This is a genomic window from Bacillus sp. N5-665, from assembly GCF_022637375.2.
GTDB lineage: Bacteria > Bacillota > Bacilli > Bacillales > Bacillaceae_G > Bacillus_A > Bacillus_A wiedmannii.
The window spans coordinates 1,325,974-2,248,719 of the sequence record NZ_CP093325.1; the positions used below are offsets into that span (position 1 = coordinate 1,325,974).

Genomic DNA, 922,746 nt, shown 5'->3' on the forward strand with positions numbered 1-922,746 from the left:
TATGAAAACAGATGAAGATGCAAGACGTTTAGCAGAAGCAATGGTGCGCATTGGTAATAACGTTGGTCGTAATACGATGGCTGTTATTTCTGATATGAGTCAACCACTTGGTGAGGCGATTGGTAACGCACTTGAAGTACAAGAAGCAATTGATACATTACAAGGTAAGGGGCCGAAAGATTTAGAAGAGTTATGTTTAACACTTGGAAGTCAAATGGTATACCTTGCTGGACAAGCTTCATCTTTAGAAGATGCACGTGAGAAATTAATTGAAGTAATGAACAACGGTAAAGCGCTAGAATCATTTAAAACGTTCTTATCAGCGCAAGGCGGCGATGCTTCTGTTGTTGATGATCCTTCTAAATTACCACAAGCACAGTTTAAAATTGAAGTAGAAGCGAAGGAAGACGGTTATGTATCAGAAATCGTTGCAGATGAAATCGGAACAGCAGCAATGCTTTTAGGAGCAGGACGTGCGACGAAGGAATCTGAAATTGATTTAGCAGTTGGCTTAATGCTTCGCAAAAAAGTAGGGGACAGCGTGAAAAAAGGTGAATCCCTTGTTACAATTTACGCAAACCGTGAAAATGTGGAAGATGTAAAAGCAAAAATTTATGAGAACATGAAGATTGCTAACGAACATGTAGATGCACCAACATTAGTGCACGGCATCGTTACTGAATAATAAAAAAGGGCCAAGGAGTATTTCTCCTTGGCTTTTTTTGCTATTTTTTGTTTATAATAATAATGGGTGAAATTATGATTAGAATTTGTGCAATAACAAAAACAGATGAAGTATTATATGATGTTTCGCTAGAAGAAACAACGAAAGACCATATTGTATGGTATTGGCTAGATTTATATAAGCCAACGAAAGAAGAGTATACATACATTTTGCAAGATCATTTTAAGTTCCATCCCCTTGCAATTGAAGACTGTATAGAATATGTACAGAGGCCAAAAGTTGATTTTTATGATGGATATAACTTTTTAGTTCTTCATGCATTTGGTGAGGATGGATTAGAACCGCACGAGATCGATTTATTTATTAGTGATCGTTTTATTGTTTCTTTCCACTTTTCTCATAACAATGCAATCGAAAGAGTATGGAAAACACTTGGAGAAAAGAAGCGTATTAAAAATAGTCCTTTACACGTAGCTCATACAATTATCGACCAAATTGTAGATGACTATTTTGCGCCTGTATATTACATTGAGGATCATTTAAATGCAATTGATGATAATTTAACGGGTGAGACAGCAGGAAGTGTATTAGAAGAAGTATTTGATATACGTGCAGATTTATCGAAGCTAAGGCGCACAATCATTCCGATGCGTGATTTATTGTATCGTATTTTAAATTCGACTCGTTTTTACGGTATAAGTGATCATGAGATTTACTTTAAAGATATACATGACCATTTGCTTAAACTAACAGAAATGATTGAGGCAAGCCGCGAGTTAACGGCAGATATTCGGGATAGCTATTTTTCATTAAACTCACATCATATGAATAACATTATGAAAACATTAACTGTATTCTCGACTATTTTCATGCCATTAACATTTATTGCGGGAGTATACGGAATGAACTTTACGCATATGCCAGAGCTTGGTGGACAATATAGTTATTTTATTTGTCTACTTCTAATGGCGCTAATTGGCGGTGGGATGATGGCTTGGTTTTATAAAAAAGGGTGGTTTAAGTAAAAACACCGAGGAAAATTCCTCGGTGTTTTTACTTAACCAATAGCATGTAATACAAACATGGCTAAGAATAAGCATGTAACGATATACATAGACGGTGCGACTTCTTTACGCTTTCCAAGAGCAATTTTTAAGATAGGATAAGCAATAAATCCGAACGCAATGCCATCAGCGATACTATATGTGAGCGGGATCATGACGATAATTAAGAACGCTGGAAATCCTTCTGAAAAATCGTTCAGAGGAATTTGTTGAATGCTTGTAATCATCAGGCCGCCAATAATAATTAATATTGGTGCAATGGCACTATCAGGAATTAGTTTCACAAACGGAAGTACAAACAGTGATGCAAAGAATAACAACCCTGTAACGATAGACGTCAGACCTGTCTTTCCACCTGCAGTAATACCTGCGGCACTTTCTACTGTTGATACAGTAGGGCTTGTGCCAAATAGACCACATGTCATTGCTGAAATTGCATTGGCTTGGTAAGCACGTGGGAATTTACGGTCATCTTCTAATAAACCGTGCAGAAGTCCCATGTTCTCAAAAATAAGCACCATGCTTAAGGAGAATGTTGCAATCCAAAACGGTAAGGAAGAAAGTTTGCCAAATGACATAGCTCCAAACACATCGCCGTAATTAGCGAATGAGAATGAACTATTTCCGATTTGACTTGTATCAACAAGACCAAATAGCCATGCAATACCAGTTCCTATTGCAATCGTCCATAAAAAGTTTCCACGTACGTTACGAATAAATAGTACAAGTGCAACGATAAGAGTAAGTAGTGTCGCAAGAACGACAGGGTTACTTAATTTACCCATTGCAACAGCAGTATTTGGATTCGAAACGACTAAACCACCTTTTTGCAATCCGATAAATGCTAAAAATAATCCGATGCCGACAGTAATAGCTTCCTTTAATGACTTTGGAATCGATACTGAAAGCACGCGAGCGATTGGTGTAAACGCAGCAATTGCAAAAATAATACCAGAGATGAAGACAGCTGCTAATGCTTCCTGCCAAGCTAATCCGAGCGTATGCACAGCAGTGTACGTGAAGAATGCATTTACGCCCATACCAGGGACAAGAATAGCAGGTGCATTTGCCCAAAATGCCATGAGCAGACATCCGACAAATGAACTGAAAACAGTTGCTAAAATTCCAGCTTCAAGAGGAATGCCAGCATCCGATAAAATTGATGCATTTACAATCATAATATATACGATCGTGAAAAATGACGTAACTCCAGCTAAAACTTCTTGTTTTGGTGATGTTTCGTGTAAACCTAATTTAAATGTTCTTTCAAGTATTCCTTTCATGTTAAACCTTCTTTTTCATATCCCTCTCCCACCCGTGATATCTCTTTCGTAAGAGCTCACCGTCCTTTATTATATCAGAACATCATGTTTTTACAACAAGGAAAATGATAACGTTTACTTATAAAAGAAATTATTTATAAATACGTAAAAATCGCTCGTATTGTTGAAATGATTTCTAATTCTCCTGATTGAATGGGCGGAGCTGCTTGCGCATGTAAAGTAGCATAGGACGTCACTTCCCGTGGTAATTGGGCAGATTCTTCAACGAATGAGAGTGGAACAGGATTAATGTTTAAATTGTATGTACTCGCAATAGCACGAGCTTTTTCTACCGCTTGTTGCAGAGCTTGAATGAGAGCTTGCTCATAATATTTATTTGGATGAGATATTCGAAAACGTAACCCTTTTGCTAAGTTTGCTCCATTTGAAACGGCTATATCATATACTTCCCCTGCTTTTTGTACATTTAAAACGGTAATTTCATACAAATGTTCCACACGATATCCTTGTAATAATGCTTTATCATTTACATATTCGTACTGGGGCGTAATTGTATATGAAATGGTTTCTATATTTTTGTCGGCAATACCTAGTTGTTTTAGTGCATCCAATAATTGTTTTGATTGCACTGCATTCTCTTCTTGTGCCTGTTTTACATTTTTATGATCTGTACGAATACCAATCGTTAATATAACAACATTGGGTTTTGCTTTGACAACACCTTCACCTTGTACAGTAATAGTCGCTTCTTTACCAGTATTAGCTGTGCGTACGTTGTGTAAATAAGGATTCATTCCACCTTGCATCTTCCATCACCATCCTTATTTATATGTATATGTGTGAACAAAAAAGAAATTTATATGAAAAAAGTTACATAAATGAGAATGTTGAGGGAAGAAAGCATATACAACATAGGTATTTATAGATTATAATATGTGTAAATATGATAAAAAAGGGACGAGGCTAGTGAACGAAAAAAGAGAAACACTGATTTTAGAGTTATCCGGATCATTCCGAAAGATGATACGTTTATTACAAAATGATATTAATACACGTTTTGCAGAACATATGCCATACAATGAATTTTCTGTATTACGCGCGTTATTTTTAAACAGTCCACAGATGGCTTCGCAAATTGCGAGTGAAGTAAACGTAACCTCCAGTCATATTACAGCTGTTACTGATCGTCTCGTACGAAAAGGGTTTGTAGAAAGAAAGCGTTCAAATTCAGACCGTCGTATCGTGTACCTAGAAATTACAGAACACGGAAGAGAAGTAACTGAAAAACTTGAAGCTGTGCGTAAAGAATATTATAAAGAGAGATTTAAAGGTTGGAGCGACCAAGAAATCGAAATGGTTTTAGATTTATTTGGCCGCGTATTATAATAAATGAGGATAGGAAGCGAAAGCTTTCCTATCCTTTTTCTTTTGAATAAAAATATTTTGAAACTCCAATACTTTAATTAAAAAGAATCGGAGTGAAAAATTATGAAACGTATTTGTACGCTTTTCATTATGATTGGAAGTTTTTTCTGCTTTAATCAGTTCGCGGATGCGGCTACGCCTCTTCAAGTCGTTCAAAAAGAATTACAACATATTTCAAATAAGCAACCTGTTTTATATTCAAAGCTATGGATCCGTTCAATGCAGAATGCTATTTTATTTCATCATAGTGATAACATTCGGCATGAAGATACGATAAGCAATGTGACAAAGTCTTCTCTTATAAAAGTAAAACAGCTTCCACTTCAGAAAGCATCACAGTACATCCCTAGATTATCACAATATATTTCTAAGTTTGAGGCTGAGAATGTGCAAGTGTATTATGTTGCAGCACGTTATGAAGTGAAAAAGGAAAATCCATATCAGTTAAATGGCATGAATTATTTTATGCAAGTGTTTATTCAACAAGGGGGAGAATGGAGAATTGCTGAAAGCATAGTTGCTCCAACAGATCAAATCGTGGCAAATGGTGATGGATTTGGAACGAAGCAAGAAAAAGAGTATGGGAAAAGAAGAGAGAATGTGAAATAACCTCCTTTTGAAGGAGGTTATTTCGTGCGAAGTAAAAATTTTTTATTTATGGAATAGTTAAGTACTACATAGCTAAATACTCCTATTATTAGGAATCCAGCGTAATAACTTAATATTGGATCATTTTTTTCACCTGTTAACCAGCCTCCTAATAGTGCGAAACATATCGTGACACACGGTATAAATAGACGTTGTAGTTTAGTGAATAATAATAGTTTACCGTTATTTTCATTTTTTGTCCGATTATAGAAAAATACTCCTAATGGTAAAAGAAAAAGAATATATAGAATCGGAGTGATAAGTTTCCGGATGGGCTGGAATTGGTGTTGCACCGTAACGGATTCTTTTAGATTATTAATGTTTACTTCTTTTACTTTTGGATTAAATGTATAAGATATATAAGTATTATTAGTAGGTGCAAAAACTTCAATGTTCTCTACATATGATGTGTAATTCGCCTTCTTAAGGAAAAATTCAGTTGTAGATATATTTGTGTGAATCCAAGTGAAATGAAACAGCAACATACTTAGTCCAGATGGTAATATAATAAAAACTAAGCTTAATATACTATGTGAAATGACATTACCAGCAATTGTTCCTATAAAAATTGCTATTGTAAAAATCGCAATCCATGTAATGGTAACATAACATAATAATGTAAGTATTGGCCCGAAGGATTGATATTGGTTAAACAGATTAACCGTTAGGATAAAATACATTAAGATGATATTAAGGCTCATTATGAATATAATTACAATTGTCCCGAACAGCCATTTAGAAAGAAAAAGTTCTTTTCTCGTGAATGGCATTGCGAATAACAGATGATCTGTTTGATTTCGTTTTTCCCAACTTATTAATGAACAAGCGAGTAATATGAAAGTTGGAATGAAGGGGATGATAAGAGTATCCCCATTTAAACTATAGCTGAAATAGTTATCTTGGTTTGCTGAAAGACTTGTTAGTTGAATCTGTAAATCATTAAAATAGCTAATAGGTAAAAACCAAAAACTACTACAAGCAAAGAAGTAAAAGAATGTACTTACTTTGCTTGTAATGATGTAACCATAAAGCCTTATAAAACATGTTATTCCTCCAATGCCCAACATGTGATTATGTTGAATTTAGTTAATATTCCAAGTAAACTTCCATTTTAATATTTTTGGCAGGAAGAAATACATAATTAAACTAGTAACTAAAAATCCGATGTAAAAGCTAGGCAATGACTGCGCGCCACTTAACATTAAACCTCCAATGGTCCCACCAAAGAAAATTGCACAAGTCAATACTACTTTTTGCAGTTTTGGATATAATAAGTAGTTACCATTTCGCTCATTGACTGAACGGGCATATAAATATATACCGAGTGGTAATAAAATAATGATATGTGCGATAGGTGCAATCAATGTTTTTGCCGGCGGAATCTTTGTAAAGTTTGGTTCGTTATGACGTACTCCATTTTGATCGGTATAAGCGCTTTGTGGATCATAATTAAAGTTAATATTAAAATCTTCTGCTGGACCAGAAATACGTATGTTTTCCATAACATCATGTATACGGCCATTCTTCTCATGAAAGTCGACATTCGAGTGAACAGCGATGACTCCTGATATAAGTGGTGGAAGTAATAATGGGAAGATGAATATAACGGCAGTGAGAAATCCTTGCGAGATAATATTCCCAGTTATTGTTCCTACGCATAATGCGAGTGTATAAATAGCGATTAATACAATTAACATATATATAAAGTAACTATGAAACGGGGAAAATACTTGATATTTATTATGAAAAGTCAACCTTTTCATAATAGCAAATAGCCCCCAGTTTAAAATGACAACAGCGGCAATATTACAGATTCCAAACAACCACTTTGTTATATAAAGGTGTGAACGCTTAAAGGGCATAGACCATAACAAGTCGCTAGCGTTATTTTGTCTTTCCCATCCAATTAACGTACAAGCTAGAATGATCAGTACGCTACCTAACAGCATGACAGGATCTAGAAGTGTTAAATCAAAGTGATAATGATATACATAGTTCCATTTTTTATTGTCATTTAGAAAGTGTTGCTGTTGAATAGAAGTCATATAGTAGTAATATGACAAAGTATAGAAGCTGACGAGCCAAAATAACCATACAACATATTTACTTTGTTGATATGTTCTTAGCCATAGTGCTTTTTGAAACATAGGATCTCTCCTTTAAAAAACTTTATAATTTGTTAGGCGTGATAATACAACATAAGTAATGATTCCAGCGAGAAACAAACTGATATAGTAGTTAGGTAAGAAATAAAATTGATTGATTTTATAGCCACCTAGTAGTGAAAAGTAAATGGTTGTCCCCCATATCCATATTTTTAAATGTTTTTGGAAAATAAATATCTTTTGACTGTTTTCATTTGGTGATCGCATATATAAATATGTTCCAAGTAGTAAGTAAAAAATCGTATAGAGAATAGGGACAAACATCGATTTGGCTGAATAATATTTATGAGATACTGGATTTCTTAAAGTAGCTGGATCGTTTTCCTTCTCAAGGTGTTCTGGATGATAGTTATAATCAATAGAAAAGCGATAAATTGGTGCAACTATATTTGTTTTTTGATTGAATTCATAAAGTTGTTGATCTAATTTATTACTTTTAGTATTGGTAGCCTCTAAATGGTTTAGCGTAAAAGTGTACACTAGTGGAATAAATGTAAGCCCCATTAGTAGCCATGGAATGCAAAAAATGACCTGCGAAACAATGCTTCCAGTAAAAGTACCGATACATAGAGCAGCTGTATAGACTGCAACATAAGAAACAATTGCATAAAGAAAGTATCGATGAAACGGACTGAATGATTGGTAATCAAAATGAATGGTTGTTCTATAAATAACATACATAAGAATCCAATTTATAAGTAACGAGCTTACAATACAAAAGGAACCGAAAGCCCATTTAGATAAGAAAACATGTTTTCTTTTAATCGGCATCGTCATAAGTAGTGTATTAGATTGGTTGCTACGTTCCCATCCTATCAATAAGCAGGCTAAAGCAATGATAAGAACAGTTAACAAAAAACTATTACCTTCTCCTGAAGAAAAGGTATAAAAATAATAATACTGTTTCCCTTTTTCTTGTAATTCGTAATATTTATCGAGTTCCATCTGAGCGCTTCTATAGTATCCTAAAGATAAAAGGTAAAGCGAACTAAAGAAGAATAGCAACACAGCATATTTCCCGCGCTTCCAATTCCACGTCCACAACGCCTTATGAAACATACCCATCCTCCTCCAGTGTCGTAACGAAGACATCTTCAAGTGACATTGTTAATTCTTCAATGAGTATAGGTTGTTCTTTATAAAACTTCTCCAGTGTTGTAGCCACATTTCCCTCAATTAAGATTGTAAATACTTTACCTGTTTGATTTAATATTTTAATATTGCTTAAGTTTTCTAGTTTTTGAGGTAATGAACGTTCGTAAGCTACTTGTATTTTTGCAAATCGTGATTTGGCATCGTCTAGTGATGTAATAGAAGATATAGTATGGCCTTTTAATATAATAATTGTATCCGCAATTTGTTCCACTTCATCTAAATGGTGAGTTGAGATAAAAATGGTAATCTCTTTTTCTGCAACTTCTCCAACGAGAAATTGGAGAATCTGCCGTTTAACGATAGGATCAAGTCCATTTGTCGGTTCATCTAAAATGATATATTCTGCTTTTGTAGAAACGGCTAAAATGATGGCAAGCAATGCTTTCATTCCTTTTGAATAGCTACGAATTCGTTTGTTTGGTAAGTTAAAACGTTCTAACAGTTCATAGAAATACGCTTCATCAAATGCGGTATAAACTTGCTTGTAAAACTTTACAATTTCTTTTACCGTATATCCGTTTAGTATGTTAGTAGAATCAGGGACATATACAATTTTTTGCTTTATTTCAGGACACTGATGAATGTTTGTATCTTCATATGTAACAGTCCCGGCATCAGGGTCTAAAATCCCGACCATCGTTCGTAATAAAGTTGTTTTCCCCGCACCGTTTCTTCCGAGTAATCCGATGATACTTCCTCTTTGTAATGTGAAAGAAACATCATCTAAAATCGTTTGATTATCAATTGTTTTCTTCAAGCTTGTCACTTTCAGCATCCGTATTTCCTCCAATCTCTTTATAGTATGAATCTATCCAATCATGAATTTTATCTTTCGTAACACCAAGATAAGAGGCTTCTAATAGTAATTGATGAAATTGCTTTTCAACCATAGCGATTTTCCTTTCGTCTAATGTTGGGGTAATCGATTGGGATACAAATGTTCCTTTTCCTCTTAATGTTTCAATAATCCCTTGTCGCTCTAACTCTTGGTACGCTTTACTCACTGTGTTTGGGTTTATAACGAGTAAAGAAGCGAGTTCGCGTACAGAAGGTAGTTTGTCACTTGGAGCTAACATGTTCTTCAATACGAGTTCTTTTATATTTTGAACAATTTGTTCCCATATCGGAGTGTTGCTTCTTGGATCAAGTTGAATATGCAAGAGCAATGTCTCCTTTCTGACTTGTATTAAGTGTACTACTGTATGTAATACACTTAATACAATATAGGTGGTGAATGTATTTGTCAACTGAAAATATTAGAAAAATATGGTATTAAAAAATAAAAAATTGGAAAAAATAGGTCTGATATAGAATGGAGGGTTAGTCATGAAGCGAGTTTTTGGAATACTTGTTTGTTTCATGTTATTGCTTTCTGGTACTTCAGTTAGTTTCGCACAATCTGAGAAGACGAAGCAGGAGAAAACAGAAGAAACAGCGCCGAAGTTAGCGGAACAAGCGTCGTCAGCAATTGTAATTGAACAAGATACAGGTAAAGTTTTGTTTGATAAAAATCCAAATGAGAAATTACCACCTGCTAGTATGACGAAGATTATGACAATGCTATTAATTATGGAACAAGTTGAAAAAGGAAAACTAAAACTGACCGATAAAGTTAGAGCAAGTGAGCATGCGGCTTCAATGGGTGGATCACAAATCTTTTTAGAGCCTGGGGAAGAGATGACTGTAAATGAAATGCTAAAGGGTATTGCCATTGCATCTGGAAATGATGCGTCTGTTGCAGTAGCAGAGCATATCGCTGGTTCAGAAGAAGGTTTTGTAAATATGATGAACAAAAAAGCGAAAGACTTAGGACTGAAAAACACTCATTTTCAAAATCCAACAGGTCTTCCGGCTAAAGAGCATTATTCCACAGCAAATGATATGGCTATAATGGCAAAAGAATTGATGAAGTACCCACTTATTCGCAAATATACAGGTAAATACGAAGACTATTTACGTGAAGATACGGATAAGAAGTTTTGGCTCGTGAATACGAATAAGTTAGTACGTTTTTATCCTGGAGTAGATGGTGTGAAAACGGGCTTTACGACAGAAGCAAAATATTGTTTAACAGCATCGGCTGAAAAGAATGGGATGCGTGTTATTTCAGTTGTTATGGGAGCACCTACATCGAAAGAACGGAACAACCAAGTAACAAAGCTTCTTGACTACGCATTTGGACAATATATGACAAAAAAAATGTATACACGAGGCGAAAAAATTAAGACTGTACAAGTAGGAAAAGGGAAAAAAGAAAAAGTAGATTTAGTTGCGTCAGACAATGTGTCTCTTCTTATGAAGAAGGGCGAAAATATGGACAAAGTAAAGCAAGAAGTAATTGCTGAAAAGAAAGTGAAAGCGCCGATTAAAAAAGGTGACGCGCTCGGTACACTAGTTATTAAAAAAGATAAAGATGTTTTATTAAAACAAACAATTGTAGCAAAAGAAGATGTTGCTGCAGCGAGCTGGTGGGAGTTATTTAAAAGAAGTTTTGGGATGTTTTCAACATCAAAATAGCGGCAAATATTTTGCCGCTTTTCTATTCGTATGAAAGTAAATAATTGCTGAATCGTTTCACTTTATGGCGAAATAGTTCTTCTTTTGTCAGCAGGAAGGATTCTTATGTTGTATCACGAAAATCTTTATGTATGTAAATGAGTAAAGTTTGAGCATAAGGAGGAAATCGTGTGAGTCTTTCCATGCAATTAGAAGTAAAACGTGACGTCCTATGTGTGAGACTAGCGGGTGAATTAGATCATCATACTGCTGAAGAGTTGCGAACGAAAGTAACAGATATGATTGAGACACATGGTGTTCATCATATTGTTTTGAGCCTAGAGAACTTATCGTTTATGGATAGTTCTGGTTTAGGTGTTATATTAGGCCGATATAAGCATGTAAAGGGATTAGGTGGAGAAATGGTTGTTTGTGCAATTTCACCGCCTGTTAAACGTTTATTTGAAATGTCGGGCTTATTTAAAATTGTTCGTTTAGAAGAAAGTGAAGCGCATGCGCTCGCGACGTTGGGGGTGGCATAAATGAGAAATGAAATGAACCTTCAATTTTCAGCATTAAGTCAAAATGAATCGTTCGCTCGCGTTACAGTAGCTGCTTTCATTGCGCAACTAGACCCAACGATGGAAGAACTTACGGAGATTAAAACAGTTGTGTCAGAAGCAGTTACGAATGCAATTATTCATGGGTACGAAGGAAATGCAGAAGGTGTTGTTTATATTTCTGTAATTTTGGAAGAAGCAATGGTGAAACTCACGATTCGAGATGAAGGGATTGGCATCTTTGATTTAGATGAAGCAAGGCAACCCCTTTTTACAACTAAACCTGAATTAGAGCGTTCCGGAATGGGATTTACTATCATGGAAAATTTTATGGATGAAGTAGAAGTTATTTCAAACGAATCTTTCGGGACAACAATCCATTTGACAAAATACTTATCAAATAGTAACGCTCTATGCAATTAAGGAGAATAGCCTATGGACATAGAGGTCAAAAATGAGAAGAAGAAACCTCAGTTAAAGGACCACGAGCTAAAAGCGTTAATTCAACAAAGTCAAGATGGAGATCAACAAGCGAGAGATACAATCGTTCAAAGTAATATGCGTCTCGTATGGTCGGTTGTGCAGCGTTTTCTTAATCGAGGGTACGAACCAGACGATTTATTTCAAATTGGATGTATTGGGCTATTAAAATCGGTAGATAAATTTGATTTATCTTTCGACGTGAAATTTTCAACATATGCAGTTCCAATGATTATTGGAGAAATACAACGATTTTTACGTGATGATGGATCAGTGAAGGTAAGTAGATCTTTAAAAGAAACAGGAAATAAAATTCGAAAGATGAGAGACGAGCTTTCGAAAGAATTTGGAAGGGCCCCAACGATTAATGAAGTAGCCGAAGCGTTAGAACTAACGCCAGAGGAAGTTGTTCTGGCGCAAGAAGCGAGTCGAGCTCCTTCATCCATACATGAAACGGTGTATGAAAACGACGGGGATCCAATCACTATTTTAGATCAAATTGCAGATCAATCTGAAACGAAATGGTTTGATAAAATTGCTTTAAAAGAAGCAATTAGAGAATTAGATGATAGAGAACGTTTAATCGTGTATTTACGCTACTATAAAGATCAAACCCAATCAGAAGTAGCGGAACGAATAGGCATTTCGCAAGTACAAGTTTCAAGACTTGAAAAGAAAATATTAAAACAGATGAAAGATCGAATAGATGAATAGCTATCTATTCGATTTTTTTTATGACTTTAATTTAGTAGGGATTGTAAACTTTTGTAAAAATTAACAGAATTTATTGGTGATATAGTAAATTTAAAATATAATCCAAGTATGAACTTGTCACAAAGGGGGAAGAAAATATGGAAACGAGGCAACAATGGGGAACGAGGGCTGGATTTATTTTCGCAGCGGTCGGCTCTGCCGTTGGATTAGGAAACATATGGCGTTTTCCTTATACAGCGTATGAAAATGGGGGAGGCGCATTCTTTTTACCGTACTTATTCGCATTATTAACGACTGGTATTTCATTATTGGCGTTTGAATTTGCTCTTGGGCATCGTCACCGTGGTTCAGCGCCACTTACGTTCTTCCGTATTAGTCCGCGTGCTGAATTCATCGGATGGTGGCAAATGTGTGTAACATTTATCGTTTCAACATATTATACAGTAATTATAATTATCGCTTGGTCTATTTCATATACGTACTTTGCAATTACTGGAGCATGGGGGAAAGACACGCAATCATTTTTATTTAAAGAGTACTTACATGTTGCAGATAAGCCAGGGCAGTTTGGGGGGCTTGTGCCGGAAGTATTGATTCCATTAGCTCTCGTTTGGATTATTGTGCTTGGTGTTGCATTCAAAGGAGTTAAAAAAGGAATCGAAGTGGTTAACCGCATTTTCATTCCTTTACTAGTTGTTATGTTCCTTATTATCGTAGTTCGTGCAGTGACGATGGAAGGTGCGATGCAAGGATTAGATGCATTCTTCAAACCAGATTGGAGTCGTATTTTTGATGGGAAGGTATGGCTTGCTGCTTATGGTCAAATTTTCTTTAGCTTATCTTTAGCATTTGGAATTATGATTACGTATTCTAGTTATTTACCGAAAAACTCAGATACAACAAATAATGCCTTTATTACTGGCTTTGCAAACTCAGGATTTGAATTATTAGCAGGGATTGGGGTCTTTGCAGCTCTTGGATTTATGGCAAACAATATGGGAGTACCAGTTGATAAAGTAGCAAGTGCTGGTGTAGGACTTGCATTCGTAGTATTCCCGCAAATTATTAATGAATTACCGATGTCACCGTTATTTGGCGTATTGTTTTTCTTATCATTAACGGTTGCCGGAATTACATCCCTCATTTCGCTTGCGGAAGTATGTTTTGCGGCCGTATCTGAAAAGTTCAGCTTAAGCCGCCAAAAAACAATTGGAATTATGGGAACGCTTCTCGTACTAGTGTCTCTTGTTTTTGCAACACGTGGTGGGCTTATGTTCCTAGATGTTGTTGATTATTTCGCTAATAACTTCGGGTTAATTTCAATTGCATTAGTGGAAGTAGTTACGATAGGGCTCATTCTACGCCGTTTACCAGTTTATCAAAATCACGCAAACTTCGTATCTGATATTAAGTTAGGGACGTTTTGGAGAGTGAGTTTACTCGTTATTACCCCGCTTATGTTAGGATACATGTTAATTGATGGGACAATCCAAAATATTAAAAAGAACTACGGAGATTATCCAACGGAGTTTATCGTAACATATGGTTGGTCAATTGCAGCAGCGTTCCTTATCGTTGCACTAATCATTAGTATAAAGAAATGGAATGCACAAATACATTCAGATTCTGCTAAGCTTGAAAAAGAATGGAAAGATCGGGGTGTTTCATAATGAGCGGATCAGCGATTATGATGATGGTTATTGGTATGGTAGTCATTTGGGGAGGACTCGCATTAAGTATTGCAAATTTATTTAAGAAAAAGGCATAAACTAAAAAACATCTGTACCGAAACGGTACAGATGTTTTTTTATGAAAAAATTGTATTAGAAAAAAATTCAATAACCATACTACAACTACGAGGAAGAGTGAAGAGGTGAATGGAAATTGGAACAAACAATTTATATTAAAATGCGTAATCGATTAAAAGTTTCTCCTACGTATGAAGTGAAACTGGGTGATGTCGCTCAACTTGCCGGAGATGCTATGGTAGTTGAGTCATTACAGAATGAGGTAGTTTACAAAATAACAGCGCATGATAAGACGCATGTTGTAATTGATGTTATGAAAATTATTGAGATTATTCAACAAAAAGCGGCTCATATACAAATTAATTTACTCGGTTCTGGACAAACTCTTGTTGAAATTATATATGAAAAAAAGAAAGTACATCCGATTTTCTTCGGACTTGTATGGTTGTTACTTTTTATTGGAGCGGCTCTTGCGATCATTTATTTCCATGAAGATGTAAGTATGCAACAAGTACACCAGCGGTTATATTACATGATTACGGGAGAATTTAAGGCACAACCACTTCTATTTCAAATTCCTTATTCAGTAGGTCTTGGGTTAGGTATGGTTTTATTTTTTAATCATGTATTTCAAAAGCGAATTAATGAAGAGCCGAGTCCGTTAGAAGTGGAGATGTTCCAATACCAGCAGTCACTTGACCAATATGTAATTGTTCATGAAAACAAGGACAATATGAAACAACTTGCCGATGATTGAGTCTGGGCTTGTTATTTTAATTGGTTTAGCGGGAGGAATTGCAGTAGGTAGCGGATATGTCGCATTTTTAGCTGTACTTGGTATAATCCCCCGACTAGCTCAATTAACGAGACGTGGAAAGCACATTCAATATTTTGAGTGGGCAGTTATTGCAGGTACGTTAACAGGAGCTTGGTGTAGTTTGAAAAACATTACATTTCAAACATCGCAATATTGGCTTGTTATATTAGGACTGTTTTGTGGCACATTCATTGGAATGCTTGCAGCTGCATTAACAGAAGTGTTAAATGTTTTACCTATTTTAGCGAAACGAGTAGGGGTAGAAGGGAAAATCGTTGTTTTACTCGTTGCTCTTGTACTTGGCAAAGTAATAGGCTCATTGTTTCACTGGATTTATTTCGTAAAGTAGGAGGCAATATATAAATGACAGGGCGAAAACTAAAGGATGATTACATAAATAAAGTGAAGGAGTACCATCCAAAACCAAACTATTTCCTAAATTGTGTCAAGGCATTTCTTGTAGGTGGACTCATTTGTACTGTCGGAGAAGTATTAATGAAATTTTATATACATTATTTTCATTTCAGTGAACAAGAGGCAGGAAATCCGACAGTTGCAACGCTTGTATTATTATCGGCGATTTTAACAGGTTGTGGTGTATATGATAAAATCGGTCAATTTGCTGGAGCGGGATCGGCCGTACCTGTTACGGGATTTGCGAATTCTATGGCGAGCGCTGCGCTAGAACATAAGAGTGAAGGAATTGTGCTTGGAGTTGCTACAAATATGTTTAAGCTAGCGGGAAGTGTTATCGTTTTTGGGGTCGTTGGTGCATACGTTATTGGATTAATAAGATATACTTTTAACATTTTTATGTCTTAAAGGAGGGGCTAGTATGAGGTTGACTGGAAAACAAACGTGGGTATTTCAAAATGATATTTATGTGAATGCAACCGGTACTGCTGTTGGTCCAAAAGAAGCTGAAGGCCCTCTTGGGAAGGATTTTGATATTTCATATGATGATTTACATTGCGGAGAGGAAAACTGGGAACTTGCTGAACGAAGATTAATGTCAGATTCAATTCAACAAGTCTTGCAAAAAGGAAATGTAAAGACATCACAAATTGATTTCTTTTTAGCAGGTGATTTATTAAATCAAACAGTGACAGCAAATTATGTTGCGCGTAAGTGGGGGATTCCCTTTTTAGGGATGTTTAGCGCTTGTGCAACCTCGATGGAGACTTTAGCGGTTGGATCAGCCTTTATAGATGGTGGATTCGCAAATCGTGTTTTAGCGACGGTAAGTAGTCATAATGCAACGGCTGAAAGACAGTTCCGTTATCCAACAGAGTATGGGGGACAAAAACCAGGAACAGCAAATTCCACTGTTACAGGTGCGGGATCCATATTAATTAGTAAAGAAAAAAGTGCCATTAAAATTACGGCAGCTACGATTGGAAAAGTGCAAGATTTAGGGATTGCGAATCCTTTAGATATGGGGTCGGCGATGGCACCTGCTGCTGCTCATACAATTCAACAACATTTTGAAGATTTGAAGAGGAGTGCAGCAGATTATGATTTGATTGTTACCGGTGATTTATCAGCTATTGGGACACCAATCGCAAAACAACTGTTACTGGAAGAAGGTTATGATCTTGGGCATATATATAATGATTGCGGATTAATGATTTATGATTCCGGTCAAGAAGAAGTATTTGCCGGTGGTAGTGGTTGTGCTTGTTCAGCTGTTGTCACATATGGTCATTTATTAAGCGAGATGCAAAAAGGGAATTTACAACGAATTTTTGTCGTTGCTACTGGCGCGTTATTAAGTCCGATGATGATGCAGCAGAAAGAAACCATTCCAACAATTGCACATGGTGTCGTATTTGAGAGAGTGAAGGGAGAGTGAATTGTGGATTTTATATATGCATTTCTTGTAGGAGGTGCCATTTGTGTAATTGGACAGGTATTGTTAGATTTCGCAAAGTTAACACCAGCCCATTTAATGGCTACCTTTGTAGTTATAGGAGCAGTTTTAGATGGATTCGGATTGTACGATAAGCTTATAAAGTTTGCTGGTGCTGGTGCGACAGTTCCTATTACAAGTTTTGGACATTCACTATTACATGGGGCAATGCATGCGGCAGAAAAACACGGATATATTGGGATTGGTATGGGTATGTTTAGTTTAACGTCTGCAGGCATTTCTGCAGCGATTTTATTTTCATTTTTTGTAGCACTTATATGTAAACCGAAAGGATAAATCAAATGAGACGAAGGGTTGTTTTGGTCACAGATGGAGATGAATATGCAAAGCGGACAATTGAGCTTTTAACGAAGGAATTTGGGGGAAGGTGTATTTCAGCATCACAAAGTAATCCAACCAAATTGACAGGGAAGAAAGTTGTTGAGCTTATTATGCAAACGCCATATGACCCTGTATTTGTCATGTTTGATGACAGTGGATTTATTGGAGAAGGATCTGGTGAAAAGGCTTTAAAATATGTAGCCACACATAAACAAATTGATGTACTGGGGATTTTGGCAGTAGCGTCTAATACACATCATTGGGAATGGGCACGTGTAGATGTCAGTGTAGATCGGAACGGGAATTTAACCGAATACGGTGTTGATAAATTTGGACTTCCAGATGGTGAAATTGGCAGAATTAGCGGAGATACAATTTATTGTTTAGATGATCTGAATGTTCCTGTCATTGTGGGAGTTGGTGATATTGGTAAGATGTGTGGAAACGATGAATGGGAGAGAGGATCACCTATTACTAGAAAAGCGATTCAATTAATTTTGGAAAGGAGTGGTTTTTATGACGAAACCTAAAAAAGTGGAAATCCCTATTTCATCTTTCATAAGTGATAATGAAAATTACTTAAAGCAAACAGCTGGACTGGGTGTTACATACGACGTTGGCATTCGTAAATTTCAAATTTTGAATAAAGAAATTGGTGTGTTATTTGTAAATGGACTTTGTGATACAAATTATATTATCCCTATTTTAGAAGAAGCGGTGGATACAAATGAGATAAGGGATGTAGAAGAAGATACAGTGAAGCTTTTAGAGAATCGTTTAATCCATCAACAAGTAAGCAAAGTGAAAACGATGGATGAGGTAATGCTTCAAGTATTATCAGGACTCATCGTTATATTTGTGGAAGGTGAAACAGAAGCGTTTGCAATAGATGTTCGTAGTTATCCGGGCCGGACGCCGACAGAACCAGATACAGAAAAGGTAGTACGTGGTGCAAGGGATGGATTTGTTGAAAATATCGTTGTAAATACAGCGTTAATTCGTAGAAGGATACGTGACCCACGTCTTCGAAATGAAATGATTCGAGTAGGAGATAGATCACAAACGGATATTTGTATTACATATGTACAAGATGTTGCAAATCCGGATTTAGTTAAAATTATAAAACAAGAATTAAATAACATTGAAGTAGACGGGATTACGATGGCGGATAAAACGATAGAGGAATTTGTAGTTAAACAAGGCTATAATCCCTTCCCGCTTATTCGATATACAGAAAGACCAGATGTAGCAGCAAATCATCTATTAGAAGGACATGTGTTAGTACTCGTTGACACATCGCCAAGTGCTATGATTACACCGACAACATATTTTCATCATTTACAGCATGCAGAAGAGTTTAGGCAAAATCCAGCTGTAGGTACATTTTTACGTTGGGTACGTTTTTTAGGTGTTATATTTTCACTGTTCTTATTGCCATTTTGGTTAGTGTTTGTTTTTGATCCAACTCTTTTACCAGAAAGTCTTGCTTTCATTGGACCGAACAAGATGACGCATTTACCAATTTTATTACAAATTTTGATGGCCGAAATCGGACTCGAATTTTTAAGGATGGCTGCCATTCATACACCGACATCATTGTCGTCTGCAGCAGGATTAATTTCTGCCATATTAATTGGTCAAATTGCCATTGATGTAGGTTTGTTTGTACCAGAAGTAATTTTATACGTAGCAGTTTCTATGATCGGAGCATATGCAACACCGAGTTATGAATTAGGGCTTGGGAATAAAGTCGGAAAGCTATTTGTCATTATTTTGACAGGTATATTTCATGAAATGGGATTTGTGGTTGGAATGACGATATTGATTTTATTTTTAACGTCTATAAAAAGTTTACAAACACCGTATTTATGGCCGTTTTTACCATTTGATTGGGGAGCGTTAACAAAAATTCTACTCCGTCCAACGATGTCTAGTTTAAAAGTGCGCCCAAGTATTGTAAAACCTCAAAATGTAAGAAGGCAAAAATAAGCAGGATTAATCTCCTGCTTATTTTTTATCGAAAATTTATTGTTTTTTAACAAAAATCAAACATTTTTTGTGTACACTTAGAGTAGATATTGTGTATGGAAGGGGAAGAGGACATGATTAAATTATTTGTAAGTGATTTAGATGATACGCTCGTTTACAATGTGAATCATATGCAAAAAGAAGATGAACGTGCACTTTGTTGGTTAGCTGAAAAAGGGACAAATATTTGTTTTGCCTCTGGCCGCTTTACTCATCGAATTGATGAAGTCGTAAATAGGTTTGCATTCCCGTATTACACAACTAGTTTAAATGGAGCAACGATGTTACTGCCGGATGGAAAAATATTTCATGAATCAAGTTTTGAAGATGGGATTGCCCAGGAAATATATCGATATATCCATAAAAAGGGACTAGCAGATATTGTTTGTGCAAATGAGCAACGGTATACAAAAAGAAAGAATGAACATCATCATACTTTTGAAACGTATATGGGCGTGCATATTGCTGAAATAGAAGCATTAGAAGAGGAATTTGGTAAGACTGTACATCCTGCGAAATTGTTTGTTTTTGGGGAAGAAGAGACAATTGCAGCATTAGATCAAGAGTTACGAGATACATTTCAGAGCGAAGCGGAAGTTTTTATGTCGGGTAAACGCTATGTTGACATTATGCCAAGGGGAGTAAGTAAAGGGAGTGCTTTAAGGCGACTAATGGAACATTTACAAATTGAAGCAAATGAAGTTGCATGCATTGGAGATTCTTTCAATGATATTTCTATGTTTGAAGTAACTCCGCATTCATTTACTCTACATCATGCTCATCCATATGTGAAGGAGAAGGCAAATCATATTGTTCGTTCGGTCGAAGAAGCTGTTATGAAATTGCCATTACTTGTATAAAAAAAGAAGCTCGTCACTGACGAGCTTCTTTTTACTTGAATAACGATTTAACAAAATCAATGATACTTGAGAAGAAATCTTTAACTTTATCTAGGAAACCTTGCCCTTCTTCAGATCCTAAAAAGGCAGAAACGTGTTCTTTTGCTTTATTTAACTGACTGCCAACTTGATTCCAATCGATATTAAGATTTTTCATTTTATCAAATAGCGCAACTAAGTTATCTAACTGTTCATCCGTTAATGTAATGCCAAGTTGATCCGCAATTTTTTGAATTAATGAACGTAAATCTTCAGTCGTTTTTGGCTGTTCTTTGGCAATTTCTTCTTTAATTTTTGCAACAAGTTGAACTGCTTTTTCTTCACCAATTTTATCGCCGAGCTGGGCTGTTTGCACCATTTCTTCATTGGCTACTTTTTTTACTTCCTCAGGAATTGCTTTGTTCGATGTTGTTTCATAGGCTTTCATTAAACCGGTTAAAGCAGCAGTTCCTGAAACTTTAAATGGTGCAGTAATTTGAATTTCTGCATCTTTCACACCTGCTGTAATAAGTGCGTTTGTGTACATTGCATCTGTTATCGAATTAATGTTTTTTGAACGTACAATGAGACCAGACCCTGGTTTTGTGTATGTAATCATAGAAGAGGAAATTGCTCTCGTACCAATTTGCGCTTTTGGAACAATCCCTTCTAGAAATTTATGTTCTTCCGCATTAGACACAGTAATGATTGTAGCATCCTTTGGTGCTTTCATTTCTTTTAACAGATCTTGTTTTTGTTGTTCAGACAAGTTTTCTCCTAGTGTAACAATTGATTCTCCTTCGATGATGTCTGCAAACGAAGCTGTTGGCATCATAAATACCGTTACAGCCAATAGCAGAGCTAGTAATTTCGTTTTCACGAAAAATCGCTCCCTTTCTCTTTCTAAAATTTTCGGGCAACACAGTTATTATAGTATATATTTCTTATTTGTCACCTAGCTTTTTCCACATTTCGAAAAAGAAGTATCTAGATTGTCGGATTCTTTTTGTTTCTAGTCATGAATGTGGTAATATAGTGCTGAGATAGTTGAAAGGAGACATATACGTATGAAAACTTTAGGATACATATTAATGGAAAATGGTGAAAAAATCGATTTAGAATTTTTCCCAGAAGAGGCACCAAAAACAGTAGAAAACTTTAAAAAACTAGCAGAGCAAGGATTTTATGATGGTGTGACATTCCACCGCGTTATTCCTGGCTTCGTAAGCCAAGGTGGAGATCCAACAGGAACAGGTGCAGGTGGCCCAGGTTACTCTATCCCATGTGAAACTGATGGAAATCCTCATAGACATCTTGTAGGTTCACTTTCTATGGCTCATGCTGGCCGTAATACAGGCGGTAGCCAATTCTTTGTTGTTCATGAGCCACAACCGCACTTAGATGGTGTACATACTGTATTCGGTAAAGCAACAAGCGGTATTGAAACAGTATTAAACATGCGTCAAGGCGATGTAATGAAAGAAGTTAAAGTTTGGGAAGAATAAGTTAATGGGAAAAGAGAGCTATGGCTCTCTTTTTTGTTTTTTTAATAGGAATGGGTATTTCGTTTGCAGTACATGATACAAGTAGTACTGTATTGAAGAGAAAATATGGCGCCTATAAGAACAAAATTTTAACAAATTACATAGAATACATTAAATTACATGTTTCAAGAAATATTTTTATTACATTAATTTTGCTAGAATTCATTTGCTCTCAGGTGATGAATATTGAAGTGGTAATGAGCGGTGGATGTTTCTTTTTGCTTTCATATAACAGCGTTTCTTCTTTAATCTACTTAGAAAAAATAGTACTGAAACATATATTTGACTTTCTTCTTTTGGCTTTGTATGATTATCAAGTTGTTTTAGGCCCTTCTCACTCTGTTGAAAATATTGTAAAATGAATGTGATATGAAAAGAGTGGTTGAGGGGATTAATAGTTTGTAACTTTTGTAAGAAGGGATAAGGGTTATGTTAATTCGTTTTAAAAAAAGTTATGAAAAGATTGCAATGGGGCTTCTTTCATTTATGCCAACTGAAAAAGATGTAAAAACATTACAATTGACTATGAAAGATTATGAAGCAAAGGATGATTGGCAATTGTATTTGTGGAAACAAAACGAAGATTTTGTTGGGATAATGGGGATTGTAAAAAAAGAGAATCAAGTGTTGGAAATTCAGCATTTGAGTGTGAACCCGTCTCACCGTCATATGGGTATTGGGACGAAGATGGTTCAAGAGTTAAAGAGTAAATTTCTTGAGTTTACAATTTGCGGAAATGAGCAAACAGCAAGTTTTTGCAAAAAGTGTAAAGGGCTAGAACAAAATATACATTCGTGAAAGCAGAGATAAGTAGTTTATTATCTCTGCTTTCTTTTTTGTAATTGTTCGTTTCGTTCAGCGATGACCTCTGTTCGATCACGTAATGTGTGCTTATGTATTATATATTCATTAGAAGTAGCATTCACGTCTTTCCAAGGAAGGTTTTGTTTCTGACATAATTCCATGCAGTGCTTTTCTAATGCTGTATCCGATAATGGTAAAAATAACGGTGTAAAACTCTCTTCTTTCTGTATAGATTGCAATCTATCCTGGAGTAAGCATAGAAGTTGTGTCTGATTTATTCCCAAACGTAGTAAAGGTGCACTGTTTATTTCTAAAATCTTTATGGCGCTTTTCATCATTTTCTCTGCGCCATTCCAGTTAGAGCGTCTTTGATGGTATAAAGAAACTGCAATTTGAATAAGACCGACTAAATAATTATCACGATTTTCTCTCGGTTTTGTTTTCCAATATTCTTCCAGTATTTCGTGGCACTCAAAATAATCATAATCTCCGTGAAAATGAATTAAAAATTGGATGTATTCGGTAGGATACATTTTCTTCACCCCTGTTTAACGGTTATAAATACAAGTGTATCATAGAAATATAAACAATAAACGACTAGGGAATTGTCCCTAGTCGTTATTGTTCATATTAGCAGAAGCAAGCTGCCCCTACAATAATTAGTAAAATAAACAATACAACAAGTAATGCGAACCCACCGCTAAAACCGCAATCAACGTGACCCATAGTTTTTTGACCTCCTACATTGTTCTTACTACACTGTTATCATATGAAGCGGTGGGCATGATGATATAGGCATAGGTCCATTTTTAATTAAATTTCTTAAAAAGGTTGGATAGAACATGAGTATGCTCTATACTTATGTTGTTATAGAAAAAATGTGGTGGGATGCTTTGTGCAGTATAATTTTAAAGTAGAGGCTTTTGAAGGGCCTTTAGATTTATTGTTACATTTAATACATCGTTATGAAATTGACATATATAATATTCCTGTAGCGGAAATTACAGAGCAATATTTATCTTATGTTCATACGATGAAAGAACTACAATTAGATGTTGCAAGTGAGTATTTAGTAATGGCTGCGACTTTATTACAAATTAAAAGTAAAATGTTGTTGCCGAAACATGAAGAAGATGTACTTGATAACGGTGATGACTTTATAGATGATCCTCGTCAAGAATTGATGGAGAGGTTAATTGAATATAAGAAATATAAGCAAGTTGCTACTGAGCTAAAAGAAAGAGAACAAGAAAGAGCACAGCTATATACACGTCCGCCAATTGATTTTACATCGTTACAACAAGAAGAGGAGACAAACTTGCCTCTTGATGTTACGTTATATGATATGCTAGCGGCATTTCAAAAATTAATGCGCCGTAAAAAAGCAAAGAAACCTGTAACAACACGTATTACTCGTCAAGAAATACCAATTGAAAAGCGCATGATTGATATTTTAAAACAGTTAGAAATACAAGGTGGTCGTCAAAGTTTTTATGATTTGTTTGTTGATGATGAACGGGAAATAATGGTTGTAACATTTTTAGCGGTTCTTGAGCTTATGAAAAATCAACAAATCATAATTGAACAAGAACATAATTTTGATGAAATTTTCGTATCAAGCTCTACTAAATCTGCATAGATTTAGTATGGAAAATGGGATGGAAATAATATATCTCATGCTAGGTTTGAATGTATCGTTTGGAACAAGAGAAAAAATATTGAACCGAACGCATTAATTGTGATTCGGTTTTTTGATTTGTATTTTTATGGAGAAAATTGGAGGAAGGAGCTCGTAAAATGGATAGAAAAGAACAGAAATCAATCATTGAAGGGCTTTTATTTGTTTCTGGTGATGAAGGGATTTATCCAGAACAAATAGCGAAAGTGCTTGAAATTGAAGGAAATGAAGTAATCGATATTTTAGAAGAAATGCAAAAAGAATGTGAAGGTGCACACCGCGGTTTGCAAATTGTACAGTATGCAAAAGTATATCGTTTTGCTACAAAGAAAGAACATGCTTCGTACTATCAAAAATTAATAGATATCCCAACAGCTGCTTCACTTTCTCAGGCTGCTTTAGAAACGTTAGCGATTGTGGCATATCGTCAACCTATTACAAGGACTGAAATGGAAGAGATTAGAGGGGTGAAAACCGATAAGGCGTTACAAACGTTAGTTTCACACTTACTTATAAAAGAAATGGGAAGAGCAGAAGGTCCAGGGCGTCCTATTTTATATGGAACAACGAAAGAATTTTTGGATACATTTGGATTGAAAACATTAGATGATTTACCGGCACTTTCTGAAGAGAATGAACAAATGAATGAAGCAGATTTATTCTTTGGTTCTTTACAGGAGATATCGAAATAAAAGCTTAGCATTTTGCTAAGCTTTTTTTGTATATCAATTATATACCGTGCCATACTAATTGAAAAAAGGAGACGAGTTATGAGAAGTATGCGAAGTATTTTATTGTTAGTTTCTGTTTTGTTATGCTTTTCTTTAAATAGTGCATCGGCCAAAAGATATATGATGTCTATTCATACCGCGTCTCCTTTACATATGCAGCGGCAACATTTTGGTAAAATGAAAGTGAGTTTTTTTAAAGTTGGGCAAGGTGATGCGACACTTATTACATTGCCAAATGGACAAACGATGTTAATTGATGGGGGACCTTATGAAGCAGGTGAGGTTATCATTCAAAAACTAATCGAAAAAGGGATTAACCATTTAGATGCTATCGTCAGTACGCATCCTGATATGGATCACATTGGAGGACTCATTCCGATTGTAGAGCAAATGCCGGTAGCACTTATATTAGATAGTGGAAAAACATATAGTTCTTTTACGTATCACACATACCGGAATCATATTAAAAAAAGAGGAATTCCTTTCGTTTCAGTAAAAGAGGGACAATACATACCGCTAGATCCGCATGTTTCCATACAAGTATTAAACAATGGGAAATCAAAAGACGAAAATAATGAATCTTCAATTGTGTTAAAGGTACGATACGGAAAAGCGGATTTTTTACTAATGGGTGATGCTGATGTGCGGACGGAAACTGAAATATTAAAGCAATTTGATGTACATGCAGATGTGTTAAAGGTGGGACATCATGGCTCCTATACTTCAACAAGTGAAATGTTTATAAAGAAAGTAGAACCACAGTTTGCAATTCTTTCATATGGAAGCAGAAATCCGTATGGACATCCGCATCAAAGTGTAGTAAGACGCTTAAAACAGCATGGTATAATGATATATGGAACAAACAAACGTACAGTAGAAATGGAAACAGACGGCGAGCATATTACAATAGGCTCTAGTGGATTAATGCCATTACTTAAGTGAGAAATATGATAGGGGATATTCTCCCTTTTTGGAAAACTGAATAACATATATTATAATTGCAAGAGACGTACTAAGTTTCCTTTTTGTTAAACAAAGAGGAAATTTTATTCGAATGTCTAGACAACTACTCGTGCATATATTAAGATGGAATTAGGCGAATAAGGTAATAATAACAAGTAGGTATTTCATGGGAAAGGATCGATGAAAATGAAAACGCAAGTTGTCATCAATGCCAAAATTTATACAGGTCAAGAAGTAGTGGAAAACGGATTTATTCGTTACGCAGAAACAATTAAAGAAATTGGTTTGATGGCTCAATATGTATCACAAGAAAATGAAGCGGTTTTAGATGCGGCAGGGAAGATTGTGATTCCAGGTATGATTGATGTTCATATTCATGGTGGGTACGATATTGATGCGATGGATGCAAATAGCGATGGATTAGTAACTCTAGGTAAAGAAATGTTAAAAGAAGGAGTTACAACTTACTTTCCAACAACAATGACACAAGCTCCAGAAGCAATCGAAGCGGCACTACATGCGGCGAAGGAAGCGAAAGAAAAAGGAGCACATTTCGAATATATTCACTTAGAAGGACCGTATGTTTCTAAAAAACGTGCAGGTGCACAACCACTTGAACATATTGTTCCTGCGAATATTGAACAATTTAAACAATGGCAGGAAGCAAGCGGGAATCTAATTAAATTAGTAACATATGCACCTGAAGAAGAAGGTGCGTTAGAGTTTGAACAGTATCTTGCTGAAACTGGTGTTGTTGGCACAATGGGGCATACAGATGCAATTGATGCGCAACTAAAAAATAGAAACATTACACATGCAACGCATTTATACAATCAAATGCGTGGATTACATCACCGAGAACCAGGAGTTGTTGGTCATGTGTTATTAAATCCAGATGTAATGGTTGAAGTAATTACAGATGGTATTCATATTCACCCTGATATGGTGAAATTAGCATATAAATTAAAAGGACCGAAAAAAGTAAGTGTTATTACTGACGCAATGCGTGCAAAAGGTCTTGAAGATGGATTATATGAGCTTGGCGGACAGCCAGTACATGTAAAAGATGGTAGTGCTCGATTAGAAGATGGAACGTTAGCTGGTAGTATTCTAAAAATGGATCAAGCTTTCCGAAATGTAATTGAATTTACAGGTTGTTCAATCGAAGATGCAGTACTGATGACATCAATTAACCAAGCAGAAGAGTTTGGATTAAATCATAAAGGTGCATTAGCGGTAGGAAAAGATGCAGACTTTGTTGTGATGAATGAAGATTTACATGTATATGATACGGTTCGTTTAGGAATTCATATGAAGGAAGGGAAGTAATTAAATGAATATTCTTGTTGTAAAAACTCCAAAAGAACTAGCAGAAGCAGGTTATAAATTAATTGAAGAAGTTGTAAAAACAAAAGAAAATCCAACATTAGGAATGGCTACAGGAAGCTCTCCATTAGGTATTTATGCAGAAATGCGAAAAAATAAACTTGATACAAGCCGTGTAACCACTGTAAACTTAGATGAGTACGTAAATTTACCACATGAAGATAAAAACAGCTATCACTATTTCATGCAAGAACAGTTGTTTGATCATCTTCCATTTAAACAAACTTATGTACCAAACGGGATGGCAAGTGATTTAGAGGAAGAGTGCAAACGTTACGAGGGCATTCTAGCTGCTAACCCAGTTGACCTACAGATTCTTGGAATCGGTGAAAACGGTCACATCGGATTTAACGAACCAGGAACACTGTTTAATTCTCCAACAAACATTGTTGAATTAACAGAATCTACACGCCAAGCAAACCTTCGCTTCTTCGAAAAAGAAGAAGATGTGCCAACGCATGCGATTACAATGGGAATTGGAAGCATTATGAAAGCGAAACAAATTCTACTTGTTGCTATCGGTTCTAAAAAGGCAGAAGCTGTGAAAGAATTATTGCAAGGTGAATATAGCGAAGCGTGTCCTGCTACAGTTTTACAACGTCATCCGAATGTAACCGTAATCGCTGATCAAGAAGCTCTATCTTTATGCAGTGAGGCGATTGCTGATGAACATCGACAAGTATTCACCATTTCCGATCTATTATCAGATTCAAGAGTGGGTGAAACAGCTAATTGAGGACGGCGAATGGAAGCCGGGAGATAAAATCCCATCTGAGAATGAACTTTGCGATAAGTTCGAAGTGAGTCGTATGACAATCAGACAGGCGATTAATAATTTAGTGGAACAAGGTTATTTATATCGGAAACGTGGAATTGGTACGTTTGTCCAACTTCCGAAAGTGGAACAAAAATTGCAAGGAATGACGGGATTCACAGAAGATATGATTTCTCGTGGGATGAACCCAAGTAGTCAATTACTTAGTTTCCGCCTAGTTCCAGCTACTGCGAAAATAGCAGACCGGTTGAGAATACAGGAGGGAGAGTCGGTTTATGAAGTGAGGCGTATACGCTTAGCTGATGATGAACCGATTGCTTTTGAGACGACATATTTGTCGCCAGCTCTTGTAAAAGATATTAACGAAGAAATATTGCAACAATCTTTATATGAACATTTAGAGAAAAAACTGGGCTTTAAACTTGTTAGCGCTACTCAATCAATTGAAGCTTCAATTGCAACGGATAATGAAGCTGAACATCTGCATATTCCTAAAAAGGCGCCAGTGCTTGTAATGCGTCAATGGTCATATTCAGAAGGTGAAGTACCGTTAGAGTATGTGAAATGTATTTATCGTGGGGATCGTTATAAGTTTATTACAAACATCGCACGTAACAAATAATATATTTCAGTTTGTGAAGTACAGTTAATGTCAAATTGTTTAACATGTAAAGAAAAAATACGACTCATCCTTACAAGGAGTGAGTCGTATTTTTATTATGAGTAATTACGTGGTTAACAGCATCTTTAACTGTATTTACTACATAGTGAGCGTGTTCTTTTACTGCTTCATCTGCTTGAGACATAGCAAAACTGTGAGGAGTTAAAGAAAACATCGGGATATCATTATAAGAATCCCCTATGCAAGCAATTTCCTCTGGTTGTAGTTGAAACTCTTTTAATAAAACAGAGATAGCAGCCCCTTTACTAATATTAGGTGGCATTACATCTAAACATTGTTCTGCTGAAATGAATGTACTAACTTTTCCGTGGAATTTTTCATCAATTTTTTTCTGAAGGAGTTGTAAGCTTTCCTTTGTTCCACCGACAGAGATTTTATTTGGGAAAATTGTATCATCAATTTTCTGTAATAGATGCGGTTCTTCAACAGAAGTCATCGTTACTTGTTGTTCAAGCTCATGAATGAACGGTGTTTTCTCTTCAATGTAATAATTATGCTCATCACTTACATAACGAAAATAAGGATCTTCATTTGTCATTGCTAACAGATCAGGTAGAATACTCGAATCGAATGTTGCGGATAATAGTTGCTTGTTTTCATGTGTGTACACGAAAACACCATTTACACTAATACGATGGAAATTTGTATTTACAGCTTTCATTAAGTCTGCAATTTCATTATCCAATCGGCCAGAAGCGAAACAAAGAATAACATTTTGCTCAGCAAGACTACGAAGTGCTACAATATCCTGTTCGTCAATTAACCCTCCGTGTTGCATCATTGTACCATCGATATCACTTACAAACATTTTAATCATGTTGTTATCTCCTTTCTATGTACAGTTGCTCTTACATTATACGCATCATATATAAACATGTCTAAAAAACGAATTTTTATGAAATGGTAGATGTTTTACATTGACGACAAAGAAGAATGTTCTGTAACATAAAAGCAGGCTATTTAAGTACGAGGGTGGTGTTATATGAATAATTATCTAGAAATTAAAAAAGTTTTAAATAATAATGTCATCATTGCTAGCCATCCTGAACATGAGGAAGTAGTAGTGATCGGTAAAGGAATTGGATTTGGGAAAAAAGCGAAAGATGTATTGGAGCAAGAACAAATTGAAAAAATGTTTGTTTTAAAAAATGAACGTGATCGTGAACAATACAAACTGTTAGTGCCGCATGTGAGTGAAAAACTAATTGAATTAATGAATGATATTATGTTCTACATTCAAGAAAAAGCAAAATCACCATTGAATGAACATATTCATATCGCTTTAACAGATCATATTTCTTTTGCGATTAAGCGGTTAAAACAAGGACTTACAATTGATAATCCTTTTTTAGTTGAAACGAAAATGCTCTATCCAGAGGAATATGAAATTGCTGAAGGTGTTGTAGACCTTTTAAATTCTCGGTTACAAATTACATTGCCAGAAGGAGAAATTGGTTTTATTGCACTCCATATTTACAGTTCGCTTACAAATTCAGATTTATCTTCAGTTAATCAAAATTCCCGTCTCATTGCACAACTTGTATCTTTAATTGAGACAAACTTACTAATTACATTAGACCAAGAAAGTATTCACTATTTACGCCTTATCCGTCATTTACAATATGCAATTGAACGGGTAAAAAAAGGGGAAAAAGTAGAGGAATCACAAAGTTTTGCTGATTTATTAAAGGCAGAATATCCTGTCTGTTATAATTTAGCTTGGAAGCTAGTTAAGGTCATGCAAAAAGAATTGCAACTTCCTGTGTATGAAGCAGAGAGCATATATTTAACGATGCACCTGCAGCGCTTAGTAAAAGCAGAGCATGTGTAAAAAGACATATATTTTTGTCTAAAATGAAAACGTTAAAAAAAATCATTGAATCGCTTACAATAGTTATGTATAATAACTATTGCAAAGTTATACAAATTTCGACAAACACATTAAGGTAAGTAACGAAAACGTTTGCCTTAATTATAGTGAACTTATACGTAAACCTATTTTTGACACGTGTTACTGATCCGATCAGGCATGAGTGGAGAAAAGTAAGGAATGTAAGCTAGAGAAAGGGTTATACTACCCTTTGTATAGCTATCGTTCTATCTTTTTTTCCTCATGTCTTTTTGGCGTTTGTCGGAAGGTATCAATATAGATAAGAGAGGAAGGGTTTCCATGTTTAAGAAGATCTTTGGTGTTCTTCAAAAAGTCGGAAAAGCGTTAATGCTTCCAGTAGCGATTTTACCGGCAGCAGGTATTTTACTTGGATTTGGTAATGCATTTCAAAATCCACAGTTAACAGATGTTATTCCTGCTTTAAAAGCAGATTGGTTCGTAATGGTAGCAAAAATTATGGAACAATCTGGTGATATTATTTTCGCTAACCTTGCATTATTATTCGCAGTTGGGGTAGCAATTGGTTTAGCTGGTGGAGACGGAGTAGCTGGATTAGCAGCATTCGTCGGCTACTTAATTATGAACAAAACGATGAGTGTGTTCTTAGAAGTAGATAAGCTAGTGAAAGTAACAAGTTCTGGAGCAGATCCAGTAAAAATTGGATTTGCAGATCCAGCATATGCAAACGTATTAGGAATTCCAACGCTACAAACGGGAGTGTTTGGTGGTATTATCGTCGGTATAGTAGCGGCATATTGCTACAATAAATACTTCAACATTGAACCATCATATTTAGGTTTCTTCGCAGGTAAGCGTTTCGTACCGATTGCGACTGCAACATTCTCTTTAGTAGTAGGTATAATCATGTGTTTCATTTGGCCATACATTCAAGGTGGCTTAAATACGTTCTCACATCAAATGATTGATGCAAATAGAACATTAGCAGCATTCATATTCGGTTTAATTGAACGTTCATTAATTCCATTTGGATTACATCACATTTTCTATTCACCGTTCTGGTTCGAATTCGGTCAGTATACAAATGCAGCTGGCGAATTAATCCGTGGTGACCAAAAAATCTTTATGGCACAGTTAAAAGACGGTGTAGAATTAACAGCAGGTACATTTACAACTGGTAAGTATCCGTTCATGATGTTCGGTCTTCCAGCAGCAGCATTAGCAATGTACCATGAAGCACGTCCTGAAAATAAAAAATTAGCAGCTGGTATTTTAGGCTCTGCTGCATTAACATCTTTCTTAACAGGTATTACAGAACCACTTGAATTTTCATTCTTATTCGTAGCACCAGTACTGTTCGGAATTCACGCAGTATTCGCTGGTCTATCATTTATGACAATGCAAATTTTAGGTGTTAAAATTGGTATGACATTCTCTGGTGGTTTAATCGACTTTATGTTATTCGGTGTACTACCAGGCCGTACAGCATGGTGGTGGGTAATTATTGTTGGTCTTGTACTAGCAGTTATTTACTACTTCGGATTCCGCTTTGCAATCCGTAAATGGGATTTAAAAACACCTGGTCGTGAAGTAGCAAATGCGAATGACGGCGCAGGTAAAACAGAAGCAGGAGAACTTCCACGTGAAGTATTAGTAGCACTTGGTGGTAAAGAAAACATTGCTTCTTTAGACGCTTGTATTACTCGTTTACGTGTTCAAGTTAACGAACAAAAGAATGTAAACAAAGATCGCTTAAAAGAGCTTGGAGCAGCTGGTGTACTTGAAGTTGGAAATAACATTCAAGCTATTTTTGGACCGAAATCTGACACATTAAAATCACAAATTCATGATATTATGTCAGGTCGTACACCTCATGTTGAAAAAGAAGAGCCTGTAAAGGTAGAAGAAACTCCTAAACAAGTTGATGAAAACGAAACAATCGTATCACCAATTGAAGGGAAAATCTTATCGATTACAGAAGTACCTGATCAAGTATTCTCAGGAAAAATGATGGGAGACGGATTTGCAATCGAGCCAACAGAAGGAACAGTAGTTTCTCCAGTTAACGGTGAGATCGTCAACGTATTCCCTACAAAGCATGCAATTGGTATTCAATCTGAAGGCGGAAAAGAAATTTTAATCCACTTCGGTATTGATACTGTAAAATTAAATGGTGAAGGTTTTGAAGCACTTGTAGCACAAGGCGACAAAGTGAAACAAGGACAACCATTATTAAAAGTAGATCTTGCATTTGTAAAAGAAAATGCACCATCTATCATTACACCAATTGTCTTTACGAATTTACAACAAGGACAACAAGTCGAATTGAAAAAAGATGGAAATGTTAAGAAGGGCGAAAACGCTATTATTGACATTCAGTAGGAATTTGACGCAAAATGTTTATAATTATAATAGGCGATGTGGTTGACCGAACATCGCCTATTATATACAATAGATGATGTAGTACTCACGTCTATACAACTAAAAAAATACTGTAATTTAAAGGAGATAAATTATCATGGAAAAAATCTTTAAAGTAACTAGCGACTCAGGAATTCATGCTCGTCCAGCAACTCTACTTGTAAACACTGCAAGCAAATTTGGTTCTGACATTAACTTAGAGTATAACGGAAAAAACGTTAACTTAAAATCAATCATGGGTGTTATGTCTTTAGGCATTCAACAAAACGCAGAAATTAAAATCACTGCAAATGGTGATGATGCAGCTCAAGCACTAGCAGCTATCGAAGAAACTATGAAAAACGAAGGATTAGGAGAATAATGACTCTTAACATTCAAGGGATCGCTGCATCAAGTGGGATTGCTATTGCAAAGGCTTTCAGACTTGAGAATCCTGAATTTAACATCGAAAAGAAATCAATTACAAACGAAGCTGCTGAAATTGCACGCTTAGACGCTGCGCTTGAGAAAGCAAAAACTGAATTAGAAGCAATTAAGGACCATGCTTTTGCTGAGCTGGGTGCTGATAAAGCTGCGATCTTTGAAGCACATTTATTAGTGTTAAATGATCCAGAACTAGTAAACCCAGTAAAAGATAAAGTAAATAGTGAAAAAGTAAATGCTGAATTTGCAATGGATGAAGTTGCATCCATGTTTATTTCTATGTTTGAAAACATGGATAACGAATATATGAAAGAACGTGCTGCGGACATTCGTGACGTAACAAAACGCGTTCTTGCACATTTACTAGGAATTAACTTCTCAAACCCTGGTACAATTTCTGAAGAAGTAATCATCATTGCTGAAGATCTAACACCATCTGATACAGCTCAGTTAAACCGTAAGTATGCAAAAGGTTTTACAACTGATATCGGTGGACGTACATCTCACTCTGCAATTATGGCTCGTTCTATGGAAATTCCTGCAGTTGTTGGTACGAAAGTTGTTATGGAGAAAATCCAAAACGGCGATATCGTAATCATCGACGGTTTAGATGGAGAAGTAATTGTAAATCCATCAGAAGAAACTCTTCGTTCTTTTGAAGAAAAGAAAGCGAAATTTGAAGAGCAAAAAACTGAATGGGCAAAATTAAAAGACCAAGCTACTGTAACAAGTGATGGACATCACGTTGAGCTTGTTGCAAATATCGGAACACCAAATGATGTACAAGGTATTATCGATAATGGCGGAGAAGGCGTTGGTTTATACCGTACAGAATTCTTATACATGGGCCGTGACAATCTTCCAACAGAAGAAGAGCAGTTCGAAGCGTATAAAGCAGTTCTTGAAGGTGTAAAAGAAGGTCAACCTGTTGTTGTTCGTACACTTGACATCGGTGGAGATAAAGAGCTTCCATACTTACATTTACCAAAAGAAATGAACCCATTCTTAGGATACCGTGCAATTCGCTTATGCCTTGATGAGCAAGATGTGTTCCGTACACAACTTCGTGCATTACTTCGTGCTAGCGTATACGGTAACTTAAAAATTATGTTCCCAATGATTGCAACTCTTGATGAGTTCCGTCAAGCGAAAGCAATCTTATTAGAAGAGAAAGTGAAACTTGTAGAAGCGGGTACAACTGTTTCTGATTCTATTGAAGTGGGTATGATGGTTGAAATCCCAGCTTCAGCAGTATTAGCAGATCAATTCGCAAAAGAAGTTGATTTCTTCTCTATCGGAACAAATGACTTAATCCAATACACAATGGCAGCAGACCGTATGAACGAACAAGTAGCTTACTTATACCAACCATATAACCCATCTATTTTACGTCTTGTAAAAATGGTTATTGATGCGGCTCATAAAGAAGGCAAATGGGCTGGTATGTGTGGTGAGATGGCGGGAGATTCACTTGCTATCCCATTATTATTAGGATTAGGTTTAGATGAGTTCAGTATGAGTGCAACATCTATTCTTCCTGCAAGAACACAACTAAGCAAGTTGTCAAAAGCAGAAATGGAAACATTAGCAGAAAAAGCATTAATGATGTCAACTGCTGAAGAAGTTGTTGAACTAGTTAAAAGCATATAATTAATAAAAAAACCTGAGTCGATTTGAAATCGGTCTCAGGTTTTTTCTATGAGAAAAGTAAATCTTATTTTCTTACTATAGAGGATAAGACACAGAACTAGATAGCGATAGCAACGATATCAGTTGGGCATACACGTAAAATACCATTAAAAGTATTACGTTGACGGTTCTTATCATCTTTGTCGTTGTCTTTATCATCTTTATCATTATTGTTACGAGCTAAAGCGGAGAAAAGAGCAACGCCGTTAGCGAAACCTTCAAAAATTACATTGTTGAAAGATCCAATACCTTTAATGCTTAAAAGAGAAAGTTCTGTTCCAACTGAAATGCTAGCAAGTACGTTACATACAGCTGGTTGTTGTGGTTTTACCTCTCTCTCTTTCTCGCGATGGTCACGATGGTCGCACTCTCTTTCACGATGATGACAGTCTCTAAAGTTATCACAGCATCCAAATGATCCAAACATAATCCTCATCACCCCCTTCACACTTATAATCTATGTAAGTTCGGTAGTTAGTGACTGGACAGAGAGTGGAATTTTTTCTGGGGGATTTTCTCATTTTAAAAGACTAGCTGGGTGTTTAGTACGGAATGATGTTTAAAATAGGGGAAATATCACAAAAAAGTGTAAAGACCACCGAAATGAATGAAATAGGTAGGCTTTACACTTTTTTACTTTTATATAAAACGATGATATATACAGGGAGAGCTAAGAGTAGTGGTGCAATGGATCTTGCAGTATGTTTTTCTGCGTCTAATTGGAACGTTTCTTCTTTTGGGAATTGTAACACTGATATGTTTGTAGCATCGCCAATAAAATATAACAGTAGTACAGTTACTATGTAACTTAAAAGTGCGATAAAGCTTCCGTATGAACTCAATGAAAATCCCTCTCTTGTTATCTATTTGTTATCATTGTATCATAATTGTAACAAAAACACACGGTTATATTTCGATGCTTTAACAAAATTCGACACGAAACGCCATTTATGTGTATGGGAATAGCATGAAATTTACTATTTTTTTATGTATAGATGTCGAATAATACATTGTAATATTACGGGTGTGTGACAGAAGAAAAAGAAACGAAGGTAATGAAATTACCTTCGTTTCTTTTTTATCCCGTATTAACAGGCAGTAAGCCCCTCACATTGATTAAAGGTTCACTTTATTATTTTGCCCATTCACTCACTTGTTCTACGCTCATTCGTGGTGCAGGATGACCTTTTAAAGTTGATTCACCAATTGTAATAAGCATAATTGGTACGTAACGAGATGAAACATTGAATTCTTCTGTAAGTGCTTGTGGGTTGAAACCACCAATAGCACAAGTATCCCAGCCAGTTGCTTTAGCCGCAAGCATAAGTTGCATTGCTGCTAAAGATGCATTTGAAAAGGCTGCATCTCTTGGGAATTGCTCACGAGCATATGCAGACTCAATATTTTTAGCTAAGCGCTCTTTTGCTTCTTCTTTCATAAATCCTTGTTCTACAATTGGACCATAAACTGGTTCAACGTTTTTATAAGCTTCTAAATCACCTAAAATAGCGACTACAGCAGAAGCATCAAGTATTTGTTGCTGGTTATAAGCAATTGGATGCAATCGTTTCTGTACATCTTCACCTTGGAATACAAGGAATTTCCAGTGCTGCAAGTTCCAAGCAGAAGGTGCTTGAGCAGCTCCCTTTAAAATCTCGTGTAACTCTGTAGATGAAATTTCTTTCTCTGGGTTGAATGCACGTGTAGATGTGCGTTCGTATAGAACATTAAAAAAGTTGTCGTTTGTCATTATATATCCTCCAAGTAACATATCAAATTATAAAAAAATATATGTAATATATTCTACTTACATTTTGTAAGTTGTCGAATTTAAGAATATAATATCTTTATTTTAATTGTCAAGTTTTAAAGAGGAAGCTAGGGCATTCATACAAACGATACAATTCCTATCATCATACACTAAAAAAGGAATTTATAGAGAAAAAGCGAAGAGAGCATTCTCAATTAGCTTGTTAATATGTATCCCTCACTCATTAAAGTATTTAGAGAACAGTCTTTTTATAAAATGTTTGTGAGGAATGCAGTAGAACAAGATATATGAAGTGAGTGAAGACTAGTGATGAACATACTACATTTTTTATTAGAGAATACGGTTTTCCAAAATGTATTACAAGATCTTCAGTTAAATGTCCTTTATATAGAAAATGGATGCACACATCAACAAACGATAGAAAATATTCATCCAAAATGTATGTTTATAGCAAATAGTTTTGAAGAAGGAGAATTATTGTATCAGAGGACTAAACCACATATTGTAATTATGTATGTAACAGATTTTTCTCAAATAAAATATATAAAGAATATGTATAATCCACAGAGTACATTTATTGTCATTTGGGATCAACAGATAACAAGCGAGTTTGCAGAGGTGCTTACGTTAGGAATACGTAATATTGTGATAGCCCCTGTGACCCCACAAATGGTGTTAGAGGAAGTGAATAAGAGTTTGTATCAGCTTTCTTTAGTGCGGCAAGTAAGTTTGCAACAAGAACTACTTCAAACGATGTTTGATTTTCAAAATGATCTATTATTTATAGTAGAAGACGATGAGATTGTTGATTGTAATACAAATTTTTTAGAGTTTTTCGGATATGAAAATTTATTTGCCTATCGTGAGCAACATTTAGTATTTGCTGAACATTTTATTAGAGAAAACGGATACTATTCAACAACCCATGATATAACATGGTTAGATGATACATTATCATATGATAGAAGAATTAAGATGTCCAATTATGAAGGAGAAGTGTCAACTTTTTTATTGCGTGCGACACCACTGCCAGAAGATTTATCAAGATTTATTGTGAAGTGTACAGAGATTACAGAATTAGATGAAATCTATCAAGAACAAGAAAGGCTTGCTATGATAGATTCGTTAACAGAGATTTATAATCGTTTGAAGTTCCAACAAATACTAGAGGCAGAATGGGATAATGCAATGCGTAACGATGAAAAAATAGCACTTATTTTATTTGACATAGATAATTTTAAAACAGTAAATGACACGTATGGCCATGATTTTGGTGACTTAGCATTAATTCAGCTTGCAGAGCTTATGAAATCTAAAGTGGAGCAGCAACATGTATTTGCAAGGTGGGGAGGAGAAGAATTTATTATATTAGTAACGAATACAGTAGAAAAAGAAGCATTTCAGGTTGCGGAATCATTACGATTTTTCATTGAAACAAAGCATTTCTCCGGAATTTCGAAATTAACAGCGAGTTTTGGAGTCGCGTTATATGAACAAGGGATTACAAGAGAAGAATTAATGCAACGAGCGGATATTGCATTATATGAAGCGAAAAAAAATGGGAAAAATCAAGTGTGTGTATATAGAAAAGAAAAAAAGTGATTTTTCGCAACAAATTGTTGCGATTTTTTTTTATTGTTTGATAATAGAATGTGGGGGGGATTTTGGACGAAGGAATTATGGAGGAACAACATGATAAAAAAAATAATGACGATGGCTTCGCTGTCTGCTGTAGTTTGTGGTGGAGTATACTATTTTCTCTGTAATCCCAATATAAAGGAAAGCACTGTATTAACAACTAAGGTGAATCCTACTATTGAATCAGAAGTACAAGAGAATATAGAAGAAAAAGAAGAACAACAAATTGATTATGCTAGTATATCTCAAAAGTTAGATCAATATTTAATAGGAAAGCAATTTAATGGAACAGTTTTAGTAACAGATAAAGAGCATGTTATATTGAATAAAGGATATGGATATGCTGATGTTCAAAATAAGATAGAAAATACGCCTCAAACAAAATATCGTGTCGGTTCTATTACGAAAACAGTCGTGGCCACATCTATTTTACAGCTGCAGGAACAAGGGAAGTTAAATATTCAAGATAATGTAAATAAATATATTCCCTCTTTTCCGGTAGATAAAAATATCACCTTATATCATTTGTTAACACACACATCAGGTTTACCAGAAAGTGGAAAATGGAAAGTGAATGCAGCTTCTCGTATAAATTTAGTAAATTGGATTGGAAGTCAAAAATTAGAATTTCCACCAGGCACAGGTTGGAGATATACAGATTATAATTATATGGTGCTTGCCTATATTATAGAAAGCATATCAAAAAAACCTTTAGGAGATTACATAAAAGAAAATATATTTACTAAAGCAGAAATGCATGAATCTGGTATGGGAAATATGGCTCAGGGAGATCAGCATTTTACTAAAGGATATGTAAAGAAAGAGAATGTACTTGAACCTGCACAAAAATTGTTAATGGAGTGGTTATACGGATGCGGTGAGATGTATACGACAGTTGGCGATATGAAGAAGTTAGACGAAGCGATTATAAATGGGAAACTTCTTTCTGAACAAAGTAGACAAGCGATGTTTTCACCTTCAACAGAACGAAAATATGCATATAGTTTTTACATATATCCGGATTATTTTCATAATCATGGTGTACTATCTGGTTGGAACACTTTCAATAATTTTAATAAAGAAAAAGGCACTTTTGTTATATTATTTTCAAATGTGAAAAATAGTATAGATGATGATTTTAATAATGAGTTTCGAAAGATGGTAAGTGATTTATTAGAACAAAGGGGATGAGAAAATGGAACGTAAAAATGTATCAATAGGTTTCATCGGTATTGGTGTAATGGGAAAAAGTATGGTGCGTCATTTAATGCAAGACGGCTATCAAGTATATGTATATAATAGAACGAAAACGAAGACAGACTCTTTAGTGCAAGATGGTGCAAATTGGTGTGATACACCGAAAGAGTTAGTGAAGCAAGTTGATGTTGTAATGACTATGGTTGGATATCCACATGATGTAGAAGAAGTGTACTTTGGGATAGATGGAATTTTGGAGAATGCAAATGAAGGTACGATAGCAATTGATTTCACGACATCTACACCAACATTGGCAAAACGTATTAATGAAACCGGTAAAAGTAAGAATGTATATACGTTAGATGCGCCTGTATCTGGAGGAGACGTTGGTGCGAAAGAAGCAAGGCTCGCAATTATGGTCGGTGGTGAAAAAGAAATATATGAAAAATGTTTACCGTTATTTGAAAAACTAGGAACAAACATTCAGTTGCAAGGACCAGCTGGAAGTGGACAACATACGAAAATGTGCAATCAAATTGCGATTGCTTCTAACATGATTGGAGTATGTGAAGCTGTTGCTTATGCAAAAAAAGCTGGACTAGATCCGGATAAAGTATTAGAAAGTATTTCAACGGGAGCAGCAGGTAGTTGGTCATTGAGTAACTTAGCTCCTCGAATGTTAAAGGGAGATTTTGAACCAGGGTTTTATGTAAAGCACTTTATGAAAGATATGAAGATAGCTTTAGATGAGGCTGAAAAATTGCAATTACCAGTACCAGGTTTAAGTTTGGCGAAGCAATTGTATGAGGAGTTAATAAAAGATGGGGAAGAGAATAGCGGAACACAAGTGTTATACAAAAAATACATAAAGGGGTAAATGAGATGGATCTACAAAGATTTGATGAGATGATTGATAATGTACAACGAGCAACTTGTATACAAATTAGTGAAAAACAAAAAGAAGCTTTTAAACAAAAATATGATTTTGGGCCGGAATTCGAATATGGAAGAGATGAGAAGGGGCATTATGTTATTCGAACTTCAAAAAAGATGTTAGAAGAAATGGAGTTTTATTTGGCATTGAAATATGATCGAGATGGGGTTGATCTTTATATGCAAGCAGAGATTGACGGTATATGTCACGTATCTGTTAGCTATAGTGAAGACGCCTTGCACTTACAAGAATTGTTTCAATTTCTAGAAGAAAATAAATAAAAGTCCTCATTTGAGGACTTTTATTTATTTAGGTATATTTAATTTTTATAATTATAAGCTAGAAGCTCTGCGGCATCGTTCGATTGGAAATGGAATAACTTGCGCGATGTGATTAGGACCGAATTGTTTTGCACGAGCATGGCGTACTATATAAAATGCACACAGAATTGAAACAGGAATAGCACCGAATAAGCCAAAAAATAAAGCGCTTACACAAGATGCGACAAAACCTAAAACACCAACTTCCAACTCTTCCATAATAGCTCCTAGAATAACAGGAAGTGCTCCACACGTAACCCCTAGTATAAGTGCGATAAGTAAACTCATGATTATCCCCCTCTGTTTGCGATATTCTTTTCCTTTTTATTTAATTGTAGTATATCATACACAAAACAGAATTTTCAGAAAAAATTCAAAAAAAGTTCAATAAATGTTCAAAAAGTGTTGAAAAATTTGCTTAAAAAATAGAAGGGGAGATTGTTTTGGCATAGAAGGACTCATATGTTTGAGAAAATAAAAAATCAGGCTTATTTCACTTTTTGAAATAAGCCTGTTCCATAGGAGGATGTATATATGTAGAGTGAATAAAAGGTTGGAAAAGGGGATCCAAGTCCTTTTATTCAACTAACTACCTTAATAAATTGGAACCCAGCCTTCAGTTGTAACAAAAATACGAATAGCTACAACTTGACGATCATCTTGCAAGGTAAAATAATGTCTTGCATTTTCAGGAACAGATATGAGATCGCCTGGCTCAAGTTCAACGTCAAAGAATTTCCCATCTTTTCCTTCAATAGCAAAGATGCCATGACCACTAACAATAAAGCGAACTTCATCATCGGTATGATGGTGTTCTTTTTGGAAGTTAATTAATAATTCGTCAAGGTTAGGTGTGCTATTTGAAAGTGAAATTACATCATGTGCTTTATAGCCTCGGCGCGCTGAAACATCAGCGATTTCTTTTGAAAACACAGCTAATATTTCAGCCTTGTTTTCATCTGTTAACGAATAATTTTCATTTAAATGAGTAGGAAGCTTAGAAATATTCCATTTCTCATATAAAACGCCTTCCTCTTGTAGAAATTTAGATACTTCTACTTCATTTTCGATGCGAGTATTTACTTCATGAATACGAATTTGCGCCATTAGAAACGCCTCCTTGAATTGATAATAGTTTTATATGAAATTGGAATAAAAACTCATAAGCTTCTAATCTTTTCTTTGCATCAAAGCTATCTCGGCCCCATACGGTAATACCGTGGTTACGGATTAATACTGCTCCCGAATCTCCTTGTATATGTTTTCGGAAGTTTTCTCCAAGCGTTGGGATATGGGCATGGTTTTCGATAATAGGAATGTGAATTGTTGCACCTTCTTCCCAAATATCGAGAGCTTTAATAATTTCTTGATTTTGAAGGGTGACTGCATCACTATATAAATTTGTGATGACATTATTATCAGTTGTATGAACATGAAGTACGCACCCAGCATTCGTATTGTTATAAATATGTGTATGCAATATTGTTTCTGCTGAAGGGCGTAATTCAGTCTCTAATACGGGAAGCCCTAGATGATCTACTAATAGAAAATCATCTGGAGTAGTTTTTGTTTTATCTTTACCACTTGCTGTAATAAGAAAAGTAAGTGGCTCATGACTAACCTTTATAGAAATATTACCACTCGTTGCTGGAAACCAATTTCGTGTTGTTAATTCTTTTTTTATCTCGCTTAAGTCATACCATTGACGAAAAAGTTGTTTCATGATTTCACCTCCAACAAATGTTTTAATTGGGTTTGAACATCGTGAAATGTTTCAAACGGTGTATAAGCAATATAATTCTCTTCACACTTTGTAATAAGGAAGTCGCGAGCAAATACTTTATCTGCTTGTTTCGCAGCTTGTAAATCAGTAATTGAATCTCCAATCACAATATGGAAGTCATTCGTATCACTTAATTTACGGATTAAAGATGATTTGCATAATCCGCAATGATTTTGACAATGATGATCACAAGGATGAGGCCACTTAACTGTAATGAATTCATTTGAAAAGTCTGTTTCATTACAGTAAATTTGCTCTTTTGGAATGATTCCTTGTAAGAGTGGATAGACGAAGAAATCCATTCCACCTGATATAACGTAAAAAGAAATGTTATTTTCATTTACAAATTGTATAAATTCATGAAAACCACTACGGATTTCAGCAGTTTCTATTAAAAATTGAATCATATCATCGTGTAGACTAGTAGGTATTAATTGAAATAATTGAGAAACACCTTCTTGAATAGACAGCTCTTGTGATAAAATTCTATTCTTTACTTCTTCGGCTTCTGGTGGTGCAAATTTTTCCATAATGGACATAATGTTATCATTATTTGTAATCGTGCCATCGAAATCACAAAATACTTGAATACTCATAATTTCACCCCATGAGAGGGATTTCCCCATATTTGAAGTGCACTATGCAAATTTATGTCATCTACTTCATGGAGTGGTGTATTTTGCAAAGTAGCATTAATTGCAGTATGGAAAGCTTTACCGCCCCCTTGCGCTCCACTCGGATGTCCATGTATCCCGCCGCCAGCATTAATAACAACATCTTTACCGAAATCTCGTAGAATAAAGGGAACGAAACCAGGGTGAATACCAGCAGACGGAACAGAAAAACTCTTCTTGAAAAATGCATCGTCTTCAGTTAAATATTTTGAGATAGCAAGAGCCTCCTCTTTTTCTAGAGCAACACTTCCGTATGGAGATGGGAATAATGAAAAGTCAGCCCCAGCATAACGTAGTAGCTTTCCTAGTAATAATGGAGAGGAAACTCCATATAACTTGGATGCTGAATAAGCACCACTTACAGCAGGGTGTGCCATAATAGGAACTGGGATTTCATCATCTTCTGCAAGTGATTGTAGTACATCTAGTCCGTAAGCAAATACGTTAAATAATAGAATATCTGCCCCAGCTTGCACTGCGCGTTTCGCATTTTCTTTTAAATCAAAAGTTCGTCCTGTTAAATTTACGGCATATAACGTTTTATGTCCGTATGTTTCATATACGGATTGTAAAACTTCTTTTCCAGATACAATGCGTTTCGTAAGTGGTGTTAATGTATTCTCAAATAATATTTCATCATCTTTTACTATATCTACACGACCAATTGCTTGATCGCGTAATTGCGTTTTTAAATAACCAATATTTCGTCCAATCATTCCTTTAAAAATACTCATTAAAAGGGGACGCTCATGCACTTGTAAAAGATTTCGAATACCATCTATCCCGAATTTTGGACCAGGGAAATATTGTTTTAACTCGTCTGAAAATGTTAAGTCGATTAATTTCACTTCACCATCAAGTGATAGCTTTCCGAATGTAGTTGTTAAAATTGCTGGTAAGTCCGGACTGAAGTTTAATAACGGATATTCGATTTTAATAATCCCGCGTTTAACTTTTTTACGTAAATACGAATTGGTATGTTCTTGTTCAGCTAGTTCCTCAACATGAATGACGTTGCCTTTATGGTGTTTTAATTGTTCTTGCAATAAGTGTGGCAAATGAGTCCAAGAGCCAATTGTTAAACCGAGTGCAATTTGCTCGGCCTTTTTTTCTAAGTTATGTGAATCATCATGGATTAAATACGTTGCTATAATTCCGCTCATTGTTAAAACCTCCTAGTTAAATAAAAAAACCTCTCAGCTAAGGAGAGGTTTTTTTACAACCAGCTCCTTATCTGTCAGCATAATGCTGCGAGAATTAGCACCGTGTCTACAATTGTAGATCGGTTGCCGGGTTTCGTCGGGCTCGTCCCTCCACCTGCTCTTGATAAGAAGTATTTAGAAATGTTTAAATTTTTAAGATAACTGAATTTTGTCAGATATTTTTCATGTTGTCAATTATTTTTTGAAAAAATTTAATTTATCAATTCGATTAATGGCTTCTCGTAATCTATCTTCTGTATGCAAGAGACCAACACGGACATATCCTTCGCCATGTTCACCAAATCCAACACCAGGAGCAACTGCAACGTGTGCTTTTTCTAGTAAAATATCAGAAAATTGCTCAGATGTATATCCTTTCGGAACAGGAAGCCATGCAAAGAATGAGCCTGTTGGAATATCTACATTCCAACCAATTGAGTGACAAGCTGAAACAAGAGCGTTTCTTCGAGATTCGTAACTATTTACAAGGTCTATTACGCAAGACTGTGAACTTAATAGTGCTTCGCGGGCAGCATCTTGAACTGCACCAAAAATACTAACATACATATGATCTTGTAATAAGTTAATTGTCTCAATCACACTTTCATTCCCTACAGCAAAAGCGATGCGCCATCCAGCCATATTGAAAGTTTTCGATAGAGTGTAAATTTCAATACCTGTATCTTTACCACCGTCTGCTTGCAAGAAACTAACAGGTTTTTGACCATCGAATCCAATAGCACCGTAAGCAAAATCATGAATGACTAATATATTATGTTTATTAGCAAAATGAATGGTTTCATCAAAGAAATCTTTTGATGCAGTAGCACCGGTAGGATTATTTGGATAGTTTAAAAACATTAACTTTGCACGCTCAGCGGTAGTGGCATCAATTTTTGTATAATCTGGTAAAAAATTATTTTCTGCAATAAGCGGCATTGTTTCAAATTGTGCTTTTGCTAAAGCAACTCCTGATAAATAATCTGGATAGCCTGGATCTGGAACGAGAATAGTATCACCAGGGTTTGTAAAACAAAGTGGTAATTCTACTAATCCAGCTTTTCCACCAAACAAAATAGCAACTTCTGTTTTTGGATTTACTACTACATCATATTCGCGTTGATAGAATGTTGCCACGGCTTCTTTTAAACTTTCGTGTCCGCGAAATGGCGGATATTTATGATGAATGGTCTTTTCAGCAGCATCTTGTAAAGCTTTTACGATATGCTGCGGTGTTGGTTGATCTGGATTACCTTGACCAAGATTAATAACATCGTGACCAGCTGCTACGACTTTGTTAACTTTTGCAACAAGTGAAGCGAAAAATTGTGTTGGCAATGATGTTACTATCTCAGAAGGTTGAAATAATTTCATACTTTCCACCTCTTTTGAAAGTTGTTACAATTCTAGTGACAAATGATATAATCTTTCCAGTATTTTGTAAAGAAAAAATTATGAATGGGGCTGACAAAATGAAAGTCGCATGTATTCAAATGGACATTGTCTTTGGAGATGTAGAAAAAAATATTGAGAATGCTAAAAATAAAATAAGCGAAGCGATGAAGGAAAGACCAGACGTTATTGTCTTACCAGAACTATGGACAACGGGATATGATTTAACGAGGCTTACTGAAATTGCAGATAGGGATGGATTGCAAACGAAAGAAAAGCTGAAAGAATGGTCGAAGCAATATGGTGTACATATTGTCGGTGGGTCTATAGCGAAGCAAACAGAGCAAGGTGTTACAAATACAATGTATGTGGTAAACAAGGAAGGAGAACTAGTCAATGAATATAGTAAAGTACATTTATTTCAGCTTATGGATGAACATAAATATTTAATCGCTGGAAATAGTACAGGTGAATTTAAGCTAGATGATGTAGAGTGCGCCGGTACAATTTGTTATGACATTCGTTTTCCGGAGTGGATGCGTGTTCATACTGCTAAAGGTGCAAAAGTTTTATTTGTTGTAGCAGAATGGCCATTGGTTCGTTTAGCTCATTGGCGTTTGCTATTGCAAGCAAGAGCAGTTGAAAATCAGTGTTATGTTGTTGCATGTAATAGGGCAGGAAAGGATCCGAATAATGAGTTTGCCGGTCATTCTTTAATTGTCGATCCTTGGGGCGAAGTTGTTGTAGAAGCGAATGAAGAAGAATCAATTTTATTTGGAGAGCTTCATTTTGAGAAAATTAAAGAAGTACGCAAAGGAATTCCAGTTTTTGCAGATCGTCGTCCAGAATTATACAAATAAAATATTGACAAGTGATTTTTATTCTTGGTATAGTCTTCAACATAAAGTTAAAAATTCAAAAAATTATACAACTCTTATCAAGAGCAGGTGGAGGGATTTGGCCCGATGAAGCCCAGCAACCGACCGTAATACCATTGTGAAATGGGGCGTTTATTTACGCCAAAAGGCACGGTGCTAATTCCAGCAGAAAGTAAACCTTTCTGGCAGATAAGAGGGGAGAAGATAAACTTCAAACCTCTTTCTTTGTGGAAAGAGGTTTTTCTACGTCAGAAAAACCTCTGAATTTAAAAAAGGGGGAGAAGACGATGGGATATTATTCATTAACTGAAACAACAGCTATACAATATGCGAAAGAACACGGTTATTTTGAAAAGAAAGCAAATGTAGTTTGTCATGAAATTGGAGATGGAAATTTAAATTACGTGTTCAAATTAGATGATGGAGAGAAGTCTATTATAATAAAACAAGCACTGCCATATGCGAAAGTAGTTGGTGAGAGCTGGCCACTGTCTATAAAAAGAGCGACGATTGAAAGTAAAGCATTACAAATTTTTGCGAAGTATGTGCCGGAATATGTGCCGGTAGTGTACAGTCATGATGAAGAGTTAGCAGTAACGGTCATAGAAGACTTATCAAGGCTAACAATTACAAGAAAAGGATTAATAGATGGAGAGGAGTACCCACTTTTATCCCAACATATTGGTCGCTTTCTAGCACATGTTTTGTTTTATACTTCAGATTTCGGTTTACAATCAGAAGAGAAAAGAGTGTTAGATAGTGAATTTGTTAATCCAGATCTTAGTAAAATTACGGAAGATTTAGTGTTTACAGATCCGTTTAGTCATTATGATACGAATGATTATGAACCAGAGTTACAACTAGCGGTGGATGAACTGTGGAATGACAAAAATTTAAAATTAAAAGTCGCGCAATATAAATATAAGTTCTTAACAAGAAAAGAAGCGCTTATTCATGGTGATTTACATACTGGTAGTATTTTTTCATCACCTGCTGAAACGAAAGTAATTGATCCAGAATTTGCAACATACGGTCCATTTGGATTTGACCTTGGTCAATTTATTGCAAATTTATTATTAAATGCACTATCCCGTGAAGAGGAAAAAAGAAGTGTGCTATTTTTCCATATTGAGAAAACATGGAGTTATTTTGTAGAAGCTTTTACGAAATTATGGATTGGAGAAGGCGTAGAAGCATATACGAAAGAGAAACAATGGTTGCCAATTATTTTGCAAAATATTTTTACGGATGCCGTTGGATTTGCTGGATGTGAGCTTATACGTAGAACAATTGGTTTAGCACATGTAGCTGATTTAGATGAAATAGCAAATAAAGAAACGAGAATCCAAGCTAAAAAACAAGCGCTATCCTTAGGTAAAGAACTAATAAAATATGAATCTAAGAGCGCTGACATTCAACTGTTCCGAACGTTATTTCAACAGACAGTTTCTGGAGGGGTAAAAGCATGAGTACAATTGTTACTGTTCCGAGGTCTGTCAGTTGGAAAGGTGATGCCATTGCAGTATTAAATCAAACAAAGTTGCCGCATAGTACAGAATACAAAACATTAACGACGATTGAAGAGGTATGGAAAAGTATTGTCATGCTAGAAGTACGAGGAGCACCTGCAATTGGAATTGTAGCTGCATTTGGTTTGGCGCTTGCATCAAAAAAATATAATACTGTACATATGGAAGAATTTCAAAAGAAGTTTAATAGAGATTGTAATTATTTAGGAACGTCACGCCCGACAGCAGTCAATTTATTTTGGGCAATCGATCGTATGAGAGAATCCATTCGAGAAATTACTAAAATAAAAGAAGCACAAAAAATATTAGAAGAAGAAGCACTTCTCATTCAGCAAGAAGATGAAGCGGTATGCCGGAGTATTGGAGAACATGCATTAACATGCTTTAAAGACGGTGATAACATTTTAACAATTTGTAACGCTGGAAGTATTGCAACTGCTAGATATGGTACTGCATTAGCACCGTTTTATATTGGGAAAGAAAAAGGTGTACGTTTACATGCGTATGCGTGTGAAACGAGACCGGTTTTACAAGGCGGGCGTTTAACGACATGGGAATTAAAACAGGCAAATATTGATGTAACACTTATTACAGATAATACGGCAGCGCATGCTATTCAAACGAAAGAAATAAACGCAATTATTGTAGGAGCGGACCGAATTGTCGCAAATGGAGATACAGCAAATAAAATCGGAACAATGAATTTAGCTATATTAGCAAAGTATTTCGATATTCCATTTTACGTTGCAGCTCCGTTATCTACGTTTGATATTACGAAACAAATAGGTACAGAAATTGTTATTGAAGAAAGAGATGAAACCGAAGTTACGAAAATTTTTGAAAAACAAGTGGCGCCAATTGGAACTGATGTTTATAATCCTGCATTTGACGTAACACCGAATGAATTAATTACAGGTATTATTACTGAAAAAGGCATCATACATGGAGATTATAAACGGGAAATTGCATCATTATTTGAAAGACAAGCTAATACATAATAGCTTGTTTTTTTATGCCTAAATGTATTTCGTACTCTTATTTATATAATGAAAGGGGGAGAGAAAGATGGAAGAGTGGATCAGGATGATAGGTAATGTAGGGTTTCCGATTGTTGTAACATTATATTTACTCCATCGTATTGAAAGTAAATTAGATGGGGTAATTGTTGCAATCGAGAAACTCCCTAAACAATTACTAAAGTAGGAAGGTCCTCGCGATAGAAAGTAAAATAAAGTTTGCTCTTCGTGAGCAAACTTTATTTTTTACCTCGCATTAATGGGAAGTAAAAGCCTTCACTTTATTGAGCAGTATAACCACCATCGATAACAACGGCTTGTCCAGTTATACCTCTTGCTTTTTCACTCGCTAAAAACATAGCATAATCAGAGATTTCTTGTACTTGCAATAAGCGTTTTTGTGGTACAAGTGGATAAATAACATCTTCTAAAACATTTTCAAGTGGTACATTTCGTGTAGTAGCTAAATCTTGTAGTTGATTACGTACAAGTGGGGTATCGACATAACCAGGACAAAGCGCATTAACGGTAATTCCGTGAGTAGCGCCTTCTAAAGCTGCAACTTTTGTTAATCCGATTACGCCATGCTTCGCGCTATTGTAGGCGGATTTTCCTGCAAATCCAACGAGGCCATTAATGGAGGCTACATTAATAATTCGGCCATACTTTTGTTTTTTCATGATTGGGAAGGCATGCTTAATTGCGATAAAAGGAGCGATTTGCATAATTTTAATAAGTAGTTCGAACTTTTCAGTTGGAAAATCTTCAATTGGTGAAACGTGCTGCATTCCTGCGTTGTTAATTAATATATGTAATGAACCGAAATGCGTAACGGTTTGAGAAATTGCAGCGGTAATTTCTTCTTCAGATGTAACATCACATTTTAAACCGATAGCTTGATAGCCTTCTTTTTGTAATTGTTCAGCAGCTTCTTTTGCACGTTCTTCAAGACGATCGGTAATCACAACTTTTGCACCTTCTTTTGCAAAAGCGTTTCCCATTTCATAACCAATGCCACTTGCAGCGCCTGTTAAAAAAACAACTCGATTTGTGACCATGATGAAAAACATCCCTTCATAATAAAATTCTCATATTGCTCTATTTAGAGAGTGGTTTATAAAAATCCTGCAAAGATTTGGAAAAATATCGTTAGCTATCTTGTTTTGCAAAATAGTCTCTGCTATACTATTTTGTAAAGCAAGATACTTACACTTATCTATCTTGTAAAACAAGATAGTGGAAGGATTTGAATTATGTCGACAAGTCAAATGCTGAAAGGGATTTTAGAAGGATGCTTACTTGCTATTATTTCTGAAGGTGAAATATACGGTTATGAAATGAGTGAAAAGCTAGCGAAGTATGGCTTTACTATGGCGAGTGAGGGAAGTATTTATCCGTTATTAATACGAATGCAAAAGGAAGGATTAATAACAAGTGTAATGAAGGAATCTCCATCTGGTCCAAAGCGGAAATATTATACATTAACAGAAAAAGGTGAGGAAGCACTTAATGAATTTATGGATCGCTGGGAAGCGATGCAAAGTAGTGTAGAGCGTCTACTTGAAGGGAAGGGGAGAAAAAAATAATGTTATCAAGTGAAGCACGAAATTTTTTATTAGAAATGAGATTATTTTTAGCGGCAAAGAGTGTGAAAGAAAGCGATATTGAAAATTTTATAGAAGATGCGGAACTCTATTTAATTGAGGGTGAGAGTGATGGGAAAAGTGTAGAAGATATTTTCGGAAGCTCACCGAAAGAATATGCAAATGAACTTGTAAAAGTAATGGAAAGGGATAGACAGGAAACGTGGAAGCAAATTGGTTTTACAGTAATGAATATCGTATCGTTTTGGATTATTGCTTCTATTTTAATAGTGAATAACGGAATGTTACAGATTTCACTTATTCAGTGCGTTGGGTATAGTTTTACATTGATCGTAGCTGTAATGGGTCCCAATTTTTTACTTCGTAAAATGACATTCGTAACAAGTTTTACAAAAACGTGGTTTTCTATGTGGTTTTTAGTTATGATTGCGCCGATGTTTTTAATAGGGGTTGTTACGATATTAGATGTAATATATCCTACAAAAATGTTTACATTCACCCAAACGCAAAGTTATATATTAGCTGGAGCTATTTTTCTTATCACAGTAGCGATAAATATGTATTTTGAAGGATGGTTTAAAAACTTATATTTAATTATTCCGCTTTCGATTATGTTACTGTTTAAAACATTTACATCAGAGGATCTCGTGCCAATTTTATTTCAAATTATATGTTTATACGGAAGTTTGTTTATTTTAATTTTCCTTGAAATTATGATGAAGACGAATAGAAGAGTAACGGTTAAATGAGGGAGGGGTTATCATGCAGATTTCTAAAGAAGGAGAAAAGTTTTTAATCGATACGAAAGTGTATTTAATAACAAAAGGAATGAAAGAAGAAGATGTGGACGCCTTTCTAGAAGATGCAGAACTTCATTTAATAGAAGGCGAGAAAGAGGGAAAGACGGTAAGTGATATATTCGGTGATTCACCAAAAGAATATGCGGAAGAATTAGCGAAAGAAATGGATAAGGATAAAGGCGGGAGTATAAAGAGTATTCTTGCCATGATAATTGGTATTGGCGGGTATTGGATATTAACTCATATTTTATTTAATAATCCGAATCAGCAATTTACACTAACGAATATACAGTTAATTGGCTATCCTATCGTCTTAATCATTACGATTATTGGAACCATTGTTGCATTTAGAATGTCTTCTTTTAAAAATAAGTTTGTAGAGTTCGGAATTATTTACGTAATAGTAATGGTTCCCATCTTATTATTAGTATTATTGATGTTTATTGATAAATGGTACGGGACACCTATTTTGCAATTGTCGACAATACAAACATATATATTAGCAGCAAGTATCTTTTTATTACTTTTCGTTGGTGAAGTGTATGTCCTTGGTTGGATGGGTGTTTTGGTGCTAATTGTTCCTTTAACGATTATGTTTATATTTAAAGAATTAGAAGAAAAAAATGTATTTTGGGGAATTGCAAAGATATTACTTATGTATGGAAGTATATATGGATTAATGAGATGGTCTTTAAAAATTGAAGAGAGAAAAAGTGTAAACGAGTAGTTCAAAAAAAGTGGCTGCTCTGGATATACAAAAAATTATTTCCAAAGAAATACTATATTTTGATTTTTAGAGGGATGCCGTTTTGGTGTATAGTGTATCCTTTGCAGCCGGGCTTTCGTTTGTTGATTGGAATAGGTTGTTTTAAACAGTAACGTGACGGTTACTGTTTTTTTCTTTGCAATAAAGCACTTTGTAAAGAGAGTGCTTTTTGTTCGTTCGTTAATAGTGACTGAATATGGACATTTTCAGGGCGTGGGACTATCGGATACATAAGATTTGTTGGAGAGGGATGGTGCTCCGAGCCAGTTGGAGAATGAGGATCTGCGTGAGTAAGTTTTCCGTGAACACGTCTTGTAAATAAAATATGACCGATTTCGTGAGCGAGCGTATATATATTTTTCATGGGGGCAGCCGAATTTGTTAAAACGATATAACCAGTAAGTTGCTGTTGTTTTGCTAAAGAGTAAGCGCAGGCAATTACGGCTGTTTCTTTGAAATAATCACTGCCAATATAACAAATGTAAAGGTCGCATTCAGGTGCTTCATTTACACAAGTCTGGAAAAAGGATGCTAATTTTTCCTGACTTTGAATAGAATTTTTATAACTAATTTCACGGTCAGAAAAACGGAAAAGTTCATTTAAAATAATTACGTCTGTAATTTGAAATGTAATCGGGTGCCAAATTGACTCTGCAACTGCTAAATCTTTTGCGATACGGTCATCAGAAATATCGGCGCCTGGAGTAATGCAAATACATATATTGACGTATGGATCCATAAGGAACACCTCAACTGAAAAAATTCTTCTTATAATATATGTGGAAAAAAGCTCCTATGTATGGATAAACGCCTTGTTTATTACAAGTCGAAAAAATTTCATAGTTCTATAACATGGTGTGATCATCTTTTTGATATAGTAAAGAAAAGGGGGAGAATATATGTATACATTAAAAATCGTTTCAGACAGAGAAGCTCTTTATCAATTTGCAAGTTATGTAAGAGTTGTGCAAGGTGTGGAAGATGTATATGTAGAGGTGGGAGAACCTTTATATGAACATCCATTAATGAAGTTTTATGTACATATTAAGCTGGGGGAAACATATGAGCAACATAAAGCGTTACAAGAAATAGCAAGATTAGTAGAATTAGGGCGTTTTACATACGTGCATTATCGTAATGATGAAATTGAAGAAGCTTTTGAAGCTGTAAAATATGAAAGTTTTAAGAAATAAGAATGAAAAAAAGGAAGCGAAAGCTTCCTTTTTTTTCTTGGAAATTACATCAACAAAAGGAGAAAAATTTTGTTATGATAAGGGAGGGTGAGGAAAGGAGATTTTACATAATGGGGTATATTGAAGAGTTACGCAAAGTCGTTGGTACAAGACCACTTATTCTTGTTGGGTCAGCAATAATTATATTAAATGATAATCAAGAAGTATTGCTTCAATATCGTTCAGATACATATGATTGGGGTGTACCTGGCGGCGCGATGGAACTAGGAGAAACGACGGAAGAAACTGCTCGTCGAGAATTATTCGAGGAGACGGGGTTAACTGCAAAAATAATGCAATTTCTTGGTGTCCTTTCAGGAAAGGAAGTATATTTCCGTTATCCAAATGGAGATGAAATTTTTAATGTCATTCATCTGTATCAGGGGCATCATGTGAGTGGAGAATTAAGGCTCGATCATGAAGGGTTGAAGCTTCAATATTTTCCAGTAGATAAGTTACCGAAATTGAATGAAACGACAGAGAAAATTTTACAAAAATTTTTATACGCATTAACAGAATAGAAGGTTAATTCCTTCTATTTTTATTATATTAAATATTTTGATTTTTTAGTATGTTTATAGTATGATAGATGTAGACATACATCTTATGGAATTTCACCTAAAAACTGACTAGGGTACATAAGAGAGGGGCAAGTGCAAAATGCATAATGTTGTTATTACAGCTGCAGTTCGTTCGCCAATTGGAACTTTTGGAGGAGCGCTAAAAAATGTAACGCCAGTAGAATTAGCGGTTCCTGTACTTCAGGAAGCTGTAAAACGAGGCGGGGTAGAACCACACGAAGTTGATGAAGTAATTTTAGGTCATTGTATTCAAAGAACTGATGAAGCAAATACTGCAAGAACAGCTGCATTAGCGGCAGGATTTCCTGACACAGTTACGGGTTATACAATCCAACGCCAATGTTCTTCAGGTATGCAAGCAATTATGTCAGCTGCAATGCAAATTCAATTAGGTGTAAGTGATGTTGTTATTGCAGGTGGAGTAGAAGCAATGAGTTCAAGCCCTTATGCATTAAAACAGCACCGCTGGGGACAACGTCTACAGCACGGAGAAATTCGTGATACGGTGTGGGAAGTACTAGAAGATCCGATTCACCATATTATGATGGGTGAAACGGCTGAAAATTTAGTTGACCAATATGAAATTACAAGAGAGGAACAAGATGAAGTTGCGCTTCGTAGTCATACATTGGCACTGCAAGCAATCGAGTCTGGATATTTTGACGAGCAAATTGTTCCTATTACGATAAAAGAACGTAGAAAAGAAATAGTATTTTCGAAGGATGAACATCCACGTGCAGATATTACAGCGGAAAAATTAGCAGGATTAAAACCAGCTTTCCGTAAAGATGGATCTGTAACGGCAGGGAATGCATCTGGCCTTAATGATGGAAGTGCGGTTCTAGTATTAATGAGCGAAGAAAAAGCGAAAGAAAAAGGCTTACAACCGTTAGCTAGAATTGTTGGATATTCAGTAGCTGGAGTAGATCCGAAAATTATGGGTATTGGGCCAGCACCAGCAATTCGTAAAGGGTTAGAAAAAGTAGATTGGTCATTAGAAGATGCTGATTTACTGGAAATTAATGAAGCTTTCGCGGCTCAATACCTAGCTGTAGAGAAAGAATTAGGTTTAGACCGTGAAAAAGTGAATGTAAACGGAAGCGGTGTAGGACTTGGACATCCAATCGGTTGTACAGGAGCTCGTATTACTGTAAGTTTAATTCATGAATTGAAGAGACGCGGTTTAGAAAAAGGAATTGCCTCTCTATGCGTCGGTGGCGGTATTGGGGTAGCATTATTTATAGAAGCACTATAAAAAAGAAGCAGCAATCGCTGCTTCTTTTTTATTAAGAATCAAATAAATGATGAAATAATCGATCACGATTTTCAAAGAAAAGTTTTGTCGTTTGGTAATGCTCGGTTTCTTCTAATGTGGATTCATGAATCCCTTCTTGTGTTAAAGAATATATAGTGGATTCAGGATAAGCCATTAAAATAGGAGAGTGCGTCGCGATAACAAATTGTGAACCTTGTTCCGCTAGTTCATGCATTCGAATAAGCATGGAAAGTTGCCTCATTGGTGATAGAGCGGCCTCAGGCTCATCTAAAATGTATAAACCTTGTCCTGAAAAACGATTCATAAATAAGGAGAAAAATGATTCACCATGGGATTGCTCATGAAGTGAAACACCTCCATAAGATTTTATAGCATCTATTTCATCAATATAAGAAGCAACGTTATAAAATGATTCAGCACGAAGAAAGAAACCGTCGTTTGGTGTATTGAAACTTTTGGAAATTCGAAGGTATTCATGTAAAGATGAATGTGAATCGTTTGTACTAAAGCGGAAGTTTTTCGTTCCACCTTCTGCGTTAAAACCTAAAGCAATTGCAATTGCTTCGAGTAATGTTGATTTACCCGCTCCGTTTTCTCCAATAATGAATGTTACATTTGGGTGGAAAGGTAGTGATTGTAATGTTCGGATAGCGGGTAGACAGTAAGGATATGCGGAAAAACTAGGGATATTTTCTTTTTTTAATGTGACATTTTTTAAAAAGGGTACATCAATCAATATATAAACCTCAATTCATAACGGATTTTGATTGTAACAAAACAGTAAATACAAGTGTTAATGACACGTGAACCTCTCCTTATTTTCTGAATATTTTATGTGGATTATAACATGTAAACTATCATATTCCAATGTGAAAATAAATATTGCATCAAGATCAATTCTCTCGTTATGATAGATGGTATTCTATTGAAGATATGAAAAGGAGTTAAAACATGCCGTTTACATTTGCGCATCCAGCAGCAGTCCTTCCTTTTGTGAAAAAGCAGTCCAAATATATTTCAGTAACGGCTCTTATATTAGGGAGTATGGCGCCTGATTTTGAATATTTTTTACACTTTAGACCGTATGGTGTTATTGGGCATACATGGCTTGTATTCTTATATTTAAATTTACCGCTTGTATTTCTGTTAGCATATATGTATCATTACATTTTAAAAAAGCCGTTTATAACACATTTACCTAAACCGTTTGCTGGCTATTTTGCATATGCAGTAGATGAGAGGTGGGGGCTTCATACATGGAAGGATTTCTTTGTATTTTGCTATTCTGCTTTATTTGGTATGCTCACGCATGTTGTTTGGGATGCATTTACTCATAAGACAGGCTATTTTGTTACGAAGATACCATTGTTACAAAGAGGATTACATAGTATTCCAGTATATAAATATATGCAATATGGGAGTACATGTGTTGGTTTCTTATTACTATTATACGTACTATGGAAGTATAAAGATGAAACAGGGAAAGATATTATGATAGCTTCAGAAAAAAGGAAGTATTGGGTTTCGGTAATAATTGTGGCAGCTCTGATATTTATCGTTCATGCGTTCGTAGATCCCTATTTTCATATTTTCCAAATAGGAGGTATAATAGTATCTGGACTGACAAGTTCGTTTTGTGGGCTTCTCATTGTTTCTATAGTTTACAAAGCAAGGGACTAATTTACATTAATGAATGATAGTGTTAGGAGAAATTATATGATGAAAGCATGGAAAAGTATTTTTATTTTATGTAGTTTTCTTCTTATGTTAAGTGGTTGCTTCCATCAAGAAGAAAAGAAAGTTGAACCGAAGAAGAAAGAATCTATTCCTGAAACAAAAGAATATGGCGGGCGTGAGCTGAAAAAAGTAGGACAAAAAGTGAAAGAAACAGGTTGGGGTACTTTTAAGTTAGACCAGATTCATTCTGTGAATCAAACATTTGAAGTAGCACCAATGAAAATTCACGTACAAGATGTGAAAGTAATCTCTTTATCGCAGATGAGTAAAGATGCAAAAAATATATTAAAAGTATATACGGCATTAACTCCTGAAGAAGTAAAGCGTAGATTAGGAGATAAAGTAAGTCAAGAAGATGCGGAGTTATATGCATCGATCAGTGGCACAGAGATTAGTGATACGATTCGTTACGTTGAAATTACATATAAGGTGGAAAATAGCGGGAATAAAAATATGCAATTTTTCTCTATGAATGATGTTGTGATTAATGATAAGCAACACTTTAAAGTAGCAACTCAAAACTTTTTATATGATGAAGATACGCTCGTTGGTACAAAAAATGTATCAAGAGAAGACTATAAGCCTGGTGAAACAAGAAATGGTATTATCGGCTTAATACTTGATGATGGAAAAGAAAAGGTAAAGGATATTAAGTTTACAACAGATAATGTAGTTGCAGCAGATGCAGAAACGCAAGATGTTGTAAAAGAGGCACAAACTTTTAATATCTCACTTTCTGAGTAGGGAATTTTTAAAAACATATAAGAAAAAACAGTCAGCGTTAAAAATATTATGCTGACTGTTTTTTCTGTTCTTTTATGTATGAATCTACATTTTGAAAAGGTACCTTAATTTTAAACGCATCTTTTTGTTCATTAAATTGCTTTTCATTATAAGGACCAAAACGTTTATTATGCTTTACGTCAATAATCCAATAATGCTCACTTTTTTTATTTGCAATTGCTCCGTCAGGGTTATTCGGATCTGACTTTTCCTCAATTTGTTTTGCGATAATGTATTTATCATCCCAAGCTATGTCTGTAATTTTTGCAGGAATGTATTGTGTGGCATATACAGCATCTTGCGATGGGAAAAGTTCAAATGCATTTCCAGAAGTACGTATGAGTTCGTATTCATCGTTAATCGTATAAGTTATATGATTTGTATTTCCAGCACAACCGGCTAATAGGAATGCGACGAATAGGATTATCCATTTTTTCAATATGGGAACCTCCTTTACAATGCTGTTGTAACACATTGTACAAGAAAAGTAAGAGAAACGCTAGTTTACAATGTTTTTTAGAAGTGGTACGATGAGACGGGTAAAGAAGGATATGAAGGAGTCGACATAAAATGAAATTAAAGATGCATCGTCCAGCGCTTGTAATGAATCGCATAGGTGCTTCCCTAATTGACATGTTTTTAATCTCGGTTATGTATGGTGCAGTAGTAGCTATTATGACCGGAAATTATAGTGCTATTTTTAATCGCTTTAATATTAGTTTTGGTGATTATAGATATGATCTCGCAGTAGTTTTTATATTAATGGCGATCTATTTTATTTTGGTACCCTTTATTTGGAACGGTGTTACACTTGGTAAAAAGGTAACGAGAATAAAATTAATTTCATTGAAGAGTGAAAAGTTAACATTACAAACATTAATTATACGATTTTTTGTATTGTTATTACCGAACATATTGCTACTTGGAATTCCGATATTATGTAACGTATATATGATGTTATTCCGCAAAGATAATTGTGGTTTTCAAGATTTAATTACAAAAACAAAAGTGATAAGTCTTGTATAATAAAACAGAGACCTTTTTATACATAAAATAAGAAGGTCTTTTTTTTATTATATAAATATATTTTAAAGGATATATAATAAGAAAAAGTTAATCCATATCATTTTTGGTTTTAATAGATTGAAAATTAAGAAAATGTTATAATGATTAAAATAATATCTTATATATAATAAGGGGGAAATTGAAATGACTGGGGGTAGCGTAATATTTTGGGGGATTTTAATTTTCATCGGTTTAGTTTTCGATCAGCGTAATAGTAAGAAAAAAGAAGAAGCGAAAAAGTAATCGCTTACAAATTAATAAGCAACTTTTCTTGCTTGCAGACTAATCTCATAAAGGAGTATACTGAATGACGGTAAGACTTATAGAAGGGGTAATGAAAATGAAGCTTGCAGGAAAAGTTGCTATCGTAACTGGCGGTGGCATCGGTATTGGACGTAATACAGCTCTTTTGTTGGCTAAACAAGGCGCAAAAGTAATTGTGACGGACATTGATCAAGAAAGTGGACAAGCAACAGTCGAGGAAATTACGAATCTAGGCGGAGAAGCACTTTTTGTATCCTATGATATGGGAAAGCAAGGAGATTGGCAACGCGTTATCAGTATTACTTTGAATGCATTTAGTCGCATTGATATGCTTTTTCAAAATGCTGGTTTATATAAAATAGATTCTATTTTTTCTCGCCAACAAGAGAACGATTCCAATGTACTTTGTATTAATGACGTTTGGATAGAGATAAAACAATTAACGTCATCTTTTATGAAACAGCAAGAAGAAGTGGTGCTGAGTGACTTACCGATTTCCGGTATCATTGGCACGAAAGGACAATCATTTCATACAGTAGAAGCCCTCGTATAATAATGAAAACCGCCCTCAAAATATGTGGACGGTTTTTTTGTATGTTATATAGTAGAAAATTACTTTTTAACGAATACGTTGTTCAGTTTGGCTATCAAAGAAATGCGCTTTATTCATATCCAATGCTAATTTAATTTCGTCACCAGGTGAAAATGTATGTCTTGCATCAACACGTGCTGCAAAATCTTGATCTCCAAGTTTCATATATAAAATAGATTCAGCACCTAGTAACTCAGCAACTTCGATTTTTGTTGTGAAGGCAGTAGATTGTGAAGCTTCTAAAAATAAGAGTTCATCATGAATGTCTTCAGGGCGAATGCCTAAAACAATTTCCTTATTTACATAGCCTTGTTCACGTAACATCTTCATTTTTCCTTCAGTTACTTTAATTTTTATTGCATTGTCTATAACGAAATCGGTTTCAGTTAATTTACCACGGAAGAAATTCATCGCTGGAGAGCCAATAAATCCACCAACGAAAATGTTTTCAGGTGTTTCATATACTTCTTTTGGAGTTCCGATTTGTTGAATCTTTCCGTCTTTCATAACAACGAGACGTGAAGCCATTGTCATTGCTTCTGTTTGATCATGTGTTACGTAAATTGTTGTCGTTCCAAGACGGTGGTGTAATTTAGAAATTTCTGAGCGCATTGCAACACGTAATTTAGCGTCTAAGTTGGATAAAGGCTCATCCATTAAGAAAACTTTCGCGTCTCGAACAATTGCTCTACCTAACGCAACACGTTGACGTTGTCCACCAGATAACGCTTTCGGTTTTCTATCTAAATATTGTTCCAGTCCTAAAATTTTTGCTGCATTTTTCACACGACGATCGATTTCATCTTTTGGTATTTTTCTAAGTTTTAATCCAAATGCCATATTATCATACACACTCATATGTGGATATAAAGCATAGTTTTGGAAGACCATTGCGATATCGCGATCTTTTGGAGGGACATCATTCATTAGCTTACCATCAATTGAAAACTCTCCTTTTGAAATATCTTCAAGTCCAGCCACCATTCGTAATGTTGTAGATTTTCCGCATCCAGAAGGACCGACAAATACGATAAACTCTTTATCTTGAATGTGTAAATTAAAATCTGTTACAGCTGTTACGTTATTATCATATATTTTATAAATGTTTTCTAATTTCAATTCTGCCATGGTATTGCCCCCTAGAAAAATTATGCAAACGTTTTCTTTGAGTTCATTATAAACTAATAGATTCAAAAAATAAACAAAAAAATAAAACGTTTTCATTTATTAGAAGAATATTAGTAATTTTCGTATGTTTTCTTAGAAAAATAAGAATAAAAAGTTGTAAGCGCTATTTTAAATTAAGATAGAATCTGTTATCATTCATTAATGAAAACGTTTGCGCCTTAAAAAAGAGAAAATCGAATTATTAATGAAATGGGGTAGCATAATGGAAAAACAGTGGTGGAAAGAAAGTGTAGTATATCAAATTTATCCTCGTAGCTTTATGGATAGTAACGGTGATGGTATTGGGGATCTTCGTGGGATTATTTCAAAGCTAGATTACTTAAAAGAATTAGGGATTGATGTCATTTGGTTATCGCCGGTCTATGAATCTCCAAATGATGATAATGGTTATGATATAAGTGATTATTGTAAAATTATGAATGAGTTCGGAACAATGGAAGATTGGGATGAGCTATTACATGAAATGCATGAACGTAATATGAAACTTATGATGGACTTAGTTGTTAACCATACTTCTGATGAACATAATTGGTTTATTGAATCACGTAAATCAAAAGATAATAAATATAGAGATTACTATATATGGCGTCCTGGAAAAGAAGGGAAAGAGCCGAACAACTGGGGAGCAGCTTTTAGTGGATCCGCATGGAAGTATGATGAAATGACAGATGAATATTATTTACATCTGTTTTCTAAAAAACAGCCGGATTTAAATTGGGATAATGAAAAGGTAAGACAAGATGTTTATGAAATGATGAAGTTTTGGTTAGAAAAAGGAATTGATGGCTTCCGTATGGATGTTATTAATTTTATTTCTAAAGAAGAGGGATTACCAGCTGTTGAAACCGAAGAAGAGGGGTATGTTTCAGGTCATAAGCATTTTATGAACGGTCCAAACATTCATAAATATTTACATGAAATGAATGAAGAAGTATTGTCTCATTATGATATTATGACGGTTGGTGAAATGCCTGGTGTAACGACAGAAGAGGCGAAAATGTATACTGGGGAAGAACGAAAAGAACTGCAGATGGTATTCCAATTTGAACATATGGATTTAGATTCAGGAGAAGGCGGAAAATGGGATGTAAAACCATGCTCACTCCTTACTTTAAAAGAGAATTTAACGAAGTGGCAAAAAGCATTGGAGCATACAGGATGGAATAGCCTATATTGGAATAACCATGATCAGCCTCGCGTTGTATCTCGTTTTGGTAATGATGAAATGTATCGCATTGAATCTGCGAAAATGTTAGCGACGGTACTTCATATGATGAAAGGAACACCGTATATTTATCAAGGAGAAGAAATCGGAATGACGAACGTTCGATTTGAGTCGATTGATGAATATCGAGATATTGAAACATTAAATATGTATAAGGAAAAAGTGATAGAGCGCGGTGAAGATATAGATAAAGTGATGCAATCTATTTATATAAAAGGCCGAGATAATGCTAGAACACCGATGCAGTGGGATGATAAAGATCATGCTGGATTCACAACAGGTGAGCCTTGGATTACGGTAAACCCTAACTACAAAGAAATCAATGTGAAACAAGCGATCCAAAATAAAGATTCAATTTTTTATTACTATAAAAAATTAATTGATCTACGAAAAAACAATGAAATAGTTGTGTACGGATCATATGATTTAATATTAGATAATAATCCTTCTATTTTTGCATACGTAAGAACATATGGAGAAGAAAAACTTCTTGTTATTGCAAACTTTACGGTGGAAGAAAGTGTATTTGAATTGCCTGAGGACGTTATTTATAGTGAATCAGAGTTATTAATACACAATTACGACGTAGAGAGTGGATCGATAGATAACATGACATTACGTCCATATGAAGCGATGGTATTTAAATTAAAATAAAAAAATCCTTATGCCACACCTTGGCATAAGGATTTTTTATTACCATTTTAAGATTGAGAATCCATATGGAGGAAGTGTAACCTGTAATACACTTGCTTCCGCTGAAAATTCTTCGTTTGTATAAATGTTAATGATTTTCTTTCCAGTAACATGGAGAGGGAGTGAAGCTGTAACATCAATATTAGTCGGATTTAAAACGAAAAAGATAGTTTCATCTTCATATGTTTTCGTATAAGAAATATAATTATGTTCATCATTTGCTTCGATGAAATGGAAAGTACCATGTCCTCCAAATGCTTTATATTGCTTTCGTAATGAAATTAATGTTTGTATATGTGTAAATAATAGATGATCTTGTTCTTTCGTATCCCAAACCATACATTTGCGACAATCTGGGTCCATACCGCCGTCCATACCAATTTCGTCTCCATAATAAATACAAGGAGAGCCGATGAAGGAAAGATGGAATACATAAAGTAACTGTAACTTATTTTTATCTCCGTTACATGTTGTCAATATTCTTGGTGTATCATGACTGTCTAATAAATGAAACGCTGCTTCATTTACATTCATAGAGTAGGAATGTAGAGATTCTGTAATTTGTTTCATAAATTCATTTGCTTTAATGGAATCATTAGCAAAGTAAGACAGCAGAGCGTTTGTAACAGGATAGCTCATTACAGCATCAAATTGATCTCCTTGTAGCCATGGAAGTGCATCGTGCCAAATTTCCCCTAAAATATATACTTCAGGATTTAATGCTTTTATCTCGCTTCGGAATTCTCTCCAAAAGCTGTGGTCGACTTCATTTGCTACATCAAGGCGCCAACCGTCTATATTAAATTCTCTTACCCAATAACGCCCAACTTCAAGTAAGTATTCTTTTACATCTGGGTGTGCTGTATTTAATTTAGGCATATACGGTGTAAACGCGAAAGTATCATAATTCGGAAGTGGCTCAGTTATAATTGGAAATTCATGAATATGGAACCACTCTTTATAAGCAGACTTCTCGCCGTTTTCTAGTACGTCTTGGAATTTATCGAAAAAGTATCCACTATGATTAAACACGGCATCGAGCATTATTTTTATACCGTGTGTATGACATGCTTGAACGAGTTCTTTGAACGTTTCTTTCGTCCCGAATTGTGGGTCGATTTCCATGTAGTCAATTGCGTCATATTTATGGTTGGAATGTGCTTTGAAAATAGGTGTGAAGTATATTCCCGAAATTCCAAGCTTAACAAGGTAATCGAGGTTTTGAATAATACCAGCAAAATCTCCGCCGAAAAAATTAGTTGGAGTTGGCTCAGTGCTTCCCCAAGGAAGAGTGTTTTCTGGATTTAGTGCACGATCTCCATTAGCGAACCGTTCTGGGAAAATTTGATACCAAACGGTGTCTTTAATCCAAGAAGGTGCTTGAAATACATCATTTGCATGAATAAATGGCAAACAGAAAAAGTTACCAACGTCATCATTTGGAATATTGGAAAAAAATCCCCGCTCTGCATAAATAAGCGTTTCCGTATCATTTTTTAATTCGAATCCATAACGTAAGCGCTTAAATTTTGGCTCGATGGAAATGGACCAATAATCAAACAATGCAGTAGAACCAGTTTTTTTCATCGGTGTACTTGATGTAATCCATTTCCCGTCTTTCCATTCATAAGGATCACCGTAAATAAGAGTGGCGCTTTGAACATCTTCTCTTTTAGTACGTATTCGGATGTGAACCGTTTTTTCATCGTAAGCGTATGCGTAATTATCTTTTGGCCTATGATAAATGGCTTCTTTAAGCATATAGAAAATCCCCCTTTAATATCTCCATACATATTGTTCCCTTAAGTATAATAATAAAGTATATGTTGCAAACGATTGCTTTTTGCATAGCTTTAATATTGCTTATAAGAGTAGTATTCATTTTATATAAAGTCAATGTATAAGGAGTATAGTAATAATATTTTAAAATTAATATTTGCAAAATGAATAAAAGAATGTATAATGATAGACAAATAGCGCAAACGTTTTCATAGATTGAGATATTGTTTGCGCTTCTATTAAACCATTTAATGCAAACGTTTTCAACTATTAGGGTACATATACAATTTAGGGAGGTTTTTGGGATGAAGAAAGCATTATCATTATTAACGGTTTCGGCATTATCAATTGGTATGTTATCTGCATGTGGACCGAAAGATTCAGGGAAAAAAGAAGAAAGTAAAGCGAAGAAAGATTACGATCTTCTCGTTTGGGAAGATGATAAAAAAGGTGTTGGTTTAGAACCAGCAGTGAAAAGTTTTGAGGAAAAATATAAAGTAAAAGTAAAAGTCGTTGAAATGCAAATGACAGATCAAGTGAAGAAGTTACGCCTTGATGGACCAGCGGGGACTGGACCAGATGTTGTAACATTGCCACATGATCAAATTGGAAACGCAGTAACAGAAGGTTTACTTTCTGAAGTGAAAGCTGATGATGCTGTGAAGAGTAGATTTACTGAATCATCAATAGAAGCACAGACGTATAACGGAAAATTATATGGTTTACCAAAAGCAATTGAGACACCAGTCTTTATTTACAATAAAAAATTAATGCCAAAAGCACCAGAAACGATGGACGAGCTGTTTAACTTCTCAAAAGAATTTACGAAGGATGGCAAGTATGGATTTTTAACACTAGGAGATAATTTCTACTTTGCTAATGCATTCATGGCAGGTATGGGTGGTTATGTGTTTGGTGAAAAAGATGGAAAGCCAAATGCAAGTGATGTTGGATTAAATAATAGTGGGGCAGTACAAGGTGCTGAATATCTTCAAAAATGGTACAAAGAAAAGTTATTCCCGAAAGGTATTATCGGTGAATCTGGTGGACCTGCTGCTGATGGACTATTTAACGAAGGCAAAGCAGCATCTATCATGAATGGTCCATGGGCGTTCCAAGCAATGGAAAAGAACGGAATTGATTATGGCGTTGCTCCAATGCCGAAATTACCAAACGGTCAACCAATGAAAACATTTGTTGGGGTTAAAGGGTGGCATGTAACAAGCTTCTCTAAACAAAATGATTTAGCTACAAAGTTCACTGAATGGGTAACGAATGAAGAAAACGCAAAAATTCGATTTGAGAAAACAAAAGAAATTCCTCCAGTAAAAGCAGTAATGGAAGATCCAATTATTAAAGATAATGAAGCTGCAAAAGCAGTTGCAACACAATCTGAAAATGGAATTCCAATGCCGAACATTCCAGAAATGCAAGAAGTATGGAAACCAGCTGGAGATGCGCTTCAATTAGTTGTTACGGAAAAAGAGGCACCAAAAGCAGCACTTGACAATGCAGTGAAGCAAATTAAAGGTAATATTGAGGCAAATCATAGTAAGAAAAAATAAGGTGAAATTCGTGCCTCTCATATGAGGGGCACGAATTCTCTCCCAGAAAAAAGGGGGAAGGAACATGCAAACATCTATGGAACCAGCAAATGGTTTAAACGGTTCAAAGCATAGGAAAATGGCAACCATGTTATCTATCATTCCAGGCGTGGGCCAAATGTATAATAAGCAATTTGTAAAAGGTCTTATTTTTCTAGTATTAACAGGTTCATTTATTGTAGCCTTTGCTGATTTATTAAATATGGGATTATGGGGAATTGTAACGCTTGGTACAGAAGTTCCACGTGATCATTCTGTCTTTCTATTAGTAGAAGGAATCTTGGCACTCATCGTCATCGTTTTTGGACTCGGAATATATGCATTTAATTTATATGATGCATACCAAAACGGGAAGAAACGTGATATAGGAACACCATTAAACTCTGTAAAAGAGCAATACCGTAATTTACTAGATCAAGGTTTTCCATATTTAATGGTTTCACCAGGTTTTCTATTACTTATCTTTGTCGTTGTATTTCCAATCATCTTCGTAATTTTAATTGGATTTACGAATTATGATTTATACCACTCTCCTCCAGCTAAATTAGTAGATTGGGTGGGCTTCAAAAACTTTATTGATATCTTTACATTACCGATGTGGAGAGAGACGTTTTTAAGCGTATTTTCTTGGACTGTCATTTGGACATTCGTTGCAACGACATTACAAGTTGCGCTTGGTATTTTCTTAGCGATTATCGTAAATCAGCCTGGTATTAAAGGGAAGGCAATTATTCGAACAATCTTCATTTTACCGTGGGCGGTCCCAGCATTCGTATCTATTCTTGTTTTCTCTGGTATGTTTAATGAAACATTTGGAGCAATTAACAATCAAGTATTGGCGTTATTCGGAATCGAAAAGATTGCTTGGATGACAGATCCATTTTGGGCAAAAATCGCTTTAATTATGATTCAAACGTGGCTTGGATTCCCGTTCGTCTTTGCAATGACAACAGGTATACTGCAATCGATTCCAGGGGAGTTATATGAAGCTGCTACAGTAGATGGAGCTACAGCTTGGCAACAGTTTCGTAAAATTACATTGCCACTTGTTCTATATGCAACAGCACCAATATTAATTACGCAATATACGTTTAACTTTAATAACTTTAGTATCATCTATTTATTTAACGGCGGAGGTCCTGCTGTAGCTGGACAAGACGCAGGTGGAACGGATATTTTAATTTCATGGATTTATAAGTTAACGATGACTTCGGCGCAGTACGGGAAAGCAGCAGCTCTTACAATGATATTATCGTTAATCGTTATTACAGTTGCGTTATGGCAATTTAAGAGAACAAAATCATTCCAAGAAGAGGATATGATGTAAATGAATATTAAAAGACAAAAGATGTTACGTCTCTCATTAAGTTATTTTGTTATTTTCGTAATGTGTGCCATCATTTTCTATCCATTATTATGGATTATTGGCTCATCGTTTAATCCAGGTGATAGTTTATCTGGATCAAGTATTATTCCGCAAAATGCAACGTTAGATCATTATCGTAAGTTATTAGATTTAGAGAATAGTAATTATTTACTATGGTATAAAAACACGTTAAAAGTAAGTGTTATAACGATGATTTTCTCAGTGTTAGCAATTAGTTTTACTGCTTATGCATTTTCGAGATACCGTTTTGTTGGAAGGAAAAATGGTTTATTAACGTTTTTAATTCTGCAAATGATTCCGAACTTTGCGGCGCTAATCGCTCTATACGTATTAGCACAGTTAACAGGGTTAATCGATACGCACCTTGCATTAATTTTAATTTATGTAGGCGGGGCAATTCCAATGAATACATGGCTTATGAAAGGATATTTTGATACGATTCCGAAAGAATTGGATGAGTCAGCTCGTATGGATGGGGCAGGACATTTCCGTATTTTTTGGCAAATCATTATGCCACTTGCAAAGCCAATCGTAGCGGTTGTGGCATTATTCACTTTCATTGGCCCATTTACAGATTTCATTTTAGCGAGTGTTATTTTGCGCACACCAGAAAATTATACGTTAGCAGTTGGGTTATATGAAATGGTAGCGAAGAAATTTGGTAATGAATTTACAACGTTCGCAGCGGGTTCTGTATTGATTGCAATCCCAATTTCAATTTTATTCCTATCACTACAAAAATACTTTATCTCTGGTTTAACTGCTGGAGGTACGAAAGGATGAAAAATGGGACGTTACGTCCCATTTTTCTTTTCATCTCCCTATAAAAAATTTTATAGGGAGATGAAAAGAGATTTGACATCACATATGCAAAGAAGTGAAATAAATAGTATATTATAGTATAGGAAAAAAGAGCTATATCCCTTACAATACATGGAGAGGGAGAATATGATAGGTATTACAAGATAGAATCAATGAAAGTTTATGACTTCTCCTATTACTTGCAACGGGTGCAAGATTAAAATATATAACAAAATGGCAGAGAAGTGAGAGGAGGGGATTTTTATGACAGTTACAATTAAAGATGTGGCGAAGAAGGCAAATGTAGCACCATCTACCGTTTCTCGTGTAATTGCTGATAATCCAAGTATAAGTGAAAAAACAAAGCGTCGTGTTCGGAAAGTAATGAGTGAACTAGGGTATCATCCCAATTTAAACGCAAGAAATCTGGCTAACCAAACAACAAAAACACTTGGTCTTGTTATGCCAAGTTCTGCAAGTAAAGCTTTTCAAAATCCGTTTTTCCCAGAAGTTATAAGAGGGATTAGTTCATTTGCACATGTGGAAGGGTATGCGCTTTATATGTCGACAGGTGAAACGGAAGATGAAATTTTTAATGGTGTTGTAAAGATGGTACAGGGGCGCCAAATTGGTGGCATTATTCTTTTATATTCAAGAGAGAATGATCGGATTATTCAATATTTGCATAAACAAAATTTCCCGTTTGTTTTAATTGGGAAACCGTATGATCGAAAAGATGAAATTACATATGTAGATAATGATAATTATACAGCTGCAAGAGAAGTAGCAGAATATTTGATTTCATTAGGTCATAAACAAATCGCGTTCATCGGCGGCGGATCAGATTTACTTGTAACGAGAGATCGTTTGGCTGGTATGAGTGATGCTTTAAAATTAGCGGACATTGTATTACCAAAAGAGTATATTTTACATTTTGATTTTTCGAGGGAAAGTGGTCAACAAGCCGTTGAGGAGTTAATGGGACTACAGCAACCACCGACAGCAATTGTGGCAACGGATGATTTAATTGGACTTGGTGTGTTAAGTGCTCTTTCTAAAAAAGGATTCGTTGTACCAAAGGATGTTTCCATTATAAGCTTTAACAATGCTTTATTATCAGAAATTGCGAGTCCGCCACTTTCGACAGTTGATGTGAATATTTATCAACTAGGATATGAGGCAGCAAAAGCTTTAGTGGATAAAGTAGAGAATGCGGAGTCTACTGCAAAGTGTATTATTATTCCTCATAAATTACTAAAGCGCCAAACTTGCGATCATTATGCATAAAAAAAGCTAAGAGTTTAACTCTTAGCTTTTTGTTGTAGAAAGGCCTCTAATCGATCACAGCCTTCTTTTAAAGTTTCAATACTATACGCATAGGACAAGCGAAGATAGCCTTCACCATATTCAGAAAATGCAGTTCCAGGAACGACAGCTAGTCCAGCTTCTTTGACAAGGTCAAGTGCAAAATCAAATGATGAAGATGTTAAATGACCAACATATGGGAATAAGTAAAATGCACCTGTGGGCTTTTCAACTGTTAAGCCCATTTGAATGAGCCTATTATATACGTAATCACGACGTTTTTTGTATTGATGACGCATCATTTTTGGTGCATCTTTAGCAGCTGTTAATGCTTCAATTGCAGCATATTGAGCGATTGAAGTAGCACACGTTACGTTGTATTGATGAACTTTTAGTATATGTCCTGCTAAATAGCTTGGTGCGAATAATAGACCGATACGCCAGCCAGTCATAGAATGAGATTTTGATAAACCGTTAATGACGATAGTCTTTTCACGCATTTCTGGGAAATGAGCGATAGATGTATGCTTTTGTTCATATACAAGTTCGCTATATATTTCATCAGAAAGGACGAAAATATTTTTATCTTTTAAAACAGTTACAATATCCTGTAATTCTTCTTTTGATAAAGTTACACCAGTTGGATTAGAAGGATACGGCAGTACGACGCATCTTGTTTTTTCTGTAATGGCATTTTCTAGCGCTTTGGCTGTTAAACGGAAGCCAGTTTCACGAACATCGATAAAAATAGGTGTAGCACCGCATAATCGAATAATTGGTTCGTATCCTGGGTAAATAGGGGCAGGTAAAATAACTTCTGTTCCTGGCTCTAAAATCGTTCGGAATGCAATATCAATTGCTTCACTGGCACCGATTGTAACGATGGTTTCTTTTTCAGGTGAATACTGTAAATCGTAGTTATCTTTTACAAAGTTACAAGCTGCCTTGCGTAATTCTAGTAAACCGGCGTTATGTGTATAGCTTGTATAATTTTCTGTAATAGCCCGTTTTGCCGCTTCTTTTACGAGAGAAGGCGTAGGGAAATCGGGTTGTCCAATTGTTAAAGAGATAAGATTATCATAGTTTTGAATCATGTTAGAGAATTGACGGATTCCAGAAATTTGGATGTCCTTCACTCTAGGGTTAATGAATTGTTCCATTGTATCTCCCTTTCTTCCGTTTGAAAATTAAGTTCATTTTAACATATTTTCTATGATTTCGCTTGCGTATATGTTATGTAGAAAGAGAGGGATAATAGAAAAAAAGCCGCTGTAAGCGACTTTTTAATATCCGTACTCCCAATCTATTTCATCTTCATTCCAAAGTACAGAGGATACTTTGCCAAGGTGAACAACTGATTCATTCACAGCACATGTGCAATTTTCTTCTCCGGTTTTATGCTGTAACTCTTCATATACTGATTTTTCAACATTTTCTAGAACGACCAAATTTTCTTCTTTTAAAACAAGCGTAGTACCTGCCATATTTATCTTCCTCCTACTAAAATAATGATCACTTATTTGTAAACATAGATAGTATGGATTATATGCTGTATTTTGCTATAGTTGTCCGTCTCATGAAGTATTTTTTATTTTCTTTGTAATCCGTATTCATTGTATACTGTCCGACGGAAATTTGGTACAGGGTTTACATTCATTTCGAAAATCTGTAACAATTATTATGTGTTGTTAACAAAGAATTAACAAATATGTTAAGAAAAATCAAAATTTTAAAACAAATAAACCCGTAAAATGATATAATCATATCAAAATACATATAGGGGATGAGAGGCTATGGAGCTGATCCGTGATTTAATGATCCAAATTGCCATCATTATTTTGCCACTATTTTTATATGAAGCGATTCGTTTAAATCGTTATCAAGAAATGCCTCCGAAGCCGAACCGCTACTTTATTATGTTTTTATCCAGCATTACACTCGTTCTCTCCATGACATACTCTATTTGTTTTGGTGACATTTGTGGGTATAACTTTCACCCAATCCCGATTGTTAGTGGTTTTTTATATGGTGGGATTGTTGGTTTAATCCCGGCCGTTATTTTTGTTGCATATGAATGGGCGCTAAAGGGAATGAGCCTTCTTCCAGTCATAGAAGTAATATTTCTATTGATAGTTCCATTATTTTTATCAAAGAAATGGTCTCTATTTTCAAGGGATAAGAAGCTAATTTTAGCATTTATGATTTCATCACTATACGTACTTGTTTCTTTAGTGATTGGCATGATTAACGTTCTGTTAGAAACGGGGTTTACACCACATATTTCACACTTATATAGCGGATATATATTTGCTTCGCTTATTATGGTTATGACTATGGTATTTCAAGTGTACTTAACAGAATATTTAAATGAAAATGCAATATTACGTACAGAGATGCAAAAGTCAGAAAAGCTTAATATTGTAAGTGAGTTGGCAGCAAGTGTTGCACATGAGGTTCGAAATCCACTCACTGTTGTTCGTGGTTTTATTCAATTGTTAGAAAGTACGGAAGATGTGAAAAATAAGGATTATATGCGTCTCGTATTAGCCGAATTGGATCGGGCAGAACAAATTATTTCAGATTATTTGAATTTAGCAAGGCCACAAATTGAGAAAAAAGAACACATTTGCTTATCCGCTCAATTAATAGAAATGACAACTCTTATGTCATCATTTGCAGCGATGCAAGGTGTATATTTGCAAGTTGAGATTTCTGAAAGTCTTTATACGATCGGTGATAAGACGAAATTGAAGCAAGCTATTATGAATGTTGTTAAAAATGGTATTGAAGCAATCCAAGGAAATAAAGGATATTTAAAAGTAACGGCTATGCAAAAAGATGAAACGATAGTAATAAGAGTTAAAGATAGTGGTGTTGGAATGACGAAAGAACAGTTAGTAAGACTGGGACAACCGTATTATTCTTTAAAAGAAAAAGGGACAGGATTAGGGCTTATGGTAACATTTAGTATTTTACAAGCGCATAATGGTACGCTGGAATATAAAAGCGAAAGTGGGAAAGGAACTGAAGCGATTATTATATTGCCAGCTGTAAGAAATAAGGAATAAAAGTTACCGATGGAAGGTAACTTTTTATTTTATATTGTTTATTCATTTGTTTTTTCTTGTTTTGCTCGGCTAAATAAACTTTTAAATGATTGCAAGAATCCTTGCTCTTTTGAAGCAGCAACCATTCTTTTTGTTTCTTGAATTTCGCGAATCACTTGCATAAGTTGTGCATCACGGTTGCTATCTTTATTATAAATTTGATTTACGAGTTTATTCATTTTTTCTTCTTGCTTAGATTCTCGTTTATACATATGATTCATTAATAAGTCCATCTTTTCTTTTTGCAGGGCATCTGTTTGAGCGGCATGATCCACTAACTCTTGTAGCATTTTTTCTTGAGAGCCTTCTTTTACATAAACTTGTTGCATTAATTCATCTAGCTTTTCATCTTTTAAACGATTTTGGGTAATAAGGGTAGAATTTTGATGAATAATTGCTTCATTTAATTGGGCGAGCATTTCAAGTTTTAACATGAACTCCTCAAAGTTACGCCCATCTTCTTTTTCTTTCGGTTGTATTTCTTGCGTATCTTGTATAACTGGTACAGGCGGGGCCTCTTTTTCTTTTAAGATAATAGGTATCGTTTCTGAAATATCTTCTTGCAGTGTAGCAGCTCTTTCATGTATAGATTTCAATAGTTTTAAATCATCCAGTTTATAAATACGAGCATCAGCTGTTTTGGAAATGATATAACCATGATCCTCTAACAGTTGACTATATTTGCGAACTATATGTTTTGGGATGCCTGTTTTATTCGTGACATCTTTCGTTTTATAGGTAGCTTCCATAATATTTCCTCCCCAAAAAGTATCGTATATATCATTTCAATCTTTTATGAGGACTTCCTTTGAAAAAGAATGTCGGAAGGTTATTAGTTTTCTACAGCATTAGTGAAAAGATGAAGGAAAATGAGAGTTTTTTGGCGGAATGGCGAAGAAGAGCTAAAATAATGTCTGAAAACATATACAGGAGAAGTTTGTTATAATAACGGAGGAAAAGAAACTGGTAGAATTATGGAGGTATACATGAAGCAATTAAAAGGTATTATCATTTCAATTATTGCAATTCTTTCTATTGTAGTAGCGGTGTATGAAGTACTTGTTCCAGAAGAAACAAGTATCAAAAAAACAAATGCGTATGATCAAGTTCTAGAATTTCCGAAAGAGCGATATCCAGAGACAGGGAAACATATTACCGATGCTATAAAAGAAGGGCATTCAGAAGTTTGTACAATCGACCGTGGTGGCGCTGCGGATAGAAGAAAATTATCGTTAGCTCCATACCCATCAAAAAAAGGGTATGATCGTGATGAATGGCCAATGGCGATGTGTAAAGAAGGCGGAAAAGGAGCGCATATTGAATATATAAGTCCAGCCGATAATCGCGGGGCAGGGTCTTGGGTAGGAAATAAGTTAGATAAATACCCAGATGGTACACGTGTGAAATTTGACGTAAAGTAGTAGTTGCATATTTCATAATGAAGGAGAAGTGACCTATGGAGTTAACAATTTCGTATTCGCAATTAATGTTGATGAACTATGACGGTGATCAGCCTTACGTTGACTGGACGGATGAAGATTTTGAAAGAGGTTATGCGAAGGCGGATGGAACTGTTATTTTTGAAGCACTCTCTGATTATACTTGTGAAGTAAAAGTGACTTGCGGGAAGCATATTGAGAAAGAAGAAGTGATTAGAACGGTTACAGTTCCTTTTACAATTGAAAATGAATGTATCGTTGTAACAAGTATTCTTTCAAATAAATTTCAAATCCCTATTCCAAATGGTGAGTATACAGTTGTATTACAGGCAACTCCTCTTGAAGAACCAACGGATGATGAATTATATAAAATACAATACGAATTCTTTTTTGAAAGTAAAGAATAAAAAATGGGTTATCCTCAAAAAGGATAACCCATTTTCGTTATGCGTTTGTTTTTAGTAGGGAACGTGCATCTTTTGCTGCTTGCACCATGTGTTCTAAAGCCGGGATAACCTCTTCCGTTCTTCTCGTTTTTAAACCACAATCAGGATTAATCCAGAAATATTTAGGATCGCATACTTCTAAAGATTGTTCCACGATTTTATACATTTCATCTTTACTCGGTACACGTGGACTATGAATATCATATACACCTAGACCGATGCCTTTTTCATATGTTGTATGTTTTAATGTATCAATAAATTCTCCGTGACTTCTTGATGTTTCGATAGAAATCACATCTGCATCCAATGCGCGAATCGCGTCAACAATATCTTCGAAATTACTGTAACACATATGCGTATGAATTTGTGTTTCATTTGCTACAGAAGAAGTTGCTAAAAGGAAGGATTGTACTGCCCATGTAATATAAGCGTCCCAATCTTTTTCTTTTAGTGGCATTCCTTCACGAAGTGCTGGCTCATCGACTTGGATTACTCGAATTCCGGAAGATTCAAGTAGTTCAATTTCGTGACGAAGAGCTAATGCAATTTGATACGAAACTTCTTTTCTTGGAATGTCATTTCGAACGAAAGACCAATTTAAAATCGTAACAGGTCCAGTTAACATTCCTTTTACAACTTTCTCTGTTAAGCTTTGTGCATAAACCGTTTCCTTAATAGTCATTCCGTTAATAAAGGCAACATCACCATAAATAACAGGTGGTTTTACGCAGCGAGAACCGTATGATTGTACCCAACCGTTTTTAGTGAATGAGAAACCCGCAAGGCGCTCACCAAAATATTCGACCATGTCAGTTCTTTCGAATTCACCATGTACAAGGACATCAAGACCAATTTCTTCTTGGTAACGAATCCATTTTTCTGTCTCTTTTTCAATAAATTGTTCATATTGTTCATTTGAAATAACACCGTTACGCCATTCCTTTCGCGTTTGACGAACTTCAGTTGTTTGCGGGAAGCTACCAATAGTAGTTGTTGGTAATAACGGTAACTCTAGGGCAACTTGTTGTAATTCGTATCGTTTTTCAAATGGAAGAGGACGTGAAAAATCTTCTTCTTTTAGTGCTGTTCGTGCTGCTTTGACATCTTCACGGTTACGTACAGCAGATGAACGAATTGTATGATGTACATTTCGATATGTTTCCAGCTCATTACTAATACTTTCTGTACCTTTAGTGAGAGCAGAGTGAATGAGAACTAACTCTTCTAATTTTTGATTTGCAAATGCTAACGCATCGAATAGTTCAGTCGATAAGTGAGTTTCTTCTGTTTTATCGATTGGTGTATGCAATAAGCTACAAGAAGGCTGAACGATGAAATCTTTCGTTTGGACTTGTTTTTGTAACGTTGTAAATAACGTAATAACTTCATCAAGGTCAGCTCTCCAAATGTTACGGCCATCTATACAACCGACAGCTAAAGTTTTATCAGCTGGGAATCCATATTTTGAAATAGCATGTAGATTACCTTCTTTACCATGAACGAAATCTAATCCAATACCGGATACAGGGAATGTAATAATTTCTTCATAGTTTTCTTCTACACTATCAAAATATGTTTGTAAAAGAAGATTCGCATTTGGAACTTCTGTACGAATAGCTTCATAAATTTCTTTTGCTTGTTGAACTTCTTCTTTCGTTAAAGAAGCGAAAATCGGTTCATCAACTTGAATGACTTGTGCACCAGCTGCATGTAGTTCTGAAAGCAGTTGTACGTATGGTGCAACTAATTGTTTTAAAATCGTAGTAAATTGTTCTTGTGTATAACCTTTAGCTAATTTTAAGAAAGTATATGGTCCTAAAATAACAGGTTTTCCATCTACCCCTAATTCTTGTTTTGCCTCTTCGTATAAGCGAAGTGGACGATTATCTTTTAAAGAGATTTGTAATCCCTCTTCATATTCAGGAACGATATAATGATAGTTTGTGTTAAACCATTTTGTCATTTCAGAAGCTACGTGATCTTTAGAGCCACGCGCCATTGCGAAATATACATCAAGGTAAGATGTAAACTCAGAAAAACGTGATGGGATAAATCCTAGCATATAAGCAGTATCCAAAACGTGATCATAATATGTAAAGTCGCCAATTGGAATGAGCTCAATCCCTTTTTCTTGCTGTACTTTTACGTGTTGAAGGCGAATTTCTTTCATCTTTGTTAAAAATTGTTCTTCATCGATTTTATTGGACCAAAAAGCTTCCAATGTCTTTTTCCACTCTCGTTGTAGTCCGATACGTGGATAACCTAAGTTACTTGTTTGAATTGCCATTTTAAATTCCTCCCTAATTGAAAGTAAGCATTTCCGTTTACTAGGAAATACCTATAACAAAAAGCATAAAGGCATAGAAAATAAGCCTTCCTTTTTGTTTTAACACCTCATCATCATCCGTGAATCTATCAGTGTTGTTAAAACAGGCAGGTCTCCTGACTTATGCTTCATATAATCTCTTTTACCTTCCCGTTTTCACAGTGGCATAGAAAAGAAATCTCAGCATTTACAGTGGCGGGACCGTGTTGGAGTTTCACCAAGCTTCCCTTTTAAACACGAAACGAAATTTTCGTGTACCTATTTTCCTTTTGAAAGGAAGTTAACAAGCGATATGATATTGAAACAAATTCTAACACAATTTTTGGAATTTTGTCTACTGTTTTAAAATAAGAAAATTCTAAAGTTTTTAATTTTAATTATTATGATTTTTCTGAGTTTTTTTAAGACGAAGGGAATTGAAATGAAGAGCGATTAAACATACAAAGAAGTATACACTTGTATAGAGATAAGATACGAGTTATGTTATTTGAAAACTCTTCCGTATTCTGGGAGATTGAATGGTTCATTTTGAAATAGTAACTTATCACAAGAAAGAGTAAGGCTCCTGTATAAAGATAAATATACTAAGTTTATAGAAATGGGGAATTTCAATTGGAACAAAGTACACAAAATATTTATTCACCGCCAAAACATATAGTTTCAGCAGCGACAATTGTAATTAATGAACAAAAAGAAATCCTATTAATTAAGGGACCTAGAAGAGGATGGGAAATGCCAGGTGGACAAGTTGAAGAAGGAGAGTCTTTGAAAGATGCTGCAATAAGGGAGACTAAAGAGGAAACAGGTATTGATATTGAAGTATTAAAATTTTATGGAGTATTCCAAAATGTGAACCATTCAATCTGTAATACGTTGTTTTTAGCTAGACCAGTTGGAGGTAAATTAACGACTACACCAGAAAGTTTGGAAGTAGGATTCTATCCTATTGAGCAGGCGTTAGAGATGGTGAATTTTATGAATTTCAGACAAAGAATTGAATACAGTTTGGATGAAATTCATCAACCTTTTTATATAGAATTTTAAGAAATAATCTTCTATTATAGGATGCCGGTGATAAATAAATCTTTGTTATATTTTTGAGTGTAGTGAAATAAGTATCTTATAGCGAAAATAAAACAAGCAGCCCCGTCCTAAATTAGAACGGGGCTATGCTTATTTTAGGTTTTAAAATGAAATAACTTTATTGTCTTTTTTACAGTTTCTTCTTTATAAGTCTAACCTTCATCTATATCAATTTCTGAAAGCCTTCCTGCAACTGCATCTGTAAGGAGGGTGTTTAACCATTGCAATTCAACTGTAATATGTTCAATAACGCTTTGTAAAATATATAGTTGTGCACGTGGAATGTGTCCTTTGCTACAATCATAAATAGTTTGCATTTTATGTAAATATTGAACGGTATCATTTTTCTTTTTTTCTAAAATAGGAATTAACTCTTGATCATCACCAAAATGAGCGAAAGAGAGTGCTGAATAAATTGGTTTATATATTTGATTTTTTGCCTCGAATTGTTTTAATAGTAACGTGTGAAATAACCGTTTACCTTCTTCTGTTATATGAAAGATTGTTTTATCGGGTCTATTCGTATCTCGAACAATCGTGGTAATACGAATTGCACCCTGCTTTTCTAATTGCTCGAAGGCGTAGTAAAGTGATCCTTTTGCATATTTAATATAACAATCCATTTGTCGTTCTTTCATGATGTGCTGCACTTCATATGGATGTTTATCTCCTTCGAGTAGCAAGCCGAGAATGACTAATTTCATGCTCATGCTGTCTCAACTCCTATAAATAAAAACTTTATACATATTATAAACGGCATATCCGTTTTCATAAAGGGATATGCCGTTTCTTTTCTCTATATTAACTTACTTGCTTTTGTTTTTGTTTCGTTTTTGGACCTGTAAAGAGGCGTTCATTTCCCATAAGTAAAATACAAATAATACTTAGTACAGCCGGGATAAGTGCCCAGAAGAATGTACTGGCAATAGAGGTAGCGAGAGCATCTTTAATCCCAGTTAATATTTCAGCTGGAATCTTCTCGGTAGCACCTTGTGATAATAAGAAACTTGTGTCTCCGCCTTTTGGAGCTAATTTAGCTAGTTCAGGAGGGAACACAGTGTTTAATTTAGTAGTAAAAATATGGTTTTGAATTGTACCGAAAATCGTTACACCAAGAGTCATACCGAGTGAACGGAAGAATGAGTTTGTTGATGTAGCAGAACCACGGTCTCGCATTTCTAACTTGTGGATAGAAGACATACTTAAAACTGAGAATGAGAAACCAACTCCAAGTCCAGTGAGAACCATAAATAGCGTTACAAGTAGACGAGGTGTATCCATTGTTAAAGTGCTTAGTGAATAAATACCAATTACGAAGAAAACACCAGATACCATCATGATGTTACGATAACTTGTTCGAGAAGCTAACTGTCCACCTGTTTGACTTCCAATTACAGAGCCAACCATCATAGGTGTTAAAATTAATCCAGCATTGGAGGCTGAACCACCGAGAACACCTTGAACGAAGATTGGGATATAAACTGTACAGATAATAAAAGCGGCACCATAGAAAAAGGCAACTCCTTGGCTAGCTGCGAATAAAGGTTTTTTAAATAGATGGAAAGAAATGATAGGTTCAGTTGCTTTTCGTTCTACGAAGAAGAAAATAATAAGCATAATAACAACTGTTGTAAATAAACCGATAATTACAGTGGAATTCCATGCGTATTCTTTACCACCAAGTTCTAAGGCGAACATTAAGCAAACGATACTAATGACAAGTGTAATAGCGCCGGCCCAATCAATTTTTTGTTTTCTAAATTCTAGAGATTCACTGTAGTATTTAGTAATGAAGAAGAAGGAGATAAGTCCTAATGGAATATTAATATAGAAGACCCAATGCCAACTTATATAGTCTGTAATATAAGCACCTAATAAAGGGCCGAATACACTAGATGTCCCGAAAACCGCACCGAATAGCCCGGTCATTTTTCCACGCTTTTCTGGTGGGAATATATCGTACATAATCGTGAAGGCGATAGGCATAAGAGCACCGCCACCGATCCCTTGAATTGCTCTATAAATACTTAGTTGCTCAATACTAGATGCTGTCCCGCAAAGTGCAGAACCAAATAAGAAAAGAATGAGACCACCAATATAAAAGCGTTTCCGTCCGTACATATCAGAAAGTTTTCCGAAGATAGGCATCCCTGCCATTGTTGCTACCATATATGCAGACGTGACCCAAACGAACTTGTCAAATCCTCCTAGGTCTCCAACAATCGTTGCCATTGCTGTTGCAACGATTGTATTATCCATTGCCGCCATTAAAATACCAAGTAATAAACCTGCAACGACAAATTTTGTATTGTTGGAGTCTTTTTTTGATAATTGAGATTCCAAATATAACCCTCCTTTAATAATAAGTAAACTATATGAAGTTTTGAGTGCAGCGCATAAAAATTTGAAATATAGTTTTTTACATCAATTTACATAAGTGCACTGACAAAGCCATAAAGAATATTATAGTCAAATTTGACTAAAAGGCAAACTTTTTCTTCCGCCAAAATATTCTGTTGTATGGACAGAGAAAGAGTGAGCAATACTTAGTATTGTTGTAAAGTCAATGAAGGAAATTGTAAAAAAATATTTCAGTAAGAATACCTTCTGTTAACAGAGGAAAAATGGTTTTTTCTTTATATTGTCGAATAGGATAAAAGGAAGAGTAATAACTATATATAGTTTGTAACAAGCTTTATTAATATTGTGTGGAGAGGCAGAATAAGGTCGTATGGATATGATGCATCTGAAATGGGGTGAATATTATTATGAAAGTATGGAAACGAATTTCAGATCAAGGTAGGCGTTCAATACCGCTACAACCGGTGTTATGGATTGATGGCTCAAAAAAGGAAAACGAATGTCCTAATGTAGCAGTTACATTGCAAATCCGTAGTATGTATAAAGAAAAATTTTCATATGAACTGACCTATGATGTAAATGACATACTTATTATTCGAATTGAAGTAGAAAATAAAGGAATGGAAATGATTTCACGAGTTGTAGTAAGTCATATGATTCGAGATTATTTTGCATATATCCCAAATTCATTAAAGGCTGATAAGGGGATGAGCGAGTTTTTGTTCCAGCTTGTAAGGTGGCGAATTGATAATTTATTACCGAATGAGAAAGTAGAACTAATTTGTAAAATAAAAGCAAATAAAGATAAAGCAATCAAAAACGCATTATTTCAGGCTACATATACATTTCAATATAAAGGAGTATCATATGGCCCGCTGCAAACAAATGAAGTTGTTGTGCGGCAATGATAAAAAGGAACCTGTAAGAAAGGTTCCTTTTTTAATGAAGGTTGTGTTTTTTGAGTACTTTTTTTTGCTCGATTCCTTTTTTTCCTACATAATTATTTTTATAACCAAAATATAAAATGAAAAGAAAGGAAGCAACATTTACAATAGCATCAATTTGATCGTTTGTAATAAAGTTCACTCCGAAAGAATTAAACAGTAATTTTAATGATAATAGAAAACCTGCTAGTAAACGTATAATATCTGATAGATTCTCTTTTTGTAGCATATAAGTCACCTCTTTCTAAAACGATATATAGTATATATATGAAATAGAATAGAAATGGTAGACAAGCTTAAGCGGAAATGTACACTCAATATGTACATTTTTTATTTTGTAGAAAAACATAATTGTTATAGAAACATATATTGGTATAGAAAGGAGGAGAAGTATGAAACATAAAGGGAAAATTAGTGGGTTATTACTTGGGAATACAGTGGCAGTTACAGAATGGATTGCGCTTCAGGATGTAATTACAAAACTGGATTCGCGATCATTTTATACCGTCTTTATTATTTATATATTGCAAATGATACTCAGCTATTATTTTGGACATTGGTATGATAAAAGAGCGAGTGGGCGTATGGATACGGAAGTAGGGGGCATGGCAAGTAATGATTTTGTAGTTGATTTCTTTGAGAAAGTAGCTGCCTTATCAGAACGGGATTCTCATAATATTACAGTGTACATTCTTTCTGTGAAAGAATGGAAAGAACTAAAAGAAACAGTGCAAGAAAAAAAATTGGAGGTGTTAGTACAAAAATTGGAGAGTACGATTGTAAAGACAATTCGTAAAGGAGATGTCGTTACTAGGTGGGATGAAAATAAGTATGTTATTGTGGCGATTGATAACGGACATGAAAAGTCGACAATCACAAACCGATTAATGAAAAATATTGAAAGTGAAATAGAAAATGGTTTGTTAAGTATGACGCTATTATTTGGAGCTGCTAGTTATCCAATAGAAGGAAAAACTTTTGAAGAATTGTTAAGAAAGGCACAAAATCAATTGTACCAGCATAGGGATTTTTAAGAAAATGAGTGAAACTTTGATTTGAAGAAATATGATATGAAGAAGTTTTGAATGTAACATTTTTTTGACTTTTATTACAAAAAGAACTTTTATTGTAATAAAAGTCTTTAAAAATATATGGAATAAGCATATAATTATGATGGATGTGTCAATGCATTTTGCACAATGTGTTTCATTTTAAAAGTGTAGAGGAAAGCATGCTCTACACTTTTCCTTTTTAGGGAATGACAAGAATAATTGTAAGTTGTTGCAAGATAGCATTTATACTGTGTAAAATGAACAAATAGATTATTTGATAGAAAGCCGGAAAGGGAATGATAGAATGATAGACGTGAGAGAACAACGATCATCTTTTATCAGGTGAATTATTATTACTGTTGTTCTTCAAATTATTATGGCTGTGATGAATTCCGTTGTACTTTTATGTAATACATAGTATGAACAGGCTTTAAAAAGTGCTAAGTAAAAGATGGATATGAAACTGCTAATTGGTTCAAAAAAGTAAAATGTAATTTTAAGTAATACAATTTGTACAAGCATTATAAACAATATCAATGATTTTCGTAGAAAAGGTGCGAGTATGGAGTTTATAGAAGGATATATAATTTTCATAGCTTTTTACACGATGATCGTATATAAGTAGGAGGAAGAAGATGTTGAAATATAGTAAATTAGCAATTGTAACTGCATTATCAATGACTTTATTAGCCGGTTGTTTCGGACCGAAACCAGAAGAGGAATTATATGTTGCATTTGAAAATGCTGCAAAGAAAGAAAAAACAATGTTTGAAGATGCAAAGAAACTTGAAACTTTAGAAAAAGAGGGACAAGAATTATATAACCAGATTGTTCAAGAAGGAAAAGATAATAATCAAACTGTTAAGGAAAAATTGAACCAAGCAGTGAAAAATACAGATGAACGAGACAAAGTGCTTAAAAAAGAAAAAGAATCTTTAAGTAAGGCACAAGAAGAAGTAAAATCAGCAGATAAATATGTGAAGAAAATTGAAGATAAGAAATTGAAAGATCAAGCGGATAAAGTGAAAAGCACATATGAGAAACGACAAGATTCATTTAACAAGATGTATGATAGCTATAATAAATCGTTAAAACAAGAAAAAGAATTATATACAATGTTACAAGATAAAGGTACAAAATTAAAAGATATTAGTGAAAAAGTAAAAGTAGTAAATCAATCTTATAAGGATATTGAATCAGAAAAAGACAAGTTTAATGAATTTACAAAATCTTATAATACAGAAAAAATAGCTTTTTATAAACAAGCAAATATTAAAATTAAAGAAGAGAAAAAATAAAACAGTTTGGCCTACAATTGGCCAAACTGTTTTATTTTTTTGTATAAGTACGACTATACCATGGGACAGGTTCACTTAATTTTTTTTCTTGTTTCAGTGCTTCAGGACCAATATAATCTTGAAGTGTTTTTTTTGCTACTGTTAAAGATAAGGTTGTTTTCGGATTTCGATAGGAGGATTCAAGATGACCAAGATGTGGTAGGATTCGAAAATCTTCTTTGGTAGGAGGAATATGGAAAAAATAATCACCTAAACGTATAAGAACATCAGATTGTTGTTGGCTAAAACGTGGATTTCTAGAAAAATGTAATCCTTCTTTAATAGCTTTTTTTTCAGCAATTAAGCGTTCTAAAGCCGTCTTTTTTAACCAGTATAAATACTTCGGATTAGTTGCAGCCTTAGCATGACGATTCACAACGAAAATAGATTGAGCTAGTCGATTAATAGAATGTTGGTTTTGTAATTGAGATTGTGGTTGTGAAGGTTTCATATTGAATCTCCTTTCAATTTTTCATTATTATAACATAAATAAAAGAGGTTTTTATTATATGCAAAAAGTGATTGTATATATTTTCAATATTAAAGCAATATTGTTACAAAAAACAACTATTTTGTATAATAGTAATAGAATGTGTTTTAGAAATTTGATAATGAAAGAGTGAGAAGTTTGAAAGAAATATTAAAACAACAATATGCCATTATAGATATTGGATCTAATACAATGCGTTTAGTTATTTATGAAAAGCAAAACGGAGGTTTTTATAAAGAGATTGAAAATACGAAAGTGGTCGCTCGGTTAAGAAATTACTTAGTCGATGGTATGTTAATTGAAGAAGGAATAAAAGTATTGTTACAAACATTATTTCAATTTCAAGAAAGTACACGATTCCATCAGTTGCATCATGTACTTTGTGTTGCAACAGCGACAATTAGACAGGCTGAGAACCAAGATGCAATTAAAAAACTTGTTGAAGGACAAACAGACTTTACTCTTAGAGTATTATCAGAATATGAAGAAGCACGTTACGGCTATTTAGCAGTTATGAATTCAACTTCGTTCTCTGAAGGAATTACAGTAGATATTGGTGGAGGGAGTACGGAAGTTACATACTTTCGTAATAGAGAGATTTTAGAGTATCATAGCTTTCCTTTTGGGGCACTTTCTTTAAAGCAACAATTTATTAAAGAGGATATACCTACTGAAGAAGAGTTGGAAAAGATTCAAACGTACTTAGAACATCAATTTCGAACATTACCATGGTTAATTGATAAGAAATTGCCTCTTATTGCAATTGGTGGTAGTGCGAGGAACTTAGTAAAAATTCATCAAAATTTAATTTGTTATCCTATAGCAGGGGTACATTTATACAAGATGAAAGAAGAAGATATTAAAAATGTGAAAGAAGAATTGGAAGCATTGTCGTTCATAGAACTTCAAAAAATGGAAGGATTGGCAAAAGATCGAGCAGATACAATTATTCCAGCAGTCGAAGTATTTCATACGCTTGTTAATGTTATAGAGGCACCAGCATTTGTATTAAGTAGAAAAGGGTTACGAGAAGGTGTTTTCTATGAAGAGTTGACAAAAGATTTGGGGATTTCATATTATCCGAACGTAGTTGAAGAAAGTTTGTATTTATTATCACATGAATATGAAATGGATATGGAATTTGTAATGCAGCTTATAAAGCAGGGAAGATTGATTTGTCAACAGCTGGAAGAAACAGGACTGATTTCTATGTCAGTACAAGACTGGGAAGTATTCCATCAAGCAGCGAAAGTATTTAATATAGGTAAATATATAGACGAAGAAGCGAGCCGTTTACATACGTTTTATTTATTAGCGAATAAAACAATTGATGGTATGATGCATAAAGAGCGAGTTAGATTAGCGCTTATTGCGTCTTATAAATCAAAAATGTTATTCAAACAACACTTGTCCCCATTTGAAGGATGGTTTGATAAAAATGAACAAAAAAAAATACGTCTATTAGGGGCTGTTTTACAATTTTCAGCAGCTCTAAATATAAGACAAAGATCACTTGTGGAATCAATATCTATAACAGAAAGTAAAGAAGGATTAACATTTAAAATTGTATGTGAGCAATCAGCATTAGCGGAAAAAGTGCAAGCTGAAAAGCAAAAAAAGCAGCTAGAAAGAGTATTGAAAACGACTATTAACTTATCCTTCGAATCAAAACGTTAAGTTGTACGGATGTCTTTACAAAAAATTAACACTTTGGAATATTGTAATTTGCTAAAATGAAAGTAACTAAATTATAGTAAAAAAGTTTCAAGGGGAAGTGTGAAGGGGATGGAATTATTGAAGGGGAATACAGTAAATTTAAATGATACAGCTTATTACAATAATAGAGAATTAAGTTGGTTAGCATTTAATGAACGTGTACTACAAGAAGCACAAGATGAAACGAATCCGCTCTTAGAAAGGTTAAAGTTTATTAGCATTTTCAGCTCAAATTTAGATGAATTTTTTATGGTACGCGTGGCAGGATTGAAGGATCAAGTGAGTGCTGGTTTTAACCAACCAGAAAATAAGGCCGGCTTAACACCAAAAAAGCAATTAAATAAAATTGCGATAAAGACCCATGAATTAATGACTGTACAATATAATACGTTTAAAAATTATGTGTTGCCAGCGCTGGATCAAGAGGGGATTGAGCGTTTAACATTCCATGATTTAACGAAAGAACAGAGAGAATTTATAGAAGAGTATTTTGATGAACAAATTTTTCCAGTCTTAACACCTGTGGCTATCGATGCATATCGTCCATTTCCGATGTTATTAAATAAAAGTTTAAATTTAGCTACTCTTTTATATGATGAGAAACAAGTGGAAGAAGAAAACCGCACGAAGTTAGGAATTGTACAAGTTCCTTCACTACTTGAACGTTTCATATTTTTACCGAGTGAAGGGCAAAAGCATAAATTTATTTTATTAGAAGACGTAATTAGTAGTTTTACTCATAAATTATTTACAGGATATAAAGTATCATCTGTTACTCGATTCCGTATTACACGCAATGCGGATTTAACAATTCACGAAGAAGGTGCGAGAGATTTATTAAAGGTAATTGAAAAAGAATTAAAAAAGCGTAAGTGGGGAGCTGCTGTACGTTTAGAAGTTGGCAAAGAGCATATTGATGAAAGAGTATTAGCATTATTATATGAGGTGTTGGAAGTAAAGGATGAAGATGTGTATATAATGGATGGACCTTTAGATTTAACATGTCTATTTTCTTTATATAAAAAACTAGCTCCTTTATATGAACATCTAGTATATCCGGCTCTTATTCCGCAACGGCCTCAAGACTTAGGGGATGCAGAAGATGTATTTGAAAAAGCGATTGAACATGATATTTTATTACATCATCCTTTTGAATCGTTTCAGCCAGTAGTTGATTTTGTCCGTGATGCGGCAGACGATCCGAATGTACTTGCAATTAAACAAACATTATATCGAGTAAGTGGGGATTCGCCGATTATTCAGGCGCTAAAGGTAGCGGCTGAAAAAGGGAAGCAAGTGACAGTATTAGTTGAATTAAAGGCAAGATTTGATGAAGAAAATAATGTGCATTGGGCTAAAGAATTAGAACAGGCTGGATGTCATGTTATTTACGGTGTAAGTCATTTGAAAACACATAGTAAAATTACGCTAGTTGTAAGAAGAAAAAACGGAAAAATCGAAAGGTTTGTACATCTTGGGACCGGAAATTATAATGATGCAACCGCAAAGCTATATACTGATTTTGGCTATATTACATCACGAAAAGACTTTGGGGTTGATGCAACAAATTTCTTTAATTATTTGAGTGGTTATACAACAAAACCGCATTTTCATCATTTATCGGTTGCGCCATTTGATATAAGAGAGCAATTTATGGATTTAATAGATGAGGAAATCCGTTACCATAGACAATATGGAAATGGATATATTATCGCTAAGATGAACTCGTTAACTGATAAACCACTCATTAAAAAAATGTATGAGGCATCACAAGCTGGAGTAAAGGTGGAACTCATCGTTCGAGGAACATGTTGTTTAAGACCTGGTATTCCAAATGTAAGTGAAAACATTCGGGTAGTTAGTGTTGTCGGGAGATATTTAGAACATAGCCGAATTTATTATTTCCATCATAATGGGGAAGAGAAAATATACTTATCTTCAGCTGACTGGATGACGCGGAATATGGAGAAGCGCGTAGAAATATCTTTCCCGATATTAGATATTGAAATGAAGGCGCGAATTAAGGCGATTTTACAGCTTACTTTAGCTGATAATGTGAAAACGCGCGAACAAAATAAAGACGGTGATTATTATTATGTTATTAATAGTGGTGCAGAAGAGATTGATAGCCAAGTGAAGTTGTTTAAGATGGCGTATCAAAACACAGATGCTGAATAATGAGAACGAAGTAAAAACCTCTTTTTAAAAAGAGGTTTTTACTTTGTTCTCTACTTATTGTATGTTCTCAAAATAGAAGCATGAATAGAGAGAATAGTTTTTATTGTAAGCATGTTAATGGATTATGAATCGGTTAAGAGAGGGAATAACATTGTTAGAATTGTTGCGGTACATTAATAATAGTATGGTTGTTGACAAGGTCCACCATAACAAGGATAAGGTGCTGGCGGTGGGAAAGGTGGTGGATATGGTGGGTAATACGGTCTAGGACCGAAAGCTAATGCTCCGCCGAGCAGTCCACCAGCAATGCCAGCTAGAAATGGAACGCCAAAAAACGGAAAGAAGCGTGAGTCGCCTACTGGACCAATAGGTGCTGAACGGACTGGGATTGGTTGATAATATGGGTACATGAACAAACCTCCTTTATTGGACTCACTTTTATCATATGGTAAATGAAACGTGGATGAGCGCGTACAAGAAAGGATATGTAAGAAAATAGGCGAATTATTACGAATGTTGGAGCGTGAAAATCGTAATTTCAGGTTTTGACATAAATCGGAATGGGACACGTGTTCTTCCAAGGCCTCGATTGACATAGAGAGCTAAATCTTGAATCGTATAGAAACCTTCAACATAGTTTTTAGCAAGTGCTGGGGTAATAATAGCGCCTAAAAAAGGAATTTGTACTTGACCGCCATGGCTATGACCAGAAAGTTGTAAGTTAACTGGGTAGTTAGCAATTTGCGGTGCAATATCTGGCTCGTGAACAAGAACAATGTTATAAGTATTTTGCCTCGCGTGTTGTAGTGTCTCCTCTATTTTTGGTTTGCCTAGTAGTATATCATCAAGACCGAAAATTGAAATTTCACTATTATCCAGTAGACGAATTCTCTTTTCGCTATTTAGTAATAGTTCAAATCCAGATTCACGCATGATGTGTTCGTAGTATTCTGTTCCATATCCGCCGTGATCATGGTTACCATAAATATAAAATTTACCGAAGGGTGCTTGTATATTTTTTAAAATGGATGCAACAAAAGGAGTATCAGTATATGTTTGATAATTATCAATGAGATCACCAGTGAAAAGAACAATGTCGGGCTTTACAGCATTAATTTTAGAAACGATTTGAGATAAATGTTGGAGAGAGAAATAGTATCCGAGATGTAAATCGCTAAATTGAAGAATCTTCATACCATGAAAACTTTTGGGTATGAGTTGTGATTTAAGTGTATGCTCTGTAAAAGAGAGTAAGTGAGGCTCAATATATTTAGCGTAATAGTATCCGATGCTAGTGGTTATAAATGAATATAGACAAGTGCGCATACCAACTTTTAAAAAATCTCTTCTAGTAATTTTCTTCATAAAAATATGAGTATACCTATTTGACTTATATCACATGTGTTCGTTACATTTACAGGTTACTCAAATCTCCTTTCAGTTTATTTAAAATATATTTTAAATAATATAAAAGTAGTATAGATTACGAAAAAACGCATAAAAAGAAATCTCTTTAAGCTAAAATATCAGAAAAGTTTAAAAATATAAAGATTTCTATTAAATAAAATGATAAAATGAATGTGTATTCATTTTTGGGAGGGGATGTATGTGAAAGAAAAGGTAGTTATTATAACAGGTGGATCAAGCGGAATGGGAAAAGGAATGGCGATTCGTTTTGCAAAAGAAGGGGCACGAGTTGTTATTACAGGACGTACAAAGGAAAAACTAGAGGAAACAAAGTTGGAAATTGAACAATTTCCAGGGCAAATATTACCCGTACAAATGGATGTAAGAAATACTGATGATATTCAGAAAATGATTGAACAGATTGATGAGAAGTTTGGACGAATTGATATTTTAATAAATAATGCAGCTGGAAACTTTATTTGTCCAGCAGAAGATTTATCCGTGAATGGCTGGAATTCGGTCATAAATATTGTCTTAAATGGTACATTTTACTGTAGTCAGGCTGTCGGAAAATATTGGATTGAAAAAGGTATAAAAGGGAATATCATTAACATGGTAGCAACATATGCATGGGATGCAGGTCCGGGAGTTATTCATTCGGCTGCAGCGAAGGCTGGAGTGTTAGCGATGACGAAGACGCTTGCTGTTGAGTGGGGACGTAAATATGGAATACGAGTTAACGCTATCGCGCCAGGACCAATTGAACGTACGGGCGGTGCTGATAAGTTATGGATTTCAGAAGAAATGGCTAAGCGTACGATACAAAGTGTTCCGCTTGGAAGGCTGGGTACGCCAGAAGAAATCGCAGGTCTAGCTTATTATTTATGTTCAGATGAAGCTGCGTACATAAATGGAACTTGCATGACAATGGATGGAGGACAACATTTACATCAATATCCATTTTAAAAGGGACGAGAAAATGAATGTTTGATTCATATTCTTACGGTTAAATGTGACGGAATTGTGACGTGTGAAAGAAAAGTGTTTACAAGAGGTCATATATACGTTATATTTAAGACCTCTTTTTTCTTCATAGTAGAATTGCTAATTCCCCTTAGCATTTTACCCCTCTAATCCCTTCAGGAAAACTGAAGGGATTTTTTATTATTTTTCCGTAAATATCATGTTATAATTTTTGAAAAGTAAAGGGAGGGAAGCACGTTGATAGATGCATTAGATGTAATGAGTAACTTGGATAAAGTCCTTCCTTATTATCAAGCTATTTTTAGTGCTGATGAGCATACTGTAATTGGATATGAAGTAGTAGGACGTATTCAAACAGAAGAGGGCATACAAAGTTTAGCGTCTTTCTTTCATGATGATTCTATTCCGAGTGAGTTTCAACTGGAAGCGGATAACATTATAGTAGAAAAAGCTTTAAATCGTTATTTAGAAAGTGATCAAAAACTATTATTATTTATACATCGGAATGCTAACGTATTAATGAACGATGATGATGAAAGTTTACTTCAACTTTTATTGATGTATGAAGAGCAAGGTTTAAATTTGAAACACATTGTTTTAGAAATTACAGAACATGAATGTAAAGAAGACATAGAGCAATTTAATCATTTGCTTATGTATTATCGTACATATGGTATTCAAATTTCGATTAATAAAGTCGGAACGGGTACAAGTAATTTAGAACGTATTAGCGTGTTAGCACCGGATATTTTAAAAGTAGATTTAACAAACTTAAGGCAAACTGCACTTTTACAATCTTATCAAGATATTTTATATTCTTTATCATTACTTGCTAGAAGAATTGGTGCAACATTGTTATATGAAGAAATAGATGCTTTTTATCAACTACAATATGCTTGGAAAAACGGTGGTCGATATTATCAAGGGAATTATTTGAAAGAGTGCTTACCTGATTTTATTGAAACGAACGTTTTGAAAGAACGACTTGGTAATGAGTGTCATCAATTTATTCAACATGAGAAGAAGAAATTACAAAAAATTTATAATTTAACAGAACTGTTACGTGATCGAATTGGTGATGTTCTAGCCAAACAGAAAAAGAATGAAGATATAAATGATTGGTTATTACAATTTAGCCAAAGTGTATCACAGTGTAGTTTCCGCATATTTATTTGTAACGAAGATGGTTTTCAACAATCAGGAAACGTTATGAAAAAAGATGGGGAATGGATTGTAATGCCTGAGTATTATATGAAGAACTGGAGTTGGCGTCCGTATTTTCTAGAAAATATTATGAAAATGCGTTTTGAGAATAAGGCAAGACTTTCAGATTTATATGCTGATATTGAAACTGGTGAGATGGTACGAACATTTTCCTTCCCAATTGATGATGAAAACTTTTTATTTATAGATTTATCGTATGAATATTTATATGAAGAAGATGTTTTATTTTAATGCACGAAGAGATTCGTGCATTTTTTGTTTGTTTTTATCATAAATTGGTAATAGTGAAAATGGTGATGAAAATGCTGTCTATCGTTGTAAAGATTTTACGAACGAAACCACCCCTGTCTTTGCATAATCATTGTTACAATGAATACTACAAAGACAAGTTTTCTTAAAAGGAAGGTGAAAAAATGAGGAAATATGGAATATGGTTAGTTCTATTTGTATGCGTTGCCTTTCTAGTTGGTTATAGTGTCACAACTGTTTTAGGAAAAGAGGAAGTGAAAGTCGATCGGGAAGAAGTGTTTACAACGATACAAAAGGGCTATGAAACCCAATTTTCAATTCGTGGGAAGCATTTGCCGATGAATAAGATGATAGAAACGTTATCACCATATTTTACAGAGAATTTCCTTCAAGTATTTACAGATGAAAATAGTAGAAGTGATAAACAAAGTAGTGAATATTTACTTCCAGCAAAAGAAGCGCCGTTTTCTTTTCATTCAGAAACGAAAATGTCATATGATGAAGAGCATAAAATTTTATATGTATATGAGCGGACGAAAAGTGGACAATATCAAATTGTAACATTGCAAAGAGATCAAGGGAAATGGAAATTGGCCGGATATCATGAAAGCCAAGAACTTTTAACTGAAATAAAACGATTACAACAATTATAAAGTGAAACTTTAATTGGTGGGGGATGTTCATCTCTCATTGAGTAATAGCTCGCACCAATCGGGCTATTACTGCCCACAAATAGTGGGATAAAAATAAGAATAGGTCTTTACCTATTCTTATTCAATATTGAGTAGCTGTTGTAATTTTTCAATTTGAAAACCAGCAACAACTTCTCCATCAATTACAACTGTTGGAGTTGAATACGAATCATAGTCGTATAAAAGACGATTGCGTGCAGCAGCGTCTTTTTTTACGTCAAATTCTTCATATACAACGTTATTATGCTTTAAAAATTCTTTCACAATGACACATGGCGGACAATCAGGTTGTGTGTAAACCTCAATTTTTCTCATTGTAATTCCTCCTTTTTTCTGTTTTTTATTATATTCTTCCAGTATAAAAATCGCAATAAAGAAGGGAAAAGATGTTCTTTCTATTTTTTCCTTCGCATTTCGACAAATTTTTAGTTGAGTTTCTGGCCAATAACCTTTATCCTAGACTGTGGAACATTTTTTCTGTTATGACGGATAGAATGAGTATAGCTGTAAAACCTATTGGTAGGAAGATCAGAGAAAGGAGAGATTTCATGTCTCTACTCCAAGGAATTTTAACTCGACTTGTTAGTCTACAAGAACAAGCTGAAAGCGGTGAAGTAGCACAACGCTATTTTGAAGTGAACGGTGAGCGCAAATGTAGCGTGAAATTTTTCGATAAAAGTGAAATGTATGAGTTAGAAGTGTATCAACAAGGTGAAAAACCTCAAGTGTATCAATTCGATAATATCGACATGGTTGCAATTGAGATTTACGATATCATTTCTTGATACATATAAAAAAGGTGTTGCCATATGGCAACACCTTTTTTAGTTCTATTACTTTTTAGCATATAGGTATAGGGAGTTTTCATTTTTCCTACAATGGTAATAAAGTGAAATTGTAATCAGTGGGGCTTCTTCGTCCTATACTGAATATTAGTCATCACCAATTGGTTGTTTACAGATAGAAAAAGCAAGATAAAAATAACGAGGAGGTGTGCTGTATGGAACGTTTACCAGTTGTGATTTGTCCTAAATGTCACAATTCTGCTGAGATTATTCATGTATTAACGGCTCAATCGAATCAAAATGTAATTTATACGTGCCAAGTTTGCCATTATGTAATTCGAAATATTGAAACGAATAAAGGATAGGAAGTTATAATTTTTATTTTTGTCCCATACAATGAGAATACGAAAAGTCTGTCTAATTGAAAGGACGTGACTATGTGGCCGGTGAACATACATTTTATAATGTTTCAGAGAGACATTTAAATTTTGATATGGTCTTTAGCCGTATTTGTAGTTTCATTGAAAAGGATCCACGAAATTTATATCGCTTATCCATTGGGACAGACTCACAAGCACATCAAAAGGATACGAGGTTTATTACGGCAATTCATATTCATCGCGTTGGAAAAGGTGCCTGGGGGTGTTTACACCATAAATCAGTGAAAGATAAGCCAGCAACTTTACGTGAGAAAATATATTTAGAAACGCAGTTTAGCCAAGAAATCGCATGCCTATTTACTCCAAATCATATACAAACAATATGGGATTTATTGCATCCATATGCTCAAGATGGGGCTGGATTTATAATGGAAATTCACTTGGATATTGGAAATGATGGTTTAACAAAAGAATTTATTCTAGATATGACAGCGAAAATTCAAGCGATGGGATTAACTGCAAAAATTAAGCCAGATGCTTATGCGGCGTTTAGTTATGCAAATCGATATACGAAATAAAAAACAATTTTTATATATCTTTCACTAAAAACTGAATATTACATCTATTAAATAGGTTGGAAATTATATATAATAAGAGTAACGATGCGAGTATAAGGAGAGGGGTATATGAAAAGGGAATTTGTTTTAACAAAAGAAGAAGAGAGTTTATTACTAGATATTCTATTTCAGCAAAATTATGCGAGTGAAGTTTTAGCTGTGGAAATTACAGATATTGAGAATGGTTTAAAACAGACAGATGTGACACAATATAAAAAAATCACAAGGTTATTTTACAGATTAAAAAATAAGGGGTATTAAGCGCTACCGGAATGGTAGTCTTTTTTTTGTGTTGTATGCTAAAATAGCTGTGTAATTTTGTTTTTATTGAAATAAAGTAAGGACAAAATAATAATATGAAAACGCTGTCATAAAATATGAATAGATTCGGTGATTAAAAGTAGGAAAAAGGAAAATGGGGGATGTAATATGATTAGTATTCCGAAAGACGAGTTTCAACAAATTTTTGTGAAAGATTTAATGATTTCATCAGAAAAAGTAGCACATGTCCAAATGGGGAATGGTTTAGAGCATGCTTTACTCGTTCTTGTGAAATCTGGATATTCGGCGATACCTGTTTTGGACCCGATGTATAAATTGCATGGGTTAATTAGTACTGCTATGATTTTAGATGGTATGTTAGGGTTAGAACGTATTGAGTTTGAAAGACTTGACGAAATGAAAGTAGAACAGGTGATGAAGGAAGACATTCCGGTTCTTAAGTTAGAAGATTCGTTTGCAAAAGCTTTAGAAATGACAATTGATCATCCTTTTATTTGCGCTGTCAATGAAGATGGGTATTTTGAGGGGATTTTAACACGTCGGGCTATTTTAAAATTGTTGAATAAAAAAGTAAGGCAACATAATCGATAATGTGAGAAAAGTGACTTCATAGAAGCGGAGAAGTCACTTTTTTTTCGTGCATATCAGTTGTGTATGTATTATATTTAAAAAGATAAAAAATATAAGAGTATATAGTTAAATTAAGGATGAAAAGCTTATTGAGATAAGGTGTATGGAAGCTAAGGAAAGAGGGAGAAAGTTGCAAATTGATGATTTTCAAATGATGGTTGTGTTAGCTCAGGAATCAAATATGAGAAAAGCGGCGGAACGTTTATTTGTTTCACAACCTGCGCTTAGTCAACGATTACAATCTATGGAGAAACAATGGGGAATGAAGTTTTTTATTCGCTCACAAAAAGGATTGACAATTACACCTGAAGGGGAAAAAGTCGCAAATTATGCAAAAGAAATGCTGCAAAAGGAAGAGGATATTAAAAGTGAGCTAGCTGTTTTTAGAACAGAAACTCACGGAACGTTAAAAATAGCTGTTGCATCAGTTATTGGTCAATATTGGCTTCCTCCTGTTTTGAAGAAGTTTGTACATAAATACCCTTCTGTGAAAATATCGCTGTTTACTGGCTGGAGTAGTGAAGTACAAAAGCAATTTTATGAAGGGGACGTTCATGTTGCTATATTGAGAGGAACACAAGAATATAAAGGTCAGAAGCAACAATTATTTGAAGATGAACTTTATTTAGTGGATAAAGAAATAAAAGATATTACGATGTTAAAAGAAACAAATAGACCATTTATTCAATTTAAAAGTGATTCGACTTATTATGGACAAATACAAAATTGGTGGTATGGTTTATTTTCTAATCCACCTAAGAGAACAATTGTGGTTGATCAAATTGAGACTTGCAAACAACTCGTTTTAAATGGTATAGGTTATGCTCTTTTACCTTCTACTGTTTTAAAAGAAGTACGGGAAAATATGTATAAAACACCTGTTCAATTAACGAGAGAAACATGGTTATTGACGAGTGAATCGGCCAGACAATTGAAGCAAGTAAGGGCATTTTTAGAAATTATAGAAGAAATTCAAATGGAAAAATAGGATTATTATCTTGCTACTCGCTCTATCGTTTGGTAGAGTAACATTATAAATGGATTTAGGAGGCAACAAGAATGAAAATGATGGACGCTAACGAAATTATTTCGTTTATTCAAAAAAGTGAAAAGAAAACTCCTGTAAAGGTATACATAAAAGGGGATTTAAAAGAAGTAACATTCCCTGAAACGGTACAAGCATTTGTAAATAAAAAGTCTGGTGTATTATTTGGAGAATGGTCTGAAATTAAGACAATTCTTGATGAAAATAGCAAGCACATTGTTGATTACGTTGTTGAAAATGACCGTCGTAATTCTGCAATTCCAATGCTTGATTTAAAAGGTATTAAAGCTCGTATTGAGCCAGGCGCGATTATTCGTGATCACGTTGAAATCGGCGACAATGCTGTTATTATGATGAATGCAACAATTAATATCGGTGCTGTAATTGGTGAAGGTACTATGATTGACATGAACGCGGTACTTGGTGGACGTGCAACTGTTGGTAAGAACTGTCACGTAGGTGCAGGTGCAGTACTTGCAGGTGTTATTGAGCCGCCTTCAGCAAAACCAGTTATCGTTGAAGATGATGTTGTAATTGGTGCAAACGTAGTTGTGTTAGAGGGAGTTACAGTAGGTAAGGGTGCAGTTGTAGCAGCAGGAGCTGTTGTAACAGAAGATGTACCTCCATATACAGTTGTTGCCGGTACTCCAGCACGTGTAATTAAAGAGATTGATGAGAAGACAAAAGCAAAAACTGAAATTAAACAAGAGCTTCGTCAATTAAACCCAGAAAAATAAACACAAAAAAAGCGTAAGAGCATAACAGGCTCTTGCGCTTTTTATAGATAGAGGTGCAAAAATGGCAGTAAGCAAATTCGTTCAAATTCGTAGAGACTTACACAAAATACCGGAAATTGGATTTAAAGAGTGGAAAACACAACAGTATATTTTAGATTACATAGGAACGCTTTCGAATGAATATGTGGAAGTGAAAGTATGGAAAACGGGTGTCATTGTTAAAGTGAATGGAAAAAATCCAAAAAAAATTATTGGGTATCGCGCAGATATAGACGGTTTACCAATTACCGAAGAAACTGGATATGAGTTTGCTTCTATTCATGAAGGAATGATGCATGCATGTGGACACGATTTGCATACAACAATCGGTTTAGGCCTTCTAACAGCAGCTGTAACAGAAAGAATAGATGATGACCTTGTGTTTCTATTCCAACCAGCTGAAGAAGGGCCAGGAGGGGCTCTTCCTATGTTAGAGAGTGAAGAGTTAAAAGAATGGAAGCCGAATATAATTCTTGGTCTTCATATTGCACCTGAATACGCTGTAGGAACAATTGCCACAAAAGAGGGGCTATTATTTGCAAATACATCAGAGTTATATGTTGATTTGAAAGGGAAAGGTGGACATGCAGCCTACCCGCATACTGCAAATGATATGATTGTAGCAGCAAGTCACCTTGTTACACAACTTCAATCCGTTATTAGTCGTAATGTGAATCCTCTTGATAGTGCAGTGATTACAATCGGAAAAATAACAGGTGGTACAGTTCAAAATATCATAGCAGAAAAGTCTCGGTTAGAAGGAACGATCCGAACGTTATCAGTGGAATCAATGAGGCGTGTTAAAAGTAGGATTGAGGCAATTGTTGCAGGTATAGAAGCTTCCTTCCAATGTGAAGCTGTTATTGACTATGGAGCGATGTATCATCAAGTATATAACCATGAAGTATTAACGAGAGAGTTTATGCAGTTTGTAAGTGAACAAACCGATATGAAGGTAATTACATGTACTGAGGCAATGACAGGGGAAGATTTTGGTTATATGCTTCAAGAGATTCCTGGATTTATGTTTTGGCTTGGGGTAAATTCAGAATATGGTTTACACCATGCGAAATTAAAACCAGATGAAGAGGTTATTGAGAAAGCTATCGCATTTTTAGATCAATATGTAAAGTGGAAAGGAACTAGAAAGTAAACTCGCTCGCCAACTTTGCAAAAACTTACAGTGGGTACTTGTTAGTTCTAAGACGAAAACATCTTTTATATTTGTTTTGGATACACATTGGCATACAAATGGATAAAGTAATGAGCAGCGGTTTTGAGCCGCTGCTCATTATTCATTATCGCTTATTGAGAAGATGATTAGTTAACTAGCTTATATATGTTTACATTTCGTGTAGAAAGTGTGTAAAATCAAGGTGAAACATAGAAAAAAGGGTGGGGAATTACGTGCAAATTAGCAGTGCAATGTTGTGTTTCGTCTTATATGCGTATGTTATTATTGCGGCGGTGTATTTTGGGATAAGTTTTTATGCCTACCGTTTAGTAGATAATCACGAATATGAAGAAACATATAAATGGGTGAAAAGATATTTATCACCTGTATTAGAAATTATGAATGGGTTTGTTCTCTTTTTATTTATTGGATTAATTGCTTTCTCGACGAGTTTGGTAGGGAATAAAACGACATTATTTGTACTAGGTATCATTATTTTTATGTTGTTAGGGATACGGATTGGTAACACAGTGTTTTGGAATGAAAGAAAAGTAGATGGTTGGACTGGAATGTTAATCCCGTGTATGTTAGCGGCTATCGTGACAAACATAGAGCATGAGTATTATCAATTACATTTTTGGCTTATTATCGTTTTAACAATTCTTTCAGTTTTGTACATAAGTACGGTAGTACTCACATACATTGCACATGAAAAAGGTGATGTTAAAGGAACGCGCTTCTTTAGAGGGCGAGCATTATTTTGGAGTGTGCCAACGATGGCTGTTATAGGAATTATTGCGATATTAGTAAATGGATATCAATTTACTAATTGGCAACTGTTTTTAGAAAATTGGTGGATTTTCATTATTTCGTTTATCGCTTTTTTAGGTGCAACACATTATTTATTCCATCAACATCATTATATATTGGCATTGCTATTCGCATTTACACAACTATTATTTGCTTTCTTCGGACAAGAAACGTTATTATTCGTTTTTGAAACATTTAGTTCATTTGGAAATATATTTGTATTTGGTATGTTAATTTTCAGTATCGCATTTTATTTACAACAGTATTTTTATATGCAAAAACAAAAATAAGAATGATATACAGGTTTTTGTAGCAAATCTAAAGTATGTTACAATAAAAATACATAGTATTCGATGTTATTGGAGGAATTCCTGTGGGTGAAAAAGAGAAAGAATTTGCTGTCATTGGGCTTGGACGTTTTGGTGGAAGCATTTGCCGAGAACTCGCTCAATTAGGTATGGAAGTAATGGCAATTGATTCAGATGAGGATAAAATTAATGAGTTTGCAAATATAGCTTCACATGCTGTAATTGCAGATTCAACAGATGAGATGGTATTAAAAAGTCTTGGTATTCGTAATTTTGATCATGTAGTCGTTGCTATTGGAGACAATTTAAATTCAAGTATTTTAACAACATTAATTTTAAAAGAGTTAGGTGTAAAAAATATTACTGTAAAAGCTCAAAATGATTACCATGAAAAAGTGTTAAGTAAAATAGGGGCAGATCACATTGTGCACCCCGAGCGTGATATGGGAAAAAGGATTGCTAATAATATTGCATCAAGTAATGTATTAGACTATCTTGAGCTTTCAGATGAGCATAGTATTGTAGAGATTATTGCAAATAAAAAAATTGATGGTCATTCTTTAATCGAATTAGATATTCGTGCTAAGTTTGGATTGAATATTGTAGCGATTAAACGTGGTAAAGAAGTTATTGTATCTCCTCGAGCTACGGAAAATATTCAAGCGGGAGATATATTAATTGTAATTGGTCATGACGATGAAGTAGATCGTTTTAAACACTTTTTAAGATAAGAGAAAAGGACAATACCATGAAGGTATTGTCCTTTTTCTTATATTTCCATAATGATTGGTAAAATCATTGGGCGACGTTTCGTTTTCTCATATAGGAATGGTGCTAATGTGTCTGTAATTTCATTTTTAATTTCAGACCATTGTGTTGTTTTACGCTCCATTACTTTTTCTAAATGAGTTGTAATTAATGTTTGAGCATCATTAATTAAATCACTACTTTCGCGCATATACACGAAACCACGTGAGATAATATCAGGTCCTGCTGCAACTTTAAACTCTTTCATATCAATGCTTACAACTACAATAACAAGTCCTTCTTCAGAAAGAATACGACGATCGCGTAATACAATATTACCGATATCTCCAATACCATTTCCGTCAATATAGACAGATCCAGATGGTATTTTACCAGCTACGCTTGCTTCATCAGAACGAAGAGCAAGAACATCTCCATTATCCATGATGAAACAGTTTTCTTCTGGAATACCACAATCGTTTGCTAACTTCATATGCATACGTTGCATGCGGTATTCACCATGAATTGGCATGAAATACTTCGGTTTAATTAGACGAAGCATTAGTTTTTGTTCTTCTTGTCCACCGTGTCCACTCGTATGAATGTTTGACAGTTTTCCGTGGATTACATCAGCACCAGCACGATACAACATGTTAATTGTACGGCTTACACTAATTGTATTACCAGGGATTGGTGAAGAAGAGAAAACAACTGTGTCGCCAGGAATGATTTGAATTTGACGATGAGTACCATTAGCGATACGTGAAAGTGCTGCCATTGGCTCACCTTGACTACCTGTACATAAAATAACAACTTTATTAGCAGGTAGGCGGTTTAGTTGAGCTGTATCTATGAATGTATCCTTCGGACAGCGAATATAACCAAGGTTTTGTCCGATTTCAATCGCCGCTTCCATACTGCGACCGAACACAGCCACTTTACGATTGTTTTCAACAGCCGCTTCAACAACTTGTTGTAGACGATGGATATTTGATGCAAAGGTTGCAAAGATAATACGACCTTCTACTTTGCGGAAAATATCTTGAATACTATCACCAACACGGCGCTCAGACATTGTAAAGTTTGGAACTTCACTGTTTGTACTGTCAGATAAGAGACAAAGTACGCCGTCTTTTCCGATTTCAGCCATTTTTGTTAAGTCCGCTGGTTCACCGACTGGTGTGAAATCAAATTTGAAATCGCCAGTATGAACAACTTGTCCTTGAGGTGTTTTCACAACAACTCCGTATGAATCTGGGATACTGTGAGTTGTACGGAAGAAGGAAACAGATGTCTTTTTAAATTTAATAACATCATCTTCTTGAATTTCATAAAGTTTTGCTTTACGAAGTAATCCGTGCTCTTCTAATTTGTTTTTGATTAGTGCAATTGCTAATTTTCCGCCATAAATCGGGATGTTTACTTGACGTAATAAGTAAGGAATTCCACCGATATGATCTTCGTGACCATGTGTAATGAATAATCCTTTAATTTTATCTTCGTTTCGCACAAAATAAGTGTAATCTGGTATTACATAATCGATTCCGAGGAGTTCGTCTTCTGGAAATTTAATTCCAGCATCAATAATAATAATTTCATCTTGAAATTGAACAGCATATGTATTTTTACCGATTTCACCAAGTCCACCTAAAGCAAAAACGGCAGCTTGATCATTCTTTAGAAATTTCATATGACTATACGATTTCCGCTAATGTTAAATCAGCGTTTTCTTTTTCATATTCAAGATGAGCACCAGTAACAGACTGAACGAACTCGATATTATATGCGAACTTATTTAATTTCTTACGAACATCCTTTTCAGACGTAGCCTCTAAATATAAAACTTTTGTATTTTCACGTACTGGAACCTCAGTCAATTTTACTTGATAAAATACTTTAAAAATCATTTGGAAAACCTCTCCTTGTCTATGTTTTGCATTATCTGTTACTTATTATAAAGCAAACAGTCACGATTTTCATGTTTTTTCGAATGAGAATGAAGAAAAAGCCCGAAATGGGCACAATTTAAGCGATTGTCTTTTTACGGACTAGATCTTTTAAATAACGCTTGAGCTTTTTCTTCAGCTTCTTCAGCATGATTACTCCTTCCTTTCCTTATTTAAAACATGCATATTACTAGTGAAAACTCCGTCTCTGATATAAGAAAGAAGACAAAAGTGAATGTTGAATCTTGTCCATTCTCATACAGGGAAAGTTATTCTATAGTAACGATTAGTAGCCGTTAGTTATAGGTATAGTATGAGAAAGAATAGAAAAGAAAATTCATACGAACAAGTATCCACATTTTTTACTAATATATATATGCAGGTTTCATAAATAAGGTCAGAAAGTGAACGCTTTCTTCACAGATGTTTAATATGTTATACTTTTTTTTAGAATTTGAAAAGCGATAATCAAAATAGGAATATAGAGTAACAGAAAGGATTTTGACAAATGAATGATAAAATTGTCTTTTTTGATATTGACGGAACATTATTAGATCATGATAAGAAGATTCCACAATCTACACGAGATGCAGTAAGACATTTACAAGAGAAAGGTGTGCATGTAGCAATTGCGACAGGACGTGCGCCATTTATGTTTGAAGATATTCGTGAGGAACTCAATATACATAATTATGTTAGCTTTAATGGACAGTACGTTGTATTTGAGGATGAGGTAATATTTAATAACCCGTTACATCCAGCTACCTTACATAAGTTTACTCAGTTTGCAAAACAAGAAGGATATCCACTTGTATATCTTGATCATCAAGAAATGAGAGCATCAGTGGAATATCATGATTATGTGAAAGAAGGGTTTGGAAGCTTAAATTTTGAGCATCCGGCATATGAACCTGATTTTTATGAGAAACGTAATATTTATCAAACACTTCTTTTCTGTGAAGTGAATGAAGAAGAAAAGTTTATTAATCATTACCCAGACTTTCATTTTATTCGCTGGCATGCATATTCAATGGATATTATTCCGAATGGTGGTTCGAAGGCAAAAGGAATTGAGAAATTCATTGAAAAATTAGGGTTTAACCGTGAACAAGTGTATGCATTTGGAGATGGCTTAAATGATTTAGAAATGATCGAAGCAGTTGGGACAGGTATTGTGATGGGGAATGGTCATGAAGACTTGAAAAAACTTGCAAATCACGTGACAAAGGATGTTAGTGAAGACGGCATATATCATGGATTAAAATGGGCTGGATTGCTATAAGTGAATATGGAACCCATTTCATATAAAAAAGGCGGAAGATTAACTTCCGCCTTTTTTTATTATCGCTCTAAAGGTTTTGAATCGTCAGGAGCAGCAAATGGATTTTCTTTATTAATGTGGTCATAGAACATAACACCATTTAAATGGTCAATCTCATGTTGAAATACGATTGCTGGTAAACCTTTTAAACGTAATTTTACTTCTTCGCCGTTGATAGATGTTGCTTTCACTGTAATTCTTGTGTAACGAGGGACATAACCAGGTACTTCGCGGTCTACTGATAGACAGCCTTCCCCGCTTTGTAAATATGTACGTTCAACAGAATGACTAATGATTTTTGGGTTGAATAATGCATGACTATATAACGTACCGTCCGTATCAGTTACATGAACCGCAATCATTTTCTTCGAAATACCGATTTGTGGAGCCGCTAATCCGATTCCAGGGCGCAAACTATATTTTTCAGCCATTTCAGGATCTTGGCTATTTATTACAAATTCAATCATTTCTTTAAGGGCAGTTGTATCTTCTTCGCTCGCTGGCATTGATACCTCTTCTGCAACGTTTCGCAAAATAGAATCTCCTTCGCGAATTACATCTTTCATTGTAAGCATATGTAATCTCTCCTTTCTTCTTTAGTCTACCAAAGGAGGTGGAAAAAGTCATCGACAAGTAGGGAAGCACTTTGGAAAGTGTTTTACTATAGAATATTTATGTATGTAATAAAAAGAAAAGACGGCAAAGCCGTCTGTTTCTTTCCATAGTTGTTTCATTTTACATTAGCGAATGCAAGCAGCACCAACGATAATTAAAAGAATAAACAACACAACGATTAAGGCGAAGCCGCGTCCAGACCCACCACAAGAACCGCCATAACCGTAGGAAGGATTTGAACAAGTTGGATAGCAATATGAGTATCCGTACATGAGATGACCTCCTTTATCATTTCCCGCTAACACTGCGGTTACTATAATGTATGGAGGGAAGAGTAGAAATGTATGGGTAATTACCTATAAAAGGAAGAAGAGTTTGTATATTTTTGCTAAGAAGAGAGAAAAACTAAAGAGAATTAAATCGTTTACATATTATTCTAAGAGAAAAAATAAGTTGAAAAGGGAATAATATAACAGTAGGTTAATGCTTACTAATACAGATGTGAAAAATAAAAACACGTTTGTGTAGAAGAAACCTGCAGATTATTTATAAAAAAACGTAACCAAAGTAATTGACATCGTAATTAGAATAGTTGTAAACTAAAAAACGTGATCAAGATTGTATTAATATGTTTCTGAAAAAACATTAGTACAGATTGTTAGGTACACAAAATTATTCTCAACCGACAGATAAATTTGTTGGTTTACATTGTTGCGTTTTCAGTCTAGCTAATAGATAGTGAAAGCGTTTCAGAATATGGTTCAAGAGAGGAAGAGGTGAACGGAATGGGTACTAAAACAAAAAAGACCCTATTTAATGTTGATGAGCAAATGAAAGCTATCGCAGCTCAATTTGAGACATTACAAATTTTAAATGAAAAAGGCGAAGTTGTGAATGAAGCAGCTATGCCTGAATTATCTGATGATCAATTAAAAGAATTAATGCGCCGTATGGTGTATACTCGCGTACTAGATCAACGTTCTATTTCTTTAAACCGTCAAGGACGTTTAGGTTTCTACGCACCAACAGCTGGACAAGAGGCTTCTCAATTAGCAAGTCATTTCGCACTTGAAGCAGAAGATTTCATCTTACCAGGATATCGTGATGTGCCACAATTAGTATGGCACGGTTTACCATTATACCAAGCATTCTTATTCTCTCGTGGACATTTCATGGGTAACCAAATGCCTGAGAATGTAAATGCACTTGCTCCACAAATCATTATCGGTGCGCAAATCATCCAAACTGCTGGTGTTGCGTTAGGTATGAAACTACGTGGTAAAAAATCTGTTGCAATTACTTACACTGGTGACGGTGGTGCTTCACAAGGTGACTTCTACGAAGGTATGAACTTTGCGGGTGCATTCAAAGCTCCAGCAATCTTCGTTGTACAAAACAACCGTTATGCAATCTCTACTCCAGTAGAAAAGCAATCTGCAGCTAAAACTGTGGCACAAAAAGCAGTAGCAGCAGGTATTTACGGAATTCAAGTAGACGGTATGGATCCATTAGCTGTATACGCAGCAACTGCTTTCGCTCGTGAGCGTGCAGTAAACGGCGAAGGCCCTACTTTAATCGAGACTTTAACATTCCGTTACGGTCCACATACAATGGCTGGTGATGACCCAACTCGTTACCGTACAAAAGATATCGAGAACGAATGGGAACAAAAAGATCCAATCGTACGCTTCCGTGCATTCTTAGAAAACAAAGGCCTATGGTCTCAAGAAGTTGAAGAGAAAGTAATCGAAGAAGCAAAAGAAGATATCAAACAAGCAATTGCTAAGGCTGACCAAGCTCCAAAACAAAAAGTTACTGATTTAATGGAAATCATGTACGAAAAAATGCCTTACAACTTAGCTGAACAATATGAAATTTACAAAGAAAAGGAGTCGAAGTAAGCCATGGCTCAAATGACAATGATTCAAGCAATCACTGATGCTTTACGCGTTGAAATGAAAAATGACCCTAACGTACTTGTGTTTGGTGAAGACGTTGGTGTAAACGGCGGTGTATTCCGTGCTACTGAAGGTTTACAAGCTGAATTCGGTGAAGATCGTGTAATGGATACTCCACTTGCAGAGTCTGGTATTGGTGGACTTGCAGTTGGACTTGCATTAGAAGGCTTCCGTCCAGTTCCAGAAATCCAATTCTTCGGTTTCATTTATGAAGTAATGGATTCAGTTTCTGGTCAATTAGCTCGTATGCGTTACCGTTCTGGTGGACGTTGGACTGCTCCAGTAACAATTCGTTCTCCATTCGGTGGCGGTGTTCATACTCCTGAACTACATGCTGATAGCTTAGAAGGATTAGTGGCTCAACAACCTGGTCTAAAAGTTGTTATTCCATCTACTCCATACGATGCAAAAGGTCTTTTAATCTCTGCGATTCGTGACAACGATCCAGTTATCTACTTAGAGCATATGAAATTGTACCGTTCATTCCGTCAAGATGTACCAGAAGGCGATTACACAATTGATTTAGGTAAAGCTGATATCAAACGTGAAGGTACAGATGTATCTGTTATCGCTTACGGTGCTATGGTTCATGCTGCATTAAAAGCTGCTGAAGAACTTGAAAAAGAAGGTATCTCTTTAGAGGTAGTTGACTTACGTACAGTTCAACCATTAGATATCGAAACAATCATCGCTTCTGTTGAAAAAACAGGCCGCGTAGTTGTAGTTCAAGAAGCACAAAAACAAGCTGGTATTGCAGCTAACGTTGTAGCGGAAATTAACGACCGTGCAATCTTAAACTTAGAAGCTCCAGTTGTACGTGTTGCAGCTGCTGATACAGTATTCCCATTCTCTCAAGCTGAGAGCGTATGGTTACCAAACCATAAAGATATTGTTGAAGCTGTTAACAAAGTAATGAACTTCTAATTTTTAGCTTTTCATGTGCAAAAGAAATCAGCACATGCTGGTTTCTTTTGTACATATTCCATAATAATGAAATGAATCAGGGGGCTGAATTCCGTGGCATTTGAATTTAAACTACCAGATATCGGTGAAGGTATCCACGAAGGTGAAATCGTAAAATGGTTTATTAAACCAGGCGATGAAGTAAACGAAGACGATGTACTTCTTGAAGTACAAAATGATAAAGCAGTAGTAGAAATCCCTTCTCCTGTTAAAGGTAAAGTACTTGAAGTACTTGTAGAAGAAGGAACAGTTGCAATTGTAGGAGATACATTAATTAAATTTGATGCTCCTGGATACGAAAACCTTAAATTTAAAGGTGACGATCATGATGCAGCTCCAAAAGCTGAAGAAGCAGCAGTAGAAGCTCCAGCAGCGGAAGCTACTCCAGCAGCAACTGCAGAAGTAGTAAATGAGCGCGTAATCGCTATGCCATCTGTTCGTAAATATGCTCGTGAAAACGGCGTAGACATTCATAAAGTAGCTGGTTCTGGTAAGAACGGCCGTATCGTAAAAGCTGACATCGATGCATTTGCAAATGGTGGACAAGCAGTAGCAGCAACTGAGGCTCCAGCAGCAGTAGAAGCTACTCCAGCAGCAGCGAAAGAAGAAGCACCAAAAGCACAACCAATCCCAGCTGGTGAATATCCAGAAACTCGTGAGAAAATGAGTGGTATCCGTAAAGCGATTGCTAAAGCAATGGTTAACTCTAAGCATACAGCTCCTCACGTAACATTAATGGATGAAGTAGATGTAACAGAACTTGTTGCTCACCGTAAGAAGTTCAAAGCTGTTGCAGCTGACAAAGGTATTAAATTAACTTACCTTCCATACGTTGTTAAAGCTTTAACATCTGCATTACGTGAATACCCAATGTTAAACACTTCTTTAGATGATGCTTCTCAAGAAGTAGTTCATAAACATTACTTCAACATCGGTATCGCAGCTGATACAGACAAAGGTCTATTAGTACCAGTTGTTAAAGATACAGATCGCAAGTCTATCTTCACTATTTCTAACGAGATCAATGATCTTGCTGGTAAAGCACGTGATGGTCGTTTAGCTCCGGCTGAAATGAAAGGTGCTTCTTGCACAATTACAAACATTGGTTCTGCAGGTGGACAATGGTTCACTCCAGTTATCAATCACCCAGAAGTAGCAATTCTTGGTATCGGCCGTATCGCTGAGAAGCCAGTTGTGAAAAACGGTGAAATCGTTGCAGCTCCAGTATTAGCATTATCTCTAAGCTTTGACCATCGTTTAATTGACGGCGCAACTGCTCAAAAAGCATTAAACCAAATTAAACGTCTATTGAATGACCCACAATTATTAGTAATGGAGGCGTAATAACAATGGTAGTAGGAGATTTCCCAATTGAATTAGATACAGTCGTTGTTGGTGCAGGTCCTGGTGGATACGTTGCGGCAATTCGTGCAGCACAATTAGGTCAAAAGGTAGCAATTATCGAAAAAGCTAACCTTGGTGGCGTATGCTTAAACGTTGGATGTATTCCTTCAAAAGCGTTAATCAATGCAGGTCATCGTTATGAGAATGCAATGCATTCTGATGACATGGGTATCACTGCAGAGAACGTGAAAGTTGACTTTACAAAAGTTCAAGAATGGAAAAACGGCGTAGTTAAGAAATTAACTGGCGGTGTTGAAGGCCTTCTTAAAGGTAACAAAGTTGAAATCATTCGCGGTGAAGCTTACTTCGTAGATGCTAACACATTACGCGTAATGACTGAAGATGCAGCACAAACGTATACGTTTAAAAATGCTGTTCTTGCAACTGGTTCTACACCAATCGAAATTCCAGGATTCAAATACTCTAAACGTGTTATCAACTCTACAGGTGCTTTAAGCTTACCTGAAATTCCTAAAAAACTTGTTGTAATCGGCGGCGGTTACATCGGTATGGAATTAGGAACTGCATATGCTAACTTCGGTACAGAAGTTACTGTAGTAGAAGCTGGCGACGAAATCTTAGCTGGTTTCGAAAAAGCTATGAGCTCTGTTGTTAAACGTGCTCTTCAAAAGAAAGGTAACGTAAATATCCATACAAAAGCTATGGCTAAAGGCGTTGAAGAAACAGAAACTGGCGTAAAAGTTAGCTTTGAAGTTAAAGGTGAAATCCAAACTGTAGAAGCAGATTACGTATTAGTAACTGTAGGTCGTCGTCCAAACACTCAAGAAATCGGTCTTGAGCAAGTTGGAGTTAAAATGACTGACCGCGGCATCATCGAAATCGATGAGCAATGTCGTACAAACGTACCAAACATCTATGCAATCGGTGATATCGTTCCTGGACCACCATTAGCTCACAAAGCTTCTTACGAAGGTAAAGTAGCTGTTGAAGTAATTAGTGGCCATGCATCAGCAATCGATTACATCGGAATTCCTGCAGTATGCTTCACTGATCCAGAATTAGCATCTGTTGGTTACACTAAGAAACAAGCTGAAGAAGCAGGAATGACAGTAGCTGTATCTAAGTTCCCATTCGCTGCTAACGGTCGTGCATTATCATTAAACAGCACTGACGGTTTCCTACAACTTGTAACACGTAAAGAAGATGGTCTTCTTGTAGGTGCTCAAGTTGCAGGTGCAGGCGCTTCTGATATTATCTCTGAGATTGGTTTAGCTATCGAAGCTGGAATGACAGCAGAAGATATCGCTCAAACAATCCACGCTCACCCAACATTAGGTGAGATCACAATGGAAGCAGCTGAAGTTGCTCTTGGAATGCCAATTCACATTGTAAAATAATTATAAAAAAACGTCTTCTAAATTTAGAAGACGTTTTTTTCATGCGTTATATGCATAGAAAAAAAGAGGTGAATTTTTTTGATTCACCTCTTTTTTATTCTTTATTTTCAAATTGATACATTTCTTTATTTGTACTAGTGTCATTATAAAGGAATAACACGATATCAGCATTTAGTTTTTCGAGTTCTTGTTTTACATTTTTGCTTGCCGCAAATCGTGGATCAATAAATGTTGTTTGTTCGAACTCTTGTGCAAATAAAGGATAAGTTGCATCTGCATAAGAATCTTTAATAATGACAGCATGTAGTTTGGTTTTTGCATCTGGATTTAAAATATTTATCTGTGCATAGTCTGTTTGGTAAACGGAACTATAGTCTGGTGAAAGCTTATTTTTGTCTACTGCAAAGAATTCCTTCATCGGCATTTTCATCGATTCTTCTGATTTTGGACCGAGATATACAGTATAATTATCCCACATATTTGGGTTTTGCTTTAATTGTACATATGGGATTGTTTCAGGTGTTTCTATTAAATTATACAGTTGTTTATTCCAACTACCGATAAATTGTCCATTCGGTTTTTCTGTAGTTATTTTATAATCATCTCGATTAACAGCATTACCTTTAAATATTTTAGATTCATTAGCAATGTGCTTCATTGTTTGTTCGTATGCATAAAATGCACCTTTCATATTCCAATGGTGATCGGTTTTAAAGTATAGATCTTCTAATTGTTCATGAGTAAATTCCTTTTGAAGAGCAGGAAGAACATCAATAACAGGGAAATTTATTTTCTGTAACTCTTGTACAAAATAATCACGATGCTTTTGATCGTACCCACGATCTACATATGGCGGGTATTTATACGAAAATGCCGTTAGTTTACTTGGAGCTAACAAGAAATAAAATTCTGTTTTTTGAAATTGAGTTTGTAAGTTTTCTAATTCGTTAACAGACTGTTTAATTTGATTACGCATATCTATTTTGGTAGGTGCAGATAAAATAAAACCGTCATCTGCAACATAATTGTTATTTACGAAAGTTCGATTGAACTTCATTTGTAACTTTGTGTATGTTTCAATAAATCTGTCTCGTGCTGCAATGTGATCTGTAAAGTGTAATTCAGTATCTTTGAAATATTTTCCGGATTTTATAGTATCAATAGTTAGGACTGGATTCAAAGCTAATTCTCTATTTTCAAAATCAGAAAAACTTTTTTTGTCCCAATATATTATTTTTCCGGTCCATATACACATTCCAAAAATAATAGCGAGAAATCCTGTAATTAATATACGATTAGTGAAATTTTTCATAGTTAGCCCTCCTTTAGAAGCGGAAGTAAATAAATGGATTGTAAGTTGCATTCGTTAAATACATCATAGTTATGATTAAGACACTCAAGTAATAAAGTGGAGATAAAATGATTACCTTTTTATTTGCTAATTGATTCTTGATCCAAGAGAAAATTGGAGCTGATGTAATAATAGCAAGTATAAAGATTCCCCAATAATTCATCACATAGAAATAACTCGTAATGTCAGTCAACGATCCATTTAATCCGAACATTGCTTGTAAAAATTTAGAACAGTAGCTAAAATTATCAGCGCGGAAGAACACCCAACCAATAATCACTAAGAACATAACGTATACGTGTTGAATCGGCCACCATAATTTTTGTAATAATTTTTCGAAACCAGCCTTTTCTAAAGCAATTAAACATCCGTAATAAATACCCCAAATCATAAATGTCCAACTAGCTCCATGCCAAAATCCGGTTAACGCCCATACAATGAAGAGATTACGATAGATTTTCCAAGTAGATACGCGATTCCCACCTAATGGAATATAAACATAATCACGGAACCAAGAACCAAGTGAAATGTGCCAACGACGCCAAAATTCAGAGATGGATTTTGAAATATATGGATAATTGAAGTTTTCTAAGAAATCAAATCCGAACATTTTTCCTAATCCAATTGCCATATCACTGTAACCTGAAAAATCGAAATAAATTTGTAATGTGTAAGCGATCGCGCCAATCCAAGCGGTAGATACGCTCATTGTTGCTGGATCCATCGCAAATATTTCATCGGCAATAGCTCCTAATTGATTCGCAATTAAAACCTTCTTTCCTAATCCAATGATAAAACGACGAATTCCTTCTGAAAACTTATCAGCAGTAACTGTTCTAACATGTAATTGATAAGCGATTGTATTATATCGCACAATTGGCCCTGCTACTAATTGTGGGAAAATAGTAAAGTATAGTGCGAGATCAAATAGATTTCGCTGAGCTTCTACTTTTTTCTTATAAATGTCAATAATATAACTCATTGCATGGAAAGTGAAAAATGAAATCCCAATTGGTAAGGGGATTTTTTCTAGTACAATGTTTGTATGAAAAATGCCATTTATATTATCTACTAAGAAATTAGCGTATTTAAAATATCCGAGTATAGCAGTATTGACAACGATTGCTATAGTCAGAATAACTTTTCTATTTGCACTAGACAGTCGGTCTTTATTAAGCCATATTCCGAACCAATAGTTGATGAAAATAGAAAAAAGCATTAGGAAGACATATATTGGTTCTCCCCAAGCATAAAATAATAAACTAAATAATAGAAGAACTATGTTTTGTAATTCTTTCCGTACTGAGTAGTACACGAAAAGAATTGCAGGTAAAAAAAGGCATAAGAAAAACAAATTGCTAAATACCATGTATCATTAATTCCTTTCTGTCTTTTCTCTTTAAGGAGTATACCATGCGATAAATGAATAATCTATCTTATAGGAGATATGAGAGAATTTATTGTTAAAAACGAGGAATATTCGCATTTGAATAGTTGGAGAATTTGAAAAAGAAAAATACAACGATGAATTAGGTGGGATTTAGAAAAGTCTACCTTCAAAATGTTAAGAGGGAAGAGCTGAAGCATATAAATAGGAAGAAAAAGGAGGTAACGCTATGAAAATTACACTAGCTTCATTTTTTCATCTAGTTTTATGGAGTGGATTTTCAGCAGTGTTATTATTGTCAAGTCGTGATAAACTTCATTATAAAATTTTTCTTTTTCTTATATTTTTGTACTTAGCGTATGTAATAGCGTATGTCATACTAAGTGCAAGGAGAAAAGCGATGCTTCTTACTTGCACAAATAGTATGATCTTTCTAATCATTTATTTTTGTTTTTAAATTAACGTTTATAGAAATACATTGTTCTTCCATTAAATAATTGTAATTCTCCTTCTAATTTCTTCGCTAGAAAACGGCAAAATTCATTTGCTTTTCCTTTATCACCGAATGTTGCAGTAGGTGGTAAAGAAATCTGAATAAAAGATTGTTCCTTTTCTATACCAACACCAACATATATGGAGTCATATCGATCGTGAGTAGCTTGTAGTTTTAATGTTGTTGCTGATGTATCTAAAATTTCATAAGGAAAAGCGGTATTTGTATAAGCGTAATTAATTTGAACACCAGTTTTGGAAGTAACTGTTTTATAGTACTGAAAAAGTTGTTTTATATCATCTGTTGAAACAGTTTGTTGATTGGATTTAGGTACAAGCGTAATAAAGGCATGTTGCATATAAGCTCCTCCTAACTTAGTAGAATACTATCATTCTACATCCTACTGAATTTTTTGACAATTAAAAGGAGTATTCCTTTTTTTGTTTAATATACTAATGAAAGGTGATGTAGAAAGGTGGAAACCGATGTTTGAAAAATTGTATGATGAGCATGAAAGTGTGAAGGTACGATTTTTGGGGTTTATGACACATGATACTCGTTATGATTTTGGTGTTATTTATACAAATATGTTTTTTGGAAAGCCGCTCATTGTTTGCATGCAAACAGGAAGGTCTACTTTACTTGGAAGAGATGATGTAGAGAATGTGCAACATATACAGGAAGTTTTTAAATTGGGGTCAGAAGAGGAAGCAGCAGAGTTAGCTCAGTTTTTTAAATTTTTAGTCCCATCTACTTCTTTGCATGCGGAATATGAAGAATAATTAATGTAAAACAGTCGTACGTATAAATATGGCTGTTTTTTTGTTTGAATATCGCATACTAATTTAAATTAAAAATATTTAATGTGTTATACTAAAAACCTATTGACGTAAAAAGTATAACATATTAAAATAAAGACAGAAAGTTAAGCGGTTACAAAAGTTTTTGGGATTATAAACTTAGGGGGAAATGAAAAATGGGAACGATCGTATGTCAAGATTGTGAAGGTACAATTGCGCACTTCGAGGATGAGAAAGTAACGGTACTTTACGGGAAATGTGGATCTTGCGGATGTGATCACACAGAGCATACAAAAGCCCAATAATTGATAGGAAATGGACAGCTAAAAGTTTTTAGGACCATAAACTTAGGGGGAAATGAAAAATGGGAACAATCGTATGCCAAGTATGTGAAGGAACAATCGGTCATTTTGAAGATGAAAAAACGACAGTGCTTTACGGAAAATGTGGTACAAATTGTGACTGTGCTAATAGAGACCAGGCGAAAGCTTAATTATAAATAAGTAGATTATTATTAAAACTCAGGGGGAAATGAAAAATGGGAACAATCGTATGCCAAGTATGTGAAGGAACAATCGGACATTTTGAAGATGAAAAATCAACAGTACTATACGGAAAATGTGGATCTCATTGCGAATGTGACCATAAAGAACATACAAAAGCTTAAATAAGAAGAAGCGCCTACATATACATATGTAGGCGCTTTTTTAATAAATTGTAGTTGTATGGCCAATTGTTGCAACGATTGCATCATCTCTAATCGGAATAAAGCCTATCGATGTCTGTGGAGTGCTAGGAGAGGCGTAGTGGCTCATGAGACGGCTATCGATACGGGTAATAGTATCGGTCAAGAAAGCTGAAATAAAAGCGTAAGGGACTCGTCGTTCATTTAATGAGTATATAATTTCCTCTTTTGTTTTTACACCTACGCCATGTCCGTAAAAAAAGAAATTTCCTAGATAGATTGTATTTTCTCCTTGCCACTCGATCGTAGCTGGATTCACTTGTGGATTTTTAAAATAAACGAGATCACCTGGAACAAGATCGCCACCCGTTTTTGTTATGAGCTTTAAATCTTGATCGTAGTCCCACGTATAAAGTAAAAGGTTTGCAAAGAGACGGTTGAAAGTTTCTTCCTCATATAATGATAGTAAAGCTTTGTAAAAAATAATGATCATAGCGGTGGCGCATTCAGTTCCATATAGTTTTCCGTTTTTGAAAATATCTTGTATGGCAATGGAAGGGGGTATGTTTGGTAGTAGCTCGAATCCTCCAAGTGACGTTCTTTTCCAATACTGGGGGTTGCAAAAGGATTGTTGAAATGTGCGAAACTGAAATCCACTTTGAAAAAGTTCTAATGCAGAAGTAATAATATTCACTCGCAAATTTAGATCAAAGCTGAGTTCATCAGATGTTCGGAAGGAATAAATTTCTTGATTTCCTGCCATTATCGATAAAATTTGTTGTTTCTCAGTTGCAAATGGCTCATATTCATTTATGATATAAGGATGTACAATAGAACGGCCTATTACAATCATAATCGTATCCCCACCTATACGTTACATTACTTAATATCGTATGGGAAAAGAGAAAAAGGGTGAAAGAAAAGCCTATCAACTGATAGGCTTGTACTCTTTAATCACACGTAATGTTTGTAATGTCATATCTTCAGGACCTTGTACAGGTAAACCCGCTTCTAAGTTTTTACGAATATACTCTAAGTTATCTTGTGTAATAATTTCCCCCGGAGTAAAGATTGGAATCCCTGGCGGATAAACCATAACGAAATCAGCTATAATACGACCTGCTGCATTTTCAAACGGAATGACTTCTGTTTCCGAATAAAAAGCATCTCGAGGAGAAAGTGCTAGCACTGGTATTTCTGGAATTTCTACTTGTATTTGAACACCTTTATCGGCTTTATTTCTAAATGTTGCTGCTAAATCTTGTAATGCTGCAATAAGTGTATTTGTCTCACTTTCTGTATCCCCAAAAGTGACAAGACATAGTATGTTGTATAAATCCGAGAGTTCTACTTCAATGTTATATTGCTCTCTAAGCCATACTTCAGCCTGATGGCCTGTAATACCTAAATCTTTTACAGATACAATTATCTTTGTAGGATCGTAGTTAAAAGTAGCATCTGTACCTAGCATTTCTTTCCCAGGACAGTAAAGATCCTCAACAGCATTAATAGCATCACGAACTTGTTCCGCTAATTGTATTGTTTGTTCTATGAGTGCTGTTCCTTCTGTAGCAAGACGTTTTCTAGCAACATCTAGGGATGCTAACAAGATGTAAGAAGTTGATGTAGTCGTAAGCATGCTAATAATAGATTGAACATGTTTAACGTTCACAAGGCCTTCCTTCACGTTAAGAATAGAACTTTGCGTTAAAGATCCTCCTAATTTGTGAACACTTGTTGCTGCCATATCTGCACCGGCTTGCATCGCTGACATCGGCAATTCATCGTGAAAATGAATATGAACACCATGAGCCTCATCAACTAGTACAGGGATATCATAAGAATGCGCTAATTGGACAATCTGTTCTAAGTCCGCAGCAAAGCCAAAGTATGTTGGATTAATAACAAGTAAGCCTTTCGCATCTGAATGCTCTTCAAGTGCCTTTTTGACAGATTGAATTGTGATTCCGTGTGAAATACCAAGTTTTGGATCGATTTCAGGATGCATGAAAATCGGTTTTGCACCTGAGAAAATAATAGCTGACATTACTGATTTATGCACGTTTCGTGGCACTAGGATTTTGTCACCAGGACCGCACACGCTCATCACCATTGTCATTATTGCACCACTTGTACCTTGAATAGAAAAGAAAGTATGATCTGCACCAAATGCAGCGGCTGCTAAATCTTGTGCTTCTTTAATCATACCTTTTGGATGATGTAAATCATCGAGCGGCGCAATATTAATTAAATCAATTGCTAATGCATTATGCCCAATAAATTCGCGAAATGTAGGATCCATGCCCTGTCCTTTTTTGTGACCAGGAATATGGAATTGAATTGGATTTCGCTTACTGTGCTCAACTAAAGCGGTAAACAATGGTGTTTCGTATTGGGACAATCTATACACCCCTTCTTTTTCATAATATTTATTAGAGTTTGTTTTATATAATCTTGTTCTAAAAAAGTTAAGTGCTTTTTAGAATGAGACTTGTTTTTCTGCCAATCACAAAAGCATTTTTGAGATGGTAGGTTCACTTTATTTTCTATAAAACAAAAGCATTATATCACCAATAATTATAGATGTATAGAAAAAAATATTTTTACAGTGAGTATGTTAAATAGTTATTTCCAATTAACTTATAGAGGAAGACAATTCCATCACAATGAATAAATAGTGTATAATGCAAAGTGGCTATAGTGAAGAAGAAAAAAATCCCTTTAAGATAGCATATTGAGATAAGAAGAAATGATAAATGAGGTGCGAAATGGAATATCAATATCCGTTAGATTATGATTGGTCAAATGAGGAAATGGTTGTAATTGTGAAGTTTTATGAAGCAATTGAGAAAGCATACGAAAAAGGAATTATAAGAGAAGAATTAATGGGATTATATCGTCGTTTTAAAGAGATTGTTCCATCTAAAGCAGAAGAGAAGAAAATTGATAAAGAGTTTCAAGAAGTAAGTGGATATTCTATATACCGTGCGATTCAAAGGGCGAAAGAAACTGAAGAACAAAAGCTTGTGAAAATGTAAAAATATTTTGAAAAATGAAAACTGAAGTGATATAATGTGATAACAACTAAAAACGGACAATATAAATTGTCCGTTTTCTACTATCGATTACAAAGTGCATATAAAGGAAGGAGTGATTGCATCGTAGATTCAATCTTAGCAAGGAATTGTTCGTTGGTCATTGCTGAAAACTCCTCTGGTGATATATGAATACCAACTAATAATTCTGCTTTTTTCACAGTAGCTAGACGTTCAATCATCTTTTGTAAGTCTTCTGTTTCAAGTGTTTTATGTAATTTTACACTTGGTTTAGTATGGTCAATGGACCAAACGAAGTCATTTGGAATATTTGTTTTTAAATCATTTAAATGTTCTAAGAAGGCGTGAGCCGTCTCCACTTTTTGTGGACACTCATAGATTAAACCAAAGTATATGAAGGCATGAGTACCCCATAATCCAATTTGGAAATGTGGCAGCATTTTATAACCGCGTTTATTTGTTGAAAAAGCAACCCAAGTATCGTTTGGTGGATTGACTTTGCGGCGTGCATGTTTTGCTACATGATAAAAAAAGTTCTCATCAGTTTGTTTGGATAAATACGTTGCAAACTGTTCCCCTAAAGCTTCCAGCTTAGGATGAATGTTCGTTTTAATTGCACTCATTCGTTCTTCGAGACCATCAACTGTAAAGACCTCAAAATCAGTTGACTTGAATGTTTGTAGTGTCATGATTGTTCCTCCAACTCCTATTTTGCTTTTATTTTAGCATAGCTTGTACTATTCATAAAAAAAACAGCACAAAAAAAATTAAATAAAAAAATATAATTTTGTTGCATAGATGATTTATCCAACATAGTATAGTATAAAACAAAAAATCAGAAAATTGAATCAATTCCAGTCCGAGGGCAGACGAATATTGGGAGGAGGCAAATAATATGAGACAGGTGATTAATGCGTTAAAGAGAACAGATGCTGAAAAGAGAATACCGGTGCTACGTTTGGAGCTAGATTATGAATTAGCAACTTTATATGATGCGATGATGGAGAATGATAAACTGAAAAAAGAAGAGTGTGTACAAAAGTTAGAAGTGTTAAGACTTGAAATGATTCGTTTAGAAGCGTAATAATAGTATATGTATAAAAAATTAGTTGGTGCGAACCTTATAAAGGGTTCGTTTTTTCTGTGAACAGTATAGATCGGAGTGTTTAAACATGCAAGAAGTATGGAAAGACATCGATGCACACGCCAAACAGTGGATTCGAGATGCAGGAGAGTTTTTAATGGCATCAATGGAAAAAGCACTTATTATAGAAACGAAATCCAATGCAGCTGATTTAGTAACAAATATGGACCGAGAAATAGAACAGTTTTTAATTGGGAAAATTAAAGAAACATTCCCGAACCATAATATTTTAGGAGAAGAAGGTTATGGAGATGAGGTAACTTCTTCTGAAGGGGTTGTTTGGTTAATTGATCCAATTGATGGCACGATGAACTTTGTTCATCAAAAAAGAAATTTCGCAATTTCAATTGGAATTTATGAGAACGGTATCGGAAAGGTTGGACTCATTTATGATCCAGTTCATGATGAATTATACCATGCGGTAAAGGGAGCTGGAGCATTTTGTAATGAAGTACCAATACCTTTATTGGAAAAAGGAACTGTAGAGCAAGGTATTGTAGCTTTAAATGCGATATGGCTTACCGACAATCCAATGCTTAATAAGGAAAGTATGATGGCACTGGTTAAGAAAGCAAGAGGCACGAGATCATATGGCTGTGCAGCGTTAGAGATGGTATACGTTGCAACAGGAAGAATAGATGCATATGTAACGCCGAGATTATCACCATGGGATTTTGGTGGGGGACAGATAATTGTAGAGGAAGTTGGAGGCAAGGTGACAACTTTTTCTGGATCCCCGCTTTCTATCGTAGAGAAGAGCAGCGTATTAGTTGCAAAACCAGGAGTGTATGAAGAGTTGTTACGATTTATAGCGGAGTAACAAAAAAAGTAAGAGGCTGTATAAGCGCTTCTTACTTTTTGACGTTATTTCGATTTACGCATTTTTCTTTTTGTTACAAAACCGTATCCAACTGTAACAAATGTGCCGATAATGCAAATAATAATACCGATGGGACTATTTTCAGCAACCATAATGCCGATACCGATTAAGAAAATAACACCGATAATTGCAGTTAATAAAAAGCGATATTGAATGTGTTCCATTTCTTCACCCTCCAATCTCATTTTACTTTCACAAAAGTAAGAATACAACTATATTTTCATTCTTGATTTTATTTTGATTGCCATTGTATCCCCTTCGCTCTTATAATAGAGAAGGATTAAAAAGACATTAGGAGTTGGACATGTTGAAAAAACGACAAGATTTACGAAATATAGCAATTATTGCCCACGTTGACCATGGTAAAACAACACTTGTTGACCAGTTATTACGTCAAGCGGGGACGTTCCGTGCGAATGAACATATTGAAGAACGCGCAATGGACTCAAACGATCTAGAAAGAGAACGTGGTATTACAATTTTAGCGAAGAATACTGCGATTCACTATGAAGATAAAAGAATTAACATTTTAGATACACCTGGTCACGCTGACTTCGGTGGAGAAGTAGAACGTATCATGAAAATGGTTGATGGTGTTCTACTTGTTGTTGATGCATATGAAGGTTGTATGCCACAAACACGATTTGTTTTAAAGAAAGCTCTTGAGCAAAACTTAACTCCAATCGTTGTTGTAAACAAAATTGACCGTGACTTCGCTCGCCCTGATGAAGTAGTTGATGAAGTAGTTGACTTATTTATCGAACTTGGTGCAAACGAAGATCAATTAGAGTTCCCAGTTGTATTTGCATCAGCAATGAACGGAACAGCAAGCTTAGATTCAAATCCAGCAAATCAAGAAGAGAATATGAAATCATTGTTTGACACAATTATTGAACATATTCCAGCACCAGTTGATAACAGCGAGGAGCCACTTCAATTCCAAGTAGCACTTCTTGATTACAATGACTATGTTGGTCGTATCGGGGTTGGACGCGTATTCCGTGGTACAATGAAAGTAGGACAACAAGTTGCATTAATGAAAGTTGATGGAACTGTAAAACAATTCCGTGTAACGAAATTATTTGGTTACATTGGATTAAAACGTCAAGAAATTGAAGAAGCAAAAGCTGGAGATTTAGTAGCTGTTTCGGGTATGGAAGACATTAACGTAGGTGAAACGGTATGTCCGGTTGAGCATGAAGAGGCTTTACCATTATTACGTATCGATGAGCCAACACTACAAATGACATTCCTTGTAAATAACAGCCCATTTGCAGGTCGTGAAGGTAAATTCATTACATCTCGTAAAATTGAAGAGCGTCTTCGTTCACAATTAGAAACAGATGTAAGTTTACGTGTAGATAATACAGATTCTCCTGATGCGTGGATCGTATCTGGACGCGGGGAATTACATTTATCTATCCTAATTGAAAACATGCGTCGTGAAGGTTATGAACTACAAGTATCTAAGCCTGAAGTAATTATTAAAGAAGTTGATGGCGTAAGATGTGAGCCTGTAGAGCGCGTGCAAATCGATGTACCTGAAGAATACACTGGTTCTATTATGGAATCTATGGGTGCACGTAAAGGTGAAATGTTAGATATGGTGAATAACGGAAACGGTCAAGTTCGCCTTACTTTCATGGTTCCAGCACGTGGTTTAATTGGTTACACAACAGAATTCTTAACATTAACTCGTGGTTACGGTATTTTAAACCATACATTCGATTGCTACCAACCAGTACACGCTGGACAAGTTGGTGGACGTCGCCAAGGTGTTCTAGTTTCACTTGAAACAGGAAAAGCATCACAATACGGTATTATGCAAGTTGAAGACCGTGGTGTAATCTTCGTTGAACCAGGTACAGAAGTATATGCTGGTATGATTGTTGGAGAACATACTCGTGAGAATGACTTAACAGTTAACGTTGTAAAAATGAAACAACAAACTAATATTCGTTCTGCGACGAAAGATCAAACTTCAACAATGAAAAAACCACGCTTAATGACTTTAGAAGAGTCATTAGAGTACTTAAACGATGACGAGTTCTGTGAAGTAACTCCAGAATCAATTCGTCTACGTAAAAAAATTCTTGATAAGAGCGAGCGCGAAAGAGCTGCTAAGAAAAAGAAATCTGTAGAAGCGTAAAATAATAGAACAGCTACCTTTGAGGGGTAGCTGTTTTTTTATTGTATTTATTTTTGGAATATTTACTCTTTTTTGTGGACAGTATTTTTTTTGCAGGTTACTCTTGTATTAAGTACATAAATAAAATTTGTTTTTTGTGAGAAAGGGGGATGAATGATGTTAGAAAGAATGTCGTTTTTTGCGAAATTATGTAAAGTTGATGAAAATCCAGAACTAGGGATGTGGTTGCTATATGTCATCATTATTATATTAAGTGCACTTGTGTATAATTTAGGTTTTGCAAGAAAACTATCAATAATAAAAAATATAGTGATATATATATCGTTAGCGATTGGGTGTACAGTTTTAACTTTCTTTGCAGTTTTTTTACCTGTTGGAGAGGGCCTTGTTGTAGCGGCAATTGTACTTGGGATTTATAGGTTGCGTTTACGTCAAGCAAGACAACAAAATGCTGGGTGAGGGGGCGAATTTTTATGCGTTCAGTACAAGATGCGTTATATAATTGGTTAACGATTAAAACAGTTGCCGAAGCACGTCCATATGATTGTGCTGCAAAAGAAACGTATTTGTTATTTCAAAATATGATATATGAAGAACATAAATTAAAGAATGTGGAAGTTAAAAAGAACGAAGAAATGTATTTGATTACATATGAAATGAATGGAGAAAAAAAATCTGCCAGGTTTCCATTAGAAGCTATTGATTGCTTTTTGGATCAAATGAATCGTGAACCTGAAAAATATAAATAAGTCCTTATCTATATGATTAAGGACTTATTTACATTTTACCAATCGTCTTCGACTTTTTTATCACGATATAATCGGAAATTACCACTTGCATGACGTTCCATCGTACGTTCTGCAATTCGTTCCGAACATTCCATGCACATATATGTATGAATAGGGCGGTTACGCAGTTTTTTTGCCATAGGATTTTCATCATCTAACATATCTTTTTTATCACAAATCATACATTTGACTCTCATTTCGTCACCTCAATACGAATTCTATCAGTATAAGTATATCATGGAAGTGTAATATTTTTGAATAATAGCGGGAAAAAATAATATTTTCGCAATTCGAAAAATAAGTTATGATAAGGATATACTAATTATATTTGGAGGTGGAAATATGGCGAATGTAGTAGATCCTACATTAACAGATGATTTAGTACAAACGTTACGTAAAGAATGTATTGTTATGGTAGCAACAACAGACTTCGAAAAACAAGTTCCTAACGTAAGTGCTATTTCTTGGGTGTATGCAGTGAGTAAAACTAGTATTCGATTTGCAGTAGATCAACGTTCACGTATTGTGGAAAATATACGTCATAGTACTGGGCTAGTATTGACTATAATGGCGAATGAATCCGTATTTTCCATAAGTGGTGCAGGTGAAATTTTGACTGATAGAATGGAAGGCATTCCTCTAAAATTAACTGTAATAGAAGTAAATGTACAAGAAGTACGTGATGTTATGTTTTATGGAGCGAAGCTTGCAACTGAGCCAACCTATGAAAAAACATATGATATTCGCGCAGCGAAAAAGCTGGATAACCAAGTGTTAGTAGGAATAAAAGAATTATAAATGTGATAAATAAGAAAATAAGTTATTAACTTTTGTAATCAGTTATTGTGATTTTATGTTAATAATTATAATTAAAAGTAATATATTGAATAGAAATGAATAAAAAATAAATAAAAGGTTTAATGGCTATGAATTTCGATTCTACCTCGTTTATACGGTACATATAATTATAACAATGGTTCGTCCATGTTTTATGGATGAAACCCTTGTTCTACAAATTTAAAAGTGGAGTCAGGGGGTAACAGGTTGGATAAAATTTATGTGTTAGATACGAATGTACTTTTGCAGGATCCTTTATCTATTTTTTCATTTGAAACAAATGAGGTAGTGATTCCAGCAGTTGTATTAGAAGAGGTTGATTCGAAAAAACGTTATATGGATGAAGTAGGACGAAACGCTCGTTATGTATCTAAGTTAATAGACAAATTTCGTGAAATAGGAAAGCTGCATGAAAGTATTCCGTTAGAAAACGGCGGTACATTTCGTATTGAATTAAATCATCGTTCATTTGTTCAACTACAAGATATTTTTGTAGAAAAAACGAATGATAATCGAATTTTAGCTGTAGCAAAAAATCTATCTTTAGAAGAACAAGAAAAAGAGGACGGGAAGTCTGTTATTTTAGTAAGTAAAGACGTGCTCGTAAGGGTAAAAGCTGATGCAATTGGTTTGAAGGCGGAAGATTATTTAAGTGATCGTGTAATTGAAGTAGATAATATATATTCAGGATTTTTAGAAGGGTATATATCAAAAGAGCAATTAGATTATTTTTATGAAAAAGGTGAATTGCCTTTATCCGAAATTGCAAATCACCCTTTTTATCCAAATCAGTTTGTAGTAATGAAAGATGCATTAGGGGGATCTAGTTCAGCGCTTGGCATTGTGGATCATTTAGGTAAGAAGGTAAAGAAACTTATTTTTCATAATGAACAAGTATGGGGGATACGACCACGAAATGTGCAGCAAATTATGGGGTTAGAATTGTTGCTTCGTGAAGATATTCCGCTAGTAACGTTAACGGGGAAAGCTGGTACAGGAAAAACATTACTCGCGTTGGCTTCAGGACTCATGCAAACGGAAGATTTAGGACTATATAAAAAACTACTCGTCGCAAGGCCAATTGTTCCAGTCGGAAAAGATATCGGTTATTTACCAGGAGAAAAAGAAGAAAAGTTAAGACCGTGGATGCAACCGATTTTTGATAATCTAGAGTATTTATTTAATACGAAAAAGCCAGGAGAGTTAGATGCTATTTTAGCTGGAATGGGTTCGATTGAAGTAGAGGCCCTTACCTATATACGTGGGAGAAGTATTCCAGATCAGTTCATTATAATTGATGAAGCACAAAATTTAACGAAGCATGAAGTGAAAACGATATTAACAAGGGTAGGAGAAAAAAGTAAAATTGTATTAATGGGAGATCCTCAGCAAATTGATCACCCGTATTTGGATGAATATAATAATGGTTTAACATATGTTGTAGAAAAGTTTAAAGAGCAACGTATTAGTGGTCATGTAAAGTTTGTTAAAGGGGAGCGGTCTAATTTAGCTCAACTTGCAGCGGATTTATTATAAAAGGAGTGAGCTGAGGCTCACTCCTTTTTCTTCCAAGTATACACTTTAAATAATTGTAAATTTACGGATGTTACGGATTGGATTTTGTCTATTAGATCCATCATTGTAATATAGATGAACAGGTCCATCCTCTTTTAATGGCTTTCCTTTTTTTGAAAAACCAAGAATAGCATTTTCCACAGTTTCTAATGGAAGTATTATTGTTTGATCTACTGTTTCAATTTCGACTTGCGTAGCGTCCTCTGAAATTTCGGCGTTAGCAAGAAATGGATGAAATGGTATACCGAACGTTCCAGTAATTAGTTGTTCTTTTTTATATTTCTTTACACTTTGTTGTATCGGTGGAAACGCAGCACCATCACGGATTTCACGATCCCAATGCTCTGAAGTGTTTTTTAAATAAGCTTCTAGTTCTGAAGTGTTTTCTCTTGTTTCGTCAAAGTAAGTTGTCAAATCTACTTTTCGATCATCAAAGATCCAAACAGTTGGATCGATAGTGATTGGAAAACGAACTTTTCCATTAATAAATAAAATTTCGCTCATTGTTGTTCCCCCATTTGTGTTATACTCCCACTTTTCAGTATAATAGCATTAGACACGGTTGTCACAAAAAATGTTTCTATTGCAATTTACTAAAACTATCGCTAATATTAATAGATAGGAGAGAGTAGGACGGAAACGGAGGGAATCAATTTGGCGTCTGAGACAGTATCAAATCATCAGGAAAAGGCACTAGCCCTTCTACAAGCGGATGCGGAGAAGATTTTAAGACTTATTAAGGTGCAAATGGACAATCTTACAATGCCGCAATGTCCATTATATGAAGAAGTGTTAGACACACAAATGTTTGGACTATCCCGCGAGGTCGATTTTGCAGTTCGCCTTGGTCTTATTGCAGAAGAACAAGGGAAAGCAATGTTAGGAGAGCTTGAACGTGAGTTATCTGCACTTCATGAAGCATTTACGAACAAACAACAATAACGGGTTCAAATAGGGGGGCTCAAACTGAAATAGTTTGGGCTTTTTATTTGTATAATAAAGCAGGAAGAATCAATGTACATATGGAATACAACAATAATTAAATTGAAACAGAAAGAGGAAATGAAATGAAAAGAGTATGGAAATCAATGGATTATTCATTATTACTTCCTCTTGTTATCTTATGTGTGTTGGGAGTTATAATGGTATATAGTTCTAGTTCCATTGTCGCGATTTCGTCGAAATATAACTGGCCAGCAGATCACTTTTTTAAAAAACAATTAGTTGCTCTTGCTATTGGAACGGTAATACTAGTGATTGTCGCTGTAATTCCTTACAAATTTTGGAGGGAAAAAATAGTTCTTACAGCGATGGGGTTAGGGAGTCTGGGCTTACTAACAGCAGCTTTCCTTTTCGGTAAGGTAATCAATGGTGCAAAAGGATGGATACTAGGTATACAACCAGCTGAGTTTGTAAAAATAGCAGTTATTATTACGCTAGCAAGTTTTTTTGCTAAGAAACAAGAGAGGCAAACCCCTTTTTTTCAAGGGATAATACCTCCTATATTTGTTGTCGGTGGATCGATGGTATTAATTTTATTACAAAATGACTTAGGGACTGACATATTAATAGGTGGAACAGTGTTAATTATGTTCTTCTGTTCAGGAGTTAATGTTAACTTGTGGATTAAAAGATTTTTATTAACATCTGTCGTGTGGATTCCGGCGTTGTATTTTATCGGAAACTATAAATTAAGTCTATACCAAAAAGCTCGATTTTCAGTTTTTCTTGATCCATTTAGTGATCCGCAAAAAGATGGATTTCAATTAATAAATTCATTTATTGGAATTGCCTCAGGTGGGTTAAATGGTAGAGGACTAGGAAATAGTATACAAAAGTATGGCTACTTACCAGAGCCGCAAACGGATTTTATTATGGCGATTATATCTGAAGAACTAGGTTTTATAGGTGTAGCTATCATTTTAATCTGTTTACTACTTATTATCATTCGTTCGTTTAGAGTAGCACAGAAGTGTAAAGATCCATTTGGAAGTTTAATTGCAATCGGAATTGCAAGTTTAATTGGGATACAAACTTTTGTTAATGTTGGTGGTATGTCTGGATTAATACCACTTACAGGAGTACCTTTACCGTTTATTAGTTATGGTGGTAGTTCTTTATTGGCTAATCTAATTGCGATGGGTATATTATTAAATGTTGCTAGTCATGTAAAACGACAAGAGAAACAACAAAATGAGATAATGAAAGAAAGAGAGCAAGATGGACCGCGTCTTGTTGTAGTAAAATAAAAAACACATTGTGCTTTAGAGCGCGATGTGTTTTTTTATGTGCAAGAAACATTAAAAAGGATACATTAATTGGTATATACACCGAAAAAATATATCACATTAAATTAAATGTGATATACAATTAAGTTGTTAGAAAAGGAAGAGGTATGCTATACTATTTTTGTGAAACAAATTGATCAGAAAACTTATCATTTGTTAAAAAATAAGGTATGATGGATAAAAATAAAGTGAAGCTTTCTAAGTATAATATAATGTAGAAAGTGAAGAACTTCACGCTCTTTAGGGTGTGTATATATTTTATCTCTAGAGTGGTAGGAAAGTAGAGGGGGAAAATCATGACAAAGCTGCAACGTATTCAAAAAGTATTGGTAGCTAACCGTGGAGAGATTGCAATTCGTGTGTTTCGAGCTTGTTCGGAACTTGGATTAAAAACAGTTGCAATCTATTCTAAAGAGGATAGTGGTTCTTATCATCGTTATAAAGCCGATGAGTCCTATTTAGTTGGGGAAGGGAAAAAGCCAATTGATGCTTATCTAGATATTGAGGGCATTATTGAGATTGCGAAAAGTAATCATGTAGATGCAATCCACCCTGGATATGGTTTCTTGTCAGAAAATATTCAATTCGCAAAACGTTGTGAAGAAGAAGGGATTATCTTTATTGGTCCAAAGAGTAAGCATTTAGATATGTTTGGAGATAAAGTGAAAGCAAGAACACAAGCGCAGCTAGCACAAATTCCAGTTATTCCTGGTAGTGATGGGCCGGTAAATTCAGTAGAAGAAGTTGGAGAATTTGCTGAAAAGTATGATTACCCGATTATTATTAAAGCTTCCCTTGGCGGTGGCGGTCGTGGTATGCGTATTGTACGTACTAGTGAAGAATTAAGAGAATCGTATAATCGAGCGAAGTCAGAAGCGAAAGCAGCCTTTGGTAATGATGAAGTATACGTTGAAAAATTCGTTGAAAAACCTAAACATATAGAAGTTCAAATTTTAGCAGATGAAGAGGGCAATGTTGTTCATTTATACGAGCGTGACTGTTCTGTACAACGTCGTCACCAAAAAGTGGTAGAAATCGCACCTAGTGTGTCGCTTTCAGATGATTTGCGTCAGCGTATTTGTGATGCTGCTGTGAAATTAACAAAAAATGTAAATTATTTAAACGCAGGAACAGTAGAATTTCTTGTAAAAGGTGATGAGTTTTACTTTATTGAAGTAAATCCGCGTGTTCAAGTTGAACATACAATTACAGAAATGATCACAGGGGTAGATATCGTTCAATCGCAAATTTTAATAGCTGATGGACATGCATTACATAGTAAAATGGTAGGTGTTCCGAAGCAAGAGGAAGTAGTTGTTCATGGATTTGCGATCCAATCTCGTGTAACGACTGAGGACCCACTAAATAATTTTATGCCGGATACAGGGAAAATTATGGCATACCGATCAGGCGGTGGTTTCGGTGTTCGTCTTGATACAGGTAATAGTTTCCAAGGTGCTGTTATTACACCGTACTATGATTCTTTACTTGTAAAAGTTACAACATGGGCACTTACTTTTGAACAAGCTGCTGCGAAAATGGAACGTAACTTAAAAGAATTCCGTATTCGTGGTATTAAAACAAATATTCCATTCCTAGAGAATGTAGTAAAACATAAAAACTTCTTATCAGGAGAATATGACACTTCATTTATTGATGCGTCACCTGAACTATTCCTGTTCCCGAAACGTAAAGACCGCGGAACGAAAATGTTAAATTACATTGGGACAGTAACAGTAAATGGCTTCCCAGGAGTAGGGAAAAAAGAGAAACCCATTTTCCCGGATGCTCGTATACCGAATGTATTACACTCAGAGCCGATTCAAAATGGAACGAAACAAATTTTGGATGAGCGTGGAGCGGACGGATTAGTAAAATGGGTACAAGATCAAAAGCGTGTACTTTTGACGGATACAACATTCCGTGATGCACATCAGTCACTACTTGCCACGCGTATTCGTACAAAAGATTTACATCAAATTGCAGAGCCGACAGCGAGAATGTTACCGAACCTATTCTCAGCGGAAATGTGGGGCGGTGCAACGTTTGATGTTGCATATCGTTTCTTAAAAGAAGATCCATGGGAACGATTACTAGATCTTCGTGAAAAAATGCCAAACGTTTTATTCCAAATGTTACTTCGTTCTTCAAACGCAGTTGGTTACAAAAACTATCCAGATAATTTAATTCAAAAGTTTGTGGAATGTTCTGCTCAAGCTGGAATTGATGTGTTCCGTATTTTTGATAGTTTAAACTGGGTAGAAGGTATGAGAGTTGCGATTGATGCTGTACGGGATACTGGTAAAATTGCAGAAGCAACAATGTGCTACACAGGAGATATTCATGATCCGTTACGTAGTAAATATGATTTAAATTACTATAAAAACTTAGCAAAAGAGTTAGAAGCATCAGGAGCACATATATTAGGAATTAAAGATATGGCAGGCTTATTAAAACCTAATGCGGCATATGATTTAGTTTCTGCATTAAAAGAGACGGTATCGATTCCGATTCACTTGCATACACACGATACGAGTGGAAATGGTATATTAACGTATACAAAGGCAATTGAAGCAGGTGTTGATATTGTCGATGTGGCAGTAAGTTCTATGGCTGGTCAAACGTCACAACCAAGCGCAAACACGCTATACTATGCGTTAGGTGGAAACGAAAGACAGCCAGACGTTAACGTAGATTCATTAGAAAAACTATCTCATTACTGGGAAGATGTACGTAAATACTACGCGCCGTTTGAAAGTGGTATGAATGCTCCTCATACAGAGGTATATATGCACGAAATGCCAGGCGGACAGTATAGTAATTTACAACAACAAGCGAAGGCGGTTGGTTTAGGAGATCGCTTCGACGAAGTGAAAGTAATGTATCGTCGTGTAAATGACATGTTTGGCGATATTGTTAAAGTAACACCATCATCTAAAGTTGTCGGTGATATGGCATTATTTATGGTTCAAAATCACTTAACAGAACAAGATGTTTTAGAGCGTGGGCATTCTATGGACTTCCCAGGATCTGTTGTTGAAATGTTCTCAGGAGATTTAGGACAGCCATATGGTGGTTTCCCGAAAAAGTTGCAAGAAATTATTTTAAAAGGGAAAGAGCCATTAACAGTAAGACCGGGTGAATTATTAGAGCCAGTAGATTTCGACGCGTTAAAAGAAGAGCTATTCCATAAGCTTGGACGCGAAGTGACGATTTTTGATGTCGTTGCATATGCATTATATCCAAAAGTATTTATGGATTACGAAAAAGTTGCTGAGCTTTATGGAAGTGTATCTGTGCTTGATACACCGACATTCTTCTATGGTATGAGACTTGGTGAAGAAATCAATGTGGAAATCGAACAAGGTAAAACATTGATGGTTAAACTAGTATCAATCGGAGAGCCTCAGCCGGATGGAAATCGTATTCTTTACTTGGAGTTTAACGGTCAACCACGTGAGATTGTTGTGAAAGACGAAAGTGTGAAAGCAACAGTGGCACAACGTGTGAAAGGAAACCGTGAAAATCCAAACCACATTAGTGCAACAATGCCAGGAACGGTTATTAAAGTAGTTGTAAAAGAAGGCGATGAAGTGAAAAAAGGCGATTCTATGGCAATTACAGAAGCGATGAAAATGGAAACGACAGTTCAAGCGCCGTTCAATGGTAAAGTGAAAAAAGTATATGTTAACGATGGAGATGCAATTCAAACGGGTGACTTACTGATTGAATTAGATCACTAAAATAGAAAAAGAGCTGTGTAAATACAGCTCTTTTTTTATCGCAAAAAATACCTTGCCAATTCGGCAAGGTATTTTAATTTAAATTTATTTTGTTTGTTTAGAAGTTGATTCAGCTTCTTTTGCATTCACTTTACTTCTTGTACCTAACATAACTAAATAGCATAGTACAGCAAACAAGCAAGAAATGAATAGTGAATGTAATAATGCCATTACTAAATTAGCATTTGTAAATACGACTAAAATTCCCACGATCGCTTGAAGTGTAACAAGGATAAATGAAATGATCCATCCCCAGTATACGACAGGCTGTTGCTTGTAATGGCGAATAGCGAGAATCATTGCGTATAGTATCCAAGCGAAAATTAACATCGCTGCAACTCTATGTCCCATTTGAACCCATTCATGTAGTTGAGTTGGCATAGGTCTATTTTTGCTACATAAAGGAAAGTCTGGACAGGCTAAGCTAGCTCGTTCGTGACGTACTAAAGCACCTGTGTAGACGACAATATAACTGTAAATTGTTACACCATAAATATGAAATTTCATTTTTTTGTCCATAATAAGTGAACGTGCATCAAATTTCTGGTCAATTTCAAAGATAAGACACGTTAATAAAATGACAGAAGCAAATGAAATTAAGGAAATACCGAAATGGATAGCAAGTACAGCTGGCATTTGTCCCCAAACAACTGCTGCCGCTCCCATTAATGCTTGTGCAACTAAAAATACGAAGGATAAAATTGCTAACGTTTTTGTTTCGCGCACATGTTTATAATATTTCCAGGACAAAATACAAAGGAGAGTGACAAGAATTCCTGCTGATCCTGATGTAAGGCGGTGACTTAGTTCAATAATAGTTTCCATTGATAAATTAGATGGAACAAATTCACCGTTACAAAGTGGCCATGATTTACCGCACCCTTGGCCAGAACCTGTTTTTGTAACTAAGGCGCCTCCTAGTAAAACTATTAATAAATCAAGACTCGTAATGACTGCTAACCATTTAATAAAGCGTTGCAATCTATTTCACCATCTTTCTGCTATGAAGTTATTGCGAAATATTTTCATTCCATTATGTATAGAATAAAAAGCGCTAGTTCCTATGATATATAAAAAATAATAAAATAGCAAAGAAATGGCGGGGGCAGACAGGGGAGAGAAAATGGGTGTGGAAATAGGATATATAAGGGAATTTTTAGGTGAAAAACAGGCTATTTTGAAAAGATATGAGGAGAATACGTGTTAAATATGACAAAAAAGTTTATTATAGAAGGTAACATCATGTTATGATAAGGACAAGTAAGAATTAAGTTTTTTATATTCGACACAAAAAGTTCATGTTTTCTTCACAAAATGTTCGGGAAATATGATTTAATATATTGGAGTATGGGCGTAGATTAGTAGTAGAATGGGTTAACAATATTTCTACTGTAATAATATTGCTATATAGAAGCGAAATATTTCATTCGAAATAGGCGCAAAAAGAAAGATGAAAGTTTTAAGAGGGGGTTAAAGTGATGAACCATGCAACAAGTGAGCTGCATGATGAGTCAGCTGTTACAAGTGTACCGGAAACAACTCGGCTACAAGATTTATCAGCGCTCGTTAAAATGGGGATTGTAAACTCAAATACACTTACTGTATTTACAGGATTTTGGTTGGCATTACATTTTAATGGATTAAGTGTGATGGACAATCTGGATAAGTTATTCTTTACAATCGTTGGTTCTGGATTAATTATGGCAGGGGTATGTTGTTTAAATAACTACATTGATCGAGACATCGACCCGTTAATGGAAAGAACAAAAACCCGTCCAACAGTTACTGGGAAGTATAAACCGGGATTTGCACTTACATTTGGACTAGTTATATTACTTCTTGGATTTGTATTTTTATTATTAACAACACCAATGGCAGTATTAATGGGATTTATTGGTGCTTTCACATATGTTGTCTTATATACGTTATGGACAAAGAGAAAGTATACACTAAATACTGTTGTAGGTAGTATATCTGGAGCAGTTCCACCTTTAATTGGATGGGCAGCAATCGATCCATCTTTAGGCCATCCAATTGCTTGGATGTTATTTTTAATTATGTTTATTTGGCAAATCCCACATTTCCTCGCATTAGCGATGAAACGTGTTGATGAATATCGAAATGCAGGAATTCCAATGCTTCCTGTAGTTCATGGATTTGAAATTACGAAACGCCAAATTATGATTTGGACAGTATGTTTATTACCACTACCATTTTATATGAGTGGACTAGGGATAACATTTATGGTAATTGCAACATTGTTAAACATCGGATGGATCGTTTTAGGATTTTATGGCTTCCGTAAGCAAGATGACATCAAATGGTCCGTACAAATGTTTGTTTATTCCCTAAATTATTTAACAATCTTATTTGTATCAATGATTGTAGTTACATTCTTCTAAGACAACGACATAATTGGATTTCTTTACGTTGAGATTTACTTTACTTAACTATAAAGTACAATCTAATTCACAAGGAAAGTGGGGGTTGTTTGTATGAAGAAACAGTGGCGACTGCTTTCGTTCGTTTCACTGCTGGCTTTACTGTTAGGGGGATGCGGTAAAGCCTTTCAATCTACTTTAATTCCGCAAGGAGAAGTAGCAAAAATGCAATATGATTTGCTCTTACTAGCAACTGCGATCATGGTAGGAGTAGTACTAGTAGTTACTATTATTTTCTTATATGTAATTGTGCGTTTCCGACAAAAGAAAGGTCAGGAAGATTATATTCCGGAGCAAGTTGAAGGGAATCACAAGCTAGAAATTATATGGACAGTTATTCCGATTATTCTTTTGTTAATCTTAGCTGTTCCGACGGTTACATATACATTCAAACTTGCTGATGTAAGTGCGATGGAGAAAAAGAATATTGATAAAGATACTATCGTTGTTGATGTAACAGCGAATCTTTATTGGTGGGAATTTTCTTATAAATCAGAAAAAATAGTCACTTCTCAAGATTTAGTCATCCCCACAGGTAAGAAAGTGTATTTGAATTTGAAGGGTGCCGATATTAAACATTCGTTTTGGGTTCCATCTTTAGCTGGGAAAATGGATACAAATACAGATAATGTGAACAAAATGTGGTTAAAGGCAGATAAATCGGGCACTTATAATGGTTTTTGTACAGAATTTTGCGGCCCATCACATTCTTTAATGCAATTCAAAGTGAAAGCTTTAGATGAAAGCGAGTACAAAAAGTGGCTTGCTGATATGAAGAAGATTGATGGGAAGAAAGAAGTAGCTTCAACAAAGGCGCAAGAGGGCCAAGAAATATTTAATAAAAGCTGTATTGGTTGTCACGCAGTTGGATCTAATGATAGTAGACCACCTTCCGCTCGTATCGCACCAAACTTAGCAAACTTTGCGGATCGCGATATGGTTGCCGGTATTGCCGAAAACAATGAAGAAAACTTAAAAAAATGGCTGAAAGATCCTGAAAATATGAAACCAGGAAATAAAATGACTGGTAAATATGGCAACTTAACGGATGATCAAATTGATGCATTAAATGCATACTTACAAACGTTAAAAGTTGAAAAGTAAAGAGGGATTATTCGCGAAGGGGAGGTTGAAAACGTGAGTTCTGTAGCAAAAAAACAGGGGATGGGTGCTGTCATATGGGATTATTTAACGACAGTAGACCATAAAAAGATTGCCATTCTCTATTTAATTGCAGGTGGATTGTTTTTTATAATAGGCGGAATAGAAGCTCTATTTATTCGCCTTCAATTAGCGATTCCTAACAACGCTTTTCTTGTTGGGGATGCTTATAATCAAGTATTAACGATGCACGGTACAACAATGATTTTCCTCGCAGCTATGCCACTCGTGTTTGCATTTATGAACGCCGCTGTACCGCTTCAAATTGGTGCACGTGATGTAGCGTTCCCGTTTTTGAATTCACTTGGATTTTGGTTATTTTTCTTTGGTGGAGTATTTTTAAATTTAAGTTGGTTTTTAGGTGGAGCACCTGATGCAGGATGGACATCTTATGCATCTTTAGCTTTAGCCTCAAAAGGCCATGGTGTTGATTTTTATGTACTCGGCTTGCAAATCTCCGGTATTGGTACATTAATTGGAGGTATTAACTTCCTTGTAACCATTATTAATATGCGTGCGCCAGGAATGACGTATATGCGTATGCCGATGTTTACATGGACGACATTTGTAACATCTTCGCTAATATTATTCGCTTTTCCGCCGTTAACTGTAGGATTAGGACTTTTAATGTTAGATCGTTTATTTGGAACAAGTTTCTTTAATCCAGCATTGGGCGGGAATACAATTATATGGGAGCATTTATTCTGGATTTTCGGTCATCCAGAAGTATACATTCTTATACTCCCAGCTTTCGGAATATTCTCAGAAATCTTCGCGACATTTTCGAAAAAGCGATTATTTGGCTATTCATCGATGGTGTTTGCGACAGTATTAATTGGATTCTTAGGATTTATGGTATGGGCGCATCATATGTTTACTGTCGGGCTTGGTCCAGTTGCAAATGCTATTTTCTCAGTTGCAACAATGGCGATTGCGGTTCCGACCGGTATTAAAATATTCAACTGGCTCTTTACGATGTGGGGCGGAAGTATTCGTTTTACGACCCCGATGATGTGGGCAGTAGCTTTCATTCCATCATTCGTAATGGGAGGAGTTACAGGTGTTATGCTAGCATCTGCGCCTGCTGATTATCAATTTCATGACAACTATTTCGTAGTAGCGCACTTTCATTATGTAATCGTCGGCGGTGTTGTATTTGGTTTACTTGCAGGAGCTCATTATTATTGGCCACTGATGTTTAATAAAGTATTGAATGAAACGTTAGGAAAGATAACATTTTGGCTATTCTTTATCGGTTTCCATTTAACGTTCTTCATTCAGCATTTCCTTGGATTGATTGGTATGCCGCGTCGTTACTACACATATCTTGAAGGCCAAGGGTTGGAAATGGGGAATATGATTAGCTCTATTGGAGCGGTATTTATGGCTCTTGGAACGATTGTTCTTCTATTCAATGTAATCAAAACAACAGTATCAAAAGAAAAGGCTGGTCGTGATCCATGGGATGCACGTACATTAGAATGGACAATGCCAGCACCTACACCGGAATATAACTTTAAACAATTACCATTTGTTCGCGGATTAGATCCATTTTGGATTGAAAAACGTGAAGGGAATAAAGAGATGACAGCGGCGGAACCAGTTGGTGATATTCATATGCCAAATCCATCGTTTTCACCATTTATCATTTCTTTAGGATTGTTTATAGCGGCATTCGGTGCAATGTATATGCAGGGTGGAAAAGATAAGTTTTGGTTATTAGTAGCAATTATTGGTTTAATCATTACATTCGGTACAATGTTCCTACGTTCAGTAATCGATGATCATGGATATCATATTCATAAGGAAGATTTAGAAGATAAGGGGGGCAAGGCATAATGCATGTAGATGAAAAATTAACGAATGAAACATTTCCAGCAGAGCCTGAAAAAGCAACCCTTGAGGGAAAAAATAAGTTTGTCGGTTTTTGGTTATTTCTTGGAGGCGAAACAGTATTGTTCGCTTCCTTGTTTGGCACATATTTAGCGTTAAAGAATTCTACAAATGGTGGACCAACATCTCAAGAGATGTTCCAAATGCCACTCGTTTTCATTATGACGATGCTTTTATTAACGAGTAGCTTAACGAGCGTATATGCGATGTATCATATGAAAAACTTTAACTTTAAGAAAATGCAACTTTGGCTATTAGTAACAGTGTTGCTAGGTTTAGGGTTTTTAGCATTTGAGATATATGAGTTTTATCATTATACGCATGAATTTAAGCATACTATGAGAAGTAGTGCATTTGGTTCCGCGTTTTATGCTCTTGTTGGTACACATGGTCTCCACGTATTGTTTGGATTATGTTGGATTTTAACATTAATCTTTAGAAATGCGAAGAGAGGTCTAAATTTATACAATGCACCGAAGTTTTATGTTGCATCGATTTATTGGCACTTTATTGACGTAGTTTGGGTGTTTATTTTCACTGTAGTATATTTGATGGGAATGGTGGGATAAACAATGGCGATAAAGCAAATGAATAATCCTAAAGTTGATCTTGTTTATCGGAAGAGAAAAAGTGCGGAGGAAATGAAGCATCAAGTTATTACATTTGCATTAATGATTTTTTTAACATTAGTTGCATTTGCAGCAGTCGCATATCCGAAAACTTTTAGTCCGACTTTCTCAGTACCATTTATTTTACTATTAGCAGTGGTACAAGTAATTTTTCAATTGTATTATTTTATGCATATGAGTCATAAAGGACATGAAGCGGCAAGTTTCTTTCTTTATTCTGGTCTGTTGATCGGGTTAATTACAATTTTAGCTTTTATGACAATTGTGTGGATTTGAAAAGTGAAAAATAAGGGAGCTTGTGTCGTCACAGCTCCCTCTTCATGTTATGTGAAAGGATAACCTTAAGAAGGTAGGTGTGACAATGAGTAACTTGTGGATATTTGGTTTTCAAGCTCTATGGAGTCCAATCTTTTTACTATTTATGCTTTCGATCCTTATCGGGTACTTTTTAATTATTGGGCCATATAGAATGCGATTTGAACATGCGAAAAAGGTAAGTAAGAAGCAAGTTTTTTATTTTACGACCGGGATTGTTCTTTTGTATTTTGTAAAGGGAGGGCCTATTGATTTAATTGGTCATATTATATTTAGTGCACATATGTTTGAAATGGCAGTTATGTATATTGCAGTTCCACCGTTATTGTTGCTTGGTATACCAGTTTGGTTATATCGTTATATTACTTCTTTTAAGTTCGTTCAAATTATATTGAAGATATTTGCTAAGCCACTTATTGCATTGTTTGTATTTAATGGCCTGTTTTCTTTTTATCATTTACCAGTTGTTTTTGATACAGTAAAACAAAGTCAAATTGCTCATCCTATTTGTCTCGCTATATTGTTCTTTACGGCAATCATGATGTGGTGGCCGATGCTAAATCCATTACCAGAATATCAAACGTTAAGTGATATAAAGAAACTTGGTTATATGTTTGCTAACGGTATATTATTAACGCCAGCTTGCGCGTTAATCATTTTTGCGACGGCGCCATTATTTGCAACGTATACGGATCCGGCTGCTTGGATGAAGGCGATGGAACTTTGTGTACCGGCGGGAACTTTATCAGATTTAAATATAACGGGACCAGAATTTTTACACTGGATGCCAGTCGTACAAGACCAACAAACAGGTGGCATCATTATGAAAATTGTCCAGGAAATAGTGTATGGCACAATTATAGGCTATGTATTCTTTCGATGGGCGCGTCGAGAGCGTGAAAAGGATAAAGAGCAGTTGCAACAATTGCCGCCGTATTTACAAACGAAATAAAAGTGAGTGCATCAATATGATGCACTCACTTTTATTTTATTCAATGATTTGGAATTCTTTTAACTCTTTTTCGATATTTTGTAGGAGTTGTTCGCTTTTTTGAAGTACATTCGTTGGGAAAGTTTCACCATCACCATATTCAACGCCGTGAGGATAATAATGTTTTCCTAATAAGGGAGGAAGTAGCTTTATTTCAGCGTGTCTGCTACCAACATCACCTTCAACAGCCAAACCTTGTACGCGCAAATAATAAATATCATTTAATATTTCAAATTTATAATCGTATGTAACTCGTTCATAATCCCACTGTCCAGCAAGTACAAAATGGTTCTTTTCCATAATCTCTGTTAATAGTGTTAAATCAACGACTGCCCCATTAAATTTCGTATTTGTAAATTGCATATAATACCTCCTCTTTTCATGTTACAACATTATTTTTATAATAGTATGAATAATAAGAAAGTGCAATTCATATTGAGAGAAAAGGTAGAATCCAGACTTTTTTTGCGAAAATATGATATAGTGAAAAGAGTACGGTACACACAAAAAAGGAAAGAAAAGGATTTGTGTATATCTCAATTTTATGTTTTGTGCAGGAGGTATATCGATTGAAGAAATTATTGCGTATCGTAATGATTACATTTTTAATTTTAGCTGTTGATTTATACGGGAAATTACTCGTTTCACAATATATATTAACCCCATCTCAATCAAAGCAAGAAAATAAAATTGTGAAAAAGAAAAAACAAGTAAATGAAGACTCTTCCGATACTGTTTTAAATATGATTGGTGGGGACTCTGAAAATTTATTAGCAAAATGGGGCGAACCATCTCGAATAGAGCCATCTGCTTACGGATATGAATGGTGGGTATATAATCAAGATTTAACTCAGTATGTGCAATTTGGGGTTGCAGAAAGAAAAGTTGTAACGGCGTATGTTGCTGGTGAGCAAGTTAAGGTGCCGCCTTATTATATAAATGAAAAGTATGAAGAAGTGTATAAAAAGAATCCACTCTCGCATGAGATTTCGTTAAAAAGAGGGAAAAATAGTTATCAATTTGAGTTATCTGACACGGAAGTGATGGAACAACCATTAATACCTGTAGAAGATGGCTGGGCACAATTATATTTTGATCATTTTACACATGAGCTTGTTGGTGTTCGTTATATGGATGATGAAACGTTATTACGCCAAAGACCGTATCAGCTTGTTTATTCGGGTGAATTACTAGCTGAACAACCATTGACTCCAGATAAAATGAAACAAATAGAGAATGGGAATATGCAACAAATTTTTGATTTAACAAATATTATTCGAAGTCGCCATAAGTTACCGCTGTTAGCTTGGGATCAACAAACAGCAGATGTGGCTATAGGGCATAGTAAAGATATGAAGGATAATAATTACTTTTCACACGATTCACCTACATTAGGTACGTTAGGAGATCGTTTACAGCGCGGGAAAGTAGGGTTTCAACTTGCTGGTGAGAACATAGCGGCGCAACATAGTGATGGAATTGCGGCGGTGCAAGGTTGGTTAAATAGTGAAGGGCATAGAAAGAATGTATTAAATGAACAATTTACAGGATTAGGTGTTGGGGTATACGATAAGTTTTATACACAAAACTTTATTCGGAAATAAAGTGAAATTTTAAGTTGTGTAGGGGACACCTCACGTTTAAGTACTTCGTATTCACTGAATTGTAGGTCGGAATCTTACCGTATGCAAATAGCAGGATAAAAAGGTGCATGAATCGTCTAAAAATAGGCGAACCATGTGCCTTTTTTTTCTTACTATATAGTAGATATACATGAAGAGGTGAGGATTATGCCAACAACAAAAGGGCCGTTACATCCATCGGTTCAACAGTTTAAAGAGTTTGTAAACCATCACCCTAAAATGGTTCATGAGGTTAGAAGTGGTCACAAAACTTGGCAACAGTTTTATGAAGAATGGTACTTACTTGGTGAAGAAGATCCGATATGGGCAACTTTTAGGCCTGATGGAGCGCCAGCTTTTTCTTCGGTAAAAGAAAATAAACAAGAAAAAGAAAAAGAAAAAGATAATCGAACTGAAGAGGAAAAAACTGCTGATGTGATGGGACAAATGCTTTCTTTCTTTAAAAAGCTAGATGTGGAACAGATGCAACACCATTTAGCTAATGTGACGAGTGCTATTGGTAGTGTGCAACAAGTTTTTCAACAATTTCAAGGGAAGCCCGCGCGGCAAGAAGAAAGTACTTCCGAAAATAATCCATTTTTCTTTCAGAAGGATTAGGGGGAAAGCGGATGAGAGCAGAAATTATGGAGTTTATAAAGGCTGATGAGGATTTATCTCGCTATATTAGGGAGCAACCGTACTGGTATAGAAAACTAACGCGAAACCCTGAAGAAAAAGAGGCATTTGAGTTAGCGGCTATGCAGCATTTCAAAAAAACGATACCAGATAAAGTTGAGAAATTTCAAAACCAATTGGCAGTTGCCTCCATTATGATCGATATGTTTCAGTATATGAAGCAGCAAAATACAACATAATTGGAAGGGAAAACTATGTCCGTCATGCAGAACTTTTGATACAATAGAAGCGGATTATTTAAAAAGGAGTTGCAGCATGAGCATGACGGAAATTTGTTTAGTACGACATGGACAAACTGATTGGAATTTTCAAGAGATTATTCAGGGACGTGAAGATATTCCACTTAATGAAGTGGGAAAGAAGCAAGCAAGTCAAAGTGCAGTTGCTTTGCAAGCGGAAGCATGGGATGTAATTATAAGTAGCCCATTAATTAGAGCGCACGAAACAGCTAAGGAAATTGCAGGGGCTGCAGGATTGCAATCGATTTTATTAGATGAGCGATTTGTTGAACGTAATTTTGGTGAAGCTTCTGGGAAGCCGGTTGCGACTGTTAGGGAGCTAATTGCAGAAGGTAAAGTAGAAGGTATGGAGCAAGATGAAGAGATTGTAACTCGTTGCTTTGCTGCTATAAAAGATGTTGCAGAAACCCATTCTGGCAAACGTATTATCATTGTAGCTCATTCACATGCGATAAAAGCAATTTTACATGCAATTGCACCGGAAGATATTTCGTTTAAGACACCATTAAAAAATGCATGTATTAGTTATGTGAAAGAAAATAGTGGGAAATGGGATGTTCTGAAATATAATATTGCGGAACATATTAATGTATAAGTATGTGCTGGGATTATACGGAAAATAGTTAGAGTGATATCTTTCTGTTTAGTGAGACACTTCAATTAGTAGTTCTATTCTAAATGTGGTATGATGAATACTCGGAGGTGTCTCTCATGATTGTAGCGACGCTGGAAAGCGTATTGATATTAGATAAGGCAGAGCAGCTTGCAAAAGCGATTATCTGTTCAGATATAGCAGAAGACTATCGTAAGTGTTATAAAGAATTGCATGAAGATATGGAAGTTCAGACGTTAATTCAGCAATTTACAGCGATGAAAGAACGATATGAAGAAGTGCAACGTTTCGGTAAATACCATCCTGATTATACTTTCGTTTCGACGAAAATGAGGGAGTTAAAGCGTTCTGTAGACTTACATGATAAGGTTGCAGCTTTTAAACGAGTAGAAACAGCTTTGCAAAAGTTGTTAGATGAAGTTAGTGTAGCAATCGGTTCTGAGGTGTCTTCTTCCATCAAAGTTCCAACAGGAAATCCATTTTTTGATGCTGGTGGCTGTGGTGGCGGTTGTGGTACCGGCGGAGGTTGTGGCTGTAAAACGGGGTAAATTACCCCGTTTTTTAGAAGATAGAAGAAAACGTATACAGAGTTTGTCCTGTAATGTCATAAATTTCTGATTGGTTTTCATAAAATATAAAATATATGTTTTTAAAAGGAGAAGATGGAGAAGATTATGTTCGGGCAACGACAAAGTATGATTGTTTATTTACATTCATTGAAACATGCCAAGATTTTAAGGAAATATGGTAACATACATTACATATCAAAACGCTTAAAATACGCAGTAGTATATTGTGATATGGAACAAATTGAGCATATGATGCAAAAGTTGAACAAACTTCCTTTTGTGAAGAAGATAGAACAGTCGTACCGCCCGTATTTAAAAACGGAATTTGAAAATTCACGTCCTGATCGGGCAAAAGAATACGATTATAGTTAATAGAAAAAATCCCCTGCTAATTTTAGTAGGGGATTTTTTTACTTGAAGTAACACTTTATTTCATTGGAGGAATGAAATTATTCATTCGTAAAATACCAATTAAATGATTGAAAAACAGTTCTTTTTCTGGGAAAGTTGTGGATGGTTTTACCGTAAAGGTAGTCACTTTTCTTCCTAGTTGTTCTGCCGTTTCTTCAAATAAAATGACGCGTTTACTTTTTTTATTTTCAAGTACAGGAATGCCTTCACGACATATGTATAATGGTTGGAAATCACCAGTAGTAGTTGGTTTTAATATTACAACAAGTGAGCACACTTTTTTTTCATTTTTAATCGTTTCAAATTGTAACATATGTGTTATACGTTCTTGATTTGCTTTGGCAATTTCAAGTAATTCATATAAATCAGAGTAGCCTTCTCCGAGTTCTATAAAGCGTTGAATCATATTTTTTCCTCCTCTTTCTTTTACTTACTGTACCATCTCACTTTTTAAATGAAAAGTAGACAAAGAAAAAAAACCCTGCAAAGCAGGGCCCTTCTTATACTAGCATGTACTAGTAAGAAGGCAAAGGGAGAGGAGAAACCGGAGGAAGAACTTATGGGGAAACGTAAGTCTTCTCCGCGGTTGGCAACAACATCGAAGGTGATGTTGTTATAATTATTTATGTCCAATCTAAATGAAGATATACATCATGAAATTAAATTTTATGTTTGGCTTTTTATTTTTCTTTTTTTTATTTTATGATAGGATAAAAAAGATAAAGTGAAACGAATATACATAATGGGTTCGTGTTAGCGCATGGTGAGATGAATACATAAAAATGCAGAGCGGTTATTTTAAGCCAAAGTTCTCCTATTGTTCGTTGAGAGATGAATGTGAAATTTCATGGAATAGTATAGTTTGGTAGCGGTTACCGAATGGAGAAAGGTTTTCTATAATTGCTCGATAGATTGAAATAAAGGTAGTGACAACAGATGAGAGTAGTTTCAGGAAAATGTAAAGGGCATCCACTAAAAGCGGTGCCAGGCAATACAACACGTCCAACGACAGATAAAGTAAAAGAATCAATCTTTAATATGATAGGTCCTTATTTTGATGGTGGTATCGCTCTTGATTTATTTGGCGGTAGTGGTGGTCTTGGAATCGAGGCTATAAGTAGAGGGATTGATAAAGCAATTTTTGTTGATCGAGATAATAAAGCGATAAAAGTAATCCATCAAAATTTAGAAAGTTGTCGAATACAGGAACAAGCTGAAGTATATCGAAATGATGCAGAACGTGCGGTAAAGGCTCTTATAAAACGTGAAATATCATTCGATCTTATATTAATTGATCCTCCATATAAAGATCAAAAAATTGTATCTTTAATTAGTGTGATGGATCAACATGGATTGCTGCATAGAGATGGATTAATTATGTCAGAGCATGGTAATGATGTGGTTTTACCTGATTCTATAGGGAGTCTTGTAAAAGTAAGAGCTGAAAATTATGGGATTACAGCAATATCGATTTATAAGTATGAAGGTGAGGGGACGGAATGACTAGTATAGCTATTTCTTCGGGAAGTTTTGATCCAATTACCCTTGGGCATCTAGATATTATTAAAAGGGGAGCAAAAGTATTTGATGAGGTATACGTAGTAGTTTTAAACAACTCGTCAAAAAAACCGTTCTTTTCAGTTGAAGAGCGCTTAGATTTAATTCGAGAAGCAACTAAGGATATCCCGAATGTAAAAGTAGATTCACATAGTGGACTACTAGTGGAGTATGCGAAAATGCGTAATGCAAACGCGATTTTGCGTGGGTTACGAGCGGTTTCTGATTTTGAATATGAGATGCAAATTACTTCTATGAATCGAAAATTAGATGAAAATATTGAAACCTTTTTTATTATGACAAATAACCAATATTCATTTTTAAGCTCGAGCATTGTGAAAGAAGTTGCGAGATATGGAGGAAGCGTAGTAGATCTTGTACCTCCTGTTGTAGAACGTGCTTTAAAAGAAAAGTTTCAAACCCCGTTAAAGTGAACGGGGTTTTTCTTTGTTGCTACGAAAAAATAATAAGATAACATATACATATAAACAAAATAAAGTAAAGATCGGTCCATAGTGTACAAAAGATGTCCAAATTTCTTGCAGTATAGGAGAATGATTCGATAAAAATACGGGGATATCTTTTTGCATAGGTGAAAAAGAGCTTACTTTTTCATAAAATGGTTTCCAAAATATAAAAGTAAAAATAGGAGCCAGAATACTTTGGATAATTCGTGCGAAAAAATAGGGCTTAAATCGGATGTCTGTTTCAGCTAATATGCTAGCAACTTGTGCCTGAATAGAAAGGCCGCTAAACGCTAAAATAAAGCTTGTTACCATAGCTTGCTGCAGGAGGGGTGTTTCATTTATTTGACTAATCATTTGGCTACCGAGTGTCATTTCAAAAATGCCTGATAAGATTGGAATACTAAATTCTGTAGTTAGTTGGAAGAATGATAAAATATGTTGCATAATAAAAGAAAGTGCTGCTGTAATATGAAATACAGTAATCATTTTATTTAAAACAGAGAATAAAATAATAAATCCACCAATCATAAGTAACGTTTGAATAGAAGAAACGATAGCGTCCCCAAGTAATTTTCCTAATGGTCTTTTTTCTTGCATGCGCGTCTCGTGTAGGACTGAAAAAGGGTTTTGAAAAGGACGTTTTTTAGTAGGATGTTGATCCTTCGTGGAAATATTGTTATTGCCGTAAAAACGCATCAATAACCCGACGGCAAAGTTACTTAAATAATGTGCAGCAGCTAATACGATTCCTAATTTCGGATTATTGAAAAAACCGATAGAAACAGCTCCAAAAATAAAAAGTGGATTAGATGAGTTTGTAAAAGATACGAGGCGTTCTGCTTCGATTTGTGTTAGCTGATTACTTTTACGTAGTCTAGCGCTTAATTTGGCGCCAGCAGGGAATCCTGAAGCCATTCCCATTGCCCAAACAAATCCGCCTATCCCTGGAACGCGAAAAAGTGGTCGCATGAGTGGTTCTAATATAACACCTATAAATTTTACAACACCAATACTAATTAGAAGTTCCGCAATGATGAAAAACGGTAAAAGTGAAGGGAATACAACTTCCCACCATATATTTAACCCTCGAATGGAAGCTTGCAAAGCAGCTTGGGGGTGAAGTACAAGAGAAAAGGTTAAAAACAGTGTTGATATGGTAAGAAAAGCCGTTTTCCATTTTTCATACATGTAAGTAAATCCCCCTTTGTCCCAAAAAACGTTCATTTCAGTATACGTGGATACGTAGTGCATTTAGACCATAAGTATGAAAAAGGAATGAAAAAAATTAAAGGGTGAGAAAAATGAAAGAACCGAAAATTGGTTTAGCTCTTGGATCTGGGGGCGCAAAAGGGTTTGCGCATATTGGTGTTATAAAAGTTTTAAGAGAAAATGGTATACCGATTCATATGATTGCAGGAAGTAGTATGGGGGCTTTAGTAGGTACGTTTTATGCAGCTAGCTCAAACGTTGAAAGGTTGTATAAACTGGCAAATGTTTTTAAGAGGAAATATTATTTAGATTTTACAGTTCCGAAAATGGGATTTATTGCTGGAAAACGTGTCAAAGATATGATTAAAATGTTTACATATAATAAAAATTTAGAAGAGTTAGATATCCCGACGGCTGTTGTGGCTACTGACATCTTGAAGGGGGAAAAAGTAGTTTTTACAAGTGGTCCTGTTGCAGAGGCTGTGAGAGCTAGCATATCTGTACCTGGAGTGTTTGTACCAGAAAAAATAGATGGACGATTATTGGTGGATGGCGGAGTGATTGATCGCATTCCAGTATCGGTTGTGAAAGAGTTAGGTGCCGATATTGTTATTGCTGTTGATGTATCGCCGATTAAAGTGAATGGAGAGGTTACGTCTATTTATGATGTAATTATGCAGAGTATTGAAATTATGCAACATGAGCTGGTGATGAATCGACAAATTGCATCGGATTTAATGATGCGACCAGCTGTAGAACAATTTAGTTCACGTGCTTTTACAAACATTGAAGACATTATTCGAGTTGGAGAAGTAGAGGCGGAAAAACATGTTGCAAATATTTATTTATTAATTGAGCAGTGGAAGGAGAAACATAATGTTTAAGCGTTTTCGGTTTATATATGCAATTTTAATAGGGGTTATATTGGCGATGTTACTTGTTTACGTACGTTTACCGTATTATGTAACAAAACCAGGAATGGCGGCCAAATTAGAGCCTTACGTTCAAGTTGAGGGTGGAACGAAAGAATCCGGTGATTTTATGCTTGTTACGGTTTCAATGGGACCAGCAAATGTGGTGAATTTAATAGCGGCACAGTTTAATAAATATACACATATTTCGAAAGCGGAAGAAATATTGCAAAAAGGTGAGAGTGATGAAGAATATCAATTTCGCCAAAATTATGCGATGAAAGATTCGCAAAATGCAGCAATCTATAATGCGTATAAACGTGCAAACCGTACTGTTTCTTTTGAAAATAAAGGTGTATTGGTTGCAGGAGTAGCGAAAGGGATGCCGTCAGAAGGAAAGCTTAAGCTTGGAGATGTCATCATAGCTGTCGACGGAAAAACATTTGAAAAGACGGAGCAATTTATTGAATATATGACAGGAAAAAAAGAAGGGGAAGCAGTAAATATTGAGTACAAGAGGAATGGGAAACAGCTAAAAGAAAATTTAAATGTAAAGACCATTCCGAATGGTAATGGGCGTGTTGGTATAGGGGTTTCTATCGTTACTGAAAGAGAATTAGTGGTAGATCCGAAAGTGAAAATTGATTCTCATGAAATAGGCGGACCATCGGCAGGCCTAATGTTTACATTAGAAATATATAATCAACTTGTGGAAGATGATTTAACAAGAGGGCATGAAATAGCTGGAACAGGGACGATAAATGAAAAGGGAGAAATTGGCCCGATTGGTGGTATTCAGCAAAAAGTGGTCGCTGCAAGTGATGCTGGTGCTGAAGTGTTCTTTGCGCCAAATGAAAAAGGTGCGGAGAAATCGAATTATAAAGATGCGCTTGAGGCTGCGAAAGATATTAAAACAAAAATGAAAGTTGTACCAGTTGATACGCTGGATGATGCATTGCTGTATTTGGAAAAAATGGGCGAGAAAAAATAAACCTCTCTGAAAAAGAGAGGTTTTTTTATAGAAATTTTGCAGTTGTTTCATCATAACGAATTGGATGGTGTGTTGCATCTTGTTTTAGTAGTTGTGTTCGTAATGGTTCTTGCATGATGGAGAAATATACAGAATTGGCTTTTCGCTCTATATGTAAAGTAGGATGGTCAAATGTTTTTGTATGGGTAAGGATGGGAAGTTCTATTTTTTTCTTGTTTTTTGAAAGGTAAGTTTGTCCTTTTTGTGACATGCCTAGTAGACGAATGTACGGTGCATGCTGCTCTATATTTGCGCTATGTATTTCTTCTTTTGTTGTATTTGTTAAAATGTGTGTACAAGCTCTTTGTAATCTAGTCCATGTATAACGCTTCGTTTTTAATGCTTCCATGAATGAATGGAAGGAGGAACTGTTTTGTATTTTTGATAAAATACGATGCTCTAAACCTTCTTCTATTTCATATATATGTCGTAAGTCTTCTGGAGACATCGTCATGAGTTTGTATTTGAAAAATGAAAAGTATTGTTCCCAATTATGTAATATCCCGTAGTTTTGTTTGTAACTTGCTAAAAGAGAAGCAGTCGCTTTTGGGATAAAAGGCTCAATTTCTGTAAAAGAACTATTTTCGCTAAAAAGTTGTTTACGAATACTAGTTGCGCTTGCAATATGTTGGTCGCTAAATGTTTCATCATGATAATGAGATGCGAATCTTTTTATCGTTTGTGCTTGCATAGAACTATTTTGTAAGAAAATTGATTTCATGTATTGGAATCCTAATATGTTATTCGGTTGTGACATGTCTATGTTTTTTTCGGATGGTAAAATGTGTAGGAAGGCTTCAGATGTAGCTTTTGCGTAACTGTTACCTGCATTCATAAATTGCTTTACAAGACGATTAAAAGTATCTTCTTCATTTTTTTGCACAGAGATGGCGTTATGAAAATTTTCAATCTGCCCATCTTCACTACCGAAACAAATTTCAGAAACACGCAGGGCGTTTAAAATAGAAATAGCGCCATTTGCAAAGGTTTCAGCCTTTTGTGTTGAGAAGGCGTATGGAAGCTCTACAACAAGGTCTACACCGCATGATAAGGCCATTTTGGTACGATACCATTTGGATATGAGTGCTGGCTCACCACGCTGTAAAAAAGGGCCACTCATAACAGCGATTGTAATATCGGCGTGTGTTAACTTTTTTGTTTGTTGCACATGATAATCATGACCGTTATGAAAAGGGTTATATTCAACAACAATACCACTGGCTTTTATGGTAATCTCTCCTTTCGATGTAGCATCTTTTTCAAAAACGTGATACTCTATATATTATTTACTATGATGACTTCATTATAGTGTAAAGAAAAAACATTGACAAATATAAAATGGCTAGCTATAATTTTGTTTGTTGCCTTGAGGTGATATGATATGAAATGGTCCATCCATCAATTGAATAAATTGAGAAATAAAGGATTGACATTGGATGAGATGGTAGATGTAAGTGAGCTGCAAGAGGTCGAGAAAGATATTCGTGAAATTAATCCTGCTCATGTAACAGGAAGAGTTGATTTTGGCTCCGGTAAGTTTACGTTCCATCTACATATAACTGGAAGCATGGTTTTACCATGTTCTCGCTCTTTAGTAGATGTGACATTACCATTTGACATTAAAACAACTGAGGTGTTCCAAACTTCACAAGAAGAATTTGAAACTGAAGCTGAAATTCATTGTTTAGAAGGAGAAGTACTTGACTTACTGCCCGTAATCAAGGAAAATATACTTTTGGAGATTCCAATGCAAATTTTCAGTGATGATGTTTCTGGTGGAGCACCGATGCAAGGTCAAGACTGGCAAGTGATTTCGGAAGAAAACAAAGAAAAGACTGTTGATCCACGATTAGCAGGACTTGCAAAGTTTTTTGACAAATAATCGGAAGACTGGTTTAGGCCTTCATATGAAAATAACTATTTCTTTTAAGGAGGTGGGAAGAATGGCTGTACCTTTTAGAAGAACTTCTAAAACAGTAAAAAGAAAGCGTCGTACGCATTTCAAATTATCAGTACCTGGTATGGTAGAGTGCCCAAGCTGTGGTGAAGCGAAATTAGCTCACCGTGTATGTAAAGCATGCGGTACTTACAAAGGTAAAGAAGTAATCAGCAAGTAATTGCGGGAAAATAAACGTAGAAGATATCTTCTACGTTTATTTTTTTTTGTCTTATTCTTTATTTGTTGTATTCTATCTTTTCTAGTAACTGCATATGCTTAATAAAAAATGCATAGGGAGGACTAGAGAGATGGCGACAACAAGACAAGATGCTTGGACTGATGATGAAGATTTGCTTCTGGCAGAAGTAGTACTCCGGCATATTCGAGAAGGTGGAACGCAATTATCTGCCTTTAAAGAAGTGGGAAGACATTTATCTCGTACACCAGCAGCATGTGGCTTTAGATGGAATTCTTACGTTAGAAAGCAATACAAAGAACGTATTGAAGAAGCGAAGCAACTACGTAAAGTAGAAAATTATGAAGTAAAAGAGACAAAGGTAGTAGAGCCTACGTCAATTACATTGAATGATGTTATTGATTTCTTGCAAAATTATAAAGATGAAAACTCTTTAATGGTGTTGCAACAGCAAATTGAATCGTTACAAACAGAGAGAGAGAGTCTTTTGGAGCGATTATCAGTATATGAGGAAGAGTATAGAACATTGCTTGATTATATCGATCAAAAAAGAAGTGTAATGGTAGCGGAAAGAAATAGCGCTCGTTCAAATGGGAAATTAGAAAAGTTAAAGAAATAAAAAAACAGCTGCTATGTAGCTGTTTTTTTATTTCTTATGCAGACTCTTCGTTTGTAACCGCATTCAAATTTGTTTCTGGGTTCCAAACATAAAAATCACCATCAGGTACTGATATAGGCTGGAAATTTAATTTATCCCAAAAACCAGCTGAATGGATACGTGCGATCGTTTTAATTGGGAACTGTAGCCCCTTCGCATAATTTACAAGCATTTCTCCGAATCCTTGTTTTTGGAAAGTTGGTAACACTTCAAGTTTATAGAGTTCTAGGTAAGTACCTGTAATTTCGAATGGTTCCCCGCCGTTCCTTTTCATATATAGACTCATACGTGCAATTAGTGATCCGCCATAATAAATACCGTAAAATGGAGATTCACTATCGTTTTCAATAATGTTTGCCTGTAATTCTTCTAACATGGATAGTTCTTGAGCTCCGCAACCTTTAAATTTTTTAAATTCGTCTAATGTTTTATAATTGATGAGCAAGCGCTCAACTTTTGGGAATCCCATAACATCACATCCTTTTCTTGTCTCGTTGAATGCAGAAAAGTAAAAATATTTATAATAATATTATAACTCATTTTTTTATTTTTATGAAGAAGATAGTATATTTCTTTTATTATTTTTTTGAGGATTTGCTAAACTAAGAGTAGAAGCATATTAATAGGTAGTATATACATATTGAAAGAAGAGGTTGCATTTGGTTGTTAAAGAGCAATGAAATTGTAAAATGTGTTCATGGAATTGAGAAAGATAAAGTGAAACTGTAATCGGTGGGATTTGTTCACCTTTAGTTAATTATGATTCCGCACCAATCAGGCGTTTGCGGGATAAAAAGGGGGAGGGAAAAGGGACTTGTGTATCGTATTTATATGAGTTCCTTGTGTGAAAATGAAAATCGGAGTTGTGGGACCAGGAGCTATCGGTCTGTTATATGCATTTTATTTACAAAAAAGTAATCAAGATGTTACGTTGTTTACAAGGACAGCTAAACAGGCTGAGGAATTGAATAGAACGGGTGTAACTTGTATGAGGGAGGAAAAACGTGAAACCGTATTCCCACCTGTTTTGCCAATAGAAAGTATGCTAGACCAGAAGCTAGACTATATATTTATTGCTGTTAAGCAATATCATATAACTGACATACTGCCTTTTGTGCGAGGGGAATCCTCATTAATCTTTTTGCAAAACGGAATGTCGCATCTTCATGCTATGCAGAAAATAGGGAATGAAAATATTGCAGTTGGGATTGTAGAGCATGGTGCAAAAAAAGAAGAAAGACATATCGTTTATCATACGGGGATAGGTGTAACGAAGTTTGGAATCGTGCACGGCCAGTCTATACACTTCGAAAAAATATTTAAGTGCTTTCCATTTCCTCATTTTCCGATTCAAATAGAAGATGATTGGAAGGATGTCATGCACAAAAAATTAGTAGTTAATGTATGTATCAATCCATTGACAGCATTATTACAAGTCCAGAACGGAGAGTTGATTACGAACCCGTTTTTTATTCGATTGATGGAGCAAGTATTTCAGGAAGTCGTTTTTCTTGTTAAAGAAGAAAAAGAAATGGTATGGAAAATGGTACGTCACGTATGTGAAAGAACGTCTCATAATACATCATCTATGCTGGCAGATGTAAGGGCGAATAGACAAACGGAAATTGGTGCGATTGTTGGATATGTATTAGAGGAAGCTAAGAAACAGCAACGATCCGTTCCGACACTTCAATTTTTGTTCGATGCAATAAAAGGATTAGAAGTAAAAGAATAAGTGTAATTCTTTGCTTTTACGTGCAACATTGACTACAATGTGGATTGGTGAGAGAACAGGATACGAAAGGAAGAATTATATGGAGATAAAAGAAATCTCTGTTCCGCAACAAGGTGTTGTAGCGGACTATATGAACGGTAAAAAAGAGATACAGTCGTGTTTTGACTATATGTTAACAGAAGATGCTTTTAAACAGCGTGTACATGATTTGCGTGAGAGGGAGTTTTTCCGCCAAGATTTAGTAGCGCATTTATTAGAATATAATACAAATTTACAAGCGGGAGAAGCTACGATTCAAAATGTAAAAGCGCTTGGAGAAGAAAATACATATGTTGTTATAGCTGGACAACAAGCTGGGTTATTAACTGGACCACTTTATACAATTCATAAAATTATTTCAGTTTTACAGCTTGCGAGGGAGAAGGAAGAAAGTTTAGGTATTAAAGTTGTTCCTGTTTTCTGGATTGCTGGTGAAGACCATGATATGGATGAAATTAATCATACTTTTGTAACGAAGAATAAAAAAATAAAAAAGACTATTTTTCATGATCGTAATCCGAAAGTGGCGAGTGCTTCAGAGTCCGAGCTTTCTTTGGAAGACTGTAGAAAGTGGATTGAAGAAATTTTCAAAACATACCCTGAAACGAATTTTACAAAGGATGTACTGCAATTTATTGATGATTCTTTGGGGGAATCGAATACGTATGTAGATTTCTTTGCCCATCTTATTATGAAAATGTTCGTTAATTCTGGTTTAATTCTTGTTGATTCACATCATCCTGAATTAAGAAAATTAGAAGTGCCGTTTTTTAAGCAAATTATAGGTAAGTATAAAGAAGTGCAAGAGGGGCTTCATAACCAACAGGAAATAATTAAAGAGTTAGGATATAAACCGATTATTGAAACAAAGTATAATGCAGTACATATATTCATGGAAATTGATAATGAGCGAGTATTACTTGAAGACGATCAAGGGAAGTTTGTAGGGAAGGATGGAGCGTATTCCTTTTCATATGAGGAATTGATGGAAGAGATGGAAAGAAGTCCGGAACGCTTTAGTAATAATGTTGTAACGCGCCCTCTTATGCAAGAGTATCTATTTCCTACGCTCGCGTTTATTGGAGGACCAGGGGAATTAGCTTACTGGAGTGAATTGCAACAAGTTTTCCATACGATTGGTTTCCAAATGCCGCCTGTCGTTCCGCGTATTACAATCACTTATGTAGAGAGGGATATAGCGACAGATTTATACGATTTGCAATTGCAAGACAGTGATCCGTTTTTAAATAACGTAGATAAGTTGCGTGAAAACTGGTTATCTAATCAAATAGAGGAACCGATAGATGATCGATTTGTAGAGGCGAAAAAAGAAATAATTGATATCCATACGTCATTACAACAGTTTGTGAAGAAAATAGATCCTGGATTAAGTGCGTTTGCAGGGAAAAATGAATTCAAAATTAATGAACAAATTGAACTGTTGGAAAGAATGTTGAAAAGAAATGTTGAGAAAAAACATGAAGTACAGCTAAATAAATTCCGTCGCATACAATTTGCACTTCGTCCATTAGGGGCGCCGCAAGAGCGTGTGTGGAATGTATGTTACTATTTAAATCAGTTCGGTTTGGATTTCGTGGATCGTGTAATGGAAAAACCGTTTTCTTGGGACGGAAAACATCATGTTATAAAACTATAGAATCTTGCTCTTAGGAGCAGGATTTTATTTTTGTCCCGTTGAATTTACTGTGAAGTGGAATTTTTCTGAATTATTAATTTTAAAAAAGTGGATATCGTAATTATGCAGGATACTTAAATATATGACAAAATAGCACAAAATGTAAACGTATTATCATCTTTTTCGACAGTTTTTTATTTAAATTCCCGCAAAAGATGATAAAATTTAGTATATAATAAAAGAAAATAGCGATTTGTATAGTATGCTGCCTTTGTAGGCAAGTTAAATGAGTCGTTCTTTCATAGTATTTCGTTCTCTAATCGTGAAATATGCGTTTGGAGGAGGAGATGCATTCAACATAATTAATTGGAAAAAGAGTAGGTGCAACAATGTTTAAACACGTAACAGTGCTTTTGAAGGAAACAGTAGACGGCTTAGATATAAAGCCAGGTGGTACATATGTAGATTGTACACTGGGGGGAGGAGGACATAGTTCTTATTTATTATCCCAATTAACTGAAGGTGGAAGATTAATCGCGTTTGATCAAGATGAGATAGCGATTCAAAATGCGAAAGAAAGATTCTCTTCATACGGTGAGCAGTTCATAACAGTAAAGAGTAATTTCCGTTATTTATCTGAAAAACTACAGGAATTAGGTATAACAGAAGTAGATGGTATTTTATTTGATTTAGGTGTTTCATCCCCACAATTAGATACACCAGAGCGTGGCTTTAGTTATCATCATGATGCACCGTTAGATATGCGGATGGATCAAGATGCCCCATTAACAGCATATGATGTTGTAAATAGCTGGTCATATGAGCAACTTGTAAGGATTTTCTTCCAGTATGGTGAAGAGAAATTTTCAAAACAAATAGTAAGGAAAATTGAAGCGTATCGTGAGAATAAAGCTATTGAAACGACAGGAGAATTAGTAGAACTAATTAAAGAGGGTATTCCAGCTCCTGCTCGTAGAACGGGTGGACACCCTGCGAAGCGAGTGTTCCAAGCAATCCGTATTGCGGTAAATGATGAATTGAAAGTATTTGAAGAAGCGTTGGAATCTGCAATTGAGATGGTCAAGCCGGGCGGAAGAGTTAGTGTTATAACATTCCATTCTTTAGAAGACCGTATTTGTAAAACGACGTTTAAGCGAAATAGTACAACGCCACAATTGCCACCAGGATTACCAATTATTCCTGATGAATTTAAGCCGAAATTAAAACTTATTACAAGAAAACCGATTTTACCTTCTGATATAGAGTTAGAAGAAAATAATCGAGCGCGTTCTGCGAAATTGAGAATCGCTGAAAAACGATAAAAAGGGGAGAGAGGTATGAGTAACTTAGCTGTAAAGTACAAACAACAAGCGCAAGAAGAGATACAGATTCAAACGCCCCCACAGCAGATGGTTCAGCCAAAAGCTAAAGCGAAGATTACAAGAATCGAAAAACTGTTGTATGTAGCATTTATTGGCTTTTTATTGTATGCCTGTGTAGCGTTTATTGGAAATAAAGCAGGCCTTTATCAAGTTAATGTAGAAGCAGCGACGATAGAACAAAAAATTGTACAGCAGCAAAAAGAAAATCAAGAGTTACAGGCTGAAGTAGAGAAGTTAAGTCGCTATGAACGAATCGCTGAAGTTGCAAAAAAGCACGGGCTAGAAATTAATGCGAATAATGTGAAGGGCCTCAAATAAGGCAATAGGTGTGAAGGGAAAATGAAGAGAAATATGACTAAATTTCATACCAATAAGGGAGCAGGGTATTTTATGATTTTATTCCTCCTGCTCTTTTTGCTATTGTTAGCCCGATTTTTTTACATACAAGCAACAGGAACTGTTCATAATCAAGATTTGGATGCACTTGCTAAGCAAAAACATAGTAAAACAGGAGTTCTGGAAGCGAATCGCGGGACGATTTATGATCAAAATGGTCATGTATTAGCGCAAGATGCAAACTCTTATAAACTTGTAGCGGAATTAAAAGGTGCGAATCCAGTTAAGGATAAAGAGGATACTGCAAAGAAAATTGCGGGAGTACTCGGAAAAGATGAAGAGAAGATTTTAGATACGTTAAATAAAGAAGGTAGAAGTCAAGTGGAATTTGGGAAATTAGGTAAGGGCTTGACGAAAGAACAGAAGGAACAAATAGAAGCATTAAAATTGCCAGGTATATCTTTTATTACTGAAAATGCAAGAGTGTATCCAAACGGTGATTTCGCATCTTATGTCGTAGGTCATGCGAGACCTGATGATAAGGGGATTGCTATAGGGCAATTTGGTTTAGAAAAGAGTTTGGATAAGTATTTAGGAGCTTCTAACGGAAAAGTAGCTTATACAGGCGATCGTAAAGGCGTGTCTCTTGACGGCGGGAAAGTGAATGTAGAGGCACCTAAAAATGGAGATAATGTATATCTAACACTTGACCAGCGTATTCAAAGTTATTTAGAAGACGCAATGAAAGAAGCGAGTAAACATTATGAACCAGAAAGCTTAATAGCAATTGTTGCGGATCCAAAAACAGGGAAAATATTAGGGATGTCTAGTAAGCCTAGTTATGATCCGAACCAAGAGAATAATAAATATTTTTATAATGACGCAATTGCAAATGCATTTGAACCTGGATCAACAATGAAAATTTTCACGCTAGCGGCAGCTATTAATGAAGGTGTGTATAAAGGACAAGATTATTATCAGTCTGGTACATATCAAGTCGGAAACCGAAAAATAAAAGATCATAACGGCGGAGCAGGATGGGGATCTATCACATTTGATGAAGGGGTAGAGCGCTCTTCCAACGTAGCGTTTGCAATTTTAGGGGATCAAAAACTTGGCCCAGAACGTTTCCGAAAATATATTCATAGTTTTGGATTAGATGAAAAAACGAACATTGATTTACCTGGTGAAGGTTCAAATACAATTATATTCGATCAGCAAATACAGCAAGTAACAACAGCTTTTGGACAAGGTTCTACTGTAACGCCAATACAGCTTGTACAAGCTGCAACTGCTATTGCAAATGATGGAAAAATGATGAAACCTTATACAATTGATAAAATTGTAGATCCAATAACAGGCGAAGTAAAATTAGAACATAAGCCAGAAGAAGTGGGAAAACCTGTTACGAAAGAAACAGCAGCGCAAGTAAGACAGTTATTAGAACGCGTCGTTACATCGCCGAAAGGAACAGGAACTGCTTATAAAATCGATGGATATTCAGTTGGTGGTAAAACAGGGACAGCGCAAATTCCGGATGGAAAAGGTGGCTATATGACGGGAAGAGAGAATTATATATTCTCATTCTTAGGGATGGCACCTATGGACGATCCGCAACTTGTTGTGTATGTAGCTGTAAAACAGCCGAAATTGAAAGATGATGAGAATGGCGCACAGCCTTTAGCTGATATTTTTAAATATGTAACTAAAAATAGTTTAGAGTATTTAAAGATTAAGCCAAATGAAATAAAAGACCCGAAAAAATATGTAAAAGAACAACAAACTGTCGTTCCGGATGTAACAGGGAAAACGATGGAAGAAGCGAAAAAGGCAATTGATAAAGCAAAACTTCGTCCAATCGTATTAGGTGAAGGGAAAGTGCAGCAGCAAGTGCCAAAAGCAACTGAGCAAACATTAAAAGGTGACCGAGTCTTCTTAGTAGGAGATAAACCTACAATGCCAAATATACAAGGCTGGGCACTGCGTGATGTTATGAATTTAGCGAAAACATTAAAGCTTAACCTAAAACCTACTGGTACCGGATATGTAACTGAACAAAGTGTGGCAGAAGGAACATTGTTACAACCTGGTACAGAGTTAGGTGTAACACTTGTACCGCCACTTGAACCACAACAAGAAGCAGAAAAACAGTAATGGTAAAAGAGAAGAAGTTCTAATTAAATAAGTACAAGCATATATTGGAACAAGCTAGGCGTAAGGGAGGCTTGTTCCAATATGCGTGTATCAAATGTAACAGTTAGAAAACGACTTATTTTTATACTCATATCAGGTATACTTATTTTCACTATCATCGATATTCGTCTTGGATATGTGCAATTTTTTCTTGGGAATATGTTAACGGATCGTGCGAAAGATTCATGGAGTCGTAATATTACTTTTGAACCTGAACGTGGGAAGATTTTAGACCGGAATGGTGTGGAACTTGCTACGAATAAAAGTGCCCCAACTGTCTTTGTTGTACCGAGGCAAATTGAAAAACCAGCAGAGACTGCAGAGAAGTTAGCTGCAGTATTAGGTGTGGAAAAAGATGAGGTTTATAAGCGGATTACAAAAAAAGAATCGATTGTAAGGTTAGATAAAGGTGGAAGAAAAATATCACATGATAAAGCGAAAGAGGTACGAGGATTAAGTTTGAAAGGTGTTTATATCGCAGAGGACTCTATCCGGTACTATCCATTTGGCAACTTTTTATCACACGTATTAGGGTTTGCGGGTAGTGATAACCAAGGTCTTATGGGACTGGAAAAATATTATGATAAAGAGCTAAATGGTGATGAAGGTCATGTGCGTTTTTTTGCAGATGCAAAAGGACAAAGGATGCCTAATGTTGGCGATGATTTCAAAAAACCAGAAGCTGGTTTGAATTTAGGTTTAACAATTGATGCACGTATTAATAGAATTATGGAAAGAGAAATGAATATTGCAGAGTCGACATATAATCCAGATGGTATGATTGCGATTGCAATGAATCCGAAAAATGGTGAAATTTTAGGTATGTCGAGTCGGCCGAGTTTTGATCCAGCAGATTTTCAAAGTGTTTCTCCAGAAGTGTATAATAGAAATTTACCAGTATGGAGTACCTATGAGCCTGGTTCAACATTTAAGATCATTACGTTAGCAGCAGCCTTGAATGAAAATTTAGTAGACTTAGAGAAAGATACGTTTTATGATGATGGAGCAGCTGAAGTGGGTGGAGCTAGATTGAAATGCTGGAAAGCGGGAGGCCATGGTAGCCAAACGTTTTTAGAAGTAGTTCAAAACTCATGTAACCCAGGATTTATTGAACTTGGTGATCGTCTTGGTAAAGACCGATTGTTTAAATATATTCGTAATTTCGGCTTTGGACAGAAAACCGGAATTGATTTGCAAGGTGAAGGTAGTGGGATTTTATTTAATTTAGATAAAGTCGGTCCAGTCGAGCAAGCAACAACTTCATTCGGTCAAGGTGTTTCTGTTACGCCAATCCAACAAGTAGCGGCAGTAGCAGCGGCTGTAAATGGTGGAACATTGTATCAACCGTATATAGCTAAGGAATTTATTGATCCGAAGAACAATCAAGTTGTAAGTAAAAAGACACCTGTGGAAAAAAGAAAAGTTATTTCCAAGGAAACTTCAGAAAAAGTTCGGTATGCATTAGAGAATGTTGTAGCAAAGGGATCTGGTAAAGGTGCTTTCATTGATGGGTATCGTGTAGGTGGAAAAACAGGTACGGCTCAAAAGGTGAAAGATGGTAAATATTTAGAGAATAATTATATAGTATCTTTTATCGGTTTTGCTCCAGCGGATGATCCGGAAATTGTTGTCTATGTTGCTGTTGATAATCCGAAAGGTGTAACGCAATTTGGTGGAGTAGTAGCAGCTCCAATTGTTGGGAATATTCTTCGGGATGCACTTCCTGTTATGGGAGTGAAACCGAGAAAAGAACAAGTTGAGAGAGAATATAAATGGGGCGATACACCAACTGTGGAAGTTCCGAATTTAATTGGTATGAAAAAGAAAGACTTACAGACACAACTCGTCGATTTGAAGCTTGATATAAGTGGAGACGGAGAGAAAGTAATTAAACAATCCCCAGAAGCAGGAGCTAAAGTGAAAGAAGGCTCAAAAATTAGAATTTACTTCGGGAATTAAAGGTAACCTAGTACGTTTTATGGTACAATTGGTGGAAGTGAGTTCTTTATAGAAGAGTTACTTAATTTGAGGCTGTAAGAGCCCCAATTATAAATAAGTCTATTTATTAGACACAGTAGCACTTACCTCCTATTTTACATATTTAGGAGGTAACGTGTTGCTTATTAAAAAAGAGATAAATACACAATGTAGAGAGGGTTTAGTGAAATGAAGTTGCATACACTTTTATCATGTTTGCATGATTTTCCAGTTGTTCCAAAAGAAAATCCAGAAATCACATCTATAGAAGCTGATTCACGTAAAGTGAAAGAGGGAAGCTTATTTGTATGTATGAAAGGATATACGGTTGATAGCCATGATTTTGCTAAGCAAGCAGCGGCACAAGGAGCGGCTGCTATTGTTGCGGAAAGACCAATTGATGTTGACGTTCCAGTTGTACTTGTGAAAAACACTTTTCGTTCGTTAGCGGTTTTAGCTGATTATTTTTATGGTCAACCAACACACAAGTTACATTTAATCGGAATTACAGGTACAAATGGAAAGACAACAACATCGCATATTATGGATGAGATTATGCGCGCACATGGTCATAAAACGGGGCTAATTGGAACGATTAATATGAAAATCGGTGATGAAACATTTGAGGTGAAAAATACAACACCAGATGCACTAACACTTCAACAGACATTTTTAAAAATGGTTGAGAACGGTGTAGATAGTACAGTAATGGAAGTTTCGTCACATGCTTTAGATCTTGGTCGTGTACACGGATGTGATTACGATGTAGCAGTGTTTACAAATTTAACACAAGATCATTTAGACTATCATAAAACGATGGAAGAATATAAACATGCAAAAGGATTGCTATTTGCACAACTTGGCAATAGTTATAACCATGAGCGTGAAAAGTACGCGGTACTGAATAACGATGATGCTGTAACTGCGGAATATATGAGAAGTACTGCGGCAACTGTTGTAACGTATGGAATTGATACAACAAGTGATATTATGGCCAAAGATATCGTTATGACGAGTGGTGGAACTACATTTACGCTTGTAACACCGTATGAAAGTGTAAATGTTACGATGAAATTGATTGGGAAATTTAATGTATATAACGTACTAGCGGCAACAGCGGCAGGACTTGTTTCTGGTGTAAGTTTAGAAACGGTTATTGATGTAATAAAGCAACTAGCTGGAGTTCCAGGACGTTTTGAAGTAGTTGATGGTGGACAAAATTATACAGTTATTGTTGATTATGCACATACACCAGATAGCTTAGAGAATGTATTAAAAACAGCAAAACAGTTTGCAAAAGGCGATGTATATTGTATCGTCGGTTGTGGTGGAGATAGAGATCGAACAAAGAGACCAATCATGGCAAGTGTTGCAACAAAATATGCAACTCATGCAATTTACACTTCAGATAATCCAAGAAGTGAAGAGCCAGGAGCTATTTTAGATGATATGGTGCAAGGTGCAAATGGGAATAATTATGAAGTAATTATTGATAGAAAAGAAGCGATATACCATGCAATTGCTAACGCGAAAGCTGAAGATATCATCATTATTGCTGGTAAGGGTCATGAAACGTATCAAATTATTGGTAAAGACGTTCATCATTTTGACGATCGTGAAGTCGCTAAAGAAGCAATTACAGAGCGTTTAAACAACGAAGAGTAACAACGTGAGAGGAGGACTACATGTGCTTGAGCAAGGTTTATTAGTAACGGCTGGGGTAGCATTCTTAATTTCTGTTGCCCTTTCGCCATTGTTTATTCCATTTTTAAGGAAATTAAAGTTCGGACAGAGTATTCGTGATGAGGGACCAAAGTCACATCAAAAAAAATCAGGGACACCGACAATGGGTGGTATTGTCATATATGTATCTATGATGGTAACTTCACTTATTATGGCGATTAAGTTTAATCATTTAGGTGCAGAGGTTTCGTTATTATTATTAGTGACATTTGGCTACGGATTAATTGGATTTTTAGATGACTACATAAAGGTAGTTAAGAAGAGAAATCTTGGTTTAACATCAAAACAAAAATTAGTAGGTCAGCTTGTTATTGCTATTGCGTTCTTTTTAATTGGAAAAGGGCAAGCGTTCCACACATACATCATGATTCCGGGAACAGATGTTAAGTTTGAACTAGGTTGGGCGTATTTTGTACTTGTATTATTTATGCTTATTGGTGGATCAAATGCAGTTAACTTAACTGACGGTTTAGATGGTTTATTATCAGGAACAGCTGCTATTGCATTTGGAGCGTTTAGTATTATTGCAGTAGCGCAAGAGCAATTTGGAGTAGCGATATTCTGTATGGCAGTTGTAGGAGCTGTACTTGGATTTTTAGTATTCAATGCAAATCCAGCGAAAGTGTTTATGGGAGATACAGGTTCCTTAGCTTTAGGTGGAGCCATTGCAGCTGTAGCGATTTTATTAAAACAAGAATTACTACTTGTAATCATTGGTGGAGTATTCGTAATGGAAACTTTATCTGTTATTATTCAGGTCATTTCTTTTAAAACAACAGGAAAACGTGTCTTTAAAATGAGTCCATTACACCATCATTATGAATTATGTGGTTGGTCAGAGTGGCGCGTTGTTGTGACATTTTGGTCTGTAGGATTTTTATTAGCTGTGTTAGGAATTTATATCGGGGTGTGGATGTAATTGAAAACTGTAACTGAATTTCAAAATAAAAATATTCTTGTATTAGGCATTGCAAAAAGTGGTTATGCAGCAGCTACGCTGTTACAAAAATTAGGGGCAAATGTAATTGTAAATGACGGAAAGCCTTTAGCGGATAATGTACTTGCTGCAGAATTACAAGCGAAAGGAATGGACGTTGTATGCGGTGGTCATCCTTTAGAATTGTTAGAGAGAAATATTTCTCTTGTAGTAAAAAATCCAGGAATCCCGTATTCTAATCCAATATTAGTTGCTGCGAAAGAAAAGCAAATTCCAATTGTTACGGAAGTTGAATTAGCATATCGTATTTCAGAAGCGCCATTTGTTGGGATTACGGGGTCTAACGGTAAAACGACGACGACAATGCTTGCATTTGAAATGCTAAAAGAAGGACAAAAGCATCCTGTAATTGCAGGGAACATAGGAACTGTAGCGTGTGAAGTAGCACAGGATGCAAAAGAAAATGAAGTTGTAGTTACAGAACTTTCATCGTTCCAACTGATGGGAGTAGAATTGTTCCAACCTAAAATTGCTGCGTTTTTAAATTTATTTGAGGCCCACTTAGATTATCACGGGACGAAGAAGGAATATGGTTTAGCAAAAGCAAATATTTTTAAAAACCAAACAGAAAATGATTATAGTGTAATAAATGCAGATGATGCAGATGTGATGGCTTTATCTGCTTATAGTAAAGGGCAAAAAGTACTATTCTCGACAACGAAAGAAATTGAAGATGGTGCGTGTATAAAAGAGAATGCTCTTTGTTTTAAAGGTGAAAAAGTTGTTGAAGTAGGCGATATCGTTTTACCTGGTCAACATAATTTAGAAAATATTTTAGCAGCGATGAGTATCGCAAAATTATTAGGTGTTTCTAATGAAGCAATTACGGCGGTGTTAAAACGTTTTACAGGTGTAAAACATCGTTTAGAATATGTAACAACTATTAACAATCGTAAGGTTTATAATGATTCAAAAGCAACGAACATATTAGCGACTGAGAAAGCTTTATCTGCGTTTACACAACCGATTGTGTTATTAGCAGGTGGGCTTGATCGTGGAAATGAATTCGATGATTTAATTCCGTATTTCAAAAATGTAAAAGCAATTGTAACATTTGGACAAACAGCTCCAAAATTAGTAAGAGCTGCAGAAAAAGCGGGATTAGATACAGTTGAAAGTGTCGATACTTTAGATGAAGCGGTAGTGAAAGCTTATGCTCATTCTACAGATGGCGATGTAATTCTTCTTTCTCCAGCATGTGCAAGCTGGGATCAATTTAAAACATTTGAAGAAAGAGGAGACATTTTTATACAAGCTGTGCATAAACTTATATAAAGTAAATCAAAACATCAGTAGGCTAACACCTACTGATGTTTTGTTACATAGGGCAAAAGTTTCTGCCTAAAGAGGTGGTGTTTATGGGTAATGAAGAAAACGCCTGATTTTATTCTCATCATCGTTACACTTGCGTTGTTAACAATCGGAATGGTTATGGTGTATAGTGCGAGTGCGGTTTGGGCCTCTTATAAAATGGGGGACTCGTTCTTTTTTGCAAAAAGGCAATTGCTATTTGCAAGTATTGGTGTAGTGGCTATGTTTTTAATTATGAAAATTGATTATTGGGTGTGGCGTACGTATTCAAAAGTAATTTTGCTAGTTTGCTTCATTCTTCTTATTCTTGTTCTTGTTCCTGGGGTAGGACTTGTTCGAGGAGGAGCGCGAAGTTGGATTGGAATCGGGGCATTTTCCATTCAACCGTCAGAATTTATGAAGTTTGCGATGATTATTTTTTTAGCGAAATTTTTAGCGGAACGACAAAAATTAATTACCTCGTTTAAACGTGGTTTACTACCAGCTCTTAGTTTTGTATTTCTTGCTTTTGGGATGATTATGTTACAGCCAGATCTTGGAACAGGAACGGTAATGGTTGGGACATGTATTATTATGATATTTATCTCGGGAGCAAGGGTCTTTCACTTTGCAATGTTTGGTTTGCTTGGTGTAGCAGGATTTGTAGGGCTAATTGCATCAGCACCGTATCGAATGAAGCGTATTACATCATATTTAGATCCGTGGTCAGATCCGCTTGGAAGTGGATTTCAAATTATTCAATCGTTACTCGCAATTGGACCTGGTGGATTATTCGGGCTTGGACTTGGACAAAGTAGACAAAAGTTTCTTTATTTACCTGAACCGCAAACAGACTTTATATTTGCAATCTTATCCGAGGAATTAGGTTTTATTGGTGGTTCATTTGTGTTATTATTATTTAGTCTATTATTATGGCGTGGGATTCGTATAGCTTTAGGAGCGCCAGATTTATATGGTACGTTTTTAGCAGTAGGTATTGTGGCGATGATTGCGATTCAAGTAATGATTAATGTTGGTGTTGTAACAGGATTGATGCCTGTAACAGGTATTACTTTGCCGTTTTTAAGTTATGGTGGATCAAGTTTGACATTAATGTTAATGGCAGTAGGTGTATTATTAAATATAAGTCGCCATTCTCGCTACTAAACCCTGTTTTATAAGACAGGGTTTTTCGTATGTGCGCGAAGAAACATGATGTATATAGAAATAAATACGACTGAAATAAGAAAAGAGAAGCGGAGGAGTTAGTAGTGCGTGTATTAGTAAGTGGTGGGGGCACTGGAGGTCATATTTATCCGGCTCTTGCTCTAATAAGAGAAATAAAAAAATTAAATCCGGAAGCAAGGTTTTTATATATTGGTACGGAGAGTGGATTAGAGAGCACAATCGTTCCAAAAGCAGGCATACCGTTTCAATCTATTGTTATAAGTGGATTTAAGCGTAAAATATCGTTAGATAACGTGAAAACGGTGATGCGCTTCCTAAAGGGTGTACAAGATAGTAAACGATATATTCGTCGTTTCAATCCGGATATTGTGATTGGAACGGGTGGATATGTATGTGGACCAGTTGTATATGCTGCAGCAAAATTAGGTATTCCAACCATTGTACATGAACAAAATAGTGTACCTGGTGTAACGAATAAATTTTTAAGTCGCTATGTTGATAAAGTTGCGGTTTGTTTTGAAGCGGCTGCAGAACATTTTCCACAGTCAAAAGTGGTGATGACAGGAAATCCAAGAGCATCAGAAGTGATGGATCAGAATGGAATGAAAGGAAAACGTTCAGTAGGTTTATCTCTTCCTAAAAAATCGGTACTTATTTTTGGTGGAAGTCGTGGGGCTAGACCGATTAACGATGCTTTCGTAGAGGCAATTGAACAGTTTGGAAATAAAAGTTACGAAATATTGTATGTAACAGGTGAAGTTCATTATGACAAAGTGATGGAAGCAGTGAAGCAAAAAGGGAATCCGAATAATGTTATTATTAAACCTTTCATTCATAATATGCCAGAGGTACTTACAGGTGTAGATCTTGTTGTTTCAAGAGCGGGGGCAACAACACTTGCAGAATTAACCGCGTTAGGTAAGCCAAGTGTGTTAATACCGAGTCCTTACGTCACAAATAACCATCAGGAAAAGAATGCACGTTCCGTTGTCGATAAAGGAGCAGCAAAAATGTTGCTTGAAAAAGATTTAACAGCAGAAACACTTATTCGTGATATTGATGAGATTTTATTAGATGCACAAACATTACAAAATATGAAGCTGGCTGCGGGGCAATTAGGTATTCCAGATGCAGCAAATAAGCTGTATGAAGTAATGAATAAGCTTGTAAAAAAATAACGTTAGGTGAACGCCCTGCATACTACTGTAATAAGGATACTTAGTATGGGGGAGATTGTTTATGGAGCAATTAGTAAATGAGCTTATAGAAGCAAATGTTGGTCGCGTGTTAGTGAATGAAGCGTTAGCGCGTTATACCACTATGAAAATAGGTGGACCAGCTGATATTTTAATTGTGCCAAAGCATGTTGCCAGTATTGAAAAAACGTTGCAGTTAGTAAAAAAATATAAAACAAAGTGGACTGTAATTGGTCGAGGTTCGAACCTTCTTGTATCTGATCTAGGTATAGAAGGTGTCGTTATTCGTTTAGGAGAAGGATTAGACCACTTAGAAGTCGAAAAACATAGAGTAAGAGTTGGTGGTGGGTATCCCCTTATTAAATTATCAACTTTACTTAGTCGTCAAGGGTTATCCGGCCTGGAATTTGCCAGTGGTATTCCAGGAAGTATTGGTGGTGCAGTGTATATGAATGCAGGAGCACATAAATCGGATATATCAAACATATTATCAAAAGCTCTTATTTTGTTTGAAAACGGAACAATTGATTGGTTAACACATGAAGAAATGGAGTTTTCCTATCGTACTTCTGTATTGCAAACGAAACGTCCTGGTATTGTTTTGGAAGCTGAGTTTCAATTGCAGGTAGGAGAGCGTGAGGGAATCGTAAGCGTCATGCAAAAGAATAAAGACTACCGCCGTGAAACACAGCCGTGGAATCATCCTTGTGCAGGAAGCATATTTCGGAATCCAATCCCATACTTTGCAGGAGACTTAATAGAAAAGGCGGGGCTTCGTGGTTATCAAATAGGCGGAGCTCAAATTTCTGAAATGCATGGAAATTTTATTATTAATACTGGGGGAGCCAGTGCGCAAGATGTCGTATCTTTAATTGCATTAATAAAACAAACAATCAAGGATAAATTTGGCGTAGAAATGCATACAGAAGTAGAAATCATTGGAAGATAACGGTTATTCGTTCCGCTCATTATCATTTATGTTATAATAAGAAGATAAGAACGGCATGAGGAACATGCCGTTTTTTATGTTACGTAGGGGGATCGTACATGAAAAATAGTAAAGTGATTAAACTACAGGATCGTGTACCAAAGTTAAAAAATCAACAGAAGAAAAACAAGAAAAACGTTAATCATCGGTTGATTTTATACATATCAATTTTATTTTTATTAGTGCTCTTTTTAATTTATTTTCGGTCTCCGCTAAGCAATATCAAAAAGATAAGTGTGTTTGGAAATCATTATATGACAGATGAACAAGTGATGAAGGAATCAGGTGTGACGTATGATACAAGTTATTTCCGAGTGACAGCACATAAAGCAGAAGAAAACCTAACGAAACGAAAAGAAATTAAAGCAGTAAATGTAAAAAAACGTTTTCCAAATAAAATTGATGTTCATATTGAAGAATATTTAACGATTGGTTATATAAACAAAGATGGGAAATTACAACCGTTACTAGAGAACGGGAAAACACTTGATGTACTTCCGAACGGAAAACTTCCTGTTGCAGCACCAATTTTTGAACCTTTTAAAGAGGAAAAAATGAAGGAGTTAATTGCTGAGCTTGAAAAATTAACACCAACTATTTTAAGGTCTATTTCTGAAATTCGTTATTCACCGACGAATGCGAATGAAGATCACCTTACTTTATATATGAACGAAGGGTACGAAGTGAGCACTACGATTCAAAATTTCGCAAAGCGTATGGAAGCTTATCCGCTTATCTTAAAAACAATTGAGCCGGGTAAAAAGGTATTAATTGATTTAGAAGTAGGGGCATATACGAAAGAATTAGGAGCGGAAGAAAAAAAAGAATAGAACGATAGTTTTTACTACGTTCCTGTAGAAAAAACGAAACGAACGTTCTACTTGATGCATCTGAATTTACAAGAATGGTTCATTTGATGAAAAAGATGTAAAAATTCTTAGATTCATACTAGGATTGGTACAAGTTTCACTTTTCTATGAGTACATCTTAGTGTAGACTTATACTTGGCGGTAATCTTTACACTTGAAATAGAATTATTTCAAGATAAGCAGTTATTCACAGTTTACTGCGATATTCTTAAATGAATGTTAAATAAAAATAAGAAAAATATAGGGTTAAAAAAGGGAAACGTATAAAGACGTTGAATATTTTTCTTATAAATAGTAAAGTTGCGATTGTTGTTCCATATATTGAGTTGTATGGTATAAATAAAGAAGGAGGTGCCAAAGAATGAACAGCAATGAAATATATGTTAGTCTTGACATCGGTACATCCAATGTTAAAGTCATCATTGGTGAAATGGTTAATGACAGCTTAAACATTATTGGTGTTGGAAATGTAAAATCAAATGGTTTAAAGAAGGGATCGATAGTTGATATAGACGAGACTGTTCGATCAATTAAAAAAGCAATTGAACAAGCTGAGCGCATGGTGGGAATCCACATTGAGCAAGTTGTAGTAGGTGTCAATGCAAACCAGGTACAGCTACTTCCTTGTCACGGAGTAGTCGCTGTTTCAAATGAAGATCGTGAAATCGGGAATGAAGATGTCTTACGCGTTCTAGATGCAGCACAAGTTGTGTCAATTGCTCCAGAGCGTGAGTTTATTGATGTGGTACCTCGACAGTTCATCGTAGACGGTCTTGACGAGATTAACGATCCACGCGGGATGATCGGTGTAAGATTAGAAATGGAAGGTACACTTATAACAGGCTCGAGAACTTTACTACATAACCTACTTCGTTGTGTAGAAAAAGCAGGTCTTGAAATAGTTGATATTTGTCTTCAACCTTTAGCGGCTGCAACAGTTGCTATATCTTCAGATGAAAAACATAGAGGAGTAGCCCTTGTTGATATGGGGGGAGGATCTACAACTTTATCTATTTTTAAAGATGGAGAGTTACAAGCGACGAGCGTATTACCGTTAGGTGGAGACCATATAACGAAGGATATTGCGATTGGGTTGAAAACTTCAACAGACAATGCAGATCAAATAAAGTTGAAATATGGACATGCTTTTTATGATACAGCATCTGAAGAAGAGATGTTTACGGTTCCTATTATGGGAAGCGATCAAACAGAACAATATTCTCAGTTGGAATTATCGGATATAATAGAGGCTCGTGTAGAGGAAATTTTAATGTTTGTTCAAGATGAAGTGCGTAAGTTAGGAGTAAAGCAAGTAGCTTCTGGCTATGTACTAACTGGTGGAATTGCTTCTATGCCGGGTGTTCTTGATCTTGCATATGATATTTTACATGAAAATGTTCGTATAGCGACTCCTGATTATATTGGTGTGCGTGAGCCCCAATATACAAGTGGAGTAGGATTAATTAAACATTCTTATCAAAAAGCTAAATTACGTGGAAAAAATGTGCAGGAAAAGCAAGAACATTTTGAACCAGTACCAGCACCAGCACCAACGCCGGTACAACAGCAACCTGCGAAACAAAAAACTCGTAATCAAAACAATAATAATCAAAATGATGAACGTATGATGTCAAAAGTAAAACGTGTATTCCGTTATTTATGGGATTAAAATTGGACACGAAAAATGAGGTTCTAGGGGGATTTCGACATGTTAGAGTTTGATACTACTCAAGATCAATTAGCGAATATAAAAGTTATCGGTGTCGGCGGTGGCGGAAATAATGCTGTAAACCGTATGATTGAACACGGTGTACAAGGTGTAGACTTTATCGCTGTGAATACTGATGCACAAGCATTAAATCTATCAAAAGCTGAAACAAAAATGCAAATTGGTGGAAAATTAACACGTGGACTTGGTGCAGGTGCAAACCCTGAAGTAGGGAAAAAAGCTGCAGAAGAAAGTAAAGAACAGATCCAAGAAGCACTTCGTGGTGCAGATATGGTCTTCGTAACTGCTGGTATGGGCGGCGGAACTGGAACTGGTGCAGCTCCAGTTGTTGCTCAAGTTGCAAAAGAATTAGGTGCATTAACAGTTGGTGTTGTGACACGTCCATTTACATTTGAAGGACGTAAACGTGCAACGCAAGCAGCATCTGGTATTGCGGCATTTAAAGAAAATGTAGATACACTTATTGTAATTCCAAACGATCGCTTATTAGAGATTGTTGATAAAAATACGCCGATGTTAGAAGCATTCCGTGAAGCAGATAACGTATTACGTCAAGGTGTTCAAGGTATTTCTGATTTAATTGCAACACCAGGTTTAATTAACTTAGACTTCGCAGACGTAAAGACAATTATGTCTAATAGAGGTTCTGCTTTAATGGGTATTGGTTCTGGTAATGGAGAAAATCGTGCTGCTGAAGCTGCGAAAAAAGCGATTTCTAGTCCATTATTAGAAACATCTATTGATGGAGCTCAAGGTGTTATCATGAACATTACGGGTGGAGCTAACTTAAGCTTATATGAAGTACAAGAAGCGGCAGACATTGTAGCTTCAGCTTCAGATCCAGAAGTAAATATGATCTTCGGTTCTGTTATTAATGAAGGATTAAAAGATGATATCGTTGTAACTGTAATTGCAACTGGTTTTGATGATAGTGCTTCGACGCAGCCACCAAAACCAATTATCCGTCCGACTGCGAATCACACGCAACAACAGCAACAGCAAGTAGCTCAACCTTCAAAACAACGTGAAGTTAAGCGTGAAATGAAACGTGAAGAGCCGGTTGTGCATGAGCGTCATACAGATTCAGATGACATCGATATTCCAGCATTCTTACGTAACCGTCGTAGACGATAAAAGAAAAGGAGCTTTCATGCTCCTTTTTTGTTTTATACAGAGAAAAGATCTGCTAAGCAGGTCTTTTTTTATTTTATATATTTCGATTTATCCCGCTATTTGCTGGGCAGCCTGATTGGTGTGGGGTGATTAAAGTTTCACTTAATATATAAGTAAAAAGATATAGTATTCTATGAAACATATACTTTTATTTTTTACCGACAGATTTTGTCTAGAAAGCACAAAATAACAAAAAAACACCTCCGCAAATTGACACACTTTCCTATTGGATATGCATTATACTAGTCTCAACTTAAAAAAAGAGGTGAATTGTTTGGTTGTTTACGCCGACGTTGTTTGGTTGTTAAACGCCTGCATTGATTTTCTTTTACTTTTATTAACAGCAACCGTGTTAAAAAAGAAGATCAAAAGATGGAGGCTTGTGTTAGGGGCACTTATAGGTTCAACCATTGTTATTTTTGCCTTTACTCCTTTTGCTTCTATGATGACACATCCAATTATGAAACTACTGTACTCGTTACTTATTGTGTATACAGCATTTGGGTTTACAACGTTTAGAAACTATGCACAAACTGTTTTTACTTTTTACTTTGTAACCTTTATGGTTGGCGGAGGGTTAATTGGGACTCATTTCTTTTTGCAAACGAATGAAATGGTAAATGGATTGGTTCAATCTCAATCAATTTCTTACGGTGATCCAATTAGCTGGTTGTTTGTTGTTTTTGGTTTTCCAGTAATTTATTATTTTTCTAAAAAGCGTATTGAAAGCGTAGAGGTTACAAAAATACACTATGACCAAATTGTGAAATTGAAAATTCAATTAGCTGAAGAGGAACTAGAACTCGCAGGTTTAATTGATAGTGGGAACCAACTTTACGACCCGTTAACAAAAACACCCGTTATGATTATGCATATTTCATCATTAGAGCATTGCTTGCCAGCTTGGTTAACAGAACAAATTTATTCCAAAACAGAGATTCCTCAAATACCAGAAAATGATTCTGGCTGGGCGACAAAATTACGCTTAATTCCTTTCAGAGCAGTAGGAGTAGAGAATCAATTTTTATGGGCAATTAAGCCAGACAGTGTGCAAATTCATCATGAAGGTAGTTCTATTGTAGTCAGCAAAGTATTGATTGGATTAAATACACAACAGTTGTCAACCAATGGAGAGTATCAATGTATTGTGCATCCGAAAATGTTAATTTCGCAAAAAATGGTAATTGCTTAATAATGGGAGGCGGGATAATATGATGAAATTAAAATTTTATTTAGTATACCTTTGGTATAAAGTATTGTTGAAATTAGGAATTAAGACCGATGAAATTTATTACATCGGTGGAAGTGAAGCGTTGCCACCACCGTTAACGAAAGAAGAAGAGGAAGTTCTTTTGAATAAATTGCCAAAAGGAGATCAGGCAGCAAGATCGTTACTGATTGAACGCAACTTACGGTTAGTTGTATATATAGCAAGAAAGTTTGAAAATACAGGGATAAATATTGAAGATTTGATTAGTATAGGAACAATCGGCCTTATTAAAGCAGTGAATACATTTAATCCGGAAAAGAAAATAAAATTAGCGACATATGCCTCACGTTGTATAGAAAATGAAATTTTAATGCATTTGCGTCGGAATAATAAAAATCGTTCAGAAGTTTCTTTTGACGAACCGCTTAACATCGATTGGGATGGGAATGAACTTTTGTTATCAGATGTATTAGGTACAGATGATGATATTATTACAAAAGATTTAGAAGCTACTGTAGATCGTCATCTTCTAATGAAAGCATTGCATCAATTAAATGATCGTGAAAAACAAATTATGGAACTTCGGTTTGGGCTTGCTGGAGAAGAGGAAAAGACGCAAAAAGATGTGGCGGATATGCTTGGGATTTCACAGTCATACATTTCGCGTTTAGAAAAAAGAATCATAAAAAGATTACGAAAAGAATTTAATAAAATGGTGTAAAGAATAAGACCAGCCGTTATCTAGGCTGGTCTTATTCTCTTTCGTTGTATGAGAAGAGACAACGAAAATGAAAAATGAAGAGAAAACCGCATGCATAAAATCCCCTTCAAAGGAAATACTTTACACTGTACAGCAACTCCCGATAGGAGGGAACACTTTGACGAGAAACAAAGTAGAAATTTGCGGTGTTGATACAGCTAAACTTCCCGTACTAAAAAATGATGAAATGCGTAAATTATTTCGTGAAATGCAAAGTGGAGAGATAAGCGCAAGAGAGAAATTAGTGAATGGAAACTTACGTCTTGTACTGAGCGTCATCCAAAGATTTAATAACAGAGGAGAATATGTTGACGATTTATTTCAAGTTGGTTGCATCGGACTTATGAAATCCATTGATAACTTTGATTTAGGCCAAAATGTAAAATTTTCAACGTATGCTGTGCCGATGATTATTGGGGAAATACGCAGATATTTGCGTGATAATAATCCGATTCGCGTATCTCGATCATTACGAGATATTGCGTATAAAGCGTTACAAGTAAGAGAGAAATTGATTGCAGAAAATTCAAAAGAGCCAACAGCAATGGATATTGCAAAAGTGCTTGAAGTGACTCATGAAGAAATTGTTTTTGCATTAGATGCGATTCAAGATCCAGTTTCATTATTTGAACCGATTTATAACGATGGGGGAGATCCTATCTTTGTTATGGATCAGTTAAGTGATGAAAAACAAAAGGACGAGCAGTGGGTTGAAGAGTTAGCACTGAAAGAAGGGATGAAGCGTTTAAATGATCGTGAGAAAATGATTATTCGAAAACGTTTCTTTCAAGGAAAGACACAAATGGAAGTTGCAGAAGAAATTGGGATTTCTCAAGCACAAGTGTCACGTTTAGAGAAATCAGCTATTAAACAAATGAATAAGACGATTCAAGGATAAGGTTTCACCATTTATGGTGAAACCTTTTTATATGTAATATAGTTTGTCTTCGCTCATAGTAGGGAAGCTGTGTTCATATAATGAAAATAATATGGGATTAGTAGAGGGTGCTTCCTGTTAATTTGAGAAACAGTGTTTTTTCAATTCGTCATATATAAGGGAGAGGATGAAAATGATAAGAATTTCGGAGTTGCAGATGAAAGAGATAATAAATGTTTCAGATGGAAAAAGGCTTGGGAATATTGGAGATATTGAAATTGATATGAACACAGGGAAGATCGGGTCTATTATTATTTCCAAACAGGCACGTATGTTAGGGATCTTTGGGAAGGATGTAGAAATTGTAATTCCTTGGGAGGAAATTATGAAAATTGGGGAAGATGTCATACTTGTTAGAGTAAATCCTGTTAATTCTGTAACAGAATCAATACAAACACCGACAATTTCATAAAGAATATTACAAATTCCTCTTTTTTTTCTGTTGGTATTATGAAAAAATAAAAGTATGGTAAAATAGACAGGAAGTACCATGCTTTTTTATGTTATTTTAATTAAAAGGAGTCACTTTATGAGACAACCATTTAAATATGTGGACGGTATACTGTATTTACAAGCGTGGAAAGAACTTGGAAACATTACTGCTGGATTTACGACAAAAGATGGTGGGGTAAGTACGGGCTCCTTTCATGCGATGAATTTAGGATTACATGTGAATGATATCGTGGAGAACGTTCATGAAAACAGACGCATTTTAGCAAATAAGTTACAAAAACCATTAGAAAACTGGATTTGCTCTGAACAAGTTCATGATCATCATGTTGAAAAAGTAGGACAACAGGAAAAAGGAAGTGGCGTCTATTCATATGAAGACGGCATTTCAAAAACAGATGGCATTTATACGACTAATAATGATGTTCTTCTAACATCATGTTACGCGGATTGTGTTCCACTCTATTTTTATGCACCATCACATGGTATGATAGGACTTGCGCATGCTGGATGGAAAGGGACTGTAAAAGAGATTGCAAAGGAAATGATTCAAAAATGGAATGCAGAAGGGATTTCAAGTGATGAAATTCATGTTGCAATTGGACCAGCAATTGGATCTTGTTGTTACGTTGTTGATGATCGAGTATTAACAGCAGCAGAGCAAGTAGTAAACGGCTCTGTCCCTTATAAAAAAATTTCTGATGGGCAGTACGCAATTAATTTAAAAGAAATTAATCGTATATTATGTGTACAATCAGGCATAAAAGAAGAGAATATTGTAATGTCATCTCTTTGTACAAGCTGTGAAGAACAACTATTTTTCTCTCATCGTCGTGATCAAGGTAAGACAGGAAGAATGTTGAGTTTCATAGGTTTTAAGGAGGAAAAAAGCAAGTGACAGTACAAAAAAATTTAACAACTGTAAATGAAGCAATTAAACAATCTTGCGTACGAGCGGGACGTTCGTTGCAAGATATTAAACTCGTTGCGGTTACAAAAACGGTAGGAATTGAAAAAACAAACGAAGTAATTGAAGCTGGAATTATCGATTTAGGTGAAAATAGAAATGAAAGTTTCTTACAGAAGTACGAACATTTCGGTTCAAAAGTGAATTGGCATTTTATTGGATCATTACAAACGAGAAAAGTAAAAGAAATCATTAATGAAATTGATTATTTACATTCGTTAGATCGTCTTTCACTTGCAAAAGAAATTCAAAAACGTGCTGATAAGAAAGTGAAATGTTTTATTCAAGTAAAAACATCATCTGAAGAATCAAAGCAAGGATTGGCAATAGAAGAAACCGTTTCTTTTATTCAAAGTTTGCAAGAATTGGATAAGATTGAAGTGGTTGGACTAATGACAATGGCTCCGTTTACAGAAGAAGAGGAAGAAATCAGACGCTGTTTTAAGGAGTTATGTATGCTACAAACAGAGGTGCAGGAGCTAGAATTATTACATGCGCCATGTAAAGAATTATCAATGGGAATGTCTAACGATTACACGATTGCAATTGAAGAAGGTGCTACATATATTCGTTTGGGGACGATTTTAGTAGGAAAAGCGTAAAAGGAAGGAGAATCTTATTATGAGTTGGTCAAAAGTAAAATACTTCTTTTTTGATACACCGGAAGAAAAAGAAGCAGCTCAATATAGTTATGAAAAGGAGCAAACAGACATGAAGAAGCAGCAAGATCCGCCAGAACAACAAGATGTTGCGTTTCCAAAAGCGCAACCGAAACAAAATGTTGTGAGCATTGAAACGGCAAAGCAATCTTCAAAAGTTGTTTTATTAGAACCACGCACATATTCGGAAGCACAAGGGATTTCGGACCATTTAAAAGGTAGACGAGCTGTTGTGATTAATTTACAACGAATGTCTACTGATCAAGCTGTACGTATCGTTGACTTTTTAAGTGGTACTGTATACGCTATAGGCGGGGACATTCAAAAAATAGGACCGAAAACATTTATGTGTACCCCTGAAAATGTAGATATTGTTGGTGCAATTTCAGAGTTATTCGGTGAAGAAGAAGACACAAATATAAAGAGGTGGTAATACGCCATGGTAACAGTTTTAAACGTTTTAATTACTGCTATCGAGATCTACTCGTGGGCACTTATTATTTACATTCTTCTATCATGGTTCCCTGGTGCAAAGGAATCAACTTTTGGAGAAATTCTTGCACGTATTTGTGAACCGTATTTAGAACCATTTCGCAGATTTATTCCGCCGCTTGGTATGATTGATATCTCTCCACTCGTTGCGATTTTTGCGTTAAAGCTTGCTACGAATGGTTTAGTAAGTATATTCCGCTATTTCTTATAGTAAGAGGTTAAATACATGAGCATCTATGAACATTTCAGACCCGATGAAGAGGTCTTTGTGGATAAGGTGTTAGAGTGGAAGCGAGCAGCGGAGTACCATCAAGTGAAGTTAACAGACTTCCTTGATCCAAGACAACAACAAATTGTCACTATGGTAATAGGTCAAGGGGATGTTGCGGTACAGTTTGATGGTGCAACGCCTCATGCAGAGCGTAAAAGAGCACTCATTTATCCAGATTATCTAGAAGTGAATGAAGAGGAATTTCAAGTAGAAGTATTGGAAATTGACTATCCTTCCAAGTTTTATACGCTAGAACATAGGCAAATATTAGGTACATTTATGTCTCTTGGTTTAACGAGAGAAAAATGTGGTGATATTTTGCTTCAAGAAGATCGTGCCCAAATTGTAGTCGCGAAAGAAGTTGTATCTTATATTGAGATGAACTTACAATCTATAGGGAAAGTGAAAGTCTCCTTATCACCAGTGCAAGGAGAAAAAATTCTACAGATGCAAGAAACGTGGGGAGAGAAATCTGGAACGGTTTCTTCACTTCGTTTAGATGTTATGTTAGCTGAAATGTTACATATATCCAGACAAAAAGTACAACCTTTCATAAAAAATGGTTTAGTAAAAGTTAATTGGAAAACAGTGGAGCAAACTTCTTATGAATGTTATTCAGGAGATGTTTTTTCAGTGAGAGGATATGGACGAAGTAAATTGTTTTCTGTAGAAGGTAGAACAAAGCGCGACAAATGGAGAATTTTGTATGGTATACTAAAATGATTGGTTTTTTAGAAGGAAATCCTCCTATTTTGTCGAAGAAAAGATATAATTGAAAGAGGAAATTTAGATAACTACTTGGAGGTGGCGTTGTGCCGTTAACACCATTAGATATTCATAACAAAGAATTTGGTCGCGGATTCCGTGGCTATGATGAAGATCAAGTAAATGAGTTTCTTGATCAAATTATCAAAGATTATGAATTAGTCATTCGTGAGAAAAAAGCTTTAGAAGAAAAAGTTGCGCAATTAGAAGGGAAGTTAGATCATTTCTCTAATATTGAAGATACGTTAAACAAATCTATCATCGTTGCACAAGAAGCAGCGGAAGAAGTAAAACGTAATGCGCAAAAAGAAGCAAAATTAATCGTACGTGAAGCTGAAAAGAATGCAGACCGTATTATTAACGAAGCGTTAGTAAAATCAAGAAAAGTTGCTTTTGATATTGAAGAGCTAAAGAAACAAGCGAAAGTATTCCGCACTCGTTTCCGTATGTTATTAGAAACACAGCTTGAAATGTTAAACAACGATGATTGGGATAAACTAATTGAGTTAGAAGACGAAGTAGATGAACTGTTGAAAAAAGAAGAAACAGTGTAAGCTTGACGTTTTTCTCATTATTACATATAATTTTAAACAACATATTTATTAAGAAAAACGAAGATAGGGATAAGTACCTTTTTCATACCTTATATAGCGAACTGAGGATGGTGTAAGCTCAGGATAAGGAGATAATGGGAATATCACCCTGGAGTTCCGCGCTGAACAAATAGAGTAAGCGTAGGCGTATATTCGCGTTAAGAATATAAAGAGGATTGTATACATACGTATAGGATCTACTAGGGTGGTACCGCGGGAGACTTTCTCGTCCCTTTTTGGGATGAGAAGGTCTCTTTTTTATTCCGTTTTTTAAGTGTTTCTTTTATACATGTAAGGAGGAATTGAGCATGGAGTACAAAAATACATTACTAATGCCAAAAACAGAGTTCCCAATGCGTGGGAATTTACCAAAACGTGAGCCTGCAATGCAAGAACAGTGGGCTGAAATGAATATTTATGAAAAGGTACAAGAACATACGAAAGGTCGTCCTTTATTTGTACTGCATGATGGACCTCCATATGCGAATGGTGACATTCATATGGGACATGCATTAAATAAAGTGTTAAAAGACTTTATTGTTCGTTATAAATCAATGACTGGTTACTGCGCACCATATGTACCGGGTTGGGATACACACGGTTTACCAATTGAGCAAGCTTTAACAAATAAAGGTGTAAAGCGTAAAGAAATGACAGTTGCTGAGTTCCGTAAGTTATGTGCAGAGTATGCATATGAACAAGTAGAACGTCAACGTGAACAATTTAAGCGTTTAGGTGTACGTGCAGATTGGGATAACCCATATATTACTTTAGAGCCGGCTTATGAAGCGCAACAAATTAAAGTGTTCGGTGATATGGCGAAAAAAGGTTATATCTATAAAGGACAGAAACCAGTTTACTGGTCTCCAACGAGTGAATCAGCTTTAGCAGAAGCTGAAATTGAATACCAAGATAAAAAATCAGCATCTATTTACGTAGCATTTCCTGTAAAAGACGGAAAGAACGTATTAGAAGGTGATGAGAAATTCATTATCTGGACAACAACACCTTGGACGTTACCTGCAAACTTAGGTATTTCTGTTCACCCAGAACTTGAATACGCTATTGTAAAAGTAAATGATGAAAAATATATTATTGCTTCTGAACTATTTGAGACAGTTGCAAAAACGTTAGAGTGGGAAAATGCTGAAGTTGTGAAAACGGTAAAAGGTAGCGAACTTGAGTATACAGTTGCAAAACATCCATTCTACGATCGTGATTCATTAGTTATGCTAGGAGATCACGTAACAACAGATGCAGGTACAGGTTGTGTTCATACAGCACCAGGACACGGGGAAGATGACTTCGTTGTTGGTAAAAAGTATGGATTAGAAGTACTTTGCCCAGTTGATGATAAAGGTGTATTAACAAATGAAGCACCTGGATTTGAAGGCTTATTCTATGATAAAGCTAACAAGCCAATTACAGAAAAATTAGAAGAAGTAGGCGCGTTACTGAAACTAACATTCATTACGCATTCATACCCACATGATTGGAGAACGAAAAAACCAATTATTTTCCGTGCGACAGCACAGTGGTTTGCATCTATTGAAGCGTTCCGTAAAGAATTATTAGAAGCTGTTGCGGAAACAAAATGGGTACCAGCATGGGGAGAAACTCGTCTTCATAATATGGTTCGTGACCGTGGTGACTGGTGTATTTCTCGTCAGCGTGCATGGGGTGTGCCAATCCCTGTATTCTATGCAGAGAATGGTGATCCAATTATTACAGATGAAACAATTAACCATGTAGCAGATTTATTCCGTGAGCACGGTTCTAACGTATGGTTTGAGCGTGAAGCGAAAGATCTATTACCAGAAGGATTTACACATACAGGTAGCCCAAATGGTGAATTCCGTAAAGAAACAGACATCATGGATGTATGGTTCGATTCAGGTTCTTCTCACCAAGCAGTATTAGAAGAGCGCGAAGACTTACAACGTCCAGCTAATTTATATTTAGAAGGATCTGACCAGTATCGTGGTTGGTTTAACTCTTCATTATCAACAGCAGTTGCTGTAACAGGTAAAGCTCCATATAAAGGCGTACTAAGCCACGGTTTCGTATTAGATGGTGAAGGACGTAAAATGAGTAAGTCGATTGGAAATATCGTCGTACCGAAGAAAATTATGGATCAATTAGGTGGAGATATTTTACGCTTATGGGTATCTTCTGTTGACTATCAATCTGATGTACGTATTTCAGATGATATTTTAAAACAAGTAGCAGAAGTGTATCGTAAAATCCGTAACACATTCCGTTTCTTATTAGGAAACTTAGATGACTTTAAGCCAAGTGAAAATACAGTAGCTGTAGCTGAACTTCGTGAAGTAGATCGTTACATGTTAGTGAAATTAAATGACTTAATTACAAAAGTAAAAGAAGCATATGAAACATACGACTTCGCTGCTGTGTATCATGCAATTCATAACTTCTGTACAATTGATTTAAGTTCATTCTACTTAGACTTTGCAAAAGACATTTTATACATTGAAGGTGCAAACCATGAAGAGCGTCGTGCAATTCAAACTGTATTATATGATGTTCTTGTTGCATTGACGAAACTTGTAACACCAATCTTACCGCATACAGCTGATGAAGTATGGCCATATATTCCGGGTGTAACAGAAGAAAGTGTACAATTAACTAATATGCCAGAAGCTGTACAATTAGATGGTGCGGAAGCATTAAAAACAAAATGGGATGCATTTATGACGCTGCGTGATGACGTATTAAAAGCGTTAGAAGTAGCTCGTAATGAGAAAGTAATCGGTAAGTCATTAAATGCAAGTATTACGCTATATCCGACTGTAGAAATGAAAACTATGTTAGAGTCTATTAGCGAAGACTTAAAGCAATTATTCATCGTTTCTGAGTATAAACTTGGTGGTATGATGGAAGAAGCGCCAGCAGATGCGCCGAAGTATGAGCATACAGCGGTTGTTGTTGCTCAAGCAACTGGTGAAACATGTGAACGTTGTTGGGTAGTTTCAGAAACAATTGGTAAAGACGCTGAACATGAAACATTATGTGAGCGTTGTGCAACAGTTGTTAAAGAAAACTATGTAAAATAATAAAAAAACTGACTGTGCGTAAGTACAGTCAGTTTTTTTATTGATGATATATTAAAATAACTTCCACTCTCTTTCCTATGAAGGAAAAATGTGTGTGAGGTAAGCATAGAAATTTCGGACACACTAATCGTACATTGCAGCTGGGAGGAATGTACACGTGAATGAAATGTATATGGAAATCAAAGAAGAATTGCAATTGATGCGAAAAGAGTTACAAGAGAGGCTAGCTAAAGAGGTCATGCACAAATATGATACAGAGTTTAGCGAAGAGCTTGGATATGAAATTAAGGAAGAGATAAAGAAAAAACTCCTATTACATGATATAAAAGAGGACTTAAAAGATGTAGAACGTGCATTATTTAAAATGGAAATAGATATGTATGGTATTTGTGAAGAAACGGGGAGAGCAATTTCGGTAAAACAAATGAAGACGATGCCGACTGCCCGTACCATTCATGAATTTTTCTATGAAAAAGTAAATGTATGAATGCGCACAACGATATTATATTACCTTTTTTTAATTTATTTTATTCTTCTATAAAGGTTCATTGTGAAAAGGTTGCAGCTATGCTAAAATTTTGAGGTACACTGTCTTTGTGGGGGAAATGAAAATGATATATTATGTAATAGCGTTATTTGTCATTGCCATCGATCAAATATCGAAATGGCTAATTGTAAAGAACATGGAATTGGGTACGAGCATTCCGATTATCGATAATGTATTATACATAACATCACATCGAAATAGAGGAGCTGCCTGGGGGATTTTAGAAAATAAAATGTGGTTTTTCTACATTATTACAGTCGTTTTTGTAGTATTTATTGTAATTTATATGCAAAAATATGCGAAAACAGACAAACTTCTAGGGATTTCATTAGGTCTAATATTAGGCGGAGCAATTGGTAATTTCATTGATCGTGTATTTAGACAAGAAGTAGTGGATTTCATTCACGTGTATATTTTCTCGTACAACTATCCAGTATTCAATATAGCTGATTCAGCATTATGTATTGGTGTTGTATTAATTATTATTCAAACATTATTAGAAGGCAAGAAAACGAAGGAGTAATTGAATGAGTGAAGTAGTACAAGTAACAGTTGCAGAAGAACAAAAAAGTGAGCGAATTGATAAATTCGTTGCAGAAATAAACAGTGAATGGTCACGTTCACAAGTACAACAATGGATTAAAGATGATGTCGTTACAGTTAATGGAAAATCGGTAAAAGTGAATTATAAAGTTAAAGAAAACGATGAAATTACAGTAACGATTCCTGATCCAGAAGAGTTAGATATCCAAGCAGAAGATATGGGCTTAGAAATTTATTATGAAGATGCAGATGTACTCGTTGTAAATAAGCCACGTGGTATGGTTGTACATCCAGCTCCAGGGCATACAAGCGGTACGCTTGTAAACGGACTTATGCACCATTGTACAGACCTGTCAGGTATTAACGGTGTAATGCGTCCTGGTATTGTGCATCGTATTGATAAAGATACATCTGGACTATTAATGGTTGCTAAAAATGATGTGGCGCATGAGTCACTTGTAAATCAACTTGTAGCAAAAACAGTAACAAGACGTTACAAAGCGATTGTACACGGTGTGATTCCGCATGATAAAGGAACGATCGATGCGCCAATTGGTCGCGATAAGAAAGAACGTCAAAGCATGACAGTTGATGAAAATGGTAAGAATGCTGTTACGCACTTCCAGGTGTTAGAACGCTTTAAAGATTTTACACTTGTAGAATGTCGCTTAGAAACGGGACGTACGCACCAAATTCGTGTTCATATGAAATATATTGGCTATCCACTTGCAGGAGATCCGAAGTATGGTCCGAAGAAAACATTAGACATGAATGGACAAGCACTTCACGCAGGTATTTTAGGGTTTGACCATCCTCGTACTGGTGAATATATTCAGTTTGAGGCACCGATTCCAGAAGTGTTTGAAGACGCATTAAATATTTTACGGAAATAGTATTGACAAATCATAAGAAAACTGAGATACTGACAACAGTTAAATAATGATCCTTTAACACAGCCCCGTGAGGTTGAGAAGGTAACGGTTTGAAATACATAGGGTATGCTGTACCCTTTTTCAAAAGTCCTCTCGCACACGCTGAGAGGACTTTTTTTATACCATTACTCTCACGCAAGAAAAAAAGCTTGGAGGTGTAGAGCATGCAAGAGAAAGCTGTCGTTTTAGATGACCAAATGATTCGCCGCGCTTTAACACGAATTAGTCATGAAATCGTGGAACGAAATAAAGGTGTCGATAATTGTGTTCTTGTCGGAATTAAAACTCGTGGAATTTTTATTGCACAACGTTTGGCAGAACGAATTGGTCAAATTGAAGGAAAAGAAATGGAAGTTGGAGAGCTAGATATTACGTTATATCGTGATGATCTAACACTACAATCGAAAAATGAAGAACCACTTGTAAAAGGTTCTGATATCCCTGTAGATATTACGAAGAAAAAAGTTATCCTGGTGGATGATGTATTATATACAGGAAGAACAGTTCGAGCAGCAATGGATGCTCTTATGGATTTAGGTAGACCATCACAAATCCAATTGGCGGTTCTTGTTGATAGAGGTCATCGTGAACTACCAATTCGCGCTGATTATGTAGGAAAGAACATTCCAACATCAAGTGAAGAGCGTATCGAAGTTGATTTGCAAGAGACAGATCAACAAGATCGAGTAAGCATATACGATAAGTAAAGCCCTTTTAAATGTAGTCCTGTGAGGCTGCCAAAGGGTCTTGGCTTTCATATGTCAAATTTGGCATACGAAAGTGTAGGACTCTTTGTGCACAGGCACAAAGAGTTTTTTTATTGCAAAGATTTAAACTGAAGGAGGATGTAACAATGGAACAAAAGCCAGTGTTAGACGTTAATGAAGTACCGAAACCGGGAAAATGGTTATTTTTAAGTATACAACATTTGTTCGCGATGTTTGGATCAACAGTGCTTGTTCCGTTTTTAACAGGATTGAATCCGTCAGTAGCATTAATATCAAGTGGATTAGGAACGCTAGCGTTTCTTCTTATAACGAAAGGTCAAGTACCTGCCTATCTAGGATCATCATTCGCCTTTATCGCACCAATTATAACAGCGAAAACAGCAGGTGGACCTGGAGCAGCAATGCTCGGTGGTTTGTTTGCAGGACTTGTGTACATCTTAATCTCACTCGGAATTAAGAAGTCAGGATCAGAGTGGATTATGAAATTACTTCCGCCAATCGTAGTTGGTCCAGTCGTAATGGTAATCGGTCTAGCTTTAGCACATACAGCAGTTAACATGGCGATGAACGGTGCGGATGGCAAATATAGCTTTACACACTTTTCAGTAGCATTAGTAACATTAGCAATTACAATTATCTGCTCTATATTCGGAAGAGGGTTTTTCAGTATCATACCAGTGTTACTGGGCATTATCGGCGGATATATCTTCGCTTACTTCCAAGGGCTAGTAAACTTAAAGCCGGTAGCTGAGGCAAAATGGTTTGTTGTACCAGATTTCACAGTACCATTTGTAACATATACTCCGGAGTTTTCGTGGAAGATTGTACTCTTGATGGTACCAGTTGCACTAGTAACAATTTCAGAACATATCGGACATCAAATTGTACTTGGAAATGTTATTAAAAGAGATTTAATTGAAAAACCAGGTTTACATCGCTCAATCTTCGGTGATGGAATAGCAACATTGATTGCATCACTAATAGGTGGACCACCGAATACAACGTATGGTGAAAACATCGGTGTGCTAGCAATTACGAGAGCTTACAGCGTATACTTATTCATCGGATCAGCAGTATTCGCAATCATGTTTGGTTTTATCGGTAAGATTTCCGCGCTGATTCACTCCATACCAACACCGGTTATGGGCGGAGTATCAATCTTGCTATTCGGTGTAATCGCATCAAGCGGATTACGCATGATGGTAGATGATAAAACAGACCTAAGTGACAAACGAAACTTAATGATTGCATCAGTAATACTAGTAATCGGTATTGGTGGAGCGGTACTTCATATAGGAGAATCGTTCCAAGTAGAAGGAATGGCACTAGCAGCAATTGTAGGTGTACTATTAAATCTACTACTACCGGAAACGAAACAAATAAAACAATCTAAGCAGATTGCTTCATAATAACCTTTTAATTCAGTCCTGTGAGACCGGAAAGGGTGGCTTCTTCCTTGCACCCTAGTCTCAAGTGACTAGGGTATTTTTATACAAAAGTTGTTATAAAAATACAAAAGTGATAACATAAAAATCAGAAAGATGAGGGATGACGATGAGCCATTTGTTAACGATGAGTGAATTATCGGAAGTAGAAATTTCAGAAATCCTAAAAGACGCAGAAGATTTCGCGAATGGAAAAGAGAGCAAAACGACAGAGCAAACTTTTGTTGCGAACTTGTTCTTTGAGAATAGTACGAGAACGAGATTTAGCTTTGAAGTTGCTGAGAAGAGATTAGGGCTTGAAGTTTTAAACTTTTCAGCGGATGCATCTAGCGTACAAAAAGGAGAAACTTTATACGATACGATAAGAACACTAGAATCAATCGGAACAAAAGCGGTGATCGTCCGCCATGAGCAAGATCGCTACTTCGATGAATTAAAAGATCAGGTAAATATCCCAATCTTAAACGCTGGAGATGGATGTGGAAACCACCCAACGCAGTGCCTACTCGATCTTCTTACAATTAAACAAGAGTTTGGAAGATTTGAAGGATTAAAGATTGCGATAGTAGGAGATGTTCGTCATAGCCGAGTAGCACGTTCTAATGCAGAAGCATTAACGAAACTGGGTGCAACAATTTACTTTGCAAGTCCAGAAGAGTGGAAAGATGAAGACAGCACATTTGGAACATACAAACCATTAGATGAACTTGTTCCAGAAGTGGATGTAATGATGTTACTTCGTGTACAACATGAGCGTCATGATCATTATGAAACAGACATTATGAAAGAGTATCATGAGAAACACGGATTAACAGTGGAAAGAGAAAAGCGTATGAAAGAAGGAAGCATTATTATGCATCCAGCTCCTGTAAACCGTGATGTTGAAATTGCAAGTGAACTTGTTGAGTGTGAGCGTTCACGCATATTTAAACAAATGGAAAATGGAGTTTACGTAAGAATGGCTGTACTAAAACGCGCCTTACCAAATGTATTAGGAGGAATGAAACATGAATTACTTGTTTAAAAATGGTCGTTATATGAATGAAGAAGGAAAAATCGTAGCAACAGATCTTCTCGTACAAGACGGTAAAATCGCTAAGGTAGCAGAAAATATTACGGCAGATAATGCTGAAGTAATCGATGTGAACGGAAAGTTAATCGCACCTGGATTAGTAGATGTACACGTACATCTTCGTGAACCAGGTGGTGAACATAAAGAAACAATTGAAACAGGTACACTAGCAGCGGCAAAAGGTGGATTCACTACAATTTGTGCAATGCCAAATACACGCCCAGTACCAGATTGCAGAGAACATATGGAAGACTTGCAAAATCGTATTAAAGAAAAAGCGCATGTCAACGTACTACCATACGGAGCCATTACAGTACGCCAAGCTGGTTCTGAAATGACAGATTTCGAAACATTAAAAGAACTTGGAGCATTTGCTTTCACTGATGACGGTGTAGGCGTACAAGATGCTAGCATGATGTTAGCTGCTATGAAGCGTGCAGCGAAATTAAATATGGCAGTAGTTGCGCACTGTGAAGAGAATACTCTTATTAATAAAGGTTGTGTACATGAAGGGAAGTTTTCTGAGAAACACGGATTAAATGGTATCCCATCAGTATGTGAATCTGTACATATTGCAAGGGATATACTGCTTGCTGAAGCAGCAGATTGTCACTATCACGTATGTCACGTAAGTACGAAAGGTTCTGTACGCGTAATTCGAGATGCGAAACGCGCTGGAATTAAAGTAACAGCAGAAGTAACACCTCATCACTTAGTGTTATGTGAAGATGATATCCCATCAGCTGATCCTAACTTTAAAATGAACCCACCGCTTCGTGGAAAAGAAGATCACGCAGCACTAATTAAAGGTTTATTAGATGGAACAATTGATATGATCGCAACTGATCATGCACCGCATACAGCGGAAGAGAAAGCGCAAGGAATTGAAAGAGCACCATTCGGAATTACTGGTTTTGAAACAGCATTCCCACTTCTATACACAAACCTTGTGAAAAAAGGAATTATTACATTAGAGCAGTTAATTCAATTCTTAACAGAAAAACCAGCTGATACATTCGGCTTAGAAGCAGGTCGCCTGAAAGAAGGTAGAACAGCTGATATTACAATCATTGATTTAGAACAAGAAGAAGAGATTGACCCAACAACATTCTTATCAAAAGGAAAAAATACACCATTCGCAGGTTGGAAATGCCAAGGATGGCCGGTAATGACAATCGTTGGTGGTAAGATCGCATGGCAAAAGGAGAGTGCATTAGTATGAAAAGACAACTTATCTTAGAAGATGGAACAGTATTAATTGGAAAAGGTTTCGGAGGAGAAATCGAAAAGTCAGGTGAGGTTGTATTTACAACAGGAATGACTGGATATCAAGAAACATTATCTGATCCATCATATTGTGGTCAAATCGTAACATTCACGTACCCATTAATCGGAAACTACGGCATCAACCGTGACGATTTTGAATCGATTCACCCATCTGTAAATGGTTTAATCGTAAACGAAATTTGTGATCATCCATCAAACTTCCGTAATGAAATTTCGTTAAATGATTACTTAAAAGAAAGAAATATCCCAGGGTTAGCAGGAATTGATACGAGAAAATTAACGAGAAAAATTCGTCAATACGGTACATTACGTGGACGTCTATGTAACATGGATGCAGATGTAGAATACATCGTGAGCCAATTAAAAGCGACAGTATTTACAGATCACGTGAAACGCGTATCAACGAAAGATCCATACCCAAGCCCAGGCCGTGGACACCGAGTTGTACTTGTAGACTTCGGAATGAAACATGGTATTTTACGAGAATTAAATAAACGCGACTGTGATGTAATTGTAGTACCTTACAATACAACAGCAGAAGAAATTTTACGTCTTAGCCCAGATGGAATTATGTTAAGTAACGGACCTGGGGATCCAAAAGATGTACCAGAAGCAATTGAAATGTTAAAAGACATTATCGGTAAAGTTCCTTTATTCGGAATTTGCTTAGGACATCAATTGTTTGCGCTAGCATCTGGTGCGAATACAAGTAAGTTGAAATTCGGTCACCGCGGTTTAAACCATCCAGTAAAACATCTTGCAACTGGAAAAGTAGCAATTACATCTCAAAATCATGGTTACGCAGTAGAAGAAGAATCAGTTAAAAATACAGAACTTGAAATTACACATGTTGCTTTAAATGATGGAACAGTAGAAGGTCTTCGTCATACGAAGTTCCCAGCATTTACAGTGCAATACCATCCAGAAGCTTCTGCAGGACCAGAAGATGCAAACGATTTATTCGAAGATTTCTTAGCAATGATTGAAAACTTCAAGAAAGAAGGGGAAGAGTTATGCCAAAACGCCTAGACATTAACACAATTTTAGTAATCGGATCAGGACCAATTGTAATTGGGCAAGCAGCAGAGTTTGACTACTCTGGTACACAAGCTTGTCAATCTCTTAGAGAAGAAGGTTACAAAGTAATCCTTGTTAACTCTAACCCAGCAACAATTATGACAGATACTGCAACAGCAGATAAAGTATATATAGAACCATTAACACTAGAATTCGTAAGCCGTATCATTCGTAAAGAACGTCCAGATGCAATCTTACCAACATTAGGTGGTCAAACAGGCCTGAATATGGCTGTTGAACTTGCGAAATCAGGCATACTTGAAGAGTGTGGAGTTGAAATTTTAGGAACAAAATTATCAGCAATCGAGCAAGCGGAGGATCGTGATTTATTCCGTACCTTAATGCAGGAATTAAATGAACCAATTCCATCTAGTACCATTATTCATACGCTAGAGGAAGCACATGAATTTGTAAAAGAAATTGGATATCCAGTTATTGTTCGCCCAGCATTTACAATGGGGGGAACAGGTGGCGGAATCTGTAGTAATGAAGAAGAACTAATTGAAATCGTATCAGGTGGATTAAAACATAGTCCGGTAACACAATGTTTATTAGAGAAGAGCATTGCTGGTTGTAAGGAAATTGAATATGAAGTAATGCGTGATTCAAATGATAACGCGATTGTAGTATGTAACATGGAAAATATCGATCCAGTTGGGGTTCACACAGGTGATTCTATCGTTGTAGCACCGAGCCAAACATTAAGTGACCGTGAATATCAAATGTTACGAAACACTTCATTACGAATTATTCGTGCATTAGGAATTGAAGGTGGATGTAACGTTCAGCTTGCACTTGATCCATATAGCTTCCAATATTATGTAATCGAAGTAAACCCGCGTGTAAGTCGTTCATCTGCACTAGCATCTAAAGCAACTGGATATCCAATTGCGAAGCTAGCGGCAAAAATTGCAGTCGGTTTAACATTAGATGAAATTATAAATCCAGTAACACAAAAAACATATGCTTGTTTCGAACCAGCATTAGACTATGTTGTTTCAAAAATTCCACGCTGGCCATTTGATAAGTTTGAATCAGCAAACAGAACACTGGGTACACAAATGAAGGCAACTGGTGAAGTTATGTCAATCGGACGTAACTTAGAGCAATCATTATTAAAAGCGATTCGTTCTTTAGAACTTGGTGTTTATCACTTAGAGTTAGAGCATTTAAAAGAGCTTGATAAAGAGACAATGAAAAAACGCATTATAAAAGCTGATGATGAGCGACTGTTTATTGTAGCAGAAGCAATTCGTCAAGGTGTAACGAAAGAAGAAATCAATAATTGGTGTGAAATGGACTTCTTCTTCTTACAAAAAGTTGAAAATATCGTAAATATGGAACGCGAAGTAAAAGCAAATGTAGGAAATATGGAAGTATTACAATCAGCGAAAGAAATGGGCTTCAGTGACCATTACATCGCCAATACTTGGAACAAAACAGAGCGTGAAATTTACGATATGCGTAAAGAAAGCAATATAACTCCTGTTTATAAAATGGTAGATACTTGTGCGGCAGAGTTTGAATCTGCAACACCATACTACTACAGCACATATGGTGACGAGAATGAATCGGTTAGAACAGATCGTAAGAGTGTAGTAGTTCTAGGATCTGGTCCAATCCGTATCGGTCAAGGTGTTGAGTTTGACTATGCAACAGTTCACTCTGTATGGGCAATTAAAGAAGCGGGATATGAGGCAATCATTGTTAATAACAATCCAGAAACAGTTTCAACAGACTTCAGTATTTCTGACAAATTATACTTTGAACCATTAACAATCGAAGATGTAATGCACATTATCGATTTAGAAAAGCCAGAAGGTGTTATCGTCCAATTCGGTGGACAAACGGCAATTAACTTAGCTGCTAAATTAGAGGCTCACGGTGTGAAAATCTTAGGAACATCACTTGAAGATTTAGACCGTGCAGAAGATCGTGATAAGTTTGAAGCAGCTCTAACACAACTTGGTATCCCGCAACCAGTTGGTAAAACAGCAACGACTGTAGAGCAAGCGGTAGCAATCGCTGACAAAATTGGTTACCCAGTATTAGTAAGACCATCTTACGTACTAGGTGGACGCGCGATGGAAATCGTATATCGTCAAGAAGAACTGCTGCACTACATGAAAAATGCGGTTAAAGTTCACGCAGATCACCCAGTATTAATCGATCGTTACATGGTTGGTAAAGAAATTGAAGTAGATGCAATTTCAGATGGTGAGAATGTATTCATTCCAGGTATTATGGAACATATTGAACGCGCTGGAGTTCACTCTGGTGACTCAATCGGAGTATATCCACCGCAAAGCTTATCTGCAAAACTGAAAGAACAAATTATTGAACATACAATTGCACTTGGAAAAGGTTTAAACATTGTTGGATTACTAAACATTCAGTTTGTAGTATTCAAAGATGAAGTGTATGTAATTGAAGTAAATCCACGTGCGAGCCGTACAGTACCATTCTTAAGTAAAATTACAGGCGTACCGATGGCGAATGTTGCAACGAAAGTTATTTTAGGTAAAGATCTTGTAGAGCAAGGATATGGAACTGGTTATCACCCAGAAGAGAAAGAAGTGTATGTAAAAGCACCGGTATTCTCATTTGCGAAGCTACGTTCAGTTGATACAACATTAGGACCTGAAATGAAATCAACAGGGGAAGTAATGGGTAAAGACTTAACACTTGAAAAAGCATTATACAAAGGGTTAGTTGCTTCAGGAATTAACATCCCAACGCACGGATCAGTAATCATCACTGTAGCGGATAAAGATAAAGAAGAAGCAATGGAAATTGCAAAACGTTTCCACGAAATCGGCTATAACTTATTAGCAACAGCTGGAACAGCACAATCGTTAGCAGAGCAAAACATTCCAGTGCAAGTTGTAAATAAAATTGATTCTGAAGAATACAACTTACTTGATATTATCCGTCAAGGAAAAGCACAGTTTGTAATCAATACATTAACAAAAGGCAAACAACCAGCGCGTGATGGTTTCCGCATTCGCCGTGAATCAGTAGAAAATGGTGTGGCTTGCTTAACATCACTTGATACAACGAGAGCAATCTTACGAGTACTAGAATCTATGACATTCTCAGCTCATTCAATGAAAGAAATTACGCAAACGAAGCGTCACGAGGTGGTACATGCATGATGCAAAAGCAAAATATGATCGTCGTTAACCAAAAAGAAATCGCAAAAAACATTTACGAATTAGTGCTTCAAGGGGATCTAGTGCAGCAAATGAACGATCCAGGGCAGTTTGTACACATTAAGGTAGCAGAGGGCATTACGCCCCTTCTGCGCCGCCCAATTAGTATTTGTAATGTCAATCAAGACAAGAACGAATTTACAATGCTATATCGTGCGGAAGGACAAGGAACAAAAACATTAGCGAAAAGAAAACAAGGCGAACTTGTAGATGTGTTAGGCCCACTTGGACATGGTTTTCCTGTAGAAGAAGCGGAAGCTGGACAAACGGCTTTATTAGTTGGAGGGGGAATTGGTGTACCACCACTATATGAATTGTCACAGCGTCTTGTAGCAAAGGGAGTACGCGTTATTCACATCTTAGGTTTCCAAACGAAAGATGTTGTCTTCTATGAAGAGAAATTCGCAGAGCTTGGTGATACGTATGTTGCAACAGTTGATGGTACGCATGGTGCAGAAGGCTTTGTAACAGATGTAATTGATAGCTATGGAATCGACTTTGACATTCTATACTCATGTGGACCTTTAGCGATGCTTCGTGCATTAGAAGGACGCTATAAAGAGAGAAAAGCCTACATTTCATTAGAAGAGCGTATGGGCTGTGGCATTGGAGCATGTTTCGCATGTGTATGCCATTTACAAGCAGATCCGAGTGGACATTCTTACAAGAAGGTGTGTAGCGACGGACCAGTATTTCCAATCGGGGAGGTTGTACTATGAACAGATTGCAAATTGAATTACCAGGGTTATCATTAAAAAATCCAATCATCCCAGCATCTGGTTGCTTCGGATTTGGTCGTGAGTATGCACAGTTCTATGATTTAAGTGTACTTGGATCAATTATGATTAAAGCGACAACAGAACAGCCTCGTTACGGAAACCCAACGCCTCGTGTTGCGGAAACACCAGGCGGGATGCTAAATGCAATCGGGCTTCAAAATCCTGGATTAGAAAAGGTAATGAATTCTGAATTACCTTTTCTCGAGCAATTTGATCTTCCGATTATTGCAAATGTTGCTGGCTCACAAGCTGAGGATTATGTAGCAGTTGCGAAGGAAATTTCAAAGGCACCTAATGTTCATGCGCTAGAATTAAATATTTCTTGTCCAAACGTAAAAACGGGTGGTATCGCTTTTGGTACGAATCCTGAAATTGCTGCTGATTTAACGAAGCGAGTAAAAGAGGTTTCTGAAGTACCGGTATATGTGAAATTGTCACCGAACGTGGCAAACATTGTGGAGATTGCAAAAGCAATTGAAAATGCGGGTGCAGACGGTTTAACGATGATTAATACATTGCTTGGTATGCGTCTAGATTTAAAAACTGCAAAACCAATTTTAGCAAACCGTACGGGCGGACTATCAGGGCCTGCGATTAAGCCGGTAGCAATTCGTATGGTACATGAAGTAAGTCAAGCGGTTAACATTCCGATTATTGGAATGGGTGGTATTGAAACTGCGGAAGATGTAATTGAATTTTTCTATGCTGGTGCAAGTGCGGTTGCAGTTGGAACAGCGAACTTTATCGATCCGTTCGTTTGTCCGACAATTATTGAAGAGTTACCAGCAGTACTAGATGAATTAGGATTTGATCACATTTCGGAATGTCAAGGAAGGAGCTGGAAGCAAACATGTCACAGTCGTTAATTGTTGCACTAGATTTTCCAGGGAAACAAGATGTAGAACAATTCTTACACCACTTTGAAGGGGAAGAGTTATTTGTCAAAGTTGGTATGGAGTTATTTTACAAAGAAGGCCCTGCGATTATTACGTACTTAAAAGAAAAAGGGCATAAGATCTTCCTAGATTTAAAACTTCATGATATTCCGAATACAGTAAAAAGCGCTATGCGTAGCCTAGCTAGTCTAGATGTTGATATGGTAAATGTTCATGCTGCTGGGGGAAGCAGTATGATGAAAGCTGCGATTGAGGGATTAGAGGAAGGTAAGCAAGAAGGAAAAGAGAGACCGATTTGTATTGCAGTTACACAACTAACAAGCACTTCGGAAGCTATGATGAAAAAAGAGATTGGCATTGAGAAAACGTTAGAAGAAGCGGTTGCTCATTATGCAAAACTAACGAAAGAAAGTGGACTTGATGGCGTTGTTTGTTCAACACTTGAAGTTCCGAAATTACGTGAAGTATGCGGAAATGAATTTGTAACAGTAACACCGGGGATTCGTCTTGCAAGCGATGATGTAAATGACCAGGTGCGCGTAGCAACACCGAAACGCGCGAGGGAACTTGGCTCAAGCTACATCGTAGTTGGACGTAGTATTACAAAAGCAGAAAATCCGCTTGAAGCGTATAAAACAGTAAAACAACAGTGGGAAGGTGTAACAGTATGAAAAAAGAAATCGCATCGCATTTATTAGAAATTGGAGCAGTATTTTTACAACCGAATGATCCATTCACTTGGTCTTCAGGTATGAAATCACCAATTTATTGTGATAATCGTTTAACTTTATCTTATCCAAAAGTACGTCAAGCGATTGCAGCTGGATTAGAAGAGTTAATTAAAGAGCACTTCCCAACTGTAGAAGTTATTGCAGGAACAGCAACTGCTGGTATTGCGCACGCTGCATGGGTAAGCGATCGTATGGATTTACCAATGTGCTACGTACGTAGTAAAGCAAAAGGTCACGGTAAAGGGAACCAAATCGAAGGAAAAGCTGAAAAAGGTCAAAAAGTAGTAGTAGTAGAAGACTTAATTTCAACTGGCGGTAGTGCAATTACATGTGTAGAAGCACTTCGCGAAGCTGGATGTGAAGTGTTAGGAATCGTATCAATCTTCACATACGAGCTAGAATCAGGAAAAGAAAAACTAGAAGCAGCTAACGTAGCATCATACTCTTTAAGCGACTACAGTGCATTAACTGAAGTAGCAGCAGAAAAAGGTATGATCGGACAAGCTGAAACGAAAAAATTACAAGAGTGGCGTAAAAATCCAGCTAATGAAGCTTGGATTAAAGCGTAACACGAAAAAAGACGACCGCGGGGGAACGCGGTCGTTTTTTTATATCATTGTTATAATTTCATGTAAAGAACAGATAGTAGGAACATCACATTTGAGTTGCAAGTTATCACGATTTAACCATATCCCTTACATTCCAGCTGCTGTACTACTAATTGCATCTGTTTCTAATCGATCACCAATATAATAGCAATCTTTCATTTCAAGATTTGATTGTAATACAGTTCTTTGAAAAATTTCAGGGTCTGGTTTCGATATACCAATTTTACTAGAAGTAGATATGTATTTGAAATATTGTAGAATGTTTAAAGCAGTTAATTTTTCGATTTGTTGTTCATAGTCACCATTACTAATGACACCTAATGAGTGCCCTTCTTGCTTTAAGGTCTGTAATGTATAGTGTACATCTTCAAACGCGGCCCAGTTGTTCTTATATAGTTCTATATATTGATTGAATCTGTGCTGAGATTCCTCGGGTGATAAGTTTAATCCATATGTTTTAAATAAATGATATATTCGCATCCTTTGTTGTTCTTGAAAAGATAATTCCTTGGATAAAAATTTGTTGAAATATTCTTCGTATAATTCATGCCAGACTTTCGTGGCCTCTAATTCATTACCTGAAAAAATAGTACTATATACTTGAAAGAAATCTATAATACCATTTCTTTCAGCGGCCTCATAATCAAGTAAAGTTCCATCGACATCAAAGAAAATCATATTACAATCTCCTCGTTAATAACTATTTAGCGTTTTCAGTAACCTCATATCCTCTCACAAACAATAGCGTCATATAAGAAACAATAAATGAGAAGATGCTGTACATGCCAACCCAAAAGAAAAATTTTGGAGTAAAGGCGATAACACCTATTATTAAAAAACTAGCAAACGTTACAATTGGCATTACGTAATACGTTTTCGTTCGACGTGTTCCAATAACAGAAACGATAAAGATAAGTAACGGACAAAGTAATAAGACGAAAATCAATTCATTCATAGTTATGTCCCCTTTTCGAATGGAAGTAATCTGTTTCTCGTAAACGTTTTGAAATAAATACTCTCCTAATATAACTTCGCTAACATATACATAATCCCTTTTGAAAGTCCGTAATAAATGATTGATTTCACAATAAAAAAGTAAGCAAGAGAACACTTACTTACTTTATAGAATAAACATCGCAACGATGGTGGTGACGATTAAACCAATCACAACCGGTAAAAAGTTACGGCGTGCAAGTTCAAATGGATCTACTTTACAAATGGCAGCGGCAGGAATAAGCGCCCAAGGAATTAAAGTCCCGCCTCCGGTCCAGATTGCAGCAATTTGCCCGAGAGCTGTTAATGTAGCTGTACCATGCCCAAGTGCTGTTCCGAAAAGATTGGCAATTGAACCAGCAAGTGATATACCAGAAAAGCCAGATCCATCTAATCCTGTTATGCCACCAACGATAGTTAATGTTCCCGCCGATACGTATTGATTTAAAGGAACAGTTTGAGACAAAGCGATTCCTAAGTCGTTAATGATTCCGTGTGAACCTTTCGGTAAATAGTCTCCGATAATTTTTACAAAGCCGCTATCTCCTAAATAAAAGAGTGCAGCAATTGGGATAACTGGACCAAAGATTTTAAATCCAAATTGGAGCCCTTCTATAAAATAATCGGTCGTTTTATTTAGTCCATTACCTTTGTAGGCGATAAGGGAAATGATGATAATCATAATAACAGTCGTCCCACCGATAAGTGCAGTTGCATCGCTTCCTTGTAGTTTAAATTGAATCATGCAAAGGATATCGATGGCATATACGACCGGAATACAAATAGCGAGCCATTTTTTTGTTTGAGGAGATAATGAGGTGAGCGTTTTAGAAGACTCAGTTGATGGAATAGATTCTTGTATAGATAAGCCTGTATGAAATTCTTTTCGTAAGAAGAAAAATGCGACGGAAGTTGTCACAATACCCATAACGATAACGAGGGGAACACTGGCAGAAACAACGCTGGAAACAGGAAGACCAGCAGCGTCTGCTGTTAATTTCGGTGCACCTTGAATAACGAAGTCACCAGATAAGGCGATGCCGTGTCCGAACAAGTTCATAGCAATGGCAACTCCAATTGGCGGAAGGCCGACGCGTACAGCGACGGGTAATAAAATAGCTCCCATTAAAGCGACAGCTGGAGAAGGCCAAAAGAAGAAAGAAATTGTCATCATTAAAAGGCCGATAATCCAGTAGGCGAGTGCAGGTGTACGAATCATCTTTGTAAATGGTGAAATCATCGTATCATTTATGCCAGTATGAACGAGTAGATTGCTCATTGATACGATAATAGAGATGATTAATATAGTTGGTAATAGCTCAGTAATGGCATAAATGAAACTTTGAAAAATACCGCTAACGGCAAGAGGGATAGAACTTGTAGCGGTTAATGCTAATAAAAAGATAAAAACGATACAAATAATCGTCGTATCTTTCCGGAGAATAAAAAAAGTAATAATAGTGAGTAAACAAAGAATATAGAGAGCATGCAACAGCGTTAATTCAACTCCCATAACATTCACATCCTTTAGGCATTCGTGTAGTTTATTGTATGAAAGCAGTAAAAGTATGTGAGTATAGGAAAAAGAAAAAAAGTAAAATTTCATATACTATAATGGTAAGAAGTGGAAATGGATGTTGCAATACAATTAATCCTAAAAATGGAATTCGAGGAGGGCTTATGCACAAAAAAATTGGATTTTGGGGATTCGTTATATCTTGTAGTCTATTAATCATTTTAAACTTGTTTACAAACAATGAATGGATCAGTATCATACCTGTTTTCGGGTTTGTATTTATCCTTTTATATAACTGGGATGATATGAAACAATATAGTAAGAAAAGTATCGGAATTATGATAGGTATCATTGTTGTTTGCTCATTTTTCGTAGGGTTTATTTTAATAGAAGGGCAGAAGCAAATGGAGAAAATGTCTATTTTTCAAGAATGGATGTCTTCTGCAAAAGGTCTTTATCTTGTAATTGTCGTTGTTGTTTTTCTAAGAATTGTTATAAGCGTAGCAAGTTACATATTAAAGGAGAAGTAGAATGGGGGCGTACGAATGAGAGAGAAAATAGGTTATTATGGTGTGCTCGTTTGTTTACTATTATCAGTTATTTCAGGGCAATTTCTTAAAAGTGAATGGGTACCAATTATATTATGTATAGGAGTATTGATATTTGCTCCTATGTATCGCTGGGATGAATGGAAAGCGTATAGCCGAAAAAAGAAAATTGTTTTCAGCATCGAGTTTGTCATTATAATTAGCACGATTCCTTTTTTGTTATTGAAAGGAAATGAGATAATAGATGGAATTGTAATGTTTCAAGGCTGGTTATTTATTGCGAAATTGATATATTTAATATGCATTTTAATGTTGGTAGCGGTAGTCGCCAAAAAAGTAAATGAAAAGCTATTCGCTAATGAATAAAAGAAAGTGCCACCCTTATTCGGTGGCATTTTCTCATTTTACTGAATGAGATTTTTGCATCTTTTTAACTAAACGAATTTGTCCGCGATGATTGATTTCATCTTCAAATACGTGAAACCACTTAAAGTAGTTATTTGCTGGTTTGTCATACCAAAATTCTGTCGTTTTAAATAGCCATTCATCAGGTAACGATTGAAAAGTCTCGATCGTTTTGGAACGTACTTCTTGCAATGTATGTATGTAAAATTCTATAGAGTTGCCTTTGATTTTCTCGCGTCCAAGATCCCCTAATTCAATAGCAGGTAACCACCGTTCTAATTCAGCTTCCGTTGGTTCACGGTCTTCAAAAGTATGAATTTGGTAGTAAAATTCAATAGCAGCCATATGGTACAAAAGCATACCAATTGAGTTTGCTTCCTCATCATATAAATAATCAAGTTCTTCAATTGTTAAACCTTCCACTGCTTGCATTGTTGTATAGCGAGCGTAATTCATCATGGAAACAAGTTTGGAAAATTCAGGATGTAAACCATCTATCTTGTCGATTACAAAATTCAATTAAAATTCCCCCTCTTTAAACGATGACTCCAGAGAAAGAATTCTATGTGCAGAGAAAAACTCCTTTTAAAAAGGTCATGATTTTAACAAGGAATCACAATTAGTTCCCGATTTGATTTTGTAATAACTTCATATCCGTCTTTTGTGATGACAATATCATCTTCAATTCTACAACCGCCCCAGTTTGGTATGTAAATACCAGGTTCAACTGTAACAACCATACCTTCTTCTAAAGTAGCCTTACTTTCTTGGGATAGGCGAAGAGGTTCATGTATTTCTAACCCAAGACCATGACCAGTAGAGTGTCCAAAGTATTGACCGTATCCATGTTCTGTAATGTAATCTCTCGTTATATCATCGATACTTTTCGCAGTTTCTCCAGGCTTAATTGCTTCAGTTCCACGTTTTAACGCTTCTCGTACAACATTGTATATCTTTTTGAATTCTTCTGATGGTTCTCCGATTGCTACAGTACGTGTGATATCGGAACAATATCCATCGTAAAGTGCACCGAAATCTAATGTAACGACGTCGCCTCGTTCGATTATTTTATTTGATGCAACTCCATGAGGAAGTGAAGAACGAACACCAGAAGCTACAATGATTTGAAATGAAGAGGATGTAGCCCCTTTTTTTCGCATGAAAAATTCTAACTCATCTCGTACATCATTTTCACTTATTCCTGGTTTTAGAAACGTAAGGATGTGGTGAAATGCTTCGTCAGCAATATTAGCTGCGATTTTCATTGTTTCTATTTCCGGCATGTCTTTAATAATACGAATATTTTCGATGATTTCGCACACTTGAACCATTTCCACATGTACGCATTTTTGTAAGTTTTTATATTGTTGCAATGTCATGTTGTTCTCTTCAATTCCGAGTTTTTGAATGTTTAATTTTGATACTTGATTTGCAATTTCTTTTTCTAAATTTCCTTTATGCATAATAATTTCAGCATCTTTTATTTGTGATTTCGCTTGATCTACATAGCGAAAATCAGTTATAAAAACAGTTTTATCCGCAGAGATTAAGACGACGCCAGCACTACCTGTAAAGCCTGTTGCATATTGGCGATTTTCTTTTTTGGTAATGAGTAACCCGTCAATTTCATAGTTTTGTAGTTGATTTTGGATTTTATTAATTTTTAAAGTCATGTTAATTCCCCCTATTCACAGTATTGAATAAAGCAAATAGTGTGCCAAAATGTATATTTGAAGAAAGGATAGTAGGGAAAACATATATTTTAGGGGAGATAAGAAAATAGCCCGCCATTTGTGGGAGACGGTTTGTTTATAAAATCCAGATTGCTTCAATAAATAGCAGGGGGATGAAAAAATATTGATTGGAGTTACACTTGTACTTTATTTACATGCTGTAAAAAAATTTATACAAATGTGAAATGACACTGTCAATTTTTTTGACAATATTGAATGGATATAGCAACTAAATTGAAAATAAATAAAAAATGCGTTGCTTATAAGCAACGCATTTTTTTATTTACGCTTTTAATTTCATTACAGTATCAGCATCAGGTGTTACATATACGGTTTGCTGATTGTCGTACGTAACAAAACCAAGTTTTGCACCACTCGGTTTTTTGACATGGCGTATTTTGGTGAAATCTACAGGAACAGAACTAGAATCTTTTGCTTTACTGAAATAGGCAGCGATTTTAGCAGCTTCTAACACAGTTTCTTCGGTAGGTTCAAGAGAACGAATGACAACATGAGACCCAGGGATATCTTTCGTATGTAACCAAATTTCATCACGACGGGCAAACTTCGTTGTTAAATAATCATTTTGCTTGTTGTTTTTACCGACGAAAATTTCTGTTCCATCACTAGCTAAATATTTGTCCAATACCGGTTTAGTTGGTTTCTTCTTAGCATTTTTTGCTTTCCGATTGCGCATATAACCTTCTTCAGCTAATTCCTCACGAATTTCTTCAATATCTTTTGAAGAAGCAGCTTCCATTTGTTGAAGTAAGCTATCAAAATAAAGAATTTCTTCATTTGTTTTTTCGATTTGTTCTTCTACAACAACAACTGAATTTTTCGCTTTTTGGTACTTTTGGAAATAGCGTTGCGCATTGTCAGATGGTGTTTTTAAAGGATCTAATGTAATTTTTACAGTTCCGCCATTTTCGTCGTAATAGTTAACGACTTCAATATCTTTATCCCCTTTTTTCAAAGCGTACATATTGGCTGTAAGTAGTTCTCCAAAGAGTTGATATTTATCTGCTTTTCCGGCATCCTGTAATGTTTTTTCTAGTTTAATGAGTTTCTTCTCATTTTTATTTTTTTCGTTTTGCATAAAGCGCTCTAAATCATAAGCTTGTTGTTTTACACGGTCGCGCTCTGCTTTTCCGAAAAAGAAACGGTCTAGCAATTCACTAACAGATGAAAAAATCTTATCTTCTCCTTGCAAGTGTGCAAGAGGGAAAAGATAAAAGAATTCTTTCCCATTTGAAGTAGTCATTGTTGGTGAATATGTATGAGTTAGTAATGGTTTTTGTATGGAGAAAAATGCGTCCGCTAATGCTTTTTCATTTACCATACCTGCTTTTTTCACTACTTCTTTTGCGAATAACGGCGATATTCCCGTAAAGGTGCCGACAAGCTGTTTATCCATGTTTCCAGATAGAAAGTCTAGCGGTCTAATAAATTCATCATTTGTTTCAATCTGAAGTGGGTTAATTTTATGTTGTGCTGGTGGTGCAATATATTCCGCTCCAGCATATACAGTTCGATGTCGGTTTACTGCTAAAGAAACGTGTTTTAAGCTATCTAAAATATTGTTTGTTTTTGTGTCTACTAAAATGATGTTACTATGTCGTCCCATTATTTCAATTACTAATGTTTTTAGTGATTCGTCACCAATTTCATTTCTACTGCGAACTGTAATTTGAATAATACGCTCTAAATCAATTTGTTCAATTTTTTCAATGAATCCACCTTCTAAATGCTTACGAAGAAGCATACAAAACATTGGTGGAAGTGCAGGTGAATCGTAATTTTGATTTGTTAAGTGTAAACGTGCATATGTCGGATGAGCGGAAAGAATCAGTTTTTGATTTTTTCCGTTTGCTCGAATATGTAATAAAATCTCGTATTTTGAAGGTTGGTATATCTTAGAAATTCTTCCTGTGTAAAGAGAATTTGCAATTTCATGTGTAATTGCTCTTGTAAATAATCCATCGAATGCCATAAATGAACACTCCTTTCTAACTAAAAGTTAATTATAGCATTTTTTTGGACGAGGCTGAATAAGCTTTCAATAGAGTATGTCTGGAATCAGGAGGTCGATAGCGGGATGAACTGGTATGGAATGCGCGCACACGAAGTGGAAGAAAGAACGAATACGAATGTGAAGGTTGGACTTACAGAGAAGGAAGCAGAAGGGCGAATAAAAAAATTTGGTACAAATGAATTAGATGAAGCCAAAAGGCCTTCTGCACTGATGGTATTTTTGGCGCAGTTTAAAGATTTTATGGTACTTGTTTTATTTGGTGCAACAATAGTTTCGGCTTTTTTAGGTGAATACATTGATTCTATTGCGATTGTTGCGATTGTTATTATCAATGGTATTCTTGGCTTTTTTCAAGAAAGAAAGGCTGAAAAGTCACTGGAAGCTTTAAAAGAGCTAGCCGCCCCGCAAGTTACTGTAATGCGGAATGGAAAGTGGGTAAAAGCACCGTCTAAAGCACTTGTTTTAGGTGATATCATTAAATTTTCTAGTGGTGATCGTATTGGGGCGGATGTACGTCTTGTTGAGGCATCAAGTTTATATATCGAAGAATCAGCTTTGACAGGAGAGTCAGTACCGGTGCAGAAGAAGGTAGAAGCTCTGCAGGGGCAAGATGTTTCAATTGGTGATCAAAAAAATATGGCTTTTATGGGTACGATGATTACACGAGGAGCTGGAACAGGGGTCGTTGTAGCAACTGGTATGAATACAGCGATGGGCCAAATTGCAAATATGTTACAAAATGCAGAGCAAATGGAAACACCACTGCAAAGAAGATTAGAGCAACTCGGGAAAATATTAATTATTGTGGCTCTTATTTTAACAGCGCTTGTCGTATTAGCCGGTGTGTATCAAGGGAATGAAGTGTACCATATGTTTTTAGCAGGAGTGTCGCTAGCTGTTGCTGCTATTCCTGAAGGATTACCAGCAATCGTTACAGTAGCTTTATCGCTTGGTGTACAGCGTATGATTAAAAAGAGAGCAATTGTAAGGAAGTTACCAGCGGTAGAAACGTTAGGGTGCGCTTCTGTTATATGCTCTGATAAAACAGGAACAATGACGCAAAACAAAATGATGGTAACACATATGTGGTCAGGTGGAGAGTTATGGAAAGTGACGGGGCAAGGGTATGAACCTAATGGCTCTTTTTTGAAAGGTGAAAAAGAATGTGATCCAGCTAAAACAAAAGCATTGTATCAACTACTCACATTTGGTTCACTATGTAATAACGCAAATATTATTCAAAAGAAAAAGGCGTATGTATTAGATGGAGATCCAACTGAGGGAGCACTAGTAGCTGCAGCAATGAAGGCGGGGATAACGCGTGAGGCACTGAAAGGGAAATTTGAAATCATTCGTGAATTTCCATTCGATTCAACTCGAAAAATGATGAGTGTTATTGTGCGAGATAGAGAGGGGAAAAAGTTTCTTGTTACGAAGGGAGCACCAGATGTCCTCCTGCAAATGAGTCAAACGATTTTATGGGGGGATAAGCAACAACCGATAAGTGAGTTGTATAGAAAAGAAGTACAGGCGGCTATTCATAGTTTAGGTAGTCAAGCGCTTCGAACAATTGCAGTTGCATTTAAGCCATTAAAAGTAACAGATTCTATTGAACATGAAAGAGACGTTGAAAAAGATTTTATGTTGGTCGGGATACAGGGAATGATTGATCCGCCAAGACCAGAGGTAGAACAGGCTGTAAAAGAGTGCAGAGAAGCTGGTATTCGAACAGTGATGATAACAGGAGATCATAAAGTGACAGCAATGGCAATTGCGGAACAATTAGGGGTTTTACCACCTGGTGGACGTGTTGTTGAAGGAGTAGAACTCGCGAATATGGATGTAGAGGAACTAGAAAGTGTTGTAGAAGACACGTATGTATTTGCTCGAGTATCACCTGAACATAAATTGAAAATTGTTAAGGCGTTGCAAAATAAAGGGCATATAGTAGCGATGACAGGTGATGGAGTAAACGACGCTCCGGCTATAAAAACAGCGGATATTGGGATAGCGATGGGAATTACAGGGACAGATGTTGCGAAAGAAGCTTCTTCTCTTGTTTTGCTAGATGATAATTTTGCTACGATTAAATCAGCAATTAAAGAAGGTAGAAATATATACGAGAATATACGTAAGTTTATTCGTTATTTATTAGCATCGAACGTAGGAGAAATTTTAGTCATGTTATTTGCAATGTTACTTGCATTACCGCTGCCGATGGTTCCCATTCAAATTTTATGGGTGAACTTAGTGACTGACGGATTACCGGCGATGGCATTAGGATTGGATAAGGCGGAAGGAGACGTGATGAAGAGAACGCCGCGTCATCCGAAAGAAGGGGTATTTGCTAGAGGGCTTGCCTGGAAAATTATAAGTCGTGGCTTTCTAATTGGAGCAGTGACGTTAGTGGCGTTTATTATTGCATATAATCAACATCCAAATGAATTGAAATATGCACAAACTGTGGCGTTTGCGACGTTGGTACTTGCACAACTTATTCATGTATTTGACTGCCGAAGTGAACATTCTATCTTCCACCGTAATCCGTTTGGGAACGTGTATTTAGTAGGAGCGGTTATCATTTCTTTACTGTTAATGTTAGTGGTTATATATTACCCACCGCTACAACCGATCTTTAGTACAATGCCAATACAAGCAAGAGATTGGTTGTTAATTGGAGGTTTGTCATCAATTCCGACCTTTTTATTAGTAGGTTCTTTATTAACAGGGAAAAAGGGGAAGAAGGAAAAGCCAGTATTATATAAGAAGGGATTAAACTTGAAATAGTCAATGATATGAAAATGTGATATAATTTACAGAAGGTAGTAGAGCCTTGTCTCTATTACCTTTTTCATTGAGTTATTTCATGGCTTGGATGTGATAAAAATGATTTGTAGTATGACAGGATTTGGAAGGTCGAAAGTAGAAAATGATACTTTTCAAATTACAGTAGAAATGAAATCGGTGAACCACCGTTTTCTAGAGATGAGTATTCGACTTCCGAAGCAAATGATGGTATTTGAAGACAAAATTCGTAAAATAATTGCAGAACAAGTTCGGCGTGGACGCATTGAAGTGTCTATTAGTATAACGGGTGAAGGGCTTGTTGAAAGAAAATTAAGTGTGAATTGGTCGCTTCTTGAGCAGTACCAATCGATTATGGAAGATATAAAAGGAAAATTTCAATTACAAGATTCTATTACACTTCAGCAATTAATGGAAATGCCAGAAGTAACAGCGATTGAAGAAGTAGAAAATGTAAATGAACAATTTGAGAACGGTTTATATGAGGCTGTTCGCCAAGCTGCTCATATGTTAAAAACGATGAGAGATGGCGAAGGAGAACGATTACATAAAGATATAGCGTATCGTTTACAAGAGATTCACAATTGTGTAAACGCAATTATTCCGCATGTACCGATTGTTACACAAAAATATCGTGAACGATTAGAAAATCGCTTAAAAGAATTACATAATCAAGATCTAGATGAACAAAGATTGTTAACAGAAGTCGCAATCTTTGCAGAGCGTTGTGATATTCACGAAGAGTTAGTTCGTTTGCAAAGTCATTTAGAGCAATTTCGTGAAACACTGCAGATTGAAGAGCCTGTTGGAAGAAAAATGGATTTCATCGTGCAAGAGATGCATAGAGAAATTAATACGATTGGTTCTAAGGCAAATGACTTAACAATTTCAAAATATGTTGTAGAAATGAAAAATAACCTTGAAAAAATTCGTGAACAAGTACAAAATATTGAGTAGCTTTCAAAAAATATATAAAGTTATACGTGGTGGAGAAATCGGATAGACTTACTAGGAGGCGCAAACTATGGCCATGCGGTTTTTAAATATTGGATACGGAAATATTGTATCTGCTCATCGAATTATTGCTATTGTAAGTCCGGAGTCAGCTCCTATTAAACGAACAGTACAGGAAGCACGCGAACATAATGCTTTGCTTGATGCTACGTATGGGAGAAAAACAAGGGCGGTTATTGTTATGGATGATGGGCATGTGGTATTAAGTCCAATTCAGCCAGAGACGATTGCACATCGTTTGAATAATAAAGAAGATTTAAGTGAGGAAGGGTAGGTTTTACATATTTATGAGAAGTAGAAGAGGATTGCTCATCGTTCTTTCAGGACCTTCTGGGGTTGGTAAAGGAACGGTTCGAAAAGAGCTGTTTAGTCATGAGGATACACGTTTTCAGTACTCCATTTCAGTAACGACACGTAAGCCACGTGAAGGTGAAGTAGATGGTGTGGATTATTTCTTTAAAGAGAGAGAAGAATTTGAGGAAATGATTCGTAATGAAAAATTACTTGAGTGGGCTGAGTTCGTAGGTAATTATTACGGAACACCGATTGACTATGTTGAAAAAACATTACAAGAAGGAAAAGATGTATTCTTAGAAATTGAAGTGCAAGGAGCAATTCAAGTTAAGAAAGCTTTCCCAGAAGGTGTATTCATTTTCTTAGCACCTCCAAGTTTATCTGAACTAAAGAACCGCATTGTCGGCCGTGGTACAGAAACTGAAGATGTTATTGAAAATCGTTTAACGGTAGCGAAAGAAGAAATCGAAATGATGGACGCTTACGACTATGTTGTAGAAAACGATCAAGTTGAATTAGCTTGTGAAAGAATTAAAGCAATTGTGGTTGGTGAACATTGCCGCCGTGAAAGAGTAGCAAAATATTATAAAGAAATGACGGAGGGTCTATAATTATGTTAAATCCATCAATTGATTCATTATTAACAAAAATCGATTCTAAATATACACTTGTAACAGTAGCTGCAAAACGTGCACGTGAAATGCAACTTGCGGATAACTGTGTTATCGAGCAACCTGTTTCTCATAAATGTGTAGGTAAATCATTAGAAGAAATCGATGCAGAAGTATTAAAATATGTACCAAGCGAAGACAAAATCATCGATTAAGACATTCTTTTCGACAAATTAAAACATAGACTTTATAATTTTCTATGTAACGGTAACAACCTATTTACAAGTAGGTTGTTATTTTTTTACGATAGGGAAGAAATATTGGTACTGATGAGCTGGGAATTCTGTTTCAGTATTATAAGTTTGAAAAAGAAAGAGGACGAGCCATATGCTAAAAGGGAAAAAGATACTTCTATGTGTAACAGGAGGCATTGCGGTCTTTAAAGCGGCTGCGTTAACTAGTAAATTGACACAAGCTGGTGCTATTGTAAAAGTAATGATGAGTGAGTCGGCAATGAAGTTTGTTACGCCTCTTACATTTCAAGCACTTTCTCGCCATGACGTATATACAGATACATTCGATGAGAAAGACTCAGCTGTTATTGCACATATCGATTTAGCAGATTGGGCAGATGTAGTACTTGTTGCACCTGCTACTGCCAATTGTATTGGGAAGTTAGCTGGTGGTATTGCAGACGATATGATTACAACTACTTTGTTAGCTACTACAGCCCCAGTTTGGATTGCACCTGCTATGAATGTGCATATGTATGAAAACAAAATTGTACAAAAAAATATGATGACGTTAAAAACGTTAGGATATACATTTATTGAGCCTGGAGAAGGTTTTTTAGCGTGTGGTTATGTTGCGAAGGGAAGACTAGAAGAACCGGAAGCAATTATTGCACGGTTAGAAGAGGGTTTTTCCGAACAAAAACCATTGCAAGGAAAAAAAATATTAATAACTGCTGGCCCAACTCGTGAAAAGATTGATCCAGTACGTTTTATGACCAATTTTTCTTCTGGGAAAATGGGATATGCAATTGCGGAAGTGGCAGCGAACTTAGGTGCTGATGTCATACTTGTTTCGGGACCGACAGCATTAAACCCACCATTACATGTAAATACGGTACAAGTGGAATCTGCACAAGATATGTTAGAAGTAGTTCTGCAACAGTATCAAAACGTAGATGTTGTCATTAAAACAGCAGCAGTTGCAGATTATCGCCCGAAATATGTTCATGATAATAAAATGAAAAAGAAAAATGGTGATGCTGTAATCGAACTCGAGAGAACAGTAGATATTTTAAAAACGTTAGGTGAGATGAAGGATAAACAGTTACTTATCGGTTTTGCGGCTGAAACGACAAAGGTAGAGGAATACGCAACAAAAAAATTACGTGAGAAAAATGCGAATATGATTGTTGCGAACGATGTAAAGGCACAAGGAGCTGGATTTGGTACAGATACAAACATTGTAACAATGTATAGAAAAGATGGAGAAGTTATCGAGTTACCACTTTTAACGAAGAAAGAGGTTGCTCGTGAAATATTAAAGCAAATTGAAATGATGTTAGAAGATGATCGTCTATGAAATTTGCAAGTGTAATTGTTGATGTACCTGCACGTCAGACTGATCGACCATTTGATTATATTATCCCTAAAAAGTGGGAAGATATTGTCCAGACAGGCATGCGTGTAGTAGTTCCATTTGGTCCAAGGAAATTGCAAGGCTTTATTATTGGGATCAAAGATTCGGCTGAAGTAGAAAGTAAGAAGTTAAAGACAATCCATGAAATATTAGATGTAACACCAGTTTTAAACGAGGAATTATTAAAGCTTGGATATTGGCTTACAAGCGAAACGTTATGTTATATGATTTCAGCCTTTCAAGTCATGCTTCCAACGGCGATAAAAGCAACGTATAAAAAGCGTCTACAACTTCGTAAACAAGAAGAAGTAGCACCTGAACTACTGTTTTTATTTCAGGACAAAGAAGCGATAGATTGGGAAGCGATTGAGACGCAGCCGCATCTATACCGCACGATTCAACAAGAAATTAAAAATGGCACGATTGAAGTTGTTTATCAGGTAAAAGATAAAGTGCAAAAGAAGAAACAAAGAGTCGTTCAACCGGAGTTGTCAGAAGATAAATTGGAATTAGCAGCATTTGAACTGAAAAGTAAAAAACAACAAGATGTACTCTATTATTTTGTGGAAAATTATAAAAGTGTGCCGTTGAAAGTGATAACAGAAGAGTTGCAAATAACAGACGCTCCGATTAAAGCACTTGTTAAAAAGGGGCTAATTTCAGAAAAGTATGTGGAAGTGTACCGAAATCCGTATGACGATGATGATTTTGAACAAACGAAACCATTCCCACTTACGGAGGAACAAAAGCAAGTTATTGCACCGATTTTATCATCAATTACAAATGAAACTTACAATCCATTTTTACTATATGGTGTTACAGGAAGCGGAAAAACAGAAGTATATTTACAATCTATAGCAGCGGTGCTCGCGAAAGGGAAAGAAGCTATTGTGCTTGTTCCTGAAATTGCACTAACGCCTCAAATGGTAGATCGTTTTAAAGGCAGATTTGGCTCGCAAGTTGCGGTTCTTCATAGTGCGCTGTCTGTTGGAGAAAAATATGATGAATGGCGTAAGATTTTAAGAAAAGAAGTGAAAGTTGTAGTTGGTGCACGTTCAGCTGTATTTGCTCCTTTTGAAAATTTAGGAATTATTATTATTGATGAGGAGCATGAATCGAGCTATAAGCAAGAAGATAATCCGAGGTATCATGCAAGGGATGTAGCTGTGTGGAGGGGGCAATATCATAAATGTCCTATCGTTCTTGGTAGTGCAACACCGACACTTGAATCGTTTGCAAGAGCGAAAAAAGGTGTGTATGAATTACTAACGATGGAAAAACGTATGAATAAACAAGCTTTACCAACAGTAGAGATTGTTGATATGCGTGAGGAACTTCGTGACGGGAATCGTTCCATGTTTTCGAAGGCATTGCATGAAAAAATAGCAGATCGATTAGAAAAGAAAGAACAGATGGTGCTCTTTTTAAATAGAAGAGGTCATTCTACATTTGTTATGTGCCGTGATTGTGGGTATGTTGTACAATGTCCGCATTGTGATATCTCGCTGACATATCATAAAATGAACCATCGTTTAAAATGTCATTACTGCAGTCACGAAGAGAATATGCCGATTGAGTGTCCTGCTTGTCAAAGTACATATATTCGTTTCTTTGGTACAGGTACACAAAAGGTAGAAGAAGAAATTACAAAACTATTTCCAGAGGCACGAGTTATTCGAATGGATGTAGATACGACAAGTCGCAAAGGAATGCATGAAAAATTATTAAAGGCGTTCGGGGAAGAAAAAGCAGATATACTACTTGGAACACAAATGATTGCGAAAGGATTGGATTTTCCTAAAGTAACGCTTGTCGGGGTTTTAACTGCAGATACGATGCTTCACTTACCTGATTTTCGAGCGAGTGAAAAGACGTATCAGTTATTGACGCAAGTAAGTGGACGAGCAGGCAGACATGAATTGCCAGGGGAAGTTATAATTCAAACGTATACGCCAGAACATTACAGTATAGAGTTAGCAAAGAACCAACAATATGATGTGTTTTTTGACCAAGAAATGCAAATGAGACGAACAAGACAATATCCACCTTATTACTATGTTGTACTTGTAACAGTATCTCATCCAGAATTATTAAAGGCAGTGCAAGTGACGGAAAAAATTGTCGGTCATTTACGGGCACACTGCACGCAGCAAACAATGGTGTTAGGACCGGTTGCTTCAGCAATTCCAAGGATAAAAGATAGATATCGTTATCAATGCATGATAAAATACAAACGGGAACCAAACTTAAAGAACGTGCTCAAAATGGTAAATGAACATTATCAAGCAGAAATGCAAAAAGAGCTACAAATCTCAATTGATTTTAATCCAACAATGTTAATGTAGCGGAGGGAAATATGGCAGTTTTAGAAATAGTAAAGCATCCAAATGAAGTATTAGAAACACCATGCGAAAGAGTAATTAACTTTGATAAAAAGTTAGTGAAATTGTTGAAAGATATGCATGAAACAATGTTAATTGCGGACGGAGTCGGTTTAGCTGCGCCTCAAGTAGGTGTAAGCTTGCAAGTTGCGGTAGTTGATATCGGTGATGATACGGGAAAAATCGAGTTAATCAATCCATCGATACTAGAAAAACGTGGTGAACAAGTAGGTCCCGAAGGCTGTCTAAGCTTCCCGGGACTTTATGGTGAAGTGGAACGTGCGGATTATATTAAAGTACGTGCGCAAAATCGCCGAGGTAAAGTATTTTTACTAGAAGCAGAAGGATTTTTAGCACGTGCAATTCAACATGAAATCGATCATTTACACGGTGTGTTATTTACATCGAAAGTGACAAGATATTATGAGGAAAACGAATTAGAATAGGTATTAAAAGGAGCGGTTTTTAAATGATAAAAGTAGTATTTATGGGAACACCGGACTTTTCAGTGCCGGTGCTTCGTCGTCTTATCGAAGATGGCTATGATGTAATAGGTGTTGTGACGCAGCCCGATCGTCCGGTAGGTAGAAAAAAAGTATTAACACCTACACCTGTTAAAGTTGAAGCAGAAAAACATGGTATTCCGGTGTTACAACCGTTAAGAATTCGTGAAAAAGACGAATATGAACAAGTCTTGGCATTAGAGCCAGATTTAATTGTAACAGCTGCTTTCGGTCAGATTGTACCAAATGAAATTTTAGAAGCACCGAAGTATGGATGTATTAACGTCCACGCGTCTTTACTACCTGAACTTCGTGGTGGTGCACCAATCCATTATGCAATTATGGAAGGTAAAGAAAAAACGGGTATTACAATTATGTATATGGTAGAGAAATTGGATGCTGGTGATATCTTAACGCAAGTAGAAGTCGAGATTGAAGAGCGTGAAACGACAGGCTCTTTATTCGATAAGTTAAGTGAAGCAGGGGCACACCTTCTATCTAAAACAGTACCTTTATTAATTCAAGGTAAGTTAGAACCAATTAAACAAAATGAAGAAGAAGTAACGTTTGCATATAATATAAAACGTGAGCAAGAGAAAATTGATTGGACAAAAACAGGTGAAGAAGTATACAATCACATTCGCGGATTGAATCCATGGCCAGTCGCTTATACGACTTTGGCAGGACAAGTTATTAAAGTATGGTGGGGAGAGAAGGTCTCTATTACAGAGAAAGCTGAACCAGGTACAATAGTAGCTCTTGAAGAAGATGGATTTGTTGTTGCAACAGGGAATGAGACAGGTGTTAAAATCACTGAATTGCAACCTTCTGGTAAAAAACGTATGAGTTGTTCGCAATTTTTACGTGGCACAAAACCTGAAATTGGAACAAAGTTAGGAGAAAATGCATGAGACAAAATGTTCGTGAGTTAGCTCTTGATGGCTTAATTCAAGTAGAAAAAAGTGGTGCATACAGTAACTTACTTTTAAATAATCTAATTGAAAAAAATGCAATTGATAGAAAAGATATTGGTTTGTTAACTGAAATTGTATATGGAACGATTCAACGTCGTGACACATTAGATTATTATTTACAGCCTTTTTTAAAAAAGAAGGTTGAGGCGTGGGTAAGAGTATTACTTCGCTTATCTTTATATCAAATGATTTATTTAGACCGAGTGCCAGAAAGAGCGGCTATTCATGAAGCAGTTGAAATTGCAAAGCGTCGCGGGCATAAAGGGATTGCTGGTATGGTAAACGGGGTATTACGTTCGATTCAGAGAGAAGGGGTACCTTCTGTAGATGAAATCAAGGATCCAATAGAACGTTTGGCAATTGCAACAAGTCATCCAATGTGGCTTGTGCAAGACTGGGCTTCTGAATATGGTTTAGAGACAGCAGAGAAAATGTGTGAAGTGAACATGTTACCCCCGGTACCAACAGCGCGTGTAAATGTTGATAAAATAACAGTAGAAGAAGCAATTGAGTTGTTGGCTGGTGAAGGTATAGAAGCGAAGCGCGGCGATTTATCAGAGGATGCAATTCAAATTGAAAGAGGGAATGTAGCGCATACAGATGCGTTCAAAAAAGGTTTTCTTTCTATTCAAGATGAAAGTTCTATGCTTGTAGCACGCGCTTTAGAACCGAATGAGGGAGATGAAGTTCTTGATAGTTGTGCTGCTCCGGGCGGAAAGACAACGCACATTGCAGAGCGATTAAAAGGAACAGGTCAAGTTATGTCTCTTGATTTACATGCACACAAAGTACGTTTAATTAAACAACAAGCAGAGAGACTTGGTCTAGAAAATGTCGAAACAAAAGCATTAGATGCTAGAAAAGTGCAAGAACATTTTGCGAATGAAACATTTGATAAAATATTAGTAGATGCACCATGTTCTGGATTTGGTGTGATTAGACGTAAACCTGATATTAAGTTAGGTAAAAATAAAGGCGATAGTGAAAGATTATCGACGATTCAACTTGCAATACTAGAAAAAATAGCACCGTTATTAAAACAAGGTGGTCGCCTTGTTTATAGTACGTGCACAATAGAAAAAATAGAAAATGAACAAGTAATAAAGCAATTTTTACAAGAGCATCCTGAATTTGAATGGGATACTACGATAAAAGATCGCATGCCAGAAAAGTTAAATCCGTATATTGATGAAGGTCAAGTGCGAATTTTACCGCATTATTTTGCAACAGATGGCTTTTATATTGCTTGTTTAAGGAAGAAGGTGTAGCATCGTGGAAACGACTGTGAGAAAACAAAAGAAAAATTTAGAAACGAAAAAACCATCAATTTATTCTTTACAACTTCATGAAATGCAAGATTGGTTAAAGGAACAAGGAGAACCTAAATTCCGTGCAGGACAAATCTTTGATTGGCTATATAAAAAACGTGTAAAAAATTATGACGACATGTCGAATCTTTCTAAAGGATTACGCGATAAATTGTCGAATTCCTTTGATATTACTACTTTAAATACATTGGTAAAACAAACATCTTCTGATGGAACAATTAAATTCTTATTCCAATTATATGATGGTTATTCTATTGAAACAGTGTTAATGCGACATGAATATGGAAATTCTATTTGTGTAACAACACAGGTCGGATGCCGTATCGGTTGTACGTTCTGTGCATCTACACTTGGTGGGTTAAAACGAAACTTAGAGGCTGGAGAGATTGTAGCGCAAGTAGTAGAAGTGCAACGTGCACTTGATGAAACAGAAGAACGTGTAAGTTCGCTTGTTGTTATGGGAATTGGAGAGCCGTTTGATAATTATGATAACTTAATGTCATTCTTACGCATTGTAAACCATGAAAAAGGAATTCATATTGGCGCAAGACATATGACAGTTTCAACAAGTGGAATTGTTCCAAAAATTTATAAGTTCGCTGAAGAAGATATGCAAATTAATTTTGCGATTTCATTGCATTCTGCAAATACAGAGTTACGTTCAAAATTAATGCCGATTAACCGTGCTTATAAGCTACCAGACTTAATGGAAGCTGTTAAATACTATGTAAATAGAACAGGGCGTCGTATTACGTTTGAATATGGCTTATTTGGAGGAGAAAATGACCAAGTTGAGCAAGCTGAAGAACTTGCTGCGCTTTTAAAAGGTGTAAAATGTCATGTAAACTTAATTCCGGTAAACTACGTACCTGAACGTGATTATGTACGTACCCCACGTGAACAAATTTTCTTATTTGAAAAAACGTTAAAAGATCGTGGAGTGAATGTAACAATTCGCCGTGAACAAGGTCATGATATTGATGCAGCCTGCGGTCAGTTACGTGCGAAGGAGCGTAAAGAAGAGACGAGGTGACGAGATGAAAGCCGTGTTTCTATCAGATAAAGGAAAAGTTCGTCAACATAATGAGGATAGTGCGGGAGTTTTTCACAATTTAGATGGAAATATTTTAGCGGTAGTAGCAGATGGAATGGGAGGTCATCGAGCTGGTGATGTAGCTAGCTCGATGACCATTCAATTATTCCATGATTATTGGAAGCAAACGCATAATATGAATGAACCAAAAAAAGTAGAAGAGTGGTTACATACGAGTGTTGGGATTATTAATGAGCGTATATATGAGTACTCTAAGCAACATGTAGAATGTAATGGTATGGGAACAACACTTATAATAGCGATTTGTACGCCAAACTTTGTGACAATAGGCCATATAGGAGATAGTCGTTGTTATATGGTATCAGAGGGAGAAATCTCGCTTGTAACGGAAGATCACTCACTTGTAAATGAACTTGTAAGACATGGTGAAATTTCAAAAGAAGACGCAGAATATCACCCGAAAAAGAATGTTTTGTTAAGGGCATTAGGAACAGAAGAAAAAGTCGGATTAGATGTTAAAACATTGGTGCTTGAGGAAGATGATCAGTTACTTCTTTGCTCTGATGGGTTATCTAACAAAGTTTCTATTGCTGATATGCAACAAATTTTACAGGTAAATGAACAGCTTGAAACTAAGGGACAACGTCTCATTCAATTGGCGAATGATCGTGGCGGGGAAGATAATATCACCCTTGTTCTTATTGATTATGCGGGTTCGACAAACGAAAGTAGGTGAAGTGCAACGTGCTGATTGGAAAACGCTTAAATGACCGTTATAAGCTGCTGAAAATGATTGGTGGTGGTGGAATGGCCAATGTGTATTTAGCTCATGATGATATACTTGGCCGAGATGTAGCGGTAAAAATATTAAGACTCGACTATTCAAATAATGAAGAGTTTATTAAACGTTTCCATCGAGAAGCGCAGTCTGTTACAACGTTGTCGCATCCAAATATTGTGAATATGTATGATGTCGGAGAAGAAGATGGTATATATTATCTTGTAATGGAGTATGTACCAGGACAAACATTGAAGCAATACATAATTGAGCAAGGGATGTTACCTATAGGAGAAGCTCTTGATATTATGGAGCAGTTAACATCCGCCATGGCACACGCCCATCATTTTGAAATTGTGCACCGTGATATTAAACCGCACAATATTTTAATTCGAGCTGATGGAGTAATAAAAGTAACAGATTTTGGAATTGCGACAGCTACAAGTGCAACAACAATTACACATACAAATTCGGTACTCGGTTCGGTGCATTACTTATCACCAGAACAAGCACGCGGCGGGATAGCAAATAAACAATCAGATATTTATTCCCTAGGGATCGTTATGTTTGAGTTGTTAACAGGAAGACAACCGTTTTCTGGCGAATCTGCTGTTGCTATAGCTTTAAAACATTTACAAAGTGAAATTCCGTCTCCAAAGAGATGGAATGAAAATATTCCGCAAAGTGTCGAAAATATTATATTAAAGGCAACTGCGAAAGATCCGTTTCACCGATATCAATCTGCCAATGCGATGAAACGAGATATTGAAACTGCGCTATATCCAGAGAGGATAAATGAGCAGCCATTTTACATACCGGAAGATATGGAAGCGACAAAAGCGATTCCGATTATTCAACAAGAACAATTATTCGAAAATGTAACTGATGAAACAATTGTTTTAAAAGGAAGTAAAGTGGATGAACAGAAAAGAAAAGAAGAAACGGAATTAAATAAGAAGAAAAAACGAAGTAATAAATGGATCAAAGTTTTAATTACGACATTTTTACTTTTAGCAATTGGAATAACGTTAGCGCTTACTGTTATTCCAGGATTCTTTATTCCAAAAGATGTAAAAGTCCCTGATGTGGCTGGTATGAAGTATACGACAGCAGTAAATAAATTAGTTGAAAAGGGTTTTGAGGTTACGGAACCTAATATTGTATATACAGATGATGTTGAAACCGGTGATGTGATAAAAACAGACCCTGTGGCAGGTAGAGTCGTGAAAGAAAACTCTAAAATTACTATCTATCAATCAGGTGGAAAAAAGAAAAGTAAGATGAGTGATCTCACAGGAAAAGATTTTGAGAGTATAAGGAATGAATTAGAAGAAAAATATAAGCAAGTTACAATAAATTATATTGAAAATGATAGGCCAAAAGGTGAAATCGTAGAGCAAATTCCGACGCCTGATCAAATGGTAGTAGAGGCGGAACAAGAACTGAAAATTTGGGTAAGTAAAGGTCCTTATCAAATTAGACCAGGTGATTTTTCAGGATGGACTGAAAATAGCGTAAATGGTTATTTGAATGAGAGAAAACTAACTCCAGATATAAAACGAGAGTATTCCGATACTGTTGATAAAGGACTTGTAATTTCGCAATTTCCAAAACCAGGAACGCCGTTAAAAGAAGGAGATAAAGTGACGATTATCATCTCAGAGGGGCCTAAGCCGAAAGTAACGAAAACAGTGAAAGTGGATAATATTTCTATTCCGTATGAGTCTTCTATAATTGGTGAGAAAAAACCGCAAACAATAGAAATTTATAAAGAGGATATGCAACAAAAAATGGATAGACCAATTGAAACTAGAACAATTTCAGAGTCGGCAACTATTTCTTTAGAATTTGTAATTCAAGAAGGTACAAAAGGACATTATAAAATTGTACGAGATGGTGTAACGATTATCGACAAAGAAGTACCATACCCAACTCAATAATAATGACTTCCATTTTCTTTCTAGAGGGGATGGAATGTATTACTCTTGCCTGTTATGCTGTCTACATATAGTGGACTGTATAACAGGCAAAAATATATGATTCAAAAAGCTATAAAAGTGATACTGTTATAAATAATATTTTAAATTTGATGGTAGATTAAATATATTAACTTGTATATATGACGGGTTTTGAAATAAGTATTTAAAGAATTTTAAACCATTTAATATTAATGACAGCTTCACTTTATACAAAATAAAGGAGAATTATATGCCAGAAGGAAAAATTGTAAAAGCTCTAAGTGGATTTTATTATGTGCAGCATGAAGAAGGGATTACACAATGCCGTGGGCGTGGTGTGTTCAGAAAAAATAAAATTACGCCACTGGTAGGAGACCAAGTTGTCTTTCAAGCAGATAATCCAACTGAAGGATATGTGCTTGAAGTATTTGATCGAAAAAATGAACTTGTTAGGCCTCCTATTGCTAATGTTGATCAAGCAATTCTCGTTTTCTCTGCAGTAGAACCAGATTTTAATCCGGGACTATTAGATCGATTTTTAGTGCTGATTGAATATCATAACATTAAGCCGATTATTTGCATTAGTAAGATGGATTTAGTGGATGAAAAAATGAGAGAGACTGTTGAATCTTATGCAAATGACTATCGTGAGATGGGATATGATGTATTATTTACTTCTATAAATACATCGGAAAGTATTGATATTTTAAAACCATTCTTAGAAGGTTGTATTTCTGTCGTTGCAGGGCAATCTGGTGTTGGAAAATCTTCTATGCTTAACGTTTTACGTCCAGAGTTAGAACTGAAAACGAATGATATTTCCTCGCATTTAGGACGCGGGAAACATACGACAAGACACGTGGAATTAATTGCGGTTGGAAGCGGACTAGTTGCAGATACACCTGGTTTTAGTTCACTTGATTTCATAGATATAGAGGTAGAAGATCTTACATATTGTTTTCCAGAGTTGAAAGAAGCGAGCCAATACTGTAAATTTAGAGGGTGTACACATCTTTCGGAACCGAAATGTGCTGTGAAGACAGCAGTTGAAGAAGGGAAGATTACAGAATATCGTTATAAAAATTACAAACAATTCGTAGAAGAAATTAGAGAGAGAAAGCCGAGGTATTAGTTATGATTAAAATTGCACCATCGATCTTATCAGCAGATTTTTCAAAATTAGGGGAAGAGATTAAAGATGTAGAAAAAGGCGGAGCGGATTACATTCACGTCGATGTAATGGATGGACATTTCGTACCAAATATTACGATTGGACCATTAATTGTAGAAGCTATCCGTCCAATTACATCTTTACCATTAGATGTACATTTAATGATTGAAAATCCTGATAACTATATCCCGACTTTCGCAAAAGCGGGAGCGGATATTATTACTGTTCATGTAGAGGCGTGCCCTCATTTGCATCGTACAATTCAGCTAATTAAGTCTCATGGCATTAAAGCGGGAGTTGTATTAAATCCGCATACGCCAGTTTCGACGATTGAGCATGTATTAGAAGATATCGATATGGTATTACTTATGACAGTAAACCCTGGATTTGGTGGACAGAAATTCATCCATTCTGTATTACCGAAAATTAAACAAGTGGCAGAAATGGTTAAAGAGCGCAATCTAGAAGTAGAAATTGAAGTTGATGGTGGTGTAAACACTGAAACAGCACGACTTTGTGTTGAAGCAGGAGCAAATGTACTTGTAGCTGGATCAGCAGTATACAATCAAAAAGACCGTGGTGAAGCAATTCGTTTCATTCGTGGATAATGAATGAACGAGTCTTTATCCTAGTGAAACTGCTAGTGTAGTAAGTTTTCACTATTTATAAAGGATAGAGAAAAAATATGTAAAAAGGCAATCTACCGAATGGCAGATTGCCTTTTTACAATAGAAGGGGAAGGAAACATGATTATTCATATTTTAGCGGGTGGACCTGCGGAATATTGTGCAGATTTTTCTCGATATGAAAATGAGAAAGTAGTGTGGGCGGCAGTTGATAGAGGAGTATATCGTCTATTAAAAGGAGGGATTACTCCAGCTGTTGCATTTGGAGATTACGATTCAGTTACTGAAGAGGAATTAGTATGGATGGGCCAGCAAACAAATGACTTACATATTGTTCCTCGTGAAAAAGATCAAACAGATTTAGAAATTGCGATTAACTGGGCGTTAGAAGAAAATCCGACATTGATTCGTATTTTTGGTGCCACCGGTGGAAGGCTGGATCACGGTTTAGCAAATATACAGATGCTTTTAAGAGGGTTAGAAGTAGGGATAGAAATGTGTATTGTAGACAATAAAAATGAAATAAGCGTGAAAAAAGTGGGTACACATATAATTGAAGAAAATAAAAATTTCCCTTATGTATCTTTTGTGCCGGTTACTGAAATAGTAGAAGGGATTACATTACTTGGTTTTAAGTATCCTCTAACTAATAAAACAATAGAATGGGGATCAACACTTTGTATTAGTAATGAACTCGTTGAGGAAAAAGGTACTTTTTCATTTACTTCTGGCATATTAATGGTGATAAGAAGCACTGATTAAAGAAACAATTTTGCTCCTTACATCATATAGTGAACAAGTGGAGTAATGGGGATTAGGAGGGAAACCATGAGATTTTATACAATTAAGTTACCTAAATTTCTTGGTGGAATTGTTCGTGCCATGTTAAATACCTTCAAAAAAGATTAAAAAAGCACCTATTACCGGTGCTTTTTCCATTTTCATAGTAAAAAAAGAGCCTATCGGCTCTTTTTTTTATTATTAAACACGTTCGATTTTGCCAGATTTTAATGCTCTAGCAGAAACGTAAACACGTTGAACTTTTCCGTCGATGCGTACGCGAACTTTTTGAAGGTTAGCGCCCCATTTACGTTTTGTAGCGTTCATTGCGTGAGAACGAGAGTTACCAGAACGAGCTTTTCTTCCAGTGATAGCACAAACACGAGCCATTTATATTTCCCTCCCTTGATACCTTACCATACGTAATTTTTCAATGTTAGTCTTTTTTGCGATGCTAAAAACACTACTATAATTTAACACAACTAAAAAGAGAATGCAACACCGTAGAAAAAAGAAATCAAGAAAAATTACTTGACACCATATGTCGATGATGAAAAGTTGAAATCAAGAAAAATTACTTGACATATTATAGTGGTACATGTTGTATAATAACAATGGACTATTTTGCTCATCATAAAAAATGTGATTTAAAACATAAAATATGAGAGTGAAAAGAAAGAACGATGGAATTTTCTTTAAAAAGATTATATGATAGTAACTAAAGTAGTCTAGCTCACTTTCACCATTTATGAAGGGGGAAACGAGATGTCAATTGAAATTAAAACGAAGTATGGTCAAATTGATATTAGTACAGATGTAATTGCAACAATTGCTGGAGGTGCCGCAGTAGATTGCTACGGTATCGTAGGTATGGCATCAAAAAATCAGTTAAAAGATGGTTTAACAGACATTTTACGAAAAGAAAACTTCACTAGAGGTGTTATTGTTCGTAAAGATGAAGATGAAGTACATATTGATATGTATATTATTGTGAGCTATGGTACGAAAATTTCAGAAGTAGCACATAACGTGCAGACGAAAGTGAAATATACATTAGATCAAACTGTAGGACTAGCAGTAGATTCTGTAAACATCTACGTACAAGGAGTTAAAGTAATAAACTTGTAATGTGCATTAAGGAGGAAAATCTGTGTCAATTCAAAAAATTGATGGGAAACGTTTATCACAAATGATCATGCAAGGAGCGAATAATTTAACAAATAATGTTCAGCTTGTTGATGCATTAAACGTATTTCCAGTTCCAGATGGCGATACCGGTACGAACATGAACTTATCAATGACTTCAGGCGCGCGTGAAGTGAAAGCAAATCCTTCACAGCATGCTGGTAAAGTCGGCGTAAGTTTAGCCAAAGGATTATTAATGGGAGCACGTGGTAACTCTGGAGTTATTTTATCTCAGTTGTTCCGTGGTTTCTCTAAATCCATTGAGCAAAAAGAAGAATTAACAACAGTTGATTTTGCTGCAGCTTTAGATGCTGGGGTAGAAGCGGCTTACAAAGCGGTTATGAAACCGATTGAAGGAACGATTTTAACGGTTGCAAGAGAAACGGGTAAATATGCAGTGACAGTTGCGAAAAAACAGCGCGACTTTGTTTTGTTTATGGAAGACGTTGTGAAAGAAGCGAATGCATCGTTAAATCGTACGCCGGATTTATTACCTGTATTAAAACAAGTTGGCGTTGTAGATAGCGGTGGTAAAGGTCTTGTTGTTGTATACGAAGGATTTTTAGCTGACTTAAAAGGAGAAACGATTTCTTCTAATGTGTCTGCCCAACCATCTATGAATGACATGGTACGCGCAGAACATCACCGTAGTGTACAAAGCCAATTGAGTACAGAAGATATTAAGTATGGATATTGTACGGAATTCATGGTGAAATTAGAGCCTGAAAAAATGAAAGAACATAATTTCTCTGAACAAAAGTTCCGTGAAGATATTAGTGTGTACGGAGATTCACTACTTGTTGTATCAGATGATGAGGTTGTTAAGGTTCATATTCATGCGGAACATCCTGGAGATCCTATGAATTATGGACAACGCTATGGTAGTTTAATTAAGATTAAAGTAGAAAATATGCGTGAACAGCATACTGCTTTATTAGATGAGCCTACTATGATGGCTGAGCCAACTAGCCAGTCTAAAGAGAAACAACCGTACGGTATCGTAACTGTTGCTATGGGATCTGGTATTAAAACTTTATTTGAGAGCATTGGCGCGACGAAAGTTATCGAAGGTGGCCAAACGATGAATCCAAGTACGGAGGATATTGTGAAGGCGATTGAAGAAGCGAATGCTGAAAAAATCATTATTTTACCGAACAACGGAAATATCGTGATGGCAGCAGAACAAGCAGCGTCAGTTGTGGATCAAGAAGTGATTGTAATTCGTTCAAAAACAGTTCCTCAAGGTATGGCTGCAATGTTAGCATTTAATCCAGTTGGAACGTTAGAAGAGAACGAAGAAAACATGAAAGAAGCTTTATCTCATGTGAAAACCGGTCAAATTACGTATGCTGTACGTGATACGGAAATTGATGGTGTAGAGATTCAAAAAGATGATTTCATGTGTATTGCAGATGGAAAAATCGTATCAACAAATGCTGCAAAAGTAGGAGCTGCAAAGCAATTACTAGAAGCACTTATTGATGAAGATTCTGAAATTGTAACGATTCTACAAGGTGAAGATGCAACTGACGAAGAAGTAGCTGAGTTAGTTGCATTTGTAGAAGAGAATTTTGAAGATGCAGAAGTAGAAGTACATGCTGGAAACCAACCGGTGTATTCGTTCATCTTCTCTGTAGAATAAGAAAAAATTCGTTTTGAAAATAAATGGATTACTTACTTGCTAATGGATAAGAAGTAGTAATATGAAGTTTATTACTAGTTTTTATTCAAAAGGCTAGCATATTGAAGATAAAAAAGAGCCTTGCTGCTAATAGTGAGGCTCTTTTCTTTCGTATTGTTTATGAGGGATTTGAGTAGTTTCTCTAAGAATGCCTATGATAGAATATATAGGGTGAAAGAGAGCGATTAGAGATGTCAATAGTATGAATGAATCAAAGAAAATAATGTGACGGAGCGTGAGAATCTTGAATGAAGTTGTACAAGTTCCTGTTACGGATGTAAAGGGAATCGGAGGAGAAACATCTGAATTACTACACGAGATGGGGATTTATACAGTTTCTCATCTATTAGAACATTTTCCGTACCGTTATGAAGATTATGCGATGAAAGATCTTGCTGAAGTAAAGCATGATGAACGTGTAACAGTTGAGGGAAAGGTTCATAGTGCTCCTTTACTGCAATATTATGGGAAGAAGAAGTCGCGTCTTACGGTTCGTGTCCTCGTCGGTCGTTATTTAATTACAGCTGTATGCTTTAATAGGCCGTACTATAAGCAGAAGTTAAATTTAAATGAAACAGTAACGATTACTGGTAAATGGGATCAGCACCGTCAAACGATTGCGGTATCAGAGCTTCATTTTGGACCAGTTGTACGTCAACAAGAAGTAGAGCCTGTATACTCAGTGAAAGGGAAACTTACAGTAAAACAGATGCGCCGTTTTATTGCCCAAGCGTTCAAGGAGTATGGAGAATCTATAGTTGAAGTGTTACCTGATGGATTGCTAAGTCGATATAAATTATTGCCGCGTTATGAAGCACTTCGGGCGTTGCATTTTCCAGCAGGACAGGAAGATTTAAAACAAGCACGTCGCCGTTTTGTATATGAGGAGTTTTTCTTATTTCAGCTAAAAATGCAAACATTACGGAAAATGGAGAGGGAAAATTCGAAAGGGACGAAAAAAGAAATTCCTTCAGCAGAATTGCAAGAGTTTATTGATGCACTTCCGTTTCCATTAACTGGTGCACAGCGTCGGGTAGTAGATGAAATTATGAAAGATATGACATCTCCTTATCGGATGAATCGTCTGTTGCAAGGTGATGTAGGTTCTGGGAAAACAGTCGTTGCAGCGATTGGCCTTTATGCAGCGAAGTTAGCACATTATCAAGGTGCTTTAATGGTTCCTACAGAAATTTTAGCAGAGCAACATTATCAATCGCTTGCAGAGACGTTCTCACACTTTGGTATGAATGTTGAATTGTTAACCAGTTCTGTTAAAGGTGTAAGGCGTCGAGAGATTTTGGCAAAATTAGAACAAGGAGAAATAGATATCCTTGTTGGAACACATGCTTTAATTCAAGATGAAGTTATCTTTCATAGGTTAGGTCTCGTTATTACTGATGAACAACATCGATTTGGTGTAGCGCAGCGACGAGTTTTAAGGGAGAAAGGTGAAAGTCCGGATGTTTTATTTATGACGGCGACGCCAATTCCGCGTACGTTAGCAATTACTGCATTTGGAGAGATGGATGTTTCTATAATCGATGAGATGCCAGCTGGTAGAAAGGTAATTGAAACATACTGGGCAAAACATGATATGTTAGATCGAGTTCTCGGTTTTGTGGAGAAGGAGATAAAAAAAGGAAGACAAGCATATGTTATTTGTCCCCTTATTGAAGAATCTGAGAAACTTGATGTACAAAATGCGATTGACTTACATAGTATGCTGACTCATCATTATCAAGGGAAATGTCAAGTCGGATTAATGCATGGCAGACTCTCATCTCAAGAAAAAGAAGAGATAATGGGACAATTTAGTGAAAATAAAGTGCAAATTCTTGTGTCGACAACAGTTGTTGAAGTAGGTGTGAACGTACCGAATGCGACTGTAATGGTTATTTATGATGCAGAGCGTTTCGGTTTATCGCAGCTCCATCAGCTCAGGGGACGTGTTGGGCGTGGTAGTGAACAATCATATTGTTTATTAATCGCGGATCCAAAATCGGAAACGGGAAAAGAGCGAATGCGTATTATGACCGAAACGAATGATGGATTTGTATTGTCAGAAAAAGATTTAGAGTTAAGAGGTCCTGGAGATTTCTTTGGAAGTAAGCAAAGTGGTTTACCAGAATTCAAGGTTGCTGATATGGTACATGATTATCGAGCTTTAGAAACAGCTAGACAAGATGCGGCGTTACTAGTAGAATCAGAAGCGTTTTGGCATAATGATCAGTATGCTTCGCTGCGTACTTATCTTGACGGGACAGGTGTGTTCCAAGGAGAGAAGCTCGATTAAAGGGAGGCAACGAAAGTTTTTGTTGCATTCTACTTTTAATGATTATATACTACTGTTAGTACCTAGTCATAAAAATGGATGGTGCGGTATGAAAAAAAGAAGAAGTAAAAAAGAAAGACAAGAATTATTACAACAAACAATAGAAACGAATCCTTTTATTACGGATGAAGATTTAGCAGAAAAATTTCAAGTGAGTATACAAACCGTACGTCTTGACCGTATGGAATTATCTATTCCTGAATTAAGAGAAAGAATTAAACATGTAGCTACAAAGCAACATGAAGAAGATGTGAAATCTTTACCGTTAGAAGAGGTTGTCGGAGAAATTATCGATATAGAATTAGATAGACATGCGATTTCTATCTTTGAAGTGAAGGTAGAACACGTATTTAAAAGAAATCAGATTGCCCGTGGGCATCATTTGTTTGCACAAGCAAACTCACTAGCTGTTGCAGTTATTGATGAAGAATTAGCTTTAACTGCAAAGTCTACCATTCGATACATTCGTCCTGTAAAATTAGGAGAGCGTGTTGTTGCAAAAGTGCGCGTTGAAGATGTAGAGAATGATAAAGGACGGACCGTTGTCAAAGTGCGTAGCTTTGTTGGAGAAGAACTTGTTTTTACAGGCACTTTTGAAATGTATCGATCTAGTAATTATAGTGAGGAAGGTAACAACTTATGAAAATCGCAATAGATGCAATGGGCGGCGATCATGCTCCAAAGGCTGTCGTATTAGGAGCAATGAAAGCTATTAAGGAATATTCTGATTTACATATTACGTTAGTAGGGAAAGAAGAGGAAATTCGTCAATACTTAACGAGTGAAGAACGAATTACTATACTTCATACAGATGAAAAAATCGAATCGACAGATGAACCAGTAAGAGCGGTTCGTCGAAAAAAACAAGCCTCAATGGTACTAGCAGCGCAGCAAGTGAAAGACGGCGTAGCGGATGCTTGTATATCAGCTGGTAGTACAGGAGCTTTAATGGCGGCTGGATTGTTTGTTGTAGGTCGTATGGAAGGAATTGAGCGACCAGCTTTATCCCCTACAATGCCAACGGTTGATGGAGAAGGTTTTGTTATGTTAGATGTTGGAGCGAACGTTGATGCAAAACCAATTCATTTATATCAATATGCAGTAATGGGATCTGTATACGCTGAGAAAGTAAGAGGAATTAAAAATCCTCGCGTTGGACTTTTGAACGTTGGAACAGAGGATGGCAAAGGGAACGAGCTTTCAAAACAAGTCTTTGCAATGCTTAAGGATGCCCCAATTAATTTCGTTGGGAACGTTGAATCAAGAGATTTATTGCAAGGTGTAGCAGATGTTGTTGTATGTGATGGTTTTACAGGGAATGTAGCGTTAAAATCATTAGAAGGAACAGCACTTGCGTTATTTTCTATGTTAAAAGAGCAGTTAATGAGTTCGTTTACGAGCAAATTAGCAGCAGCGGTATTAAAGCCAAAACTTATGGTATTAAAAGATAAAATGGATTATTCGGAGTATGGAGGAGCTGCATTGTTTGGATTGAAAGCTCCTGTCATTAAGGCTCACGGTTCTTCCAATGACCAATCAATATTTAGTGCGATTCGTCAAACTAGAGAAATGGTAGCGAAAGAAGTTATTCCTACTATTTCAAGCGTAATGGAGAAAGAGCCACTCCAATAAGAGGAGGATTTGAAATGGGAAAACTAGCATTTCTTTTTCCGGGCCAAGGTTCACAGGCAGTTGGAATGGGTAAACAGTTAGCGGAGAATAATAAAGAGGTTGCAAATGTGTTCGCCAAAGCAGATGAGGTGTTGCAAGATTCACTTTCAGAAGTGATTTTTGAAGGGCCGCAGGAAAAGCTTACGTTAACGACAAATGCGCAGCCTGCCTTATTAACAACGAGTTTTGCTATTTTGACAGCTTTGAAAGAGTATGATATTACACCAGACTTTGTTGCAGGGCATAGTTTAGGTGAATATAGCGCTCTTGTAGCAGCGGGTGCAATAACTTTTGAAGACGCTGTATATGCTGTAAGAAAACGTGGGGAATATATGGAAGAAGCTGTTCCTGGCGGAGAAGGTGCAATGGCGGCTATTTTAGGTGCTGATCCACATATGCTGAAACAAGTTACAGAAGAAGTAACAAGTGAAGGATATGCAGTGCAAATCGCTAATATGAATAGTACGAAACAAATTGTGATTTCGGGAACAAAGCAAGGGGTCGAGATTGCTTCTCAAAGAGCGAAAGAAAATGGTGCAAAGAGAGCAATTCCGCTTAAGGTAAGTGGACCGTTCCACTCTTCGCTTATGAAGCCAGCAGCAGAGAAGTTCCAAAGTGTCTTAAATGAAATTACAATTCAAGATACGAATATTCCTGTTATCGCAAATGTAACAGCAGACGTTATTACAAGTGGTGCACATATTCAAGAGAAGCTAATTGAACAGCTCTATTCGCCTGTCTTATGGTACCCGTCCATTGAAAACATGGTGAATCAAGGGGTAGATACATTTATTGAGATTGGACCTGGGAAAGTACTTGCTGGACTTATGAAGTCAATTGATTCATCAGTGAAAGCATATGCGATATATGATGAAGAGACGTTAAAAGATACCATTTCAAATTTGAGAGGAGAAAACTGATGTTAAAAGGGAAAGTAGCATTAGTAACTGGCGCTTCACGTGGAATTGGTCGTGCGATTGCGATTGATTTAGCGAAACAAGGGGCAAATGTTGTAGTAAATTATGCTGGTAATGAGCAAAAGGCAAATGAAGTAGTTGATGAAATAAAGAAATTAGGTTCGGATGCAATTGCAGTAAGAGCAGATGTTGCAAATGCTGAAGACGTTACGAATATGGTGAAACAAACTGTAGATACATTTGGACAAGTTGATATTCTTGTAAATAATGCAGGTGTAACGAAAGATAATTTATTAATGCGTATGAAAGAAGAAGAATGGGATACAGTTATTAATACAAACCTAAAAGGTGTATTCTTATGTACGAAGGCAGTATCTCGATATATGATGCGTCAACGTCATGGACGTATTATTAATATCGCTTCTGTTGTTGGAGTAACAGGTAATCCAGGACAAGCAAACTATGTTGCTGCTAAAGCGGGTGTAATTGGATTAACCAAAACATCAGCAAAAGAGTTAGCGAGCCGTAATATTACTGTAAATGCAATTGCTCCTGGGTTTATTGCGACTGATATGACGGATGTATTAGATGAAAATATAAAAGCCGAAATGTTAAAGTTAATTCCTGCAGCTCAGTTTGGTGAAGCGCAAGATATCGCAAATACTGTAACGTTTTTTGCTTCTGATCAAAGCAAATATATTACAGGGCAAACGTTAAATGTTGATGGCGGAATGGTAATGTAATAAAAGAATTGATTTCAACTAGTTTTTTTGTCCAATATTTAATATAATATTTGAGGGGAGGTGAATGGAATGGCAGATGTTTTAGAGCGTGTAACAAAAATCATCGTTGATCGTTTAGGTGTAGAAGAAACTGAAGTAGTACCAGCTGCGAGCTTTAAAGAAGATTTAGGCGCAGACTCCCTAGATGTAGTAGAACTTGTAATGCAATTGGAAGATGAATTCGAAATGGAAATTTCTGATGAAGATGCTGAAAAGATTGCTACTGTTGGCGATGCTGTGACTTACATAGAGAGTCATCTATAATGCTTAAGTGAAGTCCCGTTTTTTAGCGGGGCTTCTCGGCTTATATCTGGAGGGACTTATGCCGTACCGAAAACATAGAGAAAAAAAATACGAAACAAAATATCGTGAAGCGTTTAAAGTATTTCAAGAAGAGATAGGTATTACGTTTTCAGATGAAAAATTATTGATTCAAGCATTTACGCATTCATCGTATGTGAATGAGCATCGAAAAAAACCGCATGAAGACAATGAGCGTCTCGAATTCCTTGGAGATGCAGTATTGGAACTTACTGTGTCGCAGTATCTGTTTCAAAAATATCCGACAATGAGCGAAGGAGAGTTAACAAAACTACGTGCAGCTATTGTATGTGAACCATCTCTTGTTCGTTTTGCAAACGAGTTGTCATTTGGTAGCCTTGTTTTATTAGGGAAAGGTGAAGAAATGACAGGTGGACGTGAACGACCAGCTTTATTAGCGGATGTCTTTGAAGCGTTTATTGGTGCCCTTTATCTTGATCAAGGGTTAGAAACAGTATGGGGATTCTTAAAAGAAATTGTATACCCTAAAATTAATGAAGGTGCTTTTTCTCATGTGATGGATTATAAGAGTCAATTACAAGAGTTGATTCAGCGTGATGGTAGTGGCAATATTGAGTATCAAATTTTGCAGGAAAAAGGACCGGCCCACAATCGAGAATTTGTGTCACGTGTTACGTTAAATAACGTGGCTTTAGGTCTTGGTAGTGGCAAGTCGAAAAAAGAAGCAGAGCAACAAGCTGCTGCAGAAGCATTGAAAAAATTAAAAGAACAACTATAAGGAATCCCCCTTTGAATGAGGGGGATTCCTTATGCATAGAATGAAACTTTCTTTTTGTTTGTGAATAAAGGGAAGGGAAACCCGTATAATAGCTTGTTTTTGTATAGACAACAGTTATAACAACGGAGAATAGGAGGAAGGCCTTTCGTGTTTTTAAAAAGATTAGAAATAGCAGGGTTTAAGTCTTTTGCTGAGCGTGTATCTGTTGATTTTGTCCCAGGTGTAACTTCCGTAGTAGGACCTAATGGAAGTGGGAAAAGTAATATTACTGATGCGATTCGCTGGGTACTTGGTGAACAATCTGCAAAATCATTACGTGGTGCAAAGATGGAGGATATTATTTTTGCAGGCAGTGATACGAGAAGAGCAGTTAATGTTGCTGAAGTAACAATAACTTTAAATAATGAAGATCAACGTTTACCGATTGAATATAATGAGGTGTGTGTAACGCGTCGTGTATCTCGTTCTGGTGATAGTGATTTTTATATTAATAAACAATCATGTAGATTGAAAGATATTATCGATTTATTTATGGACTCTGGTATGGGAAGAGAAGCTTTTTCGATTATTAGCCAGGGGAAAGTTGAAGAGATTTTAAGTAGTAAATCAGAAGAACGTCGTGGTGTATTTGAAGAAGCTGCGGGAGTGCTGAAATACAAACTTCGTAAAAAGAAAGCTGAAGTGAAATTAGCAGACACACAAGAAAACTTAAATCGTGTACAAGATATCATTCACGAATTAAGTAGTCAAGTAGAACCTTTAGAAAGACAAGCTTCTATTGCGAAAGATTATCTCGAGAAAAAAGAAGAATTAGAGAAAGTAGAAGCGGCGCTTATTGTACATGAAATTGAAGAATTACATGAGAAATGGGAAGCGCTTCGAAATCAGTTTGGGCATAATAAAAACGAAGAAGCTAAAATGTCAACGCATTTACAAAAAGGTGAAGAAGAGCTTGAGGAATTACGAGGACAATTACAAGCAGTAGATGAGTCTGTAGATTCCTTACAAGAAGTACTGCTTCTTTCTAGTAAAGAGCTAGAAAAATTAGAAGGACAGCGTGAGTTATTAAAAGAGAGAAAACAAAATGCAACGACGCATTGTGCACAACTCGAACAGTTAATTGTTGAATTAACAGAGAAAGCTACAAGTTATGATGGTGAAATTGAATCCAGTACAGAAGTGTTGATGCAATTTGTAAATCAAGTAAAAGAGTTGGAGACAAAATTGCATGATAATGAGCTACTGCTTGCAACTTTTGCTGACAATTTAGAGGAACAAATTGAGAATTTAAAAGGTGACTATATTGAACTTTTAAATCAACAAGCTAGTCATCGTAATGAGTTATCTATGATTGAAGAACAATCTAAACAACAAAACTCAAAAAATGAACGCCTCGATGAAGAAAATGCGAAATATGTAGAAATACGCATGGAAATTACAGCGAAAAAGACGAAACTTGTGGAAAGTTATGAACAAGTGAAAGAAAAAGTCGCTGGTATTCTTTCGAATATACAAAAGACAGAAGCAGCACTTGGGAAATGCAAGACGCAGTATAGTGAAAATGAAACAAAACTGTATCAAGCGTATCAATTTGTACAACAGGCACGTTCTCGAAAAGAAATGCTAGAAGAGATGCAAGAGGATTACTCTGGTTTCTATCAAGGGGTACGTGAAGTATTAAAAGCTAGAGAAGATAGGTTGCAAGGTATCGAGGGTGCTGTTGCAGAACTGCTAACGGTACCGAAAGAATATGAAATTGCAATGGAAATTGCTCTAGGTGCAGCGATGCAGCATATTGTCGTACAAAAAGAAGAACATGCTCGTAATGCAATTACGTTTTTAAAACAAAATAAACATGGACGAGCAACGTTTTTACCGCAAGCTGTTATTAAAAGTAGATCGTTATCATTTGAACAATTACGTATTGTAAATCAACACCCATCGTTTGTAGGTGTGGCGGCAGAACTTGTGCAATATAACAATAAATATGAAAATGTAGTTTCAAATTTATTAGGTACTGTTATTGTTGCGAAAGATTTACGTGGGGCGAATGAGTTGGCGAAACAACTGCAATACCGTTATCGCATTGTAACAATCGAAGGTGATGTAGTGAACCCCGGTGGTTCTATGACTGGTGGAGCGGTAAAACAGGCGAAATCTTCTTTATTAGGACGTCAACGTGAGCTAGAAGAGTGGACGAACAAGTTAACTGATATGGAAGAAAAAACGACAAAGTTAGAAAACTTTGTTAAAGCAGTAAAGCAAGAGATTCAAGAAAAAGAAGTGAAAATACGGGAACTAAGGCAAAGTGTAGAAGCAGAGCGTGTAGATGAACAGAAATTAAGAGAAGAAATTAGTCGCTTAGAATTAGAAGAACATCGTATTAATGATCGTTTATCTATTTACGATTTAGAGATTGAAGGATTCTTACAAGATCAAGTGAAAATACAGGGACGTAAAGAAGAGCTAGAAAAGATTTTAGCAACGCTTCAAGCGGAGATTACGGAATTAGATAGCAAAATTGTCGCTTTAACAAAACAAAAAAGTGAGCAGCATTCTTCGAAAGAAAAAGTGCAAAAAGAAATGACTGAGTTAAAAGTGTTAGCGGCTGAAAAGCAACAACGCTTATCTAATCAAAAAGAAAAAGTTGAACGATTGACGAAGGAAAAAGAAGAAACGGATGCAACGCTTGTCAAAACGAAAGAGGATTTAGCATTCTTAAAACAAGAAATGACATCTAATTCAAGTGGTGAAGAACAGATTACGAATATGATTGAGAAGAAAGCATATGATCGTAATCAAACTTCAGAGTTAATTCGCTCTCGTCGTGAACAACGCGTATCGTTACAAGAGAGAGTAGAACATTTAGAACGTAATCTGAAAGAAACAACAGGTAAACATAAATACATTCTTGAGATGCTGAAAAATCAAGAAGTAAAAATAAACCGACTTGATGTAGAGTTAGAAAATAGATTACAACATTTACGTGAAACATATACGATTTCATTTGAAGCAGCAAAACTGAAGTATACAATGATGATGCCTGCAGAGGATGCACGTAAAAAGGTGAAACTAATTAAATTATCCATCGAAGAGCTAGGCACAGTGAACTTAGGGGCAATTGAAGAGTATGAGCGTGTAGCAGAGCGTCATACATTCTTACTAGAGCAAAAAGATGACCTAGAAGAAGCGAAAGCGACATTGCACCAACTTATTACTGAAATGGATGAAGAAATGAAAAAACGTTTTTCTACTACGTTTGAAGGAATTCGAATGGAGTTTCAATCGGTATTCTCTGAATTATTTGGAGGCGGTAGAGCGGATTTAGTCATGACGAATCCAGAGGACTTATTAAATACTGGTATTGATATTGTAGCGCAACCGCCAGGGAAGAAACTGCAAAACTTAGGTTTACTTTCTGGTGGGGAGCGTGCTTTAACAGCAATTGCGCTGTTATTCGGTATTTTAAAAGTGCGCCCAGTCCCATTCTGTGTATTAGATGAGGTAGAGGCGGCTCTTGATGAGGCGAATGTTGCCCGTTTTGCGCAGTATTTAAAGAGATTTAGTGATGAGACACAGTTTATTGTCATTACACATAGAAAAGGTACAATGGAAGAGTCTGACGTATTGTACGGTGTAACAATGCAAGAGTCAGGGGTATCTAAACTTGTTTCGGTTCGTTTAGATGATGGAGAAGAACTAGTTGCAAGTAATTAGGAAGGATGGGACAGTATGAGTTTTTTTAAAAAATTAAAAGAAAAAATTTCAAAACAAACAGATACGGTAACAGAGAAATTTAAACATGGATTAGAAAAAACGAGAAATTCGTTTGCAGATAAAGTAAATGATTTAGTTTATCGTTATCGTAAAGTAGATGAAGATTTCTTTGAGGAATTAGAAGAAATTTTAATTGGTGCAGATGTCGGAGTTTCGACGGTAATGGAATTAATTGATCAATTGAAAGAAGAAGTGCAACGTCGTAACATCCAAGATCCAAAAGAAGTACAAGCTGTTATTTCAGAAAAGTTAGTAGGAATTTACAAAGGCGACAGTGAGTTTAGTAACGAAATTAATATGCAAGAGGATCAATTAACAGTTGTTTTATTTGTCGGTGTTAACGGCGTAGGGAAAACGACGACGATTGGTAAACTGGCACATAAATTCAAATCAGAAGGTAAGTCTGTCCTATTGGCGGCAGGAGATACATTCCGCGCAGGAGCGATTGAACAATTAGAAGTATGGGGCGATCGCGTTGGTGTAGAAGTGATTAAACAAGGGTCAGGATCTGATCCAGCGGCGGTTATGTATGACGCTGTACAAGCCGCGAAAGCACGTAAAGTAGACGTATTACTATGTGACACAGCAGGACGCTTACAAAATAAAGTAAACTTAATGAAAGAGTTAGAGAAAGTGAAGCGTGTAATTGAGCGTGAAGTACCGGGGGCTCCTCACGAAGTATTACTTGTTATTGATGCAACAACAGGACAAAACGGTTTAAGTCAAGCGAAGACATTCCGTGAAGCAACGAATGTTACTGGTATTGTTTTAACGAAGTTAGATGGAACTGCTAAGGGTGGTATTGTATTAGCGATTCGTAACGAAATGGATGTACCGGTGAAATTCGTTGGATTAGGAGAGCAAATGGATGACTTACAGCAGTTTGATCCAGAACAATATGTGTATGGTTTATTTGCGAACTTAGTAGAAACAGAAGAAGTGTAAGTGAAAGAAGCGGTATTTTCCGCTTCTTTTTCTATAAAAATATGTGATGTTAAGAAAAAAACTTGACACTCTTTTGTACTCCATGTAAACTAATTCATGTAAAGGGAAATCACTTAACAAAGGATGATCCAACATGCTCGAGAAAACAACGAGAATGAACTATTTATTTGATTTTTATCAATCGTTGTTAACGCAAAAACAAAGAAGTTATATGTCGCTTTATTATCTAGATGATTTATCTCTTGGTGAAATTGCGGAAGAATTTGATGTAAGTCGCCAAGCCGTGTATGATAACATTAAACGGACTGAAGCGATGCTTGAAGAATATGAAGATAAATTAGTATTACTTCAAAAGTTTCAAGAGCGACAGCGACTTGTTGCAAAGCTAAAACAGCTAATCAGCGAAGAAGAGCATGTGAATGAAGAAATGAAACAAGTTGTTGAAGCTATCGAAAAATTAGATTAGGAGGGCGGCAATATGGCATTTGAAGGATTAGCCGACCGACTTCAACAGACAATGCAAAAAATCCGCGGCAAAGGAAAAGTTTCTGAAGCCGATGTGAAAGAAATGATGAGAGAAGTTCGTCTAGCTCTTTTAGAAGCGGACGTTAACTTTAAAGTAGTAAAAGATTTTGTAAAGCGTGTGTCTGAACGTGCTGTCGGACAAGATGTAATGACAAGTTTGACACCTGGACAACAAGTAATTAAAGTCGTACAGGAAGAACTTACAGAACTTATGGGCGGAGAGCAAAGCAAAATTGCTGTTGCTAATAGGCCACCGACTGTTATAATGATGGTTGGTCTGCAAGGTGCGGGTAAAACAACGACGACAGGTAAGCTTGCGAACTTGCTTCGTAAAAAGCATAATCGTAAACCAATGCTTGTTGCAGCGGATATTTACCGTCCAGCAGCGATTAAACAGCTTGAAACATTAGGGAAGCAATTGGACATGCCTGTATTCTCTTTAGGAGATCAAGTAAGTCCTGTTGAAATTGCGAAACAAGCGATTGCAAAAGCAAAAGAAGATCATCACGATTATGTTTTAATTGATACAGCAGGTCGCCTGCATATTGATGAAGAACTAATGGATGAATTAGCGAAAGTGAAAGAAGTTGCGAAACCGGATGAAATTTTCCTTGTTGTCGATGCGATGACGGGACAAGACGCGGTAAATGTTGCACAAAGTTTCCATGAACAGTTAGGTTTAACAGGTGTTGTATTAACGAAATTAGATGGTGATACGCGCGGTGGTGCGGCATTATCTATTAAGGCGGTAACAAATACACCGATTAAATTTGCTGGTATGGGTGAAAAACTAGATGCGATTGAAGCGTTCCATCCAGAGCGTATGGCATCCCGTATTTTAGGGATGGGAGACGTCTTAACATTAATTGAAAAAGCGCAAGCTACAGTTGATGAAGAGAAAGCAAAAGAACTTGAGCAAAAAATGCGTACGCTTTCGTTTACGCTTGACGATTTCCTAGAACAACTTGGACAAGTGCGTCAACTTGGACCGCTTGATGAATTGTTAGGAATGCTTCCTGGTGCAAATAAAATTAAAGGGCTGAAAAATGCGCAAGTTGATGAAAAACAAATTGGGCATATTGAGGCAATTATTCGTTCTATGACTAAATTAGAGCGAGAACAACCGGAAATAATCAATGCTAGTCGCAAAAAGCGCATTGCCAAAGGTAGCGGTACAACGGTACAAGAAATCAATCGTTTAATCAAGCAATTTGATGATATGAAAAAGATGATGAAAACGATGACGGGAATGCAAAAAGGTAAGAAAAAAGGACTAGGTGGATTGAAGTTTCCATTCATGTAAGGAAAAAAGATGGCTCTGTTAAGAAAAAATACTTTACAAAGCAATAGTCTTTTTGCTAATATAATTATCTGTGTGAAATAAATTCGGAGGTGCTTTATAAATGGCAGTTAAAATTCGTTTAAAACGTATGGGAGCTAAAAAAACTCCTTTCTATCGTGTAGTTGTTGCAGATTCTCGTTCTCCTCGTGACGGACGTTTCATTGAGGAAATCGGTACTTACAATCCGGTTGCTCAACCAGCTGAAGTTAAGATCAACGAAGAAGCAGCATTAAAATGGTTAGGAAATGGTGCTAAACCATCTGATACAGTTCGTAACTTATTCTCTAACCAAGGTATCATGGAGAAATTCCACTTATCTAAACAAGGTAAGTAATTGAGGCAATGACTATGAAGAAGTTAGTCGAGACGATTGTCAAGCCTCTTGTCGATCATCCTGAAGATGTAAAAGTTACACAGGAACTTTACAACGGAGAGATAAAGTATCGATTAACTGTACATCCTGAGGATGTTGGAAAAGTCATTGGAAAGCAAGGGAAAGTTGCGAAAGCAATTCGAATGCTCTTGTATTCAGTGGGACATCATAATGATGAAAAAGTAACACTGGAAATTCAATAAACGTAAAAAGGGCGAGGAGTTATTTCCTCTCCCTTTTTTAACATTTAAAGAGAAGTTGCATGTTCCATATGTGAAATGGAGATGCTTAATTTATATAGAAACCAGGGGTGACATACTATTTATGACAAAATGGTTTAACGTAGGGAAAATTGTAAATACTCATGGCGTAAGAGGAGAAATTCGTGTTATTTCTCGTACTGATTTTCCAGAAGAGCGATATAAAGTAGGAAACACGTTATACATAAGTAATGAGAAAAGTACAGACTACCTTCCAGTGAAAGTAACTTCTCATCGTCAACATAAGACATTTGATCTATTAACATTTGAAGGATACAACAATGTAGATGAAGCAGAGAAGTTTAAAGGTTCTTTAATAAAAGTACCAGAAGAGCAGTTAGGTGAACTAGCTGAAGGTGAATACTACTACCATGAAATTATTGGTTGCAGTGTTGTAACGGAAGAAGGAGAAGCGTTAGGAACAATAAAAGAAATTTTATCTCCTGGTGCAAATGATGTTTGGGTAATTAAACGTCCAAAAGGTCAAGATCTATTAATTCCTTATATTGATGATGTTGTACTTCAAGTTAACATTGAGAATAAATTAGTAACCATTCATGTAATGGAAGGGCTATTATAATGAAAATTGACATTTTAACATTGTTTCCAGATATGTTTACGGGTGTGTTTGGATCTTCAATTTTAAAGAAAGCACAAGAAAAAGAAGCGGTAGAGCTTCGTGTTGTCAATTTCCGCGATTATACAACGAGTAAGCATAATAGCGTAGATGATTATCCGTATGGTGGTGGCGCTGGGATGGTATTAACCCCCCAGCCTATCTTTGATGCAGTGGAAGAGTTAACGAAGGGAACAGACCGTAAACCGAGAGTTGTCCTAATGTGTCCACAAGGAGAGCGTTTTACGCAGAAGAAGGCAGAAGAACTTGCTAAAGAAGAGCATGTTATTTTTGTGTGTGGTCATTATGAAGGGTACGATGAACGAATTCGTGAGCATCTCGTAACGGATGAGATTTCTATCGGTGACTACGTATTAACTGGCGGAGAGTTAGCTTCTATGGTTATTACGGATAGTGTCGTGCGTCTCCTCCCGGGAGTGCTAGGAAATCATGCTTCACAAGTCGAGGATTCGTTTAGTACAGGTTTATTAGAACATCCTCATTATACACGTCCAGCTGATTTTCGTGGTATGAAGGTACCGAATGTACTAATGTCAGGAAATCATAAAAATATTGATGAATGGCGACACAAAGAATCACTACGTCGTACGTACACGCGTAGACCGGATTTACTGGAAGAACGAGAATTATCTAAGCAAGAAGCGAAATGGCTAGAACAGATTAAAGAAGACAAGTAAGGGCTTGATATATTTTCTATTGCAACAGTCCTAGCAATATGCTATTATAACACTTGTGCTACTGAAATCAGTGGCCGTATTAACGATGTTCCGCTGTAATTTATTAAGACTTTATAAGAGCATCTGTTTAAAGGAGAGAATTTAATATGCAACAATTAATCGCAGAAATTACTCAAGGCCAATTAAAAACTGACCTTCCTTCATTCCGTCCTGGAGACACTTTACGTGTACACGTAAAAGTAGTTGAGGGAACTCGTGAAAGAATTCAGCTTTTCGAAGGTGTTGTAATTAAACGTCGTGGTGGCGGAATCAGTGAAACATTCACAGTTCGTAAGATTTCTTACGGTGTAGGTGTTGAGCGTACATTCCCAGTTCACACGCCAAGAATCGCGAAACTTGAAGTACTTCGCCGTGGTAAAGTACGTCGTGCTAAGTTATACTACTTACGTAACCTTCGCGGTAAAAAAGCACGTATTAAAGAAATTCGATAAGACATGTATGGGAGCTTGTAAATACACAAGCTCCCTTTTTCCAATCTATATAAAATTTTGATATAATACGAGCAGCTTACATAATCGTGGAGGGGAAATGCATGAAGAAAGAAAAGAGTTCACTTTGGGAATGGATCAAAGCAATTTTGATTGCTGTTGTATTAGCGGGTGTTATTAGACAGTTTTTCTTTGCTCCAATTCTCGTAGATGGAGTATCGATGGCGTCTACTTTACATGATCGCGATCGAATGATTGTCAATAAAATTGGTTATCACATAGGAGATCCGAAACGATTTGATATTATCGTATTCCGAGCGACGGAAGATAAAGATTATATTAAGCGCATTATCGGCCTGCCAGGCGATGAAATAGAGTATCGTAATGATAAACTATATGTTAACGGAAAGGCTTATGAGGAGCCGTATTTAGACAAGCAAAAAAAACAAATTGCTGACGGACCGCTTACATATGATTTTACTCTTGAAGAAATGACAGGGAAGAAAACTGTTCCAGAAGGTCAATTATTTGTTTTAGGCGATAATCGTCGTTTTAGTAAAGATAGCCGTTCGATTGGTACAATTTCAATGGACCAAGTGATTGGAAAAGCAAATATACTATATTGGCCGTTAAAAGATGCTCGTATTGTGAAATAAAAGAAAAAGAAGGTGGCAACATGGTAATTCAATGGTTCCCGGGACATATGGCAAAGGCTAGACGCCAAGTAACAGAAAAATTAAAGTTAATTGATGTTGTAATTGAGCTTGTAGATGCTCGATTACCTTTATCTTCTCGAAATCCAATGATCGATGAGATTATTACACATAAGCCGAGGCTTGTTGTTTTAAATAAAGCGGATATGGCAGATGATCGTTTAACAAAGCAATGGATCGCATATTTTAAAGAAAAAGGCCAGATGGCAATTTCAATTAACGCACAAGCTGGACAAGGTATGAAAGAAATTGCAGCGGCTTGTAAAGTGTTGGTGAAAGAAAAATTTGATAAAATGGTTGCAAAAGGTATTAGACCGAGAGCGATTCGTGCATTAATTGTAGGTATACCGAATGTTGGTAAATCTACGTTAATTAATAAGTTGGCGAAGAAAAATATTGCTAAAACAGGAGATCGTCCTGGTGTGACAACAGCTCAACAATGGATTAAAGTTGGGAAGGAAATGGAACTGTTAGATACACCCGGTATTTTATGGCCTAAATTTGAAGATCAATTAGTGGGTCTTCGTTTAGCGACAACGGGCGCAATTAAAGATTCAATTTTAAATTTACAAGATGTTGCTGTTTACGCTTTACGTTTTATGGAAAAACATTATCCAGAACGTTTGAAAGATCGATATAATTTAAATGAAATTCCAGAAGATATTGTGGAGTTATTCGATGCAATTGGAAAAAATAGAGGCTGTTTAATGGGCGGCGGAATGATTGATTATGATAAAACATCTGAGCTTATACTTCGTGAGCTTCGTGGTGGAAAACTTGGGAAAATGACGTTTGAAACACCAGAAGAGTTTGCGGAGCAGACAGAAGATGCAGAAAAAGTAGAAGAAGTATAAGACGTGCGTTTGTACGTCTTTTCTTTTTTGTATATAAAGGGAGTGGCATGAATGCAAAAAGTGACTATTCAAGAAGCGGAACGTTTACTGCATGAAATAATGAGTGAAGAAGATGACCGCTTCCAAATATTAATGAAAGACGAGCGAAAAGGAATACAAAAGCTCATTTTGAAGTGGCATAAACAAAAAGAGTTAACGCAGAAAGAAAAAGAAAAGTTTTTCGAAATGTCCAAGTACGAGATTGCATTACGTGAAAAAGGGCTCACACTTATCGCGGGTATAGATGAAGTAGGGCGTGGGCCGCTAGCTGGGCCTGTCGTGACGGCAGCTGTTGTCCTTCCGGAAGATTTTTATATTCCAGGATTAAATGACTCGAAAAAGCTGAGTGAGGCGAAGCGAGAGCGTTTTTATGATGAAATTAAAGCGCAAGCAATTGCAATTGGAGTTGGAATTGTATCACCACAAATGATTGATGAGATAAATATTTATCAAGCGACGAAACAAGCGATGTTAGATGCTGTCGCGAATTTATCTTGTGCACCAGAACATTTATTAATTGATGCGATGAAACTTCCTACACCAATTCCGCAAACATCCATTATTAAAGGTGATGCGAAAAGTATTTCTATTTCTGCTGCATCCATTATTGCGAAAGTAACGAGAGATCGTATGATGAAAGAGCTTGGAGAAAAGTATCCTGCATATGGATTTGAACAACATATGGGATATGGCACAAAACAACATTTAGAAGCGATTGAAGCGCATGGAGTATTAGAAGAACATCGCAAATCGTTTGCACCAATTAAAGATACGATTCAAAAGTAAGCTGCGAATATGCAGCTTATTTTTTTATTTTGGTATATGAACATTATTATTTTCAAAAAAGAATAAAGCGATTTCAGTTTTCTGACACTTTATTGTAGACAGCGTGCCAATCATCTTATACAATGGCAATGTAATGTTTTTTAAACATTAAAAAACTTTTCGAGTAAAACAGGAAAACAGGGGAGGATGGGACCATGAATATCCATGAGTACCAAGGTAAGGCAGTCCTTAAAAGCTATGGGGTTAGCGTTCCGAACGGGAAGGTTGCATTTACAGTAGAAGAAGCTGTAGAAGCAGCGAAAGAATTAGGAACGGATGTATGTGTAGTAAAAGCACAAATTCACGCTGGTGGACGCGGCAAAGCTGGCGGAGTAAAAGTTGCAAAAAATTTAGATGAAGTTCGTACATATGCAGAGAGCATTTTAGGAACTACACTTGTGACACATCAAACAGGTCCTGAAGGTAAGGAAGTAAAACGCTTACTTATCGAAGAAGGTTGCGATATTAAAAAAGAATATTATGTTGGTCTAGTTTTAGATCGTGCAACTTCTCAAGTTGTTTTAATGGCATCTGAAGAAGGTGGAACAGAAATTGAAGAAGTAGCAGAGCAAACACCTGAAAAGATCTTTAAAGAATATATTGATCCAGCAGTAGGCTTACAAGGCTTCCAAGCGCGCCGAATCGCGTTTAACATCAATATTCCAAAAGAGCTTGTAGGACAAGCTGTGAAGTTTATGATGGGCTTATACCGTGCGTTTATCGAAAAAGATTGCTCTATCGCGGAAATCAATCCACTTGTTACAACAGGTGATGGTAAAGTTATGGCATTAGATGCGAAATTAAACTTTGATTCTAATGCTTTATATCGCAATAAAGACATTTTAGAACTTCGTGATCTTGATGAAGAAGATTCAAAAGAAATTGAAGCTTCTAAATATGACTTAAACTACATTCCTTTAGATGGAAATATTGGTTGTATGGTTAATGGTGCAGGTTTAGCGATGGCTACAATGGATATCATTAAACATTACCATGGCGATCCAGCTAACTTCTTAGATGTTGGTGGCGGTGCAACAGCTGAAAAAGTTACAGAAGCATTCAAAATTATCCTTTCTGACAAAAATGTAAAAGGTATCTTCGTTAACATTTTTGGTGGCATTATGAAGTGTGATGTTATTGCAGAAGGTGTTATTGAAGCGACGAAACAAGTAGGTCTTGAATTGCCTTTAGTTGTACGTCTTGAAGGTACAAACGTAGAGTTAGGTAAGAAAATTTTAAATGAGTCTGGCTTAAATATTGTTGCAGCAGAATCTATGGCAGACGGTGCACAAAAAATTGTTTCACTAGTGGGCTAATAGAAAGCGGGGGAGAAAAATGAGCGTATTAGTTAATAAAGATACAAAAGTTATTGTTCAAGGTATTACAGGTTCTCAAGGTTTATTCCACACAAAACAAATGATTGAATACGGTACGAAAATTGTCGGTGGTGTAACGCCAGGTAAAGGTGGCACTGATATTGAAGGTGTACCAGTATTTGATACTGTAGAAGATGCAGTGAAAGCAACAGGCGCAAATGCTTCAGTTGTATACGTTCCACCCGCTTTTGCGGCTGATGCAATTATGGAAGCAGTTGATGCAGAAATCGATTTAGTAGTATGTATTACTGAAGGAATTCCTGTATTAGATATGGTAAATGTAAAGAGATATATGGCGGGTAAACATACACGTTTACTTGGACCAAACTGTCCTGGTGTTATTACGCCTGATGAATGCAAAATTGGTATTATGCCAGGGTACATTCATAAAAAAGGTCATGTAGGTATCGTATCTCGCTCTGGTACATTAACGTATGAGGCTGTACATCAGTTAACACAAGAAGGTATTGGCCAATCTACTGCTGTAGGTATCGGTGGGGACCCAGTTAACGGTACGGACTTTATTGATGCGTTAAAAGCATTTAATGAAGATGAAGAAACGCATGCTGTAATTATGATTGGTGAAATCGGTGGTACAGCAGAAGAAGAGGCAGCTGAATGGGTGAAAGCTAATATGACAAAACCTGTTGTAGGCTTCATTGGTGGCCAAACAGCGCCTGCTGGCAAACGTATGGGCCATGCTGGTGCAATCATTTCTGGTGGTAAAGGAACTGCTGCAGAAAAGATTAAAACGATGGAAGCTTGTGGTATTAAAGTAGCGGAAACTCCAGCGGTTATGGGCGAAACGCTAATCTCTGTCTTAAAAGAAAAAGGTCTATTTGAGACTTGTAAAAACTACTAATCTGTTGAAAGACACCTTCTTGCTTGAAGGTGTCTTTTTACGCAATTCTTGTTTACATAATAAAAATTATGGGTAAGGAGAATTAAGATGAAAAGAGAACGATTATTACATCTTCATTATTTTTTAGCGGATCATTGGAAGGCGATGGAAAGACTACTATATGTCGATCCTGAATTGAAGGGAATATACACGTTTAATACAAAACAAATGGAATACTACACTGGAATATCCTCGAAAAAATCTTCAGAATTAGTAAATTTTCTTCAAAGTTCAAATCTCCCGCAATATATATCTTATTTAGAAAAAAATCGAATCTTTTATATGACTATATGGGATGAAGATTATCCACAATTATTACGTGAAATACAAGATCCCCCCTTTGTGTTATATGGAAAAGGAGAGAAGAGTTTTCTCAATAAAGCGAATAAATTAGCGGTTATTGGAACGAGAGAACCGACTTTATATGGACATGAGAGTTTAAAATTTATTTTACACCCATTATTAGAAAGGGAATGGCTTATTGTCAGTGGGTTTGCAAGAGGGATAGATACAATGTCTCATGAAATTACAGTAAGACGGCATTGCCCGACTATTGCAATACTAGGACATGGATTATCGTATATGTATCCAAAAGAGAATAGACATTTATATGAAACGTGGAATGAATATATATTGTTATTAACAGAGTATCCGCCGCACTATGCACCGAAAAAATGGTATTTTCCAAAAAGGAACCGGATTATTAGTGGTATAAGTAAGGGTGTTTTAGTTGTAGAAGCGAAATCAAGAAGTGGAACACTTATTACTGCGGACCTTGCTTTAGAGCAAAATAGAGAGGTATTTGCACTTCCTGGACCTATATTTATAGATAGTGCATCAGGAACGAATCATTTGATTCAACAAGGAGCAAAACTAGTAAGAAATGCAGAAGATATCTTGGAAGAGGTTTGAAATTAACCTTATATTTTTATGTTTTTATTAAACAATTATTGACAAATGGTAGATAGGCGCTGTATGGTATATTCATTCTTGATTGACAAAAACAAGAGAAATCAATAAGATTGATGAAGACTTGAATCCACCTCTTAAGGAGGCACTAGCATGTCAGATTACCTCGTAATCGTGGAGTCGCCTTCTAAGGCGAAGACCATTGAGAAATATTTAGGGAAAAAATACAAAGTTGTCGCGTCTATGGGACACGTTCGCGATTTACCTAAAAGCCAAATGGGGATAGAAGTAAAGAACAACTTCACCCCGAAGTATATTACCATTCGTGGTAAAGGTCCCGTCTTAAAAGATTTAAAATCAGCGGCCAAAAAAGCAAAGAAAGTCTATCTCGCGGCCGATCCAGACCGCGAAGGGGAAGCAATTGCTTGGCATTTAGCCAATACGTTAAATGTGGACGTTGAATCAGATTGTCGAGTTGTGTTTAATGAGATTACAAAAGATGCAATAAAAGAATCATTTAAACACCCTCGTGCGATTAATATGGATTTAGTAGATGCACAACAAGCAAGGCGTATACTAGATCGTCTGGTTGGTTACAATATTAGTCCTTTATTATGGAAGAAAGTAAAAAAAGGATTAAGTGCAGGACGCGTACAATCTGTAGCAGTTCGTTTAATTATCGAACGTGAAAAAGAAATTCAAATCTTTGAGCCTGAAGAATTCTGGACAATTAAGACAGAATTTGTGAAGGGGAAAGACACATTTGAAGCAAGCTTTTACGGTGTAGATGGTGAAAAAGTTCAATTAACGAATGAAACGCAAGTGAATGAAATAATTGAACAGATGAAAGATAATGCGTTTTCAGTTGAAAATGTAACGCGAAAAGAGCGAAAACGTAATCCTGCATTACCGTTTACAACATCTTCCTTGCAACAAGAGGCAGCGCGTAAGTTAAACATGCGAGCAAAGAAAACAATGATGCTCGCGCAGCAATTGTATGAAGGTATAGATCTTGGAAAGCAAGGGACTGTAGGTCTTATTACGTATATGAGAACTGACTCAACACGTATCTCAGAAACAGCTCAAACAGAGGCGCGTACTTACATTACTGAGGCGTTTGGTGCGGAATACATAGGGACAGAAAAGAAGAAAGAAACGAAAAAGTCGAACGCGCAAGATGCGCATGAGGCAATTCGTCCTACTTCGGTAATGAGAAGGCCAGAGGAACTAAAGAGTTTCTTAAGTCGTGATCAACTTCGGTTGTATAAACTGATTTGGGAGCGATTTGTTGCAAGTCAAATGGCGTCTGCTATAATGGATACTGTGACAGCTAGACTCATTAATAACAATGTTCAGTTCCGTGCAAGTGGATCGGTTGTAAAGTTTCCAGGATTTATGAAAGTGTATGTAGAGTCGAAAGATGACGGGGCTGAAGAAAAGGATAAAATGTTGCCACCTTTAGAAGTAGGGGAAACGGTATTTTCGAAGGATTTAGAACCGAAGCAACATTTTACACAACCTCCGCCGCGCTATACAGAGGCTCGTCTAGTAAGAACACTTGAAGAGCTTGGAATTGGAAGACCGTCGACTTACGTGCCGACACTTGAAACGATTCAAAAACGTGGATACGTAGGTTTGGATAATAAACGCTTCGTTCCAACTGAACTTGGTGAAATAGTAATTGAACTTATTTTAGAGTTTTTCCCAGAAATTATTAACATTGAATTTACTGCTAACATGGAGCAAAGTCTTGATGAAGTAGAAGAAGGAAATGCGAATTGGGTAAAAATTGTTGATGATTTCTACGTAGGCTTTGAACCGCGTTTAGAAAAAGCGGAAAAAGAAATGCGTGAAGTGGAAATTAAAGATGAACCAGCTGGGGAAGACTGTGAATTGTGTGATCACCCAATGGTCTTTAAAATGGGTAAATACGGGAAATTTATGGCTTGTTCGAATTTCCCAGATTGTCGTAATACAAAACCGATTGTGAAAGAAATCGGTGTTACTTGTCCGAAGTGTGATAAAGGTCAAATTATTGAACGCCGTAGTAATAAAAAGAAACGTCTTTTCTATGGATGCGGTACGTATCCAGAGTGTGACTTTGTATCTTGGGATAAACCAATTGGTCGTAAATGTCCGAAGTGCGAAGGTATGCTTGTAGAGAAGAAGTTGAAAAAAGGCGTGCAAGTACAATGTATTTCGTGTGATTATGAAGAAGAACAACAAATGTGAGCGTAACTGCTCACATTTTTTTCGGGAAGAAAAGGAAAGGTGATAAATATGACAACACAAGTAGTAAACGTCATTGGCGCAGGTCTTGCAGGAAGTGAAGCAGCTTACCAAATTGCAAAACGTGGTGTCCAAGTAAAATTATATGAAATGAGACCAGTAAGGCAAACGCCAGCTCATCACACAGATAAATTTGCAGAGTTAGTATGCAGTAACTCGCTTCGCGCAAACACATTAACAAACGCTGTTGGTGTTATTAAAGAAGAAATGCGTTTAATGGACTCTGTTATTATTCGTGCAGCTGATGAGTGCTCTGTACCAGCAGGAGGGGCTTTAGCTGTAGATCGTCATGAATTTGCGGCAAAGGTAACGGAGTATGTGAAAAACCATCCGAACGTAACTGTAATGAATGAAGAAATTACTGAAATTCCAGAAGGACCTACTGTTATCGCGACAGGTCCACTTACGTCTCCTGATCTTGCTGCACAATTAAAAGAATTAACAGGTGAAGATTATTTTTATTTCTATGATGCTGCAGCACCGATTGTTGAGAAAGACAGCATTGATATGAATAAAGTATATTTAAAGTCTCGTTACGATAAAGGTGAAGCTGCATATTTAAACTGCCCAATGACGGAAGAGGAATTTGACCGTTTTTACGAGGCTTTAATTGCTGCTGAAACAGTACCTTTAAAAGAATTTGAAAAAGAAATTTTCTTTGAAGGTTGTATGCCGGTAGAAGTTATGGCAAGTAGAGGAAGACAGACGCTAGTATTTGGACCGATGAAACCTGTTGGATTAGAAGATCCGAAAACAGGAAAAACGCCATATGCTGTTGTTCAGTTACGTCAAGATGATGCAGCAGGAACGTTATACAATATCGTAGGTTTCCAAACGCATTTAAAGTGGGGACCACAAAAAGAAGTGTTACAGTTGATTCCAGGACTGGAAAACGCAGAGATTGTACGTTATGGTGTAATGCATCGTAATACGTTTATTAATTCACCTAACTTGCTTCGTCCAACATATCAATATAAACAACGTGATGATTTATTCTTCGCTGGTCAAATGACTGGAGTAGAGGGATATGTTGAATCAGCGGCGTCAGGATTACTAGCGGGTATTAACGCTGCTCGACTTGTGAAAGGTGAAGAACCGGTTGTGTTACCGCCTGTAACTGCAATGGGAAGTATGGCGAATTATATTACTGCGACAAACGCGAAAAACTTCCAGCCAATGAATGCAAACTTCGGTTTGTTTGCACCGTTAGAGAAGAAAGTTAAGAGGAAAGCAGAACGAAATGAAGCATATGCAACACGCGCTTTAGAAACAATTCAAAATTTTGTAAATATTTAGTTAAATTTCTTGCAAAGGCTACTAAGTTGTGATACGATTTAGTAGCCTTTATTGAGGTGAATTGTGTGAATGTGAAGAAATTGTTACAATTATTCGTTGGATATTTACAAATTGAAAGAAATTATTCAAAATATACAATTGCAAGTTATCAAAATGATTTAGAACATTTTGTGCAATTTATGGAGCGAGAAGGCATATCCTCTTTTTTAGATGTTACATACACGGATGTTCGTTTGTACTTAACGACGTTGCACGATGAAAAGTTAGCCCGTAAATCTGTCGCAAGAAAAGTATCAAGCTTACGAAGTTTATATCGTTTTTTGATGCGTGAAGGTTATCGGAAAGATAATCCGTTTGCACTTGCGTCACTCCCCAAAAAAGAATTGTCAATCCCAAAGTTTTTATATGCTGAAGAATTAGAGGAATTATTTGAAGTTGCTGATACGGAAACGCCGCTAGGTCAAAGGAATCAAGCTTTATTAGAGTTGATGTATGCGACTGGAATCCGTGTGAGTGAATGTGTCAATTTACAACTTACCGATATTGACTTCGCGGTGGGAACAATTTTAGTAATGGGAAAAGGAAAAAAACAAAGGTATATTCCGTTCGGAAGCTATGCGCAAGATGCTTTAATTACTTATATAGAGAACGGGAGAAAACAGTTAGCTCACAAAACTGAAGAACACTCTCATATGGTATTTTTAAATGCGAAAGGCACGCCGCTAACAAGTCGAGGGGTACGTTATGTATTAAACGAACTCATTAAGAAGGCTTCACTGACAATGCGGATAAGTCCCCATATGTTAAGGCATACATTTGCTACACACATGTTAGATGAAGGGGCAGATTTACGTACTGTACAGGAGCTACTTGGTCATGAGAATTTGTCGACAACACAAATTTATACGCATGTCTCTAAAGAAAGATTGCGTTCGGTCTACATGAAGCATCACCCGCGGGCATAAATTGCTTTTAAAGCTATAAAAACATATAAAGGAGTTTTTTCTATGGGAAATTTCCACGCTACAACGATATTTGCAGTTCATCATAATGGAGAATGTGCAATGGCTGGAGATGGTCAGGTGACAATGGGAAATGCAGTTGTAATGAAACATACAGCTCGTAAAGTCCGTAAACTTTTCCAAGGGAAAGTTTTAGCTGGCTTTGCAGGTTCCGTTGCTGACGCATTTACTCTTTTTGAAATGTTTGAAGGGAAATTAGAAGAGTACAATGGGAACTTGCAGCGTGCTGCAGTTGAGATGGCAAAACAATGGCGTGGCGACAAAATGTTACGTCAGCTAGAAGCGATGCTCATTGTCATGGATAAAACAACTATGCTTCTTGTTTCAGGTACAGGAGAAGTGATTGAACCGGATGATGGTATTTTAGCGATTGGATCTGGTGGGAATTATGCGCTTTCTGCAGGTCGTGCTTTAAAGCAATATGCAAGTGAACATTTAACAGCGAAGCAAATTGCGAAAGCGAGTTTAGATATTGCTGGCGATATTTGTGTTTATACAAACCACAATATAATTGTGGAAGAATTGTAGAATCGTAAGGGAGGCATTTTATATGCATTTACATTTTACTCCGCGTCAAATTGTGGAAAAATTAGATCAATACATTATCGGTCAAAAAGATGCGAAGAAAGCGGTTGCTGTAGCTTTAAGAAATCGATATCGTCGAAGTAAATTAGCTGAAAATCTACGTGATGAAATTGCACCTAAAAATATTTTAATGATTGGACCGACAGGTGTTGGTAAAACAGAGGTAGCACGACGAATGGCGAAACTCGTTGGAGCACCTTTTATTAAGGTTGAAGCTACCAAATTTACAGAAGTTGGATATGTAGGTAGAGATGTAGAATCGATGGTACGTGACCTTGTGGAAACGTCAGTTCGTATCGTGAAAGAAGAAATGGTAATTAAAGTACAAGACAAAGCAGAAGAACAAGCGAACCAACGTCTTGTTGAAATTTTAGTACCGAGTCCGGAGAAACAATCTGGATTTAAAAACCCATTAGAAATGCTATTTGGCGGTGCTCAAAATTCAAATCAAACATCGGATGCACAGGAAGATGTTGAAATCGAAAAGAAACGTCAAGATGTGGAAAGAAAGCTTGCTGCAGGACTTCTTGAAGATGAAATTGTATCGATTGAAGTGACTGAGCAACAGTCTTCCATGTTCGATATGTTACAAGGAACTGGCATGGAACAAATGGGAATGAATTTCCAAGATGCATTAGGAAGTTTTATGCCGAAAAAAACAAAAAAACGTAAACTTTCTGTGAAAGAAGCAAGAAAACTCTTGACAAATGAGGAAGCACAGCGCTTAATTGATATGGATGAAGTTACACAAGAGGCTGTTTATCGTGCTGAACAGCTCGGGATTATTTTTATCGATGAAATTGACAAAATTGCTGGTAAGCAGTCGAATAGCGTAGATGTATCACGTGAAGGTGTGCAACGTGACATTTTACCAATTGTAGAAGGATCGAATGTTGCGACAAAATACGGATCAGTAAAAACGGATTATATTTTATTCGTTGCAGCTGGAGCGTTTCATATGTCTAAACCGTCGGATTTAATTCCGGAACTGCAAGGGAGATTTCCGATTCGAGTAGAATTAACAAAATTATCGACAGATGATTTTGTTAAAATATTAATCGAGCCTGACAATGCGTTAATTAAACAATATATGGCTTTATTAGCGACTGAAGGTATAGAAATTGAATTTTCAGACGAAGCTATTCGTAAGATTGCTGAGATTGCTTATCAAGTTAATCAGGATACAGATAATATTGGAGCAAGAAGACTTCATACGATTATGGAGAAACTCCTTGAAGATTTATCGTTTGAAGCATCTGAAATTACGTTAGAGAAAATAACGATAACACCTCAATACGTTGAGGAGAAATTAGCAACGATTGCTAAAAATAAAGATGTGAGCCAGTTTATTTTGTAATAGTGTCATCAGGTGACTCGCCCTAGTTTCCAAGTGATGAAAAAATATGTAAGTAACATGTAGGAGGAACTTTTGAAATGGAATTATTAGCAAAAACAAGAAAATTAAATGCGTTATTACAGAGCGCAGCAGGAAAGCCTGTAAACTTTAGAGAAATGTCTGACACAATGTGTGAAGTAATCGAAGCGAACGTATTCGTAGTAAGCCGTCGTGGTAAATTACTAGGTTATGCAATTCACCAACAAATTGAGAATGAGCGTATGAAACAAATGCTTGCAGAGCGTCAATTCCCGGAAGAATACACGCAAAGCTTATTCAACATTACAGAAACATCTTCAAACTTAGATGTAAACAGTGCTTACACAGCATTCCCAGTAGAAAATAGAGAATTATTCGGTCAAGGTTTAACTACAATCGTACCAATCGTTGGTGGCGGTGAGCGTCTAGGCACATTAGTGTTAGCTCGTCTTGGTCAAGAGTTCTTAGACGATGATTTAATCCTTGCTGAATACAGTTCAACTGTAGTAGGTATGGAAATCTTACGTGAAAAAGCAGAAGAAATCGAAGAGGAAGCACGTAGTAAAGCTGTTGTTCAAATGGCAATTAGCTCATTATCTTACAGTGAGTTAGAAGCAATCGAGCATATCTTCGAAGAATTAAATGGAACAGAAGGTTTACTTGTTGCAAGTAAAATTGCTGATCGCGTAGGAATTACTCGTTCTGTAATCGTAAATGCACTTCGTAAATTAGAGAGTGCTGGTGTTATTGAGTCTCGCTCTTTAGGCATGAAAGGAACATACATTAAAGTGCTAAATGACAAGTTTCTACAGGAACTTGCTAAATTAAAAACAAACTAATTTATAAAACTCTCCTCATTTTTTGAGGAGAGTTTTTTTGTATAAAAGATTGATGTTGTTTGTAAATAGCGTCATAATCGTATTTTTCGGAAAAGCTATGAATTGAATTTTATTTTTTTGCTTAAAGGAAATACAGGTTGGTAATACTAGAATTCGAGTGTGAACAAAGAAAGTTTTACATTGTTCGCATTTTCGACTTGATTGTAATATTTCAGTATGATATAGTAAGCAGTGGTGTCAGTACAAAGTACACACGTTTACTGATTTAAGTGTTGGTGCTACGTTTGTAGTTTCGCTTAGAGATGAAGTAAACGGAGGATATCAAAAACCATTTAGGAGGAACTATATTATGTCAGTAATTTCTATGAAGCAATTGCTTGAAGCTGGTGTTCATTTCGGACATCAAACTCGTCGTTGGAACCCAAAAATGAAGCGTTACATTTTCACAGAGCGTAACGGTATCTACATCATCGACTTACAAAAAACTGTGAAAAAAGTTGAGGAAGCTTACAGAACGATGCGTGACATCGCTGCTGAAGGCGGAGACATCTTATTCGTAGGTACTAAAAAACAAGCACAAGAAGCTATTAAAGAAGAAGCAACTCGTGCTGGTATGTACTTCGTTAACCAACGTTGGTTAGGTGGAACTTTAACAAACTTCCAAACAATCCAAAAGCGTATCAAGCGTCTTAAAGACATTGAAAAAATGCAAGAAGATGGTACTTTCGAAGTACTTCCTAAGAAAGAAGTTGTTCAACTTAAAAAAGAGTTAGAGCGTCTTGAGAAATTCTTAGGCGGTATTAAAGATATGAAAGGTCTTCCAAGTGCATTATTCGTAGTAGACCCTCGTAAAGAGCGTATTGCAGTTGCTGAAGCACGCAAATTACACATTCCAATCATCGGTATCGTTGATACAAACTGTGATCCAGACGAAATCGATCACGTTATCCCAGCAAACGATGATGCAATTCGTGCTGTAAAACTTCTTACATCTAAAATGGCAGACGCGATCCTTGAAGCAAAACAAGGTGAAGAAACTGTTACTGCGTAACAAATTTGGAAAGGTGATAAGGGGTTCGGCCTTTTATCACCTTTTTTAAGGTATAAACACCTTTATAAAAGGTATAAATACATATTTTAGGAGGATGAAAAATATGGCAATCACTGCACAAATGGTAAAAGAACTTCGTGAAAAAACAGGCGCAGGTATGATGGACTGCAAAAAAGCTTTAACTGAGACTAATGGCGACATGGAGAAAGCAATTGACTTCTTACGTGAAAAAGGTATTGCAAAAGCTGCTAAAAAAGCAGACCGCATCGCTGCTGAAGGTTTAACTTTCATCGAAACAAACGGTAACGAAGGTTTAATCTTAGAATTAAACTCTGAAACTGATTTCGTTGCGAAAAACGAAGGTTTCCAAGCATTAATTAAAGAATTAGCTGCTCACTTATTAGCTAACAAACCAGCTAACATTGAAGAAGCTATGGCTCAAACAATTGAAGGCGGCAAAACAGTAGAAGAGCACATCAACGAAGCAATCGCTAAAATTGGTGAAAAACTTACACTTCGTCGTTTCGAAATCGTAACAAAAACTGATGCTGATGCATTCGGCGCTTACCTACACATGGGTGGACGTATTGGTGTATTAACAGTTCTTGAAGGTTCTACTGACGAAGCTGCTGCTAAAGATGTAGCAATGCACATCGCAGCAGTTAACCCTAAATACATCGACCGCGATGCTGTAACAGCTGAAGAAGTTGAGCATGAGCGTCAAGTATTAACACAACAAGCTTTAAACGAAGGCAAGCCTGAAAAAATCGTTGCAAAAATGGTTGAAGGCCGTCTTGGCAAATTCTTCGAAGAAATTTGCTTACTTGACCAAGCATTCGTTAAAAACCCTGATATGAAAGTTCGTCAGTTCGTTGAGTCAAAAGGCGGAACATTAAAAGGATTCGTTCGCTACGCTGTTGGTGAAGGTATCGAAAAACGCGAAGACAACTTTGCTGAAGAAGTAATGAACCAAGTAAAAGGTAGTAACTAATACAGATTAGGGAACACATTGTGTTCCCTTTTTTAAAATAAAGATGTAAGCAATTGGAGGTTCATTATGAGTAAACCGAAATATAATCGTGTCGTATTAAAGCTAAGCGGAGAAGCGTTAGCTGGCGAACAAGGATTTGGAATTAACCCATCTGTTATTAAATCAGTTGCGGAACAAGTGAAAGAAATTGCAGAACTTGATGTAGAAGTTGCTGTTGTTGTTGGTGGCGGAAACATTTGGCGTGGAAAAATCGGAAGTGAAATGGGAATGGATCGTGCTGGAGCGGATTACATGGGTATGTTAGCAACAGTTATGAACTCATTAGCTCTTCAAGATAGCCTGGAGAACATTGGAATTCAAACTCGTGTTCAAACTTCAATCGAAATGCGTCAAGTAGCAGAGCCTTACATTCGTCGTAAAGCAGTTCGTCATCTAGAGAAAAAACGTGTTGTGATCTTTGCAGCAGGTACAGGTAACCCATATTTCTCTACAGATACAACAGCAGCACTACGTGCAGCGGAAATCGAAGCAGACGTTATCTTAATGGCGAAAAACAATGTAGATGGCGTATATAATGCAGATCCATCTCTTGACCCAACAGCTACGAAATACGAAACACTTACTTACTTAGATGTATTAAAAGAAGGTTTAGGTGTAATGGATTCAACAGCTTCTTCTTTATGTATGGACAATGATATTCCATTAATTGTATTCTCAGTTATGGAAAAAGGTAACATTAAACGTGCCGTTTTAGGCGAAAATATCGGAACAGTTGTAAGGGGGAAATAAATATGGGACAACAAGTATTGAAGTCTTCAAATGAAAAAATGGAAAAAGCAGTTGCTGCTTACTCTCGTGAATTGGCAACAGTTCGCGCAGGTCGTGCAAGCTCGTCTGTATTAGATAAGGTACAAGTTGATTACTATGGTGCACCAACACCTGTTGTGCAATTAGCGAACATTACAGTTCCAGAAGCACGTTTACTTGTAATTCAACCTTATGATAAAACTTCTATCGGTGATATTGAAAAAGCAATCTTAAAAGCAGATTTAGGCTTAAATCCTTCTAATGATGGAACTGTAATTCGTATTGCATTCCCTGCATTAACAGAAGAGCGTCGTCGCGATCTTGTAAAAGTTGTGAAAAAATATGCTGAAGAAGCAAAAGTTGCTGTTCGTAACGTACGTCGTGACAGTAACGATGATCTTAAGAAGCTTGAAAAAGCTGGCGATATTACAGAAGATGATTTAAGAGGATATACTGAAGATATCCAAAAAGAAACAGATAAATATATTGCAAAAGTTGACGAAATCGCAAAAAACAAAGAAAAAGAAATCATGGAAGTGTAATAGCGATACCTTCGCAAATATGACCCTCTTCTTAAGGGGGTCTTTTTACACTTTTAGGCATACGTCTGCTTGCTGGAGGGTATGAATGATGTTTAAAAACTTTCCTTTTTTTAAAAGTAAAAAGGTCGCATCGTTTGATCATCTCGTTGAAAAAGTGAAAAAAGGATACATCCCAGAACATATTGCCATCATTATGGATGGTAATGGAAGATGGGCAAAGAGGAGAGCGATGCCTCGTATTGCGGGACATCATGAAGGCATGCAAGTTGTAAAGAAAATCACAAAATTTGCAAGCAAACTTAATGTGAAAGTATTAACTCTTTATGCTTTTTCAACTGAGAACTGGAAAAGACCGAAAAAGGAAGTTGACTATTTAATGAGGCTTCCAGAAGAATTTCTAGGTACATTTTTACCAGAATTGATTGAAGAGAACGTACAAGTCCGAGTAATAGGACAACAAGATCGTCTTCCTACGCATACACGCAGAGCGATGGAAAAGGCCATGGAAGATACGAAAGAGAATACGGGATTAATTCTTAATTTCGCGTTAAACTATGGAAGTCGAGATGAAATCGTTTCTGCTGTGCAACATATGGTGAAAGATAGTGAGGAAGGAAAAATTCGTGTTGAAGATGTAAGTGAAGAAATGCTTTCTTCTTATTTAATGACGAGTTCTTTACCTGACCCAGAGTTGTTAATCCGTACGAGCGGAGAGCTACGTATTAGTAATTTCATGTTATGGCAAATTGCATATTCGGAATTTTGGTTTACAGATGTGTATTGGCCAGATTTTACCGAGGAACATTTGCTAAATGCGATTACAGACTTTCAGCATAGAGGGCGCAGATTCGGAGGCGTGTAGAAAGAGAGGGTTTGGTAGTGAAACAGAGAATTATTACTGGAGTGGTTGCTGCCGCGCTATTCATTCCCATCGTAATTTACGGTGGCGTGCCTTTTACGGTTTTAGTGTATGCACTTGCTTCTATAGGTTTATATGAATTAATTCGTATGAATAAGCTTACGCTTATTTCAATACCAACAGTTTTAGCTGCAGTATTATTATGGATTATTTTAATTCCAAGTAGTGCATCAGAACTGTTTACGCAGATTGGATTAGGTAAATTAGAAATCACATTTGTGATTGTTTTATTACTTTTATCATATACAGTCCTTTCTAAGAATACATTTACTTTTGACAATGCTTCATTTTTACTAATGGCAACAACATATGTTGGAATGGGATTCCTATATTTGAATGAAACGAGAATATTAGGAATTAAATATGTGTTTTGTGCATTATTTGTTATATGGGCTACTGATTCAGGCGCATATTTCGTAGGAAAGGCATTAGGAAAGAGGAAGTTGTGGCCAGAAATTAGTCCAAATAAAACGATTGAAGGTTCGTTAGGTGGCATCGTTTGTGGAATTATTGTGGCACTTGTTTACAATATGTTCTTCCCAGTTGAGGCTAATGTAGGGATTTTAATTGTGTTGACAATTATCATTTCTATTTTTGGACAAATTGGTGATTTAGTACAATCTGCATTTAAACGTCATTATGGCGTAAAGGATTCAGGTACAATTTTACCTGGACATGGTGGTATATTAGATCGAACAGATAGTTGGTTATTCGTTTTACCAATTCTCTACTTCTTATTACAATACAATTAATAAATGAACGAGGGGTTGGAGTCATGAAAAACATTAGTTTATTAGGTGCAAGCGGATCAATTGGTACACAAACTTTAGATGTATTACGCTCGCACCCAGACCAATTCCGTCTCGTTGCTTTTTCTGTAGGGAAAAATATTGACTACGCAGTAAAGGTAATTCAAGAATTTTCTCCGCAAATCGTCTCTGTGCAAAGAGAGGAAGATGTTTTAAAATTACAAGCTGTCTCTGGTAATACAAAAGTTGTATATGGTAGTGAAGGGCTTTTAGAAGTAGCATTACATCCAGATGCGGAGATTGTAGTAAATGCTGTTGTAGGTAGCGTAGGGTTGTTACCAACACTTCGTGCAATTGAGGCGAAAAAAACAATTGGAATTGCAAACAAAGAAACGTTAGTAACTGCAGGGCATCTTGTAATGGAAGCGGCACGAAAACATAATGTTTCGTTACTTCCAGTAGATAGTGAACATTCAGCTATTTTTCAATGTTTGAATGGTGAAAATGAAAAAAGAATTTCTCGACTAATTATAACGGCTTCCGGTGGAAGTTTCCGTGATAAAACGAGAGATGAATTGCATCATGTGACCGTAGAAGATGCGCTTCGACATCCAAACTGGTCAATGGGTTCGAAAATTACAATTGATTCTGCTACAATGATGAATAAGGGGCTAGAAGTAATTGAAGCACATTGGCTTTTTGGTATCCCTTATGAGCAAATCGATGTTGTTTTACATAAAGAAAGTATTATCCATTCTATGGTTGAATTTGAAGATCGTAGTGTAATGGCACAGCTTGGCTCACCTGATATGCGAGTACCAATTCAATACGCACTTACATATCCTGATCGATTGCCTCTATCAGACACAAAACAGTTAAACTTATGGGAAATAGGGACGTTGCATTTTGAGAAAATGAACCAAGAACGATTCCGTTGCCTACGTTTTGCGTATGAAGCTGGAAAAACAGGTGGAAGTATGCCAGCTGTAATGAACGCAGCGAATGAAGTAGCTGTTGAAGCTTTTTTACAAAAGAGAATTGGTTTCTTAACAGTGGAAGACCTCATTGAAAAAGCAATGAACCATCACAATGTCATTGCACGTCCGAGCTTAGAGGAAATTCTGGAAATTGATGCAGCCACAAGACGGTTTGTGATGGAACAAATTTAGCAAAGGTGGTTATGGAATTGAATACAGCGATTGCCTTTATATTAATTTTCGGTGCACTCGTATTTTTCCATGAGCTAGGGCATCTATATTTCGCAAAAAGAGCAGGTATTTTATGCCGTGAGTTTGCGATTGGTTTTGGTCCGAAAATATTCTCATTTGAAAAGAATGAAACGGTGTATACGATTCGATTACTGCCTCTTGGTGGCTATGTAAGAATGGCTGGCGAAGATGCAGACACAGTTGAGTTAAAGCCTGGAAAAAAGGTTGGCCTTGTATTAAATGAAAAAGACGAGGTTGCGAAATTAGTTTTTGATGGATATGAAAAGTATCCAAATGTTCGTGTCATTGAAGTCGAACAAGCTGATTTAGAGCATAATTTAACAATTTCGGGCTATGAAGAGTACGAGGAAGAGCTTCAAACATTCCGAGTGAATGAAAAGGCTCGTATTATTACTGCTGGTGAAGAAATACAAATTGCTCCGTATAATAGGCAGTTCGGCTCCAAGAAATTGGGTCAACGTGCCTTAACAATCTTTGCAGGTCCTGCAATGAACTTCATTTTAGCATTTGTTATTTTTGTGATTCTTGGATTTGTACAAGGTGTTCCTGTTGACAAGCCAATGGTCGGAAAAATAATGGAAAATAGTGCAGCCGAGCAAGCTGGATTAAAAGAAAATGATACAATTCAAGCAATCGATGGGAAAAACACAAGTACATGGAAAGATGTTGTTACCATTGTACGTGAAAACCCAAATAAAGAAATTACGTTACAAGTAAAGCGTGATAGTGAACAGTTTAATGTAAAAGTAACGCCAACGCTCGATAAAGAAGGAAAAGACGAAGTAGGTAGAATTGGTGTTTACTCTCCAGTAGAGAAAACAGTAATGGGTTCTATTAAATCAGGATTTGAACAAACATACCAATGGACAAAACTAATTTTTGATTCACTTGTGAAATTAGTAACTGGTCAATTCTCTATTAATGAGTTGTCAGGTCCAGTGGGAATTTATAATCTAACAGATCAAGTTGTAGATTATGGATTTACGCGTGTATTAAGTTTAGCAGCAGTTTTAAGTATTAACCTTGGTTTATTTAATTTACTACCAGTCCCTGCTTTAGACGGTGGACGTTTGTTCTTCTTCTTAATTGAAGCGTTACGAGGGAAACCAATTGACCGCCAAAAAGAAGGAATGGTTCACTTTATTGGTTTTGCATTATTAATGTTACTTATGTTAGTTGTAACTTGGAATGACATTCGTAAGTTTTTCTTGTAAAATAAAGTGAAACTTATAATGAAATAGAGCTCGTAGAATAAAATCCCTCACCTAACTCGAGGTGAGGGGTTTTACTGCGTGTAAGAGTAAAATGAAGAGGTGCGAATAAATGAAACAAAGTATGGTATTCAGTCCTACATTACGTGAAGTTCCAGCTGATGCGGAGATTAAGAGTCATCAGTTATTACTTCGTGCAGGTTTTATGCGTCAAAATGCTTCTGGTATTTATAGTTTTCTACCATTTGGATTAAAAGTACTACACAAAGTAGAACGTATCGTTCGAGAAGAAATGGAGCGCGCAGGAGCTGTAGAATTATTAATGCCAGCGATGCAAGCTGCAGAATTATGGCAAGAATCAGGCCGTTGGTATTCTTACGGATCTGAATTAATGCGTATGAAAGATCGTAACGCTCGTGAATTCGCATTAGGAGCGACACATGAAGAAGTAATTACGGATCTTGTACGTGATGAAGTGAAATCATATAAAAAATTACCGTTAACATTGTACCAAATTCAAACAAAATTCCGTGATGAACAAAGACCGCGTTTTGGTTTATTACGTGGAAGAGAGTTTCTAATGAAAGATGCATACTCTTTCCATGCTACACAAGAGAGCTTAGATGAAGTATACGATCGCTTATACAAAGCATACTCTAACATTTTTGCTCGTTGTGGCTTGAATTTCCGTGCAGTTATTGCTGACTCTGGAGCAATGGGCGGAAAAGATACGCATGAATTTATGGTATTATCTGAAGTTGGTGAAGATACAATTGCATACTCTGATACATCTAATTATGCAGCAAACATCGAAATGGCTCCTGTGGTAGCTACGTATACGAAGAGTGATGAAGCAGAAAAGGCACTTAAAAAAGTAGCAACACCAGATCAAAAAGCAATTGAAGAAGTATCTGCATTCTTAAACATTGAAGCTGACAAGTGCATTAAGTCTATGGTATTTAAAGTAGATGAAAAATTAGTAGTTGTACTTGTTCGTGGTGATCATGAAGTAAACGATGTAAAAGTGAAAAACGTATACGGCGCTTCAGTTGTTGAGCTTGCTTCTCATGAAGAAGTGAAAGAATTATTAAACTGTGAAGTTGGTTCTTTAGGACCGATTGGTGTAACAGGTGATATCGAAATTATCGCTGACCATGCTGTAGCATCAATTGTTAACGGATGTTCAGGAGCAAACGAAGAAGGATTCCATTATGTAAATGTAAATCCAGAACGCGACTTTAAAGTAAGTCAATATACAGATTTACGCTTCATTCAAGAAGGAGACCGATCTCCAGACGGAAATGGAACAATTCTTTTCGCACGCGGAATTGAAGTTGGTCATGTATTCAAATTAGGAACACGTTATAGTGAAGCAATGAACGCAACATTCCTAGATGAAAACGGAAAAACACAACCACTTATTATGGGTTGTTACGGTATCGGTGTATCTCGTACAGTGGCAGCAATCGCAGAGCAGTTTAATGATGAGAACGGTTTAGTTTGGCCAAAAGCTGTAGCACCATTCCATGTGCATGTAATTCCAGTAAATATGAAATCTGATGCGCAACGTGAAATGGGTGAAAACATCTACAACTCATTACAAGAGCAAGGGTACGAAGTATTACTAGATGATCGTGCAGAACGTGCAGGTGTTAAATTTGCAGATGCAGATTTATTCGGCCTTCCAGTTCGCGTGACAGTTGGTAAAAAAGCAGACGAAGGTATTGTAGAAGTGAAAGTACGTGCTACAGGCGAGTCTGAAGAAGTGAAAGTAGAAGAACTTCAAACATACATTGCAAATATTTTAAAATAAGAAGAGGTACCTCGTAATGAGGTACCTTCTCTTTCTTTGTAAACGTATTTTGTAAAAGAAGTAGGGAGAAATCTTTCTTTGTAGTACGTTTCAATTTATAATAGCAAATGGAAGGAGAGTGCTTATGTCTTTAACAAATGAACAACAAGAGCGATTTCAAATTTTGCTCCAGCAGTTGCAAATACCAGACGACCTTATAAATCAATATTTACAAGGTGGTGGTATTGAAAGGCTCGTTATTGATAAATCGAATAAAAGTTGGCATTTTGATTTACAAGTGCCACGTATTTTGCCTACAGAATTATATGAATTGCTAGAAACAAAGCTTAAGCAATCATTTTCTCATATTGCAAGAACAACATTTGCATTAGAAACAGAGAATAAACAATTTACAGAAGAAGAAGTGAGGGCGTATTGGCCGCTTTGTACGGAACGAATTACATTTTCACCTATGTTTGCTTACTTAAAGAAGCAGCTTCCGCAGGTGAATGGAGTGAAGTTGCTAATAAATGTGAATAATGAGCTGGAATCTACTGCTTTAAAGAAAAACGTTGCGAAACCAGTAGGGGATCAATACGAAACTTTTGGATTCCCGCGTTTTCAGTTAGACACACATATACAGCAAAATACAGAAGAAATGCAAAAGTTTCGTGAGCAAACGCAGCAAGAAGATCGTGAACGTGTTATACAAGCTATGGAAGAAATGGCGAAGAAGCAAGCTGAAGAAAGTAGCGTTGTGCATGAAGGACCGGTTGTACTCGGATATCTTATTAAGCCGGATGAAGAGATTACACCGATGCGAGAAATTCAAGATGAAGAAAGAAGAAAAACAGTTCAAGGGTACGTCTTCCATGTAGAAACGAAAGAGCTGCGTAGTGGCCGTACGTTATTAACTTTAAAAATAACAGACTATACGGATTCAATTATGATCAAAATGTTCTCGCGTGACAAAGAAGATATTCCAATGCTGCAATCCTTGAAAAAAGGAATGTGGGTGAAAGCGCGTGGTTCTGTTCAAAATGATACATTCGTTCGAGATTTAGTAATGATTGCAAATGATATAAATGAAATAACAGGACCGTCTCGTAAAGATAAAGCGCCAGAAGGTGAAAAACGTGTAGAGCTGCATCTTCACACACCGATGAGCCAAATGGACGCTGTTACTCCTATTTCTAGACTTGTTGCCCAAGCAGGTAAATGGGGACATGAGGCAATCGCTGTTACAGACCATGCTGTTGCGCAGTCTTTCCCAGAGGCATATTCTGCGGGTAAAAAGGCTGGGGTTAAAGTTATATATGGTGTAGAAGCGAATCTAGTTAATGATGGTGTACCGATTGCATATAACGAAGCGCATCGTTTACTTGCTGAGGAAACGTATGTTGTTTTCGACGTTGAGACGACAGGTTTATCAGCTGTATATGATACTGTTATCGAGTTAGCGGCTGTAAAAGTAAAAGGTGGCGAAATTATTGACCGCTTTGAATCTTTCGCAAATCCACATCAACCATTATCTGCGACGATTATTGAATTAACAGGTATTACAGATGATATGTTAACGGATGCACCAGAAGTGGACGAAGTGTTTAAAAAGTTTGAAGAATGGATGGGCGACCATACACTTGTTGCTCATAACGCAAGTTTTGATATGGGCTTTATTAACGTAGGTTTTAAAAAGGCTGGACTAGAAAAAACGAATAATCCTGTTATTGATACGTTAGAACTTGCAAGATTCTTATTCCCGGAAATGAAAAACCATCGATTAAATACGATGTGTAAAAAGCTTGATATTGAATTAACGCAACATCACCGTGCGATTTATGATACAGAAGCAACGGGATACTTACTTGTGAAAATGTTAAAAGATGTGATTGAAAAGGGATTTGAATATCACGATCAATTAAATGATAGCATGGGGCAAGGGGATGCGTATAAGCGTGGACGTCCAAGTCATATGACGTTACTTGCCACATCAGATGTAGGGTTGAAAAATTTATATAAACTTGTTTCCTATTCTCACCTAAATTATTTTTATCGTGTACCACGAGTACCAAGGTCACTATTAAAAAAATATCGTGAAGGAATTTTAGTAGGAACGGCTTGTGATAAAGGTGAAGTATTTGAGGCGATGATGCAAAAAGCTCCTGAAGAGGTAGAAGAAATTGCGCAGTTCTATGATTATATTGAAGTAATGCCTCCAGAGGTGTTACGTCATTTAGTAGAACGTGAACTTGTTCGAGATGAGGGACAATTAAAAACAATTATTTCTAACTTAGTAAAACTAGGTGAGACGTTAGATAAACCAGTTGTTGCTACAGGAAACGTGCATTATATAGATCCAGAGGATGCGATGTATCGCAAAATTTTAGTCAGTTCGCAGGGCGGAGCCAATCCGTTAAACCGACATTCTTTACCACCTGTACATTTCCGTACAACGGATGAAATGTTAGAGTGTTTTTCATTCTTAGGTGAAGACGTAGCGAAAGAAATTGTTGTAACGAATACACAGAAGATTGCATCATTAATTGGTGATGTTCATCCAGTGAAAGATGATCTATATACACCGAAAATTGAAGGTGCAGATGATGAGACGCGTGACATGAGTTATAAAATGGCGCGTAGCATTTATGGTGAAGAGTTACCTGAAATTGTAGAAGCGCGTTTAGAAAAAGAATTAAAAAGTATTATTGGGCATGGATTCGCCGTAATTTATTTAATTTCACATAAGCTCGTAAAAAAATCATTAGTAGACGGATATTTAGTAGGTTCGCGTGGATCGGTAGGTTCATCATTCGTTGCAACGATGATGGAAATTACAGAAGTAAACCCATTACCACCACACTATGTATGTCCGAAGTGTAAGCAATCAGAATTCTTTAATGATGGTTCTGTAGGTTCTGGTTTTGACTTGCCGGATAAAGAATGTCCTGCATGTAATGTTCCATACGTGAAAGATGGACATGATATTCCGTTCGAAACGTTCCTTGGATTTAAAGGAGATAAGGTACCCGATATCGATCTGAACTTCTCCGGGGAATACCAACCACGTGCCCATAACTATACGAAAGTACTGTTCGGTGAAGATTATGTATACCGTGCGGGTACAATAGGTACAGTTGCGGAAAAAACGGCTTATGGATATGTAAAAGGTTATGCAAATGATCATAATTTAACGATTCGAAATGCAGAGATTGACCGCTTAGTAGCAGGATGTACGGGCGTAAAACGTACAACCGGACAGCATCCAGGTGGTATTATCGTTGTGCCAGATTACATGGATATCTTTGATTTCTCACCAATTCAGTTTCCGGCGGATTCAATAGGGGCTGAGTGGAGAACGACACACTTTGATTTCCACTCCATTCATGATAATTTATTGAAACTTGATATACTAGGACACGATGATCCGACTGTTATTCGTATGTTACAAGATTTAAGTGGTATTGATCCGAAAACAATCCCAACAGACGATCCGGAAGTAATGAAAATTTTCTCAGGCCCGGAATCGTTAGGGGTAACGGAAGAACAAATTAACTGTAAAACAGGTACGCTTGGTATACCAGAGTTTGGTACGAAATTCGTAAGGCAGATGTTAGAAGAGACGAAACCTACGACATTCTCTGAGTTAGTCCAAATTTCTGGACTATCACATGGTACAGACGTATGGCTTGGTAATGCAAACGAGTTAATTTATAACGGTACATGTACGCTGAGTGAAGTTATCGGTTGTCGTGATGACATCATGGTATATTTAATCTATCAAGGTTTAGACCCATCATTAGCCTTCAAAATCATGGAGTCAGTTCGTAAAGGTAAAGGTGTACCGGAAGAATGGGAAGATGACATGAAAAGTAATAATGTACCAGGTTGGTATATTGATTCATGTAAGAAAATAAAGTACATGTTCCCTAAAGCCCATGCGGCTGCTTACGTACTTATGGCTGTACGTATTGCATACTTTAAAGTACATTTCGCGCTTCTATTCTATGCGGCATACTTTACAGTTCGTGCAGATGACTTTGATATAGAGGCGATGGCGAAAGGTTCAGCATCTATACGTGTAAGAATTGATGAAATTGCGCAAAAAGGTTTGGATGCAGCGCCGAAAGAGAAAAGTTTATTAACAGTACTAGAAATGACACTTGAAATGTGTGAGCGTGGATACTCATTCCAAAAGGTTGATTTATACCGTTCGCATGCAACAGAATTTATTATTGATGGGGATACTTTAATTCCTCCATTTAATGCAGTGCCTGGACTTGGTACAAATGCAGCTTTAAGTATTGTAGAAGCACGCAAAAATGGAGATTTCTTATCAAAAGAAGATTTACAGCAGCGCAGTAAGGTTTCGAAAACAATTATTGAGTATTTAGATAGTCAAGGTTGCTTAGGCGATCTACCTGATCAAAACCAGTTATCACTGTTCTAATAGGTAGGAAAAGTCTTTGCAAATCAACATTTGCTATGGTATACTATTAACCGAGATAACCATGTCATGTATATTGTGTAAAAAAAAGAGTGGGGAAACCCACTCTTTCGTGTTACTATCTACGTTTTATTGATGTGGAGAGGTAAGAAATTTCTGTCGTATATACATATTTTGTTACAAGTTTTACTTCTTAAATTTGGTAATACTAAGACAGATATTCCCTGCTTAACGGCAGGGGCTTTTGTTAGCTAACGAGAAAGAATAAGATGGACCGTTTTTATGGACGGGGTCTTTTCTTGTAAATGGTACATGGCGGCAGGAAGGAGGCTGTTTATGGATAAGAAAGTCACAGAAGTTGTAGAAGCATTTGCGCAGCCAATCGTTGAAGAGTTAAATCTTGAACTTGTAGATGTAGAGTATGTGCAAGAAGGACAAGACTGGTTCTTACGCGTATTCATCGATTCTGAAAAGGGAGTCGACATTGAAGAATGCGGTGCGGTAAGTGAACGTTTAAGCGAAGCTTTAGATAAAGAGGATCCAATTCCTCATCTTTACTTTTTGGATGTATCATCTCCTGGAGCGGAACGCCCATTAAAGAAAGAGAAAGACTTCCAGCAAGCGGTAGGAAAACAAGTGGCAATTAAAACATATGAGCCGATTGATGGTGAAAAAATGTTTGAAGGAAAGCTACTTTCCTACGATGGTACTACAATTACATTATTATTAACAATTAAAACACGTAAAAAAGAAATCCAAATTCCAATGGATAAAGTTGCAAATGCGCGACTTGCTGTTACGTTTTAGTTAGAAGGGGGATCTTCATGAGCACTGAGTTGTTAGATGCCTTGCTCGTATTAGAGTCAGAAAAAGGAATCAGCAAAGATATTATTATTGATGCGATTGAAGCAGCGTTAATCTCTGCTTATAAACGCAATTTTAATCAAGCACAAAACGTTCGTGTGAGCTTTAACCCAGAAGTGGGAACAATTCAAGTTTTAGCACGTAAAGACGTTGTAGATAATGTGTTTGATCCACGTCTTGAAATTTCTGTTGAAGAAGCAAGACAAATTAATCCAAACTATCAAGATGGTGACGTACTAGAGATTGAAGTAACACCAAAAGATTTCGGTCGTATTGCAGCACAAACTGCAAAACAGGTTGTAACACAACGAGTGCGCGAAGCAGAGCGTGGTGTTATTTACTCTGAGTTTAGTGACCGTGAAGAAGATATCATGGTGGGTATCGTACAACGTCAAGATGCTCGTTTTATCTATGTAAGCTTAGGGAAAGTAGAAGCTTTATTACCTGTAAGTGAGCAAATGCCAAACGAACAGTACAAACCACATGATCGTATTCGCGTATTCATTACGAAAGTAGAAAAAACAACAAAAGGACCACAAATTTACGTATCACGTACACATCCTGGTCTTTTAAAACGTTTATTCGAAATGGAAGTTCCTGAAATTTATGATGGAACTGTTGAAATTCGTTCTGTAGCACGTGAAGCTGGCGATCGTTCTAAAATTTCTGTACATGCAGAGAACATTGATGTTGATCCAGTAGGTTCTTGTGTAGGACCGAAAGGACAACGTGTACAACGCATTGTAGACGAATTAAAAGGCGAAAAGATTGACATCGTTCGCTGGTCAAATGATCCAGTAGAATATGTTGCAAATGCTTTAAGCCCATCACAAGTTGTTAAAGTTCTTGTAGATGAAGAAGAAAAAGCAACAACTGTTGTTGTTCCAGACCACCAACTGTCATTAGCTATTGGTAAGCGTGGACAAAATGCACGTCTTGCAGCTAAATTAACAGGTTGGAAAATTGATATTAAGAGTGAGTCTGATGCGAAACAACTTGGTATTGTAACAGAAGAAGATAGCGTAATCGCATTCGGATTCGATTCAGTTGAAGACGAAATCGAATAGAGGTGATGAGTATGAGCAATCGAAAAGTTCCGTTACGAAAATGTGTTGCAACGCAAGAAATGAAATCAAAACGAGAGCTCGTTCGCATTGTTCGTTCCAAAGAGGGAGAAGTGTCCATTGATTTAACTGGAAAGAAATCAGGACGAGGTGCTTATTTATCAAAAGATAAAGAAAGTATTCTTCAAGCCCAAAAGAAAAATGTTTTGGAACATCATCTAAAAGCGAAAATCGACGGTTCTCTATACGAAGAGCTTCTTGAGCTTGTTGAGAAGGAGTCGAAATAAGTGTCCGATTGGAAATCGTTTTTAGGACTAGCAAACCGGGCTCGGAAAATTATTTCGGGTGAAGAACTTGTTTTAAAAGAAGTACGAAGTGGCAAAGCAAAACTTGTATTGCTATCTGAAGATGCGTCAGCAAATACTACAAAACGCATCACGGATAAAGCGACGTATTACAACGTACCAATGAGAAAGGTCGAAAATCGACAACAATTAGGGCATGCGATTGGGAGAGACGAGCGAGTCGTTGTAGCTGTGTTAGATGAGGGCTTTGCGAAAAAGCTGCGTAGCATGCTCGATACAAATTACCGGGGGTGAAGGTATGAGTAAAATTCGAGTGCATGAATATGCAAAACAACATAATATCTCAAGTAAAGATCTTATGACAAAACTAAAAGAAATGAATATCGAGGTTTCGAATCATATGACAATGTTAGAAGATGAAGTAGTAAATAAATTAGATAATGCGTATCAAACTGAAAAACCTTCTGTTGCAGATGAGTTTGAAGTAGAAGAAAAAGTTGTTCGTAGTAAAAAGAACAGCAATAAGAAAAAGAAAAAAGGCAAGGGAAATGAAGACAAACGTCAAGATAACTTTGCTGGAAGACAACAAACACAAACTGTAGAAACACCAGATAAAGTTACTTTCTCTGGAAGCCTTACAGTAGGTGAGCTTGCTAAAAAATTAAGCAAAGAGCCATCTGAAATTATTAAGAAGCTCTTTATGCTTGGAATTATGGCAACAATTAACCAAGACTTAGATAAAGATACAATTGAGTTAATTGCTACTGATTATGGTATTGAAGTAGAAGAAGAAGTAGTTGTAAGTGAAACTGAATTTGAAACATTCATCGATGAGCAAGATGATGAAGAGAACTTAAAAGAGCGTCCAGCTGTAGTTACAATTATGGGGCACGTTGACCATGGTAAAACAACTCTACTTGACTCTATCCGTAATTCAAAAGTAACTGCAGGCGAAGCAGGTGGAATTACTCAGCATATTGGTGCATACCAAGTTGAAGTAAATGACAAGAAGATTACATTCTTAGATACGCCTGGTCACGCGGCATTTACAACGATGCGTGCTCGTGGTGCGCAAGTAACGGATATTACAATCCTTGTTGTTGCAGCTGATGATGGTGTTATGCCACAAACAGTTGAAGCGATTAGCCATGCGAAAGCAGCTGGAGTACCAATTATTGTAGCTGTGAATAAAATGGATAAACCAGCGGCAAATCCTGATCGTGTAATGCAAGAATTAACAGAATATGAATTAGTTCCAGAAGCTTGGGGCGGAGATACAATTTTCGTACCAATTTCTGCAATTCAAGGTGAAGGAATTGACAACTTATTAGAAATGATTCTTCTTGTAAGTGAAGTAGAAGAATATAAAGCAAATCCAAACCGCTATGCAACTGGTACTGTAATCGAAGCACAGCTTGATAAAGGTAAAGGAACTATCGCGACATTACTTGTTCAAAACGGTACACTTCGAGTTGGAGATCCAATCGTTGTTGGTACTTCATTCGGACGTGTTCGTGCAATGGTAAGTGATATTGGTCGTCGTGTAAAAGTTGCTGGTCCATCAACTCCTGTTGAAATTACAGGTTTAAACGAAGTACCACAAGCAGGAGATCGTTTCATGGCATTCGCTGATGAGAAGAAAGCTCGTCAAATCGGTGAATCACGTGCACAAGAAGCGTTACTTGCTCAGCGTGGTGAAAAATCTAAATTAAGCCTTGAAGATTTATTCCAACAAATCCAAGAAGGCGATGTAAAAGAAATTAACTTAATTGTGAAAGCAGACGTACAAGGTTCTGTAGAAGCAATGGCAGCGTCACTTCGTAAAATTGATGTTGAAGGTGTTAAAGTTAAAATTATCCATACAGGCGTAGGTGCGATTACAGAATCTGATGTTATTTTAGCTTCTGCATCTAATGCAATTGTAATTGGATTTAACGTACGCCCTGATGTGAATGCGAAGCGTACAGCTGAATTAGAGAATGTTGATGTTCGTTTACACCGTATTATCTATAAAGTAATCGAAGAAATCGAATCAGCAATGCAAGGTATGCTGGATCCAGAATTCGAAGAAAAAGTAATCGGTCAAGCGGAAGTACGCCAAACATTCAAAGTAACAAAAGTTGGAACAATCGCAGGTTGTTACGTAATTGACGGTAAAATTACACGTGATAGTGGCGTGCGTATTATCCGTGATGGCGTAGTAATTTTCGAAGGACAACTTGATACGTTAAAACGTTTCAAAGATGACGTAAAAGAAGTTGCACAAAACTATGAGTGTGGTATTACAATTGAGAGATATAATGATCTTAAAGAAGGGGACATCATTGAAGCGTACATTATGGAAGAAGTGAAGCGATGATTATCGCTTCACTCTCATTCGAGTGTATGATTTACGATGTGCATTCTTTAAAAGAGAAACGAGCAATTTTGCAACGGGTGCTAACTCGTGTGAAGCAGCGTTATAACGTAGCTGTTTCAGAAGTAGGGCATCAAGATGTATGGCAACGTACAGAAATTGCAATTGTTTCTGTATCCTCTAATCGTGTTATTTGTGAAAAAGAAATGAATCGTGTACTCGAGTACATCGATTCATTTCCTGAAATTGAACGTACAATAACACAATTGGAATGGTATTGAATGAGGTGAAGAGTTATGAAATTACGTGCAAACCGTGTAGGCGAGCAAATGAAAAAAGAATTAGGCGACATCATCAGTCGTAAAATTAAAGATCCACGTGTTGGATTTGTTACAGTAACAGATGTACAAGTGAGTGGGGATTTACAAATTGCTACAGTATATATTTCTGTTTTAGGTGATGAGGAACAGAAAGAAAGTACATTAAAAGGTTTAGCGAAGGCAAAAGGCTTCATTCGTTCAGAAATTGGTCAGCGTATTCGTCTTCGTAAAACACCGGAAATTTCCTTTGAGTTTGATGAGTCTATCGGATATGGTCATCGAATTGATACACTTTTACATCAAATTAATAAAGACGGTAAACGTGAAGAATAATGGATAGACATTTGTCTATCCATTTTTTCAATGCAAAATAAATTTTGGATAATTACTATGAAAGAATTATGATGAGGTGAACATATATGGAAGGTGTAGTATTATTACATAAGCCAAAAGGCATGACATCACATGATTGTGTATTTAAATTAAGAAAGATATTGCGTGAGAAACGAATTGGTCATACAGGAACATTAGACCCAGATGTAACAGGAGTATTACCTATTTGTGTGGGGCGAGCAACGAAGATTGCACAATTTTTAACGAGTGAGACGAAAACATATGAAGGTGAAGTAACACTTGGATTTTCAACGACAACTGAAGATGCTTCTGGTGAAGTTGTTGAAACGAAAAATGTAGATCGTGTTATTACTCGTAAGGAAGTAGAAGGGGCTCTTGCTGCATTAACAGGTACGATTGAACAAATGCCTCCGATGTTTTCAGCTGTAAAAGTTAACGGGAAAAAATTATATGAATATGCAAGAGCAGGACAAGAAGTTGAACGTCCGGTTCGTACAATTACAATTCATGAATTTGTATTACTAGATGACCGTGAAGTGTTTGAGGGGGAAAATATTTCATTCCGTTTCCGTGTAACGTGTAGTAAAGGAACATATGTAAGAACGTTAGCAGTAATGATTGGTGAAAAACTTGGTTTTCCATCACATATGTCTCACCTTGTAAGAACAGCTTCTGGTGAATTTTTATTAGAAGATTGCATATCATTTGAAGAAATTGAAGAAAACGTGCAAAATGGAACAGTAGAGTCTATCTTCATTTCAATTGATGAAGCGTTAAGTAAGTTCCCGAAAATGGTTGTAGATGAAAAGCAAGCAGAGAAAATAAAGAATGGTATGTTCTTAAAAAATGAATTGCAAATAACAGCGCCATTTATAACAGTGTTTGATAAAAATGATCGCTGCCTTGCAATTTTTGAGCACCATCCAAAACACCCTGGTATGCTAAAGCCGATGAAAGTACTTGTGAATAATCAAGAACTAAAGCTATAATGAATTATTGGAAGGATTATTACAGAAAAAGGTGAATTCAAGCGTGAAACTTATTCATTTAACTCATCCACATGAACAAAATAAATTAGAATTACCACCTACTGTAATGGCATTAGGATTTTTTGATGGCATTCATTTAGGGCATCAATGTGTAATTCGAACTGCGAAACAAATAGCGGATGAACGGGGATATAAAAGTGCAGTTATGACATTTTATCCGCATCCATCTGTTGTTTTAGGCAAAAAGGAAGCGCATGCGGAGTATATTACACCAATGTGTGATAAAGAAAAAATAGTCGAAAACTTAGGGATCGATATATTATATGTTATTAAATTTGATGAATCGTTTGCAGGCTTATTGCCACAACAATTTGTAGATGATTATATTATTGGTTTAAATGTAAAGCATGTAGTAGCAGGGTTTGATTATTCATATGGACGTTTAGGAAAAGGAAAGATGGAGACTTTACCATTTCATGCAAGAGGGGAGTTTACACAGACTGTGATTGAAAAAGTTGAATTTCAAGAAGAGAAAGTAAGTTCTACAGCATTACGAAAGTTAATTCGAAATGGCGAAATGGAACAAATTCCATCTATTTTAGGCAGAGCATATACAGTAGGGGGAACGGTTGTACACGGTGATAAGCGTGGACGCCAAATTGGTTTTCCCACAGCTAATGTAGGTTTAAGTGATGAGTATCTATTACCACCTGTAGGTGTTTATGCAGTGAGATTAAAAGTTCACGATGAATGGTACGATGGTGTATGTAATATTGGATATAAACCAACTTTTAAAGAAGATGAGCGTCAATTATCTATTGAAGTGCACTTATTTGAATTTAACAAAGACATATATGATCAAAATGTTACAGTAGAGTGGCATATGCGTATAAGAGAAGAGAAGAAATTCAATGGCATCGATGAATTAGTTGAACAAATTGCAAAAGATAAGAAAACAGCACAAGAATATTTTGCGAACGAAAAGAATATACTTGCTTTTTCAAATGAAAAGTAGTATTCTATGTTATGTACTTTATGACAACCATTGCTTGGCATTGCGACTCACCGACGCTTGCTAGGTAATTGGGGGTTTAATTAATAGGAGGTGAAATAGGATGGCTTTAACACAAGAGCGTAAAAATGAAATCATTGCACAATTTAGAACTCATGAGACTGATACTGGTTCTCCAGAGGTTCAAATTGCTGTCCTAACGGAGCAAATTAACACTCTAAACGAGCACTTACGTACTCACAAGAAAGATCATCATTCACGTCGTGGTCTATTAAAGATGGTTGGTAAACGTCGTAACTTACTAACTTACCTTCGTAATAGCGATATCACACGTTACCGTGAATTAATCACAAAGCTTGGCTTACGTCGATAGTCAAAGAAGCGGGAATATTCCCGCTTTTTTGTTAGGTAAAAATATATCTTCTACCCTTTATAGCTTACTTCATTTTCGGTAATACTAGAGGTAGAATATTGTGATATACTATCCATTTACATAGAAGAATTGAATACTTTAAATTGAGAGGGGTACTTAAATGAGTCAAGAAAAGCAAGTCTTCTCGATAGATTTAGCTGGTCGCCAGCTAACAGTTGAAACAAGTCAGCTTGCGAAGCAAGCGAACGGAGCAGTATTAGTAAGATATGGCGATACAGCGGTTCTATCTACAGCAACTGCATCAAAAGAACCAAAAAATGTAGATTTCTTCCCACTTACAGTAAACTATGAAGAGCGTTTATATGCAGTCGGAAAAATCCCTGGCGGTTTCATTAAACGTGAAGGTCGTCCGAGTGAAAAAGCAATTTTGGCAAGTCGTTTAATCGACCGTCCAATTCGTCCACTTTTCGCAGATGGTTTCCGTAACGAAGTACAAGTTGTCAGCATTGTAATGAGTGTTGATCAAGATTGTTCTTCTGAAATGGCAGCTATGCTTGGTTCTTCATTAGCGTTATCGATTTCAGATATTCCATTTGAAGGCCCAATCGCGGGTGCAACAGTTGGTCGTATTAACGGCGAATTCGTTATTAATCCAACAGTAGAACAGCAAGAACAAAGTGATATTCACCTTGTTGTGGCTGGTACGAAAGATGCAATTAACATGGTTGAAGCAGGAGCAGATCAAGTGCCTGAAGAAACAATGTTAGAAGCAATTATGTTTGGACATGACGAAATTAAACGTCTAATTGCATTCCAAGAAGAGATTGTACAAGCTGTAGGTAAAGAGAAAACAGAAGTGAAACTTTATGAAGTTGACGCTGATCTTAATCAAGCTGTACGTGAAATGTCTGAGAAGGATATGCATTCTGCAATTCAAGTACATGAGAAACATGCACGTGAAGATGCAATTAACGAAGTGAAAAAGCGTGTAATTGAGCATTACGAAGCGCAGGAAGCTGACGCTGATACATTAGGACAAGTAAGTGAGATTTTATATAAAATTGTAAAAGAAGAAGTACGTCGTCTTATTACAGTTGAAAAAATCCGCCCAGATGGCCGTAAAGGTGACGAAATCCGTCCATTAGCATCAGAGGTTGGTATTTTATCTCGTACACACGGTTCTGGTTTATTCACACGTGGACAAACACAAGCATTAAGTATTTGTACATTAGGTGCATTAGGCGATGTGCAAATTTTAGATGGTCTTGGTGTAGAAGAATCAAAACGCTTTATGCACCATTACAATTTCCCATCATTTAGTGTTGGTGAAACAAGACCGATGCGTGGACCAGGTCGTCGTGAAATTGGTCACGGTGCACTAGGAGAACGTGCTCTTGAGCCTGTAATTCCATCTGAAAAAGATTTCCCATATACAGTACGTCTTGTATCTGAAGTTTTAGAATCAAATGGTTCTACTTCACAAGCAAGTATTTGTGGTAGTACTTTAGCAATGATGGATGCTGGTGTTCCGCTTAAAGCTCCAGTTGCAGGTATTGCAATGGGTCTAGTTAAAACTGGTGAGCATTACACAATTTTATCTGATATTCAAGGTATGGAAGATCATTTAGGTGATATGGACTTTAAAGTAGCAGGTACAGCAAAAGGTGTAACTGCACTGCAAATGGACATTAAAATCGATGGTCTATCTCGTGAAATTTTAGAAGAGGCATTACAACAGGCGAAAGTTGGTCGTGTGCACATTCTAAATCATATGTTATCTGTTATTGCAGAGCCACGTACTGAATTATCAGCTTATGCTCCAAAGATCATTACAATGACAATTAACCCAGATAAAATCCGTGACGTTATTGGGCCGAGCGGTAAACAAATCAATAAAATTATTGAAGAAACTGGCGTTAAAATTGACATCGAGCAAGATGGTACAGTATTCATTTCTTCAATAAATCAAGAAATGAATGACAAAGCTAAGAAAATTATCGAAGATATCGTTCGCGAAGTACAAGTAGGTGAAATCTACGAAGGAAAAGTGAAACGTGTTGAGAAATTCGGTGCTTTCGTTGAATTATTCAGCGGTAAAGACGGATTAGTGCACATTTCTGAACTTGCACTTGAGCGTGTAGGTAAAGTAGAAGACGTTGTGAAAATCGGTGATGTAATTACAGTTAAAGTTATCGAGATTGACAAGCAAGGTCGCGTGAATCTATCTAGAAAAGTATTGCTAAAAGAAGAGCAAGAAAAAGAAGCTGCTAAAGAAGAAAACAAACAAGAGCAGCAATAAGTAAAAGCCAGTTAAACTGGCTTTTTTTGTTATGTAAAAAATATGGTTTATATATATTTTTATGTCAGTATAGGTATAGTTTTCATTATAACGCTCAAATTAACAAAGATAAGAAGAAAAAAGGTTTTTATATAGTTAATGGGAGGGTTTATATGAAAGCTCGTATATTGGCATACATATGTATATTCTTTTTATATGTCAGTGTAGGCTCTTATTCCGTTTTTGCACAGGATAATTTGTATGAAGAAATTCAAAAACATGCAAAACAATATGAGATTGCACCTCAAAATGCGATGATTGATAAAATATGGAAATCAACACCAGGATATAATGGAAGAAAAGTTGATATTGAAGCATCCTATAATAATATGAAGAAGCTAAAGAAATTTGATCAAAAATATCTGGAATTTAGGGAAGTATCACCGGGTGTCCACTTAGAAGATTTATCACCAGCCCCAATTTATAGGGGACATCCAAATAAAAATATGGTGGGATTAACAATAAATGTGGCGTGGGGAAACGAGTATTTGCCTCGTATATTAGAAATATTGAAAAAACATGATGTGAAAGCGACTTTCTTTTTAGAAGGACGTTGGGTGAAAGAAAATTTACGATTTGCAAAAATGATTGTCGATGCAAATCAAGAAGTTGGAAATCATTCTTACACACATCCTAATATGAAAACGCTATCTTCTGATGAAATACGAGATCAGTTACAAAAAACAAATCGAATGATCGAAGCAGCTACGAATCAAAAGGTAAGATGGTTTGCTCCGCCGAGTGGAAGTTTTCGGGATGAAGTCGTGAAAATTGCAGATGATTTCCAAATGGGAACGATTATGTGGACTGTAGATACAATTGATTGGAAGCGACCGGATCCAGATGTATTACTGCAGAGAGTGATGAGAAAAATACATCCAGGTGCTATCGTATTAATGCATCCAACTTCATCTACAGCAGAAGCATTAGATACAATGATTACAAAATTGAAGGAACAAGGATATAAAGTAGGGAATATAACAGAATTACTGGATGAAAAACGTGTGGATTAAATACATTTGCATGACATTCATCCTTAAACTTGTTATCATTAAATAATAGCACTCATTTAGAGAAACTGGCAGTAGGAGGAAAGTTTTTGATTAAAAAATATACTTGTAAAAATGGTGTAAGAATCGTTATGGAGAATATACCAACCGTAAGATCGGTTGCGATTGGTATTTGGATCCATGCGGGATCAAGAAATGAAAATGAAAAAAATAATGGGGTTTCCCACTTTTTAGAGCATATGTTCTTTAAAGGGACAGAAACACGTAGTGCACGCGAAATTGCAGAATCATTTGATAGCATTGGTGGGCAAGTGAATGCTTTTACTTCAAAAGAATACACTTGTTACTATGCAAAAGTGCTAGATGAGCATGCTAAATATGCTTTAGATGTATTAGCAGATATGTTCTTTAATTCAACATTTGATGAGGAAGAACTGAAAAAAGAGAAGAATGTCGTATGTGAAGAAATCAAAATGTATGAAGATGCTCCAGATGATATTGTGCATGATATGTTAACGAAAGCAACATATGAAACGCATCCGCTTGGATATCCTATTTTAGGAACTGAAGAAACGCTTGATACGTTTACAGGTGATACGCTACGCCAATATATAAAAGATCATTACACACCTGAAAATGTCGTTGTTTCAGTTGCAGGAAATATTGATGAAGCCTTCTTACAAACGGTAGAGCAATATTTCGGTAGTTATGAAGGAACAACAAACCGTGAACAAGTACATAGCCCAATTTTCCATTTTAATAAGGTAGCACGTAAAAAGGAAACAGAACAAGCTCATTTATGTTTAGGATATAAAGGCTTACAAATGGGACACGAAGATATTTATAACTTAATTGTATTAAATAACGTTTTAGGCGGTAGTATGAGTAGCCGTTTATTCCAAGAAGTACGTGAGCAACGCGGGTTAGCCTACTCAGTATTTTCTTACCATTCTTCTTATGAAGATACAGGTATGTTAACGCTGTATGGTGGAACAGGTAGCCAACAATTAGATACACTGTATGAAACAATGCAAGAAACATTAGACACATTGAAAAATACAGGTATTACAGAAAAAGAGCTTATTAATAGTAAAGAGCAATTAAAAGGAAACTTAATGTTAAGTTTAGAAAGTACGAATAGCCGTATGAGCCGTAATGGTAAAAATGAGTTGCTACTTCGTAAGCATCGTTCACTTGATGAGATTATTGAAAGTGTAAACACTGTAACAAAAGAAAATGTTGATGAGTTAATTCGTAACATGTTTACAGATGAATTCTCTGCAGCATTAATTAGTCCAGATGGAAAACTTCCAAAAGGAATAAAACTATAATTGCTTTATATGAAGTATGTAAAAATAACCGTATCTCTTTTAAAAGAGATACGGTTATTTTTTTTTGATATACAGAATAGGTACTAATTATGGATAACTTAAATTCATAATTCGGTAGGGGGAGAGTGTATGCGATTAAGTGAATTAAGTGGCAAAGAGATTGTAAATTTAGAAAGAGCCGAAAAAATGGGAGTTTTAGGTTATGTGGATTTAGAGATTGATGAGAAGGATGGCCAAATACAGGCTCTTATCATACCGGCTGGGAAATGGGGAGGTTTTAAAAAGGAACCACAAGAAGTAAGAGTCACGTGGAGCCAAATTAAGAAAGTAGGGCACGATATGATCCTTTGTGATATTACGGATCATTCAAATTCGAAGTGAAAGGTGGCCATTTTGGTCATCTTTTTTTTGTTCATTCTCTTCTGAGTAAAAGCTCACATGAATCGAGCGTTTACCGGAAATCAATTTCCCGTATAATGTCCTCTCATATGTCGAATGTTGAGATGGAGGCCTAACTGCATACAAATAGCGGGATAAATCATACGTGCTTTTGTTTTTCAATCACCTAAAACTCGTACATTACATATGATGTGGAGGAAAAAGAAAAAGTAGGCACTTTTCTTATAAATGACAGAAAAAGAAGGTGAATTAGGGAATGTTGACTGAGATGCATATTGCTGTCATAGGAGGAGATGCAAGACAGCTAGAAGTAATTCGCAAGCTAGTTGAATTGGATGCGAAACTTTCATTGATAGGGTTTGATCAGTTAGATCATGGCTTCACAGGGGCAGCAAAAGAAAGTATACAAAATTTAGATTTCACTTCTGTAGATGCAATTATTTTGCCAGTTGCAGGTACAAATGCCAAGGGAGAAGTAGATACTATTTTTTCAAACGAAAAAGTTTCTATAACGAAAGAACAAATTGAAAATACACCAGAACATTTTACTATATATTCAGGTATTGGTACGCCTTACTTGGAAAATCTCGTATCTACTACAAACCGCAAACTTGTTAAATTATTTGATCGTGATGATGTGGCAATCTACAATTCTATTCCAACTGTAGAAGGTACATTAATGATGGTAATTCAACATACCGACTATACAATTCATGGTTCCAATGTAATGGTTTTAGGATTTGGTAGAACAGGGATGAGTGTTGCCAGAGCATTTCAATCATTAGGAGCCCATGTCAAAGTTGGAGCAAGACGATCGGAACATATTGCACGTATTACAGAAATGATGTTTTCTCCTTTTCATATGCAAAATATTGAGAAAGAAGTAGGAAATATCGATATTGTCATTAATACAATTCCGCATCTCGTCGTGACAGCGAATGTTATTTCGAAAATGCCGGCTCATACGTTAGTAATTGATTTAGCTTCTAAACCAGGCGGTACCGACTTTAGATATGCGGAAAAAAGAGGAGTCAAAGCGCTGTTAGCACCTGGATTACCAGGTATTGTTGCTCCAAAAACAGCAGGACAAATTTTAGCGAACGTTCTTTCTCAGTTACTAGCAGAAGACGTAATAGCAAGAAAGGAGAATGGGGAATGAATTTAAAAGGGAAAAGAATAGGGTTTGGTTTTACTGGTTCACATTGTACGTACGAAGAAGTAATGCCTCATTTAGAAAAATTAATTGCTGAGGGAGCAGAAGTACGCCCCGTTGTTTCTTATACTGTTCAATCAACAAATACGAGATTTGGAGAAGGAGCAGAGTGGATTAAAAAGATTGAAGAAGTAACAGGATTTAAAGCAATTAATTCAATCGTTGGCGCAGAACCACTAGGACCTAAAATTCCACTAGATTGTATGGTAATTGCACCACTAACAGGAAATTCTATGAGTAAATTTGCAAATGCAATGACAGACTCTCCAGTACTAATGGCAGCGAAAGCGACGTTAAGAAATGGCAAGCCTGTCGTATTGGCTGTTTCAACGAATGATGCTTTAGGGCTGAATGGAGTAAATCTAATTACACCAACAAGGTGACAACAAAGCGCGAACGCTTATATGTCGCCATCTTGAGGGAGCTTAGGGTAAAGCACAAGTTCGAAATCATCGAGCCTTTGCCACTTTTCCTTTTTATAAACAGCCTTTTCTAAAACCGACTTTAGGAGGCTGTTTTTCTTTTTGGGATCATCTGTTTTAAAGTACAGATCAAGAACATGCTCCACTTGAGGTATTGTATCTTTCTTGACTTTTTCCTTTTTAATTTCTGTTTTAATTTCTTTCTTTAAGTTTTCCATAGTGGAAGTAATTTCAGTTATACGGTCAGAAACTACATTCGAGCGTTCTAAAAACATATCGACTGTGTAAACGCCACGTTCTAATAAATCATGTAAATTATTTTTTTGTTTTTGGACATCCACTAATTCTTTTTCAATCTTGCGTAATGCAGCTTCATTCATTTGAATGACTTGTGTTTCTTTTAATTTGTCATCTTGCTTATGTTTTTCAAAATCAGCTTTATAATTGATGTACCATTCTTTTAATGCCTCGAGTAAACGCTTCTCAATTAATTCAGTATAACTTGATTTGTTTTCACAGCCACGGTGTTTACAATCCATCGTTTCTTTTCGATTCTTTGGATAACGTTGGACCATGCTATAACCACATTTACTACATTTAATAATGCCAGCTAGAGGATTTTTAATTCCGTTCGTATTGTAAGGAACGTGATATCTTGAGTTTAATTTTTCTTGTACTTGTTCAAATAAGCTCTCGGGTATGATAGGCTCATGTTTGCCATCAGCAATAATCCAATCTGATTTATCTTGTCTTGCACAACTACGTTTCACAGCGTCAGGACGTTTTACTTCTTTTCTCTTTTGCCAAGTCACCTTTCCGATATAAACATTATTTTTTAATATATCTAAGATGCTGTAGGGGTTCCATTCATTACCTAGCTTACTTTTGTAGCCAAGATCATTTAACTTGCTTCTAATTGCATTTGCTCCCATATCCTCATGTGCATACCAATCAAATATCATTCTTACAACTGAAGCTTCTTCTGGATTAATCGTTAAAGTACGTTCTCGCTTATTTAAGCGATGGATATCATATCCGAATGGTGCATGTGTGCCAAGATAATTCCCAGCCTCTACACTGGCAACACGACCTCGTTGCATACGTCGTGTAATAATCTTTAACTCCTTACGGGCCATAAACGCTTCAAATTCGCTGTATTCTTCATCCCACTCATCATTAAGGTCATAAGTCTTCCTAGGTGTCATAATCTTTGTATTCGAGCGTTTAAACGTCTCTAAAATGATTCCTTGTTCTTTCATACCACCACGACCTAAACGGTCCATATCCATACAAAGAACAACGTCATATTTGTTATCTTCAATTTCTTCGAGCAGTGCTAACATCTCAGGACGTTTCACTAAGCTCTCACCAGAAACGATTTCCTCACGAACAGCTAAAACATTTAAGTTCATTTCCTTGGCAATTTTCAGCAGGGTAGCGCGGTGTTTTGCTAAAGTTTCGCCTTCACCACGTGCTTCGGCTTCTAGATCGGCACGGGATTTTCTTAGGTAGAGTGCGGTTTTCATTGTGGAAACCTCCTTGTTATGGTTTATTATACGATAGGTATATAGGCATAAGAAGTAAAGATAGTTAATAACAAAAGAAAAGCCCCATTCTGGAGCTATTTCTAAAATTTATTTTGGGGGTTCTTTCGTATTACGTCAGGTTTATATATGTTTTGTTTCTGGTACTTTAAATAAACTTCGGAGGAATAGTCACACATATAAAATGTATCTTCTATAGATGTATTTCTTTCATATAATACAATTTTATCATTATCCAGCATGTGACTTTGAATTAAGTTTAATTTATCAAGTTCTTTTTTTTCTATTGTGCTTACCAGATACGTGTTAACTGCTTTGTTATTATAAAAGTTTAGTATGGAAGAATAAACAAGGCTTAAAATAATAGGCCATAATATAATGCTAAGTATGAATTCTTCACTTTGTTTTTCAAAAAATATAGTGGTAAGCATAGAACTATACAAAATACTACTAGAGATTATACTTATAAAAGTAATTATTAGGTTTCTTTTTTTATGTTTAAGTTTTTTACGAATATTAGAAAAGAAAAAGATATAGGCGTAAATTGCTATGGAAATGATAAATATAATTAGCAATAAAAATAAAAATGAAAGTAAAATATTTTTGGAAAGCTGGGAAATATCTTCGGTTCTTTCTGTAACATACATACTAATTCCTGTAGCAGGTGCTACATACATACCAATAACAAATAAAAAATAATTAAAAAGAGAATCCATAAAATTAATTTTTTGAACTTCATCTTTTTTTAAAAAGATTTTATCATAATCTTTAATAACTTTTACTTTAAAATACATATTATAAAAGAAACCAATTACAGTACATAGAAACACAAGAAGTGGAGCTATAATTTTTAATAAATCATAAATTTTTTCTACAGACATAAAAATACTCCTTTAAATATTGAAAGAGAAAAGTCCATAAATAGCATGGACTTAAAAATCATTGAACAATAACAAACTTTGTAAAGAACGCTTTACGTTTTGCTTTATTATATACGTATGGATCATTAAATTTCTTGACCCAAGATTTATCTTCAACTTTTAAATCCTCAATTTTAAATTCTAAGTGCGAATTTAATGATCTTCTATCTAAGTTGATATTGTATGTTTTTCCTTCAAATGGAAGAGTCATTTTTACAGCATTCAAATCTGGAAATTGTCTTAGTAATCTCGCAGGTTCACTTACAAACATTTTTTCAATAGCATCCCCTGTTGAAAAATATTGTTTATATTGTTCTTCAGTAACGTTGCTATCTGGTTTTGCTGATTTATAAGATGCAAATGAATCATGGAATGTAATTTCAGCATCTTTATTATCAAGTTTCATATCCTTAATAAAATTTCCACCTCTAATGTTTTGGGCATAGGAAGTAAATTCTTTTTGTTTTTCTTCAGATTTTTTTTGTTCCTCAGCTAATTTCTTCTCTTCAGCTTTTTGTTTCTCCTCAGCCTCTTTTTGTTCTTTAGCTTTTTGTTTCTCTTCGGCTTTTAGCTTTTCTTCAGCATCTTTTTGCTCTTTAGCTTTTTGTTTCTCTTCGGCTTTTAGCTTTTCTTCAGCATCTTTTTGCTCTTTAGCTTTTTGTTTCTCTTCGGTTTTTAGCTTTTCTTCAGCATCTTTTTGCTCTTTAGCTTTTTGTTTCTCTTCGATTTTTAGCTTTTCTTCAGCATCTTTTTGCTCTTTAGCTTTTTGTTTCTCTTCGGCTTTTAGCTTTTCTTCAGCATCTTTTTGCTCTTTATCCTTTTGCTTTTCTTCGGCTTTTAGCTTTTCTTCAGCTTTTTGTTTAGCGAGAATTTCTTGTTTTTCTTGTGGTGTCATGTTCATGTTAACTACAATTAATGAAATAATAGATAAAATAAAAGCTATACCTGTAAACTTAAAATATTTCTTAGTGTTTTGTTTCTTTTTTAAACGAAATACCACTGATGTAATTAATAAAATAATCGTGGCTAGCATTGCTATTGCAAATAGAAATGAGAAAAATATTTTCATTTATGTAGCTCCTAACTTATAAAGTTGTATTTTAAATTCATATTAATAACTTTTTAAACGAGCAAAACTTTCTGGAATTCCATAGATCTCAGCTATTTCTTGAATTGATAGATTTGTATCTTGATATTCAGAAATCATTTCATCAGGTAATAAGAGTTCGACTGCAAATGTATTTGCTTCGATCTCTAATCGATCTACAGAAAAAAAGGTTTTATTTCGTAAAAATGGAGTATTAGCTTTGGGGTGCAATAGAGCATGTCCTAGTTCGTGAGCACAGACAAAGCGTTGTGTGGTTTCGTCAATCCTATTATTAACATGAATGAATTTAAAGCGTTTATAAGTGTTGTAAAAACCAAGAGTATTCCCTAGGTCTTCAAACAACACTATAATATCTTTTCGTTTAGCAATTTCAAAGGGGTTTGTTGTGCCGTGTTTTTTTACGATTTTCAGTACGTAGTCTTTAATCTTCATTTCTCGCTCCGTTCAATCTTTTTTGTACTTGTTTGGAGTGAATTTTTGTTTGGCTAATTGTTTTGCCATGCGCATAGAGTTTTCTAGAGAAATGCGAATCATTTCTTTTGTGTGTTCGTCTATTGGTTCTCCGTCAAACATTAAAGCATCTTCGCTATTTTCTAAGTCTTTTAAAGTCTTTTCTAAGTCACGAGCGATATCACGAGTATCTTTTTTGTTTAAATCAGGAAGTGCATTAGACATCCTTGAATCATCTTCTCTTCCTAATAAATAATCTGTTGTTACTCCTAAAACATTTGCTAAATCTTTTAGCATTTCGTTTGAGGGAGTGCTATGACCATTCTCATAGTTACTAATGGTGCCTTTAGTGGTATTTACTTTATCGGCTAATCCTTGCTGAGTGAGCTTACGCTTTTTACGCATCTCTTTTAATCTTTGTCTCAACATTTTTAGCACCTCCCGTTAATAAAAAGTACAAAGATATTGTACCTTATAAAGATGGATTGTAAAACTTTGTACAAGATAATTGTACAAATGTATTGACGTACAAGAATCTTATACATATAATAAAAGTACAAAATACTTATACAAGGAGCGAGACAGTGAACAAAAATATCAAATTAATTAGAGCTAGGAAAAAAAGCAAGTTAACGCAACAAGATCTTGCAAAAAGAATGAAAGTTACAAAATCTACAATAAGTAATTGGGAAAATGGTTATAGTAATCCAAATCTTGAAAAGGCTATTAGGTTAGCCACTATTCTTGGTAGTGATGTAAAGGACTTAATTTGATGTACAAGAGTACAAGAATCTTATACTTAATGGATGGAAAGCGGGTGAGAAAATGCCATCAACTAACATGGCAGTACCAACAGAACCGTCGCATAAACATATAAAAAGCACTTCAAGAGGTGACACCATGAGCCAACAAGAAGAATATGCGGCGACTTATGAATTTGGAAAAACGAAAGTCCATGTTGTGGCTCCTGAGCCAAAATCACAAAAGGATATTGATAAAATCCGTCAAGCATATTACAAGGCTGGTTGGGCCATCATCAAAGAAATACAAGTGAAAGAAAACATTGAGGAATAGTTCCTCTCTTTTTACATGAAAAATAGACAAGTTACATATGTACTAAATACATTGTAACCATTTGAAAACTAAATATGGAGGCGAACAGATATGGGAACAAGCATATACTGCAATTCAGCAATAGGAGAATTATTACAGAATGCTAGAGAGTGTTGTGATAATGTTCAGCTGAAAACGAAGAAAGGGCTATCTAAGTACCTTGGCATTACACATGAACGCTTAACTCGAATTGAATCAGGGCTTTCTAAACCAGAATTTGAACTTGCAATGGATTGGTGCCATGCAACAGGAGCAAAGTTGAATCAACAAGCAATCAAACATATTTATGGTGTTGGGTTACCACCTACAGATCCACGTTTAACTCAAGATGTAAATCTACAATTAATGAACTACATTAAACAGGCTGAAGAGGGGATTGCGGCAGCGAAGGAAATCATGAACTTACAAGTTACAACAAGATCTTGGAAGCATGATGAAAAAAAGAAACATGAATACGCAGTTCATGCAAAAGAAATCTTCGATACAATCCAAGCTACTCAATGTGTAGTTCAAGCTCTTGAGCAAGTTCATTTTGGCATTATGGAACAAATACAAAGAAGTTGGTTGCAAAAGGCTATGGCAGAAAACGTTATTATTCAATCGGTGGATAGCTTAATGAATTTAACAAAGGTGCTGTAAAGGGGGAAGGAAAATGACAGTAGATTATAAGAAACCTAGTTTAAGAAAATATAAGGAATTAATTCGGTATGATGCAAAACTAACTGGTGAAATTAAAATTGCAGAATTACTTAATGAGGATTCAAAAACAGTTGAATTAAAGCAAGAGAAAAAATTATTGGGGATTCGAATCAAGATTATCGAAGCGTCATTCATTTTGAAACATAAATGGGCAAATAAAAAAGCTACCGCCTAGACAACAGTAGCTCTGAAAAATATCGTAAAGCAATTATAACATTATATAAATCATTTGGACAAGCCACTGTGCTTGTCGTTATGACCAGAAAGGGATTGTTCCTCCCATACCTCTACAATGTTCCTTTCTGGTTGTAACGATGCGTACAGCATCAAATTAATTAGAAAGGAGATGTAATTCATGAACGATAAAAACAATCGTCTTCATGATCTAGTTCTTCCTGGAGATTTTTCATTTGCGAATAAACTTTGTAACTGTATGAGTGAATGTATTTATAACATGTTTAATGCAGAATCAACCGAAGAATCAAATCACTGGGAAGAAGAGCTGGAGCGATGTATGAGGGAATTTAAAATGCTTCGTGATACAAAAGAAGAACATGAGGCATCAATGAGTTATCGTGTAGTGATTAAAGATTTAAGAGCAAGAGGAGTTAACGCTTCGTTAGTAACACGTAGAAAATAAAAAGATCTATCACTTGGCAGAGTGATAGACAAACGGTCTTGCAAAAGATCTTAGGATTAATTATATCAAATTAGCATTCGTATAACAACGGAGTGTGCTACATGCTTTTAGACAAATCGTTACATAGAGTGTTGCTGAACCCTAAAGTGTTTCAACAAGTAACATCAGAGCAACACCTAATTTACTTAGTAAAACAATATCTCAAAATAGGATACAAGAATTATCGCTTATTACGTGTAGAGGACGGATTCGCGATATGTAAACGGGAGGATGAATAATATGGCAGTTTATAGACCAGTACATGTTTCATTTTGGCAGGATTCATTTGTTTTAGATCTTACACCGGAGGAGAAGTATTTCTACTTATATTTGATGACAAACAGTAAGACGTCTCAATCAGGAATTTATGAGCTTCCACTTCGTATCATTGAAACTGATACAGGATATAACCGTGAAACTGTTATGAAGCTATTAGAACGTTTTGCTGAGTACGGAAAAATTAATTATAACCAAAAAACAAAAGAGTTGTTCTTAATTAACTGGTTGAAATTCAATCCGATTAAAAATGTAAACATTGAAAAGTGTGTTTTAAAAGAGATTCAATCTGTAAAGGACCAGGATTTCTTAGTTGATTTCTATGAAACATGTTTGCAATTAGAACGTGAACAAGATTTCAAAATCCCTCGTATTAAGGAGTATTTATCAGTCCGTTTGGAGGGGCTTATAAGGGGCTTCCAGGACCCTAGCAAGGAAGAAGAAAAAGAAAAAGAAGAAGAAAAAGAACAACAACAAGAAGAACGCGCAAGCGCGGAAGAAGTTGTTGAGGTTAATCCAATTTCTTTTTACGAGCAAAACTTCGGATTCATTACACCTTTTATTGCAGATGGTATTCATGCATGGGTAGATGATTTAAATGCAGAGCTTGTTGTAAAAGCTATGGAAATCGCTTTAGAGAAAAATACAAGAAACATGAATTACGTAAATACGATTTTAAGAGATTGGCATCTTAAGGGATTGAAAACAATAACGGACGTTGAAGCAGCTGATAAGGCATTTCGTACTCAGCGATTAACAAAAGCGCAGCAACAGACACAAGCACCTTATCAACAAAAAGGCTTATCGGAATCTACTAAAAACGTAATACAGCAGCAACAAGCATGGGAGCAGAACATTCCAACAGAAGAAGAACTTGCAGTACTTAACCAACGGAATGCGTGGTTGGCCCAATGAGTAACGATATAATTCGTAACGTAGAAGCTGAACAAAGTGTTTTAGGTAGCATTATCCAAGAAGGCGATTTAATTAAAGATTGTCAGCTAAAGGTAAAACAGTTTTGTTTACCAACGCACCAAATGATTTTTAAGGCGATGAGAGAGCTAGAGGATGCTGAGGTTCCGATAGATCTTGTTGCTCTCATTGGAAAATTCGATGAAAGCTTTATGCATCAAATTGGTGGAATTGAATTCTTTGTAAACCTAACAGAAGTTGTTACGACTACTAAAAATTTCTCGTATCACGAAGGCTTAGTTATCGAAGCTTGGAAGATGCGACATGCTCAGGAGGTTGCTGGTAACTTATATAACCGCCTTCAGCAAGATAGGGATATGAGTGCTATTAGTACATCAATTGATGAATTAAGCGCCATTGAAGAAACAGGTTACTCAGACGAATTTAACTTGAAAGATACGCTTGTTGATTTGTATAAGAACATGCAAATTGATGTAGGAGATTTAACCGGTATTCCAACTGGCTATGACGACTTGAATAGAATGACAACCGGGTTACAAGAAGGTGATTTAATTATTGTTGGGGCCCGACCTTCAATGGGGAAAACAGCATTTGTATTAAACGTTGCTTTTCATGCGGCAAGTGCTCATACAGCAACAGGAATCTTCTCACTCGAGATGGGGGAGGAACAGCTACTTAAGAGGATGATTTCAAGTACTGGAAATATTGATGCTACGAAATTAAAGAATCCTAAAAAGCTATGTAATTTAAAGGATTGGGAAAAAATTAGTCAAGCGATGGGATTAATTAATGATTTGCCATTAGAAATTTACGATAAAGCAAATGTAACAATCCAAGAGATTTATGCAAAGGCTAGGAAATTAAAGCGTAAGTACCCTGATAAAAAGGTTTTAATTGCAATTGATTATTTGCAGCTTATTGTAGGGGATCCAAAGCATAGAGGGAACCGCATGCAAGAAATCGGTGAGATTAGTCGTAAGTTAAAACTGATGGCAAGAGAATTAAATGTATGTGTAGTTGCATTATCACAGTTAAGTCGTGCTGTAGAAAGTAGGCAAGATAAGAGACCATTGCTATCAGATTTACGTGAGAATGGTCAAATTGAGCAAGATGCGGATTTAATAGCATTCTTATACCGTGAAGATTACTATGACCGCGAGACAGAAAATAAAAACATAACGGAAATTATTTTAGCGAAACAGAGGAACGGTCCAGTTGGTGTTGTTGAACTAGCATTTATTAAAGAATTTAGTAAGTTTGTAAATTTAGAGAGAAAGTTCATCCATCAACAGGAGGCCTAATTATGTTGTTACGTCAGGAAATAGAACGTAGAAAACTAATAATCATTCGTAAATTATTGGGATTAGGATTAGCTGAACTTAACGGACAAACATTAGATCGACTAAGATTAACGCAGCTAGAAGGAATTTCAATTGCAAGTTTGCAAGTATTGGAGGGAAGCAATAATGCCCAAGCAACTAACAATCTTTGATGTGGAACCAGTCGTATCATTTGATTCTAAGAAAGCTCATATCCATCGTTTAAATTCAAAACTAAGGTATGCAGATATGGTTGTACAAATACCACGCCAAGCAAAAGCGATTGATGAATTAAAACCGACGACAGCACCTGATGAACGTTATGAGCTATTTGAAGATTACACAATTGGAATTTGGCGTTACAAACGAGCGGAGGATAAACAATTTGTATGGGAAGAGGCAGAAAAAATGTGTAAGCAAGCAAGGGATGAAAAAAAGCCGATTCCAATACGGCTCCATTTGTCACTTGAACAAGCATTTGTTCCAGAAAATGTTGTGCAATATCTATAGACAAATAAAAAAAGCTGAGATCACTCTCAACTTACTTCGACAAAGTAATTATAACATATGGGAGTGATTTTGGTGGGAATTAGAAAAGAAAATCTTGTTGAAATGACAGCTGAAATAGATTTGAAAATAAACGGAATATATATCGTTAAAAATGGTCAGGTTCAGCTAATAGAACCACCTCAAAGTGGATTTGGTGAACAATCATTTGTATATCAAAGTGGAAAAGTAATTCGGATGGAAGAGCGGAAAACACAGTTACTTTAATAAAATTTGAATTTTGTATAAAAACGAGGTGATGGTATGGGGAAACGGATTTATTTATCTAATGAAGATGCTGAAAGACTGTATCATCTGGTACGTAATAGTTTAGACAGTGATGACCTGTCAGAAGAGGATTGCGTGAGGTATCAAAACATATTATTGAAACTATCAAAGTGATTTATAACAAAAGCGTTATTTTAATCGAAAAGGGGAATGGAAATGACTGAACTAGATTTATATAAATTTTGTGAAGGTAAGGAAATAGATTGGAGAGGCGATGAACTTTATGTTTGGGTTTACTTTCATGATCTAGGTGATTTTACAAAAATGGTAGGATGCAACTGGTTTAGTGAGGGAGGAATGGAAATTCGATTGTTTGATAATTATGTAGCAATTGAGTTGGTGGATCTCTGCGAAAACTATGAAATTGATCCTGAAAATATTCTTAAAAAAGGAGAATGACAGATGGACAAGAAAAAGCGAATTGAAATTGTAAATTCACTTATAAACTATTTAGCAGATCATGAGAAATCCTTCTTTAAATCCAAACATAAGATAGGCGAGTTTAAACATGATGGTAAAAACCTATGGTTCGTTGATGGATTTACAAATGTAGCAATGCGTATGACACGTAGCCCATACAAAAACAAGAAACAAAGCCACTACTTCTCAAAAGGCGGAACTATGTGGGGATTGGTTAGGGATTTTACTGACTTTATATTTGATAATGATGATTCAGATGGAGCAAATGGTTATGGTGGATTGTACTGTTCTCATTGGGGTTGGCCAAAGGAAGAAATGAAGAAGATGCGTGAATATGCAAGGGAAATCGGGTATCTGAGAGGGGAATAAAAATGAAGCCTACATTCGAAATGATAAAGAATGAACATGGTGGGGTGGAGATGACTTATACAACGGGTGGTGGCAAGCAATCTTCTACTTACTTCCCTGGCCCTCCAGAAGATATAGATCATGTTTGTTTGGACTACATGAAAGGTCGCTTTGCAAACGTTAGAACGTTGAAGCAAGTGGATTTTATAAAACGCAAATATAAAGAAGCTTATCAAACAGTATTCGGTGCTATGGATGAATTAAAAGTAGGTGACAAGGTAGTGATGCACACTTGCTTAGAAGCGAAGCGTTATGAGGGAAAAGTTTGGACTTGTAGAACAGATCAATTTAAAGCAAGTAGTGGTTCACAAGTGGTGTTTTTAAAAGGATTTAGTGGTTACTTCTCAGTTAAGTATTTGCAGCGTATAAGTTTGTTAGAAAACTAAACAAAATAGTTATTTGAATTAAAAAGAGCGCCGTTGAGTGCGGTGCTCTTAGACCAAGAACTATAACAGGGGTTAATGAAAGAATGCTGCATACCAAAGTGATAGTAATGCAAGCCATCCAATTATAAGGGCTATGTATTTTAAAACTTTCATAATTTCTCCTTTTAGGTATAGAGTGCACCAGGATGGAGAATTTAATTAATTTTTTAACAAAATCCTTATTTTAGAACTGGTCATTATAAACGAAAAAGAGCCTGATATGGCTCTCAGACTCTTCCCTCAATAGCAAAGAGTAAGTCTTTTAATTACTCTTCTGCTATATAATACACGAAACTTGTCTGTTTGTGTAGAAAAATGTCGAAATATAAAGTGTTGCATATCGAATTGTAAAAGGTAAAGAAGTGAAAATAATGATTGGACAAAAACGCTATTTTAGTAGAAAACGAGGTGGATTGAGTGAAAGTTGATAAAATCTTATCAGAATTGTGGCACCTTAGAGGTAATACAGATGGGCCAATAACTCATGAAGAGTTCAAAAAAGAAGCTAAGGATACAGCGTATATGGCTATAAGCACCATACAAAAGTTACTAAGAAGAATAAGTGAACTTGAATTAGAAAACGATCAATTGAAAGGCGAAAATAAGTTTTCTTAATAAAAATTTCATTTGGTAGAAAAGAGAATGCTTATAAAAAACTTAGTATATATTTTTGAGAATACATACTAAGTTTTTAGATGGTAAGTGAAAATCAATTTATTTTGAAGTCATAATTCTGTATGTATCAATGTAAGAATTATTCTCATATGAAACAGCTAGATTTCTACCATCTAGAAGTGTGTCACTATGTTTGTCATTATATAGTCGTCTGTTTAGACAATAAATATAATATTTTTGATTCTGGTGTGTAGAAGCACGATTTTCTTCGATTTTTTGAATATCATTGTATGTGAATGTATATTGTTCTTTTGTTTCTAGGTTTTCTAAATTCAGTTCTAATAGGTAACCTGAAACAGTTTCTTTTAAGTTATAAGAAACTAACTTATGATTTACAGTTTCTTCTTTACCAGGGATATTTGGAATTAAACTCAATTGCAATGTATTGCAGTTACTCAATGATGATTCGAAAAAACTATCAATTTTTCTCAAAATATTCACTCCTAATATTAGAATGTAATAAATATAACACTGATAGTTATAAATTTTAATATATTTATATTAAAATGCATAAATACATAAAATTTGAGCTTCTTATATTTTAATAAAATAAACCTTTTAATCTACTATTAGAATGAGAGATGGACAAGCATACCCCCATTCTAATAGTAGAACGGGGGTAAAAATATATTTGTTTAATCTCAAAGTAAGGTACTTCACTACAATAAAAATATGGCCAATAAAGTTGTTTGAAAATCTAAGCTTTATTTAACAAGAGCACCCTTTATTAAAATAATTCAATTCCTCTTTTCTAAAATCACTTCTTACTATCACTTAGTTACAAGCAATGCCGTCTCCATTTCTATCCAAACGATGGTCTCCGAATCCAGCTGCTTTTGATTTTCTCATGAATTCAGTTGCTTCAGTTGCATTACTAAAATCGGAACAATCTTTATCTACTTTGAAATTGTAGTTTGGAGTAGAGGAGTCTTTCGCTTTTTCACTGCTCTTAGATTTGTCCTCTTCCACTTTTCTTTTTGTAGATTCTTCCTTCGCTTCATCTTGAGCTTGCTTCAAATTTTCTTCCGTTTCTTTCATTTCTTTTATGTACTTGCTACTTTGAATTTCTCTTTGTTTTTCTTCCAACTCCGTTTTCTCCATTTGAGCTAGGTGTCGTTGGTAAACACAGGGGCCAATAGACCAAATTGCTAATAAGATTAGTATTATTAGTATAAGAATTCCTTTGGCATATGTTTTTTCTTTTTTCTTTCTATAATAGCACCAAAATATTACGAGAATAATTGCAAGAAGTAATAAGAAATTCCAAATTGAACTCACAATGCATTCTAATATAAGTATAAGTGCATAAATACAGCCCAATATAAGCAATAATTTTAGTACTTTTATAAAATCCTTAAATTCCTTTTCTTTCATTTTGTTCCCCCATTAATAATTTAATCAATTAGTACTAATCAATTTTATTTGTAAGCATTCGATAAGTAAATCAGAAAAATATCCCATAAAAAGTAATATTATGGAATTTCAATGTGGTTTGCAAGTTAGTAAATAAACTACTTTAAAAAGTTAAAAATAAATAAGAAAATGATATAATAATAGCAATTAAACATTTTGTCCTACTGGAAGAACCAGCGGACACTGAACTACAAAGAGCATTAGTAATATTGCTCTGTAGTTTGGTGTCCGCTTTTTGTATTTTATTAAGAAAATAGACAAGGAGCGTATATATGAGTCAATTAACTTTCTTATCTAAAATTGATCGCGCAGCAACACAGGAGAAATTAGAGAGTCTTCTAGAAGAGGTGCGCATTTACAAACAGTTCGGAATGGTTCGAGAAGAAATGAAAGTCACTCCTTCGTATGAAGTGAGATATCACGGCCCTACAAATACAGTGGAAAATCCATTAGAAGATGTAGCTTTAGAAAATATAAAGCGTAGTGAACGTGAACAATATCTTAAAAATATGTCATTCCGCATTGATCAGTTTTTAAGTCGTTTAGGAAACGGGCGTGCGGGAAAGATTCAGAGGGATATCATTAATAAGCGTTATTTAGAAGAAGAAGACATGTGTGATTATATGATTTATAACGAAATTGGAATGGCTGAACGTACTTATCGCCGTTGGAAGTCTAGAGCGTTTTATAATTTAGCTTTTGCTCTTAGATTAGAAGTTTATGAGGCAGAAGAAACTGGAGGTAATGAATAATGAATTTTGTTCAGCCAATACGTGATTCAGAGCAAATACAGCAGCTAAAAGAGTATTTTAAGGAAAAGAGCTTACGTAATTACATTCTCTTCATCATGGGTATTAATACAGGTCTCAGAATCTCAGATATTTTGAAATTGAAAGTAGAGGATGTTAAAGGCAGTCATATATCTATGCGGGAAAAGAAAACAGGGAAACAGAAACGAATACAAATTACTGCAGCACTGAAAAGAGAACTTAAATGGTTTATTGTAGAAAGAGAAGACAATGAGTATTTATTACAAAGCAGACAAGGTAAGAATTGTCCAATTGGTCGTAGCATGGCATATAAGATATTAAGCGGAGCAGCGGCAGAGTTCGGGTTAGATGAAATAGGAACACATACGTTAAGAAAAACATATGGGTATCACATGTACATGCAAACGAAAAATATAGCATTACTCATGGAGATATTCAATCACTCGTCAGAGAAGGTCACGTTACGTTATATAGGTGTTAACCAAGATGCAATGGATAAAGCAATGACTAGGTTTAAAATCTAATCATTGCTTATTTCTTTTTAAATCTAGGGGTATCGCCAGCATTTTTGAAAACCCCCACGCTAAGAGCATGCAAGATTTTATACAGTTTTTTTAACTAATCTTATAACAAACAAGAATCTTAAAACCGTGCAAGGATAGGAATGTATAAAAAATGCATAGATCCATAAAACAAAAAAAGGATTCACTTGTGAAAGTAGGGTTTCCTCGTGTCCTTACTACCGATAATTATGCGTTATGCAAACCTTGCATGTATCTAGTATTCATACCTATTAATTATGTTGGACAAGCATACAAGCTATTTCTGTATTTCTTCATAATATATATTGAATATATTATGAGAAAGTAGGGAATAGAATGGAAGAAAATAAAAAGAATAACAAAGAGCATGAACATAAACACAAACACAAACACAAACATGATAATGATAAAAGCAGTATCCATAATTCAGAGAATCCTATTATTAATGTGAAAGTAAACTGTTGTTCTGATCATAACAAAGATAAGAAAGACGACCATAAGAAACATGATGACTCTTGTTGCAAGCATAAAGAAGTAGAAAGACAAGTTAATAACCCAACTAACGATATAATTAATTTTCCACGCATAACTCAAAGCGAGACAAGTCTAGCCCATTTTAACGACTTTATACTCTATGGATTTAATGATACTAATAACACTACACCACCCCCAGAGGTACCGGGAACTCATAGCTTTTCAGGATTTGCTTTTTCTAATGATTTAGGTGATACCTGGACTGATGGTGGTCCTGTACCTGTAAATCCAGGAGGATTCAATGATGGTGATCCTGTAATAGCAAAAGATAGAAATGGTGTTTTCTATTATGGTCAAGTTGGGAGAGAGGTTGTAGCAGGGACTTTGCAAGGTGTAATTAGTGTTTCAACTGGAACTGTTAATCCTAATGGAACTATCACAATGAATCTGCCTCAAGTTGTTGGCCGAGGACAAAATCCAAATCCTAATACAGCCACTCAAGATAAAGAATGGATTGCAGTAGGACCTGATGCTGATAATCCAGGGAATGAAGCACTGTATATTACGTGGACTGATTTTACCGTTGATCCAAGAAGTATTCGCTTTTCAAAATACACAACCGGTGTCAACTTAAATCCTATCATTACAGATCAAGTAATTGTTCCTCCGAGTGCAAATAATTTTATTAGCGGGTCTTTTGTGGTCGTAGATAATCGAGGAGTCATCTATGTCTTTTATGAAGAAATATCGGATCCTAACCCTGCAGATATGATACCGCCTCGAAATTATTTGAATGATTCTAATAGGACCATTCGCATGCTTAAATCAACTGACGGTGGTAATACTTTTCCAATCAACGTGCCAGTTTCAATACCTTTTTTTGCAGCAGCAAATGAAATATCAAATTGTGCTGGAAATATTCGTCCAACAATACGCATTGATACTACCAGACTGATTCGTACAAATGAATTTCCTCATGCAGCTATTGGACCAGATGGCACTTTATACGTGGTATGGAATGCTGGTAGAGTTATTGGGAATACGCGTTTTATTGATATCTTTTTAGCATATAGTACTGATGAAGGGAATACCTGGAATGAAGTGAATATCTCTACTCATCAAAATTTAGCCTTTTCGTTTTTTCCATCAGTGGCAGCCAATTGCGAAGGAGCCCATATTCAGTATAATCGTTTTAATGACCGTCGTGGTAGAGTTGGTGGTGTGGGTGATGGGACATTTGCAATATTCATGAAAAGCTTTTCTCCTTTTGATGGTTTAAGTAAAGAGAGAATGGTAAGTACTGAATTTTCTCCAGTACCGATTACGATTGCTAATCCTGATCCAATACCTGCTGGATGTTATATGGGTGATTACAATCAAATCATTGCAGGTCCCGGAAGTTGTTTACTCCACTCCTGGGGTGATAATCGGAATGTCCTGAATGGCCAGATTAATCCTGATGTCTTCTTCAGACTAACAGCACCAAAGAAGAAACATGACTGTTGTTGTGATTACGAAAGACATGTTTAAAACGAGATAACCCCTTCATCTCTTTATCCTCTGAAATCCATTAAAAGTAATTTTCTCTCAAATATTTGTACTCTCCATAAAAAATCTATTTTTATAAACAGACGAACTACCACTAAGCAAAAAAACACGCTAAGCTGTCCATATGGGAAGCTTAGCGTGTTTTTTTTCAAAAATGCTGGCGGTACGCCTATACAGTTACTCATATATTTCGTACTGTGTAACTCAAAAGAGAAAGTTAAATGAAATCAATGATACCAAAGGATTCATTGATAGACTCAGTTACACACAATATAAGATATGGGTAACTAAATGCTGTTAAAAGATTGATGCTATTTGTTAGAATTAAAATCGTAAGGAGTTGAGAAGATGAGGACCTATAGTGTGAAAAAGCTATTTATAGAAGGGCTAGAAGAGGAAGTCAATTATAATCAAGTTTATTTTAAGATACATGGCGACAAGGATTGTAAATGGACAATGGACATTGAATATTCAGGTCCAAAAGATTTTTTTATAATGGCAGCATACTATTGTAGAGAAGTGGAGTTTACATTCTCTACAATTTATGCAACTGACATTAAAGGCATTGCTGAAGTTAAAAAAGTACAGGTTAATAGTAACTATGTTCAATTAAGTGGAATCGGACTATTATAAGTAAAGATAACGGGAATAAAATAAGTGGCAGAGTCGTGGCCGTTTTTTGACAGTAAATATGCCGGTTGTCTTGGAATTAACGTGATATATTTGTATTATGAGAAGTGGCGGAAAACACAACTCACTATGTTGTTTCTAAAATTCTAAACGGCTTCATTATGACGGCACATAAAATCCGAAACCAACAGATGGTACTGATTGAATGATAACGTTATTAAGGAGAGCTTTTGCTCTTCTTTCAATCGCTGACTCAGAGATAAGTAGAAGTAACTACGGGAGAGTGATGTATTGTCAGCGATTGAAAGAGGTGTAAAATCTCATAACCAAACAAAATAAAAAATATGAAGCACACAAACAAGATTTGTGTATCTGAAACACCGCTATCTTTTATGGTAGTGGTGTTTTGCATTAGTAATGGGTAAAACTTCATTTACCGTATTTAAAGTAATAACATAAGAAATTGATGAAAGGGCAACTGATGCATGGTTGCTCTTTTATTATGTACAAAGCCCTTCACTTAAGAAGGGCTTAGGATATACTTATAGTATTAAATTTAATCAACGTTTGTGTTTTGTTTTATCTACTTGGACCCACTGATTACCTGGTTTCGAAGTTGGTGGTAAAGGCTTACCTTCGATACCAGTAACTTCATTATTTGTAACCTTTCCACCTCTTGGACCTCTTTCTTGAAATTGGCCTGAGTGTTCGGGTTTTTGACCTGGTTTATATGTCATATTAATCACCTCCTTTACTTTGGTATATTTCGATTTTATAAAAGGGAACTCCTTCTTTTTTGTCGAATAATAAGATGGGTAGGAGGTGGAAAGAATGAAACTTACAAAATCAGAAAGATTGGTATTAATCAATCAATATACAATTCTTGAAAAATTATATCCAGAAGATAAAACATACTCATACAATAAAAAAGTAATAGTTAATGGATATACATCTGAATACGATGAGTTATTTAATGAGTTGCACGAGGATATACCTGAAGAAATTTGTAAAGACGTATGGGATATTCTTCAAATGCATAGGTCATTAAAATTTTCTTTTGATAATCTTGAAGATAAAGGTGATTTAAAAGAAAATGATATAAAGTTTCAAGGGTTTGATGGAAATGATGAAACAGATTATATGGTATATGCAAAATTTATTATCCATGACATGGATAGATACAAAGAATTAGAAAATGAGCATCGTGATTATAATACCCATTTCCCAACGCTAAGTAAGTACCAAAGAATGGTATGTAATTGGAAAAATATTTCTGATAGATACAACAATAAATTATCCTTAGAACAAATTAAATCAATTATTAATTCATAACCATTAAGAAGTCACATCAGTACGATGTGGCTTCTTTTGTATGTAAAAATTATATCGGTGGTGTAAGTAATGGACGCAATGTTGGCAAACATCAAACTGAAAAAGAAACTCGAATATTTATTTAATTTAGCTAAAGAAAATCACGAATTGAGAGAATTGGTAAAAGCATTAGCAACAACTGTTGAGGACTTAAAAGATAAGGTCGATCTGTTAAGTGTAAATAATAGTGCGGATAATATTTTAAGCACTCTTGAGAACGCACTTACAAGAATAAGAGAATATGAAATAATGGAGGATGAATCATGGAACTAACTAAACTTGAGATAGCAATTGTTCTTGGCGCATTCGTACAGGGATTAGGTGAGGAAGCGCTTAATAATGGTAATGATTCATTAAAAGAATTAGAGAAAGAGTTAGATAAGATAGTTAGTAATTCAACAATAAATCAAATGAAGGAAGCTGGTGAAAGCGTAATAGGTAAACTCATTCATAAGTTATTGGAAGATGAAGAACAGTGAATCAATACAAGACCAAACAACAGAAGCGCAAGTTCTATGACAGTGGTGAGTGGAAGAGTATACGTGAACAAGTAAAGAAGCGTGACAACCATGAGTGCCAGGAGTGTAAACGAAACGGTCGTGTTCAAACAGATACCAATGAATATAGTGAGAGTGCAAAGCGTAAGAAGATACAACTCGTTGTCCATCATATAAAAGAACTCGAGCATCATCCAGAACTTGCACTTGATATAGATAACCTTGAAACAGTATGTGTTAATTGCCATAACAAAGAACATGGGAGAGTTTACGAAAAGAAACAGAATAAATGGGAAAACGATGAAAAGTGGTAAAAATGATTCGATAATAATACCCCCCTTTAAAAAGTTCCATCAAAAATTGCTCTAAGGGGCACCGGAGGAGGGGGTCGTTTTTCCAGATTTTTGAGACCATATCGCATAGGACCCCTACCCAGTATGAAAATATGATTGAATCGAGGTGATATTATGGCGGACATTGATGAGCGTGAGGTGCTAGTTAACAAAGAAAAAAACCGTTTAAAAAGACTATTTAAAGACATCCCACCTAGTAAGTTGAAAGTCGTTGAAGGGTTAATTATTCAGGCAGCAAGATTACGAGTTTTATTAAATGAGATGTGGATGGATATATCTGAGAATGGTGACTATGAAATGTTCTCACAATCTGATAAAACAGAGCCGTATGAAAGAGAACGACCTGTTGCCCGGTTATATAATACCCGTGATCAATCATATCAAAGGGTTATTAAACAACTAACGGATTTGTTACCAGAAGGAAATAATAAAAAAGAAATTAAGAAGTATTCGGCAAGTGATTTAATATGATTGTTCATAAGTATGTAAGTGAATATATAGAACTATATGAAACAGGAACAGTAGTATTAAATAAAGAACGTATCATGCTTATTAATTATTTAAAGCAAGATATATTAACCCGTAATGATTTACATTTCGATATGGATTTAATTCATAAATGTGTAACTTTCATAGAAAAGTGGCATTTTAAACTAAATTACTTTCAGAAATTTTTAATAGCATTTGTGTTTCTGTTTGATGAATATGAGGATGTTTATTTTGACCAGCATTTCTGGATGATGGCAAGGGGTGCTGGTAAAAACGGATTGATTAGTGCATTGACACACTTCTTTATTAGCGAATTGCATGGTATTGAACATTACAACGTATCAGTAGTTGCTAATACAGAAAGACAGGCTAAAACTTCTTTTATAGATGTTTATGAAAAGAATAAAAAACATGAAATATTAGATGAGCTATTTGTATCAACAAAACAATTGATAACAAATAAAGCTACTCGTTCAACTTTTGAATTTCATACATCTAATGCAGGAAGTAAAGACTCGTTAAGAGACGGGTGTGTTATTTATGATGAGATACATAGATATGAAAATAGCGATGTTGTAGAAGTATTCTCTAGTGGTTTAGGTAAAGTTCCTAACTCTAGGGAATTTTTTATTACCACAGATGGATTTGTCCGTGAAGGTTATCTTGACAAAATGAAAGAGCGAGCTATGAATATCCTGAAAGGGAAAGAAAAAGAAGATAGGTTGTTTCCTTTTATTTGTAAGCTTGATAACGCTGAAGAAGTAGACAATTCCGATATGTGGGAAAAAGCAAATCCGATGTTTAGTAAGCCAATGAGTCAATACGCTAGAGGATTGTTTAAGAAAGTTATGCGTCAGTATAAAAATCTAGAAAACGATCCGTCTAACAGAGAAAATTTCATGACTAAGAGGATGAATATACCGGAAGTAGATTTAACAAAATCTGTGGCTTCATGGGAAGAAATAATGCGTACTGGTTTTGAAGAAGATGGAGAAACGCTCAGAGTAGTTCCAGATTTAAAACACAAAGTAGCTGTGGGCGGCCTCGATTTCGCCAGCATCAAAGATTTTGCGGCGGTCGGTTTACTATTTAAACATGGTGAGGACTATATTTGGAAAGGTCATTCATTTGTACGTAAAGGATTCTTGGATAAGGTGAAATTAAAAGCACCTATTTATGAATGGGCTGAAAATGGCTTACTAACTATTGTGGACGAGCCAGTTATTAATATCTCACATATTGTTGATTGGTTTGTAAAAATGCGTGAGTTATATGGGGTGAATACGATTGTAGCTGATACATTCCGTCTTGATCTTGTAAAAACAGCACTTGAAGCTGAAGGTTTCAAATTGTTGTATATTCGTAATCCAAAAGCGATTCATTCTCTTTTAGCTCCACGAGTTGAGACGTTATTTGCAAATAACCGTATTATTTTTGGTGATAATCCATTAATGCGTTGGTACACCAACAACGTATACGTTCACATTAAAAAAGACGGCAACAAAGAGTACCTGAAAAAAGATGAATTCAAAAGGAAAACAGATGGATTCCAAGCTTTCATACATGCACTATGGCAAGCGGATAACATTCTTGTGGATGAATTCGACTTTATGCTAGATAGTATTAAGTTTTAATAAAAGGGGGTGATAATCATTGGATGGCTGGATGCAGTATTTAAAAGAAATAGTGAAGTAGGATTTATGTTTGATGTGGAAATGTTTATTGAAAAGGCAAATAGGGTTCACATGAAGCGACTAGCGATGGATACATGTATATCCTTTTTAGGGAGAACAATTAGTCAGTCAGAATTTAGAGTGAAAAACGGTGAAGAATTTGAAAAGGATGAGCTTTATTATCGATTAAACGTTAGGCCCAATAAGAATATGACAGCAAGCACCTTTTGGGAAATGTTCATTTACAAACTTATTTATGATAATGAAGCTTTAATTATACAAGCGGATGATGGTGACCTACTTATCGCTGATGACTTTGAACATAATGAATATGCTGTGTTTGAAGATACTTTTACTAATGTAACCGTAAAAGATTATCAGTTTAAGAGTAGCTTTAAACAAAGTGAGGTCATTCATTTAAGATATCGGAATGATAAGTTATCACCACTTATCGATGGTTTGTTTACTGATTATGGTGATTTATTCGGTAGGATATTAAGTTCTCAAAAACGTAAGAATCAAATTCGTGGAACAGTTGATATGGACATGCTTGCTGCAAAGAGCAAAGAACATCAATCAAAACTGCAAGAGTTCATTAATAATATGTATAAAGCGATTGGAGAAAATGATGTTGCTATCATTCCGCAACAACCAGGTTTTAAGTATGATGAAACCTCAGCTGGGGGGAATTCTGGTCAGAGTGTGGAGGAAATCAATAAAGTAACGAATGGTTTCTTAAATCAAGTAGCAATGGCTTTTGGTATTCCGACTGCTTTGTTATATGGGGAAATGGCTGATGTAGAGAAGCAAACGAAAAATTATATGCTTTTTACAGTGAAACCATTATTAAAAAAGATTTCAGATGAAGCAAACGTCAAATTTTTTGAAAAAGAAGAGTACCTTTCAGGCCAAAAGATTGAAATTAAAGCTGTTTCTTATCAAAGTATATTTGATCTTGCGACAAGCATCGATAAACTCATTTCTTCAAGTGCATTTACAGGAAATGAAATTCGATTAGAAGTAGGATATGAAGTCTCTGATGATCCTAACTTAAATACACATCATATTACGAAAAACTATACAAGATTAACTCAATCTGAAGGAGGTGAGAATGCAAATGACGGTGAAAATTGACGTTAAAGGGCCAATTATTTCAAATGATGAAGCTTGGATCTATGATTGGTTTGAAATGGAGGCTACAAGCCCAGGTAAGATTACAAAACAACTTGATAACGCAAATAGTGAGGATTTAATTGTATCAATCAATAGTCCTGGTGGTTATGTAGATGAGGGTTCGGAAATTTACACAGCATTAAAAAATTATTCTGGTCATGTGGAAGTTCAAATTGTTGGTTTAGCAGCAAGTGCAGCTTCTGTAATTGCTATGGCTGGTGATAAAGTTCGAATTTCTCCAACAGCAAAAATCATGATTCACAACGCTGCTAAGTGGCATGGTGGAGATCATCGTGACATGGAAAAGGCGGCTGAGATGTTAAAAATAACAGATCGAGCAATTGTAAATGCCTATGTCATTAAAAGTGGTAAGTCTGAGGAAGAACTACTTAACATGATGGCTGAAGAAACTTGGATGGGTCCGCAGCAAGCATTAGAAAACAATTTTGTGGATGAAATCATGTTTATGGAGAATCCAGTTAAAACGACAGCTTCAACTGCTACCGCTGCCATGCTTCCGCAGAAAGTTATCGATGGTTTTAGAAATGGGACAATGAACAAAGGACAGGGGATTACAAAAGAAGATTTAAACGCTGCATTATCCGGATTGAAAAATGAAATCTTGAATGATTTACAAAACAATATAGAAGAACAACCAAAGGAGCCAAATCCTAAAGCTGTAAAAAACAGTGGGATTAAAGGGCTCCTTTTAAAATTATAAAAAACGGGGGAAACACATAATGACGATTAAATTTAATAAATCTGAAGCATTTAATAAGGCAAAAGCAAAATTGACGGACACTTTAACCAACGCAGAAAGTACAGAACAAGAACAAACATCAGCTTTTGAAGGTTTCTTTGATGCACTACAAACAGATGTAGCAAATACAGTTCGTGAACAAGTAAATAACGATATGCTTGATCGTTCGATTTTACAGCAACGTGGTCAAAATGTTTTAACTTCAGCAGAAACAAAATTCTTCAATGCAGTTGTTAAAGAAGGTGGATTTACAGATGGTTCAATCCTTCCTGTAACGACTCAAGAGCGTGTGTTTGAAGATTTAGTTACAGAACATCCTTTATTAGCTGAAATTGGTTTGCAAGATTTAGGAGCAGTTACGAAGTTTATTTACTCTGATGCAACGAAGGCGTATGTATGGGGTGAATTATTCGGTGAAATCCGTGGGCAAATTGATGCCATCTTCAAGCAAGAAAAAATTGGCCAACTCAAATTAACTGCGTTTGCAGCAATTCCGAATGATATGAAGGAACTTGGACCGGAATGGATTGAACGTTATGTTCGAACGGTTTTAGTCGAAACATATTCCGTCGGCCTAGAATTTGGTTTTATTAATGGTGGCGGATCTGTAGCACACCAACCAGTTGGTTTAATGAAAGATGTTAATCCAGAAACAGGTGCTGTTACTGATAAAAAATCTTCTGGTAAATTAACATTTGCTCCGTCTGATAAAGGGGTAATTGTAGCAGGTGAACTTTACGAAGTAGTAAAAGCTTTATCTGTTGATGCAAAAGGGAAATCTAGAAAAGTATTAAATAAAATTGTAATGGTAGTTAACCCGATTGATGCGATTGGCGTACAAGCACGTAATACAATCCAGACATCAACAGGTCAATGGGTAATGGCATTGCCTTATAACATTAAACCTGTTGAGTGTGAGGAAGTTCCTGTTGGTAAAGCATTATTCTTTGTAAAGGGACAATATATTGCTGCAATTGCAGGAGGATATAAATTAAAAGAATTTGATCAAACGTTAGCTTTCGAAGATGCTACGCTTTATACAATCAAACAGTTTGCTAATGGTAAACCAAAAGATAATAAAGCGGCTCTTGTATATGACTTGGATATTTCTTTCGCACCACCTACAACTCCAGAAACTAAATAAGGAATGATGTGAATGGATAAGGTAATTTTGAATGGAATATTGCAGGAATTTAAAGAAAGGATGCACTTGGGTGATGATGAAGATGATAACCTCAAGCGCATCCTTTCTACATCTAATAAGGCATTACTTAGGATTTGTGGGAATTATGATTTAAATAATGACGAGGAGTTCAAGGAATTAGTCTTTGAACGCTCTCGTTATGTTTATAATGATGCATTAGAGTATTTTGACAAGAATTTTTTAAGTCAAATTAATAGTTTAGGCATCGATAAAGCATTAGAAGAAATTAAGTTGGACGGTGATTAATATGCGTCCTTTTCAGTACAAGAAACCATTAAATACAGGTGATTGTAGGAATCGAATTATCATTGAGCAACCTGAAGTAATAAAAGATGAATTGAATCAAGAAGTTGAAACAGGTGATTGGCAAGAAGTTAAAAAAGCATGGGCAATGATAAAAACAGTAAAAGGTTCAGAGTACATTGAAGCTTCGGCTTCACAGTCTACACGAATTTATCGGTTTGTAATGCCTTATACAACAGGTATTACAGAATTAATGCGAATTAAAATGAAGAGTCGTATCTTTGATATTATCGAACCGCCAATGAATGATGATGAAATGTATCAAACATTGACTATTATCGCAAAGGAGCATGTTTAATATGAATGATTTTGCGAGCGAACTTGCTAGAGAATTACAAAGATATGCAAATGTTGTGGAAGAAGAATTGTTAGCCGCACAAGAAGAAGTGGCTGATGTTGCTGTAAGTAAATTAAGACAAAGTGGCCCTAAAAAAACAGGTGCTTATCGTAAAAGGTGGCGTAAGAAAAAAGAAGGTAATAGCGTTATCGTCCATAATACAAAAGGACAATTAACGCATCTTTTGGAAAACGGCCATGCAAAGGCTGGTGGCGGGCGTGTTCCGGCTCAAGTGCATATTCGTCCAGTTGAAGAGTATGTAATTAACGAGTTACCAAGACGGATTGAAAGGGCACTTGAATAATGACATTAGGTGAATTAACAAAAATCCTTGAAGCTACAGGTTATCCTGTGGCTTATTCGCATTTTACAGCAACGCCAGGTAAGCCAGTGCCAGCACCACCTTATATTTGTTTCCTTGTGGATGGATCAGCAAATTTAATGGCTGATAATAAGGTCTATCACAAAATAAATGATTTAAACATCGAGCTTTATACAACTAAAAAAGATTTAGTTGCAGAAGAAAAACTTGAAAAAGTACTGGACGATCATGAAATTCCTTATGATTCGTACGGGACTTTTATTGAATCTGAAAAAATGTATCAAAAAATATATGAAACGAGGTTGATATAAATGGCAGAGAATAAAGTTATTTTCGGTCTAAAGAAAGTACATTACAGTGTTATTTCTGAAGATGAAACAGGGAAGATCACATATGGGAAACCGACTCCATTACCTGGTGCAGTTGAAATGAAAATGGATCCAAAAGGTGAACAATCAGATTTCTACGCAGACGATATGAACTATTATGCAGAATCAAGTAATCAGGGTTATGAAGGTACTTTAAATCTTGCTAAGCTCACAGAAGCTTTCCGAACTGATGTATTAGGTGAAGTTTTAGACGAAACTGACAAGGTTATTTCAGAAGTCTCAAATGCAAAAATTAAAAGAATCGCTCTAATGTTTGAATTTGATGGAGATGTGAAAGCGACACGTCATGTGATGTATAACGTATCTGTATCTCGTCCAGGCTTTGGTTCTTCCACAAAAAGTGATAAAACAGAGCCGACTACAACAGAATTAAAGTTCGTAGCATCACAGCATCCAGAAACTTTAAAAGTGAAAGATTCAACAACAGTTGGTACGCCAGCAGCTATTTATGACGCTTGGTATACAAAAGTTTACGAAAAAGTTGTGGGGGCGTAATTAGATGGAAAAAAGAATTGTAATTGATGAAAAATCAGTCCTTTTGAAAAGTACCGCTGGCACGGCTATTCGCTATAAATCACAATTTAGACGCGATATGTTTGCGGATATCCTTAGCTTAGGGGTACTTTCTTCATATATTTCAACGGATGGCGACCAAAATAATATCGACCTTTCACAGGTCGATTTAAGTAAATTAGATTTTGAAGTTATTTATAACTTAGTATGGGCATTCGCTAAAACAGCAAATAAAGAGGTTCAAGACCCATTAACTTGGCTTGATACATTTGGGGAGTTTCCGATTGCTGAAATTATCACTGAAATTCAGGACTTAATTAAAAGTACTGTTCAGTCAAAAAAAAAATAACAGAAGATGATCAAGGGCAAGGGCGTAACAATGGGAAAGGTAGTTTTTCTGTTGATACATTCCTTGCTCTTTGTTATTCATGCAAACTTTCAAAAGAAGATTTAGAAGATATGACAATAGGTGATTGCCTAGATTATATCGATGAATATGTAGAGTTACGAAACCCGAAAAAAGAACAAGAAAATACAAGAACAGCTACACAAGATGACTTTAACAATTTCTAAGCAAGTGAGGTGATAACATGGCAGGAAGAATTAAAGGAATAACGATAGAAATTGGTGGAGAAACCACAGGTCTTCAAAACGCATTAAAAGATGTTAATAAAAAAAGTAGCGAACTATCTAGAGAATTAAATGATATACAACGACTCTTAAAATTCGATCCAGGTAATGTGGAAGCACTAGCGCAAAAACAACAATTACTTACGCAACAAATTGAGAATACAACGAAAAAATTAGATAGCTTAAAGTCAGCTCAACAGCAAGTGCAAGCACAGTTTGAAAGCGGCGCAATTAATGAAGAACAATATCGGGCGTTTAGGCGTGAAATTGAATTTACAGAAGGGCAACTTAATGGATTCAAAAACAGTCTTGCAGGATTAAAGGCTGAGCAAGAAAAAGCAGCAAGTTCAACAAGACAATTAGAAACATTATTTAGTGCCACAGGGAAAAGTGTTGATGATTTTGCGGATGCATTAGGGAATCGTCTTGTGAATGCAATTAAAAACGGTACGGCATCGAGTAGGCAGTTAGATCAAGCGATTGAGATAATTGGAAGAGAAGCGCTAGGAGCCGAAGCAGATATTGGAAAGTTGCAACAAGCGCTACGTTCTATTGATAATGGTAATTCCATTCAAAACATCAGAAACGACTTAAATCAACTTTCCCAAGAAGCAGAGGAAGCGGGCGAAAGTGTTAAAGGATTAGGCGTTGAGTTAGAAAAAGTAGTAGCTGGAATAGGTGCAGGTCTAGGACTCAAAGAAGTCATCGAACAATCTCTTGATATGTCAGAGTTAAAAACAAAAATTGACATTACTTTTGACGTTCCAGAATCATCAAAGAGATCTGTGGAGGATGCAGTCAGAACTGTTATTTCATATGGCGGTGATGCAGAGGAAGCATTGGAGGGTGTACGTAGACAATGGGCATTAAATAAAGATGCTTCTGATGCAGCAAATACAGAAATCATCAAAGGAGCAGCTAACATCGCTAGTTCCTATTCACAGATTGATTTTACAGAATTAATACAAGAAACCAATGAAATCGGTAGCGAATTAAATATTTCCAATAAAGAAGCGCTTGGATTAGTTAATTCGCTTTTGAAGATAGGTTTTCCACCTGAACAACTCGATATTATCGCTGAATATGGTCAGCAGCTAAAAAGAGTTGGTTATACAGCACAAGAAGTACAAAGTATTATGACAAGTGCAGCTCAACAAAAATCTTGGAATATCGACAACTTATTGGATGGTTTAAAAGAAGGACGTGTCCGTTCTGTTGCAATGGCACAGGGATTAAGCAACAGTATGAAAGATTCTATTCGAGATGTTGTGGATGATACTGAAAAAATGTCTGATGAACAAATTTCAGCGATGCAAAAAGGATTCGCAAAGCAAGAATCTGAACTTGCAAAATCCTATAGCAATCAAGAGAAAGCACTTTCTAAAAGCCATAGTCAAAGACAGAACGCATTAGCTAAAAGTCTTGATGCTGAATACAATGCAGTTTCCAAAAGTTATGAAAATCAGCAAAAGAATTTAGAGGGAAAACTTAGCGCTGAATATGATGCAGCATCAAAAAATTACGATAGACAACAAAAAGCGCTTGAAAAGTCACTTGAAGCGGAAGTTAGAGCCTTTGAAAAGTCTTCTGAACAAAAAATAAAACTCATCGATAAAGAATATATGGAACGCATGAAGTTAATTGATGAGGAAAAATATAATCGTCTTAAAGCGATTGACGATCAAATTGGTTATTTAGATTCCAAAACAGCAGCGGAAGATAAATATATTAAAGAACGTGAAAACGCTGAGAAACGTGCTGATTTAAAGATTAAAATAAGCAAAGCTAAAAACGAGGAAGAACGTCAGGCAGCAATAAAAGCATTGCGAGATCTCGAAGAGAAAATGCAGCTTGATAAAATACGTGAAGAACGTAAAAGTCAGATTGATAGATTAAAGGAAGAAAAAGACAGTATAAAAGAAGCATCTGACGCAAAGAAAGAAGCCCTTAAATCAGAGATTGATAGCCGAAAAGAACAAGTTAAAGAGCAAATAAACAATGAAAAAGAAGCTCTGAAAGAACGACAACAGGAACAAAAAGAAGCTTTCCAGCAAAGTAAGCAAGAGAATTTAAAGGCGATTAGTGAATCGAATAAAGCACAACTCGATTCATTACGTGAAGTGAGCCAAGCTAATTTATCAAATTTAAAAGAAAGTCATAATAACCGTAAACAAGCACTAAGTGAACGTTTAAGTGATGAAATGGAAGCTGTTCGTGAATCCCATAGAGCGGAGTTAGAATCTTTTAAAGAAATGAATGCAGAAAAACTAGAGCTTGCAAAAAATCCGCCTGATAGTGCAGCTGTAAAAGAAATTTTCTCTCAACTAGAAGGTTGGGGTAAAGCTATTGCTAAGGGTGGAGAGGAAGGTAAGCAGGCGTTTGTAGATATGGTTAAATGGTTAAACAATATCGATGATGCTGCTTTACGTGAAGCAATTGGTGTACAACTTTTCGGAACAATGTTTGAAGACCAAGGACAAAACATTATTAATACAATTTTACAAACTGAAGAAAAGCAAGCTGACTTAAAAAAAGGAATAGATGATTTACAAGAATCAGCAAATAAAATGGATGCATCGCCAATGGTTAAATGGAAAGATGCGATGAAAGAGTTAAAAGAAGCTCTTGAGCCAGTATTACTTACAGTAGCTGATATTGTATCTGCATTTGCCGGGTTTATTTCAGCTCATCCAGTGTTAGCGGCGGCAATTACAGCTATAACAGTTGCAATAGGGATACTTGTTGGTATTTGCGCAGCTCTCGCCCCAGTAATTTTCTTGGCCACATCAGGTGCTATAACCTTTGCGGGTGTTATGGCTGTTTTAACAAGCCCAATTGCTTTAGTGGTTGCAGCTATCGCTGGATTAATTGCTATTTGGGTTTTATTCGGTGATAAAATAATGGCCATATACAACGAATATTTTAAGCCTACAATAGATCAAATAGTATCTATCATTGTCGGGACTTTACAACCGGTATTTGAACAAGGATTTGCGATAATAAAAGACATTGTTCAAGACGCATTTGCAATTATACAACGCTATTGGAATGAAATATTAGCACCTGTATTTTCGCTTATTGGTTCTGTTATTAAGACAGTTCTTTTACCAGCATTTAAATTTGTATTTTCTGCTATTGGTAGTGTTGTATCAGATGCGTTTAGCGGAATAAAAGATATGTGGAATAATGTTTTGAAACCAATTCTTAATGGAATTATAGATTTCATCTCCGGTATTTTCTCAGGGAACTGGGAAAAAGCATGGGGAGGAATAGTAAAAATTTTTAGTGGTGTTTTCGAGGGAATTAAAACAGCTGCAAAAGCGCCGATAAATGCTGTAGTATCAATGCTTAATGGATTAATTGAGGGTATTAATAGTATAGAAATGCCTGATTGGGTCCCGTTTGTCGGTGGTGGGAAAACTCATATCCCAACAATTCCTATGTTAGCAACAGGTGGACATGTTCTTGGAGACGGTTCATTTATTGCTGGTGAAGCTGGACCAGAGTTATTTACTAAAAGAGGTAATCGTGTATCTGTTACGCCTTTATCTTCAAATGAAAAGTCACTTGGTATCACAGGGACTATGAGCCGATTAATTGGCGATATGAGTTATTCAATGGCTAGTTCTATGAAAGAGTTAGCTGGTTTAAAAAGTGTCATGAGCAATGTATATGGCAGTATGGCTAGTAGTACACAAGCAATGAGTAGAAATGCTAGTCAAAGCGCTGTGGATGGCAATTCTTCTTCAAATGCAAATAAATCTGATTCATATAACTTTGCTGATATGTTTAGAGGTTCAACATTTGTCATTAGAGAAGAAGCGGATGTACAAAAATTAGCAGTCGAGTTAGGAAAACATATTAAGACGTCAGGAAGAAGGGTGGGGCAACTATGAGTTTAACGATAGATGGAAAACCTTTAAAACAATTAGGCTTAGCTCTTTTACCAGGATTCCAACATCCAGCAGCCCCACCAATTCGTGACTATACAGTTTCTATCCCTGGTCGCCCTGGTGCATATTACTTTGGTTCAGATATAGACCCTTTAGAGTTTAATTTACCATTAATTATTAAACCTCAAGAAGATAGATATAGATTATCGGCAGCTATCAGAAAAATGGTGGCTGCCTTTATTGATCCTTATGGCAAGCCAAAAGAAGTGAAACTAATTTATGATTACGAGCCTGATAAATATTATCTAGCTCGATACAGCGGTTCACTTCCAATCGATCGTTATTTTAGAATGGGTAAGTTTGAATTGCCCTTAATCGCATACGATCCACATGCTTACTCAATTGTGGAAAGTTCGAAGGGGATAAAATGGGGTGACCGTATCCCCTGGATGTCTCAAATACCTATTGGTCTTGGAAGAACATCTTATACAATTAGTAGTCCTCAAACTTTATCAATTAATAATTATGGATCACTTGTTGTAAGACCGGTTATAGAAATATCAGGTAGTGCAACTTCACTAATCCTCACTATAAAAGGTGAGAGTTTTTCTATTGGAACTTTTACAAATTCAACAATATTAATAGACGCGAAACGATATGCAGCAATTAAAAACGGTAAGAATTTCTTATTCCAATTACAGGGTAATTTAGAAAAGTTAGAGTTTATGACAGGCGCTAATGCAATACAAATAGGCGGTTCCAATCTAAACATCAACATTGCATTCAAATACCGCGCTAAATATATATAAGGTGGTGGAAAATATGGCTGATGCGCCTAAATTAAACGGAAATGAATTTCTTGATGAAAGTTATTATAAAATAAATTTAGCTATAGATAATGCAAATGAAGCGAAAAAGAAAGCTGATAATGCAAAAGTAGAATTAGAAGATATACGAGTAGGATCTGACGGTACAGTTTACCGAACGGCTGGACATGCGATTAGAGAATTCGAAAAAAACTCATTGAATAACGAAAATAACTTAGCTAATGCGATTGGTAAAATTGCAGATAGTGTACCAACGTCCAATACGAGTACCACAGGTCATGATCTTGCAAGTTTGACAGCAACAATCGCTAACGCAAAATACTGGAATAATGGATTTGTTTCAGATGGATCGATCTATTTAACAGGTATTAAAGTTAATACGACAGCGACAGTTGTTTCGGTCAAAATTTATAAAAAGGAAAATGGCGTATTTACATTTGTTAAAGATTTAGGTGATCTTAATGTAATAGGTGGACTTGTTTCAGTAAATTATTTACTACTTAAACCTAACTATTCTGTTTTCGTTAAATTTAAAAACGGCTCATACTACTATAATACACCTTCTGGCTTTTCTAGTTATGAATTATTAGATGGTGTATTCAGTCAGTCGACAGTTTTAGTAAGCTTCAATTTAATTTTTTCTAAAGTAGGCATTAACTTTTTTGATATGAGTGCTTTAAATGGGAAAACCGAACCATTAAGCTTGTTGCTCGACAATTTATCAGAATTCACTCCAAGCAATGATACTTTTATAAATAAGGAGGTAGATTTAAATAGCACCACGTTAACAGTTACAAACACAAGATACTATTCGAATGGTGCAATGCAACAGAGTGGATTTCTAAAGGGAATTTATTTAAAAACAAATGCCAAAGTTTTAAGTGTAATTGCAGGTAGGGTCAAAAATAAGACTTTGACATTAACCTATAAATATGGTGATTTTCCAATAGAAAATTTAGGACAGAATGGTTATTTATCTGTAAATGACGATAAGCATTATCTTAATACGGATGAGTATATTTTTGTTAAGCAAACTGGTGGTAGTTATTATTATAAAAACTCTGCTGACAATGATGGGATTCAGATGGAAAGTGATTACTCTGGGATGAAATCCCCAACAGGAGTTATCATTGGGTATTATGCCGTTTTTGCCTATGGTGTTCGAGATAGTACTTTATCTTTGAATGATGTAAGAAGTATCGAGGACAGCGTGGTGACAATGCAGCAAGATATAACTGACCTCCAAACTACAATAACAAAAGATGTTATGACCAAAAATTACATGCCTGTTTTTGAAAATGATTTTTCCAAGGAAAATGAAGCATTAACCGTTTTAAACGATACAACTAGCGGTTCAGCATGGGCATTTGATTATACAAATAAAAATACTTATCCAACAGCGAAAGGCGGCTACTACAATGATGGTACAACCAACATGGCCCTACAAAATATATTGAAATTAAACAAGCGGTATGAATGTGATCTGAAAGTTTTGAAATTTGATGTCGTTTTATATTCCGATACTGTGTTAAATATTCATATGTTTAGAAATCAACATACAGGGGAAATACCTAACGAATCGTTATATGTCGTGGATATCCCAAATAAAAAAATCAGAATGACAAAACTTACCGGGAGAACTTTAGAGATCGGGTCGTATATATCCGAAAAAACTATTGGATTTAATTTTGTAAATGGTAATAAATATCAAATTGAAATTGAAAAAAGAGATTATGAGTTTTATTTTCGTATAAAGGATTATGTTACAGGGGCAATAACAGAGCTAAAATTTGTTGGATGGGGAGCAGGTAGTCAATTAAGCTATTACGGTTTCTCATGGGGAGCAGGTATTACAGCTCCAAAGATTTCGAAGATAAGCGTTCATATGCCGGAAAATCCGATTGTTGCATTTGTTGGTGACAGCATTACAGAAGGATATGGAATGAATGCCTTAACAGGAGATAGTTCATTCACAAATAGATTCGCAGAGCTTGCACGAACTGCAATTGGAGATTGCGTGATTTCTGCTGCATCATCCGGGGTTATAGACGATGTAATAGAAAAATTTGATAGTGAGTTTTCTATCTATAAACCTAAATTTATATTCGTAACAATTGGAACTAATGGCAGCGTGGCGATGAACTCAATAGCAAAGTACACACAAATAAAGAACTTGTGTGAGAGTAATAGAATAAAATTAATACTAAACCATATACCAGCAGGTGGGCCTAATACTAATATTTATTACAAAGAAAAAAATGCCAACATTGATGCTGTATCTGAGGATGGTGTTAAATTTGATATTGCGACAGCAGTAAATAATGATATTAATAACGGTGGTGACAGCGCATTGTTTACTGATGGAATACATCCGAACTATAACGGTTCTTTAAAAATGTTCAATCGGATTAAAGTTGATAAACCAGAACTATTTTATTGATGTGCACTCACCTCGATTTTCTATAAAAATAGTGTAGAATAACAAAAAGCATTGGTTATTATGGCCATGGATCTATTTCATCATAATCTTCATCTTCATCAAGACGTTTGCACCAATCGACATATCTGTGCATAAATGGTTTTAGTATGAGGAAAATCGGTAAGCTAATAATTGCACAAATAATACAAATGTTCATATGTACACCCCTTTATTTTTATATTCTATTATTAATAAATGAGGATGTAAATTATTTTTAGAATGAGGTGATACATTGCTAAAACTCTACAATAAACAACTGCAGCTCAAGGCTTACCTCGAGAATGCATATAATATAAAGTACAGCCCGCCGCTAAATGAACTTTGGACGGCGGGTTTTTCATTACCATTTACTGATCCGAAACGAGAAGAAATTGAAACGTTTGATTATGTGGAGATATTTGATAACGGTAAGCGTATTGGCATGTTCCGTATTATGGACAGTGAAGAAGAAAGAGAAGTGCATGGAAAAATAATTACCTATGACTGTGAGCACGTTTTATCCACACTGATGGATAGCGTGCTTTTTGGCTATCACGAGAGAATTAATTTAACCACAAGGGAGAATATCGAGTATCTCCTTAGCAAACAGAGAATAAAGCATTGGAAACTTGGTCAATGTGATTTCGTAAAGTATTTTCAATATAGTTGGGAAAATGAAGATACTATATTAGGCCCGATATATAGCATTCCAAAGCCATTTGATGAGAAATTCCAATGGACTTGGGACGATACGTCCTATCCTTGGACTTTAAACCTTGTGCGATATAACGATGAAATAACTGGAGAACTACGATACCGGAAAAATATGAAAGGTATTAAGCGCAAAGTAGAAGCTAAAGATGTTATGACAAGAATTTACCCTCTTGGTTACGGTGAGGGAGTTAACCAACTCACCATAAAAAGCGTAAATAATGGTATTCCTTATATAGACGCTCCTGATTTCGTCAGAGAGTTACATGATGGTTTTGATTATATTTGGGTTGATAGAAAATTTGAGGACCCAAAAACCCTTTACGCTTCAGCAAAAGCAATGTTACTAAAAGCGTGTATGCCAAAAGTTACGTATGAGATTGTTGCGATTGATTATGAATTGATTGATCCATACAAAATAGAAAAGTATGAAACCGGGAAGCTAGTACGTTTATATGATGAGGATTTTAATATATGGGTTGATTTACGAGTAATAAACCGCCCAAAAGATGATGTCACTGGTAATCCACTTGATGTAAAGCTTGTATTAGAAAATAAAGTGACTGATATAGGGACAATACAAGCAGATATTGAGAAGCGCCAGAAAGTCAATGAAGTGTATTCTCAAGGGACAACTAATATAGACAGCCAACCATTCCAAGATAACTGCGACCCTGATCATCCAGCTATTATAAGATTTCAAATACCAAATGATGTAAAGAATGTGAATCAGCTAATACTTACATTTGAAACATTACGGTTTAGAGCGTATGAACGAGCTATTAAAGGCGGAGGAGCTGTTGTTGCTTCAACATCAGCTGGCGGAGCAACAGTTGGTTCGACAAGCTCTGGAGGAGCAACAGTTGGTTCAACAAGTTCTGGAGGAGCAACGGTAAGCTCAACAAGTGCTGGTGGCGGTACGGTAAGGGCATCAAGCGGTGGAGGAGATCATGTTCATAAGATGTTTCATGGGGCAGGAATCGTTCCTGCTGAACCTGACTATATAGGACTGTATACAGCTTTTTCTGATCCCGGAAGATTTACAGCGGCTTCATTTTATGCAAAAGGAACAGGAGCTAGTTTATATACCCATGGTTCTAGTGGTAGTCATACACATGATATATCAATACCTAACCATACACATAGTATTAATATACCAAATCATAGCCATAGCATTAGTATTCCTAACCATACGCACGACATCAACATACCGAATCATACGCACAATATAACGTTACCAGATCATACTCACGAAATTGAGTTTGGTATTTTTGAATTATATGAAACGCCATCAAAAGTGACGATTGAAGTTGATGGGAATAAGTTGCCGTTTGATTCGATACGCGGACAAGATATAAATTTAATTCCTTATTTAGCGAAGGATGATGAGGGGAAACTTCAGCGTGGCCGTTATGTTGAAATTAAGATTACACCAAATAGTTTAGCAAGAATTAACGCTACTGTTACAGGGCGGCTGTTTATTCAATCAAGAAGCGGCGGCACGTATTAAAATAAATGATTAAAAATAGAGAAGGAGATTGATAACATATGCAAACAATTGAAATTCATACACAAGGTGGATTAAAGCATAAAGTACAAACTGAAGTATATAATGCAGAAGCACTGAATACGAAACTAAACGACAACGATTTAATCACAGTATTAATTGGTGATTTCATTATCCAACGTATTGATGTTAAACGTATTATTCCATTAAACACCATTGATGTAGAAGGCGCTAAAAGGGTAGCAGTTCATACAAATGCTGGGAAAGTGATTGAGATTACAACAAACGATTATGATCCAATTTATCTAAACGAGCAATTAAACAATAATAATACAATTACAGTCGTAATTGGTGATTATATCTTCTCTCGAATTGATGTAAAACAGGTTGTTCCTGTCCCAGTTAAAGAAGAATCGAAAGAATCAGAAAAACCACCAGGAGAAACTGGTGAAGGCAGCACAACAGTTAGTCAAACGGAACCTGCAGAGTAGTTATAAGCTAGTCTTTTTTATTTTGAACAAAATACGGCTTTTATAGGCACTCGAAGGGATGCTTTTCTTTTATCTAGTGTATTTTATATCTAATCTAGTAGATTCTTTATGGGAAATGGTAATTAAAGGAGGGAAATATAGTGATTTATAACAAGTAGATGACAGGATTTCTTTTTTTGTTAAACGCTTTAAAATTATTTAATCACAATATAAAGTAATAATGATATAATTGTTAGCGTTATGTATCCAATTTAATATCACATTTAGGAGGTATATTATGAAAAAGAAGTTTATGTTAATGATGCTTCTGTTTGCATTGATGGTAGGATTACATCCTAATTCAATGACAAAAGCAGAAACCACAAGCACACAAGGTGAACAATTCGAACAAGGAAAGTATAATCTGCAAGCTGAATTTCCATTTGGACAGAACTGGAACAAGAACTCACCTTATGCTGGAACAGAAACAAGTAAAGTGAAATGGGAATACAGGCTTTATGAAGAAAATGGTGGTATTCAATTGTTTAGTGCTCCACCAGCAATTGGAAGTGATGGGACGATTTATATTGGAAACTACAATGGGAAATTGCATGCGTTAAATAAAGATGGTTCCATTAAATGGATTAAAGATGATGTAACATATTTAAATAGTACACCGGTTATAGCAGAAGATGGAACTATTTATGTTGTAAAAGGAAAACTAACAGCTTTAAATCCCGATGGTTCCATTAAGTGGCAAGTTAAAGATGTAAATACTTATAATACTCCTATTATAGATAGTGAAGGTACAGTTTATGTATATAATTCAAAATCAATAACTGCTTATAACTCGAATGGATCAAAGAAATGGGAATCAAGTCCGATGTTTAAAGAAGCTACTAGTGGTAAAAATTCTACACTTATGTCAAAAGATGGAACTATTTACACTTTACTTTCAAGTGGCGAAAACTATTTTCTCTATGCCCATGATAAAAATGGTAAAGAATTATGGAATAAAAAGGCTAAGGGGAATGGGGGGAATCCAGGTTTTTCTTTAGGATTAAATAATGAATTATATATAAATGGTGGATCTGTTATCCATGTTTTTGATAAAGATGGAAATCTAATCAAGCAGTGGAAGCGAAGTGAGATAGGTGCGAGACCTGCTCCTACAATCTCTTCGACGGATGGGACAATTTATATAGCTGGAGGTAGCGGGGTAACTGCGTATAATCAAGACTACACATTAAAGTGGCAATATTCAGCGGGTGGAGGAGTTGGGAACTCACCAATAATAGATAAAAATGGTGTAGTTTATGTCCATTCAAAGCAAGCATTATTCGCAGTAAATCCAGATGGAACACTAAAATGGAAGATGCCATTTTCAACATTTCATCCTGGTTCTTCAAATGATTCTATAAGCATTGATAAAGATGGAACTTTATATATGATTGGATATGTGCCAAAACCAAATAACAACGGTCCTAAAGAAACGTATTATTCATTAGTCGCTATTGGCGACTCTTATACAGACACTGTATGTACTAAAGATAGTACATACATGCAAGTACTTAAATCACTTGAAGCGAAAAGTAAGAATGCTAAATTAACAGATGAAGAGAAGAAAGAAGCACGTGATATTTTAAAGAAATTATCAGATGATCTTGATAAAATAGATAAGTAAACTCAATTGTGTTAATAGAATTGAATGGTTTTTGAGAAAAGAGAGACAAGCGTCTCTCTTTTTTTATTCTAAATAAGGAGATGAAAAGATGGATCGTATGGACGTATTATTGAAAGCATTTGTAGCTACGTTTGGTGGCTTCTGTGGGTATTTCTTGGGAGGATGGGATGCAACATTGAAAATCTTAGTAACGATGGCGGTTATTGATTATTTAACTGGTATGATTGCAGCAGGATATAACGGAGAATTAAAAAGTAAAGTTGGTTTCAAAGGCATCGCCAAAAAGGTGGTGCTTTTTCTTTTGGTCGGAGCATCCGCTCAACTAGATCAAGTACTTGGAAGTAACAGTGCAATTCGTGAAGCGACTATTTTCTTCTTCATGGGTAATGAGTTACTTTCACTTTTAGAAAACGCTGGTCGAATGGGTATTCCACTCCCGCAAGCTTTAACAAACGCAGTTGAGATTTTAGGTGGTAAACAAAGACAAGAAGAGAGAAAAGGAGATGTTAAGTAATGGGACATATTATTGATATTTCAAAATGGAATGGTGACATTAACTGGCCTGTAGCAAAGCAACACGTAAATTTTATCATCGCCCGTGTACAAGATGGTTCAAATTATGTAGATCCATTGTATAAAGGATATGTACAAGCAATAAAGCAGCATAACATTCCTTTCGGTAACTATGCATTTTGTCGATTTGTTTCCATTACTGATGCAAAGAAAGAAGCGCAAGACTTCTGGAGTCGCGGTGATAAAAATGCTACGGTTTGGGTTGCGGATGTAGAAGTGAAAACAATGGATGACATGAGAGTAGGGACACAAGCGTTTATCGATGAGTTATACCGATTAGGAGCTAAAAAAGTTGGTTTATACGTTGGCCATCATATGTACGCTCCATTTGGAATGGCTAATGTGAATTGTGACTTTGTATGGATTCCACGTTATGGCGGTAATAAGCCAGCATATCCTTGTGATATTTGGCAGTACACTGAAACAGGGAATGTGCCTGGTATTGGTAAATGTGATCTAAATTCACTTATAGGGAATAAATCACTGTCTTGGTTTACCGAAGCAGCACAAGAGCAAGCGCAAGTTCCTAAACAAAACATCATCCAATCAGGAGCTTTTTCACCATATGAAGTGCAGGATGCTATGCAGGCCTTAACATCTGTGAAAATGACTGCGAATTTCTTTTTAAAACCAGATGGCTTAACGTATTTTGTTACCGAACCAACTAGTGATGCACAATTAAATGGTATGAAGGGCTGGCTTGAACGTAAAGATTGGTGGTATGAAATTAAATAAAACAAAAGAATAGTTTGATGAAAAAGTATCAGGTTCTATATGTAGATACTTATTTTGTTGACTATTATATTTGTATATGTTAGTGTAAATATACACCGTCTCTTATTTTTATATTTATATTCAATGTCTGTAGAATAAATAGAATAAGTGAAAAATCCCCTTGTGCACTCATATGCAGAAGGGGATTTTAATTTTTTTGAGAATTAAAATTTACTTTTAGATAATGCTTTTAATATAGGTTTCATGATTTTACTCAACAAACGAAATGCGTTGAAGATTGAACGAATGACTTTCATAAAGGTAGAATTTCTTTTTATTTTAAACACCTACTTTTTATGTAGTAGTTATATTTTTACTGTAGAATTTAGTATCTGTTCATTTTAGGGTTAATTTTTTTCGCAAGCAAATCCATCTTTATCACGATCTAACTTAGCGCTGTATGCCGGATGAGAAGATGGTACTCCATTCGGATATTTTTTACGTAATTCTGTACAATTTGAGAAACTTTCATTAGCACCGCTGTTACTAATGGTAGATTTACTAGTTGATTCCTGTTGTTTTTGAACCTCTTGTTGTTTACGTTGCTCCTCTTGTTTTTGAGCTTCTTCAAGTTTACGCTGTTCCTCTTGCTTTTGAGCTTCTTCAAGTTTACGCTGTTCCTCTTGTTTTTGAGCTTCCTCAAGTTTACGCTGTTCCTCTTGCTTTTGAGCTTCCTCGAGTTTACGCTGTTCCTCTTGTTTTTGAGCTTCTTCAAGTTTACGTTTTTCTTCAGCAGCCTTTTTCTCTTCTTTAGCTTTCATTTCCTGTTCTTCTTTTTCCTTCGCTTTTTTCTCTTGCTCTTGTTTTTCTTTTAATACTTTTTCTTCAGTTCTTTTTTTATCAATTGCAGCTCTTTCTTCTGGATTTATTGACTTATTAGCAAATACACCTGTTAAAATAAACGAAATGAATAATATCGGTAAGAAAATTAATATAACTAGACCTCTTGTTTTTTTGTTGCCAAAACGAACTACTTTCCCTGGTTTAATTAGACCTATAATCAATGCAATTATTGCTAGCACTGAGAATAGTAAAAATAAAAATGTTAATGCACTAAACAAATAAAAAACCTCCTAGATGAAATAATAATGATATTATTATATCAAACTTTAGAGATATTAGGGTTGTTTATGAAATAATAAAATATATACTTTAGAATTTTTGCTTCCATATAAAGTTATAACAATTTAACTAATCATGATTTATATATATAATTGAAGAAATAAAAAACTCCTTCTTTTGTTATCACCCTGTTGGAGTCAACCTCATGCGCCTAATGGCTACAAAAAACATCTACTTCGTCCCATTCGGTCAAGATGCACCAGAGAAAAAACCGAACTCGATGGTAGCTCGTATGGAGCTGCTTGAAGATACAGTATTAGAAGCGCTGCAAGGGAAGCAATTGCAACCGGTTGTCGTAGAAAAATTCAGATATATGAATTAAAAAACGAAAAAAAACGGACAATTTTTGATGAAACCATCATTCTTACTGTAGAATATGATAAAATTAACGTTATTAAGATTAGAAGGGGTATTGTATACTCCTTCTGATTCTAAGTTATAGAAGGATTGGTATCTAGAAAGGGGCATAGTGATGGAAAAGCAAAAAACTTTTCATGTCGCTGTAGTTGGAGCAACCGGCGCAGTTGGTGAACAAATGTTAAATACTTTAGAGAAACGAGAATTTCCAATCGGGAAGTTAACGTTACTTTCATCTAAACGATCTGCAGGTAAGAAACTTGTATTTAAAGGCGAAGAATTTACAGTTCAAGAGGCAACTCCTGAAAGTTTTGAAGGAGTAGATATCGCACTATTTAGTGCTGGTGGATCTGTATCAAAACAATTAGCGCCAGAAGCAGCAAAACGCGGTGCGATTGTTGTTGATAATACAAGTGCATTCCGTATGACAGAAAACGTGCCACTTGTTGTACCTGAAGTAAATGAAAACGACTTAAAAGAACATAATGGTATTATTGCAAATCCAAACTGTTCTACAATTCAAATGGTAGTAGCTCTTGAGCCAGTTCGTCAGCAATATGGTTTAAAACGAGTAATCGTTTCCACATATCAAGCTGTATCAGGTGCTGGTGCGGCAGCGATTGAAGAACTTCATGAACAATCACAAGCAATTTTAAATGGTGAAGAAGTAAAGGCGAATGTTTTACCTGTATCAGGTGATAAGAAACATTTCCAAATTGCTTTCAACGCGATTCCACAGATTGATAAATTCCAAGATAATGGATTTACGTTTGAAGAAATGAAAATGATTAATGAAACGAAAAAAATTATGCATATGCCTGAATTAGAAGTAGCGGCAACATGTGTACGTTTACCGGTTGTATCAGGTCACTCTGAGTCTGTTTACATCGAAGTGGAAAAAGAAGGCGTAACAGTAGAAGAATTAAAGAGCTTACTTGCAAATGCGGAAGGTATCGTTCTGCAAGATAACCCAGAAGAGCAGTTATATCCAATGCCAGCTACTGCAGTAGGTAAAAACGAAGTATTCGTTGGAAGAATCCGTAAAGATTTAAATAACGATAAAGGATTCCATCTTTGGGTCGTATCTGATAACTTATTAAAAGGCGCTGCATGGAATTCTGTTCAAATTGCAGAGCGCTTAGTAAAATTACAATTAGTGTAAACGGCTAAGAGAAGGTGCAAAATATGAAAATTATTGTTCAAAAATTTGGTGGCACATCCGTACGTGATGAAAATGGACGTAAGCATGCGCTTCATCATATAAAAAAATCGCTAGATGCGGGTTATAAAGTAGTTACTGTCGTATCTGCTATGGGCCGTAAAGGTGAACCATATGCAACTGATACTTTGTTAAGTCTTGTAAATCAAGAGGAATCTCGCATTTCTAATCGTGAGCAAGATTTATTATTATCATGCGGAGAATTAATCTCAGCAATCGTCTTCTCTAACATGTTAAATGAGAACGGTATAAAAGCAGCAGCATTAAATGGTGCACAAGCTGGTTTTGTAACAAATGATGATTTTACAAATGCTAAGATTATTGAAATGAACTGCGATCGTATACATGAAGAGCTAGAAAATCTAGATGTAATCGTCGTTACAGGATTCCAAGGACAAACGAAAAAAGGTGATACGACAACACTTGGACGCGGAGGTAGCGATACTTCAGCTTCTGCATTAGGTGTTGCGCTTCATGCTGAATTTATTGATATCTTTACAGATGTAGAAGGTGTTATGACTGCGGATCCTCGCATTGTAAAAGATGCACGTCATCTTCAAACGGTAACATACAATGAAATTTGTAACATGGCATATCAAGGTGCAAAAGTCGTGCATCCACGTGCAGTTGAAATTGCGATGCATGCAAAAGTACCACTTCGTGTACGTTCTACGTATTCTGATAGTGAAGGTACGCTTATTTCAGCATCGGACGGTGCGACAAAAGGCCGTGATGTAGAAGAACGTCCTGTTACAGGTATCGCTCATGTATCAAATGTGACGCAAATTAAAGTGCTGGCAAAAGAAACAGCATATGATTTACAACAGCATGTGTTTAAAGAAATGGCGAATGAAGGAATCAGTGTCGATTTAATTAACATTTCACCTACTGGGGTAGCTTATACGGTGAGTGATAGTGTATCAAGTCGTGCAGTTGAATTATTAAAAAACCTTGGATATGAGCCAATTGTGACAGAGCATTGTGCAAAAGTATCTATTGTAGGAGCTGGAATGGCAGGATACCCAGGGGTTACTGCGAAAATCGTTACAGCTTTAGCGGAAAAAGGTATTCAAATTCTGCAATCGGCAGATAGCCATACGACAATTTGGGTTCTTGTAAAAGAAACTGATTTAGTGGAGGCTGTAAATGCATTACATAGTGCGTTTGAGCTTTCAAAAGAAAAGCAACTGGAACAATAAGGAGTGAGACCATGATAGATTTTGGGACAATTGCAACCGCGATGGTAACTCCGTTTGATAAAAACGGAAATATCGATTTTGCGAAGACAACGAAATTGGTAAATTATTTAATAGATAACGGTACAACAGCAATCGTGGTAGGAGGAACGACAGGAGAATCTCCTACATTAACTTCAGAAGAAAAAGTAGCGTTATATCGCCATGTCGTATCTGTTGTCGATAAAAGGGTGCCCGTAATCGCTGGAACAGGTAGTAATAATACGCATGCTTCTATTGACTTAACTAAAAAGGCAACAGAGGTTGGTGTTGATGCAGTAATGCTAGTAGCACCGTATTATAACAAACCGAGTCAAGAAGGAATGTATCAGCACTTTAAAGCAATTGCTGAAAGCACGCCGCTTCCGGTTATGCTATATAACGTTCCAGGACGATCTATTGTACAAATCTCCGTTGATACAGTTGTTCGTTTATCAGAAATAGAAAACATTGTTGCGATTAAAGATGCAGGCGGCGATGTGCTAACAATGACAGAAATCATTGAAAAAACAGCGGACGACTTTGCAGTATACAGCGGTGATGATGGTTTAACGTTACCAGCTATGGCAGTTGGAGCGAAAGGTATCGTTTCTGTAGCATCTCATGTGATTGGAAATGAAATGCAAGAAATGATTGCAGCATTCCAAGCAGGAGAATTTAAAAAGGCGCAAAAATTACATCAATTACTTGTAAGAGTAACGGATTCATTATTTATGGCGCCAAGCCCAACGCCAGTAAAAACAGCGTTACAAATGGTTGGATTAGATGTAGGTTCTGTACGTTTACCACTTCTTCCATTAACAGAAGAAGAAAGAGTAACGTTACAATCTGTTATGCAATCTATCCCTCGTTAATAAAAAATGACCTAGTGTAGAACTAGGTTATTTTTTTATGTTATAAAAATCTTTGCCTCTCGTTTCTCACCTACATGTGTTCTTATAAGATCATATTATGCCACTTGTTTAACCGCTTCTTCATTATGTGTTGCAACATGTATAAGAAAATAATCGTACACCTTTAAATGAATCAAAAAATCATAGTTATTATAGGATAAACATTTGTATAAACGTAATAAACTATCGATTCTGTTTTGTAGAGGGATTGTCTCAAATGTGACGTGATTCATAAAAAAGCTTCATTTTATAAGTGTTTTTGTTCGATTCTAGAAAAATAAGTCTTGAAAATCCATATTATGAAATTAATTTAGCGTATGTATGGCTATTTCTTCAAAATAATATGGAGTATAAAATCGGAGTAAATATAAAGGAAATACGTTCGATATTTTTGTTGTAATTCCGTTCTTTTACTTCTTCTTTCGCACGATTTAACTTGTGTTCTATTTCTTGTATCAGGTATAATATGGCTAAGTAGCTTAGTACGGGTATGCTTAGCAAAATTGGTAAAAATTATAATTTGATTACATTTTCATATCATATCGAATAAGATATTTGATTTATATAATGAAAGAGAGGTGAAACCTGGTTTAAAAAATAAACAAGGACATGATATCGCATAACGGTAAGGACATTCGTCTTGGACGGTGAATATATGGTGGTTGTAGAGTTTCCCCTGGTGTCTCTGCAATTTTAGTGAAATCAGTGTTTGAAAGATTTTTAAACCAGGCAACAACATGAAGAGAAAAGAGAATGAGTCTGTTAAAGTATTTGCTCTTGGTGGAGTAGGTGAAATCGGGAAAAACATGTACTGTGTTGAAATTGATTCTGAAATCTTTATTGTAGATGCAGGGTTAATGTTCCCGGGAGATGAAATGTTTGGAATTGATATCGTTATTCCGGATATTACATATTTAGTGGAAAACCAAGAGCGAGTAAAAGGTTTATTTATTACTCACGGTCATGAAGATCATATTGGTGGAATTGTTTACGTACTTCGTAAATTATCAATTCCTGTGTATGCAACGAAATTAACAGTAGGACTTATACAAGAAAAACTTGGCGAAGCGGGTATGTTAGGCCGTGTAGACTTAAAAACAATCGATTCAAATTCAACAGTAGAGTTTAATACTACAACGGTGTCATTCTTTGGAACGACACATAGTATTCCAGATTCTGTTGGTGTTTGTTTCCATACATCAAAAGGTGCTATCGTATATACGGGAGACTTTAAATTCGATCAAACTCCAATTGGAAATAGTGGAGCAGACCTTGGAAAAATGGCACAAATCGGAAATGAAGGCGTACTGTGCTTATTATCTGATAGTACAAATGCTGAGCGTCCAGGCTATACAGGTTCTGAAAAAGAAGTTGGTGTAGAAATTTCTAAAGTGTTCTACGGCGCAGAAGGACGTATTATCGTTGCTTCATTTGCATCGAATGTACATCGTATTCAACAAGTATTTGATGCAGCTGCTGAAACAGGACGAAAAGTGGCGGTTGTAGGACGTAGTATGGTGAAAGTAGTAGATATCGCAAGACGTCTTGGTTATTTAGATGTTCCAGAAGGTATGGTTATTTCACTACAAGAAGTAGACAATTTCCCAGAGAAAAAGGTAGCTATTTTAACGACAGGTAGCCAAGGTGAACCGATGGCAGCCCTTTCTAGAATGGCGAAGCAAGCTCATAAACAAATTTCAATTCGTAAAGGTGATACGGTTATTATTGCGGCTTCTCCAATTCCAGGTAATGAAATATCTGTATCGAAAATTATTGACTTGTTATTTAGAGCTGGAGCTGATGTTATTTATTACGGTGAAAGAAAAGTTCACGTTTCAGGTCACGGTAGCCAAGAAGAATTAAAGTTAATGTTAAATTTAATGAAACCGAAATATTTTGTACCCGTACATGGTGAGTTCCGTATGCAAAAAGCACATGCATATTTAGCTGAAGATGTAGGTATTGCAAGAGAGAATATCTTTATCGTAGAAAAAGGTGATGTGATTGCTTTTGGTGACGATGACGCAAACTTAGTTGGCAAAGTACAAGCTGGTAATGTGTTAATTGATGGATTAGGTGTAGGTGACGTTGGTAATATCGTTCTTCGAGATAGAAAAATGTTATCTCAAGATGGAATATTAGTAGTTGTTGTAACACTTGGTAAAGATGAAAAGAAAATTATCTCTGGTCCAGAAATCATTTCACGTGGTTTTGTGTATGTTCGTGAATCAGAAGCGTTAATTGACCGCTCTACAGAGATTGTACGTATGATTGTTGAGCAATCGATTAAAGAGTATTCAATTGAATGGTCTATGTTAAAACAAAATATTCGTGAATTATTAGGGCAGTTCTTGTACGAAGAGACAAAGAGAAAACCTATGATTTTACCGATTATTATGGAAGTATAAAAAAGATCACCTTTACGGGTGATCTTTTTTTCTTTTTAAACTCTATCGAATGAAATTTATAACTTAAGAAATAATAGTTATATACGAGTGAAAGGGGATGCGATATGACAGAACGTGATCGTTATACAAATGAAGGGAAAGAGGCTGAGCCGAAAGAAACTGGGAAAGAAGCCTCGATAGTGGAAAAAATTCAACAGCTAGGGCAAACGAATGTACCACAAATGAATGAATCGAGTATTCATTGTTTAACAATCATTGGGCAGGTGGAAGGTCATGTTCAGTTGCCGCCGCAAAATAAAACAACAAAATATGAGCATATTATTCCGCAAATTGTTGCGATAGAACAAAATCCGAAAATTGAAGGTTTGCTTTTAATATTAAACACGGTCGGAGGTGACGTTGAAGCAGGATTAGCAATTTCTGAGATGGTAGCTTCGCTTTCAAAGCCAACGGTATCACTTGTTCTGGGCGGAGGGCATTCTATCGGTGTACCAATCGCCGTCTCTACGGATTATTCATTTATTGCGGAAACTGCGACGATGACAATTCATCCCATTCGTCTAACAGGTCTTGTTATAGGTGTGCCGCAAACATTTGAGTATTTAGATAAAATGCAAGAAAGAGTCATTCGATTTGTGACGAAGCATTCGAAAGTAACCGAAGATCGTTTTAAAGAACTTATGTTTGCGAAAGGGAATTTGACGCGAGATATTGGGACGAATGTAATTGGTGGCGATGCAGTAAAATATGGTCTCATAGATGATGTCGGTGGTATTGGGAATGCGATTCGAAAGCTGAATGAATTAATAGATGCTCGCATGGATGATAGTGCAGAAGGGAAAATGTTACAATGATTTTATACACAATTATGCCAGAGCAACTTGTATATCCAACTGATTATTCGCAATGTGAAAGCCAAAAAGTTGTAAATATAAACGGTGTTGAATTAATGGTTTCTGAAGAAGAACATGGGTGTTATTCTATTGTACGTGTGTTAAGTACGGATCCGCTACACTACTTAGAGTTTGAGCCCGGCCAGAAAATAACCTTTTAGCAAAAAGAAGGATTTTGTTTAGAAGCTATGGTATAATATAAAAAACAAGACGGTTGAGCAGCCATGAGAGGGCTGCTTTCTTCTGTTTATTTAACAATTTACAAGAAGTGTAAAAATAGAAGATATAAGACCTGAAAAATAGAGAAAACAGACATATAAGTAGAGCTTTTTTAAGGAAGCCCTACTTACATGTAGAACACGAGGTGAAGAAATGGCAAAACAAAAGCAAAGAGGGACGAAGGCAAAAGCAAGACGCACGATAAAGCCAACTTTGTATTATGAAATCGTCGGTTTAACTCTTTTTGCACTTTCAATCATTACGATTTTACAGCTAGGCGTTGTAGGGAAATCGTTTGTGTTATTTTTTCGCTTCTTCTTTGGTGAGTGGTACATAATTGGTGTGTTAGGTGTAATAGCTTTATCGGTTTCGTTTGTTATCAAACGCGGATGGCCAAACCTATTAAATAAACGGTTAATTGGTTTTTATTTAATAGTATTGGCGATATTAATGTTTAGTCATATTACATTATTTAACCTTCTTACGAAAGATGGAGCAGTGCAAAATACTTCTGTTATCGTGAGTACGAAAGATAACTTCTTTCTTGAAATGAAAAAGGGTCCAGATAGCGTTCATTTAGGTGGTGGCATGTTTGGTGCGCTTATGTTCGCGACGTGTTACTTCTTATTTGACGAAGTAGGAGCTTATATCATTGGTATTATTTTAGTTATTCTCGGCATACTTTGTATAACAAATAAGCATATTGGGGAAGTGCTTGCCCCTGTAGGAAGAATCCTTAGAAGTCAATTTGAAGTAATGCAAGGGGATTATAAAGATTGGAGATCCAAAAGGACAGCTGAACAAACAGAAAAGAAAAAAACAACAAGAAGTACGAGGCGCGAACGTGTTGTGGAACAAGAAGAAATTGTTGAGCCGATGGAAGAAATTTCAATTGATCCTCCCATTATTTCGAATTTCACTGAGAATTATCCAGTAAATGAACAAGAGGATAAACGAATTGGCGAAGAACAGGAAGCAGAGTTAATAACTTCACCGTCTATTGAAGAGGCTCCGCCTGTTGAAGAATCTAAGAAAAAGCGTGGAGAAAAGATTGTAGAATCTTTAGAGGCGGAAACAAGTGCCCCGCCAATGCAATTTTCAAATGTAGAAAATAAAGATTATAAGCTTCCTGCAATTGATATATTGAAATTTCCTAAGAATAAGCAAGTTACAAATGAAAATGCAGAAATTTATGAGAATGCTCGTAAATTAGAACGTACATTTCAAAGTTTTGGAGTGAAAGCGAAAGTAACAAAAGTACATAGAGGTCCTGCAGTTACAAAATATGAAGTATATCCTGATATGGGAGTAAAGGTAAGCAAAATCGTTAGTTTAAGTGATGATTTAGCACTTGCTTTAGCTGCGAAAGACATTCGTATTGAAGCACCTATTCCCGGGAAATCAGCTGTAGGGATTGAAGTTCCGAACTCAGAAGTTTCTATGGTAACGCTTAGAGAAGTTCTTGATTCTAAGGCTAATAATCATCCGGAAGAGAAGTTGTTAATTGGTCTTGGACGAGATATTACAGGTGAAGCTGTATTAGCGCGTTTAAATAAAATGCCCCATTTACTAGTAGCTGGTGCGACAGGTAGCGGGAAAAGTGTATGTATTAATGGTATTATTGTTAGTATTTTAATGCGTGCAAAACCACATGAAGTAAAATTAATGATGATTGATCCGAAAATGGTAGAGTTAAATGTATATAACGGTGTTCCGCATTTATTAACACCAGTTGTAACTGATCCGAAAAAAGCATCACAAGCTTTGAAAAAAGTCGTGAGTGAAATGGAACGACGTTATGAGTTATTTGCTCATAGTGGCACGCGTAACATTGAAGGATATAATGATCATATTAAAGAACATAATAGTCAATCAGAAGCGAAACAACCGGAATTACCTTATATTGTAGTAATAGTGGACGAGTTAGCTGATTTAATGATGGTTGCTTCATCAGATGTAGAGGATGCGATTATGCGTTTAGCACAAATGGCTCGTGCGGCTGGTATTCATTTAATTATTGCGACGCAGCGTCCATCGGTTGATGTTATTACGGGAGTTATTAAAGCGAATATTCCATCACGTATTGCATTCGCTGTATCTTCTCAAACGGACTCTCGTACAATTCTTGACGGTGGTGGTGCAGAGAAACTGCTAGGTCGTGGAGATATGCTGTTTATACCAATTGGTGCATCGAAGCCAGTACGTGTACAAGGTGCATTTTTATCCGATGATGAAGTTGAGAGAGTTGTAGAGTATGTTATTGGTCAGCAAAAAGCGCAATATCAAGAAGATATGATTCCACAAGATGTTCCTGATACGAAGCAGGAAGTAGAAGATGAATTATATGATGAAGCAGTTCAGCTCGTAGTGGAAATGCAAACAGCATCTGTTTCTATGTTGCAACGTAGGTTTAGAGTAGGTTATACGCGAGCTGCCCGTTTAATTGATGCAATGGAAATGAATGGTGTAGTAGGTCCGTATGAAGGTAGTAAACCACGAGAAGTACTCATTAATGATGTACAAGAAAAAAGTTCATAAAAAAAGCCTAATTGTTTTTTACAATTAGGCTTTTTTATATGCTAGTTTTGTTATATACTATATTCAACAATAAAGAAAGGGCTTACATCTAAAGCGATTCTTTAGAATACGAATACTTTGATTATGTTTTTAATAAATGTTCGATATTTAATGTAGAAAAATGTTAAATTTTGTTGACACGTATGGGAGCAAGTGGTAAGATTACTTCGAAAAGAATCACTGCCTCATATAATCTTGGAGATAAGGTCCATAAGTTTCTACCCGGCAACCATGAATTGCTGGACTATGAGGGGAAAAGTGTGTAACAAAGGATGTAAGAGATCTTTGTGCCGAACTTTTTCTCGAAATGAGGAATGTTTATGGTGCAAAGTTTTTTTTATGCAGTAAAGAGTGAAAATTTCATCTTAAAAAATTATTAATATTTATTCGACAATTATGCTTATTTTTAGTATTTAGTGATTTTATTATGTTGTAAGTTGAAAAAAGAGAAAAGAAGTCTTACATCAGAGGTCGAATAATTGAAATGCGGGGGAGTCTTATGTCAGTAAAATCCGATAGTCGTCACCTATATTTACGGGTGATTGATCACATCAAAGAAAAAATTAAAGATGGAGCTTACAAAGAAAGACAGAAGCTACCATCAGAGTTTGATTTAGCGAAAGAACTTGGCGTAAGTAGAGCGACTTTAAGGGAAGCGCTGCGTATTTTAGAAGAAGAAAATGTTGTCATTCGTAGACATGGTGTAGGAACATTTGTAAATGCCAAGCCGTTATTTTCTTCAGGGATTGAACAACTTTCTAGTATTACAGATATGATTTCTAGTGTGGGGAAAACACCAGGAACTATCTTTTTATCATCATCTACAACAAGTTTAACAGAAGAAGAAAAAGAGAAGTTTAATAGTGAAGATGGTTTTAATGCAGTGATGATTGAGCGTGTACGTACAGCAGATGGGGAACCTGTTGTATATTGTATCGATAAACTTGCAAAAGAAATATTGCCGGATTTATCGGGATACAATGAAGAATCGTTACTAACGGTGATACATAATAACACGCATAAGCGCATAACATATGCGGTTGCTCATATCGAGCCAATTGGCTATCATCCGAAAATCTCACCGATTTTAGAATGTGAGCCAGAAACAGCACTGCTAGTATTGAAACAAATGCACTATGATCAAAATGATGAGCCGATCTTATATTCTATCAATTACTTTAGAGCTGATAAGTTTAGCTTCCACGTACTAAGAAAACGTATGTAGGTAAGTTCCTTTTTAGGGAGGTGACAGCAAGAAGTTAGGGACAGCAGCGTATAAAAAAATAGACAAATCATTTCAGGAGGGGTTTCTAGTATGAAGAAAAAAACAGGTCTTTTATTATCATTAACATTAGCAGCAAGTGCGGTTTTAGGTGCATGTGGTAACTCGGATAAAGCGAGTAGTGACAAAAAAGGGGATAAAGAGTTTAAGGTTGGTATGGTTACGGATGTTGGGGGCGTTGATGACAAATCATTCAACCAATCTTCTTGGGAAGGATTAAAAAAGTTTGGTAAAGATAATGGATTAAAAGAAAAGACAAATTATCGTTACCTACAGTCTGAAAAAGAAGCAGATTATATTCCAAACTTAAAGAAATTTTCAAAAGATAAGTATGATTTATCTTTCGGAATTGGTTATAAATTAGAAGGTGCAATTAAAGAAGTAGCAAAAGAATCTCCAAAACAGCAATTCGCAATTGTTGATACGGTTGTAGATGCACCGAACGTAACAAGCATTACATTTAAAGATCATGAAGGATCATTCCTTGTAGGTGCGGTAGCAGCTATGTCAACAAAATCGAATAAAGTAGGATTTGTTGGTGGAATGAAGAGTGATTTAATTAGTAAATTTGAAAATGGATTTAAAGCTGGTGCAAAGGCAGTAAATCCAAACATTGAAATCGTATCTGAATATGCAGAAGCATTTGATAAACCTGAAAAAGGTACAGTTCTTGCTTCAGCAATGTACGGTCAAGGTGTAGATGTAATTTATCATGCTGCTGGTGGTACAGGTAACGGTGTGTTCACTGAAGCGAAAAATCGTAAGAAAAAAGGTGAAAATGTTTGGGTAATCGGTGTTGACCGTGACCAACATCAAGAAGGTATGCCTGAAAATGTAACATTAACTTCAATGATAAAACGCGTTGATGTAGCTGTAGAAAAAGTAGCTAAAGAAGCAAAAGATGGAAAGTTAAAAGGTGGAAAAATTGAAGCGTTTGGCTTAAAAGATGACGGTATTGGTATTTCAAAAACAACTGATAACGTGAAAAAAGTTAACCCTGAAATTTTAACAAAAGTAGAAGAATTTGAAAAGAAAATTACAGACGGTGAAATTAAAGTACCGGCTACAGATAAAGAGTATAAAGAATATGAAGCTTCTCTAAAAAAATAAATAGAGAAATAGCAAAGGTTAGTTCATAGAACTAACCTTTGTATGTATAAAACTTCCGAATTGCTTAATAAGTTAATAGTGTAATAGGGGAATGTTCCCTGTTAAAAGGAGGAACACAATGGAATACGTAATTGAAATGAATAATATTACGAAAGTATTCCCAGGCATTGTAGCGAATGATGATATTACGCTGCAAGTAAAGCAGGGTGAGATACATGCTTTACTTGGAGAAAATGGTGCAGGGAAATCCACATTGATGAATGTACTATTTGGTTTGTACCAACCAGAACAAGGTGAAATTAAAATTAAAGGAAAGTCTGTAAACATTACCAATCCGAATGTGGCAAATGACCTTGGTATTGGAATGGTTCATCAGCACTTTATGCTTGTTCATAATTTTACAGTTACAGAGAATATTATTCTCGGAAATGAACCGAAGAAAAAAGGGAAAATTGCTGTTGAGGAAGCTGCGAAAGAAATTCAAAAACTGTCTGAACAATACGGCTTAGCTGTAGATCCATATGCGAAAATACAGGATATTTCAGTTGGTATGCAACAGCGTGTTGAGATTTTGAAAACTCTTTACCGCGGTGCAGAAATTTTAATATTTGATGAACCGACAGCTGTGTTAACACCACAAGAAATTCATGAGCTAATTCAAATTATGAAAAAGCTTGTGCAAGAAGGAAAATCTATTGTTCTTATTACACATAAGTTGAAAGAAATTATGGAAGTTTGCGATCGTTGTACGATTATTCGTAAAGGAAAAGGGATTGGAACGGTTGACGTTGCAAATACGGATGAAAATAAACTTGCAGAATTAATGGTCGGACGTCAAGTGAATTTTAAAACAGAAAAAATAGACGCGAAGCCAAAAGAAGAGGTACTTTCAATTGCAAACCTTGTTGTTCACGATGCACGTCAACTACCTGCTGTAAAAGGCCTTGACTTAACTGTTCGTGCGGGGGAAATTGTTGGGATTGCAGGAATTGATGGAAACGGACAAAGTGAATTAATAGAAGCAATTACTGGTTTACGAAAAGTTGAGTCAGGTTCTATTGCAATTAGAGGAAAAGAAATAACAAATTGGCCTGTTAGAAGAATAACAGAAGAGGGAATTGGTCATATTCCAGAAGATCGTCATAAACACGGACTCGTTCTTGATTTTTCTGTTAGAGATAATATAGTTCTGCAAACGTACTATAAAAATCCGTTTTCAAAGAAAGGGATTTTAAATTTCAGCAAAATTACAGAAAAAGCAAAGGCTCTTATTGAACAGTTTGATGTACGTACACCTAGTGAGCAAACGTTAGCACGCGCTCTATCTGGGGGGAATCAGCAAAAAGCAATTATTGCACGTGAAGTAGACCGTGATCCAGATTTATTAATCGCGGCACAGCCAACACGTGGTTTAGATGTAGGAGCAATTGAATTTATTCATAAGAGATTAATAGAGCAAAGGGATAAAGGAAAAGGTGTATTACTTTTATCACTAGAGTTAGATGAAATCTTAAATGTTAGCGATCGAGTTGCTGTTATTTATGAAGGGAAAATTGTAGCAATAGTTGATGCGAAAGAAACGAATGAACAACAGCTTGGATTGTTAATGGCTGGAGGAACAAAGAAGGAGCAGGTGGGTACAAATGGCTAAAAAACTTTTAACAGAGCGAACGATAAATATTTTAGTCCCAGTACTATCCGTTATTTTCGGCTTACTTGTAGGAGCAATTGTAATGCTAGTTAGTGGCTATGACCCAATTGTTGGTTATAGTGCACTTTGGACAGGTATGTTCGGTAGCGCAAGTGCGATTGGTGAAACGCTTCGTACAATGATACCGCTTATTCTTGCTGGTTTATCGGTGGCGTTTGCATTTCGTACAGGTTTATTTAATATCGGGGTAGAGGGTCAATTGTTAGTTGGTTGGCTTGCGGCGGTTTGGTTCGGTTATGCAGTCTCACTACCGGATTTCCTTCATATTCCATTATCTATTTTATTTGCAGCATTGGTAGGCGGAATTTGGGGCTTCATTCCGGGATATTTAAAAGGGAAGTTTCAAGTGAATGAAGTTATTGTAACCATTATGATGAACTATATTGCGTTGTATGTAACATATGACATTATTAAGCGTTTCTTACATGCGGGTAATGACAAAACGTATGATATTAAAGAGAGTGCGTCACTATCTTCAGACTGGCTTGCTTCTATTACTGATGGTTCACGTCTACACTGGGGAATTATTGTAGCAATTTTAATCGCTATTTTAATGTGGTTCTTATTAGATAGAACAACTTTAGGTTACGAATTAAAGTCGGTAGGATTTAATCAGCATGCTTCTCAATATGCAGGTATGAAAGTTTCTCGTAATGTAGTATTCTCCATGACAATTGCTGGTGCATTTGCGGGGATTGGTGGAGCGATGGAAGGATTAGGAACATTCCAGAGTATGACAGCGATGTCTTCGTTTACAGGAGTAGGATTTGACGGGATTGCTGTAGCATTACTTGGAGGGAATAATCCGTTTGGTATAATCCTTTCAGCTTTATTATTTGGTGGTTTGAAAAGTGCTTCCCCTCAAATGAACTTTGAGGCAGATGTACCATCAGAGCTTATTAATGTAATTATTGCATGTATCATCTTCTTTGTTGCATGTAGTTATGTGTTAAGATGGGCGCTTACACGCATGAGCAAGGAGGGGAAATAAATGAGCTTTTTAGATATATTAGCCATTCTTGTGACGGGTACGTTATATACATCAGCACCTATAATTTTCACAGCATTAGGTGGTGTATTTAGTGAACGATCGGGTGTTGTAAATATCGGATTAGAAGGACTAATGCTATTTGGTGCATTTATTGGAGTAGTTACAAATTTATTAATGGGTGATACTTGGGGAACGATGACTCCATGGATTGCGTTATTATTTGCGGCAATTGGTAGTGGATTATTTGCATTACTTCATGCGGTAGCCTCTATTACATTCCGAGCGGATCAAGTTGTGAGTGGTGTAGCAATTAACTTTTTATCTCTTGGTTTAACAGTATTTGCAATTAAGAAGATTTTTGATAAAGGACAGACTGACTTTATTCAGTATCGTATTGAAAAGATTGATATTCCAGGCCTTTCGGATATTCCGGTTTTAGGGAAAATATTTTTCTCGAACGTACCGATAACGTCGTATATTGCCATTATTTTAGCATTCGTTGTTTGGTATGTTATTTATAAAACACCGTTTGGTCTTCGTCTACGTGCTGTTGGTGAACACCCAATGGCAGCGGATACGATGGGGATTAACGTATATAAAATGCGCTATATTGGAGTCTGTATATCAGGAGTGTTTGCTGGAATTGGTGGAGCGATTTTTGCAATGTCAATTTCTAATAACTTCTCAGGGGCAACGATTACAGGACAAGGTTTCTTAGCTTTAGCTGCTATGATTTTTGGAAAGTGGAATCCACTAGGCGCACTAGGTGCAGCTCTATTCTTTGGTTTTGCGCAATCTCTTAGTGTAACAGGTGGAACAATTCCTGTATTAGATCAAATCCCAAGTGTTTTATTAACGATATTACCATATGTATTCACAATATTAGCACTTGTTGGTTTTGTAGGTCGTTCTGAAGCTCCGAAAGCGTTAGGAACGCCGTATGAAAAAGGAAAACGATAAGTATAAAAAAGCTCGCACATTAGTGCGGGCTTTTTTACATAGAATATATGTAATACGGAATTTTACTATGTTCCTTACATATAAAAGTTTTTAGAAAGAGCCTGATGTAAGTATAGTGAGGAAGAAAAGTTGATTTTTCATTTCTAAAAACTGTATATTGAAGAGGAATATTCCTATATACGTAAAGGAGGGCTATAAATGAAACTAATGGAACAACAGTTACATGAGTTAGGTGGTTTACGAGTACATATTATTCCGACTGATAAATATAAAACAAATACTTTTGTATTTCGTTTTAAAGCACCTTTAAATGAGGAGACGGTGACAGAGCGCGCCCTATTGCCATACGTATTGCAAAGTGCGACAGAAAAGCTTCCTTCTGTAATTCGTCTTCGTCAATATTTAGAAGAATTATACGGATCTTCTTTGGCAGTAGATGTAAGTAAAAAAGGAGAAGACCATATCATCTCTATTTATGTAGACATTGCAAATGAAGTATATTTACATGATGCACCACCGTTATTTGAAAAAGCACTTTCTATGTTATCGGATATAGTTTTACATCCAGCAACAGAGGGAAATAGTTTTCTACCTTCTATTGTAGAAAGTGAAAAGAGAGCGCTCTTGCAACGAATTGAAGCTACGTATGATGATAAAATGCGCTATGCAAACGAGCGTTTAATTGAAGAAATGTGCAAAGTAGAACCGTATCGATTAAGTGCAAATGGAAAAAAAGAGAGTGTTGCATCTATTACAAATGAAAGTTTGTATCAATATTATCAAAAAGTGTTAGCGGAAGATGAAATGGATCTATACATTATTGGTGATATTTCAGAAAACGCAGTTGATCTTGTAAGTAAGTATTTTTCTATTTCAGCACGTCCTGTGAGAGAGAGAAATGTACTTCTTCATAAGAGAAATAATGAAGAAAAAGAAGTTGTTGAAAAACAAGAATTAAAACAAAGTAAATTACACATCGGTTATCGTACGTTTATTACGTATAAGGACGAAGATTATTTTGCGCTGCAATTGTTCAATGGACTTTTTGGAGGATTTTCTCATTCAAAGTTATTCGTTAATGTTCGTGAAAAAAATAGTTTAGCGTACTATGCAGCATCCCGCTTTGAAAGTCATAAAGGTTTATTGTTTGTCATGTCAGGAATCGAAGCGAAAAATTATGAAAAAGCTGTTGAGATTATTAAAGAACAAATGTTGGCGATGCAAAATGGTGATTTTTCAGAAGAAGAGATGCATCAAACGAAAAGTGTTATTCAAAATCAAATATTAGAGGCGATTGATACACCGCGCGGATTTGTGGAAATGCTGTATCATGGTATTATTTCAGACCGTACGCGTCCGGTTGAAGAATGGCTTTCAGGTATTGAAAGTGTGACGAAAGAAGAGATTGTGAAAGTTGCTAAAAATATTGAACTAGATACAATTTACTTTTTACATGGAACGGAGGGAGAATAAATGGAGAAAATTGTTTATGAGCAATTAAAAGAGACACTCTATTATGAAAAACTTCCTAATGGATTAGATGTATATATTTTACCGAAGCAAGGATTTAATAAAACATTTGCAACGTTTACGACAAAATATGGTTCTGTGGATAATACATTCGTGCCACTAGGTAAAGAAGAAATGGTTCGTGTACCTGATGGAATTGCTCATTTTCTTGAGCATAAATTATTTGAAAAAGAAGATCACGATGCTTTCCAATTGTTTAGTAAACAAGGAGCATCAGCAAATGCCTTCACATCTTTCACAAGAACAGCTTACCTGTTTTCATGTACATCAAATGTAGAACAAAATTTAAATACATTGTTAAACTTCGTACAAGAGCCTTACTTCTCTGAAAAAACAGTTGAAAAAGAGAAGGGGATTATTGGGCAAGAAATTCAAATGTATCAAGATAATCCAGATTGGCGCTTATACTTTGGATTAATTGATAGCTTGTTTGTAAAGCACCCAATTAAAATTGATATTGCAGGGACAATCGAGTCTATTAGTAAAATTACGAAAGACTTATTATATGAATGTTATGAAACATTTTATCATCCGAGCAATATGTTATTGTTCGTTGTGGGGGCAATTGATCCAGAGAAAACAATGGATTTAGTACGTGAAAATCAAGCGAAAAAAGATTATAAAAACCAGCCAGAAATTGTACGTTCATTTGAGGAAGAACCAGATGAGGTAAATGAAAAGAAGAAAATTATTTCCATGCCTGTACAAACACCGAAATGTTTAGTTGGTATTAAAGCGACAAATTTAAAAGAAAAAGGGAAAGCTCTTTTAAAACAAGAAATTGCGCTTACGTTACTTTTAGATTATTTATTTGGGAAAAGCTCCGTCCATTACGAATCTTTATATAATGAAGGTCTTATTGATGATTCGTTCTCGTATGATTATACGGAAGAGAATAACTTCGGTTTTGCAATGGTTGGCGGCGATACGAAGCAACCTGATGAGTTGGAAGAGCGTTTGAAAAGCATTTTACTAAATACAAATTATGATCAATTAGATGAGGTGGCATTAGAACGAGTGAAGAAAAAGAAAATAGGTGGCTTTTTACGATCGTTGAATTCGCCGGAATATATTGCAAATCAATTTACACGATATGCGTTTAATGAATCTAGTCTGTTTGAGGCATTGACTGTGTTAGAAAGTCTAACTGTTCAAGATTTACAAGAAGTAGCCAAATTATTATTATCAGAAGAAAGAATGAGTGTTTGTCAAGTTTTACCGAAAAAATAAAAGGTTTCATAATAATACCCTCATCTTATCATTGATAAATTGTAAGATGAGGGTATTATTTACCCCGCATTAACGGGCAGTAAGACCCCCACTTAAAAATTCAGTGAAAGCACAGAAGTAGGTGGGGGGATCAACTGCCCGTAAAAGCCCGATTGGTTCAACTAATAATCAGTGGGGGATGTTCATCCACCCACTGATTAAAGTTTCACTTTATTTGTAGGAAAAAGATTTTGTTGAGATAAGAGAGGAATTATATGAAAAAGTATGCATTAGTAACTGGAGGAAGCGGAGGGATTGGCTCTGCTATTTCAAAACAATTAATTCAAGACGGATATACAGTATATGTTCATTATAATAACGGTGAAGGGCAAGTGAATGAGCTACAGAAAGAGTGGGGGGAAGTGATTCCTGTTCAAGCGGATTTAGCTTCTAGTGATGGAGCAGAGCAATTGTGGAAACAAATTGAACATCCTCTTGATGTTATCGTATATGCAGCTGGGAAGAGTATCTTTGGGCTCGTAACAGATGTAACGAACGATGAATTAAATTATATGGTAGAACTTCAAGTGAAGAGCATCTATAAACTATTATCAATGGCACTGCCATCAATGATTCAGCGGAGAAGCGGTAATATTGTACTTGTTTCGTCTATATGGGGACAAATTGGTGCATCATGTGAAGTGCTTTACTCGATGGTAAAAGGTGCACAAAATTCATATGTGAAAGCATTAGCAAAAGAAGTTTCATTAAGTGGAGTAAGAGTGAACGCGGTAGCACCAGGTGCAATTGAAACGGAAATGTTAAACGTATTTTCAGAAGAGGATAAGAATGAAATTGCTGAAGAGATTCCGTTAGGACGATTAGGATTACCAGAAGAAGTAGCAAAAACAGTGTCATTTCTCGTGTCACCAGGTGCATCTTACATAACGGGACAAATTATCGGAGTGAATGGCGGTTGGCATTGCTAAAAAATTCTTACATAAAAAATAAAAAACTCTTACATAAAAAATAAAAAACTGTACAAATTAAGCATGATTCTATTACTAAGTAGTGAGGTGCTTAAATATGTCAGTTTTAGATAATTTTGATCAATGGAAGAGCTTTTTAGGAGAACGTTTAGAACAGGCATCAGGAAAAGGTCTTGATGGTGGTGCTGTATCAGATATGGCATTTCGTGTTGGAGATTATTTAGCAAATGAAGTAGAAGCGCGCAACGACCAAGAGAAATTATTGTCTGAGCTTTGGAAAGTCGCTGATGAACAAGAGCAACATACAATCGCAAACTTAATGGTGAAGTTTGTACAGCATAAGTAAAAAATAGAGAGGAGAATCTCCTCTCTATTTTTTTTGTATAATAATAACGCGGGATAGATTATACATTTAGCTTCCCTATTAAGGTGAAATCATATAATATAGTACGTAGGTGTAAAGTAAGCAAGGGGAGTGATCTTGGATGATTGAATGGTATTTTGAATATGAAATACATAAAAACCGACCTGGCTTGCTTGGTGACGTTTCTTCGTTAATCGGTATGCTCGGCATTAATATTGTCACAATTAATGGTGTAGATAATGCACGCCGTGGATTACTCCTTATGTGTGATAATCAAGAGCAAATCTCTAGACTTGAATCAATTTTAAATACGATGGATAACATAACGGTAACGAAATATCGTCCGCCAAAGCTAAGAGATAAGCTAGCGGTTAGACATGGTAGGTACATACAACGAGATGCAGATGATAAGAAGACATTTCGATTTGTACGTGATGAATTAGGGTTACTTGTAGACTTTATGGCTGAAATAATGAAAAAAGAAGGTCATAAACTAATCGGGATACGAGGAATGCCTCGTGTCGGAAAAACAGAATCCATAGTTGCCGCAAGTGTTTGTGCAAATAAAAGATGGTTATTTGTATCATCTACTCTTATTAAGCAAACTGTTCGTAGTCAATTGATTGAAGATGAGTATAGCGACGACAATATTTTTATCTTAGATGGAATCGTGTCAACAAAGCGTGCTAACGAAAGACATTGGCAGCTTGTTCGTGAAATTATGAGATTACCTGCAACGAAAGTTGTGGAACATCCTGACGTATTTGTGAGTCAGTCAGAATACACATTGGATGATTTTGTGATTATATTATCGAGTTGCGTAACGATTATGATGAAGAAATTCAATATAATTTAGTAGATGAAATTGAGCAAGGTACGCAAAATAATTTCTCTATGTTTGACTTTTAAAGAAATATTGAGGTGTTAGTAGTGACAGAATTAGGACAAAAGCTGAAAGAAGCAAGAGGAATGAAGGGCTTGTCTATGGATCAGCTGCATGAGATTACAAAAATTCAAAAACGCCATTTAGTAGCGATTGAGGAAGGCAATTATGATGTATTGCCAGGAGCTTTTTATGCGCGTGCATTCATTAAACAATACGCAGATGCGGTTGGGTTAAATGGAGAGGAACTGCTTGTAGAATATCAGAGTACGATACCACAATCTGAAAAACGCGACGTTCCACAAGTATCAACAGGACAAAAAACACAAGAAACAATGCAAAAATCTTCATCATGGCCAATTGCAGATCATATGCCGAAAGTTTTAGTTGCGCTATTAGTAATTGCATTTGGAGTGGTGATTTGGTTTGTTTTCCAAGCGTTAACTGGAAAAGGTGATGAGAAAGTTCCGAATGCTCAAAGTGAGAAAATTGAAGTTAAAAAAGCGGAAAACTCTCCGTTAGATACGAAGAAAGATGAAGTGAAAGCGGAAGAGCCGAAAAAAGAGGAACCAAAGAAAGAAGAGCCAAAGAAAGAGGAACAACCAGCACAACCAACTGGAAAAGAAGAAGTGAAAGTAGTTGGAACAGCTGGTAAAGTATCTACTTTGGAAATTCATAATAATAAAACATTAGAACTGGAAATATCGGGTAAAGGTGCGAGTTATGTAGATGTTAAAGATGATACTGGTAAAGTAATTTTAAACACTACAGTACAAGAGGGCCAAATAGAAAAACATGATGTATCAACAGTAAAAGAAGTGCGACTTAATATTGGAAATGCAACGAATGTTGAAGTTAAACTGAATGGCCAAGTGGTCGCTTTCCCATTGGATCCAGAAAAAGAACTTCACCAAAGATTGGTGATAAAAAACCAAGGGATAGAGCAACCTGCACAATAACAGTCATCGCTTCGATGACTTTTTTCAATGAACAAATGTTTTTGATACGATGGAGGAATAGCTGTGAATTTACCAAATAAAATTACAATATCTAGAATCTTCTTAATTCCAATTTTTATGGTAATTATGTTAGCGCCCTTTGATTGGGGTTCATACACAATTGGTGATGTTGATTTGCCAATTCAACATTTAGTAGGAGCACTTATCTTTATTGTTGCTTCGGCTACAGATTGGATTGATGGACATTACGCAAGAAAGTATAATCTTGTAACGAATTTAGGGAAGTTTCTTGACCCGTTAGCTGATAAATTACTTGTTTCAGCAGCACTTATTACATTAGTTGAGATGCAATACGTACCTGCTTGGATCGTTATTGTGATTATCAGCCGTGAGTTTGCAGTAACTGGTTTACGCCTTGTACTTGCTGGAACAGGAGAAGTAGTGGCAGCAAATCAGTTAGGGAAAATTAAGACGTGGACACAAATTATTGCAATTGCGGCGTATTTATTACACGATGTACCTTTAAATTTAATCCATATCCCAGTTGCTGATATTTTCATATGGATTGCATTAATCTTTACTGTTATTTCAGGGTGGGATTATTTCTGGAAAAATAGAGCTGCTTTTGTAAACTCAAAATAGAAGTTTATGGGGGAATTAGGATGAATGCTGAAATTATTGCGGTTGGAACTGAATTATTACTTGGACAAATTGCAAATACAAATGCCCAGTTTTTATCTGAAAAGTTAGCTTCAATCGGAATTAATGTGTACTACCATACTGTAGTTGGAGATAATAACAAGCGATTACAGCAGGCGATTGAAGTTGCAGAAGAACGTGCTGATATACTTATTTTCACAGGTGGATTAGGCCCGACAAAAGATGATTTGACGAAAGAAACGATATCTTCTAGTTTGGGTGAAGAGCTTGTGTATGATGAAAAGGCATTAGCATCGATAAGCGAGTACTTTAAGCGTACAGGTCGCGAGTTCACAGAGAATAATAAAAAGCAAGCGCTCGTTTTGAATGGAGCAACTGTATTTGCGAATGATCACGGCATGGCACCTGGTATGGGGCTAAATAAGAACGAGAAAGTTTATATTTTATTACCAGGACCACCGAAAGAGATGAAGCCGATGTATATAAGTTATGTAGAGCCTTTTTTACGTAACTTTACAACAGGAGAAAACATTTATTCTCGTGTGCTTCGCTTTTTCGGGATTGGGGAATCACAATTAGAAGTGAAAGTTCAAGATTTAATTGATGGACAAATGAACCCGACAATCGCCCCCCTTGCGAATGATGGAGAAGTGACACTACGTTTAACTGCCAAACATCAAAATGCTGATGAAGCGGCGAAACTCATTCAGCATATGGAAGATTTGATTTTAGAAAGAGTAGGAGAATTTTTCTACGGGTATGATCAAGAGTTTCTGCATGATAAGGCGATAGAGTTATTGAAGAAAAAAGGATTAACTTTAGCGTGTGCAGAAAGTTTAACCGGTGGTCTCTTCGGCAATCAAGTAACAGAAAGTGCTGGTGTGTCTTCAGTATTTAAAGGCGGTGTCATTTGTTATCATAATGATGTGAAGCAACATGTTTTACATGTAACTGCGGAAGTGTTGTCTACTGATGGTGCAGTTAGTAAAGAATGTGCTCGTTATCTTGCTGAAAATGTTAAGGGCTTATTAAAAGCGGATATCGGAATTAGTTTCACTGGGGTAGCAGGACCGGATGCTTCAGAACATAAAGAGCCGGGAACAGTATTCGTTGGATTGGCGATGAAGGATGAACCAACTGTAGTCTTTCCTCTTAATTTAAGTGGAAGTCGTCAACAAATTAGGGAACGTTCGGTGAAATGTGGATTTTATCATTTATATAAAAAGCTAGAAGAGATATAAGTTTCTTCTAGCTTTTTTTATGGTTAAACTCAGTTTTATTTAATGGAAAATAAAAAAATCGAATAAATGTTCGATTTTTGTTGGCAAATTGAATTGAAAATAGGTATAATAAGATTAGCAATTCAGTTAAGGAGGAATTTTGAATGAGTGATCGTCAAGCGGCGTTAGATATGGCGTTAAAACAAATAGAGAAGCAATTCGGTAAAGGTTCAATTATGAAATTAGGAGAACAAGCGGAGCGTAGAATTTCTACAATTTCAAGTGGTTCTTTAGCACTTGATGTAGCACTAGGGGTAGGCGGATACCCACGTGGCCGTATTATCGAAATTTATGGACCAGAAAGTTCAGGTAAAACAACAGTTTCATTACACGCAATCGCTGAAGTACAGCGTCAAGGTGGACAAGCAGCGTTTATTGATGCGGAGCATGCAATGGATCCTGTATATGCACAAAAATTAGGCGTTAACATAGATGAATTACTATTATCACAACCTGATACAGGGGAGCAAGGACTAGAAATCGCAGAAGCACTTGTACGAAGTGGCGCGGTTGATATTATCGTAATTGACTCTGTAGCAGCTCTTGTACCGAAAGCTGAGATTGAAGGAGACATGGGTGACTCACACGTAGGTCTACAAGCTCGTTTAATGTCTCAAGCACTTCGTAAGCTGTCAGGTGCAATCAATAAATCAAAAACAATCGCAATCTTTATTAACCAAATTCGTGAAAAAGTTGGGGTTATGTTCGGAAATCAACCACAAGTTGCTTAATCAGAGCGTAGTACTTGAATCTTTATTTGTCTTCTTCATTTAAGTCTTTATAAGGGATTTCTTATAAGGAGAGATTAAGGTGGCAGTGACAATTGGAAATAGAACTTATCGAAACATAGAACAATGGCAAGTGGATTTTATCGCGACACATGCGGAGAGAAAATTAAAAGATATAGGTAAAGAAATTAATCTTGATGAAAGGCGAGTAGGTGAAATACTAAAGTTACTCGGAATTAAAAGAACCAGACATAGGAAGATTTATTTACCTAAAACCGCAGAAGTTGAACAAGAGTTAAAAAATCCATATTTATCACATGTTGAAATTGCCGTTAAGTATGGCGTATCCGATACATGTGTTGCTAAAAGGAGAAAAGAGCTTAATGTAAAGGTCAGAAAGAAAAATTATGATACTTTACTGGAACAACAGGTTGAACAGATATTATTAAGCTTAGATCTGGCGTTCATTAAGCAAAAAAGAATCGATAAGTGGTCTATTGATTTCTACTTAGGTAGAAAATATTGTTTAGATGTCCATGGGAAATGGGCACACTCACTCAAAAAAATAAAAGAACGAGATAAAAGAAAACTTTTATTTATGGAAGAGAGCTGCTATAAATATCTTGTTATACATGAAGAAGAGTTAGTAAATAAAGAAAAAGTCGCACAAAAGATTAAGGAGTTTACCATGGGTTTCCCTTGCTAGTGATAGCATGTTAAAAAACCTTGTGAACCTTATTGCCTAAGGGTGTAACTATTTATATAGTTGCTAACGGTGAAGCCCACCATTATTTAGGGTAATACCGTGCCAAGCTTCATATTTATATGGGGAAGGTGTAGAGACTACCGAAAAGGACTTTTAGTTAACTGAGTAGGGTACGGCAGATGATAGGCTACTGCTGGAAGTGCAAGGCTCTCTGTAAAGAGATGAAGAGATAGTCCGGACTATAGAGATGGAAAATCTATAGATAGTGCCAGAAACAACTCCAGGTGGTCGTGCGTTGAAATTCTATTCAACAGTTCGTCTTGAAGTGCGTCGTGCGGAGCAATTAAAGCAAGGTAACGACATCGTTGGTAATAAAACAAAAGTAAAAGTAGTTAAAAATAAAGTGGCACCACCATTCCGTGTTGCTGAAGTTGATATTATGTACGGAGAAGGTATTTCAAGAGAAGGTGAAATCTTAGATATGGCTTCTGAACTTGATATCGTTCAAAAGAGTGGTGCTTGGTACTCTTATAATGAAGAGCGTTTAGGTCAAGGTCGTGAAAATTCGAAGCAATTCTTAAAAGAGAATACGGATTTAAGAGAGGAAATTGCCTTCTTTGTTCGTGACCATCACGGAATTGGTGAAGACTCTGGTGCTGAAGACACGGAAGATTCAAATCTTCAAGATTAAAAAATAAAAGACACGGTTCCGTGTCTTTTATTTTTTAATCATTATGAAAGCGTTGTATATCGTTGGAGATAAAATATTTAATCTGCCTAAAAGGCTATGTATAAAGAGGGATATATGCATGTTTTGTATGCATAAACTGGAATTTACTAAGGTTTTCCAGGATAATATGCTGTCTTCTTTTTAAATTCATATATGAATTAGAGCTGAAGGTAAAGAAAGTAAAAGTAGACAACGCTTGACAATGAAAATTGCGATAGATACAATGAGAATGTATATTTTTTCTTATATACGAAACACTCTTCTCAAGAAGAGAAGTAATATTCGGAGTAAGACTTAAATCTTGCCGAAATAATAATATGACATTTTAATTGTGAAATGAAGAAAGTCCCTTAAAAAAGCGGGACGACGGTCTTTGCTGTATGTTGGTATTCAATGTACATGCCGACAGTCTTTTTTCATTCATAGCAAGGGGAGGTGAAATCATGAGTAGTACAGTTTGGATACTCATCTCCATTTTGCTTGCAACAGTCGGTGCAGTTGTTGGCTTTTTTGTTCGAAAGTCTATTGCTGAAGCGAAGATTAATGGTGCAGCTAACGAAGCGAAACGTATTCTAGACGAAGCGAATCGTGAGGCTGAAGCACTTAAGAAAGAAGCGCTTTTAGAAGCAAAGGATGAAATTCATACACTTCGTACAGAAGCTGAATTAGAAATTCGTGACCGTAGAAGCGAATTACAAAAACAAGAAAATCGTTTAATGCAAAAAGAAGAGAACCTTGATCGTAAAGACGAAACGCTCGATAAACGCGAGCAACAGTTAGAAAAGAAAGAGGATTCTCTTGTAGCGAGACAACAACAGATTGAAGAGTTGGAAAGCAAAGTGGGAGAGTTAGTTCAAAAGCAACAAACAGAATTAGAGCGCATTTCCAATCTGACACGCGAACAAGCGAAAGCAATTATTCTTGGTAAAGTAGAAAGTGAAGTTTCTCATGAAATTGCCGTAATGGTAAAAGAAAGTGAAGTTCGTGCGAAAGAAGAAGCGGATAAGAAAGCGAAAGAGATTTTATCTCTTGCAATGCAAAGATGTGCAGCTGATCATGTTGCTGAAACAACCGTTTCGGTTGTAAATCTTCCAAATGACGAAATGAAGGGACGTATTATCGGACGTGAAGGTCGAAATATTCGTACGTTAGAAACGTTAACAGGTATTGACCTAATTATCGATGATACACCAGAAGCGGTTATCCTTTCTGGATTCGACCCAATTCGTCGTGAAACAGCTCGTATCGCTCTTGATAAACTAGTACAGGACGGACGTATTCACCCAGCGCGTATTGAAGAGATGGTCGAAAAATCAAGACGTGAAGTGGACGAGTATATTCGCGAAGTCGGAGAGCAAACAACGTTTGAAGTGGGTGTTCACGGATTACATCCAGATTTAATTAAGATTTTAGGTCGTTTAAAATACCGTACAAGTTACGGACAAAACGTCTTAAAACACTCTATGGAAGTTGCATATTTAACTGGACTTATGGCAGCGGAGCTTGGTGAGGATGAAAAACTAGCAAGACGTGCTGGTCTATTACATGATATCGGTAAAGCAATTGATCATGAAGTAGAAGGTAGCCACGTTGAAATTGGTGTCGAACTCGCAACGAAGTATAAAGAGCATCCTGTAGTTATAAACAGTATTGCATCTCACCATGGGGACACAGAACCAACTTCTATCATTGCAGTTTTAGTTGCAGCAGCAGATGCATTATCAGCTGCAAGACCTGGAGCTCGTAGTGAAACACTTGAGAACTATATTCGTCGTCTTGAAAAGTTGGAAGAGATTTCAGAGTCTTATGAAGGCGTAGAAAAATCTTTCGCAATTCAAGCAGGACGAGAAGTTCGTATTCTGGTAAAACCAGATACAATTGATGATTTAGAAGCTCATCGTTTAGCTCGTGATATTCGAAAACGTATTGAGAATGAACTGGATTACCCAGGACATATTAAAGTAACTGTTATTCGTGAAACACGTGCAGTGGAATACGCAAAATAAAGTGGTGAAACACCACTTTATTTTTTTGTGTTGGAATTGGTTAAAATAAAGGGAATTAGTATACAAGTGAAACAAACTTATAATAAATATATTGTAAGGAAATCACTTGAAGCTATAGTAATAAAAAATGTAGTACATAGGAAGGGTAAGACATATGAGAATATTATTTGTTGGAGATGTAGTAGGATCTCCTGGTAGAGGTATGATTCAACAATACGTACCGGCATTAAAGAAGAAATATACACCTACAGTAACCATTATTAATGGAGAAAATGCAGCAGGTGGACGTGGAATTACGGAAAAAATATATCGAAACTTTTTAGAATGCGGGGCACAAGCGGTTACACTTGGAAACCACGCTTGGGATAACCGTGAAGTATTTGAATTTATTGATGACGCAAAATATCTTGCAAGACCAGCTAACTTCCCAGAAGGAACTCCAGGAAAAGGACTTATCTTTGTGAACTGCAATGGAACAGAAGTTGCAGTTATTAACTTACAAGGACGTACATTCCTTCCTCCAATTGATTGTCCATTCCGTAAAGTGGATGAATTAATTAACATTGCAAAAAAACGTACGAATATTATCTTTATTGATTTTCATGCGGAAACTACAAGTGAAAAACAAGCGTTAGGTTGGTATGTAGATGGTCGTGCTACAGCAGTAGTGGGTACACATACACATGTTCCTACAGCAGATAATCGTATTTTACCAAGCGGAACCGCATATATCACAGATGTTGGTATGACAGGGCCTTACGATGGGATTTTAGGTATGGATCGAGAAGCAGTATTGAAGAAGTTTTTAACGAACTTACCAGTACGATTTGAAGTGACAAGTGGTAGAACACAATTAAGTGCAGTGCTAGTTGATGTGGATCCTAATACAGGAAAAGCTAAGAAAATCCAGCGTATCTTAATTAATGATGATCAGCCATTTTTTGAGTAATTTCTGGATAAGATTTAGAAAAGTTATTATTTTTTAATTTTTTAGAAAAATTACAGAAATTTAGCAGGAATACGCGTCATTCCTCGTGAATATAAGTTAAAGTGAAATAATTGCTAATACTTTTTATAGAAACGAGGAGGAAACGCGGAATGGAAATATTAAAAGTTAAAGCAACGTCGGTCCCTAATTCTGTAGCTGGTGCACTTGCAGGTGTTATTCGCGAACGCGGAACAGCAGAAATTCAAGCCATTGGTGCAGGTGCATTGAACCAAGCGGTAAAGGCAGTAGCAATTGCAAGAGGATTTGTAGCGCCTAGTGGTTTGGACCTGATTTGTATCCCAGCTTTCACAGATATTATGATTGATGGGGAAGAGCGTACAGCAATAAAATTAATTGTAGAACCTCGTTAAGTTTAAACAACCTGTTTGCAGTATGCAAACAGGTTGTTTTTATAATGGAGGAATGGAAATGAAAATTTTTGATGCTCATTGTGATGTACTCTTTCAGTTATGGAGTGCACAGGGGAAAAAGGATTTTAAAAACGATCCGCAATTACATATTACATTTGAACAGTTAAAGAAAAGAAAAGGAAGTATACAATGTTTTGCTATATATGTGCCAGAAACGGTGCTATATGAAAAACGATTTGAAGTGGCATTACAAATGGTAGATATTTTTTATAATGAAATTTTATCATTACCGGGTGTAAAGTTTATTCAGACAAAAGATGATATTAACATGTTAAAACAGGACGAGATTGGAGCGATATTAACACTAGAAGGATGCGAAGCAATTGGAAAAGATGCAATGAAATTACGGTTGTTTTATCGTCTAGGAGTACGTTCTTTTGGACTAACATGGAATTATGCCAATTTATTAGCTGATGGTGCGCTAGAGACGCGTGGGGCGGGTTTAACGACCTTTGGTAAACATGTTGTACAAGAACTTAATACGTTACATGTATGGACTGATGTGTCGCATCTGAATGAAAGAAGCTTTTGGGATGTGATAGAAATTGCAAAAAATCCTATTGCCTCCCATTCAAATTGTACGAAACTTTGTCAGCACCCACGTAATTTAAACGATGAACAACTTAGAGCTCTTATAAAGCGAAATAGCATGATCGGTGTTACTTTCGTACCACAGTTTCTAATAAGTGAAAAACAAGCAAATATAGCAGATATAGTAAAACATATCGAATATATTTGTTCATTAGGTGGAGAGAACAATATAGGATTTGGTTCGGATTTTGATGGGATATTAGAAACAGTTGTAAATGTATCAGCGTATGGAGAATATGAAAATGTAATTAATGAGCTTTGTAAACACTATGCTGCATCTACTGTAGAGCGATTTTTATATGATAATTTTGTTGAACATATAAGCTTTTAAGATTTTTGTTTTAAAAATCCAGAAAAATTAGAATTAATTCATTTGATATTATTGCTTTTTTTAAGACCTAATACTAGAATGAAAAACAAAATAGCTTTATACTAAAGATTCAGGGAAATCAGAAGAGGCATAATTTGCGTCCGTTGTAGTTTATTTGTATAAAAAATGCTAAACTATTACTGTAAAAAAATACACTACAATGAATGCAGCCAAAAGGGGTGTAGGAGATGATTAGTCAACTTTCATGGAAAGTTGGAGGCCAACAAGGTGAAGGAATTGAAAGTACAGGAGAAATCTTCTGTATTGCATTAAACCGATTAGGATATTACCTATACGGTTACCGCCACTTCTCATCACGTATTAAAGGCGGCCATACAAATAATAAAATTCGCGTAAGTACAACAGAAGTACGCGCGATCTCAGATGATTTAGATATTCTAATTGCTTTTGATCAAGAAACAATTGATTTTAACTTCCACGAACTACGTCCAGGTGGAATTGTAGTTGCGGATGCGAAGTTTAATCCAACAATACCTGATAATACAGATGTAAATCTATATGTGATACCGTTTACAGATATTGCTTCAGAATTAGGCACATCATTAATGAAAAACATGGTTGCTGTTGGGGCATCAAGTGCGGTATTAGGATTAGATGAAACAGCTTATTTAGATGTTGTTGAAGAAATCTTTGGTCGTAAAGGAGAGCAAGTTGTTCAAAAGAATATGGACGCAATTAAGCGCGGCTCTCAATATATGAAAGAATTGCTAGGTGAGAAAGTAAACATGATGCAGCTTGAAAAAGCTGATGGTAAGAAACGCATGTTTATGATTGGAAACGATGCAATCGCATTTGGTGCGGTAGCTGGTGGTGCTCGCTTTATGTCTGCATATCCAATTACACCTGCATCTGAAATTATGGAATACTTAATTAAAAAATTGCCAAAAGTTGGCGGGACAGTAATCCAAACTGAGGATGAAATCGCAGCTTGTACAATGGCAATCGGTGCAAATTATGCTGGTGTTCGTACATTAACTGCATCTGCTGGTCCGGGTCTATCTTTAATGATGGAAGCGATTGGTTTAGCAGGTATTACAGAAACACCATTAGTAATTGTTGATACACAACGTGGTGGTCCAAGTACAGGATTACCAACGAAACAAGAGCAGTCTGATTTAATGGCGATGATTTACGGTACGCACGGTGAGATTCCAAAAATCGTAATGGCGCCAAGTACAGTTGAAGAAGCTTTCTATGATATTGTAGAAGCATTTAACCTAGCTGAAGAATATCAAGTTCCTGTTATTTTCTTAACAGATTTACAGCTTTCTTTAGGAAAACAAACGGTAGAACCGCTTACGTTAGATAAAGTGGAAATCCGTCGCGGTAAGCTTGATTTAGAAGCGGAATTACCAGAACGTGAAAATAAAGCATACTTCAAGCGTTATGAAGTAACAGAAGATGGCGTTTCACCACGTGTTTTACCTGGTATGAAAAATGGTGTTCACCATGTTACAGGTGTAGAACATGATGAAACTGGTAAACCATCTGAATCAGCAATAAACCGTAAAAATCAAATGGACAAACGTTTCCGTAAAATGGAGAACTTGAAGTTTAATACCCCTGTCTATAAAAATGTTAAGCATGAAGAAGCGGACGTATTGCTTGTTGGGTTTAACTCAACTCGTGGTGCAATCGAAGAGGCAATGGAGCGCTTAGAACAAGAGGGTATGAAAGTAAACCATGCTCATGTACGTTTAATTCACCCGTTCCCAACAGCTGAAATCGATCCACTTGTGAAAAATGCGAAGCGTGTTGTAGTGGTAGAAAACAACGCAACAGGTCAGCTTGCTAACATTATGAAAATGAATCTTGGTAACGGTGAGAAAATTTCTAGTCTTTTAAAATATGATGGGAACCCATTCTTGCCGAAAGAGATTTACAACGAATGCAAAAAAGGGGTTGTATTAAATGGCAACATTTAAGGACTTTCGTAACAGCGTAAAACCAAACTGGTGCCCAGGTTGCGGAGACTTCTCGGTGCAAGCTGCAATTCAACGTGCGGCAGCTAACGTTGGTTTAAATCCAGATGAACTTGCTGTTATCTCCGGTATCGGCTGTTCAGGTCGTATTTCAGGTTATATTAATTCATATGGTGTGCATAGTATTCATGGTCGTGCCCTTCCAATTGCACAAGGTGTGAAAATGGCAAATCGTGATTTAACAGTTATCGCATCAGGTGGTGACGGTGATGGATTTGCGATTGGTATGGGACATACAATCCATTCTATTCGTCGTAACATCGACATTACGTATATCGTAATGGATAACCAAATTTACGGATTAACAAAAGGGCAAACTTCACCGCGCAGTGAAGCTGGATTTAAAACGAAAAGCACACCACAAGGTTCAATTGAACCGTCACTAAATGTTATGGAAATGGCTTTAACAGCTGGTGCGACATTTGTGGCGCAAAGCTTTTCAAGTGATTTAAAAGAATTAACACAAATTATTGAAGCTGGTATTAACCATAAAGGATTTTCATTAATTAACGTATACAGTCCATGTGTTACTTACAATAAAGTAAATACTTACGATTGGTTTAAAGAGAATTTAACAAAACTAAGTACAGTAGAGGGATATGATCCGTCTAATCGCATGATGGCTATGCAAACGTTAATGGAAAATAACGGATTAGTAACAGGTTTAATATATCAAAATACAGCGCAACCTTCATATCAAGAACTTGTAAAAGGCTATAGTGAGAAGCCTTTAGTGCAAGCTGATTTAAATATGGATCAGAAAATGTTTGATGAACTTGTTGCTGAATTTATGTAATATAAGAAGAGAAGGTTGCCATTTGGTAACCTTTTTTTATGAGTAAAAAATATAGGGTAGTCTTATTTACTTAGAAAATTCAGAATGGTAAAATAATATATAAATCGTTGTATGAAAATGGCGAGTTCATTGCTGATGAAATGTAAGATCAGACAGAGCCTCTTTCTTGTTAAAATTGGCGCAACGCTTCATACTATGGTAATGTTTATAGGGATAAAGCAATATGCTTTTGGATAGGACAAAAAGAAGTATGAAAAGGGAATGTCTATTTGTGTGGGGAAGACTTCATTCTTATGAATGATTAGATTGATTACTCAAGTTTCAAAGGACAAGTTATCTCTCAAGCTATCTAACCATTTTTGAGGTGAGTCAAAGCGCATTAAAATGGACTATAGAGTGTGTATAGTTAAGGGTGAAAGGAGATTACCGATGAACGAACAACAACGATTAGCAAGTCAACAAACAAATTCCTCTACGAAAAAAAAAGAGAAAGATTATAGTAAATACTTTGAAAGTGTATACCAACCACCTTCCTTAAAAGACGCGAAAAAACGAGGGAAAGAAGAAGTTAAAATTGAACGGGATTTTGGCTTACCTGAAGAATTTCGCAATTTTGGTACTGGAAGAAAGTTCTATATTCGTACATATGGTTGTCAAATGAATGAGCATGATACGGAAGTAATGGCGGGTATTTTCACCGCACTTGGATATGAGCCAACCTTTTCAACTGAAGATGCAGATGTAGTTTTATTAAATACTTGTGCAATTCGTGAAAATGCTGAAAATAAAGTGTTCGGTGAACTAGGTCATTTAAAGTCATTAAAAAGAAGAAATCCGGACCTTTTAATTGGTGTATGTGGTTGTATGTCTCAAGAAGAATCTGTTGTAAATAAAATTATGCAAAAAAATCAGCATGTAGATATGGTGTTTGGAACGCATAATATTCATAGATTGCCGTATATTCTAAAAGATGCAATGTTCTCGAAGGAGACGGTAGTTGAAGTTTGGTCAAAAGAAGGGGATGTAATTGAAAACCTTCCGAAAGTACGCCGTGGTGATATTAAAGCTTGGGTAAATATTATGTATGGCTGTGATAAGTTCTGTACATATTGTATCGTGCCGTATACACGTGGAAAAGAGCGAAGCAGACGTCCAGAAGACATTATCCAAGAAATTCGTCATTTAGCTGCGAATGGTTATAAAGAAATTACATTACTTGGCCAGAACGTAAATGCATATGGTAAAGACTTTGAAGATTTTGAATACGGACTTGGCGATTTAATGGACGAACTCCGTAAAGTTGATATTGCCCGTATTCGTTTTACAACGAGCCATCCACGTGATTTCGATGATCACTTAATTGAAGTGCTTGGAAAAGCTGGAAACTTAGTAGAACATATTCATTTACCGGTTCAATCTGGAAGCACAGAGATGTTAAAAATTATGGCGCGTAAATATTCACGTGAGCATTATTTAGAACTTGTAAGAAAAATTAAAGAAGCAATTCCAAATGCAGTATTCACAACTGATATTATCGTTGGTTTCCCAAATGAAACAGATGAGCAATTTGAAGAAACGATGTCGTTATATCGTGAAGTAGGATTTGATACTGCCTTTACCTTTATTTATTCTCCGCGCGAAGGTACACCAGCTGCAAAAATGAAAGATAATGTACCGATGGAAGTGAAAAAAGAACGTCTTCAACGCTTAAATACACTAGTAAATACGTTGGCAATTGAAAAGAATAATCGTTACAAAGGTCAAATTGTAGAAGTGTTAGTTGATGGGGAAAGTAAAAATAATCCAGAAGTACTCGCAGGTTATACTCGCACGAATAAACTTGTAAACTTCGTCGCTTCAAAATCTTTAATTGGTCAGCTTGTGAAAGTAAAAGTAACGGAAGCAAAAACTTGGTCTCTTAACGGGGAATTAGTTGAAGAGCCGATTGAGGTGGAATAATAGATGAAAGCATATTCGAAAGATGAAATTGTTGAACAAGCGAAAGAATTAGCAAAAATGATTTCTGGAACAGAAGAAGTTGATTTCTTTAAGAAAGCAGAGGCGCAAATTCATAAAAATGAAAATGTAAAGCGCGCAATTGATGAAATTAAAGCACTGCAAAAACAAGCAGTAAACTTGCAGCATTATGGGAAATGGGAAGCTTTGAAAAAAGTAGAAGCTGACATTGATGCATTGCAAGATAAGTTGGATAGTATCCCAGTTGTGCAAGAATTTAAATCTTCACAAACATATGTAAATGACTTACTACAGCTAGTTGCAAGTACGATTTCTAACAACGTAACAGATGAAATATTAATTTCAACTAATGGCGATGTATTGAAGGGTGAAACGGGCGCAGCGGTAGAAAGTAAAAAAGGAAATTGTGGTTGTTAAAGAGATGTCGAATTGACATCTCTTTTTTTAGTGGGTTAAACGTAAGTTCTTCTCGAAAAAAGAATGACACATTCCGCTATTGTCACGCATATGATTAAGTGAATAGTGATTGAGGAGGGTTACGAATGTCCGAATTTAGAGAGATTATTACAAAAGCAGTGGTTGGAAAAGGACGTAAGTATACAAAGTCAACGCATACATGTGAATCGAATAATGAGCCGACAAGTATTTTAGGGTGCTGGGTAATTAACCACTCGTACGAAGCAAGAAAGAATGGAAAGCATGTGGAAATTGAAGGTTTCTATGATGTGAACACTTGGTATTCATTTGATGGTAATACAAAGACAGAAGTTGTAACAGAACGTGTGAACTACACTGATGAAGTGAGCATTGGGTATCGTGATAAAAACTTTTCTGGTGATGATTTAGAAATTATTGCTCGTGTCATTCAGCCACCAAATTGTTTAGAAGCTCTTGTATCACCAAATGGTAATAAAATTGTTGTAACTGTAGAACGTGAATTTGTAACAGAAGTAGTTGGGGAAACGAAAATTTGTGTAAGTGTAAATCCTGAAGGTTGCGTAGAATCAGACGAGGATTTCCAAGTCGATGATGATGAGTTTGAAGAATTAGATCCGAACTTTATCGTCGATGCAGAAGAAGAGTAATAGAAAGCTAGGGAGAAGTTCTTCCTAGCTTTTTACTTTACATAAGTGATGCTTGAATGAACATGATTCCTTATGAAATGTGCTATAATGAGGAAAGACTCCTGAAATAGGAGATATGGATGTCCGTGAAGTGTGACATATATGAAAATTGATTACTATGTAAGAATTATGGAGGAAAAGTATGACGCAATATACCCCTATGATACAGCAATATTTAAAGGTTAAGGCAGACTATCAAGATGCCTTTTTATTTTTCCGATTAGGTGATTTTTATGAAATGTTCTTTGAAGATGCGGTTAAAGCAGCTCATGAACTTGAAATTACATTAACGAGCCGAGATGGTGGCAGTAGTGATCGTATACCGATGTGCGGTGTACCGCATCATGCAGCTAAAAATTATATTGAACAACTTGTTGAAAAAGGATATAAAGTAGCTGTTTGTGAGCAAGTGGAAGATCCAAAAACAGCTAAAGGTGTAGTGCGCCGTGAAGTCGTACAACTAATTACGCCAGGAACGATGATGGAAGGGCGTACTATTGATGAGAAAGAAAATAACTTCTTAGCAGCATTAACACATTTTGAAGATGGATCGTATGCTTTAGCTTGTAATGATTTAACGACTGGACAAAATACAGTAACGTTGTTAACAGGTTCAGTAGAAGATATTTTATTAGAAGTGTATGCAACTGGTTCAAAAGAAATTGTTGTAGATTCTACATTTTCAAAAGATGAATTAAATAAATTAACTGCAACATTAAAAATGACGATTTCGTATGAAGATGCAACAACGATTCCGGAAGGGTTAGAACATCTTGTGAAAAACGTTTCGCAAGCAAAGTTAATTAAAGCAGTTGGACGCTTATTTAACTATGTGATAAGAACGCAAAAACGTTCGTTAGACCATTTGCAACCAGTGGAAATTTATTATACGAATCAATTTATGAAAATTGATGTGCATTCAAAGCGAAATTTAGAGCTGACAGAAACACTTCGAACGAAAGAAAAAACAGGATCATTATTATGGCTATTAGATAAAACGAAAACAGCTATGGGTGGTCGTATGTTAAAACAGTGGATGGAACGTCCACTGATCCAAAAAGAAAAAGTAGAAGAGCGTTTAGAAATGGTTGAAACATTTGTAAATGATTACTTCTTACGTGAAGATTTAAAAGAAAAATTAAAAGAAGTATATGATTTAGAACGTTTAGCTGGGAAAGTTGCATTTGGTAATGTGAATGCACGGGACTTATTACAGTTAAGACGATCCTTACTTCAAGTACCGGCTATTTTAGAAGCGATTAGTCTGTTAGATAATGCTTATGCAGCAAGGTTAATTCAAGGTGCGGATCCATGTGAGAGCTTAACTGAATTGCTAGGAAGAAGTATTCAAGAAAACCCACCGCTTTCTATTAAAGATGGAGATATTATTAAAGACGGTTATAATGACAAGCTTGATCAATATCGTTACGTTAGTAAAAACGGGAAAACGTGGATCGCTGAGCTTGAAAAACGAGAGCGTGATATTACAGGAGTTAAATCGTTAAAAATCGGGTACAACCGTATTTTCGGCTACTACATTGAAGTGACGAAGGCGAATCTTGCATCACTTCCAGAAGGCCGCTATGAGCGTAAACAAACGCTTGCTAATGCTGAACGTTTCATAACAGATGAATTAAAAGAAAAAGAAACATTAATCTTAGAAGCAGAAGAGAAAATTGTACAATTAGAATACGATTTATTTACAGCGCTTCGCGAAGAAGTCAAAGTATTCATTCCGAAATTACAGCATTTAGCGAAAGTAATTAGTGAACTAGACGTACTGCAAAGTTTTGCGACAGTTAGTGAAGAAGAACAGTTTGTAAAACCTGTTTTAACAACTAAGCGCGAAATCTTTATTAAAGATGGTCGTCATCCTGTCGTTGAAAAAGTATTGAACGGGAAATTGTATGTACCGAATGATTGTATTATGCCGGAGAAGATGGATGTCTTTTTAATTACAGGACCGAACATGTCTGGTAAAAGTACGTATATGAGACAATTAGCACTTGTAACTGTTATGTCACAGATTGGTTGTTTCGTACCAGCAACAGAAGCGGTATTACCTGTATTCGATCAAATCTTTACGAGAATTGGTGCAGCGGACGATTTAATTTCGGGTCAAAGTACATTTATGGTCGAAATGTTAGAAGCGAAAAATGCAATTGCAAATGCATCAGAAAGAAGTTTAATTTTATTCGATGAAATTGGACGCGGTACATCTACGTATGATGGTATGGCACTTGCACAAGCAATCATTGAACATATTCATGACCAAATTGGTGCGAAAACGTTATTCTCTACGCATTATCATGAATTGACGGTGCTAGAAGAAAGTTTAGGACAATTGAAGAATGTACACGTTTCAGCTATTGAAGAGAACGGAAAAGTAGTATTCCTTCATAAAATTCAAGATGGAGCAGCTGATAAAAGTTACGGAATTCACGTTGCGCAACTTGCGGAGCTTCCAGATAGCTTAATCGCTCGTGCGAAAGAAGTGTTAGCGCAACTAGAAGGACAAGAAGAAATTATTATTCCAAAGCGTACAGAAGTGAAAGTACAAGAAGTGGCTCCAGAACCAGCTGTTGTAAAAGAAGAACCAGCAGAAATACAAGAGACGAAAGTAGAGACTGAGGAAGAATCGCAATTATCATTCTTTGGTGGAGAACAGTCTTCAAAAAAACAAGAGAAGTCAGTTCTAGATGCAAAAGAAACGGCAGTACTTGCGCAAATTAAAAAGATTGATTTACTTGATATGACACCTTTAGAGGCGATGAACGAACTGTATCGCTTGCAGAAAAAGTTAAAGAAAGGATGAGTAAGTAGATGGGGAAAATTCGCAAACTCGATGATCAACTCTCTAACTTAATTGCGGCAGGGGAAGTAGTAGAGCGCCCTGCCTCAGTCGTAAAAGAACTTGTGGAAAATTCTATCGATGCGAATAGTACATCTATTGAAATCCACTTAGAAGAAGCTGGTTTATCAAAAATTCGCATCATTGATAATGGGGATGGCATTGCAGAAGAAGATTGTATCGTCGCTTTTGAACGACATGCGACGAGCAAAATTAAAGATGAAAACGATCTGTTTCGCATCAGAACACTCGGTTTTCGCGGTGAGGCATTGCCGAGTATTGCCTCAGTTAGTGAATTAGAATTAATCACTAGCACAGGTGATGCGCCTGGTACACACCTTATGATTAAAGGTGGAGACATTATAAAGCAGGAGAAAACAGCGAGCAGAAAAGGAACAGATATTACAGTACAAAACTTATTCTTTAATACACCAGCGCGACTTAAATATATGAAAACCATTCATACAGAGCTTGGGAATATTACAGATATCGTGTATCGTATCGCAATGTCACACCCAGAAGTATCGTTAAAGCTGTTTCATAATGAAAAGAAATTGCTTCACACATCAGGAAATGGTGATGTAAGACAAGTACTTGCATCAATTTACAGTATTCAAGTTGCGAAGAAGCTTATTCCAATTGAAGCTGAATCTTTAGATTTCACAATTAAAGGTTATGTAACATTACCAGAAGTAACGAGAGCATCTCGAAATTATATGTCAACGATCGTAAATGGCCGTTACGTTCGAAATTTCGTATTAATGAAAGCCATTCAGCAAGGATACCATACATTATTGCCAGTCGGACGATATCCAATCGGCTTCTTATCTATTGAAATGGATCCAATGCTTGTTGACGTTAACGTACATCCAGCGAAATTAGAAGTTCGTTTTAGTAAAGAACAAGAATTACTAAAGCTTATCGAAGAAACATTGCAATCGGCATTCAAAAAAATACAGCTCATTCCAGATGCAGGTGTAACAACGAAGAAAAAAGAAAAAGATGAAAGTGTGCAAGAACAATTCCAGTTTGAGCATGCGAAGCCGAAAGAACCATCTATGCCGGACATCGTTTTACCGACAGGCATGAATGAAAAACGAGAAGAACCACTGGCTGTGAAACAGCCAGCACAACTGTGGCAACCGCCAAAGCAAGAATGGCAACCACCACAGTCGCTAGTAAGAGAAGAACAAAGTTGGCAGCCATCTACTAAACCGATAATGGAAGAACCAGTTCGAGAAGAGAAATCGTGGAACAGTAACGATGAAGACTTTGAATTAGAAGAATTGGAAGAAGAAGTTCAGGGAATTGAAGAGATTGAAATGAACGGTAATGACTTACCACCACTTTATCCAATTGGACAAATGCATGGAACATATATTTTCGCTCAAAATGATAAAGGCTTATATATGATTGACCAACATGCCGCGCAGGAACGTATTAATTATGAATACTTCCGGGATAAAGTAGGAAGAGTAGCGCAAGAAGTACAAGAATTACTTGTACCATACCGTATCGATTTATCTCTTACTGAATTTTTACGTGTCGAAGAGCAACTAGAAGAACTGAAAAAAGTTGGACTGTTCTTAGAGCAATTCGGTCATCAATCCTTTATCGTCCGCTCGCATCCAACTTGGTTCCCAAAAGGACAAGAAACAGAAATTATCGATGAAATGATGGAACAAGTCGTTAAACTAAAAAAAGTTGATATTAAAAAACTGCGTGAGGAAGCAGCCATCATGATGAGCTGTAAAGCGTCCATTAAAGCAAATCAATATTTAACGAACGATCAAATATTTGCTTTACTGGAAGAACTACGTACAACAACAAACCCGTATACATGCCCGCATGGAAGACCGATTCTTGTGCATCATTCTACTTATGAGTTGGAGAAGATGTTTAAGAGGGTTATGTAGGGATACTGTCATTTTGGATATGGTTTAATAAAAAAGAAGCGATGAAATAAATCGCTTCTTTTTTTGTTTGCATTTAGTTTAAGAGCTTTAAAAAAATTCTTAATCCTAGCCAAGTATAGAAAAATTATGTGAATACATAGTTTCATACATATAGCATTTGAAAAACATTTCCTATCTCTCTATGTTTTTTCATTTTCCTTATAGAATCCTTATAATTGTCGTTTACTCTAGAATTACAATATACGAGGAGGAAGTTTAGGATGACTGAGATGATGTTAGAAACAAAAAATCTTTGCAAAACATTTAGAAAGCAAAGTGTAGTACAAAATATTTCGCTTTCTGTACCGAAATATGCAATTTATGGATTGTTAGGTCCTAATGGGGCAGGAAAATCGACAACTTTAAAAATGATAACAGGTATGCTTATACCTACTTCTGGTGAGATTTATTTTGATGGTCATAAATGGACGCGGCAAGATTTACATTCTATTGGTGCTTTAATTGAGTCTCCGCCACTTTATGAAAATTTAACAGCAAGAGAAAATCTGTTGGTTCGTACGACTGTTTTAGGATTACCTAAATCAAGGATTGATGAAGTATTGCATGTTGTGGAGCTAGAGAATACAGATAGGAAAAAAGCGAGGGAATTCTCTATGGGGATGAAGCAACGATTGGGAATTGCGATTGCATTGCTGAATCATCCGAAGTTTTTAATATTAGATGAACCGATGAATGGACTAGATCCTTTTGGGATTCAGGAATTAAGAAAATTAATCCTTTCCTTTCCCACAAAAGGAATTACTGTCATTTTATCCAGTCATATTTTAAGCGAAGTAAGTCAAATTGCAGATCATGTTGGGATTATCTCAGGCGGTGTATTGGGGTATCAGGGGAAACTGAATAAGGATGATGACCTGGAAGATTTATTTGTACAAGTGGCTGGAAAGTATAGAAGGGAGGCATAAGAAATGAATTTATATATTGCATCTGAAAAAATTAAAATTAAACATACTTTTTTGAACAAACTTATATGGCTAGTTCCATTTGCCACAATACTAATTGCTTTTTTATTATCGGCGGATTATTTTCAATTATCTAGTTACAATTGGTGGTACATTACGATGCTTCCAGGAATGATTTCTTTAAGTTGTGTACTTCTTGCGGAGAAAGATAAGAAAATGAATAATCGTTCTATCTTATCGTTACCAGTTTCATTAAAACGAGTATGGATTTCTAAAGTATTACTAATTTTAGGGATTTTGAGCTTTTCATGCATACTTTTTTTCTGTGGAATCCAGTTATCTAGTTTACTATTAAATAAGGAGAACTTCCGAATCATTCCTACAGTAAATGCGCTATTAGGAAGCGTTCTTTTAATCGTTACTTTTATGTGGCAAATTCCACTCTGCTTGTTTTTAGGTAACAAAATAGGTCTATTTCCGACGCTTCTGTTGAATGTAGGGGCAAATGGAATTTTTGGAGTTGTATTGGCAACAAAAAATATTTGGATGATTAGTCCATACACATATCCAAGTAGACTTATGATTCCTATTTTGAAAATACTACCAAATGGTCTATATGCAGAAACCGGAAGTGTAACGTTCAAACCAGAACTCCTTTCCTACGATGTAATTTTGCCAGGCGTGGCAATTTCTGTCGTGTTGTTCTTTTTGTTTACTTATATGACGGCAAAATGGTTTGAAAAGCAGGAGGCAAAATAATATGGCGGTTTTGTCGAGGATAGTAAGAGCTGATTTTATAAAAATGAAACATACGATTTTTTTCTGGATACATATAGCGATGCCAATCATCGGTATTGCTCTTTTTTTAAGTTATTATTCCATTTCAAAAGTTGATTCTATAAATAAGGTTTCAGGATATATTCAAGTATTATCGATATCTTTTCCGTTGCTAATTAGCATTGTATGTTCTTCTGTTGTGGAACAGGAGGCTGTGGCAGGGAATTTTAAAGAACTTTTATCAACGGAATACGGAAGGCGTAAAGCATTTATTAGTAAAGTATGTTTACTTTTAATATGTGGGTTTTGTTCAACTATGTTGGCAGTCGTTGGGTTTGCGGCAGGATTTCATTCTCTGTTAGGACAAAATAACTTTCCATTTGCTTTGTATGTTGAAATTTCCTTCATTCTTTTTGGTTGTCAAATCTTTATGTATATATGGCATCTGTTCTTAAATTTTCGCTTTAGTAAAGGTGCGTCCATTGGGATTGGAATTATAGAAAGCTTGCTGGTAGCTTTAATGCTTACAGGGATGGGAGATGTGATTTGGAAATACACGCCATGTGCGTGGAGTGTGAGATTATGCAATTATTTTTTGGAGCACAAATTGAGTCCCGCTTCTATTCATGTCTTACAAGTAGAGGGGAAAATTGGAGCAGTGATTTGCGTTTGTTTCACAATCATTGCATTTGTTATTTCCCTTGTATGGTTTTCCTTTTATGAAGGCCGTAAAGAAATGTAAGTGCATTTGTATTATAATGGAAGTGAGAGGAGGGATTCTATATGGCAAGAATATTAGCAATTGATGATGAAGAAGGCATCCTTTATATTATAAAAAGTGCTTTAGAGAAAGAAGGCCATGAGGTAACTGCCGTTAGTAATCCTCTTACTATACCAAAGGAGAAATTTTGTCATTATGATTTAATTCTATTAGATGTCATGATGCCAGAAATAGATGGTTTTACACTTTGTAAGGAAATACGGAATTTGGTTGATAGTCCAATTGTATTTCTAACAGCCAAAACAATGGAGAAGGATCTGATCACAGGGCTTAGTCTCGGTGGAGATGACTATATTACAAAACCTTTTGGAATTGGAGAACTGCGTGCGAGGGTATCCGCACATGTAAGGCGTGAGCATAGAGAAAAGCAAAATGCATTTTTCCTGTCAGGTCTTACATTTCATCTGTCATGTAAAGAAATATGGCATGACGATACATCTATCGCATTTACGAAAAGTGAGTATGGAATTTGCGAATATTTAGCTTTGAATCATGGACAAGTATTTTCAAGAGAAAAGATTTACGAAAATGTTTTTGGTTATGAGGGAGAAAGTGATAACCAAGTAATTGTGGAACATATTAAAAATATCCGTCAAAAATTATGTAAGCATAACATGAATCCAATAGAAACAGTATGGGGAATTGGTTATAAATGGAGAAAGTGAAAAAGCAAGTCAATCTTAGTAAGATTTTAATACAGTATATTTTTGCATTTTCAATAGGGACGATTGCATTAGTTACTTTTTTTATGATTCTATTCCAAGTTGGAGTTAACGCAGAGGTAATCTTGCCAGCAAATTATTATGAAAAGCAGATTGAGTCGCAAAGAGATGCTATAGTTAAAGCGGAGCAGGACGATGATCAAATTTTAAAGCAATATAAATATGTTGTGTATGATTTTTCTGGAAACGTTATTCAAGGGAGTATTAATAAAGATTATGCGGGACAAATATGGAATAACATACATAAGGATGAAAAAGGTGATAGTAAGTACTACTATGCAGTTATAGAACGTGATAAAGATATTTGTGTCATTCTATATACGTTACATGCTACTTTTAAAAATCCTTTTTTGAAGAAGTATTTACCAAGTCCGGAAGTTTGTGAAATTGTTCTTTTTATTCTATTATTTGTTGCCGAAGTGATATTTCTATCTCGCTCTTTTGGTAAAACATTTTCAAAGGAAATGCTGATTTTGAGAAATGTAACAGATAAAATTCAAAAGGAAGATTTAGATTTTCAAGTGGAACAATCTAAAATAAAAGAAGTGAATGAAGTATTAACTTCTTTAGTAAAAATGAAAGATGAATTAAATCATTCGTTACGTACACAGTGGAATATGGAAACAAATAGAAGAGAGCAGATTGCTGCTTTGGCACATGACATTAAAACGCCATTAACGATATTGAGAGGGAATGCAGAGCTATTAAATGAATCAATGCTAGATTCAAATCAGAAGAAATGTAATGAGCATATTTTGAAAAGTATTGATGAGATGGAAATATATATGAAATCTTTGCTCGATATTACGAAATGTGAGGAAGGCGCTTCACTTCAATTCAAGCAAACAGATCTCCGCGACTTTATTCGTAATATTATAGAAGAAAGTGCAATTTGTGTTTTAGGCAAACAGTTAAATCTAATTGAAAATGTTCAGGACATACCAAATTTTATTCCTATTGACGAGACCGCTTTGAAAAGAGCAATTATGAATATAATGATGAATGCAATTGAATATTCTCCAACAAAGGGTGACTTGATGTTCTCAGTGGAAATGATTAGTGAAAAACTGCAATTTATTGTAGAGGACTCGGGAAGAGGGTTTACAGAAGAGGAAATGCATTCAGCTACAGAGCAGTTTTATAGAGGAGATAAAAGTAGAAACTCCAAAGATCATCATGGAATGGGGTTATACATTGCTAAAAGCTTTGCAAAGCAACACGGTGGAAACCTTTACTTAAGTAATTCGGAAAAGCTGCACGGTGCAAAAGTTGTTTTGGAAATATCAGCGTAGTAGAGAGGGTACAGATTATAACAAGTCGCTCCTTTTTAATATAATTCTTTTGCAACTACATTTTAAAAATTCATTTATAAACTAGAGATAACCTCAACCTATTTGTACTTTATATGTGCCTTCTCAATTTTTTTGTAAGGAAAGAGGTTTTCAATTTACAGATTTATCAGAATTATGTAAAGTGTAGATAAAACCATAAAACGGGGTGTTCTTTATGTGTACTAGTTTGACATTACAGACAAAAAACGGTCAGCATCTTTTTGCAAGAACGATGGACTTCACATTAGATTTGAATCAAGAAGTAATAGTGATTCCTCGACATTATCAGTGGAATAATATAACTGGTGAAATTATTAATACGAAACATGCTACGGTCGGAATGGGGATTAATCATCACGGAAGGGTCATTATGGCGGACGGAGTAAATGAAGCAGGTATGACATGTGCAACACTCTATTTTCCAGGATTCGCTTCTTATAGTCAAAACATAGATGACAACAAAACGAATTTGGCTCCGTTTAATTTTGTGACTTGGAGTCTGACACAATTCAATTCTGTCAAAGAGTTAAAGAAATCTGTGGATAGCCTTACCTTTTTGGATATACCATTGCCGGATTTAGGACTTACGCCACCATTACATTGGATTTTAGCGGATAAATGGGGAGATTGTATTGTACTGGAGCCGACAAATGAAGGATTAAAAATGTATGACAACCCACTAGGAGTGATGACGAATAGTCCGGAGTTTAATTGGCATTTGCAAAATTTAAGACAATATATAGGCCTTAAATCGCAGCCATTCGTGCCAACTGAGTGGAGTAACTTGCCATTAAGTGCTTTTGGTCAGGGCTCAGGTTCAATGGGACTTCCAGGGGATTTCACCCCGCCATCAAGGTTTGTGCGGGCGGCATATGGCAAACAAAACATTCAAGGTATAGATAGTGAAGAAGAGGGAGTATCGGCCCTATTTCATATTTTATCAAATTGCGAGGTTCCTAAAGGCGGAGTAATAACAGAAGAAGGTGCATTAGATAATACCATTTATACAAGCGTAATGTGTATGGAGTCCGTAACATATTATTATCATACCTACGATTGTAGACAAATTATAGCTATTCATTTATTTCATGAAAATTTAGATACAGATGAGATTAAAGCCTATTCGTTCCAGCGGAAACAAAAAATATTTTATGAAAACTAAGTTGCTTTGAAACTGCGTTTGGTAAATTTTAAAATATATATAATAGAGCAATAATGTCTATAAAAATTAGGGATCGGAAGGGATATAATTGATAATCTAATAAGTAACCTGAATAAATATCCCTTAAGAGAAAATAGACGTAAAATATTCAAGGTATTATATAAATTCAAGCCAATGACTCCAACCAGTAAAATTCTGCTGGTAGGAGCATTAGCTAAGAAACTTATTTTTTATTAAACTAGCTTTTATTTCTTCTAGAAGGTCCATTAAAGTGCTATTAGGTAAAGTAAACATGGAAGTACTTTATTTATAAATAGTAAAGAACAAAAAAGGTATGGAAAATATCCATACCTTTTTTGTTCTTCCATTATCTATGTATAAAAAAGCGCCGTATATCAGCACTTTTTAAAAATACGTGGGTTGTATAAGAAAGATTTATATAATAACTATGCAAGGTCTAATATAGATTCTTATTTGATTAATTGTTATAAGAGTCTATAAGGTTATTTATTTTTATTATTATTAATTTTTTCCGTATATAACACCTGTTCTTTATAGTGTTTTTTAATTGGGAAAGTATGTGTACCAGAGCCGTTTTTGAAAGTTTTATTGATGGGATTTTTTAGCGGGATTGTTGTAGTTTCAGTAAATTCATATGGGTAGTTTATTTTAGATTTATCTTCAAACATGAAAATGCCTCCTTTTAGGATTTCCTGAATTCTTTACTATAACATGATATGCATATAGATTTTTTTTGGACTAGTTATTTATATAGGTTAATGGAATTAAATTACGTAACTACTGAAATATTTCAAAGGAAAACAATGTGAGAAATATATGATAATGCTTCTTTTATTTATTAGGGAAGGAAATATTGCATATATATTCGTTATAAATTGTTTTTATAATATGGTTTATATAGACTTTTCCTGATAATATAATGCGGGAGATTATAGTGTTATTAGGTTATTAGGAACATTTAATGCTGTTTCACAACTGAAAGGAAAATGAAAAAAAACTGAAACTTTTCTCATAAAAATTCAATCTAACTTGAAAAATGAAAGGAAAATGAAATTTTCCAAAAGATATTCTTTGTTAAGATAAAAAGCATACATACAAAAAGTATTGACATATCTTAAAAATGTATTTTCAAGATATAGTGGGGGAAAAGATGAGAGTAGAAAAACAATTAATAAAAAAGATGTATTATGAAACATTCCTAATGGAGAATGAAACAAAACCACCTATTGATGTACTTGGAGAAGTTTATGTAAACGAAGAAAGAAATGAGATTTCTGATGGATCTTACATTCGTTTTGCACAAGGTGAATTTTATTATCACCATCAAGATTTTGAAGCAGCTATTTTTAAATGGGAGAAAGTTAGTAATGAATTAGCACCATGGGCACAAAAAAATATTGCCGATGCTTATTTCGAGCTTAATCAATTACCAGTTGCTGAAAATGTTTATACTTCCATTACTACTGATAATATAATATTGATGACGGAGATTAGATTACAATTACTTTCTCTTTACATAGAGCAAAATAATTTTGACTCTGCTTTCGCTGTTATTAAAGAAGCAGTTTCTTTAAATCCGGATTATCCAAATGTCACAAAAATTGCCCGTTCCTTTTATGAGGAGCAGCAAGATTTTGATAGTGCAGTAGAGCTTGCTGTGAATGAGTTAATTCGAACAGAATCTTATCCGTGGTTTGAGGTTTTAAAAGGATATATCGATAAAAGATTTACTAAACATATTTCACCAGATTATTTTTATGAAGTATTAGTTACGTTAAATAATGTAGATCAAGTACAATTTACGCAAATGGTTTCATCACTTTGGAATAGTTATAAAAACGAACAAAATTACTTATCATGGCTTAACACAATAAATGAATTTTTCTTACATATTGAAATACATTCGTCCGATATATGGGACAAAATTTCTTCTCTTTACGAAGGAACGTACTTTGAATTAATTCAAGGTCAATATATCCTTAAACAATTGCACGATATCATTCCAAACTTGTTAACAAATTGGTTAAAGGTTGTCAATCCATCTTATGCTGTATTTCCATCTGCAGCTGTATTGGCATGGGATGAGATTTTCCCTTCCGAAATAGATTCAGCAAAGATAAAACATGCTGAAAACCTGTTGTTATATTCTATTAATCATGTGAACGGCTTAGAGTATAGTTTGCATCTTTTTGAATCTATTACAGAGTGGGCACAAAAGCATAATATAGAAATGGGTCACCGATTTAGATGGTTAGTTGGCGAGCTCGCAGATTTAAGCACAAATCGCATTTTAGTAACGGGAACTTCAGGAAACGGAAAAACTACATTTATTAACTCTATAATAGGAGAAAATATATTAGAAAAAACAATTTCAAATGTAGTAGTTTTAAAAAATGATGCGCATACAGAAATTAACGCCATAACAGACTTAGCAATTACAACAACTGAAGATGTCTCGGATTACCATAATATGATGTCTCAGCACCATCAAACATATAGAGATAGAGCATGTGTTGAATTTAAATTACCATGCAGATTTTTAAGTGAAAATAAACTTACATTTGTAGTTACACCTGGATTTAATAGGAATAACGATACTAGAGATGAAGTATTCGAATATTTGAATTCTGTAGACGAATTACTATTCGTATTGAATGCGGATTCACCTTTTACTGACAAAGAACGTGATATTCTATTAAGCATTCAAGAACATACACCAAATTTACAAATTCATTTCTTATTAAATAAAATCGATAACATTTACAGTGATGCAGAAGTGAAAAGAGTATTACATGATACGCAAGCGAGAATAAACACATATTTCCCGCATGCGAGAATTTTCCCTTACTCTTCGTTATATACAAGTAGTCAACAATTAAATGATTTAACTGAGTTTATTCATTTTAACTTTAATCATAAAAATGTCGATGCAGAACGTACGGAAAAGCTATTGTTTTTCATTCGAAAAACAATTAAATATCTATTGGATAAACGCGTTGAGAAAGAAAACAAATTAGTGGATTCTATTCATTGGAATGAAGATATGCTAGTGAAACTAAATGGTAGCATTAATAATCTTACTACTTTTGAGAAGGAAAAAATTCATTTCATTACAAAATCATATCGCACAATGAAAATGGAAATTACGAATGAACTTACTGAAAATATTCCGAAGATATTACAGAGTTGTTCGGATTTAATTAGTGAAGAAAGCGATTTCGGGCACATTGATACGGAACTAAATAAAGCGATGAATGAAAGAGTACATAAATATTTAGAACAAACTGTATTACCTAATTTTGCTCTTTCTATGCAAAATTGGATTGCGATTTCTAATAATGAGCTCCTTCAAAGTCAATCGTACCTAGAAGAACTTAGTGAAGGACTTAATTCTTTATTTGGAGAAAATCGAATACAGTTAGAATGTGATTTTAAAGTGCTTGATGACTGGCGCAGAGATACTGACAGAATGACGACTAGAATACAAATGGATGAAGTAAATATTTTACGTCGCTTTACGCCAGCACAATTTTTACTGAAAAGTGCCGGTAAATTATTTGGAGTTCTTCCTAAAAACAAAGGTATGCTATATAACAAATACAAACAGTATGTAGAAAATGAAGATTATACCGAGGTAACGGCTTCTATTATGAAGAAATTTTTCTTGCAATTTGAGCTGTTTGAAAACACGCAAGAGCGAGATATTAACATATTCTTTAGGAATCCATTTAACTCCTTGAAACAAGCTGTAGAAAACACTCATTTAGAAATACAAGAAAAACAAGAGATGTTACATAAGATGAAATCACAACCTGAAGTTTATCATGATTCTATCATGCTCTTTGAATTGAGATTACGTCAATGTGAAGTGATTTTAAATATAGGTGATGATCATACCTATACAGATGAAACTTTAGAAACAAGCGTAGAATAAAAGTAACATATACGAGGTTTATGACATTGCATCATATGTTATACGATAGTAAAAGGGAGCAACTTATTACAGTTGCTCCCTTTTACTATTTAGATTATTTTTCAGTCTCTTTAATTTTAGTTTGTACTTCGCCAGTTTTAATTTTATTACTTTCTGAGAAACGTAATAAATCGCCTTCAATAATTTTGTCAGACATTCGTAATTCATTTTGTGCACGATTAATGAGTGCTTGTGCTTCTTTTTTTGGTAAATCTACAATTTTACCTGTTATGCGGTCATAGAAAGTGTTGTTTGTGTATGCATACTTCTCTGTAATAAAGCTACCATCACGTAAAACAACAAAACCGGTATATTCATCTGAAAACATATCATGACCAAAACGGATATCTTTCGTAGTATCAATCCCAAGTAAGTTTAGAATAGTAGGTTTCATATCGATTTGTCCCGTAGGCTTTGAAATCGTTTGACCTTCTGTTTGTCCAGGCATATGAATATATAAAGGTGTACGTTGTAAATTTAAAGTATCAAATTCTGTTATTTGATCTTTTTCTAAAAACTGTGCCATTGCGCGATTATGTTTTTCAGAAATGCCATAATGATCACCGTACAACACAATAATAGAATCATCATACATTCCCTCGGCCTTTAAACGCTCAATAAATTTTTTAATTGATTCGTCTAAGTAACGTGCTGTTACGATATAACGATCAAATACGCCATTACCAGAGTTGTATGGTTCAATGAATTTTGTATCTTCATCATACGTAAATGGATAATGGTTCGTTAAAGTAAGGAAACGAGCATAAAAGGGTTGGTCAACAGTTTTTAATATATCTACTGATTGATCAAAGTATTCGATATCTTTTAATCCCCAATTTAAATTTGTTTCGGGCGTAATTTTGTAATCAAGTTCATTATAGTAACGATCATAACCGAGAGCAGAGTACATAATGTTACGATTCCAAAATGTTGCGTTATTCGCATGGAATACAGAAGTGAAATAACCTTGCTGACGTAAAATTTCTGGAGTCGCAGTATAATCATTGTTACCGTGCGTGAAAAATACAGCTCCTCGATTTAATGGATACAGCGACGTATCGATTAGAAATTCAGAATCGGATGTTTTTCCTTGCCCAGTTTGGTGGAAAAAGTTATCGAAGTAATAGCTTTCATTTATGAATTCATTCAAGAATGGTGTAATTTCTTGACCGTTAACTGATGCGCCTATTAAAAAGGTTTGTAGGGATTCAAGAGTGACAACAATTACGTTTTTTCCTTTTGCTGCACCAAACATGTTAGGGTTTGGCTCACTTTGGTTTGCCTTTACGTAGTTTTCAGTTTCTTGTAATTTACTACTATCAGCAAGTGCTTTTTGTGATCCTGCTTTTACTTGTAGTGTTAAATCATATACTTGATGAGTGTATAGTCCTAAATTTTTAACAAGCATGACTCGGTCGAATGATCTGGTTAATAGTTCAGGTCGTTCTTTTTCTGCAAGGTGTAGATTCGCAAAAAATACACCAATTGTTAAGAGAAAATATAACAAGCGTGCCGGATGAGTTACACGTCCTGTTTGGAAGACGAGTGCCTTCTTCTTTAACAAAATAAAGAAGAAAATAATGTCTACGAAAGCGAGTATAATTTTATAGTTCAATATTTCTATAATACTGCCGCCTAATTGGCCAAAGTTTGATGTTTGTCCAAGTACTGGTAACGTAACGAAATCACTATAAAAATCATAGAACATTACATTCCCAACAAGTACGATTGTTAGTAAGAGATTAATACATAGCGCTATATAATTTCGTTTTTCCCCAGTTGCAAATAATGCTAATCCGACAAAAGCTAATGATGCAGCGAGAGGGCTAATAAACAAAATAAGCTCTTGTGTAGAAGACTCAATTTTTAAATCGAAACTGAATCTTGTAATAAGATATGTTTTTAACCATACTGCTAAAGCAATTATTAAAACAAAGCTTATATTTTGCATTTGTAAATTAATTTTATTTTTCATTTTTACACCTTCTTTATATAATTTATTTAACTTGTGTTATATATTATATTTTCATAACTATTAGAGTGTAATGAACCATTTAATGGTTTCTAAAGGTAATAATATAAAGTATTCATATACGTACAATGGGGAATTTTAAAGCGCAAATCTATTTTTTGAAATAGAACAGAAAAAGTCATAGTTGTAGTAAAAAATACTTATAGACATCCTAACATATTAAACACTATGATGATGTTACAAAATATCGAACAAATGAAAGGGGAAATGAATAGAGGCTTTTAAAACTGTTGACATTCAATTTGTTAGAATTGAATGTCGATAGTTTTACCATACATAGTTATGTTAAATATGTATCTCGTGAAATCCCGATTCTTGGTGGGATAATCATTAGCGTTGGAAAGATAAGGTACATAAATAAAGCGTTATGGAAGTTAAAATATTTGATTGCTATCTTAATGAAAGAAATTAAATATGAGATAAATATTTTCCAACATACAACCCACTTGCAGCAGCTTGAGATAATGAATGAGTGACGCCTGAACAATCTCCAACTAAAAATAGTCCATGTACACTTGTTTCAAAATGGTTATTGATTTTTATCGTAGGAGCATAAAACTTTCCGTCAATTCCATATAATAAAGTATCTTTATCGATCGGTTCTTGGATAAATTGTTCTAAGCGTAATAAAAATTCTTTAAGTCCTTCAATATATAATGGAGGAATTTCTGTATTCAAATCTCCATAACTTCCTTGTAGTGTAGGCTGTATACGGTTATGTTTCATGTCGTTCGCTGTTGTAGGCTGTTTATTTAGTAAGTCCTCTAAGCGCTGTATAACAATCCGATCTCGTCCTTGGTTAATGCTTTTAATAATTGAACTTGCGTATATATTTGCTTCTTTGAGAGTTGAAAAATAGCGCGGGATAAATAAAGTGAAATTTAAGTTAGGTGTGCCAGTTCCTTTCTCTCGAAAATTTTGACCGTCAGGCATAACTAAACCTTCTTCGTACTTTCTAATGATGCGTCCTTTTGGATTCATACAGTACGTAGTTGCTGTGAAGTGTTCATGCTCATAAGAAAGTTTTGTCTCAAATGTATCTTTTAATATAGAACGTAATTGGTGTTCTTTCATCTCTACTCTAATCCCTAAATCTACACGAGTTTGTTCCTGAGAAATATTTAGAGAAGTGCACATTTCTTTTAACCAATCCGCTCCGGAACGCCCAGTTGCAAATACTAGTTGCTTAGATTGAGCTATTCCTTCATTTGTCTCTATTGTAAAATAATCTTTCTGTTTCATAATATGTTGTACATCTATATGAAATTGGATATTTATTTTCGTAAGTAAAAATTCATAGAGCTGCTGAAAAATTTCACTTGAAAGGGTAGTGCCAAGATGCCTTACTTCTGTTGTTAGCATTTGTAAACCACACGCTTCAGCTCTCGTATTGAGAGTTGGATTTTCTGTAGAGTATTTTGAAACAGAACTCCCTCCGAACTGACATAGAATTTCATCTACTTCAGCCATGAGTTGTATAAAGCCTTCTTTACCGACTTTTTTCTCAAGTTCTCCGCCGAATCCGTTTGTATAATTAAATTTCCCTTCAGATTTTCCTAAACCACCAAACCCGAAATATTTATCACATGTAGTACAAGTACACACTTTTCCTTCGTCTAAAGGACAATGGCGATCATTTAGCGCTTTACCTTTATCAAGAATTAAAACCTTTTTGTTACTTTTAGCTAGTGAATAAGCCATAAAAATGCTACTTACTCCAGCGCCGATAATTGTAACATCATACATATTCTTTCACCTGCTAACGAATAGTTTGTTTTTATGTTTCTAGTGTATAACAATTTTATGAAGTTAAGAAATAGCTTTTATTAATAAAGAGGGAGTTTTTGAACTTGATGCTTTTTTAATTTCTCCGAGTGGTGGGGTAAATACAAATGTTTTTATTTGAAAGAAGAAATAGTTTTAAATGAACACTATGTCATATGATTAATAAAATCTAACATATAAAAAAACAGACCTTTCAAGTGAAGAGGTCTGTTAATGATTTCAAATCTTATTTAGCAAACACATGGTTACCAATTACTGCTACTGTTTGACGTGTCGTAATCCATTTGTCTGTTGATGTTTTTGGATTATAGAAATAAAGCCAATCAGAATGTATGCCATTTGTGGAGATAGCTTCTTCTACTGCCATTTTTGCTTCTGGGCTTGCAGGCTGATTAATTCTTCCATCTGTAACAGGAGTAAAGGCATATCCGTATTTAATAGGTTCATAAATAACGCCTGTTATTGTATTTGGAAAACCTTTTGCGTTTACACGATTTAGTATAACTTTTGCTACAGCTACTTTACCTTTATAGGATTCGCCACCTGCTTCAGCGGTAACTAAGCGTGCCATTAAGTCTTTTTCTTTTTCTGTAATGCTTGAGTTAATTTTTAAATGTTGTCCTGTATAAAGCTTGTTTCCGGCTATATTGTTAATTTGTTTTATAGATTGAACGGTAACATTGTAACGCTTTGCTATCGTTTCTAATGAATCTCCCTGTTGTACTTGATAAATAATTTGTCTAGAAATGTTCGCAGGTTTGGGTTTGGCATTTTGACGAACGATGATTTCATTTGAGTTCGTGGACCCTGGAATATTTAACTGTTCACCAATAAAGGTTTGATCGTTTCCTTTATTATTAGCCTGTTTAATGGATTGTATTGAAACCCCGTATTGTTTACTAATGCCCCAAAGTGTATCATTCTTTTTTACTGTATGAATGGTAGATGCTTCAGCTGTACTTTGATGACATACGAATGTAATTGCAGCTGCAGATATAGGGATTATATGTTTTATTTTTAATAATTTCATTGTAAATCCTCCTAGCAAAAATAAGGTGAAACTGTTAAGTAATGTAGTTCAGAATGTCTATACATAATATTTCAATATAAGTATATTAGCACGTATAAAATAAATAATCATCATAAGTTTCTTATTTATGCAGTGTAGAGTCCGAATATGAAATATTGCATATGAAAATACATTGAAGTTCATATTGCTGATTACTATAATCTATTTAGTAGAAAGGGAATATGTTATATAAAAATCATTATAGACTAATATAAGGATTAAATATTATTAATAATAGGAGTGATGTAATGAATATATTTAAAAGAATATCTGTTTCAGCTGTAATTATTTCAATATTTTTAGGAATAGGGGACACGGTCAATATTGTAAATGCTGATTCTATAGAACAGCAGAGTAAATTAGGGATAGAACAAGAAACAGATAAGCAAATCATTGTAAAATTCAATGCGGATTTGAAATTACCATATGAAGACGGTATTGAAAGAAAGATACAAGCTCAAGCAAGTGATAAAGTACTAGAAGATCTTTTGGTAGAATATCCACATGTAACATTCACTCGTTTATTCACATCTGTAAGTCCAGAAGAAATACAAGACCTTGAAGTGAAAGCACCCAATAATGTATCTACAAGTTTATTAAACTACTATATTCTTCAAACTCAAAATGGTGAGCAGAAAGAAGAACTAGTAGATAAGTTAAAGGCATCTTCTTTAATAGAAGATGTGTATATGAAGAAGCAAGAAAAAATAACGCCACCGGAAGTGCAAATACCAAGTGTAGTTCTTAGTCCTAATAACAATCCTAGATTTAAACAACAAGGTTATCTTGAAGCAGCACCATACGGTATAAATGCGCCTTTCGCCTGGGGAGTTCAAGGCGGTAATGGAAATGGTATAACTTTTGTTGATATGGAATATGGATGGCTATTAAATCATGAGGATTTAGTACATCAAAATATTGAATTAATGTCTGGAATAAATATAGATCAGCATGTTGGACATGGGACGTCTGTACTAGGAATTGTATCCTCCGAAGATAATGAAGTGGGTAATATTGGGATTGCGCCAAAAGCGAAAGCGAAAGTGATTTCTCAAATAAGAGATAACGGACAGTATAATACAGCTGATGCAATATTAAGTGCTGTAAATCATTTAGAAGCTGGGGATGTTTTATTATTAGAGGCACAAGCTTCCTTTGATGGATATGGTGATAAATATTTACCTGTTGAAGTACAACCAGATATCTTTGATGCAATTCGTGCTGGTACAGATAAAGGTGTTGTAATTATAGAGGCTGGAGCAAATGGGTGGAATGATTTAGATCAATTTAAAGATAGAAATGGTAAACAAGTCTTAAATCGTAGTAGTAAAGATTTTAAAGATTCAGGTGCAATTATGGTAGGAGCGGGCTCTTCATCTTTCCCTCATGAGCGTATGTGGTTTTCAAATTATGGAAGTCGGATTGATGTGTACGGGTGGGGAGAAAATGTAGATACAACTACAGCCGAGCAAAGTAGAAGTGCTGTAAATCTTTATACTACAAGCTTTAGTGGAACATCTAGTGCTTCGCCAATTATTGCTGGGGCAGCGACTTTAGTACAAAGCATTGCTAAAAACAAATTAGGACAACCGTATAGACCAAGTGAATTAAGAACAATATTAAGTAACCATAACACTGGAACGAAATCTAAAAATCCATATGCAGATAAGATTGGTGTTTTACCAGATTTGAAGTCTATACTAGTAAACTTAGGGTATGAACAAAGAGAACCGAACGGTGGGAATGAGTTACAAGTAACAGAAAATGAACCAAATAATGAACGTAGACAGGCAAATAAAGTTAACTTTCATACACCAATGAAAGGAACACTACATAATCGTGATAAGGTAGATGTATTTACTTTCCAAATTGACTCACCAGAAAATATTAATATTTCTCTACTAAATGAACAAAACATTGGAATGACATGGGTACTTCATCTTGAATCAGATTTAAACAACTATGTAGCATATGGTGAAAATGAAGGAAATGTAGTTAAAGGAACTTATAATGCAAAGCCAGGTAAATATTATTTATATGTTTATAAGTATGAGAATAAAGATGGTTCATATATATTGAATATAAAATAAACGAAAGGAACTTCAGATGAAGTTCCTTTAAATTTTTCTAATTCAGTATATGTGAATGATTTTTTAACTTTACTTCTATGCAATATTTCATATTGATGAAATGTTATTTATTTTTTACTCACCAGATTATATTATATTCAATAAGTTTGATATAAAATAGAAAAAGGAGGAATAATAATGAGCAATAAGAAGTTTATTTTGAAATTATTCATATGTAGTATGATATTTATCACATCTGTATTTACTTTACATGATAAGCAAGTCGTTGCAGCTAGCTCTGTTATTGAACTTGAAAATTGGTCAAAATGGATGCAACCTATACCTGATAACATCCCGTTAGCACGAATTTCAATTCCAGGAACACATGATAGTGGTACGTTCAAATTACAAAATCCAATAAAGCAAGTATGGGGAATGACGCAAGAGTATGATTTTCGTTATCAAATGGATCATGGAGCTCGCATTTTTGATATAAGAGGCCGTTTAACAGATGATAATACGATAGTTCTTCATCATGGGCCATTATATCTTTATGTAACACTGCACGAATTCATAAACGAAGCGAAACAATTTTTAAAAGATAACCCAAGTGAAACAATTATTATGTCTTTAAAAAAAGAGTATGAGGATATGAAAGGGGCAGAAGGTTCATTTAGTAATACGTTTGAAAAAAATTATTTTGTTGATCCTATCTTTTTAAAAACAGAAGGAAATATAAAACTTGGAGATGCTCGAGGGAAAATTGTACTACTAAAAAGATATAGTGGTAGTAATGAATCTGGAGGATATAATAATTTTTATTGGCCAGATAATGAGACGTTTACTACAACTGTAAATCAAAATATAAATGTAACAGTACAAGATAAATATAAAGTGAGTTATGATGTGAAAGTAAAATCGATTAAAGATACGATCAATGAAACGATGAACAATAGTGAGGATTTAAATCATCTATATGTTAATTTTACAAGCTTGTCTTCTGGTGGTACAGCATGGAATAGCCCATATTATTATGCCTCTTATATAAATCCTGAAATTGCGGCATATATTAAACAAGAGAATCCAAAAAGAGTTGGTTGGGTGATCCAAGATTATGTTAGTGATAAGTGGTCACCGATTCTCTATCAAGAAGTTATAAGAACTAATAAGTCACTTTAATTTTCACCATAATTTCATAGAAACAATGTAACGCTATTAAAAGTCTTGTGGAATTCCCATAAGACTTTTTAGTATTTAATATTATGAGAGTCAAAGTTCTTTGAATAGGTTTATATAGTTAATATAATAATTTAATGCGGTTATAAAATCGACACGAAAAAATGTCGATAAATGTCGATTATTATTGTAATATAAAACATATAAGTATAATATACAGATGAGGTGGATTTATTGTCTTTTATTAAAAATAGTAAAATTGGAACGAAATTAAATGTGTTAGTCATTATATCGAGTTTGGCTTGTATCATGTTATCTTCTCTGGGGTTTTTAGGGCTTCAAAAAGGTGAAAATACATCGTCTAGTATGTATGACGAAAGGCTATTACCAATTGAATGGATAGGAACTGTAGAATCAAATTTTTACCATGTTAATATGAATTTTATGGAGATTATGATATCGAAAGATGAAAAAAGAATGAAAGAACTAATAACAGAAATGGATAAGACTAGGAAAGAAAATGATGAGTTATTAAAACAATTTGAAACTAGAATTAGTTCTCATAAAGAAAAGGGTTTGTATAATGCATTTCAAAGTCAATTCAAAGATTTAAGAATACAAATGAAGAAAGCACAGGACTTGGGACTGACTAATAATGAAGAAGCGTATAGCTATTATTTAAAAGAAATTGAGCCTAGTATGGGAAAAACAATTCAGTCTATTCGTGAACTTATTTTATATAATAATACCGCGGCTGAACAACTACAAAAAGAGAATATCAATAGTGTGAAAAATACAATAATAACATTTGTAATTATTTCATTTTTTGGAATCATAATAATTATTTTTATTGGTTTTATAATAAAAAATGTTATAAAAAAACCAATTTTATTATTACAAAAAGATATGGAACGAGTATCTGCTGGAGATTTAACAATTCGAACTTCTTATAAATCTGAGAACGAATTAGGCCATATTGTACAATCCTTTAATAGTATGTTAGATAACTTGCAACAATTAGTCGGTCAGGTGAAGGTTACAGCAAAAGAAGTGATTATTTCAACTGAAAATATGTTACAAGAGACAAAAACGGCAGCACATATATCAAACGAGGTTGTTCGAACTACTTCTGAAATAAATAAAGAAATAGATGGACAAGTGACTAGTATTCAAGAAAGTTCAACTGCGATGGAAGAAATTGCAACTGGAGTTCAAACAGTAGCTGAATCTTCAGCGATGGTTGCTGAAGTTGCTGTTGCAACAATAGACCAAGCAAATTCTGGTAGTGAAGTTATAAAACAATCTATTCGTCAAATGAATAGTGTGAATGAAGTTGTCGAAGAAACTTCTAAGGTCATTGATAGACTTGTTACACGTACACAACAAATTGAAGAAGCGCTAGATATTATTACTAATATTGCAGAACAAACGAATTTACTGGCCTTAAATGCTGCAATTGAGGCAGCACGCGCCGGAGAAAATGGAAAAGGATTTGCAGTAGTTGCAGCTGAAGTAAGAGGTCTGGCTGAGAAATCTAAAACGTCTGTAAATGATATAAATAATTTATTACGTTTTATACATGAAGATACACAGGATACAGTTCATGTAATGAAAAAAGGTCAACAACAGGCTAGTGGTGGTAAAGAAGCAGCATATAAGGCAGAACTCGCATTTTCATCTATTATGCAAGATATTAATAGAATAACGTCCCAAATTCAAGAAGTGTCTGCTGCCACAGAAGAAATGTCTGCTGGGACAGAAGAAGTGAATGCCTCTTTATCAATAGTTTCTGAAACTGCAACACAAGTCGCACAAGAAACGAATCGAACGGTACAATCAATTCAAGCACAAGCCACATTGATTCAAGAAATAACGACGAAATCTAATGAAATGAAAAAGAAAGTCGAAAATTTAGAAATGTTAATTTCACAATTCATTATTGAAGAATAAGTTTGTTAACATTTATCAGTAGTATAAACTTTAAGATACTCAATATAGTGCTGCGTTGCAAAATTTGAAAAGGACCTTCATAGGTTCTTTTTTTGTATATGGTGTGAATGCTTTGTTTAATTATAGTGAAAAACAGAAACATATTATATAATGATCATTTAAATTTGTACCTATAAATTTTATATGTAATAATGAATTTAATTTATTCTAATGAAATTGAGGTATATACTATGAAGTTTCCACATGATTTTTTATTCGGAGCTGCTTCAGCTTCTTATCAAGTAGAAGGTGCATGGGATGAGGATGGAAAAGGTGTTACGAATTGGGATGAGTTTTCAAAAATTCCTGGAAAAACATACAATGGAACAAATGGTGATGTAGCGGTTGATCATTATCATCGATATAAGGAAGATGTTCGTTTAATGGCTGAGATGGGATTGGAATCGTATCGTTTTTCGATTTCTTGGGCGAGAATATTGCCGACTGGAGATGGAGAGGTAAATGAAAAAGGCATTAAATTTTATAACAATTTAATTGATGAATGTTTAAAGTACGGAATTGTACCGTTTGTCACTTTATATCATTGGGATCTACCATTACCGTTAGAAAAGGATGGTGGGTGGACGAATAAACGAACAGCAGATGCTTTTGTAAAGTATGCCGAAATTTGCTTTAAGGCATTTGGTGATAGAGTGAAACATTGGATTACTTTTAATGAAACAGTAATGTTTTGTGGATTAGGCTACTTAAAAGGTGCACATCCACCAGGAATACAAAATGATGTTCCAAAGTATTTTCAAGCGACTCATTATGTATTTTATGCGCATGCGAAAACAGTTGCGGTGTACAAGCAGCTGAAACAATATGGGGAGATTGGGATTACACATGTTTTCTTACCTGCTTATAGTGTGGATGATGAAAAAGAAAATATACTAGCAGCAAATCATGCGAATGAATATGAAACGTATTGGTATTATGATCCAGTTTTAAAAGGTGAGTATCCACCTTATGTTGTTCAACAATTAAAGGGAAAAGGGTGGACTCCTAATTGGACGGTTGAAGAATTAGAAATCATTAAACAAAATGCCGAAAAGAATGATTTTATTGGCTTGAATTATTATCAACCAATACGAGTAGAAAGATACGATATGGATATAAAGAGCGATGAGCATTCTCGAGAAAACTCAACACTTGCTCCAGGTAATGCTTCTTTTGATGGTTTTTATCAAACAGTAAAAATGGATGATAAAACATATACAAAATGGGGATGGGAAATATCTCCCGAAGGTTTCTTAGATGGATTGCATATGTTGAAAGAGCGTTACGGTGACATAAAGATGTATGTAACGGAAAATGGACTTGGTGATGAAGATCCAATCATTGAAGGAGAAGTTGTAGATGTTCCGAGAATTAAATTTATTGAAGAGCATTTAAAAGTAATAAAGCGTGCAATTGAAGAGGGAATCAATTTAAAAGGTTATTATGCATGGTCAGTGATTGATTTATTAAGTTGGTTAAATGGATATAAAAAGCAATACGGCTTTATTTTTGTCGATCATAATGATAACTTAAAACGTAAGAAAAAACTTTCGTTTCATTGGTATAAACATGTGATCGAAACGAGAGGAGAAGAGTTATAACAGATAAAAGAGTATTTTAGGAGAAAGTGTATGAGTGCAAAGTATAAACAAATTGCAGATGTGTTAGAGCAAAACATTCGAGATGGGCTTTTTAATGAAACGAAAAAACTACCTACAGAAGAAGCGTTGATGAATCGATTTGAAGTAAGCCGTAATACGATACGTAAAGTAATTAGTCAGCTTGTAAATAGAGGTTATATTTTTCAAGTGCAAGGTAGTGGTATGTTTTTACGCGAAACTTCTGTAACAGATTACATTAATTTAGGAAGTTTACGTGGATTAACGAAAAATCTCGTTTCGCAAAATATTGAAACGAAAGTGTTAGAGCTTGAAGTAATAGATGCGGACGAAGATATAGCAAAGCGGATGCAATGCGAAGCTGGAACTAGGATATATTTTTTGAAGCGTTTAAGAATTGTAGATGGTAAACCGTTCTCTATTGAAGTAAGTTATTTCAAAAAGGATATTATTCCATATTTAAATAAAGAAATAGCATTAAGCTCTGTATACAGTTATTTCATTGAAGATTTACGATTAAATATTGGCTTTGCCGATAAAGTTATTAGTTGTGAAAAAGTAAATAAAGAAAACGCGCAGCTGTTAGAATTAAAGGAAGGTGATCCGGCGCTTCTTATTGAAAATACAGTATGTCTTGTAAACGGGACAGCTTTCGAGTTATCTCAATCGATGTTTCATTATGAAAAGACTAAACTTTTAAATCGAATTAATTTCAAATAAAAAAAGAAAATAATTTATCGTGTGAAAAGCAACTGAGTCCAAAGTGATCAGTTGCTTTTTATTTTTAAAGTGGATGAGCAAAAAAACACAAAAGTGGTTGGTCCGTTTTTTGTAAACATCTATTATGATAAGAGAAGAAAGGTAGTATGTTATTAAAGTTTTAAAGAGGAAGTTCTTTATTAAAATAGATTGTCTTTAGAGAGGTGAAAATACAATGATTTTTGCAATTTCACTAGTGGTTATTATTGTAATTGGATCCCTGTTTGGGACCGTGTTAGTTGCACGAAATGTGGAGGAGAATTACGGCAAGTCTACAAAGAGAAATGTGAAAAACTTATCAACTATTTATATTCTTCTTCTTTTCGTACTACTTGTTGGGGTAACGTGGTATGCGGTAGTGATTTAATAGTTTTGAAAGAAAAAAGTTAATATTGTATATGATGGAGGAGTATGATTTTGATAAAAAATGAACGCCACGTTTTAATTGTTTTTCCGCATCCAGATGATGAGTCATATTGCGTGGCAGGTACAATTTTAGCTTATGCGCAGCGAAATGTTCCTCTTACTTATGTTTGCTTAACGTTAGGTGAAATGGGGAGAACGATGGGAAATCCTCCTTTTGCAACACGTGAATCATTAAATGTTATAAGAGAGAAGGAACTAAAGAGGGCTACAAATATTTTAGGGATTAAAGATGTACGTATGATGGGATATCGTGATAAAACCCTTGAATTTGAAACTCCCGGAGAGTTAAGACGTGTAATACAAAAATGTGTAGAAGAAGTGAATCCTTCATTGGTCATTTCTTTTTATCCAGGATATGCAGTACACCCAGATCACGATGCAACAGGAGAAGCGGTGGCCGAGGCGTTGGCTAATATTCCGGAATATAAAAGGCCAACATTTTATGCGGTAGCTTTTTCGAAGAATCATGAAGTGGAAATAGGTCCTCCACATTTTAAAAATGAAGTGAAAGAATATGTTCCCAAAAAGTTAGAGGCATTGCAAGCACATGCATCACAATTTGCGACGAAAGTAACGGAACTAAAAAGAGAGTATGAAGAAGGTGTCCCGGAAACAGTAGAGTGGTTAGAAAAGGAACCATTTTGGATATATTCATTCAAAGATAAGAGTAAGTGACGTTATAGCTGAAGGTGATGAATATGTATTTTAAATATAAGAATCGGAAAATTTCTTACAATATAGAAGGGTCGGGCCCTGTTATATTGTTATTACACGGTCTTGGTGGGAACGCAAACAATTGGCTATATCAAAGGCAATATTTCAAAGAGAATTGGACGGTGATTTCTCTTGATTTACCGGGGCATGGGAAATCTGAAGGGCTGGAAATTCCTTTTAAAGAATATGCAAATGTTTTGTATGAGTTATGCAGTTATTTAAAGCTACAAAAAGTAGTTATGTGTGGTCTTTCAAAAGGAGCTAGAGTCGGTATCGATTTTGCTATTCAATATCCAGGCTTTGCTTCTAGCTTAATTGTTGTAAATGCATTTCCCTATTTGGAGCCTGAAGATCGAAAAGAACGAATTGAAGTATATGATTTACTTAGCTTGCACGATAACGGAAAAACATGGGCGGATACATTATTGAAGGCGATGGGAGTAGCAGATAATGAAGTAATTGTCAGGGGATTTTATCAATCTTTACAGTCTATTAATTCGGTGCATATTCAAAGGTTATTTGCTGAATTAGTGGACTATGATCAAAGACCGTTTCTATCAAATATTTCATGTCCTACTTTAATTATAAGAGGGGAAAATGATGATTTTGTCCCTGAGAAATATGTAAGAGAGTTTGAACGACATTTGAAAAATACAACTTTCATTGAGTTGAAAAGTAGTGGGCATTTACCTTATTTAGAACAGCCGACTAGCTTTAATATGACTGTAAAAATGTTTTTAAATCATGCACTTAATTAATACTGTTATTACAGCCAATACTGTTATTAGGAAATCAAGTATATTTCGTTTTGAGAGGGGCAACAAGGTGGAATGGAAACCAAATCGTGCAGATAAGACGCCTGTATATAAACAAATAGCGGATTATATTGAAAGGGGTATTTCTTCAGGTGAGTTTCCTTCTGACAGCAAGTTACCTTCTGAGCGTACGTTAGCGAAAGAATTACAGGTGAACCGAAGTACGATAGTAGCTGCATATGAAGAATTAAAATCACTTGGAGTAGTAGAACGTCAAAAAGGAAGCGGGACACGGGTAAATACAGACATATGGGGTGTTTCACATAAACGAATACCGAACTGGGGTAGGTACGTTGAGGATGGATCGTTCTTACCTAATGTACCACTCGTTCAACAAATTAGAACGGAAACACAAAAAGACGACTTAATTAATTTAGCGAGTGGTGAATTGTCACCAGAATTAATTCCGAGTGATAGATTCCGAACGATTTTGTCGGAGAAAACATTTATGGAAAACCTCGGTTATGACCATCCACTTGGAAATGAAATGTTGAGAAAAACAATTGCAGCACATGTTCAGCAATATAAACAAATTGAAGCGGATTCGAATTCTATCCTTATTACATCGGGCGCACAACAGGCACTTAATCTTATCGTTCAATGCTTATTAAAACCTGGCGATGCGATTGCAATTGAGGACCCTTCGTATTGTTTCTCATTGCCGATGTTTAAATCCGCTGGCTTAAAAATATTCCATTTACCTGTTGATCAGCATGGAATGAATCCAGATGATTTAATTGATTTGCATAAAAAGCATCGTATTCGTATGGTATTTTTGAATCCAGATTATCAAAATCCAACTGGAACTGTGCTTTCATTGGCGAGACGTAAAAAGATTTTAGAACTGTCTTCTGAATTTGGAATACCGATTGTAGAAGATGATCCGTATAGTTTAACTTCATTTAATGGAGAAGTGAATCCAACATTAAAATCAATGGATCAAAACGGGAATGTTCTTTATATAAGTTCATTATCAAAAATTGTTGCATCAGGATTACGTATTGGCTGGGTAATTGGCCCTACGCGTGTAATAGAACGTTTAGCAGATGCGAAGCAGCAAGTTGATTTTGGCCATAGTGTATTTACGCAGTGGGTGGCAAATCAATTTTTAGAATCAGAAGATTTTCATGCACATATTACAATGCTTCGTGAGCAATTGAAAGACAGAAGAGATGTGTTAATTAGAAAGCTTAAAGAAATATTAGGGGACCAGGTTGAATTTTTTGTTCCAGAGGGTGGAATACATTTATGGTGCAAAGTGCAAGGAACGTTTGATGAATATCATTTACTAGGTGAATCTATACGAAATGGTGTAGCGTTTGTCCCAGGAAGTGTTTTAGGTACTAAAAGTGAATATATTCGTTTTACTTTTGGGAGAGTAGATGTCGAACAAATTCAACTGGGAATCACGAGGTTTGCGGAAACCTTAAACGAGATTTCATAATAGTGATGCATATTGAAATGAGGGAAAGAAATGAAGTACGTGACGCTTTTACTTCAAGTAGGCGTGCTATATGTATTTAGCTTAGTTGGTACGTGGATTCAGGAAGTATTCCATTTATCAATGCCAGGAAGTTTAATAGGGATGTTAATGCTGTTTTTACTCCTTGCTACTCGTATTTTACCATTAAAGTGGTTTGAGGAAGGTGCGGAAAAGTTAATCATATTTTTACCGTTATTTCTAATTCCTTCGACAACAGGGCTGATGGAATATGGGTCTTTTCTTTTCAGTAAGGGGAGTGTTATATTCCTTTTAGTAGTTGCAAGCACAATAGTAACATTGATTGTTTCAGGGTATATAAGTCAATTATTAGTAGCATCAAAAAAATAAAATCGACAAGGTGCAAGATGCAAATGGTCTTAATTATTATTACTGTAGTAATGTATGTATTGGCGACAAAGTTATATAAAAAAATTCCGTTTCCACTTACGTTACCGGTGTTAACAGTTACAGCAAGTATGATTTGCTTATTTCTGATTTTGGGTATTTCTCATCATGAGTATAGAGCAAATGGGGGAGACATTCTTTCCGGCTTATTGAGTCCTGCAATTGTAGCGTTAGCGATACCTTTATTTAAAGAGCGAAATATACTTATGAAAAACTTTTTGTCGATACTTATCGGCGTAGCGGTAGGTATAGTGGCTTTAACGAGTATGAATGTAGTGATAGGCGGAATGTTAAATATAGATAAGGAACTCATATTAACAACACTGCCGCAATTAGCGACGATGCCTATCGCCATTTCATTAGCGGATCAAATTGGTGGTATTCCATCTATGACTTCTAGTTTTGTAGTTGTTGCAGGAATAACAGGTGCTATTATCGGACCAACAGTACTTAAGTTTTTCCGTATAACAAGTACGATTGGAAAAGGAGTGGGGATGGGCTGCGCATCACATATTATTGGTGTGAGCCGTCTCGTGAAGGAAGGCGAGAAAGAGGCGACGATCGGTTCAGTGACGATGATTGTAACCGGAATACTCATTAGTATATTTATACCTTATGGAACGAAATTTATATTTTAAAATGTAATGGAGATGATGAAAATGACAACATGGTTTATAGTTACATTATTTATTTTTGGCGCTCTTAAAGTACTAGTTTCTAGTATGCCAACTTCTGTTGTAGAATCAATTATTAGTAGATTTGAATTGCATCAAAAACTTGAAGAAGAGAATACCTCTATATCGATAGATGGAAAAAATATAGAGGGAGAAATGAAACTACAAGTTATTCATGAATTTAATGAGGCTTTATTTTTAGATAAACATTATTTCCCACCGCACGGGGAAGGAACACCAATCGTTATTAATACGAAGAAAGGGAATAAAGAGATTAGATTTTCTCTGTATAGCCATGAGGAACATGTTGATGTAATCAAGCAATATAAGAAGAAAATCGTTGCCTATCGTTTACGTTCAAAAAGTCTTCAAACTCTGGCACCATTAGTAGTAACTGAAGAGTATGCTTAAGGAGAGACCGTTTTTACAACGGTCTCTTTATTATAGGTAGGATGTATATAATTATTTAACTGTTTATTCGTATCTTAGCCCGTTTGAAAGTTCTTCAATAGCTTTCCAATCGTCAACAACAATCTGTTTATTATTTTTATGAATTATATTGTTAGCTATTAATTTTTCGATAACTCGATTAAGATGACGGGTAGTTGTCCCGATTAATGAGGCAATTTCATGATGATCTTTCGTATGGATTTCTCGTCCAAATAAATTAGATGGGTTTCGAGCTGCACATAAATAACTAGCAAAGCGTGTCTCCACAGAAGCTAGTAAATTGATACGTGAAGCCGTTGTGCAGGTTTGTAGTTTATAAGTGACGTGATGAATTAGTTCTTGAAGAAAGACTACATCATGTAATAAGTAACTTGTTACATAATTTTTATCAATAAAAAGAAAATCAGTCTGCTGTTCGGAGGTTACATGAGATTGTATGTCTACTGATTGAATTAATTCAATATCTCCCATGATAGAAACTGCAGAACAAAATCGTAGTAATAATGCTTTACCTGTAATTACACTTGAAGTTATTTTTGTACGACCTGACATTTGAATGTATAGGCCGTCAATAGCCTCGCCTTCTTGTAATACAGTTTCTTTTGCTGCATATCTGTGAATCTCAAATGGATGATTGAATTGTTGGAACAGTTTTTTTATGTATTCATTGTTTAGGTAATTTAGTAATAAAGTATTATCCGCAATCTTTTGCATAATGTTTATCCTTTTGGGACATCTGTCCTGTCTATTATAAAATAATTCATTTACATTAAAAAGAAAGGAGTGATGTATATGAAATTTATTTTTGATATCGATGGTACTATTTGTTTTAAAGGGAACGCAGTAACTAGACAGATCATTCAAGCGCTAGACGTTTGTTATAGTAAAGGACATGAGATTATATTTGCATCTGCTAGACCGATTAGAGATTTATTACCTGTTCTACCAACTCATATGCATCATTATTCAATGATTGGTGGGAATGGTGCCTTTGTCGCAAAGGATGGAGAAATTGTTGAAGTTATACGTTTTGACATTGAAGCAGTAAGTGCTATGCGTTCAATTATAGAAAAGTATAGTCTTTCATATTTGATAGATAGTCAGTGGAATTATGCTTATACAGGAAGCGAGAATCACCCTATCTACAAAAACATAGACCCTAATCAATTGGCTATTAATATGAATATTGATGAAATTGATGAAGTAGTAAAGGTGGTTTTATTTCCTGATAATATAAAAAAAGAATTAATCATAAATGCGTTGGAAGAACTTCCTATAAGAATATATGAGCACGCAAAAGAGGGGATTATTGATATAAGTCCGCCACATATTGATAAATGGGAAGGTTTAAAACGATTAGGTATAAAAGAGGGAGAATTTGTAGTATTTGGTAATGATTCAAACGATTTATCAATGTTTATACATGCTAAGGAAAGTATATGTGTTGGGAGTCATGAAGTATTAATGAATCATGCTTCCACATGTTTAAAGATTAATGAACAAACTATTAGTAATAAAATTATGGAGTTAGCAGAGTCATATGCATAATAATGTGTATGTGAAAAAAAGGGTACTAAAAGGATTGTTAGCCTTTTAGCGCCCTTTTTTATTAATAATTGACTGATAGAACTTCCATATGAAAAATAAAAATAACATATATCCAAACAAAGAGTAACTATGACGCCAATTCGCACTATGTACAAACAACCTTAATCTTTCAGCAATCTGTTCAAAAATACTAGCACAAATACCTATTGAAACAATAAATAAAATTCTAGAAACTGCAGATAATGTTTTTGAAATTTGTATGAAAAGCGTTGTTAAAAGCGGTAGTACAAACAAGGTAAAGCCAATGTTAACTGAAAATATGGATGAGAATGGTCTAACGGGAAAGGAATAGATTTGTTTTGCAACAAAGAAAGCATCTAAGCAAGTGCCGATAATAGAAGAGAGTAAGATTGTAACTGCTAATGCTAGAAAATCATTCTTCTTCTCGAAGGAGGACGTTTTTCTTTGCAAGAATTGCCAACTCAATTTTTTCGAGTGTTTTACAGTAGTCTTCTGTAATTTGTCCATTTATATTTTCCTCCTTATCTACTAAGTAATTTATAACTTGCCAGTCCGTAAACCAATCTTCACTGTCAACTTCTTCATGCTTCATATCTCGCCATGCATAGATGAGTGCAGGACTGTATATACGATAAGCGCCAGTACGCAACTGGCATTTCTTTATTCGACGTTTATAAAACTCACGGGAAAAAGATTCATTTACACTTGAGAATAAATGAGGCCAGTAATCTTTCCTTGATCCTGTATGCGGATGGTGCTGGGCCCAGCTTATTATTTGAGATAAAACATGTGTGTCTCGAAATAATAATGAATACAACCTTTTTCCAATTAAGATTCGTTCGTGTAAGGAAGTAAAATGTTTCATTGTATCACCAAATAGTAATACTTTGTGTTTCTTATCATTTTCGTAGAATGGGAAAAGGATATGATTAAACTGAAAGAAATCAAAGAGTTTAAATCCAATACTATTAAGTACAGTCTTTTTAAATTGTATATTTTGAATCACTCTTTTTTCTAAGTAGTTTTGTTCATTAATAATAGTTGCAATGGCTAATGTTTTTTTGTTACCTGTTTTCCAAAAATCGTTCCACATCGTTTCCATAAATGTAGAAACATTTAGGTGAGGGAGAAGGTGAAATAGCCTTTGTGCTCTTTTTACACTTTGTTCATAAAGCAGAAATTGAGGATATACATCTTGGAAAATAAGCCAATTCCCTCTTTCTAAAAAAGAAAAAAATGTGATTTGCTCTTTCTCTGATAAAATTTTCGTATATAAATCGCCCTTTAAATCAGTCATATTCCAACCGCCGTTACGTGATACCATATGCCCAAGTAGTGCCCAATGTATTTCTGGATATTGAATGTAAAATTGGTAGTATGCGCGTGTTCTTGTCACATTATTTTTATTTAGCTGTTCTGTTTGTATTTTTATGTTGTTGATGATGAGTTGCTCTTCTTTCGTTAATTTATACATCGTGCCAGAATGAACGAGCTTGCTTTTTTGTTTCAATTCATTTTTCACATCGAATAGGGAGAGAGGCAATGCTTTGGAAAGTCTGTTATCTGTATGATTTGAATTGCTTTGGTACATTCCATTCCCTCCCTTTTTCATAAATTTATACATGATTATTGGCTAAGAATCATTCTATTTATTTTATTACGAGTATAAGAAATAAATGAGCGGTGTTTTTTACAAGGAATTTATTTCTTATGCAAACAGTATAAAAAATCTTACTGTTGTGAGGTGAAATGAAAAACAGAAACTATTTTTAATAGTTTCTGTTTTTTTATTTTGTCAATTAAATGTAACAAACGACGATTATGATTTAAATCAATTGAAAATAATTCAATAAATTTTATAAATACTATATTAATTGAAATGTTTGGTAGGAGGAAAAGAGATGCTGAATAAAATAATTTTAATTACTGGTGGTACAGGTTCGTGGGGACATGAACTTATAAAACAACTATTAGAAAAATCACCGAAAGAAATTAGGGTTTTTTCAAGAAATGAAACGGTTCAGTTTGAAATGCAGCAACAGTTTATAAATGATGATAGGTTAAAATTTATTATTGGAGATATTCGTGATAAAGATCAAATAGCCTATGCATGCCAAGGTGTCCATTATGTATTCCATCTTGCAGCTTTAAAACATGTTCCAGTATGTGAGTATTATCCTTATGAAGCTATAAAAACAAATATACATGGTACACAAAATGTAATTGAAGCATCTATACAGATGCAAGTTGAGAAAGTTATATATGTTTCAACGGATAAAGCAGCCGATCCATCAAATACGTATGGGATGACAAAAGCAATTGGTGAGAAGTTAATGGTGCATGCGAATATGCAAACGGAGAAAACAAAATTCATTTGTGTTCGTGGTGGAAATGTTTTGGGGACGAGCGGAAGTGTGGTACCACTTTTTAAAAAACAAATTAAAAAATCTTCACAAGTAGGGATTACCGATGCAAATATGACTAGATTTTTCTTAACGATTGAAGATGCTGTTGGATTGTTATTTAAAGCCGTATATCAAGGTAGAGGTGGGGAAATCTTTGTTATGAAAATGCCGGCATGTAAAATAACAGATTTAGCGGAAGTGTTAATTGAAGATTCGAAAAAGGAAAACGTGAAGGTAAAAGAAGTAGGGATAAGACCGGGTGAAAAATTAAGTGAAATGCTTTTATCTGAGGTAGAGAGTAAAACAAGTATAAGTTTTGATCAAAATTATTTTGTGGTACTACCGACTATTCCTATAGAAGGACTGCAAGAATATTATGCTAGCTATCCGCTTGTGGATGTGAAGAGTTTTAGTTCTCAACAAGACTTACTTGCAAAACACGAGGTGAAACAAATGTTATTAAAAGGAGGGTTTTTACGATGAAAAAAAATGCGAGTATTTTAATAACTGGTGCAAATGGTTTCACAGGACGCCATGCTTGCCAATATTTTTTAGAACAGGGCTTTCATGTAATTCCTATGTTTCAAAATCGTGCACATAGAGAAATAATTGGGAATGGTATTATTTGTGATTTAACTAATAAGAGCGAAGTAATGAAGGTAATGAAACAAATAAAGCCAGATTATGTATTGCATTTAGCAGGAAGGAATTCGGTCATAGAGTCTTGGACAGCTGCTCTTGAATATGTAGAGGTTAATGTAATAGGGACATTATATTTATTAGAAGCAATTAAGGAAGAAGTACCTCACTGTAGAACATTGGTTATAGGATCTGCTTTGCAAGCAGATAGTATGAACAACATAAAAATTTCAAATCCATATAGTTTAAGTAAAACGATGCAAGTCAATATTGCAGAGGCGTGGAGTGAATTAATGAATTCAAATATTATCATTGCAAAGCCCTCAAATTTAATTGGTCCAGGAGTATCGAATGGTATTTGTTCTATTCTTGCAAAAAAAATGATAACTATAGAGTCGAATAAAAGTGAAGCAATTATTGAAGTAAACAGTTTGAAAGATAGTAGGGATTTTTTAGATGTACGTGATGCGGTTAAAGCGTATCATGTGTTATTACGCGATGGAATAAATGGAAAACAATATAATATTGGATCAGGGATAAAACGGTCTTTATTAGATGTACTAGAACAATACAAAGAATTAACACAGCTGAATTTTTCCATAAAAGAAGCAGAGCATAGTGGGAGCGAATCAAATGAGAGTTTAGTAATAGAGGATATAAAAAGGTTAGGTTGGGTCCCAAAAATTCAATTCCATCAATCATTAAAAGATGTACTCGAGTATGCGAAGTGTAATGAAATCTGCATTCAATGAAAAATAAAAAGGGTGTAAGAAATATATGAATGGCTATAAAACAATAGATAATCAAAATACGCTATTTCTTTTAATTGTTGATACGTTGGATTGGAAAGATGAGGAAGAGCATGTTTTGTGTATCTATAAGGCGATAAATAAATGTCGAGCCTATGTGGAAGGTAAAAAGGATGATAGGAAAAATCCAGTAATAGGTACAGGAACTAGGCCTGTAATTCAAGTCTTTGCTCAGTATGAATGTAGTGAATATGGAAATGATTTTTATGATCTTATTAAAGATTTTTTGCAAGTTATAGGATTTGAGTTAAATGTTTATATAAATAATAGATAAGTATAAAACAAGATTTTTAATGATAAAGGTGGATATAAATTATGAATAAAAAGATTCTCTTTACTGGGGGCGGTACAGCCGGACACGTAATGATTAATATGGTATTAATTCCTAAATTTATGAAAAAAGGATGGGGAGTTGAGTATATTGGATCTCAAAATGGAATTGAAAAACTATTAGTTCAAAATGTGAAATACAATAGTATTTCAACGGGAAAGCTTAGGAGATATTGGGATTGGGAAAACTTTAAAGATCCTTTTAAAATAATAAAAGGTTGCATACAAAGTTATAAATTGATGAAACGAATAAAACCAGATGTTATTTTTTCGGCAGGAGGATTTGTGTCCGTTCCTGTAGTAATAGGAGCGTGGATGAATAAAGTACCCGTAATAATACGTGAACCAGATAGTACGTTAGGATTAGCAAATAAAATAGCATTACCTTTTACTACAAAACTATGCACAACATTTCCTCAGACAGGAGAAAATGTAAGTAATGAGAAGAAGGTTTATGTAGGACCAATTGTAAGGGAGGAAATTGAGAAGGGCAACGTATTGCGGGGAAGAAGCTATTGTAAATTTCAGCAAGATAAACCAGTATTGTTAATTATGGGTGGGAGTCAAGGTGCTAAGTGGATAAATGATATGGTAAGGAAAAGTTTGGAAACATTACTGCTGAATTTTAATATTGTTCATATGTGCGGTAAAGGGAAGGTAGATTCATCTATTGGTATGGAAGGTTATATGCAATTTGAGTATATAGGGGACGAGTTGCCGCATATACTAAATATGGCGAGTGTTGTAGTTTCTAGAGCGGGTTCTACTGCTATTTCTGAATTGCTATTTTTGAAGAAACCGATGTTGCTTATCCCGTTAACTAACAGTTCCAGTAGGGGAGATCAAGTTTTAAATGCTGAATATTTTTCTCGGCAAGGATATGCGGAAGTTTTACTCCAAGACAGAATAAGTACGAATGTATTCATACATGCAGTAAATAAGTTGCATACAAATAAGGAGAGATATATTCAAAACATGAATGGATATAAGAAAACAAATGATGAGGGGATTCATCAATTAATAGATATAATAAATGAAGTGGTGAAGTAATAGAAATTTAAATAAAAAAACAAAAGGAAAGAAGGTATCTTCTTTCCTTTTTACTATAGTTGTTCAAATTCATTATTACTTATCCATATTAGCTATGTATTATGGTTGGATCCCACTTTCTAATAGCTCAGTAAATGCATGAGTATGGATAGGTTTACTATAATAGTAACCTTGAATAAACTGACATTTATTTTTTTGAAGGAAATTCACATGTTCTTTCGTTTCTACACCTTCAGCAATGACAGACATTTCTAATGTATGTGCTAATGTGATAATCGTTTTAATAATTTCCATTCCATCTTCACACGTTTCAGACATTGTAATAAATTCTCTTGGGATTTTTAACGTATCTATTGGATATAAAGGTAAATACGCTAGTGAAGAATAACCTGTACCAAAGTCGTCGATTGAAATGTGAACTCCTAAACCCTTTAGTGTGCGGAGCTTTATCAATGTTTCTCGCTCATCCATCATTGCAATGCGCTCTGTTAATTCAAGGTCGAGAGAACTTGCTGGTAAGCCTGTAGTTGCTAATGTAGAAGAAATAGACTTTACGAAATCTTCTTGTTCAAATTCTTTAGCAGATAAGTTTACACCAATTTTTAAATGAGAATATCCGAGTGTATGCCAACGTTTCATTTGCTCACAAGCTTGCTGTAACGTCCATTTTCCTATTGGAATAATTTGTAGTGTTTCTTCTGCAATCGGAATAAACTCGTATGGAGAAATAACGCCTAATTCAGGATGATTCCACCTGATTAGAGCTTCTGCACCGATAATTTTATTAGATTCACTATCAACTTGAGGTTGATACAAAAGGAACAATTCTTCATTTTGTATTGCGTTTGGTAAATCTTTTTCTAATCGTAATCGTCTTTCAATTTTTTTAGCGATTACATCGTCATAAATAGAGACAGAGTTAAGTTTTTTTGCTTTCGCATCATACATGGCAACATTAGCGTTTTTCAAAAGTGTAGCGGTATCGATTCCGGAATGTGGATAAATAGCGATGCCGATACTAAGTGATAAAGTTAATGTATGCTCATGTATGACAAACGGTTTTTCCATGCATTCAAATAACTGGTTGCATAAATCGAATAAGGAATCTTCGTCAGTATAGTTTTCAATTAAGATTGTAAATTCATCGCCACCGATTCTTGACAGATGAGTATGTGAGGGAAGACATGATTGGAATCGCTTCGCTACTTCTTCTAATATGTGATCTCCTGCTGAATGTCCAAGTGTATCGTTGATTGCTTTAAAGCGATCTAAATCTAAATATAATAATGCAAACTCGCTTTCTGTCGTTTTAGCATGTTTTATAACTTTTTTTAGTTTCTTATGGAAAAAGGCGCGGTTCCCAATTTTCGTTACAGTATCATGGAATGCTAAATATTTTATTTCTTCTTGTTGCTTTTTTAGTGCGGTAATATCTTTTACCATAATGTAGCTTCCTGAAATTTGTCCGTCTATTATAATAGGGACGATGGTAACGTATAAAAAATAAGTAAAGCCATCTTTATATTTAGAACTTAGTTGTAAGTATGCCGATTCTTGTTGTTTCACTTTTTCTAATGCAGATGTTAGTTTATGTTTGTCTTCATCTAAAATAATCGAAAAACAAGTTTCACCGAGTAACTCATCTGTTGGTGCTCCAAGTAGTATACTTCCGGCTTGATTTACATTTAAGAATACGCCATGTAAATCAATTGTAAAAATAGGATCAGGGTGATATTCATATAACGATTTAAACTTTTGTTGTTTTTGAGATAGAGCCTCTGATTTATGAACTAAATCAGAAGTCCGTAAAGTCACTTTTTCTTCTAGTTGCGCATTAAATGCCTGTAAACGTTTTGTTAGGGAATTGTTTTGCATACGTACAATAGAATGACGAATGAGTACGAAAATGAAAGTAATACAATTTCCTGTAATGAGAGTTGAAGATGCTGTTTGTTCTTTTAATGTAAACCCGATTAGTATTGCAACAGCAAGATAGGGAAATACAACTAAAGCCTTTTTTCCTATTATAGGGTTAACAATGAAATAGTTTTTATGGCTATTACGATCTGCTGAAATAGATCCAGCTATTGCAATAAACAATATAGGTATTCTATATAAAAGACGTAATAATGTTATCGTTTCGGTTGATAAATGGTTATTTAAGTAAAAATAAATATAGTTAAAAGTTGCAGAACTTATTAATACAAAAATAAAGATATAAATCTTCCGTTTAGAATTAAAAATTGTCGGACGGAAAAAGAGACTAACGCCTAGTAGGAGAAATAATAAATCTGCAATTGGATATAGAAATGAAAGGAAAACATCTCCTAGTGAAAGAGAGAATATATTTAAATTTGGTTGATTAAATAAATACCACTCTAATGTGAATATGGAAGTAAGTACTATACATATATCACAAATAAAGAACGCTTTTTCCCATTTATCGCATTCTTTTAAAATTTTATAACTGAAAGCGATAAGACAAAAGAGTAGAAAAAACATGTAAAATACATCAGAAATAGTAAAACGATGTATTGGAATTTCGAAGAAGCTATCTTGATATGTATATACTATTTTTCCTAATAAAAAACTCCCAATTGCTATTGTGATACATACCCAAAATGGATTTGAACTGACTTTTTTAGAATATATAGAATAAATTAGTGATACAAATGTAATGGCTTCAACGATAAGTGAAGCGAAGCGTACATCCGAATTTGAAAAATGAGTAGGGAACAGATAAAAAAATATAAAATAAATTGAATAGCATATTAATGTTCCGATTAATATACATAGTTGTAAATTTTTATTTAATTTCAATAAAATCACCTTCTTTAATTATGCACTATATTCGTAATATCTATACATAATAATATTATTTAAGAATTGTATCAGATTTCCTTGTAAAAATCTTGTTTATAAGGAAAGTATTGAAGAGTTTAATAATTCTTAAAATTGAAAAATATTGAATTTGATAATATGTACTTCATCAAGATTTTAAATGGAAATTGTATATTTAGTCATCCTTTGAATTGTAAAGGTTTTTTAGTAATTTGTAAGTGGAGATGCACAATTGCATATAAAATGATGAGAATCCTCTTTTGAGCTGATCTTTTGATTGTTATAGGCTATTTTAAGTAAGGTTTTTATTTTTAATCTGAAAATTAATATTTGTAAAAATGTTACAAAAGGATATAAAATAAGAACATGTATTCTTACAGAGTGGATAGTATTTTCACTAAATAGGGAGGACTTTTTATGTTATTTCGAATGAAAGGTGCAGAAGTATACTATGAAATTGTTGGAGAGGGGAAACCTGTCCTTATCATACATGGCTGTGCGCCGGATCATAGGTTAATGATGAAATGTATGGAATCAGTATTTCAAAAATATGAAGGTTATCAACGAATATATATTGATTTACCTGGAATGGGAAAGTCGAACGCTCCAGATTGGATAAATAGTTCAGATCATATATTAGAAGTGTTAACTATATTTATTGAAGAAATCATTCCAAAGAAAGATTTTTTACTAGTAGGAGAGTCTTTCGGCGGATATTTAGCTAGAGGGATACTTTCAAAAATGTTTGAGAGAGTCAATGGATTATTATTAATATGTCCTGTGGTTGTTGCGCTGCAAAAAGAAAGACGTTTACCGGATAAACAGATAATTGTACAAGATAAGGAGTTTTTAAATACGTTAACTTCTACCGAAAGAAAAGAATTTAGCGAGTTAGCAGTGGTAGCAAATGAATATACATATAAGCGATTTAAAGAAGAAATTAAGCCCGGGTTAGATGTTGCTAATTATGAATTTATTAAAAGGTTGCAAAAAAATTATTCTCTTACTATGGAGTTTCACCGAAAAAAATATGAGAAACCCGTTCTTTTATTAGCAGGAAGACAAGATATATCGGTAGGTTATCGAGATATTATAGAAATTATTGAAGATTATCCAAGAGCAACATTAGCGGTGCTTGATATGGCGGGACATAATTTGCAAATTGAACAGCCTGAACTATTCGAGAGTTTAGTAGGAGAATGGATTACACGAACAAAACAACAAAATTTATAAAAAACGAATGAATATTTTCAAGGAGGAAGTATGAATACATATATTTATATGGTTAGGCACGGTGAATCATCAAAATTAGAAGGGAGTGAAAGAACACGTGGTTTAACTGAAAAGGGAAGTTTAGACGCTCATAGAGTAACAGACATATTAAAAACAGAGGGAATCGATACTTTCATTTCAAGTCCATATACGAGGGCTGTGTTAACGATAGAAAAAACAGCCAATTTCTATGAAAAAGAAATATTAATATATGAAAACCTTAAAGAGTGTATATTTTCCAGTGGGGATCAAGTTATATCAGATAAAGAGGTGTATCCGCTTGTAAAGAAGATGTTCTCTAATCCTGACTTTGCACTCATGGAAGGAGAGTCATATAAGGATTGTCAGAGACGGGTAGTGAAAGTGTTAAAGGAAATATTAATGGATTTTCAAGGACAAAAAATTGTAATTGGCACACATGGGCTTGTAATGACACTCATGATGAATTATTTTGATAAGCAATACGGGTTTGAATTTCTAATACATACATCAAAGCCTGACATATATAAGCTGGAATTTAATGATGAACAATTATTGAATGTAGAAAAATTATGGATAGGAGAATGAAACTGAATATATGGAGTGTGTTTTAATTCGTAATTATAAAATATACTTTTTTTATAGAAAGCATTTTTATCAACTATTTTTAGAATCTTAAATCAATAAGTAATTATTCAATTTCTGAATAATATAATTGGAAGTTGGTTTAAGGAAACAATTTTAAATGTGACAAAACTCCAAACGTTGGATTTATATTCAATTGGAGAAGAAGATGTAGAATTTTGTCTTACGGTCCCCGTTTACTTTTCATTTCATTACATATAGGCTTTGTGGTGTAAGGGGGGGGAAATCACCTTTACACAAAATTTATAAGGAGGACATTGTAATGAAAAAGATTAAAAAGTTTGCGGGAGTAGCTTTAGCAGGTACGATTGGATTAAGTGGACTACTGTTTTTAGAACCAAGTGTAAGCGCTGCGGAAACCCAGCAGGTGAAAGAAGGAAATTTCAATGCAATTGATGTAACGATGAATCAAAGTGAATTTTATGTATTGAGTGGTAGAAGTATTGATATTCTTTCTGGAGATAAAGAAGCAATCCAGTTAAATAAATACACAATTAGTTTTAGTAAACCAGGGAAGTATGTTATTAGAGTAAATGGTTGTATTTATGATGATATATATACATTTATTGTAAATAAATAGTATGTATTCTTAAATTGTGAGATAAAAAAAGAAACACCCTATTTGCGGTGAGAATCGTAAATAGGGTGAATACTTTGTATTAAGTTGTATTTTAAATATGTTCACTAACTTTCTCTTTGTTATGTAAAGTATGTAAGAGGGTTTGAAACATCTTAAATGATTGCTGAAAGATTGGACTTTGAATAAAGGTGTAAAGAAAAGTTACGATGAAAACAGGACCTCCTAGCATAAATCCAATAACTAGTACAACACATTCTACTATGATTCTAGCACGGCTAATAGATAGCCCTGTTTTGTCGGAAATAGTAAGCATGAATCCATCTCGAGGGCCAGCACCAATCCCAGCCGCAACATACATCCCTCCCCCAATACCTGTAATTGCAATACCAGCAAATAAAATGAGTAAGTTTATCCATAAATAATCACTAGCGTTTGGAAGAATGTTTGATTGTAAGAAAAAGTCCATAACGGGACCGATAAGTAGTGCATTTAAAAATGTGCCCACATTTATATATTTTCGATCTATTAATAAAGAAATGAGAACGAGACATAATCCACATATGACACTCCACGTACCAATGGTCCATCCAAATCTTTGGTAGAGAGCCATATTTAAAACTTCCCAAGGGTGTAAACCGAGAAATTTAACTTTGACTGCAAGGGCGTTTCCAAGGCCGAAAAAAATTAATCCCAAGAAAAAAAGAAAATAGCGAAAGAGAGTTAGCCTCATCTTTAAAACCTCCTATATTGTATAATTATGTATATTACATGTAAGAGTTTTGATGTACAAATATTACGACTTTTTAGCTGCTATTTAAAATTGCTAAAATACAAATGAAATATATATTCGCGGTCAAAAAAGTTAAAATATTTCGTTTTAAGGATTATAATAGAACGAGAAACATAAAAGGGAGTGAATGGGTTTGAAACAAGAACTTATTGAAAGATTTACGAGATATGTAAAGATTGATACACAATCAAATGAAGAAAGTCATACAGTACCAACAACACCTGGACAAATTGAGTTTGGTAAGTTATTAGTGGAAGAGTTAAAAGAGATTGGCTTAACAGAAGTAACAATGGATGATAATGGGTATGTAATGGCAACACTTCCTGCTAATACGGATAAGGACGTGCCGGTAATCGGCTTTTTAGCACATTTAGATACGGCAACAGACTTTACAGGTAAAAACGTAAAACCACAAATTCATGAAAATTTTGATGGCAATGCGATTACGTTAAATGAAGAGCTAAATGTTGTGTTAACGCCAGAACAGTTTCCAGAATTACCATCATATAAAGGACATACGATTATTACAACGGATGGTACGACACTTCTAGGAGCAGATGATAAAGCTGGTCTGACTGAAATTATGGTTGCAATGAACTATTTAATACATAATCCGCAAATTAAACATGGGAAAATAAGAGTAGCATTTACGCCGGATGAAGAAATTGGTCGTGGGCCAGCGCATTTTGATGTAGAAGCGTTTGGTGCATCATGTGCTTATACGATGGATGGAGGTCCATTAGGTGGTTTAGAGTATGAAAGCTTTAATGCTGCAGGTGCTAAGTTAACGTTTAACGGAACGAATACACATCCTGGAACAGCGAAAAATAAAATGTGTAACGCAACTAAACTTGCTATGGAGTTTAATGGGCACTTACCAGTAGAAGAGGCACCAGAATATACAGAAGGCTATGAAGGATTCTATCATTTACTTTCATTAAATGGTGATGTTGAGCAAAGTAAAGCGTATTATATTATTCGAGATTTTGATCGTGAAAATTTTGAGGCGCGTAAACATAACGTTGAAAATATTGTGAAGCAAATGCAAGAGAAGTATGGACAAAATGCAGTCGTTTTAGAAATGAATGATCAATACTATAACATGCTTGAAAAAATCGAACCAGTAAGAGAAATTGTTGATATTGCATATGAAGCGATGAAAAGTTTAAATATCGAACCAAACATTCATCCGATTCGTGGTGGAACAGATGGATCACAATTATCGTATATGGGATTACCAACGCCGAATATTTTCACAGGTGGTGAAAACTATCACGGTAAATTTGAATATGTTTCGGTGGATACGATGGAAAAAGCTGTTCAAGTTATTGTGGAAATCGCAAGACGATTCGAGGAACAAGCTTAAAAAAGAACCAAGTAGTGCGGATGCGCTACTTGTTTTTTTAGTATAATACTCGCCACAAATAAAAAGTTGCGTAAGACTCCCAGTTGGTCCAATTTGCCGCAAAATCTTTTATTTCCTGTTTAGTCGGTTTACTTTCAGAACCCGTTATATATTTAATTGCATTGTGCAAGCCAACATCGTCAATTGGAAAAGCGGAAGGAAATCGTAAACAACGCATTAAAACATAGTTGGCAGTCCACGGTCCTATACCGTGTATAGCAGTTAATTGTTTTTCAGCTTGTTGCACATCTTGTATTTGCAATAAAGATTTTTTTGATAATTTTCCTTCTGTAATAAGCTTTGCGATACCGATTAAATATTCGCATTTTCTAGTCGTCATTTTTAAGTTTTTGAGATCCTCTACATGTAAATTGGCAATCGTTTCAGGAGAAGGGAATATCCAATGTTTTCTATCGTTCCATTCTACATAATTTCCAAAGTGTTCGACTAATCTTCTTTTTAGTGTATAAGCATATGTGAGATTAATTTGCTGACCGATAATTCCCCAGGAAAGTGCTTCAAATAAGTCTGGAATACCTAAAGTACGAAGCCCATAGTATTGTTCAATCGGTCCTTGAAGGAGTACATCATGTTTAGCTAATGTATAAAAGGGAGCTAAATCAGTAGTTAAATCAAACCACTCTTTTACATAGTGAGCTACAGCTTCGCATATCGATTCTTCAGATGTATATGATTCTTCTAAAAAACGTATTTGAATATTATCATCCGAGTTCATACTAATTTCAACTAAAGGATGTACATCTTGAACAGGGATAACTTTATAAATTTTGTTATCTTCAATGCGGAACATACATTCATTGTTAGAACGTGATAGATAGCGTAAATTTTCTTGGAAACTAAATTCTGTTGGAACTGCTAAAGTTAATGCGCTAGTATATTTTGCTGTCATATGCATTCTACCTGAGACTTTTCTAATGTAAGCAACACTTTCTTCATTTCTAATCCACCCCTAAAACCGGTTAGTTTACCATTCTTTCCAATAACACGATGGCAAGGAATTGTAATAAGAAGAGGGTTGGCAGCAATGGCAGAAGCAACAGCACGCACAGCTGTAGGTTTTTGTATTCTGCCGGCAATTTCTGAATAGGAATATGTCTTCCCGTAAGGAATTTCACGTACCGTATTCCAAACAGATAATTGAAATTCAGTTCCGTAAGCATCGATAGGGAATGTAAAAGTTCCTCGCTTATTTTCTAAATACTCGATAATTTCTTTGGCATATGTTTGCAGATAATCTGGATTACAGGTCAATATATGTTGTGGCAATTTTTTTCTAGCCCATATATTTAGTTCTTCAAAGTTTTCGTCTTGGGATCCAATGAAACATAATCCATTTTCAGTTGCACCAATATGAAACTGCCAATTTTCATGTGTAAGTAGCGTCCAATATATAAAATTATTTTTATAGGAATTCATTATTGTATCCCTCTTTCGTTTCGTTCTTTTTTCGATATTCAGTAGGAGTAAATCCGGTTTTCTTTTTAAATAAAGTTGCGAAATACTCTGGATTTTCTATCCCGACAGCAGTACTAATTTCTTTAATGGATTGATTTGTTTGTAATAGGTGTTCTGCCGCTTTAACAATCCTGAACTGCTGTATATATTCTATTGGACTTATTCCTGTCATGTTTTTGAAAGTGCGTTGTAAATGAAATGGGCTACCATGGCACATTTCCGCAAGTATGTCGAGAGTTAATAATTCGTCAAAGTGTTTTTCGATATAATCTTTAATTTGTTCGATCCACTCTTCATTAGGTAAAGTTATCCCATTTGGTTTACAACGTTTGCATGGGCGAAAGTTTTCACTTAATGCTTGCTCTGCGTGATGAAAAATTCGTACATTGTTTCTATTCGGTATTCTTGATTTGCATGACGGCCTGCAAAAGATTCCGGTTGATTTCACAGCATAAAAGAATTTGCTATCATAGGAAGAATCATTATGAATAATTGCTCGCCAATGCTCATTTGTTAACGTAACCCCTTCATTGTGCAAAGAACATCACCTCTGAAATTAGTATAACCTGAATAAAGTGCGTATGTATGTACTCACAAATGTAAGAGCAAGATTACAAAGGTGAAAATATGATTGTTTTTCTATTTTGTGATAGCATGAAATTTGGAAATAAACATCAAGAGGAGGGCTATAAGTGAAGTTAATTTCATGGAATGTAAATGGCTTGCGAGCTGTTATCGCAAAAGGTGGATTTTTAGAATATCTCGAAGAATCCAATGCAGATATATTTTGTCTACAAGAGATTAAATTACAAGATGGACAAATTGATTTAAATCCAGAGGGATATTATACATACTGGAATTATGCTGTGAAAAAAGGTTATTCAGGTACGGCTATTTTTTCGAAAAAAGAACCGCTTTCTGTTACATATGGTTTAGGCATTGAAGAGCATGATCAAGAAGGACGAGTTATTACTTTAGAGTTCGAAGATTTTTACATAATTACGTTATATACACCAAATTCAAAACGAGGATTAGAGCGTTTAGATTACAGAATGAAATGGGAAGATGATTTCAGGGCGTATATCAAACGATTAGATGAAAAAAAACCCGTTGTTTTTTGCGGGGACTTAAACGTTGCTCATAAAGAAATCGATTTAAAAAATCCAAAAAGTAACCGCAAAAATCCTGGATTCTCTGATGAGGAACGAGAGAAATTCACACGTATCTTAGAAGAAGGATTTATTGATACGTATCGTTATCTGTATCCTGATCAGGAAGGTGCATATTCGTGGTGGTCGTATCGTATGGGGGCGAGAGCCAAAAATATTGGATGGCGTTTAGATTATTTTGTTGTTTCCGAAAGAATGAAAAACCAAATAACAGAGGCGGAAATTAATAGTGAAGTAATGGGATCAGACCATTGCCCAGTTGAATTACATATAAATTTCTAAAAAAAGAAGTATCTCCCTGATAATAGGAGGTACTTCTTTTTTGATTCAGTTTGTTAAAATTTTTCAAATCATTCTTGAAATTATTTCATATTAAATATATACTTAGTAACGATAATCATTATCAGTGAAAAGGGTTATCAATGGATGAGGTGTAAAAGAATCATAGTTTAGGGGAAGTGAACGAGAATGAGTTCTGGATAAAATTATTAATCTAATGAAATATATATGTAAGACAAGTTTCATATAGTTAAATTTTATTGAAAATTCGAGAGGAGTTATATAAAGATGAACAAGAAGTTATTTACTTTAGGGATGGTTACAGTTTTAAGTGTAGGACTAGCAGCATGCAATAGTACGGATAAAACTTCAGGAGAACAAAAGCAACAGACAAAAGCTACGGAAACGAAAAAAGACGAAAAAAGAAAAATTACATATTTAGGTAAAGAATATACAGTACCAGCAAAAGTAGATAAAATTGCGACAGCTAGTTTAGAGTCAATGGAAGATGCAGCGGTACTTGGTATTAAGCCGGTAGGTGCCATTACTGTTGGTGGTAAATTACCGAAGTATCTTGAGAAAGATTTAGAGGGTGCGAAATCTGTTGGTGAGAAAATGCAACCAAATTTTGAAACATTACTACAATTAAAGCCAGACGTTATTACATCAAGTACGAAATTCCCAGCAGAAACAGCTGAAAAGTTTACGAAAGTAGCTCCGACATTCCCGGTATCACATGTTTCAACAGATTGGGAAGATAACTTAAAGTTAATGGGAGAATTAACTGGTAAAAAAGATAAAGCAGAAAAAATTATTAAAGATTACAATGCAGATGCTGAAAAAGCAAAAGCAAAACTAGGAGATAAGTTAAAAGACAAAAAAGTACTTGTCATTAGACTAAGAGCAAACGAATTATTCCTATATCCAGAAGGAGTATACTTCAACCCTGTCATTTATAAAGATCTTGGGCTAACTGCTCCAGAACAACTTAAAGCTGTAAAAGCACAAGAGAAAATTTCATTTGAAAAACTTGCTGAACTTAACCCAGATTATATTTTCTTACAATATGAGGCAAGTGAAAATAAAAATCCGAAAGTGCTAGAAGAAATTGAAAGCAATCCAATTTGGCAAAGTATGAATGCTGCGAAGGAAAAGAAAGTATTTGTAAACGTTGTAGACCCAATGGCACAAGGTGGTACAGCTTGGAGTAAAACAGTATTCTTAAAAGAAGCAGTAAAAAATTTATCTAAATAATACAATAAGTAAGGTGCGTTGAATGATATGCAGAAAACAAATGCAGTACCAGTAACCATATTATGTATAGCACCCATACTGATCTTATTTACAGTTATACTTTCTATTTTGTATGGGGCGAAAAGTATTGATGCTGAAACAGTGTGGAACGCATTATTTCATTTTGATTCAAGCGATGTAAATCATAATATTATTATTACTTCACGTTTACCAAGGGTAGTTGCAGCTCTTTTAGTCGGAGCATTTCTAGCCATATCAGGAGCACTTATGCAGGGGATGACAAGAAACTATCTTGCATCCCCTTCTATTATGGGTGTGACGGATGGGGCAGCCTTTGTTATTACACTTTGCATGATTTTTCTTCCAGGAATGTCATCAATTGGTATGGTTTTATGTTCAATGATTGGTTCTGCACTAGGAGCCGGTATCGTTTTTGGTTTTGGTTCGCTCCTTCAAAATGGCTTATCACCAGTTAGGTTAGCAATTATCGGAACAGTTATTGGAACATTTTTAAGTAGTGTATCTGCTGCAATGGCTTCATATTTCCAAATTTCTCAAAATGTTAGTTTTTGGTTTAATGCAAAGTTAGACCAAGTGGACCCTAATATCATTAAAATCACGATACCGTTTGGGATAATTGGAATAGTTTTAGCGCTGTTAATATCAAAATCTATTACTATTCTTTCTTTAGGAGAAGAAGTTTCTATTAATCTAGGACAGCGTACAAAACTAGTTAAAGCGATGGCTATTTTATCGGTTATTTTCTTAACAGGAACGGCAGTTGCTTTAGTGGGGAAAGTTGGTTTTGTAGGTTTAATTATTCCGCACATTACTCGCTTTATAATTGGGGTAGATTATAAGTGGATTTTGCCATGTGCAGGCGTTATTGGTGGAGTTTTCTTAGCGTTATGTGATGTTTTAAGTAGATTTGTAAACTATCCATTTGAAACACCAATTGGAGTCGTTACCTCCTTAATTGGAATTCCTTTCTTCCTTTATTTAATCCGTACAAGAGGAGGAGAGAGACATGCTTAAAAGTTCGAGTCAGCGCTTTGGAATGACAATGGGGATTATTATATTTTTAATACTATGTGCAATTTATATTAGTTTAACGAATGGTACGTTTGATATTACGATTACAGATGTATTTAAAACACTCTTTAGAATAGATCCAGTACCAGATCATGATTTAGTTATTTTTGAGTTTCGTCTTCCGCGCATTGTAATTGCTGGATTAGTGGGATTAGGCCTAGGCGTTGCAGGTGCAGTTATTCAAGGGATTACGAGAAATGGATTGGCAGACCCAGGTATTTTAGGAGTAAATGCCGGAGCAGGAACAGCAATCGTCATCTTTATGTTTTTCTTTCAAGGACAATTAAAGAGCACAGACTGGGTTTCTATTATGATGATGCCAATGTTTGGTTTAGTCGGCGGATTAGGTGCAGCTATCATCATTTATCTGTTTTCTTGGAAAAACGGTAAGTTAGATTCGCAGCGTCTTTTATTAACAGGGATTGCAATTGGATCAGGATTTGGAGCATTTTCTATGTATTTATCACTCAAAATGAAGTCAACTGATTTCGAGATGGCTGCAGTTTGGGTGTCAGGAAGTATATATAATGCAAACTGGAAGTATATTATTGCTATGTTGCCGTGGCTTATCATATTAATTCCGCTTATACAAAAGAAAGCTTATTTATTAGATTTATTTCAATTGGAAGAAACGAGTATTACAAGTTTAGGTGTTTCGGTAGAAAGAGAGAAATCTATTTTACTACTAAGTAGTATCGGACTTGTCAGTGCATGTGTTGCAGTTTCAGGAAGTATTGGTTTCATTGGTTTAATGGCACCTCATATAGCAAAAAGACTTGTCGGTATTCAACATAAGCATATCATTCCTACGTGTGGAGTAATCGGAATGTTCCTTGTAATAGCTTCAGACTTTATTGCAAAAACAGTTTTCACCCCTGTAGAGTTACCTGTTGGGATCGTTATTTCTATTGTCGGTGTACCGTATTTCTTATATTTACTTTATAAGGCGAAAGCGTAAGAGGAGGAATAAAAGTGAGTATTTTAAGTGCAAAAAATTTAGAAACGAGTTATGAAAAGCTTACAGTGTTTCGCGATTTAAATGTGGAAATACAAGAAGGAAAAGTAACGACAATTATAGGGCCAAACGGGTGCGGTAAATCAACACTGTTAAAAACAATGGGAAGAATTTTAAAGCAAAAGAGCGGTAAAGTATATTTGCAAGGACAGGATTTAAATACGATTCCAACGAAAGAAATTGCGAAGCAGTTAGCTTTACTCCCGCAAACTCCAATTGCACCAGGAGAACTTAAAGTGGAAGAATTAATTTCCTATGGACGCTATCCACATCGAAATAATGTAAATAAGTTAACTTCAAAAGATAAAGAGATGATTGATTGGGCATTAGATATAACGAAAACTTCTGAATTTCGAACGAGACAAATTGCAAATTTATCAGGCGGTCAAAGACAAAAGGTATGGCTAGCGATGGCTTTAGCACAAGAGACAGAAGTGTTACTACTAGATGAACCAACTACATATCTCGATATGTCTCATCAATTAGATGTATTACAAATTGTGGAGAAGTTAAATAAAGAACATAATTGTACGGTCGTTATGGTATTACATGATATTAACCATGCAGCAAGGTTTTCAGATGAAATTATTGCGATGAAGGAAGGGGAAATCGTTACAACTGGTAGCCCAGAAGAAATCATTACAAATGAAGTGTTAAAAGAAGTATTTCATATTGATGCGCGTGTCATGATTGATCCGTATAATGGGTCTCCGGTTTGTTTCGGTTACGATAGCGTTGTATCTCAAGAAGAGAAAGTAGAAATATATGTAACGAGTTAAGAAGGGGGGATGTAAGATGAATACTACTATTGAAAAACAGCAGATTATTACATCTAATACAGAACAGTGGAAACTGTATTCAAAATTAGACGGTAAAGAATATCAAATTCATATTTCAAAGCCGAGGCAGCCAGCACCAGAGTCAGGATATCCTGTTATATACGTATTAGATGGCAATGCCTTTTTTCAAACATTCCACGAAGCGGTTAAAATACAATCAGTTAGAGCGGAAAAAACAGGTGTTTCACCAGCCATTATAGTAGGTATTGGTTATCCAATTGAAGGGGCATTTTCAGGTGAGGAAAGATGCTATGATTTTACGCCTAGTGTAATTTCAAAAGATGCACCTTTAAAACCAGACGGTAAACCGTGGCCTAAAACAGGAGGAGCGCATAACTTCTTTACTTTTATCGAAGAAGAACTGAAACCTCAAATTGAAAATAATTATGAGATTGATAAAGGAAAGCAAACGTTATTTGGGCATTCGTTAGGTGGCTTATTTGCTTTACATATACTATTTACCAACTTAAATACCTTTCAAAATTATTTTATAAGTAGCCCATCTATTTGGTGGAATAACCAATCCGTACTTGAAAAAGAAGAGAACCTTATAAGTGAATTAAACAATGCTAAGTTTGAAACAGGAGTGTTCCTTACAGTCGGATCACTAGAACGAGAGCATATGGTTATAGGTGCAAATGAATTATCAGAGCGCCTTCACCTAGTAAAACACGATCAGTTACGATTTACGTTTTATGAAGCTGAAGGGGAGAATCATGCATCTGTCGTGCCGACTTCTTTAAGTAAAGGATTAAGATTTATTAGTCACGTATAAATTGAAATGAATATCTAATAAAATACAAACAAAAGGCTATGGGAAATTCTCCATAGCCTTTTGTTTGTGCAAGTAGAATTGTCCTTTTTGAACGTTTTGTTTCAACTTTTCGTCTAAAGAGACAAAAAGTTGTCACAATTCGGTCACAATTAGCATAAACATAAAATAGACGAAATGAACTTATTTCCAAAAAGGCTTGATTCATTCCATTCATGATTAGTAGAGCTGAAAAAGCATGGATTAAAAGTTCACTATATTCTCAAGGAGGTAGATTGTATGAAAACTATTCTTGCTATCGCTGGGCTTATTTGGGTTTTATCACATGGCATTCCAATTTATGAAGGAGAACAAATTCGCAGTGCTCTGAATAAAAATTTTAATGAATATCATATCATTGATCGGCAAGATAATGTCGTGACAGTTCGTGTAAATGACTGTTTTCATACGGTAACCGTTGAAGGAACTTCAGTAGTGAATGAAACAAAAGTATGTGATCAGCAATAATTATATATAGGAAGAAAAAAGTCTCAACTTACACGTGTGAAAATTGAGACTTTTATATTTTTGGATGAATAATAAGCGGGGATGGATAATCCCTGCTTATTATTGTTTTTTGAAAAAAAGGCAAGGGTATCATAATAATTGAGTCTGAGAAGCTAATAAGTTGTTAAGAATAAGCATAGAGCAGAAATATACTCATATGGGGTATCATACGTAGATATTTAATGCTATAATTGGTATACTCGTAAAAGCAATTGTTTTATTGGATGAAGAGAAACTTTAAGAAGGTGATAATATGGATCATAAAGATCATGAAGCGGTAACACATAGATCAGAAAAAGAAAAAGAACAAATTATAAATAGATTAAAGAGAATTGAAGGACAGGTCCGCGGTATTCAAAATATGATTGAAAATGATCGTTATTGCGTGGATATTTTAGTGCAAATTTCAGCGATTAATGCAGCGATGAAAAAAGTAGGAATGGGTGTATTAAAAAACCATACAAGTCATTGTGTTTCAGGTGCTATTAAAGATGGCAATGGTGACGAAGCAATTGAAGAATTAATGACAGTATTTGAACGTTTTTCAAAAGCGTAAAAACAAGCTAGTATGTCACTGGCTTGTTTTTTTGTTTATTTTTATATAGGATTTCGAGGTATTGGTGTGAAAAAGTGTGTGTAAAATAAACTTTTAGAAAATAATTGAAAAATCATGATATAAAACCATTGATTACCTTAGGGGGGTATGGTAAAATGTAATTGTGGTTAACAAACAATGAAGAAACAAGAGGAGGATTTTAAATGGAACAGTTAACATTACAAGTTGAAGGTATGTCTTGTGGACATTGTGTAAATTCTATTGAAAGTAGTGTGAAAGAACTAAACGGTGTTGAGCAAGTGAAAGTTCAATTAGCAGAAGGTACTGTTGAAGTTACGATCGACTCATCAGTTGTAACGTTAAAAGAAATCGTTGCTGTAATTGAAGATCAAGGGTACGATGTTCAATAATTATTTTTAGATATGGAAATAAATCGTACTTTATAGGAAGTACGATTTATTTTGTTAATAATTATACCTTATGAGGGTATATAGAGGTGAGAGACATGAATGAACAGAAAGAGGCCAATCTTCAAATATCAGGAATGACATGTGCGGCATGTGCAAATAGAATTGAAAAAGGCTTGAAAAAAGTAGAAGGTGTTCATGATGCAAATGTAAATTTTGCACTTGAAAAAACAAAAATAATGTATGATCCCCAAAAAACAAATCCGCAACAATTTAAGCAAAAAGTTGAATCGCTAGGGTATGGAATTGTAAGTGATAAAGCTGAGTTTACTGTTTCAGGGATGACATGCGCGGCATGTGCGAATAGAGTAGAAAAGCGCTTAAATAAATTAGAAGGTGTGAACGGAGCGACAGTAAATTTCGCTTTGGAATCGGCTACAGTATATTTTAATCCTGATGAAATTCATGTAAATGAAATGAAGAGTGCAATTACGAAATTAGGCTATAAATTGGAAGTGAAATCAGATGAGCAAAATGGATCAATTGATCATCGCTTACAAGAAATTGAGCGACAAAAGAAGAAATTTATTATTTCGTTTATTTTATCATTCCCGTTACTGTGGGCAATGGTAAGTCATTTCTCATTTACATCGTTTATTTATTTACCTGATATGCTTATGAACCCTTGGGTGCAGCTAGCTCTTGCAACTCCGGTTCAGTTTATCATTGGTGGGCAGTTTTATGTTGGAGCTTATAAAGCGTTACGAAATAAAAGTGCCAATATGGATGTTCTCGTTGCACTTGGAACGTCTGCAGCGTATTTTTACAGTGTGTATTTAAGTATTAGGTCGATTGGTTCTTCGGAACATATGACAGACTTGTATTTTGAAACGAGTGCAGTACTTATTACATTAATTATTTTAGGTAAATTATTTGAGGCGAAAGCAAAGGGACGCTCGTCAGAAGCAATTAAAAAATTAATGGGATTACAGGCGAAAACCGCTACTGTTGTACGAGATGGAACAGAAATAAAAATTTTAATCGAAGAAGTGGTAGCTGGTGATATCATTTATGTAAAACCTGGTGAAAAAATCCCGGTAGATGGGGAAATTGTAGAAGGAAAGTCAGCAATAGATGAATCGATGTTAACAGGTGAGAGTATTCCAGTTGATAAAACAATTGGGGATGTAGTAATCGGTTCTACAATAAATAAAAACGGATTTTTAAAAGTGAAAGCAACTAAGGTAGGAAGAGATACTGCATTAGCTCAAATTATTAAAGTAGTAGAAGAGGCGCAAGGTTCAAAAGCTCCTATTCAAAGGGTAGCTGATCAAATTTCAGGTATTTTCGTACCCGTTGTAGTTGTGATTGCTATTATCACATTTGCAGTGTGGATGCTATTTGTTACACCTGGTGATTTTGGCGGAGCACTTGAGAAAATGATAGCCGTACTTGTTATCGCTTGTCCATGTGCATTAGGTCTTGCGACACCTACATCTATTATGGCGGGATCAGGAAGATCAGCTGAGTATGGTATTTTATTTAAAGGTGGAGAGCATTTAGAAGCAACGCACCGATTAGATACAGTTATTCTAGATAAAACAGGTACTGTGACAAACGGGAAGCCTGTTTTAACAGATGTAATTGTAGCAGATGGATTTCATAAAGAAGAAATACTACGTTTAGTAGGTGCGGCAGAAAAAAATTCTGAACATCCACTTGCAGAAGCGATTGTAGAAGGAATTAAAGAAAAGAAAATTGATATCCCAAGTTCAGAAACGTTTGAAGCGATTCCAGGATTCGGTATCGAATCAGTCGTAGAAGGAAAACAATTATTAATTGGTACACGTCGATTAATGAAGAAATTCGATATTGATATTGAAGAAGTTTCTAAATCGATGGAAGAGCTAGAACGAGAAGGAAAAACAGCAATGCTTATTGCGATCAATAAAGAATATGCTGGTATAGTGGCTGTTGCAGATACTGTAAAAGATACTTCAAAAGCAGCTATCGCAAGACTTAAGAAAATGGGTCTAGACGTTGTTATGATTACAGGAGATAATACACAAACTGCTCAGGCAATCGCTAAGCAAGTTGGTATTGATCACGTAATTGCAGAAGTATTACCAGAAGGAAAAGCAGAAGAAGTGAAAAAACTGCAAGCGCAAGGTAAGAAGGTAGCAATGGTTGGAGATGGAATAAATGATGCTCCTGCACTGGCTACGGCGGATATCGGTATGGCAATTGGAACAGGAACGGATGTAGCGATGGAAGCGGCAGATATTACGTTAATCCGTGGTGATTTAAATAGTATTGCTGATGCAATCTTTATGAGTAAGATGACGATAAGAAATATTAAGCAAAATTTATTCTGGGCACTAGCTTATAACGGCTTAGGAATCCCGATTGCGGCGTTCGGTTTCTTAGCACCTTGGGTTGCTGGAGCCGCGATGGCATTTAGTTCTGTATCCGTTGTATTAAATGCATTACGACTGCAAAGAGTGAAATTAAAAAATAAAAATCTATAGAGAATTGCATATGCTTTTAAACAAAAAAACAATACTTTGAAATAAGTATTGTTTTTTGTTTATATAGAAAGAAAAAAGATATAATAAAGCAGAAATGTTGAATACTAGATGGTAGAAAAGTTAAATGATAGTTTAGTAAGGAGGTTCATATATGTTAAAAGATATGATCATTAGAACATTCCATCAAGAGGATTTAGAACAAGTATTACAGTTATTCTATGAAACAGTTCATACAATTAATGCAAAAGATTATAACGTGTTACAGCTACAGGCATGGGCACCAGATCGACTAGAGAGAGAAAGCTGGTTACAGTCTTTAGAGAAGAATATTAGTTATGTAGCGGATTATAACGGTGTGATAGTGGGATTTGGGGATTATAATGATGAGCATTACATAGATCGTTTATTTACACATAAAGATTATCAAGGAAAAAGGATAGCTTCCTACATACTACAGAAGTTAGAAAAAGAAGCAGTAAACTTGGGGCATGGGGAGATATATACAGAGGCGAGTATTACAGCAAAACCTTTCTTTGAAAGTAAAGGTTTTATTTGCATAAAGGAACAAAAGAAACAGCATAATGGTCAGATTTTTATTAATTATGTAATGAAAAAAATAGCCATCTCGTAAACGAGGTGGCTATTTTTTCATTATTTTACAGCTTCTTTAAGTTCTTTACCAGCTTTGAAAGCAGGTACTTTAGAAGCTGCGATTTGCATTTCTTCACCAGTTTGTGGGTTACGGCCTGTACGAGCAGCTCTTTCGCGAACTTCGAATGTACCGAATCCGATAAGTTGTACTTTCTCACCAGCAGCTAAAGTGTTAGTGATTGATTCTACTACAGTTTGTACAACTACAGTAGCTTCTTTTTGAGAAATCTCAGCATTTTGTGCTACGTTTTTAATTAATTCTGTTTTGTTCATGTTTTTCACCTCATATGTAAATAATGCTATTTAAGTTGTTATTATAACGTATAAAACATTCGAGAACAAGTGTACGCACATATATTCGTAAAAAAAATGAAATTTGTAATATTTTTTAGAGCCACTGTACAGACATTCAATTTAAGCGGATACAGATTTTTTCTTTAATTCGGTTTGCTCTTTATTGGAAGGCAGTTTCTTATTATAAGATATGAAATAAGGTAGTGCTACAAATAACATACCTCCTACTAAGTTTCCGAAGAAAACAAAAATGAAGTTTGGAAAGTATTCACTCCAAGTTAACCGACTGGCAAAAATTGCAGCTGGGATAACAAACATATTGGCTACAACGTGTTGAAATCCAATCGCAACAAAAGTCATAACTGGGAACCAAATGCCGATAATCTTTCCGATAAATTCTTTACTTCCCATACTGAGCCAAACAGCTAAACAAACGAGCCAATTACATCCGATTGCAGAAATGAAAGCTTGTAGTGGTGTATCTTGTAGTTTAGCTTGCGCAATAGAAACAGTTTTCGCTAAAAAAGCACCCTCTGTTAATCCGACGATATGACCGAAAAAATAAGCAACGAATATAGCACCTATGAAGTTGCTAAACGTAACAATAACTAAATTTCGAATGAAGTGAAATAAGTCGATTTTTTTGTGAAGCCACGCCATTGAAACGGTCATCATATTGCCAGTTACTAACTCACCGCCTGCAAGAATAACGAGTATAAGACCGATAGGGAATACAGCGGCACCTAGAAAACTAGTAAATGATCCCCAAGACTTTGGCATTGTTCCAATAACATGAATATCGAGTAAATACCCTAATGCTATGAAAGCACCACCAAAAAAACCGAGAATTAACATAGGGAGTAATGATAAATGAGCTTTTTTTCTTCCGGAATTCGTAGCAAGTTCCGGAATTTCTTCTGGTGTAAATACAGACATGAATAATCTCTCCTTAATAAGATGATGAAATGAATAGATGTAACATTTTTAAGAATCTATGTATTATAAAAATATGGTATGACTTCTGTATAAATTTGTCAAAGTGAATGTAGATAGAATAGGATATAACTAACATTGTTCGTGTTGTCACATTAATGTAACAATAAGGCTTTAAAGTACTTCTAGAGGTGAGAACATGCATACGCATCATGTGAAAAAAGAACAAAAAAAATCAATCGTCAAGATATTTATAATTAGTTTCATAAGCATAGTAATGATTTCAATAAGTTTCTATTTCTATGCGACAGAAATAGAACGGAAACTAGTAACAGTTACGTGGAATGAAATAGAAGCTTCTACAATTCCTAAAGAGTTTAATAATAAGAAAATATTACAATTCTCGGATGTACATTTAGGGCCAGAATTTACACTGAAACAACTAGAAAATTTGGTGGAGAAGATGAATGCGTTACATCCAGATGTAGTAGTTTTTACAGGGGATTTAATAGATAAGTTTGGATCGTATAAAGCCGAAAGAGAAGAAGCGAAAAGTATTTTACAGAAAATACATGCGCCTTTAGGGAAATATGCTGTGTTTGGGAATCATGATAGGGGCGGGGGAGGTAGTTTATTTTATAAAAAGTATATGGAGGAATCTGGTTTCTCTGTGTTAGTAAATGAAGTGCAGAAAATAAAAGCGGAAAACGGTAAGTATATTACAATAGCAGGTTTGGATGATTTTTTATTAGGTAAGCCGCAAATAGACTCGACTTTAAAACATATAAAGCAACAAGATTTCAATATGCTATTAGTACATGAGCCAGATGTTGTAGATAGAGTAGCTCGTTACCCAGTTGATTTTCAAATGTCAGGCCATAGTCACGGAGGACAAGTTCAAATTCCTTTTATAGGTCCATTAATTACTACAAAGTTAGCTGAGAGTCATGTTGAAGGTATGTATGAATTAGAAGGGAAGAATAAGCCGTTACATTTATACGTAAATCGTGGTATTGGGACAACACGAATGCCTGTTAGATTTTGGAGTGTACCTGAACTTTCAGTATTTGTATTGAAGCAAAATAGTAACTAGACTATTTTAGAGTAGTAACAGGACTTTCAGAGAAAGTTCTCTTTTTTTATTAGATAAATACAGAATGTTATGTGATTTTTATTTAAAGTGTTAAAAAAGAAAGAGGAATTTCTATGGTAGAAACATGGCATAAAGAATTGGAAAGTTTATATAACGAAATGGTTTCGTGGCAAATTCCTTTTAAGTATTGTAAATAGTTATGTAGAGATGGAAAAGAATCTTTTCATCATGTAGAAGTGAAAAAGTAATTTACATAAATAAAAAACAACAATAGGTTATTTAACCTATTGTTGTTTTTTATTATTTTTGCAAGGGAATCGCATCAAAATATGTTCTATAGTTATTAGAGAATTCAAAGTTGTTTTTTGCATCCCAATTAATAGACCAAGACATTAGGCCGCGGAATGCAGGGTAGCCACTCTGATTTGAAAGTTTATACTTTCCTCCGAAAGGAATTCCTTTAATGATATAATCTAAAGCTTTTTTCATTTCAGTTGGAGAAATATATCCGCCACTTGGAGCGGCCGCTGGTGCTGAAGGAAGTCCAATCATGACTTGATCCGAACGAAGAGCTGGGAAAATGTTATTTGTATTACCACCTACAGGAAAACCATGTAAGAGCATATCTGCCATGGCGACTTCGTAGTCTGCAGTACCTTGATTGTAGTTATTGCCGTCCATTCCAATGCCGCTGCCAGCATTGTAGTGTTGAACATGAATGTATGTTAGTTTGTCTTTCACTCCGTAAATAATTGGTAAATATGCACCCCATATGCTTCCATATGCGCTATAACCGCCTTGAACATAAGCTGTTTCAGGAGCCATGCTTAATAGAAAATTTGGACCGTAATGATCTGAGATTGTCCGAATAGCTGAAATAAGATTTACGATTTGAGGAGTCGTTGGATTTTTGAAATTAGTGTCATTACCGTTTAAGTAAATTCCTGATTCAAGGTCAATATCTATTCCATCAAAACCGTATTTATCAATTAGAGATTGTATGGAATTAATAAAACGTTGCTTAGCGGCATTATCAGGAAGTAAAACGACCCCATTTTGTCCACCTATTGAAAGAACTATTTTCTTACCTTTACTTTTTAAATAAGAAATATCTGATTTAAACTCTGCATCTGTACCATACACAGGAGAAAATTCAACAGTGGAACGATCACCACCAGTTTCACCGAAAGATACATTGATTACATCCCATTTTGGTGAAACGTCTCTTAATTTAATAATGCCAGTACCGTTATCGAAGTTATGCCAGTATCCAACGAGTAATTTTGATCCTAAATTGTTTGCAGCTTGTGCTTGGAAGGGAGCTAGCGGTAGCAGTAAGAAAATTACTAAAGTACAACAAATAAATTTGAACTTGTTTAACATATCAACACTCCTATACAAAAAGTTGTCTAGATGTATAATCTTGTTTATTTCATAATATCTGAAAATTCAATCTTTTGTAAGGTGACTATAATTTTCTCAACAATTGTTTATGGGAAATTATTAAACCTAATGAAATAATTTTTTGAGGAGGTCGAATTACGATTGTTTAATTCAGAATATTTTGATATATTTTAAAGTATAGGACAAGATTTTTCGCATAATACTCTTACATAAATTTCAAAATTAAGTTTGGAAGGGGATGTACAAGAGTTGGATAAAAATCTCAAGAAAGACCTCAAAATACGCCACATTACAATGATTTCCATTGGTGGCGTAATAGGAGCTGGTTTGTTTGTTGGAAGTGGTGCGGTTGTGCATTCAGCCGGACCAGGTTCTATCGTTTCATATGCATTAGCAGGACTTCTAGTTATTTTTGTTATGAGAATGCTAGGAGAAATGGCAGCTATTAATCCGACAAGTGGTTCATTTGCAACATATGCAAGAGAGGCAATTGGTCCATGGGCAGGTTATACAATTGGGTGGCTATATTGGTTTTTCTGGGTAATTGTTATTGCAATAGAAGCTACAGCAGGTGCTGGTATTATTCAATACTGGATTCCAGAAATCCCACTCTGGTTATTAAGCTTAATATTAACGATTTTATTAACGTTGACGAATGTTTTCTCGGTGAAATCATTTGGAGAATTTGAATATTGGTTTTCATTTATTAAAGTAATAAGTATTGTTTTGTTCCTTTGTCTTGGACTAGCTGTTATTTTAGGATTTGTACCAGGAACGGAAGCACCTGGCACTTCGAATTTAGTAGGGCAAGGAGGATTTATGCCAAATGGTATAAGTTCGGTGCTACTTGGAATTACCGTCGTTATATTTTCATTTATGGGATCAGAGATTGTTGCAGTAGCCGCTGGAGAGTCTGCCGAACCTGTAAAGGCAGTCAAAACTGCAACAAATAGTGTAATTTGGCGTATTCTCGTATTTTTCATTGGATCGATCGCTGTAGTTGTTACACTCCTTCCGTGGAATTCAGCGAACATACTAAAAAGCCCGTTTGTGGCGGTACTGGAACATATAGGGATACCAGCGGCAGCGCAAATTATGAATTTTATCGTTTTAACAGCTGTACTTTCTTGTTTAAATTCGGGTTTATATACGAACTCAAGAATGCTTTTTTCAATGGCAGAAAGAGGAGATGCGCCAAAGGCATTTTTGAAATTGAATAGTAGTGGTGTTCCAGTTCGGGCGGTTTTATTTGGAACTTTCTTTGCTTACATTGGAGTTGTTTTTAGTTACATATCTCCAGATAAAGTATTTTTATTTTTAGTGAATGCATCTGGCGGGATTGCGTTACTCGTATATCTCGTTATAGCAGTTTCACATTTCAAGATACGTAAAAAAATGGGGAAAGCGGAACAACAAAATTTGAAAGTGAAAATGTGGCTTTTTCCATATGTAACATATGTTACAATTGCTGCGATTATAGCAGTTTTAGTTGCCATGCTCGCAATTGAATCTTTACGTTCACAAGCGCTTTTAACAATGCTTGTTACTGTTCTTATAATAATTTCTTATTTTATTTTTAATAGAAATAAAAATAGTACATTGTTGAATCCTAAAAGTAAGAATGAGGAATCTGTTCGATTCTAATTTCTTGTTTTAGAAGAGAGTTACACCCAATCATTGCTATAAAAGAATCATATATAATCATAGAAACAAGTAATTACTATTGTCATAGTGAATATAAGCTTTTTTCTTGACTTTTTATACGAAGGCGAGCAAAATGGTAAAAAAGGAAGGGGGGATGACGATGGAAGAGTACGTATTAGAGCTGTATAACTTGTTATATACGACAGAATGGCAAGATATTGTTTCGTTTCTAGGAATAATGTTTTGTATGAAAATTGTAATTGTATATATGGAAGAGCAGGGTATGTTCTATTCCTTCGCATCTCCGTTCGATGTGCAACGCGAGCCGTTGCCAAACTATGCCAAGGTAAATTACGAACAATTTCCTTTTGTGATTTTCTTTATGATTCGATTTATAACAGCAATTGTAAAGAAAAAGGAAAGTGACGATGAAGAGTGCCACTCAACTTGTAATATAGCGACTGCTTTTTAAGCTAAATACAAGGAGGAGATTTATATGTGGTTTCGATTTCTTATGATTGGTTTCTTTTCATTAACAGCAATTTCTTTAATGGGATATCAAGTATCTGAAATTTATCAAGCATATAGCAATACGTTTTTTAACAAAAACTAATTACATTGCTATTTAAATAATAAAGCGATAAAATCCTTCTTAAGAAGTTTTATTAAGAAGGATTTTTTTCTTTGCTTTGTCTTACTGTGTCAAACTATTGTCACATTTACACTGTGAATAATATGTTAAAATAGTGAGGTTACGTATACATATTTGAAGGAAGAGGAGTGACCATTTTGGTGGATCAATCAACTAATCAGAAAAGCTATGCTCCTATTGTGATAACGCTTTCTGTAATTGTAAATGCGATTATTTTATTTTTGTTCTTTGGACCTGTTGGCTATGAAGGAGAAGTACATTTTGATGTAACAATTTTACCAATGTTAAATGCAATTTTTAATAGCTTTACGTTCGTATTCTTATTAGCAGCTTTATACTCTATTATTAAGAAGAATGTGAAAATGCACCGTGGTTTCATCCTCGCAGCATTTACAACGACGTTGCTATTTTGTGTTTCTTATTTATCGTATCATTACTTGGCGCCGGCAACACATTTTGGTGGGGAAGGATTCATTAAATATGTGTACTTCATTATTTTAATTACACATATTATCCTGGCAGCTATTATTGTACCACTTGCATTGTTTGCACTTGTATTTGGTTTTACAAATCAATTAACACGTCATCGTAAAATTGTACGTTGGACGATGCCAATTTGGTTATATGTAAGTTTATCTGGTGTTATTGTTTACTTAATGATCTCACCTTATTACCAATAAAAAAATCTCAGCCTGTAGGCTGGGATTTTTTTATTAGGCAAATATTTTTGTGAAATGAAAAAAATATGGTATACAAAAGTATAGTTGCTTTTCATATAGAAGGGATGGTAAAGAAATATGCAAAATTTTGTATTTCGTAATCCAACGAAACTTATTTTCGGTAAAGGTCAATTAGAACAGTTGAAAACTGAAATTCCACAGTTCGGTAAAAAGGTTCTTCTCGTATACGGGGGAGGCAGTATTAAAAGAAATGGTATTTATGATGATGTAATTTCTATTTTAAAAGATATAAATGCAGAAATATTTGAATTGACAGGTGTTGAACCGAATCCGCGTGTATCAACTGTAAAGAAAGGGATTCAAATCTGTAAAGATAATGGCGTCGAATTCATATTGGCGGTTGGCGGAGGAAGTGTAATCGACTGTACGAAGGCGATTGCTGCTGGTAGCAAATATGATGGAGATGTATGGGATATTGTAACGAAAAAAGCATTTGCTAGTGAGGCGTTACCATTTGGTACGGTACTTACGCTTGCGGCAACAGGATCTGAAATGAATGCTGGTTCTGTCATTACAAACTGGGAAACGAATGAAAAATATGGCTGGGGTAGCCCAGTTACTTTCCCGCAGTTTTCGATTTTAGATCCAGTTCATACTGTGTCTGTGCCGAGGGATCAAACAATTTACGGTATGGTAGATATTATGTCGCACGTATTAGAGCAATACTTCCATCATGGAACAAATACAGAATTACAAGATCGTTATTGTGAATCTGTTTTAAAAACAGTAATTGAAACTGCTCCTAAGCTTTTAAGTGATTTAGAAAATTATGAGCATAGAGAAACTATTTTATATTGCGGTACTATGGCGTTAAACGGTATTTTAGCGATGGGAGTAAAAGGAGATTGGGCGACTCATAATATTGAACATGCAGTTTCTGCGGTTCATGATATACCACACGGGGGTGGCCTTGCGATTTTATTCCCGAACTGGATGAAGCGTGTTGTAGATGAAAATGTAAGTCGTTTTAAACAGTTCGCTATTCGCGTATTCGATGTAGAAACAGATGAAAAGACTGATCGAGAAATTGCGTTAGAAGGAATTGAGGCGTTACGTCAATTTTGGACTTCAATTGAGGCACCAGTAACGTTAGCGGATTACGGTATTGGGGAAAATGAAATTGATTTAATGGCTGATAAAGCGATGGCTTATGGTGAATTTGGTAACTTTAAAAAATTAAATAAAGACGATGTTTTAAGTATATATAAAGCTTCTTTATAAGTGAATCGAAAAAAGAAACCCATTTGATATAACAATCAAATGGGTTTCTTTTTTATTGTTTATAACTGTTTGTGACTGATTTTGGTTATTTGTGAATGTTTATGGTTGATTTTTGTGATCGTTTTCATTATACTGTAATCAAAGAAGAGGTGAATAAAATGTTAACTCCTGAACGTCATCAAATGATATTGCAACTTGTAAAAGAGCAGAAGGTTGTTAAATTACAGCAATTAGTGGAAAGAACAGAAAGCTCTGAATCAACAATTCGTCGTGATTTAGCGCAATTGGAAAAGCAAAGGTTATTAAAAAGAGTGCATGGTGGTGCTGCTGTTTTAACAGGAAAAGGGCAAGAGCCAACGATGGTTGAAAAATCATCCAAAAACATTCAAATAAAACAACAAATTGCTAACTATGCGGCTAGCATTGTTGAACAAGGTGATTGCATTTATTTAGATGCAGGAAGTACAACATTTGAAATGATTCCATTTTTAATAAATAAAGATGTTACTGTCGTTACGAATGGACTTATGCATATTGAAGCTTTAGTTGAAAATAATATTCGTGCGTATTTACTAGGCGGAATGATGAAAAGTAGGACGAAAGCTTTAATTGGTGCTATGGCACAGGAAAGTATGCAGAAGTACCGTTTTGATAAATGTTTCTTAGGAGCGAATGGTGTACATGAACAGCTTGGTTTTACAACTCCAGATCCAGAAGAGGCACTTTTAAAACAAATGGCATTAACATTTGCGAACGAAGGATATTTCTTAATTGATGAAAGTAAGTTTTCAGAAGTTGCGTTTGCGAAAATTGCCAATGTTGAAGAAGCGAATATTATTACAAACCATTTAGAAATTGATTTAGAAAAATATAAAAGACAAACCAATGTAATTGAGGCTGATAAACAATGATCTATACAGTTACTTTAAACCCATCTATTGATTATGTAGTACAAGTTAATTCCTTCGATTTAGGCGCAGTAAATCGAGCAGAGAAAGATATGAAATTTCCTGGAGGGAAAGGTATTAACGTTTCTCGTGTTCTTCATCGTTTAGGTGTTGAAAATGTAGCGCTTGGATTTACTGGTGGATTTACCGGTCGATTTATTAAAGATGTATTACAGGCGGAAGGTGTAACAACAAACTTCGTCCAAGTAGACGGTGATTCCCGAATTAATGTGAAAATAAAAGGGCAAGAAGAGACAGAATTAAATGGGCAAGGTCCTAATGTGACAAATGAACAATTTGAACAATTAATGAAACAAATCGAAAGTATGAGGCAGGGAGATTGTGTTGTACTAGCTGGAAGTGTACCGGCGTCTATCTCAACTACTTTTTATGAATCAATCGCAACGCTCGGAGCTGAGAAAGGTATTCGCGTAGTAGTCGATGCAAGTGGAAGTGCGCTGCAGCATGTAATTAAAAATAAACCATTTTTAATAAAGCCTAATCATCATGAACTTGGTGAGTTATTCGGAGTAGAGATTTCAACAGTAGAAGATGTTTTACCGTTTGGAAGAAAATTAGTTGAACAAGGTGTAGAGCATGTTATCGTATCAATGGCTGGAGATGGGGCGTTATTATTTACGGCAGAAGGTATATATGAAGCAACTGTTCCAAAAGGTGTTGTAATTAATTCGGTTGGGGCCGGAGATTCTCTCGTTGCAGGATTTGTAGGTAAATATGAACAGACAAAAGATATTGAAAAGGCATTTCAATATGGCGTTGCAACAGGGAGTGCAACAGCATTTTCAGCTGATTTATGTGAAAAAGAAAAAGTAGAAGAATTATTGTCGCAAGTAATTGTAACTAAGCGATAGGGGGAAGTAACATATGAAAATTACAGAACTATTAAAAAGGGATACAGTTATTATGAACTTGACAGCTTCAAATAAAGAAGCTGTCATAGATGAATTAGTTGAGAAATTAGACGGAGCAAATCGTTTAAATAGTAAAGCTGAATTTAAAGAAGCTATTTTAAAGCGGGAATCACAAAGTACGACAGGAATAGGAGAAGGGATTGCAATACCTCATGCGAAAACAAAAGCTGTTAAGCAACCAGCGATTTGTTTTGGTAGAAGTGTAAGCGGTATCAACTATGAATCGCTTGACGGACAGCCAGCGCATTTATTCTTTATGATTGCTGCGAGCGAAGGGGCGAATAATACTCATTTAGAAACGTTATCGCGCCTATCTACATTATTAATGGATGAAGGATTTCGTAAGCAATTGTTAGAAGCAAAGGATGAAGAGGAACTTCTTCGTTTATTTGATGAAAAAGAGAATGAAAAAGAAGAAGAAGACATTGAAGTTGCAAAACCAGAAGGAAATGAACCATACGTACTAGCAGTTACGGCTTGCCCAACTGGAATCGCTCACACCTATATGGCAGCGGATAGCTTGAAAGCAAAAGCAGCAGAGCTAGGTATAGCAATTAAAGTTGAGACGAACGGATCAACAGGTGTAAAAAACGGTTTAACGAAAGAGGACATTGAACGCGCAACGGCTATAATTGTTGCGGCAGATAAACAAGTAGAAATGAACCGTTTTGCTGGGAAACATGTCATTCAAGTGCCAGTCGCTGATGGGATTAGAAAAACGGAAGCGCTTCTTAATCGAGCTGTAAAGCAAGATACGCCAATCTTTAAAGGAATAAAGGAAGATGGGAAGACAGAAAGTACAGAGAAAGAAAAAGGATTAGGAATTTATAAGCACTTAATGAGTGGCGTAAGTAATATGCTTCCATTCGTTGTTGGTGGAGGAATTTTAATTGCACTAGCATTTTGGATTGGTGGCATAAAAGCAGAAGGACCATTGGCTGAATTGTTAATGTCTATTGGTGGAGGCAAAACAGGTGCGTTTTTATTCCTCGTACCAATTTTAGCTGGATTTATTGCGAGTTCTATTGCTGATCGTCCAGGATTTATGCCTGGTGTTGTCGGTGGATTTTTAGCAGCACATGCGAATGCTGGATTTTTAGGGGGATTAATTGCTGGTTTCTTAGCTGGGTATGTTGTTTTAGGATTGAAAAGATTGTTTTCAGGATTACCAGCACAGTTAGAAGGAATTAAACCTGTATTGTTATATCCGGTCTTTGGATTGTTGATTACAGGAGTTGTTATGCAAAAAGTAGTAATTCCGCCTGTAGTAGCATTGAATGAAATGTTAACAGGATGGTTAAATGGTTTGAACGGTACAAATGCTATATTACTAGGTCTTATATTAGGTGGTATGATGGCAATTGATATGGGTGGTCCAATTAATAAAGCTGCTTTTACATTTGGCATTGCTGCAATAGAAGCGCAGAACTTTGGCGTACACTCTGCTGTTATGGCCGGTGGTATGGTACCACCATTAGCGATTGCATTCGCAACTACTTTCTTTAAATCAAAATTTACTGAAGCAGAGCGTAAATCTGGTTTAACAAATTATATTATGGGAGCATCGTTTATTACAGAAGGTGCGATTCCATTTGCAGCTGCAGATCCGATTCGAGTAATAGTAAGTTGTGTTGTTGGTTCAAGTATTGCGGGTGCATTATCTATGTTATTCCAAATTACATTACCAGCACCGCATGGTGGATTGTTTGTTATCGCATTAGTAAATAAACCGGTGCTATATATTTTCTCGATATTCATAGGTACAGTTATTTCAGCTCTTATGATGGGGATTTGGAAAAAGAAAGTTAAATAACACATGAAAAAGGAGTAGCTTTTATTAGCTGCTCTTTTTTATTGCAAAAAAGGAGATTAATAATTGGAGAATGATGAATTTTGGTAAAAGATGTAATGAAATATGGTTTTTTTGTAACAAAAAAGTAATACTGTAATTTTTTTTGGAAAAAAATTCTGGGCTAGTATGTGGAAAATATATGAAAACTACTGGGAATTCTATTAGAAATGGAATTCATTAATATGGAAATTTATGTTACAACTCATTAATCGTGTATTACGAATGGTTTGTAATTGTGTGATTTCTAAAAATCCTAAAAATCTGTTGCTATAATGAAAATACGAAAACAAAGCAAATGGAGGCTATTCATGAAAAAATTATTAGGTATAGCAACGGCGGCAGTTTTTGGTCTTGGGATTTTTGCAGGTTCTGCGAAAGCAGAAACGATTGTAACAACAGACGTATTAAATGTTAGAGAAAACCCAACTGTAGAGTCAAAGCTTGTAGGTAAAATGTTAAGTGGAAATAAATTAGATGTTATAAATACAGAAAACGGATGGGCAAAAATTAAATTAAATGGTAAAGAAGCGTTTGTAAGTGCTGAATTTACAAAAAGTACATATTATGTAACGGCGGGCGCGTTAAATGTTCGTGCTGGAGCGAATACTGAATCTGAAATTCTTGGTAAACTGAATAAAGATGATGTAATTGAAACGACAAATCAAGTTCAAAATGAATGGTTACAATTTGACTATAATGGAAAAACGGGATATGTTCACATGCCATTTTTAACAGGGACGGCACCTGTAATTGAAAAGAAAGAAGTTGTAACGCAAGAAGAGGCGCCAGTAAGAGTAAATACGCCGGTTAAAAATAATAAAGTAGTTAAGAGCAAAGAGTCTGTTAAAAATGTAGAATCAAGTAAACCTGTGGCAAAACAGCAGTCAACTACGAAACAAGTTACGAAATCTACTGAAACAAGTGCACCTGCTGGTGGACGTGAAATAACAGTAGAAGCGACAGCGTATACAGCGCATCCAAGTGAGAATGGTACGTATGGTGGTCGTGTATTAACTGCAATGGGGCATGATTTAACAGCAAATCCGAATATGAAAGTAATTGCTGTTGATCCTAAAGTAATTCCGCTTGGATCAAAAGTATGGGTAGAAGGATATGGAGAAGCGATTGCTGGAGATACTGGTGGTGCGATTAAAGGAAATCGTATTGATGTATTAGTCGGTTCAGATGGTAGTGCCAATAGCTGGGGGCGCAAATCTGTAAAAGTGAAAGTGATCAAATAGTGTATATGTATTAATATAAAAGGCGGTTGCTTGAAAGTATGTAAGCAACCGCCTTTTATGGGTTATTGAAAAGGATAAATAGTTTTACCTGTAATAATTTTATAGGCACTGCAAAATTGATTTTGTATATACTCTGTATTTTTATTTTCTGGATGTAATGTTGTTTCTTGGAGAGTAGAATGAAAAGAACGTAGCAAACAATTTAAGGCGAAATATAATTCTTCTTGTGAACAATTTTGTTCTTTTGTAGCAGTAGCTAAAATAAGGTCTTTTGTTAAAGATGAAAAATTAATGGTGGATTGTTTCATAGTCAACTCATCCTCTCGAAGGTATTTTTAATCATGTATATGCGGAATTGGACAAACTATGTTCTTTTTTATTTATAATTTCATGTACCGAAATGAAAGAACTTGCAATCATGCCGTTAAAATTGGTAAGATTGGATATAATCAATAGATGGAGTACATTACATAAAGAGAGTTGAATGATATGGGAGAAGTGCAACGTGAAAAAGTTGCTGTCATCATTGGACCAACTGCTGTTGGAAAGACGAAGTTAAGTATTGATCTTGCCAAAGCGTTGAATGGTGAAATTATAAGTGGAGATTCCATGCAGATTTATCGTACGATGGATATTGGAACTGCAAAGGTGACAAAAGAAGAGATGGATGGAATTCCGCATTATATGGTCGATATAAAAAATCCGGAAGAATCATTTTCTGTTGCCGAATTTCAAGAACGTGTTCGTAAGCATATTCGAGAGATTACAGAGCGTGGTAAATTGCCAATTATCGTTGGTGGAACTGGTCTGTATATTCAATCTGTTTTATTCGATTATCAGTTTACGGATGATGCTGGCGATACTATATACCGAGAACAAATGGAAAAGTTAGCATTAGAACGTGGTGTGGAATATGTACATAAGAAATTACAAGAAGTAGACTCAGAAAGTGCTGAGCGTATTCATGCAAATAATGTACGTCGTGTCATTAGAGCGTTAGAAATTTTCCACACGACGGGTGAAAAAATGAGTGATCAACTTGAAAAACAAGAAAACGAGTTATTATACGATGTTTCCTTAATTGGCTTGACAATGGATCGAGAAATGCTATACGATCGCATTAACTTACGAGTTGATATAATGATGGACCAAGGGTTATTAGAAGAAGTAGAAGGATTGTATAATAGAGGGATACGAGATTGTCAATCTATTCAAGCGATTGGGTATAAAGAGATATATGATTATTTTGAGGATCGTGTCTCTTTAGAAGAAGCGGTATCACAATTAAAGACGAATTCACGTCGTTATGCAAAGCGTCAATTAACGTGGTTCCGTAATAAGATGGATGTCACGTGGTTTGATGTTACCGGCGGTGAAAAAACGTCAGAAATTTTACGATACATAGAAGGAAAGTTACAACTAAAGTCGAATAATAGTAAGTAGAGAAAAAGAGGAGGATTCGACATGAAGCAATCAATCAATATTCAAGATCAGTTTTTAAATCAACTCCGTAAAGAAAATACGTTTGTTACGCTGTACTTATTAAATGGTTTCCAGCTTCGTGGATTAATTAAAGGATTTGATAATTTTACAGTCCTACTGGAAACAGAAGGTAAGCAACAGCTTATTTATAAACATGCAATTTCTACATTTGTACCACAAAAAAATGTTTCAATTGAATTAGAGTAGTAATGAATTATTGTACATAACAAAAAAAGAGCGAGTTTCTCGCTCTTTTTTTATTTGTCATAAACAATAAATAGTGAAATTTAAGCAATTCTAAATACAGTAAGTCGAATGTTAGTGTTACCTGTTGCAGGGATCGTAATCTCGTTAAGAGTAGATTGGACAGAAATGTTTGCGCCAGCTCTTAACGTTTCGATTGTAGTAAATGAAAGTGAGTCGCCTATTAAATTTGAAGAGAAGTTATCAGTTGCGACTGCTCCATTAATTGAAATGCCTACTCCAAGAGGAGCGCATCCTGGCGCAGTTGTAGAAATAGATACGCTAATTACATAAATACCACCGTTGATAACTGTAACTGTATCTGTGCCATTAAAGATAATATTGTTTACGTTAATTGCAGTACTGAAAATAAAGTTATTAAATTGTAGTACTGTTTGTTGAATGTTGTTTGTTACAACAATTGTTGCTACAGGGAAGCTAGGTCCAGTAGGCCCGGTAGGTCCAGTAGCTCCTATACCAGTGGCGCCGGTAGCGCCTGTGTTCCCTTGAGCACCTTGAGGTCCAGTGGCACCAGTAGCGCCTGTGTTCCCTTGAGCACCTTGAGGTCCAGTGGCACCAGTAGCGCCTGTGTTCCCTTGAACGCCTTGAGGTCCAGTAGCGCCTGTGTTCCCTTGAACGCCTTGAGGTCCAGTAGCACCCGTGTTACCTTGAGCGCCTTGAGGTCCAGTAGCACCAGTAGCACCTGTGTTCCCTTGAGCACCTTGAGGTCCAGTAGCACCTGTGTTACCTTGAGCACCCTGAGGTCCAGTAGCGCCAGTAGCACCTGTGTTACCTTGAACACCTTGAGGTCCAGTAGGTCCAGGAGGCCCACCAGAAGGTCCGGTAGGTCCGGTAACTCCTATGCCAGTGGCACCGGTAGCGCCTGTGTTCCCTTGAGCACCTTGAGGTCCAGTGGCACCAGTAGCGCCTGTGTTCCCTTGAGCACCTTGAGGTCCAGTGGCACCAGTAGCGCCTGTGTTCCCTTGAGCACCTTGAGGTCCAGTGGCACCAGTAGCGCCTGTGTTCCCTTGAGCACCTTGAGGTCCAGTAGCGCCTGTGTTCCCTTGAACACCCTGAGGTCCAGTAGCACCAGTAGCGCCCGTGTTCCCTTGAACACCTTGAGGTCCAGTGGTACCGGTAGCACCCGTGTTCCCTTGAACGCCCTGAGGTCCGGTAGCGCCTGTGTTCCCTTGAGCACCTTGAGATCCAGTAGCGCCTGTGTTCCCTTGAACACCCTGAGGTCCAGTGGCACCAGTAGCGCCTGTGTTCCCTTGAACACCCTGAGGTCCAGTGGCACCAGTAGCGCCTGTGTTCCCTTGAGCGCCTTGAGGTCCAGTAGCGCCTGTGTTCCCTTGAACACCCTGAGGTCCAGTAGCGCCCGTGTTCCCTTGAACGCCCTGAGGTCCAGTGGCACCAGTAGCACCCGTGTTCCCTTGAACACCTTGAGGTCCAGTGGCACCAGTAGCGCCTGTGTTCCCTTGAACACCCTGAGGTCCAGTAGCGCCCGTGTTCCCTTGAACACCCTGAGGTCCAGTAGCACCAGTAGCGCCCGTGTTCCCTTGAACACCTTGAGGTCCAGTGGTACCGGTAGCACCCGTGTTCCCTTGAACGCCCTGAGGTCCGGTAGCGCCTGTGTTCCCTTGAACACCCTGAGGTCCAGTGGCACCAGTAGCGCCTGTGTTCCCTTGAACACCCTGAGGTCCAGTGGCACCAGTAGCGCCTGTGTTCCCTTGAGCGCCTTGAGGTCCAGTAGCGCCTGTGTTCCCTTGAACACCCTGAGGTCCAGTAGCGCCCGTGTTCCCTTGAACGCCCTGAGGTCCAGTGGCACCAGTAGCACCCGTGTTCCCTTGAACACCTTGAGGTCCAGTGGCACCAGTAGCGCCTGTGTTCCCTTGAACACCCTGAGGTCCGGTAGCGCCTGTGTTCCCTTGAACGCCCTGAGGTCCAGTGGCACCAGTAGCACCCGTGTTCCCTTGAACACCTTGAGGTCCAGTGGCACCAGTAGCACCCGTGTTCCCTTGAACGCCCTGAGGTCCAGTAGCGCCTGTGTTCCCTTGAACACCTTGAGGTCCAGTAGCACCCGTGTTCCCTTGAACGCCCTGAGGTCCAGTAGCGCCTGTGTTCCCTTGAACACCCTGAGGTCCAGTGGCACCAGTAGCACCTGTATTACCTTGAGGTCCGGTAGCGCCTGTGTTCCCTTGAACACCCTGAGGTCCAGTAGCGCCCGTGTTCCCTTGAACGCCCTGAGGTCCAGTAGCGCCTGTGTTCCCTTGAACACCCTGAGGTCCGGTAGCGCCTGTGTTACCCTGAGGTCCAGTGGCACCAGTAGCACCTGTATTACCTTGAGGTCCGGTAGCGCCCGTGTTCCCTTGAACGCCCTGAGGTCCGGTAGCGCCTGTGTTCCCTTGAACGCCCTGAGGTCCGGTAGCGCCCGTGTTCCCTTGAACGCCCTGAGGTCCAGTAGCGCCTGTGTTCCCTTGAACACCCTGAGGTCCGGTAGCGCCTGTGTTACCCTGAGGTCCAGTGGCACCAGTAGCACCTGTATTACCTTGAGGTCCGGTAGCGCCCGTGTTCCCTTGAACGCCCTGAGGTCCGGTAGCGCCTGTGTTCCCTTGAACGCCCTGAGGTCCGGTAGCGCCTGTGTTCCCTTGAACGCCCTGAGGTCCGGTAGCGCCTGTGTTCCCTTGAACGCCCTGAGGTCCAGTAGCGCCCGTGTTCCCTTGAACACCCTGAGGTCCAGTGGCACCAGTAGCACCAGTATTACCTTGAGGCCCAGTAGCACCGGTAGCGCCTGTGTTACCCTGAGGTCCAGTGGCACCAGTAGCACCAGTATTACCTTGAGGCCCAGTAGCACCGGTAGCGCCTGTGTTACCCTGAGGTCCAGTGGCACCAGTAGCACCAGTATTACCTTGAGGCCCAGTAGCACCGGTAGCGCCTGTGTTACCCTGAGGTCCAGTGGCACCAGTAGAGCCTGTGTTACCTTGAGGCCCAGTAGCACCGGTAGCGCCTGTGTTCCCTCGAGGTCCAGTAGGCCCAGTAGGCCCGGTAGGACCTCTGCCGAACGAAGCTGAATTAACTAGAGTAGTTTGTAACTCTGCAATTAATTTAAGGAGTTCTTGGAGTGTACAATGATCGATTCGGAATAACTTTGTGATGTAAAGTAAATAATTAATTAAAATTTGGAGTTCAACAAATACAGCACTTGCTACGAAAGTTGGATTTTTTAATATAGTTATTAAGTTTTTAATAATAGCTAATCCTTGCGCTTTCAGGGAGGAAGTAGCTTCTAGTGAACAAATAAATTTACTTAGTAGGTTCAATGTATCAATTAGATCTTCAATATTTTTGGGAGATGGATTTGCAAAAAGTTTTGGGATTATTTTTGTTAAATCGATAATGATTGCGCGAAATGTTCTAAGTTGTGCTTTAGTAATTGGGATCGATGGGGTATTTGGGATTCGTCCAGCGCTACTTGGAAAGCATGGTTTGGAGAATTTGTTTTGACTGTCGTCATAACGAGACATTAAATCTCTCCTTTCTAATGAGAATGTGAATGAAACTCATCATAGTAGATGCAAAAATTAGTTAAATGGTCATAGTAAAATCGTTTGTTTAAAGAAAAAATAGAAAAAACGCCTTATCATAAGGCGTTTTTTCTATTTTCTGCGTATTGATAATATCGTTTTAGTGAAACTTTTGATTTGAATCCAGCTAGTTTTATAATTTCTGACTCTGGAGTTTCTTTTTTTATTAAGTTTAAAATATAGGTGTTACGAAAGTGTTGTCCTGAGATTCCTTTGCGTAAATTAGCTCTAGATACTTCAAGGCGAATCATTTTTTGGATAGCGATTTCTGTTAATCCCTTCGGTGCATCATTTTCGTATACCCATCTGTATGTTCCGCGATTAAAATCAAATGCGATAAATAATGGGTCATGACTATGGTATTTTGGACGAACGGGTTCAGGGATGCTTTTGTAATAAGTATATAGTTGTTTTTTGTCTTCGTTAGTTAATGTAATTGTTCTTTCTACCCCTGCGGTTGCTGGGATAGAAAATGTGTTAGTTTCAAAGTGAACGTGATGCATAGTTAACGCTGTAAGTTCCTGTAAGGATAATCCATAGTCGATTAATAAGTTTAAAATAGCAACATTACGATCCATTAATAAAGGGCGCACAGGACGTTGTTTTTCTGAAAGTCCTTCTAATGAAGTGATTATATGTTTTAATCTTTTTTCTTCATCAGATGAAATGAAATCTTCGTTACGAAGTGTGCGGTCTGGTTGAATAGAAATTTCCATGTTCTTTAATGGGTTAGGGATATTTAGAAAATGATGCATTCTATTTAATACAATAAATACACGGTGCATCGTTTTCTCTGAGTAATGTCGATTCTTTTTTAGGTCGGAAAAGTAATCTTCGTAGTCTTTTGTACAAAGTGTAGCCCATATATTACTGGAAGGGAGCTTTTTGTTTTTTTCTAACCAATGTCCGAAATCTTCAATGTCATAAACATAACGTTTAATGGTTGAAGCTTTTCGGCCTTTATTCAATAAAAAAATAGAAAAGGCTTGTATTGTATCATGGAATTCCGATGTCTCCATAGTCCCACCACCTTCATTATTTCTTATATTATAGCAAACTTTTCTGAAAATAGTCATTTGCAAGGGAGACAGGAATAATAATATTTGGTGAGTGGATAAAATGAGGTGATTGTATGGAACAATCGATGCGAAAGAAAAATAATAATCAAATTAACATTGTGTTAAATCATCGAAAGAAAATTTCTTTACCAGCCGCAGAAAATAAAACAGTAATTTCAAATGAAACTACTACGAAACATGAGATGCTGCAAAGAATTGAAGAAGAGATGGGGAAGCTTGTTGGGATGGATGATATAAAAAAGATAATAAAAGAAATATATGCTTGGATTTATGTGAATAAAAAAAGACAAGAAATAGGGTTGAAATCTGAGAAGCAAGTACTCCATATGTTGTTTAAAGGGAATCCAGGTACAGGGAAGACAACTGTTGCTAGAATGATAGGGAAATTGTTGTTTGAGATGAATATTTTATCAAAAGGGCACTTAGTTGAAGCTGAACGTGCAGATCTTGTAGGAGAGTACATCGGACATACAGCTCAAAAAACAAGAGATTTAATAAAAAAAGCAATGGGAGGTATTTTGTTTATAGATGAGGCGTATTCATTGGCTCGAGGGGGAGAAAAAGATTTTGGGAAAGAAGCAATTGATACGCTTGTAAAACATATGGAAGATAAACAACACGGTTTTGTATTGATTTTAGCTGGATATTCAAGAGAGATGAATCATTTTCTTTCATTAAATCCAGGACTACAATCACGTTTTCCATTTATAATTGAATTTTCTGATTACTCAGTAAATCAACTGTTGGAAATTGGGAAGAGGATGTATGAAGAGCGTGAATACCAGTTATCGAAAGAGGCTGAATGGAAATTTAGAGATCATTTACATGCTGTAAAGTACTCGTCGCAAATTACATCGTTTAGTAATGGACGATATGTACGGAATATTGTTGAAAAATCGATTCGTACACAGGCTATGCGGTTGTTGCAAGAGGATACGTATGATAAATATGATTTAATTGGGATATCAAGTTGTGATTTGATGCTTGAAGAGGAGACGCACAGTACGTAAACTGTGCGTCTGTTTTTTGTATAAGTGCTTTTACTCTTTTTTTGCTTTTCCTTGATAAGATTTATGGAAGTGTTCCATTTTAGCGCTTTTTTCGTGTGCAGAATTAGGATCGTGTCCAATTTGACCTACTGAGCTTTTTTGAGCGCCTTTATTAACATGGTTTGTCATTTGTATTCACCTCGCTTTGAGGATTAGTATAAACATTATGTAAAGAAAAACTCATTAGAAAAGAAAAACCTCTTTACGATATGTAAAGAGGTTAGATTGCTATTTATGCATTGAACGTTCTTTTGTATCGATACGTCTATGCGGTAAATGCCATTTGTAATGAATAGAAACCATGCGGAAGCAAACAATTAAAATGAATAAGGTATATAGAGCCCAATCGCTAACAATAATTTGAGCGCCGATTAAGAAACCTGCTAGAATCGTCCAAAAGGCATATACTTCAGCTCGAAGGACGAGAGGTTTTCTGCGGGCTAAAAGATCGCGGATGATACCACCGCCAATACCAGTTAAAACAGCTGCTACGATTGTAGCGCTAATTGGTAAATTTAATTTTTGAGCATATAATGCTCCTTGTACGGCGAATGCTGATAAGCCGATAGCATCAGTGATATTTTCCCACTTTTTCCAATGTCTAATTAATTTATTAGGAAAAAGAAAAATAATCGTCATTGATAGTAGTGCGATTTGGAATAACATGTCTTGTTGCCAAAACGCGACAATCGGATAACCGATTAATAAATTACGAAGGGCACCTCCCCCAAATGCGGTTGCCATTCCTAAAATATACACCCCGAAAATATCATAATCCTCTTCCATTGCAACAATGGCTCCGCTTAGTGCGAAAGCGATTGTGCCTATGATGCTAAAAATCTCCCATGCCATGAATTTTCTCCCCCGCTAACTAGATGAAATGTGCTTCCTCTGCTATTATATTAGAAGGTTTAAATTTCGAAAAGGATGAGTGAACATATTTGATGGAAGAAAAAGAAAAAGTCATATTAGTAGGCTGTCAATTGCCACAAGATGATGATGAAAAGTTTATGCATTCCATGAAAGAGCTTGCATCGCTAGCGAAGACTGCACGAGCAGAATTGTTAGTGTCTACAACGCAAAAACGACCGAAGTTTCATCCGGCGACTTATATAGGTAAAGGTAAATTAGAAGAGCTTACAATGTTAACGGAAGAATTAGAACCGGATGTTATCGTATTTAATAACGAATTAACGCCGAGTCAAATTCGGAATTTATCCTCGGTATTAGATGCGAGGGTAATTGATCGAACGCAACTAATATTAGATATTTTTGCGCAACGTGCGAAGTCGAGGGAAGGTAAGCTTCAAGTAGAATTAGCTCAGTTGCAATATACAATGCCACGTCTTATGGGGCAAGGATTGTCTTTATCACGTCTTGGTGGTGGTATTGGAACGAGAGGGCCGGGTGAGACGAAACTTGAGACGGATCGTCGTCATATTCGATCACGCGTTGATGAAATAAAGAAACAACTTGCAGTTGTTGTGGAGCATCGAAAAAGATATCGTGAGAGAAGAAAAGATAATAAAGTATTTCAAGTTTCATTAATAGGGTATACGAATGCGGGAAAATCTACACTGTTTAATAGATTGACGGAAGCAGATACGTTTGAAGAAAACTTGTTGTTTGCAACGCTAGACCCGACGACAAGGAAGATGCCGTTACCTTCAGGTTATACAGTATTACTGACTGATACGGTGGGCTTTATACAAGATTTACCTACGTCATTAATTGCTGCTTTTCGTTCGACATTAGAAGAAGCTGGTGAAGCGGATGTTATTTTACATGTAGTTGATTCAGCGGATCCTAATTATGTAGGGCATGAGAAAACAGTAAAACAATTATTGTCAGAACTTGAAATTAATCATATTCCTATTATTACGTTATATAATAAAAAAGATGAATTACATCAAAATTTTATTCCGTTTCCGAAAAGTGACTTCTTAATGACTAGTGCCTTTGAACAAAGTGATTTATTGCATATAAAAGAAGCGATAGAAACGAAAATGAAGGAAGAAATGAATCGTTATCAAGTGGAAATTCCACCGAGTGAAGGTAAGTTGTTAATGCTATTAAAGACGGAGACGCTATTAACAAAGATGGAGTTTCTGGAAGATAAATTTGTATATGATTGCGTGGGGTATATTTTTGCTCATTCATCGCTTAATGTGCAATTAAAGAGATTTTTAGTGGAAGAAGGAGAAAATAAAAATGTTTGATCGTTTGAAAAATGGAGAAAAAATTGCTCCAATCGTAAAAGAAGTAGAGAGCCAGATTACAGAAGTACATAAACGCGCGGATGAAGTAATTGAAAGCAATCAGTTTCGAGTGTTAGAAAGTTTCCGTAAACATAAAATTAGTGATTCGCATTTTATTCCGACGACAGGTTACGGTTATGATGATATTGGCCGTGATACGTTAGAAAAAGTGTATGCGGATGTATTTGGAGCGGAAGCTGGTCTTGTTCGTCCGCAAATTATTTCAGGTACTCATGCTATTTCTACAGCGTTATTCGGTGTTTTACGTCCGGGAGATGAGTTATTGTACATCACTGGCAAACCGTATGATACGTTAGAAGAAATCGTTGGTGTACGCGGAAAAGGTGTAGGTTCATTTAAAGAATATAATATTGGTTATAATGCAGTTCCGCTTACTGAAGAGGGGCTTGTTGATTTTGGAGCTGTTGCGACTGCAATTCATAGTAATACGAAGATGATTGGGATTCAGCGCTCAAAAGGTTATGCTACTCGTCCATCGTTTACTATTTCTCAAATTAAAGAGATGATAGCATTCGTTAAAGAAATTAAACCTGATGTTGTTGTGTTTGTAGATAACTGTTATGGTGAGTTTATTGAAGAGCAAGAGCCATGTCATGTTGGTGCAGATTTAATGGCAGGTTCGCTTATTAAAAATCCTGGTGGTGGAATTGTTAAAACTGGTGGTTACATTGTTGGTAAAGAACAGTATGTTGAAGCGTGTGCATATCGTTTAACATCTCCGGGAATCGGTGCGGAAGCAGGGGCATCTTTATACAGTCTGCAAGAAATGTATCAAGGTTTCTTCTTAGCGCCGCATGTAGCGGGACAAGCACTAAAAGGTGCGATTTTTACAGCTGCATTTTTAGAGAAGTTAGGAATGAATACATCACCAGCATGGAATGCACCAAGAACAGATTTAATTCAGTCTGTTCAATTTGATGATAAAGATCGTATGATTGCATTCTGCCAAGCGATTCAATATGCATCTCCAATTAATTCTCACTTCACTCCATATGCCAACTATATGCCGGGTTATGAAGATGATGTAATTATGGCTGCGGGAACGTTTATTCAAGGTGCAAGTATTGAATTGTCAGCTGATGGTCCAATTCGTCCGCCTTATGTTGCTTACGTGCAAGGTGGGTTAACTTATTCACATGTGAAGATTGCGATTTGTTCTGCAATTGATGCGTTAATTGAAAAAGAATTATTAACAATTTCTTAAGGGGAAGCTGTCGATTTCGACAGCTTTTTTCTAATGAAAGTAATGATTAATTTCATTAGAAAAAAGAATGAAAAAATTTATAAAAAAATCATGTAAGAAAAGCTAACATCTATTGACACTAAACGTAACATGGTATAAAATGAGAAGCAGTTAAGGCGAAGGAGGAACTGAAACAATGAAAGAAGATAGACGTTCTGCCCCGCTGTTTCCTATTGGTATTGTTATGGATTTAACACAATTATCTGCACGTCAAATTCGCTACTATGAAGAGCATAATCTTGTTTCTCCAACCCGTACAAAGGGGAATCGTAGATTATTTTCATTTAACGATGTAGATAAGTTGTTAGAGATTAAAGATTTATTAGATCAAGGCTTGAATATGGCTGGTATTAAACAAGTGTTACTAATGAAAGTAAATCAAACAGAAACAGTGAAAGTAAAAGAAGAAACGAAAGAAATTTCAAAAACTGAGCTTCGCAAAATACTTCGAGATGAACTACAACATACAGGTAGATTTAATCGGACTTCATTGCGACAAGGTGACATTTCAAGGTTTTTTCACTAAAGATAACTGATTCTGAAGGTGTTTAGAGGGACTAAGGAGGAATTTATAATGGCTAGGTACACAAGAGAAGATATTTTCCGTTTGGCGAAAGAAGAGAATGTAAAGTATATCCGCTTACAATTTACGGACCTTTTAGGAGTAATTAAAAACGTAGAAATTCCAGTGAGCCAATTAACAAAAGCTCTTGATAACAAAATGATGTTTGATGGATCTTCTATTGAAGGTTTCGTACGTATTGAAGAATCGGATATGTATTTATATCCGGATTTGGATACTTGGGTAATTTTCCCTTGGACAGCTGAAAAAGGGAAAGTAGCTCGATTAATCTGTGATATTTACAATGCAGATGGCACTCCATTTGATGGTGATCCACGTAACAACTTAAAGCGTGTATTAAAAGAAATGGAAGCATTAGGATTCTCAGATTTCAATCTTGGACCAGAGCCGGAATTCTTCCTATTTAAAGTAGATGAAAAAGGAAATCCAACATTAGAATTAAACGATAACGGTGGGTACTTCGACCTTGCGCCGATGGATCTAGGGGAAAACTGTCGTCGTGATATCGTTCTTGAACTTGAAGAAATGGGCTTTGAAATTGAAGCGTCTCACCATGAGGTTGCTCCAGGGCAACACGAAATTGACTTTAAATATGCAAATGCAATTCGCTCATGTGATGACATTCAAACATTCAAACTTGTTGTAAAAACAATTGCTCGTAAACACGGTTTACACGCAACATTTATGCCAAAACCATTATACGGTGTGAACGGTTCAGGTATGCACTGTAACTTATCACTATTCAAAAATGGTGAGAACGTATTCTTCGATCAAAACGGTGAATTACAATTAAGTGATGATGCTCGTCACTTCATCGCAGGTATTTTAAAACACGCACCAGCATTTACAGCGGTAGCAAATCCAACTGTAAACTCTTACAAGCGTTTAGTACCTGGATACGAAGCTCCTTGTTACGTAGCATGGTCTGCACAAAACCGTAGCCCATTAGTACGTATCCCTGCATCTCGTGGTATTAGTACACGCGTAGAAGTACGTAGTGTTGACCCAGCTGCAAACCCATATTTAGTAATGGCTACATTATTAGCAGCAGGTCTTGATGGAATTAAAAACAAATTAACTCCACCAGCTGCAGTAGACCGTAACATCTATGTAATGACGAAAGAAGAGCGCGAAGAAGCTGGCATCGTTGACTTACCAGCAACATTAGCGCAAGCATTAGTTACATTACAATCTAATGAAGTAGTATGCGGTGCACTAGGAGAGCATTTACTTGAGCACTTCATCGAAGCGAAAGAGATTGAGTGGGACATCTTCCGCACGCAAGTTCACCAATGGGAACGCGATCAATATATGTCTCTATACTAAGAGAGAAAAAAGCCTTGATACTACGGTATCAGGGCTTTTTTTATTTGTGGGCAAATATAAAGGCTTGTGAAATGAATTAGATGGGTGCCCGCAAAATGCCCGAAAAAAGTCATGTGGATTATTTAAAATGCGTGCTAGCTATGAATGAAAATGTGGAAGTTGAAATATGGTGTGGATGTATTTAATTCGAAAATTAAGTATTGAAAAATATAGTACCTTGCAATGAATAATACTAAGTGTTATATTATGGATATAATAGGTACCGTGTATTGAATAGTACTGAAATGAGAAAGGGGGATTGACCTTGAACGTTCAGTTTAAAAAAGGCGTGTTAGAACTTTGTGTTTTAGCACTTGTGAAACGTAAAGATTGTTACGGCTATGAACTTGTTCAGCAAATCTCAAATAAATTTTTAATATCGGAAGGGTCAGTGTATCCTTTATTACGTCGTTTAACGAAAGAAGGATATTTTCAAACGTATTTAAAAGAATCTACAGAGGGGCCACCTCGTAAATATTATCAACTAACGGAGCAAGGGGAGACGCAACTGAATTTGTTAGTAACGGAGTGGCGTGATTTTGCAAAAGGCGTACAAGAAATTATTGAAGGGGTGGAATGGGATGAGTAAAGAACAGTTCCTTAAAGAATTATCAAGTCATCTTAGAAAGTTACCGGAAGAAGAGGGGAAAGATATTTTATTTGATTATGAAGAGCATTTTCAGTTTGGGAAAGAAGAGGGGAAAACTGAATCGGAAATAATAAAAGGCCTTGGTTCTCCGAAAGTAATTGCGAAAGACTTACTTGCTTTGTATCGCTTTGATGAAATGAAAAAGGACCCATCTACTTCGAATATAACAAGGGCTGTCATGGCTGCGATTGGACTTAGTTTGTTTAATTTCATTATTGTGTTAGGCCCGTTAGTTGCAATTATCGCTTTTATATTTTCTTTTTGGGTCGGTGGGATTGCTAGTGTAGTGACACCATTTTTTGTTATTGCAAAAGTATTTATGGGTACTTTTATATGGTTGGATGTATTCGTTAGTATAACGTTTGTTGGAGTAGGTTTGTTGTTATGTATTATCGCTTATTATAGTACGAAGTGGTTTAAAAAGTTATGCGTACGTTATGTAATATGGAACTTCAAAATGATAAAAGGGGAGTAGATGATGAAGAAAATATTGTTAGTAGCTATCGCTTGTATCATTATTGGAGTAATAGGGATTTCACAAACATATGAAAAAGCAGTGCAAACTGCAGAAAAAGGAAACAAAGAAGACGTTATTAAAAACGAAACATTAAAAAATATACAAGTTAAGTTAGACGCTGGGGATATTGTTGTCCAAAAATCTCCCGACTCTTCTTTTTATGTAAAGCACACAGGAGATGCACGTAAACAAGAGATTCGTATTGCCGAAGATGGTGATACATTAAAAATTATTGGGGAAAGAGAAAAAGGTGCTTCATTTGATTTTTCCTTTTACAATTTCAAGTTTCAAACGTCTACATTGACTATATTTGTACCAGAACGTTCTTACCAAGAGATAAAAATAAATTCATCAACTGGACAAATAGAAGTAAGTGATGTGAAAAGTGATCGTGTAAGTGTTGGGACACTCGCTGGAGAAGTAGATTTGAAACATGTCACAGCTAAGAGTGTGGAGGGTTCTACAAAAGCTGGTGAGGTGAATTTAAAAAAGGTAATAGGGAAAGTAACAGCGAAAACGGCTAGCGGGGATGTATATGTTGTGGATCATGATCCGAAGTATGATGTAGAGGCAAGTTCAACTGCTGGGGATGTAGATATTACTTTATTAGAAAAACCACAAGATGCAGTTATAACTGGGCAAAGCGCTGCTGGCGACGTGATGATTTTTAATGAAGAAAATAAAAATATAACAATTGGCAATGGTAGTAAAAAGATTAGCGGTAAAACAGCTGCTGGCGATGTGACGATTGAAACTCGTTCATAAGAAATAAAATGTATGAAAATCTATCAAAATACAAAAAAAGAAGATAATTACCGTATATAGATAAGGTAATTATCTTCTTTTATTATTCTTAATGTAAATCACGATATACGCCAATTACTTTTCCAATAACTGACACTTGTTTTAAAATGATAGGTTCTAATGAAGAGTTTTCCGGTTGTAGACGGAAATGGTCTTTTTCTTTATAGAAACGTTTAACAGTTGCTTCGTTATCTTCTGTTAAAGCGACTACAATTTCACCGTTGTATGCAGACTGTTGTTGGCGAACAACAACTAAATCCCCATCGAAAATACCAGCTTCAATCATACTATCTCCGGAAATACGTAACATAAATACTTGGTCTGCTCCAGCAACAATGCTAGCTGGAAGTGGGAAGTGATCTTCTACACTTTCAACTGCTGTAATCGGTAATCCAGCAGTAACTTTTCCGACAATTGGAACTTGAATAACAGATTGTGTTTCTGTATCCATTCGGTTGTCACCTAAAATTTCAATTGCTCGTGGTTTTGTTGGATCGCGTCGAATATATCCTTTTTCTTCTAGTCGTGATAAATGTCCGTGCACTGTAGAACTAGAAGCGAGGCCGACTGCTTGACCGATTTCACGTACGGAAGGTGGATATCCTTTTTCTTGTACTTTTAGCTTAATAAAGTCGAGAATGTCTTGCTGGCGTTTCGTTAACTTTTCCATGTTTTCTAACACCTCGTTTTCTTTCATTTTTCTTATTAATAAGTATAACATGCGAAAAAACATTCTACAAACATAAGTTCGAACGAAAGACGAATTTATGATACACTAATAAGGAAAATATAGTGAGAAAGAAGGGTTCAAAATGAATGCAATTATTTATGCACGTGTGAGCACAACAAAAGAAGAACAGGAAACATCATTATTGCGTCAAAAAGATGAATTATTGCATTTAGCTGAGCGCTATCAAATGAATGTTGTAAAGGTGATTGAGGAGCAGGCTAGTGGTTATACAATTGAACGTGATGGCATATTAGAAGTGCTAGATACAATTCGCGATGAACAAGTTGATGTACTTCTCATACAAGATGAAACGCGCCTTGGTAGAGGGAATGCAAAGATTGCATTAATGCACTGTTTACATAAAGAGGGAATAAAAGTATATACGCATAGGCATAATGGAGAATTAGAACTCTCTGACTCTGATTCGATGGTGCTAGATATAATTGGGATTGTTGAAGAGTATCAAAGAAAGATCCACAATTTAAAAATTAAACGTGGCATGCAAAGAGCGGTAGAGAAAGGATTTCGTCCAGAGAATAATTTGAAAAATCGTCATTTAAGTATAGGACGTGAGAAAAAAGAAGTGCCAATTGAGGAAATTGTACGTTTACGCCGGAATGAATTAACTTTTGAAGAAATTGCAGCAACACTTCGTGGTTTTGGTCATGATGTTTCAAAAGCAACTGTACATCGAAGATATGTAGAATATACAAAGCAATTGCTTGATAAAGAGGACTAACTATTGTATGATAATAATCAGTTTTGAGTAAAAGGGGGATTCGAGATGCAAAGTCACGAACTCATTGAACGCATTAACTTCTTAGCGAAAAAAGCAAAAGCTGAAGGTTTAACTGAAGAAGAACAACGTGAGCGCCAATCGCTACGTGAACAATATTTAAAAGGATTTCGTCAAAATATGTTAAACGAACTTAAAGGAATTAAAGTTGTTAACGAAGAAGGTACTGATGTTACACCGGCGAAATTAAAAGCTTTAAAAAAGCAAGATAATGCAAAATTAAACTAAAAGATGGGCGAAGCCCATCTTTTTTATTTATTATATCCGTTATTTAATAACTTTCCAGTTGTTATTGACTGTTGCTTCTATCTTTTTGTGCTTCAATATATAGTTAGCGATAAGTTCAGACATATCTGTTGGTATGTCTTTTATTACGGGCTTATTTTGAAACATAAAGAAGTTCCCTCCGCCGCTTGCGCGATAATTATTCATAACGACGTCATATTCTTCGTTCATATGAAGTGGAGCGCCTTTATACTGTAAGGATTCTGCTCTCTCGCCAATTGGTTTGGAAATGTTTAATACGTACGAAATTCCTTCCCACATATCGTAATTATAGTGTTGCGGCTTTGGTTCTATGTAGGCAGGGTTTACGATGATAGTTCCATCTGCTTTTAATATGAAATAAGAAGCAGAGAGTTCAAGGGCATCTTTTATATCCGCTCCAGTTATTCTAATTACTTTTAATGTATTTGGATAAATATAATTAGAAACGATGTCACGCATTGTTACGCGATTAGGGAAACCTGGAGATGTATTATGGAATAAGCTTGTACAAGAAATGGAAACATTAGCTATATCCATTTGTATTTTATTTATGAATTCAATAAAAGGATGATCTTGCAAACGAGTTTGCATAGCATCTGAAATTTGCATGTCCCCATAGATTATTCCAATTGGTTGATCGAGCCAATTTTGTGTATTCTCTTCATAATCAGATGCTAAGGAAAGAACATCTGAATCTGCCTCAATTCCTTGCACCGTCAACAACTCTGAATAACTTTCTTTTTTAAGCCACTTCTGTTCCATTCTTTCGAAGGTTACGGTTATTTTTCCAACTGATTGCCCATTACATCCAGTCTGTAAAATTGTTACACCATTCATTACGGTGTGAGCGATTTCCCGGTGTTGGTGGCCTGTTAGTAAAATGTCTATGCCTTCAATTTCATGGCACATTGCATATCCTTGGTTTTCACCTGTTAAAACTTCAGTCGGTAACCCAGTTTGTAAATCGCGTTCAAATCCCCCATGGTAGGCTACGACTAATAAATCGGGTTTCTCGTGTTCGCGAATGTAAGAAACCCATCTTTTTGTTGTTTCTAATGCATCTTCAAATTGTAAATCTTGAATGTGATGGGGTTGTTCCCAATTGGGAATGTAATGCGTTGTCATCCCTAAAATAGCAATTTTTATATTTGATTCAATATGTTTTATTATATATGGTTTCCCGAAATAAGGTTCTTTTCTGTTTTTATCTAAAATATTTGCTGATAGATAGGGAAAGTTTGCAGTAGAAATAGCATTATTTAATATGTCCATTCCATAATTAAATTCATGATTCCCAATAACTGCAGCATCATAACGTAAATAGTTCGCTAATAAAGACATTGGATTTTTCTTATCTTCTTCATATGTAGCGTAATGATAAGTAAAGGGTGTTCCTTGTATGAAGTCACCGTTATCAATTAAAAGAACGTTTCTATTTTGGGAACGTTCTTTTTTTATAAGAGTAGAAATTTTGGCTAAACCAATTTCAGCTTGAGAGTTATCTTGGTAGTGAATTGGATAAACAGTGCCATGTATATCACTTGTTAATAAAATGTTTAAAGTTACAATTTGATTTGGATTCAATATCATTCACCTTTTCTATTGTTATCTACTAATTAAGCATATCAAATATATGAAGAGAATTTTAATGAGAATGTATAGAATGTGTAAAGATTCTGTAAATAAGCAATTATACGTGAAAATGTGTGATATATTTCTTCATGTTTACGGAAGGCGATTTTATAACAACAAAAATGGAGGCATTAATATGTTGAAAAAAGTTTTTGCAATGAGTACGACAGTTGTACTAGCGGCGGGATTATTAAGTGGTTGTGGAACGAAAGAATCAAGTGCAAGTAAAACTGAAGATACGAAAAAAGGTTATGTACCGAAGACCTTAAATGTTCAATTTGTTCCTTCTCAAAATGCAGATACGTTAGAGGCGAAGGCAAAACCATTGGAAAAGCTATTAAGTGATAAGTTAAATATTCCAGTAAAAGTTAGTATTTCAACGAATTACAATACAATTGTAGAAGCGATGGCATCTAAGCAAGTAGATGTAGGATTTTTACCCCCAACAGCGTATGTGCTAGCGCATGAGAAAAAGGCTGCAAACGTAATTTTACAAGCACAACGTTTTGGAGTAGATGATGAAACGGGAGCTCCTACAAAGGATTTAGTAGACTTTTATAAATCTGAGTTTGTAGTTAAGAAAGATTCAAATATTAATAGTGTAAAAGATTTAAAAGGTAAAAAAATTGGTTATCAAGATGTAACGTCATCAGCGGGATATGTGTGGCCTGCGGCTGTACTATTAAAAGAGGGCGTTGATCCGTTAAAAGATGTGAAACCTGTTACATTAAAAGGTCACGATCAGTCGCTTATTGCGCTTTTAAATGGTGATGTAGATGCAGCTGTTGTATTCCAAGATGCTCGTAATATTGTGAAAAAAGATTATCCGAATATATTCGATCAAACGAAAATAGTGAAATTTACGGAAAACATTCCAAACGATACGATTTCGGTACGTTCTGATTTAGATGCAGAGTGGAGTAAGAAATTACAGGACGCTTTCATTGAAATAGGAAAGAATGAGGAAGGTCACAAAATCATTAAAGAAGTATATTCACATGAAGGATATGTTAAATCTGATGATAGTAAATTTGATATCGTTCGTGAATATGGAAAGAAAGTAAAAACGCAATAATACATATGGAAATGGCAGCTAACTGGAAGGTGTATGTTTCCAGTTAGTTTGCCATTTTGAATACATAGAAGGTAGGTAAGATGTGTGATAGAATTTCGAAATGTTTCCAAAATGTATTCGAATGGTACAAAAGGATTGAATAATATAAACTTGAACATTCAAAAAGGTGAGTTTGTTGTAATGGTAGGGCTGTCGGGGGCTGGAAAGTCTACACTTCTTAGATCGGTAAATCGCCTTCATGAGATTACAGAAGGAGAAATCTTGATTGAAGGTGAGTCTATTACTGCTGCGAAAGGAAAAGAATTACGACGCATGCGCCGGGATATTGGTATGATTTTTCAAAGTTTTAACCTTGTAAAACGATCAACGGTTTTGAAGAATGTATTAGCTGGGCGTGTTGGATACCATTCGACTTTTCGTACAACGTTAGGTCTATTTCCAAAAGAAGATTTGGAGCTTGCCTTTCAATCGTTAAAAAGGGTGAATATTTTAGAAAAAGCATATGCGCGAGCTGATGAATTATCAGGAGGACAACAGCAACGTGTATCGATTGCTAGAGCGTTGGCGCAAGAAGCAAAAATCATATTGGCAGATGAACCTGTTGCGTCGTTAGATCCGCTAACAACAAAGCAAGTATTAGATGATTTGAAAAAAATTAATGAAGATTTTGGGATTACAACAATTGTAAACTTACATTCTATTGATTTAGCTAGGCAATATGCGACACGCATTATTGGATTACATGCAGGCGAAATTGTTTTTGATGGTTCAGTAGAAGAGGCAACGGATGAAAAATTTGCTGAAATTTATGGAGACGTAGCGCAGAAAAGTGAATTATTAGAGGTGGCAGTTAAATGAATGACGCGACGATATATTCGAAATCGATACCGAAGCCGCCGAGTAAGTTGAAACATATGTTAACGGCTATTCTAGTCATTTTACTGTTGTGGGGAAGTAGTGTACAGGTCGACGCATCATTTTCAAAGCTAGTAGTTGGTTTTCCTAATATAATTGATTTGTTAAAAGAGATGGTGCCGCCTGATTGGAGTTATTTTCAAGTTATTACAACAGCGATGTTAGATACAATACGTATGGCGATTATGGGGACGACTTTAGGAGCGATTTTAGCTATTCCACTGGCACTATTTGCGGCAAGTAATGTGTTTACTAGTACATTTTTGTACGGTCCAGCTCGATTGGTTTTAAATTTTATCCGAACGATACCAGATTTATTATTAGCGGCAATTTTCGTAGCTATTTTTGGAATAGGACCACTTCCAGGTATTTTAGCTCTTACTTTTTTCTCAATTGGGCTCGTGGCGAAATTGTTGTATGAGTCAATGGAATCGATTGATCCAGGTCCATTAGAGGCGATGACAGCAGTAGGAGCAAATAAAGTGCAATGGATTGTGTATGGGGTAATTCCGCAAGTGAAAGCACATTTTGTCTCCTATGTTCTTTATACATTTGAGGTGAACGTACGTGCAGCAGCTGTTTTAGGTTTAGTAGGAGCGGGTGGTATTGGGTTGTACTATGACCGTACACTTGGATTTTTACAATATCAACAAACTGCATCTATTATTATTTATACTCTTGTTGTTGTATTGTTAATTGATTATGTAAGTACATTGTTGCGGGAGAAATTATAATGAGTAAAACGACGATAATTGTACCAAAACCGAAGAAACCGAGTGTGTATCGCTGGTTTATTTTTATAGCACTTGCATTTGTTTATGTATGGGCTTTTTCAGGAGTCCCGCTAGAGGGAATAAAGGATACGGCAGGAGAAATTACAAAAGCAATTATGACAGGTGTATTGAATCCAGATTGGTCGTATGTATCTTTGCCAGATGGTGAAGATTTATTACATGGCTTAATTGATACGTTGGCAATTGCGATATTAGGTACATTTATTTCTGCCTTTTTATCTGTTCCATTCGCTTTTTGGGCGGCAACGAATATGAGCAGTGGAAAATTAACGTCAGGAACTGGGAAATTTGTACTTAGTTTTGTTCGTACATTTCCTGAATTAGTTATGGCTCTTTTATTTATAAAAGCTGTTGGACCAGGCTCCTTTGCCGGAGTTCTAGCTTTAGGATTACACTCTATCGGAATGTTAGGGAAATTATATTCAGAAGGAATTGAAAATATAGATAAAGGACCGACGGAAGCGTTAATAGCTACAGGTGCGAATCGCTTTCAAATACTTTGGTATGCAGTATTGCCACAAGTATTACCGGATTTTCTATCGTATACGTTATACAGGTTCGAAATTAATGTACGATCCGCTGCTATTTTAGGTGTTATTGGAGCAGGTGGGATTGGTACGCCTCTAATTTTTGCACTGAGTTCACGCAATTGGTCTCGTGTGGGTATTATTTTATTGGGTATTATTTTAATGGTAATTATCATTGATTTTATTTCAAGTTCGATACGGAAGAAAATTGTATAATTTATTTTAAGCACCTATAAAAGGTGCTTTTTTATATAATAAGAATAATAAATGTGAGCAATAGGGGGGATAATTTGGCTTTACAGCACGAGTTTGTATTTGTTTCGAATGAAAAAAAAGGGTTGGATTTTATAGGTATAGATTGGATTGAACTTTGTTTTCTATATAAAGAAGAGGCAAAGATAGATGAGTGTGTTGTATTAAGTGATGAGCTAATCGTATATCTATTAGATTTTACCCATTGGATTCCGAACTATTATCCAGCGAAAAGAGCAGAAGGATTTGGAATTCACTATTATGGTATTACGAAAATAGAACAGCAAGGGGCAGTGATAGCAGAACAGTTATTTTGTTCGCTAGTTAACATGTTTTCTCTAGCGCCAGAAACAATCGAACTGACAGGGCAGTTTCAATGGGAAAATGATAATAATACTGATGGAGAATATGAAAGATACGTATTTGATCGAGATAAATTATGCCAAGATTTAAATTCTTTTATTCGTTTGCTTTGCAGAGTGAAAAATGGGGAAGGATATATTTTGCATTATGGAATTTGAAAATGATGAATAAATATACAGATAATTCCCTTTCTTTTTAAAATAAAAATAATGAAAAAGTATGTCATATTGAATGCCCATACATTCCCTAAATCATTGATTTTTTTATGAAAATCCAAAAAAATATCAACATATTTGTCGATACATGTTGTATAATCTTGCGTGGGAAGCTATCATATAAATGTATAAAACGTTTACTAATATAAGCGAAGGGAAGAATAGCATGTCACATTCAATCGAACAACTTTCTATCAACACGATTCGCACATTATCCATCGATGCGATTGAAAAAGCAAACTCTGGTCACCCAGGAATGCCAATGGGTGCAGCACCAATGGCTTATACATTATGGACTCAATTTATGAAACACAATCCAAATAACCCAACGTGGTTTAACCGTGATCGTTTCGTATTATCTGCAGGTCATGGTTCAATGTTATTATACAGCCTACTTCACCTATCTGGTTATGATGTAACAATGGATGACTTAAAGAACTTCCGTCAATGGGGAAGCAAAACTCCAGGACATCCTGAGTACGGTCATACAGCAGGTGTAGACGCAACTACTGGTCCACTTGGACAAGGTATTGCAACTGCTGTAGGTATGGCAATGGCTGAAAGACATTTAGCGGCTAAATATAACCGTGATGCGTATAATGTAGTAGATCATCATACATACGCTATTTGTGGTGATGGAGATTTAATGGAAGGCGTTTCTGCTGAAGCATCTTCATTAGCTGCTCATTTACAATTAGGTCGTCTAGTTGTGCTTTATGATTCAAACGATATTTCATTAGATGGCGATTTAAATCGTTCATTCTCTGAAAGTGTAGAAGATCGTTACAAAGCATACGGATGGCAAGTAATCCGTGTTGAGGATGGAAACGATATTGAAGCTATCGCGAAAGCAATCGAAGAAGCGAAAGCTGACGAAAAACGCCCAACGCTAATTGAAGTAAGAACGACAATTGGTTTCGGTTCTCCAAACAAATCAGGAAAATCAGCTTCACATGGTTCTCCACTTGGTGTAGACGAAACAAAATTAACGAAAGAAGCATATGCTTGGACTGCTGAGCAAGACTTCCATGTAGCAGAAGAAGTATATGACAACTTCCGTAAAACAGTACAAGATGTTGGTGAAACTGCGCAAGCAGCGTGGAACACGATGCTAGGTGAATATGCACAAGCATACCCAGAATTAGCAAATGAATTGCAAGCGGCAATGAATGGTCTTCTTCCAGAAGGTTGGGAGCAAAACTTACCAACTTATGAATTAGGATCAAAAGCAGCAACTCGTAATTCTTCAGGTGCTGTAATTAATGCAATTGCAGAGTCTGTACCATCATTCTTCGGTGGATCTGCTGACCTTGCTGGTTCTAACAAAACATACATGAATAACGAAAAAGACTTTACAAGAGATGATTACAGCGGTAAAAACATTTGGTACGGTGTACGTGAGTTTGCAATGGGTGCAGCAATGAACGGTATTGCACTACATGGCGGTTTAAAAACTTACGGTGGTACGTTCTTCGTATTCTCTGATTACTTACGTCCAGCAATTCGTCTTGCAGCATTAATGCAATTGCCAGTAACGTATGTATTCACACACGACAGTATCGCTGTTGGTGAAGACGGTCCAACACATGAACCAGTCGAGCAATTAGCAGCGCTTCGTGCAATGCCAAATGTATCTGTTATTCGTCCAGCTGATGGTAACGAATCTGTTGCAGCTTGGAGACTAGCTCTAGAATCTACAAACAAACCAACTGCTTTAGTATTAACTCGTCAAGACCTTCCAACATTAGAAGGTGCAAAAGACGATACGTATGAAAAAGTAGCAAAAGGTGCATATGTAGTTTCTGCAAGCAAGAAAGAAACGGCTGATGTAATCTTACTTGCAACTGGATCTGAAGTAAGTCTAGCTATTGAAGCACAAAAAGTTCTAGCAGTAGACGGCGTTGACGCAGCTGTTGTCAGCATGCCATCTATGGATCGCTTTGAAGCTCAAACTGCTGAGTACAAAGAATCTGTATTACCAAAAGCAGTAACAAAACGTTTCGCAATCGAAATGGGTGCTACATTCGGATGGCACCGTTACGTAGGTCTTGACGGAGATGTGTTAGGTATCGATACATTCGGTGCTTCTGCTCCTGGTGAGAAGATTATGGAAGAGTATGGATTTACTGTAGAGAACGTTGTTCGTAAAGTAAAAGAAATGCTTTAATGATTTTAGAAAAATCTCTCCAGCATGGAGAGGTTTTTCTATGTAAATGAGTTTTTTCGACAGAAAAAGTTTTTTATCTCTCCGCAGTCAGACAATCATTGCAAAATTTCTTCTATATAATGAAGGGAAAAGGTTGTCCAGATTGGGAGGCAAAAGATGAAAACGTATGAATTGTATTTAATTCAAGAGGATATTGCGAAAGCTTACTTTGGTCGTGAATATTTGTTTTTTGATTTATTTTCTCGATTTTCAGAATCTGTTTCCCTTTCGGAGAAAAAAGTGTTATATAAACAAATGATGTATATAACGAGGCCATTACAAGTAATGAAAATTCATCATAAATTAGAACAAGCTTTGCGGGTTCTTGGTAAATATGATCGAACACACCATACACATACACTTTATACAGGAGCGGAATACGGCGAAATAATGGTGAAACCACACTATATTCGCATGAATACCTCTGGAAATGTCTCTATGGAAACGACTTTCTTTGAGGTGTTAAGAAAGTGTGAATTAACATTTTTAGCTATGGATTATGAAAATACAAAGTATGGATGGCTGAATCCTCTAAAACAAGTACGAACATATGTGTAAAAAATGTCGAATTGTATCTTGTCTTATTGAAAAGGTTTTAGTACACTGTAAGGTAGACAACATGAAGGAGGAAAATATATGCCAATTTGGTTAGGTATTCTAGTGGGCGTAGTAGCACTAGTAGCAGGCGTGGCGTTAGGATTTTTCATTGCCCGCAAATACATGATGAACTACTTAGAAAAAAATCCACCAATTAATGAACAAATGTTAAAAATGATGATGATGCAAATGGGACAAAAACCTTCCCAAAAGAAAATCAATCAAATGATGAGCGCGATGAGCAAGCAACAAACAAAATAAGCGCTAAAGGGCACTCGATAAGAGTGCCCTTTCCTATTGGATTTTTCGAAGTGTTTAAAACTTTTAAAAATTCAGTATTTTTGGTAAACTGAAAACATCGCTCATTTTAAGAGAGGAGGATAAAAATGAAAGTATTTATTAATTTAGCGTGGTTTTTTAAACAAGAAAAACGAGCGTACATAATCGGAATTATTATGTTATTTGGTGTCGCGCTTCTTGAACTTGTAGCTCCGAAAGTACTAGGTATTGTAGTAGATGAAATTAATAATGGAACATTAACATCTGAAAAATTGTTGAAGTGGGTTATTCTGTTAGTAGTTGTAGGGATTACTATGTACATATTACGTTATTTATGGCGTATTATGATTTTTGGATCTTCGTTAAAACTAGCCCGTCAATTACGAAAGAATTTATATGAACATTTTACAAAGATGAGCCCATCTTTCTATCAATCACGTCGTACGGGTGATTTGATGGCGCATGCGACTAATGATATTCAGGCGATTCAACAAACTGCTGGATCGGGCGTTTTAACACTTGTTGACTCATTAGCGGTTGGGGGATGTGTACTCGTAGCGATGGGTTTTACAATTAGTTGGAAGTTAACATTGTTAAGCTTAATTCCAATGCCGATTGTAGCGATTTCGACAAATTATTATGGAACGTTATTACATAAAAGGTTTCATAAAGCGCAGCAATCGTTTTCAGAAATCAATGATAAAGTGCAAGAGAGTATGAGTGGGATGAAGGTAATTCGATCACTTGGACAAGAGAAAGAAGATTTACAAGCATTTCGAAAAAAATCAGAAGATGTTGTACATAAAAATATGTTAGTCGCACGTATTGATTCGTTGTTTGATCCAACAATCTCTCTTATCGTTGGATTTTCTTTTTTAATTGCAGTGTGTTACGGGTCAGTATTAGTTGTGAGGGGTGAATTAACTGTAGGTGATCTCGTTACATTTACAACGTATTTAGGTACCCTCGTTTGGCCAATGTTAGCCTTTGGATGGTTGTTCAACATTATGGAACGTGGGCGTGCTTCGTATGACCGTGTAGAAAAAATTCTCTCGCAAAAATCAGATGTAGTAAATAGAGAAGATGCTGTACATAAAGTAGCAAGCGGTGATGTTACATTTGCGGTCGATTCATTTTCATATAAGAAAAATGAACTGTTACAGCTAATAGATGTTCACTTTGATTTGAAGAAGGGTGAAACACTAGGCGTTGTCGGACGTACAGGAGCAGGGAAAACGACTTTATTAAAATGTTTAATCCGTGAGTATGATCATTTTAGTGGTGAATTAAAAGTTGGGGAGCGGGATATTCGCGATGTAACACTTTACGGTGTCCGTTCTGCCATTTCATACGTGCCGCAAGATCATTTTTTATTTTCAGCGAGTATTGGGGAGAATATTGCCTTCGGAAAGGCGGATGCTACATATAATGAAATAACCCGCGCTGCAGAGATTGCTTGTATTCATAATGACATCCTCCAATTTTCAGAAGGATATGAAACGGTAGTAGGAGAAAGAGGCGTTTCGTTATCTGGAGGCCAAAAACAGAGAATCTCTATTGCACGTGCTTTATTAACGAATGCGGAAATTTTAATTTTAGATGATTGTTTATCAGCGGTAGATGCAAAAACAGAAGAAACGATTTTAAATGCATTAAAGAGGGAAAGAGAAGGAAAAACAACGATTATTACTGCTCATCGTTTAAGTGCAATTCAACATGCCAATCTTATACTTGTTGTGGATGAAGGCAGAATTGTGCAACGAGGTACACATGAACAATTAATGAAAGAAAACGGTTGGTATAAAGAAATGTACGAGAGCCAGCAGTTAGAAGCATTAGTCGAGAAAGGAGGCGTATGATGACCGGGAAGAAGCGGAGTGATTTAAGTAGATTACTTTCTTATATGAAGCCATATAAAAGGTTGCTATCTTTAGCATTTATCTTTTTAGTTGGTGCAACTGTAACTGAAATGATGGGTCCTTTTTTAATTAAACAATTTCTTGATGAACATTTAGTACCACGTAACTTTGATCAATCAGCACTTGTTACTCTATTTGTAGTGTATCTTATTGCTCACTTATTAAAAGTATTATTTACTTATTTAGACTTATTGTATTTTCAAAATATCGCTTTTAAAATTGTTCAAGATATGCGTGTTGAAGTATATGATCATGTTCAAAAGTTGTCATTAAGTTTCTTTGATCGTACGCCGATTGGTACGCTTGTATCGCGCATAACGAATGATACGGAAGCAATTAAAGATTTTTATGTCAGTGTATTATCCACATTTGTCAAAAATGTAGTCTTTTTAATAGGTATTTTAGTAGCAATGTTTTTATTAAATGTAAAACTAGCCCTATTTTCTCTCATATTAATTCCGATAATGTTTGCGATTATGGTGCTATATCGCCGGAAAAGTGCAGCCTTTTATTTAGAAGTACGTAATCAATTAAGCGTGTTAAATGCAAAGTTAAATGAGTCCATTCAAGGAATGAATATTGTTCAAGTGTTCAGACAAGAAAAGCGTATGAGAAAAGAGTTTGAAGAAGTGAATAATAAACATTATAGTGCAGGGCGGCGGACGTTAAAGTTAGACGCGTTACTTTTACGTCCAGCAACTGATTTAGTTCATATTGTGGCTATTGCGTTAGTACTTGGTTTATTTGGAATTGATGCATTGAAGAGTCCTGTTGAAGTAGGTGTCTTATATGCGTTTGTTAATTATATACATCGTTTCTTCCAGCCTGTAAATGAGATGATGATGAAATTATCATTCTTCCAACAGGCACTTGTTTCATCATCACGTGTATTTCATTTAATGGATGAGAAAGATTTAGCTCCAGTTCAAAAAGGGGATGGAAATCCTCAAGTTGTTAATGGAGAAATTGAATTTAAAAATGTTACTTTTTCGTATGATGGAAAACGTGATGTTTTAAAAAATGTATCTTTTCACGTGAAACAAGGGCAAACGGTTGCTTTCGTTGGGCACACTGGTAGCGGAAAAAGTACTATTATGAATTTGTTAATGCGATTTTATAATATTAAGTCTGGAAATATTGTAATAGATGGTGTAGATTTAGAGAAATTTGAAGAACGAGAAATTAGAAAGAAAATAGGACTCGTATTGCAAGATGCATTTTTATTTGCGGGAAATGTAAAACAAAATATTCGTATGTACAATGAAGAAATTACGGATGAAGAAGTAAAAGAAGCGGCACAGTTTGTGCAAGCGAATACGTTTATTGAAAAATTACCAGAGCAGTATGAAACAGAAGTAGTAGAAAGAGGAGCTGCATTTTCTAGTGGTCAACGCCAATTAATTGCTTTTGCTAGAACGATAGCAACGAATCCGAAAGTATTAGTATTAGATGAAGCAACAGCTAATATTGATACAGAAACAGAAGATGCGATCCAAACAGCATTACAGCAAATGCGAAAAGGGAGAACGACTATAGCAATTGCACACAGATTATCTACAATTCAAGATGCAGATCAAATTTTTGTTATGCATGATGGAGAAATAGTAGAAAGAGGAACACATCAAGAATTACTGAGTGAGCAAGGGTTGTATTATAATATGTATTTACTACAAAATAAAGGGATCTTACAAAAGGCCTTGTAATTACAAGGCCTTTTTACTTTGTTTATAAAATATGTTTGCTCTCAATGTCTATAGTATAAACGTCGTGACCCTTTATTAAAGTTGTACATATTGTATGTATACGAAATGAAAAAAATTGATAGGAGCTTTTATATGCAAGATAGATCTAGTTCAAATATTACGTTTATCGATGTGTCTCATTGGGAAGGGAACATTGATTGGAATGCAATGAAGGGATCGGATCGGGTATTTCAGCGGCGTATGCAAAAGCGACAGAAGGTGTGAATAATCTTGATCCGACTTTGGTTCAAAATGTACAAGCAGCGCGAAATGCGAATGTATTAATCGGTGCATACCATTTTGCACATCCAGAACTAAATGATGCAATTTCAGAAGCGAAACATTTTGTGAACATATTACAAAGCAATCAGACAGACTTAATGCCAGTTTTAGATTTAGAATCACCGATAAATCCGAGTAATAGTAATTTAACTGGTACTGCTATATCTAATTGGGCAAGAAGTTTCATAAATTATGTGAAACAGGCTACTGGAAAAGACGTCATGTTATATACAGGAGTTTGGTATATTAATGAGTTTGGAATTAACGGATTAAGTGATATTCCACTTTGGATTTCTAAATACTCTAGTACGCCGCCTGCTGATGCTGGTGGATGGACAGAGTGGACAGCATGGCAATACACAGATTCTGGTCGAATTTCAGGTGTAGTAGGAAATTGTGACGTATCAGCAGCGGTTTCATTAGAAGCTTTGCAAGGAAATGGAACCAATGGTGGTGGAAATGTTTCTCCACCTAGTACTGCTACTGCAGTCTACGGCGTTGCTGTAATTAAAGGCGATAATGTAAATTTACGGAGTGGACCATCTTTACAATCTAGTGTAATTCGCCAGCTAAATAGAGGAGAATCGTATGAAGTTTTGAGTGAACAAGATGGTTGGCTTGCTTTAGGTGGAAACGAATGGATATACTATGATCCAAGTTACATTCAGTATAAACATTATGTGGCGACTATTACTGGTGATAATGTGAATCTGCGGGATGCTCCATCATTAAATGGAAATGTTATAAGACAGTTACATCGCGGTGAGGCTTATAGAGTATGGTGTACAATAAAATGCACGTAAAAGGTATCTCGCCTGAGATGCCTTTTATTCTGCTATTTGCAGGCAACCTGAAACAATCAGTGGGGAATGGGGAAAATCGCTTATTAAAGTCTCTCTTCATTAAAAATATGTAATTTTTACAAAGTGTATATTGAAAGCATAGTATAATATAATGGATGTTTATAAAAATAAATGAAAATGAAATAAAGGAGTAAAAATATGGATTATTTGCTAATAGGTGTGATTTTATTATTATTAGCTGTAGCATTCGTGCTGTTCTATAAAAATAAGCAGCTAGAATCAGAGAGTCAGCAAGTAGAATTTGAAAAGAAACAAGCAATTGAAACGTATGAAAATGAAATTGCAGCTACAGTTACAGAGCATAAAGAACAACAAAATACATTAAAAAATATGGAACAGAAGAAATACAATGATTTACAAATAAGTGCAGCTAGAGAACTTGAAAATATGCGTATGTTGAAAAATCAATTAGCTGTGCAACATAGTAAAGAACGCAGTGAAGTGCAAGAAAAGCATAGTAACGAAATACATATGTTTCAACAATTAATTGCAAATTTGCGAGAGTATACGAAAAATGGAGCTGAAGTGAATACACACGAAACATTACATTATATGAAGCGAGGCTTCGTAGATCAAGGCATAATAAAAGATAATGAATTTCATATTATGCCGAATGTTTTTATTAGAAATCAGCACGGTGGAAATGATTTTCGAATTCATCATCTTGTTTTAAGTAAAACGGGTATGTATGTACTTGAGACGAAAGAATGGACAGGGAAATTAATTCATGGCTTAACGAAAGACAATGCTAGTATATATTCATTTATGATTGATGAAATTGGCAAGTATCAACAAGAGGAAGAGAAAGAAGAGACGTTTGCATACATTACAGGTGAAGATTCATTAACGATACAAGTGAAAAATGAAGGGAATCCAGTATATAGAGCGAAGAAACTATCGCATATTCTATACAATTGTTTGAAAGAAGTACAAGTAGATATTGTAAAGGAAAATGTAAAACCGATTGTATATTTTTATAATGAGAGCGGGAAAGAAGTGCTAGATCTTTCTGAAGAAAAAACGCCGAGATTAAAAGATAGAGAGCAAATTGTAACGTTCTTCAGAAATGAGATCTTAACAGGGAAAATAATATATACTGAGCAAGAGTTAGAAAAACTTCGAGAAACCATTAACCGAATAAATTATATAATGAATTAAAAAGAGGTGGGCTTTCTGAGTACTATATTAAGGGGTATTTTGTATGTTTATATTTGTTTGTATATACTAATGTATCTTGCTTTTATGTTTATTATTGGTATGGCTCATACGTCATTAAGTGTAACGAGCGTTTTTGTAATAGTCGTGCCATTTGTTTTATTAGTTATGATTCAAAAGTCGATCTTATATGTTGCTAAAAATCGTAATGAAGAAAAGAAGCAAATGTCGGGAGTGTTAATAGTAGCACTTATTCCGTTAATAGTATGTACTGCACAATTAAGTATGAATACATACACTTCAAAGTTTAATCAAGATCGATGGTTACATGCTGAAGATAAACGGGTACATATGGTAGATGATCTAATACAAAAATATAAATTAACAGGAAAATCAAATGAAGAAATTACACAATTATTAGGAACGCCTACTGAAACGAGAAATGGAGAAAACGGGGTTATCACTTCGTACTATCTTGGAACTGAACGTGGCTTTATCCCTATAGATAGTGAACATCTTGTTTTACAATTTGACAAAGATGGTAGAGTTTTGAAATATAAGGTGCAGAGAGATTAAATAAATTTAGAAGCTATATGTTATAGCTTCTTTTTTATTTTTCAATACGTTACGGAAGGGAGAGAAGGGTTTTGAAGGGAATAAGGAATGAAAGCGGAGGTGATGCATATATATAGATGCATTGGGTTATTTTTATCGTGCATAAACGGGCAGCCTAATTAAAGTTTCACTGTATCATATTGTATAAATGAAAAGGAGGTAAGACGGTGAAAGCAATCCCGACTGATGTCCTGAGTAAAGAATTAATGGAAAGAGAAGGAGTTATATCTATTACAGTAAAGGAATTTGAAAAGATAGAAGTAGCTGGAGTAGTAGTCGCTGGTCCTGCAGTTATTTTGATTAATCAAGATTAAGTACATATTATTGAAATAAAAAGCATCCATCTAGGATGCTTTTTATTTGTATACAAGGAAGAATATAATGGATAATTGCTTTACTGGAGGGAAAGTTTGTGGCAATTATTATAACGATGTTAGTAATGGGAGTTTTATTAGGATTTGTTGGAGCAGGGGGAGCTGGTTTTATTATCGCAATACTCACTTTAGTATTCCGCATTCCTATTCATGTTGCGCTTGCAACGTCTTTAACTGCTATGGCATTTACGACATTATCTGGGGTTATAAGTCATTATCGTGAAGGAAATGTTGTGGTTACTATAGGCGGGATTGTTGGTGGATGTGGAGCACTTGGTTCTTATATTGGTGCAAAGCTTGGTTCACTTATACCACCGCATCTTCTTCATTGGTTTACAGCTGGGATGTTATTTTTATCTGCAATTTTTATGTTTGTTAAATTAATTAAGTTTCAAAATAGGGAAGAACTACTTTTAGCAGAAATTAAAGATTTTTCGAAAGAAAATATAATGAAATGTATATGTCTTGGATTAGTCACTGGAATGATGGCTGGTTCATTCGGGATTGGTTCTGCACCATTTATTCAACTTGGATTAATGGTTCTATTAGGTTTAACAATCCAGCAATCTGTAGGAACAACAATGCTTGTTATATTGCCGATTGCGATTGGAGGTGGGATAGGATATAGTTCAGAAGGGTATCTAGATTATATATTGTTATTGCAAGTATTAATTGGGACGATGTTAGGAGCGTATATCGGAGCGAAGTTTACAAATTATGCACCACGTATGCTTTTGAAGTTTTCAATGATTATGACACCAGTTGTAGCTGGATGTATGTTATTGATGGAATAAAAATAATATAGCAAACTAATATGTTTTACGAATGAATTATGTAAGTAATTCATATTTCCCATATAAAAGGATTTGCTTTAATATAATGAGTGTAAAGTTCGAGTATTTGAAGTAATACTTGAATTATATCCCTATCCCTTTTCTAAAAATGCGAACAAGTTTTGCCCTATTCTATTCAATAATTAATTGCATAGAAATATATTGTTCGATGACCATTATGGAACGTACATAATGGGGAAATCCCGATCCTTAAAGAGGATGCCCCTAATCTTCATGTGAAAATATGATCGGATAAGAAAGCTGACCAATTTATGGTCGGCTTTCTTTTTGTTCAATAGTTATTTCTTCTTTAATTTCTGTTTGCAATAATAAAGCTTTTCCGAAACGACGTTTACATTCCGCACGCACTTTTTCAATGGCTAGTAGCTGAGTAGTGGCGGGAACTGTTACGATAGCTTGGCGTGGTTTTCGATTTTCTTCACAAAAGACACATTCCACAACATATTTAGAAATCATATTTTCATCCTTCCATTTTTAATTTCTAAGAAGGGATTGTCTATGAAGTTGATGTAAGTTTTCGTCATCGTTTTCCTTTTTTCCTCTTTTTTCAAGGGGAAAATAAAGAAGAAGACGAATAGTAGTAGGGGAGGGATGTATATGGAAAGATGGATAGGTTGTGCAGCAGTATGTATAAATGAAAAAAATGAAGTTTTAATGGTGTTGCAAGGGCAAAAGGGTGAAGAAAAAAGGTGGTCTGTTCCAAGTGGAGGGCTTGAAAAGGGAGAGACACTAGAAGAATGTTGTATTCGAGAAGTTTGGGAAGAAACAGGTTACAATGTGGAAGTTGTAAATAAAATATACGAAAAAGAGGGTATTACATACGGGGTTCCTGTATACGTTCATTATTATGTCGTTAAAAAAATAGGCGGTAGTATGAAAATCCAAGATCCTGATGAGTTAATACATGAAATTACTTGGAAAAGGATAGATGAAGTGAAGGAATTAACGCTATCTTTCCCGGAGGATTATGAGATTTTAAATAAATATATAATAAAAAAAGCAAGTGTTTAAACACTCGCTTTTTTAATGTATCCATGATAAGAAAAGCGGAACGATAACTAAACTAGCTCCTGCTGTTAAAAGCATAGATAAACTTGCAATGGTTCCTTCTACAGGGCCGATTTCGAATGCTTTTGATGTACCGGTTCCATTTGCGCTCGTGCCTAACATAATGCCTTTTGCGAGCGCTGTTTTAATACGGCATATACGTATGAGAGAAGGTCCGAGCAATGCTCCTGTTAACGCAGTTAAAACAACAAATACAGCTGTTAATTGTGACATACCACCGATCATTTCTGAAATGGCCATTGCAATTGGTGTCGTTACAATATGAGGTGCTAAACTATGTTCTAACGATGAATCAATTTGAAAATAATTTGCTAGTAGTGCTGAAGTAATAACTGATAAAAACGAGCCGACAATGACATTAAGTAAGATAGCTATTCCATGTTTCTTGAGTAAATCAAAGTATTTATAGATTGGCCATGCAAAAGCGACTGTTGCAGGCTTTAATAATTCTGTTAACCATTGCCCACCTGTTTCATATGTTTCATAAGGTGTGTCTAGTCCGAGTAATAAAGCAATTAAAATAATAGGGCAGACGAGAAGAGGAGAAAGTAAGCTCCAATTCCAGCGTTGATACATTTTCTTCGATATCCAATATGTGAATAGTGTTAATAGTAAACAAAGAAAGCCGATCATTGTGTGGATCCTTTCCGCTTTAGTAGCAATTCTGTTAGGAGTCCTGTAGCGAGAGTGACACAAAGTGTACTAATCATAATAATTAAAATGAGATCGATTCCATATTGTGATAGTGTATCTTTGTAGCGTATGACAGCGACTGCAGAAGGAATGAAAAATAAAATAAGTTCTTTTAATAAAAAGTCTGCTCCGTCCTGTATCCATTCTTTTTTCACTAGGTTAAATTTTAATGAAATTAACAATAAAAAAATACCGATTATACTTCCTGGAACTGGGAGGTGTGCCTGTTTTGCAATCCATTCACCTGTCCAAGCGAAACAAAATAATAATAAAATTTGTCCGCTTAATTTCCACCATTTCATACAGTACCCACCTCTTTCTTTTTTTACATAAAAATTGTAAAAAAGAATTAACAATTTCTACTATACGTTCATTCGAAAAATTTGTCTAATATATAAATTATATGTTATTAATATATTAGATGTATTAATTGAAAGTGAAAAGGGTGTCCAAAATGGAATTACGGCATTTGCAATATTTTGTTGTAGTGGCAGAGGAGTTACACTTTGGACGAGCAGCTGCTCGTTTACAAATGACACAACCACCGCTTAGTCAACAAATTCAGCAATTAGAAAAAGAAATGGGAGTTATGTTATTTTCAAGAACGAAGAGAAAAGTTGAATTAACAGAAGCTGGAGAAATGTTTTTAAAAGAAGTAAAAAAAGCGTTCGAACAAATTGATAAAGCAGTAGAAGTTGCACAAAGTGCCCAAAGGGGAGAAGTGGGCTCACTTTCAATTGGTTTTGTAGGTGCGGCGATATATGATATTTTACCATCTATCGTAAGGGAGTATAGAAAGAAATTTCCGAGAGTGTCTGTTGCATTACATGAACTGTCAACACCGGATCAGGTGCATGCACTTCATGATAACCGTATTGATATTGGCTTTTTGCGTCCGCCAATTCCAACGCAATTACTAGAGTTAGAACCAATTCAAAAACTTTCTTGTACGTTATGTTTACCGAAGGCACATCCACTTGCTGAAAAGGAAGAAATACATATTGAAGATTTAAGAGACGAACCGTTCGTATTTATTACGAGACCGGTATGGCCAGCGTTATACGATACAATTTTATCACTTTGCCGCGACGTAGGATTTAGTCCACACATTGTACAAGAAGCAACGGAATATCAAACAGTTATGGGACTTGTAGCGGCAGGAATCGGAATTACGGTAATACCTGTATCGGCGAATAAATTGTATAAAACCGAAGTCGTATATAAAGAGTTATGTGATTCGAATTTTGTTGCAGAAATGTCAGTAGCGTACAAAAAAATGAATACTAATCCAGAACTTTTAGAGTTTTTGAAAATTGCAAGAGAGAAGAAAAGAATAGAAGTTGAGGATGAGATTAATTAATTTGTTAAAAAGTACACCTCATTAAACACTAAAGCGGAAATGCAATATAATTGCATTTCCGCTTTAGTGTTCTTTTTTTAGTTCTATACTAAAGAGATAAACATGTTCGTTTTCTTGTAATAGTTGGTCAATAGCAGTTTTTTCCTCAAGCATTGGAATTCTTACGGTTTCTTTATTCGTTTTTATTATAGCCGCTAAAGTCGTCTTTTGATTGTATGTTAAGTTTATTGCAGATTGAAGAGTAGTAGAGGTAGAGCTATTTACGATTGGAGGTGCTTCTTCAGGAGCGAGCATGGAACTACCTTCAATATTAACATACCAATGTTTTTGCACTTGTACATCTTTATCGAGTTGGGATTGAGGTGGTAAAAAAGAAAGCTTTACTTTCTTTTTTTGAAAATGGGAGGTAGCTATATTCGCAATTATGTTTGTTTTTTTACCATTTTGATAATAATCAATTGTAGCATGTATTTCATCTTTTTCATTTTTTAGGGTAACGTTATAAAACATGCTGTCTCCTTCTTGAAAAGGAGTCATTTGTAAAATAGAAGTTTGTTCTTTTGTTAATTTATATGGCTCAACAATGGCATCTGCATTGTTTTTAAGTGGGCTACAACTTGTGAGAAATAATAAAGAAAAGATTAATAGCAATTTTATGCGCATGCAACCCCCTCCTTTTTACAATTATATTATGAATATGATTTTTTTACCATTTTGTTTTCTAGGACTAAAGACTTAGAAAAAATTCAGATTGTAGTGCGATGTTTAAAATGTCATATTTTTATACACTAGTAGTATAGAATGAGTATGGTATGAAGTAAGGTAGGGGAAGAATATATGTCTTTATGTCAGTTAGTGAGAAAAAATATAAGAACATTTGCTGCCAAAAGGATGAAGCAATTCATGTGGGTTGCTATGAGTACTATGATTTTATTTTTTATGATATCGCTCCAATTTAATGAAGGAGCTATTGGGAAATTAGAGACTACACTTTTATTTCAAATGAGCTTTTACATGCTGTTTATTGTATTCATTTTTATTTGTATTTTTACTACATATAAAATAACGTTTTCTCTTCTGCAAGTGAGGAAAGAGGAAATTAAATCTTATGTAGCAGAGAATAGGAAGAGAAATGACGTACTATGTTTATTATGTCAGGAGCAATTATTTATTTATGGAGCAGCGTTTGTTTTTGGATTAGTGAATGGGATGTTATTTTTGAAATTATTTACGATTATCTTTATGAAAATAGCAGGAATACAAGGGATAAATAGTGCACCGATTACAATATATGCAATAGTAGTTGTTAGTATAATTATGATCGTTATCGTCCTATTATCGATGATGCAATGTTTTCGATTTGTTCAAAGTTTACAAGATGAAAATTCATTTTAATTCAAGGGAAAGGCATGAGAAATCATGCCTTTTCCTATTTTACACATAAAAATAATCATGTTACAGTGTAAAGACCTGACAAAGAATGGGAAGGAAAGGTTGTATAGTATGACAAATGAACAATCAATTGTAAAGGTTGAGCGGTTAACGAAGCGAATCGGTTCAAAGACACTTGTAGAAAATATTAGTTTCGAAGTTAAAAAGGGTGAAGTAGTTGGTTTGCTCGGACCAAATGGTGCTGGAAAAACGACTTTAATGAGAATGATGGTCGGCATGATTCGTATGACAGAGGGAGAAGTTTGGATTGACGGCCAATCTGTAAAACAGCAATTTGAAAGTACGGCTTCGAAAATTGGAGCAGTAATTGAGACACCGGAATTTTATCCATTTTTGAGCGGCTATGAAAATTTAACATATTTTGGACGGATGAATGGCAATGTGACAGAAGAACGTATCGATGAAGTAGTGAAATTGTTAGGAATGGGACAAGTAATTGACCGTAAAGTAAAAGCATATTCACTCGGCATGAGACAACGTTTAGGAATTGCTCAAGCGCTTATTCACGATCCAGATGTATTGATATTAGATGAACCAACGAATGGATTAGACCCTAGTGGAATACATGAAATGAGAATGTACATAAAGAAAATTGCACATGAACAAGGAAAAGCGGTACTTGTATCTAGTCACTTACTTTCAGAAGTTGAATTAATGTGTGACAGAGTTATCATTATTCAGCACGGAGAATATGTGGCGACGCAAAATATTCAGCATAATCAAAGCGAAGAGATGGAGACAATCCGTATACGTGTAGATGATGCGAATAAAGCAGCAGAAATGTTAGACCAAGATGTTTTAATAAAAGGTAATGATCTACTTATTACTGTAAAAGATGAAGAAATCCCAAATGTTATTCGTACATTGCTTGAGAAAAATATTCAAGTGTATCGTGTATATGAAGAAAGAAAAACGTTAGAAGAGCAATTTTTAGAATTAACAGGGGGAAAAGATATTGTTTAATTTAGTGTATAACGAACTGTATAAAATATTTAAGCGAAAGCGAACGATTATTCCCTTTGCAGTTATTGCAGTATTAATAATTGGATTAGGATGGGTTACGGTAAAGTATTTAGAACCGGAAACAAAAGGATGGAAAGCCGATTATACAGAACGAACTGTAGAAATTGAGAAAAAGCTAGGCATGAAAAAAGAAGCTATTTTAGCGGAACGATCTGGGGACGAGCTTGTAAAGGAATATCAGCTTAAGATGAAGCATTTAGATACAGATACAGCACCGGCAAGCAGTTCTCCGCTTTCTTTCATGAGAGATACAGGTTTTATCGTATTTCCAATATTGCTCCCATTTATCCTCGTGTATGCAAGTACAATTTTTGCGAATGAATATAGCTGGGGAACATATAAATTTTTAACGATACGACCAGCGAGTCGATTTAAAATTTTGACAGCTAAATTTTTAGCAATTGTGATATTTGCAGCGTTATTGTTTATATTTAATATGATTTTCTCCACTTTATGTGGACTTGTTATTTATAAATTCCAACAGCCTGCATGGAGCGAGCTTATTTTCCAAGATGGAAATATTATAAAACAAAATATTTTTGTGGAAGCTAGTAAGTATTATATTTTATCGTGGTTGCCGACCATTGTGTACGCAGCGTTTGCATTTATGATTTCTGTATTAACAAGATCTAGTGGAGGCGCGATTGGTATTTCACTATTTCTTGCTTTATCAGGAAATATTGCATTATTAGCAGCAACTAGATATGATTGGGCGAAATATTTATTGCCAGCAAACACAGATTTATACAGTATTTCAAAGAATGGAAGTTTTATTGATGGAGTAACATTCCCATTTGCTTCATGTATGTTATTACTATATTTATTTGTATTTTTAAGCATTTCCTATACAGTATTTTTAAAACGCGATTTAACTTAAAAAAAGGAGCCGTTAAGTATTTCTTAACGGCTCTTTTTTATGCAAATTGTTTAAGTGCTTTTTCAGCTAACAAAGCGAAGTATTCTGCACTTATAGGTAATGCTTGCTCATCTACTGTAAAAGCTGGATGATGCCATTCATGTGTACCACTCGTTCCCATAAAAACGAATGAACCAGGTATTTCTTGTTGATAAAAAGAAAAATCTTCTCCGGCCATCGACGGGGTAGGAGAGATGATATTTAAATTCATTTTTTCAGCAACTTGAGAGGATAAGTTTGTTAAAGATGTATCGTTCTGAACAGCAGGAGGACCTGCATAAAAACGAAATTCTGTTTTTACACCTAATGCATCAGAAACCCCTTGAATAATACGTTTCATGAGAGCTGGAATCTTTTCACGTGTTTCAGTTTGGAATGTACGTACAGTTCCTTCCAGCGTTGCTTTTTCAGGAATTACGTTCCACGTATTTCCTGAATGGATGTTTGTGACACTGACGACGACATTATGTGAAGAGCTTATATTTCGGCTTACAATTGTTTGGAGTGCCATCACGATTTGAGAGGACGCGACAATAGGGTCTACCCCAGCATCTGGTACAGCTGCATGTGTACCAACTCCGTGAATTTCAATTTCAAATCGATCGACCCCGGCCATCAGTGGACCATCTTTAATACCGATTGTACCTACTGGTAAATCAGGTTTATTATGCATACCGAAAATAGCTTGCACGCCATGTAAATGCCCGGCTTCAATTACTTTGCAAGCACCATTGCTACTTTCTTCAGCTGGTTGGAATATAAAGCGTACAGTTCCGCTAAGAGAAGATTCTTTTTCTTTTAATAAATAAGCGGCACCTATAATAGCAGCTGTATGAAAATCATGCCCACAAGCATGCATTTTACCGGGAATTTTTGAAGCGTACGGTAAATTTGTTTCTTCTTGAATAGGAAGGGCATCAATATCAGCACGGATTGCTATAATTGGTCCGCTATTATTCCCTGAAATTTCAGCAATAACGCCTGTTTCTAAACTAGAATTTATAATCGTAATGTTTTTCTCTTCTAACCAATTTTTTATAGTCTTCGTCGTTTCAAATTCTTCGTATGATAATTCTGGATGCTCATGTAAATTTCGACGAATAGAAATTAGCATCTCAGTTAATTGCTCTAGATTTGCTGCCACGTATAATGCCTTCTTTCTTAAATAAAGTATTTACATTAAGTATACAATAAGAAAAGAGAGGATTCTCAAATGAAAATCCTCTCTCGTTTTATGCTGCCAATTTTTTGTGTGTATGATGTTTACGATAACGTCCACGCATTGCATAGGCAATTTGCGGGATTGCAATACCGATTAAAATAAGTGATACACCGATCCATTGTGAAGATAGCACCGCTTCTTTTAAAACGAATACAGACATAATTGTTGTAACTGGTAGTTCTGCTGCACCAAGAATAGTCGCTAAGCCAGAACCGATCTTTGGAATACCGATTGTAAAGGCGATAGAAGGAATAACGATACTAAATGTTCCTAATCCTAAACCGTATTTCCAAAGTCCTTCAGAAATTGCACCGCTAAAAATAAATGTTGGCGGGAATACGATCATTACTAAAGTTAAAGCGCCAGTCATTAAGAGAACACCGCGCGGTAATGAAGGTACTTCAACAGCAACTTTTCCGCTCACGAAAATGTATGTTGCGAATGTAACAGCAGATAATAAACCTAGTATGATTCCAGTCATATCGAAATCACCTGCTGATTTCTCTAGTAAACCACTTGATAAAAATGTACCTGCAAGTAAGAAAATAACGGAAATAACCTTTTCTCTTGAAGGTAATGTTTTTGTTACGACTGCTTCAATAATAATTCCGACCCAAACGAATTGGAATAAAAGTATAATTGCAATAGATGCTGGTACAGTTTTTAATGAAGCATAATAAAAAATTCCAGTAAAACTTGCAGATGTACCTGCAACGAATAAAATTAACGCTTGTTTTAATGGAACACGATGTCTAGAAAATAGAAGAGTAATAGCAAGCAAAATAATCCAACCGAACAAATATTGGCTGCCAATTACCTCTCCAAGTGAAAATCCGTCTGCATAGGCAAGTTTAACGAAAATAGCTAAAATCCCATAACTACACGCTCCTAATAAAACTAAAAGAGAATAACGAAGCATGAAAAATTCCTCCCATCTATATGAAATTGTTCCTAACGGACATATATAACTAGAGGGAAGTATACAAAATTAAAAATGAAGGGTCAAATAAAAGAAAAGTATGACATTTTATAGAATAATAATAAAAGTATGATATTTATGCATAATCTTGAAATTAGTAATAATAAAAGTATTGTAAAATCAGCTTCGTATTGTATAAAGACAGCATTTGAAAAAAAATATTTTTTAGGGAGATAGAAGGGTAGTCCATTATAGTGTGCTAATCATTTGAGAAACTATGTTACCTTTGTTATGTTAATAACAATTAGAGAAGTTTCGTAGTCCAATTGAGATTGTTCTATATAATAGAAGGAAATGAAAACGTTTTATTAGAAACTGTTTGTAAGGGTAGTTTTTCTTATTATCACTTGGTTAAAGTGAGTTCACGAATTGTTCATAGTATTTTTATGTGTTTTTGCTACAATATGTAAGGAGAGGAGTGGAATCATGCAAGATATTAGTATTTTTTTAGCGTTTGGCGCTGGATTTTTATCATTTATTTCCCCATGTTGCTTACCGCTTTATCCGGCATTTTTATCGTACATAACAGGTATGTCGGTTTCTGAGTTGAAAGAAGAAAATGCAATGCTTCGTAAAAGAAGTATGATACATACAGCGTTTTTCTTACTTGGATTTTCAATTATATTTATTGCAATTGGGTTTGGTACAAGTTTTATTGGAGGCATCTTTACAAATTATAAAGATTTAATTAGACAGTTAGGTGGTATATTTATCATCGTGTTCGGTCTTATTATTGTCGGTGTGTTTAAGCCGAAGTTTTTAATGCAAGACCGTAAATTTACGTTTAAAAATCGTCCGAGTGGCTATTTTGGATCCGTTCTAATTGGATTGGCCTTTGCTGCAGGGTGGACGCCTTGTACTGGACCTATTTTAGTGTCTGTCATTGGATTAGCAGCAACAAATCCAGAATCAGCAATGATTTATATGATAGCATACATACTTGGGTTTGCTATCCCATTTTTCGTGCTATCATTCTTTATTACGAAAATGTCTTGGATTAAAAGAAATAGTATGAAATTCATGAAAATCGGGGGATACGTTATGATTGTCATGGGTATCTTCCTATATTTTAACTGGATGACGAAAATTATCGTATATTTCTCAAGTTTATTTGGTGGTTTTACCGGTTTTTAGTATTATTCTGTGAAAATGTTGGAAATACTAACGGAAAAGCATATAATGAAAGTATATTTTGCATATAGCCACAAAAAAGGATGAGAAAATATGAACATAGTTGTTTTATCCAGTATCGTTGCTGTTTGTATGGCTGTTGGTGCGATGTTTATTCGTTTAAAAGCAGCTAAGAAACCGGCAACATTGAAAAAAATTATACTTCCACCATTTTTTATGAGCACGGGAGCGTTGATGTTTGTTTTTCCTGAATTTCGATTAACTCCAGCAGAAATGTTAGAAGCAATTGGCGTCGGTTTGTTTTTCTCTATTTTTCTTATTAAAACATCTAAATTTGAAATTAGAGGACAAGAGATTTATTTGAAGCGTTCAAAAGCATTTGTTTTTATATTAATTGGATTACTTGTCGTGCGGATTGTATTTAAAACATACTTAAGTCAATCTCTTGATTTAGGACAACTTAGTGGCATGTTCTTCTTACTTGCATTCGCGATGATTGTGTCATGGAGAATTGCCATGTACCGTTCCTTTACGAAATTACAGAAGGAAATGGAAAAAGAAGATGGTTTTTATAATGAAAAAGATATGAAATTAACTTGAAAACGTTATATGTATAAAATAAAAAGGACAGCGTCAAAGGCGCTGTCCTTTTTATTGAAAATAATGTGAAGTTACTTTGCGAGTAAAGATTTATAGTTAGAATAATCAATCTCTTTTTCTTGTAGTTTTTTTACTAAAAATTTATGATCACGTTTCGGTGTAGCAATAATATATCCTTTAATAATTAAATCTTGTGTAATTTGAGAGGCTTTTTCTTGTAATGCCAGTTCTCCGATTTTGCCAGCAATTTTTGATTTAGCAACATCGCGAAATAGTTCTGGAACAGGACTTACGAGCTCTTCTAACAATTGTTTTTGTTCTTCATCCCATAAATGTCTAGTTTTATTAATATAGTGCTCTTCCCAATCTAAAATGGACATACCATCTTCTTTAGGTAATCGTTTTAGGAATTTTCTGAACATAAAGTATCCACCGATAGACATAAGTCCTAATAAAATAACAGTCCATAGCACTATGAACCAACTGAACCATCCTTCGAGCAAGCTTATCCCCCCTTAATGATTGCGGTTTTCTTTTATTCATATTATAAACAGTGATATTCATAGAAAGCAAGAACGCTTGGTCATTTTGACCAAGCGTTATCATTTAAACAAAGTATAGTTGTTCAACACATAAATTATTATTATCATCTTCTACATATTCAATGATTAATGTGCCAACTTTACGATCTTTATCTTCAGTTGTGAAAATAGAGTAAGAAGTAAAACGTGCTGTTGATAGGCCGCTTATATGTGTAGGTAAAGAAATGTAGTCGTTATCGCGGAAGAATTCCATCAGTTCAATATCTTCAAATTCTTTTCGATCAACTTGTTTGTTTGTATAGCGGCGTTGAAGTTGTTTTAAAGACTCATTCCAAGAAATTGCTTTTGTATCGTATACCATTGTTCTATCTCCTTACTGTATGTAATCATTAAGAACATACGTTCTAAACTAGTATACTCTTTTTATTAGAAAAGGGAAAGCAAAAAATAATGTAAGCTTGGATTTCCAAGCTTACATTATTGATGTGTCCGTCATAATCTCTATTTTTATTATAAGTTAGATAAGAATAAGAAACAAGATGATATATATTCCGTTGATAGTTTTTAAAATTCTGTATATTATAGATATAATAAAATGCAAGGGAATGAGAGGAATGGCATATGTAATTTCACTCCAAGGACCGATGGCAGGTGGAAAAACAACATTGGCTAAAAGGTTAGAGAGATGTGGGCTTTCAGTTATATATGAAAATCCATATCCAATTGTAGAAAAGCGAAAACAATTAAATTTGGATATGAATTCAAAAGAAGGATTTATAATAAATCAAAAAATGTTTATGGAAGTAAAAATAAAGGAGTTTCAAAATGTGAAAGATTCAGTCGTGATTTTTGATCGCGGACCAGAAGATATTGAATTTTATACACTCTTTTATCCGAAAGTGATAGGGAAAGAGTGGGATATAGAAACAGAATTAAAAGATGAATTGTATAAATTAAGAGAATGCTGTTCGGATGCAATTTTTTATTTAGATGTTTCGAAAGAAAATTTATATGATAGAAAAAATAATGACGGGGCAAGAAATCGAAGTACATTCGAAGAACAATTTAAATTAGTAGAAACTGAAAAAGAATGGTATAAACAATTTCCTGTAACTTATGTGGACACGAATACATTAACAGTGGATGAGTTAGAAGCATATTTTATGGGCTGGTTAAAGGAGAAAGGACTATGAAAAAAATATTATTATTCGTATACCCAACATTTGCGGAGTTTGAAATAACAGTAGCAACAGCATTGCTGAAAAAGAAATATGAAATCATTACTGCGGGCTTAACAAAAGAGTTGATTATAAGTGAAACAGGCTTGCAAGTACAACCGCATATAGAATTAAGTGAAGTGCGTGTAGATGAATATGAGGGGATTATCATTCCAGGGGGAGACGCAGTACATATGAAAGACGCAGATATTCTCTTTTCAGTCATTCGCCAATTTTCTGAAAAAGAAAAATTAGTAGCTGCGATTTGTGCTGGACCGTATGCGTTAGCAAGAGCAGGTTTATTTAAAGGGATTTCTTATACAGCGACTATAGATTATCAAAAGTTAGATTGTTTTCCAGTAGAAAATTTTGTGTATGAAGAAGTTGTGCGACACTCAAATATTATTACAGCACAGGGGCATGCATTTGTACCATTCGGAATAGCAGTTGCCTCTTATTTTGGAGTAGCGAACGAACATAATATAAATTTTTACGGTGGTAAGGGCAATATGATGATGGAGAAACTTTTACATGAGAATGTGTAAAAGCTAGCATTTGCTAGCTTTTTTCTTTTTGACATCGATAAATGGCTAACGTTTTCGGGTCGCGCCATATACCGTTATGAAGTGACAATTCATTTTCTACTTCTTTTTTTAGCCATTCCTTCATTTCGGCGTGAAGATATGTATTATCAGGTATATTTAGCGATGGAAACATGCTAGAAATATAGTTTACAATCGGAGTAGCATGATGAAAAACGAGAGCATTATGAATAACTGCTTCTTCAACAGTTGGAAAAACAGATTGTAATATTTCTTTACCATTTTCTAAACAAAATGGAGTGACTGAAGATGTTGTTTTCGGTAAATCAAATGCGTCTAACATGCGGTTACACATTTCAACTATACGAGGTAATGTAACGTCAGAATTTGTTGTAGCTAAAAGTGAGCCTCCGGGACGAATTACTTTATGGAATCCTTGAACTGTTTTTTCGACATCTTTCATGTGATATAACATATGTCTTGCGATGACCCAGTCATAGCGATTAGCTTCAAAAGGAAGTTTACCAGCATCACCTAGTCTCCATTCAATTATGCTATTCTTTATTGCAGCTTCAGAAAGCATCGTTTTCGATTGATCAAAACCGGTTAGTTGGCCTTTATGACCGTTAGTTTGTAAAAGGGAAAGAAAATTTCCATTAGCACACCCAACCTCTAATATTTTTTCTTCTCCTTGAAGTTGTAAATGTTCCATGACGAGTTCATCTAAATTTACTTGTTTTTCTTCGTAATGTTTATGCGTATCGATACGTGTCTGTAAATGGTTGCTTACGTTATATTGGCGTTTTACATCATTCATTTTTTCACATTCCACCTTCGTGCAAAATTGCTGAATCGCGTGTGTTAATACGTCGGTTTTCTTTAAACCTTCGTAATGGAGTGCAGATTCAAACCTTTCAAGTAATTTTTCTTCAATTCGAAAATGAATATCTTTTCGCTTCGTCATTGAAATATCGCCCCTTTGTATCTGTTAGTGAGACTATAGCACGCCTGAAAAATTCGTGTAAATAATTTGTGTACACAAATGGAGGGGATGAAAAAATTGTTCGAATGTGAGTTTAAACTATTGACGATTTAACCGTTTTCATATATTCTTAAATTAAGAAATATTCAAATAATTAAAAGAAATGAGAGAGTCACATGCTTCTTCAAGGAACACATCGAATTGGTCGTATGGCCATGTTGTTGGCACTTGCGGATGAGAATGAAAGCCCTGTATTATCTATTCCAAAAGGTTGGAAGTATTGTACGGGGAAAGTGGGTTCGATGAATTCGCAAAAAGTTGTAGCAGCAATGGAAACAGCGGCTAAGAGCACCCAAGTTATTGAAACAGATGTTTACAGAGAAACACATGCACTTTATCATGCAATTATGGAAGCTTTGTACGGAGTGACGAGAGGTCAAATTCAGTTAGCAGACGTTCTTCGTACAGTAGGACTTCGCTTTGCGATTGTGCGCGGTAGACCATACGACGGAAAAAAAGAAGGCGAATGGGTTGCTGTTGCATTATATGGAACGATTGGTGCACCTGTAAAAGGATCTGAGCATGAGGCGATTGGTTTAGGAATTAATCACATATGATTTGCCCATAGTCTATTAGTTAGAAGGGGGCCTTACTTTTTTAGGACAGAAGTCTGTCTTAAAAAGATAAGGTCCCCTTTTGCCTTTTTAAGGAGGAAAAAGAATGATTACGTTAACAGGACACACATTGACAATTGAAGAAATGAAGAGGTTGTTACTTGAAGGGGAAGGTGTAACAGCTTGTCCAAATAGTATGCAAAAGGTGGCGGAGTGCCGCGAAGTTGTTGAGAAAATTGTAGAGGACGGAAAAGTCGTTTACGGTATTACAACTGGATTTGGAAAGTTCAGTGATGTGCTTATTCAAAAAGATGATGTAAAGGCACTTCAACACAATTTAATTCAGTCACATGCATGCGGTATAGGTGATCCATTCCCTGAAGAAGTATCACGAGGTATGTTAATTTTACGAGCGAACACGATGCTAAAAGGAGTATCTGGTGTTAGACCACTTGTTGTAAATATGCTTCTTGAGTTTGTAAATCGTAAAATTCACCCAGTCGTTCCGCAACAAGGGTCACTTGGTGCGAGTGGCGATTTAGCACCTTTATCTCATCTTGCGCTTGTATTATTAGGCGAAGGTGAAGTGTTCTATAAGGGGAAACGCGTTCATGCGATGGTTGCTCTTACAGAAGAAGGTCTTGAACCGATTGAACTTGAAGCGAAAGAAGGGCTTGCATTAATTAATGGTACGCAGGCGATGACAGCGCAAGGAGTTCTTTCTTATATAGAAGCAGAAGCAATGGCGTATCAAGCTGAATTCATTGCTTCGATGACAATTGAAGGATTACAAGGCATTATTGATGCATTTGATGAAAATGTTCATAAAGCGCGTGGTTATAAAGAGCAAGTGGAAGTAGCGAGCAGAATTCGTAACATCCTTCATGATAGTAAATTAACAACAAAACAAGGAGAACTACGAGTACAGGATGCATATTCACTTCGTTGTATCCCGCAAGTACACGGTGCTTCTTGGCAAGTTTTAAATTATGTGAAAGAAAAATTAGAAATTGAAATGAATGCAGCAACGGACAATCCACTAATCTTTGATGGTGGGGAAAAAGTAATTTCGGGTGGTAATTTCCATGGTCAACCGATTGCGTTTGCGATGGACTTCTTAAAAGTAGGAATGGCGGAACTTGCAAATATTTCAGAGCGTCGTATTGAGCGTTTAGTAAATCCGCAATTAAATGATTTACCTCCATTTTTAAGTCCAGAACCAGGACTTCAGTCTGGTGCAATGATTATGCAATACGCTGCAGCGTCACTTGTTTCTGAAAATAAAACGTTAGCACATCCAGCGAGTGTTGATTCAATCCCGTCATCAGCTAACCAAGAAGATCACGTAAGTATGGGAACAATCGCTTCACGCCATGCACATCAAATTATTCAAAATGTAAGACGTGTTCTTTCAATTGAGATGATTTGTGCGATGCAAGCAGCAGAATATCGCGGTATTGAAAACATGAGTACAGTGACGAAGAGCTTCTACCATCAAGGCCGTCAACAAGTACCTTCTATTACAAATGATCGCATATTCTCAACGGATATTGAAAATATTACGCACTGGTTAAAAACGAATTATTCGATAAAAGAAAGATTAGATGTAAACGCAGCACTATAAAATGAGAAAAGGGAGAGATTGAAATGGAAAAAGTTAAACAAACAATTCGCGCGCCAAGAGGTACTGAATTACAAACGAAAGGGTGGATTCAAGAAGCTGCACTTCGTATGTTAATGAACAATTTAGATCCTGAAGTTGCTGAAAAACCAGAAGAATTAGTTGTATATGGCGGAATTGGCCGTGCAGCTCGTAACTGGGAAAGCTACCATGCGATTGTAGATTCATTAAAAACGTTAGAAAGCGATGAAACATTACTTGTTCAATCAGGAAAACCAGTTGCAATCTTTAAATCGCATGAAGATGCACCTCGCGTTCTTTTAGCGAACTCAAACTTAGTACCAAAATGGGCGAACTGGGATCACTTCCGTGAACTAGAGAAAAAAGGTCTTATGATGTACGGACAAATGACAGCAGGTAGCTGGATTTACATTGGAACACAAGGTATTTTACAAGGAACATATGAAACGTTTGGCGAAGCGGCACGTCAACATTTCGATGGTTCATTAAAAGGTACATTAACACTTACTGCTGGCTTAGGTGGTATGGGTGGTGCACAACCTCTTGCTGTAACGATGAACGGCGGTGTTGTCATTGCTATTGATGTTGATAAGCGCAGCATCGATCGTCGTATTGAAAAGAGATACTGTGATATGTATACAGAATCATTAGAAGAAGCATTAACGGTTGCGAACGAGTATAAAGAGAAGAAAGAACCAATTTCAATTGGTTTATTAGGAAATGCGGCAGAGATTTTACCAGAACTAGTGAAGCGCAATATTACGCCAGATTTAGTTACGGATCAAACATCTGCTCATGATCCATTAAACGGTTATATTCCAGTAGGTTACACATTAGAAGAAGCAGCGAAACTTCGTGAAGAAGATCCAGAACGTTACGTACAATTATCAAAAGAAAGTATGACAAAACATGTAGAAGCAATGCTTGCTATGCAAGAAAAAGGCGCAATTACATTTGATTACGGAAATAACATTCGCCAAGTTGCTTTCGATGAAGGTTTGAAAAATGCATTCGATTTCCCAGGATTCGTTCCAGCATTTATCCGTCCATTATTCTGCGAAGGTAAAGGACCATTCCGCTGGGTAGCACTTTCTGGTGATCCAGAAGATATTTATAAAACAGACGAAGTAATATTACGTGAGTTTGCGGATAATGAGCATTTATGTAACTGGATTCGTATGGCTCGTCAGCAAGTTGAGTTCCAAGGTCTTCCATCTCGTATTTGTTGGTTAGGTTACGGTGAGCGCGCGAAATTTGGTCGCATTATTAATGAAATGGTGGCAAATGGTGAATTATCAGCGCCAATCGTTATCGGTCGTGATCATTTAGATTGCGGATCAGTAGCATCTCCAAACCGTGAAACAGAAGCGATGAAAGACGGTAGTGATGCAGTAGCCGATTGGCCAATTTTAAATGCATTAATTAACAGTGTAAACGGTGCGAGCTGGGTGTCTGTTCACCACGGCGGTGGCGTTGGTATGGGTTATTCACTTCATGCTGGAATGGTTATCGTTGCAGATGGAACAGAAGCAGCAGCAAAACGTATTGAGCGCGTATTAACTTCTGATCCTGGTATGGGTGTTGTTCGTCACGTTGATGCAGGATATGACTTAGCTGTGGAAACTGCGAAAGAAAAAGGCGTTAACATTCCGATGATGAAATAAGGAGGAGAAAACATGCTGGACACTTTACTAATAAATATCGGTCAATTACTAACAATGGATCAAGAAGATGGCTTGTTAAGACGGGAAGCGATGAACACGCTTCCTGTTATCGAAAACGGTGCGGTTGGAATTGAAAATGGCGTAATTACTTTCGTTGGAACAGCGGAAGAAGCGAAAGGATTACAAGCGAAAGAAGTTATTGATTGCGGAGGGAAAATGGTTTCTCCTGGTCTTGTTGATCCGCATACTCACCTTGTATTTGGTGGATCTCGTGAAAATGAAATCGCACTAAAATTACAAGGAGTTCCGTACTTAGAAATTTTAGAACAAGGCGGAGGTATTCTTTCAACTGTAAATGCAACGAAACAGGCGTCGAGAGAAGAACTTGTTCAAAAAGCGAAATTCCATTTAGACCGTATGTTATCTTTCGGAGTTACAACTGTAGAAGCGAAGAGTGGTTATGGATTAGATGATGAGACGGAATGGAAACAATTAGAGGCAACTGCACAATTACAAAAAGAGCATCCAATCGATTTAGTTTCCACATTTTTAGGTGCTCATGCAGTTCCGAAAGAGTATAAAGGTAGATCGAAAGAATTTTTACAATGGATGTTAGACCTACTACCAGAAATGAAAGAGAAGCAATTAGCTGAATTCGTTGATATTTTCTGCGAAACAGGTGTGTTCTCTGTCGAAGAATCAAAAGAGTTTTTATTAAAAGCGAAAGAGCTTGGCTTTGATGTGAAAATTCATGCAGATGAAATTGACCCTCTTGGTGGTGCAGAAGCAGCGGCTGAAATTGGTGCAGCATCAGCGGACCATGTAGTGGGCGCTTCTGATAAAGGAATTGAAATGCTTGCAAACTCTAATACAGTAGCTACTTTATTACCAGGAACAACTTTCTATTTAAATAAAGAAAGCTTTGCTCGTGGACGTAAAATGATCGATGAAGGTGTTGCAGTTGCTTTGGCTACAGACTTTAACCCAGGTAGTTGTCCAACTGAGAACATTCAGCTTATTATGAGCATTGCAATGCTCAAGCTGAAAATGACACCAGAAGAAGTTTGGAATGCCGTAACAGTTAATTCTTCTTACGCAATTAATCGAGGTGATGTAGCTGGAAAGATTAGAGTTGGTCGTAAGGCAGATTTAGTTTTATGGGATGCTTACAATTATGCTTACGTACCGTATCATTACGGCGTGAGTCATGTAAATACAGTATGGAAGAATGGTAATATCGCATATACAAGAGGTGAACAATCGTGGAGCACGGCCACTATTTAAAGAAAAATGCAAAGTTTATCGATCGTGAAGTGACGAAATGGAGTGAGATGATTAAAGATTGGGAGGAAGGCTTGGAAATATTCGGTGCTGCCTTAATTGGAGCACCCCTTTCTAAACCATCTATTAGTCATTCAGGAGCAAGTTTTGCGCCAAAAACAATTCGTGCAATGTTAGATGCATATAGCACGTACGCAATTACAGAAGAACATGATATGAAAGAAAGTGTCTTATATGATTGCGGCGATATTACGATGCATGTGACTGATATAAAAGAAAGTCATAAGCGCATTGCGAAAACAGTTGGTCATGTAACGAAAGTAAATCCGAACATGATACCAATCGTTCTTGGTGGTGACCATTCGATTAGTTTTCCAAGTATAACAGGGTTTGCAAATAGTAAAGGGAAGGTCGGTGTTATTCAATTTGATGCCCATCATGATTTACGTAATTTAGATGATGGTGGCCCATCAAATGGTACACCGTTCCGTAGTTTGCTAGAAAATGATGTCATTAAAGGAAAACAACTCGTTCAAATCGGAATTCGTAATTTTTCAAATGCACGAGCGTACCATGAATATGCAAAAAAACATGGCGTGACAGTGTATACAATGAAAGATGTACGAGAGCGACAAATCAAAGATATCATCACAGAAAGTATTGAAGTATTAAGAAATCAAGGCGTGACTTCTATTTACATTTCTCTTGATATGGATGTACTAGATCAAGCATTTGCACCAGGTTGTCCAGCAATTGGTCCTGGCGGTATGGATAGTACGACTTTACTTGATGCGATTGAATTTCTTGGTAAAGAACCGCACGTTCAAGGGATGGATATAGTAGAAATTGATCCAACCCTTGATTTCAGAGATATGACGAGTCGAGTAGCTGCGCAAGTGATTATGAGTTTTCTTTTAGCGAGAGAGACAGTCCGTAAGCAGGTTAGTATATAGGCGTGAAATTAATAGGGAATGTTTAACGATTCAGTATGAAAAACACATTACTACTTATATGTAGTAATGTGTTTTTATGTAAAAAGAGAAGGTGAAATTAGAATGTATATATGTGTGGAAAAGTTAATAAGATTGCGGGTTTTTAATGATATTTTACGAAATTATTTTCTTAGTTCGAAAGGATTGACATTAAAAATAATTTTATGATAAAATAAAAATTTTGCTAAAAAATTGATTGTGTGTTAAGATTGAGAAGGTTACCATATATGGAGGTGGATTATTTGTTTCAAATTGGCGATAACATTGTTTATCCAATGCAGGGAGCAGGTATAATTAAAGCCATAGAAGAGAAGGAAATCACAGGAGAAAAACAACAATATTATGTTATAAAAATGTCGGGTAGTAATATGGAAGTAATGATTCCGGCAGGGAGAATATTGAGCTCAAATATACGACCAGTCACGGATATAACGGCAATAGCACACATATTGGATATTTTTCAACATGGAGAATCTGATAGATTACTTACGTGGAAACAAAGGTATAAATTGAACACTGATAAAATAAAGACGGGTAAAATACAAGAAGGTGCTGAAGTTGTACGTGATTTATTACGTATGCAGAAAGAAAAAGCACTTAATGCAAGCGAAAAGAAAATGTTAGATAACGCACACGAATTTTTGATTAGTGAACTGGGATTAATTGAAGGTATCACGGAAAGTCAAATAAAAAGCTTTTGTTAAGATTCATTACAAATAATGTATTAGATCCCAAAAAAGGTTTTGAATTTTTTGGGAACATAATTATAGAGAATTAATCATTTCAAAGACATTCAATTCTTTCAAACCACTTTTAGAGCATTAACCTCTTTTGTTATTACTACAATCAAATCCATTTTTATTTTTTAAATTCTTTACGAATATTCGAAGTTTAATTAAACACTTCGATAGAATAGTTACTTGATTTTTGCAATCCTGATTCACACTGGCACGGACGAGGAGCCGTAAGGATGAAAGAGAGGTAGGGCTTTCATTGTTTTAGGTTTATAAGTTATTATTTTTAGAAGAATACTGAACCACTCTCACTTCTACTGCTAAGGAATTTTTTATATGTGAAGAGATAATAATTGTTTATATTCTTTATATTAAAGAGATAAATGAATTGTTAGCCATATACGGTCAACTAAAAAGGAGTGTCATATAGTCGAATTATCGACTATATGACAGCTCCTTTTTTCATGGGGATTAGGAACGGATAAATAGAAAAAATACTTTCAACTATGTAGGAGTCTTTTATTCGTTCCTAAAATTTTTGTTTGTATAATAAAAAACAAATGAATGATTGAAACCTCGTAACTGTAAGTTTGAATATAGTACAGTGGAAATCGTTTTTTTTAGTAAATAGTTTGAAAAACAATTACCAATATATTCTATAGTAATAAAACTAGAAGAAAAGAAAACATCCACTTAACAAGTATTTTTCTCATCCACTTACTGAATATAAAAATAGACAGTAAGAGTCTTGAATACCAGAACCCTTAAAGTTAAAAAACAGTTAGTTTTATTATACGAATATTTCTACATAAGAGCGTATAAATTGACGTTACTATCTAAAAGTAAGTATGATGCGATTATAGTAAGAATTTTTTAGGGGGAAGAAAAATGACAAGTTCAAATAATAAAGCAGCAAGTATTTATGAAGGAACAAATATAAACGCTTGGGGATCTTTTGAAAATATTGAAGAAACGAAGTTATTTGACCCGATTCAAATTGGATCTTGGTCTCTTCGTAATCGCATAGCAATGGCACCGATGACAAGATGTTTCGCGAATCATGAAACGGGAGTCGTTGGTACTGATGTAGTCGAGTACTATAGAAAGCGTGCAGCTGATGAAGTTGGATTAATTATTACAGAGGGAATCGTCATTAGCCCAAGAGCAAAAGGGAATCCGGGAGTGCCAGGAATTTATACGCAAGAACAAATCAATTCGTGGAAGCCTGTTACAGAGGCAGTACATAAAGAAGGCGGAACGATTATTGCTCAAATATGGCATGTTGGCCGTATGAGTCATCACGAGATAATTGGTGGGCAAATGCCACAAGCACCGTCTGCTATCGCTGCAGAGGGAAATGTTCCGCGTTTTCGTAAACCGTTCGACATGCCAGAAGCAATGACGTTAGAAGAAATACAAGAGGTGATTGGTCAATACGCACAAGCTGCGAAAAACGCGATCGAAGCTGGATTTGATGGAGTAGAAATTCATGGGGCACACGGATATTTAATCGATCAATTTACTTATGAGTTCGCAAATAAGCGTACTGATAAATACGGCGGAGATTTAAAGCAAAGGCTAACGTTTATGAAAGAAGTAACGGAGGCTGTAATAGAAGCTGTTGGGGCTGATAAAACACTTCTTCGTTTCTCTGCTTTCAAAGGTGATAATCCAACTTATATGTGGGAAAACCCTGAACTTGCAATTGAAATGTTTGTAAATATGTTCAACGAAGTTGGATTAACGATGATTCACCCTTCAACGATGAATTATACGGCAGTTATTGCTGACGGAAAGAATTTTCATCAATTAGTAAGAAAATATTGGGAGGGTACGATTGTAGGAGTAGGGAATTTAAATCCGAAAGAGGCTGAAGAAGCGTTGCAAGAAGGAACAATTGATGTAGTGGCATTCGGAAGACCTTTAATAGCTAATCCAGATTTTGTTCATCGAATTAAAAATGCTGAAAGTTTAGTTGAATATGATGCGAAAGAGCATCTTGCTACATTAATTTGAATAAAGATAAAAGGAGAACACATCAGGTGTTCTCCTTTTATTATGGATTTTCATAGGAGGAAGCGGGATGAGTGAAACGCTACTCGTTATTATTAGTATATTGCTCTTATTGATGTTACTATTAATCATTTTTTTTATTATTACATTTTTTATTAAAAAACGGACGCATCATTCTATATTAAAGTTACATCCATACTTAGGAAGGATGCGTTATTTACTTGAAAAGATAGGACCGGAATTTAGGCAATATTGGTTTGATCATGATACGGATGGAAAGCCCTTTTCACGTTATGATTTTCAAAGTGTAATGTTTCTAGCAAAATACCGTTCAGAAATACTCGGTTTTGGATCAAAACGAGATTTTGATGCATCTGGATATTATATCGCTAATACATTATTTCCGAAATTAACAGATGAATTAAGTGTGAATGTAACGCAAGAACGTGAAGGGAAAAAGTATGTGATTCATAAAGAAGGGTTATTTTCACGAAGAGAAAAATTGACAGCGGATACAACGAATCTTTGGTTATATGAAGAAGACGATGCAATTATCGTCGGTGAAAACCGCAAATATCCGTGGAAGCTACATGGCATGTTTGGGGCATCTGCGACTTCTTACGGTGCGATTGGGGAAAATTATATTTTAGCGAGCGGGTTTGGTGCGAAGATGGCTGGCGGATCGTGGATTAATACTGGCGAAGGTGGCGTTATTCCAGAACATTTACATACAGGTGCGAATATCGTTGCGCAAATTGGTCCAGGATTATTTGGATATCGTGATGAGGATGGTAATTTTTCAATGGAGAAATTTATGGAGAAAGCAAAAGAAAGTAATATTAAAGCATTCGAATTGAAATTTGGGCAAGGTGCGAAAATACGTGGTGGCCATCTAGAAGGACAAAAAGTAAATGAGAAAATTGCTTCTGTTCGGAATGTGCGAGAAGGAGAAACGATTAATTCACCGAATCGATTTCCATTTTTAAAGAATGCAGTAGATACACTTTATTTTATTCAACGTTTGCAAGAAAACGGCGGTAAACCAGTTGGGATGAAGATTGTAATTGGACAGCAGGAACCGTTGGAAGATTTATTCAAAACGATGAAAGAGTTAAATATTTATCCAGATTTCATTACAATTGATGGTTCAGAAGGTGGATCAGGTGCTACGTATAAATCAATGGCAGATAGTATGGGAATACCGCTTATTCCAGCATTACTGACATGTATTGATACAGCGAATCATTACGGTGTTCGGGACAAATTCAAAGTGTTTGCCTCAGGGAAATTAATTACACCAGATAAAGTGGCAATTGCTTTAGCTATTGGTGCAGATGCTGTAAATTCAGCACGTGGATTTATGATGGCAAGTGGCTGTATAATGGCACTTCAATGTAATTCCGGACAATGTCCATCTGGAGTTGCCACGACGAATCCGCACTATCAAAAAGCGCTAGATCCGTATGAGAAGAAATGGCGAGTAATGAATTATGTTGTTAGTATGAGATATAGTTTGTTCTCACTTGCGGCAGCAGCGGGAGTAAAGAGCCCGCGTCATTTAACGAGAGAGCATATTGTGTTTAAAGATGAGGTGGGGCGGGTAGTTCCTCTTTCAGAATTGTTTCCTAGTAGTAAATAGAAGATAAGCTACGTTTAGTAGATTAAAAGTCATACGAAATAATTAGCGAAGAGAGTAAATGCTAACTAGCATTTACTCTCTTTTGATTTAAAATGAAAATAAGTGCTTATTGACAACTAAAAGTAAGTAACTTATAATAAATATTGAATTCAAGATAATTTATTTCCGAATAAAGATTTCAGATGGAGTAAATATTTTTTGGAATTTATCTCGAATTCGAGATAAATTTAGTGATATAGAAGATAATGCGTAATTTCACAACTTATATCTCGAATTGAAGATAAAATCATAACGATGGATTTTACTTTGCAGCATGGACAAAATGAATAATGAATTTTAATGTATAAAATTTTTTAAAATGAAATAAAAAGGGGCGGAGAAAATGGAAAAGAAAACAATGGGAATTCATCACATTACAGCAATCGTAGGACACCCACAAGAAAATGTAGATTTTTATGCTGGTGTGTTAGGTTTACGTTTAGTGAAACAAACAGTGAATTTTGATGATCCAGGCACGTACCATCTTTATTTTGGTAACGAAGGAGGAAAGCCTGGAACAATTATTACGTTTTTCCCATGGGCAGGTGCTCGTGAAGGAATTATTGGTGACGGTCAAGTAAGCATTACGTCTTATGTCGTACCAAAGGGCGCAATGGAGTTTTGGGAAAATAGATTAGAAAAATTCGATATTTCGTATACAAAAATGACTCGATTTGGAGAGCAGTATTTAGAATTTGATGATCCACATGGTTTGCATATAGAATTAGTAGAAAGAGAAGAAGGCGAATTAAATAATTGGACTTTTGGAGAAGTTACGCCAGAAGTAGCAATTAAAGGATTTGGCGGTGCTGTTCTTTTATCTGCACAACCTCAAAAAACAGCTGAATTGTTAGAGCATGTTATGGGTCTTGAGAAAATTGGAGAAGAAGGTGAATTCGTTCGATTCCGTTCTTCTGCTGATATTGGGAATATTATCGACTTGAGGCTATCGACAATCGGGCGTGGCCAAATGGGTGTTGGTACAGTCCACCATATTGCTTGGAGAGCGACTAACGATGATGATCAACTCGACTGGAAAGAACATGTGTCTCGTTTTGGATACCACGTAACTCCTGTACAAGATCGCAATTATTTTAACGCAATTTATTTTAGAGAACACGGGGAAATTTTATTTGAAATTGCAACAGACCCTCCTGGTTTCGCTCATGACGAATCGTTAGAGACGATGGGTGAGGAATTAAAGTTACCAGAGCAATATGAACCACATAGAAAACAAATTGAACAAACACTTTTACCATTTGAAGTGAGAAATTTAGATTAAAGTGATTGAAAGGGGAAAAGGATTATGATGAAACATGTTTTTCAAAAAGGAAAAGATACGTCAAAACCAGTGTTGTTATTACTTCATGGTACAGGAGGCAATGAATTAGATTTATTACCACTTGCAGAAATAATTGATCCAGAAGCATCTGTATTAAGTGTTAGGGGAAATGTATTAGAACAAGGCATGCCACGTTTCTTCCGCCGATTAGCAGAAGGCATTTTTGATGAAGAGGATTTGATTTTCCGTACGAAGGAATTAAATGAGTTTTTAGATGAAGCTGCAAAAACATATGAATTTGATAGAAATAATATTTTAGCTATCGGTTATTCAAATGGAGCAAACATTGCTGCAAGCTTATTATTCCATTACGAAAATGCATTAAAAGGTGCTGTCCTTCATCACCCAATGGTACCTAGAAGAGGAACACAATTGCCTAATTTAGCGGGGAAATCCGTATTTATCGCTGCTGGGACAAATGACCCGATTTGTTCATCAGCGGAGTCAGAGGAATTGAAGGTACTATTAGAGAATGCAAACGCTACTGTTACAATGCATTGGGAAAATAGAGGACATCAATTAACGATGGATGAAGTAGAAAAAGCAAAAGAATGGTATGTCAATACAGTATTATAAAAGTAAAAAAAGAAGCATCTGCTAACAATTAGCAGATGCTTCTTTTTTTACGACTGAATTGCAAGATGAGATGAAGAAAGCGGAAGTTGAATATCAACGATCGTACCTTTATCTAACTCGCTTGAAATGTGTAATTTACCATGATGTTCTTCAATTATTTTGTAACACATCATTAATCCTAGTCCTGTTCCCTTTTCTTTTAAACTATAAAATGGTTCGCCTAAACGAGAGATACGTTCTTCTGGGATACCACAACCTTCATCGATAATCCGTATTAAAATAAAGGTATCATCTAATGGTTTTGTTTGGATGTAAATATTTCCGCCATTTGGCATTGCTTCTATCGCATTTTTTAATATATTTATAAAAACTTGTTTTAATTGGTTACCATCACATTGAATATCATGTTTGTAATCAAAATGATCCATAATGATATGAACACTATGCATAATAGCTGTTGGTAAAATAAATGTAACTACCTCTTCAATTAAAGCTTGTATGTTACAAGTTTGGATAGATAATACTTGTGGTTTAGACATCGCCATAAATTGACTCGTGATAGATTCCATTTGTGAAATCTCACTTAACATAACATCGATATACCATTTCTGCTCCTCATTTATTTCAGGGAGTAGCAATGTTAGAAAACCTTTTAGAGAAGTGAGTGGATTTCGAATTTCATGGGCAATTCCAGCTGTCAGTTGTCCGACTACTGCGAGCTTTTCTGATTTTCGTAATAACTTTTCCGTTTCTTTTAGCTCGGTAACATCTCTTCCCATTACGATAAGACCTTTACGGGAGCCGTCAGGATGATAAAGTGGAACTTTCGATATACTTAAGATTAGATCGAAATCATCTCTATGAATAATAAATTCCTCGCCATGAAGAATTTGTCTTTGTTGCCATGCTAGTTCGTCGACTTCTTCACAATGTAAAAAAGCCTCTCGGTACGCTTCGTTATATTGAATGAGTTCACTATCTTTTTTCCCATGGTAAGGTACATGATGGAAATTGAAACAAGAAAGTGCGTAATCATTTGCCTCAAGCCAGCGCCCCTCATGATCTTTAAATATAACAAACGCAGGCATGGAGTTCACTAATGTACGTAACCTCTTCTCACTTTCTTTTAGCATATTCTCAATTCTTTCTGATTTTTCAAGAGGCTTCATAATAGTATATACGCCAGTTAGACGATTTTGGACAAAAATAGGAACTAGTTTTGTCACGACGTCTAATAAGAATCCACTTTTATGATAAATAGATAAGATATACTCTTGTTGATTATCTGCTTCAGTATTCTTTATATTTTGTAATACTTGCTCAGAAATATGAGCTTCTAAAATAGAGGTAATATTTTTCTGTTCTAATTCTAAAGAATTGTAACCTAATATTCTTTCGGCAGAAGGATTTATATGTAGTATAACTCCCTCTAAATTTAATGAAATAATACTATCAGGATTGTGTTCGAACAGAGATGCGTACATTTCTGTTAATGAACGATCTTGTATATGGTTTCGCAAACGTCTAGAAATGTTCGGATGACGTTTTCTTTGAGTTGATGAATATTTTTTACGACTCATAATAGTTCCTCCGTACAAATAGCATCTAAAAAGATTTGTCTATCCATAACTATAATATAGATGTAATGTGTATTTCTATAAAAAATGGAAGTTATATAATAAATTTTGTTTTCTTTATTTTGGAAAAGTGAGTGTAAGGTCGTAATAAGGGGAGCTTATATTGTTTTATAAATCTTTTGTAAGTTACAGGAGTAGGTTTTCTTTATAACATTAGGGTAGAAGAGGGGGAGAGAAAATGAGAAATTATATTCAAGGTATCGATCATGTGCAAGTAGCTGCGCCTGTAGGGTGTGAAGAAGAAGCACGAGAGTTTTACGGTAATAAAATTGGTATGGAGGAAATAACGAAGCCAGAGGAATTAAAGAAGCGTGGTGGGTGCTGGTTTAAGTGTGGAAATCAAGAGATTCATATCGGAGTTGAGAAAAACTTCAATCCAGCTAAAAAGGCGCATCCAGCTTTTTATGTTTTAAAAATTGATGAATTTAAACAGGAGTTAATAAAGCAAGGCATTGAAGTAATAGATGATCATGCACGGCCAGATGTAATTAGATTTTATGTGTCAGATCCGTTCGGAAATCGAATTGAATTTATGGAAAATAAAAACTAGGTGGAAATCCACCTAGTTTTTTAACCTTTTCTAAACAATCCTAATACTTCAACCGTTTCGGTAATGTTAACGAATGCATGAGGGTCAATTTCGGAAATTGTTAATTTCATACTTGCTAATTCTTCACGAGAAATGACGGTCATAAGTACACGTTTTTTTTCGCTGGAATAAGCACCTTCACCATCAAGTAATGTAATTCCACGTACAACAGTTGAAAGAAGTTGTTTTTTCATTTTTTCTGCTTCATTTGTTACAATCATAAGTGTAACCTTTCGATGTTTCGTATGAATAGCATCGATGACTTTACCAGTTACATAAATTGATAGTAAGCTTGTAAGAGCAACATCCCAAGTGAAGAAGAATCCTGCAATTATTACAACGACTGCATTTAAAATAATAAGGAATCCACCAAGTTTAATGTCTCTTTTTCGAGACAATAGCATACCGATAATATCAAATCCACCAGTTGATCCATTACAGTTAAAAACAAGGCCGATACCAGCTCCAGCAATGACACCACCAAAGATAGATGATAAAAGTGGGTCTGTTGCTACGACTTTTACTGGAACGTAGTATAATGCAACAGATAATACAATAACAGAGATAACAGTGTTAAAAATCACTTTTTTTCCAAGGCCTATGTATCCTAAAATAAGGATAGGTAAGTTTAATACAAAGTTAATAATACCTGTGTTTACAGGCGTTACAATCCCTAAAATAATAGCAATTCCGCCAATTCCACTACTTAAAATTTTGTGGGGGATAAGGAAAAGATTAAATGCAATCGCAATAATAATAGAACCGATAATAACACCAAGAAATCTGACCATCTCTTTCCCGTCCTTCACTAAAAAATTCATATTATTTCAAGATTATATATGATATTGAAAGTTTTGCGTAAAAACAGTTTATTTCGGGAAATTAGATTAATCAAAAGAATTCGAGTATTTTATCATTTGAAAGGGGATACAGATATGAAGGTAAAAACGTATCAACAGAAAAGCCCGTTGAAGCAAGAATGTGAGGATTCTTATTTTTGTAATGAAGAAAAAAAGATGTATGGTGTATGTGATGGTGCAACACCGCTCGTCCCGTTTCGTGATGAAAAGGGACATAATGGAGCATACATCGCTTCGCATTTATTTGCAAGTTATTTTACTTCATTACGTGAAAATCATAGTTTGCAAGTTGCCGTTGCAAAAGCAAATGAAGCATTGCAAAGCAAAATGTTAGAGTATGAAGTAGATACGAGAAAGAAAGAGCATTTGTGGTGTACATGTATTGCGGCAGTTCAAATAGATGGTGAGAAAATTGAATACGCACAGTTAGGGGACTGTATGATTGTTGCAATACTTCAAAATGGAACGATGCAAGTATTAACGCAAGACACGGTTGAAGGAATTAGTAAACGAGCAAAAAAGAAGAGAGAAGAGGATCGTAAAAAAGGGTTATCTGTACCAGAAGAACATGTTTTTCAAGATGTGCGAGAACAGTTAAAATATAATCGTTATCTTGCAAATATGCAGGGCGGGTATTCTGTTGCGAATGGAATGAAAGAAGCGATACATTATTTACAACATGGTGAACTACATATAGATGAAGTGAGCGGGATTTTTATTTGTTCAGACGGATTATTCCATCCAGATTGGCCACTTGAACAAACTGTTGCATATATAAGAAGGAATAGTATAAATGAATATGTAGCAATTATTGAAGAGCTAGAAGAGGAAAAGAGAATAAGACCAGATGATAAAACAATTATGATGATTGATTTTTAAGGGAGGACGTTCAAATGGAAATCAAATGTGTTAATTTAACATTTCAAGATGAATTAGTTCCTTTAGAGAAAGTTAATAAACTGATTATCCACCATACATCCGAAGATGGATGGGATGTGTATAAAACACATGAATTTCATCAAAAAGTAAGAGGATGGAGCGGGATTGGTTACAATTATTTTATTGAAGAAGATGGAACTGTAGTCGAAGGGCGAGGTTTACATATTGGAGCACATGCGAAAGATAATAATAGAGATACAATTGGAATATGTATGACGGGTAATTTTGATAAATATGATCCAACTACCGCACAAATGAATGCATTGTATTCTTTATGTAAAATGTTTATGAAGCAGTTTGTTATAAAGAAAGAAAATATACTCGGTCATAGGGAGCTAGAAGGAGTTACAAAAAGTTGTCCTGGCAATCGCTTTTCTATGGTAGAGTTAAGAAACGTACTATCTTAAATATAGAGGAGTAAGAAATGATGATGAATATAAAAATACCAAATGATAAAAAAGAAGAGCTAGTAGCACAAATTCAGCAATTTTTCGTTGAAGAAGATTTAGATGAAATTGGGCGTTTCCAAGCAGAGCGTTTAATAGAAGAAATGATTAAATTAGTAGGGCCATTTGCATACAATCAAGCGATTGGAGATGCTAGAAAGCTTGTAACAGAGAAACTATCTAATATTGAAGAAGATTTGTATGTGTTAGAGAAGAGTGAAGGGAAGTAAAAAGAGCCATTTTGGCCGTATTCCGTCAATTATAAAATAAGTATTATGCCACGGCTTTTTCCGATGTTCTGTTTGGAAAAGGCCGTGAAGTTGTTTTTTGGCATATAAAATAAAGTTTCTCTTTTTTTTGTCAAAAAGAACCCTAGAACTAAAAACGTTATTCTTTCTTAACAAGCTAGATGAGAAAGAATAACGTTTTTTTAGATTGAGATTAAAAATATATTATCTTAATTTTATCTTTTTTTAATAATTTATTTATGGGCAATTTATAGTTGCTATTTATAATTCCTATATATAACAGCTATGGATACTACGAAAAAGAACTTTGGAGGTGTAACCAATTAGCTGTAATCAAAATGTAAAACATGAATTGCTCACATAGAATCTTCTTTTGGAAGATAAGTGGTGTAATTCTTTGTTAAATGAAGGAAGGGATTGGGAAGTTATGAATAAAACAATTTTAAAAACATGTATCATATCAGCAGTTTTAGGTGGAAGTCTATTAAGTGAAAAAAATGGAGAGGTGAAAGCAGAAGAGGTTACACCACAAACGAATCATACTGGTGTATTCAAAGATGTTCCAAAGGGGCACTGGGCATATGAGGCGATTCATCAATTAACAGGTGAGAAAATCATTTTCGGCTATGATGATGGGAGATTTGGTTTTGGCGATAACGTAACACGCGAACAAGTTGCAGCTTTAATGTATCGTTATTTTAATATGGCAGAAAACAAAAATTATGAGAACCCATATGGGGACGTAAGCGAAGATTCGACAAGCTATATAAAGGAAATTTTATCTTTAACAGAAATGGGCGTTTTTACGGGTGACGAGCATGGGGACTTTAGACCGAAGGCATCCTTAACACGTGCAGAGATGGCACAAGTTCTTACAAATGCTTTTCATTTAAAGGCAAAGAGTGATCATACTTTTAATGACGTTTCAACGAACTCATGGGCAAGAAATGCAATTAGTGCTGTTCAAACAAATAATATTGCAAAAGGAGTAGGAGGAGGGAAATTTGCTCCAAGTATGGATGTGACGCGTGAACAGTACGCACAATTTTTATACAATGTAATACAAGAAACTAAACAAACCGAGCAAACGAAAGGGCAACTACTAGCTAGCATACTTGGTGAAACAAATTGGAAAGGGACAAAAGTCTATGACAAAGATCATAATGATGTAACGAAAGAAAATCAAAATTTCATCGGGCTTGCAAAGTATGATGCTAAAACTGCAAGGTATGAATTTTTTAATGCAAGTACAGGAGAAAGTCGTAATGATAGCGGTACCTTTTTTATAACGAATGATGGAAAGAAAAGAGTGTTAATTTCTGAAACGCAAAATTATCAGGCAGTTGTTGAATTAACGCAATTAGACAAGGAGAAATTTACATATAAAAGAATGGGGAAAGATGCAAAAGGGAACGATGTAGAAGTGTTTGTTGAACATGTTCCTTACCATGAAAAAGAACTTTCTTTCACGCGACCGGATAAAAATTTAGAAATCTCGACAGGGAAAATAGTTACAGACGTTGATGGAGATGAAATTTTATCTAGTACACTATGGAACGGAACGGTGGTATTAGACGAACAGGGTAACAATGTAACAAAATACAACTCAAACTTAATCAGTCTAGCAAAATATGATAAAAATACAAATAAATATGAGTTTTTTAATGTGAACACAGGGGTAAGTCGTGGGGATTATGGTTTCTTCGATGTTGTACATGGGAATAAAATAAGAGCTCACGCTTCGTTAGGAAATAATAAATATGGTGCGGTCCTTGAACTTACAGAGTTAAATAAAGAGAAATTTACGTATACAAGAATCGGGAAAGATGCGAATGGAAAAGATATAAAAATCTTTGTTGAGCACGAACCGTATACAGGCGACCTAAAACCAAATTTCACAAAGTAATCTTTTACTCTAGCAAAGGTATTATGTTGGGGAATGTTGGTAAGGAGAAGCCTCAGTGATTAGGAAGTTATATAGTAGAAGAAAAATAGCTGTTTATAGACAAATAGATGCCTGAAGGCATCTATTTGTCGTTTTAAAATGATTTTACAGGTAAATATAAAATACAAATTCTTTTTTCTCGGATCTAGTAACTCCCTACTTGCACCACCATACATCTTTGTTCTTTTTTATTTATTCTCTTTATGCTCTTTATATTCATGTACTTTCTCTTTTACATTACCAACCGTATCTTTAGCAGTGCCTTTCACTTTATCCCATTTTCCTTCGGCTTGTAATTTTTTGTTGTCAGTTACTTTCCCGACAACTTCTTTTACTTCACCCTTTACCTTATCAATAGCACCTTCTACTTTTTCTTTTAAACCATGATTATGTTTAGTCATACATTTCTCCTCCTTGTAGTTTGATTAGAATTCTCTTTTCATATTGCAAGTTGAATGATGTATCTAGTAATAGCGTAACAAATATAGTTTGAATATTCAAATGATTAATAGGATAGAAAAGGAATTGTCATGAAATGTATAAAATTGTAATGAGAAGAGAAAGAATGTAAATTACATGTCTTTTGCAGTCCATATTGATTTTGTATAAGCAATTTTCATATGGGCACGTTCCATATTATTTTGACTGCCGCTACCGAACCTTGCTTGTCCGACTATTAAATGACAGTTTTTCGCTAGGGCTTTTTCTATTCGTTTTTGAATTAAGGCAGTATGACAGCCTTTACGCTGAAATTCTGGCAAAGTAGCAGAAGCAGCTAATGAAGCAATCCCATTATTTATATACAGGACACCAATGCCTGCAGGAGTATTTTGAACTTCGGCTATGAAAAAATGCCAGCCAGGTTTATTGTAGAGAATTTCGTTATTTTGCCGTACGCCATCTTTTGTAAAGGGTGGCATGTTAAATCCACGTACATATATGTCTGCAAAAATATGAAATTCATTTTCTTTTAGTTGGCGTACTGAAATGTTAGAAGGAAGAAGGGATGGATCTTCTCTCGGTATACTATATAAAGCGGTATGGAAGCTGGATTGGTAAAATCCTTTTTGAGATAAATATTGAAATAATTCAGCTGTACCTTGAGCGGGTGTAATTTCAAAACGACAAGGGATTTGTAGCGATTGATAATAAGAGATGGTTTCATCTATCTCATCTGTATTTGTAAAGGTAACGCCTTTTACTGTGTTAAAAGCAGGACCAGCAATTATTTTTGATGAAAAGGCAGTGGCACTCCCGAACTTTTTCATTTGTACTTGCATTGGATTTTCAGCTAACGCTTGTAGTGCTTTTAGTCTAGAAGAGAGCATATGTATTTCTGCGTTTTCAATTTCTTGAGCTGCATTGAGTGTCATAACTGTACTCATACTATTCCTCCGTCAATAAATATATTTCATAGTATATATACGATGTTTGTTCTGAGATTCCTGTTGAAATGTAAGAGAATAAGAAGTTTTTTGGAAGGGAAATGGAAGTGAACTGTCGAAGGGAGTGGAAACAGATTAAAGGTGGTGCTCTCATGAAACAGAAAGACGTGCAGACATGCTCTAATTGTGGTTCTCATAACATAGGAGAAGGAGAGTTTGTCGGTTATGCACAAATACGGAAAAAGGAGACGATGTTCACATCTTCACCAGTAGATGCTTATATTTGTACAGATTGCGGGAATATCCTTTTATTAAAAGTAAGACATTATGAAAAGTTTAAGCAGAAGCCGTTATGATTATTGAGAAGTGTTTTTATTAGGGGAGTTATTAGGAGTAATATTTTACATATATATGAGTATGCCTTATATAAGGAGATGACAACATATACTGTCGCTATATGACATACAAAAATGTATAGAAGAAATTGTGAATCAATATGAGGAAGAAAAATTAGTCCCTATTGGAATATTTCATATCGAAAACTCCTTTAAATGAATAAGGGAGTTTTTATTTTTTATAACAATAATTACCTTTAATTGTTATAATTAGTTATTAGGGGAGGGTGGTTTATTAACGCCACAATCTTAGGAGAAAAATAGCTAAATCGTATATAAAACCGCTATATAACACAATCGCAACCATAAGTTGACAAAGTGCAACCGCAGGAAGATAGAGATAAGGGCTATGTTTACATACAATTTAGTTAAGAAAACAAAGGGGGACACACATATGGGATTTGGTGAGAAGCTTTTTAAATTAAGAAAAGAAAAGGGGCTTTCTCAAGAAGCATTAGCTGAGAAATTAAACACAACAAGGCAAGCGGTTAGTAAATGGGAAAACGGTCAAGGTTTTCCTGAAACTGAAAAGTTAATAATGATTGGAAATGTATTTGAAGTATCACTCGATTATTTATTAAAAGAAACTGCTGAGCAAAGTAATGAAAATGTGGATGGTTATTATGTAAGTAAGGAAATGGCAGAAGGGTATATAGTATATGGACAAAAAATTTCTAAATATATTGCGTTAGGATTTAGTTTGCTTATTTTATCTACAATACCGTATTTATTATTTAAGGAAGATGCAACACTGTCGACATTCCTTGTCATTATTATTGCTGTTCTTGGAATTGGAGCAATGATGGTATCTGCAACGATAGAAGAGAGTCGATACAATGTATTGAAAAAGGAAGAACTATTATTTGATCAAAACTTTCTAAAAGAATTGACAAAAAGATATGCAATTATTAAGAAAAAGTATGCGGCAGTAATGATCATTGGATTTTGTTTTATAGCCGCAGGCGCAATCCCGTTTTTGCTTGAGAAAAAGCATATCACTTCAGGAGAATTAGTACAGTATCACCCTTATTGTATTGTACTTATTGCTATCGGAGTTTATCTTTTTGTTCGTGTGTTAGGAGTATTAGAGGCGTATCGAATTTTAGTAGAAAATAAAGAATATAGTAATCGTCTTATTTTTAAACTGAAAAAGAAAGTGAGAGAAAAAGTGGATAATTTTTAATAGGAGAAAACATATTTTTATTAAAAGTTAAGATAGGAGTGTAATGATGTCAAATCTTCTAGAAATTGTAAATTTAAGTAAAGCATTTGGAAATAAAGTTGTTTTAAGAGATGTTTCCTTCAATGTGCGGTCTGGATCAATTGTTGGATTCATTGGTAACAATGGAGCTGGGAAATCAACAACCTTTAAAACAGTATTACAATTAATTTCTAAAGATAATGGTACAGTAAAAATATTTGGTAAAGAAAATATAAATAAAGATGCCAAGATTAAGGAAAAGATAGGAGTCGTATTTGATGCTATGAATCTACCGGCTCATCTTACGATAAAGCAACTAAACAAAGTTTTTGAAAAGATGTTTGAATCTTGGGATCAAGATAATTTTTATCGATTAGTTCATTCTTTCTCTTTACCTACTAATGAGAAAGTAGGTAAATTCTCGCGTGGAATGTCAATGAAACTAACTATAGCTGTTGCGCTGTCACATAATGCAAAATTATTAATCCTAGATGAAGCGACGGGAGGTCTCGATCCTTCATCTAGAGAGGAGGTGTTGGAGGAATTAAAAAGTTTTGTGAGTAAAAATAATGGTGGTATACTACTTTCTTCTCATATTATGAGTGATGTAGAAAAAATAGCTAGCCATCTTATCATTATAAAAGATGGAGAAATTTTATTGAATGAAGAAAAGGATAAGGTTTTGGACAATTATGCCATTGTAGATGTTGATGAGGAACAACTAACTTTAATTAACAAAGATATAGTTGTGGTGAAAAGGAATAATGGTTCTTATTTCAATGTACTTGTATCAGATGTGCATAAACTACCAAATGGGATTGCTCATAGAACCATTTCGATAGAAGAAATGAGTGTCTTATTAACGAGGAGTGAAAAATAAATGAGAGGTTTATTATTGACAAACTATTATCTAGTGTATCGAACTTTCTTTATGTTCATGGGAATAGCGATATTAGGAGCAGGATTCGTTTTTTATTTTGGTGATGCTTCAATGTACCGTTTAATTGCTACGTTTATTATCTTTTTTGCTGCGATTCCTGCACTTGAAGTTATTAAATATGAGAGTAAGTCAGGTTATGAAAAGTATGTACTTACTTTACCGGTTACTAGAAATAACATTGTACAAAGTCACTACCTTTTCTATTTTTTAGTTGTAATCATTGGTACTGTATTATCATATGGCATATTTTATGTACATGGTTTCATTTCAGATACACCAATTGATGATGGTATATTTAATAGTGTTTCTTTAGGGACCTTCATCATTCTTAATGCTGGAGCGATAGCCTATCCACTCCTGTATGTTTTTGGAGCAGAAAAATCTGATGCTATTACAATTGGAGGCGCATGTGGGGGACTTGTTACTTATTTTGGATTACAAAGTGTAATTGGATATCTAATAGAACAATTTCCAATATCAAATTTAAATTCATCTGTATACGTTTCAATTCTATATACAATATTTGGCGTTATCATATATATCTTTTCTTATTTCATTTCGGTATTTATATATCGTAAGAAGGAATTTTAATATATTTTCTCTTAGTATTTTCTGAATTATTTCCAAAGAAATAATTCAGAAAATACAGAAAAATGTCGTGATTATTCGTAAAAGTCTGTTATAATAAACGAAAAATGAAAACGCTTTAAAGGGGGATGTAACCAATATGATGATGAATGTACCGCTAACAATTAGTTCTATGATGGAAAGAGCAGAGAAACTGTTTTCGAAGAAAGAAATTGTTTCACGGACACATGATACAGTTACGACGTTAACGTATAAGCAGTTAGGTGAAAGGACGAGAAGACTTTCAAGTGCGCTAAAAAAATTAGGAATTAAAGAAGGCGAGCGTATAGGAACGTTAGCGTGGAATCATCATCGACATGTGGAAGCGTATTTTGCTATTCCTGGTATTGCTTCCGTTTTACACACAATTAATATTCGTTTATCTCCTCAACATATTTCATACATTATTCAGCACGCAGAAGATCGCATTCTACTTATAGATGAAGATCTCGTACCACTCGTTGAAAATATTCAATCGCAATTATCAACTGTACAAGCCTACATTATTATGACTGATAAAGATGAACTTCCCAATACTACGCTAGAACCTGTATATCATTATGAAAAGCTATTAGAAGAAGGCGATCCAACTTTCCAATTTGTAAAAGATATTGATGAAAATACACCTGCTGGTATGTGTTATACGTCAGCGACTACAGGAAACCCAAAAGGTGTTGTATATACGCATCGTAGTACTGTACTACATTGTATGGCACTCGGTTTAGCGGATACAGCTGCTTTATCGGAAAGTGATGCGGCGATGGCAATTGTACCGATGTTCCATGTGAACGCTTGGGGGCTTCCTTTTGCAGCTACTTGGTTTGGAACTAAACAAGTTCTGCCAGGACCAATGTTTACTCCAAAAATTTTATTAGAGATGATTCAAGCTGAAAAAGTAACGATAGCAGCAGGTGTGCCGACAATTTGGCTCGGTGTATTACAAGAATTAGAAAATAATAGTTACGATTTATCTAGTATAACGAGAATATTATGCGGTGGTGCTGCTGCACCGAAAAGCGTTATTAAAGCATTTGAACAAAAATATAATGTTCCTTTCGTACATGCATATGGTATGACTGAAACAAGCCCACTCGTAACACTTGCACGTTTAAAAAGTTATGAAACAGAATTATCATATGAAGAGCAATTAGAAATCCGCTCAAAACAAGGATATCTTGTCCCTGGTGTAGAGATGAAAGTAGTCGGTACAAACGGTGAAGTGAAGTGGGATGGTACTGAGATGGGAGAGTTATGTTTACGAGCACCTTGGATCGCTGAAAGCTATTATAACGATGATCGTACTGTCGAAGGATTCCGAGACGGTTGGTTATATACTGGTGATGTTGTTACAGTTGATGAGGAAGGCTGCGTGAAAATTGTTGATCGTACGAAAGATGTTATTAAAAGCGGAGGTGAGTGGATTTCTTCAGTTGACCTTGAAAATGCATTAATGGCACATGATGCTATATTTGAAGCAGCTGTCGTTGCCGTTCCTCATCCGCAGTGGCAAGAGCGACCAATTGCCTGCGTCGTTCAAAAGAAAAATAGTACAGTAACAAAAGAAGAAATATATGAGTTTTTAAAACCACAGTTTGCGAAGTGGTGGTTACCAGACGATATTGTATTTATGGAAGAAATACCGAAAACATCTGTTGGGAAGTTTTTAAAACAGGCGCTTCGGAAAGAACTTGAGCATTTGTATAAAGAGAAATAATTGAAAAATTGTAAACCTATATTTGAAATGAGTTGACAAAGACTAAATAGAAAGATATTATAACTCCTATAATATGTTATCTAAAAATCGTTTTAAGTTTACAATAGGAGAAGCAAATATGAATACAAAAAACTTAGTTTTCGTCGCTTTATTTAGTTCTATTATGGGAGTGTTAGGGTTAATACCTCCAATTGCTCTTGCTATTACACCAGTTCCGATTACATTACAATCACTCGGTGTTATGCTTGCTGGTGGATTATTAGGATCACGTCTTGGTGCGTTAAGTCAGCTTATTTTCTTACTTATAGTTGGAGTTGGAGCACCATTACTTGCTGGTGGACGCGGTGGTCCAGGCGTATTTGTTGGGCCAAGTGCAGGATATTTACTTGGTTATATCGTTGGAGCGTTTGTCATTGGTTATTTAATTGAGCGTTTACGTGAAGTTTCTATAATAAAGGTATTATGTATTAATATAATTGGTGGTATTTTCGTAGTTTATGTATTTGGTATTATTGTACAAGCCTTCTTTATGGATGTTTCTATATGGCAGACGATGAAAGTAAGTGCCGTATTTTTACCAGGTGATTGCATAAAAGCGATTATAGCAGCAATTCTTGTAACGAAATTACATCGTTCATTGAAACATATTATTACGCCTGCTCTCAAGAGTGGGAAATATACAAATGCGGGATAAGAAAGAGAAGAAACACGTTTATTGCGTGTTTCTTTTTATTATTTTGTAAAGAAAGGACGTCTCAAATGGGGATTACAAAAGAATATAAAAAGTATGCCTCTTTACAAACAAATAAAATAGCAATAAAGGAAAATGATCGAGTATTAACATATAAAGAGTGGTTTGAGTCAGTATGTAAAGTAGAAAACTGGTTGAATGAAAAAGAATCGCAGAATAAAACGATAGCAATTGTATTAGAAAATAGTATGGAGTTTTTACAACTATTTGCTGGTGCTGCTATGGCCGGATGGGTTTGTGTGCCGTTAGATATAAAGTGGAAAGAGGATGAGCTCAAAGAAAGAATTGCGATCAGTAACCCGGCTATGATTGTGACAGAGCGATATAAGGTAAATGATCTACCGGATGAAGAAGGAAGAGTAATTGAAATTGATGAGTGGAAAAGAATGATAGAGAACTATCTTCCTACATATAATCCTGTAGAAAGTGTACAAAATGCTCCGTTTTATATGGGATTTACATCAGGATCGACTGGAAAGGCAAAAGCATTTTTACGTGCACAAAAATCGTGGGTTCATAGTTTTGATTGCAATATACATGACTTCCATATGAAAAAAGAAGATTCTATTTTAATAGCTGGGACGCTCGTTCATTCTCTTTTTTTATACGGTGCAATAAGTGCATTATATGTAGGGCAAACGGTGCATATTATGAAAAAGTTTATTCCAGATCAAGTGCTGGATAAGTTAGAAACGGAACACGTTTCGGTCATGTATACAGTTCCGACAATGCTAGAATCTTTATATAAAGAAAATAGAGTAATAGAAAATGGAATGAAAATTATTTCGTCAGGAACGAAATGGGAAGCTGAAGCGAAAGAAAAAATAAAGATTATATTTCCTTATGCGCAAAAATATGAATTTTACGGTGCATCGGAACTAAGTTTTGTAACAGCACTAGTTGATGAAGAGAGTGATAGAAGGCCAAATTCAGTAGGAAAACCTTGTCACAATGTGCAAGTTCGAATATGTAACGAAGCAGGAGAAGAAGTACAGAAAGGCGAGATAGGAACTGTTTATGTGAAAAGTGATCAGTTTTTTATGGGCTACATATTGGATAAGGTTTTAGTTCCAGAGTTGACTGCGGATGGCTGGATGACAGTGCGAGATGTAGGTTATGAAGATGAAGAAGGCTTTATATATATAGTAGGTAGAGAGAAGAATATGATTTTATTTGGAGGAATTAATATTTTCCCAGAAGAAATAGAAAGTGTATTACATGAACATACAGCTGTTGATGAAATAGTTGTAGTTGGCGTGAAAGATAGTTATTGGGGTGAAAAACCTGTCGCCATCGTAAAAGGAAGTGCTACGAAGCAACAATTAAAAAGTTTTTGCTTACAACGATTATCCTCGTTTAAAATACCGAAAGAATGGCATTTTGTAGATGAAATACCGTATACAAATAGCGGGAAAATCGCTCGTATTGCAGCAAAAAATATGATTGAAAACCTGGAGAAAATATATGAATAGAGCGGTTATTGTAGAAGCAAAAAGGACACCTATTGGTAAGAAGAATGGGATGTTGAAAGATTATGAAGTTCAGCAATTAGTAACGCCGCTTCTTACGTTTTTAAGTAAAGGAATTGAGAGAGAAATAGACGATGTCATATTAGGGAATATTGTGGGGCCGGGAGGGAATGTTGCGAGATTATCTGCTTTAGAAGCAGGACTTGGCTATCATATTCCTGGTGTAACGATTGACCGGCAATGTGGTGCCGGATTGGAAGCGATTCGTACTGCATGTCATTTCATTCAAGGCGGCGCAGGTAATTGTTATATTGCAGGAGGAGTAGAGAGTACAAGTACATCACCTTTTCAAAATAGAGCGCGATTTTCACCAGAAACAATTGGTGATCCTAATATGGGAGTGGCAGCTGAATATGTTGCAGAGCGTTATAATATAACGCGAGAAATGCAAGACGAGTATGCTTGCCTTAGTTATAAACGGACACTGCAAGCAGTAGAAAATGGATATTTACAAGATGAAATACTTTCTTTTAATGGATCTTTAGATGAGTCTATAAAACGAGAAATGAAGTATGAAAGAATGATTAAAAGAACTAAGCCCGCATTTTTACAAAATGGTACAGTAACGGCAGGTAATTCGTGCGGTGTAAATGATGGGGCATGTGCCGTTCTTGTAATGGAAGAGGGGCAAGCCCGAAAATTAGGATATAAGCCTGTACTTCGTTTCGTTCGTAGTGTTGTAGTTGGAGTGGATCCAAATCTTCCGGGGACTGGTCCGATATTTGCGGTGAACAAATTATTAAATGAAATGAATATGAAAGTAGAGGACATCGATTATTTTGAAATAAATGAAGCATTTGCTTCAAAGGTTGTTGCTTGTGCAAAGGAGTTACAAATTCCTTTCGAAAAATTAAATGTAAATGGTGGTGCAATTGCGCTAGGTCATCCGTACGGTGCATCTGGAGCTATGCTTGTGACACATTTGTTTTATCAAGCGAAAAGAGAGCATATGAAATATGGAATTGCGACGTTAGGAATTGGTGGTGGAATAGGGCTTGCGCTATTATTTGAGAAAGTGGAAAACTAGAAAGGGACTAGTTTTCTACTTTTTGAGGAACATAAGCATTGCTACCAGGTTTTGCTTTTATTTCATTCCAAGCAGCGATAGCATCAGCTTTTGATTTCCCTTTGTTATTTGGATCTTCGAAAAAGTCGCGAGTGAAACGATTGTATTCAAACTGCGCGCTAATAGTTGTTTTGTATGTAGGATCTTTTTTTCGTTCGTTTTCTTCATACCAAAACGTTAGCGCGTCTTCATATGTTTTTCCGACATTCTCTTTAAAAAACTTTTGAAGAGCTACTGTAAATCGGAAGTTTGCTCCGATTTTTTCTTTGAAAAAAGCACGAACATCTTCGCTGCAGCGGTGATTGTTAGTAATAATCGTTTGAAGAGAAAGTTCTTTATAAGAGAGGGAAGCTTTACTCACCTTTTGACTAGAGCTGTTTTTTAATATTTTACCAGTATGTAAATAATGTGAGATACGCTCGGTTATTTCAATCTTAGAGCCACTAGCTGGCAAACCATGCTCACGACAAAATGTTTGGAGTTCTGCTTTTAACCAATAAAAGTTTTGGAAATCTTCAAGTGATATAGACTTTGTTAAAGGTGGACGCATAGATGTAACAACTTCTTTCTTCCATAATTTTCTTTAATTATAAAACGTATGTTCTTTTTGTGGAAGGGTTAATTTGTAAATATAACGGGAAGAGGAGATTACATATGGAAAGTGTAATGCAAGTTCGTGTTACGGGAATTTTAATTGAAGATGAAAAAGTATTGCTAGTAAAGCAAAAAGTTGCTAATCGCAATTGGTCTTTACCTGGGGGAAGGGTAGAGAATGGTGAAACGTTAGAAGAAGCGATGATTCGAGAAATGAGAGAAGAAACAGGATTAGAAGTTAAAATTAAGAATCTACTCTATGTTTGTGATAAACCAGATGCTAGTCCATCTTTATTACATATTACGTTTCTGCTTGAAAGGATTGAAGGTGAAATTACGCTACCTTCTAATGAGTTTGATTATAATCCAATTCAAGATGTGCAAATGGTACCGATTAAAGATTTAAGTCAATATGGTTTTTCGGAAACTTTTATAACTCTTATAAGTGAAGGTTTTGCAAGTGCATGGAGTTATCAAGGCTTGAAACAAAATATAGGTTTGTAAATATAGTTGAAGGATAGCAGTTAGCTATCCTTCATAAACATGTTTTACACTTCTGACTGTAAAGAAGAAACAAGTTGATTTAAAAATTCGTCCCCGGTCATAACCGCTTTTCCGCCACCGCGAGCACTCTTTTTATTTCCGCCACCTTTTCCTTCAATTGTAGGAAGTGCCTCTTTTAAAAGAGCATTCATATCGAGCGTGACTGTTTTTCCACAAGCGAGGATGCATTGTAGTTTGTCCTCATTTTCAATAACGAAATATGTAATGGCATGCTCTTGTTGTTCTGTAATAATGGCAGAAAGCTTTGCGATTTCTTGCATAGAACGATTATTAAATACTTTAGAAATAAGTATGCCGGTATGTTTTTCTGAAGGCTGTTGAAGTAGTTCGTTTGCCTCTGCAAATAATAATTTTTCATTCATTGTTTGTATTGTTTTTTCATTTTCTTTTTGAGAAGTAAGAAGTTGTGCTACTTTTGCTGGGATATCACTCTCGCTACTGTTTAATTGTTTAGAAACATCTTTCATAATTTGTTGTTGTTGGCCCATTAAATTTAGTGTGCGCCAACCAGCGATAAACGTTAATCGTATGCCACCTTTATTGCGCTCCCACCCTAGTACTTGAATAGGACCTACTTCACCTGTACGTTTCGGATGCGTTCCGCCACAGCCGTTGTAGTCGAAGTTTTCAATTATAACAACACGTATATTTTCTGTTATAGTCGGTTCTTTACGAAGGGGGAATGTTTTCGCTTTTTCTAAGTTCATCCACTCGATGCGGATGGGATGGTTTTCAAAAACAATTTTGTTTGCAATTTGTACTGCTTTTTCAACCGTTTCTGTATGAAGATTTTCTGTTTCTAAATCAATTGTTACCGTTTCTTTTCCAAGGTGGAATCCAATCGTAGGTATGTTAAAATGGTCCCAAAAAGCAGCAGATAAAATGTGCTGAGCCGCATGTTGCTGCATATGATCAAAACGGCGCTCCCAATTAATTTTACCTTCTACTTCTTCAGTATGTAATTGTTCTACAATGAAGTGATGAATTTCTCCATTTATCTCTTCTACATTGATTACATCGATATCATTTAATGTACCAGTATCATATGGTTGTCCGCCCCCTGTTGGATAAAATGCCGTTTCGTTTAAAATAACGTATAAGTTACCGTCTTTATCATAATCTTGTTTTATAACTTTTGTAGTAAAGTCTTGCTTATAAGCGTCAGTGTAATATAATTTTTGCTCCAATTTTCTTTCCCCTTTCGTTTTCACTAGTTTCATTGTAAAGCAATTGAAATTAGTTTCCTAATATTTCAGAAGAAAGAAACTATTTTTAGAATTTTCTTGCTATAATAAGAAGAAAATGCGGGGGTGGAATGAATATGTTATATGAAAACGGCGTAGATAAACTGCTTAGTTTAAGTAAAAATATTTCTGAATTGTATCGAGAATTAAATGAAATGACCCGGATTTTAACGGACTGTAATCGAGAAAGTGTGAAGTTTGATCGGTTATATGTAAAAGAGGTACTGTGGAAGAGAGAAGATGTAATAGAGAAATATGACCAGCTACTTGTGCAACTTTGTATAAATGAATGCTTTGATCTAAAAAGTGTCATTACAGGGGAATATAAGTATACATATGAAGAAGTAGAAAATATCGTTTTACAATTTAATGAGAAGTATAATGTCACAATTTTAATTAAAGATGTTTGTAAAGAATTACAGTTTACATATGGCATAGATATGGATATAACGAGAACAGCTCGAGTATCAACAGCTCAAGTATAAAAAGGGAAAAGAAAGCAGATCCTTTGCTTTCTTTTTTTATGTAAGAACGGGGAGAGTAGGTTTAGTGATGAAGGGGAAGTTACAAAATATTCATCCGTTAGGAATGACAATTATAATAGGGACTTTATTTTCGAGGTTTGCCACGTCAATGAGTATTCCTTTTTTAGCAATTTATTTAACGACTGTTAAAGGTGTATCAGCTGGAATGACGGGTGCTATTATCGGAACGAGTGCACTTGTTGGAGTGTTTGCTAGTTTTATTGGAGGGAATTTATCGGATCGATTCGGTCGAAACATGATTATAATATGGTCCATGATTGTTTGGGTGTTTGTATTTATAGGCTTTTCGTTTGCAAATCATGTTTTAAGTTTCTTTTTATTAAATGCTTTAAATGGATTATGTCGGTCTTTTTTTGAACCGACTTCAAGAGCATTATTATCAGATTTAACGAAACCAGAGTATCGTTTACTCGTATATAATTTGCGTTACGGTGCAATCAATGTTGGAGTGGCGATTGGCCCTCTTGTCGGATTACAGATTGGAAGCGCAAAATCAACAATTCCTTTTTTAGTAGCAGCTGGAGTATATATTCTATATACAGCTATATTAGCGTTCCAATTTAAGAAGTATCCAATTGAAAAAAAGAAAGTAAATACAGAAAAGCCTGTCACAATGTTGAATGCAGTTCGTATATTGCGAAAGGATGTCGTATTTTTAGTTGCATTAGTCGGTATTATTTTGAGTAATTGTGGTTTTTCTCACTTAACGACAACAGTATCTCAATATTTTGCAAATGCACATATATTTCAGGATGGAGTGACATTGTTTTCGTATATGTTAGCTTTAAATGCGATTGTTGTAGTCGTAATTCAATACCCTGTTATTCAAATATGTAAAAAGTATACACCGTTAGTATCTATTATGGTGGGAACCTTATTTGTGAGCGGAGGATTGTTTGGGTTTGGAATAGTAGAATCTACGCTAAGTGCTGCCGTCTGCACAATTATTTTTACAATTGGAGAAGTTCTCATGTTTTCAATGACGGATGTGTTTATAGATGATATAGCTGTTTCACATTTGAAAGGAACATATTTTGGAGCGATGGGATTTTCAGGAATTGGAGCAGTAATTGGTCCATGGCTTGGGGGCGTACTTCTCGATTATTACGGATATCAAAATGGGTTTGTAGTATTTTCAGTATTAGCTATATTTTCAACTGTAGCATTTCCTGTACTGTTAGTTACAAAAGGTTTATTGAAAAAAAGGCATGATAGAAATTGTAATTTAGAATTACATGTGAAATAAAATAAGCCCCCAGCAGATGACTGGGGCTTATTTTTGTATTTATCCCGCATTAACGGGCAGTAAGAACCCCCACCTAAAAATTCAGCGAAAGCAAAGAAGTTAGGTGGGGGATCAACTGCCCGTAAAAGCCCGATTGGTTCAACTAATATCAGTGGGGGATGAAGCCCCACTGATGAAATTTTCACTTTATCCCGCTATTTGCGGACAGTAAAACTCCTATTGATTACAGTTTTACTTTATTTTACTTCTCACTTTGAAAAAGAACTTTTTCTTCATGTTTATTAGCAACTTCATTTTTGGAAATATGAATGGCTAAATATCCATTCTCTAAGCAGGCTAGCATCTTCTTGTAAATAATAGTAGCGGGTAAAGGAATGATCCGCTGCAAAGAAATGTTTTCATGAAGTATGCAAATGTTTAGGCCTGTCTCCATCTTTTTAATGACTACATTTTGTTCGGATACATTTGGTACATCTGTTTCCAAAATGTACTCTTGTTCAGTTTCGCAAAGGTCAATATGAATTTGATTTGGGAAACTAAAGTTACTACAAGAATCAGAACAAAATTGATCCATCCATTCTTCGAAACCATCAACATGAAAAAGACAATCCTTCTTTTTCTTGCCCATGTAAGACACCCTCCGTAAAATCTCAATTCATACTATGTTATGCATGAATGAAGTGGGGGTGAAGAATAAATGGAAAAATATAAACATTGTATGTGACAAAGGTAGCTAGTGTGAACCTTTTGTTTTACATATCATGATGTGCATGATTTTTTTGGCGTGAATGGTTACGGTTTTTTACTTTATGCGATCCGCTTAATGGTTCAGGTTGTCCCTTTTTTTCTTTCGCTTCACGATTGTTTTTTCCCATTGTATGTGACACCTCCTCTTTCTCTTTAGAATGAGAGAAGTTTGCAAATTTATACGAGAATGTTTTTAGAAAAAAAGGTAAAGATAAATGGGACTAACTATTATGGAAAGGGGATTATATAATGCCATATCATAAAGATAAACAACAAGCTTTTCAAGCAGCGCAGCAAGGAGTTACACAAGCAGAACATGCATTTAACAACATTGTAAAAAATGATCCAAACTACGGTCATGATCTAAAAGAATTACGCCAAGAGGTTCAGGAAGCGTATGAACAGATTCAAAATGCGTTAGAAGTAGCTTCAGAAACACAACGTCCACAACTTGAGCAATACGAAAATAATCTCCAAAACATTATGCGAAATGTAGATCAGTTAGAAAAGTAAATGAGGTTGTTGTGTATTCGACACCCTCCTACTTTAATGAACATTATGCTAAAACAGAAAATTTTTTTAGTGGTTTTTTCTTTATTATGCGCAGTACATATATTTCAAGTGGAAAAAGTGGAAGCGAAAATGTTGCTCAGAAAAGAGCTAGAACCAACTGGCTATGTAACATGGGAAGTACCTAATAATGAAAAGATTATTGCCATTACATTTGATGATGGACCAGATCCGACTTATACAACACAAATTTTACATTTATTACGTCAATATAAAGCAGAAGCGACTTTTTTTATGATTGGATTTCGAGTTCAGCGTAATCCATATTTAGTGAAACAAGTGTTAAAAGAGGGACATGAAATTGGAAATCATACGATGAACCATTTGTATGCGAGTAATTCATCAGATGAAAAATTAGAAAATGATATTTTAGATGGAAAGAAATTTTTTAAAAAATGGGTGAAAGAACCTTTACTATTCCGTCCTCCTGGCGGATATATTAACGATGCTGTATTTAAAACAGCGAAAGAAGCAGGTTATCAAACTGTTCTATGGTCGTGGCATCAAGATCCACGTGATTGGGCGAATCCAGGGGTTGAATCCATTGTAAATCATGTAGTGAAAAATGCTAAAAGTGGAGATATCGTATTATTACATGATGGAGGAAATGATCGTAGTCAAACAGTAGCAGCGCTAGCAAAAATTTTACCTGAGCTGAAAAAACAAGGATATCGATTTGTAACGGTTTCGGAATTACTACGTTATAAACATTAGAAAAAATCCCAAAAGGAAAATATGCCTTTTGGGATTTTTCGTTACTGGTTCTTTTTACGTTTTTTATTATTTTGTCGCTCTGCTGGAGTTAAAGGTTCGTTTGCAAATTCTTCATTGTAACCAGTTCCTTGTCCTTGTGCAGATGCAGCATTCATTCCTGAAATAGTATGATTTGCTTTTCTTTTACCCATTTTATTTCACCTCTATAATATTTTTTGTATGTTGAATGATGAGCAGTTCATAGTATGTATGAACTGTAAGTAAAGCACTAATAGAGCACTTTACTTTATGGTAATAGTATTCATAAGGAGCGTGAACACTATTCAAATTTAGAAACATAAAGAAAACTTATGATAATCTATAAGTTTCTTATTATTTACTTATTTAGAAAGTTGTAATAAGATATTATCGTAAGGTATTGAAAAGTTTGTCTACATTTTATATTCAGACAACTTAGCCACGTTTAACAGGGGGGAAACATAATGGTCAAACATAATCCATTTCAATCACGTGCAACTTTTGAAGTAGATGGAAAAACGTATCATTATTATGATTTGAAAGCGCTTGAAAATACAGGGGTTGGCAACGTATCTCAATTACCATATTCCGTGAAAGTTTTACTTGAATCAGTACTTCGTCAAGTAGACGGACGTGTAATTACAGAAGAACATGTTACAAATTTAGCGAAATGGGGAACGAAAGATGTGCAAGATATCGATGTTCCATTTAAACCATCTCGTGTAATTTTACAAGATTTCACTGGTGTTCCAGCTGTTGTAGATTTGGCTTCGCTTCGTAAAGCAATGGCAGATATGGGCGGGGATCCTGATAAAATTAATCCGGAAATTACTGTAGACCTTGTAATTGATCACTCTGTACAGGTTGATAGAGCGGGTACGGCAGACGCGCTTGCATTCAACATGGACTTAGAGTTTAAACGTAATGAAGAACGTTATAAATTTTTAAGCTGGGCACAAAAATCATTTGATAACTATCGCGCAGTGCCACCAGCTACAGGTATTGTACACCAAGTAAACCTTGAATATTTAGCACCAGTTGTTCATGCTGTGAAAAATGCTGAAGGTGACTTAGTTGCATACCCAGATTCATTAGTTGGAACAGACTCACATACAACAATGATTAACGGTATCGGCGTTCTTGGATGGGGCGTTGGTGGTATTGAAGCAGAAGCGGGAATGCTTGGACAGCCTTCATACTTCCCAGTACCTGAAGTAATCGGTGTGAAATTAACTGGTACACTTCCAAGTGGTACTACAGCAACTGACGTTGCATTAAAAGTAACACAAGTATTACGTCAAAAAGGTGTAGTTGGTAAATTCGTTGAGTTCTTCGGTAATGGACTAAAAAGCATGCCTTTAGCTGACCGTGCAACAATTTCAAACATGGCACCAGAATACGGTGCAACTTGTGGATTCTTCCCAATTGACGATATTTCATTAGAATACTTACGTTTAACAGGTAGAGATGAAGAGCAAATTCGCATTGTTGAAGAATACTGTAAAGCAAATGGTTTATTCTATACAGCAGACAGCAAAGATCCAATTTACACTGATCTTGTTGAAATTGATTTAAATACAATCGAATCTAACCTTTCTGGACCGAAACGCCCACAAGATTTAATTCCACTTTCAGATATGAAAGATGCGTTCCATAAAGCTGTTGTAGCACCAGTTGGAACACAAGGACTTGGATTTAATGAGCAAGAGTTCGATAAAGAAGTGAAGGTTACATTAGAAGATAAAGAAGTAACGATGAAAACAGGTGCAATTGCAATCGCTGCAATTACAAGCTGTACAAATACATCAAACCCATACGTATTAATTGGGGCAGGTCTAGTTGCGAAGAAAGCAATTGAAAAAGGGCTTGTAGTACCTGAGTACGTAAAAACATCATTAGCACCAGGATCTAAAGTTGTTACTGAATACTTAGATAAATCAGGTTTAACAACATATTTAGATCAATTAGGTTTCCAAACAGTTGGTTACGGCTGTACGACTTGTATCGGTAACTCTGGTCCGTTAGCAGAGGAATTAGAAGAAGCAATCGCAGCAAACGATTTATTAGTAACATCTGTTTTATCTGGTAACCGTAACTTCGAAGGTCGTATTCATCCACTTGTAAAAGCAAACTACTTAGCATCACCACCACTTGTTGTGGCATATGCACTTGCAGGTACTGTTGATATTGACTTGAAAAATGATGCAATCGGTAAAGATGCAAATGGCAATGCTGTTTACTTCAACGACATTTGGCCATCAGCTAAAGAAATTGAAGATGTAGTTCAAAACGTTGTTACATCTGAACTGTTCAAGAAAGAATATGCACAAGTATTTAACAGCAATGAGCGCTGGAATGAAATCCAAACTTCAAATGAAGCTTTATATACTTGGGATAATGATTCAACATATATTCAAAACCCACCGTTCTTTGAAGGATTATCTAAAGAGCCAGGTGAAGTTGAAACGTTATCAGATTTACGCATAGTTGGTAAATTTGGAGACTCTGTAACGACAGACCATATTTCACCAGCAGGTTCAATCGGTAAGCATACACCAGCAGGACGCTACTTATTAGAAAACGGCGTACAACCTGTTGACTTTAACTCTTACGGTTCTCGTCGTGGTAACCACGAAGTTATGATGCGTGGTACATTCGCGAACATCCGTATTAAAAACCAAATCGCACCAGGAACAGAAGGCGGATACACAACATATTGGCCAACTGGTGAAGTAACATCAATCTATGATGCTGCTATGAAATATAAAGAAGATGGCACAGGTCTTCTAGTTGTTGCTGGTAAAGATTACGGTATGGGAAGTTCTCGTGACTGGGCTGCGAAAGGTACAAACTTATTAGGTATTAAAGCAGTAATCGCAGAAAGCTTCGAGCGTATTCACCGTAGTAACTTAGTATTAATGGGTGTATTACCACTTCAATTTAAAGATGGCGAAAGCGCTGAAACGTTAGGCCTTGTTGGTAATGAGTCATTTGAAATTCAAATTGACAAAACAGTTAGACCACGCAATCTTGTAAAAGTAGTTGCAACTGATGCAGATGGCAACGAAAAACAATTTGAAGTAGTAGCTCGTTTCGATAGTGAAGTAGAAATTGACTACTACCGTCACGGTGGTATCTTACAAATGGTTCTTCGTGAGAAAATTGAAGAGTCAAAAGTTTCGAACTAAATAATTGAAATGAACGATAAGGAAGCTAACAACTGTTAGCTTCCTTATTTTATGGAAAGGGATGAAACCATTTGGTTTCATCCCTTTCTTTTTACTATAAAAATGGAGGGAACATCATGAAAGAATATTGTTACCGTTACAGAAAGAAAAATTATTAGTAATAGCAGCTGTATGTAGTGGATGCTTTGCTGCTATTTTAAATTTATCTCGTCCACTATTCATGGGATTAATTGTAGATAACCTTATTCAACGAGAGTTAAAGGAGGCGTATCTTTACATTACTTTGTTTGCAGCTAGCCGCTTGTTGATGTGGGTGAACAATCTTTCATTTGATTATGTAAGTTCAAAAGCGAGTCAGCGAATATTACGAGAGAAGCGTATAGATGTATTGCGTCATTTCTTCTCATTACCGTTTGAAGAGAGTGAGAAAATTAAACAAGGAGAGTTAGAGACGTTAGTTGTGTCTGATATTCCAAACTGGATCAGATTATATGGGTCCATATTAATAGAATATATACACGCCATTGCACAATTTATAGGTGCGTTCATAGCACTACAACATATAGATATACAGTTCATATTGTGGGTAACTCCGTTTTTATTTTTTAGTGCAACGGTTCCGATGGTGATGGGGAAAAAGGTAAGAAATATTGCAAGCATTGCTCAAAACAATCAATCAAGTGTTGTAGAGATGGTGTCACAGTTTGTAAAAGGAGCACAAGATTTACGGAGTTTGCAAAAAGAAAAATGGGCCATTCGCTTATTTAAGGGAGTAACGGCACAGTCTTATAAATCGGAAGTAAAGAAGACGATGATGCAACACTGCATTGGAGTAGTTGGAACAGTGATTGAAACAGGAGCATATATCGTTGTTCTCATTATAGGCGCGCAGAAAATAATGAAAGGGGAAATGGAAGTTGGCTCGATTGTTGCAGTATTAGCCACAATTGAAATGCTCTTTTTTCCAGTCCGCTACGTGGGCGATTTATTAATGATGACACAAGTTGCAGTTGCTTCGGCAAATAGAGTTTTTTCCTTTTTAGATAAACGAGTGGCAAATAGTAATCTAGAAAGAGCGATGGGGATGACAGTAACAAATGTTTCATTTCAGGAGAATGATGAAGAGAAATGCAGAATTCATAATATTGATTTGCAAATTAATCCAGGTGAACTCGTTATTATTGTAGGAGAAAGTGGAGCAGGAAAAACAACGCTTTTAAAATTAATGACAGGGTTGTATAAACCATCTAATGGTCACATTGTTTATTATGGTGATGAGGCTCGTATGACTACAGTGTGGCAAGAACCTCGTTTCTTTCGGACGACAGTAAAAGAGAATATGTATTTCGGTGAAGAGTATATAGAACACCAGTTAGAAAAAAATATTGAACTTGTAAATGTGAAGCCGATAATTAGAGATTTATCGGAAGGGATTCAAACTGTACTACATAAAAGTGGTGAAGAATTTTCGGGAGGAGAAAGAAAACGTTTTGCATTATTGCGAGCAATTGGTTCAAATCCGAATCTTATTATTTTAGATGAACCAACTGCAGGATTAGATCCGAGCAATCAAGAAACTGTTTGGAATATGATAGAAGGATTAGGAAGAGATGTAACGCGAATTGTGGCAACACATGATGTAGAGAAAGCGATACTAGCAGATCTTGTTGTTATAATGAGAGAAGGCAGTATTGTGGCATGTGGAAGTCCTGAAAAATTAATAAATAGTCATTCGTTTTTACAGAGATATGAATAAAGATAAGAGCACTGTTCTTATCTTTATTCAGCGTCATTTATTTGATACTCGATCGATTCGGAGTGATTCAGATCAACGTTAAAAGTAGCAGTCATAAGGAAAGTTGCAATTCCGAGAATTAAGAAAAGGACGAATGAGACTAGAGAGACGTAGAGACAAATACGCCCTACTTTCTTTTTTTCAAGGTCTTTACTAAAGAGTGAAATGATCCATGTAATAATGCCGATTGGGTATAAAAGAAAACTAAGAATATATAATGTTATTTTTTCGAATGAATTCATAAACAATCCCCCTTTTGTTGAAGGTTATATAAGAAAGTAAAAAGGTGAATGGGTCCATAAGGAGATAAGAAACACGTCATCTGTTTTTCTAATTATATGATAAAAAGGAAAAAATTCCATTTTAAATAAGAATATTCTAATTATTTTGACTGTGAATATTTCCAAGCTTGTCCGTATAAGCTAAAATAAGGTATATAGTATTTGGGTAATTAGGTTAATAAGAAGATAAATACGTTAGGGTGATATAAAATGTGGCGGAAGCTTACGATTATTGTAGTGTTACTTTGTTTAGCGGGATATGCAGCTTATGAACAGTTTGGTAAAAAAGATCAGGCGGTACAAGGGGAGCAAGAAAAAAGTGAAGCTGCTATGAAAGAGATGATTGCAAGTAATGGTATCGAAATAGGGAAGAGTGCGCCAAACTTTGAATTAACGAAGTTAGATGGAACGAATGTAAAGTTATCAGATTTGAAAGGAAAGAAAGTGATTTTAAACTTTTGGGCAACGTGGTGTGGACCTTGCCAGCAAGAAATGCCGGATATGGAGGCTTTCTATAAAGAACATAAAGAAAATGTAGAAATTTTAGCAATAAATTATACGCCTTCAGAAAAGGGTGGGGGAGTAGAAAAGGTAAGCAATTTTGCGAAAGAAAAAGGAATTACTTTTCCTATTTTATTGGACAAGAACATTGATGTGACAACAGCGTATAAAGTAATTACGATTCCAACTTCGTATTTTATAGATACGAAAGGTGTCATTCAAGATAAGTTTATTGGACCGATGACGCAAAAAGAGATGGAGAAACGGATTGCTAAATTAAAATAACGGTGAAAAGGTAGAGGTGGAAAGTTACCATTTCTGCCTTTTCTTTTTCACGTAGTGATAGCAGCATGTTATGATAAAAGAAATATAAACGTTTAGAGGTAAAGGAGTGTTTGGAGTGGGGAATATATCCTTACCGTTAGATTATGTTGTAATTGATTTTGAAACAACAGGATTTAACCCTTATAATGATAAAATTATTCAAGTAGCAGCAGTGAAATATCGTAATCATGAACTAGTAGATCAATTTGTTTCCTATGTGAATCCAGAGCGTTCAATTCCGGACCGAATAACGAGTTTAACAGGTATTACAAATTATCGTGTTTCAGATGCACCGACGATTGAAGAAGTATTACCTTTATTTTTAGCATTTTTACATACAAATGTTATTGTCGCTCATAATGCATCTTTTGATATGCGTTTTTTAAAAAGTAATGTAAATATGCTTGGGCTGCCTGAACCTCAAAATAAAGTGATTGATACTGTGTTTTTAGCGAAGAAATATATGAAGTACGCACCTAATCATAAACTTGAAACGTTAAAGCGAATGCTTGGCATTCGTTTAAGTTCTCATAATGCATTTGATGATTGTATTACTTGTGCAGCTGTTTATCAAAAATGTGCATCTATTGAAGAAGAAACAAACAGGAAATCGAATACAGAAGTACTTGATGAAACAGCAGTATATGAAGCAGTAAAAAAGATACTTGTACGAAATAAACGTGATATCGAATGGATTCGTTGTATGAATGTAGGAAGCTATTTAGATATAAAAGCTTTTTATCCAGTTATGAGAGTAAAAGTAAAAGGGCGAAAGAAATACGTATTAACAGAGATATTAGAAGATGATGTGAAAGAAATATGTACGAGTTTAAATTGTGAACCGGCGTTAAAAAATGAAGTTGGTAATACGAGAATTATGCTTAATAGCTTAGAGGATGTCCTGAAATTAGAAAGTTATATTTTAGGACAGTATGATTTCGTACTGCAAGCGCTAAGTGAGTATAAACAAAGTGAAATGAATGCAGATGAAAAGTTAAAAGAATATTTAAATATAATGGTATAAAAAACTCCGTGTACAAGAAGTTGTACACGGAGTTTTTTTAGGAGTACTAAAACATAAAATTTTCTTGCAAATCTGATTAAAGAGTTTTTCATTTGCTCATACTATGTATAGTAAGAATGTGAAGGAGAGAGGGTGAACAGCATGAGAAGAAGTCGCCGTAAATCATTTGACGAACTTGTGAAAGAAAATAAACAACAATTATTAAGTGATCGTGATGCAATCGATCGCATTGAAGAGCGTATTGAAAAACGTTATGAAATGCAACTTTTTAAGCAAGCTGAATAATTCTTAACACTAGTACGATACTAGTGTTAAGGAGGCGATAGTAATGGGTAATCCGAAAAAGAATTCAAAAGACTTTGCACCGAATCATATTGGAACACAATCAAAAAAAGCTGGTGGCAATAAAGGAAAGCAAATGCAAGACCAAACAGGCAAACAACCGATTGTTGATAACGGTTAAAAAGGGAGAATGTTGTCATTCTTCTTTTTGTGACGGATTTTTAATAGTCAAAAAGGGCTGACTTATGTCAGCCCTTTTTCGTAATCGTAAAATTTTCAACGAGTAAACGCCAATTTTGCGGGAATGGTAAGCCAATCTTCCAGTAACTAATACCGCCTATACCTTGTTCTTTCATTAAATTGAATTTGCTTTGAACAGACCGTGAATCTTCAAACCAAACTTCGTGTTGTACGCCGTTTTCGTCAAAGTAATTAAAATGAGGAGCTTGAGCTGTGAAATCATAGCGGATAGGAACATTGTATTTACGAGCTAGTGCAACAGCTGCGACAGAGCTAATTGCTTTTGCAGGCGGGTTACCTTGTTTGAACGGAAGTTTCCAATCGAATCCGTATAAGTTTTGCCCCATCATAATTTTTTGTGGAGGCATTTGAGATTTTGCGTATTGAAGTACTTCTTTTACAGGACCGATAGGAGAAATAGCCATCGGTGGACCACCTTGCCAACCCCAGTCGTATGTCATAATGACGACGAAATCAACAATTTGTCCTTGTGCCTTATAATCGTGAGCTTCGAAAAATTTGCCCTTTTGATTTGAACTTGTTTTCGGTACAAGCGTTGTACTCAATGTGTACCCGCTAGGTAAGCGTGTTTTTACAGTTCGTAAAAAACGATTATACGCTTCACGATCTTCAGGTGCCACACTCTCGAAATCAAAATGAATGTCTCGCATGCCATATTTTTCAGCTGTTTGCAAAATGTTAGTAATAAATTTGTTTTGAATCGTTGCATCGCGTAAAATAACCGATGTCAGATCGGCACTGAAATTTCCATTTTCAATATTTGTAATAACGAGCATAGGGATGGTATTACCTTGCGTTGCAATATTAGCGATTTTAGCTGTTTCAGTTGGTTCTTTTAACGTACCATCTCTTTTTGCCTCGAAACTGAAGTAGGCCAAATATGTTAAAAATGGATTAATGGCACGCGTAGCATTAACCAAACTTTCTTTTATTGGTATTGTTGAAGGTTGTAAATAAGCGATGGATTCTACTGCGCGTTTTGTCCCTTTTGGTATATATAATTGCTGTCCAACATGGAGAATGGATTTTAAAGATAAGTTATTAACCTTAGCTAAACTAGCGAGAGGTACGTTATATGTTTGAGAGATTCGATATAGGCTATCGCCAGGCTGTACATAATAATTATTCCCTTTCGTATTAACGATCAGTGCCTGACCTACAACGAGTGTTTCAGCTGGATTTAGTCCATTGTCCTTTACTATTTCGTCAGGTGTTGATCCATACTTTGATGCCAAGCTATATACGCTATCACCGCTACGAACAGTTACAATTTGAATCATATGCTTGCTCCTTTCAGTAAAAGATTCACTGTTTTTATTTTATTTTTGATGTCACTGTATTATGATTAAATGTATGCAAGGCAGCAGAAGTGAAAGAAGGCGAATACATATGTTTGTAGCAGAACATGAAGTTGAAATCCGTTATGCGGAAACAGATCAAATGGGTGTTGTTTACCATTCAAACTATTTGGTGTGGCTTGAACTAGGTCGCACGAAACTTATACAAGATTTAGGATTTTCATATGTTGAAATGGAGAAAGAGGGAATTATTTCTCCTGTGTTAGACTTGCAAATTTCATATCGTAAAGCGATGCGTTACGGAGAAAAAGCAATTGTGAAAACGTGGATTGATACTGTTAGTCCGCTTCGCGTTGTATATGGTTATGAAATATATAACGGTGAAGGTGAACTTTGTATTACTGCAAGTACGACGAATATTTGCGCGAAAAAAGAAGGATTTAGGCCCGTATCATTTAAAAAGTTATATCCAGAGTGGTATGCGAAATATGAGGAAATTAAGAAAAAATAAAAAAGCGTGGCAGAAGCCACGCTTTTTTATTTTTCATAATTAAATTGCGGGAAATCATCACCGTCGTTAAATGTAACAGCTAAATTATGTCCATCGAAGAACCACTCATCGTCGCCTTCAATAAAGAAGTTAATACCTTCTTCTTGAGTTTGAACAGCAGGATGTGCAGGATCATCTTTACGAATACCTAAAGAAAGTCCTTTTTGCACAGTACTGCAACCGCCGTATTGTACGAAAAGGCGTAGTGTTTCACCCGATTGTAAGTTTAATTCGTTTTTATACCATTGTGCTGCTTCTTTTGTTACGGAAAGATTCATGTATAGTTCCTCCAAATTATGTTGCTTTTTCTTTAGTATAAAAAATAACGCAAAAAGACGCTATTAATATGCTTCACGTTTTCTTTTTGCGTTATGTGGGTTACGATCTTATTTTTGCTTTTTTGAAAAGTTTGCTTTCGGTTCAGTTTTATTTATAATTCGTCCGATATTTGCACGGTGTTTATAAATAACCATACCTGCTAATAAACACATCGCAATAATGAAGATTTTATCCCCGCTAACAATGGATGCAATAACAGCAACGACGGCTGTTACCATAGAAGAAAGTGATACGTATCTTGTTGTAAATAAAAGGCTAAAAAAGACAACAGCTAATATTGCAAAAACAACTGGAGAGTAGCATAATAGCACGCCAGCAGAAGTTGCAACAGCTTTACCACCACGGAATTTCGCGAAAATCGGATACACATGTCCAAGAACAGCTGCTAACCCGAACCATAATGGGTGAACATCTAATCCGAAAATAATCGGTAGACTTGTTGCTAATGTACCTTTTAAAATGTCAGCAATTGTAACGATAAAACCTGCTTTTTTCCCTAGTGTGCGGAATGTATTTGTTCCGCCTAGATTACCGCTTCCGTGCTCACGAATATCGATTCCGTAGCCGATTTTTCCAACGACTAGTGCGAATGGAATCGAGCCAAGTAAGTAGGCAACGATAAATAAAAGATATGTAGTAACCATAAGTTCAGTCTCCTTTATTCAAATGTGTTGATAAAGGGTAAAAAGAGTTTTTCCCGTATATTGTACCATACATTTGTAAAGAGCACATTTCTTTTTTGTAAATGAAAAATTCATTATTTCGTGAAAAAAATTTCACAGGAATGTTACATTTCTCACAGAAACACCAAGACTATATGTAGTAACATTTTAATCAAAAGACAACAACATATTGGTGGAGGGTTATAAATGTTACAACGAAATGTACGTGGAGAAGAATTAATGAGAGTATTTGAGACGATTGTCCACGGTAGTGAGCAAGATTTAATGCAAGAAAATGCAAATGTAGATGGTCGCTCTCCGATGGGAGTAATGGGAACGTTCGCATCAGAGAGTGCGAAATATTATGCAGTTGAAAATTTATTGTCAGATCAAGTGAAAAAAGCGATAAATCAAAATATATTATATCCACATGACTTAGATTTTTATGCGACAGGAACGACGACTTGTTCGCAAATTCCGTTAGCGCAAATGCTTGCGAACGGTTTTCATACCGGACATGGGCATATGAGACAACCGCAGGATATTAAAAGTGCATTGGCTCTTGCGTCTATTATTTTTCAGGCGAATCAAAATATGCAGCACGGTGGTCAATCATTTGCACTCTTTGATATTGATTTAGCTCCATATGTGAGAAAAACAGTAGCGAGACATAAGAAACGATTACAGTCATATCCGCTTACGAAAGAACAAATAGAAGAATTTGCATGGAAAGAAACAGAAAATGATACGTATCAGGCGTGTGAAGCTTTCGTTCATAATTCAAATAGTATGCATAGTAGGGGCGGGGGACAAGTACCGTTTATTTCTATTAATTATGGAACAGACACATCAAAAGAGGGACGGTTATTAGTTAGACAGCTTTTAAAAGCGACACAAGCTGGTCTTGGTAAGGGGGAAACACCAATTTTTCCAATTCAAATTTTAAAAATGAAAAAAGGTGTGAACTTTGAAGAATGTGATCCGAACTATGATTTATTTGAATTAGCGTTAGAGACAACGGCTGAACGATTATTCCCTAACTTTTCATTTTTAGATGCGCCATTTAATGCAGTACATTATGACGGACGACCGGAAAGTGAAGTATGTTATATGGGATGTCGTACCCGTGTTATGTCTAACATACATGGAGAAGAAACAGCGATTGGAAGAGGCAATTTATCATTTACGTCTATCAACTTAGTGAAATTAGCGTTAATTAGTGGTTCAAAAGAAGCATTTTTTGAAGCGTTAAATTATTACTTAGATTTAGGAATTAAGCAATTATTAGAGAGATTTGAGTATCAATGTACGAAGCGAGCAAGAGATTTTCGATTTTTATATTCACAAGGTGTATGGCGCGGTGGAGAGAAATTACAGCCTGAAGATTCTGTAGCATCCATTTTAAAGCAAGGGACGTTAAGTCTTGGTTTTATCGGTCTTGCGGAGTGCTTAGTAGCTTTAACAGGAAAGCATCATGGAGAAGATGAAGAATCATGGAAACTCGGGTATGAAATCATTTCCTTTATGAGAGATAGAATGGATAAAGCAACGGAAGAACATGAACTGAATTTCTCAGTAATTGCAACTCCTGCGGAAGGGTTATCAGGGAAGTTTGTGAAAAAAGATAGGGAAGAATTTGGTGTGATTAGCGGTATAACGAACCATAATTATTATACGAATTCATTCCATATTCCAGTTTATTATAACATGCAAGCGATAAATAAAATTCGTTTAGAAGGACCTTTCCATGCCCTATGTAACGGGGGACATATTACGTACATTGAACTAGACGGAGCAGCTATGCATAACAAACAGGCGTTAAAACAAATTGTACGAGCGATGGCAGAACATGGCGTTGGGTACGGTTCAATTAATCATCCTGTTGATCGTTGTAAATGCTGCAGTTATCACGGAGTTATTGGTAATGAATGTCCAAGTTGCGGAAATGGAGACGAGGCTAATATAGAAAGAATTCGCCGTATAACAGGTTATCTTGTAGGAGATATGTCGAAGTGGAATAGTGCGAAACGTAGTGAAGAGATGGATCGGGTGAAGCATAAATGAAAGTGATGAACATCATTCATGATAGTGTAGTAGATGGGGAAGGGTTGCGGACAGTCGTGTTTTTTGCGGGCTGTCCGCATCGTTGTTTCGGTTGCCATAATCCGAAATCGTGGAATATTTGTAATGGAACTGAAATGACAGTAGAAGAAATTGTGAACGAGATTGCAAGTAATTCATTAACTGATGTAACATTTTCAGGTGGAGATCCATTTTTTCAAGCTGCTGAAGTGAAAAAAGTAGCAAAAGCTGTGAAAGACTTGAAAAAAAATCTTTGGATGTATACAGGTTATACGTTAGAAGAGATACAGAGTTCTCAAAATAATGATATGATAGAGTTGTTACATTATGGGGATGTTTTAGTCGATGGAAGATTTGAAATCGAGAAAAAAGATTTAACACTTCCATTTCGCGGAAGCTCCAATCAACGTATTATTCGATTGAAAGAGTAAAAAGGCGGGATAGATTATATGAATAAAACAGTATTACTTGTTGAAGATGAAAGAAGATTACGTGAAATCGTTAGTGATTATTTTCGTAATGAAGGCTTTGAAGTAATCGAAGCAGAAGACGGAAAAATAGCGTTAGAATTATTTGCAGAGCATGAAATTGATTTAATTATGTTAGATATAATGTTACCAGAAATAGATGGATGGTCTGTTTGTAGACGAATTAGAAAAGAATCAGCAGTACCAATCATTATGTTGACAGCACGTTCGGATGAGGATGATACATTACTAGGATTCGAATTAGGTGCGGATGAGTATGTAACGAAACCTTTCAGCCCGAAAGTGTTAGTAGCTCGTGCAAAGACGTTATTGAAACGTGCGGATGGTGTGGTAGGAGTAGCGGAAGAAAATGCCATGTCTTTAGCTGGAATAGAAGTGAATCGTCTATCTAGAACCGTTTTAGTAGATGGAGAAGAAATTATATTGACACATAAGGAATTTGAACTTCTTGTTTATTTAATGGAGAACAAAGGAATTGTGTTGTCACGTCAACATTTATTAGATCAGTTATGGGGATATGATTACTACGGTGATGACCGAACGGTTGATACTCATATTAAAAAACTACGAAATAAGCTAGGAGATAAAGCGAAGCATATCGGTACTGTTATTCGAGTGGGTTACAAATTTGAAGAATAACCGTTAAATTACTATGCGCTTTGGCTTTGGGATATAGCAAATTTATACTCTCTTTTGTAGGTGGAATGTACAAAAAATACTTTTCTTGTCTACAATGATAGATAAGAGTATTTTTTTAATTGGATTTCACGATGAGTTCACAAGAAGGACACAAACTGTGACTATACTGAAAGTACGAATTCACCAGAGAGGGGAAATAAAACATGGGATATTACGACGGACCGAATTTGAATGAAGAGCATAGTGAAACGAGAGAAATGAAAAAAACAGGTAGTAAAAAAGGATATTTTTTCACAGGTTTAGTTGGAGCAGTAGTCGGGGCTGTCACAATTAGTTTTGCGGCACCATATATGCCATGGGCTCAAAATAATGGAGCGGTTGTATCATCATTCAGTTCGGATTCAAAAGTTGAAGGTACTGTAGTTCCTGTGGTCAATAAAGCAAAAAATGAAACTGATTTACCTGGTATGATTGAAGGCGCGAAAGATGTAGTTGTAGGTGTTATTAATATGCAACAAAGTGTTGATCCATTTGCAATGCAACCGACAGGCCAAGAACAACAAGCTGGCTCAGGATCAGGTGTTATTTATAAAAAAGCAGGAAATAAAGCGTATATTGTAACGAACAACCATGTAGTAGATGGAGCAAATAAACTTGCTGTAAAACTAAGTGATGGTAAAAAGGTAGATGCAAAACTTGTAGGGAAAGACCCTTGGTTAGATTTAGCGGTTGTAGAAATTGATGGATCTAATGTAAATAAAGTTGCCACTTTAGGTGATTCAAGTAAACTTCGTGCGGGTGAAAAAGCGATTGCAATTGGTAACCCACTAGGGTTTGATGGAAGTGTAACGGAAGGTATTATTAGTAGCAAAGAACGTGAAATTCCAGTAGATATCGATGGCGATAAGCGTGCAGATTGGAATGCTCAAGTTATTCAAACAGATGCAGCAATTAACCCAGGTAATAGTGGTGGTGCGTTGTTTAACCAAAATGGTGAAATAATTGGGATTAATTCAAGTAAAATTGCACAACAAGAAGTTGAAGGAATTGGATTTGCTATTCCAATTAATATTGCAAAGCCAGTTATTGAATCACTTGAAAAAGACGGAGTGGTGAAACGTCCAGCTCTTGGAGTAGGTGTCGTTTCATTAGAAGATGTGCAAGCTTATGCAGTAAATCAATTGAAAGTACCGAAAGAAGTAACAAACGGCGTTGTATTAGGTAAAATTTACCCAATATCACCTGCAGAAAAAGCTGGTTTAGAGCAATATGATATTGTAGTATCATTAGATGATCAAAAAGTAGAAAATTCACTTCAATTCCGTAAATATTTATATGAAAAGAAAAAAGTAGGCGAGAAAGTAGAAGTTACATTCTATCGTAACGGTCAAAAAATGACGAAAACAGCTACTTTAGCAGATAATTCAGCTACAAAGAATCAATAATTGAAATAAAAGAAAGTCTCTTTCATATTGAAAGAGACTTTCTTTATCGGCTATACTAAAGGAATAGGAGGGATAGATTATGACAATTGAAAACCCAACTCGTACGGAAATTGGTGAAGTATTAAAGAAAAGCAAAACGATTGCAGTTGTTGGATTATCGGATAAGCCAGAACGTACATCGTATATGGTTTCAAAAGCAATGCAAGATGCTGGGTATCGCATTATTCCAGTAAACCCAACAGTAAATGAGGTGCTTGGAGAAAAAGCAGTTTCTTCACTAAAGGATATTAAGGAACATGTGGACATTGTAAATGTATTCCGCCGTTCAGAATTTTTAATGGATGTTGCGAAAGAGTTTGTAGAGATTGATGCAGATGTTTTTTGGGCACAATTAGGAGTACAAGATGAAGATACATATAAACTTTTGCAAGAAACAGGCTATACTGTAATAATGGATCGTTGCATTAAAGTAGAACATGCGATGACAAAATAGTATAGGTTTTAAAGAGAGAAAGATTGATTCAGCCCTCGTTATAAATAAGTAGGGCCGATGAACGAGGTGTTCATCATGAGATTTTTTAAAGGCTGTTTTTGGGGATTGTTACTTGTTATCCCATTTTGGATATTGATCATTTGGATCATGATAAAGGTTTGGAATGTATAATCTTGGCATACATATCCATTTCTCGTTGACAAACGATTATTTTTCTGAAATAGTAGCCTAGAGGAATCCTTGTGAAAAAACAAGGATTTTTCTATTGAAAATGGTATATAAAAGAGATAAGATAACTTGCCAAAACTATAGTCGAGGCGTTATTCTATAATAGAAACATATGTTCTGATTTGATTAGGAAAGGGGCAAGGAGTTTGGCGAAGCATCAGTTCCAATATAATGAAGATGCAATTCAAGTGCTAGAAGGACTTGAAGCCGTTCGAAAACGCCCGGGTATGTATATCGGGAGTACGGATAGCCGTGGATTGCATCATTTAGTATATGAAATAGTAGATAACTCCGTTGATGAAGCGTTAGCGGGATTTGGCGACGAAATTTCTGTCGTAATACATAAAGATAATAGTATTAGCGTTATAGATAAAGGGCGAGGGATGCCTACGGGAATGCATAAACTTGGGAAACCTACACCTGAAGTCATTTTAACTGTACTTCATGCCGGTGGTAAATTTGGTCAAGGTGGTTACAAAACGAGTGGTGGTTTACACGGTGTTGGGGCATCAGTTGTAAATGCCTTGTCAGAATGGTTAGTAGTAACGATTAAACGTGACGGAAATATTTATGAACAACGCTTTGAAAATGGTGGTATTCCTGCAACGACACTGGAGAAGATCGGGAAGACGAAAGAGTCTGGTACGACAATACATTTTAAACCAGATACAACGATTTTCAGTACAACAAATTACAATTATGAAACATTATGTGAGAGATTACGTGAATCTGCATTCTTATTAAAAGGAATGAAAATCTCGATAAAAGATGAACGTAATGATTTAGAGGATGTCTTTCATTATGAAACAGGAATTGAAGCTTTCGTTTCATACTTAAACGAAGAGAAAGATTCGATTCATCCGGTTGTATACTTCACTGGTGAACAAAACGGAATTGAAGCAGAGTTAGCATTCCAGTTTAACGATGGCTATTCAGAAAACATTCTTTCGTTTGTAAATAACGTACGTACAAAAGATGGGGGAACACACGAAGCTGGATTTAAAACAGCAATGACGCGTGTGTTCAATGAGTATGCTCGTAAAGTATCGTTATTAAAAGAAAAAGATAAAAACTTAGAAGGTACAGATATTCGTGAAGGTGTAGCGGCTATCGTTTCTGTACGTGTACCAGAAGAAGTACTTCAGTTTGAAGGGCAAACGAAAGGGAAACTTGGTACAAGTGAAGCTCGTTCTTCAATTGATGCAATTGTATCTGAGCATTTAGCTTACTTTTTAGAAGAAAACCCGGATGTTGCTACACTTCTTGTGAGAAAGGCAGTTAAAGCAGCGCAAGCACGTGAAGCTGCTCGTAAAGCGAGAGAAGAAGCGCGTACTGGTAAAAAGAAAAAGAAATCAGAAGGTACATTAAGTGGTAAGTTAACACCAGCACAATCACGTAACCCGCAAAAAAATGAACTGTACCTAGTAGAGGGTGACTCTGCCGGCGGTTCCGCGAAACAAGGTCGAGATCGACGTTTCCAAGCGGTATTACCGTTACGTGGTAAAGTAATCAATACAGAAAAAGCAAAACTTGCTGATATCTTTAAAAATGAAGAGATTAATACAATCATTTACGCTATTGGCGGTGGTGTAGGGAATGAATTCGCTGTTGAAGATATTAACTACGATAAAGTTGTAATTATGACCGATGCTGATACAGATGGTGCGCACATTCAAGTATTGTTACTAACGTTCTTCTACAGATATATGAAACCACTTATCGAAGCTGGCAAAGTATTTATTGCACTTCCTCCTTTATACAAAGTAAGTAAAGGAAAAGGTAAGAGTGAAGTGATTGAGTATGCATGGTCTGATGAAGAATTAGATGGTGTAACAAAAAAAGTCGGTAAAGGCTACATGCTGCAGCGCTATAAAGGACTTGGCGAAATGAATGCCGATCAATTATGGGAAACAACTATGAATCCTGAAACACGTACATTGATTCGTGTGAAAATTGACGATGCATCAAGAGCGGAGCGCCGAGTTACGACATTGATGGGTGATAAAGTAGAACCTCGCCGTAAATGGATCGAACGAAATGTACAATTTGGTATGCAAGAAGAAGGAAATATTTTAGAAAATGAAATGATTATGGAGACGGAGGTGGAATAACATGCAGGCAGAGAAGTTTCATGACCTCCCGCTTGAAGACGTGTTAGGTGACCGCTTTGCACGTTATAGTAAATATATTATTCAAGATCGCGCGCTTCCAGATGCGCGTGACGGTTTAAAACCGGTACAAAGACGTATTTTATATTCCATGTATGTAGAAGGAAATGTACATGATAAAGCGTTTCGTAAATCAGCTAAAACAGTCGGTAACGTTATTGGTAATTACCATCCGCACGGTGATTCCTCTGTATATGAGGCGATGGTACGTTTAAGTCAAACTTGGAAAGTACGTAACGTTTTAGTTGAAATGCATGGTAATAATGGTAGTGTTGATGGCGATCCAGCAGCGGCAATGCGTTATACGGAAGCTCGATTATCACCAATTGCATCTGAGTTATTACGTGATCTTGATAAAGAAACAGTGGAATTTGTGTCAAACTTCGATGATACGAGTGAAGAACCTGTTGTATTACCAGCAATGTTCCCGAACTTATTAGTGAACGGATCTACAGGGATTTCAGCTGGTTATGCAACAGAAATTCCTCCGCATCACCTTGGGGAAGTAATTGATGCGACGATGATGCGTATTGATAAGCCGAATAGTACTGTTGATGATTTATTAACAGTTATGAAAGGGCCAGATTTCCCGACCGGTGGTATTATTCAAGGGATTGATGGTATTAAAAAAGCGTATGAAACAGGAAAAGGTAAAATTATTATTCGCGGAAAAGCGGAAGTTGAAACGATTCGTGGTGGTAAGCAACAAATCGTTATTACAGAAATTCCGTATGAAGTAAATAAAGCGAACCTTGTTAAAAAAATGGATGAATTACGTCTAGATAAAAAACTAGATGGAATTGCTGAAGTACGTGATGAGACAGATCGTACAGGTCTTCGTATCGTTGTAGAGTTAAAAAAAGAAGTAAATGCTGAAGGTATTTTAAATTATTTATATAAGAATACAGATTTACAAATTCCATATAACTTTAATATGGTTGCGATAAATAATCGTCGTCCTACACTTATGACGTTACCAAAAATTTTGGATGCATATATTGGACACCAAAAAGAAGTTGTAACAAAGCGTTCTCAGTATGAATTACGAAAAGCGGAAAATCGTCAACATATTGTTGAAGGTTTAATGAAAGCATTATCAATTTTAGATCAAGTAATCGAAACGATTAGATCTTCTAAAGATAAGCGTAATGCGAAAGATAACTTAAGTGCTAAATTCGGCTTTACAGAAGCACAATCAGAAGCAATCGTTTCGTTGCAATTATATCGTTTAACAAATACAGATATTACAGCACTAGAAAAAGAAGCGGATGAATTAAGTACAAAAATTGCAGAATTACAGGCAATTTTACAAAGTGAAAAAAGACTTTTTCAAGTTATTAAAACAGATTTGAAGAGAGTAAAGAAAACATATAGTGATGATCGCCGTGCTATTATTGAAGAACAAATTGAGGAAATTAAAATCGATGTGGAAGTTATGATTCCGCAGGAAGATGTCATCGTTACTGTAACGAAAGAAGGATATGTGAAACGAACAGGTTGGCGTTCACATAATGCATCGAACGGGAAAGACTTCGGTATGAAAGAGGGTGACATCTTACTGGAGCGATTCGATACGAATACGACAGAGACAGTCCTCTTATTTACGAATAAAGGAAACTATATATATCTGCCAGTATATGAAATGCCAGAAATTCGTTGGAAAGATTTAGGTCAACACGTTGCGAATCTCGTTTCGCTCGAGCGGGATGAAATGATTATTTGGGCGACCGTCGTACCGAACTTTGAAGAAGAAAAACGATTTATTGTATTTGTTACACGAAATGGTATGATTAAGAAAACAGAATTAAACCAATATAAAGTTCAGCGTTATTCAAGAGCGTTCGTCGCTGTGAATTTGAAAAAAGATGATTATGTTGTAGATATATTTGCAACAGATGGAACGAGTGATATTGTTCTTGCAACCTATGGTGCATATGCACTTATTTTCCATGAAGATGAAGTAAGTCCAGTCGGTGTAAGGGCCGCTGGTGTGAAAGCAATTAACTTAAAAGAAGATGATTATGTCGCTTCTGGTAAACCGTTAAATGGTGACAAAGATCAACTTATTCTCGTAACGCAGCGCGGTGCTGTAAAACGTCTAAAAGCATCAGAAATTGAGAAATCAACGAGGGCGAAGCGAGGTCTTGTTATTTTCAAGGAGTTAAAACGTAATCCATACCGTATTGTCGGTATTGAAATTGTTAGAGACGATGAACTAGTTTACATGAAGACAGAGAAACACATTGTAGAAGAAATTGATCCGAAAGCGTATCGAAATAAAGACCGGTATAGTAACGGTAGTTTAGTGCTAGATGTTAACGATACAGGTGAAGTTATTGAAACGTGGACGAAAAAACGACCGGAGTAAAAAAGGCATCTTGCTATGAATAATGGCAAGATGCTTTTTTCTAGGCAAATTATTATGTAAATAATAATAATCTTGTTATAATAACTGAATGAAATCGTTCTCATAAAGTGAAACTTTAATCAATCGGACTTTTACGAGCAGTTGATTCCTCAACTAACTTCTTTACTTTCGCTGAATTTTGAGGTAGGGGTCTTACTGTCCGTTAAAGCGGGATAAATGGAGGGGCAACATGAAAAAAATAGGTGTAGGAATTGTAGGATTTGGATTTTCTAGTACAACATTTCACATTCCATTATTACAAACGATAGAAGAATATGATATTCGTGCTATTTTATCATCAAAAGAAGAACTCGTGAAACAAGCATTACCAAATGCTGAAGTTGTTGGCACAATTGAGGAATTAGTAAATCGTGCTGATATTGACTTAGTGGTCATTACTTCACCGAATACAACTCATTTTCCATATGTAAAAGAAGCAATTTTACATGGTAAGCATGTAGTTGTGGAGAAGCCATTCGTTGTTTCAATTGAAGAAGGCGAAGAACTAATTTCATTAGCAAAACAGCATAATGTGGTGTTAAGCGTATATCATAATCGCCGTTTTGATAATGATTTCTTAACGATAAAGAAATTGTTAGAAGAAAACAGAATAGGGAATCTATACGCATATGAAGCGCATTTCGATCGTTTTCGCCCGAATGTACGAGATCGCTGGAGAGAAAAGAATTTACCAGGATCAGGGATATTATATGATTTAGGGTCGCATTTAATTGACCAAGCAATATCATTATTTGGGAAACCAGATGCGATAAGTGCAGATGTAATCAAACAACGACCAGGTGCAGAGATTGATGATTACTTCCGTGTTATACTTCACTACGGTGTGAAACGTGTCACTTTACATAGTAGCAGTTACGTAAAGCAAGCAGGTCCACACTTTACACTGCATGGAGATAAAGGTTCTATCGTGAAATACGGTATGGATTCACAGGAAGAACAATTAAAAAATGGAATGAAGCCAGGCGATAACGGTTATGGAGTAGATGCTGAAGAGAATTTCGCTACTTTAGACACGGAAGAAAAGCTAGAGCGTATTTCGACAGAAGTTGGCTGTTATGATATGTATTATAAAGGTGTAAGAGATAGTATTATAAATGGTGAGAAACCACCTGTAACAGCACAAGAAGGCATAGAAGTTATTCGACTTATTCAATTAGCGATTAAAAGTAGTGAAACGGGTAGAGTTATCACTGTAAAATAAAAAAGACACGAATTTCGTGTCTTTTTTTATTGAGAATATGTGAATAGGGCTAATTATTTAGCCTAATCGTTTGTCATACATTAACTGGATTTGTATGCCGTATGGATCTTCAATAATACCATATGCTTCACTAAAGATATTTTTTTCTAGTGGAGAGATTACCTTCACGTTCTTATCGGAAACTAAATTATTATAAAATCTTTGTATTTCTTCTAAATTAGCACTTTGAATGCAAAGTGACATGTTATTTCCAACGTTATAACGTTCCTTAGGATTCATTGTATCTTCTGCTATCATTAGCTTTGTATTCCCAATTTTTAAAACAGAGTGAGCAATATGATCCTTATTTTCACTTGTAATTTTAAAAGAACGATCTCTTTTCGCCAGTTCTTCATACGTAACAATCATTAACTGCTTAGCTTCTAAATTGCGTGTATAAAAATTAATTGCCTCCTTTGCATGCCCATTCATTGAAAGAAAAATAGCTATTTCTAATGTCATAAATATATAACTCCTTTATTAGTTAATAATTATAATATAGACTAAAAAGGTTTCAATACATGACACCTTTCGGGAGGGAAATATGAAAAAAACGGAACGAATTAATGATATGCTTATTTTCTTAAATAATAAAAGGCATTTTAATTTAAAGGATTTAATGGTTAGATATGCTATTTCTAAAAGTACAGCTTTACGAGATATTCAATCATTGGAAGAAATAGGTGTACCAATATATTCTGAACTAGGTAGAAATGGAAGTTATAAAATTATAGAAAATAGCGTGTTATCGCCAATTTATTTTAGTGTGGATGAAATGTATGCGTTATACTTTTCGATTCTTACATTAAATGGATACAAGACGAAACCATTTAATATAGAAAGTATTGCACTTGAAAATAAATTTAAACATGTATTACCTGATAATGTGAGTAAAAATATTTCAATTATGGAACGAACGCTTTCTTTTGAAGTAACAAATCATAGTAATTTTAGTCCGTTCTTAAAAGAAATTTTACAGGGAATTTTTGCTGAGCGAGTTTATCATTTAACATATTTAAAAAAAGATGAGGAGAAAGTATTGGTCGCCCAATTTATTCGAATAGAATCTAAATTTGGCCAGTGGTATGCTAAAATCTTTAATTTTGAGACAAATCATGTTCAAATAATTAGATGTGATAAAATTCTTTCTATTGTGGAAACAAGCAATACGAATCCAAAAAATCTTGAAGAATTATTAAGTTATCTTACTACTTTTCACAGAAAGCCGGATGCAATTGATTTTCGTGTCATTGTTAATCAAAAAGGAAAAGACATTTTTGATAAAGAGAATTATCCTTCCATGAAGATACAAAAAGGAAATGAAAATTATAGTATAACAGGCTATTTTAACAAGCAAGAAGTTGAATTTATTTCAAGTTATTTTCTGAATTTCGGTGAAACGATTATCTCAATTCAGCCAGTTATGCTAAAAGAGTTAATCTATAATAAGGTATTATCTATAAAGCAGCATTTAACTGCTTTAAGATAAAGTTAGTTTTAATCATTTTATTGACATGAAAAAGCCCTTGAGATTTAAATATCCAAAGGGCTTTTTTGTGATTTTATTTATTCTTTAGAAAAAATTATTTTTCTGGGACGGACAGTCCATAAAAGAACATCGTAACGATATCTTGTATATGTTTTTCGCGATCTCCTTCAAGAAGCTGAGCCCCGAAATCATCACCTAGTTTAGTGAACATTTGAATGTATAGTAACATCATTTCTTTAGTAAGGTGAGGGTTAATTTCATTTTTTTGCTGTGCTTGTTCTAATATTTCTAAATACCAAGGTAGGATTTTTTCGTTTTGATAACTATAAATAAATTCTCGGAGCTCTTCATCTCTTTGCATCATTTGTAGTAACATATCTGGCTGAAATAACCCACCAGTATTCATTTTTCTTACAATCATTTTTTGCATCATATCATGAAAAGGTAATTTTTCCGCTGCAAGATCTTTATAATATTGAAATTCAGATATGATATATTCTTGTATAAGCTCTCTAAATAATGCTTCTTTACTTCCGAAATGATTATAAATGGTAACTTGAGAAACGTTTGCTTCTTTTGCAATGTGCTCTATTTTCACTTCATTAAATCCACGTTCTGAAAATAATACGAAAGCAGCTTCTTTAATAGCACGTTTTTTCTTTTCTTTCACTTTTTCAAAGCCGTTCAATGCAATCACCTCAATTAAAATATACAAGAAAAAATAATGGAAAACAATATTTTTGAAATATGGACATATAAATATTTCAAAAAGTTGTTGCGAATATGAAAGATGAGGAGTACAATAATTTTGAAATATCACATATTAAATATTTCAAAAAATGAGGTGGAATTATGATTTCAGTTCAAAATGTCACAAAACAGTTTTCAAATGGAAAAGGTTTGTTTCATATTACATTTGATGTAAAAGAAGGGGAAGTATTTGGTTACTTAGGACCAAATGGTGCTGGGAAATCCACAACAATTCGTACTTTAATGGGATTTATAAAACCGACAGCTGGAAAATCTTTAATTTTCGGATTAGATTGTTGGAATGATGCCGCAAAGATTCAAAGGGAAGTTGGTTATTTACCAGGAGAAATTTCTTTTATTGAAGGAATGAACGGATTAGAGTTTTTAAAGTTAATGCAAGGAATGCGCGGCTTAAAGGATACGAAAAGACGAGATGAATTAATAGAACGTCTACAATTTGATGTGAAAACACCGATTCGAAAAATGTCTAAAGGAATGAAGCAAAAAGTAGGAATTGTTGCTGCTTTTATGCATGATCCGGAAGTGTTAATTTTAGATGAACCGACTTCAGGACTCGATCCACTTATGCAGCAAGTGTTTATAGATTTAATATTAGAAGAAAAGCAAAGAGGGAAAACAATCCTTATGTCATCGCACATTTTTACTGAGATTGAGAGAACTTGTGACAGAGTGGCTATAATTAAAGATGGTCGCCTTGTAACGGTTGAAAATATTCATGATTTACAAAGCTTGAGACGACAGGTAATAGATGTAACCGTATCATCGCAAGAAGAGATTGAATCTCTTACACAATGTAATTTGCAATTTGAAGCGGTGAAAGGTAGAGAAGCATCGATTATTGTGCAAGGAAACTATCAAACTGTTTTACAAACACTTTCAAACTATAATGTAACGGCGCTTCAAACGAGAGCAATGGATTTAGAACATTTATTTATGCATTATTATGATAAGAAAGAAGGGATAAAGCATGAATAAGCAATTGTTTTTAGCTAGTTTGAAAGAAACACAAAAAAGTATTTTGAGTTATGCAACTGGTGCAGCTCTATATTTATGGTTGTTAATTTGGATCTTCCCTTCAATGGTATCAGCGAAAGGGTTAAATGAATTAATAAGTGCTATGCCTGATAGTGTGAAAAAAATTGTTGGAATGGAAAGTCCGATTCAAAACGTAATGGATTTTTTAGCTGGCGAATATTATAGTCTATTGTTTATTATCATATTAACAATTTTTTGTGTAACAGTTGCAACGCATTTAATTGCTCGTCATGTTGATAAAGGAGCGATGGCATACTTGCTAGCAACACCTGTATCTAGAGTGCAAATTGCAATCACGCAAGCGGCTATTCTCGTATTAGGGCTACTAATCATAGTAACTGTTACGTATGTAGCGGGTATAGTAGGTGCAGAGTGGTTTCTACAAGATAATAACTTAAATAAAGAATTATTCCTGAAGATAAATATAGTCGGTGGGTTAATATTTTTAGTCGTTAGTGCGTATTCATTTTTCTTTTCTTGTATATGTAATGACGAAAGAAAGGCACTTAGCTACTCAGCAAGTTTAACTATTTTATTTTTCGTAACGGATATGGTAGGTAAATTAAGCGATAAGTTAGAGTGGATGAGAAATATATCATTATTTACGCTATTTCGTCCGAAAGAAATTGCTGAGGGAACGTATAATATATGGCCAGTGAGTATAGGTTTAACTGCTGGAGCACTTTGTATTTTCATAGTAGCAATTGTAGTGTTTAGGAAAAGGGATTTACCGTTGTAAAGTAGAAAGTCCACTGAGAAAGTGGGCTTTTTTTGATGAGGAGGAAACGAATGAATCATTTGTTCCGGGTTAAGCTATATGTAAATGATATTGAGAAGTCATTATTGTTTTATGAAGAAGTAATTGGTTTACAGTTGTATAAAAGAAGTATGCATGCAGCACGCTTTAATCACGATCACTTTTCTCTGTTACTAGCTACTGATTCAACATTGAGTGAAAATCACTATTTTTACAATCGGAAAGACATGAAGGGGAATGGCTTTGAACTAATTATTGTTGTCAATCGGATTGAAGAAGTATATGAACGTTGTAAAGAGAAGCGATGCACAATACAAGAAGAAATTCAAACTTATCCGTGGGAGATGCGGGGATTTAAAGTTGTCGATCCAGATGGATATTTCCTTAGAATTACATCTGAGTAAAGGTAAACATGAAGAATGTTTACCTTTTTTTATGGAAATATTCAAAAAATGAACCTTTTTCTAGGCTCATCCGTCTAATACATGTAAAGTTAAATTTGAAGTGAGGATGAAACAGGAGGAGCAATTGTGAAAGTAATCCCTTTATATAAAATGATTGTAAAAGAAGAAACCGATGTTTCCTTAGCGAAAAAAGGTGATCATGAAGCTTTTATGGCGCTTATACATACAGAAAAAATGAAGATGTATCGTATTGCAAAGGCTATGTTACGTGATGAGACAAATATAGAGGATGCGATACAGGCAACAATTTTAAAAGCCTATGAAAATATAAAAAAATTAAAAAAAGAAGAGTTTTTTCAAACTTGGTTAATTCGAATTTTAATGAATGAGTGTAACAATATTATTAGAGCGTATAAAAAGGTAATTGTGACAGAAGAGAATGATTACAATATGAGTGCGTGTGATCAGTATGAAGATATAGATTTGTGTAATGCGATTCAATCGTTACATGAAGAATTAAGAGCTGTTACGGTTCTTTATTATTATGAAGATATGAATCAAGAGAGTATAGCAAAGCTTTTAGAAATACCAAAAGGAACAGTGAAATCGAGATTGTCACGTGCGAGGGAACAACTGCAAAAACGATTAAAGATGGAATAGGAGGTGTAAAGAGTGGATAATAAAAAATTATTTGATGAGAAATTAAAAAAGAGAATAAAAGACGAGAATGTTATAGTACCGCCAGAGTTAAATGAAAAGATTAATCGTACACTACATAATCTCCCTGTAAAAAAGAAAGGTTACAGAGTTTATATGATGGTTATAAGTGCAGCGGTTCTAACACTTTCAATTGTGTCTATGTCGGAGTTTTCTGATCAAATTTTTGCTCAAAATGGTGGAGTATTTGAATACGTAAAGAAAAAGGCGTTTTCTGATTATGAAAATGAAGAAGAAATAAAATCGAACGTAAATTATCCAGATAAAGAAAAAATTCATGAAAAGATGTTGGATTCCATTGATCATTTTAAAAATATTTCAGGACAATTTGAGGAATATTCTAGTTCGTCAAGAATTGCTACAACATACAAATATGCGATTGATACGGAGCAACAAAGTGGTATCTCTTCGAAAGAAGATAAACTAGCGAAAAAACGAACAATTATATATAACGAGGGCAAGAAAAAAGAATTTGATGATGAGAAGTATACATATAAAGAGACAAAATGGAGCCCGAAGGAAAAAAACTATGAACTATTAAAATTAAATCCCACAGAAAGGTTATTGAGAAAATCAGGCGAGAAAAAAAGATACGATGATGAATATGTGGGATTCGCGAAGTATAGTATGCAATCAGAATTTGCGGATCTATTAATTCGATATAAAGATTGGAATTATAAAGAAACGAAGTATCTTGGACTGGATTGCTACAAAATAGAAGGGACAATAAACATAGAAATGCCTGTAAGTACATCTGAAGATTTAAGAGGGAAATTTGAAATGATTGTAGAGAAAAATACAGGGATTATGCTAAAATTCCTTAGTTTCCACGAAGGTATGATTCAATATTCGATTACGACTGAATGGATACAAATAAACAAAGGATTGAAAGAGAATGTATTTCAAAAGGATAGCGCTAATTATGAAAAATTGAAAAACATATTAGGTGAATAGAAAACGGAGGGAAATATATGGAGAATACCTCTTCTTCAAGAGAAAAGAAAAATAAAAGAAAATATAAGAAGACAACGGTAATAAGTGTCTTGTTAGTAGTATTACTATTTGGCGGAGTTGGATACAGTGCTTATGTGTATATGAAAACTTCTAATCTCGTACAAAAGTCTAGTTTGAATTTAGCGCGTGGTGAAAAATCAAACTTACGTGAGAACGCCGTAAAACCAATTACAAATAATGTTTCACTTTTAATTATGGGAATTGATGAAAATCAAGAACGACAAAAGGAGTATAATGGTGCTTTTCATACAGATGCACTACTGTTAGCTACTTTTAATAAAGATGATAAGACAGTGAAATTAACGAGCATACCACGTGATACATATACATATGTTCCAGTTGAAAAGAAAAAAGATAAAATAACACATGCATATGGAAGTGGTTTCGTTAAAAATGGTAAAGATGGAGGACCGCAAGCTTCAGTGGAAGCGGTAGAAAAATTGTTACAAGTGCCTGTTGATTATTTTGTGAAGTTTAATTTTAATGCATTTACTAAAATTGTTGATGGATTAGATGGGATTGAAGTAAATGTCCCAGTTGAATTTACGGAGCAAAATAGTAAAGATGAACCTGACGCAATCCATTTGAAAAAAGGACTACAAAAATTAACAGGGGAAGAAGCACTTGCACTGGCAAGAACGCGTCATATTGATAGTGATGCAATGAGAGGTCAGCGCCAACAACTTGTTATTGAAGCGATGTTAAGTAAATTAAAAAGTGTAGGCTCGATTACGAAGCTAGAAAAAGTAGTTGAGGCGATTGAAGGCGATTTTAAAACAAATTTAGTAATGGATGATATTTTATCTTTTTATAAATACGGTTTAAATGGTTCAGTTGAAAAGATTCAATTAGGCGGAGATGATTTATATTTACCTAACGGTCCGAATGGGCAACGTGTATATTATTATAACCCTAATAAAAAAGATCTACAGAGTTTGAGTAATACGCTTAGAACACATCTAGGATTAAGTGAAAAGCAGATTGAGGAGAATTGAAGCAGGCGTAATGTCTGCTTTTTATTTTTGTAGAAAAGAGGTTTGTTACGATATACATTATTTATTAACAATAATTTACAAGTGTTTTATAGTGTAGGGAGATAAAGACTATTAAATCAATACATAGAATTCAATGAGATATAGTGTTTCGAAAGAGTATGGAATTTTTATGAATATTACTGTAAAAAAATAATTTTTTAAAAATTTTCAATAATAACACTTTACAAAACTCGAAAAATTAGTAGAATAATAGTTAATAAGAATCTTCTGATAAATATATAAAGAAAAACAGAATTATCAGAAAATTCTTAAATGAGAGCGTTAAGAATTAGGGAGGGTACAGAAAGTGAAAAAGAAAAAAATGAAAAAACTAACAGCAGTTGTAGCACCAGTTTTAGCAATGAGTATGGCATTGACAGCATGTTCTACATCAGGCGGAGATAAGAAAACAAGCACAAATTCTAGCTCTGGTGGAGATAGCAAATCAGAAGAAAAATTAGCAGCGAAACAAGTGCTAAATCGTACAGAAACAAATGAGATTCCAACAATGGATACTTCTAAAAATACTGATACATTAGGTTCTCAAATTTTAGGGAACACAATGGAAGGTTTATATCGATTAGATAAAGATAACAAACCAATCCCAGCTGCTGCAGAGTCAAGCACGAAGAGTGAGGATGGTAAAAAATATACATTTAAATTACGTAAAGATGCAAAATGGTCAAATGGTGATCCTGTAACAGCGAAAGATTTCGTATACGCATGGCAACGCCTATTAGATCCAAAAACAGCTGCTGAGTATGCATTTATCGCATTCCCAATTAAAAATGCAGAAGCGGTTAATAAAGGTGAAAAACCTGTAACTGAACTAGGAGTAAAGGCAGTAGACGACCTTACTTTAGAAGTTGAATTAGAACAAGCAGTGCCATACTTCTTAAACTTAGTAGCATTCCCATCGTACTATCCATTAAATGAGAAGTTCGTAAAAGAAAAAGGGGATAAATACGGTTTAGAGTCTGATACAACAGTATATAACGGACCGTTCGTTCTTACTGATTGGAAGCATGAGCAAGGCTGGAAACTAAAGAAAAACGATCAATATTGGGATAAAAAGACTGTAAAACTAGATGAAATCAATTATAGTGTAGTAAAAGAAGTAGCTACAAGAGTAAACTTATATGATACAAATGCAATTGATTTCGCGCTATTAACAGGTGAATTCGTTGATAAGTATAGAAACAATAAAGAAGAGTTTGGCTCATACTCACAAGTAAGTACTTACTTCTTACGTATGAATCAAAAACGTGGTGGACAAGATACACCGTTAAAGAGCCAAAAATTACGTGAAGCAATCGCACTTTCAATCGATAAAAAGAATTTATCAAACGTTATTTTAAATGATGGATCTAAGCCTGCGGACTTCTTAGTACCGAAAGGATTAGCAACTGGACCAGACGGTAAAGACTTCCAAGAAACATTTAAAAATGGTATTAAACCAGATGCGAAAAAAGCAGCAGCTGCATGGAATGAAGCGAAAAAAGAGCTTGGGAAAGACCAAGTTACAATTGAGCTATTAAACTATGACACTGGTAATGCGAAAAAAGTTGGGGAATATGTAAAAGATCAAATTGAGAAAAACTTAAAAGGTGTAACTGTTAATATTAAACTTCAGCCATTCAAACAAAAGCTGAAATTAGAAACAGAGCAAGACTATGATATATCATTTGCTGGTTGGGGACCTGACTACGCTGACCCAATGACATTCTTAGATATGTTCCAGTCTAATCATTCTCATAACCAAATGAGCTTCGCTGATTCAAAATATGATGATATGATCAAAAAAGCTGGCGGAGAATTAATGGGTGACGCGAAGAAACGTTGGGAAGAGCTAGGAAAAGCTGAGAAATTACTTCTTGAGCAAGATGTAGCACTTGTACCTTTATACCAACGTGGTGATGCATACGTTCAAAAACCAAATGCAAAAGGCATCGTTCATCATAACATTAGCCCAGAGTATAGCTTCAAGTGGGCATACATGACTGAAAAAGATGGAAAATAATTTTAAACAGTAATACTATCTTTAAGTGGATATATACACGTTTCTTAGCTTATTTTGTAGTGAGAATCTCATCGTCCACAATAGTAAGATAAAATGATAGAGCATTTCAAAAGTAGACTATTTACTTTTGGAATGCTCTTTTATTATGAGATTAAATGTAAATAAATCAATAGATATAAGGAAGGATTTGTATAGTGATAATAGTAAAAAAAACAATTGTTACTATAATAAAAGAATAATTTTTAGAATATTTTAAAAATAGCTTTACAAAACCCGAAAAATTAGTAGAATATTAATTAATAAGAATTTTCTGATAACTAGTTATTAGAAAATCTATCAAAATTAGTTTCGTACATATAATTGGGGAGGGTACAAAAATGAAGAAAAAGATGAAAAAGTTCACGGCGGTTGTAGCGCCAGTTTTAGCGATGAGTATGGCGTTGACAGCGTGTTCTGGATCTGGTGGGGAGAAGAAATCAACTACGACGTCTAGTGGTGGTGGGGAAGAGAAAAAATCTGAAATTAAATACGCAGCGAAACAAGTGTTAAATCGTACAGAACAACAGGAAATTCCAACGATGGATACTTCTAAATCTACTGATACGCTAGGGGCACAAATTTTAGGAAACACGATGGAAGGATTATATCGTCTTGATAAAGATAATAAGCCAATCCCAGCAGCTGCAGAATCTAGTACGAAAAGCGAGGATGGCAAAAAATATACATTCAAATTACGTAAAGATGCAAAATGGTCGAATGGTGATCCTGTAACAGCGAAAGATTTCGTATACGGATGGCAACGCTTACTCGATAAAAATACTGCTGCAGAATATGCGTTTATTGCTTTCTATATTAAAAATGCAGAAGCAATTAATAAAGGTGAAAAACCTCTAACAGATTTAGGAGCAAAAGCGGTAGATGATTATACGCTAGAAGTAGAATTAGAAAAGCCAGTACCATATTTCTTAAATTTACTAGCATTCCCGTCATACTATCCTTTAAATGAGAAATTCGTAAAAGAAAAAGGAGATAAGTTCGGTTTAGAAGCAGATACAACGTTGTATAATGGACCGTTTGTGATGGCTTCATGGAAACATGAACAAGGATGGCAGCTAAAGAAAAATGATAAGTACTGGGATAATAAGACTGTAAAATTAGAAGAAATTAACTACAGTGTAGTAAAAGAAGTTGCGACGAAAGTAAATTTATATGATACAGGATCAATTGATTTCACATTATTATCAGGAGAATTCGTTGATAAGTATAAATCGAACAAAGAGGAGTACGGTGAGTATTCAGAAGCGAGTACATTCTTCTTACGTTTAAATCAAAAACGTAACGGACAAGATACACCGTTAAAGAGCAAAAAACTTCGTGAAGCAATCGCATTATCAATTGATAAAAAAGGTTTAGCAAACGTTATTTTAAATAACGGTTCAAAAGCAACAGATCAATTAGTACCAAAAGGACTTGCGACAGGACCAGACGGTAAAGATTATCAAGATACATTTAAAAATGGTCTGAAATATGATCCGAAAAAAGGTGCAGCAGCTTGGGAAGCAGCGAAAAAAGAACTTGGAAAAGATCAAGTGACAATTGAATTACTAAGCTATGATGATGGTACTGCGAAAAAAATTGCTGACTACTTTAAAGATCAAATTGAGAAAAACTTAAAAGGTGTAACGGTTAACACGAAAATTCAGCCGTTCAAACAAAAACTAAAATTAGAGTCAGCACAAGATTATGAAGTTTCGTTTGCAGGTTGGAGCCCAGATTATTCGGATCCAATGACATTTATTGATATGTTTGAATCGAAGAGCCCGTATAACCAAATGAGTTATTCGAATCCAAAATACGATGAAATGGTAGCAAAAGCAGGGAATGAATTATTATCTGATCCGAAGAAGCGTTGGGAAACGTTAGGAAAAGCAGAGAAATTATTCCTTGAAGAAGATGCAGGATTAGTTCCTTTATATCAAACAGGTAGAGCGTATGTAATGAAACCGAATGTAAAAGGAATTGTGAAACATAACATCAGTCCAGAATATAGTTTTAAGTGGGCTTATGTAACGGAAGGGAAATAATAAAAAAGAGCGTGTTCAAAGTAGAAACATTACTATTAACACGCTCTTTTTCTATTCAATTAAATAGAGAAGAATAAGAAAAGTAGTACTGACATATAGTAGATGGGGGAGAATTCGTATAGTAGTAATAGTAAAATACATAGTTACTATGAAAATAAAATAATGGAAACTTCAAAAATGAGGATAATTACCAAGATATTAATTGGTGAAAAAGTATTACTAACTAAGTTCATAGAAAATCTCTCAAAGTTAGTTTCGTACATATAATTGGGGAGGGTACAAGAATGAAGAAAAAAATGAAAAAACTAACGGCAGTTGTAGTGCCAGTTTTAGCAATGAGTATGGCGTTAACAGCATGTTCTGGATCTTCTGGTGGGGAGAAGAAACCGACTACAACGTCTAATAATGGCGGGGAAGAGAAAAAATCTGATATAAAATATGCAGCGAAGCAAGTGCTAAATCGTACAGAAACGAATGAAATTCCGACGATGGATACTTCAAAAAGTACAGATACACTTGGCGCACAAATTTTAGGGAATACGATGGAAGGGTTATATCGCCTTGATAAAGATAATAAGCCAATTCCTGCTGTGGCAGAATCTAGCACAAAAAGCGAGGATGGTAAAAAATATACATTTAAATTACGTAAAGATGCAAAATGGTCAAATGGTGATCCAGTAACGGCGAAAGATTTCGTATTTGCATGGCAACGTCTAGTAGATCCAAAAACAGCTGCTGAATATGCATTTATTGCTTACTATATTAAAAATGCAGAAACAATTAATCAAGGAAAAGCAGAAGTTGCTACATTAGGTGTAAAAGCGGTAGATGACTATACGCTTGAAGTAGAACTAGAAAGACCAGTACCATATTTCTTGAATTTAATGGCATTTGCGTCATACTATCCATTAAATGAAAAGTTCGTAAAAGAAAAAGGAAATAAATTCGGTTTAGAATCTGATACAACAGTATATAACGGACCGTTCGTTCTTACTGATTGGAAGCATGAGCAAGGCTGGAAATTAAAGAAAAATGATCAGTATTGGGATAAAAAGACTGTAAAACTAGATGAAATCAACTTTAGTGTAGTAAAAGAACCAGCTACTAGAGTGAATTTATATGATACAGGTGCGATCGATTTTGCACTTTTATCAGGTGAATTTGTTGATAAGTATAGAAATAATAAAGAGGAGTTTGGCGCATATTCGGAAACAAGTACGTTTTACTTACGTCTAAACCAAAAACGTGGTGGGCAAGATACACCGTTAAAGAGCAAAAAACTACGTGAAGCAATCGCATTATCAATTGATAAAAAAGCTTTAACGAATGTCATTTTAAATGATGGTTCAAAACCAGTGGATTACTTAGTACCAAAAGGTTTAGCGAGTGGACCAGACGGTAAAGATTTCGCAGAAACGTTCAAAAATGGTTTAAAACAAGACTCCAAAAAGGCAGCAGCAGCTTGGGAAGAAGCGAAAAAAGAACTTGGAAAAGATCAAGTCACAATTGAACTTTTAAATTATGATACTGGTAATGCGAAAAAAGTTGGGGAGTATGTAAAAGATCAAGTTGAAAAAAACCTAAAAGGCGTGACAGTAAATATTAAACTGCAACCATTTAAGCAAAAGCTTAAATTAGAATCAGACCAAGATTATGATTTTTCATATGGTGGCTGGAATCCAGATTATGCGGATCCAATGACGTACCTTGATATGTTTGAAACGACAAATTCTCAGAACCAGATGAGCTACTCAGATTCAAAATATGATGACATTATTACTAAAAGTAAGACAGAATGGATGGCTGATGCAAAAAAACGTTGGACAGAGTTAGGAAAGGCTGAGAAAATTTTACTTGAAGATGATGTAGCGCTTGTACCTTTATATCAAAATGCTCGATCCTATGTAATGAAACCAAATATAAAGGGAATTGTGAAACATAATATTAGTCCGGAATATAGTTTCAAATGGGCGTATGTAGAAGAGAAATAATAAAGTGAAACCTTAATCAGGCTGCCTGGTGAATAGTGGGATAAAAAGAAAAATCATTTTCAAGTTGCGGTATTAGAGCACTTGAAAATGATTTTTCTATGCACTTTTATTCCTTCCTTGAATATATAAAATAAAAAAGGGAGAATCCCATGGAACGAAATGCATACATCGATTTCCTAGCTTATTACGGAATAGGGAGTGCTCATCCTGGTGGTTTTACGTTAACAAAACAATTGTTAGCACAATTGCCTTTTAGATATGGAGCAAATGTCCTTGAAATCGGCTGCGGTACGGGGAAAACAGCGGCATATATGACAAAAGAATATGGTTATAAAGTAACGGCGGTTGAAAAGAATGAGATTATGATTCAAAAGGCGAAGGATAGATGGTCGTTTGAAGGAATAGACATTCAATTAATTGAAGGAAATGTAGAGCAATTGCCTTGTTTGCATGAATCATTTGAGTTCGTACTTGGAGAATCGATACTCGCTTTTACAGAGAAAGAAAGGGTTATTTCGGAGTGCTATCGTGTACTACAGAAAGACGGTAAGCTTGTTGTCATTGAAATGATTATTGATAGGCACATTGATAAGGGTGAGGAAGAAAAAATTTCCCAACTATACGGGATGAAAGAACTATTAACTGAGAATGAATGGGTACAATTATTTCAGAAAGCAAATTTTAAAAGAATTACAATTGCTGGCGGTGGTACAATTGCAGAAACGATCTCTGGCTATATAGAAGAGCCAGAATGGAATGTATCACAATTTATCCCAAATGAGTTATATGAGGCATGGGTACAGCATGAAAATGTACGACTTATGTACCAACATATTTTAGGGCATCGTATTTTTATATGTGAAAAATAAAGAAAGAGAGTTGACTAAAGGTAGTCAACTCTTTACTATGTTAAATGAAAAATAATGCAGCTAATGTAATTCCGAAGATGAAACCAAATCCGAGTTCAACGCCCCAGCCGCCGCCTCCCCAGCCGCCACAACTACCGCAACCACGACCGCCACATCCACAGCCGCTGAATCCACCACCACAACCAAATCCGCAACTATCACATCTGCTAAGGCCCCCACAAAGGTCACAGCCACCGTTTGCATATGCGTCATAGTATCCAAATCCTGTATCAAAAGATGAGCGCTGTTGCACTGGTTCAATCCATACAGAGCTTTTTGTCACATCAATTATTTTGCCTAAATGAATGCGACCATCACGATCTTCAATGCGAACGACTTTACCGAAATAACGTTGGCACGTATCGTAACATTTTTGTCTATGCATATTCTTTCCTCCTTCCCCATTACAGTAATACGATATGTAAAGGGGACAAGTGCGGCTTGTATGAATGCCCTATCTATCATAATTGTTATAGGAAAGGGGAAATATAGTAAGAGGATATATAAGGAGGAAAAGGCATGAAATCTACAGATCAGTTTCAGATATACGAAGTACCGTGGGAAGAGTTTATTGAAGCTTTGCGAAAGGAAATGAAGAAGCAAGTTGGGGCAGATATTATTGATACAGTAGTTTGCAATTTAGAAGATGGTTTTGAAGTGTATACATATGTGCAGGGGGATTTGGATTTTGAATATAAGGAAGCGCTGGAAAGGAAATACGGGAGCGATGCAAAAACTCCTAATGTGTTAACGATTATGTTATTAGCTAGCATTTATAGTACAAGTGAAGAGAATTTACGCTTACATGCGGATAATAAAGATAATCCGATTGTTGAAGTGTATGTGAAGCAATAAAACACGCTGTGAAAGGCGTGTTTTTTATTTGTGTGATAAAATGTTAGAAAATTAAGAAAGATGGTGATGGTTTGAAAATTAAACATCTTAATTTAACAGTTTCAGATGTAGTAGCTGCTAGAGAGTTTTTAGAAAAATATTTTGGTTTAACTTGTAGCGGGGCAAGGGGAAATGGCTTTGCGGTTATGCGTGATAACGATGGGTTTATATTAACGTTAATGAAAGGGAATGACGTACACTATCCAAAAACATTTCATGTAGGATTTCCACAAGAAAATAATGAACAAGTAGATAAGATAAATCAAAGATTGAAGGAAGATGGATTTTTGGTTGAGGCTCCTAAACGTGCACATGCGTATACGTTTTATGTGGAAGCACCTGGTGGATTTACAATTGAAGTGATGTGTTAGTTCAAAATCAAACTTTTTAATATGTGTTTTCAATATGAAAAGTAGGAAAAGTCTGTTTTAAGTGTAGAGCTTAAACAGGCTTTTTTACTTATAGTATCGGATGGAAAACGCTAGAAGGAATCATATTCAGCTTATATAACTATTTACATAATAAAGTTATGGTGTGTTAGTTGTCCTAAAATACAAGTCATATATCTTGTTTCCTCTCATAAATTTAAACATAGGAATTTGTCTACAAAGGTGGCGAAGCCTCATCATGAAAATTCGAATTTGTGCCACATTCATGTTGTTTCTATTTATATGGTTACATCCTTTTTGGACTTTTGCAAAAGGAGAGGAGGCAAAGGAAAGGGTCGTTTCACTTGTATATGATGATTCGGGCAGCATGAGAAATAACGATCGCTGGAAATATGCCAATTATGCTTTGCAAAGTTTAGTTGCGCTATTAGATGAAAAAGATAAATTCTCTTATGTTCCAATGAGCAAGCCGAATGATCCATTAAACATTTCGTTAACGAAGGATAAGAGACAAACAGAAATTGAGGGGATTGGAGCATGGAAAACGTATTTAAATACTCCGTTTAGCGCAGTAGAAACGGCGATGCAATCTATAAAAAAGGAAGCAGATATAGATGGAAAACGTGAATTTTGGCTTATTGTCTTAACTGACGGGGCATTTAATGATTTAGAGAAAGATAAGGTTGGCGGAAAAGAACAAATTACACAGAAGTTAGCACAGTTTAAGAAGGATATGGATGCAAAAAAGATATCGTTACATCCAATTTTAATTACGATGGAAGAGGATTTAGGACAGCAAGAAAAGGCACAACTAAATACGTTTAAAGAAATATGGAAGAAAGAGATAAACGGAGTTACGATGCCATCTAGTGGAGAGGATGGTATTGTAAAAAGCGTCAATCAAGTGGCAGCATTAGTTGCAAATCGTGATCCGTTCTCTTCTGTTGAATCGATTGTAAAAACGAAAGTAGTAGGGAAGAAAGTAAAGATTACAACACCATTTCCATTAAAGCGTATGACGCTTGTACGACAATCACCTTCTTTGTCTAATTATCAGGTCACACAAATTTCTAAACCGTTACAATTACAATCTTCCTATTCCATACATGCACCAGGAGAAGCGAAATTATTCGGAAATATAGTTCATATAAGTACGGAAAATCAGGAAGTTATTAAACCAGGAACTTATACGATAGAGGTGGATCGAGATATTGAGAAAGAAGGACTACAAGTACTAGTTGAACCGGCGCTTAACTATACTGTTTCTACTTATGACAAAGACGATAGTAGTCAAAAAAATGTGGGAAAAATGTACGAAGGTGTTACTGCTGTTATTGAAGCGAAGCCTACGGAATTACCAATTCAGTCTTCATATTTTCAGGCAGAAGTAGAAATAGACGGAAAACAGTACCCGATGATGTGGGACGATAAAAAACATGTATTTTACTACGAAATGAAGATTGATAAAGGATTAGTGCGCGGGAAAGTTCATATGAACATAAAGGGATTTTACAGACAGACGAAAGAATTTAAAATCGAAGTAACGGAAAAACCAAAATTATCACTGCAAACGATAACGAAAGATTATGAAGAAAAAGTAACGAATTTAGAGAATAGTAAACCGTTTATTATACAACCACAGTTAGATGGTAAGCCGATGACAGAAGAAGCTGTAAAGAAACTATTAAAATCTACTGGTGTCACATCTAAACAATCAATCAACTATGAAATAAAACAACAGGATAATCAAATTTATATTTATCCTCGCCCTCATTACTCCGACATATTCAATTTTACAGATACTGGCACCGTAGAAGCTACCATCACTATACAAGATTCAAAATTACAAGAAGTAAAGAAAAATATATCACTTCATATTCAAAATGCACCGTTCTATGAAAAATATGCGCTTATTTTTAAGTTTGTTATTCCTATCACTTTATTATTGTTAGTAGTAGGAATAATCGTTTTAGGGTGGATTGTTCGTCCAAGATTTCACCGAAAAGCACTATTGTATTACGAATGGGATCAAGAGGTAGCGAAAGATTGGTTATATCAATCTGAGCCAGAATTACTTAAAAATAAATGGTGGAAGCACTATTTTGGTATTCCATACCGAGCAGAAAGAAAGACTGTGCAATCCGTTACGTTTATAGCAAAGAAAGGTTCGAAATCAATATTTGTAGCGAAAGAGTCACAAGTAGTAGGAATGATTATTGATGGGATGTTTATAACAGAAGATGAGATTGGAATGGAGCATAAGACGCTATATCCAAATGAACTTTTAGTAATTGATAGAGGGTATGGTAAAGAAATTTACAAATATGAGTGTGAATAGTAGGTAGGGAAAAGGAGGGAGTCTCATCTTTCTCCCCTTCTTTTCAAACAAGCAAGAATAGGAAGGTGGTTCACATGACGTTACAAGTTCCAACGATATTAATTGGTTTAGGTGGAATCGGTAGTACTGTGACACATCAAATATATGAAAGGCTACCTGAGGAGCGCCGAAAAAAGGTAGCAATGCACGTATTTGATACAGATGTGAATACATTGAGTAAATTTGATCACATTCGAAAGTTTAAGACGCAAACGAGTTCTAGTAAAACGCCAAGAGAGTATATTGCGGGAGATCCAACGATTCCAGAGTGGTTTCCAATGGACCCGACTATACTTGATAAACCACTGACAGAAGGGGCAGGACAGTTACGCGTCATTTCCCGTTTAGCGTTACTTGCTGCGATGAAAGAAGATAAATTGACATCCTTTTGGCAAGAAATCGAGAAGATTTTTCCGGTTACAAGCGATCAAACGGAATATGGAGTGCGTGTCATTATCGTAACATCACTAGCGGGCGGAACAGGTTCAGGGATGTTTCTACAAATTGCATTATATTTACGTGAAATGCTTCGTAAAAAACTGCAGCATCACAACATTTTAATACGTGGTGCGTTTCTAATGCCTGACGTTTTAGTTAAGACGAGAACGGTTAGTGCGAAAGAGTTTGAAACGGTGCAAGCAAACGGCTATGCCTCGTTAAAAGAATTACATGCCATTACACTCGGTTCCACTGGAGAATTATCAAAACGTGGTGGTGTGACGATTGAATTAGAATATCGACCTGATCAAGTAGATGAAGACGGAAGAACGAATCATACGATTAAACAACATCATTTACCGTACAATTATTGTTTCCTATACGATTACGAAAATCTACATGGACACCATCTGCACAATTTATCAGATTATATGGAGCAAATGGCAAATACGATTTATTTACAGTTATTTAGTCCGATGTCTGCAAATCATTTTGCACAGGAAGATAATCAAATTCAGCAATTAGCAGAATCAAGCGGGAAAGGACGATATTGCGGGGCAGGAACGGCAAAGATTATTTATCCGTATGAGCACGTGTTAAAATATTGTGCTTTAAAATGGGCTGTGCAAGGTTTGGATGAATCGTGGCTTCATTTAGATCAATTGTTTCAAGAGAAGAAGCAAAGATATGATCAAGATGTAAAACGTGGGATGCAGCGTGAAAAGCCAGAGCGTGGGAAAAGTTATTTAGAAGACTTAGAACATCTTGCTACTCGTCCAGAACAGGCCCATATTTTCTATAGACAAATGTACAATGAAACGCGTGAAGGAGCAGAGGGCGGTAAAGTGGGTGTGGCGAAATCTAAACTGTTTTTAGAGGCTGTAGAAAGCTATGTACAGCGAACGGTGCAAAAAGATGAGGAATTAAACCGTCTGCAGCACGAGTGTAAAATTTCGGCTGCGAAACTGAAAATGATGGAGCAAATGAAAGGTGAAGTAGCAAGGGTGGATCATGCGGTTCGTTTATATGCGTATGCGATTCCGAGCCGCGTACATGAGCATGTAACGACACTATTGTATGACATGATTGAATCAGACCGTTTTTCACCAAGTGGTTCTGAAGGGCAGTCCTATCAATTAAATACATGGTTTTTAAAGAAAACAGATCCTGTTCATCCAGTATCAGCTCGTTTTATGTTGTATGAAATTCGAAAGCAGTTAGTCGAGAAAATGAATCGACTACATGAAAATAATGAACAAAAGCGTAATTTAATTCAAAACTACGATAAGAAATTTAATGTGAGTAATATTGATGGAACGGTAACAGCTGTTCGCCGAGTAGAAATCGCACAGCAACAAGGCTGGTTTGGAAAAATGATGAATAATCAGCAGCGTTTGTTTAAAAAAGAATTTGAAGATATTGTAACGCAGTACGTACACAAATTAAACGAGTATCGTAAAGAAATGCTATTAGAACTCGTTTATCAATCGCTTTATCAAGCTGTTAATAAAATGATTCAATATTGGGAAAGATTTTTTGATAATTTACACGAAACACGTGAAAATTTATTGTTCGAAATCCAAAAACGCAGCAAGGAATTTGAAGGGAAAACAAATCCAACGAATGTATACGTATTAGCTGAAGAGAAGTTGCAAGAAAAGATATGGCAAGATATGCAGCAACATTTAAATTTAGGTGTATTACCGAAAGATATATCTGCGGAAATTTATATGAGTTTATACGGAGAATACTGCCGGGATGCGAAAACAGAAGAGATTCAATCGAAAAAGGTAGAAGACTTTTATCGTGAGCACATACTAAGTTATTGCTACGATGAATTACAAATACGCTATCGCGATAAATTAGAACTGAATATCGTTGAGGCGTTACGAAAAGAAGCGGATTATAAGAAGCGTGATCGTGATGAATACGTCCGTGAAAAAATTGAAGACTTGTTCCATTTAGCTAGTCCATTTGTGCCGAAAGTTTCCCATCATAGGGAATTACAATATTGGGGTATACATCCATCTTTAAAGAAAGAACTACAAGAGGAATTAATTCAAGAAATGTTTAAAGAAAAAGATACAGTACATGAAGCTTTTTCTCCATTTGAAGTCATTTGTTATCGTGCGCATTACGGTTTATCGTTGCAAGACTTCCCTAAGCTTTCGTCTGGACACATTGCAAATGGATTTATGAATGATAAAGGTGATTATTTTCAGTCTTACTATCGCCGTGTGAACAAGTTGAATAGTAAAAAATCTAGTTTAACGCCGCATTTAGATAAATATTGGCACTTACCAGCATTCATGCCAGACTTAAATGCAACGCAAACGAAGTTAGATTACGATAAATGTAATCGCGCTCTTCTATATGCGTATATGTATCGTTGGATTAGTTTAGTAGCTGTTGATGGCCAATTCGTGTATCAATATAACGGCGTTGGACGTAGCTTCTTAATTCAGTCGATGGGGAAAAATATTTCAAGCGAAAGTTACAAATTGCACAGGGCATTGCTTCATAATCCATTTATTTATGAAAACATCTTGTCCAGATTTGAAGAAGAACAAGAAAAGGCGATGATACAAGGCGGACATTTATATACACATCCGTTTGTATTAGGCGCTCAAGATATTAGATGGCTGCGTAAAGAGCATGTCCATAATATTTTAGATATGATTTTAATGTACGACCGTGAGGCGAAATATGATCCAACGTTAGAAGAAACTTCTGACGAATTATTAAGATTGTTCCTTGATGAAATTGAGTTATATTTCCAAAACTATTACGGTACAGGTGCCGATATGGTTGCAAAGAAAGAGAAAGAAATGTTTATTAAACAATTGTGGGATCGTTCGTACGCGAAAGGTTATGTTGATCCAAATAGTGCTCCTTATAAAAAGTGGCAAAATTTATTAAGCGTTCATGATGAAGAAGAAACGCCAAAAACGAATGTATAATGAATGAAAAGGGAATCCTTAAAAGTGGCAATACAACTTTAGAAAAGAGGGATTCCGATGCCGTTTTTAGGAAGTGTATATCAAATATTTGGATTGTATCCAGAAATTTATTATGGAATGATTTCAGCTGAGCTACAAGAAAAGGCTCAGAAGGAACATCTTGAAAATAATAGTGCAGAAGCTGAAGTAGAAGAATAAAAAAAGTGCAGATGAAAATCTGCACTTTTTATTTGCTTTAAAATGGTTCCATATCCTTAATTGAATTGTTATTTGAAGATAACAGTTCAGTTAAGGGTACGATGATGTTTCTTAAATTTCATATAATGAAAAATGTATAAAAATCAATATAAAAAAATGAATATAAATATAAAGATGAGAAGGAACAATGTTTTCAAGAAAATAATTATGTTTAAAAATAACGTTTGATACATAATTAACCGTTATTGTTTAATTAATTTTATTGTTGACAATATAATTAATTATATGATAAATTCAATCAGCATTCTTAGTGATGTGTTGCTGAATTAATTGTTTTACAATTTACTACAGTTTAAAAAGATTGATTTTTCAGTCTTTTATTAAATTATTAAGTTTATGGAGAGTGAATTATGTATATTTTTATTTTTTAAACAGAACAGTAATAAAGATTGCAATAAGTAAGAGATAAACTTGAAAAAGAGGTTTCAATGAATGAGTCTTTTAATAAAGAAAACAATGGATGAAGAAAAGAAAAAAGTATTGAATCAAACTTTAGGTGCAATTGACTTAACTCTTTTAGGGATTGGAGCAATTATTGGTACAGGGATTTTCGTATTAACAGGTATTGTAGCAGCGAAACATGCTGGCCCAGCGATTGTATTATCGTTTATATTAGCGGCGATTGTATGTGCGTGTGTAGCTTTCTGTTATGCTGAATTTGCTTCTACAGTTCCAGTTTCGGGAAGTGTATATTCATATACATATATGACACTAGGTGAGATTTTTGCATTTATAGTCGGTTGGTGCGTTATGTTGGAGTACTTATTAGCGACTTCTGCGGTAGCTGCAGGATGGTCAGCGTATTTTCAGTCATTGTTACTAGGATTTAATATTCATATCCCTACAATATTTGCTTCGGCACCTGGTATGGGAAAGGGTGGAATTATTGATTTACCAGCAGTTCTTATTATTTTAGTTGTTACATTTTTATTAAGTCGTGGTGCAAAAGAAAGTGCACGAATAAATAATATAATGGTTATTATTAAACTGGCTGTTATTGTAGGGTTTATTGTTGTAGGGACACAATATGTAAAACCAGAGAACTGGCAACCATTTCTACCTTTTGGTTTTCATGGTGTAGTAGGAGGTGCTGCTACTGTATTTTTTGCTTTTTTAGGATTTGATGCAGTTGCAACAGCTGCAGAGGAAGTGAAGCGTCCACAACGTAATGTGCCAATTGGGCTACTTGTTTCATTGTTCATTTGTACCATTCTATACGTAGGTGTTTCATTCGTATTAACTGGAATGGTTCCGTTTACGGAGTTGAATGTCGCTGATCCAGTTGCATATGCATTACGTATTGTGGGAGAAGATAGAATTGCTGGATTGTTATCGGTGGGGGCGATAGCGGGGCTAACGACAGTTCTGTTAGTAGCTATGTTTGCATTTGTTCGTGTATCTTATTCGATGAGTCGAGATGGGTTGTTACCAAAAAGACTTTCAAGTGTACATAAACGTTTACAAACCCCATTTTTTAATACGTGGGTTACAGGTATTATTGCAGCTTTATTAGCAGGATTAGTGGATTTGAATTTATTAGCTAATTTAGTGAATATGGGAACGATAACAGCATTTGTTTTTGTATCTATAGCCGTTATTGTATTAAGAAAGACACATCCTAATATGAAAAGGCCATTCCGTGCGCCGCTAGTACCTTTTTTACCAATCGTTTCAATAGTAAGTTGTATATATTTAGCTTTGAACCTCTCTCAGCTTACGTTAATTAGTTTTGTAGCATGGGTAATAATAGGTGTATTTATATATTTTGTATATGCTAAAAAACACAGTAATGTTAGAAATGGAAATAGAGTATAGTCCATTGAAATAATAATTGTAATGTAAATGAAAACACGCTACTTATAAGAACAGGTAGCGTGTTTTTATTATTTAATAATCCCGTTCTCTAAAATTTTAATAGTAGGTGCTACTTTCACATTAGCCTTTGAAAAGGCACTCGGCCAATCGTCTTCAACCGTTTTCCATTCTTTATATTGAAATGCTCTCGCATAATCACCAAACCCGAATGGATCAAGTTGCTGTTTTTGAATTTTGTGGATTAAATTGTTTAAATCTTTGTTTAGTTGTTTTGTAATAAGTGAAGTTAATTTCTTTCTACCTTTGTCTATATCCATGTTGAATGTAAGTTCAGATACGGAAACTTTAAAATTCATTGCAATATTAAATTTGAAATGGTTATCGTTATAGCCTGTGTGAATGTCACGATTCATGCTAAGAACATTTATTGTTACGAAATCGTCGCCGTCTGTATCTTTTAGATGACTATTACTTTCAACTGAATTAGACGGGATTTTCAGTGTAAGTGAAACGGGGATATTCGCTTTCTTTTGTAATAGAAGAAGAAGGGCACTTTCATATCGATTTAAAGACATTTTATAGATTCCGCGAGAAGTTAATAATGCAGAGCCGGTAACGAGAATATCTTTTTTACCTTTTTTTATTTCTGAGATAGCAGGTGTTATACCTTTATTAAAAGTTTGCCTATGGAATTCATGGAATGTCGTAAACGCGGTTCGATTGTATAGTTTGTTCGTATTAATTAAATCTGTTAAATATTCAGGAAGTGCAGGCTTATCTTTAAAATTATTATATATAACTGAGGAGATTGGACCGTCTACTGCAACCATGCGCATATTTCCAGTATTTTTAGGGTCGCGATACCAAACATCAAGGTAAGGCATAGCTCCTTCTTGTTTTAAAAATTTCGTGCTAAATAAAATGAGTTGTAACTTTTCTGTAGATACTAAACCGCTACTTGAACTATTAAATGTTGCTTTTGCTTCTCGAGGGGTATGTACTGTCGCTTCATGAGTTTCGTATTTTTTCTCCACATCTTCATTAAAAATAGGGTTTACGTGGTATACAATTAATTTTCCTTTTGCTTTTGCGTCAAACCCGTAAATTAATGAAATGGATTGTTTTTCTAGGTCGAGCCGATCTCCTCCACATCCTGTTAAAAAGGTTATGAGAAAGCAAAATATAGTGAAAATAAAGCGTCTCATTTAAATTTTTCTCCTTTTCCAATGCTGATAAAGTGTCATGTATAAGAGAAATACGACTGGGAATAGAAAAACGATAAAATAACTTGCAGTTCCCCAAAATTCCCGCAATGCACTTATTTGATACGAGGATGGGATATAAAAAAATAAAACGAAAACACACCCGAATAATAAAAACCAAACAGGTAATGAACTCCCTTTTTTGTTAAGTAACTGATTGATTCCATCTGAAGCAGTGAAAATATAAGGAATGCAAGAATCAAAAATAATGAAGAGATAAAATGACAAAAAGATAATTTCAAACCGTTCCAGAAATGAAAAGTGAAATGGTGTAACGAGAGAAAGAGTGGGCCATAAAAACTTAGTTATACCATCTGGGCTAAAATAAACGAAAGAAACGAACGTAACTTGCAGGTAAACGAATAAAGTAATCATATTTGCAATAACGATTCCTTTTTTTGCAGATGATTTATTACTGAGATAAGGATAAAGGACAAATGCAAACTCAAATCCGAGAAAGGCAATAATAGTTGATTTTACTGTGTTGAAAACTGGTAGCCATCCCTCTTTAAGGAGAGGAAGAAGATAAACCCAATGCCCGTCTTTAAGTGGGATAAATAATAGCAATGGCATCCAGAGTGTAAATAAGACAGTAAAAACAGCATAGCGGCTAATAATAAGAACACCTTTACATGCGAGCATAACCATTGGGATAGATAATAACATCATGATTAAAAACATTGGAGATCTAGGTAAAATCCAAATGTGAATAACGTATAAGAGGGAAAAAATTAAGGATACAGCTGCAAGAACAGCATATAAAATCCAAAAAATCATTCCTACTCTTCCTAGCCACTTCCCAAGATAACGAGTTAGCACATCAAGTAAAGTATACCCGGGATGTTTTTCCATAATTTTTACAATACATAGACTGACTAAAGTAGTGATAGCGCATCCTATTATAATAGACATCCAGCCATCTGTATTCGCCCCTTGCGCAACTTCACGTGGCAGTGTAAGGACACCGAACCCTACTTGAACACCACTAATTGTTAAAATGTATTGAAATAAACTAATCTCCCTCTTTGCACGCTTTGTCACTTATCTTCCTCCGTTTCTTCTATATCGCGTTGTCGATTCTCTTGTTTTAAGTTAAGGGATAGTGGTCGTTTCTTCATTAGTTTCCATGGTAACCGTACAAGAATGTCTTTTAAATCCGAAGCAAATGACGGAGAAAAAGGACCACCATAAGGAACACCAAGTGATTCCATAGAAAGAATATGGATGATGATAACTGCCATCCCGACCATAATTCCAATGACCCCAAACAAAGAAGCGGTTATCATCATTGGAAAGCGAAGAAGCCGAATTCCTGCTGACATTTCCATGTTAGGGATGATAAAAGAAGCGACTGCAGTAATAGATACGACGATAACCATAACATTACTTACTATTCCTGCTTGAACAGCAGCTTGTCCAATGACAATCCCTCCTACGACTCCAATCGTTTGTCCAACGGGACCAGGAAGCCGAACCGCAGCTTCGCGGAGCATTTCAAGTACTAATTCCATCAAAAGTGCTTCTAATATAGGGGGGAAAGGAATTTTAGCTCGAGATTCTCCAATTGTTAACAATAATTTAAGTGGAATCACTTCATAATGAAAGGAAATCATAGCAATATAAAGAGCTGGAGCAAATATTGCAATAAATAGTCCGGTAAAACGAAGTAGTCGTATGAAAGATGGAATCATTGGCCGGAAGCTGTAATCATCTATCGTCTGAAAAAAAGATGAAAAGGTCATAGGTCCAATTAATACGCCGGGTGAGCGGTCTACAACAACAGCAATTCGTCCATCCAAAATGTGATGGGCCGTTGTATCAGGGCGTTCGGTTATTGATAATTGCGGAAAGAGAGTATAGGAATTATCTTCAACAAACCCTTCTAATTCTCCGGTAGTAATAATGGCATCCACTTTGATTGATTCGATGCGGCATGCCATTTCTTGTACAACGCCTTCGTTTGCAACGTCTGCTAAGTACAGCAAAAAAACCTTTGAAGTAGCTCGTTCACCAACAGTGAATTCCTTCACTTTCAATTCGCGATTTGGAATATATCGACGAATAAGTGCAAGACTGTCGCTCGCTACTTCATTAAATCCTTCGTGTGAGCTTTTTATGGCAGTTTCTGTTGTAGGTTCTTCAATACTTCTTTTTGGCGCCGATTGCGTATCTAGTTCTAATGCTGTAAGTTGTTCGTTTATAAATAAAATGCTTTTACCATGTAAAAGGGACTGTTCAATATCTGACCATTGCTGAACTTTTTTTACATTTCCGATTGTAACTGAAGATTCCCAAAAATTGTCCTCATTCCACTCTTTAAAGAGGAGGGGGCGAAGAATATCGATGTTAATAACAGTTTTATCTACAAGTCCTTCCATATATATGAGAGCGGCTTCTTTTCCGTTTTTTAACGGGAAAGTCCGTGTAATTAATTCTGGAATACCGCTAAAAAGTTTTGACAAGTGCTTTAGATTAAGGGAAAGAGAAGAAGAGATAGATTTATTTAATATGTGATCAGCTTGCTCTTGTGCAGAAAAATATTTTTCACCACGTATCCATTTATTAAAAGGCCCCATTTGTTCGCTTACTCCTTGTTATGTTTATATGGGTTATTATGGATAGTTCCATGCGGACATATGCGTAGTTTAAATTTTATATTGTATATTTTTAGCTTTAACGCTATAATTATAGTGTTAAAGATGGAATCGTGATATGACCTGTTATGAATCTATCGTTTTATTTATGAATAAATGGATTGGTATTTTAGCAAGATGTGCTAATAAACTACTCCACCATGATAATAACGTGCCGAAATGTGGTGCGTATATTTTCGTGGTGGAGTTTTTTTATTCTCAAAAAGGGGGAAAGACCATGAATAACAACATGGTTCATATTACAATTGACGGAAAAAAGTATACAGCGGAGCCTGGTTCAACGATATTGGGTGTTATTAATGAGAACGGGATTGAACATCCGCAAATTTGTTACGTGCCAGAAGTAGATCCTATTCAAACATGTGACACTTGTATTGTAGAGGTTGACGGAAAGTTAGTGCGCTCTTGTTCGGCAGTAGTGACAGAAGGTATGAACATTGAACGTAATTCTGCTCATGCCAAAGAAGCACAAACAGAGGCAATGGATCGGTTACTAGAAAATCATTTATTATACTGTACAGTATGTGACAACAACAATGGGAACTGTAAACTGCATAATACAGCAGAATTAATGGAGATTGAACATCAAAAATATCCTTATGAACCAAAAGTAGATGCAAGTGAAGTTGATATGACGCATCCGTTTTATCGCTACGATCCTAATCAATGTATTGCATGCGGTCAATGTGTTGAGGTATGTCAAAACTTACAAGTAAATGAAACGTTATCAATAGACTGGGAAGCGGAACGCCCACGAGTTATTTGGGATGAAGGAGTAAATATTAATGATTCTTCATGCGTGAGCTGTGGTCAATGTGTAACCATTTGCCCTTGTAATGCTTTAATGGAGAAAACGATGCTCGGTGAAGCTGGATTTATGACGGGATTAAAACCAGATATTCTTGAACCGATGGTAGATTTAATTAAAGAAGTTGAGCCTGGATATAGCGGAATTTTTGCGGTATCAGAAGTGGAAGCGGCCATGCGTGATACTCGTACGAAGAAAACGAAAACAGTATGTACATTTTGTGGTGTAGGTTGTTCATTTGAAGTGTGGACGAAAGGGCGTAAAATTCTTAAAGTACAGCCTTCTTCTGATGCGCCAGTTAACGCAATTTCTACTTGTGTAAAAGGAAAATTCGGTTGGGATTTCGTAAATTCTAAGGAACGGATTACGAAACCTTTAATTCGTAAAAATGGAGCGTTTGTTGAATCTACATGGGAAGAAGCACTAAATGTAGTTGCAAGTAAATTAGGATTTATTAAAGAAGAATACGGTAAAGATGCTATCGGTTTTATTTCTTCATCTAAAATTACGAATGAAGACAATTATGTTATTCAAAAATTAGCTCGACAAGTATTTGAAACGAATAATATTGATAACTGCTCACGTTATTGTCAATCACCAGCGACGGACGGATTATTCCGTACAATTGGTATGGGTGGAGATGCTGGAACGATTAAAGATATCGCAAAATCCGGTCTTGTTATTATTGTAGGTTGTAATCCGACAGAAGGTCATCCTGTTTTAGCTACACGTATTAAACGTGCGCATAAATTACACGGACAAAAATTAATTGTGGCTGATCTTCGTAAAACAGAAATGGCAGAGCGTTCAGACATCTTTATTAGTCCAAAACAAGGAACAGATCAAGTATGGTTAATGGCTGTTACGAAATATATGATTGACCAAGACTGGCACGATCAACGATTTATTGATGAGAATGTAAACTTCTTTGAAGATTTCAAAGAGAGTCTGAAAGAATATACACTTGAATATGCAGAAGAAATGACTGGTATTTCAAAAGAAGCACTTATTCAAATGGCTGAAATGATTCGTGATGCAGATGGTACATGTATCCTTTGGGGTATGGGAGTAACGCAAAATACAGGTGGATCGGATACTTCCGCTGCGATTTCAAACTTACTGCTTGCAACAGGTAATTATCGTCGTCCAGGTGCTGGTGCATATCCACTTCGAGGCCATAATAACGTACAAGGTGCTTGTGATATGGGTACTTTACCAGGATGGCTTCCTGGATATCAGCACGTTACTAACGATATGGAACGTGCGAAATTTGAAATGGCTTACGGAGTGAAAATTAATAGTGAACCAGGTCTTAATAATATTGAAATGCTTCACGCAATTGATGAAGGGAAAATGAAAGCTATGTATCTTGTCGGAGAGGATATGGCTCTTGTAGACTCTAATGCGAACCACGTACATGAAGTGTTATCAAGCCTTGATTTCTTCGTTGTGCAAGACGTTTTCTTATCTAAAACTGCTCAATATGCAGATGTTGTATTACCGGCAGCACCGTCTCTTGAGAAAGAAGGTACTTTCACAAATACAGAGCGTCGTGTACAAAGATTGTATCAAGTTCTTCCTACGCTTGGAGATGCGAAGCCAGATTGGTGGATTGTGCAGGAGATTGCGAATAAATTAGGTGCAAACTGGAATTATAGCCATCCAAGTGAAATTTTTGCTGAAATGGCAAGTTTATCACCACTATTCTCACAAGCAAATTATGAAGTACTTGAAGGATGGAATAGTTTCCATTGGGGAAGTTTTGATGGAACGAATACACCACTTCTGTTCCAAGATGGATTTAACTTCCCAGATAAAAAAGCTCGTTTTGCAATTGCTGACTGGGTACGTCCAGCTGAATTCCCAGCGGAGTTCGATCTTCACATTAATAACGGTCGTATGCTTGAACATTTCCATGAAGGGAATATGACAAATAAATCAACAGGTATTCAAACGAAAGTACCTGGTGTGTTTGTTGAAGTTTCTCCAGCACTTGCAAAAGAACGTGGAGTGAAAACAGGTTCATTAGTTCGCCTTGTCTCTCCTTTTGGAGCACTAAAATTACGTGCACTTGTAACAGACCGTGTAAAAGCGAATGAGTTATATTTACCGATGAACTCTACAGATAATGAAACAGCAATTAATTTCTTAACAGGTCCTGCTGTGGACGTACGTACCAACACACCTGCTTATAAACAAACGAAAGTGCGTATGGAAGTGCTAGAAGTTGATGGCGCAAATCCGATGCCAAAAGCGAACCCGCGTAACAAAAAACGTCATCCTCAAGCTGGTATTGAGGTAAATCGTAAGTGGGCACGTCCAGGGTATGTGCATTTAACGGATAAGTAGGAGGAGAAAAATATGGCTGCACCTATAAAAATGATTCAAAAACAAGAATTAACTGAGGAAGAAATAAAACAGCAAAAATTAGATGATTTAAAAGAGCTCCTAGCTAATAATGAAGAAGCTTTAAATCAAATGTTTAATATTGTTGGGGAATTAAATGACATCGGAATGCTAGAAGCTGCAAATTCTATGTTAAAGGCGAAAGAACCAATCGCAAAGATTGTTCTTGGCCAAGTGACTCGTGAGCCTGTTACAAATTTAATTAATAATATGATGGGTGCTGCGGGTGCTTTAACAGAACTTGATCCGGGGCTTACGAAAAAGCTTATAGGTAGCTTATTAGTAGGATTAGAAGAAGGTAATGAACATCTAGAGAGTAACAAAAAAGTAGGGGTATTCGATCTTATGAAAGTATTGAAAGACCCAGACATTAACCGTGCTATCGGGTTTGGACTTCATTTCTTAAAAGGTATGGGGAAAGGGTTAAAAGACGAATAAACTTCATGAAGTGAACCTTTTCGCCCAAATGTTTGTACGAAATAGTTTGGGCGGAAGGATCATTTTGGTAAAATATATAATAAAATAAAATGAGGCTTTTGGGAGGTATAATTGTATGTCAAAAAAAGTACATGAATTTAATGATATGATACGAAAACTTCGAAAAGAACTTTTCGGAAAAGGGCCAGAAAGAATTCATACTGTATTTGCTGAAAATATGGCGATTGCAACCCTTTATGGAAACTTAACACCTACTGAAAAATTCATTTCAAGTACGATGGACGGTGCGGAAATGGTTCATATGGCTAGAACGAAAATGATTCAAGAAGTGTATGCTGCGAATTCCCGTGAACATTTGGAGGAACTTGTTGGAGCGAAATTAGTGAATTTATTTTCAGATATGAAAGTAGAAGAGGATATTGCAGTTTCGGTATTTGTTTTTGATAAAAATATAACGTGAGAGAAGGATACTGATCGTGAAACCGATACAGGTAGAAAGAGAAATCTTCCGTTATGAACAAGGGGCGTTTAAGCATATAGAGGACAGCATTGTAACAGAGTTTCCAGTCACGATCAAAATGAACGGACAGGAGTTTGTTACAATGGTTAGTACTCCAGAATATATAGAAGACATGGTAATCGGGTTCTTGGCATCTGAAGGAATCATTCGGAAGTATGAAGATATTGATGACATATGGGTACAGGAAAAAGAAGGATTTGTACATGTAACAACGACAAAAGTAAATCCGTATTATGAACAAATGCAAAATAAACGATATATTACTTCCTGTTGTGGTATGAGTAGACAAGGGTTTGTTTTTGCAAATGATGCACTAAGCGCTAAAAAAATGAATGGTATCCATGTAAAGGTTGATGTAGAGGACTGTTTTCGGTTAATGAAAGAAATGCAGCAATCTGCGGAGACATTTCGTCATACAGGCGGCGTTCATAATGCATCTTTGTGCGATGTGAATGGTATTATTTTAAGCCGAATGGATATCGGTAGACATAATGCGTTAGATAAAATTTACGGTTATTGTTTAAAAAATAATATTTCTATAAAAGATAAAATTATTGTTTTTAGTGGTCGTATTTCTTCGGAAATATTATTGAAAGTTGCAAAGATCGGTTGTGAAATTATATTGTCAAAATCAGCTCCAACCGAGTTGGCTTTGCAGCTAGCAGAAGAATTAGGTATTACTACGATAGGGTTTATTCGGAATCAATCCTTAAATGTATATACGCATCCAGAGCGTGTTATAAATATAAAATAAGTAAAAGCGAGGCAATAAAGATGAAATCTGTCACATTAGACAAACTACAACGCCCTTTAAAGGATTTACGTATTTCTGTTACTGATCGCTGTAATTTTCGCTGTCGCTATTGTATGCCAGAAGAAATATTTGGTCCGGATTATTCGTTTTTGTCTAATGATAAAATTTTATCTTTTGATGAGATTGAAAGGATAACACGTATTTTTGTTTCTTTAGGTGTAAGAAAGTTACGAATTACGGGCGGAGAACCGTTACTTCGAAGAGGTCTTCCGCAGCTTATTGAGCGTCTTAATAAAATAGATGGTGTGGAGGATATCGGTTTAACAACCAATGGATCACTACTGAAAAAGTTTGCTCCTGATTTATATAAGGCGGGTTTATCACGTGTGACAGTTAGTTTAGATTCCTTAGAAGAAGATCGGTTTTTCTATTTGAATGGTAATAGAAGCAAAGTGCAAAGGGTCCTGGAAGGAATACAAGCTGCAGCTGAAGTTGGTATGAAAATTAAAATTAACATGGTCGTTCAAAAAGGGAAAAATGAACAAGATATTTTGCAGATGGCGCAATACTTTAAGGAAAATAAGCATATTCTTCGTTTTATTGAGTATATGGACGTTGGGAATTATAACGGTTGGGAATTAAGAGAGGTCGTCTCGAAACAAGAGATAGTAGATGCCATTCATCAAGTTATGCCATTAGAACGGATAGAAGCAAATTATGCAGGTGAAGTTGCGACTCGCTATCGTTATATTGGAAGTGATGAAGAGATAGGTATTATTTCATCAGTAACAGATTCCTTCTGTTCATCATGTACGAGAGCACGTATTTCTGCAGAAGGAAAATTATATACTTGTTTGTTCGCTTCTAAAGGAAATGACTTGAGAGAACTACTTCGATCTGGATACAGTGACGAGGAAATAACATATATCGTACGTGATATATGGAACAACCGAGAAGATCGTTATTCAGATGAACGCTTAAGTCATACAAGTAAAAAAAGATCGCCTAAAATTGAAATGTCACATATTGGTGGTTGATATATAAGAGTGACGCTTTGAGGAAGTATATACAAAATGGAAAGTATGCAACGTTTGTAGATTTTCTATTTTATAGTAAAAGTGATGATTGATATCTCTGTAAAAGATGTGCAGAGAAATTAAGCAGCATTCAAAAACCTTTATTTTGAGGAGGTTTTTTGAAGCTGCTTTTTTATTTGGAGAAAATGGAGGAATTGGTAATGGCATTTCATAAACCGGAACAAATTGCTGAGCTTGTAATTGAGGCCGGTGTTCAAAAAGTAAGTCAGACGTTGCCAGCAATGCTTATTCTCGGTTTTTTAGGAGGAGCGTTTATTTCGCTCGGTTTTTTACTTAACATTCGCGTTTTAGGTAATTTACCTGAGCGCTGGGGTAGTTTAGTCAATATTTTAGGAGGAGCGGTTTTTCCTGTTGGATTAATGCTCGTCGTATTAGCAGGAGGAGAATTAATTACCGGAAATATGATGTCACTTTCTATGGCGCTTTATGCAAAGAAAATTACATTGGTAAGTGTACTAAATAATTGGGTTTGGATTACTTTCATGAATTTCGTGGGAGCTATTTTTGTTGCGTATTGTTTCGGTCATCTTGGCGGATTAACAGAGGGAGATTATTTAAATAAAACGGTAGCGATAGCGGAAGGGAAATTACATGAATCATTTGGGAGAACTTTAATATTAGCAATTGGTTGTAATTGGCTCGTTTGTCTTGCGCTTTGGCTCGCTTATGGAACGAGTGATTTTGTCGGGAAAATAATCGGAATCTGGATTCCAATTATGGCATTTGTAGTGATTGGATTTCAGCAAGTAGTAGCAAATATGTTTGTCATCTCGGCAGTTATTTTTGCAGGTCATCTGACGTGGATGGATCTTGCTAAAAATTTTGTTCCTGTTTTTATCGGAAATGTAATTGGAGGAGCTGGATTTGTTGGATTTGCTTACTTTGCTTGTTATCAAAAACAACATTCTAATATGAAATAGAGTTCTTGAGAGGAAGGGTATGTAATGGCTGAGCGGTATTCACGACAACAGTTGTTCAAACCGATTGGGAGTAGAGGGCAAGAAAAAATTCGAAATAAACATGTGTTAATTGTAGGAGCAGGCGCATTAGGAAGTGCAAGTGCCGAAAGTTTCGTACGTGCAGGTATTGGCAAGTTGACGATTATTGATCGTGACTACGTTGAATGGAGTAATTTACAAAGGCAACAATTGTACTCTGAACAAGATGTGAGAGAGAAAATACCGAAAGCAATCGCTGCTAAAAATCGGCTAGAACAAATTAATTCGGAAGTACAAATACATGCTTTCGTAATGGATGCAGTTGCAGAAAATATGGAAGACCTATTAAAAAATGTAGATGTAATAATTGATGCAACAGATAATTTTGATATTCGATTTGTAATAAATGACTTATCACAAAAACATAATATTCCTTGGGTATATGGTTCTTGCGTTGGATCGTACGGTATGAGTTATACGGTTATTCCGCAAGAGACACCATGTTTACATTGTGTGCTGAAGAACGTTCCTGTTACAGGTGTGACATGTGATACAGCTGGAATTATTAGCCCGACTGTTCAAGTTGTCGCAGCATATCAAGTGGCGGAAGCATTCAAAATTTTAGTAGGAGATTTCTCAGCAATTAGAAAAACATTTTTCATGTTTGATATATGGAGTAATCAAAACCATTTTATAAAACTAGGGAAAAGCAAAACAGACGATTGCCCTTCGTGCGGTTCGAATCGAACTTATCCTTATTTATCATACGAAAACCAAACGAAGGTAGCTGCTTTATGCGGAAGAAATACAGTGCAAATTAGGCCAGTAGAAAATAGAAAGTACGATTTTGACGATATAGAAAAAGTATTAAACAAACTAGGGAAAGTAGAGCGGAATCTGTATTTACTATCTTGCCAACTAGATGATTACCGCGTCGTTATTTTTCGGGATGGTCGTGTTTTCATTCATGGTACAAATGATATTTCGAAAGCGAAACAATTATATTATCGCGTATTCGGTTAATAGAAAGGGTTGTCAATCATGGAAAGAAGAGTGCCAATTACGGTTGAAGAAGCTGTTCGTAAAGTAATGGGATTTACTAATGAGGGATTAAAGGAACTACTACCTATTGAATTAGCTTACGGACGTATATTAGCGGAGGATTTAGTAGCTGACCATGATGTACCTTCATTCAATCGTTCACCGTATGATGGGTTTGCTATTAGAGCAGAAGATACGAATTTAGCGGGTTATGAAACGCCAATTGTATTTAAAGTAGTTGGTGAAATTGGCGCAGGATCGCTATTCGATGAGAAAGTAGGTCCGTTTCAAGCGGTTCGAATTATGACGGGAGCACAAATTCCGAATGGGTGTGATGCGGTTGTTATGTTAGAGCTGACTCGTCAATATGAGGAAGCTGGCAACAATTATATGGAAGTGAAGCGATCATTCAAAATGGGCGACAATATTTCTTTTCAAGGTGAAGATGCTCGTAAAGGAACGGTTCTTGCAAAAAAAGGATCATACATTCATCCAGGGATTTCAGCTCTTCTTGCTACGTTCGGATATAGTGAGGTACCAGTGGCGAGAAAGCCTGTAATTGGATTGTTAGCGACTGGTAGTGAATTACTGGATGTAAATGATTCATTACAGCCAGGGAAAATCCGAAATAGTAATACGTATATGATATTGTCTCAAATTCGAAGAGCGGGCGGAAGAGTAAAATATTTTGGGAAGTTTAGCGATGATTTTCATACATGTTTCACAGCTGTAAAAGAAGCGTTAAGCCAAGTGGATATGCTCATTACAACAGGCGGTGTATCAGTAGGGGATTACGATTATTTACCAGCTATTTACGAAAAGTTAGGTGCATCGGTTCTTTTCAATAAAGTTGCAATGCGGCCAGGAAGTGTTACGACTGTAGCGCAATTAAATGGCAAGTTATTATTTGGTTTATCAGGAAATCCATCTGCTTGTTACGTAGGATTTGAATTATTTGTAAGGCCGTGTATTCGGACGTATATGTTTAGTGAAAAAGCACATGTAAAAAGAGAAAAAGCGTTATTAGGAGAAGATTTTTTAAAACCAAATCCATTTACAAGATTTGTGCGAGCAAAACTGACATATAACGAAGGGCAATTAATTGCTTATCCGTCAGGGTTTGATAAATCTAGCTCGGTTTCTTCTCTAGCAGAGACAAATATATTTATTGTACTTCCAGGTGGTACGAGAGGTTATAAAAAAGATATGTTCGTAGATGTTCTCTTGCTGGAAGATAACGAAGGTAGTGAATGGCCTTGGGCATTTTATAAAGTGAGAGGTGTTTCTAATGGGACAAGCGCTATTTGAGATTGTAGATATACCGATTGTAGTTGAAGAAGTAACGAATAAAGTCGCAAGAAGAGAAGCAGGTGCAATTACAACTTTTATTGGTACGGTGAGAGAGTTAACAAAAGGAAAACGAACATTACATTTAGAGTATGAAGCATATAAACCGATGGCAGTAAAACAACTTACGAAAATTGGTGAAGAAATTAATGGAAAATGGCCGGACGCAAAAGTAGCAATTACGCACCGAGTAGGGCGGTTAGAAATCATGGACATTGCGGTCGTTATTGCAGTTTCATCACCGCATCGTAAAGTAGCGTATGAAGCGAATGAATACGCGATTGAACGTATAAAACGAATCGTCCCAATTTGGAAAAAAGAATTTTGGGAAGATGGAACGATGTGGATTGGAGATCAAATTGAAAATACGGCATATCCGGATGGAAAACCGAAGAAGGAAGAATGAGAAGATGATTACAATTTTATTGTTCGCAAATTTACGTGAGGAAGTCGGATCGGATCGACTAGTAATTTTAGAAAAGCAAGAAATGACAGTTCAGCAATTAAAAGAATGGCTCAAAGCAAGCTGCTGCTTACAATCGCTTGATAGAGTGATGGTGGCTGTTAATGAAGAGTTTGTAACGGATGAAGAGATGATAAAAGCTGGAGATATAGTCGCATTAATCCCGCCCGTTAGTGGGGGATAATAAGCTTTTTCGCCAAGAAGATGTTGTATATAAATTCGAATACGAGAAGGGATGAGTTCTATGATTACTCAAGAACAAATAATGAACGCATTAAAACATGTAGAGGATCCGGAGTTACACAAAAGTATTGTAGAATTAAATATGGTTAGAAATATACAAATGAATGGAACAGAGGTTAAACTTGAAGTAGTGCTAACGATTCAAGGTTGTCCATTAAAGGCAAAAATTCAACAAGATGTGGAAGAGTCTCTTCAGGCAATTGGTGCATCTAAAGTAGATTTGACATTTGGTTCTATGACACAAGAAGAACGAGCTGCGCTAACAGAGAAGTTAAAGAAAAATAGTAGAACAGAAACTGGAATGCCGAGCATGCTTCGCCTTGATTCAGGGATACGATTTATTACTGTAACGAGCGGTAAAGGTGGAGTTGGAAAATCAACGGTGACAATTAACCTTGCCACTGCTTTAGCTCGTATGGGCAAAAAAGTGGGGATATTAGATGCAGATATATATGGTTTTAGCATTCCAGCTATGATGGAAACGAATCAAAAACCGACGATGATTGATCAAACAGCAATTCCAGTTGTTAGTCACGGTGTTAAAATTATGTCGATGGGATTTTTTACGGAAGGAAATAACCCAGTTATGTGGCGCGGACCGATGTTAAATAAATGGATTCAAAATTTCCTTGCGAATACGCACTGGGGGGAATTAGATTATTTACTTCTTGATTTACCACCTGGCACAGGAGATGTAGCTATTGATGTTGCAGCAATGATCCCGCAGGCGCAAGAAATTATCGTTACAACACCACACAACGTAGCTTCATTCGTAGCATCTAGAGTAGGTGTTATGGCAAAACATACGAAACACGAGATTTTAGGGATTGTAGAAAATATGGCTTATTATGAAGAACAAGATGGATCGAAAAATTATCTCTTCGGAAAAGGTGGCGGCGAAATGCTTGCAGAACAATTGCAAACAGAAGTGATTGCACAAATACCTTTTGCAAAACGAGAAGAAAATAACGGTTCATCTGTATATGATGAAGAGTCTCTTGTAGGAGAAGTGTTTACATCGTTAGCGGAGGATATTATTTATAGAGGATAGAGGGGGAAGTTTAGTATGGCGTGTAATATCGATCATTCTATGGAAGATGTAATGAATAAGCTTGAAAGTCAAAAGAGTTTTTTGCCTAAAGAGATTTTTACAGGATTGAAGGGATTTTTGCAAGGTAATCATTCACAGGAAATATTAAATGATATCTTTCATCTTTTAAAAAAGTATGACTTAGTTAGTGAAGAAGAACGAGAGATGAGAAATACTCAATTATTGCTGATTATAAAATAAATACGCTTTGGCTTTTGTTTTTTTGCAGAAGGGGTGAATGTAATGGATATGAAAAAGATGATTGAAACGATAGAAGCAACTAAAGTGACTGACGAAGAATTATCGATTTCTACTTTACATCAAAAGCTTGTGAAGTTGTATAGTCAAAAAGATAGTGCGGAGTATACGGAGATATTAAAATATATTTTATCATTATCCGTGCAGCTGAACCTACATTTCGTATTGAAATGTTTTGGTGTGCGCCCGGTTGTTGCTGCAGATGAACGTATGCAATTTCAAGAGATATTTAAATGTTTAGCTAAGAAAGATGATAATGGGGAATGGTTTCTAAATTTCGTTTCTTTATATGTAGGACTAATTGTAGTTCTGCATTTTGATGAAAAAGAGATTGAGAGAAGTTTTTTCGATGATATGGTAGTGGATGAAGGGAAGGCAATATAAGATTCTGCTCATAATATCTTTCTATTTAATTGCTTTAACTGCAATTTTAGTTGGTTATTTAAATATAAAGGTAACTAATTAATAAAAGAGTTCTTCAGTTGTTTCCATCGTTTTTTCATGTTACCATTAAGCGAATTTTTCATAGGGAGAGAAAGCGATGAAATGGATTTATTTTATTATTATTAACGTTATAGCTTTTAGCCTTATGGGGCTTGATAAACGAAAAGCGAAGAAGAAACAGTGGAGAACGCCAGAAAGTACGTTGTTTTTATCAGCGGTAGCTGGAGGCGCAGTTGGTGCTTGGATTGGTATGTATATGTTTCACCATAAAACACATAAAAAGAAATTTGTTTTCGGTATACCGTTACTTGTCGTTATAACAGTATGTTTACTTTTTGCTGTATGAGAAATGTCGAAAGAATTGCAGATTGATTATTGGTAAAGTGAGCATGCGGGACCGTATAATGGAGAAAAATGAGAAGAGGAGAAAAGGGAAGATGGGGAGTCAATCAGCACAGCAAAAAAAAGGGATTATATATGCGGCTGGTGCTTATACGATGTGGGGAATCCTACCAATCTATTGGAAATGGGTTGAGGAAGTTCCAGCAGATGAAATATTAGCACACCGCATCGTTTGGGCGTTCGTTTTTATGTTACTTGTGTTAGGTGTTACGAAAAGGTTTCGTCAGTTTATTGGGGAGTTCGTGAATCTTTTTAAACGACCTAAATTATTAATGTCATTAACAATAGCTTCAGTCTTGATTAGCGGAAACTGGTTTGTCTACATATGGGCCGTTAATCATAATCATGTCATTGAAGCAAGTCTTGGATATTATATTAATCCGCTTATTAGTATTTTACTTGGTACAGTCGTTTTAAAGGAAAAGTTAAACTTTTGGCAATATGTTGCAGTTGGTTTAGCTGGAATAGGGGTTATCATTTTAACAGTCCGTTTCGGATCTATTCCGTGGGTTTCTTTATCACTTGCCTTTTCATTTGGATTATACGGATTAACAAAAAAATTGTTAAACTATGATGCGACAATTGGTCTTACGATGGAAACAATGTTAGTGACGCCGTTTGCGATTATCTATCTCGTTATGACAGGAGCGCATGGATTCGGTTCATTTGGATCTATTTCCATGTCATCGACGTTACTATTAATAGGAGCAGGCATTGTTACAGCTTTACCACTTTTTTATTTTGCAAAAGGAGCACAACTTATTCCGCTTTATATGGTAGGATTTTTACAATATATTGCACCAACGATTAGTTTAATTTTAGGTGTATTCGTATTTGGTGAACATTTCACATCTACTCATATGATGGCATTTTTCTGTATATGGGTTGCATTATTTGTGTTTTCAATAGCGAAAACAAAGTTTTTAGTGCAGAAACAACCGAAATTTATAAAAAATAAATCAGCAAAAGTATCATAATGCGTAGTATTTTCTACGCATTTTTCTTTATACTGATACTATATAGATTTCCATTATAGTCAGTAGGGAGCTGAGAACGTGGAAACAATTTTACATAATGATCCGCTTATGGCCGCTGTAATTTCATGGTTTCTAGCACAATTAACGAAAGTAGTCTTTAAATTATTCAAAACGGGTGAATTTGATTTTGCAAAGTTTTTCGCTTCAGGTGGGATGCCGAGTTCTCATGCTTCAACTGTTACAGCACTTGCGACAGGTGTTGGCGTTGTGGAAGGTGTGGAAAGTACCTTATTTGCTATTGCTGCTATCTTTGCAATAATTGTTATGTATGATGCTTCAGGAGTAAGACTTGCAGTTAGTAAACAAGCGAAAATATTGAATGAGTTCTTTCACGGTAGACAAACAGAATATAAGAAGTTAAATGAACTTGTCGGGCATACACCGTATGAAGTAGTAGTCGGTGCTTTAGTAGGGATTATTGTCGGAGTGGGATATTGCTTATGAGCAGAACATTTTATATGTTCTGTTTTTCTTTGTTTTCATACATATTTAGCTACCTTTTTGAATATCGTTATACGGATTTCGAAAGGGTGGGTGAGTAACTTGTTATTATATGAAAAAGTGCATGAAGAAATAGCGAGAAGAACAACTGCACTTCAAACGATGCAACGGCAAGATGGTACGTGGCAGTTTTGTTTTGAAGGAGCACCATTAACAGATTGCCATATGATTTTTTTATTAAAATTATTAGGTAGAGATAAAGAGATAGAACCGTTTGTAAAAAGATTAGCATCACTTCAAACAAATGAAGGAACATGGAAATTGTATGAAGACGAAGTGGGTGGCAATTTATCTGCTACAATTCAATCTTATACTGCCTTACTAGCTTCAAAAAAATATACAAAAGAAGATGCGAATATGAGGCGAGCCGAAATGTTTATTAAGGAACGTGGAGGCGTGGCGCGTGCTCATTTTATGACGAAGTTTTTATTAGCAATTCATGGAGAATATGAATACCCTTCGCTTTTTCATTTGCCAACACCGATTATGTTTCTGCAAAATGATTCAGCCCTCAGTATATTTGAATTGAGTAGCTCAGCACGTATCCATTTAATTCCGATGATGGTTTGTTTAAATAAAAGATTTCGAGTAGGAAAAAAGTTACTGCCAAATTTAAATCATATCGCAGGCGGGGGCGGGGAATGGTTTCGGGAGGAGCGGTCTCCGTTGTTTCAAACGTTATTAAGTGATGTAAAACAAATTATATCGTATCCACTTTCTTTACACCATAAAGGATATGAGGAAGTCGAACGTTTTATGAAAGAGCGTATTGATGAAAATGGAACGTTATATAGTTACGCAACTGCCTCATTTTATATGATTTATGCTTTACTCGCGTTAGGACATTCTCTTCAATCATCGATGATTCAAAAAGCTATAGCAGGGATAACATCTTATATATGGAAGATGGAAAGAGGGAATCATTTGCAAAACTCTCCTTCAACTGTATGGGATACGGCTTTACTCAGCTATACGTTACAAGAGGCCCACGCTTCGAAAGATAATAAGATGATTCAACATGCAACAGCGTATGTATTAAAAAAACAGCATACAAAAAAAGCTGATTGGAGCGTACATGCTCCGGCGCTGACTCCAGGCGGTTGGGGTTTTTCGGATGTGAATACGACAATTCCAGATGTCGATGATACAACAGCTGTGCTAAGAGCGTTGGCAAGAAGTAGAGGGAACGAAAATGTAGATAATGCTTGGAAGAAAGGGGTTAATTGGGTTAAAGGATTACAAAATAATGATGGTGGTTGGGGAGCGTTTGAAAAAGGTGTGACGAGTAATTTATTAGCAAATTTACCAATCGAAAATGCAAGCGATATGATTACAGATCCCTCTACACCAGATATTACAGGAAGAGTGTTAGAGCTTTTCGGGACATACGCGCAAAATGAATTGCCTGAGAAACAAAAACAAAGTGCGATAAATTGGTTAATGAATGTGCAAGAGGAAAATGGATCATGGTATGGGAAATGGGGAATTTGTTATATATATGGTACGTGGGCTGTTATGACTGGTTTACGGTCACTCGGAATTCCATCTAGCAATCCATCAATGAAAAGAGCAGCTTTATGGTTAGAACATATACACCATGAAGATGGTGGGTGGGGGGAATCGTGCCACAGTAGCGTGGAAAAAAGGTTCGTTACTTTACCATTTAGTACACCATCCCAAACAGCTTGGGCGTTAGATGCTCTCATTTCTTACCATGATGAAGAAACACCAGCTATTCGAAAAGGTATTTCATATTTGCTTGCGAATCCTTATGTGAATGAAAAATATCCTACCGGAACAGGTTTGCCAGGTGGGTTTTATATTCGTTATCATAGCTATGCCTATATATATCCGCTACTTACTTTGGCACATTATATAAAAAAATATAGAAAATAAACCGAGAGGATATCTCTCGGTTTATTTTGTTGGGTAGTAGGTCCCTGTTGAAAAGAATAAGGTTGTGCGTTCCTTATTTTTCTGTTGACTGGCGTTTTTGACGTGCAGCAGCGGCATTTGCACGTGCGTTTGCTTCTAAGTCATTGTGGTCAGCGAGTTCGCGAGAGAACTCAACATCAATGCCATCAGCAGCTTTGTTTTGCTTGAAATTTTTTTTGTTCATTCGACACAATCTCCTTGTGTTTTATGCGACGTTGCAAAGTTAGTTTGACACAAATAGACTTTTTTATACAAAGAGGAATTGGGAAGCAAAGAGCCGAAATATACAGTATAAGTAATAGAAATGAGGGATAGGGATGGAGTTTTTAAATGGGAAAACAGCTGTAGTAACAGGAGCTGCACAGGGAATTGGAAAAGAGATTGCAAGGGTTTATGCAAAACTAGGGGCGAAAGTATTAATTAGCGATGTAAATGAAGAGAAGCTACAAAAAACGACACGTGAATTATCAGATGAAGGATATGAAGTGAAGCAGTATCGTTGTGATGTGAGTAATCAAAATGATGCGAAGTCCTTAATTGAATACGCTGTCCAAACATTTGGTACACTGCACATTTTAGTAAATAATGCAGGAATTACGCGAGATGCAATGTTACATAAAATGGAGAAACCTGCATGGGAACAAGTACTGCAAGTAAATTTAACAGGTGTTTTTTATTGTATGCAACCAGCGCTTCTTTACATGAGACAACAAGGGTATGGACGCATTATTAATATATCTTCAATTAGTAGAGAAGGAAACATAGGTCAAGCGAATTATGCTGCTACAAAGGCAGGAGTTGTAGGTTTAACGAAAACAGCGGCGAAAGAAGTTGGAAGCTTCGGCATTACGTGCAATGCGATTTGTCCAGGGTTTATGGATACAGATATGACAAAAACGATACCAGATAAAGTGAAAGAAAAGATGGTTGGCGCAATTCCAGTTGGTAGAATTGGAACGCCAGAAGATATTGCGAACGCAGCAGCCTTTTTAGCATCAGAATACGCATCCTATATTACAGGAGAAGTATTGAATGTGAGCGGAGGACTACAAGTTTAAAGGAATACATAATGAAAAGAACCTGACCGGATAGGCCAGGTTCTTTTTTCGTTAATTTAAGTTGAGCCAAACGCTCTTCACTTCTGTATAGTTATTTAATGCGTAAGATCCCATTTCACGGCCAAGACCGGATTGTTTAAATCCTCCAAATGGAGATGCTGCATCAAAGACGTTATAACAGTTTACCCATACAGTACCAGCACGTACTTTACTTGCAACATAGTGTGCTGTTTTAACATTTTCTGTCCACACACCAGCCGCTAAACCGAATTGTGATTTATTTGCACGTTCAATTACTTCATTAATATCGTTAAAAGGTATTGCAGAAATAACTGGACCGAAAATTTCTTCTTTTGCGATCGTCATTTCGTCATTTACGTCAGCGAATACTGTAGGAGAAACGAAGTAGCCTTGATCGAATGGATTACTTCCTCCGCAAAGTACTTCAGCACCTTCTTCAATTCCTTTTTCAATGTAGCCCATTACACGTTTTTGTTGTTCTTCAGAAACGAGAGGACCGATTGTAGTTTCTGGACTTAAGCCAGCACCTTGATTTAATTTTTTAGAGTAAAGGACAAGGTCAGCCATGACATTATCATACATTTTCTTCGGAACAAATAAGCGTGATCCAGCAGAGCATACTTGTCCTTGGTTAAACATAACACCAGAAAGTGCACCAGGAATCGCGCGAGATAAATCAGCATCTGGCAAGATGATATTTGGTGATTTACCGCCTAACTCAAGTGTAACGCGTTTTAATGATTCAGATGCTTGTCGCATAATTTGTTTACCAACTGGAGTAGAACCAGTAAATGCAATTTTATCAACGAGTGGATGATTAACAAGAGCCTGTCCAGCTGATTCACCGAATCCAGGAACGATATTAATAACACCTTTCGGGAACCCAGCTTCTTCAATTAATTCAGCTAAGTATAGAGCGGATAGTGGAGTTTGCTCTGCAGGTTTTAAAACGATTGTACATCCTGTAGCAAGCGCCGCTCCCATTTTCCACATTGCCATAAGAAGTGGGAAGTTCCAAGGAATAATTTGACCAACGACACCAACAGCTTCATGGCGTGTATAGTTAAAATAATCACCGGAAACAGGAATTGTTTGACCAACGATTTTCGTAGCCCAGCCAGCATAATAGCGCATATGCTCAATTGCAAGTGGTATGTCTGCTGCCATTGTTTCACGGATTGGCTTTCCGTTATCTAACGTTTCGAGCTGTGCAAGCTCTTCTTTATGTTCTTCCATTAAATCAGCTAACTTGTACATAAGACGGCTTCGCTCAGCAGTGCTCATGCGAGACCAAGGACCTTCGTCGAAAGCCATGCGAGCTGCAACGACAGCTTTATGAATATCTTCGCGACCAGCTTCAGAAACAACGGCAAGTGTTTCGCCGGTTGCTGGGTTAGGTGTTTTAAATGTTTTTCCGGAAGCGCTTTCAATGAAAGATCCATTCACATATAATTTTTTTGTACCTTGAAGAAACTTTTCTACCTTTTCATGAAGATTTACAGCTAGTTGACTCATTGTATAACCCCCTTGAAAGTATAATGTAAACGCAGTACGAGACGGCGTTTATTCCGAAATCAAGGATGTGGGAACTAGATGGAAAGCCTCTAATTTAAATCATAATTAACAAATGCTGAAAATTCAAATTTCATTTGTGTTACAATTGTAAAAAATATGTAATGTAAGAGGGTCTTCTATATGATTATAAAAAATCCTGCTTGTTTTTGCTTTCTAGTAGGAAAAACTAGAAGAACAATGGTACAATAATACATCGTGAGAGGAGGGAGAAAAATGAAGGATTATCATGATGATCCACGCTTTCGAATTGCCCATAGAGAAGCGTTAATTGGTCTTGGACTTGCTATTATTAATTTTATTATATGGTACGGATTTGCTTATGGGCTTGGTAGTAAGAATCCAAGTGAATATACATATGTATTCGGTTTTCCAGCATGGTTTTTTTATAGCTGTATCGTTGGATTTGTCGTTATGGTTATTTTACTTAGTTTAGTTGTTCGTTTTGTATTTCAAGATATTTCACTCGATGAGGAAGAAAAAAGTGAGGAATAATAGATGAATTGGTATGTAATCATTCCAATGATAATTTCATTTATCGTTGTGTTTTTAATTGGTGTATATGCTTCAAGACGCGTACAAGCGACTGCTAATAATAAATTTTTACAAGAATATTTTCTTGGTGGGCGTGAACTTGGCGGTTTATTATTAGCGATGACAATGATTGCTACGTACGGTAGTGCTAGTAGCTTTATTGGTGGTCCAGGTATTGCGTACAATATGGGCCTCGGATGGGTATTATTATCTGCGATTCAAGTTGTAACAGGGTATATCGTTTTAACGGTTATCGGTAAAAAGTTTGCAATTATCGCTAGGAAGATGGAAGCCATTACTCTTATCGATTATTTAAAGGGAAGATACAATAATAAAGCAGTTGTTATACTTTCTGCGTTATGTATAATTATCTTCTTATTTTCAGCAACAGTAGCTCAGTGGGTCGGCGGTGGACGATTAATTGAATCGCTAACGGGTCTATCTTATACAACAGCACTATTTTTATTTACTTTTTCTGTACTTGTGTACGTATTAATTGGTGGGTTTCGTGCAGTTGCTTTATCAGATACGTTATTAGGAATCATTATGTTAGTTGGAACGACAATCATTTTAATTGCTACTGTCATTGCTGGTGGTGGAATTGAAAAGATTATGCAGGAGCTTATTCAAATCAATCCAAATTTAATTACACCATTCGGAGCGGATGGTAGTTTAACGAAATCATATGTGACATCATTTTGGATTTTAATTGGAATTGGTGTTGTTGGTTTACCGCAAATTAGCGTGCGTGCCATGTCTTATAAAAATTCAAAAGCTATGCATCAAGCGTTAATAATTGGAACGGTTGTTGTAGGTACAATTATGATTGGTATGCATTTAACAGGTGTATTTGCACGAGTCGTACTTCCGGGTATAACGGTACCAGATAAAGTAATGCCGCTACTCGCGATGGAAGTGTTGCCACCTTGGTTAGCCGGAGTTTTTTTAGCCGCGCCAATGGCAGCAATTATGTCTACAGTAAACTCGTTATTGTTACTTGTAAGTTCATCAATTATTAAAGACATATACGTAAATTACATAAATAAAGATGCAGCAGACAGTACGATCAGAAAAGGAAGTTTGTGGATTACTGGTATCGTAGGGCTGCTCGTTTATGCAGCAGCAATTAAACCACCAGATTTTTTAATATGGTTAAATTTATTTTCTTTCGGTGGATTAGAAGCAGCATTCATTTGGCCAATTGTATTAGGGTTATATTGGAGAAAAGGAAATGCAACAGGAGCGCTTGCCTCTATTTTAGTTGGGGTAGGCTCATATATGTGTATTCATCTTTTCTATCCAAATCCATTCGGTATACATACAGTTGTCTTCCCAATTTGTTTTGCGTTTATCGCTTATATCATTGGAAGTATGAGTGCTGTGAAGAAAAACAGTATAGGTTAGAGGAAGAACGTAGTCCTTATAGAGGACTACGTTTTTTTGTGTGAATTTATTCTTTTTTATTCTGTATATGTAAGGTTATTCATAAATTAATAACAATTGAGGGGATGGAGTTGAGGTCGATGAAAAAAGTGTTATTTTTGGGAGACCCAGGAATTGATGACTCTTTAGCCATCATGTATGGAATTATGCATCCTGATATTGATATTGTTGGTGTTGTAACCGGATATGGAAATGTAACACAAGAAAAGGCGACAAGTAATGCAGCATATTTGCTGCAAATGGCAGGGCGGGAGGATATACCTGTTATTAATGGTGCGAAAATTCCTTTATCCGGAGATGTTACAACGTATTATCCAGAAATTCATGGGGCAGACGGTTTAGGGCCAATTAAACCTCCAAAAGCTTTTTCGCCAAATATAAAACCTTTTTGTGCTTTTTTTGATATTCTTGAAAAGTATAAAGGAGAATTAATCATTGTTGATGCTGGTAGGTCAACGACACTAGCGACAGCATTTATTTTAGAAAAGCCGATGATGAAGTATGTGAAAGAATATTATATAATGGGTGGTGCTTTTTTAATGCCCGGCAATGTGACACCAGTCGCAGAGGCGAATTTTCATGGTGATCCGATTGCGTCACAATTAGTTATGCAAAATGCCAAGAATTTGACATTAGTGCCACTTAACGTTACATCTGAAGCAATTATTACGCCAGAAATGGTGAAATATATTACGAAACACTCTAAAACGAATTTTAATAAATTAATTGAACCGATATTTACGTATTATTATAAAGCGTATAAAAAGTTAAATCCGAAAATAACAGGTAGCCCAGTACATGACGTTGTTACAATGATGGTTGCGGCGAATCCGTCTATTTTGGATTATGTGTACCGTCGTGTCGATGTGGATACAGTAGGGATTGCAAAGGGAGAAAGTATTGCTGATTTCCGTCCACAACCTGATGCAAAATCTTTAAAGAATTGGGTGCGAATTGGTTGGTCATTACATTATAAAAAATTTCTCGAAGACTTCGTGAAAATTATGACGTAGACATAATAGGAGAATACAAGTTAAAATAATGGAGATGATTACTAAAATAATCATCTCCATTATTTTGTTTGTAAGAGATAGATAGAGAAGAGTTATACAATAGGAGAGGAATTTTACTTGAAAAAAACTATAGTATGCGCAGTGATTGTGGGTATTTTCGTTTTGCTAATATCGGGTAATTTTTTAGTGAAAAAAGTGTGGAGTTCAAATAATGATGATGCACAGTATATCGCATCCTTTATTGAAGAACATAAAGATGAAAAAAATAGTGCGCTTCTCGTGAAGAGAAATGATAAAGTTGTTTATTCTGTAAATCCAAATGTTGTATTGCCAGTTGCTAGTACGATGAAGTTAATTGTGGCGCTTGAATATACGAAACAAGTTACGGAAGGAAAAATTGATCCGTCTAGTTTCGTTTCCATTAATGATATAAATCGTTATTATGTGCCGAATACAGATGGCGGTGCACAAGATAGATGGCAAAGGTATTTGCAAAAGACAGACAAGATAACAGAAGAGGCAGTTTCTTTAGAAGAAGTGGCAAAAGGAATGGTTAAGTTTAGTTCGAATGCGAATGCTGAATATTTAATGGAAGTGTTAGGGTTAGATAATATTAATCGAAATTTACAAAGTTTATCCCTTCCAGCACATCAGCCGCTATTTCCGATTGTTTCATCTTTATACATCCCTGGATATTTGCATAAAGAACTACATGTTCCGAAATATAAAATAGAGAAAAAGTTAAAAGAAATGTCTCAAGAGCAATATCGTGAATATGCCATGATTATTCATGAACGCTTAAAAAAGAAGGGGCCATTATTACAGAAGGAAATACCTCTTTATTTAGAGGAACGTTACGATAAAATTTGGTCAGATCGATTACCAGCAGCTTCTGCAAACGATTATATGGTACTGCTTCAAAAGGCAAATCATAAAGGTGGCCTAACAGAGGCCGAAGAAAAAGTGTGGGCTAATATCGTTGAAACGGATATGAGTGCTAAAAAATACCGTAAAACATTTAGACATGCAGGGCAAAAGAATGGTTATACGCCATGGACAGTTACAAAAGCAGTTTATGCGATGGATAAACGCGGGAACTGTACAGAAATAGTGTTTTTAGCCAATAATTTAAATGAGGACGACAGTGCAGAAATACGGAAACATTTAGCAAACTTACATTTCCAAGTGTTGCAAAGTGATAAGTATGATGCGACTTTTATTAAGTAAACTCGGTGCAGAGAGCACCGAGTTTATTTTTATGTACAAGCACTTTTTTACTCTCTGTGGGTATGATGGGTATTAATACTTAAGTGAGAGGGGAAAAGGTGATGAAACAAAGTAAAGAAGAGTTTATAAAGAGTGAAGGCGCTGATTTCCCTGGGAAAACATATGTGGATTGTGTATTACAACATGTATTTCATTTTCAACGAAATTACTTATTAAAAGATATGTTTCAAGTGCATAAAGCACATATTACAATGCTGACTGAAGAAAATTTAATGAAAAAGGAAGAAGCTAAAGTTATATTACACGCACTAAAAAAGATAGAGGGAATTCCAAAAGATCAATTGCTATATACAGAGCAGCATGAAGATCTCTTTTTTCTAGTCGAACATTTAATTTCTCAAGAAGCGAAATGCGATTTTGTAAGTAATATGCATATTGGTAGAAGTAGAAATGATATGGGTGTAACGATGTATCGTATGAGTTTAAGGCGATATGTACTACGACTAATGGAGCATCATTTGTTATTGCAAGAAAGTATACTACAACTTGCTGCTGATCATAAGGAAACGATTATGCCAGCTTATACACATACACAACCAGCGCAGCCCACAACATTTGGTCATTATACGTTAGCTATTTATGATACGATGCAGAGAGATTTAGAACGAATGAAACGAACGTACAAACTTATAAATCAGTCTCCAATGGGAGCTGCCGCTCTTTCCACAACAAGTTTCCCAATTAAACGAGAGCGAGTTGCCAATTTACTTGGGTTTACAAATGTAATTGAGAACTCATATGATGCTGTTGCTGGAGCGGATTATTTATTAGAAGTTAGCTCGTTACTTATGGTAATTATGACGAATACGAGTAGATGGATTCATGACTTTTTATTATTAGCGACGAAAGAATATGATGGTATTACTGTTGCAAAGCCATATGTACAAATAAGTAGCATTATGCCGCAAAAGCGAAATCCAGTTTCCATTGAACATGCCCGTGCGATTACGAGTAGCGCTTTAGGAGAAGCATTTACAGTATTTCAAATGATTCATAATACACCATTTGGTGATATTGTCGATACAGAAGATGATTTGCAGCCGTATTTATATAAAGGAATTGAAAAGACCATTCGTGTTTTTTGTATTATGAGTGCAGTGATTCGAACGATGAAAGTAGAAGAAGAAACGTTGAAAAGTCGTTCTTATAAACATGCAATTACGATAACTGATTTCGCAGATGTTTTAACAAAAAACTATAGCATTCCATTTCGGCATGCGCATCATGCAGCGAGTGTTATTGCGAATATGTCATTGGAGCAGCAAAAGGAGCTGCATGAATTACATTTAAAAGATGTAAATATATACTTACAAGAAAAATTCAAAATACATTTATTAGAAAAAGATTGGAATGAAATTATATCGCCAGAAGCATTTATTCAAAAAAGAAATGTATACGGTGGACCGAGTAAAAAAGAAATGGAGCGTATGATTAAAAATCGAAAAGAGTCATTTCAAAAAGAAGAAGAGGTATTTGAAAAAGAAAAACAGAGAATTTTACAAGCTGAAACTGATTTGAATATGTTAACTTCGCATAATATTGAATCGTAAAAGAGGGATTTAATGAATTAATCGCCAATACTTAATGAAACTATAAATAGAGGGAAGAGATTGTCGATGATTCAATTACATGTATACGAAGAGATTCTTAATTTTAAAGAAGAGGTTACACCATTTTTAGAAAAGAATGAGCAGGAAAATAATCTCATATTAGGTGTATTACAAATGGTCCAACAACCGATATTTATGGGGGTAGCCAAACAAGAGGAAGAAATTGTAGTTGTATTTCTTCAAACAGAAGAAAAGAAACAAATCATTGTTGCTACGTCTGAAATTGCGGAAGAGGATATCGTGGAACTTGCAAAAAAATTAACGAAAGTATATTCAAATGTTCCTGGATTGATTGGTAATAAGAAAATTGTACAGAAATTAGCGGAAGAGATTGCCGTGTTAGAAAATAAGAAAACGAATGTTGTAATGGAGCAAGGTGTGTATGCATTACAACAAGTTAAGAAGAAGTGGACCGAGGATGGGTATTTTCGAGAAATAGGTAGTGATGAGCTACCATTAATAGAACAGTGGATTTATCAATTTTGCGAAGATGTAAGGCTTCCTACTACGAAAGAAGAAGCGAAACAAACCGCTCATACATTAATTACGAACCGTCGTCTATTTGGTTTAGAAGTAGATGGGAAGCTTGTTTCTGTAGCTGCAAAAACGAGACCAACTACAAACAATATAACAGTTAATTTCGTATATACACCGAAAGAAGCGCGGAAAAAAGGGTACGCATCTAGTTGTGTCGCTGCACTTAGTCAACGTATGTTAGATGAAGGATATAAGACGACTACGTTATATACTGATCTAGCAAACCCTACGTCTAATAAAATTTATCAAGAAATTGGTTATGAAAAAATTGCGGAGTCTGTACTTATATTTTTAGAGAAATAAAATGAAAAGGCACGCTATTAGAGCGTGCCTTTTTGTTATTCATCAATTCGAATGACTTCACCTTGCGGGAAATTCTCAGTTTCTAGTAAGCTACGAATTGCTTTCGCAACGTATTCAGGTGACAGTAGTTTTCCTTCTTCTTTTAGTGCGATGAAGCGGTCTAAATTTATGAAGTCTTCTTTATTTGTTTCACGAATTTGTGCTTGCATACTTGTATCAACAACACCAGGTGCAAAAGCGACGATTTTTACTGGATATTCTTTTTCTGCTTCTTCGGTTGCTACGCACTGTGTAAACATATTTACACCAGCTTTCGTTGTACAATAAGCGCCCCATCCAAAATAAGGATTTTTTCCTGCACCAGATGAAATGTTTATAACACGTTTATCTACTTTCCAGTCTTTCGTATATCTCATGAAAGTAGAGGTAAGAATCATCGGTGCAAGTAAATTAATTTGAACGTTTGTAATGAAAAGCTCGCTTTCTGCCTTTTCAATTGGCTTCATTGGTGCAACCGTGCCTGCATTATTAATTAAATGAATAGATGATATATTGTCTTCCTTCATAGATGAAAGGATCTCGTTAAAGTTAGTTTCTAATTTATGTACATCTTGAAGATCTAAGGAATGAAAAATGCAATGACTGTTATTTTGCTCTGCGAGTTTAGTAAGCTCTTTATTTTCTCTTCTAGAAATAGAGATGACGGTTGTATTTTCTTCTAATAATTGTGTGGCGATTGCCTCACCTAAACCTTGTGAAGTTCCTGTTATGATAACGTAGCGCATAGTGTAGTAAACTCCTCTCCATATATGTGGAATTTTGTTGGACAACGTACATTGTATAGTTTGTCTACATTTTATAGTATAGAGCACTTTTTACTATAATTGAAATGAGATGATTGTGTGCCTTTTATGAATCGCTTTACAACAACAGTAACTGGTGCCGTCACGTTCACTGGGAACACGTTAGGACTAAGTCCTACATCGCCTGCACCAAATAATAACTTCGGTACGATTGATGTATTTACAACGGTAAATACATCGCTCCAAGTACCTGGATTCCCAGCAGGAACGACGAATGACTGGCCATTAAATTCTTCAAGTGCAATTTTGAATCTTCCGGCAGGGAGTAGTATTTTATACGCAGAACTAGTATGGGCCGGCACATACCGGACCGATACAGAGGATGTTTCAGCTTTTTTAAATGATAACATTACATTTACAACACCGGCAGGAACGTTTTCTGTTACACCAGATCCTGCAACTGCGCAGCAAGGTTCAGTAGGGAACCAGTTTTATTACGTACGTTCAGCTAACGTAACGAATCTTGTTAATACAGGGGGAGCGGGAACATATACAACGGGTGCTGTACCGGCTACAAGAACTTCTGCTGATCCAACGGTCAGTCGTTCAGCTGGTTGGACGCTTGAGGTAGTTTATCAAAATACAAGTTTACCACTTCGGAATTTGTCAGTGTATGCAGGCCAAGAAATTATTGATGCTTCATCACCACCAGTTGATGCTACTATTTCAGGTTTCGCAACTCCATCTACAGGTTCTGTTACAGGAAGAGTACTTGTAACTGCTCAAGAAGGTGATTCTAACATTGTTGGAGATCAACTTCGCTTTGGACCGAATGCGAATGCTACAGTTGCTTTATTCGGACCGAGAAATCCCGCAAATAATTTCTTTCAGTCACAAATTTGTAATGATAGTGGGAATTTAGATACAACTGGCACCTTTGGAAATTTGAATCAGCCGTTAGGGATAGCTTTAGCCGTCCGAAGACAAGGATGGGATATTACGAATGTAGATGCCTCGTCATCATTAGTAAATAATCAAACGTCAGCGACTGTTCGCTTCGTTACAAATGGAGATGGATATGCTGCAGCTGGTTTTGGTGTTCAAATTGATGCGACAGGGCCAATTATAAATCCTGTTAAATCTGTTGATAAAACCGTTGCAGCAGTAGGTGATATTCTCACCTATACGATTACTGTTCCGAATACAGGGACAGGAAGTGCAGAAAACGTTGTATTACAAGACAATATTCCGAATGGAACTACGTTTATAGCAGGCAGTGTTACAGTAGGTGGAGTAACTCAGCCGAGCGCCAATCCAGCTAGTGGAATTAATTTAGGAACGATACCGAATAATGCTCAAAGAGTTGTCACGTTTCAAGTGAGAGTTACGTCATTCCCGAATCCGAATCCAATTTCAAATCGTGCGATGGTGTCATACCAATTCCGTCCTTTTGTTGGAAGTCCTCCTATCACAAGTACAGCTTCTTCAAATACAGTACAGACGACGGTAAATCGCGCAAATGTAAGTTTACAAAAATCTGTAGATCTACAGACGGCAACAATTAATGATGTATTAACGTACACAGTGAATGTGACCAACGATGGGAATGTCGCTGCAAATAATGTTATTTTTGTTGATAGTATACCTGCTGGAACAACGTTTATAACAAATAGTGTTACGGTAAATGGAGTAGCGCGTCCAGGAGCAAATCCGGCAAGTAGTATTAATCTTGGAAGTATTAATGCTTCGCAAACGACTGTAGTGCGCTTTCAAGTTCGAGTAACATCTAATCCTCTTGTAAATCCAATTCCAAACCGTGCGAGTGTAACATTTAACTTTATTCCAGTGCCTGGTCAGCAACCAATTTCAGGCCAAGCGACAAGTAATACTGTATTTACTACAATTAATATAGCTGATATAAGAACGAGAAAAACAGTAGATAGAGCTTTTGCGACAGTTAATGACGTTCTTACGTACACCGTTACAATTGAGAATACCGGGAATGTACTTGCGACGAATGTTATTTTTCAAGATCCAATCCCAATTGGAACGACTTTTATCCTAAATAGTGTGACTGTAGATGGGGTTTCACAACCTGGGGCAAATCCTGCGACTGGGTTTACCGTAGCGAATATATCTCCTGGCGGAAGTAGGACAGTGACTTTTCAAGTACGAGTGACATCTACACCATCAGGAGGTACGATTGCAAATCGTGGAAATGTGTCTGCTAATTTCGTCGTTATTCCGAATCAGCCACCGATAACGATTAATAGACAAACGAATACAGTTGTGACACAAGTTAATACAGGCGGTTTAAATGTAATAAAAGAAGTGAATACAATGCAAGCGGCGGTAGGGGATACTTTAACATACACAATTGCCGTCCAAAATACAGGAAACGTACTGTTAACAAATGTATTTTTCCAAGACCCTATTCCTTCCGCTGTTTCATTCGTTGCAAATTCTGTAACAATTAATGGAGTACCACAAAGTGGATTGAATCCAAATACAGGATTTTCTCTTCCAAATATTCCTGCGGCTCAAACAGTTGTAGTCACATTTGACGTATTAATTGTACAGGATCCAGAAAATGAAGATATTTTAAATCAAGCAAATGTAACAGCGAGTTTTCAAGTGAATCCGAGTGAACCACCAGTAACAATCAATGTTCCGAGTAATGTTGTGAATACAACATTACAATCAGGGAACTTTGAAGTTGTGAAGGCAGTGAATACGGATGTTGCAACGGTAGGGGATGTTTTAGTATATACAATCGAAATAATTAATGCAGGTAGTGTAACAGCTACAAATGTGTTTTTCCAAGATTCAATTCCGCAAGGGACTTTATTTATTGAAAATAGTGTATTGGTTAATGGTGTTTTACAAGAAGGGGCAGATCCAGAACTTGGATTCCCATTAAATAATTTGCCTACTGGCACGAGTGTAATTGTTACGTTTGAAGTATTAATTGATGAAATTCCCCAAGGAAATAATGTCGTCAATAATGCGAATGTCACTGGAGATTTCCTTGTAAATCCAACAGAGCCACCAATTACTGTAACAGTGCCAAGTAATACTGTTATGACAGTGGTGAATTCTTCAGGGTTAAATGTAATGAAGAGCGTAAGTGCTAGTGAAGCAGGTGTAGGGGATACGTTAACGTATACAGTTCGTATACAAAATAGTGGAACAGTAGCAGCAACAAATGTATCATTCCTTGATCCAATTCCATCTGGAACAACGTTTGTAGCAAATAGTGTAACAATAAACGGAACGTCTCAACCAGTTTTAAACCCAACAACTGGATTTCCGCTTGCTAATATTCCAGTAGGAGGAACGGTAACAGTTGCTTTTCAAGTGACGATCACGAGTGTACCACCAAATAGAGTTCTTCCGAATAATGCGAATGTAACAGCTGATTTTCAAGTAAGTCCTTTGCAGCCGCCAATTACAATTGTAACAATTAGTAATATTGTTGTGACACGAGTGAATGTAGGATCAATTAATGTAATAAAGAGTGTAACTACACCACAAGCAGGTGTAGGAGATACGTTAACGTATACGATTCGTATTCAAAATACAGGAACTGTTCCTGCAACGAATATTATTTTTCAAGATCCAATTCCGTCTGGTACTGCGTTTGTAGTAAATAGTGTGACGATAAATGGAGTCGTTCAGCAAGGCGCGGATCCTATGGCAGGTTTCCCAGTACCAAATATTCCTGTCGGGCAAACGGCTACGATTACGTTTCAAGTTACAGTGACGAGCGTTCCGAGTGGTGGAAATATAAGAAACCAATCGAACGTTACTGCAAGTTTTCTTATAAATCCAGCCAATCCTCCAATAACAACTGTTACGAATAGCAATTTCGTCGTGACGCAAGTAAACACAGCGCAGTTAAATATACAAAAATCTTCATCTGTACAACAAGCGGCACTTGGAGAAATTTACACGTATTCTGTTGTCATTAGAAATAATGGAACGGTAACAGCGACGAATGTCTCTTTCATTGATCCAATTGCTTCAGAAACAACATTTGTAGCAAATAGTGTAACGATAAATGGAACTCCTCAACCTGGATTTGATCCAAATATAGGTTTTACGCTTCCTAATATAGCTGCTGGCACATCATTGACTGTAACGTTCCAAGTAACAGTAGTTGCACCATCCACGCGTGGAGCCGTACTAAACACCGCATCTGCAACAGCTACTTTCTTATTAAATCCTTTACAGCCCCCTGTAACAACAACAAATTTAAGTAATACGACAGTAGTTACGATACCGTTACCTCCTCCTGGTGAAGTAACAGCAACAAAAACAGTTGACGTTGCAACTGGAGCGGTTGGGGATGTATTAACGTATACCGTGCTAATTTCAAACGTAGGAATTATACCTGTTACAGATGTGTTCTTCCAAGATGTCATACCAGAAGGAACGACATTTGTAGAAGATAGTGTAACGATAGGTGGGGTGCAGCAACTTGGTGTAAATCCAGAAATAGGATTTACAGTTACTCCATTATTAATTAATGGTGGAAGTATTGAGGTAACGTTCCGAGTGACGATTACAGAAATTCCAGATAATGAAGTCATATTAAATGATGCAGACGTTACATTTACTTCACAACCAAATCCGCAGGAACCACCGATTACGGAAACGATATTAACAAATTTAGTCGTTACGACAATTAATATAGCGTTTATTTTTCCGTTAAAACTAGTAGATAAAGAAGTAGCGATTGTAGGAGAAATTTTAACGTATGATGTATTGATTTTTAATTTTGGAACAGTGGCAGCGACGAATGTTCAATTTATAGATACTACTTCCGCGGGTGTAGCATTTGTACCGGGAAGTGTGAGCATAAACGGGGTACCAGCACCGGGATTAGATCCGTTCATCGGCTTTACAGTTCCAGATATACCTGTAGATGATTTTGTGCTTGTCACATATCAAGAGATGGTAACGAGCATACCAGAAGGTGGTACAGTTGTTAACTTTGTAGACGTTACCGCTACATTTGCTGTAAGTGAAACAGAACCGCCTATTACTGAGACGACGACAAGTAACACGACATTAACCGAAATAAATGAATCTGGTTTGAATGTTTTAAAATCAGTAAGTGAGCCGATTGTTGCAGTAGGCGATACAATCACATATACGACAGTAGTTCAAAATACGGGAACAGTGACGGCGACGAATGTTCAATATAGTGATGTATTACCTTCCTCTATAGCATTCGTGCCGAATAGTGTAACGATAGGTGGTGTGATACAACCTGGGTTCAATCCTAATAATGGATTCCCGCTGCCAGATATAAATCCAGGGGGAAGTGTAGAAGTCACATTCCAAGTAACCGTTGTTAGTGTTCCATCAAACGGAACAATTGCCAATACGGCAAATGTTACTGGAAGCTTTATATTAGTACCAGGAGAACCACCAGTTATAGTAAATCAGCCAAGTAACACAACGCTCACAACTGTAAATAGAGGACGATTTAATGTTATTAAACAAGTAAATAGAACAGCTACTCTCGTTGGAGATGTATTAACGTATACGGTTCAAATAACGAATACAGGAACAGTAACAGCAAATGATGTTCAGTTTATTGATACAATTTCAGCAGGAGCGTCATTTGTATCGAGTAGTGTAACGGTAAATGGAGTTTCGCAACCAAACTTAAATCCGATTACTGGATTTGGAGTTGGAGATATACTCGTTGGTGAAACCGTTATAGTGACGTTTCAAGCGATAGTTACAACCATCCCGTCATCAGGAACAATTACGAACGTTGCAAATATAACAGGAAACTTTACTTTAGTGCCAGGAGAGCCACCTGTTATAGTAACTGAACCGAGTAATACGACGATAACAAGGGTAAATAGAGGGCGCTTTAATGTTATAAAAACCGTGAATAAGCAAGCAACGCGATTAGGAGATACGTTAACGTATAGTGTGCAAGTTACAAATACGGGAACGGTAACTGCGATAAATGTTCAGTTTATTGATGTCCCATCGCCTAGTTTAGAATTCGTTGCAGGAAGTGTGCAAATAAATGGGATTCCACAAGTAGGTTTAGATCCTTTTGTAGGCTTTTCATTACCGGATCTTGCAGTAGGGGATAGCTTATTAATCACATTTGAAGTAAACGTAATCGCAATTCCGCCTTCTAGTAGCATTATGAATACAGCGAGAGTAACTGGTGATTTCGAATTGATTCCAGGAGAACCACCGTTTACAATTACGAATTCAAGTAATACGACAGTCACACCAGTAAATAGAGGCAGTTTAGATATGCTGAAAGAAGTAGATCATTCAATTGTTGGAGTAGGAGAAACGGTAACGTACCGTGTTCGCATATTAAATACTGGTACGGCTGATGCAATGAATGTTAAATTTATTGATGTACTATCTCCGGAAGCTGTTTTTGTACCAAATAGTGTAACGATAAATGGAGTAGCGCGTCCGGGAGTAAATCCGCAGGTTGGATTTACGATTTTAGACATTCCAGTCGGTGAGACGGCGATTGTAACATATGAAGCTACGATTACGAGTTTTCCAGATGGTGGTACAGTAGTGAACGTTGCTGGGGCATCAGCAGAATATATTTTAGTACCAGGAGAGCCGCCAGTTACAGTGATGGACACGAGTAATACAGTTATTGTAACGGTAAATACTGCAATCTTATTTGTTGCAAAAGGAGCAAACTTTGAAGTAGCAATGGTAGGAGATGTTGTCACTTACGGAATTGCTGTTATAAATGATAGTACAGTTCCTGTGACGAATATTGTTTTAACGGATATCATTGATCCGAATACGCTATTTATAAATGGCACGGTAACGGTAAATGATGTACCTTTTCCATTTGCCAACCCGAATACGGGTATTCCGTTAGGTGATTTTCAGCCAAATGATGCAGCTATTATTAATTTTCAAGTTGTAATAACAGGAGGGCAAATAAATAACTTAGTTACAAATACAGCGACAGCGAGTGGGTTTGCAACTGTGAATCCAAATGAACCGCCTGTAGTAGTTGAAGGCGATAGCAATACAGTTGTTATCCCGTTTATTCCTCAAAATGTCTCAACGACAGTCGTAAAAACAGCGGATCATCAAACAGCAACAATTGGAGATGTTATTACGTTTACGACAGTTATTACAAATATGGGAGATACAGCGATACAAAATATTCGTTTTCAAGATATGTTAGATAGTAGTGTTCAATTTGTCCTTGGAAGTGTAACGGTTGATAATACGCCAGTGCCAAATGTAAATCCAGTATCAGGATTTCTGATAGGAAGTTTAAATCCAGGTGAAGCACGCACAGTCTCGTTCCAAGTAGTAGTTCAGAGTGCGCCAAGTGGTTCAGGAAATTATATAAATCAAGCGAGTATTCGCTTCGAACATCAAGTAGGTACAGTGTTACCACCTGTTACACAAATAATAGAAAGTAATATTGTGGTCATACCGTTCGTCCCAACAATCGAACAAATTTGTGAAACAAACTTTAATTGCTTAGATAAAATTCCATTTCAATGTTCTCCGTGTAATCAGTTGCACGAACATAAAAAATAAAACAAAAAAGAGCATCCTATTCTTTCAGGATGCTCTTTTTGTATTAATCACATAGATTCATTTTCGGGCGAGGTAAAAAACTCGTTGATTTTGTTGGAAAGTAGAAATGGAATGGCTCCTTTTATTACAGAAATATCCCAATCCCACCATGCAAGATTCTCTAGTTTGTCAATCGTTTCTTGGGGGAAACGATATCGAATAAATTTTGCAGGATTACCAGCTACAATTGCATATGGAGGTACGTCTTTTGTGACAACACTCTTTGCCCCAATAATGGCTCCGTTACCAATTGTAACACCAGATAAAATGCAGGATTGATAACCAATCCATACATCGTTGCCGACTACGATGTCACCTTTTGAAGAAGGATGACCAGTAATATGTGCTCCTTCATTAAAAAATGCATTAAATGGGTAAGTTGTTATCCAGTCTGCGCGATGTTCACCGCCAAGTATGAAAACGACTTCTTCTCCTAATGAACAAAACTTACCTATTTTTAATTTCGTTTCATCATTCCAAGAAAAAATGGTTGGACCTACTTTACTATAAGTATAATCACCAATATCATATTTATTATATTCAGGTTTTTGATTTAAAAATAACATAACAAATTTAGCATCCTCTCTAAAGCAAGTAATGGATATGGAACATTATATGCAACTTGGAATAAGTCGAACTGTGTTGTATGAATTGGTAATACACAATTAGTAGGTGCAACGAATAAAAAGGGAGTGGAATGAATGATATACAAAATGGGATTATATAATAAACCTTTTCAGTCAATTAAATCAGGAAAAAAAGTATATGAAGTACGTTTATACGATGCAAAACGTCAACTTATAAAACAAGGCGATCATATTGTATTTACGAACCTTACGACAGCAGCAACGATGACTGTCAAAGTGACGGAAATAAAACGATACGAAAGCTTTAAAGCAATGTACGAACAAATTGATAAAAAATTATTGGATTGTGAAAATGATAGTTTAGAGGAAATGCTAGAAAGTACATACAAAATATATACGAAAGAACAAGAAAAAAAGTGGGGAACAGTTGCGATTCGTATTGAGGTAATAAAATGATAAGAAATCGCGGCGGGGCTATCATTGTGCAGGAAGGGAAAATTGCTCTTATAAAACGTATTCGAGAAGGGGAAACATATTATGTTTTTCCAGGCGGAGGAATTGAAGAAGGAGAAACAGCTGAAGAAGCAACGAAGCGAGAAATTTATGAAGAATTAGGGGTACATATAAAAGTGGAGCATCTGATTGCAAAGGTGGAGTATAAAGGTACGGAGCATTATTTTAATGCCCATATTATAGATGGAGTTTTCAGAAGTGGTAAAGCTGAAGAATTCAAGCTGAAAGATAGAGGGAGTTATATTCCGTTGTGGTTGCCGATACACGAGTTGGAAAAAGTGAATATAAAACCGTATGAAGTGGTCGGAAGTATATTCAATCATTATAAAAAGTAAGGTCTGACAACATACAAAAAAAACCATTGACATAGTCTTCTGATTTAAGTATTGTATTCGAGTATGTTTATAATCAGGAGGTTTATATGAGCAATCAATCTACTACACATCATGTGAAAATGACAACAGCAGATCCATCTGGAATTGGTCTATTTGGATTAGCGATGGTAACACTTGTAGCATCATCTCAAAAGTTAGGCTTAACAGATGGCGTTTCACTTGTATTACCGTGGGCAATCTTTTTAGGAGGATTTGCACAAATCTTTGCGTGCATTCACGATGCAAAGCATAACAATACGTTCGGTACAACAGCATTCGGTGCATACGGCCTATTTTGGTTAGGTGTTGGAATGACTTGGTTAATTCAACTTGGAGTATTTGGCGAAAAATTAGCACAAGCTGCAGATTCAAAACAGCTGGGTGTAGCCTTTATTGGATATTTGATTTTCACAATCTTTATGACAATTGGTGCAATGGAAACACATAAAGTATTATTTATGATTTTCGTCCTTATTGATTTCTTATTTATTGGTCTTTCATTAAGTACTTTAGGTGTTATGCCGCATGCAATGCATAATTTAGCAGCGTATTCTGAACTATGTATTTCATTATTATCTTTCTATGGTTCAGCAGCAGCAGTGTTAAATACACACTTCGGTAAAGTTGTATTACCAGTTGGAAAGCCGTTTGGTATTTTTAAAAAGTAATAAAAAAGCACAGATGATTGTATAGTCATCTGTGCTTTTTTGTATGGAATAAATAAAAATGAAAAAATATAATTGAAATTGATTCTCATTATTAATATAATGAGAATGAGAATCATTTATTGTAAGAGGGGGATGCCGAAGTGGCAAAAATTTTAATAGCTTATGCAAGTATGTCAGGAAATACAGAGAGTATTGCTGATTTAATAAAAGTTAGTTTAGATGCTTTTGATCATGAAGTAGTATTGCAAGAAATGGAAGGCATGGATGCTGAAGAATTATTGGCCTATGATGGAATCATTTTAGGATCTTATACGTGGGGCGATGGTGAATTACCGTTTGAGGCGGAAGATTTCCATGAGGACTTAGAAAATATAGATTTATCAGGGAAGAAAGTAGCGGTATTCGGATCAGGTGATACGGCGTATGAACTATTTTGTGAAGCGGTAACGATATTTGAAGAAAGACTTGTAGAACGCGGTGCAGAGCTTGTGCAAGAAGGATTGAAAATCGAACTAGCTCCAGAAGATGAAGAGGATGTTGAAAAATGCAGTAATTTTGCAATTGCATTTGCTGAGAAGTTCTAAGAATGGGAGTGTCAACGTGGAGACAATGTTAAGTGCGACCGCTATTACAAAGTTAAGAGATGGAAAACTTATGTTAGCTACTACATATAATGGCTTATTTATTGAACGAGACGGAGAATGGAAACAAATATTAAATGGTTTTCAAAAACGAATTAGGGATTTACATAGCGAAGATAATGTAGTGTATGGTGTAGGTGACGAAGGGATTTTTATTCGTAGTATGAATGGTGGAGAGAACTGGACGGTTCAGCGTTTTCCAACAAAAGCAACGAGTTGGAATGTTTGTAGTAATGTACAAGGAACAGTCATTGCTCATGGAGATAAAACGTTGTATCATTCTAATGATTTTGGTTCGACATGGGAAACCATTCATCCATTTCTTGAGTATGGTGGCGGGGCACCATCTATTCGATCGTTATTTTTATATAAACATTACTTATTTATCGGTACGAAAATACATGCTAAATATGGTGGTGTTTGGCTCTTTAATTTGGAGACACGTAAATTAAAGAGGATTAAAATCGTGATGAATCAGATGATCTCAGCGTTGACTGTACACAATTCTTATATAGTAGCAGCGAGTGGATCATGCAAGGGTATTAGCGGGAATATTTCTTTTTGTAAAATAGATGAAAGTATTGAGAGTGAAAAAACATATTGGCATACATGTCAAAGTGAGCAGAAAGCAAGTAGCTATTTAGCCTTGAGTGTAGATCAACATGTGCTATATACAACGTCAACGCAAAATAAGGCGGGGATTAGTACGGTTTGTCGTGTACTTCTAGAAGAAGAACTTGTTACAGTATGTGACTCAGTTAAAGGGCATGGCTGGCGCATCGTTAACCAAAAAGAGGGTTATGTTGTAGCTGGATCAGGTGAATCAAAAGCGATGCAATGGAAAAAAAAATTATATAGCAAAAAAAACTTTACTTTTATTATATTGATATGATATAGTTACTTTAAACCATTTTACTTTTAATAATATAGAGATTTAAATGAGCTGTAACTTCCGAGGAGGATAGCAATGTTAAATCTCCTCTGGGGTTGCAGTTTTTTAATGTTTGAAGTATTATTGTAAAGTGGTTGAAAATGAATATGTACATATAGGTACATTGTAGGAGGATTTTTTAAATGCAAAACGGTAAAGTAAAATGGTTTAACGCAGAAAAAGGTTTCGGTTTCATCGAAGTTGAAGGCGGAGAAGACGTATTCGTTCATTTCTCAGCTATCCAAGGCGACGGCTTCAAATCTTTAGAAGAAGGTCAAGAAGTTACTTTCGAAGTAGAACAAGGTAACCGTGGACCTCAAGCTACAAACGTAAACAAGAAGTAATTACGGAAAAAAGAAGGGCTTGCCCTTCTTTTTTTTGCATTTTTATTGAATAACCTCCTATGTACATATAATAATGAGATTAAATTTTTGTTTATTAGACGAAGTATTTCATGCATAAAGTGCATGAATGAATAAATAAATACTGAAAATAGAGTATGTGTGTGAAAAGGAATTTAGAAAGAGGTAAATAAATTGGAAAACGCTACACATTTTATTGTGTTCGATATAGAGAGAAATTTCAGGCCGTATAAATCAGAAGATCCGTCAGAGATAGTTGATATCGGAGCTGTAAAAATAGAAGCAAGTACAATGAAGGTAATTGGAGAATTTTCGGAGTTAGTAAAGCCGAGTGCACGACTCACTCGTCATACGACAAAATTAACGGGAATTACAAAGAAAGATTTAATTGGTGTGGAGAAATTCCCACAAATTATAGAGAAATTTATTCAATTTATCGGAGAAGACTCTGTATTTGTTTCATGGGGTAGAGAAGATTATCGTTTTCTATCTCATGATTGTACGTTATACGGTGTAGAATGCCCATGTATGGAAAAAGAGAGCAAATTTGATTTGCAGAAGTTTGTTTTCCAAGCGTATGAAGAGTTATTTGAGCATACACCAAGTTTACAATTTGCAGTAGAACAGCTCGGTTTAACGTGGGAAGGGAAGCAGCACCGAGCTTTAGCGGATGCTGAGAATACAGCGAATATACTTCTTAAAGTATATAGCGAGAGAGACATTCATAAACGGTACAAAAGACATGGTGAGCTTGAACTTGTAGAGAACGGAAAACTAACAGAAAAAGCGAAAAAAAAGATGCGAAAATGGGTATTTAAAGAAATGAGAAAAAATACAGAGCGTCCTTTCGTTTGGAGTGCATTTGAAAGTAGTGACACGTGGGAAAGTATAACGGAAAGATATTATATAAGTGAAGCTACAATAGAACTTCTGAAAAAGCATTTTCGTACGGCGGTTAGAAAAGCGGAAAGGCAGATTAGGTATTTGACTGAGATGGAGGAGAATGTAGAGGTTAAATGACATTCTCCTCTATTTCTAGCTACATAAATTTAACGTCATTGTACTGATGGATGAATAAAGTATTCATATTAAATAGGAATTGATTTGTTGTGATTAGGCCATTATAATTGCTTTGAAAATTAAGGTTTGGTAAGAATTTTTAAATACATTCATAAAATTAGAGCCCATAGAAATGAAAGAGGGTAGAGTTAAATGGAAGCAATCTTTAACATTGTAACAGTTTTAGTTTTTGGGATAATATTTACCACGCTATTAGCAGTAATTACACTTCCTTTCATAGCAAAGAAGAAGAATTGGAAAAAGCTTAATATATCTTTAAAGCGTGGTGTATTAAAGATTAAAATCGAAGAGTAAATATGAGTTTTATACAAGGGAGGTGTGATAGTGATAGACTTGGATATTAAAGATGTCACCGTACAGATGGAATTAAACGGAGTCTTTTGGAATGAGGATGGGCTTGCTGAAATGACGGTGACTACAAAAGCTGAGCATTCTCTTATTCTTCGTCTAGTAGTTGACTTAGAAAGTAAAACTATTAGGGCGACGAGTGCCGAAATAGTGAATGGATTCTGCCCTCTGTGCAAACAGAAAAGGGACGAATGTAGTGAACTTAATGATTTGCAAAACAAAATGGATATTTTAGAAGAAGCCTATGATTGGGTGAGAGAGCATCCAGAATATCGTTTTCAATTATCTTTTTACGAGTACAATAAATTTGAGGTAGTGAAGTGAAATGAAATTTTCACTTGAACAACATACATAGTGGCTAAAAGAAAACCACCAAAAACTTATAAAAGGACTCGGTCAACTAGAAATATTGCAGCAGTTACTTTTAATTGAAATACGTTTGTACAACAAGGAAGCAATATACTTAATCCTGCAACAAATGTCCTCTTGGATCAAAAATAAACATATTTTGTTATAAAGCAGAAAAACCGATTCTTAGTAGGATCGGTTTTTTATATAACTGTCAACTATGTTCCAAATAAAAGAGCGCTTATTAACAGCGCTCAGTAAAAATAGATATATGGAAGGATTTATCCCGCATTAACGGGCAGTAAGACCCCCCACCTTAAAATTCAGCTGAAGCAACGAAGTTAGATGGGGGATCAACTGCCCGTAAAAGCCCGATTGGTTCAACTAATAATCAGTGGGGATGAACAAAACCCCCACTGATTAAAGTTTCACTTTATTCAATCCCGTTCGGATCATAAGAATACTGCTGCTTATTCTCAATCCGCTTAATCACATCTTGCAATTCATCTGGCTTCAGAAACTCAATTGGAGAGAAGCCTTTCTCAAACGTAAGTGTATCAGCCTCAATCATTAATACGTATCGATCATTTACCTTTGCGATATGTATTTGATCCCCGAAATCAGCAAGCAGGGCCTTCACAGAGATATGATCTGCTTTTAGCTTTAATTCCACTTCAGGAGCATGCTCGACGATTTGAGCGGTAGCTTCCATTACTTCTTCGGTTGAAAATTGTTCCATAATTTCGCGTTTCGGACTGGCAGCCCATACTTCCATTGCTTGGTCGAATTGTTCGCGTTCTTCCGTACCTTCTTCAAATACATCTTCAATTTGGTCGTATACCATGTCCATTACTTGTGTTTTCATAATTTCAGGCATAGAGCGTTCGTACTCGACGAATTTTAAGAAGTCTTCAAAGTAGCGGGCGTGTGATGCTTGGTGAATTTTTAGCTCACCCACTTCGACCATACCTTCTTCAGGCATGTACGGATATTGGATAGATTTCATGTTTTTTGTTGTGATGGCCATTTCAACGTTACGAATCAGCGTGGATTCATCTGAAATAGAAGCGACTTTCGGTTCGAAGTCACATTTCATAACGAAAACGAATGGATCATCAAAGTATTTGCGTAGTTTTGCTTGCGCAATTAAAAATACACCACCGCGTACAGCGCTTGTGTCCAGATATGTATAAACGAGAGGTTCACTCATATCTTTGAAGTTTTCTTTTGTTTCCGCAAAGCGAATGCGATTAAAGAGGTTGTAATGAGGGTTTGAATCAAGTTCGTGCCCTTCTTCTACAATGAAGCGACCGATCTTTGTCGGAGCTTGTTCTGTTTTCGCATGACGTTCTACTTTTCGCTTTGAAATTTTTAATAATTCACCATTCAAAAATTCTTTTAAGGAGCTATCTTCATACTCTTCAGCGTCTAACGTTTGAAAATGTTTGTAGCGTTTATCAACAGCTTCACCTTTTCCTTCTACTTGTACAACATAAAAGGAAAGATAATTTATTTCAAAATCCATATTTATCACCTTGTTTCATTTCATTAACTCTTATCAGTATAGAGATGGAAAAAACTTTCGTCAATTTATATAAGGAAGGGGGAGCCCCTTCCTTTATATATTTTTACTTTCGAAATTAAAATCCGTCTTCTAATGCTGAAAATGGAATGTTTAGTCTGTTTTCTATTGTACGTAAACGTTGGTTTAATCGGTTTAATCTACGTGTATGACGCTCAACCGTGTTTTCTAATTGACGTACTCTTTGTTCAAGTTCATTTACTCGTCTTTCTAGTTGACGGTTTCCAGTACCAGGAAAAGAGATTGGAAGTTGGAATTGTCGATTTTGATCATATGGATTAACTTGTTCTGCTGGATCTATATATTGTTGGTATTGTGCTTGTAAATCATATTGAGGCTGATAACCATTTTGGTTATATGGATCGTATGGATTGTAGGGGTACATAAAAACATCCTCCATTTCTTTAAAATAGGTTAATTCACCATAATGTATGTGTAAAAGCGGAGTGTGGCACGGCAAATACCTATTTATGTTCACAGGATGTTCCTTTATAAATAAGAATATGGAGTTTTACATTTGTATTTCTTTTGATTTATGGTATATACTGGATAAAAAGGTGGGGTTACATAAAGGTTACAATTCTATCGAACTCAAACTTTTATGTAAATATGTATAGACATTTGGAAAAGAAAAGAGTAATTTATATAGAGTAAAAAATAACTTGTAACATTTTATAAATATATTGTAAAATGATTGTAACAAAACATACATAAAAATGAAATAATACATAAAAGTAATATTGGGAAAAAGGGGAGAGTATATTGTTCCGTAAAGTAAAGGGTATATTAGTTGGGGTGTTATGTGTAGCTATAGTGAGTGGTTGTGGTGCAAAAGTAAGTGATGTTGCATTAGTAAGTGATATTGGTGGCCACACGGTAGAGGCTAAAGCAGAGGTACAGGATTCTATTAGTTTAGTAGATGGTCGTACTGGTACGGAAGTGAAAAAGCTAGATTTATCGAGTCTAGGTTATTTTGAAGACGAAGCAAAATTTAAAAAATCGGTAACGAAGGTTGCTAGCGAGGTTGGAAAAAGCGTGGACAAAAAGATGGTCCCTTCACGTGTAGCACCTGATGGAAGTTGGCAAGAAGGAAAACCTTCTTATGAATTAATGGAAAAAGAATTAGTAGATAAATTATTAAACGTTGGCATGTGGGATTCTTCATATCAATTACCTATTGTTGAGAAAAAGCCTATCGCAACATTAAGTGATGCGCAAGGAAGTGGTACGGTAATTGGTAGATATGAAACGAATTTAGGTGGCTCAGCAGGTGGCCGTATTGAGAATATCCGTTTGTCAGCAGCGAGCATAAATGGAGTTGTATTAGCAAAAGGAGACAGTTTCTCTTTCAATGCATTAATTGGTGATACAACGCCAGATAAAGGGTATCAATTAGGAAAAGAAATTGTAGATGGTAAATTAGTAGATGGATATGGCGGTGGTGTTTGTCAAACATCATCAACATTATACAATGCAGCAGATCAAGCTGGTTTGAAAATGGTAGAGAGAACGACACATTCTAAAACGGTAGGTTATGTTCCACAAGGAAGAGATGCTACAATTGCATATCCATACTTAGACTTAGTGTTTGAAAACACGAATGATGCACCTGTGAAACTTTATATGGGCATTCAGGGTGGAAAGTTAGTTGCTGAAGTACATAAAATGAAATAATAGTTATAAAGTCACCTTTTCTGAAAGTTAGAAGAGGTGACTTTTTTATTATGAAAATAAAAAATGAGTGTAAATTCTGACTTTTCTTATTTACATAGGATGATTTTAGTTGTATCCTTCATAGTAACGGTTATATGAAATAGGAAAATATCAGGATAAGGAGATGGAGTTATTCATGGTACAAATTCATCCGAAAACACGTATTGGTCATGTTGAATTTAAAGTGCAAAATTTAGAGCGCCAAATTGCATTTTATGAGAATGTAGTAGGCTTAGAAGTAATTAAGCAAGAGGCGAATAAAGCATATTTATCAGGAAAAGGTGGAAAGAACACGTTACTTGTTCTTGAAAAGTTAGAGGACGGGGTACTGCAAGAGCCGCGTACGACTGGTATATATCATGTAGCCTTTTTAGTTCCGACTCGTGAGGCGTTTGCTTCGGCATTATTTGGTGTGATTCGTAATAAGCACGTAATTGATAGCCCGGCTGAGCAAGAAGGGCGTTATACATATTCAAATGAAATTTTACCAATTTCAAGGTTTAATAGTGCAAGTGATCATACGTATAGCGAAGCTTTTTATTTACAAGACTTAGAGGGAAATGGTATTGAAATTTATGCAGACCGTCCGCGCGATCAATGGGGAGAAGGACCAGGAGGCAGTACGCCGCTTGATTTAAAAGAACTGGCAACACTCGTTGATTATGAGGTTGATGGGTTGCCTGCTAATACTGTCGTTGGGCACGTACATTTACGAATAGCGGATGTAGAGAAGTCACACGAGTTTTATGTAGAGACAGTAGGATTTGAAGTGCAACAGCGTGAAGATGACTGCTTATTCATTTCTGCAGGAGGATATCATCACCATATCGGTGCAAATACGTGGAACGGAGTAAATAATCCTCATCCACCAGCGTATGCAACTGGACTTAAGGTATATACAATTGTATTACCGCATAAAGAAGCGTTAGATGGAGTGAAAGAAAGATTAATAGAAAAACAACATAAAGTAAACGAAAGTACAAACGGATTTACAGTAGTAGATCCTAGTGGTATTACAGTGCAGTTTGAAATAGAGACAGCATAAAAGAAGTCGGAAGGTGTATAATCACTTTCCGACTTCTTTTTGATACGTAATCCAAGTAGCACAAGGATTGAAAGGAAAAGATTTTAATATCTCCATTGCATATATACTCGTTGAATCGAATTCACCTTGAATGAAAGAATAACCATGTTTACTTGCATACATAGCTTGTTTGAAAACGAGAAGTTTCAGTAAGGATAAATTTTCTGTAGTGTGAGTCCCACACCATCCTAGTTCTACCGTATTATCTTTTTCTGATGTATGGAGGAAAGAGTACGCAATAATTTTATTCTCTTCATCTATCATTACAAAGCTCCCATCTAGTAACACATCATCAGTTAACATCTGTTCTTTCCAAGTTTCGAGCGGGTATGAGGCAACGGGATTTGCTAAGTGAGTATCCTCATAATTCGTTTTTACTAAGTGAGCTAGCTTTTCAAAGAAGCTATTATTAGACAAGATGTTTGATAAGGTTTGTACATCATAATTTGAATGAAGCATTGTATCGATAGCTATGATTTTTCGTACGTCTAATATCGGCATATATGTTCTTCGGATTTCCGTAAAATTATGTTCTTCATAATAGGCTTTTAAATGAGCCGATGTTTCCCATATAGAGGTTTTTAATGGTAATTTGAAGTTTTCTCGTTTTAGAATCTCGGTTAATAAAATTTGTTCTATGTGTAGCACTGAATAGAAAGGGTTCGTATATATTCGAAAGTATGTGCAGTATGGATGGAAGTTATTATTCCAGGTGAGAAAGATGCCTACTACATCTTTTTTATAGTAGGCAACATATGCACATTTTGTTTTATTATCTCGTAATAAGTTAAATAGATAAGAGTCCTCATTGTATAAATCAATAAGTTGTTTTACTTTTAGCTCATTACTTCTACTATATTTCTCTATAACAAGATTATTTTTATCGGATGACTTTTTCATAGCTCAATCCAAAATCTTCTTACTACATTTCCATCTTCCTCGATGAAATCATCATCACGAAGCCCGCCGTTATGTAAAATTGTTTTTTCTGATCCTGTATTCACTTCGTCACAAACGACAAGTACTTTCTCGATGTTTAATTCCTTCGTTTTTTCTAGCGATAACTCTAATAACTTCGTAGCATAACCTTTTTTTCTTTCGGAAGGGCGAATGCCATAACCGATATGACCGCCAGCGTTAAATAAATGTTCGGTTAAACTATGACGTATATTAACAGCTCCTACAATTTTATTTTCATCTGTAACGAGCCAATACGTAGAGTCTGGTACCCAAGATTCAGGGAGGTTTATTCCGTTATGTGCATCGTGAAGTTCTTGAATCATTGCCGTGAAATTAGAGGGATCTTTTGAGATAACCCACGGAATCATCGTTTCACCGCTATCTTTCCATTCGTTATAAAAATCTAAGTATTCTTCTTGTAAATCGATAGTAGGTGTAAGTAAAGAGACGCTCATTGTTAGTAAGCTCCTTTATTTATGTAGTATGTATAAAAAAATACGGCGCAAAATGTAAGCGTTTTCTAAACTTTCTCAACCTCATTTTATGCAATCCATATCCCGTTTTTAAATGGAAAGTAAAGTTTATGGTTTTTCGTATAAAAAGTGGGCTGAATTCTATTTATGTTAATATTGAAAATATTAACATAAATCACCTAGGATATTAAGTATATTTTAATGAAATGTTATTATATCGATAAATGGATGTGTGTGATAATTTTTGTTTTATCTATCTATAATGAATGAAAGGGGGAAGGGCTCGTGAGTGTAAATTTTGATTTGATTATACGAATCGGTGTTGCGGGTTTGTTAGGAGCAATAATCGGTATTGAAAGGGAAATTCGATCAAAAGAAGCGGGATTAAAAACACATTTCCTAGTAGCGGTAGGAAGTGCATTAATAATGGTCGTTTCGAAATATGCTTTTTCAGATATTATGAATGAAGAACATATGGCTCTTGATCCGAGCCGTATTGCAGCGCAAGTTGTTAGTGGAGTAGGTTTTTTAGGTGCAGGTACAATTATTATTCAAAAACAGGCAGTGAAAGGATTAACGACAGCGGCTGGTTTATGGGCTACAGCAGGAATTGGATTAGCAATAGGGGCTGACATGTATGTAGTAGGCATTGGAGCGACGATTCTCGTTTTAATTGGTTTAGAGATTGTGAGTCGTATTTTTAAGGTGCAATTTTTATTTCCGCAAAATATAACAGTGCAAATGTGTATAAATAAACATGAGGCGGTACAGCAAATATTAGAAATGCTTCAAGTGAAAGGCATTCCAATACTGTCATATGAAGTGGAAGCTTTACAGCGAGGTACGGAAATAGTTTATAAGGTAGGGATGCAGCTAAAAAATATATCGTCAGAAGAAAAGAATGAATTTATTCAGCATATGCAAACATTACCGGAAGTTACGTTTATAAAGTTAAAATCATAGCGTTGAAAACGAGGATAGATATAGCAGGAATTTCGCTATTATCTATCTTTTTTTGATATAAAATTCACATAAAGTCAAGTGTTAATTTTGCGCGGTATGGATACATGTGTGAACGTTCCCTTATTTTTTCTCAATACAGAATAAAAAGTAAGAATAGTAAAATAATGGTGCGGGACACTAAAAAATGTAAGGTAGGGGAGAGCATGAAAGGCTATTCAAAAAAAGTGTTAGTAGGGGTAAGTTTTGCTAGTTTAATGTTAGGAAGTTTTCAAGGGAGCACATTGGCAGAAAGTACAAAGGGAGAGCAAGTTTCTTATCGGAATGTGCTCAAAATGGAGCCAGTTGGTGTACAACTACCAGTGCAAGAATTAGCTCATTCATCAAAAGTGCTTGAAAGCAAGTCTTTTGAGAAAAGGCTACAATTTGCTGATTTGTCGCAAAGACCACCTGAAGTGAAAAAGGAAAGTAAGCAATTAGCTGCAGCGAAAACTTATACAATTGCTGAATTAAATCAATTAAGCAATCAGCAGTTAGTAGATTTACTTGTAACAATCAATTGGGAGCAAATTACGGGTCTATTTCAGTTTAATAAGGATAGTCTTGCATTCTATCAAAATGATAGTAGGATGCAGGCAATTATTGATAAATTGAAGCAGCAAGGACAAGCTTATACGAAAGATGATTCCAAAGGGATTGAGACTTTAGTAGAGGTATTACGTTCAGGGTTTTATTTAGGATTTTATCATACAGAATTAAGTAAACTAAATGAGCGGAGCTATCATGATAAATGCTTACCTGCATTAAAAACGATTGCGAATAACCCGAATTTTAAACTTGGTACGTTAGAACAAAATAGAGTTGTATCATCATACGGAAAATTAATAGGAAATGCTTCGAGTGATGTGGAAACGATAACATCAGCTGCAAAGATTTTCAAACAATATAACGATAATTTTTCTACATTGGTAGACAATCTATCAGCTGGAAATGCGATTTACGATATTATGCAAGGTGTTGATTACGACATTCAATCGTATTTGTACGATACGAGAAAAGCACCGAAAGATACAGTATGGTACCAAAAAATTGATAGCTATATTAATGAATTAAGTCGTTTTGCTTTAATTGGAACGGTGACAGAGAAGAATGGTTGGTTAATTAATAATGGTATTTATTATACAGGTAGAGTTGGTACGTTCCATAGTACAGGAACGAAAGGATTGCAAGTTGTAACAGACGCGATGAAAATGTATCCGTATTTAGGAGAGCAATATTTCGTAGCGGCTGAGCAAATCGCGACGAATTATGGCGGGAAAGATGCAAATGGAAATGTTGTTAATTTAGATCAAATACGAGAAGATGGGAAGAAAAAGTATTTGCCGAAAACGTATACGTTTGATGATGGTGCAATTGTTTTAAAAGCTGGAGATAAAGTGACAGAAGAAAAGGTAAAACGTCTATATTGGGCGGCAAAAGAAGTGAAGGCACAATTCCATCGTACGGTTGAAAGTGATCAACCTTTAGAAAAAGGAAATCCTGATGATGTATTAACGATGGTTATTTATAATAGTCCAGCTGAGTATCAATTTAACCGTCAATTGTACGGGTATGAAACGAATAACGGAGGTCTTTATATAGAAGGAACAGGTACGTTCTTTACTTATGAACGTACGCCAGAAGAAAGTATTTATAGTTTAGAAGAATTGTTCCGACACGAGTTCACGCATTACTTGCAAGGTAGATATGAAGTACCAGGGCTTTGGGGACAAGGTAAGATGTATGAGAACGAGAGATTATCCTGGTTTGAAGAAGGGAATGCGGAGTTTTTTGCAGGGGCAACGAGAACAGATAATGTTGTACCGAGAAAGAGTATTATAGGAGGGATATCTTCAAATCCAGCAGAACGTTATACGGCAGAGCGAACGTTAAATGCAAAGTATGGAACGTGGGATTTCTATAATTATTCCTTCGCTTTACAATCGTATATGTACAATAAGAGATATGATATGTTTGACAAAGTTCATGATCTTATTAGAAAAAATGATGTAACAGCATATGATGCATACCGCTCTGCATTAAGTAAAGATACGAATTTAAATAAAGAGTATCAAGACTATATGCAAATGTTAGTCGATAACCGAGAGAAATATAATGTTCCATTAGTATCAGATGATTATTTAGCAACTCACGCACCAAAACCAGTTTCAGATATTGCGGCAGAAATTACAGCAGAAGCAAAATTAAGTAATGTGTCAGTTAAGAAAAATAAATCACAGTTCTTTAATACATTTACACTGCAAGGAACGTATACAGGTACTACTGCAAAAGGGGAATATGAAGACTGGAAAACAATTACACAAAACGTAAATGATACGTTAAAACGTTTAAGTGCAAAAGAATGGACAGGTTATAAAACAGTAACAGCTTATTTTGTGAATTATCGTGTGAATGCATCAGGACAATTTGAATATGATGTTGTATTCCATGGTATGAATACAGAAGAAGGTGCTGTGAATAAAGCACCAGTTGCGGTTATAAATGGTCCATATAACGGAAATGTAAATGAAGCAATTTCGTTTAAAAGCGATGGATCAAGAGATGAAGATGGGAAAATTGTTGCTTATAAATGGGAGTTTGGTGATGGTACTGTAAGTAATGAACAAAATCCGACCCATGTATACACAAAAGAAGGAACATATACGGCAAAATTAACAGTAACAGATGACAAAGGATTAACGAATACGGTTACAACGAATGTAACGGTTCAAAAGAAAGAAGATAACAGTGTCGAAAAAGAGCCAAATAACTCATTCCAGACAGCGAATAAACTGCAATTAAATCAAGTTTTACGTGCTAGTTTAGGAAATGGTGATACGAGTGATTACTTTGAAATAAATGTGGAAACTGCGAAAAACCTACAAATTAATGTAACGAAGGAAAATAATATCGGAGTAAACTGGGTTCTTTATTCAGAAGCGGATTTAAATAATTATGTTACGTATGCCCAGCAAGACGGGAATAAGTTAGTAGGAAGTTACTACACATATCCAGGAAAATATTATTTACATGTGTATCAGTATGGCGGAGGAACAGGGGGTTATACGGTAGAAGTGAAATAGCAAAAGAGAAATTGTCTTTCAATGAATGGAAATCAATTTAAGTCTATATCAAGTAATACAGGTTACAATATCAGTTATGAAGATATTGTATCTTTACGAATGTTAAAAATTTAATATTTAAAATAAAAAATAACTATAGGTAATGTATCTAATGATATTAAGAAATCAAGTATTAAGAGACCTTATCTTGAAGTTAAGTAGACCTAATCAGTAAATGAGATACAATCGATGAATTATGATTTCATAGAGATGTGAGCAAAATAATAAAATTTAAGTATGTTTGATTTAATTAAAGGACTAGAGTTTATCCGTAAAAACAGATATACTCTGGTCCTTATTACGTTTAACTTATTACGTCATATTAGCAGGGGATACTAATGGAAAATCGTGTACCTTGACCTAATTTACTCTCTATTTCTATATCACCGTTTAATTCTTTAATAATACTATAGGCAATCATAGTACCAAGCCCAGTTCCTTTTTCTGTTGTTGAATAGAATGGTAAAGCAATCCGCTTTATTTGTTGAGAGGACATTCCAACCCCTGAATCAATAATATCGATTATAATATTACCTTTAATTTTCTGTATATTTATTTGTAATACTCCACCATTTATCATGGCCTCAATTCCGTTTTGTATGATGTTGTTTAGACAGATCCTGAATTTTTCGGGGTCTCCATTTATATAAAAGGAATTTGTACTATTTTGTATTATTTCAACTTTGTATGATAGAGCGAGTGGTGAAATAGTGTCTTTCACTTGATTTAAAATATGATTAATATCTATTTTCTCTTTTAGGGTGTTCTGTGGTTTTGTTAAAGATAAATAGTTATTAATAGTAGATTGTATATGTTGCATTTCAATTAACATGATTTCTAAGTACTGATCCTGAGGTAGCTTAGAGGCATGTTTTTCATTTAACAATTGAGTGAATCCGTGTACTGTGGTTAGTGGATTGTGGATTTCGTGTGCAATGGACGCGGCTAGTTCGCTAGCTATATAAAATTTTTCAGCCCGTTGCAGCTTTTCTTTCATTTTATATTTCTCGATCATTCCCTCAATTAAATACACTGATAATAATACTGTAAATATATTAATGATTATATAATTTAATAAAAATTCTATGAGAGTAGAGTCAATTTTACCACCTGTATTTATTTGAGTTACAATACCGCAGATAGAAAGTGAAGTTGTACATACTAAAATAAGAAGCAAGCTTAATAATATCTTTTTTTCTTTAACATACATTGGTAATAAGTAACGAAAGAGCATTGTTATAACAGAAATAATAGTAAAGATAATAAATGATGGAAGAACTCCATTTCCGCCTAAGAAAAATCGATAAGAAAGATATAAAATTCCTATAAAAACAATGTTTTTTGTATTTCCATATAGAAAAACTAATATGATAGGAATAAAACGTAAATCATAAATAAATCCAGCATGTAGATGAAAAGGAAAAGTCATGCAAAAAATAATAGCAATGGAGGAAAGGATAGAAATCAATATATTATTACATGTTATTTTTTCTTTAAATTCTAGCCAAAATACGTGGTAGCTAAGGATACAAATTATTATTATAAAGGTATTTAATAAAAGAGTAGATATTCCCATAGTTTTGCATCTCCGATAGTTTGTATATTGGGTTATGTATGAGTTAAACTTAGATGTTTAGTATCAGTAGACTTTTTATCTAAAAAAGGAAGGGCACTTGAAAAGTACTATTATATTAATCGTATTAGAATTGATAAGGAAGTTAGGAAAAATAATAGATAAAAAACCTACTTAGATATTTATACATATGAAACTAGTAATTGACTTTTGTATAGGTAAAACTGGGATTGAGTTACTAATAAAATAATGGGTTTTTAAGTATGGATATTCTGTGAAAAAATATATCTTGTGAATCATATTTTGTAGCCTACGTTATATTAACATGGAATATATCAAATTATAAAGTGGAAATTTCAAAATTTTTCATTAGTATATTTTATCTAAAATGGAAATGCTATTTATTTGAGTGCTTTGGTACTTAGTTGTATGAATTTTTGTTAAAAAGGACTTTGAAATTTGCATGTTCTTTTTTAGTATCATAATACTGTAGCTTTATCAATGTGAGTTTTTCAATAACTATTAAGGTATAAAGTTAAAATATATAGGTTTAAAGATATGAATTATTACATAAAAACGCACTTGAAAAAAAAGGTATGATGGTAATAGATTACAAACATCAAGGGGGAACTTAAAATGAAGTTAAATAAACTAGTGCTTAGTTGTGGAGTAATTTCAGCATTAACACTTGGTGTGTTAGGAAATAATACTTATGCTGAAGAAATACACAAAACGAATGATACAATTCATATAGTCGAACATGTTCCTGTAGACTTATTATTAACTCAAACAATGGATTATAGTGGAGAGGCTGTAACTTCTTTTGTATATAATGGGAGTGAAAATTTAAGCTTCTTTATGAAAAATAATGGCCAAAATACAATGGGATATAGTGTGAAAGGTCCAAATATGGAGCTAATTGTTGGTGGTTATATAAAACCTGGAGAACAAAAAATTAATGTTACAAATGTACGGAATGCTTTATCTCCATTACCAATTGGAACGTATAAAATTTACGTTTCAAATGATGATGGTTCTAAGGGACAATTCCAAGTTGCAGTAAAATCTATAAATTAAATTTAAAAAGCCTTGTTTATAAGTTAATTTAGTTTTTACTTACTAGAAAGTAACTATATTAAATCGAGAATTACACATGAAAATAAAAACGAGCACCTTATGTAATTACGAGAAGGTGCTCGCTTTTTACTATTAAACAGAAGGGAATTGTTTTCAACAATTTATAAATACATTTTGATATTTTTATAGCTAATTTACTAGTTTGTGTAAAAAAAGAGGATGTCGGTTGTGAGTAATCTTAAAATAAAAATAACTCAGTATTCAGCTGAATTACATAGGAAGCTAGAAAAATCCCCTTATATAAGTGGTTTTTTCTAGTTTTAGGCTATACATTTAAAATTAGGCTAAGTTAAAGTAATAAGCATTTTATTTGTTTTGATTATTTGGTTCTGGATAATGATTGTAGTACGAAATTCTAATAAATTCTTGGTATACATTTGTTAATTTAGCAGCTCTAAGGACATCATTGAATTTTTGCATACGGACACTACCTTGAGCATAGCCTCCACCAGGAACATAAGGATTTCTAGCTTCAAAGTCATCCATAAAGGCTTTTAATTTTTTATAGTCCTGAGATTGATAAAAAGCAGCTGCTTCTTCGGGAGTGACATCAAAGTAAGAAGATGATGTTGAGTTATAAGAAGCTGCTTGAGCAGTAGGTGTTTCTAGCATAGTTGCAGCCCCACCCAACATAGTAAGCGCCATAGAAGATACAATAATTTTTTTAAACATAATAAAACCTCCACGTAGAGTATTTGGATTAATAGCATTACTGTAATAAGTATAGTTACAACGAAAATAGTTATCAAATGCAATGATGCATAATTTATTATTTGAACGAGAAGTCTCCCTTATCTCTACATGAAGGAGCGTAATAGGGGATTAATAGATTAAAAGAGGTTTACATATCATTGGGGTTAACAAGATAATGAAATAAAAAGGATATTTTAATTGAGGAAAGTTAAAAAGCCCTGTAATTAAAGAAAAGGGTCTTTTAAAAAGGAATGACAGCTACCATCTGGAGGTACCATTATAGGGGATTTAGCTACGTTTATTGGTGTTGAGAAATACATAATATATGCTGTATAAGATGAAATGAAGAAACATTTCATCTTAATTTTACAATGTGAGAAAGAAAAATCAGAATTTAAATTTGTACTTAAACTAGGGAGAAAAGTATTACTTTTTATGTAACAAAGAATGTTAAGTCTCATTTAAAATCATATAATAGACTATAAAATAATCCTTTTAAAACAAAATATAGTTTGGCTAAAAATTAGAGGGCATCAATTCATTGGAACAGTAAAAGCTGTTTATTGGATTGGTGTCTTTTTTTGTTTAAGAACGAGAATACATTTTCTCAACAGGACAAATGGTAAATATCTATAAGTACTACTTATAAGGATAATTGGAAAATAGAAATTAATAATAAAGGGGAATGCGAAATGACAACATTAATATCTAATAGAGATCTAGCTAAAATCCGAGAGGAAGATGTATATGTATTAAAGGTAATGGCACATCCCGTTCGATTAAAAATTGTAAATGAATTAATGCACCATAAACTGTGTAATGTTACACAGTTGACAGAAATATTAGGAATCCCACAATCCACTGTTTCACAGCATCTATCAAAATTAAGGGGAACTGTGCTCCGTGTACAAAGACGAGGATTAGAGATGCATTATTATATTGATAATGTTAAGGCTCGCCAGATTGTAGGAATTCTAGGTTTGTAGCTTCATAATTCTTAAAAAGAGCACTTTTCAAAAGTGCCCTTTTTAAGAGGGACATTAGGAATTGAAAGAGGCATCAATGATAATTTAGAAGGAGTGTGCTTAAATCAATCTGTTCTTAAAATAAAAGATAATTATTTACATTATTTAATAATTACTTGATATATTATTAATTTGGTTACCTTACAAAAATGTAAGGTTGTTTTAATTGACACTCATATATATAAGTAACTATACTAGTTACACAATGTTGGTGAATAAATGTAATAGTCTCAATCTATAAGTGTATGTCGAAGGATTCTTTTCGGAATGATAATTCTATACTAGATTCTTTATCTTATAATATAGTGATGACGCCAACTTAATCTATACTTTATTCGAATTCATATTATTTAAAGATTAACTATAGTACACATAATTTACCAACTTGTAATAATTTTTTAGAGGTGCTAAATTTTGAAGAACAAATTAATTGCTACAGGAATTCTTGCTGGAAGTTTACTATCTTATTCTACTAGTATTTTTGCAGATACTCACAAATTCCCAGATGTTCCTGCATGGGCTGACAAATCCGTTAATTATTTAGTTGATAAACAAGTATTGAGTGGTTATCCAGATGGAACTTTTGGTTCAAGTGATACACTAGATAGAGCTTCTGCAGCAACCATTATGACAAGGGCTCTTGGTATACACATTGATTTAAATGCAAAACCATCTTTTAAAGATTCACAAAACCACTGGGGAACCCCTTATATCGCCGCAGCTGAAAAGGCAGGAATAATTAAAGGTGAAGGAAATGGAATATTTAATCCTTCTGGAAAAGTTACTCGTGCTGCTATGGCTACTATGCTAGTGAATGCATATAAACTACAAAATAAAAACACTAGCAATGGACAAAGTAAATTTGAAGATTTAAAGGGACATTGGGGTGAAAAGTTCGCAAATACTTTAATTGATTTAAAAATTTCAGTTGGTACAGATAATGGTTGGCAACCAAATAGGTTCATAACACGCGCTGAAGCTGCACAACTAACCGCAAAAACAGATATGCTTCAATATAGTCAAAGTAATCCTTTAGAAAATAAGACAATAATTATTGATCCCGGACATGGTGGCGCAGATCCTGGAAAAGACACAAAGGGATTACCTGAAAGTAAGATTGTACTTGACACTTCTTTACGTCTACAACAATTGCTTGAAAAACATACACCATTTACAGTTTTACTAACTCGTGAATCTGATAATAGACCTGGACATGATCAAAAAAGCTCTTTACAGGAACGTGTTAAATTTGCTAAACAAAATCAGGGGGATATCTTTATAAGTGTTCATGCAAATGCTTATAATGGTAATGCAAAAGGGACAGAAACATACTACTATAAATCTTCTAAATCTGAAAAAACAAATCCTCATGTGGAAGAAAGTCGTGTTTTAGCTGAAAAAATTCAAACTCGATTAGTAGACGCTCTTCAAACACGTGATAGAGGCGTTAAACATGGAGATCTTCATGTTATAAGAGAAAATGAAATGCCAGCTGTGTTAACGGAACTTGCTTTTATAGATAATGGTATCGATTATAGTAAGTTATCTACAGAAAACGGAAGGCAGGTCGCAGCAGAAGCCATTTATGAGGGGATTTTAGATTATTATGAATGGAAAGGGAATAATGTATCTGAATATAGGTTGCAATAAGTAAATGAAAATATAGTAATTCTCGAAATAAAGAATTCTATAATTTTTTTACACTTTTTTAAACAACAATTTTAAATACATATTTAAAATTGTTGTTTAAATCGTTATTATGTGTTTTAATAATATTGATAATAGTTATCAGTAAAAAAGAGATGGAAATTAGAAAAACAAGTGTTGATAGTTATTGTCATAAAGATTAATAAATTTCTACATTGTAAAGTTATGAACCTATCTCTAGTATTGAGAGCTAAAAATAATATGTTTATACCTTTTAAATGTTTAAGAAGGAGTGGATGTCTGTATGAAAAAAGCAAAGGGAATAGTTAAAAGTGTTGCGGTAGCGTCCGTTATTATGTCTGGATCACTTGGTGTACAAGCAACATCTGCATTTGCAGATTCTAAAGGAACTGTAGAAAATCTTCAAAATGGTGGAAAAGTCTATAATAGTTTTAAAACTACTTATGACATGAAGCAGAATATCAAAAATTCAATAAAGGTTTCTTTTATTGAGGATCCTTATGCAGATAAAAAAATCGCAATTGTTACAACAGATGGTAGTAATATAGATGCTAAATATACAATTAATGGCGGATACTATAACGCAGGTTTAAAATGGCCATCAGCGTATCATACTGAAGCAGAAATAACAAGTGTTGATAGCGCTCAATTTCATAAAGCTGCCCCAGTTAATACAATGACTTCAGCAAAGGTTACTTCTGAAGTAGGGTATACACTTGGTGGAAGTGTTAAAGTTGGGGTAAATGATAAAGGGCCAAATGCCGATGCAAGTATTACAGGTAGCTTCGCTTGGAAAGAAAGTGTATCTTATGATCAAGTAGACTATAAAACGGTATTAGAGACTCACACAGATAAAAAATTAAATTGGAAAGTAGGATTCCAATCGTTTAATTTTCCAGAGTGGGGAATTTATAATCGTGATACATTTAATACTTTCTATGGTAATCAACTATTTATGAAATCACGTAGTTATAATGAAGGAACGAATAATTTTGTTTCAAAAGATACAGTACCAGCTTTAACAGGATACGGTTTTTCTCCTAATGTAGTAGCAGTTATTACTGCTGATAAAACAGAATCTACATCCGATTTAAAAATAACAAATCGTAGAATTTCAGATCAGTACAATATCGAATGGGTAAGTTCAAAATGGTGGGGAACAAATAATAAAGATACATATAATGAGTTCTTTACAAACAACTATAAATTAGACTGGAAAAACCATCAAGTTACTCTTGATAACCATAAAGCCCTTGAAGAACAAATGAGTAGTATCAACAATGTGAATAACCAACTTAACAAAGGAAAAGGGAAATTATCTTTTTCAATGAATGGAAACCAACTCAAAGCGACATCTAGCAATGCTGGTTATGGTATCAGTTACGAAGATAGAAATTGGGGTATCTTTGTAAATGGTGAAAAGGTCTACACGTTTAATGAAAAAACAACTGTAGGTAATATCTCAAATGACATTAACAAATTAAACATCAAAGGACCTTATATTGAGATTAAACAAATCTAATCAGTAAATGAGGTACAATTGATGGAGAATTATTTCATCAAGATATGAGTATAAAGGTTTTTGAAAATTTGTATAATGTAATGAAAGGATCCAAGTTTATCTGTAAAAATAGATAAACTCGGGTCCTTATTATTTTTTTGTTCATTTTTATACTCAATTAGAAAAGAGCATGAAGTATTTGAAAGCTATTTATGCTACACAGGGGGATATTGTTTTTAAGTATGGTGTTTATTTTTATTTCATTTTTAAAAGAATTCTTTGTATGGTGACATAGGGTAGGAGAGATTCAGGAGATGTTTCTTTTTGAGGTGTACGTTGTGTGGCGAATTGTTTAAAGTAATCAAGACTTCATCGGTTGTTAAGTTACTACTTTAAATATATAATTAAATTTCATTAAAAAGATACTCTATTCAAAGTCCTTATTGGATTTTTGAAGTGAAATATATATTATTTGAGGTGTGTGAAATGGGGAAATCTCGAGAGCAGACGATGGAAAATATTTTGAAGGCTGCTAAGAAAAAATTTGGAGAGCGTGGTTACGAAGGTACAAGCATACAAGAAATTGCAAAAGAAGCGAAAGTAAATGTTGCTATGGCTTCATACTATTTTAATGGGAAAGAAAACCTGTATTATGAAGTGTTTAAGAAATATGGCCTTGCTAATGAGTTACCTAATTTTCTTGAGAAGAATCAATTTAATCCTATCAATGCTCTTAAAGAATATTTAACAGTCTTTGCTACACATATAAAAGAAAATCCTGAAATTGGAGCATTGGCATATGAGGAGATTATTAAGGAAAGTGCAAGATTAGAAAAGATTAAACCATATTTCATAGGTAATTTTGAACAGTTAAAAGAAATATTACAGGAGGGCGAAAAACAAGGAGTTTTTCATTTCTTCTCTATAAATCATACGATACATTGGATCACTTCAATTGTTTTATTTCCAAAGTTCAAAAAGTTCATTGATTCTTTAGGACCAAATGAAACGAATGATACGAATCATGAATGGATGCCAGAAGACTTAGTGAACAGGATTATTTCTGCTTTAACAGATAAGCCTAATATATAAATTACGCATTGTTTATGAATCCTAATTTTCCTATTAAAAAGCCTAATTTCTCAATGTATTGTAGAGAAATTAGGCTTTTTTCGACACTTCATTCAAATACTTTATAGATTAATGGCTTGATTTATTAATTATTCGAGTGAAGTTACATAGATATAGTTTTCGTTGCGATGGTTTGTTGAAACGCCTTATCATGCTCAACAATAATCATTGTGGGATTAAATTGTTGAATCAGCTCTTCGATCTGCATACGTGAATAAATATCTATAAAGTTTAATGGTTCATCCCATATATACATATGGGCTTTTTTACATAAACTTTTAGCGATAAGCAGTTTTTTCTTTTGTCCACCAGAATAATGAGATATATCTTTCTCAAATTGAATTCGGTCAAAATCCATCTTTCGTAGGATGGATTTAAATAACGTCTCATCAATCTTGTGCTCTTCAATAAAGTCTGATAGCGATCCCTTCAAATGAGAAGTATCTTGTTGGACATAGGAAATGGTGAGTCCTGTACCTAAAGTAACTAAACCTGAATGCTGTATCGGATGCCCTAGAATTAGTTTTAAGATACTGCTTTTCCCGCTCCCATTCTTGCCATCAAGCACAATTCGGTCACCTTGTTCAACTACGAAGTTAATTGGCTCATTCACGACTTGGTCATCGTACTTAACAGACACGTCAGCCAAAGTAACTAATTCATTTGACTTAAACTTCAATGCTTCTAATTTTAATGACTCAGTTTTCTCCACATTTTTTAGTAATTTTGACTTTTCTTCAATAGCTTTTTGTTGCCTTGATTCTAGGTTTTTTGCTCTTTTCATCATCTTGGCTGCTTTATGTCCTACAAATCCCTTATCCAACTTAGAACCTGAATTCCTTGTTCCATTTTTTGAAGCTTCTACATCATGAGACCAACTTGCTGAACGCTTGAAAGATTGTTTTAATCTTCCTATGTCTTTTTGTAGACGCTCATTTGTAGCCTCTTCGTGCTCTTGCTGTCTTTCAAAATTTAATTTCCAAGAAGAATAGTTCCCACTTTGAACTTCAATATTCGCTCTATTTATAGATAAGATATGGTCAACGCATCCATCTAAAAAGATTCTGTCGTGTGAAATTAAAACAAAGCCTTTTTTCTTCCTTAGATAATCAGAGACTACTTTTCGTGCATCAGTGTCTAGGTGATTTGTTGGTTCATCAATTAATAGAAATTGACCTTCATTTAAAAACAGTGCAGCGAGCAACACCTTTGTTTGTTCTCCATTTGATAAAGTTTTAAACGGTCTGTACATGACCTCGGCATCAACATTTAAATAGGATATTTCACGTAGAAATTCCCAATCTTCTGCTTGGGGGCAAATTTTTTCAAGAATTTCATGAGTAAATTTGTTCTTATCTGCAACAGGGTAGGGGAAGTAATTGAATTCTACCGAAGCAAGGATCTTTCCACTATACTCATAATTCCCTAATAATAAATTAAAGAATGTCGTTTTACCTCGTCCGTTTCTACCGATAAATCCTAGTTTCCAATCCGTATCTATTTGAAAGTTTACATCTTCAAAAATATTATCAAAGCTACCTGGGTATGAAAAAGTTAAGTTTTGAACTTTTATCATTGACATAATAATTCCTCCTTTATATATCGAAACGTTTCATATAAAGTCGGAACATCCATCCATTTTTTTAATTCCTCTATATAAGTTTGATGGATATTAACGACTTATATAGAGCATTACATGTGTAACAATAGTGTCTGAATTATCCATTTTTCTCGCTCCTTTATTTGTTAGGTAAATTTAGCGATTAATAAATTTCAACTTACATAAAAGGGAATAAAAAAATCCCCCAATTTTTAATCGGAAGGATTAGTCTCTCGCTTATACTAATAAGTACTTATTAATCATTTGAATCATGACAAATAAAGTATGAAGTGAATTATAAAAATGGATAGACTAACCCTATATTTTGTAGTTTGAAGTTATAAAATTCAACTTAAAATATAAATTAGTTAATCATTATTCATCCATCATTCCTTTCATCATTCTATTTTTAGAGTAACATTCTTTTGGTGGAGATGCAATATCATCTTCACTTAATGCTAGATCATTTATATTTCTTTGGTTAGGTCGATATAACATTACATCTTTTTTATAAACATCGTATTTTTGTTCCAGATGTCACGTCTTTTGTCCATTAAAAGGGGAGGTATTTGAAATTGACATCACCTCTAGTTGTAACTATAATGGTTACAGTTAGTTTGGTAATTTAATTCGAATTTCTAAGTTAATGATAGTATATTTTCCTTCTTTCTAAGTGTGACAATAAGCGACTAACTATGTTGCAATGGAAGGTTAGATGCTATCTCATATTTAAAGAACAGTTAAGTTGTATCATTCAAATTTACGATGAGTAAATAAGACTGCGGTATGTAGAAAGAAATCTTTTAAAAAAGGTCATAATATGGAATGATAGGTAACACTCATTTTAATGAATACGAGCTGTGCCTTATCAAGTCATTTTTAATAAAAATCTAGAAAAAATCAAGAAGGTGGTCCATTGCGCAAATATTCACATGTACAATTTTATGTATTGATATTAGCTCTAATAGCTTATTTAAGCTTTTGCTTTATATTTTTATTTGTTTTTCCGAATCACTATTTTGTATCAGATTTTAATATACGACTATCATCCTTAGTTGTTGAAATTACAGTATTTATCTCATTACTTTACTCTATAGCGTCAAGAAAAATTAAACTAGGAGTCTTTTGGGTTTGTATTACAATTGCAATAGGGTGTTTCTTGATAGGGAATTTTATATCTGCTTTTCGAGTACTTAATGTAGAATTACCAATAGAAAATTTTAATATCTCTGATGTATTTTTGTTGTTTTTCTTATTCTTCTTTCTCCTTGCGTTCTTTTATAAAATCATTATGGAATGTAACAAGTGGGAAAAAGCGTATTTAATTTGTGATTTATGTATTGTTGTTACTGCTATTTTTACCTTAGAGTGGTACCTATTTAATAAACCTTCTGCAAATATCTTATTCTTATCAATTGGAGATGTTTTTCTTTCATTTATTTTCCAAATTATAGATCTATTGCTTCTTTTACTAGGAGTTAGCCTTATCTTCCGACCAGCAATTTTTAATGCGAAAAGTAAATTATTTATTTTTATTTTAGTATTAACAGGATTGTCCATTACAGACTACTTATATTTCTATTTACAAGATGGTTTATCATATCGTTCACTCATATTATTAAGGTGTTTGTATAGAGTTTTTCTATTATTTATTGCCATTGCAGCTACTATCCCAAGGAGTGCAACTTCTAGAAGAAATTATTTTATTATTAATCCGACATTTGGAAAGAAACTTCTTGTCATATTCCCTTATCTTGCAGTTGCAATCTTAATTGGTTTTACTTTGAAAGAGCAAACTTCTTCATCTACACTGATTACGGGAAATTGTATTGCCTTTGTATTTGTACTGATTCGTCATACAATTGTACGCATGCAAAACAAAGATTTAACCGAAACATTAAAAGTGTTTAATAATCAATTAGAGCAAAAAGTATCTCAAAGAACAGCAGATTTAATAAAAAAATCTAATGATTTGGTAAAAAATCAAGAGAGGTTTAAATCCTTATATGAGTATCATCCAGATCCTATATTAACAATTGATCCAAATGGTATCGTATTAAATATAAACAAGTCTGGAAGTATATTATTAGGAAAAGATAGTGGTGCATTAATAGGAAAAGAGTGCTTCTCTATTTTTTTAGATGAAGATAAACTTGAATTGGAAGCAGCTCTAAAGAAGGGGAAACGATGTAGTTCGTCTTCATTACAGTTACGTGTGAAAAATAATAATGAGAAGGATATACATTTTTGGTATGTCACCATTGTTCCTATTATGATAGAAGGACAAACTTTTGGGAGTTATGTAATGGTAAAAGACATAACAAGGATGAAGCAACAACAGGATGAGATAAACTATCTAGCATTTCATGATACGGTGACGGAGATTAGGAATCGAATATTCTTCCAACAAGAATTAGACAGATCCATTGAGCGTGTACAAAAAACACAGGATAAGTTTGGACTCCTGTATATAGATTTAAACCGCTTTAAGACCATTAATGATACACTGGGTCATGCAATTGGTGACAGTGTTTTAAAAGAAGTTGCCAAACGTTTTAGGACATGTCTGTCACCAACTATTCCTTTAGCAAGAATAGGGGGAGATGAGTTTGCAATCATTGTCCATAACAAAACAGAGCAACAGCTATTGGATTTGAGCGGAATACTATTTCGTATAACTGAAAAACCATTTGTAGTAAATCAACATAGCTTTTACTTATCTCTTAGTATAGGAATAGCGTTGTATCCATTTGGAGGAACAAATGCCAAAACACTTTTACAACATGCTGATATCGCCATGTATAGTGCAAAGGAAAAAGGTAGCAATGCTGTTTGTATGTACGACGAGACATTATCTCAAAAAATAACAAGACGATTACGATTAGAGCAGGATTTACCAAATGCAATTGAGAATAATGAATTGTTTTTATTGTATCAACCTCAAATTGATAGTAGGGCAGGTAAGGTTATTGGCGCAGAGGCATTAATACGTTGGCAACATCCAGAGCTGGGGCTAATTTCACCTTTTGAGTTTATACCTATCGCGGAAGAAACATCGCAAATTATTTCAATTGGAAAATGGACGCTACAGCAAGCGTGTCTACAGCTGAAAGAATGGCATTCTGCAGGTTATACAAATCTAAAAATGGGGATAAATTTATCAGCTATAGAGTTTGAACAGAAAGATTTTGTTCAAACGATTATATCTACCATAGAAGAAATAGGAGTACCAGCTAATTTGATTGATTTGGAATTAACAGAGCGAATTGCCATGGTAGATGAAAAAGAAACTTTATCGAAGTTAAAAGCATTAAAATCATATGGTGTACATTTATCAATTGATGACTTTGGTACAGGATATTCTTCATTAGCGTATCTACCTTTATATCCAATTGATACTTTGAAAATTCCAAGAGAATTTGTGAATAGGATTGGAACTTCAAATGATGGAGATGAAATTATACAAACTATTATTTCGCTAGCCCATACTTTAAATATGAAAGTGATTGCGGAAGGAGTAGAAACGAAGAAACAATTAACAGTGTTACAACAAAATGCATGCTATTTAATTCAAGGCTATTATTACAGTAAACCTGTAAATGAAGATGAGTTTCTCAAGTTTTTAAGCAAGGAATAAGTGAGAACTATGTACATGTGAAGTAAAGGGAAAAGAAGTTCTACCTATATTAAGTAGAACTTCTTTTTGAGTTAACTAGCAGTTAGGTTTCCAAAATATTTTGCATCAAGATGTATCATTATTCAAGCTGTTATCTTGTTCTTCAGTGATTCCTTTTTTATGACTTGTCTTCTCGTCTAGAAATTTGAAGGAATAGTATTACAGTTGCAGGTCATACTATCTAAAGTTATTTTATTATTTATCGTTTATTACATTTGAAATGACTTTTAATGTGTATCAGCACGTGATAAGTAAATTAAATAAACAAAGGCCCTGTAAAAAATCCAGGGCCGGATACAGGGTTAAGGGAACGCATAGTTTCTTAGTAACATATTAGCATAAACTTTTCATTTAACTACATAAGAGTTTTGACAACTTTAAGAACAAGATAGAGGGTTTTTAAGAATAAATACAGTACTGAAAATCAGAGTTGTGATTTAAATTAGTGTGGTTATAACGTTAAAAAATAGATGAGTATTTTAATTATAATAACTTTTAGGAATGTATATGTAAGAAATGTTTTTTGATTAGATTAAAAGAGAAATCTGATAATTTATTATATGTTATACCCGAATAATTTTAAATCTTCTCCTGAGTCCGAAATTATCTTTTCGAACTGCAATCCTACTTTTTCTAAAAGCTTTCCTGAATTGATGTTATCAATAGTAGTAATCGCTACAATTCGTTTCATACCTAGGTTCTGTACACCGTAGTCTATTACAGCAGAAGCGGATTCAAAGCCATACCCCTTTGAACGGAATTTCTCTAAAAAGGCAAAGCCGATATCGACATCTTCTAATGAATCTCTTTTAATAAGACCGCACATACCAAGTGGAGTGAAATCTTCTTTTCGCTCTACTAAGTAAAGACCAAATCCCATTTTATTATACATATCAACGGGTCCGTTTAAGATGTATTTTTTTGCATCTTCTAAATTTTTAATCCTTTTATCACCAATAAACTGAATCCATGCAGGATCGTTTACTAATTCTAGAATAAATGGAGCGTCTTTTATATCAAACCAGCGAAGAACGAGGCGTTCAGTTTCAAGAACTATCAATCCATTGCACCACCTTTAATAGTTATAACAATTAGTATGGGTTGCGAAATACAAAAGTGCAACATATTTTAATTATGCTCTACTTGTTCACATAAAGTTCGTTTGTTTTGTATAAAGGGATATTTTATAATTAGGATTGATTGTAAAGAGTGAGATACTTATACAATGACTCCTAGGTAACTAGGAGTTTTTACTATATAACTATCATTATTACTAAATATGACACACTATACATTCTACTCAAGGAGGTACATAATGAAAAAATTATATAATGCATCTTTTACGTATTTGATTATCGGCTTATTATCAGGGATTTTCGCTAGGGAGTATGGAAAGTATAAGGGGATTGTAGGATCTACTTTGTTAAATCTTTTGCATACACATACACTTGTACTCGGCTTTTTCTTCTTTTTAATTGCTTTAGGATTAGCAAAAGTATTCGCGTTTCATGAAGCGAAAAGTTTTAATAAGTGGTTTGTTTTACATAACATTGCATTAACTTTAATGTTAGGTTCATTAGCAGCGAGAGGGCTACTTCAGCTAAATGGAGCGGACTTTAAGGGGTTAACTTATATTGTAGGATTTTCCCATTCGTTAATGGCAGTTACTTTAGTTTGGTTTATGTTGTTAATAAAGAAGTCATTTAAAATATAGTTTTATAGAAAAGAACTTGCAATATTTATTGCAAGTTCTTTTTGTTTATTCGACAGTAGGAAACGAATTTCATATGTATAAAACTTGAATTATTTAATTTTTCGGATTATTATGTATGAAATAGTTAACATATTTTGTAATTCAAATTTATAGAAAGTAGGCGAGTGTACGATGGAAATAACGGTAGAGCGTTTAGTAAATGAATTAAAGAGTGTACTTCCCGAAGATCGAGTAGTTGTGAATACGACAGTAAGAGAGTTACATAGTAAAGATGAATCTTATCATACTAGTAGTTTACCTGATGTAGTTGTTTTTCCGAAAACGACTGAAGAGGTTAGTAGGATAATGAAAGTAGCGAGTGAGCATGGAAAACCTGTCGTTCCTTTTGGGGTAGGTTCTAGTTTAGAGGGACATGTTATTCCATATGAAAAAGGAATTACAATGGACTTTTCGCTTATGAATAAAATACTCGAAATAAGAGAGAAAGATTTCCTTGTAAGAGTACAGCCAGGAGTGACTCGCTCTCAGCTTAATAAAGAATTGAAAAAGTATGGATTGTTTTTTAGTGTAGACCCAGGTGCAGATGCAACGTTAGGTGGAATGGCTGCCACAAATGCGAGCGGAACGACAGCAGTTAAGTATGGGGTAATGCGTGATCAAGTTCGTGATTTAGAAGTCGTTCTTGCTGATGGGGAAGTAATACATACTGGAAATTTAGCAGCAAAGTCATCATCAGGTTACCATTTAAATGGTGTTTTCGTAGGATCAGAAGGTACGCTCGGATGCTTTACAGAGTTAACATTAAAAGTATACGGCATACCAGAACATGTTATGGCTGCGAGAGCATCGTTTCCAACTATAAATAATGCAGTAGAAGCTGTTATTAACATACTACAAGCGGGTATTCCAATTGCAAGAATTGAACTTGTAGATGAATTATCTATGAAACAAGTAAATCATTATAATGAAACAAGTTACAGGGAAGAGCCTACACTGTTTTTAGAGTTTCACGGTAATGAAGCAGGGCTAAAGCAAGATATTGAATTCACGAAGGAAATTGTTTTTGATCATACATGTAAAGAAGTTGCTTTTGAAACGGAAACTGCGGCGAGAAATAAATTATGGGATGCACGGCATAATTTAGCGTACTCTTACGTTCATAGTTATCCTGGTAAAAAGCTTATGAGTACAGACGTATGTGTACCAATTTCAGAATTAGCTGGTGCAATCCAACATGCGAAAGAGACATTAGATAAAGTAGGTCTTGTCGGTGGTATTCTTGGGCATGTAGGAGACGGGAATTTCCACGTGCTTTTAATGGTTGATCCGAACGATAAAGAAGAAGTGGAAAAAGCGGACGAAATAAACGAAAGTATCGTTTTATATGCTCTTAAACGAGGTGGAACGTGTACGGGAGAACATGGTGTTGGAATTGGAAAACGGAAGTACCAAGAAGAAGAACATGGGGCGGCATTACTCGTAATGGAAAAAATAAAGAAAGCTCTTGACCCACAAAACATTTTGAATCCGAATAAAGTTTTTCAGTTGAAGGATAGGGGATGATTGGGTGAAAGTACTAGAAGCGATAAGTAATATAGCTGGAAAGTATTTTGCATTTTGGGTTATTTGTATGGCAGCTATTGCATATTTCATTCCTGGACCATTTCTCGGGTTAACTAGTTACATAACAATTTTACTCGGGGTTGTAATGTTTGGGATGGGATTAACATTAAAGGCTGTTGATTTTAAAATCATTGCTACAAAACCATTGCCAGTTATTATCGGTGTATGTGCTCAGTTTATCATTATGCCACTTGTCGCATACGTACTAGCCTACGTTATGAAGTTACCAGCCGAATTAGCAGCTGGATTAGTGTTGCTCGGTTCAGTACCGGGTGGCACTGCATCAAATGTTATGGTTTATTTAGCAAAAGGGAACTTAGCGTTGTCTATTGCAATGACGTCATTATCAACGTTACTAGCACCAATTGCTACACCTCTTATTTTATTATTACTTGCGGGACAATGGATGCCAGTAAATGCTATGTCTATGTTTCTTTCTATCGTACAAGTCATTATCCTACCTATTATTTTAGGATTAGTAGTGAAGAAGTTTTTCCCTAAAACTGTTACGAAAGGAATGACTGTTATTCCTTTAATATCAGTTGTAGCAATTATTATTATTGTTTCTGCAGTTGTTTCAGCGAATGTAAGTAGCATTACTTCTTCAGGCCTGCTTATCTTTATTGCAGTGATGCTTCATAATGCATTTGGTTTTTTACTCGGATATATAACAGCATTCGTACTTGGACTAGACGAAGGAACAAGAAGGGCTATTTCAATAGAAGTAGGAATGCAAAATTCAGGCTTAGGTGTTGCGCTGGCAACGGCGCATTTTGGACCAGCAGCTGCACTTCCAAGTGTATTAGCAGCAGTATGGCATAATATTGCAGGGCCGATATTAGCAACCATCTGGTCAAAAAATGCAAAGAATACTTTCAGTGATGAAAATTTATCGGTAAATATAGAAAAATAGGAATGATAAAGAATGCAAAAACGTATTGTACATTTTGAAGGGCTGGTTGTTTTCGTAGCCACAATTTATGCGTATTCAATATATGAATTTAGTTGGATTATATTTTTGGTTTTCCTTTTAGCCCCGGATATATCCATGTTAGCATATGGTATAAATAATCGTGTTGGTGCTAAAGTTTATAATATATGTCACACATATACTATATCTATATTAATAGCTATCATAGGTGTCTATTTTAAGATAGATACCGTTATAATGATTGGCTTAATATGGACAGCACATATTGGGATGGATCGAATGTTTGGATATGGATTGAAATATGAGACGGATTTTAAAGATACTCATATTCAAAGGTTATAAATTGTTTTGGGGAGATAGATACATTGAAACAGAGAATAACTATCGAAGAATATAATATCCTATGGGAAAGTGAATTTTATAAACTACAATCGCTCATTAATAATGTAATAAAAGAACTTGTTTTGTCCATTGAACATGTTGGGAGCACATCTGTTACAGGACTTGCAACAAAACCAATATTAGATATTGATATAGTAATAGCAGAGTACAAAATTTTTCCTGAAGTAGTAAAAAGGCTTGAAGCGATAGGATACTACCATCAGGCAGAATGGAGCTTCAAAGGAAGAGAGACGTTTGGCAGAAAGGATGCTTTCGTTCCGTGGCACGTGGAAAGTACAGTTTGGATGGAACATCATTTATATGTTTGTGATAAAAATAGCGAAGAGTTAAGAAAACATTTAGCGTTTCGGGATTATCTTCGTGAACATGAAGATGTTGCTGGTGAATATGGGCGTTTAAAGGAAGAATTAGCAAGAGAGTCGAAAAATAGAGCGAGCTATAGCGAAGGTAAGACGGCATTTATTACAAATATATTAGAAAAAATAAACTAAGGCGGCATGGAATACATGCTGCCTATTCTTTTGAAATAGAACGCTGCCATTATAAAACAAATACAAACTGGCCCTGTTGAATGCTACGAGACTTAAATATAATGAGAAATAAAAGACCGGAAAAGAGGGAGCTTATGTACATACCAAAATATTTCGCAATACAAGATGAAGAAATGAAGTACGAAATAATTGAACAAAATAGCTTTGCGACATTATTTTCTCAACATAACGGGGAACCATATGCAACGCATTTGCCGTTGTTATTAAATAGGGAGACTCTAACTTTACATGGCCATTTCGCACGTCCGAATGAACAGTGGAAAGATAGTGGGAATCAACAAGTACTAGCTATATTCCAAGGGCCACACAGTTACATATCGCCTTCATGGTATGAAACAAACGATGCAGTACCAACATGGAATTATGTTACAGTGCATGTATATGGAGAGTTGGAAATTGTTGAGGATGAACAGGAATTAATAGATTCTCTTCAAGATTTAGTACATAAATATGAAAATCCACAGAGTACCTACTCGCTAAATGAGGTAGATTCGAATTATAGGGCAGGATTAAGTAAAGGTATAGTGGGCTTTAAAATAAAGATAAATAAAATAGAAGGAAAAGCGAAGTTAAGTCAAAATCATTCTGTAGAGAGACGGAATTTAGTTGTGGAGGAACTTGAGAAAGTTGGTAGTGAGGGGAGTAGGGGGATTGCGGAGTTGATGAGAAAATAAAGTTTACTTGAAAGGGAAACATTCTAAATAAGCATATTTAAAAAAGACCTTCTAAATTGAAGGTCTTTCGTTTTTTAAAGTGCTTTTACAGCTGCTGTTGAGTTGTAGTCTTTACTTACGTCAACGGATTGAACAAAGTCAGGTCTTTGTGGTGCAGGGAAATCTGCATGACTTGCTTGGTATGTAAACGAGCTATTTACCCCAATAGACACAATTCCAATAACAGATAATCCTAGTAAGATAGAACTGATTTTTTTATCATTTTAATGCCCCTTTCTCAAAAGTTTTTTCTTTTGCTTGTAACGCTTTATGAAAATACTCACTTGCCTTTATGTGATTATTTTCATTGTAAAGTTTAATCGCTAATTTTTCTGAGTATTCTTGAGTGTAGTTATATAAAAATTCTTTGTCGAAATACGCAATTCCTTCAAGAATAATATTTTCTAAGTCTTCAGTTGACTCATTATTGTTAAGAGACTCTAAAATTTTAAAGTGAAGCATATATTCTTCATTGTTTAGTTCTGTACAAATTTTTAATCCTTTTTTTATGAATTGATCAGCAATATTTATTTCATCAAGTTTAGAATGTTCCCTGGCTTGTAAGAAAATTGCTTTGAAATGGGTAGGCATTTTTGTCGTTACTTCAGATAGATGACGAATAGCTAGTGTCGATAAGTTTTGATTGGCATATAACCATCCTAAATTATTACGTACTCTTAAAAGTAAAGATTCTTCATTTTGTTTTTGTAAAATATTGATTGCAGAGTTGTAGTGTTCTTCAGCTTGCTCGTACTGTCTTAATTGTACACAGGCTGCTCCTATAACACTTTCGCATGAAGCGACATTTTTTTCGTAATCTCTATGCATGAAAAAGATTTCTCGTGCTTTATTAGCATATTGAATTGCTTCAATAGGTTTATAAAAATGTTGATTAAAGATAGCGAACCGGTAATTAAATTCTGCTTCCTCTAGTTTATCTGAAACATTTCCTAGTAGTTTTTCAGCATTTTCGTAATGTTCGCTAGCTAAGTTATAGTTTGTTGTTATGGTAGCATGAATAGCTTTAAATAAATGATAGTAGTAAGAAAGTGAATGGTTAGATGAGATGGCATAAGAATCTATCTTATCAAAACTATGTTTTGAAATGCTTAAACCATCTACTAAAACTTTATATCGAAAATCTAGTAAGGAATGATATAATGCTAAGTTTTCATCTTCCTCAAAGTTTAGTTCCTTTTCCTCAATTTCATGCTTTAAGTTTGTCGCCTGAGACACATCTTGTTTAAGCATAGCTAAATACCAATCATTAAATAATTTCGTAATTTGTTCATTACCTTGTAGTTGAACGTTCATGAAATCCCCTTGCTTTTTGAATATTCTTATAAAATATAGTATCAAAAATAACAATATTTAGAAATGATGTTTTATATTTCTCAACATTTGTATAGTAGAGTTATTATTAAGCTCATTGGAATAGAGTGGATTTTATTTTGGGTTAAAGAAAGAGCAGAGGAAAGAGTATAAAAAAGATGTGTTTATACAATTTGTATGAACACATCTTTATATATATTAAACAATCAAGTCCCACAAAAAGTACGATAAGGACGATTCGTCGGTACAGGTGGAACGCAGTATTCTTCTTGATCTGTAGCATACGCATAAGGATTGGATAGCGCTTCAAGAAGTTTTTCCATTACGCTATAGTCGCCATTTGTGACAGCTGCTTCTAGTGCTTCTTCTACGCGGTGGTTCCTTGGGATGATGGATGGGTTATTATTTTTCATCATTTCGTAGGCGTTTTCCTTCGATTCTTCTTGTCTTTCTAATCGAGATTGCCACAGTTTGTACCATTCTTTAAATTCAGGACTTTCAAATAGGGCTGTATTTTCGATCGTATCAAGAGTTAATGAACGGAATGTATTTGTGTAATCTGCTTTATGTTTCTCCATCATTTTTAAAAGTTGCTCAATAAGTGATTGATCTTGGTCCTCATTGCTAAATAGTCCTAATTTCTTTTTCATTCCAAGGAACCATTGGTTTTCATACTGTACGCTAAATTTTGAAATTTCGTCTTGAGCAATCTTTAATGCTTCTTCTTCATCTTCATGTAGGATCGGTATTAAAGATTCTGCTAATCGCGCAAGGTCCCATGCGGCCATATATGGTTGATTTCCATATGCGTAGCGACCTTGTGTATCAATAGAGCTAAATACAGTTCCTTGGTCGTAATTGTCCATAAATGCACAAGGGCCGTAATCAATCGTTTCTCCACTAATCGTTATATTGTCAGTATTCATTACGCCATGTATAAATCCAACAAGTTGCCATTTAGCGATGAGACTCGCTTGTTTCTTTATGACTTCTTGTAGTAATGCAGTATATCGGTTTTCATGAGCCTCAATTTCTGGATAATGCCTTGTTATCGTATAGTCAGCTAGTGATTGAAGATCCTCGATAGAACCGCGAGCTGCAGCATATTGAAATGTGCCGACGCGTATATGACTGCTAGCGACTCTAGTTAAAATTGCTCCAGGTAACTTTGTTTCACGATATGTTGGTTCGCCAGTTGTGACAACTGCTAAACTGCGGGTAGTTGGAATATCGAGTGCATACATTGCTTCACTAATAATATACTCGCGTAGCATCGGGCCGAGTGCCGCACGACCATCGCCGCGGCGTGAATACGGAGTAGGACCAGAACCTTTCAGTTGAATGTCAAAACGTTTACCTGACGGAGTAATTTGTTCACCTATTAAAAGCGCGCGACCGTCGCCTAACATATTAAAATGTCCAAATTGATGACCTGCATACGCTTGTGCTAATGGATGAGCTCCTTCTGGGAGTGCATTACCAGCGAAAATAGCAATTTCAACTTCTTTTTTCAATTCTTCAGGATTAAATCCAAGAGATATAGCTAGTGAATGATTTAGTTTAACTAACTCTGGTGAACTTACGGGAGTAGGGGGGATTTCTGTATAAAATGATTGTGGTAAAGTCGTATAACTATTATCTAAATTCCAACCAGCTTCATTATTTTTAGTCATTTTATCTCCTCCTTGTTTATTTTTTTATTATGTATTTGTACGTATGTATTCTTTGTAAAATTAGCTAAAAGTATAATATGATATTTCCCCTTGCAATCTATTGTAAGGACTTCACTGTACTATGTCTATTTAACAGTAATAATATAAACTCCATTTTAAGAAAATGGAGTTTATATTATTACTTTATTTTTACAATTATTTTTCCTTTTGCTCTTCCAGCCTCTGAATATTCCATTGCTTTTTGAGCATCTTCAAAAGGGAAAACTCGATCGATTACTGGTTTGATTTTTCCTGCCTCAATATAATTTGCGATAGTGCGTAATTGATCCCCGCTTGGCTTCATAAATAAAAATGAATATTGCGCATTATGATTCTTTTCAAGTGCAGTAAGTTTTCTACTTGCTAATGAAAATAAGAATGTTTTAAAAAATCCGGAACCAAATTCTTTACCGAAACGAGCATTTGGCATTCCTGAAACGGAAACGATGTTGCCGCCGCTTTTTATAATATTGAATGATTTTTCGAGTGTTGTCCCGCCGATTGTATCAAATACTGCATCATAATCTTTTAGTATTTCTTCAAATTTTTCTGTTTTATAATTAATAATCTCATCTGCGCCAAGAGACTTTACTAAATTCGCACCAGCTTCACTTGCAGTCGTTGTAACGGTAGCGCCCATTATTTTTGCTAACTGAATTGCGAAAGTACCAACACCACCAGATCCAGCGTGAATTAAAATCTTTTGTCCTTTTTGTAAGTGCATGATGTCATGTAGTGCTTGATAGGATGTTAAGCCAACGAGAGGGATCGATGCTGCTTCTTCAAAACTTAAATTTTTAGGTTTTAAAGCTATATCATCCTCATGAATGGCTATATATTCCGCGAAAGTACCGATTTTATTTTTTCTTGGGCGTGCATATATTTCATCACCGACTTTAAAGTGAGTTACTTTTGATCCAACCTGCACGATGACACCGGAAAAGTCATTCCCAAGGATTAGGGGCATTTCATATTTAAGTAACATCTTCACTTTTCCATCGCGTATTTTAAAATCAATCGGGTTAATACTAGCTGCATGAATTTCTGCGAGCACTTCATACTCATTTATTTCAGGAGTAGGTACCTCTGCCATAAGCATTGGAAATTTCCCATATTTATCAATTATCATTGCTTTCATTTCTTATGCCTCCAAATTTCAATAAAAGTTGTGCAATAGCTTTTCAATATCCAGTACAAGATTTTTTAATACACCTAATTTTGTACGTATATCAATATAATAAAAGTTTTTTGTACCTTCTTTTCGCATTAAAATAATACCGGCTTCTCGTAAAATCCTTAGGTGATGTGATACCGCTGGTCGAGAAAGGTGTGTTTTTTTCGTAATTTCTCCTACACGTAATCCGGTTTGACATTCCGTTTCCATGAGAACGAACAAAATAGCTTGACGTGTTTCATCGCCAATTGCTAATAATACTTTTTGAGAATCAATAAAATCTTTTTTTATAATATTTAATTGTTCTTGTTTATTCATTTCAATCACTTTACCTCCTGGTAATTAGTCGAAAGGTTTAAGATGATGAACCATTACATCGATACGGTAATGCTACATGATTGGTGCATGAGCTGCAATATTGGGAAAGAAAATCGAGACGAATGAAATTTGATGTGTTGAAAATGGTAGGGGATAGAAAAGGATAGCATATTAAAATGGATGAAGTTTAAAAATAAAAAATGATTTAATAATACGTTGTTTATAAATGATAGAGGGTAAGGATTTTTAAAAAATACGCGGTCGTAACCCCTTATAACTTTACAGGGTTACGACCGCGTATAATGTTTTTATTATTTTGGTGTCTATAAAGTGAGTTCTTTTGTTTTACTCTTTCATACATGCATAATTCAAGCAGATTATAGATGTATGAAAAAGTAAAAGTAATTTGGGGTGTAATCTATCTATATGATAATTTAAAATGAAATATAAGTCTATATCTTTGTTGTTTTTTTGATTATATTTATGTCACTGAGCTCAGAACAATGATGTGGAGGGTAAATTTATGAAATCGAATTACGTACCAGTTTTAATTGTTGGAGGAGGAGTATCAGGATTAGCATCTGCGCTATTCCTTGCAAAACATAACGTTGATTATTTACTGGTTGAAAGGCACCCGTCTACTGCAATTCATCCGAAAGCAGGTGGAATCACTTTTCGTACGATGGAGTTATTTCGAGAATTAGGTTTAGAACAAAGAATTAGATCGGCGGGTAAAGCGTTAGAAAATTGCCGAGGAAGAATAGCAGTTCATACAATAGTTGAGGCGAATAAGGAAGAATTGGCACAAATGAGGGCCAATCAGTATGGAAACGATGAAAAGTTACTTCAAAAAATAGAAGAGATTAGTCCATCAAAACAAACGGCTTGTTATCAAATTATTTTAGAAGAGATGATGTTACAAAAAGCGAGAACATTAGGCGGAGAATTATCTTTTTATCATGAATTAGTTTCTTATGAACAAAATGAGCACGGAGTAATAGCAACGATTCGGAATCGTGAAACGGAAGAAGAAAGTATTATTCATTGTGACTATGTAATTGCAGCGGATGGAGCGAAAAGTAAAATACGTGAGCAGCTAGGGATAAGTACCGAGGGACGAGGTACAATCGGTGGCTATTATATGAATATTTATTTTGAAGCGGATTTAAATGAGTTTATACAAGGAGATGCATTTGGTTTTTCTATGGTACTTCATCCGGAAGTTCTTGGTGCGCTTATTCCAGTTGATAACGAAAGAAAATGGATTTTCCATGTATCCTACGATCCATTAAAAGGAGAGGAGCCAGAGGATTTCACTATAGAACGTTGTAAACAAATTATTCAAACAGCAATTGGAAGTACAAAAATCGAGTCAGAAATAGTAAGTGTTTTACCGTGGGAAGCGACTGAAAGTACAGCCGTGAAATTTCAAGATAATCGAATCTTTTTAGTTGGTGATTCAGCACATATTATGCCGCCAACAGGAGGATTTGGTTCAAATACAGGCATACAAGATGCACATAATTTAGCTTGGAAATTAGCGGCTGTTATAAAAGGGAAAGCAAATCCAAAATTGTTAGAAACATATTATGAAGAGAGATATCCTGTTGCAAAATTAACGACGGAGTATGCGAGTAGTTTATTGTTCCGTGCTGCGAATAGAGAGGAAGGCAGTTTGAATAATATGGATGGATTAGCTGTAACTGTTGGGTATCACTATTGTTCAGAGGCGATAGTAGATGACTCAGCTACTCCACATAGAATGGATATCGTAGAGTTGAACGGAAGACCTGGAACGCGAGCACCACACTTTTGTGGAACGTATGATGGAAAAGAAATTTCTATACTTGATTTATTAGGAAATGATTTTGTGTTACTTATTGGAGCAGAAAATCACGCTTGGGCCGAGTGTGCACAAGATGTTTCATCTGAATTAGGAATAAATATAAAAGTGTATCGAGTAGGTTTAACCGGAGACTTTATTGCTCAAGAAAATGTTTTTCGTGAATTATATGGGATAGAGAATGAAGGAGTTGTACTAATTAGACCAGATGGATTTATTGGATGGCGTTCCAAAAAAGCGGTGGTAGATTCAGCTGTAATGCTGGAGGAGGTAATGAGTAATTTATTATGTGATTTTTAAGTAACTATGGGCGCATTGTCTTATATGCTCCACTGCACTGAAAAAATAATATTCACAAATTTTAATAGGTTTGGTATGATTAATTTCGACAAGTTAATCGAGGCCGGAGATATTTGAGATAAGCCATAGATTTATTTAGGGATACAGAAGTGTCCTCTAAATAAATTATGGCTTTTTTTTATTGGTGAACTGTAATCAATAGGAAGTTCCATGTGAATAGGAGGGATATAGAAAATAAATAGTATAGTAATAACATAGGGGAATTGTATTTGTAAGATTGGAATTTTCATATAAGCTTATAAAAATAATGAAAGTATATCTTCTATTTCGTGTAAATCTCATTAACTTGTTGAAATTTGCAACGTAGGAAGGGTTAGAAGGATGAGAAAAATTATTAGCGTGTTAGTTATTTTCTTTATGACGGGAAGTATCTTTGCTGGGGGAGCTGTTCATGCAAAAGCAGAAGGGAAGCATGAATGGAATACGAATAAGTTTTTAAATATTGCACATCGCGGAGCAAGTGGACATGCACCTGAGCATACTTTTGCTTCTTATGATCTTGTGAAAAAAATGAAAGCGGATTATTTGGAGTTAGATATTCAGTTAACTAAGGATGGCCAGTTGATTGCAATGCATGATACAGCAGTTGATCGTACTACAAATGGTACAGGTGAAGTACGAGATAAAACATTAAGTGAAATAAAGAGCTTAGATGCAGGATCTTGGTTCAATAAAGCTTATCCAGAAAAGGCTAAGCAAGAGTATGTTGGGCAGAAAGTTCCGACTCTTGAAGAAATCTTCCAAAAGTACGGAAGAAGCATGAAGTATTACATTGAAACAAAATCACCAGATGTGTATCCAGGAATGGAAGAAAAATTGTTAGCGTTGTTAAATAAATATAATTTAGTAGGTCAAAACATGTCTTCTAGCCGTGTTATGATTCAATCATTTAGTAAAGACAGTTTAACAAAGATTCATAGTATGAATAAAAATATTCCGTTAGTTCAATTGCTTTGGTATTATCCAAATGAAAACAATGAGATTGTTGAATGGTCTGGAATTACACATGAACCGAAAAGTGTAACGAATGATGATTTTCAAGAAATTAAAAAGTATGCAGTTGGTATTGGTCCAAACTTACGTAATGATGACGGAGAACTAATTATTGATGAGTCATATATGAAAATGGCTAGGAAAAATGGACTGTTAATTCACCCTTATACAATAAATGAGAAACCAGATATGAGATTGTTAATTAAATGGGGTGCTACAGGAATGTTTACAAATTATCCTGATCGATTACATAGTGTACTAAAAGAAAAATAAGTGAGATAGGATAAAAGGTATACCGACGTTTTGGTATACCTTTTTCTATTATGCTAGATTATAGTAGTAGGATACATATTCTTCTAAGCCTTGAACTTCTTTTTCAGGTGGCACAATACCGCCTTTTCTACCGTAGCAAATATTTCTCAAGTATTCTCCAAAAATCATAGAGCGACTCTTCTCATTATCCATCCAATTATATCTATTAATGATAAACTCATCATCGAAACTTGTATCAAATGTATATGGAATACAAGTAACAGTGTTAGGTAGATGTTTTTTTAATACTCGATATTGTCGACCAGCTCCTAAACTTTTACATACAAAGAGTAACCGATTAATTTTTGTGAAATCAAAAATCTTTTTCGCTTCCATTACATTAGCGATAGAATGAAGGGAGTTTGTCTCGAAGATGATAGCGTCTTTTGGTATGCCATGTTCAATTAATTTATGTACAATTACTTCTGCTTCTGACAAATCCCCGTAATTCCAGCTCGGATGTTTCATGCCATGTAAACTAGTACCACCTGTAACGATAATTTGATTTCCTAAACCTTGTTGATAAGCTTCTAGAGGAGCTTGCCAATTGCCGGGATGAGAACCGCCGAAAACGAAAATAGCATCACATTTGTGTGGTGTTATTTCTTTTAGAAAAGCGATTTCTGTAATTTGATCGATTTGTTTTTTCGTAAGAGTAGGGACATCAGGATATTTAGGTATTAACATGTAAAAACCTCCTATATAGTAAAATGATAGATTCATTATATAGCGATTTTGTTAAGTGGAAAAAGGGAAGCTTTTCATTTGAAAGTACCCCTTTTAAGATAACTCTCCAATAAACCAAATCTCTTTTTTATCGATTGCATCTTCATCATAAATGACTTCTTGAAAGTGCAACATTTGGGCAGTAGGACAAATTGAAATTCCCCATGTCTTCCAAAAATCAGATTCATTTGCAAGAGGAATCCATTTTTGAAATTCACTATTTCTATTAAAGAAATTATGAAAGTACCCCTCATTTTTAAATATAATGATTTGCGAATCCCACAACCTTTCTATAGAAATCAAAACAACAACTCTATATGTATGTGTATCGCTCGGTTTTATTTTTATTAAATGATTTGCTTGATTTAATAGAGTTTGTATACATAATCGTTTTACTTTTCTAGGCGTTTTACACGAATTGATAAAAGCTTGGGAAACTGGTAATGGCATATACCAATATTCATCGTCATAGAAAGCAGAAGGGAACGTTTTTGTATGTTCTTCAATTCGCTGTATCATAGTGTTTGTTTTACGCTTCATCCCACGCATTTTCTTTTCACGCACTGTTAAATCATCTCCATAAATTTTTGTAATGCAGCTGAGTGATATATGTCTTTTCTAGTAACAAAAGTAGTAGGAACATTTTTGAATCTATTAGGTAAAGGATTAAATGATAAGTTATGTGCATGACCATTTAATATAGATTTCATCATAATTGCTACGCCCATATTTGATTTTACACAGGCGAGTATCGCTTCAATTGTTCCAAACTCTAATACTCGTTTAGGCGAGATGCCTTCTTCTTGAAGCCAATCTTCTAATAAACTTCTATAATAGCAACCGTGACTAAAAGCGAGTAAATTCATATCTTCTATATTTTTAAGAGAGGATAAAGTTTTTTTACTAATGAGAACTAATTCTTCTTCACGAAATACATTTGTATGAAGTTCAGTATGCTGAGTAGATCCTGCTATAAACGCTCCGTCTAGTTTTCGTTCTAACACAAGCCTAATTAGTTGTTCGGTCGTATTTGTTTCTAAAATCAATTCGACTTCTCTGTATTTCTCATAATAGGCCGTTAATATAGATGGCAGTCTTACCGCGGTTGTAGATTCTGTACATCCGATTTTCAAAGTACCTTTAGGATCAGTTCCATTACTTTGAACTGCTTTTATAGATTGATCCATTAAGTGGATAATTTGTTTGGCGTATGTTAATAAAATCTCACCGTTAGAAGTTAAAGTTACCCCTTTCCCGTTACGGTAAAATAAAGGCACACCTAATTCATTTTCTAGATGTTTCATACGCATTGTTACGCCTGATTGTACATAGTTCAAATTTTTCGCAGCGTGAGAAATATTACTCTCCTTAGCAACTTCGTAAAATACAGTTAAATCTTTTATGTCCACGTATTTTCCCTCCGAAAAGGTATCAATTTTTTTGATGGATTATATGATGAACCTTTATTTTATATGATATCAGAACTTTCATACAATGAAAGGGGATGGAGGGATTATTGTGTTAATTGAAGAAAGGATGAAAAGTAATCATAAGTGGGTTATGTTAATGTTTGCGACGATTGCTCAAACGACAGCGACACTTATAACATATGGTGTCGGAGCTTTCTCTTTATTTTGGAAAGAAGAATATGGGCTTACAAATATGGAGAGTGGATTGTTAGTAAGTGTTGTAAATGTGGGACCGTTATTTTGTATGCTTTTTGTTGGGCGGTTAATCGATCAATATAATGAAAAGTTGTTGATTTCTATCAGTTCATTTTTGCTAGGAGGTTCGTTTTTACTAACTAATATAGTAAATGGATTTAATGGTCTGTTATTTGTACTTTTATTAGTAGGAATGTTTTATAGTGTTTCCCAGCCAGGAGGAAGTAAAGTGATTTTAAAATGGTTCCCAAAAGAAAATCGCGGATTAGCGATGGGAATAAGGCAAGCTGGTATACCGATTGGTGGTGCGTTAGCGGGAGTGCTAATCCCGTTTTTTACAATACAATATAATGTGACTTACGCAATAAATAGTATGGCATGCATTTGTATAATTGGAGGATTATTATTTTTTATGTTATATAAAGAGCCATATGTTCAAGAGGATGATAGGAAAGAACATATTAAAATTTCTTTTTGGATGCAGCTAAAAGTAGTGATACGTAAAAAAGAGTTGTATCCAATATATATAACGGGTATTTGCATGATTTCATTACAAATGGTGTTAGTTGGACACTTCATGAAATTTTTAGTAAGAGAACAATCTATTACATCTATTGTAGCTGGAACAGTATTTTCAGTGATGTTCTTTTCTGGAATGATTGGCCGTGTTGTATTAGCAGCTAGTAGTGATTTGTTTTATAAGGGGAATCGGTATAGGCCTTTATTTATAGCTGTTTGTGCTTCTATCGGTTTGATTCTATTGTTAGTAATGGGCATACATACAGTAACGAGTGGAGTATTGTTTGGTGTAAGTGCATTGTTAGGCTTTTTTTCAATTGGATGGTTTAGTCTTTTTATCGTCGAAGTTGCTGAATTGGCAAGTGAAGAATCTGTGGGAATAACAGTTAGTTTGGCACTTACATTCAATCAAATTGCGATTATTGTTACACCTGTTTTATTTGGTTATATTGTCGATGAGAAAGGATATACGTATGCGTGGTTGTGTATAGTGATATTATTAAGTATCTCGGCAGTGAGTTTATATCGTAAAAACAAAAAATAAAAGAAAGTTGGCAATGTAAATTTTTTATGAAGAAAGTCTAAAGAAATGCCGAATGAGCGACATTTCTTTTTTTATATGTTGTATAATCAAAATATAAATGAGATTCGTTTTCAATAACGTTCATTGCCTCTTTTGAAATTGCCTGTAACTTTAGCCATAATGAGTTGTTTTTCTGTATCGTTATGTGCATGATTTATTTTGTTTAAAAATTTGTCAGCATCATTTCCTTTTAATATCATAATTCGTTTTCCGTAATATTCAATTAAAACTATGTTGTTTTTTGTTACCCTGTAATGAAACATCATATCATCTAAACGATTGCGTCTATCAGTATTTTTCATGTTTACAACTCCGTTCTTTATGATATGTAACAAATGTTACATAAGGTGTTGAAATTATAGTAGGGTGTATACGATTGTAAGGTGGAAATTTTGCAAGAAAGAAATACAATAAAGAGTAGCCAAAAACTGAATATGAGAAAAAGGAATCTAGTTGACTTGGGTGAATAACAGATAGATAATATTATAAAATATTTGAAAATTAAAAGATATAGAATAGAATGGATGCATGTTAAGTGAAACTAGATAAAAGAGGGTTCCAATTATGTTAAAGAAATGGTTAATTGTTTTCTTTATTTTTGCTATTTTTTGTGGGAGTGTCGTTGCACTAATACATGCAAATAAAGATAAGAAATATGATATAAAGGCATTTTCTAATTTAAATAGTAAGAAAAAGGGCGATATGCAGGAAGTCGATGCAAATGAGAAAAAGCGCTATGAAGTTGCAGCTGGAAAACTAGATCAATATTTAAAAGATAAAGGATTTAATGGAAGTGTTCTTGTAGCTAGTAAAGACCATGTGATTTTACGAAAAGGTTATGGGTATGCGAATGTGAAAGATAAAGTAGTAACAACACCAAGAACGAAATATCGCATTGGTTCTATTACGAAAACAGTCGTTGCAATATCTATTATGCAGCTAAAAGAAAAAGGGAAATTAAATATTGAAGACAATGTAAATAAGTATATTCCATCATTTCCGGCAGATAAAAACATTACGTTACGAAATTTGTTAACACATACGTCTGGGTTGCCAGATCAGGGACAAGGTAGGGTTGATGCGGCGTCACGATTAAAGTTAGTAACGTGGATTGGTGCACAAAAATTGCAATTTCCTGCAGGGACTGGGTGGAAATATACAGATTATAATTATATGGTGCTTGCGTATATTGTAGAAAAGATATCGAATAAACCGCTCGCTGAATATGTGAAAGAAAATATTTTTACTCCTGTTGAAATGCATGAATCTGGAATGGGTGCAACTCTCCCTGAAGATATTTTTTTAGCAGAAGGTTATACGAGAAAAGATAATGAGTTAATAGCTGCACCCCGCTTAAAAATGAACTGGTTGTATGGGTGCGGTGAAATGTATACGACTGTTGAAGATATGAAAAGATTAGATGAGGCTATTATGGATGGAAAACTGCTATCTAAACAAAGTGTATCAGATATGTTTACTGCATCATCTGTAAGAAAATATGGATTTAGTTTCTATACTAATCCAGATTATTATCATAATCATGGTGTATTAGCTGGTTGGAATACATTTAATAATTTTAATCGGGATAAACGAACGTTTGTAATATTATTCTCTAACGTACAAAATGGTATGAATGATACGTTTAATCAGGAGTTTAGGAAAATGGCGAATGATTTAATAGAAGGAAAGGGAGCATGAAAGAGAAAGAGCCTCTAGCGAGAGGCTCTTCTTTTTTATAATGCTGAAAATTCTTCAACAAGTGAGCTGAAACGATTTAGTGCACTTTCAATTGGTTCTGGTGTAGTTAAATCAACACCAGCTTTTTTCAGTAAATTTAATGGATAGTCCGAACTTCCACCTTTAAGGAATTCAATATAATGTTTTTGAGCATTTGGATCGCCGCTCAATAACTTATCAGCAATTTGGATTGCAGAAGCGAATCCAGTTGCATATTTGTACACGTAAAATGGACGATAGAAATGCGGTATTCTAGCCCAGCCGTATTTTACTTCTTCGTCAAATACGAGAGAGTCGCCATTATACTCTCTAAACAAGTTTTCATAAACTTCGCTAAAGACTTGGGCATTTAATGGTTTACCTTGCTCAGCCATTGAATGTGTGATTTTTTCAAACTCAGCAAACATGATTTGTGTAAAGAAAGTGCCTTTAAATTTATCGATGAAATGGTTTACTAAATGATTACGTACATCAGCATCTTTGGCTTCTTTTAATAAATGATGAATTAATAGCACTTCATTTACTGTAGAAGCGACTTCTGCGACAAAAATAGTATAGTGTGCAGAAATTCTTGGTTGGTATCCGTGTGAGTAATGTGTATGCATGCCGTGTCCACATTCATGAGTAAGAGTGAAAAGGCTATTTAAATCATCGTGATGATTTAAAAGAATGAAAGGATGAACACCGTATACACCAAAGTTATAAGCGCCGGAACGTTTTCCTGGTGTTTCTCTTACGTCGATAAAGCGTTTATCTTTAAAGCTTTTTAATGTTTCAATATATTCTTCACCTAATGGAGCTAGTGATTCGATCATCATGTCAAAAGCTTTGTTATATGGAATGTCTTGTTTTACACCCGCTACTAAATCAACGCCCAAGTCGTATTGACGTAGTTCATCTACATTTAATTTTTCTTTTCGAAGTTCATTATAAGTATGTAGTGATTGAATATTTTTTTTCGTCGTCTCAATTAAATTTTCATATACTTCTTTCGGAACCATGTCGCCAAATAATGACTTTTCTAAAGCTGATGGATATTTTCTTAGCTTTGAAACAGTAACATTATTTTTAATTGCAGCAGATAAAGTAGAAGCGATAGAATTCTTTAATTGAACGTATGGTTTGTAATAAGCTTTATAGGCTTCTTTACGTTTCTCGCGATTTTCATCTTCTATTAACTTTGCATACATTCCACGCGTTAGAGTAACTTTTTCTCCTTCATCAGTCGTCACTTCACCAAATAGTATATCTGCATTATTTAACATGCCGTATGTATGTTGTGGGGAGGAAAGTGCTTCGCCCATTTGTGATAAAATCTCTTCTTGGTCCTTATTTAATACGTGTTTTTTATAACGGTACAATTCAAATAAGTCTTCTTTATAGTATTGTAAACCTTCTGCTTCTTCTATGTAAGAATGTAATGTGTCTTCATCTACGCTAAGTAAGAATGGAGAAAAGAAAGATTTAGCTGCACTTACTTTCACGTGTAATTGTGACACTTTATCGACAAGCGATTGGGCGTCAGTATCGCGCGTATCAAGATCAGATTGTAATCGTGCATAAGCAAACATTAAAGATATTATGCTAGATATTTCTTCGCTCTTTGTTAAATAAGCTAATAAGCTATTACCGTCGTGAATATTGCCATTAAATTCGTGTAATTCTTTCGTTAACACTTCAATTTTATGAAAATCGTTTTCCCAATCTTCAATTGTATGGTAGATATCCGTTAAATCCCATTTCTCTTTCTCATCTACTTGTAGTCGATCTTTAAGTTCAGTCATAATCATTTCCTTTCTAAATATGTAGTTATATTCCTATATAACTATGAAATACAACAAATTGCAAAAAATCCCTGCTGAAAATTGAAAAGCCTTGCTAAAATGGCAAGGCTTGAAAAATTATAATGTAATTCCGAATTTTGAATGTAAAAGATTTTTATATTGCCCATTTGTAACGTTTTCTTTCGTTTTTTTACCGTTTTTCGCTATTGTCAGACTATCCTTTGTTAAAGATGCATGCCCATCTTCAGTTAGTTTTACAATAAGAGGTACTTTGTTAAATGGTGAGCCTTCATGTTCAACGATAATTTTTTGTGCTGCATTTGCTTTTTCTTCAGTGACTTCTTCTAAATAAAATGCATAGCCTAACGTCCAATCATCAGCAGAAGATTGATCCAAAAACTCATTATTTTTACGCATCTCTAACATGTAGTTTCCCTTTTCGGTCATTTCTTTACGAATACGATAATCTCCTGTAACGGAGTGAATGACTTCACCTGAGAAAGGGACAGGTGCAAGTGGTAAGTATGATCCGAATCCTACTTCAATTAAATAAAGTTCATTATGATGTGTTAAAACGGTTGCGATATGTCCAGAATCAACAGCCCATGTAGAATTTGCTGCATTGTACACTGTTCCTGAAACGAGATGAACATCAAATCCAGCGTCTTTAAGGAAGTAGTACATAGTAGGATTAAGTTCATAACAAAGACCGCCACGGTTGTTTACTAAAATTTTTTCTTTTAGATTTTCTTTTGATATTTCTGTAAAGTTGTTTTCGAGTATATTTAAGTTTTCAAAAGGGACAGTTTGTGCCATCGCGTACATAATGTTAGGTAAATCTTCAAATGAAACATTGTGTTTTTCTTCTATATGTAATCTTGAAAAAAATTGTTTTTGAAAGTCGGTCATAGAAATCCCTCCATCATGCTTTTATAGATAAATTGTAAACAATCTTGAATAAGATGTGAAATGAAAATTACTTTGAAGTATTTGTTGAATATGTGAAGTTAGGCTAAAAAATAATGTGGGAGAGTGAGAGATTGCTACTTTACTAATTGTAGAACGAATATTATAATAATTTCGATAAACTATGCAAACGTTTTCTTGAAAGGGGATGTTGTAAATATGTTAAAAAAAATAACAGTAGTCGGCTTGTCGGTTGTTTTGTTTTTACCTAGTATATATGAGAGGAGTAAAGCGTATGCAGATACGGTTAACAATGGAACGTTAATGCAGTATTTTGAGTGGTATGCTCCGAATGATGGGAATCTTTGGAACCGCTTGCATTCGGATGCTGGAAATTTAGCTCAGAAAGGAATTACATCTGTCTGGATACCGCCTGCATATAAAGGAACTACGCAAAATGACGTAGGATATGGAGCATATGATTTATATGACTTAGGGGAATTCAATCAAAAAGAAACGGTACGAACAAAATATGGGACGAAAGCACAATTGAAATCTGCAATTGAAGCTTTACATAAGCAAAACATCGATGTATACGGCGATGTAGTTATGAATCATAAAGGTGGAGCAGATTATACTGAAACTGTAACAGCTGTTGAGGTAGACCGTAACAATCGAAATATTGAGGTATCAGGTGATTATGAAATTAATGCATGGACAGGATTTAACTTTCCTGGGCGCGGAGATACTTATTCTAATTTTAAATGGAAATGGTATCATTTTGACGGAACGGATTGGGATGAAGGGAGGAAATTAAATCGAATTTATAAATTTAGAGGTATAGGTAAAGCATGGGACTGGGAAGTGTCTAGCGAGAATGGAAATTATGATTATTTGATGTATGCAGATCTTGATTTTGATCATCCAGATGTTGCGAATGAGATGAAAAATTGGGGGACGTGGTATGCGAATGAATTAAATTTAGATGGATTTCGTTTAGATGCTGTTAAACATATTGATCATGAATATTTACGCGATTGGGTAAATCATGTCAGACAACAAACGGGGAAAGAAATGTTTACAGTGGCTGAATATTGGCAAAATGATATCCAGACTTTAAATAATTATTTAGCGAAAGTCAATTATAATCAATCTGTATTTGATGCACCACTGCATTACAATTTTCATTATGCTTCAAAAGGAAATGGGAATTATGATATGAGAAATATTTTAAATGGAACAGTAATGCAAAATCACCCTGCACTTGCAGTCACTCTCGTTGAGAATCATGATTCTCAGCCTGGGCAGTCATTGGAATCTGTAGTAAGTCCGTGGTTTAAACCGTTGGCATATGCATTTATTTTAACTCGTGCAGAGGGCTATCCTTCAGTTTTCTATGGTGATTACTATGGGACAAACGGAAATAGTAGTTATGAAATTCCAGCGTTGAAAGATAAAATTGATCCGATTTTGACGGCACGAAAAAACTTTGCATATGGTACGCAGCGTGATTATTTAGACCATCCAGATGTAATTGGCTGGACAAGAGAAGGTGATGGTGTACATGCGGATGCTGGTCTAGCGACATTAATCTCAGATGGGCCAGGAGGATCAAAGTGGATGGAAGTTGGAAAGGATAACGCAGGGGAAGTATGGTACGATATGACGGGTAATCAAAAAAATACTGTAACAATTAATAAGGACGGATGGGGGCAGTTCCATGTAAGTGGAGGATCAGTTTCCATATATGTTCAGCAGTGAATTGGTGATAAAAAGAAGAGGAAGACTGAAATATAAGTCTTCCTCTTTTTTTTATATTGTTATCATTCCTAAATTTTTATTTTCATAAATGAACTAGTCGACTTTTAAAACAACGAGAGATGCGTTGGAATAAATAATGTCACCCGTGGCTTCTCTTATTCGTACTCGAAGAACATCCCCTTGGTTTAAAGGTAATAAATCAGTTCTGGCGGATGTAGCTCTTACCCCAGAACCACCACCAACTCGTGTTTCAATTGCGAATTGAATAGAATCGTTTATTGTAAGATTTAATATATTAGATGAGATAGCTTGTATCGCAAATACGATTGAAAAGGATACAGCGTATACACCAGTGGTATTAATTGTAATGGAGTTGTCTACTGGGTTTAGAGTAGTTCCACTAACAGGTCCTGGAACGGTAAAATTAACATTTGTATTAACTACTGCTGAAAAACCGATACCTATTTCAGAAGTTATTGTTCCAAATACGGGAAGAATCCCTAAACCAGTTGCACCAGTAGGACCAGTTATTCCAATTCCGGTAGGTCCTGTAATTCCAGTGGGACCAGTTATTCCAATTCCAGTGGGTCCTGTAACCCCAGTAGGACTAGTTGTTCCAATTCCGGTAGGTCCTGTAACTCCAGTAGGACCAGTTATTCCAATTCCAGTAAAACCTGTCGCACCGGTAGGTCCTGTAATTCCAGTAGGTCCGGTCGGGAATGTAAATGGTGGAATTGGTGGTAGTGTGGGGCCAATTAAATTTGGTTCAAGAGCAGGCCCATGTAAAATGATGTATTGTTCGCTCATATAGTAACCTCCTATGATTGCTTGTCATAATTATTAAATGTATTAGGGAAAGTAAATGACATTCGCAATAGCGGAGGCGCTAATTTAATTTTTTTTGCAGCGAAATTAAAGTTATTACTTTAAAGTTCGATACAATAAAAAACAGTATTGTGATTGCTATAGAACTAAATATTAGTATGTTTTTAACGTGATTTTAATAGTTTTTATATTTGTTTTACGATAAAATAAATTTAGTGTAAAATTACACTATAAGTGTAAAGTGATAATAAAAGGGTGTTTTTACACTTGTGGTTATGAGAAGAAGTTCTTTATATAAATCGTAATTTAAAATCCATAAGGACATTTCTGTATAGGCAGTAGTAGCAAAAGGAGAGGCAATATGAAAAGAACAATAATGAAATATAGCATAATGCTTAGTTTATTACTATTAACATCATGTGATATATCGGATGAAGAAATTGAACGAAAAGCACAAAGTTATACAAAATCGGAGCATGGTATTACTGTAAAACTAGATCGAATTGAAATACCCGAACAAGGTAAGGATTTTTTAGGACCAGATATACGAATAGCTTATGTACAGCAAGTAGATGAACCATATTTACAATTTCAAATGTATTTCGATGGACGAACCTCTCCAAAGGTAAATAATGATAACTATAAAATAAAAAAAGAAGCGAATGATTTACGAGAAAGATTCAATACATATTATGAAGAAAAAGGAAATGATATTATACTTACTTTCGAGCAAATGCAAACAGGGGATACCGTTTTCGGTAAGAATGAAGAGAAAAAAATAGCGAAGAAACATCCGAAGCATTATGTTACGGCAGTTTTCAAAAGTAATATCTTTTTGGACGTAAACAACCGTGCACATATGGAAACGTTAGCGGAGCTTGCGAGAAGTATTCAGGAATTTAATAAAACGATTGAAAATAGTAAGAGTAGTGTGGATGATATTACAATTCAGTTGCCAAATGCTAATAAGGAAATATTACAACATATTGCAGTAGATTATATAGTAACGGTTGAAGATGCGAAAAAGACCCTTGAGAAAAAGGTTGATTATATGAAAGCTTTACAATCTGCAAGGGAATAGTTTGACACCTTTACTTCTCACAAAACATATAGTATGATGATTTCAATAAATTAGATTTCAATGACTATAATATAAATTAATGAGAGGTGCTTTTTGTGAGTGCGGTAGGTACTAAATAGGAAAAATTTAATGAAATAAATCGGATAAGACCAGGGGATTTTTATGTACATCATACCCCTAATTTTGTCATGGATTTATTTCGAAACCTATGAAGATACCTACAATACTTTATAAAGCGTGTAATAAGGGGATTGCCATCTGTTTTTTATGGCTTATTTCCTCATATATTATTACACTTGCCTTGTAAATGTAAAAGCTGCGGTATCCCCGCAGCTTTTTTGTATACGTTTTTAGTGTATAAAAATGGTAATTGAATAATGTAGAACTCATTGGAATCTAATGAGTAGGTATCTTCATTTATGATATAAATCAATCATAGTGAGGAGAAACAAAATGAATACGATGACTTTTGAAAAGTTACAATATAACGAATTAAAAGAAATAGTGAAATCATATTGTGTAAGTGGATTAGGTAAGGAATTATTAAATAAATTAGAGCCGAGTACGAGTATAAAAGTAGTGAGAAATCGCTTAAATGAAACGACAGAAGCACGAGCTATAGTAGATGCAGAAGGGCATGTTCCTTTCTTCGGCATTTCGAATATTGCTAGTACAATTCAAAAATTAGAAAAAGGGATGATTTTAGATCCTGAAGAGTTAGTAAGTGTTTCAGACTTTTTACGTGGCTGTAGAAAGATTAAAAAGTTTATGTTAGATAAAGAATTTTTTGCGCCAGTATTAGCTTCTTATGCGAATTCAATGACTGAATATAAAAGTATTGAAGAGGAAATCAACTTTTCCATTAAAGGTAATAGTATTGATGCAGCTGCGAGTAAGGAATTAAAACGAATTCGCAATAACATTGATTCGGTAGACGGAAAAATAAAAGAGCGCTTAACGAAGTTTTTAAATAGTAGTGCAAATAAGAAGTATATTCAAGAGTTCTTTATTAGTAAGAAGGATGATAGGTATACGATTCCAATTAAATCTTCTTATAAAAATCAAGTTGCGGGAAGTATAGTTGAAGCGTCCGCTAAAGGCTCTACTGTATTTATAGAACCACACACGGTTACAAAGTTAAATGCGGAACTCGCTAGTTTGAAAGCAGAAGAAGCGATGGAAGAGTATCAAATTTTAGCGACTTTATCAGGAATGGTAGTAGAAAGTATTTATCATATAAAAATTAATATGGAATTGATTAGCCAATATGATATGGTGTTTGCGAAAGCGAAATTTAGTAAATCAATCGATGGAATAGAGCCGAAGTTAAATGATCATGGCTACATTCATTTAGTAAATTGTAAGCATCCGCTTTTAAGTGGAAAAGTAGTACCGTTACACTTTGAAATTGGTCAAAACTACCGTAGTTTAATTATTACAGGACCAAATGCGGGCGGGAAAACAATTGTATTAAAAACAATCGGATTGTTAACTTTAGCGACAATGTCAGGTCTGCACATCGCTGGAGATAAAGAAACAGAAATTGCTATTTTTGAAAATGTATTTGTAGATATTGGTGATAATCAAAGTATCGAAAACGCACTAAGTACATTTTCATCTCATATGAAAAATCTATCTGAAATTATGAGGATGTCAAATAATAATACGCTACTATTATTTGATGAGATAGGAAGCGGGACTGAACCGAATGAAGGGGCAGCACTTGCAATTTCTATTTTAGAGGAGTTTTATCTTGCAGGATGTATTACAGTTGCGAGTACGCATTACGGTGAAATTAAGCGCTTGTCAGAAATGCACGATGATTTTATGAATGCAGCAATGCAATTCAATAGTGAAACACTAGAGCCACTTTATAAATTAGTAATTGGAAAATCAGGTGAAAGTAATGCACTTTGGATTGCGAATAAAATGAACGTAAGAGAACATGTACTGAAAAGAGCGAAAGAGTACATGGAAAATAAAGAATATTGTTTTGAAAAACTGAATGAAAGCAAAATTAGAAAACCGAAATTTGTGCAAGAAAAAAGAGGAAATCATTACGAGTACAAAATCGGCGATCGTGTAAATTTATTAGATTATGATGATTTTGGTATCATCTATAAGGAAATAGATAATTTCTATAACGTCGTTGTATATTATAACGGTGAATTTGTTGAAGTGAATGTAAAACGTATTACGTTAGAGGTAGCGGCGAAGGAATTATACCCAGAGGGATATGATTTAAATACACTATTTGTCGATTATAAAGAAAGAAAAATACAGCATGATATAGAGCGCGGATCGAAAAAAGCGCTTCGTAAAATTCAAAAAGAAATAAGAAAGAATAGAGGATAATATAGAATGGTAACGATTAGACAAGAACAAAAAAACGATTATAGAAAAACAGAAGAAGTTGTACAACAAGCATTTTTACATGAAGAATTTAGTGATAAAAAAGAGCATGAACTTGTAAAACGTATTAGAGAATGTGACGCATTTATTCCAGAGTTATCAATCGTTGCAGTAGATGAGGAAATCGTTGGTCACATTCTGTTATCCAAAATTACGATAGAACAGGATGGAACTTCTGTAGAATCATTAGCGCTTGCACCTGTATCAGTTGCTAGGGGCCATCAGAAAAAAGGAATTGGTGGAAAACTTATTGGAGCTGCGTTAGAAAAAGCGAAAGAACTTGGATACGGGTCAGTTGTAGTATTAGGACATCCAGAGTACTATCCGAAATTTGGTTTTAAGAAAGCGAGTAAGTGGAATATAAAAGCACCATTTGAAGTGCCAGATGAAGTGTTTATGGTGATTGAGTTAAGTGAGAACACTCTGCAAGGTGTAGAAGGAATTGTACAATATTCGAGTGCTTTTGCTGAGTAGGAGTATCAGTTAAGAAATGTAATTATAAAAGATGCTATCTTTTTGTAGAGATATACAGAAAGATAGCTTTTTTTATTTAGCAAATTCACTTACGTATATTTTGCTCAATGAATAATTAAGGTGGTAAAATTGATATAGAAATGTAAAGGGAGAGAATAGAATGAAGAATCGAGAAACAGATAGCAATGAGAATGTAGTTACGTTATATGTTACAAGACACGGAAAAACAATATTAAATACGAATCATCGCGCGCAAGGTTGGGCAGACTCCCCGTTAGTAGAAAAAGGTGTTGAAGTTGCCTCTAATTTAGGAACAGGATTAAAAGATGTTCATTTTACGAATGCGTATAGTAGTGATAGCGGCCGAGCGATTGAAACTGCTAATTTAGTATTAAAATATAGTGAGCAATCAAAGTTAAAACTTGAGAAAAGAAAAAAATTACGAGAATTAAATTTTGGTATTTTTGAAGGTGAAAAACTTGAAAATATGTGGGATGTGGTTGGAAAAGCTGCAGGCGTTGCATCACCAGAAGAACTTATGAAGTTTTCTATTCAAGAAGTGATTAATCTTATTAGAGCAGCAGACCCTACGAAACAGGCGGAAGATTGGGAATTATTTTCTACTCGTATAAAAGCAGAAATTGATAAAATTAGTGAAGAATCTGCTAAAAGTGGTGGCGGTAACGTTTTAGTTGTCGTTCATGGGCTTTTAATTACTACCTTAATAGAAATGTTAGACAGTAGCAAAACAAAACTTGGAGTAGAAAATGCTAGTGTGACCAAGGTTGTATATAAAGACGGAACATACACAGTCGAGTCTGTTGGAGATATGAGTTACGTTGCAAAAGGGAAAGAAAGTGTGGAAATATAAAAATAAGAAAAGGAAGGTAGAGAAATCTAGCTTCCTTTTTATTTTGTGAATTACGGGATTAATAAAATCTTCCCAGTACTTTTTCTGCTCTCTAATAATTCATGTGCAAGAGCACCATCTTGTAAAGCGAATGTAGTTGGACTCGCGATATTTAATTCTCCTGCAGTGATCCAATCAAATAATTGAGTAGAGCGCTGCTTACGTTCTTCAAAAGTAGTAAGCACATTCCAAAGATCTCCGCCAGTTAAAGTTTTTGAAGTATCCATAAGCATACGCGGATCAACGGGCGTGGGATTACCACCGGCCATTCCGTAAAATACGACAGTACCACCAGTTTTAGTAGCGCTAAAACTTTCCTCTAATGTAGAACCTACTGATTCATATACAACATTTACTCCATCACCATTTGTTATTTCAACTACTTTTGTATGCCATGCTTCCGTATATAAAAAAACGTGCTCAGCACCAGCTAATGTAGCCATCTTTGCTTTTTCTTTTGATGACGTGAGGCCGATTACTTTTCCGCCTAGTAGTTTAATGATTTGAATAAGAAGTTGCCCAACACCGCCAGCTGCTGCGTGTACTAAAGCTATATCACCTTGTTTTATTTCATAGCTATCTTTCGTTAAATAATGTGCTGTTAATCCTTGTAATAAGACAGAAGCGGCTGTTTCAAAAGAGATAGAATCTGGAAGCTTAATTGCTTTCTCAGACGGAACAGCAACTAGCTCAGCATTTGCAAATGGAACGTCAGCAAATGCAATACGATCTCCAGGATTAATATTCGTAACGTCAGCTCCTACTTTTTCAACAACGCCAGCCCCTTCATAACCTAATATATACGGCGGGTTGCCAGCGAGATGATAATCACCGCGGCGTCTATAAATGTCGGCGAAATTTAAACCGATTGCTTTCGTGCGGACAAGAATTTCATTTGGATTTATGATTGGATTATTTAGTTCTTTATATTGTAGTACATCCGGATTTCCGAACTGTTCGAAACAAAGTGCTTTCATATGGAATACCTCCATTTTATTGTTTGTCGATGCTCTTTATCATACAATACAAATATCGATAGACAAAGAAGATTATTTCGATGAAATCAATCGGAAATATCGATTGAAAAGAGGGACGATAAATGGAGATAAAACAATTAATTACACTTAAAATAGCCGCGGACACTTTGAATTTTACGCAAACTGCGAAGAAATTAAACTTTGCTCAATCGAGCGTAACAGCACAAATTAAAACGTTAGAAGCTGAGCTAGGTACGCCGTTATTTGAAAGATTAGGAAAACGCCTTTTCTTAACTGAAGCGGGCAGAAAGTTTCAATTATATGCCGACAAGATGATTGCACTCAGTAACGAAGCGAAAATGGCTGTGAAAGATGATGAAGAAATAGCAGGTACGTTAATAATCGGTGCGCAAGAAAGCCAATGTACATATAGACTTCCTTCTATATTAAAGAGGTTTAAAGCACAATTTCCTCAAATAAAGCTTATATTTAAACCAGCACATTCCAATAAAGATGCGAAGGAACAATTGATGGAGGGAAAAGTCGATCTTGCCTTTATTTTGGACGAATGTAAAACAGAAGATGTTTTACATGTGGAGCCGCTTATGAAAGAAGAATTAAAAGTAGTAGCTGCTCCAGGGCATCATTTACTCGAGCAAACTTCTGTTTCTACAAAAGATTTAGAAAGTGAGACGCTGTTGCTAACAGAGCTAGGGTGCTCGTACCGAACTTTATTTGAAGAGCTATTTCGTACAGAAGATGTGTATCCAGCAAATAAAATTGAGTTTGTTAGTGTAGAGGCAATTAAACAATGTGTTATTGCAGATTTAGGTATAGCCGTGTTACCAGCAATAGTAGTAGAAAAAGATATACGAGAGGGGACGATAAAAGAGTTACATCTAGAAAATACTATCAATCCAATTTTTACGCAAATTGCTTGGCATAAAGATAAGTGGATGACAGCACCGTTACAGCAATTTATTGATGTGACGAGGGAGTTTTTTACAACAGATTAAGTGGAGAAATATTTATTTATATAAAAGAAAAAATGGCACTTTTGTATAAAGAATGATATAAAATGTGTATTTCTCAACTTTTTTTCTCACAAGGATAAGTAAAATTCTTCGTATATTCCAATAATCATAAGGAAATTTACAACGTTTATCCGTTTCTGTAAGATGCCTCTAGGAAGCATGAAAGGAGGGCTTACATAGCGGTATAGCTTGTTTTTATGATACGTACTTATTTTTGGGGGGGAGATTTACAATGTTTAAAAAGTTAATGAAAGTATGTGTGTTAAGTGTAGCGAGTGTAGGTGTATTATTTAGTTTTCAAGGAAGTACATTTGCAGCTACTGATTTAAGTAGTTACTATGACGGAAAAAATCCGGCTACAACGAAAGTATACGGAGGCAGTACAACGTGCGATGCAGATGGATTTAATGCAAAGTCTACAGCGGTGTACGAAGGTAGTAAAAAAGTAGGGACAGTGTATTTACGTTACAGTAATAAATGTCATGCAGCATGGTCTAAGCTTGTTTTAGATCAACCAGCACCAGCTGTTTCTGGAGGAGTGTATGCGTACGCTGTTGTGAATAAATACAAAAATGGTGTATTCCAAAAATCAGTCACTTCTAATCAGGGAAACGGCACAATAAAAACAGGTCAAACGAGCACTTATACAGGAATGGTATTTGATTTAACTGCTGATTTCGGATACACAGCAGATGCTGAAGCGGTTACGTTTAATAACGGTTATGGAAAAACAGGACGCTATTAAAAAGGAGTGGAATACTTTGAAACTTTTAAAAAAGCTAAGCGCATGTTTTTGTCTATCATTGCTCGTTTTAACTAGTGTGTTTAGTACGACGAATAGCGATAAAGCATATGCAGAAGATCATTCGTATGATGGGAAAAGTCCTTACTATAATAGCTGTGATCAATCCGCTGTAACGAAAGAAAAGAAATGGATTGATTCAAATTCTTATGTAGAATTAAAGTTTAGCACGACGTGTAAGACAGCATGGGCGAAAGTTACAGTAACTCGTGCAGCAGTATATAATAACGAAGCTGATGCAAGAATCGTAAGAAAAACAGATGGAAAGGCATATACTTGCGGGAGTGCTGGAGGAAATGGTGTTGTGAATAAAGGGCAAACATCATGCTATACGCCAATGGTATATGATTTAGATCCAAGAAAGGCACAGGCGCAAGGGAAACATGCTATTCCGAATAGTGATGCATATAATTATGCGGAGACAATTTGGTATTAATATAATACATGAGTTAAGAGTTGTTATTTGATATAAAAATGAAAGAGCCTTACTGCATTTTAGTGTGGTAAGGTTCTTTCAAGTTGTTAATAGTTTAAGAACAGTTCTTTACAATGACATATCTTTATAATCACTTTTAAGTATCGCCATAATAATTTCATCCGAGTACGTATCGTTATAAAATAAAGATTGACGTAAGGTGCCTTCTTTTACAAAACCAACCTTTTCATAAGCTTTAATTCCGCGTAAATTATGGCTAAAAACTTCTAACTGTAACCGATTTAATGATAGTTGTTCAAAAACAAATTTTAAAACAATTGTAATAGCTTCAGTTCCATAGCCTTGTCCTGTTAATGCTATGGAAAGCATTGATATTCTGAATCCTGCTCTTTTGTTCTCCTCATCGATATCTAAAACCGACAACTCTCCAATCATTTCGTCAGTGCTTTTTAAACAAATAGCGAAATCATAGCGACTTGAATCATTATTTATATGATCTATATGTGCTTTAATTTGCTCCAATGAAAAAGTAGACTTGGTTCCAGTCATATATCTTATTTCATCATCCATTGTACTTTCTAATATAATAGGCGTATCTAGCTGACAAAGAGGTCTTAAATAAATTCTTTCACTCTCTAATCTCATTATAAATTTCTCCTTAAGGTTGGTGATAGAGTATATAAATATTTTTGATCTACATGGAAGAAGAGTTTTATTTTTTGTATTGTTTGAAAAGTATGGGCCTTACTTTTATGTTACATGAATTTTATAATGGTATGGTATACCTAAAACAAATAATAAATGTTTTATACACTACAAAATACATCATTAAACTTTTTACTAATATCATTATTATTGTTTTTCATTCCGCTTTTAAATGAACACGAGTTTTTTCTAGATAGTTTAAGTCCAAAATAAGTATGTACCACTAATCTGCATCGTAGTTCAACAAGAACTAAATAATTTTATCGGCACTTTAAAAGAGCGTGTTTTGATCATTTTTCAAAACAAGCCTTTTCTTTTTGTTTATTCCCCATTAACAGATAGTAAGACACCACATTCGAGTCGCGAATGAAGCAAAGTAGGTAGGGGGAAGTTTGTCCGTTCATAAAAGTTGGATTGAGTATGGATGTTTCTTTAGGGTTTTGGGATAATTTAACATAAGGTGTTTTCTTTCATCCAAATTTATGCTGTAATTAAAACAAAGGAGGCAAGTAAATGGGGAAAGAGATTAAACGATATGTAATGTGCACTTTAATATTTACATGGATACTATGGGGGTTACTAATTAACTTAATAAAATTTAACATTACGACATTTGGCACACCGCTAGCGATGATAGTATTTATTTTTGGGGGAATCATGCCGGCAATCGTTGCAATTAGCTTAAAGAAAAAATATGGATCAAAAGAAGAGTTCAGAGTGTTTATAAAAAATATTGTTAATCCCAAGTATCATTTTTTATGGTATATTCTAATCGTTGTTTTGGCTTTTATTAGTTGTTATCTGCCAATAATATTTGGTGGAGCAACGATGCAAAAACCATTATACGTGGCATTGCTTAGTTTTCCAATAATGATCGTTGGTGGTGGTCTTGAAGAAATTGGATGGAGAGGATTCTTACAGCCTGCCCTTCAGAAAAGGTTTTCGGAATTATTAAGTACGATTATTGTGAGCTTTATATGGGCTATTTGGCACTGGCCGTTATGGTTTATTCCGGGCACGAATCAAACTCAAAGGGATTTTATAGCCTTTATAATTACGACAATTGCCATATCGTTCTTATTAACTACAATTTTTAACGCAACTAAAAGTATTTTTATGTGTCTAATTTTCCATGCGCTTCTTAATTCTTTTTGGAGTGTATACGTGCCAAATGATAAAGTGTTACCAGCACTTCCAACTTTTATTTTCGGAATTTTCGTATTTATTTTGTATAAAGTCGTAATGAAAAGAAAGAACTTTTTATTGATTAGGTAATTGAAATAATAAATGGAAACATATTAATATGTTTTTTATGGAAATGAAACTAATTAATAAGAACACGACACAAACATAATTAAAATATAATACAAGTTTGTGCCGCAAAAAATTTGTAAAACTATAAACAACATTAAAAAGAATGAAGAGACTTTCCGTATACATAAACAATGTTAACGACAGTTCTAGTAGTTCATTTGTTAGAATAGTCGAATTAACTAAGGTCTGTATCAGGAGGAGTGTACCCAAGGTGACGAGCCATAGATACAATTTGTCCTTTATGATGAAACTCATGTGTCTCTGTATGAGTTAAAAGCCATATCGGTGTTGTACTCCAAGGTTCTTTTTGCCATTTCACTTCATTTGCTATATTTTCGAGCCAACGGTCATTGTATTCATCTAAAAAGTGTTGTACAGTCTCATCTACTAACTTAAATCTAGCACGGACTTTTGCGATATCTGCATGTTCAATTTCGTAATCGCTAGCAAATGAAAAATCTGCCCGTTTTTGCTTGAATGCGAACGATCCAAGCCAGTATCGATAGCAATCGGCTACATGAATATGTGTCTTTATGAGGCTACCGCTCCCGAAATTTGGAACAGTGCTATGTAATTTTTCTAGTGGGATTTCTTCCAAAAACGAAAATAGAGTTTCTCTTGTAGAACTAATAAGATTATATTGTTGTTTTAAAATATATAACATGCAAGAACACTCCTCTTTTATTTACTAAACTATTTGTGTAGTGAGTAATTCTATATGTACGAGGGGCGAACCTTTTTATTATTTTTACTGAGCATATTAGATGTATTTCTTCATTGTTTCTGATAGATTAAACAAGGTGAAACTTTAATAAGTTGAACATTCTTAGTTCATAATAAATGGTACATGAAGAAGGGGAACGATCAAATGAATAGAATAATTGGTTTAAAACAATTTGAAATAACGCGTGGGGCATTACTTAAATTTATGGAAACGTTAGATGATAAAACTGCAGATACACAGCCGGAGGGTTTTAATAATACAATTCGCTGGCATATTGGTCATGTGTTAACAGCAGCAGAAGTTTTCATGTTTGGAAAAGAATTCAAAAAATTACCAACTGAATATCCAGGTATGTTTGGGTATGGATCAAAACCGTCTAAATGGAAAACAGAAGGACCATCATTAGAAGTGTTAACGGCTCAATTAAAAGAACAAGCTAAACGTATTAACGAAATTCCAGCAGAAGCATTTGAAAATAAACTACCAGAGCCATTTCTAGGATTGGAAACAGTAGGAGAGCTATACGGTATGATGCTTTATCATGAAGCTGATCATATTGGGCAAATGAAGGCGATGGAACGTATTATTAAGGCTCTTTAGTTTTAATTGCATATGAAAAACGAAATCACAGATGTTTTGTGAAAATTGAGGTGTAAGTAGTTACAATCTTATTTTTCACAATACAGGTGTAATGTTAAATAATATAAAGACAAAAAAAGATAGATAATTTATTATCTATCTTTTTTTGTTGTTGAACTTCTTGAAGGATTATGAACGATTATCATCGTGATACTGATGAAGTAGGAATAGTTATTATTTTTTGTTTTACATAATAGAAAAATATTGAAGATAATACAAAAATAAGGTTGCAAAATCTGTATGAAATATAAGTATAATAATAGAGAAGAACTAGAAATAGGAGTGAATACTATGATTACATTAGAACAAAAGCTGGAGCAATATATACATACATATTCACAGTTAAAGGGAGAACTAAAATGGAAAACGAGTGATTCTCGAACAGGAATGATGATTGCTGCTATGTATACAAGTAGTGATAAATTGTTTGATCTCGGACGTTTTTTAGAAATTAGTAGTTATATTAAGAATCAGGTAGGGATGTTTTCATACTTAAAGTCTTATCATCGCTTTGTAGTGGCCGCAACTTTAGATATTCACTTTACAGATTACAAGGAAGCTTTTCGGAAGTTTTTAGATTTATATGAACAATTGGTCGTTGGTGGTTTTAGCCGAAGTATATTTACTTATCTCGCAGCAGCTGTGCTTTTAACAGAAGAAAATGAACAGCTGGGCACACACATTCAGCGTTCGATGCAAGTATTTAAACGGATGAAAGAGGATCATCTTTTTCTTACAGGTACAAATGATTATCCGCTCGCGGTTTTACTAGCAGGACAATCAGAGAATGTAGAAGTACTTATGGACCGAGTGGAACGTCTTTATCAGAAACTAGCGATAGCTGGCTTGCGTAAAGGGAACGATCTTCAATTTTTAAGTCATATACTTTCATTAAAGAAGGATGTCAGTGAAGAAATGTTAGTTGCAACATGTACAAACATATGGAATTTGTTAAAACAAGAAAAGGTAAAAGTGAAACAGATGCATTATCCAGCTATCGGGCTACTAGCGTTACTTGAGGATGGAGAAAAAGAGATTCATTCTATTAAAGCGTTGATTGAAAAATTGCAGGGGGAGAAATTACTCCGTTGGCATACAGATACGAATATTCTTATTGCTATTCAGCTGTTCGTAAGTCAGAAGGGTGAGGAAAGTAAAGCTACTAACACAGGTTTACAAACTATGATAGAAGTCCTCATACAGGCACAACAGGCAGCTATGATGGCAACAATTGCCGCTTCATCTGCAGCAACTTCTTCTGCTAGTACTAGTTCATAATGTGCGATTGTGTATGCTTTTGTAAATTGTGAGGAATCTATAACGAACAGTTTAAAAAATATTATTAAAGGGGCCCATCACTTTCTAATGAGTGATGGGCTAACTGTTTTTACATAATCAGCATTATCTTTTCGACGCCTTCAAATGTTTGAGTTGTGTAACAATCATAATGCTAATAACAACGAGTAAGAACCAGGAGCTAATTTTGCTTAAGTGAACGAGATTCCACGCTTCCCGTTGATTTGGATATTGCCATGCTCCGAAAAATGTTGCGATGTTCTCTGCGATCCAAATAAAGAACCCAATAAGGAAAAAGGAGAGAACGAGTGGCATTTTATATGTAACGCCTCGTAATGAAAATTCTACAAATGTCCGAAAGAAAACGATGAATAAAAGTACAGTTAATACCCATCTAAAGTCATATAGAAAATGATGTGTAAAAAAATTAAAGTAAATCATTGCTCCTAACGGCACGGCAAAAATAGCTTTCGGCCAATGATGCATTTGTAAATGCAATCTTCTCCACGCTTGGCATATGTAACTTGCAACACTTGCGTACATAAAACCGCTGTAAAGTGGAACTCCAAAAACTTTTGAATACGCCTCTTCCGGATAACTCCATGAACCGAAATGGACTTTATATATTTCTAGTAAAAGCCCGATAAGGTGAAAAACAGTAATTACTTTTAATTCGTCTTTCGTCTCAAGTCCAGTCTTGTACATAAGCCACTGCATAAGAAGGCATACGATGAGTATGAAATCGTAGCGGTATAACCCTGGGATAGAAACTATTTTTGAAAGGGCTAGTGTTAAGAAAATAACGACTGGGAATAAGCAAGATAATGCTTGCTCGTAAGTGAAGTGTAGTAGTTGTTTTATATAGAACATTGTGTCACCTTCGATATTTTTGTTAGAAAACTCGAAATAATGACTAAGTATACTACAATTTTAAAAATAAGCCAGTAGTCTATTTTGCATGTATTTGTAAGTTTTAGAAAGGAATTGTAATAAGTATTTTAATATTTAACAAAGTGAAAAAATAGTTTGCTATTTAAAAAAAGTGAGGATATAATATCTAAATGAAAATGATAATTATTATCAATAATAATTATAAATAAAAAATAATTATAAAAAACAACGGAATATAAAGGATGAAATGAAACATGTTACATAAGCCTGCTGTATATGCTGGCAATAATCGCTGGCTACATATTAAGTTCATATGTTTCATGAGCTTAACAATTTTATCTTTAATAGGCTCTATATTTTTAGCTATTGCATTCGGTGCAAAGGATATCCATTTGCAAACCGTATGGACAGCGGTTTTTGATTATAATCCGAAATTAACGCAGCACCAAATTATTTATGAATTAAGACTCCCGAGGGTAATTGGCGCGGCAGTTGTAGGAGCCGCATTTGCAGTGGCTGGGGCTGTAATGCAAGGGGTAACAAGAAATCCTTTAGCGGATGCAGGTGTGCTTGGCATAAATGCAGGTGCGATGTTTGTAGTAGCACTTAGTTTTGCCTTTTTTCCGCATATTCCATATTCCTATTTGATGATTATTTCCTTTATTGGAGCTGTCTTAAGTACAGTACTCATTTTTATTATCGGATCGGCAACATCAGGCGGATTAACACCGATGAGGTTAACGATTGCTGGAGCAGTTATGGCTGCGCTATTGCATTCGTTAAGTTCAGGTGTCGCGATTTATTATGATTTAAGTCAAGATTTAGCGTTTTGGTACGCTGGTGGTGTTGCAGGTGTTAAGTGGGAACACTTGAAATTTTTAGTTCCTATTATTCTTATAACGATTGTTTTTGCGACGGTGTTAGGACGATCGATTTCACTCATATCAATCGGGGATGATGTTGCTACAAATTTAGGAGTAAAAACGAACCGAACGAGAATACTAGGGATGATTATAGTAGTCATTCTTGCAGGTGTATCTGTTTCAACTGTTGGTTCTATTGGATTTGTAGGACTTGTTATTCCGCATATTGCTAGAAATTTAGTTGGTGTTAATTATCGACTCATTATTCCTATGTCAGCATTATTAGGAGCTATGTTATTAGTTTTAGCTGACTTAGGAGCAAGAACAGTAAATCCTCCTAAAGAACTTGCGATAGGAATTATGGTAGCTCTTGTTGGAGTTCCGTTCTTCCTCTATATAGCACGTAAAGTTGGGAGGGAGTTGTAAGTGAAGAAGATTTTAAACACGGATAAAAAGAGAGCTATTACTGTAACTACAATTTTCGGTTGTATTAGTATCGCTGTAATTTTAATTAGTTTAAATACAGGGACATTGAGCATAGCGCCGCTCAAAGTAATTCAAACGCTTTTCGGTTATGGTGATTTTGAGAGCGCAACAGTGCTATACGATTATCGTATGCCAAGAATTATAATCACAATGTTAGCAGGTATTGGTCTTGGGATTTCTGGTGCGATTTTGCAAGGGTTATCTCGCAATGCGCTGGCCGATCCTGGTATCCTCGGATTACATTCAGGTGCATCTTTCGGGCTAATTATATTTGTTACTTTCTTTCATTCTATTAATGAGAATGCATCGATTTTAATACCGTTATTTACATTTGGCGGGGGAGTGCTAGCTGCATTTTTAATTATTATACTTGCGAGTGATCGGTCAAAAGGTTTACTTCCTATTCGACTTATTCTTGTTGGTATTGCAGTTTCAGCTGGATTTAGTGCGATTTCGTTATTTTTCTCTCTTAAGTTAAATGATGAAACGTATACATTCGCTTCTAGATGGTTAGTTGGTAATGTGTGGGGAAGGGATTGGATTCATGTCCTTGCATTATTACCTTGGATTTTCATACTAACTCCATATGCATGGCTAAAATCTAAAACGTTAAATGCATTGTCACTAGGTGATAGTGTGGCAGCAGGACTTGGAGTTTCTGTTCAAAAAGAACGGTTACTACTTTTAGCTACAGCGGTTGGATTGTCTTGTGCGAGTGTATCGATGGCTGGAGGGATTGGTTTTATCGGTTTAGTTGCTCCGCATATCGCCAGAAAGTTAGTAGGTACTACATATCAACACTTTCTTCTTTTAGCTGGTATTATCGGAATGATTATTTTAGTGCTAGCAGATACGATAGGTCGTTCTATATTTGAGCCAAACTCTATTCCAGCTGGTGTAGTAGTGGCCGCTTTAGGAGCACCGTATTTTCTTTATTTACTTACAAAAACAAAATAAATACTTCAAAGAGGAGAACATATGAAAAAGAAACTTACTATTTTATTTAGCATGATGTGTATTTTAGTATTAGCAGCATGTGGTCAAACGAAAGCTAATGAAGAGGCAACGAAAAAAACGGAAAAAAGTAATGACCCAAAAATTGCTTCAATGTCTATTCACTTAACAAATGATTTACTTGCATTAGGAATTACACCAGTAGGTTCTGTAATTGGTGGAGATTTAAAAGATTTCTTACCGCATGCAAAAGAACAACTGAAAGATACGAAGAAACTTGGTGTTGTAACTGATCCAAATATGGAAGCATTACTTCAATTAAAGCCATCTGAAATTTATGTTGATGAAAAATACGCTGGCAAAGATGTAGCGAAATACGAAAAAATTGCAAAAACGCATACTTTCAATTTAGATGAAGGTACGTGGAGAGATCATTTAAAACAAGTTGGTAAACTTGTAAACCGTGAGAAAGAAGCGGATACATATATTCAAGATTACGAAGAGCAATCAAAACGAGTAAAAAATTTAATAGATAAAGAGCTAGGTAATAACGAAAAAGTAATGGCAATTCGTGTTACTGCAAAAGAATTACGTGTATTTAGTACGAAAAGACCGATGGGGCCAATTTTATTCCAAGACTTAGGATTGCAACCTGCAAACGGTGTAGAGAAAATTGATGGAAACCGTCCTTTCGAAGTCATTTCACAAGAAGTATTACCTGACTTTGATGCAGATGCTATTTTCGTTGTTGTAAATAGAGACGATAAGGCAAAAGCTGCATTTAAACAACTTCAAGAAACACCAATTTGGAAAGACTTAAAAGCTGTTAAAGGCAAGCATGTATACATTATTAATGACCAACCATGGCTTGACTATTCTGCTTTAGGTAACAAAATGGCAATGGATGAAGCGGAGAAAATGTTTACGAAATAATATCGATTCGTTGTTAGGAAGATCCTCTAAATTTGGGGGTCTTTTTTATTGTTAGAATAAATGAAAAATTATACAATGAATGTAATTTAATGTAGAGGAGATGTGCCAATGTCAGCGCTTATTGTAAGTATCTCGTGTATAAAGCAGTTTATAGAACGAGGGGATAAATAGGCTGAAATAAGTATCCCCGTTATTTAATAAAGGGGGAGTTTGAAATGACAATGAATCTTTTTCAAAATAAAACGATTAAATTATCAGCTATGAGAGAAGCGGATGCTGAAGTAATGGCTATGTGGCAAGAAGATAGTGAGTATTTAAGAAATGTAGATACAGATGTAGCATTCCCGCAATCGATACAAGAAATAGCAAGTAATGGGCTATTAAAAGGACGAAGATCGAATAGTGTTTCTTTCACGGTAAGGACAGTTCAAGATGATCGCTTAATTGGTTTTGTGGCGATTCATGGCATAGAGTGGAATAACAGAATGGGTTTATTAGCCATTGGTATAGGAGAGGGAAATGATAGAGGGAAGGGATATGGAAGAGAAGCAATCAATCTTATATTAAATTATGCATTTTATGAATTGAATTTACACCGCGTCGGTCTTGATGTTATTTCTTATAACAAAGCTGCTATTAAGTTATATAAAAAGATGGGTTTTCAGATGGAAGGCTGTATGAGAGAAGCGGTGCAAAGAGATGGGAAATGTTTTGATCGTATCATTATGGGGATATTGCGGGAGGAATGGATAGAGCTGCAAGATTAAAAATACATTCCATATTATATATGTAGTATGCAGGAGATATACCAGTAATTGGCGAAATTTTACAGTGCACTGATTGATTTTATAAGGAGTTATGCAAAATGAATTTAGAAAAAGCAAAACCAGTAAATGAAGAAGTCGCTGAATTAAAGGAATTAATTAAAGAATTACACGGAAGTGTACATCAACTTCAAAGTGAAGTGCAGCAACTAAGGCACGAAAGACCAGTTGTTGAAGTGAGAAAAGGTGTTCAATTATCGCCAGCAATCGTTGGACAAATTGGCGGTATGATTTTAGGTGGATTAGCAATTATCGGTATATTTTGGTGAACGAAAAAAAGGTATGCAATTTAGCTGCATACCTTTTTCATTTTCGTTATTTGTCGGTAAGTCGATATTCTCTGTCGAATCGTCGATATAATTTCACGCACTACAACTATTACATTAAATAACGTAAATATATATAAACATGTGATAGTAATAATGCAATAATAGTTAACGGTAAACCAATTTTTAAGAAGTCCATATAAGAGAAAGCATGTCCTTCACGTTTTGCAATACCAGCAACGACTACGTTTGCGGATGCTCCGATTAATGTTCCGTTTCCTCCTAAGCAAGCCCCAAGTGATAACGCCCACCATAGTACTTCGATTTGCGGAGAATCAACAGATAATCCGAGTCCTGTAGCTAAGTCTTGAATAAGTGGGATCATCGTTGCGACAAAGGGGATATTGTCAATTGTTGCAGATGCAATGCCTGATACCCATAAGATAAGTATCGCAGCGAAACCGATATCACCGTTCGTTACGTCGAGCACTTCTTTTGCGAGTGAAGAAATGAGCCCGATATCAATTAACCCGCCAACGAGAACGAATAGTCCAGCGAAGAAGAAAATGGTTACCCATTCAACATGGGCAAATACATCTTCAATATCATGTTCTTTTACGCCAATTAGCATAAGAAGTGTAGCGCCTGTCATCGCGATAACCGCAGCGTCTACATGAATAATCGAATGAAGTACAAAGCCTAAAATAGTTAGTCCTAAAATTGAAATGGATTTTAAAAGGAGGCTTTGATCTTTAATATAATCTTTTTCGTTCAATGCCATTAATATTTTAATTTGCTCAGTTGTTGTTTTTAGTTTGTTGCGATACATAAAGTAAATAATACCAAGTGTAACGATAGAGATAATGATTACGATTGGAGCTAAGTTTAGTAAAAAGGCATTAAAGTCTAAATGCTTGTTTGCTGATCCAATCATAATGTTCGGTGGGTCACCGATTAATGTTGCTGTTCCGCCTATATTTGAAAATAGTACTTCTGAAATCAAATATGGAACAGGGTTTACTTTTAAAATACGTGTAATGGATAGTGTAACAGGTACGATTAATAAGACGGTTGTTACGTTGTCCAAAAATGCAGAACCAACTGCGGTTAATAAGGATAGTAATAATAAAATGCGGATTGGTTTTCCACCAGCTGCCTTCGCTGCTTTAATGGCCACAAATTCAAATACGCCCGATTGACTCGTAATATGTACGAGAATCATCATTCCAATTAAAAGGGTAATCGTTTCCCATTGAATATGTGATGTGAAAGCGGTATGTAAATCTACAACGCCAAAAATAATCATAATAGCAGCGCCGAATAGTGCGATTACAGCACGATTCAATTTCTCAGAAATAATAAATCCGTACGTGATTAAAAATACGGCAATTGCAAAATAATATTGCCAATTTGCTACTTCATGTGCTGATTGTTCCAATCATGTCACCTTCTTTAAAGTATGTATTCAATTGTCGAAATGTATCTCGCTATATTAATACGGGATAAAATATATTGTAGCAAATTCAAAAAAGAAAGAAAACTATTTAACAAAGTGAAGGAAAAAATATGATTTTTACATATCATATAAAAAATATAAAAAACACAGTGCAAATTATTAGGAAAAGTGAGCGTTGTCCTCTAATATAGAGATAGCAATTTACATTATTTTTGCGTAAAATGGTTTAAAGAGGTGAATTCCGATGGAAATAGTAAAAGATAGTTCTCTTATTCAAAATGAAATTGAACGCTTTGTAAATAAAGATGTATATATTCATTTAGAAACAACGAACGGAGCGTATGCGTCACACTTTAACGAAAAGATGATGACAGTTGGGGCATTCATTCGAAATGCAATTATTCGCTTTGAACGCGGGAAGATTACTGGAACGAATCCATACCGAGTTGGTTTAAAAATGGATCATGGCTGGGTATATGCAGAAGGTATTACGCACTGGGAAGTAGACGATAAAGAGCGTTTATTACTTGCAGGGCACGATAACCAAGGCCGCTTAGCAGTTGCGCTTGAGTTAAGCTTAACGCCGTTTAAGTAAGAAGGAGGGAAACTTATGGAGAGACATGTACTTGTTGTATTTCCGCATCCAGATGACGAAGCATTTGCGGCGGGAGGAACAATTCGCTTATTAACAGATCAAGGAGTACCTGTAACGTATGCATGTGGTACTTTAGGACAAATGGGACGTAACATGGGGAAAAATGTATTCGCTAACCGTGAAACGATTCCAAATATCCGTGAAAAAGAATTAAAAGATGCATGTGAAGCGATGGGAATTCAAGATTTAAGAATGCTTGGTTTCCATGATAAAACGTTAGAATTTGAAGATGTTGATTTCGTTGCAGATAAAATTGAAGCAATCATTCAAGAAGTAAATCCATCTCGAATTATTACATTTTATCCAGAGCACGGCGTACATCCAGATCATGATGCATTTGGCCGCGCAGTCGTTCGTGCTGTATCACGTATGCAAAAAGAAGAACGTCCAGTCATTCATGCAGTTGCGATTACGAGAAATCGCGAAGCTGTATTAGGTGAGCCGGATGTTGTAAATAATATTAGTGAAGTATTCGAGCATAAATTAGCTGCACTAGGAGCGCATCGTTCACAAACAGAAGCGATGTTAGAAGAAACACATGCAAAAATAAAAAACAAAGATGCAGCAACATTAAAATGGCTGCAACTTGAACAATTTTGGACTTATAAATGGGAGTAGGCTAGAAGGGAAACTTCTAGTAGCCCTTACATAGAAAAAGCACCGTCATTTGTGACGGTGCTTTTTTAGTGAATAATCTTTATTCTCCGCTATTTGAGAGTAACCTTCACTTTATCTCATATCCCATTCTTTTGTGAATTCATCATGATATGCTTCGCTCCAATGGTATGGCTGCAACTCTTTTAACGGTTTGAAAATAATATCTTGTTTCGAATTTGTAATGGCGCATAGTACTTCTGGTCCCCAATAAAATAAACGTTCTTGGCATACACCACAAGGTGATAATACTTTTAATTCAGAATGCTCATTTTCTCTTGCAAGACAAATCGAATGTGTAACTTTCTTATGAAATTTATGTGCTTCTAAAATTGCACCTGTTTCCATACAAAGTTCTGTTGAAGCATTTATTACGTCAGGGGCCACACTTGTATAAATGGATCCATCTTCTACACGAATTGCTGCAGCTCCGCCCCAATTATGTGGATATCTTTGGTCAATTAAACTTTTCACTTCATCATATAATTGTTGTTCAATGCTCAATTGTATTTCCTCATTTCTGCTTCATTTTCGATTCAATGACTGTTATTTTTTTAGTAATACCGTTAAAAAAGAATAGACACTCAAATTCAAACTATAAATGCAAGAATTACTTTTCATTTGCATACTTTTCCTCTAAGGCAATTAATAGAGGAATTGATATAGTTACAAGAATGATTAAAGTGGTTATAAAAGATTTAGAAAGAGAAAAAGAACCTTCGATTAAAGGTGATAAAAACTTGAATGAAAGTATACTTGTTATTAAGGAAACTACTAAAAAGCTAAAAAGAGACACATTTTTATTTTTGATAGATGTTTCTATAAAATCTTTAAGACAGCTTATGACGACAAATATAGTTAATATAATAAGAGAAATAAAATAATGTGTTACATTTGTCATACTAATAGTAGGATCGTCTATTATGTAAGCAAGTAACTTAGATACTAACATACCTCCAAATAATAAAATAATAAAAGCAAGTAATCCTTCCGATATATAAGTGCTGAAATTATCTTTCTTGTTAAAGAGTTTATAGTTTAGAGTAGATTGGATTATTTGAATTAGGAATAGGGTAATAATCCACACATAATATACAATTGGTAATTCTCCTGAGAATAGAGAAATTAGGAAGTTTACTATGGTCCTTAAAATTTCAATCATTACAAAAGTCCTCCTGTTTTTAAGCTTTGCGACATTAAAAAATGCTAGTCTATCGTTTAATAATTCAATCTATCAATTCAAACTATTCCTAATTATTCCATAAAATAGTGATGGTATCAAGTTATCCTTCTAACAAATCCTCCAAAGCTCAATACTAGAAAAAGAAACGCAATATGTAATATAATTGAAAAAGTATATTTTAAAATCAATGTTAATATTACCCTCCTATAAGTATTAACATGCGTAATTGAGGTGTTTTCTTTGTTGTTTTATGATCGAATTTCTATAATGGCCCCTCCTGTTCCATAGCTAAGGAAAGTCTATTCATTTCTGAGATTTTCAAAGTTATAGGAGGGTATGAAAAATGAAAAAAGTCTCAGTACCATCACTTTGGTTAATGATCATTCTTGTCGCATTTCCACAAATTAGTGAAACAATTTACACACCGTCTTTACCGGATATTTCAAAGGCGTTGCACGTAAGTAATAATGAGGTACAGTTAACGCTTAGTGTTTATTTTGCTGGATTTGCTTTAGGTGTATTTTTTATTGGATGGTTATCGGATATAATTGGTCGTCGCCCGGCAATGTTATTTGGAATTGTCGTATATGGCGCTGGAAGTTTCTTATGCTATATTGCAAATTCTATTGAATTTTTATTGTTTAGTCGTTTTATTCAAGCATTTGGAGCAAGTGCTGGTTCAGTTGTGACACAAACGATTCTTCGTGAAAGTGTAGAGGGGCATAAACGTCATGTTATGTTTGCTCAAATTTCGGCAGTCATTGCTTTTACACCAGCGATAGGTCCACTAATTGGGGGCTTTCTTGATCAAATGTTTGGATTTAAAATCGTATTTTTAAGTTTAGTTGTTATGAGTGTCGGGATTTTGCTGTATACTTTTGTTTCGCTTCCGGAAACAAAAACGGACGCAATAACGGGTAAAATAAATGTATTTTCTGTATTAAAACGGTTGATTACAAATCCGAAAGTAGTAACATATGGGTTATTAATTGGGGGAGCGAATGGTGTTTTATTTAGCTACTATGCAGAAGCGCCGTTTATCTTTATTGAATACTTTCAGTTATCGCCTAGTATGTACGGATTTCTAGGAATTGTTGTCGCTTCCGCTTCTATTATTGGGGCGAAAGTTTCAAAGCGGTTACTTGCTACTTATAAACCAGAGAAAATTATATATATCGGTTGTCTTGTAATGACAGGGGGAGCTATCTTCTTAACTGTTATTAATTCATTTGGATCAAATCCAAACATAATATATATGATTGGATTTTTAGTAGCGATGTTTATATTGCTATTAGGAATTGGGGTAGCATTGCCTAACTGTTTAAGTTTAGCATTAGTAGATTTTCAAGATGTCATTGGTACAGCTGGAGCATTGTTTAGCTTAGGCTACTATGTAATTGTAACGATGACAATTTGGGGAATGAGTCAGCTTCATACCGGTTCGTTACTGGTGATGCCACTTTATTTTCTGGCTATTGTAGCTATCATGTTGGTGTTTACTAAAGTGTTTATTTTAGGTAAAAAAACTTCAAAATGATTTGAATATGAAATGGTAAAAGAGTCTCATTTTTTAATGAGACTCTTTTATGTTTTATGAAAATGATTAGTGGATATACGAAAAAAATTAAAGGTATTGTTGAGGAAAAGATAAAAGCTGAGGAGAAAAGTTTTCCTCTTTCTGGTGTATTGTTGATTGATTTAAGTGTAGTTATATTTTTCTTAAAGTAGGGAATGGGATAGAGAATTTTTAGCTGTGAGAACGGGATAAATAAGAGATATAGAAGCTAGTGACTTTGTAGTTCTACTAATATATTAAATTTTTGCGTGATGTGTTAATACATGTGTAAGTAATTATAGTACAAACTATAATTACTTAAGTATATGCGGTATGAAACCGAGGAAGATAAAATCTCCTCGGTTATTTATATTGTAATAATATTCATACCGGAATCATATTGAATAGATGTATTTTATTGTTAATTTAGTTAAAAATTAATCAGACTTACGTATAATGATTTATCGAAAAAATAATTGAACTTTTCAGATAAATGAATTAATATAAGGTAAGTAATTTTAAGATTTATAGAATATTGGAAGATGAAAGGTTTTGAGAATTTTGTAAGAGGCAAAAAACGATTTTAGGATAGCTTTAAAGCTAGTGTAAAATGACGTTTGCTTCATCATTTTCAGGGCCGAAAGGAATTAGGGGAAAGCATCTTGTTTTAAAATGCGGCTATGAATCATCTAAGAGGGGGAAGTGAAGTGGCAAACAAAGAATTGAAAAGAGGCTTAGAAGCACGTCATATTCAAATGATCGCTTTAGGCGGAACGATTGGTGTTGGCTTGTTTATGGGGTCAGCCAGCACAATTAAATGGACAGGTCCGTCAGTAATGCTTGCGTATGCAATTGCAGGTATTTTTATTTTCTTTATTATGCGTGCGATGGGTGAAATGTTGTATATGGAACCAAGTACAGGTTCATTTGCGACGTTCGGTCATAAGTATATTCATCCGCTAGCTGGCTATATGACAGCGTGGAGTAACTGGTTCCAGTGGGTTATTGTTGGGATGTCAGAGATTATTGCAGTTGGAGCGTATATGAAATATTGGTTCCCGGAATTACCAGCTTGGATACCAGGTGTAATCGCAATGGTTATTCTTGGCGCAGCTAACTTAATTTCTGTTAAGTCATTTGGTGAATTTGAATTTTGGTTTGCGATGATTAAAATCGTTACGATTCTATTAATGATTATTGCGGGATTTGGACTTATTTTCTTTGGAATTGGTAACGGTGGAGAAGCGATTGGCATATCTAATCTTTGGTCAAATGGCGGTTTCTTTACAGGTGGTTTTTCAGGATTCTTCTTTGCATTATCACTTGTAGTTGGTGCATACCAAGGTGTGGAATTAATTGGTATTACTGCTGGTGAAGCGAAAAATCCGAAGAAGACACTTACAAGAGCGATTCAAAGTACAATTTGGCGTATTTTAATTTTCTATATTGGTGCTATTTTCGTTATTGTAACTGTGTATCCATGGGATCAATTAAGTACAATTGGTAGTCCGTTCGTAGCAACTTTTGCGAAGGTTGGTATTACAGCAGCAGCTGGACTTATTAACTTCGTTGTTATTACAGCGGCAATGTCGGGTTGTAATAGCGGTATTTATAGTGCGGGCCGTATGCTTTATACGTTAGGTGTAAATGGACAAGCGCCGAAATATTTCACGAAACTTTCTGGAAATGGTGTACCTTTATTCGGTACAGTTGGCGTAATTATCGGTTTAGCGGTTGGTGTTGTTTTAAGTTATATCGCACCGAAAAACTTATTCGTATATGTATATAGTGCGAGTGTACTTCCTGGTATGGTACCATGGTTCGTCATTTTAATTAGTCAAATTAATTTTAGAAAAGCAAAAGGAGCAGAGATGAAAGATCATCCGTTCAAAATGCCATTTGCTCCTGTTACAAACTATTTAACAATTGCCTTTTTAATTATGGTATTAATCGGAATGTGGTTTAACGATGATACGCGCATTTCACTAGTTGTAGGTATTGTTTTCTTAGCTATCGTAACAATTAGTTTCTATGCTTTCGGAATAGGGAAACGACCTCCGTTAGATGTTCAAAATGATCAAGAGATTTCAAGTAAATAAAGATAGTAAAAAGTCCGATTTCTCATTTGGAAATCGGACTTTTTGTTATTAAAATTTCTCTAAAACGATTTTCCCAATTGTACTTCCGCCTTCAAGCAGGGCATGTGCTTTCTTTATATTTTCAGCGTTAATTGGTGCGAATGTTTCATTTAATGTAGTCTTTAAAATGCCTTCATCTAATAGTTCGCTTACTTTATTTAATAGTTCGTGCTGCGTAATCATATCGCCAGTTTCATACATCGCTTTTGTGAACATAAACTCCCAAACGAGTGTAGCACTTTTACTTTTTAAAATACCCATTTCAAGAGGGTGTTCATTTTCTACGATAGAGCAAATTTTTCCTTGTGGTTTAATGAGGTCACATATTGCTTGCCAATGTTGATCTGTATTGTTTAAGCAGAAAATATAATCTACATCTTTTATCCCGAATTCTAATATTTGATCTTGTAAAGGTTGATGATGGTTAATGATATAATCGGCACCGAATTTTTCAACCCAGTGTATCGTTTCATTGCGGGATGCAGTTGTGATTACATTTAATCCAGCCCATTTCGCAAGTTGAATTGCAATCGAGCCAACACCACCAGCACCGCCAATGATTAAAATGTTTTTGAATGTATTCTCATCTCTTTTATTATAATCAATACTTAAACGTTCAAATAAACCTTCCCATGCTGTAATAGCTGTTAAAGGAAGTGCGGCAGATTCAGCGTCACTTAACGTTTTTGGTTTCTTACCAACAATTCTTTCATCAACTAAATGGTATTCACTATATGTACCTTGTCTCGTAATGCTTCCAGCGTAAAACACTTCGTCGCCTTCTTTAAATAACGTACAACCTTCACCAGTTTGTACGACTACACCACTAGCATCCCAGCCAAGTATTTTCGCTACATCTTCTTTTTTATCTTTCGGAGAGCGAACTTTAGTATCAACTGGGTTAACGGAAATAGCGTTAATTTTAACAAGTATGTCTCTTCCTGTAGCAACAGGTCTTTCAACTTCAATATCAATTAAACTGTTTTCTTCTTCAATAGGTAAGTATTCATGTAAACCAATTGCTTTCATTTCTATTCCCTCCATTAAAGTAAGAGTCATTTACTCTTTTATTATAGATGGTGAAATGCCATTATGTAAAAAAGTACACTCTTTTTTATTTATGCTGGTATGAAAGTGTGGAAGGAGTTTATTTCTAAAAAGCAGAATTATTTACTGTGTTACTTTATCTTAAATTAAATGTAAAGGTGGATACATAATGTCAGTAAAAAAGCTTTATTTCATCCCAGCAGGTCGTTGTATGTTAGATCATTCTTCTGTTAATAGTACGCTCACACCGGGAAATTTATTGAACTTACCTGTATGGTGTTATCTTTTGGAGACAGAAGAGGGGCCTATTTTAGTAGATACAGGTATGCCAGAAAGTGCAGTTAATAATGAAGGTCTTTTTAACGGTACATTTGTCGAAGGGCAGGTTTTACCGAAAATGACTGAAGAAGATAGAATCGTGAATATTTTAAAACGGGTTGGTTATGAGCCGGAAGACCTTCTTTATATTATTAGTTCTCACTTGCATTTTGATCATGCAGGAGGAAATGGCGCTTTTATAAATACACCAATCATTGTACAGCGTGCTGAATATGAGGCGGCGCAGCATAGCGAAGAATATTTGAAAGAATGTATATTGCCGAATTTAAACTACAAAATCATTGAAGGGGATTATGAAGTCGTACCAGGAGTTCAAGTATTACATACACCAGGCCATACTCCAGGGCATCAATCGCTATTAATTGAGACAGAAAAATCCGGTCCTGTATTATTAACGATTGATGCATCGTATACGAAAGAGAATTTTGAAAATGAAGTTCCATTTGCTGGATTTGATCCGGAATTAGCTTTATCTTCAATTAAACGTTTAAAAGAAGTTGTGATAAAAGAGAAGCCAATTGTTTTCTTTGGGCATGATATAGAGCAGGAAAAGGGATGTAAAGTGTTCCCTGAATATATATAGTGCAAAAAGTCATGAGCTCATTTGCTCATGACTTTTTCGTTTAAATAATTTTTTTAAATAAGTTATAAACTTTTTTTGAATTATCTTCATTTAATTGATAGTACGTAAGGTTTACATCATCAAGAGTATCTTGCTGAGCGATCATTACTTCACTACTGTGATGATCAACTACCCAAATGAAATATTTTTTATAAGTTCCATCCTCGAAAGTAATCCACATATCACAATCTATTAAATCTGATCCTTCTTCATCTAATGTTAATTTTCCTTTTTGGGCGGTATCCATACTGTTAATGAATGTTTTTAATTCATCTGTTTTTGTGAGAAAGATATCTTTTTTTGTTTTAATTGACTCGACATGTATATCTTTTATTTCCTGTTTTCCTAAAAAGACAGGGGGCTCATTTGGGTCTCTTTGAGTTGAAATGATAGTAGCTTTCTTCTTTGGTTTATTTGCTGTATAGAAATCTTGAATAGATTTCCCTGAGTTTAAAAACCATACGATACCAAAAATAATCAATGCGCTACCGAGCAGTAAAATGATTTTCTTAATAGAATATTCTCCTCTCTATTACTTCGTATAAAGAGCTTTTCTATTAATATATGATAGGTAAGCGTAAAGTATTATAGTTGAACTTGGTTATTCTGCACAGTTTTAACAGGGCGATCTACGAGTAAATTGTAAGTTAGCCCAATTAGTACGAAAATGCCACCGACAACTTTTCCCATTGATAGTTCGTGTGACAAGATGAAATCAATGATAGTCCCCGCAAATAATTGTCCGATAAAGATGAGTAACGTTAAATAAAATGCTGATATTTTAGGCGTAATATAGTTCGATAACGAGATGACGATAACGCCTACTAATCCGCCTAAGTAAACAGCGATAGGAATAGATTGCAACGTATGGCTAGGAATATAAAATGAATCTGAACTGAAAATTAAAAATAACATAGAGAAAAATAATCCAGTAATATAATTAAAAAACGTGCCTTCCCAATTTCCAATCTTCGCTGCTAAATTCGCGTTAATAATTCTAGCAACAACGATAGAAACACCAGCTAAAATAGCGATAGTAATATATAACATTTTCTTGCCTCCATTAATAAATTGTCATGATTATAATTCCGGAAGAGATGAAACATAATCCAATTAGTTTTTTCTTTTCAAACTTTGCAACTTTCATTCCTAATAAGCCGAAATGGTCAATAACGATGGAAGCGATAGATTGACCGAGTAAACTTAATGCGATCGTAATAGAGGCACCAAGGACGGAGAAACTTATATTATTAAAAAGAACAGTGAATACTCCAATCGCACCAGCGCTATATAAAAAAAGTGGAATGCTTTTATCAAAATAAATTTTATTTTTGTTAATGATTAAAATGAAGATAACTGCAATTAAACCGACAAGGTGGATGACAACGCTCGCTGTGTACTTGCCAATTAACTCAGATAAAATCCCATTCAATGGAAGCATAACGGCGATGAGCACACCAATAAAGACAGAAAGAAAGTTATACAATGTAATATCCCCTTTGTATTTCATATTTGTAATGACTGTATCATGCTGAAATTGTGTATTACTATGACATATGTCATAGTGGAAGGAGAAAATTTTGATTACAATGGGGAGTAGTTGTAAAGGCGGGGGAACTATGAAGAAAGTATGTAATTCAATTAAATTAGCAAATTATATGAAACAAAATAATATTGATTCATTTTTTAGTAATGATATGAAACCGTATATGGAACTCATATTTTTTAAAAAGAATGAGTTTATTTGTAGAGAAAATGAAGAGATAGATTATTTATTTTTCTTCGTTGAAGGAAAAGCAAAAGCGTTTAATACATTAAGTAACGGGAAATCTGTATTATTATGCTTTTATGATAGTTTGCAGCTGTTAGGAGATGTGGAGTTAATTCATTCTCAAAAGACTGCTTCAAACGTACAAGTAATGGCAGATTCATATTGTGTTGGTTTACCTTTAGGAAAAGTGAGAAATCAACTATTTCATGATGCGAAATTTTTACGATGTATTTGTGGATCGTTAGCACATAAGTTAAATCGACTTTCAAAAAATAGTACAATTAATTTACTATATCCACTTGAAAATAGACTTGCGAGTTACATGTTAGCAGCAGGGGAACGAGCGGTGCAGCACGGAAATCGAATTGTATTTAGTGGGAATTTAACAGAGACAGCTGAATTGTTAGGAACGAGTTATCGACACCTATTACGTACATTAAATGTTTTTTGTGATAAAGAGATTATAAAAAAGAACAATGGTTGCTTTGAAGTAGTGAATGTTGAAGTTTTGAGGGAATTGGCGGCAGATGTTTATAAATAGGAGGAGATAATAAATGATTACACCTATATTTAGAATTTTTGATGTTGAAAAAGCAAAGCTATTTTACATAGATTTTTTAGGGTTTAAAATGGATTGGGAACATCGGTATGAGGAACATATGCCATTATATATACAAATTTCGTTACATGATGCTGTAATACATTTATCAGAACATCATGGGGATGCTTCGCCAGGCGGTGCGATTCGGGTCAAAATAGATAATGTAAAGGATTATCATTCTATATTATTAAGTAAAGAATATGCTTATTCGAAGCCAAATATAGAAAAAACACCTTGGGATACAATCGAATTAACTGTAATTGATCCGTTTTCAAATAGAATCGTATTTTATGAGGAGAGATGATAGAGCCGGAAGGGATTAATATATAAATTTTTTAGAGAGAGTGCAGTGTAATTGCGTATTAAATAAATGTAATGAAGAGTAGTTCATAAAGCAGTGAACTGCTCTTTTTCATTTTGTTAAACAGATTGAATTATTGAAAAATAAATCGTATGATAAAACATATGAACAAATGAGCATATATTCATGTGAAATGAGAAGGAGGAAAAGGATGTTAGATGCAATTATCGTCGGAGCTGGTCAAGCTGGATTAACAATGGGATATTACTTGAAGCAAGAAGGATATAATTTTTTATTACTTGAGGCAGGAAACCGAATTGGGGATTCATGGAGAAACAGATATGATTCTTTACAGCTCTTCACACCGAGGGAATATAGTAGTTTACCAGGTATGATAGTAAAAGGAGAAGGGAAGGGATTTCCATGTAAAGATGAAATGGCAACGTATTTAGAAGAATATGCAAGGTACTTTACATTACCGATCCAATTGCAAACCGAAGTTTTAAAAATAAAGAAAGAAAAAGAGATATTCGAATTACATACTCCTACAGAAATTTTACAAGCAAAAAAGGTTGTTATCGCAACAGGTGGTTTTCAGCAACCGTACATCCCCTCATTTTCACAACATCTTTCATCACATATCTTTCAAATACATTCATCACAATATAAATCACCATCAAAAATTCCTAAAGGAAAAGTACTAGTAGTAGGTGGCGGGAATTCAGGAATGCAAATCGCAGTAGAACTTGCAAAAACTCATGAAGTTACAATTTCTATCGGTCATCCGTTAACATTTTTACCGTTACATCTTTTTAGAAAAAGCATTTTTAATTGGCTAGAAAAATTGGGTTTATTGTACGCCGAAGTAAATACTAAGAGGGGAAAATGGTTTCAGAAGAGAAAGGATCCTATTTTTGGTTTTGAAGGCAAGGAACTTATTCGTAATGGAGTAATTAAACTAGAGAAAAAAGTGGTTAGTGCATCAGAAAATAATATTATGTTTCAAAATGGTGGCACGTATAGTGCAGAAAGCATTATATGGTCAACTGGTTTTATTCAGAACTATAAATGGATTGAAATAGAAAAGGCAGTGAATGAGAATGGATTTCCTAATCATGTAAGAGGAATAAGTCCAGTAAAAGGATTATATTATATCGGTTTGCCGTGGCAATCTCAAAGGGGATCTGCACTTATTTGTGGTGTAGGAAAGGATGCAGCGTATTTACTTTCTGAAATCAAAAAAATAGATCAGTAGCAACAACTACTGATCATCCATATGTACATGAATTAGGAGAGGTCAAACATTTATTAACTTTATTATAATAGATTTTCATGAGAATAAAAACTGAAAATTCTAATTTTATGTTGAGAAAGTTTTTTGTATCGAAATATATAAAAGAATAGGGTTTTTAGTAAAAGAGATATGATATTTATATTTTAATAAATTGTGATATAGTTTATGAAGAATAGATTACATAAAATGTTATTTTATTACATAGTGATGAAGGGGGAAATTGTTGTGAAGTTTGATGATCAACGCCTATTAGGAGTACGGTTAGGTTCTATACTTGTAACAGAGGAAAATCAATATTTAGTAGTTAAGAAAAAAGATCATTATGCACTTTTAAATATACATAATTTAGAATGCACACATGTTGAAGTGCAGCTAGAACATATTGAAGAAATGTTGCAGGAAGATTTTCAAGAAAGTATAACGGAGATTATCGCACCAGAACATATAAAAATTGTTGCGAAAAATGTTATATAAAGAAAGAAGCTGGAAGGAACAGCTTCTTTCTTTTCGTTATAAGGATAACGTTTTTAACACGTCACCAATAATCCCTTCCATTTGATGAACGCCTAAGTCAGCGTTCGTCATTATAACAGCACCATTACCTCGGTATGGATAGCATATCATCATACATTGAAATCCAACGCCCCATCCAAGTGAATATATTTGTAAGTCTTTATTGGAATCATCTAGAAACACACCTAACCCAGTCCATTTTGAGCAACCTTGAGGAGAAATCATATCTTGTACTAATTTTTGAGAAAGTTTTAGTTTGCCCTTTCCTTGTAAAGAATGAATGATTTCAATTACTAAAGTTGATAAGTCTGTTGGTGTTGTCCAAATACCTGAAGCAGCTGCGAATGGATAAAATGGATATTTCTCATTTGTAACGGTGCCATCTTTATTATGCCCACAAGCAAAGGCCTCCATTTTATTTATATCTTTAGTAGAGAATAGCATGCTATTTTTCAGTTGTAGTGGCTGAAAGATATATTCTTCAAGTAAAAGATTGAATGGTTTTCCAGTTATATCTTCAAGTAGTAGTTCAATAATACAAAAGTTTGCATCAGAGTAGTGAAATTCGCTTTCTGGTTTATAAGTTATTTCTATCGGTACTGGACAATATGATGTTTTACCGGCAAGGATTTCAGACATGTTTGGTCGCCCTTGTGCAAGTGTATAATGCTCAAAACTATTAGGAGGATCAATGATTCCAGATTGGTGGCTTAATAAATTTCGCAATGTGACTTTTTTCTGTGAGGTAAATAGATTGGTAGGTATGTTCCAAGATGTGAGTCTATCATTTACGTCTTTATCTAAATGCACGATCTTTTGATCTGATAACATTAGTACGAGCATTGTAGTGAAGAATTTACTAATAGAACAAGAATTGAATATGGAATTCGTAGTGATAGTTTTAGTTGTTCTAGATTCAAGTGTTCCAAAAGCAATCGCTTCGTCTAGTTTGCCGTCACGTATAACGGCAAGGCTTAAACCTGCAACGGAATATTGGTTCATTTTCTCGTATATAATGTGACTTTTTAAGTTCATAGTGACTCCTTTCTTCTAAAAGACAGAATGTTAGTTCTATTATACAGTAGTTAATAGAGAGAATGAGAGAAAAAGAAAAAACTTCATCTTTTATCGATGAAGTTCTTTTAGTTAATTCGAAGTGAATGTTTTAAAAAATTTGTCTCGGTACATGTACATAAGCCATGAGGTTGTTAGTAAGGAAATAATGATTTGTTTATTTTTAAATGGCGCATTGAAAACAAGCCAGCCAACGATATCAAATAATAAATGTAGTGCAATTGAAAGAACTACAAATTGTAGTAGCGTATTTAAAAATCTTTTCATAAAGTGTCCACCTAAAATAAAAGGTTGTATCAACAATGTTGCACATTACTGTTATACATTAAATGTGTTTTGTGGTAAAATTTGCATAAGTTAGTGAAATAAAACAAATGAAAGCTAATAGGAGGGATAGTCATGGAATTTTGGATGATCATACCGATAGCGGTCTTTGGATTTATTTATATCGTTGAAAAATTAAATAAAATCGAAAAGAAAACAGATGCACGTTTAAAGCGGATGGAAGATAGATTACAGCTAATTACGAAAGAAATGGGAATTATAGATAGAGAACCTGAAATTAATAAAGAGTTGCGCCAGCTTATGGAAGAAGGAAAAACAGTTACAGCAGTTAAGAGAGTAAGAGAGGCTTTCGGGTTTTCCTTATTAGAAGCGAAGCAATATGTTGATAAATTATAAAAAAGATCATCCGATTGGGTGGTCTTTTTTCATTGCACCATGCGTGTATTTACATAAGCAGCGATTATAACGTGCCCAATTATAATGATAGGAAATACGATTTTTGCATTAGGAGTAAGGAAGACACTACCAATTGTGGCGATAACACCGGCAGTTAAATTATAAAGACCAACTATTTTTGATAACTTTACTTTATTTGGTACACGGCGTTCATTGAATCCTGATAAGAGCCAAGTGTATTGTTTTACTCCGATGAAATAGGCTAGTGCAAATGAAATGATTGCAAGTATGAATAATGATGGGGAAGCGAAGAGAGTCATTGAAAACACCTCCATTAAAGAGTTATAAATAAATTATAATATGAATGTTATAATTTAACAAAATACATTTTTGATTTTAAGTGTAATAGAAAAACGGAGTATTTGTGATGAAGGGAGATTAAGTATGAATATTGTGGAATTCCAGAGATATGTATCAAATTTCAGTGAAGAAAAAGGATTTCAAGATACGACAATTGAAGAGCGTACGATGTATGCAATGGCGGAATTAGGTGAATTAGCGGAAGTTATATTAAAGCGTAATAAAATACAAAATGCAAAAAGAGAAATCGGTTTAGAAATGTTTGATGTAATTTGGAATGTATGTGATTTAGCAAACAAGTTAGAAATTGATTTAGAGAAGGCGTTTGAAGAAAAAATGATGATAAATAAAAAGCGTGAATGGTAGGTAGAATTTTAATTTGTAAAGATGGGTGATATGAATGAAAAAGAAGCTTATTATAGGAGGAGTCTTTACCTTAATTAGTGTAATGAGTGTTTTCGCTTACTTAGTTTTTCAAGGCATATTTATTCCGAATCAAATAAGTTCGGATAAGTATAAAATAAAAGGTGTAGATGTTGCGTCGTATCAAGGTGATATAGATTGGAGGGAGTTGGAAAAGCAAAATATGAAGTTTGCGTTTATAAAGGCTACTGAAGGAAGCGCGTTTGTGGATAAGTACTTTTCGAAAAATTGGACGAATGCGAATAAGACAGGTATGCGCGTCGGAGCGTATCATTTTTTTAGTTTTGATAGTAAGGGTGAAACACAAGCAGAGCAATATATACGAACTGTTCCAAAATATAAACAAGCATTGCCACCCGTAATTGATGTTGAGTTTTATGCTAACAAAAAAGATAATCCACCTAAGCGTGAAGATGTTGTGAAAGAGTTGTCGGTCATGATTGAAATGCTAGAAAAACATTACGGTAAGAAAGTAATATTGTATGCAACTCAAGAGGCATATGATTTGTATATAAAGAATGCGTATCCCCAATGTGATATATGGATTCGTAGTGTTTTTACAAAACCGAGTTTATCTGATGAGAGAAAATGGACGTTTTGGCAATACACGAACCGCGGGAGATTAAATGGTTATAATGGAAAAGAGAAGTATATTGATTTGAATGTATTTTATGGGAACGAGGAAGAGTTTGAGAATTATGGAATAAAAGGTTAAGTTTTAAAGCGCACAAAATCTTGTGCGCTTTTTATTAATGATATGAAAAATATGTAAGAAAAGATGGAACAAACATTTGAGATGAATTGTCTATTATAGGTAATAGCTATTTCGTTTGAAAGAAAGGGTGGAGAAAATGAAAAATACATTATTAAAATTAGGGGTATGTGTTAGTTTACTAGGAACAACTCAATTTGTTAGTACAATTTCTTCTGTACAAGCAGAACGAACGGTAGAGCAAAAAGTAATAAAAAATGAGACAGGAACTATTTCAATTTCTCAGTTAAACAAAAATGTATGGGTTCATACGGAGTTAGGTTATTTTAACGGGGAAGCAGTTCCTTCGAACGGTCTAGTTCTTACTACTTCTAAAGGGTTAGTACTTGTCGATTCTTCTTGGGATGATAAACTAACGAAGGAATTAATAGAGATGGTAGAAAAGAAATTTAAGAAGCGCGTAACGGATGTCATTATTACACATGCGCACTCAGATCGAATTGGCGGAATAAAAACGTTGAAAGAAAGAGGCATTAAAGCGCATAGTACGGCATTGACTGCAGAACTAGCAAAGAAAAATGGATATGAAGAACCACTTGGAGACTTACAAAGAATTACAAATTTGAAGTTTGGAAATATGAAAGTAGAAACATTTTATCCAGGGAAAGGGCATACAGAAGATAATATCGTCGTATGGTTACCGCAATACAACATTTTAGCTGGAGGCTGTTTAGTGAAATCTGCGGAAGCTAAAAATTTAGGAAATGTTGCTGATGCTTATGTAAATGAATGGTCTACATCGATTGAGAATGTGCTGAAGCGATATGGAAATATAAATGCAGTAGTGCCTGGTCATGGGGATGTAGGGGATAGAGGATTACTTTTACATACATTGGATTTGTTGAAATAAAAAATTAGGGGAATAAAAAAGCGAGGAGAAACAATTTTCTCCTCGCTTTCTTCTAGCTATATTTAAATGCGAAGCTATCAATTATGCCTGCATACGTTACTGAGATTTTAATTCCAAGTATACAAATACCAGTACCGTCATAATTGCTATAACAACGTAAGTAGCATCAAGCATTATAAGTGTTTTTAAAGTTTCAGTCATCCTAATTCACCCCTGGTATGAAAATATAACATAATCTCTTATCAATCAGATCAGAGATTATAAAGATAACAATGTACATGAAATTTCTTAAGTAGATTCTATATAAATATATCATATAAATAATGTAAATATTGTAAAGATAGTGTAAATGTATTGTAAATAAAGTGATTTTTCATAAAATCTTTAATCAAAAAATTGATAGGTCTTCAAAATGAAAAAACGCTATTCTTTCAGTTGAATAATAAAAAGAAAGAATAGCGTTTTTGTATGTCTATTTCTGTTTGCTTAAGAGATTTATAGTACGAAATTTTCATTTCGTACTATAAACTAGAAAGTTAAATATGTGATTCAGCAATAGTTTAGATATTTGAAAAACTGAACAATATAATTATGTAATGTTTTTTTTGGTTTCAATAAAAATATTATGTCAACAATATGAACTGTCACAAATTTATAATAAGTATTGTGATTGATATCACATCCTTTTTTCCCAATGGATATTATGCTTGATTTGTAAGGAATGATTGGGAGAGGGTGGGATGATCATGTTTTGTTATCAATGTGAACAAACGCCAACAGGCGGATGTAAAGTAATAGGTGTTTGCGGTAAAAATGAAACAATAGCAAGTTTACAGGATACGATTGTGTTTGGGTTAAAAGGAATTGCTGCTTATCGTACGCATGCTGCTCAGCTAGGGTATACTGATGCATTTGTAGATGCTACGACGCAAGAAGCATTGTATATGACATTAACCAATTCTAACTTTAATGAACAAGAACATATTGATATGGCTATGAAAGTTGGGAAATCGGCTTTACGAGTAATGGAGTTGTTAGATGAGGCACATACGAATCATTTTGGTGTTCCAGAGCCTGTTCAAATTACGCAAAACCATGTAGAAGGTAAAGCAATTGTAGTTACTGGTCATAATTTATTTGCGTTAGAAGAATTATTAAAACAAACAGAAGGAAAAGAAATTAATATTTATACGCATTCTGAAATGTTACCAGCACACGGTTATCCGCAGCTGAAAAAATATAAACATTTAAAAGGAAACATTGGTAAGGCATGGTATGATCAACGACGTCTTTTTGAAAAATTTACAGGTGCTATATTAGCGACAACGAACTGTGTTATGCCAATTAAAGGGTCATACTCTGATCGATTCTTTTCATATGATATTGCCGGTTTAGAGGGTGTACAAAAAATTGAAAATGACGATTTTGCACCGTTGATTGAAAAAGCGCTAGAACTTCCAGAAGTACATATGGAGTCGGATGAACAGTTAGTAACAGGGTTTCATCATAATACAGTATTATCATTAGCTCCGGAAATTATTAATGCAGTAAAGGAAGGAAAGATTAAGCGTTTCTTTGTCATTGCAGGTTGTGATGCTCCGGGAAAAGGCGGAGAATATTATCGTGAATTAGCAACGTCGCTTCCGCCAGAAACAGTTATTTTAACAACTTCTTGCGGGAAATTCCGCTTTAATGATGTGAGTTATGGTGTTGTGCCTGGTACAGAGATTCCGCGTTACATTGACTTAGGACAATGTAATAATTCAATTTCTACAGTGAAAATAGCAGCCGCTTTAGCAGATGCTTTCCAATGTGAAGTGAACGAATTACCAGTTAGTATTGTTCTATCATGGTTTGAACAAAAAGCGGTTGCCATTTTACTTGGGCTATTTAGTCTTGGTATTCAAGATATTCGCATCGGTCCAAAGGCGCCTGAATTTATTTCACCTGGCGTGCTTGATGTATTACAAGAAACATTCGGTTTGAAACTAATTACAAATGCAGCGGAAGATATGGAAATGATGTTATCGTAACAAAAGGATGATCTGTCTTATTAAGAAGAAGAGCTAGCCTATAGCGCCCCAAAACAAAAATGTAGAATTTTTGTTTTGGGGTATTTTCTTTTCTTAGCGGGATAGGTATGTGGCGAAATTTCTTCAAAAAGAAAATCGGCTGTATCTAATGTGTAGAGATAATAAAGTTGTTTACTTCTTATAGGACTAACGAAGTAGTGTAATGGAAGAAGTATTTATAGTAAGTGTTATAATTTAATAATCAATAACGTAAGCAAAGGAGGAAGCATTTTTGCACAAACTCAATGCATTAATACCAGAGCTATCAGTTTCAGATATTGAGCAAAGTTTAAATTTCTATTCGGAAATTCTACTGTTTAAAATTGAATATCAAAGACCAGAGGATAAGTTTGCTTTACTGTCTTTAAATGAATGCCAGATTATGATTGAAGAAGTAAATGGTCATTGGAGTACTGGGGAGTTATCTTATCCCTACGGAAGAGGAATTAATTTTCAAATTATCATAAATGATATTGATCCACTATATGATAGTTTGAAAAAGAACGAGTATCCAATTAAATTTGATATTCAAGAGAATTGGTATAGAGCTGATACTAAATTAAAGGGACAAAAAGAATTTTTAATTATAGACCCTGATGGTTATCTATTAAGATTTGTTCAAAACTTAGGTGAAAAAGATGTTGAGGCAGATTAAGCTATGTAAGACAAGATGAAAATTTAGTAAATGGAGCAAGCTACTTTTTTCAATAAGGGGCATTAGTTGAAGAAAAATTAACCAACTTTATTGTCACTGAACATCTAATAGGCAATAGTTGATTTTAGAAAAATATAAAAATCGAGTTGACATTTACAACTACTAAGTCATACAATGTAGAGGTAATAGGTGATACAGAGTAGTGTTGTTTCTCAAAATGTTTTCAGTAAACGATAGGTAATAGCGGATTTTAGAAAAAATTTGAAAATCAGTTGACATCTATAGCTACTTAGTCATACAATGTAGTTGTAATAGGTGATACAGAGTAGTGTTGTTTCTTGAAATATTTTCAGTAAACGATAGGTAATAGCGGATTTTAGAAAAAATTTGAAAATCAGTTGACATCTATAGCTACTTAGTCATACAATGTAGTTGTAATAAGTAATACTGAATAGTGTAGTTGTACTCAAAAGCTATTCAGTAAAAATTCGCCTTAGTACTCTGTGATACTGAATATAAGTCAGACAGAATAGGGGGTAAAGGAGGATCAGGACATGGAAAATTTAACTGAAATGCTAAAAGGTTCACTGGAAGGGTGTGTGTTGGAAATCATTAGCCGCCGAGAAACGTATGGCTATGAGATTACCCGCCACCTGAATGATCTTGGGTTTACCGAAGTTGTGGAAGGGACGGTTTATACTATCCTCGTACGATTAGAAAAGAAAAAGCTTGTGAATATTGAAAAGAAGCCATCAGATATGGGGCCGCCTCGTAAGTTTTATTCATTAAATGAGGATGGCCGTCAGGAGCTTGAACTGTTTTGGAAAAAATGGGATTTTGTATCTTCAAAAATTAACGTCTTGAAGTCAAACTAGCCTCATAATATAAAATGTTCCGGCTCATATTTGGAGAGTTTCTTGTTCTGCTTTATAAAAAAGGAGGAAAATAAGATGTTGGAAATGTTTAAAAAATTAATCGGTGATAAAAAAGAGTACAAAATGATGATGGCACGTGTTGGAGCACTACCGGAAGATTATCAGTTTGTGTTTAAGAAAATTCAAAACTACATGTGGAATTTCTCAGCGGGTAATGGGATGGATATGTTGCACATACAGTATGAATTAATCGATTTGTTTGAAGCTGGTGCAGCGGAAGGCAGACAAGTGCTTGACATTACTGGGGAGGACGTAGCATCCTTTGCTGATGAACTAGTGGCAAACGCTAAAACGTATGTCTCTAAGTATCGTGAAGATTTGAATGAAAGTATTATGAAGAAATTGAGAAAAAAATAAATGCAATTAGTAATACCGACTGATTAGCTGGTTACAAATGTGAATTGCCGCCATCGCTATTCAGTTATATTTTTAAATCACTACTAAGTAATACAGAATATCAGTGATACTAAATAGAGGTTATAGGTAACCTATTTTAATAAGGGGGAAAAAGTATGAGCAATGCAGCAATTTCTGTAAAAGGGTTAAAAAAATCTTTTAAAGATAAAGAAGTCTTAAAGGGAGTGGATTTTGAGGTGCAGCGTGGCGAAATTTTCGCGCTGCTAGGCTCAAATGGAGCGGGAAAGACGACAACGGTCAACATCCTTTCAACGTTAATGAAACAAGATGATGGTGAAGTGAGTATTTGCGGATTTGATATCCAGCGTCAATCAGATCATGTTCGTCAAAGCATCAGTTTGACAGGACAGTTCGCAGCTTTAGACGGCATGCTTACTGGAAGGGAAAACTTGATAATGATTGCTAAGTTACGTGGTGTTTCCAATCCCACTCAAGTTGCTGATAATCTACTCGCAAGATTTAGCCTGACTGATGCGGCCAAGCAGAGGGCAGACCAGTATTCAGGCGGGATGAAGCGCCGACTTGATATCGCGATGAGTTTGATTGGGGCGCCAGCAGTTATTTTTCTAGACGAACCAACGACTGGACTTGATCCGGAAGCGCGGATCGAAGTGTGGGATACAGTCAAGGAACTTGCCGGCAGCGGCACAACGATCTTACTTACGACTCAGTACTTGGAGGAAGCAGAACAACTGGCAGACCGTATCGCTATTTTGCATGGTGGAACAATTATTACGACAGGTACTCTTACTGAACTGAAAGAGATGTTCCCGCCAGCAAAAGTAGAGTATATCGAGAAGCAGCCGACGTTGGAAGAAATTTTTCTTGCGATTATCGGTAAAAAGGAGGAGATGTAAATGAAAAGCAAAACAGGGGTATTACTAGGGCGCTTAATGCGTAATATTATGCGTAGTCCAGATACAATTATTACTGTAGCGATTACACCGATTATGATGATGTTATTGTTTGTTTACGTATTTGGCGGGGCTATAAAGACTGGAACAGATAACTACGTTAATTATTTATTGCCGGGAATTTTGTTAATGGCTATCGCATCCGGTGTGGCTTACACTTCTGTACGATTATTTACGGATGTAAAGAGTGGGCTGATGGCACGTTTCATTACGATGCCTATTAAGCGCTCATCAATATTGTGGGCTCACGTTTTAACTTCTCTTGTTGCTAATGTGCTTACTATCGTGGTGGTTATACTTGTTGCGCTCTTAATGGGCTTTCGTTCTAGTGCAAATATGCTAGATTGGCTTGCGGTAGCGGGAATACTGGGGATGTTTACGTTAGCGCTAACATGGCTAGCTATCATTCCAGGGCTGAAAGCGAAGTCTATGGAAGGGGCGACAGCGTACTCGTACCCACTCGTTTTTCTTCCATTTATTAGTTCAGCCTTCGTACCTACAGAAACGATGCCTAAAATTGTTCGTGCGTTCGCTGAGAATCAGCCTGTAACTTCAATCGTGAATGCGATTCGCGCCCTATTATATGAAGGGACAGTTGGCAACGATATTTGGACTGCACTCGCTTGGTGCGTAGGTATCATGATCATCTCTTACTTTTTCGCTAGTAAAGCATTTAAACGTCAGTTAGGGTAAGTGAATTAAGTCATCCGAAATTATATATATTTTTGAAAAAGCACGGGAGGTTTTCCGTGCTTTTATTATTTGCTGTGCACTCATGGTAGAAAATACAGATTATCGCTCATGGGCAATATAAGGAGATTCGTCCTTGTAAAACTTCTAATACTTCTTCAGGCATTTCCCTGATTGTAATATCTTTCCCTAGGAAAAGTAGCCAATTTGTTATCTCTGTCACTTCATCGGAATTGTTAACATCGATAAATGTTTTTAAAATGGCTGTGGATTGGTAAGGGTTTGTATAGGAAATTGAAATTTTTAAAGGATGGTATTTTTTGTACTGGGCAATCGCTTTTGGACCAAGTTCAAGTACAAGGTTAATTGCTTCGTCCTTCTTATTGAGTTTTTCTAAAATCTGTTTCTTATTTAACCTCTTTTTCGTCGTGTACGGTTCGATATTGATGAGGTCATCGACAGGAAACAGCAGTTTCTTTTCTTCTTTTAAGTCAAACCCTTCAATGATCCAATGGCTTTTTTCTTGATAAAGGTGTAATAGATAAATTGGGTAAGACTTGATTTCCTCTTCTTCTTTGACGGTAATCAATAAATGTCTATCCAAAAGAAGGATTTTGATGAGTTTTTCTAACATAGGGTGGGGGAGGTCAGAAAGCTCAAGTAGATCGGGATTATAAGGGTTAGTCCCTTCAAAAAGCAAGAGTTGATTTAAAAGAACGAGGTCATCTTGCTGGGTTTCTGAGATGAGTCCTAGTAGTTTTTCGGCTAAAGATTGGCGACTCTTTAGATAGGGAAGTTGTTGATTTCTTGTAGCCATAAAGGCAATAAAAAGAGCTTTGACTTCATTGTCAGTAAAGCGAACAACGGGCAGGATAGAATTATGCATGACAAAATATCCACCAGTTCTTCCAACTTCAGCGACAAGTGGCATGCCCATAGCTTCAATTTCTCTTATGTCTCTAATAGCTGTCGATCGTGATATGTTAAACTCTCGTATGATTTCAGTAATTGTAAAGTGGGAGCGATTGTTGATATACCGCATAATTGTATTAATCCGTTCAACTTTTTTCATTTGAGTCTCCTAAACAGTATCATTTTTTGACATGATTTAAAGTTATTATAAACTCATCAGATGAAAAGATAAATCGTTTGATTCATTTTAAAAAAAGGAAGGTATTGAATATGAAAAATTATACGATAGAAGAAAAAGATAGCTTTATTGTGTTAGGTATTGGAACTGAAATTAAGAGTGACTATACAGACTTTGCTGGAATAAATAAAGAAAAGGAAGACTTTTGGTCGGCTGTTAAAGAAGATGGAAGGCTGGATACTTTAAAGGCTCTAGCTACAAACGAATACATTTTTTCTGTGAGCGAAGCGGTGAATAATAAGATGATGTATTATGCTGGTGTCATGACAGAAGCACAAATAGAAGAAGAATCTAGAGTGATCCAGTTTCCGAAGGGAGAATACTTAGTAGTGAAAGGGGAAGACAAAACGGCTGAAGAGCTAAGTAATAAGCTGACTGGCATCGCCTTCGGTCAAGCTTTACAAGAAGCAAAGGATTTTGCTTATGTTGGTGGGCCAAATACAACGGTTGAGATGGGGCAAAGAAACGGCTTAGTATTTGGTGAAATGTGGATTCCAGTTGTTAGGAAGTAAAGTGATAAAAGGTACGAATATGGAAAGTAGAGGCTAACAATATTGAATTGTTGGCCTTTTTGACATAAATAAATTATTCATATGCTACTACACATTATGTTCTGATAAAATGGAATAAAAGGAAATTAATGTAAGGTGGTGGCGATTTGAATAAAAAAAGGATATTTGAGCTATTCATAGTAGCGTTTGTTTTTCTATTCCTTCATGTAAGCACATATACCAATGAAAAATTTAACGATAAATTGGGTTCCTTTACTTTCGTTGTTCTATTTCTTATGGTTTATATTTACGCTGTATTTATAGAACGGTATTTTGATGATATACAAAAGTGGGTTCGAAATATCACAATTTGTTTTACTTTGTTAGTAGTTGCTGTAGTGTCACTATGGATAGGTTATTTTTAAATCTTTACTTAAGAGAATGAGAAGTATGTGATTACCATACATTCGATCCGATCATATTACTTAGCTGTATCGGCTTATATTAATCTTTTCTCTCCTTAATCATGATAAAATGTACAATAGGAAATTTTATGTAGCATAAAGGGGGAAGGTTTATGGTTAGCTTTAGTACTTTGTTAGCCTTTGCAATTGTTTCACTTAGCATGGTTTGTTCACCTGGGCCTAATATGATTTATCTCATTTCTCGTTCCATTACGCAAGGGCGTATGGCAGGATTTATTTCTCTTTTGGGTATTATGCTTGGATTTGTGATTTATATAATCGCAACAATGTTCGGACTTACAGTGCTATTCCTTGCAGTACCCGCTGTCTACGAAGCAGTCAAATGGGCAGGAGCTGCTTACTTGCTCTGGCTCGCCTGGAATTCGATAAAACCGGGTGCTACTTCTATTATGGAACCTCGTACTATTTCTAATGAGCCACCACGGAAATTATTTTTGATGGGGCTTATGACTAATCTTCTAAATCCAAAGATTGCTATTTTGTATGTGTCACTGTTACCCCAATTTGAAGATCCTGAGAAGGGATAGTTGCTTCTACAAGGTGCAGTTTTAGGCCTTATGAAAATCACTGTTAGTTTTATAGTCAACCTTCTAATTGTGCTTACAGCAAGTAAAATTGCTACATGGTTTGGCACACGCCCAACGTGGCTGAGAGTGCAGCGTGGGCTTATGGCAAGTGTCTTAACAGGACTTGCTGTACGTCTTGCTTTTGAACGTCGACAGTAGGAGTATCTAAAAATTTGAAGATCTATTTTTATTTTAGGGGTAGGATAAAAGAGAGGTATGTGAAAAATATACAATGATAAATAAAATTCCTACTTACAAGCGATGAGTCAGTTTTTATGTAAATATATGAATAAGTTATGTGAAAAACAGATTGGTTGTATGCCTAATATACAACGTCTAAAAAGCTCCCTTTGCTAAAAATTATTCACCCCTCTCATAAATAGAAGATCATTTTTATGAGAGGGGTCCATTCAATTTAAGTCTATAAAAATTGAATGGAAGCAATGCAAGTTCTCACTTATTTAGAATAAGAGAAAAGATGATGTTTTATTTGTTCAATAAAATACTGATGGTGTATATTATCGTTAGATACTCGACTTGCCATAATAGCGCCCTCCATTGAAGATGCAAGAAAAGAAGCGAGCGATATAATGTCCATATCTTCTTTAAGTTCTTGTTTCTCTATTCCTTCTTTTATGAGAGAAGCCATTAACATTACTGTATCATCATAACCCTTTGCTGCTGCTTTTTGTAATTCTGGGAATACTCCAGTACTTTCAATTGCGCTATTAAGCAATGGACAGCCTCCAGCGATAGGGGGGTTATTAGCTGCATCTTGATATACAAGGAAAATTGCAAGGATTTTATCGATTGCTGTCTTTTTATTTTCCATTGCTTTATGAAAATGCCCCCACATAATCTCACCACTTTTGTCGTAGGCAGCAAGGACAATTTCTTCTTTATTTTTGAATCTACGATAAATAGCTCCTTTAGATAGTTCAGTAGCTGTCATTATATCCTGGATGGATGTGTAAGTTATCCCATTAGTATTAAATAAATATAAAGATGTTTCAATAATCTTTTCTTTTACCTTATCAACTTTAGTCATGCTTTGTAGTCCTCCTAATAAAAACGAGCTTAATATTCCAGGTAATGTTTATCCTCTATTTTTTGTAAGTATAAATAAGTGTGAAGCAAAAATATATTATCAATCCCTATCTTATGGAAACCTCAAACAATACAGTTTGAACAGAGGTTAATCAAATTGTATTATTTATATTTTTTAAATGAATTTTCTGTCAAAAATAACATGATCAATTGTTTAATTTAGTCATGTTAGACAACCAATTTTACCTAAAATCGTAGAAGATGTAAAAATATATAGTTAATTTTAGTGCATAGACATATGAGTATTATATATAATCTTTATCAATATGTTTAGCTAAAGTGTTTGAACTACTCCCACTTTCATTTCTTATATTATAATATCTCTCGCAGTTCTTGTGGGTAAAAGCCTGATTACTTCATTTTATAAAAGAGGAATCGTTAATAATTAATGAGTACTGGAATTTGATTGTAAATAAGAAAACGAGTTAAAAATATATTTGCTTTTTTCTATTTTTTTAATCATTTGTAAAAAGGGTTTAAAAAAATAGAAACTTATAGTATCATTAGATTCCGGACCGGACCGTTCGGTCCGTTGACTTGTATGAATATATTTGGAAGGAGAACCTTATGCAGAAAGAAAAATCAAAGATTGTAGGTAATTTAATTAGGGGGATAATAAAGTGAACTTTATAAACAAGAATAAAAAAGAACTTATTATGTTAGTAATTTTAACACTGTTCTTACCATTTTAAATTGGTTTGTTCATATTATTTGGCATATCACTTTTAACTAACAACAATTTAGTTGAATCAGAATTTGCTCTTGGTGCCATCGGTTTTACTGTACCTGCTATTGTTGGAATAATTTTATTTAAGAACGAAATTATTGAGAGTTTTGCATATTTTAAAGAGAAGACAATTTTGAAAGTAGTAAGTGTTCCTCTGTTGGTTCTACTTATGGTAATTATAGAACAGGCTGTTATGCGTTTTCTAGCAACTGTTCAGCCAGAGAACCAAGACCAGCTCCTTGAAGCAGGTGCGGGGGCACCTCTTATATTCACATTGCTTGTATTTGGTATTCTGGGGCCAATGCTTGAAGAAATTGTGTTTCGTCATATATTAATAAATCGTTTTTCGAATTATATTGGTACTGCTATTGCATCTATCATTTCGATTCTAATCTTTACATTCCTTCATACGAACCAGCTTTCGGATTATTCCATTTATTTACCAGGCGCGGTGATACTTACTATTGCTTATCTGATTTCTAAAAGATCCCTTGCATATGTTATGGCGATACATGTGTTAAACAATTGCCTTAGTTTCATTCTGTAAGAAATTAGCCTTGCTTCTGTTACAGAGTTAAAAAAATAGAGACAGATATTTATCTAATAAAATAGAGGGAAATATTATGGCTGAAACAAACGAATCTTTAGGAAGCGATTTACAAAAGGATGTGAAGTTTTCTGTTATAATCCCTACACATAATGAAGAAAAGTACATTAGAAAATGTTTGGATTCAATTACAAAGGTATCAGAGGCATATAAAAAGCAAACGGAAGTTATAGTTGTTTTAAATCGTTGCACAGATAAAACAGAGGAAATAGCAAAATCATATAAGTGTATTACATTAAAAAATTAACATAAAAACGTATCTAAAAAGAAATGATTAAAAATATGTAGATAAGATATATTATGATAATCAAAAAAGATAACAATAGAGAAAATCGGCAGGAAATAGTGAGAACAGCAGATATTCTTATATATAATGAGAACCCAACTTAATTTAATAGATATTATAAGAAAACCATTGATTAGCCTTTTTTCAAATCAATGGTTTTTATTTTTGAAATAAATATATATTTTTATAAAAAATATTTTTTGACCCCCATAAAACTTTGTATTCCTTCGAATATGTATAGTGAAGAAAAATGATTATGAAAGAATATTGAAGTGTTAATAAAATTACTAGATTAAGTGGGTATCCGAAATAAAAGGATTAAATTACCAATGATATAGAGAAGCGTTATTTAAAGATTGCAGATAAAATAGAAAAAGAACAAGCAAAACAATATAAGAAATGAAAATGCAGACTTAGTTTTTGTATAAATAGAACAGAATAATCATTAAGAAAACGGTGAGAAAAGTCGTTCTCGAAAAATATGAGCAACAGTAAGAAGACAAGCTCAAAGAAAAATACTAACAAAATGTGGTTAAATGGTCACTTGTTTAGTGACCATTTTGCTATGTGAAGGAGGCTGGGAGATTACAAGTGTTGAGTTTAGTAATGAAAATCTTAAGAAAACCAAAAATAGAAGATATCGTATGTAACATACAAAACAACGGAGAAGATAAGGAAGCTTTTATCGTACAGTATCAGCCGTTTATTAGAAAATCAATCTCGTCTGTTTGCCGTAGATATATTACAGAACAGGATGATGAATATAGTATTGGATTGTTTGCGTTTAACGAAGCAATTGAACAATATTCATATAAAAAAGGGAAATCTTTTCTAGCGTTTGCTGATCTTCTTATAAAAAGAGATGTAATTGACTATATACGCAAGGAGTCTAAGCATAACCTTGTCTTTTTAAAAGAAGATGAGCAAGAGGAAATGTTAGAAATGCAAGTATCGCTTACGGAGTATATGAAAGAGATGGAAAATAGTAACCGTAAGGAGGAAATTCTTCATTTTCAAAGTGTGTTAGCGGAGTTTAAAATCACATTTTCAGAGCTGGCTAAAGAATCTCCTAAGCATCGTGATACGCGTGAGCACTTAATAGAAATTGTGAAGATTATTATAAAAGAAGAGGAAATGATGGAAGAGTTGTTCCGAAAGAAAAAATTACCGCTTAAACATATTGAACCGCGTGTTAGAGTAAGCCGTAAAACGTTGGAACGACATAGAAAATACATTATTGCAATGTGTATTATCTTTGCAAACAACTATACATATATTCTTGATTACATAAGAGGGGAGAAGCATGATGAATAAAGGAATTGTGATGGATATAAAAAAGCATAACGTAGTTGTTTTAACTCCAAATGGAGAGTTTATTACGTGTAAAAGAAAAGGGGATTCTTGCATGATTGGAGAGGAAATCTCGTTTGAAGAACAAGAACAAAGAGCATCGCGTTTTTCAATCCCTTATTTCTTAAAGCCGGCATCATTACTTGTTGCTTGTTTTCTATGTGCGCTGTTATTTTTCTACAGCCAACCGGAAGAAAAAGTATTTGCTTACGTCTCAGTTGATATAAATCCAAGTTTAGAGGCGAGCGTAACGAAGGATCTTCGCGTTATAGATTTGCAAGCTTGTAATGATGATGGAAGGCGTATTTTAAAAGAATTGAAGCAATGGGAAAATAAACAATTGCAAGACGTAATACGTACGATTATAAAGCAAAGTCAAGAGGATAAGTATTTAACGAATGATAAGCAAGTTATGCTAACGGCTGTTGCAAAGGATAAGTCACTAGCACCACAGTTGGTAAAGGAAATGAAAGAATTAAAGAAAGAATATGAGCTAAAACATATTACAGTCGAATATCAAAGTAGCACGATGCAAGTACGAGAGGATGCTAGAAAAGCTGGAATTGGCACAGGAGTCTATATAAAGCAAGAGAATGAGAAGAACAAATCGCTTACTCCACCTGTCACGCCGTCTAATCCGGTGGAAAACGAAGAAGAGGTGCAATCGCAGCCGGAGTCATCTCCTGATGCATCACCAGATTTGTCTCCTGTAAAAGAAAAAAAATATGAGAAGCCAGAACAGCAAGAACAAAAGAAAACAGAGGAACAGCCATCTAGGAAAATAAAAGAAAATAATGGACAACAGCAAGGAAACAACGGAAGAGGACCTCAACAAGGGAATAACGGAAATGAGCAAGGAAACAACGGAAGAGGACCTCAACAAGGAAATAATGGAAATGAGCAAGGAAACAACGGAAGAGGACCTCAACAAGGGAATAACGGAAATGAGCAAGGAAACAACGGAAGAGGACCTCAACAAGGAAATAATGGGAATGAGCAAGGAAACAATGGAAGAGGACCTCAACAAGGAAATAATGGAAATGAGCAAGGAAACAACGGAAGAGGATCTCAACAAGGGAATAATGGGAATGAGCAAGGGAACAACGGTAGAGGATCTCAACAAGGGAATAATGGGAATGAGCAAGGGAACAACGGTAGAGGGTCCCAGAAAGAAAATAATGGGAACGAGCAAGGAAACAATGGAAGAGGATCTCAACAAGAGAATAGGGGCCACCAACAAGGAAATGAAAAGAAGAATCAATAGAATATGGAAGTGAGAGATTCAATCCAAAGCTAAAAGGAGTTATCTCGCTATTGTGAGCAGTAAAAACTCCCATCTCAAAATTTGGCTGAGGCAAAGAAGTTTGATGGGAGTTGGGCTGCTTATAAATGTTCGATTGATGAGGCTGATTAAAGTAGCACTTTATTATTCTACAGTTCTATTAAGAAGGAGTATGTGAAAAATATAATGGAGAAAAACATTCAACAAGAGAAAGATAAAGCAAAACCTGTTTTTTATGATCCGAAAGGAAGGAGAAACATAGCTTTTATTTGGTTTCTATGTATCTCAATAGTTAGCGTAAGTATTGTATTTTATTTTTTCTTTCAAAGTATTTTTTCAACACCAGAAATTCCAAATATGAATACCGCTGTACAACAAGATAATAAACTTGTACCAATTAATCAAAAACTTAGTGATCAGCAGTTAAAGAAGGAAGAATTTAAACCAAATACAGAAACGAAGGATAACAAAAATTTGGTGAATTTGTCGAAGGATAGTAAACAACGTAAAGAAGTGTATGGTTTTTATGTAAACTGGGATGAAAATAGTACAACGTCTTTAAAAGAAAATATCAATTCATTAACCACGTTAGTACCAGAATGGTATCATTTAAAAGAAGATTTAACGATTAGAAGTGAGATAAAACCTGAGATTGTAAAACTAGCAAAAAAAAATCATGTGAAAATTATGCCGTTACTTACTAACTATACAGAAAAAGCTTCTGGCCCTGATAGTGATCTTATCCATAAGTTACTGAATTCGCCGAATGATGTGAAGACGAAATTTATTAATGATTTAGTAAGCGAAGTTAAAAAGAGCCAGTTTTCAGGTATTAATATTGACTTTGAGGCCGTACCTGAAAGTGATAGAGAAAACTTAACAAATTTCATGAAAGAAATTACTACGGTCTTTCATAAACATGATTTGCTCGTTACACAAGATGTTCCAGCTAATGATAAGGCTTTTGATTATGGTGCATTAGCAAAAGTAATAGATCGAATGATTGTAATGATGTACGATGAGCATTATGGAGCGGGGGAACCAGGCCCAATTGCTTCAAATAAATGGTTTCAACATACATTAAAAGAACTGAATATTCCGTCTAATAAACTTGTAGTTGCTTTCGGTAACTATGGATATGATTGGGAAGTAAATAGTAAAAAACCTGCGAAGTCTTTAACTTTTTCAGAAGTTATGACAATGGCACATGATTCCAATATGAAAATTCAATGGGATAACATGAGTGGAAATCCATATTTTAGATATAAAACAGGAGAGAAAGAACATACTGCTTGGTTCTTAGACAGTGTTACTCTCTATAATCAAGTGAAAATCGCAATGGAAAACAATGCAAAGGGGTTTGCACTATGGAGATTAGGAGCAGAAGACCCTACAATATGGAAAGTTTTAAAAAATCCGATTGAGGCCCAAAAAAATCTTGATGCATTACATAAAATTACTAGTTTAGATGAAGTGAATTATGCTGGCCAAGGTGAAATTTTACAGATTGAGAATGAAAGAAAAAATGGGTTGAGAGATTTCAAAGTAGGAAAAGATGGGTATCTTACAGATGAAGTATATGAATCCTTACCATCGGCATACGAAGTGCAACGACATGGAAAACCAAATGGGAAACAAGTAGTATTAACATTTGATGATGGGCCAGATCCGAAATATACACCGGAAATTTTAGATATATTAAAAGAGAATAAAATAAACGCTGCTTTTTTTGTACTTGGTGAAAACGCGCAACTACATCCTAATATTGTGCAAAGAATATACGAAGAAGGGCATGAAATTGGCAATCATACTTTCAAGCATCCTAACGTCGCTGATACGTCTTTACTACGAACAAAAGTAGAGCTTAATACGACGCAACGTTTAATTCAGGAAATAACTGGACATTCTACTGTTTTATTTAGACCACCATATGAAGCCGATGCTAACCCAGATTCATCAAATGAAATATTGCCTATTTTGCGTGCACAAAATATGAACTATACAATGGTGGGGGAAGAAGTTGACCCTGAAGACTGGGCAACACCATCAACAAATGAATTAGTAAAGCGTACTCTTACTCCCATTTATAAGGGAGAGGGACATGTTATTCTTCTCCATGATGCGGGAGGGAATCGTACCCATACGGTAGAAGCGCTTCCCATTATTATTAAAGAACTTAAAAAAAACGGATATAGTTTTGTAACAATTTCAGATTTAATGAATAAAGAACGAGATGAAATTATGCCTCCTGTTTCTTCTGAGGGTGAGCAATATTTACTTTACAATAAAGCTGTCTTTTCAGGGGCGGGATACTTTAAACATATATTAACAACTATTTTTTATATTGCTATTGGATTAGGTATTTTTCGATTCTTATTCTTAATTTATTTTGCATGGAAGCAGAAAAGAAAAACGCTATCTCGCTATATTAATGCGTCCTATCAACCTTTTGTTAGTGTTGTCATAGCAGCATATAATGAAGAAAAGGTGATAGCTAAGACAATTCGCTCAATTTTGGATAGTAAGTATGGAGAATTTGAAGTTATTGTTGTGGATGACGGATCGACAGATGGTACGTCAAAAGTAATGCAAGAAACATTTTATAAACACCCTAAAGTTCGTTTCATTCAGAAAGAAAACGGCGGGAAATCATCGGCAATGAACCTAGCGTTTCAACAATCGCGAGGAGAGATCATTGTCACTTTAGATGCGGATACTATTATTGCGCAAGACGCTATTTCTCTCATGATTAGACACTTTGAAGATCAGAATGTAGCGGCAGTTTCAGGTAATGTCAAAGTGGGGAATAGACGAAACTTGTTAACTACTTGGCAACATGTTGAGTATATTACAGGGTTTAATTTAGAACGTAGAGCTTTTGATGAGTTAAATTGTATTACAGTAGTTCCAGGAGCTATTGGGGCATGGCGTAAAAAGAATGTAGTTGAATCTGGATATTTAAGTGAGGATACGTTAGCAGAAGATACGGATCTTACTATTACATTTTTACGTCAAGGATATAAAATTGTATATGAAGAAAAGGCCTATGCTTTTACGGAATCACCTGAAGATGTGAAAAGTCTCATTAAACAGCGATATCGTTGGTCATATGGTACACTCCAATGTCTTTGGAAACATCGAAAAGCAGTGTTTCATACAAAACATAAAACGTTAGGATTTATTGCATTGCCTAACATGTGGTTATTCCAATATGTTCTGCAATTCATTGCTCCTTTAGCAGATATATTAATGATTATGGGGCTGTTTAGTAGCAATCCGCTAAAAGTGTTAGGGTTTTACCTTGTATTCTTTTTATTGGACCTTCTCGCGTCTCTCTTTGCATTTAAATTAGAGGAAGAGAATCCGAAACCACTAGCATGGTTAATTTTACAACGCTTTATTTATCGTCAATTTATGACTTATGTTGTCATTAAATCTATATTCTCATCTATTCGAGGAGTAGCGGTAGGATGGAATAAATTAAAGAGAATGGGGAGTGTTCAGCATTCCACGGAGCATAAGGAGGCATCTTAAGAGGGCGGGTTACCTGCTCTCTTTTTTCATTGGTTTTAGTAAGTAATATGTAATATAAAGCCTTCGCTTCCATAACGAAATTCCTAATCATTACTGATAGTGAGACATTATGTTAAGATACTCCTTTAGTTTCGGGAAAAAGTTTTTTTATCTTTTTTTAAAATGACGGACATAAAATCATATATACCTTCGAATTATATATATGGATATCAATAATATTTATATAAAAGGGGAGTAAGAAATATGAAAGCAAATAAAGAAATGTACGTAGAAATCACTGAAGTGTTAAAGGTATTGGCACATCCTGTCCGTTTATCTTTAGTAGAAATAATGCTTACAAAAGGCCCTACTAACGTAACAACAATGTATGAAACATTACAAATGCCTCAAAGTACAATTAGTCAACATTTATCTAAACTAAAAGCTACTAAAATGGTTACAGGTACTCGGAAAGGATTAGAAATTTATTATGAAGTAACGGATAGTCGTACAAAGGCAATTTTATCAAGTTTGTTGTAACGCTGACTGTCTAGACTTCAAAATTAAGAAGAGGATACGAAAGCAATTCTATGGAGAGAATTTTTAAGGTTTTTACACAAGTGAAGATCTGAAGCAAAGTCCCTTAATAAATAAAATAGTTGTTTGAATATATGGTATAAAATAGAATTTTTATACCATATTTCTTATATATGTAATAGAAGGAAGAATGTTTTGATTTCAATCTATACGCTATCTTTATAATTATTAATTACCTTAAACGTTTGAGAAAATAATAATAGGTTTGGAGTAAAAGTAAGTCCATCCAAGCTTAATTCCTAAGTGGAAAAATCAACATGCTCACTATAAAAATAATCATAGCTAAAATCCCCTGCACCCTCGGTTTTTTAAAATTACTTGTTACCTCATTTAACATTGAATTAATCCATTTTGTTGACCCAGCATTAATGTATCAGGTTACATCAAATGAAAAATTCCAAGAATCAGATGCTCAATATAAAGTTAAAGAGCAAATAGAATGGATTGCTCAATGTAATGTTGATGCTATCCTTATTACTTGTACAAATTATATTGCAATTTTACATGAAGACCAACTTTCAATATCAGTGCCAATCATTAAAATTGATGTACCGTTCTTTGATTACATATGCAATATACAGCAACCTCAGACAATTATTTTTACAAATCCTGCAACTGTTGAAGGTACAGTAGAACGCCTTAAACATCATGCTAATAGCCGTCAAAAATCTTTAGATTTAGAGGTTATTGTCATAAATAGTGTTTTTGAATTGATAATGAAAGGACTAAAAGAAGAATACAACCAAGAAATTACAAAGTTCTTAAATCAAATCATTAAAGATGAAAAGAAAGTTATCTCTGTTGCTCAATTATCTATGGTTGATGCAACTAAGCAAGTTGAGCATAAAACAGCTAAGACTATTATTAATCCATTGAATACATTAGTATCTTATATTGTAAATAAATTAAAATTAGAGAAGAAAAATCAGTGATAAACTGTTGTGTTCTTCTTTAGCTAAAGGGTTCAATTGTTGAGTGGCAGAGAAAGGAAATAATCAAAAATCCTCTTTTGAAAATTTGGGAACTTGAACAAATTGGATTAATAAAATAGCATCCTTATTTAAGTAGTAAGGATAAAATAATCATTTGCAATTTAAAAAAAGACGTATGATTAATTTAGAGTTTTTATTATACCGCCCCCTAATTTTCTATGCCTAATTGAAATTAGGGGGTTTTTTAGGTAATCCTAACTTATTTAATTTATATTCTAAAAGAAGTACCACAAAAATCAAAGAAGAATTTGCGAGATTACTTTTAAAATCAGTAACATGAAAACATCCAAAGTACAAATAGGAATTGAAAGTGATTATTTTTAAATATCAAAAAGTTAAGGGAATAGTTATAGTTGGGTAATATTGATACAAATTAAAATAGAAAAGATATGGAAGTCCATCTATAGATCTAATACTAAAGGGAAAATAACTGAAATATAAATGTAATTGAAAGGAGTGGAGTAACAATGGAGGTAAGCTTTTTTTTAGGATTTTTTTGGGGATGGGTAACGGTTATCATCACAGGAATACTTTTTGTGCGACCATCTGTACTACGTGAACTGAAAAAATTAGTGGTAGAAGACAGGGGATTTGGAATTATGTATGGATTTTTATCAATTTTCCTAGGTTTAGGTACTGTTATCCTACATAATGTTTGGGCCTTTAATTGGCAGGGACTCATTACACTTACTGCATGGCTCGCACTATTAAAAGGAATTTATGTAATTGCATATCCTGAACCATCCAAGAAAACTGATTTTGAAGTAAGGGTGCTATCTACTCGTATAGTGCTTGCTATCCTTGGTATTTTATCTTTATGGATGCTTATAATACTTTATATGAAATAGAAACAAATATTTTTGATTATAAGAGTGTAGGTGGGAGTTTTCTATAGTCCATCGGAGTGGAATTTTATAGTTAACTGTAAGTTTAGTATTTTTCCCTTGTAGACATGTTTTTATAAATAGTGAGATGGGCAAAACGAAAAGAATCCTAAATAAATAGGATTCTTTTCGTTTTATAAAAGTGAATTTATCTTGTATCACTAATATAATTGATAATCATTTTTCTGGACTATTCGCAGTTATCTACCTTGTTATACTCAATGTCGGCTATGTGACCATCTGGTCGAATCAAAATGGTATCTATATTTTTCAACTCGGAATCTTGTATTTCTCCTACAACTACCTTTATGTGCGAATCAATATTCATTTTATTTATCTTATCTATATAAGAAGGGTGTATTAATAAAATAAAGTTACCATCTTTCATTAATTCAAAGAGTTTATAATTTTTCTTATTTAGAGAAGAAATAGTGAGATTTGTACATCTTTTTCCTATCAATGGATGTCTTTCTGTATCGTGCATCGATGAATACATTACCCCTAAGCCGCTTACTCTTTCAGATAAATCGTGATTTATCTGGGGATATGTAAGTAAGTGCGAAAATAAATCCCTTAATTCCATTCCTGCGTTTGAAAAGTTTATCATTAATTGTTCTTGCGCTTGTACTTCCTTGAAAAATTGTTTTCCCACAGCATGTCTTTCAATATGATAACTTTCTAATAGACTTTCATATTTATTTTGTTTTATTGCGAGTCCTAATTTCCAGCCTATATTAAAAGCATCTTGTAGACCTACATTCAAACCTTGTCCTCCAGCAGGGAAATGAATATGTGCTGCATCCCCTGCTAAGAATACACGCTTATGTTGATAAGTATTTGCTAGTTTGGTTGCATTGCCAAAGCGAGAAAGCCATATTGCGTTCTTAATTTGAAGATGTTCACCTGTAATACTATAAATACTATCTATAAACTCTTTTTCTGTAACAGCAACATGAACGGGTATCGTCTGATTCTTAGGATCAACAATTGCAAAACGAAATACATCAGGTGCAATAGGTACCATCATTAATATCCCATTTATATTAGAAGTAGATAAAAATGGAGTATCTGGTATATCTTCTAAAATAACATCACCTAATATAGCAGTAGTTGTTGTGTTTGTTCCATTAAACGGTATATTTGATAATTCACGAACTATACTTCTTGCTCCATCAGCTCCTATTACATATGGAACTTCTATTTTATATATTGTTTCTCTTTGTTTTATTTCTAGTTGTACGAATGTTTCATATTGTTTTAAGTCTTTCAGAGTATGCCCGCGTTTAATGACTACACCTAATTCTAATGCACGTTTTTCTAATATTTCTTCTGTAATAGATTGGGGAATAAAAAGTGTATACGGAAAATCAGTATTTAAATTTTTAAAGTTTAATCTTGTATCTAAGGCAGCAAAATGACTTGTATTTAATTTCTTGCCTCTAGCTAAAAATCGATCTGCAATACCTCTCATAGCCATCAATTCTAAGGAACGGGGGTGTAGTGTGAGTGCTCTAGAATTTCGTACTCGGTCTAATCTTCTCTCTAAAACAACAACTTTTACGCCTTGGATAGCTAATTCACATGCTGCCATAAGTCCAACTGGACCACCACCAATTACCGCTACATCATAATAATTGTCCATATCATGCCCTCCATTTATTTAATTGTTTAAGAGCTAATGTGAAAAATTGTAAATAGATTTATAAATGCTATCTATTGTACATATATAATTATACTCCATTTTAGTTTCCTTGGAAACTAAAATGGAGTTCCTAGGAAAAGTCTACATAGTAAGTGTGTAGTTAAAGCTATATAGCGTGTGTGCAGCAGTAGCCATTGGGTAGCATTGATATGTAATGGCGTTTGCATTAAAGGCTGCAGCTTCTTCTGCTTGTGCTATTTTTGCTAAAAATGCTACTGCTGTAGTTCCATGTGGGAGTTGTAAAGGTCTTTCCGCTATTCGTAGTTTTAATGAAGTAGTAGTGGTTTTAACTCGACTTCAAATAATTCGCTTTCAATTTCAGTAAGTGCATACATCGATACAGGATGTGGAGAGGTATTAGATAAGACTTGTGATGAAAGAAGTTCTCCTGATGACGAGTAAAATGTAACAAACACTTGTGAAAATGGAGGGACCATAATGATTACACGGTCAGTTTTTTGTAACGTATTAACCAACTCCAAAATAATATATTTTTATAAAAATCAAAAAACAATAGATAAATATAAAGATATTATTATGGGTACTTTTCCGATAGTGAATTAAGAAAATTAATAAACTCTTTATTTTATTGTAAATAATTTAAGAGCACACAAATATGTGTGCTCTTAGAATAGAAAGGTAGTTTTCTATGAGTAGGGAGTCCCCATATAATAAAATATGCTTGTCCAATTTAAATGTGAGAAGTTTTTTATAAAAATGCTATTTGGTAAGTCTATGTGAAAAATCACCTTGTACAGGAACTCTTTGCAAAGTATTTTGTCTGCAGTCATGATTATTAAAGTTGATGAGAGCTGTTATTCGGCTAATAAAACCACATCTCAAATTGTTGACTATATGTCTAACAACTAGGATGTGGTTCAATTAATAAAAAGTATAGGATACTTTTGTTATAAAGAGTATTTATAGATGAATGTTATTGTTTTTTACTTCTGAAAGAATTGAGGTTCTAAATTACAAGTTGTTGGAGTCCCTCTACTATAACATTTCAATAGAAATATTGAACTACTAATATGAATGTATCAGATTTAATAAAGACGGTAATGTTCTTTTAGTCATGTAATCTTTTCATTTGATGATCTTTTCCCCATTCACATAGCTCATCCATAATTTGCATTAAAGATTTACCATATTCACTTATTGTGTATTCAACCTTTGGTGGTACTTCTTGATATACAGTACGATGGATAATCCCATCAGCTTCAAGTTGCCGAAGTTGTTGAGTCAGAACTTTTTGCGTAATGTTTGGGATTTCTCGTCGGATTTCACTTGTTCGCATTTTTCCATCCATTAACACACATAAAATATGAACTTTCCATTTTCCGCCGATTACATCAAGTGTCGTTGCAATTGGGCAGTCATCATTTTGATTCATATAACACCTCCACAGGTACTTTAAGGTTCCTATAGCACTTTAAAGTACGTACTTTTCAATTATATGTGACTCATTCATACTAATACGTAAAGGTTTGAATAATTTATAAAGGGGATGGAAGATGATGAAAACACTTGTAATTGTAGCACATCCTGATATTGAAAAATCAAAAATTAATAAAAGATGGATTGAAGAACTTGAGAAATATTCGGATGAAATTACGGTGCATGAATTATATAAAGTGGCACCGAATTGGGAGTTTAATGTGGAAGAGGAACAAAAGCTGTTAGTAGAACACGACCGATATATATTTCAATTTCCGCTATACTGGTACAGCTCACCACCATTATTAAAAAAATGGTTTGACGATGTATTAACATATGGATTTGCTTACGGATCAAAAGGAGATAAAGTGAAGGGGAAAGAATTTGGGGTAGCTATTTCTATAGGTGGATTAGAAAAAGACTATGAAAATAATGGGATCACGATGGATGAGTTAACAAAACCATTTCAAGCTACATGCTTATATACAGATATGAAATTTATACCTTCGTTTTATTTATACGGTGCTGAATATAAATTAAGTGATGAAGAGATTGATAAAAGCGCACCGGAGTATGTACGATATGTGATGAATAAGGAGTATTCTAATATATAAGAGGGAATAGCCATTTACTTGTTAAGTAGATGGCTATTTTTATAAAAATTATATTCACTAAGTGTAATCTTTAGTAAATTAATAGTTAATCTGGTAAAATAAAAAACCTAACATATATAAAGGGGAGTTTTACTTGAGAACGATGCAAAAATTATTACAAAAAAGAGCAATGCAATCACCAAATTTGGAAGCGCTTGTGGGGGGAGAGAAAAGGTATTCGTTTCAGCAGTACAATGAACGAGTAAATCAGCTTGCACACTATTTGTTACAAAGCGGTGTACAAAGAGGAGATCGTATTGGAATACTATGCAAAAATAATCATCCATTTCCAAGCGTTATGATAGCAAGTTTAAAAATTGGAGCTGTGTGTATTCCACTAAATCATCAGCTTACTGCGTATGAATTAGAAACGATTGTAAAAGAAGCAAAATTAAAAGTGTTAGTTATTGATGAAGAGTTCCATGAAGCTTTAAAGATTGATGCTGTTAAAGAAATTCCTTATGTAATGAAAACGACAAAAGAAGGCTTTGGTTCATTTGAATTAACATTACAAGAACAGCCAAGTACAGAGCCGAACGTAGAAGTTCATGAAGGTGATGATGCGATTTACTTATTTACTTCAGGAACGACTGGACAGGCGAAGGCATGTGTCATTGGACATAAAAACTTACATCATTATTTTGCTGAAATTGCAGGACAAAGAGAAATTCCAGCAGGTGAACGCTTTTTATCCGTGCATCCATTGTTCCATATGAGTGGCGTGCTTTCTATTTTAAATTGCATTTATCATGGCGTTACGATGATTTTCTTAGCTGATTCGAATCCTACTCTCATTTGGGATAAGATTGAAGAAGAGAAAATTACGACGATGCTTGCGTTCCCAGCTGTTTATAGCTACATGCTTGATGAGCTAAATAAAAAAGAGCGTAACATTTCAACCTTTAAAGTAGCGCAAAGCGGTGGTACAAAAGTGCCAGAAACACTTATTCAAAAATATATGGAAAAAGGAATATATATGGTGCAAGGCTATGGGAGTACAGAAGGTTGGGTTGTCACTTCATGGCATCCAATGATGGGAAAAGAAAAGATGTCTTCTGTAGGAAAAACTTTGAAACATGTAGAACTGAAAATTGTTCATCCAGAAACAGGTGATGAACTAACAAAAAATGAAGTTGGCGAGATTCATGTGAAAAGTCCATACATGTTTAAAGGGTATTGGAATAATGAAAAGGCGACGAAGAAGGTAGTAAAAGATAGTTGGTTTAACATGGGTGATGCTGGCATGATAGATGATGACGGATTCCTGCATATTATGGGAAGATATAAAGACGTTATCATACGCGGTGGTGACAACGTATATCCAGATCAAGTAGAAGATGTCATTCATGAAATACATGGTGTTTTAGAAGTTGCAGTAGTTGGGGTTCCGCATGACTTTTGGGGTGAGGTTCCGACAGCGTATATTGTAAAAGATATGCAAACGTCCTTAACAGAAGAAGAAATTATACAACATTGTAAAGAAAAATTAGCAAGTTATAAAATACCAGAAGTTGTATTTATGGAAGAATTACCGAAAAATGCTTTAGGGAAAGTGTTGAAGAGGGAATTAAGAGAAGGTGTACTTGTAAAATAAAAAGCGATTAGATGATGAGGAATCCAGTTATGTACAAAGCATAACTGGATTTTTTGATATAATATTGAAAATAAAGGAATTTCATTCATTTCAGTACAAGGGGGAGAAAATATGGCTATAAAATTAGAAACTGAGCATTTATGTATACAACCTTTTACCAATGATGATGTATGTAGAATTAAAGAATTGGCTAATGACAAGGAATTAGCCAATATTCTTGGGCTCCCACACCCATATAAATTGGAGTTCGCGCAAGATTGGGTTGATATGCAACCAGAGCTTATAAGGCAAGGAATCGAATATCCTTTAGGAATCATTTCTAAAGAATCAAGAGAAATTGTAGGTACAATTACACTAAGAATTGACAAAGATAACAATAGAGGAGAACTTGGTTATTGGATTGGTAAGAATTATTGGGGCAAGGGTTTTGCAACCGAGGCTGTAAATAGAATGATTCATTTTGGCTTTATTGAATTAGGTCTAAACAAAATTTGGGCATCTGCTATTTCTAGAAATAGATCATCGATTAAGGTGTTAGAGAAGGCGGGTTTACGTAAAGAAGGCACATTAAGACAAAATAGACTGTTATTAAATACATATGAAGATGTTGATGTTTATGGAATATTAAAGACAGAATACAACGTTTTAAATTACAGATAAGATTGGTAGTATGATGACAAAAGGAAACCCTTCAGAACAGGGTTTCCTTTTTGTATTTCTCAAAAATCAACATTGTAGTTTAACAAACCCTTGTTTATCAAAAACATAATAATTTACTAGATTTTGTATTTATTGTAAGATAATAAAGAATATTCAATCATTAATTAAAGGATGAGATATAAATGAAGCTGCCGCTATTACAAATAGAGACAGAGAGACTTATGATCCGTCCGTTCCAAAATGATGATTATGAAAGTTGGTTCGATGGCTTTCGTAAGAGGTTACCATCGCAGTATAAATATGACGACGGTTATCAAGATATGGCCTCATCAACGAAAGAATGGTTCACGGAATGGATAAGAGGGTTTGATGAAGCAGCACATCGAGATGAGATGTATGTATTAGGTATTTTTCGTAAAGAAGACGGAGCTAATATTGGAAAGCTAGAGCTTATAAAAATTTTACGTATGGACTATCAGTGGGCAATGATGGGGTATTCCATACATAATCAATACTGGAAAAATGGATATGGCATGGAAAGTGTGAAAGCTACGTTACCGTTATTTTTTAATCGTCTTCATTTTCATAGAATTGAATTACATATACGTGTTGATAATGAGCCATCCGTTCGTCTTGCGGAACGAGCAGGTTTTTCTTTTGAATGCAAGAGAGAGGCGTTTTCTTTAGAGAATGGTAAGTGGATGGATTTTCTTATTTATTATAAAAATAAGGAGATGGACATATGAGAGTGTTTATTACAGGTGGAAATCGTGGATTAGGGTTACAGTTAGTAAAAGTATTTCATGAAAATGGGCATATCGTTTATCCGTTAGTTAGAACGGAGGCTGCGGTAACGCAATTGAAGCAAATGTTTAGTCGTAGATGTTTTCCTATATTGGCAGACTTATCGACTGATGAGAGTACGGAACAAATTAAGAAACAACTTGCGGAATATACAGAGTGTTTGGATGTAGTTATAAATAACGCTGGAATTACTGGAAAGGAGACTGAAGTTTTACATACGAATTCAGAAGAGTTAACGGACTTATTTAACATTCATTGTTTAGGTATAATTCGAGCTGTAAAAGGTACATATGTAGCTTTAGAGAAATCGGATCATCCGAGAATAATAAATGTGTCCTCTCGCTTAGGATCATTACATAAAATGGCGCACAAAGAGTTTCCGCAAGGTCAGTTTTCCTATTCCTATCGAATTGCTAAAGCTGCACAAAATATGTTAACGCTTTGTCTGCAACAAGAGTTTGAAGATAAAGGAATTCGTGTAACTGCCATTCACCCTGGAAAATTAAAGACTGACATTGGTGCTTTTGATGCGAATATGACTCCGGCTGAAGGAGCGCAAAATATATATGATTGGGTAATAGATTCAAATGAGGATGTTTCAGGGAAGTTTATTGAGCCAGGTGTGGGTGAATTAAAGTGGTGATATACGATCTTACAATTATTCAGAATTTATTTGGTCCCTCGAAAAAAAGTATTAAATGGCTTACCAAATGCATTGACGATTGAAGAGATAGAAGAAGATGCCTTTTATAACGTACAAACTTATAAAGAGAAGATAAGTAGATTTGAAGAAATTTGTTTTAACTGGGAGTTAAAAAGAGCGAGTATTGTATTAAATAAGAGGTTTAGTAGTTATAACTCAAGTGCGAGAGTGTTACTTGATGCGGATTTTTCTTTACATGCAGCAAAGATAGAAGTGTGTAGAGAGTTAGACGATGTAGAGGCGCTTTAAAAACAATTTAAATACCGTTCAATAGGAGAAACGTTATCGGTAAAAGATTTTAAATGCATTTGGGAGCAATGTATGTTGAACTCAGGAAATAAAACTTTCATTTTAAATATTGATGAGCATTTTCATTCAGTGCAAACGGAGTTAGGTAAAGGGTGGGAGAAGTCATGCATTGTTTTTTATGATGAAAAAGAGCCAATTGGTTTGTCCATACCGCATATAGAGCCTGGAACAGAAAGTGAAGGACGATTATTTTACTTTGGGGTAATGCCTCATTATCGAGAGAAAGGAATCTCTTCCCAGCTGCATCTTCAATCTTTACATATGTTAAAAGAAATGGGCGCTACTTATTACATCGGAAGCACACATACTTCAAATGAAAAGATGCAGAAGGTATTTTGGAGAAATCATTGTTCGGTGAAAACGGAGATAGAGCTTTATTATAAAATTTTTAAAGAAAGTTAGGAGAAATGAAAATGAAGACTATAAAGGTATTTCATTACGATGCATTTACGAATAAACCGAATATGGGGAATCCCGCAGGTGTTGTATTAGAGGCAGATGGATTAACAGAAGGGGAAATGCAGCGTATTGCTGAAAAAGTTGGGTTTAATGAAACATCCTTTGTTCTTTCTTCAAAAGAAGCAAATATAAAGATTCGCTATTTTACTCCCGGTCATGAAATGGATTTATGTGGTCATGCGACAGTAGGGACTATATATGCACTTCATGAAAGGGGATTATTAGAAGGGAATCATAATTTAACAATTGAAACGAAGGCAGGGATTTTGCCGATACATATAGGTGCGAATGAAAGTGGAGAAACAGTTATTAAAATGAGACAAGCAACACCCCAGTTTCAAGATTTTACAGGTTCTCAAGAGGCATTAGCACATAGTATTGGCCTTGAAGTAAATGATTTAGATGGAAAATTACCAATTGTATATGGAAGTACTGGTATTTGGACTGTAATTGTACCTGTTAAAAATCTAGAAGCATGTGAGAAAATGAAACCTAATAATAATGAATTTCCATTTGTGCTAAAAGAAATACCAAAGGCCTCTATTCATCCGCTTTGCATAGAAACATATAATGCAGAAGCAAAAATGCACGGTCGTCATTTTTCATCACCTTACTCTGGAACAATAGAAGATCCAGTGACAGGAACAGCTTCAGGTGTAATGGGAGCGTACTATGCGACGTATTTGAAGAAAGATTTTGATCATGCAATGGAATTAATCGTTGAACAAGGACAGGAAATGAATAAAGATGGTCGTGTAAAGGTATATGTAACGAAAGATATAGAGAATGAAAAGCTACAAATAGATATTGCGGGAACAGCGGTGTATGTGAAAGAATTTGAAGTTTCGATATAAAAAAAGAAAGCCCGGAATACATCCGGACTTTCATTATCTGTTCAACACTTCAATATACGAAGCATCTCCAGTTGTTCTTAAAGCAGAGCGGAAATTATTGTTTTCTAACGTTTTAGCGACTTGCTGTAACTGCTGTGCATCATCATGATGGATAAGTAAGCTGTCCGCACCGCTTTCTTCTATATGAATGTGCTCAACATTTCCAATAGCATCATGTACTGCTTTTAAAAATTCAGGTTTCATAGTGACCTCCTATATGTGTGTAACGTTGTTGTTATTATTTCCTTATTTTTGAAATGTAAAAGTAAATGAATTTTTGTTATATTAAGATTTTGGAAGGGGTTTCCTGTTTGTTTGTCAAATAATAGTAAAGTTGTCTTTTAAGTTGAGGGAATCTTCGGAATTGAAGGGTGAGGAAATGGACATTTCAATAATTGCTGCGCAACTCGTTAAGGAGAAAGTGATTTCACATGATCCAAATAGCATAAAAGTGTTGAACGGAGGAACGACAAGTACTGTGTATTTGTTGGATGAAAAATATGTAGTAAAGCTGAATGAACCGGACGTAATACGTGAAGAAGCTAATTTTCTCTCGTTTTATGAGGGGAATACTTTATTTTCAAAGCTTTTGTATAAGGAACCTTTCCAGACATATTTCGTATATTCTTTCCTTGAAGGTAATACTTCGTGCGAACAAGGATATAAACGAAGTACGCTTCGTACACTTGTAAAAGAAGTTATTAATAAGTATAAAATTGTTCCAGAGGCAGATGGCTGGGGATGGAAAGAAAGTCCGGTTCAATCTTGGAATGAATTTTTAACAGGAAATGTGAAGACAGCTTATGAAAATGTAAAGCGTTACATAAGTGAGGAAGAGTATAGAAAAGTTCTTAAACTAGCAAATAGGGATGCCGGAGTAAATCAGCCATTTTTATTACATGGCGATTTCGGATTTCATAATTTTATATTCCAAGAGAATGAGCTGTATGGAGTAATTGATCCATTACCAGTGCTAGGAGATCCTATATATGATTTAATTTATGCATTCTGTTCAACTCCGGAAGATTTAACGAAAGAAACGATTGATTATGTGATGAAACAATGTGTATTTCATAAAAAAGAACGAGATTTATACGAGGAAATAGTAATAGGATTATATTTGCGTATAGATACATGTTTAAGACACCACCCGAAAGATTTAGAAGATTACTTAGTAGCTTGGCGTTATTGGATGGGTGAAATTGAGCCGGCTTTATAGTACAAATAGTTTGGGGGAGATAGTGAAATGAACATAGCAGAAGCAAAACGAGATTTAGCACAAAGAACGAAAAAAGGATTTCCAGTTATAATAGCTGGTATTTTATTTTGGATTGTAACGAGTGTAACGGGTATTCTTCTTTCAGAAAAACAAGTTGTGTGGGTGTATTTAATTGGTATGGGCTGTGTGTTTCCTTGTGGCTTAATGATAGCTGCTATATTGAAAATTGATATGTTTGCGAAAGGAAATCCGCTAGGGACTTTAGCTGGATTAATTGGCGGGATAAATGTATTAAATATTCCGTTTGTGTTACTTGCCTATTTTCAATTTCCAGAGTGGTTACCTTTTGTAGTAGCGATGTTAATAGGTGTTCATTTTGTGCCGTACGTATGGATTTATGAAAGTAAAAGTTATGGTTTACTGTCAGTAGGGACTGTATTCGTAACGTCAGTTTGCGGGATTCTTTTTGCCGACAATGGATTTACTGTAATTCCATTGTCAGTTACAGCTGTCTATTTACTGACTCTAATAGGTTTAGTAATTGAAAATAAAAAAGTAGATCATTATCAACAAAAATCAGCTTAATAAAAATATAGGGATAGGGGGAATTAGTTTGAAAAATTTCGTTTGTACAACGTGCGGCGTACAGTATGCAGCGAGTGTGGAAGAACCGGTAAGTTGTGTTATTTGTGATGAGGAGAGACAATATGTGAATCCGAAAGGGCAGTCTTGGACGACTTTAGAAAACTTGCGAACGAGTGATACATATAAAAATGAAATGATAGAAGAAGAACATGGACTTTATAGCATTACGACAAAACCTAAATTTGCGATCGGTCAAACCGCATTTGTTATAAAAACGGATTCCTATCGTTTATTATGGGATTGTATTACTTATTTAGATGAAACGACAATTGAGAAGATAAAAGAGTGGGGCGGGTTAGATGCGATTGCACTATCTCATCCTCATTATTATTCAACGCAAGTAGAATGGGCAGAAACGTTTGATGTACCCATTTATATACATGAAGACGATAAAGAGTGGGTAGTACGCCCGAGTAGTCGTATTATTTATTGGTCTGGCGAGTCTTTACAATTAGCGGACGGAATTACTATTCATCGTCTCGGAGGACATTTTAGCGGCGGTTCTGTATTACATTGGGAAGAAGGAAATGATAGGAAAGGTATTTTATTAACAGGTGATATTATTCAAGTTGTAGCGGATCAGCAGTGGGTGAGTTTCATGTACAGCTATCCGAACTTAATTCCATTGCCAGCGAGAAAAGTGGAGGGAATGGCGAATCGAGTGAAGCCATTACAATTTAATCGTTTATATAATGCTTTTCACGGAGTAGTGAAAGAGAATGCAAATGAGGCAGTGGAACGTTCTGCTGAAAGATATATTAAGGCGGTAGAAGGAAAGTTATTTCGTACGTAAAAGGAGAATCAGCTCTATGAAAACGTTAGTATGCTTCGGTGATAGTATTACAGCTGATGAAACGTTTTTTGATGGAACGCCAAGGTTAACACCGCGTCTGCAAGAGATGTTTCTAAATTGGAAGGTGGTAAATGCGGGGGTTCCGGGCGATAATACGTTCGACGCGTTACATAGGGTTGAAGATGATGTACTATCACATAAACCAGACTTTGTAACAGTTTTTCTTGGTACGAATGATTCGGTATTATTTGATCCAGTACCATTACAAGTATACAAAGACAATTTAGAGAAGATTGTAAGTAAGATTTCACCAGAAAAAGTATTACTTATTAGTCCTGCACCAGTTGATGAAAAACGCCAGCATAATAGAACCAATAAAGTACTTGGTCAGTATGCAGACGTAGTAGAGGAAGTGGCGAAGGAAACAGGAAGTTATTTTCTGAATTTATATGCTGAGATGATTCAAGAACAGAGTTATAAAAGATTTGTAGAAGATGATGAAAAAGACGGTTTACATTTTGGCCGACAAGGTTATGAATATTTAGCGGAGTTAATTGGTAAAAAGTTAAAAGGGATTTTGTAAGAAGCAAAGTGTGCGCGCTTTGCTTTTTTGTTCGCGTATTTCCTCCTACAATGTTGCTGTGTTCAATGCAGTAGCTTTTATTATGCTAAACATGTAGGAAAGAAATAAATAAAGTGGAATATAATTTGTTTCGCTAATGGAATGCATCCAAGACTTAACAGTTGATTAATTGAACTGTAAAGTTTAAAATTACAGTATAGTTTTTAGAAGTGAGTTGCCATCGTTTGTAAAAAACAGATAAATTAAATATATTTTGAATAAATAATATAACGTGTATTTCATTCTAAACTGTAATTTTTTTAAATACATTTCAATAATCTATATAATAATTTAAAAAGTAAAGGAGTGTGTAAAATATGGTGATTTTATATACGACAGCAAGCTGTAGTTCATGCCGAAAAGCAAAAGCATGGCTTGAAGAACATCAAATTGATTATACCGAAAAAAATATCGTATCAAATTCTCTTACAGTCGATGAGCTTAAATCCATTCTCCGTTTAACTGAAGATGGTGCTACTGAAATTATTTCAACTAGATCTAAAACTTTTCAGGAATTAAATATAAATATTGAGGCGCTTTCGCTTAATGAGTTTTATAAATTAATAATTGAGTATCCTCAAATGTTACGTCGTCCAATTATGCTGGATGAAAAAAGATTACAGGTTGGTTTTAACGAGGAAGAAATCCGCAAATTTTTACCGCGTAGCGTTCGAACATTTTTGAATATTGAATTGCAAAAAATGGCTAATTAATAAGTAATATTTTGAAAGGAGGAAGCAAAAGTGATTGAAGTATGTGTTACAGTTAATTATAAAGATAGAAACTATCACACAAATGTTATTGTGAGTAAAGATACGATTTGGACAAAAATTAAACAATTGGCAGAAGAACAAGTTAAGAAACAGTGGACTGTTTAAATTTATTTGCAACTTAAAAAGTTAAATGAAGTTAGGAGATATAGGGGAGTTCTGATAGAATATAAAGGGATTAATTTTTTCATGCTAAGCATTCTTCTTGAATATTTTAACATATTATCCGAAAGAAGTCTCCTTCCTCAGGCGTGTGAAACACGATAGTCTAGCGGCATTTCGGAGATGAATTTCGGTTTGGCGTAGCCAAACATTTGGTTTTCCTATTTATTTCGCCTCTGATATAATCAGTCTTATAAGAGGGGAATTTTGGTATAACAATGAAAGTAGATAATAATCTTGTAGTGTTCAGGTTGTGTGATCACCGTCATAGCTTATGGAAAATGAGGTGAATGGATATGCCAAAGCAGAATAAGGCGTATAAATTCCGTCTGTATCCAACAGAAGAACAAGCACATCTCATACGAAAAACATTCGGGTGTGTACGTTTTGTGTATAACAAAATGTTAGCTGAACGAAAAGAAGTATATGAAAAATATAAAGAGAACAAGGAAGAACTAAAGAAAGAAAAATTCCCTACTCCTGCAAAATATAAGACAGAGTATGAATGGTTGAAAGAAGTTGATTCATTGGCATTGGCCAACGCGCAATTAAACTTGCAAACTGCGTATAAGAATTTTTTTAGTGGTCAAAGTGATTTTCTTACATTCAAAAGTAAAAAGAGTAGAAAATCCTATACAACGAATCGAGTAAACGGAAATATTATGTTATTTCATGGTTATATCAAATTACCAAAGTTGAAAATGGTGAAACTGAAGCAACATAGAGAAATCCCGCCAAAACATATCATCAAATCGTGTACGATTTCGATGACACCTACTGGTAAATACTATGTGTCCATCTTGACTGAATATGAAAAAGAGATTGTACAAAAAGAAGTACAAAGTGTAGTTGGATTAGACTTCGCAATGGCTGAATTGTACGTGAGTAGCGAAGATGAGAAAGCCAATTATCCTCGCTTTTATCGTCAGATGTTAGAGAAATTAGCGAAGGCACAACGAGTATTAGCAAGACGTGTGAAAGGTTCAGAACGCTGGAATAAACAACGAATTCGTGTAGCGAAGTTGCATGAAAAGGTCGCCAATCAACGTAAAAATTTTCTTCATCATAAGTCTAAAGAATTAGCTACGAGTTTTGACGTTGTAGCAATCGAAGACTTACATATGAAAGGAATGTCACGAGCATTTAGATTTGGTAAGAGTGTAGCGGACAACGGTTGGAGGATGTTCACGACATTTTTAGCATATAAGCTACAAGAACAAGGAAAACAGCTTGTAAAAATAGATAAATGGTTTCCTTCTACAAAGATGTGTAGTAATTGTGGAAATAAAAAAGAAATGCCATTATGTGAACGCACGTATGCGTGTTTGTGTGGACTCACAATTGGCCGTGATTATAATGCAGCGATCAATATCAAAAAGGAAGCCATCCGCTTATTAGTGTTGGCATAAATAGTAATAAAATAACCTTTGGAACAAGGGAGTTAGCTCGGCTATCCTAGGACAAATTCGTTAGCTATCAAAAGTAGCGATGAACCGAGAAGCCCCTACTTCAAGTAAGCTCGTAAGAGGTACTAAGTGGTGGGTAGTTCACCGTTTGACTAACCTATCTGTAATATTCATGGCTACAGTATGTTACTAAGCGAGAAATCATATTTTTTATCGTAGGAGGACAACAATGAACAGCGACTTTACTTTGGCCATTCACAGTTTAACTTATTTAGCTTTACAGCCAGATCGGATGTCAACAAGTAATGCTATTTCAGAAAGTGCAGGTGTTCATCCCGTACGCATTCGCAAAGTGCTAAGTTTGTTAAAAAAACATAAGTTTATACAATCAAAAGAGGGAACTGGTGGAGGTTTTATTTTTGCCCGTGATTTAAGTGAAATTAATCTTTGGAATATTTATCAAATAACCTCTGAAGGTGCATTGCAGCCGAAGTGTCCAGAATCAAATGATCAGTGTATTGTAGGTTCGAACATGCGGAAAGTTCTTTTTGCTATTTTCTTAGGTGCGGAAGAACATCTAGGTGAATATTTAAAGAATTATACAATGAAAGAAGTTGTTGACCTTATTAATCAAGAACGTTAAGCGGCTTAATTATTATGTAGCCGTGAGTTCTTAAAAAATAACTGTAATTAAAAATAATACAGTTTAAGTTAGTTTTTATATCTTTTTTATCGTTACAAAAATATTGATAAGAAGGTGAAAAAGTATGATGTCAAATAATAATCATGTTTTAAAAGTGGGAGATTGGGTTCGTGGAATATCAAATGAGGGTGAATTCATAGTTGGTTACATTGTATCACTTGATGAAGTGGAAGATGTAGTTACAGTTAGTATTGTGAAACGTGACGACAAGTACACAATGAACGAAGCGATTTTACTCTTTAGTAAACACGTTAACAAACTCCCTGAATCAAAGGTAATAAATAAGGAGCAAATCCTGTATCTTATAGACCTTGCATTATTAACAGGGGATGAAGAATGGTTTATTGAGCTTTCTGCAAAATTAAACTTGATAAAAGAGCTAGTTAATGAGGGATTTTAAAGGTTAAATTATTCGCTTTTCATAGGTTGAATCTTGTAATAATCAATAATATCATCTCTTTTGTTGCATTTTAATAAAAGTGGTGATTGAATGATGTAAATGAGCTGTCCATATGGGCAGCTTATTTTATTTTTTCGTGTAGCAAAATGTGAGCGGTTCTCTCGTTAGCATCAAGTTTAAAAATGTATATGAATGCACTGTTTATAATATATATCCTAAAATTTGGTTTATGCATTTAAAAAGATATTTTTTTCACCACATTAATTATTTATTAGGATATCTTTTTTAGTTTGAAATAAAATTTTTAGATAAAGAAAAATATAAAAAATTTTAAAATGAGTAGCTTAAATAAACAATATTTTACTGTGTTTTATGCTGATTAATTCCATTTTAAGCGATAGGAACAAGGGTTGCATGCTAACTGTAAAATATTATCCATGTAAAATTATATCCAATTAATATTTCTGAAAATATAAAAATATTAATTTTATAAATATACACGTTATAATGAGTGCGTCGAGAGAAATTTTATTATCTCTGGAGAAAATATAAAAAATGCGATTATTAGTAAGAAAGGTGTGTGGTTAGAGGCGAAATGTATGTAAAGTGCTTCAGTGGCTTGTGTAATCAATACCATAAATGCTGCCGAAGCTATTAAAGTGATGTATAGGATTGAGAAAGAAATGCCTCATAAATGAAGAGAGGCCGGTTTAACTGAAATTACTTTTACAAGTAATTTAGAGAAACCATAAAAGTAATACACTGTTATTAGAAATGTTGCAACGTATTTATGAAGTCTATTCAATATTGTTCTCTTAAGCGGTCTTTATATAAAGAGCGGATATTACGAGTAAACTTTTTTGTGAACGCTAACATTTATGTTAGGACGCTAACATTTATGTTAGGACGCTAACTAGCGAATGTTTCAATTTGGATTCATTATGATGAAGGACTTGCAATGTGGGGCAACTTGTAAGGAATTCATTTTCCGAAAAAAGGAATATTTGTTAGCTATAAAGAGAGACGCAAGAATAGATACAAGGGGGAGTTATTATATGAACGGGAATACTGCAAAGAAAATAGAAGTTCAAGCTGAAAATATCGCACTAAAAAATGAGCAATATGCAGATCCGAAAAAGTGGCATAAGCAGGATACTACATGGGCATTGAGCCTATTTGGAACTGCAATTGGAGCAGGGGTGCTCTTTTTACCGATTAATGCAGGTTCAGGTGGTTTATTATCATTACTACTAATTACATTGCTTGCATATCCAGTTATGTATTACTCACATAGGGCACTTGCTAAAATGATATACGCTTCTAATTCTGCTGATGAGGGGATCACAGGTACAATTAGAGAGTATTTCGGAAATAAAGCAAGTATCATTTTTAACATCGTATATTTCGGTTCAATTTATACAATCGTGCTAATGTATTCGGTTGCGCTTACAAATACTGCAAGTAGCTTTATCGTGCATCAATTGCACATGCCAGAGCCTCCAAGGGCTATTTTATCACTTGTATTAGTTCTTGGTCTTATCGCTATACTGAATTTTGGTCAAGATATTACTGTAAAGATCATGAGTATGCTAGTGTATCCTTTCATAGCTTCTCTACTGTTTATCGCAATATCTTTAATTCCACAGTGGAATACGTCAATGCTTAGCTTTTCAGCTGTTTCTACTGCTTCAACAGGAACAGGATATTTTGGAACGATATTGTTGATTCTACCAATCATCGTATTCTCATTTAATCATTCACCTATGATTTCATCATTTGTTGTGAAACAGAGGGCTACGTATGGAATAGAAGCTACTGATGCTAAATGTGCGCAAATACAAAAAGTTTGTTATATCATGACATTCGCTGTAGTTATGTTCTTCGTTTGGAGTAGTACACTGAGCTTGACTCCAGAGGATTTAAAAATGGCAAAAGAGCAAAACTTATCAATTCTTTCATATCTTGCTAATGAGCTTAATTCACCTGTAATTACGATTGCAGCTCCAATCATTGCTTTTGTGGCTATTACAAAATCATTCCTTGGCCATTATATCGGAGCATTTGAAGTAATGCGTGACATGATTATTAAGTTCGGTAAATCACGTGGAAAAGTTATTGAAGAAAAAACAATTAAGACAATCGTCCTTACTTTTGTTGTATTATCATGCTGGTTTGTTGCTTATACAAATCCAAGTATTCTTGGACTTATTGATTCTCTAAGCGGTCCATTAGTTGCTGCTATCTTATGTCTATTACCGATGTATGCAATCAATAAAGTACCAGTACTAGCTAAATACAAAGGGAAAATGAGTAACGTATTTGTTATTATTGTAGGTGTACTTACTGTTTTAGCAAGTATTAAGTCATTATTCTAATTCACGATTGTTAGTTCTAATGTAAAATAAAATAGAACGATTTTGGGACAGACTTCTCCGTTTGGAGAGTCTGTCCTTTTTTAAATTAGCGACACAAGATCATCTTTCACATAGGCTCTTTTCGTAAATAAGATTGCTTCAATGCGTAACAATTTTATCTTATTGATTTCATGGGATATTTCCGTATAATTGTAACTAAGGGAGATGATTCCAATTTGAGTAAACTGAATATTAGTACAACTGTTTCCGGAGATATAATTGTTACTCGTCTTATAGGCAAGATTAAAACAGATGATGTTTATGAATGGTTTAATGGCTTCGAGCAAGTTTGTCAGCAATTCATTTCCGAGGGACGGAAATACAAATTGCTGGTAGATAGAAAAGGGTACACGCCAGATCATTTTTCTGTTCAAAAAGTATGGAAAGATAAGTTTTTCAATGAAACGATTTTGAATCACAGTAAGGCAATTGCTTTTCTCCTTGAAGAAGGGGAGATACTGAATTATTTACAACAATCCAATACAAAAGAATCTATAAAATTTTTCGATGATTATGAACAAGCATTCATTTGGTTGAATGAATATCCTATATGAAAATTTTAGCGAACCGGTTGCTCAATCAACTGGTTTTTTTATGCTTGTAAGAAGTATCCGGAAGAAAACTTCTATACGAAATGTTTAGTACGAAAGGACATACATTTTTAAGGCGTTAAATATAATTCATAATAGCACCAAGAAGAAAAGAATACGCTTTACGTTATTAGGTTATATGGAAAGTCAGTACGGTAGGGTCGCATAATTTTAAAAATAGCAATGTGGCATAAAGTGAGTAAGGGGGATAAACATATGAGTACTTCAAATTTGAATGAAATTAGTAAACAAATTTTAATAGAGGAGGAAACACTTCAATTTTCGTCTTTTACAAATGAAGATGCTTTGCAAATAGGTTTATTTATCGTTGAAACAGCGAGGAAGGAAGGGAAATTGATTGCTGTTGATATAGCGAAAAATGGTGTGCAACTATTTCATTTCAAGATGACAGGGACAACTGCGGAAAATACACAATGGATTGAGCGTAAAAAACGAGTTGTTTCTTTGCATAATCATAGCTCGTATTATATGCAGATACAAAGTGAAATAACGGGCATTCCATATAATGAAAAATATCTTTTAGATAGGTCGGATTATGCTGCATTTGGTGGTTGCGTTCCTGTGCAAATAAAAGATGTAGGAGTTATTGGAATGATAACAGTTTCAGGGTTACCACCAGAAGAAGATCATGAATTAGTTATAAGGGCAGTTAAAAATCATTTGAAACAATAATAAAAAGGCAAAACCGAACATATTCTTGTTCGGTTTTGCCTTTTTATTATTCAGCTCATGAACATATTTCTAATAAGATGTTACGGAATAAAAATCTTTAATTCGAGACACTTTTCTTGACGATTATAATCTATGTAGTTAATATGGTAGACATAACGTAACTTAATTACTAAAAGTAATTAAGTTATTTAATATAAGTTAAACTGAGTAAGTAGGATGTGGGGAAAATGCTTTGAATTGCCACTATTAATATTGGGGACAATGAGAAAGCGACAAATATAAAAAATTAGAATTTAAGAAGTAAGATTGGATCAACAATAATAGTAGCTTCTGTACAATGCATTTTTACTATAGTGACAATGACTATACATCACGAGGGGGACTGAAATTGGAATCAATGACCTTTGTTTTATTTGGAGCAACAGGGGATTTAGCTAAAAGGAAAATTTACCCTGCACTATATAACTTATATAGAGATCAAAAGCTTCCAAAGCAAATATCCGTTATTGGGCTTGGAAGACGTGAAGTATCTCATTTAGATTTTCAAAAAAGAGTAAAAGAATCAATAGAAACTTTTTCTCGTCGCAAAGATGAAGGTACTCCGAAAATAGAAGATTTTTTAGAGTGTTTTCGTTATTGTCCATTAGATGTGAATAAGCCAGAAGATTATAAAAGGTTATTGCAAGTAGTTCGTGAAAGGGAAGAAGAACAAAATATACAAGGGAATAGAATGTTCTACCTTTCAGTTACTCCTGACTTCTTTGAGACCATTGCTTTAAATATTAAAGAAAGTGGACTTGATAAAACGGATGGATGGAAGCGCCTAATGATTGAGAAACCATTTGGTCATGATCTTACATCTGCCCGAGAGCTGAATGATAGGCTTAGTCGAACGTTTGAAGAAGACGAAATATACCGTATTGATCATTATTTAGGTAAGCCGATGGTTCAAAATATTGAAGCACTTGAATTTGCAAACCCTGTTCTCCAATCGATTTGGAATAAAGAACATATTGCGAATGTACAAATCACAGCTAGTGAAACGGTTGGTGTAGAAGAAAGGGCAGCATATTATGATCATGCAGGAGCCATTCGCGATATGGTTCAAAATCATATGCTGCAAATATTAATGATGACTGCTATGAATCTGCCGGAAAAGATCAATGCATGTGAAATTCGTGAGGAAAAACGAAAGGTCATGGAGACTCTTCGTAAAGTGAAAAAAGAAGACGTTCAAAACCATATCATTCGCGGACAATATGCTTCAGGGGAGATAAAAGGACAACAAGTTGTGGCGTATAGAGAGGAGCCAGGAGTAAATCCTTCTTCTCAAACAGATACATTTGTTGCGGCTCGCTTATGGATTGATAACCCATTTTGGACTGATGTTCCTTTTTACATACGAACAGGAAAAAGAATGAAAGAAAAGTCTACTCGTATTGTAATTGAGTTTAAAAATACGTTAAAACAGCAGTATCAAGATAGTAATCCAAATGCAGCGCCTAATTTGTTAATCATTGAAATTAGCCCAAATGAAAATGTTTCACTCCAATTAAATAGTAAAAATCCATTGAACAATGGAGAGCTTGAACCGATCCGTATTCATTTTACTTGTGAGCAAACAGGTGTGGGAATACCTGAAGCTTACGAAAGGCTTATCTATGATGCTGTATGTGGAGATTCTACATTCTTTGCTCACTGGAGAGAAGTTGAATTGTCATGGGAATGGGTGCAGCCAATCCTTGAAGCATTCGAAGAAAACTTGTTACCTCTTCATGAATATGAGTCTGGCTCGTATGGTCCGGATGCTGCTCATGCTCTATTACAAGAAAGTGAATTTAAATGGTGGTTAGATGAAGGATTGAAAAAATAAGTACATCCATATAAGTAAAGAAATATGACAAAAAGATATTCATCATTTTATTAATGTGTATTTATGATGAAAGGTAATTCAAGGAGGAATTATATTATGAGAGTAGGATTAATTGGTTTAGGTAAAATGGGATTAAATTTAGGGAAGAATTTAATTGATCATAAACATGAAGTAGCGGCATTTGATTTAAATACGAGTGCGGTGGAAGAAATGAAAGAGTACGGTGCTACAGGTGTATCTAGTTTAAGCGAACTCGTTCAATCATTGGAATCACCAAGAATTCTATGGGTGATGGTTCCGCACGCTGTTGTTGATTCTGTTATTAATGAGGTTACACCGCTGTTATCAAAAGGAGATATTTTAATTGAAGCTGGCAATTCACATTATAAAGAGTCTATTCGCCGATATGAGCAATTAAAGAAAGATGGTATTCACTTTATGGATGCAGGAACTTCTGGCGGAATGGAAGGTGCTCGTAATGGTGCTTGTTACATGATCGGAGGAGATCAAGAAGCTTGGGACATCGTTGAACCTATCTTCCGTGATACAGCTGTAGAAAATGGATTCTTATATGCAGGGAAAGCTGGTAGCGGTCACTTCTTAAAAATGATTCATAACGGAATTGAATACGGAATGATGGCTGCTATTGGTGAAGGATTTGAGGTTTTAGAGAAGAGTGAATTTGATTACGATTATGAAAAAGTATCAAGAGTATGGAACAACGGTTCAGTCATTCGTTCATGGTTAATGGAATTGACTGAAAATGCATTTTCTAAAGATGCAAAACTGGATGAAATTAAGGGCGTTATGCATTCTTCTGGTGAAGGGAAATGGACAGTAGAAACAGCATTAGACCTTCAAACAGCAACTCCTGTTATCGCAATGTCTCTATTAATGCGCTACCGCTCATTAGATAATGATACATTTACAGGGAAAGTTGTAGCAGCACTGCGCAATGAATTTGGCGGACATGCAGTAGAAAAGAAATAAACATTTTAAAAGTATAACTCGTTAACGTTTAAAAAATGGAGGGAATAAATCATGAAGTTTTTTATTGATACTGCAAATCTTGAGGACATAAAAAAAGCATATAAACTAGGTGTTTTAGCTGGCGTGACAACAAATCCGTCTTTAGTAGCGAAAGAAGGCATTAAGTTTGAAGACCGTATTGCAGAAATTTGTCAGGCAGTACCTAACGTTGAATCTGTTTCGGCAGAAGTAACTCCAGATGTTGTAGAAGCTGAAGAAATGATCTCTCAAGCAGAAGAACTGATTAAAATTAACGGTGGTGATAAAAACATCACGATAAAACTTCCGATGACGCTAGCAGGATTAGAAGCTTGCCGCTACCTTACTGAAAAAGGTGTGAAAACAAACGTTACACTTATTTTCACTGTGAACCAAGCTCTTTTAGCTGCTCGAGCAGGTGCAACGTACGTTTCTCCATTTTTAGGTCGCTTAGATGATATTTCTGAAGATGGCGTACTATTAGTTGCTAAAATTGCTGAATTATTCGATGTTCACCAATTAGATACACAAATTATTGCGGCTTCTGTCAGACACCCAGATCATGTAACTCGTGTAGCGATGGCAGGTGCTCACATTGCAACAATTCCTTATAAAGTCATTGAACAACTTGCTATGCATCCGCTAACAGATCAAGGTATTGAAAAGTTTGCTGCGGATTGGGCGAAAGCGCCTAAGTTATAAGGAAGTAAAGTTTTCACAAATTGCTTTTCACGAGAGGACCAATCTCTATGTAACTTCATCCTGTAAAATAAATCCTGAGTTTGGTACCTTATTACGTGAAAGCAGCGATATAAAAAGACACCATGCATTTTCAAAACAGCACAATGGTTATAAAAAGGATCCCCTTATGGAGAGTGAAGTTTATGAAAACGTAGCTCTCATAAGGGAGCGTCTTTTTGTATACATCATGGTGCTCTTTTGCTATAGGAATAATTTGAAAGGGGTTACATAGTGAGCTCGAAATATATGATTGGTGTAGATATTGGGACAACTAGTACAAAATCAGTTTTGTTTTCGGTGGATGGATCAGTTATTACAAGTCATGGGATTGAATACCCTTTATATTCTCCCGCACCAGAAACAGCAGAACAAGATCCAGAAGAGATTTTTCAAGCGGTCATACATACGATTAAAGAAACTATACAATCGAGTAATGTGCAGCTAGTTGATATTCTTTGTGTTTCTTTTAGTTCGGCAATGCATAGTGTCATTGCTGTAGACGAAGCAGGGAAGCCGTTAACGAGATGTATTACTTGGGCAGATAATAGAAGTGCAAGCTGGGCAGAAAAAATAAAAAATGATATGAATGGTCATGAAATTTACCTTCGTACTGGAACACCAATCCATCCTATGTCACCACTTTCAAAATTAGTTTGGCTTAAAAATGAACATGCTGAGTTATTTGCAAAAAGCTATAAATTCATCTCAATTAAAGAGTATGTTTTCTATAAGTTATTTAATGAATATGTAATTGATTATTCTATAGCATCAGCAACAGGGATGTTCAATTTGAAATCTTTAAAGTGGGATGAAGAAGCTCTTCGTGTTGCAGGAATTTCGGAGGGAAAGCTTTCTAAACTCGTTCCAACGACGCACAGCTTAATAGGATTAGATGAAGAATTTGCAAGAGAGATGAATGTACTTGTTACTACTCCTTTTATAGTCGGTGCGAGTGATGGGGTACTATCGAATTTAGGTGTAAATGCAATAGAACCTGGAGTAGTTGCTATTACAATTGGTACGAGCGGTGCGGTGCGAGTTGTAACAAATCAGCCTGTAACGGATCCGAAAGGTAGGACTTTTTGTTATGCGTTAACTGAGGACCTTTGGGTAATTGGTGGACCGGTTAATAACGGTGGTATGATTTTTAGGTGGGTTCGTGACCAATTATGTGCGTTAGAAGTTGAACATGGGAAGCGCTTAGGAAAAGATCCTTATGAATTGCTTACTGAAATAGCAGCGAAAGTGAATCCTGGATCGGATGGTTTATTATTTCATCCGTATTTAGCAGGAGAAAGAGCTCCTTTATGGAATGCGAATGCGCGTGGATCTTTCTTTGGGCTTGGGCTACATCATAAGAAAGAGCATCTTATCCGTGCTGTTTTAGAGGGAATCATTTATAACTTGTATACAGTTCTTCTTGCTTTAAAAGAGCTAATTGGTGAACCGAAAAAAATTCAAGCGACAGGTGGCTTTGCAAGATCGGAACTTTGGAGACAGATGATGGCGGATATTTTTCATCAAGACGTATATGTTCCTGAAAGTTTCGAAAGCTCTTGCTTAGGAGCGGCAATCCTCGGGTTATATAGCTTAGGTGAAATAGATACATTACATGTAGTTTCTCATATGGTAGGTGCCAATTTTTATCATGAGCCAAACATGGAAAGTGTGGAGAAATATAAAGAATTAATACCGATCTATATTCGTCTGGCCCGTCATCTGGAAGAAGAATATGAGAGTATAGCGGCTTTTCAGAAAAAGTGGGTTTAGAGGCTATTTGGCAGGGAAATATGGTAACTTATAAAGAGGTACTCAAGTTTTTTTAGATGTTCTTTCAAAAAATAGTTTAAGGTTGTTCTGTAAAAAATATGAGGGACAAAAACTATAGGGAGAGGGTTATGAAAATGAAGGATAACAAAGAGTTTATTGGATATGTTGGAACGTACACGAAAGAAAATAGTGAAGGAATATATAAGTTTACTTTAGACACGGAAGCAAAAAAAATTAGTAATGTAACACTTGCGGCCAAGCTGGATAACCCTACATATGTAACGATTAGCAAAAATAATCAATATCTCTATTCTGTTGTTAAGGAAGGCGAATCTGGTGGTGTAGCTGCTTATTCGATTCATAGTCATACTGGAGAGCTAAAGGAAGAAAACAGACAAGTAGTAGAAGGGGCTTCTCCTTGTCATATTAGTGTTGATAGTGGAAACCATACGGTAGTTACAGCAAATTATCATAAAGGAACGATTGAGTCTTTTGTAGTTAATGAAGAAGATGGAACTGTAAATGCTGCCACATCTATTATGGCACATGAAGGTTCAGGTCCGAACAAAGAAAGGCAAGAAAAACCACATGGACATTATGCGGGATACACTCCTGATGAAAAATATGTAGTGGGTGTTGATTTAGGGATTGATAAAATCATTACGTATGAAATAAAAGATAGTAAGTTAAAAGAAGTAAATAGTTTGTCTGTAAACCCAGGAAGTGGTCCGAGACATATTGCTTTCCACCCGAACGGAAAACATGCTTATGCCATGACTGAACTTAGCTCGGAAGTTATTGCATTATCATATAATCCGGAAGAAGGGTCCTTTACAGAGTTGCAGTATATTTCTACCGTTCCAAAAGAATTTGATGACAATAGTCAAGGAAGTGCGATTCATATTTCTTCTGACGGCCACTTTGTATATGCAGGTAATCGCGGTCATAATAGTATCGCTGTTTTCAGTGTGGATCAAAATTCAGGTCAGCTTACATTTGTTGCACATACATCTACAGAAGGAAATTGGCCGAGGGACTTTGTATTAGATCCGACTGAAAAGTTTCTTATTGCGACAAATGAAAAGTCACATAACCTTGTGCTATTTTCAAGAAATGAAACGACAGGGAAGTTAACACTGCTACAATCTGATGTTGTTGTACCAGAGCCTGTTTGTGTGAAGTTTTTAAACGTTTAATTTGTGATTGGTAGAATTTCTATATATCCCAAAAACAATAAAAAAGCAAAGCGATATCGCTTTGCTTTTTTCTATTTCTTCTTCGGTCTACGTACTAATTCGCCGCCACAGTTTGGGCAAACATTTTGTCTTTCTTCTGTACATGGTGCACAAAATGTACATTCATACACGCAAATGTATGCTTCGGAATTTGATTCGAGAGATTGGTCGCAAATTTGACAGTTTGTTTTCATTTCGAGTGCCATAGTAAGTCTCCTTTTAGTTTGAATATTTATAATTTAATTATAATTCATTAGATAGAAACTGTCTTTTTCAATTGAAAGGAAATCAAATGATAAAGTTATGATTTGAAATGAAAGAGTCTATTTTATTTTAAAATTGATTATTTAGTGCAGTTGGAATATTATGAAATAGTCAAAAGACAACAGGGGGTATATATTTTGACTAATCATAACGATCATTTAAAAGCAAACTGTGAAAAATGCTTCGGTCTATGTTGTGTAGCGTTACCGTTCGCAGCATCGGTAGATTTTGCGGTGAATAAAGATGGCGGGAAGCCATGTTCTAACTTACAATCAGATTTTAAATGTAGCATACATAAAAATCTTAGAGGAAAAGGTTATAAAGGTTGTACAGTATTTGAGTGTTTCGGTGCTGGACAGAAGATTTCTCAAGTGACATTTAACGGGATTGATTGGCGGAAAGATGCAAAGCATGCGAGAAAAATGTATGATGCTTTTCCGATTATGCATCAGCTTCATGAAATACTGTGGTATTTGAATGAGGCTATTCTTTTGACGGCCACACAACCGATTCATAAAGAACTAAGTAAAGCAATTGAAGAGACGGAGCGCCTTTCAAATTTAAATGCGGACGAGTTAATGAAAGTAAATATTCCGTTACACCGTGCAGAAGTAAATGTATTACTTTTAGAAACGAGTGAGCTAGTTTGGAAGGAAATGAATGCCGCGCATAAGAAACGAATGAGTCACCGCGGAGCAGATCTTATGGGAGCAAATTTGAAGAAGAAAGATTTGCAAGGAGCGAATTTAAGAGGAGCTTATTTAATTGCGGCAAACTTAAATGGAGCAAACTTAAGAGGAGCAGATCTTATCGGAGCAGATTTACGAGATGCAGATATTCGTGGGGCTGATTTTACAAATAGTATTTTTCTGACGCAAGTTCAAATTAATGCAGCGAAAGGGGACAAACATACGAAATTGCCGAAAATGTTGTCCCGTCCATCGCATTGGAGTGCGTAAAGAGTATGGAACAGGCAGAGATTAAGAATCTCTGCCTGTTTTTTCATTTCTTTTCAAAAGTAGTAATGAAAACACTACATATAATAAGAATACCACCAATAAAAAAGTTACTATTTAATGTCTCATTTAATAAGAGCCAACCAAGCAACGATCCGACGATAGGTTGGAAGAAGAAAAATAACGATCCGATGCTTGCGTCCATTAATTCTAATCCTTTATTCCAAAGGAAAAAGGCACCTGCCGTTGAGACGACACCTAAGTAAATTACGCCTAATATTACGTACGTATTTACTGTTTCGATAGAGGTTGATTGTAGTTCCCATATCATAAAAGGTGTAATGAAAAAGAGTGAAAAGAATATGGCGTACGTTGTAATAACTAAAGATGAAAATCGAGCTGAAGCAATCTTCACATAAATGGATAGTAAAGCCCACGTAATAGCGGCCCCGACTAATATGATTGTACCGATAAAATAGGAGCCAATTTCAATATCCCATCCAATGACGATAATGACACCGATTGTCGCTATTATAGTAGATAGCAATCTGCGAGCGGTTAGCTTTTCTTTTAAAATGATTGCTGCAAATATAACCATAAATGCAGGTGTAGCTGACGTTACTAACGAGCCTGTATGAGCGTCGGATAATTTTGTTCCGATAAATTGACATGTGATCGAAATGAAATAGCCGATAAATCCAATCCAGGCGAAGAGTAGCCAATCTTTTTTGTGAATGGTTACTTTTTTCTTTTGCTTTTTTTTAGCTATTTTCAAAATTGCATATAAAACAACAAAAGCAATGATAAAGCGTAGCCAAACGAGTGTCAGTGGTGGGATAAAATCGAGTACGTATTTACTAACAACATACATACCGCCCCATATACTTGCTGCTAGTGATAAACATATAGCTCCTAAAATTGTTTGTTTCATGTAAAGTACCTCCGTCTATTTTTAGGGTATTATGAGTTCCCTAAGACGAGGCATAGTGTTATGTGTTATATGAATGCCCGCCTTAGTTTATAGACGGCCTACAGGTTGATCGTTTTCGAATGAAGTGTTGTAGTACATGAATGCATTCCTCCTTCATAATTTTATAATGATATTATAACTTAATTTTCAGTTTGTTTGGATGTTTCTTTAGAAAATGGAAATTGTTTAAGAAAGCATAGTATATGGTAGAAAAACATATTTTTGAAATAAAAGAAACCAATTACATTAATGATAAGTATAGTAAGAGTAGGATGAAAAAGTAGATTAATAGAGAAAGAGGAGGAGATTGTTATAACTACAACCGTTATTTCTCATTTTTATAATGAAGAATATTTATTGCCGTGGTGGCTTATGCATCATACGAAACTGTTTAATCATGGCATTTTAATTAATAAAGGTTCTACTGATCGTTCAGTGAAAATTTGTAAAAAATTCGCGCCGCATTGGGAAGTGCGAGATTCTTTAAATCCAGAATTTGATGCACTAGCGACAGATAATGAAGTGATGATGGTAGAACAAGAAGTAAAGGGATGGAAAATGATTTTAAATACGACTGAGTTCCTTTGTGTGCAAGATAAAAATCAGTTTTGGAAATCACTAAATGAATTGGGAGGGAGGATGTATTGGCTGGAAGGGCTTATTATGGTCGATGATCTTAACTATAATTATCCAGACCTTAACTTTGGAATACCTTTAATGAAACAGCGATTTCACGGTTATTTACCAGAAGATTGGCCGTTATGGAGAAGAGGTAGATTTATTCATAATCATGAACATGGAAGTTATACGGTTGGAAGACATTTATCTGCACATGAATCTATGATTTATCCGCCACTTGCGTGTATTGCATGGTTTGGTTTCAGCCCTTGGAACGATGCGATGAGAAAGAGGAAATTACAAATTGGTCCTACTCTTTCTGAAGCTAGTAAGCAAGGGGGAATGGGCACGCATCATATTATTACACCTGAAAAATTAGAAGAATGGTATAAGGATTTAGCAAGTGGGACGAAGGATTTACGTTTTAGTAATGCGTATCGTTATGCTTTTTTATAAATGATTCCCACCATAAAATTGTTTCTTCGATTCCAGTATTTAGATCGTATGTTGGTTTCCAGTTTACTTCAGTTTTTAAACGCTCTACATTAACGCCGACAAATAAAGGTTCATCTTTAGAGAAAGGAATCGCACCTAGTTTAATGAAATGTTCTTTTCCTATTTTTTTAGCAATGATAGAAGCTAATTCTTTAATTTGTACAGATTGACCAGAAGCGATATTGATTGTTCCTGTAACGCCATGTTCTAATACTGTTACGAGAGCATGAGCGACGTCGCTCACATGGAGAAAATCTCTTGATTGTTTTCCGTGTGTACATAGTGCTTCCTCATTTTTTAATAAGGAATTGATAATGTTAGAAACGAGTCGGTTCCCTTGTTCGTGAGGGCCATACATATGAAAAATGCGGCCCCAACACATGCTGAGGGCGGTTTGCTCAGCATACGTTTGTAGCCAGGAGTGTAGCGCGTTTTTACATAATGAATACGGTGTTTTATAGGAAAGAAGCGGTGAATCTTCAAATAGTACGCCGTTAAACCATTCATATTCTGCGCCAGTACCGGCAACAACGACTCGCTTTCCACCGCAAGTTGTGAAGTGTTGAATCAACGAGATACTGGATGTAAGCCAATAGTAATTATTAATAGATACATAACACGCTGGCGGCACTGCTTCCCAAGCTAAATGAATGAGATGACTAGGCTTCATGTCGTAAATGAGTTTTTTTACTTCTTCATCGCAAAGTAAGTTTAATTTATGCCAATGGCAAGAAAGGTGAGAAGGCTTATTTGTATTGTAAGTGGCGTGCACTTCATAGCCCTTTTGTATAAGAGAATTTACAACATATTTACCAATCCATCCACTACCGCCTGTTACAAGGATTTTTTTCATGGCTCAATCACCTCAACTTCTGGAATCGTTACTAAAAATTTGCCGCCCCATTCACGAATGAAAGAGCATTCTTTCATAATTTCATCTTTTAAATTCCAAGGAAGTATGAGAATGTAATCGGGTTTTGTACGTTTAATTTCTTCTTGAGATTTTATTGGAATGCGAGTTCCTGGTAGAAGGAGATTTTGTTTGTGAGGATTTTTATCTACTGTATAAGCTAGAAATTCTTTTCCTATCCCGCAATAGTTTAAAAGGGTGTTTCCTTTAGCTGGAGCACCGTAACCGATAATTTGTTTGTTTAAAGCTTTCGCTTCGATAAAAAACTTTAAAATATTTATTTTCAATTGTTCGATGTGTTTAGAGAAAAGGAGATAGCAATCTAATGTATCTAGCCCGTGATCTACTTCTTTTTGGATTAAGTTTGTAACATTGGAATGGATAGTGGATGAGTCATTATGATGGTTTATAAAAATACGCAATGAACCACCGTGCGTTGAAAGTTCTTCTACATCGACAATTTGTAAATGATGGTGAGCTAAAACTTTTTGAAGACTTATAAGTGAGAAATAGGAGAAATGCTCATGGTAGATCGTATCAAACTGTTTAAGGGAAATTAGATTTAATAAGTGCGGGAATTCAATTGTTATCGTGCCATCTTGTTTTAATAACGTTTTTAAACCGGCGACAAAATCATGTAAGTTTGGAACGTGTGCTAATACGTTATTTGCGACGATTAAATCAGCTTGTGGTAATTTTTTTGCTAAGTCATTGCTGAAAAAATTCACTTCAGTAGGAATTCCTTTTTGAATAGCGATTTCTGCTACATTTTTTGCTGGTTCAATTCCTAACGTTTCGATATGTTCTTTTTGAAAGTATTGTAATAAGTACCCGTCGTTACTCGCGATTTCAATTACTTTCGAATGATTTGTTAAGTTGAAACGCTTAACCGCCATTTCTACATATTGTTTAGCGTGTAGTAGCCAACTGGAGGAGTAAGAGCTGAAGTATAAATAGTCATGAAAAATGTTGTGCGGAGATTCAAATTCATCTAATTGTACAAGTAAACAAGAGTGACAAACAAATGTGTGGAGCGGATAAAATGGTTCCATTTTATATGAGTGTTCAGGAGCTACAAATGAGTTAGCGAGAGGGGAAACACCTAAATCTAAAAAAGTATTTGTGAGTAATGAGTGGCAAAAACGGCATTTTTTCTGTTCCATTTTATAGCCCCCTTATAAATTTTTGAATGCACCGATTTGTTGGCGCGTGAAAGATTCCATATTTTCACCAGATGCATATTTTTTGTACCAATCAACAGTCCAAGCGATAGAATGATCTGTTGATAACTTAGGAGTCCAACCGAGTTTATTTACTGCTTTTGTACTATCTAGTGTTAAAATGGGCGATTCATAAGGAGTATTTGTATGGGGGAAATGGATTGTTAGTGGTTGATTCCATAATTTCATTATAGAGTGAATGATATCATGAACTGTTCTGTTAGGTTCATTTATCGGGCCGAAATTCCACGCTGCTGCATATTCGGCATCCTTCCAAAGCTTCTCAGCTAAAAGGATATAGCCATGTAAAGGATCTAATACGTGTTGCCACGGGCGAATCGCGTGCTTGTTTCTAATATTTAATGTATCATCTTGTAAATATGCACGAATGACATCTGGGAATAATCGGTCTTCTGCCCAATCACCGCCGCCGATGACGTTACCTGCTCTTACTGAGGCAAGATGCAGAGTGTTAGTGCGAAAGAATGATTTTTGATAGGACGTTGCAACTAGTTCAGCGCAAGCTTTACTAGCACTATAAGGATCGAAACCTCCTAGCCGGTCAGTTTCCACGAATGCTCGGTTACCGCTCCCGTCATTTTCATAGCATTTATCACTTGTAACATTAATGATACTACGTATACTTTCTATATGTTTTGCGGTTTCTAATACGTGAACGGTACCTAAAACATTCGTTTTAAATGTTTCGATAGGATTTTTGTATGAAGTGGTGACGATTGGCTGGGCTGCTAAATGAAATAGTATGTCCGGGGTATGTTGTTTCAGGGTATGGAATAAAGAATCGTAATCTGTAATGTCGCCTTTAATTGATGTGCATTCTTTTGCTACGTTACCTTGTTCAAAAAGGTTAGGGATGGATGGGGGATGAGAAGAATAGCCAACTACTTCTGCGCCTAAAGAACTTAAAAAAAGGGTGAGCCATGAGCCTTTAAAGCCAGTATGTCCCGTAATGAATACTTTTTTCTTATTCCAAAAAGATGATGAAGCCATATTACCAAACCTTCCACGGAGCATTATTACTTTCCCATAGCTCGACTAATTTATTTTTATCGCGCAATGTATCCATTGGATGCCAAAAACCAGTATGTTGATATGCAGCCAATTCGTTTTTGTTTACTAACTGAACTAAAGTGTCTGTTTCAAAAACAGATTTATCTCCACTAATGTAGTTGAAAACATCAGGATTTAAAACGAAAAATCCACCGTTAACCCATCCGCCATCACCTAGTGGCTTCTCTTGAAAGGATGTTACAGATTGTTTATCTAAGACGAGAGAACCGAATCTACCAGGAGGTTGTACGGCTGTAACAGTAGCCGTTTTGCCGTGTTTTTTATGAAAAGCAATGAGTTCTTTTATATTTACATTACTTAATCCATCGCCATAAGTGAGGCAGAAAGGCTCATCCCCAACGTAATGTTGTATTTTTTTAACTCGTCCACCTGTTTCGGTATTTAGACCAGTATCGATTAATGTAATTTTCCATGGTTCTATACGATGAGAGTGGTTCGTAATTGTATTGTCACTTAAATGTATCGTGAAATCGGACATGTGTAAGTTGTAATTTAAAAAGAATTCTTTAATTGCATATCCTTTATAGCCTAAGCAAATAATAAACTCAGTAATCCCGTAATAACTATACAAACTCATAATGTGCCATAAAATAGGCTTTGTTCCAATTTCAATCATAGGTTTTGGTTTTAAATGAGTTTCTTCCCCAATCCTCGTTCCATATCCACCTGCAAGAATAACAGCTTTCATTTTTTCCTCCTAAAATAAAAATTTATAATATATACAGTATTCATATGAAATACAAATGGTATGGTTTTTAGCTAAGTGTGTAAAAATGTGTGGAACATGATAGGGTGAGAAATATTAAGGTTTGAATTTAGGGAATAATTGTTGATACTCAGGGTGATTACGTAGGTCTTGTGTTATGTTACTAAGCTCTAAAAATCGAGTTTCGAGTTCCTCAGAGGACTGACCATAATGAGTTTGAAGGCCCATTTGAACACCCGTTTTTGAAAGAGTAGGTGTAATTTGTAATTTTCTTATCTTTGCATGTTCGTTCCAAGGGCTAAAATAAAATTTAACAATAAATGAAGGGGAGTTATAAACTGTATGTTGATGTCGAGTAAAATGTCTACCAGGTAAATATGCGCCGTCAAGATGATTGTGTATAAATCGCCAAGCACATCCGATTTCTGGTTTATAAGGAAAAAGACCATGGTATCGTTGCTCTACTAACGGAATAGAATATCTTAGTTTTGAATAATTGTACTTATGCTTATCAATCATGACAATCATTCTAATTGCGTACATATTTTGGCCTAACATATGAAGTGATGAGAAAAATTCTGCTACATTGTTACAACAAAGAAATTCCGTAGTATTTAATACCATTTTCCAACCTGAAACTTCTCTTTCAATTTCCATCACCTCAATATCAGTATTAGTGGGATCGAAATCAAGGAATCTTGAATTTCGTACTTCCCAGTTGGGAGCAAATAATTTACAAATTTCAACCGAACGATCTGTAGAACCTCTATTAATTAATATGCCGTGATCAAATATTTTTGTATGATGCATAAGCCACCATGGTAATAAATACTCCTCGTTATAAAAATGAGAGATAATTGTCCTAGTGATTTTAATCTCCTCCAGTTGCATAAATAATGATTTTATTTCAATATTATTATCATATGTTTTAAATTATGGAAGGTTGACAGGAATGTGTGATTCCATTTTTACATTTTGGTATCGGCATATCGAAAAAACAGTAATCTAACTATATGGATAGAGTTATAGAGTGTGAATATACTACATACTTAGATGGCATGTGGAATTGTGTATAAATTATGAATAATAAACCGTCACGTTTGACTGTACAGTTTATGTATTGTATGATGTTAGTAATATAAACAAGGGGGGAAGATCGTTGGGAAGGTGTATCGAATCGGACAGTTGGCTCTCATGGCTCACGTGTCGAAACGCACGATTGATTATTATACGAATCTAGGTATCTTAAAAGCGGAGCGATCTCAATCTAATTATCGCTATTACGATGAAACAGCATTTGAGACATTACAATTTATTGAGAAGTGCAAAGAAATGCATATGCCGCTTTGTGAGATTAAAGAGAAAATCGAGGAGAAGAAGAAGCTGCTCGGTATCAATGAACACGTTTCGAAACAAGTGAATGAAGTGACAGACCATATTCATCGGTTAGAAGCAGAGTTAACGGAGTTAAAGCCGCTTTTAGATGGATTGACTGATTCACAACGTGAAAAAATATCGAAATCTTTATCTGGTCAAACGACAGCTTTAATACAGACACTTGCTCTATTATTATAGAAAAAAGTGAAATCCGACCTCTTTAATTTTTGTATCGGGCTATGTTTTCTAGTGAACAAATAAGAAAACATTATAGTATACAGGAGGTGGACACCTTAGTTTTTTAAACTAAGGGGATTCATTGGAAATATTTAATTTAGTCATGGTTGCGATTTTAATCGCATTTACTGGATTTTTCGTAGCAGCAGAGTTTGCGATTGTAAAGGTACGTTCAAGTCGTATTGATCAGCTTGTTGCGGAAGGGAAACGCGGTGCTTTAGCAGCGAAAAAGGTAACAACAAATTTAGATGAATATTTATCTGCTTGTCAATTAGGTATTACAGTTACAGCTATGGGATTAGGTTGGTTAGGTGAACCGACAATTGAAAAGTTATTACACCCGTTATTTGAGAAATGGAACATAAATCCTTCTATCTCATCAGTATTAACATTTGGTCTTGCCTTTATGCTAATGACGTATTTACACGTTGTAGTAGGGGAATTAGCTCCGAAAACGATGGCAATTCAAAAGGCTGAACAAGTAACATTGTTATTGGCAGGTCCGTTAATGATGTTCTATAAAGTCATGTATCCATTTATTTGGGTATTAAACGGTTCAGCTCGTGTTGTAACTGGCTTATTCGGTTTAAAACCAGCTTCAGAACATGAAGTAGCTCATACAGAGGAAGAATTACGCCTTATCCTTTCAGATAGCTATGAAAGTGGCGAAATTAATCAGGCTGAATACAAGTATGTAAATAACATTTTTGAATTTGATAATCGTATTGCAAAAGAGATTATGGTACCGCGAACAGAAATCATTGGTTTCTACCTGGAAGATTCAGTAGAAGAACACATGAAAGTAATCCAAAATGAGCGATACACACGTTATCCGATTTTTGGAGAAGATAAAGATGATATTATCGGTATGGTCAACGTAAAAGATTTCTTTATTCGATATATGACCGAAGATCAAAAAGATTTATCATCCATTCGCACGTATATGCGTCCGATTATTGAAGTGATGGAAACAACTCCAATTCACGATTTATTACTTCAAATGCAGAAGAAGCGAATTCCGATGGCTGTTTTATATGATGAGTACGGAGGAACAGCAGGAATTGTAACGCTTGAAGATATCTTGGAGGAAATCGTCGGCGAAATTCGTGACGAATATGATGAAGATGAAGCACCACCAATTCAGCATGTGAATGAGCACCATAAAATCGTTGATGGAAAAGTGCTTATTTCAGAAGTAAAAGATTTGTTTGGATTACACATTGAAGAAGACGATGTGGATACAATCGGTGGCTGGATTATGATGCAAAATCATGAAATTGAAGAAGGACAACATGTTGAGGCGGAAGGTTATGAATTTAAAGTGTTAGAAAAAGACGCTTACCAAATTAAACGTGTTGAAATTCGTAAAATGGAACAAGAGCAAGAAGAAGAGAAAGCAGCAACTGTGTAAGTTGCTGCTTTTCTTCTAACGTATAAAAAATGCGAAATTAGGAGCGGATATTTTGATTCAAGCAGCCTTACGTGTATATCGATTACAATTGTATGCGATCTTTAGTGGTTTACTACTTATGTGGACGATTACTCCGTTTGGAAAACAAGTAACAGGGTTTGGTATCGGATTAGCTGTAAGTGCCTATTGTCTTTGGTTATTAGCTCGCAGAGTGGAGAAACTTGGGAAAAGTATCGTAATGAAGGAAAAGGCTCCTGGATTAGGAGTTCTAAACCGATTTGCAGCTGCCATTTTAGGAGCAATCATCATGTATGAAATTGAGCATGAAATGGAAATGTGGGCATTTGGTACAGGCATTTTAGGTGGTCACTTTTTAATGATTGTAAATTTAGCTTATGCAAATATGCAGTTAGTGAAAGAGGAAGAGAAGCAAAGGGAACATGCTTCGAAAAACATAGAGCTATGATGAAAGGGGCCTAATGGGGTTCCTTTTTTGTGTTTAAGCGAGCTAATGAAAGGAATCAAATTTACGACAAATATAATACGCTTCTTTTTTACGTTTTTCAATAGTATGAAAAATAATGTAAAAAAATTTAAAAACCCATCGATTTCTAAAGGTTATGTATGTTATTATGACAAAAGACTTTTTGAAAGAGGTGGATACCAATGTTACAAGCGTTACTTATTTTTGTGCTTCAAATTATTTACGTTCCAATTTTAACAATCCGTACGATTTTGCTTGTAAAGAATCAAACAAGATCCGCTGCTGGTGTTGGATTGTTAGAAGGAGCTATTTACATTGTCAGTTTAGGTATTGTGTTTCAAGATTTATCAAATTGGATGAACATTATTGCCTATGTCATTGGTTTTAGTACGGGACTATTATTAGGCGGTTATATAGAGAACAAATTAGCAATTGGTTATATTACGTATCAAGTTAGTTTACTAGACCGTTGTAATGAATTAGTAGATGAATTACGTCACTCAGGATTTGGCGTTACAGTATTTGAAGGCGAAGGTATTAATTCTATACGTTATCGTTTAGATATCGTTGCAAAGCGTTCTAGAGAAAAAGAACTGTTAGAAATTATTAATGAAATTGCACCGAAAGCGTTTATGTCTTCTTATGAAATCCGTTCATTTAAAGGCGGATATTTAACGAAGGCGATGAAGAAAAGAGCGTTAATGAAGAAGAAAGATGAACATGTATCGTAAAGAAAAGGGAGTAGTGCAGCTTTAAAAGCACGGCATAATCCCAAAATAAAAAGAGAGGAATCTAGTTTGAAAAAGATTCATCTCTTTTTTCTGCGTTATTTTTTTCTACTCTTTCTCAGATTAACAAGTAACCATACAACTTGAATAATGATTGGTAATATAAATGCAATTAATAAAACGATAAAGGCTATTAATTTCAGCTCCGGTGTTTGAGTAACACCGGTCCCATCAACCTCTCTTAGCCAAATGATAGCTGCCAATATCCCGAAAGTTATAATCCAAAATATGTTACCAATCCACCAATAAATCCATCTTCTTTTCATGCTAGCCCCCCTTACATTTACCCTCTGTTAAAAGTAAATTTTCGTTCGTTACATTTATAATGAAATACCTATAAAATTAATTTTTTTAACTGTATATCTAACTTGTTTAAAGGTTACCATGTCTCCATCTTGAGTATCATCTTTCGTTTGCAAAAGTTGAACTTTTGGTTTGTAATCTGTCTTATGAGCGTGCTCGATATCTTTAATGTTAACTTTGTAGGATTCGCCATTATTAATTTTTTGTGCCAATACTTTTTTATTGGCAACATAAATAAACGTCACTTTATTTTCATCAATACCTTCAGTCTTAATTTCTAATTCGTTATCTTTTGTTGTAATCGTTGGTGTTAATAATTCAATACTGCCTTTTCCAGTTTCTAAAGAATTTTCTACTATAGTTGAACATCCGGATAATATGATTCCGATGAATAGAAGAACAGCTAATTTCTGTTTCATAACATCCCCCAATTTCAAGTGATTTTTGATTTTGGTATTGCTAGACTGCTAGTGTGGAACGTAAATGTTTAGCTAGCACACTTTTTAATTGTACCATAATATGTAAATTAAAACAGGCTGTATATCCAATTTAAGGGGTTTGAAAAGTTTACTTATTGTTTTAAATTAGTATCTTTCCAGTAGGTATATATTTTCTGTAGAAAGCAGTGTTGTTAAAATCATTATGAATTGGATATCCAAATGTAGATAGGAGAAAGAACGTAATACGAAGCGCACTACTTTTTTATAGAAATTACAATTTTTTCATATTAAAATAACGATATGGAATAGATGAATTCATTCACTTCGGAGGTAGTTACTTGAACATTAACGAGAGGGCAATTGAAATGTTTGAACAAAATAAATATGTGGAAGCAATGGAACTGTTTCATCAAGCAGTACATGAATCTAGAGGTGTACAATCTCTCAATAATCTTGCTTGGATGTACTTTTATGAGGAAGAAAATGACGATAAAGCTCTGGAATTAATAAAAGAAGTTGTTAAGTTAGATCCGTCCTCATACTTCCCTTATAACATCTTAGGGGAAATTTACACGAAACAAGAAAAATGGGAAGAAGCGAAAGAAGTATTACAAAAGTCTATTTCGATGCAACCATCCAATGAAGCATTTCACAATGTAGCTGTAGCGCATTATAACCTTGGAGAGTTAGAAAAAGCTTCGGAATTTTTCTTGCGAGTTGCAGAGGATTCGGACTATATAATGTATAGCTATGTAAAATGTTTAATTGATTTAGGGCGAACGACAGAAGCGAAAGAGAAGTTAGATGCTTTTAACAGGAAAGCTGATAATTTTTTAGGAGAAATTCATGTAGCAGATTTATATGTTGAGTTGAATTGCTATAACGAAGCAATTGAATGGTTCGAAAAGGGATACAAAGAAGTTTGGAAAAGTCCTAACTGGATTAGTAGGTTTGTGTATGCTCTATATAAAGCTAATAATTTCTCCCGTATAAATGAAGTTATACAGGAATCTATCGAAGCGAAAACATCAGAAATAGAAGATGTTCAGAATGAAGAAGTAGAAGAAAACTGGACAGAAAAAGATAAGACAGAGTTAATTGAGGAATATACAGAAGAGAATAATTGTTATAAAACAATGATAGAACGTATCAAATCTGGATATGTTCCAGGGTTAGAATTTGAAACTTATCATTTAGGGGGTTGCTATTTATTTGGTTGTAAAAGACATAATCATCTTGAATATGAAAAATAAAAAGATTCGACTGTCAAATATGATGGTCGAATTTTTTTATTATAGGTTGCTTGTCTAAAGGTACCATCTCAATTGTAATGTGTTAAAGAGGTTTCGTCTCATTACATAGGTATATATCCTCTTTAGAGCTCCCTTTTTTAATATTTAAAATATGGAGTGAAATAAAACCAATAACTCCTATTCCGCCGAAAATAAGCCATGGTGTATACATTCCGTTTAAATTGGTTGTAAAAGATGTACCGGTATAATTACCGATGATAAAACCAAATGCGAGTGATAGTTGATAAAATCCGAAGTAAGTAGCTGTATATGATTCGTTACTGTAATTTGCAATAGCGATATCAGCGTTAGGTAATACGAGTGTTTCACCGATTGTAAATAAAATTACACAAATAAATAGCCAATATGGGTGTTGAAATAAAGGGATAAGTAAAAAGGAAATACTCATTAATAAAACACCGTATTTAATAATCGAAAGTGTGTTGTATTTATGAAATAGTTTTCGGAATAACACTATAAATATGACGCCTGTTATTGCATTTATCGTAATAACTAGTGTAGCAAGCTGATTGCTATTACTAATATTTTTCATATGAAGTGGAAGTGCGACAGTAAGTTGAGTAAACATAATATAGAAGGAAATCATAATAAATGAAAACAAAAGGAAAGATTTGTTTTGTGAGATAGCTTGTATCCCTAATGTAATAGACGTGTTTTCAGTAGTGACTTGGAAGTGATTTTTAAGTAAGTAAAAGATAAAAGCGAATAACAGCATAAGAGATCCTGTTAGAGAAAAAGCATAGATTGGATCGAGTAAGAGTAAGAGCCCTCCTGCAATTGGTCCGATTATTGCACCGCAATTAAAACTAAGGTTTAAATATGTAAATAAATTTTTTCTCATATGAGCTGGTTGTGAGCCGAATATGGCGCGCGCAGCAGGTTCGTAAAATGCAGTTCCGAAGCCAATAAGTGCAGAAGAAATAGAAATTGTATAAAAATCAGAGCATATTCCTAAAGCGATAAATCCGATTCCTCTTAAAAATAATCCGGCTATCATCATAATGATATAGCCTATTTTGTCAGCAATTAATCCTGAGAATAATGGGATAACTCGTGATGTGATTGTCATAACCGTCAACACTGTTCCTACTTGAACAGCAGAAAAATGAAGAAAGCTTAATAGATAAATAGCTAAAAATGCGTATACTGCAAAATACCCAAAAGACATAAAAAATGAAGAAATAAGCATGAAACGTATCGGTATTGAGAAACTTTTCATAGAACTCCTCCTAATATTGTAACCGGTAAAATTATTTAATGGTTAACTATTTTATATTATAATTATACATAAAGTCAGAAAAAAGTAAATTTTAAGAAGAAGGTGAATGGAATTGAATCAAAATGCACCAAATGAATTAGAATATATTCGGGAATTTTTAAATACATGGAAAATACCAAACGATACGAGAGAGCCAATTGATATGCTGCAAACAGAAGAGGATATAAAGCTCTTTATGGAAGAATATTTTCATGAAGAGGTTCCGTTTCATACGATAGAGGAATTAAAAAGTTTTCGAGAAGATATTCGGGTGGCAATTGAAGGCGGAGAATCATTGCAAAGGTGGTTAGAGAAATACCCATTTCATGTACATGTAAAGAAAGATATGAAAGGTATTACATATGAGCCTGTGCACGAAGAGAATGTGTATACAAAGATATTAAATATTGTGCTAATGGCGATTCAAGAAAATTTGTGGGGAAGATTAAAAGCATGCCCAGATTGTCGCTGGGTATTTTATGATCATTCGCGAAATGGAAGTAAAAGATGGTGTGGTATGTATGCTGGAGAAGAAGGAGGAAGAGCGTGCGGAACGATCGCGAAAGTGAAAAATTACCGGGCGAAGAGAAAAGGGAGATCGGGTTATGATGTGTAATTAATATTAGGGGAAGAAAATAGGATGGGGGAATGAAGGATATGGAAAGTACACAAATGTTAGCTTTAAATAAAAAGTGTTGGGATACAGTTGCACCTTATTTCTTTCAAGTGGATTGTTTACCGAAATATGGTCCGTATACAGCGTCTGAAGATGAGATTCATTTGTTAGATTCAATCAGAAATAAAAAGGTTCTTGATATTGGGTGTGGAAGTGGGCATTCGTTGCAATATATGGCAGAGCACGGGGCAGAGGAAGTATGGGGGCTTGATCTTTCAAGTGAACAAATTAAAACAGCGAATGAAACGTTAAAGTGTTGGAATCCAAAGTTAGTATGCGGAGCGATGGAAGAAGAAGGAGATATTCCGAAAGAATATTTTGATATTGTATATTCCATTTATGCATTAGGTTGGACTTCGAACTTAAGAAAAACGTTGGAACTCATTTATTCATATGTAAAGCCAGGAGGAAGTTTTATATTTAGCTGGGAGCATCCCATATATTCAAACTTAATGTATGGAACAGAGGAGATTGCTTTAAGCTCGTCTTATCATGAGGAAACTCCTATTACGTTTGAAACATTTAAAGGGGAACATGTACAAGCAACGTTATATAAAAGAAAAATGAGTACATACATAAATGAGTTAAATAGAGCGGGATTTACAATTGAGAGAATAGAAGAACCTGAACCATCTAGCGCGTTTGATGAAGAATTAGCTGAGCCGTCTACGAAATATTATTCGTTATATAAAGCTAGAGTGGTGCCAACTACTTTTATTATTAAGGCGAGGAAGTAAAGTGTTTTATAAAAAGAAGCCTATCATTTCAAATACATGAAATGATGGGCTTCTTTATTTTTAAAAAAATGAAGTCAGAGGTGTACTTTTCATATAAAAATGCATTTCATATAAAAGGTGTAATGATTTTAGGGAAGGGGGATTGTTGTGCATCATCATAAAAATTGCAAAAAATTCGGAGTGGCACTGCCTCTTCCGCTTATAGGTGCAACTGGTCCAACAGGTAATAGTGGCCCTGTAGGTCCAACTGGAGGGCATGAAGGTCCGGTCGGTCCTCCGGGAATTACTGGACCTAGAGGAGCAACTGGTCCACAAGGCCCCCAAGGTATCGAGGGAATACAAGGTCCGCGAGGGACAACAGGAGCTCAAGGAATACAAGGTGCCGTTGGTGATACTGGAGAGCAAGGAATTACAGGTCCGGTTGGTTTACAAGGTCCTCAAGGATTAATTGGAGAGCAAGGTCCTGTTGGTGATATTGGATTACAAGGACTGGAAGGAATACAAGGGATTACAGGCCCTGCTGGTAGTCAAGGTATACAAGGTTCCCCGGGGATACAAGGGGAAATTGGAGAAAGAGGACAAACGGGAGCACAAGGAATGCAAGGTGTGATAGGTGAAGGTGGTATTACAGGTGTAATAGGTCCTCAAGGTCCTCAAGGAGCGCAAGGAATACAAGGGGAGGATGGAACTACAGGTATACAAGGAGAAGAAGGTCCCCAAGGAATACAAGGAATTACTGGAGAGCAAGGACACCAAGGTGATCAAGGGATACAAGGTGTAATAGGTCCAACTGGTTCTACTGGAATACAAGGACCTCAAGGTATAAGCGGAATAAAGGGGATAACAGGTGTAATAGGCCCTCAAGGTCCACAAGGTGTTCAAGGCATACAAGGACTAAACGGATCCACTGGTTTTCAAGGAGCAAAAGGAGTACGAGGGATAACAGGAGCAACAGGGAGTATTGGTATACAAGGACCAGAAGGACCTCCGGGTGCTCCGACGGGAACAACAGGTCCAATTGGTCCATCTAGTGGAGTGACTGGTCCATCTGGCCCACCCGGTCCACCTGGGGGACCCACAGGTCCAACTGGAGTAACTGGTGCGCGGGGTGTAACAGGGGGAACTGGTGCAGTAGGAATACAAGGGTTACAAGGTATAACAGGTCCCACTGGCCCTCAAGGTGTAAGGGGTGCACAAGGTTCTCAAGGGGTAATTGGTGTAGCTGGCGTACAAGGTGCACAAGGTTCTCAAGGTAACCAAGGAATAACAGGAGCAACCGGTGTAGAAGGTCCTCAAGGGATACAAGGTCTGCAGGGAGAAATCGGTCCAATTGGTGCAGAAGGTCCTAAAGGTGTGCAAGGTATACAAGGGGTAACAGGTCCAACAGGAGCGCAAGGTATACAAGGCTTACAAGGAATAATAGGTCCCACAGGCACAACAGGAGCGGCAGGAGTCCAAGGCCCACAAGGAATACGAGGGGAAACAGGAGCAGCTGGTCCACAAGGTGCTCAAGGTATTCAAGGAGTTCAAGGAATAGCAGGAGCAGCTGGCGTTCAAGGCCTACAAGGCCCCCAAGGAATACAAGGGGAAGTTGGATTGACTGGTGCTCAAGGGTCTCAAGGGTCTCAAGGAGTTCAAGGAATAATAGGTCCAACAGGAGCTATCGGTTTGCAAGGACCTCAAGGAATACAAGGTATAGTAGGCCCGACAGGAGCTCAAGGTTCTCAAGGTATGCAAGGAATACAAGGAATAACCGGTCCGACAGGTGCGCAAGGAAGTAGAGGTCCCCAAGGGAATTTAGGAGAAAACGGGATAACAGGTTCACAAGGAGTGCAAGGTGCGCAAGGTAGTCAGGGACCCGAAGGACCACAAGGAAATGTTGGAATTACTGGTGTAACTGGAGAAACAGGAGCGACAGGAGCAACAGGGGCGACCGGAGTACAAGGGATACAAGGCGTTCAAGGGATTATGGGGATACAAGGAAGTACAGGAAGTACAGGACCTACCGGAGCAACGGGAGCAACCGGAATACAAGGTGCTCAAGGTATTCAAGGTCTACAAGGCCCAACTGGAGTAAGTGGAATGACAGGGATTAGTGGTAGTATAGGCCCAGTCGGAGCGCAAGGTAGTCAAGGGCCGATTGGAGCTGTGGGACCTACCGGAGCCACTGGTAGTATAGGGCCTATAGGTTTCTTAGGAATAGTAGGTGCAACAGGAGCAACTGGCTTACCTAGCGGAGGCGGTTATTTCTTTTCTACTTCAACGAGTGTAATTGCAGCGAATGCGTTAATACCAATCAATTCAGGATCTACAACTTTTGGTTCTGGTGTTAGTTTAACAACTGCAACAACTGTAACGTTAAGTACACCGGGAATATATTTAGTCAGCTATTATTTTCAAGGTGATCCAAATGGGGGGAATGAAACGATTTCCGTGAGGCTTACTTTAAATGGAACGCAAGTCGCAGGGAGTTTTATTTTTTATGTTACAGGAGGTACCTTTGTATTAGAACCAGCGATTTCTAATACGATGGTCATTAATGTTGCTTCTTCAAATGCTACTTTATCTTTGCAAAATGGTCCATTATCTATTGGGCATGTAACGACATTATCTGGTGTAATAACTGCTAGTTTAAATGTATTAAAAATAGTTTGACACGTTAGTTATAACGGGGGGAGATGCTTGTGAGGGAGCAAGATAAGTGTAGTAAGTTTCAATCACCTATTCCTTTTCCGGCGTCAGGTATTACGGGCCCAACTGGTCCAACTGGTCCGACAGGGTCTTTAGGTGGACCGACTGGCCCGCAAGGAATACAAGGCGTACAAGGACCAATTGGCCCAACTGGTCCAACAGGAATTCAAGGAGTACAAGGAGTACAGGGAGAGATTGGCCCAACAGGTCCAACTGGTTTAACAGGACCACGGGGTGCTCAAGGTAGTCAAGGGCCGATGGGGGAACAAGGTCCACAAGGAATTCAAGGTGTTCAAGGAATTCAAGGCGAAAGGGGTCCGATTGGCCCAACTGGAATTCAAGGGATACAAGGTATACCTGGGCCAATGGGAGAAACAGGTCCAACAGGAATACAAGGTATACAAGGAATACAAGGTGAAATCGGCCCGACGGGTCCAACAGGAATACAGGGTATACAAGGAGTGCAAGGTGAAATTGGTCCGACGGGCCCAACAGGAAATACGGGAATACAAGGTGTTCAAGGTAATTTAGGGAGTAGTGGTTTACAAGGTGTAACAGGTATACAAGGAATTCAAGGTCCGATGGGGCAGGCCGGTCCAACTGGTTCTCAAGGAATACAAGGAGAACAAGGGCCAATAGGATCAACAGGGGCAACTGGTGTTCAAGGTTTACAAGGTCCACAAGGTGAGATGGGGCTAACCGGTCCAACCGGCTCTCAGGGGATACAAGGGGTGCAAGGTGTAATAGGCCCAACAGGGGCAACTGGCTTGCAAGGGGATCCCGGTCCAACCGGCTCGACAGGTCAGGCGGGAGTAACTGGTCCAACTGGATCTGCAACAGGTCCAACAGGAGCAACGGGTCCAACAGGTCCGCCAGGAGGCCCAACGGGTCCAACGGGTCCGGCAGGATCACCGGGAGGTCCAACTGGTCCGACGGGAGCAACTGGGGCAACTGGATCGACCGGAGCAACAGGAGCGACTGGAATCCAAGGAGTGCAAGGAATACAGGGACCGACAGGGGTAACTGGTTTAACAGGTTTGCAAGGCGTACAGGGTCCAATGGGGGTAACAGGTCCAACAGGTGACCAAGGAATTCAAGGTCCACAAGGAGTAATGGGAGTAACAGGTCCAACGGGTTTACAAGGTTTACAAGGCGTACAGGGACCGGTAGGAGCAACAGGTCCAACCGGTCTTCAAGGAGTGCAAGGAGCACAAGGTCCAATCGGCCCAACAGGCCCGCAAGGAATACAAGGAATGCAAGGTGAGCAAGGAGTAATGGGAGCAACCGGCCCAACCGGTTTACAAGGTCTTCAAGGAATTCAAGGTCCAATCGGTCCAACCGGTCCACAAGGATTGCAAGGAGTGCAAGGCCCAAGTGGTATAACGGGTCCAACTGGTCCTCAAGGAATACAAGGAATACAGGGGCCGCAAGGGGCTATAGGTCCAACAGGTCCAACTGGAATACAAGGAATCCAAGGTCCACAGGGCCCGACTGGTCCAACAGGGGCAACAGGCCCACAAGGAATTCAGGGGATACAAGGTTTACAAGGTCCAACAGGTCCACAGGGCATTCAAGGAATCCAAGGAATCCAAGGTCCGATTGGTCCAACGGGCCCAACTGGACCTCAAGGGATACAAGGGATAACTGGCCCGACGGGTCCAACGGGTCAGGCGGGTGCAACCGGACCGACGGGAGTAACGGGACCTCAAGGTCCTCAAGGAATCCAAGGTCCACAAGGGGTAACCGGAGCAACCGGAGCAACTGGCCCGACAGGAGCAACCGGTCCACAAGGCGTGCAAGGAATCCAAGGTCCACAAGGGATAGTAGGTCCGACGGGAGCAACTGGAGTGACGGGAATAACAGGTCCTCAAGGAATACAAGGAATTCAAGGTCCACAAGGTGTGACGGGAGCAACCGGAGCAACCGGAGCGACTGGAGCGACTGGTGCAACAGGACCGACAGGAATCCAAGGCATACAAGGAATAACAGGAGCAACAGGGGGAACGGGAGTAACAGGCCCAACAGGTGTCACGGGCCCAACCGGTTTAACAGGAGCAACTGGATCATCTGCAATATCAACAGGTGGCGGCTATTTCTTTTCTACTTCAACAAGTACAATTGCAGCCAATGCCAACATTCCAATTAATTCAGGATCTACAGTATATGGAACAGGAGTATCTTTAACTAGTGCTACAACTGTCACAGTATCCACCCCAGGAATATATTTAGTAAGCTATTATTTCCAAGGGGACGCGACTGGTGGGAATGAGACGGTATCTGTCAGACTACTATTAAATGGGACGCAACTAGCAGGGAGTTTTATACAAAACGTAACGACAGTAACTGTAGTAATCGAACCTGCCATTTCAAATACGCTTCTTGTGAATGTAACGAGTGCCAATTCAACATTAATATTACAAAACGGTCCATTAGGTGTAGGGCATGTGACCACTATAGCAGGTGCGATTACGGCAAGTTTAAATGTAGTGAGAATATTATAAGGAATATAAAAAACACAAGGAATGTCTGTATAGACATTCCTTGTGTTTTTCTCTTTATCTTTTCGGTTGAAAAATATGCTGAAAGAAGTATTTGTGATGTAAGTTATCTACAACTTTATTTGCTTGATATGTGCGATGTTGTTCGAGTCGAAGTCTTTGCTCCATCATTTTTATTGCGTGATCAGATAAACGTAACATTATACATGTCTCCTTTTCTATAAATATAGGTGTCTATTGGTATCGATCCCATATTTATAATTAAGGAGGTACACTGTGTAACATAGGCAAAAAGCACCTTCCTCTCCCATTACGCTTACGAGGTTAGCTGTCGGACTCGGGAAGTGAGAGTTTCCCTACTTAAAAAAGATTCGCCCCAAGTAGCATGGCTACAAAAATGGTTCCCCCGCTCCAAATTTTGGACTCAGCAAAAGGTTTTATAAAGTAAAAGATAACACAAATAAATCGACAAGTCAAACTATTTTATGTTTTCTGATTTTTTTAGTGAGGTTAAAACCACTCCATCGGATAATATAATATCATTTATTTTAATAAATCCATGTTTTTTATATAAAGACAGAGCAGGTGTATTTTCTTTCCCTGTTTGTACAATATATGTTTGTGAAGGGGAGAACATGTCAAATACATAAAGTAGTAGTTTTGTAGCGATTCCTTTATGAAAATGATCGGGGGATACTACTAAACGATGAATATCAACTTCCTCTTCATCCATTTTAAAAGAAATAAACCCGGCAAGTGTATCTTCATAAAAATAGCCGTAGAAAATTTCATCACATGATCGAATATCGGCTACAGTATCATAAAGGCGAGGGATAGCTGTACTATTTATATATTGTGCCTCGATTTCATAAGCTGGTATTTGAATGCTTAAAATAGAAGTAGCGGTTTTGTGAGAAGTTGTTATTAATTTTTGAATCACTCGGTAAAAACCTCCTTGTAAGCTTTATTTTCATAGATTTGACAAGATTTTTCTTTATTGGATATAATAATTATAATAGTTACATAATAATTTAGTATCAAAAAGAAATACACCATAATAGAAATGGAGGACTAAAGATGGGATGGATTATCACATTAATAGTTGGTGCTATTATAGGTGCAATTGCAGGTTCTATAACGGGTAAAAATTTTCCGGGTGGTATGTTTGGAAATATTATCGCAGGTTTATTAGGCGCTTCGTTAGGTGGTAGATTATTTGGATCTTTTGGGCCATCATTTGGTGGGATTCATGTCGTGCCAGCATTATTAGGAGCAATCGTATTAATTCTTATTGTATCATTTGTAGTGAAAGCTGCAAGAAAATAATGATATAGATTATGATGAAGAGCCCTGAATAAGGGCTTTTCATCATTCGAAGAGGTGGTTTCATTGGAAAAAGTAAATATAAGAAAAAGAGATAAGTTGAAAAAGTTTTTTAGAGAACAAAATTATTTAGCTGTGTTACTTGGATTTGCGTTATTGTTTATTAACATATTATTGCTAACGAAAATTTCTTTTGTATTTACTCCGTTTATCGTCTTTTTAAAAACAATTTTCTTCCCTGTATTATTAGCGGGTGTACTATTTTATATTTTACATCCATTCGTTTCGCTTTTAGAAAAGAAAGGCGTTTCAAGAATCGTATCAATCGCTTCTATATATATAATAGTACTAGGATTATTTGTGTTTTTAGTTGTAACAGTAATCCCGATTATTAAAGATCAAATTGATGCATTAATAGATAACTTACCGTATTTCGGTCATGAAATTGAACGAGCAGCACGTAGATTCGGGGAAAGTAATTTACTAGGCAAAATTCAAGAGAATTTAAATATTGATGTAGCGAGTATGGTAAAAGACTACACAGTTGATTTTACGAAGTCGTTATCATCAGTAACTGGAAATGTAACTGGATTTTTAAGTACTGTTACAGAGGTCGTTTTAACATTTGTAATGGTTCCATTTATATTGTTCTATCTTTTAAAAGATGGTGAACAATTACCGAATCACTTTTTAAAGTTTATTTCAGAACAAAGACACCCAGCAGCGATGAGAATACTAGATGATATGCATTATGCGATTAGCTCGTATATTAGAGGGCAAATTATCGTTAGCTTGTTTATCGGTATTATGCTATTAATCGGTTACCTTATTATTGGTATTAAATATGCGGTATTACTCGCTATTTTAGCAATGATTGTAAATATCGTTCCGTACGTAGGACCAATCATTGCAATTACACCAGCATTAATTATCGCATTTATTGACTCGCCATCAATGGTGTTAAAAGTAATTATCGTAATGATGGTCGTACAATTAGCAGAAGGTAAATTTATTTCTCCGCAAGTTATGGGAAAAAAGCTAGACATTCACCCGATTACTATCATTTTTATTATTTTAACTGCCGGAAATTTATTTGGAATTATGGGGATTATTTTAGCAATTCCAGGATATGCGATATTAAAAGTGTTAGTAACGCATAGTTATAGATTTGTTAAGTTAAATACGTAGGAAAAAGAGCTAAAACAGATAAAACTGTTTTAGCTCTTTTTTATTAACAATTTATTTGCATATTGGCGTGCCCATTGATCCGCTTCTAATATAGCATCTAATGAAGGATCTTTTACGTTATGATGAGCTTCAATTGTTGTGTAAATTGTTTTTTCAATATCGAAAAAGGCAATTTCGTTTTTAAGAAACAGTGCATTTGCAATTTCATTTGCTGCATTTAATACAGCAGGGGTAGTACCACCGATTTTGCCACATTCATATGCGTATTGTAGACAAGGGAACTTCTCTAAATCTGGTTTTTCAAAATGTAAACTACCGAGTTCTAATAAATTTAATTTTTCATAGGAAGAAGGTAGCCGAGTAGGATAGTGAAACGCATATTGAATCGGCATTCTCATATCAGGGGCACCGAGCTGCGCCATAACTGATCCGTCAATAAACTCCACTAAAGAGTGAATGATACTTTCTTTATGAATCATAACATTAATTTTTTCATAAGGAATATCGAATAGCCACTTAGCTTCCATCACTTCAAACCCTTTATTCATTAACGTGGCAGAATCAATCGTTAGTTTTGCACCCATTAGCCAGTTTGGGTGTTTTAAAGCATCCTTCGCTTGTAATGTTTTCATTTCTTCACGTGTTTTATCACGAAAAGCACCGCCAGAAGCTGTAACAATTAACTTGTCAATTTCTTTATTATTTTCTCCGTTTAAACATTGGAAAATAGCTGAATGTTCACTATCAACTGGAATTAAACGACATCCGTTTTGTTTCGCAAGTTCAGTTACAATATGTCCAGCTGCAACTAAAGTTTCTTTATTAGCAATAGCGATATCTTTCTTCGCTTTTAATGCTTCAATTGTTGGGAGTAATCCTGAAACACCAACGACGGAACTTAATACAAGATTTGAATTAGGGTGAGTAGCTACTGCAATTAAGCCATCAGTTCCGTATGTGATTTTTGTATTCGCTGAAATACGCGTACGAAGTGTGTCTGCTAACTCTTTTGTTGCCACACTTACAATACAAGGTTGAAATGTTTTGATTTGTTGCTCAAGAAGATCAATATTATAATTTGCGGTTAAACCGACGATTTTAAAGTGTTCAGGATGGGCTGAAACGACATCTAATGCAGATGTGCCAATGGATCCTGTTGAACCTAAAATAGATATATACTTTACCATGAAAAAACCTCCAAAGTTGTTTCGAGTATTTCTGCAAACCTATATGTTATTGGACAAGTAAAGTGGAAATTCCTGCTATATAAAACGGAAAATTTAGGTTTATTTGAAAGTTAAATGTGATAAACTGTAAAAAAAACCCTAAAAGCAATGAAAGAGAAGAGTACATATTCGAAACTTTTCAGAGAGCTGATGTGTGGTGGGAATCAGTAAGGGATGAATATGGAATGGGCTCTGGAGCTTCTAGCTGAAATGAGTAGGCAAAGACGGTTACTTCACGTTAAGAAGTTGAAGTGAGCTATTAATGATAGCTAATTAAGGTGGTACCGCGGGAGTCTCTCGTCCTTTTTTTTAGGATGGGAGACTCTTTTTATTTTGAGAAAGGAGGAGTTAGGTTGAGTGAAAAAATAATGTTAACAGGGATTAAGCCGACAGGTTATCCGCATTTAGGGAATTATATTGGGGCGATAAAACCTGCATTGCAAATGTCAAAGAAGAATGAAGGAAAAGCATTGTATTTCATAGCTGATTATCATGCGTTAAATGCTGTACATAATCCAAGTCAGTTTAGTAATTATACGAAAGAGGTAGCCGCTACTTGGTTATCACTCGGACTTGGTGAAGATGTTATTTTTTATCGGCAAACAGAAGTGCCGGAGATTCTAGAATTAGCTTGGATATTAGCTTGCCTAACTCCGAAAGGGCTTATGAATCGTGCCCATGCGTATAAAGCGAAGGTGGAGCAAAATAAAGAAGCAGGTTTAGAGATAGATGCGGGAGTGAATATGGGATTATATACGTACCCGATTTTAATGGCTGCTGATATATTACTATTTCAAGCGACGCATGTACCAGTAGGAAAAGACCAAATTCAGCATATTGAAATTGCTCGTGATATTGCGACGTATTTTAATCATACATTTGGTATGACATTTACGCTTCCGGAGTATGTCATACAAGAAGAAGGTGCCATTTTACCTGGTCTTGATGGAAGGAAGATGAGTAAAAGTTACGGAAATGTAATCCCATTATTTGCAGATCAAGAAAAACTACGAAAATTAATATTTAAAATCAAAACAGATTCTTCACTTCCGAATGAACCGAAAGAACTAGAAACATTATTTATGACATATAAAGAATTTGCGATGGAAGATGAAATACAGTCGATGCGCGAAAAGTATGAAACTGGAATCGGATGGGGCGATGTGAAAAAAGAGTTGTTTCGCGTTGTAGACCGCGAATTAGCCGGACCTCGTGAGAAATACGCTATGTATATGAATGAGCCAAATTTATTATACGAAGCGTTAGAAAAAGGGGCCGAGCGGGCAAGAGGAATTGCGAAGGTAAATTTAGCGGAAATTAAAAAACGGATTGGATTTGAGAGGGAACGCTGAGCGTTCCCTTGTTTTTTTATAAAAAAATCGAACGAAATTTAAATTTGTTACCAATATAGAGTGAGGGAGGGATAGAAATGGTTACAATTCTCGAATTAAAAATGTTACTAGTTCAAATAGGAACAGAAATTGTACCACCTAGTAATTTGAAAGAAAAAATTTTAATTCAGGTTAATTTGGTGAAGGGAATAAAACTTAATAATGTTGAGGTGAATAATGATGAGTGAAGTTGTCTTAGCAGTTCAAGATTTAAGTAAAACATATGAGAGTGTAGATACAAATGTTAGGGCGTTACAAAATGTATCTTTGGAGTTAAATAAAGGAGAACTCCTTGCCATAATGGGGACGAGTGGATCTGGGAAGAGTACATTACTTAACATACTTGGTGCTTTAGACAAGCCTGATGAGGGAGTTGTATATGTAAATGGTGAAGTGCCTAACAATATGTTTGTTGAACCATATGCGACGGAATACAGGCGGGATAACATAGGATTTATTTTTCAGTCATTCCATTTATTAAAGGATTTATCTGTAGAAGAAAATATTGCATTACCCCTCATATTATCAGCTGATTCAGAAGAGGAGATACGAGAAAAAACAAATAAAATATTAGATGTTCTTGGTTTAGTAAATTGGAGAAATCATCGACCAGTTCAGCTTTCTGGGGGACAACAACAACGTGTTGCAATTGGTAGGGCGTTAATAACATCTCCTCCAATTGTTCTTGCAGATGAACCTACTGGAAATTTAGATTTCAATACGTCTAATGATATTTTACGAGTACTAGTCGATATGAAACAAAGATTCAATCAAAGTATGATTCTTGTTACTCATGATCCTCACATTGCTACGTATGCAGATCGGGTTCTCTTCTTTCATGATGGAGAAAATGTTGATGATTATACGTGTACTCATGGAGTAAATGATATGAATATCATTTTAGATAAATTTAAAAAATTACTGGAGAAATCAAAATGATAAAATCAGTACGAGGATTAAGTTTACGCTTTTTTAAGACGAATAAATTCACTGCTATTTCCTCTATCGTTAGCGTTATGTTGGCTGTTTCTCTAATTATTACGATGGTTGTATTTTCGAGTCATGCGAAACAGTCTGTTATAAATGAAGTGAAAAATGTATATGGAGATATGGATTTATCAGTTGGATATAACCCTGATCAAAATAAGTTGATGGATAAATCTTTACTACAAAATATTAAAGAACAAAAAAATATTGAATACATATCAAAAGTATTAGTAAATCATTTGCAAGTGAATAAATTGAATACCGCTATTTATACAGTAGGTGTTCAAAATGATTCGTTATCGAAAAGTCGATATCACTTCTCTAAAAATCTATCAAATGAAGAAGTAACATTAAATCATGGATTAGCAGAAACTCTACAAGTAAACGTTGGGGAAAAGATTGAAATAGAAAATAAATCCTATGTAGTAAAAGAAGTGTTATCTGATATAGAAGCTGGAGGTTCAGCTCCAGATATACTCGTTTTATCGAAAGGTGCGGTGAAACAGCACGTATATGAAAAAACGGGTAAACACAATGAAGCTACTTATGTGTTGATAAAAGCAAAAGCGAATGCGGATGTACTAGCTTTGTCTAATCAAATTCATAAAATAGACAAAGAATTAAGAATCGATATTGCGGAGGAAGACGAGTTTTTAAAAAGTAACTTAGCTTCATTACATATTTTTATAGTTATTTTATCTGTATTAATACTTATTATTACTTCATTATTATTAATGTCTAATTTTGAAGTGTTTTTATATAAATATAAAAGTCAATTTGCGATTATGCGATCAATGGGAGCAACAACGAAACAAATGTTTACAGTTATATTCATTCAATGTAGTGTAATTAATTTCTTTGGTGGAATATTTGGTTTGTTACTAGCTGTAATAAGTAACCGTTTTTTACAAAGTTGGCTAGAGCATTTATTTGCTTTTCAAATTAATTCGATGAGTTTCGACTATAAACTAGCAATTGTAACTGTGATTTGTAGTATCTTTTTTATTGAACTGTTTATGTTATATCCGTCATATAGAAGTTCGAAAATATTGCCAGTAAAGCTTATGCGCGAAAATGAAGAATCCGATTTTTCTAATAATAAAACACGCAGTATTATGGGGAAATTCCTTTTAATTAGTAGCATAGTTTTAACTGCTTTAGGTGGATTTGTAGCAAATACTGGAGATACGCAGGCGATAGTGATATTAATAGGATCTATATTTCTTGTTTTAGGAGTGTATGTTTTATTTCCTATTTATCTTTCTTGGATATTAAAATTATGTCTACCTATGATGAAAAAAATATTTGGAAGGAATACATTTGTTGCTATTAAAAATGTAATTCCACAAGTGAGAAAAAATACATTTGTTATCTTAATGATAAGTACAATGATGGTGATAGTTGTCTTCGGCTCCACTATATTTAAAACGATGCAAAAAAATAATGAAAGATATTTAAAACGAGAATTTCCAACACATATTGTTGTGGAAAATCGTTTGACTAATGATTCAACCATTACCTTACCTCATATACAAAACATATTTAAAGAAATAAGTAGTGTAAAAGGAGCTAGTACAATTGGTACGAACTCACTGGCAGAATTAAAACAAGGTGAAAATTATATTACTTTTGACTATAATTTAGGTGATTTAAAGGAAATGGAAAAGCAAGGATTACTGTCAGAAGTACCTGCAAATTTGGAGAATAGTATAATTGTTACAAAAGAGTTAGCGGAGCGGTATAAACTTCATGTAGGTGATATCGTTCAATTGGGTCTATTTTCAGAACAGGAACAAAAAGTTAGACCGACTAGTAAGGTAGAAATCGGATTAATTGTTAACGAGCTACCGAATTCTCCTTCAGTACTTATGGATTGGAGTAATGTAACATATAAACAAGATTATACAGTTTTTGAGCGGGCATTTATTAGTTCAAATAACGAGAGAGAGACGTTGGAGCAATTAAAGAAAGTGAAAGGTCAATATCCACAATTAAAAATAAGTAGTTATACTCAATCGTTAAAACAATCTAATTTAATGTTTCAGCAAAGGTGGTCCATTTTCATCGTTGTTATTGTAGTAATTTTGTTTAGTGTAACATTAGGGGTATGTAATACACTTATAAATAATATTCAATCTAAAAGAAAAGAGTATGCTATTTTACGAGCAATAACAGTTAAGAAAAAAGGGATTGTACAAATTATTTTGACGCAAGTTAATTTATATGTACTTATTGGAATCGTACTAGGGGCTGTTATAGGAGCATTATTAACCTATATGGTAAGTATAATAGATCGTACACCTTTATTTTTTGATTTCAAACTTATCGTAACGGTAATAGCGGGGATGTTCGGAATAGTCCTTATTATTTTTATACCTTTTGCTAATAGAATAGGGAAAAGGGACATTGTAGAAGAGTTAAATAAGGATAATAAATAAAAGAGGTTAACCCAAGTTGCTATTCAGCTACTTTTGGGTCAATCTCTTTTTATTAACAATTGATTTGAATATTGGTGTGCTCATTAATAAATGTATAGTATAGCCCCTAAAGGAGAGGATTTCATATGATGATGAGTCTCAATGGTTTTAATGAAAAACAATGGATCAATCATTATATTAGTTAAATGCCACCAAGTAATATCATTAGGTGAAGTAAGGAGTTCACATTTCCTTTCAAAACTTATTAGTTGCACATATTAAAAAATATGCTAATATAGGGATACTTATTAAACTCGTTTAATAAGTATAATTAAAGTCACTTATTAAAGTTGTTTAATAAGTGTGATTCATTCTATAACGAGGGAGAGGATTGTATGAAAACAGAGAAAGAAAAGATGTTAGCGGGAGAAATGTATGTTGCGGAGGATGAAGAATTAGTGGCTGATAGGGTGGAGGCAAAAAGTTTAACACGCCTTTATAACGAGGCGATGGAGACAGGAGATGAAAAACGTTTTACATTATTAAATCAGCTTTTAGGTTCTTCAGCTGATGGGAAAGCCCAAATTAATCCTGATTTTCGTTGTGATTACGGCTACAATATCCATGTTGGAAAGAGCTTTTTCGCAAATTTTAATTGTGTGATTTTGGACGTTTGTGAAGTACGAATCGGTGATAATTGTATGTTTGCACCAGGTGTCCATATTTATACGGCCACTCATCCTTTACATCCGGTGGAACGGAATTCTGGTAAAGAATATGGAAAGCCTGTAAAGATTGGTAACAACGTTTGGGTTGGCGGGGGAGCTATAATTAACCCTGGTATTTCAATTGGAGACAACGCTGTAATTGCCTCAGGGGCAGTTGTGACAAAAGATGTACCTCATAATGTAGTTGTTGGTGGTAATCCAGCTAAAGTTATTAAAACGATAGACTTATAGAAATCGTTTTTTACGGGTATATGAATAAACTGGTGTCTTATCGTATAGACAATGTGAAAGGTGTTTCATATGGAGAAATATAGTGCGGACAATCATACAAAGACATTACTTGCCTCTCGAAACGCTCTTTTTCTCTTATTTGCTTTGCCAGGTGTCGCGTTTGCTACATGGATTTCAAGAACAGCAGCTACTCGAGATATGTTAGCAGTGTCAAATGCAGAAATGGGCTGGATTTTGTTCGGACTATCTGTTGGTTCAATAATTGGTTTACTGAGTGCAAGCCGCTTCATTGACTGTAAGGGAGCTAGAGACGTTATTATAGGCAGTATGTTTTTTATGATTGTTGGATTGATTTGTTTAGGTATAAATATTTATTTTGTTTCTAGTATGGGGGCTTTTAGTAGCTTACTAGTATTTGGAGTAGGCTACGGATTGGCGGAAGTCGCATTGAATGTAGAAGGTTCTTCCATTGAGCAGAAATTAGGAACAACTCTTCTTCCGAAATTCCATGGCTTTTTTAGTGTAGGAACTTTAGTAGGCGCGCTCAGTGGTTCTGTCGCAGCGTCGCTTCACATCCCGATTCTGTATCAGTTTCTTGTGATTTCGGTCATGTTTCTATTACTTGTATGTATGGTGTATCGTTTTCTTCCGCATGGAACAGGAAAGAAGGAGAAATCGCGGAACAAAAGGAGAGAGAAGCGTACTTCCTTACGTATGGAAAAAAAGGTGCTTTTAATTGGTCTTTTTGTGCTTGGAATGGCATTTGCAGAAGGTAGTGCAAATGATTGGCTACCTATCGTGATGGTAGATGGACATGAGCAAAGTATAGTGGCAGGTTCTATTATGTACGCAATTTTTGTATTAGCAATGACGTTAACTCGTATGTGTAGCAGCTATTTCCTTGATCGATTCGGTCGTGTCGCTGTCGTACGTGCCACTATTATGATGGCGATTCTAGGAATTTCAATCGTAATATTTGGGAGTAATTCGTATTTTCTAGCATTTGGCGTAGTACTGTGGGGGATTGGTGCAGCGCTAGGGTTCCCAATTGGTCTGTCAGCTGCTGGAGATGACCGTGAAAACGCGACTTCTAATGTTGCTGCAGTTTCTATCATTGGTTATACAGCCTTTTTAGTCGGACCACCATTTTTAGGGATACTTGGGGAAGCATTCGGAATACGTAATGCCTTGCTAGCTGTTTTATTATTTGTTCTTTTGTCTGGAATTGTATCGTCTATTACAAGAGAGAATACACCGAGCTAAATAAGGATTGCATGCAGCGGAAATATATCATCTCTATTGCTTTAGAAAATGATGTATGATATATTGTCAACGCAACTTATTAAAAGTGTTTAATAAGTATGTTGATTAAGGTGGTGAGCGATTTGAGTGAACAATTTGTTACTCAAAAATCGATTAAAGAGACGATCCTTCGCGGCATTCGTACGGCTCTTCTAGAGCAAGGAAGTGCGACGAAAGTTGAACTTAGTAATACATTAGAAATTAGTTTTCCAACGATAAGTAAATTTATAGAAAATATGAAACAAGATGGTGAAGTCACTTTAGTCGGTTTAGATGATTCAAGTGGCGGAAGAAGAGCGAAACGATATGCGTATAATCCGGAATATATGTTAGGATTAGCGATATTTTTAGAGAAAAATGAAACAAACTATACCATTTTTAACTGTTTAGGGGAAGTAAAAGAACAAGGAAGTACTTCAAGTGTATTAATTGATACTGGCGTAAATCTATTATCTAAACATATTGAAAGTCTTATAGCTACATTCCCGAAAATAAGCTCTATATCAATTGGTGTGCCTGGTTCGGTTGATAATGGTCGTATTTTTTATATACCTGGTTATGAAAAGTTCCAAAATTTTAATTTGAAAAGTCATTTGGAGAATCTGTTTTCTATACCTGTAGTAATAGAAAATGATATGAATGCCGCAGTCCTTGGCTATTATAAAAATACTGGAAATAATGATAAATCATCTCTTGTATATTTGTATTCAGGTCAAAACGGCCCAGGGGCGGGAATTATGATAAATGGAGATGTGGTACGAGGGAGTACCTTTTTCTCAGGGGAGATATCTTTCGTTCCACAGTATGATAATAAAAACTTCTTACAATCTTTGAGAAGTGAAGATGCAGTAAGAGATTCAAATAATCCAGAGCAATATAATATAGATGCTATTACTCGTTTAATAGCTACATGTATAGCTATTATTAACCCGCATGCCTTTATCTTTTGTGATGATGAAGTGAACCAATTTGTAATAGATCAAATTGTAAAAACTTGTCCGAAGTACATTCCAGCGGAACATATTCCGAAAATAACAGTGAGCGATTGGAAAGAAGATTATTTATATGGATTAAAAAGCCTTGGACTTGATCTGATGATTATAAGAGCAAGCAAAGAAAATTAAATATCAAATTGTTGGTTGAATCCTGTGAAAGAAAAGGTGTCGATTATGAAAATTGAACATGTAGCAATTTGGGTAAATGATTTAGAAGGTATGCGTGATTTCTATAAACAGTACTTCGGTGGTGAAGAAAATAGCTTATATCACAATCCGAAAAAGCAGTTTGAATCTTATTTTATAACTTTTGAAGGTGGAGCGCGTCTAGAACTTATGAGGCAAGTAGGGATAGACGGTAATACACAAACACAAACAATAGGATATGCGCATATTGCTTTTTCTGTAGGTAGTAAAGAAAAAGTGAATGAATTAACCAATACATTAAGTGAAGCAGGGTATGCTGTGTTAAATGGCCCACGTACTACAGGGGATGGTTACTATGAAAGTGTAGTAAGTGACCTTGAAGGAAACCAGATTGAGATAACAATCTAACATTATATTTATTAATAACTGATAAAAAATAAAACTTTGTTGTTCCCCCAAATGTTTACGAGAAACCTATTATTATTTCAGAAAGGGGGACATAACAGTGAGTGAATTCATTTTTATTTTCTGTATATATCCATTGCTTATTTGTATTTTTTCAATAGCTGGGACATATAAATTAGGTGCATTTTATGTGATGCCAATGGTAATATTTCTTATTTTTCTTATGTTAAATGTTACATTGTATGATCCATCATTTTTCTTTTGGGTGGGCATGTATACTATTTTTTCATTCATTACTTCTTATATAACACTCTTATTTGTAAGGGGATATACAGCTGTAGAAAGTGAACGTTAATATCATTTGGTTATTTTTGGGGGAATAGGGATTTACGGTGAACGATAACAACCTCATTTCGCGTTATCATGACGGGAAATGAGGTTGTTTTATTTCTATATACACTATGTAATGTTTTTTAATTGGAGTGCTGAAACTCCTTAATAATTCTATCAATAACAGGAGGAAGATTACTAGGTAACGCATCTAGCGGAAAGAAGCGTAGTTCTTTCGATTCTGTTTGGTCGCATACAAGTTCACCATTGAATTCGCCGCAAATATAAACAACGAGTACACCGTGTACTTGATCGCCGTTTGGATAGATTTGAAAGAAATCTGGTCCTGAGTATGTACGGAATAGTTCTGGATTTTTGATGAAAAGTCCAGTTTCCTCATATACTTCTCGCTTTAAAGCGTCTTCTAACGTTTCGTTATATTCTAAGGCTCCGCCAATAATACCCCAGCGGTTAAAATCTGTACGGAGCTGCAGTAATATTTCATTGTTCTCATTTAATATAATGGCGTGTGAACCTATTAAAATAAGTGGATGATTTCCTACTAAATTTCTCATGTCTTCAATATAACCCATGTTATTTCTCCTTGCTTTTAATAATAGTTAGGAAGTTCTTTTAACATTCTTTCTGTTTTACGTGCTGTATAGGCTAAGTTATAATCATCTTTCGTTCTGAAAAATAATGTGCGTAAAAAGGTTTTAATGTTGGCACATAATATACAATACTCATTAAGTGAAAGGCGTTTTCTAATTTGAGGAAGCCTTTTTATTTTTTTATAAATAATTGAAATTAACTCATCTTGCGGAAAATCATGATATAGCATCGATAGTAACGGTGTAACAATTCGTTCATCTTCATTATTATGAAATAGATCCGATGGGATAAAAATTTTATTTAATAAACAATGAATTAATTCTTCATACCACTCAAAGGTCGTATAGGAATTGTGAACAATTTCAGTAAAGGCATCTGATACGTGGGCAAGACAATGAGCCCATCCTTTATTTTCAATATAGCCTCGAAAATCCGTTTCTAAGTTTGTATATGAAATGAGTTTGTTTTTTATTTCTTCAATGTCCTCCTCTGTGAAAAAGTAGTGCGAGTTAGCGAATTGGAGTATTAGCGCAATTAATGAAACAGTGTAAGAACGTGTGAAAACCCCATCTGTATGTGGGGAGTAAATGTCATAATATAAATACTCATCACTTAAACAAGTTTGTAGAAGTAATTTCAGTTGATCATCCATAAGGAATTCATGATGAATGAAATGTGCAAAACATTTATATATAAGTTGGTAACGAACGTAACTATCAGTTGTTCCGATATACTGAAGCATATTGAGCGTTAACTCATTCAAATCTATATGTTGCAGTTGCGTATAGTCATTTTGTTGTATAAGCTCTAACTGTTGTTGCAATGCTGTAATATCCAATGGAGAACCTCCTCCGCACTTTAAAGATGCAATGTTTTCTAGTATTCTATATATTCAAGGACAATCCTGCTCATGCAAGGAGAACAAGTAGAAATTCTAGTATGATATAGATGAGGGAAGTATATGATGACTATAGAACAGTTAGAAAAACATTTTAAAATAAGAAGAAATGCTTCTTCTATAATAATAAAAGAAAATAATGCAGAGCCTTTTACAGAAGAGAAATTAAAGGAAATCATGCAATATTGCGTTGCTGAGGCTGAAAAAGAGGGAATAGAAAACTTGCATTTTGAAATTTCTTCAAAAAGCCCAAATTATGATGTGTATAAGAAATGTTTCGAAACGTATTCATTTGAATATGCTACTGAAAACATGATTGTGTTTAAGGATATATATGAAGTAGAAGATGTAGAAAGTGATATTAATTTTAAGCTTATTGAAGAAGTAGGAGAAGAAGCTTTTTATTCTCTTTGGAACGAGATGACAGAAGAACAAGTCACTTATGATCAATTTGTAAATATGATGCTACAAGAAATTGGTGAGCAATGGAAAGAACATTGTTTAACAGCGAGTATCGATGAAGAGCCGATAGGGATTGTAATCCCGCATATTGAAAAGGGGACGTTAGAAGAAGGAAAACTAATGTATTTCGCAGTTGCTCCAAATATGCGAAATAAAGGGTATGAAGCAGCATTCTTTACAGGGGCAATGTTTGTCTTAAAAGAAATAGGTGCATCTTATTATATTGGCGAGACAAATGTACAAAATGAGTGGATGAAGGATGTTTTTGGGAAGAATGGATGTCAGCTGCTTAGTTCCACTGAGCGATATGTGAGGAAGTTTTAGGAGTACTATCTTGAACTTATTTAGCGGGAATCCGTGTACAACTTATGAACAAGTAAAAGAACTTCTTGCCTATTTGTAAGATAAAAAGAAAAATGAGAACGACAAAATAGATATTCCTATAATACAATAGAGAAAGATTCGATTATATGAGAAAGCGTTGGTGAAAGAATGGAGCAGCAAAGAAATTGGTTACAAGCAACTGTAGAAAGAAATGAAGACAATACGTTACATATAAAATGGGAAAATAATATAGAAGAAGTTCGCATTTATTGGAGTACTTCACCAGATCATATTGAAGAAACGGGAGAATTACTTGCAACGGTAAATGGAGAATCATCATGTACACTTGTAAACCCGAGTGAAAATGAGCGTCCATATTTTAGACTAGTTGGAAGTAATGGACAAGCAGTGACAGTAGCTGAGCGTAGATTACCATTAAAAGGCGCGTTTAACTTCCGTGATATGGGAGGATATGAAACGACTGAAGGTCGTAAAGTAAAATGGGGCAAGTTGTACCGTTCTGAAGAATTAGCAGGACTAACAGAGTGGGATATAGACTATTTACAAAAGTCTGGCTTAAAGTTAATTTGTGACTACCGTACAGACTTTGAAGTGAAGCATAAGCCGAATCCAGAAATTACAGGTGCTCGTCAAGTATGCTTACCAGTTATGCAAGACTTGGCGAAAGACTTGAACATAAATGAATTTTTCCAAGTTGGTGACCTTTCTATGTTAGGGAAACCAGGCGAGTACCTTGTGAAAATGAATCAAGATTTCGTAAGTGGTAATGAAGCATTCGTGAGCTTCTTAAACTTAGCGCAAAACCCAGAAAACTTACCGTTAGTAAACCACTGTACAGCTGGAAAAGACCGTACTGGATTCGGATCAGCACTATTATTACTTTTACTAGGTGTACCGGAAAAAACAGTAATGGAAGACTATTTACTAAGTAACGGTTTCCGTGAAAAGTTAAATGAAAAAATGATGGCCTTTTTAGGTGCAAAACTTCAAAACGATGAAAGTAGAGCGATATTAGGTGCGATGTTTGAAGCGCGCGCTGAATATTTACAAGCTGCGATTGATGAAGTGAAAAAGCAATACGGTTCAGTTGAAGCGTATGCTGAAAAAGCACTTGGCTTTACGAAAGAGTCGTTAGAGGAAATGAAAGCATTATTGCTAGAAGATAAATAATGAGGAGGGAGGCTAATTGGATTAGCCTCCTGTTTCTATTATGAAATTTTTCGTTGCCTTATTATTCCTATTACAATTGGAATAACTGTACCAATTAACAATATCGGTAAAAATAATTTTCCAAAACCGCCGCTCCAATTTAAAGCGATTGAAATTGTTTCAAATTGGATGAAAGCAAAGATAAGTAAACAGACATTTTTTAATTGATTTAGCATTTTTCTACTATTCAAATAAAACTGCTTAGCATTTGATTCATTCAATCTTTGTGGGTAGTTATGAACTTCTGGAAACTTTTCTAAAGTTTGCATTAATAGGAGTATGAAAGCTCCTATTAATGGCAGAAGCAAAAGTTGCCACTTTGATCCCCAGCGATCTACATCCCCATATGCGTTATAATGTGCGGGTACTTCCTCGGGTAATCTTCCCCAAATAATAATCAAAAAAATGATTGATCCAAAGAACAATGAATATCCAATGATATCTCCAACCCATTCACTTTTTGTTTTTGGGATTTGTATTTTCGGTCTTCCCCATGAATTTACTATGTCTTTCCGCTCCTTTCTATTCCTGTATTACCTTTTTGAAAAATCGGATTCATTATCCGAATTATCTCAAATTTATAGTATTTTCACAATTAATTATTTTTGAATAACATGACCCGTGTACCTTAAACAACTTTAAGATTGCTGTATATCTAGGATTCGTAAAGGGAAAAAGTTCGACTTAAGAGAGAATTAATGAGAAAATACAAGTTGTAAATAACGTACTAGTTGAGGAGAGCATAATGAAATATAAAGTTATATTATTCGACGTAGATGATACATTATTAGATTTTCCTGAAACGGAAAGAAATGCTTTGCATAACGCGTTTCTACAGTTTGGTATGCCTACAGGGTATAATGATTATCTTGCAAGTTATAAAAAGATTAGTAATGGATTATGGAGAGATTTAGAAAATAAAATGATTACGCTAAGTGAATTAGCAGTAGATCGATTTAGACAATTATTTGCCGTTCATAATATAGAAGTAGATGCGCAGCAATTTAGTGATGTATACCTTGAAAACTTAGGAAAAGAAGTACATCTTATAGAAGGTGCAGTGCAATTATGTGAAAATTTACAAGATTGCAAGTTAGGTATTATTACGAATGGATATACGAAGGTGCAACAATCTAGAATCGGAAATTCGCCTTTATGTAATTTCTTTGATCATATTATTATTTCAGAAGAGGTTGGTCATCAAAAACCAGCACGTGAGATTTTTGATTATGCATTTGAGAAGTTTGGGATTACTGATAAATCAAGTGTATTAATCGTTGGAGATTCGCTAACTTCTGATATGAAAGGCGGAGAAGATTACGGCATTGATACGTGTTGGTATAATCCGAGTTTGAAAGAAAATATGACAGATGTTAAGCTGACTTATGAGGTGGAGAGTCTGCTACAAATTTTAGGAATTGTGGAAGTGGCGGAAGAAAAGGTAGTTTCATTTTAATCGTGTTGATATATTTTGAGTTACGGTAGATATATTGGAAAAATCGTCGATATAATTTGAGTTGCGTTCAATTTATAGGTACGATCGGTGTAATAACTAGAGGTGAGTGAAAGATGTTAACGTTTTTATTTGAGTTAGACAAGAGTATTCCGCAGAAGGATGAGCCACGGTATGCCGCTTATGCAAATGGCTTTATTGAAGGGGATTTAACAATTCGCGCGAGTGACAGCGTATTTTTTCAGAAGCCATGCATGAAGGTTGCAGAGCTTGGCATTTATTTAGGACAGTGGATGGAACAAGTGCAACATGGGCAGAAAGAACAATTGAATTATGAAACGAGTGACCGTGAGGAAGTAATTCTCGGATTCGTATATGAAGAGGAAGATCAGTGGAGAGTTTTTTCAAGTTGGCAACAATTTGAACTTCAAGAGCGTATATCAACTACAACATTAGTAGAGAGCGTTCAACACTATTTATATGAGCTAAATAAGGAACTGCGCGCGATAAAATATCCCGTTACGTTTGATCAGTACTTAAGAGGAGAGCGAATGATGCAGCTTTCTTACAAACGACTGTGTGATAGTAAAGCGGATACGACGTCGATAGAGGTTTACAATGAAAGCGAAAGAGTAGGCGCAGTACGGGGCTATTATAAAAATATGTTGATGAAAGTGCTAGACTTTATTCCGAAAGTCGGTAGTAATATCATTTATGAAATAAAGGATAGTAAGGACAACATTCGCGTCATTGCAAAGGATGTAAGTAGGCAGCGTCAAAGAAGGATTTTAGTAACGTACATCGATCATAATGATACAGAGCATGAAATACTTGTATGTGATGGAAAGTTATTAGATGCCAATTTCTTATTTACCTTTACATATAAGAGAGAAGAATATGTTGTTCACAAAACTTCAATTGGGCTTGGAAAGTTATTACGAAACGGTTATGTAATCGCAGATTGGAATATTCGTCTTGAGGAAGATATGTATTCTATCGAGATGGATGTATATGATGAAGATTATATAGAGGATCAATACTTACTGTTAGGCGTATTTCATGCTGTTTTGTATGGGTGATAAAAGAGAAGTACCGGTATTCTTCATGGGAAGGATGCCGGTATTTTTATGTAATTCTATGTCCTTAATTAATCCTCAAAAATAAAAATCTCATCAATTGTACTATGAAGTGCTTTCGCAATGTCGTGAGCAAGTTGTAAGGAAGGATTATATTTTCCTTTTTCGAGATGGCTAATTGTTTCACGGCGTACACTAACACTTTTCGCTAAATCTTCTTGTGTCATGTTCAATTTGGCGCGGTATTCTTTTATTCTCGTTATGAACGCCATGGCGCATCTTCCATTTCATCAACAGGTTTATCATAAAAGAACATAGAGAAGCCGAACGTAAGAATGAGTGTGCTGAAAATAAGAGCGATATCAATCTCTTGTAGTGTAGGGTTTGGAAATAACATTTCAATAAACATAATGATAGCGGTCGTTAGTAATGTAACGATAAAGGCATTGCGGCACGATTTATTGACGATTTGTTCAAACAGTTCATCGTGTTGAACTGTTCTATACGATGTGAAAAAGGAGAAGAAACAGAACATAGTAAATAATCCTTTTTCGTAAAAAAAGCCAAGGAAACCGAAGAAACCGAGAAATCCTAAATATTTTATCCAAGTTGTTTTCATGGTAGGTCCTCCTTGCAATGTTAGAAATAATTCACGTTATGTTATAAATATATCACATGTGGAAATGTAAAGTAATAATAGTTTTCCAATTCTTTTCATAATAATAGTAAAAAGAGGAAATATACTGCGAAATAAAGAGGATAATATTGTAAAATGGTTGTAAGGAGGGGGAGAAAGGAATGCTAACTTGGATCATGATCGTTGTATTACTTGTAGTGATTACTGTAGTGGCAACGGTGTTAATTGGGCGGAATGGTGATGCGAATTATAGTAAAGCGACAAAAGGGAATATTAAACGGCTGACGATGATCTATATTTTACTAGCTGTCGTTTTAATCGTTGGATTAGGCGTGTATATTTATTTTAAAGGTTAAAAAAACTGAAAAAATATAAAAATCTAAAAATAGAAGTATGCTATAATATTGATATAGTTATTTGGTAATTAAGGAAAGGATTGGATGGAATGATTGAAATTACGAATGTGTCAAAAAGTTATAATGGGTCTACCTATGCAGTAAAAGATTTAAGTTTATCTGTGCCTAGCGGAGAAATTTTTGGATTTTTAGGGCCAAATGGTGCGGGGAAATCAACGACAATTAAGATGATTACTGGTATTCATGGAGTGGACAAAGGGACGATTACGATTAACGGTAAAGATATTATGAAAAATCCGATGGAAGCGAAAAAGACGTTTGGTTATGTTCCAGATAGCCCAGATATGTTTTTGCGATTAAAGGGAATTGAATATTTAAACTTTATGGCAGATATGTATGAAGTGCCGAAAGAAGTACGACAAGAGCGAATCGAGTCTTTAGCGAAGAAATTTGATCTTTACAATGCGTTATCGGATCAAATTCAAAGTTACTCGCACGGTATGAGACAAAAAATCGTTATTATTGGTGTGCTCGTGCATGAGCCAGATGTATGGATTTTAGATGAACCGTTAACGGGGCTTGATCCGAAATCCGCATATATTTTAAAAGAAATGATGAGAGAACATGCGGATAAAGGAAAGATTGTATTTTTCTCTACACACGTATTAGAGGTGGCAGAAAAAATATGTGACCGCGTCGCGATTATTAATAAGGGAAAACTTCAGTTTAAAGGGAATTTAGGTGAAATGAGAGATCATTTTAAATCCAATGAATCACTTGAAAAAATGTTCTTGGAGATGACGGGCAATGAGTAAAATTTGGACGTTAACGAAAGTATTATTAAAATTAAATTATGCAGATTTTATAACAGATAAGAAGAAGCGATGGGCGTATGTATTTTCATTTGCAGCCATTTTATTTGTTGGCTTTTTAATATTTGGTTCGATGACGCACGGATTGTATGAAGGGATGAAACATTTAGGGCAAGACCCAGGAATGATTATCGCAATGGGACTTGCGATTGCGAGTATATGGGTATTTTTAATGAGTATAACGAACATTTTAACTGTATTTTACTATAGTAATGACATTGAAATGTTATTGCCGTTACCATTGAAGCCAGCGCAGATTATTTCGGCAAAGTTTTTAACGGTATTAATTACACAATACGTAATGAGTTCATTTATTTTATTACCAATCTTTATTACGTACGGGTTAAAAAGTAGTGCATTTATTACATATTACATATACATGATTTTTATTTACTTACTCTTCCCGATTGTGCCGTTAGTATTAGCTTCATTACTAATGACAGTTATTATGAGGTATACAAATATAGCGAAAAATAAAGATCGAGGCAATATATTTATTGGAATCGTAAGTATACTATTTATTGTAGGAATTAATGTGTTTTTACAGTGGAAAAATAAAAGTTCGTTTTCTGAAGATGCACTTACGAATTATCTTGCGAACAACGAATCTTCTCTTCTAGTACAAATGACAAATTATTTTCCAACTACATATTTTGGGGCAGTGGCATTAGTAGAAAATGCAAATTGGAAGGGTCCTTTATACGTAATCATCTTTGCACTTATTTCATTTGTATTTTTTGTGTTGTTTTATTACATTGCAGAGCGTACATATTTAAAAGGGGTTATTGGACTTTCAACGAGTACAGCAAAAAAAGAGGTCATTTCAGCAGAAGGCTTACAGAAATCAACGGTACAAAGTTCACATTTGAAAGCGTATGTGAAAAAAGAATTTAAAACGTTATTCCGTACACCACAATTTTTCTTAAATTGTATCGTACAAACTTTTGTTATGCCGATTATGTTATTCTTTGTTTTATTCGTGCAAGATGGGAATTTAAAGTGGATCACAGGGTATATTGATAATCCAAAATCAGCAGGACTTGCAATTGGCGTTGGTCTTTGTGCATCGTTATTTTTAATGGGAAGTAACGTCATCGCAACAACGTCATTTTCACGAGATGGAAGTTCATGGTTTGTGAATCGATATTTACCAGTAAAAGCTTCGGATATCTTTTTTGCGAAAGCAATCACTGCTTGGTTAATTAATGTAATTATTTTAGCGGTATTCGGTATTACGATGGCAGTTGTAGCAGGGATTTCTCCTGTGTTCATGTTACTGTGGTTTTTACTAAGTGCGAACGGGTTATTGTTAATTAATTTAATCGGTACACGTTGGGATGCACAAACTGCAGATATACATTGGGATACAGAGCAGAAATTATTTAAGAGCCGATATACAACTTTGTGGAATTTTTTAGCTAATATTTTTATAGCTTTAGTTATTGTTGCGGGAGTAAGTTTATTATACTTCTTCCTTCAAGTAGGACTATGGGTTATGTTTATCGTTTTATTTGTAATGTTTACGATTGTAAATTATATCTTCATTAAAATTTTAAAATTAGGTGCAGAACGCATATTGTCAAATATTGAATAAAAAGATAGATCCTCTGTATTCGTGCAGGGGATTTATCCATAGATGGAGGAGAAAAGGTGAAGAAAATAGCAATTGTAACAGGGGCAACTCGTCTGAATGGAATTGGTGCAGCTGTATGCAAGGTGCTTGCTCAAGAAGGGATAGACATTTTTTTCACGTACTGGTCTCAGTATGATAAAGCGATGCCGTGGGGAATGCATGACAAAGAACCCTTTTTGTTGAAAGAGGAGATTGAAAGTTTAGGTGTTCGCTGTGAAATGGCAGAAATCAATTTATCGCAGTCGTATTCACCAAATCGTTTGTTTTATATGGCCTCAGAACGTTTAGGTGATCCATCTATTTTAATTAATAATGCAGCGTATGCTGCTCATACGAGAATTGAAGAATTAAATGTAGAACAGTTAGATAAACATTATACAGTGAATGTTCGCGCTACTATGTTATTAAGTTCATTATTTATAAAACATTATGCACTGAAAACGAGTGGCAGTATTATTAATCTTACTTCAGGACAGTCATTAGGTCCGATGCCAGATGAATTAGCATACGCAGCAACGAAAGGAGCAATTGAAGCATTTACAAAATCAGTAGCACCAGTTGCGATGGAGAAGGGGATTACAGTGAATGCAGTTGATCCAGGGCCGACGAATACAGGATGGATTACAGAGGAGCTGAAGCATCATTTAGCATGGAAGTTCCCGCAAGGTAAAGTAGGAGAACCGTCAGATGCAGCGCGCTTAATTTCTTTTTTAGTAAGTGAAGAAGCAAAATGGATTACGGGGCAAGTCATTCATTCGAATGGTGGTTACTCATAAATATATTATGTTAACAATTGTTGAGAAACAAAAAATGAAAGAAAATTTTATTTTTTTGTATAAATAAAATGTCAAGAAAGATAAAAATTTGATAGGAGAGTATATCGTCATATGAAGATAGTAATTCTTCATGTGACAATATACTCTTTTTCTTTTACTACAGAGAAGAAAAATGAAGTAGAAGAAACTCGAATATTCAAATTGGTTTATCAGTTTTTGTACGTATTATTATGAAGATTACTGTCGGAAAGATGGTAATTCGTATGAAAAGGGATTTTTTAAGGGGAAATCGAATCGTAAAGGGGAGGATAAATAAAGTAAACATAGGGGGATTTATATGAAAATGAAAAAGGTCGCTATCGCATCGATAACAATTGGTACAATGCTTACTATGGCAGCTTGTAGTCCTTCAGCAGAGAAAGAGACAGAAAAGAAAGAACAAGTAACAGCGCAAAATGAAGGAGAAGCAAAAACGACAAGTGTAGATGAGACGTCAAAAACAACGAAAGATACTGAAAAAGATACAAATACTTCTTCAAATGAAAAAACAGATAAAGATGCAAAAAATACGAAAGAATCATCAGGAACAGAAAGTAACGGTAAAACGTCATCTCAAAATGAGAATGTGAAAACAAAAGAAAAAGAGACGACAGGAAAAACGAATGACGAAACGACTAGCGGAAAAACGACAGATCAAAGTACAAGTACAAACTCAAACGGAAAAACAACGAAAGATCCGAAGAAAAGCGTAGCTGTGAAAACAAATGTTAAAGAAGTTGCTGCATTAATTGAAAGCTTAGACAAGCAATTAGCTGCAAACCCTAAATTAGAAACAGTAAATAAACTTGGAAAACAAATTAATGAAAAGTGGGATGTGATTGAGAAAGAGTTAGAAGCATCTCACCCAGCTGAATATAAAACAATTGGACAAAGTATGTATCCGTTAATTGTAGGAGCAGAGAAAGAAAAGATAGATATTAATAAAATGAAGTCATTAACGACGAAAACGAAAAAAGATTTAAATCAGTTATTAACGAAACTTTCGTAGTTTCAAAAGCCTACTGTGGAAGTAGGCTTTTTTGTTTTTTTTGTAAAAGTCTATTTTTTTTCAATTACGATACGAAATGAACCGAATGCTTGTTGACTGACATAATCTTCTTCGCTAGTTTTATAAGGAAATGGAAAAGCGACGAGCTGAAAATTACTTTCCTGATCCACTGAAGGCAATGTAAAATTGAAAATTTGTCTCGTTTCAGGTGCGACCGCAGTATAAACGATTTTTTTATCATTAAATATTTCAACTTGTTCCCAATCTTTAAAGGCCACGATTGGGTAAGTCATTTCATCTTTTGTTTCATTACCGTTTGATAGAGTTAATTTTTTACCTTCCTTTTCAGAAAATACCGTTTGTAATTTTTCTTCATTGTTCGTAACAAATAAAGGTTCATAAAGATCGTCTTTTAAAATAGCATCTGGATTTATAAAGGTGAGTTTTATTTTTTTGCTTCCCTCCTGAGGGGGATTTATGGAGTATCGCATACTTAAAATCTCTTCTAATATAACCGCTTTATTTAAGTCATTATCTTTTAATTTATATTCAGGTTTTTTAATTATTAAAAAGGTTAATTCACTTGCATTAGGAGAAGTGTGTAAAGAGATTCTCGTAGTAATTGAACTATTTGGTTTCATATCAAAAGAATAGTGTGATACTTCATTAGCGGCTTCTTCTATTTTAAAAGGTTTTTGTTCGTAATCTTCTAGGACAATTAATCCATATTTTCGGTCTTCATCAACATTATGTATGAATGATAACGATACATTTATTTTATTATTCTCCATAGTAATTTCACTACCATTGTTAATATGTTGACCTTTAGTATTCTTCAATCCGTACGAAATAGTATTGGTTTGTTGCTCTCGCTTATTTTCTTTAGGAGATGTATGTGGTTGTATGATTGAAGTAGGGAACAAAACATAAATTATAATTAACGAAATAAGTATAACACTGATAATAATACACATTTGTTTCATAAATAGCACCTCAATATATTTAAAATAAAAGAGAAAAAAGATATGCAAGATGCATATCTTTTTTTCTCTTTCTTACTAGGAAGCTTTTGTTTCGTGATTCACATCATTATAACCATTAAATTTATAGGTATGATTACCAATAGCATAATCATCTCCATCATAAACACTTGTGTTGGTCGCTGTAGCACTTACATAAGTTGATTTTTTGGCACTATTACTTTTCGTATTCACTATTGAGCCATCGCCATTGAAAGTTCTTGCTTTTGCATAAATATAGTCTTCGGTCGTAGTTGGTTTCGATTTAGCAACTGCATATGGGTTACCGAAAAAGGGAGTATACACGCTAATGTTAGGGTCATTCTTAGGTGCAGCTGCAACAACCAAACTAGGAACATTAGATGTTTTTGCTGATTGAACTGTATCGTAGTTAACCAAAACGGGCTGCTTGTCTGCAGCACCCACCTCTGAAGCACTTGCGTAATTAGTAAAACCAAAACCTAAAACCGCTAACCCTAAAGTTGCCACCGCTAAAGATTTTTTCATATTCACTAATTTTCCCACCTTTTTTAAATTTTTGAGTTCGAACTCATTTCATACAATATATGAAAATTTTGAAACTCTCAATAACTTGTCCCATACTTAACTTACCTTTTACTTTTGATTCAACATTTCTTCATTTGTAAAAAATCGAATATCTCTTCTAATGCTTAGCCAGCAAGGGAAATAGGTTTAACTTTATGAAATTCGTGTAAATTTAAATCTAATCATTTCATGATCTCTGTTATTTTTAAGGTTATGTGGGAAACTTATCTAAAAAAGGATGGTGATAAAAATGACAATCGATAGAGTTTGTACAATTGGCCCAGCAAGTAATAATAAAGCAACGTTAGCGCAGTTAATAAATAATGGTATGAAAATAGTGCGGTTGAATTTATCACATGGCACGCATGAAAGTCATAAAGACATCATTCGTTTAGTCAAATCGTTAGACGATTCTATTAAAATTTTAGGGGATGTACAAGGTCCTAAAATAAGGTTAGGTGAAATAAAAGGAGAGCAAATTACACTTCAGGCGGGAGACTCTTTTATTTTACATACACAACCAGTTACAGGGAGCAATAGAGAAGCAAGTGTTGATTATGCAGGAATCGCGAATGACGTGAAAGTTGGAAGTAGAATTTTAATTAATGATGGCGAAGTTGAGTTAATCGTTGAAACAGTAAGTACGGACAAAATAGAAACAAAGGTCAAAACAGGTGGCAATATCTCATCTCATAAAGGGGTGAACTTACCAGGGGCAATCGTTAGTTTACCAGCTATTACAGAGAAAGATAAAAAGGATATCCAGTTTCTTTTAGAAGAGGATGTTGATTTTATCGCATGTTCTTTCGTAAGAAAACCTAGTCATATAAAAGAAATACGAGATTATATACAACAGTATAAAGAAACTTCCCCTAATGTAATTGCAAAAATAGAAACGATGGAAGCGATCGAGAATTTTCAAGATATATGTAAAGAAGCAGATGGAATTATGATTGCAAGGGGCGATTTAGGAGTAGAGTTGCCGTATCAATTTATTCCGCTCTTGCAGAAAATGATGATTCAGGAATGTAATCGAACGGATACATATGTTATTACAGCGACACAAATGCTTCAATCAATGGTAGATCATTCTATTCCAACAAGGGCTGAGGTGACTGATGTGTTTCAAGCTGTACTGGACGGAACGAACGCTGTTATGCTTTCTGCTGAAAGTGCATCAGGCGAGCATCCAATTGAAAGTGTAAAAACATTACGTCTCGTTTCTGAATTCGCTGAGCATGTGAAAAAAGACGGTCCTTTTGTGATGAAAGATGTATTGGAATTGCTGCATAAGTCTTTGGATGAGTGATAAAGTGAAACTTTAATCAGTTGGGGTTTTGTCCATCCCCCACTGATTATCAGCCCTCACCAATCGGGCTTTTACTGCTCGGAGAACAGCGGGATAAATAAAAAGAGGGCGGATATGCATCCACCCTCGTGTTTTTCATTCATATTATTCTTGCTCTTGCTCGTCCAAAATTTTATCAAAAGCAGCAGATACTTTATCAAACTCTTCATCATTTTCAATGTATGAAAACTCATTATCTTCTTCTACTTTTAAAAAGAAAATATCAATGTCTTCCTCAGATTCTGTTTGAATGTCTTCTACGAATGCAACTGCAATATATTCTGCGCCTTCGACATCCATCGCTCCAAGTACTTCTACTTCCTGATCCTCATTATTCTCATCACTGAGAGTAAACACTTCGCCAACTTCAATATCAGACATATCCATTCTCCTCCTGTTCGACTCTAAAAAATAGAGCGCTCAAACTGTATACATACTAACATATCTTTCCATGAAAAATCAATTTCATACATTGGAAAAGCAACTGATTCTTCAATAGAATAAGTATTTAGCTAGAAGGAGTTTTATTTGTGAGTGCTATATTACTAAATCCATTCAACAATTGTATCCATAGTCTGTCTTGTTTTATCACGCTTTGGCTCTTCTTTACGGTAACCAAAGGCAACCATAACAGATACTTCAAGATTATCATCTTTTATAATGCCTTCTTGACGAAGTAAAGAATCTACTTTCTCTTTATCAAATCCTTCTATTGGACAAGAATCAATGCCGATTTGAGCTGCGCTCGTCATCATATTACCTAAAGCAATATAAGATTGCTTAGATGCCCAATCGAATACAGCACGTTCGGATTGTAACAAGTTAAAATCTGATTCCTGGAACTTTTTGAAGAATTCATATCTAATTTTTTGAGTGTCTTCAGGTAATCCAATAATATCGTTCATCATATATTTAATATACTCTGCATCATAATGCATATCTTTAATGTTTCTTGAAAGAACAATGACAAAGTGACTAGCTGTTACAAGTTGCCCACCAGCGCCCCATGAATACGGTTGTAGTTTTTCTCTTATTTCTTTATTTTGTACGACAATAAATTTCCAAGGTTCATATCCAAAAGAAGAAGGAGATAATCTGCCTGTTTCTAAAATGAATTTAAAGTCTTCTTCTGAAATTTTGTGCATAGGATCGAACTCTTTACATGCATGTCTGAAATGAAAAGCCTCCATAATTTTTTCTTTTGTAATTTGTGTTGTATTTGTCATAAAAGTTCCTCTTTTCATTAATTTATTTTTGTAAGTAAATTATATTTTTAAAGTAACTTAGACACAAGTACGCACATTTATGTGTTATAGTATCAAAAAAGATACTATTGATAAGGGAAGGGATTTATTATGGATTGTTCAAATGAAAATAATATAAATTACCCATTTCTAAATAAATATTCTTGTCCAGTGGAAGCTATGGTTGAGGTTATTGGCGGAAAATGGAAAGGGGTTATTTTGTATCATTTATTAGATGGTACAAAGAGGTTTAATGAATTAAAAAGATTAAAACCTAATATCACACAAAGAATGTTAACACTGCAGCTGAGAGAACTTGAAGCAGATGGCATCATACATCGTGAAGTATACCGTGAAGTGCCTCCAAAAGTAGAATATTCATTAACTGAGCTTGGTGAATCACTACGTCCAATGATTCTATTAATGATGGAGTGGGCAACTAATAATATGGAGAAAGTTTTGGAGAGTAGAAATACGAAAAACAATAGTTAAGGGTTGTAGAAATAAAAGGTGTTTTCCATATGTGAAGACACCTTTTATTTCTATATTTTTTACTTTTTAACTTCAACTGCTGAAATTGCAAAGTCATTCAAGTTTACAGTTTTACCATACCAATCAGAGTGTTTGAAGACGATACCTTTACCATATCCTTCAGTTGAAGTACGATCCCATAGCGTTGTCGAATAGCTAGCAGTAGGGGATGCTGTACTTACAGAAGAAATTCTATTTTGCCAATTAGGAGGCAAATTTTTAAAACCGCTACTAAGAGAAAAATACTCGCCACCTTTATTTGCATGTTCATAGAAATCTGTACTATTAGGTCCGCTCCCTCCAACACCAAGGGGATTGATTGTATTATTCAACCTTTGTTTGTCTTTTTCAATAAAAGAATCTAAACTTTCTTTGTTCGAAAATCCATAAGATAACCAGTCTCCATTTTGATTTTGTTTCGGTAGAACTACAGTTATTTTTACGTCCTCCTTAGATGGAGCACCCAATTTGTTAAACAAATCTACAGTCTTTTCATCTACAGTTACATATTCAAAAGAGCTAATCGAATAATCCTTTTCGGTACTAGCTGATACTGACCCCATTCCGCCAGTTAATGCTGTAATGGCTACTGCTGCACCTACTATTAATTTTTTAAACATGAATTCATCTCCTTTAAACTTAGATTTTTTGCATAACTAAAATGTATGTTAATCGGAGTTCATTGTAAATATTTAGAATTTTATAAAAATAAAACAGAATATTCTTTTATTTGTCTGGAGTAAGAAATGCAAGTTTAAATAAAAAAGGATTTACTTAAAAAGTAAATCCTTTTTGGGTGTTAGTAATAAGCTTAGTTTGTGAGATGATTTTGTGATTTGCTAACCTAATTCAAAACTTTACTGATTAAAGTTTTATATTATCCAGCTATGAATCATACACTTCTTTTTTATTTGTGGAAGCAGCATCTAATAAAAGGAAAATGGCTGCTATAATATGTAGAACCATTTCTATATAAGGAAAGAAGGCAACTAGAGTAACGATAATACCGATATAATGAGGGTACGTATTCATGCCTGCTTTTTTAGCTAATAAAATAGTAGTGATATGTAAAGCAATCAATAGTAGCAAAGGTATCCCATATAGGTTAACAAGACTTGGAAATAAATAATAACAAGGACGTAATAAAATATGATAGATCCCTGTAGTCCACTTTAGTGCTTGTATGTAGGTTTTCAAAGTAAATCCTTCTAAAACAATCCATATCTATATATTACCAAAAATAATAGGTAATTGGATATTAAATACTTGTGGTTTTTAGTAGAATATAATTATTTTATGTTAACTAATTGTTTCGTAATCTATAAAATAGAAAAACCACCCAAACGAGGGTGATTCGTATTATAAATAACTACTTAAAGAAGAAAGGGGAACCTTCACCTCACTACCTTCCTTCATATTCCGTAGCATAACGGTTTCTGTATTAAGTTCTTCTTCTCCAATAATAAGCACATAAGGGATATTCTCTTTATTTGCGTAATTAAGGGCACGTTTTAATTTGCGTCCTGCTAGTTCGAGTTCGACTTTTAAGGAAGTGGTAGAACGTAATTGCTGGGCAATTTGTAAGCATTGTAATTCTGTCCCGAGTGGGATGATAAATATATCCGCTGTAGATGATATCGTTTCTTTCTGTGAGAGTGCTGTATAAATAACGTCTAAACCGAATGAGATACCGACTGTTGGATAGCTCATATTATCGCCACGGAATGCCCCAATAATATTATCGTATCGACCGCCGCTACCGATGCTGGATGTAATCGAGCCGTCTTTTAGAAAGATTTCATATACGGTGCCTGTGTACATTGTAAGTCCTCGTGCTAAAAATGGATTGAATATAGCATTCTCATTTATTCCAAGGGCAATCAAATATTGTTGTAATTGTTGTAATTCGTTTACTCCTTCGGCAACGAGTGGAGTATTGAAAGCTTCTTTAAAGTCAGCAATTGAAAGCTTTAGACAAGATAAAACGGTATTACATATCGTATCAGCCATTTCTTCAGTAATTCCGCGCTCTAATACATCTTTTCGTACACCATCAATCCCAATTTTTTCGATTTTGTCTAATGATAAAATTACGTCACTCGTTAGTTCACTAGGGATGTTAATGGACTGGAGAATACCGTTTAACAATTTTCGATTATTATATTGGATTGTTACTTCTAAGTTTAACGTTCGGAACAGTTCAAATGCCATGCTCATAAGTTCCGCTTCTGCCATGACTGATTCTACACCGACTATATCAACGTCACATTGAATAAACTCACGAAATCTTCCTTGTTTAATTGGCCCATCTCGAAATACTTTTCCAATTTCATACCGTTTAAAAGGAAGGCGAATGTTCGGATTCATTGCCACGACTTTTGCGAATGGAATTGTTAAATCGTAGCGTAAGGCAAGGTCACGTTTTCCTTGATCTTGAAGCGTATAAATTTCTTTTAAAATTTCATCGCCACCGCCGTACTTGTAAGACATAAGCTCATACATATTTAACGTTGGTGTTTCTAACGGTTTACATCCGTATCGTTCAAACGTGTCTTCACAAGCTCTTTTAATTTTATTTCGCAACACTTGTTCCTCTGGTAAATAGTCTTTCGTTCCTTTTACATTTTTCATTTCCATTGTAATCACTCCTTTTTAAATTAAAAAAAGCTATGCAGGTATAAAAATACCCACATAGCTTTATGAACGCTTCGTGGGTCAACAGGAAAAGCCCTGTACCCACGAAGAAAAATTTTTCTTCGGATACACGGCGTTACGTATGATGATGAAGTTGGAAAGAAGTATTAACATTTCGCATGACAAATCTCTCCTTAACATAAGTTTTTTCAAATTATATCAGATGATTTTTGAATTATCAATATTTTTAGTTTTGAAGCGAAATGTATTCATTGCACATTGCCTACAAGATGTTTTCTGTTCGTGCCATTTTTATCGCTTCTTCACGATTGTTAACACCTAGTTTTGAATAGAGATTTGAGCAGTAATTACGGATTGTTCCTTCAGATAAAAATAGCTTAGCTGCAATAGATTTATAGCGTAATCCGTTTGATAAATGTTCTAAAATTTCCATTTCCCGTTTTGTAAGTCCGTATGGAAAAGTTTGTTTAGTTGATTTGATTTTCGCTAATTGCTCACGTTGAAGTTTCATTTCTTCAAAAATGCGTGTAGCAACTGATTGGTCAATCCAAGTTCCACCGTTATAAATAAGTTTCAAGGCCTCCTTCATTTCTTGTGGATGAATAGATTTCAACATGTAACCTTCAGCTCCATGCTCTAGTGCAGTTGATGCTTGTAAGGAATCTTCAAATGTTGTCATAAGTACAATCTTCATATTAGGCCAACGTCGCTTCATTTTTAGTAAAGCCTCAATACCATTCATTTCTGGCATCTGAATGTCCATTAGTACAATGTCAGGTTGTAATTGTTCACATAATAGTAATGCCTCAGATCCATCGTATGCCTTCCCAGCAACAATAAAATCATTTTGGTTCTCTAAAATTTGCTCTAAACTATTTGTAATAAGTGCCTGATCATCAACGACCAATAAGCGAATTATGTCATGTACAGGTTTTGTTTGTAATGGAATATTACAAACAATTAATGTTCCCTGTTCAACATTAGACTGAACCGATAATGTCCCCTGAACTTGTTCAAGTCGCTCTTTCATTCCACTGAGTCCAAAGCCAAATTGAATTTCTTTCATTCCAATCCCGTTATCTTCAATTTGCAATCGAAGTTGTTGGTCGTCGAAATGTAGTTGAACGGATATGTTGCTCGCTTTACCGTGCCGAACAGCATTTGTTAACGACTCTTGAAGACAACGGTATAGGCAAAAATTCACTTTTTGCATTACAAGGGTCTCGTTTCCGATCATACGAAATGTAACGGTTGTACCTGTAGATTTCATAAATTCATCTGTTAATTGTTGTAGTGATTCACTTAATGAATTATTAAGTGGATTATGAGATAGCTCATGTAGATGCTTTCGAATATCATTTAGACTATGCTGAGCAATACTGATAAGGGAATCAATTCGTTCAGACTGTGAATCCGGTACTGATGATCTTAGTGATGTGACGCCAGCGATGAGAGAAGTAAGTGTATGACCAATTGTGTCATGTAGTTCATGTGACAGTCGATTACGCTCTTCTATTAAAGTAAGCTCTTCAATCCTTTTAATATGTTGCTCTAATAGTAGTTTTTGCTCTTCAATAATTCGAGATTGCTTATGATACTGAATTAATATATTAAAAGAGATGCCAATGGCAAAACCGAGACTACAACTAACGATTAGTTCATATGGCGGTCGGTTGGCAATCCAAGCATTCAATAGCGGGAATGCAAATCCACAAAAAATACCGCTCCATATGTAATTATTTTGATTACTACATAGTCCAATAATGATTACGAGTAAAATGAAAGACCAAAGTAAATTTGGAGCTATGGATGCTAAGTAAAGATAAAAACAACCCGCAGTGATAATATCGAATGCAGGGTACCATTCTGGTTTCTTATATCGAATAATTAATGGTACAAGGTAAACGACAAAAGTGAGAGAAAGTACAATCATACTTGATGTATGAATGGATGTTGGAAACATAAAATTAGCGCTGATAATAACAATTAGCCAAAATGTTCGTATGAGCACAAATATCCAGTCATACCAAATCCATTCTTTTGTGAATGAGAACATAAATTAAGCACCTACTTGTATTTTAAGATTAATTATCAATGATTCAGATTCATCATGTAACATATCTTTGAAATCGTCAATAGAAAAACAGTCAACAAAGTATGTCATATGAAGCAGTTGACAGTTTGTCACATGTTTTATATGACATTTTTGCATAAAGCGTCAAAAATAAATTAAAACGTTTTGTCACTATGTGATTTAACAATATTGAAGGTAAGGTGAGGGAGTGAGGCAACAGAAAAATTTAAAATAATAGGAGCGATGCATAATGAAGTCATTTATCTTAAAAAAAGGAACAGTCCTTACTTTAACAGGAGCAATATTGGTTGGAGCATTAGCAATACCTTCTTATGAAAACGTACATGCGGTAAACAAAAGCACATCAATTGAACAAGTTATTGATAAAGCTGCCGATGTAAAGGATATTCCAGGAGTTATTGTTACTGTGAAAAATGGAGGGGCAAGTTGGGCATATGCTTCTGGGGAAGGTAATATTGAGAGAAATCATAAAGTAGATGCTGATTCTACTTTTAGAATTGGGAGCACAACGAAGACCTTTGTAGCTACAGTAGTATTGCAGCTTGCGGGTGAAAAGAAGTTAAGTCTTGATGATACGGTAGAGAAATGGTTGCCAGGACTTATTAAAGGGAAAGGCTATGATGGCAGCAAAATTACGATTCGCCAACTATTAAATCATACAAGCGGAATTGCTGATTACTTGACTCCAGATCTTAAAGAGAAATTAATAGAGAATCCAAGTGAGAATTATACAGCGGAACAATTAATTTCTCGTGCCTTACAATTAGAACCAGTAAAAGGATGGTCATACTCGAATACGAATATGGTCATTATTGGATTAATTATTCAGAAAGTAACAGGGGAATCATATGCTGAGCAGATACAAAAACGAATTATTGATCCTCTTAGTTTAAAAGAAACGGTACTTCCTGGAAGCTCAATGGATATTCCGAAAAAAAATGCCCGTGGCTATTTAAATATGGGAGATAAATTAGTAGATATTACTTTGTTTAATCCCTCATTTGCTAATGCTAGTGGTGAAATGATTTCGACAGGAGAAGATATGACAACGTTCTTCCGTGCCTTATTAGGTGGTAAATTACTAACACCGGAAATACAGAAGGAGATGATGACTCACACAGTAGATACCCCATTAGGAAAGTATGGACTTGGTATTCACGCAACAAAATTACCAGATGGTACTGAAGTATGGGGACATGGTGGTGGTATCCCTGGTTTTACTAACTTTGCTGGTGGAACGAAAGATGGTCAGCATGTTATCTCGATAAATATTAATGTATTAGGCGCAGAGAAACAGATTAATAATATTTTAGCTTCAGAATTTGCAGCAAAATCAAAAAAGGAACCCACTGATAAGGAAAAGAAAAGTAAACATCGAGAAGAAGTACAAAATGTAATGGATCAAGTAGTAACGAATAAAAAAATTCCTAGTGTTATAGCTGGCGGATTAAAGGACGGAAAGCGTTGGTCGTATGCGACAGGAACAGCTAGTTATGAGATGCCACGCCCTGTAGAACCGAATTTTTCGTTCCGTATCGGGAGCATAACGAAGACTTTCACTGCTTCTGTTGTACTGCAATTGGCTGAAGAGAAACAATTAAACCTTGATGATACAGTTGAAAAATGGTTGCCGGGAGTTATACAGGGTAACGGATATGATGGGAGTAAAATTACAATTCGTCAGTTATTAAACCATACAAGTGGGATTGCAGCATATACTGATTTAGATATGCGGGATATTACATTGCCTCAAAACCCATTTCGTTATTATAGTACCGATGAGCTCATAAGTTTAGCACTTGCAAAGCCGCCTGTATTTGCACCAGGGGAGGGCTGGAACTATTCAAACACAAATACTGTTATAGCCGGGGAAATTATTCGGAAGGTAACAGGGGATACGTATGCGGAGCAAATTAGAAAAAGATTTATTGAACCGCTCGGGTTAAAAGAGACATTCGTAATGGAAGCAAGTTCGCACATACCGGGTAAGCATGCGAATGGATATAATATGGATAGATCAGGTCGTTTATATGATTTGACAGAAATTAATCAGTCATGGGCAAATGCAGCTGGAGATATGGTTTCAACAGTGGAAGATTTGACTACATTCTTCAGTGCACTGTTGGGTGGGAAGCTCTTAAATCAAGAGCTAATGGATCAGATGTTCACAACAGTAGATTCGCCTATAGGTAAGGTTGGACTAGGAATTTATGAAGAGAAAACATCAGACGGACAATCGTATTGGGGACATGCTGGTGGGACTTTTGGATTTGAAACAAGAGTCGGTGGACCTATTGGAGGAGAACATATTTTAGTAACTGCTATTAATGCAGTCGGTCCAGAAGTCATTACAGGCAGGGATAAAATATTTAATAAAGAGTTTAGACGTTAAATGAAAAATCGACATCGAGCCTTCCGTTTGAAGGCTCGATGTCGATTTTGTCTATGTGATTTTAAATTTAATGGGAAATAAAATCTTTGTAGGATGATGCATAAATATATCTACAAAAATGTGAAGTTATGCAGGTGAAATGGAAAAGGGTGTATAATAAAAGAAAACTTAATAATATGAAATAATCTTTTAAGGAGACCGCTATGAAAAAAGATAAAACAAATGCGATGCGAATATTAGATAAAGAGAAAGTCGAATATTCGATGATGTCATATGATCCAGACGATGGAAAAATTGATGGCGTATCAGTAGCTGAGAAAATTGGACGAGAAGTGAGAGAAGTATATAAAACGTTAATCGCTCAAGGGAATAGTAAAAATTATCATGTGTTTATCATTCCGGTAGATGAAGAACTGAACTTGAAAGCAGCAGCAAAATTAGTTGGTGAAAAGAAAATTGAAATGATTCCTGTGAAAGATATTACGAAAGTATCAGGGTATATTCGCGGTGGTTGTTCACCAGTCGGAATGAAGAAGTTATTATCAACATGCATTGATGAGAGTGCGCAATCGCTTGAAACGATGATAGTAAGCGGCGGGAAAATTGGTATACAAATTGAGCTGAAAGTGGATGATTTGGCAAAAGTGACGAGAGCGCAGTTTGGTGAAATAACGAAATGATTATACATAGGGAAAGAAGTTCTAGTTTTAAAGGATAATTAGCTCATTATGGGGACTGATTATCCTTTTTTATATATTTTTTTGCTACTGATAACGATAATTATGTAAGTAAGCTGTTCACATGGGCAGCTTATTTTATTTTTCCGTATAGCATAGATTATTTTGGAAAATGCTGACGGTATCCCTGGGAGTATGAAAAAACAACAAAATACTAAACTTTAGAAGTTAAATAAAGGATGATCAAAATGTAAAAAGACATTAAAGCTATTAAATTTTAAAACCTAAAAACAAGCATAACCCCGTTCTAAATTTAGGGCGGGATTAAAATATTTTTATTATTTGTGAACACTAAGGTTTCTGGTAGGGGAGTGTCTTAATTTAAAATTGGTGATGTGCTAGACTTTATGAGGGCGTTTCGCAGAACTGTTCCAATATGTGTTACTATTTAGTTGTTACATCAATAATTACTAAAATAAGGTAAAGTGTATAGGGATGAGGAGACTAGCGATAAGTTTAGTATCTGAAAAACCTAATTTTACTGGTCAGTGAAGGGGGATCTGTATTTGATATGTTAAAAGATGATATTATTTTGGATAAGCTGCAGCAATTTGTTTCTGAGGAATCTATTCAACGCCAAAGTATGAAGAGTAGCTTTGCTGACTTTATACTGTCATTTGGTGAAACGTCGAAAGCTGCAAATTGGATAGTTAGCTATATCGAGAGCTTATGTCATGCCAAGCATGATAAGGGTGTTTACACTCAAATGAACAACCCTGAATTAATTGCTGATTTGTTAGAAGTGGCTTATGAAAGTTTGAGTAGGGACGCTGATTTGCAACCATACGTTACGCAAATCACAAGATTATTGTATATTGACAAGAAGGAACGAGATATGTTAGATTCTGAACGCGATGTTCAGTACCGGGCAGCTGTGATGTTGGATAAATTAATTTCCTTAAACGTTTCGTTGCCACCGGAAGTAGAAGAGTTGGTGTTATCGGATTATTATAGACAGGATATACCGACAAAAGAGTTCATTTGTAGTATATGGAGGAGATTGGCTGAAAGAGGCACTAATATATCTAATCATATAAGTTCACTAGTCATCAATGTTAAGAACCACGAATCTGCTACTCTCACTAATAATAGTATACTAGCTTTATGGGCATGCATTCGCAGGGGATTCTTTGATACACCTATCCCTGATAGTAATCAAACTTATCACGTATGGCTTTGGCACATGACTACAAGCTGTGTAGATAAACTGAAGAAAACATACGAGGAACCTACCCGCTCAGTGGCAGTAGGCTGTCTTCTTGAAACTGTAAGGATATATCCGGAGGCTCAATCTTTGATTCTAGAGTGCATGGATAAATGGGGAATTGCAGAACCAAAGCGTCCACGTAGTGATTTTCAACGAGATTTAAAAGAGCTTTTTTCACGTTGCGAAAATCATCCAGACATAAATTGCTTACCAGAGAATTATGTTATTACTAAAAGAGGAATCATGTCGAGAACTAAATCTAACTCGTAATTCAAATAACGTAAGGATCGTACGAATCACATTTGATTATTTTGAAGAATGCTGACGTCCCAGGAAGTATAAAAAAGCAACAAAATACCAAACAAAATTATATGAAGCGAGATACCATATAATTGTAATAGATGCTTTTTACGAATTTTCAATAGATAAAACTAAATGAAAAAATAGGTAAAAAAGTGGAGGGGTATTTATCTAAATATATAGAATTTTTAACAAAAATTCATAATTATGTTATATAATGATGTTAACAAACTATATTTTAGGCATTACCCCCGATTGTGTAGAATAAATGATTTTTTGATGAGTTAAAGTGTTTGGCTAAAAGAACTTGTAGCGAGGCCTTGCTACAAGTTCTTTTATTTTTTCAGTAAAGGAAAATAAGAAAAAAGAAGGGGACACAAGTATGATCGGAAATTTAAAGAAAGCAGCATTGAATTCGTTAGATGGGAAATGGGGGGTAGGTATAGGAGTATCAGCTTTATTCTATTTTGTACCAACCTTAAGTGCATCAGCAATCGCCTTTTTTATGTATTTAATATTCGTACTGTTTATCGGGATAATTGGCCCTGATGCATTATTTATTTATTCAATAGGTGGGCAACTACAAGTAGATCCAGTAGCACTTGCTGTACTTATTCTCAGTTATATTGGTTTAGGGGTGGTATGTTTCCTAATTTACAGTGTTATACAAGGTATCTTTAATTATGGATATTCTGTTTTTACTTTACACTTAGGGAAACAAGAAGAAGCTAAGGTAGACGATGTATTTTCAGGATTTAAAAAGAATAATTTGTTTAAATCAATGAAGTTAGGTTTGATGCAAGCTATTTTTCTTTTTTTATGGAGCCTATTACTTATTGTTCCAGGTATTATTAAATATTTTTCTTATTCCATGTCGTATTACATATTAGTTGAGAATCCTGATTATACAGCAAGTGAAGCATTGAGAGAAAGTAAAAGAATAATGAAAGGACAAAAGTTAAAATTATTTGTTCTTTGGCTATCATTTATTGGTTGGTTTTTATTAGCTGCATTTATAGGAATGTTTACGTTTAATCTATCATTTATTTTCATTTCTCCTTATTACAATACAACTGTCTCACATTTTTACTTAAATTTAATTAAAAAACAGGATATTGGAGAAGCGAAGGTAAGTATATAAATAAGAAGAAAGTGTAGAATAGGTGAAATGTATACTATTCTTAAAAGTGGGTATGCAATTAAGCATATCCGCTTTTAATATTATGTTAAAAATCGGGTATATTATGTTTGTTATGATTTGAGCAAGGGTACCGGAAACATGTTGCAAGTTGGAGTGAATAGGGTAAGGATATCGCAAACATGTTGCAAGTTTAATAAAATAGGTATAGCACCACATCACTTTCAAGCTACGGTTATAAAGTCCTCCTAATCAAAAAAAATATCTCTTTACAATTATTTATGAGCATTTAGTTTAGCTTTATCAATCATATAATTACCTACCTTTTGCATTTAATATATCATTGTAAAGACAGAAATGGGTTATGGCTATAATTCTATATAGGCTTTTTCGGCACCTGGGACTTTAAATTTATTTACATTATATTCGCTAATTGTATATACCTTTATCTCTTCAAAATCTTAGCTAGATGGCTATGTATCGGTATCCCACAATAAAAAGGCAGGAACATATCACAAATATGTTCCTGCCTTTCATTGTAGAGAGATGTTTCCTAACAGTTGATTTTGTTAACGAAAGTCGACTTCAAATCCATATTTTGTATGAAATAAAAGCATATAATAAAAGTATGAGGTGATGATGTGAAGGAGATAAACATTCATAAAATAATTGCAGATAAGAGAAAAGAAAAGAGAATTACACAGGAAGAGTTAGCGGCGTATATCGGTATTACGAAGGCGTCTGTTTCCAAATGGGAGACGGGGCAGAGTTATCCGGATATTACATTTTTACCACTGTTAGCATCGTACTTTAATATAAGTATAGATGAACTAATCTGTTATACACCGCAAATGGGACAGGAAGATATTAGAGATTTATATCATAGACTAGCGGAAGCTTTTAGTGAAGAACTGTTTGATGAAGTAATGAAGGAGTGCAGAGAAATAATCAAAAAATATTATTCTTGTTTTCCATTATTACTTCAAATGGGACTACTTTTTATTAACCACCATATGTTAACAAAGGATACGGATAAAAGAATTGAAATGTTAGAAGAGGCAATGTCCCTTTTTAGCAGGGTGCAGGAAGAAAGTGATGATGTTTCTCTTGTAAAAGAGGCGGTATCGTTTCAAGCAACTTGCTATCTTATACTCAATAAACCGAATGAAGTATTGCAATTGCTTGGCGAAACGATACGACCTAACGTCCCAGCGGAAGACCTAATCGCACAGGCGTATCAAATGCTTGGGAATACTGAAAAAGCGAATAAAATAATGCAAATTAGTATGTATCAACATTTAATACAACTCGTTGCAACAATACCGAATTATGTAGTAGTAAATGCTTCAAACGCTGAAAAGGTAGAGTTAATTTTATATAGAGCTTTCATGTTAATAGATATATATGAAATAGAAACATTACATCCCAATATGACTTTAAAAGTATACTATGCTGCTGCACAAGTATATTGTATGCAAGGAAATTTTGAAAGAGCATTAGAAATGTTGCAGAAATACGCAACAGTTTGTGCAGCTAGTTTCACATTAAATAGCCTTCATTTACATGGCGATTCCTATTTTGATGCGATTGATGAATGGTTTGCAGAATTTCCACTCGGTGCTAAAACGGTTAGAAATGAAGAGATTATAAAGCGGAGCATGTTACAAAGTATTGCAGAGAATCCAGTTTTCGCTCCGATGAAAGATGTAAGAGAGTACAAAAATATAATAGCGAGTTTGAAATTTAAATTGGATATAAAAGAATAGAGGGGGGACAAAATGATGATCTTTGATGAATATGAAGTAGCGATAAATAGTGAATTTACTTTGCATGGTACGATTACTAAACCGAAAGCTGACGGGAAGTATGCTGCTGTTGTCATTATCGCTGGATCTGGAGAGATTGATCGTGATGGAATGATTGTACCGTTAAAGCTTGTGTCGAATATTTACAAAGATTTAGCACATGTAATAGCGAGGCTTGGAGTAGTAACGCTCCGCTTTGATAAGCGCGGAGTAGGAAAGAGTGAGGGAGAATTTCTGAAGACTGGAATGTGGGATTTAGTTAGTGATATAGAGGCTACGATTACGTATGTAAAGGAACAACCATTTGTTGATTCGGAAAATATCATTTTAGTTGGTCATAGTGAAGGGTGTATGTTAGCAACTGTAGTAAACGCAAGAACACCAGTTGATGGACTCATACTTCTTACAGGAGCTGCGGAATCGTTAGAAGAAGCTACGAAAAGACAAAGAGAGATTGCTTATAAAGAATTAAAAGAACAAAAAGGAATAAAGGGAAAACTCATGCGCCTTCTTAATGTAGAGAAACGTGGAGAGAAGCAGATGGAAAAAATAAAAGAGAAAATGATGAATACAGAAAAAGATACAATTAAAGTAGGTTTTAAACCGATGAACGCAAAGTGGTTTAGAGAGCATTTTCAGCATGATATTTATAAAGATTTACAACAAGTAACATGTCCAGTGCTAGCTATTGCTGGTGATAAAGATATTCAGGCTGATCCTGAAAAAGCGAAACGAATTGATCATTATGTGAAGGGTGATTCTGAAGTACATGTAGTAAAAAATATGGATCATAGTTTGAAACGTTTTGAAGGGGAGTTCAGAGCTTTAGAGTTTAAAAAGAATTATGAAGAAGGGGCGGGAAAGCCACTTCACCCGATGCTGGAAGAAATAATTGTGAATTGGATAAGTGCGAATTTTATCTCGCATAAGATCCCTGCATCAACATTAAGTGAATATGAGGGAGATGGAAAGGAGAGTAACTGTCTGTAAAAGACGGATTGGTTTAGATTAATAATAGGTATAAGTTCAAGCACATCTCCCTGATTGTACATTCTATAGTAAGATAATAAACTTTTGTTATTAGATCGCTATAGAAAATCCTCTTATTCAATCTGATATGCTACTAAATTCTGTAGAGGGGTGTTTGTATAAGGTTCGAAGTATAAATTCATATTCCGCTTCAAAACTTTTATCTAAATCAATATAGGTGTAGGCTCAAAATAAAGTTAGAACAATTATACAACACTCTACAAATAATCCAGGCTATTTAATATTAAGAGGAAGCCAACTATACACATAATCCATGACAGCGCTGCCCCTGAATGATTAGCGATTTTCATTCGAAACCTCTCGAGAGGTTTTTGCATCCACCGACCAAACAGGAGATAGAAGAGAAATAGCACGAGAGAGGGCAATACCATAATAAAGTTGTATCCAGCTAAAATAGAAGACCATTCTACCCATGATAGATTAGAAGTAGTTAGTATGCCAATTGCTACAAAATAAGGAAATGCAGTTCCCGCTTCAATTAATGTAGTAGTGAATCCGAGCGCAATTATGGAAAGAATGCTATTTGATTTTGGTGAAGGGAACTTTGAACTTTTCTTTGGTGGAATATAAAAGCTTGCGATGAATAATAGGGCTCCAATAATAAATAATGTCCAGCTTACGATTCGGTTTTGAAATACGCCAGAAATAATCTCAAATAAAAAATTTAACCCTAGCATGAGTGAAACTCCAACAACAAAATAACATCCAGCTACCGTCAATAAATAAACGAATAAACGTTTCGTGAGACGCTCTTTATCTGTTAAAAGTAGATATATTGTTACTCCTATTGTAGTAGGGCTTAGCGTGTCCAATATAGCTAATCCGCCTATTAGGAGAAGTTGTTCTGTACCCATCGTGATTTCCCCTTATTTCGGCTCAGGCTTATTTTTTTCATTCATAAAAATGGCATATGCCTCGTTCATAAACTGAAGCACATCTTGATCAATTGGGTATAAACTAAGTTTCTCTGATTGTTTGGGAGACATCCTTATCTCCCAAAGCTTATTTAGAAATTCATCCTCACCTTCAAATTCTTCTAAGCGTTTTTCCTCCATTCTTCTCATGATATTTTGAACTTTTGTTGCCTTTGGACCGTCCTTCATATAACGTTTTAACTGGCCGATGAGAGCAATCCATTCAAGTGAATCAGAACAGTCACTTGACATTTTAGGAACCTTTTCTAATAATTTTATTTCTTTTTCTTTAAATACAGATTCGCGATAATACTGTTGTATATCTTTATCTTTGCTGGATAATTGCATAATCTTCTGAATCGCAATCCAGCTTTCTTCTCCTTCTATCGCAATTCCATTTATCAATTCCCGTAAGGATAATTCTATTTTCTTTAAATGTTCCTGCTCTTTTATTACATAAGATAATTGATTCTGTAAACTATCCGACCAATCCCATTCATTGAAGTCGAGCATATTTTTAATCTCTTGTAACGGAAATCCAACTTTTTTTAAAAATTGAACTTGCTGTAGTTTTTTTATTTCTTCATTTGTATATAAACGATGGCCACCTTCTGTTTTTGATGCTGGTTTTAATAATCCGATTTTATCGTAATAACGCAGTGTCCTTACTGTAACGCCTGCCAGTTCTCCAACTTTATTAATGTGTATCAACTGATAAACCTACCTTTCTGAACGTTAAGATTTTATCGTTAACGATTATTTTCTTCATACCACATCTATTCTTCTTTACTAAAAAGATTTTTAAGTAAGTAACCTGATCCTAATCCAATTAGTACACCAGGAAATGCATAATCCAATGTCAGTCCGATCCCTGCACCTATAATGACACATCCATAAATAATAATATCGCCTTGTTGCATCTAAAAACCTCCTATTTTTCTAATTTCTTTTATGAAATTGCGAAATAGTAGCTACTTAACAGTATATAAAATGACCCAACGTCAACTTCAAGTGTTTTTGATTTTTATTAATACATTTATATAAACCTTTAAAGCGCCCTCTAACGGAAGATTTAATTTCAAAATATTTTGCGGGCTTATCGTTCCAAAATATTTATACTAAAATATATAATACGGGGGTGTGGTTAATGGGTAGAAAGATTAGTTTTAATAAAGAGCAAGCTTTAAATAAAGCTATGTATTTATTTTGGGAGAAAGGTCATGATGCTACATATATATTAGATCTTAATGAAAAGAAGGGTATAAGCTAATCTACTCTTTACGATAGTTTTGGAGATAAGGATGCTCTATTTAAACTGGTTTTGGAACATTATGAAAACTTCGGTGTCTTAGCATACAAAATTCACGTACTGTTCTTGTTATCCTGAGGTGAAATGGGAGGGAATGTCTTTTGGGAAGTAGACCTGTAAAGTTATTTTTTAAATCAATTCTATTTTTTTTCTTATGCGGTATTGTTGTTTATTCTATATTTCAGATTATGTTTGTCTGGAGTGTTTCGACAGGATTAGGGAGGGATGATATAGTCGGATTTTCTGATAATAAGTATGTAATTGGTCGTCCACCTGTTAGCTATAATTTATATAAAAAAGATAGTGGGGAAACTATATTAGATAATGTTATTGGTTATAAAAAAGGAAAAACGAAAAGCTATGTTCGGAATGAAATCGAATTTGTAGTGATAAATGAGATAAAGGGTAGCTATGAATTGTATAAAATAGAAAAAGCTTCAGAAAAGGATATAGAACGGCTGAAAGAAATGCAGAAATTAGAATGAAAGAGACTATTTGAAGGATAAAAATGCTGTTGGGTTAGACTTCGCAATGGCTGAATTGTACGTGAGTAGCGAAGATGAGAAAGCCAATTATCCTTGCTTTTATCGTCAGATGTTAGACAGATTAGTAAAATCGCAACGAGTATTAGCAAGGCGCGTAAAAGATTCAGCTCGCTGGAAGAAATAATTGTGAAGTGGATAGAGGCGCATTGTATCTCGCAATACGAGGGGAAAAAGACTTCCAGATCGATATAAGGCGGAAGTAAGAAAGCTTAATTGTTTGTAAAAGCTCGGTTGTTGTAGGTGGATTTAGTTCAGTATTCAGAATATAAGTTTTTAACGGTATTTTTTACTTAAAAATGGATAAAAAAATTAATTTACCATTTAAAAAACGAACATTAAAAAATATTTTAATAAAAATGTTCACATTTAGATTGCGTGCACACTAAAAGTTTGATATATTACCAATATAATAATTTTACACATCATCACTCGTATATACTCGGTAATATGGTCCGAGCGTTTCTACCTAGTTCCCAATGAAAGAACTGGACTACGGGTTAAAGTGTTCGGCCGTGCTGTTCAATGAGCGCTATCGATCTATAATTTTGCATTTGTTTTACCTTATGCTTAATTAACTTTGACTATCGTAGTTCTAGAAAGTAGAGATTCTTCTACAATTTCTAGAACTTTTTTGTTTGGACCAAAAGTATCGAGTATAGAAAACAACAAGAGAAAGAGGAGATTATTTATGAAGAAGAATACGTTGAAAAAATGTGCTGCCCTAGTAACTACTGTTGCATTGTCATTCTCGATACTTGCGGGATGTAATGCGAGTCCGAAACAAGTTGAGGCAAAAAACAATCAAAAACCAATCTTAATTCAAGGGCCAATGCCGATAGAAGCTGAAAAGTTTGCAAAAAGGTTGAAAAATGTGAAAGAAGAAAAGTCTGGAACTTTCGTATTTTATAAAGGAACTGTCGACAATTATCCTGTAATTGTTGCGAAAACAGGTAAAGGAATGGAAAATACAGCAGCCGCTACAGCAGTGGCTATTGAAAAATATAAGCCTATAGCGATTATTAACCAAGGAACATCAGGTGGACATGATCCTAATTTAAATGTATTTGATATTGTTTTAGGAAAAAAAGTCGCGAATATAGGTTCATTAAAAACAACAAATATGGATGAGAATCAAGGGATTGAACCGACAAAATGGATTTCAATGGACTTAATGGCTTCGGAAGGAAGTGCAGGAGAAGATCCAAATGCTGAGAAAATCCGATACTACGAGGGAGATAAGGATTTACTTGCAGCAGCTAATGCGGTGAAAGATAAATATACAAAAGGTAAAGTGGTGGAAGGGACTATAGGTTCAGCAGATCTTTGGAATAATGAAGTGGATAGAATTAAGTGGTTCCATACAAAATACGGTACATCTGTAGAAGAAATGGAAGGTGCTGCAGCAGCGCAAATCGCAAAAGCTTATGACGTACCATTTTTAGGGATCCGAGTATTATCTAACAATAAAACAAACGGCGGAAAATACAACCCAAATACAGCGGCAGCAAATCAAGAATATGTATATGAAGTAGTTAAAAAGTATATAGATTCGATACCAAATAAATAGTAGTAGTTTTGTCCCAATATAAAAATGTTATCATTACTGCGCAATGTGTTGTGAACTCAGAATTACTAAAGTTTCTTTCATTAAAATAGATTGGTGCCTTACATGGTATCCAATCTATTTTTGTACTTATTGGGGTCCCGCCCACATTTTAACGAAAATATACGCTAAGCAAATTTCAACATAATAAGAGCCGGATTTTCTACTCTGAGAAACATCCGGCTCTTATTCTTCATTTAGTTAGTTTGTAATTTGTTCTCTTCATATTCTTTCATTATTTTATAAAACGTATTTTTCTTGAGTTCTAACATTTCCATAAACATAACAGCAGTTATTTCTCCGCTTTTCCATTTTGAATAAGTTTCTTCTATTATATTCATTTGTTGTTTGCTTAAGGTCGAAAGGTTCACCTGAGGACGGCCTAAATGTTTTCCTTGAGACTTAGCTACCGCAATCCCTTCGGCTTGTCGCTGATGAATTTTTTTACGCTCTTGATCCGCAACGTAGGATAGCAAAGATAAAAATTGATCTTCCATTAATCGGCCCATATCACCCATCTCACGAAATTTCCGACTATCAAACAGGGTTTCATTTTCTAAAACTACGATATCAGCTTGTAATTCTCTTGTTATATACTTCCATTCTGAAATTACCTCATCATAATTGCGGCCCATACGATCTAAGGCATCTATGTAAACAATATCACTTGTACTTAATATCTTTCGTAATAATTGATATTGGGGGCGATCAAAATGTCGTCCACTTGCTTTATCGACAAAAATGCGTCGAGCTTCCACTCCTCGTTCCATCATCTTATGTAACTGACGTTGTTCATTTTGATCTTTTGTACTTACACGTATATATCCATAAATATTTGCCACGTTTTGTACTCTCCTCACATTTGTTACCACAATTATACCATTTTGTTTATAAAGGTATTCATTAAAAATAAACGTTTATAAAATGATTTGAACCACCTTTATAAACCTGATATTTCAACGTTTCATAGATAGGGCCCTTTAGTTTGTAAAGGTATACCTTTACAAACAAGTGATGTTTTTCAAAGAACCTATTATAAGCTTTTAATCATTTAAAGAGAGATACGATTAAGCACATATATTTTACATAATAAAGAAGATAACATGAATGAAATCTTGCTAAGAGAATTTTTGAACAAAATAAGCGGAAACACTCTGCTAAAAGTTATGAATTAACAACAAGACTTGAAAGAAGATTGTGAAAATAAAAGAGTTATAAAATTTAATGGAAATTTTATAATCACCCTACTTTTTATTTAATTAATTTTCTCTATCCTATATATGTGCAGTTATTTATATAACACATTTATATTAGAGAAGGATTCGTACTTAACTAACATTAAATAAAAAATGATGATGAAAGGTAAATGTATGATGAAAAAAATTAAAACGCTCATTTTTCCAATTAGCTTCAGTTTATTGCTAATTGGATGTAGCAATAAAGAATTAAATGGGAATTGGAGATTAGTGGATAATGATAATAATTGTCCGATTTCTTACACGTTTAGCGAAAAAATAGAAGTTAATCCAGAAACCCAAAAAAAGAAAACTATATTGTTAATAAAAATGTATACCGAAAAAATGTCATATGAATTTAAAAATTCAGGGGCATACAATTGGCTTGATAATGAGTGGATAAATATTGATTATGACAAAGATTTTACTCAGAAACAAAAAATGGTACAAGAGAAAGACAAATTGACAGCATATTTTCCAGAGGTAGAAAAAGTATGTACTTATAAAAGATAAAATTAAGATGGCCTAGGAATTATAGAAGAAACTATAGAATGATAAAGATACTTTAGAGGTATCGTTAAAAGAAAATTAGATATTATATGGAACACCGACTGCTTTTGCTTGTTATCTATTTAAAGATATTTTTGCCCAAACTTGGCTATATGGGATACGTTCTATTTATAATGCTTCTACATCTTTAATGGAAGAAAAAATATTAAATTAAAGTTAGTAAGGTATTTGAAAATATTTTTTATAGGGACATTTTTCACTTCTATCCTAAAAATGATAAGATTTGTATGTAGAAATGTAAAATTGTATAACCATTCAAAAAATACTAAAATAATTTTTCGCCATAGGGGATAATAGGAATTTAAACTATCCTCTAAAAGAACGAAATACATAATAGTATTTTTAAAGATGGTATAAAATAGATTAATCAAGTTTTAAATTGGAATATATGTAAGTAAAAGAAGAGGGAGAATAAAATGAAGCCCATTACAATTTTAATAGCTGATGATGACTTGGAGATTGCTGAATTAATTGAAATACATTTAAAAAAAGAAGGATACCAGGTTGTGAAAGTAACTGATGGAGAAGAGGTAATTCAGGTTATTCAATCACAGCAAATCGATTTAGTTGTGTTAGATATCATGATGCCAAAAATGGATGGTTATGAGGTAACGCGGAAAATTCGCACCAAACATTATATGCCAATCATTTTTTTAAGCGCGAAAACATCTGATTTTGATAAAGTGACAGGCCTTGTACTAGGTGCAGATGATTATATGACGAAGCCTTTTACACCAATCGAATTAGTCGCACGTGTGAATGCTCAACTTCGCCGATTTCTAACGTTAAATCAACCGAAAGTAGAAGAGGAGAATAGATCTGTTTTAGAGGTAGGCGGCGTTGTGATTGATTTTGAGAAACGAACGGTACATGTATACGGAGAGCGAATTGAATTAACCCCGAAAGAGTTTGATATCTTATATTTATTAGCCAGTCATCCGAATAAAGTATATAGTCTTGAAAATATATTTCAGCAAGTATGGACAAATGATTATTATGATGATAGTTATAGTACAGTTACGGTGCATATTCGTACTTTACGAAAAAAAATTGGGGAGGATAAGAGAAAGAACAAATTAATAAAAACGATTTGGGGAGTAGGTTATACTTTCAATGGTTAAAATAATGAAAAGTTTTCGATTTAAAATGATTGCATTGTTTGTGCTAAGTACGGTACTAGCAGCTGTTGTCACATATATTATGTATAAAGGATTATTTTATTTTAAAACAATGGTACTTCATGAAAATCCTTTAGATCAATTTAGGGAAACAGGAAGGGCATTTGGAGATAAAACATTATTTTTATTTTTAATTTCCTTTATTTTATTATCTATTTTACTTTTCTTCTTTTTAACAAAACCATACTTAAAGTATTTTGATGAGATTTCTAATGGTATTCATCATCTTGCAAAAGGAGATTTTACAAATACAGTCAATGTCTCATCAAATGATGAATTTAGCGATATTGCACGTGAAATTAATATCGCGAGTGAAAAATTAAAAGAGGCAGTTGAAAGAGGAGACTTCGCTGAAAGTAGTAAAGATCAGCTTGTTGTTAACTTAGCTCATGATTTAAGGACACCATTAACATCTGTGCTTGGTTATTTAGATTTAATTCTCAAAGAGGAGAACTTAACAAAGGAACAGATTAAATATTATTCTACAATTGCATTTGCAAAATCACAACGACTTGAAAGTTTAATTGAAGAGTTGTTTGAAATTACGCGAATGAATTATGGTGTGCAACAATTAGATGAAAAATCTATTAATATAAGTGAATTACTTATACAGCTAGGTGAGGAATTATACCCATTATTAGAGAAGAATCAATTAGAAGCTAGATTACATGTTGAGCCTCATTTATATATCAACGGTGACGGGAATTTATTAGCTCGAGTATTTGAAAATCTTGTAACAAATGCGGTTCGATACGGAAATAAAGGACAATTTGTTGATATGAATGGATATATTGAAGATGGAGATGTTGTTGTACAGATTGTTAATTATGGAGATAGCATCCCTGAAGAAGAATTACCCTATCTTTTCGATATGTTTTATACGGGTGATAAAGCGAGAACAGTGCAGAAAAACAGTACAGGTCTTGGATTATTTATTGCAAAAAATATTGTTGAACAACATAATGGAAACATTTCAGCACAAAGTAATGAATTTAGAACAATATTTGAAGTGAGATTACCGCAAGAAGAGAATGTAAAAATTTAATAAATATTTAATTTTCACCCCACTTTTTATTTAATTAATTTCTTCTATCCTATACATAGGTTAGGTCAAGGAGGAGTTAGAAATAAAAAGTGGGCTTTTTATATTGTGCACCGTATGTGCTGGACTTTATATAAAACAATGATTTTAAAAAGGAGATGTTTAAATTTTGTAATCTAATTTATATATCATTCCTGAAAAGGTTAACTAATTACACAAAATGAAATAATGGTTTCCAAAAATAAAACATAGAAAAAAGTGAGGGTAATATGAAAAAAGTAAATAAAGTAATCATCGTTGGTGTGTTAACAATTGGTATAGGAGTTGGGGGGTATATGACGTTTGCTGGGAATTCTGAACCAGTTATAACCTATAAAGTATCTAAAGTGCTAGAGAAACAAATAGAGAATCATCAAAAATTTAGCGGTGAGGTTATTCCCAATGGTATAGAAACAATTTCATTCGATCAAACAAAAGGTACGTATGAATTAGCTGTGAAAAAAGGTGATGAAGTAACAAAAGGACAGCTTCTTTTCAAATATAATGATCCTATTGCTAGACAAGGGGTAACGGAAGCAGAAATGCAAAAGAGAATTGCACAAAAAGAGGTAACATTACTGCAAAAACAAATTAATGTAGCAAAACAAAAGCTACAAAAAGATAAAACTGCTGGTCTTCCTGCAGAAGCAGTAAAAGCATCAGAAATTGAAATTCAACAATTAGAATCACAACTTGAAATGAAGAAGTTTGAAGTAGAAAAAGCTGTTGAAATGATTAAAGTAGCAAAAGAGAAGGTAAACGCACTTTCTGTAACAAGCCCTGCTGATGGTGTAATTGATGATATCGTGAGAAATGCCGATGAAAAAACAGGTATGAGCGGTATTACACTTCGTCAGGCTGGTCCATTTAAAGTGAAAGGTCAACTATCTGAATTTGAACTTGCTAATGTGAAAGTTGGACAAGAAATAACAGTTTCATCAAGAACTGTAGCGGGTAAGACATGGACAGGAAAAGTAACAGAAATTGGTTCTACACCATTAAAAAGTATGGATGAAAACAAAACAGTTTCTAATTATCCATTTACCGTTACATTAGACAATAGTGAAGGCTTACAAAATGGTTTCCACGTATACGTAAAAACTAAATCAGGCGAAGCAACAGGTACAGTCGTTCCAAAGACCAGCATCTTAAAAAAAGGTGACAACAATGTTGTCTTTGTTGTAAGAGACGGAAAAGCAAAAGAACAAGTTGTTACGGTTGAATTTGAAACAGGTAATGAAGCAAAAGTGACAGGAGTGAAAAAAGGAGAGCAAATTATCTCTAAACCTACTGTAAATCTAAAAGATGGTATGGAGGTTGCCACGCAATGATTAACTTACAAGGAATCACAAAATCTTTTCAAAATGGTGCAGAATCCATTCAAATTTTACACGGAATTGATGTAACACTGAATCAAGGAGATTTCGCTTCTATCATGGGACCATCTGGTTCTGGTAAATCTACATTAATGAATATTATCGGTTGCTTAGATAAGCCAACAACAGGTACGTACGAATTAGCTGGTCAAAACATTTCAAATATGTCTGAAACAGAACTCGCACATGTTCGAAATAAAGAGATTGGATTCGTATTCCAAAACTTTATGTTATTACCGAGACTTACAGCACTTCAAAATGTAGAACTACCTCTTATTTATGCTGGAGTCGATAAAAAAGAAAGACAAGAGCTTTCATTAGCAGCCTTAATGAAAGTTGGTTTAGCTAATCACGCTACCCACATGCCAAATGAATTGTCAGGTGGTCAAAAACAGCGTGTTGCAGTCGCACGAGCTATTGTAAATAACCCGAAATTTATTTTGGCAGATGAGCCAACAGGTGCACTAGATACGAAAACAAGTGAACAAATTGTAAATCTATTTTACGAATTAAACAAACAAGGCTCAACCATTATTATGATTACCCACGATCGTGAGATCGGAGAATCCGCAACACGTCAAATTGTTATTCGTGATGGAAATGTTGTTCAAGATTGGAGGAAATGAATTTGAATATGAATGAAAATATACGTATGGCTATATCTTCTATCTTTGCACATAAAATGCGATCCATTTTAACAATGCTAGGAATTATTATTGGAATCAGTGCAATTATTACGATTCTTGCAATGGGTGATGGAAATACTGCAAAGATGCAAAAAGAGATTGAAGAGAGCCGCCATATGGATGAAATCAAGATAGAGTATATCAATCCGGATTTTCCGCTAGAAATAGCGAAGATCACACCAGATATGGTAAAGCAATTACAAGTAATACCAGGTGTAAAGGACGTTTACCCACAGGTGAATATGGACGTAAAAGCATATGTGGGATCAAAAGAAGCTTCTCTTAATTTAAGTGTGGGAACAGGTAATTTTATGCAGGATCACAAACTAAGAATGGTACATGGGCGTGAGTTAACAGAGACTGAACTGGCAAAACCCATTCCTGTTGTAATTCTCAGTGAAGCCTTATTTACAAAATTGTTTGATGCTTGGGAAGATGATTTGTATATAGATATAAAAGGAAAACCATATAAAATTGCCGGGGTGTACAAATACGATAATATATGGCAATCAAATGTGCATGCAGGATATACATCAATTGACAATGCACCGTTGATTTCAGGGGTTGAGGAATATAATGCAGTGACAATTAAGTTATCTTCTTCTAGTGAGCGAGAAACTGTAGGGAAACAAGCTGTATCTGTATTAAATGGATTGAAATCACTAGAATTTGAGCATCTATTTACAGTATTGGATGAGAAACAAAACGATTTGGTCGTAGAAGAATCATTCAATACGATAGAAATGGTATTCACTGGCGTTGCTGGAATCTCTTTAATCGTAGGTGGTATTGGTGTGATGAATATCATGCTTGTATCCGTTACAGAGCGTACACGTGAAATAGGTGTTCGAAAAGCACTTGGTGCAACCCGAAGAAAAATATTAATGCAATTTCTCATCGAATCCTGTATTTTAACAGCATTGGGCGGGGCAATTGGTTTTGGATTAGGTATGTTCTTTGCTTGGATAGCTGCATTCGTAGGTGGATGGCCATTCATTATATCCCTAGATCTCGGTCTACTATCTGTTGGAATATCTATAGTAATCGGTATTGTCTCTGGTATACTTCCGGCTAATAAAGCAGCTAAATTGGATCCAATTGATTGTCTACGGTATGAGTAAGAATAGTGACAGGTTTAATTTGGTAGTAAGATGTTATCAAAAAAGAGTAAATGTTCTTATGAGTATTGATCCTTTTGTGAAATACTGTCATGAAGTTCCCAGCAAGCTGAAAAATTCTAATTCCATTTATGCATATGTGGAATATTAAATGAAATTAGTGTGTTATAGATATACTGCATGGAAAAACTCTTGCATAATTTATCAATTTTCTGTAATTGAGAGGTTTCAAGTCGATTATAAAGGAGAGGATATGGCAAAAAGAGTTAGAATCTTGGCGTGCATGAGTAATATTTTAATCGAATTAAATTATTTATTAGCTTATTTCATTGGTGAAATCGTTATATTAATTTTGTATTTAAACGATATATGGGTTGTTTCAATAAATTATATAAAGAGGTATTATGCTATGAAATTCGAAGACAAGCGTATGTTAGGAATCCAACTAGGTTCTTTAGTACTGACAAAGGAAAATCAGTACTTAGTTATTAAAAAAAATGATAATTATTCGTTAGTTAATATTAATAATTTAGAATGTGTGCTATTTGAAGTTCCTTTGGAACACGTAGAAGAAATGGTGATTGAGGATTTAAAGGAGTCAATTCAAGAAATTGTAGCTCCTGAACATATTAAACTGGTAGCTAAAAATATTTTATAGAGGTATCTTCACATTACTATAAAGCTAATATAAATCTGTGTCTATATATAGAAAAGGCGCCATTCTTTTTGTAAAAATATACGAAAAGAATGGCGTTTTTGTACGTCTATTTCTGTATCTAATGAATTACAACTATTTGCTTAAGAGATTCAAAGTTTTTTATCTCAAAATACCTTGCTTGATCTCGCTAGAGGTGTTGATTTTGTACAACGAACCAGTAAGTACCAAGCAAAAAATTGACCGCTTTTATGCCGATTTCTTCTCCGTACATTTCTGTTTTCCAGCGTATTCCTATTCTAGATTCAATTGCATTTCAACTCCAAGATATATTTTCATCAGTTTATGAGGGGAAACAACATGATTGCACTTGCGGCACTGTTTGTACCCCTACTTTCACCATGAATCATTTATGTATCCGAGATTTAGATTGTTTTCATTTAAAAGACCTTCAATATATCCAAGATAAAGAGGCCCACTATATCTCACGTATCATGTTGAATACACGTATTTATTAAAAAAATCCTAATCCTTATTATTTTAAAAATGAAAAAATGAAGAATGGTAAAACGTATATACAGATAAATATGGACACGTTAATGACCGCCCTTCAACCAAAACAATACTTGAAGTTAGATTACCAAAAGAAGAGATATTAAATTTTTAATAAATATTTAATTTTTACCCCACTTTATATTTAATTAATTTCTTCTATCCTATATATGTTAGGGCAAGGAGGAGTTATAGAAATAAAAGTGAGGCTTTTTATTTTGTGTATAGTATACGCAAAGGGATTTAAATAACACAATGATTTTAAAAAGAATTTGTTTATATGTTGAAATCTAATTTATATATAATTCCAAATAAAATTAAATAATTATACAAAAAAATAATAGTTTGATTGTAAGGAGTTAATAAAAAAGAGTGAATTAGATCGTTAGTCTTCCCTCTTTTTACAAATATGGATTTTCGTGATGTGCCCATCAAACTAATTTTCTTGTATGGGTTAACGGGATTTAAAAAATTAACGTGCTATAGATTTTAGAAGAAAAGAGTGATATAGAGATGAAAATAGTGTTAGAAGCAAAAAATATAAAAAAAGTATATGACACAGGTGGAAATAAATTTGAAGCATTAAGAGGTATTAACTTACAAGTGAAAGAAGGGGAGTTTGTTGGCATTATGGGACCGTCTGGTTCTGGCAAGACTACGCTATTAAATGTTATTTCTACAATTGATAATGCGACGAGCGGTGAGATTTTAATCGATGGAAAAGATATTGTAAAGATGAATGATGAAAAGCTGGCGTTATTCCGTCGTAATCATTTAGGTTTTATTTTCCAAGATTATAATTTATTAGATACGTTAACGGTGAGAGAAAATATCGCTCTTCCACTTGCGCTATCAAAAGTGGAAGCGAGAGAAATTGATCGATGCGTTTTGGAGATTACGAAGAAGTTTGGAATTGATCATATTTTAAATCAATTCCCATATCAAGTATCTGGGGGACAGAAACAACGCTGCGCAGCATCTCGTGCAATAGTTACAAATCCAAGTATGATTTTTGGAGACGAGCCAACAGGGGCGCTTGATTCTAAGTCAGCAAAAGATCTATTAGAAAGTATGAAGTCATTAAACGAACATGATAATTCAACAATTTTAATGGTAACGCATGACGCGCTTGCGGCAAGTTATTGTAAACGAGTTATTTTTATAAAAGATGGTAATTTATATAAAGAATTACAGCGTGGAAAATTAACACGTAAACAGTTCTTCCAAGAAATAGTTGATGTAATGTCCGCAATTTCGGGAGTTGCAATGGAGGGCCTTAACTAGTAGTGATTTCAGAACACACAGCGGAAGTTTCTAAGGAAATTGGAACTCTATTTTAAGCATGAAGTATGATACTTATTATTCTCGTGAAAATATTTATTATATATTTTAATGGATTTTTCACACATAATTGTAAAAATGCAATAGGCACTTTAAGTTAAACTGTGAAACTAACAAAGTGGTCTATTCCCCACTGACACAAATATTTATGGAGGTCAAAAAATGACTTTATTTGATATCGTTCAACGTAATATACGGCGTAATTTTAAGGAATACATACTCTATTTTGTTTCCCTAACTATGAGTATGGTTATCTATTTTATTTTTGCCTCACTTCGCTATAGTGCTCAAATAAAAAAAGTAATGATTAATAATGTGGTGGTTAATGGTGTTCTTCAATCATCCAAAGTAATTCTCATCCTTTTTATAGCAATATTTATTATTTACTCTACTAATTTTTTTATGAGGAAGCGTAAAAAAGAGGTAGGATTGTACTCTTTATTAGGTATAACTAAAAAACAAATCAGTACTATGCTATTTTTGGAAACCATTATAATGGGGGGCATAGCTTTAATAATTGGAGTACTAATGGGGAGTTTAGGTTCTAAATTAGCTTTAGAACTGCTAACAAATTTGATGAAATTGAATGTAGCTATATATTTTGAGTTTTCTATAAAAGCGCTAATAGATACGTCCGTGCTCTTTTTGGCTATTTTATTATATACTGCATGGAAAAGTTCTCGTGTAATTTATCAATTTTCTTTAATTGAGATGTTCCAAGCCGATCATAAAGGAGAAAGCATGCCTAAAGGGTCTAAAATGTTGGCGTACATAAGTATTATTTTACTTGGAATAGGTTATTTGTTAGCAACTTTTTTCAATGAGGTTGTAAAACTTGTAAGGACTCCTGGGAATCCGGAACCTATGTACATCCCGATTATTATTTTGATTGCAATTATTCTTGGAACATACTTTCTATTCTCATCTTACACAGTAATTGTATTAAAGAAAATGAGAAGTAAAAGGGACTTACTTTATAATGGTATGAACATAATAAATATTCCACAGTTGTTATATCGGGTAAAAGGAAATGCAAAGTTACTTGCGATTATTGCTCTATTAAGTGCTGTAGCTTTAACAGCAATTAGTACTGTTGTATCAGGGTATTTCGGTGGACAATTGGAAGCAAAAAGTGAGGCACCGTACAGTTTTTCATATAAAAAACAAGAGGATGCGATTGAAAAGCACATACAGACTGTTTTTGAAGAGAACAAGAAAAAAAATTCAATTATTCGTGACTTTGAAGTTGAAATGGTAACAGTTAAGGGAGGCCCTTTTGAGGAAAAAGGAAATACAAATCTACCAAATCCCCCTTCTAAAATACCATATGATTTTCAGCTTATGTCCCAATCTATGTTGAATAGAAATGCTAAAAATATGGGAGTGAAGAAAGTCAACTTAAATCCAGGGGAAGTATTTATATATAATCTACATGAGGATAAGAATTTTGAAAAGGGAAATAGACTACAATTACCTCTTAAAGTTGAGCCGAAAATATCTGTCATTCAGGACGTCAAAATTCGTAAACTAACAAATTTAGGGGATTTAATTGTCATTGTACCTGATCAACTCTATGAAACGATTAAACAAACTCATCAGCCTTATGTTGTAAGAAATATTGATGTAACACAGCAAAAGGATAGCGAAAAACTAACTGAAGAGTTATTAAAAATATCACCTAAAGATAATGATATGAAAATTGGCTCTTTTTACAAAGCGTATGTAGATATTATGGATATGACTGGACTTATGTTATTTGTTGGTATCTTTTTAGGGGCTGTATTTGTCCTGGAAACAGGCTCGATTATCTACTATAAACAATTATCTGAAGCATATGCAAATCACAGATATTATAAGACTCTTCGTAAAATCGGTGTTACGAAAAAAGAGGTAAGAAAGTCAATTTCAAAACAAGTTCGAATTAGTTTTATTTTACCTGTAATAATCGGACTTTCTCATAGCTTATTTGCTGTACCAATACTAACAAATATGCCTATATATACTATCATGATTCCTATTTTAATTGATGGTGGTGTATATTCCATAATTTATTTTGGATATTATGTATTAACTGTTTATTCTTATTTTAAAATTGTGTATAAGTAATAACTAATAAATGATTTTAATATTTGAAGTGAAATTTACTAAGTTCTAAATGGTAAAGAATAATGAAATGAACAAAATCGATATTCTTAATATACAGGAATATATACAGGAATCGGTTGTTTTTATATTAAAAATTGCTTAGCGTACGAAATTCGCATTTTTTTGGTACTATCTCAATTAATCTAAGCCTCAAAAACATAAATGTTTTTGAGGCTTTTTTATTTTATAAACATTATTTTGAAAAGACGCTTTCATCATTCCTATCCATTTGGAAATATGAGACAATCAAATAGTGTTTCTATAAATTTTAAATCGTATGTCATAGGTTTATGATAAATAAAAAGGGGGACGAATTCTTATGTATGTGAGGGTACGAGAACTTCTTACAGCAGAAGAACGAAAGCGGTATATGCAAATCCCCTCTGATATTAGCGAATGGACATTAAGTACATACTTTACCTTTAGTCAGCATGATAGAAAAATCATTAATCGCCATCGGAGGGATTATAATCGACTGGGTTTTGCTATGCAATTAAGTGTTTTACGATATTTAGGTTGGACTTTATCGGATATTGAACACATTCCTAACGAAGTTTTAGAATTTGTAGCGAGACAAATTGGTGCAAGTACAGAAGACTGGAGGCTATATGCCCAGCGAGAAGCTACAAGGTATGAACACGTGGAAGAAATTCGAAAGGAATATGGTTTGCGTAATTTTACAACTACAGATTATCGAAGATTATCTAAATTTCTTCAATCTCATGCATTAAATAATGGAACTACTACATATCTCATTGAGACAGCATTGCAAGAATTACGTACTTGGCAAGTTATAATTCCTTCAATGGCAGTGATAGAACGAGCAATATGGGAAACGCGCAAAAGAGCTGAAGAAATCATATTTAAAACGCTTACATCTTCTTTATCTCTTTTACAAAAAGAAAAAATAAGCAGTTTACTTCACTTTATACCTAATTCTTCAAAAACATATTTAGCTTGGTTAAAAGAAATACCTGGTCAATTTTCACCAGAATCTTTTTTAAAGGTAATTGAGCGTTTAGAGTATATAAAAGGCTTACAATTAAATATTGATACAAAAGGTATACATCCTAATCGTTTAAGACAATTATCTCGAATTGGGGCACGCTATGAGGCTTATTCATTTCGAAGGTTTAAAGATATAAAAAAGTATGCCATATTGGTAGCTTATTTACTTGATTTAACATAAGATTTAATTGATCAGGCCTTTGAAATTCATGATAAACAAATGATGAACTTACAACTAAAAGGTAGAAAACAACAAGAAGAATTGCACAAAAGAAATGGTAAATCACTAAACGAAAAAATCCTTCATTATGCAGATTTAGGAATGGCTTTAATCAAAGCGAAAGAAGAGAATGTAGACCCTTTTATCGTATTAGAAACCATTATGCCTTGGGATAAATTTGTAGCCTCTGTAGAGGAAGCGAAACAACTGTCGCGGCCAATGAGCTACGATTATCTGGATTTGTTAGAGAGTCGATATAATTATCTACGTAAATATACTCCCACATTACTTAAATCACTAAAATTTCAATCTACTAATTATGCCAGATACGTATTAGAAGCTTTAGAGACGATACATGAATTAAATGAATCGGGAAAACGAAAAGTACCTAATGGCGCGCCGTTGAGCTTTGTTACAAATAGATGGAGAAAATATATACATGATGAAGATGGAAATATTAATCGGCATTTTTATGAATTAGCTGCATTTACAGAACTACGGAATTATGTACGTTCGGGAGATATTTCTATTGTAGGAAGTCGACAACATAAAGATTTTGATGAATATTTAATATCTATCAACGAGTGGAATCACAGTAAAGAAAATGGCATTCGTCTAGCAGTTTCTACACATGCTGATGAGTATGTGGCGGAGCGAACAAAGACTTTATTAGAACGAATTGCAACATTTTCTAAAAATGCTAATTCCTTAGAAGGAGTAGATATTAGCGGTGGAACCCTGCATCTTCAGCGTTTAGACAAGGATACCCCACAAACAGCAAAGCAATTAAGTAGCAAACTTTATCATATGCTTCCTCGAATTAAACTCACAGACTTACTAATAGAGGTAGCTCATTGGACTGGGTTTGAACAGCAATTTATTCATGCCTCTACAAACAAACCACCTAAAGGTGAAGAAATTATCATTTCTCTTGCCTCACTTATGGCTATGGGAACGAATGTGGGACTTACAAAAATGGCAGAAGCTACACCTGGTATTTCCTATCATCAGTTAGCTAATGTAAGTCAATGGAGGATGTATGATGATGCATTAAATCGTGCACAAGCGGTATTGGTTAATTTTCAGCAAAAACTTCCCCTAGCTTCTTATTGGGGTGACGGTACCACTTCGTCATCGGATGGAATGCGAGTACAAATTGGCGTCTCATCATTACACGCTAGTTCTAATCCACACTATGGAACTGGAAAAGGAGCCACTATATATCGATTTGTAAGTGATCAATTTTCTTCTTTTTATACAAAAGTGATTAATACGAACGCAAGGGATGCTGTACACGTAATTGATGGATTACTTCATCATGAGTCAGATTTAATGATTGAAGAGCATTACACAGATACTGCTGGTTATACGGATCAAGTATTTGGTTTAACACATCTGTTAGGATTTCGTTTTGCACCACGATTAAGAGATATATCAAGTTCTAAATTATATACAATTGGTTCTCCTAAGGATTTTTTGAATATAGAAGGGCTTATCCGAGGGCAAGTAAATATGAAATTAATTTATGAAAATTACGATGATGTTTTACGGATCGCTCATTCCATTCGAGAGGGGAAAGTATCAGGTTCACTTATTATGGGGAAATTAGGTTCCTATACCCGGCAGAATAAAGTAGCGAAAGCGTTGAGAGAGATGGGAAGAATCGAAAAAACTATTTTTATCCTAGACTACCTTTCGAACAAAAATTTACGAAGAAAAGTTCAACGAGGTTTAAATAAAGGAGAAGCAATGAATTCATTAGCAAGAGCAATCTTTTTTGGGAAACATGGAGAATTTCGTGAACGTGCTCTTCAAGATCAATTACAACGAGCAAGTACTTTAAGCATTCTTATTAATGCTATTATCATATGGAATACTGTATATCTTAGCCAAGCTGTAGAAGTGTTAAAAAACACAGAGGGTTTAGATGAAGAATTATTAAAACATGTTTCACCTCTAGGGTGGGAGCACATTAACTTTTTGGGAGAATATCGATTTAATTCTAGGAATACAACAACATTAGACACTCTTCGTCCTTTACAACAAATCTAGAAATAAGAGCCGGATTGTCCTTAGAGTAGGAATTTCGGCTCATTTTTTGTCGAAACTTGCTTAGCGTATATTTTCGTTAAAATGTGGGCGGTACCCCTTATTCTTCAGAGGAAGAAGGGTTTTACACCAAAAAATAAAGACAATTATAGAAAAAGGAAAAGTCGAGCTATCATCTTAATTTTTATTCAAAATGTTTTCTGAACAATTAATCAAATATGCATAATTGCATAAAAAAATTGAAATTTCTAAGTTAACATTAAACTACCTTTAAATTGTAAAGAATATTTTAATAATCTTTACTAGAGAAGGATATTCCTTGAGAAGTAGATAAACCAAAAGTGTGGAAATGATACAGACTCAATAGAGTTTTGTATTAAATAAAAAGAAAAGGGTGGATATGGCTTTCTAAAAGTTTTTGGGGGTTAGAAAGCACTTATTAGTTAATAGCTTCAAATTATATTTTAAAGGGGAAATGGGTATATGAAGTTTCGAAATACAAAGCTTGCTATGGTTACACTATCTTCATTTTTTATTTTAGGTACTGCATCTCTATCATTCACAAATATCATACACGGTGAAGTAGCTTCTGCATCACCACAAGAGATTACTGCAAAAAGCTATGACGATACATATTATAATAATGCAATAGGAAAAACGGGTTTAGAATTAAAGAAGGAACTTCATAATATTATTGATGATCATACAAAGTTATCATACAGTGCGGTTTGGGAAGCACTAAGAGATACGGATGAAGATCCAAATAATAAAAACAATGTGATACTCTTATATACTGGGCGTTCGCAAGGGAAACTTACGAATGGTTCAGGAGTTGATAATTGGAACCGAGAGCATGTTTGGGCAAAATCTCACGGTGATTTTGGAACGACTGCAGGAGCTGGAACAGATTTGCATCATTTAAGAGCGACGGATGTATCTGTAAATAGTTCACGTGGAAATCTGGATTTTGATAATGGTGGTGTGAATCATTTGGAAGCGACAGAATGTAAATACGATAGTGATTCTTGGGAACCTCGTGATAGTGTAAAAGGAGATATCGCTAGAATGCTATTTTACATGGCTGTTCGTTATGAAGGAGACAACAGCGAAATAGATTTAGAATTAAATGAAAAGGTAAATAACAATAAAGATCCATACATGGGCAAACTATCCGTTTTACTAAAATGGAATGAACAAGACCCGGTAGATGAGTTAGAGCGAAAGCGTAATGAAGTGATTTTTACGAAATATCAACATAATCGTAATCCTTTTATTGATCATCCGGAATGGGTAAATAAAATTTGGAACTAAAATACTTAAAGGTATTTTACTTTGAGAGAAGGGATTGATCACTATGATCAATCCCTGTTTATATCTATACTAGAATAAGTGATTTTTATAGGATTGGAGAATAGAATAGATATTTTATCAAGTTAAGTATAATAAGAGTCTTTTAATACGGTCCCCACTCAATATTCACGCCAATAATAAGAAAAATAAGTCCAATGATAAACCAAATGAATGCAAGTGGAGCCATAAAGCGAATCCATTTTCCATAAGAAATGCCGCTCGCTGCGAGTACGCCCATTAAAACACCGGAAGTTGGATTGAGGCAGTTCACTACACCTTCTCCAAGCATAACAGCTTGTACTGTAACTTGGCGTGTAATGTGCATGAAATCGGCTAATGGAGCTAATATCGGAATGAAAATAACAGATTCTCCTGTCCCCGATGAAATGAGGAAATGTAATGCTGCACTACTTACATACATACCGATAACGCCAAATACAGGGCTATGTCCTTCGAGAGACTGTGCGAGTTGATTAACGATTGTATCAAGTAATTTGCCTTGTTCTAAAATGACTGAAATACAACGAGCCATTCCGACGATCAAAGCACCGTATATGAGATTTTGGCAGCCTGCTAGAAAAGTAGAAGCGATATCGTTTGCTTTCATACCACCTATTATTCCCGCTGTAATTGCTATGAAAATAAAAGTAGCGGTCATTTCGGCGTCTGTCCAATGTAGACGAAAAGCGCCTATTAAAAATACAATTAATGATAAAGCTGAAACGAGTAAAATTAATTTATGGCGTATTGTCCAAGGAACTTCTGTTTTCTGCGCCTCTTTTCCACTTGAAAGAGCATTACTTGGAAACCAGTTGTCACCGAGTATGCTTCCTTTATTCGATTTTTTTAAGCGTTTTACATACCAATTAATATAAAGAATGGTGGCAATTAAAAAAGAAATATAAATTACCGTACGTAAACCAATTCCTGAAAACATCGGAAGTTCTGCAATCTTTTGTGAAATACCTAAAGGTGAGGGAGATAAAATAGTAGCATTAAAACCAGCATAAGTGCCTAAATAAATAATTGCTACGCCGACGATAGCGTCCCATTTTAATGTGCGTGCAACGATGATGCCGATGGGGATAAAGCCGATAACTGAGTTAACGATAATGCCAGTTGTTCCGAGAATAGAAAAGAGTGCGGCGACAATGCAAATGAAAAGTAATTGCTGATTACGAAATTTGTTAATCACATGATAGATTAAACCGTCAAGGGCACCTGTCTTTTCAAGAATGGCGATGGCTCCACCTGTAAATAAAATTAAAAAGATGATCGGAGCAGCAAGTGTCATTCCTTTTTCAATAGCGGTAAAGAAAGAAACAAACCCTACTGGCGATTGTGGAACAGAATGATAACTTCCTGGTATTGTCGTTGTAACAGTACCGTTTGTAACTCTTTTAAATTCTCCAGCAGGAACGAAATATGTAGCAATGGCACAAAGTAAGGCGATAAAAAATAGTAGTACGTACGCGTCAGGCATTTTAAACTTTCGTTTACTCGGCTGCTTTTTTACCTCCGTATGTAATTGCATAAAAACCCTCCTTTTTCACTTGGTTAATTTTTAATATTCTGAAATTTATCTGTGAAATAGATTATAATAAAGGTAGCTTCTTAAGGCAATAGTTTTTCTATCCTTTTCCTGCACATACAAATTATTGCAACATGAGACAAGGAAACGAAAATAACCAAAGAATATGTTATATAGAAGGAATAAGGAAAAGAGGGGAAAAAGATGTGGAAAACTACGGATCTATGTGATGAGTTTGAGAATGAATTACAAATATGTCGCCAGTCTTTTCGGTCTTTTGGGAAGAAAGAACAATTTTACGGGAAAATTGCAACGGTAAAAGTGAAGGATGATAATGTACTAGTGAAGGAAGGATTGCAAACATTACCAGAAGGAACGGTATTAGTTGTTGATGGCGGAGCATCTACGAATTGTGCTTTACTTGGCGATAATTTGGCAGCTATTGCGGAGGAAAGAAAGCTGGCAGGAATTATTGTAAATGGATATGTTCGTGATTCTAGTGAATTAAAGAATATTAATATTGGTATTTTGGCGTTAGGGACGATGCCAAATAGAAGTGTAAAAGAGGGAAAAGGAGAGCGGAATATTTCGTTGCAATTTGGACAAGTAGAATGGAAGCCGAATGAATATGTGTATGCGGATGAAGATGGCGTCATTATTAGTGAAAAGAGTTTGCATCGTTAAGGGCTAGTAAACTACTATTCTCAGAAAATAAATCTGATAAGGAATGGACAAAACTCTTTGTCAATAGTAAAATAATACAGAAATTTATAATTAAAAGAATGTATAGGTTTATCGTTTTACGATAACTTAAATGGAAGTAAGTTGTGCCTAGAAAAGTGAATGTTATCACAATGATACGTTCATAAACAAAATTATTTTTCCTATACAAATATAGCCGCGAATGATGCGGGTCGGAGGTGTTGCGCAGTTTGTTCGACACTTACAAAAAAAGAGTGTCAATTGCACGCCCTTGAGGGGCCTTTTTTTGTGTAAATAGTAGTAAGGGAGGAAATTTTGGGATGGCAATGTTGAAAAAATGGCTGCTTACGTCGTTAATGGCAGTTACACTTGTATTTGTTTCTTTTGCGAATACAGTACATATTACGTTTGCTGAAGGAAATACAGCAAAACTTGCAATTATTGGGGAATCACAAAAGGGCATTATGTTGTGTCCGAAAGAAGAGCAGATTACAGATGGGGAAACAGCTTTAAGTTTGCTGCAAAAAGTCATGGGGGACAAAGTAACAGCAGAGACGATGTCGTTTGGAACGTATGTTAAAGGCATTGACGGTTTAATGGCTGGGGACACAAGTGGCTGGTTGTATGATGTGAATGATAAATCTGCAGAAGTTGGAGCAGATAGTTATAAATTAAATGCTGGAGATGTTGTTGTCTTTCGTTTTGTTGCAGACTGGAGCAATATGAGCCAGGAAACATTACAGCAAACATTAGATAAATTTGGTACTTGTAAAACTGTAGAAGAACCAAAAACAGATGATCCAAAACAAGAAAAACCAGAAGAACCAAAAACAGATGATCCAAAACAAGAAAAACCAGAAGAACCAAAAACAGATGATCCAAAACAAGAAAAACCAGAAGAACCAAAAACAGATGATCCAAAACAAGAAAAACCAGAAAAACCAAAGCAAGAGAACATTCAAATTCCAGCAGCGCAAGTAAATGAAGCGATCTCTAAAACATCTGAAAAGATGTTACAAGATGGAATTGAAAGTGATTGGGTAGCTTTAGGCCTTTCTCGTTCTGGAAAGAATGTTCCAATTGAGGCGAAATTAAATTATGTTAAGTCAGTAACTGAAAAAGTAGAAAAGCGCATTAACCGTTTTTCAGCGACAGATTTAGCTAGAACGATTATTATGATGAATGCAATGCAAGCAGACCCTACAAAGGTGGGCGAACATAATTTAGTTCGAAAATTGTACGAATCAGATAAAGTGAATTCTGTTACAGGTTATACATTTGCTTTACTTGCATTTGATACGAAGAAATATGAAGTTCCAGTGAATGCAAAATGGAATCGAGTTGCTTTAGTAGATGCGCTTTTAAACGCGCAACATACAGATGGCGGCTGGACTTACGATAGTGCAAGCAGTAAAGACAGTGCTAGTAGCGTTGATGTAACAGGTATGGTTTTATCAGCATTAGCTCCTTATCAAGATCGACCAGATGTGAAGCCAGCTGTAGAAAAAGCTGTTGCTTACTTATATAACGAACAGCTAGAAAACGGTGGTTTTTCTGCTGATGGACAAGAAAATTCTAATAGTGTTGCGCAAGCAATTATTGGATTATCACTTGTGAAAGATGTAGATCAAAATCGTCTGCATAAGGCAATGCAAAATCTAATGTCATACCAACTTCCAAATGGTGAATTTAAATGGTTACCAAGTGATCAAAACGGTAGCGGAATGGCTACAGAGCAAGCATTCTTAGCTTTACTTCAGTTTAAAGACCTTGGAAAATCGATTTATGATTGGTCAAATGTATCTGTTCCTGAAATTGATAAAAAACCAAATGTGGATTCAGAGAATGTTGTAGTAGAAAAAGAAGTTAGTGAACAACCACAAGAACAAAAGCAAGTACAACAAGAAACGAGAGATGACACTCTAAAAGTTGTTGTCGATAATGAACCGGTTAAAAATAAAAAATCCGGAAACGGTAGCACGTTACCAAAAACAGGAGCATCTTCTCATAGTGCAGCTACAGAAGTAGGTATGGGTGTATTATGTATTGCTGCTGCATATGTATTATGGAGACGTAAAGCAGCTTAACAAAAATTAGGAGCAATCATTTGCTCCTAATTTTTAATATGAAAGGTGAGAGACAACATGAGTAAGATGAAGTGGTTTATTTCTTTAATGCTTTCACTTGGGCTACTTGCCGGATGTGAAGAGGCAGCTGTAAAGCCTGAGAAGAAAGTAGAACCAAAGCAAGAAGAGGTAGCAAAACAAGAAGGGAAAAAAGATGAAGCGAAACCGGAAGAAAAGCCGGTGGAAAAACAAGCTGAACAAGAGCAAAATAAGCAAGACGAACAGAAAGAGAAACAAGAACAAAAAGTAGAAGAGAAGCCGAAAGAAGAAAAGCCACAGGCACAACCAGAAGTAAAGAAAGAAGAAAAGCCACAGGAACAGCCTGCTACTAAGCAACCAGAACAGCAAAAAGCACAAGAAGAGAAACAACCGAAAGCGCAAGAAATAAAAGAAGAAGCGAAGGTTGTGAATCAGCCGAAAGAAACACCGAAGCAGGAGCAAAAAGTTGATCCGAATAAAGAGGAGAAAACGATACCGACTCCGCCAGTACCAACTCCTGAACCACCAAAACCAGATCCAGTACCAGTACCTAAACCACAAGCAAAACAAGTCACTATCTCAGTAAAAGGTGATAAAGGCTACTTATTAGGTGCGAAAAAAATGGATGTACAAGAAGGCGATACAGTGTATAAAGTATTGCAACGTACAGGTTTAGATGTGGATGCAATGGGTTCTAAAGGTGATATTTACGTAAAAGGTATTAATGATTTATATGAAAAAGATATTACAGATACTAGTGGATGGAAATATCGTGTGAACGGTGCGTTTCCAAACCATAGTGCAGGTGTAGTAACAGTTAAACCAGGAGATACAATCGAGTGGGTGTATGTATTAAAATAAGAAAGGCATTCGGTAAAGGACTATGAAAATAAGTTTTTCTTCTTTACATCCTTTTGTGAATTTTTTCTATTATATCGGGGTGATGATACTATGTATGATGTGTCTTCATCCTCTTTTTTTAATTGGAGCAATTCTATTAATCGTTATAATCAATGTGATGCAAGGGAATAGCGAAAAGATAAGAAAGATGTTACCGAGCACAATTGTTTTCTTTTTTATGGTCATTTTATTTAATTCATTATTAACGCATAGAGGCCGAACTACATTATTTTGGTTAGGGGATAGCCGTATTAAGCTTGAGGCAATTATGTTTGGAGTAGTAATGGGGTTATTATTAGTTGCGATTATGTTTACGTTTGCTTCGTATAATGATATTATTTCAAGTCATAAATTTTTATATTTGTTTTCTAGAATTTCACCGAAAGTAGCATTGTTAACGATGATTACAGTGAGGTTTGTTCCTTTGTTTATGAGGCGATTACAGAAAATAACACTCGTCCAAAAGACAAAAGGTGTACAAGTAGATGCAGGCTCAATTGTTGAACGGGTGAAAAACGGTATGCAATTGCTGCAAGTATTATTAATTTGTTCGTTAGAAGATGCGCTGCAAACAGCAGATTCTATGCAAGCCCGTGGATTTGGTGTAACGAAGCGTACGACATATATTGGGTATAGAATGGAAAGACGAGATTGGTATACGCTCAGTTATTTAAGTATTCTACTTATCATTGCTATTATATGTAGTACGTATGGCGGGGGAAAGCTAATCATTTATCCGAAAGTCGAATCTATTCTATTTCAGCAATACGATGGAGTGATGTTTGTCGTACTTACGATGTTTATTAGTTTACCAATTATAATGGAAGGAAGGGAATGGATATGGTGGCGCATGCAGAAATAAACAATTTATCATTTGTATATGCTGATGAAAACGAATATGCGTTACAGCATATTTCTCTTTCTATTCAAAAAGGAGAGTTTATTGCACTTGCCGGCGGATCAGGCTCTGGGAAGACGACTTTATTAAAACATTTTAAAAAGGAATTACTTCCAATTGGGACACGTTCAGGAGAAATTTTTTATGATGACGTTTTATTAGAGGAAGTACCTGATTTATTATCTGCACAAGAAATTGGTATGGTATTTCAAAATCCAGAAAATCAGCTCGTAATGGATACGGTAATTCAAGAATTAGCATTTTCTTTAGAAAATATCGGGTTACCATCACAGATTATTCAAAAACGAATAGCAGAGCTTATTAGCTTCTTAGGATTTCAAGATTTATTGCATCAATCTGTTCATACGTTATCTGGCGGGCAAAAGCAGCTCGTCAATTTAGCTGCGGTATTAGTTATGCAGCCGAAATTATTATTATTAGATGAACCGACGGCGCAGTTAGATCCAATTGCTGCGAAAGAGTTTTTAGGATTGTTAAAACGTATTAACGAAGAACTTGGAATTACGATCGTTTTAAGTGAACATCGTTTAGATGAAGTGATACCACTTGCAACACGCGTTATTTGTATGGATAACGGCCGCATCGTTTATGATGGCAGTCCTAAAACGGTTATAGCGAACATGTGGGAAGTTGAAAAGTTCCGTCCATTTATTCCGCAAATTCCAAGATTGTTTTTAGAATGGGACGTGGAAGATATTCCGTTTACAGTGCGAGAAGCACAAATGAAACTGAATAACTTTTCAGATATATCATATGTGAATGAGCCAATAGCACAAAGTGAAAAGCGAGAAGTCATTTTAAGCGCAGAGCATATTTCGTTCCAATATGAAAAAAATAGTCCGCTTATTTTACGATATTTAACCGTATCGATTGAAAAAGGAAAATGGGTAGCTCTCGTTGGGAAAAATGGTACAGGTAAATCTACACTGTTAACGATTTTAGCGGGAGTGCAAAAAGCGAGAAGAGGGAAAGTAAAGTGGAATGGGAAAGTGATACATAAAATTGATTCGAAAGAACGATTTAAAAGGATCGGGTATGTATCACAACATCCGTATTATCATTTTACATTTGATACAGTGTGGGAAGAAGTGTATGAACGTGCACGTGAGTTATATGGAGAACAAGGAAAAGAAATAGCAGAAGATATGCTAAAACAGTTTTGGTTACATTCGCTTAAAGAACGCCATCCGCATGATTGTAGCGGGGGAGAGCAACAACTACTTGCGTTATGTACAACGTTATTATCAAAGCCGACTTTATTGTTACTTGATGAACCGACAAAGGGATTAGATCCGTGGAAAAAAGAAAGAGTAGGAGAGCTATTTAGAAAGCTACAAAAAGAAGGTACAACAATTGTAATGGCAACGCATGATATTGAGTTTGCAGCGAAATACGTTGATCAATGCATGATGTTATTTGACGGAGCAGTTATTATGAATGATGCACCGAAGGAATTTTTTAGTGGAAACTTCTTTTATACAACATCTATCAATCGATTCATTCGAAAAGAATTGCCATATGCATTAACGTGGGAGGATGTGTACGAAGCGTGTCCAAACGATATGTTGCATTCATAATATGTATTTTTGCAGTAATAATAGGCACATTACTCTTTACTACACTTATCATGGACGGTTATTACATGTTAAGTAGTTTGTTTTTATTAGTTATTATTATGTTACCTTTCTATATCCGCTTTGAAAGAAAGGCTTTTGTTTCACGTGAAATTGTGCTCGTTGCTGTGTTAGCGGCAATTGCAGCAGTTAGCCGCGTGCCATTTTCGATATTGCCAAGTGTACAACCGACTTCATTTGTCATTATCGTTTCTGCAATTGTGTTTGGGAGTGAAACTGGTTTTATGATCGGTGCAACAGCGGCTATCGTATCTAACATCTTTTTAGGGCAAGGTCCGTGGACGCCGTGGCAAATGTTTTCCTGGGGTATGATTGGTTTTATAGCTGGATTATTACGTAATACATTTTTAATGAGAAAGCTATGGGGAAGACTTCTATACGGATTGTTTGTTGGATTTTTATTTGGTTGGATTATGAACTTCTGGGGGCTTCTCGGTTTCATACGTGAGGCAACGTGGGAAGCTGTCATTTCGTATTATATCGCAAGTTTTTATTTCGATTTGAGCCATGCGATTTCGAATGTTGTTTTCTTACTATTATTTAGTACGTCTTGGATTACGATTCTTACGAGATTCAAAAAGAAATATGGCATATTAGATAAGCATAACATGGCATAGAAAAGCATACTCATATAAGGTAGGGTCGCGACTTACATATTCGTTTGCCTCTTTCATGCTTCTTACATATTGTAAGGAGCATTTTTTATTGTCAAAAAATAGTCCAATATATATCCGTTACTATATAAAATTATTTGTATAATAGTAGGTGAGAACTATTTTCAAAAGGGAGGTGTATAGTTAATGAAGTTAGTTATTCCGAAGCAACATGGTGCATGGGCCATGCTCGTTATACCATTTCTATTAAGTGTCATACTTGGGAAACCTACTATTTATCATATTCCATTGTTTTTAGCTTGGTTCTTTATCTATTTAGCTACGTATCCATTTCTTACGTACATAAAGCAAAAACGAAAAAAAGAGTTTTTACATGCAGCAATTGTATATTTTATCATCGCTTTCGTATTTGGGATGATTTCTCTATTATATGAATGGCGCATTCTTTTATTCGTAGCAGTAATGATTCCATTATTTATAGTAAATATGTATTACGCCCGTCAAAAGAATGAAAGAGCGTTACTAAATGACATTAGTGCGATTATTGTTTTTTGTATTGGTGGTTTAGTTAGTTATTATTTTTCAATGAAACTTATAGATAAAACAGCACTATTTATTGCGCTTATTTCATTTTTATATTTTTTAGGAAGTACATTTTATGTAAAAACGATGATTCGCGAGAAAAATAACCCGAAGTATCGCCGTATATCATGGGGGTACCATATTGTATTAACAATCATTGTATTTTCAATGAATCCGTGGTGTTCTCTTATTTTTATACCGAGTGTCATTCGAGCAATTATGTTGTATGGCAAAAAAATTTCTATTATAAAAGTAGGGGTTTTAGAAATTGCTAATTCTGTATATTTTTTAATTATAACGGTAATAATTATGAAGTATGCCATTTGAAAAAACTTCCCATCTTATGATGGGAAGTTTTTTCAATCTTGTTCTAAAATATGAACGGTGTAATCACAGCGTTGAATAGCTTGTTCGATCGCATAAAGTGATTGTTCAATACGAGCGCGATTAAAATCTTTTTCAACAGTCTGTAGCGCTTCTTCTAAACAATGTTTTGCTTCTTGTAATGATTGAAAAGAATTTTGGACATATCCACGAGCATTTTCGTGCATTTCATAATCCTCCTTGCATATTCATATATGTATAGTATGAACAGTAAGGAACAAAATATAATTTGTTATATTTATTTGACAATTAAAACGAAATTACGTATAGTAGGAATTAAGTGAATATTTTCTTATCCAGAGAGGTGGAGGGACTGGCCCGATGAAACCCAGCAACCGCGATGCAGGTGCTAATTCCAGCAGAACATATTTGTTCTGGGAGATAAGACGAAGATATATACGTAACTTCTTCTTATCGGAGAGGTTTTTTTGTTGCAAAAAAACCGATTACGAAAATTTATATTAAGAAGAAAGGGGTTGCGAAGTACTGTGACACTCGAAAAATACGTAAAACTGCGTAGTACAGTTTATGAATATATGATAGAGCAAGATAAGCCAATATCATTGTTAGATATTCAAGAACATATCGTTTCGCATCATGAAGGAAAATTCACGAAAAAGATGTTACATCAATTTTATTTATCAAGACTATTAGATGAACTGAAACTGGATGGGAAAATTACATTAGCTGATGAATATCTCTATACTGAAAAAGGGGTATTTTATAAGGCAGGAAAAGGGAGCTAAGCTCTCTTTTTTTTGAAGTATGTAGAGTAAAAGACTGCTTAAGCAGCCTGATACAAGGGAATGGTGTTGAGTGTGTAGTGTCAAAGATTGAATGTGCCTGAAAGAGGCACTTCATATCGGCTGCAAATGAAAAGAGACACCTCCGCCGAATAGGTGTCAGTCGTTTTGTCATATAGACTTGCTATTTGACAGTTATTAGAATAACATGCAGGGTTTTGGAAGTCAAAAGGGAATTAAAGGAAGAGGTGTTGTTATGTACGCTTACTTACTAAATGATATAACGAAATGGATTCCTAAGTACATTATGGATAAAGGTTTTGAATATTATGAAGAAGGACATGTAGAAGATGTTGAAATACAAGAAAAGAAAATATTTGCTTTTGTTACTGGAAATGCAGGAAACTATGAAGTAATGATTGATCTTGAAAATTTTACAGAAAGTAGCTGCGAGTGTCCATATGAGAATTATTGTAAGCATATGGCGGCAGTTGTTTATGATATTCAAGGTGCTGGTGAAAGTACGCTTAAAGAGAAACTGAAAGATTTAGAAAAGGAAGAGTTACTTACATTATTAAATCGTTTATTACAAAGTTCGAAAAACGTGCAAATTGTAGAAAAGATGTTAAAGAAGGGGAAACTGTAACTTATAGAGGGAGTTGTTTTGTAGTGAACGTACTAATTGTATACGCTCATCCTAGTCCTTCCAGTTTTAACGCGGCGATATTAAAGCATGTACAAAAAGGATTACAAGAAACAGATCATTCGGTTAAGGTACTTGATTTATATAAAGAACAATTTGATCCAGTCCTTGTATTTAATGAGGAGAAGAAAAGACGTGATTTAGTAAATGAAGAAGAAACAGCCCGGTACAGAACGTTAGTGGAAGAAGCGGATACGCTTCTCTTTATATATCCGATATGGTGGTGGGGGATGCCTGCTATTTTAAAAGGGTTTATTGATCGCATTTTCGTTGCTGGTTTTGCTTATAAATATGAAGGAGCCCTGCCGAAAGGCTTATTGAAAGGGAAGAAGGCATGGGTAATTAATACGTTAGACTCGCCATTATGGTACGTCGCACTATTATATCGATCAGCCGATTGGATTATGATGAAGCGAGGTGTGTTACGTTTTTGCGGCATTCGCGATATAAAACGATCTGTTTTTCAATCTGTGAAAACGAGTAAAGTAGAGAAGCGGGAAAAGTGGTTATTACACATAGAAGAAAAGGCTCGTTCATTATGAATGAAATGGAACGTATTATAAAGTGTTGTCAGTATGATAATGAACTTTTTCGTACATATATTAATTGTTTAATCCAATTGAAGAAATGTAGTGAAATGTTTCAACAAATACAGATTCAATTAAGGAATGATTATTTAATAAGAGGAATTTGTGAAAGAGAAGTGGATGAGGTAGTAAGAGGAAGTAAAGAATATGAAACGTATTTTCTTCCTAAAGCGTTACAGTGGAATTTCCTTAAGAAAAATCCACATGTAATTGAAAAAGTATGTGAAGACTTTTTTTCATTTGAGGCGTTACATCTTACGGAGATAGAGTGGGAGACCGTAATAAATTGCGTGGGAAATAAGTGATTTATTATGTAAAAAAGCTAGTATAAAACTAGCTTTTTGTTTTAAATAAATAAGAAACATAGACTAATGATAAATCCTGCATATAGTAAGTTAACGACGTAAAATCCCATAATATCACGAGCACCTAAACCAGCTATCGCTAATGCCGGTAATGCCCAGAACGGTTGAATCAAGTTCGTCCAAGCATCGCCCCACGCAATTGCCATTGCTGTTTTTGCAGCAGGTACACCAAGTTCAGCGCCAGCTGGAATCATAATTGGTGCTTGCACAGCCCATTGACCGCCACCAGATGGAACGAAAATATTAACAATGCCAGCATTTTGAGTTTTTATAAAGAAAAGGCGCTATCCTCAAAGTACCTCCTCCACTTAATCTATTCCTTCTATTAAAATTATAAATTGAAATACATTTTTTTATTAAGATAAGAAGCTGAATTAATACAATATCGTGATGAAATTTCTATATGTTGGTGAACTGGTTCCGTTAGCACTTGAATTTGAATTTTCTAGAAGGATTAGCGGTAGATTTGTATTGGCTGGTCCTGTTAGTGATTCGTTCCCTTGAGCAACTTGAACAGGGGGAGAAAACGGCTCTAAATGCGTATTGATTATCTGAAAGTTACGTCCGTTTGCGCTAACTTCGATAGACAACCATCCCTGAAGAATTGTAAATGGTTGTCCGCCAACTAGTATTGTTAATTTTGTTTTGAAATTGGTTATTCCTGTGGATTTAAAATAATAATTCCTGTAGTTAAAGAGTTAAAAAATGAAGCGAATTTAGGAAACTATTTCATTGTTGGATTAGATACAAATGGAGCCTTTACTACTGAGCAACTTGTTTCGTTTATAAAGTTAATTGGAAATGAACATAAAATGATATTTATTAATACGAGGGTACCACGTCCGTGGGAATCAATCGTTAATGAGAGGGTGAAAGTAACGGCATCTGAGTGTAACTCTAGTTGATTAGTATGCAGCAAGTGCAAAAGGATTTTATTTTCTTTTGTGGAATGTTATTTATATTTACCTTATTAAAGTTTAGAAAGGAGAATATTTATGAAACATTCTTTATTGGAGACAAATCCAGAACCAGGAAAGAAAGAATCATTGCTTACACGATGTGCAAATGTATTTTCGAGATGGTCTCAGAAATATGTCCCAGATGCCTTTGTTATTGCTGTGTTGCTAACTTTATTTACTTTCATTATAGCTTTATTGATGAATCCCTCAAATCCGTACAAAATCGTAAAATCTTGGGGGGATGGGTTTTGGACTTATTTAACGTTTACTATGCAAATGGTATTATTAATGGTTACAGGGATGACGCTAGCTTCTGTCCCTTTTATTAATAGAGGCTTGCAGTCCGTTGCAAAGTTAGCCGATACACCCCAAAAGGCTTATACGATGACATTTTTGATCAGTGCAATTGCATACTATATTAATTGGGGACTAGCCGTAGTTGTGGGAGCTATCATTGCAAAGGAAGTGGCGAAAAAGAATCCGAATGCACATTTTCCATTGCTTGTAGCAGCTGCTTATGCTCCGACAGCCTTATATAGCGCAGGTCTCTCCAGTTCTATTGGCCTGACAATTGCCACAAAGGATCATTTTCTTGTAGATATGATTGGAATTATTCCTACCTCACAAACAATCTTTAGTTATTCTACTCTAATTATTTTTTTCGCTCTATTCATCACGATGCCAATTATTATTGTCCTTATGGCTCCAAAAAGTGGGATTATTAGATATAAAGCACTCGAAACAGATACAAATTCTTTTGTAAAACCTCCGCAAAAAAACTTAACTCCTGCGGAAAAACTGGAATGGACACCGGTTTTAGGAATAGTATTAGGCGTAATCGGCACGTTGTATTGTGTTTATGAATTCATAAACGGTCATAGTTTAGATTTAAATATCATTAATTTATTTTTCTTGTCACTTGGTTTGCTCCTGCATGGTTCTCTTGGCAACTTTGCACAAGGATTCAAAGAAGCAGCGCAATCCATATCTCCAATTATCCTACAGTTTCCATTTTATGCGGGGATTATCGCTGTTTTAGGTAGTTCAGGCTTGGGAAGCTCAATCATTGAATGGATGGCATCTATTGCGTCAAAGGATACCTTTGATATATTTACATATTGGTCAGCGGGTTTGGTGAACTTATTGGCACCATCTGGCGGGGGGCAATGGGCTTTGCAAGGGCCACTGCAAGTCCCAGCAGGATTAAAGTTAGGTGTAGATCCGGCTACTATCGCTATGGCGGTAGGCTGGGGGGACGCATGGACAAATTTGATTCAGCCATTCTGGGCACTACCTCTTTTAGGAGTACTGGGATTGAAAATTAAAGATATTATGGGTTATTGTTTCATTCTTTGCATTTGGGTCGGGATTGTAACAAGTTTATTGATGTTATTTCTATATTAGTTTTCATAGGGATATACATTACTATCAAGTAATACCATTAAAATGAAAAAACACGCTATTCTTTCTGTAAAAACATGAGGAGGGATAGTGTTTTTTTATGTTTTTTAGAAAGGATGATCCATAATACATGGCTAATTCATGGTCAATATCAAATTCATTCGTAAGCTGTTCTTTATCAAGCTAACATGATAATCACCATCAACGCTATGGTTTTAAAACTATCCAAAATGGTATGGAAGAACCGGGAGTGTTGGAAGTACTACGAGAACAGTTGGGTATGATTAATAAGAGACAATAAAAAAATCCTCCTGGATGCAAGAGGATTTTTTTATAGGGAATAGTAAGGATGAGAGGAGGTGCATTACATATGGGAAAAGGTAGAAGTAATAATGCTGGTAAAAAGCAACCGAATTTCGATGATTCATCTAATTTCGCTAAACAAAGCCAACCGACAGAAAAGAAGAAGAAGTAAAAAAAGGATCTCTCTTTATCAAGAGAGATCCTTTTTTTATATATTGACGTTTCAGCACAACATATCGATTGCTCAACCAAATAGTCATTCATGCAAAGCTTAAACTCCTTCGAATGGAAGTCAATTTAATATTATTGTCCTGTTTTTTATAATGCTTCTTCACGTTTACCTTATTTAAAAAGCCAATACAAAAAAGACGCGTTTTCTAATTAAAAAGAGCTCTTAATGGAGTATTATCTTTATTTCGAGCCTTTAATAAAATTCTCCAATTTATATTTTACTCTATTAGGCTATGAAATTTAAGTGATTAAATGTAAAATTTATATAGATGATTATATAAAAAGTTAAAAACATCGGTTACGTTATTCTACAATCGGGTCAAATTATAGAGTAAAGGTTGTACTATGGCTAAAAATATTGATAAGCATGAGGAGAGGATTACATTGACTATTTATGAGCAATTTATAGAGGCTCTTAAAGAGAAAATAGGCGATACTGTAACATTTGCAGAGATAAAGGACAGATTAATAACAAAATTTAATACGAAACCGGGGAGTATTAATCCTGCTGATTATTGTTATAACCGTTATAATAAAGGGAGAGTATTTAATAAAAATCTGTTTATATATATAAATAAAAAAACTTATAGATATGTAGGTGAAAATTATCCTTATACAGGATTAGTTTTTCACAAACCTAAAGGGGCAGATTGTGAATCTATTGTAGGTGAGTGGGATAATGGTAAACTTCTTTTTTATAAGGATAAGGATAAAATAGGAATCTCACAAATCAAAAAGTTATATGAGGCATACTTTGAAATGTTACGATTTGAAATGAATGTTCTTGGGTGTAAGGCGACTGAATTAAGGCATCTTATAGGTCGTCTAGGTGAATTTTTTTGTGTCCTTTACACGAATGGTGAGCTATCCAAAGTGACGAATCAGCATGGATATGATGTCATTAAAGATGGGAGAAGAATAAGTGTTAAAACAACTGCCCAAGAAAAAGGGTTTATCACGATCAATCAAAACACATTTGACCAATTTGATGACTTCTTTGTAGTTCAGTATAAAGATGATGATTTGAAAGTATTATTTTATGGGCCAAAGGAAGAACTTCCGGCGCTTAGACCATATGGGAATACTTATGAGGTTGATATAAATTCTTTAAAGAGAGTAGAAAAGACACTCTTATCATAGTGTCTTTTCTTATAGTTTTTTAGCAGAAGCAAGCAACTCCAACGATGATTAATAAAATAAACAATACAACTAATAAAGTAAAACCTTCAGTAAAATCGCAATTACCACCAAATCCCATAATAGTTCCTCCTTTAATAAGAGGGAACAACAGGGGTATGCTCATGTATTTACATTCTAAACAAAAACATATTTGGAGCCACTTTGCATTCTTATCATTAATTTTAACTTTTTGTTCAGGATTACAAGCTCTAGCATTTTGGACAATCCGTTTAGATTTCGATATTTCTTGGTGGATTCCTAATTTATATTTATTAGTTTACCCATGCTTCTTTTTTAAAAGTGTTTGGAGAGAGTGTGGATGGTATGAGAGTAACATGAAAAAAGAAAGAAAAGAGTTCATTTAATAAAAGAAAGACAAGGGCTTTAAGCACATTCGAATTCTAGATCAGTTTTTTCGCTAGCCTTACAGCAGAAGTTAAAACAGAAGCTAAACAATTTCTGAAATGAAGATAGCCGATGATTCCTATGGTAAGGAAGCATCGGCTTGTATTATGTATATTGAGTTAGTTCACGTTTCTGGAATAATTGTAATAGCGACGGTCCGAACAGGGGTCTCTTTTTCGTCGCCTTTATTTTGGGTATGGTAGTATTTATTCATTAATTCGTTAAGTTCGTTTTGAAAGCTCATAAAGTGTTCTTCATCGAGCTTTAAGTCCACAACAGAAAAAGTAGCACTATCTTCTTGATTGTTTTGTTCCTCTAATTTCTTAAGGTAACTTTGATATTGTGTCATAAGTGATAACTGATAATAAGAAATGTAGTTTAACTTTTCATCATCAGACAATCCTTTCCACTCACTTCCTTCAATTTTTGCATCTTCTTCATTGATTGCGTAATATTTTTCAGAAACAGATTTCACCTTTTTTTCTTTAATTACATGGACGATACCAGAATCAACCATAGTTTGTAGCTGTCTATATAGTGTTGCTTGTGGTACATTTTTAATGATTTTTACCATTTCTAATGGTGTTAGTCCATCTTCTTTATTTCTCATTAATACTTGGCAAATCTTCATTCTTACTGGATGCATTAAAATTTCAACTTTATTACTCACTATATATCACCTTATTCATTATTTATTCTCATTATAAATAATGAGAATAATGTTTGCAATGCATCTGCTCTTGATTTATCATTATTATTATCAATAATGATAATGAGTTTAGGAAGGAATGATAAAAATGCAACTACATTATGGATGGAATGATCTTAAAGACATGGATATTATGGCGTTTCTCCCAATCATATTGCCGGTTATTGTAGTCGGAGCACTTTTAGTTTCCATTGCGTTAATTGATTTATACCGACATAGAAATACAAGAAAAAATGTGCTTATATGGACGCTAATTATTATCTTTGTTAACGTATTGGGACCTATTCTGTACTTTGTTATAGGGAGAAAGGACGGTGAGAAATTATGAAATTAGAGATTAGAAATGTAACAAAATCATTTAAAGGAAAAATTGCTGTCAATACTTTCTCGATGGAACTGCAATCGGGGGAATGTGTAGGGTTAATCGGACCAAATGGAGCAGGGAAATCTACATTAATAAAAGTGATTTCAGATATTATTAATCCAGATGTTGGTGAAGTGTTATTGAATGGGATAAAAATATCAAAAATGAAAAGGGAAATTGGCTACTTACCGCAATACCCTAATTTTTTTCATTGGATGACAGCGCGAGAAACCCTTATGTTTATGGGGCAACTTTCAGGGATGAAAAAAGAAGCATTGTCAAAGTCGATACCAAAAATTTTGGAGAAAGTTGGATTAAGTGGAGAAGAAGGTTCAAAGGTGAGTACCTTTTCTGGGGGAATGAAACAAAGACTTGGTATTGCACAAGCATTATTACATAAGCCTTCGCTTATTGTCATGGATGAACCAGTATCTGCATTAGATCCAATAGGTAGAAGGGAAGTATTAAATCTGATTGAAGAAATAAAAAAAGATACGACCATTTTATTATCAACCCATATATTAAGTGATGCAGAAGAAATTTGTGAACGATTTGTCATGATTAAAGATGGAACAAAGATAGAAGATACAACAATTACTGAGCTTTTACACCGCAATAATGAAAATAAATTAATTATTGAAATTACAGCTAAAGATCGAGAGTGGATTGACGTTGTAAAAAATTTACCGTATGTGAAGGATGTAGAAGTGATAGGACTTAAAGTCAAAGTGAAGGTTGAGAGTATCGAAATAAATAAAATTATGTTACTGCAAAATGCACTCGAACATAAAGTGGACATTGTTAAATTTGAAATGAGCAACGATACTTTAGAAGAAATTTTCTTGAAATTGGTGGTGCAAAAATGAATAACTCAATGATATTGATAAAAAAAGAATGTGTTCAAATGTTACGTGATTTTAAGATCATTTGGCTACCAATTGTTTTTATATTTTTAGGGGCAACACAGCCAATAGTAACGCATTACTTACCATCCATTTTAGGAGCATTAGGTGGAGGGCAGGGAATTACCATCGATCCAAGTATGACATCACAAAAAGGAGGCGAAGTACTAGCGAGTACTTTGGGGTCTCAGTTTGATCAGCTCGGACTTATGATTCTAGTAATCTCTATGATGGGTGCCATTCAAACAGATAAAGCTAACGGTATGTTAGCCTTTATTTTAACAAGACCTGTTACGGTTACTTCGTATATAGCTGGGAAAATAGTATCAAATTATATAATAGTAGCGCTTAGTGTAATGATTGGATACTTTACCTCTTATCTATATACAAACTATCTTTTTACTGTTGTTCCGTTTTCGTACATGATTACTGGATTACTATTTTATTTAATTTGGGTTCTTTTTATCGTATCTTTCACAACTATGATAAGTGCTATTTTTCACAGTCAAGGTATTATTGCGCTAATTTCAATTGCTTTTCTTTTAGCTTGTAGAATAATCGTCGGTTTGATTCCAATAGTAGATCAGGTTAATCCAGCCAGTATGAGTAAACATGCAATGGAAACGTTGGTCACAGGGGAAGTGAATGCAACCGCAATGATCAATGTACTACTAACGATTATTTGGATTTTATTGACACTCTTCGTAACGTATTATTGGATTGCTAATAAAAAGTTTAATGATGAATAACTTTGATGAGGGTAGTGGCTTCAAATAAAACACCCCAACAAGAAAAAGCTTCCACTACTGTGGAAGCTTCTCTATATGATGTGCAATATCAATATACATATTTGAGTAGACTGAATGTATTTCATTACTTGGCGTAGCGTTAGAAGAGAAGTGGACAATGACCATATTTGCTTTCGGATCGATGTAAAGTGTTTGTCCGTAACTGCCTAACACTTCGAAAGCACCTTGTTCATTGTGCGGAATCCACCATTGATTATGATAAGAAATGGAAGCTCCAGGGCCAACTGCAAGTTCACCTTCTTGGACATTTTTTATATCTTCAGTAATAGAAGAAGGGAGAATTTGTTTTCCATTATATTCCCCGTTGTTTAATAGTAATTGCCCGAATCTAGCCATATCTCTAGCAGTTGCATTTAAACCAGCGCTTGCCTGTTCTATTTTTGTTTCATCTGTAACGTAATACGCGTTTTCTTCCATACCAATTTGAGACCAAATTCGTTCACTAACATTTTCCGCTAATGATTTACCTGTGATCTTTCGAATCACCCAAGCGAGCGTTTCAGCTGATCCGTTATCGTAAGAAAAATCGGAACCAGGCGGTGCAGTTTCTTCTGCTTCTCGTAACATATCATAAATTTTCATCGGACCTTCGTAGTTTTTACCTCTAGGTAAAATATTGCTCGCTAAATATAGTTGTGCATCTTGATTTTCTAACGCTGGATGTTCATATCCGTGAGTAGGGTATTCTACAGAAACTTGCATGTCCATTAATTGCTGAAGAGTGGCATTACCGAACGGTGTATTTTTTAATTCTTTTATATATGCGTCAGCTGTTTTTTCTAAGTCAATACGATTTTCTTCAGCGAGAGATTGTATAATTGCCCCGGTAAAGACCTTCGCTAATGACGCCATGCCATGAGGTTCACTCTCGTTATATCCATTGAAATATCGTTCATATACAAGTTTTCCATTGTGTACAACGACAAAAGCATCCGTTTTGTTATCGTCTAAAAGCTTTTTTAGAGGAGTCGTTCCAAATCTACGCTCTACAGCAAAATCGTCTAAGTTTTGCGATGCGGTAGAGAAGTGGGAAACGTGATCCGGGTTATGTTTTACCTCGTTAATTAAAGTGAATTCTTTCATATGTGTGTATGACCAACGCAAGTAAGGATCATCTAACCAATTTTTTTTCGTCACGTTATTTTTCGATGGGATTGTTTTATTATGTTTGAAGTATGTAAAACCGAGCCCTGTAATTACAAATATGAATGTGATTATGAGTAAGAGTAGGGGAGATTTTTTAAGTTTCATATCGGTCCCTCCTTTTTATTTCTATTATAAGTATACGCTTCTATTGAAATAAATACAAAATAAGGAAAGTAAACGGGGAAGTTTACTTTCCTTATTTATGTTAAGCGGAAACTTTTCCGTCTGTATGTTGTTTCTTGAATTTTTGTTTTCGTCCGTGTAATCCATAATAGAGAAGTAAAGTGAATGCAACGATAATAGCTGCGATGAAATACATATTATGGTAAGTTGATTTCGCTGCGACGATACCTAAAATGAAAGAACCAAAACCGAGACCACTATCAAAGAATGAGAAGTACGTAGCTGTCGCAGAACCACGTCGATGGTTTGCAGCGGCAGAGATCGCAATCGTTTGGAAACTTGGAATTAATGTTCCGTAACCTAAACCGATTAACATACCTGCGCCAAGGAACCAAAACGGAGTTTGTGCTTGACTTAAAATGAACATCCCAATTGTGAAAATAATAATAGCCGGGTAAACAAGTACATTTTCACCGAAGCGATCAAAAATCTTTCCTGTAAATGGACGAGAAATTACAACTACGAGTGCGTATACAATAAAGAAGTAACTAGCAACTTCTCCTAAACCGATTTCTTTCGCATAAATAGGAATAAAAGATAAAATACCACTATAAGAAAAGGCTAAAACAAATCCTGTCAGAGCAATCGGAATAGAGGATGGTTCAATTAAGTCCTTCCATTTCATTTTTTCTCGTTTTTGTTTCTTCACTGGTGCTTCATGCGGAATATTTACAAGTAGTCCTAATAAAAATGCAAGCAATGAAAATACGGAACAAACGATAAATAGTACAGTAAATGAAAAATGAGAAATAATTGTTAAACCTAAAAAAGGACCAATTACCATCGGCAAACTCATGAATACGCCGAAATATGCTAGTGCTTCGCCTCTTCTATGAGCTGGCGCAACATCTGTGACAATCGTACCAGTAGCAGTGGTTGCCATACCGAACCCAATACCATGTAAGAAGCGAAGGGCAAGTAATAAAAATAAACTTTGCGCACCGAAATACATAACAGTAGCAGCTAAAAATAATGAAAGTGAAATAAATAAAATTTTCTTTCTCCCTAATTCATCGAGCCATTTTCCTGTAAATGGTCTACATAAAACAGATGAAATAAGAAAAACAGTTGCAACTAAACCAATTTCCTCAGGTTTTCCTTTTAGGCCGTCTATTACATAGACAGGCAGAGTAGTCATAAGCATATAGAATGTCAAGAAGAGAAATAGACTACTAAAACAAGTTCCGAGGAAATCCTTCGTCCAAAGTTTCTCACTTTGCATCGTCATCCCTCCAATTTAATCTAAGTTTTTAATGATTTGTTGTAACACTTGAAATGCTTGATGTAAATCATCTTCGCTAATACCTTCTAGTGTCTTTTCTTCGAAAGTATCAACTTCGTCTTGCCATATCGGAATCATTTTTATCGCTGTTTCTGATAAAGAAATGAGCTTCTCACGGCGATCTTTTCCTTCAGTACGAATAATCCAGCCCATCGTTTCCATACGTGTTAACGTACGAGTCATCGTTGGTGATTCAACATTTAAATACTGACATAACTCTGTTTGCGTACAAGAACCGGTTTGATTAATGCGGAAAATAACAGCCCATTGCGCACTAAATAATCCTGTTGGAGATACGCGTTCATTAAATTTCTTCGTAAACTTGCGAGAAGTCTGGCTGACAATGTGAAAAAAATGTTGTTTTTCGTCCATGTATTTTGATCCTTTCAAATTAGTTACCTAGCTAACTATATACTTTTTTATAATAATTGTCTAGTAATAGACATGTTGAGTTATGTAATAATTTCGTATAGGTTTTATGTTGCGAACGTATATTCTACATGCTATTCTTTAAGTAAGTAAAGAATTTTCTTTCTATTAAAAAGAATGGGGGAACTTGTGATGATTAAGCCTGCAACAATGGAGTTTGTTTCACTATCGAACGGAGAAACGATTGCGTATCAGGAAGTTGGAAGGCAAAATACAGAAATTCTTGTACTCATTCACGGGAACATGACATCGTCACAACATTGGGATTTAGTTATTGAAAAGATGCAAGATCAATACCATATTTACGCTCTTGATTTAAGAGGATTTGGCCAATCAACATATAATCAATCGATAGATTCATTACAAGATTTTGCAATAGATGTAAAACTATTTGTCGATCAATTGAAGCTAGAGAAATTTTCATTAATGGGCTGGTCAATGGGTGGTGGTGTTGCGATGCAATTTACAGCGAATCATCCAACGTTTGTCGAAAAGTTAATTTTAGTAGAATCGGTGGGCATGAAGGGATATCCAATTTTTAAAAAAGATATAAACGGGCAGCCAATCGTATCAAGTTTAGTAAAGACGAAGGAAGAGGTTGCACAAGATCCTGTACAAATTGCTCCAGTGCTAGATGCGATAAAAAATATGAATAAATTATATTACCGAACAGTATGGAATCTATTAATATATACACATAATCAACCTGAACCAGATCGTTATGAAAAGTATTTAGATGATATGTTAACGCAGCATAATTTCGTAGATGTAAATTATGCGCTCATTACATTTAATATTTCGGATGAACATAACGGGGTTGTAGAGGGAAATAAGCAAATTCATCATATTAAAGCTCCGACACTCGTCATACAAGGTGACAGAGATTATGTCGTACCGCAAGTAGTTGGTGAGGAATTAGCAAAACATTTACCGAATGCAGAGTTGAAGATATTAGAAGATTGCGGACACTCGCCGTTTATAGATTGCTTAGATGTATTTATTAAGCATGTAGAGGATTGGTTAGAAGAGAAATAATCCCCGAAAGTAAAAGTCTTGCCTATACGATAACATTGTAGGTAAAAGGGGAGATTATCTCTGCATCATCCGCTCTTAATTGCGCATACACTATATAATCATCACTTATATACAAAAATAATGATAAATCCGATGTATATGCAAGTTTCAACAACAGTAGTTCCTTTACAAATGCAGCAGCCACCAATAGCTCATGTACACCACCACTTATATGGACAATCATTTTATGAAAATCCATATTTCAAGCACTTTCATTACAATGTGAAAGCGCAAGTATGGGAAGGATAAGAAGCGAAAAGATTCATTCTTTTCGCTTCTTTTTTATTGCGAATATTCGTACACGCATTTAAAGAAACAGTTTATAATGAAAAGTGGACAGCGTGAGAAGGAGAGGGAAAAGGATGTCGATGCGTTTTACGTTTTGGATTATGGTTGGAATTGTAGCAATCTCGGGTTTGTCACAAGGTATGCTCTTACCGGCCATTGCAATGATTTTTGAACAAGAAGGGGTTAGTTCAAGTATTAATGGTATTCATGCGACAGCATTATACATTGGGATATTAGTTATTTCACCGTTTCTTGAAAAACCGATGCAAAAGTTTGGAATGAAGCCAATTATCGTTATTGGTGGGTTTCTCGTTGTTATATCATTATTCTTTTTTACACAAACTTTTTCATTTTGGGTATGGTTCGTTCTTAGATTTTTAGTTGGAGTCGGAGATCATATGCTTCATGTCGGAACACAAACATGGATTACGACAACATCAGACCCGAGTAAAATAGGGAGACAAGTATCGATATACGGTGTATTCTTCGGAATTGGTTTTGCCGTTGGTCCGTATTTAGCAAGCACTGTTCAGTACGGTCTTGCAACACCATTTATTATATCCACTATACTGTGCTTAATAGGTTGGCTATTATTACTGCCAACGAAAAATGCATTCCCGGCGCAAGATGAAAGAGAAGTGAAGAGTGAATCATCATTTTCTCGTTATAAACAAGTTGTTGGATTAGGATGGATTGCGTTACTTGGTCCACTTGCATATGGCGTACTCGAAGCAATGTTAAACAGTAACTTACCAGTATACGCGCTTCGTAAAGGATGGTCTGTTTCAGAAGTATCCTTCTTATTACCAGCATTTGCAGTTGGGGGCATAATTACACAAATTCCACTCGGTATATTGAGTGACAAATACGGAAGGGATCGTATATTAACGTGGACGTTTAGCATAAGTACGGGTATTTTCCTACTGGCAGCCGTATTTGATCAATATTACTGGATCGTCTTTGCCTGTATGTTGTTAGCGGGTATGGTCATTGGATCGTGCTTCTCTTTAGGACTTGGATTTATGACAGATTTATTACCGAGACATTTACTACCAGCAGGTAATATATTATCTGGAATCGCCTTTAGTTTAGGAAGTATACTGGGACCTGTATTAGGAGGCGTATTTATAGAAAAAATACAGTATACAAGCTTTTTCATTGCGGTTATGATTATAATAGGAATTCTCGCAATGGTATATATGATCTACATGAAGAATCAATTCGCATCAAGAAAAATAGAAAGTAGGTTAGGGCATGACAAAACAACCTAATAAGAAAAAATTTGAAGTACTCGAAAACGAAACAATTACAGACTGCTTAGCACGTATGGAACAAGAAGGCTACGCACCATCACGTCGCATGGAAGAGCCAATCTTTCATGAAGTGAAGAAAAACGGCAAAACAGAAGTTGAACCGTGTGGTAGAAAGATTGTCTTTGAGGGGAAATTGAAGTAATACGTTATATAAAAAGAATTTGCCTTTGTGTACAAGCAAGATAAAACATACAGTCACATAAGAAAACGCTATTGATTCCAATATCAATAGCGTTTTTATTTTTAACAAATATATAGATCAAAATGAATTTCTGCTTGAATGACTACCATAAAAAGAAACTGTAAACCATACTTCTTCTTGAGATGTTTTAATTGCTCTGTTTTTCCTTCAAGGGATTTTAGAATAACTTGCAACTGATTATTTATATCGTATGATTCTTGGTATCCAGTGCTTAAAGTCCAAGCAGTTTCTTCTCTATATAGGGTTTTGGTGGATACAAGATTCGGATTATCATGTCTTGCAACAACATCATCTTTTTTATAAGTTCTTGTAGGCTCGATACGTAGGGCATTGGTAATTGCTTCAACAGGGAATATATCACCCGATGCACTAAAATAAGCCATAACTTTGGTTTTATCCAGAATGGTTCCTCCTCTTATTAGTAAGATGTTAATCTTATTACATTATAAAAATTTATGAATGTAAATAGAATTTTTATCCCGCTATTTGTCGGCAGTAAAACTTCTATCTCAAAATCGACAAATGGGAGAAAAGTAGGTGAGAGCTAACATTAAAGTTTCACCTTATTGAATTCCGGCGCCGGGACATGAATGAGAAAACTGGACGACGTATACCTATACCTTTGTAGGAAAGAACAATGATACAAAAGTAGGATGCTTAAAAATATAATTATTTGTATGATAAAAACAAAATATATTTTAAAAATCAGAATGTAGAGGAGGGAAAATATAATATGATACAAAGCATATATGAAACTCATTTACATGTAAGAAATTTAGAAAAGGCGATAGATTTCTATCAAAATAAGTTAGGTTTAGCATTAGCAAAAAGACTATCGAAAAGACGAGTTGCATTCTTTTGGGTAGGAGAAAGTAAAGAGCAAATGCTCGGGTTATGGGAAATGCATACGAATGAAGAGTTTGAGACGAAACACTTCGCCTTTCGTGTAGATTTAGAGTTTTTAAATGATTCAAAATTATGGTTAGAGAAACGTGGAATAGAGGTAGTAGGGAGTCAGGGGAAAGGAAACCAAGAGGCGATTGTCCAAAGGTGGATGCCAGCTGCAAGCGTATATTTTCTAGATTGTGATGGAAATAAATTAGAGTTTATTTCTATGTTATATGATGATCCAGATGAATTTGAATATGCAACGTATTTAAGTGAATGGAATGCGGAGCACTAAAAAAAATAAAGTTTAATCAGTAGGAGTTTTATAGCTTTGTATTATGTTAAATAGGTAGGAACAAAATAAAATCCCTCAAGAAAAGGCACGCTCTTGAAGGATTTTTTTATGCTTTATATATTTATATTGTTTGTAACTTATTAATTATATTCATGATTAGATATTTCAGCGCGTTGAATATAACCATCAGAGAAGCTGAAATAAAGATAATAGCTTCCTCGATTATATATAAAGCCTTCGCTAGTCATATCCCCTCCGATTTCATCTGGTTCACCAAACCACTCTTTTAATTCATTTGTAGTTATATCCATTTTTACCCATATATGTCTTGCGTCCGAAGGGTACATGTCAATATTATAATCGCCGTATACCGCTGTATTAGGTGCATCACATTCTGTACATGGTGCTTTTTTCAAAACATCAGGCACTCCATATTCTTTTTTTACGTCAGATATATCTTTACCCAATGAATTTAATTTAAATGGACCAAACGTCCCATTCTCTAAAGCTGTTGTTAACATTTGTTTCATTTCTTCTTTTGTATTGATGTTGAAATTATAATCTCTGTTTTTTGCTATTGCATTATATAAAAATTGTGCATACTCCTCACGTTTCACAAGCATGTTGCCATTGTAATTACCTGCCTCATCACCGTAGGATATTCGGTTACTACGTAGCGTATTTACAAATTTATAAGCCCAATGATCTTGAGGTACATCTTTAAAGTTATTTTGTCCTTTTGATTGTAATTGAAATGCTTTTTGTAATACTACTGCCATTTCATACCGAGTTAATGCATCATCTGGACGAAAAGCACCTGTTCCATCACCTGTCATAATTCCAGCTTGTACAATAGCTTTAATATCCTTTTCAAACATATGATTTTTAATATCGTTAAACATATTGCTTTGTTCATTGTTTGCTGTTAAACCTAAATAACGAGCGATTAAAGAAGTTACCTGGCCTCTAGTAATATTATCCCCAAAACCAAATTTTCCATTTCCATATCCGTTAAAAAGTCCTGCTGCTGCTAAGTAATCAATAGCATCTTTTGACCAGTGGTCCTTTGGTACATCTGTAAATACAGTGTTCGCATTGCCAGCTACTTTATAGTTATTCGTAGTTGTTTGTGCGTTTGCTGTGCCTACCATCATTGTAGTTGTTAGTGCTGTGGTGATTAAGAATCCCACAATTTTTTTAGCTTTGCTTGTTTTCTTGCCCATTTGAGAAAGCCTCCCCAGTTTAATTTAACTTTATTAAATATACGTATTACACATATACATTTAATACAATTAAATGTATACATCGCAATTATAACATGTAAATGATGGTTATTTGTTATTCATTTCCTTAATGTGGATAAAATTTCAATAATCTATATGAAACTACAATTTTTAGATAATAAATATTCATTGTTATTTAATTGAAGAAAAATGCGAAAGCTTTTTATAAAATATGGAAATGTTAAAACCCCTTTGATAAAATAGCAATATGCAAAAATAATTATTTATAAATTCTCAATGTAATGAATATTCATGTTTAAATATACGAATTTAACTACATAGTTATTGTAATAAAGGGGGAGAAAGATGTTAGATGAATTGTATAATGCTTTTTTAAATGCATCGGGTTTTACAGAAAGCGCGAGGAAACGAGATCAGTATGATACATTACATGATTATTTAAAAGATCAAGAAAGAGAATTAAAGCAATACATTCAAGAGGCTGAATCAGCGAAGAGAGATTATGAGAGTAAAAGTAATGGCTTAGAAGCTAATAAAATTCCAGCAGTGGAATTTGAACAAAAACGTCATGAAAAGGATGAAGACTTAAATACACTACTATCCTATTTTAAAAGTGAATTAAGCAATGTTGGATCTGCGATAGGTACAGCTTATGCAAAGTATTTGGAATATAAAGCAAAAGCAGAAGCGGAGAAAGCTTCTGCATACGCTGCAGCGACCAGAGCTTTTGAAGAAAAGAAAAAGGAAATTGAAAAACTTATCCATTAAGTATACAAAGAATGGAGGGAACTAACATGAGTGGTAAAGAGGTTGAAATTATAGGAAGTAATACTGCAAGTGCCATTTCTTACGCACAAAACATAGAGAACGGCATGAAAGATTCTTTAAATCAAGCGAAAAACTTAAAAGCGTACGTTACATGTGCGAAATGGAATGGAAAAACGAGAGATGCCTTTTTAAGTTATCTTGATTTAATCATTCAATATAACTCAGAAATGGTAGAGGCATTTGAAGGACATACGAAAGCTTTGAAAGAGTTAGAGAAAAGTATTCAAACGTATGGCGATATACCGGAAGTAAGGGCGATAAAAAAATTGTGATGGTGAAATGAGGGATAAAAGAATGGGGAAAGAAATGATTTTTGCACCTGCTGAATTATATGTTCTCGCAGGTGCAGCTGGGGTTACCGATATATTTGGATTGCCAAACCGTGACGTAATTATTTTACTTGATGAAGAATGTGTTACGAAAGCAACTGCGAGTTTAAAAGAAAAAGGCTTACTTACAAGTGAAAATGGAATTACCCCCGCAGCTTTTCAAATGATTGAGCTATTAAAAGAATATGAAAATTGTCATGAATATACGAGAATGAATAATGTATTAATTGGCTTTTTAAAAGAGGATAAAGACCGAGTGGCTGTATTAACAGAAATAGAGCCAAATAAAAAATACGAGATCGACTACATACCAAAGCCAGACGTATATTTTTCCTTATTAACACGCATCCCTTTCTTATTGAGAGAACCGAGGGAAATAGAAGATACATTTTTCTCAAAGAGAATGACAGAGGCAGAACAACAAACATTTGAGGAAAAAGATTTATCAAATAAAGATGTTATAGCGATAGAAACGTATACGAGGCCTCGAAGTAATAGAGGAGGAAAATGGGAATGTTTCTTATATTTCACTGAAGGAGAAGATTTCGTTCAAATTGATGTAGAACGTAATCGATATGACTGGGTGAGTCTCTATGCGGTAAATAAGAAATTGTATGACGTGTTAAAAATGCCGTATAAAAAATTAATTGACCCGAGACAATTTTCGTTAGGAGGTATTGAATAATGCAAGTATCAATGGGAGATGGTGGTTCTGGTGGTGGAGAAGAAGTATTAGTTAATTTTCAAGAACTACTTGATATAGTAATGAAATTAGAAGATATATATAAAATCCATTTAGACGTCATTGGAACGAATATTGAGAGTTTATTAAGCAGTGATTTTTATCAAAAAGGTGAAGCGATGAGAGTAATTGAAAAATATCCTGATATATTACACAAAACACTTGAATTGTCTGAACACTATTTGAGGTCGGCGAAAGTTGTAGGAAATGTATGCGTGGAAATGCTTGAAAAGGACGAACAATTACGTGAAAGATTAAGTAAGTTGTAGAAATCACCATACGGCTGGGGGATGAAAACGAAATGGATGTGAAATATAGACCTGAACCATGGCAAAACATGGGGGATGGTATGAATCGAATTACAAAAGATGCACTCATAAAATTAGGGGACGCAAATGAATCATTAAAAAAAATTGATGGAAGAATACGAGATTTAGACTCAGATGGTAGTATACATTTTAACCCAAAAGATCAATCGCGAAAAATAGGGGAATTACTTGATAGCTATTCGACATTACAAAAATATTGCGGAGAAGCAGGGCGATTGGTCTCTGAACATATAGATAAACCTTTTTTAGTAGAAATGGATAAATTCGCTCAAAAAATGAGAGATACATCTATTCTTAGTTTCGAAACAAATAACCGAATTGGCTCTACAACAACGACAGTATTACCAGATGCGCACGCGGGATACGGAAGTGTACCGCAAACAATAAAAACAAAAAAAGATAAAATAACTGTAGAAGATATTTTTAAAGATTCACCTGCATTTGATAACGTACTGAGAGGGGAATACAAAGAACTAAAAAAACAAAATCCGGATGCAAAACTAAATTATGAAGAATACAAGAAAGTAGTCCCATCCACACGAGGATTTGAATACAAATCGATAGAAGATGAACAGAAAAAACTAGAAATGGTGCGAGACATAGGAATAGGCGTAGGAATCATCATCACAACAATCCTTTGTCCACCACTCGGGGCCGCTGCCGCAGTAGTATACGGAGGTGTACAAATAAAAAGCGGTATCGACGGAGAAGACTGGGGAACACATAGGAAATTGAGCCAAGAAGAGCGGGTAGGAAACATCATTTTTGGCGGATTAGATGCAATCCCAGTTGTTGGAGCAGTAGGAAAAGGAGTAAAAGCATTCAAAGACACGAGTGAATTGGCTGATTTAGCGAAATTATTAAAATACAAAGAAGGAATGCCTGGTTTTAATCCAAATTTGGGTGGAAATGTGGTACAATCGCTTAAGGAAAATAATCTATTAAAAAATTTAAAAATACAAGGCTGGAAAACCGTAGATAAGATTAATGATGCGGACTACTTCATTAAAGGTCTAGTAGCAAAAGGTGTGGACTCCGTAACCCCATTCGCTAAAGGTGTAGAAATCATGCCAGATGGAAGTGTCGTTAGATCTGGAACGAACTATAGCGGGAAATTCCAAGAAGCCCATGATGCCTCAAAGGCGAGTATTCAGAGTAGGATCTCGAATTTGGAGAGTGGTGGGGTTAAGGGTACGGGTGAAGTTGGAAAAGGGAATTCTGATTTACTTGATAATACCGGTAGATTTAAAGATGCTGAGTTGCAATCTAAGTATGATGTATATTGTGAAAGGAAATATAAGAATAGTGAAGCGCCTAAAGAGCCACTGGAGTGGAAAGAAGCAAGTGAAAAATGGGCATCACTTAAAGAGCAGGGGCAAGAATTTTCTGATGAAAGTTTTAATCTATTTTCACAGCAGTATGAAAACGCTGAACGAGAAATAACCATTGTTACACATGAAGGGACTAAGGTAAGAGTTGACGCCATTGCATCTGATGAATATGGGAATGTTATTATACAAGAATATAAAAGTTCCGCTACTGCTCCCTATACTACAAATCAAGAAAAGGGATTCCCTGAATTGAAGAATTCTGGTGGAAAGGTCGTAGGTGAAGGAAAGGGAGATTTTTCAGGGGGATACGAAGTGCCTAGTGGAACAAGACCGCAAATTGTTCGTCCTGAAGGGACAACTTATTTTGATGAATAAATGAGGTGAGAGATAAGTGTCAATATTAGACAAAAATAAAATAGATGGAATTGGCAAGAGTATGGGTGAAAATAAGTTAGCATTAATGATTGCAGATCATTTAGAGTGGGAAAATGAACTTCAGCACTTAACATTGTTACAAGATAAAATTAATGCCTATGTATCTTTTATTGAAAGTGGGCAAATATATAGTGTTTATCCGGATGCTAAGTTAGTAGATGGCTTTATATTCGATTTAAGGTTTAAATATAAACCGACTGAAAATTGTAATAAATTATTGGAGGTTTTTAGGAAGAATACTCAAGATTTGAGGATTGAGTTTAAAATATATGAATCTTAGGTAGTTTGAATTGGAGATGTAATATGAAAGCAAATAAAGCATTTGAGCGCGTATGTAATCTAATATCTGAAAAGTATTTAGATAATGGCTGGAAATATTCTAAGTCTGGTCATTGGATGAGTAAAAAAGATAAAAATTTCATTTATAAGGTACTCTTTTATACAAGTTGGAATAATATATCTGATAAAAATGTAGTATTTTATGGTGAATGCGCAATTCTTCCTTTAAAATCTAAAGATAAAATATTTCATATTAATACACGTCAGTGCAATGTACCAAGCGGTCAGTTATATTGGAACATAGCAAATGAGGAAGAGTGGGAGCGGACAGTTAACGAATTCACTAATTGGTTAAATAGTGTATTTATGCCAATTGTAGAAAGGTGTACGAATGATTTGAACAACTTTGTAAAAGAGGTTGTTGAAAGAGGTTTTTATCCTCAAAAGGGTTATATGGTAGATATTAATTTTATATTAACGCACGGGTCGCGTGAATTGGCAGAGGAAGCTACCAAAAGATACTATGACAGTTTGGAAGAGTCAATAAAAAAAGAATTTAAAGATAACTATGAAAGTATGGTGTGTGGTAATGAAGCAGTTAGTGCATATGGTAATAATATGATGAGAAATTACACCAATTTTAGAACTATCATAGATAATAAAATAATTGTTACTTTATAGTACATCAAATGGTTTGACTTAGTAAGCGATAATTGGTAACCCAATTATCGCTTTTGGTTTTAAATAAGGGTACGGGTAATAGAGAGGCTGAAGTTCCACCTGCTTTTAGACAAACTGATTTTGCTAGTTCTTATGAGGCAAGGCTTAATCAGACACCTGCATTAGAGAATCCAAAGGTTGAATTTGAGGGAATACGGGGTGAATCTAAGTGCATACTTAAGCCACCACCAGACCGTCAATTAAAACAAATTTTAGATGAAGTTGGGATTGAGGGTATTCAATATAAAAATGCAGTTCCTGACTTTTCACCAACAGCAAAGGCACAAGTTGAAATCAACTATATGCTTGGAGGAAAAGGAACTTATGGAGGGAAAGCCAGACGAGCTAATTTTGTTCAATCAGACCAAAAATTAGCTGACCAGATTAATGGTTCACCTGAATTAGCAAGTCAATTTGGGATGGAATCTGGTAAAATCAGTGCAAGAGATATAAAAAAATATCGAGAAAAAAATAAATTAACATGGCATGAATTAAATGATGTTAAAACAATGCAACTCGTGCCAACAAAAATAAATAGTGAATTCGGACACCTTGGTGGTGTAGGGGAAATAAACGCAGGAGCTTTTAAACCTGGAGGGTTTGCTAATAAATAAAAAGAGGAGATTTTAAAATGACTATAAACGATCCAATTTTTGGTGAACTTGAGTATGAGTATGGTTGGACTAAGGATACCATTATTCGTTTTTTTGGAAAAGAATCTGAGATATCTTTGATGATAGATGGTGAAGAAGATGGAGAGTTTGATGAAGAGCAGTATATGGCATATCAAGCATTAATGCAGAGTTGGGAGGATTTACAGCCAAGTTTATTGCAATCAATATTAGACTATTACAAACAAAAGCGACATGAACTAGGTTATGATATTGGATTAAATGAAAATTATCCATTAATTGAAACACCTGATCAAATACTAGAAATGATAACTTTAGATGGAATTGTTGTTCCATATGCGGATATTTTTGAAGGGCGAGATATTGGAATTACATTTAACTGTACATGGGATATAGAAAATGGATTAGGGCTTCGTCTATTAAATGAAAAAATAATTGAAGTAGGTTATCAGGATGTTGCAATTTAAAACAGGCTGTTAAAAAGTAAAGACTCATGATGGTTGTACCGTCATGGAGTACTGTGTGCAATGATAGAATAGAAAATAAAGTACGAGCTTAGGCGAGATAACATTTTAATGGGTGATGAATATAAACACATGGAATGTATATTAAACTAACGAACTCGTACAAACTCGTAAGTTTTAATATAGTATTTGTCATGATGTACAAAAGGTGTCATATTGTTACTACAAAACTTACAAATTTACGCAACTTAAAAACATATGAACTTAAAGCACTTGATTGTCAATTAAAGGCAACAAGTGCTTTTTTGCGTTTTAGCGTAGAAATTTAAAAGAGCATTATAATTTTATAAGTGGATTAAGTGTTAAATTTTTATTGTTGTTTTATAGATTGTAATGGCTATGTACAGTGTACGACGATAGTAGAGGGGAAAATAAAGGGTTGTGTTATTTTTTGAAGTCATCGTAAAGTACGTTTTAACGGATGGACGTTATGCATACGTTATCCGCAAAAAACGGGTAAACGTTACAGGGACTTTAATTGCTGTAACGGGAAGGGGCTCAATATGGGAGAGAAAGTAGTTGGTTATGTACGAGTTTCAACGGAAGGACAAGTGCGTGAAGGGTATAGCCTAACGTATCAAGTAGAAGAAATTGAACGGTACTGCATCGAAAATAAACTACAACTGCTTCACATATACGAAGATAAAGGAATCAGCGGAGCGAAAGTAGATGAAGATGGATTAACAGTTGAACGTGAAGGTCTACAAGAGCTATTGTCGGATATGGCATATCATCAAGTGAGCAAAGTTATTGTACTAAATACATCTCGGTTATGGCGCTCTGATATGGCAAAAGTGTTAATACAACGAGAGCTAAAGAAACACAAGGTAGATGTGAAAGCAATTGAACAACCAAATTATAGTATATACACGCATGACCCAAATGACTTTTTAGTAAATGGTATGTTAGAGCTATTAGATCAATATCAACGTCTTGAGATTGCATTAAAGCTAAGTAGAGGCAGAAAGAAAAAAGCAGAACAAGGTGGATATGCGGGGGGCGGTGTGATGTTTGGTTATAGAGTAAAGAAAGGACAAAAAGTGTTAGAGGTAGATGCGGAGAAAGCGATAGTTGTACGTAGACTATTTGAATTAAGACACTTTTTTAAACATTGGTCGCTAACTCAATTGGCAGAACGACTAAATAGGGAAGGGTATTGTACTGAGAAAGGAAAGCTGTTTACGAAAGTACAAGTGAAACGCATGTTAGATAGAGAGAACTTTTATCGAGGGGTGTATACATACGGGCAAATACAAACAAATGGGAAGCATCCAGCAATTATATAAAAGTCGTACTTAAAAAAATCGCTCATTTTACTATATGTACTTATGAAATTATGAAAATGGATAGGCTTGCGTACCTATGCGCATCGGAAGATGAACGCTCGAACTAAGGTTGCCGACATTTTTATATATGACTAAATCATTGGATAGAGGGATGAGTTATGCATAATAGACAAAACTATTTGTATGTAGGAGTAGATTTACATAAGGAGCATCATACGGCTGTTATTATTAATTGTTGGCAAGAGAAACTAGGAGAAATACAATTTGATAATAAACCATCTGCATTTTCGAAGTTCTTATTAGAAGTAGAGACATATGTGAGTGATGGTTTATCAGTTGTATTTGGTTTAGAAGATGTTGGTGGTTATGGAAGAGCGTTAGCGAAATATTTAGTAGATCACGAACAGGTAGTAAAAGAGGTAAACCCAGCTTTATCATTTTTAGAACGAAAAAGCCAAGTGATGATACACAAAAATGATAGTTGGGATGCGGAATGTGTGGCACGCATATTGATAAACAAATTTAATCAATTACCAGATGCAAAGCCAAACGATTTATTATGGTCAATACAACAACTGGTTTCAAGAAGGAATGCATTAGTAAAAGCACAAAGTTCATTAAAGAACCAATTACATATTCAATTAAACCACCATTATCCAAGTTATAAAAAGTTTTTCTCAGAGTTAGATGGAAAAACAGCATTAGCATTTTGGGAGCAATATCCGTCACCCTCTTGTTTAGAGGGAGCGAATATAAAGCAATTAACAGCTTTTTTATTAGATGTTAGCAACAATACATGTTCAGTAAAGAAAGCAAGCGAAATATTAAAACTTGTAAAAGAAGATGGACAAACAATGAAAGAGTATCAGGAAACGCGAGATTTTTTAGTAAGAAGTATTGTAAGGGACATTGAGTTTAAAAAGAAGGAAATGAAATACATCGAAAGAGAATTAAAACAGCTAGTAAAACTACTAGATTATCAATTAGAGACGATGCCGGGAATAGAACTTGTGACGGCATCAGCATTAATAGCTGAAATTGGGGATGTAAGACGATTTCCAAATGCCAATAAATTAGCACGATTTGCGGGGATTGCGCCGGTTTACTTTGGTTCTGGCGGAAAAGGTAAGACACATAAAAGCAAACAAGGAAACAGGGCGTTACACGCTTTATTTTATAATTTAGCAGTACAGCAAGTGCAAGTAGCAAAAGGAAGTAAGATGCCACGAAACCCAGTGTTTCATGCGTACTATCAAAAGAAGCTTAAAGAAGGTAAAACAAAAGGACAAGCACTTGTGTGTATTATGAGAAGGCTTGTAAACATTATATATGGAATGATGAAATATAAAACAGCATATGAATTGCCGATAGTGGAAGAAAAAGAAGTAGTTTAATAAGGTTTTACAGGGTTTGCTTTTTTATTGTTAGGGTTTAAGATTACAACATAGGGTACGGGTGATATTGGAACACCGCCTCGATACGGGGAAAGAAGAATCTCAAAGGAATTATATGATGAATTAAGAGATGGAACGCCTGACCCTGCTTTACCTGGTAAGTATATTACAGATAGACTTCAAGCTGATCATATCGTATCAATGAAAAATATAGCAAAGATGGAGAATTTTGATAAACTAACAAAAGAACAACAACTTAAGGTTTTAAATAATGAAGAGAATTTTCTAGGATTAAGTGAAGCAGCCAATAAATCTAAGGGGTCTAAATCTTATTCTGATTGGACAATTTATAAGAAATAAAAAATTGAAGTTGATCCTAAGTTTAGAGAAGAGATGATAAAGAAGAAAAAAGAATTAGAAATGAAATTACAAAAACAAATTGATGATTTTGTTGAAAGGAAATAAAAAAGGATATAGATAAATAAAGGAGATGACATAGCATTATGGAACAAAAACTTGGTTTTTTAAGAAAATATAAAAGAAATGCACAACTTATATCATGCCATAGGATTAATGAACTTAATTGTGAGAAAATACCAAATTCATGGTATGAATTGTTTCAAGAAGAAAACGTAGACAAGAGAGTTGAGAGTATTTTATCAATATGGAAAGAGCAAGTAGGAGTGGAATTAAGAAACACTATTTCTTATTTGTCTAGGCACCTTGAGGAAGTAGAGCTTATGGACATAAATGGTAGATATTCAATTTTATACACTATTAAAACAGATAATGGTGAAATTCTATATTATGAGGGGGGGGAATCCCAAAGATGAGTTTAATAATGAAGCATTAGAAAAATCTTGGGATAAGATTCCTTCAACAATACGAAATTTTTATCGAACTGTTCATAATGGTTTCTATTTTTATGCGAGTCAATCTATGGGGTTAGTTCCTTTAGAAAATGTAACTTTTTTTGATGATGATGAATGGGGTATTATTGAGGAGTTAGAAGAGCCTTTACAAATTGATTTACAAACTACTTTTGGTTTCTTTAAAAGTGGTATGGGTGGTTATGTTGCAGTAGATTATAAGAATTCTAATAATGATAATGCGACTTTATGGTGGACGAATAAAGAGCCTAGATATAATATGAATTTTTGGGACATTGTTGATGAATGGATAGTAATTGGATTTGAAGTTTAGTTTAAAGGTTCTGTTGCAAAGTTTTTATATAAACAAAAAAATCCTAATTTAGTAGGTAGAGTTTATACAACTTTGAATAGATTCTCTAATTCATTGTACGTCGAAAAAACGAAGTACGAGCTAGGTGAGATGACATTTTACTGGGTGATGAATATAATCACATGGAAATTATATTAAACTAAGAACCCGTACAAACTCGTCAATTTTAACTTAGTAGTTGTCATGGCATGTAAAAGGTGTCGTACTGTTAATACAAAACTTACAGATCTTATAAATCTTACAAATTTATGCTACTTAAAAACATATGAACTTAAAGCACTTGATTGTCTACGAAAGGCAACAAGTGCTTTTTTATTAGATAGGCATGCTATAAATTTTTAGAAAATATTTTTTATGAATTCAGGCTAATGAAAATTACTATTATTATATAATTGAAAATATATTAGCCAAAGGTGTGGACTGACCACGAATAATAAAGTTGTTTAAAAAATCGTACAGAATTGAAATTTAATACCATCTTTTGAGTTTCTCGTATAATAAAAGGAATAATGTTTCGATATCTGTGGTTAGTTAATAAAAGGGAATGAGGTTTTGGGAGTGAAAATACCGCCACATATTACAGGTTTGAAAGCAATACATTTAAATTCCCATAATGAAAATGAAACAAAGAGAATATTTTATGATGTATTGAGGACATGTAAATTCAAAATAGTAGAATGGATACAACCACACTATCCAAAAAATTTTTTTGAAGTGATAGTGATAATAGACGATAAGGAATTTATTATTTTATTGCATGAGTTTTATCCTTTCTTAGCTTTTGCGGATAAAAATGTAGAAGGGAAACTTATTTTTAGTTTTATTGATATGCCCATATTAGAAAGTGAATTTGAAGCGTACTATCAAGTGTTGTTGAAATCTTATTTAGAAAAGCCTTTTATACCTAGGGAACACAACTTAACAGAAGAAGAATTAAAAGATGCTAAATATTGGCGACCAGAAAATATCGGTGAAGTAATTTTTAATGTTTGGGATTGAATATTAAAGGGGTGATTATTAATTATTAGCTATCCAGAAATTAAACACTTTTATTATTCACTTAAATGAAAAAGTGCAACAAATAAAACTTATTTTTAAACAACTTTAATAACCTCGTACCAAATTAACAGGCCGAAGGTTATTGCATTTCTAGACACAAAATTAAACAACTTGATTATCACTGCACATGGACTATGTATCCCTATTCGTTAAAGGTGTAGAAATACTGCCAGATGGAAGTGTCGCTAGAACTGGAACAAACTAAAGCGGGAAATTCCAAGAAGCCCATGATGCCTAAAAAACGAGTATTCAGAGTAGGATCTCGAATTTGGAGGGTGATGGGGTTAAGGGTACGGGTGATAGAGATGTTGATATTCCACCAGCCTTCAAGTAAGAGTGAATTTCCGATAAATGGAAAGGGAGGGTTTAAAATGAAAATAAATGATGCAGTTTTTGGGGAGCTTGAATATGATTATGTCTGGAGTAGAGAGACTACCATTGAGTTTTGCGGAAAAGAAGCCGATATTGCTTTGATAATAGACGGTGAAGAAGATGGTGAATTTAGTGAAAAACAGTATGCTTCGTATAATTCTTTAATACAAAATTTGGGGCATCTTCAACAAAGTATTTTGCAACCAATTTTAGATTATTACAAGCAAAAACGACATGAGCTTGGGTATGATGTTTCATATAATGAAAATTATCCTTTACTTGAAACGATTAATCAGCTTCTTGAAAGGATCAGGCTAGTGGGGATTTATGTCCCATCTGCTAGACGCTTTGAAGGCAGATATATTGGACTAACATTTGACTGTACATGGGACATGGAAAATGGGGTAGGTATTCGTCTAATAAATGAAGAAGTAGCTAGGGTAGGATACCAAGATGTTGCAATTTAAGCATTACTATTTGTTAGAAATACACATAACAGAGTATGAAAAATTAGTTTGTTTTGGAAGTGAATAGCAAAACAGTAGAGATAGGTACTAGAAATCTCTGCTGTTTTTTTATGCAAATGGAAAAATTAATTTTTAAGGTTATTCCTATCTTACATACCATTGAGGTCTTTTACTAAAGATATTGGATTTGTAAATCCATCTGGTAAGGGTACGGGTGAAAGTGGAATTCCTCCTAGGTGCGGTGAGAGAAAGATTACAGATGAAGAATATAAAGCATTAAGAAAAAAACACCGACAGCAAAAATAAGAAAACAAGTAAATAAAGGCCACAATAAAAAGATAGAAACGGAAGATCAAGCTCTTCCTGGAAAAACTTTTATAGGTTCACTAGAAGCAGATCATATTGTGTCTATAGACAGAATCACAAATATAGATGGTTTTGGTAATTTAACAGAAAAACAACAGTTAGAAGTATTAAATAACCCAGAAAACTTTACAGGATTAAGTAAATCTGCAAACACTTCAAAGCAATCTAAATCGTATGAAGAATGGACACATTATAAAAAGGGGACACCAGATGAAATAGAAGTTAGTCCTGACTTTAGGAGTAAGATGATTACAAGAGAAAAACAGCTTGAAAGAATATTGCAAAAACAAATTGATGATTTTAACAAAGAATAATATAAAATAATATTAAAAAGGATGGGGAAAAATGAGTTCTAAGTTAGATATATTAAGAGAGTATAATGAAGATATTCAATTGATTAATGCAAATGAATTTAAGAATATAAATGCATCTTTAATTCCTGATTTATGGGTGGAAGTATTTAGTGAATATAATAGAGAAAAGAGAATCAAGAAAATTTTAAGTATATGGAAAAAATATGTAGATAATAATTTATCTAATACTATTGCTTACTTATCAGAATACCTTGAGGATATTGAACTGATGATAAGTGAGGACACCTATTCAATCTTGTATACAATAAAAAATCAAGGTGGAGAAGATTTATATTATGAAGGAAGAAATCCTAAAGATAGTTTTAATAATGAGGAATTAGAATCTTCATGGAGAGAAATTCCTGAATCTATTAGGGACTTTTACGAAAATGTTCATAATGGATTTTATGATTACACAAGTGAATCGATGGGATTGATGCCATTAGAAGCTATAACTTACTTTGGGGATGAAGACTTAGAGTGGGGGATTATAGATGAATTGGAAGAACCTATAAAGATTAATTTAAAAACATCTTTTGGATTCTTTAGTAATGGTATGGGGAGCTACATAGCTATAGATTATGAAAATTGTAAGAATAACAATGCTATTTTTTGGTCAGCTAAAAGTCAGCCTAAATATAATGTTCACTTTTGGAATTTTGTAGATGAATGGATTGTTATCGGTTTTGAATAAAAGGGTTTTAAAATTTTGATACAAAGTCTATAAACTTAAAGAGATTTTTAGGTTTAGAAAACATTTCCCCCAATATGATTTAAAAGAATTATATAATGACACTTTATTACATCATCACATTGGTGGTGGAGGTCAAACTGTTGATGTACCCTCAAAGCTACATCCAGGTTTAGGGGGATTCATAATGCTGAGAAAAGCGCAGGAATTTGGGGAAATGACCAAAATATGCTGAACTATTAGAAAAGTAAGGGTGATTATTTTGGTAATGAAGGATGCTATGAGCAAATATTTTAATTTAAGAAAAGAATATTTTGATAAAGGGTTAGATTTTTTATTTAAAACGCCATATAACGAAGAAGTGGATTCATTTATATATATAGGTGAAATGGATGATGAAGAAGAAATTTCATGGAAACCTATTGAAAAAAATAATAAGAATGATTTAACGACGATTGAGGAAAAATTTGAAATTAAATTGCACACTTCAATTGATTATTATTTTAATTCTTATTGGTTTGCTGATTTAGATGGATTTGTTGATAATCATTATATTAGGTTAGAACCTGTATTACCAAATATTGAATTGGATTCCTTCGAAAGTAATTTAGAAGGGTATAAAAACAATCATAATAAGGTTGATAAGACTCCAATAGGTGTAGAAGGGAACGGTTTGATAGTTGTGTTAGATAATGTAAGTGGTAAGGTTGAATTGGAGGGTTTTGAACGAGGTTCGTTTGAAGCGCTTTCGGATAGTCTAGATGAGTTAATTTCTAATTTAAAGTTACAAAAATAATATACTAAGAACATTTATATGAAAAAATGTCTGATATGAAGTGTAGACCGAGTGTTAGATACAATTGGACTGCAGTATTTTATAGAAAGATATGATTAAGATCAAGCTAAGACCTACAAAATTTATGCTATTTAAAAAACATATGAAATTAATGCACTTGATTGTCTACGAAAGGCAACAAGTGCTTTTTTTATACATAGGCATGTTATAATTTTATTAGGAGATTATTTAGACTATATAAATAATTTAAATTCAATTAATAGAAACGATAGATAACATCATAGCAGGATTTGAAAATGTAGAAACTAACTAATCTCAACAGACAGATCTTTATGATCCTAATGAAGAAAAAATATATATGAGTACATTGTAGATTATTGCAATAGACATATATAGGATAGGAGAAAATATGGCAGTTATAGATTTGGACCAGATAGATGCAATTGGAGTAGAAGGTAAAAACCTAAAGTTGTTAATAATAGACTATCTAGACTGGGAATATGAAGACATGCATCTAGACGTACTACAAGAAAAAATTAATAATTACTTAATATATATTGAAGATAAGCAGTACTTTAAAGATTACGGAGACAACTTTGAGAAAAAAATAATTGATATACATTTCCAACATAGTGTTTCGGAAAATGGATTGAAATTTCTGGATGTAGTTTCCAGTCAGCTAAGTAATACTGACATTTTCATCGATATTCACTTACCAGAAGAATAATTCTTTATTGAGGAGTGATTTCTAATATGAAAGAGGTTATGAAAGACTATTTCGGAAGATTTATAGATAAATGGATGGAGTACAACAACTCATTACCGCAAATAGCATGGAATGAAGATGTAGATGAATTTATATATTTGGGTGAAGAAGATGAAAATGGATATATTTGTTGGAAACCAATGGAGAAGGGAGTGGAATTTTCCTTTGATGAAATTGAAAGTCAATACAACGTTCAGTTACATGATTCGGTGAAGCAGTATTTCACTTCGTATTGGTTTTTAGAATTAACAGGATGGATTTCTTCTTATAATATTAATTTGCATCCTGTTATTCCAGGGATTGAACCAGATTATTTTATTTCACTTGTCAAAGACTATGCGGAATCTAAAAATGATATTTTTAAGTATATCCCAATTGGTTATGAATCAAATGGGATGTTAATAGTGCTAGACAACAATACAGGTGAAATTTTAGTTGAGGATTTTGAATTAAATGAGTATAAACAAATTACAAACAGCTTAGAAAACCTCATTTCACAATTTAAATTTAGGTGTGAAAAATAGAAATGCATACCAATAGGCAGCAAGAAAAAGAGCATTAAGAGATAAAATTGATAAGCTATTTGAACAAGGGTTAACACTTAAAGAAGCGAATGAAAACTCAAACAGTCATACATAATTTAGATCAAGTTGCTGGGGAGATTTAGTATTTATGTTCTTAATCAAGGTATTGAATAAAGTGAAATTGGGGGTTTTGTTCATCCCCACTGATTATCATCCCTCACCAATTGGGCTTTTACGGGCAGTTGATCCCCCACTTAACTTCATTGCTTTCTTTGAAAAATATCTTCGAGCATGAATGAAGAACAACTAAAAAATACTTATTTGAATGTAAAGTTAATACATTAAAGGAGGAGTTTAAATGGAGCAATATTTAAAAGATTTTAAGTTACATAATAAAGTACCGAGTGAACTCATTGAAAAGTATAAACACGTAGTACCAAATGAAATAATAAATTTTTGGAGTAATTATGGATTTGGTACATTTATGCAAGGATATTTTAAAAGTGTAAATCCAGAGGAATTTAAAGAGATTTTGGAGGAGAGTAGTCAAAGATATAAGGATTCAATAGTATTGTTTGCTACAGGTATGGGAGACTTGGTTATTTGGTCAGATGGATATGTTAGATTACTTAATTACAGGTATGGTATAGTAAAGACCATTATGTTTACATTTAAATTTTTCTTTCAAAATATTGCTGATTTAGAATTCAGGGATGAAGATTTATCTTGGCAGCCTTATCCCAAAGCACTTAAACAATACAATGAGTTAGAGTATGATGAGTGTTTTGGTTATACACCTCTATTAGGGTTAGGTGGAGCAGAAAAAGTAGAGAACTTAAAAAAGGTCAAATTGAAGGAACATATTCTTATTATTACTGCTTTTATGGGGCCAGTAGAGGTATAAGGTTCGTTCTAATGAATTAGACTTACTATTTATTTTCTATTTTACAAGTACATATGAAATTAAAGCGCTTGGTTGTCTACTTAAGGCAACCAAGTGCTTTTTTTATTAGTGCATGCAATGCTATAAAATTATTTTATATGAATTCAAGTTAACAAAATTTGCTAATATTATATAATTGAAAATATATTAGCAAAAGAAATGGACAATACCCCATTCTTCATAAAAAATCAAGAAACATTACTTAATGGAAGTGCACGTAAATAGGGTGGAACGAACTTCGGTAGAAAGAGTAAACAATAAAGGAGATATGTAATGAAAATAAATGATGCGGATTTTGGCGAACTTGAGTTTAATAATTATGATTGGATTGGATATAAAAACATTGATTTTTTTGGGAACGAAGTTAAGGTGATGTTAATAGTTAGGGGAGAAGATGATGGTCATTTTGAGAAAGAACAATATACGGCATATAACTTTTTAATAGATAGATGGCTACAATTACAACAAAGTATTTTAGAGTCTATATTAGATTATTATAAACAAAAAAGATATGAACTTGGTTACGATGTTGAGCCTAACGAAAGTTATCCTTTAATAGAAACAGCTACTCAAGTTCTTGAAAAAATAACCTTAGTTGGAATTTTTATTCCGGATAATGATCTTATCGATTTTCTTGATATTGGACTTACATTTGACTGTACGTGGGATATGGAAAATGGATTAGGCCTTTGTCTTATGAAAGGTGAAGTAACAGAGGTAGGTTATCAGGATGTTGTACTTTAAATTTTGAAGCCTATATTTATAGAGACAATAATATTGTTTTATTATTCATTCGTAATATATGAGCTGCAGCTTTAAAAGAAAAACCACCAAAAGAAGTAACAGTTAAGGTTGATGTAATATACTTTGGGAATGATATGAGTCCATACAAATTTATAGTTACTTACAATATAGATGGTAAGCCAGGTAATGCAAAATTAAAAATTTTATAAAAGGAGGGAAATGTAGTATGAAAGAGTTTGAAGATAGATTTAGTGAATTGCAAGCTGATATGGTATCCATATGTATGGAATATGTTAAAGATAGAGCTGATAAAGTATATATTTACGCTTCATGTGAAGTTACCAACATAGGAGCTAGTAATATTAATACAAAATAACTAGGAGGATTCAAATGATAGAACTGAATTTTTAACTATAGGCAAAAAGTATGTATTAAATGACGATCCTATTACTAATAATGATGAGAAGAAAGTTTAATAAATAGTTTGTAGATTTATGTATAAAAGAATGTGTGAATAGAAAGGTAGTAGAATTATGAAAGAGAAAGTATCCATATGGGTTGGGAATTTTGAGAGTAAGGATGAATTTTTGAATTATACAAATAATGAATATACAGAAGATGGAGATAGTATATCTTCTAATTTCGAAAAGGACTTTAATTTGATTTATTATGATCGTGATTTAGTTGAAAAGGAATGGGTTAGTCGATCAAAAAATAATATAAAGGATTTATTGAAAGGTTTTTCTTACGTTGATCAATTTATTCAACGATTTAAGTATACAAACTGTGAAAAGAAATTTAACGCAGCCATTTTAATTTACAATTTGGAATACAATGCTAAGCAAAGAAAGGTTAAATATAAAAGTAACGAATTAGAATTTGTTGGAATTTATCAATATAGTATACCTATTGATGATAGATGGTAAATTTAAAGTTGGCTATAATTATGAGTATCTTCCAGAGGTAAATTCGTATGAATGACAATATGGGAATATACAATTTAACCTCATACCTAAATCTAATTTCAAAAAGAAATATTTGGACATTCATAAAGGGAAGAAAGTTTGAGTACAGTGGATTGTACTAGTACTGGATTGAGCATATTAAAACTTATAGTAGATTAATACAAATTCATATTAGTTTAATAATCAATGTAAAAAGATGATGTAATACATATACTATTAGAATGAAAGCATGAGGAGAGGCAATTTATGATAATAATGAATAATTACTCCAAGGTAGGAACATATATCATGTTAGAAACTAGCGGATATTCAATAGTCGAAAAGAACAAGGTAGAGTTGGTTAGACAAGGTGTTGGGGGATTTAGTGAAGATGGGCAGGTAGTTGGTATATATATTAAAAATAACAAATTATATTTTTTCTATAATGGACTTTCATTTGAAACATCGATAGGCAATTTAATTTGTGTAAATAGGTATATTTCCAAATTTGAAAGATGTTTTAGTGTAACAATAGCAGGCCGAAATATCTGCCATATAGTTTACGAGCCTTTTATTGATCCAGGAATGATCTATTATGATGCAGATCCTGAAGAGTTTGATGTGTTACTATACTTAAGTAAATTATTGAAGAACAAGGATTCTATTAAGAGATTTTTGTACGGAATGGAAATGCTAAAAGAGCAGCATAAAGAATAGTGTTTTGGGTGTGGATACAATGAACTTTAAAATGTAGTACCATTACGAGTTAATTTGAATAACGCTATAAAAAAATTATCGGCATCTTTGCGGAGAAAAAAAGAAGTTGAGATAAGGGGATTAATATGCAAAATATTCAACTAGCTAAAGAAATTCGTACAGCCATTAAGCAAAATAATGTTAAAGGTGTAGTTGAGTTAATTGGTTCAGATACTGAGCTCTTGAATATGTCGATGAGACCGTTTGGAACTTTTCTTCATGTTGCAGCCACACATGGAAAGCTTGAAATAGTCAAGAAACTTATAGAATTAGGTGCTGATATAAATAAGCGCGGTGGTGTATATGGTGGTGGGGCACTTAACCAAGCGGCTTCAAAAGGACAGTTTGAAATAGTCAAGTATCTATTGGCTTGTGGAGCTGAAATGGATATGAGTGAACCCGAAAGAAATCCTTTGTTTGGTGCTATTCAGGGTGGACATATAGATATTGTAAAACTGCTGATTGAAAATGGAATTGACATTCACGTTAAGTACACGGGAGAATATATGAAAAATATGGATGCGTTAGCATTTGCACATGAACAAGGGCAAATAGAAATAGCGAATTTATTGGATACTAATAAAAAAGGGGAATATAAAGATACTGTGGAAAATGAAAAAACTGAGATTTTAGATTATATAACAGAACAATTCGGCCCCATTGATGATACTATCAGTGAAATCATACCTGGTAGTAAGGTATCAATTGATATTTAAATTATATTGCCATCAAAAAAACATGATTTTATAACTCTTGTGACTACTGGGATGAGTGATTTTGCAATGGATGATTCGGAAGACAGTAAGGGATTTAAGTATGCTGAATTAGTATTAAAGTTGCCTGCAAATTGGCCAATAAACAAAACAGAATTGACGAACAAAGATAATTATTGGCCTTTGAAGTGGTTGAGAATGGCTGCTCACATACCTCACAAATATGATGGTTGGTTAGAGGAAGGGGTCATTCTTCCAAATGGAGAACCTCCAATGCCATTTGCTTCTAATACAGAATTATCATGTATTTTAATCGGTAGATCTAAAGAGGTAAGAAGTTTTGTAGATTCAGAAAATAGAATGATTAATTTTTATACTTTAATACCTATTTATACAGAAGAAAGAATCAAAGCTTTACAAAAAGGACATGAATATTTAATAGGAAAATTTGATGAATTTGATGTTTCAGATGTACTTGATATTAAAAGAGAAAACATTGGGTTACAAGAACAAGACTAGAGGTATTACATTTACTTGTTATAATATGTTTGATAAGTAAGAATATTATGCTAGTATCCATTGACCATGGATGCTGGTTTTTTAACAGATATAAAAAATTGTAAGATTGAGTATATGTTTTTGAATGAAATTGCTTTTAAATTGGGGTATGCTGTAAATATTACTGGTAAAATTATATCATTTAGATAATTAGATACATGTGATAGTTGTAGCAAAGTAATAGCTGAATTTGCTAATAAATATAAGAATATTGAATTGGAAGTTATTCGCAATAACGATGAAAGACTTAAACTATAAAAGAGGAGTGATATCATGGAAGACTGGGAATATAATGAAATATTTGAGGTGATTAACGAAGACTATAATGATTATTTAAAATTAAATAGGGGACATGATTATGCAATAGCAAGAACTGTTAATGAATATATAAATCTTGGAAAGGTAGAAGACTTTATTGTTGATACTGCTGTAGGTGAAATGTTGTTATCCAAAAATAAGGTCTTTATTGGGTATGTCGAAGGGATAACAAAGAGATTAAGTATGTTTAAAGATTTAGATGTTACAAACGAACTGACACATGAAGAAATAGCAGACTTGACTAATAGGGTAGAGAAAGTACTAGATGGTCTTAGTAAGGTTGAGATAAATTATAACCTTTATTTCGAGTAGTTATTTGCGAAATTGAACAAGAATATTTTTAAATTATGAATTAATGATGTGTTTTTTATGGATATTTACTTTGGACAACATGAATGATGATATGCTGAAATTCAGAGCCCATGAAGGTAGTACCATCATGGAGTACAATGTGCGATGATAGAATAGAAAACAAAGTACGAGCTTAGGCAAAATGAAATTTTACATAGTGGTGAATATCAACACATGGAATGGGCATGAAACCAATAAACTCGTAAGTTTTTACGTAGTAGTTGTCAATACATATAAAAGGTGCCATAGTACTCTAAAACTTACAAAATTAATGCTATTTAAAAGAGATGAACTTTGAGTACTTGATTGTCAGCTAAAGACAACAAGTGCTTTTTATTTTAAGATTACAACATAGGGTACGGGTAAAGGCGGCAGTACTGTAAGTGAAGTTAAAACATTTGTGGACAAAGGGAAACATTTTACAAATGGAAGAAAAAATAGATTAAAGCCTAATATTAGATATAAAACGGGAGAGTATGATTACTTTTACGAAACAGATAGTCTTGGAAGAATTGAAAAATTTGAAACAGAGAAGTTACAATTAACTGAAAGAGAGAAGAGATTATCACATAGCAAAAATACACTAGGAAAAGTAAAAGGACAAGACCATGCAGGGCATTTGGCAGGTGATAGGTTTGGAGGATCACCTAAAATTGATAATTTGGTATCGCAATTATCTGATGTTAATATGAAGGAATATAAGAAAATTGAAAATGAATGGGCTGCAGCTTTGAATGCAAAACCGCCTAAAGAAGTAACTGTTGATGTTGAAATAGTTTACGCTGGGAATGATATGCGTCCTGAAAAATTTATAGTTAATTACCTTATTGATGGTAAGCCAGGGTTTAAAGTTATTAAAAATTAATCTAAGGAGTGAAAATTAGGATGAAAGAATTTGAGGATAGATTTAGTGAGTTACAATCCGATATGATATCTATATGTATGGAATACGTTGAAGATAGGGCGGATAAAGTGTATGTTTATGCTTCACGTGAAGAAGGAATTATTTCAGGCAGTTTCTTTTATTATATTAATAATAAGTATGTAGAATGTCATAAAGTGAATGATGCATTGGAGGATGGAGACGAAAGATATGATGTGTCTCCAAAAAGAATGCTTATGGTGTTGCGTATAATATGTGAAGACATCGAAAAAATTGAAGAATTATGTAAAGAATATGAAAGAGACATGCCAACAGAGATGAAGTTAATATATGATACTAAGAGTGGAAGGTTTAAAGCTGAATACAAGTATGGTTTAGTATATACTCATGACGAGATTAAAACGGCAGATCATATTGCTGATGAGTGGTTTGAGGAAGTGAAAAATAATAACCTTTAATACATTTACAGTAATAGATATATTTAAATTGAATTAATAACTCATGAAGGTTGTAGCATCGATTTGTAGAATAGCATTTGGATAGTATTTAGTGACTTATAAAGGTTACAACATTTGCATACAGGAGTGACAAAGTATTTCTGTAATTAATTTAAAACATGTTATGAAGTGTACAGAAAAATAATAGGCTGTTAAAAAGTACATACTTCATGATGGTTGTCCCGTTATGGAGTATTATGTGCAATGATAGAATAGAAAATGAAGTACGAGCTTAGGCGAAATGACATTTTACTGTACAACGAATACAAAGACATGGAATGGGCATAAAACTAACGAACTCGTAATTTTTAAGGTAGTAGTTGTCACGACATATAAAAGGTATCATACTGTTTCCATAAAACTTACAAATTTAATGCTACTTAAAAGCATATGAACTTAAAGCACTTGATTGTCTACGAAAGGCAACAAGTGCTTTTTTAATAGATAAGCATGCTATAAATTTATAAAAATTATTTTTGTGAATTAAGGCTAACCCAAATTACTGGTATTATATAATTAGAAATACATTAGCAAAAGGTGTGGACTCCGTAACCCCATTTGTTAAAGGGGTAGAAATACTGCCAGGTGGAAGTGTCGCTAGAACTGGAACGAACTATAGCGGGAAATTCCAAGAAGCCCATGATGCCTCAAAGGCGAGTATTCAGAGTAAGATCTCGAATTTTGAGAGTGGTGGGGTTAAGGGTACGGGTAATGTACCTAAAGGCTATTATCAATCAAGATGCAAATGGAAAATGGCATCGACCTGTTGGGGAATACGCCTGGGAAAGGCTCCAATACGGGGAGAGAAGTAAACGGAAAGAATGGGAAATTCAATTTCATCGAAAATCCGTACAAAACGTGATGGTGAAATAGAATTTATGGCAAGTGATAATAAATGGTATCCTCTAGATCAAGCAGATATGACTCATTTAACTGATGTAGTTTTATGGTGGAATAGTACATACAGGTAGACATTATGGAGCGAAGTCCCCAGCGGTTAGAGAATGGATGTTAGACTCCAATAATTATGTATTAGATCATGATAGTTTAAATCGATGCGCAGGTACAAAGTTAAATGAAAACTACTTGCCAACAAATAAATAATTATTGGGAGGATTTATATTGGAACTCAACGATCAAGTGTATGACCGAATTGTGAGATTATGTAACAAAGGAGATGCTTTTGTTGAAAAAGGAAAAGATGATAAAGCAATAGAGAGCTATATAGCTGCTCTGGATTTGGTTCCGTTACCGAAGACCGATTGGGAAACAAGTACATGGATTTATACAGCATTAGGAGATACTTATTTTTTAAATTGTGAGTATGAGAAAGCAAAAAGTAATTTATATAATGCACGAAACTGTCCGGATGGTATTTCAAATCCATTTATTTTACTGAGGCTTGGAGAGAGTTTATTCGAGTGTGGGGAGCTTGATAAAGCTAAGGAGTATCTGTTAAGAGCTTACATTTTAGAAGGCTATAAACTCTTTTTTAATGAGGATGATAAGTATTTTGAATTGATTAAGGATATGATTTGAGGAGGATAAATATGGCCATTTTACAATCACCTATAAAAGAAGAATTCGAAAGTCTTTTGGAAAAAAGCAATGAACAATTTAATAATGGTAACTATAATCATTCTATTGTGTTATTAGAAGAGGCATGGGATATAATACCTGACCCTAAAGGTATTTATTGTGAAGAGAGTTACCATTTAGTTAAGGATATTATCTCCACTTGTTTTATGCTAAATGATTTAAAAAAAGCAAAAGAGTGGGCAGATAAAATATTTTTAACTGGATTTGCACGTATAGATTCCGGTGATAAGGAATTTATTGCAGGAAAAGTTTCTTTTGAATTAGGTGATTTAGAAACCGCAAAAGAATTTTTTAGTATTGCCAATAAAAAATCAGAAGGTAGATGTTTTGGGAATCCGAAGAATACTAAGTATCTTAAATTATTAAAAAGTTAAATGTTTAGCTGCGTAAAAGGGCAAGATCATGCAGGACATTTGGCAGGTGATAGATTTGAAGGTTCACCTGAAATTGAAAGTTTAGTTTCGCAATTAACTGATGTGAATTTGAAGAAATATAAATAAGTTGAAAATAAATGAGCTGCAGCTTTAAAAGAAAAACCACCAAAAGAAGTAACAGTTAAGATGGATATTATATACTTTGGAAATGATAAGAATCCAGACAAATTTATAGTTACTTACACTATAAAAAAGGTAAGCCAGGTAATGCAAAATTTAAAATTTTATAAAAGGAGTGTAATGTAGTATGAAAGAGTTTGAAGATAGATTTAGTGAATTGCAAGCTGATATGATATCCATATGTATGGAATATGTTGAAGATAGAGCTGATAAAGTATATGTGTACGCTTCATGTGAAGAAGATATGATTTCTAGTAGTTTCTTTTATTTCATTAACAATAAGTATGTAGAGTGTCACAAGGTTAATGATGCATTGGAAAATGGAGAAAAAAGATATGATGTATCTCCAGAACAAATGTTTCGGGTTCTGCAAATTATAAGTGAAGATATCGAAGGAATTGAAATGTTATGCAAAGAATACGAAAAAGATATGCCAACTGAGATGAAATTAATATACGATGCTAAGAGTGGTAAGTTTAAAGCTGAATATGAGTATGATTTAATCCATACAAGTGATGATATAAAAACGGCGGATGATTTTGCTGATGAGTGGTTTGAGGAAGTGAAAAATAATAACCTTTAAAAAATCAAAATTAATAGATATATTTAAATTGAATTAATAACTCATGAAAGTTTGAGCATTCATTTGTAGAATAGCGATAATACCAAATTCCAGATAAAGTGCAATTGGTATCAACCACTTAGATGAAAATAAATTATGGGGAGATGGTATTAGATGAGTCATATAGAATGGGATAATCCAGATAAACTTGTTAGTCGGCATTATGTGCTAGAGGTAGCCCGAAAAATGGGCGTTCATTTTCCACAAGATTATATTGAATGTGTACTTGAAAATAATGGTGCAAGTGCAGAACCCGAAGCTTTTGATGTAAACGAAGTAGAGCGGGTATTTGGCTCGTTACTTTCTTATGATGAAAAACGCATAGAGAATATATTAAAGATTTATGAAAAATATAAAGGAACAATTCCTAATCAGGTTATTCTTTTTGCAATTGATCCTTCAGGAAATTTGATCTGTTTTGATTATAAAAATCATGAAGAAAATCCAATTGTCATCTATTGGGAGCATGAAGGCGCATGGGAGAAAAAAGTGTTAATAAAAAGTGAAGGGATTACAACAGAAGAAGCAGAGAAAGTTGCAAGGGAAAATGTATTTTTTGTTGCTAATACGTTCACAGAGCTCTTAAGTAAATTACATGATTAATAGAAAGTTAAAATGAAAGGGTTATTTCATAATTAATTAGAGGAATGGGGAAAAATGAATCAAAAAAACCTATTAAATTATTAAAAAACTGGTGCCTGTATTGTTTCAAAAAATATAATTAATAAAACAGGAAAATTGAAACGGATATTGAGAGGAAATTTAATAGAAGCAGCAGATGATGGTTGGAAATTATTTTCGAAAATTGATGATGATTATATTAATAATTCTGAAAATTTAGCGTTGTGTGATTTTAATGCCGTAGCAAATATTGAACTGGCCATTCTGGGAATATACGAGCTACCAATAGGTAGTGATTTACAATTAGTTTCTGAAAATGGAAAAATAAGATTTATTAATAATTTAACTGGTGAATAATTGAAATATTTAAAAAGAATTTAAGAAGCTGATTACACTATATCTGAAACAGTGTGCCTAATTTATTACTATTAGAACATAGAAAAATTGGAAAGGAGGATTAATATGGAAAGTCCAGGAGTTGTTTCTCTTTGGTTTGGAAATTGTACTAGCAAAATGGTGTTAAGAAAGTATGTAGAAATAAAATATGATAATGAGGGGAACAGAATTCCTTCGTGTTTTATGACTGATTTTCAAATAGATTTCATTGAGTATAACCAAGACTTATTAGAATGTACATATAATGAACATGTTACATCGTCTTTGTCTGAATTACTACAGAATGCTTCGTATTCTGAATTAATTATAAGTGAACTTATAGACTTTTATGGTGAAAATTTAGAAGAACAATACAATACTGTCATTAGGTTATATGATTTTGAGTATGAAGAACTTGTTGAAGAAGCAAAACTGGATAGTAGGAACTTTAAGTATATAGGATCGGTAATTTATGAAGATTAGAAATTTAATGTAATGACCACGTATATATATTACACCGGATTAAATGTATTAAAGTATTTTTTGAAGTAAAGAAAAGCCTTTCTTTTCAAAAGACAAAAGGTGCTTTTTTACATAGGTAATTTTGGAGGTAGATAGGAATGGCTTATGTAACAGGTGAAAAAGGTATCTTTATACAAAAATTAATGGATAAGAGTAATGAAGAGTTTGATAAAGGGAATTTAGAAGAGTCTGTTTTTTTATTGGAGCGAGCATGGGGAGAGCTTCCAAATGATAAAATAACTTATGATGAAAGTTTTTTAATAATATGGGGTATTTTAGATATCTCGATTTTATTAAGTGATGTTGAACGGATGAAAAAATGGATTGATAAAATATTTGTCGCAGATCCTGAAAGAGGAGATACAGGCGAACGAGAATTTTGGGCTGGCAAGGTGGCTTATGAAGTAGGAGATTTCTCTAAAGCTAGAGGGTATTTAGAGATAGCTAATAAGAAATCTAGAGGTAGATGTTTTAGTACAGAGGATGGAGATTATTTGATTTTTTTAAAGAGTTAATGAAATAATCTCCAATCAACTAAATTGAAGGATTTTAAAATGATATCGGGAGTTTCTAAGTTAGGAAGATGAAATATTAAAGGAGGTTTCACAGATCTTATAAACAATTTATTTATACCCTCGGCATAGTAGTCCTGCAAATACATATTCGGATATAAATCACTTTATTTTTACTGTATATACAGAATCTTCATATGAGGTAAAGAAAAAATAACAATATCTATTATTAATATTCTTGGCTTAGTTTGTTAGTAAACAACCAGATACAAAAGAATACATATAAAGTATGAATAGGGATGTAGTAAAAATGACAATGATACAATTTAATTCTTATCATCAAAAAGTAGAGATAAAGAGAAATTTAGAACTTATTAACTTAGAACATAAAAAAATTAGAGAGTATGTAAATTTTGATGTGTGTTCTTTTGAGCAATTAGATGAATTTCAAGTAGGATACAGTATTGACACCGATGGAAACTCCCTTGTAACCGATGAGGAAGATACTTGGGACGCAAATTGGATTGTTATTGCATATGAAACGATGTGTGGAGATCCAATTATTATTGATTTAAGTGAGGAAAGATACCCTATTTCTTCCATCATGCACGGAATGGACAGTTGGAGTGGTGGCGATTTTCTTGCAGATTCCATGGACTCATTTATTAATTTTATGAAAGATATAGGTGATTTTCTTACTGAGAAACAAGTGTTAGAAGGTAAAAGAATGATACAAACTAAAGAATTGGAAATATTGCTAAATGAGTTTTTGGAAAGAAATAAATTTACTGATTTTGAAATATGGCACTCTTTATTAAGTCCATTATTTGATATTGCAGAAGAATATGAGCAAACAATGGAGATAAAAGTAAAAAAGATGAAGGAAGAAGGAAAGAAAATAACGGAGATTGCTCACATGCTTAATATAAAACCTAAAGAAGTGTATGAGTATATTAAAAAAGTTTAATAGAAACTCTTCACTTTTAAGAGAATAATCAAGCACGGTGAATGGAGCAATACAGGCAGAAAATGCTCGAATTTTTATAAAGCCGAAACAAAAAATCTGCTGAAGAAGAATCCATTTTGATCAATCTTTTTTTCAAAATGGATTCTTTTTATTTATTGTAAAACCTAGGATTAAGAGTTGTTTTTGATTAGACTTTAGGGTATTGGGGTTTCGAGGCAGCTCTGCATGAGCAAAGATACTTACAAAAAATCAATGAAATTCAAATGAATATCCATAAGTGAATACAGTATGGAGAATGGGACTGAAGGACGAAGGACGCGAAAGGTGGCTACTGGGATGAAGTATGGTGAAAATACTAAGTTAGTTGAGGAAGTTATCGAGTATATACAAAAAAGGAGCTTATTTGATAGGAATGATATAAAGTTACATGAATTATTACATGACATTGAAATGATTCATGATTTTGATAAAGCACAGGAATTGGCTTGGTCTCAAGATTTGGATGTTACCCAAATCGTTTGGGATGATATGAAATCGGATGAAAGTGCAAAATTATTAGAAGGAACTTATAACCCTAATATGGAATCAAAAAAAGAGATGTTATATGAAGTTTTTTCTGATAACTATAATTATTATCAGGCGTTTATTTCTATTGATCATATAAATATTCTTGAAGAAGTAGAAAGAGACCTTGAGATGTGTGCACTAAATCGTTTAGTAAATGGAAAAGTGGATAATTTTTATCCCGCATTAACGGGCAGTAAGACCGCCACCTCAAAATTCAGCGAGAGCAAAGAAGTTAGGTGGGGGATCAACTGCCCGTAAAAGCCCGATTGGTTCAACTAATAATCAGTGGGGATGAACAAAACCCCCACTGATTAAAGTTTCACTTTATGAAAAGGTATTTGAGGTGTATAAAATGGGAGGATGGCCTTGTGGATGGAAAGGTGAGTACATGAAAGGGAAAATGATGGTCTACTTACCAAATGAAAAATGAAGGCTTACATACCGACATACTTTATAAATTTAATGAAATCTATAGTGAAATGATTATAGAGAGATGGCAGGGAGTAATCGATACGTATAAATATCTTGATAGTTTAGGAGGGATTATTAAATGATTAATCTATTTAATATTTCAGATTTGATAGAAAAGTCAGCAGCGAGTGATATTGAAATTCAAGCAGTAGAAAATCGCATGAATGTTACATTACCTAATGTATATAAGGAATTATTGAGATGTACAAATGGCTTTTCAATCGGTGGTGGGTTACTTATTTATGGTACGGAGCATATTGGAGAAAGGAACGAGGTTTGGGAAGTAGATGAGTATGCGAGGGGGTATGTCACAATTGGTGATGACGGTGGCGGTAATGTATTTTTAATGGCTCAGTATGCAGAGGAAAAAGAGGTGGTAGTAATTGATTCTGGGGACATGAATCCAAACTATGCTACTGTAATTACCGCTGATTTTAAAAAATGGGTGAATAGTGGTTGTGTAAGTGAAATAGAACAGAAAACGATAAATAAGTCGTCTGATATATGTAATATAGTGTTAGTGAAAACTCCTAGTGAAGGTTTGAAAGATTTAATAAGAATAAAGAACGTATTAGGGCTTGAGATTTCCGCAATTGATTTGCTAAAGGGTTCAAAAAATCTTCCTTATATATTAGTAGAGAGATTTCCATACGGTAAGGCGAAAAAACTCATTGAAAAATTAGCAATTGATAGTACTATACTGAGTATAGAAACGACTGGAAAAAACAGTTAATATCAGAGGGTAACTTTCATACGAATAGAGAAATCGATATGAATCCAAGGGAGTAAATAGGGAGAGTTAAAAATGATTATAAATGATGTAGTTTTTGGTGAGATTGAGTATACATATGGATGGGTTAAGGACATTAACGTTGAATTTTGTGGAAAAGAAGTTGAAATAGCATTGATAGTGAAAGGTGAAGAAGACGGTAAGTTTGATGAAGGACAATATACTGCTTATAATTCATTGTTGCAAAATTGGGAACAATTGCAGCAAGTTTTTTTACAAGCGATTTTAGACTATTACAATCAAGAGCGTCAACAATTAGGATATGCTGTTGGATTTAATGAAAATTATCCGCATATCGAAACAATTGATCAATTACTTAAGAGGATCACATTAGTTGGAATTGTAGTCCCATATGGAGATATTCATGAAGAGAGAGATATTGGGATAACTTTCGATTGTACGTGGGATACAGAGAATGGACTCGGAATACGTCTACTAAATGAAAAAGTAACTGAAGTGGGGTATCAAGACGTTGCTATTTAACTTTTAATCTAAGGAGTGAAAAAGTAGTATGAAAGAATTTGAGGAAAAGTTTAGTGAATTACAAGCTGATATGATATCTATATGTATGGAATATGTTGAAGATAGAGCGGATAAAGTGTACGTTTATGCTTCGCGTGAGGAAGGAATTATTTCGGGAAGTTTCTTTTATTGCATTAACAATAAATATGTAGAATGTCATAAAGTAAATGATGCATTGGAAGATGGAGACGGAAGATATGATGTGTCTATCAAAAGACAGTCTATAGTATTGCGCATTATATGTGAAGATATTGAGAAAATTGAAGAATTATGCAAAGGGTATGAGCGTGACATGCCAACTGAGATGAAATTAATATATGATGTTCATAGTGGCAAGTTTAAAGCTCAATATAAGTATGATTTAGTATATACGAATGATGAAGTTAAAACAGCTAGCCATATTGCTGATGAGTGGTTTGAGGAAGTGAAAAATAATAACCTTTAAAAGGGGTACAGTAATAGTTATATCTTGGTTAAATAGATAATGAGTGGGAGTAGAAAATGGAGAAATCAGTATTAGAAAAAATAGAATTAATTAAGGATATTTTAGGTAATGATCCATTTTGTTTGCTTATTGGTGAAATTATAGAGGTAGAAAAAACGGATGAAAAATTAGAAGAAGGCCCTTTGAAAGATTATAATTTTATTATAAAAAAATATGAAATGTTGAACGGTGGAGTAATTACTATATATGGTCATCTAAAACGCGAAAGTATTCAATTTTATACGGAGGACATGCCAGGTGGTGCTGATAAGTGGATTTGTATAGGGAAAATTGAAAGATATCCATTGTTTATTAATAAGATGAATGGAGAAGTTTCTTGTTTGTATGGAGATTTAATTAATCAAAATTTTATTATTGAGTCATATGGTGATTTTAATAATTTCTTACAACATTATTATGTAGGAAAAAGATATTGTGAATTAGGTAATAAGTTTGTTCAATTTGGAGGAATTAGTGAAACCGTAGGAAGCAAAGAGGATGATTGGTATCAGTTATTAGAAAGTAATGGTTTATTATGATAGATTAATTGAACGTATTATGAACATAATGATGTGAAAATATGTGGAAAATTATAATAATGATGTTATAAAAAGGTGGAGAAGTCAATGGATTTTAATGAGGGAATATCAACTTTATATAAAATGCGTTTTCTAGAGAATGAAGGGGATGATATTGAAGTTTTTGAGAGTATTCTCAATGAATTAGCGAATAAAGGGACAAATGATATAATTCCTGATCTATGTATAATTTTTGAGGATGATATGGCTGTGCCATCAGCGGGTGACTACCTTATTGAAACGATTTTTTATATTGCTGAACATTCCGGGCGAGAGGAAGGGCTATACAAATTAGCTATTAGTATTCCTAAAATGTTACCTCATGCAGAATTCTGGGCGGAAAGAATTCATCGGACACTTTTACATTCAAAAGATTTAGTCGTATCGTATATGAATGTTTTAGAAAATATAAATAGTTCAACAAAGCAAATAATTAAAGGGATTCTTCTTGAGATAAAAGAGGACGACCCAGATTTATATTTAGAAAAAGGAAATTCAATCTTAGAGAAATTGTGATAAGGGGATACTATGGAAAAGATAAGTGATTTTATATGTTTCGAAAAGTCGTCACAAGAGATTGTTGAAAAGTATACAGGTAAAGTTCCTGAACAAATAATAGCTTTATGGAAACAATATGGATTTGGAAGTATGTTAAACGGATATTTAAGGTTGATAAATCCAGAAGAATACTTAGATATATTAAAGGAAAGTTATATCCGTTATGAAGAGGCTATCCCGGTTTTTACAACAGGTATGGGAGATATTCTTGTGTGGGAAAATAACTATTTATTATTACTTAAGTATCGAAAAGGTACGGTAGATGTAGCAGGTGGAAAATTTAAGTTTTTCTTTAAAAATACGAAAGATGACTATTTTTTAGAGAAAGTATTGGATTGGATGCCTTACAAACAGGCAATACACAGGTACGGAAGCCTTGAAATTGATGAATGTTTTGGTTACACACCGTTACTTCCATTAGGTGAATCAGAAAAAGTAGAAAACTTACAAAAGGTTAAACTTATCGAGCATGTTTATTTCATTACTCAATTTATAGGTCCAATAGAATAATGAACGAAGAAACTGGAGGCAAGATAAAGAGGCTTTCAGATTTATTATTTTGACAAAAGGATATTACTGTAAGGGAGTAAAGTAAATGAATGTAGAGAACGTGGAAAGTATTTATCAAAAAGTAGTTATGCAGTTAAACAGTATTATTCCAGAACCGTGGGAAAAAGTAATGGTATATTCAGAAGTTGATGAATATAGTGATTCGACGGTATTTTTCTACTATCCAAAAAATAAGCAGGAACCGATATACAGTTTAGATATTGAAGATATGGAAGGGATTGATGAAGATGAGACTGATCACCAATTAAATCTTCTTGACAGTATCTTTAGAGAGTTATGGGAAGAATTTAAAAGAAATAAGAAGGAACCATGGACTAATGTAACATTTGAGTTATACTCTACTGGTAAGTTTGATGTTGAATTTGATTATACTTTATTAGAGGAAGAAAATAATTATAATCATTATGAGAGATTACTTATATGGAAGTATAAAAAGTTAGGAGTTTCTCTTGATGAAAAGAGAGAAAGTGATGTGAAACTAATTAGAGAATATATTCATACACAAAAATGATCTTTACTAGGGTTATAGATATAAGGTGTTTGAAAATAGATATCCTATGATAGCTGTCCTATCATAGGGTAGGTGTCTCATTTTTTACTGTATCGAATATCTCATCTCATACGTTTTTATACTTATTATCTATGGTTACACACAACTCATCGTTTACTCTTGCCAACAACCTATTTTCCTCAATGATTCTCACCGAATCATCTTTCATGTATAAATTAAATCGAGCACGTAATTCCTAGTTTGTTTCAGGAAATACGCTTCATTTCATAACAAGTCATTCGCAAATCCCAATAATCAAAATTTGGAAAATTGAAATAAAATGTTAAAGTATGTAATTATTTGTTTTATAATGGAATTGTGTTTTGGTAAGAATATTTTAAATGTTTGTAATCTAAATCAAACAGGAGGTTGTAAATATGGGGAGGAAATATGTAATTAGGATTCTAGCTTTACTCTCTGTCATATCTCTTTTCTTTAACTTAATGTTACCAAAGGCTAGCGCAGAAATTGAAAAGATTCCATCATTGAAAACAACAGCTACAAACAAAGCTGATGGCGGAAAAGAGATGCATGCAAAGGAGTCTATCACGATCCAAGACAAAGTAGAGTATACTAACTTAGTTGTTGGTAAAGAGTACACTGTAAAAGGTAAACTAATGAACAAAGTTATTAACAAGCCATTATTAATTGATGGAAAAGAAGTAACAGCTGAGACTAAGTTTACAGCAAAAGAAACGAATGGTTTTGTAACATTAGACTTTCCTTTCGTTGGTGCAGAGCAGCAAGGAAGAGAAGTGGTAGTGTTTGAAGAACTATATGAAGATGGTGTTTTAGTGGCAACTCATGCTGACATTAATGATGTAGGGCAAACGGTTCGATTTGTAGAACCAACAATCAAAACAACAGCTACAAATAAAGCGGATGGTGGAAAAGAGATGCATGCAAAAGATTCCATCACAATCCAAGATAAAGTGGAATACAAAGATTTGATCGTAGGGAAAGAATATGTTGTAAAAGGTAAACTAATGAACAAAGTTACGAACAAACCATTATTAATTGATGGAAAGGAAGTAACAACTGAGACTAAGTTTACAGCAAAAGAAAAGAACGGTTTTGTAACATTAGACTTTCCTTTCGTTGGTGCAGAGCAGCAAGGAAGAGAAGTAGTAGTGTTTGAAGAGGTATATCAAGACGGTGTTTTAGTGGCAATTCAATCTGACATTAACGATGTGGGGCAAACGGTTCGATTTGTAGAACCAACAATCAAGACAACAGCGACAAACAAAGCAGACGGTGGAAAAGAGATGCATGCAAACGAATTTGTCACGATTCAAGATAAAGTGGAATACAAAGACTTAATCATAGGTAAAGAATATGTAGCAAAAGGTAAACTAATGGATAAAGCAACAAAGAAACCTTTACTAGTTGACGGTAAAGAAGTAGCAGTAGAATCTAAATTTACTGCAAAAGAGAAGAATGGTTCTATCACACTTGATTTCACATTTAATGCTTCTAAACTACAAGGTAAAGAAGTAGTAGTATTTGAAAAACTATATCAAGATGATATCTTAGTAGCAATCAACGTTGACATTGAAGATGCGGACCATACAGTGAAGTTCAAAGCGGAAAAATTAGGAAAACCACAGCAGGAAAAGCCGCAATTAGAGCAACCTAAAACAGGAAAAACATCAAAAGCAGGAACATTACCAGCTACAGGTGGAAATATGTACTTTACGTGGTTCTCAGTCGGAGCCGGTCTTTTGTTATTAACTCTTGGAGCAATATTATTTATGAAACGTAGAAATGCATAATTATTAAATAGTCTTTTAGACAGAAGATATGGATAGGAAATAAAGTCATAAAGAAAGGCTCTCTTTTGATTCGTTTTTTCAAAAGAGGGTCTTTTCTTAGTAACATGCTGGTTGGTAAACGAAATGTTACTAAGGAATATATGTATAGAACTAGATACAAGTAATAGTTGAGGAAAGGCCATTGTTGGAGTGGTGAAAAATAGAAATAAAATTTATGATAATTAAATAGGAGGACATAGTGAACAAGAACAGGCAGTTAATTCAACAAGTAAAAGTCGTGATACATAAGTTGGAGAAAGACTATGTGAAAGATATTAATAGTGGTATTTTACAATTAATATATAAAAGATATAAGAAAGCGTTAGAAATATTAGAGAATAACGAGGATATTAAGGGAATAACCATTGTGGGTGGCGTACGTGCATATATGGACAGTCACAATGATTATCCACATACATTATTAGAAGAATTACATAAAGCTGAAACAATCGCCAAAGAATTAACTAACAGATAGTGATAGAGGAAAAACAAGAAGTGATAAAATAAGGGAGAAGTTTTATAAAAAGCAAAATATAATTCTTGTAATGCTTGAGAATAAGGAGAGCTATTATGAATATATGGCAACTAACAAATCTATTAGGTAATGATGAAGTAACTACTTATAATGAAAGTGGACAAGAAGTATTTGATGATGGATTTAATGGTACACCTATGCTTAGTACATGGAAACCTATTCAAATGAAGACATATAAACATATGGAAAAAGCCGATTTATTAAGTTTTGAAGGAGAGTCATTTCCTACCCCACCTATTTTTACAAAAAAAGCTATACATATTTTAAATGATTTAATAGAGAATCAAGTAGAGTGTTTGCCGCTATTACATGAGACATATAGTTGTTATGCTGTAAATGTAACGAATATTTTTGAGTGTGTGGATCATAAAAAATCAGTTCCTACTAAATACGGTGGTTATGATGAGTTTATCTTTATCCCAGAAAAAGTAGAAAATCAGCATATATTTCGTAATAGTAACACGCAACATTCATTAGGAGATTTCCCTATTACATCTGTAGAAATATTTGTATCAGATGCTTTTAAAGAAAGAGTTACAAATAGTGGATTGAAAGGGTTTCGTTTTAAATTAGTATGGGAATCTGATGAGAAAAATGATGAATAAGAAATAGAAAATAATCCAATGATACGCCCAACGTCAATAGAAGATTTTAAAACACATATTCAGTAGCATTTGACTTTAATCGAGAGAATACTTGTAAATAAAATAGAATTCAGCCTTTTTTCTAGTATAAGGGGGGATAGTTTGTGGGAAAAGATGAAATTGCAAACTTATTAGACAGTATGTTAGATAAAGAATTAGAGGATTTAGATTCCCCTTCAGATAATGATTGGAGGGAACTGGAGAAAAAATTTGGATGTCAATTTCCTAAAGAATTTAAATGCTTTATTGAACTAATGTCTGAATATGTATTTCCAGGGGATATTTTAAATGTTTCTAGTGGTAAGACGAACGGAAATGATACTATTGAATTTATTTATGATTATGAAATGAAAGAAGGTTTTTGGAAAAACGAACTAATCCCTTTTTATAGTATAGGTAATGGAGATTACTTTTGTCTTCATTCAAAAGAGGGCCAGCGAACGGGAGTTTACTTTTATTTTCATGAAGAACATGGTGTAACTAAGGAAGCGGATAATTTTGAAGAATGGTTAAATCAATTACCAACCTATTTGAATTAATAACTAAAGATAGATTTGTATTCTAGAAATTAATTCTTTTATTAAACTATAAATTTTTTGAAACTCTTCAATAAACTCTACTCAAAGTATGGAGGGAAATAAATGTCATTAGAAAAAAGATATTTATTTTAAAAAGAATACGTTTTCTGGATCATGAAGATGATAGCATTGAGCTATTTGAAGAAATCTTAAATGAAATATTGCAAACGGCAGATAATAAAGTAATTATTGATTTGTGCAGTGTATTTCATGATGAAATAGATGAACCTTCGATTGTTGGTGATTTAATTGAATCGATTTTTTATATAATCGAAAAAAATGGAGTTGAAGATGGTTTAAGTAAACTGATTGAAGGGATAAGCATTGTTTTGCCACAAGCTAAATATTGTGCTAAAAGATTCTATAGAAGTCTTCTAGCTTCAGATGATTTTATTATTCCATTTATTAATGTATTGAAGAAGGCTAAAACTACAAATAAAGAAGGCGTTATTAAAATTTTGAAAGAAATAAGTGAGAAACAGCCACAACAATATTTTGAAAAAGTTGATTTGATTTGTAAAGAGGTTATTTAATACTTTAATTATAAAATAACTCGAAAGTTTGCATGTAGGATCATGAAAATCGCTTTAATATATTTCATTAAAATATCAATCTAGATAAATTATATGGTTAATACTAGCTAGAGTGGCTTCGGAAAATATTTGAATAGCACGCCAAAAGCAATGGGCAATTTGAAACCAATCCTTGTAATGGGGCGTACTATTGAGGATTACTTTGTGTAATTCTAGCCTAAAAAAGGATTGAATATTTATTAGAAGGTGAAGTTATGTGGAGAGAGAAGATTAGTCATATATCCAAAATAAGAGAGAAACGAAATCGAAAATTCAATTTACCTATCAACGAAAAGGAGTTATCAAAATTTCGTAAATCTGTAGTAGAAAAATTTGGTGAAGATGTCCTGCCACAGCAGTACTATGAATTTTTAAAAACAGTTAATGGAATTGAATTTAATGGATTAATAATATATGGGATTGACCAAAGTTTTTTAGATTTTAAGCCAATAAATCAGGTAGATAGTTTTTTTGATGCTAATGAAATATGGGAATCAATTAAAGAAGAAGATGAACTGATTTTTTTCGGAGATTCAGATATAGCTTGGTATTGTTATAATGTTTCCAAAAAGAAATTTGTTGAACTAGACAAGCCTTCAGGCGAGCATATGGAAACTTTTTGCGATTTTGATACTATGCTTAAATCTGCTCTCTCAGCAGCACTTAGCTAAATGTATCGTAGTCAATGTCTAACTGTTTAATCTAGATGAAAATAGTGCAGGGGGATTCTATGGAAAGTAAGGGAAAAGCGATAAAAATCTATGATTTCATTAAAAAAGGGGGTATAGAACAAGCGAAAGAGATCATTATTACTGATAAAAGTTTGCTTGATTTTGTAACGCCTTATGGAACGTGGCTACATGCTGCGGCTAGAGCTGGTGAACTGGATATGATAAAATTTCTTGTTGAATCTGGTATGGATATTAACCTTAATGAAGGTGTACCAAAGTCAGCGCCTATTGCACATGCAGCTAGTGAAGGTGAAATTGGTATTGTAGAGTACTTATTTGATAATGGTGCAATATTAGATGTTAGTGATCCAAATAGAAATCCTCTATTCTCAGCGATTTATGGTGGGCATCTTAATATTGTAAAGTATCTTGTTCAGAATGGTATTGATAGTACTGTAAAGTATACAGGGGATACTATGAAAGAGCTGGGAGCTTACGAATTTGCTATTGAAAGAGGAGAAGTAGAAATTGCTGAATATTTAAAAATGTACACTTGAGATGGAAGCCATATATTGATGTAATAGAAAAGTTGAAAACTAATGATCATATTAATTTAATTATCCAATTCATTTAAAAGGAGAAATTTATATGGACAGCAAATCTGAGATCAAGAGATTATATAGTTGTAGATTTTTAAAAAATCAATCGGAATGTGAAGAGTTTGACAGTGTATTAGAAAACTTAGCAGATTGTGATGATGAGAAGCTTATTAAAGAGTTGTGTATAGTATTTGAGGATGAAACACAAGAGGAAGAAGTTATGTTTGGTCTAGTTCATTTTATTGAAGATTTTGAAATGGGAAAATATCTAACAGAGATGCCTAAAGCTTTACCAAAAATGGTTGAGAGTGCAAAAGAGTGGGCAATGCTACTAAACATAAGAATTTTAAATAATGATTTATATAGAAGTGAGTATGCTAAAGTACTTGTAGGAATGAATCATGATATACAACTAACGATAATTAATTTACTTAATGAAATTATTGCTGATAACCCTAAAAGATTTGAGAGGACTGCCAATGAGGTTCTTAGTCAATTACAAGGAGTTCATAAAAATAAATAAGAATTGTAGAAATACTGTATTATAGATAAAACTAAGAATACCCTAGCGAAGAGCTAGGGTGTTTGTGTTATATAGTTTCACCATATGCTTCCGAATTAGGAGCAGGAGTAATCAACGAACCTTTTGTAGCGTTTCCTATAATAGAATGAAAGTGTTTAACGTTTAAATATAGGAAGAAAAACAATTAAGCTTTTATTTTATTTAAAATGGTTACTCTATTAGTAGTGAATAATAAATAATTTTGCTTTACTGTCTTAATTAAAATACGATCAGTTGTACCATATGCTGTTCCAATTCGGATTACGCTTTTTTCTTCAACACCAGCATATGTATTATCTTCTGTTACCTCAGTGATTTCACATAATGGAATATGGATTTTAGAGAATTGCCATGAAATAATTAGTTCATCTTTTGTTTTTTCGACATGAATACCTAACATGTTACCAGAACCTTTCTATAATAAAATTTTACTCGTACTATTTTATTATACAAATTTATAAATCTTATTTCTATTTTTTTACAGAGAGTATACAATTAACAACGAGAAAATGTTCATAATTACTTTCATTCCTCTTATAACGAATTCTACAATAGAAAACAGAACATATATTTGGTATAATCGAAATATACTATATGAAACGATGTACATGAGTTTGAGATTTATGAAAAAAGGTAAGTAATACATAATAATACATACGCTATAGGATTCAGTTCATGTTATACAAATCAATCGTTAGAAAGGAAAAGAAGTATGAATCAAATTTCATTCGAAGATTTATTTGAAGAAGAAAACAAACCAGAAAAGGTGGAGGTAGCTGAGATTCCCGTACCTTTATCGCCCTTACAAAAGGATATTTTAGAATTAATTAATTCTGAAGAAATAAGTGCACTTGAGTTATGCGAACAATTAATACGAGCTGGTAAAATATCAGATGAAAGATTCACAACGAATAAGCCTAAAGCATATGGGCAAGTATGCTTACTATTAGAAGGTTTTGTTAAAGAAGAAAAGCTTATTTTTGTCAAAAGTGATGAGAAAAGAGATAGAGTATATAAATTGAAATACGAAGATTCTAACGAATAAAATGTATAAAGTATAGAAATGAAATAAGGAAGTCCTCATATTTGTGTTGAAAGAGTATTTTCACATAAGCGTGGGGATTTTTTTGAGGGAGGATGTATGAAAGATTGGGAGTATAATGAATTATTTCATGCAATTCGGGAGGCGTATGAAGAGTTATTAGATGAAGAGAGAGGGTATCGATATGCTATAGCAAAACTAGCGGATGAATTTGATAATTTAGGAAAGATTGAAGATGTTATCGTTGATACTGCCATAGGCGAAATAGCAGTCGATCATCATATAGTTTTTATTGGGCGTATTAAAGGTATAACAAAGAGGCTAAGTATGTTTAACCTTCAAGAGGCAGAAGGTGAATTAACAGTAGAGGAAATAAAAGATTTATCGATAAGAATGAACAATGTAATAGAAGAATTGAAAAATGTAAAGAGTGATTATAAATCTTCGGTTGAATAGTTCATGTTTCTGCAAAGGTAAGAGACATAGCTAAACAAGAGAATAGAAATCGCTGCATACATAAAACGTAAGATAGATGAGAGATAATAAAGGTTGGAAAAGGAATAAGACTAAAATAAAGAGATTAATAGGCATACGGTTATCAAAAATAAAAAAATTTATCTTATAGATAGTTAAATGGTTATTACTATATTACAAATAACCAACTTTTGTTTTATTTTTTATAGGAGAACAAAAGAGTAATCGTAAAGACTACTCTTGGATTTTTTTCTTTTCTTTCTTTTCGATTTCGGAAACGGAATTTTCAGGGTCTTTTATAAGTTTTCCCAGTTCTCCAGAACGTGAAAATTTATCTTCGAAGTTTTCTGTAGTACTGATACTAGCATCAAACCATAGATTTTTATCATCATTTATATATCCTTCTATAGAAGGAATTCCCATTGGACTTATTTTATGTTCTATAAATGTAATAGATTTTACATCCTGAATATTATAACGAATATACTTTTCTACACGTGCTTCTTGTGCTTTCCAAAATTTTTCCTCTTCTTCTTTATGTTTTAAGTATTCCAAAGTAAAAAATCCTCCTGCTATGAGCACCAAAGCAGATACAATCAAAATAACTACTTTCTTCATTAGAAATTCCCCTTATAAAAAACTTACCATTACATTCTTTTTAAAATGGGATAGGGAAGACAAGAGTAGTGCAGAGACTATTCTTATTTCTTTTCTTTCTCTTCCTTTTCAATTTCGGATACGGATTTTTCAGGGTCCTTTATAAGTTTTCCTAATTCCGCAGAACAATCAAATTTATCTTCGAAATTTTCTGTAGTACTAATACGAGCTACAAAATCTAATTGTTGGTTATTATTTATATACCCTTTTAGTCTAGGAATGCCCATAGGACTAGTTTCACGTTCTGTAAATGTAATAGATTTCACATCTTGAATATTATAATGAATATACTTTTCTACCCGTACTTCTTGTGCTTTCCAAAACTTTTCTTCTATTTCTTTTTGTTTTAAGTATTTCATTGTAAAATACCCTCCTGCTATAATACAAATAATGGATAAAATAATTACCAATTTTTTCTTCATAAAAGATCCCCTTATATTTCAATATAGTTAAAATATACCATGAAATGAGTTGAAACATATGAGTGAATTTAAAAAGAATGCAATTGCGACAGAGGAAGATTATTTCGATTTATCAGATGCCGTTTATGATGATCGAACTTTACATAAAGGAGCAGAAATAAAAGGACATAATAAAAGATGGGTAGTTATAGAATCAATAGATGCAGATTGTCAAAAAGTGAAAAATGGGTTACAAGCTATTGCAGTGGTGCCGAAAAATGATTATGAAGAGAATAAAACTCACTATGAAACTATAGTATTTGCATTTCGTGGAACAGAGCCTAAGCAATTAGCAGATTTCGAAACAGATATCGATCAAATTACGTTTGGAATTAAAACACATTCTAAAGTAATTACTCCAAGTAATAGTCAAACAGTAAAACCAGATTCTGCAACATCTTTTAATACCGGATTGGAATGGGTAGATAAAGTAAATGAAACATATCAGCCAACTTATGTGCATGCTACAGGGCATAGTAAAGGAGGCGCAGAAGCTGATTATGTTGCTTCGGAACGGAATTTTTATGCAACTACATGGGCTGCACCAAATCCTTATGGTTTGCTAAGTCCTGAAGCAAAAAAACGAGTAGATAGAGGGGAAATGGAAAACAAAGCTACGGATTATACACATGAGAATGACCCAATTGGTAACCATACTCAATTCGGTGCACCTCTAATTGGTAAGCAATTTACAGTGAGACAGAATGATACAAAAGAAGGTTTTTTTACACGTTTAACTATGGAAGGGCACGGCAGAGATACATTTAGAGGAGCATTTCATTCAAATGGAAGTCCCCTACTAAAATTAGAACCTGAAGATATTATAAGACAAGCACAAAAAATTCAAATGCTCAGTAATCGATTATCAGATATAGCAAAAAATATAGAAGAGTTTCAAAGAAGAGAAGCTGAAGCGGTTCGAAAGTTGAAAAGTCAATTAAAATATGAAACAGGGCCAGGTGGAAAATATCATCTATTAGAAGCATACGAAATAGATGAAGCCATCTCACGAATTGCCAAAACGAAAGAAGGTGGAAATGACTATTTCCACGATGTACACATGGCAGAAGAATTAATTCATCTTTTAAGAAAAGAACAAAAAAGTTTAAGTAGATTTGGGGACGAAATTAGTGATGCAGCAAATTCACTTAGGGATAAAGATAATCAATTAGCGGGGAATTTTCAGTTTAGATAAGGAGATAATTATATGATGGATTTTATGGGGGAAATTAAAAAGATAGAAAAGCAAATCGAAAGTGTTACAGGAGATTTAGCAGATCAGGTTGTTGAGGAGTTACAAGCTGCTAAAAAACAGATTGAAAGAGAAATGCAGCGTATGATGTTAAAAACAGAAGTAGGGTTTAAATCAATAGACATTATAAAAGAAGATACATATGCTCTTCAAAAAAACATAGGGGCATTTCATGAATTACAAACAAGTCTAAGAGATATAGCAGCAGAATTAGAGAAAAGTTTTGAAAGTAAAACTGGCAGTAAAATCAATGAAGAATTAAAAAAATATGAAAAACAAATTAACAACAACATTTTTAATGAACATGTTCACTTAGCAAACAGTTGTGGGAAAAAATAAGAGAAGAGGAAAAACTAAAGATAGTTTCTATTACTTTAATTTACTGAAAGAGATGCACTATGTAAATATGAGGTTTGGATTGAACAGAAAAGTGTGTCTGGTGATAAGTTATATGAATGAATAGATAATACAAATTATATAGAAATATATGAGTTCGTTGAAGGTGAGAGTGAATTAAGGGGAAGGCTAGAGTAGGAAATAGATGTATTCATAGGAAGGATGCAGTTATGAATGAGAATAATAGAATAAGAGTCATGGAAATATTAAATCGATCTCAATACAATGATGAAATAATAGATGGGCTAGATATGAGCAATGTAGACCTTACTTTTTTGATTTGTCAGAGGTGATGGCAGAGGATATTATGGCAAAACAAGTATGAGAGCATCGTTTTTTGATTGTGATTGTGAGTTTGCCGATTTCAGAAGCTGTAATTTAGAGGAAATACATATTGCAGATTGTAGATTTGGTGAAGCGGACTTCCCTAAAGTAAATATGAAATATGGTGAGAAGTAAATGAATTTTGAACATTTAAAGGCCTATAATGGATAGCATACGTTATAAACAAATATTAGAAAATACCTCTCATTGTATATAGAAATTACATAATAAAAATAGAAGTATATTACGATAAAAACTTACTTTTACAACAGCTTAACCATTAGCTAATATTGTAAAGGAGGATTGAAAATGTTAAATGATGTGTTAACGAAGGAGTATATAATACAGAATGGCCTTGAGTTTGAAGAGTGTTTAGAATATGGGGGACCTTATGGGCTAGGAATAGTAGAGTGTGCAGATGATGGTAAAGAAAAATTGTTTACTGGCTTAGCTTATGATGTTTATGAGAATGGAAATATAGAATGTTATTTCTATGTAGAAAATGGTGTTAAACAAGGAGAGTATGTGGAGTTGTATATGAATGGAAATATAAAAAGAATCAGCAATATGAATAGAAGCGCGGTTGAAGGCTACTATGTTGAATTTTTTCAAAACGGAATGAAGAAGCATGAGTCTGAATATATTGCGGGACGTGAAATGACTTTTAAAAAGTATGATGAACAAGGGAATGTTGTAAAACAAAAAATAGAACCAACTGAATTCGATATATTATATGCGGAAAAATTCAGTAGCGGTTTAAACAAGTAAGGAACACTACATTAAAAATATTGAATATTAATAAAATAACGAATTATAATTCGATTGAGAGATAGTCATAGAAAGATATATAGGAAATGTGAAGAGGTATCGAAATATAGAAGTATGTTTATGGCGCGAACAAATATAAATGAAAAAAAGACTTGAGGAGATTCAGTGGGGTGGTAGGAGATGAATAAAGTAGAATGGAGATCACCAGATAAGCCTTTATTGCGAGAAAATGTAAAGAATGTGGAAAAAGAGTTGGGCATTCATTTTCCTTTAGATTATATAGAATGTGTAATGAAGAATAACGGAGCACATGTTAGCCCAGAAGTATTTGAAGTTGAGGGGAAGAGAAAAGTTTTTGGTACATTACTAACTTATGATATGGATGATGATGAAAATATTATTGAGGTATTCAATGACTACAATGACACATTACCGATTGCATTGGTGCCATTTGCATTTGACCCAGCAGGAAATTTAATTTGCTTTGATTATAAAAATCATGAAGAAGATCCAATTGTCGTCTTTTGGGAACATGAGGGAGCATGGGAAAAGGAAACATTGATGGAAAGTGAAGGGATTACGGCTGAGGAAGCAGAGGAAGTAGCGAGAGAACATGTATTTTTTGTGGCTAATCATTTTACGGAGTTTTTAAATAAGTTACATGATTAATAATATTATCCATATAAAATGGTTCGTATAAATGTAAGCAGTAATAAAAGGCGGGAGAATGATGGAATTAGAGCATTTAAAAAAAGATATTTGGTATGGAGAAATTTCTAATCATACAATTGAAACTCTTAAGTCTAGCTTAAGGGATAGTGCAACAGAGACAGAATGCTTTATTTTAATTAACGAATTGTTAAAGTTAGGTGATTTCTCCGTAAAGAGGTTACTAATTGAACTTATGAATAGTACTCGAAATGAGCTTGTTTTACATTTATGCACTAGACTATTTTGTTCAGTAGCTACTCACGATGATTTATTAGAAACGAATAATTTGAAATTCCTTTCAAGTGCTTCAGAGGATGGAGTTCATAATTTTGTAGTAAGTGCTGGTGAAACTCTTTCATATCATGTAGTACCATATCTTTTAGCGTTACTAGAAGAGTGGGAAGATACCTTTGTTGAAAAAGCTATAAGAAATGAACTTTCATGGATGCTTGGAATGGAGGACGAGTATTATGAAGTACCGTTAGAAGAGTTTAATGAAGCTTATTCTGTTTTTATCGAAAATAACGATACGCAAGAATATTATTATCGTAATAGACTATCTTTTCCTGGAGATTTGGCAAAGAAGTTAGTTTCGGAAGTTATGAGTTCTTTAAGAGATAGAACTACTTATAATGTTGTTACTATACCTTCCATTTTATCAATTTGGAGTGGAATCAAATGTCCTATTCAATACGATACGATAATAACAAATGAAAAAAATAGAGAGTTGATGTCATATATTGATGTTCTAACAAAGAAAGAATGGAAGATTGGTAAAAAGTATTTTTATGGACATGTAGTCGTATAAGAAAACGATACATGTGATGAATATAAAACATTCTATGGCACCCTGTTAAGGAGTGATTTTTACTATAACGGAAAGCTTTAATGGATGGTATGTTTTATGGAGGAAAATAAAAAAACAACTAGTAGCTCAACTAAATGTTAAAAGATATAAACACATCAAGAAGGTGAAAAAATGATACTACCAGAGAATTTTCGAGAGAAATGGGATGTTAATAAAGATGGCCCACTCATTACATTTCCTGAAAAAGAATTAATAAACAAAAACTTTTCAGCTGAAGTGAAACGATTTTTGTCTATAGGAGGCTTACCAGAAACACCGCCACTGTATTTAGAATTTACTTGATCTCAGTCTTTCGTAAGGTCTATTATAAATGTATTTCAAATGCCAGAAGAGTTTCGAAAATATTGGTATTTAGGAACAACAAGTTCTGGAGATCCAATTTGTATAATTGAAAAACAAGAAAAAATAGTATTTCTAAATAATAGTGATGCGTATAAAGAAGTGTTTATGAATTCTTCTATACATCAATTTGCAGCATGTTTATTAGTATATTCAAAAATGATTGATAAGGCAGTAGAAATAAATGGTGAGGATGCCTTTATCGATAATAATATACTAGAGTGTACAATAAGTTGGTTGAAGGAAGAATTGAAAAAAATTGATGATAAGTGTGTGAAAAAGGGGTCTTTTTGGTTTATTGAAATTGAGAGCTTATATGAATAATTGGAAGTGAAAAGGGGGATATTCCGGTATTTTTATAGGTAGTAAAAAGTTATTCTAAAAGGAGTATATCGGGTGAATCATAGACGCAAGAAAAAGAAACCGAAACAAATAAGAAAAGAAGCTGTTCAGTTAAAACCGATAGTAGAAGAAGCAAAAACACTAAAGAAGAGTAGCAACAAGTTGGTTGATATTCTCCTAGGTATTCTTCTTTTCCCAATTCTTATATGGGCTGTCTTGGAAGGTTGTACAACACAATTAAGCAAAGGGAAGACTTTCCTTATTATCGTTTTCTTTCTCTTAATTGCAATAGGGTTATCTATGATAGGAAACGAATAAGGGGGAAATTCAGATGTTTAAGAAGAGGGAGAAAAAAAACATTTACGTTAGACTTGTAAACACACAAGGGGAAATTATTCGAGAGTTTGATTGTACAGAAAAAGACTTGCGAAAAGTAAAAGAAAATGGTGCTGAAATTCGTGTGGTTGGAGATAACTCATATGAGATGGTAGCAACCGATGAACAACTAGAAAAATTAGCAAGAGTCGAAGCGGAAATCGAAGCAGAAATTAAGGCATGGGAAGACGCTTTAAATGAGAGTTTGGATGAACGCGAAGAAAGAGAAGCAAGACAAAAGGAATTGAAAGAAAAGAATAAATGGAGTACAAAGAAGAAAGTGACCGTATTTGGGCTGATATTCTTTGTATTTATTGGATTACCTATTATCGAAGGGTATCAGAATAGTAAACTAGTTGAAGAAGGTACATCATTACATGCAGAAATTGTAGGTAGGCATGTAGAGAAGGAATTCATATTTACACACCCAACATTAGTAGTTGAGGTAGACGGTAAAAAGCATAATGTATGGGTAAGTGAAGAGACATATAACGGAGCAGAGTGGTTAGGTAGACTAAAAGTCATCAAAACAAAAGATGGTAAAGTGGAGAAAGACCCTAGATATGAGGGCGAAGACTTAATCACGAGTTATTAAGGGACTAGATAAGATTCCTATAGGGATAAAAGGAAATGGTTTACTAGTTGTTTTAAATAATGTAAGAGGAAAGAACGAATTCGAGGATTTCGAACGTGGATGTTTATAGAGGTTTCGAATAGTTTAAATGAGTTGATTTCTTGTTTGAGGCTATAAAAATAGTAAAGTAAAGAATGTTTATATGAATTATAGACCGGCTAGATGGGGTGGGAAAGTGGAATATAGTGGAATGGCTTCAGTTTGGTTTGGAATTTCTAAATCACTCCAAAATCTTGAGGAGTATGTCGATATAGATTACACGTTAGATGGTGATTCAGTTCATTCAAAGTTTGGGACGAGCTTTGAATTCGGTTATTATGATGAAGATAATATTGAAATTTGTTTTTATGAGAATAATAAAAGGTACGTTGAACATATTTTAAGTGATTTTTCTTATAGTGAACGAATTATTCCTAAAATAAAAAAGCTAGTAAATGGAGATAGTTTAGCGAACGATATTAACTTTGCTATTGTTCTTTATGATTTTAAATATAATGAAGCGAAAAGAGAAGATATGTTTGATGGTTTAGAGGTCACATTTATTGGTTCTATGCCGTACAGGTAGTTTGTACTATAAGCATTTCTATGAAGAGATCAAATACAAGGTAATTGAAGTAGGTTATCAGGATATTACTTTTTAATTTCAATACGTTTCAATAAACGCTTGTATATTACTTTAAAAATAAAAAAGCTGATTCACTGATGGAATTTATGATAAAGATCTATCGGGACAGTGAATATTTTGAAGATGAAAAAAAGAAAGGATAATCTCTTTTGGATACTAAAGAACATTTAAATCGATTATATGATAACCGTTTGCTAGAAAATGAAAATGAGATACAAGAGTTTAATGAGTCATGCATACGAGTGATTGAGTGTAACGATATTTCTATTATTCCAGATTTATGTTTAGTCTTTGATGATGATACTGAACAACCTGAAGTGATGTTTAGTTTGATTCATGGGATAGAGGGCTTATATGAAAATTATATAGAAGAGGGATTGAAATGTATTGCTACAGCTGCTCCGTCGATGATGAGCGGCGCTAAAGACTGGGTAGAGATTATACATTACAGAATACTTAATGATCCCCAAATAAGAACGGTGTATGGAAAAGTACTTTCGCAATTTGATTTATCCATTACAAGTAGCATTAAAGAACTATTATTGGAAATAAAAAATGAAGATCCTGATATGTTTAGTAAATCTATTAATGAAGTCATTGAGCTTATCTAATAGTCGAATAATCTCAATAAAAAAGGGTGTCAATCTTTCTCGAATTGACACCCAGATACGAATCTGTTTAACATCTTACATACTTACGTTTAAAACCAAGTCTTCCTCTATCAAGTTCTTTCTGAATACTCTCTGTAGCATGTAACAAACTGCTTTTTTTATTATCACGTTTGATTTCAACTATACCAACTTCTTTTGCAGTTTCGACTGCTTTTTCATGTAGTGGTACATATGAAATTGCCACGGTGTTTAGGAAATTATTCATAGCGGATTTTGTTCGTTCTGGAGAATGATGAATTGTATCTTTCACCATTTCAAGCATATCGGAAATTTTGCTTTCGGAAAACTCGTTGTCTTTGCGATTCCCTAAAAGCCAGCAGTAGCAACTCCAGCCGGCAGACATTTTAAGTTCGTCCCCACTTGCAATCCATGTATCAGCAACGTCTTGTGCAATATTTGACTCCGATAAAGTTACTGCTACTACATAATCAGATAGCATATAAAAATAAGCCCCATCTATCCAACGGTTAAAATCCGATTCACTCATAGCTTTTGGGTCGGCAATAATGCCTGCAAAATACATAGCATCGTAGTTGCCTGTGGCATAAAGTTCTTCAGCTAATTCTTGATTTAATTTTATTTTTTTAGCGATTGGTTTCATGGCACCTGTAGCTACGCCAAAAACTGGCTCGTGGGCGCCGTTAGATATGTATATTTTTTTCGTTCGTTCCTTACCTAGAGCCTCAAGTTCTTGCATAACTGTTTTAAAATCCATAGCTGTGCACTTCCTTCCTTCATGTAAAAGCCTTTTTAAGCCTTTCATATTTCTTATGTTAATACTAATTGTATTCAAGAGGTATGTCTACTTTCTAAAGGCATCGAAACCAGTTAGTGATTTTGAAGGATTTGATTTTGTAACTGCTACAAGCTATCTATAATGGTAAGAAGGTCACTGTAAGGTAAGGGAGAATGAAAAGTATGTATAGTTTTTCCAATAAATATTTGGTATGATGGTGAATGGGAAAAATATACAAGTTGTTAGTGGCTCATAAAAGGGGGATTGAATTGAAAAGAACGCTTGAATTCGTACTAGGTTTAATTGGTGGCATTATAGGAATTATTATTTCCATACTATTAATAGTTGTAGCGTTTAATATTATGGAAGGTTTTGATTATGAACTTTTAGCTTATTACTCTATTATTTTAACGGTTCAAATAGGGTTGCTTATTTTATCATGTTTAGTAAACAAGGTTAATAATAAAGTTTATGGAGTTTGTATGATTGTGATTCCTATAGTTATGTTATTTATGTCATTATTCTTTTTGCTTATTCCGACAATTTTACAAATTATATCTGGTTCATTTGCATTTAGAACATTAAAGTTAGAATCGAATGTAGGATAAATATAATTGTTTACGTCTGAATATTCGGTTTTTTTAATGTTTTCGTTTGCAGTTCAAATTAACATAAGGTACAAGTTGTACGCTTTAGGAGGAGAAATAAATGATTATTTGGTCTGGTTGGGGTTTTTTAGTCGCAATTATTGTAATTATTAATACTCTTTTGGGTAATGTTATCTTTGAATCTATAACAGGAGATACTACATATTTTCAAGACCATAGTTGGCCAATGGCGGTAATGTTTATTATATCAGGGGTTATGTCTTGGTATTTAGGAAAATATATTAATAAACCAGATGGGAAAGTTTATATAGATGCTGAAACTGGTGAAAAAGTTATGTTTAACAAAAAACACTCACTATTTTTTATAAAAATGGAATATTGGGGACCGATTCTAGGAGTTATTGCGATTGTAACTTTAATTACAAGATAAAAAAAGAGGATGGCTATAGTAAGAGTAATTTATTCAAGTAAAAGGAGAAATCAGTCATGAATGCAAAGAAACTACTAGGGGTAGCAGTTCCGGTCATGTTGTTATTTGGTTGTGGAGTGTCTGAGAAAACGAACACTTCTAAACAGGAGAAAACGGAAGAGTCTAAAGTAAAAGAATCGAAGTCTAATAGTAAGAAAGAAAAGGTTTCAAAGGAAGACTATCCTAATAAAGTGTATAAATTAGGGGTAGAGTTTGATAAGTTGTTTGCGGAGCATAACAATATTACAAGAGAGGTTTTTGATGGTAAGAAAAAGAAATCAGATGTAGTAGATAGTGTGAAAGAATTAAATAAAATGTTAGATAAATTCGAGTCGATAGATCCCCCTGCAGAGTATGTAAATCAACAAAAGGATTTTGAAAAAGCAATTGGTTATTTTAGAGATTCTTTTTCTTTAATAAATGAAGTATTCACCCGAAAAGAAAAAAGAGAAAAAGGCGATAAAACTGATAAAGAGTTAATCGAAAAATCCGAAAAGTTAGTGAAAGAAGGAGATATTTACTGGCTTAAGGCATTCAAAGATCTTGAAGGGGATATTAAAATCAGTGACGGTACAGTATCTGTGAAAGATTTGAAAGAGTTAGATAAGAAAGCTGGAATTAATACGGATAACGTTATGAAGAATGTGAAAGATGGTACGGAATTAATCGGTAATTGGGGATTCAAAGGAGCAGACGGTTTCATTATGTCACTCATTCTAAAAGGTGATAAGACATTTGAAACGTATGGTAAAGGTGAGTATCCAAATAAAAAGAATTATATTGAAGGAACTTGGGAATATGATAAGGAAGCTTTTACAATCTATTTACATCTCAATAAACGTTTAGTAGACGGTGTAGAAGATACAATTCAAAAAAAGAAAATAGCATATAAAGTTCAAGATTATGATGGGGAAAACTTACGATTATTTAATGAGACTTCATTCAATACAATTAAGTATGTGAAGCAAAGTTAAAGTTATGTAGGACTAGGTTTAAATGGCCTGGTCCTTAATTAAAGTGTGAGTATGTAAATAATATGTTATCTTTGGTTTTGTCTACTTAGTATCATGTTATTATTTAATAAAGTAATAAATGGAGTTTCACATTAAATATATGGGATTGGTTACAAATGATAAAGAAATTTACGAGACTAGTATTAACTGTAGTTATACCAATCGTTCTTATTACAGGTTGTGGAACTGCTGAAAAAACTAAAGTACAAGAGACGAAAGCGGTACAATCTGAGAAAAAGGATTATATGGATTACTCATATGGTAGCAAAGGTATATTAGTAAGCAGCAAAGCGAAAGAGCGTCAACAATACGAGGTTGGGTTTATAGATGACAACAAGTTAATAGGGATTGATGAAAATATTGAGGACTGTATGATTTTAGATAATAAAGATGAAGCAAGACTCGTTTGGAAACAAATAGAGCGTGGATCTATTATTGAAGTGCAATATGGTAAGGATCGCAATGATATTGTAGGCGTACAATTAGTAGGAGATCGTGAGTCATACGAAATTAGTGATAAGTTTGATCGAAATACGATAAATGAGATTGTTGAAAACGTTAAAGGGAATTCGTAATAGATGTATTTCGATAGTATAGGATTCCTTATCATGAAATTGTGAATCAACGGCATTTTTTATATGAAAATGCCGTTGATTTGTGTTAAAAAATAAGTGCTACTCTATAGTCTTGTAGAAAAACACGTATTAAACATAAATGAATTATTATTCGTTCAGCTGTGATGATCGCCGTAATGTTATTATCCAAAATAAAAGAGCGCAAGCACTAACAGATACACCTAATATGCATACTCCATCCCAACCGTATTTTGCATACGTATTTGTTGAAAGAATTGCACCTGTTGCACTACCGATAGAATAAAAAATCATGTAACTGGCAGTGAGTCGACTTCTTGCTTCGGGACGCACTGTGAACAGCATACTTTGATTGGTGACATGTACAGCTTGCACAGCTAAATCTAATAGGATAATACCGAAAATTAGTAATAATAGAGAGTGGTTAATAGATTTAATTAGGAGCCATGAGAGTATTAATAATGATAAGGCTATGCCAGTTGTTCTTTGTCCTAATCCTTTATCAGCTAATTGCCCAGCTTTAGTAGCAGCAAATGCACCTGCCACTCCAGCAAGACCGAACGCACCAATAGCTGTATGTGAAAGATTATGTGGTGAAGCACTTAGAGGTAATACTAAAGAAGTCCATAAAATACTGAATGAAGTGAAAATAAGCAATGCTAATATTCCTCGAATGCGTAAGAGTCGTTCTTCTACAAATAATAAGAGAACAGAGTATATTAATTTTCGGTAAGATAGAGTTGTTACTTTTTTATGTTCAAGAGTAGGCAAATTTCGGTGTAACAAAAAAGTTACGAAGAGTAAAAGGATAGCAGAGGTGAGATAAACGGACCGCCATCCAGCTAAATCCGTTAATATGCCTGCAAATGTACGAGCAAGAAGAATACCTATGACAACGCCACTTGTAACGAAACCTACAATGCGTCCACGTTCTGCTGGATTAGCTAAAATTGATGCATATGCGACGAGGGTTTGCGTAACAGTTGCAAGAATTCCTACTAAGGCCATACCTATAAAAAGTACGGTGCTTGAGGAAGCGCATCCGATTATAATTAAAGCGAAAACGGATAAAAGCATGTGAGCAATAATAAGTTTCTTTTGGTTTAATAAGTCACCAAGTGGAACGAATAAAAGTAATCCAAGTGCATAACAAACTTGAGTAATAGTAATTACAATACCGATAGTTGAATGACTAATCTTAAATTCATTTGATAAAGAATCAAGTAGTGGATGAGCGAAATATATGTTTGCCACAGCCATTCCGCAAGCTATTGCGAATAATAGAGTCATATAACGAGACATTGTTGCATGAACAGGTGAATGTACCTGAGTGTGAGTATGTTTTCGAATAGTCATCATTTTTTCTTTACTATTCATAAAATCAGCTCCTTTTTGGATTATCGAAAATAACGTACCGAACGGTATGTTATTTGTAAGTAAAATATAATCTTGAAGAAATATATATGTCAAGTTTATTTTGAGTTAATTATGATTTTTTGACATGTCGTTTATAATCTAATACGATATATAATATACCGATTGGTACATAAATGATGGTGCATAGTCTTAATAACTAGATGTAGAAAGGAGATGGTTTTAAATGGCACGACTACGTGAATTTGATGAAGAAAAAGCTTTAGATGCTGCTATGCAACTTTTTTGGGAGAAGGGATACGCAGCTACTTCATTAAGTGAGTTAACTGCTAAAATGGAAATACAAAAGCCGAGTTTATATTCAGCCTTTGGTGATAAAGAGGGATTATTTGAAGCGGCATTAAGGAGATACACAAATTTACATGCGGCTAATATACGAACAAAACTTCAAAACGAACAATCTGTAAAAGGAGCAATTCGGACGTTTTTTGAAAATATGGTGGAGGAGGAATATAAAAAAGAGTTCAGTAAAGGTTGTTTTTGTATTAACACAATGGTTGAACTTGCTCCTCATAATGAAAAATTTGAAGTACTGACTAGAGAGCATCAAATGTATCTTGCAGTTATTTTTCAAGAATTAATTACGAAAGGAATTCGATCAGGAGAACTGCAAAATGATTTGAACGCTAAAGCATTAGCGCAAACATTAGTCACGTCCTTAATTGGATTAACAGTGTTAATGAAATCACGTCCAGAACGTTCCGTTATAGATAATTCGATATCGATAATAGTATCGTTAGTAAAATAATAATTGTAGAAGTATGTTTCAATTATATGGTTTTTGGATTAGATACTAAGAAAGTCGATTCCTTATTAACATAAGAAATCGACTTGTTATAATTATTTATCCCGCTTTAATGGGCAGTAAGACCCCCACCTCAAAATTCAGCGAAAGCAAAGAAGTTAGGCGGGGGATCAACTGCCCATAAAAAGTCCGATTGGTTCAACTAATAATCAGTGGGGGATGAAGAAAACCCCCACTGATTAAAGTTTCACTTTATTTTGTAAGTTGTCTTTCCAAAAATTATAGCTATTATCAATAACTTCTTTTAATTTGAAATAGTTTTCCCAAGTATCTTGCACATGGTAGAGAGTTTCGCCTTCATTTATAAAAATATTACTGTAATCATTTATATATTTCCAGTCCTCGTCGTGGTTAAAGTAGTACATTGCGAATTGGTTGCCCTCATCATTTAACATGTCATCTGCTAAAACGCCATCCCAGTTCATATAAATTTCTGTGCCAGTCATTTGTCTAAGTTTAAACTGGTTAATTTCGTCTTGAGACTCTTCTTCAAATTCTTGACTACATAAATGATGTTCAATTATCCATCCTAAAAACATACCAGTATGTACAAAAGCTTGATCGATTGATAAGTCCTCAGGGAAATTACCTTCATAATGGTACTTCGCTTTATCATAAACAATCGTATGTAACAATTAGGTCATCCCCTTTAATGTAGTATCTAATTAAATTCGTACTGTTTGTTTTAATATTTTAACTATGTTTTCAAGCCATTCTAGCAGTGTTATTTCTAGCTCTTCAAAGTATATCCCATCTGCTGAATATCGTATGTACTCTCGTTTTTCTTCATCATTTTTTGGTCTTCTTCATTTCAGCTATCAATATGAGAAATCTTTTCCAAATAAAACTCCCTTCAATATAAAAGGTTACATCTATATTATCGCAAGAATGTAAAAATGTTAATATTTTCAAGGAGAAAAAGTACAAAGAAACAAGATTTATTTGATAGGTATGAAAAATCATAAAGATCCTTCTTGTTGAAGAAAATCAGTAAAAGGTATCCTAATCTATTTTTGAGAAGTAGTAGTGTGTATGAGGGGAAGTGTTTTTGACGGCATTTGCAATTGGTTATAAAATAATGTCTGTTAAGGAATTTTATAGAAACTATCATTCACCTGCTGGGGATAAAATGAAAGCATGTAAAAGGATGAATATACATAGGTGATGAAAAAATTTTTGTTAAAAGTACATAGTAGATTCATAGTCTTTCACTAATGAGAATATAAAGGGAGGTTGAGATACTACACGAACAGTGTAGGTATCGATTACAGCAATGAATACAATCATGAAAAAAAGAGTAATTGCACTATCAACAAGTTTAGTAATGTTAGGGAGCGCTCCTTTAGCAATATCAGCAGAAGAGAGTAAAAACCCTCAAACTGATCAACTTCGTATCGCACAAGGGGAACGTGGAACGAGCGGGTTAAGTTATTCTAATTTCAATCTAGAAACTCCAGATCACATGCAAATTAATGAAGCGGAAGTATCAGAGAATGAGAAAATTCTCTTAGAAGAATATAAACATAAACATGATGAAACAGAAGAGCTACATAAAATGAAAGAAGCGAAAACAGGTCAAGTAGCGGATGAAGAAGCGATTTCAAATATTGAAAAGGCATTTGAACATGTAGACGGTCGAAATGATGGTTCTACTCGTGAAATGAAGCCGGTTGAAAAGCCAAGAGCTATTCAATATAGTGCATCGATGACTACAAAGAAATATGGAACACTTGCAGGTGTATCATTTGTAGAGTGGATTGTTCCAGCAGGAAATCCTGATATTCGGCCGGCTAATCCGATGAAAGCACGTTATATTACAATTCATGAGACTGCAAATACAGCACGTGGTGCGAATGCTGAAAATCATGCGAAATATTTGTATAAACAAGCAACGGAAGGTACGTTCCGAACAGCTTCGTGGCATTTTACTGTGGACGATAAACAAATCTATCAGCACTTACCAACAAATGAAAATGGTTGGCATGCAGGAGATGGTGATGGTTCAGGAAACAGAGAGTCTATCGGTATTGAAATTTCAGTTAACCAAGATGGAGATTATAATAAAGCGTTAGAGAATGCGAAGCGACTTGCAGGATACTTAATGAATAAAGAAGGAATTAGCACGGATCACATTTATAGGCATCAACAATGGAGCGGAAAAAACTGTCCTGATATTTTAATTTCTCGTGGGAATTGGAATGGCTTCGTACAAGGTATTCAATGGTATGCAAATGTTAACGCACAAATTGACTCGCCTTTACAAGAAAGAAACGAGCTATTTGATTCAAATGAATATAATCCAGCTGAACCTAACATGGAGCTTGTAGTGAATGGTGACGGTATAAACGTACGTAGTGGTGCGGACCTTGAGCATCATATTGTTCGTAAAGCTTCAAAAGGTGACCGTTACAAAGTGTTAGCAGTTAAAAACGGTTGGTATAAAGTGGGAAATGGAGAGTGGATTTTCTATAATCCAAGTTGGATTAAGATTAACTACAATGTACCAAAAGAAGAAGTACAAAAGCCAAAAGATGATATTACAGGTGGATGGTTTGAGGGACATATTCGTAAACTACACAGTCTAGGTATTATGCACGGAGAAGGAAATGGTGTATTTGCGCCTTATCGTAATGTAACGAGAGCTGAGTTTGCTGCATTAATTTCAAATGCTCTTCAATTACCAGAAGGAAATAAGTCATTTGTAGACATTAACAAAGCGCATCCGTCACTTCATAATGGTATTAAGCGAAGTGCAAGTGCAGGAATTATTAGCGGTCGTGGCGGAGGAATTTTTGACCCGAATGCACCAATTACTCGTGAAGAAGCATCGGTTATGATTGACAAGGCATTACAGTATAAAGGTGTTACAGGTAATTTAGTCGCATTACCATTTACAGATCAACATTTGATCGCATACAAACAGCCTGTTCAGCGATTATACAGCTTACAGGTAGTTACTGGTGTTGGAGATAACAAGTTTAATCCTAAAGGTACAACAACTCGTGGTGAGGCAGCTGCCTTTTTAGTGAAGATGTTAGACTCTATGCAGAAATAAATGAATGGTATGTAAAAGTTTGTACTGATGCAAGAAAAAGTAATAAGGATGTTAAAGGAGCTATCCAAAATGAAAATTTGGAACAGCTCCTTTTTATTTTAGCCCCTATGAAGCCCCTTCCAAGCCCCTTATAAGCACCTACCAAGTAATAAATCACTAAGAAAAGAAAAAACAAAACAAAAACAACTACAAGAACAAAAGGCGCGAAAAAATAAAACCGGCGTTGTAGTAGTTAAAAAAATTTGGAATTCAAATGCAAAAACAAAGCGCTCATTCCTATATGTATATTGAAGGGTTGAATTCTGTCTTTTTATGAATAAAAGGAGGAGGGAAACATATGGCGGTGTACCGTAATGTGCAGGTGAACTTTTGGCAAGATGAATTCATATTAGATTTAACGCCAGAGGAGCGTTATTTTTACATATATTTGTTAACTGGTACGAAAACGAAGCAATGTGGAATTTACGTATTACCGAAGCGTGTGGCAGAACTGGAAACAGGCTACAGTATGGAAACTGTTGAGAAGCTGTTAAATAGATTTGTTGAATACGGAAAGATTTTATACGATGCGGAAACGAAAGAGTTATACATACTAAATTGGCTACACTACAACCCTATTTTAAATACGAATGTAGAAAAGTGTGTGTTAAGGGAATTAAAGACTGTGAAAAATAAAGAGTTCATACATATGTTTTTACGTACATGTCTTGAAGAAGAATGGAAGATTCCATTGTTATTGCAGCATTTTGGTATGCCGGCAGAAGAGGATAATAGTAGTTTACAAGAAGTTGCTGAGGAGGAAGAGATAGAAGAGGATACTTCGCATGGTGAAGTTTATAAGTTTTACGAACAACATATAAGTAGTCTATCTCCCTATATCGTGAAGGAATTGAAAGAGTGGATACAAAAAGTTTCAGGAGAGACAGTAATAGAGGCGCTTAAAATTGCATTTGAATATAATAAGCGAACGCTCGCTTATGTGAAGGGAATTTTGAGGAATTGGTGTGAAAAAGGGAGAGTAGATTTCTTTGAAGGAAAGGAAGGCGTACATAAGGGAGATGTATGTAGTTTGTATGATCCATAGTCTGGGTTTTTCTACTTTTCTAAAAGGTTCTTCCTTAAATAGAAGCGAATAGTTTGAGAAAGGAGGGGTTATATGGAAGTTGTTATAAAGAAGAAGCGAACTAGAGGGAAGAGAATTTTTATTTGGTCTAGTAGTATCATCCTTTTGTTAGTTATTTGTACAGCGACTTTTTTGAACATATATACGCTTAGTTCTGTGCCAAAGATAGATGGGACGATAAAGCTAGAGGATTTACAACATGCTGTTCAGGTAAAGCGGGATAGTAAAGGGGTACCGCATATTAAAGCGGAAAATGCACATGATTTATATTTTTCGCAAGGGTATGTACAAGCGCAAGATCGTTTGTTTCAAATGGATTTAAGTAGAAGGCAAGCTTCTGGGATGTTGAGTGAAGTTGTAGGGGAAGCAGCTGTTGATCGAGATAAATTGTTTCGAACACTCGGTTTACGACGAGCAGCCGAAGCGTCTGTTAGTCAATATGATGGGGTGAACGCTTTTATACGCGAGGCGAAAGAGGAAAAGAAATTGCCGGTTGAGTTTACTATATTAGGTTATGAGCCTACTGAATGGTCCATTGTTGATACGTTAACGATTGGAAAGTATATGGCGTTTGACTTAGGCGGACATTGGCACGGACAAGCATTTCGATATTGGGCACTGAAAAATTTACCGAAAGAGCAAGCAAATGAGCTATTTCCTACATATCCGAAAGATGCACCTAGATTGCTAGCTGAACTGAAAAATACAAATGTGGACGTAGCACAAAGTTTTGCAAAAACGATTATTCCGCCAGAGTTTAATGGTAGCAATAACTGGGTCATAAGCGGTGAGAAGAGTGCGTCTGGTAAGCCAATTTTAGCGGATGATCCTCATTTATCTCTTGCAACGCCTTCTATTTGGTATCAATCGAAACTTGAAATGAAAGATTTACATGTGAGTGGTGTTATTTTCGCTGGAGTACCGGGTGTTATATTAGGTCACAATGACAAAATAGCATGGGGCGTTACGAATACAGGTCCTGATGTACAAGATTTATATATTGAGAAGCGAAATCCTAATAATGAAAATGAATTTTTGTATAAGGATAAGTGGGAAAAAGCTACAGTTGTTGATGAATCTATTAAAGTAAAAGGCGGGAAAACAATTCCGTATAATGTGACGGTTACGAGGCATGGTCCAGTCATTTCAGAGTTTGCGGATAAAGGAAAAGCGAAAACGAAAACAGTATTCGCTTTGAAATGGACTGCTTTGGAGCCTTCTGCTGAATTAAAAGCTGTATTAAATATGAATAAAGCGAAAGATTGGAATGAGTTTGAAACGGCACTTCAAGATTTTCATACACCAACTCAAAACTTTGTATTTGCATCAAATGACGGCACAATTGCGTATAAAGCGAATGGAAATATAACAGTGCGTAAAAAAGGTGACGGGAGTTTGCCGGTGCCAGGGTGGACAGATGAATATGAATGGGAAGGGTATATCCCATATGATCAACTTCCAAAAGTAATAAATCCAAAACAAGGGTTTATTTCAACTGCAAATAATAAAATTGTGGATGATAATTATCCGTACCATATTAGTAATACGTGGGCGCAGCCATATAGACAAATGCGTATTCAAGAATTTTTACAAGAGAAAGAAAAGTATACGGTGAAAGATTTAGAAGAGTTACAGATGGATCAAAAAAATTTATACGGGAAAGAATTTGCCCCTATATTGTTAAAAGAGTTAAATAAAGCATCTTTAAATGAAGTAGAGAAAGAAGGCGTAAAACAATTAACAAAGTGGAATTTTAACGATAGTAAAGATGAAGCAGCACCATTAATATTCCATTTGTTAATGAAAGAGATTTCGAATACGTTATTTTCAAAAGAAATACCGAAAGATGTGATGGAGTTATTTGAAGGGAAGTCACAAGTTGTTGATGAATTGATTCGAAAAGAAGTAGCGGGAGAAAACGGCGCTTGGTTTACGAAGTACGGAGGCTTCACGAAAGTTGTGCATACATCGTACGAAAATGTAATGAAGAAACTACAGAAGGAATATGGCCCTGATGTTGCGGAGTGGAAGTGGGGCGATTACCATCAACTGGCGTTCACACATCCAATTTCAAAATCATCTAGTATGCTAGCGCTACTTGCATTTAATCGTGAAAAACCAATTCCAATCGGCGGAAGCCAAGTTACCGTTCAAGCAGCGAGTTACGGAAATAACGGTATTGTCAATCACGGAGCTTCTTGGCGATTCGTGATTGATACGAAAGATATGTCAAACGGTTATCATATCGTAGGACCAGGACAATCGGGACATTTTAGAAGCGATTGGTACCATGATCAAATAGATGATTGGGTAAATGGAACGTATCATACGACTACATTGAATACGGATGGAATAGAAGGGAAAGTGTTAACTTTACAACCGAAATAATGTTCGAAGAGGCTCTTACTATAGGTAAGGGTCTCTTTTTTGTTGTGTGACAAAATTTGACAAAAAATTCTGTAGAACTTTGTTATAATTTTTTTTGGAATATTTTGTTTAAGGTTTTACAGCAATAGAGATACATGTATTCTAAATTAAAGGGTTTTATAGGGGGATAAATACAAGAATGAACGACATGGAGAAATATCGAGAGAAAATTAAAGTGATTTCTTTTGATAGAGAAAAAAATCAAATGGTTGAAGTGGAAGAGAGTAAAATAACTTTTGATGATGTTGGTGGAATGGAAGATATTAAAAAGAAAATAAATATGGACTTTATTATGCCGATTAACAATCCAGAGTATTTTCAAGCTTTCGGTAAGAAAGTAGGAGGCAGTTTATTATTTTATGGGCCGCCTGGATGTGGAAAGACATTTTTAGCGCGAGCAGTTGCAGGTGAGATAAACGCTAATTTTATTCATTTAGAGTTGCAAGCAATACTATCAATGTGGTCAGGAGAAGCAGAGAAAAATTTACATGAAGTGTTCGAAGAGGCAAGAAAAACAAAGCCTTGTATTTTATTTATAGATGAGTTAGACGCATATGGCGGGAATAGACAGAAGATGGGTGCTCATCATCAAAGAACGTTAGTTAATCAATTGCTAGTGGAGATGGACGGAAGCAATTCTTTTAATGAAGGGGTTTATATAATTGGGGCAACAAATACACCATGGTATATTGATCCGGCGTTACGACGACCAGGCCGTTTTAATTCACTTGTTTTTGTGGCACCACCAAATAACGAGGAAAGATTGACAATACTAGAGTTGAAAACAAAGGATAAACCGAGAATGGAATTGCAGTTAGATTTTGTTTCGAAGTATGCAGAGCATTTTTCAGGGGCAGATTTAACATATTTAGTGGAAGACGCTATTAATGAAGCTATTCAGCGTTCATTTGAAACGGGACAGTTACAACCCTTATCCAATGAAGATTTATTAAAAGCAATGAAAAAAAGGCAACCGACAACTTTAGACTGGTTCTCAACCGCAAAAAATTATGCAACGTTTAGTGATGTAAATAAAGATTTTGACAAAGTATTAGAGTATATGGAAGAACACCAATTGAAATAAATGATATTAGATTGGAGGGAAAGGAATAGATGGAAGAGCAACTTAGGAGAATCTCGCACTTATTGAAGCTTGGTGATGTTGAGCTTGCAAAAGAAGAAGCGGAGTGGATGATTAAAGAAGATCCAGAAGATGCTACTGGTTATATTTGTTTAAGTCATGTGTACTACTTTGGATTTCGACAAATTGATGAAGCAAGTAAATATTTAGAAGAGGCACTAAAAATAGATCACTTAGATGAAAATGTTTTGTTAACAGCGTTAGATATTTTTTATGCGCAAGAAAATTTTGAGAGATTAAAAGAGATAGCAGAAATAGGGATAAGAAATTATCCGGAAGAAGGCGTATATTACTTTTATGTGGGTGAGGCAAAAGTACATATAGAATCGCTTAATAAAGGTATTACATACTATAACAAAGCGATAGAGTTAGAACCTGAAAATGATATGTATGTAGGAAGATATGCTTTTATTCTTTTAAGTTATTATCCGAAACGAATAGAAGAGGGTATAAAGGCGGAAAAACGTGCGTTAGAGCTGAATCCAGAAAATGTAACAAATCTAGTCTCTTTTGCAAATGTTGCAAAAGAAAAAGGTAATTTTAAAAAAGCAAGAATGCTAGCTGAAACTGCAATACGATTAGAGCCGAATCATGAAGGTGCCTACAAAATTTATAGAGATACAATCGGAACGAAAAATAAGTATTGTGCTTTTATGGCAAGTTTTACGTATACATTTTGGAATTCATTTTCTAAGTTTTGTAAAATATTTTCGTTTACAAGTAAGAAGAGTCTTAAATTATATTATATTTTAGTTGTTTTAAGCCTTTTAGGATGGATAATCCTCCCTGTATATTTAACAGGTTGGTATGCTGGTTCCGTGTATATAGTTATTTTTATGATGTATATCATTTCATCTATTATAAAAGGACGGATTCATAAAGAAGTAGGATTAGGAACACGCTTTGATGCTGAATACAATGTGAAAAAAAATAAAATCATTCGAAATCGTGAAATTTCCAATATGGAAAGTACAGTTAAAAAAGGAGAAGCTACTACTATTCCAGCTGCGAAACTATCAAAAGAAGAACTGGAAGCACAGCTAGAGGGCTTTTGGAGTAAAGGAACTGTGTATGAGGGGCAGCAAGAGGTTGCTGCAGCAGTGAAAGAACCAGCTTTATCATCAGCTGAACATAAAAAGATTCAATCATATTCAGATATTGAATCACCAAAATATAATAAATGGTATATTTGTTTAATTGTCGTTTTATCGATCTCCTTTATATTTAAAGCTGGGAAATTGTATAACTTAAATAATACAAATGCGGTGAATACGACGCCACAAATGAGTCAAGAAACGAAGGATATTATTGTAGAGCAACAAGATAAAGCGCTCAAAGATAAAAAAGAATCGTTCGATAAGTTAGAAGTAGTAACTGTATTATACGTATTAAGAAAAGGTGATTGGAATGGAAGTACAATTGAGGGAGCTATAGAGAAAAGTTATGTACCGGTAATGTTAGAAAAAGTAGGACAACCAGCCGGGGAGAAGTTAAAAAAAGCAACTCCTATGAAAATATATAAAGAGGATACAAGAACGTATGTATTACTTCAAAATGGAGATAGCTCTTTTATAATTGAAATAACAGCAAGAAAGTTAACTCATATTTACGGTGAGAGCTGGAATAATGGGCAAGAAGAGATGCAAAAATATGAAGAGCTACTTGGGAAAATAGAGTCACAAGGCGTTGAAGCAGGGGGGATTTAGCATGAGTATTAAAGTAGTAAGGGCAACGGGAATGATGGGAGGAGCAGCAAGAGTGGCTGTAAAGGTAGATAATGAAGTAGTAATGAAACTTGAAAATAATGAAGAATATACGCTTCCTTTTGAGGGAGATGAAGTAAATATAAAAGTAAAACAATTCTTTTTTGGGAGTAAAGAAAAGAAAGTAAAGGATGGCGATATAGTAGAAATTAAGATAAATAGTATCGCCATTTTATTAATGATTGTGTCAATAATGGCTGTTGTATTTGGTTCTTCAATCGGTATAAATATAGTTGTTTTTGGTGTTATTGGAGCGTTAGTTACGTTAGTATATGGATTGAACAATTGGTTTAGTTTAGAAGTGAAATAAGTATTGTATCTGTTTTTATATTAATTCATTTAATTGACTATACACGAAGTGTAATTATTTCTAATAGGGAATGGGGAGATCATTATGAAGAAAATAATTGTAGCATCTAGTTTGGCGTTAATAGTAGGTTGGACAACGGGGTGTAGTAGTGAGAAAACGAATGTTACGAAACCAGTCGCTGTACAAAAAGAAAATGAATTGGTAGCGAAAGATATTTTTAAAAAAGCAGGTGATAATTTTAAACAAGAGGATTTTCTCACTTTAACGTCTCTTATGTCAATGAAGGGGAACAGTCAATCAGAAGAGATTAAAATGAACATTCAAATGGAGCCGAAACGAAAGAATTCTAGAGCAGAAATGAAAATAAGTGGAACAGATATTGTAACGTACGAAGTAGATGGAAAAGTCGTTGCTCAAGTGAAAGACCCTGGTACAGGAGAGTTAATTACGATACCTAATGATCAATTTAATGTAAATGACGTAATGGTAAGTAAAAATTTACTTAATGAGTTAGATTTACCGGAAGTTTTGGCTAAGAAAATGAAAGCAAAGAAGGAGGGAGATACATATAAGCTTACACTTGACTTAAAGGGGAAAGAAGCAGTAGATACATTACAGAAAATTAATGGAGATATGAACAAATTAATGGAAGGATTTAATATGGATGCGTTAACTGTTGAATATATAATAACGAAAGATTATAAATTTGAAGAGATGCGTACAGCTATAAAACTGAGTGAACGTAATACAGATAAAAAATCTAGTGCGGATAAAGAAAAATTGGATACAGTTGTGAGCATAAAAATTGATTCATATGATAAATTTGATCCAATTAAGTTACCAGAAGGAAGTCAATAAATTCAATCATATAAGGGTAAAAAAGGAGCGGAAATACGCTCCTTTTTTATTTACCTTACTATTTTTAGGAGGTTAGTATGAATAAGGGTTGAATAAAGGATGAATAGCATTTTTATGGATGAAAATTCCCCCCCTTTTTTTATGGAATATATGTGAAACATTGTATAGAATAAGCAAGAATGCCAAAAATTATAGGAGGAAAGTTGTGAAGAAAAATAAGAGTTTAGTAAGTTTTTTAGGGGTGTTTATTATGTTGTTTTCTTTTTGTTTTCAAGGAAATGTACAGGCAGATGTGAATACTGTTCAATCAGGAAAGATAAAGTCAGGAAACGTAACGGTATGGGAAGTTGGAAATGTGGCGAAAGTGTTAGCGGATGTAGAGCGCTTAAATTTAAATACAGTAAATGTACCGATTCAGGTAGATATTCCGAACGTGACTTCTACGAACATGGTAATTAATCAAGAGCAAAAGCAACAGGCGATTATTTTAATTCAAGAATTATTAAAGCGTAATATTCAAGTTATTGTGGAACCGTTCCCATATATTCAGCAAGGAAATGTTGGGGAAACGGAATGGAATCCGAGTAATATTAATGATTTCTTCTGGAATTGGAAAACGGTTATTCTACAAGATATCTTTCATTCGATTACAAGTAAATACAATGTGTACGGGCTCAAGATTGCTTCTAATTTCGTTAATATGGAATATGCAGAAGGATATTGGAGCGATACGATTGATTTCGTCCGCCAGCAGTATAAAGGAAATATTTTGTATCAAATGAATTGGTGGTTAACAGCAAGCTTTGATCCATCTTATGAAGCGAAGTTTATAGAAAAAATAAATCGTCCATATTTAAAAAAGGTGGATATTGTTAGTATTGATAGTTGGTTTGAAGTTTCGGGAAAAAGAAATCCATCATACGAAGAAGTGAAGCAAAGTTTATTTGCCACAACAGTATATAATCGTGGACAAAATGTTGTGCAGCAATTGGAACAATTACATAAAGCAACAGGAAAGCCCGTTTATTTTGGTGGATTTAACGTTCCGGCGCGTGAGCTTGGATTACAAAATCCGTGGAATCCAGATGTTTCTAATGTGTTTTCAAAGGACGTACAATTAAACGGATGGCGCGCTTACCGAGAAGTATTAGAAACGAAACCGTATTTTAAAGGTTTTTCCATTTGGTTTATTGGCTCTCATAATAGTACGCATGCGTATCAAATACATAGTAAAGAAGCAGAGGCAGTTATTAACGGCTGGTACCGAAAATAATTTTTATTAAATAGGTAAGTTTTGAATTTTACCACATATATTTCTAGTGAAAGGCCTTTCACCATCTTATCACCTAGGGGGCAATCAGAATGAAATTTTTGTCTTACCTTACAGTAATTTTGGTGATTCTTGGCGGTTTGAATTGGTTATTTGTAGCGTTAGATTACAATGTAGTTGAGAAATGGTTTGGTTCAATGCCGGCGCTTGTGGACACTATTTATTGGCTCTTTGGTCTTTCTGCTATTTATCAAATTTTTGATCGGTTCTTCACGGACAATTAGCAATTATACTTTATTACTAGAGTGTTAAGTACGATTATGTACTTAACACTTTTTTGTATGTTTATAAAAAATAGTTTGCACATGCAAGCGATTCCATTGCGTCTTACGCCGTAATAATAGAAAACAAATTGACCACGTATTATATTTCAGGTTATAATTCAGAAAGTTTAAAAATTAATAAAAATAAGAAATAGGGAGGTTATTAGGGTGATGGAGAGAGTATATAATTTTTCAGCTGGACCATCAATACTCCCTTTGCCAGTTTTAGAGAAAGTGCAAAAGGAGCTTGTAAATTATAACGGGACAGGCATGTCTATTATGGAAATGAGTCATCGATCTTCTTATTTTCAAAGTATTATAGATGAAGCGAGTAGCCTGATTCGTGAATTAATGAACATTCCTGATGAGTATGAAGTACTGTTTTTACAAGGCGGTGCGTCATTACAATTCTCTATAATACCGTTAAACTTAATGAATACGTATAAAAAAGCAGGGTACGTATTGACTGGCTCATGGTCTAAAAAGGCGATGCAAGAAGCTGAAAAAATAGGGGAAGTACAAGTGCTTGCTTCTTCTGAAAAAGAGAAGTTTACTACAATTCCTAAATTGGATGGTTTACCAAATGATGAAAAACTAGATTATGTACATATTACAACGAACAATACAATTGAGGGTACGAAATATGTGGACATTCCACATTTAGATAAAGTACCGCTCGTTGCGGATATGTCCTCAAATATTTTATCAGAACAATATGATGTTACGAAGTTTGGTCTTATATATGCGGGAGCGCAAAAGAATTTAGGGCCAGCGGGCTTAACGATTGCTATTATAAAAAGAGATTTAATTGGGGGAGCAGATCGCTCTTGTCCTACGATGTTAAACTATGAAACTTACAGCAAAAATAACTCCTTATATAATACACCGCCATCCTTTAGTATTTACGTAACGAAACTTGTACTAGAATGGTTGAAAGAGCAAGGCGGGGTATCTGCGATTGAAGAACAGAATAGAATGAAATCTTCACTTCTTTACAATTTCTTAGATGAATCAAAATTGTTTACTTCACCAGTTGATTCTACGTATCGATCACTTATGAACATTCCGTTTACAACACCGTCAGAAGAGCTGAACAATGAGTTTTTACAAAAAACGAAAGAACGCGGCCTTGTTACGTTAAAAGGACATCGCTCAGTCGGTGGTATGCGTGCAAGTATTTACAATGCGATGCCAGTACACGGTGTACAGCAATTAGTAAATTATATGAAGGAATTTGAGCTTGAGAATAGATAGGGAGATGGGGATATGTTTCGTGTTCAAACGTTAAATCAAATTGCAGAAAAGGGTTTGCAAGTTCTTGACGGAGAGCGTTATGAAATAGGGGATAGAATGGACCACCCAGATGGTATTTTACTTCGCAGCTATTCTTTACACCAAGAAGAATTTTCAAAAGACTTAAAGGCGATTGCAAGAGCTGGTGCTGGTGTAAATAATATTCCTGTCGAGCGATGTACAGAAAAAGGGATTGTAGTATTTAATACACCAGGAGCTAATGCCAATGCAGTAAAGGAACTTATTATCGCCAGCCTTATTATGTCTTCACGTAACATTATTAACGGTGTAAGCTGGACGAAAAATTTAGAGGGTGAAGAAGTACCGCAGCTTGTTGAATCAGGAAAAAAACAATTCGTTGGATCAGAAATTGCAGGAAAACGTCTAGGTGTAATTGGCCTTGGCGCAATCGGTGCTTTAGTTGCGAACGATGCGTTAGCTTTAGGAATGGACGTTGTCGGATACGATCCTTACATTTCAGTTGAAACTGCATGGCGTCTTTCTACACATGTGCAAAGAGCATTTAGTTTAGATGAAATTTTCGCAACATGTGATTATATTACACTTCATATTCCTCTTACGAATCAAACGAAGGGAATTATTGGTGAACACGCTGTAGAGAAGATGAAAAAAGGTATGCGTTTATTCAATTTCTCTAGAGGAGAACTTGTAGATGAAAATGTTCTTCAAAAAGCGTTAGAAGAAGATGTTATTACGCATTACGTAACAGACTTCCCGAATGAAAATGTGATAAAGATGAAAAATGTAACAGCGACGCCTCACCTTGGTGCATCTACGTCTGAATCAGAAGAAAACTGTGCATTCATGGCAGCGCGCCAATTACGTGAATATTTAGAGACAGGAAATATTCGTAATTCAGTAAACTATCCAAACGTCGAACTCCCTTATATCGGAAAGAAACGTATTACAATCATGCATCAAAACGTTCCGAACATGGTAGGACAAATTACAGGATGTTTAGCAGAACATCATATTAATATTGCGGATATGATTAATCGTAGTAAACATTCTTGGGCGTATACAATGATTGATATTGATAACGGAATTGATGATATAATAAAAGAGAACATTGTGGAAAATATAAGCAAAATTACAGGTGTTGTAGCCGTTCGAATGATTGTGTAAAGGAGAGAGGAAAACTTGGCAAAAATCCGACCGTTTCGGGCCATTCGTCCAGTAGAAGAAAAAGCAGCGGAAGTTGCAGCTTTACCGTATGACGTATTAAATAGTAAAGAGGCAAGAGAGGTTGTAAAAGGGAATCCGTATTCTTTCTTACACGTTGATAAAGCAGAAATTGATTTAGACCCGGCACTTTCACCGTACGATGATCGTGTATATGAAAAAGCGGGTGAAAATTTAAATCGATTTATACGAGAAGAAGTATTCATACAAGATGAAGAGCCAGCACTGTACATTTATGAACTGACGATGCAAGGAAGAACGCAGTCAGGTCTTGTCGTTTGTACATCTATTGATGAGTATGAAGATGATACAATAAAAAAACATGAAAGAACGCGTCACGAAAAAGAATTAGATCGTATACGCCACGTAGATGTGTGTGATGCAAATACGGGGCCTATCTTTTTAACGTATCGTACAAAAGAAGATGTGAAACGTATCATTGCAAGCTGGAAAGAAGAGCATGCGCCAATCTATACATTTACAGCAGAAGATGACGTGGAGCATGTTGCCTGGAAAATAGTTGATGAGGATGTAATTGCTACTTTAGTAAACGCATTTGAAGATATTTCTAATCTTTATATTGCAGATGGACATCACCGCTCTGCATCAGCTGCAAAAGTAGGGATCATGCGAAGAGAAAAATATCCGAATTACACAGGAGAAGAGGAGTTTAATTTCTTCTTATCTGTTTTATTCCCTCACGATGAATTATCCATTTGGGACTATAACCGAGTTGTAAAAGACTTAAATGGCTTATCAGAAGAACAGTTTTTAAAGCAAATTGCACAATACTTTTATGTAGAAGAAGTAGCTGTTTCTCCGTATAAACCAAATGAGCCGAAAACATTTGGTATGTACGTAAACGAGAAGTGGTATAAGCTTACAGTGAAAGAGGAAACGTTTGATGCGAATGATCTCGTTAAAGGTTTAGATGTATCTATTCTGCAAGATCATTTATTAAGCCAAGTACTTGAAATACATGATCCGCGATCTGATTCACGCATTGACTTTGTCGGAGGAATCCGCGGAGTAGAAGAACTAGAACGCCTTGTAAATAGCGGTGAATATAAAGCAGCGTTTTCATTATATCCGACATCAATGGAAGCTTTATTAGCAATCGCAGACGCCGGAGAAGTTATGCCGCCAAAATCAACGTGGTTTGAACCGAAACTTCGCAGTGGGTTGTTTGTTCATTCATTAAAATAAACTTCTTTAGAGTGAAAAACCGAAATGATTTTTAGTTTCGGTTTTTCTTATTTTAAAAGGGTTTTTGAGGAGGGGTATAGATGAAATTGCAAGTAGGCGAAAAAATCACCTTTGAACGAATGTTTACGAAAGAGGATGTTGTTTTATTTACGGAAGTATCGAAAGATGAAGGTGTTCATCATGTTACACCAGATGAGCAGGGGAGTTTTGTTGTACAAGGGCTGTTAACATCAACGTTGCCTACAAAAATTGGCGGTGACTATAACGTACTAGCTCGCAAGATGGATTTTGAATTTTTACGTCCTGTGTTTAGCGGTGATACGATTCGCTGTGACGTAACCATTGAACAATTTGAGCCCGATGAAAAAAACCGCACAAAAATTATTGCGATGTTTACATGTAGGAATCAACTTGAAAAAGAAGTTATGAAGGGGAGTTTTTCGGGGATTATTCTTTAATTGATAGGAAAAGTAATGAGTAAGTGGGGCCCTCAGGCTTAGAGTTTTAATTCCCCCCATAACGAAAAATTTATGTATTATACTCTTTTCTTAACTATTAGAAAATAGTTGGATAAGCTCGTCAATAAAAAGGACATTTCTAGTATTGCAAGAAATGTCCTCTCCACTATATTATAGGGTATTTTGTTAAAATTCAAACTTTAAAATTAGTTTACTGGTTTGACCTGTAAACTGATAATTATAGGAACCTCGCAGATTTTCTAAGTTACCGGTAGCTTTAATAATTGTTCCTGGGGAATCTAAATTTCCTTTATCAAATATTCCTTGCTCTATAGCTGTAAATGTTCCTTGTTGCCCCTTGTAAATTCCTTCAAAGTGTAAAAATCCAGAAATTTTAGCAGTAGCCAAGTGACCATCATTTATATTTGAGTCTAAATAATATAATAAGTATTCAACAAAAGCTTTTCCTTTTAATTCACCATCAATATCATATTCAACATGAGCAATATTAATAGGGAAATCTTTTCTAGTATCATCAATTAGTTTTTCATCCCATTTACTTACTGTAAATGTTACTTCCATACACGTAATCTCCCTCCAATTAGATACTTATTTAAAGTTTTCCTTTATTCCACGCCACTCTCTAAAATAGAGAAAGACCCATTTTCACAATCAATTTCTGCCATCGCACCGTAAGGTAAAATAAACTTCGGCTCGGTATGGCCAAAATTTAAATTATAAAGAATCGGTAAATCTTCTAAATGATGTTCTTTCATTACTTGCAGTATTTCGTGTTTATATTCTTCATAATACATTTCGTCTTTCGGTTTACCGAAGATGATACCTTTTGCTTTTTGCAGAATGCCTTGCGCTGCATAATTTCGTAACCAATACTTTATATAACTTGGTTCTGGATGATCTTCAGAAGTTTCAAAGAAGAGAATGCTATCCTCCCAATGTTTTTTCTCAGGCCAAATCTCCGTTCCTTTTGCAAATTCTAATACTTCTATACATCCACCAATTAAACGCCCTTGTACAGTGGTAGAGCCTTGAAGTAGTTCATATCCATTGTTTTGTTGCATCGTACGACTTGTATCTTTATTTACCTCTATCCATTCTAAATGCTCACTCGTCCATTCATGAGCTGGTTGAATCTCGCCAATCGTTTCATTGGAAAAGAGAGTTCGATTTACCATTTCAACTGTATATCGATCCATCTCTACATTTTCGGCAAAGTCGGTCAAAATTGCTGGACCGTATAAAGAGGAAAGACCTGCTTTATGGCAAAATAAATGTGAAATAGTAACGTCAGAGTATCCCATAAAAATTTTCGGGTTTTCTCGTATTACATTAAAATCTATATAAGGAAGTAAGCGAATGCTATCTTCACCGCCAATATTCGCAATAATTGCTTTCACGCGCGTATCCTTAAAAGCTGTCATTAAATCTTCCGCACGAGCCTGTGGATTGTTATAAATGAATTCGCTACCTTTTAAACTATTTGGCATTGGGATAACCGTAAGACCGAAAACTTCTTCTAATCTTTTTACTCCTTGTTCATATCGCCATCTTATTTCAGAATCACCTGCGCCTCCCCATGAAGGACTTACTGTTGCTACGATATCTCCTGCTTGTAACCTCTTTGGTTTTATTAACATGTTAACACCGCTCCTATATAATGTAATGGACTACGATTATACAAACTGTATCATTGAAAAAAACATGATGCATGACATTAGTTTCTTCATCATCAATCCGTTTACCTGCTGATATGCAAGAATTTAGCAGTAGTGTTGAATATAGGAATAATCGATTTATATTTAAAAATCACAGTATGCATCATTGCATGAGAAAGATGGTTGCTATTTTTCACTAATTGTAACTATATTGGTTGCAGGTTGGTCGTAACCAATCAAAAAATATAATCATCATGAATGGAGAGGTTACAGCTTTTCCTGAATAAGAAAGCTATCGCCTTTAGGCACTTGGGATGAAAGTGAGATTGGATACGGAGTGTCACTAAAAATCGCAACGTTCGTAGTACTTTAAGTGTCTGAGGTATAGGTAGTTTCTTCGGTTTTTTTTGTTGGGATTTTTAGGGGAGTATTCTTTAATTCTTAGATAGAGAGGTAAAATAAAAATACACCTAATTATTAGGTGTATTTTTTAGACTTGAAAACCACATAACATCGAATAGTTTTCTTGTAAACATATAGGAACGTAATCTAAATTGTTTTTAATTTTGTTAACTTACCAACCTGTACCATGCTCAGAATTAGCAGGAGCGCCGCCAGTATTGCCATGAGATTCAACTTTTGGAGCAGGGAAATGTGCATGCCCTTCTTGTTTAGGAGCCCCACCAGTGTCACCGATGTTTAATGCAGGAGCGCCGCCAGTATGGCCCTCAGAAAAAGAAGGAGCTGGTGGAGACGGGAAGTGAGTATGTCCAGCTTGATTTGTGAAACCTGCGTTTAAGCCAAATGCAGCAATACCCGTAAATGCAATACCTAAAGCGATTTTACCAATTGTTTTTTTCATTTCTTTAACCCTCTTTCATTTGATTTTTTTGCTATTGTACTATTAAAGAAGTATAAACTTGCTTTTTCATGTTGTTGTTTGTTATAAAACGCAAGAGCTAGTTTTTCAAGATACTCAGAAACATAGATATATAAAGATTCTTTATTGAAGTATTCAATTCCTTCTAAAACAATCGGTTCAATTTTGTCTAATTCAGTTTGATTCGTGAAAGCTTCTAATATAGCAAAGTGATGTTTGTGCTCTTCATTACCAAGTTCAGAAATAAGTTGTTTCCCTATTTTAATGTAGTGGTTTGCTTTGTCGATAAGTCCTAATTTTTCATGTTCTTGTGCAAGTAAGAATATAGCTTTGTAGTGAGATGGGATTTTTTCAACAACTTGTGTCAAGTGACGAATCGCTTCTTCAGAAAGATTCTGGCTAGCATATAGATGACCTAGATTACCGCGCACATACAGTTGTAATGATTCTTCATTTAATTTTTGGAGAATATCTAACGCTTTGTTATAGCTTTCCTCAGCTTGTTCAAAATGTCCTACGTCTACATAAGAAGCACCAAGTACACTTAAACAGGATGAAATATTTCTTTCACATCCGTGTTGCGTTTCAAAAAATTCTAATGCTTTAGAAGCATTTACAATCGCAAAACTTGGTTGTTGTTGGTGACAATGATAAGCAGCGTATCGGTAATAGAAATCAGCTTGTTCAATTTGACTGTGTCCGGATAAAAGTGCTTGTGCTTTTAAGAAATATTCTTCTGCTTCTTGATAATGATTAATTGCTGCAAAATGAATCGCTTTATAATAATGATATAGATAAGATAAATGTTTATCTTCTGGTTTTTCTTGGTCTTCTATGAATTGAAAACTATCTTTCGTGATTGATAGTCCATCTGTCAGAGCTGTATGTCGGAACTGGAGTAATGCGTAATATAAGTGATAAAGTGGAATTGTTTCTGTTTCTTTCAAAAGCATTTCTTCATGTCCTTTTTTAGCTTCTTGAAACTGAATTTGTGCTTCCTTAACGTTTTGCGTTAAGATTGCATGGTACCAAGCTTCTAAATGTTTTGTTGTATATGTATGTCCCTTTAATGAAATGTTCATATTAGCCCCCTTGTATATTTTTCTATATAATTGTAACTATAATGGTAACACAATAAAAAGTAATTATATGGAATTTTTTCTTGATAAATAATATTCTGAATCTTTAAACTTGTCAATCTATGTGTTTTTATAGTGTTGTCCATGTTTTTTGGGGGAAAGGGATCACAATTGACTATAGAATCTTAATAAAATGATGTCACATGCACAGTACTAAAATAAAAGTTGAGAAAGTATGCATGAGGTCTGAATAGGATGAAAAGATAAACCCCCTAGTTATATAGCTAGGGGGGGTGTGTTAAATAGTTTCACCGTGAGCTTCTAGTTTTGGAGCAGGGAAATGTTCGTGCCCCTCAAGTTTCGGAGTAGGAGTATCGCCAATATTGAAAGCAGGAGCCCAAGTATCCGCATGTGAATCTAATTTCGAGCTTAAATCAGCATGTGTCTCTTGTTTCAGAGCCCAAGTATCCCCTTTATTATATGATGAAATAGGAGGTCTTCCATGATCATAAGCAGGAGCCCATGAATCTCCATGTGAATCTAATTTAGGAGTAGGAAGATCCCCATGTCCCTCTAATTTCGGGGCAGGAAGATCAGCATGGCTCTCTTGTTTCGGAGCAGGGAAATCCCCATGTCCCTCTAATTTTGGAGCAGGGAAATCCCCATGTCCCTCTAATTTTGGGGCAGGGAAATCAGCATGGCTCTCTTGTTTCGGAGCAGGAGTATCCCCATGTGCAGCCTTTACAACGCCGCCATCCCCAATATTTACACCAAAAAGACCAAAGCTGAATACCGATAAACCTACAACAGCTGTACTAATTTTTCTTTTCAATCTATATCTCTCCTTTTGCTATGGTTTTCCATTTTGTCTAAACGTGGTAGATAAAATGAAATGAATCGTAAAAAATTACCAATTATATTACGATATACGAATAATTCTGTGTAATATTTTGTAAAACCTCCTTGAAATTTGAATTTTATGAAAATAAAATTCGACATGGTTCATTTTTCAATTCGTTGAATAGATTTTGATTGAGTTTTTATAAAGCTATTCGCTAACTTTAGGACCGAAAGCGGCTCTTAATTTCTTTATACCGTGCCCATAAGGTTATTTTAGCTTTGAATTAAATTAACTATTATAATTCGAGAATTTAGTCCTCTTGCTGCATATTTAAAAGTTACAGTATGCAACATTGCATAAGAAAGATAGTTGCTATTTTGTACAACCTGTAACTATAATAGTTACAGGTTGGTCGTATCCAATCAAAAAATATAATCATCATGAATGGAGAGGTTACATATGGGTATGAAAAAATTAATTTTAGCAGGTGCTTTAGGGATCGCAGCATTATCAGGAACGAATTTACCAGGATTAGAACTGTCAAAAGCGAGTGCCACTTCTATGGAATCGAATTTCTCGACGTTAGAAGGACGAGTAATAGAAGTAGATAAAGGTGTAATTGTTGTAAAATCTAAGCAATATGAGGAGCCTGTTAGTATATACATGGATTCCTTTTCAAATGTGAAAGTAGGAGATGAAGTAAAAGTTACTGGATCTATGATGCGTAATTTCACGGAATATATGATTGCAAATTCAGTTGAAAATACGTCACATAAATTAGGTATGCACATGAAAGAAGAGGGTTCTCCTGATTATGTGATTGGGGAAGTATCAAAAGTAGGAACGAGGGAAGAGGAAGGAGAAGGTTCTACTAAATATGTCGTAGTTGAGTATCCATCACTAAACGGGAAGAAAGTTATTATTGATGTTTTCTTAACGAAGGGACAAGTATTTCATACAGGTGAGAAAGTAAAAATTGATATGAAGTATGTAGGATGGGGCGGAAGTTCTATTAACTGGAACACAACGGACAACATTGAAAAAGTTCATGAGGTAAAGAGCGACGTTGAAAATAATGATGATGTTTGGATTTGGTCTTAATTAGAATTCTGTAAATAACAAATGTATCATGCAGTACCCATCGAATCATCATATGTATGATAATTCGATGGGTACTTTTTTGTTTTATGTTTTTTTGAGAATAACGGATTTTCGATTAGAATATGATGTTAATACTGGAGCGAAGGTGAAAAAAACAATATGAAAAGAGGTGTTTAAGGGTGGAGCGAGATGAGGTTTATTTACGAGCTAAAAAAAGGGTAGAGAATTTACAAGCGTTTTATATTCATTTAACGGTCTATATACTAGTGAACTTAATGCTTTTTATTATAAATATAAGCTCTGATTCAAGTAAATTATGGTTTGTATATCCACTTGCAGGTTGGGGGATCGGTATCGTTATACACGGTTTGACAACTTTTCCAGTTGGGATATTCGGAAAAGAGTGGGAAGAACGAAAGATTAAAGAATATATGGAGAAAGATAAGTAAATTTATTTCTGGAATGTATGAATATAAATCTCTGGGATCAAATGTTTGATGCGAAGTCTATTCTATAGCTTCGCCTATTTGTTTTGTATTCGAAATTTGTGCGAGTGAGTGTTCATATTCATTTTTTAGCATCAACTGCATGTGAAATCAAAACTTTACTTGTAGTACATAATAAATACAGTTGTTTTACTTTTTAAATTACATGTGGATATAGGATAAAGTTGTTTTATCATCCTATATTAAAATAAAAATAAACCACTGTTCGATTTGAATATTCCACGATATAATGGTGAGAGTTTATGACAGAATAAATATTTACATAAGAAGTGAGGTACTGTATGAAAAAAAGAACGACAGACATTATTTTTATTATTATTGGTGCATTTCTATTTGCGTTAGGTGTCAATTTGTTTGTTATCCCGAACGAGTTTGGTGAGGGTGGAGTAACTGGTATCACGATTATTACGTATTATTTATTTGAATGGTCACCAGGCTTAGTTAACTTAATTTTAAATGCGATTTTGTTAATAGCTGGTTATAAATTTTTGAATAAGATTACAACAATTTATACGATTATCGCTGTAGTTACGAATTCGCTATTCCTTCATTTGACAGAAGGTTGGACGATTGCTTCGGATGAAATGCTTGTAAATGCCGTTTTCGGAGGAATATTTATTGGGTGCGGGATTGGTCTTATTATTCGCGTTGGCGGAACAACAGCAGGTACTACCATTTTAGCAAGGATGACGCATAAATATTTAGGATGGAGCATTAGCTATGGTTTACTGTTCTTCGATTTAATTGTTGCGTTTTCATCTTATTTCATCATTGGTGCAGAAAAACTGATGATAACAATTATTATGCTATATGTAGCAACGAAAGTGATGGAGTTTGTAATTGAAGGTTTAAATCCGAAGAAAGCCATTACGATTATTTCTGATAACCCGAATGAAATTGCCGGGAAGGTAACTACCTTAATGGGCAGAGGGGTTACGGTGTACTCAGGTCATGGCTATTACACGAAAACTCCGAAGGAAATTCTTTATGTTGTTATTAATAAGCAAGAAGTAGTCAAGCTAAAACGGATTGTTCAAACTACAGATCCGGCTGCGTTCATTGCTATACACGATGTTCGTGACGTATTTGGAGAAGGATTCGTTGATATTTCTAAAGCATAGAAATTACTTTTCATTAAAATAATCTTAATACTAAAACGTAAGAATCTATTTTGAATAATCTTTTTTCAAAATAGATTCTTTTTATTTATCTTAAAATGTTGGTTTGTTTTTCTTTTTCTTGCAAAAAATCTAATTGTTTCTTAAGGTAAGGATGTAGAAGGATGAACAAGAGAGGGTTTAATGAAGATGATACATATTTTATTAGCTGATGATGATAAGCATATTAGAGAGTTGTTACATTACCATTTACAAAAAGAGGGGTTTAAAGTTTTTGAAGCGGAAGATGGAAAGGTAGCGCAAGGCGTATTAGAGAAAGAAAATATTCATCTTGCGATAGTAGACATTATGATGCCGTTTGTTGATGGTTATACGTTATGTGAAGAAATCCGGAAGTATCATGATATACCGGTTATTTTATTAACTGCGAAAGATCAATTAGTTGATAAAGAAAAAGGATTCATTTCTGGTACGGACGATTATATTGTAAAACCATTTGAGCCAGCTGAGGTCATTTTCCGTATGAAAGCATTACTGCGTCGTTATCAAATGCTGAGTGCTGATATTATTACGTTGCACGGTACGACAATTGATCGAAAAGGGTTTGAAGTGAAGTGTAACGGTCAAACGATTCTGCTTCCATTAAAAGAATTTGAGTTGTTATCGCAACTGGCTAGTTATCCTGGAAGAACATTTTCAAGAGAAGAATTAATTGAATTAGTATGGGGAATGGATTTTGAAGGAGATGAACGAACAGTTGACGTTCATGTGAAACGACTGAGAGATCGCTTCTCAAAACGAACGGATGATTTTCAAATTACGACAGTACGCGGACTCGGTTATAAGTTGGAGTTGAAATAAAATGAAATCATTATACTCTAGATTTGTTTTTATGACGGTTGGGATCATGCTACTTAGCAGTATTATCGGTTTTTTATTAACAAATGTGTACTATCAAGTGAAGTTAAAACCGTATAACAGTGAAAAGATTTTAATGTATGCGGAAGAAGTAAAATCGTTATATGAAAAGCAAAGTGAAGAAAATAAGTATGATTATTTACAATCAATTGCGAAGTTAGGATATGAAATTTATATTGTCGATGATCAAAAGAATGGAAAGCGTATTGGCAATGCGTTTCGTAAGACCTCTATTAGCGATGATACTGTTCATAAAGTGTTGCAAGGGGAAACGTTTAACGGCGTTTCTACATATCCAACACGCCTCTTTATTACGGGGTTTTTCGATAATGAATTAATTAATAGTGTCGGTGTGCCGGTAAAACACGGTGATAAACAGTACGCTTTATTCATTCGTCCTGACATTCAGCAACAATTTGGTGAGATGCGAATTTTTCTAGCGGTATTACTAGGGTTTATCGTTTTATTAAGTATTATTTTTATTGCGATTGCAGCAGGTTATATCGTTCGTCCCATTCGTACATTTACGAAAGCGACGCAAAAGATTGCAAGTGGTGAATATGATATCGAATTAGATGGAAATCGAAAAGATGAAATTGGTACATTAGCAACTAATTTTCAAAAGATGACGAAAAGCATTAAAGAATTAGATGAGATG

The 922,746-nt window shown here is 35.1% G+C and carries 941 protein-coding genes, 31 pseudogenes, 7 riboswitches and 2 other annotated features (2 of these 981 cut by a window edge); of the genes and pseudogenes, 752 read left to right on the top strand and 220 right to left on the bottom strand.

Annotated features, from left to right (window positions below; genetic code table 11):
* Together MNO09_RS09355 and corA are read left to right on the top strand one after the other, a co-directional pair.
* Positions 1-685, top strand: partial view of a pyrimidine-nucleoside phosphorylase gene (locus MNO09_RS09355; RefSeq protein WP_088107355.1) — the 3' portion only. Its footprint begins 620 nt before the window's first position; 685 of the gene's 1,305 nt are visible here — the last part of the coding sequence; its start codon lies off the left edge, out of view; it ends in the stop codon at positions 683-685.
* A 62-nt stretch (positions 686-747) separates the two neighbouring features.
* Positions 748-1,710: a magnesium/cobalt transporter CorA gene (gene corA / locus MNO09_RS09360; protein WP_002008459.1), complete on the top strand. Its 963-nt coding sequence runs from the start codon at positions 748-750 to the stop codon at positions 1,708-1,710.
* A 32-nt stretch (positions 1,711-1,742) separates the two neighbouring features.
* Here the strand turns inward: corA and MNO09_RS09365 are convergent, their stop codons facing one another.
* Both MNO09_RS09365 and MNO09_RS09370 read right to left on the bottom strand, forming a co-directional pair.
* Positions 1,743-3,032, bottom strand: a complete 1,290-nt coding sequence (locus tag MNO09_RS09365; RefSeq protein ID WP_000676235.1) for an NCS2 family permease — start codon at positions 3,030-3,032, stop codon at positions 1,743-1,745.
* Between the two features lie 134 nt (positions 3,033-3,166).
* A complete protein-coding gene (locus MNO09_RS09370) occupies positions 3,167-3,838 on the bottom strand; it encodes an SIMPL domain-containing protein (protein WP_001161444.1) in 672 nt (223 codons plus the stop codon).
* 160 nt (positions 3,839-3,998) lie between these two features.
* Between MNO09_RS09370 and MNO09_RS09375 the strand changes: the two genes are divergently transcribed.
* Together MNO09_RS09375 and MNO09_RS09380 are read left to right on the top strand one after the other, a co-directional pair.
* Positions 3,999-4,418 carry a MarR family winged helix-turn-helix transcriptional regulator gene (locus MNO09_RS09375; protein WP_001003312.1) on the top strand — a complete coding sequence of 140 codons (420 nt, stop codon included), beginning with the start codon at positions 3,999-4,001 and terminating at the stop codon, positions 4,416-4,418.
* A gap of 102 nt (positions 4,419-4,520) precedes the next feature.
* Positions 4,521-5,066 (top strand): hypothetical protein, encoded by a 546-nt coding sequence (locus tag MNO09_RS09380; protein ID WP_000820923.1) that lies wholly within the window; start codon positions 4,521-4,523, stop codon positions 5,064-5,066.
* A gap of 17 nt (positions 5,067-5,083) precedes the next feature.
* Here the strand turns inward: MNO09_RS09380 and MNO09_RS09385 are convergent.
* The 5 genes and pseudogenes from MNO09_RS09385 to MNO09_RS09405 form a co-directional block, all read right to left on the bottom strand.
* Positions 5,084-6,149: pseudogene (locus MNO09_RS09385) on the bottom strand (ABC transporter permease).
* Between the two features lie 38 nt (positions 6,150-6,187).
* Positions 6,188-7,252 carry an ABC transporter permease subunit gene (locus MNO09_RS09390; protein WP_000486554.1) on the bottom strand — a complete coding sequence of 355 codons (1,065 nt, stop codon included), beginning with the start codon at positions 7,250-7,252 and terminating at the stop codon, positions 6,188-6,190.
* Positions 7,253-7,264: 12 nt separating this feature from the next.
* Complete coding sequence (locus MNO09_RS09395; RefSeq protein ID WP_000468561.1) at positions 7,265-8,329, bottom strand: ABC transporter permease; 1,065 nt, start codon at positions 8,327-8,329, stop codon at positions 7,265-7,267.
* The gene (locus tag MNO09_RS09400; protein WP_000922145.1) at positions 8,319-9,200 is read right to left on the bottom strand and encodes an ABC transporter ATP-binding protein; all 882 of its coding nucleotides are present in this window, start codon (positions 9,198-9,200) and stop codon (positions 8,319-8,321) included. The genes MNO09_RS09395 and MNO09_RS09400 overlap by 11 nt, the downstream gene beginning before the upstream one ends.
* The gene (locus tag MNO09_RS09405) at positions 9,166-9,585 is read right to left on the bottom strand and encodes a GntR family transcriptional regulator (RefSeq protein ID WP_000548040.1); all 420 of its coding nucleotides are present in this window, start codon (positions 9,583-9,585) and stop codon (positions 9,166-9,168) included. Before MNO09_RS09405 ends, MNO09_RS09400 begins: the two co-directional genes overlap by 35 nt.
* 166 nt (positions 9,586-9,751) lie before the next feature.
* Between MNO09_RS09405 and dacF the strand changes: the two genes are divergently transcribed.
* The 14 genes from dacF (at position 9,752) to MNO09_RS09475 (ending at position 20,379) form a co-directional block, all read left to right on the top strand.
* The gene (dacF, locus tag MNO09_RS09410; protein WP_000831989.1) at positions 9,752-10,942 is read left to right on the top strand and encodes a serine-type D-Ala-D-Ala carboxypeptidase DacF; all 1,191 of its coding nucleotides are present in this window, start codon (positions 9,752-9,754) and stop codon (positions 10,940-10,942) included.
* Positions 10,943-11,112: 170 nt separating this feature from the next.
* Positions 11,113-11,463, top strand: coding sequence for an anti-sigma F factor antagonist (gene spoIIAA / locus MNO09_RS09415; RefSeq protein ID WP_000059133.1), 351 nt, complete (start codon positions 11,113-11,115; stop codon positions 11,461-11,463).
* A complete protein-coding gene (spoIIAB, locus tag MNO09_RS09420) occupies positions 11,464-11,904 on the top strand; it encodes an anti-sigma F factor (protein WP_001243399.1) in 441 nt (146 codons plus the stop codon).
* Between the two features lie 12 nt (positions 11,905-11,916).
* Entirely contained in the window at positions 11,917-12,675 is a 759-nt protein-coding gene (gene sigF, locus MNO09_RS09425) for an RNA polymerase sporulation sigma factor SigF (RefSeq protein ID WP_000350733.1), read from the top strand.
* Between the two features lie 137 nt (positions 12,676-12,812).
* The gene (locus MNO09_RS09430; protein WP_070169110.1) at positions 12,813-14,345 is read left to right on the top strand and encodes a sodium-dependent transporter; all 1,533 of its coding nucleotides are present in this window, start codon (positions 12,813-12,815) and stop codon (positions 14,343-14,345) included.
* Positions 14,345-14,443, top strand: coding sequence for a methionine/alanine import family NSS transporter small subunit (locus MNO09_RS09435; protein ID WP_000016829.1), 99 nt, complete (start codon positions 14,345-14,347; stop codon positions 14,441-14,443). Before MNO09_RS09430 ends, MNO09_RS09435 begins: the two co-directional genes overlap by 1 nt.
* A 140-nt stretch (positions 14,444-14,583) precedes the next feature.
* The gene (gene spoVAA, locus MNO09_RS09440; RefSeq protein WP_240515221.1) at positions 14,584-15,180 is read left to right on the top strand and encodes a stage V sporulation protein SpoVAA; all 597 of its coding nucleotides are present in this window, start codon (positions 14,584-14,586) and stop codon (positions 15,178-15,180) included.
* The gene (spoVAB, locus tag MNO09_RS09445) at positions 15,173-15,589 is read left to right on the top strand and encodes a stage V sporulation protein SpoVAB (protein ID WP_070169109.1); all 417 of its coding nucleotides are present in this window, start codon (positions 15,173-15,175) and stop codon (positions 15,587-15,589) included. The genes spoVAA and spoVAB overlap by 8 nt, the downstream gene beginning before the upstream one ends.
* A gap of 14 nt (positions 15,590-15,603) precedes the next feature.
* Complete coding sequence (gene spoVAC / locus MNO09_RS09450; RefSeq protein WP_000147732.1) at positions 15,604-16,062, top strand: stage V sporulation protein AC; 459 nt, start codon at positions 15,604-15,606, stop codon at positions 16,060-16,062.
* Positions 16,063-16,075: 13 nt separating this feature from the next.
* The gene (gene spoVAD, locus MNO09_RS09455) at positions 16,076-17,092 is read left to right on the top strand and encodes a stage V sporulation protein AD (RefSeq protein WP_001241142.1); all 1,017 of its coding nucleotides are present in this window, start codon (positions 16,076-16,078) and stop codon (positions 17,090-17,092) included.
* A 3-nt stretch (positions 17,093-17,095) separates the two neighbouring features.
* Complete coding sequence (gene spoVAE / locus MNO09_RS09460) at positions 17,096-17,446, top strand: stage V sporulation protein AE (RefSeq protein ID WP_000345909.1); 351 nt, start codon at positions 17,096-17,098, stop codon at positions 17,444-17,446.
* 5 nt (positions 17,447-17,451) lie between these two features.
* Positions 17,452-18,021 carry a stage V sporulation protein SpoVABEA gene (gene spoVAEA, locus MNO09_RS09465; protein WP_001254417.1) on the top strand — a complete coding sequence of 190 codons (570 nt, stop codon included), beginning with the start codon at positions 17,452-17,454 and terminating at the stop codon, positions 18,019-18,021.
* Positions 18,008-19,480, top strand: coding sequence for a spore germination protein SpoVAF (gene spoVAF / locus MNO09_RS09470; protein ID WP_000165598.1), 1,473 nt, complete (start codon positions 18,008-18,010; stop codon positions 19,478-19,480). The genes spoVAEA and spoVAF overlap by 14 nt, the downstream gene beginning before the upstream one ends.
* 95 nt (positions 19,481-19,575) lie before the next feature.
* Positions 19,576-20,379 (top strand): Cof-type HAD-IIB family hydrolase, encoded by an 804-nt coding sequence (locus tag MNO09_RS09475; RefSeq protein ID WP_002096335.1) that lies wholly within the window; start codon positions 19,576-19,578, stop codon positions 20,377-20,379.
* 31 nt (positions 20,380-20,410) lie between these two features.
* Here the strand turns inward: MNO09_RS09475 and MNO09_RS09480 are convergent, their stop codons facing one another.
* Positions 20,411-21,277 (bottom strand): DUF1002 domain-containing protein, encoded by an 867-nt coding sequence (locus MNO09_RS09480; RefSeq protein ID WP_000850512.1) that lies wholly within the window; start codon positions 21,275-21,277, stop codon positions 20,411-20,413.
* Positions 21,278-21,464: 187 nt separating this feature from the next.
* Here MNO09_RS09480 and MNO09_RS09485 point away from each other — a divergent pair, with 187 nt between their 5' ends.
* The 3 genes from MNO09_RS09485 to ribT all read left to right on the top strand — a co-directional run bounded on the left by MNO09_RS09485 (position 21,465) and on the right by ribT (position 22,739).
* A complete protein-coding gene (locus MNO09_RS09485) occupies positions 21,465-21,902 on the top strand; it encodes a peptidylprolyl isomerase (protein ID WP_000853785.1) in 438 nt (145 codons plus the stop codon).
* Positions 21,903-22,120: 218 nt separating this feature from the next.
* Complete coding sequence (locus MNO09_RS09490) at positions 22,121-22,303, top strand: hypothetical protein (protein ID WP_033657732.1); 183 nt, start codon at positions 22,121-22,123, stop codon at positions 22,301-22,303.
* Between the two features lie 67 nt (positions 22,304-22,370).
* Positions 22,371-22,739 carry a GNAT family N-acetyltransferase RibT gene (gene ribT / locus MNO09_RS09495; protein ID WP_000908397.1) on the top strand — a complete coding sequence of 123 codons (369 nt, stop codon included), beginning with the start codon at positions 22,371-22,373 and terminating at the stop codon, positions 22,737-22,739.
* A gap of 20 nt (positions 22,740-22,759) precedes the next feature.
* Here ribT and MNO09_RS09500 read toward each other — a convergent pair whose 3' ends face one another.
* Together MNO09_RS09500 and MNO09_RS09505 are read right to left on the bottom strand one after the other, a co-directional pair.
* Positions 22,760-23,278, bottom strand: a complete 519-nt coding sequence (locus MNO09_RS09500) for a DUF309 domain-containing protein (protein WP_000283580.1) — start codon at positions 23,276-23,278, stop codon at positions 22,760-22,762.
* A 97-nt stretch (positions 23,279-23,375) separates the two neighbouring features.
* The gene (locus MNO09_RS09505) at positions 23,376-23,471 is read right to left on the bottom strand and encodes a YjcZ family sporulation protein (RefSeq protein WP_000510194.1); all 96 of its coding nucleotides are present in this window, start codon (positions 23,469-23,471) and stop codon (positions 23,376-23,378) included.
* Positions 23,472-23,640: 169 nt separating this feature from the next.
* On the opposite strand from MNO09_RS09505, the gene MNO09_RS09510 reads away from it, so the two are divergent.
* From MNO09_RS09510 to phnF, 6 genes are all read left to right on the top strand, one after another.
* Complete coding sequence (locus MNO09_RS09510; protein WP_001199757.1) at positions 23,641-24,384, top strand: segregation/condensation protein A; 744 nt, start codon at positions 23,641-23,643, stop codon at positions 24,382-24,384.
* A 158-nt stretch (positions 24,385-24,542) separates the two neighbouring features.
* Positions 24,543-25,115, top strand: a complete 573-nt coding sequence (gene scpB, locus MNO09_RS09515) for a segregation/condensation protein ScpB (RefSeq protein WP_000375162.1) — start codon at positions 24,543-24,545, stop codon at positions 25,113-25,115.
* A 78-nt stretch (positions 25,116-25,193) separates the two neighbouring features.
* Positions 25,194-26,096 (top strand): ComEC/Rec2 family competence protein, encoded by a 903-nt coding sequence (locus MNO09_RS09520; protein ID WP_001257291.1) that lies wholly within the window; start codon positions 25,194-25,196, stop codon positions 26,094-26,096.
* A 207-nt stretch (positions 26,097-26,303) separates the two neighbouring features.
* Complete coding sequence (gene nagA, locus MNO09_RS09525; protein WP_002096336.1) at positions 26,304-27,446, top strand: N-acetylglucosamine-6-phosphate deacetylase; 1,143 nt, start codon at positions 26,304-26,306, stop codon at positions 27,444-27,446.
* Positions 27,447-27,450: 4 nt separating this feature from the next.
* Positions 27,451-28,239, top strand: coding sequence for a glucosamine-6-phosphate deaminase (nagB, locus tag MNO09_RS09530; protein WP_001024216.1), 789 nt, complete (start codon positions 27,451-27,453; stop codon positions 28,237-28,239).
* Positions 28,169-28,900: a phosphonate metabolism transcriptional regulator PhnF gene (gene phnF, locus MNO09_RS09535; RefSeq protein WP_002194085.1), complete on the top strand. Its 732-nt coding sequence runs from the start codon at positions 28,169-28,171 to the stop codon at positions 28,898-28,900. Before nagB ends, phnF begins: the two co-directional genes overlap by 71 nt.
* A gap of 70 nt (positions 28,901-28,970) precedes the next feature.
* Here the strand turns inward: phnF and MNO09_RS09540 are convergent, their stop codons facing one another.
* Entirely contained in the window at positions 28,971-29,777 is an 807-nt protein-coding gene (locus tag MNO09_RS09540; RefSeq protein ID WP_000594232.1) for a Cof-type HAD-IIB family hydrolase, read from the bottom strand.
* A 165-nt stretch (positions 29,778-29,942) separates the two neighbouring features.
* On the opposite strand from MNO09_RS09540, the gene glcT reads away from it, so the two are divergent.
* The 4 genes from glcT (at position 29,943) to ptsP (ending at position 35,303) form a co-directional block, all read left to right on the top strand.
* Positions 29,943-30,791 carry a glucose PTS transporter transcription antiterminator GlcT gene (gene glcT, locus MNO09_RS09545; RefSeq protein WP_001067320.1) on the top strand — a complete coding sequence of 283 codons (849 nt, stop codon included), beginning with the start codon at positions 29,943-29,945 and terminating at the stop codon, positions 30,789-30,791.
* 339 nt (positions 30,792-31,130) lie between these two features.
* Positions 31,131-33,191, top strand: coding sequence for a PTS glucose transporter subunit IIABC (gene ptsG, locus MNO09_RS09550; protein ID WP_241950115.1), 2,061 nt, complete (start codon positions 31,131-31,133; stop codon positions 33,189-33,191).
* A gap of 136 nt (positions 33,192-33,327) precedes the next feature.
* The gene (gene ptsH, locus MNO09_RS09555) at positions 33,328-33,591 is read left to right on the top strand and encodes a phosphocarrier protein HPr (RefSeq protein WP_000411080.1); all 264 of its coding nucleotides are present in this window, start codon (positions 33,328-33,330) and stop codon (positions 33,589-33,591) included.
* Complete coding sequence (ptsP, locus tag MNO09_RS09560) at positions 33,591-35,303, top strand: phosphoenolpyruvate--protein phosphotransferase (RefSeq protein ID WP_070169108.1); 1,713 nt, start codon at positions 33,591-33,593, stop codon at positions 35,301-35,303. Before ptsH ends, ptsP begins: the two co-directional genes overlap by 1 nt.
* 97 nt (positions 35,304-35,400) lie before the next feature.
* Here the strand turns inward: ptsP and MNO09_RS09565 are convergent, their stop codons facing one another.
* The 3 genes from MNO09_RS09565 to MNO09_RS09575 form a co-directional block, all read right to left on the bottom strand.
* Complete coding sequence (locus MNO09_RS09565; protein ID WP_060749672.1) at positions 35,401-35,769, bottom strand: DUF3915 domain-containing protein; 369 nt, start codon at positions 35,767-35,769, stop codon at positions 35,401-35,403.
* Positions 35,770-35,965: 196 nt separating this feature from the next.
* Positions 35,966-36,184: a hypothetical protein gene (locus MNO09_RS09570; RefSeq protein ID WP_000100492.1), complete on the bottom strand. Its 219-nt coding sequence runs from the start codon at positions 36,182-36,184 to the stop codon at positions 35,966-35,968.
* Between the two features lie 290 nt (positions 36,185-36,474).
* Entirely contained in the window at positions 36,475-37,092 is a 618-nt protein-coding gene (locus tag MNO09_RS09575) for a nitroreductase family protein (protein ID WP_000180385.1), read from the bottom strand.
* Between the two features lie 330 nt (positions 37,093-37,422).
* Here MNO09_RS09575 and MNO09_RS09580 point away from each other — a divergent pair, with 330 nt between their 5' ends.
* The 4 genes from MNO09_RS09580 to MNO09_RS09595 all read left to right on the top strand — a co-directional run bounded on the left by MNO09_RS09580 (position 37,423) and on the right by MNO09_RS09595 (position 41,163).
* Entirely contained in the window at positions 37,423-38,715 is a 1,293-nt protein-coding gene (locus MNO09_RS09580) for a GGDEF domain-containing protein (RefSeq protein ID WP_048562406.1), read from the top strand.
* Between the two features lie 90 nt (positions 38,716-38,805).
* Positions 38,806-39,942, top strand: a complete 1,137-nt coding sequence (locus MNO09_RS09585; RefSeq protein ID WP_070169107.1) for a serine hydrolase domain-containing protein — start codon at positions 38,806-38,808, stop codon at positions 39,940-39,942.
* 4 nt (positions 39,943-39,946) lie between these two features.
* Complete coding sequence (locus tag MNO09_RS09590) at positions 39,947-40,825, top strand: NAD(P)-dependent oxidoreductase (RefSeq protein WP_000440181.1); 879 nt, start codon at positions 39,947-39,949, stop codon at positions 40,823-40,825.
* A gap of 5 nt (positions 40,826-40,830) precedes the next feature.
* Entirely contained in the window at positions 40,831-41,163 is a 333-nt protein-coding gene (locus MNO09_RS09595; protein ID WP_070169106.1) for a DUF3909 family protein, read from the top strand.
* 51 nt (positions 41,164-41,214) lie between these two features.
* On the opposite strand, the gene MNO09_RS09600 is transcribed toward MNO09_RS09595, so the two are convergent.
* The 6 genes from MNO09_RS09600 to MNO09_RS09625 form a co-directional block, all read right to left on the bottom strand.
* The gene (locus MNO09_RS09600) at positions 41,215-41,490 is read right to left on the bottom strand and encodes a hypothetical protein (RefSeq protein WP_000054671.1); all 276 of its coding nucleotides are present in this window, start codon (positions 41,488-41,490) and stop codon (positions 41,215-41,217) included.
* Positions 41,491-41,796: 306 nt separating this feature from the next.
* A complete protein-coding gene (gene mtnD / locus MNO09_RS09605) occupies positions 41,797-42,309 on the bottom strand; it encodes an acireductone dioxygenase (RefSeq protein WP_000057317.1) in 513 nt (170 codons plus the stop codon).
* Positions 42,287-42,925, bottom strand: a complete 639-nt coding sequence (locus MNO09_RS09610) for a methylthioribulose 1-phosphate dehydratase (RefSeq protein ID WP_000811321.1) — start codon at positions 42,923-42,925, stop codon at positions 42,287-42,289. The genes mtnD and MNO09_RS09610 overlap by 23 nt, the downstream gene beginning before the upstream one ends.
* A complete protein-coding gene (gene mtnX / locus MNO09_RS09615; protein WP_000027482.1) occupies positions 42,922-43,581 on the bottom strand; it encodes a 2-hydroxy-3-keto-5-methylthiopentenyl-1-phosphate phosphatase in 660 nt (219 codons plus the stop codon). Before mtnX ends, MNO09_RS09610 begins: the two co-directional genes overlap by 4 nt.
* Positions 43,578-44,822 carry a 2,3-diketo-5-methylthiopentyl-1-phosphate enolase gene (mtnW, locus tag MNO09_RS09620; RefSeq protein WP_088107353.1) on the bottom strand — a complete coding sequence of 415 codons (1,245 nt, stop codon included), beginning with the start codon at positions 44,820-44,822 and terminating at the stop codon, positions 43,578-43,580. Before mtnW ends, mtnX begins: the two co-directional genes overlap by 4 nt.
* 64 nt (positions 44,823-44,886) lie before the next feature.
* A riboswitch (SAM riboswitch) is annotated at positions 44,887-44,992 on the bottom strand.
* Between the two features lie 64 nt (positions 44,993-45,056).
* Positions 45,057-46,235 (bottom strand): pyridoxal phosphate-dependent aminotransferase, encoded by a 1,179-nt coding sequence (locus MNO09_RS09625; RefSeq protein ID WP_000765522.1) that lies wholly within the window; start codon positions 46,233-46,235, stop codon positions 45,057-45,059.
* A gap of 14 nt (positions 46,236-46,249) precedes the next feature.
* On the opposite strand from MNO09_RS09625, the gene MNO09_RS09630 reads away from it, so the two are divergent.
* From MNO09_RS09630 to MNO09_RS09645, 4 genes are all read left to right on the top strand, one after another.
* Complete coding sequence (locus MNO09_RS09630) at positions 46,250-47,113, top strand: carbon-nitrogen family hydrolase (protein ID WP_000869877.1); 864 nt, start codon at positions 46,250-46,252, stop codon at positions 47,111-47,113.
* 71 nt (positions 47,114-47,184) lie between these two features.
* Positions 47,185-47,327, top strand: a riboswitch (SAM riboswitch).
* 91 nt (positions 47,328-47,418) lie between these two features.
* Complete coding sequence (mtnK, locus tag MNO09_RS09635; RefSeq protein WP_088107447.1) at positions 47,419-48,600, top strand: S-methyl-5-thioribose kinase; 1,182 nt, start codon at positions 47,419-47,421, stop codon at positions 48,598-48,600.
* Positions 48,597-49,658 carry an S-methyl-5-thioribose-1-phosphate isomerase gene (gene mtnA / locus MNO09_RS09640; RefSeq protein ID WP_000104620.1) on the top strand — a complete coding sequence of 354 codons (1,062 nt, stop codon included), beginning with the start codon at positions 48,597-48,599 and terminating at the stop codon, positions 49,656-49,658. Before mtnK ends, mtnA begins: the two co-directional genes overlap by 4 nt.
* Positions 49,659-49,725: 67 nt before the next feature.
* Positions 49,726-49,863: a YvrJ family protein gene (locus tag MNO09_RS09645; RefSeq protein WP_000393342.1), complete on the top strand. Its 138-nt coding sequence runs from the start codon at positions 49,726-49,728 to the stop codon at positions 49,861-49,863.
* Between the two features lie 94 nt (positions 49,864-49,957).
* On the opposite strand, the gene MNO09_RS09650 is transcribed toward MNO09_RS09645, so the two are convergent.
* Positions 49,958-50,734: a 3-hydroxybutyrate dehydrogenase gene (locus MNO09_RS09650; RefSeq protein ID WP_000258444.1), complete on the bottom strand. Its 777-nt coding sequence runs from the start codon at positions 50,732-50,734 to the stop codon at positions 49,958-49,960.
* 195 nt (positions 50,735-50,929) lie between these two features.
* Between MNO09_RS09650 and MNO09_RS09655 the strand changes: the two genes are divergently transcribed.
* From MNO09_RS09655 to MNO09_RS09670, 4 genes and pseudogenes are all read left to right on the top strand, one after another.
* Entirely contained in the window at positions 50,930-51,262 is a 333-nt protein-coding gene (locus MNO09_RS09655) for a PadR family transcriptional regulator (protein WP_000107987.1), read from the top strand.
* A complete protein-coding gene (locus MNO09_RS09660; RefSeq protein ID WP_000952900.1) occupies positions 51,262-52,029 on the top strand; it encodes a DUF1129 domain-containing protein in 768 nt (255 codons plus the stop codon). Before MNO09_RS09655 ends, MNO09_RS09660 begins: the two co-directional genes overlap by 1 nt.
* 13 nt (positions 52,030-52,042) lie before the next feature.
* The gene (locus MNO09_RS09665) at positions 52,043-52,807 is read left to right on the top strand and encodes a DUF1129 domain-containing protein (protein ID WP_001167270.1); all 765 of its coding nucleotides are present in this window, start codon (positions 52,043-52,045) and stop codon (positions 52,805-52,807) included.
* Between the two features lie 8 nt (positions 52,808-52,815).
* Positions 52,816-52,952 (top strand): annotated as a pseudogene (locus MNO09_RS09670) (DNA-binding protein); the annotation flags it as partial.
* A 15-nt stretch (positions 52,953-52,967) separates the two neighbouring features.
* Here MNO09_RS09670 and MNO09_RS09675 read toward each other — a convergent pair.
* The gene (locus tag MNO09_RS09675) at positions 52,968-53,585 is read right to left on the bottom strand and encodes an ImmA/IrrE family metallo-endopeptidase (RefSeq protein ID WP_000371616.1); all 618 of its coding nucleotides are present in this window, start codon (positions 53,583-53,585) and stop codon (positions 52,968-52,970) included.
* A 160-nt stretch (positions 53,586-53,745) separates the two neighbouring features.
* Here MNO09_RS09675 and MNO09_RS09680 point away from each other — a divergent pair, with 160 nt between their 5' ends.
* The 3 genes from MNO09_RS09680 to MNO09_RS09690 all read left to right on the top strand — a co-directional run bounded on the left by MNO09_RS09680 (position 53,746) and on the right by MNO09_RS09690 (position 55,914).
* Positions 53,746-54,039 (top strand): DUF3928 family protein, encoded by a 294-nt coding sequence (locus tag MNO09_RS09680; RefSeq protein ID WP_000288329.1) that lies wholly within the window; start codon positions 53,746-53,748, stop codon positions 54,037-54,039.
* Between the two features lie 110 nt (positions 54,040-54,149).
* Complete coding sequence (locus MNO09_RS09685; protein ID WP_000540530.1) at positions 54,150-54,599, top strand: NUDIX hydrolase; 450 nt, start codon at positions 54,150-54,152, stop codon at positions 54,597-54,599.
* 139 nt (positions 54,600-54,738) lie between these two features.
* The gene (locus MNO09_RS09690) at positions 54,739-55,914 is read left to right on the top strand and encodes an acetyl-CoA C-acetyltransferase (RefSeq protein ID WP_000552069.1); all 1,176 of its coding nucleotides are present in this window, start codon (positions 54,739-54,741) and stop codon (positions 55,912-55,914) included.
* 31 nt (positions 55,915-55,945) lie between these two features.
* Here the strand turns inward: MNO09_RS09690 and MNO09_RS09695 are convergent, their stop codons facing one another.
* Entirely contained in the window at positions 55,946-56,671 is a 726-nt protein-coding gene (locus tag MNO09_RS09695) for an AAA family ATPase (RefSeq protein WP_088107352.1), read from the bottom strand.
* A gap of 215 nt (positions 56,672-56,886) precedes the next feature.
* Between MNO09_RS09695 and MNO09_RS09700 the strand changes: the two genes are divergently transcribed.
* Together MNO09_RS09700 and MNO09_RS09705 are read left to right on the top strand one after the other, a co-directional pair.
* Entirely contained in the window at positions 56,887-57,615 is a 729-nt protein-coding gene (locus tag MNO09_RS09700) for a DUF4184 family protein (protein WP_070169103.1), read from the top strand.
* Between the two features lie 36 nt (positions 57,616-57,651).
* Complete coding sequence (locus tag MNO09_RS09705; protein ID WP_000973880.1) at positions 57,652-58,416, top strand: hypothetical protein; 765 nt, start codon at positions 57,652-57,654, stop codon at positions 58,414-58,416.
* Between the two features lie 46 nt (positions 58,417-58,462).
* On the opposite strand, the gene MNO09_RS09710 is transcribed toward MNO09_RS09705, so the two are convergent.
* Positions 58,463-58,894: a DUF3997 domain-containing protein gene (locus tag MNO09_RS09710; protein WP_000758774.1), complete on the bottom strand. Its 432-nt coding sequence runs from the start codon at positions 58,892-58,894 to the stop codon at positions 58,463-58,465.
* Positions 58,895-59,025: 131 nt separating this feature from the next.
* Here MNO09_RS09710 and MNO09_RS09715 point away from each other — a divergent pair, with 131 nt between their 5' ends.
* The 3 genes from MNO09_RS09715 to MNO09_RS09725 all read left to right on the top strand — a co-directional run bounded on the left by MNO09_RS09715 (position 59,026) and on the right by MNO09_RS09725 (position 60,337).
* A complete protein-coding gene (locus tag MNO09_RS09715) occupies positions 59,026-59,481 on the top strand; it encodes an RDD family protein (protein WP_000769076.1) in 456 nt (151 codons plus the stop codon).
* 183 nt (positions 59,482-59,664) lie between these two features.
* The gene (locus MNO09_RS09720) at positions 59,665-59,763 is read left to right on the top strand and encodes a hypothetical protein (RefSeq protein WP_000145652.1); all 99 of its coding nucleotides are present in this window, start codon (positions 59,665-59,667) and stop codon (positions 59,761-59,763) included.
* A gap of 64 nt (positions 59,764-59,827) precedes the next feature.
* A complete protein-coding gene (locus MNO09_RS09725) occupies positions 59,828-60,337 on the top strand; it encodes an SDR family NAD(P)-dependent oxidoreductase (RefSeq protein ID WP_000218425.1) in 510 nt (169 codons plus the stop codon).
* A gap of 66 nt (positions 60,338-60,403) precedes the next feature.
* Here the strand turns inward: MNO09_RS09725 and MNO09_RS09730 are convergent, their stop codons facing one another.
* The gene (locus tag MNO09_RS09730; RefSeq protein WP_000818940.1) at positions 60,404-61,504 is read right to left on the bottom strand and encodes an ABC transporter ATP-binding protein; all 1,101 of its coding nucleotides are present in this window, start codon (positions 61,502-61,504) and stop codon (positions 60,404-60,406) included.
* Positions 61,505-61,766: 262 nt separating this feature from the next.
* On the opposite strand from MNO09_RS09730, the gene malL reads away from it, so the two are divergent.
* Positions 61,767-63,443, top strand: coding sequence for an oligo-1,6-glucosidase (gene malL / locus MNO09_RS09735; RefSeq protein WP_000415186.1), 1,677 nt, complete (start codon positions 61,767-61,769; stop codon positions 63,441-63,443).
* A 39-nt stretch (positions 63,444-63,482) separates the two neighbouring features.
* Here malL and MNO09_RS09740 read toward each other — a convergent pair whose 3' ends face one another.
* Positions 63,483-65,243 carry an alpha-glycosidase gene (locus tag MNO09_RS09740; RefSeq protein WP_088107351.1) on the bottom strand — a complete coding sequence of 587 codons (1,761 nt, stop codon included), beginning with the start codon at positions 65,241-65,243 and terminating at the stop codon, positions 63,483-63,485.
* A 323-nt stretch (positions 65,244-65,566) separates the two neighbouring features.
* Between MNO09_RS09740 and MNO09_RS09745 the strand changes: the two genes are divergently transcribed.
* The 4 genes from MNO09_RS09745 to malR all read left to right on the top strand — a co-directional run bounded on the left by MNO09_RS09745 (position 65,567) and on the right by malR (position 70,340).
* On the top strand, positions 65,567-66,826 hold the full coding sequence (locus MNO09_RS09745) for an extracellular solute-binding protein (RefSeq protein ID WP_000709925.1): 1,260 nt from the start codon (positions 65,567-65,569) through the stop codon (positions 66,824-66,826).
* A 64-nt stretch (positions 66,827-66,890) separates the two neighbouring features.
* Complete coding sequence (gene malC, locus MNO09_RS09750) at positions 66,891-68,192, top strand: maltosaccharide ABC transporter permease MalC (RefSeq protein ID WP_001194989.1); 1,302 nt, start codon at positions 66,891-66,893, stop codon at positions 68,190-68,192.
* The gene (malD, locus tag MNO09_RS09755; RefSeq protein WP_001022594.1) at positions 68,193-69,035 is read left to right on the top strand and encodes a maltosaccharide ABC transporter permease MalD; all 843 of its coding nucleotides are present in this window, start codon (positions 68,193-68,195) and stop codon (positions 69,033-69,035) included. It begins immediately after the preceding gene.
* A gap of 282 nt (positions 69,036-69,317) precedes the next feature.
* A complete protein-coding gene (gene malR / locus MNO09_RS09760) occupies positions 69,318-70,340 on the top strand; it encodes a maltose operon transcriptional repressor MalR (RefSeq protein WP_000219036.1) in 1,023 nt (340 codons plus the stop codon).
* A 14-nt stretch (positions 70,341-70,354) separates the two neighbouring features.
* On the opposite strand, the gene MNO09_RS09765 is transcribed toward malR, so the two are convergent.
* Together MNO09_RS09765 and MNO09_RS09770 are read right to left on the bottom strand one after the other, a co-directional pair.
* Complete coding sequence (locus MNO09_RS09765) at positions 70,355-71,518, bottom strand: aminotransferase A (protein WP_000434593.1); 1,164 nt, start codon at positions 71,516-71,518, stop codon at positions 70,355-70,357.
* 123 nt (positions 71,519-71,641) lie between these two features.
* Entirely contained in the window at positions 71,642-71,842 is a 201-nt protein-coding gene (locus MNO09_RS09770; protein ID WP_000929285.1) for a protein YkzT, read from the bottom strand.
* Between the two features lie 309 nt (positions 71,843-72,151).
* On the opposite strand from MNO09_RS09770, the gene kinB reads away from it, so the two are divergent.
* Positions 72,152-73,426, top strand: coding sequence for a sporulation sensor histidine kinase KinB (gene kinB, locus MNO09_RS09775; protein ID WP_000420381.1), 1,275 nt, complete (start codon positions 72,152-72,154; stop codon positions 73,424-73,426).
* A gap of 38 nt (positions 73,427-73,464) precedes the next feature.
* Here the strand turns inward: kinB and MNO09_RS09780 are convergent, their stop codons facing one another.
* Complete coding sequence (locus MNO09_RS09780) at positions 73,465-74,214, bottom strand: DUF3967 domain-containing protein (RefSeq protein ID WP_000388458.1); 750 nt, start codon at positions 74,212-74,214, stop codon at positions 73,465-73,467.
* Positions 74,215-74,451: 237 nt separating this feature from the next.
* On the opposite strand from MNO09_RS09780, the gene nucA reads away from it, so the two are divergent.
* Both nucA and comJ read left to right on the top strand, forming a co-directional pair.
* A complete protein-coding gene (gene nucA, locus MNO09_RS09785) occupies positions 74,452-74,886 on the top strand; it encodes a DNA-entry nuclease (protein ID WP_000811502.1) in 435 nt (144 codons plus the stop codon).
* A gap of 35 nt (positions 74,887-74,921) precedes the next feature.
* The gene (gene comJ, locus MNO09_RS09790) at positions 74,922-75,311 is read left to right on the top strand and encodes a competence protein ComJ (RefSeq protein ID WP_000424013.1); all 390 of its coding nucleotides are present in this window, start codon (positions 74,922-74,924) and stop codon (positions 75,309-75,311) included.
* A gap of 37 nt (positions 75,312-75,348) precedes the next feature.
* On the opposite strand, the gene metE is transcribed toward comJ, so the two are convergent.
* Positions 75,349-77,637 carry a 5-methyltetrahydropteroyltriglutamate--homocysteine S-methyltransferase gene (metE, locus tag MNO09_RS09795; protein WP_001007589.1) on the bottom strand — a complete coding sequence of 763 codons (2,289 nt, stop codon included), beginning with the start codon at positions 77,635-77,637 and terminating at the stop codon, positions 75,349-75,351.
* Between the two features lie 128 nt (positions 77,638-77,765).
* A riboswitch (cobalamin riboswitch) is annotated at positions 77,766-77,953 on the bottom strand.
* Between the two features lie 335 nt (positions 77,954-78,288).
* Between metE and MNO09_RS09800 the strand changes: the two genes are divergently transcribed.
* Positions 78,289-78,720, top strand: a complete 432-nt coding sequence (locus tag MNO09_RS09800; RefSeq protein ID WP_088107350.1) for an NUDIX hydrolase — start codon at positions 78,289-78,291, stop codon at positions 78,718-78,720.
* Positions 78,721-78,911: 191 nt separating this feature from the next.
* Here MNO09_RS09800 and MNO09_RS09805 read toward each other — a convergent pair whose 3' ends face one another.
* Positions 78,912-79,469: a PadR family transcriptional regulator gene (locus MNO09_RS09805; RefSeq protein ID WP_000062071.1), complete on the bottom strand. Its 558-nt coding sequence runs from the start codon at positions 79,467-79,469 to the stop codon at positions 78,912-78,914.
* 91 nt (positions 79,470-79,560) lie between these two features.
* Complete coding sequence (locus MNO09_RS09810) at positions 79,561-81,102, bottom strand: MDR family MFS transporter (protein ID WP_000445749.1); 1,542 nt, start codon at positions 81,100-81,102, stop codon at positions 79,561-79,563.
* 425 nt (positions 81,103-81,527) lie between these two features.
* Between MNO09_RS09810 and MNO09_RS09815 the strand changes: the two genes are divergently transcribed.
* Entirely contained in the window at positions 81,528-82,028 is a 501-nt protein-coding gene (locus tag MNO09_RS09815) for a hypothetical protein (RefSeq protein WP_000870035.1), read from the top strand.
* A gap of 31 nt (positions 82,029-82,059) precedes the next feature.
* Here the strand turns inward: MNO09_RS09815 and MNO09_RS09820 are convergent, their stop codons facing one another.
* Positions 82,060-82,293, bottom strand: coding sequence for an SPP1 phage holin family protein (locus MNO09_RS09820; protein WP_000939452.1), 234 nt, complete (start codon positions 82,291-82,293; stop codon positions 82,060-82,062).
* 163 nt (positions 82,294-82,456) lie between these two features.
* Here MNO09_RS09820 and MNO09_RS09825 point away from each other — a divergent pair, with 163 nt between their 5' ends.
* Both MNO09_RS09825 and MNO09_RS09830 read left to right on the top strand, forming a co-directional pair.
* Positions 82,457-83,098, top strand: a complete 642-nt coding sequence (locus MNO09_RS09825; protein WP_000680838.1) for a diguanylate cyclase domain-containing protein — start codon at positions 82,457-82,459, stop codon at positions 83,096-83,098.
* A 653-nt stretch (positions 83,099-83,751) separates the two neighbouring features.
* Positions 83,752-84,414 carry a YkyA family protein gene (locus MNO09_RS09830; RefSeq protein ID WP_000922487.1) on the top strand — a complete coding sequence of 221 codons (663 nt, stop codon included), beginning with the start codon at positions 83,752-83,754 and terminating at the stop codon, positions 84,412-84,414.
* A 31-nt stretch (positions 84,415-84,445) separates the two neighbouring features.
* On the opposite strand, the gene MNO09_RS09835 is transcribed toward MNO09_RS09830, so the two are convergent.
* Positions 84,446-84,904 carry a YkyB family protein gene (locus tag MNO09_RS09835; RefSeq protein WP_000804864.1) on the bottom strand — a complete coding sequence of 153 codons (459 nt, stop codon included), beginning with the start codon at positions 84,902-84,904 and terminating at the stop codon, positions 84,446-84,448.
* A gap of 177 nt (positions 84,905-85,081) precedes the next feature.
* Between MNO09_RS09835 and ppx the strand changes: the two genes are divergently transcribed.
* Complete coding sequence (gene ppx, locus MNO09_RS09840) at positions 85,082-86,620, top strand: exopolyphosphatase (protein ID WP_000658859.1); 1,539 nt, start codon at positions 85,082-85,084, stop codon at positions 86,618-86,620.
* Between the two features lie 108 nt (positions 86,621-86,728).
* The gene (locus tag MNO09_RS09845) at positions 86,729-88,837 is read left to right on the top strand and encodes a polyphosphate kinase (protein WP_000421692.1); all 2,109 of its coding nucleotides are present in this window, start codon (positions 86,729-86,731) and stop codon (positions 88,835-88,837) included.
* A 173-nt stretch (positions 88,838-89,010) separates the two neighbouring features.
* Here the strand turns inward: MNO09_RS09845 and MNO09_RS09850 are convergent, their stop codons facing one another.
* A complete protein-coding gene (locus MNO09_RS09850) occupies positions 89,011-89,247 on the bottom strand; it encodes a hypothetical protein (RefSeq protein ID WP_000283743.1) in 237 nt (78 codons plus the stop codon).
* A gap of 97 nt (positions 89,248-89,344) precedes the next feature.
* Entirely contained in the window at positions 89,345-90,202 is an 858-nt protein-coding gene (locus tag MNO09_RS09855) for a metallophosphoesterase (protein ID WP_000724518.1), read from the bottom strand.
* 243 nt (positions 90,203-90,445) lie between these two features.
* On the opposite strand from MNO09_RS09855, the gene fadH reads away from it, so the two are divergent.
* The 3 genes from fadH to MNO09_RS09870 all read left to right on the top strand — a co-directional run bounded on the left by fadH (position 90,446) and on the right by MNO09_RS09870 (position 93,354).
* Complete coding sequence (fadH, locus tag MNO09_RS09860) at positions 90,446-91,210, top strand: 2,4-dienoyl-CoA reductase (protein WP_000660897.1); 765 nt, start codon at positions 90,446-90,448, stop codon at positions 91,208-91,210.
* Positions 91,211-91,465: 255 nt separating this feature from the next.
* On the top strand, positions 91,466-92,683 hold the full coding sequence (locus tag MNO09_RS09865) for an EAL domain-containing protein (RefSeq protein ID WP_000564299.1): 1,218 nt from the start codon (positions 91,466-91,468) through the stop codon (positions 92,681-92,683).
* Positions 92,684-92,865: 182 nt separating this feature from the next.
* Entirely contained in the window at positions 92,866-93,354 is a 489-nt protein-coding gene (locus tag MNO09_RS09870) for a DUF3993 domain-containing protein (RefSeq protein ID WP_001233814.1), read from the top strand.
* A gap of 117 nt (positions 93,355-93,471) precedes the next feature.
* Here the strand turns inward: MNO09_RS09870 and MNO09_RS09875 are convergent, their stop codons facing one another.
* A complete protein-coding gene (locus tag MNO09_RS09875) occupies positions 93,472-93,708 on the bottom strand; it encodes a glutaredoxin family protein (protein ID WP_001225788.1) in 237 nt (78 codons plus the stop codon).
* Between the two features lie 233 nt (positions 93,709-93,941).
* On the opposite strand from MNO09_RS09875, the gene MNO09_RS09880 reads away from it, so the two are divergent.
* From MNO09_RS09880 to MNO09_RS09925, 10 genes are all read left to right on the top strand, one after another.
* Entirely contained in the window at positions 93,942-94,178 is a 237-nt protein-coding gene (locus MNO09_RS09880) for a YkuJ family protein (RefSeq protein WP_000055151.1), read from the top strand.
* A gap of 215 nt (positions 94,179-94,393) precedes the next feature.
* Entirely contained in the window at positions 94,394-94,543 is a 150-nt protein-coding gene (locus MNO09_RS09885; RefSeq protein ID WP_000440533.1) for a hypothetical protein, read from the top strand.
* 74 nt (positions 94,544-94,617) lie between these two features.
* Entirely contained in the window at positions 94,618-95,136 is a 519-nt protein-coding gene (locus MNO09_RS09890; RefSeq protein WP_000896654.1) for a ribonuclease H-like YkuK family protein, read from the top strand.
* A gap of 108 nt (positions 95,137-95,244) precedes the next feature.
* Positions 95,245-95,436: an antirepressor AbbA gene (gene abbA, locus MNO09_RS09895; RefSeq protein ID WP_000817796.1), complete on the top strand. Its 192-nt coding sequence runs from the start codon at positions 95,245-95,247 to the stop codon at positions 95,434-95,436.
* A gap of 168 nt (positions 95,437-95,604) precedes the next feature.
* The gene (gene cbpB / locus MNO09_RS09900; protein ID WP_000623572.1) at positions 95,605-96,048 is read left to right on the top strand and encodes a cyclic-di-AMP-binding protein CbpB; all 444 of its coding nucleotides are present in this window, start codon (positions 95,605-95,607) and stop codon (positions 96,046-96,048) included.
* A 142-nt stretch (positions 96,049-96,190) separates the two neighbouring features.
* Positions 96,191-97,075, top strand: a complete 885-nt coding sequence (ccpC, locus tag MNO09_RS09905; RefSeq protein ID WP_002096342.1) for a transcriptional regulator CcpC — start codon at positions 96,191-96,193, stop codon at positions 97,073-97,075.
* Between the two features lie 71 nt (positions 97,076-97,146).
* On the top strand, positions 97,147-97,869 hold the full coding sequence (gene dapD, locus MNO09_RS09910; protein ID WP_000783245.1) for a 2,3,4,5-tetrahydropyridine-2,6-dicarboxylate N-acetyltransferase: 723 nt from the start codon (positions 97,147-97,149) through the stop codon (positions 97,867-97,869).
* A gap of 61 nt (positions 97,870-97,930) precedes the next feature.
* Complete coding sequence (locus tag MNO09_RS09915) at positions 97,931-99,061, top strand: N-acetyldiaminopimelate deacetylase (RefSeq protein WP_000301172.1); 1,131 nt, start codon at positions 97,931-97,933, stop codon at positions 99,059-99,061.
* A gap of 254 nt (positions 99,062-99,315) precedes the next feature.
* Positions 99,316-100,182, top strand: coding sequence for a hypothetical protein (locus MNO09_RS09920; RefSeq protein ID WP_001167334.1), 867 nt, complete (start codon positions 99,316-99,318; stop codon positions 100,180-100,182).
* A gap of 83 nt (positions 100,183-100,265) precedes the next feature.
* Positions 100,266-100,931, top strand: a complete 666-nt coding sequence (locus MNO09_RS09925; protein WP_000504032.1) for a potassium channel family protein — start codon at positions 100,266-100,268, stop codon at positions 100,929-100,931.
* A 38-nt stretch (positions 100,932-100,969) separates the two neighbouring features.
* Here MNO09_RS09925 and rnjA read toward each other — a convergent pair whose 3' ends face one another.
* Together rnjA and MNO09_RS09935 are read right to left on the bottom strand one after the other, a co-directional pair.
* Positions 100,970-102,637 carry a ribonuclease J1 gene (gene rnjA / locus MNO09_RS09930; protein ID WP_000670370.1) on the bottom strand — a complete coding sequence of 556 codons (1,668 nt, stop codon included), beginning with the start codon at positions 102,635-102,637 and terminating at the stop codon, positions 100,970-100,972.
* A 4-nt stretch (positions 102,638-102,641) separates the two neighbouring features.
* A complete protein-coding gene (locus MNO09_RS09935) occupies positions 102,642-102,854 on the bottom strand; it encodes a DNA-dependent RNA polymerase subunit epsilon (RefSeq protein WP_000576445.1) in 213 nt (70 codons plus the stop codon).
* A 547-nt stretch (positions 102,855-103,401) separates the two neighbouring features.
* Here MNO09_RS09935 and MNO09_RS09940 point away from each other — a divergent pair.
* Complete coding sequence (locus MNO09_RS09940; RefSeq protein WP_000998283.1) at positions 103,402-104,175, top strand: Cof-type HAD-IIB family hydrolase; 774 nt, start codon at positions 103,402-103,404, stop codon at positions 104,173-104,175.
* A 59-nt stretch (positions 104,176-104,234) separates the two neighbouring features.
* Here the strand turns inward: MNO09_RS09940 and def (MNO09_RS09945) are convergent, their stop codons facing one another.
* Positions 104,235-104,789, bottom strand: coding sequence for a peptide deformylase (gene def / locus MNO09_RS09945; RefSeq protein ID WP_000957060.1), 555 nt, complete (start codon positions 104,787-104,789; stop codon positions 104,235-104,237).
* A gap of 165 nt (positions 104,790-104,954) precedes the next feature.
* On the bottom strand, positions 104,955-105,101 hold the full coding sequence (locus MNO09_RS09950) for a YjcZ family sporulation protein (protein ID WP_000274561.1): 147 nt from the start codon (positions 105,099-105,101) through the stop codon (positions 104,955-104,957).
* A 513-nt stretch (positions 105,102-105,614) separates the two neighbouring features.
* Between MNO09_RS09950 and pdhA the strand changes: the two genes are divergently transcribed.
* From pdhA to lpdA, 4 genes are all read left to right on the top strand, one after another.
* Positions 105,615-106,730, top strand: coding sequence for a pyruvate dehydrogenase E1 component subunit alpha (gene pdhA, locus MNO09_RS09955; protein WP_000536893.1), 1,116 nt, complete (start codon positions 105,615-105,617; stop codon positions 106,728-106,730).
* A 3-nt stretch (positions 106,731-106,733) separates the two neighbouring features.
* Positions 106,734-107,711: a pyruvate dehydrogenase complex E1 component subunit beta gene (gene pdhB, locus MNO09_RS09960; protein WP_000068162.1), complete on the top strand. Its 978-nt coding sequence runs from the start codon at positions 106,734-106,736 to the stop codon at positions 107,709-107,711.
* Positions 107,712-107,804: 93 nt separating this feature from the next.
* A complete protein-coding gene (gene pdhC, locus MNO09_RS09965) occupies positions 107,805-109,094 on the top strand; it encodes a pyruvate dehydrogenase complex dihydrolipoyllysine-residue acetyltransferase (protein ID WP_000863412.1) in 1,290 nt (429 codons plus the stop codon).
* 5 nt (positions 109,095-109,099) lie between these two features.
* A complete protein-coding gene (gene lpdA / locus MNO09_RS09970) occupies positions 109,100-110,512 on the top strand; it encodes a dihydrolipoyl dehydrogenase (protein ID WP_000260105.1) in 1,413 nt (470 codons plus the stop codon).
* Between the two features lie 94 nt (positions 110,513-110,606).
* On the opposite strand, the gene MNO09_RS09975 is transcribed toward lpdA, so the two are convergent.
* On the bottom strand, positions 110,607-111,824 hold the full coding sequence (locus MNO09_RS09975; protein WP_000788137.1) for a DHHW family protein: 1,218 nt from the start codon (positions 111,822-111,824) through the stop codon (positions 110,607-110,609).
* A gap of 13 nt (positions 111,825-111,837) precedes the next feature.
* Entirely contained in the window at positions 111,838-113,232 is a 1,395-nt protein-coding gene (locus MNO09_RS09980; RefSeq protein WP_000232071.1) for an MBOAT family O-acyltransferase, read from the bottom strand.
* A gap of 247 nt (positions 113,233-113,479) precedes the next feature.
* Here MNO09_RS09980 and MNO09_RS09985 point away from each other — a divergent pair, with 247 nt between their 5' ends.
* On the top strand, positions 113,480-113,707 hold the full coding sequence (locus tag MNO09_RS09985) for a hypothetical protein (RefSeq protein ID WP_000705129.1): 228 nt from the start codon (positions 113,480-113,482) through the stop codon (positions 113,705-113,707).
* 1 nt (position 113,708) lies between these two features.
* Here MNO09_RS09985 and MNO09_RS09990 read toward each other — a convergent pair whose 3' ends face one another.
* On the bottom strand, positions 113,709-114,101 hold the full coding sequence (locus MNO09_RS09990; RefSeq protein WP_001163319.1) for a DUF1885 family protein: 393 nt from the start codon (positions 114,099-114,101) through the stop codon (positions 113,709-113,711).
* A 127-nt stretch (positions 114,102-114,228) separates the two neighbouring features.
* On the opposite strand from MNO09_RS09990, the gene MNO09_RS09995 reads away from it, so the two are divergent.
* From MNO09_RS09995 to MNO09_RS10010, 4 genes are all read left to right on the top strand, one after another.
* Positions 114,229-114,525, top strand: coding sequence for a DUF3055 domain-containing protein (locus MNO09_RS09995; protein ID WP_033656384.1), 297 nt, complete (start codon positions 114,229-114,231; stop codon positions 114,523-114,525).
* A gap of 194 nt (positions 114,526-114,719) precedes the next feature.
* Positions 114,720-114,848 carry a GapA-binding peptide SR1P gene (locus MNO09_RS10000; RefSeq protein ID WP_000536778.1) on the top strand — a complete coding sequence of 43 codons (129 nt, stop codon included), beginning with the start codon at positions 114,720-114,722 and terminating at the stop codon, positions 114,846-114,848.
* A 59-nt stretch (positions 114,849-114,907) separates the two neighbouring features.
* Positions 114,908-115,036, top strand: coding sequence for a GapA-binding peptide SR1P (locus tag MNO09_RS10005; RefSeq protein ID WP_000536802.1), 129 nt, complete (start codon positions 114,908-114,910; stop codon positions 115,034-115,036).
* Between the two features lie 45 nt (positions 115,037-115,081).
* Entirely contained in the window at positions 115,082-115,210 is a 129-nt protein-coding gene (locus MNO09_RS10010; protein WP_000536796.1) for a GapA-binding peptide SR1P, read from the top strand.
* 40 nt (positions 115,211-115,250) lie between these two features.
* Here MNO09_RS10010 and MNO09_RS10015 read toward each other — a convergent pair whose 3' ends face one another.
* Together MNO09_RS10015 and speA are read right to left on the bottom strand one after the other, a co-directional pair.
* Positions 115,251-116,081: a protein-glutamine gamma-glutamyltransferase gene (locus MNO09_RS10015; RefSeq protein ID WP_088107346.1), complete on the bottom strand. Its 831-nt coding sequence runs from the start codon at positions 116,079-116,081 to the stop codon at positions 115,251-115,253.
* Positions 116,082-116,156: 75 nt separating this feature from the next.
* On the bottom strand, positions 116,157-117,629 hold the full coding sequence (speA, locus tag MNO09_RS10020; protein WP_000084901.1) for an arginine decarboxylase: 1,473 nt from the start codon (positions 117,627-117,629) through the stop codon (positions 116,157-116,159).
* A 367-nt stretch (positions 117,630-117,996) separates the two neighbouring features.
* On the opposite strand from speA, the gene MNO09_RS10025 reads away from it, so the two are divergent.
* Positions 117,997-118,266: a UPF0223 family protein gene (locus MNO09_RS10025; protein WP_000456565.1), complete on the top strand. Its 270-nt coding sequence runs from the start codon at positions 117,997-117,999 to the stop codon at positions 118,264-118,266.
* 80 nt (positions 118,267-118,346) lie between these two features.
* Here MNO09_RS10025 and MNO09_RS10030 read toward each other — a convergent pair whose 3' ends face one another.
* Positions 118,347-118,973 carry a YktB family protein gene (locus tag MNO09_RS10030; RefSeq protein WP_000175087.1) on the bottom strand — a complete coding sequence of 209 codons (627 nt, stop codon included), beginning with the start codon at positions 118,971-118,973 and terminating at the stop codon, positions 118,347-118,349.
* 206 nt (positions 118,974-119,179) lie between these two features.
* On the opposite strand from MNO09_RS10030, the gene MNO09_RS10035 reads away from it, so the two are divergent.
* Together MNO09_RS10035 and MNO09_RS10040 are read left to right on the top strand one after the other, a co-directional pair.
* Complete coding sequence (locus MNO09_RS10035) at positions 119,180-119,368, top strand: YkzI domain-containing protein (protein WP_001250166.1); 189 nt, start codon at positions 119,180-119,182, stop codon at positions 119,366-119,368.
* Between the two features lie 88 nt (positions 119,369-119,456).
* Entirely contained in the window at positions 119,457-120,248 is a 792-nt protein-coding gene (locus MNO09_RS10040; RefSeq protein ID WP_001158688.1) for an inositol monophosphatase family protein, read from the top strand.
* 44 nt (positions 120,249-120,292) lie between these two features.
* On the opposite strand, the gene MNO09_RS10045 is transcribed toward MNO09_RS10040, so the two are convergent.
* Positions 120,293-120,472 (bottom strand): DUF5325 family protein, encoded by a 180-nt coding sequence (locus MNO09_RS10045; RefSeq protein ID WP_000400128.1) that lies wholly within the window; start codon positions 120,470-120,472, stop codon positions 120,293-120,295.
* 140 nt (positions 120,473-120,612) lie between these two features.
* On the opposite strand from MNO09_RS10045, the gene typA reads away from it, so the two are divergent.
* The 3 genes from typA to MNO09_RS10060 all read left to right on the top strand — a co-directional run bounded on the left by typA (position 120,613) and on the right by MNO09_RS10060 (position 123,206).
* Positions 120,613-122,457: a translational GTPase TypA gene (gene typA / locus MNO09_RS10050; RefSeq protein WP_000914755.1), complete on the top strand. Its 1,845-nt coding sequence runs from the start codon at positions 120,613-120,615 to the stop codon at positions 122,455-122,457.
* 156 nt (positions 122,458-122,613) lie between these two features.
* Positions 122,614-122,916 (top strand): YlaH-like family protein, encoded by a 303-nt coding sequence (locus MNO09_RS10055; RefSeq protein WP_000893669.1) that lies wholly within the window; start codon positions 122,614-122,616, stop codon positions 122,914-122,916.
* Between the two features lie 14 nt (positions 122,917-122,930).
* Complete coding sequence (locus MNO09_RS10060) at positions 122,931-123,206, top strand: hypothetical protein (RefSeq protein ID WP_001258155.1); 276 nt, start codon at positions 122,931-122,933, stop codon at positions 123,204-123,206.
* 35 nt (positions 123,207-123,241) lie between these two features.
* On the opposite strand, the gene MNO09_RS10065 is transcribed toward MNO09_RS10060, so the two are convergent.
* On the bottom strand, positions 123,242-123,442 hold the full coding sequence (locus tag MNO09_RS10065) for a YlaI family protein (RefSeq protein ID WP_001995040.1): 201 nt from the start codon (positions 123,440-123,442) through the stop codon (positions 123,242-123,244).
* 145 nt (positions 123,443-123,587) lie between these two features.
* Here MNO09_RS10065 and MNO09_RS10070 point away from each other — a divergent pair, with 145 nt between their 5' ends.
* Positions 123,588-124,043, top strand: a complete 456-nt coding sequence (locus MNO09_RS10070) for a PNPOx family protein (RefSeq protein ID WP_000024571.1) — start codon at positions 123,588-123,590, stop codon at positions 124,041-124,043.
* 246 nt (positions 124,044-124,289) lie between these two features.
* Entirely contained in the window at positions 124,290-125,618 is a 1,329-nt protein-coding gene (locus MNO09_RS10075) for a PhoH family protein (protein WP_000358079.1), read from the top strand.
* A gap of 45 nt (positions 125,619-125,663) precedes the next feature.
* Here MNO09_RS10075 and MNO09_RS10080 read toward each other — a convergent pair whose 3' ends face one another.
* Positions 125,664-126,161, bottom strand: a complete 498-nt coding sequence (locus MNO09_RS10080; protein WP_001289801.1) for a molybdopterin-binding protein — start codon at positions 126,159-126,161, stop codon at positions 125,664-125,666.
* A gap of 150 nt (positions 126,162-126,311) precedes the next feature.
* On the opposite strand from MNO09_RS10080, the gene MNO09_RS10085 reads away from it, so the two are divergent.
* From MNO09_RS10085 to pyc, 3 genes are all read left to right on the top strand, one after another.
* Positions 126,312-126,599, top strand: a complete 288-nt coding sequence (locus MNO09_RS10085; protein ID WP_000135698.1) for an Fpa/YlaN family protein — start codon at positions 126,312-126,314, stop codon at positions 126,597-126,599.
* A 125-nt stretch (positions 126,600-126,724) separates the two neighbouring features.
* Complete coding sequence (locus MNO09_RS10090) at positions 126,725-127,906, top strand: FtsW/RodA/SpoVE family cell cycle protein (RefSeq protein ID WP_000832769.1); 1,182 nt, start codon at positions 126,725-126,727, stop codon at positions 127,904-127,906.
* Positions 127,907-128,241: 335 nt separating this feature from the next.
* Entirely contained in the window at positions 128,242-131,688 is a 3,447-nt protein-coding gene (pyc, locus tag MNO09_RS10095; protein ID WP_000164095.1) for a pyruvate carboxylase, read from the top strand.
* Between the two features lie 84 nt (positions 131,689-131,772).
* Here the strand turns inward: pyc and ctaA are convergent, their stop codons facing one another.
* Complete coding sequence (gene ctaA, locus MNO09_RS10100; RefSeq protein ID WP_001188735.1) at positions 131,773-132,708, bottom strand: heme A synthase; 936 nt, start codon at positions 132,706-132,708, stop codon at positions 131,773-131,775.
* A 497-nt stretch (positions 132,709-133,205) separates the two neighbouring features.
* Between ctaA and ctaB the strand changes: the two genes are divergently transcribed.
* The 6 genes from ctaB to ctaG all read left to right on the top strand — a co-directional run bounded on the left by ctaB (position 133,206) and on the right by ctaG (position 139,118).
* Positions 133,206-134,129: a protoheme IX farnesyltransferase gene (gene ctaB / locus MNO09_RS10105; RefSeq protein WP_001015062.1), complete on the top strand. Its 924-nt coding sequence runs from the start codon at positions 133,206-133,208 to the stop codon at positions 134,127-134,129.
* A 93-nt stretch (positions 134,130-134,222) separates the two neighbouring features.
* A complete protein-coding gene (gene coxB / locus MNO09_RS10110) occupies positions 134,223-135,272 on the top strand; it encodes a cytochrome c oxidase subunit II (RefSeq protein WP_000745278.1) in 1,050 nt (349 codons plus the stop codon).
* Between the two features lie 60 nt (positions 135,273-135,332).
* Positions 135,333-137,168, top strand: coding sequence for a cytochrome c oxidase subunit I (ctaD, locus tag MNO09_RS10115; protein WP_000501451.1), 1,836 nt, complete (start codon positions 135,333-135,335; stop codon positions 137,166-137,168).
* Complete coding sequence (gene ctaE / locus MNO09_RS10120) at positions 137,168-137,791, top strand: cytochrome c oxidase subunit III (protein ID WP_000557858.1); 624 nt, start codon at positions 137,168-137,170, stop codon at positions 137,789-137,791. Before ctaD ends, ctaE begins: the two co-directional genes overlap by 1 nt.
* Before the next feature lie 3 nt (positions 137,792-137,794).
* A complete protein-coding gene (gene ctaF, locus MNO09_RS10125) occupies positions 137,795-138,127 on the top strand; it encodes a cytochrome c oxidase subunit IVB (protein ID WP_000985692.1) in 333 nt (110 codons plus the stop codon).
* An 85-nt stretch (positions 138,128-138,212) separates the two neighbouring features.
* The gene (ctaG, locus tag MNO09_RS10130) at positions 138,213-139,118 is read left to right on the top strand and encodes a cytochrome c oxidase assembly factor CtaG (RefSeq protein ID WP_000069010.1); all 906 of its coding nucleotides are present in this window, start codon (positions 138,213-138,215) and stop codon (positions 139,116-139,118) included.
* A 36-nt stretch (positions 139,119-139,154) separates the two neighbouring features.
* Here the strand turns inward: ctaG and MNO09_RS10135 are convergent, their stop codons facing one another.
* Positions 139,155-139,520 carry a YugN family protein gene (locus tag MNO09_RS10135; protein ID WP_001160938.1) on the bottom strand — a complete coding sequence of 122 codons (366 nt, stop codon included), beginning with the start codon at positions 139,518-139,520 and terminating at the stop codon, positions 139,155-139,157.
* A gap of 206 nt (positions 139,521-139,726) precedes the next feature.
* Between MNO09_RS10135 and MNO09_RS10140 the strand changes: the two genes are divergently transcribed.
* From MNO09_RS10140 to MNO09_RS10165, 6 genes are all read left to right on the top strand, one after another.
* Positions 139,727-140,761 carry a CAP domain-containing protein gene (locus tag MNO09_RS10140; RefSeq protein WP_000735386.1) on the top strand — a complete coding sequence of 345 codons (1,035 nt, stop codon included), beginning with the start codon at positions 139,727-139,729 and terminating at the stop codon, positions 140,759-140,761.
* 186 nt (positions 140,762-140,947) lie between these two features.
* A complete protein-coding gene (locus MNO09_RS10145; protein WP_001143337.1) occupies positions 140,948-141,397 on the top strand; it encodes a YlbD family protein in 450 nt (149 codons plus the stop codon).
* Between the two features lie 11 nt (positions 141,398-141,408).
* Entirely contained in the window at positions 141,409-141,654 is a 246-nt protein-coding gene (locus MNO09_RS10150; RefSeq protein ID WP_001200991.1) for a YlbE-like family protein, read from the top strand.
* Positions 141,655-141,736: 82 nt separating this feature from the next.
* A complete protein-coding gene (locus MNO09_RS10155) occupies positions 141,737-142,309 on the top strand; it encodes a histidine phosphatase family protein (protein WP_033657734.1) in 573 nt (190 codons plus the stop codon).
* Between the two features lie 116 nt (positions 142,310-142,425).
* A complete protein-coding gene (locus tag MNO09_RS10160; RefSeq protein ID WP_000634355.1) occupies positions 142,426-142,875 on the top strand; it encodes a YlbF/YmcA family competence regulator in 450 nt (149 codons plus the stop codon).
* Between the two features lie 126 nt (positions 142,876-143,001).
* The gene (locus tag MNO09_RS10165) at positions 143,002-143,268 is read left to right on the top strand and encodes a YlbG family protein (protein ID WP_002080814.1); all 267 of its coding nucleotides are present in this window, start codon (positions 143,002-143,004) and stop codon (positions 143,266-143,268) included.
* Between the two features lie 55 nt (positions 143,269-143,323).
* Here MNO09_RS10165 and MNO09_RS10170 read toward each other — a convergent pair whose 3' ends face one another.
* A complete protein-coding gene (locus tag MNO09_RS10170; RefSeq protein ID WP_000616012.1) occupies positions 143,324-143,713 on the bottom strand; it encodes a DUF7147 family protein in 390 nt (129 codons plus the stop codon).
* A gap of 530 nt (positions 143,714-144,243) precedes the next feature.
* Between MNO09_RS10170 and rsmD the strand changes: the two genes are divergently transcribed.
* Both rsmD and coaD read left to right on the top strand, forming a co-directional pair.
* Entirely contained in the window at positions 144,244-144,810 is a 567-nt protein-coding gene (gene rsmD / locus MNO09_RS10175) for a 16S rRNA (guanine(966)-N(2))-methyltransferase RsmD (protein ID WP_001266975.1), read from the top strand.
* Positions 144,807-145,298: a pantetheine-phosphate adenylyltransferase gene (coaD, locus tag MNO09_RS10180; RefSeq protein WP_000200598.1), complete on the top strand. Its 492-nt coding sequence runs from the start codon at positions 144,807-144,809 to the stop codon at positions 145,296-145,298. The genes rsmD and coaD overlap by 4 nt, the downstream gene beginning before the upstream one ends.
* Here the strand turns inward: coaD and spoVV are convergent.
* Positions 145,290-146,519 carry a dipicolinic acid transporter SpoVV gene (gene spoVV / locus MNO09_RS10185; protein WP_000273092.1) on the bottom strand — a complete coding sequence of 410 codons (1,230 nt, stop codon included), beginning with the start codon at positions 146,517-146,519 and terminating at the stop codon, positions 145,290-145,292. The two genes, coaD and spoVV, sit on opposite strands and share 9 nt — an antisense overlap.
* Positions 146,520-146,632: 113 nt before the next feature.
* On the opposite strand from spoVV, the gene MNO09_RS10190 reads away from it, so the two are divergent.
* Together MNO09_RS10190 and MNO09_RS10195 are read left to right on the top strand one after the other, a co-directional pair.
* Positions 146,633-147,424, top strand: coding sequence for a patatin-like phospholipase family protein (locus tag MNO09_RS10190; protein ID WP_000662602.1), 792 nt, complete (start codon positions 146,633-146,635; stop codon positions 147,422-147,424).
* A complete protein-coding gene (locus MNO09_RS10195) occupies positions 147,417-148,442 on the top strand; it encodes a SepM family pheromone-processing serine protease (RefSeq protein WP_000476312.1) in 1,026 nt (341 codons plus the stop codon). Before MNO09_RS10190 ends, MNO09_RS10195 begins: the two co-directional genes overlap by 8 nt.
* Before the next feature lie 25 nt (positions 148,443-148,467).
* Here the strand turns inward: MNO09_RS10195 and MNO09_RS10200 are convergent, their stop codons facing one another.
* On the bottom strand, positions 148,468-149,649 hold the full coding sequence (locus tag MNO09_RS10200) for a nucleotidyltransferase (RefSeq protein ID WP_001187896.1): 1,182 nt from the start codon (positions 149,647-149,649) through the stop codon (positions 148,468-148,470).
* A 213-nt stretch (positions 149,650-149,862) separates the two neighbouring features.
* On the opposite strand from MNO09_RS10200, the gene MNO09_RS10205 reads away from it, so the two are divergent.
* The 3 genes from MNO09_RS10205 to MNO09_RS10215 all read left to right on the top strand — a co-directional run bounded on the left by MNO09_RS10205 (position 149,863) and on the right by MNO09_RS10215 (position 151,235).
* Positions 149,863-150,363 carry a YceD family protein gene (locus tag MNO09_RS10205; RefSeq protein WP_000872150.1) on the top strand — a complete coding sequence of 167 codons (501 nt, stop codon included), beginning with the start codon at positions 149,863-149,865 and terminating at the stop codon, positions 150,361-150,363.
* 61 nt (positions 150,364-150,424) lie between these two features.
* Positions 150,425-150,598 carry a 50S ribosomal protein L32 gene (rpmF, locus tag MNO09_RS10210; protein WP_001984764.1) on the top strand — a complete coding sequence of 58 codons (174 nt, stop codon included), beginning with the start codon at positions 150,425-150,427 and terminating at the stop codon, positions 150,596-150,598.
* A 130-nt stretch (positions 150,599-150,728) separates the two neighbouring features.
* The gene (locus MNO09_RS10215) at positions 150,729-151,235 is read left to right on the top strand and encodes an RsfA family transcriptional regulator (protein WP_000246481.1); all 507 of its coding nucleotides are present in this window, start codon (positions 150,729-150,731) and stop codon (positions 151,233-151,235) included.
* Between the two features lie 34 nt (positions 151,236-151,269).
* Here MNO09_RS10215 and MNO09_RS10220 read toward each other — a convergent pair whose 3' ends face one another.
* The gene (locus MNO09_RS10220) at positions 151,270-151,743 is read right to left on the bottom strand and encodes an N-acetyltransferase (RefSeq protein WP_000506703.1); all 474 of its coding nucleotides are present in this window, start codon (positions 151,741-151,743) and stop codon (positions 151,270-151,272) included.
* Positions 151,744-152,118: 375 nt separating this feature from the next.
* On the opposite strand from MNO09_RS10220, the gene panE reads away from it, so the two are divergent.
* The 39 genes from panE to pyrE all read left to right on the top strand — a co-directional run bounded on the left by panE (position 152,119) and on the right by pyrE (position 195,741).
* On the top strand, positions 152,119-153,009 hold the full coding sequence (gene panE / locus MNO09_RS10225) for a 2-dehydropantoate 2-reductase (protein WP_000782387.1): 891 nt from the start codon (positions 152,119-152,121) through the stop codon (positions 153,007-153,009).
* A 79-nt stretch (positions 153,010-153,088) separates the two neighbouring features.
* Positions 153,089-154,705 (top strand): bacillithiol biosynthesis cysteine-adding enzyme BshC, encoded by a 1,617-nt coding sequence (bshC, locus tag MNO09_RS10230; protein ID WP_000403050.1) that lies wholly within the window; start codon positions 153,089-153,091, stop codon positions 154,703-154,705.
* A gap of 368 nt (positions 154,706-155,073) precedes the next feature.
* Positions 155,074-156,006, top strand: coding sequence for a 16S rRNA (cytosine(1402)-N(4))-methyltransferase RsmH (gene rsmH, locus MNO09_RS10235; RefSeq protein WP_000472512.1), 933 nt, complete (start codon positions 155,074-155,076; stop codon positions 156,004-156,006).
* Between the two features lie 15 nt (positions 156,007-156,021).
* The gene (gene ftsL / locus MNO09_RS10240; RefSeq protein ID WP_000067079.1) at positions 156,022-156,384 is read left to right on the top strand and encodes a cell division protein FtsL; all 363 of its coding nucleotides are present in this window, start codon (positions 156,022-156,024) and stop codon (positions 156,382-156,384) included.
* A 21-nt stretch (positions 156,385-156,405) separates the two neighbouring features.
* Entirely contained in the window at positions 156,406-158,556 is a 2,151-nt protein-coding gene (locus MNO09_RS10245) for a penicillin-binding protein (protein ID WP_078183234.1), read from the top strand.
* A gap of 81 nt (positions 158,557-158,637) precedes the next feature.
* Positions 158,638-160,554 (top strand): stage V sporulation protein D, encoded by a 1,917-nt coding sequence (locus MNO09_RS10250; RefSeq protein WP_001266244.1) that lies wholly within the window; start codon positions 158,638-158,640, stop codon positions 160,552-160,554.
* Between the two features lie 207 nt (positions 160,555-160,761).
* Positions 160,762-162,237 carry a UDP-N-acetylmuramoyl-L-alanyl-D-glutamate--2,6-diaminopimelate ligase gene (murE, locus tag MNO09_RS10255; protein ID WP_000766287.1) on the top strand — a complete coding sequence of 492 codons (1,476 nt, stop codon included), beginning with the start codon at positions 160,762-160,764 and terminating at the stop codon, positions 162,235-162,237.
* 22 nt (positions 162,238-162,259) lie between these two features.
* Entirely contained in the window at positions 162,260-163,234 is a 975-nt protein-coding gene (gene mraY, locus MNO09_RS10260; RefSeq protein WP_000893058.1) for a phospho-N-acetylmuramoyl-pentapeptide-transferase, read from the top strand.
* Positions 163,235-164,587 (top strand): UDP-N-acetylmuramoyl-L-alanine--D-glutamate ligase, encoded by a 1,353-nt coding sequence (gene murD / locus MNO09_RS10265; protein ID WP_000860100.1) that lies wholly within the window; start codon positions 163,235-163,237, stop codon positions 164,585-164,587.
* Between the two features lie 90 nt (positions 164,588-164,677).
* Entirely contained in the window at positions 164,678-165,769 is a 1,092-nt protein-coding gene (spoVE, locus tag MNO09_RS10270; RefSeq protein ID WP_000753517.1) for a stage V sporulation protein E, read from the top strand.
* Positions 165,770-165,873: 104 nt separating this feature from the next.
* Positions 165,874-166,968: an undecaprenyldiphospho-muramoylpentapeptide beta-N-acetylglucosaminyltransferase gene (gene murG, locus MNO09_RS10275; RefSeq protein ID WP_001265424.1), complete on the top strand. Its 1,095-nt coding sequence runs from the start codon at positions 165,874-165,876 to the stop codon at positions 166,966-166,968.
* A 61-nt stretch (positions 166,969-167,029) separates the two neighbouring features.
* Positions 167,030-167,935: a UDP-N-acetylmuramate dehydrogenase gene (gene murB / locus MNO09_RS10280; protein ID WP_000437051.1), complete on the top strand. Its 906-nt coding sequence runs from the start codon at positions 167,030-167,032 to the stop codon at positions 167,933-167,935.
* 98 nt (positions 167,936-168,033) lie between these two features.
* Positions 168,034-168,804 (top strand): cell division protein DivIB, encoded by a 771-nt coding sequence (gene divIB / locus MNO09_RS10285; protein ID WP_000798232.1) that lies wholly within the window; start codon positions 168,034-168,036, stop codon positions 168,802-168,804.
* Between the two features lie 400 nt (positions 168,805-169,204).
* Positions 169,205-170,512 (top strand): cell division protein FtsA, encoded by a 1,308-nt coding sequence (gene ftsA / locus MNO09_RS10290; RefSeq protein ID WP_001087543.1) that lies wholly within the window; start codon positions 169,205-169,207, stop codon positions 170,510-170,512.
* A gap of 39 nt (positions 170,513-170,551) precedes the next feature.
* Positions 170,552-171,706 (top strand): cell division protein FtsZ, encoded by a 1,155-nt coding sequence (gene ftsZ / locus MNO09_RS10295; RefSeq protein WP_000888983.1) that lies wholly within the window; start codon positions 170,552-170,554, stop codon positions 171,704-171,706.
* A 313-nt stretch (positions 171,707-172,019) separates the two neighbouring features.
* Complete coding sequence (spoIIGA, locus tag MNO09_RS10300) at positions 172,020-172,937, top strand: sigma-E processing peptidase SpoIIGA (protein WP_000261992.1); 918 nt, start codon at positions 172,020-172,022, stop codon at positions 172,935-172,937.
* 19 nt (positions 172,938-172,956) lie between these two features.
* The gene (gene sigE, locus MNO09_RS10305; RefSeq protein ID WP_000976947.1) at positions 172,957-173,676 is read left to right on the top strand and encodes an RNA polymerase sporulation sigma factor SigE; all 720 of its coding nucleotides are present in this window, start codon (positions 172,957-172,959) and stop codon (positions 173,674-173,676) included.
* 157 nt (positions 173,677-173,833) lie between these two features.
* Entirely contained in the window at positions 173,834-174,613 is a 780-nt protein-coding gene (gene sigG / locus MNO09_RS10310) for an RNA polymerase sporulation sigma factor SigG (RefSeq protein WP_000197753.1), read from the top strand.
* 172 nt (positions 174,614-174,785) lie between these two features.
* Positions 174,786-175,064: a YlmC/YmxH family sporulation protein gene (locus tag MNO09_RS10315; RefSeq protein ID WP_000619414.1), complete on the top strand. Its 279-nt coding sequence runs from the start codon at positions 174,786-174,788 to the stop codon at positions 175,062-175,064.
* Positions 175,065-175,181: 117 nt separating this feature from the next.
* The gene (gene pgeF / locus MNO09_RS10320; RefSeq protein ID WP_001249693.1) at positions 175,182-176,000 is read left to right on the top strand and encodes a peptidoglycan editing factor PgeF; all 819 of its coding nucleotides are present in this window, start codon (positions 175,182-175,184) and stop codon (positions 175,998-176,000) included.
* Positions 175,997-176,671: a YggS family pyridoxal phosphate-dependent enzyme gene (locus MNO09_RS10325; RefSeq protein ID WP_000218035.1), complete on the top strand. Its 675-nt coding sequence runs from the start codon at positions 175,997-175,999 to the stop codon at positions 176,669-176,671. The genes pgeF and MNO09_RS10325 overlap by 4 nt, the downstream gene beginning before the upstream one ends.
* 19 nt (positions 176,672-176,690) lie before the next feature.
* Positions 176,691-177,161, top strand: a complete 471-nt coding sequence (locus tag MNO09_RS10330) for a cell division protein SepF (protein WP_000119131.1) — start codon at positions 176,691-176,693, stop codon at positions 177,159-177,161.
* Positions 177,162-177,167: 6 nt separating this feature from the next.
* On the top strand, positions 177,168-177,431 hold the full coding sequence (locus tag MNO09_RS10335; protein WP_000259081.1) for a YggT family protein: 264 nt from the start codon (positions 177,168-177,170) through the stop codon (positions 177,429-177,431).
* Between the two features lie 15 nt (positions 177,432-177,446).
* Complete coding sequence (locus tag MNO09_RS10340; protein WP_000029705.1) at positions 177,447-178,214, top strand: YlmH family RNA-binding protein; 768 nt, start codon at positions 177,447-177,449, stop codon at positions 178,212-178,214.
* A gap of 89 nt (positions 178,215-178,303) precedes the next feature.
* Positions 178,304-178,810, top strand: coding sequence for a septum site-determining protein DivIVA (gene divIVA / locus MNO09_RS10345; RefSeq protein ID WP_001131609.1), 507 nt, complete (start codon positions 178,304-178,306; stop codon positions 178,808-178,810).
* A 51-nt stretch (positions 178,811-178,861) separates the two neighbouring features.
* Positions 178,862-179,086 (top strand) — a binding site (T-box leader).
* A 71-nt stretch (positions 179,087-179,157) separates the two neighbouring features.
* Positions 179,158-181,923, top strand: coding sequence for an isoleucine--tRNA ligase (gene ileS2, locus MNO09_RS10350; RefSeq protein ID WP_000455965.1), 2,766 nt, complete (start codon positions 179,158-179,160; stop codon positions 181,921-181,923).
* 157 nt (positions 181,924-182,080) lie between these two features.
* Positions 182,081-182,410 (top strand): TraR/DksA C4-type zinc finger protein, encoded by a 330-nt coding sequence (locus tag MNO09_RS10355; protein WP_001004658.1) that lies wholly within the window; start codon positions 182,081-182,083, stop codon positions 182,408-182,410.
* Positions 182,411-182,534: 124 nt separating this feature from the next.
* Positions 182,535-182,993 carry a lipoprotein signal peptidase LspA gene (gene lspA / locus MNO09_RS10360; RefSeq protein ID WP_000642186.1) on the top strand — a complete coding sequence of 153 codons (459 nt, stop codon included), beginning with the start codon at positions 182,535-182,537 and terminating at the stop codon, positions 182,991-182,993.
* A gap of 4 nt (positions 182,994-182,997) precedes the next feature.
* Positions 182,998-183,906, top strand: coding sequence for an RluA family pseudouridine synthase (locus MNO09_RS10365; protein WP_000005846.1), 909 nt, complete (start codon positions 182,998-183,000; stop codon positions 183,904-183,906).
* Between the two features lie 203 nt (positions 183,907-184,109).
* A complete protein-coding gene (pyrR, locus tag MNO09_RS10370) occupies positions 184,110-184,652 on the top strand; it encodes a bifunctional pyrimidine operon transcriptional regulator/uracil phosphoribosyltransferase (RefSeq protein ID WP_001156490.1) in 543 nt (180 codons plus the stop codon).
* Positions 184,653-184,798: 146 nt separating this feature from the next.
* Positions 184,799-186,082 (top strand): uracil permease, encoded by a 1,284-nt coding sequence (gene uraA, locus MNO09_RS10375; RefSeq protein ID WP_000435918.1) that lies wholly within the window; start codon positions 184,799-184,801, stop codon positions 186,080-186,082.
* Positions 186,083-186,227: 145 nt separating this feature from the next.
* Complete coding sequence (gene pyrB / locus MNO09_RS10380) at positions 186,228-187,142, top strand: aspartate carbamoyltransferase (RefSeq protein ID WP_000018864.1); 915 nt, start codon at positions 186,228-186,230, stop codon at positions 187,140-187,142.
* Positions 187,126-188,412: a dihydroorotase gene (pyrC, locus tag MNO09_RS10385; protein ID WP_001108378.1), complete on the top strand. Its 1,287-nt coding sequence runs from the start codon at positions 187,126-187,128 to the stop codon at positions 188,410-188,412. The genes pyrB and pyrC overlap by 17 nt, the downstream gene beginning before the upstream one ends.
* The gene (locus tag MNO09_RS10390) at positions 188,409-189,506 is read left to right on the top strand and encodes a carbamoyl phosphate synthase small subunit (RefSeq protein ID WP_000828668.1); all 1,098 of its coding nucleotides are present in this window, start codon (positions 188,409-188,411) and stop codon (positions 189,504-189,506) included. The genes pyrC and MNO09_RS10390 overlap by 4 nt, the downstream gene beginning before the upstream one ends.
* Positions 189,491-192,709, top strand: a complete 3,219-nt coding sequence (gene carB / locus MNO09_RS10395; protein ID WP_001126143.1) for a carbamoyl-phosphate synthase large subunit — start codon at positions 189,491-189,493, stop codon at positions 192,707-192,709. The genes MNO09_RS10390 and carB overlap by 16 nt, the downstream gene beginning before the upstream one ends.
* The gene (pyrK, locus tag MNO09_RS10400; protein ID WP_000983348.1) at positions 192,706-193,485 is read left to right on the top strand and encodes a dihydroorotate oxidase B electron transfer subunit; all 780 of its coding nucleotides are present in this window, start codon (positions 192,706-192,708) and stop codon (positions 193,483-193,485) included. Before carB ends, pyrK begins: the two co-directional genes overlap by 4 nt.
* Complete coding sequence (pyrD, locus tag MNO09_RS10405) at positions 193,482-194,411, top strand: dihydroorotate oxidase B catalytic subunit (RefSeq protein ID WP_001081030.1); 930 nt, start codon at positions 193,482-193,484, stop codon at positions 194,409-194,411. The genes pyrK and pyrD overlap by 4 nt, the downstream gene beginning before the upstream one ends.
* A complete protein-coding gene (pyrF, locus tag MNO09_RS10410) occupies positions 194,396-195,112 on the top strand; it encodes an orotidine-5'-phosphate decarboxylase (protein ID WP_000083488.1) in 717 nt (238 codons plus the stop codon). Before pyrD ends, pyrF begins: the two co-directional genes overlap by 16 nt.
* Positions 195,109-195,741 (top strand): orotate phosphoribosyltransferase, encoded by a 633-nt coding sequence (pyrE, locus tag MNO09_RS10415; protein ID WP_000711456.1) that lies wholly within the window; start codon positions 195,109-195,111, stop codon positions 195,739-195,741. The genes pyrF and pyrE overlap by 4 nt, the downstream gene beginning before the upstream one ends.
* 39 nt (positions 195,742-195,780) lie before the next feature.
* On the opposite strand, the pseudogene MNO09_RS10420 reads toward pyrE, so the two are convergent.
* The 3 genes and pseudogenes from MNO09_RS10420 to MNO09_RS10430 all read right to left on the bottom strand — a co-directional run bounded on the left by MNO09_RS10420 (position 195,781) and on the right by MNO09_RS10430 (position 198,286).
* Positions 195,781-196,458, bottom strand: a pseudogene (locus MNO09_RS10420) (HAD family hydrolase).
* Positions 196,459-196,480: 22 nt separating this feature from the next.
* A complete protein-coding gene (locus MNO09_RS10425) occupies positions 196,481-196,735 on the bottom strand; it encodes a YbeF family protein (RefSeq protein ID WP_001003947.1) in 255 nt (84 codons plus the stop codon).
* 165 nt (positions 196,736-196,900) lie between these two features.
* Positions 196,901-198,286: a membrane protein gene (locus tag MNO09_RS10430; protein WP_000537890.1), complete on the bottom strand. Its 1,386-nt coding sequence runs from the start codon at positions 198,284-198,286 to the stop codon at positions 196,901-196,903.
* A 101-nt stretch (positions 198,287-198,387) separates the two neighbouring features.
* On the opposite strand from MNO09_RS10430, the gene MNO09_RS10435 reads away from it, so the two are divergent.
* Positions 198,388-198,819, top strand: a complete 432-nt coding sequence (locus MNO09_RS10435; RefSeq protein ID WP_176373192.1) for a YoqO family protein — start codon at positions 198,388-198,390, stop codon at positions 198,817-198,819.
* A 15-nt stretch (positions 198,820-198,834) separates the two neighbouring features.
* On the top strand, positions 198,835-199,203 hold the full coding sequence (locus tag MNO09_RS10440) for a YoqO family protein (protein ID WP_001208262.1): 369 nt from the start codon (positions 198,835-198,837) through the stop codon (positions 199,201-199,203).
* Between the two features lie 33 nt (positions 199,204-199,236).
* Here MNO09_RS10440 and MNO09_RS10445 read toward each other — a convergent pair whose 3' ends face one another.
* The 3 genes from MNO09_RS10445 to MNO09_RS10455 form a co-directional block, all read right to left on the bottom strand.
* Positions 199,237-199,761 (bottom strand): DinB family protein, encoded by a 525-nt coding sequence (locus MNO09_RS10445; protein WP_001012021.1) that lies wholly within the window; start codon positions 199,759-199,761, stop codon positions 199,237-199,239.
* Between the two features lie 83 nt (positions 199,762-199,844).
* Positions 199,845-200,915: a M24 family metallopeptidase gene (locus MNO09_RS10450; protein ID WP_000172799.1), complete on the bottom strand. Its 1,071-nt coding sequence runs from the start codon at positions 200,913-200,915 to the stop codon at positions 199,845-199,847.
* A gap of 343 nt (positions 200,916-201,258) precedes the next feature.
* The gene (locus tag MNO09_RS10455) at positions 201,259-202,968 is read right to left on the bottom strand and encodes an Rqc2 family fibronectin-binding protein (RefSeq protein WP_000863259.1); all 1,710 of its coding nucleotides are present in this window, start codon (positions 202,966-202,968) and stop codon (positions 201,259-201,261) included.
* 105 nt (positions 202,969-203,073) lie between these two features.
* On the opposite strand from MNO09_RS10455, the gene MNO09_RS10460 reads away from it, so the two are divergent.
* The 17 genes from MNO09_RS10460 to spoVM all read left to right on the top strand — a co-directional run bounded on the left by MNO09_RS10460 (position 203,074) and on the right by spoVM (position 221,066).
* Positions 203,074-205,797, top strand: coding sequence for a calcium-translocating P-type ATPase, SERCA-type (locus MNO09_RS10460; RefSeq protein ID WP_001104751.1), 2,724 nt, complete (start codon positions 203,074-203,076; stop codon positions 205,795-205,797).
* 99 nt (positions 205,798-205,896) lie between these two features.
* On the top strand, positions 205,897-206,772 hold the full coding sequence (locus MNO09_RS10465) for a YicC/YloC family endoribonuclease (protein ID WP_000564115.1): 876 nt from the start codon (positions 205,897-205,899) through the stop codon (positions 206,770-206,772).
* 67 nt (positions 206,773-206,839) lie between these two features.
* Complete coding sequence (gene remA / locus MNO09_RS10470; protein ID WP_001251456.1) at positions 206,840-207,103, top strand: extracellular matrix/biofilm regulator RemA; 264 nt, start codon at positions 206,840-206,842, stop codon at positions 207,101-207,103.
* A gap of 13 nt (positions 207,104-207,116) precedes the next feature.
* The gene (gene gmk, locus MNO09_RS10475) at positions 207,117-207,734 is read left to right on the top strand and encodes a guanylate kinase (protein ID WP_001257740.1); all 618 of its coding nucleotides are present in this window, start codon (positions 207,117-207,119) and stop codon (positions 207,732-207,734) included.
* Between the two features lie 2 nt (positions 207,735-207,736).
* Entirely contained in the window at positions 207,737-207,949 is a 213-nt protein-coding gene (gene rpoZ, locus MNO09_RS10480; protein WP_000933964.1) for a DNA-directed RNA polymerase subunit omega, read from the top strand.
* A gap of 172 nt (positions 207,950-208,121) precedes the next feature.
* Positions 208,122-209,327, top strand: a complete 1,206-nt coding sequence (gene coaBC, locus MNO09_RS10485) for a bifunctional phosphopantothenoylcysteine decarboxylase/phosphopantothenate--cysteine ligase CoaBC (RefSeq protein ID WP_000911723.1) — start codon at positions 208,122-208,124, stop codon at positions 209,325-209,327.
* Complete coding sequence (gene priA / locus MNO09_RS10490) at positions 209,324-211,729, top strand: primosomal protein N' (RefSeq protein ID WP_000666706.1); 2,406 nt, start codon at positions 209,324-209,326, stop codon at positions 211,727-211,729. The genes coaBC and priA overlap by 4 nt, the downstream gene beginning before the upstream one ends.
* Positions 211,730-211,740: 11 nt before the next feature.
* Positions 211,741-212,211: a peptide deformylase gene (def, locus tag MNO09_RS10495; protein WP_000279468.1), complete on the top strand. Its 471-nt coding sequence runs from the start codon at positions 211,741-211,743 to the stop codon at positions 212,209-212,211.
* Positions 212,212-212,234: 23 nt separating this feature from the next.
* Entirely contained in the window at positions 212,235-213,179 is a 945-nt protein-coding gene (fmt, locus tag MNO09_RS10500; protein WP_000598793.1) for a methionyl-tRNA formyltransferase, read from the top strand.
* Positions 213,176-214,510: a 16S rRNA (cytosine(967)-C(5))-methyltransferase RsmB gene (gene rsmB, locus MNO09_RS10505; protein WP_001249653.1), complete on the top strand. Its 1,335-nt coding sequence runs from the start codon at positions 213,176-213,178 to the stop codon at positions 214,508-214,510. Before fmt ends, rsmB begins: the two co-directional genes overlap by 4 nt.
* 4 nt (positions 214,511-214,514) lie before the next feature.
* The gene (gene rlmN, locus MNO09_RS10510) at positions 214,515-215,603 is read left to right on the top strand and encodes a dual-specificity RNA methyltransferase RlmN (protein WP_000450539.1); all 1,089 of its coding nucleotides are present in this window, start codon (positions 214,515-214,517) and stop codon (positions 215,601-215,603) included.
* 4 nt (positions 215,604-215,607) lie between these two features.
* Positions 215,608-216,360, top strand: a complete 753-nt coding sequence (locus MNO09_RS10515) for a Stp1/IreP family PP2C-type Ser/Thr phosphatase (RefSeq protein ID WP_000648695.1) — start codon at positions 215,608-215,610, stop codon at positions 216,358-216,360.
* A gap of 8 nt (positions 216,361-216,368) precedes the next feature.
* On the top strand, positions 216,369-218,342 hold the full coding sequence (prkC, locus tag MNO09_RS10520) for a serine/threonine protein kinase PrkC (RefSeq protein WP_000904733.1): 1,974 nt from the start codon (positions 216,369-216,371) through the stop codon (positions 218,340-218,342).
* A 268-nt stretch (positions 218,343-218,610) separates the two neighbouring features.
* Complete coding sequence (rsgA, locus tag MNO09_RS10525; RefSeq protein WP_001113945.1) at positions 218,611-219,492, top strand: ribosome small subunit-dependent GTPase A; 882 nt, start codon at positions 218,611-218,613, stop codon at positions 219,490-219,492.
* 2 nt (positions 219,493-219,494) lie between these two features.
* Positions 219,495-220,139: a ribulose-phosphate 3-epimerase gene (gene rpe / locus MNO09_RS10530; RefSeq protein ID WP_000589962.1), complete on the top strand. Its 645-nt coding sequence runs from the start codon at positions 219,495-219,497 to the stop codon at positions 220,137-220,139.
* Between the two features lie 99 nt (positions 220,140-220,238).
* Entirely contained in the window at positions 220,239-220,919 is a 681-nt protein-coding gene (locus MNO09_RS10535; RefSeq protein WP_002096352.1) for a thiamine diphosphokinase, read from the top strand.
* 66 nt (positions 220,920-220,985) lie between these two features.
* A complete protein-coding gene (gene spoVM / locus MNO09_RS10540; protein ID WP_001213599.1) occupies positions 220,986-221,066 on the top strand; it encodes a stage V sporulation protein SpoVM in 81 nt (26 codons plus the stop codon).
* A 72-nt stretch (positions 221,067-221,138) separates the two neighbouring features.
* On the opposite strand, the gene rpmB is transcribed toward spoVM, so the two are convergent.
* Entirely contained in the window at positions 221,139-221,327 is a 189-nt protein-coding gene (gene rpmB, locus MNO09_RS10545; RefSeq protein WP_000124776.1) for a 50S ribosomal protein L28, read from the bottom strand.
* Between the two features lie 375 nt (positions 221,328-221,702).
* On the opposite strand from rpmB, the gene MNO09_RS10550 reads away from it, so the two are divergent.
* The 56 genes and pseudogenes from MNO09_RS10550 to dpaB form a co-directional block, all read left to right on the top strand.
* Entirely contained in the window at positions 221,703-222,065 is a 363-nt protein-coding gene (locus MNO09_RS10550) for an Asp23/Gls24 family envelope stress response protein (protein WP_000021109.1), read from the top strand.
* 22 nt (positions 222,066-222,087) lie between these two features.
* Complete coding sequence (locus MNO09_RS10555; protein WP_000027122.1) at positions 222,088-223,764, top strand: DAK2 domain-containing protein; 1,677 nt, start codon at positions 222,088-222,090, stop codon at positions 223,762-223,764.
* Positions 223,765-224,047: 283 nt separating this feature from the next.
* A complete protein-coding gene (gene recG, locus MNO09_RS10560) occupies positions 224,048-226,096 on the top strand; it encodes an ATP-dependent DNA helicase RecG (RefSeq protein ID WP_001006889.1) in 2,049 nt (682 codons plus the stop codon).
* An 88-nt stretch (positions 226,097-226,184) separates the two neighbouring features.
* Positions 226,185-226,778: a transcription factor FapR gene (gene fapR / locus MNO09_RS10565; protein ID WP_000747354.1), complete on the top strand. Its 594-nt coding sequence runs from the start codon at positions 226,185-226,187 to the stop codon at positions 226,776-226,778.
* Positions 226,775-227,767 carry a phosphate acyltransferase PlsX gene (gene plsX / locus MNO09_RS10570; protein WP_000684108.1) on the top strand — a complete coding sequence of 331 codons (993 nt, stop codon included), beginning with the start codon at positions 226,775-226,777 and terminating at the stop codon, positions 227,765-227,767. The genes fapR and plsX overlap by 4 nt, the downstream gene beginning before the upstream one ends.
* 14 nt (positions 227,768-227,781) lie before the next feature.
* Positions 227,782-228,726: an ACP S-malonyltransferase gene (fabD, locus tag MNO09_RS10575; protein WP_000516945.1), complete on the top strand. Its 945-nt coding sequence runs from the start codon at positions 227,782-227,784 to the stop codon at positions 228,724-228,726.
* Positions 228,726-229,466, top strand: a complete 741-nt coding sequence (fabG, locus tag MNO09_RS10580; protein ID WP_000911778.1) for a 3-oxoacyl-[acyl-carrier-protein] reductase — start codon at positions 228,726-228,728, stop codon at positions 229,464-229,466. The genes fabD and fabG (MNO09_RS10580) overlap by 1 nt, the downstream gene beginning before the upstream one ends.
* Positions 229,467-229,535: 69 nt before the next feature.
* The gene (gene acpP / locus MNO09_RS10585; RefSeq protein WP_000786062.1) at positions 229,536-229,769 is read left to right on the top strand and encodes an acyl carrier protein; all 234 of its coding nucleotides are present in this window, start codon (positions 229,536-229,538) and stop codon (positions 229,767-229,769) included.
* 58 nt (positions 229,770-229,827) lie between these two features.
* Complete coding sequence (gene rncS, locus MNO09_RS10590; RefSeq protein WP_001146867.1) at positions 229,828-230,565, top strand: ribonuclease III; 738 nt, start codon at positions 229,828-229,830, stop codon at positions 230,563-230,565.
* Between the two features lie 147 nt (positions 230,566-230,712).
* Positions 230,713-234,282, top strand: a complete 3,570-nt coding sequence (gene smc, locus MNO09_RS10595; protein ID WP_000478993.1) for a chromosome segregation protein SMC — start codon at positions 230,713-230,715, stop codon at positions 234,280-234,282.
* Between the two features lie 15 nt (positions 234,283-234,297).
* Positions 234,298-235,287, top strand: coding sequence for a signal recognition particle-docking protein FtsY (gene ftsY / locus MNO09_RS10600; protein ID WP_000007644.1), 990 nt, complete (start codon positions 234,298-234,300; stop codon positions 235,285-235,287).
* A gap of 133 nt (positions 235,288-235,420) precedes the next feature.
* Complete coding sequence (locus MNO09_RS10605; protein WP_000891061.1) at positions 235,421-235,753, top strand: putative DNA-binding protein; 333 nt, start codon at positions 235,421-235,423, stop codon at positions 235,751-235,753.
* 12 nt (positions 235,754-235,765) lie between these two features.
* Positions 235,766-237,115, top strand: a complete 1,350-nt coding sequence (ffh, locus tag MNO09_RS10610; RefSeq protein WP_000863466.1) for a signal recognition particle protein — start codon at positions 235,766-235,768, stop codon at positions 237,113-237,115.
* 100 nt (positions 237,116-237,215) lie between these two features.
* Positions 237,216-237,488: a 30S ribosomal protein S16 gene (rpsP, locus tag MNO09_RS10615; protein ID WP_000268750.1), complete on the top strand. Its 273-nt coding sequence runs from the start codon at positions 237,216-237,218 to the stop codon at positions 237,486-237,488.
* Positions 237,489-237,502: 14 nt separating this feature from the next.
* Positions 237,503-237,730 (top strand): KH domain-containing protein, encoded by a 228-nt coding sequence (locus MNO09_RS10620; protein ID WP_000737397.1) that lies wholly within the window; start codon positions 237,503-237,505, stop codon positions 237,728-237,730.
* 121 nt (positions 237,731-237,851) lie between these two features.
* Complete coding sequence (gene rimM / locus MNO09_RS10625) at positions 237,852-238,367, top strand: ribosome maturation factor RimM (protein WP_000170282.1); 516 nt, start codon at positions 237,852-237,854, stop codon at positions 238,365-238,367.
* Positions 238,367-239,101 (top strand): tRNA (guanosine(37)-N1)-methyltransferase TrmD, encoded by a 735-nt coding sequence (trmD, locus tag MNO09_RS10630; protein WP_000686896.1) that lies wholly within the window; start codon positions 238,367-238,369, stop codon positions 239,099-239,101. Before rimM ends, trmD begins: the two co-directional genes overlap by 1 nt.
* Before the next feature lie 146 nt (positions 239,102-239,247).
* Positions 239,248-239,592, top strand: coding sequence for a 50S ribosomal protein L19 (gene rplS, locus MNO09_RS10635; protein ID WP_001186518.1), 345 nt, complete (start codon positions 239,248-239,250; stop codon positions 239,590-239,592).
* A gap of 101 nt (positions 239,593-239,693) precedes the next feature.
* Entirely contained in the window at positions 239,694-240,245 is a 552-nt protein-coding gene (gene lepB / locus MNO09_RS10640; RefSeq protein ID WP_000711857.1) for a signal peptidase I, read from the top strand.
* 20 nt (positions 240,246-240,265) lie between these two features.
* Positions 240,266-241,156, top strand: coding sequence for a ribosome biogenesis GTPase YlqF (gene ylqF, locus MNO09_RS10645; protein ID WP_000236708.1), 891 nt, complete (start codon positions 240,266-240,268; stop codon positions 241,154-241,156).
* A 51-nt stretch (positions 241,157-241,207) separates the two neighbouring features.
* Positions 241,208-241,981, top strand: a complete 774-nt coding sequence (gene rnhB / locus MNO09_RS10650; protein WP_001174728.1) for a ribonuclease HII — start codon at positions 241,208-241,210, stop codon at positions 241,979-241,981.
* A gap of 194 nt (positions 241,982-242,175) precedes the next feature.
* Entirely contained in the window at positions 242,176-243,336 is a 1,161-nt protein-coding gene (gene sucC / locus MNO09_RS10655; RefSeq protein WP_001020778.1) for an ADP-forming succinate--CoA ligase subunit beta, read from the top strand.
* A 19-nt stretch (positions 243,337-243,355) separates the two neighbouring features.
* Positions 243,356-244,258 (top strand): succinate--CoA ligase subunit alpha, encoded by a 903-nt coding sequence (sucD, locus tag MNO09_RS10660; RefSeq protein ID WP_000115178.1) that lies wholly within the window; start codon positions 243,356-243,358, stop codon positions 244,256-244,258.
* An 87-nt stretch (positions 244,259-244,345) separates the two neighbouring features.
* Positions 244,346-245,209: a DNA-processing protein DprA gene (gene dprA, locus MNO09_RS10665; protein WP_000818022.1), complete on the top strand. Its 864-nt coding sequence runs from the start codon at positions 244,346-244,348 to the stop codon at positions 245,207-245,209.
* Between the two features lie 150 nt (positions 245,210-245,359).
* Positions 245,360-247,438: a type I DNA topoisomerase gene (gene topA, locus MNO09_RS10670; RefSeq protein ID WP_001286953.1), complete on the top strand. Its 2,079-nt coding sequence runs from the start codon at positions 245,360-245,362 to the stop codon at positions 247,436-247,438.
* 48 nt (positions 247,439-247,486) lie between these two features.
* A complete protein-coding gene (gene trmFO, locus MNO09_RS10675; protein WP_000211997.1) occupies positions 247,487-248,791 on the top strand; it encodes an FADH(2)-oxidizing methylenetetrahydrofolate--tRNA-(uracil(54)-C(5))-methyltransferase TrmFO in 1,305 nt (434 codons plus the stop codon).
* Positions 248,792-248,856: 65 nt separating this feature from the next.
* Positions 248,857-249,756, top strand: a complete 900-nt coding sequence (xerC, locus tag MNO09_RS10680; RefSeq protein ID WP_001101249.1) for a tyrosine recombinase XerC — start codon at positions 248,857-248,859, stop codon at positions 249,754-249,756.
* 42 nt (positions 249,757-249,798) lie between these two features.
* Entirely contained in the window at positions 249,799-250,341 is a 543-nt protein-coding gene (gene hslV / locus MNO09_RS10685; RefSeq protein ID WP_000526271.1) for an ATP-dependent protease proteolytic subunit HslV, read from the top strand.
* Between the two features lie 22 nt (positions 250,342-250,363).
* A complete protein-coding gene (gene hslU, locus MNO09_RS10690) occupies positions 250,364-251,755 on the top strand; it encodes an ATP-dependent protease ATPase subunit HslU (protein ID WP_000550070.1) in 1,392 nt (463 codons plus the stop codon).
* A gap of 77 nt (positions 251,756-251,832) precedes the next feature.
* Positions 251,833-252,612, top strand: coding sequence for a GTP-sensing pleiotropic transcriptional regulator CodY (codY, locus tag MNO09_RS10695; RefSeq protein WP_000421290.1), 780 nt, complete (start codon positions 251,833-251,835; stop codon positions 252,610-252,612).
* 349 nt (positions 252,613-252,961) lie between these two features.
* Positions 252,962-253,663, top strand: a complete 702-nt coding sequence (gene rpsB, locus MNO09_RS10700; RefSeq protein WP_000111484.1) for a 30S ribosomal protein S2 — start codon at positions 252,962-252,964, stop codon at positions 253,661-253,663.
* A gap of 103 nt (positions 253,664-253,766) precedes the next feature.
* Entirely contained in the window at positions 253,767-254,654 is an 888-nt protein-coding gene (gene tsf / locus MNO09_RS10705) for a translation elongation factor Ts (protein ID WP_001018585.1), read from the top strand.
* A 66-nt stretch (positions 254,655-254,720) separates the two neighbouring features.
* The gene (gene pyrH / locus MNO09_RS10710) at positions 254,721-255,443 is read left to right on the top strand and encodes a UMP kinase (RefSeq protein WP_000042667.1); all 723 of its coding nucleotides are present in this window, start codon (positions 254,721-254,723) and stop codon (positions 255,441-255,443) included.
* Positions 255,444-255,445: 2 nt separating this feature from the next.
* Positions 255,446-256,003 (top strand): ribosome recycling factor, encoded by a 558-nt coding sequence (gene frr / locus MNO09_RS10715; protein ID WP_000531506.1) that lies wholly within the window; start codon positions 255,446-255,448, stop codon positions 256,001-256,003.
* An 85-nt stretch (positions 256,004-256,088) separates the two neighbouring features.
* Positions 256,089-256,865 (top strand): undecaprenyl pyrophosphate synthase, encoded by a 777-nt coding sequence (gene uppS, locus MNO09_RS10720; RefSeq protein ID WP_000971311.1) that lies wholly within the window; start codon positions 256,089-256,091, stop codon positions 256,863-256,865.
* A 17-nt stretch (positions 256,866-256,882) separates the two neighbouring features.
* On the top strand, positions 256,883-257,674 hold the full coding sequence (gene cdsA / locus MNO09_RS10725) for a phosphatidate cytidylyltransferase (protein ID WP_000813578.1): 792 nt from the start codon (positions 256,883-256,885) through the stop codon (positions 257,672-257,674).
* 23 nt (positions 257,675-257,697) lie between these two features.
* Positions 257,698-258,840, top strand: a complete 1,143-nt coding sequence (gene dxr / locus MNO09_RS10730) for a 1-deoxy-D-xylulose-5-phosphate reductoisomerase (RefSeq protein ID WP_000790369.1) — start codon at positions 257,698-257,700, stop codon at positions 258,838-258,840.
* 17 nt (positions 258,841-258,857) lie between these two features.
* Complete coding sequence (gene rseP / locus MNO09_RS10735; RefSeq protein WP_001090237.1) at positions 258,858-260,114, top strand: RIP metalloprotease RseP; 1,257 nt, start codon at positions 258,858-258,860, stop codon at positions 260,112-260,114.
* Positions 260,115-260,223: 109 nt separating this feature from the next.
* Positions 260,224-261,924: a proline--tRNA ligase gene (locus MNO09_RS10740; protein WP_070169090.1), complete on the top strand. Its 1,701-nt coding sequence runs from the start codon at positions 260,224-260,226 to the stop codon at positions 261,922-261,924.
* Between the two features lie 124 nt (positions 261,925-262,048).
* Positions 262,049-266,350 (top strand): PolC-type DNA polymerase III, encoded by a 4,302-nt coding sequence (locus MNO09_RS10745; protein ID WP_000060007.1) that lies wholly within the window; start codon positions 262,049-262,051, stop codon positions 266,348-266,350.
* 333 nt (positions 266,351-266,683) lie between these two features.
* Positions 266,684-267,154: a ribosome maturation factor RimP gene (gene rimP / locus MNO09_RS10750; protein WP_000359098.1), complete on the top strand. Its 471-nt coding sequence runs from the start codon at positions 266,684-266,686 to the stop codon at positions 267,152-267,154.
* A 17-nt stretch (positions 267,155-267,171) separates the two neighbouring features.
* Entirely contained in the window at positions 267,172-268,278 is a 1,107-nt protein-coding gene (gene nusA, locus MNO09_RS10755) for a transcription termination factor NusA (RefSeq protein ID WP_000102596.1), read from the top strand.
* An 11-nt stretch (positions 268,279-268,289) separates the two neighbouring features.
* On the top strand, positions 268,290-268,562 hold the full coding sequence (gene rnpM / locus MNO09_RS10760) for an RNase P modulator RnpM (RefSeq protein WP_000071127.1): 273 nt from the start codon (positions 268,290-268,292) through the stop codon (positions 268,560-268,562).
* A complete protein-coding gene (locus MNO09_RS10765) occupies positions 268,563-268,874 on the top strand; it encodes a YlxQ family RNA-binding protein (protein ID WP_001286521.1) in 312 nt (103 codons plus the stop codon).
* 4 nt (positions 268,875-268,878) lie between these two features.
* Positions 268,879-270,939, top strand: a complete 2,061-nt coding sequence (gene infB / locus MNO09_RS10770) for a translation initiation factor IF-2 (protein ID WP_000036353.1) — start codon at positions 268,879-268,881, stop codon at positions 270,937-270,939.
* On the top strand, positions 270,936-271,217 hold the full coding sequence (locus MNO09_RS10775) for a DUF503 domain-containing protein (RefSeq protein WP_000582364.1): 282 nt from the start codon (positions 270,936-270,938) through the stop codon (positions 271,215-271,217). Before infB ends, MNO09_RS10775 begins: the two co-directional genes overlap by 4 nt.
* 15 nt (positions 271,218-271,232) lie before the next feature.
* A complete protein-coding gene (gene rbfA, locus MNO09_RS10780; RefSeq protein WP_000776445.1) occupies positions 271,233-271,589 on the top strand; it encodes a 30S ribosome-binding factor RbfA in 357 nt (118 codons plus the stop codon).
* An 86-nt stretch (positions 271,590-271,675) separates the two neighbouring features.
* Positions 271,676-272,599: a tRNA pseudouridine(55) synthase TruB gene (gene truB / locus MNO09_RS10785; protein WP_000399354.1), complete on the top strand. Its 924-nt coding sequence runs from the start codon at positions 271,676-271,678 to the stop codon at positions 272,597-272,599.
* Between the two features lie 43 nt (positions 272,600-272,642).
* Positions 272,643-273,614 carry a bifunctional riboflavin kinase/FAD synthetase gene (ribF, locus tag MNO09_RS10790; protein ID WP_000766716.1) on the top strand — a complete coding sequence of 324 codons (972 nt, stop codon included), beginning with the start codon at positions 272,643-272,645 and terminating at the stop codon, positions 273,612-273,614.
* A gap of 100 nt (positions 273,615-273,714) precedes the next feature.
* A complete protein-coding gene (gene rpsO / locus MNO09_RS10795) occupies positions 273,715-273,984 on the top strand; it encodes a 30S ribosomal protein S15 (RefSeq protein WP_001229392.1) in 270 nt (89 codons plus the stop codon).
* Positions 273,985-274,144: 160 nt separating this feature from the next.
* On the top strand, positions 274,145-276,283 hold the full coding sequence (pnp, locus tag MNO09_RS10800; protein WP_000076761.1) for a polyribonucleotide nucleotidyltransferase: 2,139 nt from the start codon (positions 274,145-274,147) through the stop codon (positions 276,281-276,283).
* Between the two features lie 152 nt (positions 276,284-276,435).
* On the top strand, positions 276,436-277,335 hold the full coding sequence (locus MNO09_RS10805; RefSeq protein ID WP_000647535.1) for a polysaccharide deacetylase family protein: 900 nt from the start codon (positions 276,436-276,438) through the stop codon (positions 277,333-277,335).
* Between the two features lie 86 nt (positions 277,336-277,421).
* Entirely contained in the window at positions 277,422-278,663 is a 1,242-nt protein-coding gene (locus MNO09_RS10810) for a M16 family metallopeptidase (protein ID WP_000593005.1), read from the top strand.
* A gap of 129 nt (positions 278,664-278,792) precedes the next feature.
* Positions 278,793-279,044 carry a YlmC/YmxH family sporulation protein gene (locus MNO09_RS10815; RefSeq protein ID WP_001239751.1) on the top strand — a complete coding sequence of 84 codons (252 nt, stop codon included), beginning with the start codon at positions 278,793-278,795 and terminating at the stop codon, positions 279,042-279,044.
* Between the two features lie 274 nt (positions 279,045-279,318).
* The gene (dpaA, locus tag MNO09_RS10820; protein ID WP_000954740.1) at positions 279,319-280,221 is read left to right on the top strand and encodes a dipicolinic acid synthetase subunit A; all 903 of its coding nucleotides are present in this window, start codon (positions 279,319-279,321) and stop codon (positions 280,219-280,221) included.
* A pseudogene (gene dpaB / locus MNO09_RS10825) lies at positions 280,218-280,643 on the top strand (dipicolinate synthase subunit B); the annotation flags it as partial. The gene dpaA and the pseudogene dpaB, both read left to right, overlap by 4 nt.
* A 32-nt stretch (positions 280,644-280,675) precedes the next feature.
* Here dpaB and MNO09_RS10830 read toward each other — a convergent pair.
* The 5 genes from MNO09_RS10830 to MNO09_RS10850 all read right to left on the bottom strand — a co-directional run bounded on the left by MNO09_RS10830 (position 280,676) and on the right by MNO09_RS10850 (position 285,148).
* Positions 280,676-282,223 carry a recombinase family protein gene (locus MNO09_RS10830; protein WP_241950116.1) on the bottom strand — a complete coding sequence of 516 codons (1,548 nt, stop codon included), beginning with the start codon at positions 282,221-282,223 and terminating at the stop codon, positions 280,676-280,678.
* A 101-nt stretch (positions 282,224-282,324) separates the two neighbouring features.
* Positions 282,325-283,122, bottom strand: coding sequence for a hypothetical protein (locus MNO09_RS10835; RefSeq protein ID WP_241950117.1), 798 nt, complete (start codon positions 283,120-283,122; stop codon positions 282,325-282,327).
* 58 nt (positions 283,123-283,180) lie between these two features.
* A complete protein-coding gene (locus MNO09_RS10840; protein WP_241950118.1) occupies positions 283,181-284,230 on the bottom strand; it encodes a hypothetical protein in 1,050 nt (349 codons plus the stop codon).
* Between the two features lie 42 nt (positions 284,231-284,272).
* Entirely contained in the window at positions 284,273-284,701 is a 429-nt protein-coding gene (locus MNO09_RS10845; RefSeq protein ID WP_241950119.1) for an ImmA/IrrE family metallo-endopeptidase, read from the bottom strand.
* A gap of 12 nt (positions 284,702-284,713) precedes the next feature.
* Complete coding sequence (locus tag MNO09_RS10850) at positions 284,714-285,148, bottom strand: helix-turn-helix domain-containing protein (RefSeq protein ID WP_241950120.1); 435 nt, start codon at positions 285,146-285,148, stop codon at positions 284,714-284,716.
* A 155-nt stretch (positions 285,149-285,303) separates the two neighbouring features.
* Between MNO09_RS10850 and MNO09_RS10855 the strand changes: the two genes are divergently transcribed.
* The 14 genes from MNO09_RS10855 to MNO09_RS10920 all read left to right on the top strand — a co-directional run bounded on the left by MNO09_RS10855 (position 285,304) and on the right by MNO09_RS10920 (position 292,440).
* Entirely contained in the window at positions 285,304-285,492 is a 189-nt protein-coding gene (locus tag MNO09_RS10855) for a helix-turn-helix transcriptional regulator (protein WP_033693366.1), read from the top strand.
* A gap of 52 nt (positions 285,493-285,544) precedes the next feature.
* Entirely contained in the window at positions 285,545-285,793 is a 249-nt protein-coding gene (locus MNO09_RS10860) for a hypothetical protein (protein WP_097920369.1), read from the top strand.
* A 90-nt stretch (positions 285,794-285,883) separates the two neighbouring features.
* Positions 285,884-286,471, top strand: a complete 588-nt coding sequence (locus MNO09_RS10865; protein WP_000537277.1) for a hypothetical protein — start codon at positions 285,884-285,886, stop codon at positions 286,469-286,471.
* A gap of 13 nt (positions 286,472-286,484) precedes the next feature.
* On the top strand, positions 286,485-286,706 hold the full coding sequence (locus tag MNO09_RS10870) for an RNA polymerase subunit sigma (RefSeq protein ID WP_241950121.1): 222 nt from the start codon (positions 286,485-286,487) through the stop codon (positions 286,704-286,706).
* A gap of 180 nt (positions 286,707-286,886) precedes the next feature.
* A complete protein-coding gene (locus MNO09_RS10875; protein ID WP_241950122.1) occupies positions 286,887-287,171 on the top strand; it encodes a hypothetical protein in 285 nt (94 codons plus the stop codon).
* Positions 287,172-287,450: 279 nt separating this feature from the next.
* Positions 287,451-288,401, top strand: coding sequence for a DnaD domain-containing protein (locus MNO09_RS10880; RefSeq protein ID WP_241950123.1), 951 nt, complete (start codon positions 287,451-287,453; stop codon positions 288,399-288,401).
* Entirely contained in the window at positions 288,398-289,720 is a 1,323-nt protein-coding gene (gene dnaB / locus MNO09_RS10885) for a replicative DNA helicase (RefSeq protein ID WP_241950124.1), read from the top strand. Before MNO09_RS10880 ends, dnaB begins: the two co-directional genes overlap by 4 nt.
* 2 nt (positions 289,721-289,722) lie before the next feature.
* Positions 289,723-289,911, top strand: a complete 189-nt coding sequence (locus MNO09_RS10890; RefSeq protein WP_241950125.1) for a hypothetical protein — start codon at positions 289,723-289,725, stop codon at positions 289,909-289,911.
* Positions 289,886-290,248, top strand: coding sequence for a cell division protein SepF (locus tag MNO09_RS10895; RefSeq protein WP_241950126.1), 363 nt, complete (start codon positions 289,886-289,888; stop codon positions 290,246-290,248). The genes MNO09_RS10890 and MNO09_RS10895 overlap by 26 nt, the downstream gene beginning before the upstream one ends.
* A 72-nt stretch (positions 290,249-290,320) precedes the next feature.
* The gene (locus MNO09_RS10900; protein WP_000512852.1) at positions 290,321-290,512 is read left to right on the top strand and encodes a DUF3954 domain-containing protein; all 192 of its coding nucleotides are present in this window, start codon (positions 290,321-290,323) and stop codon (positions 290,510-290,512) included.
* A 216-nt stretch (positions 290,513-290,728) separates the two neighbouring features.
* Positions 290,729-290,971: a hypothetical protein gene (locus MNO09_RS10905; RefSeq protein ID WP_241950127.1), complete on the top strand. Its 243-nt coding sequence runs from the start codon at positions 290,729-290,731 to the stop codon at positions 290,969-290,971.
* 3 nt (positions 290,972-290,974) lie between these two features.
* Positions 290,975-291,361 carry a YoqU family phage-derived protein gene (locus MNO09_RS10910; RefSeq protein ID WP_241950128.1) on the top strand — a complete coding sequence of 129 codons (387 nt, stop codon included), beginning with the start codon at positions 290,975-290,977 and terminating at the stop codon, positions 291,359-291,361.
* Positions 291,362-291,363: 2 nt separating this feature from the next.
* Positions 291,364-291,786 carry a hypothetical protein gene (locus MNO09_RS10915; protein ID WP_241950129.1) on the top strand — a complete coding sequence of 141 codons (423 nt, stop codon included), beginning with the start codon at positions 291,364-291,366 and terminating at the stop codon, positions 291,784-291,786.
* Positions 291,787-292,242: 456 nt separating this feature from the next.
* Positions 292,243-292,440: a hypothetical protein gene (locus MNO09_RS10920; RefSeq protein WP_241950130.1), complete on the top strand. Its 198-nt coding sequence runs from the start codon at positions 292,243-292,245 to the stop codon at positions 292,438-292,440.
* Positions 292,441-292,539: 99 nt separating this feature from the next.
* On the opposite strand, the gene MNO09_RS10925 is transcribed toward MNO09_RS10920, so the two are convergent.
* The gene (locus MNO09_RS10925; RefSeq protein ID WP_241950131.1) at positions 292,540-292,932 is read right to left on the bottom strand and encodes a hypothetical protein; all 393 of its coding nucleotides are present in this window, start codon (positions 292,930-292,932) and stop codon (positions 292,540-292,542) included.
* Positions 292,933-293,274: 342 nt separating this feature from the next.
* Positions 293,275-293,874 (bottom strand): excalibur calcium-binding domain-containing protein, encoded by a 600-nt coding sequence (locus tag MNO09_RS10930; RefSeq protein WP_241950132.1) that lies wholly within the window; start codon positions 293,872-293,874, stop codon positions 293,275-293,277.
* 311 nt (positions 293,875-294,185) lie between these two features.
* Between MNO09_RS10930 and MNO09_RS10935 the strand changes: the two genes are divergently transcribed.
* The 4 genes from MNO09_RS10935 (at position 294,186) to MNO09_RS10950 (ending at position 297,880) form a co-directional block, all read left to right on the top strand.
* A complete protein-coding gene (locus MNO09_RS10935; RefSeq protein WP_353939946.1) occupies positions 294,186-294,665 on the top strand; it encodes an ArpU family phage packaging/lysis transcriptional regulator in 480 nt (159 codons plus the stop codon).
* Positions 294,665-295,207, top strand: coding sequence for a site-specific integrase (locus tag MNO09_RS10940; RefSeq protein WP_241950133.1), 543 nt, complete (start codon positions 294,665-294,667; stop codon positions 295,205-295,207). The genes MNO09_RS10935 and MNO09_RS10940 overlap by 1 nt, the downstream gene beginning before the upstream one ends.
* Positions 295,208-295,561: 354 nt before the next feature.
* Positions 295,562-297,229 carry a sialidase family protein gene (locus MNO09_RS10945; protein WP_241950134.1) on the top strand — a complete coding sequence of 556 codons (1,668 nt, stop codon included), beginning with the start codon at positions 295,562-295,564 and terminating at the stop codon, positions 297,227-297,229.
* Positions 297,230-297,595: 366 nt separating this feature from the next.
* Positions 297,596-297,880, top strand: a complete 285-nt coding sequence (locus tag MNO09_RS10950) for a hypothetical protein (RefSeq protein ID WP_241950135.1) — start codon at positions 297,596-297,598, stop codon at positions 297,878-297,880.
* 557 nt (positions 297,881-298,437) lie between these two features.
* Here the strand turns inward: MNO09_RS10950 and MNO09_RS10955 are convergent.
* A complete protein-coding gene (locus tag MNO09_RS10955) occupies positions 298,438-298,614 on the bottom strand; it encodes a YjzC family protein (protein ID WP_241950136.1) in 177 nt (58 codons plus the stop codon).
* Positions 298,615-298,708: 94 nt separating this feature from the next.
* Between MNO09_RS10955 and MNO09_RS10960 the strand changes: the two genes are divergently transcribed.
* The 18 genes from MNO09_RS10960 to MNO09_RS11045 all read left to right on the top strand — a co-directional run bounded on the left by MNO09_RS10960 (position 298,709) and on the right by MNO09_RS11045 (position 315,051).
* Positions 298,709-299,209, top strand: coding sequence for a YfbU family protein (locus MNO09_RS10960; RefSeq protein ID WP_241950137.1), 501 nt, complete (start codon positions 298,709-298,711; stop codon positions 299,207-299,209).
* A 69-nt stretch (positions 299,210-299,278) separates the two neighbouring features.
* Positions 299,279-299,521 carry a hypothetical protein gene (locus tag MNO09_RS10965; protein WP_241950138.1) on the top strand — a complete coding sequence of 81 codons (243 nt, stop codon included), beginning with the start codon at positions 299,279-299,281 and terminating at the stop codon, positions 299,519-299,521.
* Positions 299,512-299,727: a hypothetical protein gene (locus MNO09_RS10970; RefSeq protein WP_241950139.1), complete on the top strand. Its 216-nt coding sequence runs from the start codon at positions 299,512-299,514 to the stop codon at positions 299,725-299,727. Before MNO09_RS10965 ends, MNO09_RS10970 begins: the two co-directional genes overlap by 10 nt.
* Positions 299,724-300,059: an HNH endonuclease gene (locus MNO09_RS10975; protein WP_241950140.1), complete on the top strand. Its 336-nt coding sequence runs from the start codon at positions 299,724-299,726 to the stop codon at positions 300,057-300,059. Before MNO09_RS10970 ends, MNO09_RS10975 begins: the two co-directional genes overlap by 4 nt.
* A 153-nt stretch (positions 300,060-300,212) precedes the next feature.
* Positions 300,213-300,569, top strand: coding sequence for a hypothetical protein (locus MNO09_RS10980; RefSeq protein ID WP_000763336.1), 357 nt, complete (start codon positions 300,213-300,215; stop codon positions 300,567-300,569).
* Positions 300,566-302,221 carry a terminase TerL endonuclease subunit gene (locus tag MNO09_RS10985; protein WP_241950141.1) on the top strand — a complete coding sequence of 552 codons (1,656 nt, stop codon included), beginning with the start codon at positions 300,566-300,568 and terminating at the stop codon, positions 302,219-302,221. The genes MNO09_RS10980 and MNO09_RS10985 overlap by 4 nt, the downstream gene beginning before the upstream one ends.
* A 9-nt stretch (positions 302,222-302,230) precedes the next feature.
* Positions 302,231-303,394, top strand: coding sequence for a phage portal protein (locus MNO09_RS10990; protein ID WP_502917700.1), 1,164 nt, complete (start codon positions 302,231-302,233; stop codon positions 303,392-303,394).
* Entirely contained in the window at positions 303,378-304,154 is a 777-nt protein-coding gene (locus MNO09_RS10995) for a head maturation protease, ClpP-related (protein WP_241950142.1), read from the top strand. Before MNO09_RS10990 ends, MNO09_RS10995 begins: the two co-directional genes overlap by 17 nt.
* A 19-nt stretch (positions 304,155-304,173) precedes the next feature.
* Positions 304,174-305,337 carry a phage major capsid protein gene (locus tag MNO09_RS11000; protein WP_241950143.1) on the top strand — a complete coding sequence of 388 codons (1,164 nt, stop codon included), beginning with the start codon at positions 304,174-304,176 and terminating at the stop codon, positions 305,335-305,337.
* A 12-nt stretch (positions 305,338-305,349) separates the two neighbouring features.
* Positions 305,350-305,643, top strand: coding sequence for a hypothetical protein (locus MNO09_RS11005; protein ID WP_241950144.1), 294 nt, complete (start codon positions 305,350-305,352; stop codon positions 305,641-305,643).
* A gap of 1 nt (position 305,644) precedes the next feature.
* Complete coding sequence (locus MNO09_RS11010) at positions 305,645-305,998, top strand: phage head closure protein (protein ID WP_241950145.1); 354 nt, start codon at positions 305,645-305,647, stop codon at positions 305,996-305,998.
* Position 305,999: 1 nt separating this feature from the next.
* A complete protein-coding gene (locus MNO09_RS11015; protein ID WP_241950146.1) occupies positions 306,000-306,341 on the top strand; it encodes an HK97 gp10 family phage protein in 342 nt (113 codons plus the stop codon).
* On the top strand, positions 306,341-306,670 hold the full coding sequence (locus MNO09_RS11020) for a hypothetical protein (protein WP_098295265.1): 330 nt from the start codon (positions 306,341-306,343) through the stop codon (positions 306,668-306,670). The genes MNO09_RS11015 and MNO09_RS11020 overlap by 1 nt, the downstream gene beginning before the upstream one ends.
* Positions 306,671-307,243 carry a major tail protein gene (locus tag MNO09_RS11025; RefSeq protein ID WP_241950147.1) on the top strand — a complete coding sequence of 191 codons (573 nt, stop codon included), beginning with the start codon at positions 306,671-306,673 and terminating at the stop codon, positions 307,241-307,243.
* 4 nt (positions 307,244-307,247) lie between these two features.
* A complete protein-coding gene (locus MNO09_RS11030; protein WP_241950148.1) occupies positions 307,248-307,610 on the top strand; it encodes a hypothetical protein in 363 nt (120 codons plus the stop codon).
* Positions 307,611-307,851: 241 nt separating this feature from the next.
* The gene (locus tag MNO09_RS11035) at positions 307,852-311,787 is read left to right on the top strand and encodes a tape measure protein (protein ID WP_241950149.1); all 3,936 of its coding nucleotides are present in this window, start codon (positions 307,852-307,854) and stop codon (positions 311,785-311,787) included.
* Positions 311,784-312,593 carry a distal tail protein Dit gene (locus tag MNO09_RS11040; RefSeq protein WP_241950150.1) on the top strand — a complete coding sequence of 270 codons (810 nt, stop codon included), beginning with the start codon at positions 311,784-311,786 and terminating at the stop codon, positions 312,591-312,593. Before MNO09_RS11035 ends, MNO09_RS11040 begins: the two co-directional genes overlap by 4 nt.
* A 13-nt stretch (positions 312,594-312,606) precedes the next feature.
* Positions 312,607-315,051 (top strand): SGNH/GDSL hydrolase family protein, encoded by a 2,445-nt coding sequence (locus tag MNO09_RS11045; RefSeq protein WP_241950151.1) that lies wholly within the window; start codon positions 312,607-312,609, stop codon positions 315,049-315,051.
* Between the two features lie 58 nt (positions 315,052-315,109).
* On the opposite strand, the gene MNO09_RS11050 is transcribed toward MNO09_RS11045, so the two are convergent.
* Entirely contained in the window at positions 315,110-315,247 is a 138-nt protein-coding gene (locus MNO09_RS11050) for a hypothetical protein (protein ID WP_241950152.1), read from the bottom strand.
* A gap of 75 nt (positions 315,248-315,322) precedes the next feature.
* Here MNO09_RS11050 and MNO09_RS11055 point away from each other — a divergent pair, with 75 nt between their 5' ends.
* The 5 genes from MNO09_RS11055 (at position 315,323) to MNO09_RS11075 (ending at position 320,749) form a co-directional block, all read left to right on the top strand.
* Complete coding sequence (locus MNO09_RS11055; RefSeq protein WP_241950153.1) at positions 315,323-317,290, top strand: phage tail spike protein; 1,968 nt, start codon at positions 315,323-315,325, stop codon at positions 317,288-317,290.
* Between the two features lie 38 nt (positions 317,291-317,328).
* Positions 317,329-317,778: a hypothetical protein gene (locus MNO09_RS11060; RefSeq protein WP_241950154.1), complete on the top strand. Its 450-nt coding sequence runs from the start codon at positions 317,329-317,331 to the stop codon at positions 317,776-317,778.
* 277 nt (positions 317,779-318,055) lie between these two features.
* Entirely contained in the window at positions 318,056-319,441 is a 1,386-nt protein-coding gene (locus MNO09_RS11065; protein WP_241950155.1) for an outer membrane protein assembly factor BamB family protein, read from the top strand.
* Between the two features lie 88 nt (positions 319,442-319,529).
* On the top strand, positions 319,530-319,955 hold the full coding sequence (locus tag MNO09_RS11070; RefSeq protein WP_241950156.1) for a phage holin family protein: 426 nt from the start codon (positions 319,530-319,532) through the stop codon (positions 319,953-319,955).
* The gene (locus MNO09_RS11075) at positions 319,955-320,749 is read left to right on the top strand and encodes a GH25 family lysozyme (protein WP_241950157.1); all 795 of its coding nucleotides are present in this window, start codon (positions 319,955-319,957) and stop codon (positions 320,747-320,749) included. The genes MNO09_RS11070 and MNO09_RS11075 overlap by 1 nt, the downstream gene beginning before the upstream one ends.
* 386 nt (positions 320,750-321,135) lie before the next feature.
* Here MNO09_RS11075 and MNO09_RS11080 read toward each other — a convergent pair whose 3' ends face one another.
* A complete protein-coding gene (locus tag MNO09_RS11080) occupies positions 321,136-321,849 on the bottom strand; it encodes an excalibur calcium-binding domain-containing protein (RefSeq protein WP_241950158.1) in 714 nt (237 codons plus the stop codon).
* 194 nt (positions 321,850-322,043) lie between these two features.
* Here MNO09_RS11080 and spoVFB point away from each other — a divergent pair.
* The 41 genes and pseudogenes from spoVFB to MNO09_RS11285 form a co-directional block, all read left to right on the top strand.
* Positions 322,044-322,232 (top strand): annotated as a pseudogene (gene spoVFB, locus MNO09_RS11085) (dipicolinate synthase subunit B); the annotation flags it as partial.
* Between the two features lie 150 nt (positions 322,233-322,382).
* Complete coding sequence (gene asd, locus MNO09_RS11090; protein WP_000414856.1) at positions 322,383-323,429, top strand: aspartate-semialdehyde dehydrogenase; 1,047 nt, start codon at positions 322,383-322,385, stop codon at positions 323,427-323,429.
* 23 nt (positions 323,430-323,452) lie between these two features.
* Positions 323,453-324,685 carry an aspartate kinase gene (gene dapG / locus MNO09_RS11095; protein ID WP_000692477.1) on the top strand — a complete coding sequence of 411 codons (1,233 nt, stop codon included), beginning with the start codon at positions 323,453-323,455 and terminating at the stop codon, positions 324,683-324,685.
* A gap of 11 nt (positions 324,686-324,696) precedes the next feature.
* A complete protein-coding gene (gene dapA / locus MNO09_RS11100) occupies positions 324,697-325,575 on the top strand; it encodes a 4-hydroxy-tetrahydrodipicolinate synthase (protein ID WP_000564777.1) in 879 nt (292 codons plus the stop codon).
* A gap of 776 nt (positions 325,576-326,351) precedes the next feature.
* Positions 326,352-328,022: a ribonuclease J gene (locus tag MNO09_RS11105; protein ID WP_000823079.1), complete on the top strand. Its 1,671-nt coding sequence runs from the start codon at positions 326,352-326,354 to the stop codon at positions 328,020-328,022.
* Between the two features lie 104 nt (positions 328,023-328,126).
* Positions 328,127-328,876 (top strand): translocation-enhancing protein TepA, encoded by a 750-nt coding sequence (gene tepA, locus MNO09_RS11110; protein WP_000139827.1) that lies wholly within the window; start codon positions 328,127-328,129, stop codon positions 328,874-328,876.
* Complete coding sequence (locus MNO09_RS11115) at positions 328,873-329,076, top strand: YlzJ-like family protein (protein WP_000605035.1); 204 nt, start codon at positions 328,873-328,875, stop codon at positions 329,074-329,076. The genes tepA and MNO09_RS11115 overlap by 4 nt, the downstream gene beginning before the upstream one ends.
* A gap of 211 nt (positions 329,077-329,287) precedes the next feature.
* Entirely contained in the window at positions 329,288-331,672 is a 2,385-nt protein-coding gene (locus tag MNO09_RS11120) for a DNA translocase FtsK (RefSeq protein WP_001118771.1), read from the top strand.
* Positions 331,673-331,876: 204 nt separating this feature from the next.
* A riboswitch (purine riboswitch) is annotated at positions 331,877-331,978 on the top strand.
* Positions 331,979-332,210: 232 nt separating this feature from the next.
* A complete protein-coding gene (locus tag MNO09_RS11125; protein WP_000114176.1) occupies positions 332,211-332,936 on the top strand; it encodes a GntR family transcriptional regulator in 726 nt (241 codons plus the stop codon).
* Positions 332,937-333,026: 90 nt separating this feature from the next.
* On the top strand, positions 333,027-334,103 hold the full coding sequence (locus MNO09_RS11130) for a BMP family lipoprotein (RefSeq protein ID WP_000730596.1): 1,077 nt from the start codon (positions 333,027-333,029) through the stop codon (positions 334,101-334,103).
* A gap of 118 nt (positions 334,104-334,221) precedes the next feature.
* On the top strand, positions 334,222-335,754 hold the full coding sequence (locus MNO09_RS11135) for an ABC transporter ATP-binding protein (protein WP_000456927.1): 1,533 nt from the start codon (positions 334,222-334,224) through the stop codon (positions 335,752-335,754).
* Positions 335,747-336,805: an ABC transporter permease gene (locus tag MNO09_RS11140; protein WP_070169058.1), complete on the top strand. Its 1,059-nt coding sequence runs from the start codon at positions 335,747-335,749 to the stop codon at positions 336,803-336,805. The genes MNO09_RS11135 and MNO09_RS11140 overlap by 8 nt, the downstream gene beginning before the upstream one ends.
* Positions 336,806-337,765 (top strand): ABC transporter permease, encoded by a 960-nt coding sequence (locus tag MNO09_RS11145; protein WP_000008857.1) that lies wholly within the window; start codon positions 336,806-336,808, stop codon positions 337,763-337,765.
* A 198-nt stretch (positions 337,766-337,963) separates the two neighbouring features.
* A complete protein-coding gene (yfmF, locus tag MNO09_RS11150) occupies positions 337,964-339,238 on the top strand; it encodes an EF-P 5-aminopentanol modification-associated protein YfmF (RefSeq protein WP_000772421.1) in 1,275 nt (424 codons plus the stop codon).
* Positions 339,239-340,525, top strand: a complete 1,287-nt coding sequence (gene yfmH, locus MNO09_RS11155) for an EF-P 5-aminopentanol modification-associated protein YfmH (protein ID WP_000411958.1) — start codon at positions 339,239-339,241, stop codon at positions 340,523-340,525.
* Positions 340,526-340,779: 254 nt separating this feature from the next.
* On the top strand, positions 340,780-341,493 hold the full coding sequence (gene ymfI / locus MNO09_RS11160) for an elongation factor P 5-aminopentanone reductase (RefSeq protein WP_000759595.1): 714 nt from the start codon (positions 340,780-340,782) through the stop codon (positions 341,491-341,493).
* A 97-nt stretch (positions 341,494-341,590) separates the two neighbouring features.
* Entirely contained in the window at positions 341,591-341,839 is a 249-nt protein-coding gene (locus tag MNO09_RS11165; protein WP_000114455.1) for a DUF3243 domain-containing protein, read from the top strand.
* 139 nt (positions 341,840-341,978) lie between these two features.
* A pseudogene (locus MNO09_RS11170) lies at positions 341,979-342,766 on the top strand (DUF3388 domain-containing protein).
* A 21-nt stretch (positions 342,767-342,787) separates the two neighbouring features.
* Positions 342,788-343,699: a helix-turn-helix domain-containing protein gene (locus MNO09_RS11175; protein ID WP_000137478.1), complete on the top strand. Its 912-nt coding sequence runs from the start codon at positions 342,788-342,790 to the stop codon at positions 343,697-343,699.
* A 63-nt stretch (positions 343,700-343,762) separates the two neighbouring features.
* Complete coding sequence (gene pgsA, locus MNO09_RS11180; protein WP_001052975.1) at positions 343,763-344,341, top strand: CDP-diacylglycerol--glycerol-3-phosphate 3-phosphatidyltransferase; 579 nt, start codon at positions 343,763-343,765, stop codon at positions 344,339-344,341.
* A 20-nt stretch (positions 344,342-344,361) separates the two neighbouring features.
* On the top strand, positions 344,362-345,600 hold the full coding sequence (gene cinA / locus MNO09_RS11185; protein WP_088107341.1) for a competence/damage-inducible protein CinA: 1,239 nt from the start codon (positions 344,362-344,364) through the stop codon (positions 345,598-345,600).
* Positions 345,601-345,743: 143 nt separating this feature from the next.
* Positions 345,744-346,352: pseudogene (gene recA, locus MNO09_RS11190) on the top strand (recombinase RecA); the annotation flags it as partial.
* 97 nt (positions 346,353-346,449) lie between these two features.
* Positions 346,450-347,073 (top strand): PDDEXK family nuclease, encoded by a 624-nt coding sequence (locus MNO09_RS11195; protein WP_000301530.1) that lies wholly within the window; start codon positions 346,450-346,452, stop codon positions 347,071-347,073.
* Between the two features lie 268 nt (positions 347,074-347,341).
* A pseudogene (locus MNO09_RS11200) lies at positions 347,342-347,764 on the top strand (recombinase RecA family protein); the annotation flags it as partial.
* A 482-nt stretch (positions 347,765-348,246) separates the two neighbouring features.
* Positions 348,247-349,809: a ribonuclease Y gene (gene rny / locus MNO09_RS11205; protein ID WP_000099774.1), complete on the top strand. Its 1,563-nt coding sequence runs from the start codon at positions 348,247-348,249 to the stop codon at positions 349,807-349,809.
* A gap of 154 nt (positions 349,810-349,963) precedes the next feature.
* Positions 349,964-350,758 carry a 2',3'-cyclic-nucleotide 2'-phosphodiesterase gene (ymdB, locus tag MNO09_RS11210; protein WP_001221093.1) on the top strand — a complete coding sequence of 265 codons (795 nt, stop codon included), beginning with the start codon at positions 349,964-349,966 and terminating at the stop codon, positions 350,756-350,758.
* A gap of 149 nt (positions 350,759-350,907) precedes the next feature.
* Positions 350,908-351,168: a stage V sporulation protein SpoVS gene (spoVS, locus tag MNO09_RS11215; RefSeq protein ID WP_000404341.1), complete on the top strand. Its 261-nt coding sequence runs from the start codon at positions 350,908-350,910 to the stop codon at positions 351,166-351,168.
* Positions 351,169-351,226: 58 nt separating this feature from the next.
* Complete coding sequence (locus tag MNO09_RS11220) at positions 351,227-352,150, top strand: dipeptidase (protein WP_000688020.1); 924 nt, start codon at positions 351,227-351,229, stop codon at positions 352,148-352,150.
* A 227-nt stretch (positions 352,151-352,377) separates the two neighbouring features.
* Positions 352,378-354,135, top strand: a complete 1,758-nt coding sequence (locus MNO09_RS11225) for a 2-oxoacid:acceptor oxidoreductase subunit alpha (RefSeq protein ID WP_000625416.1) — start codon at positions 352,378-352,380, stop codon at positions 354,133-354,135.
* Positions 354,122-354,988, top strand: a complete 867-nt coding sequence (locus MNO09_RS11230) for a 2-oxoacid:ferredoxin oxidoreductase subunit beta (RefSeq protein WP_000190158.1) — start codon at positions 354,122-354,124, stop codon at positions 354,986-354,988. The genes MNO09_RS11225 and MNO09_RS11230 overlap by 14 nt, the downstream gene beginning before the upstream one ends.
* Positions 354,989-355,417: 429 nt before the next feature.
* Positions 355,418-356,947 carry a tRNA (N6-isopentenyl adenosine(37)-C2)-methylthiotransferase MiaB gene (gene miaB, locus MNO09_RS11235; RefSeq protein ID WP_001005397.1) on the top strand — a complete coding sequence of 510 codons (1,530 nt, stop codon included), beginning with the start codon at positions 355,418-355,420 and terminating at the stop codon, positions 356,945-356,947.
* A 3-nt stretch (positions 356,948-356,950) separates the two neighbouring features.
* Positions 356,951-357,382, top strand: coding sequence for a YlbF/YmcA family competence regulator (locus MNO09_RS11240; RefSeq protein WP_000649391.1), 432 nt, complete (start codon positions 356,951-356,953; stop codon positions 357,380-357,382).
* Between the two features lie 125 nt (positions 357,383-357,507).
* Complete coding sequence (gene cotE, locus MNO09_RS11245) at positions 357,508-358,050, top strand: outer spore coat protein CotE (protein ID WP_001288802.1); 543 nt, start codon at positions 357,508-357,510, stop codon at positions 358,048-358,050.
* A gap of 181 nt (positions 358,051-358,231) precedes the next feature.
* Complete coding sequence (gene mutS / locus MNO09_RS11250) at positions 358,232-360,904, top strand: DNA mismatch repair protein MutS (RefSeq protein WP_000195997.1); 2,673 nt, start codon at positions 358,232-358,234, stop codon at positions 360,902-360,904.
* 8 nt (positions 360,905-360,912) lie between these two features.
* The gene (gene mutL, locus MNO09_RS11255) at positions 360,913-362,856 is read left to right on the top strand and encodes a DNA mismatch repair endonuclease MutL (RefSeq protein ID WP_000516489.1); all 1,944 of its coding nucleotides are present in this window, start codon (positions 360,913-360,915) and stop codon (positions 362,854-362,856) included.
* 260 nt (positions 362,857-363,116) lie between these two features.
* Positions 363,117-363,821 (top strand): lantibiotic protection ABC transporter ATP-binding protein, encoded by a 705-nt coding sequence (locus MNO09_RS11260; protein WP_000138158.1) that lies wholly within the window; start codon positions 363,117-363,119, stop codon positions 363,819-363,821.
* A 3-nt stretch (positions 363,822-363,824) separates the two neighbouring features.
* On the top strand, positions 363,825-364,577 hold the full coding sequence (locus tag MNO09_RS11265; protein WP_001055395.1) for a lantibiotic immunity ABC transporter MutE/EpiE family permease subunit: 753 nt from the start codon (positions 363,825-363,827) through the stop codon (positions 364,575-364,577).
* Between the two features lies 1 nt (position 364,578).
* Positions 364,579-365,337: a lantibiotic immunity ABC transporter MutG family permease subunit gene (locus MNO09_RS11270; protein ID WP_000279847.1), complete on the top strand. Its 759-nt coding sequence runs from the start codon at positions 364,579-364,581 to the stop codon at positions 365,335-365,337.
* A 41-nt stretch (positions 365,338-365,378) separates the two neighbouring features.
* Entirely contained in the window at positions 365,379-366,041 is a 663-nt protein-coding gene (locus MNO09_RS11275; RefSeq protein ID WP_000101087.1) for a response regulator transcription factor, read from the top strand.
* The gene (locus MNO09_RS11280; protein ID WP_000416690.1) at positions 366,029-367,390 is read left to right on the top strand and encodes a sensor histidine kinase; all 1,362 of its coding nucleotides are present in this window, start codon (positions 366,029-366,031) and stop codon (positions 367,388-367,390) included. Before MNO09_RS11275 ends, MNO09_RS11280 begins: the two co-directional genes overlap by 13 nt.
* Positions 367,391-367,604: 214 nt before the next feature.
* A complete protein-coding gene (locus MNO09_RS11285) occupies positions 367,605-368,591 on the top strand; it encodes a choloylglycine hydrolase family protein (RefSeq protein ID WP_088107340.1) in 987 nt (328 codons plus the stop codon).
* A 503-nt stretch (positions 368,592-369,094) separates the two neighbouring features.
* On the opposite strand, the gene MNO09_RS11290 is transcribed toward MNO09_RS11285, so the two are convergent.
* Positions 369,095-369,280, bottom strand: a complete 186-nt coding sequence (locus tag MNO09_RS11290) for a hypothetical protein (protein ID WP_000461129.1) — start codon at positions 369,278-369,280, stop codon at positions 369,095-369,097.
* A 482-nt stretch (positions 369,281-369,762) separates the two neighbouring features.
* Here MNO09_RS11290 and MNO09_RS11295 point away from each other — a divergent pair, with 482 nt between their 5' ends.
* Positions 369,763-372,546, top strand: a complete 2,784-nt coding sequence (locus MNO09_RS11295; RefSeq protein ID WP_001261958.1) for a dynamin family protein — start codon at positions 369,763-369,765, stop codon at positions 372,544-372,546.
* A 94-nt stretch (positions 372,547-372,640) separates the two neighbouring features.
* Here the strand turns inward: MNO09_RS11295 and MNO09_RS11300 are convergent, their stop codons facing one another.
* The 3 genes from MNO09_RS11300 to MNO09_RS11310 form a co-directional block, all read right to left on the bottom strand.
* Entirely contained in the window at positions 372,641-374,560 is a 1,920-nt protein-coding gene (locus tag MNO09_RS11300; RefSeq protein WP_000791057.1) for an LTA synthase family protein, read from the bottom strand.
* A 465-nt stretch (positions 374,561-375,025) separates the two neighbouring features.
* Positions 375,026-376,363, bottom strand: coding sequence for an NAD(P)/FAD-dependent oxidoreductase (locus MNO09_RS11305; protein WP_000272419.1), 1,338 nt, complete (start codon positions 376,361-376,363; stop codon positions 375,026-375,028).
* A 265-nt stretch (positions 376,364-376,628) separates the two neighbouring features.
* Positions 376,629-377,432 (bottom strand): cell wall hydrolase, encoded by an 804-nt coding sequence (locus MNO09_RS11310; RefSeq protein WP_000770996.1) that lies wholly within the window; start codon positions 377,430-377,432, stop codon positions 376,629-376,631.
* A 287-nt stretch (positions 377,433-377,719) separates the two neighbouring features.
* Here MNO09_RS11310 and MNO09_RS11315 point away from each other — a divergent pair, with 287 nt between their 5' ends.
* The 12 genes from MNO09_RS11315 (at position 377,720) to MNO09_RS11370 (ending at position 390,011) form a co-directional block, all read left to right on the top strand.
* Positions 377,720-379,561, top strand: coding sequence for a S8 family peptidase (locus tag MNO09_RS11315; protein ID WP_070169054.1), 1,842 nt, complete (start codon positions 377,720-377,722; stop codon positions 379,559-379,561).
* 177 nt (positions 379,562-379,738) lie between these two features.
* Entirely contained in the window at positions 379,739-380,719 is a 981-nt protein-coding gene (locus MNO09_RS11320) for a phosphatidylinositol-specific phospholipase C (protein ID WP_000066273.1), read from the top strand.
* 231 nt (positions 380,720-380,950) lie between these two features.
* Positions 380,951-382,666, top strand: coding sequence for a methyl-accepting chemotaxis protein (locus MNO09_RS11325; RefSeq protein WP_000008153.1), 1,716 nt, complete (start codon positions 380,951-380,953; stop codon positions 382,664-382,666).
* 230 nt (positions 382,667-382,896) lie between these two features.
* Positions 382,897-384,306 carry a glycoside hydrolase family 1 protein gene (locus MNO09_RS11330; protein ID WP_070169052.1) on the top strand — a complete coding sequence of 470 codons (1,410 nt, stop codon included), beginning with the start codon at positions 382,897-382,899 and terminating at the stop codon, positions 384,304-384,306.
* Positions 384,307-384,336: 30 nt separating this feature from the next.
* Positions 384,337-385,044 (top strand): GntR family transcriptional regulator, encoded by a 708-nt coding sequence (locus MNO09_RS11335; protein WP_001274906.1) that lies wholly within the window; start codon positions 384,337-384,339, stop codon positions 385,042-385,044.
* 214 nt (positions 385,045-385,258) lie between these two features.
* Entirely contained in the window at positions 385,259-385,450 is a 192-nt protein-coding gene (locus tag MNO09_RS11340) for a hypothetical protein (RefSeq protein WP_000575326.1), read from the top strand.
* 53 nt (positions 385,451-385,503) lie between these two features.
* Positions 385,504-386,184 carry a bacillithiol biosynthesis deacetylase BshB2 gene (gene bshB2 / locus MNO09_RS11345; protein ID WP_033657741.1) on the top strand — a complete coding sequence of 227 codons (681 nt, stop codon included), beginning with the start codon at positions 385,504-385,506 and terminating at the stop codon, positions 386,182-386,184.
* Positions 386,185-386,207: 23 nt separating this feature from the next.
* Positions 386,208-386,981: an alpha/beta fold hydrolase gene (locus MNO09_RS11350; protein WP_000273706.1), complete on the top strand. Its 774-nt coding sequence runs from the start codon at positions 386,208-386,210 to the stop codon at positions 386,979-386,981.
* Positions 386,982-387,048: 67 nt separating this feature from the next.
* A complete protein-coding gene (pdxR, locus tag MNO09_RS11355; protein WP_000454982.1) occupies positions 387,049-388,482 on the top strand; it encodes a MocR-like pyridoxine biosynthesis transcription factor PdxR in 1,434 nt (477 codons plus the stop codon).
* A gap of 30 nt (positions 388,483-388,512) precedes the next feature.
* Positions 388,513-388,869 (top strand): CidA/LrgA family holin-like protein, encoded by a 357-nt coding sequence (locus MNO09_RS11360; protein WP_000878487.1) that lies wholly within the window; start codon positions 388,513-388,515, stop codon positions 388,867-388,869.
* A gap of 23 nt (positions 388,870-388,892) precedes the next feature.
* Positions 388,893-389,564 (top strand): LrgB family protein, encoded by a 672-nt coding sequence (locus tag MNO09_RS11365; RefSeq protein ID WP_000242960.1) that lies wholly within the window; start codon positions 388,893-388,895, stop codon positions 389,562-389,564.
* Between the two features lie 21 nt (positions 389,565-389,585).
* Positions 389,586-390,011 carry a YfmQ family protein gene (locus tag MNO09_RS11370; RefSeq protein ID WP_000214625.1) on the top strand — a complete coding sequence of 142 codons (426 nt, stop codon included), beginning with the start codon at positions 389,586-389,588 and terminating at the stop codon, positions 390,009-390,011.
* 63 nt (positions 390,012-390,074) lie between these two features.
* Here MNO09_RS11370 and MNO09_RS11375 read toward each other — a convergent pair whose 3' ends face one another.
* Positions 390,075-390,764: a Crp/Fnr family transcriptional regulator gene (locus MNO09_RS11375; RefSeq protein WP_001169113.1), complete on the bottom strand. Its 690-nt coding sequence runs from the start codon at positions 390,762-390,764 to the stop codon at positions 390,075-390,077.
* A 78-nt stretch (positions 390,765-390,842) separates the two neighbouring features.
* Between MNO09_RS11375 and MNO09_RS11380 the strand changes: the two genes are divergently transcribed.
* Positions 390,843-391,598 (top strand): HAD-IIB family hydrolase, encoded by a 756-nt coding sequence (locus tag MNO09_RS11380; protein ID WP_000668603.1) that lies wholly within the window; start codon positions 390,843-390,845, stop codon positions 391,596-391,598.
* Positions 391,599-391,643: 45 nt separating this feature from the next.
* On the opposite strand, the gene MNO09_RS11385 is transcribed toward MNO09_RS11380, so the two are convergent.
* Entirely contained in the window at positions 391,644-392,069 is a 426-nt protein-coding gene (locus tag MNO09_RS11385; RefSeq protein ID WP_078183244.1) for a CBO0543 family protein, read from the bottom strand.
* The gene (locus MNO09_RS11390; RefSeq protein ID WP_000284920.1) at positions 392,032-393,210 is read right to left on the bottom strand and encodes a DUF2515 domain-containing protein; all 1,179 of its coding nucleotides are present in this window, start codon (positions 393,208-393,210) and stop codon (positions 392,032-392,034) included. Before MNO09_RS11390 ends, MNO09_RS11385 begins: the two co-directional genes overlap by 38 nt.
* 310 nt (positions 393,211-393,520) lie before the next feature.
* Here MNO09_RS11390 and MNO09_RS11395 point away from each other — a divergent pair, with 310 nt between their 5' ends.
* From MNO09_RS11395 to murG (MNO09_RS11410), 4 genes are read left to right on the top strand one after another with little or no spacing between them, the layout of a single operon-like run.
* On the top strand, positions 393,521-394,507 hold the full coding sequence (locus tag MNO09_RS11395; RefSeq protein WP_000932598.1) for a UDP-N-acetylglucosamine 4,6-dehydratase family protein: 987 nt from the start codon (positions 393,521-393,523) through the stop codon (positions 394,505-394,507).
* On the top strand, positions 394,504-395,415 hold the full coding sequence (locus MNO09_RS11400; protein ID WP_000739074.1) for an SDR family oxidoreductase: 912 nt from the start codon (positions 394,504-394,506) through the stop codon (positions 395,413-395,415). Before MNO09_RS11395 ends, MNO09_RS11400 begins: the two co-directional genes overlap by 4 nt.
* Positions 395,416-395,440: 25 nt before the next feature.
* The gene (locus MNO09_RS11405) at positions 395,441-395,746 is read left to right on the top strand and encodes a DUF6572 domain-containing protein (RefSeq protein WP_070169049.1); all 306 of its coding nucleotides are present in this window, start codon (positions 395,441-395,443) and stop codon (positions 395,744-395,746) included.
* Between the two features lie 41 nt (positions 395,747-395,787).
* On the top strand, positions 395,788-396,852 hold the full coding sequence (murG, locus tag MNO09_RS11410) for an undecaprenyldiphospho-muramoylpentapeptide beta-N-acetylglucosaminyltransferase (RefSeq protein WP_001035082.1): 1,065 nt from the start codon (positions 395,788-395,790) through the stop codon (positions 396,850-396,852).
* 99 nt (positions 396,853-396,951) lie between these two features.
* Here murG (MNO09_RS11410) and MNO09_RS11415 read toward each other — a convergent pair whose 3' ends face one another.
* Positions 396,952-399,672, bottom strand: a complete 2,721-nt coding sequence (locus MNO09_RS11415) for a sensor domain-containing phosphodiesterase (RefSeq protein WP_000773534.1) — start codon at positions 399,670-399,672, stop codon at positions 396,952-396,954.
* A 438-nt stretch (positions 399,673-400,110) separates the two neighbouring features.
* On the opposite strand from MNO09_RS11415, the gene MNO09_RS11420 reads away from it, so the two are divergent.
* The 3 genes from MNO09_RS11420 (at position 400,111) to MNO09_RS11430 (ending at position 402,169) form a co-directional block, all read left to right on the top strand.
* The gene (locus MNO09_RS11420; protein ID WP_070169048.1) at positions 400,111-400,926 is read left to right on the top strand and encodes an alpha/beta fold hydrolase; all 816 of its coding nucleotides are present in this window, start codon (positions 400,111-400,113) and stop codon (positions 400,924-400,926) included.
* A gap of 30 nt (positions 400,927-400,956) precedes the next feature.
* Positions 400,957-401,532 (top strand): histidine phosphatase family protein, encoded by a 576-nt coding sequence (locus MNO09_RS11425; RefSeq protein ID WP_001099573.1) that lies wholly within the window; start codon positions 400,957-400,959, stop codon positions 401,530-401,532.
* A gap of 319 nt (positions 401,533-401,851) precedes the next feature.
* Positions 401,852-402,169: a hypothetical protein gene (locus tag MNO09_RS11430; RefSeq protein ID WP_000721342.1), complete on the top strand. Its 318-nt coding sequence runs from the start codon at positions 401,852-401,854 to the stop codon at positions 402,167-402,169.
* Between the two features lie 91 nt (positions 402,170-402,260).
* Here the strand turns inward: MNO09_RS11430 and MNO09_RS11435 are convergent, their stop codons facing one another.
* The gene (locus MNO09_RS11435; RefSeq protein ID WP_070169047.1) at positions 402,261-402,899 is read right to left on the bottom strand and encodes a YczE/YyaS/YitT family protein; all 639 of its coding nucleotides are present in this window, start codon (positions 402,897-402,899) and stop codon (positions 402,261-402,263) included.
* Between the two features lie 193 nt (positions 402,900-403,092).
* Between MNO09_RS11435 and pepT the strand changes: the two genes are divergently transcribed.
* The gene (pepT, locus tag MNO09_RS11440) at positions 403,093-404,325 is read left to right on the top strand and encodes a peptidase T (RefSeq protein ID WP_000807017.1); all 1,233 of its coding nucleotides are present in this window, start codon (positions 403,093-403,095) and stop codon (positions 404,323-404,325) included.
* Between the two features lie 37 nt (positions 404,326-404,362).
* Here pepT and MNO09_RS11445 read toward each other — a convergent pair whose 3' ends face one another.
* The 3 genes from MNO09_RS11445 to MNO09_RS11455 are packed head-to-tail and all read right to left on the bottom strand — an operon-like array spanning position 404,363 to position 406,378.
* Complete coding sequence (locus MNO09_RS11445) at positions 404,363-405,274, bottom strand: DNA-3-methyladenine glycosylase family protein (RefSeq protein ID WP_070169046.1); 912 nt, start codon at positions 405,272-405,274, stop codon at positions 404,363-404,365.
* Entirely contained in the window at positions 405,271-405,801 is a 531-nt protein-coding gene (locus tag MNO09_RS11450) for a methylated-DNA--[protein]-cysteine S-methyltransferase (RefSeq protein ID WP_070169045.1), read from the bottom strand. The genes MNO09_RS11445 and MNO09_RS11450 overlap by 4 nt, the downstream gene beginning before the upstream one ends.
* Complete coding sequence (locus MNO09_RS11455; RefSeq protein WP_070169044.1) at positions 405,788-406,378, bottom strand: bifunctional transcriptional activator/DNA repair enzyme AdaA; 591 nt, start codon at positions 406,376-406,378, stop codon at positions 405,788-405,790. The genes MNO09_RS11450 and MNO09_RS11455 overlap by 14 nt, the downstream gene beginning before the upstream one ends.
* Before the next feature lie 154 nt (positions 406,379-406,532).
* Here MNO09_RS11455 and MNO09_RS11460 point away from each other — a divergent pair, with 154 nt between their 5' ends.
* The 11 genes from MNO09_RS11460 (at position 406,533) to MNO09_RS11510 (ending at position 416,928) form a co-directional block, all read left to right on the top strand.
* Positions 406,533-407,291 (top strand): exodeoxyribonuclease III, encoded by a 759-nt coding sequence (locus tag MNO09_RS11460; RefSeq protein WP_070169043.1) that lies wholly within the window; start codon positions 406,533-406,535, stop codon positions 407,289-407,291.
* Positions 407,292-407,576: 285 nt separating this feature from the next.
* Positions 407,577-408,542 carry an iron-hydroxamate ABC transporter substrate-binding protein gene (locus MNO09_RS11465; RefSeq protein ID WP_048545878.1) on the top strand — a complete coding sequence of 322 codons (966 nt, stop codon included), beginning with the start codon at positions 407,577-407,579 and terminating at the stop codon, positions 408,540-408,542.
* Between the two features lie 27 nt (positions 408,543-408,569).
* Positions 408,570-409,577, top strand: coding sequence for a FecCD family ABC transporter permease (locus tag MNO09_RS11470; protein ID WP_001173055.1), 1,008 nt, complete (start codon positions 408,570-408,572; stop codon positions 409,575-409,577).
* The gene (locus tag MNO09_RS11475) at positions 409,570-410,592 is read left to right on the top strand and encodes a FecCD family ABC transporter permease (protein WP_016135196.1); all 1,023 of its coding nucleotides are present in this window, start codon (positions 409,570-409,572) and stop codon (positions 410,590-410,592) included. Before MNO09_RS11470 ends, MNO09_RS11475 begins: the two co-directional genes overlap by 8 nt.
* 14 nt (positions 410,593-410,606) lie before the next feature.
* The gene (locus MNO09_RS11480) at positions 410,607-411,428 is read left to right on the top strand and encodes an ABC transporter ATP-binding protein (RefSeq protein ID WP_000025778.1); all 822 of its coding nucleotides are present in this window, start codon (positions 410,607-410,609) and stop codon (positions 411,426-411,428) included.
* Between the two features lie 16 nt (positions 411,429-411,444).
* On the top strand, positions 411,445-412,263 hold the full coding sequence (locus MNO09_RS11485) for an alpha/beta hydrolase (RefSeq protein ID WP_070169042.1): 819 nt from the start codon (positions 411,445-411,447) through the stop codon (positions 412,261-412,263).
* A gap of 276 nt (positions 412,264-412,539) precedes the next feature.
* A complete protein-coding gene (locus tag MNO09_RS11490) occupies positions 412,540-412,767 on the top strand; it encodes a hypothetical protein (protein WP_070169041.1) in 228 nt (75 codons plus the stop codon).
* 292 nt (positions 412,768-413,059) lie between these two features.
* On the top strand, positions 413,060-413,362 hold the full coding sequence (locus MNO09_RS11495; RefSeq protein ID WP_000349635.1) for a metal-sensing transcriptional repressor: 303 nt from the start codon (positions 413,060-413,062) through the stop codon (positions 413,360-413,362).
* A gap of 203 nt (positions 413,363-413,565) precedes the next feature.
* Entirely contained in the window at positions 413,566-413,772 is a 207-nt protein-coding gene (gene copZ, locus MNO09_RS11500) for a copper chaperone CopZ (RefSeq protein ID WP_070169040.1), read from the top strand.
* A gap of 95 nt (positions 413,773-413,867) precedes the next feature.
* The gene (locus MNO09_RS11505; RefSeq protein ID WP_070169039.1) at positions 413,868-416,297 is read left to right on the top strand and encodes a heavy metal translocating P-type ATPase; all 2,430 of its coding nucleotides are present in this window, start codon (positions 413,868-413,870) and stop codon (positions 416,295-416,297) included.
* Positions 416,298-416,448: 151 nt separating this feature from the next.
* Complete coding sequence (locus tag MNO09_RS11510) at positions 416,449-416,928, top strand: GNAT family N-acetyltransferase (protein WP_070169038.1); 480 nt, start codon at positions 416,449-416,451, stop codon at positions 416,926-416,928.
* A 20-nt stretch (positions 416,929-416,948) separates the two neighbouring features.
* Here the strand turns inward: MNO09_RS11510 and hbs are convergent, their stop codons facing one another.
* Together hbs and MNO09_RS11520 are read right to left on the bottom strand one after the other, a co-directional pair.
* Positions 416,949-417,221 (bottom strand): non-specific DNA-binding protein Hbs, encoded by a 273-nt coding sequence (gene hbs, locus MNO09_RS11515; RefSeq protein WP_001043904.1) that lies wholly within the window; start codon positions 417,219-417,221, stop codon positions 416,949-416,951.
* A gap of 141 nt (positions 417,222-417,362) precedes the next feature.
* Positions 417,363-418,178 (bottom strand): formate/nitrite transporter family protein, encoded by an 816-nt coding sequence (locus MNO09_RS11520; protein ID WP_088107338.1) that lies wholly within the window; start codon positions 418,176-418,178, stop codon positions 417,363-417,365.
* 196 nt (positions 418,179-418,374) lie between these two features.
* On the opposite strand from MNO09_RS11520, the gene MNO09_RS11525 reads away from it, so the two are divergent.
* Complete coding sequence (locus MNO09_RS11525; protein ID WP_000556878.1) at positions 418,375-419,268, top strand: metallophosphoesterase; 894 nt, start codon at positions 418,375-418,377, stop codon at positions 419,266-419,268.
* A 300-nt stretch (positions 419,269-419,568) separates the two neighbouring features.
* Here MNO09_RS11525 and MNO09_RS11530 read toward each other — a convergent pair whose 3' ends face one another.
* Positions 419,569-420,651, bottom strand: coding sequence for a chitinase (locus tag MNO09_RS11530; protein WP_002096363.1), 1,083 nt, complete (start codon positions 420,649-420,651; stop codon positions 419,569-419,571).
* 270 nt (positions 420,652-420,921) lie between these two features.
* Between MNO09_RS11530 and gabP the strand changes: the two genes are divergently transcribed.
* From gabP to entD, 8 genes are all read left to right on the top strand, one after another.
* Positions 420,922-422,316, top strand: a complete 1,395-nt coding sequence (gabP, locus tag MNO09_RS11535) for a GABA permease (protein WP_000360102.1) — start codon at positions 420,922-420,924, stop codon at positions 422,314-422,316.
* Positions 422,317-422,449: 133 nt separating this feature from the next.
* A complete protein-coding gene (locus MNO09_RS11540; RefSeq protein ID WP_116480666.1) occupies positions 422,450-422,788 on the top strand; it encodes a hypothetical protein in 339 nt (112 codons plus the stop codon).
* Positions 422,789-423,105: 317 nt separating this feature from the next.
* Entirely contained in the window at positions 423,106-423,648 is a 543-nt protein-coding gene (locus MNO09_RS11545; RefSeq protein ID WP_000228316.1) for a DUF420 domain-containing protein, read from the top strand.
* A 117-nt stretch (positions 423,649-423,765) separates the two neighbouring features.
* The gene (locus tag MNO09_RS11550) at positions 423,766-424,929 is read left to right on the top strand and encodes an iron-containing alcohol dehydrogenase (RefSeq protein WP_070169036.1); all 1,164 of its coding nucleotides are present in this window, start codon (positions 423,766-423,768) and stop codon (positions 424,927-424,929) included.
* Positions 424,930-425,087: 158 nt separating this feature from the next.
* Entirely contained in the window at positions 425,088-425,840 is a 753-nt protein-coding gene (locus MNO09_RS11555; RefSeq protein WP_000957284.1) for a DeoR/GlpR family DNA-binding transcription regulator, read from the top strand.
* Entirely contained in the window at positions 425,837-426,748 is a 912-nt protein-coding gene (gene pfkB / locus MNO09_RS11560; RefSeq protein WP_000640836.1) for a 1-phosphofructokinase, read from the top strand. The genes MNO09_RS11555 and pfkB overlap by 4 nt, the downstream gene beginning before the upstream one ends.
* Before the next feature lie 13 nt (positions 426,749-426,761).
* On the top strand, positions 426,762-428,621 hold the full coding sequence (locus tag MNO09_RS11565) for a PTS fructose transporter subunit IIABC (RefSeq protein WP_000704621.1): 1,860 nt from the start codon (positions 426,762-426,764) through the stop codon (positions 428,619-428,621).
* Between the two features lie 347 nt (positions 428,622-428,968).
* Positions 428,969-429,901 carry a cell wall-binding protein EntD gene (entD, locus tag MNO09_RS11570; RefSeq protein WP_000734617.1) on the top strand — a complete coding sequence of 311 codons (933 nt, stop codon included), beginning with the start codon at positions 428,969-428,971 and terminating at the stop codon, positions 429,899-429,901.
* A 62-nt stretch (positions 429,902-429,963) separates the two neighbouring features.
* On the opposite strand, the gene MNO09_RS11575 is transcribed toward entD, so the two are convergent.
* Positions 429,964-430,209: a hypothetical protein gene (locus MNO09_RS11575; RefSeq protein ID WP_000814419.1), complete on the bottom strand. Its 246-nt coding sequence runs from the start codon at positions 430,207-430,209 to the stop codon at positions 429,964-429,966.
* Between the two features lie 181 nt (positions 430,210-430,390).
* Between MNO09_RS11575 and miaA the strand changes: the two genes are divergently transcribed.
* Both miaA and hfq read left to right on the top strand, forming a co-directional pair.
* The gene (gene miaA / locus MNO09_RS11580; RefSeq protein ID WP_000504946.1) at positions 430,391-431,344 is read left to right on the top strand and encodes a tRNA (adenosine(37)-N6)-dimethylallyltransferase MiaA; all 954 of its coding nucleotides are present in this window, start codon (positions 430,391-430,393) and stop codon (positions 431,342-431,344) included.
* A gap of 21 nt (positions 431,345-431,365) precedes the next feature.
* The gene (gene hfq / locus MNO09_RS11585) at positions 431,366-431,590 is read left to right on the top strand and encodes an RNA chaperone Hfq (protein ID WP_000813896.1); all 225 of its coding nucleotides are present in this window, start codon (positions 431,366-431,368) and stop codon (positions 431,588-431,590) included.
* Positions 431,591-431,670: 80 nt separating this feature from the next.
* Here hfq and MNO09_RS11590 read toward each other — a convergent pair whose 3' ends face one another.
* Positions 431,671-435,150, bottom strand: a complete 3,480-nt coding sequence (locus MNO09_RS11590; RefSeq protein ID WP_241950159.1) for a Gly-Xaa-Xaa repeat protein — start codon at positions 435,148-435,150, stop codon at positions 431,671-431,673.
* 116 nt (positions 435,151-435,266) lie between these two features.
* The gene (locus MNO09_RS11595; protein WP_098649702.1) at positions 435,267-436,229 is read right to left on the bottom strand and encodes a tyrosine-type recombinase/integrase; all 963 of its coding nucleotides are present in this window, start codon (positions 436,227-436,229) and stop codon (positions 435,267-435,269) included.
* 113 nt (positions 436,230-436,342) lie between these two features.
* Here MNO09_RS11595 and spoVK point away from each other — a divergent pair, with 113 nt between their 5' ends.
* Positions 436,343-437,299, top strand: coding sequence for a stage V sporulation protein K (spoVK, locus tag MNO09_RS11600; protein ID WP_000438183.1), 957 nt, complete (start codon positions 436,343-436,345; stop codon positions 437,297-437,299).
* A 30-nt stretch (positions 437,300-437,329) separates the two neighbouring features.
* Here spoVK and MNO09_RS11605 read toward each other — a convergent pair whose 3' ends face one another.
* The gene (locus MNO09_RS11605; protein WP_000181494.1) at positions 437,330-437,467 is read right to left on the bottom strand and encodes a hypothetical protein; all 138 of its coding nucleotides are present in this window, start codon (positions 437,465-437,467) and stop codon (positions 437,330-437,332) included.
* Positions 437,468-437,566: 99 nt separating this feature from the next.
* Complete coding sequence (locus MNO09_RS11610) at positions 437,567-438,190, bottom strand: trimeric intracellular cation channel family protein (protein WP_000312270.1); 624 nt, start codon at positions 438,188-438,190, stop codon at positions 437,567-437,569.
* A gap of 92 nt (positions 438,191-438,282) precedes the next feature.
* On the opposite strand from MNO09_RS11610, the gene hflX reads away from it, so the two are divergent.
* The 7 genes from hflX (at position 438,283) to MNO09_RS11645 (ending at position 444,739) form a co-directional block, all read left to right on the top strand.
* A complete protein-coding gene (gene hflX, locus MNO09_RS11615) occupies positions 438,283-439,557 on the top strand; it encodes a GTPase HflX (protein ID WP_000391405.1) in 1,275 nt (424 codons plus the stop codon).
* Entirely contained in the window at positions 439,550-440,821 is a 1,272-nt protein-coding gene (locus MNO09_RS11620) for a methionine gamma-lyase family protein (RefSeq protein ID WP_000460307.1), read from the top strand. The genes hflX and MNO09_RS11620 overlap by 8 nt, the downstream gene beginning before the upstream one ends.
* 175 nt (positions 440,822-440,996) lie before the next feature.
* Positions 440,997-441,386 (top strand): transcriptional repressor GlnR, encoded by a 390-nt coding sequence (gene glnR / locus MNO09_RS11625; protein WP_000656785.1) that lies wholly within the window; start codon positions 440,997-440,999, stop codon positions 441,384-441,386.
* Between the two features lie 48 nt (positions 441,387-441,434).
* Positions 441,435-442,769, top strand: coding sequence for a type I glutamate--ammonia ligase (gene glnA / locus MNO09_RS11630; protein ID WP_000135339.1), 1,335 nt, complete (start codon positions 441,435-441,437; stop codon positions 442,767-442,769).
* 304 nt (positions 442,770-443,073) lie between these two features.
* The gene (locus MNO09_RS11635; RefSeq protein ID WP_001102620.1) at positions 443,074-443,397 is read left to right on the top strand and encodes a PadR family transcriptional regulator; all 324 of its coding nucleotides are present in this window, start codon (positions 443,074-443,076) and stop codon (positions 443,395-443,397) included.
* A complete protein-coding gene (locus MNO09_RS11640) occupies positions 443,390-443,932 on the top strand; it encodes a DUF1700 domain-containing protein (protein WP_000032403.1) in 543 nt (180 codons plus the stop codon). The genes MNO09_RS11635 and MNO09_RS11640 overlap by 8 nt, the downstream gene beginning before the upstream one ends.
* The gene (locus MNO09_RS11645) at positions 443,933-444,739 is read left to right on the top strand and encodes a DUF4097 family beta strand repeat-containing protein (RefSeq protein WP_000976124.1); all 807 of its coding nucleotides are present in this window, start codon (positions 443,933-443,935) and stop codon (positions 444,737-444,739) included. It begins immediately after the preceding gene.
* 88 nt (positions 444,740-444,827) lie between these two features.
* Here MNO09_RS11645 and lexA read toward each other — a convergent pair whose 3' ends face one another.
* Positions 444,828-445,448 carry a transcriptional repressor LexA gene (lexA, locus tag MNO09_RS11650; RefSeq protein WP_000413737.1) on the bottom strand — a complete coding sequence of 207 codons (621 nt, stop codon included), beginning with the start codon at positions 445,446-445,448 and terminating at the stop codon, positions 444,828-444,830.
* 142 nt (positions 445,449-445,590) lie between these two features.
* Between lexA and MNO09_RS11655 the strand changes: the two genes are divergently transcribed.
* Entirely contained in the window at positions 445,591-446,247 is a 657-nt protein-coding gene (locus MNO09_RS11655) for a YneB family resolvase-like protein (RefSeq protein ID WP_000991474.1), read from the top strand.
* 45 nt (positions 446,248-446,292) lie between these two features.
* Positions 446,293-446,532 (top strand): DUF896 domain-containing protein, encoded by a 240-nt coding sequence (locus tag MNO09_RS11660; RefSeq protein WP_001190582.1) that lies wholly within the window; start codon positions 446,293-446,295, stop codon positions 446,530-446,532.
* A gap of 39 nt (positions 446,533-446,571) precedes the next feature.
* Here MNO09_RS11660 and MNO09_RS11665 read toward each other — a convergent pair whose 3' ends face one another.
* Positions 446,572-448,155 (bottom strand): bifunctional metallophosphatase/5'-nucleotidase, encoded by a 1,584-nt coding sequence (locus tag MNO09_RS11665; protein ID WP_001069267.1) that lies wholly within the window; start codon positions 448,153-448,155, stop codon positions 446,572-446,574.
* Between the two features lie 184 nt (positions 448,156-448,339).
* Between MNO09_RS11665 and MNO09_RS11670 the strand changes: the two genes are divergently transcribed.
* From MNO09_RS11670 to MNO09_RS11740, 15 genes and pseudogenes are all read left to right on the top strand, one after another.
* Positions 448,340-449,278 carry a phosphate/phosphite/phosphonate ABC transporter substrate-binding protein gene (locus tag MNO09_RS11670; RefSeq protein WP_000915074.1) on the top strand — a complete coding sequence of 313 codons (939 nt, stop codon included), beginning with the start codon at positions 448,340-448,342 and terminating at the stop codon, positions 449,276-449,278.
* A gap of 84 nt (positions 449,279-449,362) precedes the next feature.
* Complete coding sequence (gene phnC, locus MNO09_RS11675; RefSeq protein WP_070169034.1) at positions 449,363-450,136, top strand: phosphonate ABC transporter ATP-binding protein; 774 nt, start codon at positions 449,363-449,365, stop codon at positions 450,134-450,136.
* Positions 450,133-450,927, top strand: coding sequence for a phosphonate ABC transporter, permease protein PhnE (phnE, locus tag MNO09_RS11680; protein WP_000996078.1), 795 nt, complete (start codon positions 450,133-450,135; stop codon positions 450,925-450,927). Before phnC ends, phnE (MNO09_RS11680) begins: the two co-directional genes overlap by 4 nt.
* A complete protein-coding gene (phnE, locus tag MNO09_RS11685; RefSeq protein ID WP_070169033.1) occupies positions 450,927-451,730 on the top strand; it encodes a phosphonate ABC transporter, permease protein PhnE in 804 nt (267 codons plus the stop codon). The genes phnE (MNO09_RS11680) and phnE (MNO09_RS11685) overlap by 1 nt, the downstream gene beginning before the upstream one ends.
* Before the next feature lie 74 nt (positions 451,731-451,804).
* Positions 451,805-452,287 carry a hypothetical protein gene (locus MNO09_RS11690; protein ID WP_001207847.1) on the top strand — a complete coding sequence of 161 codons (483 nt, stop codon included), beginning with the start codon at positions 451,805-451,807 and terminating at the stop codon, positions 452,285-452,287.
* Between the two features lie 223 nt (positions 452,288-452,510).
* Positions 452,511-454,511 carry a transketolase gene (gene tkt / locus MNO09_RS11695; protein ID WP_000019757.1) on the top strand — a complete coding sequence of 667 codons (2,001 nt, stop codon included), beginning with the start codon at positions 452,511-452,513 and terminating at the stop codon, positions 454,509-454,511.
* 156 nt (positions 454,512-454,667) lie between these two features.
* On the top strand, positions 454,668-455,108 hold the full coding sequence (sirA, locus tag MNO09_RS11700) for a sporulation inhibitor of replication protein SirA (protein ID WP_000860651.1): 441 nt from the start codon (positions 454,668-454,670) through the stop codon (positions 455,106-455,108).
* Positions 455,109-455,186: 78 nt separating this feature from the next.
* Positions 455,187-455,408: a YneF family protein gene (locus tag MNO09_RS11705; RefSeq protein ID WP_001123316.1), complete on the top strand. Its 222-nt coding sequence runs from the start codon at positions 455,187-455,189 to the stop codon at positions 455,406-455,408.
* Positions 455,409-455,533: 125 nt separating this feature from the next.
* Positions 455,534-457,285, top strand: coding sequence for an ABC transporter ATP-binding protein (locus tag MNO09_RS11710; RefSeq protein WP_000862361.1), 1,752 nt, complete (start codon positions 455,534-455,536; stop codon positions 457,283-457,285).
* A complete protein-coding gene (locus MNO09_RS11715) occupies positions 457,285-459,048 on the top strand; it encodes an ABC transporter ATP-binding protein (protein WP_000145979.1) in 1,764 nt (587 codons plus the stop codon). Before MNO09_RS11710 ends, MNO09_RS11715 begins: the two co-directional genes overlap by 1 nt.
* Before the next feature lie 132 nt (positions 459,049-459,180).
* Positions 459,181-460,151: pseudogene (locus MNO09_RS11720) on the top strand (GH25 family lysozyme); the annotation flags it as partial.
* Between the two features lie 219 nt (positions 460,152-460,370).
* A complete protein-coding gene (locus MNO09_RS11725) occupies positions 460,371-461,390 on the top strand; it encodes a nuclease-related domain-containing protein (protein WP_088107041.1) in 1,020 nt (339 codons plus the stop codon).
* A 6-nt stretch (positions 461,391-461,396) separates the two neighbouring features.
* Entirely contained in the window at positions 461,397-461,963 is a 567-nt protein-coding gene (locus MNO09_RS11730) for a hypothetical protein (RefSeq protein WP_078183007.1), read from the top strand.
* Between the two features lie 206 nt (positions 461,964-462,169).
* Positions 462,170-462,316: a BC1881 family protein gene (locus tag MNO09_RS11735; protein ID WP_000644411.1), complete on the top strand. Its 147-nt coding sequence runs from the start codon at positions 462,170-462,172 to the stop codon at positions 462,314-462,316.
* 98 nt (positions 462,317-462,414) lie between these two features.
* Complete coding sequence (locus MNO09_RS11740) at positions 462,415-463,170, top strand: sulfite exporter TauE/SafE family protein (RefSeq protein ID WP_000974680.1); 756 nt, start codon at positions 462,415-462,417, stop codon at positions 463,168-463,170.
* A 309-nt stretch (positions 463,171-463,479) separates the two neighbouring features.
* Here MNO09_RS11740 and MNO09_RS11745 read toward each other — a convergent pair whose 3' ends face one another.
* Positions 463,480-463,686 (bottom strand): DUF3903 domain-containing protein, encoded by a 207-nt coding sequence (locus MNO09_RS11745; RefSeq protein ID WP_000624204.1) that lies wholly within the window; start codon positions 463,684-463,686, stop codon positions 463,480-463,482.
* 141 nt (positions 463,687-463,827) lie between these two features.
* Between MNO09_RS11745 and MNO09_RS11750 the strand changes: the two genes are divergently transcribed.
* A complete protein-coding gene (locus MNO09_RS11750) occupies positions 463,828-464,241 on the top strand; it encodes an NUDIX hydrolase (protein WP_000442961.1) in 414 nt (137 codons plus the stop codon).
* Between the two features lie 12 nt (positions 464,242-464,253).
* Here MNO09_RS11750 and MNO09_RS11755 read toward each other — a convergent pair whose 3' ends face one another.
* Together MNO09_RS11755 and MNO09_RS11760 are read right to left on the bottom strand one after the other, a co-directional pair.
* Positions 464,254-464,931, bottom strand: a complete 678-nt coding sequence (locus tag MNO09_RS11755; protein ID WP_000578956.1) for an LrgB family protein — start codon at positions 464,929-464,931, stop codon at positions 464,254-464,256.
* Positions 464,928-465,293 carry a CidA/LrgA family holin-like protein gene (locus tag MNO09_RS11760; protein ID WP_000872362.1) on the bottom strand — a complete coding sequence of 122 codons (366 nt, stop codon included), beginning with the start codon at positions 465,291-465,293 and terminating at the stop codon, positions 464,928-464,930. Before MNO09_RS11760 ends, MNO09_RS11755 begins: the two co-directional genes overlap by 4 nt.
* A 152-nt stretch (positions 465,294-465,445) precedes the next feature.
* Here MNO09_RS11760 and alsR point away from each other — a divergent pair, with 152 nt between their 5' ends.
* Positions 465,446-466,351: an acetoin biosynthesis transcriptional regulator AlsR gene (gene alsR, locus MNO09_RS11765; RefSeq protein WP_000423222.1), complete on the top strand. Its 906-nt coding sequence runs from the start codon at positions 465,446-465,448 to the stop codon at positions 466,349-466,351.
* 63 nt (positions 466,352-466,414) lie between these two features.
* Here the strand turns inward: alsR and MNO09_RS11770 are convergent, their stop codons facing one another.
* Complete coding sequence (locus MNO09_RS11770; protein WP_001220595.1) at positions 466,415-467,014, bottom strand: YgaN family protein; 600 nt, start codon at positions 467,012-467,014, stop codon at positions 466,415-466,417.
* Between the two features lie 174 nt (positions 467,015-467,188).
* Here MNO09_RS11770 and MNO09_RS11775 point away from each other — a divergent pair, with 174 nt between their 5' ends.
* From MNO09_RS11775 to MNO09_RS11785, 3 genes are all read left to right on the top strand, one after another.
* Complete coding sequence (locus MNO09_RS11775; protein WP_000050588.1) at positions 467,189-467,746, top strand: FtsX-like permease family protein; 558 nt, start codon at positions 467,189-467,191, stop codon at positions 467,744-467,746.
* Between the two features lie 108 nt (positions 467,747-467,854).
* Positions 467,855-468,766: an ABC transporter ATP-binding protein gene (locus MNO09_RS11780; protein WP_000180644.1), complete on the top strand. Its 912-nt coding sequence runs from the start codon at positions 467,855-467,857 to the stop codon at positions 468,764-468,766.
* A complete protein-coding gene (locus MNO09_RS11785; protein WP_000482782.1) occupies positions 468,759-469,703 on the top strand; it encodes an ABC transporter permease in 945 nt (314 codons plus the stop codon). Before MNO09_RS11780 ends, MNO09_RS11785 begins: the two co-directional genes overlap by 8 nt.
* A gap of 37 nt (positions 469,704-469,740) precedes the next feature.
* Here MNO09_RS11785 and MNO09_RS11790 read toward each other — a convergent pair whose 3' ends face one another.
* Both MNO09_RS11790 and MNO09_RS11795 read right to left on the bottom strand, forming a co-directional pair.
* A complete protein-coding gene (locus MNO09_RS11790) occupies positions 469,741-470,886 on the bottom strand; it encodes a M20 peptidase aminoacylase family protein (RefSeq protein WP_000729786.1) in 1,146 nt (381 codons plus the stop codon).
* A gap of 88 nt (positions 470,887-470,974) precedes the next feature.
* The gene (locus tag MNO09_RS11795) at positions 470,975-471,883 is read right to left on the bottom strand and encodes an EamA family transporter (RefSeq protein ID WP_000947017.1); all 909 of its coding nucleotides are present in this window, start codon (positions 471,881-471,883) and stop codon (positions 470,975-470,977) included.
* A gap of 326 nt (positions 471,884-472,209) precedes the next feature.
* Here MNO09_RS11795 and MNO09_RS11800 point away from each other — a divergent pair, with 326 nt between their 5' ends.
* The 3 genes from MNO09_RS11800 (at position 472,210) to MNO09_RS11810 (ending at position 473,674) form a co-directional block, all read left to right on the top strand.
* Positions 472,210-472,353, top strand: coding sequence for a peptidase T (locus tag MNO09_RS11800; RefSeq protein ID WP_087947190.1), 144 nt, complete (start codon positions 472,210-472,212; stop codon positions 472,351-472,353).
* Between the two features lie 16 nt (positions 472,354-472,369).
* Positions 472,370-473,077: a cytochrome c-type biogenesis protein CcdA gene (gene ccdA / locus MNO09_RS11805; RefSeq protein ID WP_001152684.1), complete on the top strand. Its 708-nt coding sequence runs from the start codon at positions 472,370-472,372 to the stop codon at positions 473,075-473,077.
* Between the two features lie 90 nt (positions 473,078-473,167).
* A complete protein-coding gene (locus MNO09_RS11810; RefSeq protein ID WP_001028637.1) occupies positions 473,168-473,674 on the top strand; it encodes a CcdC family protein in 507 nt (168 codons plus the stop codon).
* A 71-nt stretch (positions 473,675-473,745) separates the two neighbouring features.
* Here MNO09_RS11810 and MNO09_RS11815 read toward each other — a convergent pair whose 3' ends face one another.
* Positions 473,746-474,177, bottom strand: coding sequence for a DUF2621 domain-containing protein (locus MNO09_RS11815; protein WP_000889390.1), 432 nt, complete (start codon positions 474,175-474,177; stop codon positions 473,746-473,748).
* Positions 474,178-474,280: 103 nt separating this feature from the next.
* Positions 474,281-474,577 (bottom strand): hypothetical protein, encoded by a 297-nt coding sequence (locus MNO09_RS11820; RefSeq protein WP_000262403.1) that lies wholly within the window; start codon positions 474,575-474,577, stop codon positions 474,281-474,283.
* Positions 474,578-474,821: 244 nt separating this feature from the next.
* Between MNO09_RS11820 and MNO09_RS11825 the strand changes: the two genes are divergently transcribed.
* The gene (locus tag MNO09_RS11825) at positions 474,822-475,409 is read left to right on the top strand and encodes an AAA family ATPase (protein ID WP_070169031.1); all 588 of its coding nucleotides are present in this window, start codon (positions 474,822-474,824) and stop codon (positions 475,407-475,409) included.
* Positions 475,406-475,978 (top strand): DJ-1/PfpI family protein, encoded by a 573-nt coding sequence (locus tag MNO09_RS11830; RefSeq protein WP_000722192.1) that lies wholly within the window; start codon positions 475,406-475,408, stop codon positions 475,976-475,978. Before MNO09_RS11825 ends, MNO09_RS11830 begins: the two co-directional genes overlap by 4 nt.
* Before the next feature lie 13 nt (positions 475,979-475,991).
* Here MNO09_RS11830 and MNO09_RS11835 read toward each other — a convergent pair whose 3' ends face one another.
* The gene (locus tag MNO09_RS11835; RefSeq protein WP_000166767.1) at positions 475,992-476,939 is read right to left on the bottom strand and encodes a class I SAM-dependent methyltransferase; all 948 of its coding nucleotides are present in this window, start codon (positions 476,937-476,939) and stop codon (positions 475,992-475,994) included.
* A gap of 194 nt (positions 476,940-477,133) precedes the next feature.
* Here MNO09_RS11835 and hutP point away from each other — a divergent pair, with 194 nt between their 5' ends.
* The 10 genes from hutP to MNO09_RS11885 all read left to right on the top strand — a co-directional run bounded on the left by hutP (position 477,134) and on the right by MNO09_RS11885 (position 489,493).
* On the top strand, positions 477,134-477,574 hold the full coding sequence (gene hutP, locus MNO09_RS11840; RefSeq protein WP_000926520.1) for a histidine utilization transcription antiterminator HutP: 441 nt from the start codon (positions 477,134-477,136) through the stop codon (positions 477,572-477,574).
* 103 nt (positions 477,575-477,677) lie between these two features.
* The gene (gene hutH / locus MNO09_RS11845; protein ID WP_000631836.1) at positions 477,678-479,195 is read left to right on the top strand and encodes a histidine ammonia-lyase; all 1,518 of its coding nucleotides are present in this window, start codon (positions 477,678-477,680) and stop codon (positions 479,193-479,195) included.
* Positions 479,196-479,218: 23 nt separating this feature from the next.
* Positions 479,219-480,877, top strand: coding sequence for a urocanate hydratase (hutU, locus tag MNO09_RS11850; protein WP_088107042.1), 1,659 nt, complete (start codon positions 479,219-479,221; stop codon positions 480,875-480,877).
* Between the two features lie 12 nt (positions 480,878-480,889).
* Positions 480,890-482,161 carry an imidazolonepropionase gene (hutI, locus tag MNO09_RS11855; protein WP_241950160.1) on the top strand — a complete coding sequence of 424 codons (1,272 nt, stop codon included), beginning with the start codon at positions 480,890-480,892 and terminating at the stop codon, positions 482,159-482,161.
* Positions 482,140-483,111, top strand: coding sequence for a formimidoylglutamase (gene hutG, locus MNO09_RS11860; protein WP_000399819.1), 972 nt, complete (start codon positions 482,140-482,142; stop codon positions 483,109-483,111). The genes hutI and hutG overlap by 22 nt, the downstream gene beginning before the upstream one ends.
* Before the next feature lie 281 nt (positions 483,112-483,392).
* Positions 483,393-483,854: a CarD family transcriptional regulator gene (locus MNO09_RS11865; RefSeq protein ID WP_170771247.1), complete on the top strand. Its 462-nt coding sequence runs from the start codon at positions 483,393-483,395 to the stop codon at positions 483,852-483,854.
* A gap of 918 nt (positions 483,855-484,772) precedes the next feature.
* Positions 484,773-485,900 (top strand): alkene reductase, encoded by a 1,128-nt coding sequence (locus MNO09_RS11870; RefSeq protein WP_000204412.1) that lies wholly within the window; start codon positions 484,773-484,775, stop codon positions 485,898-485,900.
* 67 nt (positions 485,901-485,967) lie between these two features.
* Positions 485,968-487,536, top strand: coding sequence for an FMN-binding glutamate synthase family protein (locus MNO09_RS11875; RefSeq protein WP_000005190.1), 1,569 nt, complete (start codon positions 485,968-485,970; stop codon positions 487,534-487,536).
* A gap of 382 nt (positions 487,537-487,918) precedes the next feature.
* Complete coding sequence (locus tag MNO09_RS11880) at positions 487,919-488,857, top strand: ring-cleaving dioxygenase (protein ID WP_088107043.1); 939 nt, start codon at positions 487,919-487,921, stop codon at positions 488,855-488,857.
* Positions 488,858-488,881: 24 nt separating this feature from the next.
* Positions 488,882-489,493, top strand: a complete 612-nt coding sequence (locus MNO09_RS11885; protein ID WP_000975460.1) for an alpha/beta hydrolase — start codon at positions 488,882-488,884, stop codon at positions 489,491-489,493.
* A gap of 47 nt (positions 489,494-489,540) precedes the next feature.
* Here MNO09_RS11885 and MNO09_RS11890 read toward each other — a convergent pair whose 3' ends face one another.
* Positions 489,541-491,073 (bottom strand): BA3702 family sensor histidine kinase, encoded by a 1,533-nt coding sequence (locus MNO09_RS11890; protein WP_000087690.1) that lies wholly within the window; start codon positions 491,071-491,073, stop codon positions 489,541-489,543.
* A 235-nt stretch (positions 491,074-491,308) separates the two neighbouring features.
* On the opposite strand from MNO09_RS11890, the gene MNO09_RS11895 reads away from it, so the two are divergent.
* Positions 491,309-491,680, top strand: coding sequence for a VOC family protein (locus MNO09_RS11895; protein ID WP_001246940.1), 372 nt, complete (start codon positions 491,309-491,311; stop codon positions 491,678-491,680).
* A gap of 20 nt (positions 491,681-491,700) precedes the next feature.
* Here MNO09_RS11895 and MNO09_RS11900 read toward each other — a convergent pair whose 3' ends face one another.
* Entirely contained in the window at positions 491,701-492,510 is an 810-nt protein-coding gene (locus MNO09_RS11900) for a YitT family protein (RefSeq protein WP_000251341.1), read from the bottom strand.
* 144 nt (positions 492,511-492,654) lie between these two features.
* Between MNO09_RS11900 and MNO09_RS11905 the strand changes: the two genes are divergently transcribed.
* The 4 genes from MNO09_RS11905 (at position 492,655) to MNO09_RS11920 (ending at position 496,118) form a co-directional block, all read left to right on the top strand.
* Positions 492,655-493,458: a protein phosphatase 2C domain-containing protein gene (locus MNO09_RS11905; RefSeq protein WP_000865497.1), complete on the top strand. Its 804-nt coding sequence runs from the start codon at positions 492,655-492,657 to the stop codon at positions 493,456-493,458.
* Positions 493,459-493,472: 14 nt separating this feature from the next.
* A complete protein-coding gene (locus tag MNO09_RS11910) occupies positions 493,473-493,925 on the top strand; it encodes a peptidoglycan recognition protein family protein (RefSeq protein WP_000402968.1) in 453 nt (150 codons plus the stop codon).
* A gap of 17 nt (positions 493,926-493,942) precedes the next feature.
* Complete coding sequence (locus tag MNO09_RS11915; protein ID WP_001983516.1) at positions 493,943-494,194, top strand: DUF2164 domain-containing protein; 252 nt, start codon at positions 493,943-493,945, stop codon at positions 494,192-494,194.
* Positions 494,195-494,639: 445 nt separating this feature from the next.
* Positions 494,640-496,118: a DUF4822 domain-containing protein gene (locus MNO09_RS11920; RefSeq protein ID WP_002096386.1), complete on the top strand. Its 1,479-nt coding sequence runs from the start codon at positions 494,640-494,642 to the stop codon at positions 496,116-496,118.
* Between the two features lie 227 nt (positions 496,119-496,345).
* Here the strand turns inward: MNO09_RS11920 and MNO09_RS11925 are convergent, their stop codons facing one another.
* The gene (locus tag MNO09_RS11925; protein ID WP_000160658.1) at positions 496,346-496,558 is read right to left on the bottom strand and encodes a CsbD family protein; all 213 of its coding nucleotides are present in this window, start codon (positions 496,556-496,558) and stop codon (positions 496,346-496,348) included.
* A 171-nt stretch (positions 496,559-496,729) separates the two neighbouring features.
* The gene (locus tag MNO09_RS11930; protein WP_000108767.1) at positions 496,730-497,542 is read right to left on the bottom strand and encodes a GNAT family N-acetyltransferase; all 813 of its coding nucleotides are present in this window, start codon (positions 497,540-497,542) and stop codon (positions 496,730-496,732) included.
* Positions 497,543-497,694: 152 nt separating this feature from the next.
* Between MNO09_RS11930 and MNO09_RS11935 the strand changes: the two genes are divergently transcribed.
* From MNO09_RS11935 to MNO09_RS11970, 9 genes and pseudogenes are all read left to right on the top strand, one after another.
* Positions 497,695-497,898, top strand: coding sequence for a hypothetical protein (locus tag MNO09_RS11935; RefSeq protein WP_000810206.1), 204 nt, complete (start codon positions 497,695-497,697; stop codon positions 497,896-497,898).
* Between the two features lie 3 nt (positions 497,899-497,901).
* Positions 497,902-498,070, top strand: a pseudogene (locus MNO09_RS31005) (GNAT family N-acetyltransferase); the annotation flags it as partial.
* Positions 498,071-498,331: 261 nt separating this feature from the next.
* Positions 498,332-499,120 carry a helix-turn-helix domain-containing protein gene (locus tag MNO09_RS11940; protein WP_000505612.1) on the top strand — a complete coding sequence of 263 codons (789 nt, stop codon included), beginning with the start codon at positions 498,332-498,334 and terminating at the stop codon, positions 499,118-499,120.
* Between the two features lie 46 nt (positions 499,121-499,166).
* The gene (locus tag MNO09_RS11945; protein WP_241950161.1) at positions 499,167-500,018 is read left to right on the top strand and encodes an ABC transporter ATP-binding protein; all 852 of its coding nucleotides are present in this window, start codon (positions 499,167-499,169) and stop codon (positions 500,016-500,018) included.
* On the top strand, positions 500,019-500,669 hold the full coding sequence (locus MNO09_RS11950) for an ABC-2 transporter permease (RefSeq protein WP_001214691.1): 651 nt from the start codon (positions 500,019-500,021) through the stop codon (positions 500,667-500,669). It begins immediately after the preceding gene.
* Between the two features lie 136 nt (positions 500,670-500,805).
* On the top strand, positions 500,806-502,419 hold the full coding sequence (locus MNO09_RS11955; protein WP_000980197.1) for a long-chain fatty acid--CoA ligase: 1,614 nt from the start codon (positions 500,806-500,808) through the stop codon (positions 502,417-502,419).
* Positions 502,420-502,537: 118 nt separating this feature from the next.
* On the top strand, positions 502,538-503,113 hold the full coding sequence (locus MNO09_RS11960) for a biotin transporter BioY (protein ID WP_001093321.1): 576 nt from the start codon (positions 502,538-502,540) through the stop codon (positions 503,111-503,113).
* Between the two features lie 65 nt (positions 503,114-503,178).
* A complete protein-coding gene (locus MNO09_RS11965; protein WP_241950162.1) occupies positions 503,179-504,642 on the top strand; it encodes an acyl-CoA synthetase in 1,464 nt (487 codons plus the stop codon).
* Entirely contained in the window at positions 504,635-505,726 is a 1,092-nt protein-coding gene (locus tag MNO09_RS11970) for an acetyl-CoA C-acyltransferase (RefSeq protein ID WP_001077993.1), read from the top strand. The genes MNO09_RS11965 and MNO09_RS11970 overlap by 8 nt, the downstream gene beginning before the upstream one ends.
* Before the next feature lie 7 nt (positions 505,727-505,733).
* Here the strand turns inward: MNO09_RS11970 and MNO09_RS11975 are convergent, their stop codons facing one another.
* On the bottom strand, positions 505,734-506,315 hold the full coding sequence (locus tag MNO09_RS11975) for a DUF6434 domain-containing protein (protein WP_001247733.1): 582 nt from the start codon (positions 506,313-506,315) through the stop codon (positions 505,734-505,736).
* A 104-nt stretch (positions 506,316-506,419) separates the two neighbouring features.
* Here MNO09_RS11975 and MNO09_RS11980 point away from each other — a divergent pair, with 104 nt between their 5' ends.
* Positions 506,420-506,863: an NUDIX hydrolase gene (locus MNO09_RS11980; RefSeq protein ID WP_000446730.1), complete on the top strand. Its 444-nt coding sequence runs from the start codon at positions 506,420-506,422 to the stop codon at positions 506,861-506,863.
* Between the two features lie 44 nt (positions 506,864-506,907).
* Here the strand turns inward: MNO09_RS11980 and MNO09_RS11985 are convergent, their stop codons facing one another.
* A complete protein-coding gene (locus MNO09_RS11985) occupies positions 506,908-508,110 on the bottom strand; it encodes an alanyl-tRNA editing protein (RefSeq protein ID WP_176373184.1) in 1,203 nt (400 codons plus the stop codon).
* Between the two features lie 134 nt (positions 508,111-508,244).
* Here MNO09_RS11985 and MNO09_RS11990 point away from each other — a divergent pair, with 134 nt between their 5' ends.
* On the top strand, positions 508,245-508,652 hold the full coding sequence (locus MNO09_RS11990; RefSeq protein ID WP_000965144.1) for a hypothetical protein: 408 nt from the start codon (positions 508,245-508,247) through the stop codon (positions 508,650-508,652).
* A gap of 67 nt (positions 508,653-508,719) precedes the next feature.
* Complete coding sequence (locus tag MNO09_RS11995; RefSeq protein WP_002203589.1) at positions 508,720-509,958, top strand: MDR family MFS transporter; 1,239 nt, start codon at positions 508,720-508,722, stop codon at positions 509,956-509,958.
* A gap of 241 nt (positions 509,959-510,199) precedes the next feature.
* Here the strand turns inward: MNO09_RS11995 and MNO09_RS12000 are convergent, their stop codons facing one another.
* Together MNO09_RS12000 and MNO09_RS12005 are read right to left on the bottom strand one after the other, a co-directional pair.
* Entirely contained in the window at positions 510,200-510,586 is a 387-nt protein-coding gene (locus MNO09_RS12000) for an Hsp20/alpha crystallin family protein (RefSeq protein WP_000516734.1), read from the bottom strand.
* 124 nt (positions 510,587-510,710) lie between these two features.
* Positions 510,711-510,833: a small acid-soluble spore protein P gene (locus tag MNO09_RS12005; RefSeq protein ID WP_000517650.1), complete on the bottom strand. Its 123-nt coding sequence runs from the start codon at positions 510,831-510,833 to the stop codon at positions 510,711-510,713.
* Between the two features lie 121 nt (positions 510,834-510,954).
* Between MNO09_RS12005 and MNO09_RS12010 the strand changes: the two genes are divergently transcribed.
* Together MNO09_RS12010 and pdaB are read left to right on the top strand one after the other, a co-directional pair.
* Positions 510,955-511,218: a hypothetical protein gene (locus tag MNO09_RS12010; protein ID WP_001146292.1), complete on the top strand. Its 264-nt coding sequence runs from the start codon at positions 510,955-510,957 to the stop codon at positions 511,216-511,218.
* Positions 511,219-511,263: 45 nt separating this feature from the next.
* Positions 511,264-511,989 (top strand): polysaccharide deacetylase family sporulation protein PdaB, encoded by a 726-nt coding sequence (gene pdaB / locus MNO09_RS12015; protein WP_096001630.1) that lies wholly within the window; start codon positions 511,264-511,266, stop codon positions 511,987-511,989.
* A 41-nt stretch (positions 511,990-512,030) separates the two neighbouring features.
* Here pdaB and sspO read toward each other — a convergent pair whose 3' ends face one another.
* Positions 512,031-512,180 carry a small acid-soluble spore protein SspO gene (sspO, locus tag MNO09_RS12020; protein WP_000518057.1) on the bottom strand — a complete coding sequence of 50 codons (150 nt, stop codon included), beginning with the start codon at positions 512,178-512,180 and terminating at the stop codon, positions 512,031-512,033.
* 291 nt (positions 512,181-512,471) lie between these two features.
* Here sspO and acnA point away from each other — a divergent pair, with 291 nt between their 5' ends.
* A complete protein-coding gene (acnA, locus tag MNO09_RS12025) occupies positions 512,472-515,195 on the top strand; it encodes an aconitate hydratase AcnA (RefSeq protein WP_088107047.1) in 2,724 nt (907 codons plus the stop codon).
* Positions 515,196-515,322: 127 nt separating this feature from the next.
* Positions 515,323-516,951 carry an ABC transporter ATP-binding protein gene (locus tag MNO09_RS12030; protein WP_000937168.1) on the top strand — a complete coding sequence of 543 codons (1,629 nt, stop codon included), beginning with the start codon at positions 515,323-515,325 and terminating at the stop codon, positions 516,949-516,951.
* 23 nt (positions 516,952-516,974) lie between these two features.
* On the opposite strand, the gene MNO09_RS12035 is transcribed toward MNO09_RS12030, so the two are convergent.
* Positions 516,975-517,232, bottom strand: a complete 258-nt coding sequence (locus MNO09_RS12035; RefSeq protein WP_001083871.1) for a hypothetical protein — start codon at positions 517,230-517,232, stop codon at positions 516,975-516,977.
* Positions 517,233-517,481: 249 nt separating this feature from the next.
* Between MNO09_RS12035 and MNO09_RS12040 the strand changes: the two genes are divergently transcribed.
* From MNO09_RS12040 to sspN, 4 genes are all read left to right on the top strand, one after another.
* A complete protein-coding gene (locus MNO09_RS12040; RefSeq protein WP_000269060.1) occupies positions 517,482-518,057 on the top strand; it encodes a TlpA family protein disulfide reductase in 576 nt (191 codons plus the stop codon).
* 115 nt (positions 518,058-518,172) lie between these two features.
* Complete coding sequence (locus tag MNO09_RS12045; RefSeq protein WP_000526921.1) at positions 518,173-519,120, top strand: 3'-5' exonuclease; 948 nt, start codon at positions 518,173-518,175, stop codon at positions 519,118-519,120.
* Between the two features lie 141 nt (positions 519,121-519,261).
* Positions 519,262-519,405, top strand: a complete 144-nt coding sequence (locus MNO09_RS12050; protein ID WP_001254698.1) for an FbpB family small basic protein — start codon at positions 519,262-519,264, stop codon at positions 519,403-519,405.
* A 43-nt stretch (positions 519,406-519,448) separates the two neighbouring features.
* Positions 519,449-519,583, top strand: coding sequence for an acid-soluble spore protein SspN (gene sspN / locus MNO09_RS12055; RefSeq protein ID WP_000527987.1), 135 nt, complete (start codon positions 519,449-519,451; stop codon positions 519,581-519,583).
* A gap of 67 nt (positions 519,584-519,650) precedes the next feature.
* Here the strand turns inward: sspN and MNO09_RS12060 are convergent, their stop codons facing one another.
* The gene (locus tag MNO09_RS12060) at positions 519,651-520,943 is read right to left on the bottom strand and encodes a glycoside hydrolase family 18 protein (RefSeq protein ID WP_000614842.1); all 1,293 of its coding nucleotides are present in this window, start codon (positions 520,941-520,943) and stop codon (positions 519,651-519,653) included.
* A 109-nt stretch (positions 520,944-521,052) separates the two neighbouring features.
* On the opposite strand from MNO09_RS12060, the gene MNO09_RS12065 reads away from it, so the two are divergent.
* Entirely contained in the window at positions 521,053-521,472 is a 420-nt protein-coding gene (locus tag MNO09_RS12065; RefSeq protein WP_000495804.1) for an acyl-CoA thioesterase, read from the top strand.
* A gap of 26 nt (positions 521,473-521,498) precedes the next feature.
* On the opposite strand, the gene MNO09_RS12070 is transcribed toward MNO09_RS12065, so the two are convergent.
* On the bottom strand, positions 521,499-521,789 hold the full coding sequence (locus MNO09_RS12070) for a HesB/YadR/YfhF family protein (protein WP_001054448.1): 291 nt from the start codon (positions 521,787-521,789) through the stop codon (positions 521,499-521,501).
* A gap of 108 nt (positions 521,790-521,897) precedes the next feature.
* A complete protein-coding gene (gene plsY / locus MNO09_RS12075; RefSeq protein WP_000258967.1) occupies positions 521,898-522,494 on the bottom strand; it encodes a glycerol-3-phosphate 1-O-acyltransferase PlsY in 597 nt (198 codons plus the stop codon).
* 225 nt (positions 522,495-522,719) lie between these two features.
* Between plsY and MNO09_RS12080 the strand changes: the two genes are divergently transcribed.
* The 8 genes from MNO09_RS12080 to MNO09_RS12115 all read left to right on the top strand — a co-directional run bounded on the left by MNO09_RS12080 (position 522,720) and on the right by MNO09_RS12115 (position 533,684).
* The gene (locus tag MNO09_RS12080; RefSeq protein ID WP_000941750.1) at positions 522,720-524,576 is read left to right on the top strand and encodes an anaerobic ribonucleoside triphosphate reductase; all 1,857 of its coding nucleotides are present in this window, start codon (positions 522,720-522,722) and stop codon (positions 524,574-524,576) included.
* Complete coding sequence (gene nrdG, locus MNO09_RS12085; RefSeq protein WP_000867068.1) at positions 524,573-525,025, top strand: anaerobic ribonucleoside-triphosphate reductase activating protein; 453 nt, start codon at positions 524,573-524,575, stop codon at positions 525,023-525,025. The genes MNO09_RS12080 and nrdG overlap by 4 nt, the downstream gene beginning before the upstream one ends.
* Before the next feature lie 18 nt (positions 525,026-525,043).
* A complete protein-coding gene (locus tag MNO09_RS12090; protein ID WP_001044675.1) occupies positions 525,044-525,721 on the top strand; it encodes a response regulator transcription factor in 678 nt (225 codons plus the stop codon).
* A 203-nt stretch (positions 525,722-525,924) separates the two neighbouring features.
* Positions 525,925-527,166 (top strand): S1C family serine protease, encoded by a 1,242-nt coding sequence (locus MNO09_RS12095; protein ID WP_000542628.1) that lies wholly within the window; start codon positions 525,925-525,927, stop codon positions 527,164-527,166.
* 79 nt (positions 527,167-527,245) lie between these two features.
* Positions 527,246-527,659: a CoA-binding protein gene (locus tag MNO09_RS12100; protein WP_000151395.1), complete on the top strand. Its 414-nt coding sequence runs from the start codon at positions 527,246-527,248 to the stop codon at positions 527,657-527,659.
* Between the two features lie 374 nt (positions 527,660-528,033).
* A complete protein-coding gene (gene parE, locus MNO09_RS12105) occupies positions 528,034-529,998 on the top strand; it encodes a DNA topoisomerase IV subunit B (RefSeq protein ID WP_001062190.1) in 1,965 nt (654 codons plus the stop codon).
* A gap of 1 nt (position 529,999) precedes the next feature.
* A complete protein-coding gene (parC, locus tag MNO09_RS12110; RefSeq protein ID WP_001147484.1) occupies positions 530,000-532,423 on the top strand; it encodes a DNA topoisomerase IV subunit A in 2,424 nt (807 codons plus the stop codon).
* A 229-nt stretch (positions 532,424-532,652) separates the two neighbouring features.
* Positions 532,653-533,684, top strand: a complete 1,032-nt coding sequence (locus MNO09_RS12115; RefSeq protein WP_241950163.1) for an oxidoreductase — start codon at positions 532,653-532,655, stop codon at positions 533,682-533,684.
* Between the two features lie 57 nt (positions 533,685-533,741).
* Here MNO09_RS12115 and MNO09_RS12120 read toward each other — a convergent pair whose 3' ends face one another.
* A complete protein-coding gene (locus MNO09_RS12120; protein WP_000171328.1) occupies positions 533,742-534,185 on the bottom strand; it encodes a VOC family protein in 444 nt (147 codons plus the stop codon).
* 82 nt (positions 534,186-534,267) lie between these two features.
* Here MNO09_RS12120 and MNO09_RS12125 point away from each other — a divergent pair, with 82 nt between their 5' ends.
* On the top strand, positions 534,268-535,212 hold the full coding sequence (locus MNO09_RS12125; RefSeq protein WP_000750563.1) for a helix-turn-helix transcriptional regulator: 945 nt from the start codon (positions 534,268-534,270) through the stop codon (positions 535,210-535,212).
* Between the two features lie 94 nt (positions 535,213-535,306).
* Here the strand turns inward: MNO09_RS12125 and MNO09_RS12130 are convergent, their stop codons facing one another.
* Entirely contained in the window at positions 535,307-535,909 is a 603-nt protein-coding gene (locus MNO09_RS12130) for a TetR/AcrR family transcriptional regulator (protein WP_240515195.1), read from the bottom strand.
* A 155-nt stretch (positions 535,910-536,064) separates the two neighbouring features.
* Between MNO09_RS12130 and MNO09_RS12135 the strand changes: the two genes are divergently transcribed.
* The 4 genes and pseudogenes from MNO09_RS12135 to MNO09_RS31010 form a co-directional block, all read left to right on the top strand.
* A complete protein-coding gene (locus tag MNO09_RS12135) occupies positions 536,065-536,958 on the top strand; it encodes an ABC transporter ATP-binding protein (RefSeq protein ID WP_000626605.1) in 894 nt (297 codons plus the stop codon).
* Positions 536,951-537,757: an ABC transporter permease subunit gene (locus MNO09_RS12140; RefSeq protein ID WP_001041452.1), complete on the top strand. Its 807-nt coding sequence runs from the start codon at positions 536,951-536,953 to the stop codon at positions 537,755-537,757. Before MNO09_RS12135 ends, MNO09_RS12140 begins: the two co-directional genes overlap by 8 nt.
* Before the next feature lie 50 nt (positions 537,758-537,807).
* Entirely contained in the window at positions 537,808-538,179 is a 372-nt protein-coding gene (locus MNO09_RS12145) for a VOC family protein (RefSeq protein WP_001015954.1), read from the top strand.
* A gap of 261 nt (positions 538,180-538,440) precedes the next feature.
* Positions 538,441-538,767, top strand: a pseudogene (locus tag MNO09_RS31010) (sigma-70 family RNA polymerase sigma factor); the annotation flags it as partial.
* Here MNO09_RS31010 and MNO09_RS31015 read toward each other — a convergent pair.
* Positions 538,706-538,882 carry a hypothetical protein gene (locus MNO09_RS31015; protein WP_502917726.1) on the bottom strand — a complete coding sequence of 59 codons (177 nt, stop codon included), beginning with the start codon at positions 538,880-538,882 and terminating at the stop codon, positions 538,706-538,708. The pseudogene MNO09_RS31010 and the gene MNO09_RS31015 sit on opposite strands and share 62 nt — an antisense overlap.
* On the opposite strand from MNO09_RS31015, the gene MNO09_RS12155 reads away from it, so the two are divergent.
* The 6 genes from MNO09_RS12155 to MNO09_RS12180 all read left to right on the top strand — a co-directional run bounded on the left by MNO09_RS12155 (position 538,852) and on the right by MNO09_RS12180 (position 547,908).
* Entirely contained in the window at positions 538,852-539,850 is a 999-nt protein-coding gene (locus MNO09_RS12155) for a hypothetical protein (RefSeq protein WP_000368965.1), read from the top strand. The genes MNO09_RS31015 and MNO09_RS12155 overlap by 31 nt on opposite strands.
* A gap of 17 nt (positions 539,851-539,867) precedes the next feature.
* Complete coding sequence (locus MNO09_RS12160) at positions 539,868-540,905, top strand: LCP family protein (protein ID WP_000432318.1); 1,038 nt, start codon at positions 539,868-539,870, stop codon at positions 540,903-540,905.
* 346 nt (positions 540,906-541,251) lie between these two features.
* On the top strand, positions 541,252-542,964 hold the full coding sequence (locus MNO09_RS12165) for a peptide ABC transporter substrate-binding protein (protein ID WP_000727523.1): 1,713 nt from the start codon (positions 541,252-541,254) through the stop codon (positions 542,962-542,964).
* A gap of 377 nt (positions 542,965-543,341) precedes the next feature.
* Positions 543,342-545,048, top strand: coding sequence for a peptide ABC transporter substrate-binding protein (locus tag MNO09_RS12170; protein ID WP_000728448.1), 1,707 nt, complete (start codon positions 543,342-543,344; stop codon positions 545,046-545,048).
* A 284-nt stretch (positions 545,049-545,332) separates the two neighbouring features.
* Positions 545,333-547,039: a peptide ABC transporter substrate-binding protein gene (locus tag MNO09_RS12175; RefSeq protein WP_000728490.1), complete on the top strand. Its 1,707-nt coding sequence runs from the start codon at positions 545,333-545,335 to the stop codon at positions 547,037-547,039.
* A gap of 149 nt (positions 547,040-547,188) precedes the next feature.
* Positions 547,189-547,908 (top strand): class I SAM-dependent methyltransferase, encoded by a 720-nt coding sequence (locus MNO09_RS12180; protein WP_000440727.1) that lies wholly within the window; start codon positions 547,189-547,191, stop codon positions 547,906-547,908.
* 40 nt (positions 547,909-547,948) lie between these two features.
* Here MNO09_RS12180 and MNO09_RS12185 read toward each other — a convergent pair whose 3' ends face one another.
* Positions 547,949-548,332 (bottom strand): hypothetical protein, encoded by a 384-nt coding sequence (locus MNO09_RS12185; protein ID WP_000554974.1) that lies wholly within the window; start codon positions 548,330-548,332, stop codon positions 547,949-547,951.
* Between the two features lie 134 nt (positions 548,333-548,466).
* Here MNO09_RS12185 and MNO09_RS12190 point away from each other — a divergent pair, with 134 nt between their 5' ends.
* The 6 genes from MNO09_RS12190 (at position 548,467) to MNO09_RS12215 (ending at position 557,078) form a co-directional block, all read left to right on the top strand.
* Positions 548,467-548,802: a hypothetical protein gene (locus tag MNO09_RS12190; RefSeq protein ID WP_000842880.1), complete on the top strand. Its 336-nt coding sequence runs from the start codon at positions 548,467-548,469 to the stop codon at positions 548,800-548,802.
* A gap of 71 nt (positions 548,803-548,873) precedes the next feature.
* The gene (locus MNO09_RS12195) at positions 548,874-549,212 is read left to right on the top strand and encodes a VOC family protein (RefSeq protein ID WP_000693979.1); all 339 of its coding nucleotides are present in this window, start codon (positions 548,874-548,876) and stop codon (positions 549,210-549,212) included.
* 256 nt (positions 549,213-549,468) lie between these two features.
* Complete coding sequence (locus MNO09_RS12200; RefSeq protein ID WP_000702094.1) at positions 549,469-551,568, top strand: vWA domain-containing protein; 2,100 nt, start codon at positions 549,469-549,471, stop codon at positions 551,566-551,568.
* 74 nt (positions 551,569-551,642) lie between these two features.
* Positions 551,643-555,005 (top strand): tubulin-like doman-containing protein, encoded by a 3,363-nt coding sequence (locus MNO09_RS12205; RefSeq protein WP_000175132.1) that lies wholly within the window; start codon positions 551,643-551,645, stop codon positions 555,003-555,005.
* A gap of 57 nt (positions 555,006-555,062) precedes the next feature.
* Positions 555,063-555,203 carry a hypothetical protein gene (locus tag MNO09_RS12210; protein WP_001116184.1) on the top strand — a complete coding sequence of 47 codons (141 nt, stop codon included), beginning with the start codon at positions 555,063-555,065 and terminating at the stop codon, positions 555,201-555,203.
* A gap of 492 nt (positions 555,204-555,695) precedes the next feature.
* Positions 555,696-557,078, top strand: a complete 1,383-nt coding sequence (locus MNO09_RS12215) for an amino acid permease (protein WP_000054731.1) — start codon at positions 555,696-555,698, stop codon at positions 557,076-557,078.
* 68 nt (positions 557,079-557,146) lie between these two features.
* Here the strand turns inward: MNO09_RS12215 and MNO09_RS12220 are convergent, their stop codons facing one another.
* The 3 genes from MNO09_RS12220 to MNO09_RS12230 are packed head-to-tail and all read right to left on the bottom strand — an operon-like array spanning position 557,147 to position 560,916.
* The gene (locus MNO09_RS12220; protein ID WP_001252182.1) at positions 557,147-558,283 is read right to left on the bottom strand and encodes a Ger(x)C family spore germination protein; all 1,137 of its coding nucleotides are present in this window, start codon (positions 558,281-558,283) and stop codon (positions 557,147-557,149) included.
* Positions 558,284-559,381: an endospore germination permease gene (locus tag MNO09_RS12225; protein WP_000166512.1), complete on the bottom strand. Its 1,098-nt coding sequence runs from the start codon at positions 559,379-559,381 to the stop codon at positions 558,284-558,286.
* Positions 559,378-560,916, bottom strand: a complete 1,539-nt coding sequence (locus MNO09_RS12230; protein ID WP_000528999.1) for a spore germination protein — start codon at positions 560,914-560,916, stop codon at positions 559,378-559,380. Before MNO09_RS12230 ends, MNO09_RS12225 begins: the two co-directional genes overlap by 4 nt.
* A 295-nt stretch (positions 560,917-561,211) precedes the next feature.
* Here MNO09_RS12230 and fdhF point away from each other — a divergent pair, with 295 nt between their 5' ends.
* From fdhF to MNO09_RS12315, 17 genes are all read left to right on the top strand, one after another.
* Positions 561,212-564,151, top strand: a complete 2,940-nt coding sequence (gene fdhF, locus MNO09_RS12235; RefSeq protein ID WP_001063658.1) for a formate dehydrogenase subunit alpha — start codon at positions 561,212-561,214, stop codon at positions 564,149-564,151.
* A 12-nt stretch (positions 564,152-564,163) separates the two neighbouring features.
* Positions 564,164-564,646 (top strand): helical membrane plugin domain-containing protein, encoded by a 483-nt coding sequence (locus MNO09_RS12240; RefSeq protein ID WP_000729895.1) that lies wholly within the window; start codon positions 564,164-564,166, stop codon positions 564,644-564,646.
* 115 nt (positions 564,647-564,761) lie between these two features.
* Complete coding sequence (locus MNO09_RS12245) at positions 564,762-565,106, top strand: Na-translocating system protein MpsC family protein (protein ID WP_000039582.1); 345 nt, start codon at positions 564,762-564,764, stop codon at positions 565,104-565,106.
* A gap of 16 nt (positions 565,107-565,122) precedes the next feature.
* Complete coding sequence (fdhD, locus tag MNO09_RS12250) at positions 565,123-565,920, top strand: formate dehydrogenase accessory sulfurtransferase FdhD (RefSeq protein WP_000802678.1); 798 nt, start codon at positions 565,123-565,125, stop codon at positions 565,918-565,920.
* A gap of 20 nt (positions 565,921-565,940) precedes the next feature.
* Positions 565,941-566,957 (top strand): GTP 3',8-cyclase MoaA, encoded by a 1,017-nt coding sequence (gene moaA / locus MNO09_RS12255; protein ID WP_000844132.1) that lies wholly within the window; start codon positions 565,941-565,943, stop codon positions 566,955-566,957.
* A 200-nt stretch (positions 566,958-567,157) separates the two neighbouring features.
* Positions 567,158-567,937 carry a formate channel gene (locus MNO09_RS12260; protein WP_000864002.1) on the top strand — a complete coding sequence of 260 codons (780 nt, stop codon included), beginning with the start codon at positions 567,158-567,160 and terminating at the stop codon, positions 567,935-567,937.
* A gap of 24 nt (positions 567,938-567,961) precedes the next feature.
* On the top strand, positions 567,962-568,978 hold the full coding sequence (locus tag MNO09_RS12265; protein WP_000840959.1) for a molybdopterin-synthase adenylyltransferase MoeB: 1,017 nt from the start codon (positions 567,962-567,964) through the stop codon (positions 568,976-568,978).
* Between the two features lie 18 nt (positions 568,979-568,996).
* Complete coding sequence (gene moeA / locus MNO09_RS12270; protein WP_000442218.1) at positions 568,997-570,304, top strand: molybdopterin molybdotransferase MoeA; 1,308 nt, start codon at positions 568,997-568,999, stop codon at positions 570,302-570,304.
* Positions 570,285-570,749 (top strand): molybdopterin synthase catalytic subunit MoaE, encoded by a 465-nt coding sequence (gene moaE, locus MNO09_RS12275; protein ID WP_000529379.1) that lies wholly within the window; start codon positions 570,285-570,287, stop codon positions 570,747-570,749. The genes moeA and moaE overlap by 20 nt, the downstream gene beginning before the upstream one ends.
* A gap of 4 nt (positions 570,750-570,753) precedes the next feature.
* Entirely contained in the window at positions 570,754-570,990 is a 237-nt protein-coding gene (gene moaD, locus MNO09_RS12280; protein WP_000628495.1) for a molybdopterin converting factor subunit 1, read from the top strand.
* 60 nt (positions 570,991-571,050) lie between these two features.
* The gene (locus MNO09_RS12285; protein WP_000632629.1) at positions 571,051-572,100 is read left to right on the top strand and encodes a P-loop NTPase; all 1,050 of its coding nucleotides are present in this window, start codon (positions 571,051-571,053) and stop codon (positions 572,098-572,100) included.
* A gap of 15 nt (positions 572,101-572,115) precedes the next feature.
* Positions 572,116-572,340, top strand: a complete 225-nt coding sequence (locus tag MNO09_RS12290) for a hypothetical protein (protein WP_000752391.1) — start codon at positions 572,116-572,118, stop codon at positions 572,338-572,340.
* A 42-nt stretch (positions 572,341-572,382) separates the two neighbouring features.
* Entirely contained in the window at positions 572,383-572,781 is a 399-nt protein-coding gene (locus MNO09_RS12295) for a nucleoside triphosphate pyrophosphohydrolase family protein (protein ID WP_000367291.1), read from the top strand.
* Positions 572,782-572,938: 157 nt separating this feature from the next.
* Positions 572,939-573,187, top strand: a complete 249-nt coding sequence (locus tag MNO09_RS12300; protein ID WP_000871331.1) for a DUF1294 domain-containing protein — start codon at positions 572,939-572,941, stop codon at positions 573,185-573,187.
* Between the two features lie 91 nt (positions 573,188-573,278).
* Positions 573,279-574,220, top strand: a complete 942-nt coding sequence (rarD, locus tag MNO09_RS12305) for an EamA family transporter RarD (protein WP_000535553.1) — start codon at positions 573,279-573,281, stop codon at positions 574,218-574,220.
* A 78-nt stretch (positions 574,221-574,298) separates the two neighbouring features.
* Positions 574,299-574,724, top strand: coding sequence for a divergent PAP2 family protein (locus MNO09_RS12310; protein ID WP_000447816.1), 426 nt, complete (start codon positions 574,299-574,301; stop codon positions 574,722-574,724).
* 99 nt (positions 574,725-574,823) lie between these two features.
* Positions 574,824-576,677, top strand: coding sequence for a terpene cyclase/mutase family protein (locus MNO09_RS12315; protein ID WP_241950164.1), 1,854 nt, complete (start codon positions 574,824-574,826; stop codon positions 576,675-576,677).
* A gap of 73 nt (positions 576,678-576,750) precedes the next feature.
* Here MNO09_RS12315 and MNO09_RS12320 read toward each other — a convergent pair whose 3' ends face one another.
* On the bottom strand, positions 576,751-576,900 hold the full coding sequence (locus MNO09_RS12320; protein ID WP_001035805.1) for a YfhD family protein: 150 nt from the start codon (positions 576,898-576,900) through the stop codon (positions 576,751-576,753).
* 133 nt (positions 576,901-577,033) lie between these two features.
* Between MNO09_RS12320 and fabG (MNO09_RS12325) the strand changes: the two genes are divergently transcribed.
* Positions 577,034-577,774: a 3-oxoacyl-ACP reductase FabG gene (gene fabG, locus MNO09_RS12325; RefSeq protein WP_000395031.1), complete on the top strand. Its 741-nt coding sequence runs from the start codon at positions 577,034-577,036 to the stop codon at positions 577,772-577,774.
* A 51-nt stretch (positions 577,775-577,825) separates the two neighbouring features.
* On the opposite strand, the gene dhaS is transcribed toward fabG (MNO09_RS12325), so the two are convergent.
* On the bottom strand, positions 577,826-579,310 hold the full coding sequence (gene dhaS / locus MNO09_RS12330) for an aldehyde dehydrogenase DhaS (RefSeq protein ID WP_000080278.1): 1,485 nt from the start codon (positions 579,308-579,310) through the stop codon (positions 577,826-577,828).
* Positions 579,311-579,583: 273 nt separating this feature from the next.
* On the opposite strand from dhaS, the gene MNO09_RS12335 reads away from it, so the two are divergent.
* The 6 genes from MNO09_RS12335 (at position 579,584) to MNO09_RS12360 (ending at position 586,094) form a co-directional block, all read left to right on the top strand.
* On the top strand, positions 579,584-579,862 hold the full coding sequence (locus MNO09_RS12335) for a YhdT family protein (protein WP_000656242.1): 279 nt from the start codon (positions 579,584-579,586) through the stop codon (positions 579,860-579,862).
* Between the two features lie 3 nt (positions 579,863-579,865).
* The gene (gene panF, locus MNO09_RS12340; protein ID WP_001104842.1) at positions 579,866-581,305 is read left to right on the top strand and encodes a sodium/pantothenate symporter; all 1,440 of its coding nucleotides are present in this window, start codon (positions 579,866-579,868) and stop codon (positions 581,303-581,305) included.
* 119 nt (positions 581,306-581,424) lie between these two features.
* Positions 581,425-582,357 (top strand): nucleoside hydrolase, encoded by a 933-nt coding sequence (locus tag MNO09_RS12345; protein WP_000756434.1) that lies wholly within the window; start codon positions 581,425-581,427, stop codon positions 582,355-582,357.
* A 117-nt stretch (positions 582,358-582,474) separates the two neighbouring features.
* Positions 582,475-583,584 (top strand): serine hydrolase, encoded by a 1,110-nt coding sequence (locus MNO09_RS12350; RefSeq protein WP_000751361.1) that lies wholly within the window; start codon positions 582,475-582,477, stop codon positions 583,582-583,584.
* A 101-nt stretch (positions 583,585-583,685) separates the two neighbouring features.
* Entirely contained in the window at positions 583,686-585,194 is a 1,509-nt protein-coding gene (gene argH, locus MNO09_RS12355) for an argininosuccinate lyase (protein WP_088107049.1), read from the top strand.
* 66 nt (positions 585,195-585,260) lie between these two features.
* Positions 585,261-586,094, top strand: coding sequence for a GNAT family N-acetyltransferase (locus MNO09_RS12360; protein ID WP_000615389.1), 834 nt, complete (start codon positions 585,261-585,263; stop codon positions 586,092-586,094).
* 35 nt (positions 586,095-586,129) lie between these two features.
* Here MNO09_RS12360 and MNO09_RS12365 read toward each other — a convergent pair whose 3' ends face one another.
* Positions 586,130-586,879 carry a (S)-benzoin forming benzil reductase gene (locus MNO09_RS12365; protein ID WP_001271045.1) on the bottom strand — a complete coding sequence of 250 codons (750 nt, stop codon included), beginning with the start codon at positions 586,877-586,879 and terminating at the stop codon, positions 586,130-586,132.
* A gap of 117 nt (positions 586,880-586,996) precedes the next feature.
* Here MNO09_RS12365 and MNO09_RS12370 point away from each other — a divergent pair, with 117 nt between their 5' ends.
* On the top strand, positions 586,997-594,469 hold the full coding sequence (locus MNO09_RS12370) for a CLIPPER-2 domain-containing protein (RefSeq protein ID WP_088107050.1): 7,473 nt from the start codon (positions 586,997-586,999) through the stop codon (positions 594,467-594,469).
* A gap of 47 nt (positions 594,470-594,516) precedes the next feature.
* On the opposite strand, the gene MNO09_RS12375 is transcribed toward MNO09_RS12370, so the two are convergent.
* A complete protein-coding gene (locus MNO09_RS12375; RefSeq protein ID WP_000898178.1) occupies positions 594,517-595,074 on the bottom strand; it encodes a CatB-related O-acetyltransferase in 558 nt (185 codons plus the stop codon).
* 135 nt (positions 595,075-595,209) lie between these two features.
* On the opposite strand from MNO09_RS12375, the gene MNO09_RS12380 reads away from it, so the two are divergent.
* The 9 genes from MNO09_RS12380 (at position 595,210) to MNO09_RS12420 (ending at position 600,336) form a co-directional block, all read left to right on the top strand.
* Positions 595,210-595,551, top strand: a complete 342-nt coding sequence (locus MNO09_RS12380) for an ASCH domain-containing protein (RefSeq protein WP_000639513.1) — start codon at positions 595,210-595,212, stop codon at positions 595,549-595,551.
* Positions 595,548-595,943 (top strand): NUDIX hydrolase, encoded by a 396-nt coding sequence (locus MNO09_RS12385; RefSeq protein WP_000620840.1) that lies wholly within the window; start codon positions 595,548-595,550, stop codon positions 595,941-595,943. Before MNO09_RS12380 ends, MNO09_RS12385 begins: the two co-directional genes overlap by 4 nt.
* A gap of 86 nt (positions 595,944-596,029) precedes the next feature.
* On the top strand, positions 596,030-596,650 hold the full coding sequence (locus tag MNO09_RS12390) for an acetate uptake transporter (protein ID WP_000070921.1): 621 nt from the start codon (positions 596,030-596,032) through the stop codon (positions 596,648-596,650).
* 140 nt (positions 596,651-596,790) lie between these two features.
* Positions 596,791-597,234, top strand: a complete 444-nt coding sequence (locus MNO09_RS12395) for a flavodoxin (protein WP_001062763.1) — start codon at positions 596,791-596,793, stop codon at positions 597,232-597,234.
* Between the two features lie 16 nt (positions 597,235-597,250).
* Positions 597,251-598,183, top strand: a complete 933-nt coding sequence (locus tag MNO09_RS12400) for a WD40/YVTN/BNR-like repeat-containing protein (RefSeq protein WP_241950165.1) — start codon at positions 597,251-597,253, stop codon at positions 598,181-598,183.
* Between the two features lie 182 nt (positions 598,184-598,365).
* The gene (gene cspB, locus MNO09_RS12405; protein WP_001179147.1) at positions 598,366-598,566 is read left to right on the top strand and encodes a cold shock-like protein CspB; all 201 of its coding nucleotides are present in this window, start codon (positions 598,366-598,368) and stop codon (positions 598,564-598,566) included.
* A 192-nt stretch (positions 598,567-598,758) separates the two neighbouring features.
* Complete coding sequence (locus tag MNO09_RS12410; RefSeq protein ID WP_000426516.1) at positions 598,759-599,604, top strand: exonuclease; 846 nt, start codon at positions 598,759-598,761, stop codon at positions 599,602-599,604.
* 192 nt (positions 599,605-599,796) lie between these two features.
* The gene (locus MNO09_RS12415) at positions 599,797-599,958 is read left to right on the top strand and encodes a hypothetical protein (protein WP_000387289.1); all 162 of its coding nucleotides are present in this window, start codon (positions 599,797-599,799) and stop codon (positions 599,956-599,958) included.
* A gap of 30 nt (positions 599,959-599,988) precedes the next feature.
* On the top strand, positions 599,989-600,336 hold the full coding sequence (locus MNO09_RS12420) for a hypothetical protein (RefSeq protein WP_000566109.1): 348 nt from the start codon (positions 599,989-599,991) through the stop codon (positions 600,334-600,336).
* 457 nt (positions 600,337-600,793) lie between these two features.
* Here the strand turns inward: MNO09_RS12420 and MNO09_RS12425 are convergent, their stop codons facing one another.
* Positions 600,794-601,885, bottom strand: a complete 1,092-nt coding sequence (locus MNO09_RS12425; protein ID WP_000345050.1) for a DUF3900 domain-containing protein — start codon at positions 601,883-601,885, stop codon at positions 600,794-600,796.
* Positions 601,886-602,000: 115 nt separating this feature from the next.
* The gene (locus MNO09_RS12430; protein WP_116480664.1) at positions 602,001-602,342 is read right to left on the bottom strand and encodes a hypothetical protein; all 342 of its coding nucleotides are present in this window, start codon (positions 602,340-602,342) and stop codon (positions 602,001-602,003) included.
* A gap of 362 nt (positions 602,343-602,704) precedes the next feature.
* Between MNO09_RS12430 and MNO09_RS12435 the strand changes: the two genes are divergently transcribed.
* Positions 602,705-603,616 carry a VanW family protein gene (locus tag MNO09_RS12435; RefSeq protein ID WP_000488977.1) on the top strand — a complete coding sequence of 304 codons (912 nt, stop codon included), beginning with the start codon at positions 602,705-602,707 and terminating at the stop codon, positions 603,614-603,616.
* 175 nt (positions 603,617-603,791) lie between these two features.
* Positions 603,792-604,700: a VOC family protein gene (locus MNO09_RS12440; protein ID WP_000249890.1), complete on the top strand. Its 909-nt coding sequence runs from the start codon at positions 603,792-603,794 to the stop codon at positions 604,698-604,700.
* A gap of 21 nt (positions 604,701-604,721) precedes the next feature.
* Here the strand turns inward: MNO09_RS12440 and MNO09_RS12445 are convergent, their stop codons facing one another.
* Positions 604,722-605,639 (bottom strand): hypothetical protein, encoded by a 918-nt coding sequence (locus tag MNO09_RS12445; protein WP_000749721.1) that lies wholly within the window; start codon positions 605,637-605,639, stop codon positions 604,722-604,724.
* On the bottom strand, positions 605,636-606,154 hold the full coding sequence (locus MNO09_RS12450) for a GNAT family N-acetyltransferase (RefSeq protein WP_241950166.1): 519 nt from the start codon (positions 606,152-606,154) through the stop codon (positions 605,636-605,638). The genes MNO09_RS12445 and MNO09_RS12450 overlap by 4 nt, the downstream gene beginning before the upstream one ends.
* A gap of 303 nt (positions 606,155-606,457) precedes the next feature.
* On the opposite strand from MNO09_RS12450, the gene MNO09_RS12455 reads away from it, so the two are divergent.
* A complete protein-coding gene (locus MNO09_RS12455) occupies positions 606,458-607,135 on the top strand; it encodes an MgtC/SapB family protein (RefSeq protein ID WP_000115592.1) in 678 nt (225 codons plus the stop codon).
* A 203-nt stretch (positions 607,136-607,338) separates the two neighbouring features.
* A complete protein-coding gene (gene colA, locus MNO09_RS12460) occupies positions 607,339-610,254 on the top strand; it encodes a collagenase ColA (RefSeq protein WP_000679576.1) in 2,916 nt (971 codons plus the stop codon).
* Positions 610,255-610,615: 361 nt separating this feature from the next.
* Here colA and MNO09_RS12465 read toward each other — a convergent pair whose 3' ends face one another.
* Complete coding sequence (locus MNO09_RS12465) at positions 610,616-611,869, bottom strand: ATP-binding protein (protein WP_000513013.1); 1,254 nt, start codon at positions 611,867-611,869, stop codon at positions 610,616-610,618.
* Between the two features lie 633 nt (positions 611,870-612,502).
* Here MNO09_RS12465 and MNO09_RS12470 point away from each other — a divergent pair.
* Positions 612,503-612,943, top strand: coding sequence for a hypothetical protein (locus tag MNO09_RS12470; protein WP_000773513.1), 441 nt, complete (start codon positions 612,503-612,505; stop codon positions 612,941-612,943).
* Between the two features lie 366 nt (positions 612,944-613,309).
* On the opposite strand, the gene MNO09_RS12475 is transcribed toward MNO09_RS12470, so the two are convergent.
* Positions 613,310-613,675 (bottom strand): hypothetical protein, encoded by a 366-nt coding sequence (locus tag MNO09_RS12475; protein WP_088107051.1) that lies wholly within the window; start codon positions 613,673-613,675, stop codon positions 613,310-613,312.
* A gap of 713 nt (positions 613,676-614,388) precedes the next feature.
* On the opposite strand from MNO09_RS12475, the gene MNO09_RS12480 reads away from it, so the two are divergent.
* The 4 genes from MNO09_RS12480 to hlyIIR all read left to right on the top strand — a co-directional run bounded on the left by MNO09_RS12480 (position 614,389) and on the right by hlyIIR (position 618,982).
* Entirely contained in the window at positions 614,389-614,682 is a 294-nt protein-coding gene (locus MNO09_RS12480) for an ArsR/SmtB family transcription factor (RefSeq protein ID WP_000209273.1), read from the top strand.
* 453 nt (positions 614,683-615,135) lie between these two features.
* Positions 615,136-616,371, top strand: a complete 1,236-nt coding sequence (locus MNO09_RS12485) for an N-acetylmuramoyl-L-alanine amidase (RefSeq protein ID WP_000791595.1) — start codon at positions 615,136-615,138, stop codon at positions 616,369-616,371.
* 301 nt (positions 616,372-616,672) lie between these two features.
* Complete coding sequence (gene hlyII / locus MNO09_RS12490) at positions 616,673-617,911, top strand: hemolysin II HlyII (RefSeq protein ID WP_000709379.1); 1,239 nt, start codon at positions 616,673-616,675, stop codon at positions 617,909-617,911.
* A 465-nt stretch (positions 617,912-618,376) separates the two neighbouring features.
* On the top strand, positions 618,377-618,982 hold the full coding sequence (gene hlyIIR / locus MNO09_RS12495; RefSeq protein ID WP_000520488.1) for a hemolysin II regulator HlyIIR: 606 nt from the start codon (positions 618,377-618,379) through the stop codon (positions 618,980-618,982).
* Between the two features lie 142 nt (positions 618,983-619,124).
* Here the strand turns inward: hlyIIR and MNO09_RS12500 are convergent, their stop codons facing one another.
* Positions 619,125-620,603: an Lsa family ABC-F type ribosomal protection protein gene (locus MNO09_RS12500; RefSeq protein WP_000061806.1), complete on the bottom strand. Its 1,479-nt coding sequence runs from the start codon at positions 620,601-620,603 to the stop codon at positions 619,125-619,127.
* A gap of 934 nt (positions 620,604-621,537) precedes the next feature.
* Here MNO09_RS12500 and MNO09_RS12505 point away from each other — a divergent pair.
* The gene (locus MNO09_RS12505) at positions 621,538-624,258 is read left to right on the top strand and encodes a sensor domain-containing protein (protein WP_088107052.1); all 2,721 of its coding nucleotides are present in this window, start codon (positions 621,538-621,540) and stop codon (positions 624,256-624,258) included.
* 595 nt (positions 624,259-624,853) lie between these two features.
* Here MNO09_RS12505 and MNO09_RS12510 read toward each other — a convergent pair.
* Entirely contained in the window at positions 624,854-625,357 is a 504-nt protein-coding gene (locus tag MNO09_RS12510; RefSeq protein WP_000636228.1) for a GNAT family N-acetyltransferase, read from the bottom strand.
* Positions 625,358-625,612: 255 nt separating this feature from the next.
* On the opposite strand from MNO09_RS12510, the gene MNO09_RS12515 reads away from it, so the two are divergent.
* From MNO09_RS12515 to MNO09_RS12540, 6 genes are all read left to right on the top strand, one after another.
* Positions 625,613-626,011: a DUF2871 family protein gene (locus tag MNO09_RS12515; protein WP_000737901.1), complete on the top strand. Its 399-nt coding sequence runs from the start codon at positions 625,613-625,615 to the stop codon at positions 626,009-626,011.
* 171 nt (positions 626,012-626,182) lie between these two features.
* Positions 626,183-627,574, top strand: a complete 1,392-nt coding sequence (locus MNO09_RS12520) for an FAD-binding oxidoreductase (RefSeq protein ID WP_000406962.1) — start codon at positions 626,183-626,185, stop codon at positions 627,572-627,574.
* A 4-nt stretch (positions 627,575-627,578) separates the two neighbouring features.
* A complete protein-coding gene (locus MNO09_RS12525; protein ID WP_000865849.1) occupies positions 627,579-628,547 on the top strand; it encodes a bile acid:sodium symporter family protein in 969 nt (322 codons plus the stop codon).
* A gap of 12 nt (positions 628,548-628,559) precedes the next feature.
* Positions 628,560-628,907: a DUF4260 domain-containing protein gene (locus tag MNO09_RS12530; RefSeq protein ID WP_001172050.1), complete on the top strand. Its 348-nt coding sequence runs from the start codon at positions 628,560-628,562 to the stop codon at positions 628,905-628,907.
* A 23-nt stretch (positions 628,908-628,930) separates the two neighbouring features.
* Positions 628,931-629,458 carry a GrpB family protein gene (locus MNO09_RS12535; RefSeq protein ID WP_000813616.1) on the top strand — a complete coding sequence of 176 codons (528 nt, stop codon included), beginning with the start codon at positions 628,931-628,933 and terminating at the stop codon, positions 629,456-629,458.
* A 134-nt stretch (positions 629,459-629,592) separates the two neighbouring features.
* Positions 629,593-630,192, top strand: coding sequence for an FMN-binding negative transcriptional regulator (locus MNO09_RS12540; protein ID WP_000275782.1), 600 nt, complete (start codon positions 629,593-629,595; stop codon positions 630,190-630,192).
* A 74-nt stretch (positions 630,193-630,266) separates the two neighbouring features.
* Here the strand turns inward: MNO09_RS12540 and MNO09_RS12545 are convergent, their stop codons facing one another.
* The 5 genes from MNO09_RS12545 to MNO09_RS12565 form a co-directional block, all read right to left on the bottom strand.
* Positions 630,267-630,443, bottom strand: coding sequence for a Phr family secreted Rap phosphatase inhibitor (locus MNO09_RS12545; protein WP_080014144.1), 177 nt, complete (start codon positions 630,441-630,443; stop codon positions 630,267-630,269).
* A 7-nt stretch (positions 630,444-630,450) separates the two neighbouring features.
* Positions 630,451-631,545, bottom strand: coding sequence for a response regulator aspartate phosphatase (locus tag MNO09_RS12550; RefSeq protein ID WP_001102706.1), 1,095 nt, complete (start codon positions 631,543-631,545; stop codon positions 630,451-630,453).
* Positions 631,546-631,769: 224 nt separating this feature from the next.
* The gene (locus tag MNO09_RS12555) at positions 631,770-633,236 is read right to left on the bottom strand and encodes a protein adenylyltransferase SelO (RefSeq protein ID WP_000164905.1); all 1,467 of its coding nucleotides are present in this window, start codon (positions 633,234-633,236) and stop codon (positions 631,770-631,772) included.
* A gap of 178 nt (positions 633,237-633,414) precedes the next feature.
* Positions 633,415-634,413, bottom strand: a complete 999-nt coding sequence (locus MNO09_RS12560) for an NADP-dependent oxidoreductase (RefSeq protein ID WP_000646392.1) — start codon at positions 634,411-634,413, stop codon at positions 633,415-633,417.
* Positions 634,414-634,431: 18 nt separating this feature from the next.
* Positions 634,432-634,776: an ArsR/SmtB family transcription factor gene (locus MNO09_RS12565; RefSeq protein WP_000571867.1), complete on the bottom strand. Its 345-nt coding sequence runs from the start codon at positions 634,774-634,776 to the stop codon at positions 634,432-634,434.
* A gap of 514 nt (positions 634,777-635,290) precedes the next feature.
* Here MNO09_RS12565 and MNO09_RS12570 point away from each other — a divergent pair.
* Together MNO09_RS12570 and MNO09_RS12575 are read left to right on the top strand one after the other, a co-directional pair.
* Positions 635,291-636,910: an FAD-dependent oxidoreductase gene (locus tag MNO09_RS12570; RefSeq protein WP_000841691.1), complete on the top strand. Its 1,620-nt coding sequence runs from the start codon at positions 635,291-635,293 to the stop codon at positions 636,908-636,910.
* A gap of 381 nt (positions 636,911-637,291) precedes the next feature.
* Positions 637,292-638,236, top strand: a complete 945-nt coding sequence (locus MNO09_RS12575) for a glycerophosphodiester phosphodiesterase (RefSeq protein WP_001226337.1) — start codon at positions 637,292-637,294, stop codon at positions 638,234-638,236.
* Positions 638,237-638,284: 48 nt separating this feature from the next.
* On the opposite strand, the gene MNO09_RS12580 is transcribed toward MNO09_RS12575, so the two are convergent.
* The 3 genes from MNO09_RS12580 to MNO09_RS12590 all read right to left on the bottom strand — a co-directional run bounded on the left by MNO09_RS12580 (position 638,285) and on the right by MNO09_RS12590 (position 640,410).
* Positions 638,285-638,962, bottom strand: coding sequence for a YdcF family protein (locus tag MNO09_RS12580; RefSeq protein ID WP_000906904.1), 678 nt, complete (start codon positions 638,960-638,962; stop codon positions 638,285-638,287).
* A gap of 93 nt (positions 638,963-639,055) precedes the next feature.
* Positions 639,056-639,565 (bottom strand): DUF3916 domain-containing protein, encoded by a 510-nt coding sequence (locus tag MNO09_RS12585; RefSeq protein WP_001208354.1) that lies wholly within the window; start codon positions 639,563-639,565, stop codon positions 639,056-639,058.
* A gap of 2 nt (positions 639,566-639,567) precedes the next feature.
* Complete coding sequence (locus MNO09_RS12590) at positions 639,568-640,410, bottom strand: LysR family transcriptional regulator (protein ID WP_000351720.1); 843 nt, start codon at positions 640,408-640,410, stop codon at positions 639,568-639,570.
* An 85-nt stretch (positions 640,411-640,495) separates the two neighbouring features.
* On the opposite strand from MNO09_RS12590, the gene MNO09_RS12595 reads away from it, so the two are divergent.
* Positions 640,496-641,728 (top strand): MFS transporter, encoded by a 1,233-nt coding sequence (locus tag MNO09_RS12595; protein WP_033657638.1) that lies wholly within the window; start codon positions 640,496-640,498, stop codon positions 641,726-641,728.
* A 110-nt stretch (positions 641,729-641,838) separates the two neighbouring features.
* Here the strand turns inward: MNO09_RS12595 and MNO09_RS12600 are convergent, their stop codons facing one another.
* Entirely contained in the window at positions 641,839-642,069 is a 231-nt protein-coding gene (locus MNO09_RS12600; protein WP_000798808.1) for a hypothetical protein, read from the bottom strand.
* A gap of 262 nt (positions 642,070-642,331) precedes the next feature.
* On the opposite strand from MNO09_RS12600, the gene MNO09_RS12605 reads away from it, so the two are divergent.
* Positions 642,332-643,465, top strand: coding sequence for a serine hydrolase domain-containing protein (locus MNO09_RS12605; protein WP_088107053.1), 1,134 nt, complete (start codon positions 642,332-642,334; stop codon positions 643,463-643,465).
* A 35-nt stretch (positions 643,466-643,500) separates the two neighbouring features.
* Here the strand turns inward: MNO09_RS12605 and pepF are convergent, their stop codons facing one another.
* Complete coding sequence (gene pepF / locus MNO09_RS12610; protein ID WP_088107054.1) at positions 643,501-645,288, bottom strand: oligoendopeptidase F; 1,788 nt, start codon at positions 645,286-645,288, stop codon at positions 643,501-643,503.
* Positions 645,289-645,405: 117 nt separating this feature from the next.
* Complete coding sequence (locus MNO09_RS12615) at positions 645,406-646,197, bottom strand: arylamine N-acetyltransferase family protein (protein ID WP_000129224.1); 792 nt, start codon at positions 646,195-646,197, stop codon at positions 645,406-645,408.
* Positions 646,198-646,413: 216 nt separating this feature from the next.
* Here MNO09_RS12615 and amyS point away from each other — a divergent pair, with 216 nt between their 5' ends.
* A complete protein-coding gene (gene amyS, locus MNO09_RS12620) occupies positions 646,414-647,955 on the top strand; it encodes an alpha-amylase (RefSeq protein ID WP_000913990.1) in 1,542 nt (513 codons plus the stop codon).
* A gap of 93 nt (positions 647,956-648,048) precedes the next feature.
* Here amyS and MNO09_RS12625 read toward each other — a convergent pair whose 3' ends face one another.
* Positions 648,049-648,762, bottom strand: coding sequence for an exosporium leader peptide-containing protein (locus tag MNO09_RS12625; protein ID WP_000003737.1), 714 nt, complete (start codon positions 648,760-648,762; stop codon positions 648,049-648,051).
* A 379-nt stretch (positions 648,763-649,141) separates the two neighbouring features.
* On the opposite strand from MNO09_RS12625, the gene MNO09_RS12630 reads away from it, so the two are divergent.
* From MNO09_RS12630 to MNO09_RS12645, 4 genes are all read left to right on the top strand, one after another.
* Complete coding sequence (locus MNO09_RS12630; protein WP_000831443.1) at positions 649,142-649,861, top strand: hypothetical protein; 720 nt, start codon at positions 649,142-649,144, stop codon at positions 649,859-649,861.
* Between the two features lie 453 nt (positions 649,862-650,314).
* Positions 650,315-652,216, top strand: a complete 1,902-nt coding sequence (locus MNO09_RS12635) for an endonuclease MutS2 (RefSeq protein ID WP_001095211.1) — start codon at positions 650,315-650,317, stop codon at positions 652,214-652,216.
* A 6-nt stretch (positions 652,217-652,222) separates the two neighbouring features.
* A complete protein-coding gene (locus MNO09_RS12640) occupies positions 652,223-652,747 on the top strand; it encodes a GNAT family N-acetyltransferase (protein WP_000256481.1) in 525 nt (174 codons plus the stop codon).
* Between the two features lie 160 nt (positions 652,748-652,907).
* Positions 652,908-653,618 carry a histidine phosphatase family protein gene (locus MNO09_RS12645; protein WP_000797118.1) on the top strand — a complete coding sequence of 237 codons (711 nt, stop codon included), beginning with the start codon at positions 652,908-652,910 and terminating at the stop codon, positions 653,616-653,618.
* A gap of 50 nt (positions 653,619-653,668) precedes the next feature.
* Here MNO09_RS12645 and MNO09_RS12650 read toward each other — a convergent pair whose 3' ends face one another.
* Positions 653,669-654,634 (bottom strand): quinone oxidoreductase family protein, encoded by a 966-nt coding sequence (locus MNO09_RS12650; protein WP_088107055.1) that lies wholly within the window; start codon positions 654,632-654,634, stop codon positions 653,669-653,671.
* A 122-nt stretch (positions 654,635-654,756) separates the two neighbouring features.
* On the opposite strand from MNO09_RS12650, the gene MNO09_RS12655 reads away from it, so the two are divergent.
* From MNO09_RS12655 to MNO09_RS12665, 3 genes are all read left to right on the top strand, one after another.
* The gene (locus MNO09_RS12655; protein ID WP_088107056.1) at positions 654,757-655,650 is read left to right on the top strand and encodes a LysR family transcriptional regulator; all 894 of its coding nucleotides are present in this window, start codon (positions 654,757-654,759) and stop codon (positions 655,648-655,650) included.
* Between the two features lie 250 nt (positions 655,651-655,900).
* Positions 655,901-656,413, top strand: a complete 513-nt coding sequence (locus MNO09_RS12660) for a DUF2690 domain-containing protein (protein ID WP_000473753.1) — start codon at positions 655,901-655,903, stop codon at positions 656,411-656,413.
* Positions 656,414-656,429: 16 nt separating this feature from the next.
* Positions 656,430-656,906, top strand: a complete 477-nt coding sequence (locus MNO09_RS12665; RefSeq protein WP_000771045.1) for a DUF2690 domain-containing protein — start codon at positions 656,430-656,432, stop codon at positions 656,904-656,906.
* Positions 656,907-657,014: 108 nt separating this feature from the next.
* On the opposite strand, the gene MNO09_RS12670 is transcribed toward MNO09_RS12665, so the two are convergent.
* Positions 657,015-657,551 (bottom strand): GNAT family N-acetyltransferase, encoded by a 537-nt coding sequence (locus MNO09_RS12670; RefSeq protein ID WP_001235435.1) that lies wholly within the window; start codon positions 657,549-657,551, stop codon positions 657,015-657,017.
* 573 nt (positions 657,552-658,124) lie between these two features.
* Here MNO09_RS12670 and MNO09_RS12675 point away from each other — a divergent pair.
* Positions 658,125-658,886: a CPBP family intramembrane glutamic endopeptidase gene (locus MNO09_RS12675; RefSeq protein ID WP_088107057.1), complete on the top strand. Its 762-nt coding sequence runs from the start codon at positions 658,125-658,127 to the stop codon at positions 658,884-658,886.
* A 214-nt stretch (positions 658,887-659,100) separates the two neighbouring features.
* Here the strand turns inward: MNO09_RS12675 and MNO09_RS12680 are convergent, their stop codons facing one another.
* A complete protein-coding gene (locus MNO09_RS12680) occupies positions 659,101-659,589 on the bottom strand; it encodes a DinB family protein (RefSeq protein ID WP_000965762.1) in 489 nt (162 codons plus the stop codon).
* 183 nt (positions 659,590-659,772) lie between these two features.
* Between MNO09_RS12680 and MNO09_RS12685 the strand changes: the two genes are divergently transcribed.
* Both MNO09_RS12685 and MNO09_RS12690 read left to right on the top strand, forming a co-directional pair.
* Positions 659,773-660,249 carry a DinB family protein gene (locus tag MNO09_RS12685; protein WP_116480661.1) on the top strand — a complete coding sequence of 159 codons (477 nt, stop codon included), beginning with the start codon at positions 659,773-659,775 and terminating at the stop codon, positions 660,247-660,249.
* A 279-nt stretch (positions 660,250-660,528) separates the two neighbouring features.
* Complete coding sequence (locus tag MNO09_RS12690; RefSeq protein WP_097860342.1) at positions 660,529-661,566, top strand: DUF4003 domain-containing protein; 1,038 nt, start codon at positions 660,529-660,531, stop codon at positions 661,564-661,566.
* 123 nt (positions 661,567-661,689) lie between these two features.
* Here the strand turns inward: MNO09_RS12690 and MNO09_RS12695 are convergent, their stop codons facing one another.
* Positions 661,690-662,454: a DUF817 domain-containing protein gene (locus MNO09_RS12695; RefSeq protein ID WP_000499390.1), complete on the bottom strand. Its 765-nt coding sequence runs from the start codon at positions 662,452-662,454 to the stop codon at positions 661,690-661,692.
* A 275-nt stretch (positions 662,455-662,729) separates the two neighbouring features.
* Here MNO09_RS12695 and MNO09_RS12700 point away from each other — a divergent pair, with 275 nt between their 5' ends.
* From MNO09_RS12700 to MNO09_RS12720, 5 genes are all read left to right on the top strand, one after another.
* Entirely contained in the window at positions 662,730-663,764 is a 1,035-nt protein-coding gene (locus MNO09_RS12700) for a FecCD family ABC transporter permease (RefSeq protein ID WP_000902673.1), read from the top strand.
* Positions 663,765-664,781 carry a FecCD family ABC transporter permease gene (locus MNO09_RS12705; RefSeq protein ID WP_088107058.1) on the top strand — a complete coding sequence of 339 codons (1,017 nt, stop codon included), beginning with the start codon at positions 663,765-663,767 and terminating at the stop codon, positions 664,779-664,781.
* Between the two features lie 21 nt (positions 664,782-664,802).
* Positions 664,803-665,711 carry an iron-hydroxamate ABC transporter substrate-binding protein gene (locus tag MNO09_RS12710; RefSeq protein WP_000728221.1) on the top strand — a complete coding sequence of 303 codons (909 nt, stop codon included), beginning with the start codon at positions 664,803-664,805 and terminating at the stop codon, positions 665,709-665,711.
* Positions 665,712-665,926: 215 nt separating this feature from the next.
* Positions 665,927-666,478 (top strand): GNAT family N-acetyltransferase, encoded by a 552-nt coding sequence (locus tag MNO09_RS12715; RefSeq protein ID WP_000178477.1) that lies wholly within the window; start codon positions 665,927-665,929, stop codon positions 666,476-666,478.
* Positions 666,479-666,576: 98 nt separating this feature from the next.
* Positions 666,577-666,804 carry a coiled-coil domain-containing protein gene (locus MNO09_RS12720; RefSeq protein ID WP_001047302.1) on the top strand — a complete coding sequence of 76 codons (228 nt, stop codon included), beginning with the start codon at positions 666,577-666,579 and terminating at the stop codon, positions 666,802-666,804.
* Between the two features lie 109 nt (positions 666,805-666,913).
* Here the strand turns inward: MNO09_RS12720 and MNO09_RS12725 are convergent, their stop codons facing one another.
* Positions 666,914-668,239 carry an ArsB/NhaD family transporter gene (locus tag MNO09_RS12725; protein WP_000437998.1) on the bottom strand — a complete coding sequence of 442 codons (1,326 nt, stop codon included), beginning with the start codon at positions 668,237-668,239 and terminating at the stop codon, positions 666,914-666,916.
* A 262-nt stretch (positions 668,240-668,501) separates the two neighbouring features.
* Between MNO09_RS12725 and MNO09_RS12730 the strand changes: the two genes are divergently transcribed.
* Both MNO09_RS12730 and bshB2 (MNO09_RS12735) read left to right on the top strand, forming a co-directional pair.
* Entirely contained in the window at positions 668,502-668,852 is a 351-nt protein-coding gene (locus MNO09_RS12730) for a YojF family protein (RefSeq protein WP_000407039.1), read from the top strand.
* 15 nt (positions 668,853-668,867) lie between these two features.
* Entirely contained in the window at positions 668,868-669,530 is a 663-nt protein-coding gene (gene bshB2, locus MNO09_RS12735) for a bacillithiol biosynthesis deacetylase BshB2 (RefSeq protein ID WP_000439468.1), read from the top strand.
* Positions 669,531-669,641: 111 nt separating this feature from the next.
* Here bshB2 (MNO09_RS12735) and MNO09_RS12740 read toward each other — a convergent pair whose 3' ends face one another.
* Positions 669,642-670,070, bottom strand: a complete 429-nt coding sequence (locus tag MNO09_RS12740) for a cytidine deaminase (RefSeq protein ID WP_000021277.1) — start codon at positions 670,068-670,070, stop codon at positions 669,642-669,644.
* 106 nt (positions 670,071-670,176) lie between these two features.
* Positions 670,177-670,728, bottom strand: a complete 552-nt coding sequence (locus MNO09_RS12745) for a DUF5823 family protein (protein WP_000570013.1) — start codon at positions 670,726-670,728, stop codon at positions 670,177-670,179.
* A gap of 364 nt (positions 670,729-671,092) precedes the next feature.
* On the opposite strand from MNO09_RS12745, the gene MNO09_RS12750 reads away from it, so the two are divergent.
* Positions 671,093-672,286 carry a multidrug effflux MFS transporter gene (locus MNO09_RS12750; RefSeq protein WP_000758023.1) on the top strand — a complete coding sequence of 398 codons (1,194 nt, stop codon included), beginning with the start codon at positions 671,093-671,095 and terminating at the stop codon, positions 672,284-672,286.
* Positions 672,287-673,011: 725 nt separating this feature from the next.
* Positions 673,012-674,403 carry an amino acid permease gene (locus tag MNO09_RS12755; protein WP_001284400.1) on the top strand — a complete coding sequence of 464 codons (1,392 nt, stop codon included), beginning with the start codon at positions 673,012-673,014 and terminating at the stop codon, positions 674,401-674,403.
* 48 nt (positions 674,404-674,451) lie between these two features.
* Here MNO09_RS12755 and MNO09_RS12760 read toward each other — a convergent pair whose 3' ends face one another.
* Entirely contained in the window at positions 674,452-675,471 is a 1,020-nt protein-coding gene (locus MNO09_RS12760) for a zinc-binding alcohol dehydrogenase family protein (RefSeq protein WP_000643747.1), read from the bottom strand.
* A gap of 187 nt (positions 675,472-675,658) precedes the next feature.
* Here MNO09_RS12760 and aiiA point away from each other — a divergent pair, with 187 nt between their 5' ends.
* Positions 675,659-676,411, top strand: a complete 753-nt coding sequence (gene aiiA / locus MNO09_RS12765; RefSeq protein ID WP_000111947.1) for a quorum-quenching N-acyl homoserine lactonase AiiA — start codon at positions 675,659-675,661, stop codon at positions 676,409-676,411.
* A 40-nt stretch (positions 676,412-676,451) separates the two neighbouring features.
* Here the strand turns inward: aiiA and MNO09_RS12770 are convergent, their stop codons facing one another.
* The 3 genes from MNO09_RS12770 to MNO09_RS12780 form a co-directional block, all read right to left on the bottom strand.
* Positions 676,452-676,946 carry a hypothetical protein gene (locus MNO09_RS12770; RefSeq protein ID WP_117616449.1) on the bottom strand — a complete coding sequence of 165 codons (495 nt, stop codon included), beginning with the start codon at positions 676,944-676,946 and terminating at the stop codon, positions 676,452-676,454.
* An 89-nt stretch (positions 676,947-677,035) separates the two neighbouring features.
* Complete coding sequence (locus tag MNO09_RS12775) at positions 677,036-677,500, bottom strand: DMT family transporter (RefSeq protein ID WP_000965801.1); 465 nt, start codon at positions 677,498-677,500, stop codon at positions 677,036-677,038.
* Between the two features lie 13 nt (positions 677,501-677,513).
* A complete protein-coding gene (locus tag MNO09_RS12780) occupies positions 677,514-677,960 on the bottom strand; it encodes a DMT family transporter (protein ID WP_002096403.1) in 447 nt (148 codons plus the stop codon).
* 109 nt (positions 677,961-678,069) lie between these two features.
* On the opposite strand from MNO09_RS12780, the gene yeiL reads away from it, so the two are divergent.
* The 4 genes from yeiL (at position 678,070) to MNO09_RS12800 (ending at position 680,891) form a co-directional block, all read left to right on the top strand.
* Positions 678,070-678,762: a transcriptional regulator YeiL gene (yeiL, locus tag MNO09_RS12785; protein ID WP_002096404.1), complete on the top strand. Its 693-nt coding sequence runs from the start codon at positions 678,070-678,072 to the stop codon at positions 678,760-678,762.
* A 13-nt stretch (positions 678,763-678,775) separates the two neighbouring features.
* Positions 678,776-679,126, top strand: coding sequence for a glyoxalase superfamily protein (locus MNO09_RS12790; protein WP_000632414.1), 351 nt, complete (start codon positions 678,776-678,778; stop codon positions 679,124-679,126).
* Between the two features lie 208 nt (positions 679,127-679,334).
* Positions 679,335-680,378, top strand: a complete 1,044-nt coding sequence (locus MNO09_RS12795) for a flavin-containing monooxygenase (RefSeq protein ID WP_000882903.1) — start codon at positions 679,335-679,337, stop codon at positions 680,376-680,378.
* A 264-nt stretch (positions 680,379-680,642) separates the two neighbouring features.
* Positions 680,643-680,891, top strand: coding sequence for a hypothetical protein (locus MNO09_RS12800; protein ID WP_000666939.1), 249 nt, complete (start codon positions 680,643-680,645; stop codon positions 680,889-680,891).
* 36 nt (positions 680,892-680,927) lie between these two features.
* On the opposite strand, the gene MNO09_RS12805 is transcribed toward MNO09_RS12800, so the two are convergent.
* Positions 680,928-681,965 (bottom strand): serine hydrolase domain-containing protein, encoded by a 1,038-nt coding sequence (locus tag MNO09_RS12805; protein ID WP_001050160.1) that lies wholly within the window; start codon positions 681,963-681,965, stop codon positions 680,928-680,930.
* Between the two features lie 111 nt (positions 681,966-682,076).
* A complete protein-coding gene (locus MNO09_RS12810; protein ID WP_000819645.1) occupies positions 682,077-682,271 on the bottom strand; it encodes a hypothetical protein in 195 nt (64 codons plus the stop codon).
* 132 nt (positions 682,272-682,403) lie between these two features.
* Between MNO09_RS12810 and MNO09_RS12815 the strand changes: the two genes are divergently transcribed.
* Positions 682,404-682,685, top strand: a complete 282-nt coding sequence (locus MNO09_RS12815) for a hypothetical protein (RefSeq protein ID WP_000397708.1) — start codon at positions 682,404-682,406, stop codon at positions 682,683-682,685.
* 29 nt (positions 682,686-682,714) lie between these two features.
* Here MNO09_RS12815 and MNO09_RS12820 read toward each other — a convergent pair whose 3' ends face one another.
* A complete protein-coding gene (locus tag MNO09_RS12820) occupies positions 682,715-683,005 on the bottom strand; it encodes a DUF3784 domain-containing protein (protein WP_000171763.1) in 291 nt (96 codons plus the stop codon).
* Between the two features lie 124 nt (positions 683,006-683,129).
* On the opposite strand from MNO09_RS12820, the gene MNO09_RS12825 reads away from it, so the two are divergent.
* The 9 genes from MNO09_RS12825 to MNO09_RS12865 all read left to right on the top strand — a co-directional run bounded on the left by MNO09_RS12825 (position 683,130) and on the right by MNO09_RS12865 (position 690,776).
* Positions 683,130-683,411, top strand: a complete 282-nt coding sequence (locus tag MNO09_RS12825; RefSeq protein WP_001028124.1) for a MazG nucleotide pyrophosphohydrolase domain-containing protein — start codon at positions 683,130-683,132, stop codon at positions 683,409-683,411.
* 34 nt (positions 683,412-683,445) lie between these two features.
* Positions 683,446-684,183: a glycoside hydrolase family 25 protein gene (locus MNO09_RS12830; RefSeq protein ID WP_000727829.1), complete on the top strand. Its 738-nt coding sequence runs from the start codon at positions 683,446-683,448 to the stop codon at positions 684,181-684,183.
* Between the two features lie 136 nt (positions 684,184-684,319).
* The gene (gene bla2, locus MNO09_RS12835) at positions 684,320-685,090 is read left to right on the top strand and encodes a BcII family subclass B1 metallo-beta-lactamase (protein ID WP_000799237.1); all 771 of its coding nucleotides are present in this window, start codon (positions 684,320-684,322) and stop codon (positions 685,088-685,090) included.
* Between the two features lie 746 nt (positions 685,091-685,836).
* Entirely contained in the window at positions 685,837-687,123 is a 1,287-nt protein-coding gene (gene hcp / locus MNO09_RS12840) for a hydroxylamine reductase (protein WP_000458868.1), read from the top strand.
* A 271-nt stretch (positions 687,124-687,394) separates the two neighbouring features.
* Positions 687,395-687,817 (top strand): bleomycin resistance protein, encoded by a 423-nt coding sequence (locus MNO09_RS12845; RefSeq protein ID WP_000549333.1) that lies wholly within the window; start codon positions 687,395-687,397, stop codon positions 687,815-687,817.
* Positions 687,818-688,371: 554 nt separating this feature from the next.
* Positions 688,372-688,692, top strand: a complete 321-nt coding sequence (locus MNO09_RS12850) for a PadR family transcriptional regulator (protein ID WP_000429486.1) — start codon at positions 688,372-688,374, stop codon at positions 688,690-688,692.
* Between the two features lie 75 nt (positions 688,693-688,767).
* On the top strand, positions 688,768-689,109 hold the full coding sequence (locus tag MNO09_RS12855; protein ID WP_000891990.1) for a DUF1048 domain-containing protein: 342 nt from the start codon (positions 688,768-688,770) through the stop codon (positions 689,107-689,109).
* 155 nt (positions 689,110-689,264) lie between these two features.
* Positions 689,265-690,026 (top strand): ABC transporter ATP-binding protein, encoded by a 762-nt coding sequence (locus MNO09_RS12860; RefSeq protein ID WP_000063327.1) that lies wholly within the window; start codon positions 689,265-689,267, stop codon positions 690,024-690,026.
* A complete protein-coding gene (locus tag MNO09_RS12865; protein ID WP_000837804.1) occupies positions 690,027-690,776 on the top strand; it encodes an ABC transporter permease in 750 nt (249 codons plus the stop codon). It abuts the gene before it with no gap.
* 106 nt (positions 690,777-690,882) lie between these two features.
* Here MNO09_RS12865 and MNO09_RS12870 read toward each other — a convergent pair whose 3' ends face one another.
* Positions 690,883-691,845, bottom strand: a complete 963-nt coding sequence (locus MNO09_RS12870) for a helix-turn-helix transcriptional regulator (RefSeq protein WP_000755070.1) — start codon at positions 691,843-691,845, stop codon at positions 690,883-690,885.
* A 110-nt stretch (positions 691,846-691,955) separates the two neighbouring features.
* Between MNO09_RS12870 and MNO09_RS12875 the strand changes: the two genes are divergently transcribed.
* The 3 genes and pseudogenes from MNO09_RS12875 to MNO09_RS12885 all read left to right on the top strand — a co-directional run bounded on the left by MNO09_RS12875 (position 691,956) and on the right by MNO09_RS12885 (position 693,624).
* Entirely contained in the window at positions 691,956-692,435 is a 480-nt protein-coding gene (locus MNO09_RS12875; protein ID WP_000801028.1) for a GyrI-like domain-containing protein, read from the top strand.
* A 146-nt stretch (positions 692,436-692,581) separates the two neighbouring features.
* Complete coding sequence (locus MNO09_RS12880; RefSeq protein WP_070168983.1) at positions 692,582-692,839, top strand: DUF3963 domain-containing protein; 258 nt, start codon at positions 692,582-692,584, stop codon at positions 692,837-692,839.
* A gap of 152 nt (positions 692,840-692,991) precedes the next feature.
* A pseudogene (locus tag MNO09_RS12885) lies at positions 692,992-693,624 on the top strand (LysE family translocator).
* 298 nt (positions 693,625-693,922) lie between these two features.
* Here the strand turns inward: MNO09_RS12885 and MNO09_RS12890 are convergent.
* Complete coding sequence (locus tag MNO09_RS12890; RefSeq protein ID WP_000169654.1) at positions 693,923-694,513, bottom strand: TetR/AcrR family transcriptional regulator; 591 nt, start codon at positions 694,511-694,513, stop codon at positions 693,923-693,925.
* Between the two features lie 751 nt (positions 694,514-695,264).
* Between MNO09_RS12890 and MNO09_RS12895 the strand changes: the two genes are divergently transcribed.
* The 8 genes and pseudogenes from MNO09_RS12895 (at position 695,265) to MNO09_RS12930 (ending at position 704,774) form a co-directional block, all read left to right on the top strand.
* A complete protein-coding gene (locus MNO09_RS12895) occupies positions 695,265-695,846 on the top strand; it encodes a CPBP family intramembrane glutamic endopeptidase (protein ID WP_240515201.1) in 582 nt (193 codons plus the stop codon).
* Positions 695,847-695,922: 76 nt separating this feature from the next.
* A pseudogene (locus MNO09_RS12900) lies at positions 695,923-696,150 on the top strand (glycosyltransferase family 2 protein); the annotation flags it as partial.
* A 633-nt stretch (positions 696,151-696,783) separates the two neighbouring features.
* Entirely contained in the window at positions 696,784-697,506 is a 723-nt protein-coding gene (sigI, locus tag MNO09_RS12905) for an RNA polymerase sigma factor SigI (RefSeq protein WP_002096407.1), read from the top strand.
* Positions 697,496-698,806 carry an anti-sigma factor domain-containing protein gene (locus MNO09_RS12910; RefSeq protein WP_078183041.1) on the top strand — a complete coding sequence of 437 codons (1,311 nt, stop codon included), beginning with the start codon at positions 697,496-697,498 and terminating at the stop codon, positions 698,804-698,806. Before sigI ends, MNO09_RS12910 begins: the two co-directional genes overlap by 11 nt.
* A 204-nt stretch (positions 698,807-699,010) precedes the next feature.
* The gene (locus MNO09_RS12915; protein WP_000414279.1) at positions 699,011-702,358 is read left to right on the top strand and encodes a trifunctional glycoside hydrolase family 18/polysaccharide deacetylase/glycosyltransferase family 2 protein; all 3,348 of its coding nucleotides are present in this window, start codon (positions 699,011-699,013) and stop codon (positions 702,356-702,358) included.
* A 243-nt stretch (positions 702,359-702,601) separates the two neighbouring features.
* On the top strand, positions 702,602-702,877 hold the full coding sequence (locus MNO09_RS12920) for an ArsR/SmtB family transcription factor (RefSeq protein ID WP_000646593.1): 276 nt from the start codon (positions 702,602-702,604) through the stop codon (positions 702,875-702,877).
* Positions 702,878-703,191: 314 nt separating this feature from the next.
* Positions 703,192-703,866 carry a hypothetical protein gene (locus MNO09_RS12925; protein WP_000955693.1) on the top strand — a complete coding sequence of 225 codons (675 nt, stop codon included), beginning with the start codon at positions 703,192-703,194 and terminating at the stop codon, positions 703,864-703,866.
* 527 nt (positions 703,867-704,393) lie between these two features.
* Entirely contained in the window at positions 704,394-704,774 is a 381-nt protein-coding gene (locus MNO09_RS12930; RefSeq protein WP_000453934.1) for a hypothetical protein, read from the top strand.
* 226 nt (positions 704,775-705,000) lie between these two features.
* On the opposite strand, the gene MNO09_RS12935 is transcribed toward MNO09_RS12930, so the two are convergent.
* The 3 genes from MNO09_RS12935 to MNO09_RS12945 all read right to left on the bottom strand — a co-directional run bounded on the left by MNO09_RS12935 (position 705,001) and on the right by MNO09_RS12945 (position 707,905).
* Positions 705,001-706,452, bottom strand: a complete 1,452-nt coding sequence (locus MNO09_RS12935) for an FAD-dependent oxidoreductase (RefSeq protein WP_088107059.1) — start codon at positions 706,450-706,452, stop codon at positions 705,001-705,003.
* A gap of 326 nt (positions 706,453-706,778) precedes the next feature.
* Positions 706,779-706,994 carry a hypothetical protein gene (locus tag MNO09_RS12940; protein WP_164083069.1) on the bottom strand — a complete coding sequence of 72 codons (216 nt, stop codon included), beginning with the start codon at positions 706,992-706,994 and terminating at the stop codon, positions 706,779-706,781.
* A gap of 587 nt (positions 706,995-707,581) precedes the next feature.
* Entirely contained in the window at positions 707,582-707,905 is a 324-nt protein-coding gene (locus MNO09_RS12945) for a winged helix-turn-helix transcriptional regulator (RefSeq protein ID WP_001072966.1), read from the bottom strand.
* A gap of 124 nt (positions 707,906-708,029) precedes the next feature.
* On the opposite strand from MNO09_RS12945, the gene MNO09_RS12950 reads away from it, so the two are divergent.
* From MNO09_RS12950 to MNO09_RS12980, 7 genes and pseudogenes are all read left to right on the top strand, one after another.
* Entirely contained in the window at positions 708,030-708,563 is a 534-nt protein-coding gene (locus tag MNO09_RS12950) for an NAD(P)H-dependent oxidoreductase (protein WP_002096412.1), read from the top strand.
* 133 nt (positions 708,564-708,696) lie between these two features.
* On the top strand, positions 708,697-710,196 hold the full coding sequence (locus MNO09_RS12955) for a class I adenylate-forming enzyme family protein (RefSeq protein WP_001259947.1): 1,500 nt from the start codon (positions 708,697-708,699) through the stop codon (positions 710,194-710,196).
* A 111-nt stretch (positions 710,197-710,307) separates the two neighbouring features.
* The gene (locus MNO09_RS12960; protein WP_088107061.1) at positions 710,308-710,856 is read left to right on the top strand and encodes a GNAT family N-acetyltransferase; all 549 of its coding nucleotides are present in this window, start codon (positions 710,308-710,310) and stop codon (positions 710,854-710,856) included.
* A gap of 182 nt (positions 710,857-711,038) precedes the next feature.
* Complete coding sequence (locus MNO09_RS12965; RefSeq protein WP_000775350.1) at positions 711,039-711,602, top strand: GNAT family N-acetyltransferase; 564 nt, start codon at positions 711,039-711,041, stop codon at positions 711,600-711,602.
* A complete protein-coding gene (locus tag MNO09_RS12970) occupies positions 711,599-712,303 on the top strand; it encodes an SDR family NAD(P)-dependent oxidoreductase (RefSeq protein WP_088107062.1) in 705 nt (234 codons plus the stop codon). Before MNO09_RS12965 ends, MNO09_RS12970 begins: the two co-directional genes overlap by 4 nt.
* Positions 712,300-713,074: pseudogene (locus tag MNO09_RS12975) on the top strand (GNAT family N-acetyltransferase). The gene MNO09_RS12970 and the pseudogene MNO09_RS12975 overlap by 4 nt, the downstream one beginning before the upstream one ends.
* Positions 713,075-713,085: 11 nt before the next feature.
* On the top strand, positions 713,086-713,985 hold the full coding sequence (locus MNO09_RS12980) for a PhzF family phenazine biosynthesis isomerase (protein ID WP_088107063.1): 900 nt from the start codon (positions 713,086-713,088) through the stop codon (positions 713,983-713,985).
* A gap of 33 nt (positions 713,986-714,018) precedes the next feature.
* On the opposite strand, the gene MNO09_RS12985 is transcribed toward MNO09_RS12980, so the two are convergent.
* Positions 714,019-714,228 carry a hypothetical protein gene (locus MNO09_RS12985; protein WP_000801653.1) on the bottom strand — a complete coding sequence of 70 codons (210 nt, stop codon included), beginning with the start codon at positions 714,226-714,228 and terminating at the stop codon, positions 714,019-714,021.
* 175 nt (positions 714,229-714,403) lie between these two features.
* On the opposite strand from MNO09_RS12985, the gene MNO09_RS12990 reads away from it, so the two are divergent.
* The 17 genes from MNO09_RS12990 (at position 714,404) to MNO09_RS13070 (ending at position 731,029) form a co-directional block, all read left to right on the top strand.
* On the top strand, positions 714,404-715,243 hold the full coding sequence (locus MNO09_RS12990; RefSeq protein ID WP_241950167.1) for a phosphotransferase: 840 nt from the start codon (positions 714,404-714,406) through the stop codon (positions 715,241-715,243).
* A 27-nt stretch (positions 715,244-715,270) separates the two neighbouring features.
* Positions 715,271-715,828, top strand: a complete 558-nt coding sequence (locus tag MNO09_RS12995; protein WP_001017282.1) for a DUF7010 family protein — start codon at positions 715,271-715,273, stop codon at positions 715,826-715,828.
* A 28-nt stretch (positions 715,829-715,856) separates the two neighbouring features.
* Positions 715,857-716,681, top strand: a complete 825-nt coding sequence (locus tag MNO09_RS13000; protein WP_000788184.1) for an MBL fold metallo-hydrolase — start codon at positions 715,857-715,859, stop codon at positions 716,679-716,681.
* A gap of 16 nt (positions 716,682-716,697) precedes the next feature.
* On the top strand, positions 716,698-717,264 hold the full coding sequence (locus tag MNO09_RS13005; protein WP_000855211.1) for an SGNH/GDSL hydrolase family protein: 567 nt from the start codon (positions 716,698-716,700) through the stop codon (positions 717,262-717,264).
* Positions 717,265-717,620: 356 nt separating this feature from the next.
* Positions 717,621-718,016 (top strand): transcriptional regulator SpxA, encoded by a 396-nt coding sequence (gene spxA / locus MNO09_RS13010; RefSeq protein ID WP_000236196.1) that lies wholly within the window; start codon positions 717,621-717,623, stop codon positions 718,014-718,016.
* A gap of 30 nt (positions 718,017-718,046) precedes the next feature.
* A complete protein-coding gene (locus MNO09_RS13015; protein ID WP_000573513.1) occupies positions 718,047-718,181 on the top strand; it encodes a BA3454 family stress response protein in 135 nt (44 codons plus the stop codon).
* A gap of 350 nt (positions 718,182-718,531) precedes the next feature.
* Entirely contained in the window at positions 718,532-719,644 is a 1,113-nt protein-coding gene (locus MNO09_RS13020; protein WP_088107064.1) for an RNA-guided endonuclease TnpB family protein, read from the top strand.
* A gap of 226 nt (positions 719,645-719,870) precedes the next feature.
* A complete protein-coding gene (gene saiR / locus MNO09_RS13025) occupies positions 719,871-720,284 on the top strand; it encodes an Rrf2-family transcriptional regulator SaiR (RefSeq protein ID WP_001083470.1) in 414 nt (137 codons plus the stop codon).
* A gap of 124 nt (positions 720,285-720,408) precedes the next feature.
* Positions 720,409-720,744: an IDEAL domain-containing protein gene (locus MNO09_RS13030; RefSeq protein WP_000987459.1), complete on the top strand. Its 336-nt coding sequence runs from the start codon at positions 720,409-720,411 to the stop codon at positions 720,742-720,744.
* A gap of 1,055 nt (positions 720,745-721,799) precedes the next feature.
* Positions 721,800-723,119: an aromatic amino acid transport family protein gene (locus MNO09_RS13035; protein ID WP_001014153.1), complete on the top strand. Its 1,320-nt coding sequence runs from the start codon at positions 721,800-721,802 to the stop codon at positions 723,117-723,119.
* Between the two features lie 170 nt (positions 723,120-723,289).
* Entirely contained in the window at positions 723,290-723,712 is a 423-nt protein-coding gene (locus MNO09_RS13040; protein ID WP_078183043.1) for an STAS/SEC14 domain-containing protein, read from the top strand.
* A gap of 252 nt (positions 723,713-723,964) precedes the next feature.
* Positions 723,965-724,441 carry a heme-degrading domain-containing protein gene (locus tag MNO09_RS13045; RefSeq protein WP_000107928.1) on the top strand — a complete coding sequence of 159 codons (477 nt, stop codon included), beginning with the start codon at positions 723,965-723,967 and terminating at the stop codon, positions 724,439-724,441.
* Between the two features lie 388 nt (positions 724,442-724,829).
* Positions 724,830-726,314 carry a glucose-6-phosphate dehydrogenase gene (gene zwf, locus MNO09_RS13050; protein ID WP_070168980.1) on the top strand — a complete coding sequence of 495 codons (1,485 nt, stop codon included), beginning with the start codon at positions 724,830-724,832 and terminating at the stop codon, positions 726,312-726,314.
* A 96-nt stretch (positions 726,315-726,410) separates the two neighbouring features.
* Positions 726,411-727,304 (top strand): phosphogluconate dehydrogenase (NAD(+)-dependent, decarboxylating), encoded by an 894-nt coding sequence (gene gnd, locus MNO09_RS13055; RefSeq protein ID WP_001263671.1) that lies wholly within the window; start codon positions 726,411-726,413, stop codon positions 727,302-727,304.
* A gap of 51 nt (positions 727,305-727,355) precedes the next feature.
* Positions 727,356-728,024, top strand: coding sequence for a fructose-6-phosphate aldolase (gene fsa, locus MNO09_RS13060; protein ID WP_061672754.1), 669 nt, complete (start codon positions 727,356-727,358; stop codon positions 728,022-728,024).
* Positions 728,025-728,291: 267 nt separating this feature from the next.
* Entirely contained in the window at positions 728,292-729,833 is a 1,542-nt protein-coding gene (gntK, locus tag MNO09_RS13065) for a gluconokinase (protein ID WP_033657643.1), read from the top strand.
* A 128-nt stretch (positions 729,834-729,961) separates the two neighbouring features.
* Positions 729,962-731,029: a lactonase family protein gene (locus MNO09_RS13070; protein ID WP_000782254.1), complete on the top strand. Its 1,068-nt coding sequence runs from the start codon at positions 729,962-729,964 to the stop codon at positions 731,027-731,029.
* 71 nt (positions 731,030-731,100) lie between these two features.
* Here the strand turns inward: MNO09_RS13070 and MNO09_RS13075 are convergent, their stop codons facing one another.
* The gene (locus tag MNO09_RS13075) at positions 731,101-731,274 is read right to left on the bottom strand and encodes a DUF1272 domain-containing protein (RefSeq protein WP_001162795.1); all 174 of its coding nucleotides are present in this window, start codon (positions 731,272-731,274) and stop codon (positions 731,101-731,103) included.
* A 195-nt stretch (positions 731,275-731,469) separates the two neighbouring features.
* Here MNO09_RS13075 and MNO09_RS13080 point away from each other — a divergent pair, with 195 nt between their 5' ends.
* Complete coding sequence (locus MNO09_RS13080; RefSeq protein WP_000181439.1) at positions 731,470-732,291, top strand: pentapeptide repeat-containing protein; 822 nt, start codon at positions 731,470-731,472, stop codon at positions 732,289-732,291.
* Between the two features lie 43 nt (positions 732,292-732,334).
* On the opposite strand, the gene MNO09_RS13085 is transcribed toward MNO09_RS13080, so the two are convergent.
* Positions 732,335-733,219 (bottom strand): DMT family transporter, encoded by an 885-nt coding sequence (locus MNO09_RS13085; protein ID WP_000814709.1) that lies wholly within the window; start codon positions 733,217-733,219, stop codon positions 732,335-732,337.
* A gap of 327 nt (positions 733,220-733,546) precedes the next feature.
* On the opposite strand from MNO09_RS13085, the gene MNO09_RS13090 reads away from it, so the two are divergent.
* Entirely contained in the window at positions 733,547-734,332 is a 786-nt protein-coding gene (locus MNO09_RS13090) for a glycosyltransferase family 2 protein (protein ID WP_080014146.1), read from the top strand.
* Here MNO09_RS13090 and MNO09_RS13095 read toward each other — a convergent pair.
* From MNO09_RS13095 to MNO09_RS13115, 5 genes are all read right to left on the bottom strand, one after another.
* Complete coding sequence (locus tag MNO09_RS13095; RefSeq protein WP_000723114.1) at positions 734,301-735,224, bottom strand: NAD-dependent epimerase/dehydratase family protein; 924 nt, start codon at positions 735,222-735,224, stop codon at positions 734,301-734,303. The genes MNO09_RS13090 and MNO09_RS13095 overlap by 32 nt on opposite strands.
* Positions 735,221-736,444 (bottom strand): class I SAM-dependent methyltransferase, encoded by a 1,224-nt coding sequence (locus MNO09_RS13100; protein ID WP_241950168.1) that lies wholly within the window; start codon positions 736,442-736,444, stop codon positions 735,221-735,223. The genes MNO09_RS13095 and MNO09_RS13100 overlap by 4 nt, the downstream gene beginning before the upstream one ends.
* Before the next feature lie 12 nt (positions 736,445-736,456).
* Positions 736,457-737,512, bottom strand: a complete 1,056-nt coding sequence (gene rfbG / locus MNO09_RS13105) for a CDP-glucose 4,6-dehydratase (protein ID WP_088107065.1) — start codon at positions 737,510-737,512, stop codon at positions 736,457-736,459.
* Between the two features lies 1 nt (position 737,513).
* The gene (gene rfbF / locus MNO09_RS13110; RefSeq protein WP_000648811.1) at positions 737,514-738,281 is read right to left on the bottom strand and encodes a glucose-1-phosphate cytidylyltransferase; all 768 of its coding nucleotides are present in this window, start codon (positions 738,279-738,281) and stop codon (positions 737,514-737,516) included.
* A 114-nt stretch (positions 738,282-738,395) separates the two neighbouring features.
* On the bottom strand, positions 738,396-739,190 hold the full coding sequence (locus tag MNO09_RS13115; protein WP_098116250.1) for a glycosyltransferase family 2 protein: 795 nt from the start codon (positions 739,188-739,190) through the stop codon (positions 738,396-738,398).
* Between the two features lie 276 nt (positions 739,191-739,466).
* On the opposite strand from MNO09_RS13115, the gene MNO09_RS13120 reads away from it, so the two are divergent.
* The 4 genes from MNO09_RS13120 to MNO09_RS13135 all read left to right on the top strand — a co-directional run bounded on the left by MNO09_RS13120 (position 739,467) and on the right by MNO09_RS13135 (position 742,539).
* On the top strand, positions 739,467-739,874 hold the full coding sequence (locus tag MNO09_RS13120; protein ID WP_000285637.1) for a MerR family transcriptional regulator: 408 nt from the start codon (positions 739,467-739,469) through the stop codon (positions 739,872-739,874).
* Between the two features lie 121 nt (positions 739,875-739,995).
* Positions 739,996-741,324, top strand: coding sequence for a hemolysin family protein (locus tag MNO09_RS13125; RefSeq protein ID WP_002096424.1), 1,329 nt, complete (start codon positions 739,996-739,998; stop codon positions 741,322-741,324).
* A gap of 52 nt (positions 741,325-741,376) precedes the next feature.
* Positions 741,377-741,790, top strand: a complete 414-nt coding sequence (locus tag MNO09_RS13130; RefSeq protein WP_000613578.1) for an ATP synthase subunit I — start codon at positions 741,377-741,379, stop codon at positions 741,788-741,790.
* A gap of 200 nt (positions 741,791-741,990) precedes the next feature.
* Entirely contained in the window at positions 741,991-742,539 is a 549-nt protein-coding gene (locus MNO09_RS13135; RefSeq protein WP_000938437.1) for a DUF2179 domain-containing protein, read from the top strand.
* Between the two features lie 95 nt (positions 742,540-742,634).
* On the opposite strand, the gene MNO09_RS13140 is transcribed toward MNO09_RS13135, so the two are convergent.
* On the bottom strand, positions 742,635-742,862 hold the full coding sequence (locus MNO09_RS13140) for a DUF3923 family protein (RefSeq protein ID WP_000830332.1): 228 nt from the start codon (positions 742,860-742,862) through the stop codon (positions 742,635-742,637).
* Between the two features lie 54 nt (positions 742,863-742,916).
* On the bottom strand, positions 742,917-743,318 hold the full coding sequence (locus tag MNO09_RS13145) for a hypothetical protein (RefSeq protein WP_000810637.1): 402 nt from the start codon (positions 743,316-743,318) through the stop codon (positions 742,917-742,919).
* A gap of 359 nt (positions 743,319-743,677) precedes the next feature.
* Here MNO09_RS13145 and MNO09_RS13150 point away from each other — a divergent pair, with 359 nt between their 5' ends.
* Positions 743,678-744,592, top strand: a complete 915-nt coding sequence (locus MNO09_RS13150) for a tetratricopeptide repeat protein (RefSeq protein ID WP_001024489.1) — start codon at positions 743,678-743,680, stop codon at positions 744,590-744,592.
* An 82-nt stretch (positions 744,593-744,674) separates the two neighbouring features.
* Here the strand turns inward: MNO09_RS13150 and MNO09_RS13155 are convergent, their stop codons facing one another.
* On the bottom strand, positions 744,675-745,871 hold the full coding sequence (locus tag MNO09_RS13155) for an MDR family MFS transporter (RefSeq protein ID WP_000834828.1): 1,197 nt from the start codon (positions 745,869-745,871) through the stop codon (positions 744,675-744,677).
* A 112-nt stretch (positions 745,872-745,983) separates the two neighbouring features.
* On the opposite strand from MNO09_RS13155, the gene MNO09_RS13160 reads away from it, so the two are divergent.
* The 4 genes from MNO09_RS13160 (at position 745,984) to MNO09_RS13175 (ending at position 752,515) form a co-directional block, all read left to right on the top strand.
* Positions 745,984-746,526, top strand: coding sequence for a CGNR zinc finger domain-containing protein (locus tag MNO09_RS13160; RefSeq protein ID WP_002096427.1), 543 nt, complete (start codon positions 745,984-745,986; stop codon positions 746,524-746,526).
* Between the two features lie 41 nt (positions 746,527-746,567).
* Positions 746,568-747,323, top strand: coding sequence for a class I SAM-dependent methyltransferase (locus MNO09_RS13165; RefSeq protein WP_000446400.1), 756 nt, complete (start codon positions 746,568-746,570; stop codon positions 747,321-747,323).
* Positions 747,324-747,470: 147 nt separating this feature from the next.
* On the top strand, positions 747,471-749,978 hold the full coding sequence (locus tag MNO09_RS13170; protein WP_000546429.1) for a collagen-like domain-containing protein: 2,508 nt from the start codon (positions 747,471-747,473) through the stop codon (positions 749,976-749,978).
* 23 nt (positions 749,979-750,001) lie between these two features.
* Positions 750,002-752,515 carry a BC_3345 family exosporium-associated protein gene (locus tag MNO09_RS13175; RefSeq protein WP_033657644.1) on the top strand — a complete coding sequence of 838 codons (2,514 nt, stop codon included), beginning with the start codon at positions 750,002-750,004 and terminating at the stop codon, positions 752,513-752,515.
* Between the two features lie 54 nt (positions 752,516-752,569).
* Here MNO09_RS13175 and MNO09_RS13180 read toward each other — a convergent pair whose 3' ends face one another.
* Together MNO09_RS13180 and MNO09_RS13185 are read right to left on the bottom strand one after the other, a co-directional pair.
* The gene (locus tag MNO09_RS13180; protein ID WP_000945246.1) at positions 752,570-752,713 is read right to left on the bottom strand and encodes a hypothetical protein; all 144 of its coding nucleotides are present in this window, start codon (positions 752,711-752,713) and stop codon (positions 752,570-752,572) included.
* Between the two features lie 96 nt (positions 752,714-752,809).
* Positions 752,810-752,952, bottom strand: a riboswitch (cyclic di-AMP (ydaO/yuaA leader).
* A 38-nt stretch (positions 752,953-752,990) separates the two neighbouring features.
* A complete protein-coding gene (locus MNO09_RS13185; protein WP_000615114.1) occupies positions 752,991-753,452 on the bottom strand; it encodes a GNAT family N-acetyltransferase in 462 nt (153 codons plus the stop codon).
* A gap of 137 nt (positions 753,453-753,589) precedes the next feature.
* On the opposite strand from MNO09_RS13185, the gene MNO09_RS13190 reads away from it, so the two are divergent.
* Both MNO09_RS13190 and MNO09_RS13195 read left to right on the top strand, forming a co-directional pair.
* Positions 753,590-753,838, top strand: coding sequence for a GlsB/YeaQ/YmgE family stress response membrane protein (locus MNO09_RS13190; protein ID WP_000539721.1), 249 nt, complete (start codon positions 753,590-753,592; stop codon positions 753,836-753,838).
* A 63-nt stretch (positions 753,839-753,901) separates the two neighbouring features.
* On the top strand, positions 753,902-755,023 hold the full coding sequence (locus MNO09_RS13195) for an AI-2E family transporter (RefSeq protein ID WP_000416918.1): 1,122 nt from the start codon (positions 753,902-753,904) through the stop codon (positions 755,021-755,023).
* A gap of 29 nt (positions 755,024-755,052) precedes the next feature.
* Here MNO09_RS13195 and MNO09_RS13200 read toward each other — a convergent pair whose 3' ends face one another.
* Positions 755,053-756,210 carry a 1-deoxy-D-xylulose-5-phosphate reductoisomerase gene (locus MNO09_RS13200; protein ID WP_000241782.1) on the bottom strand — a complete coding sequence of 386 codons (1,158 nt, stop codon included), beginning with the start codon at positions 756,208-756,210 and terminating at the stop codon, positions 755,053-755,055.
* A 138-nt stretch (positions 756,211-756,348) separates the two neighbouring features.
* Positions 756,349-756,557: a binding site (T-box leader), on the top strand.
* Positions 756,558-756,563: 6 nt separating this feature from the next.
* Between MNO09_RS13200 and MNO09_RS13205 the strand changes: the two genes are divergently transcribed.
* From MNO09_RS13205 to MNO09_RS13245, 9 genes are all read left to right on the top strand, one after another.
* On the top strand, positions 756,564-757,601 hold the full coding sequence (locus tag MNO09_RS13205) for a tryptophan--tRNA ligase (protein ID WP_098130960.1): 1,038 nt from the start codon (positions 756,564-756,566) through the stop codon (positions 757,599-757,601).
* A 77-nt stretch (positions 757,602-757,678) separates the two neighbouring features.
* Positions 757,679-757,828, top strand: coding sequence for a hypothetical protein (locus MNO09_RS13210; protein WP_000256360.1), 150 nt, complete (start codon positions 757,679-757,681; stop codon positions 757,826-757,828).
* Positions 757,821-758,579 carry an ABC transporter ATP-binding protein gene (locus tag MNO09_RS13215; RefSeq protein ID WP_000005819.1) on the top strand — a complete coding sequence of 253 codons (759 nt, stop codon included), beginning with the start codon at positions 757,821-757,823 and terminating at the stop codon, positions 758,577-758,579. Before MNO09_RS13210 ends, MNO09_RS13215 begins: the two co-directional genes overlap by 8 nt.
* Positions 758,576-761,065, top strand: a complete 2,490-nt coding sequence (locus MNO09_RS13220) for an FtsX-like permease family protein (protein WP_000597766.1) — start codon at positions 758,576-758,578, stop codon at positions 761,063-761,065. The genes MNO09_RS13215 and MNO09_RS13220 overlap by 4 nt, the downstream gene beginning before the upstream one ends.
* A 374-nt stretch (positions 761,066-761,439) precedes the next feature.
* Entirely contained in the window at positions 761,440-762,003 is a 564-nt protein-coding gene (locus MNO09_RS13225; protein WP_000845627.1) for a maltose O-acetyltransferase, read from the top strand.
* Positions 762,004-762,072: 69 nt separating this feature from the next.
* Positions 762,073-763,266 (top strand): MFS transporter, encoded by a 1,194-nt coding sequence (locus tag MNO09_RS13230; RefSeq protein WP_000417597.1) that lies wholly within the window; start codon positions 762,073-762,075, stop codon positions 763,264-763,266.
* Between the two features lie 122 nt (positions 763,267-763,388).
* A complete protein-coding gene (locus MNO09_RS13235) occupies positions 763,389-764,429 on the top strand; it encodes an ROK family transcriptional regulator (protein WP_000003034.1) in 1,041 nt (346 codons plus the stop codon).
* A 45-nt stretch (positions 764,430-764,474) separates the two neighbouring features.
* Positions 764,475-764,855: a VOC family protein gene (locus MNO09_RS13240; RefSeq protein ID WP_000687559.1), complete on the top strand. Its 381-nt coding sequence runs from the start codon at positions 764,475-764,477 to the stop codon at positions 764,853-764,855.
* 97 nt (positions 764,856-764,952) lie between these two features.
* Complete coding sequence (locus MNO09_RS13245; RefSeq protein WP_001288566.1) at positions 764,953-765,207, top strand: YbeF family protein; 255 nt, start codon at positions 764,953-764,955, stop codon at positions 765,205-765,207.
* A gap of 118 nt (positions 765,208-765,325) precedes the next feature.
* Here the strand turns inward: MNO09_RS13245 and MNO09_RS13250 are convergent, their stop codons facing one another.
* The gene (locus tag MNO09_RS13250; protein ID WP_070168973.1) at positions 765,326-765,775 is read right to left on the bottom strand and encodes an NUDIX hydrolase; all 450 of its coding nucleotides are present in this window, start codon (positions 765,773-765,775) and stop codon (positions 765,326-765,328) included.
* Between the two features lie 17 nt (positions 765,776-765,792).
* Entirely contained in the window at positions 765,793-766,632 is an 840-nt protein-coding gene (locus MNO09_RS13255) for a DUF2785 domain-containing protein (protein ID WP_000355448.1), read from the bottom strand.
* Between the two features lie 123 nt (positions 766,633-766,755).
* Here MNO09_RS13255 and MNO09_RS13260 point away from each other — a divergent pair, with 123 nt between their 5' ends.
* On the top strand, positions 766,756-767,478 hold the full coding sequence (locus tag MNO09_RS13260) for a GNAT family N-acetyltransferase (protein ID WP_000988268.1): 723 nt from the start codon (positions 766,756-766,758) through the stop codon (positions 767,476-767,478).
* Positions 767,479-767,646: 168 nt separating this feature from the next.
* Complete coding sequence (locus MNO09_RS13265) at positions 767,647-768,669, top strand: tyrosine-protein phosphatase (RefSeq protein WP_000437816.1); 1,023 nt, start codon at positions 767,647-767,649, stop codon at positions 768,667-768,669.
* Between the two features lie 38 nt (positions 768,670-768,707).
* On the opposite strand, the gene MNO09_RS13270 is transcribed toward MNO09_RS13265, so the two are convergent.
* Positions 768,708-769,133, bottom strand: a complete 426-nt coding sequence (locus MNO09_RS13270) for a DUF1648 domain-containing protein (RefSeq protein ID WP_000464977.1) — start codon at positions 769,131-769,133, stop codon at positions 768,708-768,710.
* A 320-nt stretch (positions 769,134-769,453) separates the two neighbouring features.
* Here MNO09_RS13270 and MNO09_RS13275 point away from each other — a divergent pair, with 320 nt between their 5' ends.
* Both MNO09_RS13275 and MNO09_RS13280 read left to right on the top strand, forming a co-directional pair.
* Positions 769,454-770,164, top strand: a complete 711-nt coding sequence (locus MNO09_RS13275) for a YjjG family noncanonical pyrimidine nucleotidase (RefSeq protein ID WP_088107068.1) — start codon at positions 769,454-769,456, stop codon at positions 770,162-770,164.
* A 113-nt stretch (positions 770,165-770,277) separates the two neighbouring features.
* Entirely contained in the window at positions 770,278-771,240 is a 963-nt protein-coding gene (locus MNO09_RS13280) for a tubby C-terminal domain-like protein (RefSeq protein WP_000955117.1), read from the top strand.
* 68 nt (positions 771,241-771,308) lie between these two features.
* Here the strand turns inward: MNO09_RS13280 and MNO09_RS13285 are convergent, their stop codons facing one another.
* Both MNO09_RS13285 and MNO09_RS13290 read right to left on the bottom strand, forming a co-directional pair.
* A complete protein-coding gene (locus MNO09_RS13285) occupies positions 771,309-771,509 on the bottom strand; it encodes a helix-turn-helix transcriptional regulator (protein WP_000874186.1) in 201 nt (66 codons plus the stop codon).
* Positions 771,497-771,856 (bottom strand): DUF2178 domain-containing protein, encoded by a 360-nt coding sequence (locus MNO09_RS13290; RefSeq protein ID WP_000859218.1) that lies wholly within the window; start codon positions 771,854-771,856, stop codon positions 771,497-771,499. The genes MNO09_RS13285 and MNO09_RS13290 overlap by 13 nt, the downstream gene beginning before the upstream one ends.
* A gap of 179 nt (positions 771,857-772,035) precedes the next feature.
* Here MNO09_RS13290 and MNO09_RS13295 point away from each other — a divergent pair, with 179 nt between their 5' ends.
* The 5 genes from MNO09_RS13295 to MNO09_RS13315 all read left to right on the top strand — a co-directional run bounded on the left by MNO09_RS13295 (position 772,036) and on the right by MNO09_RS13315 (position 776,559).
* Entirely contained in the window at positions 772,036-772,230 is a 195-nt protein-coding gene (locus tag MNO09_RS13295; protein ID WP_000958866.1) for a hypothetical protein, read from the top strand.
* Positions 772,231-772,319: 89 nt separating this feature from the next.
* A complete protein-coding gene (locus MNO09_RS13300) occupies positions 772,320-773,045 on the top strand; it encodes an ABC transporter ATP-binding protein (RefSeq protein ID WP_000570198.1) in 726 nt (241 codons plus the stop codon).
* On the top strand, positions 773,038-774,696 hold the full coding sequence (locus MNO09_RS13305; RefSeq protein WP_000036858.1) for a putative ABC transporter permease subunit: 1,659 nt from the start codon (positions 773,038-773,040) through the stop codon (positions 774,694-774,696). Before MNO09_RS13300 ends, MNO09_RS13305 begins: the two co-directional genes overlap by 8 nt.
* 56 nt (positions 774,697-774,752) lie before the next feature.
* Positions 774,753-775,511 (top strand): SDR family oxidoreductase, encoded by a 759-nt coding sequence (locus MNO09_RS13310; RefSeq protein ID WP_000716962.1) that lies wholly within the window; start codon positions 774,753-774,755, stop codon positions 775,509-775,511.
* 337 nt (positions 775,512-775,848) lie between these two features.
* Positions 775,849-776,559, top strand: a complete 711-nt coding sequence (locus tag MNO09_RS13315; RefSeq protein ID WP_000782562.1) for a hypothetical protein — start codon at positions 775,849-775,851, stop codon at positions 776,557-776,559.
* 50 nt (positions 776,560-776,609) lie between these two features.
* Here MNO09_RS13315 and MNO09_RS13320 read toward each other — a convergent pair whose 3' ends face one another.
* Positions 776,610-777,542: a hypothetical protein gene (locus tag MNO09_RS13320; RefSeq protein ID WP_088107069.1), complete on the bottom strand. Its 933-nt coding sequence runs from the start codon at positions 777,540-777,542 to the stop codon at positions 776,610-776,612.
* 75 nt (positions 777,543-777,617) lie between these two features.
* A complete protein-coding gene (locus tag MNO09_RS13325; RefSeq protein ID WP_001056338.1) occupies positions 777,618-778,091 on the bottom strand; it encodes a hypothetical protein in 474 nt (157 codons plus the stop codon).
* Positions 778,092-778,362: 271 nt separating this feature from the next.
* On the opposite strand from MNO09_RS13325, the gene MNO09_RS13330 reads away from it, so the two are divergent.
* Positions 778,363-779,433: a pyruvate kinase gene (locus MNO09_RS13330; protein ID WP_080014148.1), complete on the top strand. Its 1,071-nt coding sequence runs from the start codon at positions 778,363-778,365 to the stop codon at positions 779,431-779,433.
* Positions 779,434-779,577: 144 nt separating this feature from the next.
* On the opposite strand, the gene MNO09_RS13335 is transcribed toward MNO09_RS13330, so the two are convergent.
* Together MNO09_RS13335 and MNO09_RS13340 are read right to left on the bottom strand one after the other, a co-directional pair.
* Complete coding sequence (locus MNO09_RS13335) at positions 779,578-779,859, bottom strand: DUF1292 domain-containing protein (protein ID WP_002008111.1); 282 nt, start codon at positions 779,857-779,859, stop codon at positions 779,578-779,580.
* Positions 779,860-780,017: 158 nt separating this feature from the next.
* Complete coding sequence (locus tag MNO09_RS13340) at positions 780,018-780,698, bottom strand: NAD(P)H-dependent oxidoreductase (RefSeq protein WP_000185905.1); 681 nt, start codon at positions 780,696-780,698, stop codon at positions 780,018-780,020.
* 129 nt (positions 780,699-780,827) lie between these two features.
* Between MNO09_RS13340 and MNO09_RS13345 the strand changes: the two genes are divergently transcribed.
* Positions 780,828-781,208: a winged helix-turn-helix transcriptional regulator gene (locus tag MNO09_RS13345; RefSeq protein ID WP_000340658.1), complete on the top strand. Its 381-nt coding sequence runs from the start codon at positions 780,828-780,830 to the stop codon at positions 781,206-781,208.
* Between the two features lie 59 nt (positions 781,209-781,267).
* Here MNO09_RS13345 and MNO09_RS13350 read toward each other — a convergent pair whose 3' ends face one another.
* From MNO09_RS13350 to MNO09_RS13365, 4 genes are all read right to left on the bottom strand, one after another.
* Positions 781,268-781,867 carry a hypothetical protein gene (locus tag MNO09_RS13350; protein WP_000473710.1) on the bottom strand — a complete coding sequence of 200 codons (600 nt, stop codon included), beginning with the start codon at positions 781,865-781,867 and terminating at the stop codon, positions 781,268-781,270.
* A gap of 265 nt (positions 781,868-782,132) precedes the next feature.
* Complete coding sequence (locus MNO09_RS13355; RefSeq protein ID WP_000860705.1) at positions 782,133-782,444, bottom strand: hypothetical protein; 312 nt, start codon at positions 782,442-782,444, stop codon at positions 782,133-782,135.
* 162 nt (positions 782,445-782,606) lie between these two features.
* A complete protein-coding gene (locus tag MNO09_RS13360; protein WP_000425317.1) occupies positions 782,607-783,884 on the bottom strand; it encodes a histidine--tRNA ligase in 1,278 nt (425 codons plus the stop codon).
* Positions 783,885-784,164: 280 nt separating this feature from the next.
* Positions 784,165-785,958: a hybrid sensor histidine kinase/response regulator transcription factor gene (locus MNO09_RS13365; protein ID WP_000490861.1), complete on the bottom strand. Its 1,794-nt coding sequence runs from the start codon at positions 785,956-785,958 to the stop codon at positions 784,165-784,167.
* A 268-nt stretch (positions 785,959-786,226) separates the two neighbouring features.
* On the opposite strand from MNO09_RS13365, the gene MNO09_RS13370 reads away from it, so the two are divergent.
* The 6 genes from MNO09_RS13370 (at position 786,227) to MNO09_RS13395 (ending at position 794,566) form a co-directional block, all read left to right on the top strand.
* Complete coding sequence (locus tag MNO09_RS13370; protein WP_088107070.1) at positions 786,227-788,389, top strand: serine hydrolase domain-containing protein; 2,163 nt, start codon at positions 786,227-786,229, stop codon at positions 788,387-788,389.
* A gap of 203 nt (positions 788,390-788,592) precedes the next feature.
* A complete protein-coding gene (gene ybaK / locus MNO09_RS13375; RefSeq protein ID WP_070168969.1) occupies positions 788,593-789,069 on the top strand; it encodes a Cys-tRNA(Pro) deacylase in 477 nt (158 codons plus the stop codon).
* A gap of 568 nt (positions 789,070-789,637) precedes the next feature.
* On the top strand, positions 789,638-790,603 hold the full coding sequence (locus MNO09_RS13380; protein ID WP_241950169.1) for a hypothetical protein: 966 nt from the start codon (positions 789,638-789,640) through the stop codon (positions 790,601-790,603).
* A gap of 412 nt (positions 790,604-791,015) precedes the next feature.
* Positions 791,016-791,774, top strand: a complete 759-nt coding sequence (locus MNO09_RS13385; protein ID WP_000579983.1) for a DUF975 family protein — start codon at positions 791,016-791,018, stop codon at positions 791,772-791,774.
* Positions 791,775-792,412: 638 nt separating this feature from the next.
* On the top strand, positions 792,413-793,537 hold the full coding sequence (locus tag MNO09_RS13390) for a helix-turn-helix domain-containing protein (RefSeq protein ID WP_000659031.1): 1,125 nt from the start codon (positions 792,413-792,415) through the stop codon (positions 793,535-793,537).
* Positions 793,538-793,549: 12 nt separating this feature from the next.
* Positions 793,550-794,566, top strand: a complete 1,017-nt coding sequence (locus MNO09_RS13395; RefSeq protein WP_140399223.1) for an alpha/beta hydrolase family protein — start codon at positions 793,550-793,552, stop codon at positions 794,564-794,566.
* Positions 794,567-794,823: 257 nt separating this feature from the next.
* On the opposite strand, the gene MNO09_RS13400 is transcribed toward MNO09_RS13395, so the two are convergent.
* The 3 genes from MNO09_RS13400 to MNO09_RS13410 form a co-directional block, all read right to left on the bottom strand.
* Positions 794,824-795,480 carry a GAP family protein gene (locus tag MNO09_RS13400; RefSeq protein WP_000536410.1) on the bottom strand — a complete coding sequence of 219 codons (657 nt, stop codon included), beginning with the start codon at positions 795,478-795,480 and terminating at the stop codon, positions 794,824-794,826.
* 12 nt (positions 795,481-795,492) lie between these two features.
* Positions 795,493-796,251: a MerR family transcriptional regulator gene (locus MNO09_RS13405; RefSeq protein WP_000581359.1), complete on the bottom strand. Its 759-nt coding sequence runs from the start codon at positions 796,249-796,251 to the stop codon at positions 795,493-795,495.
* Between the two features lie 65 nt (positions 796,252-796,316).
* The gene (locus tag MNO09_RS13410; RefSeq protein WP_001183897.1) at positions 796,317-796,460 is read right to left on the bottom strand and encodes a hypothetical protein; all 144 of its coding nucleotides are present in this window, start codon (positions 796,458-796,460) and stop codon (positions 796,317-796,319) included.
* Positions 796,461-796,687: 227 nt separating this feature from the next.
* Between MNO09_RS13410 and MNO09_RS13415 the strand changes: the two are divergent.
* From MNO09_RS13415 to MNO09_RS13430, 4 genes and pseudogenes are all read left to right on the top strand, one after another.
* Positions 796,688-796,915, top strand: a pseudogene (locus MNO09_RS13415) (TetR/AcrR family transcriptional regulator); the annotation flags it as partial.
* Positions 796,916-796,950: 35 nt separating this feature from the next.
* Positions 796,951-797,334, top strand: a complete 384-nt coding sequence (locus MNO09_RS13420; protein ID WP_002096432.1) for a hypothetical protein — start codon at positions 796,951-796,953, stop codon at positions 797,332-797,334.
* 19 nt (positions 797,335-797,353) lie between these two features.
* Positions 797,354-797,515 (top strand): annotated as a pseudogene (locus MNO09_RS13425) (RNA-guided endonuclease TnpB family protein); the annotation flags it as partial.
* A gap of 288 nt (positions 797,516-797,803) precedes the next feature.
* A riboswitch (purine riboswitch) is annotated at positions 797,804-797,907 on the top strand.
* A gap of 175 nt (positions 797,908-798,082) precedes the next feature.
* A complete protein-coding gene (locus MNO09_RS13430) occupies positions 798,083-798,961 on the top strand; it encodes a 5'-methylthioadenosine/S-adenosylhomocysteine nucleosidase (protein ID WP_000742454.1) in 879 nt (292 codons plus the stop codon).
* A 233-nt stretch (positions 798,962-799,194) separates the two neighbouring features.
* On the opposite strand, the gene MNO09_RS13435 is transcribed toward MNO09_RS13430, so the two are convergent.
* Entirely contained in the window at positions 799,195-799,839 is a 645-nt protein-coding gene (locus MNO09_RS13435) for a recombinase family protein (protein WP_001284337.1), read from the bottom strand.
* 528 nt (positions 799,840-800,367) lie between these two features.
* Between MNO09_RS13435 and MNO09_RS13440 the strand changes: the two genes are divergently transcribed.
* From MNO09_RS13440 to MNO09_RS13495, 12 genes and pseudogenes are all read left to right on the top strand, one after another.
* Positions 800,368-800,745, top strand: a complete 378-nt coding sequence (locus MNO09_RS13440; protein WP_002096433.1) for a hypothetical protein — start codon at positions 800,368-800,370, stop codon at positions 800,743-800,745.
* Positions 800,746-801,218: 473 nt separating this feature from the next.
* On the top strand, positions 801,219-801,923 hold the full coding sequence (locus tag MNO09_RS13445) for a response regulator transcription factor (protein ID WP_000802752.1): 705 nt from the start codon (positions 801,219-801,221) through the stop codon (positions 801,921-801,923).
* Complete coding sequence (locus tag MNO09_RS13450) at positions 801,916-803,025, top strand: HAMP domain-containing sensor histidine kinase (protein WP_000239011.1); 1,110 nt, start codon at positions 801,916-801,918, stop codon at positions 803,023-803,025. The genes MNO09_RS13445 and MNO09_RS13450 overlap by 8 nt, the downstream gene beginning before the upstream one ends.
* A gap of 266 nt (positions 803,026-803,291) precedes the next feature.
* Positions 803,292-804,392, top strand: a complete 1,101-nt coding sequence (locus MNO09_RS13455; protein WP_000757539.1) for an efflux RND transporter periplasmic adaptor subunit — start codon at positions 803,292-803,294, stop codon at positions 804,390-804,392.
* Positions 804,389-805,063 carry an ABC transporter ATP-binding protein gene (locus MNO09_RS13460; RefSeq protein WP_000609178.1) on the top strand — a complete coding sequence of 225 codons (675 nt, stop codon included), beginning with the start codon at positions 804,389-804,391 and terminating at the stop codon, positions 805,061-805,063. The genes MNO09_RS13455 and MNO09_RS13460 overlap by 4 nt, the downstream gene beginning before the upstream one ends.
* A gap of 2 nt (positions 805,064-805,065) precedes the next feature.
* Positions 805,066-806,244 carry an ABC transporter permease gene (locus MNO09_RS13465; protein ID WP_001056901.1) on the top strand — a complete coding sequence of 393 codons (1,179 nt, stop codon included), beginning with the start codon at positions 805,066-805,068 and terminating at the stop codon, positions 806,242-806,244.
* Between the two features lie 406 nt (positions 806,245-806,650).
* Positions 806,651-806,899, top strand: coding sequence for a hypothetical protein (locus tag MNO09_RS13470; RefSeq protein WP_033657749.1), 249 nt, complete (start codon positions 806,651-806,653; stop codon positions 806,897-806,899).
* 147 nt (positions 806,900-807,046) lie between these two features.
* Positions 807,047-807,519 (top strand): annotated as a pseudogene (locus MNO09_RS13475) (IS4 family transposase); the annotation flags it as partial.
* 442 nt (positions 807,520-807,961) lie between these two features.
* Positions 807,962-808,732, top strand: coding sequence for an ABC transporter ATP-binding protein (locus tag MNO09_RS13480; RefSeq protein ID WP_000706746.1), 771 nt, complete (start codon positions 807,962-807,964; stop codon positions 808,730-808,732).
* A gap of 219 nt (positions 808,733-808,951) precedes the next feature.
* Positions 808,952-810,895 (top strand): ABC transporter permease, encoded by a 1,944-nt coding sequence (locus MNO09_RS13485; protein WP_088107071.1) that lies wholly within the window; start codon positions 808,952-808,954, stop codon positions 810,893-810,895.
* Between the two features lie 358 nt (positions 810,896-811,253).
* Positions 811,254-814,214: pseudogene (locus tag MNO09_RS13490) on the top strand (Tn3 family transposase).
* A 480-nt stretch (positions 814,215-814,694) separates the two neighbouring features.
* Complete coding sequence (locus MNO09_RS13495) at positions 814,695-815,522, top strand: endonuclease I family protein (RefSeq protein WP_000672209.1); 828 nt, start codon at positions 814,695-814,697, stop codon at positions 815,520-815,522.
* Between the two features lie 142 nt (positions 815,523-815,664).
* Here the strand turns inward: MNO09_RS13495 and MNO09_RS13500 are convergent, their stop codons facing one another.
* Positions 815,665-817,095 (bottom strand): YfcC family protein, encoded by a 1,431-nt coding sequence (locus MNO09_RS13500; protein ID WP_001175955.1) that lies wholly within the window; start codon positions 817,093-817,095, stop codon positions 815,665-815,667.
* 201 nt (positions 817,096-817,296) lie between these two features.
* On the opposite strand from MNO09_RS13500, the gene rraA reads away from it, so the two are divergent.
* The 7 genes from rraA to MNO09_RS13535 all read left to right on the top strand — a co-directional run bounded on the left by rraA (position 817,297) and on the right by MNO09_RS13535 (position 824,875).
* Positions 817,297-817,776, top strand: coding sequence for a ribonuclease E activity regulator RraA (gene rraA / locus MNO09_RS13505; protein ID WP_000266065.1), 480 nt, complete (start codon positions 817,297-817,299; stop codon positions 817,774-817,776).
* A gap of 338 nt (positions 817,777-818,114) precedes the next feature.
* Positions 818,115-819,881 carry a DUF4430 domain-containing protein gene (locus MNO09_RS13510; RefSeq protein ID WP_241950170.1) on the top strand — a complete coding sequence of 589 codons (1,767 nt, stop codon included), beginning with the start codon at positions 818,115-818,117 and terminating at the stop codon, positions 819,879-819,881.
* Positions 819,882-819,938: 57 nt separating this feature from the next.
* On the top strand, positions 819,939-820,760 hold the full coding sequence (locus MNO09_RS13515; RefSeq protein ID WP_000041448.1) for a DUF4430 domain-containing protein: 822 nt from the start codon (positions 819,939-819,941) through the stop codon (positions 820,758-820,760).
* Positions 820,761-820,782: 22 nt separating this feature from the next.
* Positions 820,783-821,661 (top strand): energy-coupling factor transporter transmembrane component T, encoded by an 879-nt coding sequence (locus tag MNO09_RS13520; RefSeq protein WP_002096436.1) that lies wholly within the window; start codon positions 820,783-820,785, stop codon positions 821,659-821,661.
* A complete protein-coding gene (locus MNO09_RS13525; RefSeq protein ID WP_002096438.1) occupies positions 821,634-823,295 on the top strand; it encodes an ABC transporter ATP-binding protein in 1,662 nt (553 codons plus the stop codon). The genes MNO09_RS13520 and MNO09_RS13525 overlap by 28 nt, the downstream gene beginning before the upstream one ends.
* On the top strand, positions 823,268-823,969 hold the full coding sequence (locus MNO09_RS13530) for an ECF transporter S component (protein WP_000044892.1): 702 nt from the start codon (positions 823,268-823,270) through the stop codon (positions 823,967-823,969). Before MNO09_RS13525 ends, MNO09_RS13530 begins: the two co-directional genes overlap by 28 nt.
* Positions 823,970-824,152: 183 nt before the next feature.
* Positions 824,153-824,875, top strand: coding sequence for a YwiC-like family protein (locus MNO09_RS13535; protein ID WP_000779973.1), 723 nt, complete (start codon positions 824,153-824,155; stop codon positions 824,873-824,875).
* Positions 824,876-824,907: 32 nt separating this feature from the next.
* On the opposite strand, the gene MNO09_RS13540 is transcribed toward MNO09_RS13535, so the two are convergent.
* Complete coding sequence (locus MNO09_RS13540; RefSeq protein WP_000545003.1) at positions 824,908-825,099, bottom strand: hypothetical protein; 192 nt, start codon at positions 825,097-825,099, stop codon at positions 824,908-824,910.
* A gap of 122 nt (positions 825,100-825,221) precedes the next feature.
* A riboswitch (SAM riboswitch) is annotated at positions 825,222-825,320 on the top strand.
* 40 nt (positions 825,321-825,360) lie between these two features.
* On the opposite strand from MNO09_RS13540, the gene MNO09_RS13545 reads away from it, so the two are divergent.
* The 4 genes from MNO09_RS13545 to MNO09_RS13560 all read left to right on the top strand — a co-directional run bounded on the left by MNO09_RS13545 (position 825,361) and on the right by MNO09_RS13560 (position 827,270).
* On the top strand, positions 825,361-825,678 hold the full coding sequence (locus tag MNO09_RS13545; protein ID WP_002096439.1) for a hypothetical protein: 318 nt from the start codon (positions 825,361-825,363) through the stop codon (positions 825,676-825,678).
* 253 nt (positions 825,679-825,931) lie between these two features.
* Positions 825,932-826,321 carry an SWIM zinc finger family protein gene (locus MNO09_RS13550; RefSeq protein WP_000271538.1) on the top strand — a complete coding sequence of 130 codons (390 nt, stop codon included), beginning with the start codon at positions 825,932-825,934 and terminating at the stop codon, positions 826,319-826,321.
* Between the two features lie 23 nt (positions 826,322-826,344).
* The gene (locus MNO09_RS13555) at positions 826,345-826,920 is read left to right on the top strand and encodes an NAD(P)H-dependent oxidoreductase (protein WP_001101661.1); all 576 of its coding nucleotides are present in this window, start codon (positions 826,345-826,347) and stop codon (positions 826,918-826,920) included.
* Positions 826,917-827,270 carry a hypothetical protein gene (locus tag MNO09_RS13560; RefSeq protein WP_001004514.1) on the top strand — a complete coding sequence of 118 codons (354 nt, stop codon included), beginning with the start codon at positions 826,917-826,919 and terminating at the stop codon, positions 827,268-827,270. The genes MNO09_RS13555 and MNO09_RS13560 overlap by 4 nt, the downstream gene beginning before the upstream one ends.
* Before the next feature lie 41 nt (positions 827,271-827,311).
* On the opposite strand, the pseudogene MNO09_RS13565 reads toward MNO09_RS13560, so the two are convergent.
* Positions 827,312-827,590 (bottom strand): annotated as a pseudogene (locus tag MNO09_RS13565) (TIGR00366 family protein); the annotation flags it as partial.
* A gap of 420 nt (positions 827,591-828,010) precedes the next feature.
* Here MNO09_RS13565 and MNO09_RS13570 point away from each other — a divergent pair.
* The 3 genes and pseudogenes from MNO09_RS13570 to MNO09_RS13580 all read left to right on the top strand — a co-directional run.
* Positions 828,011-828,220: pseudogene (locus MNO09_RS13570) on the top strand (SGNH/GDSL hydrolase family protein); the annotation flags it as partial.
* Between the two features lie 105 nt (positions 828,221-828,325).
* The gene (locus MNO09_RS13575) at positions 828,326-829,693 is read left to right on the top strand and encodes a short-chain fatty acid transporter (protein WP_000682881.1); all 1,368 of its coding nucleotides are present in this window, start codon (positions 828,326-828,328) and stop codon (positions 829,691-829,693) included.
* 915 nt (positions 829,694-830,608) lie between these two features.
* A complete protein-coding gene (locus MNO09_RS13580) occupies positions 830,609-831,364 on the top strand; it encodes a DUF7225 domain-containing protein (protein ID WP_088107073.1) in 756 nt (251 codons plus the stop codon).
* A 19-nt stretch (positions 831,365-831,383) separates the two neighbouring features.
* Here the strand turns inward: MNO09_RS13580 and MNO09_RS13585 are convergent, their stop codons facing one another.
* Positions 831,384-831,482 carry a YjcZ family sporulation protein gene (locus tag MNO09_RS13585; protein ID WP_088107074.1) on the bottom strand — a complete coding sequence of 33 codons (99 nt, stop codon included), beginning with the start codon at positions 831,480-831,482 and terminating at the stop codon, positions 831,384-831,386.
* A 43-nt stretch (positions 831,483-831,525) separates the two neighbouring features.
* Between MNO09_RS13585 and MNO09_RS13590 the strand changes: the two are divergent.
* Positions 831,526-831,768: pseudogene (locus MNO09_RS13590) on the top strand (DUF5360 family protein); the annotation flags it as partial.
* 164 nt (positions 831,769-831,932) lie between these two features.
* On the opposite strand, the gene MNO09_RS13595 reads toward MNO09_RS13590, so the two are convergent.
* Positions 831,933-832,478, bottom strand: a complete 546-nt coding sequence (locus MNO09_RS13595; protein ID WP_000066848.1) for a transcriptional regulator — start codon at positions 832,476-832,478, stop codon at positions 831,933-831,935.
* Between the two features lie 127 nt (positions 832,479-832,605).
* Here MNO09_RS13595 and MNO09_RS13600 point away from each other — a divergent pair, with 127 nt between their 5' ends.
* Genes MNO09_RS13600 through MNO09_RS13610 form a run of 3 tightly spaced genes read left to right on the top strand, consistent with a single transcriptional unit; the run spans position 832,606 to position 834,532 of the window.
* The gene (locus MNO09_RS13600; protein ID WP_001175973.1) at positions 832,606-832,845 is read left to right on the top strand and encodes a PLD nuclease N-terminal domain-containing protein; all 240 of its coding nucleotides are present in this window, start codon (positions 832,606-832,608) and stop codon (positions 832,843-832,845) included.
* Entirely contained in the window at positions 832,842-833,747 is a 906-nt protein-coding gene (locus MNO09_RS13605; RefSeq protein WP_000764129.1) for an ABC transporter ATP-binding protein, read from the top strand. Before MNO09_RS13600 ends, MNO09_RS13605 begins: the two co-directional genes overlap by 4 nt.
* Positions 833,744-834,532, top strand: coding sequence for an ABC transporter permease (locus MNO09_RS13610; RefSeq protein ID WP_001065824.1), 789 nt, complete (start codon positions 833,744-833,746; stop codon positions 834,530-834,532). Before MNO09_RS13605 ends, MNO09_RS13610 begins: the two co-directional genes overlap by 4 nt.
* 54 nt (positions 834,533-834,586) lie before the next feature.
* Here MNO09_RS13610 and MNO09_RS13615 read toward each other — a convergent pair whose 3' ends face one another.
* From MNO09_RS13615 to MNO09_RS13625, 3 genes are all read right to left on the bottom strand, one after another.
* Entirely contained in the window at positions 834,587-835,843 is a 1,257-nt protein-coding gene (locus MNO09_RS13615) for a serine hydrolase domain-containing protein (RefSeq protein WP_000768698.1), read from the bottom strand.
* 100 nt (positions 835,844-835,943) lie between these two features.
* Complete coding sequence (locus MNO09_RS13620) at positions 835,944-837,143, bottom strand: MFS transporter (RefSeq protein WP_001190339.1); 1,200 nt, start codon at positions 837,141-837,143, stop codon at positions 835,944-835,946.
* Between the two features lie 15 nt (positions 837,144-837,158).
* The gene (locus tag MNO09_RS13625) at positions 837,159-837,575 is read right to left on the bottom strand and encodes a MarR family winged helix-turn-helix transcriptional regulator (protein ID WP_000343674.1); all 417 of its coding nucleotides are present in this window, start codon (positions 837,573-837,575) and stop codon (positions 837,159-837,161) included.
* 174 nt (positions 837,576-837,749) lie between these two features.
* On the opposite strand from MNO09_RS13625, the gene phaZ reads away from it, so the two are divergent.
* Positions 837,750-838,667: an intracellular short-chain-length polyhydroxyalkanoate depolymerase gene (gene phaZ / locus MNO09_RS13630; RefSeq protein WP_116480657.1), complete on the top strand. Its 918-nt coding sequence runs from the start codon at positions 837,750-837,752 to the stop codon at positions 838,665-838,667.
* A 22-nt stretch (positions 838,668-838,689) separates the two neighbouring features.
* Here the strand turns inward: phaZ and MNO09_RS13635 are convergent, their stop codons facing one another.
* Entirely contained in the window at positions 838,690-838,890 is a 201-nt protein-coding gene (locus MNO09_RS13635) for a hypothetical protein (protein WP_241950207.1), read from the bottom strand.
* Between the two features lie 178 nt (positions 838,891-839,068).
* Here MNO09_RS13635 and MNO09_RS13640 point away from each other — a divergent pair, with 178 nt between their 5' ends.
* Together MNO09_RS13640 and MNO09_RS13645 are read left to right on the top strand one after the other, a co-directional pair.
* Positions 839,069-840,265, top strand: coding sequence for an MFS transporter (locus MNO09_RS13640; RefSeq protein WP_000062793.1), 1,197 nt, complete (start codon positions 839,069-839,071; stop codon positions 840,263-840,265).
* Positions 840,249-840,449 carry an NETI motif-containing protein gene (locus MNO09_RS13645; protein WP_000166305.1) on the top strand — a complete coding sequence of 67 codons (201 nt, stop codon included), beginning with the start codon at positions 840,249-840,251 and terminating at the stop codon, positions 840,447-840,449. Before MNO09_RS13640 ends, MNO09_RS13645 begins: the two co-directional genes overlap by 17 nt.
* 101 nt (positions 840,450-840,550) lie before the next feature.
* On the opposite strand, the gene MNO09_RS13650 is transcribed toward MNO09_RS13645, so the two are convergent.
* Complete coding sequence (locus MNO09_RS13650) at positions 840,551-840,892, bottom strand: DUF4279 domain-containing protein (protein WP_373926235.1); 342 nt, start codon at positions 840,890-840,892, stop codon at positions 840,551-840,553.
* Positions 840,893-841,242: 350 nt separating this feature from the next.
* Between MNO09_RS13650 and MNO09_RS13655 the strand changes: the two genes are divergently transcribed.
* On the top strand, positions 841,243-841,692 hold the full coding sequence (locus MNO09_RS13655; protein WP_000616178.1) for a VOC family protein: 450 nt from the start codon (positions 841,243-841,245) through the stop codon (positions 841,690-841,692).
* Between the two features lie 140 nt (positions 841,693-841,832).
* Here MNO09_RS13655 and MNO09_RS13660 read toward each other — a convergent pair whose 3' ends face one another.
* Positions 841,833-842,915 carry an S-layer homology domain-containing protein gene (locus tag MNO09_RS13660; protein ID WP_070168931.1) on the bottom strand — a complete coding sequence of 361 codons (1,083 nt, stop codon included), beginning with the start codon at positions 842,913-842,915 and terminating at the stop codon, positions 841,833-841,835.
* 366 nt (positions 842,916-843,281) lie between these two features.
* Here MNO09_RS13660 and MNO09_RS13665 point away from each other — a divergent pair, with 366 nt between their 5' ends.
* The 60 genes and pseudogenes from MNO09_RS13665 (at position 843,282) to MNO09_RS13960 (ending at position 881,903) form a co-directional block, all read left to right on the top strand.
* A complete protein-coding gene (locus MNO09_RS13665; protein WP_070168962.1) occupies positions 843,282-843,704 on the top strand; it encodes an EsxC family T7SS substrate in 423 nt (140 codons plus the stop codon).
* Positions 843,705-843,730: 26 nt separating this feature from the next.
* Complete coding sequence (locus MNO09_RS13670; protein ID WP_016134989.1) at positions 843,731-844,036, top strand: WXG100 family type VII secretion target; 306 nt, start codon at positions 843,731-843,733, stop codon at positions 844,034-844,036.
* Positions 844,037-844,058: 22 nt separating this feature from the next.
* Positions 844,059-844,778 (top strand): DUF5081 family protein, encoded by a 720-nt coding sequence (locus MNO09_RS13675; RefSeq protein ID WP_070168961.1) that lies wholly within the window; start codon positions 844,059-844,061, stop codon positions 844,776-844,778.
* On the top strand, positions 844,778-845,104 hold the full coding sequence (locus MNO09_RS13680; RefSeq protein ID WP_001198191.1) for a hypothetical protein: 327 nt from the start codon (positions 844,778-844,780) through the stop codon (positions 845,102-845,104). The genes MNO09_RS13675 and MNO09_RS13680 overlap by 1 nt, the downstream gene beginning before the upstream one ends.
* A gap of 32 nt (positions 845,105-845,136) precedes the next feature.
* Positions 845,137-846,870 (top strand): hypothetical protein, encoded by a 1,734-nt coding sequence (locus MNO09_RS13685; RefSeq protein WP_000382712.1) that lies wholly within the window; start codon positions 845,137-845,139, stop codon positions 846,868-846,870.
* A gap of 16 nt (positions 846,871-846,886) precedes the next feature.
* The gene (locus tag MNO09_RS13690; RefSeq protein WP_000025259.1) at positions 846,887-847,210 is read left to right on the top strand and encodes a DUF6572 domain-containing protein; all 324 of its coding nucleotides are present in this window, start codon (positions 846,887-846,889) and stop codon (positions 847,208-847,210) included.
* Between the two features lie 23 nt (positions 847,211-847,233).
* Entirely contained in the window at positions 847,234-847,890 is a 657-nt protein-coding gene (locus MNO09_RS13695) for a hypothetical protein (RefSeq protein WP_000646590.1), read from the top strand.
* A 32-nt stretch (positions 847,891-847,922) separates the two neighbouring features.
* Positions 847,923-848,543 carry an HNH endonuclease gene (locus MNO09_RS13700; protein WP_050552140.1) on the top strand — a complete coding sequence of 207 codons (621 nt, stop codon included), beginning with the start codon at positions 847,923-847,925 and terminating at the stop codon, positions 848,541-848,543.
* Positions 848,544-848,560: 17 nt separating this feature from the next.
* Positions 848,561-849,028: a DUF6985 domain-containing protein gene (locus MNO09_RS13705; RefSeq protein WP_241950171.1), complete on the top strand. Its 468-nt coding sequence runs from the start codon at positions 848,561-848,563 to the stop codon at positions 849,026-849,028.
* Between the two features lie 560 nt (positions 849,029-849,588).
* The gene (locus tag MNO09_RS13710) at positions 849,589-850,371 is read left to right on the top strand and encodes a recombinase family protein (RefSeq protein ID WP_000504229.1); all 783 of its coding nucleotides are present in this window, start codon (positions 849,589-849,591) and stop codon (positions 850,369-850,371) included.
* A 158-nt stretch (positions 850,372-850,529) separates the two neighbouring features.
* Positions 850,530-851,765: an IS110 family RNA-guided transposase gene (locus MNO09_RS13715; RefSeq protein ID WP_000551889.1), complete on the top strand. Its 1,236-nt coding sequence runs from the start codon at positions 850,530-850,532 to the stop codon at positions 851,763-851,765.
* A gap of 201 nt (positions 851,766-851,966) precedes the next feature.
* A pseudogene (locus MNO09_RS13720) lies at positions 851,967-852,250 on the top strand (hypothetical protein).
* Positions 852,251-852,268: 18 nt separating this feature from the next.
* Positions 852,269-852,968, top strand: a pseudogene (locus MNO09_RS13725) (SMI1/KNR4 family protein).
* A gap of 597 nt (positions 852,969-853,565) precedes the next feature.
* Complete coding sequence (locus MNO09_RS13730; RefSeq protein ID WP_002096449.1) at positions 853,566-854,006, top strand: hypothetical protein; 441 nt, start codon at positions 853,566-853,568, stop codon at positions 854,004-854,006.
* 187 nt (positions 854,007-854,193) lie between these two features.
* Positions 854,194-854,382 (top strand): annotated as a pseudogene (locus tag MNO09_RS13735) (HNH endonuclease); the annotation flags it as partial.
* A gap of 55 nt (positions 854,383-854,437) precedes the next feature.
* On the top strand, positions 854,438-854,905 hold the full coding sequence (locus tag MNO09_RS13740; protein WP_002096450.1) for a DUF6985 domain-containing protein: 468 nt from the start codon (positions 854,438-854,440) through the stop codon (positions 854,903-854,905).
* A gap of 410 nt (positions 854,906-855,315) precedes the next feature.
* The gene (locus MNO09_RS13745; protein ID WP_347280220.1) at positions 855,316-855,585 is read left to right on the top strand and encodes a hypothetical protein; all 270 of its coding nucleotides are present in this window, start codon (positions 855,316-855,318) and stop codon (positions 855,583-855,585) included.
* A 31-nt stretch (positions 855,586-855,616) separates the two neighbouring features.
* Positions 855,617-856,318 carry a hypothetical protein gene (locus MNO09_RS13750; protein ID WP_000095662.1) on the top strand — a complete coding sequence of 234 codons (702 nt, stop codon included), beginning with the start codon at positions 855,617-855,619 and terminating at the stop codon, positions 856,316-856,318.
* 43 nt (positions 856,319-856,361) lie between these two features.
* Positions 856,362-856,550, top strand: a complete 189-nt coding sequence (locus MNO09_RS13755; RefSeq protein ID WP_225989072.1) for a hypothetical protein — start codon at positions 856,362-856,364, stop codon at positions 856,548-856,550.
* Positions 856,551-856,595: 45 nt separating this feature from the next.
* On the top strand, positions 856,596-857,111 hold the full coding sequence (locus MNO09_RS13760) for a SecY-interacting protein Syd (protein WP_002096453.1): 516 nt from the start codon (positions 856,596-856,598) through the stop codon (positions 857,109-857,111).
* A gap of 409 nt (positions 857,112-857,520) precedes the next feature.
* Positions 857,521-857,838 (top strand): DUF6572 domain-containing protein, encoded by a 318-nt coding sequence (locus MNO09_RS13765; protein WP_000268266.1) that lies wholly within the window; start codon positions 857,521-857,523, stop codon positions 857,836-857,838.
* Positions 857,839-857,864: 26 nt separating this feature from the next.
* Positions 857,865-858,401, top strand: coding sequence for a SecY-interacting protein Syd (locus tag MNO09_RS13770; RefSeq protein WP_000665917.1), 537 nt, complete (start codon positions 857,865-857,867; stop codon positions 858,399-858,401).
* A 358-nt stretch (positions 858,402-858,759) separates the two neighbouring features.
* A complete protein-coding gene (locus MNO09_RS13775; protein WP_070168960.1) occupies positions 858,760-859,305 on the top strand; it encodes a T6SS immunity protein Tdi1 domain-containing protein in 546 nt (181 codons plus the stop codon).
* Positions 859,306-859,617: 312 nt separating this feature from the next.
* Positions 859,618-860,088, top strand: a complete 471-nt coding sequence (locus tag MNO09_RS13780) for a DUF6985 domain-containing protein (protein ID WP_070168959.1) — start codon at positions 859,618-859,620, stop codon at positions 860,086-860,088.
* A gap of 116 nt (positions 860,089-860,204) precedes the next feature.
* A complete protein-coding gene (locus MNO09_RS31020) occupies positions 860,205-860,297 on the top strand; it encodes a hypothetical protein (RefSeq protein ID WP_502917727.1) in 93 nt (30 codons plus the stop codon).
* A 17-nt stretch (positions 860,298-860,314) separates the two neighbouring features.
* Positions 860,315-860,464 carry a hypothetical protein gene (locus MNO09_RS13785; protein WP_002203548.1) on the top strand — a complete coding sequence of 50 codons (150 nt, stop codon included), beginning with the start codon at positions 860,315-860,317 and terminating at the stop codon, positions 860,462-860,464.
* Between the two features lie 157 nt (positions 860,465-860,621).
* A complete protein-coding gene (locus MNO09_RS13790; protein WP_070168958.1) occupies positions 860,622-861,014 on the top strand; it encodes an immunity 22 family protein in 393 nt (130 codons plus the stop codon).
* Between the two features lie 285 nt (positions 861,015-861,299).
* Positions 861,300-861,749 carry a hypothetical protein gene (locus MNO09_RS13795; protein ID WP_078183062.1) on the top strand — a complete coding sequence of 150 codons (450 nt, stop codon included), beginning with the start codon at positions 861,300-861,302 and terminating at the stop codon, positions 861,747-861,749.
* Positions 861,750-861,874: 125 nt separating this feature from the next.
* A pseudogene (locus tag MNO09_RS13800) lies at positions 861,875-863,020 on the top strand (suppressor of fused domain protein).
* A gap of 219 nt (positions 863,021-863,239) precedes the next feature.
* A complete protein-coding gene (locus MNO09_RS13805) occupies positions 863,240-863,317 on the top strand; it encodes a hypothetical protein (protein WP_223266031.1) in 78 nt (25 codons plus the stop codon).
* A gap of 15 nt (positions 863,318-863,332) precedes the next feature.
* Positions 863,333-863,689: an Imm3 family immunity protein gene (locus MNO09_RS13810; RefSeq protein WP_078183063.1), complete on the top strand. Its 357-nt coding sequence runs from the start codon at positions 863,333-863,335 to the stop codon at positions 863,687-863,689.
* 439 nt (positions 863,690-864,128) lie between these two features.
* Positions 864,129-864,593, top strand: a complete 465-nt coding sequence (locus MNO09_RS13815) for a DNA/RNA non-specific endonuclease (protein WP_078183064.1) — start codon at positions 864,129-864,131, stop codon at positions 864,591-864,593.
* A gap of 20 nt (positions 864,594-864,613) precedes the next feature.
* The gene (locus MNO09_RS13820) at positions 864,614-865,069 is read left to right on the top strand and encodes an immunity protein YezG family protein (RefSeq protein ID WP_016134954.1); all 456 of its coding nucleotides are present in this window, start codon (positions 864,614-864,616) and stop codon (positions 865,067-865,069) included.
* A gap of 563 nt (positions 865,070-865,632) precedes the next feature.
* Positions 865,633-865,821: pseudogene (locus tag MNO09_RS13825) on the top strand (hypothetical protein); the annotation flags it as partial.
* Positions 865,822-865,929: 108 nt separating this feature from the next.
* Positions 865,930-866,079, top strand: a complete 150-nt coding sequence (locus tag MNO09_RS13830; RefSeq protein ID WP_240515198.1) for a hypothetical protein — start codon at positions 865,930-865,932, stop codon at positions 866,077-866,079.
* A 151-nt stretch (positions 866,080-866,230) separates the two neighbouring features.
* The gene (locus MNO09_RS13835; RefSeq protein WP_000422370.1) at positions 866,231-866,647 is read left to right on the top strand and encodes a tetratricopeptide repeat protein; all 417 of its coding nucleotides are present in this window, start codon (positions 866,231-866,233) and stop codon (positions 866,645-866,647) included.
* Positions 866,648-866,658: 11 nt separating this feature from the next.
* Positions 866,659-867,081, top strand: a complete 423-nt coding sequence (locus MNO09_RS13840) for a hypothetical protein (RefSeq protein ID WP_000996346.1) — start codon at positions 866,659-866,661, stop codon at positions 867,079-867,081.
* Positions 867,082-867,207 (top strand): DNA/RNA non-specific endonuclease, encoded by a 126-nt coding sequence (locus tag MNO09_RS13845; protein WP_240515199.1) that lies wholly within the window; start codon positions 867,082-867,084, stop codon positions 867,205-867,207.
* Between the two features lie 181 nt (positions 867,208-867,388).
* Positions 867,389-867,844 carry an immunity protein YezG family protein gene (locus MNO09_RS13850; RefSeq protein WP_000657434.1) on the top strand — a complete coding sequence of 152 codons (456 nt, stop codon included), beginning with the start codon at positions 867,389-867,391 and terminating at the stop codon, positions 867,842-867,844.
* Between the two features lie 153 nt (positions 867,845-867,997).
* On the top strand, positions 867,998-868,486 hold the full coding sequence (locus MNO09_RS13855) for an SMI1/KNR4 family protein (protein ID WP_000018127.1): 489 nt from the start codon (positions 867,998-868,000) through the stop codon (positions 868,484-868,486).
* Positions 868,487-868,633: 147 nt separating this feature from the next.
* Positions 868,634-868,861: an immunity protein Imm33 domain-containing protein gene (locus MNO09_RS13860; protein ID WP_241950174.1), complete on the top strand. Its 228-nt coding sequence runs from the start codon at positions 868,634-868,636 to the stop codon at positions 868,859-868,861.
* 105 nt (positions 868,862-868,966) lie between these two features.
* Positions 868,967-869,362 (top strand): immunity 22 family protein, encoded by a 396-nt coding sequence (locus tag MNO09_RS13865; RefSeq protein ID WP_000445625.1) that lies wholly within the window; start codon positions 868,967-868,969, stop codon positions 869,360-869,362.
* A gap of 137 nt (positions 869,363-869,499) precedes the next feature.
* Positions 869,500-869,916, top strand: a complete 417-nt coding sequence (locus MNO09_RS13870; protein ID WP_000332225.1) for a hypothetical protein — start codon at positions 869,500-869,502, stop codon at positions 869,914-869,916.
* Positions 869,917-870,223: 307 nt separating this feature from the next.
* Positions 870,224-870,880, top strand: a complete 657-nt coding sequence (locus MNO09_RS13875; RefSeq protein WP_000177836.1) for an SMI1/KNR4 family protein — start codon at positions 870,224-870,226, stop codon at positions 870,878-870,880.
* 336 nt (positions 870,881-871,216) lie between these two features.
* Positions 871,217-871,877: pseudogene (locus MNO09_RS13880) on the top strand (cytoplasmic protein).
* A 120-nt stretch (positions 871,878-871,997) separates the two neighbouring features.
* Positions 871,998-872,651 carry an SMI1/KNR4 family protein gene (locus tag MNO09_RS13890; RefSeq protein WP_000609059.1) on the top strand — a complete coding sequence of 218 codons (654 nt, stop codon included), beginning with the start codon at positions 871,998-872,000 and terminating at the stop codon, positions 872,649-872,651.
* A 72-nt stretch (positions 872,652-872,723) separates the two neighbouring features.
* On the top strand, positions 872,724-873,191 hold the full coding sequence (locus MNO09_RS13895) for a DUF2004 domain-containing protein (RefSeq protein ID WP_000586127.1): 468 nt from the start codon (positions 872,724-872,726) through the stop codon (positions 873,189-873,191).
* A 28-nt stretch (positions 873,192-873,219) separates the two neighbouring features.
* Positions 873,220-873,675 carry an immunity protein YezG family protein gene (locus MNO09_RS13900; protein WP_000657440.1) on the top strand — a complete coding sequence of 152 codons (456 nt, stop codon included), beginning with the start codon at positions 873,220-873,222 and terminating at the stop codon, positions 873,673-873,675.
* A gap of 56 nt (positions 873,676-873,731) precedes the next feature.
* Positions 873,732-874,253, top strand: a complete 522-nt coding sequence (locus tag MNO09_RS13905; RefSeq protein WP_000415781.1) for a hypothetical protein — start codon at positions 873,732-873,734, stop codon at positions 874,251-874,253.
* A gap of 87 nt (positions 874,254-874,340) precedes the next feature.
* On the top strand, positions 874,341-874,808 hold the full coding sequence (locus MNO09_RS13910) for an Imm30 family immunity protein (RefSeq protein ID WP_000347046.1): 468 nt from the start codon (positions 874,341-874,343) through the stop codon (positions 874,806-874,808).
* 12 nt (positions 874,809-874,820) lie between these two features.
* Positions 874,821-875,360 (top strand): T6SS immunity protein Tdi1 domain-containing protein, encoded by a 540-nt coding sequence (locus tag MNO09_RS13915; RefSeq protein ID WP_241950175.1) that lies wholly within the window; start codon positions 874,821-874,823, stop codon positions 875,358-875,360.
* A gap of 85 nt (positions 875,361-875,445) precedes the next feature.
* Positions 875,446-875,931: an immunity protein YezG family protein gene (locus tag MNO09_RS13920; RefSeq protein WP_001100263.1), complete on the top strand. Its 486-nt coding sequence runs from the start codon at positions 875,446-875,448 to the stop codon at positions 875,929-875,931.
* A gap of 509 nt (positions 875,932-876,440) precedes the next feature.
* Positions 876,441-877,742: pseudogene (locus MNO09_RS13925) on the top strand (VaFE repeat-containing surface-anchored protein); the annotation flags it as partial.
* Between the two features lie 238 nt (positions 877,743-877,980).
* On the top strand, positions 877,981-878,256 hold the full coding sequence (locus MNO09_RS13930) for a hypothetical protein (RefSeq protein ID WP_001039210.1): 276 nt from the start codon (positions 877,981-877,983) through the stop codon (positions 878,254-878,256).
* Positions 878,257-878,351: 95 nt separating this feature from the next.
* Positions 878,352-878,921, top strand: coding sequence for an imm11 family protein (locus MNO09_RS13935; protein WP_001028688.1), 570 nt, complete (start codon positions 878,352-878,354; stop codon positions 878,919-878,921).
* 143 nt (positions 878,922-879,064) lie between these two features.
* Complete coding sequence (locus tag MNO09_RS13940) at positions 879,065-879,499, top strand: SMI1/KNR4 family protein (RefSeq protein ID WP_000513841.1); 435 nt, start codon at positions 879,065-879,067, stop codon at positions 879,497-879,499.
* 200 nt (positions 879,500-879,699) lie between these two features.
* Entirely contained in the window at positions 879,700-880,071 is a 372-nt protein-coding gene (locus MNO09_RS13945) for an Imm30 family immunity protein (protein ID WP_001192443.1), read from the top strand.
* A gap of 254 nt (positions 880,072-880,325) precedes the next feature.
* Entirely contained in the window at positions 880,326-880,781 is a 456-nt protein-coding gene (locus MNO09_RS13950) for a YrhA family protein (protein ID WP_000267972.1), read from the top strand.
* Between the two features lie 59 nt (positions 880,782-880,840).
* Entirely contained in the window at positions 880,841-881,338 is a 498-nt protein-coding gene (locus MNO09_RS13955; protein WP_000444064.1) for an ankyrin repeat domain-containing protein, read from the top strand.
* Positions 881,339-881,429: 91 nt separating this feature from the next.
* On the top strand, positions 881,430-881,903 hold the full coding sequence (locus MNO09_RS13960) for an Imm30 family immunity protein (protein ID WP_000377534.1): 474 nt from the start codon (positions 881,430-881,432) through the stop codon (positions 881,901-881,903).
* A gap of 184 nt (positions 881,904-882,087) precedes the next feature.
* Here MNO09_RS13960 and MNO09_RS13965 read toward each other — a convergent pair whose 3' ends face one another.
* A complete protein-coding gene (locus MNO09_RS13965) occupies positions 882,088-882,342 on the bottom strand; it encodes a SunI/YnzG family protein (protein WP_000900623.1) in 255 nt (84 codons plus the stop codon).
* Between the two features lie 312 nt (positions 882,343-882,654).
* On the opposite strand from MNO09_RS13965, the gene MNO09_RS13970 reads away from it, so the two are divergent.
* Together MNO09_RS13970 and MNO09_RS13975 are read left to right on the top strand one after the other, a co-directional pair.
* On the top strand, positions 882,655-882,987 hold the full coding sequence (locus tag MNO09_RS13970) for a DUF3895 domain-containing protein (RefSeq protein WP_001071918.1): 333 nt from the start codon (positions 882,655-882,657) through the stop codon (positions 882,985-882,987).
* 96 nt (positions 882,988-883,083) lie between these two features.
* Positions 883,084-883,440: an Imm3 family immunity protein gene (locus tag MNO09_RS13975; protein ID WP_000656081.1), complete on the top strand. Its 357-nt coding sequence runs from the start codon at positions 883,084-883,086 to the stop codon at positions 883,438-883,440.
* Between the two features lie 252 nt (positions 883,441-883,692).
* On the opposite strand, the gene MNO09_RS13980 is transcribed toward MNO09_RS13975, so the two are convergent.
* Both MNO09_RS13980 and MNO09_RS13985 read right to left on the bottom strand, forming a co-directional pair.
* Positions 883,693-884,076 carry a DUF1433 domain-containing protein gene (locus MNO09_RS13980; protein WP_000758188.1) on the bottom strand — a complete coding sequence of 128 codons (384 nt, stop codon included), beginning with the start codon at positions 884,074-884,076 and terminating at the stop codon, positions 883,693-883,695.
* A gap of 83 nt (positions 884,077-884,159) precedes the next feature.
* Positions 884,160-884,537: a DUF1433 domain-containing protein gene (locus MNO09_RS13985; RefSeq protein ID WP_000728340.1), complete on the bottom strand. Its 378-nt coding sequence runs from the start codon at positions 884,535-884,537 to the stop codon at positions 884,160-884,162.
* 58 nt (positions 884,538-884,595) lie between these two features.
* Between MNO09_RS13985 and MNO09_RS13990 the strand changes: the two genes are divergently transcribed.
* From MNO09_RS13990 to MNO09_RS14045, 12 genes and pseudogenes are all read left to right on the top strand, one after another.
* Positions 884,596-885,771, top strand: a complete 1,176-nt coding sequence (locus MNO09_RS13990; RefSeq protein ID WP_001288640.1) for a coiled-coil domain-containing protein — start codon at positions 884,596-884,598, stop codon at positions 885,769-885,771.
* A 12-nt stretch (positions 885,772-885,783) separates the two neighbouring features.
* Entirely contained in the window at positions 885,784-886,167 is a 384-nt protein-coding gene (locus MNO09_RS13995) for a hypothetical protein (RefSeq protein ID WP_000968638.1), read from the top strand.
* A gap of 227 nt (positions 886,168-886,394) precedes the next feature.
* Positions 886,395-886,677 (top strand): annotated as a pseudogene (locus MNO09_RS14000) (pentapeptide repeat-containing protein); the annotation flags it as partial.
* Positions 886,678-886,857: 180 nt separating this feature from the next.
* On the top strand, positions 886,858-887,316 hold the full coding sequence (locus MNO09_RS14005; RefSeq protein WP_000930908.1) for a toxin-antitoxin system YwqK family antitoxin: 459 nt from the start codon (positions 886,858-886,860) through the stop codon (positions 887,314-887,316).
* A gap of 180 nt (positions 887,317-887,496) precedes the next feature.
* Positions 887,497-887,985 carry an SMI1/KNR4 family protein gene (locus tag MNO09_RS14010; protein ID WP_001044974.1) on the top strand — a complete coding sequence of 163 codons (489 nt, stop codon included), beginning with the start codon at positions 887,497-887,499 and terminating at the stop codon, positions 887,983-887,985.
* Between the two features lie 61 nt (positions 887,986-888,046).
* Positions 888,047-888,835: an Imm47 family immunity protein gene (gene imm47 / locus MNO09_RS14015; RefSeq protein ID WP_000418150.1), complete on the top strand. Its 789-nt coding sequence runs from the start codon at positions 888,047-888,049 to the stop codon at positions 888,833-888,835.
* A 171-nt stretch (positions 888,836-889,006) separates the two neighbouring features.
* Positions 889,007-889,558 (top strand): annotated as a pseudogene (locus MNO09_RS14020) (SUKH-4 family immunity protein).
* Positions 889,559-889,630: 72 nt separating this feature from the next.
* The gene (locus tag MNO09_RS14025; RefSeq protein WP_001016549.1) at positions 889,631-889,894 is read left to right on the top strand and encodes a hypothetical protein; all 264 of its coding nucleotides are present in this window, start codon (positions 889,631-889,633) and stop codon (positions 889,892-889,894) included.
* 13 nt (positions 889,895-889,907) lie between these two features.
* Positions 889,908-890,546: a hypothetical protein gene (locus MNO09_RS14030; protein WP_000474007.1), complete on the top strand. Its 639-nt coding sequence runs from the start codon at positions 889,908-889,910 to the stop codon at positions 890,544-890,546.
* A gap of 4 nt (positions 890,547-890,550) precedes the next feature.
* A pseudogene (locus MNO09_RS14035) lies at positions 890,551-890,699 on the top strand (SecY-interacting protein Syd); the annotation flags it as partial.
* Positions 890,700-890,727: 28 nt separating this feature from the next.
* Positions 890,728-891,150 (top strand): immunity 22 family protein, encoded by a 423-nt coding sequence (locus MNO09_RS14040; protein WP_002203540.1) that lies wholly within the window; start codon positions 890,728-890,730, stop codon positions 891,148-891,150.
* Between the two features lie 209 nt (positions 891,151-891,359).
* Positions 891,360-891,821 (top strand): Imm30 family immunity protein, encoded by a 462-nt coding sequence (locus MNO09_RS14045; RefSeq protein ID WP_000379842.1) that lies wholly within the window; start codon positions 891,360-891,362, stop codon positions 891,819-891,821.
* A 67-nt stretch (positions 891,822-891,888) separates the two neighbouring features.
* On the opposite strand, the gene MNO09_RS14050 is transcribed toward MNO09_RS14045, so the two are convergent.
* Positions 891,889-892,596 (bottom strand): DNA alkylation repair protein, encoded by a 708-nt coding sequence (locus MNO09_RS14050; RefSeq protein ID WP_000346322.1) that lies wholly within the window; start codon positions 892,594-892,596, stop codon positions 891,889-891,891.
* Between the two features lie 290 nt (positions 892,597-892,886).
* Here MNO09_RS14050 and MNO09_RS14055 point away from each other — a divergent pair, with 290 nt between their 5' ends.
* From MNO09_RS14055 to MNO09_RS14070, 4 genes are all read left to right on the top strand, one after another.
* Positions 892,887-893,225 carry a DUF4064 domain-containing protein gene (locus MNO09_RS14055; RefSeq protein WP_000831562.1) on the top strand — a complete coding sequence of 113 codons (339 nt, stop codon included), beginning with the start codon at positions 892,887-892,889 and terminating at the stop codon, positions 893,223-893,225.
* 100 nt (positions 893,226-893,325) lie between these two features.
* Positions 893,326-893,655, top strand: coding sequence for a hypothetical protein (locus tag MNO09_RS14060; RefSeq protein WP_016127274.1), 330 nt, complete (start codon positions 893,326-893,328; stop codon positions 893,653-893,655).
* 56 nt (positions 893,656-893,711) lie between these two features.
* Positions 893,712-894,668, top strand: coding sequence for a DUF3994 domain-containing protein (locus MNO09_RS14065; protein WP_000992213.1), 957 nt, complete (start codon positions 893,712-893,714; stop codon positions 894,666-894,668).
* A gap of 155 nt (positions 894,669-894,823) precedes the next feature.
* Positions 894,824-895,282, top strand: coding sequence for a hypothetical protein (locus MNO09_RS14070; RefSeq protein ID WP_088107078.1), 459 nt, complete (start codon positions 894,824-894,826; stop codon positions 895,280-895,282).
* A gap of 147 nt (positions 895,283-895,429) precedes the next feature.
* Here MNO09_RS14070 and MNO09_RS14075 read toward each other — a convergent pair whose 3' ends face one another.
* Positions 895,430-896,677 (bottom strand): MFS transporter, encoded by a 1,248-nt coding sequence (locus MNO09_RS14075; RefSeq protein WP_001085012.1) that lies wholly within the window; start codon positions 896,675-896,677, stop codon positions 895,430-895,432.
* A 223-nt stretch (positions 896,678-896,900) separates the two neighbouring features.
* Here MNO09_RS14075 and MNO09_RS14080 point away from each other — a divergent pair, with 223 nt between their 5' ends.
* Positions 896,901-897,482, top strand: coding sequence for a TetR/AcrR family transcriptional regulator (locus tag MNO09_RS14080; protein ID WP_000113334.1), 582 nt, complete (start codon positions 896,901-896,903; stop codon positions 897,480-897,482).
* 236 nt (positions 897,483-897,718) lie between these two features.
* Here MNO09_RS14080 and MNO09_RS14085 read toward each other — a convergent pair whose 3' ends face one another.
* The gene (locus MNO09_RS14085) at positions 897,719-898,174 is read right to left on the bottom strand and encodes a DUF7832 domain-containing protein (RefSeq protein WP_088107079.1); all 456 of its coding nucleotides are present in this window, start codon (positions 898,172-898,174) and stop codon (positions 897,719-897,721) included.
* A 638-nt stretch (positions 898,175-898,812) separates the two neighbouring features.
* Here MNO09_RS14085 and MNO09_RS14090 point away from each other — a divergent pair.
* The 13 genes from MNO09_RS14090 to MNO09_RS14150 all read left to right on the top strand — a co-directional run bounded on the left by MNO09_RS14090 (position 898,813) and on the right by MNO09_RS14150 (position 913,969).
* Positions 898,813-900,594 (top strand): S-layer homology domain-containing protein, encoded by a 1,782-nt coding sequence (locus tag MNO09_RS14090; protein WP_078183078.1) that lies wholly within the window; start codon positions 898,813-898,815, stop codon positions 900,592-900,594.
* Between the two features lie 337 nt (positions 900,595-900,931).
* Complete coding sequence (locus tag MNO09_RS14095) at positions 900,932-901,678, top strand: DnaD domain-containing protein (protein WP_000312120.1); 747 nt, start codon at positions 900,932-900,934, stop codon at positions 901,676-901,678.
* Positions 901,679-901,750: 72 nt separating this feature from the next.
* Positions 901,751-904,105, top strand: a complete 2,355-nt coding sequence (locus MNO09_RS14100) for a penicillin acylase family protein (RefSeq protein WP_241950177.1) — start codon at positions 901,751-901,753, stop codon at positions 904,103-904,105.
* A 178-nt stretch (positions 904,106-904,283) separates the two neighbouring features.
* Complete coding sequence (locus MNO09_RS14105) at positions 904,284-905,228, top strand: ATP-binding protein (protein ID WP_000999215.1); 945 nt, start codon at positions 904,284-904,286, stop codon at positions 905,226-905,228.
* 29 nt (positions 905,229-905,257) lie between these two features.
* Positions 905,258-906,991, top strand: coding sequence for a tetratricopeptide repeat protein (locus MNO09_RS14110; RefSeq protein WP_088107081.1), 1,734 nt, complete (start codon positions 905,258-905,260; stop codon positions 906,989-906,991).
* 1 nt (position 906,992) lies between these two features.
* Entirely contained in the window at positions 906,993-907,358 is a 366-nt protein-coding gene (locus MNO09_RS14115) for a hypothetical protein (protein ID WP_000025042.1), read from the top strand.
* Positions 907,359-907,442: 84 nt separating this feature from the next.
* Positions 907,443-908,216, top strand: coding sequence for a DUF6612 family protein (locus tag MNO09_RS14120; protein ID WP_088107082.1), 774 nt, complete (start codon positions 907,443-907,445; stop codon positions 908,214-908,216).
* 205 nt (positions 908,217-908,421) lie between these two features.
* Entirely contained in the window at positions 908,422-909,489 is a 1,068-nt protein-coding gene (locus MNO09_RS14125) for a glycoside hydrolase family 113 (protein WP_000739797.1), read from the top strand.
* An 89-nt stretch (positions 909,490-909,578) separates the two neighbouring features.
* Positions 909,579-909,770: a DUF378 domain-containing protein gene (locus MNO09_RS14130; RefSeq protein WP_000670800.1), complete on the top strand. Its 192-nt coding sequence runs from the start codon at positions 909,579-909,581 to the stop codon at positions 909,768-909,770.
* A 210-nt stretch (positions 909,771-909,980) separates the two neighbouring features.
* On the top strand, positions 909,981-911,063 hold the full coding sequence (serC, locus tag MNO09_RS14135) for a 3-phosphoserine/phosphohydroxythreonine transaminase (protein WP_000442934.1): 1,083 nt from the start codon (positions 909,981-909,983) through the stop codon (positions 911,061-911,063).
* Between the two features lie 12 nt (positions 911,064-911,075).
* On the top strand, positions 911,076-912,248 hold the full coding sequence (locus MNO09_RS14140) for a 3-phosphoglycerate dehydrogenase family protein (protein ID WP_000490234.1): 1,173 nt from the start codon (positions 911,076-911,078) through the stop codon (positions 912,246-912,248).
* 15 nt (positions 912,249-912,263) lie between these two features.
* The gene (locus MNO09_RS14145) at positions 912,264-913,511 is read left to right on the top strand and encodes a DUF1015 domain-containing protein (RefSeq protein WP_088107083.1); all 1,248 of its coding nucleotides are present in this window, start codon (positions 912,264-912,266) and stop codon (positions 913,509-913,511) included.
* Between the two features lie 80 nt (positions 913,512-913,591).
* Entirely contained in the window at positions 913,592-913,969 is a 378-nt protein-coding gene (locus tag MNO09_RS14150; RefSeq protein WP_088107084.1) for a hotdog family protein, read from the top strand.
* A 186-nt stretch (positions 913,970-914,155) separates the two neighbouring features.
* On the opposite strand, the gene MNO09_RS14155 is transcribed toward MNO09_RS14150, so the two are convergent.
* The 5 genes from MNO09_RS14155 to MNO09_RS14175 all read right to left on the bottom strand — a co-directional run bounded on the left by MNO09_RS14155 (position 914,156) and on the right by MNO09_RS14175 (position 918,436).
* On the bottom strand, positions 914,156-914,551 hold the full coding sequence (locus MNO09_RS14155) for a DUF3224 domain-containing protein (protein ID WP_000454081.1): 396 nt from the start codon (positions 914,549-914,551) through the stop codon (positions 914,156-914,158).
* 44 nt (positions 914,552-914,595) lie between these two features.
* Entirely contained in the window at positions 914,596-915,627 is a 1,032-nt protein-coding gene (locus tag MNO09_RS14160; protein WP_000905860.1) for a S66 family peptidase, read from the bottom strand.
* Between the two features lie 592 nt (positions 915,628-916,219).
* Positions 916,220-916,507, bottom strand: a complete 288-nt coding sequence (locus MNO09_RS14165) for a hypothetical protein (RefSeq protein ID WP_000750944.1) — start codon at positions 916,505-916,507, stop codon at positions 916,220-916,222.
* Positions 916,504-917,607 carry a tetratricopeptide repeat protein gene (locus tag MNO09_RS14170; RefSeq protein WP_001027124.1) on the bottom strand — a complete coding sequence of 368 codons (1,104 nt, stop codon included), beginning with the start codon at positions 917,605-917,607 and terminating at the stop codon, positions 916,504-916,506. Before MNO09_RS14170 ends, MNO09_RS14165 begins: the two co-directional genes overlap by 4 nt.
* A 295-nt stretch (positions 917,608-917,902) precedes the next feature.
* Positions 917,903-918,436: a hypothetical protein gene (locus MNO09_RS14175; protein WP_088107085.1), complete on the bottom strand. Its 534-nt coding sequence runs from the start codon at positions 918,434-918,436 to the stop codon at positions 917,903-917,905.
* Between the two features lie 468 nt (positions 918,437-918,904).
* Between MNO09_RS14175 and MNO09_RS14180 the strand changes: the two genes are divergently transcribed.
* The 5 genes from MNO09_RS14180 to MNO09_RS14200 all read left to right on the top strand — a co-directional run.
* The gene (locus MNO09_RS14180; RefSeq protein ID WP_088107086.1) at positions 918,905-919,546 is read left to right on the top strand and encodes an ATP F0F1 synthase subunit alpha; all 642 of its coding nucleotides are present in this window, start codon (positions 918,905-918,907) and stop codon (positions 919,544-919,546) included.
* A 179-nt stretch (positions 919,547-919,725) separates the two neighbouring features.
* On the top strand, positions 919,726-919,995 hold the full coding sequence (locus MNO09_RS14185) for a 2TM domain-containing protein (RefSeq protein WP_000438999.1): 270 nt from the start codon (positions 919,726-919,728) through the stop codon (positions 919,993-919,995).
* Between the two features lie 338 nt (positions 919,996-920,333).
* Positions 920,334-921,173 carry a YitT family protein gene (locus MNO09_RS14190; protein ID WP_088107087.1) on the top strand — a complete coding sequence of 280 codons (840 nt, stop codon included), beginning with the start codon at positions 920,334-920,336 and terminating at the stop codon, positions 921,171-921,173.
* A gap of 180 nt (positions 921,174-921,353) precedes the next feature.
* On the top strand, positions 921,354-922,031 hold the full coding sequence (locus MNO09_RS14195) for a response regulator transcription factor (RefSeq protein WP_000781971.1): 678 nt from the start codon (positions 921,354-921,356) through the stop codon (positions 922,029-922,031).
* A 1-nt stretch (position 922,032) separates the two neighbouring features.
* Positions 922,033-922,746 carry the 5' portion of a sensor histidine kinase gene (locus MNO09_RS14200; RefSeq protein WP_000839529.1) on the top strand. The gene runs 663 nt beyond the window's last position, so the window shows 714 of its 1,377 coding nt (coding positions 1-714); the start codon lies at positions 922,033-922,035; its stop codon lies beyond the right edge, outside the window.

Coding starts and splice junctions, on each gene's coding strand:
- MNO09_RS13950 (WP_000267972.1), top strand. CDS start 880,326: ATGTGGAGAGAGAAGATTAGTCATATATCCAAAATAAGAGAGAAACGA.
- MNO09_RS13935 (WP_001028688.1), top strand. CDS start 878,352: ATGAATATATGGCAACTAACAAATCTATTAGGTAATGATGAAGTAACT.
- MNO09_RS10620 (WP_000737397.1), top strand. CDS start 237,503: ATGAAGAAGTTAGTCGAGACGATTGTCAAGCCTCTTGTCGATCATCCT.
- MNO09_RS13980 (WP_000758188.1), bottom strand. CDS start 884,076: ATGAAGAAAGTAGTTATTTTGATTGTATCTGCTTTGGTGCTCATAGCA.
- ribT (WP_000908397.1), top strand. CDS start 22,371: ATGTTAATTCGTTTTAAAAAAAGTTATGAAAAGATTGCAATGGGGCTT.
- MNO09_RS11045 (WP_241950151.1), top strand. CDS start 312,607: ATGGCTGATGCGCCTAAATTAAACGGAAATGAATTTCTTGATGAAAGT.
- MNO09_RS13240 (WP_000687559.1), top strand. CDS start 764,475: ATGAAAATTGAACATGTAGCAATTTGGGTAAATGATTTAGAAGGTATG.
- MNO09_RS12790 (WP_000632414.1), top strand. CDS start 678,776: ATGATTACACCTATATTTAGAATTTTTGATGTTGAAAAAGCAAAGCTA.
- MNO09_RS11875 (WP_000005190.1), top strand. CDS start 485,968: ATGAGTGAAACGCTACTCGTTATTATTAGTATATTGCTCTTATTGATG.
- MNO09_RS09660 (WP_000952900.1), top strand. CDS start 51,262: ATGTTATCAAGTGAAGCACGAAATTTTTTATTAGAAATGAGATTATTT.
- nagA (WP_002096336.1), top strand. CDS start 26,304: ATGAAAACGCAAGTTGTCATCAATGCCAAAATTTATACAGGTCAAGAA.
- MNO09_RS09520 (WP_001257291.1), top strand. CDS start 25,194: ATGAGAAGTATGCGAAGTATTTTATTGTTAGTTTCTGTTTTGTTATGC.
- ylqF (WP_000236708.1), top strand. CDS start 240,266: ATGGTAATTCAATGGTTCCCGGGACATATGGCAAAGGCTAGACGCCAA.
- MNO09_RS11575 (WP_000814419.1), bottom strand. CDS start 430,209: ATGAAACAATCCACCATTAATTTTTCATCTTTAACAAAAGACCTTATT.
- MNO09_RS12000 (WP_000516734.1), bottom strand. CDS start 510,586: ATGGGCAAGAAAAAGAAGGATTGTCTTTTTCATGTTGATGGTTTCGAA.
- remA (WP_001251456.1), top strand. CDS start 206,840: ATGGCCATGCGGTTTTTAAATATTGGATACGGAAATATTGTATCTGCT.
- MNO09_RS13290 (WP_000859218.1), bottom strand. CDS start 771,856: ATGAAAACAACTTGGATAAAATATTTAGGATTTCTCGGTTTCTTCGGT.
- MNO09_RS12320 (WP_001035805.1), bottom strand. CDS start 576,900: ATGAACAAAAAAAATTTCAAGCAAAACAAAGCTGCTGATGGCATTGAT.
- MNO09_RS09685 (WP_000540530.1), top strand. CDS start 54,150: ATGGGGTATATTGAAGAGTTACGCAAAGTCGTTGGTACAAGACCACTT.
- MNO09_RS10850 (WP_241950120.1), bottom strand. CDS start 285,148: ATGTTGAGACAAAGATTAAAAGAGATGCGTAAAAAGCGTAAGCTCACT.
- MNO09_RS11510 (WP_070169038.1), top strand. CDS start 416,449: ATGTTAAAAGATATGATCATTAGAACATTCCATCAAGAGGATTTAGAA.
- divIB (WP_000798232.1), top strand. CDS start 168,034: ATGAAAAATAGTAAAGTGATTAAACTACAGGATCGTGTACCAAAGTTA.
- dacF (WP_000831989.1), top strand. CDS start 9,752: ATGAAGCGAGTTTTTGGAATACTTGTTTGTTTCATGTTATTGCTTTCT.
- coxB (WP_000745278.1), top strand. CDS start 134,223: ATGAAGAAACAGTGGCGACTGCTTTCGTTCGTTTCACTGCTGGCTTTA.
- MNO09_RS10860 (WP_097920369.1), top strand. CDS start 285,545: ATGCCATCAACTAACATGGCAGTACCAACAGAACCGTCGCATAAACAT.
- hbs (WP_001043904.1), bottom strand. CDS start 417,221: ATGAACAAAACAGAATTAATTAAAAACGTAGCACAAAATGCTGAGATT.
- pyrR (WP_001156490.1), top strand. CDS start 184,110: ATGCAAGAGAAAGCTGTCGTTTTAGATGACCAAATGATTCGCCGCGCT.
- MNO09_RS11145 (WP_000008857.1), top strand. CDS start 336,806: ATGAGCTTTTTAGATATATTAGCCATTCTTGTGACGGGTACGTTATAT.
- MNO09_RS11525 (WP_000556878.1), top strand. CDS start 418,375: ATGCATACGCATCATGTGAAAAAAGAACAAAAAAAATCAATCGTCAAG.
- MNO09_RS10775 (WP_000582364.1), top strand. CDS start 270,936: ATGATTATCGCTTCACTCTCATTCGAGTGTATGATTTACGATGTGCAT.
- panF (WP_001104842.1), top strand. CDS start 579,866: ATGAATTGGTATGTAATCATTCCAATGATAATTTCATTTATCGTTGTG.
- pepF (WP_088107054.1), bottom strand. CDS start 645,288: ATGACTGAACTTAAAGATCGACTACAAGTAGATGAGAAAGAGAAATGG.
- ftsL (WP_000067079.1), top strand. CDS start 156,022: ATGAGTAACTTAGCTGTAAAGTACAAACAACAAGCGCAAGAAGAGATA.
- imm47 (WP_000418150.1), top strand. CDS start 888,047: ATGGAATTAGAGCATTTAAAAAAAGATATTTGGTATGGAGAAATTTCT.
- MNO09_RS12985 (WP_000801653.1), bottom strand. CDS start 714,228: ATGAAACCTGAATTTTTAAAAGCAGTACATGATGCTATTGGAAATGTT.
- MNO09_RS12605 (WP_088107053.1), top strand. CDS start 642,332: ATGTTAAAGAAATGGTTAATTGTTTTCTTTATTTTTGCTATTTTTTGT.
- MNO09_RS10915 (WP_241950129.1), top strand. CDS start 291,364: ATGAAGCCTACATTCGAAATGATAAAGAATGAACATGGTGGGGTGGAG.
- MNO09_RS12205 (WP_000175132.1), top strand. CDS start 551,643: ATGACGTTACAAGTTCCAACGATATTAATTGGTTTAGGTGGAATCGGT.
- MNO09_RS10890 (WP_241950125.1), top strand. CDS start 289,723: ATGTTGTTACGTCAGGAAATAGAACGTAGAAAACTAATAATCATTCGT.
- MNO09_RS12430 (WP_116480664.1), bottom strand. CDS start 602,342: ATGGAGGATGTTTTTATGTACCCCTACAATCCATACGATCCATATAAC.
- MNO09_RS12245 (WP_000039582.1), top strand. CDS start 564,762: ATGTCAAAAAAAGTACATGAATTTAATGATATGATACGAAAACTTCGA.
- MNO09_RS13660 (WP_070168931.1), bottom strand. CDS start 842,915: ATGGGCAAGAAAACAAGCAAAGCTAAAAAAATTGTGGGATTCTTAATC.
- MNO09_RS13870 (WP_000332225.1), top strand. CDS start 869,500: ATGGCTTATGTAACAGGTGAAAAAGGTATCTTTATACAAAAATTAATG.
- pyrK (WP_000983348.1), top strand. CDS start 192,706: ATGATGCAAAAGCAAAATATGATCGTCGTTAACCAAAAAGAAATCGCA.
- MNO09_RS13135 (WP_000938437.1), top strand. CDS start 741,991: ATGTTACAAGCGTTACTTATTTTTGTGCTTCAAATTATTTACGTTCCA.
- MNO09_RS12850 (WP_000429486.1), top strand. CDS start 688,372: ATGGAAAATTTAACTGAAATGCTAAAAGGTTCACTGGAAGGGTGTGTG.
- MNO09_RS10935 (WP_353939946.1), top strand. CDS start 294,186: ATGAGTCAATTAACTTTCTTATCTAAAATTGATCGCGCAGCAACACAG.
- MNO09_RS09435 (WP_000016829.1), top strand. CDS start 14,345: ATGAGCGGATCAGCGATTATGATGATGGTTATTGGTATGGTAGTCATT.
- MNO09_RS13955 (WP_000444064.1), top strand. CDS start 880,841: ATGGAAAGTAAGGGAAAAGCGATAAAAATCTATGATTTCATTAAAAAA.
- entD (WP_000734617.1), top strand. CDS start 428,969: ATGAAAAAATTATTAGGTATAGCAACGGCGGCAGTTTTTGGTCTTGGG.
- MNO09_RS12810 (WP_000819645.1), bottom strand. CDS start 682,271: ATGAAAAGATTTTTAAATACGCTACTACAATTTGTAGTTCTTTCAATT.
- uraA (WP_000435918.1), top strand. CDS start 184,799: ATGGAACAAAAGCCAGTGTTAGACGTTAATGAAGTACCGAAACCGGGA.
- MNO09_RS13285 (WP_000874186.1), bottom strand. CDS start 771,509: ATGGCGTTCATAACGAGAATAAAAGAATACCGCGCCAAATTGAACATG.
- pyrE (WP_000711456.1), top strand. CDS start 195,109: ATGAAAAAAGAAATCGCATCGCATTTATTAGAAATTGGAGCAGTATTT.
- comJ (WP_000424013.1), top strand. CDS start 74,922: ATGGAGTTAACAATTTCGTATTCGCAATTAATGTTGATGAACTATGAC.
- MNO09_RS10965 (WP_241950138.1), top strand. CDS start 299,279: ATGGACGCAATGTTGGCAAACATCAAACTGAAAAAGAAACTCGAATAT.
- amyS (WP_000913990.1), top strand. CDS start 646,414: ATGTTAAAAAAAATAACAGTAGTCGGCTTGTCGGTTGTTTTGTTTTTA.
- serC (WP_000442934.1), top strand. CDS start 909,981: ATGGAGAGAGTATATAATTTTTCAGCTGGACCATCAATACTCCCTTTG.
- MNO09_RS13190 (WP_000539721.1), top strand. CDS start 753,590: ATGGGATGGATTATCACATTAATAGTTGGTGCTATTATAGGTGCAATT.
- MNO09_RS11555 (WP_000957284.1), top strand. CDS start 425,088: ATGTTAACTCCTGAACGTCATCAAATGATATTGCAACTTGTAAAAGAG.
- MNO09_RS10455 (WP_000863259.1), bottom strand. CDS start 202,968: ATGGCATTCGATGGATTATTTACAAGAGCAATTACACATGAAATTGCA.
- MNO09_RS12655 (WP_088107056.1), top strand. CDS start 654,757: ATGGAGATAAAACAATTAATTACACTTAAAATAGCCGCGGACACTTTG.
- MNO09_RS09720 (WP_000145652.1), top strand. CDS start 59,665: ATGACTGGGGGTAGCGTAATATTTTGGGGGATTTTAATTTTCATCGGT.
- hutH (WP_000631836.1), top strand. CDS start 477,678: ATGATTACGTTAACAGGACACACATTGACAATTGAAGAAATGAAGAGG.
- rnpM (WP_000071127.1), top strand. CDS start 268,290: ATGAGCAATCGAAAAGTTCCGTTACGAAAATGTGTTGCAACGCAAGAA.
- alsR (WP_000423222.1), top strand. CDS start 465,446: ATGGAATTACGGCATTTGCAATATTTTGTTGTAGTGGCAGAGGAGTTA.
- mutS (WP_000195997.1), top strand. CDS start 358,232: ATGACGCAATATACCCCTATGATACAGCAATATTTAAAGGTTAAGGCA.
- metE (WP_001007589.1), bottom strand. CDS start 77,637: ATGGCAATTCAAACAAGTAACTTAGGTTATCCACGTATCGGACTACAA.
- MNO09_RS11315 (WP_070169054.1), top strand. CDS start 377,720: ATGAATATATTTAAAAGAATATCTGTTTCAGCTGTAATTATTTCAATA.
- MNO09_RS09715 (WP_000769076.1), top strand. CDS start 59,026: ATGAAATTAAAGATGCATCGTCCAGCGCTTGTAATGAATCGCATAGGT.
- MNO09_RS13710 (WP_000504229.1), top strand. CDS start 849,589: ATGGGAGAGAAAGTAGTTGGTTATGTACGAGTTTCAACGGAAGGACAA.
- cbpB (WP_000623572.1), top strand. CDS start 95,605: ATGATTAGTATTCCGAAAGACGAGTTTCAACAAATTTTTGTGAAAGAT.
- ffh (WP_000863466.1), top strand. CDS start 235,766: ATGGCATTTGAAGGATTAGCCGACCGACTTCAACAGACAATGCAAAAA.
- MNO09_RS13975 (WP_000656081.1), top strand. CDS start 883,084: ATGAAAGATTGGGAGTATAATGAATTATTTCATGCAATTCGGGAGGCG.
- MNO09_RS12815 (WP_000397708.1), top strand. CDS start 682,404: ATGGAATTTTGGATGATCATACCGATAGCGGTCTTTGGATTTATTTAT.
- MNO09_RS13485 (WP_088107071.1), top strand. CDS start 808,952: ATGACTTTATTTGATATCGTTCAACGTAATATACGGCGTAATTTTAAG.
- rsmB (WP_001249653.1), top strand. CDS start 213,176: ATGAGACAAAATGTTCGTGAGTTAGCTCTTGATGGCTTAATTCAAGTA.
- MNO09_RS11935 (WP_000810206.1), top strand. CDS start 497,695: ATGAAACAGAAAGACGTGCAGACATGCTCTAATTGTGGTTCTCATAAC.
- MNO09_RS11725 (WP_088107041.1), top strand. CDS start 460,371: ATGGATTATTTGCTAATAGGTGTGATTTTATTATTATTAGCTGTAGCA.
- MNO09_RS10250 (WP_001266244.1), top strand. CDS start 158,638: ATGCGTGTATCAAATGTAACAGTTAGAAAACGACTTATTTTTATACTC.
- MNO09_RS12680 (WP_000965762.1), bottom strand. CDS start 659,589: ATGTTATATATTTTAAAACAACAATATAATCTTATTAGTTCTACAAGA.
- malR (WP_000219036.1), top strand. CDS start 69,318: ATGACAGTTACAATTAAAGATGTGGCGAAGAAGGCAAATGTAGCACCA.
- MNO09_RS09880 (WP_000055151.1), top strand. CDS start 93,942: ATGTCTCTACTCCAAGGAATTTTAACTCGACTTGTTAGTCTACAAGAA.
- MNO09_RS11745 (WP_000624204.1), bottom strand. CDS start 463,686: ATGATTTCTAAATATGTTGTGGAATGTGTCTTTTGTGAAGAAAATCGA.
- MNO09_RS12470 (WP_000773513.1), top strand. CDS start 612,503: ATGAAGTTAAATAAACTAGTGCTTAGTTGTGGAGTAATTTCAGCATTA.
- dapD (WP_000783245.1), top strand. CDS start 97,147: ATGAAAATGATGGACGCTAACGAAATTATTTCGTTTATTCAAAAAAGT.
- MNO09_RS11430 (WP_000721342.1), top strand. CDS start 401,852: ATGAAAAAGATTAAAAAGTTTGCGGGAGTAGCTTTAGCAGGTACGATT.
- MNO09_RS13840 (WP_000996346.1), top strand. CDS start 866,659: ATGGCCATTTTACAATCACCTATAAAAGAAGAATTCGAAAGTCTTTTG.
- MNO09_RS11595 (WP_098649702.1), bottom strand. CDS start 436,229: ATGGAGACATCGGAATTCCATGATACAATACAAGCCTTTTCTATTTTT.
- MNO09_RS09565 (WP_060749672.1), bottom strand. CDS start 35,769: ATGTTTGGATCATTTGGATGCTGTGATAACTTTAGAGACTGTCATCAT.
- MNO09_RS13350 (WP_000473710.1), bottom strand. CDS start 781,867: ATGTTTAAAAAATTAATAGTAGGTGCAGCAGTAGCCATTACAGCATTA.
- MNO09_RS13895 (WP_000586127.1), top strand. CDS start 872,724: ATGATTATAAATGATGTAGTTTTTGGTGAGATTGAGTATACATATGGA.
- rplS (WP_001186518.1), top strand. CDS start 239,248: ATGCAACAATTAATCGCAGAAATTACTCAAGGCCAATTAAAAACTGAC.
- MNO09_RS14180 (WP_088107086.1), top strand. CDS start 918,905: ATGGGTATGAAAAAATTAATTTTAGCAGGTGCTTTAGGGATCGCAGCA.
- MNO09_RS09490 (WP_033657732.1), top strand. CDS start 22,121: ATGAATATTGAAGTGGTAATGAGCGGTGGATGTTTCTTTTTGCTTTCA.
- MNO09_RS11280 (WP_000416690.1), top strand. CDS start 366,029: ATGGAGAAAGTGAAAAAGCAAGTCAATCTTAGTAAGATTTTAATACAG.
- dapA (WP_000564777.1), top strand. CDS start 324,697: ATGATAGATTTTGGGACAATTGCAACCGCGATGGTAACTCCGTTTGAT.
- MNO09_RS13605 (WP_000764129.1), top strand. CDS start 832,842: ATGAAATTAGAGATTAGAAATGTAACAAAATCATTTAAAGGAAAAATT.
- MNO09_RS10145 (WP_001143337.1), top strand. CDS start 140,948: ATGCCAACAACAAAAGGGCCGTTACATCCATCGGTTCAACAGTTTAAA.
- MNO09_RS13145 (WP_000810637.1), bottom strand. CDS start 743,318: ATGAAACAGAAATTAGCTGTTCTTCTATTCATCGGAATCATATTATCC.
- MNO09_RS12365 (WP_001271045.1), bottom strand. CDS start 586,879: ATGCGCTACGTTATCATAACAGGAACTTCACAAGGTTTAGGTGAGGCA.
- MNO09_RS12040 (WP_000269060.1), top strand. CDS start 517,482: ATGTGGCGGAAGCTTACGATTATTGTAGTGTTACTTTGTTTAGCGGGA.
- tsf (WP_001018585.1), top strand. CDS start 253,767: ATGGCAATCACTGCACAAATGGTAAAAGAACTTCGTGAAAAAACAGGC.
- MNO09_RS11760 (WP_000872362.1), bottom strand. CDS start 465,293: ATGAAATGGTGGAAATTAAGCGGACAAATTTTATTATTATTTTGTTTC.
- lpdA (WP_000260105.1), top strand. CDS start 109,100: ATGGTAGTAGGAGATTTCCCAATTGAATTAGATACAGTCGTTGTTGGT.
- rpmB (WP_000124776.1), bottom strand. CDS start 221,327: ATGGCTCGTGTTTGTGCTATCACTGGAAGAAAAGCTCGTTCTGGTAAC.
- MNO09_RS13330 (WP_080014148.1), top strand. CDS start 778,363: ATGGTGATAAAAATGACAATCGATAGAGTTTGTACAATTGGCCCAGCA.
- MNO09_RS09830 (WP_000922487.1), top strand. CDS start 83,752: ATGTTGAAATATAGTAAATTAGCAATTGTAACTGCATTATCAATGACT.
- MNO09_RS11425 (WP_001099573.1), top strand. CDS start 400,957: ATGAATACATATATTTATATGGTTAGGCACGGTGAATCATCAAAATTA.
- MNO09_RS12380 (WP_000639513.1), top strand. CDS start 595,210: ATGATATACAAAATGGGATTATATAATAAACCTTTTCAGTCAATTAAA.
- MNO09_RS11075 (WP_241950157.1), top strand. CDS start 319,955: ATGGGACATATTATTGATATTTCAAAATGGAATGGTGACATTAACTGG.
- MNO09_RS11910 (WP_000402968.1), top strand. CDS start 493,473: ATGGAAATCAAATGTGTTAATTTAACATTTCAAGATGAATTAGTTCCT.
- MNO09_RS11015 (WP_241950146.1), top strand. CDS start 306,000: ATGAATGATTTTGCGAGCGAACTTGCTAGAGAATTACAAAGATATGCA.
- MNO09_RS12115 (WP_241950163.1), top strand. CDS start 532,653: ATGAAAAAAATAGGTGTAGGAATTGTAGGATTTGGATTTTCTAGTACA.
- MNO09_RS11565 (WP_000704621.1), top strand. CDS start 426,762: ATGAAAATTACAGAACTATTAAAAAGGGATACAGTTATTATGAACTTG.
- MNO09_RS11715 (WP_000145979.1), top strand. CDS start 457,285: ATGACCGGGAAGAAGCGGAGTGATTTAAGTAGATTACTTTCTTATATG.
- MNO09_RS12970 (WP_088107062.1), top strand. CDS start 711,599: ATGAGAGTGTTTATTACAGGTGGAAATCGTGGATTAGGGTTACAGTTA.
- MNO09_RS09540 (WP_000594232.1), bottom strand. CDS start 29,777: ATGATTAAAATGTTTGTAAGTGATATCGATGGTACAATGATGCAACAC.
- pdaB (WP_096001630.1), top strand. CDS start 511,264: ATGCTAAAACAGAAAATTTTTTTAGTGGTTTTTTCTTTATTATGCGCA.
- rsmH (WP_000472512.1), top strand. CDS start 155,074: ATGTTTAAACACGTAACAGTGCTTTTGAAGGAAACAGTAGACGGCTTA.
- MNO09_RS10315 (WP_000619414.1), top strand. CDS start 174,786: ATGATAAGAATTTCGGAGTTGCAGATGAAAGAGATAATAAATGTTTCA.
- MNO09_RS12775 (WP_000965801.1), bottom strand. CDS start 677,500: ATGTTATATATTACTATCGCTATTTTAGCTGGTGTTTCTATCGTTGTT.
- MNO09_RS12445 (WP_000749721.1), bottom strand. CDS start 605,639: ATGAAAAAGTCATCCGATAAAAATAATCTTGTTATAGAGAAATATAGT.
- MNO09_RS12260 (WP_000864002.1), top strand. CDS start 567,158: ATGGCATTTCATAAACCGGAACAAATTGCTGAGCTTGTAATTGAGGCC.
- nrdG (WP_000867068.1), top strand. CDS start 524,573: ATGAAAGTGATGAACATCATTCATGATAGTGTAGTAGATGGGGAAGGG.
- MNO09_RS12050 (WP_001254698.1), top strand. CDS start 519,262: ATGAGAAGAAGTCGCCGTAAATCATTTGACGAACTTGTGAAAGAAAAT.
- MNO09_RS13995 (WP_000968638.1), top strand. CDS start 885,784: ATGATGGATTTTATGGGGGAAATTAAAAAGATAGAAAAGCAAATCGAA.
- MNO09_RS11975 (WP_001247733.1), bottom strand. CDS start 506,315: ATGCGTCCACCTTTAACAAAGTCTATATCACTTGAAGATTTCCAAAAC.
- pgeF (WP_001249693.1), top strand. CDS start 175,182: ATGAGACAACCATTTAAATATGTGGACGGTATACTGTATTTACAAGCG.
- MNO09_RS13560 (WP_001004514.1), top strand. CDS start 826,917: ATGAATGAAATGGAACGTATTATAAAGTGTTGTCAGTATGATAATGAA.
- pyrH (WP_000042667.1), top strand. CDS start 254,721: ATGAGTAAACCGAAATATAATCGTGTCGTATTAAAGCTAAGCGGAGAA.
- MNO09_RS10435 (WP_176373192.1), top strand. CDS start 198,388: ATGGTAAGAAGTGGAAATGGATGTTGCAATACAATTAATCCTAAAAAT.
- MNO09_RS10440 (WP_001208262.1), top strand. CDS start 198,835: ATGAGAGAGAAAATAGGTTATTATGGTGTGCTCGTTTGTTTACTATTA.
- codY (WP_000421290.1), top strand. CDS start 251,833: ATGGAATTATTAGCAAAAACAAGAAAATTAAATGCGTTATTACAGAGC.
- MNO09_RS13645 (WP_000166305.1), top strand. CDS start 840,249: ATGACAAAACAACCTAATAAGAAAAAATTTGAAGTACTCGAAAACGAA.
- corA (WP_002008459.1), top strand. CDS start 748: ATGGGTGAAATTATGATTAGAATTTGTGCAATAACAAAAACAGATGAA.
- MNO09_RS12300 (WP_000871331.1), top strand. CDS start 572,939: ATGAAATGGATTTATTTTATTATTATTAACGTTATAGCTTTTAGCCTT.
- MNO09_RS14110 (WP_088107081.1), top strand. CDS start 905,258: ATGGAAGAGCAACTTAGGAGAATCTCGCACTTATTGAAGCTTGGTGAT.
- MNO09_RS12575 (WP_001226337.1), top strand. CDS start 637,292: ATGAGAAAAATTATTAGCGTGTTAGTTATTTTCTTTATGACGGGAAGT.
- MNO09_RS13585 (WP_088107074.1), bottom strand. CDS start 831,482: ATGGGATTTGGTGGTAATTGCGATTTTACTGAAGGTTTTACTTTATTA.
- MNO09_RS10905 (WP_241950127.1), top strand. CDS start 290,729: ATGACTGAACTAGATTTATATAAATTTTGTGAAGGTAAGGAAATAGAT.
- MNO09_RS14150 (WP_088107084.1), top strand. CDS start 913,592: ATGAAATTGCAAGTAGGCGAAAAAATCACCTTTGAACGAATGTTTACG.
- ptsG (WP_241950115.1), top strand. CDS start 31,131: ATGTTTAAGAAGATCTTTGGTGTTCTTCAAAAAGTCGGAAAAGCGTTA.
- MNO09_RS11640 (WP_000032403.1), top strand. CDS start 443,390: ATGAGTAAAGAACAGTTCCTTAAAGAATTATCAAGTCATCTTAGAAAG.
- MNO09_RS12415 (WP_000387289.1), top strand. CDS start 599,797: ATGGAAGCAATCTTTAACATTGTAACAGTTTTAGTTTTTGGGATAATA.
- MNO09_RS11775 (WP_000050588.1), top strand. CDS start 467,189: ATGTCTTTATGTCAGTTAGTGAGAAAAAATATAAGAACATTTGCTGCC.
- spoVV (WP_000273092.1), bottom strand. CDS start 146,519: ATGTATGAAAAATGGAAAACGGCTTTTCTTACCATATCAACACTGTTT.
- coaBC (WP_000911723.1), top strand. CDS start 208,122: ATGCTAAAAGGGAAAAAGATACTTCTATGTGTAACAGGAGGCATTGCG.
- MNO09_RS11770 (WP_001220595.1), bottom strand. CDS start 467,014: ATGCGCATAAAATTGCTATTAATCTTTTCTTTATTATTTCTCACAAGT.
- MNO09_RS12375 (WP_000898178.1), bottom strand. CDS start 595,074: ATGTTATTTTTAAATCAAAAACCTGAATATAATAAATATGATATTGGT.
- MNO09_RS12240 (WP_000729895.1), top strand. CDS start 564,164: ATGGCTGCACCTATAAAAATGATTCAAAAACAAGAATTAACTGAGGAA.
- MNO09_RS11795 (WP_000947017.1), bottom strand. CDS start 471,883: ATGCTTCGTTATTCTCTTTTAGTTTTATTAGGAGCGTGTAGTTATGGG.
- MNO09_RS11270 (WP_000279847.1), top strand. CDS start 364,579: ATGGCGGTTTTGTCGAGGATAGTAAGAGCTGATTTTATAAAAATGAAA.
- MNO09_RS09820 (WP_000939452.1), bottom strand. CDS start 82,293: ATGCTACAAAAAGAGAATCTATCAGATATTATACGTTTACTAGCAGGT.
- MNO09_RS12555 (WP_000164905.1), bottom strand. CDS start 633,236: ATGACTAAAAATAATGAAGCTGGTTGGAATTTAGATAATAGTTATACG.
- MNO09_RS13370 (WP_088107070.1), top strand. CDS start 786,227: ATGAAGTCATTTATCTTAAAAAAAGGAACAGTCCTTACTTTAACAGGA.
- MNO09_RS12860 (WP_000063327.1), top strand. CDS start 689,265: ATGAGCAATGCAGCAATTTCTGTAAAAGGGTTAAAAAAATCTTTTAAA.
- pyrD (WP_001081030.1), top strand. CDS start 193,482: ATGAACAGATTGCAAATTGAATTACCAGGGTTATCATTAAAAAATCCA.
- MNO09_RS13155 (WP_000834828.1), bottom strand. CDS start 745,871: ATGAAAAGTTTCTCAATACCGATACGTTTCATGCTTATTTCTTCATTT.
- miaB (WP_001005397.1), top strand. CDS start 355,418: ATGAACGAACAACAACGATTAGCAAGTCAACAAACAAATTCCTCTACG.
- gmk (WP_001257740.1), top strand. CDS start 207,117: ATGAGAAGTAGAAGAGGATTGCTCATCGTTCTTTCAGGACCTTCTGGG.
- mtnX (WP_000027482.1), bottom strand. CDS start 43,581: ATGAGTATTCAAGTATTTTGTGATTTCGATGGCACGATTACAAATAAT.
- sspN (WP_000527987.1), top strand. CDS start 519,449: ATGGGTAATCCGAAAAAGAATTCAAAAGACTTTGCACCGAATCATATT.
- MNO09_RS12440 (WP_000249890.1), top strand. CDS start 603,792: ATGGTACAAATTCATCCGAAAACACGTATTGGTCATGTTGAATTTAAA.
- MNO09_RS10865 (WP_000537277.1), top strand. CDS start 285,884: ATGGGAACAAGCATATACTGCAATTCAGCAATAGGAGAATTATTACAG.
- MNO09_RS13140 (WP_000830332.1), bottom strand. CDS start 742,862: ATGAAAAGAAGATGGATTTATTGGTGGATTGGTAACATATTTTGGATT.
- MNO09_RS09855 (WP_000724518.1), bottom strand. CDS start 90,202: ATGAAGAAAATTACTAGAAGAGATTTTTTAAAAGTTGGTATGCGCACT.
- MNO09_RS12295 (WP_000367291.1), top strand. CDS start 572,383: ATGGATATGAAAAAGATGATTGAAACGATAGAAGCAACTAAAGTGACT.
- MNO09_RS12920 (WP_000646593.1), top strand. CDS start 702,602: ATGAAAGCAAATAAAGAAATGTACGTAGAAATCACTGAAGTGTTAAAG.
- MNO09_RS12390 (WP_000070921.1), top strand. CDS start 596,030: ATGAGCAATCAATCTACTACACATCATGTGAAAATGACAACAGCAGAT.
- MNO09_RS11895 (WP_001246940.1), top strand. CDS start 491,309: ATGAGAAATTATATTCAAGGTATCGATCATGTGCAAGTAGCTGCGCCT.
- ccdA (WP_001152684.1), top strand. CDS start 472,370: ATGCAAGATATTAGTATTTTTTTAGCGTTTGGCGCTGGATTTTTATCA.
- MNO09_RS11290 (WP_000461129.1), bottom strand. CDS start 369,280: ATGTTTGAAGATAAATCTAAAATAAACTACCCATATGAATTTACTGAA.
- MNO09_RS13440 (WP_002096433.1), top strand. CDS start 800,368: ATGATGAAAAAAATTAAAACGCTCATTTTTCCAATTAGCTTCAGTTTA.
- sigE (WP_000976947.1), top strand. CDS start 172,957: ATGATGAAATTAAAATTTTATTTAGTATACCTTTGGTATAAAGTATTG.
- pfkB (WP_000640836.1), top strand. CDS start 425,837: ATGATCTATACAGTTACTTTAAACCCATCTATTGATTATGTAGTACAA.
- MNO09_RS11265 (WP_001055395.1), top strand. CDS start 363,825: ATGAATTTATATATTGCATCTGAAAAAATTAAAATTAAACATACTTTT.
- nagB (WP_001024216.1), top strand. CDS start 27,451: ATGAATATTCTTGTTGTAAAAACTCCAAAAGAACTAGCAGAAGCAGGT.
- yeiL (WP_002096404.1), top strand. CDS start 678,070: ATGAAGAAAGTATGTAATTCAATTAAATTAGCAAATTATATGAAACAA.
- MNO09_RS13620 (WP_001190339.1), bottom strand. CDS start 837,143: ATGCAAAGTGAGAAACTTTGGACGAAGGATTTCCTCGGAACTTGTTTT.
- MNO09_RS10195 (WP_000476312.1), top strand. CDS start 147,417: ATGTTTAAGCGTTTTCGGTTTATATATGCAATTTTAATAGGGGTTATA.
- MNO09_RS12965 (WP_000775350.1), top strand. CDS start 711,039: ATGAAGCTGCCGCTATTACAAATAGAGACAGAGAGACTTATGATCCGT.
- rfbF (WP_000648811.1), bottom strand. CDS start 738,281: ATGAAAGCTGTTATTCTTGCAGGTGGATATGGAACGAGGATTGGGGAA.
- moaA (WP_000844132.1), top strand. CDS start 565,941: ATGAAATCTGTCACATTAGACAAACTACAACGCCCTTTAAAGGATTTA.
- phnE (WP_000996078.1), top strand. CDS start 450,133: ATGAATGACGCGACGATATATTCGAAATCGATACCGAAGCCGCCGAGT.
- MNO09_RS11105 (WP_000823079.1), top strand. CDS start 326,352: ATGAAGAGAAAAGAGAATGAGTCTGTTAAAGTATTTGCTCTTGGTGGA.
- MNO09_RS13360 (WP_000425317.1), bottom strand. CDS start 783,884: ATGGAAATGAAAAATGTAAAAGGAACGAAAGACTATTTACCAGAGGAA.
- MNO09_RS11365 (WP_000242960.1), top strand. CDS start 388,893: ATGGTCTTAATTATTATTACTGTAGTAATGTATGTATTGGCGACAAAG.
- fabD (WP_000516945.1), top strand. CDS start 227,782: ATGGGAAAACTAGCATTTCTTTTTCCGGGCCAAGGTTCACAGGCAGTT.
- MNO09_RS11130 (WP_000730596.1), top strand. CDS start 333,027: ATGAAGAAAAAAACAGGTCTTTTATTATCATTAACATTAGCAGCAAGT.
- mtnD (WP_000057317.1), bottom strand. CDS start 42,309: ATGGCGCAAATTCGTATTCATGAAGTAAATACTCGCATCGAAAATGAA.
- MNO09_RS11965 (WP_241950162.1), top strand. CDS start 503,179: ATGGGGATTACAAAAGAATATAAAAAGTATGCCTCTTTACAAACAAAT.
- infB (WP_000036353.1), top strand. CDS start 268,879: ATGAGTAAAATTCGAGTGCATGAATATGCAAAACAACATAATATCTCA.
- MNO09_RS13845 (WP_240515199.1), top strand. CDS start 867,082: ATGTTTAGCTGCGTAAAAGGGCAAGATCATGCAGGACATTTGGCAGGT.
- MNO09_RS12465 (WP_000513013.1), bottom strand. CDS start 611,869: ATGGGAATATCTACTCTTTTATTAAATACCTTTATAATAATAATTTGT.
- MNO09_RS12125 (WP_000750563.1), top strand. CDS start 534,268: ATGAAAAAAACGGAACGAATTAATGATATGCTTATTTTCTTAAATAAT.
- MNO09_RS13365 (WP_000490861.1), bottom strand. CDS start 785,958: ATGTTCTCATTCACAAAAGAATGGATTTGGTATGACTGGATATTTGTG.
- MNO09_RS12230 (WP_000528999.1), bottom strand. CDS start 560,916: ATGGGGCCTTTTAATAAATGGATACGTGGTGAAAAATATTTTTCTGCA.
- MNO09_RS13300 (WP_000570198.1), top strand. CDS start 772,320: ATGATTGAAATTACGAATGTGTCAAAAAGTTATAATGGGTCTACCTAT.
- MNO09_RS09580 (WP_048562406.1), top strand. CDS start 37,423: ATGAACATACTACATTTTTTATTAGAGAATACGGTTTTCCAAAATGTA.
- MNO09_RS12795 (WP_000882903.1), top strand. CDS start 679,335: ATGTTAGATGCAATTATCGTCGGAGCTGGTCAAGCTGGATTAACAATG.
- MNO09_RS14080 (WP_000113334.1), top strand. CDS start 896,901: ATGGCACGACTACGTGAATTTGATGAAGAAAAAGCTTTAGATGCTGCT.
- lspA (WP_000642186.1), top strand. CDS start 182,535: ATGATATATTATGTAATAGCGTTATTTGTCATTGCCATCGATCAAATA.
- phnE (WP_070169033.1), top strand. CDS start 450,927: ATGAGTAAAACGACGATAATTGTACCAAAACCGAAGAAACCGAGTGTG.
- gnd (WP_001263671.1), top strand. CDS start 726,411: ATGAGAGTAGGATTAATTGGTTTAGGTAAAATGGGATTAAATTTAGGG.
- MNO09_RS13775 (WP_070168960.1), top strand. CDS start 858,760: ATGGAGCAATATTTAAAAGATTTTAAGTTACATAATAAAGTACCGAGT.
- MNO09_RS11945 (WP_241950161.1), top strand. CDS start 499,167: ATGTCAAATCTTCTAGAAATTGTAAATTTAAGTAAAGCATTTGGAAAT.
- ymdB (WP_001221093.1), top strand. CDS start 349,964: ATGAGAATATTATTTGTTGGAGATGTAGTAGGATCTCCTGGTAGAGGT.
- MNO09_RS11395 (WP_000932598.1), top strand. CDS start 393,521: ATGCTGAATAAAATAATTTTAATTACTGGTGGTACAGGTTCGTGGGGA.
- spoVAB (WP_070169109.1), top strand. CDS start 15,173: ATGATTGAGTCTGGGCTTGTTATTTTAATTGGTTTAGCGGGAGGAATT.
- MNO09_RS14030 (WP_000474007.1), top strand. CDS start 889,908: ATGTTTAAGAAGAGGGAGAAAAAAAACATTTACGTTAGACTTGTAAAC.
- MNO09_RS09780 (WP_000388458.1), bottom strand. CDS start 74,214: ATGGAAGCTACCTATAAAACGAAAGATGTCACGAATAAAACAGGCATC.
- MNO09_RS13250 (WP_070168973.1), bottom strand. CDS start 765,775: ATGGGTTATATTGAAGACATGAGAAATTTAGTAGGAAATCATCCACTT.
- MNO09_RS13855 (WP_000018127.1), top strand. CDS start 867,998: ATGAGTCATATAGAATGGGATAATCCAGATAAACTTGTTAGTCGGCAT.
- colA (WP_000679576.1), top strand. CDS start 607,339: ATGAAAGGCTATTCAAAAAAAGTGTTAGTAGGGGTAAGTTTTGCTAGT.
- MNO09_RS12960 (WP_088107061.1), top strand. CDS start 710,308: ATGGCTATAAAATTAGAAACTGAGCATTTATGTATACAACCTTTTACC.
- MNO09_RS13225 (WP_000845627.1), top strand. CDS start 761,440: ATGAAAACAGAGAAAGAAAAGATGTTAGCGGGAGAAATGTATGTTGCG.
- MNO09_RS11915 (WP_001983516.1), top strand. CDS start 493,943: ATGATGATGAATATAAAAATACCAAATGATAAAAAAGAAGAGCTAGTA.
- MNO09_RS11040 (WP_241950150.1), top strand. CDS start 311,784: ATGAGTTTAACGATAGATGGAAAACCTTTAAAACAATTAGGCTTAGCT.
- MNO09_RS12550 (WP_001102706.1), bottom strand. CDS start 631,545: ATGAACGTTCAACTACAAGGTAATGAACAAATTACGAAATTATTTAAT.
- MNO09_RS11120 (WP_001118771.1), top strand. CDS start 329,288: ATGGCAAAACAAAAGCAAAGAGGGACGAAGGCAAAAGCAAGACGCACG.
- MNO09_RS11350 (WP_000273706.1), top strand. CDS start 386,208: ATGTATTTTAAATATAAGAATCGGAAAATTTCTTACAATATAGAAGGG.
- MNO09_RS09625 (WP_000765522.1), bottom strand. CDS start 46,235: ATGAAATTATTTCAACCTTCTGAGATAGTAACATCATTGCCAACACAA.
- MNO09_RS09505 (WP_000510194.1), bottom strand. CDS start 23,471: ATGGGTCACGTTGATTGCGGTTTTAGCGGTGGGTTCGCATTACTTGTT.
- rpsP (WP_000268750.1), top strand. CDS start 237,216: ATGGCAGTTAAAATTCGTTTAAAACGTATGGGAGCTAAAAAAACTCCT.
- MNO09_RS10840 (WP_241950118.1), bottom strand. CDS start 284,230: ATGAAAATATTTTTCTCATTTCTATTTGCAATAGCAATGCTAGCCACG.
- hlyII (WP_000709379.1), top strand. CDS start 616,673: ATGAAAAAAGCAAAGGGAATAGTTAAAAGTGTTGCGGTAGCGTCCGTT.
- MNO09_RS11450 (WP_070169045.1), bottom strand. CDS start 405,801: ATGAATTCCTATAAAAATAATTTTATATATTGGACGCTACTTACACAT.
- mtnK (WP_088107447.1), top strand. CDS start 47,419: ATGGGATATTATTCATTAACTGAAACAACAGCTATACAATATGCGAAA.
- MNO09_RS13970 (WP_001071918.1), top strand. CDS start 882,655: ATGAATCAAATTTCATTCGAAGATTTATTTGAAGAAGAAAACAAACCA.
- MNO09_RS09475 (WP_002096335.1), top strand. CDS start 19,576: ATGGAAGGGGAAGAGGACATGATTAAATTATTTGTAAGTGATTTAGAT.
- MNO09_RS12100 (WP_000151395.1), top strand. CDS start 527,246: ATGACAATTGAAAACCCAACTCGTACGGAAATTGGTGAAGTATTAAAG.
- MNO09_RS13500 (WP_001175955.1), bottom strand. CDS start 817,095: ATGCAATTACATACGGAGGTAAAAAAGCAGCCGAGTAAACGAAAGTTT.
- MNO09_RS09650 (WP_000258444.1), bottom strand. CDS start 50,734: ATGGTCACAAATCGAGTTGTTTTTTTAACAGGCGCTGCAAGTGGCATT.
- MNO09_RS11495 (WP_000349635.1), top strand. CDS start 413,060: ATGGATCATAAAGATCATGAAGCGGTAACACATAGATCAGAAAAAGAA.
- MNO09_RS13280 (WP_000955117.1), top strand. CDS start 770,278: ATGTTAACGTTTTTATTTGAGTTAGACAAGAGTATTCCGCAGAAGGAT.
- MNO09_RS09380 (WP_000820923.1), top strand. CDS start 4,521: ATGAAACGTATTTGTACGCTTTTCATTATGATTGGAAGTTTTTTCTGC.
- MNO09_RS11340 (WP_000575326.1), top strand. CDS start 385,259: ATGATTTTTGCAATTTCACTAGTGGTTATTATTGTAATTGGATCCCTG.
- MNO09_RS10170 (WP_000616012.1), bottom strand. CDS start 143,713: ATGATTCAACGCTTTATAGAACTCGGAGAAGGCTACTCTGATTTATAT.
- MNO09_RS12925 (WP_000955693.1), top strand. CDS start 703,192: ATGCTCACTATAAAAATAATCATAGCTAAAATCCCCTGCACCCTCGGT.
- MNO09_RS09575 (WP_000180385.1), bottom strand. CDS start 37,092: ATGACAAACGACAACTTTTTTAATGTTCTATACGAACGCACATCTACA.
- MNO09_RS11390 (WP_000284920.1), bottom strand. CDS start 393,210: ATGTACCAAAGCAATTCAAATCATACAGATAACAGACTTTCCAAAGCA.
- MNO09_RS12640 (WP_000256481.1), top strand. CDS start 652,223: ATGGTAACGATTAGACAAGAACAAAAAAACGATTATAGAAAAACAGAA.
- MNO09_RS11020 (WP_098295265.1), top strand. CDS start 306,341: ATGACATTAGGTGAATTAACAAAAATCCTTGAAGCTACAGGTTATCCT.
- rimP (WP_000359098.1), top strand. CDS start 266,684: ATGGATAAGAAAGTCACAGAAGTTGTAGAAGCATTTGCGCAGCCAATC.
- dapG (WP_000692477.1), top strand. CDS start 323,453: ATGAAAATTATTGTTCAAAAATTTGGTGGCACATCCGTACGTGATGAA.
- MNO09_RS13635 (WP_241950207.1), bottom strand. CDS start 838,890: ATGATTGTCCATATAAGTGGTGGTGTACATGAGCTATTGGTGGCTGCT.
- rpmF (WP_001984764.1), top strand. CDS start 150,425: ATGGCTGTACCTTTTAGAAGAACTTCTAAAACAGTAAAAAGAAAGCGT.
- MNO09_RS13610 (WP_001065824.1), top strand. CDS start 833,744: ATGAATAACTCAATGATATTGATAAAAAAAGAATGTGTTCAAATGTTA.
- ctaG (WP_000069010.1), top strand. CDS start 138,213: ATGAGTAACTTGTGGATATTTGGTTTTCAAGCTCTATGGAGTCCAATC.
- MNO09_RS12140 (WP_001041452.1), top strand. CDS start 536,951: ATGAATAAGCAATTGTTTTTAGCTAGTTTGAAAGAAACACAAAAAAGT.
- MNO09_RS11335 (WP_001274906.1), top strand. CDS start 384,337: ATGAGTGCAAAGTATAAACAAATTGCAGATGTGTTAGAGCAAAACATT.
- MNO09_RS13850 (WP_000657434.1), top strand. CDS start 867,389: ATGAAAGAGTTTGAAGATAGATTTAGTGAATTGCAAGCTGATATGATA.
- MNO09_RS12220 (WP_001252182.1), bottom strand. CDS start 558,283: ATGAGACGCTTTATTTTCACTATATTTTGCTTTCTCATAACCTTTTTA.
- MNO09_RS11780 (WP_000180644.1), top strand. CDS start 467,855: ATGACAAATGAACAATCAATTGTAAAGGTTGAGCGGTTAACGAAGCGA.
- MNO09_RS10950 (WP_241950135.1), top strand. CDS start 297,596: ATGAGGACCTATAGTGTGAAAAAGCTATTTATAGAAGGGCTAGAAGAG.
- MNO09_RS13865 (WP_000445625.1), top strand. CDS start 868,967: ATGGAAAGTCCAGGAGTTGTTTCTCTTTGGTTTGGAAATTGTACTAGC.
- MNO09_RS14095 (WP_000312120.1), top strand. CDS start 900,932: ATGGCGGTGTACCGTAATGTGCAGGTGAACTTTTGGCAAGATGAATTC.
- spoVAC (WP_000147732.1), top strand. CDS start 15,604: ATGACAGGGCGAAAACTAAAGGATGATTACATAAATAAAGTGAAGGAG.
- MNO09_RS13515 (WP_000041448.1), top strand. CDS start 819,939: ATGAGTAAGATGAAGTGGTTTATTTCTTTAATGCTTTCACTTGGGCTA.
- pyrC (WP_001108378.1), top strand. CDS start 187,126: ATGAATTACTTGTTTAAAAATGGTCGTTATATGAATGAAGAAGGAAAA.
- MNO09_RS13875 (WP_000177836.1), top strand. CDS start 870,224: ATGACAATGATACAATTTAATTCTTATCATCAAAAAGTAGAGATAAAG.
- MNO09_RS14120 (WP_088107082.1), top strand. CDS start 907,443: ATGAAGAAAATAATTGTAGCATCTAGTTTGGCGTTAATAGTAGGTTGG.
- MNO09_RS13200 (WP_000241782.1), bottom strand. CDS start 756,210: ATGGTAAAGTATATATCTATTTTAGGTTCAACAGGATCCATTGGCACA.
- MNO09_RS10045 (WP_000400128.1), bottom strand. CDS start 120,472: ATGGAACACATTCAATATCGCTTTTTATTAACTGCAATTATCGGTGTT.
- ymfI (WP_000759595.1), top strand. CDS start 340,780: ATGAAAAAGTATGCATTAGTAACTGGAGGAAGCGGAGGGATTGGCTCT.
- MNO09_RS12450 (WP_241950166.1), bottom strand. CDS start 606,154: ATGAGCGTCTCTTTACTTACACCTACTATCGATTTACAAGAAGAATAC.
- MNO09_RS12175 (WP_000728490.1), top strand. CDS start 545,333: ATGAAGAAAAAAATGAAAAAACTAACGGCAGTTGTAGTGCCAGTTTTA.
- MNO09_RS10875 (WP_241950122.1), top strand. CDS start 286,887: ATGAACGATAAAAACAATCGTCTTCATGATCTAGTTCTTCCTGGAGAT.
- MNO09_RS11060 (WP_241950154.1), top strand. CDS start 317,329: ATGCAAACAATTGAAATTCATACACAAGGTGGATTAAAGCATAAAGTA.
- MNO09_RS10025 (WP_000456565.1), top strand. CDS start 117,997: ATGGAATATCAATATCCGTTAGATTATGATTGGTCAAATGAGGAAATG.
- MNO09_RS11830 (WP_000722192.1), top strand. CDS start 475,406: ATGAAAAAAATATTATTATTCGTATACCCAACATTTGCGGAGTTTGAA.
- MNO09_RS10220 (WP_000506703.1), bottom strand. CDS start 151,743: ATGGGATTCCCAAAAGTTGAGCGCTTGCTCATCAATTATAAAACATTA.
- MNO09_RS11125 (WP_000114176.1), top strand. CDS start 332,211: ATGTCAGTAAAATCCGATAGTCGTCACCTATATTTACGGGTGATTGAT.
- MNO09_RS12345 (WP_000756434.1), top strand. CDS start 581,425: ATGAAAAAAGTGTTATTTTTGGGAGACCCAGGAATTGATGACTCTTTA.
- MNO09_RS13650 (WP_373926235.1), bottom strand. CDS start 840,892: ATGGCTTATTTTAGTGCATCGGGTGATATATTCCCTGTTGAAGCAATT.
- priA (WP_000666706.1), top strand. CDS start 209,324: ATGAAATTTGCAAGTGTAATTGTTGATGTACCTGCACGTCAGACTGAT.
- MNO09_RS11005 (WP_241950144.1), top strand. CDS start 305,350: ATGGATAAGGTAATTTTGAATGGAATATTGCAGGAATTTAAAGAAAGG.
- cspB (WP_001179147.1), top strand. CDS start 598,366: ATGCAAAACGGTAAAGTAAAATGGTTTAACGCAGAAAAAGGTTTCGGT.
- yfmF (WP_000772421.1), top strand. CDS start 337,964: ATGAAACTAATGGAACAACAGTTACATGAGTTAGGTGGTTTACGAGTA.
- MNO09_RS12215 (WP_000054731.1), top strand. CDS start 555,696: ATGAGTCTTTTAATAAAGAAAACAATGGATGAAGAAAAGAAAAAAGTA.
- MNO09_RS12805 (WP_001050160.1), bottom strand. CDS start 681,965: ATGAACTTAAAAAGTCACATTATATACGAGAAAATGAACCAATATTCC.
- MNO09_RS10740 (WP_070169090.1), top strand. CDS start 260,224: ATGAAACAAAGTATGGTATTCAGTCCTACATTACGTGAAGTTCCAGCT.
- MNO09_RS12910 (WP_078183041.1), top strand. CDS start 697,496: ATGATGAATAAAGGAATTGTGATGGATATAAAAAAGCATAACGTAGTT.
- sucD (WP_000115178.1), top strand. CDS start 243,356: ATGAGCGTATTAGTTAATAAAGATACAAAAGTTATTGTTCAAGGTATT.
- MNO09_RS13115 (WP_098116250.1), bottom strand. CDS start 739,190: ATGCAACTGGAGGAGATTAAAATCACTAGGACAATTATCTCTCATTTT.
- MNO09_RS09690 (WP_000552069.1), top strand. CDS start 54,739: ATGCATAATGTTGTTATTACAGCTGCAGTTCGTTCGCCAATTGGAACT.
- MNO09_RS14060 (WP_016127274.1), top strand. CDS start 893,326: ATGATTATTTGGTCTGGTTGGGGTTTTTTAGTCGCAATTATTGTAATT.
- tepA (WP_000139827.1), top strand. CDS start 328,127: ATGACAGAACGTGATCGTTATACAAATGAAGGGAAAGAGGCTGAGCCG.
- acnA (WP_088107047.1), top strand. CDS start 512,472: ATGGTCAAACATAATCCATTTCAATCACGTGCAACTTTTGAAGTAGAT.
- MNO09_RS11025 (WP_241950147.1), top strand. CDS start 306,671: ATGGCAGAGAATAAAGTTATTTTCGGTCTAAAGAAAGTACATTACAGT.
- MNO09_RS10055 (WP_000893669.1), top strand. CDS start 122,614: ATGTTAGAAAGAATGTCGTTTTTTGCGAAATTATGTAAAGTTGATGAA.
- MNO09_RS12670 (WP_001235435.1), bottom strand. CDS start 657,551: ATGAGATTAGAGAGTGAAAGAATTTATTTAAGACCTCTTTGTCAGCTA.
- MNO09_RS11810 (WP_001028637.1), top strand. CDS start 473,168: ATGAACATAGTTGTTTTATCCAGTATCGTTGCTGTTTGTATGGCTGTT.
- MNO09_RS12855 (WP_000891990.1), top strand. CDS start 688,768: ATGTTGGAAATGTTTAAAAAATTAATCGGTGATAAAAAAGAGTACAAA.
- MNO09_RS13395 (WP_140399223.1), top strand. CDS start 793,550: ATGATGATCTTTGATGAATATGAAGTAGCGATAAATAGTGAATTTACT.
- rpsB (WP_000111484.1), top strand. CDS start 252,962: ATGTCAGTAATTTCTATGAAGCAATTGCTTGAAGCTGGTGTTCATTTC.
- MNO09_RS13400 (WP_000536410.1), bottom strand. CDS start 795,480: ATGGGTACAGAACAACTTCTCCTAATAGGCGGATTAGCTATATTGGAC.
- MNO09_RS12990 (WP_241950167.1), top strand. CDS start 714,404: ATGGACATTTCAATAATTGCTGCGCAACTCGTTAAGGAGAAAGTGATT.
- MNO09_RS13520 (WP_002096436.1), top strand. CDS start 820,783: ATGAAAATAAGTTTTTCTTCTTTACATCCTTTTGTGAATTTTTTCTAT.
- MNO09_RS09370 (WP_001161444.1), bottom strand. CDS start 3,838: ATGCAAGGTGGAATGAATCCTTATTTACACAACGTACGCACAGCTAAT.
- moaD (WP_000628495.1), top strand. CDS start 570,754: ATGATTACAATTTTATTGTTCGCAAATTTACGTGAGGAAGTCGGATCG.
- MNO09_RS14065 (WP_000992213.1), top strand. CDS start 893,712: ATGAATGCAAAGAAACTACTAGGGGTAGCAGTTCCGGTCATGTTGTTA.
- MNO09_RS12710 (WP_000728221.1), top strand. CDS start 664,803: ATGAAAAAGAAACTTACTATTTTATTTAGCATGATGTGTATTTTAGTA.
- MNO09_RS11310 (WP_000770996.1), bottom strand. CDS start 377,432: ATGAAATTATTAAAAATAAAACATATAATCCCTATATCTGCAGCTGCA.
- MNO09_RS10430 (WP_000537890.1), bottom strand. CDS start 198,286: ATGGGAGTTGAATTAACGCTGTTGCATGCTCTCTATATTCTTTGTTTA.
- MNO09_RS13345 (WP_000340658.1), top strand. CDS start 780,828: ATGGATTGTTCAAATGAAAATAATATAAATTACCCATTTCTAAATAAA.
- hflX (WP_000391405.1), top strand. CDS start 438,283: ATGGAAGAAAAAGAAAAAGTCATATTAGTAGGCTGTCAATTGCCACAA.
- spoVAF (WP_000165598.1), top strand. CDS start 18,008: ATGACGAAACCTAAAAAAGTGGAAATCCCTATTTCATCTTTCATAAGT.
- MNO09_RS12950 (WP_002096412.1), top strand. CDS start 708,030: ATGAAAACACTTGTAATTGTAGCACATCCTGATATTGAAAAATCAAAA.
- rnhB (WP_001174728.1), top strand. CDS start 241,208: ATGCAAAAAGTGACTATTCAAGAAGCGGAACGTTTACTGCATGAAATA.
- MNO09_RS11970 (WP_001077993.1), top strand. CDS start 504,635: ATGAATAGAGCGGTTATTGTAGAAGCAAAAAGGACACCTATTGGTAAG.
- MNO09_RS10090 (WP_000832769.1), top strand. CDS start 126,725: ATGAAAAGAGTATGGAAATCAATGGATTATTCATTATTACTTCCTCTT.
- MNO09_RS09645 (WP_000393342.1), top strand. CDS start 49,726: ATGGAAGAGTGGATCAGGATGATAGGTAATGTAGGGTTTCCGATTGTT.
- MNO09_RS10065 (WP_001995040.1), bottom strand. CDS start 123,442: ATGAGAGTCAAATGTATGATTTGTGATAAAAAAGATATGTTAGATGAT.
- MNO09_RS13810 (WP_078183063.1), top strand. CDS start 863,333: ATGGAAGACTGGGAATATAATGAAATATTTGAGGTGATTAACGAAGAC.
- truB (WP_000399354.1), top strand. CDS start 271,676: ATGGAAGGTGTAGTATTATTACATAAGCCAAAAGGCATGACATCACAT.
- MNO09_RS13045 (WP_000107928.1), top strand. CDS start 723,965: ATGAGTACTTCAAATTTGAATGAAATTAGTAAACAAATTTTAATAGAG.
- MNO09_RS13410 (WP_001183897.1), bottom strand. CDS start 796,460: ATGCAACAAGGCGATATTATTATTTATGGATGTGTCATTATAGGTGCA.
- MNO09_RS13575 (WP_000682881.1), top strand. CDS start 828,326: ATGAAACATTCTTTATTGGAGACAAATCCAGAACCAGGAAAGAAAGAA.
- MNO09_RS11305 (WP_000272419.1), bottom strand. CDS start 376,363: ATGTATGATGTTACAATTATCGGCGCTGGAGTAAGTAGCATTTTTATG.
- MNO09_RS12335 (WP_000656242.1), top strand. CDS start 579,584: ATGAAGGATTATCATGATGATCCACGCTTTCGAATTGCCCATAGAGAA.
- MNO09_RS11825 (WP_070169031.1), top strand. CDS start 474,822: ATGAGAGGAATGGCATATGTAATTTCACTCCAAGGACCGATGGCAGGT.
- pyc (WP_000164095.1), top strand. CDS start 128,242: ATGACAAAGCTGCAACGTATTCAAAAAGTATTGGTAGCTAACCGTGGA.
- ptsP (WP_070169108.1), top strand. CDS start 33,591: ATGACTCTTAACATTCAAGGGATCGCTGCATCAAGTGGGATTGCTATT.
- MNO09_RS14040 (WP_002203540.1), top strand. CDS start 890,728: ATGAATTATAGACCGGCTAGATGGGGTGGGAAAGTGGAATATAGTGGA.
- MNO09_RS11010 (WP_241950145.1), top strand. CDS start 305,645: ATGCGTCCTTTTCAGTACAAGAAACCATTAAATACAGGTGATTGTAGG.
- MNO09_RS11330 (WP_070169052.1), top strand. CDS start 382,897: ATGAAGTTTCCACATGATTTTTTATTCGGAGCTGCTTCAGCTTCTTAT.
- sigF (WP_000350733.1), top strand. CDS start 11,917: ATGGACATAGAGGTCAAAAATGAGAAGAAGAAACCTCAGTTAAAGGAC.
- MNO09_RS11835 (WP_000166767.1), bottom strand. CDS start 476,939: ATGACGAAGCGAAAAGATATTCATTTTCGAATTGAAGAAAAATTACTT.
- MNO09_RS12695 (WP_000499390.1), bottom strand. CDS start 662,454: ATGTTCTATATAAAACAACTACTACACTTCACTTACGAGCAAGCATTA.
- MNO09_RS11140 (WP_070169058.1), top strand. CDS start 335,747: ATGGCTAAAAAACTTTTAACAGAGCGAACGATAAATATTTTAGTCCCA.
- MNO09_RS13085 (WP_000814709.1), bottom strand. CDS start 733,219: ATGAAACAAACAATTTTAGGAGCTATATGTTTATCACTAGCAGCAAGT.
- MNO09_RS13750 (WP_000095662.1), top strand. CDS start 855,617: ATGAGTTCTAAGTTAGATATATTAAGAGAGTATAATGAAGATATTCAA.
- MNO09_RS12180 (WP_000440727.1), top strand. CDS start 547,189: ATGGAACGAAATGCATACATCGATTTCCTAGCTTATTACGGAATAGGG.
- MNO09_RS09675 (WP_000371616.1), bottom strand. CDS start 53,585: ATGGATCCATACGTCAATATATGTATTTGCATTACTCCAGGCGCCGAT.
- MNO09_RS12290 (WP_000752391.1), top strand. CDS start 572,116: ATGGCGTGTAATATCGATCATTCTATGGAAGATGTAATGAATAAGCTT.
- rbfA (WP_000776445.1), top strand. CDS start 271,233: ATGAAATTACGTGCAAACCGTGTAGGCGAGCAAATGAAAAAAGAATTA.
- MNO09_RS13455 (WP_000757539.1), top strand. CDS start 803,292: ATGAAAAAAGTAAATAAAGTAATCATCGTTGGTGTGTTAACAATTGGT.
- MNO09_RS11260 (WP_000138158.1), top strand. CDS start 363,117: ATGACTGAGATGATGTTAGAAACAAAAAATCTTTGCAAAACATTTAGA.
- MNO09_RS11550 (WP_070169036.1), top strand. CDS start 423,766: ATGCAAAATTTTGTATTTCGTAATCCAACGAAACTTATTTTCGGTAAA.
- MNO09_RS13665 (WP_070168962.1), top strand. CDS start 843,282: ATGTTAGATGAATTGTATAATGCTTTTTTAAATGCATCGGGTTTTACA.
- MNO09_RS12145 (WP_001015954.1), top strand. CDS start 537,808: ATGAATCATTTGTTCCGGGTTAAGCTATATGTAAATGATATTGAGAAG.
- MNO09_RS10135 (WP_001160938.1), bottom strand. CDS start 139,520: ATGCAATTTACAAATACGAAATTTAATGGGGCAGTCGTTGATTTAACA.
- MNO09_RS09950 (WP_000274561.1), bottom strand. CDS start 105,101: ATGTACGGATACTCATATTGCTATCCAACTTGTTCAAATCCTTCCTAC.
- MNO09_RS12520 (WP_000406962.1), top strand. CDS start 626,183: ATGGAAATAACGGTAGAGCGTTTAGTAAATGAATTAAAGAGTGTACTT.
- fabG (WP_000395031.1), top strand. CDS start 577,034: ATGGAGTTTTTAAATGGGAAAACAGCTGTAGTAACAGGAGCTGCACAG.
- MNO09_RS14005 (WP_000930908.1), top strand. CDS start 886,858: ATGTTAAATGATGTGTTAACGAAGGAGTATATAATACAGAATGGCCTT.
- MNO09_RS12560 (WP_000646392.1), bottom strand. CDS start 634,413: ATGAAAGCAATGATAATTGATAAATATGGGAAATTTCCAATGCTTATG.
- ftsZ (WP_000888983.1), top strand. CDS start 170,552: ATGTTAGAGTTTGATACTACTCAAGATCAATTAGCGAATATAAAAGTT.
- abbA (WP_000817796.1), top strand. CDS start 95,245: ATGAAAAGGGAATTTGTTTTAACAAAAGAAGAAGAGAGTTTATTACTA.
- parC (WP_001147484.1), top strand. CDS start 530,000: ATGCAGGCAGAGAAGTTTCATGACCTCCCGCTTGAAGACGTGTTAGGT.
- MNO09_RS12720 (WP_001047302.1), top strand. CDS start 666,577: ATGAATTTAGAAAAAGCAAAACCAGTAAATGAAGAAGTCGCTGAATTA.
- MNO09_RS12480 (WP_000209273.1), top strand. CDS start 614,389: ATGACAACATTAATATCTAATAGAGATCTAGCTAAAATCCGAGAGGAA.
- MNO09_RS10070 (WP_000024571.1), top strand. CDS start 123,588: ATGGCGAATGTAGTAGATCCTACATTAACAGATGATTTAGTACAAACG.
- MNO09_RS13820 (WP_016134954.1), top strand. CDS start 864,614: ATGAAAGAATTTGAGGATAGATTTAGTGAGTTACAATCCGATATGATA.
- MNO09_RS12870 (WP_000755070.1), bottom strand. CDS start 691,845: ATGAAAAAAGTTGAACGGATTAATACAATTATGCGGTATATCAACAAT.
- cotE (WP_001288802.1), top strand. CDS start 357,508: ATGTCCGAATTTAGAGAGATTATTACAAAAGCAGTGGTTGGAAAAGGA.
- MNO09_RS13165 (WP_000446400.1), top strand. CDS start 746,568: ATGGAAAGTACACAAATGTTAGCTTTAAATAAAAAGTGTTGGGATACA.
- MNO09_RS12170 (WP_000728448.1), top strand. CDS start 543,342: ATGAAGAAAAAGATGAAAAAGTTCACGGCGGTTGTAGCGCCAGTTTTA.
- MNO09_RS11820 (WP_000262403.1), bottom strand. CDS start 474,577: ATGGTATACGATACAAAAGCAATTTCTTGGAATGAGTCTTTAAAACAA.
- MNO09_RS13320 (WP_088107069.1), bottom strand. CDS start 777,542: ATGAAACAAATGTGTATTATTATCAGTGTTATACTTATTTCGTTAATT.
- rsgA (WP_001113945.1), top strand. CDS start 218,611: ATGCCAGAAGGAAAAATTGTAAAAGCTCTAAGTGGATTTTATTATGTG.
- MNO09_RS09825 (WP_000680838.1), top strand. CDS start 82,457: ATGAAACATAAAGGGAAAATTAGTGGGTTATTACTTGGGAATACAGTG.
- MNO09_RS09365 (WP_000676235.1), bottom strand. CDS start 3,032: ATGAAAGGAATACTTGAAAGAACATTTAAATTAGGTTTACACGAAACA.
- MNO09_RS10340 (WP_000029705.1), top strand. CDS start 177,447: ATGAGCATCTATGAACATTTCAGACCCGATGAAGAGGTCTTTGTGGAT.
- MNO09_RS13340 (WP_000185905.1), bottom strand. CDS start 780,698: ATGACAAATACAACACAAATTACAAAAGAAAAAATTATGGAGGCTTTT.
- MNO09_RS09665 (WP_001167270.1), top strand. CDS start 52,043: ATGCAGATTTCTAAAGAAGGAGAAAAGTTTTTAATCGATACGAAAGTG.
- MNO09_RS11530 (WP_002096363.1), bottom strand. CDS start 420,651: ATGTTAAACAAGTTCAAATTTATTTGTTGTACTTTAGTAATTTTCTTA.
- ctaE (WP_000557858.1), top strand. CDS start 137,168: ATGCATGTAGATGAAAAATTAACGAATGAAACATTTCCAGCAGAGCCT.
- MNO09_RS13540 (WP_000545003.1), bottom strand. CDS start 825,099: ATGCACGAAAATGCTCGTGGATATGTCCAAAATTCTTTTCAATCATTA.
- MNO09_RS10390 (WP_000828668.1), top strand. CDS start 188,409: ATGAAAAGACAACTTATCTTAGAAGATGGAACAGTATTAATTGGAAAA.
- hutI (WP_241950160.1), top strand. CDS start 480,890: ATGCTGGACACTTTACTAATAAATATCGGTCAATTACTAACAATGGAT.
- MNO09_RS13020 (WP_088107064.1), top strand. CDS start 718,532: ATGCCAAAGCAGAATAAGGCGTATAAATTCCGTCTGTATCCAACAGAA.
- MNO09_RS09745 (WP_000709925.1), top strand. CDS start 65,567: ATGAAGAAAGCATTATCATTATTAACGGTTTCGGCATTATCAATTGGT.
- MNO09_RS10465 (WP_000564115.1), top strand. CDS start 205,897: ATGATTTGTAGTATGACAGGATTTGGAAGGTCGAAAGTAGAAAATGAT.
- MNO09_RS13070 (WP_000782254.1), top strand. CDS start 729,962: ATGAAAATGAAGGATAACAAAGAGTTTATTGGATATGTTGGAACGTAC.
- MNO09_RS12200 (WP_000702094.1), top strand. CDS start 549,469: ATGAAAATTCGAATTTGTGCCACATTCATGTTGTTTCTATTTATATGG.
- MNO09_RS10745 (WP_000060007.1), top strand. CDS start 262,049: ATGTCTTTAACAAATGAACAACAAGAGCGATTTCAAATTTTGCTCCAG.
- MNO09_RS09655 (WP_000107987.1), top strand. CDS start 50,930: ATGTCGACAAGTCAAATGCTGAAAGGGATTTTAGAAGGATGCTTACTT.
- MNO09_RS11375 (WP_001169113.1), bottom strand. CDS start 390,764: ATGCAAAAGATTGCGGATAATACTTTATTACTAAATTACCTAAACAAT.
- MNO09_RS10245 (WP_078183234.1), top strand. CDS start 156,406: ATGAAGAGAAATATGACTAAATTTCATACCAATAAGGGAGCAGGGTAT.
- MNO09_RS13910 (WP_000347046.1), top strand. CDS start 874,341: ATGGATTTTAATGAGGGAATATCAACTTTATATAAAATGCGTTTTCTA.
- MNO09_RS09590 (WP_000440181.1), top strand. CDS start 39,947: ATGGAACGTAAAAATGTATCAATAGGTTTCATCGGTATTGGTGTAATG.
- MNO09_RS11540 (WP_116480666.1), top strand. CDS start 422,450: ATGGTAAAAAAGGAAGGGGGGATGACGATGGAAGAGTACGTATTAGAG.
- MNO09_RS10335 (WP_000259081.1), top strand. CDS start 177,168: ATGGTAACAGTTTTAAACGTTTTAATTACTGCTATCGAGATCTACTCG.
- MNO09_RS11050 (WP_241950152.1), bottom strand. CDS start 315,247: ATGAACATTTGTATTATTTGTGCAATTATTAGCTTACCGATTTTCCTC.
- MNO09_RS10205 (WP_000872150.1), top strand. CDS start 149,863: ATGAAATGGTCCATCCATCAATTGAATAAATTGAGAAATAAAGGATTG.
- rpsO (WP_001229392.1), top strand. CDS start 273,715: ATGGCTTTAACACAAGAGCGTAAAAATGAAATCATTGCACAATTTAGA.
- MNO09_RS13785 (WP_002203548.1), top strand. CDS start 860,315: ATGAAAGAGTTTGAAGATAGATTTAGTGAATTGCAAGCTGATATGGTA.
- MNO09_RS11885 (WP_000975460.1), top strand. CDS start 488,882: ATGATGAAACATGTTTTTCAAAAAGGAAAAGATACGTCAAAACCAGTG.
- MNO09_RS12635 (WP_001095211.1), top strand. CDS start 650,315: ATGAATACGATGACTTTTGAAAAGTTACAATATAACGAATTAAAAGAA.
- MNO09_RS10155 (WP_033657734.1), top strand. CDS start 141,737: ATGACGGAAATTTGTTTAGTACGACATGGACAAACTGATTGGAATTTT.
- MNO09_RS11950 (WP_001214691.1), top strand. CDS start 500,019: ATGAGAGGTTTATTATTGACAAACTATTATCTAGTGTATCGAACTTTC.
- MNO09_RS10150 (WP_001200991.1), top strand. CDS start 141,409: ATGAGAGCAGAAATTATGGAGTTTATAAAGGCTGATGAGGATTTATCT.
- MNO09_RS14140 (WP_000490234.1), top strand. CDS start 911,076: ATGTTTCGTGTTCAAACGTTAAATCAAATTGCAGAAAAGGGTTTGCAA.
- MNO09_RS10450 (WP_000172799.1), bottom strand. CDS start 200,915: ATGACTTTAAAAATTAATAAAATCCAAAATCAACTACAAAACTATGAA.
- pdhA (WP_000536893.1), top strand. CDS start 105,615: ATGGGTACTAAAACAAAAAAGACCCTATTTAATGTTGATGAGCAAATG.
- MNO09_RS11405 (WP_070169049.1), top strand. CDS start 395,441: ATGAATGGCTATAAAACAATAGATAATCAAAATACGCTATTTCTTTTA.
- MNO09_RS09870 (WP_001233814.1), top strand. CDS start 92,866: ATGAGGAAATATGGAATATGGTTAGTTCTATTTGTATGCGTTGCCTTT.
- MNO09_RS09585 (WP_070169107.1), top strand. CDS start 38,806: ATGATAAAAAAAATAATGACGATGGCTTCGCTGTCTGCTGTAGTTTGT.
- fdhF (WP_001063658.1), top strand. CDS start 561,212: ATGAATAACAACATGGTTCATATTACAATTGACGGAAAAAAGTATACA.
- spoVE (WP_000753517.1), top strand. CDS start 164,678: ATGAAGAAAACGCCTGATTTTATTCTCATCATCGTTACACTTGCGTTG.
- phaZ (WP_116480657.1), top strand. CDS start 837,750: ATGGGGGAACTTGTGATGATTAAGCCTGCAACAATGGAGTTTGTTTCA.
- rarD (WP_000535553.1), top strand. CDS start 573,279: ATGGGGAGTCAATCAGCACAGCAAAAAAAAGGGATTATATATGCGGCT.
- MNO09_RS14010 (WP_001044974.1), top strand. CDS start 887,497: ATGAATAAAGTAGAATGGAGATCACCAGATAAGCCTTTATTGCGAGAA.
- MNO09_RS14050 (WP_000346322.1), bottom strand. CDS start 892,596: ATGGATTTTAAAACAGTTATGCAAGAACTTGAGGCTCTAGGTAAGGAA.
- MNO09_RS11505 (WP_070169039.1), top strand. CDS start 413,868: ATGAATGAACAGAAAGAGGCCAATCTTCAAATATCAGGAATGACATGT.
- MNO09_RS09395 (WP_000468561.1), bottom strand. CDS start 8,329: ATGTTTCATAAGGCGTTGTGGACGTGGAATTGGAAGCGCGGGAAATAT.
- rny (WP_000099774.1), top strand. CDS start 348,247: ATGAGTAGTACAGTTTGGATACTCATCTCCATTTTGCTTGCAACAGTC.
- MNO09_RS11470 (WP_001173055.1), top strand. CDS start 408,570: ATGCAGAAAACAAATGCAGTACCAGTAACCATATTATGTATAGCACCC.
- nucA (WP_000811502.1), top strand. CDS start 74,452: ATGAAGCAATTAAAAGGTATTATCATTTCAATTATTGCAATTCTTTCT.
- MNO09_RS10030 (WP_000175087.1), bottom strand. CDS start 118,973: ATGACACTACAAACATTCAAGTCAACTGATTTTGAGGTCTTTACAGTT.
- MNO09_RS11955 (WP_000980197.1), top strand. CDS start 500,806: ATGATGATGAATGTACCGCTAACAATTAGTTCTATGATGGAAAGAGCA.
- MNO09_RS09940 (WP_000998283.1), top strand. CDS start 103,402: ATGAATGATAAAATTGTCTTTTTTGATATTGACGGAACATTATTAGAT.
- MNO09_RS10040 (WP_001158688.1), top strand. CDS start 119,457: ATGCAAGAAGTATGGAAAGACATCGATGCACACGCCAAACAGTGGATT.
- spoIIAB (WP_001243399.1), top strand. CDS start 11,464: ATGAGAAATGAAATGAACCTTCAATTTTCAGCATTAAGTCAAAATGAA.
- MNO09_RS14155 (WP_000454081.1), bottom strand. CDS start 914,551: ATGGAAGTAACATTTACAGTAAGTAAATGGGATGAAAAACTAATTGAT.
- MNO09_RS10215 (WP_000246481.1), top strand. CDS start 150,729: ATGGCGACAACAAGACAAGATGCTTGGACTGATGATGAAGATTTGCTT.
- MNO09_RS13550 (WP_000271538.1), top strand. CDS start 825,932: ATGTACGCTTACTTACTAAATGATATAACGAAATGGATTCCTAAGTAC.
- lexA (WP_000413737.1), bottom strand. CDS start 445,448: ATGGAAAAGTTAACGAAACGCCAGCAAGACATTCTCGACTTTATTAAG.
- MNO09_RS10605 (WP_000891061.1), top strand. CDS start 235,421: ATGCTCGAGAAAACAACGAGAATGAACTATTTATTTGATTTTTATCAA.
- MNO09_RS11990 (WP_000965144.1), top strand. CDS start 508,245: ATGTTATATGAAAACGGCGTAGATAAACTGCTTAGTTTAAGTAAAAAT.
- pnp (WP_000076761.1), top strand. CDS start 274,145: ATGAGTCAAGAAAAGCAAGTCTTCTCGATAGATTTAGCTGGTCGCCAG.
- MNO09_RS11705 (WP_001123316.1), top strand. CDS start 455,187: ATGCCAATTTGGTTAGGTATTCTAGTGGGCGTAGTAGCACTAGTAGCA.
- hslU (WP_000550070.1), top strand. CDS start 250,364: ATGCATTTACATTTTACTCCGCGTCAAATTGTGGAAAAATTAGATCAA.
- MNO09_RS11070 (WP_241950156.1), top strand. CDS start 319,530: ATGGATCGTATGGACGTATTATTGAAAGCATTTGTAGCTACGTTTGGT.
- MNO09_RS09990 (WP_001163319.1), bottom strand. CDS start 114,101: ATGCAACATGCCTTTATTACGCTTGTACCTAAATCCAATCAACAAACT.
- MNO09_RS11900 (WP_000251341.1), bottom strand. CDS start 492,510: ATGGTCAGATTTCTTGGTGTTATTATCGGTTCTATTATTATTGCGATT.
- MNO09_RS10550 (WP_000021109.1), top strand. CDS start 221,703: ATGTCAATTGAAATTAAAACGAAGTATGGTCAAATTGATATTAGTACA.
- MNO09_RS12360 (WP_000615389.1), top strand. CDS start 585,261: ATGATTCAATTACATGTATACGAAGAGATTCTTAATTTTAAAGAAGAG.
- carB (WP_001126143.1), top strand. CDS start 189,491: ATGCCAAAACGCCTAGACATTAACACAATTTTAGTAATCGGATCAGGA.
- cinA (WP_088107341.1), top strand. CDS start 344,362: ATGAATGCTGAAATTATTGCGGTTGGAACTGAATTATTACTTGGACAA.
- MNO09_RS11000 (WP_241950143.1), top strand. CDS start 304,174: ATGACGATTAAATTTAATAAATCTGAAGCATTTAATAAGGCAAAAGCA.
- ctaD (WP_000501451.1), top strand. CDS start 135,333: ATGGGTGCTGTCATATGGGATTATTTAACGACAGTAGACCATAAAAAG.
- MNO09_RS10010 (WP_000536796.1), top strand. CDS start 115,082: ATGGGAACAATCGTATGCCAAGTATGTGAAGGAACAATCGGACATTTT.
- MNO09_RS09935 (WP_000576445.1), bottom strand. CDS start 102,854: ATGATTTTTAAAGTATTTTATCAAGTAAAATTGACTGAGGTTCCAGTA.
- MNO09_RS11920 (WP_002096386.1), top strand. CDS start 494,640: ATGAATAAAACAATTTTAAAAACATGTATCATATCAGCAGTTTTAGGT.
- trmFO (WP_000211997.1), top strand. CDS start 247,487: ATGACAACACAAGTAGTAAACGTCATTGGCGCAGGTCTTGCAGGAAGT.
- MNO09_RS11940 (WP_000505612.1), top strand. CDS start 498,332: ATGGGATTTGGTGAGAAGCTTTTTAAATTAAGAAAAGAAAAGGGGCTT.
- MNO09_RS13040 (WP_078183043.1), top strand. CDS start 723,290: ATGGGATATTTCCGTATAATTGTAACTAAGGGAGATGATTCCAATTTG.
- MNO09_RS09610 (WP_000811321.1), bottom strand. CDS start 42,925: ATGAAACAACTTTTTCGTCAATGGTATGACTTAAGCGAGATAAAAAAA.
- MNO09_RS12135 (WP_000626605.1), top strand. CDS start 536,065: ATGATTTCAGTTCAAAATGTCACAAAACAGTTTTCAAATGGAAAAGGT.
- nusA (WP_000102596.1), top strand. CDS start 267,172: ATGAGCACTGAGTTGTTAGATGCCTTGCTCGTATTAGAGTCAGAAAAA.
- dpaA (WP_000954740.1), top strand. CDS start 279,319: ATGTTGACTGAGATGCATATTGCTGTCATAGGAGGAGATGCAAGACAG.
- MNO09_RS12615 (WP_000129224.1), bottom strand. CDS start 646,197: ATGACCGACTTTCAAAAACAATTTTTTTCAAGATTACATATAGAAGAA.
- MNO09_RS13430 (WP_000742454.1), top strand. CDS start 798,083: ATGAAGAAGAATACGTTGAAAAAATGTGCTGCCCTAGTAACTACTGTT.
- MNO09_RS13535 (WP_000779973.1), top strand. CDS start 824,153: ATGAAGTTAGTTATTCCGAAGCAACATGGTGCATGGGCCATGCTCGTT.
- MNO09_RS11710 (WP_000862361.1), top strand. CDS start 455,534: ATGAAAGTATTTATTAATTTAGCGTGGTTTTTTAAACAAGAAAAACGA.
- MNO09_RS11220 (WP_000688020.1), top strand. CDS start 351,227: ATGAAAATTTTTGATGCTCATTGTGATGTACTCTTTCAGTTATGGAGT.
- MNO09_RS12915 (WP_000414279.1), top strand. CDS start 699,011: ATGGAGAAAAACATTCAACAAGAGAAAGATAAAGCAAAACCTGTTTTT.
- MNO09_RS12500 (WP_000061806.1), bottom strand. CDS start 620,603: ATGTCAATGATAAAAGTTCAAAACTTAACTTTTTCATACCCAGGTAGC.
- MNO09_RS13685 (WP_000382712.1), top strand. CDS start 845,137: ATGGATGTGAAATATAGACCTGAACCATGGCAAAACATGGGGGATGGT.
- MNO09_RS11465 (WP_048545878.1), top strand. CDS start 407,577: ATGAACAAGAAGTTATTTACTTTAGGGATGGTTACAGTTTTAAGTGTA.
- MNO09_RS12185 (WP_000554974.1), bottom strand. CDS start 548,332: ATGCATAGACAAAAATGTTACGATACGTGCCAACGTTATTTCGGTAAA.
- MNO09_RS12515 (WP_000737901.1), top strand. CDS start 625,613: ATGAAAAAATTATATAATGCATCTTTTACGTATTTGATTATCGGCTTA.
- MNO09_RS14115 (WP_000025042.1), top strand. CDS start 906,993: ATGAGTATTAAAGTAGTAAGGGCAACGGGAATGATGGGAGGAGCAGCA.
- MNO09_RS09680 (WP_000288329.1), top strand. CDS start 53,746: ATGTATACATTAAAAATCGTTTCAGACAGAGAAGCTCTTTATCAATTT.
- MNO09_RS13740 (WP_002096450.1), top strand. CDS start 854,438: ATGAAAATAAATGATGCAGTTTTTGGGGAGCTTGAATATGATTATGTC.
- MNO09_RS12570 (WP_000841691.1), top strand. CDS start 635,291: ATGAAATCGAATTACGTACCAGTTTTAATTGTTGGAGGAGGAGTATCA.
- MNO09_RS10460 (WP_001104751.1), top strand. CDS start 203,074: ATGAACTGGTATGGAATGCGCGCACACGAAGTGGAAGAAAGAACGAAT.
- MNO09_RS11320 (WP_000066273.1), top strand. CDS start 379,739: ATGAGCAATAAGAAGTTTATTTTGAAATTATTCATATGTAGTATGATA.
- yfmH (WP_000411958.1), top strand. CDS start 339,239: ATGGAGAAAATTGTTTATGAGCAATTAAAAGAGACACTCTATTATGAA.
- MNO09_RS12685 (WP_116480661.1), top strand. CDS start 659,773: ATGAAGAAGGGGAACGATCAAATGAATAGAATAATTGGTTTAAAACAA.
- MNO09_RS12645 (WP_000797118.1), top strand. CDS start 652,908: ATGAAGAATCGAGAAACAGATAGCAATGAGAATGTAGTTACGTTATAT.
- MNO09_RS12080 (WP_000941750.1), top strand. CDS start 522,720: ATGTTACAACGAAATGTACGTGGAGAAGAATTAATGAGAGTATTTGAG.
- ftsY (WP_000007644.1), top strand. CDS start 234,298: ATGAGTTTTTTTAAAAAATTAAAAGAAAAAATTTCAAAACAAACAGAT.
- MNO09_RS09875 (WP_001225788.1), bottom strand. CDS start 93,708: ATGAGAAAAATTGAGGTTTACACACAACCTGATTGTCCGCCATGTGTC.
- MNO09_RS10895 (WP_241950126.1), top strand. CDS start 289,886: ATGCCCAAGCAACTAACAATCTTTGATGTGGAACCAGTCGTATCATTT.
- MNO09_RS12580 (WP_000906904.1), bottom strand. CDS start 638,962: ATGTTAATACCTAAATATCCTGATGTCCCTACTCTTACGAAAAAACAA.
- MNO09_RS13265 (WP_000437816.1), top strand. CDS start 767,647: ATGGAGCAGCAAAGAAATTGGTTACAAGCAACTGTAGAAAGAAATGAA.
- MNO09_RS12210 (WP_001116184.1), top strand. CDS start 555,063: ATGCCGTTTTTAGGAAGTGTATATCAAATATTTGGATTGTATCCAGAA.
- spoVAD (WP_001241142.1), top strand. CDS start 16,076: ATGAGGTTGACTGGAAAACAAACGTGGGTATTTCAAAATGATATTTAT.
- copZ (WP_070169040.1), top strand. CDS start 413,566: ATGGAACAGTTAACATTACAAGTTGAAGGTATGTCTTGTGGACATTGT.
- MNO09_RS10080 (WP_001289801.1), bottom strand. CDS start 126,161: ATGAGCGAAATTTTATTTATTAATGGAAAAGTTCGTTTTCCAATCACT.
- MNO09_RS09595 (WP_070169106.1), top strand. CDS start 40,831: ATGGATCTACAAAGATTTGATGAGATGATTGATAATGTACAACGAGCA.
- MNO09_RS11115 (WP_000605035.1), top strand. CDS start 328,873: ATGATTTTATACACAATTATGCCAGAGCAACTTGTATATCCAACTGAT.
- saiR (WP_001083470.1), top strand. CDS start 719,871: ATGAACAGCGACTTTACTTTGGCCATTCACAGTTTAACTTATTTAGCT.
- MNO09_RS10960 (WP_241950137.1), top strand. CDS start 298,709: ATGAAACTTACAAAATCAGAAAGATTGGTATTAATCAATCAATATACA.
- MNO09_RS10000 (WP_000536778.1), top strand. CDS start 114,720: ATGGGAACGATCGTATGTCAAGATTGTGAAGGTACAATTGCGCACTTC.
- MNO09_RS12060 (WP_000614842.1), bottom strand. CDS start 520,943: ATGATTCAAATTGTAACTGTTCGTAGCGGTGATAGCGTATATAGCTTG.
- spoVK (WP_000438183.1), top strand. CDS start 436,343: ATGGAACAATCGATGCGAAAGAAAAATAATAATCAAATTAACATTGTG.
- MNO09_RS13470 (WP_033657749.1), top strand. CDS start 806,651: ATGAAATTCGAAGACAAGCGTATGTTAGGAATCCAACTAGGTTCTTTA.
- MNO09_RS13035 (WP_001014153.1), top strand. CDS start 721,800: ATGAACGGGAATACTGCAAAGAAAATAGAAGTTCAAGCTGAAAATATC.
- malC (WP_001194989.1), top strand. CDS start 66,891: ATGCAAACATCTATGGAACCAGCAAATGGTTTAAACGGTTCAAAGCAT.
- topA (WP_001286953.1), top strand. CDS start 245,360: ATGTCAGATTACCTCGTAATCGTGGAGTCGCCTTCTAAGGCGAAGACC.
- MNO09_RS12475 (WP_088107051.1), bottom strand. CDS start 613,675: ATGTTTAAAAAAATTATTGTATCTTCTATGGCGCTTACTATGTTGGGT.
- MNO09_RS12715 (WP_000178477.1), top strand. CDS start 665,927: ATGACAATGAATCTTTTTCAAAATAAAACGATTAAATTATCAGCTATG.
- bla2 (WP_000799237.1), top strand. CDS start 684,320: ATGAAAAATACATTATTAAAATTAGGGGTATGTGTTAGTTTACTAGGA.
- glnA (WP_000135339.1), top strand. CDS start 441,435: ATGGCTAGGTACACAAGAGAAGATATTTTCCGTTTGGCGAAAGAAGAG.
- MNO09_RS13960 (WP_000377534.1), top strand. CDS start 881,430: ATGGACAGCAAATCTGAGATCAAGAGATTATATAGTTGTAGATTTTTA.
- MNO09_RS12630 (WP_000831443.1), top strand. CDS start 649,142: ATGAAAAGAACAATAATGAAATATAGCATAATGCTTAGTTTATTACTA.
- miaA (WP_000504946.1), top strand. CDS start 430,391: ATGGGAGAAGTGCAACGTGAAAAAGTTGCTGTCATCATTGGACCAACT.
- asd (WP_000414856.1), top strand. CDS start 322,383: ATGGAAAAGCAAAAAACTTTTCATGTCGCTGTAGTTGGAGCAACCGGC.
- typA (WP_000914755.1), top strand. CDS start 120,613: ATGTTGAAAAAACGACAAGATTTACGAAATATAGCAATTATTGCCCAC.
- moaE (WP_000529379.1), top strand. CDS start 570,285: ATGGGACAAGCGCTATTTGAGATTGTAGATATACCGATTGTAGTTGAA.
- kinB (WP_000420381.1), top strand. CDS start 72,152: ATGGAGCTGATCCGTGATTTAATGATCCAAATTGCCATCATTATTTTG.
- MNO09_RS10035 (WP_001250166.1), top strand. CDS start 119,180: ATGAGACAGGTGATTAATGCGTTAAAGAGAACAGATGCTGAAAAGAGA.
- spoVS (WP_000404341.1), top strand. CDS start 350,908: ATGGAAATATTAAAAGTTAAAGCAACGTCGGTCCCTAATTCTGTAGCT.
- MNO09_RS09430 (WP_070169110.1), top strand. CDS start 12,813: ATGGAAACGAGGCAACAATGGGGAACGAGGGCTGGATTTATTTTCGCA.
- MNO09_RS09390 (WP_000486554.1), bottom strand. CDS start 7,252: ATGTTTCAAAAAGCACTATGGCTAAGAACATATCAACAAAGTAAATAT.
- MNO09_RS10845 (WP_241950119.1), bottom strand. CDS start 284,701: ATGAAGATTAAAGACTACGTACTGAAAATCGTAAAAAAACACGGCACA.
- bshC (WP_000403050.1), top strand. CDS start 153,089: ATGGAGATAAAAGAAATCTCTGTTCCGCAACAAGGTGTTGTAGCGGAC.
- MNO09_RS10980 (WP_000763336.1), top strand. CDS start 300,213: ATGGCGGACATTGATGAGCGTGAGGTGCTAGTTAACAAAGAAAAAAAC.
- MNO09_RS09850 (WP_000283743.1), bottom strand. CDS start 89,247: ATGTACCCATATTATCAACCAATCCCAGTCCGTTCAGCACCTATTGGT.
- MNO09_RS13510 (WP_241950170.1), top strand. CDS start 818,115: ATGGCAATGTTGAAAAAATGGCTGCTTACGTCGTTAATGGCAGTTACA.
- MNO09_RS10005 (WP_000536802.1), top strand. CDS start 114,908: ATGGGAACAATCGTATGCCAAGTATGTGAAGGAACAATCGGTCATTTT.
- MNO09_RS09815 (WP_000870035.1), top strand. CDS start 81,528: ATGAAAGTATGGAAACGAATTTCAGATCAAGGTAGGCGTTCAATACCG.
- hcp (WP_000458868.1), top strand. CDS start 685,837: ATGTTTTGTTATCAATGTGAACAAACGCCAACAGGCGGATGTAAAGTA.
- MNO09_RS13230 (WP_000417597.1), top strand. CDS start 762,073: ATGGAGAAATATAGTGCGGACAATCATACAAAGACATTACTTGCCTCT.
- MNO09_RS11590 (WP_241950159.1), bottom strand. CDS start 435,150: ATGTCTCGTTATGACGACAGTCAAAACAAATTCTCCAAACCATGCTTT.
- MNO09_RS14090 (WP_078183078.1), top strand. CDS start 898,813: ATGAATACAATCATGAAAAAAAGAGTAATTGCACTATCAACAAGTTTA.
- MNO09_RS13715 (WP_000551889.1), top strand. CDS start 850,530: ATGCATAATAGACAAAACTATTTGTATGTAGGAGTAGATTTACATAAG.
- malD (WP_001022594.1), top strand. CDS start 68,193: ATGAATATTAAAAGACAAAAGATGTTACGTCTCTCATTAAGTTATTTT.
- MNO09_RS09980 (WP_000232071.1), bottom strand. CDS start 113,232: ATGGTATTTAGCAATTTGTTTTTCTTATGCCTTTTTTTACCTGCAATT.
- MNO09_RS13175 (WP_033657644.1), top strand. CDS start 750,002: ATGCTTGTGAGGGAGCAAGATAAGTGTAGTAAGTTTCAATCACCTATT.
- MNO09_RS09765 (WP_000434593.1), bottom strand. CDS start 71,518: ATGGAACAATTCATTAACCCTAGAGTGAAGGACATCCAAATTTCTGGA.
- def (WP_000279468.1), top strand. CDS start 211,741: ATGGCAGTTTTAGAAATAGTAAAGCATCCAAATGAAGTATTAGAAACA.
- MNO09_RS12730 (WP_000407039.1), top strand. CDS start 668,502: ATGGAAATAGTAAAAGATAGTTCTCTTATTCAAAATGAAATTGAACGC.
- MNO09_RS13525 (WP_002096438.1), top strand. CDS start 821,634: ATGGATATGGTGGCGCATGCAGAAATAAACAATTTATCATTTGTATAT.
- MNO09_RS13765 (WP_000268266.1), top strand. CDS start 857,521: ATGGCAGTTATAGATTTGGACCAGATAGATGCAATTGGAGTAGAAGGT.
- ileS2 (WP_000455965.1), top strand. CDS start 179,158: ATGGAGTACAAAAATACATTACTAATGCCAAAAACAGAGTTCCCAATG.
- MNO09_RS11295 (WP_001261958.1), top strand. CDS start 369,763: ATGAGAGTAGAAAAACAATTAATAAAAAAGATGTATTATGAAACATTC.
- MNO09_RS12690 (WP_097860342.1), top strand. CDS start 660,529: ATGAAATATAAGTATAATAATAGAGAAGAACTAGAAATAGGAGTGAAT.
- MNO09_RS13180 (WP_000945246.1), bottom strand. CDS start 752,713: ATGTTACGTTTATCTGATCACGCAATAAAAATGATGGAGCAAAGACTT.
- murE (WP_000766287.1), top strand. CDS start 160,762: ATGAAGTTGCATACACTTTTATCATGTTTGCATGATTTTCCAGTTGTT.
- MNO09_RS13770 (WP_000665917.1), top strand. CDS start 857,865: ATGAAAGAGGTTATGAAAGACTATTTCGGAAGATTTATAGATAAATGG.
- MNO09_RS12945 (WP_001072966.1), bottom strand. CDS start 707,905: ATGAATCAAAATGATGACTGCCCAATTGCAACGACACTTGATGTAATC.
- MNO09_RS10880 (WP_241950123.1), top strand. CDS start 287,451: ATGGCAGTTTATAGACCAGTACATGTTTCATTTTGGCAGGATTCATTT.
- murG (WP_001035082.1), top strand. CDS start 395,788: ATGAATAAAAAGATTCTCTTTACTGGGGGCGGTACAGCCGGACACGTA.
- fabG (WP_000911778.1), top strand. CDS start 228,726: ATGTTAAAAGGGAAAGTAGCATTAGTAACTGGCGCTTCACGTGGAATT.
- MNO09_RS13760 (WP_002096453.1), top strand. CDS start 856,596: ATGAGCAAATATTTTAATTTAAGAAAAGAATATTTTGATAAAGGGTTA.
- MNO09_RS12065 (WP_000495804.1), top strand. CDS start 521,053: ATGTTTGTAGCAGAACATGAAGTTGAAATCCGTTATGCGGAAACAGAT.
- MNO09_RS09805 (WP_000062071.1), bottom strand. CDS start 79,469: ATGAGCATGAAATTAGTCATTCTCGGCTTGCTACTCGAAGGAGATAAA.
- MNO09_RS10830 (WP_241950116.1), bottom strand. CDS start 282,223: ATGAAAACCGCACTCTACCTAAGAAAATCCCGTGCCGATCTAGAAGCC.
- MNO09_RS11620 (WP_000460307.1), top strand. CDS start 439,550: ATGTTTGATCGTTTGAAAAATGGAGAAAAAATTGCTCCAATCGTAAAA.
- MNO09_RS10165 (WP_002080814.1), top strand. CDS start 143,002: ATGTTCGGGCAACGACAAAGTATGATTGTTTATTTACATTCATTGAAA.
- sucC (WP_001020778.1), top strand. CDS start 242,176: ATGAATATCCATGAGTACCAAGGTAAGGCAGTCCTTAAAAGCTATGGG.
- MNO09_RS13915 (WP_241950175.1), top strand. CDS start 874,821: ATGGAAAAGATAAGTGATTTTATATGTTTCGAAAAGTCGTCACAAGAG.
- MNO09_RS09700 (WP_070169103.1), top strand. CDS start 56,887: ATGCCGTTTACATTTGCGCATCCAGCAGCAGTCCTTCCTTTTGTGAAA.
- MNO09_RS09985 (WP_000705129.1), top strand. CDS start 113,480: ATGAAAATTACACTAGCTTCATTTTTTCATCTAGTTTTATGGAGTGGA.
- MNO09_RS11605 (WP_000181494.1), bottom strand. CDS start 437,467: ATGACAAACCATGTTAATAAAGGCGCTCAAAAAAGCTCAGTAGGTCAA.
- MNO09_RS11035 (WP_241950149.1), top strand. CDS start 307,852: ATGGCAGGAAGAATTAAAGGAATAACGATAGAAATTGGTGGAGAAACC.
- MNO09_RS12750 (WP_000758023.1), top strand. CDS start 671,093: ATGAAAAAAGTCTCAGTACCATCACTTTGGTTAATGATCATTCTTGTC.
- rnjA (WP_000670370.1), bottom strand. CDS start 102,637: ATGAAATTTCTAAAGAATGATCAAGCTGCCGTTTTTGCTTTAGGTGGA.
- MNO09_RS13385 (WP_000579983.1), top strand. CDS start 791,016: ATGATCGGAAATTTAAAGAAAGCAGCATTGAATTCGTTAGATGGGAAA.
- moeA (WP_000442218.1), top strand. CDS start 568,997: ATGGAAAGAAGAGTGCCAATTACGGTTGAAGAAGCTGTTCGTAAAGTA.
- MNO09_RS10910 (WP_241950128.1), top strand. CDS start 290,975: ATGGACAAGAAAAAGCGAATTGAAATTGTAAATTCACTTATAAACTAT.
- MNO09_RS13965 (WP_000900623.1), bottom strand. CDS start 882,342: ATGTTAGGTATTCATGTCGAAAAAACAAAAGATGAACTAATTATTTCA.
- MNO09_RS11925 (WP_000160658.1), bottom strand. CDS start 496,558: ATGACTAAACATAATCATGGTTTAAAAGAAAAAGTAGAAGGTGCTATT.
- MNO09_RS14160 (WP_000905860.1), bottom strand. CDS start 915,627: ATGTTAATAAAACCAAAGAGGTTACAAGCAGGAGATATCGTAGCAACA.
- hlyIIR (WP_000520488.1), top strand. CDS start 618,377: ATGGGGAAATCTCGAGAGCAGACGATGGAAAATATTTTGAAGGCTGCT.
- MNO09_RS09740 (WP_088107351.1), bottom strand. CDS start 65,243: ATGCTTAAAGAAGCCATTTATCATAGGCCAAAAGATAATTACGCATAC.
- MNO09_RS11960 (WP_001093321.1), top strand. CDS start 502,538: ATGAATACAAAAAACTTAGTTTTCGTCGCTTTATTTAGTTCTATTATG.
- pyrF (WP_000083488.1), top strand. CDS start 194,396: ATGTCACAGTCGTTAATTGTTGCACTAGATTTTCCAGGGAAACAAGAT.
- MNO09_RS13780 (WP_070168959.1), top strand. CDS start 859,618: ATGAAAATAAATGATGCGGATTTTGGCGAACTTGAGTTTAATAATTAT.
- MNO09_RS11890 (WP_000087690.1), bottom strand. CDS start 491,073: ATGAGTCGTAAAAAATATTCATCAACTCAAAGAAAACGTCATCCGAAC.
- dprA (WP_000818022.1), top strand. CDS start 244,346: ATGAAAAGAGAACGATTATTACATCTTCATTATTTTTTAGCGGATCAT.
- MNO09_RS13210 (WP_000256360.1), top strand. CDS start 757,679: ATGGTTACAATTCTCGAATTAAAAATGTTACTAGTTCAAATAGGAACA.
- MNO09_RS11520 (WP_088107338.1), bottom strand. CDS start 418,178: ATGTCTGTATTTACACCAGAAGAAATTCCGGAACTTGCTACGAATTCC.
- MNO09_RS10535 (WP_002096352.1), top strand. CDS start 220,239: ATGGCAGATTGCCTTTTTACAATAGAAGGGGAAGGAAACATGATTATT.
- MNO09_RS11485 (WP_070169042.1), top strand. CDS start 411,445: ATGAATACTACTATTGAAAAACAGCAGATTATTACATCTAATACAGAA.
- MNO09_RS12830 (WP_000727829.1), top strand. CDS start 683,446: ATGAAAAAGAAGCTTATTATAGGAGGAGTCTTTACCTTAATTAGTGTA.
- MNO09_RS13220 (WP_000597766.1), top strand. CDS start 758,576: ATGATAAAATCAGTACGAGGATTAAGTTTACGCTTTTTTAAGACGAAT.
- pdhB (WP_000068162.1), top strand. CDS start 106,734: ATGGCTCAAATGACAATGATTCAAGCAATCACTGATGCTTTACGCGTT.
- MNO09_RS13695 (WP_000646590.1), top strand. CDS start 847,234: ATGAAAGCAAATAAAGCATTTGAGCGCGTATGTAATCTAATATCTGAA.
- MNO09_RS13030 (WP_000987459.1), top strand. CDS start 720,409: ATGATGTCAAATAATAATCATGTTTTAAAAGTGGGAGATTGGGTTCGT.
- MNO09_RS11360 (WP_000878487.1), top strand. CDS start 388,513: ATGAAGTACGTGACGCTTTTACTTCAAGTAGGCGTGCTATATGTATTT.
- MNO09_RS13480 (WP_000706746.1), top strand. CDS start 807,962: ATGAAAATAGTGTTAGAAGCAAAAAATATAAAAAAAGTATATGACACA.
- mtnA (WP_000104620.1), top strand. CDS start 48,597: ATGAGTACAATTGTTACTGTTCCGAGGTCTGTCAGTTGGAAAGGTGAT.
- MNO09_RS11670 (WP_000915074.1), top strand. CDS start 448,340: ATGTTGAAAAAAGTTTTTGCAATGAGTACGACAGTTGTACTAGCGGCG.
- MNO09_RS11135 (WP_000456927.1), top strand. CDS start 334,222: ATGGAATACGTAATTGAAATGAATAATATTACGAAAGTATTCCCAGGC.
- MNO09_RS11225 (WP_000625416.1), top strand. CDS start 352,378: ATGATTAGTCAACTTTCATGGAAAGTTGGAGGCCAACAAGGTGAAGGA.
- MNO09_RS09730 (WP_000818940.1), bottom strand. CDS start 61,504: ATGGCAGAATTGAAATTAGAAAACATTTATAAAATATATGATAATAAC.
- hutU (WP_088107042.1), top strand. CDS start 479,219: ATGGAAAAAGTTAAACAAACAATTCGCGCGCCAAGAGGTACTGAATTA.
- MNO09_RS12745 (WP_000570013.1), bottom strand. CDS start 670,728: ATGATTGAAATTTTAAGGACCATAGTAAACTTCCTAATTTCTCTATTC.
- MNO09_RS10365 (WP_000005846.1), top strand. CDS start 182,998: ATGAGTGAAGTAGTACAAGTAACAGTTGCAGAAGAACAAAAAAGTGAG.
- MNO09_RS12650 (WP_088107055.1), bottom strand. CDS start 654,634: ATGAAAGCACTTTGTTTCGAACAGTTCGGAAATCCGGATGTACTACAA.
- MNO09_RS13205 (WP_098130960.1), top strand. CDS start 756,564: ATGGGAGACTCTTTTTATTTTGAGAAAGGAGGAGTTAGGTTGAGTGAA.
- dxr (WP_000790369.1), top strand. CDS start 257,698: ATGAAAAACATTAGTTTATTAGGTGCAAGCGGATCAATTGGTACACAA.
- mtnW (WP_088107353.1), bottom strand. CDS start 44,822: ATGAGCGGAATTATAGCAACGTATTTAATCCATGATGATTCACATAAC.
- MNO09_RS13830 (WP_240515198.1), top strand. CDS start 865,930: ATGGGAAATTCAATTTCATCGAAAATCCGTACAAAACGTGATGGTGAA.
- MNO09_RS11660 (WP_001190582.1), top strand. CDS start 446,293: ATGCAAAGTCACGAACTCATTGAACGCATTAACTTCTTAGCGAAAAAA.
- MNO09_RS10995 (WP_241950142.1), top strand. CDS start 303,378: ATGACGGTGAAAATTGACGTTAAAGGGCCAATTATTTCAAATGATGAA.
- dnaB (WP_241950124.1), top strand. CDS start 288,398: ATGAGTAACGATATAATTCGTAACGTAGAAGCTGAACAAAGTGTTTTA.
- MNO09_RS11065 (WP_241950155.1), top strand. CDS start 318,056: ATGAAAAAGAAGTTTATGTTAATGATGCTTCTGTTTGCATTGATGGTA.
- MNO09_RS11870 (WP_000204412.1), top strand. CDS start 484,773: ATGACAAGTTCAAATAATAAAGCAGCAAGTATTTATGAAGGAACAAAT.
- MNO09_RS11370 (WP_000214625.1), top strand. CDS start 389,586: ATGACAACATGGTTTATAGTTACATTATTTATTTTTGGCGCTCTTAAA.
- fapR (WP_000747354.1), top strand. CDS start 226,185: ATGAAAAAAAGAAGAAGTAAAAAAGAAAGACAAGAATTATTACAACAA.
- plsX (WP_000684108.1), top strand. CDS start 226,775: ATGAAAATCGCAATAGATGCAATGGGCGGCGATCATGCTCCAAAGGCT.
- MNO09_RS12825 (WP_001028124.1), top strand. CDS start 683,130: ATGAATATTGTGGAATTCCAGAGATATGTATCAAATTTCAGTGAAGAA.
- MNO09_RS09725 (WP_000218425.1), top strand. CDS start 59,828: ATGACGGTAAGACTTATAGAAGGGGTAATGAAAATGAAGCTTGCAGGA.
- frr (WP_000531506.1), top strand. CDS start 255,446: ATGGGACAACAAGTATTGAAGTCTTCAAATGAAAAAATGGAAAAAGCA.
- MNO09_RS09770 (WP_000929285.1), bottom strand. CDS start 71,842: ATGGCAGGTACTACGCTTGTTTTAAAAGAAGAAAATTTGGTCGTTCTA.
- MNO09_RS12780 (WP_002096403.1), bottom strand. CDS start 677,960: ATGAAATACAAAGGGGATATTACATTGTATAACTTTCTTTCTGTCTTT.
- MNO09_RS11980 (WP_000446730.1), top strand. CDS start 506,420: ATGGAAAGTGTAATGCAAGTTCGTGTTACGGGAATTTTAATTGAAGAT.
- MNO09_RS12265 (WP_000840959.1), top strand. CDS start 567,962: ATGGCTGAGCGGTATTCACGACAACAGTTGTTCAAACCGATTGGGAGT.
- MNO09_RS13655 (WP_000616178.1), top strand. CDS start 841,243: ATGATACAAAGCATATATGAAACTCATTTACATGTAAGAAATTTAGAA.
- MNO09_RS11905 (WP_000865497.1), top strand. CDS start 492,655: ATGAAGGTAAAAACGTATCAACAGAAAAGCCCGTTGAAGCAAGAATGT.
- MNO09_RS14190 (WP_088107087.1), top strand. CDS start 920,334: ATGAAAAAAAGAACGACAGACATTATTTTTATTATTATTGGTGCATTT.
- MNO09_RS13460 (WP_000609178.1), top strand. CDS start 804,389: ATGATTAACTTACAAGGAATCACAAAATCTTTTCAAAATGGTGCAGAA.
- MNO09_RS13890 (WP_000609059.1), top strand. CDS start 871,998: ATGATTAATCTATTTAATATTTCAGATTTGATAGAAAAGTCAGCAGCG.
- scpB (WP_000375162.1), top strand. CDS start 24,543: ATGGATAGAAAAGAACAGAAATCAATCATTGAAGGGCTTTTATTTGTT.
- MNO09_RS13075 (WP_001162795.1), bottom strand. CDS start 731,274: ATGGCACTCGAAATGAAAACAAACTGTCAAATTTGCGACCAATCTCTC.
- MNO09_RS12595 (WP_033657638.1), top strand. CDS start 640,496: ATGAAAGGGGATGGAGGGATTATTGTGTTAATTGAAGAAAGGATGAAA.
- MNO09_RS13335 (WP_002008111.1), bottom strand. CDS start 779,859: ATGGATATGTCTGATATTGAAGTTGGCGAAGTGTTTACTCTCAGTGAT.
- MNO09_RS12095 (WP_000542628.1), top strand. CDS start 525,925: ATGGGATATTACGACGGACCGAATTTGAATGAAGAGCATAGTGAAACG.
- ctaB (WP_001015062.1), top strand. CDS start 133,206: ATGAACCATGCAACAAGTGAGCTGCATGATGAGTCAGCTGTTACAAGT.
- MNO09_RS09845 (WP_000421692.1), top strand. CDS start 86,729: ATGGAATTATTGAAGGGGAATACAGTAAATTTAAATGATACAGCTTAT.
- MNO09_RS14075 (WP_001085012.1), bottom strand. CDS start 896,677: ATGAATAGTAAAGAAAAAATGATGACTATTCGAAAACATACTCACACT.
- MNO09_RS14165 (WP_000750944.1), bottom strand. CDS start 916,507: ATGAAAAAAACAATTGGTAAAATCGCTTTAGGTATTGCATTTACGGGT.
- MNO09_RS12930 (WP_000453934.1), top strand. CDS start 704,394: ATGGAGGTAAGCTTTTTTTTAGGATTTTTTTGGGGATGGGTAACGGTT.
- uppS (WP_000971311.1), top strand. CDS start 256,089: ATGATGTTTAAAAACTTTCCTTTTTTTAAAAGTAAAAAGGTCGCATCG.
- MNO09_RS11400 (WP_000739074.1), top strand. CDS start 394,504: ATGAAAAAAAATGCGAGTATTTTAATAACTGGTGCAAATGGTTTCACA.
- MNO09_RS13305 (WP_000036858.1), top strand. CDS start 773,038: ATGAGTAAAATTTGGACGTTAACGAAAGTATTATTAAAATTAAATTAT.
- MNO09_RS11030 (WP_241950148.1), top strand. CDS start 307,248: ATGGAAAAAAGAATTGTAATTGATGAAAAATCAGTCCTTTTGAAAAGT.
- ptsH (WP_000411080.1), top strand. CDS start 33,328: ATGGAAAAAATCTTTAAAGTAACTAGCGACTCAGGAATTCATGCTCGT.
- MNO09_RS12385 (WP_000620840.1), top strand. CDS start 595,548: ATGATAAGAAATCGCGGCGGGGCTATCATTGTGCAGGAAGGGAAAATT.
- MNO09_RS13795 (WP_078183062.1), top strand. CDS start 861,300: ATGATAATAATGAATAATTACTCCAAGGTAGGAACATATATCATGTTA.
- MNO09_RS12090 (WP_001044675.1), top strand. CDS start 525,044: ATGAATAAAACAGTATTACTTGTTGAAGATGAAAGAAGATTACGTGAA.
- MNO09_RS13095 (WP_000723114.1), bottom strand. CDS start 735,224: ATGAAAAAAATCCTTGTAACAGGCGGTAGTGGATGGATTGGTAAATAT.
- MNO09_RS11300 (WP_000791057.1), bottom strand. CDS start 374,560: ATGAAAAATAAAATTAATTTACAAATGCAAAATATAAGCTTTGTTTTA.
- MNO09_RS13295 (WP_000958866.1), top strand. CDS start 772,036: ATGCTAACTTGGATCATGATCGTTGTATTACTTGTAGTGATTACTGTA.
- glnR (WP_000656785.1), top strand. CDS start 440,997: ATGAAAGAAGATAGACGTTCTGCCCCGCTGTTTCCTATTGGTATTGTT.
- MNO09_RS12285 (WP_000632629.1), top strand. CDS start 571,051: ATGATTACTCAAGAACAAATAATGAACGCATTAAAACATGTAGAGGAT.
- MNO09_RS10940 (WP_241950133.1), top strand. CDS start 294,665: ATGAATTTTGTTCAGCCAATACGTGATTCAGAGCAAATACAGCAGCTA.
- spoVM (WP_001213599.1), top strand. CDS start 220,986: ATGAGATTTTATACAATTAAGTTACCTAAATTTCTTGGTGGAATTGTT.
- MNO09_RS13215 (WP_000005819.1), top strand. CDS start 757,821: ATGAGTGAAGTTGTCTTAGCAGTTCAAGATTTAAGTAAAACATATGAG.
- MNO09_RS11240 (WP_000649391.1), top strand. CDS start 356,951: ATGAAAGCATATTCGAAAGATGAAATTGTTGAACAAGCGAAAGAATTA.
- hutP (WP_000926520.1), top strand. CDS start 477,134: ATGCTTCTTCAAGGAACACATCGAATTGGTCGTATGGCCATGTTGTTG.
- rsmD (WP_001266975.1), top strand. CDS start 144,244: ATGAGAGTAGTTTCAGGAAAATGTAAAGGGCATCCACTAAAAGCGGTG.
- MNO09_RS14130 (WP_000670800.1), top strand. CDS start 909,579: ATGAAATTTTTGTCTTACCTTACAGTAATTTTGGTGATTCTTGGCGGT.
- MNO09_RS13495 (WP_000672209.1), top strand. CDS start 814,695: ATGAAGTTTCGAAATACAAAGCTTGCTATGGTTACACTATCTTCATTT.
- MNO09_RS13985 (WP_000728340.1), bottom strand. CDS start 884,537: ATGAAGAAAAAATTGGTAATTATTTTATCCATTATTTGTATTATAGCA.
- MNO09_RS14100 (WP_241950177.1), top strand. CDS start 901,751: ATGGAAGTTGTTATAAAGAAGAAGCGAACTAGAGGGAAGAGAATTTTT.
- MNO09_RS14170 (WP_001027124.1), bottom strand. CDS start 917,607: ATGAACATTTCATTAAAGGGACATACATATACAACAAAACATTTAGAA.
- MNO09_RS11230 (WP_000190158.1), top strand. CDS start 354,122: ATGGCAACATTTAAGGACTTTCGTAACAGCGTAAAACCAAACTGGTGC.
- MNO09_RS12890 (WP_000169654.1), bottom strand. CDS start 694,513: ATGACTAAAGTTGATAAGGTAAAAGAAAAGATTATTGAAACATCTTTA.
- rfbG (WP_088107065.1), bottom strand. CDS start 737,512: ATGGCTTCATCATCTTTTTGGAATAAGAAAAAAGTATTCATTACGGGA.
- MNO09_RS11435 (WP_070169047.1), bottom strand. CDS start 402,899: ATGAGGCTAACTCTCTTTCGCTATTTTCTTTTTTTCTTGGGATTAATT.
- sirA (WP_000860651.1), top strand. CDS start 454,668: ATGAAAACGTATGAATTGTATTTAATTCAAGAGGATATTGCGAAAGCT.
- MNO09_RS12980 (WP_088107063.1), top strand. CDS start 713,086: ATGAAGACTATAAAGGTATTTCATTACGATGCATTTACGAATAAACCG.
- rpe (WP_000589962.1), top strand. CDS start 219,495: ATGATTAAAATTGCACCATCGATCTTATCAGCAGATTTTTCAAAATTA.
- MNO09_RS10930 (WP_241950132.1), bottom strand. CDS start 293,874: ATGAAAGAAAAGGAATTTAAGGATTTTATAAAAGTACTAAAATTATTG.
- MNO09_RS09600 (WP_000054671.1), bottom strand. CDS start 41,490: ATGAGTTTACTTATCGCACTTATACTAGGGGTTACGTGTGGAGCACTT.
- MNO09_RS09995 (WP_033656384.1), top strand. CDS start 114,229: ATGTTTGAAAAATTGTATGATGAGCATGAAAGTGTGAAGGTACGATTT.
- hfq (WP_000813896.1), top strand. CDS start 431,366: ATGAAGCAATCAATCAATATTCAAGATCAGTTTTTAAATCAACTCCGT.
- argH (WP_088107049.1), top strand. CDS start 583,686: ATGAAACAAAGTAAAGAAGAGTTTATAAAGAGTGAAGGCGCTGATTTC.
- MNO09_RS09915 (WP_000301172.1), top strand. CDS start 97,931: ATGGCAGTAAGCAAATTCGTTCAAATTCGTAGAGACTTACACAAAATA.
- MNO09_RS13705 (WP_241950171.1), top strand. CDS start 848,561: ATGACTATAAACGATCCAATTTTTGGTGAACTTGAGTATGAGTATGGT.
- MNO09_RS10955 (WP_241950136.1), bottom strand. CDS start 298,614: ATGACATATAAACCAGGTCAAAAACCCGAACACTCAGGCCAATTTCAA.
- rraA (WP_000266065.1), top strand. CDS start 817,297: ATGTGGAAAACTACGGATCTATGTGATGAGTTTGAGAATGAATTACAA.
- MNO09_RS12190 (WP_000842880.1), top strand. CDS start 548,467: ATGAAATCTACAGATCAGTTTCAGATATACGAAGTACCGTGGGAAGAG.
- MNO09_RS09975 (WP_000788137.1), bottom strand. CDS start 111,824: ATGAAAAATTTCACTAATCGTATATTAATTACAGGATTTCTCGCTATT.
- coaD (WP_000200598.1), top strand. CDS start 144,807: ATGACTAGTATAGCTATTTCTTCGGGAAGTTTTGATCCAATTACCCTT.
- MNO09_RS13920 (WP_001100263.1), top strand. CDS start 875,446: ATGAATGTAGAGAACGTGGAAAGTATTTATCAAAAAGTAGTTATGCAG.
- MNO09_RS13990 (WP_001288640.1), top strand. CDS start 884,596: ATGAGTGAATTTAAAAAGAATGCAATTGCGACAGAGGAAGATTATTTC.
- acpP (WP_000786062.1), top strand. CDS start 229,536: ATGGCAGATGTTTTAGAGCGTGTAACAAAAATCATCGTTGATCGTTTA.
- MNO09_RS10805 (WP_000647535.1), top strand. CDS start 276,436: ATGAAAGCTCGTATATTGGCATACATATGTATATTCTTTTTATATGTC.
- glcT (WP_001067320.1), top strand. CDS start 29,943: ATGAATAATTATCTAGAAATTAAAAAAGTTTTAAATAATAATGTCATC.
- spoVAA (WP_240515221.1), top strand. CDS start 14,584: ATGCGTAATCGATTAAAAGTTTCTCCTACGTATGAAGTGAAACTGGGT.
- plsY (WP_000258967.1), bottom strand. CDS start 522,494: ATGGTTACTACATATCTTTTATTTATCGTTGCCTACTTACTTGGCTCG.
- MNO09_RS11445 (WP_070169046.1), bottom strand. CDS start 405,274: ATGACAGCAAAATATACTAGCGCATTAACTTTAGCAGTTCCAACAGAA.
- MNO09_RS11995 (WP_002203589.1), top strand. CDS start 508,720: ATGAAGGGGAAGTTACAAAATATTCATCCGTTAGGAATGACAATTATA.
- MNO09_RS09400 (WP_000922145.1), bottom strand. CDS start 9,200: ATGCTGAAAGTGACAAGCTTGAAGAAAACAATTGATAATCAAACGATT.
- fmt (WP_000598793.1), top strand. CDS start 212,235: ATGATAAAAGTAGTATTTATGGGAACACCGGACTTTTCAGTGCCGGTG.
- MNO09_RS12160 (WP_000432318.1), top strand. CDS start 539,868: ATGGAGAATACCTCTTCTTCAAGAGAAAAGAAAAATAAAAGAAAATAT.
- MNO09_RS13450 (WP_000239011.1), top strand. CDS start 801,916: ATGGTTAAAATAATGAAAAGTTTTCGATTTAAAATGATTGCATTGTTT.
- pyrB (WP_000018864.1), top strand. CDS start 186,228: ATGAGCCATTTGTTAACGATGAGTGAATTATCGGAAGTAGAAATTTCA.
- MNO09_RS11930 (WP_000108767.1), bottom strand. CDS start 497,542: ATGAGTACAGTTATGACACTCAATGCAGCTCAAGAAATTGAAAACGCA.
- MNO09_RS10970 (WP_241950139.1), top strand. CDS start 299,512: ATGGAACTAACTAAACTTGAGATAGCAATTGTTCTTGGCGCATTCGTA.
- MNO09_RS13625 (WP_000343674.1), bottom strand. CDS start 837,575: ATGGACGAAAAACAACATTTTTTTCACATTGTCAGCCAGACTTCTCGC.
- MNO09_RS13640 (WP_000062793.1), top strand. CDS start 839,069: ATGTCGATGCGTTTTACGTTTTGGATTATGGTTGGAATTGTAGCAATC.
- MNO09_RS13260 (WP_000988268.1), top strand. CDS start 766,756: ATGATGACTATAGAACAGTTAGAAAAACATTTTAAAATAAGAAGAAAT.
- MNO09_RS12530 (WP_001172050.1), top strand. CDS start 628,560: ATGCAAAAACGTATTGTACATTTTGAAGGGCTGGTTGTTTTCGTAGCC.
- ybaK (WP_070168969.1), top strand. CDS start 788,593: ATGAAAAAAGATAAAACAAATGCGATGCGAATATTAGATAAAGAGAAA.
- MNO09_RS14070 (WP_088107078.1), top strand. CDS start 894,824: ATGATAAAGAAATTTACGAGACTAGTATTAACTGTAGTTATACCAATC.
- rpoZ (WP_000933964.1), top strand. CDS start 207,737: ATGTTAAATCCATCAATTGATTCATTATTAACAAAAATCGATTCTAAA.
- MNO09_RS13100 (WP_241950168.1), bottom strand. CDS start 736,444: ATGGAACAGAAAAAATGCCGTTTTTGCCACTCATTACTCACAAATACT.
- phnF (WP_002194085.1), top strand. CDS start 28,169: ATGAACATCGACAAGTATTCACCATTTCCGATCTATTATCAGATTCAA.
- rncS (WP_001146867.1), top strand. CDS start 229,828: ATGCCGTACCGAAAACATAGAGAAAAAAAATACGAAACAAAATATCGT.
- lepB (WP_000711857.1), top strand. CDS start 239,694: ATGAAGAAAGAAAAGAGTTCACTTTGGGAATGGATCAAAGCAATTTTG.
- MNO09_RS12540 (WP_000275782.1), top strand. CDS start 629,593: ATGTACATACCAAAATATTTCGCAATACAAGATGAAGAAATGAAGTAC.
- MNO09_RS13680 (WP_001198191.1), top strand. CDS start 844,778: ATGCAAGTATCAATGGGAGATGGTGGTTCTGGTGGTGGAGAAGAAGTA.
- MNO09_RS12070 (WP_001054448.1), bottom strand. CDS start 521,789: ATGAATCTTTCCGTAACAAAAGAAGCAGCACAATGGTATAAAAACGAA.
- MNO09_RS13615 (WP_000768698.1), bottom strand. CDS start 835,843: ATGAAACTTAAAAAATCTCCCCTACTCTTACTCATAATCACATTCATA.
- MNO09_RS11490 (WP_070169041.1), top strand. CDS start 412,540: ATGAAAACTATTCTTGCTATCGCTGGGCTTATTTGGGTTTTATCACAT.
- MNO09_RS13675 (WP_070168961.1), top strand. CDS start 844,059: ATGGGGAAAGAAATGATTTTTGCACCTGCTGAATTATATGTTCTCGCA.
- MNO09_RS13900 (WP_000657440.1), top strand. CDS start 873,220: ATGAAAGAATTTGAGGAAAAGTTTAGTGAATTACAAGCTGATATGATA.
- MNO09_RS12120 (WP_000171328.1), bottom strand. CDS start 534,185: ATGACATTAGAAATAGCTATTTTTCTTTCAATGAATGGGCATGCAAAG.
- MNO09_RS13005 (WP_000855211.1), top strand. CDS start 716,698: ATGAAAACGTTAGTATGCTTCGGTGATAGTATTACAGCTGATGAAACG.
- MNO09_RS10835 (WP_241950117.1), bottom strand. CDS start 283,122: ATGTCTGTAGAAAAAATTTATGATTTATTAAAAATTATAGCTCCACTT.
- MNO09_RS11755 (WP_000578956.1), bottom strand. CDS start 464,931: ATGATCGGCTTTCTTTGTTTACTATTAACACTATTCACATATTGGATA.
- MNO09_RS13315 (WP_000782562.1), top strand. CDS start 775,849: ATGAAAATGAAAAAGGTCGCTATCGCATCGATAACAATTGGTACAATG.
- MNO09_RS13790 (WP_070168958.1), top strand. CDS start 860,622: ATGAAAGAGAAAGTATCCATATGGGTTGGGAATTTTGAGAGTAAGGAT.
- MNO09_RS12700 (WP_000902673.1), top strand. CDS start 662,730: ATGTTACATAAGCCTGCTGTATATGCTGGCAATAATCGCTGGCTACAT.
- MNO09_RS12600 (WP_000798808.1), bottom strand. CDS start 642,069: ATGAAAAATACTGATAGACGCAATCGTTTAGATGATATGATGTTTCAT.
- MNO09_RS10060 (WP_001258155.1), top strand. CDS start 122,931: ATGCGTTCAGTACAAGATGCGTTATATAATTGGTTAACGATTAAAACA.
- MNO09_RS10515 (WP_000648695.1), top strand. CDS start 215,608: ATGAAAGCCGTGTTTCTATCAGATAAAGGAAAAGTTCGTCAACATAAT.
- sspO (WP_000518057.1), bottom strand. CDS start 512,180: ATGGGTAAAAGAAAAGCAAATCATACTATTTCAGGAATGAATGCTGCA.
- MNO09_RS12935 (WP_088107059.1), bottom strand. CDS start 706,452: ATGGACAATTATTATGATGTAGCGGTAATTGGTGGTGGTCCAGTTGGA.
- MNO09_RS12010 (WP_001146292.1), top strand. CDS start 510,955: ATGCCATATCATAAAGATAAACAACAAGCTTTTCAAGCAGCGCAGCAA.
- MNO09_RS12625 (WP_000003737.1), bottom strand. CDS start 648,762: ATGAGCGAACAATACATCATTTTACATGGGCCTGCTCTTGAACCAAAT.
- aiiA (WP_000111947.1), top strand. CDS start 675,659: ATGTCAGTAAAAAAGCTTTATTTCATCCCAGCAGGTCGTTGTATGTTA.
- MNO09_RS10945 (WP_241950134.1), top strand. CDS start 295,562: ATGGAAGAAAATAAAAAGAATAACAAAGAGCATGAACATAAACACAAA.
- ctaF (WP_000985692.1), top strand. CDS start 137,795: ATGGCGATAAAGCAAATGAATAATCCTAAAGTTGATCTTGTTTATCGG.
- MNO09_RS09485 (WP_000853785.1), top strand. CDS start 21,465: ATGAAAACTTTAGGATACATATTAATGGAAAATGGTGAAAAAATCGAT.
- MNO09_RS10815 (WP_001239751.1), top strand. CDS start 278,793: ATGCGATTAAGTGAATTAAGTGGCAAAGAGATTGTAAATTTAGAAAGA.
- MNO09_RS09705 (WP_000973880.1), top strand. CDS start 57,652: ATGATGAAAGCATGGAAAAGTATTTTTATTTTATGTAGTTTTCTTCTT.
- MNO09_RS12820 (WP_000171763.1), bottom strand. CDS start 683,005: ATGACTCTCTTCGCTTCCCCATCATTATTCATACTTGCAATCATTTCA.
- MNO09_RS10870 (WP_241950121.1), top strand. CDS start 286,485: ATGACAGTAGATTATAAGAAACCTAGTTTAAGAAAATATAAGGAATTA.
- MNO09_RS12875 (WP_000801028.1), top strand. CDS start 691,956: ATGAAAAATTATACGATAGAAGAAAAAGATAGCTTTATTGTGTTAGGT.
- MNO09_RS11880 (WP_088107043.1), top strand. CDS start 487,919: ATGGAAAAGAAAACAATGGGAATTCATCACATTACAGCAATCGTAGGA.
- MNO09_RS11750 (WP_000442961.1), top strand. CDS start 463,828: ATGGAAAGATGGATAGGTTGTGCAGCAGTATGTATAAATGAAAAAAAT.
- fsa (WP_061672754.1), top strand. CDS start 727,356: ATGAAGTTTTTTATTGATACTGCAAATCTTGAGGACATAAAAAAAGCA.
- MNO09_RS12425 (WP_000345050.1), bottom strand. CDS start 601,885: ATGGATTTTGAAATAAATTATCTTTCCTTTTATGTTGTACAAGTAGAA.
- MNO09_RS12035 (WP_001083871.1), bottom strand. CDS start 517,232: ATGAATTCATTCGAAAAAATAACATTATATATTCTTAGTTTTCTTTTA.
- MNO09_RS10160 (WP_000634355.1), top strand. CDS start 142,426: ATGATTGTAGCGACGCTGGAAAGCGTATTGATATTAGATAAGGCAGAG.
- malL (WP_000415186.1), top strand. CDS start 61,767: ATGGAAAAACAGTGGTGGAAAGAAAGTGTAGTATATCAAATTTATCCT.
- MNO09_RS10190 (WP_000662602.1), top strand. CDS start 146,633: ATGAAAGAACCGAAAATTGGTTTAGCTCTTGGATCTGGGGGCGCAAAA.
- tkt (WP_000019757.1), top strand. CDS start 452,511: ATGTCACATTCAATCGAACAACTTTCTATCAACACGATTCGCACATTA.
- MNO09_RS12760 (WP_000643747.1), bottom strand. CDS start 675,471: ATGAAAGCAATTGGTTTACATGAATACTTACCTATTGAAGAAGAAAAC.
- MNO09_RS13275 (WP_088107068.1), top strand. CDS start 769,454: ATGAAATATAAAGTTATATTATTCGACGTAGATGATACATTATTAGAT.
- MNO09_RS11610 (WP_000312270.1), bottom strand. CDS start 438,190: ATGGCATGGGAGATTTTTAGCATCATAGGCACAATCGCTTTCGCACTA.
- ftsA (WP_001087543.1), top strand. CDS start 169,205: ATGAACAGCAATGAAATATATGTTAGTCTTGACATCGGTACATCCAAT.
- MNO09_RS13600 (WP_001175973.1), top strand. CDS start 832,606: ATGCAACTACATTATGGATGGAATGATCTTAAAGACATGGATATTATG.
- hslV (WP_000526271.1), top strand. CDS start 249,799: ATGGGAAATTTCCACGCTACAACGATATTTGCAGTTCATCATAATGGA.
- MNO09_RS13670 (WP_016134989.1), top strand. CDS start 843,731: ATGAGTGGTAAAGAGGTTGAAATTATAGGAAGTAATACTGCAAGTGCC.
- MNO09_RS13445 (WP_000802752.1), top strand. CDS start 801,219: ATGAAGCCCATTACAATTTTAATAGCTGATGATGACTTGGAGATTGCT.
- MNO09_RS09885 (WP_000440533.1), top strand. CDS start 94,394: ATGGAACGTTTACCAGTTGTGATTTGTCCTAAATGTCACAATTCTGCT.
- MNO09_RS10425 (WP_001003947.1), bottom strand. CDS start 196,735: ATGAATGAATTGATTTTCGTCTTATTACTTTGTCCGTTACTTATCTTT.
- MNO09_RS12660 (WP_000473753.1), top strand. CDS start 655,901: ATGTTTAAAAAGTTAATGAAAGTATGTGTGTTAAGTGTAGCGAGTGTA.
- MNO09_RS13905 (WP_000415781.1), top strand. CDS start 873,732: ATGGAGAAATCAGTATTAGAAAAAATAGAATTAATTAAGGATATTTTA.
- MNO09_RS09500 (WP_000283580.1), bottom strand. CDS start 23,278: ATGTATCCTACCGAATACATCCAATTTTTAATTCATTTTCACGGAGAT.
- ccpC (WP_002096342.1), top strand. CDS start 96,191: ATGGAAGCTAAGGAAAGAGGGAGAAAGTTGCAAATTGATGATTTTCAA.
- MNO09_RS13380 (WP_241950169.1), top strand. CDS start 789,638: ATGTTAAAAGATGATATTATTTTGGATAAGCTGCAGCAATTTGTTTCT.
- MNO09_RS11285 (WP_088107340.1), top strand. CDS start 367,605: ATGTGTACTAGTTTGACATTACAGACAAAAAACGGTCAGCATCTTTTT.
- rimM (WP_000170282.1), top strand. CDS start 237,852: ATGACAAAATGGTTTAACGTAGGGAAAATTGTAAATACTCATGGCGTA.
- MNO09_RS10985 (WP_241950141.1), top strand. CDS start 300,566: ATGATTGTTCATAAGTATGTAAGTGAATATATAGAACTATATGAAACA.
- spoVAEA (WP_001254417.1), top strand. CDS start 17,452: ATGAGACGAAGGGTTGTTTTGGTCACAGATGGAGATGAATATGCAAAG.
- bshB2 (WP_000439468.1), top strand. CDS start 668,868: ATGGAGAGACATGTACTTGTTGTATTTCCGCATCCAGATGACGAAGCA.
- MNO09_RS10330 (WP_000119131.1), top strand. CDS start 176,691: ATGAGTTGGTCAAAAGTAAAATACTTCTTTTTTGATACACCGGAAGAA.
- mutL (WP_000516489.1), top strand. CDS start 360,913: ATGGGGAAAATTCGCAAACTCGATGATCAACTCTCTAACTTAATTGCG.
- MNO09_RS12005 (WP_000517650.1), bottom strand. CDS start 510,833: ATGGGAAAAAACAATCGTGAAGCGAAAGAAAAAAAGGGACAACCTGAA.
- MNO09_RS11275 (WP_000101087.1), top strand. CDS start 365,379: ATGGCAAGAATATTAGCAATTGATGATGAAGAAGGCATCCTTTATATT.
- MNO09_RS14195 (WP_000781971.1), top strand. CDS start 921,354: ATGAAGATGATACATATTTTATTAGCTGATGATGATAAGCATATTAGA.
- MNO09_RS12995 (WP_001017282.1), top strand. CDS start 715,271: ATGAACATAGCAGAAGCAAAACGAGATTTAGCACAAAGAACGAAAAAA.
- MNO09_RS10015 (WP_088107346.1), bottom strand. CDS start 116,081: ATGATTGTAATAGGCCGTTCTATTGTACATCCTTATATCATAAATGAA.
- trmD (WP_000686896.1), top strand. CDS start 238,367: ATGAAAATTGACATTTTAACATTGTTTCCAGATATGTTTACGGGTGTG.
- spxA (WP_000236196.1), top strand. CDS start 717,621: ATGGTGATTTTATATACGACAGCAAGCTGTAGTTCATGCCGAAAAGCA.
- MNO09_RS11420 (WP_070169048.1), top strand. CDS start 400,111: ATGTTATTTCGAATGAAAGGTGCAGAAGTATACTATGAAATTGTTGGA.
- MNO09_RS12865 (WP_000837804.1), top strand. CDS start 690,027: ATGAAAAGCAAAACAGGGGTATTACTAGGGCGCTTAATGCGTAATATT.
- dhaS (WP_000080278.1), bottom strand. CDS start 579,310: ATGAGTCAACTAGCTGTAAATCTTCATGAAAAGGTAGAAAAGTTTCTT.
- murB (WP_000437051.1), top strand. CDS start 167,030: ATGGAGCAATTAGTAAATGAGCTTATAGAAGCAAATGTTGGTCGCGTG.
- MNO09_RS11655 (WP_000991474.1), top strand. CDS start 445,591: ATGAATGCAATTATTTATGCACGTGTGAGCACAACAAAAGAAGAACAG.
- MNO09_RS09835 (WP_000804864.1), bottom strand. CDS start 84,904: ATGAAACCTTCACAACCACAATCTCAATTACAAAACCAACATTCTATT.
- MNO09_RS11380 (WP_000668603.1), top strand. CDS start 390,843: ATGAAATTTATTTTTGATATCGATGGTACTATTTGTTTTAAAGGGAAC.
- MNO09_RS12675 (WP_088107057.1), top strand. CDS start 658,125: ATGGGGAAAGAGATTAAACGATATGTAATGTGCACTTTAATATTTACA.
- MNO09_RS11475 (WP_016135196.1), top strand. CDS start 409,570: ATGCTTAAAAGTTCGAGTCAGCGCTTTGGAATGACAATGGGGATTATT.
- def (WP_000957060.1), bottom strand. CDS start 104,789: ATGCTTACAATGAAAGATGTAATTCGCGAAGGAGATTCTATTTTGCGA.
- MNO09_RS11165 (WP_000114455.1), top strand. CDS start 341,591: ATGTCAGTTTTAGATAATTTTGATCAATGGAAGAGCTTTTTAGGAGAA.
- MNO09_RS11645 (WP_000976124.1), top strand. CDS start 443,933: ATGATGAAGAAAATATTGTTAGTAGCTATCGCTTGTATCATTATTGGA.
- MNO09_RS14105 (WP_000999215.1), top strand. CDS start 904,284: ATGAACGACATGGAGAAATATCGAGAGAAAATTAAAGTGATTTCTTTT.